Here is a 657,061-nt window from a genome sequence, read left to right on the forward strand (position 1 = left end):
CAATTGGGCCAAGGCAGTGGCACTCTGGGGCATTGTGTTGGATACCGACCACAACCCACATGCGGGCGGCTGTGGGACGTGTCGGGGATTGGTTACGTTGGATACGAATAAGATGAGCGTTTCCTACACTGGGGATTTTTACGCGTTGGCACAGGCTAGCAAGTTCGTCCATCCCGTGGCAACTCGTATCGATTCAACATCCTTCGGGAGTGACAGTCTCGAAAGCGTGGCTTTTCAAAACGTAGACGGATCAATCGCCTTGCTGGTCTTGAACAATCGAAGCGACGCGGCAACATTCGACGTGAGTTGGAGAGCCAGTACCTTCCACACGTCGCTACCACCTGGAGCGCTTGCAACTTACATGTGGTCTCTGAAGCACTAGCCATTCCACCCGATATGTGGCCAACATGATTTTCGAATGGTCAAATTTGGAAAAATGGTCGGGACGACTAGATTCGAACTAGCGACCTCACCCACCCCAAGGGTGCGCTCTACCAGGCTGAGCCACGTCCCGACTATGGTTTGCACGTCAGCCCAGGAGGGTGACGGCGGGGGTATGTTGCAGTCCTAAGTGTACACGACCGGCCCGGTTTTGAGGTCAGGGAGACTATGTCGTCGGCGCCACAAACTCCTTCGGCAACGAGCCCCCCTCACCAAAAAAGAACTCGTTCATCTGTTCAACAAGAAATTCCTGCGCCTCTCGTGTCCACGGCTGCAAGCGATACTCATTCAAAAGCATCTTCTGCCGCTCTACCCATTCGCCCCACGACTTTTTCGAGACGTTCTTGAAGATCTTCTGACCAAAGTCCGAATCGAACGGCGGCTCATCCAGTCCTTCCATCTCAGTCTTGAATCTCGTGTCGAACACCATGTGTGCCATTCTCTAACTCCTTTGGAACTTTTATTCTACGATGCCGTACGAATTATTGCGCAGCATCCAATACCCCATGACTATCGCTTACGACGTAGTGATGGCAGCCGGAGCAGCAATGATGGCAGGCAATGAGTTCGCCATTGCAGCTTTTTGTCCATCTCAATTTGGAAGATTGAGTACCAGAACGCACGCTGAAGCTGCCGCTTCGATGGGAGCAAGCCTCGGAAAGGGGATGCCTTTCTGGTACGCCCTCTTGCTCCTGTTCCTCATCGGTGCAGCGTTCGAGCATCGCCCAATTTCACACGGCTTTGAAGCTCATTGCGTATGCCGAATCTCTCTGGGCCGCACCATCACCTTCACCGTAACCATGCTCGTGCCGATCAATAATCGTATAGCGAAGATGATACCGCGCGTCCCTACGACGGGTTGGCTCAAAGATCGCGTACATTGGGATCTTCTTCACCGCATACGGGTTGCGGTGCTAGTAGTATCTATTCTTCTGCTCCTTACGGCTTATTGAAGTCGGCTTGCTAAAATCTCCTCAACCAGCTTCTGATTTTGACTTGTGTGAAGGCCGGCGCCTAACGCCGTTTACCCCTCGATTTCTTATTTCGTTCCCGAGCCTTTGACTTCGTCTTGCCCTTCTTCCCCGAACGGCTAGGACTGGAGTGAGGCCGTTCTCCGTTTGCACTGGCAGCGGTCTTCGATTTACGAGGCGCACGCAGAACAGACTCCCCTTCTCCAGGCAGCAGCGCGAATTGCAGCCGCCGCTGCTGACGATCTATGCGATCCAGCAGCACGTGCACCCGCTGCCCCATCTTGAACACACGGCCATTGCGGGTTCCGACGATTTGTCTGTCTGTGTCGCGAAACATGTAGCGATCGTCTTGCAGTGAAGTGAGAGGCACTAGCCCTTCAATGAAGAGGCTGTCCAGTTCCACAAAGAAGCCGTACTTCGTGCAGGAAAGTATGATGGCGTTGAAGTCTTCACCCACACGGTCTTGCATGAACTTGATCTTCTTCCACTCGATCAGCTCACGCTCTGCATCATCGGCCCGTCTCTCGGACTGGCTTGACTCCGCAGCAATCGCACCAAGCTCAGCCTCGGGTATCGGCCCTTCTAAAACCGATCGTTCAGATTTCTCGGAAGGCCCTTTAACCCGTGCCTCTCCCCACGGCTGAGGAGAGTTGGACAGAATCGCCGCCCCCTGGGTATCTACACCGCTTCGAATGAGCTCCCGCAGCAACCGATGCACGATCAAATCCGGATAGCGCCGGATCGGGGAAGTGAAATGAGTATAGCTGGGACTTGCCAGCGCAAAGTGTCCTACATTCTTTTCGCTGTAGCGCGCCTGCTTCAACGACCGCAGCATGAGGTACGAGAGTATCCTCTCCTCCGCTTTTCCCGCAATCTTCGCCGTCAACTTCTGATACATCTGCGGCGTTACCGGAATCGACTCCGCCACCTCATGCGTCTTCGTCTGCCTGCTAGTCCCACGCGCATCACGCCGGTCGCCCTTCGTTTGAATCCGTTTTACAGGCAGGCTGCTGAAGCCCAGAGAGTAACCAAATTGGCTCGCCGTCTCTTCAAAATCGACAATCCGCTTCGGGTCCGGAACCTCGTGAATGCGATACACGCTTGCCACACCTTGGGACTCGATCCAGGTCGCGACACATTCGTTCGCCGACAACATGAACTCTTCAATCAATCGGTGCGACCACCCGCGCTGTGACCGTACGATCGCCTCCATGTTTCCATCTGGATCAAATTGAATCACCGGTTCGGGAAGATCGAAGTCAATCGATCCGCGGCGATGCCGTTTCGCATTGAGCTTCAGCGCCAACTCATACATCCGTTCGAACTCCGGGACAAGTTCGGCAAACTCCGACCGCGTCTCGACGTTGCCATCAATTACGCCCTGAATCTGTGTGTAAGTCATTCGTTTGACGCTGCGAATGATTCCCTCACAGATCTCGTATCCCAACACCTCGCCGCGCCCATCGATCTCCATGACGCAACTCAGGACCAGGCGATCCTCATCGGGTCGAAGACTGCACATGCCGCTTGAAAGCTGAGACGGGAGCATTGGAATCGCACGGTCTGGAAAATAAACAGACGTCCCCCGCAGGCGAGCCTCGAGATCAAGTGCCGTACCTGGTCTCACATAATGACTGACATCTGCGATATGAACCTGTAGCTCCCAGTTTCCATTCGACAGCGGCGTTACCAGTACCGCGTCGTCGAAGTCCCGAGCAGTCTCCCCATCAATCGTTACGATGTTCAGTCCACGAAAATCCCTGCGCTGCCTGATTTCATCGGTGTCCAGCGTGGCGACAGTCTGTTCTGCAGACGCCGTCGCCTCGGCGAGCACGTTGGCAGGGAAGACATGCGGTAAATGATGTTTACGGATAATGATTTCCACATCAACCCCGAAAGCATCCGGTGGCCCTAAGACTTCAATGATCCGTCCGCGCGCTGGCCTTCCAACAGTTGGAAAATCGGTGATCTCCACATCGACAGCAAGCCCTTCGAGTGGCCTATGCGGGTCTAGCTCTTCCGACCAATGAGATTGTTGCGCCACTGCTTCTTCACCTAGAACGCGATGTGGCGTCTTCTTCGGCGCTGAGGCAATCTCTGCACCCTCCGGAATCAAAATCGCCTGCGTCATCCGTTCATCCAACGGCGTAATGTAGTTTCCGTTGATCATGGGAGCGCTCTCCCAAAGGCCTCCCCCGCGATGCGTCTTCGCATAATGAAAGATCCCTACTACCGTGGGATTTCTTCGATTCAGTACCCGGGCAATTCGGCCTGACCTCCGGCCATCTCGACCCGGAGGCGCTTCATCCACCAGAACTTCGTCCCCTTGCATCGCACCGTTCAGCTCATTCGGTGGGATGAAGAGGTCATCGCTTCGATCCACGCTCCCATTGGGCCGCACAAATCCGTAGCCATCTCGATGCAGATCCAGCCGCCCCGCCAGCAGCTTATCCCGCGTGGCCCGATGCTCCACCGGCATCTCGACACCACCACGCTTTACACGTTTCGTCTTCTCCGGCGTTGCCGTTGGCAGACTCCACTGCTCACTATCAACCTTCACCAACTCTCCCCGCGCCGTGATCCGCGCGAGTTGCTCTAACAACAACCGACGCTCACGTCCACCGCTCAATCCCAGTTCACGGATCAGCTGCTTGTACCCAGCCCGATGGCCCGGAGAGCGCTCAATCAACCTCATCAACTCGCGGTCAGTTTGTGGATAGGGTGTATGTGCCATCGTCTCCGAGCATACAGTCACTATTCTTTTTCTTCACTAGAGCGACTTCGACATCTCAGCCGCTTGCTCCAGCGTGGTTCCGTGCGGCATCTGCGTGAAGTCAGTCTGGATCTCGTCCTGCTGCTGTCCGATGTTCTTGAAGAACAGGGCCTTCCCTTCGATGTGCACGTGGGTCTCGGTGATCTGCCAAAGACCTGGTGCAACTTCTCTGCGCTCTACGCGGAAAGTCCCTCCCTGACGCAGTCGTCCCAGAAGTCCCCAGCCGATGGTTACGTCTTCCGTCAACTTTCCACTGATCGTTACGATCCTGTTCTGCCCTTTATCGACCACCAGTTCGCCAGCCATCTGCCCCAGCACCCGTCCTTGCATGTCCGGCGGACTAAACTTCGGATTCGGCTCGAAGTGCAGCGTCATAATCTTCGCATCTTCGCTCTGCACCCCCCAGGTGAATGCCTCCGGAAGCATCCTCAACAGCTCTTCAGCATTCTTGCCGTCCTGCACTCCGTCCTTTTTCTGCTTCGCAATCTGACTTGAATCGTGAATAAACGTCTGTACTCGTGCGTCCTCAATTCCTGCCTCTGAACTGTTCAGCGGTCGCCCATTCTTGCTGATCAAACGCTTTACCGATCCGTGGTCAGTCTCCACCACAATCGAAACCGTATCTGTGCCATCCTTCTGTGCATCACGATACTTCCACCGCGAGTGGTCGTTCAAATCCGCCGACAGTTCCGCCTGCATGGCTTTTCTGACGATCTCCTTAGGCTCGGGAAGGCCCTGCGCACCCGAAGGTAGAAGCTCCGTCAACAAAAACCCCGCCGTCACGATCGCCCGCAAAAAGAACTTCGAACTCTTCATAGACCCCACATCCTATAAGATGCAGATTCTTCAATAATGTTAGCGCTACCTGATCTAGCAGTAAGTACCGTCTACAGCGGGTGCACGACCTCTGCCCCTTACGAGCTTAGCTCACCCACTCCACTCGAATGCTTTTCTTACCTAGCCGCAATGTATGCGAGCTACCGGCCTTCACACCCTCAAGCGACTTGCCGCTATACTTCTCGCCGTCCACACTGACTGCATTCTCCGCGATCTTGCGCGTCGCTTCTCCTGTAGAGGCAGCAAGCCCAGCAAGCTGCAAGAGCTTCGGCAGACGAACCGCCGAACCATCTTTCGAATCAAGCAGAATAGCGAGTCCGTCAGCACCAAGGGCAATCTTTATCGCCGGCACGTCTTCGCTAATCCCGCGTTGCTGAAACATCTTCGCCCAGCTCTCAGCCGCCGCGTCCGCCTCTTGCTTTGAATGAAAATCTTGAGTAATCGTCCATGCCAGATTCTTTTTCGCCTGCATCGGATGGAGCGCCCCGGCGACAACATCAGTCTGCATCTGCGCAATCTCTGAACCCCGCAGATCCGTGAGCATCGTCCAATACTTCCACATCAGCTCATCGGAGATCGACATCAGCTTTCCATACATCTCACCCGACGGCTCATGTACACCGATTGCATTGCCTAGCGACTTCGACATCTTCTGGACGCCATCCAACCCCTCGATAATCGAGGTCATCAGCACTATCTGCTGGGATTGCCCGAAGTGTTTCTGTAAATCGCGCCCTCGCATCAGATTAAACTTCTGATCGGTCCCACCCAACTCCACGTCGCACTCCAACGCCACAGAGTCGTAGCCCTGCGCGATCGGATAGATGAACTCGTGAAGCCCAATCGGCTGCTCTTCGCTAAAGCGCTTATGAAACTCCTCACGTTCCAGCATCTGCGATACCGTGAACTGCGCCATCAACTTCACCATGTCGTAGTAGCTGAGCTTGTCCAGCCATTCGGAGTTGTATCGAACCTCGGTCTTCTCGGGGTCGAGAATCTTGAACACTTGCTCTTTATAGGTCTCCGCATTGGCCGCGATCTGCTCCCGCGTCAGCGGCTTGCGAGTTACGTTGCGCCCGGTCGGATCGCCGATCAATGCAGTCGAATCGCCGATCAGGAAGATCACCGTATGTCCCAGAGCCTGAAAGTGCTTCAACTTTCTAAGCAGAACGGTATGTCCCAGGTGCAGGTCTGGAGCAGTCGGGTCAAACCCCGCCTTGATCCGCATCGGTACTCCAGTAGCAATCGACTTGGAAATGCGCTCTTTCAGTGATTCCAGCGGAACAATCTCCGCGGCACCTTTAGTGATCAAATCAAGCTGGTCCTCAAGCGAAGCGAACGTAGGCATATCCCTCAAGTATAAAGACCAGAATGTGACTGGCACCAACCTTAGGTCAACTAATGACCACGTTAGACGTTGAACTTGAAAAAGAGAATGTCACCATCTTTGACAACATATTCTTTACCTTCGGAACGGAGTAAACCTTTTTCCTTGACGGCCTGTTCGCTGCCATATTTGAAAAGGTCATCGGAGGCGTAGCAATCGGCTTTGATAAATCCTTTTTCAAAGTCCGAGTGAATGACGCCTGCTGCGCCAGGTGCCTTCGTGCCGCGACGGATAGTCCAAGCTCTAACCTCCTGGACGCCCGCCGTGAAGTAAGTAATGAGATCGAGGAGACGGTAAGCAGAGTGAATAAGCCGGTTGAGACCGGGCTCTGAGAGGCCCATGTCTTTGAGAAACTCGTCGCGCTCAGTAGGTTCTAACTGCGCAATCTCCGATTCGAGTGCGCCGCAGATACGCACTACCTGGCTGCCCTCTTCTTCGGCGCGCTTTTCAACTGCAGCAGTGTACGAGTTGCCTTCGATGAGACCTGACTCGTCGACGTTTGCAACGTAAAGCTGAGGCTTCGCCGTGATGAGAAAGAGTTCGCGGGACAGGAGCTTTTCTTCTTCGGTAAGATCCGCGGTGCGGGCGGGTTTACCAGCATTGAGAGCCGCCAGAAGTTTCTGCAGCATGGCGTGCTCAGCCTTGATCTTGCTATCACTCGATGCTTTCGCAGCGCGCTCGACTTTTGTGTTGCGCTTTTCAACAGTATCGAGGTCGGCGAGCAGCAGTTCAGTGTTGATGATATCGATGTCATGCAGTGGATTGACTCCGCCGGCCACGTGGATGACCTCAGGATCGTCGAAGCAACGAACTACGTGTGCGACGGCATCGGTGGCGCGGATGTGGCCCAGAAACTGGTTGCCGAGGCCTTCCCCTTTGGAGGCTCCTTCAACGAGTCCTGCGATGTCGATAAACTCCATAGAAGTAGGTACGAGAGACTTGGGCTTGATGAGATCGGAGATTTTGGCCAGTCGCTCATCGGGCACGGTAACAACACCGGTGTTGGGGTCGATCGTGCAGAAGGGATAGTTGGCGGCTTGCGCCTTGGCCGAGGTAAGGGCGTTGAAGATCGTTGATTTTCCGACGTTGGGAAGACCAACGATTCCGCAGTTCAATGGCATTATGCTGTTTCCTTGCTGCTGGCTTGAGTACGAGGCTGTTTCGGCGTCGTGTGTGTTCTTTATAGGATACCTTTTTTGCTAGTTTTCCCGTGCCGATAGGCCGCTGGCTCGTCTAAATGAGACACCATGCAGTTGAGACTTCGAGTATTCGTTACTTTCGTTGGTGTTTGGACCAGCGCGGCATTTGCGCAGACTACGCTGCATACCACTACGACGCTGGTGGTTGTGCCGACGCTGGTGCAGACTCCAGGCAAAGAGCTGGTGTATTCGCTGAAGGCGGATGATTTTGTGCTGACGGATAACGGAGTTCCGCAGAAGGTGACGTTGGAGGAGGAGACGCAGAGGCCGCTATCGCTGGTAGTGCTGATACAGACCAGTGGGGATGCGCGGGGGCAGTTTCCGAGTTATGCGAATCTCGACACGATGCTGGGTTCGCTGATAGGTGGGGCGCCGAACGAGGTGTCGATTGTGAACTTCGACAGCAAGCCAGAGGCGGCGTCCCCGTTTACGTCGAATGTTGCGGAGTGGGGGGAGGCGATCGATCATCCGGATGTGGGAGATAAAGGGGCGGCAATCTTCGATGGAATTTCGTTTGGATTGGATCTCCTGTCGAAACGGCCTATCCGAAATCGGCGGGCGATTCTGCTGATCAGCCAGGAGCATGACGATGGAAGCAAGGCCCCGATGAAAGATATCGTGCGTGAGCTGGGAGAGACGAATACTGCGATCTATAGCGTGACTTTTTCAGCAGAGAAGACGGCGGCGCGGCAGGCTTTCAAAGATCCAGCGCATCTGAATCCGCCATTGCATGTTGGGGAAGGCGATTACCAGGCTTACTTCAATTTGAGTGAGCCGTTGCGGCTGATCTTTGGCGCGATGCGGAAGAATACTTCGGCGGAGTTGGCTACGTTGTCCGGGGGAGAGTGGACTAGCTTCGACAATCTTGGGGAGCTGACGCAGGACCTAGGCGTGCTGACGAACCATCTGCACAACAGCTACGTGCTTAGCTTTACACCTACATCTGCGGCCCCTGGGCTGCATACGATCAGCGTGCGGCTAGCGCGGCATCCGGAGATGCTGGTTTCGGCCAGAAGCAACTACTGGGCGGCGGAGGCTGAGAGTAACAAACAACGAAACTTTGACAAATAATTTCGGCGTGTCTCAAGAGGCGCGGATAAGCTAAAGGTACGAGGTGAGAACAAGATGCGGCAGATACTTTCGATGTGCGTGATAGCAGCGTTATTTGTTTCTGTGGCGATGGGTCAGACGCCGGCGGTTCCAACTGGACCGACCGGGCCTGCAGCTGAGGTACAACGTGGTTATGCGGCTCAGAAAGGTAACATCCTGAAGTCCGCCGATAAGATGCCGGAGAGCGACTACCAGTTCAAGCCGACGCCTGAGGTACGAACCTATGCGCGCGTGGTCAACCATGTGACAGAGGCGCAGCTCCGTACATGCGGCGCGGTAAATCGCACAGCGGCCGCCGATCTTGCGAAGGTTCCAGCGGATACTGCAGATAAAGCAGCCATCGTCGAAGGACTGAAGGCCTCGTTCGCAGAGTGCGATAAGGCGTTCGCCGCAGTAACGGATGCAAATCTGGGCGATATGTTTGAGGTGTTCAACGCGAAACGATCGCGCATCGGGATCATGTGGGGAACAGTGTCGCATGACAACGAACAGTACGCGACGCTTGCGCTCTATCTGCGATTGAAAGGACTGGTGCCACCGACCAGCGAGAAATAATCCTGGGCCGTTGCTGCGCAGTCTTAAAGCTGAGCAGGCAGCAAGTGATATGTGTCCCTGCAACACTCCGTATGCCTCTTACGCTGACCGTGATCTCTCTTGGCCGTCCGCTCCCGGTTGCCAGTTGCAACCGGGAGGGGGTCCCCCCCCCATTACCTGCATGTAAGTCCAATCAATACAGCTAGTTAGCGGGGGTAACCAGCTGCAAAATATTCATTCCATGGAACTTACTTGCAGATTATTCAAAACAAAGGAGAAAGCCCCGGACACTTTCGCGGGGCTTGCTTTTTCTACCTTGTACTTCAAGTATAGCTGAACAGAGATAACTCATACGCCACGTGAATCTCCTTGTCTGACGCGGGTTTTCGGTTGTCTGGGGCTTGACACGGTTTTGCATGCGGCGCGAATAGCCTGGGCGCAGCTTTTTGTACTACCTCCGCCGTAGAATGATCCCTTCAAGTGGGATCAACAGTTGTCGATGCGCTAAATCATGGTCCAGGGAGAGCTTTATGAGGCGAGTTCTGGTTAGTCTGATGGTGTTCGTTGTGGCTTCGTCTATCTTTGCGCTGGGGCAGCAGGAGAAGCCGATGACGCTGAAGGCCGTTCTGCTGGAGCAGCTGCGGACGACGCACAACAAGGCGGAGTGGTTCGTTCCGGCGAATACCGCGGTGGCGGGGCTGACTCCGGCACAGGCAAGCTGGACGGACAAGAGCGGGAATCATTCGGTGGGACAGCTGGCGAATCATCTTGTCTTCTGGGATCGAGATATGCTCGCGAAGTTCAAGGGTGAGACGCCGGCGAAGTTCGATGGCAACAATGACGAGACGTTCAACAACTTCGACGCCAAGAGCTGGGACACGACAGTAAAGCAGCTGGACCAGGTGATGACCGATTGGGAGAGTGCGGTGGAGGCGGCAGATGACGCGAAGGTCTCGCTCTGGGCCTCGAGGATCGCGCATGTTGGCACGCACAACGCGTATCACATCGGGCAGATGGTCTACGTGCGGAAGCTGCAGGGCGTATGGGATCCGAATAAAGGCGTTAAGTAGCTAGTCATGCAGTCGATATAGCGAGCCCTCTCTACAACGGAACACTCACAGACCGCATCTCTCTGTGGTGGGCTCCCGACTGCAAATGAACGTGAAGGTGTAAAGATGAACCGAGGTCTGAGGATTGCGGTAGTTTTGGCTGGTGGCCTGGCTGCGTTGATGCTGGCTGGGTGCGGAAAGCACGAGACAGCGCAGGCTACAGCGGTTCCGGCCCCGGCGATGAAGCCTGCGCCGCCTACACCGATCGAGGTGAAGAAGGAAGAGGTGGGTGGGCCGACGTGGGATCCGGAGTGGGACAAGATTGTTGAGTTAGCGCTGCCGCCGGCGATGCTGTCGGGGCAGGTGCCGCATGATGTGAAGCGCTTCTGTCCGGCGTTCTACGGGATGGCGGAGGACGACAAGCGGGCTTTCTGGGCTTACTTCTTTCAAGCTTTGGCTGGTGCAGAGGCAGGCCTCGAGCCGACGGTTCAGGCCAAACATGCCCAGCCGGAGATGGCGGTGAAGGATGAGGTGACGGGGCGGCCGGGCCGAACCTCGGGTCTGCTGCAGCTTACCTATGAAGACCAGAAGCGGTATGGGTGCGACTTCGACTGGGAGCGGGATAAACAGTTGAAGGTGGGTGATCCGGACAGGACGATTCTGCAGCCGAAGAACAATCTTGAGTGCGGCGTGAAGATTCTGGATAAGCAGATTATCGAGAAGCATAAGGCGCTGCTTTCCGCATCGGGGTACTGGTCGACGCTCCGGCCTGGGACGGTGAGCTATCGGGTGTTTGCGAAGCAGATGACGAATGTTCCGGCGGCCTGCGCAGTGCATAACGCGCGGAAGACCGTGGATGGAACCCGCTGAAGAGGGAGCGCTCCTTATTTGTGACGCTGACTGTACAGGCTTTGCTAAGATAGCCGCGTTCGGTAGTTCATCCGTTTTCTGCGTTTGGAGAGGACGAACCCATGAAGTCAAGCGCGAAGATTCTTTTGCTGGTGGCTGTTACCTTCCTGTTTCCGCTAATTGGTCATTCGCAGTCGGTGGTTGTGGACTGGGACCACAACATCAGTAACTTCTCAGACTTCAAGACTTACGCCTGGGTAAAACCGACGCGTCCGACATCGAATCCCCTGATGGACCAGCGAATCGTTGCAGCGATCGACAGCCAGCTGGCAGAAAAAGGTATGAGGAAGGTCGAACAGTCTCCTGATGTGTTTGTGACCTATGGCGCGGGGGTCTCGCAGCAGCATCAGGCGGTGGCAACGGGGATGGGCGGCGGATGGAGGCGGGGTGGTGGCATGGCTACGGTGAACCAATATGTCACCAATGTGGGGACCTTGGTGGTGGATATCAACGACGGGAAGACGAAGGAGCTGGCCTGGCGTGGGGCAGCGAAGGACACTCTGTCCGATAAGCCGGACAAGAACAGCCAGAAGATCGATAAGGCTGTAGCGAAGATGTTCAAGAAGTATCCACCGAGCGGAAAGTAGACGATTGAAATGTCCATCTTCGCGTTAAGGAACGGGCAAAGATGGACGCTCTCAGTTGGTAAGTTGCGGATTGGTTACTCATCATCTTCGTCGTCACAGATGCGTGCTACAACAGCTTCGTGAAAGCCAGCACCTACCTTGAAGCCGGCTGGCTTCATCGGTCCGGTAGCGAGGTCGATGGCGAGGTCCTCCATCTGCTTCCAACTTGGCTTATTCTTGTCGTAGAATCCGGTGCAGTCGTAGATGAGGAACGGAACGATGATATTGGGTTGGACTTCGTTGCACATTGTGACCATCTCCGACTCTCGGTAGCCGGTCATGATGTGCGCGTAAGAGCACGTTTTGTAGAGCGAATCCGAACCAATCGGAGTTCCGCCCTTGATGTATGGCTTGCCCATGGCGAGCCTTTCTTTCTAACCAGCGCGTGGCTGGATTATTTGCGGGCGCAGCTTCGTGGGTACGCAGTAGCGTCCGTGACAGTGGACTACTCGTTGAAGTGGAGAGACAGATCTCTCCTGAGACTTCATCGAAGTTTATTTGTGAGAGCGAGTTGTTGCGTAGGATCGTCCGCTAGCGGCTATTGGCAGGTGAGAAGCATGGCCCGGCGATCGCCGCAGAGATAGTTTGTCTCTGGGGATCTACGCATCGTGTTGTGCGATTTTGTGTTCATCGGGCTTCTCCTACGCTTTGTTACTTTGCCAGTTACGAATTGAAATTGCAAGAAGTTTTTGAGCAAAATCAAGCAACTGCACGGTCGACCTGGCGACGCAGAACATCCAGAAGAGCGGACTCCTGTTGTCGTAGCTCGTGGGAGGAGTCAATGTCTTTCTCTTCGATGGTGCGTTTAACACTCTTCAGCATCGCTCCGCTCATATAGGAGTCGAGAACTGCGGGGTGCACGTAACACTTTCTACAGACAGATGGTGTGTTGCCGAGTCGCGCGGCGACGGATTTGATTGCCTGAACTACGTTTCGCTTAGCTTGCGTTTCGGATTCGAATGCCTCGAACTCATGCAGCAAGTCGCAAGCCAGTACGCTCCCGGCCCAGGTGCGGAAGTCTTTTGCGGTGAAGTCCTGCCCCGCGATCTCGCGGAGATAGTCATTGACGTCGGATGAATCGATGGAGTGCTGAGTACCATCTTTGTCGACGTACTGAAATAGCTCATATCCGGGTATGTCCTGACACCGTTGGACGATCTTTGCGATGCGGCGATCAGTTATGTCGACGGTATGTTTGACTCCGCTCTTACCCTGGAAGTTGAAGGTTACGGTAGCGCCCTCGACATCAACGTGTTTATTTCGCATTGTGGTTAGGCCGTAGGAGTGGTTTTGGCGAGCGTACTCCTCGTTGCCGACGCGGATGAGGGTTGTCTCCATGAGACGAACGATGGTGGCCAAAACCTTTGGACGAGGCAGACCGGGTGTTGAGAGGTCGTGTTCTACCCGCTCCCGGATAGCTGGCAGGGCGGCTCCGAAGACGACCATGCGCTCGTACTTGGTCTCGTCGCGGACTTCGCGCCAGCGGGGATGGTAGCGGCTCTGCTTTCTCCCCCTTGCGTCGCGACCGGTGACCTGGAGATGTCCTTTTGGATTAGGGCAGATCCATACCTCTTTCCAAGCTGGAGGGATGACGATGGACTTGATGCGAGCTAAAGTCTCGGCCTCATGCACAGGGGTTCCATCGGCGTTGAAGTAATGAAAACTTTTGCGCCAGGGTTTGCGTTGAATTCCGGGTTTCGTGTCGGTGACGTAGCGCAGACCTGCTGCTTTTGCTGACTCCTCAGGATCGGTGACTATTTGTAGCTGTTTCTTTCGCGGCATCGGATGTCTCGGGGTTCCGTCTGGGGGCTTTGGATGCAGTTTGCGAACGGTGAGAGCTTGAGGCTTATGCCGGAGTTTTGATGGTACGGAAGACACGGCCGCTAAGGGTAGATGCGATTGAGGGTCCGGGCGAAGGGGATGGTTTCGCGGACGTGGTCGAGGCCGCAGATCCAGGCTACGGCGCGCTCGATGCCCATGCCGAAGCCGGCGTGGGGGACGCTGCCGTACTTGCGCAGGTCGAGGTACCACTGGAAGGCGGCGAGGGGCAGGTCGTGCTGCTCGATGCGGGATTTGAGGAGGTCGTAGTCGTGGATGCGCTGGGAGCCGCCGATGATCTCGCCGTAGCCCTCGGGGGCGAGGACGTCGACGCAGAGGGCCTTGGTGGGGTCGAGCGGGTCGGGCTGCATGTAGAAGGCCTTGAAGGCGGCGGGGTAGCGGTGGATCATGACTGGCTTGGAGAACTGGCTGGAGATGTAGGTCTCGTCGGGGCTGCCGAAGTCGTCGCCGTACTTGTGGGGGGCTTCGAGCTTGCCTTCGGCGAAGGCCTTTTCGAGCATGGCGTGGGCTTCGTCGTAGCTTAGGCGCGGGAAGCGGTTGGGGGTGCCAGCCGAAGTTTGCGCAGTCGCGCCGGAAAGGTTCTGAACGGCTGTGCCGGGTTCAGCATCCTCGGGGTCCTTCGCTGCGCTCAGGATGAGGGCCTCATTTCGGGGGGCCTCGGGAGAGTCGGGTGCGATGACGGCTTCGAGTTTGGCGATGTCTTTGCCAATGACTTTAAGGTCGGCGCGGTGCGACTCGAGGACGCGGGTGACGATGTGGGTGATGAAGGCTTCGGCGAGGTTGAGGAGGCCGTCGAGCTCGAGGAAGGCGACCTCGGGTTCGATCATCCAGAACTCGGTGAGGTGGCGGCGGGTCTTGGATTTTTCTGCGCGGAAGGTGGGGCCGAAGCTGTAGACCTTGCCGAGGGCGAGGGCGGTGGCTTCGATGTAAAGCTGGCCGGATTGGGTGAGGTAGGCCTTGTCGTCGTCGAAGTAGTCCATCTCGAAGAGCTCAGAGGTGCCTTCGCAGGCGTTGGGGGTGAGGATGGGCGGGTCGGTGCGGATGAAGCTGTTGGTGTCGAAGTACTCGGCTGCCGCGCGCATGATAGTGGCTCGGACGCGCAGGATGGCGGACTGGCGCGGGGTGCGGAGCCAAAGGTGGCGATGCTCCATGAGGAAGTCGACGCCGTGCTCTTTGAGGGAGATGGGGAAGGGGGTGTCTTCGGGGACGCGCTGGAGGACTTCGATGCTTTCCACGTCTAGTTCGTAGCCACTGGGGGCGCGGCTGTCGGCACGGACTTTGCCGGTTACGGTGAGGCTGGATTCCAGGGTTAGTTCTTTGAGCGTGTTGAAGACCTCTTCGGAGACGGCGGCCTTGGGGACGATGCCCTGAATGGTGCCGGTGCCGTCGCGAAAGATGGGAAAGAGGAGCTTGCCCGAGGCGCGGAGGTTGTAGAGCCAGCCGCGGAGGGTGACGGTTCGGCCTTCGTGAGCGGAGAGGGAGGCGATGGTGGCGAGTGGTGCGGAGGTTGTGCGGGCAGTGGTTACAGATTCGCTCATTGGTTCCTTATTTGTACTTGTCACAGGTACTAATTATTCGCCGCTGCTTCGGTGGTTCGCCTGAGGAGGTCGAAGGCTTGCGTGGCTTTGGTGATTGCGGATTCGGGGGTCTCTTCAAGTTCGTGGGCGATCTCGAGGATACCGGGGGTGTTGGCTGGGAGGGAGGCGATGTGTTTTGCGACATTTTTCCAGTCGATACTCAAACTTCCGGGACTCGCGGTGCCGGGCCAGAGGTGATCGTCCCTCTGGCCGAGGTTGTCGTGAAGGTGAAGCTCGGCGATGCGGGGCTTGAGAAGCTCAAAGGCTTCGTCGATACCCTTATTGGGCTGGCTACCGTCGGGGGGTGCTGAAAGATGCGCGTGACCGACGTCGAGGGTGACGCCTACGCGGTCGAAGTGGCCGACCTTGAGGATCTCGAGGAGGTGCTCGGGTGTGGTGATCTCGTTCTGGAGATTTTCGAGCAGGATGCGGACACCGAGGGGGTGGGCGAAGGCTTTGAGGTGCTCGATGGCGGTGAGGGAGTTCTCGAGGGCGCGGAGGTTCCAGGCGTCGTCCTTGTAGCCAAGATGAAGGGTACAGGCGGAGATGGGAATTTGCTCGGCGGACTCGAGGGCGCGCTTGACCTCGTCCATGGCAGCGATGCGGCGGGACTTTTCGGGGTCGATGAGGTTGAGATTGGGGGCGACGTGGCGGGACCACTGGGCATCGGCGCGGTCGCTGATGTAGAGGGGCTGGTGAAGGGTGGCTCCCACGCCGGTCGAGTTGAACCAGGTGGCGATGTCCCGGACGGCGGCACGGTCGGTGTAGTCGAAGTGGTGGCGGGCGGCGAAGATCTCGATGACCTGAGCGCCGGATTTGTGCAGGGAGTCGAGCAGGCCTGGGTGAAGACGCTGGGGCAGGAAGACGTGGGTGGAGATTCCGGGTTGCATCATCTCTTAAGGTACAGCAGTGGAAGCTCAAAGACATCGAAGGAGTTCGGCAGGGGTCGGCTAGAATCGGACCGACGGGGGACGAGATGAAGACTTCGACATGGGCGCTCGTGGGGTCTATGGCGCTGATTACCGCTACTGGGTGCACGCCGATGGTGGCTCGGGTGGAAAGGCCGGAGGATGTGGAGATCATGCGGGCGAAGCTGGCGGATTGGCCACAGCTGGGGCGATACCGTGTGGACAATGCGACCCTTGAACCGGTTCCTGCGGGAGAGCAACGGATTGTATTTTATGGGGACTCGGTTACGGACTTCTGGGGTCGGCGCGAGGACACGGGGGAGTTTTTTCCTGGCAAACCTTATATCAATCGGGGCATCATCGGACAGACTACAGCTCAGATGGTGTTGCGGTTTCGGCAGGATGTGATCGATCTGCACCCGGACGCGGTGGTTATTCTAGCGGGGACAAACGACATCGGGGTAAAGACGGGGCCAATGACACCCGAGATGACCGAAGATAACTTCCGTTCGATGGCGGAGCTGGCAAAGGCGAACGGAATTCAAGTGATTCTGGCGTCTATTACGCCGACTCTGGACTATCCCTGGAGGAGAGGCCTGGCTCCAGTGCCGAAGATCAAGGCGCTGAACGACTGGCTGCGGGAGTATTGCGTGGAGCACTCGTTGACGTACCTGGATTATTACTCGGCTATGGTGGACGCAACGGGAGGAATGAAACCGGGGATAAGCTTCGACGGGTTACATCCGAACGCGAAGGGGTATGCGATTATGACGCCACTGGCGCAGGCAGCGATCGATAAGACGCTGGGTCGTCGATAACGCGGACTAGCGGTCCAGGGTTCCACCAGCGACGATCCTGTTGAAAAAGTCATGCTCCGGTTGGATGCGGCCGATAAAGGAATTCTCTGCGACTTTCGTGGAGTTTTTGTGTGGTGCTGCCCGTGCTGTGATGAGTGAGGTTAGTTTCGGATGGACTTCAACTTTGCTGAGAGAGGGTCGTACGAAAACTATGCGCTGGCTTGGTGTTTCTTCTCTGTTGGTTCTCTCTGGGTTGGGCACTGATGCCTACAGCCAGCAAGCAGTTGCGCCGGCATCTCGGCCCGCACTGGTTGCGCGGATGGAGATAGCACCTACTCTTGTCACTCGTGTGTTAAGAGGCCCGGATGCTTCCGGCAAGTACAAACTGCGTGAAGGCATGGATCTAGTCCTGGCATTCTCGCGTGATGTGAGTTCGAAGACGGCGGTAGAGGGTGACCCCGTCAGGTTCACGCTGGTCGACGATCTGAGGGTCAGTGGCGTCGTGGTGGCGAAGGCCGGATGCAAAGCTGTCGGCGAAGTGGCCAGAGCAGAGCGGCCCCGGATGATGGGAAAGGCTGGCGAGCTAGACATTAGCCTCGACTACCTGAAGGTTGGAGACGAAAAAGTAGCGCTGCGGGGCACGAAAGACAAAAAGGGAGAGAGTGGCACAAGAGCAGCGGTGGTGCTGACGGTGCTGTTTGGCCCTATCGGCCTGATCAAACACGGGAAAGATGTCGATATTAAGCAGGGGCAATCGCTGCACGCTTTCGTAGCGGATGATATCTCGCTGCCGCCTATTTCGTAATGTCCCATTCGAACACGTTGAGGATAGCGATGGTGCGGAACCATGAGGCGACGTTCGCGGGCTGCGGCTCGGGCAATGTAGCTAAGTGACGGCGGGCGGCGAAGCTCTCAATGATCTGGGTGCGGATTTGTAGAGAGCGTCGAGCAGGCGTGGGTGAAGACGCTAGGGCAGAGGGCCTGGATCGAGATGTCAGGTGCATATCTTTCAAGGCACAGCGGGAGAGGGTTCGGTGGTGAATTGAAGGGCATTGGGGTGGTTCGGCTAAAATTGGGCCGCAAGTGGAGCATAGGATGACGGGTTCTACACGGCTGATTGTGACTGGATGTATCGGGATGTGGTGTGGGGCGGGGTATGGGCAGGTTGGGACGGCTCCGGAGACGCCAGCGCAAACGTCAATGCAGACTCCTGCCGTGGGACCAACTTCGACTAAGGTGCCGGTGGTTGGGACGCCAGTGGAGATGGCGAAGCAGATTGCCACGCTACAGGCTAAGCTTGCGGATTGGCCGGGGTTGGATCGGTATAAGGCCGACAATGAAGGACTGGCTCCGGTGGCGGAGGGAGAGCAACGGTTGGTGTTCTATGGAGACTCGATTACGGACGCATGGGGACGATCCCCAACTACGGGAGAGTTCTTCCCTGCGAAGCCATATGTGAATCGGGGGATCAGCGGGCAGACCACGCCGCAGATGGTGGTGCGGTTTCGGCAGGATGTGATCGGCCTGCATCCGGCGGCGGTTTTGATTCTGGCCGGGACAAATGACATTGCTGGAAATACAGGGCCGATGACCGCGCAGATGACGGAGGATAACTTCCGGTCGATGATCGATCTCGCGAAGTCGAATGGGATCAAGGTGATTGTGGCTTCGATTCTTCCGGCGGCAGATTACCCATGGAAGCGGGGACTGGAGCCAGCGCTGAAGATCAAGACATTAAACGACTGGCTAAGGGGATACTGCATCAACCACTCGGTGACGTATTTGGACTATTACTCCGCGATGGTGGGGCCGGATGGCGGGATGAAGCCAGGTCTCAGCAGTGATGGGGTGCATCCGAATGCGCAGGGGTATGCGATTATGACACCGCTGGCGCAGGCAGCGATCGATAAGGCGCTGAATAAGTAGCGCAGCGGCCCCACTGCTTGTGAAGGCCCATTATGCTGTGATCGAAGATCTCATCGACTCGACGGGCCAGTGACCACCTGCTTTCCGGCAGTATCGACTAGTTGTTGCAGGGGCGGCAGTATGACGAAGTCGGTTAGCTCGGAGTGGTCTGCTGATGTCTTCAGGAGAGTGCTCTGGGCTTCGATCCATGCCGCGGTTGGTGGGGTGTGGGATTCGATCGATGCGAGAGATTGGATTCCCAGTTGGCCGAGTTGAGTAAGCTGGCTGCGGCGAAGGGTGAGCTGGTTAAGCTTCGGATGTTCGGGGGCGAGGGCATCTAACGCTGGACCAGAGGCGATCCATGACTGGAAGAGGGTTTGAAGCTGCTGGTGCGCGGCGACGTGGTCGGCAGGCGTGGCGCTATGGAGGTAGCGTTCGACCAGCAGGCGCAGGTCTTCGCGAAGGGGTGGGTCGGGTCGGGTGTAGTCGACGGCGTTGCCCATGGGGGTGAGCTGTGAGGTCTTCTGTTGCTGGTAGCGTTCGTGGAACGGGACCGGGGAGAGCGTGGAGATGAGGACTACAAGCTGAGAGGCTGCGGCTTCGCTGCCTGCGAGCTGGCGCAGGCCGGACTCGGGGCCGGAGATGTGGGTGAGGCCGAGGCCGTCGAGCCGGATGGATTCGACAGCGCTGGAGTCTGACGTTCGGGTTAGCGAGAAAGCATGCACCGCTGCGATACTGGTAGGCGTCTAATGGTTTAAGCCGATGGCAACCACGAACCTTCCCAAACCGAGCTCATTCGACCGTACGTTGGCCAGCGCGCGTTCGACCATGATGTTCAGTGAGGTTGCGAGGCTGGCGGTCGACAGCTTCCGCGCAAGTAAGACGCGGTTTCTGCTTACCATGCTCGGCATGGTCATCGGCTCGATGTCGATTATTTTGGTTGCGACGCTTGGATCCACCGGTAAACAGTATGCGCTGGATCAGTTGACCAGCATCGGACCCAACAAGGTTGAACTGCAGTACGGCGGCGGAAACGTCAGCGGCCCCGAAAACACCAGCACCCCGGACTACATGACGCTCGATGATCTTCATGCTGTTCTTGATCAGGTTCCGGGCATCGTCGCATCGTCTCCCATGCTGGAGTATCACGACAATGTGAGCCTAGGAGGCGGCATCACGAAGCAGACAACGTTGCTTGGCGTGTCTCCGGAGTATCGGGTCGTGCGCAATCTCATCATTGTGTCCGGCCGCTTTTTTGACGATCAGGATGAGCTTGCCCACGAGAAGGTCGCCGTGATCGTCAAGCCATTCGCTGAAGAGTTGTATGGCAGCGCAAACGCGGCCGTCGGAAAGACGATCAGCATCAAAGGCATTCCGTTCGTCGTCATAGGGGTATTCAGAGAGGCGTTTGACACCTATGGACAGTCAGAGATCAGCGACCACACCATGCTTGTGCCCTACCCTGTGGTGCGTTACTTTACCGGCACCAATACGTTGAAAGAGATCTTCTTCACCATGCGAAGCGCGTCCATGGTGGTTCCAGCCAGCGATCATATTCTCGAGATCGTCCGGTCGCGTCACTATGCGGGCTCGGTCTACACCGCCGCTACACTGACCGATCTTCTCACCAGCATGGCGAAGATCGCCGATATGCTAACCATCGTGCTCACGCTGGGCGCAGGCATCACGATGATCGTGAGCGGCGTCGGCATTATGAACAGCATGCTCGCCAACGTGCAGTCGAGGCTGAAAGAGATTGGGATCCGCAAGGCGCTGGGTGCGACGAGCCGCGAGATTCGAATGCAGTTTCTGACCGAAGCGGTTTTTCTCTCGTTGAGCGGCGGGATCATTGGGACTATTCTCGGCCTTGCGATTCCCTTTACCCTTGGCCTGCTCACACCGTTCAAGATCCCGATCAACCCCTGGTCGGTAGTGTTTTCGCTGGGAAGTTCAGTGCTGGTTGGGGTGCTCTTTGGAACGCTGCCAGCAAACCGTGCAGCACGGCTTGATCCTGTTCAGACGCTCAAGTACGAATAGCGCTTCCTTGGCTCTGATCGTTACTGGTTACAAATAAACCTGGTTACAAATAGAAACGCATCGCCCTTCGCAAGAGATCTGCGCAGGGCGATGCGTTTTTGTAATTCGTGATGCGTGAGTTACGCGGTGGTGGTGGTGGCTGCTGCTTCGGCTTCCGGCTGATCGCCCTTGACCGTCACCTTGACGTGGCTGGTGACCTCGCGGTGCAGCTTCACGGGAACGTGGTACTCGCCGATCGTCTTCAGCGGCTCCTCGAGGGAGATCTTGCGACGGTCGATAGTGAAGCCCTTGGCTTCGAGTTGGTGCGCGATATCGCCCGAGGTGACCGAGCCGAACAGATGCTCGTTCTCGCCGACCTTGCGCTCGAACACAAGCTCAACCTCAGAGAGTTGGGTGGCCAGCTGCTCGGCTCCAGCCTTCTCCTTGGCGGACTTGCGAACCGCCGATGACTTCATCTGTTCGATGACTGCCTTGTTGGCGAGGGTCGCCTCGATGGCGAGCTTCTCCGGCAGCAGATAGTTGCGCCCGTAGCCGTCAGCGACCTTGACCACGTCGCCGCGATGTCCGAGCTTGTTTACGTCTTCCTTCAGAATGACTTCCATTGCATTTCTCCGATTTCGTCTCTGGCTCGCGGTGCCGCCAGTCTTGCGTATCCCGTAAGGTCCCGCCGCAGCGGAAGAGTTAGAAGCGTGCAGCGAAGGCGAGCAGGGCGATGTTGCGCGACTGCTTGATGGCCAGGCTGAGCTTGCGCTGGTGGCGAGTGCAGACACCGGTCAGGCGACGGGGAACGATCTTGCCACGCTCGGCAACGAAGCCCTGAAGCAGGCGAACGTCGCGGTAGGAGATGGCGTCAATCTTCTCGGTGCAGAACTTGCAGACTTTCTTGCGACGGAAGAACTTTCGGCCGCCAGGACCGCCGCCGGGTGCGCCTGCGGGGCGTGGGGTGCGAGGACCTGCGCCGGGGCCAGAGTGCGATGGGCGGGGTGTTGGTGCGTGGTGCTCAGTGGATTGCGTGCTGGTTTCGTCAGCCATGATAGTTCCCTCTCAGGTGCGTTGTGCCTCTCCTCGCTCCAGGTTCGCATTGGAGCCTCTGAACAATCGGTAAAATGCAGTCGATTGGAAGCGAAGATCGGTGATCGTAGTGCGTTGTGCGATGCGATTTGTATCTCATCGCGAATGTTCAGCCGAAGACGGAAGTTAGACCGCGGTGGAGACAGTCTCGGGCGGCGCGTCGGAGGTGACGTGCTCAACGGGAGCTGCTGCAACTGGCTTCTTCTCTTCTTCGGTCTCAGACTTTGCTGAATCGGCGTCAGGTGCTGCGGCAGGGGCCTGAACAGGTGCTGCGATCGGCTGGGCGCTACGCTTGACCTTGGTGTCGCGGATGGCCTTTACCTTCGCGAGACGCTTCTCTTCTTCGTCCATGCGAACGGTGATGAACTTGATGACCTGCTCGGAGACGCGGAGGCGACGCTCGATCTCGGTGATCAGCGAACCGGCTGCGGCGACGTTCAGCAGGACGTAGAAGCCGTCGTTGAACTTGCGGACAGTGTAGGCGAGCCGGCGACGGCCCATCTTCTCGACGCTCTTGATTTCACCGCCACCATTGGTGACGTTCGCGGAGAAGCCTTCAATCAGCTTGTCGAGTTCGGCTTCTTCAACATCCGGACGGACGATGAACATGATTTCGTAGGTACGATTCATTCGATTACTTCTTTCTGCGAAGTTCTGCTTCGCACCGTGCTGACGTCTATTCTGCCAACCCGGTTTGGAATTTCGACTGCGGTTAATTTCTAACTACACCTGACCTAATGCTTCTTTACTTCTCCTTCGACACGTCCGATCCATTCTCCGGATCATCTGGCCGACGGTTAAACCTGTTCATCGCGGCACTGACCCCTTCGGTCAACACCATCTCGACAGCATCTTCGACCCTGTCGAGCACCTCATCCAGCTTCGCAAGCTCCTGCTTGCGAAACTGCGACAGCAGATAATCTCTGCCGCCGGCCTTAATCTCTCTACCATCCTCAAGCGCCGGTTTCCCAACGCCGATCCGAATGCGCAGCCACTCTTCCGTTCCAAGCGCACCGGAGATCGACTTCACTCCGTTATGCCCGTTCGCCCTGCCGTTCGCGCTGATGCGAAGCCTGCCCAGCGGAAATGCAAGCTCGTCATAGAGGACGATCAGGTCCTCCGACGGGATTGCAATCTCAAGCTCGTGAACCAGCGCGGCTACCGAAAGCCCGCTCAAATTCATGTACGTCTCAGGTTTGGCCAGCAGAACCTCGTGTCCTCTAAGCCTTGCCTTCGCTGTGAGAGCCCGTCCCCGGCGATTGGAGAGGACCACGCCGCAGTCGTCCGCGATGCGATCCACTGCAAGAAAGCCAGCGTTGTGCGGCGTGAACTGATACTCGATACCGGGGTTGCCGAGACCGACAATCAACTTCACGCTTTGTTTCCCTTTCCAGCAAACTCAGGCGGCCCGCAAATCCCAAAAGATCGGCAGGCCGCGTAAAACTACTTCTTCTTCGCGTCCTTGGCATCGGCAGCAGGAGCAGCAGGAGCGGCTGCATCTGTCTTGCCCTTCTTGGCGACCTCTGGCTCAGTCGGTGCAACAACGACTGCTTCGACTGCCACAACCTCTTCCTTGATGATGGTGACGTGCGCAACGGTCGCGTTCTCGTCTTCGAGGAACTTGAGACTGCCCGAGTGCGGCAGGTCAGAGACGTGGATGATGCCGTGCAGCTCGAGGTTAGAAACGTCGACGTCGAGGTGGCTCGGAATATCGTTTGGCAAGCACTCAACTTCAACTTCCCGCATGACATGCTCGAGGATGCCACCCTGCGATTTGACGCCGACAGGAATGCCAACCAACTGGATCGGCACCGAAACGGTCATCATCTTGTCCATCGCAATGCGCTTCAGGTCGATGTGCAGCAGGTGGCCCTTGATGGGCTCATTCTGCCAGTCGACGATCATGGCCTTGACGATCGCGGAACCTTCGACGTTGAGATCGAAGATGGTGTTGTGGCCCGAGTCGGAGTGGAGAATCTTGGTGATGACCTTAGGGTCTACCGCAACGGCGACTGCGTCCTGGCCTGCGCCGTAGACGACCGCCGGAATTTTGCCTGCGACACGAACGCGACGAGCGGCGTTCTTGTTGAACTTGCCCTCGCGGGGCGTTGCGACGACTGCTTCCATAGTGGATGATGCCATGATGAATCTTCCTTTCGGGCACAGAGTTGAGCTCTGCTCCCTTTGTCTCTTGCTTCCTGTCTCTTGCTACCAGGCTACCTGGGTTGATCCAGGCCGCCTGTAGCTGATTGCGACCTAGTTGAACAGCGTACTGACGCTGGTCTCCATGTGAATACTCTCGATGGCGCGGCCAAGCAGGCCTGCGATCGAAAGCACTTTAATCTTCTCCACCTTCAGCGCATCTTCGCGCAGAGGGATGGTATTGGTCACGATCAACTGCTCCAATCGTGAGGCTGCGATACGCTCGACCGCCGGGCCCGAGAGCACCGGATGCGTCGCGCACGCATAAACTTTTTCCGCGCCCTCGGCCAGCAGCGCATCCACCGTCTTCACCAGAGTTCCGGCGGTGTCGATGATGTCGTCGAGGATCAAGCATGTCCGGCCCTGTACATCGCCGATAACGTTCATTACCTCGGTGACATTGATGTCGGTCCGCCGCTTGTCGACGATGGCCAACGGTACATCCAGCTTCTTGGCAAAGAAGCGCGCACGCTCCACGCCCCCTGCGTCCGGCGAAACTACCGTCAGATTGGGCAGGTCAAGCTCCCGGAAGTAGCTCACCAGCACCGGGCTGGCAAACAGATGATCCACCGGGATATTGAAGAACCCCTGAATCTGGGCTGCGTGCAAATCGACGAGCAGAGCGCGGTTTGCCCCGGCGGTGGTCAGAAGATCGGCAACCAGCTTCGACGTAATGGCAACGCGCGGACGGTCTTTTCTGTCCTGCCGGGCGTAGCCATAGTAGGGAATCACAACCGTGATCCGTCCAGCTGAGGCGCGCTTGAGCGCATCCATCATGATCAGCAGCTCAACAAGGTGCTGATCGACCGGGAAACACGTAGGCTGCACGAGAAAGACATCCGCACCGCGAACGTTCTCGAGCAGTTGAAAATGAACCTCGCCGTCGGAGAATCTCTGCAACCGGGTCTCGCCCAGCGGCACACCGACGAACTTGCAGATCTCCTCGGCCAGAGCCTTATTCGAAGATCCGCAAAAAATCTTGATGCGCTTATCATCTGCCAGCCGGCCCGGGCGCTTTTTTTCCGGAGCTGGTTCTGATACCCGCGGCCCCTGTGGGCCTTGAGGTCCTTTAGTCTGTCCGCCCTGCGTAGAAGGCGCGTTCGCAGGCTGAGAGCTCGTTTCTGTCTCTTCAGCCTGCTCTGAAATAGGGGAAAGAACCGCAGTCGTGTTTCGTTCGTTCACGTGAAACCCTCCAGGCTGGTTGACCTTGAATGTTCCTGCTGCACTGTCTTGCGAGGCCTTGTTGCGGCCCCGTTACTTCTTCTGAAATCCTTGTTGCGGACTGCTCAAAAAAACTAAAAGACTTCGGTTCTTCAAACTTCGTACTTCTTTCTCCGCGCTGTTTTCCGCGGAGTCCAAAATCGTCTTCATCCTGCGGCAAGTTGTTGCTGCCGCGTAACATCTCTACAAGACTCCCTAATCTCACTCGTCGCATCTGGCGTCGACTGTCTGGTTGGGCGACTAGGATTCGAACCTAGACAAAGAGATTCAAAGTCTCTTGACCTACCATTAGTCGATCGCCCAGTACATCGCCGGATGCAGTCTGATTTTACTATCAACCCTGCGAACGACCGGCGAGGTCACTCCGCGAACATTCTGTTCCAGTACTCGGCTCGAGGCAAGGTCTCCGTAAGGAGAGCTTGGACCCCAGAGGACTGGACGCGCAGTTGAGCTGCCTTGGCATCCCGCTCGGACCGGTAAAGTCCAAACAGAGCAGAGCCAGAACCTGACAGAGCCGCGTAAATAGCAGAGCTATCTAGACCGGAACTGCCCAAATCACTACCCATCAATTGACGCTTGGTTATTCGCAAGGAGGGATACTGAGGAAAGACGACCTCTTCAAAGTCATTCTGAAGACCATCGCTTCCAATCCCGGTGCGGACAAGCGCGAGAAGGGTATTCTCGGCCAGATCGTTCCTCGCGTCAGCCTGATTTTCACCAGGCAAACCCTGTTTTTTCTCAGGATTAGGATCGCGAACGATACCGGAGGTGCCGGGCCTACTATCGTCTGTCTTTCTCGTTAGGCTAACGCCAGTTCGGGCAGAGAGGGATGAGTAAGCTAGACTCAACTCATGTAGCCTATCAACTTGAGGATCGGAAGTCAACCCCAGCACCCGAGTGACGCCGTGGCCCTCCCCCAACTCCCCTTCTTCTGATGCGCTAACCGTATTTTTATCAACCACATGCCGCTCTGCCTCCACCTCCCGCCGCGCATCCCACTCTTTAAAAGCCGCTGGCGTTGAGACGCCCACTGCGGGTACCGCGACGACACACCAGGTTCTGGGAAGGTCCGGCATCGGCACAACCTGCTCCCCCCGGCCGAGTCCCAGAACAGCCCCACCGAGCAGAAACAAGGGCACATCCGACCCGATCTCCGTCGCCAGTTTCAGCCTTTCGACTCCCGGGAGAGCTTCGCCAAGCTCCTTTTCCAAGCCCAACAGGGCCGTCGCAGCGTTGGCGGAACCGGCTCCCACTCCCCCTTGAACGGGGAGCCTCTTATCTATATTGATCTCGACCTCTGCGGTGATTCCCAATCGAACCAGTGCCCGCTCCACCATCCGCCAGGCGGTGTTCCGTCCATCGCGAGGAACAAATGGATGGTTGGTCGTCAGCGAGATCCTGGTTGCGGACGCTCGCCTCGCCTTCACCGTGACGAAATCGTGCAGGTCCAGCGTCTGGTAGAGAGTCGTCAGACCATGAAAGCCATCCGAACGCACCGGCCCGATCGCCAACCCCAGATTGATCTTCGAATACGAACGAACACGCGTAGACATGACCCCTCTGATTCTACCGATCCTGATTCTACCGACCCTTCGCCACCGAGGACCAATCAGCCATTATTTCGGACGCCGCGATCACGAACCAGCTATGCTGATCACAGCGCCCATCCACAACTTTCTGGAGCCCTGAATGCCCGCTGGCACCCGTGTCTTCGCAGCTACCGTCGGACTAGCCCTCGTTACAAATTCGCTCGGAGCGCAAACCGTCGCTTCAGCCTCCGAAGAGCCGGTTCGCGCGAAGCATGCGATGGTCGTCACGATTCACCATGACGCGACCGACGCCGGCCTTGCCATCCTGAAGCAGGGAGGCAACGCGATCGACGCGGCCGTAACCGTCGCGTTTACGCTCGCCGTCGTCTACCCCCAGGCAGGAAATCTCGGCGGCGGCGGCTTCATGCTGATCCGCACCAGGCATGGTCAGACTCACTTCCTCGACTACCGCGAAAAAGCCCCTGCTGCTGCCAGCCGCGATATGTACCTGGACGAGCAGAAAAACGTCGTGCCCGGCCTCTCCACGGTTGGGTACAAAGCATCAGGCGTCCCCGGCACCGTCGCAGGGCTCGTCTATGCACAGAGCCACTTCGGCAAGCTGACTTTGCAGCAGGACATGGCGCCGGCGATCCACCTGGCCACCGATGGTTACGTGCTCTCAGCGGAGGAGGCGCAGAATCTTCACAGCAAGATGCTCGCGCGCCTCCCGTCCTCCGCGCATATCTTCCAGCGCGACGGCGACTTCTACAAGGAAGGCGATACGTTCAAGCAGCCTCTGCTGGCCGCAACGCTGACGCGCATCGCCGCAAATCCCGACGACTTCTACAAGGGCGAGATGGCGAAACAGATCGCCTCGTTTGAACAGGCCGGCGGAGGGCTTATCACTGCTGCCGATCTCGCGGCTTACCAGGTGAAGGATCGCGAGCCGGTAAAAGGTGCCTACCACGGTTACAAAATTATTACTGCACCTCCACCCTCGTCCGGCGGCATCGTTTTGATGGAGATCCTCAACATCCTCTCGACCTACGATCTGCCCAGGCTGGGTCCGGACCGGTCTGCGCCCCAGGTTCACATCATCACAGAGGCTTTTCGTCGCGCCTACATGGATCGCGCCGACTATCTCGGCGATCCTGACTTTACGCCGCAGCCTCTCAAACAGATGGCAAACCCTGCCTACGCGGCGGCATGGCGCAGCTCGATTCAACCCTACTCGCCGACGCCGTCCAAAGATCTGGTTCGGCCCGCGGGCTTCATGCCACCTCCTCCGCAGCTTCAGCCCGTCGCGCACGAGTCGACCCAGACGACACATTTTTCTATCGTCGATGCTGATGGCAATGCCGTCTCCAACACCTATACGCTCAACGGCACCTTCGGATCGGGCGTGACAGTGGACGGCCTCGGGTTCCTGATGAATAACGAGATGGACGACTTCGCCTCCAAGATGGGCGAGCCGAATATGTACGGGCTCATTCAAGGCCCCGCCAACTCCATTGCTCCAGGCAAGCGCCCGCTCTCTGCGATGACGCCCACCATCGTCACGACGAAGGGCGGCCTCTTTCGCCGCGCAAGGGTGGCCTATGTTCTGGGCACTCCCGGCGGCTCGACCATTATCACTACCGTGGCAAATGACCTGCTCAGCTGCGTCGACAACGGACTAAATATTCAACAAGCTGCCGACGCGCCGCGCTTTCATCACCAGTATCTTCCGGATCGTCTCGACCTTGAAAAGAAGTTCTCGCCCGACGTCGCAGAGCAACTCAAAGCGATGGGCTACAACGTGAATCGCCTTGCCGTCGCTGACGAACACAACCCCGGCACCTGGGGCGATAGCGAACTCATCGCAGTCGATCCTAAGAGTCATGAGCTATTGGGCGGGCACGATAGCCGCCGCAACTACGGTAAAGCTGTGGGCTATTGAGAAGCGATTGCCGACAACAACAGCCTTCCACTGCACCTAGTTGCTATCAACCGAAAAGCTGTAACTCCCTGAGCCAATCTCGCGGACCATCAACCCATCCTTGTAAGGAGTCGTGATGCGTTCTCCGTCCTGCTTTGCGACGCTCGCCGGTGTCGCCGGAAGAAAGACAGTAGCAGTAGTATTCGCGGGTACTTTGACGGTCAACTGAAGCTGGCCGTTCGGCGTCTTCGTCCAGTCCGTCACGATCGTTCCATATACCGAATCGTACTCGGTGTGCACGTGCGACAGACCCTGCTCCACATGCGGGCTAACAATAACGTGATGGAAACCCGCGTTCGCAGGATCTGCGTCGATACCACCTACGCGCCGAAACACCCATGCCATGACGGAGCCGAAGGCATAGTGATTGTAGGAGTTCATGGCTGGGTCGCCGGTGTCTCCATTCCAGCGCTCCCACCAGGTCGTCGCGCCCTTGTCAACCATGTATCCCCACGAGGGGTAGGTGGTGGTCAGGAGCAGGTTGTACGCCACGTCGGTGCGGCCTTGCGATTCAAGCACGGAGAGCAGGAACGGTGTGCCGAGAAAGCCCGTCGTCAGGTGGGTCTGGTGGGCCTGAATGTCGCGCACCAGGCGGTCGGTCATCGACTTCTCAAGCTCCCTTGGAGCGAGCCCTGTGTAGAGCGTCAACACATACGATGTCTGGGTGTCGCCTGCGACCAAGCCGTCGGAGTGCACGTACTTCTGCTGATACGCAGCCTGAATGCGAGAGATCAGCGTCGCATACTTCTCCGCGTCTGCGGTGCGACCCAGCGCGGTGGCCATCGTCTGCATCTGGCGCGCGATGATGACCCAGTAGGCCGTGGCGACGAGATCAGAGGGAGTATGCGGATCGGGCGCGAGCCAGTCTGCGTAGTTCGCTCCCAGATCTTTTTCGCGAATATAGTTCGGATTCGTGCGCAGGATGAACTCCATCCACCGCTCCATGTTCGGCCAGCTCTGCTCGATCACCGCAGCGTCACCATACTGCAGCCAGGTTGCGTACGGAACGAGCACGCCCGCATCGCCCCAGCCGGGAGCACCGGGATGGCCGTCCCTCCCCTGCAAAAGATTCGGCGAGATGTTGGCGAAGGCGCCGTCCGGGCTTTGCGCATCGGTGACATCGAGCATGAACTTGTGGGAGAAGGCGTCGATGTCGAAGTTGTATGTGCCGGTACGCCAGAATGCGCCGGCATCGCCCATCCATCCCATGCGTTCGTCGCGTTGCGGACAGTCGGTGGGGATGGAGACGAAGTTGCCGCGCTGGCCCCACAGCCCAAGCTCACTCATCTTGTTCAGCAGTGCGCTGGAGCTCTCAAAGCGAATCGCCGGCGAAGCGGGAAGGCTGTTGAGCACCTGACCCTGCAGCGCCGACAGGGTAGGCTTGCCGCCATAGCCAGACACCTGCACATAACGAAAGCCATGAAACGTGAAGGCCGGAGTCCACTCTTCCTCCCCATGACCGCTGAGGGTGTAGTAGTCCGTTGCATCGGCGTCGCGCAGGTTCTCGGTGTAGACCGTGCCGTCGGGATTGAGACGTTCCGCAAAGCGGAGCTTCACGGTGGTTCCACGCGGTCCGTGCACACGCAAGCGCGCTACGCCCACCATATTCTGTCCCATGTCGAAGACGGCGTCCTGCGTGCTGCCGGAGTTGACCATGGTTACGGCGACCGGCGCGACTGTCTGCGCAGGCTGCACCGGTGTGTCCGGCTCAGCGGTGACAAGCATGGCAGTATTTGCATCATCTACAACCACCGGCGACCACTTTATGGAGTTAGGAGACGCGGACGTATTCCATCCCGGAACTTCAAGCCGGGCGTCGTAGGCTTCTCCGCCATAGATCTCCGAAGAGACAATGGGCGACGCGGCTGTCTCCCAGCTGGAGTCGGTCGCAATGGTCTGATGAGTGCCATCGGCGAAGGTCAATTCAAGCTGAGCGCGCAGACGGTCCGGGCCGGGAAACAGCCGCGAGCCCGACCACAGGAGCGGACTGCCGTGCCAGCCTGCACCGAGGATTGCAGCGATCGTGTTGCGTCCTTGGACAAGCAGAGAAGTGACATCGTAGGTCTGGTACAGCACGCGCTTGCGATAGTCCGTAAATCCTGGCGTGAGCCTGAATTTGCTTACTTCCTTACCGTTCAAATAACTCTGGTAGCTGCCAAGCGCAGTTACATAGAGCCGAGCTGAGACCACCTTACGAGTCGGCGTGAACTGCTTTCGGAGTAGCGCCGTGCTCGACTCGATCACCGTGGGATTCTGCCCACGCGATTCGCGATCCGTACCGACACCGAAGTTAAGATCCGCAAACGCGCCGAGCTTTTTTGCAGGAGACCACTCCTTCGCTTCATTTGGCTTGATCGACCGAGCCTGCCACGCGCTATCACTTTCAATCCACCTTGTTTTGCCCGCATCATCGGTGAGCTTGAGAGCAGCAGCCAAAGCAGCGCGAAAGGTTCTATTCGATTCATTCGATCTCGGTGTCTCCACGTAGACGACGATCTGATTGTCGCCAACATGAAGTTGGTCACGAATATCTTCACGATCGAACGCTCCCCACTGATCCTTATGCCCTGTGACTGTATCGTTGACCTGCGTGGTGAAGATGCCACCCACCAGAACGTGAAGACTGGCCGAGCTCGGAACTTTGTCCAGATGGAGGTTGTAACGGAACTCCGCCTCGGCTCCCTGTGAGACGCGCACTGAGTCGCTATCCGGTAACCAGATCCACGATGTCGTCTTCAACACCTCGGCCTCTTCGCGGTTATCGCGCCGAATCCACTGAGCCTTCCAGTCGGAGGGTTGCAGCAGGCCCATCTCCCACCATGCAACCTCGGAAGACCGTTCCTCTTTTCCCTGCGCATCCCAGGTTTGAACTGCCCAGTAGCAGCGCTGGTGAGATTTCAACGCGGGTCCGGCATACGCCACATTCACCGACTCCGAGGACACCTGCTTACCGCTGTCCCACACATCCGCATGCCCGTCACGCAATGCATCTGGAGCGCTGGCAACCAGAATCCGGTACGCCGATTGGCTCCAGTTGCGTGTAGTCGCATCACTCTGCCACGACAGTGTTGGATGTGTTGAATCGATGCCAAGCGGATCGATCCGCTGATCCACACGAAGATGGATCGGTGCAGCAGACGCCGTCGAAGCGCAGAGAGACAAGGACAGTGCCAGGAACGAAGCACGCTGCGCCACGGAGGCGAAAGAGAAGATTGCGACGCGCGGAGTTTTCATGAGTTGGCTATCCAGGACATCAAAGCGCTGCGTGATGTGTTGAGAAGATCGACTTGAACATCGCCTCTAGGAAAACAAGGACAGACTGCCACCCTACAGCAGTCTGTCCAGACTCATCAAGCCATCGCGGTGACCTGCGGATAGCAAGTGAACTCCTCTTCCGAGATCTTCCAGTACGGCACAAACTTCTGGCCGTCGTTGCCTCGAACCGTGAAGTGCAGCGGCGAACCATCAACCGGCTCCAGATGATTGGCGAGATGCTCGGCTTCCTTGCCCTTATCCACGGTGAGGTTCGCAGTGGGAGATCCGACAGCGGCCAGCAGGATCGGGCCGTACTCCACGGAGTACCTCTTCTTGCCCGCAATCTGGTCGTCCCCGTTATAACGGCGTACCCGAATCTCCGCAGGAAGCACAAACTCGATGACGTCCCCATCGCTCCACTGACGGTTGACCGCAAGATAAGTGCCCGGCTTACCGGAACCCGCAACCTTGCCGTTTACCGAAACCGCCATCTCCTTCGCCGCCCAGGAAGGAACGCGAATTCGAAGGTTAGCTTGTGTCGGCGTGGAGACCTTCACCGCACCGCTCACGTGCGTGTCATAGGGGAAGCGAGTCTTCATCTTCAACTCCATCGGCTGACCTGCCTGCTGCCAGCGAATCGTGGAAGGCTCGTAGAGGTTCACATAGATTCCATCCGGAGCGATGGAGTAGATGTGCTCCGGCAGAGTCCCAAGCAGCCTGGTTCCCTGACCTTCGCAGCACGTATTCTCGTGCGTCGACTTTTCTTTCTTACCTTCCATAATCGTGTGATAGCGCAGGCCGACACCGCCATCCTGGTTAGCCATGCCAACGTTGTAGATCGACTTTTCGATCTCGGTGGCATAGCGCTCCTCATCGGGATTCAGCAGTTGAAAGCGCTGGCTTAGAAAGACCCAGAAGCTGCTGCCGCAGAGCTCTCCCAGTTTCTGGCGAAGATAATTGCTATTGGGTGGATCCTTCTCGAACTCGATGATCGAGATGCTTCCTCCGGCCTGCTGCCAGTGTGCGCGATAAAGCTCCCATGCTCCAAGAACGCCGTCGCGATACCGCACGTCGCCGGTGGCGAGATACATATCCAGATACGCTTCGAGGTTAGTCAGCAGATAGCAATGCGGGCGGTCGTAGGGGTATTGCCACACCTGCTCTGTCTCATGCTTCGCCAAACCCTCCATCCAACCGTCTTCCTGGTAGTAGCGTTGAATTACCTGTGCATCCGCTGGCTTTCCCATGGGGCTGGTGCACATACGCGTATTCGCGACCATGCCCTGACCGCCTTGAATCGCGCCGCGCAGCATGTCCGGGAGGAACGGCTGTTGATTGAACCAGTCGTAGTATCCGCGCAGCATCGGCAGAGCCTTGGGGTTGCCGCCGTAGGCAGCTTCGAGCAATCCGTGCGTAAGCCACGCGCGAGTGTAGGCGGCGCGCTCCGAGTAAAAGATCGTGTCTTCGGGGTACGCCATGATGTATCCGTTCGACTGACGACACTCTTCGATGCCATCAACCACGACATTGACTCGGCGGCGCAACTCAGGATCATCGATCCACCGTATTGTGTTACCCGCACCCATCAGGAAGCGTCCAGCATTTGAGCCGGCAAGATCCTCCTCCCAGAAGACCTGTGAGCCGGTTGGCTTAAAGTTCTTGATCTTGCCGGTTCGCTCGTAGAACTGACGCAGCAGATCGTCTGTCGTGTACGAGTTCAACAGATACTGAATGTTGTTTTGCATCGCCTCCTGAAAGACACCACCATCCAGAGTCACTCCCGTCTTCGGCGCTTCAGCTTTGTACTTTGCCGGCCTCCAGGTTGCGGAGTCGGTCACGGCGTGGGGATTGTCGACACGAATTCCCTCCCCATCCTGTCGCGGCGGCCGCGTCAGTTGTGCCACGAGTTCGCTGTTTCCATACTGCTCATCCGCGGTTACTTTGCTGCCCAAGGCAACATCGTGTCCACCAGAGAGAACAGCCATCTTCGCAACCATCAGCGTGTAGTCGGGGCTGTCCTGCGGCTCTTTGCCAAGCGGCGTGCTGTCTGAGGCCACTGCCTTGACTGCGCGAAGCCGCGTTGCCGTCAACCTCACATACCGGCCGTGAACATCGTGCGCCGCATACTGCGTGATGTTGTCTTTCAAATCCGGAAAGTCCGACTTCGTGAAGTCCGCAATGGTCTTGGGCTTTGCGAAGTTGGCCTCGTCAGAAGCTTCCAGCTTAAATCGTAGTGGGAAACCTTCGCCGCCGTAGTACTGGTCGCGCCCCGGATACATCCGCTCCGACGCAGGGAATAACTGGATCGCAGAGATTGGGACACTCTTCTTGAGATCGACCTGAACCCAGGTCGTTACATCGGGCGTGGTAACCACCTTCGAGCGATACGCGCGATAGTTCGTTGCCGGCGTTGCTGCCATTCTGATTCCAGTGAGGTAAGGCGCCATCTCCTTCTCGCTCGTCTGCCCGAAGAGGGCTATGGGCTTCATGGCGCCAATTACGGCAAATCCAGCTCCTGCATAGGTGGAGTTCAATAGAAACTTACGTCGTGTCACAGCCATGACCCATCTCCCGGTGCTTCGTTCTGAGTTACTGCGGTTGCGTCAAAGGAAAGAATCTCGTCGAGCAATCCTAAGGTGAGAGGGGTCAGAAGGGAAGCCCTTGACCCCTTGTGAGTTTGACGTCAGCGGGATTAGAACGCGTAACGCAAAGCAAGCTGCAGCACTCGCTGACCAACAACTTCCTGGGTGAGTAGTCCGGCAGCCGGATTGGTAACGCTGGTGCTGCCGGTAGAAAAGTTAGGGTGGTTGAAGACGCTGAACGCCTCTGCACGGAACTGAAGCTGCTGCCGCTCGGTAATCGCAAACGCCTTCTGCAGGCTCAGGTTCGTCGTGTCGATGCCAGGCTGACGCGGTCCACTTCTGGCCGTTCCATACTGGCCTGTGGCGGGCTGCACATAGCAAGACGGATCAAAGAACTGGAGCCGCGGATGTCCTGTAGGCGGATTTCCAGTGCAGATCCTATTGGCATACACGCTGTGCACCGAGCTGGTATCAGCATTGTTGTTGGCCGTGACCTGGATCGGCTGACCGGTGGCGAACTGCTGAACTCCAGAGAGCTGCCAGCCGCCTACGATCTCACGATTGATCAGGTTATTGGAGTTCAAAAACTTCTTTCCAGGGCCGATGGGCAACTCGTAGACCGCGCTGATAATGAGATTCTGCGTCCGGTCGAAGCCTGCGGGCCCATAGGTCAGGCCAGGGTTATAGAGATTTTGAATATCCGCGTTATCGCCATCGAGAATATCCATTGCCTTGGAGTAGGTGTAAGCGCCCAGGAACTGCAGCCCGTTTGTATAGGTTCTCTCCACTTTGACCGCGAGAGCGTTGTAGTTGGCCGAGACCGCGTTGAGCTGGCCGTCAGTCGTTCCCACGTTTTGATTCGGTCTCAGATCGAGGATGCCGCTCTTGTTTCCGGGCAACAATCCAAAGGGCTGATTGAGATCGGCGCGCGCGGACTGATGACGAGTCACATTCCCGATATAACCGATCGTCAACAGAGTGTTGTTACTGAGCGACCGCTCGATGTTGAGGTTCCAGTCCTGAACCGACGTATCTTTCAAAGTCTTCGTCAGGGTGTAGTTCTGTTGTCCGGCCAACGATGGATTAGGAACAAACAGGTTTTGGATATCCACCGGCGCCGCTACGTTGAAAGAGTAAGACTGATTCACGAAGTTCGGAGAATAGAGCAGTTGGAACTGCAGGTTGTTGTAGAGGATTGGCGCATAGTAGATGCCATAACCACCACGCACGACGGTACGATCGTTTGCCTGATAGGAGAAGCCAAACCGGGGCGCCCAGTCGTTGTAGTTCGTCTTCCACGTGCCGGGAATGACGCGATTCGACGCAACATCGAACTGCCCGCCGTGGCCATTTTTGTCGTTCGGCGGATTGTCGAAGTCATAACGCAGACCGATGTTGAAGGTCAGCCGAGGCAGCGCCTTCCAGTCATCCTGCACATAGCCGGAGACGTCGGTGCCGCGAAACGCGCCCACCGTTACGCCGTTGGCAGCGTTGGCGGTTCGAGGGAATCCGAGTTCAAGATCGGCCAGCGAGTTTCCCTGATCTGTCGCGCTGCGTACTCCTCCGCTATAAGCCGAGGTCGAGCTGCCGTCGAAGTTGTAGATGCCGTTGTTGCCGACGACCCAGTTGCCATTGAACTGCGTCCTCACATAATCACCGCCGAACACGAAGGTATGGTTGCCTACCTTCCAGCTCACTTCGTCGGTGAACTGATAGCGGTTTTGAATGGCACCCTGAGGGGAATAAGGGTCTCCCAGCGAAGTGTAGTTGCCCGTGTTCAAGTTGATCGCAGGGGGCGTCCATTGGGAAGGCTGAGGATTGACGTTCGCCAGTCCATACTGTGCCGCATAGTTGACGGCTCCTTCGCCCTGCTGCGTACGAAACAGATTGCTGCGGTTGTAGCCGACCTTGAAGACGTTCACAACGTTCGCGTTGAACACGTGCGTCTCCGCGGCCGAGATATTCGTTCCTTTGAGCGCATCGAAGATCCCGAAGAGCCCAGGCGTAATGCTGTCGTTACCGAACTGGCTCTCCAGCCTTGCTACCGTGCCGAACAGCAAGTCCCGTTGCGAGATGTTGTAGTCGACACGGCCAAGGTACTCGTCGTAGTTGCTGATCTGCGGCAGGTTCACAACGTAGTTGACGTTGTTCGCGTCCAATGTCGTGTTGGGTTCGGGATAGTTCTTCAACCACTGCTGTGCAAACGGACTGATCGCACCGATCTTGTTACCCGCGAACGGCTGGCTTGTTCCAGTTGCAGGATTGTAGGTGGAAGGATCGTAGAGAGTAACTCCGTCTGCCGAGAAGTCTCCAAGGCGCTCTGCGTCAGTCGGAACGCGGTCGCGATTGATGTTCGCCGTGTGGCTGCGCAGCCCCGAGTAGTCGAAGAAGGCGAACAGCTTGTTCTTCCAGAGCGGGGCGCCGATGTTGGCGCCAAACTGGTTATAGCGTTTCGCAGGTTTGGTAGTGGCGAACCAGTTCTTGGCATCGAAGTCGTCATTCTGAAGAAAGTCGTACGCCGTTCCGTGAATCTGGTTCGAGCCGCTCTTCGTGATGACGTTGATGATCGAAGGCTGGCTGAAGCGCGCAGGAGCACCGTTCAGAATCGTCGTGACCTCCTGACTCGCCTCCACCGACGACAGGATATTCACCGTCTGCGTCAGCAGGTTCGTGTTGTCGACGCCGTCCTGAAGAAATGCCGTGTGTGCATTGCCAAGCCCCGAGATGATAACCGAGTTCGCTGTTTGTCCGTAGAAACCCTCATCTCCGCCATCGACGCCGACATCGGTTCCTTGTTGCGACGCAGGCCCAAGCGTTGCAACGTTCAGGATGCTCCGGCTATTGTTCGGCAGATTGACCAGCTGGGTCGGCGAGACGGTCGTCACCAACTCATGATTGTCGGTCTGCAGACTCACCGAGCCCGACTCTGAGGTGACCGTCACCTCCTGCTGCACATTGCCGACCGAGAGTTCCAGGTTCGCGGTCGCGCCATTCGTGGTCACATCCACATTCGTCACCAGGTGTTTGAAGCCCGGCGCCGTCGCCGAGACCGTATACGGCCCGATCGTGAGGGAAGGTGCATTGAAGTAGCCGTTTTGATCCGTCGTGACCAAACGCGTTGTGGCTGTTCTTGTGTTTTTGATCTCGATCTGACAGTTGGGAACTACCGCGTCCGCGCTGTCGCGGACAGTGCCTGAGATGAAGCCGAGATCGGTCTGGGCGAGCATTGTCCTCTGCGGACCAAAGCCTGCAGCAAACAGCAGTACGAGTACGGTCTGGAGAGCCCAGGAAGGTCTGATCTTGAGAAGGCCGCGTGGCCGGGTCGAGGACTTGCGATTGGTTCTGCCGTTAGCGATCGGCTCTGAAGGAGCATTGGTTTTGGTTAGGTGTGTCATGCGAGATTCCGCCTCCCTGTAACGCCCGCAAGTCGAACAGAGGTGTTAACCGATTGTCAAGGGGAAAATTATTTCAATTGGAAAATACCCACGAAATCGGACGTCAGATCTTGCTCCGCGATATGCCAGTAAAAACGCACTATCCGCCAGAGAAAGCAGCGTAAGCGGCGGCACGGATTCTGTTGCTTCGGTGCTAACGTTGTCAGGAATTTCAACCGGGGAATCCGTCACAATCTGACGAACGGCGGCTCGTCGAAACAGCCCCATCAGGGGCAAATGGTAGTCAGGGCGCGCGCGAGCCTTCGAGCGAGGGACATGAATAAACCTCCATTGGTAAACCGGGGCTCCCCTCCCCCCAGCCTCGCCCTTCCGCTGGACCTCCGCACGATGCGCCGACCTGTCATCGTCTCCAGCAAACATATACGGCTCGGGATGCATCTTCTTATCAGGTGTTCTCATTCCTCCCGATAGCGCATTTGGCGTAGTCTGTCGGGCTACTATAGGTACGAAAGCAGTGTGAAGATCTGAGCGATATGAAACCTATTGAAGGCCGTAAGCGAGTCATCATTGAAGAGGTCAGCCCGCAGGTTGACTGCGGACGCTATCCAGCAAAGCGAATTTTAGGCGACCTCGTCACTGTAACCGCCGCAATCTTTGGCGATGGCCACGACCATGTCTCAGGTCGTCTGCTCTATCGCCCCTCAACTGAGAAGGATTGGAGATCGACGCCGCTCTCCGCACTTACCAACGATCTCTGGTCTGCCACCTTCCACGCAGATGCACTCGGGGACTGGATCTATACCCTCGAGGCGTGGGTTGACCACTTCGATACATGGTCTGCCGATCTACGGAAGCGGCTGGCAGCACAACCCGGTCAGACTGGCGTGAGCGCTTCCGCCGAACCACAGGATATTCCGCTCGCACTGCGCTCGGGCGCTCTTCTGCTGGAGCAGGCCGCAGCACGCGCCAAAGGGTCCGACAGCAAACGTTTAGCGGATGAGGCTGCACGTCTGCTCAAACTGGCGAAGGCGAAGTCTGACACCTATGACTATCCTCTAACGGAGGAGATCGTCGCCCTGGTCGCGCAGCATCCCGATCTCACCCTGGCGACGCGCTACCCTGAGGAGTTGCACCTGTGGGTCGACCGCGAACGAGCCCGCTACTCCACCTGGTACGAGCTCTTTCCCCGATCCACTTCGCCCGATCCGGCGCGGCATGGCACCTTCGCCGATGTGCAGGCCCTTCTGCCGACCATCGCTGCAATGGGCTTCGATGTGCTCTACCTGCCGCCAATTCATCCCATCGGCAAAGCGTTTCGCAAAGGCCCGAACAACAACGTCACCTCGGCGGAAGGCGATCCAGGAAGCCCCTGGGCCATCGGCGCAAAAGAGGGCGGCCACAAGGCCATCCACTCTCCTCTCGGCACTCTTCGAGACTTCGACGCGCTGGTCGCCGCCGCACGCGAACACGGCATGGAACTCGCTCTCGACATCGCCTTCCAGTGTTCTCCCGATCATCCCTGGGTCGCCGAGCATCCCGACTGGTTTAACATTCGCCCCGACGGCTCCATCCAATACGCGGAAAACCCTCCGAAGAAATACCAGGACATCTACCCGCTCAACTTCGAATCGCCCGATTGGCGCGGGCTTTGGGAGGCTCTGCGCGATGTCTTTACCTATTGGATCTGTCGCGATGTCAAAATCTTTCGTGTCGACAATCCCCACACGAAGGCTCTTCCTTTTTGGGAGTGGTGCATCGGAGAGATCCACAAAAAGGATCCCGATGTGATCTTTCTCGCAGAGGCGTTCACACGTCCGCACTTGATGTACTCGCTAGCCAAGGCCGGCTTTAGCCAGTCCTACACCTACTTCACCTGGCGCAACACCAAGGACGAACTCCGGGAGTACTTCGAAGAGATCACCAAGCCGCCCGTGACGGACTTCTTTCATCCCAACCTCTGGCCCAACACGCCTGACATCCTGCACGCCGCACTTCAAAATGGTGGCCGCCCCGCCTTCATGCAGCGCGTCATCCTCGCAGCGACCCTTGGCGCAAACTACGGCATCTACGGCCCCGCATACGAACTTGGCGAAAACGTCCCTGCCAAACCAGGCAGCGAAGAGTATCTCAACAGCGAAAAATATGAGATTCGCCAGTGGGACCGCAGCGCAAGCCACAGCATCGCGCCACTGATCACGCTCCTCAATCAGATTCGTCGTAACAATCCCGCGCTCCAGAGCGACGGATCGCTCCACTTCCACAACGTCGATAACTCAAGCATCCTCTGCTACAGCAAATGGAGCGGGCAAAATCAAATTCTTGTCGCCGTCAATCTCGACCCAACCCAGGAGCAGGCGGGATGGATCGATCTCGACCTCAAGGAACTTGCCATCCCGCACAACGAAACCTTTGACATTGAAGACCTGCTCACCGGAACCCGCTATCAGTGGCATGATCGCAGCAACTACGTTGCCCTGCGCCCGGACGTGATGCCTGCGCACATCTTCCGCCTACTTCGCAAACCTAACATCGAAGCTCCGCAAACCACGCAGTCAACCAATTCTTAAAAACAGCTTCCAGCGCGAGGACGAAGAGTGAAAAAAGCCGGCAGCGCCACCGATCCGCTTTGGTACAAAGACGCGATCATCTACGAGATTCACATTCGAGCCTTCATGGACTCGAATGCGGACGGCATCGGCGACTTTCCCGGCCTCATGTCAAAGCTCGACTACCTTCAGGATCTGGGCGTCACCTGTCTATGGCTGCTTCCGTTCTTCCCCTCTCCCTTGCGAGATGACGGCTATGACATTGCAAACTACGTCGACGTCAATCCTAGCTACGGAACCATCAACGACTTCAAGCAGTTTCTCGACGCCGCTCACCTTCGCAACATGCAGGTGATGATTGAACTGGTAATCAACCACACCAGCGATCAACACCCATGGTTCAAAGCGGCACGGTTAGCGCCCAAAGGTTCGCCCGAACGCGACATGTACGTGTGGAGCGCTACCGACAAGCTCTTCGAGGGTGTCCGCATCATCTTCACCGACACAGAAAAATCCAACTGGACCTGGGACGACGTCGCGCAGCAGTACTACTGGCACCGTTTCTTCTCCCATCAGCCTGACCTGAACTTCGACAACCCCCGCGTGATGGAAGAAGTTCTCACGGCGATGCGGTTCTGGCTGGATATGGGCGTGGATGGCTTGCGCCTGGACGCAATTCCTTATCTGATCGAGCGCGACGGCACAAGCTGCGAGAACGTGCCCGAGACCCACGTCAAGATCAAGCAGATTCGTGCCGTGATCGACGCCGAGTATGAGAACCGACTGGTGCTCGCCGAAGCCAATATGTGGCCCGCGGACGTCCGTCCCTACTTCGGCGACGGCGATGAGTGCAACATGGCCTTCCACTTCCCGCTGATGCCGCGCATCTACATGGCCCTTCGCCAGGAAGACCGCCTGCCCATCACGGACATCATGGCGCAGACCCCCGCCATTCCCGACAACTGCCAGTGGGGACTCTTCCTTCGCAACCACGACGAACTCACCCTCGAGATGGTCACCGACGACGAGCGCGACTACATGTACTTCGCATACTCGGCCGACCCGCGCATGCGCATCAATGTTGGCATCCGCCGACGCCTTGCGCCTCTGGTCGATAACAATCGCCGCCGCATCGAGCTGCTCAACTCGCTTCTGCTCAGCTTCCCCGGCACCCCCATCCTCTACTACGGCGACGAGATCGGCATGGGCGACAACATCTATCTGGGCGATCGCAATGGTGTCCGCACGCCGATGCAGTGGAACTCCGACCGCAACGCGGGCTTCTCCACGTCGGTCCCCGCGCGGCTCTACTTCCCCGTCATCACCGACCCCATCTGGGGCTATCAATCCATCAACGTCGAGGCACAGCAGTCCGATCAGTCGTCTCTCCTGCACTGGACGCGCAACATGATCGCCCTGCGCAAACTCTTCCACGTCTTCGGACGCGGCACGCAGGAGTTTCTCAACCCCGAGAACCGCAAGATCCTCGCCTACGTTCGCCAATACGAAGAGAATGGCAACTGCGAGACCGTTCTTTGCGTCGCGAACCTGTCACGCTTCTCGCAACCCGTCTCCCTTGACCTGTCGAAGTACTCCGGCATGGTCCCCGTCGAGATGCTGGGATACGTCAACTTTCCGACCATCACCGCACAGCCCTATCCGCTCACGCTTTCGCCATACTCCTTTCTCTGGCTTGAACTCCAATCCGCGCCCGCCGCACCAGAGCCGGTCGAGGTGCCCGTTGACGAGCCTATCGTCAACTTGCTCAGCCGCGGCGTCGAAGGCGTTCTGACCGGGGAGGGATTAGCTCTCCTGCAACGTCTGCTCGTCGGCTACCTCCCGCATCAACGCTGGTTTGGGGCCAAGTCACGGACCATCAAAGCGGTCGAAGTTCACGACTCCGCGATGCTGCCCGATCTCAACGCAGTGCTTCTCCTCCTCCGTCTCACCTACGAAGACAACAGCACCGATGTCTATCAGCTCGCCCTAACCACCAGCACAGGCGAGACTGCCGATATGATCCGCGCTGCCGATCCCGCGAGCATCGTCGCAACCGTTACAACCTCTGACGGCCCCGCGGTCCTCCACGATGCACTCGTGCGCGAAGACGTTCGTCAGGCGATCCTTCACCTCATCGAGACAAACGGCGAACTCGCCACGCAAAACGGCAACCTTCAAGGACGAAGCAGCAGCGCATTCGCCGAAGCTCGCGGCTCGGATCCTCTACCGGCCCGCACAGGATCAGCCGAGCAATCCAACACCTCCATCCTGTACGACGCGAAGCTCATCCTGAAGCTCTTCCGCCGGCTTCAACCCGGGGAAAACCCCGACACCGAGATCGGCCGCTTTCTCACCGAGACGGCACACTTCCCCCGCATCGCTCCCTTTCTAGGCGACATCACGCTCCACTCCAAGACCGGCGAACCCACCACCATCGCGATGCTCCAGGGCCTGGTCGAAAACGAAGGCGACGGCTGGCAGTGGACCCTCGACGAGCTCTCTCACTACTACGACAGCGTCGCCATCCTGCCCGCTCTTCACGACCTCGGCACTCCCCCCTCCTTCCTCTCCAACAACGAAATACCCGCTCTGGCCCGCGAGCATGCAGGCCTCTATCTGGACGCCGCCGCTCTCCTTGGCCGACGCACCGCCGAGATGCACCTGGCACTCGCCACACCCACTCACGATCCCGCCTTCATGGCCGAAGACTTCACCACTGCCGATCTCGTCGCCGACGCCGACCGCATCGACGCGCAGCTGTCTCTCACACTCGACGCCCTCAAGCGCGGCATGTCGCAGCTTACCGAGATCACTGCCGATAACGCGGCTCTCGTCCTCAGCCGCCGCATCGAGCTCTTCGCCCGCGCCCGCGCCATCGCCTCCGCAACACCCACCCAGGCGGGCCAGCGCATCCGCATCCACGGCGACTATCATCTCGGCCAGGTCCTACGTTCCCGCAGCGACTACGTCATCCTCGACTTCGAGGGCGAACCCGCACGCAGCCTCGCCGAACGCCGAGCCAAGCAATCCCCTCTGCGCGATGTAGCCGGAATGCTGCGCTCCTTCAGTTACGCCGCACACGCCGCGCACAACGCATTCGCCCAGCGCCGTCCCGACGATGCAAAGTATCTCGAGCCCTGGTCCACCCTCTGGCAGAACTCCGTCTCCACGGAATTTCTCCGCGCCTACCACGCAACCGTCATGACCAAAGATTCTGAGCTCATTCCGAAAGTCAAGCAGGCACAACTTCTGCTCAGCGCCTACCTGCTCGAAAAATCCCTCTACGAGCTCCTCTATGAACTCAACAACCGCCCCGCATGGGTCAGAATTCCCCTCGCAGGCATTCTGTCCCTGCAACTGTAAACATCGGCCGGCCTTGATAGCGATACGCGAAAACCTGTTTTTTGCTCTTGTTGGAAAGAAATTACACGATAGTCTGAATCATGTCTCCAGTGAAGCTGATCGTTGTCTTTGCTGCATGCCTTGCGTTACTAGCCGCCAACTCCCCTTCATCCGGGCCGCCCCTTCTGATGGAGCGCAGCGCTCCGTCAGACCTCGAGATCACAGGCATGGCTGCAGGTGTCACACCCGGAACAGTTCGCTACATCTCCTACGAACGACTTCTAACACTTCCCCAGACGACGGTCACAGTCATTGGAGACGACAACTTCCGCGAACTCCCTCAGCAAAAATTAGCCGTGACCGGCATTTATCTTGACGTACTGGAAAGCTCCCTCCGCGCGCTTCCCGGCTCAGATCTCCTGATCGCCCTGTGCTCTGATGGCTATCGTGCAACCTATCCTCGCGACTATGTAAAGACCCACCGCCCAATCCTCGCGTTGAAGATCAATGGGCTGCCCGTCGAAACCTGGGTAGCCCGGACCCATAACGACGACCCCGGCGCCTACTTCATCACGCACGCAGGATTCACTCCGTCCTTCAGCGTCCTCTCCTTCCAGGAGATCCCCAAGATACCGGCGAAAGTAACCCGGCTGGAGTTCGGCACCTCTCAACAGGTCTATGGCGCCATTTCACCTCATCAAAGAGACGCAGCCAACCCGCAGGTTATCGATGGTTTTCGCATCGCCCGGCAACACTGTTATCGCTGCCACAACATCGGCAGCTACGGTGGCACAAAAGCGGGTAAAGAGTGGCACACGCTAGGTAGCTTCGCCTCGTCGTCGCCAGCCATCTTCGAACGCTATCTCCGCGACCCAAAGTCCGTCGATCCGAAATCAACCATGTCCTGTGATCCACAGCTCGGCGAGCCTGCTGCAAAGGCCCTGCAGGCTTATTTCCAGACCTTTGCCACCACACCTCACTAACTATCTCCTCACCTGGCGGTCAAGACTATGACAACCACGCCCTCTCCGCTCACATCCCTGCGCCACGCAATTACATCAGCTGAAACCGATCCCTACACGATCGCAACCGCTGCCGCCGGCAATGCGAACAGCAACGCCTCGCACAACACCTACCTCACCCTCACTACAACCGAATCGCTCCATCGAGCCGAACAACTCCCGAATCTCTTTGCTGATGTTCAAAATCGCCCTCCGCTCTACGGCATTCCCATCTCGCTCAAAGACTGCTTCGACCTCGCAGGAACCGTGACCAGCTGCGGCTCTCGCTACTACCAACAGCTCCATCCGATTGCCGCAAAGAACTCATGGGTCGCACAGCGGCTGCTCGATGCGGGCGCAATCATCCCCGGAAAGACTCACCTCAATCAACTCGCCTACGGTATTACCGGCGAGAATGCCGACTACGGAGACAGCCTCCAGCCGCGCGATTCAACCCTGCTCACCGGCGGGTCCTCCAGCGGAGCAGCGGCGAGCGTGCAAGAGGGGTCCGCACTCGCAGCCATCGGCACCGACACCGGCGGCTCCGTCCGCGTCCCCTCTGCACTCTGCGGACTCGCCGGCTACCGCGCCTCTCACGGTGTCAGTCGCGGCGAAGAACGCTGGTTCGGCGCAGCCCACCTCGCACCATCCTTCGATACCCTCGGTCTGCTCTTTCGCGATCTCCGCGATGGCCCCGCGCTCGCCAGCGCAATCTACGACATCCCCTCGGCGCCCGTACCAACTCAACTCCGCATCGGCTATGTCAACGACGAGTTCATGCAGGATTGCGAACCCGAAGTTCACTCAGCATTCGCCGCGTGGAAGCAGCACCTCCGGCAACACGGCGCAACCCTCACACCAATCAACACCGCCTTCTGGGCCGACAGCTTAGAGATCTTTACCTCCATCCAGGCCAGCGAAGCAGCCCAGCTCCATCGCGGCCACTATCAACACTTCGAGCCCGCAATCGCGGAACGCCTCACGTGGGGAGCATCCATCACCGCCGATCAACTCCAAAGCCTTCATCATCGCCTCGAAGTCTTCCGCACTCAAATGTCCTCGCTCTTCCAGCAGGCGGATCTCCTCCTCGTTCCCTTCGCTCCCGTCAGCAGACTTTTTGCAGGCAAAGACCAGTCACACATCCGCAAAGCGATTCTGCGTTACACCACGCCAGTCAGCCTTGCGGGCTTGCCCGCTGTCACACTCGCTGGAGAAGCCATCAACGCACCCTTCGGCACCGGCATGCAGCTCATCGCCGCACCCATGCAGGACGCTGCACTCTTAGCCTTCGCCGCCTCCCTCCCAATTCGCCACCACTAGGCCGTAGACCATTCACGACGCGGAACTACCCGCTACGCGCGGGCGGTCACTTCGTGACATGTATACCCCTTTGGTTGGCGCTCCCGTTGGTCGCGATCAAAAATCTTTTTGCCGACCATCGGGAGGCCCAGGGCGAAGCCGGTATACATGTCACGAAGTGACCTTTACAGACGCGCTCCCATTGACGATGATGTTAGGGGCCGGACGAAACCCTCCGGGAGTCACGAGGAATTAACCATGAGCACAGGCACCAGCGTCCTACGCAAAACACTCGACCAGATCATCGGTACCGAGCGCACCGAACACCTCTTCAAGCTGTTGGTCATCCATCCCGAGATCGCCGCCGACCCCGGCCCGCAGGTCTCTCGCGCCGTTCTCGCGCAAGCACTCAACATGCTCCTCTTTGAAGATCTTCTGCGTCGCGTACCCACCGCCAAAACCTACGCCGACTACACCCTCAACAAAGGCCGGCAGATCCTCCACGACCACGGCGCCGTCCGCACCGTTGCGCTCGAAGGCATGGGTGGTCTCCCCGCCGGGCAGGAAGCAATCACGCGCATCCTCCGCCCACTCGGCTATGCACTCAACGGCGTCTACCCCCTCGAACGCCTCAAGATGACCGGCCGCTCCCACGCCCAGGCCGACTACCCCGAAGAGATCGCCCAGTTCTTTCTCAGCGAGCTTCATCCCGAGCGCTTCTCGCCCGAGTTCCAGGCCGCCGTCCAGCGCGTCGCCGCAACTTCAAAGGATCCTGTCACCCCACAGGCGACGTCCCTCCTCGACAAACTCGAATCCGCTGGCTCCCTTAGCGTCGAAGAGTCTGTAACGCTGCTCCCTATCCTGGCCTCCGTCTTCGAGCGCCAGCACACCGAACCCGCTCTCGCCGACTACGAGATCCTCCTCGCAGAATCTCCCGAGATGGCCTGGATCTCCACCGAGGGCAACGCCTTCAACCACGCCACCGACCGCGTCCCCGACGTCGACCAGCTAGCCGAAGAACAGAAAGCTCTAGGCCAGCCAATGAAGGCCGCTGTCGAAACTTCGCAATCGGGCCGCGTCCGTCAGACTGCCTTTCTAGCCGCCAAAGTTCAACGCAAGTTCCGTACGCCCGAAGGCGCTCTTATCCCCAAAGAAGTTAATGGCTCCTTCTACGAGTTCATCACGCGGCTCCCACTACCCGAAGAAGACGGCAAACAAAAACTCGACCTTGGCTTCGACAGCTCCAACGCACAAGCCATCTTCAAGATGACTGCCACCGGCAAGGCCTAGCAGCTGCGAGAACCACCGAACTGCATCGGCGCAAGTCGATGCAAGCCACATTCAAAAATTAAGGCCTTACAGGTTTATTGTGGATGACGAAAGGGAATTAGGCCCAGCCGAGCTCTTTCATCGCAAACCCGGAGTTCCAGATCTTCGTGAAATGCGAGATCTTGTCGCCATCGAACTGCAGGAAGTAAACATAGTCGGAGTTCGTGGTCTTTCCGGTCGGTGATACCGGTCCGCCTGCCAGGTGCGTGCCTGTGAAAACCGCGTAGATGTTGACGTTGTTTCGTCCTGCATCGGTCGCGAATGATTTCACCTCATACGCTCCGTCGGTAAGGACCGTAAGCAACCCCTGCATCCAGTCGGTGTACTGCTGAACCGTTGACACCTCAGCGAGCGGCTCCGCCTGTGCAGAGAACGTAGCTCCGGGGGTGCAATATGCGCTGCATACCGACCAGCCCTTGCCCGTCTCACACGCTTCAAAGAACTCTTCTGCTGTCTTCGTAATCGACATAATCGCTCCTGTCTGCTCAGATGGCGTGGCAACGAATCTCGGATCCCCCGCACATCCGTTGCCACTCCCTCACACCATTTGGACAATGCTAAACTCCACGATCAGGTGCGCGACCACAAATAACCGTACCATCAACCTCATGGCTGCTCCTCCTACCTCCCCCTTCGTCGTCCTGCCGAGCTCCCACGCCCGCGCACACGACACCTTTCCCGCCTCCGACGAGCTAGCCCAGCTCCTCCAGGAGCAGATTCGCGGCGAGGTCCGCTTCGACCCCGCCTCCAAAGCCCTCTACTCCACCGACGCCTCCAACTATCGCCACATCCCTATCGGCGTGGTCCTCCCCCGCGACGAGGCCGACGTCATTGCCACCGTCGCACTCTGCCGCCGCTTCAACGCGCCCATCCTTACCCGCGGAGCCGGAACCTCGCTCGCAGGTCAGGGCTGCAACGCCGCCGTCATCCTTGACTTCTCCAAATACATGAACGGCATGGGCGAAATCGACACGGTCAACCGCACCATCCACGTCCAGCCCGGCATCGTCCTCGACCGCGTTCGCGACGCCGCCGAAAAACTCCACCTCACCTTCGCCCCCGACCCCGCCACCCACAGCCGCTGCACCATCGGCGGCATGATCGGCAACAACTCCTGCGGCGTTCACGGCCTCATGGGCGGCAAAACCGTCGACAACATCGCCACCCTCGACCTCCTCCTCTACGACGGCACCCGCCTCACCGTGGGCCCCACCACCGAAGCCGAGCTCGCCGACCACATCGCAACAGGAGGACGCATAGGCGAGATCTACGCCACCCTGAAATCCCTTCGCGACACTTACGCCAGCCAGGTCCGCGAAAAATTTCCCAACATCCCTCGTCGCGTCTCCGGCTTTAATCTTGACGAGCTTCTCCCTGAAAACTCCTTCAACGTAGCCCGAGCCCTGGTCGGCAGCGAAGGCACCTGCGCCATCATCCTCGGAGCCACCCTCCAGCTCGTCCAGTCTCCACCCTGCCGCACCCTCGTCGGCGTGGGCTTCCCCGACATCTTCCTCGCCGCCGACCACGTCCCCCAGATCCTGGAACACAAACCCATCGGCTTCGAAGGCATGGACGGACTCCTTCTCGATGCCATGCGCCGCAAGCAGAAGTTCTCCGAAGAGCTCGCGCTCCTCCCCGGCGGTAACGGCTTCCTCATCGTCGAGTTCGGCGCAGACACCCAGGCCGAAGCCAACACCAAAGCCCGCGCCCTGGTCGCCTCTCTCAGAACCATCGCGCCGGACGCGACCAGCCGCATCTACACCTCTGCCGAAGCCAAAAACGTCTGGCGCATCCGCGAGTCCGCCCTTGGCGCCACCGCCTTCATCCCCGGTGTCGGCACCGGCTGGGAAGGATGGGAGGACGCCGCCGTCGATCCCCATCAACTCGGAAGCTATCTCCGCGCCATCTTCGCCCTGATGAACGAGTTCGGCTACCGCAGCCCCATGTACGGCCACTTCGGACAGGGTTGCGTCCACATGCGCCACAACTTCGACCTCCAAACCGAAGCAGGCATCCTCAAGTTCCGCCAGTTCATGGACCACGCCACCGACATCGCCCTCGCTCACGGCGGCTCTCTCTCCGGCGAACACGGCGACGGCCAGGCCCGCGGCGCGCTCCTCCCCAAGATGTTCGGCGAAGAGTTGATGAACGCCTTCCGCACCTTCAAGCGCCTCTTTGACCCCACCAACCGGATGAACCCCAACAAGCTCATCGACGCCCACCAGCCGCACGAAGATCTCCGCCTCGGCGCCGACTACAATCCCTGGCAGCCCAAGACCCACTTCGCCTACGCCGAAAACAACGGCAGCTTCGCCGACGCCAACCTCCGCTGCGTAGGCGTTGGAGCCTGCCGCAAGACCGACGCCGGCACCATGTGTCCCAGCTTCATGGCCACCGGCGAAGAGCTTCACTCCACCCGCGGCCGCGCCCATCTCCTCTGGGAGCTCATGCAGGGCGAAGTCCTCCCCGACCAATGGAAAAATAAGCAGGTCAAAGAATCCCTCGACCTCTGCCTCGCCTGCAAAGCCTGCAAGTCCGAGTGTCCCGTCTCGGTCGACATGGCCACCTACAAGTCCGAGTTCCTCGCCCACCACTATGAAGGCGAGTCCCGCCCGCTCTCCCACTACGCCTTTGGCCGCATCGACGTCTTCGCCCGCCTCGCCTCCTACGCCCCACACCTCGTCAACGCGATCAACCACACACCGCTCATCAGCGCTGTCATGAAGAAGATCCTCCACATCCATCCGCAGCGAACCTTCCCCCGCTTCTCCAAACCCTTCACCCCCGACCGCCGCCTCGCCCGCGACCCCAAACGCCGCCGCGACCGCCGCAATCCCCTCCCTGCCGAAGCCCCCGAGGTCTTCCTCTGGGCCGACACCTTCAACAACTACTTCCACCCCGCCGCCATGCGCGCCGCCCACCAGGTCCTTACCACCGCCGGCTTCCGCGTCACGCTGCCCACGCAGCATCTCTGCTGCGGCCGCCCCCTCTACGACTTCGGCATGTTAGACACCGCCAAAGACTACCTCTTCAAAACCCTCAACGCCCTCACCCCACAGCTCCAGGCCGGCACCCCCATCGTCGTGCTCGAACCCTCCTGCGCCTCCGTCTTCCGCGACGAGCTCACCAACCTCCTCCCCCACGATCCCCGCGCGCAAAAACTCCGCGACCAGACCTTCCTCCTCAGCGAGTTCCTCGTCAAACACGCGCCCACCTACCGCCCGCCGCAATTGGCAGAAAAAATCCTCGTCCACGGCCACTGCCACCACCGCGCCACCATGGGCATGCACGATGAGATCGCCCTCCTCCGCCTCACCGGAGCCGACGTAGAACTCCTCGACTCCGGCTGTTGCGGCATGGCCGGCCCCTTCGGATTCGAAAAGGACAAGTACGACGTCTCCCAAACCCTCGCCAACCGCGTCCTCCTCCCAGCCGTTCGCAACAAATCCGCGAGCACCATCCTCGTCACCGATGGCTTCAGCTGCGCCGAGCAGATCACCCAGAACACCAAAGCCAAACCCCTGCATCTTGCCGAAGTCTTAGCCCTGTCAAAATCAGACTAAGAGATCTGCGCCAACCTAAGCCATATCCGGCACCAAAAGCCCCCTATCGCGCAGAACCGCCGTCAGATCCTCGTAGCTCAAATAAAAGACAACCTTCAGACCATCGGCCGAACGATGCACAACAAAGGTCGATCGCAGGCTAAGCTCCTCGTTTAGCCCGCCTGCACGTTCAAACTTCACCAGCCACTCCGTCTCGAGCAGTACATACCGCTCATCCAGCCTCGTCTGCTTCGCCGATGCGAGCGTGGTGACACTGCTCCCCACTCGCTCGAAGAGCTTCCTCCGCTGCGGAATCGCCATCAGCAGCACCGAAGACGGCACAGCCCTGGCGCCACTCGGATCAGCAGCCATAAAGACCTCTGCAAACTGCGTCACAATCTCGTCAGCACTTCCCGCGTTGGCGTTCGCCTCATACTTCTCAAGAAAAACTCGTACCTCTTCGCCTAAATTCTCCATCTCGCCTCCTTGAACTCTGAATGAACTCCAATAGTCCAAGCCAACATCACAAAAAAGTGGACTTTAGTATTGTATCACATTTTTGGTTACAAATCAAGAAAGACAGAACCCCATCCGCCGGCCCCTTCCTTCAGGACCATACCGCGATGCCGCAATATGCATCGCGCCCCAGACGTTTGCTACCCTAGTCCTCAGTGAATCTCGACGAGGTCCCCACCGTGATCGATGTGCACCCTCCCCATGAACCCATTCATGGCTGGCGAGACTTTCTGCTTCATCTCCTGACCATCACCATCGGCCTGCTCATCGCGCTCAGCCTCGAAGGCTGCGTCGAGTGGCAACACCACCGTCATCTCGTCCACGAAGCCGAAGCCAGCCTCCACGCCGAGATCGAAAGCAACGCTAAGGGCCTGCCCGATGCGCTCGCCGGTCTCCACAAGAATCAGGCTGAGCTCAAGCACGACGTCGAAGTTCTCAAATACGTTATCAAGAACCACAAGGAGCCAGAGCACGCGAGCATGTCGATTGGTTCCGGTATCCAGACCATCGACGACGTGAGCTGGAGGACCGCGCAATCCACCACCGCCCTCTCCTACATGCCCTATGCCCGGGCCGAGGAGTATGCCAATATCTACACCACCCAGACCGAGCTCTACAACGCCGAGCAGCAGGCCGCCCGCGACGCCATCCTCAGCCTCGCTCCCTTCATGAATATGGAGGAGAAAGGTCCCGACCTGACCGAGGCCCAGGCCAGCGACATGAAGCAAAAGATCGAGGTTCTTCAGGGACAGCTAACCCTGGTCGAATCCTTCATGAATACCCTCGACCGCGAGTACAAAAAATTCCTCACCGCCCACCCCGACTGAACAAAGCCATTGCAATACCTCGAACCACAAGGTATTGTGGCCTTGATGGCTCCCCGCGAGACCAATCCGAACTTTATGAATGGAGTTCCGGAGCTCCTCATCCTCAGACTTCTTCAGCACCAGGAGATGTATGGCTATGAGATCGTCGAGGCAATCCGCAGCCGCACCGGCGCAGTGATCGCAGTCGGCGAAGGCGTCGTCTATCCGGTCCTCCACGGACTGGAACAGGACGGAGCGCTCAAGTCCCGGCGCAAGACCGTCAACCGCCGCAGCCGTATCTATTACTCCGTAACGCCCGTCGGAGCGAAACGGTTAGCCGATCTCTCGAAGACCTGGACCAACCTGGCCACCGCAATCCAAACCATGCTGACAGGAGGGCACCATGGCCAGGCCATTCCATGAACTTCGCGAACGCCTGCTTCGGGCTGGCGTAGCGCCACGGTATGTAAAACGTTACCTGAGCGAACTTGCCGATCACCTGGCCGACCTGAACGCGGAAGAGGAGCGTGCCGGTCTCACCCCAGGGGACGCGAAGTCCGCGGCGCTCCTCCGGCTCGGCGAAACGGAGGATCTCGCCAGGGCAATGATCGACCAGCGTCAACTCCAGTCCTGGAGCGTCAGGGTGCCGTGGGCCACCTTTTGCCTCGCCCCGCTCTCGCTCCTCGCAGCGGCCTACTTCATTGCCTGTCTCATCTTGTGGTCTGGCTGGCTAATCTTCCTGCCGGGACTTGATTCGCCATTCGTCCCAATAAATGGCCTCGCCATTCTCTACTTCGGCGTTGGCTGGTCTCTCTTTACCGCTGGGCCGACTTTGATCGGTTGGACGATCGCGCTCATCGCCGCCCGTCAAAGACTGAATCTGGTTTGGCCCACCATCGGCTGGACTCTGCTTGCACTGATCGGGGGCGCAGCCAAAGTCCACGCCCATCGTCCAAACCTGCATGACAAAGTCGGACATATCACCATGAGCTTCACGCTTGGACCTCTCCTCCAGGGGATTCCCGATGGCCTGTCTCAAGCCCTGCTGATCTTCTTGCTAACAGTCCTGCCCTATCTCCTTTTTTCGATACTCCGGCGCGGTCGCGGAATATCGACTTAAGGAACTCCCCGGACCGCGCCTACAAAAAATTCCTCACCGCCTACCCAGATTGAGCCTCTTCCGCGCCCTCAACCCACACTTAGCCTGCTCAAACCGACTCCACGTAATGGATAGTTTGATAGAGTGTGGAAGATTAGAAGACCCATGCTGCGATTCTCCCTCTCTTTCGTTTTTTTAGCCGTCCTCCTCTTCCAGCGGGCACTCGCGCAAACCTCCCAATTGCAGCGGGAGGTTGTGACCGATAAATCAGACACGCACGATACTCCAGTCGCCCATCCGCTCTCATGGTGGACTCAAGACCCGCTTCGACTCGATGTGGACCGCACTCTTCCCTTCGGCCTCAAGGCAACGGATGGTCACCTTATCAGCGCCCAGGACTATCGCGTCGAACAGAAGGTGACCGACCTCTGCGTTCTCTCGACCCACGCCATCGTCCAGATCATCACCACCATCTATGCCCAGCCCGGTCTAGCCCTCGATACCTCGACGGTGCCAGGCGCCGGCCCACCTATTTCCTTAGCCGATCTACCGCCCGCGCAATGGAAGAGCCTGCTGGTGAAGGTTCCGGTCGACGATCGCAGTGTTGCTCCGCAGCCTGATCAGTACTTCGAAATCTATCGACTGCAAGCCGACGGAGGACTCTTTCAGTCTCTCAAGTCCGCATCCGTCTATGGCGTAGGACCCAATGCCATCCTTGGGACCTTCGACCCTGACGGTGGAAACGGAGGAGGATGCGCTGACGGATACTGGTGGTTCGATGCGGCAGGAGCTCACCCGGTGGACTTCTCGCAACTCGACCGCGCCATCACGACTGCGCTGCCGCCGGACACCGTATATACCTCTCGGTGCTGGGCGCTCCATCCTGAAGAATCCAGGCTAAAAAGCGGAGTGCAAAAACGCAATGCAACCTGCCACGCCTGCGATTGGGTAGGAGAGGTCGTCGCGACCTATCGGATCCGGCAAGGTGCCGCCCTTCCAGTCTCGGTTCACTTTCAGCCCAACCCGGAGCAGTAAAGCAACACAGCATATTCTCCGTTCCCGGTCGTGTCTGGCCCGCGCGCAACAATCTCCTCGAGGCACCCAAGTGGAAGTGCCCCAAAAACTGTCAAGCCCCCAAACCGCAAATCCCTGCGCCAATCCAGCACATTCGCGTGGCGTATGAGTTATCCTCCAACCGCTATACTGGTAGTAGAGAAGCAAAAGAGGCCGCCGAGCAATCGGGGGCCTTTGTTATTAACCAACAAGTCATTTATTTTCAATATTTTGCAAGCAAGTCGCATGGAATCAATAATTTACATACACAAGCAGCCGACAAACCAATGATTCCAAGTGGTTTACTCCCAAAATACCCCAAGGGGGGAGGGGGGTACCCCCACCCAGAGAGAGGAGAAAGAAATGACCCTATCAAGCTGCCAGCTAGGAGAACCGCTCTACTCAACCACCACCAGCACATCCCCGGAGCCGACCGCATCGCCAACCGCGACCGCAATTCTGGCCACCCGTCCGGTCTTGGGAGACTTCAGCTCGTTCTGCATCTTCATTGCTTCGATCACTACCAGCGCCTGGCCCTCCTCGACCGCATCGCCCACCTCCACCAGCACCCGCACCATCCTACCCGGCATAGGAGCCTTCACCGGACGCGGCCCATCCGTCCCGGCACCCGCCCCCCGGCGCCCCTGCAGCGACCGCGGGTCCGCAACTTCAAACTCGAATCGCCGTCCCCCAATCACCACCCCATTGCCATCCAGAACGCACCGGTATTGCCGTCCGTCAATCAATAACGACAGCACTCCAGCCTGCAGCACCCTCACATCCGCTACGATCGGCCGCCCGTCCACCGAGCACTCCATCCCCGCGCCGAACTCCGCCGGAAGCTCGACCCGCCACTTCTCTCCCACAACCTCAAGCCAGACCGTCACAGTCGCAAACCCTCCCGCCGCCCGGCCACAGCCCAGCGACTCTCCTCGGAGGCAGCCGGCGTCACCACCGTCTCCCGCCGCGCAGACGCAGCAAACAGCGCAGCCGCCAGCGCCACCACATCCTCCGGGACATCCTCATGAGCATCTTCCTGCGCAGGGGCAGCGGGTTCAGCCAGCAGCCTCTCCAGATACCCCGTGTCAATCCGGGCGGCGCGAAAGTCTTCATCCATCAGAATCCGCCGGAACAGCCCGATATTGGTCTTGATGCCGCCGATCACGTACTCGTCCAGCGCACGCAGCATTCGGTCGATGGCCTGCTCCCGCGTCGGCGCAAACGCCACCAGCTTCGACAGCATCGGATCGTAGTCGAGCGGCACATTCCACCCCTCAAACACCGCGCAGTCCTCGCGAATCCCCGGGCCGCTCGGCTGAATCAGCCGCGTAATCAACCCGGGCGACGGGAAGAAATGATTCTCCGGGTCCTCCGCATAGATCCTGCACTCGATCGCGTGTCCGCGCAGCCGAACATCCTCCTGCGTCAGCGGCAGAGGCTCGCCCATCGCCACACGAAGCTGCAGATGCACCAGATCCAATCCAGTCACCATCTCGGTCACAGGATGCTCCACCTGCAGCCGCGTGTTCATCTCCAGGAAGTAGAAGTTCTCCGCATCATCCACCAGGAACTCGACCGTCCCAGCGTTCACATACCCAGCCGAGAGCGCCAGTCGCGCCGCAGCCTCGCCCATCCTGCGGCGCAGATCATCTCCCACAACCGCGGAAGGAGCCTCTTCGATCACCTTCTGGTGCCGCCGCTGCACCGAGCACTCTCGTTCGCCCAGATACACGCAGCTCCCATGCTCATCCGCCATCAACTGGATCTCGATGTGCCGAGGCCGCTCGATCAGCTTCTCAAGATACACCTCGCCCGACCCAAAGCTTCGCTCCGCCTCGCTGCTGGCCGCCGTGAACGCCGCCCCGAGATCCTCCGCCCGCGTCACCGCCCGCATGCCCTTGCCACCGCCTCCAGCCGCAGCCTTCAGCATCACCGGGTAGCCAATCCCGGCAGCCACGCGTAACGCCTCGGCCACATCCGCCAGCCCCGTCACGCTCCCGGGGACACGAGGCATCCCCGCCGCATCCGCCGCCTGTCGCGCCTTGGTCTTCGAGCCAAGCACCCGCATCGCGCTCGCCGGAGGCCCAATGAACGTCACCCCAGCCTTGGCGCATGCCTCGGCGAACTCCGCATTCTCCGAGAGGAACCCGTACCCAGGGTGAATCGCATCTGCCCCCGTCCGTCGCGCCACTTCCAGGATCAGATCTCCCCGAAGATAGCTTTCCCCTGCCGGCGCCGGACCCAGGCGGTAGGCCTCATCCGCATGCAGCACATGCAGGGCTCCCCGGTCGGCATCCGAGTAGACCGCCACCGTGGCAATTCCCATCTCCCGGCACGCACGAATGACCCGCAGCGCAATCTCCCCGCGGTTCGCAATCAACACTTTTTTTATCGAGCGTCGCAAGCGGCCATTCTACCGCAGACGACGATCGACTCAGCGAATCAAAACCGGGACAGACCTGAACGCAAAAGAGGCCTCCCGTTCTTGGGAGGCCTCCGGTACCACAACCCACAGTGACATCTACTGCATCGAAACTCCACCCTGTGTCGCCTTTTCCTTCTTCAGCTCATTTTCCTTGCGAGCGCCCATAGCCTTCTGGATCCAGGAATCAACCTGGGCCATGTCGTCCTTACGAGCCTGCTCATTGCCACACTCCAAATCAGCCTTACGGCGATACGTCAGCTGCAGGTACTGCATGGCGTCATCATAGGTCGGGTTCAGCTCGACAGCCTTGTTCAAATACTGCAGCCCTTCATTCACCAGATCGGTATTAGCAGCCTGCAGTTTCTGGCATGCGCCTTTGCTCTTCTTGGGGTTGCCGTCGCCCTGGTCGGTCAGCCCGTCCGCAGCAAGAATTGTGATCGCGTTCTTATAAGCTAGCGTCCAATCTACGAATCCAACGGTGTAGTAAGCTTCTGGGTCGTTTGGCGCAATCGCGATGACCTTCTTCTCGTACTCTTTCGCAACATCAAATTTTTTGATGTTGCGGTTGATCGACGCAATCTGCTTCAGCGCTGTCAAGTCGCTTGGGTTCTTTTCCAGAACGGCATTGAAGCCATCAAGGGCCTTCTGTGCGATCGCCAGGTTCTCCGGCGTGTCCAGATTCGGCACTACCTGATACGAGTAAGCGGTAGCCAGATACAGCTTCGCGTCTTCGTAATTCGGATCGAGAGCGATCGAATTCTGGAAGTGGTTTACAGCCTCTTCGTATCGTGCATTTTTGAATGCCTGCACTCCCTTGGTCAGCTGGTCCCGAGCCTTCAGGCGATTACACCCGGTTGCAGTGATAAGCATCAGCGCCAGCAAAGCAGCCGTAACCGGAATCCGTGCGGTGAATTTCATTGGGCGAATCATCTCCTTCAAATGGGCGCGAGTTTCTATTCCAAAGACCGGGAAAGACTATAACCAAGTTTCGGCGTTCGCTTGATTGTAATGGTATATGTCCTAACGTGACTAGAGCAGCTTTCTTTCCCTTCTTCGAAAAGGGAATAATGTCGGTCTTTTGTACTACAACTATGGCGCTTCTGCATAGTTCGAACTGTTCTTCGGGATACGATGCAAGCCAGCGGTCGTAGGCTAGCCGGAACGCAAACAAAGTGGCCTAAACTATACGCCCATCTCGCATCTTGACGATTCTGTCCGCATAGGAAGCAGCGTCGGCGTCATGAGTGATCATCAGAATCGTCTGCCCGAGCCGACGGTTCAGGTCCTTGATCAACTTCAGCACTGCCGCCGAGTTCTCACTGTCCAGATTGTCCGTAGGCTCGTCGGCCAGCAAGATAGCCGGTGAATTCACCAGTCCGCGCGCAATCGCCACCCGTTGCTGCTGCCCGCCAGAGAGGGCACGAGGTTTGTGTTTCAGCCTGTCGGTGATCCAGTAGATTGAGATCTCCTGAAATGCCGAGTCGAACACAGTGTTCCGGCAACCGATATATTGCACCATCCGGATATTGTCTTCTGCAGTCAGGGTCGGCAGCAGGTTGTACTTCAGAAACACGAACCCACCGTAGTCTTGCAAAGCTCCGTTCGCTCGGCGTTGCTCATGCCGCCAGATCCCGGCCGTTCAGATGCACTGTCCCTGTTGTCATCGGGGTCAACCCCCCCCAGGATATGAAAGAGAGTCGACGTAAGGGTGAACGTAATTTAGGTAACGCTAGCACTCGATCAACCACAGTACACAAAGCTTCAGGCGACTGGTCACTTGGACCAGTCGCCTGCGCAAAGCTTTCCTTACTGAATTACTGTCCGGCTTCGACTCGGGGTGTAATGAGACCGATGTTATCCACTCCGGCTTGATGACCGAAGTCGATGACCTCAGCAACCTTGCTGAAGTCCAGATCCTTGTCGCCTTTGACGAACATGACCTTCTCTTGCCGGGTTGCAAAGATCTCGGCAAGCTTAGGCTCAAGGTCGCCCTTGTTCATCGAAGTCTCGTTGATTTTATAAGCCGGGGCTGCAGCGCCGTTGGATAGCACCTGAACGACGATCGTACGGTCATTCTCCTGCTGCTCCTTATGATCCTTGGGAGGCTGAGGAACCAGCGTCTCCAACCCTCGAGGCGTGACTGGAACGATGACCATGAAGATGATCAACAGTACCAGAAGAACGTCGATAAGCGGGGTAACGTTGATCTCAGAAACCGCTCCGCCAGTATTTCCACCACCCATTCCCATAGCAATCTCCTCAGATACTCTTGCCGCTCCAGTCGATGCGAGTCCGGCACCCTACATGCTACTTCTTGGTTGTTGTCGCGCCGGTGTCGTCTGTTCTTTCAGTCAACAGGCCAAGCTGGCTTACACCGGCGGACCGGATTCCATCCACCGCATCCATCACTTTGCCATAGTTGGCACGGATGTCCGCGCGCATAAAGACCTCTTTGCTGGTCTTGTTCTCCAGCTTCGCGGAGATCTTAGGTCCAAGATCATCGAGCGTTACCTGGTCGCCGCCGAGAAACGTCCTGCCATCGCGGGTCACAGCGACGACGACGGCATCTTCCTTATTGGCATCTTCCATCACCACCGCGGCATCAGCCTTCGGCAGATCCACGTTGACTTTGTTGTTCAGCATGGGGGTGATGACCATGAAGATGATCAACAGCACCAGCATCACGTCCACCATCGGCGTCACGTTGATGTTGGAGTTGACCTTCTTGCCTTCATCCCGCTTATTGATACCCATAACGTATGCTCCGTCCGGTTGCTGTATTTACTCTTCCTGCGATAGCTGCCCAGCCCTCGGACGCCGTTCGCTGGCGGCGCCCGAAAGCCTGGTCAGAGGGTGATTCCCGCAGAGTGCTGCTGATTGCCTTGCGCTTTCAGGACCGAATCCTTACCGGTGGCTCTGCTTGATGAAATAGTCGACCAGTTCGCTCGAGCTGTTGTCCATCTCAACGTCAAACGCTTCGACCTTACCAGTGAAGTAGTTGAACGTCATAACGGCCGGGATAGCGACGAGCAGACCGAAGGCGGTCGTAACGAGGGCCTCCGAGATACCGCCGGCAACTGCACCGATACCAGAGGTCTTTTGGGTTGCAATCTGCTGAAAGGCGTTCAAAATACCGACAACAGTACCGAACAGGCCGATGAAGGGAGCCGTCGAGCCGATCGTAGCCAGACCGCCCAGGCCGCGCTTCAGCTTGGCGTGAACGATGGCTTCCGAGCGCTCGAGTGCACGCTTGGAGCTCTCAACCTGCTCCTCGGTGATCGTGCCGCCCGAACCGAAGCTGCGAAACTCCTGCAGACCAGCCGTGACAACTTCAGCGAGGTGCGATTTCTTCGAACGGTCCGCAACCTTGATCGCCTCATCCAGACGGCCGTCCTTCAACGCGCCTGCAACCTTCGGGGCAAACTCGCGAGACTGCTTGCGGGCTGCAGAGAAATAGAGGGCCCGGTCGATGATCACAGCGAGCGACCAGATCGACATGATGAAGAGAAGAATGACGACGCAACGGGCCAGCCAGCCCATGTTGCCCCAAAGTCCCATTACACTGAAGCTGACCTGGGCTTCCTCGAAGTATAGGGCGAGGGAAGCGGGAACGTGAGCGAAGGTTGTTGCTAGATGAGCGAGAATCACTGGAATATTTCCTCCTGGTAGAACTCTAACTTTCAGAATCTTGACCCGGGAATCCCCCAAAAGTTCGACACCTTTGGGAGACCCGCGAGAGACGTTGTTGCCTGATTAGACTTGATTTAGATGAGCCTTGGTTTAGCCGCCGCCGAAGTTGAAGTTGACAGTAATCTGCGTATCCACTTCGGTGGGCTCGCCGTTCAGGAAGTACGGCTTGTAACGCCACCCTTGGACGGCAGAAACCGCCGCAGACCGGAGCATCTCAGGACCACTGACGACCTCGAGCTTTTCGATCGTGCCGCTCTTCGAGATCACCGCATGCAGAACAACCGCACCGGAGACGTGAGCAGCTCTCGCGATTGGTGGGTAAACGGGATTCTGCCCAGACAGCTTATTGCCAGCTACGACGCCGCTCGATACGCGAGCCGGACCCTTCGGCGGAGCAACCTTGACGACTGGAGTCGGCGCAGTGCCGATTCCGCCCATCACGCCACCTGGAACACCGCTTCCGCCACCCATACCAGCCATGCCGGCAACACCGGCAACCTGCGGAGGAGGAGCAGCATCTTCCTTCAGCATCTTGATGTCTTTAGGAATCTTCGTCGGAGCGTGAAGACCTGCGTCGATCTCCGACACCATCTTGATCGGCTTGACGATCTGTTGCGGCGGCGGAGGGGGTGGAGGGGGAGGGGGTGGAGGCGGCGCTGTCAGCATCGCAGTCATTGCCGTCTTCGGCAAAGCCTCCGGATACAGCAGCGGAATAAGGATCATGGTTGCCAGGATCGCGCCATTGAAGATAAAGGTCCCAATCATCCAGTACTTGGACTTGGTCTTGATCTGGCCGCCGGATTCCATCAACGAGGATTCGAACATATGCAGCCTCTTTACTGTGAAGAAGAGCTATTTTTCTTTAGACACCACGTTGCTGCTTTTTGTTCCCAGTTGTTTTTTTGTTCCAGCCACTTCTTTTTTGTTCCTGTGCTACTCCATCGGCAGAAGAGCCGATCCCTACACCTTCGCGCGCTTGCCCGCAGGTAACGTCACCGACTTACCCTTGCTCACTCGCCAGTCCTGATAGGCCACCAGCATCGGCGCAGCCACCGCGATCGATGAGTAAGTTCCAATTAGAATGCCAACAACGAGCGCGAAGGAAAACCCATGCAGCACTTCTCCGCCGAATAAATACAGCGAAAGCACCGTCAAGAAGGTTAGCCCCGACGAGATAACAGTTCTGCTCAGCGTCTGGTTAATGCTCCGATTGACGACATCATGCAGCGACTCCCTCCGCGAAAGCGCCAGATTCTCGCGAATGCGGTCGAAGACGACGATGGTGTCGTTCATCGAATATCCAATTAGCGTCAGGATTGCAGCGATAACAGTAAGCGTAATCTCCTGATTCGTCAAACTGAACGCGCCAACCGTGATCAGCGTGTCATGAAACACCGCTACCACCGCAGCCACGCCATAGATCAGCTCAAACCGGAACCACAGATAGATCAGCATTCCGATCAGCGAGTACAGGGTAGCCAGCCACGCCTGCTTCTGCAGCTGCTTTCCAGCCGTCGGTCCAACGATCTCAACCTGCTCCACTGTAAACGCGGAGTCGCGGTAATTGGCAGTCAGGGCGCTCTCCACACTCTGCCGACCCGCATCGTGCGACTGGTCGGTCGCCGTTGACTCGGGCAGCGCGATGATCACCTTGTTCGCCGCATGGCCGCTGGGATCACTGACGCGCTGAATGCGGGCATCGTGTACGCCCGCACGGTCCATCGCCTGCCGGATATGATCCTCATTCGGAGTCTGGTCAAAGGCCACACGAACCTGCGTGCCTCCCTTGAAATCAACCCCCATCGGAATGTGGTGCCAGAACAGGATGCTCAACACACCCAGAACAGAAAAGATCAGGGAAAACCCGAGGAAGTACCACTTCTTCCCGAGCCAATCAATATTTGTTGTACGAAACAGTTCCAAGCTCAAACCCTCAGCGGCAGCCAATGGCTCCGCAATCTCTCGAAAAACTAAATAGACAGCGCCGCGCCGCGTTCCTTCTTCTGCAGAATCGCGTCAAAGATCACGCGCGACACCAGCACCGCGGTAAACAAATTGGCGAACAGACCGAAGGCCAGCGTTACCGCAAAACCGCGCACCGGCCCCGAACCGAAGAGGAACAAGATCATCGCCGAAACGATGGTCGTCACGTGGGTATCGATGATCGTCACCCAGGCATGTGCAAAGCCCTGCTGCACCGCCGCCGCCGCTGTCTTGCCGGCTCTTAATTCTTCGCGAATGCGCTCGAAGATCAGTACATTCGAGTCCACGCCCATACCAATCGTCAGGATCACACCGGCGATTCCTGGCAGTGTCAAAGTCGAGCCGGTGAAGCCCATGAACCCAAGCAGGATCACCAGGTTCAGCATCAGCGCCAGATCCGCATTGATGCCAGCACCCTTGTAGTAAATCAGCATGAAGATCATGACCGCCAACATACCGGCGATCGCCGCGACCACGCCCTGATGGATCGAGGCAGCGCCAAGGCTCGGCCCAACCGTCCGCGTCTCAAGATACGAGATCGAAGCCGGCAGCGCGCCCGTGCGCAACATCAGCGACAGATCGTTCGCCTGCTGCTGCGTAAACGCACCGGTGATCTCGCCGCTGTCGCGAATTGCTGACTGGATTCCCGCAACCTCGCGAACCTTGTTATCCAGCAGAATCGCCATCGAACCCGGCGTGGCGCTCGAGGCCGTGTGCGCCTCGGTGTACTTGTAGAAGCGGTCCCCAGCCTCAGTCGTCAGATTGAACCGAATATTTGGCCGGCCGTTCTGATCCTGCCCCGGCTGCGCATCGCGGAAGTCCGTACCTTCCACCTCACTCACCCGCTTCAGCAGCCAGATCTGATCCGGTGCGCCTGCGGAGCCGCTGCCATGCACCAGCATCGAGTCAGGAGGAATCACCCCGCCGTTCGCCTGCAACGCAGCCTGATCCGTCTCGTAAGGCCCACCAGTCACCGCATGAATGGACAGCTTGGCAGTCGATTGAATAATCTCTTCCACCCGGCCGGGATCGCTGACGCCGGGCAGCTCCACCAGGATCTGGTTCTCGCCCAGCCCGTACTTCTGAATCACCGGCTCAGCTACACCCAGCTTGTCAATGCGCTCGCGGATCGTCTCAATCGAAGTATCGAGCGTCCGCGTCTCAAGATCCCGAGCCGCGCCAACCTTCATCGTCAGTGCCGAGTTGCCATCAGGCGTCGTGGTGACGTCATAGGTCGAATAATCGTTCCCCTGCAGCACGGAGCGAGCGTCACTCAACTTCGCCGCCGGAATACCCGACACGATGATCGTCTGTGGCCGCGAGGGATCCGTCTTGCCCACAGTAGCGCCGACCACTCCGGCCTTCTGCAGATCGCCCTCAAGCCTCGCAACATCGCGGTCCGTAGCCGAAGCGATCGCCTCAGCCACGTGCACTTCAAGCACCAGGTGGGTGCCGCCCTTAAGGTCGAGCCCCAGGTGGATACGATCTTTGATCGACTGCGTGAGCCCGCCATGGGGAATGCCCACGATGCCGAAGCAGAAGATCACCAGTACCGCAACGATGAATGCCGATTTCCCGGCCAGATTCTTGCCCATGATCTTTATTGAAGGGTGCAGCCGCGGTGCCCTGCTTCAGTCCCGCCGCCGCTATCCTTGTTTCTTCCTCGTCCGTTGTTAACGGTTCAATCTCAACGTGCCTACATCTAATATCTGTTACAGCTTTTGTTGTGAAGTCTTTGTTCTAGGCAGCCTGTTCGTCAGTAGTCACCGCGGCAATCGCGCTTTTGACGAACTCTAGCTTCACGCCGTCCGGCTGAACCCGCAGGATTACCAGATCGTCCTTCACGGTCAGTACCGTGCCGCGAATCCCGCCATTGGTGGTGACACGGTCGCCGGTCTTCAACTGCCCCAGCATCTCCTGCCACTTTTTCTGCTTCCTCTGGTTCGGTGCGATCATCAAAAAATAAAGCACCACAAAAAACAGGATCGGCAGGGCAAGACTGCCAAGATTACCCAGTCCACCCATCGCACTCTGCAACCACATCGCAAACATCAATCAAACTCCGTTCAATCACTCAATTCTTCTCTAGCACTGGCCAGCGAAACCACAGCCCAGTGCGCGCAGCCGGACGCAACTTCGCCTATGGTGCAAAAAGTGTGCCTAGCCCCTAAGCATCGCGTAACCGCAACCCCCTGTCAAGGCGCGGGCATCGCTCCTCACTTCGCCAAACGTCGCTTCCAGGCCATCTTTATCGTGCCCTCCAACATATCCGCGCTCACCGCGTCCAGCCGTACCCGGGTGGCCCCACCGCGACCCCACCCGCCAGGCACAGGAGAAAACGCCTCCGGCGCATCCTCCACCAGCCCAGCCTGCTCCTCCGGGCTCAGCTTCAGAACGCCATAACCCTCCTTCTCAAATGCAAGAGTACAAAAGATCTTCCCTCCCACCCGAAAGTCAGGATGCCCTTGATGCGACCCCTCCGACGCGCCCGGCAGACTTAACGCAATCCGACGATAGTCCTTTGCCGTCACCTGCAATCTCCTCCCGAAAGCTCTCAACACTCTACGCCCATCGCCGCGAATCCAGCGCCAACCTTCGCCTTAACGCGGGACGCTAATCGCCTATCTCATAAAGGCATGAATAGACATGCCTAGCCAACCACCGCCGAAAAACGGGTTGCTTTGGCATGGGGCCGCTAGCGTTCTTCAGGAAAATGCGATTCATGGCCTGCGACACATTGCCAGCGCCCATCGCGATAGACAAAAATATCCGTAAAGCGATTCTTCGCATGAAATTTTCCGTCCTGGCTTCTTGTCCCGCCAACACCACGGACATAAGCGGAATTGCCATGCACATGCGCATGCAACTCAGATAATTCGAAGTGAACGGTGCTCGGCTTCGCGACGGTCGCCAGCATTGCTCTGCGGTCGATCAGTGAGCCATCAAAGTTTGCCTCTTCGAATTCATCTGCCAGAATGCACTCTAGCGCAGCCTTATCGTGCTGCTCCACGGCTCGCAGCCAGACCTGCTCAATCTGAACCAGCGTCACCGGATCTTTTTGCTGGCCCGCTGGGCAACCTTGGCCATGCGCCAACGAAAACGAACACAATAGCAACAGGGGTAAAAAAAAAATCATGGCCGTTATCATTCCTATGCCGTTAGAGACGCAGCGGTCGGACATTTTGACTCTGGAATAGTTAGCCAGGATTTCTTTTTTCGTGAAGCAATCGATTTGCAACCGTATGCAAGCAAGAAGGAAGCGCCCATGCCCATCCCCGAAGACCTCGCCGCCATCGCTCACCAGGAGGCCGAACTCCGCTTCTCCACCTTCGACTATGACACGGCCTGGCGTCTCGGCCAGAGTCTGCGCGATCTGGCCGTCTCCCGCAATCAGTCTCTCGTCATCGACATTCGCCGCTTCGGCCAACCTTACCAGCCGCTCTTCTACACTGCCCTCGCCGACACCACGCCGGACAATCCCCGCTGGGTGCAGCGCAAATCGAATGTAGTCGCCCGCTTCCATCGCAGCTCCTATGCCATCGGCCTCGCACTCGAGCAGAGCAGCCGCACCTTCAGCGAACGCTACAGTCTTCCCGATGCCGACTACGCCGCCCACGGCGGTAGCTTTCCCCTCCACGTCATCGGCGCGGGCGTGATCGGCTGCGTCACCGTCTCCGGCCTGCCACAGCGCGAAGACCACAGTCTCGTTGTCGAAGCGCTCTGCCTCGAGCTCAAGCAGAGCCACGACTCCCTGCGCCTCGCATGACAAAACTCCGCACTGCGATAGCTTAAGAAAACTCTGATTGACTGATGCCCCCCAGTTCTTGCTGTCATCCTGAGCGGGAGCGAAGGATCCCGACAGGCTGCACACGCCCATACCATCGATGCCTTTCTACCCTCACCTCCGGATTCTTAGCACCCACGCGCCCCCAAAAGCCTTTCACTTGCCGCTTCGTCAGTGGTTCCCTAAAAAGTGGCAATGCTCTAATAAAAGCTTGCCCGCAAAGCAGCGGCACCACGGGAGCTTCGCAGTCATGTCGGATCGGCCTTACGCCATCACCCGGACACTCTCCTCCATCTTCCTCGTGGTGTGCCTTCTTCTCTTCATCCTCCGCACCTGGCACTGGCCCCTCATGGGCGATGCTGCCCTTATGCACTACGTCGTCTTCCTCATGGACCACGGCATGGCTCCCTATCGCGACATCGTCGATCCCAACATGCCAACGACTCTACTGATCGAAGGCACCGTCATGCACCTCTTCGGCGGCAACTCGCTTCCCTGGCGACTCTTCGACCTCTCGCTTTTGGCAGTCTCTGGAATCGCGATGTTCGTCATTAGCAAACCCTACAGCCGTTTTGCCGCCCTCTTCGCTGCATCCCTCTTCACGTTGATCCACGGCCGCGACGGCCTGGTCGAACTAGGTCAGCGCGATCTCACGATGACGGTCTGCCTCCTGATCGGCTACGCCTTCCTACTTACCGGCCTGAGAACGCATCACAGAGCGCTTCCACCAAAAAAGACCAGGCCCTGGATGACGGCCACGTTCGGATTCTTCTGCGGCGTAGCAGCCACCATCAAGCCGTCCGTCCTCTTCCTCGCTCCGGCTGTTCTGCTCCTCGCCGCCATCGCTCTAAAACGCAGACAGCAGCCCTTCGTCTCGCACCTCATCGCCGGGCTTCTCGGAATGCTGACGCCGATCCTTTTAATCCTCGCCTGGCTCCAACACCAACACATCACCGCCGACTTCTTCCGAACCCTCACCCAACTCCTCCCCTACTTCCTCCTCCTCGGCCCCCGCTCTTACCCTCATCTCGTTCTTCACAGCATCTCGTCCGTCATGCTTCCCATAGTTTTGCTCTGGCTGCCAATCGTCCTTCTCAAAAAAGATTGGATCACCTGGGAACGCGCCGCCCTCCTCGTCGCAGTTCTCTTCGGACTAGCCTCGTTCTATCTCCAACGGAAGGGTTTTCCCTACCATCGCTACCCCTCCGAAGCCTTTCTGCTCCTCCTGATCGCCATCGACTTCACCACCATCCTCAAAACCAGACCAGCCCACTGGCGACTTCGCTTCACCACAAACAACAAGCTCCTGCCCGCCCTCGCCATCACAGGCATCGTAGTCGGCGTAGTCTTCGTCGCAGGCGGTTCTACCGCACACGCCCTCTGGCAGGACTGGCGCAATCAGGAGTTCGACACCATGCTCCGCGCCGATCTCAACCGCCTGGGAGGCGAAAAGTTAGACAACCGCGTGCAGTGTCTGGACATGGCCGACGGCTGCATCCCCACGCTCTACAACATGCGTCTCGTGCAATCCACCGGCTATCTCTACGACTGCTACATGCTCTCCAACCAACCCGGCGCCGAACAAGATCGATCCCGCGAAGCCTTCTGGCACGCCATCATGAAAAATCCCCCTGCCGTCTTTGTCGTCTCAAGCAACGACTGCGACCCAGCCACCCAGCGCCCCGGCTACACCTATCAAAAGATGAGCCGCTGGCCCCAATTCGACGACTACCTTCAAGCCAACTACCACCTCGACGTAGAACGAATCCCCCCGCACATGGTCAACGCAGGCAGCAGCCCCTCCAAGCCCCTCGGCTACAGAATCTACACAAAAAACAATTAGCTAGCGTCAGCCAAGGCCCGCCGCACCCGCTCCATAGTATCCAGATAAAACGCAATATTGTGCACGCTATTCAGCACAGCACTCAACGGCTCCCCCGACGCAAATAAATGCCGCAGATAAGCCCGCGTATACCGTCGGCACACCATGCACCCGCACGTCGCATCAATCGGCCCCTGATCTTCCGCATACTCCTTCTTCTTGATATTCAGCCTGCCCTCCGATGTAAACAGCAGCCCATGCCGCCCCGCCCGCGTCGGCAGCACGCAGTCCATCATGTCCACACCCATCCGCGCGTACTCCTCAATCTCATCCGGATACCCCACCCCCATCACATACCGCGGCTTATCCTTCGGCAGATGCTCCAGCGTCCAGGCGATCATCTCCCGCGTCACCTCCCGCGGCTCCCCCACCGCCAGCCCGCCGATCGCATACCCCGGCAGGTCCATCTCCACCAGCCGCTCCGCCGACTCCTTCCTCAAATCCGCATACATCCCGCCCTGGACAATCCCAAACAAACTTTGCGTCTGCCCCTGTCTCTCCGAAAACCACGGCACCCGGTCCTTATGTAACTCAAAGTGATCCTTCGACCGCTGCGCCCACGCATGCGTCAACCCCATCGACTCCCGCGTCCTCTCCCACGTCGCCGGCGTCTCCACGCACTCATCGAAGACCATCGCAATATCCGCTCCTAGCGCAATCTGCACGTCCATCGAGTGCTCCGGCGAGAAAAAATGCTTGCTCCCATCCAGGTGCGACCGAAACTCCACCCCCTCCGGCGTCACCTTCCGCAGCTTGCTTAAACTGAACACCTGGAACCCGCCCGAATCCGTCAGCATCGGGCGCTCCCAGCTCATAAACCGATGCACCCCGCCCATCCGCCGCACCAGCTCATGCCCTGGCCGCAGATACAGATGGTAGGTGTTCGCCAGAATAATCTGCGCCCCCTTTCCACCCGCGCCAACCTCTTCCAGCAGGCTCTGAGGCACCGCCTTCACGCTCGCCGCCGTCCCCACCGGCATAAACACCGGAGTCTCCACCACACCATGCGGCAGCCTTAGCCGCCCCCTCCGCCCTCCGCCCTCAGCGGTCCTGTCTACCTCAAATGAAAATCGCTCAAACGAAAATCCCATTACTCCGATTGTATGAGGGCTAGCCCATTCCGACCCCAACGACGCTCTGACAGCCTCTTCGGAGCAGTCACACTCCATTAATTCATCTGGCATTCAACTTCAATTCACAAATCCAGCCACCTTCAGACCTAACAATAAGGAGCACCGCATCTCTACCAACTTTTGAGGCCTCAAAAAATGATTCGGAAACTTCTCGCCCTCTCGTTGTCCTCGACCCTTCTTCTCAGTGGCTGCGGCCAGGGCACGGTCAGCACGCCTCCAGGCAACGGCAACGCCAACACCACCCCGCCTGTCGTCATCACGCCCACCACCGCCCAGGCCGCCATCAAGCACATCGTCGTCATCTACGGCGAAAACATCTCCTTCGACCACTACTTCGGTTCCTACCCCAACGCGGCCAACACAGGTGGAACCACCTTTACCCCCGCAACCGCCGCCACGGTAGCTGCTGCGGCCGCCGCCGGCACCACCAGCCTTCCGGCCACCCCTACCATCACCAATAACTACATCTCGAACCCCAGTCTGCTCACGGCCAATCCGAACCTCAACAGCGCCAATACTGTGTCTGCATCGAACTCTGTGTCGGCCAATCCCTTCCGACTCGGCCCAAACCAGGCTGCCACCAATGACCAGGACCACAACTACGGCCCGGAGCAGCTGGCATTCGATAACGGCAAGATGGATCTCTTCCCCCTCTCGGTCGGAGTCGCCAGCCCCGCCTCCCTCGTCAATTCGACCGGAGCAGCTCCCATCACTGGCACCACCGCCCTCACCATGGGCTACTATGACGGCAACACCGTCACCGCACTCTGGAACTACGCGCAGCACTACGGCCTCAACGACCACTCCTTCGGCACTACCTTTGGTCCCTCCACCCCAGGCGCCATCAACCTCATCTCCGGCCAGACCAACGGCGTCATCAATCAGGTCGGTGCCCTGGGCAGCGCCGTAATCGCCGACGGCCAAGGTGGCTTAACGGACATCAACGACGCTGACCCGGCCAATGACGTCTGCTCCTCGACGGGCGAGTACTTCAGCATGTCCGGCAAAAACATCGGCGATCTGTTGAACGCCGCCGGCATCTCCTGGGGCTTCTTCGAGGGCGGCTTCAATCTCTCCATCACCAACACCAGCGCCAACGGCGTCATCGCCTCCGGTACCGGATGCCTGCCCGGGGAAGCAACCGGCAGCCGCGCCACCGGTGCCGTCAATATCCCCGGCAATCCTCTCAAGGCTGACTACATCCCCCACCACCAGCCCTTCCAGTACTACGCCAGCACAGCAAACCCGACTCATATCCGCCCCGCCTCCGTCGCAGCGATCGGAACCGCGGCCGATACCGGCCCCTCCACCGCCAACCACCAGTACGACATTCTTGACTTCAACGCAGCTCTCAAGGCCGGAAACATGCCTGCCGTCACCTTCCTCAAGGCTCCCGGCTACCAGGACGGCCACGCCGGTTACTCCGATCCTCTCGACGAGCAGACCTTCCTCGTCACCGAGATCAACGCCATCGAGTCCTCGTCCTTCTGGGGTTCGACCGCGATCATCCTTGCCTACGACGACTCCGACGGTTGGTACGATCACCTCACCGACTTCGTCAACGGCTCCCAGACAACCTCCGATGCAGCCTTCTGCAACGGCGCCGCTCCCACTCTGGCGGGTCCCAACTCCAACGGACTTCCCGTCCAGGGCCGTTGCGGTCACGGTCCTCGCTTGCCCCTGCTCGTCATCTCACCCTGGGCCAAGAAAAACTACGTCGATCAGACTCCGACCGACCAGGCCTCCATCACTCGCTTTATTGAAGATGTCTTCCTGAGCAGCGCACGCATCGGTGGCGGATCCTTCGACGCCTCTGCCGGATCTCTCATGAACATGTTCAACTTCACGAGCAATGTTCCGCCCAATCCCAACGTCGTCCTCCTCAACCCAACTACCGGTGCAGTTACCTCTGGCAACTAGCCAAGGTTTCACGGTACGTTCACAAATAAGCCATAAACTCAAAGGACGTACCCTGCATTCAAGGGTGCGTCCTTTTCTGCTCTCAGCCCGCACCATCACGCTCGTACGGAGATAAGTTTGTCCCCCACCCGCCGCACCATACTCCAGCAGCTCTCTGCGCTGGGAACCCTCGCCTCCCCACCAATCGCTTTCGCCAGTCGCCTCCTGCAGAATCACGTCGTGTCCGCCGATTCAGGCATGTCCATGGCTGGCATGGCTCCCACCCAGCAATCTGACAAGCCTGCAATCAACGGCTTCTCCCTCACTCCCTTCGTCGACGAACTCCCCCTTCCCGAACGCGCCAGGCCCATCTCCTCACTCCACCCGCACAAGCTCCGCATCACCATGCGCGAGATCCACGCCAAGGCCCACCGTGACATCCCCCCCACCCGCATGTGGAGTTACGGAGACACCGCCCTCGCCCCTCTCATCGATGTCCGCGCCCACCGGCCGCTTCAGGTTGAATGGGTCAACCAGCTTCCCAAGCAGCACTTCCTTCCCATCGATCACTCCCTCCACGGCTGCGGCCATGACGTCCCCGACGTTCGCGCCTGCGTCCATCTCCACGGTGGTCGCACCCCCTCCAAAGACGATGGCTTCCCGGAAGACTGGTTCGTTCCCGGCACCTCCCGCACCTGTACCTATCCTCTCCAGCAGGACGCCGCCGCTCTCTGGTATCACGACCACGCCATGGGACTCAACCGGCTCAACACCTACGCCGGTCTCTTCGGCATGATGCTCTTACGCGACGACGCAGAGGACGCGCTCAACCTGCCCTCCGGCAAATACGAGATTCCGCTTCAAATCTACGACCGCCAGTTCACCACCGACGGCCAGCTCTACTATCCCGACTCCGGCGACCCCGAACATCCCTGGGTTCCCGAGTTTGGCGGAAGCTGCATCCTCCTCAACGGCAAGATGCGGCCCTATCTCGAAGTCGAACCGCGCCTCTACCGCTTCCGCCTCCTCAACACCGCCAACAGCAGCTTCTTCAATCTATCCCTCACCAGTCGGCAGCCGTTTCATCAGATCGGCAGCGACCAGGGCCTGCTCCCAGCACCCGTCAAGATGTCCAACCTTCTCATCGCCCCGGCCGAACGAGCCGACCTCTTGATCGACTTCTCCCAGGCCGCCGGTCAACACATCCACCTCATCAACGGTGCCGTCCAAATCCTCGAATTTCGCGTCGCCCCAAAATCCAGCCAAACCACCTCAGCATCTCAATCTTCACGAATCCCAAACGGAATCGCCACAGCAGCTTCCATTCCATCCACACTTCGCTCCATCGACCCAATCCCCGAGTCCGCCGCCACCACTACACGCACCATCACCCTCAACGAGTATCTCGACAAGATCGGTAACTCCATGCTCATGCTGCTAAACAACAAGCATTGGCATGAGCCCGTCACCGAAACTCCACGCCTCAACTCCACTGAGATATGGGAGTTCGTAAACCTCACCGAAGACACCCACCCCATGCACCTGCACCTGGTGCGCTTCCAGGTCCTCGATCGTCGCGCATTTGATGTCTTCAAATATCGCAACAATCTGGGAACCCGTTACCTCGCAGCAGCCGTCCCGCCCGACCCGAACGAAACAGGCTGGAAGGACACCGTCCATTGTCCGGCCGGCGCGATCACCCGCATCATCGTGCACTTCGACGGCTACCCCGGCAAATACCTCTACCACTGCCACATCCTCGAGCACGAAGCCAACGACATGATGCGCCCCTTCGAAGTCATCGCCTAGTCGCAGTTGCCGTGAACTCGGCCTCTTGCTGTTGCAGTTGCATCTGCTTTTCTTGTTTGTCATTCCCAAAGGGAATCTGCGTTTGCAGTTTGCCTTTTTTGTTGCCATTCCCGAAGGGAATCTGCTTTTCCCTTCCTCGAAGTAACAACCCACCTGCTTTAGCTTCGAGTAGACCCGGAGCAAAAGGGTATGGATATCGAATCATTTCAAGATTCGTGTCCCGCCGAACAAGCCACCCACGTGAAGCAATGCACGGCACCGAGCTTCTAAAAAAATGTCTAAAAACTTTTCTGAATTTTCCTCAGCAAATTCGCATGTCAACCCCCAAAACTGCAAATCCCCCCGCCAGACAAGGGAATTCGCGTGGCGTATCAGTTAGGCTCGATCCGCTATTCTTTAAAAAGACAAACAAAACAGATTTGCATGTCAGTTTCCCCTCGATCAGCCGCCTTACAGGACCTAACTCCTTTGCTTGCACGTATCTGCACGCAAGTGTTTTAGAATGAAGTTTTTACGGGGAATGCTTCGCCGCAACCCTCACATTGTAAAAGACTTGCGCGCGGGCAATAGGGGGGGTATCCCCTACCCACCACCGGCAAAACTCGCCTCCAGCCATTCTCCTTAGTGCCCGTTTTGGAGTACCGTATCCCCAAGGAGATCGCGCCATGCTAAGGAGAGACTTCCTTCGCCGCTCGACCCGCACCGTAGGTGCCGCCCTTCTCGCCTGCTCCTCAATCGCTCGCGCCGCACTGCTCGAACCGGATCCACTCCCGCAAAAATTCCAGGCCCAGGACGAAGTCACCCTCGGCCACACCGGCATCCGCACCAGCCGCCTCGCCATGGGAACCGGCACTATCGGCTTCGGCGGCTCCTCCAACCAGACCCGCCTCGGCACCTCGCCTCTCACCAGACTCCTCCTCGACGGCTACAACAATAACGGTCTCCGCTTCTTCGACTCCGCCGACTCCTACGGCAGCCATCCCTACGTCGCCGAGGCTCTCAAGCAGATCCCCCGCGACAAAGTCACCGTCCTCACCAAGACCGACACGCGTGACGCCGCCGGAGTCCGCGCCGACCTCGACCGCTATCGCAAAGAGCTGGGAGTCGACTACATCGACATCGTCCTCATCCACTGCGTCACCGAGGCCGACTGGACCACACGCTATCGCGGTGTCATGGACGTCCTCTCCGAGGCCAAACAAAAAGGCATCATCCGCGCGCACGGAGTCTCCTGCCACAGCCTCTCCGCCTTGAAAGCAGCGGCAGCCTCGCCCTGGGTCGAAGTCGATCTCGTCCGCCTCAACCCCATCGGCTCCCATATGGACGCTGACCCAGCGACCGTAATCAGCGTCATCAAGCAGATGCGCGCGCAAGGGAAGGGAATCGTCGGCATGAAGATCCTCGGCCAGGGCGATCTTCGCGACAAGCCGGCCGAAGCCATTCGCTACGCCCTCGGCACCGGCGTACTCGACGCCTTCACCATCGGCGCCGAATCCCAACGAGAGCAGAACAACCTCATCCAGCGCGTAGCCGCAGCTTAGCTGTCTGGGACCTGACTAACTTAAATTTCCTTCAACTCACCAAAAAATGTTGCGCGGGGTTTCGTGGTTTTGTAAGGGGTTTTTGCGGAAATCGGGGATTTTGGTGTGGTGAATTGATGGTGAGAGCGTGGTGAGTTGTGGTGATAAACGTGGTGGCGAGCCGCGCTAAATTCTTCGACTCAAAACACGCCACGGACGGCAGATTTATTTTGGGGTTACCCGGCTACCGTTCCAGCATCTCCACCGCCTGCGCCACCGTTATATCCTGCGGGACCTGTCGAAACTCACTGTGCACCACCCGCTCATTCCTGCCAATCTCTTTGAAGAGCATCGCCTTGCCTTCGATCGCCGTGTTCACCGTCGCGTCCTTCCAATCGCCACCTGGCTCCATCTCATGCGTCGTGCTGAAGCTGCTGCCAGCATGCACCGTTCCCAGCAAACCAAACCCGAGGCTGACATCCGCAGGCATCTTGCCATCAATCCCGTGCAACTGCATCGTCCGTCGATCTATCAAGACAGTGCCCAGCATTGCATGCAACACGCGCTCCTCAAGCGACTGCGTCTTGTAAGCAGGATCCGGTCGAAATGCAATATGCAGATCGCTCCCTTCCACGTGAGGATCCTCAAAGAGAAAAGCCTTTCGCAGCAACGCCAGCATCTGCTCCGCGTGCTCTTCGTCACTCTTCATGGCCTGCTCTCGCCGCCGAAAGACCTCGGGATGCGCAACAATCTCGGCAAGCTTGTTCTTCTCGGCAGCCATCCGATCCGCACTCAACGGCTTGCCATCTTCGGTCAGCAGAAGTCTCACCTTACCCAGTGCAGTCTCTATCACGCGCTCCCGCCACAGATGGCCGCCCGTACGATCAGACCGTTCCTCACAGAGATAGATATACCGGTTGCGATGCTCCGCCGGATCGTTCTCATGGTGCAGCATGGTGTCGACGATCTGCTTCGCGGCGCTCGAGCTCTGCGCATGCAAGCTCCCTGCTGCCAGTAGACAAATCGACACTGTGGCTCCTACAACAAACCGCATCGACCTTGGATCCTCATCTCGTCAGCAAAAAATTACCAGCCCACCAAGCCCCAGTAAAGCACGCCAGCAACACTACTCGTATAAATTCCTGCCAACTGCCCGTACAGACGCGATCGCAACGCTGTAGGACTCGCCCTCGAGATTGCCCGCCGAAATATCCAATAACCCGTCACAAAACTCACGTAGACTGCCATCAATCGCATGGCCGAATCTCCCGAAAAACCGCTGCCACCCATCACCACGCCCGATACCCTGATCACCGAGCCTGAACTCGTCGCCCCTGACTTGACCGGCAACGCCGCGCTCCCGTCCGCACCACCCGCGGGACGCCGCGCCGCCGCCACCTTTATCTTCTTCACCGTCACCCTCGACATGCTCGCCCTCGGCATGATCGCCCCTGTCCTGCCTCGTCTCATCGAAGGCTTCCTCCACGGCGACACCTCCAGCGCCGCAAAGATGCTTGGCCTCTTCGGCACCGTCTTTGCCGCCATGCAGTTCTTCTTCTCGCCCATTCTCGGCTCGCTCTCCGACCGCTTCGGCCGCCGTCCCGTCGTCCTGCTCTCTAACTTCGGCCTCGGCTTCGATTACCTCCTCATGGCCTGGGCTCCCGCACTCAGCTGGCTCTTTGTAGGCCGCGTCATCTCCGGGCTCACGGCCTCCAGCATCCCCACTGCCATGGCTTACATGGCCGACGTCACCCCACGCGAGCGTCGCGCCGCAGCCTTCGGCATGTTGAACGCCGCGTTCGGCATCGGCTTCGTCCTTGGTCCGGCCATGGGCGGACTTCTCGGCAACATCAACCCGCGCCTGCCGTTCTGGGTCGCAGGCGGCCTCAGCCTCATCAACGGACTCTACGGCCTCTTCGTGCTCCCCGAGTCGCTCTCGCTCGCCAACCGCAGCCCCTTCTCCTGGGCGCGCGCCAACCCCGTCGGTTCGCTCAAGCTGCTCAACCGCGGTGGCATGCTCGCCATCTCGGGAGTCCTTCTCCTCGGCTACTTCGCCCAGCAGGTCCTCATGAACGTCTATGTTATCTACGACGACTACCGCTACCACTGGACCAATCGCACCGTCGGTCTCTCGCTCGCCACCGTAGGCGTCTTCACCGTCATCTACGGTGCACTCCTCATCAAACCCGTCATCGCCAAAGTAGGCGAGCGCGGCGCCATGACCATCGGCCTCATCGGCGGAGCCATCGGCTACTCCATGATCGGCTCCTCCAAAACCGGCCTCCTCTTATGGTTCGGCATCCCCGTCCTCAACCTGATGTCCTTCACCTGGCCCTCCGCCCAAAGCCTTCTCTCCCGCAAGACCAGCCCCTCCGAACAAGGCCAGCTTCAAGGCGCCATCAACAGCCTGCGCGGCATCGCAGGACTCATCGGTCCGGGCTTCTTCACCTACATCTTCAGCAAATCCATCGGAGCCAACGCGATCATCAGCAGCCCCGGCACCCCCTTCTACGTCGCCGCCGCCATGCTCCTCATCGGTCTGATCCTCGCCCAATACGCCACCCGCAAGACTCAACCCGCGGTTCCCTCCTGAGTCCGGCCACAAGAGGCTGGCGAGCTTCTTCCCAGCGCCCTGCACTCGCGGCTGAAGACTCCGCGCGGATTTTGCTTGATACGCTGCCGGCGCCTGCCGCACCATACAGCTATCCCTTTACCTGGAGAAAAAATAGATGAAGCATTCCAGCCTCTTCTCTCTTCTCGTCTGCCTGTTCGCCCTCCCCGTCTTCGCGCAGAGCGACGCTGCCGAACAACAGGTTCGAACTGCCGAAGCCGCGCAGGTCAAGGCCGTCCTGGCCGAGGACGCTCCAACGCTCGATAAGCTCTGGTCGCCGCAGATGATCGTCAACGCTCCCGACAACGTGGTGCGCAGCAAGCCCGAAGTCTTCCAAGCCATGCACGCCGGCATGCTCAAATACTCCGCTTACGAGCAGTCCATCGAAAGGGTCTCCGTCTCTCAGGACACTGTCGCCATCATGGGGCAAGAGATGGTCAAGCCCTTGACCGGCCCGAACACCGGCAAGATTGTTCAGCGCCGCTTCCTCGATATCTGGCAGCGTTCCGGCACGAGCTGGCGGCAGATCGCCCGGCAGGCAACCATCATCTCAATCAAATAGCCAGACAAGGAGAGCGCTGGCGCAAGACTGTGAGGAAATACGCCACTGATGGTTCCGGACGTATCCCCGCCTCCGGCAGGTCCCAGCCTCCAGGCGGCGGGAGCGAACCCGATCCACGGCGCTCTCCCGTGAGCCGGCACACCCTTCTACGTCGCCGCCGCGGCGATGCTCCTCATCGGCCTGATCCTCGCTCAATACGCCACTCGATCTGCCAAGCCCGCGATTCAACCCTGAGAGCCAATCGCTGACGCGCCCGAAAGATCGTGCACCTCGACAAGCAGAAGATTGCGGTGTGGCGACGCAAGTCGCGACGAAGAGGGAAGCGATCATGCGGAACTCCGACGGGATTAAATGCTGTGAAACGAGAAGCAGCTTAAGCAAAAAAGTGTGGCGGCGGGTGTCTTGCTATGATGAGCCTGCATTAGCGCCGAATGCCCGTTAACTCGTTCTTAACATAAGCGAATTGTTGTTTCGAGGAGTATCTTGTGCATCCTTCACGCCGGCTTGAGATCGCCCTTCTTGTTCTTGTTTCACCTCTGCCGATTGGAGGACAGATCTCCGCTCAGAAGACAACGAGCTCCCCAGCCACAGCCACGGGAGAAGCCCGTTCGGCGGCAAAGCAGGACAGCGCCTCTGCCCGGTTAAGTGCGATCGCTGCCTCCGGTCATCTCGAAGATCTTCGCTGGCCCGACTTCTCGGACTATCGCTCGCATGTCATCAACTTTTACCGCCCCGGATATCAGCCTGCGTGGATCCACGACGGCCAACCCACCACTCAGGCTCTCGAACTGATCCAGATCTTGCAGGATGCCGATCGAGAGGGCCTGCAGGCTGATGACTACGACGCCTCGCGGTGGGCTGATCGCGTGGCCTTGTTGAAGAGTCCGCACGAGGCTGCTGATGAAGCGCGCTTCGACGCCGCCCTCACCGTCTGCGGGATGCGTTACGTCTCCGACCTGCATATCGGAAGGGTTAACCCGCAAAATCTGGGTTTCGAGTTCGACGTCTCCAGCAAGAAACTCGACCTGCCGCACTTCGTCCGCGAGCGGCTGGTCAACGGGTCCGATCTACATGCCGAGCTGGCCCAGATCGAACCACCATTCCCAAGCTACAAGCGACTCCGCGCTGCTTTGCTGCATTACATGGAGCTTGAGAAGAGCGGTGACGGAGAGAAGGTGCTTGACGTCGGAGGAGTGTCTCCGGGCGGCCAGTATGCGGGCATAGCAGGACTGGGAAACCGATTACGGCTGTTGGGCGATCTACCGGATAGCGTTAGCATCCCGCCCGACTCGAAGGTCTATGAAGGCCCCCTGGTCGATGCGGTCAAACACTTTCAGGAGCGCCTGGGCCGACAGGCAACCGGGGAACTCGACTACAAGACAGTGGTCGAGTTGAACGTCCCGCTCAGCGACCGGATTGAGCAGATGCGCCTGGGATTGGAGAGATATCGCTGGTTGCCCTACCAGTTCAAACAGCCTCCTATCGTCATCAACGTTCCGGAGTTCCGTCTCTACGGGTTCGACGGTAAAAATGAAGTGGGCCTCACGATGAGGGTGAATGTGGGCGAGGACTATGACCACCAGACACCCATGTTCGAAAACAACATCCAGTACCTCGTCTTTCGTCCTTACTGGACCCCTACGCCAAACATCCTGCGCAAGGAGATCATTCCCGACCTTGAGAAAAATCCATCCCTGAGCGATCAGAATCTGGAGCTGGTCAGCGCAAGCGGGAAGGTGATTAAGTCGGGAGACGTCACTCCTGCACTGTTGCAGCAGGTGCGAGCAGGGAAGCTGACGGTGAGGCAGCCACCTGGGCCCGAGAACGGGATGGGTCTGGTCAAATTCATATTTCCCAACCAGCACGATGTCTATATCCACGACACCCCTGCGAGCCTCGATATGTTCTCCGAGGCAACCGAAGGGGAAGAGGGAGAGCTAAAGCGGGTGGCCAGCCATGGATGCATCCACGTGCAGGATCCCGCCAAGTTTGCAGCGTGGCTTCTCCGGAACAATCCCAGTTGGAATCTCGAAAAGGTTGAGAAGGCCATGCATGACGGCCGGGATAACTTCCAGGTGAATCTTGTGCCGGCGATTCCCGTGTTGATCTTTTACATGACGGTCGTCGTAGGAGAGAACGGTGATGTTCACTTCTTTCACGACATCTACGATCATGACAGAACGCTGAAGCTGGAGTTGGCCCAGGGCTACCCCTATCCCAAATGAGCGGAAGCGCTGCGGTCGCAGATGATTACAGCTAAGGCTTGATCTCGATCGGCGTGCCATCAGCCACCACTCGCCAGATCTCGTCGATCTCCGCATTGGTCACCGCGATGCAGCCCTCGGTCCAGTCGCCCAGGTGGTGGGCCGGCCCTTTGAAGTCGTTCGGAAGCCCATGGATGTACAGTTCGCCGCCGGTTGGAACACCATACCTCTTCGCGCGCGCCACATCGTCCGCGTTTGGGTAAGAGATGTGAATGGACCGGTGATACTGGCTATGTGCGTTATGCCGGTCGAGCACATAGTTGCCTTCAGGTGTCCTGCGATCGCCTTCCATGATCTTCGGACCGACCGGATTGCCCCCCAACGAAAGCGTATACGTCTTCAGCACTTCGCTGCCCTTCATCAAAAGCAGCTTTCTCTCACTCTTCAAGACAAGCACTTTGTCGGCTATGGCGGAGGCTGGTAACGGAGCATCGTTCGCTGAGATAGCCCGCAATGGAAGGACTGGCAGGGCAAAAAGAGCGAGAACGCCGAGCTTTGTGATCTTCGACAACAACATCGACCGCACTCCGTCACAGGCAAAGGATTACACAGGGTCGCCGCGGCTCTGGTTAAACCCAGCGGCTAACCGTTGCGAAGATAACTCTACTGCCAGTTGGCTTATAAAAGATTATCTGACTCGAGGCCAATCACACGTGGGTGGGATATACCGTGATTGATCCTCTCCCTGGATAGGGAGGTCTCCTATCGCCATCACTTCTTCAACGACTTCACCAGCTGCTTCCAGTCCAGCTCCGTCTGATCCGCATAGGCCTCCGCAAACGCTCCGACCGCCTCATCGAACCGCGGTGAAGTCCCTACATAACCGGCCACCATTGCGCTATCTCCTGCCCGCGCATGTCCCCGCGCCAGAATCTCGCCGCACACCCCCGCATACTCCAGCAATCCAGCAGCCTTCAGATCTCCCAGCTGAATCGAGGCCTTGTGATCGTTCAACTGCCTCACCAGGTAATCTCTGCTGTCCATCGTCGTCCATCCCAGAAACGGATCGGACTGCAGCTGCATCGCTCGCTCCCCATTCACTACTCGCTGGCCCTCGTGCTGCTTTCCTCTTCGCCCCTTCAAGGCACCCGCAACGTAAGGCGCATACCCGGAAGCAACCTCCTCTTTGATCTGCAGAAACAGAGGGTCCTTCGTGCCATTTCCCTCCATCAACACCACGTAGTCCCGCAGACCCACTGACCCAGTCCCCACCACCTTGAACGCGACATCCATCGGCCGGTACTGCGCCAGAAAGTGTCTCCGCTCCGGCTGCAGGCTCTCCGCATACATCGTCAGTGACCCCACCACCTGCTCCGCCAGCGCTCCGGTAACCCGTTTCAGGTTTGGCGGAATCGTCCGAAACACCCTCGGCGCCCGACCCAAACTCTTAGCCGCATTCTTAGCCGAGCTCTTAGCGGCACCCTTCGCCGTCTTGCTCCCCTTCTTCTTCGCCACCGAAGCTCGTCCTTCTACCTCCGTCAGCGTCAACAGGGTATGCATGGGCGTAGCTCGCTCCGCCATCATCAGGATCCCCGCCACCGGCGTCACACTTCCCAGCCGATGCACCTGGTACTTCGCGACCTCCAGCACCGGCATTCGTGCAAACGACTGCATCATCGTCCGGTATCGCTCCAGAAATACCGCTGCCGCCTCCCGGCAACGTACATCCTTGGCCCCGGACCCACGTCCCGCCAGCACCAAGCTCGTCGCCATCCGCTTCACGTCCCACTCGAACGGCGCGACGATCGTCTCGTCAAAATCATTAATATCGAAGACCAGCCGCCCATCCGGCCCTGCAAACGCCCCCAGGTTCCTCACATGCGCATCGCCGCATAGCTGATTGCAGATCCCCGTGCTCCCCACCAACGACAGGTCATACGCCATCACCGGCACCGCTCCGCGAAAGTACCCGAACGGCGACGCCGCCATCAACTCGTTCTTCAGCGTCACCAGCGCCGGCACCCGCCCCCGCGTCGAGATCTCCAGCAGCTTCAGCGGACTCTCCCGCCTCTGCTTCGCTGTCCACGCCTTATGATGCTGGCGCTTCAACTGCTTCCGCCGTTCGTGCCCGAAGGCATAGCGTTCCCGCGCGCTTACCGGCTGCGTCTCCTTCATCCATCCACCTCCATCTGCAACCAAGAGTCTAGTCTACCCACGCGGCAAATAAACTCCGCGAGCCTGCATGTTGATGTATTCTTGCCCGCATAAGCGCAGAGCATTCATCAGGTCTTACGAGGTCTCACAACTCCCATGTCCCGCGCCGGCACCACCGAGATCCCCAGGGTAGAGCCCCTCCTCGTCCTTGCCGTCATCGTGCTCATCCTCTACTTCGCGCGCGAGCTCCTCATCCCGCTCACCTTCGCGCTCACCCTGTCCTTCCTGCTCGCCCCCGCCGTCAGCCGCCTCGAAACACGCCGCGTCCCCCGCGTCCTCGCCGTCGCCCTCATCGGCATCCTCGCCTTCCTCAGCATCTTCAGCGTCGGTTACGTAGTCGCCAAGCAGCTTCTCAACGTAGCCCGCACCCTTCCGGCCTACCGCCTCAACATCCACCAGAAGATGGCCACTGTCCACTCGCCAGCCGAACAGTCCCTTGAAAAAGCCTTCACTGCCGTCGAAGACATCAGCGGCGACATCGCCCCCTCCTCGCCCACGTCCGTCTCGCAGACCCCCGTGCAGGTCCAGCCCGTCCGCGTCATCGATCCCGACCGCACCCAGCTCCAGACCACCGCCGAGCTGCTCATGCGCTTCCTCCGGCCCATCGGAACCGTCGGCGTCGTCATCGTCTTCACCATCTACCTCCTGATGAAGCGCGAGGACCTGCGCCACCGCATCCTCCTGCTCGCCGGCATGGGACGCATCAACCTCATGACCCAGGCCCTGCAGGAGGCCGCCACCCGCATCAGCCAATATCTCCTCTTCCAACTCGCCGTCAACGCAGCCTACGGCATCCTCTTCGGCGGTGGTCTCTATCTCATCGGCGTACCCGACGCTACGCTTTGGGGAGTTCTCGCCGGCATCCTCCGCATCGTCCCCTACGTCGGCACCGCCACCAGCCTCGCGCTGCCTCTCATCGTCTCGGTCGCCATCTCCACCACCTGGTGGCCGCCCATCCTCATCCTCTGTCTCTTCCTCGCGCTCGAGCTCACCGCCACCAACTTCGTCGAACCCTGGCTCTACAGCACCCGCACCGGCATCTCCTCGCTCGCACTCCTTGCCATGGCCATCTTCTGGGCGCTGCTCTGGGGATGGCCCGGCCTCATCCTCTCTACCCCGCTCACCGTCTGCATCGTCGTCATGGGCCGACACGTACCGCAGCTCTCCTTCCTCCATACCCTCCTCGGCACCGACGCCGAGCTCTCCACCGAAGCCCACTTCTACGAGCGCCTCCTCGCCATGGACCAGCGCGAAGCTCAGGCCATCGCCAACCGCTTCCTCGTCGGCAAGCCCCTCATCGAGCTCTACGACTCCGTCCTCATCCCCGCCCTTGCCCTCGTCGAGCAGGACCGCCATCAGGGCAACCTCGACGACAAGCGCTCCGACTTCTTCTTCCTCACCATCGGCGAGATCGTCGCCGAACTAGCCGACTACCACCAGAAGGAACCCGCCGACGCCCCCAACCCCGTCAAACCCCGCCGCTCCTCCCGCCCCAACGACCAGGAGAAAGAGTTCGCCGTCATCTGCATCTCCGTCAACGACCAGGCCGACGAGCTCACCACCCTCATGCTCGGCCAGCTCATGGAGCGAGCCAACCATCAGACCCTCCTCCTCTCCGCCTCCGCCGTCTCCAGCGAGATCCTCGACTCCCTCGCCACCGAATCCAACACCGTCGTCTTTATCTCCGCCCTACCACCCTTCGCCTTCTCCCAGGCCCGAGCCATCTGCCAGCGCGTCCGTACCCACCTGCCCAACAACCGCATCGTCGTCGGTCTCTGGAACTCCGCCAGCGACCAGGACCAGACCGCCGAGCAGTCCATCGAACGCTTCGGCAGCGGCAGACCCACCGTGGTCGTCAACTCCCTCGCCCAGGCCCTCCAGCAAGTCACACATTGGCACCAACAGCACGACAGTCAATACATGCGCTTCTAAGCCGAATTATTCAATCCCCACGAATCCAAACTCGCGTGATAGAAAACTCTTCGACGCCACAAGATCAGGATCAACGAGCGTTCTCCTCCAGGCAACGCCGTTTCGTGCTGCTGTCACCGATCCTGCTCATCTCCGCTGGCCACCTTACGGCTCGCGTATTTTCTTCCGTAGTAGGAGCCTGGGCCTGGATTCCCTTGCAGCTCGTGTATTGGTCCGGAATGATTGCGGTTCTCTACTCCGTCAATGGAATGTCAACCATCTTCGCGGCGTACACGAGAAGCTCCGGATGGAGATCATGGTCGTCAGGCATCCTCATCGGCTTGATTCCCTGGCCGATCCTGCTCCTCCACCTGAATCTCCTCCACTCCCCACTTCTTATCGTCTGCTGGCTTGCTCTGGCCCTCATCAATCCCTTCATCGAAGAGTCTTATTGGCGCGGCCTCTTCGGTGAAGTCACCTCGCAATGGCCTGCTTGGGCAGCACTCCTCTACCCAACGCTGTTCTTTGCGGCCGCCCATCCCCTGCAATGGGGAGTCTTCTCCGCTGGAAGTAGAAACTGGCAGATGGTTGCCGCACTCATGATTATGGGAATCGTATGGAGCGCAACTTATCGTCAGACACGCAGTCTGTGTTCCAATACCTTCTCTCACATGCTGGTCGATCTTGGAAACATGAGCGTCTGGGTCTTCCTCAACCTCTACACTCCACCCACGCACCACTAACCGCAGAGCCGAAGAGCTTCCGAAAGCAAAAAGAGCCAGGCATCTTTCGCCTGGCCCCTCGCTTCAAATTGATCCTCTGGACTTATTTGGACTTAGTTCACCGCCAGCCGCTCCCGCTCCACCCCATCCAGAGCAACCCAGAGCGCCTTTGCCGCCCGCTCCCCAGCCGCCAGCACAGCCTCTTCCTCCTCCGGCGCACCCGCAAGCTGCTTCTCAATCAACTCTCGCCACACACTCGCATGCGCAACATCGGCCGTCTGGTGCAGCGTGAAGTACCGCGCCGCCGCACCCTCAGTCCCATAGTGCTCCGCCAACCCCTCGGCCTTGGTCTTCGCAATCGCAGGCACCTTCGACTCATACGCATACAGCGCCGCCATCGCAGTCGATGCCTTCTCCTCCAGCATCAACTCACGAAACGTCGCCATCAGCGCCGTCATCTCCGGCTGCACCGCGCGCCCCTCAACCTCGCTGCGAGTCGCACCTATTCCAGTCGCAAAGTCCATCCAGAGATCGCTATGCGGACGAGCCGTAGCCGCATCCACGCCCTCTTCCTCCGCCAGATTGCGCAACACCTCACGCCGCATCTCTCCATCCGGCAGCCGCGAGTGCAGCGCACTCAAATAAGTCGGAAACGCCGACACATGATGCCAGTACTCCGCCGCATACTCCCGCAGATCCTCACGCGTCAGCTCACCCTTCGACCACGCCTGATAAAACGGGTGCTGCAACAGGTTGAACGGAGCAACGCGCTCCTCGAAACGGCTCCAGAAACTAGCACTCCCAGACTCAATCCCAGACTCGATCGCAGACATAATCAAAGCTCCATTCAGAGATTCGCAAGCAGGCACAACCGCCCACGTGAACTCTCAGAGTGTACCCCCGCCACGCCCCCGGCACAAAGCCTGTCCCCCAGACGATGGAGAGAAAAACCATCCTTTGAGCTGAAGACAGCACCCGCGTGCGCGCATAAACTCCCTCGTGACCAAGGCATACGAATCTCTTCGCAGCCAGGCTTCGCAGTCACCCGATGACTGCCAGCTCCGTACGAGGCTGTGCGTTGGCCTTCCTCTCACGACACGGAGAACCACCCATGACTTCGAATCACGTGCCAGCATCATCCGGGTTCAAAAAGCCGCTGTTAGATCGTCTGCCGCTCCTCTTCTCCCGTCGCCGATTCCTCCTCGCCGGAAGCACCCCCAAATCCAAAGTGCGGAGAGCCGGACATGCCGCTCTCCTCTCTGGCTGTCTTACTTTCCTGTCCCTGCTCAGCCCATCGCTCCATGCCCAGACCATCGACGATGGCATCATGCTGGCGAAGCGGTCTCTCTGTGCAGGCGCCCTCTACACGCACGACAGTTGGGACAGCTACTGGCAGGGAAGCCTCCAACGCGTCAACGGAAACATCGGCACCATCACGACCCAGACCATCACCATGGCAGCCAACTACGGCGTGACCAACCGGCTCGACTTCATCATCAACGTGCCCTACGTGTGGACCGACGCCAGCAAGGGCGTACTCCATGGCCAGTCGGGATTTCAGGACCTCACCCTCGCCGCAAAGTACAAGCTCGTCAGCGTTCCTGTCGGCAAATTCGGCGCGCTGCGAGCGATCGCCGTGCTATCGGGCACCCTCCCCATGACCAACTACACCCCCGACCTTCAACCGCTCTCGCTCGGCACCAACAGCAAGACCCTCACCGGACGCGCCACCTTGAACTATCTGGGCAGGCGCGGCCTCTATCTTAACGGCACCGCCGCCTACACCTTCCGCAGCAACGTAACGCTCGACCGCACCAGCTACTACACCAATGGACAGCTCTATCTCAGCAATCAGGTCGCGATGCCCAACCTCTTCAACTACGGCACCAGCGTCGGCTATCGCAAAAACAACGTCTCGCTCTTAGGCGACTTCTCCGTACAGCAGGCCCGCGGAGGCGGAGACATCCGCCCCCAGGACATGCCCTTCGTCTCCAACCGCACCAACTTCTCCAAAGCCGGCGCAACCATCAAGGTCCCGGTCCCGAAGGTAAAAGACCTTCAGTACTGGTTCAGCTACTCCAACACCTTTCAAGGCCGCAACGTTGGACAGGCGAACACCTTCACCACCGGCCTTATGTACACCCTTCCCTTCGAAAAGCGAGCCACCCCTTGAAAACGATAATGACCACGATCGTCACAAAAAAAACGCCTCTCCTCCGCACATCGATCTCAGCCGCAATCTTTCTTGCTCTGGCCCTAAGCACCTCCAGCTGCAGCAAGGACATCCCCAGCTCCGAGCCCTTGCCCGCAGTCACTCCGGCGAACACCGACGCCAATGCAGGTGCCTGGAAGATGATCGTTCTCTCTGGCCCCACGCAGATCCCTGTAGCTGCGCCGGCCCCGGTAAGCGACCCCGGCTATCAGTCCGAGTTGGCCTCTATCAAGACCGCACAGGCCAGTCTGACCGATGCGCAAAAGACCGCCATCACTTATTGGAGCAGCGGCGGCGTCCTGCGTTGGAATCAGATCATGCGCGAGATTGCAGCGCGCTCCGATCTGCCGCCCTCGCCTAATCCGGACGGAAGCTATCCCGTTCCCAACCCCGCGAATCCATTCGCGAATCCGCAATATCCGTTCAGCAACCCTCCCTACGCCGCACGCGCCTACAGCTACGTCTCGGTCGCGCAGTTTGAGGCGCTAAAGACCGCCTGGTACTACAAGTACCAGTACAACCGCCCCTCTCCTTTCAAAACCGACACCGGCATCAAGGCCCTGCTGCCGACCAGCGACATCCCCTCCTACCCCTCCGAAGACGCCGTCGAAGCAGGAGTCAACGCCGCACTCCTCACACTCCTCTTCCCCACCTCGGTCGACGAGATCAACGCCAAGGCAGCCGAGCAGCAGCAAGTCGCCCTCATCTCCGGCAGAGCGTCCGCCAGCGACATCGCCGCCGGAGTCGCCCTCGGCAAAGCCGTCGCCGCCGTCTTCGCTGCCCGCGCCGCCACCGACGGAATGAAAGCAGCCGGTGGCTCGCCTGCAATCTGGCAGTCCCTGGCCGCCAACGCAACCGCCCGCGGGGAGATCCCCTGGATCAGCCAGGATGGTCCCCCTCGCCCTCCGATGCTGCCCGTCTTCGGCAAGGTCAAGGCGTGGATGATGACTCCAACCGACATCATCAACGAGCGGCCGGGGCCTCCTCCGTCTACGTCATCCGCTCAAATGCAGACCGAGACCGCCGAAGTAAAAAGCATCGTCAACAGCCTCACCCGCGACCAGCAGGCGACGGTCTACAAGTGGGCCGATGGAGTCAGCACCGTCACTCCTCCCGGACACTGGGACGCCATCGCCGAGCCGTACATCAGCGCTGCCAGCTTCAGCGAGGTTCGCGCCTCACGCGTCTTCGCGCTGCTCAATATGGCCCTCCATGACGCCGCCGTTGCCTGTTGGGATGCGAAGTACTTCTACTTCAACCCCCGGCCTTCGCAGCTCGATCCCTCGATCAAGGTCCAGACCGGACTGCCAAACTTTCCATCCTACGTCTCGGGCCACTCCGACTTCTCCGCCGCAGGCTCCGATGTCCTGTCCTATCTCTTCCCCAGCGGCGCAACCTACTTTCAAGCGCAGATGCAGGAAGCCGCCATGTCCAGGCTCTACGCAGGCATTCACTATCGTTCCGATATCAACGTTGGAATGGATCATGGCAAGAGAATCGGAGACTACACAGTCAGCTTCGCAAAGACCGACGGAGCAAACTAAAGACAAGAGACAGAAGGCATAAAACCCGAAGCTAAGTCCACGCAGCCGGGTGCCCCATTCATCGCTCGGCTTCCGGCGCAATGAGTAGGCTCCTCTCTGCCGAAGGCCGGAGTGAAGCCGAAGCAGCACGGATGATATTGCCTTTGCTGTTGTCTGTTCTCTTCGAACCCTCCGTCAGTCCACCTCGAGATCCCTACCCTTGAAGCGCGTCCAGCATCTCCCGCACCGTCAGCCCTGACACCGGATGAACCATCCCCGGCGCAATCTCCTCCAGCGGCTCCAGCACAAACCTCCGCCCCTGCATCTCTGGATGCGGCAGCACCAGCTCCTCATTCGACATCACCACATCGCGCCCCGTCGCATCGACATAAAGCAGCAGATCAAGATCGATCACCCGCGGCCCCTTCGCAACGGACCTAACCCGATCCCTTCCCATCGTCCGCTCCACCATCAGCAACTCCCGCAGCAAAACAACCGGGTCCAGCTCGGTCTCAAGCAGCAAAGCAGCATTCAGAAATCTAGGCTGATCCAAAAAACCCACCGGCTCCGTATCGTAAAACGACGAGACCGCCGTCACCTCACCCAGCGGCCGGATCAACCGCACCGCCTCCTCCAGATTCGCCTCACGATCCCCGAAGCGCGATTCTAGGTTCGACCCCAATGCGATCGCCGCCAAAGCCTTCACGCCCGCTCCGCGCGAAAAGCGGGTTTAGCAGCCACCCAAATCACCACGCCGTCACCACAATCCACCATCAACAAACCACGCGTTTTGACCACAAAATTACGAAACCGTGGCTGGTTGCAGCTGGCCCATCACCCTGGCTGGCTCCGCTACCTCATCATACCCATGCGCCAGCTCCCACGCCGATCTATCCCTCATAAGTCGTTGCACAAGAGCAGTATGCATCGCATGTCCAGCCCGTTCAGCCACCACATGACCCTGAATTCTGCGCCCCGCCAGCGCCAGATCCCCAATCAGGTCCAGCACCTTATGCCGTACAAACTCGTCGTCAAACCGAAGTGGCCCATTTTCAACACCTTGCCGCGAAAGAATAATAGCGCTCTCGTCCGAAACCCCACGAATCAGCCCCATATCCCGCAACATAGCTTCATCTTCTTTAAACCCGAAGGTACGCGCCGGAGCAATCAACTTAACATAATCGCCAGTCGCCAGATCTCCCCTAAACGTCTCATAACCAATAGGTTGCGGGAAGTCGATCGTATACTGAATCCGGTACCCCGACCCCGGATAGACCCCGATAAACTTGGATCCGTCCCGAACCTCCACCTCTTTTAAAATTTTTAGGTATTCGCGCTTCCGCCTCTGTTGTTTAAGCCCCACAGAATGAAAGGCTTGAACATAAGGCAAAGAGCTCCCATCCAGGATCGGAACCTCAAGATTATCCACCTCGACGATCACGTTATCCACGCCAAAGCCGATAAGAGCAGAGAGCAGATGTTCGGTTGTGGAGATCAAAACGCTCTGCCGCATCAAACTTGTCGCATAGCTAACTTTAGCGACATTCCGCCCAATCGCGGCAATCTCGAAGTTGTCTAAGTCCGTGCGACGAAAGACGATACCAGATCCAGCCGGCGCCGGGACCAAGCGCATCAGCACAGGCGCCCCGCTATGCAAGCCGATACCGCTGAACTCTATCTCCGAACGAATTGTCTGCTCAAAGTGAGCTTCCAATGCCACGAGTAGGCGTCTCCGGATAGAACCATCACCGAGACTATAGCGAAAGGAACTCTTCCTGCTGTGGCAAATAAACCACATTTACCTCTAAGGATGACTACTTTTTTCCTCAAGAAGGCGACCAACTAATCCTTTTGATTGCTATAACATCCGTCCATGGAAGCCAAAGCGATCCTCAACGCCGTAGAGAAGCAAAAGGGATGGATCGAAGACACCCTGCGAGATCTCGTGCTGCAGGAATCTCCAAGTGAAGACCCGCAGTCAGTTAACGCGGCTGTAACTCTTGTTGAGCAATCGGCTCAAATGATCGGCTCTCGCTCCAAACGCCATAAACAGCGCCAATTCGGCGACGTCCTGGAGCTCCGCTTCGGCCCAACGCGCTCCCAGCAGCAACCGGTGCTCCTTTTAGGCCACCTCGACACCGTCTGGTCGCGCGGCACTCTCAAGACGATGCCGTGGCGCAATGCAGAAGGTCGTCTCTGGGGGCCCGGCGTCCTGGACATGAAAGCCGGAGTCGTAATGGCACTGGCTGCCCTAAACGCATTGAAACAACTAGAGTTATCTCGCCCAACGATATTACTTTTGAATACCGATGAAGAGGTAGGGAGCACTGTTTCCCGGCCAATCACGGAAAAGTTGGCTAAAGAATCATCCGCCGTCCTCGTTCTGGAGCCCGCACAGGGGCTGGCCTATAAGACCGCCCGTAAAGGCGTAGGCCAATATAATGTGCAGGTTACAGGAGTCGGCGCGCATAGTGGGGTGGACTTCGAGCGCGGCCACTCCGCCATCCTCGAGCTTGCAAAACTGGTCGAAACCATCTCCGGATTCACGAATCTCGATCGCAAACTCACGGTAAATTGTGGTGTGATCGCTGGTGGAACACGGTCCAATGTGGTCCCTTCGCACGCCTCCGCCGAGATTGATGTCCGCATCGCCAAGGCCAGCGACGCCGCCTATGTCGACAAGCTCTTCCGCAAACTGAAAGTCTCAGACCCCCACTGCAAGCTCACCATCACCGGGGGCATCAACCGTCCTCCGATGGAACGCAAACCGGGAACGATTGCGCTCTTCAAAAAGGCCCGCACCCTTGCCGCCGAACTTGGCTTCAACCTTGAGGAAGCCTCCACCGGCGGAGGCTCCGATGGTAACTTCACCGCCGCTCTCGGCGTACCAACACTCGACGGCATGGGCGCAGTAGGCGACGGAGCCCACGCCCCGCACGAGTCTGTCATCATCGAACATCTGGTACCGCGAACTGCCCTACTCGCAGCGATGATCGCCAGCATCGAGTAAGCAGTAACAGTAGGAGCGTCCTAGACCTTCTCTACAGCTGGTGTATCCGATTCCGCCTGGGCGAGAAGCGTGATCGTGCGAGCGATCGGCAGGCCAACAACATTGAAGTAGCAGCCTTCGATGCGCGGAATCCACCGTGCCGCGTACCCCTGAATCGCATAGGCTCCCGCCTTGTCGAGAGGCTCTCCGCTCGAGATATATCGCCCGATCTCCGAGTCGGTGATGACGTTGAAGGTCACCTGGGTGATATCGAGATCCCGAACCGTCTTCTTCGCCGTGATAGCCGCGATCCCCGTCAACACCGCATGAGTGCGCCCGCTCAAGAGTTCCAGCATGCGGCGTGCGTCGGCGCTGTCTGTGGGCTTGCCCAGAATCTGTCCCTCGACAACAACACAGGTGTCCGCGCCAAGAACAACCAGCGGGTCTTCAGCCGTGTCCGAGGCTCTATGAGCGTTCCACACAGCCTGCGCCTTCTCTTCCGCAAGCCGCTGTACATAAGCGGCAGCGGCTTCGCTCGGCAACAGATCTTCGTCGAGGTCGGCAGCCTTCGCAGTAAACGTAAGACCCGCCTGTGTGAGAAGTTCGTGACGACGTGGCGAAGCGGAGGCAAGGATGAGCATCACGCTATGAGACTATCGGCACTGCGCCGGTTCTGCAAAATCATCCACGCGCGACCCCTCCTCCTAGCGACTCCATTACGCAGAAAGCTCTTCTATCGAAACTCGAGCCTGCATGGTGTGCGTAGCGCCAGGAGCGAGAGTAATCGCATCGACCGCAGCATTCACCGTCTCAATCGCGACGAACTCATGCCACTCCGTCGGGTCCATATCAGCCAACTTTGCCGCTCCCTCTTCCCAAGGATTCCACACAACAGTAGTAGTGGAGCCGGTCTTCGCCACGACGATGCGGCGCTTGCCCGTGTGGTCGTTCAACGTGCAGGTCGCAGCCGTGTCCAGATAGACACGATCCGTCGGGCCCGTGACCGTAATGTCACCATGCTGTAGCTTCTTTACAAAGTTATCGACCTTGTCGAGATAGCTGACCCCATCGAGACCCGCAATCGAAATCTCGTGAATGTCCCCCACGGCGTAGTAGGTGTGGAGCGCCTCCTCGAAGACAAGCGGCGTAGCGGCATCGTTGGCCACGGTCAGCTGCATCGTCAGCGTGCGTCCAATGGTGAGCTGATAGGCAAGACGAAAGTGATCGTATCCCAGGCTTCGGCTGAGATCGTTGGGCCCAAGCGTAAAGGTAAGGTGCAGATCGTCTCCGGCCAGCGCGGCAAATGCGAGCGTCCAGTCCTGAATCCGCGCGAAGCCATGCGAAGGCCCCGTCTTGCCATCATGCCGCGCAGCAAACCACGGAAACGCAATCGGCACTCCGCCGCGAATAGCCTTACCCGGTTTGAGATCGGTCTTGCGGCTGGTAAAGATCGCAGGCTGATGGCCCGCAGGCTGCCACGCTGTCAGGTGAGCGCCTTGCAGGTAGACGGTTGCGGTCGCATGTGGCGTCGTAATGTCGGCGCGCACCAGGCCGCCTTCCGTTGCGTGAAATGCGAGCACGCCCGGCAGGCCGAAGTGTTCGTTCAGTTGATTGATATCCATCGTTTCCTTTTCCTTGCGCTCCCTAGGACGAGAGAACCGTGTTGCCCCAGTTAGATCTGCGAGTAAGCCGTCGGGCTCAGTATCAGATTCGAGATGTTACTCACGACCTCTTCAAAGTTGTAACGCGGCGAACCCTTCAACTTGATCCACTCAGGATCAGTGCGGAACTTGTCCCATTTGACGTTGAGGTCCGTCAGATCCGAGAAGCTAAGCATGTAGGTAAGGTTCGGCATACGCGGACCGATCAACGTATCGCCGTAGAAGACCTGGCTGAATCCTGCACGTTGAAAGATGTCGAACTCTCCGTGGTGAAACATCTCGACCTTGCGGATATGGTCCTGGCTACTGGGACTTTCGTAGGTGCGCAGTTGAAAGATCCTCTTGCCGTGCTCTGCCGTTGCGGCCGGCGGAGTCAACTTTGGCCAGCCTTCAAACGCAATATGAAGTGAGCTCTCGATGCGCTGAAACCCAGGAGCCGTCGCAGGTGCACTCCAGAAAGGCTCCGCCGCCTTCATGAACTGCTCGTCGTGCACGAGCTGCAGCTCCGTAGAGACAAGCGCCTCCAGCTTTGTGCATGGCAGCAGAAGGTACAGCGTCGGCGTCTCTGGTCCAATGTCCAGATGGAACGCCCCGACCGGCGCGATGCCCATTCGATTCAGCGCGGGGATCAACGCGTCCGAGAGGTAGCTGTCGGTGAGCTTAATCTGCGGTCCGGTCTGCAAATGATATCTGCGAATCTCATAGTATTCGCGCGGCTTGCCGGATGAGGTCTGAGCAGACACCTGATTCGCGAGTGCAAACGCCGAGGTTGCCAGTGATGCGGTCAAGAAGTCACGCCTTTCCATCAAGCCCTCCCCTGTCGGCCAGACATGCGCCGCTGCAGGACGAAATATCTCGTACAGAATACAGACAGTCTCGCCAGTTAGTGTGAACGGAAGGCCCAGTTACTTCGCTGAAGATTCAATCTGAGGCGGCCCCTTCATCAGTTCGATAAAGAGTTTGTTGAATCGCGGCAGATCGAGATCTTTCTGGACGTGAACAAGCTGCACATCGAGTCGAGGCTTGTTGGCCGCAGTCCACGAAAGCGTGTCTCCGTAGAACGGGCCTCGAGTCAGGTCCACATCAACGTATAGCTTCTCCTCTTTGGTGATGATCGCTGGATCGAGCCACGCTGCGGCCGTAAGCTCGTCCCACAAGTAGTAGAACTCGCCCGTGTACGCCGCCAGATACTTCGCACCTGGGTTAGGCGAACGAGCGATCTCTTCCAGCATCGCTTTGGTGAATGCTGTCTTGATGGAGATATCGACTGTCGTGAGGTCGATGCGTGGCCAGTGCGCGCGAAGCGTGATGTGGGAGGCCTCCGGATCGAACCAGAAGTTGAACTCGTGCCGGGGATTGTTCGCAAACTCCGGATCGCCCGTCTGCGGACTCAGGCTGCCGCCCATAATCACGATGCCCTGCGTGAGCTCGGCGAAGTGAGGATCGATCGAGATCGCAAGCGCAATATTCGTGAGCGGGCCAGCGGCGTAGATCGTGACCTGATGCGGATGCGCATGAACCTGCCGGATGAGAAAGTGCACTGCATCCTCCGCCAAAGGCTTCAACGTCGGTTCGCCCTCCTCCATCTTTGGAACAACGTAAGGTCCATGGTATGGCTGGCGACTCGTCGTCGCGGTCAGATCGCCCCAAGCCCCGTACCAGGGAAACGTCCCATAAAGCTGTTGCTGAATCTTCGATTCTTCCTCGGTTCTGACCAGCGGAAAAATCGCCCCCGGCACAACAGGAACATCCGTCCGATGAATCAGTTCGAGCATACGCAGCGTATGCTGCACCTCCTCCGGCTCCCACGCATTTCCGCTCACCATCGTGATGCCCAGCACTTCGGCCTGCGGTGACTGCAGCAGCACCATCATCGCCATCTGGTTAGAGCCGCCCGGGCCGGAGCCGTCCTGATCGATCAAGACCATACGCCTGGCCTGAGCATTGGAAAGCTGCGAGATCGCAGCGCAAAAAAGCACGACGCGGAACAGAGGGGATCTTCGGCTCATGGTCAGCACAGATTACCAGCCATCTAGAAGAGAGCTAAAGGTAAAACGTCGAGCTGTCCCGCGCGACAGCCGTTATGCTCTTAACAACATGCGCCGAATCGTGCTCTCGCTTGCTCTTATCTTCTCTGCCTCTCAAGCTGCCTCGGCGATTGAGGTGAAGGTGTCCGCGCAGGCATTGGAGCGCACCTTGCGGGCACAGCTCTTCAACGGTCCGCAGGGGCGCTACTACATCCGCGGCGACGCCAACTCTCCCTGCTATGTCTACGCCGAATCACCTCACGTCACCTTCGTGCAGGACCGCATCGTCGTCCGGGTTCACGCCAGGTCGAAGCTCGGAACCTCCGTCCGCGGCGCCTGCCTCGGCGTCTCCCTCACTACCGACACCGACGTCTCGCTGATCCCCGAAGCCGAAGAAGAGAGCATAGGCTTTCGCGACGCGCGAATTGAAAAGCTCAGCGAATCCAGGGAGCTGAACTTCATCCTCGCACCCTTTCTGAGCCACAAAGTCCCTGCACAGATGAAGGTCAACGCTGCGGTGCTGATGCGTCAGCTCCTCAGCCGCTCGACCGAAACCACCGGCTACGCCCTCTCGCTCGACTCGCTGAAACTTCACTCCCTGCTGGTCGAAGGCGAGTCGCTGGTGATGGACGCCGACGCGAATCTGAAGGTGAACTAGCTTGTCAGCTACTGAGTAATCGTCGGGGCTGGCGTCGCTGCTGGCGCGGGCAGCGGTCGCCGAGCTTCGTCCGCTCCGGGTACAGGTGCGGCTCCGTTCATCGTCGTAGGTTCCCCGGGTATCACTTCTACCGCTGCATCTTTCGGAGCTTTGAAACGCCCGTCGGTCAGGTAGGCCACCACAAACCCAGCCGCAACCTCCGGATTCAAAACCGCAAGCGGCACAACGTACTTCTTCGACTTCACTACCGCCTCCAACACCCCATCGATCGGATGGCTGCGCTTGATGCTGCCCGGCACCTGCGGAATCATGAACGTGGAGAACTTCAGATCAGGATGCTGATCGGCGTACTTCGTAAGCGATCGCGCCACCTGCTTCGGCGTCGTAATCCCAAGATCGGAAAAGATATTTCGATGCACACTGTGCGGATAGTAAACATCGAGCAAAGTCCGCGAGAAGTCTGCACAGTTGTGAAACAGCAGGTTGAAGTGCCCGGTATTCCGGCTGTCGTTGAACCGGTTCATGAACTCCTCGTCTTCTTCCGCAGTCGTCTGAATCTGAAATCCGTAGATCCTGCGATCGTAGGACGCACCGACAAGCTGCGTCCACTCGCCCCCCGGTGCTTCGCCGACCTTCTTGCCCTTCTCAACGTCGGGTGCCAGCTCCAGTAGATGATCGCGTCGATACTGATCGCGCAACCTCGCCCTCCAGTGGCGCATCTGCAGTCTTCGGAACGTCTTCTACATGCTCAACCGCATAAAGGTAAGGAACCAGCGGAATGGCCAGCCAGTCGTAGCCGTCGATCTTGTGATAGCGGCTGATCACCGCGCCAGGCTCGCCAGCGTGACACGGCCTCAGCACCGTCGGCGACTCGGCGCAGATGTGGTTCAGGTAGATCGCGGCATGCCCTGTGGGGTTGAATGCCCCGAACTCGCCATAAGGCTCTTCCATCAGCAGCGCCGCGTCCGCACGAGCCCAGACTCCACCCATCGCCAACACCAGCATTGCAAGCGTCGTTAGTCCGGCGCACCACTGTCTCATCCGAATCCTCTCTGCGGCTGCTCGATTCGATAAAGCCTCATCGACCCAAACCCCTATTTTCTCAGACAAGTTGCGCAGGTTCTCGCAGAGCTATTTGTGAAAAGGGGTTAGAGGTCGAATAGTGCGGCCGAGTTGTAGATTCAACTAGAAAGAGACACGCGCTCCGAATTGAAACTGCCGTGGATCGGACGAGGCGGTTGGCGTGCCGGCCGCGGTGTAGAGCAGGTTCACATCAAGCGTGTTGTTCTTGTTGATCAGGTTGAAGACATCCGCGGTAACCTGCAGCGCAATCTCATGCGAAAACGTGAACGCCTTCGCGATTCGCAGATCCGTGAACACCGTGTACGGTTTTACTCCAACATTGCGGCCGAGATTGCCTGCGAAGTAGCTGCTCGCCGGGCCTGCGTCTGCAGGCGCATCCGCATAGCAGGGCAGATTGAACGCCCCCGTCGGAGAGTATTTGGACAACACCGGCGCCGTGCCGCAACTCGTCGTCCCACTGCCAGGCGCGACCGCGTTCGGCCTGTCTGTCAGCGGATCGAAGTCGAAGTTTGTATCGCTTCCGGTCAGGATGTTGAACGGCCGGCCCGAGGAGATCTCAAAGATCGGCGCCACGGTTACGCCGGAGAACGCCGCAGGAAAGAATCCCGAGCCGCCAAGATGGCCCGAGTTATAAACCCCCGACAGCACCAGGCGATGGCGCTGGTCGAAGGTCGAGGTGCTGCGCTCCGCATTGGGCGCAAAGTTGCTCTGCGGAGCATCCGAGGTCGAGACCACGTCGGTCGAGTCATCAATCGCATGCGACCACGTGTAGCTTACGAGGAACTCATAGTTCGTCGAAAAGCGCTTCCTCAGGTTTGCGCTCAGAGCGTTATAGCTCGAGGTTCCCGTCGTCAGGTTGGGCGACATATCGCCGAACGGAACAGGAATACCCACGCCAAGCCCATCCCCGGCAGCAATCTCGCTAGCTAGCGCAACGCACTGTCCGCCGCCTACACTCGGATTCGCAAGAAAGGTCGCAAGCGAGGTGTTGAGCCCCGACCGGCGAAAGAAGTTGAGCAGCGCAGGAGTAACAAAGGGTCCCGTGGGGCCGACTCCGCAGGGATTAACCCCAGCCGCCGTTCCGACCGTCAGCGGGTTGGAGGTAGGGCTGGCAGTTCCAGGCGCCGCCGTCCCTGCCTTCACCGCGTTCACCGCATTACGCCAGTTGGCGACGAGCAGCTGTGGATTGACCGGATTCACATTGACCGGACGGTTCAGGTGACGCCCACCGGTCGAATTAAACGCAACGTTCAGCGATAGATCGTGCCCGAGATCCTTCTCCACTCCAAACGACATCTGCTGCACATACGGCGTCACATAGTGCAGGTCCGCAGGCAGCCCCGAGGGAAGAATCGCCAGAGGAAAACCCGCAGCCAGAAAGTTCTGATTGACGAAGACGGAGTTCGAGTTGTTGGGATCGAACCGCTGCTGACTCGCAAGATAGTTGACCCCCGCAGCACTCGCGCCCAGGCAGTTCGGATTGGCCAGCGATCCCTGAAACGCATTCGTCGCGTTCAGATTCAGCGGACTCGCCGCAGCATTTGGACTCGCCACACTGCAAGGCGACCCGCCGCCAAGAATCACCAGCGGCACCTTGGTCGAATTGAAGCTCGTCGACTGCGACTCAAGATTTCCCGGAGCGCGATCGTAGAACAGCCCGTAGTTCGCGCGGACCACCGTCTTCGCATCGCCGCGCACGTCCCACGCAACTCCGATGCGGGGAGCGAAGTTGCTATCCTGCAGCCGAATGCCTTCGCGAATCCCATAGATCCTCTCAGCCGCATTCGTGTTGGAGTTCAGCGCAAGCTGCGTCGGGAAGGCCTCAATGTCGTACCGGATTCCGAGGTTCAACGTTAACCTGCTGGTAGCGCGCCAGCTGTCCTGCAGAAAGCCCCCAAGCGTCTTCAGGTCGTACTTGTACGTCGTCTGCCCAATGCCCTGCGCGAACGACTGTGGAATTCCCAAGCCATAAGCTTGCACCGGCGAGAAGCCCGGCAACCCCTCCAACAGTGGCGAAACATCGGTTGCGTTCAGAGCAGCGAAGGTATAGTCACCCCCGCCATAGAGCTGTCCCTGCAGCAGATTGATCGGGATATAGCGAAGATCAACGCCCGCCTTGAACGTATGGCCGCCGCGCGTGTAGGTAAAGTTGTCCTGCAGCTGGTTCTGATTCTCAATCCGGTCCACGACCGAAAACGGAGTCTTGCCAAAGTACGCATAACCCGGAATATTTACCGCCGCACTGTCACCGCCAGGCGCGTTCGTATTGGCGAATCGCACCGGGTGCCGCGCATATTGAAAGCGCAGCTCATTCACCTTGTTGTTGCCGATCAGGATCGTATGCTGCCCCGCAATCGCGACATCATGCAGACTCTGTGTCGCGGTGCGGGAGAAAGAGTTCTCGCCTATATTCTGGTTAGCCGCACTCTCCTCGATTCCAGTGATATAGCTGGGGCTCACACTGGCGTGCAAAACCAGCTGCTGATTGCCCGTCAGCTTGTGGTCGATGCGCAGCGAATAGACCTCGGTCTTCTCCGTCACAGGAAAGTTTCCGATCAGGCTGTTGAGCGGCGTAAACGAAGCAGGCGTCGGCTGGCCCGAGGTCACAAAGTTCCGGGGGCCAATCGTTGACTGCAAAAACGCAGGATTTTGGCCGGTCGTAGCCAGCGACGACCCAGATCCGACCAGGGCAATATACTGCTGAATCCCCGGAGTCGCCGCCGGAACGTTCTGCAAAAACGCCTGCTGCTCCGGCGTCCCCTGAATCGAAAGCGCGCCGCCCGGAACCCCATAAAACCGGCTCACGTCGATGCTCGTCAGTCCAAAGTTGTTCGAGCCGATATCGGAAAAGCCTGTCTCCTGCCGCCGTGTAATCTCAGTTGAAAAGAAGTAAAACGTCTTATCGGGAACGATCGCGCCGCCAACGGTAAAGCCCGCCTGAACCCGCGTATACGCCGGCTGATTCACCGTCGAAAACGGGTTCGTCGCTTGAATGTAGCGATTGCGCAGGAAACCAAAGGCGCTCGCATGAGTCGCATTGGTACCCGATTTAGTTACAATATTTACCACGCCGCCCGAAGCCCTGCCGTACTCCGCCGCAAAGCCATTCGTGATGATCTGAAACTCCTGCACCGCATCCTGCGAGACCGTCGACCGCGTGCCGCCGGAGATGTAGTCCCCCGCATCCGCGCCGTCAACGTTGATCGAGTTTGACCGCGCCCGCACGCCGCCAAAGTTCAGCCCCGAGGTCGGGATTGCTCCCACCGAAGGCGCAGCGTCACGCGCAATCTGCGAGTTCGTCAGCGTGAAGTTGATGTAGTTGCGTCCGTTCGTCGGCAGGTTGTCGATGCGCAGCTGATCGACCGTCGTGGACTGCGAACTCCGTTGCGTTTCGATAATATCCGCGCCTGAACTCACCGTAACGATCTGCGTCGTGCCCACCGAAAGGGACAACGGAAGCTCAGCCTGTTCGCCCGTCGTCAGAATCACGTTCTTGCTGATGTAGGTGTTGAAGCCTGTCGCCGTCGCTTTCACCGTGTAGGTCCCTGGAGGCAGCAACAAAAGCCGATAGTTTCCCTGTGCATCCGTAGTGGTCGAACGCGAGAAGCCCTTCGATTCATCCGTAATCGAAACGGCGGCATTCGGAATCACCGCTCCGGTCTGATCATGAACCGCGCCATTGAGCTGCGCCGTGGAGATGTTCTGAGCCTCGAGATCAGTGGAGAAAAAAAACACCAGAAGAAGAACAGCGGCCAGAGCGGTGAAACAGAAAAGCCGCGACTTGAAGTTGAACATGCGTGTTGCTCCCCGTTGTGTCGGCAGCCCAGCCCCGTTGGCGACGGCCTGAGCGACAACTTTGACGACGCGATGTTCTACATGAATGACCATTCAGTACGCAAGAGGAAAGCGGCACGGGCGTCTTTATCTGAGCAATCACCTTCTACTTCAACCGCTCAATGACCTTGTTTTGTGGACTTTGTCTTCCCGGCTCCCATCACACCGCTCGCCGGCTCGCCGCCCCCAGCGCCGGCAGGGCAGAGATCAAGCAGCGGGCAAGCCCCGCACCTCGGATGGTTCTTCGTGCAAAGCTGCTGGCCGTGAATCTTGATCAACGAGTGGTGCTCGTCCAGCATCTCCGGCGGCCACTCCTCCGGAGCCATCTCCATCAACCGCCTCTCCGTCTCCCGCGCATCCGCACTCTTGCTGACAAATCCCAGCCGCTGTGTCACCCGAAGATGATGGCTATCCACGCACATCGCCCGGCGCCGCAACGTACTGAAGTTCACCACCGCCGCGCTGGTCTTCACCCCTACGCCATCAAAGCGCTCCAGCCACAAGCGAATCTTGTCCGTGCGGTACCCCTTCAGAAAATCCAGCGAGAGCGATCCGCAGCGTCGCGTAATCTGCTCCAACGCGGTCTTCAAATTAATCGCCTTCGGTTCAGGAAACGTCACCGCCCGAATCGCATCTTCGATCTCCGGAAGCGAAGCATCGCGAAGATTCTCCCAACTACCAAAGCGTTCTTCGAGATGACGGATCACCTCCAGCGAGATCTCCGTCTTCGTCCGCGACGACAGCATCGAGTAGATGAACTGCTTCAGCGGATCCCACACCTCCCGCTCCTGTGGCCGGCCGTAGTGCGCCAGCAACCGGCGATGAATCTCCTCCAGACGTGTATCGGTAAACAGCGGCGCAGCCAGCATCACCCTGTAATTTTATTCCCTGGCGCTACGAGCCCTTTGAGAGAAGATTCGAGGAAGAGATGCCACAGCTTGCATGCGATCCAATGCAAACTAGTTGCGAGTAACGCCGAACTCTCTCCCCGCTGCCGTCTGCAGCCCCCAGGCCATCCGCGGCGTATTATGCGCCATCCCCACGCGCCCATCCGGTCCCAGCAAAATAATCCCGCCATGCCCGCCCAGCCGATCGAAGAGATAATCGATCGCCGCATGCGCAGCCTCGTCAGGGCTGGCTCCAGCCGCCACACGATCCACCGCCCACTTGCCCAGCACCAGCTTCATAATCGGCTCGCCCCACCCCGTCAGCGACACCGCCGCCGAAAGATTATCCGCATAGCACCCACACCCTATCAGCGAAGAGTCCCCCACCCGCCCCGGCGCCTTATTCAACGTCCCGCCCGTACTCGTCCCCGCCGCGATATTTCCATGTCCATCGAGCGCCACCGCGCCCACCGTATCGTGCGACTCAAGACTTCCTGAAAAGGTCTCATCCGGCAGGCCCGCCAGCTCATCAGCTTGAGCCTTATACAACCGCTCCCGCTCCCGCGGCACCACCAGCTCCATGTTGTCGCACAGCGCCATGCCATGCTGCCGCGCGAACCTCTCCGCCCCGGTACCGACAAAGTACACATGCGGCGACTTATCCAGCACCAGCCGAGCCGCCCGTATCGGATTCCGCAGCCGCTCCACGCAAGCCACGCCGCCCGTGCGAAGATTCTCCCCGTTCATCAGCAGAGCATCCATCTGCACCCGGCCATCCTGCGTCAGAAACGATCCACGCCCCGCGTCGAAGGTGTCATCGTCCTCCATCACTGCGACAGCGGCCTCCACGGCATCCACCGCAGCAGCGCCTCGTTCCAGCAGAGCATAACCGGCAACCAGAGCATTCGCGATACCGGCTTCGTGAGCAGCGATGGCGTCGTCAGGCATCGCCCACGCACCGCCATGAATTAACAAAACTGGTTTCACACTCATCGCATCCAAGTCTACGGGAGTCTTCCCCCGAATGCCTTCCAGCGTCATCGCCGCCATGTCCTACAACGACGAAGGCCGAATCCTCACCCTCGTCTATCGCGGGAACCGGGGTGTCTATCGGTACTTCAACGTTCCGCCGGAGGAGTTTGCAGCATTTTGCGCAGCGCCATCAAAGGGTGTCTATCTCAACGAAGTCTTCAAGATAAAGCAATACCACTACGAACGCATCGCAAACCGTCAACTGTCCTCCCATCATCAACCAGGTGATTCATAAAACAGACAAATGGAGTGCTCCATGGCAAAGACAATCGCTGACCTGATCGTAGAAAGCCTGAAGAACGCTGGTGTAAAGCGCGTCTACGGCCTCCCGGGCGACTCGCTCAACGGATTTACCGACTCCCTCCGCCGCGACGGCACCATCGAATGGGTCCACGTGCGCAACGAGGAGGTCGCCGCATTTGCCGCAGGCGCCGACGCCCACCTCACCGGCTCCCTCGCAGTCTGCGCCGCAAGCTGTGGCCCTGGCAATCTCCATCTCATCAACGGCCTCTTCGACTGCCATCGCAATCGTGTCCCCGTGCTCGCCATTGCCGCCCACATCCCCAGCACCGAGATCGGCACCAACTACTTTCAGGAGACCCATCCGCAAAATCTCTTCAAAGAGTGCAGCCACTACTGCGAGATGGTCGGCATCCCCGAGCAGATGCCCCGCGTGCTCGAGATCGCTATGCGCACCGCCATCAACCTCTCCGGCGTCTCCGTCCTCGTGCTGCCCGGCGATGTCCTCCTCCACAAAGCCCCCGCCGATCACAACCTCGTTCCTATCAGAAGCGCAAACCCCGTCATCCGCCCCAACGACGACGAGCTGCGCGATGCCGCAGAGATCCTGAACTCCGCAGCAAAGGTCACCATCCTCGGCGGCGCCGGTTGCATTGGCGCGCACAAAGAATTGATCGCTACCGCCGAAGCCTTGAAGTCCCCAATCGTTCACGCACTCCGTGGCAAAGAGTACATCGAGTACGAGAATCCCTTCGACGTCGGCATGACCGGCCTGCTCGGGTTCAGCTCCGGATATCACGCCATGGAAGATTGCGACGTCTTGCTCATGCTCGGCACCGACTTCCCCTATCCGCAGTTCTTCCCCAGCCACGCGAAGATCATCCAGGTGGACCTCCGCGGCGACCAGATCGGGCGGCGCACCAAGGTCGATCTCGGTCTCGTCGGCTCCATCAAGGACACCCTCTCCGCGCTCCTTCCCCTGCTCACCACAAAGACCGATCGCGCCCACCTTGACACCAAGACAAAGGACTACAAAAAAGTCCGCGAAGGTCTGGACGAGCTGGCCGGCCCGGACGACAACAAGACTCCTATCCACCCGCAGTACGTCGCAAAACTCATCGACCAGTTAGCAGCCGACGACGCCATCTTCACCTGCGATGTAGGCACCCCCACCGTCTGGTCCGCCCGATATCTCACGATGAACGGCCGCCGCCGCCTCCTCGGCTCCTTCTCCCACGGATCGATGGCCTCTGCGGTCCCGCAAGCCATCGGCGCACAAACGGCCTTCCCCACCCGTCAGGTCGTCACGCTCTCCGGCGACGGCGGCCTCGCCATGATGCTCGGCGACCTCCTCACCCTCCGCCAGCTCAAGCTCCCCATCAAGATGGTCGTCTTCAACAACGGCGCTCTGGCCTTCGTCGAGCTCGAGATGAAGGCCGGAGGCATCGTCAACTATGCCACCGACCTCGACAACCCCAGCTTCGCCGATCTGGCCAACTCCATCGGCATACACGGAGTTCACGTTGATAAACCGAACAACCTCGAATCTGCACTGAAGACGGCACTCGCAACTCCGGGGCCTGCACTGATCGAAGTGATGGTCAATCGACAGGAGCTCTCCATGCCGCCGCACATCAGTCTCGACCAGATGAAGGGCTTCTCGCTCTACATGGCAAAAAGCGTCTTCAGCGGACGCGGCGACGAGATTATCGACCTCGCAAAGACAAACATCCTCCAGCGAATCCTGTCTTAAGGCTGGCTTTCCGCCGGGACCGCTACGCGCGGTGCGGTCACTTCGTGACTTGTATATCCCTTCGGTTCGTGCTCCCGCTGGTCGCAAGAAAAAAATCCTCCCCCGACCAACGGGAGGATCAGGCGGAGCCGGTATACAAGTCACGAAGTGACCGCCGCCCGCGCAGGGCGCCCGTCCGGCAGGACACCGCTCACCTACTTAGCCTGTGCGATCAGCTTTCTGCGCTCCGTCTCCACATACGTATAGCGAATGCGGTGAATCACCGTCAGAGTCGCAAACAGCGCCAGCACCCAAAGCGCAGGAGCCATCACGCCCCACCGGTTGCACAGCGCACCCAAAATCACGCAGACGATACGCTCCGGCCGCTCCATAAACCCAACCTTGCAGGTCCCAATCAGCGCTTCAGCCCGCGCGCGTGTGTAACTCACCATTACGCAAGCCGTCATCACAAACGCCACCAGCCCCACATAAAACAAGCGGTTTCCGCGAGCATAGTAGATCAGCAAGCCAAAGAAGATAGCGACATCCGAGTACCGGTCCATCACCGAATCGAAGAACGCGCCAAACACAGAAACCTGATTCGTCTTCCGCGCCACCCGCCCATCCACCATGTCGAAGACGCCGGCTCCGATGATGATCAGACCCGCATAAAGAAACATCCGATTGGCATTATTCGGCCGCGCAAATCCAAAGAAACACGCCGCGATGATGTTGATCACCAGGCCGATAAACGTCAGTGCGTTTGGCGAGATGCGGGTCAGCGCTAGGCCGTTCACGATCTTCTGCAGCAGCCAGCCGCTGCCTTTGCCGAATGCGCTTGTCCAGGTCAAAAAGCAAATCCTCCGGGGCCGATCCCCGTCTCTACCGCTTCCTTGTTATCACACTGAGTTCACATCGGCACACGTGCGCCACGTCTGCGATGCCGTGCGTCTAAGCTTCCTCGGGGGCGTCGTGAATCGTCAGCAGCTTGAGGATCTCCAGTTCGCGCTTGCCGTTCGGCGTAATCACCGTCGCGGAGTCGCCAACCTGTTTGCCCAGCAGCGCCCGGCCAATCGGAGAAGTCGTCGAGATCAGACCCTTGGACACGTCCGACTCCTCGCTGGTCACCAGCTGATACTTGATCTCCTCGTCCTTGCTCGAGTCGAAGACTGTCACGCGTGAGCCGAATCCAACCTTGTCATTGGGGATATTCACCAGGTTCACCATCGCCAGCTCGCCCATCCGCTTCTTCAACTGCCCCAGACGGGCGTTGACGAAGACCTGGCGCTGCTTGGCCATGTGGTATTCCGCGTTTTCACTTAGGTCGCCCAGTGCGACGGCCTTCTTGATCTCTGCAGGGAGTTCGGTCGTAAGTTCGTGCTCCAGCAACTTGATCTCTTCTGCAAGCCTCTTTTTTACTTGTTCTGGCATGGGGCCTTCCGGATGGTACTGGCGAGCGCGCAACCCTTCGCGCGTCAACGCTCTCTGATCAAAACTCGATTATACGATGGCGGACCGCAAAACCACCCCTTGCGCTCCTCCTACGCGCCGCTCAACCTCTGCGGAACACCACCCGCTCCCTCGGTCAGACCTCAGAAAGCATTCATAAAATCAACACTGCTCAGCCTGTTTCAGGTCAGAGGCCCCGCGAATCTTCCCCGGACCTTCCCCGGCAGTCATAAACTTGAGTCCACCGGCCCGCGCTCCCCAATCCTCTGCCAGCAGCCGTAAAATGAAACCGGCGTACCAACGACCCCGGCCAGATTCCGTCGGCAACCCGGCGACAGCCACTTCTTCCAAGCCCGAAAGCGGAGACACGCATTTGAAGTTTCTCGGTTTCCTCCTCCTGCTTCTGCTAATCGCCCTGGCCGTCGCAGCCGGCGTCATCTACCTGCCGTACGGCCCCTCCACCGAAACCTTCCTCGACATCCTCCCCGGCACCGGCACCGAGACCATCGCCAACCAGCTCGAAAAGAGCGGCATCATCCGCAGCCGCTACGCCTTCTACCTCCTGCGCCTCAAGATGGGAGGCACCCTCAAAGCCGGAGAGTACCGCTTCGAGGGCAAGCTCCCCATGACCGACGTCTACCAGCACATCCTCCACGGCGAGATCTACACTCGCGCCTTCACCATCCCCGAGGGTTTCAACATCTTCGACATCGCCCAGGCAGCCGAGGCCGCCGGCTTCGGCCCCCGCGACGCCTTTCTCGCCGCCGAACGCCAGCACACCGAACTCATCTCAGCCTGGACCGACGGGCCGCCCCCCGCATCCCTCGAAGGCTATCTCTTCCCCGACACCTACCAGCTCTCCCGCCACGCCACCCCGCTCCAGATCCTCTCCGCCATGGTCCGCCGCTTCCACCAGGTCTCTGCCCAGATCGGTCTCACCAACGACGTCTCCCGCACCGTCATCATGGCCTCCCTCGTCGAAAAAGAGGTCCGCCAGGATGCCGAGCGCCCCCTCGTAGCCGGCGTCTTCGTCAACCGCCTCGCCAAAGGCATCCCGCTCGCCACCGACCCCACCGTCATCTACGCGGCCCTGCTCAACAACCACTGGCGCGGCACCATCTACGCCTCCGATCTACAGTCCCCATCCCCCTATAACACCTACAAACACGCCGGCCTGCCCCCCGGACCCATCGCCAACCCCGGCCTCGCCGCCCTTCGAGCCGCCATGCGCCCTGCCCGCACCGACTACCTCTACTTCGTCAGCGACGCCTCCGGCCACACCCGTTTCTCCACCACCCTGCAGGAGCACGCCCAGCAGGTCCAGTCCTATCGCGCCGCACAGAAGCAACAGCTTACCGGTACCGGAGTTACCCCCTAGAGCATTTCTCCCGCAGGTGTAGCGCGGGGAAGAGATATCAATGGGCGTTTTTCCCAATGAAAACGACGCTGCACGCCCGTTTCGGGATACCCATCAACGGGATAAGTGCTTTAGCCAACCGCGCTTTAGCCAGAAGTTTTGGAAGCGCATCGGAGCCTCAAGACATCCAATTCGTACACGGAATAGTCGAAGATCGCCGCGTCACGGCCCGAACTACGGGAACCGAGCCGGGAAAGATATACTTGAAGTTTGTGCTCATGAGGATAAGACAAGCGGCGGCGATGGCAATCCTTGGGCTGGCTCCGGCGCTAACCGGCTGCCTGACCCATACCCGCATCGTCCCTAAGACCCGTCCAGCCGATGTCGTCCTCAACGCCGAACTCGAAGATCTCCTCAAACAGGTCGACGTTCGTTTCAGCGCCGTCCAGACCATGAACGCCAGCATCGAGATCGTCGCCACCACCGGCGGCGGCCGCCAGGGCAAAGAGACCCAGTACCCCAGCTTCGCCGGATACATCTTCCTTAGAAAGCCGCAGGACCTCCGCGTCCTGTTGCGCGTCCCCTTTCTCGGCTCGGTAGCCCTCGACATGGTCAGCGACGGCAAGACCTGGAAGCTTTGGGTGCCCAAGCGCAACCTCGCCATGACCGGCACCAGCGAGGTCACCAAACCCTCCACCAACGGTCTCGAAAATCTCCGCCCTGCCGTCTTCTTCGACTCGCTTCTCATCCACGGCCTCGGCCCCGACCAGGTCGTCTCCCTCACCCAGGACACCAGGGTCGTCGCCAACGAAAAAAACGCCAAAGATCTCATCGAAGAGCAGGATTACGACCTAGAGTTTCTCGCACAGCCCAAGGGCCAGACTGCCCATGCCGTTCGCGTCATTCACATCGGCCGCGCCAACCTGCTCCCCTACCAGCAGGACATCTACGGCCCTGATGGCACCATCATCACTCGCGCCTTCTACAGCAACTACCAGAAGTTCGGCGACACGCCCTTTCCCATGAAGATCCAGATCGTGCGCCCGCAGGACCAGTACACCCTGACCCTCACCCTCACCAAGCTGACCCTCAATCAAAAGCTCGAAGACGATCAGTTCGAACTAAAGATCCCCGACACCGTCCCCGTAAAAAAAATGGACTGACTCCTGGGAGCAGACCGATCGCTTTATTCCGGCGAGATCTGTCGAAGCGCGAAGCTGACCTCTCACCATGCTGCTACCAGCGGCTTGGACGAGATGCCTGTTATACAGCAGTAGGACACAGGGAAAATCTCCAAAGTGAATATCTCGCATCTTTCGATACAGGTTCACTCCTCTTGATACTTTTCGGACACGAACGCAACCCGCAAGCCATTCCTGGGTTCCTACAGAGAGCACGGGAGACAGTTCGATGATCTCCAATTAGGCAATTATCAAGGGAAAATACACTATGAACTGGAAAGCTACTCTGCTCGCGGCATCACTCGTGGCACTACCCGTCTCCAACCTGTTGGCCCAGAGCACTACGTATGAGCAACGTCACTCGGTGAACGCCCGAGACGCCAATCAACAGGCTCGCATTAATAAAGGCGTCGCCGATGGCCAGATCACACCTAAGGGCGCCGCAGCCGCCGACGCCCACCAAGCTCATCTGAACGCGGAACAGAGCAAGATGCGCGCCGCCGATAACGGCCACCTTACGGCACAGGACCGCCACAAAATTGCTCGCCAGCAGGATCGTACTTCTCAGCATATTTATGACCGCAATCACAATGCCGCTACTGACCCAGGCGTCCCGCCGCGCTAAAAGTCTGTAGTGCCTTCCCGAGAAGCACAGCAACTCGGCTTTTACGTGCCCAAGTCATACGTATCCAACCAAGAAAGGGATTCATGCTCAAAAGACTCGCAGTCTTAGCGTTGTACTCTTCGCTCTTACCCCTTGCCTCTCAAGCGCAGGTCGTCATCCGCGTCGGTCCACCGCCGCCCGTCGTCGAGCATTATGGACCACCACCAAGACCGGGGTACGTATGGCAGGGCGGCTATCATCGGTGGGATGGACAGCGGTATGTTTGGGCCCCAGGTCACTGGGGTCGTCCCCCACGTCCAGGTGTTGTCTGGATTCCAGGCAGCTATGACCGATGGCACGGCGGTTATCGCTATCACCGTGGATATTGGCGTTAAATTCGTTGACAGCCGTTTCAAGTCACGGAGCACGAAAGCTTTTTAATCTTTCGTGCTCCGCAGCTAAATGGCAGTTGTTCGGGCATGTGATCGCACTAACCAACCAACTGAAAATCTCAGAGCATCCGCGCGGCTTCCATCACAAGAGCTCCTGAGTTACAGAAAATCCCCCAGCCCTGCCCGCTCCGCATGCACTGCAATCGCCTCATTGATCTCCAGCGCCAACGCCAGCGCAGCCCTTCCATCCTCGCCCGACACCACCGGCCGAGTCCGCTCCCGCACCGCCCGCAGGAACGCCTCAATCTCCAGTCGCAGCGGCTCCCCCAGCTCTACCGTCACCTTCTTCAGCGACAGCCCCGCCGAAGGATGCCCACCAGAAAGCGCCCCAGCCAACTGCGCCTTCTCCGCCATCGCAGCCAGCATAGCCGGATCCATCCCAGCAGCCGCCGTCACGTCGATCATCAACAGATCCTGCCGCGCAAAATCCAGCGAAAGATACTGATGCGGCTGAAAGAACCGCAGCTTCCTCACCCGCTCCGTACTCACCCGGCTCGCCGTAAAGTTCGCAATACACCCGTACTCAAACTCCACCCGCACATTCGCAATATCCACCTTGCGCGACAGCACCGGCAGCCCCACCGCCCGCACCTCGCGCACCGGCGAAGCCACCAGGCTCAGCACAATATCCAGATCATGAATCATCAGATCCAGCACCACATCCACATCGAGCGAACGCGGCGTAAAGATGCTCAGCCGGTGCGCCTCAAAGAACATCGGCTTATGCAGATGCTCCCGCGCCGCCGTCACCGCCGGATTGAACCGCTCCAGATGCCCCACCTGCACAATGCACCCATGCCTGCGAGCCATCTCCAGAATCGCATCAGCATCAGCCAGACTAGCCGCCAGTGGCTTCTCGATCAGCAGATCGACCCCAGCCTCCAGCAGCGGAGCAGCAGCACTCGCATGATGCACCGTCGGCACACACACCGAAGCAGCATCAAGCCGACCAACCGCACCCAGGCAAGCCTCAATCGTCGCAAAGCCAGGCACACCGAACCTCTCCGAAGCCGCAGCCACAGCCGCCGAATCGCGATCCACCACGGCTACCAGCTCTACCGCCTGCCCCGCCTGTTGCAACTCCCGCAGCACCCGCAGATGATTCCGCCCAAAGGCTCCTGCCCCAATCACGGCGACCCGCAGAGCCCGCGTCGGCCTCACACCTTCCTGCGCCACGCCTTCCTGTGCCACTACTTCTTTTCGACCGGAGCCTCAACCACCTCGCGGCAGCGGGCATACAGCTCGAGCAGATGCGTCACCTGGTCCTCACTCTTTGACGACGTCGGCAAACCAAAACCAGTCGAGCCAGCCGACTTGTTTCCAACATTAGCGTGCGATGCCACGAACTTGAGTAGATCGAGCGCGATATCTTCGGTACGACGCGCTCCGTTGATGGATTCCATGAAATGATTCCTCGTTTCTCTTAGCCTGATGTTAATGGCCCACCCGTCATGCACGCAAATGACTGCCACTCCACCACAACGATAGACTTCTCCTACAGCAGCTCGAGGAGGTCCACGCAGAGATGAAGTTAGAGATCCATAGCAAGATCCATAGCAAGATCCAAAGCAAGATCCAAAGCAAGATTCAAGATGAGATCCATGACGACGACCTGAACAAGTTCGAAGCCCAGGGCGTCGCACTGCCGCCACTCCCGAACCACGGCAACGACCACGGCTACGTCGAACACGAGGGAGCACGCATCTGGTACGCCACCTACGGCACCGGCGCGCCCGTCATCCTGCTCCACGGCGGCCTCGGCCACAGCGGCAACTGGGGCCACCAGGTCCCCGCGCTCCTCGAAACCGGCCACCGCGTCATCCTCATCGACAGCCGCGGCCACGGTCGCAGCACCCGCGACACCCGACCCTACTCCTACGAACTCATGGCCTCAGACGTCCTCGCCGTCATGGACACCCTCCACCTCCAACAAGCGTCCTTCATCGGCTGGAGCGACGGCGCCTGCATCGCTCTCATCACCGCCGCCCAGGCTCCCAACCGTGTCGCCGCTGCCTTCTTCTTCGGCTGCAACATGGATCCCTCCGGCCTCAAACAAATTGACCAGCATAACCCCCTGCTCTCCCGCTGCCTCTCGCGCCACTTGCAGGACTACGCCCAGCTCTCCGCAACACCCGACGACTTCCACTACTTCGCCGAAGCCGTCGGCGTCATGATGAAGTCCCAGCCCAACTACACCGCGCACGATCTATCCCGGATCAGCGTGCCCGTCCTCATCGTTCAAGCCGAGCACGACGAGTTCATCCGCGACGAACACGCTGAATATCTCGCCCACAACATCCCGGACGCAAAGCTTCTCTTCCTGAAAGGTGTAAGCCACTTCGCCCCGCTCCAGCGCCCCCAGCAGTTCAACGAGGCCATGCTCGCCTTCCTTCACGAATACCAACCCCAAAACTAGATCGAAGCGAATGTCCTGCCGGACGGGCCCACTGCACGTGGCGCGGGCGTTCGCACGCCTTTTTAGAGCTTCGCGTGGTCCTCCCGATGGTCGGCACAACAATCTTCCGTCGCGACCAACGGAAGCGCCAACCGAAGGGGTATACAAGTCACGAAGTGACCGCCGCCCGCGCAGGGCGCACTTAACCCGCAATCCCACACCGATGCGCCGGCCGCACCCCGCACACAATCTCATAAGCGATCGTGCCCGCCAGCCAAGCATGATCCTCCGCCGTAACCCCATCCCCCAGCACCACCACCTCATCCCCCAGCGCAGTCCCCGCAATCCCGCTCACATCCACAATAGTCAGGTTCATCGACACCCGCCCCACAATCGCCGCCCGCTGCCCCTTCACCATCGCCCACCCACCCGGTCGTGCATTCGACGCCGAAAGTTCCCGCCGCAGTCCATCCGCATATCCCACCGGCAGCAGCGCCAACCGCATCGCCCGCTCCGCCACAAAGATCCCGTTGTACCCAACCGTCTCTCCAGCCTCTACCTCGCGCACCCCAATCACCCGCGTCTTCCAAGTCATCACCGGCTGCAGCGCCTGACGCACCTCACTCACACCCCCACCCTCAATCGGCAGACAGTACCCATAAAGCGCTATCCCCGCCCGCACCATCGACCGCGCCCCAACTCCAGTCGCCAGCCCACGCAGCCAAGCCAGGTTTCCCTCCGCACCCTGGTTATCCACCGTCGAAGAGTTCCCCGCATGCACCCACTCCGGCCGCAACCCCGCCGCCGCAACCGCACCCATCGCCTCCTCAAATCTCTTCCTCTGCTCCACCGTCTGCGCCGACCCCGCCACCTCCGACGACGCAAAGTGCGTCATCACCCCATCCACCCGCACCGCCGTCTGTCCCGACACCCAAGCGAGTAATTGCTCCAACTCACGTCCTGGCGCAACTCCCTGCCGAGCCATGCCGGTATCTATCTCCACATGAACCGGCACCACCACTCCACCGCTCCGACCCGCAGCCTCCGCCAGCCATTCCATCTGCTCCCTCAGCCAAACCACCGGCGTCAGCCCATGCCGAATCACATCCGCGGTATCCTCTCGCAGCAACCCCGACATCACCAGAACCTCCGGCTGCTCTCTGCGCGAAATCCCGGCCGCAGCCAGCGCCTCCCGCACTGCCGCACCCTCCGCCACATCGGTCACCCCCAGCCACTCCGCCCCCGCTCGCGCCAGCACTGGAGCACACACCGCCGCCCCATGCCCATACGCATTGGCCTTCACCACCGCCAGCACCGCGGTCGTCGGGGTTGGAGGGGTCGCTGCGGATGGCTCCCCACCAGCCGCCGCCCTCAGCAGCCCGTAGTTCCCCACCAGCCGCCGCTCCGAAACCTCCACCCAGCTCTTCACATCCTTATCCTACCGTCGCCGCCCACTCCAGCAGATACCTCTCCAGATACGGACCTCCGGCGAATCTCGGCGAACGCGCGGAGACGCTGAAAGTAGCGAATGATGCCGATTGACAGTAGATATCTTCCGCCCTACCATAAGGCTGTTCCCGTGGGGCACGTCGGCATCCCGCCGAAAGGGCCAGGCCCGCCCGCTGAAAAAATCTCAGCAGGGATGCGCCTATGCCCACCATTGAAACCTACCGCAAGCAAGCCAAACTGTTCCTCCGCTGGCATCGCGAACGAGACTACTCCATAGGCGAACGAGTACGCCGCCTCGAACGCTATCGGTCATTAACCGACCAGGAGGTGCTGGCGCTCAAGTTCACTCTTGCATTAGCGCAGGAGATCGTCGCGGTTGAAGCCGGATATCAAAGATGGGCGGATCTGAAAGCCGCAACCGCCGGAGCCACCAGGACGCCGCGCGCTCCGTCCAGCCAGCCATTCCTGAAAAAGGTCACCCCCATCCTGCTCGTGCACAATGTCGAGTCAAGCGCTGCCTTCTTCCAACAGAAGCTGGGCTTCGAGATCGACTTCCTCCACGGTCTGCCACCGTTTTATGGCGCAGTCTCTCGAGATGGCGTCTGCCTGCACCTCCGCTTCGTCCACCAACCCTTCTTCGCTCAAGTCGCCGCTCAGGAGAAGTCGCTGATCATCGTCTCCATCGAAGTCGCAAACGTTCAAGACCTCTTCAAAGAGTTCAAGTCACGAAATGTGGAGTTTGCCCAAAAGGTCACAAAGCACCCCTGGGGCGGAACTGATTTCCATGTGCGAGATCCCGACGGCAACGTCCTCTCCTTCGTTGCATACGGTTGAACATTTGCCCGTCTTCAACCCGCCCACCGGTCAGAGGGAAAGATGATTCCGACCAACGGGAGGACCACGCGAAGCTTTAGAGAGGCGTGCGAACGCCCGCACGCACCGGGGTCCCCGCAAACAGGTCTTAGTTTGCGGGGTGGCCGAGCGTAGGAGGCCCGTCCGGCAGGACAGCTTCTTATTCCCCATCGCACCCCGAGTGTGATACAAAGCCACGTCTGAAGAAAGCACACCCGACGCGCCTCCACCCGGAGTTCGCGACGGTCTCCAAGGGGTAAGTCTGTCGCCATGAAAATGAATAGTCGTTCAGTCCTGCTGCACACCAGCCTAGCCGCAACTCTCGCCCTTGTCCCCCTCGCCGGTTGCAATAGCGATAGCGCCAGCAGCAACGCCGCCAAACAGCTCGCCGCTCTCCAGGCCCAGCAGGCAAAGAACGCAGGAAACTTCTCCAACACCGTCTTCCTCGGCGACTCCCTCACCGCAGGCTTCCAGAGCGGTTCCCTCCTCGACACCACCCAGGTCCACGGCTGGGCGCCCGTCCTCGCCGCTCAGGCCGGCTTCAACATCGTCCAGCCCCTCATCGCCTACCCCGGCGCGCCCAACGTCCTCCAGCTCGAATCGCTCGGCCCCCCGCCCGTCATCACCTCCGCTCCCGGCACAACCACTGGCCGCGACAACTTCGCCACCCAGGTCACCGACCTAGCCGTCCCCGGAGCCCTGCTCAACGACGTCATGAACACCGTCCCGCTGGTCAACCCCGCACCCGGCCAGCAGCAGCTCAACCAGCTCGTCCTCGGCTTCCCCGGCCTCGGCTACGGACAGGCCAACAGCCAGGCCACCTTCGCCGTCAACGCCCAGCCCACCACCATCTTCCTCTGGATCGGCAACAACGACGCCCTCGTCGCCGACGAGACCGGCATGCCCAGCAGCATGACCTCCGTCGCCACCTTCACCAGCCAGTACCAGGCCCTCATCACCGAACTCACCACCAAGGCCCCGGCCCATCTCGTCATCGGCAACATCCCCGACGTCACCCGCGTCCCCTATCTCACCCCCGCAGCCCTCGTCCTCGGCGAAGTCTCTGCCGAAACCGGCCTCCCCACTGCCGAACTCAGCGCCATCCTCGGCATCGTTCCCGGCGACCTCGTCAACCCCACCGGCACCGCCGAGATCCCGCTTATCCTCGGAGGCCTCCAGAAGGGACCCATCAGCGACGCCGGCGTCCTCTCCGCCGCCGAGGTCGTCACCGTCCAGTCCCAGGTCACAGCCTTCAACCAGGTCATCGCCGCCCAGGCCAAAGCCGCCAACGCCACCCTCGTCGACATCAACGCCCTCTTCAACCAGGCCTTCACCAATGGTGTCACCATCAACGGCTACACCGGTACCTCCAGCTTTCTCGGCGGCATCTTCGCCCTCGACGGCATTCACCCCACCAACGTCGGATACGCCGTCGTCGCCAACGCCCTTATCGACACCATGAACGCCACCATCAGCACCAAGATCCCTGACGTCCCACTAGGCCCCGTCGCCGCCACCGACCCCTACTGGCCCCCCAACCTCGCCACCCAGATAGCCCCCGCCGCCCGCCCCAGAACCATCCCCGCCAACGCCGGCAAGGCCATAGCCCCCATCCTCGAAAAGAAGCAGTGACAGAAACAGTAGGTCTCCAAATTCAGCCCATCGCCGTCCATGCCAAGCTGCGGACAATCCATAGAAAATGACGAAGGCGCATTTAGCGTTGCCAATCCTGACCAGATCGGTGCTGGATAAGCGCATTGGCCTGTTAGCAACAGTCGAGGGTCAAGTTCCCGGGCTCGCTCGAGCAACATTGCCGAGTAAAAGGCCTGAGCCTTCTTCACGAAAGCTAGTGCAAGCCACAACTTTGGCTTGTCGTGTACAGCACTTCGGCTATGGCGTGCCAGAGATGTCGCTACCCTGAAGGATATACAGGGCACCTACTGTGGTGCCTTCACTCGGCCAGTTCGAAGTCACGAAGACCAGCCCCTTCGTTCCCCAGCGAACCAAGCGCACTGGAGCGCCCAGCACGTCCGGAATCGCTATCGTCTTCAGCAGCGCCTGCGTGTTCAGGTCATAGATGTTCAGCGTGTACGAGTTGGCTCCCTGCCCTGAGTTGTTGATCCCGACCGTGCTCGAGGACGTGAGGACGAAGGCTCGCTTCAATGCCGAGTCCGTGGCTACCAGGACGCCCTGACCAGAATCGAACTTACCGACCTGCACCGGCCCGACCGGATTTGTAATCACACCCGAGTCGCTGTAGAGCAGCTTGGTTCCCGGATCGAAATGAACCTGCAATCCGAAGCCGCCCGAATTGAGACCGTTCGCAGGCGATACGCCGGACGGGGAAACGGTAACGCTGTAGATTTCTTGCGGCGAAATCCCATTTTGCACTTGACCGTAAAGCGTATTCGCATCCGCGCCCCATGCAAGACTGCTGAACTCGACGCCGCTTGTATAGTACGAGAGGGTGTTCGGACGAGCAGTAGCGTTGTCATAAATTGCGAGAAGACAGCCGTTGGGCTCAACGTTCGCTATGCCTTCCGATACCGCAATCGTTTGAGGATTGCCGGGAGCTACCTTCATCGCTGCAGGAAACGCGCAACTACCTTGCGTGCCTACCGTGCCCGTGGCTCCCGCACCCATCGGAATCGTGAGACTCAGTGAAAAGGACGGCAACGAATACTGCTGAACGATTGCCTGGCCTGAAAAGCCCGCATACAGATAGCTTCCATCGTCAGAGAGCGCAATGGTGCTCGGTTGGTCGGCAACGGGAATCATTTGCCGGACAGCAGCAGCGACCGGGTCGATGACGGCAATGGTGTTGGGCGATATGGGATCGCCAGCGGGAACCGAAACGTAAAGCAGGTTGCGTGCGGCGTCCCAGGCAAGATCGTTGCCTGAGACATTGAGTACCTGCATCTGCGCGTTGGCACCCAGATTTGGAACCACTGTGAAGCCTATCGAATTGGAACTGCCTGTTCCCGGACCGTTGCTGACCGCGAGTAAGCTTGCCACCGGCTGGCCTAGCGCTGCCGCGGGAATCGTGACGACCATCTGGGTGTCGGAGATGGAGTCAATCAACAGGTTCTGATTGTTCCACGTCACTTGAGAGGACTGCGTAAAGTCGCGGCCCGTCAGCGTCACCTGCGTGTCCGCACTCCCCACCGCAACGCTGACCGGCGTTACCAACGCGAGCGTAGGCGAGGGCGCGACAAAGCCGCCAACCGCGGACGTAACACCCGTAGGCGTAACAAACGAGCCATCGATCAGGTAGACCTGCGAGGCGCCATTTGCCGCAAGCCCGCTCGCTCCCCAGCGAACAATGGTCGAAGCGCCCTCGAGACCTTCGACCAGCATCGAGTTGATGTAATTGAACCGATCGAGGCCGAAAGCCTGAATGTACTCTCCATTCGGAGCGGGATTGCTGCTGTAAGAGCTGTTGACGTTCACATAGAAGCCGACGCGCTGCGCAGTATCCAGCGCAAAAGGATTTTGCCCGTTGGAGAGGGTGTTCTGGACCTGCAGCAGTCCCATCGACTGACCGGTCGCTGCATTCAAAATATGCCCATAGCCGTCGATCAGGTTCCCGGTCGAAGGATCGTAGGCGAGATGCTTCACGAAATCACCAAGTGCGCCGGTGTACGTTTGCGCGAGGGTGATGCCACTGGCCGTTACCGAGAACACATCCTCCGGTCCACCCGAATAAGCCGAGTCTGTCCCGTAAAGAGTTGTGCTGTCTTTGCCCCAGACCAGCGTGTCATAAACATTGGGGTACGCCGGCGGACCAACAATTGCGGCTCGCGAGATACCGTCGTCGTAGACCGCAACGCCTCCGACTGCGCTCTCGGGATTCGTGTCGCCTGTATGGAGCGAAACGGCGACCGTATGCGGCTTTCCCGGAGCAGCAGTCACAGCCGCCGTCGTATTCATCACGCCGTTGGCGCCCTCGCCCAGGGCAAATGTGATGTCCGGTGTAAGCGATGGAAGGATGAGGCGTTCGATCTGGCCCGTCGACGGCAGTGTCGCGTAGATGTAGGTGCCGTCGGAGGTGACAGAGATGCCGGCCGGCTGACTCGGCAGCGTCTGGGATGCAATCACGGTTCCCTGGAGCGGATCGATCGTCACGATGCTGTTTGGATTGTTCGTCGAACTGGAAAGAGTCGACGCGACAAGGACATTGTGGACGCTATCCCAGCCCAGATCCGCCGCCGCGACGTTCACTGTCCGCACACGATTACTCGCACTGATTACATTCAACGTTTGCGCCTGGGACGTGCCGCCACCGGGGGCTGGATTCGAGACCGCAATCGTGACCGGGCCGACGGTCGAAAGCACACTCGCCGGTACCGTGACCGTGGCAACAGCGCTCAACTGGCCCGTGGAGAACGGCTGCACCGCGGTTCCGTTGATGAGAATCGTTGACGATTGAAGAAAGTTGCTTCCATTGAGCACAAGCAGGAAATCCGGCGCTCCTGCCGTCACTGCCATCGCTGAGAGGCTGTTAAGCACAGGCACAGGATTCACGATCGGCAGCGTGACCGTATTATCGCCCTTAACTCCAGATGCTGAATCGACAACCGCGATCGGTATCGTTCCCGTCGTATAAGAGATTAAGCTGGCAGGAACCGTGAATTGGATCGAAGTAGTCGAGATGAAATGCGTGGAGAGCGCGGTGCCGCTGGCATAGACGACCGTCGTAGGCGTAAAGTAACTGCCGCTCAACGTGACCGTCTGTGGTGAATTGCTGAGCGGCACGGTGGAGGGAGCGAGCGAGTCAAGCTCAGCCGGGTGTTGAAGAAGAGAAACTGCGACGCTCTGCGAGCTGCCACCGCCCGGTGCGGGATTCGATACCGTCAAGCTCAAAGTGCCCACAGATGCCAGTAGCGCGGCCGGAGCCACAGCCGTAAGCTGCGTACTGCCGACCAGCGTGGTCGCGAGCGAAGTCGTTCCAGATGCAACCACCGACAAAGAGCTAAAGTTTGCGCCGGTCAGCGTAAATGTTGTATCCGCAGAGCCTGCATACAGAGAGTTCGGTGTTATACCCGTCAGCGTCGGTTTCGGGTTCGTCACTAAGACCTGCTGGGACGAAGAACCGCCGACCGAAACCTGACCATCCGGATTTGCAACCGTTACGTTTGCAACCAACGTCGACGCCGCCAGGTTCGCGGGCACTGTCGCGGTGAGTGTCGTTGCGTTCCCATAAGTGGTCGTGAGTGCGGTTGAGTTCCACTTGATCGCCGACTGCGGTTGAAAATTGCTTCCCGTTACTGTCAGCGTGAACGCTTCCGAGCCCGCAGGAACACTTGCTGGAGACACGCCCGTGACGGCGGGTGCCGGAGTCTGCGTGGTGCTCCCGCCGCCGTTAGTAGTTGCGCTGCGGCTGGAGCCGCCAGAGCATCCCGTTATGCTTAGGGAAAGAGCAACAAACAGTATAGGCAGGGAAAGAAACTTTAGAAGTTTGGTCATTTAGCTCAAAACGGTGGATTTTTGGGTGGATTTCTGCGGCCAATTGTATGGCACGTCCACCTAAAAACGAAGAATTTTATCCAGAATTCTCGAACGACCGAGCAGCTCAATCTGCCGGTAGAACCTCAGATCACCGCAAAAGCGTCGACTCGTGTTGGATGGCGTAGATGGAAGGACTCTAGATCCGAGTCCTCAATGAGTGATAAATCGCCAAGTCACCCATCCAGGAATTACTACCGGCAACGCATCGAATGAAGGTACAGGCTTGATCAGAGAACAGGCCCGAAATTTGAAGGGTGGCAGCTCGTCAACTCCCGTTTTTACAGGAAAATTCGTCTGTCAAGTCCCAGTTTCATCTATCTCTATAACAGTCAACGAGATCCACCTTGCGCACGAGTTATGTCAAATTAGCTACCCTTGAAGTAGAGAATAAATACACAAGAGTACAAAACCTGCGCGATCGCCATCCCGAGGGCTTTTTCTTCTTGTGCGAATAACTACCACTAACCCTTTTATAAAGAGGAATCTGCAGGTAACCCCTTTACACGGAGGTATTTACGAGGTAAGCCTCCCCGCATATTACTCAATCAAAAAGAGTTACGCGCGGTGTATAGGGGGGGTACCCCCGGGGGCAACATCGTCATGGTCCGGGTCTGGAAGTGTCGACACCGCCGGCTACTGAGAGCCAACAGGGTGCACAGGACGAATCCGCCCATCCCGCAGCGCAAACAACTCCCCGCGCCACACCACTGTATCCCCCGCAAAGCTCCACATCCAGAACCCCAACCCAAAAAAATCCCGCAGCGGCAATAGCCAGAGATCACGCAGCACCTGTTCATCCCCCAGCACGCCCACTCCAACCGAAAGAGCCACCGCCACCCGCGCCAGCAGCACCACACTCAGCAACGAAAAACTCCACAGCGCTAGCCCGCTCGCCACGCAGGTCATCACCGCCCACGGCACCGCATACGTAATTCCCAGCCCCAGGTAGCCCAGCTTGCGCGAGTCCCGCGTCGACCGCGCCCACCGCAGCTGATGGTCCTTGAAACCGCCAAAGTGATACTCCGGCACCGTCGTCTCCACCACCTCGTTCGAAAGCTCCACCCGATACCCGGCAGCAGAGATCCGCGCCCCCATCTCATAGTCGTCAGCCAGATACTCCGTCAGCGACTCTAACCCCCCAGCCTTCGCCAGCACGCTCTTGCTCGTAGCCAGCGTCGATCCCAGCCCAAAGTGAATCCCGCCCTCCAGCCTCCGCGCCGTCAGCACTCCCGGCAGAAAGTCCGTCGAGATCCCCAACGCCTCCAGCCGCGACCACACCGTCAAGCCTCTGCCACCCTCCGCCGTCCGCCCAATATAAGGAGCCGTCACCATCCCCACCTTCGCATCCGAAAAACACTGCATCACCCGCGTCAGATAGTGCGGCGAGACACGAATATCGCTGTCATTGATCACCACATACTCATACCGGGCCTCGCGCAGCATCTGCACCAGATTGCTCACCTTGCCCGACGTCCCCAGTCGCTCCCGGCACTCCACCAGCCGGATCGCGCACTCAGGAAACTCCACCTGCAATCGCTCGATCTCGCTGACAGCCGGATCGTTCCGACTGCTCACGCCAAAAACAATCTCGAACCTACCAGCATACTGTTGCCTGCAGTGGCTCACCAGCCCGGCATACATCCTCTGGTCCACACCCTTCACCGGCTTCAAGATCGTAACGTCAGGCGCAAAGCCCGCATCGACGCTCTTTCGCCGCCAATAGTGCGCGAAATCTCGCGTCCCCCACAGCGCCAGCAACAGATAAGCGAGACCCGCAAGGGTCAACAGCGTAGTGATCGCCTCAATGAAGATGGCCATCCCACTAGTCTACCGGCATCTATTGGCCGAAATCATCTCCATCGCGACCAACGGGAGCACCACGCGAAGCGGTATACAAGTCACGAAGTGACCGCCCCACGCGCAGTGGGTTTTTGCGCTACTCATAACGCAAAGCCTCAATAGGATTCAGATTCGCCGCCTTCCAAGCCGGATAAATACCGAAGAGAAGTCCGATCCCGCACGAGCAGCAGAAGGCCAGCGCAACCCACAGCGCCGACAGCATCGACGGAAAGAAGAGATGCAGCACCAGAGCGATCGCACTGCCGATCAGCACGCCAATAATGCCGCCGACAGCGCACAGCGTAATGGCCTCCAGGGTGAACTGCGCGAGGATGGTCTGCTTGCTCGCGCCGATCGCCTTGCGCACCCCGATCTCCCGCGTTCGCTCCGTCACGCTGACCAGCATAATATTCATCACACCCACGCCTCCCACCAGCAACGCCACGCTGGAGAGCGCAAACAGCAGTAAAAACAGGCCACCCGTAATCGTGGTCCACAAACGAGTCAGCGAATCGGTTCCGAAGATCGCAAAGTTGTCCGGCGCCTCGTTCTTCACCTTCCGCCTGCGCCGTAGCAGCTCCTCCAGCTCATCCTGCACCAGCGTCTTGTTCTTTTGATCATCAAACTTCAGGCTGATCCAGTAGTCCAGTATCTCCGGGTGAATCTTATGGAACGTGGACACAGGGAAGAACGCCTTGTTGTCCTCCGGGTTCTTGCCTCCCCCAAACGCCTGTTTTTGTTTGTCCATCACCCCCACGACGGTAAACCTCATGCCCGCAATGGTCACCTCCTGGCCCACCGGATCCGTCGCGCCGAACAGCCCATCCGCCGTATCAATCCCCAGCACGACGACATTCGCCGCCCGCTCCACGTCGCTCTCGTTGAAGAACCGCCCATCCTTCAAGTTGAGCTCATACACGTCCTTCACGCTGTCCGTATCTCCCTCCAGCAGCGTCCCCTCCATGATCTTGCTGCCGTATTTCACCGCGACCGTACCCTCCACCCCGGTCTTATCCCGATACTGCAATCCAGGCGTCACAGCCACCACATGCGGCAACTCCTTCATCGCCATTGCATCCTCGTAGGTCAACTGCTTCCGCGTCAGCATCTCTGTCGTAGGCCGCACCCCAATAACCGGAAACCGGAAGACCCATATCACATTCGTCCCCAGCGACTCCACCAGGCCGGACACGCTCGAGTTCAATCCGTTAATCACCGACGAGATGATAATCACCGTCATCACGCCAATCACAATTCCCAGAATCGTCAGGCCGCTACGCAGCTTGTTCGCCCGCAGCGTATCCAGAGCCATCACTACCGTTTCTTTAGTATCGGCGATCTGCATTAACGACCTCCCTGCCCTCTACCCCTACCCAGCCCCGGCCTCACTCCGATCTCAGCGCCACAATCGGATCCAGTTGCGCGGCCTTTCGAGCCGGATAGACCCCGAAGAAGATTCCCGTACCGGTAGCCATCACCAGCCCGGCAATGACGCTCCACAGCGCAATCGTCGAAGGAAATCCTGCCAGAATCGTAATCGCCTGCGCCACCAGAATTCCCCCGATCACGCCGAAGACTCCGCCCACCAGCGCCATCGTTCCGGACTCAATCAAAAACTGCATCAGGATATCCTTTGGACGCGCGCCGAGAGCCTTTCGGATGCCGATCTCGCGCGTCCGCTCCGTCACGCTCACCAGCATAATGTTCATAATCACGATGCCGCCGACCACCAGCGAGATCAGCGCCACCGCTCCGGCCACCGCTCCAAACGACCGCGTTACGATGCTGAAGAATCCCACCAGCGTATTGTTCGTATCCAACTCAAACGAGTCCTCGACTCCCGGAGCATCATGCCGGCTCGATCGCATCAGAACCCTCACCTCGTCCGCCGCCGTCTCCAGCACCGGTCCAGCCTCGCCCGCCTTCACATAAATCGTCAGCGTCTTCTCCGTCCCATAGCTCTTCTGAAACGCCGTCAGCGGCACAGCCACCCAGTTATCCTGGCTCGCCCCAAACGTGCTCCCCTGCTTCTCGCTGATCCCAATGATCGTGTACGGGGTGCCGTCTACCCGCAACTCCTGTCCCAGCGGATCCATCCCCACAAAAAGATGGTCCTCAATATCGGTCCCGATGATCGCCACATGTGAGGCGTGCTCCTGGTCCGCCTCCGTGAACCCGCGCCCCTGCATGATGTTCAGGTTCTGCAGCGAAGGCATCTGCCACGTATACCCCCGGATGTTCGAATCGGTCGTGGACTCGGTCCCCCGCACAATCTTCCCTGTCACAGCCTGCTGCGCGCCAATCCCCACGCAGTGCCTGCAGTTCGCCGCCACATACTGAAAGTCGGGGTACAGGATGTTCTTGCGCTTCTGATACCGCTGATAGTCCTCCGGGCTGGTAATGATCTGAGGCATCTTCGAGACGGTAAAGACATCCGCGCCATAGCTGGCGAACTTCGTGGTGACATAGGTGTTCGCACCGTTGACCAGCGTCACCACCGCAATCACGCTGGCTACGCCGATGACGACGCCGAGCAAAGTGAGGACGGAGCGGAGTTTGTTCGCCCATAGCGACTGCAGCGCGATCTTTACGGCCTCTTTGAATTCCATCGCCCTGTCTACCTTGAGCTTGTCTACCTTGGGTACGCTTGAGACTATCAGCCAGTGGCCTCCAAAGCGAGATTTCCCTTGCTCTCTCATACGCAATCGAGCAGCGTTTTGTTCGCCTAGCCCCAAAGAGGTGTCATCCAGAGCGAAGGCACTCACAGCACTATCGTGAGTGCCGCAGCCGAAAGACCCGCATTTGCCCTTGCCTATTCTCGTCCGCCACCCCATAGAAGTGCCTGTTCTCCTCACCCAAGCAAAAAAGCCGTCATCTCGACCGAAGCGACGGACAGTCTCACCGTCCGTCGCGCAATAGAGAGACCCGTATTTGCCTTTACTTCGCGACGCTCATCCAGCTGCCCCTTCGGCATGCTGGTCAGGGTCTATTTCGGCTAAAGTCACGGGGCAATAAGGTAAACTCGTCGCCGTCTACTTTTTATTTTTTGAGACCACTCCGATGCGCAAGCTGGGGATTGGTTATCGCTACAAATGCACGATTTTCTGCGCGAGCGTTCTACAGTTGGGAGCCAGTTTTATGCGGAAGTTACTACTAATGCTGATCCTTGTCACAGTGGCAAGTGGAGTTGGTGTGGCGAAGGCCAACGCGCAGCAAGAATCGGCTTCATATACCGAAACCGTTCTGTACTCCTTTACCGGCGGCCAGGACGGCCGACCGAGTACACAGTTGCAAGGCAACGACAGCCTTGTTATCGACTCTTTTGGGAATCTCTACGGGACTACAAATGGCGGCGGCGCGAACAGCGGGGGAGCACTGTTCAAACTAGACACCAGTGGCAAGTACACTGTCCTGCATAGCTTCTGTTTCCAGGACTGTCCCGGAGGTAGCGCTCCAACTAGCCTGATCCGGGACGTCTCGGGAATACTCTATGGAACGACACTTGGCGGCGGGGCCGACCAGTTTACTCCCGCCGGAACACTCGGCGCGGGAACCATCTTCAAACTGGACAGCGCTGGCAACTACTCCCTCCTCTACAGCTTTTGCGCTCAGGCCAATTGCACCGACGGCCTCCATCCGTACGGAAGACTGGTCGAAGACGGTTCTGGAAATCTCTATGGGACCACCCAAGACGGAGGAGCAAATAATGGGGGCACGGTCTTCAAACTGGATCCCGCCGGCAACCATTCCATCTTGTATAGCTTTTGCTCCCAGGCTAACTGTATCGATGGTGCATCTCCCAACGCGGGTTTATTCGAGGATGCTTCCGGTAATTTTTTCGGAACCGCTGTCAATGGCGGCGCTAGCGGATACGGAACCGTTTTCAAATTGGACACTGCTGGTCATTACACTGTGCTGTACAACTTTTGCTCCCAAGCCTATTGCAGCGATGGTGCCTATCCCTTTGCGGGCTTGGTCGGAGATGCTTCCGGAAACCTCTATGGGAACACCTTTAACGGCGGCAATACTAACAGCGGTTTAAGTCCTGGCGGTGGGGTGGCGTTCAAGATAGACGGTTCGAGCAAATTTACAGTGCTTCATACCTTTTGCCAGCAGGGCAACTGCGCGGACGGTGGCAGTCCAGCAAGCAGTTTCATAAAAGATAGTTCTGGAAACTTTTACGGGACAACAATCGATGGTTACGACGGTGAGGTTTTCAAGCTCGATAGCGCTGGCAACTACACCATTCTGCACACCTTTAGCTTTCTTAACGACCCCAATTACGCCTATGGATTCGACCCCGCCGGTAGCTTAGTCGAAGATGCCTTTGGCACCCTGTATGGGATGGCCGTTGGAGGGGGCACCATAGCCACCGGCAGAGGTGAAGGAGTGATATACAGCCTGACTACTCCCAGTTTTGCGATTGGTGCCGATGCGTCGACTATAACGATAGCTTCACCCGGACAACAAGGGACGACGACCGTCACAATAACGCCTCGGAATGGATTTAACCAAACAATCACGTTCAGCGACTCCAGCTGTAGCGGATTGCCGACAGGCGCAAGCTGCTCTTTCAGTCCTTCGAGCGTGACGCCGAGCAGCGGAGTTGCCGAAACAACGCTGATCATTTCAACCACCGCGACATCTTCCTCGATTTCTCAGAAACCACTTGAGCGCGGCAAGGGTGTGTTCCTTGCGTTCATACTCCCAAGCCTACTCGTTTTTATACCGAGGACTCGCCGTGGGCAACGATCTGTCAGACGAATCGGAAAGATCTTGTTGTTGCTACTCGTGTCTTCAGTCATCGGCCTCAACGGCTGCGGAGGCGGGGGCGCCGTAAGCTCCACAGGAGGGGGAGGGGGCAGCTCCGCAGGAGGCGGCAGTGGCGCGACACCCGCAGGGACCTATAAGGTGACGGTAACGGCTACCGGGTCTGGGGTGTCGGAAGCGATGGCGCTTACGTTGGTGGTCCAGTGAATAGACTATAAGTGCGGGCAGGCTGACCCACCCCCAGACAACCGGTGGGATACACTTGTGTTCCCAGACGGCTGGATGATCGCTGCCGCCCGGGGCCGCAAGACGTTGTATCAACGGGCTATCGCGCCAGTTTCCTAACGGCCAACCCGGCGGCCGGTCGTTCAACGGAAGCACGTACCGAAAGGCCCCGGCCCGGCTTAGGCTTGATCAACCTCACCTCCGCACCCAGCTCCATCTTCCCTGCAAACTTGATTAGCTTGCCCACGCTGAACTTCGAGATTCTTCCGTTGCGCAGATGACTTACGTCCGGCTGATGAATCCCGAGGATCGATCCAAGCTGCTCCTGCGTGAGGCTGCACCCTTCAATATGTTTCATCAGCTCGCGATAGATATCGGCCTTTACTTTGATCTCTAACGCCTCTGCTGCGCTGAACCCAAGATCATCCAGCACGCTTCCCTTTGTCATGTGTGGTGAGTTCCTCTTTTGCTCCCTCGACATCCTTAGGCTTCCCTCTTAACCGTTGTTGTATCTGTTTCCATCTGGCCTTGGCGGTGGCCAGATCTCTCTTTTCCGTCTTTGCACTATCCTTCGTGAAACAGTGCAGAACATAGATGACGTCCTTCACTCGCGCCATGTAGATCATCCTGTACCACTTGCTGCCGTCCTGGTCCTTTAACTCAACCAACGCTTGCGGCAATCGATGTCATGGGCCTGACTGTAAACGTGGCCGTATCGGCTTAGGCCCGAATTGCAATACTTTCAGCGAATCACCCTCCCACGAGATATCTGCCAGCTTCACCCGTCACGTGCCCTCGACCTCAGTGTATAGCATAATTGCTATACGGTCTAAGGCTGCGATACACTTGGAACTGCAGACGGCTGGATGATCGCTGCCGCCCGGGCCGCAAGGCGTTGGGCGGGGGAGGAAAGTCCGAACTCCGCAGGGCAGTGTGCCGGATAACGTCCGGGACGGAGGCGTTAAGGCCTCTGGACGGCAAGTGCAACAGAGAATGAACCGCCTCAAGCTGGTGATTCGCCTCGGTGAATCCGTAAGCGGTTTGAGGTAAGGGTGAAAAGGTGCGGTAAGAGCGCACCGCGCGGCCAGTAATGGACGCGGCAGGGTAAACCCCACACGGAGCAAGACCAAATAGGCAGGGATCGTGCCGCTTCTCTTCAGGCGGCGCGAGCGTATCGGCCCGATGCGTCCAGGCGGAGAGACTCGAAAGAGAGCCGAAACTTGCGGGTAGGTTGCTAAAGCGCCGCAGTAATGCGTCGCGTAGAGGAATGATCGTCTAAAACAGAATTCGGCTTACGGGCCGTCTGCGAACCTATGGCCTCGAAGTCGCTAAAACGATCTCGGGGCCATCTCTTTTGAAGCAAAGGTCCTGCCGGACGGGCGCCCTGCGCGGGCGGCGGTCACTTCGTGACGCGTGTACCGGTCTCGGCAGGATGATCGTCACGGGGCCTCCCGTTGGTCGGCATAGTCATCCTTCGCGACCAACGGGAGCGCCAACCGAAGGGGTATACAAGTCACGAAGTGACCGCCGCCCGCGCAGGGCGCCCGTCCGGCAGGACCCCCAAAAAATAAATCTCAAAACCATGTCACTTTTTTCGTCGCTAGGATAAGTGCATTTCCAGCCACGCAAAACACCACAACCTCACCACATTTCACCATCCAAAACACCACGTTTCGCACCCACATTTTGCGAAAACCCTCAGCAAAAACCCACTCCACCACGCCAAAAAAAAACCACAACCAAACCAGAAAAATGACTATCGAATCGCGGCCATGGCGGCACGAAAAAGAGTTTCAAAGTCATGGGCGACATCTGGGTTCTTAGTGACGGCAGTCTCAATAGCCTTTTGAGCCACAGGGCGGGGGTAGCCAAGGTTGACCAGCGCAGAGAGCGCATCATCGCCCGCAGGGCCATGATAAGCGCCCCCACTAGTCGCAGGAATGGCCGTCGCAAGGTCATCCAGCTTGTCCTTAAGCTCAAGCACAACGCGCTCAGCAGTCTTTTTGCCAATGCCCGGAATCCTCGTCAAAGTAGCATGATCGCCGGAACGGATCGCGGTGATAAGGCGGCTCCCATCAATCCCGCTAAGAACCGTAATAGCAAGCTTTGGGCCAATGCCTGAGATGGTGAGTAGCTTCTCAAAGAGACGTTTTTCCTGCATTTCCGAGAAGCCGAAGAGCGCGATCTGGTCTTCACGCACGTGGGTGTGGATGTGAAGCGAGGCTTCTACGCCTTCGTTGGGGAGTGCCGAGAAGGTGGTGACGCTGATGGTGACGTCGTAGCCCACACCGGCGCACTCGAGGATGGCCTGGTTGGGAGTTTTTGAGAGGAGGCGTCCGCGAAGGTGGGCGATCATGCTGTTGGTGATTGTAGCGTGTTGGATTGAGGCTGTTCTCTAAAGCTGCCTTCGGCCTCATCGGCTCCTCATGTTTTAGTTCACGCAGCGGATATTCTCGATCTGTTTAGGAAGGCGAATCCTTCGTTTCCCCAGAACAGCGTTGTTGTGAGTTGTGAGAAGGAGCGTCTGACGGCGGTTGAGGTTTGTCTGGCTAAGGATGGGTTATTGCCAATCTCTTGCCAGGGGCTGCGACAGTGCGATGCGCAGGCCCTGAAGATTTCGCCATCGAGATAAGGATCTCTTGCCGAACTGGTTCCGGCATGGGACACGCAGTAAAATCCACCCAACAGACATGAAGCGCTCCGTCCTCAGCCACGTCCTGCTTCTCGGCCTCGTCGGCGGCGTCCTCATCGCCGTCCTCCGCTGGTCCGAGTACCAGTTCCTGGTCATCGAGCACTCCTTCGAAATCTATGGCGCCATTGTCGCCATCCTCTTCGCCGCCTTCGGCATCTGGCTGGGCATCAAGCTCACCAAACCACGGGAAAAGATCATCCTCCGCGAAGTCCTCATCCCCGCCGCCGCGCCAGCCGAGCAAGCCCCCTTCGCCCTGAACCAACCCCAGCTCGACGCCCTCGGCATCACTCCGCGCGAGCTCGAAATCCTCAACCTTATCGCTCAGGGACTCAGCAACCGCGAGATCGCCGACCGCCTTTTCGTCAGCGAGAACACCGTCAAAACCCACTGCAGCCGGGCCTTCGACAAGCTGGGCGCCCGCCGCCGCACCCAGGCCGTCCAGCTGGGCAAACAACTAGGTCTCCTCCCCTAAAACCGTTCCTCCGAAAGCATGATTTATTCTGCACACCCCAAAATCACCCAAAAGCATGACGACAAACGCCGCCTCTGACCCGCAAAGTGTCTTCAAGTCCACCTCCACAGGAGCCTCACATTGAAGAAGACCATCCTCGTTTTTGGCCTCATCTCCGGCGTTCTTTCCTCCGTCATGATGTGCGGCACCCTCCGATTCCTCAGCGACCTCAACCACGGCCAAAAAGCCCTGGTCATCGGGTACACCACCATCGTGCTTTCCTTCCTCCTTGTCTACTTCGGCATCCGCTCCTACCGGGACAACCTCGCCGGCGGCTCCATCACTTTCGGCCGCGCCTTCGGCATCGGCATTGGCATCACCCTCATCTCCTGCCTCTTCTATGTCGTCACGTGGGAGATCGTCTACTTCAACTTCCTCCACGGCTTCATGGACAGCTATTTCGCTCACCAAATCCAGAAGGTTCAATCCTCGCCCGGCACCACAGAAGCCATCCAGGCCAAGGTCGCTGCCATCCGCCACTCCCAACAGCTCTACGAAAACCCTTTCGTCAACGCCCTCTATACCTTCATCGAACCCTTCCCCGTCGGACTCCTCATTACCCTTGTCTCCGCAGCCATCCTACGCAAGAAGCCCCAATCCCAACCAGCTTCGCTTTCCGCGACAGCTTAAAAGCTTTGCGTAGAAGAGTACGAGTTTTAGCTCGCCGGCGGTTAGCAGGTCGTCGCTGTAGCGGACTCATGTTTTCGCTCATTCCAGCGCAGGTGAATCAAGTTAGAGACCGGTGTGATCGGACTGGTGCGAGAGCAACACTTTAGTTGCACCATTTTATGTGCAACTTATGTATGATTGGCAAAAATAATTCTTCAGATTTTGATATTGGACACCCACTCCCTATGTTTGGAGTGCCAAGGTCCTTCAAACGAAAGAGGAAACCGAATGGCTGAAGAGCTAAAGAGCAGGTTCACCCGGGCAAGGTTGGCTGCAATCGTCGAGCACGAACTACGTGAGGATGGTAACTGCCAGGCTAGTTCGCATGTGGTGATCGTTCCGCAGGTGGGCTATCTGGTGGCAATCGAAAACGGAGAGTCGGTGACGATCAGGCTGGTTGAGGAGCTTACCGAGGCTTAGGGCTGAAGTCGACGCCGGTCGTTGGGGTCTGTGGCGTAGGGGTCACTTCGGCTGCGAGACCATAATCTGCTGGTAGACACGCTCGAGCGGCTCCGGGGTAACGCTGACACGTCCGCGATAAGGATTGTCGAGCGAGGCTACGAGATAGATAAGCAGCCCGATGAGGGCTGAAAACATGATCGTCATCCACAAGTGCATCTTGAAACTTGCCGTGTGAAAGAACCATGTGGTCGCGATGCTGAGGATCGCTCCCGCTATAACGACAAGCCAGAGGGGTCCCGGTAGTTCGGCGGTGACACTGTTCAAACGTGCGCGTCGACTTTCGGTGAGGTCGTTGAAGGCGCGGTAGGCTTCCGCCGCAATAATCTTCTGTCTTTCGGTGGTGGGCTCAAAGGACATAAAGTCTCTCTGAAAATCCGAGAGGGCGCCACTGGCATTGTTGGGTACGATACCTCGCTGCTGCATGGGCCAGCCTACGTCGATGACCTGCCGGGTGTAGGTACGCAGATCGTTCTGCAAGGCCGAGCGCACAGGCTCAGGGTAGGCGCCGATGTCGCGGTAGAGGGCGCCTACGGCGATGGCTTCGTGGTCTACTCTGTTTTCGACTTCGGAGTAGGTCTCCCAAGTTCCAACGGCGACAAGACCGAGGGTGATGCCGTAGAAGACGGTGACTGCGGCGAGGTAGAAGCCAACGATGTCGTTGTGGGAGTGGTCGATCAGGTGAAGGCGACGGACCAGGGGCCGGGTGAGATAGAGTCCGGCTAAACCAACGACGGTGAAGACGCCGACGATTAGCGTTCCGAGAAGCCAGTTGGACAAGTCGTAAATCCAATGAAGATCCACGGATGTCTCTCCTCGGGACGAAGTCTGAGATTCAAATGCAAAGAAGGTAGCTTCCCGGCACAACCGAAGGAAGAGAACCTCTCCTGCGGTTGTGCCCGGACGCAGTCTATCTTTACTGCTATTTCTTGTTGGCTGGAACGCGCTCGACTTCGACCTGTTGGCGACGAACTGTGTCATGTACGGTCTCGACGTGATCAGAGCCGGTCTTGCCGACGACAACTTCTTCGGCGATGCGAGAGGACTTGGAGACGACGGCCTCCTCTGCGGTTTCGAGCACTTCGATCGTTGAATCGGACCAGTCGATATCCTTGACGTAGTTAGGATCTGAAACGGCGCGGCGTACGACTTCGGCATGCTCTTCGTGCAAGGTCACGTTCTCTTCGACCGGCTTCTCGGTGATAAAGCGGCGAATACGCGTGGTGCCCTGCTCGACGAGCCGTTTGCCTACTTCGAGATGTTCTTCGGCGAGACGGAGGACCTGATCTTTTCCGAGATCGGAGGTTACGGGTCTTGCGGGCAGAGCAGCCGCAGCGGCGACGGCAGCAGCGGCCGGAGCAGCGATGGTTGCCGCGGATTCCTTGGAGATAACGCCAGTGTCGACGGCACGATCTTTTACGTCAACCAGGTTGTGCTGGTTGAGGATGGCCATCGCCTTGGGCACGTCTTCTTTTGCGGCGCGGAGGGTGAGGACGACTCCGCCGGATTCGACGGCTTTCGCGTAGACGGTCGCTTCATGCTGTTCGATGTCGCCACCGAAGAGGCGGTGCCAGAGGCCTGGTTCGCGCAAGGCGGTATCGCTCGTGGGGAGATCTTTTCCGCTGACGATGCTGATCTCGTCATCATGAAAACCTGCGTGCTGGAGGTTGGTCTCGGCTGCCTGCGCATGATCTGCAGTATCGAATAGAGTGACGATCTTCTCGTAGGTGCTCATCGGTATTCCTTTCTGGGTTCGGCTGCATTGGATTGAGCCCCCGCTTCAGGGACTGCAGGTTGTTCTATGGGGAGGCGAGTGACCTGGGCTTCCTGCCTCCGCAATGTGACTGATTCCTGATACCGCTCTGTTTTTCTAATCCGTCGAATGTGCACTTCTTCTTTGAGTACCAAGTGCCGTTCCACTTTGAGGACTTCTTCAACGACGGGGATGATGGTGACATCGCCTTCCTGACGTATGGAGGGCATGACCTCGACTTGTCGGTCGATGGGGACGTGTTCGACCTCAACTTTTTCCTGCTGCAGGAGCTCATCAACCAGTTGCTGGTGGGTATGAGTGACGCGGGAGACGCGCACGCGCGCGGTTTCGACGACACGCTTGGCGACGGAGAGCTCTTCTTCAAAGACCGGGATGACAGTTTCGCGGTCGACTCTTGTGACTGCGGTGTCGACCGCGTCCGAGTGATCAAGGGACGGATTCATGATGAAGAACCTCGAAGCAAAGCGTTGGGTTGGGGAGATGGTTGCTACTTAGCCGTGACCAACATGGAGATGCGGCGGTTGAGGGCTCGACCTTCCGCGGTGGAGTTGTCAGCTACTGGGTGCTCGTCGCCGTATCCTTTGGCGACCAGTCTGTTTCGGGCGATGCCCATCGTCTCCAATTGAGTGACGACGCTGTTGGCGCGATCCTGAGAGAGCTTCAGGTTCTGCGCGGCGTTACCGGTGTTGTCGGTGTAGCCGCCAATAGTGAGATGGACAGCAGGGTAGGCTTTGAGGATGGCGGCGATATTGTTGAGTTGATCAGTGGACTGGGGCTGCAGGGAAGCAGAACCAGTGTCGAAGAGGAGACGGTCGAAGTCGAACCAGGAAGTTTTGTCAGGAGTGCGGGCTGGGTCTTTAATGAAGGCGAGGAGTTTACCCTCAACGCCGCGCTCGGGGATGCGAAGGGTGGTGGAGTCGGGCAGGGCGGCGTCAACCAAGGTACCAAGGTCGGTGCCGGTGGAAGAGGTGATTGTGGCCGGGGCTGGAGTGGGTACGGCGGGAACGGTTGTGTCGGGTTGCGTGGCGACTGTGGGCTGGTGCGAACGATACCACCAGAAACCCAGCACAAGTGCGAGCGCCAGCAGGCCGAGGAGCCAGGGCAGGATGGAGCGACGCTCTTCGACTCGCACGGACTGAGCTATGACCGGGTTGACGTCGACTTTATGCGTGGAGACGGGGACAGGCTGGCGGTGGAAACTTTCCGGCAGTAGGCCCTTCAACGCGTCACTTTCGCGTGCGAGGAAGCCTGGGAGAGTACTCAGGCTAACGCTGCCGTCGCGAACCTTACTGCCGATGAAACCAAGCGCCGTCTGTGCGCCGATTGCCAGAAGACTTGAGGCCGCCGCGGAACGCAGGCCCGTCTGGCTGCCAAGCGCCTCTGTGATGGAGCTTAGCCTGCCACCGAAGATCGTCGAGAGGAACTGGGAGCTTCCTGTGAGGAAGGGAGAGGTGGGGTTGGTGAGGGAGCCGTTAGAGAGCGCAGAGCTGACGGCGTTCTCCGGGGTTGCCGAAGCCTGCTTCAAGACCTGGCTGAGAAAGCCCTGATCGCCCGCTTTCTGCGAAAGACCGCTGACGACGGTGGCTATGGAAGACTGAATGCCATCGAGGACAGTTGTTTCCGAGGCCCCGAAGTGGCTGGCAATGCTCTGAATTGACTGAGCGGGGAGGGCAGCGGAGAGGGTTGCGAGCGAGGAGTTCTGCACGGGTGTTGCCTCCTGGGGATGGAAAAGCATGGTCCGTCGTTCCTGTTTCGAGGCTAGCCTATGCCCCTTCTCTCCGATGACGCAAGCATGTGCGAATAATTTTTACAATAGATTTTTAGCTGCATGAATTACTTGTTTGATACTCCCTGCTCGGTTTGCACCAGACTTGGGGCGCTAACTGGTGTAAAAGCGGGGGGAGGCGTTCAAGGGGGGTAGGCGCTTGTGAGACCATTTCGCTAAGTAACAACGTAAAGGATGCGATGAACGCGGGGCGGATAAAAGTTACGGTCGGGGTTTGTGGTGGGATTGCGGCTTATAAGTCGGTGGAGCTGGTACGTCTGCTGCAGGATGCAGGATATGACCCGCATGTGGTGATGACGTCTGCGGCAGAGGAGTTTGTGCGGCCGCTGACCTTTGCGGCGATCTCCGGGCATAAAGTGATTACTTCTCTATGGGGCGAGGAGGCAGGGACGGGGTCGGCTGAGGACGATGAGCCGGTGGAACACAGCAGCGTGGAGCATATTCAGGCGGCACAATCGACGCGTTTGCTGGTGGTAGCTCCGGCGACGGCGAATATGCTGGCGAAGTTTGCGCATGGACTGGCAGATGACTTTCTTTCCACGATGTACCTGGCGACGACGGCTCCGGTGATCGTTGCTCCGGCGATGAACGTTAATATGTGGGAGCACCCGGCGGTGCAGGCGAATGTGGCGACGCTGCGAGCGCGTGGAGTGAAAGTGATTGAGCCGGGGAGCGGGTATCTGGCCTGCGGGATGGTTGGAGGCGGAAGGCTGGCGGAGCCGACGGAGATTGTCGCGGCGATTGTGGAGACATTGGCTGAGGGCACCGAGGGCGCGGTGGGTCAGGGCCGGGACTTCACCGGAGAGACAGTGCTGGTGACCGCAGGGGGGACTCGGGAGGCGATCGATCCGGTGCGGTTTATCGGGAACCGTTCGAGCGGGCGGATGGGGTACGCAGTCGCAACGGCGGCAAGGAGACGTGGCGCGAAGGTGATGTTGATCAGTGCCCCGACCGGACTGCCCTGTCCTGCGGGAGTTGAGGTAGAGCATGTGGTAACCGTGGAGGATATGCGGGCGGCTGTGATGGCTCGGCTGAATGAGATGACGGTAGTGGTGATGGCGGCGGCAGTAAGTGACTACCGGGTGAAAGATGTCGCGGGTCAGAAGATGAAGCGTGAGGGGGCGCAGGCGGTCTCGCTGGAGCTGGCTGGAACTGTGGATATTTTGCGCGAGGTCGTCGGGCGGCGGCGGGACGGAACGCTGGTGGTAGGGTTTGCGGCCGAGACCGAGAATGCCGTGGCGAATGGACGCGCCAAGCTGGAGCGCAAGGGCGTGGATGCGGTGGTGGTCAACGATGTCTCGAAGGATGGAATCGGGTTCGATTCTGAGCAGAATGCGGGCAGCTTTCTGACCAAGGACGGCACGGTTGAGTTTCCGGTGATGAGCAAGACGGAGATGGCGGAGCGAATTCTGGACGAGGTACTAAAGCTGCGGATTGGGGCTGCACACTGAGGGATCTGTCTCCGTGGAGTGTTCCTTCCTTCCGAAGAGGATCCCTCGCGGGGTACAATTCGCGGACTCCCGTGCACCGGGGACGCGCGAACTAGTAAACTAACGGCACATGAGTTTCCGTAAAGCGTTCCTCCTTCTTGCCGCCCTTGCCCTTGTCAGTGTCTCCTCCGCTCACGCGCAATTCGGCGTTTACGGGATGTTCACCGTAGATCGGCTGAGCAATATTAAGTCTTCGCCTCTACCCGCGCCCACGACGACCGGACCGAACGCACGGACCGACACAGCTGATCCTCTAGGCGGCACAGGCGGTATCTACTACGATTTCAAGAAGCTCGGACCTATCACGCTTGGGGCTGATCTGCGCGGCAGCATCCTAACCACCAAGCGAGGCGCCAATGTCAGTTTTAACGATAATGGGACGCGCATTTACTCCGTCTTGGGCGGAGTTCGTGCTGCCATTCATACTCCTAAGAATTGGCTAAAACCTTACGTTCAAGGTTCGGTAGGACTTGGCCGAAGCGATTATGGTCTCTCGTATACAACATCCACTGGCCAAAACATTCTTTACAACAACTTCGAATATGAGGGACTGGCTGGGCTGGATCTCAAGCTGCTGCCGATCATGGATTGGAGAGTTGCCGAGTTCGGGTACGGAGGGTTGGATCCTTTTGGGAATTACAGCCACAACTACCCGATCAAACAGGTCAGCATGGGGTTTGTCTTTCATCTTCCGTTCTAAGAGCGCGGGCTCACGAGAGAATAGTGCATGCGCTTAGCTCTCTTTGGTGGAAGCTTCGACCCTCCGCATCATGGACATCTTGCCATCGCGACCGCAGCTGCAGATGAGTTTGCGCTGGATAGCGTTTTTTTTGCTCCTGCTGGGCGTCAACCTTTGAAGCTTGATGGCACGGTGACTTCATTCGAAGACAGGCTCGCGATGGTGAAGCTTGCGTGTCTTGAGGACGCTCGATTTGCGGCCTCTGCGCTCGATGCGCCTCGATCCGACGGCGCACCGAACTACACCGTGGAGACTCTGAGCGGGTTGGCACGGAGAATGCCAGCAGCCACACTCTTCAATCTAGTGGGAGCGGACAGCTTCCTCGGCCTGCCGCGATGGCACGAACCCGAACGTCTGCTGGAGCTCGCCGAGTGGATCGTGGTGAGCCGGCCGGGGTTTCCGATCCAGGATCTTTCTTCGTTGGGGCTCGATGTGCATCAGCAGAGCCGCGTTCATCTGCTCGATACCGTACAAGACGATACTGCAGCCACTGACCTTCGCGAACGGCTGGAAGCGGGTGATCCTTGTGTCGACCTGATTGCGCCGGGTGTTCTGAATTACATACAGAGCCACCATCTTTATCGATAGGCAGACCCATTCTGAGCCTTGGTTTTCGTCACCGCGAAACTTTGTTTTGCTCGAAACTTTCTGGAATGGAAGTGTGTCTGTACAAGTATTGCGCCTTATCAAGGATCCTTTTCGCTAGTTAACCGGCCGCTTTTGTGCGTGCAGCAGAATCGTAACTTTCTATGGCTGAGCTTTTGTCACCTCCCTCACTCCCCACGTTTCGCGATCCGGCGGGCAGCATCGAAGTTCGTCCCGATGGAGCTTACCGGAGCGTGCGAGCTCCTTTCGACGCGGAGATTCTTACGTTCCTGGCGACTCCGCTCGCTACGGATTTAGTTGCGCAGGGACGGCTTGTGGCTAGCGAGGTCGTGTCATCCCCTGACGCTGAGATGCTGGTGCTACGCCATCCGCGCATCTCGTTCCAGTCCTACCCATGGGAGTGGAGTCCAAGAATGTGGCTTGCTGCGGCAGAACTTACTCTGACTCTGTGCAGTGATCTGGTCGAACAGGGCTGGCAGCTGAAGGACGCAACGCCATTAAATGTGCTGTTCCAGGGAGCGCGACCGGTCTTTGTCGACGTGCTTTCGATCGAACGCAGAGAGCCGCATCAGCCGATCTGGCTGGCGTACGGCCAGTTCGTCCGAACGTTTCTGTTGCCAATGCTGGCCTACTCCCGGCTGGGGTGGCCTCTGCGAACCTCGCTAACCCGTCGCGATGGATATGAACCGGAGGAGGTCTACCCGGCACTTTCGCTTGCTTCGCGGCTGCGGCGGCCTGCCCTCTCGACCGTGACGCTACCGTCGCTGCTCGCGAAGACGAAGAAGGGTAGGACAGGCAAGGGGACGCCGCAATCCTTGAGAGATCCCGACCTTGCGAAACAGATTCTGCTAAAGACTATAAGGACGCTGCTGGAAGACATGCGGCATGTGACGCCGTCCCACCGCTTGTCGACTTGGTCGCACTACGCTGAGACGGCAAGCCACTACAGCGAGGAAGACCATGCCGGCAAGCGCAGATTTGTGAGCGATGCACTGGGGAGTGCGCGCCCTGCGAAGGTGCTCGATGTGGGCGGCAACACCGGGGTGTATTCGAATCTGGCCGCGGATGCCGGTGCCGAGGTGGTCTCGATCGACACGGACCTGCATGCGATCGATCGTCTGTATTCTGGCCTGAAGGGGACCGGAAAAAATATCCTTCCGTTGTGCGTCGATCTTGCTCACCCCAGCCCGGCTACTGGATGGGAGAACCGGGAGAGTGTTTCCTTCCTGAGCCGTTGTGCAGGCCACTTCGACACGGTGATCATGCTCGCCGTACTGCACCATCTGCTGCTGCACAATCAGATTCCGATGGACCGCATCGCCGAACTCTGCAGCGAGCTGACGACGCAACACCTGATTGTGGAATGGGTGCCCGCGACGGATCCGAAGTTTCGTGAGCTTTTGCGCGGGCGCGATGTACTTTACCGACACATTACCGAAACGGCATTTCGCGAGGCCTTCGGGAGGCACTTCACGGTCTCAGAGGAGTTGACGCTGGCAAATAGGCGCATCTTGTTTCACCTTCAGAAACGATAGGGCATGGGAGCGATCAGAGAATCTTGGTGCGTGGAGATGAAGTTGCCAGTTTCCGTGCGCTTTAGACGCTGGCTTCCGAGGCCGCAACCCGCTACCATGGAACTCCAAGGAGTCTCATGCCCTCAATTGAAAGCAATCAGCTGCTGCTTGCTGCCGCTGCCGCCTGCGAAGACAAGAAAGCTGAAGATATCCGCATCCTCGCGCTGGATCCAGCCGAGAGCGGCCTGACCGATTACTTCCTGATCTGCAACGGAACCAACGACCGACAGAACGTGGCCATCACCGATGAGATTGAGTTGCGCCTGAAGCGCGAGTTTGGGGTTTATCCCAACTCTGTCGAAGGACGCCGCCAGGGCGAATGGATTTTGATGGACTATGTCGATTTCATCGTCCATGTTTTCTCTGCGGAGAAGCGCGCATTTTATGGATTGGAACGGCTTCGTAAGTCAGCGACCACAATCAGTGTGGCGGATCTTGATGCCGAAGTAAGCTCCCGAATCAAGGAGAGTCGCTTGAAGAAATCACAGACGAAAACTCCAGCTAAGCAAGCGGTTAAGAAAAATACTGCGAAGACAGCCATAACAACTACCGCGAAAAAGTCGATTGTCAAGAAAGCCGCATCGAAAAAGACCGCAGCCAAGGTTGCGTCAAAGAAGACTCTTCCGAAGAAGACCTCAAAGAAATAGGCCCCTTGCGGCGTGCCTGGAATGTTAGTTGATTTGTTGTGAGCTTTATTCGTGAGATGAGGCGTCTTCGATTGAGTTGCACGACCAAAGACAGAGAAAGGCGGAGAGCCAAAGCTCTCCGCCTTTCTTTTGGTTATGCAGCCAAGGTTAGAAGTTCAGCTTGAGCTGGAACTGAGTACTACGTGAGGCGCCCTGATCGAATGTTCCCGAACCGCGCTGATCGCGATTTGCGCTAAGCGTTGCAAAGTCGTTGATGCCAGACAGATAACCACTGTCATTATTGACGGGGCCACCTGTACTTGTTGTGTTCTCCAGAATCCCCGCGCTGGTGGTACCGGTTGAGTAGTTGGAGAAGTTCGCAATATTGAAGAAAGAGATAGCCGGTTCAAGGCTAAGACCTTCACGCAATTTAGTCAGACGAATCGGGTAAGAGAAGCTGGCATCGAGTGTACGTAAGGCTGGATTGCTGAGTGCCCTGGTCTGCGGGAGAGTGCCGAGGGGCTGAATCGTGCCGCCCAACGCACTGAGTTGACCAGGGGTGAAGAGCCCAGCTGTGACGAGGGCATTACCAGCCGGAGTGAGTTTTCCTGCCTGGGTTGCGTTGAAGTTGTTGATGTATTTGCCAAGGTTTGTTGGCTTGACGCTGTGCATGTAGGCACCGGGAAGGGTTCCAGGAGCCAGATCGCCGATGGTACCATCGCCCGTGATATCGGAAAGGAAGATACCGGCTGTAGGAGACTGCTGATCGAGTGTCAGAGTGGTTGGGTATGCTGAGGCGAAGTGACCGACAAGACTGACCATCGGACCATGCTTGACCGTAAACGCACCGCCCATTGAGAGCTGGTTGGAGCGGTCGAGCCCAGCGCGGCCGATGTAGGCGTTAGGATTGTCGTTATCGTAGGAGAGACCGCTGAAGAACTGGTCGCCTGTCGAGTTGTTGGAGCTGCTGACAATCTGCGAGAGGTTATACGACACCTGCAGGTTCATGTTTTCGATGCCAGGGGCGGGGTGGGCTGTGATTTGTTTGTAGACGATCTGTAAGGCATCGTATCCAGAGCGGCCGATTGGAATAATAAAGTTGCCGTTTCCAAGAGCAGGGTTGGCACCAGGAAAGGCAGCTCCGGTAGACGGGGTCAGAGAGCCGTTGCCGACGTAGGAGGCTGGGAAGCCACCGAGATACTGATTGCCGGAATCCAATCCACTCGAAGCAAAGTCGGTGATGAGAGCTCCTGCGGCGATGGCGCAAGTGATTGCGGAGGAAGAGTAGCCTCCAGCGCAGCCGAAATTGGCAGTAGTGGTAGCGATGGCGTTTTGCGCCGCCGCTGTGTTGAGATATCGGGCAGCACCGACGTGGTTTTGATCGACCTGTTGACCGATCTTCAAGGTCGAGTTGTGGATGTAGTCGACGGATACGATCGCGCCCCTGGAGAGAGCCCGCTGGAAGCCGGCGTTCCATTGTTCAGAGTACGGCGTCCGGTAGGGGGCCCCGTAGATGTTGTTGACGCTTAAGGTATTTCCAACGTAGTTCGAGTTAGAGGAGAGGGGATTGGTCCTGGCGGCTGCCTGATACTCCTGTTCAAGAGTAATGAAAGCCGGGCCCGATACAGAGAGAGGAGCCTTGCAAAGACTTTGGATCGAGACCCCATTCACGGATGTGACTGAGGTGCCATCTGCAAATGGGACGGCGTAGACACCAGTGCTGCAATACGGGTTGTAGACATTGAAAGCACCAGTCTGCAGGAGATTGGTACGAGCGTTCGAGGTGTTATTGAAGACGTCGCCCTCGTAGAAGATACCGAATCCAGCATGAACGACTGTGTTGTGGCTGACGCTGTAGTTGAATCCGATCTGAGGCCCGAAGTTCCCATAGGGCTGGTGAACGTTCTTGCCGTATGCCGGATTGAATTGGGCGAAGATAGCAGACGTACCTGAGCACGCAGGGGTGACTTGCGTGGGATCAATCGTGTTGCAGAGTGGGGTAGCGAGATCCTGGTTGGCGCGGCCAGTATCAACACTCCAGCGAACACCAGCCGTAAGTGTAAAGGTTGGGGTCACCTTCCAGCTGTCGGAGAAGTATGCTCCCTCACGCCAGTCGGCCACGCCGCCGCCGGTGAGTCCAAACCCAGGAGTCTCGGTACCTGATCCTTGCCCGTTGCCGAGATAGAGCGTGTTTACGTGGTAGCCCTTGATGGGATCGTCGGGGCAGGGGGCAGCGCCCGCAATGCCGTTGCAATTCGCAAGAAGGGTAGCGGTTGACTCCGAGCCGCGAGGCCCAACGCCGAAGAAGGAGGCAAACCCACCACCTTGAATCCTGTTGAGGCTGTATCCGTACTTGAAGCTGTGCTTATTCTTTGTCCAAGTACCGTCGTAGCGAAGCTGCTTATCGGAGAGGAAGGTCTGCTGAGGAGCGTTGTCGTTAGGACCGGAATAAAGTTTCTGAGCAAGGTTATAGAAGGCAAACCCAGGTATGCCGTTATAGATGCTTGTATCGCCCGTAGTCTTGTCGACGATCAAATTGTGGAACTTTTCATAGCTTCCACGGAACGAATGGGTGAAATGACCGTTCTGAAAGTCGGCACCAAACGCATAACCAGGAGTGTTGTCCCGATTCGCATAGATCCAGTAGCCATTTCCGAAGTTCGACGAGACGGAATCGACATCGTAGTTCACACGAGCGAAGTAATGACCTCCCAACGGGCCGTTGTAGTCGACGCGCGCGGTGGAGTACGTGAGACGGTACGGCGATGGGATGGTTGGGTAAGCATCGAAGATGGCCGAGAAGAGTCCGGCGGCGTTCACAGGGGAGACCGAGGAAGAATCCTGCTTGATTCGCTCAATGTTGGCGAAGAAGAACAACTTGTCCTTGAGGATGGGCCCGCCTACGCTTCCACCGAACTGATTGCGCTGAAACGGAGGGTCCTGGCCGTCCTGAGCGCGGGCAAATAGAGCGCGGTGATCCTGAAAGTCGTAAAAGAGTTCGCCGTGGAAGGCGTTGGTTCCGGAGTTGGTCGAGACGAGAACCTGACCGGTTGAGGTTACTTCGCCGGATACGTCCTGTGTCGAGCGATTGAGCTGGAACTCGCTGATGGCACCCTGGGAGACGTTGAACATGGTGGTTCCGACGTACTCGTCGGTGATGTCCTGGCCATCGAGGAGGATACGTGTTGTACGACCGGAGACGCCACCCACCGAGATTGCGGAGTAGCCTGCTTTGGTCGGGTCGAACGATTCACCGCTTTGAAGGATGACGCCAGGCTCGATTTGGGCGAGGTCGAGGAAGTTACGCCCATTGACGGGTAAGCTCTTGATCTGCTCTGACGTAATTACGTCGCTGACGCCAACCTGGTCGGTGTTGACCTGGAGGGCGCCTGCATTGACTTCTACTGTCTCCGACGATTTTCCGAGGGTGAGCTTGAAGTTTCCATTGGTCACAGTTCCGGTACGAACCACGGTGTTTACCAAGAGGTTTTCAAAACCCGGAGCGGAGATAGAAACGGAGTAAGAACCTGGGTTGAGTGGACCGACAGCGTAGATACCGGCGGAATCTGCCTTGACGGATTTTACCGAGCCCTGGTCAACACTTGTAACCCTAATGATGGCACCGGAGACGACCGCACCCGATGGGTCGGTTACTGTTCCCTGAATCGAGCCACCATTCACAGAAATGGCTTGACCAAGACTCATAGTTGCCAGGGCCACCAGCACAAAAACAAATCCCAATAACCGTTTCATTCAGATTCCCCTTTTTTTCAAAACTCGCTGCATACCTCTAGCGCGTTAGCCAATCGAAATCAGAGATAGGTTTCCGGTCATCTTTGTGACCCCGCCTGAATCTGAAGAACTAGTTGGTTGCTATGAGAAGTAATGGAGCAATTTTCTGGCCAAATGAAAATTTGGCCCTGAATGTAATCTTTTGGCCGTATTTCCCGTCTAGCAAAGAACGGAAACGCCTTGAGACGATAAATATCTACTGAAAATCAAATATGGTTGCAACTGGGCAAGATTTAGTGCTGATGCCGCTCTCTTATGAGAGTGACTGCCATCGCTGAATTCCTTGCGTAAATCGGGCGATTGTCTAAGTAAATTTCGTTTGAAAATATGGAAAGTCGATAATATGAAAATTAGTACATTTTGGCTCCTATATTCAGATTGTGGTGAACGCGATTTGCGATGCGATTTATGGGCTGCCGCAAAACTCTTCGAAATATGAGATTGATGAACATGAAGACTACCCTCGCAGCGGTGTTATCAAGGCGATCGCTCCCCGAAGCCGGAGGACGTTGGTTCGATGACTACCTCAACCGCATCGTTCGATATACGCCCTGCGACTCGCAGACATTTGAATCGGAAAAAGCATTGATAGGATGGCTGGAACAGCACCAAGGTCGAACTCGTGCCTATAGGATTTTGCTTGATAGTCGAGGGCAGGAGTTTAGCTCGGAGGAGTTTGCTGGCCGGATCGGGCGGCTTCGCGATGAGGGAACGCAGCGGTTGGTGTTTGCAATTGGGCCGGCGGACGGCTGGTCACCAGAGGCGCGGCAGCGAGCAGATCTGCTTCTATCTCTAGGGCGCATGACCTTACCCCATCAGTTGGCGCGAGTTGTGCTGGCAGAGCAGGTCTACCGCGCCTTCACCATCCTGGCTGGCCACCCTTATCACTCAGGGCACTGAACATTTGTTGGTTCTCGCCAGTCGCTGTTTATCGACTTGGCGTGTCGACAGACACAGTTACAGTTGCATCTGGCGGGATGGTCGATGGTCGCCCTGCCCCTCAGCTGAGGTGAGCTTGCAGGGTCAGAAGATCTGCTCTTTAAAGGTAAGAGTTGCGAGCACACTTCTACTCGTCGATTCGCGCGTCTTTGGCCTTGCGGGGCTTGGAGGCTGTGGTTTCGGCTAGGCATCTCTCGGAGACGCGCTGAGGATTTGCACATTTTCCGGCTGCTGCGCGGGTAAACGCACGATAAAGACGGTCTACGTCGACTTGCCCCTTGCGTCCCTGTGCCTCAAGGGCGGAGTGCATGGCCGATAACAGCTCCGGCCTCAGTTCATGGAAGATCCTGTCGATATAGATGTACGGCAATTGACCCTCCGCGGCCCCTGACACACGATACACGGGGCCCTGCATGATGGTGCGCGAGCAGGTAGGTGTCCGGCATGTGTTGCCACTGCCTCACTTGGGACGGCCACTGCTCTCAGAGTACCGTCTGGAGTCGCCACAACAGACTCTCCGACTCTTGTTCGTTCAGGCCGGAGATGGTCGTAATCGAGAACGACTTTATCGTCCATCCCACAATAGATGGTTCTTTTGTGTAGGTTTAGCGCATGTTTTTTCTTAATTAGAAAGCATACATGGCCTAGGCTGATGCAAGCGCACATTTGCGCACAAGGAGCCTTCCCCATGAATAAGTCAATCCGCAATCTCGCGCTCACCGCCGCTATCCTCTTCTCCACCGCTGCTCCCATGTTTGCGAACATCTCGGGCGGAAATCCCCATCCGCAGGTAGCTTCTGTTGCTCTTTCTCTTGGCGATTACGCAAGTATCGTCATCTCCGTCTTCGGGCTGTAAGATCGTTCCGAATACGCCTGCGAGGCAGGAATGAATTTTACGGCTCTGGACAACCTGATTTGGGCGGCGAACTTTATCGGCTTCGCCGCCCTGCTATTCGTGTTGCTGTTTCGCCAGCGATGGAGCCAGTTTCCTATTTTTACCTGCTTCGTTGGTTATTCGACCTTCGTTGCCATTGGGCTTTTCCTGATTTCGCGTTACAGCACAGCGAAGGTCTACGGGATTACGTATTGGATTACCGGTGGAGGCGACGTACTCTTTCAACTCGGTCTGATCTTCGAGATCGCCCGTGTTGTTTTGCGCCCGACCGGGACATGGGTTCGCGACGCGCGCTCTTCGTTTGTCTTTGCCGGGGTGGCTGGCACAGCCCTTGCTGTTGGGCTTTGTCTTGCAATAAAGACGCCTCCGGGCTCGACGGCGGGGATTTGGGAGATTCGAGGAGACCTTTTCACTGCCTTGCTCGACTGTGAGCTTTTTCTGGCTATGCTATTTGCTTCGAATAGGTTAGGGCTGGAGTGGCGCAACCACGTGATGGCCCTTGCGCAGGGATTGACGCTTTGGGCGTTCGGTTCCGCTGTCAGTGATCTGGCCAGTATCTTTCTGGGTTGGACTCAACAGTATAGAGTTGTTCAGCTTTTCCCCTCTTTCCTCTACATTGCCGTCTTACTGTATTGGGCTGTCGCCTTCTGGAGGCCGGAGCGCGTCCGTGCACCCCTCTCGAACGAAATGAAAGATTATCTCGTTGCGCTTCACAGCAGAGTGCAGTACGATCTTCAGCAGGTCACTCGGACGCGCGACCACACGTAACCCATATGGCACCCATAGTCATCACCGCACTGGTTACTGTTTTATTGGGCTGCGCCCTTCTCCATTCTTATTTGACGGCAAGGCGTCTGGCTCGCTGTACGTGGGATGAGCTTGTGGCCAAGCTGCATCCGATTGAGTCAAAAGGTTTGATGACAGTGGCATTGAATCACCTTGTGCCACAGAAGGATGCTCTTGAGCTGGAACCGGCCGAGATGTGGAGTTTGATGGGTGGCTTAGAAGGGGTACAGCGGATGCGCGAAAACGGCCGAATCCTGGTCGCGCTCGCCTCCTACGTCGAACGTTGGAACTTCGATGAAGGCATCATCATCGCGGAGCGGATGCGCCGCGATGGATTGCAGCTGCGTCGCGCAGTCACACAGATTATGCTGGCGACCTTTTTGGGAAGGCAACAGATGCGGATTCCCTTCTATCTGCACGAAGTGGCCTCTTCGTACTACCTGATGCGGCAGAGGCTGCTGATTTTGTATGAGACCAATCATGCCGGTCTCTACTCTCGTCTTGCCGAAGCGCTCTAACCTCCAGCTCAACCACCAACGCACCGAGCAGACTGTTCAGTCGTTACAATGAACAGGGCGACGGTCGAAAGGGCATGCAAGGATGAGTTGGTTCAAGCGCGAAGATAACGAGATCGTCAACGACTCGGAGAAGACAGTTCGGACCGAGGGGCTGTGGATCCGTTGTTCCGACTGCGGCAAAATTCTATTCAAGGCTGAGCTCGAAGCCAACCAGCAGGTGTGCTGGCACTGCGGTCATCACTTTCGCATTGACGCTCGGACGCGCATTGAGAATCTGCTGGAGCCGGGGTATGAACTCGTTGACCTGGAACTTCGCTCGACCGATCCGTTGAACTTTACCGATCTGAAACCCTACAAGAGGCGGCTTGCGGAGGCGCAGGCGAAGACAGGGTTGAATGACGCGATCGTCAATGCAGTTGGACAACTGGGGCCGCATAGCGTTGTCCTGAGCGTAATGGAGTACGCCTTTATCGGCGGGAGCATGGGCGCTGTTGTCGGTGAGACGATTGCACGGGCGGTGGACCGCTCGCTTGCAACGCGACATCCGCTGATAATTGTTGCGGCCTCCGGCGGTGCGCGCATGATGGAGGGCATTGCTTCGCTGATGCAACTGGCGAAGATCTCTGCGGGTCTGGCACGCATGGATGATGCGAAGATTCCTTATATCTCGGTGATGACCGATCCGACTACGGGTGGCGTTACGGCTAGCTTCGCGATGCTAGGCGATCTGAATATTGCAGAGCCTGGGGCGTTGATCGGCTTCGCGGGTCCTCGCGTGATTGAACAGACGATTCGGCAGAAGCTGCCCGAAGGCTTTCAGCGCTCCGAGTTTCTCCTGGAGCATGGGTTCCTTGATGCGATCGTTCCGCGCAAAGAGATGAAAGAGTACCTCTCGCAGACCTTGAGTTGGATGGGCGCTTAGGGGCGGTTAGCGGATTGTATGCAATCGGCGAGTCCATCACGCACGGCACTTCGCGTAGCCTTGCGACGCGCGGCGCACCAACTCTACGATGCGAAGCCACTTGTCTTCGAAGACCCAGTTGCTGTTCCGATCCTCGGCGACTTCTATGCGGAGGAGTTGCGCAGGACTCCGACTCGCAATCCTGATCGAAAGGATCGGCCGTTCTCGGTTAGCCTGCGGGCTTTCCTAGTTGCGCGTAGTCGCTACGCCGAAGACATTCTTGCCCGGGCCGTTTCGCAGGGTGTCAGGCAGTATGTTTTGCTGGGGGCGGGGCTCGATACGTTTGCCCATCGCAATCCCTATCCTCAACTTCGCGTCTTCGAAGTAGACCACCCGGCTACGCAGCAGTGGAAGCGCGAGCTTCTGGAAAATACTGCGCTCTCTGCGCCAGCGAATCTTACTTATGTGCCAGTGAACTTCGAAGAGGAATCTCTCCTCGTTCAGCTACAGGCCGGCGGATTCAACACGCAGGCGCCAACTGTGTTCGCTTGGCTTGGGGTGGTCCCATACCTTACGCTTGAGGCCTTCCGCGCTACCACCAAATTCCTCGCATCGCAGGCTTTGGGCAGTGCGCTGATTCTTGATTACGGTCAACCACGGTCCGCGCTTCCATTCTTCGAACAACTGGCTCATGACTCGCTCGCTTCGCGGGTTCAACAGGCCGGAGAGCCATTCAAACTCTTCTTCACTCCGCCTGAGATCGCTGCTGAACTAAGCACGTTCCGCAATCTTGAAGACCTTGAGTCTGCTGAGATTAATACCCGCTACTTTACTGGACGATCCGACTCGCTGAAGGTGCTTGGGAGCGCGGGGCGTTTGCTCAGTGCATGGCTTTGATGTCCACTGGCGTGCCAGCCATCGTAGGATCGTAGGATTGAATAGTTATCAGGAGATGGCTGCCGAATGACCAAGACGAAGAAGGCTGTTCACCGGTGTGCATGGGCAGACAACGATCCACTGATGCGCGCGTATCACGACGAAGAGTGGGGCGTGCCGGAGCGCGACAGTCGCGTGCTGTGGGAGGCGCTGATGCTCGATGGCTTTCAGGCAGGACTGTCCTGGATCACAGTCCTACGGAAGCGCGAGGCTTTTCGCAAAGCATTTCGGAACTTCGATCCGGAGAAGGTTGCTCGTATGGGTGAAGCCAATGTTGAGCGCCTGCTGCAGAATGCAGACATTATTCGTTCACGCGCCAAGATTGAAGCGACCATCAATGGCGCACGGATTTACATGGGTATGGCCGACGCGGGAGAGGACTTCTCAACTTTCGTTTGGAAGATGGCTGGCAATAAGCCGATCAAAAATACAGGGGCTGTTCCCGCGAAGACTCCACTGTCTGAAGAGATCTCTGCAGCACTGAAGAAGCGTGGCTTCAAGTTTGTAGGCCCTGTGATTGTGTATGCGTGGATGCAGGCTGTCGGCATCGTGAATGACCACAGCCCGGATTGCTTTCGGCGTAAGGTCGTCTGATAGGTGTAGCGCGCGAGCCTATTGCGCGGCTTTGGCGGCAAGCAACCCTGCTGCGGCGAGGTTCGCGGTAAACTCCGCTGGGAAGCCGTGTCGTTGCTCGAGCCACACGGGGTCGTTCCAGGAGAGCAAGACCTTACCGTCGGCTCCTTCGGCGACAAGAATTTTTAGCGGGAGATCAAGGGCTGCACTGGGTGCGGCAAGCATGACAGGAGTGCCAGACTTCGGGCTTCCGAAGATCAACAGCTTGGTTGGATGCATCTCGAAGCCTGCTGCGGACGCCTCGCCGGAGTGATCCACGATCGCAAAGAGCTTGACTCCCTTTTCTTTGAGAAGAGCTTCGAGACGGGAGACTGTTTCGTCAACAGAGTAGCGGCTGGTGCAGGATTTTATCCCTTCGTGTGTCTGCTGATCGGTCATAAATCAACCCTCCCAAGTTGAGTGTTGGCCCACTCAACGAAGATACCCCCTATGAGAGGGTATCTGTGAGTTTGCGACGATAGCTGTTTGTGTTTTACTTCGCTGCGTTGGCGGGCGGGACTGCGTTGGGATAGATTTCGGGAATTGGCGCGGTCCTTTGTTTCTCCAACTCCGGATGCGGGAACGGCTTGCGCGGCATCATAACGTCGCGCTCGCTGGTGTTGTAGAGGAAGATCGCCTCGACTACCGCTGCCTGCTCGAGATCGAGCGCGTGCAAACGATCGTAGGTGTCCATGTCGGAGTGATGGGTTCGCGTCTCGTAGTCCAACGGATCCTGAATGTACTGGAAGCCGGGAAGGCCAACCGCATCGAACGATAAGTGGTCGGTGCCGCCGGTGTTGCGGTAGGAGATTGTCGTTACGCCGAGGTCGGCGAGGGGCGCGATCCACTGCTTGAAGATCGGGGCAATCGCCCAGTTCTCCTGTGTATAGACGCCACGTACCTTGCCGGTGCCGTTGTCCAGATTGTAGTAGGCGTCGAGGGTCTCCCACTCCTTGGTCGTGGACAGCGCGCCGCGCTGACGCATGAAGGAAGGCACGCTTGCAGGCTCGGGAACCTTTGGCTCTGCAAAAGTGCCGAAGTGCTGTTTGACGTATCCCTGCGAACCAAACAGGCCCTGCTCTTCGCCAGACCAGAGCGCGATACGTATCGTGCGTTTTGGTTTGATGCCGAGGGACTTCAGGATTCGAACGGCTTCCATTGCGACGATCGAACCTGCGCCGTTGTCGGTTGCGCCGGTACCGGAGATCCAGCTGTCGAGATGACCGCCAACCATGACGACCTGATCCTTCAACTTTGAATCGGTTCCAGGAATCTCCGCGACTGTGTCGAAGCCATGCTCGTGGTCGCCAGTGAACTTCGTTTCGATGTTGAGCTCGAGCGTTACCGGGACGTGGTTTTCTACCATGCGTCCGAGGCGGTTGTAGTGCTCAATCATCATCACGGCATTGGGAATGGTGACTGCGTTTTCTTTTTTCTGTGCATCGCGGGCGAGGTTCGCACCGTTGTCGTCGAAGATGATGCCGGTTCCGCCTCCGTCTCCTCCGTCGCGGCTCGGTGTCAGCACGGCAAGCGAGCCTTCGTCTGCCATCATCTTGAGAGCGGCTTTGCGAATCTCGGCGATCTTCATTCGGTCGGCGAGGAACTTTGCAAACTCTGGGGAACCCGGGGTGAAGCGTCCGCCACGCGACTCATAGGTTTCCATCTCCTTGAGCTCTGCGTCGGTGTAACGGCGGAATAGCGGCTCGGTGATGTCCGGAGTGGGACGCATTGCGCCCAGGAGAACGATCTTGCCTTTGAGCGTGCCTTTGTACTTTTCGAGGTCGCTCATCTCTTGCACGTTCATGTATACGACTTCGCCGGTGACAGGACCGTTGGTTGCAGGGGACCACGGGGCAGCTTGTGCCCAGAGCGGTTCTGGATCAGGCGATATCATGCGCACCCAGGTGTTGATCTGCTGCCAGCCCATGCCGAACTCACCCCAATCTTCGAGGTGCGCGTTTTCCAGGCCGATCTTCGTCAGCGTGTCGCGCGTCCAGGCGTTGGCCTTCGCCATGTTCGGCGAGCCGGTTAGCCGGGGTCCGATCCCATCAGCCAACGCCCCCCCGAATTCCATGACGTGTGAGTGTTTGAAACCCTCTTCTCGGATGCGCGCATACATGGTGAGATCGATGTTCTCGGTCGCGGGTTGCGGTCCGTAGTAGGAGGGGATTTCAACCGTGGCATCTTTGGCTTTCTTATCGGCGGCAACGGAAGGGACGGCGAAGCTTGCGATTGCAGCCGTACAGCAGCTCCAACGCGCAATGGCACGAACGAATGACATGCTTAATGGTCCTCCAGGAAGTGTTCTGAGAGCGAAGAATAGCAGATATCACCGACAGACCGCATCGAGCAAATGTCTCTCAGACTTAATTTGGAGAACCGAGCGAAAACTATCTGACTGACTATCAGCTTCTGCGCAGCTGCCTGCGTATCCACAGGGTACCCAGGTAAGACAGCGCCACCAGCAGTACCAAGATACCCACCGGCAATCCGATCCGTGTATAAGTCAGCGAAAAATCGACCGCATGGTGGGTTGCCGTGTTGTAGAAGAGAACTCCGAAGATTGCGCAGAAGGTCGCCGCGAAGAAAGCCGCAAACCCCAGTGCAAAACTCATTAGGAGGCTGGTAAACCAGCCCAGATCGCCCAGAGGTACACCAAAGAGATAACCCGCGCCAAAGGTTCGAGGCGAGGCTGAACTTCCGTTCTGCGATGCTTGCGCCATACCAGTAGAATACTGCTTTATGGCAGAAGGTGTTCAGAGCGAGTTGGTACAGGCGGCGCAGGTGATCCGCGACGCAGTGGTGCAGCAGACACCAAACGGCATTCGTTACGCGGCGTTTGGGGATAATAATCTTGAGGCACTTGACCTCGAGCGTATGGTCCAGGCTGTGCCGGTCACCATCTCGGGTGCCATCGCGCGCAAGACTTATTACTTTGTGCCGCTTGCTTTGAGCGAGGCGCGAGGCAGCGAAGCTACGATGGTTGCGCCGGCCTATACGCCTGAACTTGGCGACCAGGCGATCTGCCATCGCAATGTGACGCACGATGGCACGGAAGGCGTCTTCATTTCTACTCGTCTGCTTGGGGATCGCTTTGCGCTGGCGTTCGAGTTCTTCATCAATGTTGGCCACGCCTTCGTCGATGCGGTGGGCGTTCCACAGGCCTTTGATCAGCTCGTCTGGGGACAGGCTCTGGCTGATGTTCGCGGTGAGACCAGCCAGGATGCCTGGGAGAGCCGCGGTCTCGCGCTTGGCGGGAAGACGGAAAAGATTGATGGCAAACCGGTGATCGATGAGAAGGCCAAAACGGCTTTCCTTGAATCTGCCTTCTCGGACGCCGTTGCTATCTATCAGCTTTCGCTCTCGGTAGACTTCGACTACTCCGAACTACGAGAGCGGGAGTATCCGCTGCTCGCTCCGCTGGCTCTTGCAGATCGTCTGCGCCTGGTGGCGCGGCTTTTTCCGCCGAATCCTACTTATGAGTTTTCCATCCGATATCGCCGCCGCGCCTGAGATGTCGGCCATGGTATTCGCGCAGAAAAACATCTAATTTCCGTGGGATGGGAGACGTCAATGCCTGTAATTCGGAGTTGCAAACAGTGTGGCCAGAAGAATCGTATTGCCGCGAATCACCTTTCTGACACTGGCCGTTGCGGAGCTTGTAAAACCCCTCTGCCACCGCTCGACGAGCCTTTGCAGGTAGACGCGGCGCTCTTCGACGAGATTGTCCAGAACTCGCGCGTCCCCGTACTTGTTGACTTCTGGGCGGAGTGGTGCGGCCCCTGTCGTACTGCCGCTCCAGAGGTCGCGCGCACGGCGAAGGATATGGCAGGAGACGCCCTTGTGTTGAAGGTCGATACCGACAAGCACCAGCAACTCGCTGCGCGGTTCCAGGTGCGGGGTATCCCCAACTTTGCTGTCTTTTCGTCCGGCAAGCTGGTGAAACAGCAGGCTGGCGTTGTGGGGCACGACGTGATGGAGGGATGGCTGCGATCTATTGCTGCGGCTCGATCGGCTTGAGGGATGGACTCGTATACTTGGCGCGGTGTTATTGCGTGTGAAGGATACGAATCGATGAAGCTGATCTTCCTCTATGGTCTGCCCGCTACTGGAAAGTTGAGCGTCGCGCAGGAGTTGGCAGCGATGACCGGCTACAAGCTTTTCCACAACCATCTCACGGTCGACCTGCTTCTATCCGTGTTCGACTTTGGTACGCCAGGTTTCGTCGCGCTTCGGGAAGAGATCTGGCTTTCGGTATTTGATCAGGCCAGTCTCAGCCACCTGCCGGCCCTCATCTTTACCTTCGCCCCCGAACCGACGGTGCGGCACAGCTTTCTTCAGAACGCTTTGCATACCATTTCGCAGAGAGGGGGCAACGTAGAGTTTGTCGAACTCGTTTGCCCGCTCAGCGAGTTGAAGAAGCGTCTGAATAGTCCCTCGCGGCTTCAATATCGCAAATTGACCTCAGAGACGCTGTTTGATCAAATTCATGCGGCGGGTGGATTCGAGGGATCTTTTTTGCCAAAACCTCAGCTCTCGATCGACACAAGTTTATGTACCCCTTTACAAGCAGCCGCCAAAATCGCCGAAGTACTGGCGCTTGATCTATCGCTGACTTGATCGTGCGACGTATCGCTTGATTAGGAAGCAATCGAATGAGTTCACGAGCGGTTTAGGAAACAACCTACCAATCGCGGCTGTGATGGGGGATGCGGCCGCAGTCACCTTCGGTGAGGTAGCAGCGGAGTATTCCAAATAGAACCGTTGCCCCGGCACCGATGATCATGAAAAGAATGCCTGTCGTAAGTCGTCCCGTGAAGTATGGAAACAGGAAGACAACAACTCCTGCGTACATCAAAATCGTCAGCACGATGCGTGTGATGCTTCTTGTCATGTCTCTACCTACCAGTCCAAGCCCAGGCGGGGATTCACTTTCGGCATCCACGGGCTTTGGTATTGCACATCCTACTCTGACGTGATTGGATTTTGCCATACTTTTCGGTGTATCCGGGACGCTGCAATGTCTTGCAACTTAGCTGTACTGATACTCGCTATGCGGTCACAATCCCCATCGCCAGGATGGCGCCCAAGATAGCACTGAGATCCTCGACGAGCGCCACGGGCCAGTCTTTGGATCCCAACCGCACTACGATCTCTCGGCGAATCAGGAAGCCAGCGAAGGCGCCGATCAGGGCTCCCAGCACACAGAGGATGACGCCCTCGACTCCGGATCCGTTGAGTCCTGCAGCCACGATCGCTCCGACCAGCCCGGCAAAGACAAGCCTCGCGATCAGTGGGAACGGAGCCGTCCGATTGGGCGTTGTCGGTAGCTTATCTCCGATGAGCTCTCCCAAGGCGAGCACGGTGAAGATGATTGCGGTCACTAGTTTTCCGCTCCATGCGGCCCAACTGTCGTCTACTGATAGATGACCTGCGTAGGCGAACCAGCAAAGCACCGCCATGGCGGTCATTGTACGAAGGCCGGTGACGAGACCTAGCAGGGGGATGGCAATCAGCCAGGTCAGCATTTGCATCATATAGTCCCCTTTCCCTGGAAGATCGAGCGTCAGTAGAGTGACAGATCTTCCCAGCGTACCGGTTGCCCTCATCGGGTCTGTGCCAGCCTTCCAATCGAAAACTATACTCGCAGATTTGTTATCCGCCACGGAGGTGAATCGAAAGTTGCTACGCCTTGCACTGCACTTATGATTTCTCTTTCGCTGAAACCATCTGATTTATAGGGAGTTATGCTTCTCGTAGCCAACTGTACAAAGGGAATTTCTCTGCCATTTCGAGCACTTGATTGCGAATCTGCTGCAGCTTGCTAGAGTCGGTTCGGTGTTCAAGAGCCTGCGCGATCCAGCCGGCAATGACGCGCATCTCAGGCTCCTTCATGCCTCTTGTGGTCAAAGCGGGTGTGCCGATTCTGATGCCGCTGGGCTTCATCGGCGGGTTGGTGTCGTACGGGATTGCATTCTTGTTGACCGTGATTCCAGCCTCTCCCAGAGCGTGTTCTGCCTCTGAACCGAGTATTTCTTTCTGGAAGACGTCGATGAGGATGACGTGGGTGTCGGTGCCGCCGGAGATGATGCGATAGCCCTCGGAGGCGATGGCTTCGGCGAGGACTTTGGCGTTGGTAACTACCTGATTCGCATAGGTCGCGAACTCCGGTGTCAGAGCCTCTTTGAAGGCTACTGCTTTGGCTGCCACGATGTGAATGAGTGGGCCGCCCTGTTGGCCGGGAAAGACGCTGCGATCTACGCCTGCGGCAAACTCCTGATTGCAGAGGATCAGGCCGGCGCGTGGACCGCGCAGGGTTTTGTGGGTGGTGGTGGTGACGATGTGGGCATGGGGAACGGGCGATGGATGCGCGCCTCCAGCTACAAGGCCGGCGAAGTGGGCCATGTCGACCATGAAGTAGGCACCTACCTTGTCGGCGATGGCGCGCATGCGGGGGAAGTCGAACTGGCGCGGATAGGCGCTCCCACCCCCTACGATTACCTTGGGTTTTTCGCGGAGTGCGATGGCTTCAAGTTCATCATAATCAACGGTTTCGGTGTCTTTGCGGACCTGGTAGCCGACGATTCTGTAGAGTTTGCCTGAGAAATTGAGCTTGTGGCCGTGGGTGAGGTGTCCGCCGTGGGCCAGATCGAGGCCTAAAATGCAGTCGCCGGGGTTGAGGATGGTCATGTAGGCGGCGGCGTTGGCCTGGGAGCCGGAGTGGGGTTGGACGTTGACGTGGTCGGCGCCGAAGAGTTGTTTTGCGCGGTCGCGGGCTATGTTTTCGACGACGTCGGCGTACTCGCAGCCGCCGTAGTAGCGCTTTCCAGGGTAGCCTTCTGCGTATTTGTTGGTGAAAACGGTGCCTGCGGCCTCTAAGACTGCGCGGCTTACGAAGTTTTCGGAGGCGATCATCTCGAGGCCTTCGTGCTGGCGCTTTACTTCGTTTTCAATCTGAGCGGCGATTTCGGGGTCGGAGACGGCCAGCGGGGCGTTGCGGTCGATGGGCATGACGTTATTTTATGTCACAGTTTTTTTTGGATTTTTTCTGGTGTTGGGCGGCGTGGTTTTTTGCTGTTTTGCTGTTGTTTTTGAGGGGTGTTTTGGGAAAAGGGGGTGTTTCGTTGTGGTGTTTGGATGGTGAGTTTGTGGTGGGATGCGTGGCTGAGATGGACGCAGGACAGTGCACTTTTCGACGACGAAAAATACGCCACGATTTCGGACTTTATTTTTGGTCTTCGGCCATTACATTGCGGGTGGCAGCGTAGAGGTTGCCTGTGGAAAAAGAATATTCAGGGTTGGCAACCGGATTTGGTTTGGTTTTCGAACAAATAAGGTTTCCAAGTGGACATCCATTCGTTTGCAGTTGGCGTTCTTACTATCAGCAGGCATAAGCAAGCAGCATTTGGAAAGGATCACCTATGCAGACTTTATATATTGGAATTGCGTTTTCGATGATGGTGATTCTCCCGCTTCTTGTCGCCAAGTGGAACGGGACGCCGCGTGAGGAGTTTGAGTCCTCGTTCAATAGCGAGCAATAAGCAGATTTTTCGAGCAGAGGTTAGGGGGGCCACGAGCTTTCGTTCGTGGCCCTTCTTACGTGTGGCACTAAGTGACTGTCCTGCCGGACGGGCCTCCTGCGCGGAGCGCGACCACTTCGTGGTGGGTATACCCCTTCGGCTGGTCCTCCCGTTGGTCGGAATCATCATTCTGCTTGCGACCAACGGGGACGCTAGCGTTTGCTATAATCGGGCCGACGATCCCGGGCCCTCTCGACTTGAATCCACACTGCCGAGTCTGGCAGGAGGTCTTATGGCCCTTGAGCTCATCCTGCAGCAGCGTTATCGTGTCGACGGTATTCCCGTGGATCTAAGCCCGTACCGCAATCACGGTTCCGGCGTCGACACTGCATCTGCACCCGGCCCGGCAGTCAGCCAGTTCGCGGTATCTTTTCCCAACAACGACAGCCAGGTTGCGATTCAGCCGACTGCGGCACAAGGCTGGGCCAGCCTGCTTGCAATCAAAGTCGAGATGGTTGTATTTGTTGACGCCGTGTTCGTGCGGGAACAGGGTCTCATCGATGCGAGTGGCGCTTTCACCTTCGCCATCTCCGAAAAGGCGCTGACGGCACAGATCGCCGGCCCGGGCGGTGCCTTTGTCAGGGCTGCTGACGCCTTTGCCCCGGATGGACAATTCCATCCTGTGCCGCTGGAACGCTGGGTCACCGTTGGGTTTTACCACGACGGTTTTTCGAAGATACAGCTGACCATGGATGGCAAACTGGTTGGACAGGCTGACGTCTCGAGCGGCGTGCCTCCGCTGCAGGGCAGTATCGCCGTCGGCAATCACATCGGTGGCAGCCATCCGTTGAACGGCCGCATCGATGAGGTCAGGGTCTGGCGAAGCGATCCCAAGGCCATGCAGCGTGAGTTCCTCTGCAGACCCTACACCCCTAAGACGGCGGCGTGCTGGCAAGCACTCTTTGAGGACGTTGTGGCGTGGGCAAAGGCGGAGCCGGCCGCGGTTGCCTCTCTGCTCCAACTGGCTGAGCAGGGACGACGGGCGCTGCTTGGCGGCCTGGAGCTGCTATCGCCCGCCGACCAGGCCGAGGCTAGAGGTCTCCTCAACCGGTTTATGAAGCTGTGGTGCGAGGGTAAGATCGACGGCGATGCCATGCGCAAGGTCATCCGGCAGTGGCTGGAGCTGCTGAAGAAGCACGGCCTCGACACCGATCGCGGACAGCGGATGGCGGAGCTGCAGCGGGTGCTGAACGCTGCCAAGACGGAGGCACCTGTGATCGACCCAAAGTGCGATCCGGCGATGCAGGCGTTCTTTGCCCTGATCGGAAAAGAAGAGGCAGCGCTGGGACCTTGAAGTCCATACGAATCTCACTCCAACAGCGATGATTGGCGGGCCGCGCCTTATCCGGTAAACAGGACACCCGACGTACAGGAGAGATGATGCCACCACCCTCTGATGCACGGACGTTCGCAAAACGATTTGAGCCAGTCCTGCTCTTCCATCCGAACGAAAACATGCTGCCGGTCGATCCGAAGTGGTATCTGGAGCGATGCTCGATGTGGCGCGCCTCTCCGGCGCCCTTCGACGACAAGGCAAACTGGGGTGAAGCGCCGCAGACTGTGTTTCCAAGGGTGCCGCAGGTCGAGCGTGGGAATCTGGCCGCGCTGAAGAATGAGGCAACCGGAAAGGTCTGGCTGGGTGCGCTGGGCGCGGGCGGGCTGGTCGGCAATCGTCCGCAGGGCGAGAGGCCGCGTCCGATCGAGGAGCGGTTCTTCGACTTTGCCGGCTGGGATACCCCGGTCGATCCTCCCAACGAGATAACGGCAGCAACCATCAACCGCCACGCCGCGCTCAATGCCATCGACTATTCCTCTCCGCTTAAGGGCAGTCAACCCTGGTACTACGTGGAGTTTATGAGCAATCAGGATTTGCTCAAATTCACCAGCACTCGCACACCGAATGGCCTCGACCTCTTCAGGCTGGTGGCCAACAACGCGCAGCTCAGCGCGCCATCTGCGCTGGTCTATCACTTCCTTTTTCCACTTCACTTTGAAGGTCTGGAAGGATGCGAGGCTGCGGGCGAGGGTGCGAACTTCGCCAGCTTTGGGGGCGAATGGGCGTCGATGGCCGTCCTGATTGATTCGTCCAACACGCCGATCTTCATCGGACTGACGTCGAGGAACATCGGCGACCCGAGCATTCTTGGGGACGAGGACCAGCGAGTCGGTATGCAGGTATTTAAATGGACCGATGCTGTGCTGGGCACGGGCGGCGATGCGCATCCGCTCCTGTTTGTGTCAGTTGGCACCCACGGACTGTACCTTACGCCCGGGCCGCATAATGTAACGCCTTTTACCGCTGGCATCTCGGCCGGTGGTGGTTCGTGCGGCGCGGTTGAGAAGCTTGACGACGTTATCTCGGGTGAGGCGGTGCTCAGCCCGGGGACGCCTCCCGGGACTCAACCCCCGCCTACGTGGGTCGTCGTTCTAAAACTCCTCGGTTTGGTAGTTGGTTGGGTCGTACTAGGTATCGAAGAAGCTGAAGGTTGGTCAACTTTCGGCTCAACCGAAGTAGACGCGACCCCAAACGCGGTCTCAACGGATCAGACAGGAACCACTACTTTTGGGACCATCCTCGCTCCTGCAGCCATCACCGTTCCAGGCTTCACGGCGACCAGACAGATCGACTGGCAGGTCAACCCATTTACTGCCCCGGCTCCTGACGGTCGCAAGTATGATTTTGTGATTGACCGCACTTCGCAGGTATGGTGGGTTCCGCGCACTGAGAGCGCCGGATGGGATGGACGGTGGGGTCCGCGGGTCACCAACGACCCGAACAACCGGCGGGCGGGCATGCGCTGCCCTGACTTTATGGAGATGTTTCTCGAAGGCATCGCCGTTACCCTGAATAAGTAGGTTGCCAGCTATCAAGATTTCGCTTGTCGTTTTACATTTATCCCTTCTTCAAAACTCCTCGATAGCGGATGCCTCCTCCTCGCAGTCTCATCGCGATCGAGCGCATGAGTAAGCGGCTATTCAAAGTGCTCCGGATAGACATTTGCAAAGTCTACAAACATTGAATGGCGAAACACTCCGTTTCCTGTTTTGAAATTCGCTGCGGGTAAGGCTCTCTGGATTTAGTCTCGACAAACGCCTTTCGTCAAGTACTGCGTGTTCTACTTTGGCAAGCGTGTTGGAGTAACGAGAAGTGGATGAATTGCTGCCAATCTGCTCAGCGACCCTGTTGAGCCTTTGCTGTTTGGGGAGATTCGAGAGCTGTTGCGGTCTTTGTCTGTGAGAGGCGCTTGAAGGATTTGTAGATGAAGGAGCCGAGGTACCAGCCGTCGATGTACTTGTAGGGAGTTTCGCCGGTGGTGTAGTGGCCGCAGGGGAGAACCTTGGAGACGTAGTCGATGTTGAGGGCGTTGAAGTTTTTGAGGACGTCTAACGAGTACTTCAACGGGAAGGTGAGGTCGTAGGTGGCGTGGACTACGAGGACTCGCTTGGGGGTTGCAGCGAAGCGATCCATGTAGGACATGGGGCTGACGATGGAGAAGATCTCGCGGACCTGGTCCTGGGTGAGGCCGGTCCGCTCGAAGGCGGCGCGGATGTGGCGGGTGCTTTGGCCGGCCCAGACGACGTCTCCGAACCAGGTGGAGGCGTGGTTGAAGGCGCAGACCTGGAGGCGCTGGTCGAAGGCGGCGGCGATGAAGGCGTAGCAGCTGCCGAGGCTGGTGCCGAGGACGCCGAAGTGCTCGTAGCCCTGGGATTCGAGCCAATCGATGCAGCTGCGGATGTCGACGACGGCCTGACGGCAGGCCTCGGTGGTGCGGCCTACGTTGGAGCTGACGGCGTAGTCGGAGCGCTCGAGTTCGGCGGGACGGCGGACGTCGTGATAGGGCTTGGAGAGGCGCAAGCAGGAGATGCCGAAGCTGTTGAAGAGGGTGCAGAGGGCGTTGTGGGAGAAGGCGTCGGCGTTCCACTGGGGCATGACGATCATCGCCTGTTTGGGCTTGCCCTTTTGCGTGTGCGGATGCGCCGGGTACCAGCGGGCGTTGACCTGATCGTTTTCGGGGTAAAGGCTGCGGATGGGCGAGGTGAAGCGGAGGAAGTCGGCCTCTTCGATCTCGCCGGTTTCGGCCTGGCGGCGGAGTTCGGCGTCCTCTTCGAGGGTTTCGGGGCGGACGTTGGTGGGGTAGAGCTGGGGGTGGCGGCGCTCGAGGCGGAAGTCGGTGGGGGTTTCGTAGCCGAAGAACTCGTCGGCGCGGGCGACGATGTCGCGGTTGACGGCGGTCATGCGGGCGAAGTCGTCTGCGACGGGCGTGTCGGTGAGGGGAGTGGTATCAAGGTGCGGGTTGGCGAGGTGCGGGTTGGCTGCACGGGCTAAGGGGCTGAAGTCCTCGAGCCAGTCGAAGCCCCACTCGAGGGGGCGGACGATGCGGTTGGTGTCGCGGGTGGTGAGGGCTGTCTCCCAGGAGTACATCCACTTTGCATAAAGCCTTGAGAGCATTTGTTAAGTTTATCAAGGTATGGAGCTACTTCCCAGAAGGCGACTTATGGTTGCTGACCATGGGGACTGACCCTGAACTTCGCGAGGCCCAGTACAGAACATCGGAGATCGGTATGGCCAGCTCTTCGATCCAGCCTGCCAGAATGCGTTCGAAGTGCTTCTGCCACAGCGCGAGCCCGTGGTTGTACCGGGTCGGCAGATCGCTCATGTCGAGGGAGATGTGAGCGAACCCCGCGGTCTGCATCGCCTTGCCCTCCGCGAGGAAGCGATCCGCGATCCCGCGCTGATCGAGAACCTCGATGGTGCGAGCGTGCAGGCCACCCGCACGCGAGCCGACTAACTCCGAGTTGGTGCGCCGTTCGACAATAGCGACGTCAACACCCGCCAATGCCAACTCGCCCGCCAACATCATCCCCGTCGGACCCCCTCCGGCAATCACCACCTCATGTTTCATCCCAAGACCCCTTGGCTGCGGTATCTATCTTCAACAAACGTCTGCTGAACCTACCGCATCTTGGAGCGAAATACAGTCTGTTTTATGTTGTTCCGAGTTGCTATCCTAGAAGCAGAGAGGATGAGGATCGCACTCGCGATTCGGCTCGAAATGGAGCGCCCTCTTTCCGCTCTCCGAGGCATCCCCTGGATAACCAGGCAAACCACGCTGCGTCCGCCGTCGCACCCGACGAGATATTGGGCCCGCAGCAACTGACCGTCTGCTATCGCGGGCGCGAGGTGACGGGCTTCGCGCAGGATCCGACCGGCGTCGACGTCGCGTTGGCAGGTTCGTAAAGCAGCCGGCATCGCATTCCCTGGTTGGGATCCGACGATCAGCCACCTGCTCGCCGAGGTCGAGTTGGCCGAGGAGCCGGAATGGGGCGTACGGTACGACGCCGTTGGTCTGCACGCGCTGAGCAAGCTGGATGAGGCGGGTCTGGTGAGAGCTTTCGTGACTGAGAGAGAACTGGGCGGCACCAGCGAGCCGACCCTTCGCGATCTCAGCGAAGGACTCATCAGGGTGTATGGGACGGACTACGGGGTTCACAGTCCGGTCTGGATCACACGGTTCACCGACGCGGCGCGTCAGGCAGAGACGTACCGCAAGGGGCGGGTGCTACTGGCGGGCGACGCCGCGCACGTGCATTACCCGGCTGGCGGACAGGGCCTCAATGTCGGCGTTCAGGATGCTGTGAACCTGGGATGGAAGCTGGCACAGGTGATTCAGGCGATGTCGCCGGAGTGGCTGTTAGATACCTACGAGGCCGAGCGCCACCCGGTGGGTGCCAAGGTTCTGCAGAACTCGCTGGCGCAGGTCGCCCTTATGCGCCGGGATGACCGCTCGCAGGCTGCATGGAAGGCCGTTTCCGAGTTGCTCAAGATGGACGAGCCGCGCAAGCGGTACGCTGCCATGATGACAGGCCTGGATATTCGGTACGACTTTGGGGAGGGACACCCGTTGCTCGGACGCCACATGCCCGATCTCGACCTGGTGACCGCCAAGGGCCCGCAGCGCGTCTTCGCCCTACTGCACGATGCTCGACCCTTGCTGCTCAACCTTGGTGAATCTGGCGGCTTCGACATCGCTCCATGGGCAGATCGCGTTTCATTGATCGACGCCCTGTTCGCTGGTCCGTGGGAGCTTCCTGCGATCGGGGCGGTCACGGCCCCTACCGCTGTCCTGGTTCGGCCCGACGGATATGTGGCCTGGGTGGGAGACGTAACGCAGGTGGGTCTGGCTGACGCGCTGACTACCTGGTTCGGATCGCCTGCTACTGAGTAGCGTACGGCTTCCAAGATTCTTTTGTCGGGAGTTCTTTGTGATTGGGTCGGCGTGATGATGGACTAACCCTTCTGGTGTGCCCGGCGGCGGCGGGGGTTCAATACTTACGATGTGGATATGGCTTCGGTCGCGAAGTGGTCCGGCGTCCTGAGACAGCTGAGGGTAGACCCGGAGCAGGGTGCGTCCAGCGGCTCCTTCAGCATCGAGCTGATTCAGATTCTGCGACGGTAGCGGCGAGGAGACATCGAGAGAAATTACAGACAATTCATCAGCACACTGCACGACATTCGTTTGGCTGCTGTGTTTTTTTGTAGAGAGGGTCGATGGTTGTCTCTTGGGAAAAGAGTCGCTGCAAGAAAGACCTGATGATCCTCACGAAATCCAATCCAAGGATATCTATGCTCCTCCGAATGCGGTTCTTCACTTTTGCCTTGTTAGTAAGCCTGTTTAGTCTGTCCTTGGCAGGTCTCTCGTCCAGGGAGCTAGCTGCCCAAACGCTCTCGGCGGTCTGCCAGCCGAAGGTGACCGGGCAGGTGGTGGTCGCCACGCCGGCGGAACGTCTCGCGGCCGGGCGAAAGGCACAACCGCCGATCACGGACATCTACAACGGTTTTGCATGGCCCGATACGCCGCTGGGCGTGATCAAGACCGATACCGGCTACGAGTTCTTTGCCAGCGATGGGGGATATCATGCGCGTCAGATGTGGCAGGGGAAGTGGGTCGGCAACAATAAGGCAGGGTCGGTGGTTACGACGGTGGGCACGCTCGACAAGCCGCTTGGCTCGGGCGATCCGCTGGATGTCGGCGTCTCGCCCAATCCCAACTCCGCGGTGAACCCGAACTATTCGAGCTATGGCTACATTGGGGGAGGCCCGGTCTATCAGGTGCCTTCGGAGCTGGCTGGGCCGGGACATCTTTTAGCGACGTACCACGCGGAGTTACCCAAAGATGCGTTGTACGCTGCGCTGGGACTCGCGGCGTCCTCTGATAATGGGCAGCACTGGACCGACCTTGGCGAGATCATCCGGTTGAACCAGGCTTACGCGGTTGGGCTTGACGGCTATGAGATCGGCGACGGGCCGCTGGTGCTCTCGCCGGATGGCAAGTACTTTTACTTGTACTTTCCGGACTGGCTGGCCAATGGCTCGCTGCACGTTACCAATGCTGGCGGGGCGTCGACGACGACGAATGTCTCGGTGGCGCGTGCCCCGGTGGCTGCGGTGCTGGCTGCTGCCTTCGGAACGGCGCGTTCGCCGGTGCAGCCGGAGTTGAGCTCGGCGACCGAACTGGCGCATCCGCATACGGTTGCCTTTGAGAAGTTCTATGAGGGGCAGTGGGATCTGCAGCCGGCGATTGGAGGAGCGTCGACGGACCTGATTCCAAGCTCCGCCTATCAGGGATATCTGGATATCCACTACAACAGCGAGCTGAAGCGCTATGTGATGCTGATCTCCAACGACACGCAGTTTGGATACGCGGAATCTGTCGATGCTTTGCATTGGACCGTTCCTACGTTGCTTGGCGTGTATGGCCCGATTGCGGCTTATCCGACTGCGGTTGGATTTGGGCGACGATCCGCACATTCTGGGCAAGCAGTTTTACGTCTACTTCACGCATCTGCTGACCGATGGTTCGGGGTGGTCGGAGGGCTCGCTGCAGCGGCTTACGCTGACCTGCCCGTAGACACATCAGTACATCCACTTTGCGTGTTTATCAAGCTAATCCTGTTTGGTCGCTATAAGCCGACTTGCCGCTACTAATCGACCGTAGCTTCTGTCACATGCAACTTCCGAGTTGCCGACCAACCGGAGCTATCGGTTGGCCGGCTTCGGGTTATCTACTGCGTCGCATTGCGCCCGACCTCAACGATCATGAAGCTCCCGGGCTTCGCCTTCGGACGCCCCGAAGCCGCTCCAGGCTTGAGCTCTTCAAACTCCATCGTTGGGAGATAAATCTTGTGGCTGGTCGGATCGATGGCCAGCGTCTTCGCTCCGTAGGAAGTCTTCACGATTTGCTCGACCTCAAATTTTCCCGATCTCTCTCCAGCGACCACCAGGGAGCCGTCGCGGCAGCTTGCGAACGCCTGCCCCGCTTCGAACGCAGTCGCGTCGACGCCCGCTCCGATGGGCAGATCTGAGAGAACCTTGCCGTCTTCAGTGCTCATGACGATCATCTTCTGCGGCTTGCGGCAGCCAATAAACAAGCGGTGGGTCTTCTTGTCCAACGCCATGCCCACGGGGTGGCCGCCGGGGGTAACGGGCCAGCGCGCGATGACCTTCTTTGTCTGCAGGTCAACCTCTGCGACGACGTCCTTGTCCTCCAGATTGATGTAGATCTTTCCGGTTCCATCGGAGGCGAGAAACTCGGGCGCTCCGCCCAGTTCGATCTGTGGATCAATTTTGCCGCTCTTCGGATCGATATCCGGTTTGAACGACATCAGCACGCCCTTGTCCCCCGAGACAGCCAGGATGCGCCCGAGTGCAGCGTCATAAATAATGCCGTCGGAATCGGGCACCGTGGCCAGCGTGCCGAGCACGGCATAGGTCTTCAGATCGAAGATCACGATAGCACCCTCTCCGCCGCCGTCCGTGATGAACCCGCGCCCCAGCGAAGGGACAATCGCCACGCCATGCGCATTTTTCTGCCCTGGAATATCGCCCAGCACCTTGCCTGAGTCTGCATCAATCACCATCGTGTGGGTACCGCGGGGGACAAACAAGCGGTGTGTCTGGGGATCAACCGTGAGATAGTCCATTGAGCCCTCTCCGCCGATGTGCCATGTTTTTGTCACGTCCCACTTTGTCTGGGCCATGGCGGGCAGGAGACCGGCGGGCAGCAGCATCGCCATTGACATTACAACCATTCGCATCGTTCGCATCTATATATCTCCATCTCCGGGCTGGATTCGATGCACTGAAGGAATAACCAAATGCATTGGATCTACAGCATGAAGAAGGTAGCATTGCATGCTTAATTTTCGCTGAATGTGTCCTTCACTTGTCTCTCTGAAGTGGGCGAACCTTCTGGTCGTATCCGGAGTCGGCGGGGTTCCATACTTACGATGTGGATATGGCTTCGGTCGCGAAGTGGTCCGGCGTCCTGAGGCAGCTGAGGGTAGACCCGGAGCAGGGTGCGCCGAGTGGCTCTTTCAGCATTGAGCTGTTCAGATTCTGCAACGGTAGCGGCTTTGCTCCATGCCTTAGTCTGGTTGTCCCTTATCCGATTCATCGGACTCATCTGATTCATTTAGGATCTCAGCCAATCGATCGAGCTTGAGATCCCATTCGGGACGGCGAGCGCGGAGCCACTGTTCGGCAGCGTGCAGGCCCGCGGCCTCGACACGGCAGCTGCGCACGCGGCCAAGTTTCTCGGTCTTTACGAGGCCTGCTTCTTCCAACACCTGCAGATGCTGCACTATGGCGGCGAGCGACATGTTGAAGGGCTCGGCCAGCAGCGACACCGACATGGGGCCGGGGCTCAAGCGCTCCAGCATCGCACGCCGCGTCGCGTCGCCAAGCGCCTGGAAGACGCGGTCGATATTGTGTTCCTTCCGATTCATCTTCCGCGCCCTGGTTCCTCTCACTGCCGGCTCGTCCTCAGGTTTCAAGCTGACTCGCCAAGCTCTTTCACCAGCTTATCCAGCAATGACTCCCATCCGCCCTTGCGCATCTCTGGGCCGTCAGCTCCTTCGAAGTAGGCACCCTGATGAGTGAATACGAGATCAGTGCCCGAGCCAGCCGGCACTAACTCGATGGTAGCCAGGGACGCGGAGAACGGCTTGCCGTCAAAGCTCATCCGGTAAGCTGTCACGATTCGCCGCGCAGGGACGATGTCCTCATAGACGGTTTCGTTGACCAGGGTCTTGCCGGAGACTGGGGTGCCCGGCTCCATTTTCTTCTGCGTGCGCTCCCTGCCTCCCACTTTAAAGTCGAGCTCGTAGTGCTCGACCGCGTGAGGGCTCCCGCCAAAGAACCAGCGGCGTTTGATCGCCTCGTCGGCAAATGCTGCAAAGACTCGCTCCGGGGAGGCCTTCAGCTTCCGTTCGATTTGAAATGTGTTGTGAATGACTGTTGAGTCTTCCATGAGTTCCACCTCGGGAAAGAGAATAGTTAAGTTACAGCTTTACTATTGAATAGTGATCGCCTAATTGTCAAGTATAAACTTAAGTATTTGAGAACGCTATGATTCGTGGGATTAGGTAGAGCGTTGACACGGTCTGGGAGTGGCACGAAGGTGGTATTTCGTTAATTCTTCGCTTGTGGTTGCTTTTGTGGGCCGCGGGATGGTTTTTCCGCATCAGACGGTATGTTCTGCTCTGTTTCCGAAGAAATTACCCTTCGAATGCGAGAGTGGAAAATGTTTTCCTACATTTTGCGATCCTGGGCACTCGGCGGTATCGCAAAAGTGGTGATGAGATCTGGAAGCGGCGTTGAAAACAAATAAAGACGGGCGTTTCAGCGTCATTGGCAGGCCAAATGCAACTATGCAAGATGTAGCACACAATTCGCGGGAACAGCGGAACGTAGAGGAGAGTTATATGGCTGCAATTACGATTTACACATGCGTTTGCGGGGTCCAGAAGAAGACCAGCAATCATTGGGTTTTGGCCAAGGTTACGTCGCACGGGGTTACATTTATGCCGTGGGATGCGGAGTTGGCGCGGAGCCGGGATATCACGATACTTTGCGGCGAGGGTTGCGCAGCATCGATGCTGAGCCGTTCGCTGGGCGATTGGAAGAAGCCTGTAGTGGGCGTGACCAGTGTTGGTTCGGTGACCGATATCAGCGCGGTGATCAGCGCGGAAGAGTATGAGCTGGCGGTAGCTTAGGCTGGTTGTCCCCGGGAGCCGCAAGGGGCGCTCTGCGGGGATTTCGCGGTTGGTGTGTGTCCCGGTGATGGGAGACGGCTGATTGCGGTTGGGGGTTGGGTTTTTCTGATAACGACAACTGATGAAGATTTGAGTTCGCCCTACGCGGGCAGCGCCCACTTCGTGGGGTGTATACCGGCTTCGCCTCGTCCTCCCGTTGGTCGGCGGGTGACTTCTGCGTCACGAAGGCGGAGTGATGCTTTCGACAATGCTTTCGACGATGACGCCTTCGGTTTCGAAGTGCGTGACGCGGTGACTGGTGGTGTGGCCCATGTGGATCGCCTTCCTGAGAAGAGTGATGAGAGGCTTGGACGTTTCGGGGAACCAGCGGTCGGAGGACTGATCCCAGTCGACGGCGAGAAGGTAGGTGACGTCGCACTTTGGGCAGGTGAGGGGCGCTTCGAGCCAGTGCTGGAAGGAGCCGATGGTGAGCTTTCGGACGGGGTCAGTGCCGGAGCGGATGGCTGCTATGCGGAGGTTCATCGCTTGGGACAGGGTAACACTGGAGTTTGATACGGCCGGGGAGACGGGCAGCTGTTGGCTGGGGAGATGTACCTTTCCACCCATCGCAAAAACGCGATGGATGGGGCACCCGCTATGTTTCGAAGCAAGTAATGAATGTCATCAACTTTGGTGACACTTGTCTCGACGGATGATGGTTGAAAGGGCCGTGAGGGCGGTGGACGGTCGAGAGCCTCGGGATCCTTCGCTGCGCTCAGGATGACGGCAAGAACAGACAACTGCGTGCTGCGCGCGCGGCGCGATCTGCCATCGAGGCTGACGCGCCTGCGGCGCCTGGGTGCTTGCAGCCAAGCATCACAGCTCGGAGAAGATGAGACAGACGCGGCCTACGAGGTAGTCGGCCGGGGTTTCGTGTGAGGCTAGAGGCAGGAGCTGGACGGGGAAGTCGCGGGAGTAGGGGCGAAGGATGAGGCGGCCCTCGTCGAAGTCTACGAAACGCAGCAGGAGAGCAGCTCCGGTGCGGACGGCATACAGCGTGGGCTGGTGGGCGCGGTAGGGGGCGAGTGAGTTGTAGTGGCGATCGAGGACAGCGATGGCTCCGGGGGAGAGGAGTGGATCCATGGCGGCGGATTGTTGGGCGTCGGCGCGGATGGCGAGAAAGCGCTGCCAGTTGGCGTATTTGGTGGAGGGGCGGGCGCGGTTGTCCTGGAGGCGGGAGGCAGAGACCTGGATGGTTTCGATGATGGAGGCGGGAAGGATGCGTGCGTCGTCCATGGCGGCGGAGGGAGAGACGACGGGTATGGTCTCGATGGGATCGCTGTTTTCGGTGGCAGCGGGAGCGGAAGCGGAGGCGTTTAGGTCGAGGGGAAGGATGTGCTCGATGGAGAGCTTCTGCGAGGCGAGGACACGGTCGAGGCCTTCGAGGGAGAGAGCACGTTTACGGTTGAGGAAGTTGGAGATGTGGGCTTGCTGGAAACCGGCCTGTTGGGCGAGGCGGGTTCCGGTGAGGAGTCCTCGGTCGATGCGTCGAAGGAGTTCAAGGCGCAGGAGTTCGTGAAGGTCTTGAAAGTTCATAATGGAGGGTAACCCTCGGCGAACCATATCATTGGACAAGGCGAATATAAAGCGAAATATTCACTTGACGCAATAAGTTTCGACTTCAAACTACTGCTAACGAGGGATATACGCGAAGACATATCCTGAGGAAAAATCGCAATTGACAGTAGTTTTGTCAAAAGCTATAACCTTGACACTTCCCCAATACGGAACCGGAGTGGTAGAGCGGCTGATGACCCTTAGCTGGGGGCGGAGGAGCTGGACCGCGATCGGAGAGGTGTGGGTGGGGGGACAGGGTGATCGATTTTTCCCAAGGTACGACACTGAACTGAAGCAACACATAGATGAATGTTGTCGTTTGTCCGATGGAGCCAGGAGAGCGAAGCGGCGAAGCGAACGGCGTTCCATAGCAGCTTAGGCGAGCCCACTCGACCGTTGTAAAAAATTGAGGCTCGTCCGAGGGAGAAGTACGCCTTGAAAGGGAACAAAGTGAACTACTTGCGCATGGATTTGAAGGTATGTGAAGGGTGCGGGGCGCTTTGGCTTCGTACGGGCTCTGACGGTGTGTACTGCCGGGGATGTGCTGGGCGACTGGCAGAGTTTCCGGCTCCGCGAGGCAAGCATGCTGGAGGAAGAAAGCGTCGGCATGGGCGTAGCGGGGTGGTACGCAGTGTTGGCTGCACTGCGGCGGTTGCTGGAGGTGCGCGATGAGTGCAGCTCTGGTGATTTTGCCGGTGGTGTGGGCTACGGCTGCGCCTTCTCGTAAGAAGACGCTGCCGGAGGTTGTGGAACCGAAAAAGACGGCTCCGGAGCTGGCGTTCTACCGGAAGTATACGGAGGGGATGCTGCGACGGTATGTGAGGCTGTCGATGGAGGCGGGAAGGGCGCCATCGTTGCTGGGCCGCGAGATGTTTCGCGGGAAGGTGACGAGCTACCGAGTGCACAGCTTTGAGGATGTGGTGATCTTCGTGTGCGACGTGGAGACATGTCTCAAAAAGCTCGACGAAGGACAACAACATTTGATCCGACGGATCGCACTGCAGGAGTTTACGCAGGCGGAGACGGCGGGGCTGCTGGGGTTGAGCCTGAGGTCGGTGCACCGGCAGTATGCGGATGCGCTGGATGAGCTGACGGAGATCTTCCTGGAACGGAAACTTCTGGAGCCTGCGAAGGCTTGTCAAGAGGCTGGAACTATCCTGTAAGGCGTAAACAACTGTTTCAATTGCTGTTATTTCTGTCTTGAAGTTGGCGTATGAGTTATGCGCCAGATGCTACTCTGGTAATAGGTAAAAAATTGAGACGGGAGAGCGCCTGGCGGCTGCTCTCCCGTTTACTTTTCTGGCGAGTTGATCTGTACCGATTTGGGAGTGAGGAAAAAGTTGTCAAGAGGCAGAAAGTGACCTGGCGAGGGTAAGTCATTGTTTCGATGGTGATTATTTGTGCTGAAAAGTTGGCGTATTAGTTATGGTCCAACTGCTATTCTGGAAAGGTAGTAAAGAATTGAAACGGGAGAGGGCCTGAGGGCTGCTCTCCCGTTTGCTTTTGGGAGGAGACCCAAGTGGAACGGAAGCGGGTGGCGGGCAGGTTTGTGCGACAGGGGCTGGACGGGGATGGTGGAGTTCAGGGGGCGGGAGAGAAAGCGGCAGGGGCAGATGGAGCGGCGGTGAAGGGTCCGCGGCCGAAGTTCTGCAGAACGTTTACGCGGGCTCGGGTGGCGGAGGCGCTGCCGGAGATTGTGGAGCGATTTGTGGAGGAGGCCAAGAAGGGCAGCATTGCGCACGCAAAGATGCTGGCTAATCTGGGGGGCCTGGACAGGGGCGAGATACAGGAGACGACGAAGCGGCGCGGAAAGAGCGCTGTGCAGAAGCTGCTGGAGAAGATGACTCGCGAGCCGGAGAAGAAGTAGAGGGTTCCTGGGTGGTCGGGGTTGTTCCGTGGTGTATTTGTAACTGATCGCAATTCGGCGGAATTCATTTGTAACCGTTATTAGACCATTATGAATTTTGAGGTGCGGGATAACGTGGGGGCGTGTCTCTGCTGAGGGTGCTGGTTGAGAAAAAAGGCAGCCGTGCACTTTCGCGGGGCAAGGCAGCGGTGTGGTGGTTGCGCGAAGAAAAAATTTCAGGAGGTGCAATGGGACACTCGGAGGGGCTTCATCGGCGAAGTGCTGGGCTTGCTGGATGGTCGGAGCTTGCAGGCAGACGGGATGGTTTGCAGGGTGCGGCGGGCCTGGAGATGCGGGCGATGGCGGTGGAGTTTCCGGTAGTGCACGGACATCCGAACCGTTTGCCGTTTGAAGGGGTGTTGACGCTGGTGGATGTGGCGAGCGATAAGGCACCCAGTGGTGCGAAGGGGCACCGGGTGGTGCTGACGCATGCGGCTGCGGAGGCTGCGCTGCCGAGTCTGCTGGGAATGGCTGTCGACTACAAGGCGGGGTGGGATGGACATGATGCGCGGCAGAAGTGCGGCATCATTACAGCCGCTGAGTTGGATGGACAGAAGCTGATGGTTGCGGGCTACTTGTTTGCGCGGGACTTTCCGGAGATGGAGGCGAAGATCCAGGGGAGCGGGCTCGCGTCGAACCTGATGGGGATGAGCTATGAGCTGGCGGATGCGCATGTGGCGGATATGCGGGCGCAGGTTTGGACTCTGACTCGCGCGACCTTTACCGGGGCAGCGATTCTGCTGCGGGAGAAGGCGGCTTACCGGAGTACGAGCTTTCGGGTGAAGCGGCCGGCTTCGGCTGGACGACGGGTGGCTGTAGCTCGGTAGTTTATCAAGCAAAGACAAGTGCGTGCTGCGCGCACGGCGCGATCTGCCATCGAGGCAGACCGCCTTCGGCGCCTAAACGAATGGGGGAACGATGAGTTTTGTTAGCGTGATGGAGACGATTGGGAAGGGCTTTGCGAAGGGGCTGAAGTGGGCGGTGGAGTATGCGGTTCCAGTAGAGAAGCTGGTTGGGCTTCTGTTTCCGGTTGCGGCTCCGATTGCGAATGAGGTGGCTGATGCTACTTCGCTGATCCAGACGGCGGTGCTGCTGGTGGAGCAGAAGTATGCGGCCTCCGGCGCGCAGAGCGGCACGGGGGCGCAGAAGCTTTCGGAGGTTCTTCTGCTGACCGAACAGTCGGTAACTGCGCTGCTGGCAAAGGCTGGCATCACGGCCGATAGCACCTATATCGCGAATGTGGTCTCTGCAGTAGTGGCGATTCTGAACGTGCAGAATGGCCAGACGACGGTTGCGGCCTAAGACGAGATTCAGTGGGTGGACTGATTAACCGAAGAGAAAGGCGAAAGAGCATGGAGATGGACCTGGAGATGAAGGACGAGCTGGGAAGCACGGTGGAACGTCTGGCTGCGGCGGCTGGTTTGCTGGAACAGGCGGTCGAGAGGCTGGCACAGCGGCAGAACAACTTTGCCGTGGATGCCGAGGCTTCGATTGGCCGGATCGTGGCAACTGTCGAGAGGCAGCGTGAGGCAGAGCTGGAGGAGAAGTTGGCTGCTGCGGAGGCTCAGATTGCTGAGCTGAAGGCCGCCGCTGCTTCTGTGCCTGCTGAGGTTACACATGGACGGAAGACTCTTCCTGTGTCCATGGTAAACCTACTGGCGAAGCAGGGAGTAACTGTGGATGCGATGGAGGCCGGAGCTGTCGATGCTGCGCTGGTGAGTTTGAGCGTGGAGCAGCGGATTGCGGTGAAGGCTCAGTTGATGCGGTCTGGCTTGCTGGCTTAGATCAACAGCAAATGCGTGCTGCGCGCACGGCGCGATCTGCCATCGAGGCTGACGCGCTACGCGCCAGTTATGGGGTCTATAGATGGCGTGGCTTTGGCTGCGCCTTTTTGTTTTGAAAGGGAGAAAGATGAACGCGAAGTTTACCGATATTCACGGCGCTGCGGATTACATTGGACCTGGCGCGATTGAAGTTCCGCTGTATCAGACAGAGATTCTGGACCTGGTCCAGCGGCGTGGGATCTTTGGCCGCCGAATCAAGCAGGTTCCTGCAACCGGCCATCCTTCACGCTACTTTGAAGAGACTGCGATTCCGTCACCTTCGGCTTCGGCTGGATTCGTCGATCCGCGCAATATCGTTGCGCCGCTGGTGAGCCCTACTCGCGTGGAGCGCAGTGTTCCACTGAAGGCCCTGGTGGCACAGATCAACTACAACCTGTTCGATATCGAGCTTGGCCAGCAGCAGAGCCAGTTTGCTTATCTGCAGGCGAAGGACCTTGCCGATACCGTTGACGGCGTTCTGCGCACGCATGATGTTGCATTGTGGAACGGCAGCGATACCAGCCTGAGTTCGCCTACGACTGCGCAGTACTTTGGCGCGGGCGCGCAGATTGCTGCGGGCGGCAACACGGTTTCGATCGGCACCAACCAGAGCATCGTCGATGGTTTCAAGTCGACGATTGCCCAGATGGTTTCGAACAGCTCGTTTGGCGTTCGTCCTACTGCGATCTATGCCAACCCTGTGCTGCTCGATCTGATCGATCGCGAGATGAAGTCGGAGTTCAACGTGGTTCTACAGAGCAAGGAGATCGCTGCTGGTTTTAGCGTAAAGACGCTTTCGACACAGGCCGGCGATATTCCGCTGATTCCTGAGTGGACGCTGAGCTACACCGGTACTCCTGGCTCCGGTTCGGCTGTGCTTCCGGCTTACATCGTGACTGAGGACTTGATCGAATACCACTGGTTGAGCGATCCGAATCCTCGCATCTTCCAACTCGGCGTTCCCGGCTCGCTGGCTTCGCAGTATGTGGTTGTGAAGTTTGGCGGCGTTGTGGTGAAGGGTGCCAATTATGCGCACTATCAGGTTCTGGTTGACCGCTAGAGCTTTAGAGCTTCCTGTTTTAGCTGGTTTTGATTGATAACTGCGGGGGACCGGTGCTATTTGTGCCGGTCCCTGTTGCTTTTTTGAGAGAGGGATGCGATGGGCTATTTGTTGCCGACGGAGTATGTGCAGTATGGACTGACGGCAGAGACTACGGATGACTGGGTGACTATGGCTTCGGCACTGATGGAGTCTTATTGCCGGCGGCCGAGTCTGCTGGTAACGCAGTATGTGGAGCGAATGCGGTTAACTGCGGGCGCGCAGACGGTGCGGCTGAGCTATCGTCCGCTCGCTGCTGCAGCAGGGGCTGCTTCGGCGCTGGTTGGAGTGCGGGTCCGGTTTGCGAGGCCACGCAGGGGTGAGTTGCCCGATCCATTTCACGAGCAGATTGCGTGGGCGTTCAGCGTGCCGGGAAGCTGGAGTGCGCTGGATGTGGCGACGGTCGATGTGGATGCGACGACGGCCGAGCTTACGTTTCCCGGGAACTTTCTGGGGATCGACTACAACGAGGTTGAGGTTACCTACACTTCGGGGCTGGTAACGGTGCCCGATGCGGTGAAGGTGGCTTGCGTGCAGATTGTGAAAAATGCGCAGGCGACACCGGGGACGAATGTGAAGCAGACCAAGATGGACACGATGTGGATGCAGTACTTCAGCAGCTCGCTGATCGACCCGCAGGTGCAGATGCTGCTGAAGCCCTATGTCGCAGAGAGGCTTGGGTGAGGTGATGGGAGAGCTGGGAGATGCATCGATAAGGGCGCAGCGGACGGCGGACGTGTTGTTGCGGAGTTGCGGCGGGCGCGCTGTTTTTCTACGGATGCCAGCACCGGCAAGTTCGGGTGACACAACCGAGCAGCTGGGATTGGCGGTGCCAACGTTTCAGGATGTTGCGCTGGAGCCGGTGGTGTTCCGGAAGGCCAGGGCCACGATGGCCAATGGTAAGGCGGCTAAGAGCGAGCTTGTGGTTTCGGCTACGGCTGTGAATTTGCTGGTGGGATCGATGGGATATTCGGCTGCGAATGTCTTGTTTGCTACAGCGTTCGGAGTGTTGATCGACGACGTGCTGATGGAGATTGAGTCGGCTTCGGAGTCGGAGGTGGGCGGCGTTACCTATGTTTATCGGCTTGTGCTGCGGGCCCCGTTGGCGTTGATGGTTTAGTGGCGGCTTAAATGTTACTTGAAAGGTTACAGACAAATGCAGAATGCTAGAGATACGTTTTATGTCACGCTGCGTGACAGGCTGGCGGCGGTGAATCCAGCACGAACGATTGTGCTGCGCGGGGTGATACGGCCTGGCGTGCTGGTGGAGGAGAACGAGCTGGCTTCTGCGACTGTGCCGGTGAATGCGTTTTGCCTGCACTGGACGGCGCTTGGCGTGGACGCGCAGGGGGCACTACCGCTCGTCACGATGGCTTGCGAGATCAGCTATGCGACGGATGGCGACTCTGGTAACGGGGGGATGGATCGGGGGCGGTTGCTGTCGGCGATGGATGCGGAGCTAGTGGCGGCGGTGAGCGCGGCTCCACAGAGTGTGACGAAGAGGAACTATGTTGGCGCGGCGGCGGGGTCGGGGCTGGCTCCAGTGGCGATGGGGACGAATGTGTTCTGGGGTGATGCTGCGTTTGGGGCAGCAGTGGTGAACGGAGAGCGGCTGGAGCGGGTGGCTGCGGTCGAGGTGTTTTGTTACCAGGAAGCGGGTGAGCTGTGAGCACGACGGTTACTGCGGTTGGTCTGGTGGGAGCGGCGGCTCCGGTGACGCGGATGGTGAGGGCTTACTTTGCTCCGGTGAATCGGGCGGCGGGAGCACCCACGGTGTTCGATGCGGCGCAGAGTGGGGGTTTCGCGTTGAGCGCGCCGCCGGCTCCGTGGGTGGATCTGGGATGGTGTACGAAGTTTGCCAGGAAGAGCGAGACGAAGATTGGCGCACTGACGACGGGTGCTCCAGCGGTGGTGCAGAGCCAGGTGGTGACGCAGGTGGAGGCGACGGTGCAGCTCGAGTTTGAGAGCTGGGGGAAGCTGCAGCTGGCGCTGGCTGCAGGGTCGCAGCAGATGAACCTGTTGCAGACTGCAACTGGAGCCGCTGCGAATGGGAGTGGAGGCACGGCGGCACAGGCTGTTCCGCTGGCGGCTGGGAGTGGATCGACGGCGACTTCTTTGAATGTGGGGGCTGCAGCTGTGGCACAGTTTCAGGTTGGCCAGCTGGTGTCGGTGGATGAAGATTACGTGGCGCAGGTGGGGTTTGTGGGAAGCGGAGTAAGCGCGGCGTATGTGAGCTCGCCGGCTTCGGTGGGAGGCGACATCAACTACATTCGGCGGGTCTCGTTGAATGTGGGACGGGTGGTGTCGATTGCCAACGGAGCGTTGCAGCTGGGGGCACCGCTGCTGGCGGGGGCGCCGCCTTCCGGGATGCAGGTGAGCTCGCTGCTGGGGTTCGTTGATCGCGAGGGCGGCGGATTTTTTCAGGAGTGGTCGGGGCTGTTTGTGATGGACGGAGAGCAGGGAGACCGGGTGATCTATCACTATCCGCGGTTGCAGGCGATGCAGGGCTCGGCCGAGGTGGCGGAGCCTCTGGCGGGGCCGTTGGAGAAGGTGAAGCTGGCGGGAGCGTTTCGCGCACTACCGGTGAAGGACTATAACGACGGCGAGATGGTTTTGTGCTTCCGCAGTTATCTGCCGGGGGCGATGCGGGCGGTTTAGTTATTGGGATGTTTGCTGGGCGGAGAAGACATACCCAGAGGAGACCCGCGGCTAACGCCTTGGGGTTCCTAGAAGCAGCCGCACAGGCGATTGCTACTTCAAGGGCAAGGCGACGACAACGGACGCAGCAGCAGCAATGACAAAGGCGACAGCAACGGCAACCGACGCGGCGACGGCGATGGCGATGGCGATGGCCGTGCGAGTGGATAAGGAACGAGGAGAATGAAGATGCATTGGAAGCCTAAGGGATGGACGCTGATCGGGATGCTGCTGCTGGCAGCTCCGGGCGCGATGACAGTGATGAAGGTAGCCGCTGCCGCTCAGACGACGGCGCCGAGCGCAATTGCTACCACACAGGTTACAGATACGATCTACCGCGGCGATGGGACGCTGGCGAATGGGAGTGTGATTGTGAGCTGGCAGGCCTTTACGGCGGCGAGCGGGCAGGCTGTCCCGAGCGGTACCACTTCGGCTACGATCACGAACGGATCTTTAAGCCTTGCCCTGGTTCCGAATGCGGGATCGACTCCGATCGGGACTTACTATACGGCTGTGTATCACCTGGATGATGGGACGGTTAGCCGACAGTTCTGGGTGGTTCCTGCAAGCCAGTCTCCGGTGCAGGTGAGCACGATCGAGAGCACGGTGCTTCCTACGTCGGTGGCGATGCAGACGGTGAGCAAGAACTATGTGGACACGGCGATTGCGGCCGCAGTGTCGGGACATCCGCTGGACAGCACGAATCCTTTTGTCGAGAAGGCGGGGGATACGATGACTGGGCCGTTGGTGCTTCCGGGCGATCCTGTGACTTCAAACCAGGCCGCGGATAAGCACTATGTCGATGTGAATGTTGCGGGTGTTGCTGCGGGGCTGGGGCAGAAAGTTTCGACGATCCCCGCAGCGACCCAGGTTGTGGTTCAGCCGGTGGGGACGCAGCTGCAGGTGAATAACCTGAATGGCGATGAGTATGCGAGCCAATATGTAACCGGTTTTGGCGGCAACGGGATCGCAAATGCTGTGACGAGTCCTGATTGCGCGAACGGCTGCGAGGTGAAGGTCGAACGCAGCTATCCGGTGGGCGAGAACTATGGAGCGACCACATGGAATAGCGGCGCGGGGGGCACCCATGTGGAGGACGACAGGAGCGGACAGCGGCGCGATACCTACTTCAATCCGACAACTTCGGTGCCGGGCGGCGTAGATGCCGGGCAGGTCATCGATGTGACTTCGACTAGGAGTTCGCAGGCTGAGGTTGCGGCGGGAGGGTCGGAGGATCCGAACTCGTATGCGTTGTCGATCGTTCATCGTGGCCTGACAGGCGGATCGAATCTGTTTCCACAGGAGATCGGAAGTGTTCCCTACTTCAAGACGAATTACAACGCGGTAAACGTATTCGGCCAGTACAACACGATGGGTCAGCATGTTCTGGATTCTCAGGCAATCAACTGCTATGGGGTTGGCGATTGTCTGATGGGATCGCAGATCCTGATCTCTTCGGGGGGATTCCGCGATGAGGCAGATGAAGGCGCGCATCCATTCGATATTCAGATTCGGGAGGACTTCGAGGTCTTCCAGGGAGTCTGCAGCGCGGGGTGTTCTCCGGGATCTACGGTGGTAACGGTGGGTTCGATTCTGGCATCGGGGACGCAGGGTGAGGGGCGATATCTTATCAACAAGAATCCGGCGAAGACGATTACGAGTGGGTTGTTGATAGGCGGTACGGGCCAAGTCAACAGTGGGCCTGGCGCCAGCGCGACCTTTAGTGGGACGAACTTTCCGGTGAGCGTATTTCTGGCGACGGCACAGGTGATACCGTCTCAGGCGAACAACATCGCTCCGGGAGCAGTGACAGTAGCGGTTGCGACGACCGGGGTGACGGCGGGATTCGCGACGAGTACGGCCGCGATTCCGAGTCCGAGTGGAGTGGCCTGCCTTATGGACTCACCGGCCGTCAGTTCGACCACAGACTACGAGATGGCGAACTACTCTGTGGTGGATGGGACACACCTTCAGATGGCTTTGAATAAGCCACACTCTGCCGGGACCACGATTGCGTTTGGGGGGTTGTGCGGATATGGGCTGGAACAGACGGTGGATACGGTGGGGGCAATCCGGCAGGTGTTTCCTGTCCTTGGTTCTTACTCGACCACTGGACTTTACTATGCGGGCGGCCTGACTGCGCTTGTAGGCGTGCAGAAGAATACCAGCGCCTTTCTGAATGTGTCGCTACAGATTGCCGCGATTGCCAGGAGCAATGGTGTGGTTGCGGTTACGACGGCGGGTTTGTTGCCGGTGGATGTGAATGGATTGAGCATGACCATTTCGGGTGTGGCTGACCAGAGCTATAACGGCACCTTTGTTGTGACTACTACTGGGGCGAACACGTTGAAGTTCTCGGAGACGGGCGCAAACAGTACGAGCACCGGCGGTACTGTGTCGGAGCTTACGGGGGGATATGTTTTGTATCCCATGGCCGAGGTGTTGGGAGTCTTTAATACGGCGACGAAGAACGTGGATGGGCAACTGACGCTGGCGCCGAATACTGTTGCCTGGGCCGTGAACGATTCTGTGGAAGAGCCGCACTATTATCAGCAGCGAGTTGCGCAGGACACGGCTTTCATCGGACAGTCGATGCCTCGTCCTACGCTGGCGCAGACGGCAGGGGTGCAGTATGAAGGGAATGCAGGCCCCGGATTGACCGGTTGGACGGTCACGAATTCGGTACCCGCGTCAAACTATCTTGGCAATGGGGGAACCCATACGGCGCCGCGCTTTGCCTACCAGGAGCTGGGGATCTGGCAACGGACGATGGATGTGCAGGCAGGGGAGCAGAGTGTGTTCTCGGTTCACTGCAACTCTCATGGGTGTGGGAACTGGAACTCCGGCTACGATCTTTTTGAGTTGGACAGCAGTGCCGGGACGGATTCAGTCTCCTACCAGCCGACAACGAGTGCACTGCAGATCTTCCTTCGTGGGGCGAGTTATCAGTTCGCTCCGCAGGGATTTACGGCGGGGACGATCAATGCCGGAACAGTGAACGCAACGACTTTGAATGGCGCAGTGAGTGCGGCACAGCTCCCGTTGTTTGGGGCCTCGGGGACGACCCACTCTCCTGGTGCGGTTCCTGATCCTGGCGCGACAGCGGGGACGGTACGCTATCTGCGAGAGGATGGAACCTGGGCTGTGCCTGCGGGCGGATCGTCCAGCGGAGGTAGTACGGGTTCTGCGGCGGGGAGTTTCAGCGTGAATGCTGGGGGTGCGGCGTGTTCGAACGGGATTACATTGTGCGTGAACCCGGTGTCGAGTTTTACGGTGGATGGGAATGGAGCCGAGGTGTCGAACTCGATTGAGACTGCCGGCGGCAATATAAGGATGGCCGCAGCTTCGGGAGGGTCGTCGGGTTATAGCAACATTGCGCTGAATGGCAATAACACCGATGGCAGCCGCATTGGGCTGGTGGGCGGCGGGCCTTCTACGAACGACACAAACATGTATATTGATGTGCCTTCGGGGGGTAATTTCAAGTTTCGCATTGGGAGTATCTCAGCGACGTGCATGTTGGGCGCATCGGGACTGAGCTGCCCGAGCGGGGTGTTCACAGCTGCGAGCTATCACGAGTCATTGAGTACACCGGCGAGCTCGTCCGCGCCGTGTAGTGCGGGTGACTTTGCGGACGATTCGAACTTTCACTACGTTTGCACGGCTACGAATACCTGGAAACGCGTGGCGCTGAGCGCTTTCTAGCTCGGCTGACGGATGCGGGATGTGGTGAGAGAAGAACGGCGATGCGGCGCAATCGGCCGGCGAGGAGGGGGCGCTGCATCGTTTCAAGATGGATGAGGTTGGTGGAATGGGTGAAGCCCGGTGGGATGTGAAAGAGTTGCTGGCGCTGGGCAGTTTAATGGATACGAAACCAGCGGCTTTGTTAACGGTGGCTGAGGAGTGGTTAAGGGTTCGGGATCGTGAGGGTGTAGAGCGGCCGCTGCGGGCCAATGCGGTGCAGAGGGCGTTTGAACGGGAGTGCGGCAAGCAGAACATTGTGTTGAAGGCCAGGCAGATGGGGATGACGACCTGGGTGGCGGGACGATTTTTTCTGAAGACGATTACGGCTCGCGGCGTGATGACGGTGCAGGTGGCGCAGACGAGAGAGGCGGCAGAAGGAATCTTTCGGATTGTGCAGCGATTCTGGGAGTGTCTGCCGGAGGATCTGCGGGAGGGACCGCTGCGGCGGAGTAAGGCGAATGCGGGGCAGATGTGTTTTCCGGCGCTGGATAGCGAGTTTCGCGTGGTGAGCGCAGGAGATGAGAGTGCTGGGCGTGGGTTGACTGTGCAGTATCTGCACTGCAGTGAAGTGAGCCGGTGGCCGGGAGATGCGGGGGCTACGCTGGCGGGGCTTCGGGCGGCGCTTGCTCCTGGGGGCGAGATGATGATGGAGTCTACGCCGAATGGAGCTTATGGATGCTTCTATGAGGAGTGGGGACGGGCGGTGGAGCGGCGGGCCGGCGTCGAGCAGCGAGTCGGCGTAGACCAGCGAGTTGGCGAGTCAGCGGGTCAGCGGGATAGCGGTGTGGTTCGGCATTTCTTTCCGTGGTGGATGGAGGAGGCTTATGTTGCTGCTCCTGTCGATGCTTCTGTCGTTGCACTGCGGGAGGATGAGCTTCGGCTGGTGAGGGCGCATGGTTTGACGGGGCGGCAGATTGGTTTTCGCAGGGGGCTGGAGGCTAGTTATCGGGGGCTGCGGTCGCAGGAGTTCGCGGAGGATGCGGAGAGCTGCTTCAAGGCTACGGGCGAGTGCTGCTTTGAGATGGAGGCTGTGGAGGGACGGCTGGCTTCGGTGGGTGAGCCTTTGGAGATGCGGCGGGGTGGTGCGTTGCAGGTTTGGCTGCCTCCGATTGCCGGGAAGGAGTATGTGGTTGCGGTCGATACAGCCGGGGGTGGGGCGGATGGAGACTTTGCGGCGGTGCAGGTGATCGAGAGGGAGTCCGGGATGCAGTGCGCGGAGCTGCAGCAGAGGCTGGGGACGCTGGAGCTGGCGAGGGTCTCGGCGGAGCTGGCGAGGGAGTATGGCGGGGCGATGATTGCGGTGGAGAGGAATAATCATGGAGCTGGTGTGCTTGCTTATCTGGATAGTGTGGAACGGTATGCGCGTGTGTATGAGCAGGGGGGCGTTGCGGGCTGGTTGACGACGGCGGGGTCGAAGCCCGGGATGGTGAGTAGGATGGGGGCTTTGCTGGTGGAGTCGTCTGGGATGTTTTTTAGCCGGCGGTTGCTGGGGGAGTGCCGGAATTTCGTTGCTATGGCTGGGGGAAGAACGGGGGCGGTGAGTGGGGCGCATGATGATTGCTTGATGGCTATGGCGATTGGGCAGGCGGTGAGGGCTGAGTTGCTGGGGAAGATGTGATGTCCTGCCGGACGGGCCCACTGCGCGTGGGGCGGGCGTTCGCACGCCTTTTTAAAGCTTCGCCTGGTCCTCCCGTTGGTCGGAATCATCTTCGTTCGCGACCAACGGGAGCACCAACCGAAGGGGTATACAAGTCACGAAGTGACCGCCCTCCGCGCAGGAGGGCCGTCCGGCAGGACAGCCTCGGTTATTCTGTTGCTGGGGTGTTCGGCTTGGCGGTATTGGCAGTACAGGCGATTAGAAGGATGCGAGGCGGAGCGCAAAGCCAGTTAATGCTGGGGGCGGATGGCAAGCTTTGGGTGGTGAAGTTTCAAAATAATCCGCAGGATGTGCGGGTGCTGGCGAATGAGCTGATCGCAACACGGTTGGCCGCGGCAGTCGGGCTGACGGTGCCGGTGAGCGATGTGGTCGAGGTCACCGAGTGGCTGGTGTCGAATACGTTGGATATGTTTGTCGAGATGCCGAAGGGACTGCGGCAGAGATACGCGGCGGGGTTGCAGTTCGGATCGCAGTTTGTGGGTGGGTTGATGCCTGGACAAGTGGTGGACTATCTGCCGGAGCAGCAGCTGGATGAGGTGAGAAACCTGGGGGAGTTCGCCGGGATGTTATGCATCGATAAGTGGGCGGGGAACTGTAACGGGCGGCAGGCGGTGTTTGAGAGGAAGCCTCGGGAGAGGAAGTACCGGGCGACGTTTATCGATCAGGGATTTTGCTTCAATGCGGGAGATTGGACGTTTCCGGATTCGCCGCTGCGCGGGGTGTATCAAAGGAACCAGGTGTATGCCCGGGTGACGGGGTGGGAGAGCTTCGAGCCTTGGCTGAGCCAGGTGGAGGCGATGGAGGCGGGGACGCTGTGGGATATTGCAGAAGCGGTGCCGCCAGAGTGGTACGGCGGGGATACCGCGGTGATCGAGCGGCTGATGGAGCAGATGCTGAGGCGGCGGTCGCGGGTGAGAGAGTTGATCGGAGAGTTTCGGGATTCGAACAGAGAGCCGTTCCCAATGTGGGCGTCAGGTAAGAAAATTGTGGTGCCGAGGCAGTTTGCTGAGGTGGGTGGGGTGGGAAAATTTGTAATGTAGTTGGTGGTGTTGGGTAGCAGGTTTGGAGGTTGATGGCTGAGCGTGTCCAATGCGAGTTCTTCCTGATCCGGTATGTGCCGGATGTGGTGAAGGGCGAGTTTGCGAATATCGGCGTGCTGCTGCGGGAGGCGGGACGCGACGATAGTGCGGTGGTGCGCTTTACGCGGGACTGGGCGCGGGTGAAGTGCATGGATGCGGATGCGGATATCGCTTTGCTGGAAGCGCTGGAGGGGGAGATTGGAGATCGGCTGAAGACTGTGGGCAGGGATGCTCCGGGAATAAAGCCGGTGATGGAGATTCTCGAGGATACGCTGGCGAACTCGGTGCAGATGACCGAGGTGCGGGCTTGCCTGGCGGAGAGCCTGCCGGCGGAGATTGAGCAGTTGATGAAGATGTATGTGGAGCCGTTGAAGGTGAAGACGGAGCGGAAGCGGACGGGACGGGCGGCGATCGCGGGGGCGATGCGAACAGAGTTTGAGCGGGCTGGCGTTTGGGGGTTGATGCGGAAGAGAATTGCGGCTTCGCTTTATACGCGGGCGGGCGATCCGATGAAGATCGATTGCGGATACAGGGCTGGATCGAGAGAGGCAACTGCGGGTGGAGTCATTCGGATGTTTCAGGCGGTGTCGCTGGAGGGGGATGTGGAGGCGGCGAAGGGACTGGCTTATTCGGCTCCGCAGTTGGTGGAGGGCGTGCAGAGGGTGGAGAGGGCGAAGCTGGAGTTGACTGCGGTTGTGGAGCCGCTGCGGGCGGTGTCGGACACTGAGGACGAGGCGATGGAGCGGTATCGGTTTGGGGTGGAGGCGATGGAGCGGCAGGAGATTCGTGTGGTTACCCTGAGCGATCTGGCCCGGGTGGCGGCGACGGCTCGGGTGGAGTTGAGTGTTTGAGGGACAGCTTTAGCTAGAGGCTAAAAGCTAGCGACTGATTTAACGGTTAGGCATGGCCCAGGGGCTGTGCCTTTTTCTTTTGCAGCAGAGACGGAAAGAGAGGGTAGCGATGGGCGTTCGGACGATGGTGAAGGATGTTTGGCAGAGACTGGCGGGAGTTGAGGCGGCAGCGGGCGATGCGGGGATGGGCGCGAGGAAGACGGCTATGCTTCCGTCGATTCTGAGTCCCTACCGACCTGCGGGACGGCCGGGGCAGAACGCTTTGCCGAAGCCGACTGCGGCGAATCTGCGGAAGTTCGCCGAGACGCCGGTGGTGCGCCGGGCGATCAATGTAGTGAAGGACAAGATTGCGAGCATGGACTGGCAGGTGAAGGTGCGGCGCGGCTACTCGGGCTTGACGGTGGAAGATGCAGAGGCTCGCATGAAGGTTCTGCGGCAGTGCCTCGAAGAGCCGAATGCGTCGGATAGCTTTCGGGTACTTTGGGAGCAGGTGCTGGAGGATCTGCTGGTGGGCGGATTCGGCGCGGTGGAGATGGAGAGCACGGGAGATCCTGAGAGGCCGTTTCATCTTTGGCCGGTGGATGGCGCGACGATCCAGATCGATACGAAGTGGGATGGCGATCCGAACAAGCCTCGCTATGCGCAGGCTACGGGGCGGATGGGACAGGAGTCTCTGGTGCCTCTGCTCGATGACGAGCTGATGTATTTGAGGCTGAATCCTCGCAGCTACACGCCGTTTGGCCTGGGGAGGCTGGAGGTTGCGTTTGAGACGGTGAACCAGTTTCTGAGCGCGAGCCGGTATGCGGGGAAGCTGGCCAGCAACTCGGTGGCGCAGTATGCGATCTGGTTGAACGACGCCACTCCTGAGGAGCATGACCGGCTGATTCGGTGGTGGCAGGACGAGATTGAAGGCACGGGCCGGGTTCCGTTTTTGAGTTGTGAGCAGAAGCCGGAGGTGATTCAGTTTGCGGGCGGCACGGATGCGGATCTTCGGCTGCAGTGGCAGGAGACGCTGGTTCGCATGATCGCCAATGCGTTTGATCTGCCGCCGATGCTGCTTGGGGTGGCGAGCGATGTTAACAAATCGACTGCCGGGGAGATGGCGGACGAGGCGTTCCAGAGCGCGGTGGTTCCGGTGGCAAAGCTGCTCGCCGAGCATATTACGCGCGACTTATTCGCGAAGAAGCTGGGCTGGCGCGAGTCCGAGTTCTGCTTCAACGACCTGGAGAGCAGGGACGAGATGCAGGAGCTGCAGATTCAGACGACGCTGCTGCAGGCGGGCGTGTTGACGGTGGATGAGGTACGTGCGATGCGGGGGTTAGCTCCGCTAGAGGCGGCGGTGACACAGTGAAGGTGACGATCGATAATCTGGATGGCGCGGGTGCGGTGGACTGTAGCGCTGCTCTTTGTACTACCGGGCCGCTGAAGATTGCTCGCACGTTGAATGCTCCGTCGATATGCAGCGGCATGCTGGATGTGAGTGACGCTGGCCTGGCGGTGCCGGTACGGCGTGGGCGCGCTGTGGTTACGGCGGCAAACGGAACTGTTCTTTTTACGGGCTACATCGCAACGGACCCGGAGGCGGTGTATGCGGGGACGGGGGTTAAGGGTTCAGTATACCGATACGCCTTCAGCGCGGTCAGCGATGAGTGGCTGTTGGATAAGCAGTCCGTTCCGTTGAGTGGAGCGGGGCTGGCGCAGAGCGGTGGACAGCTGCTGACGACTCTTACGAACCGTGTGGATGCTGGGTTGTTTACGACAACGGGCGTGAGGAACGGGTTGCCCGTTGGAGTCTACGAACCTTTGCAGACGGAGAGCTGGTCTGCGAATGCGGGTGGCGTTGCAAGCGCGACCTATGCCGCGTATCGGGTTCTGAATGGCTCGATTGGACTGCAGCCGGCGGGGACGGTGACCCACGCTTTGAGCGATGGGGATGGCTCGCTCCAGGTGGCGACGCTGAAGACGACGGCGGTGAAGGAGCTTGCCAATGATGTTACGGTGAGTGGCGAGATTGAGCCGACGGCCTATGTCACCGAGACGTTTGCGGGGGATGGGACGACAACCGTATTTCAGCTTTCGGAAGATCCGTTTCGCCCAAAAAAGGCAGCGAACTCTGTGCAGTTTCTTACCGACAACTTCAACGAGGCAGTGCTCGACACACAGATCTGGCAGGTTGCGGATCCGGGGTCGCATCTTGGTCTAGGCGCATCCGGGCTGACGATGACCGGAGGAAACGGCTTCGACGGACAGACCACATTGACGGCGATCGATCAGGTGGAGATGGGCGGCTCGCTGGTGATTGAAGCGGGAAATCTGCAACTTGGAGGAGCAAGCGCAGGGGTGGTGTGCGGGTTGTACAAGGGAGCTGCCCAGAGCGCGAACTGCTTTGTGGGTTACAACGTGCGGCAAAGTGGCGGAAATACGGTCGCGGTTCCATTCGTGAATGGGGCCGAGGCAGGAACGGTTTTCACGATGCTGCAGGGGCATACCTATACGTTGCGCATTCGGTTGCACTGCGTGGAGATGCAGCGTGTGCTGCAAAACTACTATGCGATGGTGGATGGCGTGGTGGCGTCGTTCGGCGGGGGACTGGTATCGGCGCCGATGTCTGTGGTGTTTGAGCTGCAGGATCTTGGGGCAGCTTCGAATACTCCGGCGACGGTTCTGTATGACGGATCGGTGGTGACCTCGCCGGCCAACTGCACCTTTGCTGCGGTGAACAGCGTGCAGCTGATTGGGTCGATGGGTTACTGCAGGATCACGCAGACGGGCTCTGGCTGGGTGGTGAGTACGCTGCCGAGCGGCGTGAAGATGACGCGGCTGATCGGTGTTGCGGGCGAGGGAGTTGATTGCAAGATATCTGCAGCAGGAAAGGTTACATTCTTTGCCGGCCGGGTTCCTGTGGCCGGGGAACTTGTAACCGTCACGTACCGCGGGCGGCTGAGAGCTGTGGCGCGGCTTGCAGATGAGGCAAGCGTTGCCCAGGAGGCTGCCGGTGGCATGCCGGGAACGGCGCAGTGGCTGGGGAAGGTGGTAAAGCCGGCGGCACGGAGCTCGATGGATTGCGAGGGGGCAGCGATGGCAGTGCTGAGTTTTTCAGCCAGTCGTGCAGCGGCTGTCTCCGGGAGTTACGTGGCGGTGAATTCTCAGGATGTTTGGCCGGGAGATGTTCTCGCAATTACCAGCGCTGGACAGACGATGAGCGTGATGGTGCGAAAGGTTGAGATCGTGGATGGGATGGGGCGTCCCGAGATGCTCACTTATCGAATGGCGTTTGCGAATGACTGGGCTGAGGGCCTGGGGCTGACCTTGTCCGAGGCAATCGCTGTCGATGCGCTGCTGCCACAGAAGGCGTTGAGTTCGACGTTGCCGGTTGGCGGCAGCGTGCTGGCAAATCTGCAAGAGTTGCAGGTGGTGAGCGCAACAGGGACGGCTCTGCAAGTGGACTCCGGAACGGCTCCTCCAACCGGAGGAGGGTTCGAAGTGAGACGACGGGACGGAGATTTTGGGCCGGGAGTGGATCAGGATCTGGTGCTGAGGAGTCCGGTGCGGAGTTTTTCGATTCCTCGCGAGGGACAGGTGGAGCACTACTACGTGAGGATGTTCGATGGGTCGACGCCTCCGTTGTACTCGCGATTTTCGAGTGCGGTGTTTACGAATTTACCGGTAAGTGAGTGATGGGTGGAAGGAGGAGAAGGTGACAGAGTTCGAAGGGCAGGTACTAGCGGATTTGAGTGTGCTGAAGAACCAGATGGAACATCTGCTGGGGATAGGACAGCCGGGGAGATTGACCCAGCTTGAGGACAGGGTTGAACAGCATGAACGGAGCGTACAGCGCATCAAGGGGCTGCTGGGTGCAGGTGGAGCTGTGTTGGCGATGTTTCATATGGCGATTGACTACTTGAGGCGATAGGAGAAGTTATGGATTTTCTGAAGTTGTTTTTTCGATCGATTGCCTTGCTTCCAGGGGTGGTTCAAGGGACTGAGGCTTTGTTTGGGGCGAAGACCGGCGAGCAAAAGAAGGATGCGGCAGTGGAGATCGTCGGGACTGCTATCAACATTACCGATGCAGTGACGAAGAAGCACATCGTCGACGCGGACAAGTTCACCAAGGGGCTGAGTATGACGATTGACGGCGTGGTGATGTGCCTGAACGCGAGCCTGTGGGCAAATCGCTCGTAGTGCTGCCAGGGCGCGGCGTGCACTGGAAACCGTATAATCGGGCCATGGACGCCGAGCCGCTGGGCACTGTTTTGGTTGGGGTAGTGATGGGGAGCCGCAGTGATTATGCGGTGATGCGAGGCGCCGTGGAGGTGCTGAAGGAGTTTGGCGTTGCACATGAGGTGCGAGTGGTGTCGGCACATCGGACACCGGATCTTCTATTTGATTACGCTGAGTCGGCCATTGCGCGCGGGCTTCGGGTGATCATTGCTGGCGCAGGGGGTGCGGCACATCTGCCGGGGATGATCGCTGCGAAGACTGTGGTGCCCTTGCTTGGCGTGCCGATTCCGGCGACGGCGCTGCAAGGGATGGATTCGCTGTTGAGCATTGTGCAGATGCCAAAGGGGATTCCAGTGGGAACGCTGGCGATTGGAGCGGCCGGGGCTACGAACGCTGGATTGTTGGCTGTGGCAATATTGGCTACTACCGATGCGGCGCTGCAGAAGAAGCTGGTGGCCTGGCGCGCAGCACGGCGGGATGAGGTTCTTGCGCAGGTAGTCGGAGAAGATGAGGTTGGCGCGTGAACTCTGGTTCTTCGAATGCGATGCCGATTCTATCGGGTGCGACGATCGGAATCTTTGGTGGTGGGCAGCTGGGGCGGATGACGGCGATGGCGGCTCGCGAGATGGGGTATCGCATCCTTGTGCTTGATCCAGATCCGGCTTGTCCTGCACGGTTTGTGGTGGATGGATGCATTGAGGCGGGATGGGACGATTCGCGAGAGGCGGCGAATCTTGCGCGCGGATGCGAGGTGGTGACGCTGGAGATTGAGCAGATCTCGCCGGCGAGTATGGAAGCGGCATCAAGCTACGCGCCTGTGCGGCCGGGTGGTGCTATGCTCGCGGTGATTCAGGACAGGATCGAGCAAAAGGATTGGCTGCGGCGAAACGGATTTCCGGTTGGGGAGTATCGCGCGGTTCGGTCGCTGGATGAGTTGCGAGATGCGGTGACTGCACTTGGCGGTAGATGTTTTTGCAAGAGTGCGACTGGCGGATATGACGGGCGTGGTCAGGGTAAGGTTGGATTTGCTGCAGGTGCCTCTGTCGAAGATGAGGTGAGGGGTGCCTGGGAGGCGCTGGGCGAGCGGGCTGGCGTGGCCGAGAAGGCAGTCGATCTGGCGAAAGAGATCTCTGTACTGGTGGCGCGCGCGCCCAATGGCGAGGTGAAGGTTTATCCCGCGGCGCTGAATCACCATGAGGAACAGATTCTTGCCTGGAGTGTGATTCCTGCTCCACTCTCTTCGGAGATGGAGGAGAAAGCTCGAGAGATTGCGGAGGCAATTGCCGATACGTTTCAGCTTGAGGGAGTTCTCGCAGTTGAGATGTTTTGCACAACCGATGGAAATCTGCTGGTGAACGAGCTAGCTCCGCGACCTCATAACAGCTATCACGCGAGTGTCCGAGCGTGTGTGACGGGACAGTTCGAGCAGTTGGTGCGGGCCGTGTGTGATCTGCCGCTCGGTGATGTTGGTGTTGTGCAACCTGCTGCCATTGCGAATCTGCTCGGGGATTTGTGGCTGAAGGATGGGCAGGCTGTCGAACCCAGGTTCGATGCGGCACTGGCTGTGCCCGGGGTTCGGCTGCATTTGTATGAAAAGCATAAGCCGCGTAAAGGGCGGAAGATGGGGCATCTGTCGGCGGTTGGTGCAACGGCAGATGAGGCGGTTGAGCTGGTGTTGAGAGCGAAGGAGCTACTCTAGTGGATGAAGATTTTAGCTTTCTGGAAGATTATCGGCATAGAGTTGTTGTGTGGAGAGGTACGCTGCTGTTTCCGGCAGATGTTGCTGTAGAAGCTGTAGGCGAATTTAAGCACAGGGACATTCGGCTGCTGGGGATAGAAGTTTTCGGCTCTGGGGAAGACGATGAATACGAGCGCCTATATGAAGCTTGCCTGGATTTTTCGCAGAAAAAATATTGGGATTATAGTGCTGACGAGCTGTGCGAGATCGCAGTAGAACATATTCAGTCAAAGAATGAGTTTTTATTTGAATTCATCGAGCCTTGAGCGCATTTCAAATTAAGGCAAAGCAGCGGCAGATCTACAGATCTGCCGCTGCTTTGCCTTTGGCTGCTATTTGAAACTAGCCGATGTCTTCGGACCAGTTCTCCAAGTATGCCTTGAAGTCGGACATGAACTTGCCGGCGTCTGCACCGTCTACGATGCGGTGGTCGAAGCCAAGGGTAAAGCGTTGGATAGAACGGATCGCGATGGAGTCATTGCCGTCTTTGTCGGTGATGACTTCGGCTTCCTTGTTGAGGCCGCCGATACCGAGGATCGCGCTCTGCGGTTGGTTGATGATAGGTGTGCCGAACTGCTCGCCGAAGATGCCGGAGTTGGTGAGCGTGAAGGTGCCACCGGAGATCTCGTCGGGTGCGAGTTTCTTGTTGCGCGCGCGATCGGCTACGTCGACGATGCCGCGTGCGATGCCGAGGAAGTTCTTCTCTTCGGTCTGCTTCAGAACGGGAACGATGAGGCCCCAGTCGAGCGCGACGGCGATTCCGATGTTGATGTTCTTGTTGTAGCGGATCGCTTCGCCTTCAATTGAGCCATTGACGATAGGGTGTTTGCGAAGTGCGACGATCGCGGCGCGGGTGATGAAGGGCATGTACGTGAGCTTGACGCCGTTACGCTGCTCGTACTTTGACTTCTCTTTCTCGCGGAGCTTGACGATGCGCGTCATGTCCACCTTGAAGACGGTGTGGACGTGCGGGCTGGTGCGTTTGGACTCGACCATGCGCTGCGCGATGATGGAGCGCATCTTGGTCATCGGAACGAGCTCGCCGGGTTGCGGCTGAGGGGCAACTGGCTTGGCAGCAGCTGGCGCAGGCGCGGAGGGCGTGGGAGAAACGGACGTGGCGGAGACAGGCTTTGGACCCTGCTCCAAGTGGCTGACGATGTCGGTCTTGGTGATGCGGCCCGAGGCTCCAGTGCCAGGAACCTGCGAGAGATCGACGTTGTTGTCTTTTGCGATCTTGCGGACCAGCGGTGAAGAACGAACGTGTTCCCCTGCAGAGGCGGAAGATACTGTTGAGACCGCAGGGGCCGAAGCGGCCGCGGATGGAGCAGGAGCAGAAGCGGCCGTAGCGGACGATTTTGCAGCGCCGCCGATAACCGCGACGACCGTGTTAATCGTGACGGTAGCGCCCTCCTGAGCCTTGATCTCGGAGAGGGTACCGGCTACGGGCGATGGGATCTCTGCATCAACTTTGTCGGTCGAAATCTCGAAGATAGGCTCGTCGCGCTGGACGGTATCGCCCACCTTCTTAAGCCACTTGGTAATCGTCCCCTCGGTAATGGACTCGCCCATCTGAGGCATCAGGACTTCGGTTCCCGGACCTGCGGTGGCACTGGACGGGGCTGGTGGATTGCCCTGAACTGCGGGAGGCGCATCGACCGCGGCCGGGGTGACGGTGTCCGCTGCTGGAGCGGCTGCGGTTTCAACCTTTGCGGGTGCGGCGGCAGGCGCGGAGGACGAGCCTGCTTCGTCGATGCTGCAGACGACGGTATTGATCTGGACCGTAGTCCCTTCGGAGATTTTGATCTCCTTCAGAGTGCCGGCCGCGGGCGACGGAATCTCCGCGTCAACCTTGTCAGTCGAGATCTCAAAGAGGGGTTCGTCCCGCTGAATGGCGTCACCCGGTTTCTTAAGCCATTTTGTGATGGTGCCTTCGGTGATGGATTCGCCCATCTGGGGCATAACTACGTCAGTCGGCATGTATCTCTCTTCTCCCCTAACTTCAGGTGCGGCTTTGAGGTGCGGTAATACAGGTGCGAGCGGCAAAACCGCCCAGTATCAGCCCGGTCCGCAGTCGGGCGTGCGCAAGTGGGATTATACGGCTGCTGGGTGAAACCTGGCTGCGCGGTGCGGTTAGCGAACAGTGGCCGTCTTACGGGATCTCGCGTTTCATACATGCGTGGCAAGGAGTTGATCGACCGATTCACACCATAGCATCTGCCGCTCGAAGACTCGACCGAAGTTTTTGGCGGCGGAGTTGAGAGCAGACTCCATCGTCGGCTGGCGGTTGGGGTCGGCCTCCAATTCGAGGCTCGTTACCTCTCTGTCGGTGATGCCACAAGGGATGATCCAGTCAAAGTCTCTTAGGTCCGTGGTTACGTTGAGCGCGAAGCCATGTGAGGTGACGCCTTGAGAGACGTGGACGCCAATCGCCGCGATTTTTTTCTCGCGGATACTTCCCCCTGCCATGGTCCAAACCCCAGTGAGCTTGCAGATGCGCTGGGTCATCACGCCGAAGTCGCCGCAGGTACGGATTAAGGCCTCTTCAAGCAAACGAACGTAGTCGACCGGGCCCAGATGTGGTCCTTTTTTGACGGGCAGGTCGCCGCGCAGGTCGATGATGGGGTAGCCAACCAGCTGGCCCGGGCCGTGATACGTCACGTCGCCGCCGCGGTTGATCTCATGTAGCTCCACTCCCCGTTGGGCCAGTTGTTCGTCGCTCGCGAGAACGTTGGAGCGATGCGCGTTCCGGCCAAGCGTCAGGACGGGCGGATGCTCCAGCATAAGAAGCGTGTCGCCTATCAGATTCTGCTTTCGCGCGGCGATGACCTGTTGCTGGATGGCGAGCGCTTCGTTGTATGGGACACGACCGAGATTGAGGAGATTGATATGCATGAGCTTTTGTGGCTCCGGCAATTGAAGAAAACAGCCGAGCCAAAGTGGTCCGGCTGCAGTCTTAACCTTGACACGGACTAGACGTTGACCGCCATGCCCTCAACGCTTGAGAAGCCGTCGAGGAGCGCCTCGGCGACCGTCGGATGCGCGTGGATGGTGAACATCATCTCTTCGAGCGTCGCCTCGAGTTCAATTGCAGTCACGGCTTCCGCGATGATCTCCGTCGCAGTAGTACCGATGATGTGTACGCCTAGAATCTCGCCGTGCTTCGCATCCGAGATGACCTTGACGAAGCCATCGTGTGCGTCGAGGATCGTAGCCTTCGAGTTGCCGACGAACGGGAATTTGCCGACTTTGACTTGGAAGCCCTTCTCCTTCGCCTGCGCCTCGGTAAGACCGACACTGGCAATCTGCGGATCGCAGTAGGTGCAGCCCGGAATGCGCGTGCGGTTCACAGGCTTCGCAAATTTGCCCGCAATTCGAGCCGCAACCACGAGACCCGCCATGCTGCCGACGTGCGCCAACTGCGGCAAGCCCGCGACGATATCACCGATTGCGTAGACGCCCGGCTCTGTCGTCTCCATCCATTCATTCGTAACAATGAAGCCGCGATCTGGAGTGATCTTCACCTTATCGAGACCGACATCGTAGGTGCGTGGTGCGCGACCGACTGCTACCAGTACCTTCTCTGCTTGCTTGGTCTCGCCGGTGCCATCGGCTTTTGTAAAGTGAACGACTACTCCGTCTTTATTCTTTTCGAACTTGTCGACCTTCGCTCCGAGGTGCACGTCGATTCCACGCTTTTTGAAGAGGCGCAGAAGCTCTTTGCTAACGTCCTCATCCTCCGCGGGCACCATGCGCGGCAACGCTTCGAGGATCGTCACCTCCGCTCCGAAGCTCTTGAAGACTGAAGCAAACTCGACGCCAACTGCGCCGGATCCCACGACCACCAGCGACTTGGGGGCGTCGTCGATTTTCAGAATCTCGTAGTTGGTCAGGATAGTCGTATCCGGCGTGTAACCCGGCAGCATGCGCGCGTCGGAACCCGTCGCGAGCACCACCTTCTTGGCCTTAATCGTGTCGGTTTTGCCATCGGCAGTCTTCACTTCGATGGTGTGAACGCCATCCTTCGCCGGACCAGTCAAACGACCGTAGCCCTTAATGGCGTTGATCTTGTTCTTCTTCATCAGGAAGTCGAGACCTTTGACGTGACGCGAGATCACATCGTCCTTGCGCGCCAGAACGCCCTTCCAGTTCAGCTTGGGTGGCGTCACTTCGATGCCATACCGGTCGGCGTGCTTCAGGTGATCCCACAGCTCCGCAGAGAAGAGCATCGACTTGGTGGGAATGCAGCCCCAGAGCAGACACGTTCCGCCCAGCCGGTCATTCGCATCGATCAGCGCCGCCTTTAGACCGTACTGCGACGCGCGAATCGCGCAAGTATATCCAGCGGGTCCACCGCCGAGCACTACAAGATCAAAGATTGTATCTGCCAAAGGAACACTCCATAGGATGTTGGGAACTCAAACACCTCAATTTTACGCTCAAGCGATGACCTACCGACAGAAGGCCGCGATCGCACCTTTCGCGAAGAGGACTGTTGATCGTCATGAACAGACGAAGACACGTCCTGAATAAATGTCACCGACAGGTAACGAAGGAGTGAACCAGGGCGAAATTTCGGCGAAAAAGCTTGACACAGGCTTGATAATCGAAATCAGGGAGAATGTTCGATGGTAAGTAATGTAGCCCGGTTGACGAGCGCACTGCGCAGCAGCGTCTTTGAGGAAGATGAAGCTGATTTGTCTCCTTCCCCGGAGACCGCGCTTACCGAAAAGATTGACGCGGTTCGGCGCGATCTTGCCGAAACCGGGGTAGCCCTCTTCACGGATGACCGTGGCCACCGCTTTCGCCTCGTCCGCAAGCCCGCCTAGACCATGAGTGCGCTGGTCGCGGGATTTCTGCTGATCGGCTACCTGCTTGCGCCGGGCGTGATCTACCGCCTGTTCTTCTCCGCCTACATTCCTGCAAGAAGATACCAACGCACTCGAACCGAAGAGGTTGTCTTTTCCCTGCTCGTGACGATGGTGCCCTTTGTTCTCTCGTGGATCCTGCTGGTCCATACACCCTTAGGCAAGTTGCCTACACTAGCGATCGGGCCTCCCAAGGCCGAGGCGTATCGCATCGTCTTTCGTTCGCTTCTGCCTGGTCCTGAACTTACCCCGTCAAATCCTCTTATCGCAAAAGTCCATCTGGCGGACGCTTACCTGCGTGCGTTTCTGGAGCAGGGACGTTTTCTCTTGTTGCTATGGCTCTTCTGCGCGCTCGAGGGATGGGCGTCCGGGCTGATCGTCTCGCGCTACGGCGACTACAGTACCAACCAGCGGATGCACCAGTTGTTGAAGCGCTTTTGCGACGACTTTCTGCTTACCTATGTCTCGGAATGGGAGCTGTTGTTCACCACGCGTTCCCTGTCGCGAAGCCAGCAGGACTTCGACGTAGAGATCGACGCCCTTGCAGCGGGTATTCTCTATCGCGGGAAACTCGTCGACTGGTTTCTCGATCAAGATGGGAAGCTGGAGGGTATCTTTTTGGAACGTGCCGCGCGCTATCAGCAGGCAGAGCTCGAACGCGATCGAGAGCGCGGCGCAGAAAGGGCCCGCGAGAGTTACTGGCGCACGATTCCGGGAGCGAAGCTCTACCTCGTTGCAAGTACCATCGCGAACTACAACATTCGCTACGTCCCGCCAATGCAGCAGGACTCTACACTCGCTCAGCTGCGCGCCCGCTTCGGTGAGGAGGCGATCATCACCCCGCTGCCTCCTGACAACTTCGACGATCCCATCAACTCGCCTTAGCTTGACAGGATTATCCTGACGAATCGCTTGTTACGCAAGCACCTTTGCCGCATCCTTCGCAAAGTACGTCACAATAAAGTCCGCTCCAGCCCGTCGGATCGACAACAAGGACTCCATCATCGTCCGCTCAGGCTCAAGCCAGCCGCGCTGAAACGCCGCCTGTAGCATCGAGTACTCCCCCGACACCTGGTAGGCGCCCATCGGCAGATCATATCGTTCCCGCGCCGCACGAATCACGTCCAGATACGGCATCGCAGGCTTCATCAACAACATATCCGCGCCCTCTGCGATGTCCTGATCGATCTCGCGCATTGCCTCACGTAGATTTGCGCCATCCATCTGGTAGCTGCGACGATCACCAAACTGCGGAGCCGAATCAGCCGCCTCTCGGAATGGTCCATAGAAAGCCGATGCGAACTTCGACGCATAGCTCATCACCGGAATCTGTTCGTGGCCGCCCGCGTCGAGCGCCTCTCGAATCGCCTCAACCCGACCATCCATCATGTCTGATGGAGCAACAATATCAGCGCCTGCCTTGGCCAGAGAGGCAGCCGTCTTTGCAATCAGAGCTACACTCGAGTCGTTCTGAATCTCGTAGTGATCACCATCCCGCGTCACAACACCGCAGTGGCCATGCAAGGTGTACTCGCACAAACAGACATCGGCGATTGTGACCAGCGAATCAAGCGCTCTGTTCTTCTTCAACGTTCGTAACGCCTTCTGCACGATGCCGTCCTCTGCCCAGGCGCCGGAAGCGTCTTCGTCTTTCTCGGATGGCAGACCGAACAACAGCAACCCTCCCAACCCAAGCGAGGCACAGGCCTCAGCTTCCTTCACGGCTTCATCGATCGACAGATTGAAGACCCCGGGCATCGAGCTGATCTCTTTGCGTATTCCTTCGCCGGGACAGACAAACAGCGGGTAGATCAGAGCACCGGGATGGAGATGAGTCTCGCGAACCAGAGACCGCATAGCCTCGGTTCTGCGTAGACGGCGCAGACGTGTAGCTGGAAAGTTCATGTGTCCAGTTTACGTCCAGCCTTCAGCTTCGGTCTGCGACTGCGTCGTACTCGAGCCCCGAGGCCCCTGGAGCCAGCACCCAAAGCGTATAGATCCCCAGCGCTGTGCCGAAGAGTGGCTTCAGCAGAGTCAAGATTCCGACGACGATGGCGAGCGTTCTTCCCCACGGTCGACGCGTCAACAGGCTATAGCCAACAAACACCGCAAGCGCCGCCATAACCACCGTATAAGCAGCGATCAGGGGGAGGAGCGCACCAACCCAGGCTGGGCCATGCGTTCCAAAAAAGTGGTCGTTGAGCGGCCAGTCGAACCCGCCGAAGTTGCGGAACGCAAATGCCCGCAGGAAGAACATCCCAATCAACCCGCCGATAATCCGATACGCTCCAAAGACACACCAAAGCACTCCAAGTGTCTGCAAGTTCCGCTGTACTCGGGGAGCCGCCATAGGGACCGGCGCCAGTGGATAAGCAGCATACATTGGTTGCGCAGCAGCGACCTGCGCTCCGCACTTCGCACAATAATGAACACCATCAACAAGGGATGAACCACATGCTTGACAGACCATCTCACACCTCCTACCACTCAAGGCACCGGCCCTGCGCTCTCCTTGCTACGCATAGATTCGGTCGGCAGTTCCCTGCGAGGGTACGATAAAAGAAGTGAATTCACCAGAACTATTGCCGATCGTCCCCTCCACGCTGCGTGAAGCGAGCGCGGCTGCCCTGGAGTGGCCGCGCCTCCGCGAGTACATTGCAGGCCGCACCTTCTCCCCTCTGGGCCGCGCCTGGATTCTCGCGCTCGAACCCTGCGCCGACCTCGCCTGGATCGACCAGCAACAACAACGCACCGCCGAACTGCGCGCCATGCTCACCCGAGGCGGCAGCTTCGAGTTCCGCGGACTCTTCGACCCCACCGCTCTTCTCGACAAAGCCCGCATCGAAGGCGCGGCACTCGAGTCAACCGAGATTCGCGACCTCCTCGCCGTCTTGGAACGCGTCGCCGCTTGGCGAAGCCTCATTGATCCTCCCCCAAATGGCACACGGTACGAGTGGCCAGGAATCGCCGCCCTCTCAGCGCCACTGCTCGACTACGACCTCGCGCCACTCCTTCGCCTCCTGCGTGGCAAGATCGAGCCCGACGGCAGCCTCAACGACGACGCCTCACCCGAACTCAATCGAATCCGCCGCGCCATGGAGCGCCAGCACCGCGCCATCGAAGCAAGCCTCCGCAGATCGTTGCAGAGCCTCAGCGAAGGTGGCAGCACGCAGGAAGATCTCATCACCATTCGCGGCGATCGCTTCGTCATCCCGGTAAAGTCCGAGTTCAAGCGTAAGGTCCCCGGCGTCATTCACGGCTCGTCCTCGTCCGGCCAGACCGTCTTCGTCGAACCACTCGATACCATCGAGCAAAACAACGAGCTCGTGCGGCTCCTCGACGAAGAGCAGTCAGAGATACACCGCATCCTCGTCGCGATGACCCGCGCGCTCGGTCAGAACTCTGCCGCCATCCACGTTGGCGCATGCATCCTCGCGGAGGTCGAATCGCACCACGCGCGCGCGCGCTTCGCCGAGACCCTCAACTGCTCTCGCCCAACCTTCACGCAGGAGCTCTCGCTCACCGCCGCTCGCCATCCTCTGCTGGAGCTTCGCATGCGTGCCGATGCCGTGGCCGAAGGCATAGAACCCAGGACGCCTGTTCCACTCACCATCATCCTCCCTCCCGAAGCGAAGCAGCTCATCATCAGCGGCCCCAACACCGGAGGAAAAACCGTCTCTCTCAAAACCCTCGGCCTGCTCTCGCTGATGGCCCAAGCAGGCATTCCTGTTCCTGCGGAGAAGGCAGAACTTCCACTCTTCCAGAGCATCTACGCTGACATAGGCGACGCGCAATCCATCGAACGCAATCTCTCCAGCTTCTCCGCGCATGTCGTCAATCTCGATCGCATCTCCCGCGAAGCCACCGCCGACTCGCTCGTCCTGCTCGACGAACTCGGCTCCGCGACGGATCCAGAAGAAGGTGCCGCTCTCGCGGTTGCCATCGCATCCCACTTTCTCACGCTCAAGGCCTGGTGTTGCATCACGACTCACCTCACCTCACTGAAGGTCTACGCCGCCAATCACTACGGCGTCGTTAACGCAGCTGTCGGCTTCGATCAGCAGACCCTTACCCCCACCTATGAGTTGCGCCTCGGCGTCCCCGGCGCCTCTGCCGGTCTCAACATCGCAGCACGACTCGGCCTCGCACCCAACATCATCGCCGCTGCTCGCGCCCAGATGACTACGCAGACCGCGGATATCGGAGCCTTCCTCGACCAGCTTCACGACCAACTCACCGCAGCAGCCGTAGAGCGCGAAACAATGCAGCAGCGCGAACGTGAGTTATCCCGCGAAAAAGCCCGTGTCGAAGTCGAAGGTCGCGTCGAACAAAAGGCCCGCACCAAAGAGCTCGAAACCAAGCTAAACTCTCTCCTCGAAGACTTCGCATATCAGCTGCGTGAGACCGTAAAAGCCATCGACGACAAGACACTCGCTCAGAAGATAGCCCGCGACTCCGATCGCCGCATGGCAACCCTTCGTCGGGAGTTTTCCGAGCAGTTCAACTCCACTGTCGTCGCTCACACAACGCGAGCCGACAAGAACGACCCCGCCGCTCAACCCCACATACCCAAAGGAATCAAGGTCGGCGATCTCGTCAAACTCAAATCCCTCGGCCGTCAGGCGCGGGTGGACCGAATCATCGACGCAAAAAACTTCGAAGTCTCCATGGGCCCGATGAAGATGCGCGCCCCCATCGACGACATTGCAGAGGTTGAGTCCGTTAAGGTCGTCACGCCGCTCGAAGCCGCGCGCAAACGCGGAGGCATCACCGTCGCCACAGCCAGCAACGACACCGACTACATGACCTCTGAGATCAATGTGATCGGCCGCACCGCCGACGAGGCGCAAACCGAAGTAGAGCGCTTTCTCGACCGCGCCTTTCTAGCCGGCCTGCCGCGCATTCGCATCGTGCACGGAACCGGCATGGGCGTTTTGCGCCGAACTCTCCGAGAATATCTCCGCAATCATCCTCACGTCACTACCGTCACCGAGCCGCCGCAAAATCAGGGCGGACAGGGCGCAACCGAGGTCGAACTACGGCAGTGACCGGTGATTTTTTTACATTCTCTGGTATCCTCTCTGCACAAAGGACACCATCATGGCCGCCCATCGCACCCGCATCACTATTATCGGTTGTGGTCACGTCGGGACTAGCTGCGCTTACGCTCTGCTGCAACACCACCTCGCACGCGAGATCGTTCTCATCGGTGACACTCAAAATCTTGTCCACGGCGAAGCTCTGGATCTCCAACAGTCGGTCCCGTTAGGCACCCCGTTAAAGATCTTCGCCGGAAGTTATAAGGACGCCGCGAAAAGCTCCATCGTCATCCTGACCGTAGGAACCCCCGGAAAGTTCAGCGGTTCACGCCTCGACATGCTGGCGGGCAACGCGGTTATCGTTCGTAGCTGCATTAGCAAGCTCATGGCAGAAGGATTCGACGGCGTGCTCTTGATCGCTACGAACCCGCTGGACGTTCTTACCTACATCGCACAAACTGAGTCGGGCTTGCCTCTCAGCCAGGTCATAGGTACTGGAACTTTATTAGACACTGAGCGTCTGCGCTACATTCTCGGTGAAAAGCTTAACGTAGATCCACGCTCTGTCCACGCTTCCGTTATCGGCGAGCATGGAGACTCTTCAGTTGCAGTCTGGAGCGCCGCTCAGGTTGCTGGCATCCCTCTCGCTCAATATCCAGGTGCAGAGACACTCCCTTCTCAGGAAGAACTGTTGACTATCGTCCGCGGGGCTGGCCCGGAAGTTGCAATGCTCAAGGGAAACACCTGCTTCGCCATCGCCGCCTGCGTTACGCGAATCTGCGAGGCTATCCTCCGCGACGAGCGCTCTGTTCTCATGGTCTCAACTATGATGACAGGTCAGTACGGCCTCAACGAGGTGTCACTCAGTACGCCCTGCATAGTGGGCAACTGCGGCGTTGAAACCGCTCTCGAACTACATCTCAATGAAGTTGAAAAAAAAGCGCTCGACGCCTCTGCAGCGGTGCTAAAACACGCATACTCTCAACTCACATAAGACATAGTTTGGCAAACAGCCAAGCCAAACGAGAGAGATATTTGGGCCACAAATCAGATCCTCATCGGCATCAGGATGTATCTATACTTCACATCCTCATTCGCATCTTCAGGCCGCATCTGGCCAGCGCTCTGTGCATCCTTGAACTCCAGACGCACTTCACCGCTATTGCCGATTGCCTTTAGAAAATCTATAAGATACTGGCTGTTGAATCCCACTACCAGAGGATCGTAGTTATACGGTGTCTCGATCGTATCTTCCGACTCCCCTGCATCCGTGCTCGAAGAAGAGAGCTTCAGCTCATTCTGCTCCAGACGGATCTTAATCGCGCCACTCCGCTCATCCGCGAACTGAGCCACACGCTGAATCGAACCCATTAGATCCTCTGACCGAACGATCACAAATTTGTTGTTATCCCGCGGCAGTACAGCCTCATAGTTAGGGAACTGCCCGGTTAGTTTGCGGCTGGTCAACACACGGCCTCCAACCCTGAAGAACAGCGTCTGATCGTCATCGCCAAACTCAAGCGTCTCGGCCTCCGTCGCCCCAAGCAGCGAAGAGAGCTCACTCAGCGCTTTCCGTGGAATCAGCGTCTTCTTCTCGCCCGACACACCATCCAGCGTTTCGCCTAGCTTTTCGATATGCGCCAGCCGATGGCCATCAGTCGCAACCATCGCCATGCTCTCCGCTTTCAGGACAAGCAGAGCACCATTCAGCGTGTAGCGAGACTCCTCGTTCGAGATCGCAAAGATCGTCTTCGACACCATGTTCTTCAACGAAGGCACTGAGATCTTTACCGCGCCGCTGGCCGGAAACTCCGGTACCTGCGGAAAATTCGCCCGCGCCATCCCCACCATCTTCGTATTCGATCGCCCGGCCCGAATCTGCACCCAGTGGTTGTCCATCAGCTTGATCGAGATCTCGCCCTCAGGCAGCAGCTTGATGTAGTCATAGAGTTTGCGCGCCGGAATCGTGCACGCGCCCGCCTTCTTCACCTTGGCCGCGCAGCTCGTCCGCAGGCTCTGATCGAGATCAGTCGCCGTAATGGTCAACCGGTCGCCGCCTTCGCCCTGCGTCGCCTCGAACAGGAAGTTCGACAGGATTGGAATCGTCGTCTTTCGCTCGACCACGCTCTGGGCAGCAGTCAACTCACGCAGCAACTCCGCGCGGGAGACGGTGATCTCGAGGTTGCCGGTTGGGGCTGGCGCTGCGCTCGTCTCGGTCGGCAAAGTCATCTCGGGCTCCTGGGTCGCACTAGTCACTGTTGTCTCTCCGTCTGCGTTAGTGGCTGCTGGCCAAACTGTACACCGAATTGAACCCACGATGCATCTCTGCCGTCCAACGTCTGCTTGATTCTAGGGGTGAAACCGTCTCCAAAGCGACAGATTTCTTTGTGGAAACCAAGGTAGTTGTGTGCGATGCCGAAATCTGCCAGAACCTCAACCATCGCTGGCTACTGCCTCTAAAAAACAAGAGAAAAAGAGAGAAATACTAGTAGCAATAACCGTTGTCGCTTGAAAAGTGGATATCTTTCCATCAATCTCATAAATAGACGTTTATGCGGTAGTCCTATTTTAGAAAATCGGGCGTACCAAAGAGCACATTCAGGAAAACCGGCCCGCATTTCCGCATCAACCGTCTTCTTATCCCACTTCTTCACAGCCGCTGCCCCCGGCTTTTGAGAAGACCCATCCCCAAACGTGGGAATGTTCACCAAACAAAACAAAATGAGCACTTTACCCAAACCACTTTTTTCACATCTCCATCTCACCTGCGAGGATAATTAGTCCAAAGCTCAAAGGAGTTCACCATGAAGATCGCGCTCTTCGGAGCCAATGGCGCTACCGGAAGACTTCTTACTCAGCGCTGTCTCGCCGCTGGGTACGAGGTCTCCGCACTGCTCCGCACACCTGAAACCTTTCCTATGCGTGACCAGGTGGATGTTATTCAGGGCAGCGCCTTTGATCCCAATCCGATCCGCCAGACCATCGCAGACGCCGATGTGGTCCTGTCGGCCCTTGGGGCAAGCTCCCTCAAGAAGGAAGATGTCCTTGAGCGAGCAGTTCCTCAGATCGTCGCCGCCATGCAGGAGACATCCACTCAGACAAAACCAGTCCGCCGCATCATTGTCCTCGGCTCTGCCGGTGCGCTTCCTACCTCGCTCGACAAGCAACCCGCATGGCGCCGCTGGATTGTCCAGAACATCGTCTACAACACCTTTCTCAAGTGGCCCGTGGCGTCGCAGATCTCGCAGTGGGATACCCTCTCCCACAGCAGCCTCGACTGGACCATGGTGATGCCTCCCATGCTCACCAACACGCCCGGCCATGGAGCCTATCGCGTCGACGGTGAGGCGCTCCCCCCGAATGGCAGCCGCATCTCCCGCGAAGACGTCGCCGACTTCATGATGCAGCAGATTGGCAACCCACAATGGGTCCGTAAAGGTGTGTACATCGCGTGGTGACACGCAAGCCGGAACCAGTCACGCTTAGTCGCCGTATTTCCAGCCCGCAGACCAAAAGAGCAAATGAAGGAGATCTCCAATGATCCCGCAGCTCCAGAAAAAAATCCGAACTCTAATTCTTGTCGCGTCACTCTCTCCCTCTATCTATGCCACGGCGCAAGCACCTCAAAAGGATCTCAACGCCAACTTTATAGGCAAATGGGTCGGACAGCTCGAATACCGCGACTTCCAGAGCAACGCACAGGTCTTCCTCCCAACCTGGCTCATCATCACTGAAATCACCGACCAAAAAGCTCTCCAATTCAACTATGTCTACGACGACGGCCCATCCAAGACGGTCCGCGAACTCATGATCGTCACAATCGACCCCGCCGTCTCAAAGATTACCTTCACCTCCGATCGCGATAAATCGAGCGACACCTATGCCCTTCAGGGCCTCGACGACTTCTCAAAGACCGGACGCGGCACGCTCATCCTCAGCGGACCTGGCAAGGAGAACGACAAACCAGTTGACGTTCGCATTACCCTCACCTTGCGCCGCAACCTCTACACCTACCGCAAAGAGACACGCCGACAGGGCGAAGACTTCAAGTTCCGCGACGCTTACACCTTCACTCGCGCCGAACCGCCAACATCGCAGTAGGGGTTCTTGCCGAAGTAAAACCCATCGGTCAGAAACTCAGGCTGCCAACGATTACAAGGCTAATTCTGCGCCGTCTCCGCCGACCCCATCACCTTTACCGCATGCGCCAGCTCCGGCCGCTCACTTGTCTTCCCAAAGTTCGTCTGCCGAGACGCCTCAGCATAAAACGCGCGAGCTTCCACCGGCTTCTTATCTTCCTCTGCAGCCATCCCCGCGCTCAGCAGCCCATTCAAACGATTCGGGCTCAGCTTCAGTGCCATCTTGTACTCCACCAGCGCCTCCTCCGGCTTCTTCTCCATCATCAGCAGATCGCCCAGCATCTCCCGCGCCGGAATATCCACCTCTCCCTGCCCCAGCTTGTCCTGCTGGTCTGCGGCCTTGCGCATCGCCGCCACAGCCTCCTCCGGCTTGTCTTCTGCGAACGCCTTCCAGCCCACGATCTCGTTGCGAGCCACCTCGGTTGAGCTGACGTGCGACGCATACGGCGACTTCTTCAGCGCCTCAACGCCTTTGGCAAAGTTCACCAGCGCCGATGCCGCCAGCTTCGGATCCTTAAGATGCCCTGCAGCGACACCCTGGCCCCAGTACGTATCGAACTTCAAGTACTCCTTCGAGCCCGGCGCAGGCGTCGCCACAGCAAGCGTCTTCCAGTCATGCATCTCGATCCCGTACACCGCCCGCACCTCGTTATCCAGGCGATTCCCGGCATGCTTCATATCGTCCATCCCAGGCATCGCCTCCATCTTCTGGCCAACTGACCGCATGCTATCGGTTAGCTCCTTCGCCTTCGCGTCCTGCCCCACTTGCAGGTACGCGTAGATCAGGAACTCCTTCGCATGCATCTGGTGAGCTGCTCCCGGCTGTCCTGCGGCCTCAGCCTTCTTCGAAGCCTTCACTGACGCTACATTCGAATCGATATCCTCCTGCCACATCCCCAGCCTTGCAAAGATGTGCCCTGGCATATGCAGTGCATGGGCCGACGCCGGCGCAATCTTCGCGTACTCCCGCGCGGCTTGTAGTCCCTCCGGTGCGAGAGCCGGTGTATCGCAGGTATGGATGATGTAGTGCGCCAGCCCTGGATGGTCGGGATGGGCCTTGAACAGCGGGATCAGAATTGCCAGAGCCTCATGCTCATGACTTAGCGAGGTATCTGTTGGTGACTCCGCGGCGAGGATCGCCAGTGCGTCAAACGCCGCTCCCTCCACGTCATCCGGATACGCAGTGTGCAGTGCATTCATCTTCGCCTCATACGCGTCTGCCCGTTGCTGAAACGTCGCGTCCTTCCCATTGGCAGGATCGAAGAATGCACTCAAAGCCCCGATATACGCCTGTTCCCGCGCTGTCACTACCGCAGGGGGCGCAGCCAGTTTTCGAGCCTCTGCCATCTCCTCTGCACCCGTCTTCAACGCGGCGGCCTCCGGCTCTCCCCACAACTCCTGGTACTTCGTCATCGCCACGCCCCAGTGAGCGATCGCGCACGCCGGGTCGTCCTTCGAGATCGCACGAAACTGCATCTCTGCCTGGGTGTATCCAAACGAGTGCAGCAGCGCTACCCCGTGCTCTATCGTCCCTTGCGATCGTGCCGCGCACGAGGTCGGAAATGAAACTCGTCCCAGCGTCTGCTCCGCATCGTCGTGATGATGGTGCTCCGCCGGCATATCTGGCATTGATTGGCCATACGCGACACCGGAAGGCATCACGATCGCGCACATCGCTCCACACAAAATTCCAAGGAAAAGAAGAGTCTTTAGCATGCTCCACAGGCTATGCCGCTACACGGGTCTTCGCAACGTCAATCCTGCAACTGCACGCCGTCCTTTGTTTGCGATTCCGCAAAGAATCGGAGGAGTTCGCTTATCACTACCATGCTTGATAGTCACGCTTCACCATCCATTGCGCTTTCAGAGCCTCCACGTGGCATTAACCCTAATCTGCTCAGCCGCAGTAAAGTAACACTGTCCCTCAAAAGGAGCTTCCGTGAAGTCAGCGAACCGAATCGCCGCCACCTTCCTACTAGTCTCACTCGTGACCATTGCCGCGCAGGCGCAGACCGCAGCAACCCCGCAGCCATCCGCTCCTCCCATGCTGGTCGGCTCCATCGCAACTCGAAGCGACTGGCCCCAGGCAAAACCTGAGGACGTCAAATCTCCTGAAGCGATCCTCAACGCTGTGTACAGCGTCATCTCTGGGCCTAAAGGGCAGGCGCGTGACTGGGACCGTATGCGCTCTCTCTTCATTCCTGATGCGCGCCTTATTCCTGCGGTGATGTCACCCACTACAGGCCGTGCTGATGCGGTTGTTCTAACCATCGATGGCTATATTGCGCGCAGCCAGGGGCGTATGACGGCCAATGGATTCTTTGAGCACTCCATTCACAATGAGATAGAGCAGTTTGGCAATATTGTTCAGATCTGGAGCACTTATGAGTCTCGCCACAACACTGATGACCCAGCTCCTTTTGCTCGTGGGATCAATAGCTTTCAGTTGCTGAAGGATGGGGACCGCTACTGGGTCGTCAACATCTTCTGGGACTCTGAGTCTGCTGCCAATCCTATCCCTGCTAAATATCTTCCGAAGTAGGTTTTTTTCTGGCGCTGGTGGGTGGGCGTTTTAATTGGGGTTTTTGGGGAAAATGGTGTGTTTGGTGTGGTGTTTTGGTGGTGAGAACGTGGTGGTTTGCGTGGTAGACGTGGTGAGTTAGCAGCGTGTCTTCTGGCTGCTAAAAATGCGCCACGTTTTTGAACTTTATTTTTAGGGGACTCAGTCCTGCCGGACGGGCCCACTACGCGTGGGGCGGTCACTTCGTGACTTGTATACCCCTTCGGTTGGCGCTCCCGTTCGTCGCGAGGGTAGATCGTGCCGACCAGCGGGAGGACCCCTGTTGATGATCCTGCCGAGACCGGTATACACGTCACGAAGTGACCGCGCTCCGCGCAGGAGGCCCGTCCGGCAGGACGCTGGGGTTCAGGGGAGTTAGCTCAGCGTCTCCATCAGCTTGTTGATCGTACGATTCAGGTCCTTGTCGGCGCGGCGCTGCTCGTCGATCTTCGAGATCGAGTGCATCACCGTGGTGTGGTGCTTGCCGCCGAACTGCCGCCCAATCTCAGGCAGGGAAGCCTCCGTCAACTGCTTGGCCAGGAACATGGCAATCTGCCGCGGCACCACAATCTGACGGGAGTTGTTCTTCTGCTTCAACTCCGCAACGCGCATGCCAAACTGCTCCGCCACGGTGCGCTGAATGGTCTCAATCGTGATCTTGCGAACCTGCGTGTCGATGAACTGCTTCAGGCATTGCTGCGTTACGGCAAGCGTGATCTCCACGCCATGCATGCTGCACCAGGCGATGAGCCGCACCAACGCGCCCTCAAGCTCTCGCACATTGGTCCGGACGTTCGAAGCGATAAACATCGCTACGTCGGTGGGAAGCTGCGTCTGCTCGCTCTCGGCTTTTTTCTGCAAGATGGCGACTTTGGTTTCGAGGTCCGGCGGCTGAATGTCGGCGATCAGACCCCACTCGAAGCGCGACCTCAGACGATCTTCAAAGTCGGCCAGCTCTTTGGGCGGACGGTCGCTGGCGATGACGATCTGCTTCATGCTCTCGTGCAGCGTGTTGAAGGTGTGGAAGAACTCCTCCTGGGTGCGCTCCTTGCCGGCGAGAAACTGGATGTCGTCGATTAGTAGAACGTCGACGTTGCGGAACTTGTCGCGGAAGCCGGTCATCTTGTCGTAGCGGACCGAGTTGATCATCTCGTTGGTGAACTTCTCACCGCTGACGTAGCTGATGGAGGCGTGGGGCTGGCGGCGCTTCACGTCATGGCCGATGGCATGCATCAGGTGGGTCTTGCCCATGCCGACGCCGCCGTAGAGGAAGAGGGGATTGTAGGCCTTGGAGGGTCGTTCCGCGACGGCCTGGGCTGCTGCTGTAGCGAACTGGTTGCCGCTGCCGATGACGAAGGCGTCGAACTGATAGCGCGGATTGAGCTGCGAGGCTGCACTCCAGTCGAATCGAGCCTGCTCCGGCGCGGGGCCTGAGACGGAGTTCGACGATGAGCCTGATGCGCCAAGGCGCTGCCTGGGTGCGCTCTGGCTGTGACTTGGAACGGGAGCGAAGCCGCCATCTTCTCGCACCTTGGGCGCGCGGGGGTCTTGCTCGGGCGTGGTGAAGGCGACCGACTCTACGTCGAGTCCCAGATTGTCGATAGCCTCTTGGATGAGGTCGGCGTAACGGTCGCCGATGTGCTGAAAGTCCGTGGAGGGAATTCGCACGAAGAGCTTTTTGCCCTCGAGATGTGAGAACCGTGTCGGCTTGAGCCAGGTCTCGTAAGACTGGCGGTTGATCTTCTTCTCAAGAGCAGCCAGGATACGAACCCAATAATTCAGTACGGCGGTAGCCGTCGGAACGAATGACATTCTTTAGTTTTCCTTGTCTAGTTTCCTGTTCCAAACCAGACCGTGGCACTTTTACAGTCGTGCAGTGTCGCACGATAATCAGCAAACAGAAGTCCGTTCCTGCCTGGGAGGACAGGAGAAGACAGCCCCGAGTTGCCAGAATTCTCTTCGTTGGGAGCCCATTTGAGACCAAGCTGCGAAGACGAGTGGTGCATGGTGAACCAGAGTGCGGAACGGCTGGACTTGCAGAAAATCGTGTTGCGAATCGGGTTCGATAGTAGCACGGAAAAGAAGGCCTTTTTCATGGTGTTCTACCAAAAAAAAAAGTTGCACCATAAGCAGTGAAGAAAGGAAATGGAACGTCTCTAAAGCCACATTTTTTTGCTGAATGCGGGCCTTTCTCCGATATCGCTGCGCCGGTTCTTGTGGTACGGGCGCGCGATGGACAGAGCTCTGCAGTTCTGTTTTTTTTCGCGATGCATGGCCACGAAATAAATGCTATCGCAGCTTTGCGTCCGACGGTATCTCTCCCGGACTCGCTGCCGGAAGATGTGCTGCAACTATCGTAGTACGTCTAATGCCTAATGCGATCTTCTTTGACTCAGGCGTTTCGATGCGATCTGCGAAGAGAGTCATTTATTCTTTTTTTTATGACGGTAGACCTTGCGTCTTATTCGATACGCACTGCGACCATGGCCGACGCAGAGACGATGGCGCGTTATAGAGCTCTGATGTTTCAGGATATGGGTTCGGCGCCGAACGCAGAGGCGGAGACGGAGCACCTCTTTGCCGCAAGTGCGCCCTGGTTCAGAAGTTTGCTTGCGAGGGGAGAGTATGCCGGTTGGTTCGCGGTCTGGCGAGGTGAGACGGGCGAAGAAGGCGACGAGATCGTCGCGGGAGGCGGTATCCATCTGCGGGAGATGGGGCCTGTGCCAGGTTGTTGCCGTGTAGGGCGCTCGGGGCATATCGCGAACATCTACACCGTGCCGGCCCATCGCCGACGGGGACTGGCTCGTCTGCTTATGGAGACGATGTTGGAGTGGTCCGAAAGTATTGGGCTCGATCAGGTGACCTTGAGTGCGTCGAGTGATGGCCGGCCGCTTTATAGCTCTCTTGGTTTTAGGGCTACCCCGGAGATGATGTTGCCGGTAAGGCGTATCTCTGTAGATTGACTATCCTATGCGGTTCTTTCCTGCTGCTTTCCTGCCAAGATGGCTGTGAAAATCCGGTCCGATCGGGTATACTCAGAGATTGTTGCAACAGCCTAAAAGTTTGAGCAGGTGTTCTACCCTGCGCAGGAGTTTTTTGCCATGCCGAAGCGTACCTTTCAACCCAACCGCCGCCACCGCGCCAAGACGCACGGCTTTCTTTCCCGCATGAAGACCAAGGCGGGAGCCGCTGTGCTTAGCCGTCGCCGCGCCAAGGGCCGTCACAAGATCGCCGTCAGCGCCGGTTTCCGCGACTAGTTCAGTTGCTGGTGCAGACTGGTCTGGCGAACAGCTAGTAAGACACGAAAAAATTCATAAGAAATATCTAGGGTTTTTGTAGACCATCGAGGGAGCCATTGCGCTTCATTCGATGGTCTGTGTCTTTTTAACCACTGCATTATCCGCTTCTTTGCGTGATGGGGCAGGGAAGCTTGTACGATGGAAAGAGTGGCAAGCCGGGCTTGCCTCGTACGCCAATGGATGCGAAGCCAAATTCGATCTTTCGCCTGCGCAAACATGCTGACTATCAGCGCGTGTATAAGGCCAGCCGCAAACAGTTTGCGAAGCAGATGAGCTACTTCTTTGCGCTTCGGCCGCTGCTGGGGTCTGATGGAACTCCGCTGCGGGATGCGGACGCGTCGAGTCCGAGGGTGGGTTTGACGGTGGGGAAGGTGATGGGAAAGGCGGTTGACCGCAACCGCATCAAGCGGCGCATGCGTGAGGCGGTCCGGAGAAATCTTGCGACACTCAACACGCCGGTGGATGTGATTCTGCATCCGCGCCGCAGTGTGATCGATCTCGACTTTCCGGCGCTGGAGCGCGAGGTTGCGACGGTGTTTCGGATGATCCAGAAGATGGCCGATCGGAGACCTGCAAGTGAGCCTGCAGGTCAGCCCGGCCGTCAGCGTGAGGATCGCTCCGACAAGAGGACCTCCGCTGCATCGCGATAGTTCTATGAATGACTCTGAACGTGGTCTCGCGAAAGCTGCTCAGAGGGAGTCCAGTGCTATGGAGCCCGGTGTGGGTGTTCGCGTGGCCTATGGGATTTACAAGGGCATTGTTTCACCGGTGCTGCATGCCTTCAGCCCCAGCCAGTGTCTCTACCTTCCGACGTGCTCGGAGTATGCGTATGTGGCGCTGGTCCGCTTCGGTGTGGTGAAGGGGACGTGGCTGGCGCTGCGGCGCGTGGGGAGGTGCCATCCGTTTGCGAAGGGCGGCCTGGACCCGGTGCCTCTGCGAAGCTCGGATACGGTGGCCGCCCCTATTTCCACAGACCATTTATCATAACGGTAGCGTCTCCGCAGTCTGCGGAGGCGGCCTTACGTTCAGCAAAGAATAGGAAGTCTCTTTTGGCAGAGTTTAAAAACCCAAATCAACAGGGCGGCGGCGACAATAAATCGCTCCTGGTCATGATGGCCGTTTTGGTCACCGTCTTCTTTGGCCTGCAGTACTTTCGCGCGAAGAATAACCCGCAGACGAGTTCGCCTAACGCTGGGCAGAGCGCTGCAGCGATTGCCGGCGCTCAGACGCCAGGGCAGGCTCCGGCTGCTGTGGTTGCGACGAGTTCACCTTCGGCTGCGGCTGCTCCTGCGAGCTCGGCGGCTACGGTGCAGGCTCCTGCTGAGGCGACAACGACGGTCGAGAATGAACTCTACAGCATTACGTTCACCAATCGCGGCGGACAGGTTTCGAGCTGGATTCTGAAGAAGTACAAAGACTCGGACGGCAAGCCACTGAACCTGGTTCATACGCAGGCGGCGCAGCAGTTCGGCTATCCGCTGTCGCTGTACACCTATGATGCGGCGTTGACGGCGAATTTGAGCAAGGTGCTGTATGTGCCGTCGGCTACGGGGCCGCTTGCTGCTCCGGCGAGCCTGACGTTTAAATATTCCGATGGCGCAACGACGGTGCGTAAGACGTTCTCCTTCGACGAGACGTATGTTCTGCACGCTGATGTCGAGGTGACGCGGGGTGGCGTTCCGGTTCGCGCACTGCTGAATTGGCCGGGGGGCTTTGGGGATCAGGATAATGCATCGGCGTATGCGGGTGCGCAGCTGGATTACGCACAACATGCCAAGGAGCAACACCTGGCGCCGAAGAAGGTCTCGGGGGGCGACACGCTGAATGGGCCGCTTGACTGGGCGGGCACCAGCGATACTTACTTTGCTGCGATCTTCCTGCCGGATTCGCCGGACACCGCGACGGTGGCGATGCTGCATAACCAGCTGGATGTGGCGAAGACGATCCGGCGCACTGGTCTTGGGGCTGGCGCGCCTGCGAAGGGAGCGATTGAGGTGCCGGTTCTGGGCGCGGCACTGGGCGATACCAGCGGCCACACGCAGACCCGCGTTTATGTTGGCCCCAAGGCGGTGAATATTCTGCGCGGCATTCATGCTACCGGCGATACGATTTCGCTTGAGCCGCTGCTGGACTTTGGGTTCTTCGGGCCGATAGGGAAGTATCTGTTCCTCTCGCTGCAGTTTATCCACGCTCACATTACGTCAAACTGGGGCTGGGCGATTGTTCTTCTGACGGTGCTGATCAATCTGCTGATTCTTCCGCTGCGCGTGAAGACAATGCAGAGCGGGCTGAAGATGCAGCGCATTCAACCGCAGATGGATGCCATCAAGGAGCGCTACAAGAAGTACAAGGCGACCGATCCGAAGCGCAACGAGATGAACGTCGAGATCATGAAGCTGCAGAAGGATAACGGCGTCAACATGTTTGGCGGCTGCATTCCTACGCTGATCCAGATGCCTCTGCTGTTCGCATTCTTCAGCATGCTGCCCAAGGTGGTTGAGCTACGCCAGGCGCACTGGTTCTGGCTGCCGGATCTCTCGAGCGCCGACCCGTATCACATTCTGCCGATCGTGATGATCGTGAGCCAGTTCCTGGTGCAGTTTTATACGCCGTCTCCCGGGGTCGATCCCCAGCAGCAGAAGATGATGGCGTTCATGATGCCGGCGGTCTCCGGTTATATGACCTGGAACTATGCCTCGGGCCTGGCTCTCTACTGGACCATCGGCAACCTGATCAGCATCGTGCAGCAGTCGGTGATGAACCGCACCAGCCTTGGGCGCGAGATGCGGGAGATCGCAGCCAAACGGGCTCGCCGCAAGGCAGGAGCGCCTACGACCATCTCGGGAAAACGATAGAGCAACGTTGCCGAGCTGGGAGCGATTCGAGCCGTATACTAGTTTGAGAAAATCATATAAAAAGGGATGAAACTTCACGCCCTCGAAATTGGTCTTATAGAGATGACGACCCCCCTGATGGATCAGGGCCGTGCAGTGAAGAAGATCGCGGACTTCCTGGAAGTTTTGAAAGAGACTGGAAGTCTCGACTTGCAATCTCACATTCTTGCCTGCAACGGCCACGTGCAACCCAACGCTGACGCTTCTGCCGACGTGAACTCCCCTGGCTTAAACGGCGCCTCTACCCCCGACTCGTCGCCTGTGATCTGCGTCGAGTTTACCGGCACAGATACTCCCCTTCTCCTTGCCCGCAATGGCGAACTCCTTCACGCCATCGAGCATCTTGCCGCCAAAATCCTCCGGTTGGAACCTGAAGAGCACGATCTGATCTTCTTCGATGCCGAAGGCTTCAAAGCAAATCGCGACCGAGAGCTTCAGCACTCTGCCGAGACGGCCATCGAACAGGTTCGCGACACGGGCAGGCCGTACTCTTTTCCTCCTATGACCTCGCGCGAGCGCCGCCTGCTTCACCTTGCCCTGGCAAAGTCCGGCCTGCCGACGGCCTCTTCGGGCGAAGGCCCCAGGCGTTTTGTGGTTCTCTATCCTGAGGGCCCGGCAGCGGCGCAACCGGTGCCGACCGCCGATCGAACGCGCGCTATTCGCAACAGCTTCCGCCGGCGCTGATGTGTTCGTAGTAGAGCATTCTGGATTATTGGAGTGCGAGTGATGGAGCGGCTAATCCTGCATGCGGCTAACTCTGCGTGCGAGCCAGGAGAGTGGTTGCTTCCCATCTCTTCTTCGCCGAGATTCCTTCGGGAGCTATCGAGATGGTCACCGATTGACCATCCAGATAGCGGTGCCAGTCGTTGGACTCTGCCACCTGCTTGATGATCACATTCCGCTTCGCCAGAAACGCGACAAGATGACGCTTTACCACCATCTTCGTCGCGAGCCGTCCCAGCGCGCCCCAGGGAGCAGTGAATCGAATCTCGTCGCGCAGCCGAGTGCCATCATCCATCGCCGCGAAGTGGTGTTCATGCTCGAAGTGCGAGAAGACTCCCGAGACCATGACATCGCGAAAGTACGAGTAGGGGCGCAGCACGTCGATACGGCTCTTGTGCCGCAGCTTCACTCCGAGATGACGGCCGCAAAAGGTCACCGTCTCGCCCTCGCTGATCAGGCCGGTCGTGATCCCCTCTACCGCTTGCTCCTGGGACGAATGCGCCGAAGCAAGATGAAGATCAACACTGAGGCAAAGCAGAAAGCATCGTTCTACAGGTGCGTCAATCCAGGTTTCTAGTTGAATCGTATCCATGGGGCCCCGGTCACCGTTTACTCTTGAGTACTTAGCGTAACAGGAACAGATTACGCCAGTAATAGTATCTTTCCTATTCCACCTTTTGCTGATGCTGCCTGCGCGTCGCCGGCCTCGGAGAGCGGTACCATCCTGTCGATCGGAACGGCAAACCGCCCCGCAACCAACTCTTCGGCCATTGTTATCAGTACTTTAGGGTCTGGCTCGGAACGAATTATCTCCACCTTGACGGTGGGATGCAGCTTTGCGTCCGAGGGAGGCCCGAGTACCGAGGCGAAGACCCCTCCCTGCTTTACTTTTGCCAAGAGCTGGTTGGCTGTCTCCCCTCCAACGATGTCCGCAACCGCGTCGATGAATCCGAGCTTCTTCATCGCTGCCGGGTCGTCAAGCGCGATCACGTGGTCAGCTTTCAGGGTCTCCGCCTCTTTCAGTTGGGACTTCCTTACGCCTGCGAACACAACTGCCCCGGCCTTCTTTGCGGCCCACACCGCAGATCGGCCGACACTACCCACTGCACCCGCGACCAGCACTGTCTGCCCGGAGTGGATCTTGGTCCCTCGTGTGATCAGTTGCTCTCCGGTGAGGGTCACCAGAGGCAAAGCCGCAGCGTGCACAAGATCAAGCTTCTCTGGAACGAGTGCAAGGTCAGTCGCCTTTACTACGACGAGCTCGGCGTATGTTTTTGTCGCAAACGCCATCACCTTATCGCCCGCCGCAAAACCGCTTACTCCTTCGCCTGTCTCACGAACGATCCCCGACAGATCTCTCCCGATGATGGCGGGAAGTTCGAGCGGAAAATGCTCCTTCGCCTCTCCGCTTCTCATCTTGTAATCAATTGGATTGACGCTGGTCGCTGCGAGCCGAACTAAAACCTCACCTTTGCCGGCGACCGGATCGGGAACTACCTCATATTTCAACTTATCCGGTCCACCATACTCATGCAGGACGACAGCCCTCATTGAAACACCTCAAAACAGTGTGATGCACATATCGGCATACCTGTTCCTGAGGAGGTTAACCCGATGCAGCTTAGGTTTGTTGCGCCTAAGGACGCAGGTTAGGACGCGGCACTAGTGCGTTCGATCTCTTCCGGTAGATACTTTCGCCACTCCTGGCTCTCGGCGATCTTTTTCAGCAGCTTCATCCTGCGGCGTAGAACGCGGGAGATGTAAGGCACAAGGATCGCGCGGGCCACCAATCGTCCTACCCAGGAGAGCGGGAGAGTGAAGCGGATCTTGTCGTTCAGCACGGTCCGTCCATCGATGTAGAAGAGGTGATGGTCGTGCTGGAATCGTTTGAAGCGGCCACGTCCCATGGTGTCCTGAAAGAAGACGGGCTGTTCGTACCGGGTGATGAGGGTCTCGTGCATCTGGGGAAAGCCGAACTTCCAACCTGCCCACAGAAGTTTGTCTCCAGGACCAATCATTCCCTGGGTCTTTCCTTCGATCGGCTTCATTCCCAGCGTCTTTGACACCAACTCAATGTTGGTCGAAAGCAGAAAACATCTCTCGATCGGAGCATTGATATGAACACTGTCGCTAATCGTAAACATCGGTCCCCTGTTGATTGTACTTCTGTTCCGCTTGCAGACTCAATCTAAACCTTTGTCAGTCAACAGATCCGCAGCCAACCGTACTCTCGTTCTGTGGATGCCTTGTCGTTTGATCAACTGCGATGGAGTTCTCAGGAACAAGTTCTCATCATCATGCGAATCCGCGTTCTGCTTCGGCTTTCTGATGGCAACTATGGCAAACCAGCTGAGTGTTTCTTGCAGTATACCCATCGATGGCACGAAAGCGGTCAAGTTCTGCGCCGCGGTTGGGGAGCGCTGTGTGGCAGAGGGCGCAGAGGCCAAGCTGACTCTTTCGCTTCGCCTCTTTCAACCTGCGACGCTGCGTCGGTGTTCCACGCTCGTCAAACTCCAACCGCTTGAGGATGTATCGCCGCATCTGGAAGAGCCGTTCGCGATCCTCCCCGGCGACGGCGACGATCCGCTCGCGTAGCTGCTCGAGAATCGCAATCGCCGCTGCGCGGTCCTGATCGGAGAGCGATGCCATCTCCATCTCCTCCTTAGAAACTGTCCTGCCGGACGGCCCCACTGCGCGTGGGGCGGGCGTTCACACGCCTTTTTAAAGCTTCGCGTGGTCCTCCCGTTGGTCGGAATCATTCTCTCTCGCGACCAACGGGAGCGCCAACCGAAGGGGTATGCATGTCACGAAGTGACAGCGCTCCGCGCAGGAGGCCCGTCCAGCAGGACAGTTTCTTACAGCGTAACCGTTTTGGAAGCGACTAACTCTTTGGCTCGTTCGATAAAGTCGGCGAGCGCGACGCTGCCCTCATCGCCCTTTCCGCGTGTCCTTACACTGACGGCTTCGGTGGCTGCTTCCTTGTCGCCCATCACCAGGACAAACGGCACCTTCTGGAGGGTGAACTCGCGGATCTTCGCGTTCATCTTTTCGTTACGCTGGTCGAGTTCGACGCGCAGGCCGGCTGCCTCGAGCTTTGCCTTGACGGCGACGGCGTAGTCCACGTGTTTCTCGGAGATGGGTACGATGCCGACCTGCACCGGCGCGAGCCACATTGGAAAGGCGCCAGCGTAGTGCTCGATCAGCACACCGAAGAAGCGCTCTACAGAACCGAAGAGTGCACGATGCACCATCACGGGCTGATGCAGCTCACCGTCTTCGCCCTTGTACTCGAGCTCGAAACGGGCGGGAAGGTTGAAGTCGAACTGCACTGTCGACAACTGCCAGAGCCGTCCCAGAACGTCCACGAGCTTGATATCGATCTTCGGGCCGTAGAACGCGCCCTCTCCGGGAATGGCCTTAAACGCTATGCCGCGTTTGGTGAGTACATTCTTAAGGGCGGACTCGGCCTTCTCCCAGTCGCTCGGGTTGCCGACGAACTCTCCTGATTTCTTTGGATCGTGCAGCGAGAGCTCGACTCGGTACTCGTTAAACCCAAAAGTCTTCAGCACAGCTTCGGCGAAGTCGAGACAGCCTTCGATCTCGCTGACAACCTGCTCCGGCATACAGAAGATGTGCGCATCATCCTGCGTGAAGCCGCGCACGCGCAGCAGTCCATGCATGGTGCCCGATCGCTCGTAACGGTAGACGTTGCCGAGCTCCGCGTAGCGCACGGGCAGATCGCGATAACTTTTAGGCGAGTTCTTGTAGATCAGAATGTGGCCGGGGCAGTTCATCGGCTTCAACCGGTACTCCGCGTCGTCAAGCTCCATCGGCGGATACATATTCTGCGAGTAAAAACCCTCGTGGCCGGAGATCTTCCAGAGCTCGCGCCGCATGATGTGGGGCGTGTAGACCATATCGTAACCGCGGCGGATACATTCTTCGCGCATCCAGTCTTCCATGGTTTTGCGAATCAGTCCGCCCTTCGCATGCCAGAAGATCAACCCCGATCCTGCGACCTCCTGGATGGAGAACAGGTCGAGCTGTTTGCCCAGCACGCGGTGATCGCGAGCTTTGATCTCCTCCAGCCGCTTGAAGTGCGCGTCGAGATCCTTCGTGTTGAAGAACGCAGTGCCGTAGATGCGCTGCAGCTGCTGATTCTTCTCATCGCCCAGCCAGTAAGCTCCGGCGACCGAGGTCACCTTGAACGCCTTAACGCGCCCGGTGGAGGGAACGTGCGGGCCGCGGCAGAAGTCGACAAATTTGCCGTTGCGATAGAGCGAGATCTCGTCGCCCGGCTGCGTAAATTTTTCGATGAAGTGAACCTTCATGAACTCGCCCTGCTCGGCGTAGTCCTTCAATCCCATCTCGCGCGACTCTTCTTCACGCAGGAACTTCTCATCTCGCGCGACCACCTCGGCCATGCGGGTTTCGATCGCGGCGAGGTCCTCATCGCTGAACGGCGTCTCCCGGTAGACGTCATAGAAGAAGCCGGAGTCGGTCGCGGGTCCATGCCCGAGCTTGGTCTCGGGGAAGAGTTCGAGGATCGCCGTCGCCATGACGTGGGCGGCGGAGTGACGCACCACCTTGAGTGCGGCCTCGTCGTTCTCCTTCAGCAGCTCCAGAGCAACATCTTCTGTGAGCGGGGCGGCGAGGTCAACCAGGCGCTCGCCGCTCTCGGCACCGCCATACATCGCTGCCTCTGAGGTCTCATCCTCCTCCGCGGCTCCCGTAGTTACCGGCGTCAGCGGACGAATCCGCGCCACCACCACCGCTGCAGCCAGCCGCGGCGAGATGCTCATCGCCACGTCATACGCTGTCGTACCACGCGAAACCTCGCGCACTGAACCGTCTGGAAGCTGAATCCTGATCATCTGCTCGTTCACATCTTCAAGAATAGATGGTTGCCGCAAAGCGCGTCGAGGCGGGGACTGCGGAGCCGGTCGGAAGACAGTCGCTGGGAGGTGGATAACTACGACGTTACTACTGGCTCATAACGCTTACACCAGCGTGGTATAGCCGTGCTCCAATGGCCCGGCTACGGTAAGAATGTTCGAAGTGTCCAGAGATTCGGGTGAACTGCCCACAGGACGACAACAAACATGCAGGTTTTACTTAGAAGGTCTGAGTTCCGGCAGGACATTCACTGTTCGGTTTGCGGTCAGGGCTTCCGGCTCTACTGGGAGTCGAGCTCCCCTTCCGAACGCACCACCACACGCTCCATCGTTCTCGGCGAGCTCCGCGACCATCACTCTCCAGAACAGGGTGGGGACAAGACTGCCGCAGCCCATCCTTTCGACCTGTTCCGGCTCCCTGGCTGGAGCGGTTCGCCGCGCTTCACCCGGACTGCGATGTTGGCAGGGCCGGCCCGCATCCCCAGCGATATCTCCAAAGTGGTCATGATCTCCAGGCGGGCGAATCGGGAGAGGTAGTTCCCCGCCTCATTGGAACCATCCTCCAACGAGCTCGTTGTTCCTCGTAAATTGCCACGCTCCTGCGTCCGCCTCATCTTCCCCATATCGCTCTTCGGCAAGGCCAAGGCTCGTCTGCGCCTCATCCACAGGTAGATTCCGCGGCCTCAAGATAAATAGTTGAAGATCAGGCCAGCGCAACTCTTCGCCACTATGTTCAAGTAAGATGGCGAGCGATGATCGCATCTACCCCTAGACAGACATCTCGCGCAGACTCGATTAGCGTGCTCCTCGGCCTGCTCTTCGTATGCTATGCCGTGGCCGCGCTGGGAGCCCTGGTGACCGCCCACGAAGTTCCTGCCTGGTACGCCACTCTCTCCAAACCGAATTTCAGTCCACCCAATTGGATCTTTGCTCCAGTCTGGACGGTGCTCTATGGACTGATGGCCGTTGCGGCCTGGCTGGTCTGGCGAACACCCACCTCTGGAAGCAACTCCACCTCCCGTCGCTCCGGGCTGATACTGTTTGCCCTTCAGCTGCTGCTCAATTTTCTCTGGACACCTGTGTTCTTCCGCTTTCACCAGCTTTTGCCCGCGCTTGTGGTCATCCTTTGTCTCTGGGGCTTGATTCTGCTCACCGCTCTCCGCTTCTGGAAGGTTGACCGCCTCGCCGGAGGCCTTATGCTCCCCTATCTCGTTTGGGTGACCTTCGCGACTGCCCTCAACTACGAGATCTACCGCCTGAATTGAGCTCCAAAAGCCACAGAAATAAGGACCGCACCCCTGTGGGCAACGGTCCTGTTTGTGTTGAGACGGCTGTTAACTGTTTAGTTAAGCAATTTCGGCTATGCTCTCCATCGTGCGTTCCGCCGGAGCATGCTTCTGCAACCAGACATTCGCTCTCCAACGGCCAAAAAACGGTGCTACAGCGATCATTCCAAAAGCGATACCAAGTGCTAAGCGCATAAACTTCTCCTTTTATCCCCTTGGGTCTTGAGAACCCTCCAGGTTTCGAACGGGCAGATTGGTTTGCAAAACATTGCATGTTGCAACTGTTGATACCCCAATATCGACCCGCCGAACCACCCTCGATATCCCACCTTGGTGTTACAGCGGGCACGTGAGTGGAATTGGCATCGTTTCGCCCGGTCAGCCAGCCCAACTGCGTATTCAAACTCGCGCCATCGCCTAAAATAAACCCATGTCCTACACGGCAGCGGTCGACCATCTTTACGCCCTGGGCCAGGAACTTGCCCCCTCAACGCCCAGTACACCTCGCCGGAAGTTCGACCTTGCTCATATGCGGGTTTTGGCCGCTGCCCTGGGCGACCCGCAGACCGCATTCCCCTCGGTTTTGATCGCCGGAACCAACGGCAAAGGGTCCACTGCCGCCACGCTCAGTAGCATCCTCACTGCTGCGGGCTACCGTACCGGCCTCTACACCTCGCCCCACCTGGTCCGCGTCAACGAGCGAATCCAGATCGACGGGCAACAGATTCCTGACGAGGACTTCGCTCGCCTCTACTTTCAAGTCGACGAGACTGCCCGCCATCTCGTCGAGTCTGGCGATCTGCCCTATCCGCCCAGCTTCTTTGAGGTTCTCACCGCGGTAGGCTTTCTCTACTTCGCCGGAGAGAGCGAAACCCAGTCAGAGAAGACCCCGGTAGACATCGTCATCCTTGAGGTTGGTCTCGGTGGCCGTCTCGACGCCACCAACATCGTCGAACCGCTCCTCTCCATCCTCACTGACATCGCGCTCGACCATCAGGATTACCTGGGCAACACCATTGCCGAGATCACTCGCGAAAAAGCCGGCATCCTGCGCCCCAACGGCACGCTCATCACGTTGCCCCAGCACCCCGAAGCCAACCAGGCGATCGGCGAGGCTGCGGCCACACTGAATCTCCGCGCCATCAACGCTGCCGGCTACATCCCCACAAACGTGCCCGGCCATACTGCGGGTGTTCCACAACATCCCGCCGACACCGCTGGCCAGGAAGCACGGTCGCTCCCTGCAAATCGCTACATCGTCACCCTCGACGGTGAAACCCTCGAAGTCAATTCGCCACTGCCCGGGCACCATCAGCAGCGCAATATTGCCCTGGCAATCGCTGCTGCGGCGGAGTTACGTAACTCTAAAGGTTACAAACTAGCAAAAATTACCCCAGAAAGTAACCAAATCGGTTACAATATAACCAACGCGCAGATTGAAGCTGGAATCCGCAATACGCAATGGCCCGGACGCCTCGAACTCTTTACCTTCCCCGAAGGCCCGCAGCTCCTATTGGACGTAGCGCACAACCCGGCCGGGGCCTGGACCCTACGGGCCGCCATCGCTCAGCTCCCCGACACGCGGCCTCGTACTCTCCTCTTCAGCTGCCTTCGCGATAAAGATCTCAAAGAGATGGGCCAGATCCTCTTTCCGCTCTTCGACGCCTCCTCGACGGATCCGGAACGCCGCAGGGACCATATCGTCTTCGCCCCTATCGACAATCCGCGAGCGGCCCACATCGAAGATCTCCTGGCGGCCGCTCACGCTCTCGATATTCCCGCCCACGCCGCCCCTCACCTGGCCGCCGCTTTCGCCCAGGCCCGTGCTGTGACGCCGCCAGAAGGTCTCATTATCGCCACCGGCTCCGTCTATTTAGTGGGCGAGATCCGCCGTCTAGCCGGAGAGCTATGAACGACTCTCCTTTTGCGGACAACGTGGCGCATAAGAGTGTGGAAGGCAAAGGCGGGAGCAGCAACGTCGCAGAATCCGCCGAGCCCAAGCCGTCGGCCCAGCCCATCCTCTCTGTGGAGGAGCCGGACCTTCCCGCCTCTCCTTTTATCTCGAAGCAGCCGCCCTTCGCCCTGCGCTGGCTGTCCTATCTTCTTCTGATCCCCCTCGTAGGCCTGGCTACCGCTTTCTTTGGTTGCTTCTCTCTCCTCGCCGGCCTGTGGGACAAGTCCGGTCGCCAGCAGCACGCCATTGCTCACGTGTGGGCACGCACCATGCTCCTCTTTAGCCTCTCTCCGGTCAAGATCATTGGCCGCGAGAAGCTTCACGAGCAGGAGACCGCCGTCTACGCCTCCAACCACCTCAGCTACATGGACACGCCCGTCCTCTTCGCGAAGCTTCCCTTTCAGTTCCGCATCCTAGCGAAGCAGTCTCTTTGGAAGATCCCGTTTATTGGCTGGTACCTCAACCGCTCGGGTCAGGTCTCTGTCGACTCGAACAGTCCCCGCTCGCTGGTCGCCAGCCTCAACCGTGGTGTCGCCACCCTGAAGCAAGGCTTGCCGCTCGTCCTCTTTCCCGAGGGTGGCCGCGCAGCCACCGGCCAGCTCCAGACGATGATGTCCGGCTGTGCCTACATGGCGATCAAGGCGCAGGTCCCCCTGGTCCCCCTTACGCTGATTGGAACCTACGAGCTTCTCCCGATCCACGTCTACGCGCTGCACCCCCGGCCCATCTTCATCGTGGTAGGGGACCCGATCCCTACGACCGGCCTGAACTCTCGCGATGCCGACGCGCTTACTCGGCGGCTCTACGCATCCATCTCCGAGACCTACGCTCAGTACTCCGCCAGCAACTAAAGTGCGCCCTGCGCGGGCGGCGGTCACTTCGTGACTTGTATACCCCTTCGGTTGGCGCTCCCGTTGGTCGCGAGCCATTTTTCTTTCCGACCAATGGGAGGACCTTTAGCGTTCGTTCTACCACGACCGGTACACGCGTCACGAAGTGACCGCCGCCCGCGCAGGGCGCCCGTCCGCAGGACACAGCAACAGGCCGTATGATTAATCAGCCATGAAGCCCCGCATCGCCATTCCCGTCCCCACCAGCACAGACCTCGCCTATAACCAGCGCTCCTGGCCCCAGTATGCAGCAGCGGTCGAAAGCAGCGGTGGAACTCCCGTCGAGATACCCCTCACCGCCACTCCTGCCGAGATCGCCAACCTCATCAACACCTGCCAGGCGGTCCTGCTCCCCGGCAGTCCCGCCGACGTCAACCCGCAGAAGTACGGCCAGGACCCCATCCCCGAGTGCTCCCCAGCCGACCACGCCCGGGAGAACGTCGACGAGCTCCTCATCCAGGACGCTCACAACCTCTACAAACCAGTCTTCGCTATCTGCTTCGGCCTGCAGTTCCTCAACGTTTGGCGCGGTGGCACCTTGGTGCAGGACCTCGCGATTCTTCCCGTCAACCACACCGCTGGCAGAAGCGTAGCAATAGCCCACACCGCCGCAATCGCACCCGATTCCCACCTGGGATCGTTCCTGGACCCCGCAGAAGCCCCCGTACAGGAGGAGTTCCTCCGCCTCCCCATCAACTCCAGTCACCATCAGGCTATTGGCATCCCGGGAGATGGCCTCCGCGTCGCTGCCCGCTGCCCGCAGGACGGAGTCATTGAAGCCGTAGAGGGCGGTCAGGCCAGCGAAGGGGCCACCTCACACTTCGTTCTGGGGGTGCAGTGGCATCCCGAGCGCAGCTACGACCTAAGCCCCAGCTCCCGCGCGCTCTTCGACCGCTTTGTGGCGCAAGCCGCCAATTGGACGCCGCGCCCAGTCCACACCTCCGTAGCCTGACCGCTCCTGTCAGAATGTTCCACGTGGAACACCTTCATGCTTTCCAACCTTGAGATACTGAAACTCCATGCCAACCCTCTCTGAAGCGGAGATTGCCTCGCTCCTCACCCCTTATCTCCCAGACGCCGCTCCTCTCGTTCTCTCCAGGCTCGCCGTCTACCTCGAACTACTACTCAAATGGAACGCCCGAACCAACCTCACCGCGATCCGCGATCCGAAGGAGATCGTTTGTCGGCACTTCGGGGAAAGTCTCTTCGCAGGGAGACATCTAGCCTCGGAGACTAAAACCCTCCTCGACTTCGGCTCCGGGGCAGGCTTTCCTGGTCTGCCCATCGCTATCCTCCACCCCGAGATTGCCGTAACCTTGGCTGAATCGCAGAATAAAAAGGCCACCTTCCTCCGGGAAGTCGGGCGGATGCTCGCCATTCCGGTCGAAGTCTGGCCTGTCCGCGTCGAAACCATGCCCGAAGGCCGTCAATTCCACACGGTAACCCTTCGCGCTGTGGACAATATGTCCTCTGCCCTTATCGCCGCGGCGCCCCGCTCTACCAACGATCTTCTCATCATGGCGGGAGCCACCCCACCCGCTCCCCCTGGCTTCACCCTCCAGGCTTCCATTCTGATCCCAACTACCGAATCAAGCATTCTGATCCGGGCAATCCGCAATTAACTGTTCCACGTGGAACAAAGATTTCCACATCTTCCCTTCGGAAACCCCACAATCCAGGCCCTAAATCACGTATCCCACAAGTTCTCCACAGCCTTCGCCTGTTCTGCACACCACCCACCCATTGCCACGCCGCCTTCCGCCGGATACCCTTCCTTTACCGCAATGACCACTGAACAACTCACTCCCAAACCTGAAGACACCACCCAAAAGCCCGCAGACCAAAAATCTTCTCCCAAGCCGTCCAAGGTCATCGCGGTCGTCAATCAAAAGGGCGGAGTCGGCAAGACCACCACTGCCATCAACCTCGCGGCAGCCCTGGCCCTCGAAGGCCTCAATACCCTTCTTATTGACTGCGACCCCCAGGCCAACTCCACCGGCGGCCTCGGTTTTGCCCGCGCCAGGGACGGCGAAGAAGCCCGCCTCAGCATCTACGACATCCTCGTCGGCCAAACCACCATCGCTGAAGCCCTCCTCTCCACCGAGATCGACACCCTCAAGCTCATTCCCAGCAGCAAGAACCTCATCGGTGCCACGCTCGAGCTCATCACCCTCGACCGCCGCGAGTACAAGCTCCGAGAAGCCATCGAGCCCATCCGCGGCGACTACCCGTTCATCCTCCTCGATTGCCCACCGGCCCTCGACCTCCTCACCCTCAACTCCCTTGTTGCCGCCGACAGCCTCCTCGTCCCCATGCAGGCCGAGTACTTCGCCCTCGAAGGCATCTCGGAGCTGATGAGCACCCTGGACCGCGTCGGCCAGGCCTTCAACCCCGGCCTCGCGCTCGAGGGCGTCCTGCTCACCATGTACGACGACCGCACCAACCTCTCCCAGCAGGTCTCGGAGAATCTGCAGGCCTTCTTCGCCGACAAGCTCCTCAAGACCACAATCCCCCGCAACATCCGCCTGGCTGAAGCTCCCAGCCACGGCAAGCCCGTCTCGCTCTACGACCCCAGATCCCGCGGCTCCGAGGCCTACCGAGAGCTGGCCCTCGAACTCCTGACCCGCAACAAGATGGACAGCCCCGAAGAAAAGCGCCGCAAAGCAGCAGCCGCAGCAGCCGCAAGCTCGCTCAAGTCATTCAACAAGCCAGAAAAGAAGCCTCGCTTCTGGCAGTCCAGCAAATAGCAAAGAAATTACACCCGACCAACGGGAGGGGAGACACAATCCGTTCAACTCAAACAAGGTAGACACGTCACGAAGTGACCGCACCACGCGTAGTGGGCCCGTCCGGCAGGACAAATACTTCACACACAGAAAGTCACAAACGATGCCAACCGCCACCGCAGATCCCAAACGTCGCGCCCTGGGCAAGGGCCTTGAATCTCTCCTCCCCCAGCGTCCTGCACCTGTATCACTCTCTGCAGCCGCAGCACAAATCTCAGAGCCAACCGGCAAGCCGCTCGAGATCCCACTCGACCAGATTGAACGCAACCCCTTCCAGACGCGCAGCCACTTCGACGAGGCCAAGCTAGCCGAACTGGCGCAGTCCATCGCTGCCTCAGGCGTAGTGCAACCCATTGTCGTGAGGCCACTTAGCGGAGGCCGCTATCAGCTCATCACCGGCGAGCGCCGCTGGCTGGCCAGTAAAAAAGCAAACAAGACCACCATCCCCTCCATCGTGCGTCAGGTCTCGGACGAGCAGACGCTCGAGATGACCATCGTCGAAAATCTTCAGCGCGCCGATCTCAACCCCATCGAACAGGCCCGCGCCTACCAACGCCTAAGCAGCGACTTCAAGATGACCCAGGAGCAGATGGCCGTCCGCACCGGCAAAGAGCGAGCAAGTGTAGCTAACTTCCTTCGTTTGTTGCGTTTACCGGAATCGGTCCAGCAAAAAGTGGAGTCCGGCGATCTCTCCTTCGGCCATGCCCGCACCCTCCTCGCGCTCGATTCGCCCGAAGCCATCACCACAGCCGCCCAAAAGGTGATGGCGCTGTCGCTCTCCGTCCGTCAGACCGAAAGCTACGTCCAGGGCCTTATCAACCCCGAGGCAAAGGAGAAGAAGGAGTCCAAGGCCGACGCGCAGCCCGAAGACCCCAACGTCCGCGAAGCCCAGGACCGCCTGCGTCGCTCCCTCGGCCTCAAAGTGCGCATCGAGGACAAGAAGGGCAAAGGCCGCGTCATCATCGAGTACTCCGGCCTCGAAGACTTCGACTCCATCCTCACCGCGCTAGGCGGACAGTAGTAGGCGGCCAGTAGTCTCGGGCATGCACTAAAGATCAAGGCACTAATAATTCGGGCCGCGCTGGACAAGCACTCAAACAAGCACCCCAACAAACACCGAAGACTCTCGCAGACACGTCAGGAGACTCCACATGCGTCAAGTCCATCCCGTGAAACTATATTTATTCCTTTTTTTGTTACAAATTGCTTTTCTCAGCATCCACGCCCAAACGACACCCCGCATTCTCCTCCGCACCGGTCATCTCCTCGACGTAAAGACCGGAGCCGAGCCTGCCGCGCAGACCATCATCGTCACCGGCGATCGCATCACCGCTATCGCACCCACGGCCACCACGCCGAAGCAAGCTGGTGACACCGAGATCGACCTCACTCGATACACTGTCATGCCCGGCCTCATCGACGTCCACACCCATCTCACCATGGCGACGAACTTCGACCCGTACTACGAACTCTCGATGACTCCTGCCAAAGAGGCGATCATCGGGGTCGAAAATGCAAAGGTCACGCTCGAAGCCGGCTTCACCACGGTGCGCAATGTAGGCGCGAACGACTTCACCGATGTCGCCCTCCGCGATGAGATCAACGCAGGCCACATCCCCGGCCCGCACATGCAGGTCTCCGGCCCAGCCCTCGGCATCACCGGCGGACACATGGACGAGAACCTCCTCCCCTACGAGTACCACGTACACGGCCAGGGCGTAGCCGACGGCATCCCCGCCGTTCAGCATCAGGTCCGCGAGAACATCAAGTACGGCGCCGACCTCATCAAGATCGGAGCCACTGGCGGCGTCCTCTCCAAGGGAGACGACCCGCAGGCATCGCAGTACACCCTCGAAGAGATGCAGGCCATCGTCGCCGACGCACACCGTCTCGGCCGCAAAGTCGCAGCGCACGCACACGGAGCGCAAGGCATCCTCTTCGCCACCGAAGCAGGCGTCGACTCCATCGAGCACGGCAGCTACATCAACGACGAGGACATCGCCCTCATGAAGAAGAAGGGCACCTACCTCGTCCCGACGGCGTATCTCATCGATTGGGCGCAACAATATGCGAACCTTCCTCCCATCTACGCTCAGAAGATGAAGGACGTCAGTGCGGTCGAAAAGGTGAACATCCGCCATGCCATTCAGTCCGGCGTCAAGATCGCCCTCGGCACCGACGCCGCCGTCTACCCCCACGGCCTCAACCCACACGAGGTCGATGTCTACGTCAATCAGTTCGGCATGTCTCCCCTGCAAGGCATCCAGACCGGCACTCTCAACGCCGCGGACCTCATGGACTGGACCGATCGCGTCGGCTCCATCGAACCCGGCAAGTGGGCCGACCTCATCGCCATCGACGGCGACCCGCTCAAAGACGTCAAGCTCCTCCAGCACGTCCCCTTCGTCATGAAGTCCGGCGTGGTCTACAAAGACGAGACCCACAAGTAGCAGGAAAGAAATCGCCGGATCAATATGCAAGCCTCAGCTCTTGAGTTTCGTCTTCGTTTCATCATCGGCATCGTCATTTATTTGCTCGGATTCATCGCCCCGTGGAACATTCTGCTGCACCTGGACTCCATTCGCACCTGGCAGTATCTCGCCGCATGGCCTGCGCGCAGTGGATGGCTCAGCTTCAGCGCTGCCACCATCATGGTCCTGGTCCTCGGCATCCTTTGCGCCGTTGCAGGAGCGTTCCTGCGCACCTGGGGTTCAGCCTACCTCGCCCACTCCATCGCTCAAGCAGGCGCGATGCACGGCGAAGGCGTTGTCGCCGCAGGGCCCTATCGCTATCTCCGCAATCCGCTATACCTTGGCACCTTCTTCCACACCTTCGCCCTCGCGCTTCTCATGCAGCCCAGCGGAGCCATCTTCTGCATCGTCGCCATCGTTCTCTTCCAGCTGCGTCTCATCTTCGCAGAGGAGTCCTTCCTCACCGCAAAACTCGGCGCCCCCTATCTCGACTACTGCGCCAAGGTCCCACGCCTCTTTCCATCGCTCACTGCACGCATCCCCGCATCCCCAATGCGCCCATCATGGCCCACTGCATTCCTCTCCGAGATCTACATGTGGGGTGTCGCCATCTCCTTCGCGGCGCTCGGCTGGCGCTACAACTCTGTGCTCATCATCAAGGGGGTCCTCATCTCACTCGGCCTCTCCCTCATCGTCCGCGCCTTCCTCCCCAAGCGCTAGAAGGCGTCGAAGACGCGTCAGCCTCGATGGCAGATCGCGCCGTGCGCGCAGCACGCCTTTGCAGTTCTCGCCCATAAAGGGGAAACCCGCCGCGCCACACGATCAGATCGTGGACACAGCGGGTTAGTCTTTCTCGCGCTTCAGCAGCCTAAACTCCGAGGCGCGTCAATCGGGGAGGGCCTAATTCTGCGACACCATCGCACCAACTGGCGCACCCGAGCGTCGCTGTCGAACTACTTCTTTACCGGTGCGATCGTGTCCTTGGCAACCTTGGCCACGCGGAACTTCACCACGGTCTTGGCCTTGATCTTGATGGTCTCACCCGTCTGCGGGTTGCGGCCAAGACGCGCCTTGCGCTCTGCCTTTACCAGTTTGCCGATACCAGGAATGGTGAACTCGCCATTCTTCTTGGTCTCTTTGACTGCGGTCTCTGCCAACAGTTCCAGGAAACCTGCGGTCTGCTTGTTGGTCAGTTCGAGCTTCTCCGCCAGGTGGCGAACCAGCGCTGTCTTTGTCATTCCCTTTGCCATGTATTGCTCCTTCTTGCTTTCGAAATAGAATTCTAAGGTCTGCTCGCCTTGCCCGCATAAAGATTTCGTAAACCGCATCCAGTTTTGCAATGCGAAATCACCAGTGTTCATGCGGGTGCGGAGAACCGTACCGCAATTCACCTTCAGCCTTTCCGCGCGCTTTGTCAACTCCCTTTCTTCGGTTTCCACAGGTTTTTTCCGGTTTTTCTCGGTTTTGTTCGAAAACAGGTACATTTTTCTCATAAATAACCAAGAAAATCCCTGATTCTACGCGCAGGTTAACCAGTCGATCTATTCAGTCCCAGTGACGCGAGGTGCGTTTAGGGACGAATCTTTTTTGCCCCAAAATCTCTCATTTGCGTAGCGATTAATAGAAATAAAATAAGGCACCTGAGAGATGCCATACGCAGTTCGGAACCTGACAACGCCGAAATACGTAACCAAAGTCTATGACCAGTACAAGCGACGCGTACCCCGGCGATCCGGCCGTCAAATCCGCTCTACGGCTTGCTGTTATCTTTGCGAGCGTCAAACTACTGCTCACCTTCGGACTCACTCTGTACACGCAGAAGATTGGCTACAGTTACTTCCGGGACGAGTTTTACTACATCGCCTGCGGGCGGCACCTGGCCTGGGGCTATGTGGACCACGGTCCGGTGGTCGCGGTGCAGGCGAGGTTGGGCGAGCTACTATTTGGCGATTCGCTCTTTGCCATCCGCATTTTTTCCGCAATCGCGGGCGCGATCATGGTGTTCCTCGGTGGTCTGGTCGCCTGGGCTCTCGGTGGTCGCCGGTCTGCGCAGGCGCTGGCCATGCTCGGACTGATCTGCTGCCCGCAGTACATCGGCGCCGATGGTTTTCTCTCGATGAACTCGTTCGAGCCGATGTTCTGGACGTTTTGCATACTGGCGCTCGTTCTGATGCAGAACGGGCGCCCTGAACGCTTCTGGTGGCCCATGCTTGGCATTGTCAGCGGCATTGGAATCCTCAACAAACCGTCCATGCCTATGTTTCTTGTTGCGCTTCTCCTGGGGCTATTGTGCACACCGGAACGTCGGGTGCTTTTCTCGCGATGGGCCTTGATTGGCATTCTCCTGATGCTTATCATCCCGCTGCCCTATGTCGCGTGGCAGTACGGAAATCACTGGCCCATGGCTGAATTTCTGCACAACGGCACGGTGCACCATAAGAACGTTACGCTGGGGCCGTTGGCGTTCTTTCTTGCGCAGTTTGCCAACATGCAGCCGGTGAACGCACTGCTGTGGGTCACCGGCGTTATCGCGCTTCTGCGCAGCAAGTCCATCCCCCGTGGTCGCTGGCTTGGGCTCGCGTTTATCTTCTTCTTCGCGATGGCCTTCCTTAGCCATGCGAAGGACTACTATCTGGCCCCGGTGTATCCCGCGTTCTTTGCTGCTGGTGCCATTGCCTGGGAACACCGCTTTGCAGCTTCTCGGCTTGTGCAGCGCTCAAGCATTTTTGCGTTTCCTGTGTTTGAAGCATTGCTCGTTGTCACTACAGCCATTGTTTTACCCATGGCCTCGCCTGTGCTAAAGCCGCAAACCTGGGTGCGCTACACGACGGCCCTGCATCTCCCCCACAACAACACTGAAAGGGCCGCAACCGGCCCTTTGCCTCAGTTCTTTGCCGATCGCTTCGGCTGGCAGCAGGAAGCCAGTATCGTCATTGCCGGCTACCGTTCACTGACGCCTGAGCAACAGCAGCATGTGTGCATCTTCGGCAATAACTATGGAGAGGCAGGCTCCATCGATTTCTTCAATCGTCTGCAGCATGCCGACCTTCCGCCGGCGATCAGTGGCCACAACACCTACTATCTCTGGGGATCACATCATTGCGATCCCAACATAAGCATCGCCGTCATAGGCGATACGCCTGAGGAGATCGGCCAGAAATACTCCAGTGTCATGGTGCTTGGTCATCTGAATAGTCCTTACGCGATGCCCTACGAACACAAGAACGTATACCTCCTTCGCAACCGGCGAGCGGATGCTCAGTTTCTCTGGTCTGACGAAAAGCATTACGACTAGCAAGCAATGCGCTCGAAATCACAGAATGGTCCTGAGAAGGCGGCTTTTGTTTACTAATTGTTCTTTCACCCGACCATAACTGGCCAAGCGCAACTGACCCATACTGGTTTACTGGTTCCCCCGAATATTCACCCGCAATCAGTATGTGATATCTTCCTCCGCAGTAAACCCAAGGAGCGAAGTCCATGCACAAAGCATTCTCCCCCTCGCGCGTCGGCGGGGTCCTCCCCTCCGTCTCAAAACTCCTTCTCCTCGCATCTCTCGCCATCGTCACCGCCTCTGCGCAGGTCGTTCCTGTTCCACCGACTCCGCAGGTAGGCTCTTCGAACCCAGTCACCGCCGAGCCTCTCGTCTCCCGTCCCCACACCAAACCCTGCGTCGTCTCGCTTCTCAGCAATGCCGCCTTTGAGAACTTCAACGGAACGCCCCTCACCTACGCTCCACCCGCAGCCTGCCCCGGCCCGTGGGCCAAGGTGGTCCTCACCGCCGACTTCACCGTCACCGCCGGCCGCCAGTTTGATCGCAGCGCCTGGTTCTATCTCGGCGACACCAACATCTTCTACGGCACCACCGCCGAACCCCGCGCCGCCCTCAGCCCCTCCTGGCACATCGAGCGCGACCTCACCGATCTCACCGCACTCTTCAAGTCTCCGCAGACCGGCCTCGCCTCCATCGGCAACGTAGTTAACTCCACCTACACCGGCATCATCTACGCCAGCGCCGAGCTCGAGTTCTACCCCGCCTCCTGGCAGGCCCCCGCGCCCGTCACGCCTGACGTCATCGTCCCCGTCAGCTCCGGCAACGGCCCCGTCACCCTCAACACCACCACCGATCAGGCGACCGCAACCTTGAACCTTCCGCGCAACGTAGAGAAGGTCTACCTTGACGTCATCTCGCAGAGCCAGATCGGTGACGAGTTCTGGTATCTCTGCGTCCCCACCCCGGTCGCAGGCGAGCTCGAAACCTGCGGCAACACCGCCTTTCGCGAGACCGAGATCTCCATCGACGGTAAAGCCGCTGGCGTCGCTCCCGTCTATCCCTGGATCTACACCGGCGGCCTCGACCCCTACCTGTGGGAGCCCATCACCGGCGTCCAGACCCTCAACTTCAAGCCCTACCGTGTTGACCTCACACCCTTCGCCGGACTCCTCGCCGACGGCACCCAGCACACCGTAGCGGTCAGCGTCTATAACGCCAACGGATACTTCCTCTCCACCGCCAATGTGCTCGTCTATACCGACCACGGCAGCAAAGAAGTCTCAGGCGGAGTCCTCAGCAACACCCTCACCGCCGCACCCAATCCCGAGGTCGTCCAGAACCTCTCCACCGACGCCAGCGGCACCACCACCGGCACCGTCAACGTAGGCTCCAACCGCACCTTCTCCATCACGGGATACGTCAACACCTCACACGGCCGCGTCGAAACTACCGTCGCACAAAAAGTAAACTTCCTCAGCGCGCAGACCTTCGACGTCAATGTGGCCAACGGCCCCGAGATTCAGAACCTCGTCCAGACCAGCACCGTAGACTCTGAGACCACAACCCGAGATGGCTTCCTCGTCGAGAAGACCTCGAAGCACATCTCCTTCCCGCTCACACTCGACTACACCTTCCTCAATAATCCCAACGGCACCTTCACTCAGGTAGTCTCTTCTAACCAGCAGGACCTGCACACCGAAGCGAAGTCCCTCAACGGCTTCCAATACTTCCAGTCCAGCGCCAAAGAGCAAGTCAACTCGCAAGACACGCTGCAGTTCGACGCCGGCTTCAACGTAACGGCGCCCGGAGTAGGCAGTTCCAGCGCCTCCTACCGCAGCAACGACTCCCTCGGCGATTGCTACAGCAGGTCACTCACCGCTGCAGACCAGAAGCTAACCTCAGTGACCGACGGCAAAGGTTGCCACGACCACGACCACTGGTTCTAGCAATCAAGCGCAAACCCGCACCTGTCCTCTCGTCCATCGTGCAACTCGCGCGGTGGACGAGCGACACCTTCTCTAAAGCTTCACCCTCTTGCCAGTTCGCGCCGACTCATAGATCGCTTCCATCACCCGATGGTCTCGCAGCCCCTCTTCGCCCGGTGTCTTCGGCTCTATCCCTTCCAGAATGCACTCCGCAAAGTGATCCATCTCCAACGCGAACTGATCCTTTTCTTCAATCTGCGGAGCAATCTCATTCTCATGCTCCCCGTCCAAATGGGACCACTTCAACTTATTCCCGTGATACGCAAACGCAGGCGACATCTCCGCCCATGCTGAGGTTCCTTCCATCCGTAGAAACTGGCTCTTATGCACGTCATAGCTCGTCGTGCAGGTTGCGGTGTAACCGCTCGGAAATCTCAGGCTAAAACTGCAGCTAGCCTCCACCTCAACGAACCGCAGATCATCCTTAGGCTGCCAGGTCTGCGCCATCACTTCGCTCGGCTCCTCGCCAGACAAAAATCGTGCTGCGTTCAAACAGTAAAGCCCCACATCCGGCAGGCACCCGCCTCCAGAGAGCGAACGCTTCAATCGCCACTGCGCCGGGTCTCCCTCCTGTTGCGAGTTCGAAGATACAAACCCGCGCAGCTCGCCCAGCTTGCCCTCCGTCACCAGCTGCCGCAACGCACGGTTGTGCGGTTCGTACTGCTGACGATACGCAATCATCAGCTTCACCTTCGCCTGCTTGCACGCAGTAATCATGTGCTCCGCCTCTTTGCTGCTGGTCGCCATCGGCTTCTCGCACAGAATGTGTTTCCCGGTCTTGGCACCGCGCACGACGTACTCCTCGTGCATCCCGTTCGGCAGCACAATGTAGATCGCCTTCACCTCGGGATTCTTCGCAAGCTCCTCATAGTTTGCATATCCATAAATCGCGGAGCCGTTGATGCCATACTGCGCCGCAATCTTGGCCGCCTTCGCGCGATCGCCGCTCACCAGCGCCACCGGCTTCGAATACTCTGACGACCCAAACGCAGGCAGAATCTGATTCAACGACAAACGGCCCAGGCCCACAATCGCAAAGCCGACGCGCCTGTCCTCTGGAAGAAACGGCCCCGGTGTACTCTCTTTTTGTTCCGAAGGTCCATGAATCTGCGACAGCTGGACCTCATTTTCTTCGTTGGGCCTTCGTTCGCTTTGTTGTGCGAAACCCGCAGTCGCCACTGCACCCGCTACTGCTGCGGAGCGAAGAAAGCTTCTGCGAGAAGAGGCAACAAGCGTCATAGGCGTGTGATGCTGCGCAAATAGCCAACGTTGTCGTCTCGCATCCGTACACATACAGAGAAAGGAACTCACTTCCGCCGCATCAAAAATCGGCTTCGTCTTTTCCGAAACTCTCCCGACCCGCTTTGCAACCTGTTCGCCGGGCAACCCTGAATCAAATCCCCCACCCTCGCATCAACCATAGGAGACAATCAACTCTGAGGGGAAAACCGATGCAGATCGGCATTGACAGCTTCGCAGCACTCGTTCCAGATCCCATCACCGGTCAGACCGTCACCGCGCAGCAGCGCATCGCCCATCTCCTCGAAGAGATCAAGCTCGCCGACGAAGTTGGCCTTGACCAGTTCGGCCTCGGCGAACATCACCGCAGCGAGTACCTCGACTCCGCCCCCGCCGTCATCCTCGCCGCCGCAGCCTCCATCACAAAAAACATCCGCCTCACCTCTGCCGTCACCGTCCTCAGCGCAGCCGAACCCGTCCGCGTCTTCCAGGAGTTCGCCACCCTCGACCTTATCTCCGGCGGCCGCGCCGAGATCGTCGCAGGCCGCGGCTCCTTCATCGAGTCCTTCCCTCTCTTCGGACTCAAGCTCGAAGACTACGACGACCTCTTCGCCGAAAAGCTCGATCTCCTCCTCACCCTTCGCGAGAGCAACAACATCCACTGGTCCGGCAAACACCGTGCCGCGCTCACCGGACAAGGAGTCTTCCCTCGCCCGCTGCAGAACCCGCTGCCCGTCTGGCTGGGTGTTGGTGGCACCCCAGAGTCCTTCGCCCGCGCCGGCATGCTCGGCCTGCCCCTCATGGTCGCCATCATCGGCGGCGAACCCCACCGCTTCCGCCCACTCATCGACCTCTACCGCGAAGCAGGCAAACAAGCAGGCCACGCGCCCGACTCGCTCAAGGTCGGCATCCACGCCCTCGGCTACGTAACCGACACCGACCAGCAAGCCTCCGACGACTTCTTCCCTGGCTACGCCGAAGCCTTCACCAAGATCGGCAGAGAGCGCGGTTGGCCGCCAGTCACCCGCAGCCAGTTCGAGGCGCTGCGCCGACCCACCGGCGCTCTGATGGTCAGCGATCCCGAAACCGTAGCCGCAAAGCTCCTCAGGATGGACGAAGCCCTCGGCGGCATCTCCCGCATCAGCTTCCAGATGAGCGTCGCTGCCCTGCACCACGACAAACTCCTCCACGCCATCGAACTCCTTGGCACCCGCGTTGCCCCCATCATCCGCAAAGCTCTACCGGCTCTGCCGAAGTGAGGTAGATCGAAGGCTCTCAACTACAATTGTGACCGGCAGTACAGTGTGCTGAAGGGAGTCTCGTATGGCTGACACATTCACCCTCGATCCGGCCCACACGGCCGTCCTGAGCATGGATTGTCAAGCCGGCATCGTCTCCATCTACACCCGAGAGGGCAAGGACGCCTTTCTGGCTCGAGCCGCAAGTGTTCTCAATCATGCTCGTGCTGCAGGCATGACCATCATCCACATTCAGGTAGGCTTTCGATCTGGACTCCCCGAAGTCAGCTCCCGAAATGCGCTTTTCAACGCCATTAAATCCTCAGAGCAACATCAGAAGCTGTTTCTGGAACCGCATGGAACGATCCCAGATGTCATCGCCCCGCAAGACGATGACATCGTTATAACCAAGCACCGAATCAGTGCCTTTGCCGGCACCGATCTCGCTATGATTCTCCGCGCCAATGACATCGATACCTTGGTTCTCTTAGGCATTGCGACCAGCGGAGTCGTCCTCTCCACTCTTATCGAGGCTTCTGACGCCGACTACCGTCTTGCGGTCATCGGCGATTGTTGCGCTGACCTGGACTCAGCGCTTCACGATTGTCTCCTCCAACGATTCTTCCCGGCACGTGGCTCGGTCTTGTCGTCTGAGGGTTTTATCGCCGCCTCATTGAAGACGGATAAACAATCATGAAAAGTTCTCCACGGGCTGGCCGCATGCACTAGCGCATCCCTCCGCGACTCTCTGCATTGCAAAAAGCAAACATGTAAAAGAAAAAGGTGAGATGCTGATGGGGCGCGGCAGTTGGCCACCCCTTCTGCCGCGAGGAAGATCGCACACTTCCACAAACTCTTTCCCGTCCGGACCGCCAGGCGCTGCCTATATTGGAGGACCTTGGAATGCCGCTGCTGCGAAGAAATAACTACACCCTGCTCCTGCCTTTGGCACTCCTGGCCGCCAGCATCGTGCACAGCCAGACGCCCGACCCATCCAACTCTCCCGCCGTTCCATCCCACGAAACCTCACCTGCCTCCAAAGCTCACCCCCGCGTCGCCCTCGTCCTCGAAGGCGGCGGAGCCCTCGGCTTCGCTCACATCGGCGTCCTCCAGTATCTCGAGGAGCATCACATCCCCGTCGACCTCATCGTAGGCACCAGCATGGGCGGACTCGTCGGCGGTCTCTACGCCACTGGCCGGAGCCCAGACGAGATCCGCAACCTCATCCAGAACATCGACTGGGACAGAGCCATCGGCGGCCGCACTCCCTTCCCCGACCTCTCCTACCGTCGCAAACAGGATCGCGTCGAGTACCCTAACCGCCTCGAGTTCGGTCTCCGTCACGGCCTCTCTCTCCCCGAAGGCCTCAACACCGGCCAGCAGGTCGGTCTCATCCTCGACTCCGCCACCCTCCCCGACTACAACCTCAAATCCTTCGACGACCTCCCCACCCCCTTCCGTTGCGTCGCCACCAACATGAACACTGGCCGCCCCCGCGTCTTCGACAACGGCTCCCTCGCCCGCGCCCTGCGCGCCACCATGTCCATCCCCGCTCTCTTCGTCCCGGTCGTGATCGACGGCGTCACCTACACCGACGGCGCTGCGGTAGACAATCTGCCGGTCGACGTGGCCAAGGCCAACGGAGCCGACATCATCATCGCCAGCTACCTCGACAACACCGGCGGCCCCCAGACCACTCCCGGCTCCTTCCTCGCCACCACGGGAAACTTCGTCAGCATCGCCATCGCCGCTAACGAGATGCGCAGCCTTCAGGCCGCGGACATCCTCATCAGCTCCAAGCTCCAGGGCTTCACCAGCACCATGTTCACCAAATCTGCCGAGATTATCCCGAAAGGCGTGCAAGCCTCCGAAGCCAAAGCCAAACTCCTCGATCGCTTCTCCGTCAACGACGCCGAATGGGCCGCCTACCTCGCCCAGCGCAACGCCCGACGAAAGACTGAAACTCCCACTCCGCAATTTGTAACCGTAACAGGTGTAAGTACTCCAGCCGCAGTCGAGATTGAACGCAGCCTCCACCAGACCATCAACAAACCTATCGACACAAAGTTCCTCGACCAGGAGATGACCCGCTACGTCGGCTATGGAACCCTCAACGCAGCCGGCTACAACATGGTCGACCGCAACGGCGTCCCCGGCCTTAATATCAACACCTACCCCCGCTACAACGGGCCGCCCTTCCTCGATCTCGCCATCAACATCGACGGCTCCGACACCCAGGATGTCCTCTTCGGCATGGCCGGCCGCATCATCTTCCAGAACCTCGGCGGCTTCCGCTCCGAGTGGCGCACCGACATCTTCTTCGGCTACTCCTACGGCGTCCGCAGCGAATACTATCGTCCCTTCACCCCGCATAGCCAGTTCTTCTACGCACCCCGCGCCTACGCCACCAGCACCCGCTTCGACTTCTACAACGCAGGCGCCAGGACCTCGCAGTATCAGATCAACCAGAACGGCGTAGGCTTCGACGCCGGCTACACCTGGAAGCGCAACGCCGAACTCCGCTTCGGCCAGGACGAGTATTGGTACTCCGTCACCAAGCGCATCGACTTCGACAACCTCTCCATCCCGCCCCAACAGCAGAGTGTCACCTCCCTGCGCTTCACCTCCTACAACACCGACAACTCCGTCCTGCCCTTCCACGGCGTCAACACCTTCTTCCGCGTCGAACGCCACGAACCCTCCAAAGGCAACGACCCCTTTACCCTCGCCGAAGCCCGCGTCGCCGGATATCTCCCTCTCTCCCCCAAGGCCTCTGTCTTTCTCACCGCCAGCGGAGGCACAGCCTTCGGCGCACCACCCAGCGTCACCGACCTCCAGGGCTTCCCTCTAGGCGGCCCCTTCCGCCTCGGCTCCTACGGACGCAACGAGCTCCTCGGCACCCAGTATTGGCTCTTTCAAGGAGGCTACGAGCGCAAGATCTTCCAACTCCCACCCCTCCTCGGCGAAGGCGTCTACGCCGTTGGGTTCTTCGAAGGCGGCAAGGTCTACAACAACCTCAACGCCGCGGACGAACTGGAGTCCGAAGCCTGGGACGGCAGCTTCGTCCTCGTCACCCGCACCGCACTCGGCCCCATCTACATCGGCGGAGCCTCCGGCAACAACGACCACCGCAAGTGGTGGTTCGGCCTCGGTCACGTCTTCTAATCGCCATCCCTTTTGTTATTCCCTTGACACCTCTTCGCACAACCCAAGTAGACTTATCCCGATTCGAATCGAAAGAAAACAACAAGCCCCAAGTGCCGCCGCACTAAAGCCACATCAACATCAGGAGAAGCATGAATCCCTCGCGCCGTCTGTTTCTGCAGCAGTCCGCAGCCGTTAGCCTCGCCTCCCTGTTGCCCTTCCGTTCGGCCTTCGGCGAAACCAGCATGCCCATCGGTGTCCAGCTCTACACCGTGCAGGACGAGTTGAAGAAAGACGCCGCGGCAACTTTGCAAGCCCTCGCAAAAATCGGTTACCGCGAGGTCGAGTCCTTCCCCCTTCAGAACATCACCGCCGCGCAGATGCGAACCTTGCTCAACGACGCCGCCTCAAATGCCCCAGCGCCCACCTCTTCTTCGGCATGGGCGAAACTGCCCAGCTCCTCGATCAGGCCAACGCCCTCGGCGCCCACTACGCCGTCAGCTCCGTCCTTTTGCCAGTCACCATCACGGGTATGGACCTGCCAAAGATGAGAGACATGATCAAGGCCTACACCCTCGACGACTATAAGAAGATCGCCGCCAAAGCCAACGAGATCGGAGCGCAAGCCCAGAAGGCTGGTCTCCAATACGCCTATCACAATCACAACTTCGAGTTCCGCGACTTTGGCGGCCACACCGGCTATGAGACCCTCCTCAAAGAAACCGACCCCAAGCTGGTCAAGTTCGAACTCGACTGCGGCTGGATGGTCACCTCCGGCAACAATCCCATCGACTACTTCACCAAATATCCCGGCCGCTATCCCCTCATGCATGCCAAAGACTTTCCCGCCGGCACTCCCGTCAACACCACCAGCGGCGTAGACCCCAACCATCGTCCCACCGAGATTGGCCGCGGCCACATCGACTTCAAGCCCATCATCGCCGCCGCCGAAAAGTCCGGCCTCCAGCACATCTTCGTCGAGCAGGATCCACCCATCGAAGGCATGACCTCGCTCGAAGCCGTAGCCGTCAGCTACAACGCTCTCCGTCCCCTCGTCTAATCAAAGAAAAGATCGTCCCCGTAAACACGTCACGCAGACAAATCTGCATCCAATAGTCAGCCATTGCACCAGGGGGAAACATGGAAACAGAGGAACTAGCACTAGCCGAAGATCGCCGCTCCATGAGCAAGCTGATCCTGTTCGCAACTATCGCATCGGGAGTCATCGCAGCCTACCTGATGTACCGCCGAGGCGAATCGTTAGGAACCATCGCCAAGCAAGCCGTCACAAATCCGATTGGTTCCCTAATGACCGAAGTAAAAAATAAACTCTAATAAAAAGAGCACCATCTCCACGGCAATCAACAAAATGCACTATCTCGATCGGAAACCAATAAAGCGCGCGTCATCTCAATCCAGACTAAGAATTTCGTCATCTCGACCGGAGCCGTGCAGTCTCATCGCACGGCGCAGTGGAGAGACCCCGCATTTTGTTTTTGCCGTTACAAAACGCGAATCTACGTTGCCGTATCCAGATGGAAGGACTCCGTGTAAGCCTCCACCGGATAGCCCTTTTCCTTCCACGCCGCAATCCCGCCCCGCAGCAGCTTCACCCGCGTAAAGTTCAGCGCACGAGCCTTGCCCAGCACCATCTGGCTGGTCTCCTCGTCGCCGCCCGTGCAGTAGATCACCGAGTTCTGATCTCGCGAGAAATGAGCTGTCTGATCAGCAATATCCTTCGGTGCGATCCGCGTAGCGCCAGGAATAATCTCCGGATGCGCCAGAAAGTCCAGCGGCTGGCGCACATCGTAGAGCAGAGTCTTCTTCGCCTTTAGCAGCGCATACAAAGCCTCAGGCTCAATGCTCTTCTCGCGAATCTCGCGTCTGGCAAGAATCCGCCGCATAAAAAACCCAAGGACCAAAACGCAAACCACCGCAACAGCAATAGTAGTCACACTCATCCTGTCCTCCACGTATAGCCAGATTAGATGTACGCAACCGAAAGCCAGTTGTTGCGCAGCCAATTTGAACCCGACCAACGGGAGGACCGAAGCGCCCAACCACCCAGAAAGGTACACAAGTCACGAAGTGACCGCCTCCCGCGTAGGGAGCCCGTCCGGCAGGACACTTGTCTTCGAATAAAGTCACCACAGTGGAGCTACAGCTTCCTCCTCAAACACAGGCTGCGGCCCACCGTGGCCGCCAATGTGGAGTGCCGTCAGGAATGGCTTCGTCTGCGGATCGTAGATCACGGTAATCGCTCCAGCGTTCCCCGCCGTCCCATTGCTGCCATCTCTCCCATCCAGACCGTTGCGCCCGTTTTGTCCGCTGGGTATTCCAATCCCCCCTGACCCTCCGCTTCCCCCGCGCCCGCCCTTTCCACCCGACCCGCCCGCGCCTCCGCTACTCGTTACCGAAAGCGACCCGCCCTGCGGATCTACCAGGTAAAAACGCTCCTTATGTCCTGCGGCAGAGACACCCAGTTGCAGCAGAGGATGAGTCCCAGATCGCAACGCAACCCTCATCTGCACAGACGGTCCATCGCCGCCAGATCCTCCATCCTGGCCATCCGAACCATTGGTCCCATCGGTTCCGTCTCCTCCAGCCGAAGGATTATTCCCATCAATAGATCCCATGCTGCCGCTCGAACCGCTCATTCCATCGGTTCCATTGAATCCGATCGAGCCACCACTACCTGAGAAGTTTGATACAAAGCTGATGTCGTATCGGACCGGAACGTCGAGATCGGCGCGGACACTTGGCTGGCTGGGCACTGTAATAGTGACATGCCCCGTCTTTCCATCGCTGACCCTGGGATCGCGAGGCAGAGATAGCACACCTTTCTTATTGACCGACACAACACTGGTTGTGACCGCCAGGTCCTTCCACAGAACCTTGCCCTTTCCCGCGCCCTCCGTCACCAACACCGCCCCATTCGGGCCGATCAGTGTGGCTATCAGAGAAGCCTTCTGCCCCGGCGCAATACCGGGATCTTTAGAGAGACTGGCTTCTATCGACGTGACGGGAGTTTTGGCAAGAGAGATCCTCTGTCCGAGCCGGACCTGTATGCTGCTGCAGCCAGTCAACACAAATGCAGAGGCCAGTCCCAGCCATGCCATCTGCCTGAAGGGGGAAAAACTCAGCGACCCAAAGCTGCTCACGTTCTTGGACTCCACGAAACTTCCGGCTGCTGTATCAACGGCAGCTCTTCTGCAACGAACCCGAAGATAACCGCCAAGTTGTGTCCTGAATAGTCTCACCCGACCAGCGGGAGGACCGAAGCAGCTAACCCACCCAGAAAAGGTACACAAGTCACGAAGTGACCGCCTCCCGCGTAGGGAGCCCGTCCGGCAGGACACACGCCTTTAAAACATAGGCCGCTTAGGCTTACCAATCAGCGGAGTATTCAGCAGCCTGATCAAAGGCGCAGCCACCTTGAACCGCTCCACCACATCCTTCAGCAGCCCAGGCGAAGTAGCCCGCTCTATCGGCAGCGTAGCCGACAATCCCCACTGCCTGCACATAATCAAATCGATCGCAGGATCCTCCGCAGCAAACCCCTTCGGCGGCCGCGTCAGCGAAAGCGTCTCGGTCTCCTGCATCAGCGACCGCAGCTTCTTCCCCGCCGTAATCTTGCGGAACTCCAGATGATGATCCACCAGGTATCGCCGTATGGCCAGCAGCTGCTCCCGCTCCGGCATATATACCCCGGCAGCTATCAACACCTCGGTCGAACTCACCTGCAGATAGAACCCGCCCCCCGAGGTCTTCTGAAGACCATCCCTCGCCCACCACGCCGAAACATGATGCTTGTAAGGCCGCTTGTCCTTGCTGAAGCGAATGTCCCGGTAGATCCGCATCAGGATCTTGTTCGCTGGCCGCAGGTGCTCGGGCGAAAACTCCGCCATCGCCTCATTTACCTCGCTGATCAGCGCCAGCATCGGCTCCTTCAGCTGCTTCTCGTAGATGTGTTTCCGTTCTCCAAACCACTCGCGGTCGTTGTTCTTCTTCAGCCCCCGCAAAAACTTCAAAGCCTCATTCGAAAACTGTGTCCCCATCCCTCAATCCTATCCGCTCGTCGTCACCCTTTGCTGCTGCCCTTTTGTTGTGGTCTTTGCCGTTGTCCTTCTTGTTGTCATTCCCGAAGGGAATCTGCGTTGCCCTCCGCCACCCCAAACTCCTCCAAAAGATCATCACTTACTCGACAAAAAAAGAGCACAAGCCATAGGCCTATGCTCTTCGAAAAGATACCAAGAGAGGAGAGTTAGCTAGTTAAAGAGGCGGCGCCGAACGCTCGCTGCTACACCCACTAACCCGGTTCCCAAAAGAAGCAGCGTGCTTGGTTCCGGAGTGACGCCGGTTCCACCGCCGCCAACCGTACCAGTGATCGGAGTGCTTGCTGAAAACGCATCTTCCAAAGCAAAGTAGGTGAACCCGCCCGGGGCAATAGCAGTGACGAAATTAACCGTGCCTTTTGTCAGGTCCAGCGATATGTTCGAGAAGTTAGAGTCGGGACCACCGTAGCCTGTGGTATCCGACTTATTGCCTGGATCCCCAAATGTGGTGATGCCGTCTCCATCAAATCCGAAGATCGGATTGCCTGCCCCGCCATTGAGGTTGATGCTGCTGATGGTCAAAGACGAGTTATTGTAGAACCCGACAAGCTGGTCGTCGGACCCGTCATAGTTTGGAGAAGGGCTCGGGCCCGCCCCCGCCGTGAGAGTTCCAGCTGAATTTACAGTGATCACCGTAGTGCAGCCGGTAGCAAACCCAAGGTTTGGGCAGACCGGTGTGGCGAATGCGGCAGCTGGGAGCAAAAACCCCAGTGCAAGAGTTGTGAGTTTTAGGCTGTTCATCGTGGAGTCTCCTTGAAATGACGTACAAGGGCCCGGTCGTGATGTTTTCCCAACAAAAAGCAATCGAAGGGCCACCATAAACCCCGTATTCAACACGTCGCCACATGTTGACATTGCAAACTCTTGCAGGAAAAAGGTAGGCCGTTCTTCATCGAGGGAGAAGACTCAAATGCTGACAGGGCTTAATTTAGGTGCCATTTCATAAGTTGAAAATAAACTTGCAGAATGTGGCGTACTCCAAACGGCTGCAGAGTTGCAATTTTAAACACCACGTTTACCACGCAATCCACCACGATCACACCAGCAAAAAACCACGTTCTGCACCATGGTTTTTGCCAAAACCCCCCGAAAAACCCCACAAAGCACCCCGCCATTTTTTTCTCCCGCTACCATGTAAAAATCCACGTGTGTGACTCCAACTCCAACTCCGGCTTTTTCTCTGAAGACACCATCGTAGCCATCTCCACACCACCCGGCCGCGGCGGCATCGGCATCGTCCGCCTCTCCGGCCCCGCCGCCCGCACCATCGCCGAACCCCTCCTCAAACTCCGCCATCCCCTCGCCCCTGGTCAGGCGCGCTTCGCAGAGGTCCTTGATTCCACAGGGGAAATCCTCGACGAAGCTGTCGTCACCTACTTCCAGTCCCCCCACTCCTACACCTCTGAAGACGTAGTAGAGATAGCCGCCCACGGCTCCCCCGTCCTCCTCGATCAGCTCCTCCGCCAATGCGCCGCCAACGGTGCCCGCCTCGCCGAACCCGGCGAATTCACCCAGCGAGCCTTCCTCTCCGGCCGCCTTGACCTCACCCAGGCCGAAGCCGTCCACGACCTCATCGAATCCACCACCCTCCACCAGGCCCGCATCGCCGCTCAGCAGCTTGGCGGCTCCCTCTCCCGCCAGATAACTCCAATAAAACAACAACTTATAAGCCTCATCGCCGCAATGGAAGCTGGCATCGACTTCGCCGAAGACGACATCGACCTCCTGCCCCAAGCCCAAATCATCACCCAAATCGCAGCAATCGAAGCCCCCCTGACCGCGCTCGAACACTCCTTTTCCTACGGCCGCATCGTTCGCGAAGGCTTCTCCATGGCCATCGTTGGTCGCCCCAACGTCGGTAAATCTTCTCTTTTCAACTGTCTGGTCGAACGCGATCGCGCCATCGTCACCGCCTCACCGGGTACAACCCGAGACCTGGTCACAGAACGCGTCTCCCTCGACGGCATTCCAGTAGAACTCATCGACACCGCAGGTCTGCGCGACTCCGCTGATGAGGCCGAGTCAATCGGCATCCAGAAATCTCGTGAAGCCATGTCAGAAGCCGACATAGTGCTTCTCGTCCTCGATGCCACCGCTGCGCCCCACGAAGAAGATAAAGCAACGGCAGCTGCTTTAGTGGGCCGCCCTTCCCTTATTGTTTACAACAAGCAAGACCTCGAACACTCGCAATCGCAGACCTGGGAAGGTGCTCTTCAAGTGGTTGGGACGTCCGCTCTCATGGGATCGGGTATCCCAGAGTTGCGTCGCGCAATCCTGTCACTAATGACAAAAGTGGTCTCCAACATTGAAACCGCAGTTCTAACAAACCGACGGCAACAGCAATCAATTTCGGATGCGTTGCAAGCTCTTAATCAAGCACGACGTGCCGCAGCCGAAATCATCCCTCACGAGATGATCCTCCTCGATCTCTACGAAGCTCTCCGCGCTCTCGATGCCTTTACTGGCTCTACAACGACCGATGACATCCTGAACCTCATCTTCACCAAGTTCTGCATCGGCAAATAACTTTACCTAAACGACAGTTCATGTCAGTGATACTTGGTGGAACTGGCCTACCCGTGAAGGTACTTCAGCCGGAAGAATTGTTGAATCCGCGAGAACAAACGCCGCAGACTAGTCGATCCTCGTCAGTGGCAGCGGGTCACTCATCACCGAAATCCTATGTCGCCTGGAGGAGGAAGACGGCTGGTTTTGCCTGATCGCTAATTCGCCCCAGCATACCCGGTTGCGACCCAGCGCCTTTGCCTGGTAGAGCGCCTTATCGGCCGCCTCAAGCAGGTCTTCCTTGCAGCTCGCGGCACTCGGGTAGCAGGATGCTCCGCCGCAGCTTACCGTTGAAAGCCTGGGATGACTGCCCGGCTCAGGCAGCGCTGGAGAACCAGCTACCTCGACGAGTTTGCGGATGCGCTCAGCAACGATCGCCGCTCCTTCCTCGGTTGTGCCGGGAAGCAGAACGACGAACTCTTCACCCCCGAATCTGGCTGCGAAGTCGTCCTTGCACCGCAGGCCTTGCAGCAGTAGAGAAGCTACTCGCACCAGGACGCGGTCGCCGTACAGATGCCCGCGTGTGTCGTTTGTGAGCTTGAAATGATCGATATCGATCACGATGGCGGATAAGCATGTGCCGGAGCTAACAGCCCCGCTCCACAGTTTGGCAAACTGCAACTCATAAGCATGTCGGTTGGCTAGTCCGGTCAGACTATCGATGCTAGAGATTCTCTGCAGCTCAACGTTCAGGAAGGAGAGCTCTTTGCTTTGAATCTCGCTGCGCAGCCGCATCAAAAAGCCGAGCCGCTCTTCTCTGCCGGTGCTGTAGTTCGCAATCACTGTCATGGAGATGGCGCAGACCGCCAAGGTAATTCCGAGCAGCTTTTCCGAAGAGTTCAGGAAGTGATCGTGTTTAATGAAGATAAGATCGCTTGCCAGCATAACGACCGATGCGCTGAGAGCGTAAAAGAACTGAAGTCGCATCACGACATTGACAAAGATGACCGCAACGATGAGGCCTACCTGAGCGTACGCGGAGGAGGCCGCATTTTTATTGCTCTCGAGGTAAAGGTGCACGACTCCTATGAGACAGCTCGCCCCGGCGATGCTCGTTTCGCGATAGATCTTGTTTGGACTCCAGCGCATGGTGAGATTAATCAGGAGGGCCAGAGGGGTGACGATGCACAGGCGAAGTTGTAATGGAAGCCAGGAGCGACCGCCCTGAAGAAGGTGATCGACGAGGACATAAGCATTGAAGAGACCAATCGCAACCAGGCCTTCCAGCCAGAGACGTTCGGATCGGCGAGCGAGCGTCGACTGCTCGAAGGCGTTTTCAAGAGGAACCGGCAGCGCCAATCTCTGAAAACCTCGTCGTGAAAGCCGCTCGATCTGCTGAATCGCAAGCTCGTGAATGGAAGTGCTCGGCATCGAAAGTCGCCTCTACTCAGCGGTGTGTCTTGCATCCCTGAAGGTTCGTGTTTCTATGGCGGCGGTTCAGAGACAAATCGTAACCATAAAGATGCTGCCTGCATGTTACTAAAGCGGAGACGAAATACACGCGTAATTACAAGGGTTGCATGGTACTTCCGTGTCATTCTCTCTGAGCCTGCTCAATCGCTATCAGCGGTTTGACAGGCTTAAGAGACGAGAAGATTGTCGATCAGACGCGTGCGGCCCACATAAGCCGCTACTGCGATGAGCACACCGCTCTTAGCCGATGACTCAGGGAGAAGCGATCGGGCGTCGACGATTGCGAGGTAGTCCACTTTTATGCACGTTGCGGTCTCCAAAGTGGTTCTTCCAATTTGCAGGAGCAATGCACTGCGGCGTTCGCCCTGGATGATGCTTTGTTCGATTGCAGTCAGCGCACGATGCAGGACTAATGCCTGTTCACGCTCCGAAACGCTAAGGTATCTATTTCTACTGCTCAGAGCCAGGCCGTCGGCGTCTCGCACGATAGGGCAACTGACCAGCTCGAGGTCAAAGTTGAGATCCTGAACCATCTGGCTCAAGACGGCGATCTGCGCGGCATCTTTTTGACCGAAGTAGGCGCGATGCGGCGCGACGATGTGAAACAGCTTGGCAACAACGGTGGTTACCCCGGTGAAGTGTCCTGGGCGGGAGGCTCCGTCCAACCGGTCGCCGATGCCGGATACGGTGATGGTGGTTACGGCGCCGCTAGGGTACATCTCTTGAGCTTCGGGGGCAAAGAGGATGGCCACACCTTCCGCCTCAAGCTGCCTGCAGTCTGCCTCGAAGGTTCGTGGATACTGGGCGAAGTCTTCTCCTGGCGCGAACTGCAGGGGATTGACGAAGATCGACGCCACGACAGTCTGGCATTCAGAGCGGGCTCGCTGGACCAGGGAGAGATGACCCCTATGGAGCGCACCCATCGTCGGCACAAAGCCTATTGAGACGCCCTGCGTCCGGAGATCGCGGCAGATGCCTTGCATCTCCGCAACACTCTTTACGATCTTCATCAAATAACAGCTCCTCTCTACCGCATAGCTGCGGGATTCTCTCTTTGATTCTTCTGATCTTCTTTAGACGGACACGCACCGCCGTCGACGGGCTCGAATTGACGTCGAGATCGTTTGTGTGTGGCTGCGGTCTGGTTGCTACCCAACTGCTTCGATCGGGTCGGCCGGCTCGGTTGATTCGGCCGATTCATTCATCAATTCGCGAACCTCGCGGGAGAAGTGGTAGCTTTCGGCGTCCGCGGGGAAGGTTCGGGCGTCTACGTCGTGCCGGTACTCTTCCAACGCCTTGCGCATGACTCCCGCTACGTCGGCGTATCGCCGGACAAACTTTGCCGGAGGCGAGAAGGTCATGGTCATCATGTCGTGGAGGACGAGGATCTGTCCGTCGCAGTCGGGGCCGGCACCGATTCCGATGGTGGGGATGCGGAGCTCTTCGGTGATGATGTGGGCGAGTTCGCGGGGAACCCCTTCGAGGACGACTGCGAAGCAGCCAGCCTCCTCGAGAGCCAGCGCGTCGGTGCGCAACTCGTCGATCGCCTGCATCGTCTTGCCCTGGACTTTGTAGCCTCCCATGCGGTGGACGCTCTGGGGGGTGAGTCCGATGTGTCCCATGACGGGGATCTCGGCGGCGGTGATTCTGCGGATGAGGTCGGCGCGGTCGCGGCCACCTTCGAGCTTGACGGCTTCGGCTCCTGACTCTTTGACGAAGCGGATTGCGTTGGCGAGGGCTTCGCGGTCGCCGGTGTGATAGCTGCCGAAGGGCATGTCGGCCACGAGCAGGGCGCGTTTTACGGCACGTCGGACGCCGCGGGTGTAGAGGAGCATCTCGTCCATGGTGACGGCGAGGGTGTTCTCGTGGCCCTGCATGACCATGGCGAGCGAGTCGCCTACGAGGAGAACGTCGAGGCCAGCCTCGTCGATGAGCCGGGCGCTGGCGTAGTCGTAGGCGGTGATGGCGCTGATGGGCCGGCGTAGAAGTTTCTTTTCGAGGAGGGAGGGGACGGTGACTTTGGCGAGGGAATCGGCCTGTCGCCCAGCTTGGGCATCGGCTCGTTCCGTTGAGAACGTGGTCAGACTCATTGCAATCTCCAGTGCAGCTCCGCCGCGTGTCGTCTTAGGAAGGCGACTTTGGCTGGATACCACCTGTCCCAGAAGGTACCTGGGCCGTGATTGACTTTACGCGTCTTGTGGCCCGAATGGCAAGGCGTCTATCGAATCCCCGAAAGTTAGGGGGGTACCCCCCCTATTACCCGCGCGCAACTCTTTTATTGTCAGTAGCTTACAGAAGAAAGCCACATTCAAATACGTCATTCTAAACGGCTTACGCGCAGATACGTGCAAACAAAAGGGTTAGATTGCTTTTTGGTCTCTGGCAGGTGACAGAGTGCCCTTGCAACGATCTAACTATACTAATTATAGCGGTTGAACGGAAACTAATGCGCACGGGATAAACCTATGATTGCAATTGGTTTGCATGAGGCTGGGGCTTGACAGCTTTTAGGATTGCTCTCTGAACTGACATTTATCATCCTTGCTGTCCAAGGCGAAGAGGAGAATACTCTTGAGGCGCTGAGTATATGTCTGAAGACAAAAAGACTTATGGGGTGCATCAGCGCTAAGCTCAGCAGAGATCGCTGCGGGCGTGATCTCAAACAAGTTTAGTAGCCAATTAAGCTGGTGGGGCTTATTGCTAATATGTGCCATTCCATTGGTACTGACTTTTGTCTGGATTTATAGGAGAGAACGCGAAAAGGGAAGGTTGCGGAGTCTCTGGCAGGTACACCCCATCTCATATTCGATAATTGCCCTAATCGCACTCGTTTTTTTTTGGACATCGGGGTCTCTCTTAATTGCGAAGCTGCGCACACCTTCGAAATCACAGATCTCAGCACAGTCTTTGGAACCGATGGCCAAACCTGTAAATCCCGCTCCTGTCCCAGCTGTCATTCCACAAACTGTGGCAATCAAACCAGTCGCCCCTGACGTTACCGTATCGCCTAAGGTCAAACTGACCCCGCGATCAAAAGAACAAAAGACTGATCCCCCTGTTACGCGAAACCCGCAACCCGCACCTCCGACCGAAAACCTTTCTCCCGCACCGACTCCCATGCAGCAGCCGTCCAACGTGGGGTGTATTGGCGGCAGCGGTAATGCCTGTGTAGGAACAAATCAACCGGGCGGGGTTGTGATCGGGACACTGGGAAGCGTTCCTCCTCCCGATCGAACCTTGAGTCCAGATAATGTAACAAAGGCAGTAGATCTCCTGAAGCGAGCAGGAAGTGAGACTCGGATATTCTTCATTACGTTCCCCACTCAAGCTAGTGACGATGGAGAGATAGGAAAATTCACGCTAACCTTGGAAAACGTCTTCAATAAGGCCGGGTGGAATCCATATCGCGAGAGAAATGTTCAATTAGGACAGTTTCGTTCCATATCTGAGCGTTCATCGTCGGAAGGAGAGGGGATTGGGTGTAGCCTGCCTGATCCCCCGACACGCGAGTCTCAGTTAGCAATGCAGGCCTTATCGCTGTTGGGTTATCCATGCACTCACCCGTCGGTATATCAACCATTTGCAAATCCAGGTCAGCAATCAAATTTTGGGTTTGCGTTATATGTATCTGTCGGAACAAGAATAAAGCCAGAACAATGAAAACGAACACGAATACCACGAAGGCCCGGAAGCCTAGAGCGGTTTGAAAAGGGAATGGCCTCACTGGTTCGTTCGCTGAAGCCATGGTCGAAGTCGACCGCGAGGAAGACAGTCCGCAAGCGGACTATCAAGTTTCAAAGAAGTTAAACTGCACTCTGCTAGGCGCGGCCGCGGGCGGAGCCTGGGGGTGGGGGGTAGTTGGGTTTTAGCTTTACGGGCTCTACGATCTCGGGTTCGAGGGCGATGGGGCGGTGGGCGGCGACCATCTCGGCGATGGCGTATTTTAGCGGCTCGATGCCCTCGCCGGTAACGGCTGAGATGGTGAAAAAGGGGAGCTTGCGGCGCTTGGCCATTGCGGTGAGCTTTTTGAGCTTTTCGGGATTGGCTACATCGGCTTTGGCGGCTACGAGGATGGTGGGCTTGGCGGCAAGCGCGGGGTCGAAGCTTTTGAGCTCTTCGGTGATGACTTTGTAGTCGGCGACGGGGTCGGGACGGGCTGATCCTACTGCCGCGGCGCTGCCTTCCGCGGCGCCGGAGTCGGAGACGTCGACGAGGTGGACGATGACGCTGGTGCGTTCGATGTGTTTGAGGAACTGGATGCCGAGGCCAGCGCCGAGGTGTGCGCCTTCGATGAGGCCGGGGAGATCGGCGACGGTGAAGGACTCGGTGTGGGGGAAGTCGCCGACCTGGACGACGCCTAGGTTGGGCTCGAGGGTGGTGAAGGCGTAGTTGGCGATCTTGGGTTTGGCGGCGGAGAGGCGGGAGATGAGGGTGGACTTGCCGACGTTGGGATAGCCGACGAGGCCGGCATCGGCGAGGAGACGGAGCTCGAGGCGATAGGCGCGCTCTTCGCCGGCGCGGCCGAGCTCGTGTTCTCGGGGTGCTTGATGGGTGGACGTCGCAAAGTGCTGATTGCCGCGACCGCCGCGACCGCCCTTGGCGATGACGATGGTCTCGTTGGGTCGGGCGAAGTCGTGGATAAGCTCGCCGGTGGCGTCGTCGTAGAGGAGGGTGCCTACGGGAACTTTGAGGGTGGTGCTTTCGCCGGAGTATCCGGAGCAGTTTGAGCCGAGGCCGTGGCCTCCGCGCTGAGCCTTGTGCTCGGGGTTGAAACGGAAGTGGACCAGGGTGTTGTGGCTGAGGGAGGAGGACATGAGGACGTCTCCCCCATGGCCGCCGTCGCCGCCCGAGGGGCCGCCTTTGGGAACGAACTTTTCGCGGCGGAAGGCCATGCAGCCGTTGCCGCCGTCGCCGGCCTTGATGCGAATTTTTGCTTCATCAATAAACATTCTTCAGTGTCTAGTGTACTAGGGTCTGCGCTAGACTGGGATTGTCCGAGCAAGATCGCCGGTTGCGCACGAGATTGCGGAACGGGTTTGACTGTTTGACTCTTGACTGTGGCACTCCTCCTTTATTGATTCAGTTTGTGACAGAAGAGATCTTTCGTCAGAGATCCTGCGTCAGAAAATCGTTGGGTCGCGCTTGTAATCACGTGTTAATCGCGATGTGACAAGGTTAAGACAAATACATGACATTCCGAATGTCAGGCGCGGAACGAACGAATGCGCCTGAGGCGGCAGCAATTTTTGAGGAGACAGATGACACGATATTTAGGGAAGAGCGTTTTTTTGGCGTTGGCGTGCTTGATGGTGCGGCCGATGGGGGCGCAATCGACGACGCAGGGTGCGATTGTGGGGACGGTGTTCGACAATACCGGCGCGGTGGTGCCGGGGGCGGCGATCGAGATTCGCAATAACGGCACGAACGCGACGCTGACGTTGACGTCGGATTCGGCGGGACTGTATCGCGCGCCGCAACTGCCGCCGGGAAGTTATACGGTTACGGTCAAGGCGACGGGATTCGATGTGCAGCGCGAGAGCAATGTGACCGTGGAGGTGAGCCTTGCGACGCAGTTGGATGAACATCTAAAGACGGGTTCAGAGAGCCAGACGGTGGAGGTGACGGCGACTGCACCGGTGCTGAACTTTGAAGATGCGACCTATGGTGGCCATCTTTCGAATACGGAGATCGAGAGTATTCCGATCAACAATCGCCGCTGGTCGACGCTGGCGCTGCTGACGCCGGGCGCGACGGTGGACGCGAATGGATATGGATTGATCCAGTTTCGCGCGATCAGCCCGCTACTGAATAACGTGGAGATTGACGGCGCGGATGACAACCAGGGCTTCTATGCCGAGGAGCGCGGGCGCACGCGGGAGGGCTACTCGACCTCGCAGGCCGCGGTGCGCGAGTTTACGGTGAACAGCGGAGTGTATTCGGCGGAGTATGGACGCGCGGTTGGCGGCGTGATCAATTCTGTAACCAAGAGCGGCACAAACGCTCTTCATGGTGAGTTGTACTTCTACAATCGGGACAGCTCGCGCTCGGCTTACGGGTTCCAGACTAATAACACGACCTTCGACGCAACGACGGGCAAGTATGTGACGGCGCCCTTCAAGCCGACGGATAAGCGCAATCAGTACGGTTTCGGTGCTGGCGGAGCGTTGATCAAGGATAAGCTGTTCTGGTTTTATTCCTTTGATGTCTTCCACCGGAACTTCCCTGGCGTCTCGAAGGCAAACAATCCGAGTGCGTTCTTTACGACTCCGGATGCGGCGCTTCCGGCGGGGCAGACCTGCAGCGCAACGACCGGCACGATTGCGGGAAGTGGATCGAGCACGATCGATCAGCAGACCTGCCTGCTGGCAGCGCGATTAAAGGTGAGCTATGCGCAGGGAGCGGCGGACTACAACCAGCAGCTGCAGAATGCGTTGACGGATCTTGGTTCGGTTCCGCGTTACGGCAACCAGGACATCAATACGCCGAAGCTGGACTACCAGATCAACGGCAAGAACCATGTGAGTGTGCTGTATCACCGGCTGCGCTGGAATTCGCCGGGCGGGGTGCAGACCCAGGCGACGAATGCGTATGCGGTGGACGCGTTTGGTACGGACTTTGTGAAGCTGGATTATGGCCTGGTGGAGTTGGAGAGCCTGTGGGGTCGATTTAGTAACGAATTGCGTTACCAATATGGTCGCGAGCTGAATGACGAAGGGCGACAGACTCCGAGCGCTTATACGAATCAGTTTCTGACGCCGAATAACTCGGGCGGCGTTCCGGTTGCCATTGCTCTCTACACCGCGGTGTCGGGCTTTACTGCGGGGACGCCGTACTACAGTTTCCGGACGGCGTATCCGGACGAGCGGAAGTGGCAGGTGGGTGATACTGCGGCGACGATCTTTGGGCGGCACAGCATCAAGTTTGGGATCGACTTGCTGCACAACTATGACATTCAGAACAATCTTTATGAGGGCAACGGCCAGTACAACTACACGAGCAACATCGTTAATTACTTCAGCGATTTGATTGCACAGCATGGGACGTGCAACGCGGCGCTGAGCGGTGTGGGGACGCTGCCCTGCTACAACAGCTTTTATCAGGGCTTTGGGCCGGCGGTGTTCGATCTGAGCACGCTGGACTATGGCTTTTTCTTTCAGGATGACTGGAAGGTGACTCCGCGGCTGACGGTGAACCTGGGGGTGCGGTATGACTATGAGCATCTGCCTGGGCCGTTTACCGGAGTTCAGAATGCGGCTATGTTTCCGCAGTCGGCGATCACGCCGAGCGACAAGAACAACATCGGGCCGCGGGTGGGATTTGCCTACGATCCTTATGGTCAGGGCAAGACAGTGATTCGCGGCGGCGTGGGGATGTACTACGGACGCCTGTGGAATGCGCTGTTGCTGAATGCCCGCTACCAGACGGGCGCAGCGAATACGCAGTTGTCGGCAACGTTCAACAACAGCACGTCGGTGAATGGGGTGTCGATTGCGCCTACGTTCCCGAATGTTGCGACGACTGCTCCGGCAGCGTCGGCGGGCGCTCTGAGCGTGCAGTATCTGGATAAGAATCTGCAGAACCCGATGACGTATCAGTTCGATATGGCGCTGCAGCAGGATCTGGGCAGAGGGATGGTGTTTTCGGTGAGCTATATCGGCGCGCTTGGCCGGGAGCTGCCGAATTATCTGAACCTGAACCTGGATCCGACGAAGACGTATACCTTCAACTACGTGGTGGCTCCTGCGGCGAATACGACCAACTGCGGGCCGGTGGCTTGCGGTACGGTGATACCGACGAAGGTCTACTCGACGCGGACGCAGTCTACCTCGTGCGCGGCGGGCGCGAGCTGCACGGGAAGCTATAAGGCCAACACGCTAAACCCTGCGTTCAATGGGGTGACGGATGTGATCAGCAACATCAACTCCAGCTATAACGGGGTGACGGCGGAGGTTCAGAAGAGGGCGAATCATTTTCTGACCTTCGATGTGAACTACACGTGGTCGCATGCGCTGGACTTTGCGCAGAACGCGGTGACGCAGGCGAGCACGAATGGATGGTTTGATCCTTATGGCAATGCGCGGGCAAACTACGGGAACTCAAGCTTCAACATTCCGCATCGCGTCGTGGCGTGGGGGTTGTTGAACTTTCCTGGGGTGAACGAGGGTAGTCCGTTGAAGTGGATTGCCAATGGCTGGTCGTTGAAGCCGCTGGTGCAGTCGCAGTCGGGGCTTCCTTACAGCTTGACGGTTGGGGGTACCACGCCGAATCAGTGCTACTACACGGCAGGCTGTTTACAGTCGGCGGGGTCGGGGCTCTCGGGGACGGGTGTCAGTTACGTGCCGCAGATCGGGCGCAACACTTTCAAATACCCGGTCACGGTGCAGTCCGATCTGCGGGCGGAGAAGGACTTTACGTTTGCGGAGAAGTACAACCTGCAGCTGATCGGAGAGGCGTTCAACCTGCCGAATCATCTGAACGTGACGGGGGAGACGACGCAGGGCTACTCGAGTACTGTGACGCAGGGGTCCCCGACAACGGGGCCGAGCGCGAACCTGGTCTTCCAGCCTGGGTTCCAGTCGATCACCTCGGCTAACTCGAACTACGCGTATAGCCCACGGCAGATTCAATTGGCTTTGCGGCTGTTGTTCTAGATTGCAGGCGTTGTTTGGAAGGAGGGCGGCGGCTTCGGCTGTTGCCCTTTTTCGGTTAACACGGAAGTGGTCTTTCATAATTGCTGTGTCTGCGGCTAATCTCATAGTGTGGCTGCGACGCTTTGCCTGGATAGCGAGGGGCATGGCGAGCTTACTTTTCAATCTTCCCGTGGTTGCGGCGTAGAGCGGTACAGAATCCGCGGAGAGTGCATGTCGTTCTGTCTGGGACGCGCGAGGTTGAGCGCGGGTGTGAGGAACGTGGTTCGGGCCTGCTTGCTGTGGTGTAGTGCCGCTGCTGCCGTGGGGGCGTGCGCTTGGGGCCAGACGCCGGTGGATGGCGAGGTCAGCGGATTTGTGGTGGATGCGACGGGCGCTGGCCTCAAGGGTGCGGTGGTGCAGGTGGAGAATCTCGCCAACGGATTGACTGCGGTTGCGAAGACCGAGGGCAGAGGCGAGTTTGTGGTGGCGCACCTGCCGGCGGGAGAGTACCGGGTGCTGGTTGGCTATGAGCGATTCGCGAATCTGACGCTGGAGCCTGTGGAGGTCGAGGTTGGCGGGGTGACCTCGGTGGAGGCCAGGCTCAAGGTTGGCGGAGTCATCACTTCGGTGAATGTGACTGCGGTGCCGGAGACACCGGCTACGGTGAGCGTTGATGAGGCGGCGGCCACGGCAACGGCGAGTGTCGTGACCCCGGAGGAGATGGAGCGAACGCCGGTGAATGGGCGGCGATGGCAGACGTTTGCGCTGTTGACGCCGACGGTCAACGCCGATCCGGAGGGGGACGGTTTGTTGAGCTTTCGCGGGGTGGCTTCGACGCAGAACAGCAGTCGAGTCGATGGCGGAGATGATGACCAAAGTTTTGGCGCGGTGCCGCGAGGGACGGGCGGGGAGAGCGGCGCCGAGATCGAAGATGCGGCAGAGACTGGGTCGTCAAAGCGAGTGAGTGCGGGTAGTGTGGATGGCGGTGGCGGATATGGGCGTCATGCGGGTGCGGCTTCCACGTTTTCTCAGGAGGCGGTGAAGGAGTTTCGTGTGAGCGGGCAGAACTACTCGGCGCTGTATGGGCATGCGGCGGGAGGGATTATTACGACTGTTTCGAAGAGCGGAGCAAACACTCTGCATGGGACGGGTTTTTATCTGGTTCGGTCGAGTGCGTTTGGAGCTACGAATCCCTTTTCGATTGCGACGAGCTATGTGGGCGGTGTGAGCACGAGCACCGAGGTAAAGCCAAGCGATCTTCGGCAGCAGTTCGGCGGCAGCGTTGGCGGGGCTGCGGTGAGGGATAAACTCTTCTACTTTTATGCCTACGATCAGCAGCGGAGGTCGTTTCCGGCTATCTCGACTCCCGACGATCCGAACTTTTATTTACTGACGCCGACTCAGAGTGCACTGCTGGGCAATCGGGGCGTGACGCAGACGAAGATAGATGCTGCACTGACATACCTGGATAGTTTGACGGGGACGGTGCCGCGGCGACATGACCAGACGATCAACTTTGGCAAGGTGGATTGGCAGGCGGTGGCGCGTCATCGCGTGAGTTTGCAGTATGACCGGGCACGATCGAGCTCTCCGTCCGGGGCGCGGTCTGCGCCGGTGGTGGATCTGGGAGCGGCAAGCCTGGGGAGCAGCTATGCGAAGGTGGATTCGGTGTTGGGGCGATGGATGTGGTCGGTGTCGCCGAAGCTGAGCCATGAGCTGCGTATTCAGTATGGGCGGGATCTTCAGTTTGAGACGGCATCGAAGCCGCTGCCGCAGGAGCCGGCGGTGGGTCCCGAAGGATATGCTCCCGAGATTGCGATTGGGCCGGATGGATTTACGTTCGGCACTTCGACCTCGCTTGGGCGCACGGCGTATCCGGACGAGAATAAGGTTCAGGTGGCCGACCTATTGACGCTGGTGCGGGGGCGCCATCAGATCCAGGCGGGAGTGGATGTCAGCTTCGTTCATGACGATATTTCGAGTCTCAACAATCTGCAGGGAGCGTTTCACTACGACAGCGGAATTACTTCGGGACACGCGGGTGGACTGGTGGACTGGATCACCGACTATACGTTCAATGTAAACGCCTATCCGAATGGCGGGTGTCCGTCGATCACCGCGAAGGTGCATGATTTCTGCTTTCGCTCGTTTACACAGAGCTTTGGGCAGAAGACGGTGACGTTCGATATGCAGGAGTGGGCGGGGTTTTTGCAGGATGACTGGAGGGTGAGACGGGGGCTGACAATAAGTGCCGGATTGCGTTACGAATACGAACTGTCTCCCCTACCGCAGCAGCCGAATGCAGTACTCGACGCGGTGTTTGGGCAGAAGGGCGCAACGAGCGTGTTTCCAGAGGATCGTAATAACTTTGGCCCAAGGGTGGGGGTGTCGTGGGAGCCGTTCGGGTCGGGACGGGGGGTGGTGCGAATTGGTTACGGGCTATTTTATGGCAGGCTGCCTGGCGCTACTGTGAGCAGCGCGTTGACAAGGACTGCACTGCCCTCATCTACGACCAGCGTTTTGATCTTGCCTACGACGGTTACAAATTGTCCACAGGTTGCGAACCAGGGTTTTGGCTATGCCTGCTCTTACGTGACGCCGCCGCCGGCAGCTGTGGGGAAGACGACTTCGGCGATGGTATTCGATCGGAGATTTCGGCTGCCAGCGGTGCAGCAGGGCAGTTTTTCGATTGAGCGTGAAATGGGTGCGGGGACGATTGCGAGTGCGACGTACTTACTGAATCTCGACCGGCAGCTGCCGAACTCGGTGGATATTAATATTGCGCCGGCGGTGGCGACGAAGGAGTTTCAACTGCAAGGTGGGACAAGTGCAGTGGGTGTTCGGGATGGCGAGACGTTTGTGGTTCCGTTTTATTCGCAAAGGCTGAATACGAACTTTGGACCTGTAACCGACATTGTTTCAAATGCCGATGCGACCTATAACGCGCTGGTGTTGGAGGCGCGGCGTCGGAGCCGTGGTGGGGTGGAGTTTAGGGCGAGCTGGACGTGGGCCAAGGCGATCGACTATGGACAGAGCGGTGGCGCGACGCCGCGGACGAATGGGCAGTTCGATCCGTTTGACGTGCGTTACGACAAGGGCCTATCTGCGTTGAACTATCCGCATAAGTTTGTAGCCAGTGTGGTGTGGGAGCCGAGGTTTACGATCGAGCAACACTGGCTGAGGAGCACAGTGAATGGCTGGGCTGTGGCTCCTATCTTTACGGAGACGAGTGGGAGACCTTACAGCCTGGATATCTTTGGCGGCACGAGGCTGACCGGTGGACATGAGAGCATCAACGGTGCTGGCGGGGCAGCTTATCTGCCGACGGTGGGGAGAAACACGCTGCGGCTGCCGGATACGGGGCGCGTCGATCTACGGTTGAGCAAGGCGGTGCGGGTGAGCGAGGGTGTGAAGGTGCGTGGGGTCGCCGAGGCGTTCAACCTGACCAACAAGGTGAACTACTCGGCGATTATGCAGCGGGCATATCTAGTGGGAACGGAGGCGAATGGTATTACGCCGTTGGTGTTTCAAAGTGCTGCGACGGTTGCGGCGGAGGGGCTGAATGTGCGGCCGTTTGGGACGTTTACGGCGGCGTCGACGGGGCAGTCGCCGGAACGGCAGGTGCAGTTGGGGGTGAGGGTGGAGTTTTGACCTCGAAGAGGTGTCCTGCCGGACGGGCCGCCTGCGCGGCGCGCGGTCACTTCGTGACTTGTATACCTTGTCGTGATTAGGAAACGATGCGGCCCTCCCGTTGGTCGGACGGGGGAGACGGGCTGCTTAGTGTTGTGAGAGGGAGAGGGTGTTGCCGTCGGGGTCGGCGAACCAGGCTACCTTGGCTGCGCCGCCGGGTGCGGTCCAGACGCCGTCGGGACTTTGCTCGAAGTGGGGATAACGGGTGAACGTGAGGCCTTTGGCGGTGAGGTCGGCTACGGACTGGTGGATGTCCTGGACCTCCCAACCGAGGATGGTGAAGGGCGCGGGAGTAAAGTTGCCGACGCGAACGATGCGGATCATGGTGCCGTTGGCTTCCATGACTAAGGCGAAGTGGTCGTCGCTGAGGAAGCGCAGGCCGAGGAGGCCCTCGTAGAAGGCGCGGGACTGGGCGGCGTCGCGGGTGGGGATGAAGGCGATGATGGGCGTTTGGCCTAGCATGAGGGACCTCGCTGGTTGGCTAGTTTATAGCTTGTTTGCTGGCTTGGGAAAGGATTCTGTCCTGCCGGACGGGCCGCCTGCGCGGCGCGCGGTCACTTCGTGACTTGTATACCGGTCTTGATGGGGTAGAGGCTTGGGTCCTCCCGCTGGTCGGATGGAAGGTTGTTTTCTTCTTGCGGTTTAGAGGCAAAGCGGGTGGTGGGGAAGGCTTCGGGGTAGTTCTGCTGGATCCAGGCGGTCATCTTTTCGCGGACGAGGCAGCGCAGGTCGAAGTTTTCGCTGGAGTTGCGGGAACTCATGAGGCAGCGGAGTTCCATGGAGCGGTCGGTGAGGTTAGTGACCTGGAGACCGCAGACCTGTTTGTTCCAGAGCGGCGAGGGGTGGACGATGGATTCGAGTTGCTGACGGAGGGCTTCGACGGGGATGGAGTAGTCGACGTAGAGGAAGGTGGTGCCCATGATGTCGGAGGACTCGCGGGTCCAGTTCTGGAAGGAGTTTTCGATGAAGTAACTCAAGGGGACGATAAGGCGGCGGAGGTCCCAGATGCGAATGACGACGTAGGCGGAGTTGATCTCTTCGATGCGGCCCCACTCGCCCTGAACGACGACGACGTCATCGATGCGGATGGGTTCGGTGAGGGCGATCTGAAGGCCGGCGAGGAAGTTTGCTGCGGTAGACTTGGCGGCGGTGGCGAGGATGAGCGAGGCGATGCCGGCGGAGGCGAGCAGGCCGGAGCCGTAGTGCCAGATGCGTGGGTCGTTGAAGGTCCAGAGGAGGGCGCCAATGTCGATGATGACGACGAAGGCGATGAGCATGCGGCGGAAGAGTTGGAACTGGGTGTGGACGCGGCGGGCCTGAATGTTGTTTTCGGCGTTGAGGTCGTAGCGCCGCAGCATTACGGATTGGAGGACGTAGATGCAGCCGATGGCAAACCAGCCGAGAGAGGCAACCATCGCCATGATGAGGCCCTGGCGGATGGTGTCTTCGAGCTTGTCGGAAAGGCCAGGTGCGGCTGGGAGGATGAGAAGGAGGCAGGTGATGAAGAAGATGGCGCGGGCGGGTTTGCCGAGGTAGCGCTGGAGGCCCCAGCCGAGGCCTTTGCTCTTCTCTTCTTTGCGGCGCAGAAGACGGAACAGGACGTAGTGCACCACGTTTGCGAGTACGATGGCGGCGCAGAACAGGAAGATGGCGAAGAACCAGGTGTGGCGGAAGTGCGGGAATGCCTGCGCGAGCAGATTCAGATGCGGTGCAGGAAGGTTGGCCGGGCTGAGCGCGAGTTGGTTCAAGGTTGCTCCGTCTACTTCGCTGCTTAGATGCAACGTAGCTGAGAGCAGTTTAATCGCCGGCGGCGTTGCTGGTGTGACAACGCTATTTATGTTGAAGGTAGTCGAGGCCGTCGAGGACAGCTTTTTCGAGGGCGATGCGCTGGTCGGAGTAGGAGTGGTCAGTCGACATGTGGATGGCGGTGATCTCCTGGTTGCCGGCTTTACGGAGGGCTTCGACGAAGGCGTCGTTGGAGGGTGCGAGGCCGTCGTCGGAGGTGATGACGAGCATGGGGCGTGTGGCGAGTTTTGGCGCGAGCGCGGGGATGTTCCATGCTGTGGCGTTCGCGGCAACCTCTTTGGCGAGGCTTTCGGGGGTGCAGCCGGCTAGCGGGGCCATGCCCTCTTCGGCGAGGTGTGAGGCGAGGGCGGCGACGGCTGCGTCTCGCTGATCGGATTTGAGGGATTGGAACTTGTCGACGCCCATATCGGCGGCGGAGATGAGGCCTACGGCTTTGATGGCGGGATCCTGCGCTGCGACGTAGCGAGCCATAAAGCCGCCCATGCTGTGGCCGACGAGGACGATGAAGGACGGGTCGGTGTGAAGCTTCTTTGCGTTTGCGGGATCGCGCAGGTAGGCGATGGCGGATTGGGTGTCTTCGATGGAGTGGGTGAAGGAGAAGTTGCCGGGAGAGCCCCAGGAGCCGCGGTAGTCGAAGTAGACGACGTTCCAGCCGTCGCGGCGGATGGCCTGGGCGAGATCGAGATTCTTCTCGTTGCCGGGGAAGCCGTGGAGGAGGAGGACGACGGGATGTGGTGCTGGCCCGGGAGCGATGTAGGCGAGGGCGTTGAGGAGCGCGCCGTGGCTGGGGATCTGGAAGGTTTCGAAGGCGGCGGGATTGGTCTTGTCGTGGGCGGGGTCGGTGGTGATGGCGGTGGGGAGTTGCTGGGCATTGAGAGAGAGGTGCAGTGAGGCGCAGAGAAGAGCGAGAGCGACAAGATGGCGATGAGGGCGCATGGTTGATTGTTGTTTGGGGAGGGTGATTTGTAAAGCTGCTGCAATTGCAGAGAATCATGCCGTTACGCCTAGAATAGACGGGTGAGCTTTTCGGAACAGTTCGATGTGGTGGTGGTGGGTGCGGGGCACGCTGGCTGCGAGGCGGCGATGGCGGCTGCGCGGATGGGGCTGCGCACTGCTATCTTTACGCTGAATCTGGATTTGATTGCGCAGATGAGTTGTAACCCTGCGATCGGTGGGATTGCCAAGGGGCATCTAGTGCGGGAGGTGGATGCGCTGGGTGGCGTGATGGGCGAGGTTGCGGATGCTACGGGGATACAGTTTCGTCTGCTGAATACATCGCGGGGGCCGGCGGTGTGGTCGCCGAGGGCGCAGTGCGATAAGGCGCTGTATCGCGTGAAGATGCGCGAGGTGCTGGAGGGGCAGAAGAATCTCTTCATCAAGCAGGCTGAGGTGGTGGATCTGATTGTGGAGGACGAGAATTCCGATATCCCACCCTTCGCAAACAACGCGAAGGATGGGGCACCCGGCGAGTTTTCTCCGAAGCGAGTTGTGCGTGGTTTGAAGTTGCGGGATGGGCGTGTGATTCATGCCGCGGCGACGATTGTTACGACTGGGACGTTTCTGAATGGGTTGATTCATTGTGGAGAACAGCAGTACACGGCGGGGAGGGGTGGGGAGCCGGCTAGCGTGTTGCTCGGGGAGGCGTTGAAACGGCTGGGGCTGCGGGAGTGCAGACTGAAGACGGGGACGCCGCCGCGGCTTGATGGCCGCACGATTGACTGGAGTCAGTTTCAGGAGCAGCCTGGGGATGAAGACCCGACGCCGTTCAGCTTCAGATCAGCGAGTCAGCGAGTTAGCGAGTCAGCGGGGCAGCGGTGGGTTCCGAACCTGCGGCAGGTCAACTGCCATATCGCGCATACGACGCCGGGGACGCTGCGGCTGATTCGCGATAATGTGCATCGCTCGCCGATGTACACGGGGCAGATCGAGGCGATTGGACCTCGGTACTGTCCTTCGATTGAAGACAAGATTGTGCGGTTTCCGGAGAAGACGCGGCACCAGTTTTTTCTGGAGCCGGAGGGGTTGAATACGCATGAGGTCTACATCAACGGCATGAGCACAAGCCTGCCGATGGAGATCCAGTCGGCGATGGTGCGGTCGATACCGGGGCTTGAGAGGGCGGAGATGCTGCGGCCGGGGTATGCGATTGAGTATGACGCGATCGATCCGACGGAGCTGGATCGTACGCTGCGGGTGAAGTCGTTTGCGGGGCTTTATCTGGCTGGGCAGATCAATGGGACGAGCGGGTATGAAGAGGCGGCTTGCCAGGGCTTGATGGCGGGGATTAATGCGGCGCTGGCGGTGAAGGCAGCCCTGAGCGGCGAACCAGAGGATGGCTTTACGCTGGATCGGACGGAGGCTTACACGGGGATTCTGATCGACGATCTGATCAGTAAGGGTACGAATGAGCCTTACCGGATGTTTACTTCGCGGGCAGAGTTTCGGCTGCACCTGAGGATCGATAACGCGGACAGCAGGCTGACTCCGCATGGTCGGCGGCTGGGACTGATCGATGATGCGGCGTGGGCGGAGTACGAGGCGAAGCAGGCTCGGGCGGATGCGTTTGAGAGGCTGTTGGGTTCGGCTCGGGTGCGGGCGGAGGAGTTGCCGGTTGCGCTTCGGGAGAGGCTGGATGGGGACGCGGCTGGGATTAGCGGGCAGACGTTTGCGCAGCTTTTGAAGCGTCCGGAGGTGCCGGTGGAGGAGATTGCGCCGGTGCTGCGGGAGAGGCTGCGGGATGGGGATGAGGTGCTGGGCGGTTGGGTGGCGGCGATGGATGCTGCGGGCGATGCGAGGTTGCCGGCGTGGGTTCGGAATGAGATGAAGACGGTGGAGACGGAGATCAAGTACTCGGGGTATCTGGACCAGCAGCGGCGCTCGATGGAGAAGATGCGGAGGGCGGAGAAGCGGGCGATTCCGGGGTGGTTCGATTACTCGACGGTGAGCGGGCTCTCGAGCGAGATGAAGGAGATTCTTTTGCGGGTGCGGCCGCAGACGATTGGGCAGGCAAGCCGGATTGCTGGGGTTACGCCTGCTGCGGTTAGTTTGATTCATGTTTATATCGAGATTCAGGGTAGGGCTCGGGTGGCTTAAGACTTGTCCTGCCGGACGGGCCCACTGCGCGTGGGGCGGTCACTTCGTGACTTGTGTACCTTGTTGCGGCAAGTGTAGTGCGTTGGTCCTCGCGATGCTCGGAAGGAAGATGTAACCGTGGGTGCGGTTTTGGCGTCCAAGCTTGTGTGGATTGGAGAAGGCGATGACGGCTGGGTTGAAGACGGGGTTGATCGTGTTAGGGCTTGTGGTTGTTGCGTTTATTCTTTTGGGAGGAGGAAAAAGAATGGTGATGGGGGCAGAGAGAAAAGAGCCGATTCCGGCTCCTGCGATGGATGAGCCGCATGTTGCGGCAACGCATGAGACTGCGGTGTTTGCGGGTGGCTGTTTCTGGGGCGTGCAGACGGTGTTTCAGCGGGTGAAAGGGGTTACGGCTACTACTGCGGGTTATTCGGGTGGAAGCGCGTCTACAGCTACTTATGATCAGGTGTCGTCGGAGGGCACTCGGCATGCGGAGTCGGTGAAGATTGTGTTTGATCCGGCGAAGGTTAGTTATGGGACGCTGCTGCGGATCTTCTTTTCGGTGGTGCATGATCCTACGCAGTTGAACCGGCAGGGGCCGGATGTAGGGACTTCTTATCGGTCGGTGATCTTTTACACTTCGCCGGAGCAGGAGAAGGTGGCTAAGGCCTATATCTCTCAGCTGGATGCGGCGCATGTGTTTGGAAAGCCGATTGTGACGGAGGTTACGCCTCTGAAGGCCTTCTATGATGGGGAGGACTATCACCAGGACTATGCGGAGAAGAATCCCAACAATCCGTATATTCAGGTCTGCGATGTGCCGAAGATGGCGGCTTTGAAGCAGCAGTTTCCAGATCTTTTTCAGGATTACAAGCACAAATAATTTCGGCTGGTGGGACTGGGTTAGGGACCTGTTTTTGCTGGGGTTTTTGCGAAATAGTGGTGCCTGAACGTGGTTTTTTGTGTGGCTGGATGTGGTGGAATGTGTGGTGAACGTGGTGTCGTTGCACCACACATTCTGGCCGCTAAGAATACGCCAGGGTTTCGGGATTTATTTTGGATGGCGGTTCGGGCGAACTGGTGGCGTTCGGGCGAAGATGCGGGGGGCTTGACGGATACCGTGCATCGGCTCGCTGCAACAGAGAGATGTGGCCGCAATCCACTACGTCACGCGTTGAGGCTGCGTGACTTCGGTCGAGATGACGGGGATTGGGGTGGGGATAGAAGAACGAACAAGGCAAAGGACGAAATGCGGGGATCCTTCACTCCGTTCAGGATGACGACTTCAAAAAAAAGTGGCGGCCTTACGGGGTAATACAGCCAGGGCCAGGATGACGACTTCAAAAGATGGTGGCGGCCTTAGGGGGCAATACCAGCCAGGGTCAGGATGACTTCAAAAAGGGCTGGGGATCTGGGCGGGGATGGGTTTCACGTAGAGAGTGCGGGTTATTGGGTGACTTCGCCCTCGGGTTCGTCGGTGGGGTTTTCGATCTCGGCCTCGAAGCCTTCGAGGAGGCGGTTGAGGAAGGCTTCGGGGTTGGTGTCTTTGTTTTGGAGCTGGTGGGCGAGAGCGATGTGGCGGGCGAGGTCGGCGAGGACGATGCCCCAGGCGAAGGGGTCCTCCCAGGCTCCGCTGCGGATGCTGACGTGCTGTCCCTGTTCGGCGATCCAGACGCGGAGAACCTCGAAGGAGGCTTTGTCGCGCTGGGCTTGTTCGGGGATGGCTAAGGTTTTTTCTGCTCCCATGAAGCTTCTCTTTTCTTTTTGCTATTCGGTTAGCTTTCCGGCTGCTAAAGATGTGCCAGGTTTTCGGGGCTAATTTGGCCTAGGTGGCTGGCAAAGGACGAAATGCGGGGGTCTTGACGGATACCGCAGAGTGTATCGGTTCGCTGCGACTGAGAGATGCGGTCGCAATCCGCTTCGCGACAGACGGTGTGACTGTCTGCCGCTTCGGTCGAGATGACGATGTTTGTTTGGGTTTGGACTGGGGCATAAGAGCGAACAACGGCAAGGACGAAATACGGGGATCCTTCACTCCGTTCAGGATGACAACTTTTAGTTGTGAGATCGGAGAGCTTGCTTCGCGCTTCGTATTCATCAAACTCTGGGATGTACTTGTCTGTAGTTGTCAGGTTACAGCTCATCTGTGAATTAACCCTTTGGTGTGTGGGAAACCCGTTGATAACGTGAGGAAAGCGCTGGTTGCAACGGCCCTTGCGACAGCGGAGAATAGAGCCATTATGGCATCTTTTGCTCAACTAAATGTTTCAGAAGGTCTGCCCGCTTCGGTTCATATCGAAGTTGCTGTTTTAGGGGCAATGCTTCTGGACGGGCTTGCGGTCAACGATGCGACAGGAAGGCTAAGGGCGGAAGATTTTTCGCTCGATTCGCATCAACGCATCTACCGAGCCATCACCGATTTATTGGCGGGGGGTCGTGGCGTGGACTCCCTGACTGTGCGAGAGGAGCTGATTCGGAAGAGAGAAATTGATTCGATTGGCGGGCCTGCGTATCTTGCGTTTTTGACGGAGGGGATTCCGCGGAACTTCAACATCGAGAGCTATGTCCGGATTGTGAAGGACAAGAGTTTGCTGCGGCAGTTGATGGCTATCTTTGGCGATGGATTGACGCTCGCCTCGGACCAGTCCGAGGAGGCGATTCATGTTTTGAGCAATGTGGAGGCCAAGCTGTCGGAGGTGGCCGATAGCGCGATTCAGTATGGGTTTTCGGACATCGCGACGATTGTGAAGGAGTCGTTCGGGTCGATTGATGCGCTGTATGAGCAGGGGCGCGAGGTTACGGGGTTGGCGACGCACTACATAGAATTTGACCGGATGACGAGCGGATTGCAGGAGTCGGAGCTGACGATTATTGCGGCGCGGCCTTCGATGGGCAAGACGGCGTGGGCGATCAACATTGCGGAGAATGCCGCGGTGCGCGGGGGCAAGGTGGTGGCGGTGTTTTCGCTGGAGATGAGCAAGGCGAGTCTGCTGCGCAGAATGCTGGCCTCGCAGGCGTTGGTGAACTCGAAGGCGATTCAGACGGGAATGTTGATGCGGGAGGACCGGGCGAAGCTGATTGCCGGGCTCGAGCGGTTGATGGAGTCGAAGATGTTTATCGACGATACGCCGGGGATTACGTTGGCGGAGATGCGGGCGAAGGCTCGGCGGTTGAAGCAGCAGCATGGGCAGCTGGATCTGATCGTGATCGACTATCTGCAGCTGATGACCGGGTCGTCGGGGTCGCAGAAGGGATTTGAGAATCGGACGCAGGAGGTCTCGGCGATCTCGCGCGGGCTGAAGTCGCTGGCGAAGGAGATGAAGGTGCCGGTGGTTGCGCTGTCGCAGCTGTCGCGTGCGAGTGAGCAGAGGGGCGGGGATAAGAAGCCGCTGTTGAGCGATCTGCGCGAGTCAGGTTCGATCGAGCAGGATGCGGACGTGGTGTGCTTTATTCACCGCGAGGAGTACTACGACCGGGAGAATGAGGATCTGAAGGGCAAGGCAGAGATCATTATTGCCAAGCAGAGGAATGGACCAACGGGGAGTATTCATCTGGCGTATCTGTCGGACTATACTCGGTTCGAGAATCTGTCGCATGGCGGGGATTAGGGCGGGTACTAGGCTCTGGGTCCTGCCGGACGGGCCCGCTGCGCGCGGCGCGATCACTCCGTGATGGGTATACCGCTTCGCGTGGTGCTCCCGTTGGTCGCACGTACAAAGTCGAGGAGTCATCATGATCGAGTCTTCTGATCTTCGGAGTAAGAGGATGCCGCTGAGCGGCGGAGCCGGTCAGATGCCTGCACTCGGATTCGGCACACTGATTCCCGATGCGGCCGTGACTATAAGCGCTACCAAAGACGCGCTGGCTGCGGGGTTTCGGCACTTCGACTGCGCGGAACGCTACCGGAACGAGCGTGAGGTGGGCGAGGCTTTGAAGGCAGGAGTTGCGGCTGGAGGGATTGCGCGCGAGGATCTGTTTGTTACCACGAAGTTGTGGAACAGCAATCACCGGCCGGAGCGCGTGAGACCGGCTTTTGAGGCGAGTTTGGACAGGCTGAGGCTCGACTATCTCGATCTCTATCTGATTCACACTCCGTTCGCATTTCAACCGGGGGAGGAGCAGGATCCTCGGGATGAAAAGGGCAACGTGATCTACGACAAGGGCGTGAGTCTGGTTGACACCTGGAGGGCGATGGAGAGTCTTGTGGACCAGGGCAGATGCAGGGCCATCGGACTGTCTGACATTACCTTGAACGGGCTGTTGCCGGTGTATGAAGCGGCGAGGATCAAGCCAGCCGTGGTCCAGGTGGAGTCGCATCCGTATCTTCCGGAGACGGAGCTTCTGGAGTTCTGCAAGGAGAAGGGCATTGTGCTGTTGGCGTTCGCGCCTCTGGGTCATGGGATGAGGCCGGGGCCGCTTGAGGATCCGGTGATTCTGGCCATCGCTGCACGGGTTGGAAAGACTCCGGCGCCGGTGCTGCTGGCCTGGGCGGTGCAACGCGGCACAGCTTTGCTGACGACGCCGCGGACGGCGGAGCGGGCGAAGGAGAACTTCAACGTCTCAGCCATTCCGGAAGACGCGGTTGAGGAGATCAATCGGATTCAGACGAGACAGAGGCTCAACGACGTGGTGAATACCGGCAGCCCGGGGTTCATTCCACGCGTCCAATCGGCATGAAAGCCAAGTAACACCTGGAGCAGACTATGAAAGAGGAGCAGATACGCGAATCATTGAACGCACACTGGCGTGCGTCGGCGGCCGGCGATGCAGATGCGGAGCACGATATCTATGCTGACGATGCCATCTGTGATTATCCACAGTCGGGCGAGCGAATCCTTGGTAGGAAGAATTTGCAGGCGCTGCGGAGCCATCATCCGGGCAAGCCGTCGGGTTTCGAGGTTAGGCGGATTGTTGGAAGCGGAGATCTTTGGATCACGGAGTACACGATTATCTATCAGGGGCGACCGGCATACACGGTGAGCACGATGGAGTTTCGCAACGGCAAGGTGGTGCATGAGACACAATACTTCGCAGATCCGTTCGAGGCGCCGGGGTGGCGGAGCCAATGGGTTCAGCGGATCGCGTGACGACGCTGAGGGACAGCTGCTTGTTTCGGACTATTAAACTGCGCCCTGCGCGGGCGGCGGTCACTTCGTGACTTGTATACCCCTTCGGTTGGCGCTCCCGTTGGTCGCGAAGAAGATTTTGATTGCTGCGCGGGCGCTCCACGCTCAAGAGATGGGCACCCGCAGTGATTATGGTTTGGGTGCTGCTGCGATTGCGTTGAGGCTGGTGATGGTTTCGGGTGGGAGTTTGAGGGTTGCGGCTTTCAGGTTTTCGCGCAGGTGCGCAAGCGAAGAGGTACCGGGGATGAGGAGCATGTTGGGAGAGCGGTGGAGGAGCCAGGCCTGTGCGACTTGCATTGGCGTGGATTGGAGGGAGGCGGCTGCTTCGTCCAGCTTGGCGGACTGCAACGGCGTGAAGCCTCCGAGGGGGAAGAAGGGTACGTAGGCTATGCCTTGTTTGACGAGGTCGTCGAGGAAGGCGTCATCGGTTCGGTGGGCTACGTTGTAGAGGTTTTGGATGCAGACGATTTCGGTTATTTTTTGTGCTTCGGCGAGTTGACCTGGGGTTACGTTGCTGAGGCCGAGGTGGCGGATGAGGCCCTGGGCTTTGAGTTCGGCGAGGACGGTGAGGGGTGCTTCGATGGAGCCTTTGGTTGGGCCGGCGAGTCCTCCTACGCGGAGGTTGACGACGTCGAGCTTGTCGAGGGCGAGGTTGCGGAGGTTGTCGTGAACGGCGTCGATGAGGTCCTGGCGGGAGAGGGCTGGGTTCCAGGAGGCGTCTGCGCCGCGGCGTGCGCCTACTTTGGTGACGATGACGAGGCCATCGGGGTAGGGGTGGAGGGCTTCTTTGATGATCTGGTTGGTGACGTGTGGTCCGTAGAAGTCGCTGGTGTCGATGTGATTGACGCCGGCGGCGATGGCTTCGCGCAGAACGGCGAGGGCGGCATTTCTATCTTTCGGCGGGCCGAAGACGTGGGGGCCGGCGAGTTGCATGGCTCCGTAGCCCATGCGGTTCACGGTCATCGAGGTGCCGGGGAAGGTGAAGGTTCCGCCTAGATTTGTCTGTTGCGTCATTGCTGGTGCTCCTTTTTGTCTTTGCACGGTTGCGATTTGTCAGGTGCGCGGTTCGGGTTCGTTTTGGCTACCTGTGGTTAGATGAAGAAAGCCTCAGGTTAGGAGTTCGCATTTGACCCCACGTCCTCAGATGCTGTTGGAGCCGCGTAAATCGCCGGTGCAGGCTCGTTCGGCTGCGAGCGTGGATGCGATTCTGGAGGCGACCATTCAGGTTTTGTTGAGCGTGGGGAAGGAACGGCTGACGACGACGAAGGTTGCGATGCGCGCTGGGGTTTCGGTTGGGACGTTGTATCAGTATTTTCCGAATAAGAGTGCGTTGCTGCAGGCGGCTTTGCTACAACATCTGAACGGGGTGTCGACGGCGCTGGAGCAGGTGTGCCGGGAGCAGAAGGGGAAGCCGCTTAAGGAGATGGTTGCGGCGGTGATCAACGCGTTTCTCGAGGCCAAGATGATGGATCCGAAGACGAGCGTGGCGCTGCATGCGGTGAGCTCGGATGTGGATGGGGCGAAGATTGCGAAGCAGAAGGCGTTGCGGTCGCTGAAGGCGATTGCGGGGATGCTGGGGACGTCGAGCGAGTCGCTGACGAAGGAGCCGCAGCTGGTGGCGTCGATGCTGGTGGCGGCGATGGTGGGGGTGAGCCGGAGACTGCTGGAGTCGGATGCGCCGGAGAAGCAGTTTGAAAGCATGCGGGGGGAACTGGTGTTCTTTGCTTGCTCGTATATGGAGGCTTGTTCGGTGCGGGAAGTGCGCCCTGCGCGGGCGGCGGTCACTTCGTGACTTGTATACCCCTTCGGTTGGCGCTCCCGATGGTCGCGAGGGAAGATTGTGCCGACCAACGGGAGGAGTACGCGAAGCTCTAAAAAGGCGTGTGAACGCCCGCACTCCGCGCAGGAGGCCCGTCCGGCAGGACAGCTTCGATTTTGGAAAGGCTCCTGACAGTACGGTGTCAGTAGGGTGTCAGTATTCTGCGGTTGTGTTCGTAAGGTCATTTGCTAAGTCAGGGAGGCAATATGAAGGAACAGCCGAAGTCGGTGGCGGTTTGGTTCGAGATTCCGTGTGCCAATCTGGAGCGGGCAGCTAGGTTCTACGAGACGATTCTGGATCGCAGGATGAATAAGGATGAATTTGGGGAGTTGGGGGATCCGATGCGTCTGTTTCCGGCGGCTGCTGGCGGCGTGGCGGGGGCTCTGGTGAAGCGTACCTTCAGGAAGCCCGGTGGTGGGGGGACGATGGTTTATCTGAACTGCGATGGCGAACTGGATGCTGTAATTTCGCGGGTTCGCGAGGCTGGGGGGTTGATGCTGATGCCTCGTACGGTGATTCCTGGTGGGCATGGTGCGTTTGCTTGCCTGAAGGATACGGAAGGAAATCATATTGGGTTGCATACTTCGGTTTGAGTGTCCTGCCGGACGGGCTCCCTACGCGGGAGGCGGTCACTTCGTGACTTGTATATCCCTTCGGTTGGCGCTCCCGTTGGTCGCGGGGAGCGATATACGGGCTGCTAACTGGAAGCGGGCGCAATTCTTTTTCCAGGCCATCTTTTCCAGGCCATCTAGGATATATGCATGCGGCGGGCTGACCGACTCTTCCGGATCGTACGAGTGCTGCGCGGTGGCAGGCTGCAGACGGCGCGGATGCTGGCGGAGAAGCTGGAGGTTTCGGAGCGGACGATCTATCGGGATGTGCGCGATCTGCAGATCTCGGGGATGCCGATTGAGGGGGAGGCGGGGGTTGGGTATACGCTGCGGCGGGATATGGACCTGCCTCCGCTGATGTTTACCCGGGATGAGCTGACGGCGCTGGTGCTGGGGGCGCGGATGGTGCAGGCGTGGGGTGGGGCGGCGAGCGTGGCCTCGGTGGACCAGGCGCTGCAGCGGATTGAGGCGGTGCTGCCGGCGGATCTGCGGGAGCGGCTGGATTCGATTCTGATGTACGCGCCGGGGCATCGGATGGTGCAGCCTTTGAAGGAGCGACTGGATCTACTGCACGACGCTTGCGTGGGCAGGCGGGTCGTTGCGTTTTGCTATGCGAAGGAGGATGGACAGAGCAGTGAGCGCGAGGTGAGGCCGCTGGCGCTGTACTTCTGGGGTGGGGCCTGGACGCTGGCGGCTTGGTGCGAGCTGCGGAAGGACTTCAGAGTGTTTCGGATCGACCGGATGCAGGAGGTGGAGGTGCTGGGGCGCGAGTTTGTACAGAAGAAGGGGCAGAGGCTGGAGGACTTTGTGAAGCAGGTTGGCAAGCCGCCTTATGTCTCCGAATCGGTTGCTGCGGCGGGTATTGGGCAGGTTAGAGCGGATTGACTATTGGTGTGGAGGAGGGCAACCGCAGATTCCCTTCGGGAATGACAACAAGGGCACTGCGGGCGCTATGCCAACTGCGACTTTGTTCTAGTTTACGAGGTAGGTCGCGGGTCGCGAAGAGTCGTCCGTTGGGTTGTACGGGGGGGCGAAGGTGGTCTTTTGTACTGCCAGGCATTCGGAGACGCGCTTGAGCATGTCGGTGGGGTGAACGGGCTTGGTGAGGGTGGTGAAGTTGTAGCCGGCGCTGCGTGCGTGTACGAGGAGGTCGGCGGTTGCGGCCTGGCCGGAGAACAAGAGTATTTGGCATTCGGGGATGTTCTGACTGACAGCGATGGCGAGTTCGATGCCGGTCATGCCGGGCATCATGACGTCGGCGATGAGAAGTTGGGGGTTGAACGTTCGTGCGAGCTCTAAGGCTGCGGCACCGTCGTAGGCGGTGAGGGTGGAAAAGCCGCTGCGGGAGAGGATTATCGAGAGGGTGTCGGCGATGATGTGCTCGTCGTCGACGATGAGGATGACTGGCTTGGTTCTTTCCGAAATAGAGATGGCATCCTCGTTCGGGACTACTGTCAGGGGAACAACTTCAAATTTGATCTTCGCGGTCATGACTTGTACCTCTGAATCGAAGCGTAGACCTGTTTGAGTTATACGGGTTAACTCTTTTAGATCTCTCAGTTATGGAGAGGTTTAGGCGGTGCTAAAGAAAGCGACCAGTTAGGCAATGTTGAAAAGAGCAACTTGTTAGTAGCTGGCATATCTGCTTAGTGTTACGTTAACGTCAGGTTAGTTTCAGATCACATCAAGGGGGGGGGGCGTGGGAAGCGACGACGAGTTCGATCCGAAAGAGATGAAGTTTGAGTCGGTGCTGCAGGCGAATGTACCCAAGGGTAGAGCAGGCAAGCACAAAGAGATCATCACGCAACTGTTGAGCGATATTGCGCAGTTGAAGGTTGGCAGCGCGTTAAAGATCCCGCTGGATCAGCTTCCGGATACGAAGGAGAATGTGCGGTCTGCGTTGAGCAGGGCTGCCCGGCAGCAGAAGATCAATCTGGCTACGTCCAGTAATGATGAGTTTCTGTTTGTTTGGAAGACGGATAAATAACGTTCTGTAAGACCCCTCTTTAAAATCAGGAACTCTTAGTCCTGCCGGACGGGCGCCCTTCGCGGGCGGCGGTCACTTCGTGACTTGTATACCCCTTCGGTTGGCGCTCCCGTTGGTCGCGAAGGGAGATTATGCCGACCAACGGGAGGACCACGCAAAGCTTTAAAGAGACGTGCGAACGCCCGCGGAATCGGGGTCCCCACAAACAGGTCTTTCGTTTGTGGGGTGACTAAGCGCAGGAGGCCCGTCCGGCAGGACATAGTCTTCAATATGGGTTGGGTTGGTTGCTCAGGATCTCTTTGCCTCCGCTTTGCGCAATGAAGAAGGTTTTGCCCGGAAGCGAAGGCACAGGGTCGGAGAGACTCTGCCAGAGGAAGATGCGGCGAGGTTCAAGCCAACGGACTTTGAGGGAGAGGGCGTCCTCGAAGATGGGTGGGGCGTCGGGAAAGAAGGAGCCGTACCAGAGGTTGGAGCTGCGGCCGTCGAGGATGTGGAGGTCGCTGCGTCCGAGATAAAAGCCGAGGGTGCTGGCGCTCTCGTACTCGCCGTGGATGACGATGAGGTCGCTGGGCTTGAGTTCGGGCTCGATGGCGGTGGCTAACTGGCGGGAGCTTAGGACGGGGAAGAAGATCTGCAGGCCGACGTGTGCGGCGAGCACGAACCCAAAGGTGGCGGCGGCGAGGCAGAGGTTTGCGGCGTGGGGCTGGTAGGCGCGACGGAGGAGCCAGTTGGCGAGGGTGCCGGTGAAGAGCGCGATGGCGGTGAGGAGGAGCGGGTCATGGAAGGCGCCCATGGCCTGGGCGTTGAGGTCGAGGAAGTGGCCGAAGGAGAGGGCGTAGTCGCCGGGATTTTGTTTGAGGAGCGAGGCGAGGTCGATGACGGGGTTTGGCGGGGCGGAGTGGAGGAGGAAGAAGCCCGCGATGAGGGCGGCAAGGGAGCCAAGGACGAGAAGGACGACGGAGATCCGCTGGCCGGAGGCGACGAGAGGGCTGGGGACAGCGAAGGATTCGGCTTCGGTGGCTTCGCGGTCGAGCCAGGCGGCGATGAGGAGGATCATGGCGGGGAGGGCGGGAAGAACGTAGTACTCCTGGCGGGTGGAGAGGGAGAAGAAGAGGACGGGGATGATGGCCCAGAGACCGAGGAGGAGGTAGGTGTTTTCGCGTTGGGTGAGGGTGCGGATGGAGACTCGCGGACGAAGGGCTTTGCGCCAGGGGACGGCGGCCAGGGAGCGGAAGAGAAAGGCGCTCCAGGGCATGATCCAGAGGAGGATGAGTCCCCAGAAGAGAGGGAGGGGGACGGTGTCGTAGTCGCGGGGGACGCGGAGGTTGAGGTAGCGGAGGAGCTGCTCGTTGACGAAGTAGAACCAGAGCCAGCCGTGGACGTTGCCGTCGGTGGGGAGGGGGACGGACCAGTGGCCGTGCGCGAAGGTGAGTGCGCCGGGGTGGCCCTGGGTGGGGTTGGCGAGGGCGATGAGGATGTGCCAGGGGGCAGCGATGGCGAGGAAGACGATGGTGCTGGAGAGGGGGTGGAGCTGGCGGATTCGGGTTAGGGCGGCGCCTAAGCTGCGACGGGTGAGGATGAGGTGGGCGAGGACAATGAGGAGGGGGAAGACGATGCCGATGAGGCCCTTGGTGAGGACGTTGAGGGCGCAGGAGGCGGCGAAGAGCCAGCAGAGGGTGATGCTTGCGTCTACTTCAGTTGATGGGGTAGGAGTGCGGTTCGCTTCGTGAATGCCCACCTTAGCTTCGCGAAGATGGGGCACCCGATTTTGGGGCGCTCCCTGGGTCTGTCGCTGATCGGTCTGTCGCTGATCTGGCTGTCGCTCATGGGTCTGTTCGGTGGCCCAGTAGAAGAAGAGGGCGAGGGTGAGCCAGAGGCAGAGGTCGGCGTCGGGCAGGAGAATGCGGGTGAAGATGAAGATGCCGAAGCTGGAGAGGAGCATGAGGCCGGCGTAGAGGCCGGCTCGGGGGGAGAAGGCGCGGCGGGCGAAGGCTTCGAGGAGGAGGGCGAGCGAGAGGACGGTGAGGGCGATGGGCAGACGGGCGGCAGCGGTGTTGACGCCGAAGAGCTTGAAGCTGAGGGCCATGCTCCAGTAGAGGATGGGGGCCTTTTCGAGGTAGCGGATGCCGTTGGCGTAGAGGGTGACCCAGTCGTGGCGGAGAAGCATCTCGCGGGCGACTTCGGCGTGGACGGAGTCGGCGTCGTCGAGTAGCGGGGGGACGAAGAGGGTGAGGGTGGCGTAGAAGAGGAGCCAGAGGACGAAGAGGATGAGGCGGTTTTTTGCCAGGGGCGACATGGTTGTGAGCGATAGGGAGGATGTTGATGTCGTCTGCATGGTGGCGAGATGTTGGGTTTAGGTGAGTCTATCAATGCGGTGTTGAGGTGGGAGGGGTTTGCTAGAGTCGCAAGGCTATGATGAGAAGCGTGTTGTTTGAGCGAGGGCATCTGGGTTGAGTGAGTTGGTGCGAGTTGCGGAGGTTGCGGGGCCGCCGACGGAGCTGATCTTTGGGGATTGGTATCCTGCGGCGCGTGCCGGGGAGCTGCGCTCAGGCAAGACGGCGAAGGCGCTGCTGCTGGGGATTCCGCTGCTGCTGGGGCGAAAGACTGGGGGAAAGCTGTTTGCGATGCGGGATCTTTGTCCGCACCGGGGGATTCCGCTGTCGGCTGGGTGGTTCGATGGGGAGACGATGACTTGCAAGTATCACGGCTGGAAGTTTGAGCCTTGCAGTGGGCAGTGCAGGGAGATTCCTTCGCTGACGAGTCATGAGACGCTGGACCCGACGAAGATTTATGCGGGGGCGTTTCCATGTGAGGAACGCGATGGGTTTGCGTGGGTGTATCTGCCGGAGGCCGGTGCGGGGCGAGTGCAGGGGTTGGAGACGCTGCCTCCGGTGCCGGAGGTGCCGAAGTTTTCGGCGAGGTTTCGGAGTGCTCACCTGGAGGCGGAGTTGCCTTGCAATGTGGATCACGGGATTATCGGGTTGATGGATCCGGCGCATGGGCCGTTTGTGCACCAGGCGTGGTGGTGGCGTTCGGCGGCTAGTATTCATGAGAAGACGAAGCACTTTGAGCCGCTGGAGGACCGGGAGAACAACGGGCGGAATGCGGGGTTTCGGATGTCGTCGCATGCTCCGAGTGCGAACTCGGCGCCTTATAAGTTGCTGGGAGTTTATGGCGAGCCGATTACGACGACGATTGATTTTGTGCTGCCGAATCGGCGGTACGAGACGATACGCGCGGGGGATAAGTGGTTTTCGAGTTTGACCACGATTACGCCGGTGACGGCTTCGACTTGCCGGATTGATGTGGTTGCGGCGTGGAATGTCTTTTACTGGGTTCCATTTGTAACTTCGATTGCTACTTTCTTTGGCGCTCGGTTTGTGCGGCAGGATCAGGAGACGATGATTGAGCAGGCGGAGGGGTTGAGGTTTCATCCGGGGCTGATGCTGATCGACGATGCGGATAAGCCGGCGAAGTGGTACTTCGCTTTGAAGCAGGCGCGGTTGAAGGGGACGGGAGAGCATCCGCTAAGTGGGCCGGTTACGCTGCACTGGCGGAGTTAACTGCTGCCTAAGAATGCTTGTTGCAAGAATGTGTCCTGCCGGACGGGCTCCCTGCGCGGGAGGCGGTCACTTCGTGACTTGTATACCTTTTCTGGGTGAGGGATCGGCTCAGGGCCTCCCGTTGGTCGGCGGTTACGATTTGGCTGTGCTGGCGATTGCCTTGCGGAGGGTGGGGATGCCTCCGGGTCTGACGGAGCCGTGGCCGCAGGCGAAGCGCTCGATGGGGTAGGTGAGCAGTTTGTTGGCGCTGGCGAGTGCGATGGATTTATCCCAGGTGGCGAGGTTCGGCAGAGGGAAGTACCAGGGGGCGAAGCCGCTAACGGTGAGGTGGCCCATGGCGATGAGGGCGTCGCCGGCGTAGAGGGTGCCGTCGCGCTGGTCGAGGAAGGCGAGGTGGCCAGGGATGTGGCCGGGGGTTTCAATGGCGAGAAGGGAGCCGTAGAGTTCGCCTTCGGTGACGAGACGCGTAGGGCGGGCGTCGATGCCGGGGAGGCCACCGCGAATCTCTTCGTTGGGTTCGCCGGGCTGAGGAGACTTGTTGGGGGGCTTTTGCAGAAGCGGAAGGCTGCGGGCGTTCGAGGTAAACTCTATTTGTGTGGCGCCTAGCTTTGCCAGGAGGGCATCTACGGAGCCGACATGGTCTACGTGGGCATGAGTGATCAGGATGCGACGGATGGGTGCGCCCAGGGCTTTCGCAGCGGCGAGAATATCGTCGGCGGAGTTGGCGAGGTTGGCGTCGATCAGGGTGAAGCCGTCGGTCTCGCGGACGAGATAGCAGTTGATGAGGCCGAAGCGGGTGAGTTGATGGGCGTTGGCGGTAATCGGTGTGGTTTTCATAATGGACGCTAAGGAAGAGAGTACCTGCGAGGATGTTGAGTTGCCCGGAAGAGACCGAACAGACTGAGATTGATGCATGTATGGCGGCTGCGATAGGGTTGGTTCCGTTCTAATGCTCGTACCAAGTGATGGTCTGGTCTGTTGGGTTGAGACTGATTGGATTGATGGATTGGTTGGGCTGACATAGTATGTTTCGCACACTCCCTACGGCCTCTTGAAAGCAGGTTGTTGTCGTGAATGCGATCTGAGCGTCTGATTTCCAGTGCTCTCATCGATGCCTCTTATAGCAGATGTAGTGCAGCTTTATGACGGGACAGTCTGTTGTGAATGGAGAGGTGATGCGAGATATTTCAAGACGGTCTTTCGCTTTGTCGATTACGGTTTCGTTGATCGGTTTTTTCACGATCTATGCAGGGTTGGGATGGAGTGAGGTAGCGCAGCAGATGACGCCGCTGCTGATTGCGGTTCATGATGCGCCGGTGCCTTTCAAAGGTTCGGACGGCCAGGTGCACCTGGTCTATGAGGTGTGGCTGGCGAATATCTCGAGTGGCGAGGCGGATATTCAAGATGTTGAGGTGATCGGTGACGGTGGGGTTCTGCAGAGGCTGGACGCAGCGGCGGTCTCTCGTCGTCTTCAGCCTGCGGGTTTGCGCGAAGCTTCCGGGGTGCTTGCCCGGGGCACGCAGTCGATACTTTTTTTGAACGTCATTCTTCCGAATGGTTCTCCAATTCCGAAGCAGCTTCTGCATCGGATCAAGGCGCACTACAGCGCTGCGCCTCCGGGACAACAGGAGATCACCGAGACTGGCGGCGCAACGACGCCGGACCTTCAGCCGGTTGCGCAGATCGGTGCGCCTCTGCGTGGGGATGGTTACGTCTCTGCTGATTCGTGTTGCGATGCGACGCGCCACACCCGGGCTGCGTTACCTATCAATGGGCGCGTCTATGTGGCTCAACGTTACGCTGTCGATTGGGAGCAGTTGGATGCAAACGGCCGTATCTATTCAGGTCCAAGAGAAAAACTTGAGAGCTATACGATCTTCGGAAAGCCTGTCTATGCGGTTGCAGATGGGGTGGTAGCCGTTGCGATTACGGGCCTGCCTGAACAGACGCCGGGGAAGTATCCCACGAATATTCCGATTGAAGACGCGGATGGGAACGCGATCATTGAGGATATCGGGGGGCATCATTTTGCCTGTTACGCGCACATGCAGTCGGCGAGCATCAATCTTCATCGCGGCGATCGAGTGAAGCGCGGACAGATCATTGGCCTGGTGGGGAACTCGGGTAATTCTGTAGCACCGCATCTGCACTTTCATGTGATGAGTTCGGAGTTGTCGCTTGCTTCGAACGGGCTGCCATATCAAATTGATGCCTTCAAAGTGACGGGTGCGACGCCCGGCACGGAGGCTTTCGACGAAGCAGAGGCCAACGGGACACCACTTGCAATTAATGTGTTCTCTCCTCCGCACCAGATAGAGAATTCGCTGCCGCTCGATCAACTGATTATCTCGTTGTCGCCTCGGTAGCGCGCTTCGATGCTTCGAGGGCTGCGGCTTCGAGGCAGATCATAGCACGCTTCATGCGCTGGTTGGTGGTGTTTAGAATGTAGTGAAACAGCCCATTCGTATCGAGGAACTATCGTTGCTTGGCTATGTCTCAAAAGCTTTTAGACGTCACCTGAACTTTCGCCGTGTCGTAGGCCTTTATCGGCGTCGCTTGTCACGGAAGATCTTTGCAAAGTGCGGCGGCATTGTGCAGTATGGGCCGTTTGCCGGGATGCAATGGTTAGACAACCCTCGCTGGGGCCGATCGGAGCAGGGCGTTATGATTCTCGGCCTGTACGAGCAGGAGGTCCTCGAGAACCTTGCAGGGGCCCCTGCTCACTTTCGAGTGTTTGTCGATGTCGGCGCTGCGGACGGATACTACGCTGTCGGTCTTCTTCATAGTGGCAAAGTCGATCGCTCCGTAGCCTTCGAATCCATTCCCGAGTGCCGCACGGCCATCAGTCGGCTGGCTGATAAAAACGGCGTCTTGGACAAGATAACGATTCTCGGCACGGCATCGGATCGTTTCGTTGATACTCTTCGCACTCACAAGATCAACTCGCACGAGACGATGTTTCTTATCGATATTGAAGGCGCGGAGTTCAAAGTACTTACCGAGGAAGTTTTTGCCTTCCTGAAAGATTCGATGATCATCGTCGAAACTCATGCCCATATCTATGCCGATCCCCAAGGGGAGATGGAGCGTCTCGTGGAGAGAGCTTCTTTGACGCATCGCGTAACAACCTGGTATCCAGGAGCTCGCAATCCCTGGACGATCAAGGAGCTGGAAGAGTTCACGGAGATAGATCGATGGATTCTATGCTCTGAAGGGCGTGTCGAGGTCCAACAATGGCTACGCTTTGATCCTTTGTAAGGTCACTCCCGAGTACTGAGAGCTAGAAGGTGCTGACGCCTTCTTCGATGACGAGCTGATCGACCTTGATGTTCATGGTCTCGCCCAGTTTTTTGAAGCCTTCCTTCCACTCGTCGGTCCAGTAGTTGGTGTCGCTGCGACGGAGGAGGTCGTTCCAGATGTTCTGGGCCTGCCAGATGTTTACCTCGAAGGGCATCTTGTGGGTGGCCTCTGCGACTACGATGGCTGCGGCGAGGGCGTCGGCGGCTTGCGGATCGCCTGAAGCTGCGGCTTCGAGGCGGATCATGGCGCGCTTCATGCGCTGTCCTGTGGTGTAGCTGAGGAGTTGCGTGTCGAGAGGGATTTGATCGGCTTCGGCGCGGCTGATGAGTGCTTCGATTTCGGCGTTGTCGAAGGTTTCGGACTCGATGGCCTGACGGAGGCTGGCGTTGATGGCGAATCGGGCTGCGGTGGCGAGGGCGGGCGGGGCGGTCATGCCGGACTCGGTGAGGAAGTGCATGAGGGAGGCGTGGTCTTCGTAGATCTTGCGGAGGGAGTGCTCCATCTCGGAGACGGTCTGGTTGAGGATGGTGCTGAGGATGCGATGCTGCTCGTCGGCGAAGAGGGAGGTTAGCGAGTAGGCGGTTTCGCCGAAGAAGCGGTCGATGAGGCGGATGACCTCGGGGAGGTTGGCGCGACGGATGGCGGTGCTGATGTCGGTGGAGAAGGTGGCGAAGGCTTCGACCTCGGCTGGGTTGTTGGAGTTGTAGGCTTTGACGGCGGCGGATAGGTTCTGGTCGCCGAGGTGGAGTACGGCGAAGCAGAGCTCTTCACTCTCCTCGGTGATGCGGGAGTAGAGGAGCGCGCGGCCGAGGGCGACGCGGCCGCGGCCGGAGTTGAAGACCTCCTGCGATTCGCGGTGGACGTCGAAGCAGAAGAGCTCGCCGTGCTCTGGATAGGCGCGGAAGATGGAGCTGATGGCGTAGTGAGCACCGACCTGTTCGAGGCCGATCTTCATGCTCTTGACGTAGCGGCGGTAGACTTCGGCGCCGTCGCCCATCTCGGGGACGTTGCTTTTTGCGCGGGCGAGGCGGGTAAGGAACTCGGCTTCGAGGGCGACGCCGGGAGGGCCGAAGAGTTTGGCGGCGAGCTGGAGGACACGTCCGGCGTAGGCGATGATCTGGACAGTTTCGATGCCGGAGATCTCGTCGAAGAACCAGCCGCAGCTGGTGTACATGAGCTGGGTGTGGCGTTCGAGCTCCATGAGTTCGAGTGCGCTGACGCGCTCGTCTTCGGTGAGGTGGCGGATGGCGTGGTCGGCGAAGAAGCGGATGATGGAGGCAGGGGAGCGGTCGAGGACGACGTGGATATAGGCTTCGCGGGCGACCCAGAGATCTTTGAAGAGGGATTGGGAGAGCTTTTCGGCGAGCGGTGCGGTGGCGTCGCGGAGGTAGTCGAGGGATTCGCGCAGGGGGGCGCGCCACTCTTGGTTCCAGCCGGCCTTGCCACCGTTGCAGCCGCAGTTGGAGCGCCAGCGTTCGACGCCGTGGGCGCAGGACCAGGAGGTGTCTTCGGCGACTTCTGCCTCCCACTTGGGCGGGAATTTTTCGAGAAACTCGCCGTAGTTGGTGAGTTTGGCCTGTGCGCCTTCCTCGATCCAGTGCATGGCATAGGAGAGGGCCATCTCGCCGTGTTTGTGGTGGTGGCCGTAGCTTTCGCCGTCGGTGGCGACGTGGGAGAGCTGGGCGATCTCGGGGTCGCCGGGGGAGGCTGGGTGGAAGCCTCCGAGGAGGCGGCTGCCGAAGTTTTCTCCGCTGTTGAGTAGGCCTTCAAAGGCGATGGCGCGGGAGCCGGGGCCATCGTAGAAGAAGACGGCGATGCTGCGGCCTTCGTCGAGTTTTACAAGGTAGGGGTGGGTCGGGTTGACGTTGGCGCTGGGCGTCTGGGTCCAGGGCTCTTCGGCTGGAGCGGCTGCTGCGGCGACGGGGTCGAGGTTCGGTTTGGAGGTAGTGCCAGCGGGCGGCTCGAGGCGGCGGACACGGGCGCATTGAACGGGGGCGAGGATGGTGAATTTAATGCCCTCCTGCGCCATGAGGTCGAGCACATTGCGATTGACGGCGGTCTCGGCGAGCCACATGCCTTCGGGTTTGCGGCCGAAGCGGGATTCGAAGTCGGCGATGCCCCAGCGGATCTGGGTGAGGGCGTCGCGGCGGCTGGCGAGGGGCATGATGATGTGGTTATAGACCTGGGCGACGGCGGATCCATGGCCGCTGTAGTGCTGGGCGCTGACCTTGTCGGCATCGACGATCATGCGGTAGGCGCGGGGGGCTTTCTGCTGGAGCCAGCTGAGGAGGGTGGGGCCGAAGTTGAAGCTCATCCGGGCGTAGTTGTTCATGATGCGGATGATCTCGTTCTGCTTGTTGGTGATGCGGGAGGCGCCGTTGGGGGCGTAGCACTCGGCGGTGATGCGGTCGTTCCAGTCGTGATAGGGGGCGGCGGAGTCCTGGACCTCGACGGTTTCGAGCCAGGGGTTTTCGCGGGGTGGCTGGTAAAAGTGGCCGTGGATGCAGACGAAGCGGGGGGCTTCGACGGCGGCGGGTTTGCTTTTTGTGGATGTCTTCGACTTTGCCATTGATCCTTTTGTCCTGCCGGACGGGCCCACTGCGCGTGGGGCGGTCACTTCGTGACGCGTATACCTTTCATGGACGATACAAAATGCAAGGGCCTCCCGTTGGTCGGCGCGAGAGATTTATTTCCGACCAACGGGAGGAGCTATGTTGCTCAGTTTACCGGGACAAGGTATACGCGTCACCAAGTGACCGCCCTCCGCGAAGGAGGCTCGTCCGGCAGGACATGGGTTTGGATGCAGTTTATGGCTCGGAGTTCAAAGGAAGGGTGAGTTTTCCGGCTGCGAGGTCGCAGGCGCGCCAGAGATACCAGCTTGCGACCGAAGACCAGGGCTGCCATTTTTTTGCGCGGCGGTGCATGACGTCGGGCTTGGGGAGGTCGGCGGGGGTGACCTTGTCGGCTGGTTTGAGTTTGCCGAAGGTGAGGGCAAAGCCTTTGCGGACGCCGTAGTCGTCGACGGGCAGGACGTTGGGTCGGCCAAGGCGGAAGATGAGGAGCATCTCGACGGTCCAGCGACCGATGCCACGGACCTGGGTTAGGTGCTCGATGATGGCTTCGTCGGACATGCGACGGATGCGGATGAGGGTGGGGACGGTGCCGTCGAGGGTTTTGGCGGCGAGGTCGCGGAGGGCGAGGGATTTGTTGTGGGAGAGGCCGGCGGCGCGGAGTTGCTCGTTGGGGCAGTCGAGCAGGTGCTGGGCGGCGAAGTGCTCGTTGGCGGTGACGGGGTAGAAGCTTTCGAGCAGGCGGCGGTGGATGGTGGCGGCTGCTTTGCCGTGGAGTTGCTGATAGATGATGCTCTCGACTAAGGCCTCGAAGGGCGATTGGGTGCTGGAGACGCGGAGGGTAAAGGGGCCGGCGCGTTCGATGAGCTTGCCTAGTTTGGGATCGGCGGCGGATAGATCTAATAAGGCCTGGGCGGCATCGTAACGGGGAGAGCGCGGAGTGTGGTGTGGTCGCGGCATGAGACTGACGGTATCGCAGGAGAGGCGGAAAAGTCTTGTGCGCGATTAGCAGAATTCGGACTAACTTGGTTTGCATTTACAAGTCCGATACGTTTCGGGCAGGGTAGATGTAGCGGTCAGTTTCAGCCGATGAACAGCCATGCACGAGATGTTGTGTATGGATTTGAAGCGGGTTCGATAATCGGATGTTGCGGCAGGAAAATCAGTTGCGAGTTGTTGCGGATGAGTTGAGGTGGGGTTTTCCACTGCTATACTCTGAGTCTCGAAGACAGAAATTTTCGGGGTCGCTCCGATTACGGACGCTCCGATCGCCGCGTATGGATTGCGCGGCAAAAGTAGCGAGACGCAGTATCTAAAATCTTGACAGCAACTTCTCAACCCTTAGCTCAGGTAATGCAGAGGAAGCAGGAACGTACTCATGGCGCAAGTTTTTGACCGCAGTTCGAACGCGCTGGCTCGATTCAGCCTTGTTTTGACGGGCGTAATCGTTATCGCGCTCGGCGTAACGCTGGACCAGCTACAGCGATCACCGTGGGTGACGCGGCAGGGCCAGCGGCCGGATCAGCCGATACCGTTCAGCCACAAGCACCACGTTGAGGGACTTGGCCTGCAGTGCCAGTACTGTCACACGCAGGTGGAGAAGGCTGCGTATGCGGGGATTCCTCCGACGAAGACCTGTATCAACTGTCATGCGCAGATCTGGACAAATGCTCAACTGCTGGAGCCGGTGCGGCAGAGTTGGGCGACGGGGGCTTCGATTCAGTGGATTCGGGTGCACGACCTTCCGGACTACGTTTACTTCAACCACCAGATTCACGTGAACAAGGGCATCGGCTGCGCCAGCTGTCATGGGCGCGTGGACGAGATGCCGCTGATGTATCAGCAAAACACGCTTCAGATGGAGTGGTGTTTGAACTGCCATCGTAATCCGGCGGTGAATCTGCGGCCGACCAGCGAGATCTACAACATGGCGTGGGCTGGTCCTTCGAGTGAGCGACCGGTGTGGTGTTCGAGTACGGGTACGGGCGCGGCTGGTTCTGGACCGACGGCGCAGAATGTAAGCTGCACGACGATGAATCCTTCGGGCAAAGGGCCGGAGCTGGCGATGCTGCAGATGAACACTGAGGCGAATGGGCCGACGTCGAGCGATGTTCCTCCGCTGGGGATCACGATGCCAGCGAGCTATCAAAAGTTTACGAACCAGAGTGACCTGGGCAAGTATCTGACGGCTCAGTACCACATCCGCAATCCGGAGCAGCTGTCGAGCTGTGAGACGTGCCACCGATGAAGACGACTGGAAACAAGACGACCGGGAATGGAACTGAAGACACGATGGCTGAGATGAAAGCACCGGCAGGACAACCCGTAGTGGTGACTCAGATTGCACCGGCGAAGATGACGCTTGCTGAGGTTCATGCCAAGTTGGATGGCAAGACGGGGCGACGCTTCTGGAAGAATCTGGACGAGTTGGCGGATACGCCGGCGTTCCACGAGTTGATGAGGGAAGAGTTTCCACGGCAGGCTGGAGCGGGCGAGTGGGTCGATGCGGTAAGTCGGCGTGGCTTCCTGAAGGTGATGGGCGCGTCGCTGGCGCTGGCGGGGTTGGCGGGTTGTACGAAGCAGCCGGATGAGCCGATCTTTCCGTACATCAAGCAGCCGGAGGATCTGGTTCTTGGCAAGCCGATGTACTTTGCGACGGCGTATCCGTTCCCGACCGGTGCGATTCCGGTGCTGGTGAAGTCGGATTCGTTCCGGCCGATCAAGGTGGATGGCAATCCTGAACATCCGATGTCGAAGGGTAAGTCCGACGCCTTTACGCAGGCTACGCTACTTGATCTATACGACCCTGACCGTTCTCAGCATGTGCTGCATCGCGGCGAAGTTGCGTCGTGGGGCGAGTTTCAGCAGGCGTTTGCTACCGCTGCGAAGAAGACCTCTGGCGGCCAGGGCATTTATTTTCTGAGTGAGACGATTACTTCGCCGACGCTGGCGGCGCAATGGAAGCAGGTGCAGGCGGCTTATCCTCAGGCAAAGCTGGTGCAGTGGGAGCCGGTGAATCAGGACTCCTCGCGCGCGGCTTCAAAGGCGGCGTTCGGTAGCTATACGGACACGCAGTACAAGCTGGAAGAGGCAGACGTCATTCTCTCGCTCGATGCGGATTTCCTGGGTGGCATCGCTCATCCGGGCTTCCTGCCGCTGGCTTCGGGCTATGCGGAACGGCATCGGTATGAAGAGGGTAAGATGATGAACCGGCTGTACGTCGTCGAGACCATGCCGACGGTGACGGGGTTCAAGGCGGAGCATCGGCTGGCGCTGAAGCCGAGTGAGATTGCGACGTTCGCGCAGGCGTTGGCGAGCGGCTCCGCTCCGCAAGGCGCGGGCTTACAGGGTTTTGGACCGGAACAGCAGAAGTTTTTTGCTGCGTTGAGCGCTGATCTGAAGAATAGCGGCGGCAAGTGCGTTGTGATTCCAGGAGAGCAAGCTTCGCCGACGGTTCATGCAGCGGCTTATGCGCTGAACTCTTCTCTGGGGGCAGTGGGCAAGACGGTGATTTACACCGAGACGGTGAACCCGATGCCGACCGAACAGGTTGCGGAGCTGAAGTCGCTGGTTGCCGATATGAAGGCTGGCAAGGTGCAATGGCTGGTGATGCTTGGCGTCAATCCGATCTACTCGGCACCGTGGGATCTTGGCTTCAGAGACGCATTCGCAAATGTTCCAGTGACGGCGCAGCTTGCCTCGCATGTGGATGAGACGGGTGCGATCTCGAACTGGCATATCAATAGAAGCCACTACCTGGAGAGCTGGTCGGATGCACGGGCCTACGACGGTACGATCTCGATTATTCAGCCGATGATCGACCCGATGTATGGCGGCAAGTCATCGCATGATGTGTTGCAAGCGCTGCTGGCGGATCCGCAGCAGTCGGCTTATGACGTTGTTGTTGCGAATGCGAAGACCTACACCAAGGGCGACTTTGCTACCTCGTGGCGTAAGGCTCTCCACGATGGTTGGGTGGAAGGAACTGCGTTCACGGCGAAGGCTGGTGGTGCGAGTAAGAGTGCTGTCGCGTCCTTTCCCGCTGCTGCTGCTCCGAGTGGACTTGAAGTTTCGTTCCGGCCTGATCCTTCGATCTACGATGGGCGGTTCGCGAATGTGGGGTGGTTGCAGGAGTTGCCCAAGCAGGTGACGAATCTGAGCTGGGATAACGCGGCCATCATGAGCATTAATACGCTCGCCGACTTGAAGCTCGATGAATCCGATCCAGTGAAGATTTCGTTGAATGGCCGCGAGGTGATTGCGCCGGCGATGATGATTCCGGGGCATCCTGATGGCGTGATCACGGTTCATCTTGGCTTTGGCCGAGGCGTTGAGGCGGGTCGTGTTGGTCAGGGCGTCGGCTTCGATGCTTACCAGATTCGCACTACCGATGGGCTGCTATCGGTTTCAGGCGCGACCGCAAAGAAGGTACCGGGAACGTACGATCTTTGCATCACGAAGGTCCACAACATCGAGCATCGCGGCAGCTTTGCGCAGCACGATCTGGAGAAGCCACTCTCGGATAAAGACGGTGTGTACTCCCTGGCTGGGCATGAGGCGGAGGAGCGATCGATCATCCGCTACGCCACGCTCGATGAGGTGAAGAAGAATCCGAACTTCGCTCACGAGGGCGGGACAAGCGGAACGCTGATCGATAAGGTAGGGTATTCGCCGCAGGGTGAGAAGGTTCCGCACGACAACTCGTTCTTCCCGGATAACTGGAACTACGAGAAGCAGGATCCGTCGACGCTGAAGATTCAAAATGCGTGGGGCATGGCGATTGACCTGAACAGCTGCATCGGTTGCAACGCCTGCATTGTTAGTTGCTATGCGGAGAACAACATTCCTGTCGTGGGTCGCGAGCAGGTGAAGGTTGGGCGCAACATGCAGTGGCTGCGTATCGATACCTACTTTGAGGGCGATCTACATGCTCCAAAGGCGCACTTCCAGCCGATGGCCTGCCAGCACTGCGAAAACGCAGGTTGTGAACAGGTCTGCCCAGTGGGCGCTACGGTGCATACGCCGGAGGGGATCAACACGATGGTTTACAACCGCTGCGTGGGGACCCGTTACTGCTCCAATAACTGCCCGTATAAGGTTCGCCGGTTCAACTTCCTGTTGTACTCGGACTATGACACGGAGAGCCTCAAGTTCATGCGGAATCCTGACGTGTCGGTTCGTTCGCGCGGCGTAATGGAGAAGTGCAGCTACTGCGTGCAGCGAATTGAGGCAGTGAAGATTGTGGCGGATAAGGAAAACCGCGAGATTCGTGACGGCGAGATTGTGACGGCATGCCAGCAGGCCTGCCCGACCAGCGCTATTACGTTCGGCAATATCAACGACAAGGCAAGCAAGGTGGCAAAGGCCAAGGCTGAGGAGCGCGATTACCAGGTACTCGCCGATCTCAACTTCCGTCCGCGCACCACCTATACGGCCGGAGTCATCAACCCGCACCCGGAGCTGGCATAATGGCGACTAAAGGACCCATGCAGGACCCGAGCGTCGATCCCATGATCGACCCGCGTACCGGCGAATACGCGGTAATCGCGCCGGGCCATAACTTCAAGTCGGTGACGCAGAAGATTGCGGGTATCGTGCTGACGTCGAACACTCCGCTGGGCTGGTTCTTTGGCCTGATGGTGGGTGGCGGCGTTGCGATGGGTGTGGTGGTCGGCTGTACCTGGCTGTTCCTAAAGGGCGTCGGAATCTGGGGCGTCACGATTCCGGGCGCATGGGGATTCGCCATCATCAACTTTGTGTGGTGGATCGGTATCGGCCACGCGGGCACGCTGATCTCTGCGATTCTTCTTTTGTTCAAGCAGACCTGGCGTAACTCGATCAATCGGTTTGCTGAGGCGATGACCATCTTCGCGGTGGTCTGCGCAGGAACGTTTCCGCTTATTCACGTTGGGCGTCCGTGGCTGGCGTACTGGCTCTTCCCTTATCCAAACACGATGAACGTGTGGCCGCAGTTCCGCAGCCCGCTGGCCTGGGACGTCTTTGCGGTTTCGACGTATGCCTCGATCTCAATCATCTTCTGGTATATCGGAATGATTCCCGACTTTGGGACGCTGCGCGACCGGGCTACGATGCCGGCGGCGAAGTACTTCTATGGGATGCTGTCGCTGGGCTGGCGTGGTTCGACCCGGCACTGGATTCGTTATGAGTCGGCTTCCCTGCTGCTGGCGGGTCTTTCGACTCCGCTGGTGCTCTCGGTACACACGGTCATCAGCTTCGACTTCGCGGTGGCGGCGCTGGCGGGGTGGCACACGACGATCTTCCCGCCCTACTTCGTTGCGGGTGCTGTGTACTCAGGTTTTGCCATGGTGCTGACGCTGGCGATTCCGATCCGCAAGTTCTACCACATGGAAGATCTGGTTACGCTGCGGCACCTGGACAATATGGCGAAGGTGATGCTGGCGACGGGCTCGATTGTGGCCTACGGCTATGGCATGGAGGTCTTCATGGCATGGTTTTCGGCCAGCCACTGGGAGTTCTTCATGATGTGGAACCGTATGTTTGGGCCGATGGGCTGGGCGTACTGGATCCTGATTCTGACTAACATTGCGATTCCGCTGACGACGCTCTGGTCGCGCAAGCTGCGGGTGAACGTGACGTTCCTGTTTATCCTGTCGCTGATCGTAAATACAGGGATGTGGTTTGAGCGCTTTGTCATCGTTGTTACCAGCCTCTACCGCGAGTATCTGCCTTCGAGCTGGGGTACCTACCGCGCGACGAAGTGGGACTACATGATTTACGTGGGAACGATGGGCCTGTTTACGTTCCTGTTCTTCCTGTTTGTTCGGTTCCTGCCGATGATTCCGATGTCCGAGATTCGAATGATGCTGCCGCAGACGAAGGTAACGCCTGGCGGAGCCAATGCCGAAACGATCAGTGAGGAGTCCGCCTAATGCCGCCGCGCGAAGGAATTTACGGAATGCTGGCCGAGTTTAATACGCCCAGCGAGTTAGTGTATGCGACTCAAGAGGCGCATCGTGCGGGCTATCGACGCATGGAGTGCTACACGCCGTATCCGGTGGAAGAGGCGGCTGAGGCGCTGCACTTCCATAAGACGCGGGTGCCGATGGTGTGCCTGATCGGCGGATTGATGGGGGTAACGACGGCGTTTCTGATGGAGACCTGGATCAATGTGTGGGCCTATCCGCTGAACATCGCTGGCCGTCCTCTATTTTCGTGGCCTGCGTTTATCATTCCCGCCTACGAGTGGACGATTTTATTCGCTGGTTTTTCGGCGGCTCTCGGAATGATTGCGCTGAACGGCTTGCCGCAGCTCTATCATCCGGTCTTCAACGCGCCGAACTTCAGGAATGGCGCGACGACCGATAAGTTTTTCCTGTGTCTCGAGGCGGTTGATCCGAAGTTCTCGTTGAGCGAGACGCGGACGTTTCTTGAGCAGTTCCCTGCGGTCTCCGTGGTGGAGGTGGATCATTAATACGCAAGTGAGATTGACATCCCGACGCCTTGGCCTCGCCGCAGCAGCATTGTCTCTGCTGGTGGTGACGGGCTGCCGTCAGGATATGCATAATCAGCCGAAGTTTTATCCGCAACGTGGCACGGACTTCTATGCGGATGGCCGTTCGGTGCGTCCGCAGGTCGAGGATACGGTTGCTCGGAATCAGCTCCATGAAGATGCCTATTTCTATACCGGGCTGGTAAATGGAAAAGAGGGTGATGGTATGCCCTTCCCGGCGACCATGCAGGTGCTCGAGCGGGGGCAGGAGCGTTACAACGTCTACTGCACGCCGTGCCACTCGCGGGTTGGCAATGGGATTGGCATGATTGTGCAGCGCGGGTACTCGAAGGCCGGCAGCTTTCATTCGGCTCGGCTCGAGACTGCGCCGCTGGGACACTTCTTTCATGTGATCTCGAATGGGTATGGTTCCATGCCTGACTATTCGGCGCAGATTGTGCCGGCAGATCGCTGGGCGATTGTCGCTTATATCAAGGCATTGCAGCTGAGCCAGAAGGCGACACAGGCTGACGTGGCGTCCGGCGCTCATGTTGAGCCGCTTGCTAGCATCGCCGAACGGGAGGGTTTGCCGGCCTCCTTCGCCGATGAGTGGGTGCTACCGCCAACGGCTGTGACGGGCACGCCAGACAATGGACTTTATGTGCTCCCTGTCACAGGCGCCGGAGCTGCTGGAACTACGGCGGCTGCTCCATCACGAAACAACGCAGCTGCGCCGGCGGCGTCTGCCGGAAAAACCGCACCGAAGCAGTAACCTCGGAAGCTTCCGAACGAAGGCTTGAAACGCATGTCATCTGGACACGAACATAACGGCGGGCAACACGATCACTCCCACCACGGGCCGCGAGTACTGCCTGCGTCGCTTGCTGCGCCGGAGATTCTCTCGGCGTGGCGGATGCGCGCATTGATTGTCTTTGCGGTTGCCTCGATTCTGTCGATCTTCTTCGCCTTCACCCACGAGGGAAAGAATCATATCCTCCGCGCCTACCTGTTGGGCTATATGATCTGCTTCAGCTTTGCGGGTGGTGGGCTGGTGATGTTGATGCTGCAGTATGTCAGCGGAGGCAAGTGGGGCCTGCTGCTTCGGCGCCCGCTAGAGGCGATGTCGCGCACGATCTGGCTGGTGGGCCTTATGTTCGTGCCGATCATCTTCCTGTGGAAGCATCTGTATCAGTGGGCAGCGTTCCCGACAGCTGGAGCCGTGGCTCAGGCGTTGTCGAATCATGCCGTGTCGCTTGAGCAGGCGATGACGCTCAACGACAAGAGGGCCATGTTGAATCCGGCAGCCGCAATCTTCCAGACGGTCGTGATCTTTGCGATCCTCGGCCTGTTCGTGTTTCTACTGAACAAATGGTCGCTTCAGCGCGACGCCGATCCAGCGCGCGGGACTGAGCCAAGCTTTGATCGCTGGCGGGTGAAGTTTGAAAATCTGAGCGGCATTGGCATTTTGATCTACGTCATTCTGCTCACTGATGGCGCGATCGTCTGGATCAAGTCACTGGACATTACCTGGTACTCGTCGATCTGGGGGCTGCAGTTCTTGGTCGGACAAGGGTACGCGGTACTCGCGCTCGGGATCCTGACGGTGATTCTGCTGTCGCGGTTTGAGCCGATGAAGACGATGCTGAGGGCGACGGAGCAGCACGACCTGGGCAAGCTGGCGTTCGCATTTGTGATGCTCAACATCTACCTTTGCTTTGCCGAGTTCCTGATCATCTGGTCGGGCAACGTGCCGGACGAGATTCCCTGGTACCTGAATCGAATTCATGGTGGATGGTGGTATGTCTGCTCTCTGGACTTCATCTGCCATTGGCTGATTCCCTTCTGCCTGCTGTTGTCCCGCGATTTGAAGCGGAACAAGCAGAAGATGATCTGGCTGACGTGCTTCATGATCTTTGCGCGCTGCGTGGATATGTTCTGGCTGATTGAGCCAAACTTCGCTGATGCCGCGGGTAATCTTCACCTCGCCGGGAATGTTGGAATTCTTGCCTATATCACTGTGCCCGTAGCTGTGATCTCGCTGTGGGCGGCTTACTACATGACGCAACTGCAAGCACGTCCTTTGCTCAATGTGAACGATCCTCACGTTGAAGAGATGTTGGAGCCTGAACATGCCCACTAACGATCACGAGATGCATCAAACGCCCGGCCCGCACGACCAGCATGTTCGCGATGCTGACTCGCCGGGATATGAGACGACCGACGTCAACGCCGGCGGTGTGGCTGTGTTTCTGGCTGGCCTGTTCGGGTTCGTGCTGGTCTTCTTTGTCTTCTGCTTTGTGATGGGTAAGGTCATCAACTCGGCGATTGAAAAATCGGATGGGCCAACGACCAAGTGGAACAAGCTGTCGGACTTTGCTGGTGCGGAGACGACCAACGGCAAACGTCAGGACCTGGCCAGCAACCCGGAGATGCAGCAGAAAGAGTTTCAGCAGATGACGTCGACCTTTCCGGAGCCACGCCTGGATATCGATGACGGCAACCAGGCGACGGCAGATATGCATGCCCGCGAGGATCTGCTGCTTGACAACTACAGCGTAACTCCTGCGGAGAATGGCTCGATTCGGATTCCTATCTCTCGTGCGATGGAGTTGATCGCGCAGCGTGGCTTGCCGGTCAACAGCCAGGCAGCAGCAGCTACCGTAGAGATGGCTGGAGATGAGAAGCCGGTGGTTTTGGCTCCGTTGACCTCGGGATTTGCCCGGACTGGATATGAGCTTGAGGTTATCGAAGCGCGGGAACAAAAGATGAGCTATGGCAAAGCGGAAGCAGCTAGCCAGGCAGAGCTTACTCCAACGAAGTAAAGAGTTTGCTCAGGCAGATTTAGCATAGAGAGATATATGAGATACGGGCGAACAATTCGGGGTGGGTGGCAGGCGGCGATTTTCTGCTGCGCGCTGTTGAGCGCCCCCCTGTTTGCCCAGGTCACTAGCTATGGCGATAAGCAGAGTGGCGATAACTCCGGCGATCAGCTGCCGCAGGTGCTGCAGAAGGTTGGGGTTTCGCAGCATCTGAACCAACAACTTCCACTGGACGCTTCGTTTGTGGACGACACAGGGAAGACTGTAAAGCTGGGGGACTACTTTGGAAAACACCCTGCAATCCTTTCGTTGGTTTATTACAACTGCCCCATGCTGTGCTCTGAGGAACTGGACGGATTGACCAGTGCGCTGGAGATGGTGAAGCTAACGCCTGGGAAGGACTTCGATGTGGTCATCATCAGCATCGATCCGAGCGAGACGCCGGAGACTGCAGCTGCGAAGAAGGCTTTTTATGTAAAGCGCTACGGGCGTCCGGAGACTGCCCCCGGCTGGCACTTCCTTACGGGGCAACGGCCGGCGATCGATGCGGTCACGAATGCGGTCGGTTTTGGATATGTCAAGGTTCCGGGACCCGATGGCAAGCTGACGCAGTTCGCGCACGCCAGCTCGATTGAGATTGTTACGACAGACGGAAAGCTGGCGCAGTACTACCTCGGCGTGGAGTACTCCCCGAAGGACATACTGCTGGGCTTGATTGATGCTTCGGGCAACAAGATTGGTTCTCCGGTTGCGAACATTTTGACCTACTGCTATCACTACGATCCGCAGACGAACAAGCAATCCCTAAGAATCGCCCGCGTGGTGCAGCTCGGCGGGATCGTAACGGTGGCAGGGCTTGGCGGATTCATGTTTTTGATGTTCCGGAAAGATGTCAACTCCGCGCGCGAACACGACCTGACTAAGAAAGAAACGGATAAAGGGTAACGATGCATATCAGTCCAGTCCTGTGGCAATTTTTGGTGAAGTGGCTCAACGCTTCGGCGCTGTTTCCGCGCGAGGCGTCGACCATCGCGCCCTACGCTGACGCGCTCTACTTCTTCCTGCTGTTGATCACGGTGGTTGGTCTGGTGCTGGTAGGCGTCCTGGTCTTCGGCTTCTCGATTCGCTATCGCAAGGAGAAGCACCCGGTCGCGGTCCAGGTGGAAGGCTCGACGCTGCTTGAGGCGACCTGGACCATCATTCCTCTCGCTCTGTTCCTGATTGTGTTTGTCTGGGGCGCATTGTTGTACTTCCGCATCTACAATCCCCCGACCAATGCGATGAATATCTATGTGGTCGGCAAGCAGTGGATGTGGAAGGCGGAGCATCCCGGCGGGCAGCACGAGATCAACGCGCTACATGTGCCAACCGGTCGTCCCGTGCAGTTGACGATGATCTCGCAGGATGTGTTTCACAGCTTTTCTATTCCCGACTTCCGCGTAAAGCGCGAGGTGATTCCGGGGCGCTACTCGACGGTCTGGTTCCAGGCCACAACTCCGGGAACTTACCATATCTTCTGCACGCAATATTGCGGGACGAATCACTCGGCGATGATTGGCGAAGTCACTGTATTGAGTCCGGATGACTACGACAAGTGGACACAGGAGTCCACCAGCGGGATGTCGCTAGCTCAAAATGGCGAGAGGCTCTTTGCCAGCATGGGGTGCAATGCATGCCATTCGGGTAGTGCGGCGGCTCGCGGGCCAAATCTTGCGGGTGTTTACGGCTCGAAGCTGCAACTGGCCAGCGGGTCGCAGGTTCTGGTCAACGACGCCTATCTGCGTGACTCGATCCTGAATCCGTCACAACATATTACGGCTGGATATGCGCCGATTATGCCGACCTATCAGGGACAGATCAGTGAAGACGGCCTGATCGATCTGGTCGAGTACATCAAAGCTATGCAGAACAACTACCGTGTGCAGCAGACGCTGACCACGTCACAGTCGAACCAAGCGGCGCCGACAACGCCAGGGACGGTGAAGCCATGAGTGCAACCCACACAATCGTCAACCTGCCTGATCAGAGAACGGCTACGCTTCCGAAGCGTAACTATTTGAACAATGAGGATGGGCTGCTCAGCTGGTTGTTTACTGGCGACCACAAGCGCATTGCGATCCTATATCTGATCTCGATCACGTTCTTCTTCTTCATCGGGGGTGCGTTTGCGGGTCTCATCAGGCTTGAACTGCTGACACCACAACCCGATCTGGTGGCTTCAGATACATACAATAAGTTTTTCTCCATGCACGGCATCATCATGATCTTTCTCTTTCTGGTTCCGTCGGTACCGGCGACCTTGGGGAACTTTCTGATACCGATTATGATCGGCGCGAAGGACCTGGCGTTTCCAAAAGTGAATCTGCTGAGTTGGTACCTGTACTGGATTGGCGGGTTGTTCACGATGGCCGCACTCGTTCTGGGTGGCGTAGATACGGGCTGGACGTTTACTACTCCTCTGTCGACGCATTATCTGAACACCCACGTAGTGACAGCCGCCACGGGGGTCTTCATCATTGGATTTTCGTCGATCTTTACTGGATTGAACTTCATCGTTACGCTGCATCGGATGCGAGCGCCTGGCATGACATGGTTCCGACTGCCGCTGTTCTGCTGGTCGAATTATGCGGCGTCCATTCTGATGGTGCTTGGCACTCCGGTTTTGGCGATTACGTTGGTTCTAGTTGCGCTCGAGAGACTTGTCGGTATCGGCGTCTTCGATCCGACTAAGGGTGGCGATCCGCTCCTGTTTCAGCATCTTTTCTGGTTCTATTCTCACCCTGCGGTATACATCATGATTCTGCCGGGTATGGGTGTGATCTCTGAGGTGATTAGTACCTTTAGTCGCAAGCGGGTGTTCGGTTATACGGCGGTCGCATTCTCGTCGGTGGCGATTGCTCTGTTCGGTTTCTTTGTCTGGGCTCACCACATGTTCATCATGGGTGTGTCGAACTACTCGGCACTCGTGTTCTCTCTGCTGACCATGCTTGTGGCGGTACCTTCTGCAATCAAGATCTTCAACTGGGCGTTTACGCTGCAGAAGGGATCGATCACTTTTGAGACTCCAATGCTTTATGCATTTGGGTTTCTGGGGCTGTTCACGATTGGTGGTATGACGGGAGTGTTTTTGGGCGCCTTGGGCATGGACATCCATCTGACAGAGACGTACTTTATTGTTGCTCACTTTCACTTTGTGATGGTGGGTGGGATGTTGATGGCGTTTCTTGCGGGTATCCACTTCTGGTGGCCGAAGATGACCGGGCGTATGTATCCTGAGTCGCTCTCCAAGCTTGCCGCGGTAACGACCTTTATCGGATTCAACCTGACCTTCCTGCCGCAGTTCATTCTTGGCTACCTGGGAATGCCACGGCGCTACCATGCATATCCGCCCGAGTTCCAGGTGCTCAATGTACTGTCAACTGCGGGAGCTACCGTACTCGGTGTCGGTTATATGTTGCCGCTGCTGTACCTGGGGTGGTCGCTGAAGTATGGTGCGATTGCAGGCAATAATCCATGGCAGGCCACCGGACTGGAGTGGCAGATTCAGTCGCCACCGCTGACAGAAAACTTTATCGAGACGCCCGTCGTTGATCATGAAGCTTATGACTACGAATGGCTCGCCCACAAGACTGCACAAGAGGTGACGACCGTTGGATAATGCGATCGTAGCTACGCATCCACACACGCACGAGACTGCGGTTGCGGCAGAACATGAGCACGTCGTTCTGCCACAGCACCGCCATCACTTTGAGACGAAGGAGCAGCAGCGCGAGGCTGCCACATTCGGCATGTGGCTGTTTCTGCTGACTGAGATCATGTTCTTTGGTGGTTTGTTTTTCGCCTACCTGCTGTACCGCAACTGGTACCATGATGCGTTCGTCGTGTCTTCCAATCAGCTCAGTATTCCTTTGGGCGCGGCTAACACCGCTATCCTTATCAGCTCGGGGTTCTTTATGGCGCTCGGGGTGTGGGCTGCGGAGGTGCAGAAGAAGGGGCTTCTTGTTCTTTTTCTGGTGCTCACGACCTTCTTTGGGGTCGCCTTTCTCGGGATCAAAGCGGTTGAGTATCACGAGAAGTGGGAGAAGCATCACATCCCAGGCGCACACTTTGATGTCTCCGAGTTCATCAATCCCCAGGCGTATGGATTGAAGGAGAAGCCGCTCGCACCGGATATGGCACAGAAGACGCAGGTCTTCTTCTTTCTCTATTTTGCGATGACGGGCATGCACGCGTTCCACATGATCCTGGGAATCGGGCTTTTGTTCTGGCTTACATGGCGTGCCAATCGGGGGGAGTTCTCGTCAGGATATGTCGCGCCTATCGAAAACTTCGGATTGTATTGGCACTTCGTGGATATTGTCTGGCTCTTTCTGTTCCCATTGCTTTATCTGATCAACCGACACCCCGGCTCCTAGCCGCGACTGCAACGCCGTTTTGGCTGGAAGGAGAAGACCATGTCCGAGTATCACGATCCGTCGAATGTAATCAATCCGGAACACGCCGATCATCACATCATCACGCCGGTGACCTATGGAATTGTTTTTGCCACCTTGCTGGTCTTTACCGGGATTACGGTAGGCGCGGCCTATGTCGATCTAGGGATCTTCAATCCAGTCGTCGCGCTAGCTATTGCGAGCTTTAAGGCTGTCGTCGTGATTCTGTTTTTCATGCACGTCAAGTATCAGTCCAACCTAATTAAGCTGACGGTTGCCGCTGGATTTTTTACCTTTTTGGTATTGATCACCATGACGATGAGCGACTACATCAGCCGGGCGTGGGGACTCTGGTAACGCAAGTGGTTGTTACAGGGATGCGGCCTTCGGGTCGCATTTTTTGTTGCTGTCGAAGCTGTGTAGCCACATGCTCATATACTCGAGTTATGTCCATTGCCGGATCGTCTTTGTCGCAAGAGTTGCTTAGCTGGTCAAAAAACTCCCGTGTGACGATGCGGCGAGATGGACTGCCGGACCCCAACGGCAAATGTGTTGTGTACTGGATGCAAAGGGCGCAGCGAGGCATCGATAATCATGCTGTCGATCTCGCCGCTAAAATCGCGAACCTGCTTGGCCTCCCGCTTGTAGTTTATTTTGCAGGAATCTCTAACTTTCCCCACGCGAATCTACGGCACTATGTCTTTCTCAATCAGGGGTTGCCGGATATCGAGGTTGACCTTGCGGCGCGAAATATCTCGTTTGTTATGCGCCGTGCGCCGCGTGAATCGCACGAGCAGCTGTTGTCTGATGTACATGCCGCGTTTTTGATTGGGGATGAAAATCCAATGCGCGTCCCGGAGCAGTGGCGCAAGGATTTGGCCTCGAAGATCAAGATTCCGTTCTGGACTGTCGATACGGATGTTGTCGTTCCTTCGAAGCTGATGGAAAAGGCTCAGTATGGGGCATACACAATTCGGCCGCGCTTATACCGCCTTCTGCCGGAGTATCTACACCCCTACGAAAATGTTCCTGTGGAACGCGCATGGAAACGACCTCGGGCATTTTATGCCGACTCCGTTCATGAGGACATGACGCGCGACTGGAAGGACCTCGATCGTAGCGTTCTGCCTGTTGAAGCGTGGAAGGGGGGGACTCATGCTGCGCTTCGGCGTCTCAAACTTTTTACGGGAGAGCTTCTGGAAGATTACGACACGCAGCGGAATCATCCAGAGACGGATGGAACTTCCTGCATGTCGCCTTATCTGCACTATGGACATGTCGGTCCCATCACGATTGCGCTTGCCGTAGAAGCGGCTTCGAAGGCGAACCCGAAGTTAAAGCCTGCGCGCGACAGCTACTTCAACGAACTGATTGCCTGGCGCGAACTGGCGGTCAACTTCGTGCGCTACACGCCGAGCTACGATTCGCCTGATTGCGCTGAGCACTGGGCAAAGACGACGATTGCCGAGCACGCCCGCGATGAACGAGAGCATTTGTATACGCTTCGCCAACTGGAAGATGCACATACCTATGACGACCTTTGGAATGCGGCCCAGATTCAGATGGTTCGATATGGCTGGATGCATAACTACCTGCGAATGTACTGGGCAAAGAAGATCCTGGAGTGGACGCCTGACGTCGCCACGGCGATGAAGTACTCCATCTATCTCAACGACAAGTATTTTCTCGATGGCCGTGACCCGAACGGATACGCGGGGATTGCCTGGGCGATTTTGGGGAAGTTCGATCGTGCCTGGGGAACGCGGCCTATCTTTGGCAAGATTCGATATATGTCCGGAGCGTCGACGGGAAAGAAGTTCGATTCGAAAGAGTACATGCGGCAGATGAAGGTCCTGCCACAGCAGGGGTCGCTGGCATTTTAGGAGTTCCCTAAAAGTTTTATTGTCAGACTACTCTGTCCTGTTCTCGGTTGAGACTGGTCAGCAGATGTCTTGTGCCCATCCTCGAATAAAAACCTACAACTAAGATGAGATTGTGGCGTTGCTGTAGCTAATGGTAGATTCGAGAAATAGCGGACGGTGCTTGGTCTTTCGTTGCATCGTGCGGTTGGAACTTTTTAAAGAAGCGGCCACAGAGCCCCGGTAACCCTAAGCACGGAACGTTTATGAGAGATTTCTCATCCCGTTCTGGCACTGCCTGTCGTATCTTCTCCTGCTCTAGCGTTGACTCATCCGATGTCAGCTTGCAGCATCAGTGTTAGCTGTCTTTCACGTTGCGGATCACACGCTATGGGCCTGGTTGTATCGTCACAACACGAGCGTCTCGCAGATCGCCTCTCCTCCAGGGCGAGTCGCTTCTTTTCAGCAGTCGTTTTCTTTATCGCATTGACCGTGCCTGCTATCGTCTTCGGTCAGCTGTCCTTCGCAGCGGCGGCTGAGCAGCATGAAGGCGGAGAGCTTTCGGCTAACTCCCCCTCGTCTCACACGATCGGGTCGCGTCGCTTTCTCGGTGGCCGTACTCTCGTCGGGAACACGCCCGCTGCACAAGCCATGGATGCCGCTCGTCAAAAGCATGCGGCGATGTTGGTACAGCAAGCTGCTTCGCCGCAGTTGTCGAGTTTGAGTGCGCCGTGGCAGGCAGTAGGGCCGAATCAGGTTGCCAGCATCGCCTATGGCAATGTGACTGGCCGCGTTACGGCGATTGCGATCGACCCTGCTGATCCAACAGGCAATACGGTGTATCTAGGTACGACTGGCGGCGGAGTTTGGAAGTCGATCAATGCGGCTGGACCATCGGTCAGCGTCGCCTTTGTCCCGCTAACGGATACGCTGCCGGTCTTCAGCCCGAATGCGGGAACCGCTGCGATTCCGTCGCTCAGCATCGGTGCGATCAGTATTCATTCCGGCGTGATCCTTGCCGGGACCGGGGATCCTAACGACGCCTCCGACTCTTTTTACGGAAGCGGGTTGTTGCGCTCGGCAGATAATGGGGTAACGTGGACGCTTATTCAAGAGTCGCAGGATGGCATTGCGGGCAACCACCTCTTCACTGGACTCGGCTTCGCAGGCTTTGCATGGAGTACGGCGACGCCAGGCACTGTTGTTGCAGCGGTCTCGCAGGCGGCTGAGGGTGTTCTCGTCAACGCAGCCGATGCGACGAACAGCGTCATGGGGCTCTACTATTCGACTGACGCGGGTGTGACCTGGCAGATGTCCACGATCATGGACGGCAGTCAGCCGGTACAGACGCCACAATTTCCTAGCCAACTTCTCGGTGGCAGAGCGGCGACGGCAGTTGTCTGGAACTCCGTTCGCCAACGTTTTTATGGTGCGATTCGTTATCACGGGTACTACGAGTCGGCAGATGGTGTGACCTGGACGCGGTTGACGAACCAGCCTGGGCAAGGACTCACTGCGGTGAACTGCCCAACGGATCCCACATCGTTGGGCAGCCCATCGTGCCCGATCTTCCGCGGGGCGCTTGCCGTGCAGGCCAACACAGGCGACACGTTTGCGCTGACGGTTGATCAAAACAATCTCGATCAAGGGCTGTGGCAGGATGTATGTGGTCTCTCCGGAGCAAACTGTGGCAATGGAATCATCACGTTTAGCAGACAGTTGCCGTCGGCTGCACTGGAGATTGGCAATGGGAGCACCGTCGTGCCGGAGGCAGACTACAACCTGGCGCTTGCGGCTGCGCCGTTGGGACCGGCTGGTTCGACCCAGGACACGATTCTCTATGCCGGGACGACTGATCTTTTCCGCTGCTCTCTCGCGGCGGGGTGTGTACTGCGGGACACTACCAATGCGCTGAATGGATGTGCTGCACCTGCACAGGTAGCGCCGGCTCAACATGCGATCGCCACGATGGCTACGGCCTCGCAGCCGCTGGTTTACCTTGGCAACGATGGGGGTCTCTGGCGATCGACCGATGGTGTGAACCAGCAGTCAGCTCCATGCTCCTTCGATGACGCAACGCACTTTCAGAATCTCAACGGCGGTCTTGGTTCGCTGGCGGAGGTCATCAGCTTCGCTCAGCATCCTACTGATGCCGGTACCTTGCTCGTCGGCCTTGGTGCGAATGGCACCGCAGCTACGGCGTCTTCCGGAGCGAGCTCGTGGCCGCAGCTTTCAACGGGTGAAGGCGGTACCGTTGGAATCGATCAGAAGAACCCTTCTTTGTGGTACGTATCCACTGCTTCTGGTGTGAGTATTCGTCAATGTTCCAAGGGAACGGGCTGCTCGTCTGCGGACTTTGTGGGCACACCGACGATTGGACCTGCGCAGGTTGATGGCGATAATTCAGTCATCGACGCTCCGTGGCTACTTGATCCCGCTCTCCCGTCCAATGTTCTTATTGGGACTTGCAGGGTATGGCGCGGCCCAGCGAGCGGTGGGTCTTCGTGGCCTTCCTCGAACGCCATCAGCAGCTTTCTGGCCGGGCCACAAGGCACATCTTGCGTCAGTACAAATCCGGTTCTGCGGTCCCTGGCTGCAGGCGGGGTCATAAACAATGCATCTTCTGTGCAAGACTCTGGTTCTCCGGTCCTCTATGCCGGTATGGCGGGGAAACTCGATGGAGGCGGCAGCGCTGGAGGCCATCTCTACTCCATCACTACGGCAGGCACCGCAAGTAGTGCGACAACCTGGGCTGATCTTGCAACATCACCTGTTACAAATAGCCAAGGAACCGGATTCAACCCGGGAGGCTTTGATCTCTCGGCGGTGGCGGTAGACTCCCATGACGCGAGCGGAAAGACTGTCTATGCGACAGTGATGGGGTTTGTGGGAAACGGGATCAATACAGAGCACCTCTATCGTTCCATAGATGCCGGTGCACATTGGAGCAACATTGGCAGCAACCTGCCTAACGCTCCGGCCAACAGCGTCGTCGTCGATCCGAACGATGCCAATACGCTTTACGTTGCGATGGATACTGGCGTGTACGTTACGACCGCGGTGACGACATGCACCATTGCCAATTGCTGGAGTGTTTATGGCATCGGCTTGCCGAATGCCCCTGTCGTAGAGCTTGCGGCCGCACCAGCCATGGCTACCGGTGATGGACGCACTGGTGAGTTGCGCGCTGCGACCTATGGCCGCGGGTTGTGGCAGATTCCACTCGTGACGGCAGCGATTGCAGCACAACCGACGATCAGCCTAAATCCGACTTCGCTCACGTATAGTGCACAACCTATCGGCAATGCGAGTGCGGCGCAGATTATTACAGTTACAAATATGGGACTCGCGCCGCTCACGATCAGCCAGATCGCTGTTACGGGGGATTTCACCGAGACTGCCAACTGTGTTGCGGGACCCATCGCTATAAACTCGACGTGCACGATTCAAGTAGTCTTTCTACCTACTGCGACTGGGGGGCGCAGTGGGGTTCTTACTGTCTACGGCAACGTTGCCGGCGGCCAAGCGACCGCGACACTGTCAGGTACTGGACTAGCTGCTGCGGCAATTGTTCTCGACCCTGTTGTGCTCACGTTTCCTTCAACAACTCTCAACGCAACCAGCCCGGTTCAAAACATTACTATCTCCAATACAAGTAATAGCGCGGTGGGCCTGCAGAGGGTGATCGTAAACGGGGGCGATTTCAGGATCACGGTCAATACCTGTGGTCCGAGCCTTGGGCCAGGGGTTGGGTGCACAGTTGGAATTGCCTTCACGCCTAGCGCGTCCGGCACTCGAATTGGAACTTTAGCCGTGACAGATGATGCAGGAACTCAAACGGCGTCGCTGAGCGGAGTTGGAACATCTCCTGCAACCGACGCACTCTCGCCGCTGACACTCACGTTTGGGGCACAGCAGGTAGATACTGCGAGCGCCACCCAGCAGATCACTCTATCCAATACGGGAGATCTGCCATTGACTCTCATTGCAGCACAGGTCACGAGCGGAGACTTCACAGTCGTCAACGCCTGCGGCAACTCGCTGAACCCGCACTCCACTTGCTCCATGAACGTCGCCTTCGCTCCGAAGGACGTTGGCCCTCTCAGCGGCGTGCTTTCGATATCGGACCAGTATCGAACCCAGACGGTCACGCTAAACGGGACCGGCATTGCACCGCCCGGTGTGTCACTGGCGCCTTTCTCGATGGTTGTGTTCCCTCCTACAGGTGTTGGGCTTCAGTCTGCTTCACAAACCATTACGTTAACCAACAATGTCGGCGCCCCGCTCTCGATACAAGGCATCTCGCTTACGGGAGACTTTGTGATTTTGCCGAATAGCAGCACCTGTGGAGCGACCGTTGCTCCCGATGCTGCATGCGTGTTGCAGGTCGCTTTCGCGCCGACCGTTGGTGGTCCGCGTACTGGGTCGCTTACGGTGACAGATAGCGCGGGCAATTCACCGCAGGCGCTTTCGCTTACGGGACCGGGTGTGGACTTTACGCTTACCACCAATGGGATTACCAGCGTCACTATCATGAGCGGTCAGAATGCTGTCTTTCCCTTGCTGCTCAGTTCGGCGTCCAATGTCTCCGGGACAGCAAAATTCACCTGCTCGGGAATGCCTGCTAACTCGACTTGTAATATCACGCCTTCCAATATTCCGCTCGGTAGTACGACTACTGTTTCTGTAACTGTGTTGACGGGCGTAGCCTCTGCTTCGTCCAACCGTCCTTTCATCGGTCGCTCGGGCGTTATTTTATTTGTGGCTTTGTTCCCGCTTGGTTTGCTGGTGCTTCGTCCAGCGCGCCGCTCCAGTGTGGCTGGTTTTGCTCTGCTTTGTTTACTGCTTGCAGCAAGCGGTTGTGGTGTGGGAAGGGAGATTCCTTTGACGAGTGGATCGAACCCTGGCGGGCCTTCAGGCCCACCAACGGCGGCGGGGACTTACACCGTGGTTGCGGCGGCAACGAGTGCTGGCTTGACGCGAAGTGTCAACCTCACGCTCATCGTGCAGTAGCCGTTCGAGTGTCGATGCTTGCTTCAGGCTGACTGTCCAGCGCTCACTCCAGAGGCCCATGCCCACTGAAAGTTGTAGCCTCCCAGCCATCCGGTCACATCGACGACCTCGCCGATGAAATAAAGGCCGGGCACCTTGCGGCTCTGCATTGTCTTTGCATCCAGTTCTACGGTATCCACGCCACCCACGGTGACCTCGGCCTTGGCATAGCCTTCGGTGCCGGCGGGAGTCAGAGGCCACTGATGGAGATGCTGTTCCATCTTCGCTAAGGATGCGTTTGTCCAGTCGACTGGATCGTGGAGCACAACCCATCGCTCTGCCATGCGAGACGGCAAGACGGCGCGTATCGCGTTCGCTGCTGCGGAGGCATCTCTTCGTGCATTTCTCGCCAGCAATGGGGCAAGGACGTTCAGATCGGGCGCGAGGTCTATGGTTATGGCCTCGCCCGGCTGCCAGTACGACGATGTCTGCAGGATTGCTGGCCCGCTCAGCCCCCGATGTGTGATCAACATCTTTTCACGGAAGCTTCCTTCTCGTGGCCGTGCTCTCGCTTGAGCCACCACCTCGGCTGATAAACCAGCCAGGTCGCACCACTGCTCGCGATCCTCGGCGCTGAAGACGAGGGGGACTAAGCCCGGTCTGCACGCAACGATGCGCAGGCCAAACTGCTCGGCCAGTGTGTAGCCGAGTGTGGTTGCGCCCATCTTCGGGATGGAGAGGCCTCCGGTGGCGATGACCACCGACTCGGAGTGAAACGCTGACTCCGAGGTACGAACTTCGAGATAATCGTTGCGCTCGACGGAGATGGCTTTGGCTCCGAGGATGATGCGGATACCGGCCTCTGCGCACTCGCGCTCGAGCATGGTGACGATATCATGGGCGGAGCGGTCGCAGAAGAGTTGTCCCAGCGTCTTCTCGTGGTAGCGGATGCCGTGTCGTTCGACCATGGCGATCATGTCGGACGGTGTGAAGCGCGCCAAAGCGGACTTCGCGAAGTGGAGATTTTCTGAAAGAAAATTTTCTGGGCGGCAGTGGATGTTGGTGAAGTTGCAGCGGCCTCCGCCTGAGATCAGGATTTTTTTCCCGACGCGTTCGGCGTGATCGAGCAGGACCACCCGGCGTCCGCGCTTGCCAGCTTCGATGGCGCACATCATTCCCGCCGCGCCGGCGCCGAGTACTACGACATCAACCTTCTGCACGTGCGGTTTTGTGGTCATTCTCTATCGGAGATTCTGTGGCTCGCGTGATTTTAGATTCGTCAACGTGTGGAGGCAGCGTGACCTTCTTCGGACTTGCGATTTGAATTTGGTCGCTTGCGTTTTTTGTTACCCCACCCGGGTGATGAGGCATTTGAGGTAGCTGGTCTCGGGGAGGGTGAGGATGGCGGGGTGGTCGGGGGGGGCGCCCCGGGTCTCGAGGAGCTGCACTCGGCGGCCTGCATCGGAGGCGGCTGAGGAGACGACCTCAGTGAACTCCTGCAGAGGGACGTGGTGGGAGCAGGAGCAGGTGATGAGGGTTCCGCCGGGGCGGAGCATCTTGATGGCGCGGAGGTTGAGCTCCTTGTAGCCGCGCATGGCGCCTTCGGCGGCGCGCTTGGACTTGGCGAAGGCGGGTGGGTCGAGGACGATGGTGTCGTATTGCTGGCCGGTGGACTCGTACTCGCGGAGGAGCTCGAAGGCGTCGGCTTCGAGCCACTCGATCTGGGCTTGAAGGTCGGGGTTGAGCTCTCGGTTGCGGTCGGCTACTTCGAGGGCGCTGAGGCTGGCGTCGACTCCGGTGACCTGACGGCAGTTCTGGGCCATGTGGAGGGCGAATCCGCCTTGATAAGTGCAGATGTCGAGCGCGGAGCCGGTTGCGTAGCGGGCTGCGGCGGCGTAGTTGAGGCGCTGGTCGAGGAAGGCTCCCGTCTTCTGGCCAGAGCCTGCGTCGAAGTGAAAACGAAGGCCGTTGATGGTGAAGATGGTGGTGAGTTGTGGTGTTTCGGTGGTGTCCTGATGGTGTGGGGGGTGGAGGGGACCGGGTGCGGGGTGGGCGAGTTGTTCGAGTTCGCGGATCTTTGGGTCGGGGCGCTCCCAGAGGGTGATACCCCCGGTGTCGGGGTGTATGTTGGGGCGGAGGCGGTCGCGCAGGACTTCGGTGAGGAGGTTGCGGACGTCGTCCTGTGCGGTCCCCTGGGTGAGGAGTTGGAGGATGACGAGGTCGTTGTAGCGGTCGGCGACGATGCCGGGGAGGTTGTCGGCCTCGGAGAAGATGAGGCGGCAGGCGTCGTCTTCCATGGACTCGGGGGCTACTTCGTCGCGGAGGGCGAGGGCGGCGAGGACTCGCTCGCGGAGCTGCTCGAGGTAGGCGGTTCGGGGGAGTGCGGCTTCGTTCGAGACGATTCTTACTGCGATCTGCGACGCGGCGCTGTAGAGGCCGGTGCCGAGGGGGATGCCGCGGCTGTCCATGACGGTGATGAGTGCTCCGGGCTGGATCTCGGTGGCGCCGATTGGGGGGACGAGGGATTCGATGTCTGACCGGTAGACCCAGAGGTGTCCGGCCCGGAGGCGGTCTGCGGCGCGGCGGGTGATGGCTGCGGCTGGTCCGTGCGGCTGGGCCGTGACGACTCGCGGGGCCCGATCTTCTACTTTTCTAAGCATCTTTCCATGGTCGCATAGCGTTTCTTCCGATTGGACCCCTCCCCCCTCCCCCTAAGGGTATCTTGGACGGAAGTTGTTTGATTTCAATTGTTTGGTGGGAGTCAGTGTCTGTAGAATATTGATTCTAAGTGAGTTGCGTGCAAAATACTTTGAATGAATGAGTTACGGGCCTATTATTACGAAAGACCCTTCGCGCAGCCGGGGGACCTTTTTATCTCTCTGATTCAAGTATAGCGGTTGGAGCATAACTAATACGCCATGCGAATGTGCTGGATTGACGCGGGGATCTGCTGTTCGGGGGCTTGACAAGGATTTTGGCAAGCGGTCGGGGGATGGGACAGTCGCAAAACTCTTGATCTGACGAAGACTTCACGAGCCTATAGGCTGTATCGACGAAACCCGGAACCAGTGACCAGAGTTAGTCCCGCATAGGACACGTTGGATTCGACGGTTTGTGTTATTCGCTTGACCATAAGAGTTGTCTTATATACATTCTTCATAAGGATTTGCTTATGACGACAGAGGACCAGGTATTCAGAGCTATTGCGCATCCCGCCCGAAGAGCGATGCTCTCCATTCTTGCGCTCTCCGATCGTTCCGTGAAAGAACTCACCAATGAGTTTGCGATGTCACAACCTGCAGTTTCTCAGCACCTAAAGGAACTCAAAGAGGCTCACCTCGTTTGCTCCAATCGTGTTGGACTTGAGCAGAAGTACCGGCTAACTCCCAAGCCCCTTCGCTACATCATTGAGTGGTCAGCGCAATACCGTACTTTGATCGATCCTGCAGGACATTCGTGGTCTTTTGTCAGCGTTCCAGCTGCGACGCAGGTAACAGCACGTAAACGGAGGCAAAGTCATGGCAGTTAAGGGTTCTGTTCCCGCTGTTGGCGTTATCGTGCCGCATCTGGTCGTGCGGGACGCAGCGGAGGCGGTGGAGTTTTACAGTCGAGCGTTTTCAGCGACGGTTCTTTTCCGTTCCCCCTCTCCAAGCGGCAACGGAGAACACATTCACCTCAAAATCTGGGACTCTTTGGTTCAGGTTTCGACGGAAGAGCCGCGGCAGCGCGGAGAAAGGGCTGAGGGAGCCTTACTGGCTTCGCCAGAGACTCTTTCGGGTTCGACTTGTGTGTTCCAAGTCGGCGTGGCCGATGTCGATGAAGCATTCAAACGAGCCGTCGATCAAGGTGCGGTGCCTGTTCTTCCACCCACGGACATGTTTTGGGGTGACCGGTACAGCTGGATTAGCGACCCTTTCGGGCACGTCTGGGCACTTTCCAAGGTTGAAGAAGTGTTATCGAAAGAAGAAATTGAAGAACGCTTACGCGGATTCGCCGCGCAGATGAAAGGACAGACACTGTGAATGTACTTGGTCGATTTTTGCCACTTGTCTTCGCCATCTCAGTCGGAGCTCAGACCTCCCCTCAACCAGCAGATTCATGGCAACCCCTCAGCTTCCTTCAGGGCACATGGCAGGCGAAGACGGGAGAGGGTTCAACCGCTAAGGTCACTGGCACCTATGCGTTTACGAGGGAACTCAAAGGGCATGTTCTTGCTCGCCACAGTATTGTTGCTGGGTGTGCGGGACCTGAGGCTTTCGACTGCGAGCACGGTGATCTGCTTTACATCTTTGAAGAGAGGCCCGGTCAACCTTTGAAGGCCATTTACTTCGATAACGAAGGTCATGTGATTCACTACGCGCTCTCAACTCCAGATGCGACGACCGCGATCTTTCTATCGGAACCAGGCCCCGGTCCAAGATTCCGTCTCGTCTACCATCTCGAGCATGCCGTGATGTTTGGAAAGTTTCAGATGCAGATGCCCGGTCAGGAGGATTGGAAATCGTATCTGGAGTGGAGCGGGGGCAAGCAGTAGCCAGCGAGGGACTGCAGATTCTTCGACTGTTTGACTAACGTGGGGTGAGGAAAGTAGATCCCTGTGGGATGACAACAAAAAACAGTGACAACGGCAAATACGGGGATTCTTCGCTTTGCTCAGAATGACGACAGAGAGGATAGGCAAGTGCAACTGAACAGTAACAGCAGATCCCCTTTGGGGATGACAACCAGAAACGCAACGGCAACCGCAAAGACGCTGCAACGACACGATAGTGGCAACGCAACTTGGCAACGCAACTTGGAAACGACAACAGCGGCTGGACACTACTCGGTGCGGAGGGCTTGCATGGGTTCGATGGAGGCGGCTCTTCGGGCGGGGAGGACTGCGGCTAGAGTGACCATCACTACGGCTAGAGCTACTGCTCCGATCAGCGTTATGGGGTCGGCGGTGGTGACGCCGTAGAGCTGGCTGCGGAAGAGTCTTGCGAGTAAGACGATGGATGGGAGGGCTACTACGATGGCGATGGCGGCGATGATCGACATCTCGCGGAGTACGAGCATGACGACTCCGCTGCGCTGCGATCCCAGGGCGAGTCGTACGCCGATCTCGCGGGTGCGCTGCTCGGTGGAGTAGGCGAGCACGCCGTAGAGTCCCACTGCTGCGAGCAGGATCGCGAGTGCAGAGAAGCCGACGGCGAGGAGAGCCAGGGCGCGTTCGTCGGCGGTGATGCGATCGACCTGATCGTCCATGGTTCGCATGCCGTCGACGACGAGGGTGGGATCCATTCCGTGGATGGCCTGGCGGATTGCTGATTCGACCGCTGCGGGAGACTGGCTGGTGCGTGCGTAGATCTTAACTCCGGATGGATGCGGCGTTTGCGGATAGGGACGATAGACCGCCATTCCCATGTCGGTGCGCAGATTCTGGTGTTTGATGTCGCCCACAACTCCGACGATGGTTGTGTCGGGTAGCGCTGGAGTCTCGGAGCGGTCGGAGCTCTCGGAGATCAGGTGGCCGAGGGCATTCTGCGCCGAGCCGAAGAATCGCTTGGCGAAGGTCAGGTTGACTACGGCTACCTTTGGAGCATCGTGCGAGTCCGCGACGGTGAACTCTCTGCCGACGAGCAGAGGCTGCTTCAGTGTAGCGAAGTAACCGGCTGTGATCCAGGGAGCTTCGAAGTCAGTCTTTTCGTCCTCCGTGGTTTTATGGCCTTCGATGGCGAAGCCGCTGAAGTGGGAGTCTCCGGCGAGTTCTGCATCGTTGGTGGCTGCGACGGAGAGGACGCCGGGGATGCGCTGCACGGCATCGAGCGCGTTGGTTACGGTGGGGACCATGCGGTCGGGTCCGTAGCCGGAGTCTGAGGGATCGAAGCTGAAGGTGGCGAGATGGCTGGTGTCGAAGCCCACCTGCTGGTGGTGAAGATTGTTGAGGGTTCGGACGAAGAGGCCTGCGCCGCCGAGCAGCATTACGCTGAGCGCGATCTGCACGCCGACTGCGACCTTGCGGAATCTCTGCGAGCTTTTGGATGCGGTTCCGGTGCTTTGGCGGAGCGCGTTGGCGAGGTCGGGACGGAGGAAGTGGAGCACCGGCGCCATGCTGAAGAGCAGGCTTGCGACCAGAGCTACGCCGAGCGTGAACAGGAGCACGCGGGCGTCGATGGCGCTGGAGTACGGCTCTTCGCCGGGATTGGCGCTGGTGAGAAGACGTACCAGAGTGTTGGTCACAAGCGGAGCCATGAGCAGGCCGGCTGCTGCGCCGACCAGTCCGAGGAGTCCGCCTTCGAGCAGGAGCTGCGAGACGATCCGGCTCTGCTTCGCGCCGAGGGCGTAGCGCATGGACATCTCGCGGGCTCGGCTGGAGGCTTTGAGGAGCAGAAGGGTTGCGACGTTGATGGCGCACATTGCGACTAACAGTCCGGCCATGCTCATCAGGATGATCAGCGGCGTCTTCAGCTCCATGCGGTCGGGGGCGAAGCCGGTTGAGTCGTCGAGGACTTTGAGCTTCGAGTCATCGAGGTAGCGTTTTTTGAAGTGGTCTGTTCTGTTCTTGTAGAGCGTGAGCTCGTACGCGCGCAGCGAGTGCCACAGAGGCTCGAGCGATGTCTGGGCCTGAATGGGAGAGACTCCCGGCTTGAGGCGAGCTACGAGTGTGAGCCAGAGGGACTGATGGTTGTTCAGGTTGTCGTGGGAGGCGGTTCCGGGCAGGACTGTTTCGACCATGCTGATCGGCATGAAAGCGCCGGGCTTGTAGCCTCCGATGGCTGACTGGAAGTTGGCTGGAGCGACGCCGAGGATGGTGAAGGGGTGGCCTTCGATGAGAACAGTCTGCCCGACTACGTCGGGTGATGCGGCGAAGCGGGTCTTCCAGTAGTCGTAGCTGAGAACCACGACAGGATTGGCGTTCTTCGCGGTGTCGTCCTGAGCGTTCATGAGGCGCCCGAAGGCAGGCTTGAGGCCGAGCAGGTCAAAGTAGTTCCCGCTGACGAGTTCGACATCTTCGTCCTCGGCCTGATTATGCCAGGAGATGCCGCTGCCAGCTCTGATCGCGGCAATCATCCCGGAGAAGACTTGATTCTGATCGCGGAGATCTTTGTACATGGGGTAGGAGAAGTAGTTGTTGAGATCGCCGCCGAAGCTGCTGGCCGAACCGGAGAAGCCGCCGGACCACTCGAAGCGGACGAGCTCTTTGGGGTGCTGGACGGGCAGCATGCGAAGAAGGGCCTGGTCGAAGAGGGTGAAGACGGCTGCGTTGGCGCCGATGCCCAGGGCCAGGGTGAGCACCACGGTCAGGGCAAAGCCTGGCGACTTGCGGAGCTGGCGGATGGCGAAGCGCAGGTTCTGGAGCAGGGTCTGCATAAAAAGGGGTCCTCCGGGCGGACAGCGGCCTATGAGAGAGGATGGCACGTCTCCCGCCAAACGGATCGTGCTGCAAGTGATTTATTTTGTGCGGATAAGGGCGGGGATGCGGTGGTGGTGGAGTGGAATTTGTCCGAAAACGGACTGCTTCGTTCGCAAGTGAACAGTGCGATGGGGCGGATCAAGGGGGATCGAAGCAGCGGCGGAGGTCGACGGTTGAGGAGCGTTGGTTTGAGGATCGTCGTGCGGGGATGGTGTCTTGTATTGCTTTCCAATAGAGGCGGGTGCATACTCCTATTTGAAGGCAATAGGAGAGCTTGGAATGGGTGAGAAGGCGGATGTGTGGCAGGGGACGCTGGCGTTGATGGTGTTGAAGACGCTGGAGAGTATGGGCTCGCTGCATGGGTATGGGATTGCGCGGCGGATCGAGCAGACCAGCGGGGATGTGCTCTCGCTGAACTATGGAACGCTGTATCCGGCGTTGCTGAAGCTGGAGCAGGAGGGGGCAATCGTGTCGGAGTGGGGGGTGTCGGAGAACAATCGCAAGGCGAAGTTTTACAAGCTGACGCGGGTGGGACGGAAACAGATTGAACGGGAGACCGATAACTGGGAGCAGACGACGGCGATCCTGTCGCGGTTTCTACGAGGGACGGAGGATCCGGCATGAAGAGGCTGCGTGCGGCGTTGCGACGATTGGTTGGGATGTTTTCTGGCGGGCGGCGGGAGCAGGAGTTTAACAACGAGATGGAAGGGCATCTGCAGATGCACATCGACGACAAGGTGCGCGCGGGGATGACGGCGGAGGAGGCTCGACGGGATGCGCTGCGGAAGCTTGGCGGTCTGGAGCAGACGCGGCAGGCTTATCGCGAGCGCGGCACGGCTCCTTTCTTCGAGACGCTGTGGCAGGATCTGCGCTTCGCGGCGCGACAGCTGGTGAAGAATCCGGGGTTCACGATTACGGCGGTGCTGATGCTGTCGCTGGGAACTGCGGCGAGTGTTGCGATCTTTGCGTTTGTGGATGCTGCGCTGCTGAAGCCTCTGCCCTACGAGGATCCGCGTACTTTGGTGGACGTGACGGAGAGTGTTGCGGTATTTCCGCATGCAAATCTCTCTTATCCCGACTATCTCGACTGGAAGAAGATGAATCACAGCTTTCGTTCGCTGGACGTCTACACGGGTGCGGGTTATCTGTTGGATACGCCGTCCGGAGTGGAACCGGTACCGGGGCTGCGAGTGACGGATGGGTTCTTTCACACGCTGGGCGTCGCACCTTTGCTCGGGCGTGACTTTTACTCGGGAGAGGATCTGCTGAGTGCTCCGCGGACGGTGATCTTGAGTTACTCGGCGTGGCAGACGCGGTTTGGCGGACGGAAGGATATTGTGGGGCAGGTGGTTTCGTTGAGCGGCACACCGTACACGATTGTGGGGGTGATGCCGGACAGCTTCGAGTTTGCGCCTCGCAACAATGCGGAGTTCTGGACGACGATGCACGCGGGTGGTTCGAACAGTTGTGATCTAAGGCGCAGTTGCCATTCTCTGGTGGGTGTTGCGCGATTGAAGGACGGCGTGTCGGTTGCGGCGGCGCTTGCGGATACGAAGGCTATCGCGCAGCAACTGGAACGACAGTATCCCGACTCAAACCGTGGGCAGGGGGCGACAGTGCAGACGCTGACGGAGGCGTTTGTTGGCGATATTCGTCCGATTCTGCTTCTTCTCTTGGCGGGGGCGGGTCTGCTTCTCCTGATCGCGTGTGTCAATGTGGCGAGTCTGCTGCTGGTGCGTTCGGAGAGCCGCAGGCGGGAGATCGTCGTGCGAGGTGCGTTGGGGGCGTCGCCGTTGCGGCTTGTCCGACAATTTGTAACCGAAGGAGTTTTGCTTGTCCTGGGGAGTACGCTGCTTGGATTGGTCTGTGCGGTCTTTGCCTCGCAGGCTTTGCTGCGACTTATCCCGAAGGACATGCGGCTGCAAATGCCATATCTTCGCGGGCTGGGGCTGAACTTTCATGCCGTGTGCTTTGCCTTGGCGATTGCGACTCTGGCTACGGCGATCTTTTCGCTGACGCCGATTGTGCGACTCTCCTTCGGCGAGATGCGGGAGGGTTTGACGGAGGGTTCGCGGGGGTCGGCGGGTGTGCTTTGGCGGAAGATCGGCGCGAACCTAACTGTACTGGAGCTTGCGATTGCGACGGTACTTCTGGTGGGCGCCGGGTTACTGGGCAAAAGCTTCTACCGTCTGCTGCATGTCGAGTTGAACTTTCAGCCTGATCACCTGGCGACGCTTTCGGTCGCTTTGCCGGAGAAGATATATACGAAGGATGAGCAGATCGTGGCAGCACGCAGGCAACTTCTGAATCGCATCGCGGCTCTACCGGGCGCGACTTCAGTGGCGACGACGAGCACGCTTCCGGTCACATACAACGGCAACACGGAGTGGATACGATTTGTTGGGCGTGAGTACAACGGGGAACATAATGAAGTGAATGAGCGCGACGTGACCGCGAACTTCTTCTCGACTTTGAAGACGAAGCTGATTCGCGGGCGTTTCTTTAATCCGGACGAGGATGGGACAAAGCCTCGTGTTGTGATCATCAATCAGGCTTTTGTGAAGCAGTATTTTTCGGGTCAGGACCCTCTGGGCGCGAGGATTGGCGATACCACGTTGTCGCCGAAGTCGATCAAGGAGGTTGTTGGGGTGGTGGACGATCTGCGCGAGTCAAAGCTCAATGAGAAGACTCTGCCCGCGGTCTACTATCCCGCGGATCAGAGTCCTGATACGGAGTTCAATCTGGTTGTTCGCACGACTCAGGATGAGAAGACGCTACTGCCTACGCTTGTGTCGACGATTCACCAGTTTGACAGAGGGATCGGCACTTCGGAGGAGTCGACGATGTTTCGTTACATCAATGAGTCGGAGACTGCTTATCTGCACCGGTCGTCGGCGTGGCTGGTGGGAGGATTTGCTGCGTTGGCTCTGCTGTTGGGGATGATTGGGCTGTATGGGGTGATTGCCTATTCGGTGGGGCAGAGGACGCGGGAGATCGGTGTGCGGATGGCGCTTGGGGCGCAGAGGGAGATGGTGCAGCGGATGGTGTTGAAGGAGGGCGGGCGGCTGGCCGCGCTGGGGATTGTCGTAGGACTGGTGTGCTCGCTGGCAGCGACCTCGCTGTTGCGCAGTATGCTGTTTGGCGTGCACTCGTGGGACGTGGGGACGCTGGCTGGGGTGGCTTTGTTGCTCGCTGCGGTTGCTTTGCTTGCGAGTTACGTTCCGGCGCGAAGGGCGGCGTCGATCAATCCGGTGGAGGCTCTGCGGGCGGAGTAAGGTTCTGCCTAGTTTTTGGCGAACGAGAGGGTGACAAGGGCAACAGCAGATCCTCTTCGGGGATGCCAACAAAACTGCAACGACAACCGCATAACAAGAACTGCAACGGCGACGGCTGCTGTAGTGGATATACTGCTGAGACTGGAAGATCTGCCTATTGGAGAGTGCGAGGATGTCGAGGAATCTGGTTCGGATTGGTGTGTCTTGTGGCGTGTTGCTTGCTTCTGCGATGGCGATGGGAGCGGGACCGCAGGAGAAGAAAGACAGCGAGAAGAAGAAGGATCAGAAGCTGGTGGTGACAGGAACGCCGGTGGTCGATCCAGCGGAGCCGCCCTCGGACTCGACTACAGACGGTTCGGTGACGGTGGGTGGGCAGACGATCACTTACCGCGCGGTTGCGGGGACGCTGACGGTGGGATCGACGGATTCGCAGGACGCGATGCTGGGGCTGGATGGGAAGCTGCTGCCGGATACGGGAGAGAAGACTCCCGATCCGGAGAAGCCGGAGGAGGCTCCAGCTACGTCGCGGATGTTTTATGTGGCGTACTTCAAGAAGGATGCGCCTGCGGGACGGCCGGTAACGTTTCTTTATAACGGCGGACCGGGGTCGGCGACGATGTGGCTGCATATGGGCTCGTTTGGGCCGAAGCGCGTGGTGACGACTGATGCGCAGCATGATGAAGGCGCCCCTTACAAGATCGTCAATAACGATTACAGCCTGTTGGACGTGAGCGATGTGGTTTTTATCGATGCGCCGGGGACCGGGTTCAGCCGGATTATGGGCAAGGACAAGGAAAAGGCGTTCTGGGGTGTGGACCAGGATGCGCATGCGTTCGACCGGTTCATTCGCAGGTTTTTGACCAAGTACAACCGGTGGAACTCGCCGAAGTACCTGCTTGGCGAGAGCTATGGGACGCCGCGGAGTGCGGTGCTGTCGGCTGCATTGCAGAATGTGGATTTGAATGGGATTGTTTTGCTGTCGCAGATCTTGAGCTTCGATAACAGCATCGATGGGCCGAAGTGGAATCCTGGCGTGGATCAAGCTTATGCGCTGGGTCTGCCTACGTTTGCGGCGAGCGCCTTTTATCATCACAAGCTGCCGACTCAGCCGGCGGCGCTGGAGCCGTTTTTGACTGAGGTGGAGCAGTATGCAATTGGCGACTATATGAGTGCGCTGCTGCAGGGGTCGGAGCTGCCGGAGGCCAGGAAGCAGGCGGTGGCGGAGAAGCTGCATCAATATACGGGGCTGCCGGTGGCGTACCTGATGAGGGCGAATCTGCGGGTGACGGGCGGGGCGTTCAGCAAGCAGCTTCAATTGGACGATGAGACGACGACGGGGCGGCTGGATACGCGGTACAAGGGGCCGGATCTCGATCCGCTGAGCGCGGATGCGGAGTATGACCCGCAGAGCAATGCGATCTCGTCGGCGTATACGGCGGCGCTGAACCAGTACATGCGGACGGAGTTGAAGTATGGCGAGAACCAGACGTACAAGCCGGGGGCGTATGTGGATCCGGACTTTACGTGGGATCTGCGGCACCAGGCTCCGGGTGGTCCGCCGGCGAACCAGCAGGAGGGAGGGACGAATGTGATGCCGGACCTGGCGTACACGATGAAGTCCAACCCGAAGATGAAGGTGATGCTGGTGGGTGGGTACTTCGATCTGGCGACACCGTACTTTGAGGGCAAGTTCGAGATGCACCATCTGCAGATTCCGCAAAAGCTGCAGGCGAATATCAGCTACCACTACTACCAGAGCGGGCACATGGTCTATGTGAACGAAGAGGTGTTGAAGCAGTTCCATACGGATGTGGCGGGGTTTATCCGGGGGACTGAGGACGGAAGATAAGTTTTCGTTAGGTTGGTGTACCGTCGGATTGAGCGCAGATTCGGAGGCTTTGTTCTACTGCTCGATCAGCTGTGAAAGCCTGTGGTTGGGGAGATTGGAGATCCGGGGCCGCTAAGAAGCCGGAGAGCTAAGGTAAGAAGTAGAGGCTCTGCCATCCAGAGGGAGTGGTTGCCGAAGCGCGGGGCGCCCCAGGCTCCGACGATGGCTCCAGCCAGAAAGCAAAGACAGATTAGGCCGAGGTCAAAGGCCTGAGAACGGCCTTTCTCGCGAACTTCCGGCGTGGAGGAAGGAGCGAGTCCGTCGTAGAGTCCTTCGACTGCATCGCGCAGGTTGCCGGTGATGAAGGTAGAGTTGAAGGCGAATCGGTCAACGCGGCGGAAGCTGGCTACCTGTAGCGCGGCGACATAAGCGATGATGCCGGTGAAAGCCATGTGAGGGAAATCAAGGGGAAGCCAGCCAAGCGCGAAGAGGGAGACGATCTCAAAGGTGAGGCCGATGATGGCGGCGTGGGTGGCGCGGGAGCGGAGGTGCCGGGAGGTGGTGACGCCTGCGAAGAAGCCCAGGATAGGGATGACATGGGGAATCACTTCGCGCCATTGCTGGCCAACAACGGCTATACCGAGAAAGATGACGTTGCCTGTCATGGCGTTGGCGAAGACGTGGCCGTGATTGAGGAAAACGACAGCGTCCAGCATGCCACCGGCGCTGGCGAGGAGTACCGCATCGGTGAGGGAGCTGGGTTGAGGAGTCGTATCGAGAGCCATGTGGATCCGGTGGGGGCCAACCCAATGGTATAGGGTGTCTGGCATGGATCTTGATTGAGAAATCGTACGACCACGCGCCGTTGAAGCGGTAAGTCATGATGGAAGATATGAGTGACTTGTTATCAGATCCCGCATCTTCTGGGTGCGTTGGCGCGTCTAAAGTTATGCAGAAAGCTAAAATTTGTTGAGGTGATAAGAGTTATGGCGATCAAGTGGGATCGGTTGACGGTGAAGTCGCAGGAGGCGGTGCAGGCGGCGAGTGGATATGCCGGGGAGAATGGCAATCCGGAGGTGATGCCGCTGCATCTGATGGCGGCGCTGCTGGAGGACCGCGAGGGAGTGGTGATCCCGGTGCTGGAGAAGATTGGGGTGCCGGTGGAGCAGCTGCTGTCGGGGGTGAATTCGGCAATTACGAAGCTGCCGAAGGTGCAGGGTGGGGGGCAGCCGGGGCTGTCGAATGCGTTGCAGAAGGTGCTGGAGCAGGGATTCAAGGAGGCGGAGAACTTCAAGGACGAGTATGTGTCGACGGAGCATCTGCTGCTGGCTTTGTCGAAGGCGAAGAATGACCCGGTGCAGCTGGCGCTGGCGTCTCTGGGCGGGACGCATGAGGCGATCCTGAAGGCGTTGAGTGCGGTGCGCGGGAGTCAGCGGGTGACGGATCAGAACCCTGAAGGGAAGTTTCAGGCGCTGGAGAAGTATGCGAAGGACCTGACGGATCTGGCGCGGCGCGGGAAGCTTGATCCGGTGATTGGGAGGGACGAGGAGATTCGGCGGGTGGTGCAGGTGCTGAGTCGCAGGACGAAGAATAATCCTGTCCTGATCGGCGAGCCGGGCGTGGGCAAGACAGCGATCGTGGAAGGGTTGGCGAGAAGGATCTTTCTGGGCGATGTGCCGGAGATTTTGAAGAACAAGCGCGTGTGCTCGCTGGATCTTGGCGCGATGATCGCCGGGGCGAAGTTTCGCGGAGAGTTTGAGGATCGGCTGAAGGCGGTGCTGAAGGAGATTGAGGAGTCGAACGGCGAGATTATTTTGTTTATCGATGAGTTACATACTCTCGTGGGCGCCGGTGCGAGCGAGGGTTCGCTGGACGCGAGCAATATGCTGAAGCCTGCGCTGGCTCGCGGCGGACTGCGGGCGATTGGCGCGACGACGCTGAGTGAGTACAAGAAGTACATTGAGAAAGATGCTGCGCTGGAGCGGCGGTTCCAGATCGTGTATGTTGGCGAGCCGAACGTCGAGGACACGGTTGCGATTCTGCGTGGGCTGAAGGAGAAGTATGAGGCTCACCATAAGGTGCGGATCAAGGACTCGGCGATTGTGGCTGCGGCGGTGCTGAGCCATCGTTATATCTCGGATCGGTTTTTGCCGGATAAGGCGATTGACCTGGTGGATGAGGCCGCTGCAGCGCTGGCGATTCAGATTGGCTCGGTGCCGGTGGAGATTGATGATCTGGAGCGGAGGGCTACGTCGCTTGAGATTGAACGTGCAGCGTTGAAGCGGGAGAAGGACGCGGGATCGCAGGAGCGGCTGGAGATTGTGGAGCGTGAGCTGGCCGAGGTGAAGGAGGCGGCGGTTGGGCTGCGTGCGCGTTGGCAGAAGGAGCGCGGCGCGATCGGAAAGATGGCGGAGTTGAAGGAGCAGCTGGAATCTTTGCGCTTCCAGATGGGCGAAGAGACGCGGAAGGGCAATCTGCAGAGGGCGGCGGAGTTGCAGTATGGCGAGATTCCGAAGCTGGAGGCGGAGCTGCGCGAGTTGACGGCGGAGCAGGATGCGGCGGTTCGCGAGGATGAGGCGGAGGCGAAGTCGGGCGCAGTTGCTGGCGTGGCGAAGCGGCCTTCACGGATGTTGAAGGAGGAGGTCGACGAGGAGGATATCGCCGCGGTGGTGTCGAAGTGGACCGGGATTCCGGTCTCGAAGATGCTGGAGGGCGAGATGCAGAAGCTGGTGCAGATGGAGGAGCGTCTACGCGAGCGCGTGGTTGGTCAGGATGAGGCGCTGAGTGTGGTGGCGAATGCGATTCGGCGTTCGCGTGCCGGCTTGAGCGATCCAAAGCGGCCGATTGGCTCGTTCATCTTTCTTGGGCCCACGGGCGTGGGTAAGACGGAGACGGCGAAGGCGCTGGCGGAGTTTCTGTTCGATGACGAGGCCGCGATGGTGCGGATCGACATGAGCGAATACATGGAGAGGCACGCGGTGGCGCGGTTGATTGGAGCGCCTCCGGGATACGTCGGGTATGACGAAGGCGGACAGTTGACCGAGGCGGTGCGGCGCAGGCCATATTCGGTGATCCTGTTTGATGAGATTGAGAAGGCGCATCCGGATGTGTTCAATGTGCTGTTGCAGGTGCTCGATGATGGACGGCTGACGGACTCGAAGGGCAGGACGGTGGACTTCAAGAACACTGTGCTTATCATGACTTCGAATGTTGGTGCGGGGCAGTTGTCGACGGCGTGGGCGCAGGGCGAGGACGGGTTTGAAGAGGCGAAGAGTCGCGTACTGGATGAGCTGCGCAAGCACTTCAAGCCGGAGTTCCTAAATCGCGTGGATGACATTGTGATCTTCCATTCGCTGGCTGATGAGCAACTGACTCACATCGTCGATCTGCGGTTGAAGGATCTGGAGAAGCTGCTGGCGGATCGAAAGATTACGCTTGAGCTGACCGATGGAGCGAGGAAAGCGATCTTCAAAGCGGGGTATGACCGGGCTTACGGAGCGCGGCCTCTGAAGAGAGCGATTCAGCGGCTGGTGCAGGACAAGCTGGCGGTGAAGATTTTGGACGGCAGCGTGTTGCATGGTGACCATGTGATGGTGACGGCTGGGAAGAACGGCCTTGAGTTCAAGGTACAGGGGCGCGAGGTCGCAGTCTCGTAAAAACTTATCCCTGGCGTAACGAGATGGCCCGCCTGCAATGGCGGGCTATTCTTTTGTCGTATTGCGACGGAGGTTTTCACAGAGTATGCGCGAGTTCAGGACGTGGAGTGAAGGATAGCGCTGGTTCGATTCGGCTAGTGTCACTGTTTGATAGAGTGAGAGCGTGACGGCAAAGACAGTGGGCAACTCCAGCGTGGGCACGCACAGCAGACGGCTGCTTCTTTTTGTGGTGTGCAGCCTTCTTCTTGCGAATGTGGTTCAGTGGGGGATCTGCCGCGCGCTGCATCTGGGAAACCCTGGCAGCATCAAGGATGACGTCGCTAAGTTTCTGCACGTGCGGCAGTGGACCGACTCGTGGTTGCCGATGATGAAGTCACTTGATTACTTCGACGCGAATCCTACGAAGCCGATCTATGCGGCTCCGCTGTACGACACGCTGATCTATTCGCTGGCGAGTGAGTTGCCGTTGGTTGCATTGCGCAGGCTTGGCGTGGGTGATGCGGCGATGCTTCGTTTGCTGGCTGTGTTTTCCTGGTTCTCGGTGGTTGGGGTTGCGGCAGTGTCGCTGGCGATGGGGCGCAGACTGTTGCGGAGGCGCGGCGCGGATCTGAGTTGGATGGATGTTCTTGCGGTGGTGCTTGCTTGTCTGGGGTGTTATCCGTTGTTGAAGGGATACGCGTTGGGGAATGCTCAGACGATGCTTTCGTTTGGATTTGCGGTGATGCTTTACCTGTGGACGTCGGGGCGGGAGCGCGAGGCGGGTGTTGTCGCGGCGTTGCTTGCGTTTGTGAAGCCTCAGTATGTGCTGCTGCTGGTGTGGATGGTGGTGCGCAGGCGATGGGGTGCTGTGTGGGCGTTCCTGGTCTGTTCCGGTGTTTTGGTGGCGATGTCGGTGGCGGTCTTTGGCTGGCACAATAATCTCGACTATGTGGGTGTGCTTGCGAGCTTGAGCCATAAGGCGCAATCGCACTATGCGAATCAGTCGATGTTCGGGACTTTAAACCGGATGATCTTCAACGGCGAGAACATGGGATACACGCCGCATGTTTATACCCCTTACGTTGCGTGGGTGTACCGTGCGACGGTGCTGACGTCGCTGGTGCTGGTAGGTGGGGTGCTGCTGTTTCCGTGGAGGAAGATGAGGGGATCGACGGCGGATATCGCTGCGATGGGGCTGGCGTCGGTGGCGGCGTCGCCGATGGCGTGGGAGCATCACTACGGCATTGTGTTCGGGATCTTTGCGTGGTTCTGGTTTGCGTATGGGTGCTGGGAGAGCAAGAGGCCGTGGTTGTGGGGGCTGTCGTTTTTTCTTTGCGCCAACTTTCTGGCGGCGACTAATCTGCTGGCAGACAAGCGCGGATGGAATGTGCTGCAGTCGTACATGTACTTTGGAGCGCTTCTGTTGCTTGTGCTGTTGATGCGGCTGGCACGTCGTGCGGAAGTTGACGAAGCCATTGCTGCGTAACTTCTACCTGCTGACTCGCGCGAGATTATTTCTTAGGTTGAGGTTGGGAGCCGGGTGCGAATTGCACGGACGCTGCGTCGCCTCCCATGGCGGGTCCTAACGACGTGATGTCGGCGTGCGCGGCGGCGAGAGCCTGATCGGTCCAGCTCCAGCCGCTGTGCAGGAGCACGAAGACGTGATCGCCGGGTTGGGCGGAGAGCTGCTCGTAGGGGATGATGGGAAAGCCGGTCAAGTGGCGCATGTGCTCGGCGGTGAGAGACTCGGTGTCGCGCCGGCTCCAGAGCAGCTCCTGAGGGCTGGAGTAGACGAGGGCCATGCGGGAACGTATGTCGGGGTCAGGCTCGTAGTAGCTGGCTACCTCGAAGGTGCCCATCTCCTGAAGGTAGAGCAGGCCGGTGGGACTTGAGAGAATGGCGGCTTTGATCTGCGGGCTCAGTGTGAGCGAGGCCATGAAGTCTTGAGTCTTTGCCTGCTCGGCGTGGATGCGGATGGCTCCCGTGACTATGATCGCCACCGCGAGTGTGGATAGCGTAAGGATGGCTGTGCTTGTACGGCGAAGTAATGGATAGAGGGCGATCGCCAGGAGAATGCTGAGCGCGACGATTGCGCCGAGGACGTAGCGAACCTCGATGGAGTGGGTGACGAACAAGGCTAGCAGGAAGCCGAAGAAGGGCAGTGTGGCGAGAACGAGGACGAAGACGAGTTCTGCGTCTGGGAGATGGAGTTCTTTGTTGCGTAGTTGCCGGACGCTGCCGAAGACGAGCAGAGCGGCGAAGACGATGAGGCCGAGGGCGGCGAGGTGCTGGATACGGCGGCTCGCGTGGGTGTAGTCCAGGAAGAGCGAACGATAGGCCTGGGTGATGGCGTGGTAGCCCACATCTCCGGCGTTGTAGTAGTTCTTGCGAAACTCGGCGGCGGATCTTTCAAACGGCAGCGCGAAGGCGATGCAGGCCATGCCGAGGATGATGGCACCCACGACGGGAAGGTCCAACCGGCGGTGTTGGATAGTGCGAAAGAGCTCTGCGCCGCAGAGAGGAAGAAGCAACAGGACACCGAAGTAGTGGGTGTTGAGTGTGAGTGCGACCGCGAGGGCGAGAAGGATGAGGGAGCCGGTGCGTCGCGAGCTACGACGGGTTGCACTCTGCCAGCTCACCATAGCGAGACCGTAGAAGCCGAGCAGCAGGCCGTAGGGGCGGCCTTCGGCGGAGTAGAAGAGAGTCGCTGTCATCGCGGGAAAGGCCATCGCGAAGATCGCGGCGTGCTCATTGGCGATGCGGCGCACAAAGTAGAAGAGGCAGAGCTGCATGAGGAGATAGCCGAGCAGCGAGGGCAGTCTGAGGGCGAAGGCTCCGGCGCCGAAGAGGCTGATCGCAAGGTGTGCAAGGGTGTGGTAGACGAGGGGATCGAGCGAGATGGGATAGCTGCGCTGAATGTGGAGGAGTTGGGCGTAACTGGGCACGCTGTCGGTCTGGAGGACGAAGAACTCGTCCTGCGACAGGAGCTTGTGATGCGACCAGAGGAGGGAGAGGACGGCGGTGAGGATCAGAAAGGCGACGGCTGTCCAGGGGAGAGCAAGACTGTCGGATCTGCTTTCAACACTGGAACTCTGCGACGAAATCATATCTTGACTGAGACTCTAAGCCGCTGCTGCTCTGAGTTGGGCCGGAGATAAGCAGCTGGCGCCGGCTGGACTACTGGCGGCGTGGCGGAGGGTAGCGTTGGGGTGAAGAACATCTCTAGGCGTGGGATGCGGACGAAGAGGAGGAGGCCCATGACGAGAGCCGTCGACGTGAAGGCGGCCATGAGGAGAGGTTCGCGATAGAGCTTTTCGGGGTTCTGGACGGCGCTGTCGTGCTTGAAGGCGAGCTTGAGATAGACGGCCATGGTAAAGGCTACGAGAGGAAAGCCGAGGATGAGCTCGATGCGGTAGCGGATGATGAAGGCACCGAGAAAGAGCATCGCGGTGGAGGCGTAAAACACCACGGATACGAGCAGCGATTCGGGCGTGTAGCGCTTGAAGGACGCGCGGTAGGCGCCTGCGACGGCGCGATCGCCGATCTCGGAGAGCTCGCTGAAGCGCTTGAGGCCCATGAAGTAACAACCGAGCATCCAGTAGGCGATAAGCAGCGATACGGGTGGGACGAGGACGCTGGTGACGGCGTACCAGCCGAGCAGCATGCGCAGGGGATTGTTGATGGACTCGGTGAGGACGTCGAGGTAGGGTACGTCCTTGGTGCGGATCGGAGGGAAGTTGTAGAGGCAGCCCATGATCCAGAGGATGAGTGCGACTAGTGCGAACATGCGTGAGATAGTGAGGCCGATGGCGATTCCGGCGACCATCATCAGGAGCCATTGCACATAGGCGGCGGGAATGTTGACCAGGCCACGGGCGGCGGGGCGGTTGCGTTTGGTGGGATGAAGGCGGTCGAAGGGTGCGTCGAGGACTTCGTTGATGACGTAGTTGCTGCATGCGACGAGCGTCACCGCGACAAATGCCAGCAGCAGCGTGATGAGAAGATGGGGTGTGAAGAGCGCGGGATAGACGCTGAGCGGCACGATGACGCCGGGCAGAACGAAGAGATTCTTGATGGAGTGATCGAGTCTGGCGATGGCGAGATGGGCGCGGAGGCGCTCGGACAAGGAGACGTTGCGCGGGGGAGGCTCGGGCATGTTTTTTGTAAGGGCTCCTTAGCCAGCTGCCTTGGGGCTACGGGCTCAGTGTAGCAAATGGAGATGAAGCCAGTGGATGACGGTGACCTCTGGCAGTGGGCGATTTGTTTACGATAAGCTTGGGTGCGGCGCGGTGTGCGCGTCTGGAGCAGGCGGGCGCATGTCACGGAGAGCAGTGATTATCGGTGCTGGACCTGCAGGGCTGACTGCAGGGTTGGAGTTGCTGAGACGGTCGGATGTCAGGCCGATCATTCTTGAGGCGAGCGAGGAGATTGGCGGAATCTCGCGCACCATCAAGTACAAGGGCAACCGAATGGATATCGGCGGCCATCGTTTTTTTTCCAAGAGCGATCGCGTGATGCAGTGGTGGGTGGACCTGATGCCGCCCGATGTCGGCGATGCGGGTTCTGAGCCGGAGATTTCGTACCAGGGAAAGAAGCGGATGGTCGCCGTGCCGGCCCGGCTACCGGAGGAGCCTGTGCTGCGTGGGGCCGGGCCGATTGATCCGCATGCGGCGGAAGAGATCGAGGATAAGGCAGAGAACGAAGGGCCGGTAGAGATGATGGTGACGGCAGCGACGCCGGATCCTGATCCGGACCTGGTGATGCTGATCCGTCCGCGTAAGAGCAGGATCTATTATCTGCGGAAGTTCTTTGACTATCCAATTACGTTGACGGCGACGACGTTGAAGAATCTGGGAGTTGTCAGGACGTTCCGTGTCGGTACGAGCTATATGAAGTCGCAGGTGAGCCAAATTGCGCCGGAGAAGAGTCTGGAAGATTTTTTGATCAACCGGTTTGGTCGGCAGCTCTATCTAACGTTCTTCAAGAGTTATACGGAGAAGGTTTGGGGTACGCCCTGCAATGAGATCTCGGCGGAGTGGGGAGCGCAGCGGATCAAAGGGCTGAGTTTGACGACGGCGGTGAAACACTTTTTGAAGAAGGCGTTTGGAGGCAAGGCAAAGACGGGTGACTTGGCGCAGAAGGGCACAGACACAAGCTTGATCGAGCGGTTCATGTATCCAAAGTTCGGGCCGGGGCAGTTGTGGGAGCATGTTGCGGATCTGGTTCGTGAGGGCGGCGGCGAGATTCATATGGGTTTGAAGGTGGATCGGATTCACTGCTCGAGAGAAGGCGGCGTGAAGCGGGTTGTGTCGGTCGATGCGGTGAATGCGGAGGGAGAGCGGCAGACGTTTGCGGGAGACTATTTCTTTTCGACGATGCCGATGCGCGAACTGGTGGAGGCGATGGATGCTCCGGTGCCCGAGAATGTGCGCGAGGTGAGCGCGGGGCTGCAGTATCGCGACTTTATCACGGTGGGTCTGCTGGTGGACAGGCTGAAGGTGAAGGAGCCGGACGGTGGGCTGCTGAAAGATACGTGGATCTACGTGCAGGAACCTGATGTGGTACTGGGACGGTTACAGATCTTCAACAACTGGAGCCCGTACCTGGTCGCGGACCCGACGAAGGTTTGGATTGGGCTGGAGTACTTCTGCTACGACACGGACGATTTGTGGAAGATGCCGGATGAAGAGTTGAAGAAGTTCGCGATTGCCGAGGTAGCGAAGATCGGGATTTTGAACGCAGAGGATGTTTCCGACGGACATGTGGTGCGGGTGCCGAAGACCTATCCGGCGTACTTTGGCACGTATGACCGGTTCGACGAACTGAGAGAGTTTACCGACGGGTTCGAGAATCTGTTTTTGGTGGGACGAAATGGGATGCATAAGTACAACAACCAGGATCACAGTATGTTGACTGCGATGACTGCGGTGGATGGTATTGTTGCTGGGCACATCGATAAGGCTGCGCTGTGGGGGATCAACACGGAGCAGGAGTACCACGAGGAGAAAAAGTGACAAGGATTCTGGTTGTGGGAACGATGCTTCTGGTGATCTTCGTGGCTGTGTTTCGGCAGCGAATCTTTCTGCGTGATCCGCTGGGCAAGATGGAGAGAAATGACGTGGCAGTCGATGGGGCACGGCTGTACATCAACTTTTCAAACGATGTGCTGGTCGAGGAGCCGGGGACAGAGCGGCGGTATTTGGTGCAGGGGTGGAGTGGGATTCCCGGAGTGCCGCAGATTCTGGGCTGCGTCCAAGGGCTGGCGTGCTGGACCGATGCGGACCACGCGTCCGTCTATCCGCTCGATGGACGTGGTGCGGGTGCCAAGGCGGCGATGAGCGCAAAGGTGGTTACGTTTGCGGACGAGACGGGCGCCAGGATTCGGGTGCAGTTGAGGTAGCCAGGCTGCGACGTAAAATAGCGCGTAACCTTTTGCGGCGGGGAAAGCTCTAACGATTCGGACCTTGATGGGTTAGACAACTGCACGCGAGAGTGCATGACGGGAGCTCAAATGCCTGAGAAACCTACGGACAAACAGGAGCCGGTCGAGGAGTTGCAGCCGGCCGCTGAAACTCCACAAGTGAGGGGCGAGGCTGCGCCGGAGATCTCTGCGGCTCCAATGGCGGAGGCGAGTGATTTAGCGGTAGATGAGTCTGCTGTCTCTGCCCGTTCGACGGGTCCGGCTTCGTCAGTTACTGCGAATGCAGTCGTCGCGCCAGTGGACGTGAGAGAGCCTGCGGCGGCGACGATACGACTTCAAAAGAAGCATTCCCTGGCGATTCGATGGATGCACTGGGTGAACTTCCCGGTGCTGTTCACGATGATCTGGAGCGGGTTGTTGATCTACTGGAATGATTCTGATAACGCCTATCAGCATCCGCACGCGGTGTATCGGGTGGGCGTCGGATCGCTGACGGTGGTGCGGCTGTTTCCACCGTGGTTCTGGAAGCTGATCAATGCGCCCTATCGTGTGACCGAGGGGCTGGGGTATCACTTTTTCTTTATGTGGATCTTTGCGATCAATGGGATCTTGTATGTGTCGTATCTGTTGATCTCGGGGGAGTGGCGGGTGCTGGTGCCGGAGCGCAGATCATTTCTGGATGCGATTCAGGTGACGCTGGTGGATCTGCATCTTCGCAAGGGCTTGCCGCCGCAGAAGAAGTACAACGGCGCGCAGAAGATTGCTTATACGTCGGTTGTTCTGATGGGGTTGGGGTCGCTGGTCACGGGGCTTTCGATCTACAAGCCGACGCAGGTGCACTGGATCACGTCGCTGCTGGGCGGCTATGAGATGGCGCGGTGGGAGCACTTCTGGCTGACGATGGGCTTCTGTGCGTTCTTTGTAGTGCATGTAATGCAGGTGATCCTTGCGGGGTGGAATAACTTTCGCTCGATGGTGAGTGGATATGAGATTGTTCCGGCGACGAAGACTTCGCTGGAAGAGGAGAGGAGGGTGGGATGAGCGACGGACAGGAGGAGCGTGAAGAGCAGGAGCAAAGGCGCAAGTGGGAGAGCGAGAAGAAGGATCGCGACGACGACCTGGAGCGTGATTGGGAGCGCGTGGGAGAGCGGGAGCGGAGAGATTCGCGTGCCGCAGAGGTAGAGGCGCTGGATGCCGGGGTGAGGGCGCAGTCGGGGCAGAGGACGCGGCGGAGTTTTGTGATTGCGGCGGCAGCGGCTGCGAGCGGATATGGTTTTTATCGGTGGATCGATCGGAGTCCGGGCGACCAACTGATACCGAGGCCGCTGCGGAAGATGCTGGAGTTCAATGCCAGAGTGTCGCGTGGGGCGTTTGATGAGCGCGGGCTCGCGCCGACATATCCGGTGGCTCGATCCATGGAGCTGCGGACGAACGGCAACTATGGATTGAAGATGAACCTGGTCCCGGAGAGCTATCGTCTGCAAATGGTGGGAGTGGAGGACGCGAAGAGGCTTCCGCAGTATGTGGAGGATGTGACGGCGTGGGAGTATCAATACGTCGCGAAGCAAGACGCTGGGCCGGTGGAGCACGATACGAAGGTCGCACCCAAAGCTGCTGCTGTTGTCGGAAATGGATCGAAAGCCAAGGCAGATCCCAATGGCGACGCGGGCATGGGCGAAGGGCCGATGATGCAGGGTGGCGCTGCAAGCACGATGGTTGGTGGGGGCGGCGACAAGAAGAACGAAGTGAAGATGCCGCCCGCGTTTGAGGCTGCGTTTGCTGCGTTGAAGAAAGCGCAGGGGAATAAGCGGCCGCGGGGGCAGGAAGAGGCAGGCATGTCGGACAACACGCTTGATCCTGGTACGCCGGGGTTGCTGTTGACGATGGACGATGTGACGAGCCTGCCGCACCACGAGTTGGTGACGGAGTTCAAGTGCATCGAAGGATGGAGCCAGGTGGTGCACTGGGGTGGGCGCCGGTTAGCGGATTTAATTGCGAAGTATCCGCCGGAGAGGAAGCCGGATGGATCGCTGCCGAAATACGTCTATATGGAGACGCCAGATGGGGACTACTACTGTGGGTTTAGTCTGCAGGCTTGCATGCATCCGCAGAGCCTGTTGGTGACTGAGATGGCGGGGCGGCCGCTGGCGCAGTGGCACGGAGCACCAATTCGGTTACATATGCCGATCAAGTACGGTTACAAACAGATCAAACGGATTGGGCTGATCGCATACACCGACAGACGGCCTGATGACTACTGGACAAAGCTGGGGTATGACTGGTATGCGGGGCTTTGAATGACTTAAGTCCTGCCGGACGGGCCGCCTTCGCGGCGAGCGGTCACTTCGTGACTTGTATACCGCTTCGCGTGGTGCTCCCGTTGGTCGCAAACGGATGATGATTCCGACCAACGGGAGGGCTGATGCTGCTCACGCTGCGCAGACCGGTACACTCGTCACGAAGTGACCGCCCCACGAGCAGTGGACCTGTCCGGCAGGACACTGTCAGCTGGCGATGGTGCCTTGATGGAAGAGGAGCTGCCAGCGGTTGTCGCGAAAGATCCAGAGTGAGGAGCGATGGGAGACGGCGACTGAGGTGGTGGCACGATAGGTGGCGTGGACGACATTCTCTGCGAGCTGCGCGATGTAGAAGTGGTGGATGGTTGCGGGGCGAGCTGCGCTGGATAAGAGCACATCGATGGTCTGTTGGCGATTGAAGACGCGGCCGGAGGTGCAGAACTCCCTGTACTCGTCGGCGAAGAGTGGAATGAGGGCTCTGCGGTCAGTCTCCCGGTCAGGATGGAGGAGACGCTCTTCGAGTGCATAGAGATGGTCTTGAAGTTCGGACTTAGTCATGGAACGAAGACTCCAATTGTTAATACGAACGACAGAGTCGAGGGTTTCATTGTGACAGATTTTATTGGTTCGGGTTTTTATCCGTGAGGTCGCTGGTGTTCGGCTTGCGCGCAAGGGCAACGCGCGGGATCTGCTGGAGATCGTTGAGGAAGGTGAGATCGTTCCATCCGGCTAGCAGGTGGGTGAGCGGCTGCTGCTGGCCGTGGCCAATCTCGAGCGCGAGGAGACCGGTTGGTTTGAGTGCGCTCAGCGCTTCCGGGATGAGCCGCCGGTAGAGGTCGAGGCCGGTCTCGCCTGCGAAGAGCGCGGCGGCGGGCTCATGCTCGCGAACCTGGGGGTGCAGGGTGAGGCGGTCGGATTCGGGGATATAGGGTGGGTTGCTGACAATGGCGTCGAAGGTTGCGCCGTGAGATTTGACGGCGGCGAGGAGATCGGAGGTAAGGAACTGGATCCGATCGGCTACGTTGTGGTCGTGAGCGTTCCGCTCTGCGATGGCGAGGGCATCGAGAGATAGATCGACGGCGATGATCTCGGCCAGTGGAAGGTGGACGGCGAGTGCGATGGCGATGGCTCCCGACCCGGTGCCGATATCGACGAGCTTTACAGGCTGATTCGCAGGGATGAGTTTGAGTACCGCTTCGACGAGATGTTCGGTCTCCGGGCGCGGGATGAGAACCGCTGGGTTGACGTGGAGACGCAGGCCGTAGAACTCCTGTTCGCCGGTGATGTACTGGATGGGCTCGAGCTGGAGGCGGCGTTTGATAGCGATTTGATAGAGCGTGTCCTGCTCGGGGGAGAGGTCACGGTCGGGATGTGCGATGAGCGTGACGCGGGAGATCTGCAGCGTGTGGAGGAGAAGAAGTTCGGCGTCGCGGTGGGCGAGTTCGCTGAGGTGTGGGTTGGCGGCCAGCTCAGATGCGGCGTTAGTGATGGCCTGGCGGAGGATCATTCTGGCGGCTACCTTGGCTGCGGCTGAGCGGTGTCTGAGGTTGTGGGAAGGATGGTTGAGCTGGCGGCGAAGCGATGGTAGTTGCTGTACTTCGCGGTGAAGCGGAAGGCATTGGTCTTCGGGGTCTCGGTCGTAAAGGCGATGACCGTGGTGGGCAGCCAGAAGGATCTTCCGTTAAGGGTGACGGGTGCGAAGTCAACGGAAGCTGTACCTCGAACTGCCTGATCTTTGCCAACGGGATTGGGGACGGTGCGCTCGATGTGCGTAACCTGCGCCGAGGCGGTGTCGATGACGAACTTGCCGGTGGTGCCAGGCTGGATGGAGACGCAGGCCGGTTGTTTCGCGGCAGATTCGCGGGCGGTGAAGGTGAAAGCTTCCGTACCAGGAGAGGCTGGGGAGGAGCGATCGGACTGGTAGTCGAAGCACTCGTGGCGATCGGCGGAGAGAAATTTTGCAAGTGCGCCGCTGAAGCCTCCGCGGAACGAGATGGGCATGTCGAGTTTCTTGCCGCTCGATGATTTGCCGTTGATCGACTTCACTTCGCGAGACTCTTCGAGGGCGCCGTCTGGCGAAGGCGATCGCGCGACGCGGAAGAGCGCTTCGACGGTGGTTTCGTGTTTGAGCTGACCGTCATGGATCTCCTGAGAGGTGATGTGCTCGTCACAGAGAAAGCTGGGGACGGTGGACTTGTACTGCTCGGTGTTGGCTTCGATGCGGGAGAGGATCTGCTCGAGTGCGGGGTCGGGCTGCTGGGCCAGGACAGCGGCGAAGCAGCCGACAAGGCAGACGGGAGACAGGCGTGCGAGAAGTGAAGAGAGGCGCATGCGTGACTTTACGGTAGCAGAGGGGAGATGGTTCGCTAGCGGGTTTCGAGGATCAGGACGTTGCCATCGGGATCGATCACGGTGAGGGTGGCTCCGTTTTTGACGGCGAAGATGCCTTCTTTGTGGAGGTGGCGCGCGGCCTTGCCCAGGTTGCTCGATTCGAGGGTGATGCGAGCATGCATGCCGGTGGTTGCAGGTATGATCTCCAACTCCTGGCCGCTCTCGCCGGGCATGTGGAGGCTCATCGGATCGTTGGCGATGGGCTTGAAGTTGAGCTGATTGATGTAGAAGTCGCGAGCCGAGGCGGGGTCTGCCATTGGGACTGACACCGCGACCAGCTTTTCGCCGATGCGGTCTGGACCAAGATGTTTGCCCTGGTCTTCGCTGTGGAGCGAACCCGCGAGGTACTGGGTGTACTCGATGGTCTGTGGACTGGAGGTTTGCAGAGGGCCCCCCAGGATGAAGCGAAGGTTCCCAGCGGTTGTTTTAAGGATGGGAGTGGGAGTAAGGCCGTGGCTGCGGTAGTCGTCGTTGATCGCCTGCAGGTCGGCGCCTTCAAAGCATAGGCTCAGGAAGCCGGCATCGGGCTCGGTTGGGTTGGCCGCGTGGAGCTCGATGAACTGGGTGTCGTTGACCTTGAGGAAGGACTCGTAAGGGACGTTGTCTTTGCGCAGATCGAAGGCCTGTTCGAAGCCGAGCTTCTCGTAGAAGGCCACTGAGGCGGCGAGATCGTGGACGCGAAGAGCAACGTGGGCGAAGCCGTTGAAGGGCGGTGTCCTGGTATCAGGCTGTGCGTGAAGAAGGGGTGCGAAGAGGATTAAAGCAAGAGTGAAATATCTTGCTAAAGATAGAGTCGGCCCAGAGCACCCGTTGAGGTGCTGTTTGATCATGCCGCGATTCCTTGGGAGATTAGTTACGGCCATAACACAGGACGCTTGAAATCGATATGGGAGAGTAGTTCGGGTGCGAGGCGAACCTTTGGCGGTTCAATTAAGACAGTTTGCAGGCCCGCTCGGCGGCCGTATTTGAGAGCTGGAACACAATCGGTGTCGTTCGAAACCAATACGATCCGTTCAACTGCGTGATTGGCAGCATATGCCGCAATATCCAAACCAATTCGCATATCGACTCCTTTCTGCTCAAAATCTGGCTGAAAGTCTGCGTCGGTGAGTTGAGCCTGATTTGTTACAGGCGTGCGTTTTGGTTTGAATCCCCTGAATTTCAGCACTCCACGACGAACTGCGAAGAGATCTTTATGTGAAAGCTCATGGAGCCACGCATCGGATGACTGAAATACGTGAGGCAGACCTGAGACGGGTAGTTTTACTGTGCCCGAATACAAAGCGCAATCGTAGTAGAGGATTCGAAACAAGGATTCATCGGCTGTTTTGCAGGCTAATGCAAATCGTTCGATGTAATCGGGGTTGTAGATCCTTTTTGCTTTCTTCGCCTCAACCCTGAGAAACCCACCATCAATTAAAACAGCTACTCTTACATCGGGCATTCAAAATGCTCCCCCAAAAATATAAAGCCCCCATAAGGGGGCGTATAGTGCTCGCCTACGAGCGTAACGGATAACACCACTTTACTCACTCCTTATCAAGATAGCAATAGATGTCGAAAATCTTATTAAGCCACCCGTCATTTGAACGGTACTAACATAAGCACGGGTTCAGGCAGCCTCTGCTTCGGCTTTGAGCTTTTCCGCGGTGTAGTGCGCGATGAGTGCGTCGATGGTGGGCTGAATCTGGCCTTCCATCACCATCGCGAGCTGGTGGTTGGTGAGGCCGATGCGGTGATCGGTGAGGCGGTTCTGAGGGAAGTTGTAGGTGCGGATCTTCTCGCTGCGGTCGCCGGAGCCGATCTGCTGCTTGCGATCCTTCGCCTGGAGTTGGTGGATGCGTTCGGCCTCCACTTCATAGAGGCGGGCGCGGAGGACACGCATTCCCTTCTCGCGATTCTTGATCTGCGACTTTTCGTCCTGGCAGCTGACGACGGTGTTGGTCGGCAGATGCGTGATGCGGACTGCGGAGTAGGTGGTGTTCACCGACTGTCCGCCGGGTCCGGAAGAGCAGAAGGTGTCGATGCGCAGATCCTTAGCTTCGATCTTTATGTCGACCTCTTCGGCCTCGGGCAGCACGGCGACGGTGATGGCGGAGGTGTGGACGCGGCCCTGGGTTTCGGTTGCGGGAACGCGCTGGACGCGATGGACGCCGGACTCGTACTTGAGCTGCGAGTAGACGTTTTCGCCTTCGATGATCGCCGTTACGTCCTTCAATCCATGGCCGATGCCAGACTCGGTTTGCGAGAGGATCTCAACCTTCCACTTGTGCTGCTCGGCGAAGCGCATATACATGCGGAAGACCTCTGCGACGAAGAGTGCTGCCTCGTCGCCGCCGGTGCCGGCACGTAGCTCGAGGATGACGTTCTTCTCGTCGTTAGGGTCTTTGGGGAGGAGTAGAACTTTGAGCTGCTCCTCTACAGGCTCGAGGCGCGGCTCCAGGGTGTCGAGCTCGGCCTGTGCCATCTCTTTTACCTCGGGGTCGGGGTCGGCGAGCATGGCTGTAGCCTCGGCGATGCCGTCCCGTATCTTGCGGTACTCGCGAAACTTCTCGACGGTGGGCTCCATGTCGCGGTGCTGCTTGGCGATGCCCTGAAACTTCTTCTGGTCGTTGACCAGCGTGGGGTCGGACATCTGCCTGCCGAGGTCTTCGTAACGGGCTTCAAGTTGATCGAGGCGGTCGAACATGGCTACTCCATTGAGTAAAAAGGAATTAGGGGATCAGAAGGGTCGGGGTAGAGGAGAGGCGCAGCTAGGCAAAATCGTGGCGGTCGGGAGACTCGGCCACGCGGGAGAGAGACACCGAATTTGCGGCTGTGTTCATGTCTGTTTAGATGTTACTCCTTGTGCCTACGGTGCAGCCAGCCCCTTTTTGGCATCTTTACTGAGTGGAATCAGTTGATCCCAAACGGGGAATCGGGCATTCGGGGTGAGGGTTGAAGCTATGGCGTTGTTTGCGGTGGTGGCGGAGCTGGCAGAGCAGTTGGCGCAGGAGGCTGGAAAGCTGAAGAAGCGCGCAGTTATGGCAGAGGCGATCGCGAAGGTGCACTCAGCAAGTCCGGAGAGTGGGTCGGAGAGCGAAGACTCAGGTTTGCTGGCGCTCTATCTTGCCGGAACGCCGTTTGCAGAGGCGGATTCGCGGAAGCTGAACGCCGGCGGGGCGTTACTCTCGAAGGCGCTGCTGGCGGTCAGTGGAGCCAGCGATCAGGCGCTGACGGCGGCGTACCGGCGGCACGGAGACATGGGTGCGGCGGCCTTTGATCTGCTGATCGCAGCGAGAGAGGAGAATGCTCCTGAGCTGACGCTGGCCGAGGTAGCCGAAGCGTTTGCTGCGATGGCCGTGGCGAAGACGACGGCGATTCGTGCGGCTCTGGTCGAGGGTTTGCTGCGGCGGGCGACTCCGCTCGAGGCAAAGTATCTGCTGAAGCTGATGCTTGGCGATATGCGAATTGGAGTGAAGCAGAGCCTGGTGGAGGAGGCGATTGCCGCTGCGGCTGGAGCTTCTGTGGAAGCTGTACGTCGAGCGGTGATGCTCGAGGCGGATCTTGGTAGCGCCGTGCAGCGAGCCTTCTCCGGGACCCTGCCTGAGGCAAGGATGCGGCTGTTTCATCCGCTGGGATTCATGCTGGCGTCGCCGGTGGAGACGCCGGAGGAGGCGGTGGAGCGGTTCACCGAAAAGCCCGCGAAGGTGCCGGTTGTGAAGACCGGCAAGCCTCGCAAAGACAAGAAGGCAGTGACCGTAGAAGCGGCGAACGAAGTGATGGAAGAAGCTGCGGTGCCGCAAAGTTTTGATGCGAGTGCCGATGTCGACGCCGAGCAGTTTGCCGATGCTTCGCCCGAAGATGTACTTGCAAAAGGGACGCAGGCGGGCGGTAATGCGACGCTCGCAAACGCCACAGATGCCCAGGGCGTGCAGGCGTTTCTCGAAGACAAGTACGACGGGATGCGGGCGCAGATACACTGCGGAGACTCCGGTCAGCCGGGGCGGGTGGCGATCTACTCTCGCAACAAGGAAGACGTTACCGAAAGCTTCCCAGAGCTCGAGGAGGCGTTTGCGCAGGTTCGCGCCGACCCGGATGCAGATGCGAGTGAAGGTTCCCTGATCCCGTACTCTCTGATATTCGACGGGGAGATTCTGGGATGGGACTTCGAACAGGCGCGTGCTCTCCCGTTCGCCGTGCTGGGGCAGAGGATTGGGCGTAAGCGAGTTTCGAACGAGTGGCGCCAGCAGGTGCCGGTCATCTTTATGGCCTTCGACCTGATGTGCGCCGATGGCGAACTGCTGCTGGAGCTGCCGTTACGGGAGCGGCGCAATCGGCTGGAGGCGGTGGTGGAGCGACTGGTAGAGCGCGTGGCCTCTCCGCTGGTGGTGGACGAGCGGGCGCGTGATTCGCAGGCGGTGTTGTTTGCAGGCGAGCAGAGCGCTGGATTGGAGAGGCTGATGATCTCGCCGTCGCGGCTGGTGGAGTCTGCGGAAGATATTGACCGGGCTTACGCCGATGCACGAGCGCGAGCGAATGAGGGTGTGATGCTGAAGGCCGCGGAGTCAATCTATCAGCCGGGTCGGCGGGGGCTGGCGTGGGTAAAGCTGAAGCGCGAGTTGGCGACGCTGGACGTGGTGGTGACGGGCGCGGAGTTTGGGCATGGGCGGCGCGCAGGCATCTTGAGCGACTATACGTTCGCGGTGCGCGGCGATGCGGGCGAGCTACTCAACGTCGGCAAAGCCTACTCGGGCCTGACGGACGTCGAGATCGGCGAGATGAGCGCGTGGATGATGGAGCACACTCTCGAAGACCAGGGGCACTTTCGCACGGTGGAACCGCTGATGGTGCTGGAGGTAGCGTTCAACAACATTATGCGCAGCGGCCGTCACGCGAGCGGGTTTGCGCTTCGTTTTCCGCGCATCCTGAAGATCCGGACGGACAAGCCTGTGGCCGAGATTGATACCGTCTCGCGGGTGGAAGAGGTGTATCAGTCTCAGGTCGACAAACCGGTGGAATGACCCGAACGCTGTCCGGTAGGACTGCAGCGAGGAAGCCTTCGGGCTCGCCGAGTTTAACCGACAGAACCTTGTATTTCTTGATTGCTATGGCTCCCTCTGGCTGCTAAAGTCCGTTCCACAGCCACCTAGTTCGTCGGGGAGACGATGATCGAAGACAGCCACGCGCCAGGCAGGGTAACCCAATTTGTCGTCCTACTGATCAGCTTCGTTCTGCTGGATCTTCTATCCCTGCCTATCTTTTTTTCGTACTACCTCTGGGTCTTTGCCGATAGAAGCAACTTCCTCAACCTCGACTACATGCTCGCCGAACATCTTCACCTGGGGGTGGATGCCTTTTATCAGTACGGGCTTCTTCCGGTCTTGATTCAGCACGGCCTGTTTGCGATCTTCGGCCGCGGCTACTGGCCGATGATTGGTTGCACGATCGTCGTGTTGATCCTGATGGTGGTGTTCTGGACTTATTTTCTGCGTGACCTCTCCTCGCGGTGGTTGTATCTCGCCGCGGTGGTCGCGGTCGCTCCTCTTCTTCTGTGGGTCAATCCCAACTTCCCTTACTCTCTGGTGCAGTTGTCGATGTTGTTTGCTCTGCTCTTTCTTGTGGAGGGGCGTGCGGACGTGGCGCTTGCCGTCTCGGTGATTGGCTGCTTCAGCGTTCCGTCGTTGCCGCTGCTTCTCACTGGACTTCTCGCTCTCTATATCGCAGCGGACTGGTGGTTCAACAGCGACCGTTCGATTCGGCTTCTGGTCCGTCGCTTTGCTCCCGGCGTTCTGACGTACGTTGTCTTGTTCGCCGGTCTAAGCGCCTACTTTGGGGTTCAATCCACTCTGGTAACGGCGCTCCCCATGCTGGGACTAAAGTTTTACTATGGCACGGCGGGCAAGATGGACTACAACGACCTGAAGGGCTTCCTGCATCCCGCCGGCCACAGTTTGAAGTACTACCTCGGGTATTACGTCGTCACGCCGATTACATGGTGGATCCTCAGCACGCTCGCCCTGGCTGCTATGGGAGCCTGGGCGCTGCGCGTAATGATCCGCAGCGGCAGACCCGATCCCAGGCACGCCGCCGTAGCCTTCTGCGCGGCGCTGCAGCTTTTCTTTGCCGTCGCAGCGTACAAGGGCGACGGGCAGCACATTATCTACGACCCAATCGTTGCAGCTGGCGTACTCCTTGGCATCTCGCTGCTCACGATTCCTCGCTGGCAGAATCGCTCGCTGATCCTCTTTATCTGCATAGGACTATGTGCGCAGCTGGGGCAGGCCAGACTCACTCTGGCTGCGTGGCGGGGGACTCATCGCTACCCCGTTACAAAAAACCTCTACGCAGAGCCTGAGTACGCTGAGCAGATGGCGAAGATCCTCGAGATCGCCTCGACGAAGAAACTTTTGATGATGTCGAATGCAACGGGCGTTCACGGCTACTATCCAACGATCGGCTCTCCGGACGCATGGTTTCTTATGCCGCACCAGCAGCTTCCTGCGGATCGCGAGCGCATCATCGCCGGTGTTCGCGCGGCCGAGGTGGTGGTCGAGGACACCACGCACGTCCCGTACTTTACCGACCGCGATCCGGATGTTCAGGCTCAACTCCGCTCGATGTGCCTGACCGACGTAACCCGCGACTTCCAGATATGGTGGCGAAATCCGCCGGAGTCCGCCACCTGCAAACTCAACCTGCGCAATACGCGAAGCAGTGCGGAGTCAACGGCAACGATGTCGGACTCTGCGCCCGTACCTCATTGATCGCAGCCCACCGGGTGACAGATCGATCTCAACAGGCAGAGAATGCTGGAGTGAGCCTTGAGATCTCGAGACGCGAGTTGTTGCGGGGTGGGGCTGCTGTTGCGGCTGGTGGGGCGCTGCAACGTACCGGATTTGCCGCTGTTAGCGCGGGGCCGCTCGAAGAGGTTGGTTATTCGCAGGTGACGCTCAAGAGTGCGCCGCACCTGGCTCAGATGGAGAACGCGCGCGCCATACTCATGGGGATCAGCGACGACAGCCTGTTGATGCCGTTCCGAAAGATGGTGGGACAGGATGCGCCGGGCGAAGATATCGGCGGGTGGTATCAGTACCGGGCGGACTATGACTACAGAAAAGAAGACGCGGGGCTGGCGCCGAGTGCAACGTTCGGGCAGTGGGTGTCGGCCCTGTCGCGGATGTATGCGATCACGGGCGATCCCGCGTTGCGCGAGCGCGTCGTGCGTCTGAATCGTCTCTACGCCAGGACAATCGCAACTGACTACTATGCCAACAACCGCTTTCCCGCCTATTGCTTCGACAAGCTGGTCTGCGGGCTGATGGATGCGCACCGGCTCGCGGGAGACGACGATGCCTTGGCGATCCTGGAGCGCACACGAAAGGCTGCATTGCCTGAGTTGCCGCCCCATGCGGTGGACCGGGAGGTCGTTTGGAGACAGGGCAAGGATGTCTCTTGGACATGGGATGAGAGCTACACCCTTCCGGAGAATTTGTATCTCGTATCGGAGCAAATGAGGGGAGAGGGCCATATCTATCGCGAGATGGCAGAGCGGTATCTTGATGACGCAAGCTACTTCGATCCACTAGCACGCGGAGAGAACGTGCTGGGAAGCAGGCATGCATACAGCTACGTGAATGCACTGTGCTCTGCGATGCAGGCTTATCTTGTCGGCGGAAGCGAAAAGCATCTGCGCGCCGCGAAGAATGGCTTCGACATGCTTCTTGCTCAAAGCTTCGCTACGGGCGGTTGGGGACCGGATGAGATGTTGCAGGCTCCGGGATCGGGCAAGGTCTTCGCAAGCCTGGCAACGAGTCACAACAGCTTCGAGACACCTTGCGGAGCCTATGCGCACATGAAACTGACGCGGTACCTGCTACGCTGCACACGCGACGGCCGTTATGGCGACAGCATGGAGCGGGTAATGTACAACACCGTCCTAGGCGCCATGCCGCTGCAGCCCGATGGCCACGCCTTCTATTACTCGGACTACCACTCGCGACCTTCAGAGAATGCAGTGGACAGCACAAACGTGGCGTTGGGTGCCGGAGCAAAGCGGGTTTATTCAACCCACCGGTGGCCCTGTTGTTCAGGAACGCTGCCGCAGGTCGCCGCAGACTGCTGGATCAACGGATATTTTCACGAGTCGGGAGCGATGTGGGTCAACCTCTATCTGCCGTCTGTTCTTCGGTGGAGCGAAGGCGGCGCACAGCTCGAGATGGAGTTGGAAGGAGACTATCCGGAGACGCCGGAGGTTCGCTTTCGATTGAAGACCACGCGCGTGGTGCCGTTTGCACTGAAGTTGCGAATTCCGGCCTGGGCCGACGGGGCCACGCTGCAGGTGAACGGTAGCCCCTTTCCGATGACAGTAGCGTTGGGGTTCGCCACGGTGCAACGCAAATGGCGGACGGGCGATACGGTGAAGCTGCAACTTCCAATGAAGCCGAGAATCGAGCTGTTGGATGAGGCGCATCCCGAGACGGCAGCGGTCCTGTTTGGGCCGAGGGTGTTGTTCGCGCTGGCTTCCGGGCCAGTGGTGGCGCGCAGAGAGCAGGCTCTCGCCGTGCAACAGGACAAGGAAGGCCAGTGGATACTGGAGAGCACCAACGGGCCAGTAAAGATGGTTCCGTTTACCTCGGTCGGGGATCAGGAGTATCTAACCTATCTGCAACTGATCAGAACTGATGAGTTAAATGGGTAGCGCGACCCACCGGCCACGCAAATCGCAAAGGTAAAAATCTAAAGCGAAAAGATCTCTCATTGCATCTTAAGCTCCATGGAAAACAGACAGCTTGGTAAATCGGGTTTGAAGGTGCCGGAGCTCTGCTTCGGTGCGGGTACGTTTGGCACTGCCAACGAGTTTTTCAAAGCCTGGTCGGAGACGACGCAGGAGGAAGCGAATCGGATCGTCGACATCTGTATGGATGCGGGGATGAACCTGTTCGATACGGCAGATGTCTACTCTGATGGCGAGAGCGAGAAGGCGCTAGGCAAGGCGTTGGCCAAGCACAATCGCGACGACGTGATGATCTCGACCAAGGCGACCTTCCGGCTTGGCAAGGGACCGAACGATGTAGGATCATCGCGCTATCATCTGATTCAGTCAGCGGAGCGCTCGCTAAAGCGGCTCGGCACCGACTATATCGACATCTATCACCTGCACGCGTTCGATGCGACCTCGCCCGTGGAGGAGACGCTGCGTGCGCTCGATGACCTGGTGCGCGAGGGCAAGATCCGCTACATTGCCTGCTCCAACTTTTCGGGGTGGCACCTGATGAAGTCGCTAAGTGTGAGCGAGCGTTATGGCTGGTCGCGTTATGTTGGCCATCAGGTGTACTACTCGCTGGTTGGCCGCGACTACGAGTGGGAGCTGATGCCGCTGGCCGTCGATCAGGGCGTCGGCGCGCTGGTCTGGTCGCCGCTCGGCTGGGGACGTTTGACCGGCAAGATCCGCCGCGGCACCGGCATCCCGAAGGACAGCCGTCTGAACTCAAACATAGTGAACGATGCGGGGCCGCAGGTGCCGGAAGAGTATCTCTACACCGTCGTCGACGCCATCGACGAGATCGCAAAGGAGACCGGTAAGACCGTGCCGCAGATCGCACTGAACTGGCTGTTGCGCAGGCCAACGGTTTCAACTTTGGTTATCGGAGCAAGAAACGAGGAGCAGCTGAAACAGAACCTCGGCGCCATCGGCTGGGAGCTCACTAAAGAGCAGGTGGCTAGGCTCGATAAGGCGAGCGAGCTACCAAAGGCGTATCCGTACTGGCACCAGGCTCAGTTCAAAGAGCGGAACCCGTTTCCGGTTTAGACGCGTAGAATTGGCGATGATCTCGGGGCTCGTGGACTCCCTGCGAGCCTCGCCAATTTTCAGTGCGTGAGGATTGAGTGCGACTAACAATGGCTTTGTTGCTGGCCGGTTTTCTTAGCATCAACACGTTGGCTCAACCAGGGAAGACAAATCGTTTTGCCGTTCAGGGCGATCACTTTGTACTAGATGGCAAGCCCTTCGTGGTGATATCGGGAGAGATGCACTATCCGCGAATTCCGCGAGCGTATTGGCGCCAGCGATTCCGAATGGCCAAAGCAATGGGGTTGAACACAATCACCACTTACGTCTTCTGGAACGTGCATGAACCGAAGCCGGGTGTATACGACTTCTCCGGCAACAACGATGTCGCAGAGTTTGTTCGCGAAGCTCAGCAGGAAGGCCTCTATGTAATCCTTCGGCCCGGGCCTTATGTCTGCGCGGAGTGGGAGTTTGGCGGCTATCCCTCGTGGCTGCTGAAGGATCACGAGACCAGGGTGCGCACCAGCGACCCGAAGTTCATGGCGCCCACTGCTCGATGGATTGCGCGGCTGGGAAAGGAGCTTGCTCCCTTGCAGGTGGGCAATGGCGGCCCGATCATCCTCACGCAGGTGGAGAATGAATACGGATCGTTCGGCAGCGATCATGCTTACATGGAGCAGATTCACAAGCTTCTCGTCGATGCGGGATTCACTCAGTCGCAGCTCTATACCGCGGACGGCCCGGAGCAGGTGCCGAATGGCTCCTTGCCGGAGCTTCCTGTCGGGATCAACTTTGGCGGCGAAGAAGATGGCGCAGCAGAGCGGGCATTCGCGAAGCTGAAAGAGGTCCGTCCGAACGGACCATTCATCAACAGCGAGTACTGGGCCGGTTGGTTCGATCACTGGGGAGCAGACCATGCGAACACCCACGCGGACAAGCAGGCAGACAATCTGCAATGGATGCTGGCGCATGGTTACTCCGTCAGCTTCTATATGTTTCACGGCGGCACCAGCTTTGGCTGGATGAATGGCTCGAACGGCGATCAGAAAGGCAGCTACGAGCCGGACGTCACCAGCTACGACTACGACGCAGCGCTGGATGAAGGGGGGCGTCCCACGCCGAAGTACTTCGTGTTTCGCGACCTCATCGCAAAGTCCACCGGCATCACCGCGTCACCCGTGCCTGAAGTTGCACCTGCGATTCGAACTCCGGAGGCTAGATTTGTCGAGTCCGCATCCTTGTGGGAGAATCTGCCCACGCCCATCCGATCGGATCATCCGCTCAGCATGGAAGATGTCGACCAGGCCTATGGCTACATTCTGTATCGCACGACCTTGCAGTCAGCCGATCAGGGTGAGCTGGTTCTCGATGAACTTCACAGCTACGCCCAGGTCTATCTGGATGGCAAATTGCTTGGAACTCTCGATAGGCGACTAAAGCAGGATCGTCTTACACTTCCTGCGACTGCCGACAAAGCGCGTCTCGACATTCTGGTGGAAAATACCGGCCGGATCAACTTTGGCAAAGCCATTGGTGGCGAACGCGCCGGAATAACAAAGCAGGTCACGTTGGGCGGCAAGGAACTCACAGGTTGGGAGATCTATCCGTTGCCGATGAACAATACCGCGAGCTTGAAGTTTTCAAAGCAGCCCTGCGAAGGCGCTTGTTTTTATCGCGCCAGCTTTGAGCTAAGCACCCTTGGCGATACCTTCCTCGACACCAGCCAATTGACGAAGGGCCAGCTTTGGCTCAATGGCCACGCGCTGGGCCGCATCTGTACCATCGGGCCACAGAAGACACTCTATGCTCCGGCACCGTGGATGGTTACGGGAAACAATGAAGTGATCGTATTCGATCTGCAAGGCAAAATGGGCGCGGCTGTCCGTGGGCTGGACAAACCAGTACTTGGTGCACCACCAACGAAAGAGTCTCCCGTAGCCCGGTAGTGCTCCTCAAAAAGAAGAGCCTCAGGCACGTTCCTGAGGCTCTCTTAGACGTTGCATTGGTTGCTGCGGTTAGAATTTCATCAGAAACGCCACGGTCAGGCGGTTCTCGCTCTCGCGAAGATCGGGACTCCACCCTGCAACGACTGAACCCGGTGCTCCGAATGTATTTCCTCCTGGCGGAGTGACGCCACCGGGTCCGGCGAAGTATGGGACGTTCGCTGCACGGTGGTTGTACTCCAACCGATAGGTGAAGTACTGACTCGGCATGTAGTCGGCTGTCACGGAAGCGTCCCAAGCCTTGAACGGATCACCTGGATTCTCTGTGAAGTAAGGTGTTCCTGAAGCTGCTGTCGCTCCATTGATCGGTGGGAGAAGGACGAGGTAACGGCCGGGGTTGTTGATGCGTCCACCGCCAACGGTCAGGCCGTATTTATCACGGTCAAACCAGAGCCGGTTGTAAAACATGAAGCCGAGAAAGCTCTGCTTTGGCCCGTTCTTGCCGTTCCCCATGCAACTGACCCCGCCGCCACTCTCGCAACCAGCATCGCCGGTAAGCGTCATCGCAGCTTTGCTGATGGTTGCCATGGGGCGGTCATAGTACTTGTACTCGATGCTGTCGTCGGTGTGATACCGTGTGCGGTTGCCGATGCCAAGCGCGTCCTCGCCATAGCCGTACTGGTTGCCGAGAATCTCCAGCTTGCCGGTGGGTCGATAGAGGATCTGTCCGCCCAGGCCGGGCCGATTGTTGAAGCGGCCATATGACTGCCAGCCATTGATGAACCACGGCTCGATCTTCAACTTGGCCGTCGGATACCACTGCACGCGCACGCCATTGAAGAACCACGGAGTGTTTGAGGAGACGTACGACGGCTGATAGGCCCAGTTGTCGAACTGATAAAACGAAAACAGGCCGACGTAAGAGAGGAAGATACCGGCATCCACGTTGAGGCCGTGTTGCACGTTGAAGTGGTAGCCTGCGTTGGCCTCGCCCACATAACGATAGGCGTCGGCAAGGTCCCACTGCCCGCGTGAGGGGCTGGCGTCGTTGCGCGGTGTGGCCGTGGCGTAGAGGCCGATCTGGCTCAAAACCCGGGCGTGCACATTGTTCAAGTGGAAGTCGCCGCCGATCCCGAGATCGGTCAGGGTCACCTCGCTCGATCGAAAGACCTCGCTAGAACCAACGATGGTGTCGTCCTGCGGATGGCGGAAGTCGTAGGTATAACTCACATCCGAGCGAATCTCAGGCGTGAAGAATTTGGTCGCATACGGAGTATCTTTGGTGCGCGCATTTCCATTAAGCCAGGTAAAGTCGGCAAAAGCGAACGGCTCTGAGTGCGGACTCTTCGGGTCGGTAATCTCAGGCTCAGCCTCCGTAAGAACAGAAGAGGAGACAGAGGCCTTTGCTGTTGTGACGTGGTGCGTCTCCGGCGCAATGGCACTGGCCGTCTTCAGAGCCGTCAACTCCTTCTGAATCTCCTCCAGCTTGTCCTGCAACTGCTGAATCTTCTGGTCCTGAGCTGTCTGGTGCTCCGGTGTGGACTGAGTATTCTCTACGGCCGTCTGCAGATTCGGCTCTGTCGTCTGAGCCCGAAGATTGCTTGCGCAAACAGCCATCCCCGCTGCAAAGCTAAGCGCAGCCAGACCGAATCGCTGACCGCATAAGGTTATTCTGTTTTTCACTGACGCTCTCCATTCCTTACAGCCGCCGTGGCTGGTGCAAGGAACCGCCAAGCCGCAAGACGCTGATACTTAGAGCGTAGCGAGCTTGCTATAACGAGTTCGTCAAGAAGGCATAACGAATCCATAAAGAGCGTGAAGTTTTGAGCTTGGGCTAAAAGAGAGAGGGTTGCCTCCACTTGGACGCAACCCTTTGGTTTTCTTGACTAACGTGCGGAACTAGTGGCCGGCGGAAGGGCTCGCATGTTTGGGTGGCCGCGGAATGAAAAACAGCAGCGGCAGCATGCAGGCGCAGAAGACCGCGAGGTACTGGATGATGTCGAGATAGCCGAGCATGCCGGCCTGACGGTGCAGCTCGTTGTAAAGGTAGGCCTGGGCAGTGTGGGAGCCGGCGCCTGTCATGGGGTTGCCGCCACTGTGTCCGCCAAACATCCCTTTCAATTTCGCCACCTGATTCATGAAGGCCTGATTGCCCGAGGTAAGATTGCGAACCATGTTGTTCTCATGCGCTGCGGTGCGGCGGATCAGCATGGTCGCGACGAACGCCGTTCCGCAGGAGCCGCCGATGTTACGCGCCAGGTTGGTAAGGCCCGAGACGTCGTTGTTCTCCGACTGCTTCACGCCGATATAGGCGATGGTGTTGATCGGGATAAACAGGAACGCAATACCCGACGCCTGGAAGCAGCGCACAAAGACCAGGTAGCCATAGCTCACGCCAAGGTTCAGCGTGTGCATCGTGACCAGAGACAGCGTCAACATGACGAAGCCATAGCCGATGAGCTTGCGTGGATCGATCTTGCCCACCAGAATGCCGACGATCGGCATCATGCACATCATCATCAGACCCGCGGGCGAAAGCACCAGCCCGGCAAGTTCGGCAGTGTACCCAAGCAGCGTCTGCACAAACTGCGGAATCAGGATAGTAGTGCCGTAGAGTGAAAAGCCGAGCACGAACATCAGGACGAAGCTGATGGCGAAGTTGCGGCGTTTGAAGAGGGTGAGGTTAAGGATTGGGCGGTGGCCGTCGCGCAGTTGTTTGAGCTCCCACCAGATCATGGTCACGAAAGCGACCACCACGGTGACGGTGAAGAAGGTGATCAGTTTTGAGGCGAACCAGTCATCCTCCTGGCCCTTGTCAAGAATGAACTCGAGCGAGCCGAAGGTAAGACCCAGCAGCCCGAAGCCGAGAAAATCGAGTTTGATACCGCCCTTCTGCGAGAGCTCAACCTGCTTCTTCACGTAAGGAGGATCTTCGACGATACGCGAGGTGAGGAAGAGCGAAATCAGGCAGATGGGAACGTTGAGAAAGAAGATCCAGCGCCAGTCGAAGTTGTCCGTAATGTAGCCGCCCAGCGTAGGCCCGATCGCAGGCGCGCAGACGACGGCAAGGCCATACATCGCGAAGGCCTGTCCACGTTTTTCGGGAGGAAAGGTGTCGGCAAGAATCGCCTGTTCCGACGGCGCAAGTCCGCCGCCTCCAACGCCCTGAAGGATGCGGCAGAAGATCAGGATCGGAAGCGAAGGGGCAAAGCCGCAGAGAGCGGAGCTAATGCCGAACAACGCAACGCAGATCATGTAGAACTTCTTGCGCCCAATGAACGTCGTCATGTAGGCGCCAGCGGGCAGAATGATCGCATTCGCAACCAGATACGCCGTCAGCACCCATGTGGCCTCATCCTGCGTAGCGCCCAGGCCGCCCGCGATATGCGGCAGCGCGACGTTGGCAATTGAGGAGTCAAGCACCTCCATGAAGGTTGCCAGCGTCACCGTCATGGCGATAATCCATGGGTTGATCCGCGGACGCCAGGGGCGTTCCATTGCTGGGTGGTGCTCGGGACTACTCGCTTCAGAGAACTGGGCCTCGGTGAGGTCTACTACAGTAGCTGCCATGTGTGGTGATTAGATTTGCCTCGACGAGGCCCGGATTCAGAGAGTTTCAGACAAAATTTGAGTGAACGCCATTGAAATGGCCGCTTCTTTACCATATCCAGCGTCGGCCACTGCATCTTGCCGCTTGGTTTTAGAGCGATCGAATAATCGACGCCGCGATGCTTTCCACTGGAACGGTCTTGCGCTGAGGAGCATCCCGCGCCGGATCGTAGTAGAGCAGCCGGCCACAGCTCTCGCAGGTCATCATGGTCTCGTCATTGCTGCGATCGCGAAGGTCGTTCCAGCGCTGCGGCCTCACCATCATCTGGCAGGCCATGCACTTCTGATTGAGCGCCTCGGCTACGCCTGTTCCCTTTGCCTTTGCGATTCGGTCATAAGTGGAAAGCGCGGCCTCGCCGATCTCAGCACGCACGGCGATACGTTTCTCCTCGACAGCAGCCAGCAGGGTCTTATCTGCGGCGACGGTTTCGGTCGCCCCGATTCGCTCGCGCTCCAGCGTGGCGGTCGCGTCGGTGACGGCGTCGTCCGCGAGTTTCTTCTGCAACTCGAGTCCCTCGCTGCGCTCCATGCTCTCGATCTCGGCGTCCTCGAGCTTGCTGATCTCCGCTTGCGCAAAGGCGATCTCGTGCTCGAACGCGGTCACCTGCACGGTCGTCGTGGCAAGGTCCATGTGTTTGCGCGTGCGGTCGATCTTGGCCTTCTGATCCTTGACGTCGGACTCCTGCCGCCGCCGCAGCGCCTCCTCTTTAGCGATCAGATCGACGATGACGCCGCGCTGTCCCTGGCTCGCCTTCGCCTTGGTCTCCAGCGTGGCGACGTGCTTCGGCAGAGCCACCATCTCATCACGAAGCCGCTTGGCCTCGACGTCATACGCCTGCAATACGACCAGCTTTTCAAGATCCGGATGCATCTCGCGTCTCTCCTTACCCTCGGTTCGATCGCTGAAAAATTCAACAACAGCGGAAGTCCCGAAGTCTAGCACCGCGTGCGCCAGTTGTTAAGTATGCGCCTTTTAAGTATGCGCCTTTATTGCTTGGCTAGCTTATCCACGTTGATGTAGTACAGATCGGTCGCCACATCGAACTGATCCTTGGTGAGCGGCGTCTTCATGGTCCGCCACTCGGTGGTGGGATGGATTATCTCCCAGTGCTCCTTCAAGCCTACGCGCACCGGCATAGCGAAGTCTTTTTCGTCGACCTGCCAGCGATATTGGACTTTGCCTGAGGCCTCGTCGAACTTCAGCTCCAGCGTGGGAATCGCCGTATGGCGCAGATACTGATCGAAGACCGGAGTCAGGTTCATCCCGGTCTGCTGATTGAAGTACTGCACGACATCCTCGGTCATGATGTTCTGATATTTGAAGTGCTGATAGAAGTCGTGGATCAGCGCAAACCAGCGAGCGTCGTCATCCACAATGCTGCGCAGCGTGTTGATAAACAGTGCGCCTTTAAAGTACTGGTCCTGCGGTGGCTCGGCATTGGTGCCGCGCGCGGTGATAATCGGACGATCGTTCTTCACCTTTTTCTTCAGCGCGTTGACGTACTTCACCTCATCCTCGTGGCCGTAGTTGTACTCCACGTAGAGACACTCCAGATAGGTGGTCCAGCCCTCGTGGATCCACATGTCGGACTTGTCAGCCGCCGTGATCGCGTTGCCGAACCACTCGTGTCCACTCTCGTGAATGATGATGAAGTCGAAGCGCGGGCTGATACCAACGCCGGTCCAGTCGCGGTCAAGATAGCCATTGTGAAAGTGATTGCCATACGCGACAGCGCTCTGATGCTCCATCCCCGCGTACGGAACCTCAATCAGCTTGTACCCGTCTTTCTTGAACGGATACTCGCCGAAGTAGTGATAGTAGGCCTTCATCATGCCGGGCACCTGCGCAAACTGACGCTTCGCCCCATCAAGGTCCTCAGGCAGAACGTAGTAGTCCAGCGGCAGATCGCCAAACTTGTCGTCGAAGTGAACGTAGTTGCCGATGTTCAACGCGACGTCGTAGTTGTTGATGGGGTAATGCACCTTCCAGTCCCAGCGGGTATATCCATCGCCGAGATCCTTCTTGCCCATAAACTTTCCATTCGACACATCCATCAGGCCGTTCGGAACAGCGACGTTGATCTCCATGCCCTCCTGCGGCTCATCGCGCCACTGGTCTTTATTCGGCCACCAGACGCTCGCGCCGGTCTCTTCACAGGCGGTGTTGATCCAGGGATGTCCGGCGGTGTCCTGCTTAAAAGTGAAGCAGCCGAAACGGCCAGTCTCCACGGGGCTTCCCGAGTAGTGAACGTCGATTGAGTAGGTATGGCCAGCGCGCAGGGTCTTTGGGAAGTCTACGAAGAAGGTGCCGCCGTCACGCTCATACTTCAGCGTGCTCTTGCCCATAGATATCTTGTCGATCTGCAACGTAGCAAAGAGTTCAAGCTGAATGCGCGTGCCGTCTGCAAGCATCTTGAAGCGAATCATATTGCTTCCGCTAATGAACTTCTTGGCCGGATCGACGCGCAGGTCGAGACGATAGAAGAGCAGATCGTTATTGGCGCGATAAGGCCCGTAGGCTCCGCGCAGAAGGTCGGCGTGTGTAGGTTCTTTGATCGCTGGTTTGTTGACCGCAGGCGGAGCCGTTGCGTTGGCAGCAGGCGTCGACGTCTGCGCGAAGAGCGGCGAGAGACTGCAGGACAGCAGGAAAAACCTGAAGAGCCGGTTGCGGAAGGCGTTCGTGAGCATTGACTTTAGCCTATCGCGATTTCTACACGGTGAAGCGCCCAAACAACGAGACGCGAAGGCAGTGGTCCGTTTTTTTGGACACCTGCGCGGACACCTGCTAAAACAAAGACCTGATGGCAATCCCCCGAATCTGCATCGACATGGACGAGGTGATGGCGGATGCGCTCGGCGAGCATCTCCTGCGCTACAACCAGCACTTCGGCGAGAACGTAACCCTCAAAGACCTCCAGGGCAAGTGGTTGTGGGACGTCGTCTCAGTGGATCGCCACACCGTGCTCGACGCATACCTTCGCTCCGAAGACTTCTTCGAGGTCCTGGCCGTGATGCCGGAGTCGCAGCGTGTCCTCGAGCGGCTGCACACCAACTATGAGGTCTTTATCGCCACCGCAGCAATGGAGGTTCCCACCTCTTTCCAGGCAAAGTACCGCTGGCTGGCGAAGCACTTCCCCTTCATCCCCGCATCCAACATCGTCTACTGCGGCGACAAGAGCATCCTGCGCGCAGACTACCTAATAGACGACAATCCCCGGCAGCTGCGGCGTTTCATGGGCGAAGGCATTCTCTATACCTCACCCCACAACGCCGGGGTCACCGGCTACAGGCGCGTCAACGACTGGCTCGACGTAGAGAAGCTGTTTTTGGGCTGACCGCGAAGTTGTTTTTGAGCTGACCACGAAGCACTCTCTGCTCTGACCACGCACCCGCTTCGTCAGGCGTACAGGTTCGATTCGAAGCGCTGCAACGCGGCATCGGACCAGGCATGGCTGGACTTGCGCCACGTATCGCCCTGCTCCGAGATGAAGTTCGGAAAGTCCATGCGGCAGTATCCGCAACGCGCCTGAAAGTCATAGAGAGCCTGCGCGGTTCCATCGAGATAGAGCACGGCCTGCAGGCCATCGCGCGACCACTCCACCGAGGCGATGCGTTGCGGCTCAGGGCGCTGCAACTCGGCGTCGCTTTTGGCCAGCGCGGCTACGTTGTAGATCAGCATTGCGTCCATAATGCTGTGTTCATGCACCTCCTGCGAGCGATCGCAGGCATAAAAATATCCAGCGACACCTTCGTCTTCGAAGACCACGGTCCACGGAACGACGGGCGAGTTGACTGAGAGAAAGGCACGGCCAGGGGTAAAAGAAAGCGACTGCATATCTCTCACGATACACTCGATGAGGCGGCTGCCGAACCCCTCCGGCGGTGTAGGTTGCGCGGCAATGTGCATGCCAGTTGCACCGCAATTGCACCCGAATTGCACCCGGATAGCCAAATGCGAGATCAGACTTAAGGAAAGATAAAGGCCGGCATACTTCAGAATGGGAATGAAGCTCCCCCGCATCAAGTTCGGACGACCGCAGCAGTTGGCTGCGTTGCTGTTGCTGATTTTTCTAGGCGAGTGCCTGTGGGTTATTGGGCGGCAGCAGCTCTCGCAGCAGGACTATCGTTATGCCGAGTGCGGCCGCGAGATGTGGGAGCGCCCCTCGCCGCTGGCCGGCTACTTCACCACCTGCGGCAATCTCAATGGCGACGGCACCTTTGCCTATCGCGTCGCCGGTCTTCCGCTCACCGTGCAGCGCCTGGCAATGCTCGGCGCAGATAAGCTTCGCAAGCCGGAGAATCGACTCTACACGCAAGGCTCGTTGAACGGCTCGACCTGGGAGGCGCGGCACGAGCTCTTCAGCGTCAAATATCTCCTTCATCTGCCTTTCCTCTTCTTCGCAATCTGGCTTGGCGGCGGCCTGTGGTGGGTCTCGCGCAGACTCTTTGGCAACGAAGGAGGATTCTTCGCACTCGGGCTCTACTGCTTCTGTCCGGCGATCGTTCGCTCCGCAGTCACACCCAACAACGAAGTCCTGGCGATGTGGGGACTCTACGGCCTCGTCTATACCGCCATGGGAGTCGCTCATGCGATGCAGGGTCCGCGGCGTAAATGGCGGCCGCGCATCGCGCTCCTCACCCTCGCCCTGGGACTCACCGCCGCCGCGCATCTGCTCGCAGCCATCCTCGGCTTTGTGATGGCGGTCGTGTGGATGATGTATCTCGCGCAGCGCCGTCGCAGCTATGTCATGCAGATCCTCGTCTTCTCCGCGGTCGGCGCACTGGCGATCCTCTTCGCGTCTTATGCCTTCCGCCTCGCTCCATTCAGCTACATCTTCACCGGCGGCGGAGCGCGTCTCTGGTTTGCGCTGGATGGAGCAAAACGCTTCTTCCTGAACTTCGCAAATGCTCCCATTGTCGTAGCCACGCTCGTAGCGCTTGTGCTCTATGTCTCCATCCGCCGCTGCCGCTACTTTGGCAACACCGCCCCACTCGTCATGGTTCTGCTGCTCTCTCCGCTGGTCACCACGCAGACAGTGTCGCAACCCTGGCTGTGGGCGCTGCCCTTTCTCTTCACCTTCGTCGGCGGAGTCTTCGCGGACGCTCTGGAGACGCGCCAGCGCAGGATGTTTCTCGCCCTCTCCGGAGCAATCCTTTTCATGCAGGCGATTCTCTGCTTCTCGCTCCTGCCAGAGATCGCGCGTTAGAAGCGGTCCTGCCGGACGGGCCTCCTGCGCGGAGGGCGGTCACTTCGTGACGCGTATACCTTGTTTGGGCGAGGCTGGCTGCTCCGATCCTCCCGTTGGTCGGAATCATCTTCTTTCGCGACCAACGGGAGCGCCAACCGAAGGGGTATACAAGTCACGAAGTGACCGCCGCCGAATCGGGGTCCCCACAAACAGGTCTTCGTTTTTGGGGTGACCAAGCAGGGCGCCCGTCCGGCAGGACCCGGCAGTTGCGCGGAGTTGTCGGCTGATGCGGCATAATGGGTCCGCACCCTCATAAATCTGCTGCGCCCTGAAGGATGGTCTCGTCCCGTGATGATGAAAGTCTCTCTCCGCTCCGCCTGCACCGCATCTGCTCTTACCGTTTTGCTGCTGGTGGGCGGATGCCATCGCCACCGTAAGTCGAAGTCACAACCCAATACGACGGCGTACGCAGACAAGCTGCATGAGATGGTCGAGAAAAAAGTGCTGCCACCCGAAAAGGTCGACACCACCAAGGTTCCTAACCTGCGCTGGCCGAACTTCTCCGACTACCAATCCATCGTGGCCACCTTCTACGACGACCGCAACTATGAGGTCGCATGGACCCGTGACGGAGCACCCACCGCCTCAGCAAAGGGTTTTATCCAGGCATTCCAGGACGCCGCGACGAAGGGTCTGATCCCGGAAGACTACGACGCGCCGCGCTGGGCCGATCGCGTTCAAGCCCTCAACAGCAAATCCGAGGACGCCATCTCGCTCTTCGACGTAGCGATGACGGTCAATGTAATGCGCTACATCTCCGATCTGCGCATGGGCCGTGTCAATCCATCGCACTTCAACTTCGAGATTCCCGTACAGGACAAGAAATACGACCTTGCCGAGTTCGTCTCTGACAACGCCGTAGACGCCACCGACGTGCCCAAGCTCATCACCAGCGTCGAACCCGACTCCGAAGAATACCGCCAGACCGAAGCTGCCCTCGCGCACTACATGGACCTCGCGAAGAAGCAGGGTGAAGCCCATGCAGATCCCCTCCCCACCGTGCCCAAATCAATCTCGGTGGGCGGCATTTATGCCGCGCTCCCAGCCCTGCTCACGAGACTCCAGCTTGAAGGCGATGCCGAACCCGACGCCACCCTTACGTCTCCCACCACCTTCGACTCCAACCTCTCCGACGCCGTCAAGCACTATCAGCATCGCCACGGCCTCACCGAAGACGGCAAACTCACGCCGCAGACCATCAAGTCCCTCAACGTCCCCATGGACCTCCGCGTAGCCCAGCTTCAAGACTCCCTCGAACGTTGGCGCTGGCTCCCCGAGCCCTACCTGCACGCACGCCTGATGGTGAACCTGCCGGAGTTTGTCCTGCGCGGCTTCGACCCCGACCACAAGCTCGACTTCACCATGCGCGTCGTCGTCGGCCAGGTAAAAGGCGAACACGAGACCCCTGTCTTTACCCACATGATGAAGTACCTCGTCTTCCGCCCCTACTGGAGCGTCCCGGTCGACATCGCCCGCAAGGAGCTGGTGCCCCACATCGAGTCCAACCGCGGCTACCTCGCCAGTAAAAACTTCGAAGTCACCAACAACAAGGGCATCGTCCAGACCGACTACACCGCCCACCAGGTGGCCCAGGGCGCCGTGATGGTCCGCGAAAAGCCCGGCCCCAAGAACTCGCTCGGCCTGGTCAAGTTCATCTTCCCCAACCAGTACGACATCTACCTACACTCCACCCCCGCCATATCTCTCTTCGACCAGACCCGCCGCGATTTCAGTCACGGTTGCATCCGCGTTCAGAAACCCGCCGACCTCGCTGCCTGGGTTCTCCAGGGCCAGGGTGAGTGGGATCTCGACAAAGTAAACGAGGCGATGAACAGTGGTCCGGACAACAAGACCGTCAGCCTCAAAACGCCTCTCCCCATCGTCATCTTTTATCTCACCGCCATCGTCGAAGACGGCGGCGAAGTCCACTTCTTCGACGACATCTACAACTACGACACCGAGATGCAGAAGGTCTTCTCCAAGGGGCCGCCCTACCCGGTCAAACCCGAGCCCATCGTGCCCAAAACCAAGGAGGGCGAAACGGTCTAGCAATCGTGTAAGGTCGAGCACCGTGTAAACTGCTGTCCTCGAAACAGGGAGAGAAAGCATGCCAGCTGCAAACTTCAACCCCCGCGTAGACATGTACGTCGCGAAGTCCAGGCCCTTCGCGCAGCCAATTCTCGAGCACCTCCGCGAGCTCATTCACAAAGCCTGTCCCAACGTCGAAGAGAGCATCAAGTGGAGCATGCCGTTCTTCGAGTATGGCGGCGTCAACCTCGGCAACATGGCGGCTTTTAAAGAGCACTGCAGCTTCGGTTTCTGGGGCAAAGAGATCTCCGCGGTCTTACATGAGGCAGGCATCGTCCAGCGTGGTGGCATGGGCAACCTCGGACGCATCACCACCGTCAAGGACCTGCCCTCCGACAAGCAGATGCTCTTCTTCATCCGTCAGGCCACCGGCTTCATCGATCGCGGTGAGTACACCAGCCCCATGGCAGCCAAAAACAAATTGGTAAAACCGCCGAAGCCCGCTATCGAAGACCCTGCCGAACTCACCGCCGCGCTCAAGAAGAACAAAAAAGCCGCTGCAGTCTTCGCTTCCTTCAGCCCCAGCTGCAAGCGCGAGTACGCAGAGTGGATCGCCGACGCCAAGCGCCCCGAGACCCGCGAAAACGCATCGCAACGGCAATCGAGTGGATCGCCGAGGGCAAGCAGCGCAACTGGAAGTATCAAAACTGCTAGCGGTCTGCGCTCTGGCAAATCCACGTAAGCTGTTCTTACGTACCTATCAACAATCACACTTACGTTCTCGCTCTTTACCAAAATTCTCTGTATGCATCCTTCCACGAAACGATAGACTCGAGGGCGATGTCCTCCGTACCCAGGCCAGCAACCGCAAACGACGATCGAATGCATCCCGCTGCTCCGAAAACTACACTCCTCGATGCCGCTCTCTTCCGGCGAAGGCTGATGAGCTGGTACCGCACCCACGCACGCGAGCTCCCCTGGCGTCACGTCAGCGATCCCTACCGCACATGGCTCTCCGAGGTTATGCTCCAGCAGACCCGCGTCGCCGCCGTCGTCGAGCACTATCAGAGCTTTCTCCGGCGCTTCCCCACGATCCTCGCCCTGGCGCTTGCTCCTGAGTCCGAAGTTCTCGCCCTCTGGTCGGGCCTCGGCTACTATCGCCGCGCACGCATGCTGCACAAGGCCGCACAGTTCCTCATCGAAGAGCGTGGCGGCATCCTGCCCGGCACCGCCGCCGAGCTGCGCACCCTTCCCGGCATCGGCGAGTACACCAGCGCCGCCATCGCCAGCATTGCCTTCGGAGAGAGTGTCGCTGTAGTCGACGGCAACGTGGAGCGCGTCCTGTTGCGCCTCACCGGGCGGCCGGAGCAGAGAGACGCCGCCGGCCGCGCCTTCGTTCAGCAACAAGCCTCGGCCCTGGTGCCGAATCGACGAATCGGCGAGCAGACCAACGCCGCCGGCGATCACAACCAGGCCATGATGGAGCTAGGCGCCACCCTCTGTCTGCCCAAGGCCCCGCTCTGCCTGCACTGCCCTGTCTATGCCCTCTGCAAGACCCGCGGCGAGCACCTCACACCGCCTCGCGCCGCGCAGCTCAGCCGTCCCGCCGCCTACTTGCTCAACCTGCGAAAGCGCGGCACCCTCACCGAAGTCCTGCTTGAGCGCCGCCCCGAAGACGCCAGCCTGATGCCGGACATGTACGAGCTGCCGCCGCTTCCGCAGGATGCAGTCCAGGGCCGCGAACCTCTGCTGCGCCTGCGCCACGCCATCACCAATACCAACTACTATGTCCAGGTCTACGCCGCCAGCGGACCACAGGACCGGGGCCTGCGCCGTGCCGTTCCTGCCGCAAAGGGCGATCTACACTGGGTCCCCACCAACAAGCTCAACTCCAAACCACTCACCGGACTCGCGCGCAAAGTACTCCAGCGCCTCGATGTCATGAAGGTCGATCTCCCCAGGCTACCGACAGCCACCAACCCACCGAAAAGGACGATCTCGGCCCGCTGAGAGATCCCGCTCCCAGCGGGCCGCAACGAACTTAGTGCCGCGGCGACTCCCCGTACCGAAAACATCTAGTGCATCTGTGGAGCGGCCTTCTTGCCAGCGGCAGCGGCAGCAGCCTGAGCGAGCATCGAGCCCGGAACACCGCGAACTTTTCCATTGGTGGCGTTCGTCGACCGCGCTCCACTCCCTAACTGCATCAGCACAGGATGCTGCAACGTCACGATCACCGCCGTCGCCGCCGTCTTGCCCGTGCACATATAGCTGTGGATCGTGTTCGCATCGAAGTACACCGCATCCCCCGCCTCCACAGTGTGAACCGTCTCGCCATGCCGCACCGCGAGCGAGCCCGAAAGCAGGTAAAGAAACTCGCAGCCAACATGCTGATGCGCGCGCGGCGAACGGCCCTCTTTCTCCGGCAGAAACTCCGCGAAGTAAGGATCAAGCTGGCGGTCGGGAACCAGGTACCCCAGGCTCTCGAAATAATAGGCAGGGTCGTCGGCTCCGGTCTGCGGCAGGCGCACCCGCTCATCGCGGCGATGCACCCGGAACAGCGTCTGCGGCTCAGGATCAAAGAAGTAGCTCAGATCCTTCGAGAAAACCATCGCGATCCGCGCCAGGTTGCGCAGCGTCGGCACTACGCGTCCGGTCTCCAGCTGCGACAGGAAGCTGGCCGACAGCCCGGTGTGACGGCCCAGCTCGACCAGGCCCATCGACTTTTTCAATCGCAGATGCTTGATGCGCTCCCCAATGCGCTTCTCGGCGATAAACGACTCGGCGGCCTCTCCATCGATCTGAAGGTGGCGAATACCCAGCAACGGGTTTGCCTCGCCGCCTGGAATCAGGCTGCTAGTGGGAGCGGGAGTCTCGGCGAGGGGCAGAAGGGAGGAGGATATAGTTTTGCTCATAAGATTTTTATTCGCTACGCCAACAGACGTTGAAACCCCGTCAAAAGATGTACGAAGGGCCTCACTTTCTGGATTGGATGCAGTTTTTTAACATTCACGCCGCACTCTGGCAAAAAGATCTTCATCTGGCTTATGAGGGAGGTGAGCTTTGAGCGGACCTCTTCCTCCCGTTGGTCGCAGGCTGAGCTCGTGCCGACCAACGGGAGGATCTACCGAAGGGGTATACCCGTCACGAAGTGACCGCGCGAACCGGGCCCCCACAAACAGGTCTTCGTTTGCGGGATTGCCAAGCGCAGTGGGCCCGTCCGGCAGGACAGAGCTTCGATCTGGCCCTATGATGGTCACAGACCAATGAAGTCTTTGCTCCCCAGCCGTACGCAGACTCGGCGATGGCTATTCCTCGGTGTCACCGCGCTGCCGATCGTCTTCGCCGTGGGTTGCGCCAGTCCCGGCCCGCCCCACGCCCCCTCCCTCGATCTGCCCGAGGTCGTAAAAGACCTCACCGCCGAGAGAGTCGGCGACAGGGTCACGCTTCATTGGACGACTTCCGAGAAGACCACCGATCACCTTGCAATCAAAGGCACAATCACCGCAGAGATCTGCCGTGCCTCTCTCCCGGCCACCGCTTCCACTTCCGCCTGCACGGTGGTCAAGCGACTCCCCGTACAAAGTGGACCGAGCCAGACCGAAGAGATCCTTCCCCCCTCGCTGACGGCAGATCCCGCCTCGCTCCTCGCCTACAAGGTCCAGCTCTTCAACCCCCACAACCGCTCCGCTGGCCCTTCCTCCGAGGCCTTCATCGCCGCCGGCGCAGCCCCGCCGCCAGTCGAGCAGCTTCGGGCAACCTCCGTCCGAGAGGGCATTCAGCTGGAGTGGCAGCAGCCAAACACCTCTTTAAGCAACTTGCAGGTACAGCTTGACCGCCACCTCCTCGCCTCCATGACCAGCACCCAGGCTCCCGTCCCGGCAAGTTCAGCATCCACCCCCGCAGCCAGGCCCGCACTCCGCAGCAAATCCAGAAAGCCATTGCCGACCACCACCTTCGCCTCCGCCAAACCGCAGACCACGTCGACCGCACAGCCGAAGACGCCGGACGACGTGAAGTTAGAGACCCCAAAACAGACAGCCGACGCAGGCGGCACCATCGACCAGACCACACAGAAGGGCGACAGCTACCGCTACACGGCCAGGAGGGTTCGTGAGATCTCCCTCGCCGGCCACACTCTCGAACTTCGCAGTGAGATCTCCACTCCGGTCACCGTTACCATGCTCGACACCTTTCCCCCCGCCATCCCCACCGGCCTCGAAGCCGTGCCCGGCGGAGCCACCCCATCCGACCGGTCCATCGATCTTTCATGGACGCCCAACACAGATGTCGATCTCGCCGGGTATAGTGTGTATCGACAGGAAGTTACCTCGACAGGCCAAGTTGCGGGACCAGCAACGCGCCTGAACCCATCCCCGATCGTCGGTCCTGCCTACCGCGATCAAACCGCCATCCCAGGGCATCGCTACGCCTATCGCGTCACTGCGGTCGATGCCATCGGAAACGAGAGCGCCCCGAGCGCCGAAGTGCAGGAAATATTAAGGGAGCAATAAAAAAACACATGCGTTACTGCAAGTACCTGTCGTCGGAAAACGACACCTTTCTCCCACGCTATGCCCTCGTCGAGAAGCGCAACGGCATCCTCTGGGCCACACTGCCCATGCAGGCCCCTCAGGAAGACCTCAACACCCGCATCCTCGGCGGCGTCCCCATCCCCACCCTCGCAATCGACTTCGAGCCCACCCCGCTCGACGACCTGTATCTCCTCCCACCGGTCACCCCCTCGAAGATCCTCTGCGTTGGCCGCAACTACCGCGACCACGCTGCCGAGCTGGGCAACGAAGTCCCCAAAGAGCCGCTCCTCTTCTTCAAGCCACCCTCCTCGCTGCTCGGCCCCAAAGGCACCATCCGCATGCCCGCCATCTCCAACCGCGTTGATTACGAAGGAGAACTAGGCGTCGTCATCGGCCGCCGCTGCTACCGGATCGGTCCCGACGAAGACGTCCGCCCCTACATTCGCGGCTACGTCTGCGTCAACGACGTCACCGCCCGTGACATCCAGAAGTCCGACGGCCAGTGGACCCGCGCCAAGGGCTTCGACACCTTCTGCCCCGTCGGCCCCATCGTCTCCGACGAGATCGACCCCGTCGGATTCGCCGACAAAGCCCCAGCGCCGGTCACCATCACCACCCGCCTCAACGGCGTCGTCAAGCAGCAGGGCAGCACCCGCGACCTCATCTTCCCCATCGCCGACCTGCTCCGCTACATCACCGCCACCATGACCCTCGAGCCCGGCGACCTCATTCCCACAGGAACCCCAGCAGGAGTAGGAGCCGTCCAGCCTAACGACCGCATCCAAGTGGAAATAGACGGTCTCGGCGTCCTCGATAATCAATTTGCCGCCGGCTGACCACCGCCGCGCTCTAACAGACAGCTGCACAAAACAGCGCAATCCCTCAGAGCTTGATAAAATCTCTACTAACAGCCAAGGAGAAAGATTATGGCATCGTTACTCGAACAGCTTCGCGGATACACCACCGTCGTCTCCGACAGCGGAGACTTCAACGCCATCCAGCAGTTCCGCCCACAGGATGCGACCACGAACCCCTCTCTGATCGCCGCCGCCGCCGAGAAAGCCGAGTACCAGTCTGTTGTCGACGACGTGCTCAAAGCAGTACGCAAAGAAGCAGGCCCCAACGCCTCCGACAAAGAAGTCGCTGCAATCGCCTTCCGGCCCCTCGAAGTCGCCTTCGGCCTCAAGATCCTCGACATCGTCCCTGGCCGCGTCTCGACCGAGGTTGACGCCCGCCTCTCCTACGACACCGAAAAGTCAATCGACGAAGCCCACGCCATCATTGCTCTCTATGACAAGGCCGGCATCTCGCGCGACCGCGTCCTCATCAAGCTTGCCTCCACCTGGGAGGGAATCCGTGCCGCTGAGATCCTCGAGAAGGAGGGCATCCACTGCAACATGACGCTGCTCTTCGGCATTCATCAGGCCGTCGCTGCCGCTGAAGCCAAGGCCACCCTCATCTCGCCCTTCGTTGGACGCATCCTCGACTGGTACAAGAAAGACACCGGCAAGGACTACGCTCCTGCCGAAGACCCCGGCGTTGAGTCTGTCACCACCATCTACAACTACTACAAGAAATTCGGCTACAAGACTGTCGTCATGGGCGCGAGCTTCCGCAATATCGGTGAGATTACTGAACTCGCTGGTTGCGACCTGCTCACCATCGCACCAAAGCTGCTTGACGAGCTTGAAAAGACCCAGGGCGAGCTGCCGCGCAAGCTCGATCCCGCGAAAGCACAGAGCCTGGACATCAAGAAGATCCCGATCGACAAAGCCACCTTCGACAAGATGCACGCCGAAGATCGCATGGCCACCGACAAGCTGAAGGAAGGCATTGACGGCTTCTCCAAGGCCATCGTCGATCTCGAAGTGATCCTCGAAAAACGTCTCAGCGAGATCAACGAACCAGCCGCAGCAGCTCGCTAATTCTCAACAGCCAATTCAACGTTTTCCCTCTCGGCGGCCTCTCAAAAAGGTCGCCGAGTTGTCTGTAACAAAACTTTATTAAGGGCCAACCGCCTCGCCTCAGACTTTGTCTAAATTAGGCGAGGTGAAACATGCACCCGATTAAAATCCTTGCCGCAACTACGGTTGTCGCTTTCAGCTTTGCGGTAGCTGCTCCCAAATCCCAGGCTCAAATCGCAGTCAACATCGGCCCCGCCCCGGTGTGCCCCTACGGCTACTATGACGTCGCCCCCTATAACTGCGCTCCCTACGGCTACTACGGTCCCGAGTGGTTCTCCAGTGGCGTCTTCATCGGCTCAGGCCCCTGGTTCCACGGTCCCGACCACTTCAACGGCCACGTCGACAATCACTTCCATCCCGAACACGGATATCACGGCCCCTATCCTGCCCGAGGCGAAGCCGCACGTCCTGAGAACCACGTCGACCACATGGAGAACTTCCACGGCAACGAGACGCGCGACGGCCATGGCCACGCAGGCGGCGAACACCGCTAACTCAATACGTAACCAAAAGAGTTAAAAATGTAACAAATAAAGTTACGTATACCTTGAATCAAGAAACACCGCAGTTACAAGAGAGGGGGCAGAGACCGTTTCCAGTCTCTGCCCTCTCTCTTCACCTCGCGACCTTCACAATACCGAAACTCTACCTCTCCCACTCGCCACCGCAGCCATCTGCGAGTCCACCACAGCTGTCGTCAGTCCACCCACCCCCTTGGCCGACTGCGCTCCCGGCCGGTGCTTGGATGCATACATCCTCTGGTCCGCCACCCGCAGCAGACGGATCGAGTCCTGCGCGTCCTGCGGATACACCGCCATGCCAACGCTCGCCGAAACCACCATCGGCTTGCCCTCCATCATCAGCGGCTGCTCCAGCGCCCCGCGAACCGACTCCAACAGGTGTCCGAGCCCCTGCTCCGGCTCCACATCCGCCGCCACAATCACAAACTCATCCCCACCCAGCCGCGCCAGCGTATCCGACGCCCGCACCCCCCGGCGCAGGTTCATCGAAACCTCGAGCAGCACCTGGTCGCCTATCTGGTGTCCCATCGTGTCGTTGATCTTCTTGAAGCCATTCAGATCCAGAATGATCAGCGCCAGCCGGCTCCCCGTGCGGTCCGCTCGGTCGATCGCCATCGTCAGCCGGTCGGCAAGCAGGCGCCGGTTCGGCAGTCCCGTCAATTCATCATGCAGCGCCAGCCACTCGTTGCTCGAGATCTGCTCCTCCAGCATCACCAGGATCATCCCAATCGAGATCAGCGACTTCTGCATATTCCAGATATGCGACGCAATATCGGCATACGCGCGATACTGCACAATCCACGGATGCAGCAGCAGGCACAGCGACCAGATCGTAAAGCCGGTCACAATCGCCAGCCTCCCGGTGCTTCCCGCCGGCAGCCGCCGCTGGAAGTTCAGCGCAGCCGTCGCATAGACGCAGCACAGGCTCCAGTACACCGCTGCCCGGTAGTCGGAGAGATGGATCAGATATCCCATCGCCATCCACGCGCACACATGCAGCACCGCCACCGTCAGGCTGCGGCGAAGATACAGCGAGGTCGATACCCCAACCACCATACCCGCTGCCATGCAAGGGAAGAACGCAATCCCCGTATACAGGTGCAGCCCATACACCGTGCACAAAGCCAGCAGCGGCAACGCATTCAGGCCCAGGTACAGCAGCCGCGCACTCTTCGAGACGGGGTTCACTCCCGACGCCCATACAAAGATCATGCCCGTCAGCAGGTAGCAGTCCATCACAATCACATGCAGAATCTTCTGCGGTGGTCCGTTCGGTGCGTAGAACGTATGCGCCGCCGCCTCCACCAGCGTAAAGAACAGGCCCAGCAGCCACAGGTCCGCACGCTCCTGCGGATGCCGCTTCCGCAGCAACACCAGGATCACAATCAGGATCAACAACGCCAGCAGATCGGGGAGAAAGGCAAAGTTCATCGGGGACCCGGGCATCCGTCGCACTTGGATTTGGCCCCAGCCACAGGCCAAGCGGGATGCGTTTGCTTCCTCTACCTGCGACGGCCAGCTTCGCCATCGCCATAAAGCCCTGAAACTTTTGAAACCCAAACAATAGTCCAAAAACACCATCAGCGCGATGGCAAAAGCATCTTCTACAAAAATAAATTTGTAACAAACAACACTGCAGAGGAAGCACTGCGCAGAACCCTCCTGAGACGGGCAAACGCTGCCTCGGTCAACTCTTCTGAAGACAGCCGGAAAAAATTACAGAGCAAAATTTCTGCCCCCCCGCGGGATCTTTGAAACTTCGTTGCACTAACTTGCGGGGGCCCTGGTAGCTCGTCGGTCTCACAGAGATAGAAACGCTGTTTGTCGCACAATTATGCGGTATTCCCAAGCCAATCGAACATAAAAATTCCGCTGCAGAGAAGCTGCAAACAACGGAACATTGCTGATTTTTCCACTAAATTTATTACCTCAATCGCATCAATCGGATAGCCGTTCTCCCCACAGTCTGCCCCGCTAAAACTTCAGCATGGCGAAGAGTGGGAACGCAATGGTAGTGAACATAATCTGCAAACCGTTACAGACATAATTCGTTTAGAAACAACATTCACTACAAAAAAACAAACGAGCATGTCAGGGATCTGCTCTTCGATTTCCGTCGATTCGAGTCAACTATCGCTGCCCGCAAAAAAGTAGAGGGTTGAAGGTCATTATGACCAACCAACCCTCTACTTGCGTAAACCTACTTAGGTGATCGCTTACCGGTGCCCGCCACCACCGCCGTGGAACCCGCCGCCGCCACCCCCTTGGAATCCGCCGCCATGGAAACCTCCACCTGCGGCCGTTGCGCCATGGAAGCCTCCGCCCGCGACCGCTGCGCCCCGATACCCTCCGTTGCCGCCACGGAAGCCATAGCCGCCACGGTAGCCGTACCCTCGCCCATAGAAGCCACGGCCATACACAAAGCCGCCGCCATACAGGTAGTACGGCGAGTAGAAGCCGTAGCCGAACGGACTAAAGAACGGCCCGCCACCCGGCAGCCAGTCATAGGAGTAGAGACCTGCATCCCACGCCCAGCCCGGTGCAAACCCACCATAGCCATAGTCCGGCCCATATCCCGCATACTGCGCAGCGAGATTCACGTTCGCCTCGCCCAGGTACTGCGAGCGCAGCTCACTCCAGCGATATAGATCATCTTGCGAGCGGTCTTTGTTGAAGCTCACCGGCTTCACCGCCTCGCCAACAAGAATGATCTGCTTGCCGCCCTTTACCTCCACCGGCTTCACCTTGCTCTCAAGATCATTGCCGGGATAGACCGCCGCCTTCCCGTCGAACGTGCGCACCGTATTCGCATCCGCGTTGAACTCATACAGGCCGTTCTTTAGAATCTGCGTCTGACCGCCCTTCTGATCGATCAGGATCATATTCTGCGGATAGAGCTGATCCGCCTCCACCTCGGCGCGCCCCTGCTCCACGCTTACCTCGGTGTGAGTCAGATCCGGCTTGATCATCTTCACGGTGCTGTTCTTATCCAGCCGCAGAAACACGCCCGGCGTCAGCAGCATCTCAGCTCTTCCATCCGCCGTTGCAAGATATTGGCCCGGCTGTATCTCGGCCTGGCCCACGGATCGTGCCGTAACCTGGCGGCCGTCGATCGAAGCCTGGCCTTCCACGTAGTTGAGAGATCCTGGGCGGGCTGGGTTCGCGCCTTGCTGCTGAGCGCTCTGCTGCTGAGCAATGACAGGCGGAAGCAGAGTCGCCAGGGAAAGAAGAACGATTGATTTGAGCCCTGACATATTCGTAAAACCTCTGTTTATTTAGATGAAACAGAAGGAGAAACGTAACATTATGCTCAACCCATGCCTGACCATTGAACCCCATGTGGTTCAATAAGTTGCTGCCCTGACCAAAGGCGACGGAGGAATGACAAGGCGGGGACAAGACTTCATCAAAGACACCGAAAACGAATCTTTCGACACCGAAAACAGCCTTCAAAGGCAGTTGTAAAAGTTATGTCTCTTTACGAAGCGTCCTGCCGGACGGGCGCCCTGCGCTGGCGGCGGGCGTTTGCGCGCCATTTTAAAGCTTCGCCCGGTCCTTCCGCTGGTCGGAATCAACACCCTTCGCGACCAACGGGAGCGCCAACCGAAGGGGTATACAAGTCACGAAGTGACCGCACGCCGCGTAGGCGGCCCGTCCGGCAGGACAGTTTCTACAAAATATAACGCGAAAGATCTTGATCCTTCACAATCGAAGCCACCTGCTGCCGCACATACTCCGGATCAACCACGATCACCTTCTCCACGCCCGTTGCGGTCTGCCGCTCGATCACCGGCAGCGGCGGCGATGGCATCTGCGGCTCCGACGTAAGCGAAGCAGAGACAGGCACTTCGCCCACAACGCCCTCCTCCGTAATCTCCGCCCGCGGGCTCTTGAACAGATCCGGAGCCTGGAAGCTGATCTCATCGAGCACGCGTTCCAGAATCGTATGCAGTCTCCGAGCCCCAATGTTTTCCGTAGTTTCGTTCACCCTGAAGGCAAACTGCGCCATCTCCGCAATCGCCTCCTTGGTAAACTCCAGCTTCAACCCCTCCGTCTCCAGAAGCGCTGTAGACTGCTTCACCAGCGACGACTTCGGCTCCGTAAGAATGCGAATAAAGTCGTTCACCGTCAACGAGTTCAACTCCACGCGAATCGGAAAACGTCCCTGCAACTCCGGAATCAGATCGCTAGGCTTCGACACATGAAATGCCCCTGCAGCAATAAACAGGATGTGATCGGTCGAAACCATCCCATACTTCGTGCTAACCGTAGTCCCTTCCACGATCGGCAGAATATCGCGCTGTACGCCCTCGCGCGAGACATCCGGCCCGTGCCCACCCTCGCGCCCGGCAATCTTGTCGATCTCATCCAGAAACACAATCCCCGAATCCTCAACCCGCTCCACCGCAAGCCGATTCACCTGATCCATATCGATCAGCCTGCTCTCCTCCTCCTGCACCAGGTAGTCGAAGGCCTCTGCCACCTTCATCTTGCGCTTCTTCGTGCGCTGTCCAAACAGCCCCGGCAGCATGTCCTTCAGATTGATATCCATCTCCTCAGAACCCTGATTTGAGATCACCTCAAAGCTAGGCTGGTTACGGTCGCGCACATCCAGTTCCACTGTGCGCTCATCCAGCTTGCCCTCGCGAAACTGTTGCCGCAGCTTCTCTCTCGTCCGATGCTCACGGTCCCCCGGCTTCTCCTCGGAGTCATCCACTGCCCCCGCCACAGGCAGCTGAATCACATTGCTCCCAGGCTCGTGCGTCGCCGCAGCGGCAGTTGCAGCAGGAGCGGCCGTTGGCGTCGGAGGCAGCAGCAGATCGATCAGACGATCCTCCGCCGCAAGCTCCGCCTTGTCCTCCACCTCTTCCATCTTCTCTTCGCGAACCATGTCGATCGCGATCTCCACCAGGTCGCGCACAATCGACTCCACATCGCGCCCAACATACCCGACCTCGGTAAACTTCGAGGCCTCCACCTTCAGAAACGGCGAGTTCGTCAGCTTGGCCAGCCTTCGCGCAATCTCCGTCTTTCCCACGCCCGTTGGCCCGATCATGATGATGTTCTTCGGCATGATCTCATCAGCCAGCTCTGGCGGAAGCTTCTGCCGGCGCATGCGATTACGCAGCGCAATCGCCACCGCCCGCTTGGCCGCATGCTGTCCCACCACGTACTTATCGAGCTCCGTGACGATCTCACGCGGCGTCATCTCGTCCAGTGCAAGCGCCTGATCTTCAGCAGTTCCAGGTAAAAAAATTGCCATCGTGCTGTACTCCTTGTCGCATGTCGCAGCGACGAATCTTTGAACCTCTACGAACTGTCGAGCCTACTGGTTCTCTGCCGTCTCGGACTTCAGCTCTTCCACCGTCACCTGGTCATTGGTATAGATGCAGATCTGTCCGGCAATCTTTAGACTCTTCACGGCAATCTCTCGGGCGCTTAAATCGGTGTTCTCCATCAAAGCCCGCGCGCTGGCCAGGGCAAAGCTGCCTCCGCTGCCAATCGTCGCGATCCCTTCATCCGGATCGATCACATCGCCGGTGCCCGACAGCAGAAACGTATGTTTCGAATCGGCCACAATCAACAGCGCTTCAAGCTGCCGCAACATCTTGTCCGTGCGCCAGTCCTTGGCCAGCTCCACCGCTGCCCGCCCCAGGTTGCCCGCATACTGCTCCAGCTTCGTCTCAAACCGCGCAAACAGCGAGAACGCATCCGCAGTCGATCCCGCAAATCCCGCCAGAACCTTGTCCTGGTACAGACGCCGGATCTTCTTCGCCGACCCCTTCATAATCGTCGAGCCAAGCGACACCTGCCCATCGGCAGCCATCACCACGGAGTCGCCGCGACGCACACAGATAACGGTAGTGGAGCGAATCCGCCGCCCGTCGCCCAAATCCAGTGGGTGGGCGATGCCAAGCGGGTGGGGAACGCCAAGCGGCTCGGCGATGCGAAGCGGAAGAGTGGAGTTTTTAGCGGGAGCGGACAACTTGGAAATAGAGGACGAAGGCGGCTTCATGGGCAACCTTCAGTATATCGTCAATCCTCCATTCCTCTACGCCCGCGCATCGCCCATCCGTCAATCCAGGTAGAGGGGCGATTCCCAAGCACAAGCGTTCATCTGCGGCAGCTCGCGTTCTCCGCATTCGGAAACGCCAGAAAAGTAATGCTTGCCGGAGCAAGACGAACCACCCCGGCAGCCTGCGCCTCTCCTTCGAGCGAAGGAAGATCCCCTTCGGAGTTAACCTGCAACTCCACGCCATTCAGCTCCACTTTGTTGTCCATCAGGTCCTTCGCCGTCAACGTGTAGCGCTTCGACTTCGCTGGCACCTTGAGTTCCTGAGCCGTCGTACGATCGGCGTTGATCGCCAGCAACGCCACACCTCCCGCTTGATTCCGCAGGCAGTGCGCGTACATATGCAGATTCGGCGAAGGCGAAGCATCAGCATCGAGCACCGTCGTCCCCATCAGCTTCCGCCATAACAAAGCAGACCAGTAGTTCGGGCGGGGAATCAGCGTAGCCTCATCCACCAGCGCGTCATCGCTCGCTGCCAGTGTGTTGTGCATCACCACCTGCACACCCCGCTTCGCCAAAGTTCCAAGTTGATTCAGGTAACGGAAGCTGTCGATAAAGTCCGAAGCCCACGGATTGCCGCCACACGCCGTCTCGCCTGTCTCGGTCAGCCAAAGCGGTTTACCCGGCGCAAATCGATCGCGTAGCTTCGCATAGAAATCCTCATCCCGATTCGTCCGCGACAGCCAATCATCCGTCAGCGCCGCCTCCGATGTCGTCTGCATCGCCGCGCCCATCATCTTGCATCGCTGCGAGACGCCCCCGTAAAAGTGATACGAAAATGCATCCACACCAGGTCCGGACGCAGCCATCATGTCCTCGGTCTTGATCATCGAATTCGGCGGCAGTCCAACCGCAAGCCCTATCTCCCCAACCGACCCGGGGCCGAGAATCACCATCTCGGGCGCAGCTTCCTTCGCAAATCCGCGAAACACCTTGAAGTCTCTTCCATACGCCGCGGCATCATAGCCCTTCGGCGCGCCCCCCATCCCGGCAAAGGTCGGCTCGTTGAACATCTCCGCCGCCGCAATACTGCCCCCGGCCGCCTTCGTGTATGAGAGCACCTTCTTTGCCTCCACCGGAGTCCAGACGCCCTCGGCATCGCGCACCCCTGGGCTTATCGCGAAAGACGTCACAATCTTCGCATCCACAGCCTTCGAAAAATCGATGACGCCCTTCCACTCCGGCCGCGTCAGCACGGCGTTGAAACCTATTGGCGGAGTCGCCGGTACCGGCTCGTCCGAATCATGGAAGTAGGTCGTGTTCTCCCAGGTTCCGCTAACCCTTACATACGAAGGCGCCAGTCCCGCCGCAAGCTTGCGCAACCGCGGGTTCGCCAGGTTGATCGGCTCACGGTACCGAAACGCGGAAGGATCCATCCCCGCAGGAGCCGAGTTCTTCGCGCTGGCCGGCACATCCTGCTCGGCGCTGCCTTGTTTCTTGTAAGGAGCCCAGAAACGTCCGCCAGTCACCTCAACCATCTCGATGTTGAACGATTGAAAGCGCTCTTCTACCGTACCGACCTTCGGCATCTTCGCAGGGGTAATCGCAACAGGAGCTTGAGCGAGGAGAGTCAGCGGCCATGCAGGTGCGATCAACGCAAGCCCCAGCAGAGATCTAAACCATTTCGTTCCATTCATATTCGTCACTCCCGGGAGCATCCACGCCATTTAGTTTGAACTTCGCCGGAATTCTACTCTCAGCGGATAAGAATAAGAAACCCTCTATTTAAATTTCTTTTGAAGCACCTGACCTTCGCCGCAATCCCCCAAAAGAACGTTACTGACACAGCACCTTCCCCCTCCCGATCCCCTCGTCATGGACTATGCTTTTTGGCAGAGACTGTGTTTGCGCTGATTCCAACCCACCTGCCGTACGTCCTCCGTTCGCCGCGAGTCCTCATCGCCATGGGAGCAACGACAGCGGCAGCAATCGGCGTCGTCAGCTACGTCCTCACGCGCAAAAAACCCACTGCCGAAGAGGTCGAGCGCGAGCGTCGCGAGACCTTGGCGCGAGTCGGCCGCATCACCGACGGAACCATCATGGACACCATGGTCGCGGAGGTTCGCAAACCTGCCCTCGATCTCGCAGACGACCCGGAACCAGCCCGCCAGGGCCCTCTAACGCCAGAGATGATCGTCTACGTCTACCGCATCGCCGGCGTGACCTACGAGTGCGCCCAGGACGTCACCATGCTTCCAGAGCTGGTTTATGGCGTTCGCACCGATCTTCCCATTCAGGTTCGCTACGCTCCGCAAAATCCCGCCAATAGCATCATTGTGGCGGAGACCTGGAGCGGCCTACGGCTGGGAACACGCACACCCGTACCCTATCCCACCTCGGACGAAGAGGAACTCGGCGAACCTATCTAGCCGCGAGGCCTGCCGGCTTCAGTTTCAGATCGCCTTTAACTCCTCCCTGGTCTTTCAACCGGCAGTTATCCCGATTGAACCGAATCCCTGCGCAGACTACACTTAACGTCATGCACATGGTCGCCACTCCGAACAGCAAGATGCAGCGAGTCTTGCAGCTGTCCATGGTGCTCACCCTGGCCTATGTTGGTGCGACCTTCTTCTTCGGTCTACGGGCACACTCCCTGGCCCTCATCTCAGAGGCAGGACACAACGTCAGCGACCTGCTCGCCATTGTGCTCTCCTTCGTAGCCGTTTATTTTCAGGCACGTCCCGCAACCGATCAGAAGACCTTCGGATACCAGCGTGCCGGTGTCCTCGCCGCGTTCGTCAACGCCGCAACCCTCGTCGTGCTCTCGTTATGGATCGCCTTTGCCGCAGTCCACCGTTTCAGCGCACCCGTCGACGTGCAGCCCAAGCTGATGATGTACGTCGCGGCCGCCGGTGTGCTAATGAACGGCACCATCGCAACCCTGCTCTGGAAGTTCTCCGGCGACGTCAATATCCGCAGTGTCTTCCTGCACATGCTCGGCGACACGCTCTCAACCGCCGCGGTCATTGCAGGCGGCGCAGCCATCTTCTTCACACACCTGTCGTGGATCGATCCGGTGCTCTCCATCCTCATCGCCGGCATGATCCTCTACAGTTCCATCGGAATCATTCGTGAGACGCTGAACATTCTGCTCGAAGGGACGCCGCGCAACCTCGAACTCGGCGAGATCCGTCAGGCGATGGCCTCAATCGACGGCGTCCTCAACGTCCACGACCTCCATGTCTGGAGCCTCGGTTCCCAGTCTCACGCGCTTGCCAGCCACGTCACCATCGCTGAGATGCCCATGTCTGAGTGCAGCGGCATCCTCGCAGACATCAAGTGCGCTCTACGCGACCGCTTTCACATCACCCACACCACGATTCAGTTTGAGATCACCGGCTGCGAGACCACTCATGGCTGCGCCGCCCCGCCAGAGCTCGAGGCAATCGGCGCCCACGGCCACGATCATCACGGCCACGCTCACTGATCGGTCCTGCCGGACGGGCGCCCTGCGCGGGCCGCGGTCACTTCGTGACTTGTATACCCTTCGGCTGGTCCTCCCGTTGGTCGGAGGGAAGATGATTCCGACCAACGGGAGGAGCCAAGCCGATAACCCGCCAAGAAAAGGTATACGCCCCACGAAGTGGGCGCCCTCCGCGTAGGAGGCCCGTCCGGCAGGACACTTATCCTCTTAAACCAGCGTAGCGTCGACGGTAATCGTCGCAGCCTTCAACACCTTCGACACCGGGCAGCCGACCTCGGCATTGTGTACCAGTTCATCGAACTTTGCCTTATCAATGCCAGGAATCTTCCCCTTCGTGGTCAGGTGAATCTTGGTGATCGTAGGCGAGCCATGAACATCGAGCGTCAGCGTCGCGGTCGTCTCAATGGTGTCGGGAGTAAAGCCCGCCTCAGTAAGCTGGCCGCTCAGAGCCATCGTGAAGCAGCCCGCATGTGCCGCCGCAATCAACTCCTCGGGGTTTGTCCCCACACCATCGGCAAAACGAGTCTTGAAGCTGTACTGCGTATCCTTCAACGTGCCGCTCTGTGTGGAGATGGTGCCGGTGCCGTCCATAATCTTGCCATGCCATACTGCGCTGCCAGTGCGATCCATCGTAGTTCTCCTTTTGTTTTCAACTGTTACCTGTCAACAGTACCTTCTTCGATGCGCCGCTTGCGCCAAAGGACCTTGAAAAAATCCCATCCGCGATAGCATCTTGAAATGCCGCCGATCCCAGCCGTCGAAGCATCCGCAGACCAGCCCCTCGCGTCATGCCCCATCTCCACCGAGCACCACTCCCGTTTCTGCCCCACCTGCTCCTCGCGCCTTGAAGACAGCCGCTGCAAGCTTATCTGCCGAACCTGCGGCTACTTTCTAAGCTGCGCCGACTTCTACTAACTCGCAGACTGAACCCGGCAGGACAGTTTCTGGACAGATTCTCAGGCCGTACCTTCGCGCGATCTACCTCCCCCTGGCTAGCCTTCCGCGCCGCCTCGAACTCATCCTTCGCCTTCCACTGAATCATTGCCGGCGCGCTCAACGCCTCCCACCCCAACTCCATCCCAAACCGGTCGAGCTTCGCGTTCCCGCTGAAGTCCCAGTCCTCGTGGAAGTTGTCGCTGAAGTTGTGATAGTCGTGCTCCGTGAACTCCTCATGTTGCTTATGTCCCCAGGCCGCATCATGCCCTTCATAAAGATTCCCCGTCTCAATCGAGAACGCCGGAATCCCAACTCTGGACAGGCTGAAGTGGTCCGAGCGGTAGTAGCTCCCCGCCGAAGGCTTCGGGTCCGGCACAATTGCAAGATTGAACCTCTTCGCCGTAGCCTCCACCGTCGGATAAAACGTCGTCCTCTGCGCCCCATTCACATTTGTCTCCAGCGGCACCCCAATCGGCAGAATCATGTCGTAATTGATATCCAGCGCAATCTGCCCCGCCGGAATCGGCGGATGCTGCCCCAGATACTCCGACCCCAACAGCCCCTGCTCCTCTGCCGTCACCGAAGCAAAGACGATCGAGTGCGGCAGCTTCACCCCCGACTCCGCCCACGCCCGCGCCATCTCCAGCAGCATCCCGCAGCCCGTGCCATTATCCGCCGCGCCGTTATAGATATTGTCGCCAGCCATCCCCGCCACAAACCCCAGGTGATCGTAGTGAGCCGTATACATCACCGCCTGATCCTTGCCGCCAGCATTCGCACCCGGCAAAATCCCCACCACATTCGGCGACTGGAACGGCCGCACCGTGCTCTCAACATGCGCCTGCAACCGCACCGGAAGCTCCACCGCCTTGAACCCACGCTTGCCCGCCGCAACAATCTCCGCATCCGCATCCAGCCCACTCGCAGCAAAGATCTTCTTCGCCACATCCAGCTGAATCCAACTCGCCGCCTCGAGCTGCGGATTCTTATCATCCCGCAGATATGTCTTTTCGCTGGTATTTGAGTTCTTCACCACATCCCAGCCATAGCTCGCCAAATCGGTGCGATGAATAATCAGCGCGCCCACAGCGCCCTTCCGCGCCGCCTCTTCAAACTTGTACGTCCATCGCCCGTAGTAGGTCAGCGCATCGCCGCCAAAGAAGCTCGGGTCGGTCGAAGGCGGATCGCCCACAATGCAAAGAATCACCTTCCCCTTCACATCCACGCCCGCATAGTCGTCCCACTGAAACTCCGGCGCAATCGCGCCATAGCCAACAAATACAATCGGCGCATCGATATCCACGCTCGGCGTCAGCATGCGATTGCTCACCGTATAGTCCTCCGCATACGTCAGATCGATCGAATGCAGATCAATCGACATCCCCGCAGGCTTCTTCGGAATCAACGACATCGTCGTCTTCTCCGGAATCACCTTCATCCCCACAAAATTAATCTGCTGTAGAAAAGTTCCGTTATCCCCACCCGGCTTCAGCCCATACAGTGCAAACTGCGTGGCAATATACTTCGCCGCAATCTCGCTCCCGCGCAGTCCTGGTCCGCGTCCCTCCAGCAGGTCGTCCGACAGAAAGCGCACCTGCGCGCGAATCTTCTCACCGTCAATCGAGGCCTCCGCCGCCTTCACCGCCGGCGGGATCGACTGTGCGATCAAGGCGGTGGAAAGTGAGAGAAAAGCGGCAACCACAACTGAGGCAGAACGAATCTTCATCAAGGCAGGCTCCTGCACGACGGCATTCTTCGGATACCACGAGTCTAATCGATGGCCGGCAGGGATATCTCTTCGCGACCAACGGGAGCGCCAACCGAAGGGGTATACAAGTCACGAAGTGACCGCCCCGCGCGCAGCGGGTTTCTAGATATTGTTTGCGCGTAGCGGCCTTTTGATATGTTTATTCGCATGGTGATGAAGCGTTTTAGCGCAGCTCTGACGATTCTCCTCGCAATCCCGGCAACTGCCCAGGACAAGACGCTGGCCCCCACACCGCCCATGGGATGGAACAGCTGGGACGCCTACGGCGCTACCATCAACGAGTCTCAGTTCCGCGCCAACATGGTCGTTCTCGCCGCTCAGTTGAAGGAGTTCGGCTGGCAGTACGTCGTCATCGACGAAGGCTGGTACCTCCAGAACCCCGAGAACATCTCCATGCCGCAGGCTCTGCGCTACACCATCAACCTCCGCGGACAGTACGAGCCCGCGCCCAACCGCTTCCCCTCGTCCGCGACCGGCAGCGGCTTCAAACCACTCAGCGACGCCGTCCACGACGACGGCCTCAGATTCGGAATCCACATCCTCCGGGGCATCCCAAAAAAGACCGTCTTCGCCAACACCCACATCGGCTCCACCCGATACCGCGCCGCCATGGCCGCGGACACCACCGACACCTGCTCCTGGAACCCGGACAACTTCGGCGTCAAAGCCAACCTCGCCGGACAAGCTTGGTACGACGCCCTGATAAAGCAGTACGCCTCCTGGGGCGTCGACTTCCTCAAGGTCGACTGCATCGCACACCCCTACAAGAGCGCCGAGATTCGCATGATCCACAAAGCCATCGAGCGCTCCGGCCGCCCCATGGTCCTCAGCCTCTCGCCCGGGCCCACACCAATCGACCGTGCTGGCGAAGTGGCAAAGAACGCGCAGATGTGGCGCATCTCAGATGACGTCTGGGACCACTGGGACAAGGACCCCGACGCAGAGTGGTCGCAAAGCATAAAAGGCCAGTTGCCCATCCTTGCCCAGTGGGCCGATCAGGCAAAGCCGGGAAGCTGGCCCGATGCCGATATGCTCCCCCTCGGCCAACTCCGCCCAAACCCCGGCTACGGCAAACCACGAAACTCAAGGCTCACCCAGGACGAGCAGAGAACCATGATCACCCTCTGGGCCATCACGCGATCGCCTCTCTTCCTCGGCGGAAATCTAACCCAGATGGACGACGCCCTCAAGCCGCTGATCACCAACCAGGAAGTCCTCGATATGGATCGCTACTCCACAAACAGCGAAAGAAACACAGAGGACGGCCCGCTCGTCACCTGGACCTCCCACTCCATCCGCGGAGACAAGCACTACCTCGCCCTCTTCAATCTCAGCGACGCACCCGTGCACATCGACAAGACCTTCGCCCAGTACGGCTACATCGACAAGGCACAATACAAAGTCCGCGACCTCTGGCAGAGAAAAGAGCTAGGCCTGCTGAACTCCCTCCAGGTCGATCTCCCGCCACATGGCTCCGTCGTCTACTCCCTCCACGACTAATTTGTCCTAACCCGAGTTGTAGCAAACACTCTAAGGGTCGTCATCCTGAACGGAGTGAAGGATCCCCGTATTTGCGGTTGCCGTTGCGGTTGCTGTAGTCGTTGCAACTGCCGTCGCCTGTCCTTTTGTTGTCATCCCCGAAGGGGATCTGCGTTCGCATTTGTTTTAGTCTTTGCTCGAGTTTGACCCCACTCTCTGGGTGCCCCATTCATCGCGCATTTTGCGATGAGTGGGAATGCAATCCTTTCCCAGCCAACTGTTGCGGTTGCTCATTTTGCTTGTCATTCTGAGCGAGCGGCGAGAAGCCTGTTCTAGCCAAGCCTTCGCCGCCAGCCGCACCCGATCGTCAAAACGTCAACTTCCTACTTCGCCTGCTTTAGCCCCGCAACAACCGCGGCAACTTTATCGAGTATCTGGTTCCAGCCCTCGAGTTGACCGCTATTTTTCGCGCTCTCCATGGGTTCATTTCCAATGTGGGTAAGCTTCGTCTGGCCGTTGCCGAGATCCTCAAAGAGGGTCACGTCGTACGCACCGTCTATAGCCTCATGTTCTATTCCTAATTGCTCAGGCTCGACCTTGTTTCCCTTCGAGTCGGAAAAGTACATGGAGGAGACGATCTTCTCGTGCAGAATAATCTCGTGGTATTCAACCGCATTCCAGAACTCCTGGCCATCCGGCGTCTTCATGCAGAGGAGAGATTTTCCTCCAACGCGAAAATCCATCTGACAAACCGGCGCAGTAAAGCCCTTCGGTCCCCACCACTGCATCACGTACTTCGGGTCTGTCCACGCCTTCCAAACCAACTCGCGTGGTGCATCAAAAACTCTTGTAATTACCATCCGCTCAACTTCGCTAACCGTGTTTTCTGTCATCTCTTGACCTCCTCTTTCTTCATTTGATTTACAACTACGTCCAGTTTGTCGAAACTCTCTTCCCAGAATCGGCGATAGCTAATCGCCCAGTCGCTGACTGTCTTAATCGCCTCTGGCCTCAGCGTGCACACACTCTCTCGTCCACGCTTCGTCTTGATGACAATCCGCGCCCGCACCAGGTAGGCAATATGTTTTGAAATCATCTGCTGCGAGACTGCAAACGGTTCCGTCAATCCATGCACAGAGGCAGGCCCATGGGAGAGTCGTTCGATCATCGCCCGTCGGGTTGGATCAGACAGAGCCGTAAATGTTGTACCTAACTTATCCACAACCAAATGGTAGTGGATTTCTTGCCAATGTCAAGTGTAAAGATCGCTTCTCGTCGTCACGCATTCAATTGATGAGAACAGCGTTTCTCGTTACCTGTCCTTGCGGGCTACAGAACGAGGCCCATCTTTTATGATGAAGGTGGAGGAGAGATGGAACTCAAAGAGTACGAAATCGCTGCGAATGGTATCTCCCTACACGTAACTGAGCTGGGGGACGGACCAGCCGTTCTTTTCTGTCACGGGTTTCCAGACACCTCCTATACGTGGCGACAACAAATGAAAGCCGTCGCCTCAGCCGGATATCGGGCGATTGCTCCAGACATGCGCGGATACGGGCGCAGCTCAGCGCCATCCGACTCAGCCCTATACACGCCGCTGCAGACTGCGGGTGATCTGGTCGGACTCCTCGATGCGCTGAATGTTCCCAGCACCGTGATCGTGGGTCACGACTGGGGTGCAACACATGCGTGGAATGCCGCCATGATGCGTCCTGATCGATTCAAAGCGGTGTTCTGCTTGAGCGTGCCTTACTTTCCTCGTGGTGATGTCAGCGTATTCGAACGCATGCGCACATCCGGATATGAAAACGATTTTTACATGTTCGAACAGATCAAACCGGAAGCCGATCAAACTTGGGCCGATGCCGCAGTCACTATTCCGGGGGCTTTGTATTGGGCATCGGGTTCTGCTCCGGCTGACACGCGATGGAACCCCCTGGACCCTGCACGAAATCTTCATCGCCCGGCTCCGGGACTGTTGCCGTCATGGGCGGAGCCCGATTACGTGGCTCACAACGTAGCGGAATTCAAGCGCACGGGTTTTCACGGGGCTCTGAATTACTATCGTGCCGCTGAACCGTATTTCTATCTGTCAGCTGCATGGAAAGGCGCGAAAATCACCCAACCCTCGTTTTACATTTCGGGAAAAGACGACGGTTTGGGGGCTCTCTATCCCCCTCTTGAAAAGCTCCGTGCCGGCCTTCCTGGTCTCGTCGGAACTCTCGAACTCGACAACGTAGGCCACTGGATACAACACGAAGCCTCTGCCGAAGTCAGCGAACAGCTTGTGAAGTTCCTGCGCACGGTAAACCCTGCCTAAAAGGGCTCACGATGACAACGTCCTTCACACTGACCGACACCACTTTCAGCTCCCCACGCCACACGACGCACTACTGTGAAGCCGGACCTGCAGGCGGCCCATTGATGATCTTCCTCCACGGCTGGCCTCAGATCGGACTGGTGTGGCGCGCGCAGGTCGAGGCCTTCGCTACCGAAGGCTGGCACTGTATAGCGCCAGACATGCGCGGCTATGGCGGTTCCTCTGCGCCGGCCGCCTCCGAGTCCTATGCCCTGAAAGAGATCGTTGACGATATGGTTGAGCTGCATAATCATCTTGGCTCCAGCCCGGCTATCTGGGTGGGACACGACCTCGGAAGTCCCGTTGTCGGAGCGCTGGCCGCGCATCACGCGGAGCGAACTCGCGGTGTCGTGTTGATCTCCGTCCCCTATGCACCGGATGCCTTCGCGTTGCCCAGTCTCCTGCCGCTTATCGACCGCAAGCTCTATTCGGTCGACCAGTACCCGGATGGACAATGGAACTACTATCGCTTCTACCTGACCAACTTCGAACAGACAGTCACCGATTTTGATGCGGACATCCCGGCGAGCCTCGCGGCGATATTCCGGAGTGGAGATCCTAGTTCAGTCGGCACAGTCTACCGGTCCGCGCTCGTCACGCGCAATGGCGGTTGGTTTGGTTCGGCGCACCACGCTCCCGCGGTCCAGCCTGATTACGCGCTCTGGCCGCATGCTGATTTTGCCTCCGTGGTCGAAGCGTTCCGCGTTACCGGATTCCGGCCGGGCAACTCCTGGTACCTCAACGATTCCGCCAACATCGCCTATGCTCACGCGGCGCCGGATGACGGACGGCTGCGTCAGCCCGTGCTGTTTATTAATGGCGACTTTGACGGCCTCTGCGATATCACACACAACCGCTTCGGTGAGCCCATGCGCAGCGCGTGCCGGGACCTTACCGTGACCAATCTACCTTCGGGCCACTGGTTGCCTCTCGAACGCAAGGCAGATGTCATCCAGGCTGTGCGCTCCTGGCTCAAAACGAAGGCTCTATAACTTTTGGCGATAACGGCAGCAATCCTTAAGGAAAATAATGAACACACGTACCGCACCTCACGCTTCCAGCCCGCTTGCTTCTTTGAAGATCAATCACACAGCCATCCGCGTGCCGGACTTTGACGAAGCGGTTGCCTGGTATGCCGACAAGCTCGATTTTAGGTTGAAGCAATCGGTATCCGTTGCCGGGCTCAGCTTCGGTTTTCTGTACCCCGCTGGAGATGATAGTTTCCATTTTGAGCTGATGGCCGGGCCGGGCGCAGCAGAACGCCCTGCCTATAAGGATCTGCATGACAGTTACAACATGTCTGGCTGGCACCACCCGGGTTTCATCGTCGAGAGTGTTGACGATGTCATTGACGAATTGAAGCGCCGCGACGTGACCATCGCCAGCGAGCCACACGACGTATCCGCAATGGGCCTTCGCGTCGCGTTCTTTGCAGATCCTTGGGGCAATCTTTTCGAAGTTATCCAGCTCATCACCCAATAAGGCCAACGGGAGATTCGGCCGCATTCTTTGATCCCGTCGTTCTGAAGGGCGTAGTAGATGCCCCAATTAATCGGTAGGGCATCCGGATCCATATTTTCAAGGAGTGTGGGTCCTGATAAGTCGGTTTGTGAGAAGTTATCTCCATCCTATTTGAGGTCAGCATCGTATCTAATAGTTGGAATGTTCAAACCATCGTCGGTGCGCAATATTCAAAGTGCGCGGCTCACAAAAAGTTGCTTCCCGCCGTTCTTCGCCTTAGTATCGCCCTCAGGGCATGGCGAAGATAGACCTCAATCAAGCGCGATCCACCGAAGCTGAGCGTCTCGTCTCGGCGGGCAAAGCCGACGACGATGACGCCTTCGAACTCAAGCTCCGCCCCACGCGCCTCGCCGAGTTCATTGGTCAGGAAAAGGCCAAAGAACAGCTAGCCATCGCACTCGAAGCAGCAAAGTCCCGCGGCGAAGCCCTCGACCACGTCCTCCTCTTTGGCCCTCCCGGCCTTGGCAAGACGACACTAGCCACCATCATCGCGAACGAGCTGGGCGTCGGCTACCAGCAGACCTCAGGCCCTGCCCTCCAGATTCAAGGCGACCTCACCGCCATCCTCACCAACCTGCGCGAACGCCAGGTCCTCTTCCTCGACGAGATCCACCGGCTCCAGCCCGTCCTCGAAGAAAAACTCTACACCGCGCTGGAGGACTACAAGCTCGACATCATCATCGGACAGGGCCCCGCCGCCCGCACCCACGTGATGGAGATTCGCCCCTTCACCTTCGTAGCTGCAACCACGCGCCCCGGCCTGCTCTCCTCCCCGCTGCGCAGCCGTTTCGGCATCCTCCTGCGGCTGGAGTTCTACACCGACGACCAGCTCCGCTTCGTAGTCGAGCGCTCCGCCGAAGTCCTCGGCGTTCCCATCGACCAGGATGGCGCGGCCGAAATCGCCATGCGCTCGCGAGGTACCCCGCGTATTGCAAATCGCCTCCTCCGTCGCGTCCGCGACTACGCCCAGGTTCGCGCCAAAGGCGTCATCGACCGCCCCACGGCGCAAGCTGCTTTGTCACTCCTCGAAGTAGACGCCCACGGCTTCGACGAGCTGGACCGCCGTCTCCTCCGCACCATCATTGAGAAGTACGACGGAGGCCCGGTAGGCCTCAACACCCTGGCCGCAGCGCTAGCCGAAGAGCAGGACGCCCTCGAAGAGGTCTACGAACCCTTCCTCATCCAGATAGGCTTCCTCGACCGCACTCCCCGAGGCCGCGTTGCCACGCGCTTGGCCTACGAGCACCTGGGCATAGAGATGCCCCGCAAACTAAGCCTCTTCTAAAAAAAGATAAGCCCGCTGCGCTTGGTCACCCCACAAACGAAGTTTGCGGGGACCCCGATTCGGGCGGTCATTTCGTGACTCGTATACCCCTTCGGTTGGCGCTCCCGTTGGTCGCGAGTAAGAATCTTTTACCGACCAACGGGAGGACCTAATCACCCACCCGACCAAGACCGGTACACACGTCACGAAGTGACCGCCCTCCGCGCAGGAGGCCCGTCCGGCAGGGCTGTTTTTTTGGTTTTGCCGGCGGGATTTTTTCTGGCGTGGTGGTGGTGGTGTTTTTCAGGGGTTTTTCGAAAATTGTGGTGGTGTAACGTGGTGTTTTGGCATGGTAAACGTGGTGTCGATCGTGGTGAATGTGTGGCTGGAAACGCCACTTTTTTCGCGACGAAAAATACGCCATGTTTTTCAACTTTATTTTCGGATAGGTCGAAAATTACTGACGCAGGGGAGCCGGGACGAAGACTGTGCTTAGCATCTTGGGCGGTCCAGTCAGATAATACGTAGGAATCTTCGGGAACTGCTCCTCGACCAGGATCAGCGTCCGGAAGTCGAAGCTCTGCACCTCTGCGCGTGACTCCATGTGGTTGCGCACAATCGCTCCACATAGGGTGTTGACAAAGGTTTGCGGGTCGACCGTGCGATTGGACGTAGGCTCTGCGTGGGAGTTGGCCAATGGCGGGTTAGGCCCGGCGGGATCATTGGGCAGAGGCAGGATCTTTGTCTCGAGGTTGAACCGAACCTTCTCCGCATTGGCCGCGCGCGCAGCCGCTTCAGGATGGGACTTTCCCGCGCCACTGCGATAGTACTCAGCATAAAAGCGGGTGAAATGAAAGAGCTGTTCCGCATGGGTCGGAACGTAAGGGCTGATGAGGTGCTCCTGTTCCGCGAAAGCCACCGCGACAGGCGAGAGCGCGGGGTCGTTCTTCTGGTCAGGAAACTGAGGATGCAGCTTGTCGCAGATGAACGTGCTCTGCGCCTCGGCGAGCGAGATATCGCGAGTGTAGACGCGGTCTTCCAACGTGTACGGTTTGCCGTCCACGCGGCGGCAGGACTCGGGGTTGAGGAACTGGTCGTGCCAGATCAGGGAGACGTGATCGCTGGTAACGCCGGTGTCGGTTTCGAGTTCGGTGGCCAGATGGTCGAGGCCGGACTCGAAGGACGGGAGTGTGTTCTCCGGGCGCAGACCGCGGCCTCCGCGATGGGCCGAGACGACAAAGGTCTTGAAGTAATCAGCTTCTTCAGGGTGAGCGGCCTTCTGCTCGGCAACGATCTGCTGCAGGATATTGGGATAGTCGGAGATGATGCCATCGACGCGTAGGTCGAGGAGGGCGCGCATCTTTGCCGGGTCGTTGGTGGTCCAGGGAACGACCTTGAAACCGGCCTTATGTAGCTCGGCTACGTTCACAGGGGGATTGGTTCCCAGTAGGGTTGCGTCGACGGGAGAGAGCACCGGTGTCTGGGCGTTGTGTGCCTTGGCGTGTTTGCCGGCGGCGGTCATCAGTCCAAGGAAGGGATTTTGCATGGGAACCTGCTGTGCGGTGACGATCGCGGTGATGAGGAGGAGGCTTGCGGATAAAACCGTTCGTGTGGAGGTTAGCATGAGGGACGATGATAGTGCGTTGAAGTTGCTTTGGTGTGAACGCGAAGGGTTTGGAGGATCACATTTCGCGGGTCCACGATGACCAACTTATGAGATGAACTCTCCATGTGCCGATCCGACTTCGCAGTATCCATAGATGGCTTCCGAGGAGTTGTCTCGGAGCGGGGTCTTCCGTGGAGGAGAAGATGGTTTTGTAGCTTGCTGTCAGGTAAGCGATCTCGTTGGACCCTCGGATGCGACGGTCGGTGATCTCGATGGAGTGGATCTTTGTGCCCGCGGGCGTCATCTTCGCTGCGACTGCGGGGCGTCCGAGTACGGGCTGGGCGTCAGGCGGCCACAGTTCGATGTCATCGGCGCATAGTGCCATCAAGCTGTGATCTTCTCCGGCGACTTCGTGCGCGATCCAGTCAGAATGGATTCGCTCAATCTCTCGGATGGCGTAGTTTGTGAGTTTGCCCATATGCCGAACAGGGATAGCAGATGCGGCTCTCGCGGTGCAAGGCGTTATTTGCCTTCTCGAGTGTCTTGATCGCTTACGTCTCCGAAGTCGCTTTGCTCCAGCGCAGCCTTCGCTTCGGCCTGTGCTGTGGCCTCCATCCAACCTTGCAGGATGACGACTGCTGCGACCTGATCGATGACATACTTGCGCTCGCGGCGGCGGTGTCCGGCTTCATTGAGTATCTCGTGTGCTGCGACCGAGCTGAGGCGTTCATCCCAGAGCTGCAGGGGCAGGCCGGAGCGCTTTTGCAACTCCTCGGCGAACTCATGCACTTTTGCGGCCCAGGGGCTCACGTCGCCTGACATATGCAGTGGATTGCCGACCACGATCCTGACGACTTCATGCTTGCGAATGAGGCGCAGCAGGCTGCGTAGATCCTCGCCGCGGGTCTTGCGCCACAGCGTTAACAGGGGCTGCGCGGTGTATCCGAGGGGGTCGGAGAGCGCGACGCCCACGCGAATCTTCCCCACGTCCAATGCCATCACGCGGCCGGTCGTCATACGCTCAGTCTACCGCTGCTTCATGGGAGACCTGGTGCGGAGACCCTGGTGCGGGTTAAGGTTCGAATTCAGGGCTTCCGATTCAGGAGCGCGGCGAGATTGCCGTGGTGGGCTTTCAGCTTTGCTTCTGCGGTGGGGCGGTCGATGGAGAGCTTCTGCATCACGATGGCGGTCTTCACGGTGCCTCCATCGGTAAGCAGTTTTGCGGCGGCGGGCTGGTCGATGCCGGTGGCGGCCATGAGGATGCGCTGGGCGCGGTCGACGAGTTTGATATTGGTGGTCTGCATGTTGACCATAAGGTTGCCGTAGACGGCTCCCGTCCTGATCATGACGCCGGTGGAGATCATGTTGAGGATCAGCTTGGTGGCGGTGCCGGCCTTCATGCGCGTGCTGCCGGTCAGGATCTCGGGTCCGGTGATGGGAGCGATGGAGATCTCCGCAACTTCGGCCATCGCGGAGTTGGGGACGCAGGTGAGGGAGATGGTGAGTGCGCCTAGTTGGCGAGCGTGCGTGAGGGCTCCGAGGACGTAAGGAGTGCGTCCGCTGGCGGCGATGCCGAGGACAGTGTCGTTGGCGGTGAGTGAGTGAGCTGCGAGGTTTGCGGCTCCCTGTTCCGGGGAGTCTTCGGATTGTTCGCTGGAGTTGCGGAGGGCGCTGTCGCCACCGGCGATGATGCCCTGAATGAGGGTTGGTGGAACCGAGAAGGTTGGAGGACACTCACTGGCGTCAAGTACGCCGAGACGGCCGCTGGTGCCTGCGCCGATGTAGAAGAGGCGGCCGCCTTCCGCGAAGCGCTTTGCGATGGCGTCGATGGCTTTAGCGACTTCGGGAAGGACGGCGGCTACGGCGGCGGCGACCTTGGCGTCCTCTGCGTTGATGAGGCGAAGCATGTCCAGAGTGGGGAGTTCGTCGATGTGTTCGGTGAAGGGGTTGCGGGCTTCGGTGGCGAGGTTGGCGAGATTCATGGGTGACTCCATGATGGAGGAAGAGGCGGCATCGCGCTAGGGTTGAATCACGACGTGGCACCTCGCCGTCTTTGTGGCTCCCGGCCGGCGACGATTCCGGTTGCTTTAGACTGCGGCGTAAAATCTGTGCCGAAGACGAAGGAGGAGATATGCCGAAGCGAGAGTTTTTAGCTCTAGTGGCGTGCCTGTTGATGGCGACCGTAGCAGGTGCGAAGAACAAGGCTGAGAAAAATGTGCCGGATTACATTCTCCGAGCGAAGACCGTAAATGTGATGGTGGATCCTGGAGCGGGTATCGATCTGAAGGATCCGCGAGCCAATCAAGTGGCGCAGAAGGATGTTGAGACGGCGCTGTTGAACTGGGGAAGGTTTCAGCCTGTGATCTTCACCCAAAACGTGGATCTGATTATCGTGATTTGCAAAGGGCACAAGCAGGTTGTGGATACGACGATCAGTGATCCTCGCCAGAATAATCGGGCGGGTGTGATTGACCCGACGGCGAATGGTGTGTCGGTTGGGGCGCAGCATGGGAACGGGGCGGGAATGCCGGATGCAAGCTCGCATGAGCCGACACATCCTCAGACGGAGATTGGGACGACGGAGGACACTTTTTTTGTGTACAACGGCGATGCCGAGAGGCCTCTCGAGGGCCCGGTGGGATGGAGCTATGTCGCGAAGGATGGACTTCGTTCGCATAATGTTCCTGCTGTGGAGGAGTTCAGGAAGGCGTTGGCTGCGGCAGACAAGGCTGCGGCTGCGAAGCATCCCTAGTTCGCATGGTTTTCTCTAACTTTCGAAGTGTTTGGGTGGATCGGAGGTTCGAAACCCGTAAAATAGAAGAGATACGCAAAACGCAAAGGACGACCGAGGCAGATGGCAATGGGAACGCAAGAGATTTTGGCTGGACAGGTTGAAGTGGCGGCGAAGGCGGCTGGGCTGGTTGTGGTTTCGAGCGCGACAGGACAGGATTTTTCAGGGAACCCGACGACGCGGTTCATGCTGGCGCTGGCTGCGGACCACTCGAAGACTCAAGTGCTTGAACTGAGCGACAAGTTCGATTTCAGCCGGGCGGATATGCTGGCCGAGGTTGGGGTTTATCTGGGGGAGACGGCGAAGCGGCTGAAGAATCCGCAGCAGGATTATTATCTGACGCTGCATGGGCTGCCGCTGAGCTTTGAGAAGTTTACGTGGCCGTTCCACGCGTCGACCTCGGGTGCGGATACGTTCCTGGTGCATGGCGAAGTCCATCTGCAGGATGGCGAGGGAAGCCCGCTGCATGCGAAGGTGGCGGCGTCGATGACGGTGACGTTTGCGGAGATCGTGAAGGCTCCGGAGCAGCCGTTTGCTGAGGGATTTATCTATAACGCGGTGCGAAAGACGATGGATCAGGGGCAGCTGGAGCTGGTGAAGAGCGGGAATCGGCAGCCTGTGCCGGTGACGACGCGGTTCTATAGCCCGTGGAAGAAGCGATTCAACTTCAACGACACGACCGAGGGGCAGCGGCAGGAGTATCTGGCTGCGAAGGTGTTCTGGCTGTCGGGCGTGCTGGGCGGCGGACAGCCGGTGTGGCTGCTGGATCCTCGGGACGCGCAGTATTTGAACACGACTGTGGAGGAGCTGAAGAAGACCGCGGCGGCACTTGCGGGCGAAGGTCTGATTCACCTGGCGGCGGATACCGAGTATGCCACGCCCACCGAGGCTTTGATGGGACATCGTGCGCAGTATGCTGCTGAACTTGCGCATGCGCTGGCCTTCATCAAACCTACGTTCAATGAGGATATGCGCGGCGGCCATACCAATATGTAGCTGAAGAATGTGGGTTCAACTACCCTGCATTTTGAGAGGTAACGCAACGGTTCTCTGTGAATTTGCCAGTAATTGCCGGGTTATGATAAGTTCCGTCTGGCCTTCCGGTGCATCTACTGACTGGAAGGAAAGAGGAAACATGATGAAGAACCTAACTCGAATGGCAACACCACTGATTGCAGTGGTACTTATGAGCGGTGCAACACTTTTCGCACACGCTCAGGCAAACCAGGCACCCACCACCGAGAGCCGCAGCTGGAATACGCCTCCTGCAGGTACTGAGCAGGCGCAGTCAGCCTACCGCGACGGAGTTGAGGCGGCTCAGTTGGACATGACCGCAAAACGCAAGATCGACGCGAAGGCGTCTCACCTGTACGTTCATCCTCCGGTCAAGGGAGCGGCTCGCGATGAGTACCGCTCAAACTTTACCGCTGGATATGAGGCTACGGTGAAGCACAACTCCGGCGTTTAGTCGCTGCGACAAACTCTGAGGTAACAGAAAAGAGAGGCTCCTTACGGAGCCTTTTCTTCTGCGTTGCGCGAGGGATGCGCCCCGCTGATTTTTCTCCAGCTAAACTCTTATAAGGGCGACAAAAAGATCCTTCATCCATTCAGGACGGTTGGTTAGGACGCCTCGCCATACGCATGTCCGACAATTTCGCACAAACCGTCAAGCAGCAGGCCGACATCGTCCGCATCATTGGGGACTACCTCAAGCTGCGCAAATCCGGCGCCCAGAACTATACCGGCCTGTGCCCGTTTCACAAGGAAAAGACGGGATCTTTCTCGGTCAACGCCGTCCACGGCTACTTCTACTGTTTTGGCTGCCACGAAAAAGGTGATGTCTTCACCTTTGTGATGAAGCTGGAAAACATCAGCTTTCCGGAGGCTATTCGCGTGGTGGCCACCAAGTGTGGCATTCCTCTCCCCAAACGCGAGTTCAGCTCCCCCGAGGAGGCCCGCGAAGCCGGTATTCGCCGCCAGCTTGTGGATATTCACGAGGCCGCGACGCAGTACTTTGAAGCAGCTCTCAAAGCTCCGGAAGCCGCACGTGCTCGCGAGTACTTGACTGGACGCGGCGTTACGGCTGAGACCATCGCAAAGTTCCGCATCGGCTTTGCCCCCGACGACTTCAACCACATGCGCAACGCTCTGAAGCCGCACTTCAGTGAAGAGGTGATGCAAGCCAGTGGCCTGTTCAAGTCGAAGGAGCAGGCCGACGGTAGCCAGGGACAACTCTACGCGGGCTTCCGCAAACGAGTGATGTTCCCCATCGCCAACGAACAAGGCAAGACCATCGCCTTCACCGCGCGCGCCCTTGACGCCCAGGACGAAAAGGGCCGCGACATCGCAAAGTACGTGAACTCTCCAGAGACCGCGCTCTACAGCAAAGGCCAGGTCCTGTTCAACCTTGACAAAGCCAAGGCGGAGATCCGGAGCCTCGGCTTCGCGCTGCTCGTGGAAGGCCAGATGGACTGTATCTCCGTCTACATGGCGGGCATCAAGGGCGTTCTTGCGACCTCCGGTACCGCCTTCACAGAAATGCAAATTCGTTTGCTCAGCCGATTTACCAAACGCGTCATTGTTAACTTCGACCCTGACACGGCCGGTACCGCGGCCACGGAGAAGTCCATCGCGCTGCTCACCGAAGAAGACTTCGAGGTAAAGGTCGTCACCCTGGAAGGAGGCCTCGATCCGGACCGCTACATTCGCGAACATGGCATCCAGCAGTACATGGCGGCCCTGCGCAGTGCGAAGCGCCACTCGGACTACCTGATCGACCGAGCACGCGAACAGTTTCCCGGGCGAACCTCCGATGCCAAGGTGAAGGCTCTCAACTTCCTCCTTCCTCACATCCGCCGGATGCCGAATCGCATTCAGCGGGACGAGTTCGCCGCGGATGCTGCGCAAAAACTCTTTATCGACTCTGCGATTCTGCGCCAGGAGCTCAAACAGGCTGCAGCACAACGCGTCGAAAGCGTTCGCTCCCATGCCCACGACCCCGCAAGCGAGACCGAGCGAGTGCTTCTCCGCGCGCTCGTTCTTCCCGAAGGTGACCCGGCTCGTACTCTAGCCGCCGAACAGCTCACCCAACATCCTGAGTGGTACGAGAGTCTTCCGTCGGCTGCGTTACTGGAGTCTCTTGCCAACGCTCCAGTTCCCTCTAACCCTCTCGACGCTGCTCCTGATGAACCCAGCCGCATTCTTCTGGCTCGCACTCTTCAGGACACAGAAGACTCTGATAGCGCCCCCGCCAACGCGCAATCCATGACGGAGCGCGTAGAAAACACGCTCGAAACGCTCAAATATCGTCAGCTCGAACGCCATCAGCGCGAGCTCCGAAGTTTGATTGCCGAAGCCGACCGCCGAGGCGACCATGAAATGCTGGCCAACCTGACTGCGGAGAAGATTCAGATAGACCGAAGGCTGAAAGAGTAGTAACTCATCTTCATCTCTTCATCATTTCTCAGGAACATCCTTCCGAGCAGCGGGTTAGAAGAAAGTAGACTTGTCCTGTATCTAGAAAACAAATCTCAATTATGAGCATGGACGTCTCCACAAAGCGAAGGCTGATGCTCGGCTTCCTGACCAACTGGGTGGGGAAACTCTCCTCGACCGTAATTCAGTTCGTCCAGATCCCGGTCTTCCTCCACTTCTGGAGCGTCCCCCTCTATGGCGAATGGATGATCGTCAACTCCATTCCTGCGTATCTCAGCTTCAGCAACGTCGGCTTCGGTTCAGTCGCAGGCAATGAGATGACGATGCTGATTGCCCGCGATGACCGAGCTGCTGCGCTGCGCGTCTTCCAGAGTTGTTGGTGGCTGATTGCCCTCATCTGCACTGCTACGATCGTTCTGCTTTCGGGAACCCTGTACTATCTACCGGCTTCTCGCCTGCTCAGGCTCACCACGCTGGGGGAGTCCGATACCAAATGGATCATCTTCTATCTTGGAGTCTCCGTGCTGCTTGGGCAGTTGGAGCAACTGCTGCAATCTGCTTACCGCGCAGTTGGCCGTTATCCCTATGGCACCTTCCTCAAGAACATGTTTTCCCTGTTCGCTTTTGGCTGCATGATCGGAGCGGTCGCTCTAGGCGCGGGGGCACGTACGACGGCGTTTGTATTTGCCTCGGTCAACGTGGCTATCACCATATTTTTCTGCATTCTGGTGCACCGCGACATTCCCTGGATCGAGTATGGGTGGCAACATGCCAGCTTCGCCGAGATTCGCAAGCTTGCCCGCCCGGCCTTTGCTTATATGGCGTTCCCCCTGGGCAATGCCCTGAGCCTTCAAGGCAGCCTGCTTGCCGTCGGCTATGCTCTTGGGCCCACCGAGGTCGTCATCTTCAGCACGGCGCGCACCGTCTCGCGGGTTGCGCTTCAGATGGTCCAAATGGTCAACACCACCTTCGAACCGGAGATGTCGATCGCCTTTGGGGCGGGAAACTACGAGTTAACCCGCACCCTGCTCCGCCGCGCCTGCCAGTTGGCTCTTCTCGTCGCGCTGGTCCTGGTTCTGGTTATGCTGAGCTTCGGCCCATGGTTCCTGGTTCATTGGACGGGTGGCCACGTGCCGCCCAGCCGACCGCTCCTCAGCATTCTTCTCGCCGTCGTTGTCCTCTACGCGCTTTGGTCCACCAGCGGCACCCTGATGACTTCAACGAATCAGCATCAACGGCTGGCAACCTACTACATCCTCGGCACCAGTGTCGCCTGCGTCCTGTGCTACCTGATGTCGCGAACCTACGGCCTCTATGGAGCAGCCGCCTCGCTTCTGATCTCCGAGATCGTAATGAATTTGTACGTCGTGCCTGCCTGCCTAAAGATCGCCCACGATACCCTGCCGGCTTTTTTGGCTAGTATGCTCCACTTTCCGTCGTTCTTGCGGCCCGCTTCGCTTCTGGCCCGGATCCGTCGCTCCAGACCTGGCTTCGAAAGCTAAGATTACCTGCTAACCCCCTGATTCTTCATACATCACCACATACATCTGCAAAAAAAGACCACTTTTCAGAGCACTACCCCCGGATATAAGAACAAACACGGCCAAGTTGTTATCTCCCGGACTGGGTTTCCCTCAGAATCATTCGCAGGCCAGACCATCTACCACCTGCGTTGCAGCCATTGCCACCATGACTACGGTTCTGCCGGCAAAGATATTCACCTGCGTCGCTGTCCAATTCATCAAAACGGCATGAAAGGCGAGTCACTTCGTGAGTCACCGCCGAATCTTTTTTCCTCCGAATGCGTCTAACCATTGTGGTATCCTGTGATTCGCTGGGGAAGTGTGCCTTCGAATGCCCAGACTCTCTTTAGGGTCACCGGGCTTGCCAACGCGGTCTAAACCGCAATCTGCTCCCTGCCCATTACGTTACAACCAAGGGATCAGTCCGCCTGAATACCACAAACGACACAAGCGGCATCCCAATTATCAGAATCTTTCGCAGGAGTGCGCACAGCCGTGGCTGAAGAAATTGACAAGTACGAAGACGATATAGACAAGCTCATCGACACCGGGAAAGAGAAGGGATATCTCACCTATGGCGAGGTTAACGACCTTCTGCCTGGAGATATCACCACCCCCGACGATCTCGATGATCTTCTTACCACCATCAACACGCAGGGCATCGACGTGCTTTCGGGAGAAGAGCGCGCCAGTGGCCGCGACAAGTACGAGCCGGAAGCCGGGGAAGAGTCCGATGACGTAGAGCTCGACCTGTCGCCCGGTACGCTCGAAAAGACCAACGATCCTGTCCGCATGTACCTCCGCGAGATGGGTACCGTTCCTCTGCTTACCCGTGAGGGCGAAGTCGAGATCGCTAAGCGCATCGAACGCGGCCAGCTTCGCGTCATGAAGGCTATCTCGCGCTCGCCGATTGTCATTCGCGAGATCGTCGGGCTTGGCGAAGATCTGCGTCGCGGCGTTCGCAACATCAAGGAAGTCGTTACCTTCGACGAAGAAGAGCTTACCGAAGAGATTCTGCAGGCTCGCGTTCGCGCCACTGCCGGCCGCATCGACGTCATCGTCAAGCACCAGAAGAAGCTCCACGCCCTCGAAGAAAAGCTTGAAGCGCCCGCAGGCAAGGATGCCAAGGCCAAGGCAAAAGACACCCGCAAGACCCGCTGGCTCATCGGCCGCGAACACGTTTATATCAACCGCATCGTTCGTGAGCTGAAGTACACGAACGGTGAGAAGAAGCGCCTGCTCGACAAGGTCAACAAGACGGTTGACGCCATGCGCACCCTCGAGCGCCAGATCAAGACCCTCGAGGTCAAGCACGAGGCCTCCAAGTCTGAAGAGCTGCGCAAGGAGTATCGCCGCCAGCAGAAGAACTGCCGCACCGATCTCGAACGCGTCGAAGCCGATGCGGGCATCTCGCTGGTCGATCTGAAGCGCACCCAGCGCGAGATGATCCAGGGCGACATGGACGCTGAGCGCGCCAAGCGTGAGCTCATTGAAGCTAACCTTCGCCTCGTCGTTTCGATCGCGAAGAAGTACACCAATCGCGGGTTGCAGTTTCTCGACCTCATTCAGGAGGGCAACATCGGCCTCATGAAGGCGGTCGACAAGTTCGAGTACCGTCGTGGCTATAAATTCTCAACCTACGCCACCTGGTGGATCCGTCAGGCCATCACTCGTGCCATTGCGGACCAGGCCCGCACTATTCGTATCCCGGTGCACATGATCGAGACGATCAACAAGCTCATTCGCACCTCGCGTCAGCTGGTGCAGGAGCTTGGTCGCGAAGCCTCCTCGGAGGAGATTGCCCGCCGTATGGACATCCCAGTCGCGAAGGTCCGCAAGGTTCTCAAGATCGCGCAGGAGCCCATCTCGCTCGAGACGCCCATCGGAGAAGAGGAAGACTCGCACCTTGGGGACTTCATCGAAGACCGCATGGCCGTGTCCCCGGCGGACGCCGTTATCAGCGTTAACCTGAAAGAGTACACCTCGCAGGTGCTGCGCACCCTGACCCCGCGCGAAGAGCGTGTGATTAAGATGCGTTTCGGCCTCGAGGACGGCTCCGAACACACGCTCGAAGAGGTTGGCCAGTCCTTTCAGGTCACCCGCGAGCGCATCCGTCAGATAGAGGCCAAGGCACTCCGCAAGCTCCGTCACCCCAGCCGCAGCCGTAAGCTAAAGGCCTTCGTCGACGGCGTCAAGGACATGTAACTCCGACCATCACAATTTAAAAACAATAAGGGGCGACAGCGAAAGCTGCCGCCCTTTCCTTTGCAGCAAAACAAACGCCATCTCCCGACCGACGGGAGGTCCAACCGAAGGGGTACACAAGTCACGAAGTGACCGCCCGCGCGCAGCGGGCTCGTCCGGCAGGACAAAAGATTTATAAGTTCTCTCTCTACTTCTGCGATGATAGGAAAGATCGATCAGCACCCCGGAGGACCTCCCCACCGCATGACACTCCCCACGCCGGAGCCTAACCGTCTCCACTACTGGCTGCGTCGTCTCTGGCCCATTTACTGCTTTCTTGCTGCCCTCGTTACCTTCGGCTACGCGCTCTACGACCCTTACCAGATCGACGGCGACGCGGTCTCCTACATGGATATTGGCGACCTCATCCGCGCACATAACTGGCACGGCGTCGTCAATGGTTACTGGAACCCGCTCTACCCTGCCGCGCTGGCACTGGGCCACACTCTCTTCCACGCTACTCGCTTCACCGAGCTTCACGCCTACTACATGGTCAACTTCGGCATTTTTCTGCTGGAGATGCTGGCTATCGTTGCTTTCACCGACGCTCTCGTCCAACTACGCGATCTCCGCGAAGACTCGGCCGCCACACTAAACGCTACATCCTTTCTTTCCGCATCTTTCGTTTTAGACCGCTACGCCCTCCGCTACCTCGGCGTCGCCCTTCTCATCATCTCCACCCAGCGCGAACTCAGCATGGGCAAGGTTCGTCCCGACGCGCTCCTTCAGGCCTTTCTGCTTCTCGGCGTGGCCGCGCTCTTGAAACATCTCGCTACAAGCCAGCTACGGTACGCCGCACTGATGGGCGTCTTTCTGGGTTTTGCTTATCTCGCCAAGTCCTTCGCATTCCTCTTCACCTTGCTCTCCGTTCTCGCACTGATTCTTTTTCGCGCCCTGTGGCAGCGGCATTCTGCCAGCAAGATCGTAGCGGCAAGTCTTCTCACGTTGGTTTGCTTCTCGGTGATTGCGGGTCCATTTATTGCGGCCCTCTCCAGGCAAAAGGGGCGCTTCGACTTCGGCGACTCCGGCACTCTCAACTACGCGTGGTTCATCAGCGGCACAGAGAAGATGCATCTCCAGCCGAATCAGACGTCGCTCTTCGGCGCATCCGAGGTTCACCTCAAACACCCTGAAAAACAGCTACTGCAATCGCCCGGCATCTTCAGTTATCGTCAGCTTCCTTACGGCACCTATCCCGACTGGTTTGACAACTCGTTCTGGAACGACCAGGTTAAGGCGCACATGAACCCACGCATCGAGATCGTCGTCGTCGGCCAATGCATCGTGCGCATCATTCGGTACATCGCAAATCACCCCGAGGCATGGCTCCTCCTTGCACTTCTTCTGCTTATGGGAGGACGCTTGTCCAGAGACTGGCAACCGTCTTCCAACGCCTTCTGGGTCGCACCATTTCTTCTTGGCCTCGGGGTTCTCGGGATCTACGGTATGGTGAACATCGAGGACCGCTACATCACCATCGGCCTTCTCGCGATTCTATTGCCTCTCTTTGCGGCACTCCGTCTTTCGACTGCCGTTCAAGCCTCTGCCACGCGCACAGCGGCCTCGGCAGCTGTTGTTCTGCTTGCGCTGTTGGCTGTCGGCGAATCGGCTCGTACGGTCGGAGAACTTCGTCGAGAGCTGCCCTCCGCCGGACTACCGGCAGGCTGGTACAGCCCGAGCATCTTTGGGGCTGCCCACGCACTCAACGACATGGGCGTAGGACCAGGCGATACGGTCGCGTGCATCGGAACCACTGCCTGTCTCTACGATCCTTATTGGGCGCGGCTGGCCGGTGTCCGCGTCCTCACAGAGATCTATGTGCCAACTACGCCACTCTACCCCTCTTATGCTGCGATGCCCAACCGCGACGAGGTCATTGACGTCGTGCGCCGCCAGGGCGACAAGGTTTTGATCGGCTACTTCACTCCTGGTCTCATGACCGGTACGAACCCCATCTCTGCGGGTTGGCATGAGCTGGACAGTTCTCCTTTTTACGCGCTTCCTCTTAACCTTCCGGCGGCGGCCCCAGCGGAAAACCCTCACCCCTGACGCGGCTAGTCCCATATCATCACTTTGGTACATGCAAACCATGAGCGATCTGACCGTAACTATTCTTATGCCATGCTTGAACGAAGCAGAGACGCTAGCCTTCTGCGTTCGTCAGGCGGTTGCCGCTCTCCGCGATAACAATGTTGCTGGCGAGGTTGTCGTCGCCGACAACGGCAGCACTGACGGCTCACAACAGATCGCCACCGAGGAAGGTGCTCGTGTCGTCAACGTGCCCACTCGCGGCTACGGGGCAGCGCTCATTGCCGGGATCGAGGCAGCCCGCGGCAAGTACATCCTGATGGCTGATGCCGATGCGAGCTACCACTTCGAACATCTTCCCCGCTTCCTGCCAAAGCTTGACGAAGGCTACGATCTCGTCATGGGAAACCGCTTCTCCGGCAGCATTGAGCCTGGAGCGATGCCGCCGCTTCACCGCTACCTCGGCAATCCGGTTCTCTCCTCCATTGGCCGCATCTTCTTCCGCATCCCGGTTCGCGACTTCCATTGCGGACTGCGTGCCTTCCGGCGCGATCCTATCCTCGCACTAAACCTTCGCACCACAGGAATGGAGTTCGCCTCGGAGATGGTGGTGAAGTCCTCTCTCGCCGGACTGCGCATGACGGAGGTTCCCACCACACTCTCTCCCGATGGGCGCAGCCGCCCCCCCCATCTGCGATCCTGGCGCGATGGCTGGCGTCATCTTCGTTTTCTTCTTCTCTTCAGCCCCAGGTGGCTCTTTTTGATTCCAGGCGTCGTCACCTTCTTTGTTGGCATCCTTCTTTCTCTGTGGCTCATCCCCGGCCCGCAGACTGTGGGGCGATGGACCTTCGACGTTGACACTCTCACCTATGCGTTGGGCCTTGTCCTTATCGGAGCGCACATCTCCGTCTTTGCAGTGAGCGCACGGGTCTTCGGCACGCAGGAGGGATTTTTGCCGCCGAACCCAGAGTTTGAGCGCATTTTTAACTACATCAATCTCGAAGTCGGGTTGTTGTTCGGAGCAGCACTTCTTCTCGTTGGTCTGGGAATCCTTGGCTATGCCATCCATATCTGGCACGGCGCGGGATTTGGGAACCTCTCGCCCCAGCGCATGCTGCGTCTTACTCTGCCGTCAGCAACCTGTTTTATGTTGGGGGTGGAAGCTATATTTGGCAGCTTTTTTCTCAGCCTGCTTGGGATGAACCGCCGGTAGGGACAGAACTTATTTGCCTGCAGCGCGGACCGGAGCTTGGCTCCCCCAATGTGTCTCCGTACAACCATCGAGGGATATCTTGCAGATTTCTCGGGGGCCTACCGTACATTCGTGCGGAACTTCCGCCGAGGTCGTGGGTTTGTACGGAGAGTAAAGAGCGAATGGCCGATTGCGATTTCAGGCCGTTCAACAATTTTGAGCAGCGGCGGCCAAGGCGCCGTGAAGCCAACCAAAGGATGTGTATATGAAATTGACGAATTTAGTCCGTAAGTTTGTGGTCGGCGCGGCTCTTGCGCTTTTGCCCGCAGCTTCTTTTGCAGGAGTGTTTATCTCGGTGGGCTTTGCACCGCCGGTGTTGCCGGTTTATACGCAGCCGATCTGCCCGGGCGATGGCTATCTTTGGAATCCCGGCTATTGGGCGTATGGCGATGAAGGCTACTACTGGGTTCCGGGTGTGTGGGTTCGGCCTCCGCAGGTTGGACTTTTGTGGACGCCGGGCTACTGGGGATGGGGCGGTGGTGCTTACCTCTTCCACGCCGGTTATTGGGGGCCGCATGTGGGCTTCTATGGCGGGGTGAACTATGGCTTCGGTTATGGCGGCGTTGGTTTTGGCGGCGGCCGCTGGGTTGGCAACAGCTTTGCGTATAACACCTCGGTCGTCAATGTGAACCGGACGGTAATTCACAATACGTACGTCGACAATACGGTGATCAACCATACGACGGTCTACAACCGTACGAGCTTCAATGGCGGGACCGGCGGGATACAGGCTCGTCCTTCGGCGCAGGAGGCTTCATTTGCGCGGGAGAACCATGTGGCGCCGACTGCGGAGCAACAAAGCCATGTGCAGATGGCCCATGCGGACCGCAGCAACTTCGCATCGGTCAATGGCGGTCATCCTCAGAATGCAGCTTTCTCCCGGCCCGGAGTGCGAGCGGCGAATCAGCAGCAGCGTATCGGGCAGGGTGTGCAGTCGGGTCAGCTTACGGCTCATGAGACTGGCAACCTGGAGCACAGGGACGCAAGCATCAATCACCAGGCAGCGGCTGACCGCGCGGCGAACGGCGGACATCTGACTGCGCAGGAACATCAGCAGATCAATCAGCGGCAGAACAACGTCAGCAGATCAATCAATAACGACAAGCACAACGCAAACACGCAGGAACATCCACATGCTGAGGCGCGCGAAGGGCATCGGTAGGCGGTATTAGAGCGAAACGGGAGCGGCCGGTGTAGGTTTCGCCGGCCGCTCTTTTTTTGCCTAGAATCTTAGGAATGCTTACGGAACAGATGGACCGGGTGGTAGTGGTACTGGTGCGTGCGCGCAATCCGAACAACATCGGCGCGGTGGCGAGGGCGATGCACGACTTTGGCTTTCGCCATCTGCGAGTTGTGAATGAGTATGCGGTGCCGTTTGAGACGGCGCGGTCGGCGGTGGATGCGTCGGAGGTCTTGGCTGGGGCTGAGGCGTATATCAGCGTTGCGGAGGCGGTAGCGGATTGCACTCTTGTGGTGGGGACGACGGCAGTGGGGGAGCGGGCGCTGCAGCATCCTTTGCATACCCTCGCTGACGCTGGAGAGAAGATCGGTTCAGCGGCGGCCGGTGGGGGACGGGTTGCGGTGCTATTTGGCTCGGAGAAGACCGGCCTTAGCAATGAGGAACTGAGCCACTGTCATTGGCTGCTGACGATTCCGATGGCGGATCAGATTGGGATTCGGCATCCTTCGATGAATCTTGGGCAGGCGGTAGCCGTTTGTCTGTATGAAATGGTGCGGAGGAAGGATTCGGTTGTTGCCGATGCTGTGGATGCGGCGGCTGGTGCTGGAGAGGTAGAGCGGCTGACGGCGCTGTTGGGCGATGTGCTGGAGGCGACGGGTTATACGAGACGGCATCCTGCGAACTCTGATGAGGCTCAGATCCGGCGGCTGGTGTTGCGGATGGATTTGACGGCAAGTGATGTGCCGGTGTGGATGGGGATTCTGCGGCAGGTGTTGTGGCGGGTGCGCGGGGGCTGAGGGCGCGCAGGAGAGGTAATAGCAGTCAAAGGTTTTTTAAAAATTAAGCGCCTGCGACAACACGGCAGATTCCTAGGGATGGCAAATGGAACAACATCTGCAGTAAGCCGACGAGGGCCACGATTCCATATATCACCGTAGGCTTGGCGGACTGTAGACTAAGCGTCATTCGTAACAATTTTCGTGAGGGTATGCGTCCGGAGGCTTGAGGCATGTTTGTGAAGAATCGATTGTCGGTGATTTCGGTTGTGGCGGGGTGCTGCCTGTCTGCGAACGGAGCAGCGCAGGGTAGACAGCTTACAAACGAGGACTATGCCCGCGCTGAGAAGTTTATGGGGTACAACGTGAATGCGCTGGTATATCACGGCGTGGCACGGCCGACGTGGATGGCAGACGGGCGGTTCTGGTATCGCGACAATGGGCCGGAGGGGATTACGTTTACCGTGGTCGATCCTGGGAAGGGGACGAAGGTGCCTGCGTTTGATCAGGCGAAGCTGGCCGCAGCGCTGACGAGTGCGACAGGCGGCAAGATGAAGGCGGATGCGTGGCATCTGGTGATCTCAGAGATTGAGTTTTCGGATGGAGACAAGACGGTTGTTGTGGGGAGTGGCTCCCGGAGGTTTCATTGCGACCTGAGTGGTGCGGGCGTATGCACGGAGGTGATTGCGCCGGGCGGAGAGCAGGCGGCAAACAAGATTCACGGAGTTCTCTCCCCGGATAAGACAAAGGAAGCTTTTATTCGCGATTGGAATCTCTGGATGCGCGATGTGGCTACGGGTAAGGAGGCGCAGCTGACTACCGATGGCGCGAAGGATTATGGGTATGCGACCGATAACGCCGGCTGGACGATGAGCGATAACGCGATCCTGGTGTGGTCGCCGGATGGGAAGAAGATTGCCACGTTTCAGCAGGACCAGCGGAAGACGGGCGAGATGTATATGGTGCCGGTAACGAATGGGCATCCGGAGTTGAAGGCGTGGAAGTATCCGCTGGTGGGCGATAAGGATGTGACGATGATTGAGCGAGTGGTCATCGATGTGGATGCTGCGAAGACGATTCGGTTGAAGATGCCGCCGGATCAGCACCGGTCTACCTTGTGCGATGACGTCAGCTGCCGTGGTGGGAGTGGGTGGGACGACGTACAGTGGGGCGCGGATGGCAGAACGCTGGCGTTTGTCTCTACGTCGCGTGACCACAAGCAGGAGTGGATGCGGATTGCAGATGCTTCGACGGGTGAGGTTCGCGAGGTGATGGGCGAGACCGCACCGAAGTTTTTTGAGAGCGGCAATGACAAGGTGAACTGGAAGTATCTATCGAAGACGAATGAGCTGTTGTGGTTCAGCGAGCGAGATGGCTGGGGGCAGATGTATCTGTATGACGCAGCGACCGGTAAGCTGAAGAACCAGATTACGCATGGCGACGGAAATGTGACGCAGGTGCTGCGGGTGGATGAAACGGCGCGAAAGATCTACTTTCTCGGCGTGGGAAAGGAGCGGGGGAGGGACCCTTATTTTTCGCACTACTACAGCATTGGGTTTGATGGAAACGGGATGAAGCTTCTGACTCCTGAGAATGCAGATCATGCGGTGACGGTGTCGCAGGATGGGAGGTACTTTGTCGATGTTTATTCGACTGCGACCGAGCCGCAGACGGCGGTGGTGCGGGATGAGAGCGGCAAAGTTGCGGTAGACGTTGCGAAGCAGGATATCTCGAAGCTGGTAGCTTACGGCTGGGTTCCTCCTGTGCCGATTGTGGTAAAGGCGCGGGACGGAAAGACGGACTTGTACGGTTACATGTTCAAGCCGACGAACTTCGACGCCTCGAAGAAATATCCAATTGTGAACAGTGTCTATCCGGGACCGCAGACGGGATCATGCGGTGGACGGGGGTTTGCGGCGGCGCATCGGGATTGGCAGTCGCTGGCGGAGCTTGGGTTTGTTGTCGTGTGCATTGATGGAATGGGGACGCCGTTCCGGTCGAAGGTGTTTCATGAGTTTTACTTCGGCGACCTGGGGGACAATACGATTCCGGATCAGGTAGTTGGGATGAAGGAGCTGGCGTCGAAGTATCCGTGGATCGATATTGAGAAGGTGGGGATGTACGGGCACTCGGGCGGCGGAAATGCTACGGCTGCGGCGATGTTTCACTATCCCGATTTCTTCAAGGTGGGGATTGCAGAGAGTGGCAATCACGATCAACGCGACTACGAAGATGATTGGGCAGAGAAGTGGAATGGTCTGCTGGTGAAGAATGCCGATGGGACGACGAACTATGACAGTCAGGCAAATCAGTATGTGGCTAAAAATCTGAAGGGTCATCTGCTGCTGGCGCATGGTTCCATGGACAACAACGTGCCACTGAACAATACGCTGCTTGTGGTGGATGCGCTGATTAAAGCGAACAAGGACTTTGATCTGCTGATTATTCCTAACGTAGCGCATGGCTATGGCGAGGCGAGTCAGTACATGACGCGGCGGCGGTGGGATTATTTCGTGAAGAATCTCGCGGGTGATGTGCCGCCGCATGAGTATGAGATGAAGTCTTATGCTGCGGCGATGGCGGCGGCGCGTTCGGGCCCGGGCGATGCGGAGGATGATCAGTAGAGAGGGTTAAATGTGAATGGCCGGCAGAGTGATTTGCTCTGCCGACCATTTTTGCTCAATTATTCGACGATCTTGCCGTCGTTGCTGGAGGTGTTCGACGATTTCGCTGAAGAGACCTGCCAGCCGTTGCTGGTGTTGGTGAGCGTGGCCTGGGCGTTCTGAGGCGCGGCGAGTTCGGTTTGGAGTTGAGGGTAGGCGTTTTGGGTTTCAGCAGCGGTGGCCCATCCGGCCGCATCGGCTACGGTGTAGTGGTAGTTGATCTGGGTGGTGGCGCCTACGGCGTCGGTGGTGGGGGTGGAGCTGTCGATGCTTGAGACTTTGCGGTGGCCGTAGCAGAAGTTTCCGTAACCAGGTTGGCTGGTGTCAGCGGTCCAGGCGGCGCGGCCTTTGTCGGAGAGGTCGTAGTTATTGACCTGCTTGCTGGCGATGATGAACTTCTTCTTTTCGGCGGTGGTGCGGACTAAGAGACCCTGATCGACCAGGGCATCGTAACTGGAGGTTTTACTGGCGTCAGAGGTATCGGCCTGGACTGGGAATTTGATCGGGTCGGACCAAAGGCAGGCGGGATGGGCCGAGTAGTAGGTATTGATCGCGCTGGTGAAGTTGACGGTGTTGTCGGCTTTTTTGTTACAACCGGTTGCGAGGAGTGCTGCTGCTCCACAGAGGGCAGCTGCGCGGAGGGTGATGCGGATGTTTTGGCGGGTCATTTCAAATGTCTCCTGAGATCTTATCTTTGCCTGGCTTGGCTTCAGGCTTTCAAGTGGGTGGGATGCAGGAGATGTTGGTTAGGTCTTCTACGAAAATGGTTGCCTGAGCGGTGCGAAGTTTATAGCCAGCCTTTGGTGCGGGCGATGCGGGCTGCGTCGACGCGATTGGAGGCGCCCAGCTTGGCGATGGCTTCGGACAGATAGTTACGTACGGTGCCTTCGGAGAGATGGAGTTCAGAGGCTATCTCGGTGCTGCTGCGGCCGTCGCCGGCGCGCTGGAGGATCTGGCGTTCGCGGTCGGTGAGGGGATCGAGTTCTGCGTTCCAGGCCTCGGCGGCGAGCGCGGGGTCGACGACACGCATGCCTCGGTGGACGCGGCGGACGGCGTCGGCAAGCTCTTTCGCGGGCCGATCCTTGAGGAGATAGCCGCGGGCCCCGGCGTCGAGCGCTCTGCGTAGGTACCCCGGGCGGGCGAAGGTTGTAAGGATGATTGTGCGAACGTTAGGATGGCTGGTGCGCAGGTTTGCGGCTAGTTCGAGGCCGGTCATGTGAGGCATCTCGATGTCGGTGACGAGGACGTCGGGCTTCATGCGGCCAACGGCTTCAAAGGCATCGCGGCCGTTCGCTGTGGTGGCGATGACGGAGATGTCGGCTTCGAGCTCGAGCAGTGCGGAGAGGGCGCCCAGCACCATGGCTTGATCTTCGGCGAGAACAACTCGGATGGCGGTGCTCATGTGGTCACGAAGGGAGCTTTGATTTCGCTCGAATGTGTCGACGATGTTAGGTCGCTCTGGGTGTTGGGAGTGTGAGGAAGCTCGATGAGGATTGTGACGCCTGGGCTGGTTGTGATGGAGAGGCGACCGCCGAGCGATTGGACGCGCTCTCGCATTCCGCGGAGGCCGTTACCCTCTCTGATCCTGGGCTGGTTTCCGTCGTCGGTGATCAGGAGAGAGTGATAACCGTCTTCAGAGCGGGCGAAGCGGATGCGACACTGCGTGGCCTTAGCGTGCCGCACGATGTTGGTGACCGCTTCGCGAACGGTGAGGCAGAGAACGGTCTCTTCCGAGGCGTTGAGTTGGGGGACTGGAGATTCGCAGGAGAGCGCGACACCGGCGGATTGGAGAGTTTTGCGGGTTCGCTCCATTTCGGCGGTGAGGCCCTGAGACCGATATCCGCCAATGGCCTCGCGGACTTCGCTGAGGGCTGTTCGCGCGGTCCGTTCCACATCTGCCATCTCCTGAGCCGCGCGTTGTGGATCGCGCTCGAGGAGACGGCCGGCGAGTTCGGCTTTGAGCACGATGACAGAGAGGGTGTGGCCAAGGACGTCGTGGAGGTCGCGGGCGATGCGTTCGCGTTCGGCTACGGCGGCTAGGGCGGCGTTCTCTTCCTGGGCGAGGCGGAGCTTGCAGTCGGCGCGTTTCTGCTCGGCGAAGAGGATGTTGCCGCCGCCGATGAGGAAGACGAGGAAGATGGCGATGAAGACGTTCGGCCATCCGATGTAGAGGGGACGGTGGGGTGTGTTGAAGAGGGCGCCTTCGGCGGCGATGAAGAGAGCTTCCAGGAAAAAGAGAGAGAGAACGCGGCGTTTGGATTCGATGCTGAAGGGGAGGAAGGCGGCGGCGTAGACGAAGAAGGTGGAGCCGCCGCCGTTCCAGGGAAAGGTGATGAGGCCAAGGGCGAAGGTGGCGGCGATCATCCAGTAGCGGGTGGGGCGGCCTTCGTCGGTGGAGCGAACGTAGCCGGTGAAGAGGGCGAGGAAGGCTGCGAAGACGGCGAGGGTGCCAAACCACAGGCGCGGGCTGGGTTCGAGGATGGGGTCGATGAAGAGGAAGCCGACGTAGGCGAGCCAGAGCCATGCCCAGTTTCGTGTGTGCCGCTTCGAGGTGGTGTCGGTGGTGCTCATAGATTGTTCCAGTGCAGTTTACGCCGGTTATCGGGGTTTAGAGTTCAGATCTTAGAGGGGGCACCTCAAGAAAAGGAAACGTATGGCTGCGAGGGACACACAAGAGGTAGAGGATTGCGGTCGGGCTAGAAGTTGAGATGAAATGTGAACTTCAACCAGCCCTCCCATAGGTCGCTCCAGTTGTGGGACAGGATGCCGGGTCGCAAGTTCTTTCGCCATGCCGCCAGAATTCCGTAGAGCACACCAAGGATACTGATTACGGCGACAGCTCTCCAACCCCGGGGGTGGATCAAACCGAATACAAGGCCCTGGAGAAGAATGCCGAGCCAGAGACGCCCCGTCAGTGCGCTGAACTGGCGTTGAAGGTAGCCGCGAAAGATCAACTCTTCGCAGAATCCGGCACTGAGTGAGACCGCGATCCAGACACCGATCTCGAACAAACCGCGAACTGGAAAGGTCTCGTCGTGCGGGCCGGTGGGTGTAGCGAAGAGCCGGGCAAGCACCGCGAACGCTGCAAATGCAGTCGCTTCCCAGAGGATCCAGAAAGGCGCCGCAATCGCGAGATCTCTCAGAACGTCGCCTACACTCGACCAATGTCGGCCGGAGAGCTTCAGCAGGCTGCCGCCCCCGGATCGCACGCCGCTCCAGACATAGTAAAGAATGCCCCAATCGAAGAGGAGCGACTCGATGAATCCGGGAATGATCCTTCTCTGAATCGGCTGTGAACCGGGGGCCGGCTGCGCGGCTCCGGCATGGCTGGCAGCAGGTCCGTATTGGAGCGCAAAACCGATTGCGAAAACAGCACACAAAATTGCGAGAAGGCCAAATGTGTGTCCATAGCTTGCTACCGGTTCAAGACTTCGCCGATCTTGATCTGAGGTGCTGTCCCGATCTTTTGAGTCCTGCATTAAGGCCTCTCTCGGTTCGTGAGACTCGATACCTCACTGAGGGTTGAGGGTTACATGTTCTGTTCCCTGCGGTGAAAGAGGAAGCGGCTGAGGCCGAGCATCAGGAGAGTGAAGCCGAGGAGGGCGCTCCAGTGGCTGGCGAGGGGCATGGTGTCTCCGTAGTGGAAGACGTGAAGCATGAGCTGGGAGAGATGGTAGGTGGGGAGGAAGGGCGCGAAGCCCTGCAGCCAGTGGGGCATGAAGCGGATGGGGACCCAGAGGCCGCTGAGGAAGGACATGGGGAGGTAGATGAGATTGATGATGCCGGGCGCGGCGTTGGCGGGGACGAGGAGTGCGAGGAGCAGACCCATGCTGGCGAAGCAGACGGAGCCGACGACGGTCATGCCGAGCATCTTGACCAGTTCGGCGGGGGAGAGGCGGACGTCGCCGAAGGCGGTGCCGACGAGGGTGAGGATGCTGACGATGATGAGGCCGAAGGCGACGGCGGCGGCGCATTTGGCGAAGAGGTAGGCGGAGACGGGCATAGGGCTGGCGCGCTTGAGCTCGAGCCAGCCGGCGGCGAGATCAGAGGAGAGACCAACGCCGATGCCGAAGAGAGCTGATCCGATGAGGCCGAAGCAGGCGTATCCGGCGAGCATGTACTTGGCCAGGTGAACGCTGCCGTCGAAGGCGTGGCGATTGGCGAGGCCGAAGATGATGTAGAACATGACGGGAAAGCCTATGGTTGCAAGAGAGAAGGATCGGGTGCGGAGAAGTTTTACGAACTCGTATTTGGCTTCTTTGCGGTAGATGTCGGGGACGTTGGTTCCGGCGGGTTGGAGGATGGCGGCGGGGTACATTGAAGTCTCCTTGTCTGGGTGAGGCGCGGATGATGGCACGAATTGTCAGGCCTTGGTAAGGGCCAGGAAGGCATCTTCGAGGGCCGGGCTCGCGATCTCGAGTCCGCTGAGAGTTTCGTCGCGCAGCAGCATCTCGCGGACAACCTCCTCTGCGTTGACTGCGGTCACGATGGTTGCCTCTCCGTGGTGCTCGACGCCGGTTACGGTGGGGAGAGCGCGCAAAAGCTCGCTGGAAAGGCTGGTGCGGCAGCGGATTCTGCGCCCGCCGCTGTTGCGTTTGATCTCGGCAGGCGTGCCTTCGCAGATGACGCGGCCTTTGTTGATGACAATGATGCGGTCGGCGAGGGCGTCGGCCTCCTCGAGGTAGTGCGTGGTGAGGAGCACGGTCTTGCCCATGGCGGCGAGGACGCGGATCTCTGCCCACAGGCCCCGGCGAGCCTCGATGTCCATACCGACGGTGGGCTCGTCGAGGAAGATGAGGTCGGGGTTGCCGCAGAGGGCGAGGGCGAAGAGGACACGCTGCCTCTGGCCGCCGCTGAGCTGGCCGAAGAGACGGTCTTCGATGCCCTGGAGCTGCGCGATGCGGAGGATGTCTGCGGTGGGGAGAGGATTCGGATAGTAGCTGCGAAAGAGGTCGAGGTGTTCGCGGACCTTTAGCATCTCGGTGATGCGCGAGATCTGGAGCATGGCGCCGACGCGGTTGCGGGTGGCAGCTTCGCGGGGATCACTGCCGAAGACGCGGGTAGCGCCGGAGGTGGGCGCGATGAGGCCGAGGAGGAGCTTGATGGCGGTGGATTTGCCTGCGCCGTTGGGGCCGAGGAGAGCGACGATCTCGCCGGGATGCAAGGAGAGGTTGAGACGGTCGAGGGCGAGTGCGTTGCCGTAGCGCTTGGTGACGCCGGTGAGGCTGGCGATGGGCTGCTTCGACGCGATTTGAGTTCCGTTGGTGGGCCGGGCTTCGGTCTCGTAGGCGATGGCGGTCAGCGGCATGATCGGTCTCCTGTATTGAATTACAGGACGATGATGCGACGGATTGTGCGGCGACAGTAGTGTGGGACGTCAGGAGTTGGAGGTGACAGATGTCATGCTCTGCCGTCGACCGGAGAGCGGTCTTCTAGAATCGTCCGATACGCTTAGTCTATGCACGATGAGAAAAAGATTCTTCCCTTCGCCGCGCTGTTCGTCGGTATCATTTCGATCTCCTGGTCAGCGATCTTCGTGAGATGGACTGACATGTCGGGAGTGGCCTCCGCGTTTTACCGGGTTCTGATTGCTTCGATCGCTCTTTGGATCATTCTGTTGGCGCAAAGAGGCAGTCGCCTGCGCATTTCGTCGCGGTCAGTGCCGCTATCGGCTCTGGGGGGCATCTTTTTTGCGGCGGACGTAGGTCTCTACAACGTAGCCGTTCTGCACACATCGGCTGGCAGCGCTACTTTCCTAGGCAACAACGCTCCCATCGTAGTTGGTCTAGTCACATGGTTCCTAACAAGAAAGCTACCATCCTTCAGATTCTGGGTGGCTCTGGCAATTGCCATTCTGGGAACATGCCTTATCGTTTCGATCGACTGGAATCATATGCGGTCCTCCTCCTCTGCGGATTTGTTGGCCTCTATCGCTTCGATCTGCTTTGCGTTTTATCTTTTGACCACAGAGCGACTGAGAACGAATACGGATACAGTGACAATTGTCGTGCTATCCACTACTGCAAGCGCGGCCGCTCTCTTGGTGTTTTCTTTTGCGGCGCATATCTCGCTAGCTATTCCGGGGTTCCAGTCACTCTTAGCTGTTGCGGGGTTAGGTTTTATCTGCCAACTGACGGGATATTTCTGCCTTACCTACGCCCTCGGACACGTACCCGCAACGGTCTCCTCAATAGTCTTACTTGCCGTCGCGCCAATCACAGCGCTTCTTGCATTCTTTCTCTTTGGAGAACAGATGACGAGGCTACAAATTTTGGGTGGCGGATTTATACTCGCGGCGGTCTGGATTATTGCTAATCAACCACAGCCTTCAAGTTTAGAAACATAGGCTCTCATGCTTGGAAGCTGCTACCGAGACTACATATAGTCAACGCCGTACTTAGTCGGGATCTGGGTGAAGGCGATGCGGGTGGGTGCGGATTCGCGGGCAGGAAGCATGCCGGCGAAGTGCAATTTGGTGTGTCCGTATTTGAGGTTGAGCTTGTCCATGGTGGACGAGAGGCTAGCGCGGTTGTTGGGGTCCGGGAAGAGCCGCTGTTGCAATTCATCGTCGGGGATGAGGTTATGCAGGGTGATGGCGAGAAAGAAAGGCTTTTGCTGCTCCGAGCTTTTAGGGCACTGCCGCCAGATGCCCTGCAGGGCTTCGAGGAGAGTAAGGGTGTCATTGCAGGCCTCGAATCGGGCCTCCATACCCCAGGAGGCGTGCTCAATGCCGCTGGAGTGGCGGCGTGACTTTTCTGCGTGGGCGATCTGCTCTCGCGTAAGGGCGAAACGGATGTTGAAGCAGAGCGAGGTGGTGTGAAATTTTTCCATACGCAGGCGCATGGCGGCTTTGTGGAGAAGCTTATGGGCGACGGCCCAGGCTCCGGTGATGGTGCGGAACTGGGGTGCGAGGACGTGGGAGTGACCCAGGGTCTTCTGGACGTCGGAGGCAGGCGGAGCTCCGTCGTCGCCAACATCGATGCCGCGGAGCCAGTGGTAGAGGCGGTCGCCCCATACGGAGTCCCAGAGCTTGTGCATGCCGTTGCGGTCGAGAGCGAGAAGCTGCTCCATTGTGGTAATGCCTTTTTTGTTGAGGCGGGCTTCGGTGCGGGCGCCTACACCGGGCAACTCACGGAGAGGGAGATGGGCGATGGCGCGGGGCAGCTGCGAGGGCAGGAGGCCTATGAGTCCGTCGGGCTTCTGCATGTCACTGGCGACCTTGGCGAGGTAACGGTTGGGCGCCATGCCGATGGAGCAGCGAATGGCTTCACCTACGTTCTTATAGATGGACTGCTTGATCGCGAGGGCGATCTTGCGTGCGTTAGGGGGCTCCTGTTCGCGACCTATAAGCTCGCAGACGGTTTCGTCGATGGAAGGTATTGAAGTGACATGGCATGCTTGTTCAACAGCTTCTTTTACCGCGTGGGAGTACTTGGAGTACTCGGTGTGGCTGCCTTCGATGAGAATGATTCCGGGGCACAGCTTTTTGGCGTCGCCTACGCGGGTGCCGGTCTTGATGCCGAAGGCTTTGGCCTCGTAGCTGGCGGCGATGCAGCAGGTCGTGTCGGCCATGGTGGGGACCACTGCCAGGGGACGGCCGCGGTATTCGGGGTGCAGTTGCTGCTCAACCGACGCGAAGAAGCTGTTCAGGTCGATGTGCAGGAAATGGAAGCGGTCGGGTTGGGCGGGGGTAGACACGGCTCGTACTGGAGATTATATTCGCCTTTTATTTGCTTTTGGCGTTGTCTTGAATGATGTCGTAGGTGATGCCGAAAGGGTCGCGAAAGTATAGGGAGTTCTGGCCTTCGCGGAGGATCTCGCAGCCGTTGTCCAGCAGGGATTGCCTTGCGGCGTTGATGTCTTCGACGGTGAAGCTGGGGATGGGCGGCTGGGTGTTCAGATCGCGGTTGACGTAGAGGAGGAAGTGGCCGGTGTCGTATTCGAGGTAGCCGTCGGAGCGGGACAGGAGTGTGAATTTCATCACGTTGGTATAGAAGTTTTCGGCGGCCGTGATGTCTTCGAGGTGGATGGCGACGCAGTTGTTGGATTTGAACATTTTCGGCACCTCTTGGAGCGTTTGATACTGATTGTAGGCGCCTGCTGGAATGTGGAGACTTGGAATGCGATGAAAGTGGCAGGACTGTTGCGGTGGTGCGCTGCTAGAATTCCGTTCTATGGCAGCAGCCGAGCATCCCGTTCAAGCAGACGTTCCTGTGGAGAAGTCCCTCAATCATCAACGCAAACTGGCAGAGCTTGCCGCTCGCCACGCTATCGCCGAAGAGGGCGGGGGCGAGGAGCGGCGGGAGCGCGAGCGTAAATCGGGCAAGCTTTCGGCGAGGGAGCGGGTTGAGTTTCTGCTCGATGAGGGCACGTTCGAGGAGACGGACAAGTTCGTTACGCACCGGGCGACCGACTTTGGCATGGCCGAGCAGCGTGTTCCCGGCGATGGATTTATCACTGGCTACGGGCGGGTGCATGGGCGAGTAGTGTTCGTGTTTGCGCAGGATTTTACGGTGTTTGGCGGGTCGCTTTCTGAGGCGAATGCGGCGAAGATCGTGAAGATTATGGACATGGCGATGCGTGTAGGCGCGCCATTGGTGGGACTGAATGACTCGGGTGGGGCGCGCATCCAAGAGGGCGTGGTTTCACTGGCCGGGTATACGGATATCTTTCTGCGAAATACGCTGGCGAGCGGAGTTGTGCCGCAGATCTCGGCGATTCTGGGGCCGTGCGCGGGAGGCGCAGTGTACTCTCCGGCAATCACGGACTTTACGGTGATGACGGAGAAGACGAGCTATATGTTCGTGACCGGGCCGGATGTGATCAAGACGGTGACGCACGAGGACGTGACTAAGGAGGCGCTGGGCGGCGCGGTGACGCATAACGAGATCTCCGGCGTGGCGCACTTTATGGCGCATGACGATCAGGAGTGTCTGGCTACGGTGCGGGAGTTGTTGAGCTTTCTGCCGTCGAACAATCTCGACGACGCACCAAGAAGGCCGACACAGGATGATCCAGGGCGTGCGGATGCTGCGCTCGACACGATTATTCCTGAGGAGAGCAACCAGCCGTACGACATGGTGGATGTGATCTCGCGCGTGGTGGACGATGGCTACTTCTTTCAGGTGCAGGAGCACTTTGCGCGAAATATTGTGGTGGGATTTGCGCGTATGGCGGGGCGGCCAGTGGGAATTGTGGCGAATCAGCCGGCGTTTCTTGCGGGTGTGCTGGATATCAACGCGAGCGTGAAGGGCGCGAGGTTTGTGCGGTTCTGCGATGCGTTCAATATTCCGCTGATCACCTTTGAGGATGTGCCGGGATTCATGCCGGGGATTCAGCAGGAGCATGGCGGCATCATTCGTCATGGAGCGAAGTTGCTGTATGCGTTCGCGGAGGCGACGGTTCCGAAGCTTACAGTGATTACGCGCAAGGCCTATGGCGGGGCGTACTGCGTGATGAGCTCCAAACATCTACGAACGGATTTAAACCTGGCGTGGCCGACGGCGGAGATCGCGGTGATGGGGCCTGAGGGAGCGGTGAATATCGTTTACAAGCGTGAACTGGATTCAACCGTGCGCCGGGCTGAGGCGATGTGGCCGCAGGGGAAGGCGTTTACGGAAGAGGAGAAGCTGGCGATTCTGGCTGAGGCTCGCAAGGATAAGGTGGAGGAGTTTCGCGAGCGGTTTGCTAATCCCTATGTGGCGGCAGAGCGGGGTTACATCGATGCTGTGATCAGGCCTAGTGAGACACGGCGACGGTTGAATTCGGCGCTCGATATGCTGGCGACCAAGCGGGATAAGAATCCTGCCAAGAAGCATGGCAACATTCCGCTGTGACAACTTATCTACTTTTAGCGCTGACGAGAACAACGTTGCTGGGAACGGCTCGACACTTTTCGGAGCCGGATGGGCGCCAGATGGTGCCGTCGTTGTAGCGGATCTCATTGAGGTCTACCCAGCGGAGCGCGCCTACCCGATTCATCCAGACATCTGCATTGCTTAGGGTTTTGTCATCGGCCGAACGCTCCAGCAGAAACGACTTTGAGACGGTGTCGCGTGTGTTTGCCTCGGTGGACCGGAAGTCTGTGGGAACGATGCGACCCTTCGGAGAGACACCATAGACGGTGACTTCAATGCTCTCGATGGCAGCTATGGGGGGTTGATCGAGGGTGATATGCAGTCCCAGAACTGGGCCATTCTTGTCAGCGTTATTTGCAGAGAGGACTTGTGCGGTTGACTGTCGGTTTGCTCGGAAGCCGATAGGGCAGTCCGTTCCGCCGGGAATGCTTCGCAGTATGACTGCAGAGGCGTCGGGCTTGCTGCCGGAGGCAGTGGAAGATTGTGCGAGCGAGGCGGTGGCTGCGAGAAGAAAGAGGGTGGCCGAGAGACGGTGCATGGAACCTCCTGCGTTTCAAAAGGTCTACTGTCTAAGACGCTACTACGCGCGGGCAGTGAGTTCAAACCAGACGCGTCTGGGCAGGAGGAGCGCTATTGCGTTGTGCCGGTGAGGAAGATCTGCTCAGAGTGCGCCGCGATGACGCGATAGAGACCGAACTGTCGCGCGTTCTGGCTGCGGAGTTCAAAGAGCAGGCTGGCGCGATTGCTGGCCTCGGCATCGACGACATCGACGAAGCGCATGAGCGGCGTGCGGTCGAGGTGGGCTGCGTCGGTCACGCTCTGAATGGCTGGTTTTAGCTCGCCGAGGCCGTTGTCCTGCGCGACGATAGTGACGTAGTGCAGAGCTGCTCCCGTGCCCGCGGTGTGAGCGGAGTATACGTAGGTGGCGGCACCGCCATAGCTGAGGGTGTAGGCCTTCAACTCTTCGTCAGACAGGAGGACGGACGGCGAAGCGGTGGCTCGGTGGGTCCGCGTGGTAGTGGTTGTTTTCTTTACTGTCGGGACGGGGGTTGTTGCGGCAGGTTTGGCACCCGTTGCGTTGTACGCGGCGAGTTGCGCCTGGGCCATGGTCTGCATCTTGGAGAGAACGGCTGCGTGCTGGGCAGCGTCCTCCCACTCGAGGGTGAAGGCGTGAGGGTCTCGACTGGCCGCATCAGAAACCGCAACCATCTGATGAAGATTTTGGGGGATGCCGACGAGTTTTGGAAGCTCGGTCTCGGTCATCGCGCTGGTGGGCTTGCCGCGATGGAGGTTGGGCCGGTTGGGGTCGTCGTTGAGCGAGCCGGTACCGGTGACTGAGTTGGTGTCGTGCGCTCTCTTGGCGTCTTCGGCGGAGTGGCGCTTCAGGGTTGGGCGATCGGGGTCGTCGGATGGAGTTGAGCTGGCAGTGGTCGATCCGGTGTCCGCGGTGGAGGTGTCGGATGTTCCAGAGGGTTGACGCTTCATGGTCGGTCGGTCGGGATCGTCGGCAGGGGTGTTCGGCGTGGTGGATGTTGTGGTGGTGCCGTCGGTGCTGTCGGACCGGCGTTTTATGGTGGGGCGATCGGGGTCGTCCGTGGAGGTGGAAGCAGTAGAGGTTGTTGAAGTGGGGGTACTTGAACTGGAGGCGTCGGTGGTGGCGCTATCGGATCGGCGCTTCATGGTCGGGCGAGTCGGATCGTCGTTCGCTGCAGTTGTGTCGGTGGCGGTTTTAGCGTCGGCGTGATGGCTGGTGTCGCCTTTGGATCCGGTGAGTACGGGCAAGGTCTTCGAGGGCTTGAGAGCTGCAGCTTTCTTTGGTGCGGCCAGCGGCTTGACGCTGCCATAGCCGAACCAGCCGTCGTCGTAGGCGAGATCGCCGGTGGCCTCGACGGCCTGCAGATGCCTTGCGTAAGCGAGATCGAGATAACCCTTATCGATGCCTGCAGTTTGGAGCTCGTAGACGTTTCCGCTCAGCAAGGCAAAGGGTACGGGGCGGGCGACGTAGATGCCGGCGTCTTCAAGCTTGCCGTCGATGAAGAGAGAGACGGGAATGAGGCGGCTGGCGGCTGGCTTGGCGAAGTCGCCGGTCCACTCGTAGACGCCCACCGCGCGGACGACCTGTTCGGGCTTGGCGACCTTGTGCATCTGGGCCCAGGAAGTGGGACCGCAAAGGAGCAAAGCGGCGAAGACGAGGACGCGATGGGGTCTGTATCTCATAGGGCTGTCATCGAGATTAGACGCTATTTGTAGCTCAAAGTCCTGCCCAGTTGCGCGGCTGACTTTTTAGGGTTAAGGCCTGGTTGATGGGGATGTTCGGTACCATGCAGGGTATGGATTCTGCGATGTTGCTTGAGGTGAAGGATCTTACGGTCGGCTTTGGGCGGCATGCGGCTGTAAAAGGTATCTCGTTCCAGATCAATGCTGGCGAGACACTGGGGCTGGTGGGGGAGTCGGGGTCGGGCAAGTCGGCGACTTCGCTGGCGGTGCTGCGGCTGTTGCCGGAGAGCGCGCGAGTGAGTGGGACGATTCGATTCGACGGCGAGGAGCTGCTCGTGCTGCCTGAAGAGGCGATGCGGCGAAGGAGGGGGCGCGAGATCGCGATGATCTTTCAGGAGCCGATGACGGCGTTGAATCCCGTGATGCCGGTGGGGGCACAGATTGCGGAGGCCGTGGCGGCCCATCATCCGGAGGTGGGACGAAGAGCAGTGAGGGCGCGGGTTTTGGAAGCGATGGAAGAGGTTGGTCTGCCGGAGGTTGAACTGAGAGCCAAGGACTATCCGCATCAGTTTTCCGGAGGTCAGCGGCAGAGGATTTTGATCGCGATGGCGATTGTGAATCGGCCAAGGCTGTTGATCGCTGATGAGCCGACGACGGCGCTGGATGTGACAGTGCAGGCACAGATTCTGGAACTGTTGAAGGCGCTTCGGCGGGAGTATGGACTGGCGATGCTGTTCATCTCGCATGATCTGGCGGTGGTGTCGAAGGTGGCCGACCGGGTGGCGGTGATGCAGCATGGGGTGATTGTGGAACAGGCGGAGGCAGGGAGGCTGTTTCGTGAGCCGCAACATGCTTATACGCGCAGACTGCTGGCTTCTGCTCCGACAATGAAGACGGACCGGACTATGCCTCTGGCTTCAGGGCCGCTGGCCTCGGGTTGAGCGGTGATTGTAGCGCTGGAGCCGGGTAATTTCCCTGAACGAGTGAATGTCTATAGACTTGAGAATTGTGCCTTATGTCGTTTAGGGCCTCTTTGACCGTATGCGCGCGCTGGTTATTTCTGATATTCACGGGAACCTCGAAGCATTGAACGCAGTTCTTGCCGCGGCAGAGCCGTATGACGTGATGTGGAACCTGGGCGATGTGGTGGGGTATGGGGCAAGTCCGAATGAGGTTGTAGCGCTGATGCGGGCTAAGGCACAGGTGAATGTGCGGGGGAACCATGACCGGGTGTGTTGTGGGTTGACCTCGGCGGTGGGGTTTAATCCTGTAGCTAGAGCGGCTGCGGAGTGGACTAAGGCTGAATTGACTAGAGAAAATCTGGCGTGGCTGAAGGCGATGCCGCAGGGGCCGGTGGTTCCGGAGCAGCCGAATGTGACTTGCGTGCATGGGTCGCCACTCAATGAGGATCAGTACATCTTGAGCATGCGGGATGCGTGGGCTCCGCTGCAGCAGGCGGCTACGGCAATTACGTTCTTTGGGCATACGCATCTGCAAGGGGGATTCTCGCAGAAGGAGCATGACTGGCACGAGATCAAGACGCAGTTCAGGACGAGGAACGCAGCGGAGAGCTGGAAGATGCTGATTCCAGAGGGGACGCGGCACCTGATCAATCCGGGGTCGGTGGGGCAGCCGCGGGATTTGGATTGGCGGGCGGCGTTTGTGGTGTATGACCTGGAGGCGCGGGAGATTATTTATCATCGCGTGCCGTATGACCTGACGGCGGCTCAGGGGCGGATCCTGATGGCTGGGTTGCCGGAGAGGCTGGCGGCTCGTCTGCGCGAGGGAAGATAATTTTGGGGATGGTTTTTTGATGGGGTTTTGCAAAAATGTGGGCGCAAAACGTGGTTTTTGGGTGGCGTGAACGTGGTGAATTGCGTGGTAAATGTGGTGAATTGACGAGCACTTTTGTGGTGGCGAAAAATACGTCAGATTTTTCAACTTTATTTTTGGATGCGAATGGAGGAGCGAAGTACGGGGAACTTGACGGATACCGCAGAACGCACCGGTCCGCTGCAGTTGAGAGTTGTGGCAGCAATCCACTGCGCTGCTCAGGATGAAACTGTGAGTAGCTTCGGTCGAGACGTGGTTTGGGTTTGAGGGCGCTTAGGCAGTTTGCTGGGCAGCCTGGTCCCGGTTCTGTTCCTGGGCTTCGGAGACGACTGGGAGTTTGGCGGCTTCCCAGGCGGCGAGGCCGCCGGCTACCTCGATCAGGTTCGTGATGCCGTGCTGGTGCAGGATGCTGGCGGCGATGGAAGAACGATAGCCTCCAGCGCAGTGGACCGCAATGCGGCGGTCGCGGGGGATCTCGGCAATGCGCTCTTGTAAGTGGCCGAGTGGAATGTTTACGCTGCCGGCGATGTGCCGGGTGGTCCACTCTCGAGGATTTCTGATGTCGAGCACCAGAGGCGGAGTTGTTGTTGCTAGTTCTTCTGCGGCTACCTGGGCGGTGACGCGCTCTGTTGGCCACACCAGGTCTGGCCTGTTTGCGAGCGCTTCCATGCCGCCTGAGAGATAGCCTCTGATGTGATCGAAACCGATACGGCCCAGGCGCAAGGCGGCTTCCTGTTCCCGTCCCGGCTCAGCGACGATGACGATGGGTTTGGTCCGATCGAGAATTGTGCCTGCCCAGGTTGCATATTGGCCGCCTAGTCCAATATTGATACTGCCGGGAAGGTGACCCTTGGCATACTCGGCGGCATCACGGACGTCGAGGATATGAGCGCCCGCGTAACCCATTGAGAGGACCTCATTGAGATCGACGGGATGAAGACCCTCCTGGAGGCTCTTATCCAGGGTGGCGTGCTCGCGAGTATTGAGGATCGCGTCGTAGGTGAAGTATGCCGGAGCGTCGGGCTGGTCGGCGGTGACGATACGAATGAACTCCTGCTTTGACATCGGCTGGAGGGCGTAGTTGAAGCGTCGTTGATCTCCGAGAGAGGAGACGGTGTCGGAGGAGAGGTTTTTGCCGCAGAGCGATCCCGCACCGTGCGCTGGGTAGACGAGGGTTTCGTCGGGGAGTGTCATGAGCTTGTTGTGGAGGGAGTCATAGAGGTGTCCGCCGAGCTGGTTTGCGGTCCAGCCGAGGGAAGCTCGCAGGTCGGGCCGGCCAACGTCGCCGATAAAGAGCGTATCGCCGGTGAGGACTGCATGCGGTTTTGCCGGGTCTTTCTCGAGATCGAAGACCAGGATCGAGATGGATTCGATGGTGTGGCCGGGGGTTTCGAGGACCTGCAGGCGCAGTCCGGGAAAGTTCAGCGTGTCGCCGTCCTTGATGCGTACAAAGGGATATTCGGCCTCTGCGCGAGAGCCGAGATAGATGGTTGCGCCGCAGCTGTCGCGCAGCTCGAGATGGCCAGCGATGAAGTCCGCGTGGAAGTGCGTCAGGAACACGGAGCGGATCTGGAGGCCGAGCTTTTCGGCGTCGGTGAGGTATTGCTGGATGTCGCGTTGCGGGTCGACGATGATAGCCGTTGAACTTGCCTCGTCTCCGATGAGATAGGAGGCGTGGGCGAGGCAGCCCAGATAGTACTGTTTCAGAATCATACGATCACCTTCGTGATTACGACGGCAAAACAGATGGTATGACTATTTGCTGAGAATGAGTAGCGCGACTCCGTGCTCGGGGATGTTGCGGGAGTAGAGCCCGGAACGTCTTCCCAGATCCTTGTTCTCCCAGACGTCGCGGAGAGTCGCCCCTTGAGCGAAACCGATCTGGTTGAGGTCGAGAGCTACGTCGCGGGAGTCCAGAGCGGTGTTGAACATTCCGACAGCGACTCTTCCGTCGGCGAGAGGTTTGGTCCAGACAGAGAAATCGCCGCGCTGGTAGAGGCGAGTGGCTTGCTTGCCAAGTGGGTCCTGATCGATTGCGATGGCTTCCTTGTTGAGGAGGATGCTCTTGTCTTCGGGAGACATTTTGCTGAGATCGTTGCCTGCAAGCAGAGGCGCGGCGAGGAGAGACCAGAGGCTCATGTGGGTTCGGTACTCGCCTGTGGTCATGTGGCCGTTGCCGACTTCGAGCATGTCGGGATCGTTCCAGTGTCCGGGGCTGGCGAATGGGGTGAGATCGGCTTGCTCGAGGCCGATGATGGTCATGCGGCCCCAGGTGTCGTTGATGTCGTCGGTGGTTCGCCACATCTGAGCGCCTACTTCGGGACCCCACTTCCAGACTTCAGCGATACCGTACTGGCAGAGGCTGTAAAGGATGGGACGGTTGGTCGCCTTGAGGGCGTCTCCCATCTTGCGAAAGGCGTCGATCATCATCTTGAACGCGGCGTCGGTGTTGCCGTTGTTCTTTGCGGTTAGCTCGCGCATGGGGTCCTGCATAGAGCAGAGGTCGTACTTGAGGAAGTCGACGCCCCAACGGGCGTACATCTGCGCGTCTTGCACTTCGTGACCGAGGCTGCCTTCGAAGCCTCCGCAGGTCTTCGGTCCAGGCGAGGAGTAGATGCCGAACTTGAGACCTTTGGAGTGGATGTAGTCACCGAGCTTCTTCATGTCGGGAAAGCGACTGTTGGGATGGAGCTCTCCGTTGGCGTCGCGGGTGCCTTGCCAGGTGTCGTCTACGTTGACGTAGATGTAGCCGGCGTCGCGCATGCCGGTGGAGACCATGAGATCGGCTGCGGTGCGGACGTCGGCGTCGGTGACGTGTTCTGCGAAGTGATTCCAGCTGTTCCAGCCCATGGGCGGAGTTGCGGCGAGCGTGGACTGGGCGCGCAGAGTCGCAGAATGCCCGATACAAACAAGAACGAACAAAGTCAAGACCGCTTTGCGAACAAACATCCTTTGCCTCCGGGAACTAGAGAAGCATATACCGCCGGATGCACATTGGCAGTCCCATGACGCGATGGCGAGGTATTTAATCCGAGAGCCAGGACCTGTCATGCCTGCTGGTTTGGTTTCCATGCGAGCCACGCCAGCGTTGCGGCCAGGAGAGTCATCACTAGAGGAAAAAGGGGATTAAAAAGCCCCATCATGAAGCACAGAACGGTTCCCAGACCCACCGTTCCCGTAATGATGAGAGCGCCATAGGAAGTCCAGCGCGGCACTAACACGAGCAGGGCGCCTGCTGTATCCAGAGCTCCGGAGGAGTAGCGGAATCATTGTCCCCACCCGATTGCGTTGAAGAAAGGGATTGTTCCCATAGTGCCGGTGAGCTTTTCGATCCCGATGCCGAGGAAGAGTAAGCCCACGAGGACTCTAAGAAACCAGGTGATGATGAGACGCACCTTACCTGTTTCTGACTTCATAAATTTTTCCTTTTAGGAAAAGAACCGGATCGTCGACCAGAGTTCCTCGCAAATCGCGATTAGATTAGCACACGGAATTTCGAAGTGGCGCCAGGCAGTCGGGGGCGGCGTCAAGTCAGGCGAGTTGCTGCTCTTCGAGGGTCAGGGAGAGTTCTTCCCACTCGGCGAGGAGGGTTGTGCGTTTGGTGCGGAGGGCGTCGAGGCCGGCGGCGTCTTTTTGAGATTGCTCTGCGGAGGTGAAGTTGCCGAGGCGGGCTTCGGCTTCGGCGATGAGGGTTTCCAGGCGGGGGATCTCTTCTTCGGCGTGGCGGAGGCGGTCTTCTAGCTGCTTCAGTTTGATGGGGTTTAGACGCTTGATTGGGATGGTGGGTTCAGAGGAGGATGGTGCCCACACATCAGAGTCGATGTGTGGAGCACCCAGATCTGTAGCGGGTTCGAAAGATGACGATCGAGCTTCGCTCGATAACCCACCCTTCACAAAAGACGTGAAGGATGGGGCACCCGGATTTGTGGCGGGCCGGGCTGGAGGGAGGGAGTTTGTAATCTGTTCGGTTACTTTTTCGGGGCCGCCCTGTTTGCGCCAGAGGTAGTCCTCGTAGTTGCCGGGGTAGATGTGAAGGCGGCGGTCTTCGACCTCGAAGACGCGGGTGGCGAGGCCGTCGATGAAGTAGCGGTCGTGCGAGACGAAGAGGACGGTGCCGGTGAAGTTGCGGATGGCGTCGAGCAGGACGTCTTTGGCGCGGAGGTCGAGGTGGTTGGTGGGCTCATCGAGGAGGAGGAAGTTCGAGGGCGAGACGAGCATCTTCGCCATGGCGTAGCGGTTGCGTTCGCCGCCCGAGAGTACGCCGAGTTTTTTGAAGACGTCGTCGCCGGAGAACATGAAGCAGCCGAGGAGAGAGCGGAGGTCGACGACGGGGACTTTGGGGGCGGCTCCGCTGATGTCGTCGAGCATGCCGGCGGCGGGGTCGAGCACCTTGTACTGGTCCTGCGCGAAGAAGTCGGAGAGGACGTTGTGGCCTTCGCGAATGGTGCCCGCGGTGGGCTCTTCCTGTCGGCTGAGGAGGCGGATGAGGGTGGATTTGCCTGCGCCATTTGCGCCTACGAGAGCGATGCGGTCGCCGCGCTCGATGGAGAAGTTGAGGTTGTCCAGAATTAGTTTTTCACCGCCGGTGGGAGTGGGGTAGACCTTGGTGAGGTTGGAGACCTCAATGACGGTGCGGCCGCTGGCCGGGGGCTGCGGGATGGAGAAGTGGATCGTGGACTCGTCCTCGGGGACTTCGATGCGCTCGATCTTTTCGAGCTCCTTGATGCGGGACTGGACCTGCTTTGCTTTGGTGGCCTGGGCGCGGAAGCGGTTGATGAAGGCTTCGAGGGCGTCGATGCGGTCACGCTGATTTTTGTAGGCGGACATCAGTTGCGTGCGGCGCTCTTCTTTTTGCGCGACGTACTTCTCGTAGTTGCCATGGTAGGTGTGCATGCGCTTGTTCCAGAGTTCAACGGTCTTGTTGACGGTGACGTCGAGGAAGTAGCGGTCGTGCGAGATGAGGATGTAGGCGTTGGGATAGTCGTGGAGGTAGTTCTCGAGCCAGTTGCGGGATTCGATGTCGAGGTGATTGGTGGGCTCGTCTAGTAGGAGGAGTGAGGGTTTTTGCAGGAGGAGCTTGGCGAGCGCGATGCGCATCTGCCAGCCGCCGGAGAACTCTTCGGTGTTGCGGTCCCAATCTTCTTTGGAGAAGCCGAGGCCGCCGAGGACCGCGCCTACCTGCGAGTCGAGGTTGTAGATGTCGTGGACGTGGAGCTGGTCGGCGATATCGGAGTAGCGCTCGGCGGCGGTGGCGTACTCCTTCGATTTTGGGTCGGCTTCGGAGAGCGTGGTGGTGAGGGCGATGGATTCGCGCTCGAGCTCGTGCAGGTGGTCGAAGACGGAGAGGCATTCGCTGAAGACGGTGCGGCCGCGGAGGGCGAGGCCGTCCTGCGGGAGGTAGCCGAGGGTGACACCCTTGTTGCGGGTGATGACGCCGTAGTCGAGGGACTCGATGCCGCCGATAATCTTGAGGAGGGTGGATTTGCCGGTGCCGTTGCCGCCGACCAGGCCGGTGCGCTCGTCTGGGTTGATGAGCCAGTTCGCGTCTTCAAAGAGGAGTTTTTGGCCGAAGCGTTTGCCGGCTGCTGAGAGTTGGAGCATTTGTTTCTATTTTCTCATTGGTGGGTGTGTCCTGCCGGACAGGCCCACTACCGTGGGGCGGTCACTTCGTGACTTGTATACCTTGTTTGGGTGAAGGGATTGCGGTGGTCCTCGTGATGCTCGAAGGAAAAGATAGCGCCGACCAGCGGGAGGCCCTATGTCTATCATCCTGCCACGACCGGTATACACGTCACGAAGTGACCGCTGCCCGCGCAGGGCGCTCGTCCGGCAGGACAGAAATATGTTTTCCAGGTTTGTCGCTCTTCTCCGTCTAACACGATGTTCTTGATACGCATTCTTTTGCTCAAAGGACTGTTTATGATTCGATGCTTCGCTTTTCTGCCTCTGCTTGCCTTCTCTTACGTCGTGGCGCAAGAGCCCACGACCGCGCCGACCCGGCTCACCATCTACAACCAGGACTTTGCGGTTGCCCGGACGACAGTTCCGCTGGATCTTCATGCAGGAACGAACGAGGTTCTGACGACGAATGTGACCGGACAGCTTGAGCCGGATTCGGTGGTGCTTCGCGACCCGAGCGGACGCAACCTGGTGCATGTGGCGGAGCAGAACTATGACGCGGCGGTGGTGGACCAGCAGTGGATGATGGAGAAGTATGAGGGCAAGACGATCGATTTTCAGATCCAGGGACCGCAGGTGATGGAGAGTGCAACGGGTGAGCAACGGGTGATTCCGGCGAGAACTGTAGAGGGCCGGATCATTCGCGCGGGCGGTCAGGCGGCGAATGGATATCCGTACAACCAGCCATTGATCGAAGTTGGCGGGAAGATGCAGTTTTCGATGCCGGGAGTACCGGTGTTTCCGGCGACGACGGACGGGCTGTTGTTGAAGCCTACGCTGCGATGGCAGATCGATGACGAGAAGGCTGCGCGGTTTTCTGCGGAGCTCGATTACATCACGCATGGGATGAACTGGCAGGCCACCTACAACGTGGTGGTGCCGAGACAGCCGATACGACGGGGCCGGAGCTGGCGGAGATTATCGGCTGGGTGACTATCGAAAACAAGACGGGGACTGACTTTCCTGAGGCGACGATTCAGTTGATGGCGGGGGATGTGGCGAAGATCCAGGATCTGCGGGCCCGTGACAGGGCTGCGATGGCTATGAACCAGAACGCCATGATTCTGGCTTCGGCAGGTCCGCAGGTCACGCAAAAAGCGTTCGATGATTTTCATCTGTACGATCTGCATCGCACGGTCTCACTTCGTAACGAAGAGACCAAGCAGGTGCAGTTTCTCGAGGCCACGAATGTGACCGTTCGGCGCACGTATCAGTTTGAAGGGAACGGCCCGGTTACACAGGGTTTTTATCCTGGATACCATAACGATCAGATCGGATCTTCAAACTCCGGCAACACCCGCGTTTCGATCTTCGAGGAGATCAAGAACTCTGAGTCGAACCATCTTGGGATGCCCTTGCCTGGAGGTCGCCTGCGTCTTTATCGGCGCGACACCGGCGGACAGATGCAGTTTGTGGGAGAGAACATGATCCTGCACACGCCGGCTGAGCAGACGTTCAAAGTGATTAGCGGGAGTGCCTTCGACCTGACTGCTGCGCGGCGTCAGACCGACTTCAAGGTGGACAATATGAAGCGGGTGATGGATGAGAGCTTTGAGATCAAGCTCTCAAATCAGAAGGCGCAGCTCGTGACAATTAACACCGTGGAACATATGGGCCGCGGAGAGAACTGGGAGATCACCGCGAAGTCTTCTGAGTTCACCAAACGGGACAGCTCCACGATCGACTTCCCCGTGACAGTGCCAGCGAAGGGCGAAGCGATCCTGACCTATACGGTGCACTATAGCTGGTAGAGCGAGATTGCATGGAGAAGCGTGAGTCCTGCCGGACGGGCGCCCTGCGCGGGTGGCGGTCACTTCATGACTTGTATACCCCTTGGGTTGGGGCTCCCGTTGGTTGCGAACTGGGTTTCGTGCCGACCAGCGGGAGGACCTCCGCCTGCGCAGGGCGCACGAAGAATCCGTTTGAGAGCTGCGGTTCGTACTTGGAGTGACTATGCGATTACGTTCGGCAGTCCTTCTCTACTTGATGGCGATTACGGTTTCGGGTTGGGCTTCGGCTCCTGCGGCGCAGACAACGTTGCATTCGCAGCCGTGGTCGGATGCAGCGTTTGCAGAGGCGCGGACGGAACATAAGTTTGTGCTGCTGGACCTGGAGGCGGTGTGGTGCCACTGGTGCCATGTGATGGATGAGGTGACGTATCGCGATCCGGCGGTGGTGCGGCTGCTGAATCAGCGGTATGTACTGGTAAAGGTGGATCAGGACTCGCGGCCGGATATCTCGAACCGGTATCAGGACTACGGGTGGCCCGCTACTGTGGTGTTTGCGGCGGATGGGTCGGAGATTGTGAAGCGGCAGGGGTATCTGCCGCCGCGGCTGATGTCGTCGATGCTGCAGGCGATCATTGACGATCCTTCGCCGGGGCCGAGCATCGAGAGGGAAGCTGCGTTTCGGCCGGCTTCGGATTCGGCGATCAGGCCAGCGCTGATAGCGAGGATTGAGGCGCAGTATGAGAAGCAGTATGACAAGCCCATTGGCGGGTGGGGGTTTGTTCATAAATATCTGGATGAAGAGTCGGTGGAGTATGCGATGCGGGAGGGCGGGCGGGGCAACGCGGAGTATGCGAAGCGCGCGGCTGATACGCTGCATGATGCGACGAACCTGCTGGACCCGGTTTGGGGTGGGATGTACCAGTATTCGGTGGGGCGGCATTGGACGGAGCCGCACTTTGAGAAGCTGATCTCGATCCAGGCGGATGCGCTAAGGGAGTATTCGCTCGCGTTTGCGCAGACGCAAAATCCGGAGGATCTCAAGGCTGCGCAATCTGTGCATGGTTACGTTACAAGTTTTCTTACTGCGTCTTCGGCGGGAGTATTTTTTGTGTCGCAGGATGCGGATCTCCATGATGGGCAGGAGAATGAGGCTTATTTCAAACTCTCGGATGCGGCGCGGCGGGCACAGGGTATTCCGCGGGTGGATACGCATGTTTATGCTCGCGAGAATGGGTGGCTGATCAGTGCGCTATGCGATTACTATGCCGCCAGCGGCGACGCGTCTGCGCTGGCTCAGGCACGGAAGGCTGCGGGATGGATTGTGGTGCACCGGAGTTTGCCGGGGGGAGGCTTTCGGCACGACGATGTGGATGCGGCTGGGCCTTATCTTGGGGATACGCTGGCGATGGGGCAGGCTTTTCTGGCGCTCTATAACGTTACGGGGGATCGCGGGGATTTGAAGGTTGCCGGAGCAGCGGCGCAGTACATCGCGGCACACTTTGCGCCGGCTGCGGCGGGTAGGGGATTTGTTACGGCCCAGACGCCGACCGATGCTGCGTATCGGCCGCATCCTGATCGGGATGAAAATGTTGCTCTGGTGAGGTTCGCTTCGGCGCTTGCTGTGGCTTCCGGAGAGGATCGGTTTCGGGCTACTGCTGCGGAGGCGATGCGGTATATTGCGGCGGAGTCGGTTGCTCTGCAGCCGCTGTCGGCTGGGGTTCTGCTTGCGAATGAGGATATGACGGAGGCTCCGATTCACGTCACTGTGGTTGGCTCGGCTGCGAGTGCTGAGGTAATGGCGCTGCATGCGGCTGCGCTGCGCTCGATTACTTCGCATGAGGTGATTGAGATACGCGATCCGGCGGACCCGGCGCCGCTGCCGACCAGCGTTGCGTATCCTCCGTTGAAGCGGGCGGCGCTGTTTCTTTGTACGGCAGAGGCTTGCTCGTCGCCAATCTTTCGCGGGGAGGATGTTCGGGCCAAGATTCAGCGGGCGCAACTTCAGGTACAGCGGTAGGGATGTGGCCTTCCGGCCGGGACCGCTACGCGCGGTGCGGTCACTTCGTGACGTGTATACCCCTTCGGGTGGCGCTCCCGTTGGTCGCGAGGAGATCTCTTGCCGACCATCGGGAGGTCCGAGGCGAAGCCGGTATACGCGTCACGAAGTGACCGCCGCCCGCGCAGGGCACCCTTCCAAGCAGTTCGAAAACGAACAGTGTTTCGTGTGTTTGGACAGTGGTGAGAGAGGATGTTGCTGGTCGCTTCTCTGTTATGTTCTGGGTTGGCAAGAGTTAGGCTTTTTGAGGTCAAACGAAAGTTTGGCTGCGGAATTGCATCTTTTTCTTAGCGGAGTTCTCGATTGCGGAGGCTGGTATGGCTTATTTCGAACGAGTTAGGGATGTGGTTTCGGGGCCGTTTAGCCCGGAGATGATGAGGCAGCGGACGGCTGCCGGATGGCAACTGGTGTCGATGGAGTGGAGGCGGGAGCTGCCGGATCAGGAGGCTCCGACGGAGGGCGCGTTTCGAGAGGAGATTCCTTATGGGCTGCGGATCTCAGAGGACTGCACGCGGCTGGAGGTGGACCCAAGGGAGAACCAGACGCTGATGTTGATGATGGAGCTGCTGGGGCAGGACTTTTCGTATGCGAGCATCGTCAGCGACCTGAACGAGAAGGGCTTTCGAATGCGCAATGGCGGGTCGTGGAACAGGGTGGCGGTGTTTAAGATGATGCCGCGGCTGATCGAGGTGGGGCCGCGGCTGTTTTCGTCCGAGGAGTGGAGGGGGCGAGAGAAGCGGCTGTCGCAATTCAGGAGCACCGAGGGGATTTAGCGCGTCGTTGGCGTTGCTGACCTAACCGTTGCTAGACTCTTCGCTTCAACTCTCGTTGTGGGGCTTTCGTGGGGGTGTGCTCGTCTAACCGATAACGACACGGTGCGAGACGGGTAGCATGGAAGCTCCAGGAGTATAGATTGAGCGAAGAAGCAGTAGAGACGATTGAGTTAAAGGACTGCCCAAGATGGTGGCAAAGACGATGGCTGCTTTGGGTGGGAACGGGTATTGTCGTGTTGGGGTTTGCCGCCGCGCTGGCGGTGGAGTGGGGGCTAAGGCAGATGCAGCCGATGCTGCGCAAGAAGGTGGTGGAGACACTCTCGGCGCGGTTTCACAGCCCGGTAGAGCTGGATCAGCTTGAGCTTTCGATGACCAGGGACATGATAGTGACCGGTGGAGGGCTGCGGATTCTGTATCTGGCGGGACCGACGAAGCCGGATGCGAGGCCGAATGCGCCGCCGATGCTGGAGGTTGATCGGTTTGAGTTCAGGACGGGATGGCGCGAGTTGCTGCGGCCTACGACACGGCTGGTCACGGTGAAGGTGCAGGGGCTGCGGGTGAATATTCCGCCGAAGGGGGATCGCGGTGCCCGGGAGCCGGATGATCCGAGGCGGAAGGGGCAGTCGGCGCTGGGGATTGTGGTGGATCGGATTGAGTGCACAGACGCGAAGGTGACTCTCGAGACGAGCAAGCCGGGGAAGAAGCCACTGGAGTTTGCCATCAAGAGCGTAGTGCTGACCGACGTGGGTGCGAAGAAGCCGCTGGGCTACACAGCGATGCTGATGAATCCGAAGCCGGTGGGAGAGGTGCGGTCGACGGGGCACTTTGGGCCGTGGCAGGGTGATAATCCGCGGGATACGCCGCTGGACGGAGACTATGAGTTCACTCATGCGGACCTGTCTTCGATTCATGGGCTGGGTGGGACTTTGTCTTCGACGGGGAGGTTTGGCGGGACGCTGGGGAGTTTAACTGCAGATGGAACGACGGAGACTCCGGACTTTCGCCTGGACATCAGCGATCATGCGATGCCCCTGCATACGGAGTTTCATGCGGTCGTGGATGGCACGACGGGAGACACGTGGCTGGATCCGGTGCGGGCGCGGCTGGGCAGGACGGAGATTACGGCGCGTGGAGCGGTGACGCGAGCGGAGGGAGTGCCGGGGCATAATACCGACCTGAGTGTTGTGATTGAGAGGGGTCGGCTTGAGGATATTTTGAGCCTTTCGTTGAAGTCGAACCCGCCGCTGATGCGCGGGGCGCTTGTGGCGAAGGTGCATTTCTTCGATCCTGCTGGACCGGTGAGTGTTTCGCGCAAGATGAAGCTGGAGGGCACGTTTGCGATCAAGGATGGGATGCTGAACAATCCGGAGATGCAGGCGAAGATGGATTCGCTGAGCATGAGGGCGCAGGGAAAGCCGAAGCAGGCGAACGCACAGGAGGCGGCGGTGGTGGGTTCTGCGCTGAGCGGAAAGTTTTCGATCGCGAATGCGGTGCTCGATGTGAAGGACTTGAACTACCAGATGCCTGGGGCGCAGATGTTAGCGGACGGGCAGATGCAGCTGGTTCCGAGCACGTTTGAGTTTCATGGGAAGGTGAGGACCCAGGCGACGGCGTCGCAGATGACGACCGGGTGGAAGAGTCTGCTGCTGAGCCCGTTCGACAAGATGCTGAAGAAGAATGGCGCGGGACTGGAGTTGCCGATCAAGGTGACGGGAACGCGTTCGACGTATGACCTGAGGTTGGATTTTCCGCACGACACGCGGGCTCCGGCTGGGTTGCCAACTCCCGCAAAATGAGCGAAGTGAGGCTGGAGGAGCCTGGGATGATGCTTCTGTTGGAGAGACAAGGACGAAGCGCTCTGCTAGTGTCAGACTGGAGAGTTATTCGCTAGAGAGTTATTCGAGCAGAAGAGTTTTTGCGCAGAATGTTTGATGCGGAGTTTGATGTCCGGACAGCCACAACTATTTCCGAATCCTGAACCGGCGTTGGAAGAGCGGCCGGTGAATCAGGGAGAACCTGCAAAGAGATCAGCGCCGGTATGGCTGCAGCGGCTGTCGCTGTTTGTGCTGGTGCTGTTTTGTGTGTACCTGGGCGTGCTGGTAATGGTGCTGCCGTGGTGGACGCGGATATGGGACCGGAACGAGTTTATTCTGGCACGGCCGTGGCTGGCGGCGGTATTGCATAATGGCGCGGTGCGGGGAATGATCTCCGGGCTGGGGCTGCTGGATGTCTGGATCGGCATCTCCGAGGCGGTGCACTACCGAGACTACCGGGGATGAGCGACTTGAAGGTGAGTGAGAGCGTATGAACCCCAAGGTGCCCGAGACGCTGGAACAGGCTCCGCTGGCGTATGAGAATGCGGAGTTTTTGAACTCGCCGGATGGGCGGATGCTGCGGATCCTAGCGGAGTATCAGGAGCCGATGGCGCGGTTTCGCCGGGAGCGGATTCAGGACACCGTTGTCTTTTTTGGCTCGGCGCGGTTTCGGGCGTTGGATGTGGCGAGCTCGGAGCTGGAGCTGCTGGCGAATACGGGTTCGAGCGAGCCGGCGCCGAAAGATGAGCAGCCGGCGAGCCCAGAGGAGATAGCCAGCGGAGAGGCCAGTGCACAGAAGCTGCGACTGGCAGAGGCTGCGGTGGAGATGGCTCAGTATTACGAGGAGGCGCGGCGGCTGGCGGGAATGGTGGCTACGTGGTCGAAGACGCTGCCGGGGCGGCGGCACCGGTTTGTGGTGACCTCGGGAGGCGGGCCGGGGATTATGGAGGCGGCCAATCGCGGGGCGTATGAGGCTGGATGCAAGACGATCGGGCTGAATATCAAGCTGCCGTTTGAGCAGCATCCGAACCCTTACATTACGCCGGCGCTCAGCTTCGACTTTCATTACTTCTTCATGCGGAAGTACTGGTTCGCTTATCTGGCGAAGGCTCTGGTGGTCTTTCCGGGCGGCTTTGGGACGCTGGATGAGATGTTCGAACTGCTGACGCTGGCGCAGACGAGGAAGCTGGCGAAGAAGATCACGGTGGTGATCTATGGGTCGAGCTATTGGAAGAAGGTGATTAACCTGGAGCTGCTGGCGGCGAAGGGTGCGATTGCGCAGGCGGACCTGGAGCTGTTTGAGTTTGCGGATACGCCGGAGCAGGCGTTTGAGCTGCTGAAGAAGGGGCTGACGGAGAATCATCTCGAGTCGGACTATGAACGGGAGCAGACGAAGCTGGAGAAACAGGAGATTCCAGATCATCCGGCACCCAGCGTGCAGGAGATGATGGGGCCGGATATCGCGAAGACCCGGTAGATGAGGCCGTAGCTTGGTTGTGCCTCAGTTTGAAACTGAATACCAATAAACTAAACCTGTATTTCGCTGTTGCTCCTTTGAGAAAGACAGATGGCGTGAACGGAAAATATCGCAAACTCCTATTTGTGGTCGGTGCATCTACTGTCCTTCTAGGTGTCATCTCGTTTCTAACGTTCATCGACATTCCGCATGGATTACGTTCCCGCGTTTACTGGTTTATTTGGTCGCGGCAGTATAAACGAGACGTGATGTTGTCCTCGAGCACCTCTACAGAGGTCCACCATGCTGAATGGTATGGGGACGGATGGGGCGGTGCTCCCGTAGGTGATTGGATGGGATATGTCGTATACGATCCGGCCGATTCTTTGCCCCAAATAAACACCGTCGGAACGCCTGCGAAAATAGCCGGTATTCCTTGCGAAGTAGTTTCCGTGCGACGCCTTGAAAGAGGCTGGTACTCAGTCGTTACAGATATGAACCAGTTCTGGGATAGCGGTCACCCTAATTGCTGAGAGCTATCAACGTCCCATTTCTTGTAGATGCTCTGATAGGATCTTGTTCTGGCTGAAGCTTGAAGAAGTTCGTTCGATCGTTCGCGGCACCTATCTTTGTACGAGGTCTTGCATGCAACGGAAACCAAGTGTTCCTGCCGCTCTATTTCTCGTCGCAGTGTTGATGTTCCAAAGCTTCGGGGCTACCCTTCTCGCTCAAGCGACTGCTCCAGCGCCTCCTCCTCCAACGCCCGATCAGCTGGATCAGTTGCTGGCGCCGATAGCGCTCTATCCTGACTCGCTGCTGGCCCAGATTACGACGGCTTCGACAAATCCTCAGGAGATTTTGGATGTCGATAACTGGCTGGCGTTGAATAAGAACCTAAGCGGAACGGAGCTGACGGACGCGGCGCAGAAAAGCGGCTTCGACCCTGCCTTTATTGCTCTTACCAGCTTTCCATCCGTGATCGAGATGATGGCCGAGAACATCGACGACTATGCTGCGATCGGGAGTGCCGTGTCGTCGAATCAGGCGGAGGTGTCGGCGTCGATTCAGCGGTTGCGTTCGCAGGCTTATACGGCGGGAGCGTTGCGCAGCACGCCGCAGCAGCAGGTGGAGGTGCAGCAGAGTTCGGGGCAGCCAATTTATGTGATTCAGCCGACGAATCCGCAAGTGGTGTATATCCCGCAGTACGACCCTACGGTCGTTTATGTGGGACCAAGTACTGGCAGTGTGGTGGCGGCGTCGCTCATTGGTTTTGGGGTGGGGATCGGGATTGGTGCGCTGTTGGTGAACAACCAGCCGTGGGGCTGGGGTGGTTGGGGATGGAACTGGGGCGGGCGCAGCATCTACTACAACCACGGCCCCTGGGGTGGGTGGCGTGGCGGATACCGTCCGCCGCGGCCTTATTATCGTCCACGGCCGGTGCCCTACGGTAGCCGTCCAGGATACGGCGGCAACTGGGGATATCGTCCGTCGAACTATCGGCCACCGATGTCGGCGAATCGGCCTGGGTACAGCCGTCCCGGGTATGGTCAGCCGGGTTACCGTCCGGGGCGCCCAACCTCTGGGCCTGGGAGCCGGCCAGGAGGTTCGCGTCCTGGAACTCCGGGATATAGACCGGGCGGGTCGAATGGGAATCGCCCAGGAACTACGCCGGGGAATCGTCCTGGTGGTTCGAATGGAAGTCGTCCGGGGAATGGAAGCCGGCCGGGCGGCGGTCAGAGTGTGGGCCGTCCCTCTCAGCCGGGGCAGGGTGGCAGGCCTCCGCAACAGACCCGTCCGCCACAACAGACCCGACCAACGCCGCAGCCTCGTCCAACACAACCCCGGCCTACGAATCAGAGCAGACCTACGCCGCAGCCCCGGCCGACACAACAAAGTCGCCCGACCAACCAGAGCCGGCCCACCTCACAGTCGAGGTCGGCGGGAAGGCCATCGTCGGGGTCTCGGCCACCGTCGAACAGAGGTTCAGGCAATAGCCCAAACTAACTTGCATCGTCGCGCCTCGCCATTGAAGGTTTAGGCGGTCTGCGTCATTGCGCCATTCAGGGCGATTTTGCGCTGATGCAACTGGAATCCGGATGCGCTGGGACCGCCTACAACCTTTGGGGAATCATTGTAGATACTGGGTTTAGGGATTTTGAAGCTGCATTGTTGGTGCAGTCATACCCTCGTCACATAGTGGCTCGATACTGCCCTCGTAAGCAGCCTGAGGGCTTACGAGCCAAGGGGGGTAACCCGATGAGCCAGTCGAGCGTGTCGTACCTGTGGAGGGAACCGGAGGCGGCGAAGGGCTTCCTGACCGGCGTATCGCTACACAGCCATACGAATCAGTCGAAGGAGACGTTGGATTTCATCTCGGAGCTGTCGAAGGATTGGAGCTTTCTGCAGCCGATTATGCGGTGGGGCGAGCGGCGGAGCAAGCGGCTGACTGGAATCGATCCAGACTATGCACGGGCTTACTGGACGCCGCCATTGACGCCGAGCCTGGCGTTCGATCTCGAGCGGAAGCAAATCGAAGAAAAGCTGCAGATTCAGGGGCTGGTCTCGATTACGGATCACGACGACATCAACGCTCCGATGCTGCTGCGGACGGTGCCCTCGTCGCGGCATATTCCGGTATCGGTAGAGTGGACGGTGCCGTTTGGGGCGACTGCCTTTCACTTGGGGATTCACAATCTTCCGAGCGCGACTGGGGCGGAGTGGATGGAGCGGATGGCAGCGTTTACCGCGATGCCGGTCACAACCCGTGCGCCGAAGCTGCTGACGGAGATGCTGGTGGAGCTCGATGAGCTGCCGGGAGTGTTGATTGTGTTCAACCACCCGCTGTGGGATCTGTATCGTGTGGGCAAGGAGAAGCATGAGGTGCTGGTGAATGAGTTTCTGGCCGTGAATGGGCAGTTCGTTCATGCGCTGGAGTTGAACGGGCTGCGCGACTGGAAGGAGAATCGCGAGACCTCCACGCTTGCCGGGAAGTGGAATCAGCTGGTGATCAGTGGTGGCGATCGCCATGGCGTTGAGCCGAATGCGAATGTGAATCTGACGCGGGCGTCGAGCTTCAACGAGTTTGTGCACGAGGTGAGGCGCGAGCGGCAGAGCCATGTGTTGTTTATGCCGCAGTATGCCGAACCGTGGAAGCACAGGATTCTGCAGTCGACCCTGGACGCGATTCGAAACTATCCGGATTTTCCGGAGGGATCGAGATTGTGGGATGAGCGGGTGTACCATCCCGACGCGGAAGGCGTAATTCAGCCGATGACGCGGCTATGGACGACCGGACATGCTCCAGCATTCTTCCGGGCGGTGCTGGTGATGGTTCGAATGATGGGCGCGGGGCCGGTTTCGAGCGGGCTCCGGATGGCGTGGAATGACAGCGGGGAGATGCGGACGACGCTGGCTAAGCTGGATGCTTAGGGCGTAGAGGCTGGTGTCCTGCCGGACGGGCCCGCTGCGCGCGGGGCGGTCACTTCGTGACTTGTATCCCGGTCTTGGTAGACGATCGGTATAGGGCCTCCTTCGGTCGGCTTTGTCTTTCTCTGGGTAAAAACTTCCGGACTGCGGAGCACGAGAGGTAGTCTAAAGCGATGCGGGTGCCGCGTGTTGCCTACTTTCCGGACTCGTTCCATGAGGTGAATGGGGTCGCGCATACGAGCCGCAACTTTGTGGCGTATGCGGAGCGCCATGAGCTGCCGTTTCTGTGTGTGCGCGCAGGCGGCCGGGTGGGGGCGTTCGAGCAGGTGGGAGAGCTAAGGACGCTGGAGCTGGAACGAAGTCGCACATCGGTTCGCATGGAGAAGGACCTTGAGTTCGACACACTGTTCTGGCGGCACGGCGGAGCGATTCGGCGGCAGTTGGAGCGCTTTCAGCCGGATGTGATTCACATTACGGGGCCAAGTGAGTTGGGGATGTTTGGTGCGTACTTCGCGTGGGAGCTGGGGATTCCGCTGGCGGCGTCGTGGCATACGAATGTGCATGAGTATGCGGCACGAAGAATGGGGTGGTTAACCGGCAAGTTGTCGGCACGGGCGGGCGCGACGACCGAGCGCGGCGTGGAGGCGGGGGCGTTGTGGGCTACTTCGCGGTTTTACCAGTTGGCCAAGGTCTTGTTTGCGCCGAACGAAGAGCTCTGCCGCATGCTGGAGAAGACGACAGGAAGGCCCTGCTACCTGATGCAGCGCGGAGTGGATACGGTGTGGTTTTCGCCTGCGCACCGTACGCGTGAGGCCAGCGACAGGACGGTGGTGCTGGGGTATGTGGGCCGTCTTTCGATTGAGAAGAATGTGAAGCTGTTGACGCGAGTGCGGAGAGAGCTCGCGACGATGGGAGTGGGCGGCGTGAAGTTTCTGATCGTCGGGCATGGCAGCGATGAGGCGGAGTTGCGGCTGGAGCTGGCAGACGCTGAGTTTGCGGGCGTGTTGCGCGGGGCCGCGCTAGCAGAGGCTTACGCAAATATGGATGTGCTGGTGTTTCCTTCGCATACCGATACCTTTGGGAATGTAGTGTTGGAGGCACTGGCGAGCGGTGTGCCTGCGGTGGTGACCCCCGACGGCGGCCCGAAGTTTATCGTGCGGGATGGCGAGACGGGATTTGTAATGGAGGATGATCAATTTTCGACAGCGGTTGCGGATCTGGTGAGAGACAGGGCGCGGCTGGAGGTAATGCGGCTGAAGGCGCGGGAGTATGCGCTGGGGTGCAGCTGGGATGCGGTGTTTGACCGTGTGTATGCGGGCTACGAGACGCTGCTGCCGGTGCGCCGGGCTGGTGTGACAATTGGCGAACTGGCGTAGGCGATAGGCCAGGTGTGACAGTACTCCCCTTCGGCAAAGCTCGGGACCAGCATGACAACGCAAACAAAGCTTAGAGGAAAACAAACAGGCGTGGAACCGCGCCGGCCCCCTCCGCGTACTGCTCTTTGCCATTCTCGCAATCAAGGAGATTACTATGCCGTCTTTCGCTACGCCTTCCATCGGATTCGCCGCTACGGTGGCGGCGATTGTTCTCGCTTCCACATCGACTGTGGTGTTTGCTCAGAGCTCAGACCACGAGTGGCAGAAGGTTTATGCCGTGGGTGGTGGGACTGCTTCGCTTACGGTGGAGACGGGCGACAGCGGCCTTGAGATCCACTCATGCGGCGACTGCAAGGAGATCAGAGTTCATGTCGAGTCAACGCAAAACCTGAGCGAGTACGTGATCGAGGAGCATCAGGAGGGCGATCACGTTTCGTTCACGATCAAAGAAAAACCGCACGCCTTCCGGGTTCAATGGAACGCGAGTCGAAGAACGAAGGTAAGTGTGGAGACTCCGGCAAAGCTGGATCTGGATGCGAAGGTTGCGGACGGTAATCTGTCTGCGCAGGATCTGACGGGCAAGGTTCAAGTCCGCTCCGGCGATGGTTCGGTGGAGCTTAACAACATCAAAGGGGATGTGCACTTGGTTGCCTCAGATGGCAGCGTCAGCCTGCACAATGCGATTGGCACCGTTGATGCTCGCGGTTCGGACGGCAGTATGAAGATCGATGGACAGTTCACGATGGTTCAGCTGCAGACCAGCGACGGCAATCTGGACTTCACCCTTTCTCCTGGATCTCAGCTTACGAGTGCTTCGCAGATAAAGAGTTCGGATGGACGGGTTTCTATCCGGCTGCCGCAGACGCTCTCCGCGGATATGGATGTGGCGACCGGCGATGGACATCTAAACTGCACGCTTCCGCTGACATTGGATCACTACAACAGCAGGGAGTCGAGCGGACATCACCTGCACGGGCACTTGAATAACGGCGGCGTTCCGTTCAGCATTCGCGCCTCGGATGGGAACGTCAGCATAACAACCCTCTAGTAGCGGAGTTCGCCGATGAACGCGGCGTATGGGGCGAGGGTCATCTGTTCGAGATTCATCGTGCCGATGTTGTCGTCTGAGCGTAGTACGGAGCGGATGAAGCTTCCGCGCAGATCGAGCCTTGTTGTATCTGCTTTGAGCGACAGGATGACGGGATGCGCCGTGAGGTTGAAGAGCAGGATCATGACCGGAGAAGTAGCCGAGACGACCTTCGGTTTGCGGATCAGCACTAGAACGTTTTGATCGTCGCGGTTGATGGTGAGGCTGGTCCCCAAAGCGAGGGTGGAGTTGCCATGATGGAGCGCGCTGAGCTGACGATACCAGTTGAGGAGAGAGTCGGGATCGGTGTCCTCGAGAGCGGCGTTCGGCGTGGCATCGGGTGAAGTGCTGGCCGTGGTCGTGGGAGGCTTGTTCGGGATTGGGGTCGGGCTTGTAGGTGGTTTATAGGGGACGTAGGTCTCGCTGGTGGTCGGCTTGTACGGGACATAGGTTTCGCTGGCAGGGGCGGCGGGTGGAGGAGGCGGAGGCGCGTCCCACACGATCAGCGGCGCGGCTGCGCTGGAGGGAGAGGCAGAGCGGACGCCGAGTTCCTGCCCATAGTAGAGCAGCGACTCGGCGCGGGTGGTAAAGAGAAGAGTTGCGACCAATTTGGCGATAGCGAGGTCGTGCTGGCCGTCGGCGTAGCGGCTCATGCTGCGGGTGAAGGTGGGGCCATCGGTGGCGAGGAGCGGAAGGCTGTGGCCGGCTTGCTGGATGTCCTGGAGGCGGTCGATAAGGGGGCGGATGGTGGATGCGTTGAGTGGGGTGATAGCGCCGAGGCGGTCGTCGAGCAGGAGCTGCGGGGATTGCGTGTCGAGCACGGTGCTGCGTGGCTGGGTGGTAGTGTGTGCTTGCCGCCGTGAGCGGGAGTGTGCGTGGTGGCGGCCTCGGGTGGCGGGCTGCGGCTGCGGTTGAGGCTGGGCGGTTGCGACTAAGTTGGGATCCGCATCGGCGATGAGGATGCGTTGGCCGAGATAGCTGACGGTAGTGGTGCGGAGGGTTGCAGCCTGTTGGTGGGCGGCTTCACTGGTGCCGTTGACATGAAAGCCCGCGATGCCGCGGCTGAGCCAGAAGCGGGCGACGTTGGGCAGGTCCTCTGCGGGTATCGCGGGGTCGAGGTCGAGCAGGACGCGGAGGCGACGGCTGCTGGCTTCGCGAAGGAGATCGTCGAACTCGTCGAGGGAGCCGAGGGCGGGATCGATCGTCTCGGCATGGGTGGCGTCGGACTGGAGATGCGTGAGAAGGATGGCGTCGGTGCCGAGGGAGTGGATGTAGTCGAGGCGATGGACGATGCCGTGAAGGGGGCTGTCTCCTGCCGGGCTGAAGTCGGCGGGGTTGATCTCGTAGATGATGGCGCGCTGCCACCAGAGGTCGGTGGTGATGCCGGAGCCAACCCAGCCGGGGCGCGCGAGAGTCTGCGATGAGGCAAGGGGAGCGACTGCCGTGAGAGCGCAGGCGAGACAGAAGGAGAGAAGAGGTCGGGGAGTTCGGTGGAGGGTGATCATGCGCTCGTAATTGAGATGCTACGCGAGACGGCCGGGGAATGGGATGGGGGGTGCATGCGCCGCTTTGGGCAAGCTTTATGGACGGGAGTGCTGCTCCTCTTCTTGTGTTTCGAGGAGCGAGGTTTTATGGTCAATGAATCCGCTGCAAATAAAAGGAGATTCGCATGAGAGGTCTTGCCGCTTTTGGTATGGGGGCTGCGCTGTTTTTTGTTCAGTCGGGGTTGGCGCAGATGGGCGCGCCGGATACGCCGCCGCCAGTGTCGATGCCGGCCATCCATGGGCCGCTCGCGGCGAAGTACAAGGCAGACGCGGATCGAATTTTGAAGGCAGGCGAGACCGATGACGATGGATATGTGGCGCTGACGTATCTGTGCGATCACATCGGCAAGCGGTTGAGCGGATCGCCGCAGCTGAACACGGCGGTCGAATGGGGCGCGGAGCTGATGCGTAAGGCCGGCCTGCAGAACGTGACGGTGCAGCCGGTGATGGTGCCGCACTGGGTGAGGGGGGAGGAGTCGGGTGCGATCGTTGCGCCGGTGACCAAGCCGCTGCACATGCTGGGGCTCGGTATGAGCGTGGGCACGCCGAAGGGAGGCATTACCGCTGAGGCGGTGTTTGTCCCTAGCTTCGCGGCGCTGGATGCGATGACGCCGGAGCAGGTGAAGGGAAAGATCGTCGTGTTCAATCCGGGCTGGCATGGCTATGGGGTGAACGTGATGTATCGCGCGATTGGGCCGTCGAAGGCTGCGGCAAAGGGCGCGGTGGGCGTGCTGGTGCGGTCGGCTACGGGGTTGGCGATGCAGACGCCGCATACTGGCGCGCTCTTTTACGACGAGAAGGTGACGAAGATTCCTGCGGCCGCCATTTCAATAGAAGACGCGTTGATGATCGAGCGACTATGTAAAGAAGGGCCGGTGAAGGTGCATCTGCAGATGGAGGCGCACATCGAGCCAGAGGTGCAAGCCGGCAATGTGATCGGCGAGATTGTTGGCAGCGAGCATCCGGAACAGGTGGTGGTGATCGGCGGACACATTGATTCGTGGGATGTGGGCCAGGGTGCGCAGGATGATGGGTCGGGAATTATGGGAACGTTTCAGGCGGTGACGCTGATTCATAAGCTGGGGCTGAAGCCAAAGCGCACGATCCGCATAGTGTTCTGGGTTAATGAGGAGAACGGCGAGGCGGGCGGGAAGGCGTATCGAAAGATGATTGGCCCGAAGATCGGCGAACAGGTTGCGGCGATCGAGATGGATGAAGGCGCGGAAAAGCCACTTGGGATAGGGTATGGCGGCTTCGAGTCGCTGATGCCGGGTGCGCCGCCATTCGATTTGAGCAAGCTGCCCCCGGATCAGCAGCAGTCGTTTGCGGCGCTGCAGGATATCGCTTCGCTGCTGGGGCCGATTGGCGCGGATAAGGTTCTGCCGGGCGGAGGCGGGTCCGACATCGAGCCGCTCACCGACGACGGCGTTCCTGCGCTGGCTCCGCGGACCGAGGATCTGCACTACTTCGACTGGCATCACACCGAGGCGGACACGCTGGATAAGGTCGATCCGAAGGAGTTTCGGAAGAGCGCGGCTATGTTGTCCGTCGTGGCTTATGTGCTGGCGGATATGGATGGCCGCTTGGCGGGGAAGGTCGCTGCAGCGGCGAAGTAGCTTTGGTTTAGAGAGATGGCTGTGGCGGAGTCATTCCGCTACAGCCATTTTTTTTGCGAGTCAGCGAGTCAGGGAATCAGCGCGGTGGTGGTGCCGTAGACGGTGGAACGGGTTTGCCATTGGCGGTGTCGGACTCCATCAACTCGGCGCGAGTGCCGTCGGGGTCGAAGAGGTTGACTTGGCGCTTGCCGTTGACGCCGGTGTGTGGAGCGATGGGCTTGCCGTAAGTTTGGAACGCGGGGCGAGCCTCGAGGGTTGCGATGGACTTTGCTACGTCGGGCACGAGAAGCGAGATGTGCTCTTGGCCGCCGCGTTTATCGGGTGCAGGAAGGTCGCGGTAGAGCATGAACTCGACGTAGTCGTTGCCGTCGGGCACCTGCATGTCGATCCAGCTTAGTTGTGTTCCGTTGGAGCTGCCGCGCCAGAACTCGTGGAAGCCGAGAAGGTCGCCGTAGAACTTGATGGACGTTTCACTGCTGCCGACGAGAAAGCCGAGGTGATAGATGGAGTCGGAGATGCGCGTTGCAGGCAGGAATTTGCCGGCGTTGCGAGCCTCCATGCCGTCCGGCTGGGGTTCGACGAACTCGATGAGATTGCCGTCGGGATCTTTGATCTCGAAGTTCAGGTCGCCGGTCTTGCCTTTGCTGACTTTGCTGTCGACCGGAACGCCGCGAGAGGCGAAGTAACGTCGCATCTGCTCAGCATTTGAAACCGTAAAGGCGATGTGGTTGAGATGGCCAGAGTCTGTCAGTGGCTGCTGGTTGAAGAGCTCGACATGCTGGTGATCGTTGATCTTTATGAAGGCGATGTGGACGGTGCCATCTGGGTTCTTGAGATCGTAGAACTCGTCATAACCGAGAAGACCTTGCCAGAAGTCGAGCGCTTTTGGAAGATCGGAGACGAAGAAACCGACGTGCGAGATGTCGAGGATGCGGGGGCGGACGGGCGCGGTTTGAGCCGAAACGGCGAGGGTCCAGGCTAAGAAGCTGGTGACGAGAAACACTGGTCTTTTGCTTCGATTCATCAGACTGATGATAGTCCTCTCCTCGGAGTCATCGTATCGTTGCGATAATGGATTAGAACAAGGCCAACCCGGCACGAACTCGTTCTTTGTTTTCTCTAAAATTCACCTTTGCCCGATTGACATGGATCACCCGGCTCGATAGCCTCAAGGTCCGGCGGTGATTGGTGGGCCAGTCTTTTTGCTGTCGGAATCCCAAAAGTCCTTGCGGAGACTCCGCGTGATGCAAGGGGCAGAAGGCTGGACTTTCAATGAGCACAAGAGCAGATTTCAGCGTTGATGAGTGGGATCTTCTGCGATCCTCTCCGTTTATGGCGAGCATTCTGGTTGTAGCAGCGAGCCCCAGCGGTCCCATTGGCCTTGTTCAGGAGTCAACGGCTGCAGGCAAGATGATTATCCAGGCAGCGGGATCAGCGCAGACTCCGCTGCTGAAGGATCTTGCGCAAGACCTGACGCAGAAGATGTCGATTCCGAAACCGCCAGCAGGCGCAACCCCTGTTCAGGTGCAGGCGGCGGCAACCGAGATCCTGAAGCGGACCTCCGATCTGCTGGCACAGAAGGCCACGCCTGAGGAAGCAACCGAGGTGAAGCAGTGGCTGGCGGGAGTCGCCAAAGCGACCGCGGAGGCTACGAAGGAGGGCGGCTTTCTCGGCTTCGGCGGCACTCTGGTCTCGGAGGAGGAGAAGGCGGCACTGGCGACGATCAACTCGACGCTGGGACTTGCGGCCTGACCTCGGTTTGCAGACGGCTAGCTGATGTCGAAGCTGACTCCCTGCGCCAGTGGCAGATCGGTGCCGTAGTTTATGGTGTTGGTGGCGCGACGCATGTACTGCTTCCACGCGTCGGAGCCGGATTCGCGTCCGCCTCCAGTCTCTTTTTCGCCGCCGAACGCTCCGCCGATCTCCGCACCTGAGGTGCCGATGTTGACGTTGGCGATGCCGCAGTCGGAGCCGGTGGCTGAGAGGAAGAGCTCGGCCTCGCGGAGGTTCATAGTGAAGATCGACGACGAGAGTCCCTGGGGCACATCGTTGTGCAGGGCGAGCGCACCGGCGAAGTCGGTGTACTTGAGGACGTAGAGGATGGGAGCGAAGGTCTCGCGCTTGACCACCTCAGCCTGGGACGAGATCTCGACGAGGGCGGGGCGAACGTAGAATGCCGCGGGGTTTTGCTTGTTGTCTATCTGGGTGGAGATGCGTTCGCCTCCGGTAATGGTCGCGCCAGCGCTGCGAGCCTCTTCGAGCGACTTCTGCATCGCGTTGAAGGATCGTTCGTCGATGAGCGGGCCTACCAGGGTGCCTTGTGCTCCTGGGTCGCCGATGACGACCGAGCCGTAGACCTTCTTGAGCTGCGGAACGAGCTTGTCATAGACGCTCTCGTGGACGATCAGGCGGCGCAGTGTAGTGCAACGCTGACCAGCGGTTCCCATTGCAGAGAAGGCGATGGCGCGGAGGGTGAGGTCGAGGTCCGCGGTCGGGGCGACGATGGCTGCGTTGTTGCCGCCGAGCTCGAGGATGGCCTTGGCGAAGCGCGCGGCGAGCTTCGGAGCTACAGCGCGGCCCATCGCAGTCGATCCGGTGGCGGAGACAAGTGGGATGAGTGGGCTGTCGACCAGTTGTTCGCCAACCTTCGCATCGCCGATGAGGAGGGTCGCCAGGCCGGACGGAGTACCGCCAAACTTCTTTGCAGCTCGCTCGAAGATGGCTTGCGTGGCGAGGGCGGTCAGCGGAGTTTTTTCGCTGGGCTTCCAGACGACGGAGTCGCCACAGACGAGCGCGAGGGCTGCGTTCCAGCTCCACACAGCAACAGGGAAGTTGAAGGCGGAGATAACGCCGACGACGCCGAGGGGGTGCCAGGTCTCCATCATGCGATGCTTGCTGCGTTCAGAAGGAACGGTGAGTCCGGCTAGCTGGCGCGAAAGTCCGGCCGCGAAGGTGCAGATGTCGATCATCTCCTGAACCTCGCCCTGGCCTTCGGAGAGCAGCTTGCCGGTTTCGATGGTGACGAGGCGGCCCAGAGGTTCGATATTGGCGCGGAGTTCTTCGCCGAGAATGCGGATGAGTTCTCCTCGTTTGGGAGCAGGAACGTTGCGCCACTCGAGATAGGCGGCGTGCGCCTGGACAATAGCTTTTTGGGCGGCCTCGGCGGTGATGGTGGGAACCTGCGCGATAACCTCGCCGGTGATGGGGGTGCGGACGGTGAGCTCGCCTTTTGTGATCGCGGCAACGGGCACGCCGAGCGCGGCGAGGATGGATTCTACTTCTTGTTGGATCGTCATAGTTTGTCTTGATTCTTCTCGCAGTTAGCGTAGATGCAGCTAGCGTAATGGTGCAGATCGCGGGCCTTCTCCAGTATAGCGGTTGGAGGATGGATGGTACGCCGCGCGAATGCACTGGATTGGCACGGTGATTTGCGGCTTGATGGGATGACGGAGAACGGTTCACGTGTGGCGCGAAGCCACATCTCAGAATTGCGCGAGGGGACACCCAGCCGTCAGGGCAGGTCGACGAGGATGCGGGCGCCGTAGACGAAGACGAGGTAGTTGCCGGAGAGGGCTGAGGGACCAACTTGAGGTTGTATTTTTACTCCGCCAAGAGAAAGGGGTTCTGTCCAGGTGACGGCGCCGGTGGTAAGGGAATAGATGGAGTAGTTGGAGTAGATCGAGTTGGAGTCGACGGTGAGGAAGCCGCCCGCTCCCTCCATTCCCGGGGCCAGTTGCGGGAGCGCGTTGAGGGTGGTGAGCTGCGCGCCGGTGGCGTCATAGATGACTGTTCCGGTGTATGGGGGCAAGGTTTCGGGGCGAATATCCGTGCCGAAGGTGTTTACGAGGACGCGGTTGTTGTCGATCCAGCCCACGACATAGCCATTGACCGTAGCAGCGAGGGTGCCGTTTTTGTAGATGCTGGTGGTGGATGTGGACGACTCCGCGCCGGTGGAGACAGCGACGAGGGTGCCATCGGGAGAGAGAAAGATGGCACTGTTTCCTGAGTCGAGGTCGGAGGGAGGGTTATCGGACCAGATGATCGGCGAACCGGAGAGTGGTGTGACCTGGCGGGTGTAGACGGTGTTAGAGCCGTTGGGGGTTCCCAGGTATTGGCCCAATGCGGTGCCTGAACCGGAGAGAGAGAAGTCGGAGAGGAAGGGCGTTGTTTGATGCGGGGTGGTGAGTTGATAAGGGAAGCTGTAGGTGACGGTGCCCGCGGGGAGAGAGTAGATGTTGAGAGTTCGGTCGGGTTCGTATTGGGAGTCAGCGAAGCTGGCTGCGGCGGCGAGGACCGATCCATCGCTGGAGAGGACAATCTTTCCGGCGGGGAAGTTGATGGAGCCAACGATGGCTGGGGACGAAGTTTCGAACTCTAGAATCTTGCCGATGGCGGTAGAGATGACGACATGGCCGGGGGCTGCCGCAATGTCGTAGGCGGTGCCGTAGCCGAAGAAACGCGGCGTGGTGGTGGCGCTCGGGCCGTCGAGGACGACGCCATGCACATTGCCTACGGCCCACTGGCTGGGAGAGAGGGCAGCAAAGGCGTGCTCATAGGCGACGGGAAGGGCGGTGCTGCTGCTGAGGGTTGGAGTGGTGCCGGACAGGTCGATGGTGGACGCCGCTGGGGTTCCGTAGGGGAGCACGCCGAGGGTGGAACCAGAGGGAATGACGACGGTGTCGGTGTCCAACGTATACGTGGTGGTGGGAGTGGTGGCGCCGATCGGGTAGAGGCTGAGGATGTTGTTGAAAGTGTAAGTCCAGAACCAATTGGCGTAGCCGTTGAGACCGCCCGGGTCGCTGAGCGATAGCATCCCTTGCTGGACTGTGGCCGCGGAGTAGGTGTAGACGTCGTAGACTGGCGAATTTGCGGGCGGGCTGAGGTTTGGCGTGTTGGTGAGAAAGTGGCTGCCGTCGGTAAACCAGGTGTTGAAGTTGGCGGTGAAGGCAGGACCGACGGAGGAGGTTCCGGAGGGAACGGAGTCGGTTTCGATGACGTTGGCGCCGGCGGGCCCCAGGGCAATTTGAAGCTGTCCGGACGCGGCGAAGGCGTTTGCAATCGAGTAGTCGCCGTGGCGAGAGAACAGGAGATGTCCGTTGCTGGTGCTCCAAACCGAGAGACCGGAAGCGTAGCCGGAGGCGATGTAGGTGCCGTCGGTGGAGAGCTTCCACCAGGCGGAGGGGGGGACGGTGGGGACGGGGTCGAGGCTAGGAGAGGTGAGGGTGGCGATGAGGCTTCCATCAACATTGGAACGAACTTCCACCGCGTTTGCGATGCCGATGGCGAGGACGGAGCCGGCCATATCGGATGGATAAAGAGGGGTGCCGGCCCCATCGCCGCTGGCGAGCTCTGTCGTGGTCGTGTAGTCCCAGAGCACCCAATGACCGTTGCCGTCCTGGGTGAAGAGGCGGGTGGGCTGGAGACGCATGACGACAATCGAGCCGGTCTGGCCGAGGTCGAGCAGACTGAAGACGGTGAAGCTGGCTACGGTTATGGTGACCGTTGCCGTTGTGCTGCCGGCGGAGTTAGTTGCAGTGATGGTGTAGGTGGCTTGCGGGGTAGCGGCGGTAGGCGTGCCGGAGATTGCGCCGGTCGATGCGCTGAGGCTGAGGCCAGCGGGAAGCGCCGGGCTGACCGTGTAGGTGGTTACTGTTCCATTGACGGTGGGAGTGTCGGTGGCGATCGCCTGCCCGACCTTCGAGGTGATGGTGGCCTGTGGATAGTCGAGGTTTGTGGGCGGCGTAGCAAAGGTCACCGTGATCTGCACCGTTGCCGTTGTGCTGCCAGCGGAGTTGGTTGCGGCGATGGTGTAGGTGGTTTGCGGGGTGGCGGCGGTCGGCGTGCCGGAGATTGCGCCGGTCGATGCGCTGAGGCCGAGGCCTGCAGGAAGCGCCGGGCTGACCGTGTAGGTGGCTACAGTCCCGGTGACGGTTGGGGTATCAGTAGCGATGGCACTGCCGACTATCGCGGCGATGGTGGTCTGCGGATAGACGAGGTTTGTGGGCGGAGCAAGGGTCACTGTGATCTGCACCGTTGCCGTCGTGCTGCCGGCGGAGTTGGTTGCAGTGATGGTGTAGGTGGCTTGCGGAGTAACGGCGGTTGGCGTACCGGAGATTGCGCCGGTCGATGCGCTGAGGCCGAGGCCTGCAGGAAGCGCCGGGCTGACGGTATAGGTGATTACTGTTCCATTGACGGTTGGAGTATCTGTGGCGATGGCCTGGCCGACAATCGCGGTGATGGCGGTCTGTGGATAGACAAGGTTTGTGGGCGGAGCAAGGTTCACTGCGATCTGCACCGTCGCCGTCGTAGAGCCTGCTGAGTTGGTTGCGGTGATGATGTAGCTGGCTTGCGCCGTAACGGCGGTTGGCGTGCCGGAGATTGCCCCGGTCGATGCACTGAGGCCGAGGCCTGCAGGAAGCGCCGGGCTGACGGTATAGGTGGTTACGGTTCCATTGACGGTTGGAGTATCTGTGGCGATGGCCTGGCCGACAATCGCGGTGATGGCGGTCTGTGGATAGACAAGGTTTGTGGGCGGAGCAAGGTTCACTGCGATCTGCACCGTCGCCGTCGTGGAGCCTGCGGAGTTGGTTGCGGTGATGATGTAGCTGGCTTGCGCCGCAACGGCGGTTGGCGTGCCGGAGATTGCGCCGGTCGATGCACTGAGGCCGAGGCCTGCAGGAAGCGCTGGGCTGACGGCGAAGCTGGATACTGTTCCTGTGACGGTCGGAGTATCCGTAACGATGGCATTGCCAACGGTTACAGTTATGGTGGTCTGTGGATAGACCAGATTGGCAGGCGGGATTCCCTGTGGCGGAGGTGTAGTGCTCGAAGAGTTGCCCCCGCAGCCTGCAATTACGCCGAAGAAGCATGCCAAGGCGAGAAGGAGTACTGCGGAAAGGATCTGTCGAATCTGCGACCGTCTACAGAAAAGGAACAGCGCGATACGCGTCATAGTGCGCACCAATCCAAGGTACAGCGGAACTCTACCACTCTCCGGAAAAAAACCCTACACCTAAGCGTTATTCACCCTGGGGTAGGTGTGTCTCTGGGTGCTCTTTTTTTGCAGAGCTTTCCGATTGATGCCAATAGCTGCGAAAGCAGCCGGTGCAAACTGCACCCTAACGATCAGTGTGGGATGAAGTTTTTCTGATGGACGGTTAGTGAACGTGGGCTAGAATGCGAAGACATTCGTAAGCCGTGATTTGCCGAATTGGCTGGAAGACTATATTCGAGGAGAGTTTATGAACGATGTCGTAGCCGTAGATACGCAGTCGGGACAGCCGGGGTTGAGCCAGGTGGAGCGCTTGGTGGATACGTTTATCGCTCCTTCGAAGACCTTCACCGATATTCTGCGGAGCACAAGCTGGTGGCTGCCGTTTCTGCTGGCGGTGATTGTGTCGATTGGGGTGACCTTCACGATCGACCGGCAGGTAGGCTTCGGCCGCGTGGCGGAGAACATGATTCTCGACAGCCCGAAACAAGAGGAGCAGATTCAGAGCCTCCCTGAGGATCAGCGTGCGGCCAGGATGCACGGCATCGCGTCGTTTACTAAGAATATCTCGTATGGGACGCCGGTGATTATTCTGCTCATCTCAGCGATCGGGGCGCTGGTGAACTGGGCAAGCTTCAACTTCGGACTGGGTGCGCGGACGACCTTTGGCCAGATGTTCTGCGTGTGGATGTACGCGTCACTGCCGCGGCTGTTGAGTGGGTTGCTGACACTCGTGACGGTGATGTTTGGCGGGAATGCGGAGAGCTTTAATCTGAAGAATCCGGTGGGGACCAACCCCGCCTACTTTATGCCTGATGCTGCGCCATGGTTGAAGGCTGCGCTGGGTTTTCTTGACGTGATCGGAATTTGGAATGTGATTCTGCTGGTGATTGGGACCTCGATTGTGGCGAAGGTAAGCCGTGGGAAGGCTGCGGCCGTGGTCGTGGGCTGGTGGGCACTGGTGCTGATCTTGAGCGTAGCTTCGGCGGCGATGAGCAGCTAAGGCCGCGTGGGCTCGAGTGAGGTAAAGGTGGAGGCGGGCAGGTTCGCGCCGTTGTAGAGGTTGGCCTGGGGAAAGTTGGGCCACGCATAGCGGACGTACTGCGGGTTGGGGATCGCAGGGCTGGCCACGATGATGGTGTCGCCGCTCGCTTCGTGATCGATGCGGGCGTTGGCGCGAAGAAAGACGCGGTCAGATCCGGCGACTTCGAAGCCTTCGACTTGGGAACCTCCGGCGGCGCCGTTCTTGCTGTGGAGGCCGGCGGCGTTGTCGAACCAGACGTGCATAGAGCCTTTGTCCGGGTACGCGAGACGGAAGAGAGGGCCTGAGGCAGTGACGTCTTCGTTGTAAGCGAGGCGGCGGCCAAGCAGAGAGAGGCGCTCGCCTACGGCCTGCTTGTTGGCGGGGTGGACGTTGTGCTCGTTGCCGATGTCGATAGTGACGGCCATGCCGGTGTTGATCAGCGAGAGGGTCTTACGCTGGGCGTCGCGGAGTTCGCCCCAGTCTTCCTTCGGCGAACTGGCGAACGCGGAGATCTGCACGTAGAGAAAGGGGAAGTTGCCCTGGGCCCAGTGCTGGCGCCAGTCCTTGATAAGCGTTGGAAAAAGTCTGTCGTAGAGGCCAGCGCGGTTGAGAGCAGAGTTAGCCTCGCCCTGATACCAGATGACGCCCTTGATCGGAAGCGGAGTGAACGGGGCGACCATCGCGTTATAAAGCGCGGAGGGGCGCCAGGATTCGATGTTGGGGTGCCAGTCGCGATTGGGCGTCGTGGGTTTGCCCTCGGCGCGGGCTTGTTTATCGAAAGCGTCGAGACGCGCCTCGGTGGGTTCGCGATCTGCTTGCTCAGCGCGAGCGGCGAAGACGGGCATCAGGGACGCGTTGGAGCCAAGAGCATCGAGGCTGGTCCATGCCTCGGCGGGCGTACCTCCCCAGGTGGAGTCGATCAGGCCGATGGCGACGTGCTGCTTTTTGTCCTCGAGGGCCTTCTGCAGGTCGCGGGCGAAGAAGTAGGCGACAGCGGAGAAGGTCCTTGCGGAAGCGGGGGTGCAGAGGGACCAGCCGGTGGTGGCGCGAACGTCTTCGCGGGGGTAGTCGGCGGCGTCCTTTTCGATCAGAAGGAGGCGGATATCGGGGTAGTTGGCGGCGACGATCTCTTTCTCTGCGTCTTCAATCTGTGTGTCGGGGCCGAAGCCGTCGAGAGGCATCTCCATGTTGGACTGCCCGGAGGCAAACCAGAGATCGCCGAGGAGAATGTCGTCATAGGTGATGGTGTTGGTGCCGCGAACCGTAAGCGTGTAAGGGCCTCCGGCGGGTTGCGGTGGCAGATAGAGACTCCAGCGGCCGGTGAGGTCGGCCGTAGCGGTGTTGGTGAGGTTGTGGAAGGTGGCGGTGACGGATTCGCCGGGAGTGGCGCTGCCCCAGAGGTGAATAGGCATGTCGCGTTGCAGGACCATGTGGCTGGAGAAGAGTTTGGGGAGGGAGACTTCGGCTTGGGCAGCAAGGGTGGAGGCGAGGAGGCAGAGGGTGAGGCGAAGCTTCATGAACGGGGTCTCCGATTACTCTTATACCGGCTGGACTTTGTGTTGACGAGGCTCGCAGCGGGAAGGTTTCGCTTGCTCCTTCGTTGCGGGGGTCTGCTCGAAGTCAAAGGAGAGGCCCGACAGAAGCCGGGCCTTGGTTGATACGGTTGTTGGTTGATTTACGGTTGGGTGCTGATTACTCAGTCCAGCGCTTGAAGACGAGCGAGCCGTTGGTTCCGCCGAATCCGAAGGAGTTCGAGAGAGCGTAGTTGATCTTCGCAGGCAGCGGTTTGTTCGGAACGTAGTTCAGGCGGCACTGCGGATCGAGCTCAACGATATTCATCGTAGGAGGCGCGATCTGGTGCTGCATGGCCAGGATAGTGATGCCGGCTTCCAGGCCGCCTGCCCCACCGAGAAGATGGCCCGTCATGGATTTGGTGGAGCTGACCATGAGCTTGCCGCTGGTTGCGCGTTCGCCGAAGACATTCTCAATGGCCTTCGATTCGAGGGCATCGCCGAGAGGAGTCGAGGTGGCATGCGCGTTGACGTAGTCGATCTGGTCCGGTGAGAGTCCCGCGACTTTGAGAGCGTGCTTCATCGAGCGATAGCAGCCTTCGCCCTCGGGAGCCATGCCGGTCATGTGGAAGGCGTCAGCGGAGAGACCGTAGCCGAGAACCTCAGCCAGGATCTTTGCGCCGCGTGCCTTGGCGAACTCAAGCTCCTCGAGGATGAGAATGCCCGCGCCTTCGCCGACCACGAAGCCGTCGCGATCCTTGTCGAAGGGGCGGCTGGCGTGCTCGGGGTCGTCGTTGCGCGTGGAGAGCGCCCGCATGGCGGCGAATCCAGCCACACCCAGCGGCGTGATGGACGCTTCGGTGCCACCGGCGATCATGGCATCTGCATCGCCGCGCTGGATGATGCGGAAGGCATCGCCGATAGAGTGAGCCGACGTGGTGCAGGCAGTCGCCGTCGCCTCATTCGGCCCACGCGCGCCGTATTTGATTGAGACGTGGCCAGCGGCGAGGTTGATGATGGAGCCGGGGATGAAGAAGGGCGAGACCTTGCGCGGGCCGCCGCTGAGCAGATTCTGGTGCTCCCGCTCGATGACATCGAAGCCGCCGATGCCGGAGCCGATGTGGACCCCCACCTGATCGCGGTTTTCTTCGGTGATCTTCAGTCCGGAGTGAGCCATCGCCTCGGCCGATGCGGCCAGGGCAAAGTGAATAAAGCGTCCCATCTTGCGGGACTCTTTCTTGTCGACGAAGAGAAGAGGATCGAACTCCTTGACCTCCGCGGCGAATCGGACGGGATGGCCCGTGAGATCGAATGCCTTGATCTCCGCCATGCCACTGCGTCCGGCCATGAGACCTTCCCAAACCTCAGGGGCGGTTTTGCCGACCCCGCAGATCAGGCCGAGGCCGGTGACAACTACGCGACGATGCTCCATTGTTTACTTGGCCTTCTGGTTCTTTTCGATATAGTCGACCGCGTCTTTGACGGTCTTGATCTTCTCGGCATCTTCGTCGGGGATCTGGATGTCGAAGGCCTCTTCGAACTGCATGACGAGCTCGACCACGTCGAGGGAGTCTGCACCGAGATCTTCCTGAAAGCTTGCACCCGGGGTGACTTCCGCTTCATCCACCTGAAGCTGCTCGACAATAATCTGCTTTACCTTCTCGTCTACTGCTGCCATTGCGTTCTCCTGTTTACGTCTGGAATCTGAAGCCTGGATGTTTTGTCGCTCAAGGTCGACACGGCCAACCTCAAGCATACTGAGCGCCTCAGTGAGTGTAAAGCAACCGCAGGCAGCCGTGGGAAATGGGCGACAGGATCTTTTCAGTCTTCCTCGCCAGAGGCGGCAAGCAGTGGGGCGATCCTTGGGACGTCGTCGAAGCCGATCAGGTTGGATACGGGGATGCCGGCGTCGATGGCGGAGACGTTTTTGAGCGCCTTGTTGATCGCCCGCGTGCGCACGCCGAGCTTCTGAATCGTGTTCTGAACCGTGCCCACCTGATCTTCGACCTTCTGCATCAGCCCGCCATAGGTCTCGAACTCCTTCTTGGCACTGGAGAGCACGCGCCAGACCTCGTCGCCCTTCTTTTGGATGGCAAGCGTGTGAAAGCCCATCTGGAAGCTGGTCAGGATGGCCATAAAAGTCGACGGCCCGGCGATAGTGACGCGGCAGCTCGACTGTATCTCGGACTGCAATCCAGGGCGCCGGACGACCTCCGCGTAGAGGTTCTCCGTCGGCAGGAACATGATGGCATGGGGCATGGTAGTGGGTGGGTCGATGTACTTATCGCAGATGCGTCTGCCCTCGGCGCGAATGGAGCGCTCGAAGGCCTTTCCCGCAGCCTCGATGCCTTCGCCGGTCTCGTAGGCATGCTCCAGCCGCTCCCAGTCCTCCTTGGGAAACTTGGCGTCGATGGCGAGCAAAGTATGGCTGTCGGCACCTTCGCCCGAGGGGAACTTGAGAGCGTATTCCACCGACTCAAGCGTTCCCTGCTTGATGCGGGCGTTTTTGATGTACTGCTCGGGCGAAAACATCTGCTCAAGCTGCTGGCCAAGCTGAAACTCGCCCACCACGCCGCGCGATTTGACGTTCGAAAGAACTCTCTTCAGATCGCCCACACCGGTGGCAAGCTCCTTCATCTCACCCAGACCCTTCTGGACTTCGCCGAGGTGTGTCGTGACCTGCCCGAACGACTCCGTAAGCCGGGTCTGGAGCGTAGCATGCAGCTTTTCGTCCACAGTAACCCGCATCTCCTCAAGCTTTGCGGTATTGGTGTCGTTGAGCTTCGAAAGGCGATCTTCCACGGTGAAGCGCAGCTTCTCCTGCTGGTCGTTGGCCTCGCCGGAGAGCTCGTTCAGGCGGCTGTGCAACGCCTCGCGAGCCTCGATCTGATTGCGATTAACCTCGCCAATGAAGTAGGAGAGCCGCTGTGCGATCGAATCCAGATTCTGCTGAACCGCAGTGCGCAGAACCTCGTCGGAGGCTTTGTTGTCGCTGCGAAAGGCGTTCAGCCCGTTCTGCAGCAGCCCGCTGAGCTCGGCGATCGTCGCGGTAATCTCAGTGCGAAGGCTGGTGAAGTCTGCTGCAGCTGCCTCGCGGGTTCGCCGGGCATCGTCGGCGGCGTCGCGGCGTATCTCGGCCAGGCCGCTTCGCAGATGGGCGTCGAGCGCCTCGTTCCGCGCGTCCAGCCGCGTCAGCTGCTCGGGCATCTGGATCAGCCGCGGATCCGTCGCGGGCACCGGCTGCCTGCGAAGCAAAAGCAGAACGACGGCCAGGAGAAGGACGAGATTAACGATGAGAAGGGCAGTAAACATTTCGACTTTCCTTCGCCTCAGAATAGCATCAGGTTCAGTGGAACGTTGTGCGTTTTTTATCGGAGGATAGGGGGTAAACTACCAAATAATGAACGTGTTCAAAATACCTTTACATCATGGAAGTGGAGGTGTAACTTTATAATTGAACATGTTCAAAATTGTCACAAAGGAGAGTTGCTATGATCGTCGCCAGCTGCTATTTCAGCTATCTCGTTATAAGTATTGCGCTTACAGTTTGGGTAGCGCGTACCCTTCACCGTAATGGCCGAGTGTTTTTGGTGGATGCGTTTCACGGCAACGAGGCGCTTGCAGATTCGGTGAACCAACTGCTCGTGGTGGGCTTTTACCTGATCAATATCGGCTATATCGCCCTGGCGTTGAAGACGACCGATCCACTTTCGAATGTCCGGCAGGTGATCGAACTGGAGAGTGTCAAGATCGGAGTGGTCCTGTTGATCCTTGGAGCCATGCACTTTTTCAACATTCTCGTCTTTGCGAAGATGAGGAGCCGATCAACCGGCTTTAGTTCAGCGCCACCACCGCCGCGGATCGCATGAGTTCTCAATGACGAAGATCAAGAAGTCTGAAGAGACGCGCACAAGAATCCTCGAAGCTGCGCTTGCGGTGTTTCGCGAGCGCGGTTTCGAGCGTGCCACGATGCGTGAAATCGCTAAGGCGGCCGAGGTGGCAGTGGGTGCGGCTTACTACTACTTCGAGTCGAAGGACGCAATCGTAATGGCGTTCTACGAGCGTTCGCAGAGCGAGATGCGCCCCCGGATCGAGGCCTCTCTGATTCAGTGCAAGACCTTAGAGGAGCGCTTGCGGGCGATCATCTCGACAAAATTTGAATGCTTTGAACCAAACCGGAAGCTGCTTGGAGCGCTGTCGGCTCATTCGGATCCCGAACATCCGCTGTCGCCGTTTAGCAAAGAGACTGCGACGATCCGAGAACAGGACATCGGTTTCTTTCACAGTGCGGTTGCAGATTCCAGGATCACACTGCCAGCCAGTATCAAACCTTACTTGCCACGTTTGCTTTGGATGTACCAGATGGGTTTGATCTTATTCTGGGTGTATGACCGGAGTAGTGGCCAGAAGAGGACGATGCTGCTCTATGAAAAAACACTGAAGATGATTCTGGTAACCCTCAAACTGGCAGGGATTCCGTTGCTCCGGCCACTCCATCGTCTGGCTGCAGAACTACTCGAGGTGATTTACACAGAAGAATAGATTTATCGAGCGTATGGTTGCATGCTCGAGCGGAGTAGAGGGCTCTGAAAAATCGAGAGGGTGGCCGAGTTGAATAAATACGCATCCAACCGGACAGGTTGGAGATATCGCCATACCGGGACGTAAATTTTTAGTGAAAACAGGTGATTTGAATGGCAGACGCTCTGAACAGCCAGGGATTCGACGATCTTTTACGCAACATCGGGTCGGATGCAACGGCAACATTCGATAACTCCCCCAGCAATCCAACCGAACACGCCAGCAGCGAAGCGACCAACGCCGCGACAGCTGTGGACGGTGACGAGGACGACGACGAACTCGAGGAAGAAGACGACGACGCAGCAGCCGAAGAGGAAGACGACGAAGAGAACGAAGAGGAGGACGTCGAAGATGAGGCGGGTGTGTGAGATGGTGTCTGTGATGTATTCGCGTCGCAGAGAAAAGGAATAAGGATGCCGATTACCAACTACAGTGTCCTCGCGGGAAAGCCGACTGCGGGCAAGGTCGTCACCGGGTCGAGCACGCACTATCAGATCACGATGCAGGCCACCGGCGGCCCGTTCACAGTAGCGGTCAATATTCAGTCGGTGGACGGGTCGGAGGTGTTGTATGACATCGTTGAAGACTTCACGCCGCCGGACCTGGCAGGTCTGCAGGCGCTGTCCATGGGGATGACGCCATTGAAGAGCGAGCCGGGCGGGCTGGCGCTGGACTTTGTGCGGAGCACCGTCAACGGCGCCCCCATGATCACGAAGGCGCAGATGACCCTGCTGCCGAAGGCAAGTGAAAAGGCCAAGGGCGGGGGTTCAGAGCAAGAGATGATTCAGCGGGCGCGGGCAAAAGCGCTGGAGAACGCCATAGTCACCCTGCTCAATATGACGATCGCCGATAAAGACGGCGTGATCTACGCCTTCGGCAGCGCGTACGCCGACTCCGGAAAAGTGGACGGAATCCACGACATCCACATGAACCAAGGAAACCCGGTCGGTGGCAAGGGCGGCGGATTCAGCGGAGATAATGGCGTGTGGCAGGATGGTGCGTTATTTATCAACCTGCCGTCGAAGGGCACATGGACCGCGGTATTTATTGCATTTCAGACTGAGAGCTGGAGTACGGACTCGGCTGGCAATCCGGTTTAGAAGATAATGTCCTGCCGGACGGGCCCACTGAGCGTGGGGCGGTCACTTCGTGACTTGTGTACCCCTTCTGTTGGCGCTCCCGTTGGTCGCAAAGGAAGATGATTCCGACCAACGGGAGGACTACGCGAAGCTCTAAAAAGGCGTGCGAACGCCCGCGCGTACCGGGGTCCCCACAAACAGGTCTTCGTTTGTGGGGTGGCCTAGCGCAGGAGGCCCGTCCGGCAGGACACAGCCTCTCAAGAATCCTCACCCGCCTCAACCGGTCCCAGCCCCAACCCACGCCCCGCCTTCTTCTTCTTCGCCGGATAGACCTTCGCCTCAACCGGCCCCGCCATCGTCTCCTTCACCAGCGCCTCAATCCCACGCCAGTACTTCAGATCCGCCGGACGAGCACTCGGCACCGCCTGCCGCATCCGGCAGTACCACAGCGACCACTCCAGCTCCTTCGAGCTCTTGTTCTTGATCGCAGCTTCAATCCGCGTCACTTCAGAGAATGGCGGCATACACCACTATCTTAGTGGACCCGCAAACAAGCCGCCCTAACGCAGCTCCCGCAATCTCCGGCAAGCCTCCACCAGATCCTTATCCTTCTTCGCAAAACAAAACCGCAGCAGATCCTCACCCCTCCCCAGCCGAAAGAAAGCCGACCCTGCCACCGAAGCCACTCCCGTCTTCGCCAGCAGCGCCCGCGCCTTCTCCGCCGCCGTAACCCCCGGCAACCCAGCCGCAGAAGCCAGCACGTAGTACGCCCCATCCGGCGCCTGCGGCATCATGTGAGCCTCCCGCAGCGCATCCACAATCATCGTGCGCTTCACCTCATGCTCCAGCGCTAGCCCGCTGTAAAAATCCTCCCCCAGCTGCTCCACTCCATCCGCCACCCCCTGTTGCATCGGAGCAGGCGCGCACACATACGTCAGATCATGAAAGTATCCAATCGACCCCAGCCATCTCGCGTCTGCGATCAGATACCCCACCCTCCATCCCGTTACGGAAAACGTCTTCGAAAACCCCGACATCAGAATCGTCCGCTCCCGCATCCCCGGAATCGACGCGGGGCTCAGATGCGTCGCCCCTCCATAAATAAAGTGTTCATAGATCTCATCCGTAAACACGAACAGATCGAACTCCTCCGCAATCCTTGCCAGCCCCTCCAACTCAAAACGCGTAAACACCTTCCCCGCAGGATTCGACGGCGTATTGATCACCATGCCGCGAGTCTTCGGCGTAATCGCCGCTCTGACCGCGCCCAGATCCAACCCCCAGTCGGGCGCAGTCAGCGCCACTGCCACCGCAGCCACCCGCAGCGAACTCAGCGTATTCACGTGATACCCATAGAACGGCTCAAACACCAGCACCTCATCGCCCGGATTCAGCAGAGCCATCGCCGCCGCCTGAAACGCTCCTGTCACCCCACTGGTCACCAGCACCTCGCGCTCTGGATCGACCACAATCCCCAGCGTTCGTTCGACCTTCCCCGCAATCGCCTTTCTCAACCGCGGAATCCCATCTAGCCGCGTGTAGATGTTCAACCCATCGCGAATCGCCCGAATCGCCCCTTCGGCCACCACCTCCGGCACCTCGGTGTCGCACACTCCCTGCGCCAGATTCACCCCACCCATCGCATCGCACGCCACACTCATCGCCCGAATCTCCGACTGCACCAGCCGCGGCGCCAGCTCACTCAACCCAAGCCTCGACGAAACCTCAACCTGTCCCATAACCCGATACCCCCCGAAACCAAGCCAACGTGCAATCATCTTAGCCTTAGCCCGACCAAGCAATCCAAATCCCAACCCGACCAACGGGAGGGCCGAAGCAGCTAACCTCACCCAAGCAAGGGACACACGTCACGAAGTGACCGCCCCACGCGGAGTGGGCCCGTCCGGCAGGACAACAAAAAAGCCACCCGATCCCATCGAGTGGCTTCGCAGTATCCTTTGCTCTGTTCTACTTCGGCGAGACGTCCTTCATCTCCTCCTGCGCCTCTTTCATCTGCTTCATCGCCTCCGCCATTCGTTGTTGTATCTCTCCATTGAGCTCCCTCTGCATATCTGCCATCTGCTGCTTGAATTCAGGACTATTCACCTCTGCGGTCGCCCTCGCAATCTCTTCCTGAATCCGCGGCATCTCCATCGTCTTCAGATTTCTCTGCACCTCTGCCATCTGCTCTTTGAACGCCTCGCTATGAACCATCTCGTTCGCCTTCATCGCCTGCAACTGCGCCTCTTCGATCTGCTTCCTGAACTCCGGACTATTCACCTTCGCCGAGGCTGCGGCGGCCTCTTCTATCTCTCTCTTGAACTCCGGGCTATTGATCCTCGCCGTTGCCGCCGCTATTTCCTTACTCGCCCTTTCCATCTGCTGCTTTATCTGTCTGCGCTCCTCAGGAGTGAGCTTGCGAACCCGTCCATTGACGATCGCGACCGGCTCATCCTCCGAGCCTTCCCAGCGATAGACATGTTGTCCTTTTTTTGCCACAACATCGGCCTGCTTCCCACTGGCCGTGACCTTGCGCTCCGCTGAATCCGAAGCAGCGGCATTCGGCGCAGCCTTCGGAGCTGCATCTGGCACGGCCTGCGGAGCCACACTCTGTCCAATCTCCGGCAACGGAGCCTGCATCTGCTCCTGCGCCATCGTCGGAGTCAAGTGAAACATCGCAGCCACCGCCATCGTCGCCACCATCGCCACCGCTCCACTCGCCAAGCGAATCACCTTCGTCCGCACGCCCACTACCGACTCCGTCTTCATCAGTCTCATCACTCTCTCCTCCAGTACATTGCTGTTAAATAACTGGAACAACCCAACCCCTGCCGTCTCGCGCTCCAACTCCCGCCCTGCCATCATGCCCCTCGCCAGCGTCAGCAAACATCGCGCATATCCAATCTCGGACCGCATCTCCTCCGCGGCCATCGCATCGCACACCATCTCACGCGTCCGCCGAATCCTCCCCTGCACCCAGTGCGTCACCGGATGCCAGCTCACCGGCAGCGCCATCAACTGGCAGATCGCACTCTCCAGCGTGTCCCTCCGCTTCACATGAGCCAGCTCATGCAGCAGCGCCGCCCTCATCTCCTCGGCCTCATATCGTGCAAACTCCACCGGCAGAAGAATCACCGGCGCAATCACCCCCACGATCATCGGGCTCGAGATCTCCACACTCTCGCGCACCTGCGGCAGCCTGATGCGAAGCCGCCGCCCATAGTCCTCCAGCACCACCGTCTGTTCTCCCGCAAGGGTCACCTCTCGCGACCGCTCCACCAGCCGCCGTGCCGCACGCCAGGCCCACACCACTCTCCATAACCCAAACATCACCGCACCTGCATAAAAACCCACCACCCAACGAGCCGCCGTCACCGAAACCTCCACACGTCGTGGCTGAAGCGAGGTCTCTCCCTGCTTCTCGCCGAATCCCCGCGCCCCCAGATCCCCACTAGCCGGCACCACATCACTAGCTCCCACAAGCACCCGCGCGTTCGGGCGCACTCGAACCGGCGCCAGCTCCCCACCCATTCCATGCAGCGGAAGCACTACCGCCAGACCCAGCACCATCAACCACACTCCATGCTGCATTCGCGGCCCCGCCTTCACGGCTGCAAGCATCAACCACGCGCCACCGGCCAGCATCGGCACCTGCCACAACGCATTCGCGACATACTCCACCAGCGTCCGTTCGATCATCTCTCCTCCTTCGCCGAATCACGCTCCGCCGCCGCCAGCCTCTTCCCTACCCGCTCCAGCTCGTCTGCGCTGATCTGCCGCGCGTCCACCATCGCCATCAGCAGCGCCTCGCTCGATCCGCCAAACATCCGCTTCACCATGTCGTTCAACGCGCTCCCCGTCGCCCGATCCCGACTCACCACTGCCCGGTAACGAAACGCACGCCCCTCCTGCACCCGCTTCACCTTGCTCTTGCGCAGCAGCACATTCAACATCGTCTGCACCGTCGTGTAGGCCAGCTCCGCCTTCAACCTCGGCTGCACCTCACTCACCGTGCACGGCCCCGCCTCCCACAGAACCTGCATAATCTCCAGCTCCAGCGGCGTCAGCCCTTGATTCGTCTTCGTCTGCGTCGTCACCCATCCACCTCCTAATGCTTTAGTAGATTAAGCAGCAGATCTCCCACTTTTGTCAACTAAAGCCTTAGGACTTCATTAAAGCTCCGGGCAACACAGTAGACTGGAAGCAAATTTAGAACTTTCACCACGGCGAACGAGGGACCAGAATGTTTGGAAGCAATCGGATCGGCAGAGCACTGGGAACAGCAGCAGGGATAGCGGTTCTACTTCTCTTCGCAATCGGCAGCCACGCGCAGGCCACCGGCTCAAACCCGCCAAAGATGCAGCTCCCCGCAGACCAGCGAGCCTTCGACGCCGCCCGCGCCACCGTCGATCCCGCAGAGCGTCTCGCCGCCATGCAGCTCTTCCTCAAGAACTACCCCAAGAGCACCAGAGTCAGTCGCGCCCAGGGCGACATCTTCGACACCCTCGTCAAATACTTCCCGCAACGCACTGCCGAGATCGACAGCCAGGCAAAGATCGAGATCAAAGACGCCGGCAAAGGCTTCGTCAGGCTCTTCTACGAGACTGATGTCGCCGACACGCTCGCCGAAGCAAACGACACTGGCGTCGATCTTCCTCGCGCCGAAAAGCTCGCCAAAGATGCCTCCAGGAAATTCAACGAAGCCGACTGCGACAAAGACGTCCTCGATAACGCAAAGAAATACAAGTACCCTGCCCCCTCCGCTGCAGCAAGGCACTCCAGGTTCACCAAAGGACGAGCCAACGCCCTCGCCGCCCTCGCCAAAGTCGATATGGACGAGCACAAGCCTGAGCCCGCTGCAGCTCTGCTCGATCAGGCCTACGCCCTCGATCCCACCGTAGCCGAGGTCAACCTCCTGCGCGGCGAACAGGCGCTCGACCAACACAAAGACGCTGAAGCCCTCGAAGACCTCGAGCGTGCCCAGCTCACCGGCGAACTCAAATCCCCCTGGCGCGAAAAGATGATAGAGCTCTACCGCAACTCCCATGGAGGCAGCGATCAAAGCTTCCTCGCCGACATGGACGCCCAGTACGCGCGCATCTTTCCCGATCCCTTCACCCCGCAACCGGCGAAGCCAACCGACGGCAGCCGCACCGCACTGCTCGAGCTCTTCACGGGCTCCGCCTGCGACCCCTGCGTCAGCGCCGACCTCGCCGTCGACGCCCTCCTCAAGACCTACTCCCGCAAACAGCTCGTCGTCCTCGCCTTCGATCAGCACATCCCCGACCCCGATCCGCTTGCCAACCCCGACTCCATCGCCCGCGCCAAGTCCTACCGCGTCGCCTTCACGCCCACCTCCAAACTCAACGGCAAACCGCTATGGGAAGGCGGAGGCCCGCGCGCCAACGCTGAAACCTCCTACAACGAAGCCATCAAGAAGATCGACGCCGACACCACCAAACCCAGCGGAGTAAATCTACAACTCACCGCAACCCGCGCTCCGGACGGCATGATCCATGCAAGCGCCACCGTCTCCATCGACAACCCACAGCTCCTGCAGCAAAGCCTTGCCCCTGATCCACCGGCGAAAGAGGCCGACGCCAAGACCCCCGCGGCTATCCCCGCAGCTACAGCCACACCGCCCGCCCCCGCAGCCCAGCCCGCTTCAATCGAACCGCATCTCGTCGCCAACTTCGCTCTCGTAGAAGACGACGTCCGCTACAGCGGCGAAAACGGAATCCGCTTCCACCGCATGGTCGTCCGCTCTCTCGCGCAGCCCGCAGGCACCGGGTCCCCCGTCGAGGCCGGAAAGGCGCTCGAAGCAACCTTCGATCCCGCAGCCATCAGCGCCACCCTCAAAACCTACCTCGACACCTACGAGCAAAAGAACGACCGCTTCGGCAAGGTCGTGTTCCTCGCAAAAGACACCACCCTCGAACCCGCTCACCTCGCCATCGCCGCCTGGGTCGAAGACACCACCACCCACCGCGTCCTCCAGGCAGCCTTCGTCCCGCTAGCCTCTACCGGCAGCCAGATCCATCAGTCGCAATCGGAGCCACCAGCCCAACAGTCCGAGGCCGCCGCAAAAACCGGAGCAGCAAAATGAAACCAAGCTCCGCGATGAAACCAAGCTCCACCATGAAACCAAGCTTCACTATGAAGACAGGCCCCACTCGCCTCATCCTCACCGCAGCTTACGCCGTCCTAAGTCTCACACCCGCCCACGCAGCGAAGCCGCCCGTCCAATGGCAGATCAAAAATCCGCCCACCAAACCCCTCAAGCAGGGAGCGAAGGTCAATCTCGCCCTCACCGGCCAGATCGACTCAGGCTGGCACCTCTACGCCCTTGAAGAGCCCACCGGAGGCCCCGTCGCCACCGTCATCGGACTCACCGAAGGCGACCCCGCCGACCTCCTCCGCGTAGAAGAGACCAAGCCAAAGATCCTCCTCGATCCCCTCTTCAACCTGCAAACCGGCTTCTTTGAAACCACCGCCGACTTCACCCTGCACCTGACGCTGGCAAAAGACGCACCCCTCGGCCCCTCCGCGCTCCACGTCCTCATCCGCTATCAATCCTGCAACGACCGGGTCTGTCTCCCACCCCACACCGACACCGTAGAAGTCCCCATCACCATCACGCAATAGGATCAAATGTCCCGCCACATCCCATCATTCTTCATGCGTTCATGAAAAAACTACAACGCCAAGTAACACGGCGCCGGTGATAAGGAGCGCGACGCCAGCAATGCGAACGGGCATGCTGAAGTTGTCTCCCCTGCCTGTTTTTAGCGCAGCCTGTCGCGAAAACCCAAGATATGCAGCCAGCACACCTATCACTCCCGCCAGAATCGGGAGATAGTCGTGTCTGCTTACGGCGGTCCAACTCATAGCAACTCCTCCTACGCCAGCCCAGTGCTCTCCGCCTGCTCCTGCGCATGGTAGCTACTTCTTACCAGCGGCCCACTCTCCACATGCTTGAAGCCCATCCCCACAGCCTCATGCTTTAGAAAAGCAAACTCCTCCGGCGTATAGTACCGAGCCATCGGCAGATGATCCCGGCTAGGCCGCAGATACTGCCCAATCGTCAGAATATCCACCTTCCGATCCGCTAGGTCACGAAACACCCCCAGCAGCTCGTGCATCTCCTCGCCCATCCCCACAATAATGCCTGTTTTGGTTACAAATGGCCGAGTTACAATCTCGCCCCCATCGCGATCGCCGAACATCTCCGCAGCAAGCTCCTTCGCATGCTCTAAAAACCGCAGCGATTTCTCATACCGCCCACCCGACTTCGCCACCCGGTACAGCCGCGGCACCGTCTCAATATTGTGGTTCAGAATCTCCGGCCACGCCGCCACCACCAACCTTAGCGCCTCTTCGTTCCCTTGAAAGTCCGGCGTCAGCACCTCCACCCTGCACCCCGGAGCCTGCATCCGAATCTCTTCAATCACACTTACAAACGCCCGCGCCGCGCCCACATTATCGTCATCGCGATTCACGCTCGTAATCACCGCATGCGCCAGCCCAAGCTGCGCCACCGCATACGCCACCCGCCGCGGCTCATCGAAATCAATCGGCTCCGGCTTACCCTTAGGCACCGCGCAGAACCCGCATCGCCGCGTGCAAAGATTCCCCAGCATCATGAACGTCGCCGACTTCTGATTCCAGCACTCGCCAATATTCGGACACTGCGCGCTCTCGCACACCGTATGCAAGTTCAGCTCGCGAGCCATCTTCTTCAGATTATGAAAGGTCTCCCCCATCGGAGCCTTCGCCTTCAACCACGCCGGCTTCGGCGCAGGCTTACGCGGCGTCAGATCAATCTGCACCAGCTCTGGAGTCAACGGGGCCACGGGCGGAGTCATTCCTCAATTGTAACCAACCCGCCAAAACCCCCGTCCGAATCCCAAGGCGCGCCAAGCCCCGCGCCTCTATCAGACTCTTCACGCAGTCAGTCCTTCAGACCCAGCGTCACCCTGGCGCTGTCGACCGCCTTCGCCCATTTCGGATCGAGCGAGACGTTGGCCGCATACTCATCGTGCCAGTTCCACCACTTGTACGGCGCGGTCTGCGGATAACCCTCAGGCGAATCCTCCCACTCCTCCTGCCGTCCAAGTGCCGTCATGTCCAGATAACTCCACACGCTACCCATCGCCTCATCCCCGCGGCTATTGATGAAGTATGTGCGAAACACCTTGTTGCCCTCGCGGATAAACGCATTATGGCCATGCCACTGGTCCACGCCAAAGTCCACATCGAAGTCATCGGTGATGGTGTACCACGGCATCGTCCAGCCCATCCGCTTCTTCAGTCGTTCAATCTCCGGCTGCGGCGCGCGCGAGGCGTAGACCAGAGTCGTATCGCGCGCATTCAGATGCGACAGATGCGACACCTGGTCCGCACCCAGCGAGCAGCCACGGCACGCATGGTCAGGCCACCCAAACACGCCCGGCTCAAAGAAAGCCCGATAGACCACCAGCTGGCGCCGCCCCTCGAACAGATCCAGCAGGCTCGCCTTCCCCTTCGGCCCCGCGAACGCGTACTGGTTCTCTACCGACTGCCAAGGCATCCGCCGGCGTGCAGCCGCCAACGCATCGCGCTCCCGCGTCAGTTGTTTCTCCCGCTCCATCAGTCCCTCGCGAGCCGCAAGCCAATCCTCCTGCGACACTACCTTCGCCTTCTCCATCATGCTCGTTGCCATCGTCTCTCTCCTTATTCGGCTGACCGATTCTGACTGATTCGACCTCGGAGCCATCTCCCCCGCTCCACTCTCTTCCCGAGACACCTTTACGCCGAGCTTCCGAATCGCAACAGCAGCCAGCCCACCCGAAGAGGTGACGCTGCCGGCGATCAGCGCTGCAGTTGCCAGACACACTGGACACATAGGCTTCTCCTCCTTGCGCTACGGGCCGTTCTACTGCACCGCGATCTACGCCGGCTGAGGCTCCGGCTGCAGTGCGGAGCGCTCATCCGCGCTAGGTCCCCAGCTCGACGGCACAGCAACGTCGAGCAGTCGCAAATACACGCAGAACTGGCCGCGGTGCTGGTACCAGTGGTTGAGCATGATGTTGCGCAGGAAGGCAACGCGCGGCATGGCTGCAATCTCCTTGTCGCCGTCAACGATGCGCCAGGTTGCATTCATCGCGGCGTCATCGAATCCCGGCAACACCTCGCGCACCGTGGCCACGCTCTGGTCGAACGTCTCGAGGACCTCCAGCACGCTTGCCGGCTGGGGAAACTGGAACGCCGGCGGAGAGATCTGGCTCTGCTGAGCTCCGCGAACCACTCCTCCAGGCACGAAGGCGAGGTGATAGGCCAGTTGCCCAGCGGTCAAAGACCTGGGATGAGGCTTCCAGGTAAGCGAGTCGCCGGGAAGGCGCTCGAGAAACCTCCGCGTAACCGGGACCTGGGATTCAAACTCTTCAAGTAGGTACTGTGAAATCATGCCACTCTCCTTTTGGGTTGCTGTCCTTCAAAGCCGGATCAGGAGTACAACCGCTGCACTCCCGAGTAGTGCAAGTACTGCCTCTGCTTAAAATCCGCTATTTGCGCGAGGCCTCTGCATACGCACGAACCCGCTCGTGCATCGACGCCCAGCCCTCGTTCACCCCCGCCTTATGATCTTCGGAGACAAAGCCCAGCGCACTGTGGCGGAACGTGATCAAGGTTCCTCCCTCGACCTCACTCAGCCGATATTGCACATTCGACACAAGCGGGTAAGAAGCGAACAAAGGTCCGGCAAACTCCAGCAGCGCAGGCCGCTTGATCGCCTGCACATTCGCCCAGAAGTGCCCATTGCCATCGCCCAGGTCGCGGTACCAACGGCCCCCGGGCCACGCTTCAATCTTCATGTTCAGGGACTTGCCGTCAGGCATCTGGTTGCCCGGCCCCAACTGCTCCAGCAGCGCCGCAAAGGTTACATCCATCGGCGCCTTCACGTGGATCTCCTGCTTGATCGTGAAAGTCAACTCTTCGAGCGTCTTGTCAGTAGAAATCATCATCTCTCCTTGGGTTTGAGTCTGGGGGTGGGTCTGCCGAGTTCAAATCTGCCGAGCCCTGGCGAACCGTAGCCTCCGCCAGCTCCTTCACGCGAAGCATCTGATGTTGCCAGTACCGCTCAAACGTTGCAGCCCACTCGTGCAGCGGCCGTATCGCCTCCGCATTCGTCCGGTAAAGCTTCTGGCGCCCGTGACAACGCATCCGAACCAGCCCCACATCGTGCAGCACCCGCAGATGCTTTGAGACCGAAGGCTGCGGGAGGCCAAGAGCCACCACAATCTCTCCAACCGGCCGCTCCGCTCCAGCAAGATAACTCAAAATCTCCCGCCGGCGAGGCTCAGCAACCGCGTTGAAACTGTCCGAAGTAGTGGTCGCTCGTGCCATGGCCAAAACATTACATTCCCATATGAGAATATGTCAAGCCCGACTCTATCATTCCCGGCAAGAGACAGAACCCTGTCCGGGCCAACTTCGGGGAAGCCGTTTGTGAGGACTTACGGTTTAGGAAGCACATGAGCCGTATGCTTAAGGAAATAAAGAAGCACCGGAACGTGAGTTTCTGCTTTTTCGCATCCGCCGAATAGTCAACCACCGGCCGCTAGTAAAACCAACATCAGGAACCCTCGTCTTGAACATCCACGGCATCCATGTGACATTTCGAGGCCTATTGCATACGGCCTGCCTCCTTCTGGCGGCCTATGCTGTGACAGCACTGGCGCAGATGCCTGATAGGACCAAAACGACGCAAGCGAGGCCTGAGGCCGAACTTCGGACCACGCAGGTGGTGGGCATTGTCGTCGATGCATCGGGTGCCGTGATCAGCGGAGCCACCGTGCGTATTGTGCGTGCAGATGGTTCGGTGCAGTGCACGGAGAATGCTGATGATGCCGGAGCCTTCTCCATCGCGCTGTCAACTGAAGGAAAGTATAGGCTCTTCGTATCAAGTCCCGGGTTCTTGACTCGGGAGATTGTCTTGACCCTCCACGCTGGCGAGAATATTGATCCGCTTCGGCTCACGCTTGGTCTTCGCCCGGTAAATACAACAGTCGATGTGCAGGGCCGCGAAGACGATCTCGAAGGCATTGCTGACTCTGGCACGCAGGGTACCGTGGGCGCAAAGGAGATTCAAAATCGGCCGATCCTTCGTTCCGGTGAGCTACTGGAAACGATCCCCGGTGTCATCATCACGCAGCATGCCGGGGGCGGCAAGGCCAATCAATATTTTCTGCGCGGCTTCAACCTCGACCACGGAACAGATTTCGCCATTTTCATCGACGGTATGCCGCTGAACCTGCCCTCGCATGCACACGGCGAGGGGTACGCGGACATGAACATCGTGATTCCAGAGCTGGTGCAGCGCGTGAACTTTGAGAAAGGCCCGTACTATGGGGACGTGGGCAACTACAGCTCCGCTGGCTCCGCCCATCTGGAGTTTTTTAGGACGTTACCGCAGAGCTTCGTGCAGATTGAAGGCGGCATGTACGGTTACGGGCGGATGGTCTTCGGGGCGTCCCATAAGCTTGGCGCCGGTAACCTGCTCTATGGCGGCGAGGCATACCACGATAACGGTCCCTGGACGCATCCCGACAACTACTACAAGTTCAACGGTCTGCTCACCTACAGCCAGGACAGTGATGGCAATGGGTTCAGTCTTACGGCACGCGGCTATCACGGGCAATGGCATTCAAGCGATCAGATTGCCGAAAACGCAGTGCCGCTCGTCGGAATCTTCGGCACGCTGAACTCGACCGACGGGGGTCACTCCCAGCGCTACAGCCTCCAGGGGGAGTCGCACCGGCAGGGCGCGAACTCGCAGACGAAGGTCACCGCTTATGGGTTCTACTACGATCTCGACCTCTTCTCCGACTTCACCTATTTTCTGACGGACTTGAATCGAGGCGACCAGTTCGAGCAGCAGGACAGGCGCTGGGCCGCCGGGTTGGATGCGCGCCACACGATCCAAAACGAGTGGTTCGGTCGCAGGGTAGAGAACACGTTCGGTCTGCAGGTGCGCAACGACTGGATTCACAACGGGCTGTACCAGTCGCAGGACCGCGTACGCGGCGACAAGACTGACTCTGAAACCGGCAACACGCTACCAGCGACGACCCAGGCCGACCTCCTTACCGATACGCAGGTCGGCTTCTATGCGGAGAACCGAGTGCAATGGGCGAACAAGTTTCGCTCTGTTGTCGCTATGCGAGGAGAGGTGCAGCGTTTCAGCGTCACTAGCCTCGTTACCTCGGCCAACTCCGGTACAGCGATCAAGGCGTTGCCTAGCCCCAAGGCGAGCCTGATCTTCAGCCCGTGGGAACGCACCGAGTTCTATGCGCAAGCGGGATTCAGCTTTCACAGCAACGATGGTCGCGGCACAACGCTAAAGGTTGAACCGGTTTCAGCGGAAAATCCCTACCCAAACACGCTAGCCACGCCTATCCCTGCATTAATTCCCACTAAGGGCGGCGAAATAGGTATCCGCACAGCGGCCCTTTCACATCTGCAAAGTACCTTGTCACTCTGGTATCTCCACAGCGCGTCGGAGCTTCAGCAATCCGGTGACACGGGCGGCACAGTCGCTTCGCAGCAGCCAAGCGAACGCTATGGTTTCGAGTGGGCAAACTTCTACACGCCGATGGAGCACTGGACCTTCGACTTCGATCTTGCGAACTCTAAAGCTCTGTTCACTGAGACAGATGCGGGCGATGCCGCGCCGAACAGTTTGGGCGGTAAGCGCGTACCTGAGGCTGTGGGCGTGGTGATCGCCTCCGGTCTCACTCTGCACGATCTGAAGGGCTTCTCCTCGAGCCTGAGACTCCGCTTCTTCGGACCGCGAGACCTCACCTCCGACGGCATCTATCGCTCCAACACCACCGCGCTGCTAAACGGCGAGATTGGCTACACCTTCCTGCGAAGCTGGCGCGGCTCAGTCGAGTTCCTGAATCTGCTAAACCGCCACGATCACGACATCGACTACGCCTACGAGTCGCGCATCACTCCCAAAGTAGAGTCGGCCTTCACAGAGGTCTTCCATCCTGTGGAGCCATTCCAAGCTCGCTTCTCTCTGCGGAGGACGTTCTAAACCAAGTTCTGCTGCACAGGCAATCTTTTCCTCCCCCGTACACACAAGGTAATGACCCGGAAGTCGTAGATGTAATTGGAGAAAGAGCATGAACAGATTACGAACTGGGGATATCCTCGCCACAGGGTCTTTTACGATCACGTGCGCCGTCTTCGACAGCAGAGAAACATGGAGGAGGAACCTCAATGACGCGAATCTCAATCATGCAGACGATAACCCGGACAAATACTCCATCGCTCTCTGGTCTGCTGGGCGTGGTCTTGGCCTTTACCTCGGTTGGTCACGTCCTCGCGCAGGTCCAGCCCGAGCAGCAGACACAAACCGCGCCCCAGGTACAGTCGGCCCCGCAGTCCGCCCCGGAGTCCACAGAAGTATCCCAGCCCGCGCCCGATCAGGGGCAGACCAGTCCGTCTCTCGCCGAGACCAAAGCCGCACCGTCTCCAACCGCCCTTCTACCCGCAACGGCTGTGAAAAATAAAAAAGGCAAGCAGGAGTACACCGGGCCAAACACCGTAGTAGAGCTGCCGCCAACTCCGATGCTCGACGCAGAGGGCAAGCAGCAGCAGGACCCCGACGGAAAGCTCATGTTCAACCCGCCGATCCGGCAGCAGCGCGACAAGAAGGGACACCCCCTCTTCGACGCACAGAATAAGCCCGTCATGCAGACGAAGAACGAGCTCGGATACGACGAGAACGGCAAGAAGCTGCATCCGCCAAAAGAGAAGGCGCCCAAGTTAGTCTCGGTCTCGATCAGCCGCGGCACCCTCACCGTCGACGGAATGACCGGCAAGGCCGCACTCAACTACGAGATCAAGGACCTCAAATACGTCTACATCTACGTGCCCGGCGTTGGGACGACGATCATCTCGAACGATCCCTTCCCCGGCGCCGTCGAGCAAAAGAAGGCCTTCGACGACAAGACCCTCACCGTAACCGTAGGCGACCACGTCCTGCAGCTCGCCTCCGACGCCCGCCTGTTGGGCAAGGTGCCGGAGTCGGCCTACGTGCTGGTTGACCGGAGTTTTTCGGTGCCGACCAAGTTCCCCGTGGTGGGGTACGGACCTATCCGGGTGGCTCCCTACGCCTGGCCCGGTTCGAAGGAGAACGCCGTCCTGACCGGCGCCATTGACGCCCCACCCCTGCCCGCCGATCTACGTCCGACTCAGCTTCTCCAGCCATGCCCCGCAGGCCAGATGCGAACGGCAGGCCCGCAGGTGCTTCCTGGCCAGAACGCCCCCCCTCGCCCCTGTGTGCCCATCGCGTCAGTCCAGACCAATTCGAGCTACGCCAATCCGGCAAATCTGCGCACGGGAAACGCACAAGCCAGCAAATAAGCAAGCAGCCACGCCAACACCCCGACCGAAGGGAGGACCCCAGCCGCTAACCCACCAAGACCGGTACACACGTCACGAAGTGACCGCGCCACGCGTAGTGGGCCCGTCCGGCAGGACAATCGGGTGCAGAGATCTTGAGTAGAGATCCGTGCAGAAAAATAAATCAAAAAAGCTGGCGTACTTTTCAACCCGCAAAAGCACGCGGCGAAACACCACCCTCGCACCAGCAATCCACCACAACCGCACCACCAAAACACCACACCCAAAACCGTCTTTTCCGCAAACCCCCCTCAAAAAACACCAGCAAAACCGCAAAATCAGCCCCCGCCACCACCCCGCATTTTTTTCCTCTCCTTATGCGCCTTTTTCGTCGCGCAATAGATCACCCGCTCCACCTCCGCGACCACTCCTCCCGCATCGTCCTTCACCTCCACCGGAAATCGAACATCGGTCCGCCCCTCCGCCGCGAGCAACATCCGAACCTCCTCCAGCCGCTCCGCCGTCAGGCGAAACTCCGCGCGAACCCGCCCCAATCCAGGCTTTTTGTAACGTATTGACGCCGCCTTATCCCAGACCACAAACTCCGGCCCCAGATTGGTAGCCAGCATAATCATGTAAAACGGATCGGTCAGCGCAAACAGCGACCCGCCAAACTGCACCCCCATATAGTTGCGATTCCAAGGCCGCAGCGGCATCTCCACATCAATCGTGCGCAGATCCTTATCCAGCCGTGTCACCTTAATACCCGTCCCAAACAGCGGAGGCCACCACCCGATATGGCGCAGCCACCAGCTCATCGCAATCTATCCCGAACTTCCGTTCTAACCAGGTAAAGAAAGAACACCAGCGCAAACAATCCCTGCACCAAATATGGCAATTCGCGCGTCTTCTCAAACACAAACAGATTCCCTAAGCAAAGCGTCAAACACCCACCCAGCACCAGCGCCCAGCCCCATCGCCGCAGCCGCAGTAGTCCAAACACTCCCGCCGCCAGCAGCGTGCACAACGCCAGCACGCCATACTTTCCCGCACCCACACCAAACTTGCCATTCAACGCAGCGAACGCATTCACCATCGTCAGCACCAGCATGAACAGCGCAATCCCCGCCACTCCCGGCAACATTCCATGCGCCCGCGCTTCGAGCTTCTTTATCTCTTCCGGATCGCTCATAGACTATGCAGATACGCCAGCAGGTCATCGAGATCCTGCGGATCCAGCGTACTCCCCTGCGCCGGCATCAGGTTGCGTCCATGCACAATCGTCGCGGTCACACGCTCATCATTCGCCGGCGCACCACTCGACAGATAAGGCTTTTTGAACATCCCAATCAAAGCCGGGCCATGCAGCGCGGCATCCTTGCGGTCATAGTGGCACTGCGCACAATGCGCCTGATACACCGCGTGTCCATGCATCTGCTGCGCGTTCAAATCCGCGAGCGGAGTCGGTGGAGCTATCGACTTGCATCCCACCATCACACCCAACAAAAACAACAGAGAAAAAGCCCGAACCATCCTCTTATTCTCTCATCCATCTTTTCGAAATCAATTCGCCGCCGCAATCGCCTCCACGATCTTGTCCATCACCTCGCGATCCGCATGAACCTGCGGCAGGTGATTCCCCACCATGATCGAAAAGATCACCGTACGCCCGCTCGCACACTCCAAATATCCGCTCAAGGCGCGAGCCTCCCCCAGTGTCCCCGTCTTCGCAAACACCTTCCCCTTCAGCGGAGCCTTCGTAAATCGCCCCTCCAGCGACCCATCCACTCCGCCCACCGGCAAGCTGCTCTTCAAATCCGCAAACCACGCCTGCCCGCTCGCATACCGCAGCAACCGCGCCGTCGCTCGCGGCGTCACCAGATCATGCCCGCTCAACCCCGATCCATCAAGGAAGACAAAATCATCCTTATCAATCCCCGCGTTCCCAAGAAACTGCCGCACCACTCGAGCCCCCTGCGCGATCGTCCCATCTCTTCCGCGCGCCAGACCGAGCTGCCGAAGCAACAACTCCGCATGCAGATTCTGGCTCGTCTTATTCGTCACGACGATATCCTCAACAAGCTGCGCGGACACGTGACGCGCCAATGTCCTCTCCTCCCCCGTAACAGCTACGTCGAAAGCCGCATCGTCCGATGGTTCGATCCTCTGCTGTGGCGAAACCTCCTTCCTCGCAGCATCCACAACCGCGCCCGACTCGCGGCTGAAGCTCTCCGTATCCATCAATACCCGGTGCCGCGCCCTGGCCCCGCCAGTCACATGAACCCCGCGAGACTCCAGCATTCCCTTCAGTGCCATCGCCGCATACTCAGCCGGATCCTGAATCGCTATCTCCTCCACATCCGGCTGCCCATGCAACCCAATCGCTCCGTAGACTCGCAACACCCTGGACCCGGGAGCGCGCTCCATCTGCACTGTGCTCCCACTCTTCGCAGCTCCTGTCGTCACGGCAACATCAAGCATGTAGTAAGGCATCGCCGGATCGAGCAACACGCTAGCCGGCGCGCCCACCGAACCTCCGGGCGTCACCGTCACCTGGATCTGGTTATCGTTGATCGACAGAGCCGACACCGGAGCGCCATATCCCCAAACCGCATCGTCGATCGCCCAGTCCTGCGCATAAGGCTCCCACGGAAAGACTGTGTCATCCCCAATTACATCTCCCTGCACACTCTTCAACCCCGTCGCCGCGATCTGGTCCGCCATCTCCTCCAGATACCGCAACGGAGCCGGGCCTGACTCCGCCGCATCAGGCTTCTGCCCCGGCATCGGCGCCACATACGGCAGCACCCGCCCCGACAAATTCGCATCTCCATTCCCGATTAGCACAAGGTGTCCCGTCAGCTTCCCGCCATCTTCAAAGACACCCCGCGCCAGAACCTTTGTCTGGTAGGTGGCCTTCGCTCCCAGCAAAGCCATCGCCGCAGCAGTCGTAAACAACTTCGCATTGCTGGCCGGCTGAAAGAGCTGTCCTTCGTTCAGCGAATAGATCGGTGCGCCGTCCATCCCTTCTACTGCGATGCCCCAATGATCCCGCGCTACCGAAGGGTCCTGCAACAGCCCGGCAATAGTCTGCGCCAGCGGTGTGCACGACGCCTCGCATCCAACGCTCTGCGCCCAGGTCGTTTGAGCACATACCGCAACCCACAACAAACCAGCCGCACGCCATCCCGAAAGCCTTTTCATCCGCGCAGTCTAGCATTCTCTTTCGAAAAGACTGTCCGCCAGGGACACACAGCTAAAATCCAACCATGCCCTTTACCCGTCGCACCGGTCACGACTGGCACCTCCGCACCAGCATCCTTCCGCTAGGCGCACGGACCATCATTATGGGCATCCTCAACGTCACTCCCGACTCCTTCTCCGACGGCGGCCACTTCTACTCCTCCCAACACGCCCCCGAGCGAGCCGTCGAGAGGGCGCTGAAGATGCTCGAAGAAGGAGCCGAGATCCTCGACCTCGGCGGCGAATCCACCCGCCCCAACGCCACGCCTCTATCCCCAGATGAAGAACAATCCCGCATCCTCCCCGTACTCGAATCCATCCTCAAAGAAAAACCCAACGCCATCCTCTCCATCGACACCTTTCACGCCGTCACAGCCCGCCGCGCCCTCGAAACGGGAGCCGAGATTATCAACGACGTCAGTGGCCACCTCTGGGATCCCGACATGTCCAATACCTGCGCCCAATCCGGTTGCGGAGCCATCCTCATGCACACTCGAGGCCGCCCCCAGGACTGGCCGAATCTTCCCCCTCTTGCGCCCGAAGCGGTTATGCCTCTGGTCCTTGCCGAGCTAGCCGGGCGCCTCGAATTCGCGACTGCAGCGGGTGTCCAACGCAACAAGATTGTCCTCGACCCAGGCTTCGGTTTCGGCAAGCGTCTCGATGAAAACTATCCACTTCTGGCGCACTTCGACCAGCTTCATCAGTTCAACCTTCCGATCCTTGCCGGCATCTCGCGCAAAGGCTTCCTTGCCCACACTCTGGCCCAAAGCCCCAGCCTGTCGATTTTTTTCGAAGGCGCAACCCCTTCGATGGGCGACCGCCTCCAGGCCTCCACCGCCGCCAACGTGGCCGCCATCCTTGCTGGAGCGCATATCCTTCGTACCCATGATGTCCGCCCTGCCGTCGAAGCTGCCGCCATCGCCGACCAGATCCTCGCTGCTCTTTAGTGCGACCTCATGTCCTGCCGGACGGCCCACTGCGCGTGGAGCGGGCGTTCGCATGCCTTTTAGAGCTTCGCGTGGTCCTCCCGTTGGTCGGAATTATCATCGTCGCGACCAACGGGAGCGCTGAGCGAAGCGGTATACAAGTCACGAAGTGACCGCCCCACGCACAGTGGGCCCGTCCGGCAGGACATCCGGATAAGTAGCTTTTCACCGCTAGCCTCGCATGGGGGAGCGTGTCTCTGTAAAATATCGGATGGCAGTGGAGGAGAACGTATGGCATCGGCAATGGCAGGGATCGAGGCATTAAAAGGTACGCATCAGCAGCTGAAAGCGAAGATGGAGAGCACGGTAGAAGACTTCCGTGGACACCTGCTATCAGCGCGGACGGGGCGGGCAAATGTCCACATGCTCGACCAGATCAAGGTGGATTACTACGGCACAGATACGCCGGTGGCGCAGATGGGGCAAGTCTCTACGCCCGAGCCGACGCTGATCCTGGTGCAGCCTTACGACGTGGGGATGGTATCGGCGATCGAAAAGGCGATTCGCACGTCGGGGACAGGGCTGAATCCTATGACCGATGGCAAGGTGATTCGCGTGCCCGTGCCGCCGATGACCGAGGAGCGGCGCAAGGATGTGGTGAAGCAGCTGAACAAGACGCTCGAAGACCATAAGACTGCGATCCGCAACATTCGTCGCGATGGAAACGACCAGATCAAGAAGGCGGCAAAGGACAAGCTCATCTCGGCCGATGATGAGAAGCGGGCGAACGAAGAGGTTCAGCAACTGACCGACGTGGAGATCAAGCGTGTGGAAGATCTTTTCAAGACGAAGGAAAAAGAGATCATGACGGTCTGAGCATATTCAGACTCGAGATCGGACGGCCTTCACTGTAGCTGGTGAAGGTCGTTTTTTTGTGGGTGGCCGGACCTTGCTAAATCTGAATCGTCGTCGCGGACGAGTCGCCTTCGTTCCCCACGATCTCTCAGCAGAATTCGCTGCTTACAGACGGAGCAGATCCAGGGGAAGTAGCCAAAGAAGGGGAGGAAGTTGCCCTCAAAGAGTCCGACGCGTTTTGTCCGCGAGAGCTTGCCGAAGTGGCATTTTGTACATTGCATGGATGTCTCCGCTGTGCTCGGCTGGTGCGGCCGCATGCTGGTAAGAGGTACGGCGGACGGCTGGAGTTGGATTTGCCGCTCCTCAACTTTGAGCAGCCGTTTAGATCCCGGGAATTAAATAAATTGAGATTTACGGCAGATATGCAATTGGGCTTGAGTTTCAAAGCTCTAACGCTTTTGGAATCTGCGCCGATGATTGGATCAGCCGTTCTCGCTTCGTGGGGATGGCAAGATCTCCGGGAGGCTGGCGTGAGCAAGTTCGAGGGTCAGGTCGATAGCCAATTCGATGGCCAGAAGGAGAAGGAAGAGCAGGCGGAGCAACAAGAACAGGAGAAGCAGCAGGAACAGAAGGAGCGGCGGAGCTTTGCGGTGGAGGGGATCGTCGAACGGCGGGAGCATACGCGCTACGCCGTGGACGCATGGGCCGAGGTAATGGTGAAGGATGGGACCATGCTGTTTCGCGGGCAGGTGCTCGATGTGAGCCAGGGGGGCTGCTACATCGAGACAGAGGCCCGGCTGCGGCTGGCTCCAGGCACGCCGGTGGAGATTGTGTTTCGGGCGCACGACCGTGTGTTGCGCTGCGAGGGGACCAGCCGAATGGTGAGGACACGCGGGGCGGGCTTTTTGTTTGAGACGATGAGCGCCAAGGTGCGGGTTGAGCTGGAGGGGTTGATCGCGGAGCTTAGTGGGGAGCGAGGATAGCGCTCCCTGGCTAGGTGGTGTGGTCGATGATGATCTTCCAGCCATCGGACGTCTTCTCGAAGACGAGGGAGAAGATGCCTCCAGCATTGCCGCCATCTTTTTTGCCGCGGTCAAGGTGATACTTGCCAATGCAGACGGCGAAGTTTTCATCGAGCGTGTGGACCTCAAGCTCGGAGAAGGTAAGGTTGCCCATGGCGGCGCGGTTGGGGTAGTCGCGCTTGTACTGATCGAGCATGCCTGCGTAGCTGCGGGAGATCTGGTGCGTGATGAAGAGGGTATCGGGGGAGTCCTTGTAGCCGCTCGCGAAGGCGGTAAGATCGCCGCGGTTCCACGCGGCCTCCTGAGCCAGCAGAACCTTGATAACGTCTAGCTCCTGGCGTGAGGCGGTGTGGAGCGGCTCGGGCGCTTGTGCGGATAGCATGACCGGTGCGAGAAGGACGAGAAAGACTGCAGCAAGGCGGAGAAAGGAGCGCAGTGGCATAAGGAACCTCGAAGGAAAAGCTCTCTGGTTTGGCGTCGTTTCGTGTAGTTGCTTCATAAACGAATTGCGTGTCAGGTCGGATTGATAGTAGACCATGCGGAAGATCTCGGCTCTGGTAGATGTCATCACCGTAACTGTTCGAGCACCCCTGGAATCGAGGGGGCATGCAAAGGTGGCCACCGAGCGTATTTTCATCCCTGTGTGGGAAACGCATGGTATCAATCGGTTCATAGAGATGCGTGCGGGTGAAGATGTGGAGGCGTATGAGGAGATCCCCCGGCAGTATCGGTTTGGGCCGCAGGATGATTCGCGTTGCGGCATGGATTTTTGTGGGAGCTGGTGTCACGTTTTGCCAGACGTCCGTTCCCGGAACGCCAGCTGGGCATACCCTTCAGGCATGGCTGGATGCGTTCAACAGCGGAGACGAAGCGAAGCTCGATGCCTACAGAAAGACAGTGGACAGGACAGGCACCTTTGCGACAGCGACGTCGTTCAGAAAGCAGACGGGCGGACTTGATTTGCTGGAGATCGATAGCAGCGAACCGTTGCTGATCAAGTTCAAGGTGAAGGAAAAGGCTGGCCCCACGGTGGCGTTTGGAAGCATCCGGGTTAAGGACGGGCAGCCGGTGACGGTGGAGCATATCGATCTCGTGGCTGCGCCTCCGAACGCTGTCTTTGAACAGATGAAGCTGGATGCAGCGAGTCGAAAGCTGGTAATCGACGGGGTTGGAGCAAAGCTGACGGAGTTTTATGTCTATCCTGAATCCGCGCAAAAGATGGTGGAGGCCCTCCAAGCGCACGAGAAGCGTGGCGACTACGATTCCGTAACGGATGGTGATGCCCTGGCGCAACTGCTGACCGATCATCTGCGAGAGGTGAGCCATGACAGGCATCTGAATCTGAGATTCACGCCCTACAAGCAACCGGCAGAGACCGGAGAGAAGGGGCCAAGCAAGGACGAGGTGGCGCAGAGGCGGCAGGAGATGGAGCGGGACAACTGCGCATTTCGCAAAGTAGAGGTGCTTGAGAACAATGTGGGGTATGTAAAGCTGGACGCATTCTCGGACCCTGCCGTGTGTGGCCCGACAGTGGTGGCGGCGATGAACTTTGTCGGGCATGCGGACGGGATCATCTTTGACTTGCGAGACAACGGCGGGGGTGACCCGAAGATGGTGGCATTCCTCCTGAGTTATGTCTTCGATCAGGCGACGCATGTGAACGATCTTTATAACCGTAAGGAGAACTTAACGGAGCAGTACTGGACTTCGCCTTATGTACCGGGACCCAGGCTTGGGGACAAGCCGGTGTTTGTGCTGACGTCGAAGGATACTTTTTCAGGAGGTGAGGAGTTCTCCTATGACCTGAAGAGTTTGAAGCGGGCGACGATTGTCGGTGAGACAACTGGCGGGGGAGCGCATCCGGTGAGAGGGGTGCGAGTGAACGATCACTTTACGGTGGGGGTGCCGTTTGCGCGAGCGGTGAATCCAGTCTCAAAGACGGACTGGGAGGGGACTGGAGTGGTGCCTGATGTTCCGGTGAAGGCGGACGATGCGCTGGAGACGGCAGAGAAGCTAATGGCAGAGAAGCTTCAGAAAAAATAATGCTGAGGGCAGACTCATCGTCAAAGCGATGGGTGGATTTTTATGCCAGCGCTTTCGCGTCGGCTAATCTCGGTTGAAGCGGGCGTTTTCGTTGATTGACGGATATTGATGAGAAGGAGTTTTGATACACGATGGCACGATCAAATTTATCGCGATTGCCGGGTCTGGACACGTTGCGCGCACTCGCGATTGTGGCAGTGATGTTGTATCACCTGGAGGGATACCTTCCAAGCAGCATTGTTCCTGTCGCGCAATTTGGCTGGATGGGGGTCGACCTGTTCTTTGTGCTGAGCGGATACCTGATCGGGTCGCAACTGCTGAAGCCTTATGCGTCGGGCGATCGGCCTTCGATTTGGAGTTTTTACCGTCGGAGAGCGTATCGGATTCTTCCGGCCTATTTGGTTGTTCTGTGGCTCTATCTGGCGTTTCCTGCGTGGCATGAGTCTCCGGTGCTGCCCCCGGTGTGGCAGTTTTTGACGTTCACGGTCAATCTGTTTTTCGTCGACTTTAGCCAACATGCCTTTTCGCATGTCTGGTCTCTGTGCGTGGAGGAGCACTTCTATCTGGTGCTTCCGCTGCTGGTGATCTGGTTGATGCGAAGGCCGTCGCTGCGGAAGACGGTCTTTATCGTCGGCGGAGTGATTTTGTTTGGAATCTGTTTTCGCGGCTACATGCTCTTACCTTTGATTGCGCCTGCGAGATGGAGTGGACGCGAGGTGCCTGACGGTTTCGGGACGTTTTACTATCGTTATCTGTACTATCCGACGTACTCGCGGCTCGATGGACTGGTGGTTGGGGTAACGCTGGCGTTGGTGCGGATCTTCCGGTCCGGTTGGTGGTCGTGGCTGCTGCGCAGGGGGAACGCGGCCTTGATTTTTGGGATCGCGCTTACCGGCGCGGTGTGCTGGATGTTTCGGAATGATGGGATGGGGGATGCGACGAAGATTGCGGCGTGGGGCACAGTGGTTGGGTATCCATTGTTGGCGGTCGGGCTGGGGTTACTGGTGGTTTCGAGCGTCAGCAACGATGGATGGCTGAGCCGGTTTTCAGTGCCAGGGTCACGATTGCTGGCGACGCTTGCCTTCAGCCTTTATCTAACGCATAAAGAGATCGCGCATCTGGATCGCAGGTACCTACCCTCGCTCACGGCCTCTCCCGATTGGAAGACGGTGGTGATCTATGCGGTGACATGCTTGTTGGCGGCTGGTCTGTTGTATGTGTTGGTAGAGCGACCATTCATGGTGCTTCGGGATCGCTACGAACGGCGAGTTGCAGAAAAGGTAGATGCGGAGATGCTTCATGAGCCGGCTTTGTAGCGGAGGCTAATCGCGGTTGAAGTGGGTGTTGTCGAGGTCTTCGCGTGGTTTGACCCCTACGGTGGGGGTGATCCAGATGATCGTGACGAAGGCGCAGAGGCCCAGGGCCACGTGGGGGTGCGAGAAGGCAATGGTTAAGGCGACAAGATAGACGAAGAGGGAGAGCTGATTTTTGCGCTGGACGGAGGTGTCCTCCGCTTCGAGCTTGTTGGCGATGCGGAGACGGCGGGTGATGGAGAGGCGCAGAAGAAGGAAGCTGAACCCGGTGAAGATCATCGAGGCGATGTAGAGGAAGACGGAGAAGGAGTCAAGTTTTTTTTCGAGAACGTACGAGGTGAAGAAGGGCAGGAGAGAGAGCCAGAAGAGGAAGAAGAGATTGGCATAGAGGACCAACTCGTCGGCTTCTTCGGTGCGGTGGACCAGATGGTGGTGGTTAATCCAATAGATCCCCGTAAAAGCGAAGGAGATGGCGTAGATGGCGAGGGTGGGGAGGACAGCGGAGAGTCCGGCGACGCCCTCCTGGTGGGGGACCTTAAGTTCGAGCACCATGATGGTGATGATGACGGCGATGACTCCGTCGGAGAAGGCTTCAAGGCGGGCTGGGGAGGAGAGGTGATGGCGGGGCATAGGTTTGTAGCTGGGCTCTGGTGTTGGGAGCAGCATACAACGACGATTGGCGCGAAGGGACGGGCTGTTGAGACTAAAATAATGGGATGGCTGCAAATCCTGTCGAAACGGCCGTGCAACCGGGCGCAAGGAAGCTCATTCATGCGGTGTGTTCGCATGACTGCCCGGACTCGTGCGGCGTGCTGGTGACAGTCGATGAGTTGACGGGCAAAGCAGTGAAGGTGCAGGGCGATCCTTCGCATCCTGTAACGCGTGGCTTTCTATGCGGCAAGGTGGCGAAGTATCTCGACCGGGTCTACTCCCCCGATCGCTTGCTGTATCCGATGCGCAGGAAGAAGGGCATACCAAAGGGCCCCGCCGGGTACGGCGCTGTGAAGGGACGCGAAGCAGATGCGTTTGAGCGTATCTCATGGGATCAGGCGCTGGACGAGATTGCGGCGAAGCTGACAAAGATCGCGGCGGATTTCGGCCCGGAGAGTGTGCTGCCCTACAGCTACGCGGGAACAATTGGACAGCTGGGTTATGGGTCGATGGACCGGCGGTTCTTTCATCGGCTCGGCGCCTCTCAGCTGGCGCGGACCATCTGCGCGGAGGCGGGTGGAACAGCACTGAAGGCAGTCTATGGAGTGAAGCTTGGAACAGTGCCGCAGGACTTCGTGCATGCCGGGTTGGTGATTGCCTGGGGCGCGAATATCCATGGCAATAACGTGCACCTGTGGCCGTTCATCGAAGAGGCCCGGCGCAGGGGTGCGCGACTGGTCGTGATCGATCCGTACAGGACGCGGACGGCTGCGCTCGCCGATGAGCATCTGGCCATCAATCCAGGAACCGATACGGCGTTGGCTCTGGGGCTGATGCACGTCATCCTGAGCATTGGGCTGGAGGATCACGACTATGTGGCGGCCTGCACGCATGGATTTGAGGAGCTGCGGGCGCATGCGTTGAAGCCGGAGCACTCGCCCGAGAGTGTGGCGAAGGCGACGGGGATTGACGCGGGCACGATTGTGCGGCTGGCGCGGGCGTATGCTGCGGCTGGTCGTAACGGCTCGTCAGGGCCTGCTGTGATTCGGCTGAACTACGGAATTCAGCGGAGCGAGAACGGCGGTACGGCGGCGCGTGCGGTCTGCATGCTGCCGCTGTTGACCGGTGCGTGGAAACACAAGGGCGGCGGATTACTGCTCTCCACGTCGGGTTCATTTCCGTTCAACGACAAGGTGCTGCAGATGCCGGAGCTGATGCTGGCCAGTCCGCTGGGACGGGCGGCGCGCGTGGTGAATATGAGTCAGCTGGGCCGCGCGCTGACTACGCTGGGGAGTGATGCGACTGACGGCCCGCAGGTGAAAGCGCTGTTTGTGTATAACTCAAACCCGGCGGCGGTCGCTCCGAACCAGAACGATGTTCTACGTGGCATGAAGCGCGACGACCTGTTTACAGTGGTGCACGAGCAGTTCTTTACCGATACGGCGGACTATGCGGATATGCTGCTTCCTGCGCCGACGTTTCTTGAGGTAAAGGATGTGCAGGGAGCGTATGGGCATCTGTTCGCACAGGTGAGCAACCGTGCGATTGCGCCATTGGGTGAGGCGCGGAGCAACGTCGCAATGTTTGGCGAACTGGCGCGGCGGATGGGATTTGACGAGCCATGCTTTGACGATCGCGAAGACGAGTTGATCGATCAGGCGCTGAAGAGTGAGAACCCCTGGTTTGCCGGAATTACCCGTGAGCGGCTGGAGCGGGAGGGGCACGTTCCGCTCCAGATGCCGGTGGATGCAAACGGTGACGTGCTGCCCTTCAGCACCGCGGAGTGGTTCAAGACGGCAAGCGGACGCGGCGAGTTATTGCCGGTGCCGGTCTTTGCTGCGCCAACCGAGTCCCGCGCGAATGCTGCAAAGGGTGCATATCCACTGGAGTTTCTGCCGAGGAAGGCGGACAACTACATGAACTCGACGTTTGCGAACATTCCCCTGCATCAGCGGATGGAGGCGCGCACGGCTGGGGTACTGGAGATGCATGCGACCGATGCCGCGGCGCGAGAGATCACGACGGGCGACGCGGTAGAGGTCTTCAATAGTCGCGGGAGCATCACGCTCAGGGCGCTGGTGAACGCACAGGTGGCGGCGGGCGTCGTGGCGGCGCGTCTGGATTGGAACAAGCTTTCGGCAAACGGCGCGAACGTGAACGCGCTGACGTCGGAGACGCTGACCGATATCGGGGGCGGTGCTACGTTTTATTCGACCTTGGTTGAGGTACGGAAGGGGCAGGCCGATATCAGATAAGGTTCAATCCGATTGAGCCGCTGACTCTTGCTTCCCGGAATGAGCGCATCTCGATGGAGCTCCTTGACTCCCCTTGTCGCGACCAGCAACAATCGGGAGTGACACTGTAGGAGTTGAACCTTCATGATCGACATCACCGCCTTCGCCACTGGGCTAAGCGAAATCCCGGAACAGCAATTTACCGACAACGCCGTGCTCGAGTATATGCGCGAGAATCCGGTCTCCATCACGAGCCTGCAACCCTATCTCTACTTCAGCCCTGAGTGCTACACCCGAAACCTCATTCTTCACACATCGCTCTTCGATCTCATCGCCATCTGCTGGGACATCGGACAGAAGAGCAGGATTCACAATCACACGAACCAGCGTTGCTGGATGGGCATCGCCTTCGGCAAGGTACAGGTGCAGAACTACCGCCTCGTCCACCAGGACCCCGGGACGCATTTCTGTGAGCTCGCCCCCACCGACCGCTACATCATCGACGCTGACAATCCTGCCGAGGTCGACTCTGACGAACCGATCCACCTCGTTGTCAATCCGCCTTCGTTCGGCTCCCGCGCGGTCACTCTTCATATCTACTCACGCCCCTTCGATGAGTGTCAGGTCTACGATCTCAGCGCCAAAAGCTACGAGACGGTCAGCCTCTCCAACACCAGCGAACGCGGTCGTCTCACCTCCAGTCTCGCCGTCGAGAAGGTGGGTCTTGCCTGACCGAGATTGCTGACAAGGGCTTGCGGGACGTTGGTCATTCTCCGCGGCCGGTATGGGTCGGTCTAGAAAAATAGAGGAAGCACTTCGCGTTCGTTGAACGCCCCGCGGCCGAATGTGATTGTTCCGCGAGAAATTGCGGTTTGTGGCGTGCTAGTCTGGCGCGGTCGGTTTCTGGTGTTCACTTCGATTGTTACGGAGTCTGCAATGACACGCTTCCGCTTTTGGCAGGGATTGGTTTTGCTGGCTTCGGCTTCGGGATTTGCTTCGGGGCCGGGTGATCGCGTAGCGACGGACCCTAAGAGCGTCACCTCGGCTGCAAGCGCGAGTGGATCGTCTCCAATGCCTGTGGCTGAACTGCTGCAAACGGTGCGCCTCGGTGGTTCAACATGGTCACCCGACGGAAAGCAGATTGGCTATATCAGCAACGCTTCAGGACGGCTGAATCTTTGGGTCATGCAGGGGGATGGGACGGGAGCGCGGCAGTTGCTGAAGTCGGATGACCGTCAATCCGGCCCGGCGTTTACGAAAGACGGCAAAGAGATCGTCTACGAACAGGACAAGGGTGGCGATGAGCTGTACGACCTGTATGCGGTTCCAGTGAGTGGAGGCGAGCCGCGGAACCTCACGAACACAGACAAGACGAGTGAAAGCAGTCCGCTGTTTTCCAAAGATGGCAAATGGTTAGCCTTCACCAACAAGGTCAAGGTCGAGGCATCGACTAACGTCGGGGTCATGGACTGGGAGACGGGGAAGGTGCGTATCCTAACCCACGAGACGGATCCGAAGGCGTTCTGGAATATTGGAGACTGGAGCCCGGATGGGCGGAGTCTCTACGCGGTACGCCAGGTGGGGCTCGACGACGCGGACGTCTACCGGGTGGATGTGAAGAGTGGTGCGACCGAGAAGCTGACGACTCACACCGGAAAGGCGCTCGTCTTTGCGACCGCGGTATCGCCGGATGGCAAGACCCTTCTGCTGACCTCGAATGAGAAGGGCGGCTATCTGAATGTCGCGCTGCTGGATATTGCGTCGAAAAAGCAGCGGTGGGTCACGGATTCGCAGTGGGAAGTACACGCGGGCGAATTTTCGCCGAAGGGTGACACATTCACATATACCCTCAACGCGGATGGACGAGCGACGATCAACTTTGTCGATGTGAAGACACTGAAGGCGAGTGATCGCGGCATACCGGCCGGGTTGAACACCTCGGGTGCGGAGCCGACCGCGTTTCGTGAAGACGGAAGCTATCTATTTTCACATCAGGATTCGACACATGTGGCGAATCTCTACCTGCTGAGTGCTGGCGGAGCGATTACGCAGGTGACCCACAACGAGAGCCCGGTGCTGGCGGCGGCAGTCCTGCCTTCTTCGCAGTTGGTAACGTACAAAAGCTTCGATGGAAAGTTGATCTCCGCATTTGTTTGGGTGCCTTTCAATCTGAAGCGCGATGGAACGGCGCCCGTGGTGGTGATGCCACACGGCGGACCGACAGGCCAGACGGTAGACAGCTTCAACGCACGCGCGATTCTACTGGTTTCGCGTGGATACGTAGTGATTGCGCCGAATGTGCGCGGGTCGACGGGCTATGGGATGGAGTTTCAGAACTCCAATAAGAAGGACCTCGGCGGCGCGGATCTGAAGGATGAGATCGCGGGCGTCGACTTCCTGAAAGCCACCGGATTTATCGACGCGAAGAAGGTCGGCATCTGGGGTGGATCTTACGGCGGCTTCATGACACTCATGGCCATCGGCAAAAATCCCGATCTATGGGCCGCGGCCGTCGATGAGTACGGAATTCTGGACTGGTACACCATGCTGGCCCATGAGGATGCGCGTTTGCAGGAGTATGAGAAGTCGCTGCTGGGCGATCCCGTGGCCGACAAAGCTGTATACGAGGCGAGCTCGCCGCTCAAGTACATCCGCAACGAGAAAGCTCCACTGCTGGTGCTGCAGGGCGAGCGGGATATTCGTGTGCCGAAAGAGGAGGCCGAACAGGTGGTGGATATCCTCAAGAAGGAGGGCCGAACCGTGGATGCCGTCTACTACCCGGAGGAGGGTCACGGGTTCATCAAGCGGGAGCACCAGGTAGACGAGCTGACGCGATCCGTCGGTTGGTTTGACAAGTATCTTAAAGGAGAGACCAAGGCACAGTGAGGTTCAGTAAGGAGTAACAGATGCATGCAGCCGGTTTTCAGTGCGCGGGTTGTGGGGAGTGGGTAGAGACAACGGTAGACGAGTCTGCCGGCTCAAAGCAGCAGTACGTGGAGGACTGCCAGGTTTGCTGCCAGCCGAATGTGCTGACGGTGCGGTGGGACAGATCGGCGCAGGAGTTCACCATTACCGCCGAGTTGGAGAGTTAAGCCAGCAACGGATGCCCTTTGGGTGGGTGCCTTCGTCAAAGCATCACGCTGAAATTCGTTGGTTGGATTGAGGTTGTCCGGCCAGAATCATGGGGCGAACTCGCTAACCGCTGGCCGCTCCCATATAATCAGAACTTCGCTGACTTTGCTGGCGAGCGTCATTTTTAGAGCAGTGAGGGTGTGCGTATCTTTACCGTGAATCGAGAGAGCGGAAGCTCCCTGAAAAGCAAGACCAAGACTGTGTGCACGCGCTCCAGACGCTCCCGCATCGCTTATGCCGCGTACATGATTGCGTTTACGGCTCTGGCCGCCTCGTCCCTCTCGGCCCCGTCTCTTTCGGCCCAGCCGCTTTCGGGTCAGACGCTCTCAGGTCAGGCCGGATCGCTGTCCGGCAACGTCGAGACGCTGTGCCAGCCGCAGGTGATCGGTAACCGACGCATTCCCAAGGAGTCGGTGTTGGCCAGGCTCTACAGCCGGCAGAACGACCTCTACGACCCGCTGGTGGTGGAGCGGGACTTCAACTCGCTTTGGAACACTGGCTACTTCGACGATGTGCGCATTGAGCGCGTCGACAGCCCTAAGTGCGTGCAGCTGATCATCTATGTCAAAGAGAAGCCGACCATTCGCGAGATCAATTACAAGGGCCTGGGCGCGATAACGCAGTCCGACATTCTGGACCGCTTCAAGAAAGCAAAGGTACCGCTTTCAGTCGAGAGCCAGTACGACCCCACCAAGATCAAACGGGCCGAGGTGGTGCTGAGAGACCTGCTCGCAGAGCACGGACACCAGTTCGCCACCATCCGGACCGAGGTCAAGACAATTCCGCCCGCGGCCGTCGCGATCACGTTCAATATCAAAGAGGGGCCGACCGTAAAGGTGGGCAAGATCGCCTTCCAGGGCAACAACAGCATCAACGATCGCACCCTGCGCGCCGCGATGAAGAACCTCCGGCCGATCGGAATTCCGCACTCGATCATCCTCGAGAATCTCTTTGCGCGAACCTTCGACGCGAGCAAGCTGGATGAAGACACTGAGCGCGTACGCCAGGCCTATCGCGACCGCGGCTACTTCAAGGCGCTGACCAGCGAGCCGACCACGCACATCCGCGACGCGGGTGGAATCAACCCATTTACTCTGCATCCGTCCAAGGGCAAGCGGATCGACATTTTGATGCCGGTAGAAGAGGGTTCGCGCTACAAGCTCGCCGGTATCACCTTCTCCGGCAACACCCACTTCACCAATACCAGGGCGCTGCGTGCGCAGTTTGCACAGAAAGATGGCGAGTACTTCAACGCAACCCTGTTCGGCAAAGGGTTGGATCAGCTGCGTAAGGCCTTCGGCGAAGGCGGATTCATCAACTTCGTAGGCACACCGGTCCCGACGATCGATGAAGCCAACAAGACGATTAAGCTGAACATCGATATCGATGAAGGCAAAGCGTTCTACGTCTCGCGAATCGAGTTTACCGGCAACACCATCACGCGCGACAAGGTCATTCGGCGCGAGCTCCTTCTGGAAGAAGGGCAGGTCTATAACAGTCGGCTCTGGGATCTTTCTATTCTGCGGCTCAATCAGCTCAACTACTTTGAGGCGTTGAAGGCCGAGCAGGACTCGGAGAGCCGCCAGAACACCGACGACGGAACTGTCGACCTGCTGCTGAAGCTCAAAGAGAAGGGCAAGAACTCCATCGGCCTCAACGGCGGCATCAGCGGGCTGTCAGGAACCTTTGTCGGGTTGAACTACGAGACCAATAACTTTCTCGGACTCGGTGAGACGCTCTCGGTGCAGGCAAATATCGGCGACCTGTCGCGCAACCTGAGCCTCGGATTTACCGAGCCATATCTCCGGGACAAGCCGATCTCGCTGGGCGCGCAGGTCTTCACCAGCAAGTACGACTTCAACCCGTCGAAGAGCCAGTCGGCGACCGGCCAGGCGGCGGGAAACCTGACGACGGCACAACAGTCGCTGCTGACGAACTATAACCAGTCGACAACAGGGTTGACGATCTCGGCAAGCGAGCCTCTGCGGCATCTGTTTGCAAAGACTGGCGTGACTCGTGTCGGTATCTCTTACTCGCTGTCGCGGTCGTCCGTGACAACGTTCAACCAGAACACGACCAACGTCTTTCAATCGCTCGCGTTCCGGTCGGGCGTTGCGGGGCAGAATCAGCTGAGCGGCATCATCACTTCAGTCGTGACGCCGAGCTTCACCTTCTCGAGCCTCGATCGCGCAGTCGGACCTCACAGCGGCAAGGACTTCAACATCTCAATGCAGGTTGCAGGTGTGGGCGGTAACGTGAAGTACATCTCGCCGATTGCCAGCTATCGCCAGTTCTTCCCGATGAAGGGTCTGAGGGTGAACCGCGAGGGCCACAATGTGCTGGGTTACCGTATCCAGCTGGCTCATACGCAAGGCTTCGCAGGCGAGGTTGCCCCCCCAACGCATCGTCTCTACAGCGGCGGCGAATCGGATCTTCGCGGCTTCGACATCCGGTCGGTCGGTCCCTACACCTTCATCCCGAATAAAGTTCAATACATCCTGACCAACCCCGATGGGACCTCGGTTCCGCGTGATCCGACCAACCCCGCACTCGGCCCGGTCCAGATTCCGCTGCCGATCTACCGCATGGTGTCTATCGGTGGAGACACGCAACTTGTCTCGAACATCGAGTACCGAATTCCGATTGTGAATCAGGTGACCTTCGCCTTCTTCAACGACTTTGGCATGACCTTCGACGCGTTGCACGGCCAGTTGCGTCAGAGCACAGCGGGTCAGTCGTTGATCGATGGCGCGCAGTACGGTTGCCCCACAATCGTCAACGGCGCCTGCTTCGGAGGCCAGTCGGTGCAGTTCCCGAACCTGCTGAAGATAGTCCCAGGGACAAACTTCGTTCCGCGGGACTCTCTCGGCGCAGAGATTCAGGTGATCCTGCCGATCGTCAATGCGCCGTTCAGGATCTTCTACGCCTACAATCCGCTGCGTCTTTACAAGACCGTTCCGCAGGAGCTGGCGGTTCCGAACTCCGGTCCTGACAACGTCAATACCTTCAAGAGCTACTTCCCAACCAATGGAGCGGGTCAGTTCAGCTACCAGCAGGCGCTTCAGTTCTATGGGGCTGATTACATCCTGCGTGAGCCAAGAAAGACCTTCCGCCTGACGGTAAGCACGACCTTCTAGAAAGACAGGTCCTCCCGGACGGCCTCCCTGCGCGGGAGGCGGTCACTTCGTGACGTGTATACCTTTCTTGCAACCGACGATCTGTAGTGGTCCTTCCGTTGGTCGGAAGAAAAGTTGATTCCGACCAGCGGGAGGACCACGCGAAGCTCTAAAAAGGCGTGTGAACGCCCGCGCTCCGCGTAGGAGGCCCGTCCGGCAGGACAAGATCCTCTAGTAGCTGCGCTGGTACATGCGGGAGATGCGGTCATGCCACCCAAGGCCGTCTTCATCCATCCACGCCCAAAGGAAGCCGATACCCAGCGGACAGGCAGCAAGGACCGTAGCGAAGATGCGTCGCCGCATAGCCGACCGCGTAGGGTTATCATCCGAAAAAGTGCAGAGGCCGACGCGGGCATAACGCATCCCGGGAGTCGCCTCGCTGAAGGTAAAGAAGAGAAGCTGATAGAGCAGAGTGAGAACCGCCAGAGTGCCGGCTGTACCGATAGCAGCGGTCTGCAGGCTCATGGGCACGCTGCTGGCAGCAAGATTTGCTGAGTCAGCAGAGAGCTTCCCGACGGTCAGCGCGAAGGCCGCGACAAAGCACAAAAAAGAAGCCGTAATGATGCACCCATCAACCATAGTAGCCATCAGCCGCAGGTTGAGAGGCGCAGCCTCTGGTCTGTGCTCAAGCTGAAAAGGTGCCTCTGGAGTTTCGACTGGCGCCGCGACAGGATGGGCCGCAAGCAGAATCGATGACCACTCCGGCGCGACAGACTCGACCACTGGAGTGGTAGAGATCTGTGCAGCTTCCACCTCAAAGATGCGAAGCTGCGCCGTCTGGCTGCCGTGCGGTGCCTGGTCGGCCTCCTCGCGCAACGGCCCTTCTGCCAGCCGCGGACGAGCCTTACGCGCCGCCACCAGCTGCCGCGGAAACTCGATCAGGTTAGCTGGAATCTCGATAGGAGGTCCGGACTCTTCAAAGATCGGAGCCTGGCGGAAGGCGATCTCCTCATCGAGAGCAAGAGTCTCTTCCTCATTTAAAGCTCCATACGTCTCGTAGATAAGAGGCCGGCTGGGGGGCAAGACTTGTTCCTGCAGCGGGCCACGGGTTGCGTCTTCATAGAGCCGCACCGTGAGTGCGGGGGCCGGAGCCTGAGCGGTCGCTGGAAGAGTGAGCGCGCGAGTTGCGGTGTCAGAGTGCTCCGCATTGGCGAGTCTCGGTTCGGCTAGCGCAGGCGCCGGAGGAGTCAGCGTCCACTGGTCGAGATCAGCCAGCAGCTGGTACTGGGCGTCGGCCACGGCCTTGGCGCTGAGAGCAGCCACCTCGGCTGCCGCTTCGGCCTCGCGAATCGCAGCTTCGGCCTGCTCGGCGAGAAACGTGCGATAGCTTGGCGAGTTGGCGTACCGCTCCGCAACCGCCGCGGCGATGCGGGACGACCGTGTCTTCTCAGGACCAGGCTGCGCAATGGCAGTGACCCCTGAGCCCGGCTGCTGCGTCCGGCGGGCGCGATGGGCGGCAAGACGTTGGGCTACCTGTTCCCTGAGCGCAAATGGTGCGCCCGCTTCCGTTTCGGCCCCGGTTTCGTCCAGTGGTAGCAGGTCACGCTGTGCAGAGCTCATTGTGCTCAATTCCAAACTCGCTTCCGTAAAATCGTTTAGCCTCAAAGAGTGGTGCGCCTGATTAGTCTCAAATCAAGTTTCAAGCCCGACGAACCTGGGATCAAGCCCCATGGGCAGCGCCGACGGCCTCTGCTCGCTCTGCTGTTCGGCGGCACGAAGCCGTTCCATCCCGTTGCGAAGGCTTGCGGCTTCTACTCCGGAAGCCTCCGAACCGCTGTTTACCTCTTGATAACTATCATGGTGCTCCCCGCAAGTCATCCACATCTGCGGGCCCAGCAGGTGACGACTCAGGCAACCCCCCTTTCTGATGCGCAAGATACGTCCTCGAGCCTGCCGGATGAGCGCCTGCCGGATGAGCCCGGCGCGGCGCGTTATCCAGAAACGGCGCAAAATCCACGAGCGACGCAATATCCGGTGGCCGAGGTGCTCCCCGCCACCGAGGACACCACCGACGTAAAGACAGAGGAAGACACGCTGTCGAGAAGCGGAAGCGTCGTCACCTTGGATGGAGACGTCATGCTGACCTATCGCGATCGCATCGTAAAGGCCGATCACATCGAGTTCGATCAGGCCTCAGGCGAGCTCACCGCGACGGGGCATCTGCACGTAAGCGGTGGCGCAAACCACGAGGACCTCACCGCCAGCCACGGCACCATGAATCTCAAGCAGCAGACGGCGACCTTTTACGACGTCACCGGCTCTGTCGGGCTCAAGAGCGCAGGCCACACGCTCACCTACTCCAGCAGCAATCCGTTTCTGTTCACCGGCCGCATGGTCGTACGGACAGGGCCGCAGTCCTATGAGATCTACGACGGCACCTTGACCACCTGTCAGCTCCCGCACCCCGACTGGATGCTCTACGCAGGAAAGTTTGCGGTCGACAGCGAGAAGGCGAAGGCCCAGAACAGCACCTTCCGGCTGATGAATATCCCTGTGCTCTTTTTGCCCTACGTAACCCACCCAACGGACTCCGAGCAGAGGCAGACCGGCTTCATGATCCCGGTGCCGGGTTACTCATCGACCAAGGGATTCACCCTCGGCGAGGAGTTTTACTGGGCGATCAACCGCAGCACCGACCTCACCGTAGGCGCGCAGTATTACTCCCTCCGCGGGTGGGAGCAGTCAGCAACGTTTCGATACCGCGGACTAGGCAATGACTTTGCGAAGGCCCGATACACCGGCCTGCTCGACCGTGGCATCTTCACCAGCGGCGTGTACCTGAATCAAGGCGGAGAAGATGCGACGGTTTCGGGGCGTCACGACTTCACTTCGCAGACGAGAGTAGTCGGGGATGTGGAGTATCTGAGTTCGTACGCCTATCGCGAGGCATTTGCCGAGAACTTCAGCGTCGCAGTGTCGAGCGACATCCTTTCGATCGTCTATGGCGTGCATCAGTGGGACGGATACTCCGCGTCGGCCCGTGTGGATCGATATCAGGGCCTGAAACAGGCTGGCGTAGCCGCGACCCCGACCACGCCGGCAATCCCGGAAGAACAGGTGAAGATCTTTCATGCGCCGTCGCTCGACTTCACCAGCACCGAGCACGAGATCGGCCGGACCGGACTGCTGTGGAGCATAGACGCCTCCCACGCCGGACTGTCCCGCGTGCAGCCGGACTTCTCTACCGGCGGGCTTACCCAGCGGTTCGACCTGCATCCCGAGCTCTCCTATCGTCTCGGCTTCGATGGATGGCACATGCTCGCGTCGATAGGCGCTCGCGAGACCGCGTACTCCAGAAGCAGGCAGGTTCCCTACGCCCCGATCGGAGTTCCAGTCGAGCTTCCCAACCCTCTCAACCGGTCCGATGTTGAGGTTGAGGCAGATCTGCGGGCGCCTGTGGTGGAGCGGACCTTCGATTCGCCACGCGTCGAAAAGCTCTTCGGCGGAAACGACGTGAAGCACACCATCGAGCCGGAGCTGACCTACCGCTACGTCACCGGCGTGAACAACTTCTTGAGCGTCCTGCGCTTCGACGATGCCGATATCGTAAGCAACACCAACGAACTGGAGTACGGAGTGACCCAGCGGCTGTTCCTGCGGCCCACAAAGGCCCGTCCCTGCAAAGAAAGACCCACGACCACCGCGCAGACCCAGTACTGGGATGACGATAGCGGCAAGGTTCAGACCAGGGGACAGGGTGGCAGCGAGAAAGATGCGCTGCCCAACTGCGGCAGTCATCCGCTGCTCAGCTGGCGGCTGACGCAGAAGCACTTCTTCAACGAGAACTTCGGCGGAGCCGTCATCAACGGCCGGCGAAACATCTTCGACACGACGCTGAACTTCTCAGGAATCGCATTTCTCACCGAGCCCAGGGCCATCTCCCCTCTGGTCTCCCGTCTGCGCCTGCGCACCTCCTCGCACATGGACGTGGAGTGGGACTTCGATCTCGACACCGGCGCAAAGAAGTTTACCTCCAACAACGTATTCGTGGACGTGCATCAGAACAACGTCTTTGCCGGCCTCAGCTACGCGCGGTTGAACGCTCCGGGCCGCTTCTATACTGAAGGAGTAACCTCGGCAGTCTCGGACTTCAATCAGCTGCGGCTGCTCCTGGGCTATGGTTCGCCGACCAAGCCGGGCCTCGGAGTGGCAGGCAACGTAGGGCTGGATCTCAACGCAAATAACACCGGCCTGGTGCAGTACGGTGCCGTGCAGGGGTCCTATAACTGGGACTGCTGCGGATTCAGCGTCGAGGTTCGCAAGTACGAGCTGGGCTCGGTGCGAAATGAGACCACGGAGAGATTCAACTTCACCCTGCTGAACATCGGAACAGCGGGCAATCTGCGGCGTGCAGCCAGCCTCTTCTAAGGCGCCGAAGTCGCGCTCTTCCGGGGACCGCTCCAAGGGGTCCGAAGCCTTGTAAATCGGCTCTGCGTGAGATAATCGAGGTATTGTGTTGATCGCTGTGAAGCCGTTCCGAACCCTGATCTTTGCCTTTACGCTGGCCGCCCTCGGCTGCCATGCACAGACCTCTCCGCAGACTGTGCCCCCTGGTGCCGGCGATGCTTCGGGCAAGCTCTCTCCTGAGCTCACGCGAAGGGTAGAAGTGCTCATCCGTTCCAGGGCGTCGATTCCTCCAGGCTATGTGATTCAGATCGGATCTCGTACCCGCAGCGACGTGCCAGGCTTTGACAAAATCAGCGTATCGTTCTTGGCCGACGGCAAGTCCAGCAAGCCCGCCGAATTTCTGCTCTCGACTGACGGCAATACCTTGGCTCAATTCAGTAAGTTCGACATCAGCAAGGATCCAAAGCTCCTCGTAAGCGGCGATGGCCGGCCTTCACGCGGCGGTCCCGCAAACGCGCCCGTGCTCATCGTCGGCTTTGACGACCTCGAGTGCCCCTACTGCGCAAAGATGCACGAGCAGCTCTTTCCCGCGTTGACCGAGCGCTATAAGGATCAGATTCATATCGTCTATCGCGACTTCCCGCTGGATCAGCATCCCTGGGCCATGCGCGCGGCGATTGATACCAACTGCGTAGGCGCCCACAGCCCTATGGGCTATTGGAATCTGGTGGACTACATCCACGCTCACGCCGCAGAACTCGGCGGCACAGACAAGAGTCTCGCCAAGGCTAACGAGACGCTCGACACCCTCGCGCGCGACGAAGGGAAGAAACAGAACCTCAACGCGGAGTCGCTGAATGCGTGCCTCGCCAAGCAGGATGACACGGCCATCAAAGCGTCGATCAAGCTGGGCGAAAGCCTGGGGGTAGACTCCACGCCGGCGCTCTTCATCAACGGAGAAAAGGTGGAGGGAGCGCAGCCCCTCGAGGACGTGTATCGTATGATCGATAGCGCGCTGATTGCCTCCGGGCAGACGCCTCCACCGCCGCCGACACCAATTCAGGCACAGCCTCAAACCCCGCCGGCGACCAAACCCGGCAACTAGCAGAAGAATGCAGGAGATCTGGATGCGGAATACGGATGTGCCGAGCTTGTCGGCCGAGAACGAACGTACTTCTAACACGCGCTCCTATCGCACCGCCTCGATTCCATTGCTCCCATTGCTGTTGACGATGGCTGCCGGGCTCTTGCCGGTTGCAGGATGCAACCACGGTCACAACGCCGACGTCGTCGCCACGGTCAACGGCCACGCCATCATGCAGGCCGACCTCGAGAAAGCCTACAAACTGCAACTCGGAGATGCCGCCCAACAACAGCAGCAGCCCTCGCCCGAACAGGCCGATTCGCTGCGCCTGAACCTCCTCCGCGAGTTGATCGATGAAGAGATCGTCGAACAGCGCGCCGCGAAGATGAACCTCACCGCGACCAACGAAGAGGTCGATGCAAAGCTAGCCGAGATGAAGGCTCCTTACACGGAGGAGCAGTTTCAGCAACGCCTGAAGGCCAGCAATCAGACCATCGACGATGTAAAGCATTCATTGCGTCGCAGCCTCACCATCAACAAGCTGCTCAACAAAGAGATCAACTCCAAGATCACCGTCACCGACGCCGATGTGGCCAGCTACTACAACCAGCACAAGGCCGAGTTCAATCTGCTTGAGACCAAGTACCGCCTCGCAACCATTCAGGTGACCGGTCAACCGTCGCCTCAGCCGGGAAACCTGCAGGGAAGCAAAGCGACCAACGACGTCGAAGCGAAGAAGAAGATTCAGGCGTTGAAAAATCGCCTGGACAGCGGCGAGGACTTCGGCACCATCGCCAGCAACTGGTCCGAGCAGCCCCAGACCGCGCCCAACGGCGGAGAAATGGGCTTCGTCGACGAGTCGCAGCTGCACCAGGATCCCACCGCCTTCAACGCCATTACCAAGCTGAAGGCCGGCCAGATCACCGACATCCTTCCGCTGCTCGATGCTCAGACGAAGCGCCCCGCCGGTTACGCAATCTACAAGCTGATCTCCCGCGACCCCGCAGGCCAGCGCGATGTCAACGATCCCCGTGTCCAGCAGGCCATCCGCCAGCAGTTGCGCGATGTGCGTTCGCAGCTGCTCAAGAGCGCCTACCTGGAGATGGTGCACGATCAGGCCAAGGTGGAGAACTTCTTCGCCGAACAGATCTTCAAGACCGACGCCCACTAACTCTCCAAATAATATCGCCACTCATCTCTCTCGGGAGGTCTCATGACGCAGCAGCCAGTGCGCTTCGCGATCCTTGGCTTTGGTCACCACGCAATTCGTCGGCTGCTGCCTGCCTTTCCCAGGTGTGAGCAATCCACACTGAGCGGGATGTGGCGCCGCGATCACGCTGCCGCCATCGCCAACTGCGCCGAGTACAAAATCCCTCACTGCTTCGCCACGCGGGAGGAGCTCTGCTCTTCGCCGGATGTCGACGTCGTCTTCATCACCTCACCTGACGCGATGCACCGCGACGACACGCTCCTTGCGCTAAAGCACGGCAAAGCAGTCCTGTGCGAGAAGCCTCTGGCCATGAGCACAGCACAGGCCAAAGAGATGAACGCCGCAGCCAGCGCGTCCGGTCTACTCTTCGGCGTCGCACAAAACTTTCGCTACAACCGAAGCCTCGAGTGGATGCGCGACCAAATCGCCGCTGGCCTCATCGGCACCCCACAGCTTGCACGCGCCGAGTACTGCTATCCCGCCACCAACTCCGCAAGAAAGTGGATCATCGACGCAACGCTGGCTTACGGCGGACCCATCGGAGATGTCGGCGTGCACTGCATCGACGCCCTGCGCTTCGTTCTAGGCAATGACGTCATCAGCGTCGACACTCTGGCCCGCAAAGACGCCTCCTCAGGCAACCTCGAAGCCATCGCCTCGCTCCAGATGGAGATGACTGGCGACATCTTTGCCACGGTGACCACTAGTGCCCGTGCACCCTACCGCTCTCTGGTCGAGGTCAACGGCAACAATGGCGTGATGACCGCCGAAGGGTGTCTCACCGTCGATCGCCCAGTAGAGATAGTCGTTCGCCGCGCAGGCGAGGTGGTCGAGCGAGTCACCCTCGACAACGGCGATGGCTACACGCGAATGCTGGATAGCTTCGCCGCTGCCCTGCGCAGTGATGGCGACTTCGCGGCTACCGGCGAAGATGGTCTCCACAACATGCGGGCGCTCGATGCAGCCATAGCGAGCTGGCGCAGCGGATCCCGCAAGAACCTCCGCACCTCCGCAGACTCTTAGCGCAAAGCCGCAGCCAGGGCAGAAGTCCCGCCGTGATGCAGAATCGCAAGATCGCGCTCAGGCGCCGGCGGCAGATACCTCTTGTAAACGCTCACGTGGAAGCACGACTGTTGAAACTCCTCTTCCACATCCACTTTTCCCGATTGCACCAGCAGCAAAAGATAGCCCCGAAGCCACGCAATCTCCGTCAGCGAGAGGCCATGCTTCGCAATATCGACAGCCTGCCCCGTCAGATGCGGAGAGGCCGTGTCGCCCTCAGCCGGCGCCGCATTGCCGTTGATGTGCACCAGGTGCTGCTGAAATTCAACTGTGCGTACAGCGGAGTTCACCTGCAGTGGCGAGTGAAAGCGAGCGTAGTGGGCGCGCGCCAGCGTTGCGAGAAACTGCGCTGTCCACGGACGGCAGTAACGCCGGTTGACCGGTAGCCGATCATCCACCTGGAGAGCCTCGCTCTCAGGCAGCGCAACCAGCAACTTTTTCCCGCGCATATCCACCAGGTCGCCATCATCCTGAATGCGGGAGAGCCCATCGCGATCGGCGACCTCGTTCTGATGAACGAGAATCTCGTGCGAGCCCTTCAACGGCGGAGGCATGATGAGCCGCCCACGCTTGTTATAAAGATTAGGCAGAATCACCGGAGTCGAGGCCACCTCTTCCACGCTGGCCAGTTGCGGCCTCTCCGCCGCCGGCCGAACCACGCTGATGACAGGAACGGGCTTGGCCACAGAGACCGGCTTCGACGAAGTCGACGACTTGCGCGCAGGTGCAGCCGTAGCCTGACGTGTCTCGTTCAGTTCTTCGGAGCGCTCTTCCTGGCGCGCTTCGGGGCGCAACGTCCCGTGGATCGCCACAGCAGCTTGGGTCTCCACCTGGGTCGACGCGGCCGCCTTCAGAAAATCCTCTGATGTAGCCTTCAACGGCGTCCCGGCGGAGGCAGCCAGCTCAGGTTGCGTCGCCTTCTGGCGCGAGGCGCGAACCGCATGGCGCAGATGGCGTCCGCCTGCTGACCGCCCATGAACGCGCACGCTCATAGGTGGATCGGTCTTTGGAGTGGGCGCGCTGTGATGCTTCGAGCTATGCGTTGCATGCGACGGTTTCGCGGCGGTCTTCCGTCGGTCCGGATGCTTCGCCACCGCAGCGGCAACAGTCTTCTTATGGGCCGAGGGATGATGCATCGGTTTGGCGAGGCTGCCTGCGCAAGAAAAACACAGAGCCGCAAGCGCCAGAAGGGCCGGGATGGGGGCGGTCAAACGCATCATGTTTTTGGAGACGCGGAGACGCCAGAGCAACTCCTAAGTTAAACGTTCGTGAGAGAGCATGGAAGTGACGAGGTGGGTTCCGTATACTTGGTCGTTAACAGGGGGAGTGGATGAGGAGAATGTTGCTGGGCTTCGGTCTGGTCGCTGTCGGGTTGATTGGGTGGGGCTTTCAGGCAGCAACCGTGCAGGCGGCGCAGGATGCGGCAGTCGCGCCCGAGTTCTACACGACCAGGGTCCAGCCCATCTTTCAGGCCAACTGCTACCGCTGCCATGGGGGAATGAACCACCGTGGCGGATTGAATATTCAAACGCGAGCAGGAATGTTGAAGGGCGGCCACGAGGGCACCGTGCTCATTCCAGGCGATCCCGCAAACAGTCTTCTGGTGCGGCTGATCCGCCATGAGGGCCCAGCGAAGGACCCCATGCCCATGCCACCGAAGCAGCCAAAGCTCTCCGACGCGGACATCGCAACCGTCGAGCAGTGGGTAAAGGCAGGCGCGATCATGCCGGCCGATCCTCCGCCGTAACTCTTCCTCAAAGTGATCAGGTCCCGCACCAATCCGCTAAGAGCTGGATGGAGTTCTCGTTCCCGTCTCCGGCCTCTCCTGGCTCCGGACGAACAGATTCTTAATCCGGCGGCGGAAGTAGAAGAGCGCTCCTGAGACCGCCGCGCTGATGCCTTGAAACATAAGCAGGCCTGAACCGGGATCAACGTAAGCATGGGCTTGGCGCTCAAAGGCAAAGCTGAGCGCTAGAAAGAGCATCAGCGTGATCGCGAATCGCTTGAAACCAAAAGTCATTCTGTTGCCTCTGGGGAGGTGTGCCTCAGGGGGCCCAATCTCAATGAAGGTGAAGACGCAATGCGCAGGCAAAAGTTTCGGTTCCATGAATACTTCGTGTATCGAAAGCTAAACACATCTTTTATCTTGCATTTCGTCTTGAACTTCTATTCAGAACTCTAGACCGCCCTCAATACTGACAGTCGGTTTTTATCGAATAAAATAATCCGCAGGTCCGCGCACGTCCCATATTGGGATCTTCGCGAAGCAGAGGCTCGAAGGATTTTTCCACCCATCGTCAGGGCTTCGCGGGCGTCTCTGTGTGCACCTGGGCAAGCCATCTCCCGCTCTTGGGTTGACGAACCCAGACCGTGACGGAGTTATTGTCATTCTTCATTACGGTGGGTTTCTCTGGCGTGCCGCACTGGAACGTATTCACTACGTGATACGCAGTAAGCGCAGAGTCTGGCGTCAGAATACGAACCTGCAGATCGCGAAGCTCATACGACTCAAGCTTGCAGTGCTTCAGCGTGATCAGCAGCGTGTCCAGAGCCTGAATGTGCTCGTCCACCAGGATGAAGTCTTCCGTAAACAGACTGCGAACCGTCCCGAAGTCGCCTTCAGCCATCGTCGTCCAAAGATTCTGTTCCAGCTTGACGATATCGATCGAGGCAGGCAGCGGTGACGAAGCCGCAGGGGTCTGAGCAACTGCTCCGGAACCAAGAAGCGAAGCGATAACCAGAAGGAGGAGACGCATGGGGATTATCTTAGCGTCTCCCTCCCGTTATGGACGCCGGAAGGTTGTACCCAGTTCAGTTCGCCGGCGCCGTTGCCGACTTGGTCCCCACCCGACGGACAGAAGCATCGACGATGGCATAGAGCAGTTGTCCATGATCGGCCTTTGCCTTTGCCTTGATGTATTCGCCCGCGCGTTTGCCGGCCTCAGCGCTCTCCGGAAGCGTCAGGCCCCGTGTCTCCGCCGAGATCTCCGCCAGTTGCTGAACGATGTCGAAGAACGTCCCCTCATTCTTGCCGGCAAGCTGCCAGCAGTCAGAGACCGTGCAGGTCAGAATCTGCTCCTTCGTCCAGTTGTGGGCAGCAGTCGAGTCTGCCGAAGGAGTAATCGTCGCAGCCGACGGTTGCTGAGCCGAAGCGCAAAGGCCAACTGCGGTCAGAGCGAAGCAGAGTGCGAGGCGAGAGAAGAGGCGCATGGGGATCGTTCCTTTACGTTCGTAGGTTAGAAAGGCGTCTAGTACCGGTGATAGCGATCATCGCGATTGTTCTGGGCAGCGTTGCCGACCACGGCGCCAATACCTGCACCTGCGGCCCCGCCAATAATCGTTCCTTTCAAGCCGCCACCAAACACCGCGCCCAGAATTGCACCGCCCCCGGCGCCGATCAGCGCGCCCTTGCCAGGTCCGATGCCTCCCTGATTATCTCTGTAGTGGTCGTCGTGGTAGCGGCGATCCCGGTCGTTATAGTAGTTCCCGCCGCGTCCGCCGTTGCGCATCCCGCTGTAGTAGGCGTTGTTGTTGTTGTTATAACGCTGTGCGAACGCCGGAGTGCAGCTCGCAAGCAGCAGAGGAGTCAATAGGACCGCGTTTCGTAGCTTGGTCATCCCCGGTTGGATGCCGAATCTCCTCGCCGCGCAGAGTTAAATTCGCAGGTCCAGCCAGGGAAGGTAAGTGCCAATCCGCCACAAGTTAGGAAATATAGCCAGTTAGGAATATAGCCAGCCCCTTGATGGAATCCCGGAGATTTGATGGAACCCCGGAGATCGAGCACTAGCCGGAACCCAGCCCGTCGAAAGTAACCGCGAAGGGTGTATCCCCAATCAGTTCATCCCTTTTAAGATCAGGCATCATCTATCCAACAAGAATCAACCATACAAGTCGATTTCGTCTATTTGCCCTGCAGGATCGTCTCATCTTGCAGTAGCTTTCAAACAGCAGTATTTGGAGGGGGATTGTGAAGCATCGAATCGGTACCATCTCGGCAGGCTTAGTGGCAGGCGCAGTCATGGCACTGGGTCTCGCCGGCTCTCTCATGTCCGCGCAAACAACTCCATCGCCCGCCCCGCACAAGCCAAGAACCTCCTCCAAAACAGCAATGGCAACCTGGTCGCCCGACGTCCAGAAGGCACTCGGCCTCTCCTCCGACGACTTCAAGACCGACGGCCTCAACAAACTCACCCAGGTCCAGCTCAACAATCTCATGAACTCCGCCAAACCCGATCCACGCAAGCACTGGCTCGTCTGCCCAGCCACCGGAACCGCACCCTCCGGCCAGATCCACGTCCTGCTCACCGTCGCCGGCGACGACTCCACCGGTGCCATCGCCGGCCAGATCCGTCAGGCCATCAGCGCCCTCACCGGCGTCACCGTAGTCGACACCGTCGCCAACGCCGACCGCACACTCCACGTCGTCATCCAGGAGCAGACCACCGCCAAACGCACCATCGGCTTCACCGCCTCCTATCTCACCGGAACCCCCTGCACCGAAGAGGTCGCCGGCAAGAAGAAGGATGTCGAGCTCAAAGGCACCTTAGGCACCTACACCGACGCGAAGGGCGCAGGCCTCGCCATGGACCTCGCCGGAATGCTCGATCAGGATCTGCAGCCGCTTCGCGCAGGCGCCGCAACCCACTAAAATCGCCCATCAAATCCAGCAGTCAAGCATCCAGCAGGCCGGCAAGCCAACCCGCCTCACCGCCAGCACCCGAGCAACTCGCCTCGGCCCGGATAATTTTTTGTTCGCCGCACCCATACTTTGCATCTCATTCACTGGAGGTTTGTTATGAAAGGACTCCCTTGGATTCTGGTCGGCATGGGAATTGGCATCGCTGCAACGTATGTGCTGTTCTTCGATCAACTCTCGGATAAACCCGAGCCAGCCTACGACATCGGTTATGACGGATTCACCGACGCCGCCCGTAAGACCTTCGCCTGGGGCACAAAGAAGCAGGCCGAGGGCAAGGTCGGCTCCTTCGCCGGAGCAATCAAGCAAGGCGTTGGCAATCTCACCGGCAACCAGAATCTCGCTGACGAAGGCGCAGCAGACCGCGTCATAGGCAACGTTAAAGACGTTGCAGGACGCGTCGGCGAAGCCGTCGGACAAACCATCCACGAATTGAACTAATAGAAACAAAGCTGCAACAATAGATGTGGGCCCACGGTTCTCATGCAACAAAAACCGCCCATCCGCGCAATGTTCCGTTGCGAAGGTGGGCGGTTTGTTTAAGATGAGCGGTTTGTTTTAAAGCGGCCATCCTCCTGACCCTGAACAAAGTCGAACCGAGCGAACGATCCCGCATCTGCAATAACTCAGCGCAGCCCAACCCAGGGCAACCCCACCCAACCATACCGAGTCGTACCTCACAGGTGGAGTAGTGCAGTACCGCTGACCATCCGGAGGTTTTATGATCTTTCGCAAAAACGCTTGGGCCCATCTTATGCTTGCTGGTGTGCTTTCTCTCAGTGTTGTGCCCGCTGGCTTGGCGCAGTCTTCGCAAGACAGCGATGCAAATAGCTGGTCCGCACCACGCGGCTACGACATGGCTTATCCCGAACACGGCACCCCCAACATGGTGGCTCGTCAGGGCTACGCCGCAGGCTTCAACCAGGGCCAGGCCGACCTATCCCGTGGCACATCATTCAAACCCACCGAGAACAAAGCCTACGCTCACGCGAAGATCCCTAAGGGGATGGACAAAGACACCTTTAAAACGGAGTTTCGTGAGTCCTTTGTGAAGGGCTACACCAACGCCTACAAGGGTCAGTAGCAGTCGGCAAGTGCGACAACTCAAAGTAACAAAGCAATGCCCGCTCTTCGTGAGCAACGCAGCAATCACGAAAGCAGGCATCTTTGTGTCGGTCAGCTGTGTCGGTCAGCTTGTGATGACCGGTTAGCTCTTGTTGCGATAACCGGTTAGCTCTTGTTGTGACGACCGGTTAGCTCTTGTGATGTTGCAGCGCAGCACGAACCTTATCCACATGCGTCCCATGCACGCGAATCGCCTCATGCAGCGCGTCCCCCGTCACCCCAAACTCCTTCGCCCAGTAGTGAATATCGGACGACATCTTCGGATTGATCTCCTTCGGGTCATGCGGACCCTTCTCTGGCTCAACATGCTCCGCGTGAGGCGTGCGAGCTTTGGACTTCTCAACTTCTTCGTGTTCATGCGGCCGTGCCGGATCTGGATGAGACATCAATTCACTCCTCTTTTCGCGTTTAGCAACTAAAAATTCAAACCCTGAAACTCATCGGCCCCAGGAACTAATTCTTGAAGGTCGTCATCCTGACCCTGAGCGAAGTCGAACGGGGAACGATCCCCGTATCTGTCTTTATTCACGGTCATCCGGCTGTTGTATTTTTGGGATGCGACATAAATCCATTCCCCGTTAGCTCGTTCTTTTAGCTCGTTCCTCTCGTTAGATGCGGAACCAGCGAGGCACGCCCACCTGAGGCGGATCCTCTGCGACTTTCGTTGCAAATCAGCAACTTGCCTCTTGTCTTGCACACGGAGACAGCGTACCGTTCGACCTGACTTCAAAACTTTGTTGAGACTAGGTCGTACGAAAAAAAATGCGTTCTCTCCTTGCTTCCCTCCTGTTGGTTCTCTCTGGATTCGGCAATCCCGCCTTCGCACAATCCGCGCAACAAGCTGTCACCAATCCACCCGCTCCCGCACCACTCCCAGCCGCTGCCGTAGCCGCCAACCCAAACGCCCCGGACGCCTCAGGCAGGTACATGCTGCGTGATGGCACAGACGTAAATCTCCAGTTCGCGCAGGATCTCAGCTCGAAGACCGCATCCGAAGGCGACCCAGTAACGTTGACCCTCGTCGATGACCTGAAGGTAGGAAACATCGTCGTCGCAAAGGCAGGAGACAAGGCCATCGGCGAAGTCACCAAAGCCGAGAAGTCAGGAATGATGGGCAAGGCCGGCGACCTGAGCATCCGCCTCAACTACCTCAAGGCAGGCGACACCAAGATTAAGCTGCGCGGCACAAAAGGTAAAGAAGGCGAAAGCGGAACCACTGGCGCCGTAGTCCTAACCGTACTCTTCGGACCCATCGGCCTCATCAAACACGGCAAAAACGTCGAAATCAAACAAGGCCAATCCCTCCACGCCTTCGTCGGCGACGACATAGCGCTGGTGCCCGCAACCTAACCGCGAGTTCTTGGCTCCTTTTACCGCAACGTAGCGGGCTTCGAGAACAAGTGCCGCGTGCCATTGACGATGCGCTGCGCAGCGCAGCGCACTTGTATCTCCCATAGGATTATCCCAAGTTAGCACCTAGAGCAGAACTACGTCGTTAGAACTAAACCAATACTTTGCACTTGATGACAAGGACGTCAGTACTTGTATTCGGTGATGCAAGTATTGATCTCGCTCGGCTGCTCTCCTTCCGAATGGGCACCCAGATCGACTTACCAGCAATATTCAGTTCATTTGCGAGCCCTTCAAACGCTAGCAGTTGTAGGACCTGCGGGACGTAATGTCTCGCGCGCTGATCAATTCCTCGAAATAGAGAAGATGATTGTCGCCCGCTTCCAGCTTGCAGAAAAAGCTTCTTCAGAATGCTCAGCAGTACTCGCAATCCAGGCGGTACATCTAGATGCATAAATCCACTAGTTGTACTTGCCCAAGCCGAATACTCCTCAATAGCACAACCGTCGAAGCGATCAGATGGGAGATCTTTAGCGGACGCTCTACCCTGCAGAAAACCTATTAAGCAATTTTTGAAAGTAGGAATATTTTTATCACTTGTTTCCGATTCGATTGTTAGAGATTGAATCACGCAATCGCGAAAGAGAACGCTACTCATATCAGGATCGTCATTTGAAAGCTGTATTTCATCGCAATAAGCCGAGCTAATGTGCACCGGTTGGCCGTCAAGCGCCGTACCCATCAACTGCGCAACCTTGAAGATGTCGGGGCCCAAGCATCCGTTTTCGGCCAGCGCTGAGGTTCTAACTTTTTCAAGCGCAGTGCGGAGCGAACCGCTCCGAATGTCCATGTCCTTCAGGACTAGTGCAGCGACAGCAGCGCCAATATCTCCGAGACCACCTTGTACGGTAAGCACCTGCGAATTGGAGCCATCAAAGGGATCTATGATGAAACGCGCGACATCCCCTGCTCGAGCTGTGTCAGCCAGATCTTGATCTATAAAGCTTCGTGTGCCATCGTCCGCAGACGGATTGCCAATGCCCGGGAGTCTAAGAAGTGCGATATCAGAGCCTAATTGAGGTGCATATTCACAAACCTGCGTAAACGCTTGCGCAAGATCATCGCGCGTAAAGGGACCCAAGCCATCTCCGGTCGTTCGAGCGATAGTCGCTAGGCGCTCGATTAGTTCACGGATAGTCGAACCGTCGAGGCCGATGTCCAATTGAGCTTCACGTTCGCAAATGCGATGAAGCAGATAATCCCATCCAGGAGCTTCGGCAAGTTGAACCAAGTCATCTTGCAAAACATTCCAAGACATCAGATAGCTTAATAGAAGTGGGCGCGAAGGTAGCCAATCCGGAATTTTCCCAGAAAGCCTTCGTCTACTCAAAAATTCCGCAGCTTGCTCGGCGGTAAACTCCGCGATTGCGGTCTCTTTAAACTGGAGGCCGGTTCCGAGGCTAGCGCGTAATTCCGACATAGAATCGAAATAATGGCGGCGGCCGGCTATAAGAATAGAACTATTGAACGGCGTCTCGCGAACAAAATTTCTAATGAGAGCGACATTTGAATAGCGAATATCTTTCAATTTTTTATTGAAACCGGCCCATCCAGAAGAAGCAATTTCATCGAAGCCATCGAGCAATATATCCGCAAATCCCCCTCTCCACGCCCTCACAAGTTGGCTCGGATTTGGAAATCCGATAGATCGCGCATGACGCTCAAGTGACTCTTGAACGGATGTTTGACCCTGATGTTCACGGAGGTTTAGGTGGATCGGAAAACGTGCAAACTCGCGTTTTTCGTACCCTTTGCTCGCGCTAGTGAAAATCTCTCTGAGAGTCATACTCTTGCCAGCGCCAAAGTCCCCCAAAAGCAACGTTCTCGTTGCGGAGTTCCTCATAGATTGAGCAAGGTCAAAGAAAGAGTTTCGCTGGGAGTTATTGATATCGAATAAATCAACTGCGACGTAGGGTTCGTGACTCAGATCAATACTGCCTGTCTGCGGATCGCTTGCGCTTCCAAAACGATATTTAGATCGCAGAGAAAAATATTCGCGATAATCCACCAAGGGCGCACAGAACTGTTGAAAAGAGCATGCCTGCACGTCGGGATTGAACGGTCGAGCCGCCTCGCGTTGATCCGCAGTTGGTTCGTCAGCTGTGACGAACCATCCTTTGACACCCCTAGTTGCATATTGACTTCGCAGGCTCTTAACTAGCTTTGCCAGTTTTTTACAGTCTTCTTCTGCCTTAGCTTTCGTACGGAGGACGGTGCATTCAATCGCATGCACCATCTCATCCGTAACAAATATCCCGTCTCGTTCGCGCCCGTCAACTATTGCTGCCCCATCAAATGCAGCAGAAGACCATCTAGCACGCGCTATTCGACGAACCTCATCTTCAAATTGTGGACCGGTCATTGAGCTCATCGACATGAACTACTATAGCTTCCAAAAGCACCGAAGATGATGATCGCCAGCGCAACCATATCTCTCCCACAATTCCCAAAACGGGAAACCTGCAAATAAAGTCGTAAAACGTGGCGCATTTTTCGAGCCCCAAAAAGTGACTGCTAAAACACCACGGCCACCACGCAATCCACCACGATCACACCACCAAAACACCACGTAGAAACGCCCGTTTTTGCCAAAAACCCCAGCAAAAACGGGCGTCACCACGTCAGAAAAAAACTACTGCAACAAAGTGCCTTCTTCAGGCAGCGTCTTCGCCTCTTCGGGAGGTATCACAACAGCGGCGGCCACCTTGTCCTGATCCTCCAGGTCCAGCAGCTTCACCCCCTGCGTACTACGCCCAGCGGCCCTAACACTCTTCGTATCAATGCGAATGATCTTCCCAAACTGGCTGATCACCATCATCTCCGTCGTGTCATCCACCAACTGAATGCTGGTAACCTTGCCAATCTTGGGAGTTGTCTTCATGTTGATAACCCCTTTACCACCACGAGATTGCAGGCGATATTGGTCAACATCGGTCCGCTTGCCGAACCCGTTCTCACTCACCGTAAGCACCAGGCAAGGCGTCAAACCCAGCTGTTTATCCAGCTTTTCAAGCTTTGCCGCAACCTCAGCCGAAGCCACCGGTGCCGCAAGTTCCCCAGGCTCAGCAAGTTCCAGCGGCTGCGCCTCAGACGACTCCGTAGCCTCGTCAATCGCCGCCTCCACTTGGTCCGTAAGCCCTTTCTGTGCAGCGCGTTCCAGCCGTTGCCGGTTGCGCGCCTCGTTCGAAGGCGTCACCGCCGCCCCAATTACATAGTCGCCCTTCTTCAGCGTAATCCCGCGATTTCCCGTAGCCGGCCGCCCCATCGGGCGTAAGTCCTGCTCATTGAAGCGGATAGCCATCCCATCATGCGTAGCGATAAAGATCACCTGCTGCCCATCCGTGATCCGCGCAATGATCAGCTCATCATCCTTCTCAATATTGATAGCGATAATCCCACGCGCCATCACATTCGAGAAGTCCTTCAGCGCCGTCTTCTTCACCGTTCCGTTGCGCGTCGCAAACAGGATGTACTTGTTCTCTTCCTCAAGATCCTTCACCGGAAGAATCGTAACCACCTTCTCCCCAGGCTGCAGCGCTACCAGCGAAGCCATCGCTTTGCCCTTGCCGGCCGCACCAACATCGGGAACCTCATACACTTTAAGCCAATAAACACGGCCTGTATTGGTGAAGCAAAGCAGATACGCATGAGTCGAATCGATGATGAGCTGCGCGACAAAATCTTCTTCGCGAGTCTTCATGCCAAGCCGCCCGGTACCGCCACGCCGCTGCTGCCGATAGATAGAGATAGGCGTCCGCTTCAGGTATCCCGTGTTCGAAACCGTAACCGCGACCTGCTCATCCGTAATCAGATCTTCAAGCTGCAGCTCCGCCGTCTCGTCGATGATCTGCGTACGCCGCGCATCACCATACTTATCGCGAATCTCGGTAAGTTCCTTGACGATCACCTTACGCAACTTCGCCGGCGAAGCCAGAATCGATTCGAACTCCGTGATGTTATCGCGAACCTCTGCAAGCTCCTTCAGCAGCTCATCGATAGAGAGCTGCGTAAGGCGATACAGTTGCAGTTCAAGGATCGCGTCGATCTGCTTGTAAGAGAGAATCAGAGTCCCTGTCGTGCTGAACGTCATATCGACGCCGTACTTCGCCGGGTCAAGTGTGACGCCGCGCAGCTCTGTACCACGCAAGTTGATGCGCTTATTGGAGAAGTAAGAGAACAGATTCTCGCGAGCATCAGCGCGGCTCGAAGACTGACGAATAATCTTGATGACGTTGTCCAGATGATCGAGCGCAATCTGGTAACCAAGCAGAGTATGTTCACGGTCGCGCGCCTTCGTAAGCAGGAACGCAGTCCGTCGACGAACCACCTCCGTTCGGTGATCAAGGAACGCCCGAATGGCTTGGTCAAGCGGAAGCTCCTTCGGCTGTCCGTTGTGGACGGCCAGGAAGATCATCGAGAACGACTCCTGCATCTGCGTGTGTTTGTGCAACTGATTCAGCACAATCTGGCTCTCAGCTCCACGTTTCAGCCCGATGACGATCCGCATTCCATCACGATCCGACTCATCGCGAAACTCATCGCGTGCAATGTCAGTGATGACGCCCTCATTAACCAGCTCTGCGATGCGCTCGATAAGCTTCGACTTGTTGACCTGATAAGGAATCTCCGTAACGATGATCGCCTGACGCCCACCGGAGATGTTTTCAATGCTGCACTTGGCGCGCATCATGAATCGCCCGCGTCCAGTCCGATAAGCCTGGGGAATATTGGTCTTGCCGAAGAGATAGCCGCCAGTCGGAAAGTCCGGTCCGAGGACATGCTCGAGCACCAGATCCAGATCAGGTCGATGATCCTGCGGAGACTTCTGCAGCAGCGAGATACAGGCGTTCACGATCTCGGTCAGGTTGTGCGGCGGAATGTTCGTTGCCATGCCGACGGCGATGCCGGAGCTGCCGTTGACGATAAGGTTCGGAACCCTAGCCGGGAGCACGGTAGGCTCAAGCGACGACTCATCGTAGTTAGGAGAGAAGTCGACCGTGTCGTAGTCAATGTCCGCGAGCATCTCCCCAGCGAGGCGGGTGAGGCGCGACTCTGTGTAACGCATCGCAGCAGCGGAGTCGCCATCGACCGAGCCGAAGTTTCCCTGACCATCTACTAACAGATAGCGCAGAGAGAATGGCTGAGCGAGCCGGACCATGGTGTCGTAGATCGCCGAGTCGCCGTGGGGATGGTAGTTACCCATCACGTGCCCCACAACCTTGGCGGACTTGGTGTACTTCTTGTTGAACTGAAGGCCCATCTCCTGCATGCCGTAGAGGATGCGCCGGTGAACAGGCTTCAAGCCGTCGCGGACGTCCGGCAAAGCGCGCCCGACGATGACCGACATGGAGTAGTCGAGGTACGACCTCCGCATCTCCTCTTCAATATTGATGGAGAGCATAAACGCAGCGCCGCGGCCCTGAACGGTCGAGCCGTCCGGAGGAGATCCTGCGGGGGGAGGGTTGTTGGAGTTCGCGTCCTGCGGGGAGGGTGCGTTGGGATTTTTAGGGTCTTGCGGAAACAAATCGTCAGCCATGTGTATTCCTATGATAAATGCTTGATTTGGTGGGGTAAAGCCGCCAGAGCATGCGGTTTTTCCTAAGCCAGAATGTGGTGAAGAAAAGGCGGGACTTAGGAGGAATCAAGGGCGGAAACAGAATTAGGAGGGACAAAATAGGGCAGCTCCTTGGAGGAACTTCGCACAATATAGATAGCGATCTTTTCGCGGGCTAGCGACTCAGCATTAAGCGGCCAAGTAGAGCTCAGCGACAAATTTAAACGATCTAAGACTAAATTTGTCGCCTATTAACTTGATATCGGACTTATCACGTCGTATATTCAAGTCATCGCAGTTCAGCACTGGATTCACAGCTTGATTGGGAGTTGGAGTGTTTGGCCAGATCCCCGCGGAGTATCTCTTGGCCGAGACCGCGAGGACCTGGAAGCTACAGCCGAGTGACTGCAGGTTCTCTACATTATAAGGTTCGATCTGCGGATCGTTCTACTTCGGCTCGAAACTCCATGACATATCAGTAGGCCCCTCAAGACTTCTCCGGAGATCACGTCATCGCCGGGATTTTTGAGGATTAGCGGTCGACGGTGAGGTGCGCCTGTTTTTGCCCTCAGCCTTCGATCTGACAGGGAGAAGTGAAGATCGACGCTGTTCTCAAGGACAGAGAACGCGATCGCCCTCACGAGCACGGAGCTGTAATCGGAGATACGAAATGAAGCAGTCGACGCGTAAGACAATATCAGGGAAGAGAAAGAGCCGGGCAGGAATTGGTGGGAGTCGCGGATGGATCGCGGCAGGAACGCTCGCGGCTTATGCGGCGATGGGTGGCACGAAGACGGCGATGGCCTCAATCGAAACGATAGCCTCGGTCGAGAAGACAGATCCGGCAACCAGTGGAACGGCCGAAGCGACGTTGCCGCTGAAGAAGTTCGACATTCCCGCAGGCCCGCTCGATGCTGCGGTCAAGGCGTTTGAGAGAGTGACCGGCTTGACCGTGAAGATCGTGCTGCCGGCCGGAACGGTGGCCGGGTTCAACTCGCAGGGCGTCATGGGGCTCTATCGCGAAGATGAGGCGCTGCGCCTGCTGCTGGAAGGAACGGGCCTGAACTACCGTGTGGATGATGCCACGACGATGCTTGTCGGCGTTCAGGCGAAGGATACTATCTCTGTAACTGATTCGGTTACGAATGCGGTCTCACTCTCGAAGTTCACCGAGCCCTTGATCGACACGCCGCAGAGCGTCAGCGTGGTGCCGCAGTTCGTGCTCAAGGAGGAGGGCGTCTCCACTCTGCGCGACGCTCTGCGCAACGTACCAGGTATCAGCCTGGCGGCGGGCGAGGCAGGTGCACAGGGAGACAATCTGACCATCCGTGGCTTCACCGCACGCAACGATATCTTTCTCGACGGCATTCGCGACTTCGGAAGCTACTACCGCGACTCGTTCAACTACGAGCAGGTAGAGGCACTGGAGGGTCCCGCAGGCATCCAGTTCGGACGAGGTTCAACCGGCGGCGTCATCAACCAGGAGAGCAAAGTTCCGGGAGTGCAGCAGTTCGTGAACGTGCAGACGCAGTTCGGCACCGACAAGACGCGCAGGATCACGGCGGACATCAACAAGCCGGAGCTCGATGTGCTGGGTGGCACGGCCTATCGTGTCAACGTTATGGGGCAGGAGGGCGGAGTCGCTGGCCGGGACTACGCCGAGATTAGAAGATTCGGCATCGCGCCCTCAGTCTCAATCGGACTGAACACGAAGACCCGCGCGACCCTGAGCTACCTGCACATGACCGAGAATGACACGCCGGACTACGGGTTGCCGTGGTTCAACAACGCAGTCGCACCCGGGTCCATTCGGCATAGCTACTACGGCTTCCCCGATGAAAACTACCTCAAGACGAACGACGATATTTTGACGTTCAAGGCCGAGCACGAATTTTCGCCCAACCTGAATCTGCATACCATCGCACGTGCCGCCAACTATCCCCGTCAGGCGCAGATCACCGAGCCGCAGATCTGCTCCAACGCTCCGGCCAGCGTGCCCGTTGGTGGATTCGTATCGTCGTTGCCTACCTCCGCCGTGAACACAGCTCTGCCCTGCGCCTATACCGCCGCAAGCGATCCGAGCAAGATCATCGTCAACCGAAATCAGATCCAGGTCAAAAGCGTCGAAGGCGATCTATGGGACCAGACCGAGGTCACGGCACACTTCAAAACCCTCGGCATAAAGCATGCCCTGGTAGCTGGAGTAGAGGGCGGTCAGGAGGTCTCGAACCCCATTAGAACCAGCTACACCATCAACAAGATAAACACCGTGCCCACAGCGACTCTGATCGATCCAAATGCCCAGCAGCCCTTCGGAGGCACCGGTTACATCACCTCAATCGTGCATACCAAAGCAGAAAGTGTCGGACTCTACTTTGTCGACACCATAAAGCTCGGACGTCTGTTCGAAGCGAGCGGCGGCGTCCGATGGGATAGGTTCGATACTGGTTACAATTTGTACCAACCCACTCCTCCCGCAGGCGGAACCGTAACTGCGCCAGTTCCTCCCATCAGCCGCATCGACGAGCAGCCAAGCTACCGCGCAGCCTTCGTCTACAAGCCGTCGAGCCGCGGAAGCGTCTACTTCGACTACGGCACCAGCTTCAACCCCGCAGCCGAATCGTTGAGCTTGAGCATCGGCCTCGCGAACAGTTCAGCAGCCCCCGAGGAAAACGAAACCTACGAGGTCGGCGCAAAGTGGAGCTTCCTCAACGAGCGGCTCCTGGCCGAAGGCTCTTGGTTCAGAACCGAGAAGGACAACGCCCGCGAGACCGACCCCACAAACTCCAACAACATCGTTGCAGCGGGAAATCAGCTTGTGAAGGGCGTGCAGTTCTCTCTGGTCGGAAGGCTGCCCGAGGGAATGGATATCGTCGCCGGGTACGCCTATCTCGATAGCGAAGTCATCTTCTCAAAGTTCTTCCCAACCTCCGTCGGATTCCCGCTGGCCAACGTACCCAAGCAGACCTTCAATCTCTTTGTGACCCATCGCCTGCCGCTGCGGCTGAACGTTGGATTAGGCGGAAACTACGTAGCCAGCCGCACCGCCAGCTCCACCGTCCCCTATGTCCCGACCGCCTACTCCGGCCCCATCAGCTACCTCACCGCAAGCGGCGCCCCCGCCGTTCACTACCAGGTACTCGCAACCGAGATGAAGCAGGTCCCCGGCTACTGGATCTTCAACGCAATGGTGCGACGCCCCTTGACCGATCGCCTTGAGCTGCAGGCCAACGTCAACAACGTCCTCAATCGCTACTACATCGATCTCCCCCATCCCAGCCACCTGATTCCAGGCGCAGGAGCCAACGCGCAGATCGGCATCAACTTCAAGTTCTAAGAAACTATCCTGTCGGTCGGGAAGAGAAGTCGAATCCGACCAACGGGAGGACCACGCGAAGCGGTATACCCATCACGAAGTGATCGCCCGAATCGGGGCCCCCACGAACAGGTCTTCGTTCGTGGGGTGGCAAGCGCAGTGGGCCTGTCCGGCAGGACAGTGTTTGAAGATTTATTAATCCGAAGGAGCAACACCATGCTGATTACGATTCCCGATGTGTTGAGCGCAACTGAAGTAATGCAGGCAAGAGCGGCGCTCGACGCAGCCGACTGGGTCGACGGCAAGGTCACAGCCGGCTACCAGGCTCAGGGCGTAAAAGAAAACCTCCAACTCCCCGAGGGCCATCCCACATCCATCAAGTTAGGCGAGAGGGTTCTCACAGCCCTGGCCCGGTCGCCGCTCTTCATGTCGGCAGCCCTTCCCCTGCGTGTCTTTCCCCCGATGTTCAATCGCTACACCGGCGGTGGCCACTTCGGCACCCACGTCGACACCGCCATTCGCGCCAACGCCTCCACCGGACAGCGCATCAGAACAGACATCTCCGCAACGCTCTTTCTCTCCAGCCCCGAGGAGTACGACGGCGGCGACCTCTCCGTCGAGGACACCTACGGCGTTCACTCCGTCAAACTTCCCGCCGGCCACATGGTCCTCTATCCCGCGACCAGCCTGCACCGTGTCACCCCCGTCACCCGGGGGGCGCGCGTCGCCTCCTTCTTCTGGATACAGAGCATGATTCGCAGCGACGCCGACAGAACTCTCCTCTACGACCTCGACACCGCCATCCAGCGCCTGGCAGTCGAGACTCCCGGTAACTCAGCGGCCGTGCCCTTGACCGGGGTCTATCACAACCTATTGCGCCGCTGGGCCGAGATGTAGATATCCCACCCGATGAGATCCAACAGTCTTATTCAATACGTCTTATAGAGACGCGAGCGATTCTGGCAGGAGACGCAGGCCAAGCGTCGGCACAGGCGATGCGTCGGCACAGGCCCAAAGCCGATCTCAAGAATCTGATAGGCCGCGCAGGTAATTTAAAATTCTTCGGAACTATGTTCGAACTCTTGCGTACCTGTATATCAGGCGAAGGTCGAACAGATGATTGCGTCATAAAACGACTCTCGCAGGCGTCAGGGAATACTGTTTTTGGGATTGTGGACTAGCATTTCTATATTTTTTAGCGTTTTCCGCCGGGTTGTCTTCAAAAGGCAAAAAACAGCTCTCAAATTGGACAGATTCGGGGGAACGTTAGTCGATCTGTCAAAATAAATTTCCTTGCCGAAACTTTCATGAAACTCATTACGTCTATGGCCGAGCAATTATTTGAGACCTTGGTGAATTAGCTGATGCGGCTCATTGATTTTGTTTTTTGTAGCCGACTTGGCCTGAGTCTTGACGGGTGTTCCTCGTAAATGAGAGCCGGTCAATACTTGGTGAAAATCGATTCCAGCTTCGATGCGTTGGCCCCCAACGTGCTAATCCGTTTTCATGCGATCAACCAGGCTGTTTGGCACGCTTCTGGCGGCACTCTTTTTCTGTGCCATTGGTTCTCTCACCTCCATTTCTCCAATTGCTTACGCTCAGGAAACAACCGGCGGCCTGCAGGGAACGGTCAAAGACGCCTCTGGCGCAGTCATCGCAGGTGCAGTCGTCTCGGTTTCAACGCCCTCTCTTGCAGGCGGCAAAACTACCCAGACCGATAGCCACGGTAACTACCGGTTTACCAACCTGCCTCCGGGCACCTACGTCGTAACGGTGATGTTTAAAGGCTTCAGCGAGCTGAAGCGCGACGGGCTGGTGATTGAAGTGGGTCACCTTCCGAACCTCGACCTGACTCTGTCGGCGGGTGGTGAAAACACCATCGTTGAAGTAAGTTCGACGGCACCCGTGATCGATGTCACATCGACGACGACACAGACGAACATCACGTCTGACGCGATTGCGGATGTTCCGCATGGACGTTCGTTTCAGTCGGTGATTCAGTTTGCGCCATCGGCCCGCAACGAGCCTTTGCAGGGCAATACCGTATCTGGCAATGGAACTGGCGGCACGTCGCCGGGCAACGGCAGCAACGGCGGCTCGGTTGGTTATTCGGTCGCGGGTGGCGCTGACTCGGAGAACTCCTACCTGGTGGAAGGGCAGGAGACAGGCGACGTCATCGGAGGTTACTCGCACACGAATGTGCCTTTTGACTTCATCCAAGAGATGCAGGTGAAGACCTCAGGTGTAGAGTCCGAGTATCGCGGCTCGCTTGGCGGCACGGTGAACGTGATCATGAAGAAGGGCAGCAATAACTGGCATGGGTCGGTGTTGCTGCTGTTTGAGAACAGCGCGATGGACGGCTCGCCGGTGGCTTCCTCCCGGTACGATCCAACCTCTTCCACTACTACGCTTGCCAATGGAGCGATCCTGGATGCCGGGTATCAGCAATACCAACCGAAAAAGGACAGGATTTACGATTTCTCTCCCGGCTTCACGGTTGGCGGACCGATCTGGCGAGATCGCGTCTTCTTCTTCGCGTCGTTCAATCCTGAGTTTCGCAATGTAGGGCGCAAGGTGAACTTCTCTGGAGAGACTCTGCCGTTCAGCCAGAATACGCAGACGTATTACACGACTGCTCGAGTGGACGCGACGGTGACACAAAGACTACGGGTATTTGCTTCGTGGCTTTATCAGGGACAGCGGCAGGCGGGAGAGTCTTTACCGTTTGCTGATTCGGTCAACGGGCTCTTCAATGTAAGTTCGGCGAATGATCCAAGCGCCTACGCGCACTCGCTGGGGTACGCGGCGCCAAATATCACTACAAACTTTGGCGGTGATTACACGATCAATAAGAGCCTGGTGTCCACGACTCGCTTTGGATATTTCTTCCAGAACTATCACGATTTTGGGTATCCAACAGGTGGAAATGTCTACTACTTTGAAGCCGCGGGTACGCCGGCGAGCGGTGCGGTGGATGTGAACGGAAACCCTTTGCCGACAGGTCTACAGCAGACGTTGGGCTTTCAGTCGCAAGCTTATTCGACTAACTTCACCCACCACAATGCGGAGAAGCATACGCAGTTCGACCAGGCGTTTGCATGGTTCAAGAGCGGTTGGGGTGGGTCACACAGTTTCAAGTTCGGCTATCAGTTGAATCGTGAGTCCAACGATATCTTCCAGGGTTTCAACGCTCCGTTCGTCCAGGTTTGGCCGGGTCAGCCGTACTCCTTCGGGGGCACCCAGGGGAGCACTGCATGCGCTGCTCTGGTCGCTGCTAACGGTCCGCAGTATGGGGCTTATGGTTCCGACGGCAGTTTGACCGGCTGCCAAGGTCAGTACGGTTACGAGACGATTCAGGATGCGGGTACTGGTGGTAAAGCGACCAGCGTGAACCATGCTTTCTTTGCGCAGGATGCGTGGCAGATTGGGCACGGTCTCACGGTCAGCGGAGGCATTCGGCTTGAGAAGGAGTTCCTGCCGGCTGAGAACCAGCCAGTGGGCGGAATCAGTCATCCGATCAACTTTGGTTGGGGCGACAAGCTCGCTCCGCGCATTGGTGCGGCGTGGGATGTGTTCAAAGATGGGAAGATGAAGGTGTTCGGCGAGTATGGCGTCTTTAACGACGTTATGAAGTTGAACCTGGCGATCAGCTCCTTCGGCGGCGCTTACTGGAACAATTGCGCCTACGCGATGAGCAATCCTGACTACACGGCGCTGAGTGTAACTCCGGATGCCTCGGGTCGATATTGCCCGACGGCTGGGGGACCCGCGCTGGTTACCGGTGGAGCTCCGCCTTCCGGGTTCACGTTCCTGGAGAACCAAAACTTCCGCGCGAACCCGACGACCTGCTCCACGTGTACTGTGACGGAAGAGGGAACCGCTCCTGGGCTGAAGCCTTACAAGCAGCATGAGTCGGCATTCGGGGTTGACTACCAGCTTCGCAATAGTCTTGCTTTGGAGGTGCGTTGGGATCGCCGGCGCCTGGATCACGTGATCGAGGACTCGGCCCTGTTCAACGCAGCTACCGGGGGTGAGACGTTCGTGGTCGTCAATCCTGGGCAGGGTGTTGATGCGACGTTCAACAGCTTCTATAACTTCCTTTATGGCGTTCCGCCACCACCTTGCTCCGGGGATGGTTGCGCGCCTAACGGTACGATTCCAGCCGCCAGAAGCTATGACGGTGTGGAGTTCCGTTTGACCAAAAGCATCAGCCAGCACTGGTTCGGGATGTTCTCGTACACCTACAGCAACCTGCGTGGAAACTACTCGGGCCTTACGAGCAGCGATGTGGGTGATGGTGGTGGCGGCCGTAATGCCCCGAACAACAGCCGATCGTTTGACGAGCCATTCTTTCAGTGGAGTTCGCACGGAGTTTCTTCCAGCGGCCCGCTGCAGACCGATCGCCCGAATGTTGCCAAAGGATATGCCTACTATGACCTGCCTTGGGGCGGAAGCGGATGGCTTCACCGCAACACAACCGACATTGGAATCTTCCAGGTCCTCTATCAGGGATCTCCCGTGACCAGCTACTTGGATGTGGGATACGCCTTCCCCGGCGGGTTCCCAACGTTCATCGAAGGCCGCGGGAAGTGGGTTGATGTTGCGCAGGATCCAACGTCGGGAGCCATTACTACGGGGAATGCCTACTCCCGCCGGACGCCTGCCTACACGCAGTCCGACCTGAACTTCAAACACACCTACCACATCAAAGAGGCTCAGGCGTTGAGCTTTGATGCGACGTTCTCGAACGTTCTGAACCAACGTGCGGTAACGGCGTACAACTCGCAGATCGACACGAACTATACGCCAAGCTTCATCACGCCGAATGGTCAGAACTTCTATCACGCCGTGGGGCAGTCAGCATATGCAGCCTATATGCGTCCCTATGACTACAAGTCTCTCCTGACGACTGACAATGTCACCATCAACAGCCAGTACGGGAAGCCGTACCTGTTCCAATCAGCAAGGACTATTCGTCTGCAACTGCACTATACCTTCTAAAGGCAAGCGCATCGATCAGGGTGGCCCGCTAATTGCGGCTCGCCCCGATCAATGCAGCAAGTCATGGTTTAACATCAAAAGCCCGGTTCCGGCGAAATGCTGAGACCGGGCTATTTTCTTGGTGGAGATGCTGAACCACTCCGAAACGGGGGTCGGAAACATCGGCTACCTATTCAATGAACTAAAACAAAGACGATTTGGCTCGCCAATGCTCCGCCGGCGAATCACCCAACTCTCCGCCATCCATCGATCTGTTCCCGGCCCGACACTCCGCAGCAGTGGGACCGAACTGCATCTATCACAATCTGCTGCCCCGCCGGGACGAGATGTAGATTCCGCGCGAGCTCTCTCTATATATAGACAGCATAAAAAGACAGCAACGTGCCGCACGAGCTTCAGCCGTGCTAACGATCGGAAGCCTGGCGGACCAGCGTCCCAGAGCGCATCGCCGATAGGCGCTCCAATTGCTATAAAAGTTGACCAGATCCCAAAATCTCAGATCTTCAATCTCATAAACATCTTTTCGGTGTAATTTACAGAATTTAGACCTTCTTTCCAAAACTTATCTCCTAAATACGTGTTTAACGGTTTCACTCCAATAACCACATAATGTGCATTTTGTCAATACCATTTTTAGTAGAGAAAATCTCTTATTCCATAAACCACTCAACTCCAAGAGCTTTTCTCCTCATCCCCACCAGGCAATAACCCTCTCTTTCCTAGAAAAATCTGAGAAACAAACCCTTCCTTGGCAATGGCCCTAAAGTTGCATCCCTCTTGAGGATCGGCCGAGCGAATCTCCTGCTACCAGGAAGTATTCCGGATCCGAACCCAGGGGAGATTTGAAGAGATGAAAAGGCTTTTTACGCTGATAACATTGCTGTTCGCCACCACGGTACTGAGCTACGGCCAAGCCACTTCGGTCAACGGCGGATCAATTCAAGGAACGATCACCGATCCCTCAGGGGCTGTGGTATCGGGCGTGACCGTGACGATCGTCGGAACCGATACCGGCTCCACGAAGACGATTACCAGCGACAGCGCGGGGTTCTACAGCGTCGGCCCTCTCAATCCTGGTCCCTACACCGTAACGGTCTCTGGACCCGGCTTCCAAAAACTCTCCGTCAAGACTGTGGTTCGTACCGGGACATCGACACCTGGAAGCTTCAAGCTCACCCTTGGTTCTTCGGCTGAGACCGTTGAAGTAAATGCAGGCGCTCTTCAAATCAATACGGATCAGCCCGGAGTCTCTGACGTCATGACTCGTGAGCAGATCGAAAGTCTACCGATCAATGGCCGCAACTTTCTCGACCTCGCGCAGATTCAGCCTGGCGTCATCCTGCAGAGCGGCGAATCTTTCGACCCAACCAAAGCTGGCTACTCCGCCATCTCGGTGGGTGGACAGTCCGGACGTACCACTCGCATCTTGCTGGATGGTCAGGACATCACCGACGAGACTGTCGGAACCACGATCGTCAATGTTCCGTCCGGAGCAGTCGACGAATTTCAGCTAAACCGTTCCACCCAGGACGTCTCGGGTGAAGTGACCTCGACCGGCCAGGTTCTCGTGGCGACCCGGTCCGGTACCAATGCCTTTCACGGAGACCTGTTCTACAACTTCCAGGATCATAGTGTCGGGTTTGCACGCACCGACAACGGGTTCGATGCGCCCTTTCAGCGCAACCAGTTTGGCGGCGGCGTGGGCGGCCCCATCTTGAAGGATAGGCTCTTCTTCTTCGGCGAATCGGAACGAATCAAGCAGGACTCGCAGACCTCCGCCAGTGCACCCCCCACTTTTCTTAGCGTTCAGCAACAGTTTCCTACAATCCCGGCAGCCTTCCGCGACACCTTCTCGACGGCGCGCCTAGACTACAACGGACCGTTTGGCGGACACTACTTTGTGCGCGGGTTTTATGAATCGAATGCAGACTCCTCCAACTTCGGGCTGCTCTATCAACTCTACGAAAATCGTGATAACGTCCCAGGAATCAATGGCGGTGCAGACTTCGCAACAGGCCATTTCACCCATTCCATCCGTGGCGGCTATGAGAAGTTTCACAACTTGATTGCCGACGGAACAGGCGGGGTCACCTCGATCTATAACCCTGCGAACTTGGGCTTGCCCGGCGTCACCTTATATGACTCCACGGACGGGTTCTACGCGGGACCGAACTACCTCGCTCCTCAGGGAACCTTCCAGTCCGATAAACAGTTACGATATGACGGTACTTGGACCCGCGGCGCGCATAGCATTAAATACGGTGCCAACTTGAATCGACTCCTTGGCGGCGGCTTTGCTGAATTCTACGGCGCTTCGTTATTTACGGAGTTTTCGGCCGGCTCTGCGCTGGCAAGCTGCGGTGGAGTAATGGGCGCAGCTCCATGCTTGAATGATCCGCTCAACGGATATGCTGCCAGCAGTTACACCTTGGGCAACGGTAACTCTATCTTCACGGAGAAACCTGGCTTCGGTTTGCCCGGTGGCGGAGTCGAAGACTGGCGCACCGGTGTTTACTTCGCAGACAGCTGGAAGGCAACCACCTCCCTCACAATTGTTGCAGGCCTTCGGTACAGCATCGACACAGACCGGGCAAACCAGGACCTGCCTGCGATACCCTGCTCCAGCGTTGACCAATCGATCGCACCCTGCTCCGGCAGTGCGAACCTGCTCGATCAGTTCGCGCCCGGGCACCCTGGATACGGTAACAAAGTCCACCAGCCGTATGGCAATATAGCGCCGCAGTTCGGCTTTGCCTTCAGCCCGGGTGACCACAAAACCTCGGTTCGCGGCGGTATCGGAATCTTCTACGAAAGCGACATCTTCAACAACACCTCGAACGCACGCAGCCTGGTTATCAACGCCTCAGGTCCCTTCTTCAACGCAACCGGGGTCTGCGGAGGCACTAACTCGGTGCCACTGCCAGGGGGTGGACTTGTTACGAGTGTCAACGGGGTTCCACTGTCAACCATCTGCGCGGAGCCGATCTCTCAGTCAGCTCCTGCAATCCAGCAGGTCTCTGCTCAATACCAGGCGGCAACAAAGGCAAATAACACCTCGTCCAATCCTGGATTCATTGGCGGAGGCGGAGGTCTCTCGACTGGCGCCACCGGCACCATCTACGCGGCTCCTTATCGCACGCCTTATTCCATCCAATTCAATGGTGGAGTTCAGCATGAGTTTGGTAAGGGCACGATCGTGACGGTAGATTATGTTCACAACGCGACGCTCAAGGTTCCGATCATCATTGACCAGAATCACCTCGGTGCTGCGAGAACACTGAACGTAGCTGCAGCCCAAAATGCGATTGCCGCGACAACGTCATCCTTCGGATGCGTTGGCGGATTCTCGTCGGCAGCTATTAACTGCGCCCTTGCCGCCGGTGCAACCATCACAGACTTCGCTGGCAATGGCCTCGACTCTGCCGCTAAGTTCGGCGGCGGTTTTCCGGCGATCATAAACGGTAATACGCCAGCAACGGGAGCTGCCTTCCCGGGACTTAATCCCGCGGTCGGTTTCGGATACTTCGTCGTCCCACAGGGGCGGTCCGGCTACGATGCTCTGCAGGTAGTAGTCAAAGAGCAGAAAAGCCACCCGGCGCCCGGCATCTTGAGCGCCAACTTCCAGGCCTCTTACTCGCTCTCCATGGTTACAACGGCGTCAAAGCCTGGCACCGGTGGTTCCGACCAGTTCTTCAACTCATATGTTTGGAATCAGGATGATCCGAACTCAAGCCTGGGTCGGGCAAGCCTCGATCACACGAATGAGCTGAGCTTTGGAGGAGCTTTCCTCGTGAAGTATGGACCGACCATCTCTATGATCGGCCACTTCTTCTCTGCACCTCCCACTTCGCTCACTCTCGACAACACCTCCGGCAATCCTGGTGAGATCTTCCGCACGGACGTCGATGGCGACGGTCAGACAGGCGATCTCCTCCCAGGAACTCTTCCCGGCGATTACATGCACCGTGTAAAGCCGACGAACCTTGGCGCTACGATCAACAACTTCAATGCGACTAAGGCCAACAATCTGACTCCTGCAGGTCAGGCACTCGTTACGGCGGGGCTGTTCTCGCCGGGACAACTCGTCGCCGCTAACGCTGTCGTACAGCCTATCGCGACTCTACCAACCACCAGAGCTATCTCAAACGCTGCCTTCCGTTCGTTCGACCTCAGCGCCTCGTACCCGATTCGTCTCAGCCGTGTTCGTGAAGGCCTCTCAATCGAACCAGTGGTCTCCATGTATAACGTCTTCAACATGGCGAACTTTGGCACGTTGACAGGGACGCTTGCGGACGTCAATACGGCGAATGGACCGACTGGAGCCAACCTCGGGAGCAATCTCAACGCTCCCGACACGTTTGCGAATCTAAGTCAGACCCGCACACAGCGCGGATCTGGTACGTTCGCTCAAGGTGCGCCCAGAACTACGGAGTTTCAACTCAAGCTGCACTTCTAATTGCACTCAATCTCGATCCAAGAGTGGAGACTTCGGTCTCCACTCTTTTTTGCCCTGAGTAATGAGTGCTTCAATATTCTCTTCCCGAAGGCAGGAATACACCTGGGCATCGGCCGAAGGAAAAGCTAATCAGAGGGATCGGACTCCAATCATCATCGCTATCTCGATTGACGATCGCCCAGCGAAAATAAAGTTGAAATCCGTGGCGTATTTTTCCACTCCGCGCGAACGACTGCTTTCTCACCACGTCTACCACGCACCTCACCACAGTTACACCAGCAAAAAGCCACGTCCAGAACACGCGTTTTCCTAAAACACCCCTCAAAAACACAGCAAAAGCGCGAAAAATCTCGCTCCCACCAAGGCTCCATTTTTTTTGCAAAGTTGAATCCGCTACTCTGCCTTTCCCAGCGACTTGTCCAGGTAAGCCTTCTGCAAAACGAAGAAGGCCTGCTTCCTGACCCCCTGATCCGAGATCAGCCCTTTGCGGTTGAAGTTGTCCTGAAGCCCCGGATTAACCCTGCGAGCCGACCGGAAGTCCATCAAAAGCCAGGGACTTGTGCCGCGTAGCTGAGGAATCTTGTTGAGCATCGCAATCTGGTGCCGATAGATCTCAGCCTGATACTCCTCCGTCCACAGCGCAGGGTGCAAATCGCCGGAAGCCGCATGGTTGCCGGCTTTTGCATCGCCTCCCCACTCGGACATAATCAGCGGCTTGTCATAGCGAATGTCCCACCTCGTCGTATCCGCCCCCTCCGCATGTTGCTCATACCAGCCGATATACTCATTCGTACCAATAACATCCAGCACTTTGCCAAGCGGGTCGTCGACGATCTTGTTCGATCCGCTTGCAGTCTTCTCCGTTCGAACCAGAAGAGCCGCAGTCACCAGCCGCGTAGGATCAAGCTGATGCGCCAGTTCGACCATAGCCGTTAGGTATTTTGTGCGGGCTTCGGTATTCGGCGTCTCATTGGCGACCGACCAGAGCACGATAGACGCCTTGTCGCGATCGCGTCGAATCATCTCGGAGAGCTGTTGTTTCGATTTCGCGAGCACAGCCGGGTTGTCGAACTGAAGTGCCCAATAGTCCGGAATCTCGGACCACACCATGAGGCCAAGGCGGTCGGCCGTGCGGGTCATCCGTTCGTCATGCGGATAGTGGGCGAGCCGGACGTAGTTGCAGCCAAGCTCTTTCGCCCAGCCGAGAAGCGTGTCAACATCTTTCTGGGTGTACGCGCGGCCTGTGCGGTAGGGCGCTTCAGCGTGGATGGAGATGCCACGAAGGAAGACGGGTTTGCCATTGAGAAGGATCTGCGTACCATGCGTTTCGATGGTGCGGAAGCCGATCGTGTCTTCGATCCTGTCAGAGCCTGAGGAGATTTCGACCTTGTAGAGTTTGGGATCTTCGGGCGACCACAAGCTAAGCGACTTTGTCGGAATGCTAATCGCGGCTCGCGAGTTTGCGTCGACCGTCGACTCAACCTTCGCATGCAGGTCGGGAATCTTGACCATAACTGGGGTGCCGGCCGGAGCCCCCTCCACGTGGACGTAGCCTTCAATAACAGAGCGGTCCGTGCGGCTGAGGTGCAGGTCGTAGTCGTCGATAAACTGCTTGGGAACCTCTACAAGGGAGACGTCCCGCGTAAGGCCGCCATAGTTCCACCAATCCGTCTGGAGCGTAGGAACTCCATCAGCAATGCGGGTGCTGTCGACCGACAGAACGATGAAGTTGCTGCCATCGTGGAGTGCGGTAGAGATGTCACAGTCGAACGGCGTAAATCCACCCTCGTGCTCGCAGATCTTCTTGGTGTTTACCCAGACGAACGTGCGATAGTTGGCCGCGCCGATGTGGAGGAAGGTGCGGGTATTCGGAACAGCGGTGTGCTGAAAGTCCTTCTCGTACCAGATCGGCCCCTCATAGTAGAGAAGCTCAGGTCGTTGTGTGTTCCAGTCGCCCGGGACGCGAAGCGTGGCTGCGTTGGCAAAGTTGTAGTCCTGTGGATGGCCATTTGGATCGAAGGGGGCATTCATGAAGAAGCCGTCCTTGCGAAGCTCCTGATGCAAGGTATAGATGCCGGTCGAATACTGGTCGACGATGGTGTGCCAGTCGCCATTCAAAGAGATGGCGGGGCGATGGTCGATATCAACGAGCAGGGTGGTGTTGGTTTGGGGACTCGTCTGGCAAAAGGCAGGGAATCCTGCGGTGAGAAGTATAGCGGTCAGGGTGCTGCGAGTTGCGGACTTCTGCATAAGGGCGTTCTCCGGTCGCGATGCGGGTTTCGACGCTGGTGCGCAAAAAAAGCTATCGAGTCATAATACTTCGGTCTTTGAACAATTGCCCAATGGAGTTTTTTCGTATTGGAGGAGACGGAGCGGTAAGAGAGATGCGGTTGTCAGTAGAAATCAGCGGGAATGAGTGCGATAGCCTAGGCTGAGCCGGGCGAGTCAACCTCGGTCCAGGGAAGAAACAGAGAAAAGATGGTGCCGTGGTGGACTGGGTGTTCGCTGCTGCGATAAGTAAGTTTGCCCTGATGGCGAGTGACGATGCCAGCAGAGATCCAGAGCCCGAGGCCTGTCCCGTTGAGGTCCTTGGTAGTGTAAAAGGGCTCGAACAGACGAGCCTTTACCGCGGGGGACATGCCATGACCAGTGTCAGCGATGGTGATGCGAATGCCGTGACGCGGCTCTGCAGAGTCTGTCAAGAAGTTGGTAGCGTCATGGGCGCGAACGATAAGACGGCCACCGCTGCCGCGCATGGCGTCGATGGCATTCGCGATCAAATTGTTAAGGACCTGTCGAATGTCATTTTCGAAGCAGAGTATCGTCGTACTCGTCTCGTAGTTTGCTTCTACATTGATGTGCGAGTTGGCGAGGCGGCCCTGATAGAGATTGAGGACGGCATCGACAAGATCAGCCGCGTTGACCTGGGTGGCGCGCACAGCCTGACGATGGAAGCGGAGAGTCTGAGTGGCGATCTGACAGACACGGGAGAGTTCGCCCTGCGCTGTGTGGAGATACTCGCGTGTGTTTTCCGGCAGATCGGCGGAGAGGTCGATGAGATAAAGCAGGTTGGTAATGGCTTCGAGCGGGTTGTTGATCTCGTGGGAGATGGAGCTGGCCAGGCGACCCACCGCGGCCAGCTTTTCACTCTGAATGAGAGCAGCCTCAGCCTTCTTCTGAAGAGTGACCTCGAGGATGACAGCGGCGATAGCCTCTACCGAGCCGTCCGCTGCGAAGACGGGAGAGTAGCTGACATTGAAGGAACGTTGTTCGTCGGGACGTCCAGGGAGTTCGCCGTGTAGTAGCTGGCTGCGTACTGGTCGACCTGATGCCGCAGTCAGTAGTAGTTCTCTAAGCCCCGGAAGGGAGATGACATCGGTGATGACCTGCCCGAGAATCTTCTCCCGAGGCAAACCGATGATCTCGACCTGACGATCGTTGATCCGGAGATAGCGGAGAGTGGCAGCGTCGAAGAGAGCGAGCCCGACGGGAGCGGTTTGATAGATGGACTCCAGCTCGGAGCGCTGACGCTCGGTCTCTTCCTGGCGTCGCTGCAACGTCTCAGCGAACGTCTTGCGGTCGTCGATGTCGATGGCGACACCAAGCCAGTGAAGAATCTCGCCCGCGTCGTCGCGAACTGCCTGAGCGCGAAGCCACCACCAGCGAGAGGAACCATCTTTGGCGCGGATCAACCGAGCCTCGAGATCATACTCGGCTCCGGTTTCGACGGAGTGAGTCCAGGCTTGCAAGACTCGCTGCCGGTCTTCGAGGTGAAAGGCATTGAGCCAATTGTGGCCGCCAAGTGTCTCGATCGTGAGTCCGATGTAGTCGAGGAATCCTTGGTTGGCATAGTTAATGCTGCCATCAGGCGCACCCATCCATATGGCTTGCGGGTTCAGATCGGCGAGGACGCGATAACGGGCCTCGCTGGTAACAAGGGCTTCTTCGCTCTTTTTACGGTCCGTGATGTCGATGGTGAGGCCGCGAAGGCTGACTGGCTTGCCATCGATAAAGATAATCTGGCCTCGGTTCTCAATCCAGAGAACACGACCGTCTGCCGCTCGTATCTGACACTCAACAACAATCATCTGGCCGGTCTCAACCGCAGCCTGCACTGCCGAAGCAATCGTAGACAGATATTTGGGGAGAAGAAATTTCTTGAAGGTACGAGCGTCGGGGATCTCGGCAAGAGGATGGCCAAAGACCGGATAAGAGCCAGCCCCGTAGGTCGCGATGCCCGTGGCGTAGTCTATGTCCCAGGTCGCAGCGCGAGCGGTCTGCTGGACCGAAGCGAGTAAATCCTGCTGCCGCTTGAGGGCCTGATCGGCCTGATGACGAGCGGTAACGTCGCGGAAGAAGAGAACAATGCCGTCGTCATAAGGCCGGCATTGGATGGAGAGCCAGAAGTTGAACGGCTCTGGATAAAAGGCTTCAAACTCGCCAGGAATGCCTTCCTCCATGGCGCGATGGTAGTGATAGCGGTATTCGCTGTTTGGTTGGGCTGCAGCGGAAAACTCCTCCCACAGATTTTTACCCAGAAGCTCCCCTATGGGATTGAGCAGCTCTCTCGCCCGGCGATTGAGAAAGGTGAAGTTCCAATCACGGTTCAGGCTTACGACAGCGTCGGTGGTGGTTTCAAGAACCTGACGGAGTTGGCGGGCGGCAGCATTGCGAAGCAGCTCTGCGCCCTTGCGGTCGGTGATATCGCTCGAGAAGATGATGATGCCGTCTTCGAAGGGGCGCGCAGAGACTCGGAACCATATGTCGAGCGGCTCGGGATAGTAGGCCTCGAACTCGGTAGCGATGCGCCGCTCCATCGTGGTGCGATAGTGAGAGCGGAAGGGCTCCTTCTGGTTCGACGGAAAGCGCTCCCAGAGATCTTCGCCGATGAGTGTGTCGGTCTTGAATATGTTGAGCGCGGCACGGTTGGCAAAGGTGCAGCTCCAGTTCCGATTAACGCAGACAATCGAGTCGGGCGACGCGTCGAAGATCTGCTGCAGCTGACGAACCGCTGAGTCGCGAAGGCTCTCGGCGCGTTTGCGGCCGGTCACATCGCGGTAATAAAGAGCGACGCCCTCGTCGGTGGGGAGAATGTGCACGTCGACCCAGACATCGAAGGGAGCGTAGAAATGCTCAATGTGCTGAGGGACGCGGGTCTGCATCGTGGTGCGGTAGGTGCGCTCCAGAGCCGTGCCTACCGTCTCAGGGAAGAGCTGCCAGTGGGTCTTGGAGTTGATATCGGAGGGCTGAATGCGGCTGATTCGAACGGCTTCGGCGTTAGCATAGGTCACTACCCAGTTGCGGTCGAAGAAGAGGATCGCCTCCGGCAGCTGTGCCACCAGTCGCGCGAGACCGTCGTTCTCGGCATCGCTCTCCCGCCGGAACTGAGCACGGCGATTGATAGTGACAGGCGCTTTGGTAATGGAGTCAGGCATGGCGGTACAGAGTACGGGCAGAACTTCATCTTACAGAGGAATCGCCGCCAGACCCAGATGCTTCTGCTTGAGAATCAAGGCTGGCTTCGAGGTGGCTAATACGGGACGTCAAAGTTTGAATCGCTGCATAAAGGTTCGCAACCTCGGCCTCGAGATGAATAACCCGTTGAGCGGTCGAGGAGCCGGTCTGTGCTCGCTCAACCCGTTCAGCCGGGTACGCAGTGAGGTCCGGGGGCGCGCCGAGAAGATGAGCATAGCGGGCCTCTCGAGAGCCCGGTTGGCGAGGAAGGACCGTCACTAAGGGACTGGCCTTCTCCGGCGTCGATTCGTCCGTCGTCGGGCGAGCGGCAAGGCGTTCGAGGGTGGACTGGACAGCCGCAAGGTCATCGAAGGTGTAGAGGCGTTCGGCGCGGCTGCGAAGCTCGCCGGGCGTCTGAGGGCCGCGTAGCAACAGCAGACAAACGACGGCTGTCTCGTCGCGACGGAGGTTGAGGACCGTACGGATACGATGCTCATACTTGGGGACGCGGGACTCGCGCACCGGATTGGTGAGGGCAAGATCTTCGAGGCCATGGAGCGCCTGCCGAACCTCCTCCTCCGTCAGTTCCATCACAGGCTCGCGGCTGGAGCGCTGGTTACACGCATTGACCAGGGCATTCAGCGAGAGCGGGTAGTTCTCAGGCGTGGTGATCTCTTTTTCAATGAGTGCGCCGAGAACGCGGAGCTGAATAGGGTCGAGATGCATATCTACTAGAGTGCCACAAGCACTCTGGTCTGGTTCATTCGATAATGGGAGGACGACCTGAGGAGTGCCGGGTGTTATCTATCGACGAAGAACAAGTGAAGGCGTCGCTCTCCTATGACGAGCTGATTCCGGCGATGCGGCAGGCGCTGAAGGATCTCTCTGCCGGACGCGTGTTGCAGCCACTGCGAACCGTTATCTCGGTGACCCCACACTCCGGATGGTTTGCCGTGATGCCGGCCGTCTACGGGGACGTGATGGGGGCGAAGATGGTCACGTTTTACCCAGGCAACGCCGATAGAGGAGAGCATACGCATCAGGCGGTGATTCAACTATTTCGCGCAGACACAGGTGAGCCGCTCGCAATAATGGACGGCCGGTTGATCACGGAGATGAGGACGGCGGCAGTATCGGCCGTGGCTGTCGATCTGCTCGCGTCGCCTGAGGCGAAGGTGCTTGGCATTCTAGGGAGCGGAGTTCAGGCCCGATCCCATCTGCGAGCGTTGTCGCGGGTTCGGAACTTTGAAGAGATTCGCGTTTGGAGCCGAACCGAGAGCAACGCGAAGAGGTTCGCCGAGGAGGTGGGTGCGCAGGTAACGACGGCGGCGGAGACAGTCTCCGGCGCGGACGTCGTGCTGACGCTGACCAGCTCGCCCGAGCCGGTACTGTTTGGCCGATGGCTCAAGAAGGACGCGATGATCTGTGCAGTCGGCGCCGTCACGCCAAATCGCAGGGAGTTAGACGACGAGGCGATGCAGGGAGCCGTTGTGGTCGAGTCCCGCGAAGCCGCCCTGCGAGAGCCGGGCGATATTCTGCTGGCAAAGGCGCAGGTAAGCGCTGAGATCGGAGAACTGCTACAGGGAAAGGAGCTGGAGAGAAGAGACAGACCCGTGGTGTTTAAATCGGTCGGCATTGCTATCGAAGACATTGCTTCGGCGAAACTCGTGTACGACCGCATGGTTGGAGCTGGCAGAAGCTAATTAGTGATAACAAAACGCTTACGGCTTCTGCGGACAAGAGTCTCCGAAGTTGGAAGGCCAATCCAAATATGACACTAAAGTTACAGAAGCAACGCCGGGTATTGGTCGATGAGTCCGATAAACTAGAAAGAGGAAATGGCGAATTGCGGACCGCATTTGGGGGCTCGCATTCGACAATGGGATCAGGGGAGTTTGGATGCGGAGATTGCGCGCAAACAGTTTTGCCGCGGTTGCGGCTATTACGATTTTCGTATTTGGGCTGAGCGGTTCCTCCTGGGCTAGAACCGTGCGTACCCGGGTCCATGCCGGCTTACGCAGCACTCTTCGTACCTCCGCTCGAACCAAAACGCATCCAGTCGCCATCACCGGCGAAGAGGTGGTGCCTGGTGTGATGCCAGACGTCGTCTCTTCGGGTGCGGTCTCGGGTGAGCTGCCCGATGAGGGAAAGCCCTATCAGCTGCGGATGACGAATCTACACACTGGTGAGAGTCTGGATATTATCTACCGTGTCGGCGATACCTACATTCCGGAGGCGCTGGAGAAGCTGAACTATTTCTTGCGCGATCACTACACGCAGGACGTGGTCCAGTACGAGCCGAAGGAGTTCGACGTGCTTCACGCAATGATGTCGCGGCTCGGACGGGTTAGTGGCATCATCCAGGTGGTCTGCGGGTACAGAACACCGGAGACGAATGAGGCGCTCCGGCACTCGTCGATAAAAACCGGAGTTGCTGAGCACAGCCAGCACATGGAAGGTCATGCGATTGACCTTCGTGTACCGGGAGTTTCGACCGCGCAGCTGAGGAATACAGCGCTCTCGCTCCACGCCGGCGGAGTCGGCTATTATCCGATATCGCAGTTTGTCCACGTCGATGTGGGTCCGGTACGAGAGTGGGTCTTTGGTGCCGCACCTCGCAAGCCAGGACGCCGCTATCATGCCGCCAGAGCGACGGGGATGTAGTTCGCTCGGCCTGCATTTGTATCTTCCTTCCCACTTCCGTACAAAGCATGCAAACCGCTTCAAAGTAAAACTTTGACTCTGGATTACCAGCGATTCCTGTTAAGCAAAAAGGCCCGGCATTGTGCCGGGCCTTCTGTCTCCTAAATTAGTTGTAGCAGCGGCGCGAAGAATGTTGCCTCGGATGTGCTCGCGGGTAGCCGAGAGAGAATATCTGTCGACTATACTTCGCGGCATGGAGTATCTAGGGCGACGGCTCAGGATAAAGCGCTGGGGTCTGCCGGTGGCACGCGAGGTCGCCGCGAAGATCCTTGCCGACAGATCCGCAGTTCGTTCTTTGGTGCGGGAGCTCTTCGGCGACGACATCGAGGTACGCAAGCGTGCAGCCGATGTTGCGCGGCGGATCACCGAGAAGGACTGCAGACTGCTGGAGCGCTATGCCGACGAACTCGCGGGTCTGCTGGAGACGCTGCCTGCGGAGGAGTCGCGGACGCGTTGGCATCTGGGGCTGGTGGTTCCAAGGGTTGCGCATACTCGCATGCAGCGGCTGCGTGCCGCACGAACGATGTCGCTGCTGGCTGAGGATGAGAGCAATGTGGTGAGGTGTTCAGCGGTGGAAGGTCTCGGACTGCTAGCAATGCAGGAAGCCTCGCTGCGGGATGAGGCAGAAGAGGTGATCGAGCGGTCTTTGCGCGAAGGAACAAAAGCGATGAAATCGAGAGCGCAAGGAGTAAAGCGGCTTTGGGCGAGGAGTGAGCGAAAAAAGAAATGACTACAGTGGTCAAAATGACTAGAATGGTCATAATGGAGGCGGGAGAGATGGCGAACTGGGCAGTGGCAGAGGCGAAGGCAAAGTTCAGCGAATTAATTGAGATGGCGCAAGCGCGGGGTGCGCAAGAGATTACGCGCCACGGCAAACTCGTCGGTGTGCTTGTGTCCCCTGAGGATTGGAAGAAGGCGAAGCACACCCCGACGGGGAACGCCCGAACCATGTCCGACTTCTTCAAGAACTCCCCGCTGGCAGGCTCCGGCCTTGATCTGAAGCGGTCCCGCACCAAGGCCAGGAAGGTTGAGCTTTGAAGTACCTTCTCGATACCGATTTGGTGTCACAGTATACCAAGCGGCCTCCGGACCCTCGCGTTGATGCCTGGGTGCAGCGCACGGACGACAGCGACCTCTACATCTGCGGCATCACCTACGCCGAACTGTGGTACGGCATCAACCTTCTTCCTCCTGGCAAGCGACGGTCGGAGTTGGAAAGCTGGATCGAGGACGACCTCTACATGCAGTTCTTCAACCGTGTCGTCGGTTTTAGTCTCGATGTCGCGAGGCGCTACGGAAGCCTGATGGCGCGTGCGAAGAAAAATGGCCACAATCCAAGCTCGATGGATGTCCTGATCGCAGCAACCGCCGCAGCAAATGGAATGGCCGTTGCAACACTGAACCGCAAGGATTTCGAGAAGCTTGGGGTGGAGTTAGTGGAGTTTTAGACCGAAAGTAAGGTGAACACTGTTGGAATATAAAATCCCTGTCCCGCTCGTCGCTGTGATTGCGGATGTATTCAGTAACCACTACACCCACACTGAAATAGACTCCCGCTTTTTCGCTGCTGGGTTCCCCGCTGATGTGCCAGTGGGAAATAAGCAGCAAAAGTGCCACGCATGGCTATTGCGCGCGAATCAGCAGGATGAAGCACCATTATTGATGGTTGGTCGTTTGATTGAAGAACTAATGGAGACGGTACCTCCTCCGACTTTGGGCGGCGGAGAAAGTCCGTTAGAAGCTCATCGCGCAAGAATTTCCGCTCAATTGAGTGCTCTCGGGCTGTGCTATCAGACAGGTGGACACATTCTTCAATTGGGGACAAGTGCTGCGAGCCGGACTTTGCAGCAGATTGTGCATGATCGCGATCTCAAGGGCGTTCATTTAGAATTTGATCGCATCTTCGCGAACTTAGAAAGTGATCCAGCAGCAGCTGTAACTGCGTCTTGTGCGCTCTTAGAAGCACTATTCAAAACATACATCGCAGACGAGAAACTCACTCTTCCGTCTGACCAAAGCATCTTGCCACTATGGAAGGTTGTCAGGAGTCATTTGCAGCTTGATCCAGCGGATATGCAGGATGATGGCTTGAAGAAAATCCTGAGTGGTTTGGCATCAATCGTTGACGGGATTGCATCGCTTCGGACAAAGCGGGGTTCGGCCCATGGACACGACGGACGAACGAGCTTCCGCTTGGAACCGCGTCATGCACGTCTTGCATCACACGGTGCGTTTACCCTGGCAACGTTTTTCATTGAAGTCGCCGAGACGAAGAAAAGGCGGAAATAAAGGCGTTATAGATCATCTGATCAGTTTAGATGAAACGAAAACTTAGGCAGGAAGGCCGCCATTGCTGGCGGCCTTCGTTGTTGTTCTGTAGTTGGTGGTTTTGCGCGAAGCGCTTTTCGCCGAACGCGGAGTTCAGTCGCCGGAGACGGTCTCTTCGACCTTGGGCGCCGGAGCGGCTTTGATCTCGCCGATAGAGATGAAGCCAGCAGGAGCGTCGGGCTCTTGCAGAATCTCCTTGCGGTAGAGCTTGGCCATCTTGGCATTTTCGGCGTCCTGCTTGATCTTCGCATCACGTGCGCGGATCTTCTCTTCGCGAGAGTTCTTCGCGATCCCGGACTTGTCGAAGGTGTCGTTGGCGGCGGCGTTGACATGCTCGTCGTTGAGGACAAGGTCGTACTTCATCTCGGCTTCGAGACCGACCTTCTTACCGCCGGCGAAGATCTCGTGACGGCCATGCTCCTCGTACCACTTGGTGAGGGTGGAGGTCATGTGCATCTTCTCGATGATGTTGCGCCAACCCACGCCGGTGTTGTACGCGCAGAAGCTGATCTCACCCTCTTGTGTGGCGTAGGGGATGATGCACTGCTCGGTGCGGCGGAAGTCGTAGTTGAAGAGATCCTGGAACCACATGCCGGCGATGAAGAGGAAGTTCCAACGGTCGCCGCGGCGCTTCTCGATGTCAGCCATGGTGCGGTCTGCAGTGACCTTGCCGTAGCTACGGCCGGTCGCGCCGAAGCTCTTGTCGAACTTTTGCAGCAGGTCCTTGATCTTGAAATGGGTCGGTGCGGCCTCGGGCTTATAGTTGCGAAGCAGCGCGAGCGTAACGCCGATGATCGAGAGCCACTTTCCGCGGGCGGCGTCGTTGATGCGTGCGACGTCCTTCGCAAGGCGGTCTGCGTTGATGAACGCGGTGACGGGAACTGCTTCCTTGGTCTCCTTGTCGATCATCAGGGCCATCGAGATACCGCAGTTCGGGTGGCAGCCGCACGAGAGCTGGCCCCAGTCGCGGTCGGGTCCGTGGACGAGGTCGGCCCAGTCCGAGAAGGTGGACATGAAGGAGATGGGGAACCAATCGCGCGTCGGTTCGCCGAGGCCGGTCTGATTTTTGACGTCGTGGGCGAGGTGCGACAGCGTGTAGCGCTGTGCCATGCGGCGCTCGTCCGAGATGTCTTCGTCGCGGCCGGTGAAGCTGACAGGCTGGAAGGAGAGGAAATTGATTTTCTTCGGGTTGTCGAGCGCGAACTCGATGATGCGGCCGACCTGCTCGTTGTTAATGCCGTTGATGATGCAGGTGACAGGGACGATGTCCACACCGGCCTCATGCAGGTTATGGATGGCCTGGAGTTTGACGTCGAACGCGTTGCCGACCTTGCGGTGCGAGTTCGGCGCGTTGCCGATGCCATCGAACTGGAGGTAAGCGTAACGGAGACCGGCTTCAGCAGCGGCCTTGGCGAACTCCTTCGACTTGGCGAACTCAATGCCATTGGTTGCGGCCTGCACGGAGGTGTAACCAACCTTACGGGCGTAGGAGACGGCGTCAAGGAAGTACGGGCTGAGCGTCGGCTCGCCACCGGAGAACTGAACCGACATCTGACGCTTGGGCTTGATAGTGACCGCGTTGTCGAGCATGGTCTTGATCTCGTCCCACGTCAGTTCGTGGACGAAGCCGACCTGATTGGCGTCCATGAAGCAGGGATCGCACATCATGTTGCAACGGTTGGTGAGATCGATGGTGAGAACCGAACCGCGGCCGTGCGTCACAGTGGAGGTGCCGTGGTTGTGCAGCTTCTCGTCGTTGTGGGCGCGAATATCGCGGCCGGGGAAGACCTCTTCGAGGTGCCTGAAGAAAGCCGTGTCGATCGACATCAGGTCTTCAAAGTGGCCGTGGATCGGGCAATCCTTCACCATCAGAATCTCGCCGTTGCGCTCGATGATCTGCGCCTTGATCTCGCCAACCTTCTCATTGAGCAGAATCTCGTGTGGCAGCTTGCCATCAACGATCTGCTGACGAATCTCCGGAATGCACTTCGGACATAGGGAGTCTGTGGTGCGGGGCCAGCCGAGGGGCGGCTTCTCTTTCTGATAGCTCTTGAGAAGCGGCTTGTCGCTCCACTTTGGGGTGAAGCTGGCGTTGGGGCTGAACGAGTTCAGCTTGTTGAATACTGCCCAACCTGCTTTGGCTCCATATGTGAGAGCTTTTTCCGCAATTTTGGCCTTCGGCATTTACTTTGTCTCCTGAGTGTCCATCTGATGTCTTGAAATCTTCTGGATTTATTACTTGATTCTATCTACTTCGATCCGTTTTCAGACTGCTTAGTCTGATGCTCCGTGTCGCAAGAGGTGTGCATCTTGATTCGAGCTATCTATTGCTTTTCCTGTCAGATGCAGCGACGATACCGTTCGACTCACCTCTTAACAGTACCCAGCATAGGAGCCAAATCGAAGCATGTGGTATCGAACGGCGATAATCTGCATTGAATGGCGACTAGGGTGGGTGGATGGGGCGAAGTTTTTACCTGAAATTCGGTAAAAAAGTCACTGAAGAGTAACGCCATTGGTGCCGTTGGCAATGTTGTTCAGAATCCGCTGAACGAAGATGATGCGGACGTGAACGTGGCTGGCCACATCGGGGAGGAACTCGTTGAGCAGATTGTTGGCGGGGTCCAGGGCGTATCCGGTGGCGATGCGAGTCACCGTAGAGGAGGCGTCATTGTGGACGCCGGGAACATACTGGTTGGCCAGGACCGCGCCGATTGGATAGTTGAGCAACACAGAATAATTAGGCATAGGCCTGCCATCGTCGTGGCGTGAGATGACAGTGCGGGAGACCGAGTACAGGATTCGCTTGGACAGAGGGGCATTCGGCATGCGGAAGTAGCGCGGATCCTGATGGAACAGGACAGGGATCGCAAAGGCTCCAAAGAACTGACCCGTCACGTCCTGCAAGTAGCTGACGCCGACGGATTTGCCGAATCCCTTAAAGCCAGGGCCGTAGGCAGAGTGGGAGTCGGCGGCCACCGAGATTGCGGATATCCCAACGATGGTGACGAAGTTAGCGGGGTCGGCGAGATCGTGAAGCGCGAGGTAGCCCTTCTCCTGCCAGGTCATGGGGATGATGATGTTCGTACCGAGAAACTTTTGATAGGGATAGATGAGGTTGCTGCAGGACTTGGGGACCTCATCCAGACGATGCGGATTGTAGTAGACGACCTTCATGGCGCGAAAGGCGTTGCAGGGCTTTATCCCATCGCCGGTCTGCTGGAAGGAACTCTGGGCTACGGCGACGACGTCGCTTTGAGCTGCATCGACTACGCTTGGAGCGTCGGGAAGATCGTCTGAGGTTGATCCGGAGATGCTGGCGACTGTCGTCGGGGATGCCGGGACCGCCGCCTGCGGATGTGCCATCGCAGCAACCAGCAGCAACGTAATCGCTAGCAACCAACGCATGCTTAAGCGATCCCAATCGATGTCATGGTCCGGCCATCCCATTCCAGTAAGATCACTCAGGCTTCTTAAGGTGAGCCGCCACCAGCGCCTGGTTCAGAAACTCAGTGACAACATAGCCGAAGGCCGAGCCCCCGACCGACGTCCCGAAGGTCTCCATCGTCTGACCAAAGCCTCGGTTCCGCTCGGGATAATAGGCGTTGGTTAGAGCCGAACCTAAAAGGTTGCCAGCAAGAAGCGAGAAGTTGACGCTTGAGTGTCCGCCGTCAGTCCTGGTGATGAGCGAACGGCTTGCCGCGTACACGACACGTTTTGCGACATTATGTTCCGGACCCAGTTCGAAGTACCGGGGATCTTCATGCAGAAGAGGAGCGAACAGAGAGACGCTGAAGATGCTCTCGGAGACGTTGCGGAGTGCGGTTGCGCCAAGCCGTTCGCCGAACGCTGCTTTGTCCGTGCCGTAGTTCGGGCTGCCGTCGACCAGATGGCTGTACCCCGCGGAGGTTGACCATCCGAGAATGGAAAATATCGACATCGACTCCTTAAAACCAAGTACGACTTTACCGTGAGAACTAAGAGGATGTGACGTCTCTCCAGGCAAGATGGTCATGTCGCGACGCGTCGGCAGGCTGATGTCGTAGTTCGTCGACATTGGGTTGACGAATCCCGCGAGTTCATTGCTCGAACTGGATTCGTCCACAGAGGTGCCATTGCTAGAGAATTCTGGTGCGTTTGGCAGAGTGAGCATGGCCTCTGCAGTGGAAGATTTTGGAAGATCTAATTGCGCCATCGACGAGGTAGCCAGAGAAGCGAACAAAACAAGGCCGGTCAGGGCTGCGATTTTGGTGGAGAATATCCGGAAGCTGTAACGTGCTCGTGCAATAGTCAAAAAAACTCCCTTATAAACTGCAGCTCCGCCACTTAGAGAAGGCCGCGGGGCTTCATGAGGTCAACAAATTATCGTGAACGTTTTGCCTAGGTATAACGGACGCAGGAACGTTAGAGCAAGTTATATCTGCCCGGCCCGCGGAGCAGATCCCGTCGTTACCATCCCGGCACGTTGATGGGATGAGCGTTGACGCTTGCGTTTTCCGCGTCATCTAATCAAATGGTAGAGGTGCGCACATGGCAGCCGAAGAGCCGAAACGACCGTGGGAGCAGCAGTTGAGGGATGCGGCGACACATCTTGAGACGGACCTGAAGAACGTTGTGAAGTACATCAACGATGAGGTAGTACCGGGCGTGCGCCGCAATAGCTCCGACGCTCTGCGAACGGCGGCGGCAGAGCTCCACAAGCTTGCATCGCGAACGGACGACCACGCGCAACGGTCGTCTGCTCCCCCGCCGCCACAACCAAAAGACTCGCCGAAGCCGTGATGAAAGTCCGGCTTGGCACGGCCGTAGTGTTGTCGGCGTGCGCGCTGGCGATCTGCGGCTGTCATAAAGAGACAACACGAGCGTACCGGCCACCGCCTCCACCTTCCACGACGACGGCCTCAAACCACGGCAAAAACTCTCGCTCCTCGCGAACCAACCCAACCGCAGACGGGGCTGCTGCTGAGATCTCACCCCCGCCTGCTCCGGTCCCAGGCAATTTGGGCAAGCCTGTCTCAAGCGAGGTCGGACTGGCCAGTTGGTACGGGCCTCCCTATGCTGGCCGAAAAGGCGCTGACGGCACCGTCTATGACCAGAACGCGATGACCGCCGCGCACCTCACCCTGCCCATGGGAACGATGGTGCGTGTCACCAATCTGACCAATAACGAATCCGTCGTCGTGAAGATCACCGACCGCGGGCCCTTCGTGCATGGCCGCATCATCGATCTGTCCCTCGCGGCAGCCAAGGCGACCGGAGTCTATCGTGCCGGCGTCGCCAGAGTTAAGGTGGAGGCGTTCGCCGCTCCGTTTCGCGCCAACGCTGATCCCGGCGGCCATTGGTGCGTGCAGGTCGGAGCGTTCGCGCGAGAGTCTGACGCCGTGAAGCTGAAAGAAGAGATGATGCGGCGCTACGCCACCGCCAAGGTGATCGAGTTCCCCGGGCCGACAGGACACTGGGTCAGGATCAGCCCGAAGTTCCCCAACAAGACCAACGCCACTGAGGTCGCCGACAGCATTCACCCCAAGGATCCCGCCGCCGCACCCTATCTGATTCGAACCGACTAGCGAGATAACGCTCAGGCGAGGAAGCATTGCCCGGCAAACTCTACCTGCCAGGCAGCGCAGGCGGCTCATAGTACGGAAGCTTCTGCTGCTCCAGTGTCGCCCGTTTCACGCCGATATCGTCAAAGAGCAGGCTCGGCGCGATGGTGGTCTGCGGCACAGTGCCGAGCGAGTTCGAAACGTAAGGATCGTTCCCCGCCGCAACAATATCGGACCGCAGACTGCGATTGTCGAGTTCATCGAAGATCGCACCGCGAACAAGCTGGCGCGTCCCGTCAGGATGCACGAGATAGAGCAGGCGCGGCAGAAGTTCGCCGCCAAGCGTTTCGACCGAGTAGACGTCGCGACCCTGCTCCTTCGCCATCGAGAGGAGGCGCTTATTCAACTCGCCTCGCGACAATGGCTGGCTTGACTTCACCAGGATGACTCCGGCGCGGGAGTGAGCTGCCTGCGCAGGAGCAGCGCGTCCGTGCCCGTTCGAGGTGTCAAAGTCCTTGATTGGTTCCCGGCCAATAAGAAAATTTTCGAGCTTGCCGTTGACGATGATATCGACCGACTGCGCTGGAACCCCCTCGTCATCGATATCGTAAGCGCCAAGCAGCGCCTTACCGTCGAACTTCGCCTGCAGCGGATCGTCGTTAACGCTGAGCATCTGCGGAAGAACACGCGCTTTGAAGCTCGAGGAGTAAGCGCCGTTGGTGCGTGCCGTAGTTCCCATCTCGGGCCGATCGGCTTCGATGTTAGGCACCAGCAGCCTGTCAATGACGTCAACCGAAGCGTCACCGCTGAAGAGCACAGGCCCATGGTAATCATCCGCTGAGACCACCGGCGCGTTACGAAGCTCCTCAAAGCTCTTCAGATCCTCAATCGTGCGTTTGTGGAAAGCCGCAGCGCTCTCGAGCTCCTTCGGGTTTACGGCAACGGTGCCGTTATCGCGGCTCAGGCGCATCCCGTCTGCTGCCTGTCCGCCTACGCTGATCGCTCCCTCGTAACCCGTATAACCGTGCCGTACCACCGTCCCTTCCGTGTTGACGAGGTAGCGGTTGAGCGCGATGCCGCGAATGTTTGCGACCGAATACTGCACGTGCTCCGCGAACGTACGAACCTGGGGGTCGGAGACGAAGAGACCGCTGGCTTCGACGATGCGGCGCTTCCACTCGTCGCGATCAAGCTCAAGCGTCACGACGGGCGAAACCTGGACAACCGGTTTAGCCTGCGCAAAGTCGGGCTGGGCCTGCAGAGACTGAAACTGCTTCAGCGCAGCTTGCTTGGCCGAATAAGCCCGAAGCGCATTCTTGTAAGCAGTGTCGGTCGCCGTCCAGAGCGCGTACCGTAGCGCTTCGGGATCGTTGTCCGTAGGCGCAAGCTCCAGGGTGCCATCGCCGCGGCTCGTGCTGCTGTCCACGGCATAGTCTCCAATGCGCACGGTCACCCGGACGATGCGCTGACGGTTTTCTTCCTCGCGGGTAAGTGCGCCATAGTTGGCGACTGCCTCGTAGGAGGCCAGATCGTCCAGCCGGTACTCCACGAAGTAGGGATGCTGCATCCCGGGAAGCAGCAGAGCCTTCTCGCGCTCAAGCTCTACCTGCATCGCGTGGAGCAGGGGATCGTTCACGGTAGGAGAAGTCTCTGCGCAAGCAGGATTTGTAACTGCAATCGCACAAAATAGAGGAGTCAAAAAAAGAGCTGCCGAAAAGCTGCCAATTTGTAACTTATTAAGTAAATTCACTACTGGCCACCCTTTCCGTCGGTAGAAGCAGCTGCTCCAGGCGGCGGAAGAATAGGCGGTCGCGCCGTTCCCTGAGCCTGACGTTGAGTCTCAATCTCGCTGACCAGCATGGCCGGGGCCACGGCGCTGACAGGGATGCTCCCCGATTCGGCTCCGCAGATCCCGTTGAAGATGTCCTGCTTGTCATTGGTGGCGAGAATGCGATTCAATGCCGCCTGCGGCGTGCCCACAATGCTGACGCCACGCACAAGTTCATCCGGGCGGCCATCGACATACACGCGGTAGACAACCAGAGGAATTACCTGAAAGGCTTGCGGCGACCGGCGCGTGGTAACGGCAAAACCCGAAGAGATGTCCTCAAAGTAGAGACCGTAAGCTTTGCCCTGCTTCTTCGCCTCAGCCTTCAACATCTCGCGCAGTTCGGCATCGCTGACGGTTTTCGAAGAGGTGACGATCAGGTTTCCCTGGCGGCCTGTCGGCATATGTCCCGTCTCGGCTCGCCCATGTCCGTTGGAGGTGGAGAAGCTGGCGATCGGAAGCCGCGACATCAGGAAGGTGTCGAGGACGCCGTCTTTAATCAGGTCCACACGACGCGCCTGCTGGCCCTCGTCGTCGTAGCTGTAGTGCCCGCTGAGAGACACACCGTGAAAGTCAGAAAGCGTCGGGTCGTCGGAGACGCTGAGAAACGGCGGAAGAATCTGTTTGCCAAGCAGCTTGGTAAAGGTCTGCCCTTCGTCATCCCCACGTTGGCGTTGGCCTTCCAGGCGATGCCCAAGCACCTCGTGAAAGAAGACGGCAGACGCGCGCCCACTGAGGATCGCAGGACCGTTGAACGGCTCGGTAACCGGCGCGGCGCGCAACGCTTCGAGATTCTTCGCCATGGCCAGCGTCTTGTCGATCAGCGTCTTCTGATCAGGCAGATGCGAGACCTCGTCGGCCTCGAAGGTCTCGGCGCGGAAGAGATCCATGCCGTCCGCAGCGCGGGTACGGGCAACGATAACAAGACGCGCAACATGGTTCGGTGTCGCCACCTTCGCGCCTTCGGAGGAGACAAAGTAATCAGTCTCGGTGGTAGCCTCAAGCGCAACGTTGTTAAAGAAGACGTCTGGATATTGTTTGAACAGCCCAGAGAGTTCACGTAGGCGGTTCTGCCACGCGGCAGTATCGACGACCAGCGCGGGCGAGTGAGAAAGGATCGCCGAAGCCGGCTTCTCAGTCGAAAAATCGGCGGAGCCATCCTCTTCTTTTGCGCGGACCTGCTGCTCCGTCTTCACCTTCAGGTAGCCGTCCAGCGCCTTCGCGTACCCGCGATTCGTGGCGAACCAGAGAGTGCGGGCGATGGCGTCGCTATCATTTGCGAGCGGCAAGGGGATGGTGGTCAGTGCGCTATTCCGGTGGTCGCCATGGGTGTTGTCTTCAGCAGCGGTGCCGAGACGAACCTGTACATCGGCGGTGCGGCGGTGGTTTTCACGAGAGCTGGTGATCGCGCCGAACTGTGCCGTCAGGCTCATGCCGTCGCTGTCCGAGACGGCGTAGCTAAGAAAGTAGGGCTTCGGTTGTTGGGTTGCGTCGGTTGCGTTGTTACCTAGCGAGCTCATCGCGCGATGCAGCTCAGTCTCCATGGTATCGATCAAAACCGCCGCCGGCGCTGGTTCGGAGCTGCGGGTTGCCGCCACTGCACTGGTACCAACAGACGAAATCGTCACCGCTACCAGACCGGCAAACCCAACGCCGGCCACTACCGCTCTTTGTCTCTTCATGGAAAAGGAAACTCGTTTCGCCTGCAAAATACGCCTGCTGCCGAGTGTATCGGAAGTGCCGCTTCAGCGTGTAACGCCGCGCAGCTCGTGCAACTTCCGTGCAGCATCTCCGCAGACGACTGAGGATTGGACGCAGCCGGGCGGCTTTTGTTGACAGCTTACTCAACGCCGTGGCGGCGGACGCTAAGCCACACTGTCAGGGCGAGAAACTCCGTGAGAAGAACAGATTCGGCCAATCCGAAGGTAGCGTGTCTGCCGTTGTACAGTGTCACCGCAATCAGGATGATCAGCGTAAGAATCATGCCGAGAAACACCGCGGTTCGGCCGTAGTGAGTGGCGGTGAGCGAAACCGGGCGTCGCGCAGGTAGTCTGCCGGCGACGCGGGCGGCAAAGTCGGCCGGAACTTCTACCAGAGGCGCAGACTCCAGGGCACGGAGAACACGCTGGTCCAGTTCGTCGTCGATCCTGCTTGCGAACTCCGAGTTCATCAATTCGTCTGACATGCCGTTCTCCTCTCACTGGTTTGATTCTGCTTAATCGCTTCGCGAAGCTTCTTGCGCCCTCGATGAAGATGGGTCCGCACCGTTCCGATCGGCATTCCCAGCGTGTACGAGATCTGCTCGTAGCTTCGTTCCTCCTGATGATAGAGGATCAGGATCGTTCTCTCAATCTGGCTGAGCCGCTGCAACTGCTCGTCGACCGCCTGTTGGAATTCGCGCTCCTCGATCTTCTGTTCCGCGTTCCTGTCGGGATGCGCCAAACGCTCTTCCCAAGCCGAAGTGTCGTCCGAGAGCGAGACGTGGGAGCGGTCATCGCGACGGCGCCGCTTCCACTCGTCCTGCGCAACATTCACCGCGATCCGGTAAAGATAGGTAGTAATCAGCGCTTCGCCGCGAAAACTGGGCAACGCCCGATAAAGGCGTAGAAACACGTCCTGGGCAAGATCATCGAGGTGTTCGCGACTCCCCGTCAGACGCAGCAGGGTGCGAAAGACCATCGCCTGATGGTCGCGTACCAGCTGCTCGAAGGTGAGATCGACATCCAAGCGAGATTAGACAATAGAGTGCTCCGAAAGTTTCATTCCGGCGAGTGAAACTTTCACAGGGCCTCCCGGTCTAACGCGGGCAGAAAGTGGAGGTAGCTTATGGATTTTCTATCAAGTCCGTTTATTGTCCCGGTAGCCGGGTGCGCCGTCGGTGCCGTCGCAATCGTCTCAGGCATCTGGTTTGAAGCTCAACAACGCCGAAACAAGGCCGAACAGCGTATGGCGATGATTGCCCGTGGTGTTCCCATCGCCGAGATCGAGAGACTGTTGGGCTCCGGTGACGAGGAGAAGCGCGTCAGAGATCCTCTGCGCAGCCTCGGCAACGCACGCCGCACCGGAATTGTCCTGGTTTCGGTTGGGCTGGGATTGATCCTGTTCTTCGTAGCGCTCAGCGTCATCGTGCAGGAGCGGGATGTCTTGGCAGGATCAGCCGTCGGCATCATTCCGCTGGCTATCGGAGTAGGCTTTTTCATCGACTACAACCTGCAGAAGCGCGAGCTATCGCGCTTCGGGTTGGAGATCGGTGCCGAATCCTCAGGAGCTGGATCGGACCGGTAAGTTACAACTCCGCGGTTCGATCTTTGCGCCTCGCAAACGAATCATGCACACTGGCTTCATCAGGTTGGAGCCTTTTGATTGATGAATGTCCGTGCAGCTTTGCTTCTGCTGATCAGCTTTTTCGCAATCGCGATTCCGTCATCGAGTGCCCTCGGAACCACCTCCACTGAGGCCCAGGCTCTGCGAGAGGCCGCCCAGAATCACACGGCCTATACGCTGCCGCCTGAAAAACTCAAGCTCGCCAAGGAGTTGTTCCGCGACCGTACCGCGCTGCATCTTCTAGGCGAAGGCTGGGGCTTCCTGCAGCTTATTCTGCTGCTGGCGCTGGGTGTTCCATCGCGCCTCCGCGACGTCGCCGAGAGGGCAACGAAGAGCCGATGGGGGCAATGTTTCGTCTTCGTCTTTCTCTTCCTGCTTCTTACCGCGCTGCTCAACGCGCCTCTGCGGCTCTACGGCCACCACGTATCGCTCGCATACGGGCTCTCGGTGCAGCGTTGGGGAAGCTGGTTCGCCGATCTAGGCAAAAGCTTTCTGCTCGAATGGCTCGTCGCCGGCATCCTTGTAATGGTGCTGTTCTGGGTCATCCAGCGGTCGCCGAAGCGCTGGTGGTTCTGGTTCTGGATCCCGACAATGGTCGCGGTACTGTTCGGCGTCTTTCTCTCCCCGATCCTCGTCGATCCGCTCTTCAACAAGTTTGAACCGTTGCAGCAAAGCAATCCGGCACTTGTAGCGCAGTTGGAGAGAGTCGTCGCACGCAGCGGCGTCACTCTGCCACCCGACAGAATGTTCTTCATGCGAGCCAGCAGCAAGGTCACAAGCATGAACGCCTACGTCACCGGCTTCGGCCCGTCGAAGCGCCTGGTGCTCTGGGATACGACCATCGCCGCAGCCACGCCCGATGAGCTCGCCGGCGTCTTCGGCCACGAGCTGGGCCACTACGCGCTCCACCACATCGTGCAGGGCGTCCTGTTCAGCGCCGTTCTGCTGCTCCTCGGATTCTTCGCAGGCCAGCGAATGACCTGGTGGTTGCTGGCGAGATACGGTCCCCGATGGAAGATTCGCTCGCAGAACGACTGGGCCTGTTTAGCGGTGTTAGTGCTGGTCCTAAACGTGTTGAACTTCTTCGCCGAGCCGATTGAAAACAGCTTCAGCCGCTCTATCGAGCACGCCGCCGATGTGTACGGGCAGGAGGCCATCCACGGCATCGTCTCTGACCCACAAACCACCACCCAGCAAGGGTTTCAGAAGCTTGGTGAGAATTCATTGGACGACCCCACCCCGCATCCCCTCCTCGACTTTTGGTATGACGGGCACCCATCGACGGCAAGCCGAGCCGCCTTCGCCTTGGCCTACGACCCCTGGACAGCAGGGCAGCATCCAAAGTACTTTCAACCCTAATGAAGATCCCGCCGGGCAATCTCGCATCTTCCGACTGTCTCTTCTGCAAGATCGTCGCAGGAGACATTCCGGCAAACCGCGTCTACGAGGACGAGTTTTGCATCGGCTTCCCCGATATCAATCCGCAGGCTCCCACACATCTGCTCATCATCCCTAAGCAGCACATTGCTTCCACCGCGAAGGCGGAGGCGGAACACTCCACGCTGTTAGGTTCCCTGATGTCTGCGGCAGCCAAGATCGCACGCGCAGAGAAGCTAAGCAAAGGCTATCGAATCGTCGTCAACACCGGCGATGACGGAGGCCAGACCGTGAACCACCTGCATTTGCATTTGCTAGGTGGCAGGCACATGAACTGGCCTCCAGGCTAGCGCGCGTTTCCTTCCGGCCAAAGGGAGGACCAACGAGGCTCATCCCTACCCAGAAAAGGTACACGCGTCACGAAGTGACCGCCGAATCGGGGTCCCCGCGAACAGGTCTTCGTTCGTGGGGTGGCAAGCGTAGTGGGCTCGTCCGGCAGGACGCACGCGGTTACATATTGAAGTTCGGCTCTTCTTCCTCTTCCATGCCATACCGGCGGAGGAGGTTCGGAAGATTCTGCGAGAAGGCTGCACGCGGCATCACCGTATCGCATCCCGCTTCGACGGCCTTCGCCTTCAGATCTCCCTGCAGATGCGACAGGAAGCCGATGATCGAGGTGCTGCGCTTCAGCTTTGTCTTCAGCTTGGGAATCAGCGTCAACGGCTTGGCGTTTGCATTGTTCAGGTCGAAGACGATCAAGCCTGGCCGATCTTCCTCTTCGCCGCCAACCAGCGAGGCGATTGCCTCCTTGTCGTTCTTGACGAAGGCAACCTTGACCCCGAGCTTACGCGCTGTCTCAGAGATCTTGGCGATGAAGAAGAGGTCTTCGATGAAGAAGAAGATCTTTGTCGGCGCGTCATCCGCAATTGGAATAGCGCGGCCCTGCGAGTAGTCGATAGGCTGAGAGTCACTCTGGTAGCTGCGTCCGCCACCATGGCCGTTGCTGCGGCCCTGGTAGTTGCCATTGTGCGAATCCATCGTAGAAGGCGGAGTGTCGGCGAAGTTGCCGTTCACGGCGCGATAGCTGTGGTCCATGGGGCCGACAAAGCTGCGTGGACCCCGAGACTGCTGCTTACCGCCGCCGCCCTTGCGTTTGTAGCCGCCGCTGTTATTGCCCGGCTGGTGAGTATCGCGATCGCGATAGCCGCCGCCATTGCTGCTGAATCCGCCGCCGTTGCTGCCGCTGGCCACATTGCCAGGATTCTCAGGCGAGCGTTGACGGTCACGATCCCGAAACTTCTTCTTCCAGCGTTTGCCGCTCGAGGAGGAGCCGTTCTGTTGCTGGCCGGCGTTGGCTTGAAAGCCTTGGCCACCCTGCGGTTGAAAGGTCTGCGGAGCGGCAGCACCCTGAATCGAGCCAACTGGCTGACCCGCACCCTGATCGCCGGACTGGCTTCCGGGTTGAGCGCCCTGAGGGGAGTCTCCACCCTTGCTCTTCCGCTTCCGGCGGCGACGGCGGCTGCTCTTGGACTGACCCATGCCGTGCGCGACGTTCTGCCCGGCAAATTGCGCCTCCCCGTCCTGCTGGACGGGAGACATTGTCGAACCCTGGTGAGAATCTACCTCGGGTACATTCTGCTCTGAAGTCATGCTTCCACTTCCTATTGCTTTAGATCGCAATTAACGTTCTCTCCCACGCAGAAGGCCTCTCCTGCCCCGTGAAGCTCACGGAGGAGGAACCAAACCGGTTTTGCAGCGTCGGATGAAACGGTCTCAAGTTTTACTCGAACGGACGTCTTCTATTGGTATTTGGCTGCAATCACACCGGCGAATCTGCCGGTCACGCACAGCCTGGAGCGCCAGACAGCAGCGAACCTGATTTTCACCCTCTACCTGTTTGCGACAGAGTCCGACAAATCCGGTCTACTGTAATCCTGTGTCTTCGGTCGCCAAATCTACCCAACTTCGTAGCTTTTTGATGACCACACAGTGATCGGCACCCACAGCCGGTTCACAAGGCAACTCCTAGGGTACGCCGAAAGAAGCTACTTGGCAAGAACTCTCTTCTACCACTTCCTGGGCACGATTCCCACAAAACTAGAAGGGCCGCTTAACAAAGCGGCCCTTCTACAGTAAATGGCCAGTCACTGGCCTCCTGAAAGAACTTCCGATGAAGGAAGCAGACCTCCGGACTTATGGTCCACACCATCGGTTGGGTGTAGCTTCTGCTCAGCCGGGGCGGTACTTGCACACACCGGATTCAATCCAACGTGCTCCCTTTCATGAAGAAGCAATTAGGTCGCCAAAACGCTAACCCGCAGTACACTGGCAATCTCCCGCAGAAGCTGCCAAACAGCGCCCAAAAATCTGAAAAACAGTAGATTCCCGCAAACCCATTCCATCTTTCCGTAGCATGACGGGCCTTGGCCTGCGGCGTCACCACTGGACCGCCAGCGAACCCGCTCGATTGACCCTGCTCTGGCTGGACCCTATAATCTATGTGTTCCGGCAGCCCTCTCGTTCTGTCGCCGATCTGCCCCACAGCAGGCGGTCCGAGCGAGGTAAAAGATGGGCGTGCTCTGTCTCAAGGGTGCGTTGATCGAGTGGAGGTAGGGAACGGCCCAGACGGCACGCGATGGTGCGCCAGAAGCCGTATAAGGTTTGATCAATCCCTGAAGGAGTACCACACACTACATGAATCGCACCCTCGCTCTTGTTACCGCCCTCGCTGCGGGAATGACATCCGCTGCCGCCCTGGCCCAGACCTCCGCCACGACCGCCGGCACACCAACTGCAGCTCCCACCCAGACCGCCCCAGCTCCAGCCCCCGTCGCGCCACACGCAGTCCCTGCGAAGATTGCGACCATCGAGTTCGAGCAGGTCGCCGCAGCAACCAACGAAGGACAGCGCGCCCTCCAGACCCTGCAGAAGAAGTACGAGCCCAAAGGGGCAGAGCTCCAGGCCAAGGCACAGGAGATCGATACCCTCAAAAAGCAGCTGCAGGCCGCACCGGCAACCCTGACCGAATCCGAACGCGCCTCGAAGCTCCGTGCCATCGACACCAAGGAGAAACAGCTCCAGCGCGATGGCGAAGATGCACAGCAGTCCGTCGCCGGCGAGCAGCAGCAGGTCATCGGCGTGGTTGCCAAGAAGCTCGCGCCGGTCGTGAAAAAGTATGTGGAGGACAATGGCTACACCATGCTCCTCGATATCACAGGCCAGCAGGGTGGCTCGATGAGCGTGCTCTGGACCAGCGATGGCACCGATATCTCGCGTGCCGTTCTCGAGGCTTACAACGCGTCTTCAGGCGTCGCACCTCCGGTCCCGTCCGCGCCTTCCCCAACCGCTCACCCGCACGCCTCGGCCACCCCGAAGCCTGCGCTGCCCAAGCAGTAACGCGGCTGACAGAGTTGGTCTACGGAATCTACGGAGAGTTGGCTGGTTTTAGAAACTAACCTCCGTAGGCACCCAACCTGGCCGCCGAAGACGATGTAGCCCGAAGATCCGAATCGGTCTTATCCAGAGATTTGTAACAAGCATCGTTTTGTAACAGACATCGACCATCGTTTTGTAACAGACATCGACCGACCGAAGAGATCGAAAATTTCGAAGGAGTACCACAGACCGCATGAATCGCACCCTCGTTCTTATCTCCGCGCTAGGCGCCGGATTAATGACCACCGCCGGAGTCTCCCAGACCGCTGCCGCTCCAGCTCCTGCCCCCGCTGCCGCTGCTGCCGTTGAGCCCCAGGCCATCCCCGCAAAGATTGCTCTCGTCGCGTTCGAGCAGGCCGTCTTTGCCACCAACGAAGGCCAGCGCGCCGTCCAGCAGATTCAGGACAAGTACAAGCCCAAGAAAGATCAGATCGACACCCTCTCCAAGGAGGTCGACTCGCTCAAGGCTCAACTGCAGAGTGCTCCCGCAACTCTCTCCGATGAAGAGCGCGCAACTCGCCTGCGCAACATCGACACCAAGGAGAAGGAGCTGAACCGCAACGCCGAGGATGCCCAGACCGCCTACAACGCGGATCTGCAGGAAGCCTATGGCAAGGTGGCCGCCAAAGTCTCAGTTACGCTGAAGGATTACGTCAGCAAGAATGGTTACACTCTTCTGCTCGATGTCAGCGGACAGCAGAGCAACGTGATGTGGGCCAATCAGAACACCGACGTGACCCAGGCCGTTGTGACCGCGTACAACACCACGTCCGGTGTCGCTGCGCCAGCCCCGTCCGGACCATCTTCCCCGGCCCCCACAACAGCTCGTCCACGTCCAACAACGACGCCCAAGCCCGCTGCACCGAAGCAATAACTCCAGAAGTCCACGTCAAAACGCAGCGGGGAGCGATCTCCTCGCTGCGTTTTGCTTGTTTTAGAGGGCTAAGCACAGGACTCCTGTGGAAAAACCTGTGGATTGTGGAAACCAAAACATAAGCGAAAGTCGCTCAACCGACCATCCTGCCAACCACGCCGCTTCTTCGATGTACGTCTAAGTGCATCAAAATCAGCGCATTGAAAGACCCTGTCAAAAGTAATGAGAGCTTGCGCGGGTTGACCCTCAGCAACTATCGCTGTTTCAAGGGTTTCCACAGATCGTCGTTACGACCAGGTTACAAATTTCCGCATCTAATCCCGATGTGTGCCAGAATTGCACGCAAATTGTCTGATCTAACCGCATTTCACAAAACAAAGCTTGAGTTAAAACTCGAAGTGCCTGAAACCCCTGCGCAGTCAGGCTACTCCTCGCCCACCTTGAGGACCGCAAGAAAAGCCTCCTGCGGAATATCGACCTTGCCAATCCGCTTCATCCGCTTCTTGCCCTCTTTTTGCTTCTCGAGCAGCTTACGCTTCCGGCTGATGTCGCCGCCATAGCACTTCGCGATTACATTCTTCCGAATCGCCGTCACCGTCTCACGCGCAATCACCTTCGAGCCGATCGCCGCCTGAATCGCAACCTCAAACATCTGTCGCGGAATCAGCTCCCGCATCTTCGAAACCAGCGCCCGGCCGCGTTGCTGCGCAAAATCTTTGTGAATGATGATCGAGAGCGCATCCACAGGATCGCCGCCAATCAGAATATCCATCTTCACCATCGGCGAGACCCACATCCCCGCAAGCTGATAGTCCAGCGATGCGTAACCGCGCGAGACCGTCTTCAGCCGATCGTAAAAATCCAGCACAATCTCATTCAACGGAAGCTCATAGGTAATCAGAACGCGCGTATCTGAAACGTACTCCATGTTCTGCTGCCGTCCACGCTTCTCTTCCACCAGCTTCAAGATGCCGCCAACGTACTCTTCGTTCGTCAGAATCTTCGCTACAATCACCGGCTCTTCGATCTGTTCGATCTCGGTCGTCTCCGGCCACCGCGAGGGATTATCCACCTCGCGCACGCTGCCGTCGGTCATGGTGATCTTGTAGCGCACGCCCGGCGCAGTCGTAATCAGGTCGAGATCGTACTCACGCTCCAGCCGCTCCTGAATAATCTCAAGATGCAGCAGTCCAAGAAAGCCGCAGCGAAACCCAAACCCAAGCGCCACCGAAGACTCAGGCTCAAACGAAAATGAAGCATCGTTGAGGCGAAGCTTTTCCAGCGCATCGCGCAGCATCGCGTGCTCATGCGAATCGACGGTGTAAAGCCCCGCGAACACCATGCTCTTGATATCTTCAAAACCCGGCAACGCTTCAGCACATGGATTTTCAACCGAAGTAATGGTGTCGCCGACCTTGGTATCCGCAACGTTTTTGATCGTGGCAACGAAGAAACCTACCTCGCCCGCACTCAGCTCCGCAAGCTCAACCGGCTTCGGCGTCATCACGCCCATACTCTCCACATCGAACATCTTTCCATTCGACATCACCTTAATCTTCATCCCCTTGCGCAGCCTGCCGTTGATGATGCGCGCCAGCACAATCACGCCTCTGTAGGGGTCGAACCAGCTATCGAAGATCAATGCCTGCAGTGGCGCCTCGGGATCGCCCTGAGGCGGCGGCAGCAGCGTCACAACGGCTTCAAGTATGCTCGCAACATTCAGCCCCGTCTTCGCGCTCACCGCAATCGCATCGTCCGCAGGCAGCCCCACGGACTTCTCAATCATCTCCTTCGTGCGCTCGATGTCCGCGCTGGGAAGATCGATCTTATTGATGATCGGAATAATCTCAAGCCCATTCGAGATCGCAAGATAAGCATTCGCCAGCGTCTGCGCTTCGACACCCTGCGACGCATCCACCACCAGCAGCGCTCCTTCGCACGAAGCCAGCGAGCGCGAAACCTCATAAGAAAAATCGACGTGGCCCGGCGTATCGATCAGGTTCAGCTGATAGGTATCGCCATCGTGCGCCTTGTACATCATGCGAACGGTATGGGCTTTGATCGTAATGCCGCGCTCGCGCTCCAGATCCATGGCATCCAGCACCTGGGCCTGCATCTCGCGCGAGGTCAGCGAACCGGTGAGTTCAAGCAACCGGTCGGAAAGAGTGGACTTGCCATGGTCGATATGCGCGATGATCGCGAAGTTGCGGATGTGACTTGGATCCATTTTGTAGCTGGGTAGCCTCAATATCCATCTTAACACCCATGCGTCTCTACCAGCGGCAACGGCCACGTTGCGCGAGTGGTCAGGCCGTATTGATCTCGAACGAGTTGCAGGCACCGGGCAATCCCGTCCGACGGCACTTCCGAAATCAGGCCTGTTCACAAACTCAAACTTTGCATCGCGGCGTAAGCCGCAACATCAAACCTGCATAGATTCCTGTCCAGTCCTTGCCAAGGAGGACACCATGGCGACCCAACTCTCCCCGCTCAATGCGCTCACTGCATTTGATGCCCTCGAAGTACTTCCCCACAACATTCACTCCTCCTGCGAGTTCATCCAGGCCCTGATGAAGTTGCAGCGAGCGGCGCAACTCATCACCTCTACCCTCGACCTCGATGTCCTGTTCGATCGCGTCGTAAACGATATCGCCGACGCCATCGGCTGCGTGGAGGTCTCCGTCTGGCTGCGCGAAGCGGGCGGCGACGAGCTGGTACTTCACGGCGTTCGTGGATGCTCAACCTATCGCAAAGGTGACCGCTTCAGGATTGGCGAACGAGGCATGGTCGGCCACGTCGCCGCAACCGGCGTGACGCGCTACGCCGGCGATGTAACCATCGATCCTTACTACGTTGCATGCGAACTCGACGTGCGATCTGAGGCTACAGTTCCGCTCCTGCTTCACGGCGAAGTCATCGGAGTCCTGTGCGTCGACCACAAGCGGCTCAACGCCTTCTCGGACGATCATATCGCCGTCATGGAAGCGTTGGCCGGCCACATCGCAGTGGCCATCGAAAACGCCAGGCTCTTCCGCAACGAGCGCCACGAGCGCGAACAGATGCAGCGCGAAGCAGACGATGCCCGCGCCGTCCAGCAATCGCTCTTCGTCAAGGCTGTTCCGCTCGTCTGTGGCTTCGCATTTGAAACCGCGTGGAACCCAGCCGGAGCCGTCGCTGGCGATTGGTTTGATCTGATCGACCTCGGCGACGATCGCTGCGGTATCGTACTCGCCGATGTCTCCGGAAAAGGAATGCCCGCGGCCCTGTTGATGTCGGCCACACGCGCCATCCTGCGCTCGCTGGTCAAGCTCGATCCCTCTCCGGGAAAAACGCTCATGCAGCTCAATCAGATCCTGATGGAAGACTTTCCTATGGGCAAGTTCGTCACCATGATCTATGGCGTGCTCGACGCGCGGTCCCGCGAGATCACCATCGCCAGCGCCGGACACCTCCGTCCTCTCCTCATAAACGGTTCGAGTTCCTTCCTCGACATCGACACCGGCATGCCGCTCGGACTCGGCGCAACAACGTACCCCGAATACAAGGTCACCCTCAAGCCGGGCACGCAGCTCCTCTTCTATACGGACGGCATAACCGAGGCAACGAACCACAACGAAGAAGAGTACGGCGCAGCCCGGCTGGCCGATCACTTCCTGCAGCCCTCGGCCTGTGTGGAGGGGCTCATCGAGGAGGTGTCTAGATTCAGCCACGGGTCGACCCACACCGACGACGCAACCGCCGTCCTGATACGGAGCCGGTAACCAAAATAGAGTGCTGACTCGATTGCGACAACATGCTGCCGCGTTCTGATGGGAGAGCACCGCGTCGCCTCCGCGAAGTTCTATTCGACGGTTCATTCCGTAAGCCACCGCGAATTTGCTTCTTGCACCTCGTACAATGAAAAGCGAAGATGGTGCGGATGACTTTTAGCGATTCGGTGCGAACCGTGGCACTCGTGGTGGCGTGTGCGCCGCTTGTACTGTTGGCGGGCTGCCCGCAGGATCAGACAGCGTCGCCCGGCAGCGCACCGCCTGCGACAACCGCTCCAACGATCACGCAATCTTCAACTGCAACTCCATCGAAATCCCCGCAGACCGCTCCATCCACTGAGCAGTCTATCGACAACTCCGCCCACGCCTTCAAGGTACAGCAGTTGATCAACTCCGCCGAGGCCGCCTATCGCAGCGGGGTAGACAACTATCGCGCCGGCCGTCTCGATGCTGCACGGATCGACTTCGACTCTGCTGTCGACCTTATGCTCACCAGCGGCATGGATCTCAAAACTGATCCGCAGCTCGCCGATGAGTTCGATCATCTTTTGAACGCGGTCAACTCGCTCGAGATGGCAGCCCTGAAGCAGGGCAATGGATTCTCCCCGAAGATCGAAGAGGCGCCGCTCGACACCGCCGAAGATCTTACCTTCCCCGCGAATCCTGAGCTCACCGCAAAACTGAAGGCCGAGCTGCAGACCGCGTCCGACCTGCCCCTCGTCATCAACGATCAGGTCGCAGGCTACATCGGCTACTTTGCGAACTCGCCCTCCTTCCACGCCCACATGCTTGCGAGCATGGAGCGCGCCGGAAAATACAAGACCATGATTCAGAAGGCGCTCACTGACCAGGGTGTCCCGCAGGACCTCATCTATCTCGCGGTGGCCGAATCGGGCTTTCAGCCCCAGGCGCTCAATTCGAGGTCAGGCGCAGGCGGCATGTGGCAGTTCATGCCGACCGGGGCCTACGGTCTGGCGCGCAACGGCTACTTCGACGAGCGCTTCGATCCCGAAAAATCTTCGATCGCCTACGCGAAGTACATGAAGTCCCTCTATAACCAGTTCGGCGACTGGTATCTCGCAATGGCTGCCTACGACTGGGGTCCAGGCAACGTGCAGCGTGCCGTGCAGCGGACCGGCTATGCCGACTTCTGGGAGCTCTATCGCCGCAACGCGCTGCCCAGGGAGACCCGCGACTACGTTCCAAAGATCCTCGCCGCCGTCATCATGGCCAAGAACCCAGAGAAGTACGGCCTCGACAAGATGGTGCCCAACGAACCCGTCGTCTCCGATACCGTCTCGGTCGACTACGCAATTGATCTTCGCCTGGTGGCCGATCTCACAAACTCCTCTCTCCCCGAGATCGTGGCCCTCAATCCCAGCCTCTTGCGCATGACCACGCCGGGCGACATGCCCTTCGATCTGCACATCCCCGTTGGCACGCGCGATGTCTTCACCGAGCGCCTTAAGGAGATTCCCGAGGACAAACGCAACACGTGGCGCTTTCACGTGGTCCGCTCCGGCGAGTCGCTTGACGGCATCGTCTCCTCGTTGCATGCCCGTCTCAGCGACGTCGTCACCGCGAACGGCCTCTCTCCGACGGACGACGTCGACGCAGGAGACGAGCTCGTCATCCCGGTCACCGTCGCCCAAAGCACGCGACCGCAGCGATACACCGTGCGTCGTGGCGATACTCTAATCACCGTCTCCGATCGATTCGGGGTCTCAGTCGAAGAGTTGCGGCGATGGAATCATCTCCCCTCAAGCAGCGTGAGGCCCGGTGCCTCCCTCGCAGTCGCCGAGCCGGTCAAGCTCGCGCCCGGGACGCATGTGCGCGGCAGAGGAGCTCGCAGGAGAAAGGGCGTTCGCACCGTTTCGGCCAGTGTTCATCAGGGTTCCGCGCATCCCTCCCGCGGTCGCACCAGCGCGAAGACAAGCGGAGCCTCAACCGCAACCAAGTCGACAGGCAAGAAAACTTCAGGTGCGGCGAAGCCTGGTTCCGTCACCAAAACGAAAAAGAAAGCTACACGATAAGCTACCTCGTGAAAAAGATTGCTTGCCTTCGGTAGCGCTTGGATGCATCCTGTTGCTAGAATCTCGTCCCGGGGAGTAAAGACGTTTTTTGTTGCATCGAAGCTGGTAAGACAACGCAGAGAGCGATAGAAGTAGAGAGCAGTGAGGGGATAACAACAATGATGTTCGATGACACCATCAAGCTTCACGCGACTGCAGCCGAGGACGATCATAACTTCGGCGAGGAACACGATGACGACCAGGACGATCTGAACCGCCGCTTCAGCGACGACGAAGAAGAGGAAGAGGTCACGATGACCTCGGACGATGATGAGGCTCAGCTCGACCCGGAAGACACCGACGACGATCCTCACGCCGAAGAGGCGAAGCTGTTCGCGCTGCCTCCCTCCCCGGTGCGCAGCTACGAGCCGCCAACCAGAGAGTCGGTGCCGCCGACAAAAGGCGCGTCCTCCGCAGGCACCGCAAAGCCCGCGGTGAAGAAGGCCGCACCAGCCAAAAAAGCCGCACCAGCCAAAAAGGCTGTAGCCGTGAAGAAGGCCATAGCAGTCAAGGCGCCGGCAAAGAAGGCTCCTGCGAAGAAAGCCGCCGCCAAAAAGGCCGCGAAGAAAGTCGTCGCCAAAAAAGCTGCGGCAAAGAAGTCCGCACCGAAAAAAGTTCTGGCGAAGAAGGCCGCTCCCAAGAAGGCCGCCGCCAAATCAAAATCTGCCGCGAAGAAGGTTAGTGCTCTGCGCGGCGGTAAGGTCGCCCCCAAAAAGGCGGCCGGCAACAAGAGCACTGCAAGCAGTAAAAAACTAAAGAAGAGAGGTACTACCTTGGCAACTAAGAAAGCAGCAAAGAAGGCACCAGCGAAGAAGGCAGCAGCAAAGAAGGCTCCTGCTAAGAAGGCAGCCAAGAAGGCTCCTGCTAAGAAGGCCGTAAAGAAGGCTGTAAAGAAGGCTGCTCCAAAAAAGAAGTAACTAACACCAAGGCAAGCAAATAGGCCCGGACTCCTCAATTGAGAGCCCGGGCCTTTTTGCGTCTGCTGATAAGTTCCTACTTCTTGGCGGCCGAAATCTCAGCCAGAACTTCCGTGCTGTGGACGTTTGGGTCGACCTTCTCCCAAACCTTCACCACCTTGCCGTCGGGCGAGATCAGAAACGTCTCGCGGTTGGCAAACTTCATCACGCCAAAGTTCTTCACCGGAACGCCATAGAGATCGACAACCTTGTGATTCGGATCAGCCAGCAGTTTGAAACCGAACGTATCCTTCGAGCACCACGTCTTGTGCCCCTCCACCGTATCCAGACTCACACCCAGAACCACCGCGTTCAGAGCGTCATACTTCGCAAGGTCGCGCTGAAAGTTATGTGCCTCAATCGTGCACCCGCTCGTCTGGTCCTTCGGGTAGAAGTAGAGCACCACCCACTTGCCCTTATAGTCCGCCAGACTCACCGGCTTGTCCTCCTGCGAGGGCAGGGTAAAGTTGGGCGCCACCGCTCCAGCCTGTATTGTGTCTGCGGCAGGCGCTGCATTCGCCCTGATGCCTACGCCGCACGCCGCTGCTACGCCGATGATTGCTGCGATCCAAACCGCTTTGCGCATGGTGATCCCCTTATGTCCTTCTCTTAGCTGTAGACGAATGGCCGTCGCATAACCCGCGCGCGCCGAATGTCCTGACGGCAATTCTACCCTTCCCCCACAGGCCTTTACAGGGCAATGACAAGATCTTTACTTCGCGACGATCGTAATCCCAGCCTCGTCCGCTGCGCTGAAGATCGCCGCCGGGTCGAACATCAGCGTTCTCTCCGCCTCAATCGCCAGGCAGGTGGCGCCCGCAGCCTTCATGGTCTCAATCGTCGCAACGCCAATCACAGGCACATCAAAACGCATATCCTGATTGGGTTTGGCGACCTTCACCACCGTAAGCCTGCGCCGAAGCGTCGTCTCGCCTCCCGGTTCAAACGTCCGAAAGATCTCCCCGGCACGTGCAATCGTAGCATCGGTCCCTTCCATCGCCTCCACGGCCACGCAGGCCTGCGCCGCAATCACCACCGTCTGGCCAAGATCGTAACCCGCAATCGCCTGCGCCACCCCACGCCCATAGTCGATGTCCTTCTCTTCGTTCTCATCAGGAGCCCGCCGCGTAAGCACCCCAGCCTTTGCCAGCAGCGGCTCCAGATACTGTGTCGAGGAGATCAACTCAATCCCCTCATCGCCCAGAACCTTCGCCACTGCACCCAGCAGCATATCGGTATTCCGCGTGCGCAGGTTCAGCAGTAACTTCGCCAGTCGCCAGTCCGGACGAATGCTCGAGAAGATCTGCTTATGCTTCACCTGTCCGGCCATCACGGCCCGTGTCACGCCCTCTGCGCGAAAGGTCTCGATCAGCCGGGAGAGTTCGCCGAGCGAAAGCCAGTGGACGCGAACTCCGTCATCGGCAGCCGCACGGTCGTTCATCTCAGGGTCGGTCTCCTCAGTAATCGCCGCAACCACAACCTGCAATCCATGCGCTCGCGCAGCATCCAGCAGAAGAAACGGAAAGCGCCCGTTCCCCGCAATCAACCCCAACTTCTCTGATGCACTCGATAGACTCATTTTTCCACGTCGAGACAAACTACTTGGCCGCCGCCGCAACTTCACGAGCGAGATAGATCGTCTTCCCACTCTGCGCGGACCGGCGTGCAGCATCCAGAATACGAACCACTGTAATGTTGGTGTCCAGCGAGTTCAGATCATGCTCCGGCTTCACCGTCCCGGCCAGAACCGCGGCAAGATAGTTCAACGAATCATTCTGCGGAGCCTGCAGCGGTGGCGCAGTCTCCACGTGTTCCGCCTTCTCCCCGGTCAATCGCGCGCGAAGCTTCGCACCAGGCGCAGCCTCCTCATACACCGTATCCACATAGCCCGTCGCTCCGTAGATCTCCATATCCTTCCGTGCAAAAGGCCAGTTCCACGAGCCCTGAAGGATCGCCTGCGCATGCGGATAGGTCAGAACCACCGTGCTGTCATCATCGACGTTGGGATAGATCTTCGGCTTGATCTGCAGCGTAACCGCAGTCACCGAAATCGGAAGCTCCCCATGCAGAATCCACGTCGCAAGATCCACTCCATAGCAGCCAAAGTCGAACAGAGCACCCGCACCATTCTGCTTCGGATCCGTCAGCCAGGTCAAAAACTCCGGATCAACCCCAATCTCCTTCGGACCCTCGTGGCCGTCATGCACCACCAGCTTGCGCAGATCGCCAATCTTGCCCTCTTCCAGCATCTTCACCGCAGCAGTGTTCGAGTTGTACCAGGTCGTCTCATAGTTGGTCAGTACAGGAACGTTGTACCTCTCGGACAGAGCCTGAATCGCAAGCGCGTCCTCCACCGTAGTGGCCAGCGGCTTCTCCACCATCGCCGCAATATGAAGCGGCGCAGCCTCCTCAATCGCTGCTCGGTGCCCCGCAATCGACGTATAAACCAGAATCGCCTGCGGTTGCGTATGCTTCAACATCTCCGCTTCGGTCGCGAAGAACAGATCTCCCGACAGGTGAGTCTTCGCAATATACTTCTGGCGCAGCGCTGGATCAGGATCGGAGATGCCCACAAGCGTGATCTCAGGATGAGCCGCAAGCTTACCCAGGAAACCCTGCACGTGGCCATGAACCAGTCCAACAATAGCCACGCGCACAGGCGGTGCCGCTTGAGCCTCACCGGCTGTTGAAAGAGAGAGAGTCGCGGCGAGAAGGGAAGCAGCAACGACGAAACGATTCGCAAACGGCAAGATCATAGCGGACCAACTCCAATCGGATTCTGTGTGCTGAAGACTGCGAAACTCTTACTTGATAATCCCACGCTCGCTGTTAGCAATAAAGTCGGCGAGATACGCCACATGCTCCCCCGCGCCGCCGGAGGCGATCGTCTCGCGGATAGCCGCCAGGGCATCAGTGGTGTTGAGCTTCGAAGCAAGCAGCGTGCGATAAGCCACGCGTAGCTCCTTCAGCTGTTGCGGAGTAAATCCCCGCCGCTCCAAACCGACCTTGTTCAAACCGTAGGCGTGGTTGTTTCGTTCAATCGAAGTCAGCGAGTACGGAAGTACATTCTGCGTAATCGTCGTCCCACCCCCGATATAAGCGTACCTCCCGATCCGGCAGAACTGATGCACCGGACACAGCGCACCAACCACCGCATAGTCTTCCACCGTCACATGCCCCGCCAGCGTAGCCGAGTTCGCAAGAATACATCCATTGCCGATCTGCGAGTCATGCCCAATGTGCGTATACGCCATAATCAGGCACTCACTCCCGACCCTGGTAGTTCCACCGCCGCCCTGGGTCCCGCGCGAGATCGTTACATACTCCCGAATCGTGTTGCCATCGCCGATCTCCAACCGCGTCGGCTCGCCCGCATACTTTAAATCCTGCGGCGAGATTCCGAGGCACGCAAACGAAAAGACACGATTCCCGCGCCCCATCGTAAGATGCCCGTCGAGCACGACATGCGAAATCAGCTCACACTCCTCGCCCACCACAACATCAGGGCCAACCGTGCAGTAAGGACCAACCGTGCAGCTTGCAGGAATCTTCGCTCCCGCCGCAACGATCGCTGTCGGATGTATGCTCACTCCGCAGGAGCCTCCGGCGCCGCCTTCTTTACCACCCGCGGCACCACCTGACACATCACCGTAGCGTCGCACACCAGCTTGCCATCCACCGTGATGTTCCCCAGCATCTTCACCGCGCGGCTCCTCCACTGCTGCACCGTCACCTCGATGCGAAGCTGATCCCCCGGCAGCACCGGCCGCCGAAACCGCGCACTCTCAATCCCGGTAAACACCATCAGCTTCTGGTCGCGATCTGGAATCTCCGTCAGCAGCAGCGCCCCACCCGTCTGCGCGATAGCCTCCACCATCAGAACCCCGGGCATAATCGGGTAGTCCGGAAAGTGCCCCTGAAAGTGCGGCTCGTTGATCGTCACATTCTTGATCGCCACAATCCGCTGTTTCCGCTCCATCTCAATCACGCGGTCGATCAGCAAAAAAGGGTAGCGGTGCGGCAGCAGGGACATGATCTCGAGGATGTCCATCGTAGTGCGTGCCGCAATCTGTTCGTCGGCAATCTGATCCGTCGTAGTCTCACTCATGGCAAAGATGAGTATAAACGCCAGACCTATCATCGCGACCAACGGGAGCGCCAACCGAAGGGGTATATCCGTCACGAAGTGACCGCCGCCCGCGCAGGGCGCCCGTCCGGCAGGACTACCCCGCCGGCTGCAGCTGCGCCCCCGGAGTCGACCGCGAGATCTCCAGCTCCTCCGGCGTCATATCCACCGCAATATCCGCAAACAGCGGCGTACTCAGGTACCGCTCTCCCGTATCCGGCAGCATGCACAGCACAGTCGACCCCTTCGCCGCCTCCGCGCACACCTTCAGCGCCCCGGCAAAGGTCGCACCCGACGTAATCCCCACGAAGATCCCCTCCTTCAGCGCCAGCTCCCGGCTGCACTTGATCGCATCGGCGTTCGCAATCCGGATCACCTGGTCGATCCGGTGTTCATCAATCGCATCCTGCGTCAGGCTCGAGATAAAATCCGGGCTCCAACCCTGCTGTGGATGCGGAGTCCACGCCGGGTGGCTCCCCGAAGGTGTCCGATCCGCATTCCGCGGCTGTGCCTCCCCGCTCGAGATCATCGGTGCCACATCCGGCTCACACACCACAATCTTCGTCTCCGGCCGCTTCTCCGCCAGCACCCGAGCCACACCCTTCAGCGTCCCCCCCGTACCAAAACCCGTCACCCAGTAATCCAGCCGGTCGCCCTCAAAGTCCCTCAGAATCTCCTGCGCCGTCGTCCGCGAGTGCATCTCCGCATTCGCCTCATTCTCAAATTGCAGCGTCCTGAACCACCCATGCTTCTCCGCCAGCTCATTAGTCTTCTTGATCATCCCCACGGCCCGCTCTGCCGCCGGCGTCAGCACAATCTTCGCCCCCAGAAACCGCATCAGCTTCCGCCGCTCAATGCTGAACGTCTCCGCCATCACCACCACCAGCGGATACCCCTTCTGCGCGCACACCATCGCCAACCCAATGCCCGTGTTCCCGCTCGTAGCTTCAATCACCGTCTGCCCCGGCTTCAGCGTCCCACGGCGCTCCGCATCCTCAATCACACCCAGCGCCAGCCTGTCCTTCACTGACCCCAGCGGATTGAACGCCTCCACCTTCACATAAAGATCCACATCCGGCGGCGCAAGCTTGTTGATGCGAACCACCGGCGTATCTCCTACCGTCTCCAGAATATTTGCGAACTTCCGTTTCATATCGTCTCGCTCCTTCAGTCTGCACAGAGTCTACTCATGCCCGGTCGTCTTACTGCTTTTTCTTCAGCAACACATCCGGATTGAACATATCCGGAGCCGCATCCACGTCATACTCCACCTTCAGCAGAAACGTCTCGCTCGCCAGATCCCCATTGTGATATCTGCTGATCGTCACCGCCGTCGGAAGCCCCTGGATCGTGTGGTAGTCCGCATACTCCTCCGCGTCTTCGTCGTAGTCCTTGAAGGTCTCATTCCTCCACTCAAAGGTACGCCGCAACGGCAGATGCGTCGTTGCATCCAGGTACAGCGTCACCCCGTCGTTGTTCGCCGAAAGAATCGACACCTTGTCCGCCAACTGCCGCTCCACCATGCTCGTCCCCTCATACACCACCACCACCCCCGGAGCCTTCAGCCACGTATTCACCACCGCCTCCACCGAGTGCTCCTGCCGCCGGTAGAAATCCTCGACCTGATCCTTAGGCAGCTCAACCCGGCCCTTATACGTCACCTCGTACCCCTTGCCCGCCGTCCATATCTGCACAATATCGATCTTCTTACCTGGCAGAAGGATGCTCTTATCCGTAATAAATCCCACCCGCAGCGCCGCGAACCGGTCAGCCGTCGCAAACTGCCGCGTTGAAGTAAAGTCAATCACAATCCCCGTAGGCGTACCGTGAAAGAACCGCCCGATATGCCCAAGCTCCCGCATATTCCGTCGATGGAGCCACGCATCCCCCCCCAGCGCCTCCACCATCTCATCCAGCAGCTTGCGCCCACGCTGCTCTGGCGTCTGTCCCGCAGGCATCACGGGCGCAGCACTGGGAATCTCGCTGGCCTGCGACCACAGCGACTGAGTCGACGCCAGACCAAGGACGAGCACTATGCCGAAGTTCAGAATGCGTCTAATAATCTTCACGATCTCCTTGTCGTCATCCTGACCCTGAGCGAAGTCGAACGGGGAAGGATCCCCGTATTTCGTTGTTGTTTGTTCCTGCCTGTAACGCTCATCCGACCAGCACCGCGCCGCCATTCACATTGAAGATCTCGCCCGAGATAAACCCAGCGAACGGCGTACAAAGAAAAAGTACAGGAGCAGCAATCTCATCCACATGCGCCGGCCGCCCCAGCGGGATCAGAGACAGCAGCTTCTTCGAGACCACAGGGTCGCTCAGCACCCCAGCCGAAGCATCGGTCGCCACCCATCCCGGCGCAACGCAGTTGCAATAAATCCCCTCGCCGATCAGCTCCGTCGACAAGCTCTTCGTCAAGCTGATCAGCGCCCCCTTCGTAGCCGCATAGTCCACATGGAACGCCTCGCCCCGCTGCCCCGCGGTAGAGCTGATCAAAACAATATGCCCCCGCGCCGACCCAACCTGCGCCTGAGCCTTCGGCTGAATCTTCATCTGCGCCACCGCCGTCCGCACCACACCAAACACGCTATCCAGATTCGTCCCCATCGTCGAACGCCACTGCTCACTAGTCATCTCCGCGATCGGCGCATCATGAGCAGGCCACACCCCATGATTCAGAATCGCGCAGTCCACCCGCCCGAACGCTGCCACCGCAGCACGCACCAGCGCCGCGCCATCCTCCGGGGTAGACAAAGTCTGCTCCACCGCACGGCACACCGCCGCACCGCCGCACTCAGCAACAATTGCCTCGGCCTCCTTCGTCGCAGACCGGTAGTTGAAGACCACCTTCGCCCCCGCCTGCCGAAACATCCGCACCGTCGCCGCGCCGATCCCGCGTGAGCCGCCCGTAATCAGCGCAACCCTCCCGGCCAGCGACATCGTCACACCAGAGCCACCGCTACTCAACATAGATTCCACTTATCCAATCATTCTTCTTGACGCCATTGAAGCACACACAGAGAATTCTCTACCAGATCCCCTCGAAGGAGTTCGCCGACCATGAAAATCGCCGTCCTGATCGCACGCATTCTGCTTGGACTAGTCTTTCTCGTATTTGGTCTCAACGCCTTCTTCCACTTCATCCCCATGCAGCCCATCCCTGGCGACGCCGGCGTCATGGCCACTCTCATGTACACTCACGGCTGGCTCACCTTCCACGGTGTCCTCTACACCGTCGCCGGCATCCTTTTGATCGTAGGCCGCTACGTCCCCGTAGCCCTGGTGATCCTCGGCCCAATCCTTGTCAATATCCTCGTCTTCCACCTGACCCTGACCGGAGGCGCAGGAATCGGACCCGGCCTCGTCTGCACTGTCCTGGAGATCTTCCTCATCTGGGCCTACTGGCCAGCCTTCGAAGGAATCTTCACCCCCAACGGCCTCCGAGCCTAGCTGCTGTCCGCTTTCGTCTTCCGAACCGATGTAGCGAAGGCTCTCAGCTCTTCCTCGCGGCGGCTTCGAGTGCGGTCAGATCCATCTTGATCATCCCCATCATGGCTTGCATCGCTTTGGGGTGATTGACCAACTCGCCGATATGGCGTGGCACAATCTGCCAACAGAGGCCGTAGCGGTCTGTCAGCCAGCCGCAGGCCATCGGTTTGCCGCCTTCGATCAACTTGCCCCAATAGCTGTCGATCTCCTCCTGGGAGTCGCAGCGGACAAAGAACGAGAAGGCGGGGCTGAGCTGATGCGCGGGGCCGCCATTGAGAAAGACCATCTCCTGCCCTTCAAGCTCGATCGTGATCGTGGCAATCTTGCCCACGGGCCACGGACCAACGCCCTTGGAACGCAGCTCGTCGAGCCGGCGCGCATGCGGAAAGACGCTCAGGTAAAACTCTGCAGCTTCTTCCGCGTTGTCATCGAACCACAGGAATGGCGCAACTTTGTTCATGGTTGGCATGGTAGCAATGGGAACTCCGTGACGACAAGCCGACCTATCTTTACTGTCCGCTTACGAACATCTTTTCTCGATTCTGGACGAAACAGTGTGCCGCCGAGAGAGATACCCGTCGCAACAAACTGAAATCGAGGCACTTGCTGCGAAGCCGTTTGGTTGAAGGAATGCTGTACCGCTTTGACAGTTTTTTGTCGCGCCGGGAGGCCTCTGATGCAGACACTGCTCCAGGATCTACGATTCAGCGTTCGCACCCTGCGTAAGTCGCCCGGCTTCGCGCTTACCGCCATTCTTACTTTGGCGCTGGGAATCGGCTCAGTCACCTCGGTCTTCAGCGTCGTAGACTCCGTCCTGCTGAAGCCGTTCGCCTTCCCGCAGCCGAACCGCCTGGTCGTGCTGCGTGAGACAACACGCGAGATGAACGGCGCTCCCAGTCCCGACAACTACAAACACTATCTCAACTGGAAGGCCAACTCGAAGACTCTCGCTGATGCGGCGATCTTTCGCAACGATACCTTCAGTGTCTCTTCGGGTACGGATCATCCGGAGATCTTGGGAGGGTTGGATATCTCTCCGGAGTTCTTCTCAGTGCTTGGCGTGGAGCCTATGCTGGGACGAAGCTTCCTGCCGTCCGAAACGGTCAAAGGTCACGATAGTGTTGTCATACTGGCCTGGAGCGCCTGGCAGAGATACTTTGCCGGTGACCCTGGCGTGATCGGTCGCACCTTGACTATAGGTGGAATCCCCCAAACGGTGGTTGGCGTTCTACCGCAAGCCTTCAGCTTTCCCCACATGAACGAGATGGCTACCGCCGTCTCCCAGCGCGAGGTCCACGCCTACGAGATCTTTCAACCGCTCGTCCCATATCCCAGCTTTATGAACGATACTGGCGGCTACGATTTCCTCGTAGTTGGCCGTATGAAAGCAGGCATCTCCCCGGCGCAGGTGGAGAGCGAACTGGGCGGCCTGCAACAGGCCTTCGTGAAGAATGCTCATATTGCTCTGCATCCGTGGATCGTTGTGGAATCGCTGAAGCAGGAGGTGGCCGGCGGCGTGAGCACGGCGTTGTGGCTGCTGCTGGCCGCTGTCGGTGCGGTATTGCTGATCGCCTGCGTGAATCTGGCAAACCTGCAAATGGCCCGCGCCGTCGCGCGCGAACGCGAGGTGGCCGTGCGGGCAGCGCTTGGTGCAAGCCGGAGACGGCTGATGCGCTCCACGTTGATGGACAGCGTCGTTCTGGCCGTGGCCGGAGGAGCGCTGGGGCTCCTGCTGTCGTTTACCGGGGTGCGACTCTTTATCGCGGCAGCTCCCTCCAGCTTGCCCCGGCTGAACGAGACACACGTGAGTTGGCCGATTCTACTTGCCGCAGCAGGACTGTCGATTTTGACGGCTTTACTGTTTGGTGTGCTTCCCGCAATGCGGTCGATGCGGGTCGATCCGCAGTCGGCGATGCAGGCCAGCTCCAATCGCGTCGCTAACTCTCGTCAGGGACAGCGAACGCGCAATCTCCTTGTTGCCGGGGAAGTGGCCTCCACGGTAGTGTTGCTGATCGTTACTGGGCTCATAATGCGTAGTTTTTCACGGCTGCTGATGAAGCAGCGCGAGTTCGACTCCAGTCATGTCACGTTAGCGCAGGTGGATCTCGATGCGCCACAGTACGGCGACACGATGAATGGCTCGGATAAGGTACGGGCGCAATTTATGGATCGCGCACTCGAGAGCCTGGGCCAGATGCCTGGTGTGCAATCGGTAGCTATGACGAGCGAGATGCCGCTCGCAGGCGAGACGTGGATAGACGGCATCTACCGGCCGGATCATCCAGTGCCGCAAAATCAGGAGCCCACCGCAAATATGCGTTGGGTCAGCCCGAGTTACCTCGATACGCTCAGGATTCCCCTGATCGAGGGGCGGAATCTTCAGGCGTCGGATCGGGACCATCCGACGAACGCACTGATCTCTCAGCAGACGGCCCGCGCCATATGGCCCGGCGAAGACCCTCTCGGAAAGACCTTCACGACCGGAGACACCGATACATTCACCGTCGTCGGCGTGGTCGCCGATGCGCGTATCAACGACCTTAAGAAGACAGCCAGCATGATCTACCTGCCGTACTGGCAGAACCCCTGGTGGCGGGCGTATTTTCTCGTCCGCAGTTCGCAGCCTGCGTCCGCGCTCACCGATTCCATTCGCCGTGAGGTATGGAAGATCGATCCGCAGGTAGCGATTCCGGTGCTCAAATCACTCGACGATCAGGTGAATGATTCGGTGGCAACCGAACGTTTCCAGACGATGCTTCTAGGGAGCTTCGGCTTGGCGGCGCTTCTGCTTGCTCTGCTCGGGGTCTATGGCGTACTGGCTTATTCGGTCTCGTTGCGCGAGCAGGAGTTCGGGATTCGTATGGCGCTCGGCTCCGGCAAAGCGGCGTTGATGCGGCACGTCGTACAACAGGCGGCTGTCTCAGTGGTCGGGGGTGTGGTTACGGGACTGGTGCTTGCCTCGGTGGCAACACGTTGGGTCGCAAGTCTACTCTACGAAACCAGGGCTGCCGATCCGGTAGCCGTCTCGGCTAGTGTCGCAATATTACTCGTTGCGTCGCTTCTGGCAACACTGCTGCCCGCCCACCGCGCAGCCTCGGTGGACCCCATAAAAGCCCTCAAAATGGAATAGACGGGTCCGTAATTTTTACGCTTGGAATAAAGGCCGCCAGAAGCAATCAAACCGCTCACCGGCCTTTAGTAGCCTTCGCAGCCAGCACCTTCCTGCGCTCCGCAATCAACCGCTTCTGCTGAGTCGCAGGCATCTCAAGCACCGCGCGAACCTTTGGCGGCAGCTTCGCCAGCGTCAGCCCATGCGCCGCACTCAGCTCCCGCTCCCACTCCGCCTTGCGAAATACACTCCATCCCGCCACCGCGACCCAGAAGATGCGAGCCACGTACGGCGCGGGAAAGATCCCATCCACCTCTAGCAGCTCTGGGTAACGCTCCGGCCCGGCGAGGTACGAGATCACGCGAGCCCTCTCACTCCGCTCCTGTCCCTCGCTCTGGTCCAGCGGCAGCATCACAAACATCTTGCCGCCAATCGCCTTATCCCCCGCCCAGAACAAAAGCCCGCCCCACTGCGCCGTCTCCACCACATGCGGCAGACTCAGCAGATACGCGCGAACCCGTTCCACGTCCATCCCGGCAGTATAGTCCGTGCGTTAGGCAGCCTTACGATGCGGATTCGGCTTGCCTTGCTTCTCCAGCTTGCTCGCGGCGGCAGCCTTCTGCGTCGCGCGTTTTGTAGCCTTACTGTGTTTACCAGGCTCCGGCTCACAGCTTCCCTTCGTGCCAGGCGTCTTCCCCGGGGTAGGTTCAAAGCCTGGCCAGCACGGATTGCTCTTCTTGGAACTTGAGGTCTTCTTGCTTGATGTCTTTGACCTAGAGGTTTTCACTGATTTCTTTGCAGTCGCTTTCTTCGCGGTTGTCATCGTAGCTAAGATGATCTGTTCGCAGCGGTCCGATGTCCAGAGAACATAAGGCATTTCAACGCGATAACAATTAGCTCGAGGATTTTTCGAGCGTTAAATCACACAGTCGATGCGCAAACAAGGCAGGAACTCAGGATATATCTCCTTGATTGACGCACCCGATGCGATTATTCTGTGTCAAAGTCGAGAAGGAACACGCACCGCGATCCTTCTCCATCGACAGGACTGGAGGGTTGAATGGCTGCAAGCGAAGGATTTCACCGCATCACCACTCTCGGACGGAGAATAGCTGTAAGCGGTGCGCTCGTGCTTCTGCTCGGCTTCTTCATTCGGCTATGGGAATCAAGGGCAATCACGCCGATGTATTCTGCTGCTCGATTCTTCCTCGGCCCCGGTTATCTTCTGATGCTAGTTGGCGGGCTGCTTCTCATCGTTGCATGGATTGGAGAAGGCTTTATTGCGAACCGCGACTCCGGGATTCCCTCCGCGTAGCTCGTCGCTCCTCAACGCAGTCGTAAACGAATAGCTCCCTTTGCCGTGGAAGGATCAACCACCTGCCCATGCTGCGTCACCACGATCTTCCCTGCCGCAACCAGCCGTCGGGCCGCAGCCCGTGCAGGCTCCATCAAACCCTCCCAATCCCGCCGGCTCTCCAGCCCACCCACCGCCTTCGCCGCCTCCGAAGGACAGATCGTCTTATCCCGCCCCCGCTCCGCCAACAGCTCAAGGATCGTTGCTTCGAGCGCAGCGTCCAACTCCCCGGGCTTGTGCCCTCTGCACGCATCGCTGCAATACTTGATCACATCCCAGTCACGCTCCCACTTCTTGCGCCACTCAAACGAGCGCCCACACGTCTTGCAGATCTTGTCCTTGTGCGGGGTCATGCGTTCGGGTTTGCGCTTGCGGTCCGGCATAAAAAGAAGGAGCAGAAGCCCACATAAAAGAAGGGTTAGAAGCCCATAAAAAGAAGGATGCAGGGAGACGCGGAGCCATCCCTTCACCTAATGTAAATTCCTGAAAAATTTTGCAAAAAGTTGGCGTATTTTTTAGCCCCGGAAAAATGACGGCTAAAACACCACGTCAACCACGCAAATCACCACATCTTCACCACAAAAAACCACCACAAAACACACCAAATTTCACAAAACCCCCAGCAAAAGACCACTTCGATACCCAGCATTTTTTTTCCCGCAGAACCATCCGGATTTAGGAGAGACTTGTACCTACTCATGACGAAAACGACGAAACAAAAGAAACAGACCCCCCAGCCCTCCCCCAAAAAACTCCGCGTCGGCATCCTCTTCGGTGGCCGCTCCGGCGAGCACGAGGTCTCCCTCCTCTCCGCCGCCTCCATCCTCAACTCCATCGATCAGGGAAAATACGAAGTAATCCCCGTAGGAATCACCAAACAAGGCCAGTGGCTCACCTCCACCGCCGCCCAGCACCTCCTCGCCGGCAACACAAAACCCGCGTCAATCCAGAAAAAACGCGCCGCCACTAACTCCATCGAACTCCGTGCCAGCGCCAATCTCGCTCAACAGAACGGCTCCTTCGCCCAATCCCTCGACGTCATCTTCCCCGTCCTCCACGGCACATTCGGCGAAGACGGCACCATCCAGGGCCTCTTCGAACTAGCCGACATCGCCTACGTAGGCTCCGGCGTCCTCGGCTCCGCCACCGGCATGGACAAGTCCGTCATGAAGCAGCTCTTCGCCGCCGCCGGCCTGCCCCAAACCCCGCACGTCAACCTCCTGCGTAGCGAGTGGAAGGCCGACGCCAAACGCTGCATCAAGCGCATCGAAAAAAAGCTCGACTACCCTGTCTTCGTAAAACCCGCGAATCTAGGCTCTTCCGTAGGCATCAGCAAAGTCCACGACCGCACCGAGCTGGCCCCCGCGATGGACCTCGCCGCCAGCTACGACCGCAAGCTCATCATCGAGCAGGGAGTCGGCGGCCCCGGAGCAAAGCCCCGCGAACTCGAAGTAGCCGTCCTCGGCAACGACTCCCCCGAAGCCTCCGTCGTCGGCGAAATCGTACCCGGCGCAGAGTTCTACGACTATAACGCCAAGTACCACTCCGACGCCTCCATCCCCATCATCCCTGCCAAGCTCTCCAAGTCCGAGTCAAAACAGATCCGCGAGATGGCCATCGCCGCCTTCCGCGCCTGTGACTGCGCCGGCCTCGCCCGCGTCGACTTCCTCATGGAACCGGCCGTCGTAAACAAGAAGGGCAGGGAATCAAAGCCCGCCCGCATCTACCTCAACGAAATCAACACCATGCCCGGCTTCACCAGCATCAGCATGTACCCCAAGCTATGGGAGGCCACCGGTCTTCCCTACAGACAACTCATCGACCGCCTCATCGCCCTCGCCGCCGATCACCATCAGGAAAAGCAACAGACCACCTTCACTCGCGTCTAACTAGAGTCAAAACAAACAGCACCCGCGATGCAAAGAGACGCAGAGAAAGGAGGAGACATGGAAACCATCGGCAAGCCCGTCACATCTCCACGCCGCCCACCGACGTACGCCATCGCCTCCTCCCTTCTCCACTTGCTCCTCGTCGCCGCGTTCTTTCATCAGAGCGCCTCCTGGGTTGCCCCCATCCGTCTCCCCGGCAGCCCCCACGGAACCAACCTCCTGCTGACCTACTCCCCCGGCAAAGCCCCGCTGCAAACCTCCGCCACGAACCCCAAAACCCAGCCCAGACAGGCCCAATCCGCCACTCCGCTGCCAACTCCACCCACGCAAAAGCCGAAAGAAACCACCGCCTCTCCCAACACCAGCTCCCCAGCCTCCGCCCAGCCAGACTCAGCCGCAGGCGCCGACTCGCTAGGCTCCGGCAACATCAACATCGCCCTGGTCAGCTACTTTCCGACACCCAAGCCCGACCTCTCCGTCCTTCCCCGCGGCACCAAAGGCGACGTCATCCTCGATATCGTCATCGACACCACAGGCAAGATCGCCGACATCAAGATGACCAGCGGCCTCGGTCACGGCATAGACGAAAACGTCATCGCAACCGTCCAGCAGTGGACCTTCCATCCCGCCACCAAAGACGGCCAGCCCGTAGCCAGCGAACAAGAACTTCACTTCCACTACGAAAAAGCCTAGCTGCTCTCGCTGCCAAGCAACGCGCTGCCCGGTACATTCACCTTACCAAGACCGGTACACAAGTCACGAAGTGACCGCCCACCGCGCAGGCGCCCCGTCCGGCAGGACATCGCATCTCAAACCACCTGGCTGTACCTATAACCTCCAGCCGTCATCGCGGCCAGCAACTCCTCTACCTGCTCTCGCCCACGAGTCTCCATCGTAATATCGATCGTCGTATCGCCCAGGTTCACGCCGTAATACGCTCGGTTATACAGCGTATCCACGATGTTCGCGCGATACTTCGCGATCAACAGCGTCAGCTCCGCCAGCGCCCCCGGCTTATCCAGCAGATGAATCCGCAGTCGGATCATCCTTCCATCCTGCACCAGGCCGCGTTCGATGATTCTGCTCAGCAACGTCACATCGATATTTCCGCCGCACACCATCACCGCGGTATGAGCCCCATTCAACGTCGTCTTCTTCTGCAACAATGCCGCCAGCGCCGCAGCTCCAGCGCCCTCGGCCAGAGTCTTTTCCCGCTCGAGCAGAACAAGAATCGCCGAAGCAATCTCATCTTCGTCAACAGTCACGATCTCATCGACATACCGCTCGACAACGGGAAACGTGGCGTCTCCTACACGCCGTACCGCGATACCATCAGCAATTGTGGTCGAGGCCTCCAGAGTCACCGGATGACCCGCCGCGCGCGCCGCCACCATCGAAGGCAATCTGGACGTCTGCACCCCGATCACGCGAATCTCAGCCCGCGAAGCCTGATGGCAAGCCTCCTTGATCGCGCAGGCGATCCCGCCGATCAGGCCGCCGCCGCCGATCGGCACCACCACCGCCTCCAGTTGAGGCACCTGCTCCAGCAACTCCAGCCCAATCGTGCCCTGCCCCGCCATCACCACCGCATCGTCGAACGGATGAATAAACGTCATCCCCTCCGCCTCGCAAAGCCGCGTAGCCTCCTCGCAAGCCTCGTCGTAGTTGGCCCCATGCAGCACCACCTCCGCCCCAAATCCACGCGTCGCCGTCACCTTCACCAGCGGCGTCGCCAGCGGCATCACAATCAGCGCACGAATCCCCCGCTTCGTCGCATGGTAGGCAACGCCCTGCGCATGGTTTCCCGCGCTCGCAGCGACCACCCCCCGCGCAGCCTGCTCCGGCGTCAGCAGCGCAATCCGGTTCAGCGCCCCGCGCTCTTTGAACGAGCCCGTCATCTGCAGGTTTTCCAGCTTCAGATACACCTGCTGCCCAGTCAGCGCAGACAGCATCTGCGAGTGCGGGCACGGCGAGTAGTAGATCGCCTCACGCACCCGCTCCCGCGCCGCGGCTACATCGGCAAGGCTGATACTGAGTTGGCTTATCGAATCCTTCACAGGCATTATGATCTCTCTTCAAACTCGCAAAACATCAATCCTCTAGCGTAAAAATCGAATCATCGCCGCTGACGAAACCTATTCGCCAGCGCAAACTCATCCCGCAACTCCGGCGTCCGCAGATTCTCCCGAACATGCTGCAATCGCTGTTCAAACGCCAGCAGCGTATCGGCGACCGGCCCCGAGTTGGTCATCGCGACATCCCGCCACATACTGTACGGGCTGGCTCCCAACCGCGTCGTCTCCCTCAGCGCACGTCCTCCGATCGCCGCAATCTCCGGAGCATCGCCAAACCTTTCTTCCAGCAGTGCTGACAACGCAGTCGAGAGCATCTGCGGCAGATGACTCACCCACGCGCACATCTCGTCGTGCCGCATCGCATCCATGTCCAGCATCCGCGACCCGAAGCAGCCAATCCATCCACGCCACTCCCTCTCCATCGCCGTCGTCTCGGGCGTGATCGGCGTGAACAACCACATCGCGCCATCAAAAAGTCCAGCCTCCGCCAGCAGAGCCCCTCCGGACTCTTTGCCCGCCATCGGATGTCCAGGAAGAAAAACGGCGGTTGTATCTCCCGCAAATAACTCCCGCGCCAGCTCCACAATCTCGAGCTTCGTGCTCCCAACATCGGTCACCAGCTGCCCCGAACGCAGCACCGGCGCCAACTGTTGCATCCAGTCTTTGATCGCAAGCACCGGCACCGCCAGCACAATCACATCCGCCAGCCTGGCCAGCTCCAGAGCGTTCTCGCGGCTCGCCGCCCTGCCATCGATCGCGCCCATCTGCACCGCGGAAGCCATTTCGAGTTGACTGTTATCCCATCCGTCGATGCGCCCCCCAAAGCCAGCCGCACGCAGCGCCAAGCCCGTCGAAGCGCCAATCAATCCCGTCCCAATGATGAAAACCCGCTCCATTATGCCCGAAACCTCGCCTTACGCCATTGTCCTGTTCACCACTGGAGCCAGCAACTTCAGCTGTGCCATCAGCTTCTGTAACTGTTCCGGATACAAGCTCTGCGCCCCATCGCTCATCGCCTTATCGGGGTTCGGATGCATCTCCATCAGCAGTCCATCTGCCCCAGCCGCCACACTCGCCAGAGCCATCGGCGGCACCAGGTCGCGAATCCCAACGCCATGCGATGGATCGCCCAGCACAGGCAGGTGCGTAAGCTTCTTCAGCACCGGAATTGCCGAGATATCCATCGTATTCCGCGTATAAGTCTCATACGTCCTGATCCCCCGCTCACACAGCATCAGGTTATAGTTGCCGCCGGACAGAATGTACTCCGCGCTCAGCAGCACCTCTTCAATCGTCGCCGAGATCCCGCGCTTCATCAGCACCGGCTTCCGCACATGCCCCAGCTCGCGCAGCAGATTGAAGTTCTGCATATTCCGCGCCCCCACCTGAAAGCAGTCGATATACGGCAGCATCAGCTCAATCTGCGAGATCTCCATCACCTCTGTGATCACCAGCAACCCGGTCTCATCTGAGACGTCACGCAGCAGCTTCAACCCATCCAGCCCCATGCCCTGAAAGCTATACGGTGAGCTCCTCGGCTTAAACGCGCCCCCCCGCAAAAACTTCGCACCTGCAGCGGCAACCTGTTTCGCGCTGGTCAGAATCTGCTCCCGAGACTCCACCGAGCACGGCCCCGCCATCACGACCACTTCTTTTCCGCCCACCACCACACCGTTTGGAAACGTAACCGTCGTTCCCTCCGGCCGGAAGCTCCTGCCCGCCAGCTTGTACGGCGACGAGATGCGATAAGCGTCATAAACGCCGGCCAGCACCTTGAACTCGGCGACCTCGAAGTGTTCCGGAGTCCCCACACCCGCCAGAATCGTCTGTACCGCGCCTGTCGTCCGGTGAACGTTGAAGCCAAGCTCCACCATCCGTTCAATCACCTGCTGGATATTCTCTTCCGTCGCCTGGTCATGCATCGCAACTATCATCGTCTTCGCTTCACTCTCTTTTACGTAACAAAATTAGCTACAAATAGATCCGCCCAATTGCAACTTCCGGCTCCCGCGCGTGCCAGTTAAAGATCTCTTCGCTGCAGCGTCCGCATCACGTCGATGATCCGCTCATACACGTGGAGCAACTCAGCGTCCGCCAGCGGTCCCGGATTTGCCTTGCGGACACGGTCGAAGACCTCCTGCTCCCGCCGCGGCTCATAGACCGGCAGGTTCGCAGTCTTTTTGAGTTCTCCAATCGCGCGTGCAGCCTCTGCCCGCTGGTTGATGAGTCGAACAATCTCGACATCCAACTCGTCGATCTTCTGTCTCCAGTCGGAGATATCCATCCACTCGCCTCGCGGTGCAGCGGAGCAGGCCTGAACGCAGCTCGCTGCAAAGTATTTTGTACCAACAATGATAAACGTCCCATCGCGCCATTTTGCTTGGCCAGCTCAGCGGCCCTCATGCTCTCAACCCCGCAATGAACTGTCCAACCGCAGTCGCGGCATCGGTAGGCTGAGTCTTCTCGATCAAAGCCACAATAGCGCTCCCGATAATGGCCGCATCGGCAAACTCCCCCACCGCCTTCACGTGCTCAGCGTTCGAGATCCCGAACCCTACGGCGATCGGCAGCTTCGTAAACTGCCGCAGCCGCGTCACCAGCTCCGAAGCATCACCGGCCACCTTCTGCTGCGTCCCGGTTATTCCCACCCGCGAGATCGCGTACACAAACCCCTGCGACACTCCCGCAATCGCCTTCAACCGGGCATCAGGACTAGTTGGCGCCGCCAGAAAGATCGGTGCCAGCCCGTGGGCCTTCATCGCCTCCAGATACTCCCCCGCCTCTTCGACGATCATGTCCGTCAGCAACACTCCATCCGCACCAGCCTCCGCCGCACGCGCGCAAAACGTCTCCATCCCCATCCGCATCACAGGATTCAAATAAGAAAACAAGACCAACCCAGCCGAAGGCCGAACGGCGCGCAACTCCTTTGCCAGCTCCAGCACGTCGGTCAACCTTACCCCTCGCGCCACGGCCCGCTCACTGGCTCGCTGAATCACCGGCCCGTCCGCTAGCGGATCACTGAAAGGCACACCCAACTCAATCACATCCGCGCCATTATCGATCGCAGCCAGCGCAATATCCCGAGTAGTCGTCAAATCAGGATCGCCCGCCGTCAAATAAGCAACAATCCCCGGCTTCTTCCTAAACTCAATCGCCACAAACCCTCCAAATCAAATCACTTGCCCTTGTCTCTATCCGCGTTCCTCTGCGAAGATCCGCGGTCGCGCCTCAAGCTCCCTTCAAATCAAGCTCCCGCGCCAGAATCCCCATATCCTTATCGCCACGCCCCGACAAATTCACCATCAACACATCCGTCTTCGTCATCGACGGAGCCAGTCGAATCGCCTCCGCAACCGCATGTGCACTCTCAAGTGCAGGCAGAATCCCCTCCGTCCGCGACAGCGTCACCGTAGCCTTCAACGCCGCCTCATCCGAGCACGAGACATAGCTCGCCCGCCCGGAATCATGCAGCATCGCATGCTCTGGCCCCACGCTCGCATAGTCCAGCCCGGCAGATACCGAGTGCGTACTGCTCACCTGGCCGGCATCATTTTGTAACACATACGAGTACGTACCCTGCAGCACCCCGGGCAAGCCACCGCCAACCTTTTGAAACCGCGCCGCATGCTCTCCCAGTGCCGTCCCACGGCCGCCAGCCTCAACGCCGATCAGCTGCACATCCGCATCCGACAGAAACTCATAGAACGCGCCAATAGCATTCGAGCCGCCACCCACGCAGGCAACGATCGCCGTTGGCAGCTTTCCCTCCTGCTCCAGCATCTGCGCCCGCGCCTCCCGGCTGATCACGCGATGAAAGTCCCGAACCATCGTCGGATAAGGATGCGCCCCCAGCGCGCTGCCGAGAATGTAATAAGTCGTCCGCACATTCGTCACCCAATCCCGCATCGCCTCGTTGATCGCATCCTTCAACGTAGCCGACCCCGCCGAAACACCGCGCACCTCCGCCCCCAGTAGCCGCATCCGGTAGACATTCAACTCCTGCCGCCGCATGTCCTCCTCGCCCATATAGACGACGCACTCCAGACCCAGCAGCGCACAAACCGTCGCCGTCGCCACCCCATGCTGCCCAGCGCCCGTCTCCGCAATAATTCGTTGCTTCCCCATCCTCCGCGCCAGCAGCCCCTGGCCCAGTGCGTTATTGATCTTGTGCGCGCCGGTATGCAGCAGATCTTCGCGCTTCAAATAGATCTTCGCCCCGCCCAGCTGCCCGGTCAGCCTCTTCGCAAAGTAGAGCGGAGTAGGCCGCCCGCAGTAGTGGTGCAGCAGATCATCCAACTCAGCTTGAAACGCCGCATCCCTTTGAGCCAATGCATACGCCTCTTCCAACTCCTCAAGCGCAGCCATCAGCGTCTCCGGCACATACCTTCCGCCATACGCGCCAAACCGCCCTGCCACCGCCGCACCTATCGTAGTCCCTGAACTCGCTGTCCCTGCACTCATCGGCCTCTCCTCGAATCTCGCCCTGCACAAAACAAAAGCCGCGACTTGGAAGGTCGCGGCTCGTAGGAATCTCGAATCAACTGAAGTTACAGATATCTCTCAGATGAACCTACTCCGCCGAGGCCGCTATTGTGCGCCAATAGCGGAGAATAAACGAAATTCGGCTGGACTGAAAAATCATCTTGGTATCAACCATACATCCTGCACCGCCGCTCTGCAACCCGAGGGGCCGAGTGTTCCCGCTGCATTCAGTAAAACTGCTAATCGACCGGGGACTGCTTCTTCCCCCAGTTAAATCGCCGGCCCACAATCGCCTTCACGATCAGGTGATCGGTAGCAGCTGTAGGTCCGATCCCCACGCCGAAGTTGATCTCCCACTTCGGAGAGACGTTCAAATCCGTCACCGCAAAGATCTGCTGTTGTTGCCCGTGGAGCGACTCGAACGACCCGATGCGTCCATAGTCTGCGTAGTATTCGAGTCCTCCGCTGATTACCCTCGTAAAGTCATAACTAACTTTGGCTGCCGGGGAAAATCCCAGCCCCAGCGCAACATCCGGTCCGTGGAAGGTCCTCTCCAACGCAGGATTCACTGCGAAGTACCATCGCCCCACCGACTTGTCGATGATCGGCCGTATCTCCCACGTCCACGTATCCGGCGAATACACGGCCCTCTGATAACCGATCTCTGTTGACAAGCTGACTCCCACCGGCCAGTGCCACGAGTCGGGAACCCTCACCCGAGGTCGAATATGATCGCCGACCCATTGCACCCCATGGCCATCCTGAGTACTCGTAAAGACGTAGAATCCTACCTCGGACCACGTGGTCAGTCCTTCCGTAAGCTCCAGCGTCTCGTGCTCCTGATGATTCGTTGGATACACCCCGTCAACCGTCCGTATCTGACCGTCCGGCGTAAAGTTCGTATGCAGCTCCACCATCAAATTCTTCGGCGGAACCGTATCGGCCCCATACACCTGAATCTCATAGTTGCCTTGGGCACGTGCGACCTCCGTCGAGCATGCAGCCATAGCAAGACCCAGCGACAGAACCGCGATCTTGCCTCGACATGTTAAGAAGAAATTCAGGATCATCTCCGAGTCACACATAGCGAAAGAGCATCATGAATCCATCGTCCATGTGGTTCTGTTGATGGCAATGGAACAGCGTAAGCCCCGGGTGGTTCGCTGTAAACTCAACATCGACCTCGGAGCCCGCTCCAACCAGAACAACGTCTTTTAAAATGCCGCGCGTCTCAGCCTGATCTCCAACCCGGATCAGTTCGAACGTATGCCGATGCAGATGAACCGGGTGATCCTCCGTACTCTTGTTCTTGAACAGCAGCCGATAGCGCTGACCCCGCGTTAGCGCCACCGTCTCGGTATCGGGGAAGGACTTGCCGTTGATCGTAAAGCGATCCATCGCACCATGCCCCTCAAACTTGGACTCGAACACCAGCGGAATCTCAACAGCATCTTTCTCCGATGCCGCTCCCGCCACGCCAAATTGCGAATAGTCCCACACCAGGTTGTTCGGCTGCTCCCACCGCGGCTTCCCTCCCGCTCCGGCATACTCTACGACAACTCCCATTCCCGCGCCCATCACGTGTTTGCGTACCTCTCCCATCACCCACACACCGGGATTATTCATCTCAACCACTGCGCACACACGTTCGGCAGGCGCTAGCCGCAACATCGCCACTGTTCGTGGCTGCGGAACCGTGTTTCCATCAAGCGCAATCACGCGAAACGAGTGCCCCGCAAACGCGATCCAATGGGGCTCCGTAGCGCTGCTGTTGAGCACATGCAGAAGCACTCGCTCCCCTTGTTTCACTCGCAGCGGTTCGCCGAAGCCAAGTTTTCTTCCGTTGATCGTCGAAATATCGTAGGCAGGATTCATCGACCCATCATCGCTGGCCAGCAGACTCCCGCTCCAGTCATGCAGCGCCAGAAAGATCTCCTGGTCATAACGAGCAGGGTTGTCCCTTGGCTCTATCATCAGGAAACCGTGCTGCCCGGTGTACTGTCCCTTCTTCAGGTCTCGTCCGGCAAACGTATGCGTGTGATACCAGCGAAATCCCGAGGGGCTGGGTGTAAAGGTGTATCGCGTGCTTCCACCCGGCGCGATGTGGGGCGTGCCTTCTTCCATCGCGCCATCCACCTCTGGCGGCAGAAATAATCCATGCCAATGCACAATCTCATCGCTGTTCGTATGATTCGTAACATCGATCGTTACCGGCTGGCCTTCCTTCAAATGCAACAAGGCACCAGGCACCTGTTGGTTGTAGGCAACCGTTTTGACAAAGTGGCCAGACGCAACCTCCAGCGAATAAGCCGCAATATTGATCCTGGCATCGGCTTCGCCAAGCGCCTCAACGCTATCTGGCATCGCAGCCGCGACAGCTGCCATTCCTGACATTCGTAAAACGTCTCGCCGGCTGACCACGTCTCATTTTAACAGGAAGCAAGTTAACAGGAAGCAAGCTTCAGCAAATCCGCCCAAACTCTTGCAGCACGATCAAATCTTCTGCACCCTCTGCACATCCCGAACTCCAGGCACCTTGCGCAGATTTTGCACCAGCTTATTCAAATGCCGCACATCCACCGTCTCTACCACAAAGTCCACCATCACCTGGCCATCCGACATCGGCTTCGTATCCACGCTGCGAATATTGGTCCCATCATCAGAGATGATCGCCGTAAACTCCTTCAGCATCCCAGCCCGATCATCACACAGCACCGTCAGTTTCACCGGGTAAGTCTGCGCCTTATTCGTTCCCGGCTCCGTCGGCGACGGCGACCACTCCACCTGAATCCTTCTATCCGACTCATACAACAAATTCTGCACATTCGGACAGCTTCTCGCATGTACCGCCACGCCCTTGCCCCGCGTCACATACCCCACAATCTCCTCACCGCGAATTGGGTTGCAACAACGAGCTCGATATACCAGCAGATCGTCCTGCCCCTCCACCTGCAGCGAGTCTGAACCCTTCCCGAAGAAGACTCGCTTCACCGCCTCCGACATCTGACCAATCGCGTTGCCGACCCCACCCTCCGGCGCCTGGGGCTCCGCCGACATCGTCGAACCCGGCTCCAGCTTATTCAGAACCTGCCGCGCCGAGAACTTCCCAAACCCAACACCCGCCAGCAACTCTGCCTGCGTCCCCAGCCCATACTCGCTGGCGACCTTGTCATAGTCAGCTTCATGAAACTTGCCCAGCGCCAGTTTGTACTTCCTCGCCTCTCGGTCCAGCAGCTTCTTGCCGATCTCGATCGCGCGCTCCCGCTGATGTTCATTCAGCCAGTGCTTAATCTTGTTCCGCGCCCGCGAGCTCTTCGTAAAGCTAAGCCAGTCGCGGCTCGGCGCATGTCCAGCCTGCGTCGAGATCTCGACGATATCGCCATTGCGCAACTTCGTCCTCAGCGGCACTATCCGTCCATTCACCTTCGCGCCCACCGTCGTATTCCCCACCTCGGTGTGAATCGCATAAGCAAAATCAATCGGGCTCGCATCCTTCGGCAGCACTACCACCTTGCCCTTCGGCGTAAAGGTGTAAACCTCCTCCGGATACAAATCGATCTTCAGCGTCGACATGAACTCATTGGGATCAGTCATCTCCCGCTGCCATTCCATCAACTGCCGCACCCACGCCAGCCTCTGTTCGTCCTTCGCGCTTACGTTGTCCGAGGCCTTGTACTTCCAGTGCGCCGCGATCCCCTCCTCCGCAACGCGATGCATATCCTCCGTCCGAATCTGCACCTCGAACTGATGCTCCCCCTCCGCGATCAGCGTCGTATGCAGCGACTGATAAAGATTCGGCCGAGGCATCGCAATAAAATCCTTGATCCGCCCCGGCACCGGACGCCAGATCGAGTGCAACAACCCAAGCAGCGCATAACAATCTTGCACCGAGTTACAGATCACGCGAATCGCCAGCAGATCGTAGACCTGATCCACCGGAATCTTCTGATCCACCAGCTTCTGCTGAATCGAATAAAGCCGCTTGATCCGCGACTCCACCCGCCCCTGAATCTTAAACTCCTTCAGCTTCGCCTCAAGCTGCTTCACAATCTTCTGCAGAAACTCTTCGCCCGCCCCACGCAGCGCATCCACCTCAGTCGACACCTGCTCATACGCATAAGGATCGGTATACCGAAACGCCAGATCCTCCAGCTCCCCGCGCAGCTTGCCCATGCCCAGCCGGTGCGCCAGCGGAGCGTAGATATCCAGCGTCTCCCGCGCAATCTTCTGCTGCTTCTCCGGCTTCAAGTGCTCCAGCGTCCGCATATTATGTAACCGATCCGCGAGCTTAATAATCACCACCCGAACATCGGTCACCATCGCCAGCAGCATCTTGCGAATATTCTCCGCCTGGTGATCCTCGCGATTTGCGAACTTGATCTTCTCCAGCTTCGTCACACCCTCGACGATGTGCGCTACCTGATCCCCAAACCGCTTCGCAATCTCCACCGACGTGACATCGGTATCCTCGACCGCATCATGCAGCAGCCCCGCCGCAATCGCAGTCGAATCCATCTTCAACTCGGCCAGCACCTGCGCCACCTCCAGAGGATGGATGATGTAAGGCTCGCCGCTGGCCCGCTTCTGTCCCTCATGCTGCTGCAGGCAGAACGCCCACGCCCCGCGAATAATCTCCAGATCGTCCGCCGGCCGGTTCTCATGCACCGTCTCCAGCAGCCGCTGAAACTTCGCATCCACCGCATGGATATCCTTCGCCGAACTCCCCGCCAAATGGCTCGCCGACGACTCCTCCACACCGGCAATCAACAGCGCCGAGCCATCAGACGCCGCAGTCTTCTTCTTCTTTCCACGAGGGGTCGTCTCCAAGGCCACCGATGGTTCCGCGACAGGAAGAGCTGCCTCCAGCTCGATCCCCGTGTCGGTATCTTTCACATCCGGTTGACTCTTCGGTTCGTCGTGCGGCTTCGGCTGCGGGCCAGCCTGCGTAGAGGCTGGAGGAGCGATTGCCATAGTTCATTATAGGCCGAGCGGTCAACCCTTCGCAGCCATAACGAAACAAGGCTATTGCGGGAACAAACAAGGCTATTGCGGGAACAATAGACCAGCGAAAAATTGCGGATCAGCTCATCCCATCGATAGGTTACTTCAGGATCTGAAATCAATTCCAGTAATGCGCATCTTCAAAAGCGTGTGTTGACAGCACACAACGGACCGAATGCAAAATTGAAGCCGTGTCACATCTATGATCGTGCGAGTCCAGCTAAACTAGACCATCTTTTGTGAAATGATGAACTTCGGGGACAAACGGATGCGCACGCGCGAACTTTCAATTGAAAGACGATGAGGCAAGCTGGTATTAAATCCGAGACAAGAGAACTCGCCGAACAGCTTGTAGCCTTTGAAGCTCGTTCCCAAAGTGTCTCCGCAGCAGACCAGCTTGCGACGTGCCGCGTCTGTGAGAAGCTGCGTCGCCCTCTTGTTATGTTAACGGGAACCGCAGGGTTCAGCTCTCTTCTCTCACGCGCTTTGACTTTGGCCAAGCGAGAGGCCCCTGCACTCAGCCCGGTACAGGTCAAACCGGATGGATCTATGGAGGGCTTGGAGGGCGCGGCCGCTGAGGCGCACGCCATCCTTGTCGGCTACCTGCTTAGCCTTTTGATCACTTTCATTGGAGAAACACTTACAGTGCGGCTCCTGCATGACATATGGCCGGATTTACCCGGACTCGGCTTAAATTCTCTGGGGAAGGAATTGCAATGAACCAGAACAGCAAGGTAAAAATCAAGCAGCTTAGTTCGGGAGTTCTTGGGCTTGACGAGATTCTGGGGGGCGGATTCCCGGAATTTTCGTTCAACATCATCGCAGGCGCACCGGGATGTGGAAAGACGACGCTGGCGCATCAATTCGTCTTCAAGAACGCCACTCCGGAGAGGCCGGCCCTTTACTTTACGGTTCTCGGGGAACCAGCCCTCAAGATGCTGCGCTATCAGCAGCAATATACCTTTTTCGATGCGACGAAACTGAACACTGCTGTTCGTTTCATAAACCTGAGCCAGGACTTGGTAGAACGTGGATTGAAAGGCGTGCTGGAAGAGATCACGAAGCAGGTGCAGGCTACCAATGCAGGCATTGTCGTGGTGGACTCTTTCCGAACTGTTCTGCGACGCGAACATCATGGCGACCGCGAAGTTGAGGTTCAGACTTTTGTGCAAGAACTTGCATTGCTTCTTACCAGTTGGGAGGCGACGACATTCCTTATTGGGGAGTACAGCGAATCTGAGTTGGTCGACAACCCCGTCTTTACCGTGGCAGACGGGCTCTTCTGGCTCTTTCAGCAGGTCGAGCGAAACTCCGTGGTGCGCAAGCTGCAGGTCATGAAGTTGCGCGGACAGATGTCTGTGCCCGGAATGCATACCTTTCGCATTACCGATGCAGGACTACAAGCTTTCTCTAGAACGTTGGGATTGGTAGGAACTCGAAGGAAAGATCCGGACCGGAGACGCCTTTCCACAGGTATCCCGGCACTTGACGAGATGATGGGTGGAGGCATCCCGGAAGGGGATAGCTTGTTGGTCGCAGGATCATCCGGTACCGGCAAATCGCTCATGGCCACTCAGTTCATCGCTGCCGGTCTTCGCGCAGGCGAGTCCGGCATTGTGGCGATCTTTGAAGAGCGACCTGACGAGTACGCCGATCGTGCTGCCGCCTTCGGCCTTGACCTGGGTGCAGCTTTGAAAGACGGTAGCCTTGAAGTCATCTATCTGCGGCCCCTCGACCTGTCCGTGGACGAGACGATGCAAGAGCTCATCGATGCGGTTCAGAGAACAGGCGCAAAGCGGCTGGTCATCGACTCGTTGGCGGGCTTCGAGATGGCGCTTGCTCCCGGATTCCGAACCGACTTCAGGGAATCGCTCTATCGCATGATCTTCGCTCTGACCGGAATCGGAATTACAATCCTGAGCACCCTGGAGATGGAAGAGTCATTCAATAAATTCCCCTTCAGTAGCTACTTAATCTCATTTCTCACCGACGACATTATTCGCATGCGCTATGTAGAAATCGAGGGCCAGCTGCGTAAGATTATGTTGATCATCAAGATGCGAGGCGGTGCTCATAGCAAGGACATCCGCGAATACGACATAACCTCGGACGGCATCGTGCTCGGCGAACGACCAAGAGAGTACGCTCACCTCATCACGGGTATCCCGGAACGGATAGAAAGCCCCCAAACGGAAGCTTTGGGTAAGCCGGGCATTGCGTTAGAGGCCAAAGATGGCAAGAAAGCTGAAAAATAACGCTAAGCCTGTCCAGGCAAATGTTACTGCGATAAACGAAGGTTTGATGCTGGGCCTGGTGCGCCAACACGAACTGACGGAAGTTGCAGAACTGTTGAACGCTCAGCTGCAGGAAGAAATCTCCGCGCGAAAAAGGGCGGAAGAGGCCCTCATCAACAGCGAGAAGCTCGCTTCTGTTGGGCACATGGCTGCTGTCCTTGCCCATGAAATTAATAATCCTCTCGCAGCAGTAACAAACGTCCTGTTTCTGGCCCAGACAACCAAGGGTCTTCCGGACGCAGCCCGTCAATATCTACAAATGGCCGATGCGGAACTCAGCCGCATCGCTCACATCACCCGTCAGACCCTCGGGTTTTATCGTGAGTCCTCTGCCCCGATAACCTTCCACCTCGCGATATTGTTTGACTCCGTTGTAAATTTGCTGCAAGCGAAACAAATCTCCAAGCGAGCCATCATCGAGAAACAGTGTGAAAAAGAACTCCAAATGACAGCTTTCCAGGGAGAACTGAGACAGGTAGTTTCAAACCTTTTGATGAATAGCCTGGACGCTATCGATGAGACAGGCAAAGTCACTCTGAGGGCCACTAGCTCGCGAGGCTGTAACGGGAGACGACCCCGTATCAGAATTACGATCTCCGACAATGGGAAAGGTATCAGCGACATCACTCTATCCAGGATCTTCCAACCCTTTTTCACCACAAAAGGAGATGTCGGAAATGGCCTGGGACTGTGGGTGAGCAAACAAATCGTCGAAAAGCACGGTGGATCGATTCAAGTTCGCTCCCACACGAAGGGACCCCGCCAGGGAACAACGTTTTCGATAGTCCTGCCCATCAGCTGTTTTTGATTTGATTTACCCGTGACACCGCTAGGTCGGCATATGGGAAACGCTAGAGCAAGGTAGTAGTTGGCGTAAAGTCGGCCGTTCCCCTTTGTTTGTCACTCCCAAAGGGAATCTGCGGTTGCCTCCCTACACACCAACAGTAAATCCGCCTTAGGTAACTGGTCGCGCTCGATCATCAGTTCCTGCCAGAAAAATTCTGTCAAGCCCCCAAACTCTCAAAAACCCACTAACCAACACATAAGAAACGAAATAGAGTCTCCCAAACTTGGCACTTTAGTTTCACTCCATTCGCTACACTGGATACAGAGATCAAAATCAAGCAAGCCCCGCAGGGATAGTCTCCCTCTGGGGCTAACTTGTTGATAGGAGCGTTTTTGTACGCAACCCATTTGTTATCTATATTTTGCAGGTGCTAGCTCGCTGTAAACTACTGAATACAAGCGACTTGCGCGCGGGTAATAGGGGGGGTACCCCCCTTGCGGGAAATGCCCGGAGACCGGGAGAAGTAGGAGAGATAGTGCCTAAACCGAGACCGGAACCTTCCCCGCCAGTTGCCGCAACACGTACTGCAGGATTCCTCCGTTCTGGTAGTACAGAATCTCCTGCGGGGTATCGATGCGGACGGTAGCCGAGAACTCGATTGTCTTCCCCAGATCGGACTCCGCGAACACCGTCACCACCTTGCCCTCAGCGAACTTGCTGTCGAGCATCGCCTTCAACTGACCCGGCGCATCCCCGATCGCAAACACCTCCTCGCCCGTCAGGTGCAGCGACTCGACACTCTGACCCGGCAGAAACTGCAGCGGTAGAATCCCCATCCCGACCAGGTTCGACCGGTGAATCCGCTCGTAGCTCTCCGCGATCACAAACTTGATCCCCAGCAGCCGCGGCCCCTTCGCCGCCCAGTCCCGCGAAGACCCCGAGCCGTACTCCTTCCCCGCAAGAATCGCCAGCGGCGTTCCACGCTTCGCATACTCCACGCTCGCATCGTAGATCGACATCGGCACATCCTCCGGCAGCAGCCGGGTCACACCGCCCTCGGTCCCCGGAGCCAGCTTGTTCCGCAGCCGAACATTGGCAAACGTCCCGCGCACCATCACCTCATGGTTGCCGCGCCGCGATCCATAGCTGTTGAAGTCCGAAGGCTTCACCCCATGCTCGATCAGGTACTTGCCCGCAGGCCCATTCAGCTTGATCGAACCCGCCGGCGAGATGTGGTCCGTCGTCACAGAGTCTCCCAGCACCGCCAGCACGCGAGCACCATGGATGTCTCCAACCGGAGCAGGCGCAGCCGGCATCCCATCGAAGTAAGGAGCCTTACGAATATAGGTCGAATCCGGCTCCCACCCATACGTCTCGCCATCCGGAAACTTCAGGCTCTTCCAGTTGTTGTCGCCATCGGACACCGTCGAGTACTGCCGGCGAAACATCTCCGAGTCGATCGACGAGTTCACCGTCGCCGAGACCTCCGCCTGGGTAGGCCATATATCCCGAAGAAAAACAGGCTTGCCATCCAGATCGCGCCCCAGTGCCTCCGTCTCGAAGTTGTGCGCGATGTGCCCCGCCAAAGCATAGGCCACCACCAGCGGAGGACTCATCAGGTAGTTCGCCCTTACCTCCGGCGAGATTCTTCCCTCGAAGTTCCGATTCCCCGAGAGCACCGACACCGCCACCAGTCCGTGATCCTCAATCGACTTTGAAACATCTGTCGGCAGCGGGCCGGAGTTTCCAATGCACGTCGTGCATCCATACCCCACCACCTGGAAGCGCAGCTGATCGAGATAAGGCATCAGCCCCGCCTTCATGTAGTAGTCCGTCACCACGCGCGAACCTGGAGCCAGCGAGGTCTTCACCCACGGCGGCGTGCTCAGCCCCTTCTCCACGGCCTTCTTCGCAAGCAGACCCGCAGCCATCATCACGTAAGGATTCGAAGTATTCGTGCAGGAGGTGATCGCCGCAATCACAATCGATCCGTGATCAAGATACTGATCCGGATCCACGCCGAACCTGGTCCGAATCGAAACATGCGGAGCCTCCAGCTGCGGTATAGTCTCATCGCTGATCGTTATCACCGGCACGATTGGAGCCTCCACCACCGGAGCCGAAGCCCCGACGCTGCTGCTCAGATCGCCAGACTCCGAAGCCGTTCCACCCTCACCCTCCCAGCGCACCATCTGCCGAATCACATGCTTGTTTCCATTCGGCCCCAGCAGTCCGGGCAGTTGTTCCTTGAAGCTTGCACCCGCCTGTGATAACGCAACCCGATCCTGCGGCCGCTTCGGCCCCGCAACACTGGGCTCGACCGTCGCAAGGTCCAGCGCAATCGTCGCCGAGTACACAGCCTCCTTCGCATCCGCCGTGTGAAACAGTCCCTGCTCGCGGTAGTAAGCCTCGACCAGCTCAATCTGCTCCTCGCTGCGCCCAGTAAGCCGGAGATACCGGAGCGTCTCCGCATCCACCGGAAAGATCCCGCAGGTAGCCCCATACTCCGGCGCCATGTTCGCAATCGTCGCACGATCAGCCAGCGGCAGTTCCGCGATCCCCGATCCATAGAACTCCACGAACTTACCAACCACGCCAAGCTTCCGCAGCATCTCGGTCACGGTCAGCACCAGGTCAGTAGCCGTTGTGCCTTCCTTCAACTTGCCTGTCAGCTTAAACCCAACGACCTGCGGCACCAGCATGCTCACCGGCTGTCCCAGCATCGCAGCCTCGGCCTCGATACCGCCAACGCCCCAGCCCATCACGCCCAGCCCATTCACCATCGTGGTGTGGGAGTCTGTGCCGACGAGAGTATCCGGATAAGCAAATGCGCGAAGCTCTTCGACACTGGCTTTGTGCCCCGCTACAGCCACAGCGTCAAGATTCTGTTTTGGCTTGGTCGTAAATACGACGCGAGCTAGGTATTCCAGATTCACCTGGTGGCAGATGCCCATCCCTGGAGGCACTGCTGAAAAATTATTGAATGCCGTCTGTCCCCACTTCAGAAACGCATACCGCTCGCGATTCCTTTGAAACTCCAGGGCGGCATTTAGGTCATACGCTCGCTGCGTGCCAAACTCATCCACCTGCACCGAGTGATCGATCACCAGTTCCGCGGGCTGCAGCGGATTGATCTTCTCCGGATCGCCCCCCAAAGCCTTCATCGCATCCCGCATCGCCGCGAGATCAACCACAGCGGGCACACCAGTAAAGTCCTGCATCAGAACCCGCGCCGGCATGTACGCAATCTCTCGCGAAGGTTCCGCATTCGGATCCCAGCAAGCCAGAAACTGGATGTCTTCCGCAGTCACGGTGCGGCCATCCTCATGCCGCAGCAGGTTCTCCAGTAGAATCCGCAGCGAGAAGGGAAGCCGGCTAAGGTCGACACCGGTTCCTTCCAGCGCCTTCAGGCGAAACAGGTCGTACGTGGTCTTCCCCACTGCCAGTGTGGACAAGCTCTTGAACGAATCAGGATGCGATTGGGTCGGCATGGTATCTTCTCCGAGGCGCGCTCTTGAAAGCGCGATGGTTGGGGCCGTGGTCACATCTTCGAACCGCAGACGGCAACGGCTGAAGCCTATCAAGTTTTCAGGGGAGGGGTCGAGCTAGCAGCGTCCACGGTCAGGGCGACCGTGGCGAAAGCGCTTCGTGTTGGGAAGACAGCCTGCCATCAAGCTGATTTTACTGCGTCCCGACTGGTTGCGGTAAAGCGCCTGACCCTCCCACCAAAGGGTGATTGCAAAACGCGGCAGGCTAGCGTACAAGGCGTCTCAACTACTAGACTCCACAGCATAACGCGCCGCACCAGCTATTGCGTCATCACTCGCAAAGTCAGCAATTATAAGAAAAAATGCATCTCATTCAAGAAGTTCGTGTTTATACCCGCAGCAGATACGAGGAGACTGGCAGTATGTACAAATCATTTCCCAGGTTTTTTTTAGGTTTATTGCTTGGCATCACATCACTTGCAGCAGCAGTGACACTCTCAGGCTGCCACAAGGGCGTAGAGCCTGCAGTCATCCCCGACAACTCGGGGCCCGACCCTGCTGATGCCAACATGGCGCCCGTAGACGGCAGCCAGCCTCAGGCCGCACCTGCCCCGGAACCCGCGCCGGCAAGAGTGCTCGGCATCCGTTCTCAATCTACGCCGCAGCAAAGCTCAGAGCAGTACACTCCGCAAGCAGCGCCGCCGCCGCAAAATGAGGCCTACACCGCTGCCCAGAGTGCTCAGCCCTCTGATCAGAACTACGACCAGAACTACAACTACAACGCCCCTCAGCAGTACGACGAGGCACAGGTAGATGCTGGCCAGCAGGCTCTGGAAGAGGCCAACGAGCCACCTCCACCACTTCCTCAATACGAACAGCCCGAAGCTCCCGCGCCCAACTACCTTTGGACTCCCGGATACTGGGGATACGCTCCCGTCGGCTACTACTGGGTCCCCGGCGCCTGGTGCGCTCCGCCCTTCTACGGAGCCCTCTGGACCCCCGGCTATTGGGGCTTCTTCGGTGGACGTTATCTCCTTCATCGCGGCTTCTGGGGGCCGCACATCGGCTTCTATGGCGGCGTCAACTATGGCTTCGGCTATACCGGCAGCGGTTATCACGGCGGCTACTGGCAGGGCCGCAACTTCTACTACAACCGCTCCGTCAACAACATCAACACCACGCGGATCACCAACGTCTATAACCGCACGGTCATCAACAACACAACCATAAACAACACCACCATCAACCGCGTCTCCTACAACGGCGGTCGTGGCGGCATCAACGTGCGTCCGCAGGCAGCAGAGATCGCAGCCAACCGCGGCCCCCGCGTTCCACCCATGTCGACGCAACTGCAAAACCAGCGCGAGGCCGCACAGAATCGTCAGCAGTTTTACAACGTGAACAAAGGTCGTCCCGCTCTGGTCGCCTCACCGCGTCCCATCGCGGCAGTCGCGCGTCCTGCGGTTCAGCCGGCGCGTCCCAATCAGCCAAACCCAGGCCAGCCAGGCACTCGTCCCGGCGAAGTCAACCGTCCCGGCCAACCAGCAGTACAGCCCACTCGCCCTGGCCAGCCAGCAGTACAACCCGGCCGTCCCGGCCAACCTGAAACGCGTCCCGGTCAGCCAAACACAGGCCAGCCGAATACGCGTCCCGGCGAAGTCAACCGTCCTAGCCAGCCATCGACACAACCTGCACGTCCTGGCCAGCCAGCCATACAGCCAGGCCGCCCCACACAGCCTGAAACTCGTCCCGGTCAACCGAAGCCTGGTCAATCGAATACGGGTCAGCCCAACATGCGTCCCGGCGAAGTCAACCGCCCCGGTCAGCCTCAAACTCGTCCCATGCTACCCGAGACTCGTCCGGCGCAGCCACAGGTCAGACCCACTCAGCCAGAAACCAGACCAGTGCAACCGCAGGTCCGTCCTGCCCAGCCACAGCCCCAAGCCCGTCCTGCCCAGCCACAGCCCCAATCTCAGGTTCGCCCTGCACCGCAGAGCAGACCTGCACCAACCCCACAAAATGTAGCCCGTCCTCAAAATCAACCGCAGCCGCGCCCTCAGCCTCAATCACGCCCGGCTCCTCAATCGCAATCACGCCCGGCTCCTCAACCGCAACCACGCCCGGCGCCGCAACCGCAGTCGCGTCCAGCGCCGCAACCTCAGTCGCGCCCCGAGCCTCAATCCCGCCCCGCACCTCAACCCAGGCAGCAGGCTGAATCAAGACCCGCTCCGCAGTCAGCTCCCCATGGAGAAGGAAAGCCACACTAAGGTACTTCGCCGCAGCACGTAAAAAGACCCGCTTCGCGCGGGTCTTTTCATTGTTCTCAATCGAAGCTCAATCAACCCTCTGGTGAAACGTCATCCTCGTGCCAGTCATGATCGCACTCATCGCACCTCCACAAGTTCGCTGGCTCAACTGCCTCGAGCACAGTCTCGTGGCTCCCGCACTTCGGGCAGGCCGGCACCGCAAACTCTTCCGGCATCGCCTCTTCGAGAGCCTTTCTAAACCGCTTTGCCAAGGGTTGCGACAACAGCGCTGCCGCGTCCTGCGCATCCTCAGGAGCCACCACAACGCGGGGTCCCCGAGTGTCCATCGGTGTTCCATCATCTGTCAGCACAGTGGATTCGATTCCCGCCTCCTTCAGAGCCAGCGAAGCCGCAGCCGCTCCGTATCCATCTTGATATTCAAAGACGCACTCTGCTGGTGCCAGCGCAGCATACGCCCGCAGATCCGCCAAATCATCCTCGCTTAGCACCTTCGCCTCCGCGCGCTCTGGAGCCGCCGAATCCTTCAGCCCGCGACGCGACATCTCGCCACGCAGAGCCTCCTGCGCTATCTCCGTCAGGTCGCTCATTCCCCGAGCCAGTCCCACCAGCTCCTCATCACCGTAGCTCGCATAGAGCGTTATCAACTCCTGGTACTGCGTCGCATCGCCAGTCATTCTCTTCTCCCGCTCAACAGCTTACAGCTCTCCTCGTTTGACTTCATCTCTCACCATGCCTAGCCTCAAAGTTGCGAACTAAATTCGCATCCCACAGGAGCGCGTCACGAATGCAGGTAAGCGAATGAAGGTTCTGGTAATCGGTGGTGGCGGCCGCGAGCATGCCATCGTATGGGCTCTCCTTAAATCATCTCAGGTCACTGAGGTTGTATGCGCTCCCGGCAACGGCGGCATCGCCTCGCTCGCCCGCTGCATCCCCTGCAATCCCGGCAACCTCCACGAGCTCGTCAACATTGTCGCCATCGAGCAGCCTGCCCTCACGGTCATCGGCCCTGAGCTGCCGCTCTCCCTTGGCCTCGTCGACGAGCTCACCAAACGTGGCCACCGTGTCTTTGGCCCTACTCAGGCCGCTGCCCGGCTCGAAACCAGCAAAGCCTTTGCCAAAGAGTTTATGCAGCGCCACGACCTCCCCACCGCCGAGTACGGCATCTGCACCACCCTCGCGCAGGTCCGCGAAGAACTTCCCCGCTTCACCGTCCCCATCGTCGTCAAAGCCTCTGGTCTAGCCGCCGGCAAAGGCGTCGTCATCTGTGAGACCCACCTACAGGCGGAAGCCGCGGCTGCCGAGATGTTCAGTGGTTCTCTTCTCGGCACAGCAGAGGAGGCAGTTGTCCTTGAAGAGTTCCTTACCGGCGAAGAACTCTCCTTCTTTGCTCTTTGCGATGGCACTCGCGCCATCGAAATCGCCTCTGCGCAAGACCACAAGCGCATCGGCGAAGGCGACACCGGTCCCAACACGGGTGGCATGGGCGCCTACTCCACCGATGGCATTGCCACTCCCGCCATGCGCAACTGGCTCCTCCACAATGTCGCGCAGAAGGTCGTCGACGGCATGCGCTCCGAGGGGGAACCCTTCAAGGGCATTCTCTTCTGCGGCATCATGATGTCTCCACGCGGCCCAATGGTCCTCGAGTTCAATACACGCTTCGGCGATCCCGAGACAGAAGCCATCCTCCTTCGACTCGAGACCGACATACTCGACCTGTTCAACGCCTCCATTGATGGCACCGCCAACCAGCTCACCATTGCGATGCGTCCCGGCGCCAGCGTCTGCATCGTCGCAGCCAGCGGAGGCTACCCCGGCAAGTATGTCTCAGGTAAACCCATCTCCGGCCTACCCGACAAAGCAATTCAGGGCGAATCCAAACAGGAAGACGTATTTATCTTCCACTCCGGCACGGCGATCATAGACGGAAAGATTGTCACCTCTGGAGGACGCGTCCTCGCGATCTCCGCCACTGCGCCTGATCTCCAGACTGCCCTCGACAAGGCTTACTCCGAAGTCGCAAAGATCTCATTTGAAGGCATGCAATTCCGCCGCGATATCGGCCATCGCGCCCTGCGCTAGCTGCTGCTTAAACCTCTTCCTTCGTGTCACTGCAATCTTTGTTCTCGTTCCCAGCGTGGCAGAGGAATCTGCGTCTCGCTGCTCGAAGGCTTCCACAAAGCCGCCGCTGGGGCCCAAAGCATCTACGGCACTGGCATGCAGTTCGCCTTTCTCAACCACCGTTAGGAGTTCGCTCCGCAAGCCCTCTCGTCAAGGTTCGCCAAACTCATGAAGCACGCCGATCATGCGTTAGTGAAACTCGAGCTCGACATGTACTGGCTCGCCCAGGCCGGCCAGGATCCGCTCACCGTGCCCGCTACGCCAACCGCGTCCGTCTTCTCCACCTCAAAGGCCGCATCGCCAACGCCCCACCGGCTTCGTCATGGACCCACCGCCAAGCACATCACCAAGCTAGGCAAGGGGACGCTGAACTGGCCAGCCATCTTCGCCCAGGCCCACAAGCAGGGCATCCGCTATGCCTGCCTCGATCAGGACGAAACCGCACTCCCGATCGACAGCCTCAAAGAAAACTTCGCCTACCTCCAGACGGTCAAGGCACAAAGGACAGTTCGAGAGCGTCAACAGACTCCCTCGGCCGAGTGCGAACACCGCATGCACGCTCTGCAAAACGTGTGATTCATTCGATGAGCGCAAATCATCAACGTGCTCCCGGTCATCGTTACTGCCACCTCACACCCATGCGAAGGTAGGTTCCCGCCAAAGAATGCCCCGGCGAAGATAAAACCCAACCCCAGCGCCATCGTTCCGAGGATGCGTCTGCGTCCATGCGTCCGAAACCCCTTCACCAGCGCCATCACGCCCAGCGCGGCCACCCCGACCGCCAGCGTACGATGCGTCCTTTCTTCTCCCGGAATGAAGCGAGCCATCACCACGGACATCGAGATCAAAACCGGAGTTATAGCACAGTGCACTACACAGAGAGCAGAAGCCCATGTACCAAGGCTATCCGCAGAAAAGGCTGAAGCACGCAACGAGGAGGTCATCAGAGAAACTCTTTCGAAAAGCAAAGTCGAGTCAGTGCACTCAAATACTATTGATATCCTATTATCATTTAGTGATTACAGTCATCCTTCCATGGAACAGACCTACCCGCTGTCTATCCAATCATCCTAAGCCGCCAACTTTACGCGGTCGTCACTGCGGGCAGAATCTCCGACACGTCCACCCATTGTGTTGGGTAGTCCCCGGTATAACAGGCAGTACAGAAGCTCCCAGGAGACAGCCCATCCACCTGCTCCCCCTTCGTACAAGCGTGCGTCAGCCCCACCAGGCTCAAATACGCCAGCGAATCCGCCTCCACAAACGCGCAGATCTCAGCGATCGACTTATTCGCCGCGATCAAGTCCTTCTTCGAAGGTGTATCTACCCCATAAAAACAAGGCGAGATCGTCGGCGGACAAGAGATTCGCAGATGCACCTCCGTCGCCCCGGCCGCCCGCACCATCCTCACAATCTTCCTCGACGTCGTGCCGCGAATGATTGAGTCGTCGATCAAAACAACGCGTTTGCCTTCCAGCAGATTTCGCATCGGGTTCAGTTTCATCCTCACGCCAAAGTCCCGCACCCTCTGCTCGGGCTGAATAAACGTTCGTCCCACATAGTGATTTCGAATCAGACCAAAGTTAAACGGTATCCCCGACTCTGCCGCGTACCCAATCGCCGCCGTCACGCCCGAGTCCGGCACCGGCACAATCAAATCCGCCGGCACACCCGATTCTCGAGCCAGCTGGCGTCCCATCTCTTCGCGCGACTGCTGCACCCACCGCCCGTAGATCTTCGAGTCGGGGCGCGCAAAGTAAACATGCTCGAATACGCAACTCGCCTGCGGGGTCGTCGTGTTGAAGTAGCGGCTGGTCACGCCATCTTCAGACACCATTACCAACTCACCGGGCTTCACGTCGCGCTCGTACTTCGCATGCAGCAGGTCGAACGCGCACGTCTCACTTGCGAAGACAAACGTATCCGGGGCTCCGTCCTTGCCTTCAATCCGGCCCATGGCCAGCGGACGAAACCCATGCGGATCTCTCGCGGCAAAGATGCGGTTTCGCGTCATCATCACAATGGAAAATGCGCCCTGCACCTGTGTCAGGGCCTCAGCCATGCAGTCAATCAGCGTGTTTTTCGTGGAGTGCGCAATCAACTGAATGATGATCTCGGAGTCCGACGTGGTCTGGAAGATCGCGCCATCGCGTTCCAGCCTCTCCTTCGCCGTTCCCAGGTTGATCAGGTTGCCATTGTGAGCAATCGCAATCAAACCCTTCGTGCTCTCCACCGAGATCGGCTGCGCGTTCAGCAGCGCCGAGTCACCCGTCGTCGAATAACGCGTATGTCCAATCGCGATGTGGCCCGGCAGCCTCGCCAGCACATCATCGGTAAAGATCTCCGACACCAGCCCCATGCCTTTGATGTCGTTAACCTGCTGCCCATCCGCGGTGGCAATGCCCGCCGACTCCTGCCCACGATGCTGCAAAGAATACAGTCCCCAGTAGGTCATCCGCGCCGCATCGTGATGGTTATAGATGGCCATCACGCCACACTCTTCGCGTAGTTTGTCGAACGGGGTCTCGTCTTCTTCGTCTAGATCTACTTCTTCCGTTGCCAGCTTCTTTTGATCGTCACTCCGCAGCAATGTTGCGACTTCTCGTTCTACCACAAACTCATCCTGAACCAGAAGATCGCTCATGCCGTCACCACCTCTGCGGCCAACTGTTCTTCCAGAGCGCCTGTCCACGATCCCTTCAGTGCGGCGATTGGTTCATCAATCACTTTCTTCCCATTGATTACACACTCGTAGTTGCCTGCGGTGACCTCTCCCAGCGGAGCCATCCACATCTTTGGATGCGCAGCCAACTCGGCCCGAATCGCTTTTACCCGTTCTGGATCTGCGGAAACGATCACCGAAGAGCTAATCTCGCTGAAGAACCGCTCCTTCAACGCAAACGGCTCGGTCTCAGAGACGTTCATCGATACGCGTAGACCCAACTCGCGAGGGAAGCACGCCTTCGCCAACGCAACTGCCGAGCCGCCATCCGAGATATCAGTTGCCGAAGCCAGCAGGCCCTTCGCCGAGAGGGCTGCAAGAGCCTTATGCAAGGCAGCCTCTTCCGTCAGGTTCAACAAAGGTGGAGCGCCCCAAAGCTCGTGCATCACGGTCTTCGCATACTCGGTCGATCCAAACTCCCTCTCGATTTTCCGTCCTTCACCTTGAAACGCCGAGAGGAACAGGATCGCGTCTCCCGCTTTGCGAAAAGCGGAGGGTACAGCTTTTGTCACATCGTCGATGATGCCAACGATTCCCAAGACCGGCGTCGGATAGATCCCCTCGCCTTTGGTCTCGTTGTAGAGCGAGACATTGCCACCTGTAACCGGAGTTCCCAGAGCGATGCAAGCCTCGGCAATCCCATCGATCGACTGTGAGAGCTGCGCCATAATCTCGGGCTTCTCCGGGTTGCCAAAGTTCAGGCAGTTGGTAGCCGACACCGGCATCGCGCCGGTGCAGGCGACCTTTCGGGCAGCCTCGGCGACTGCATGCATCGCGCCCAGCTTCGGGTCGAGATAGGTCCAGCGTCCGTTGCCCGCCAGCGCCATCGCCAATCCGCGATCGCCTTTTACGGTGTCGGTGAACTCGTGGGAAGCGTCCGGCGCGACGACGGGGTTCGCTGCATCCTGGTTGTCGGTGGCAAGTGTTGCCTCGCCCTTGGGGGTCGAAGAGGCCACCAATTCGGCTAACTTACCGAGCAATCCCTCATGACGCACTGCTCCTGCACTTTTGCTGGTGCCTTTGATCCGGATCACGCCAGCTTCACCGCCGGGACCCTGTACTGTGTTGGTCTGGACCATTGAGTCGTACTGCTCGAAAACCCAACGCTTGTCGCAGATATTCGCGCTCGCCAGCAGCTTCTTCAAGTCCGCTGTGTAATCACTTGGCTTCTTCAACTCTTCCAGCACGTGGGCTGGAGGATCGAGCGGCACCGGGGCCTTCCAGACGCCGACCGGGCGGTGGTAGAGCGGGGCATCATCGGTGAGCGAGCGATTCGGGATATCCGCGACGAGCTCGCCATGCTGCGTGATCACCATATTCGGCTTCTCGGTTACGACTCCGACGATCGAAGCATCGAGACCCCACTTGGCGAAGACATCCAGAACTTCCTGCGCTCGGGGCTTGTCGGCCACCAACAGCATTCGCTCCTGCGACTCGGACAACATAATCTCGTAGCTCGACATTCCTGTCTCACGCTGCGGGACCAGATCCAGCTCCACCGTCAACCCAAGATCGCCACGAGCACCCATCTCGCAGGTCGAGCAGGTTAGACCAGCAGCGCCCATATCCTGAATCCCGAGGACTGCGCCGGTCGCCATCGCCTCAAGGCAGGCCTCGAGCAGCAGCTTCTCCAGGAACGGATCGCCCATCTGCACGTTGGGCCGCTTCTGCTCCGAGCCTTCGGTGAACTCTTCGCTCGCCATTGTGGCTCCGTGGATTCCATCGCGGCCTGTCTTGGCGCCGACGTAGATCACTGGATTGCCAACGCCGGTGGCCTTTGCGTAGAAGATCTCATCGCTGCGCACCAACCCGAGGGCGAACGCGTTCAGCAGTGGATTGCCGGAGTAGCAGGCTTCAAAGCGCGTCTCGCCGCCAACGTTCGGGACGCCGAAGCAGTTTCCATAGCCTGCGACGCCATGCACGACGCCGGTGGCGATCTGGTGATTCCTGCGGCGCAGGGCTTCATCCGGCTCAGCCTCATCGAGTGGTCCAAAGCGCAGCGAATCCATTACGGCCAAGGGACGCGCGTTCATGGTGAAGATGTCGCGGAGGATCCCGCCTACACCCGTGGCTGCACCCTGATAAGGCTCGATGTAGCTGGGATGGTTGTGCGATTCGATCTTGAACGCGCAGGCCCACCCGTCGCCTACATCGATGATTCCGGCGTTCTCTCCGGGGCCCTGCACCACGCTTCCCGGCCCGGTCTTGCGCTCGCCCTTGGTGGGCAACCGCTTGAGATGCACTCGCGATGACTTGTAGGAGCAGTGCTCGGACCACATCACCGAGAAGATCCCTAACTCAGTCAGGGACGGGGTACGTCCGAGGGCTGCTTCGATGCGCGTGTACTCGTCCGGGGTGATACTGTGCTGCTTGAGCAGCGCCGGAGTAATGGTAGCTGGGGAGGGGGCTTTGTCTTGCTGGGCTTGCAGATTTGGCATGGCTCGCTACTTAAGATTGTCGCACGTTGGAAAAACGCTGTCCTGCCGGACGGCCCTCCTGCGCGGAGGGCGGGCGTTCGCACGCCTTTTTAGAGCTTCGCGTGGTCCTTCCGTTGGTCGGAATGATGATTCCTCGCGACCAACGGGAGCGCCAAGCGAAGCGGTATACCCATCACGAAGTGATCGCCTCGCGCGTAGCGAGCCTGTCCGGCAGACACTTCCACTCAACGCCGCTCGAGCGCGGCGCGATCCCACCTTGCGACATCGGCAGCTGCGCTGTAGGAGCTCTCCAGAAAGTCCATCACCGCCTTCTCCGGAGAGGCCAGCGCACGTACTACGTTGTATTTGAAGACAAACTCTCCCAACGCTTTATCCCAACCTGCGCCATCGGGCCGAATCTTCGCATCGGCGAGGCCGTCGGGCACTGGAGCTGCGTAGCAGTAGAACGCCGCTGTACCGTAGCCACCGTTGCCTGGCCAGAATCCGGCTGAGATGACCTCGTGGGAGTACGCCTCGCGCTGAATGCTGTCCGCTCCTGGCCGGGGCGGCGCGGGCCTGCCGGAGAACCGGGTGACTGCGAGATCGAAGCTCCCCCAGAAGAAGTGCACGGGGCTTACCTTGCCGAGGAAAGCTGTGCCCCAGGCGCGAAAGACCTTCTCTGCGTGGGCTAACACCTGCCAGAAGCGATGCGCATAGTCCGGATCATAGGAGGCGTGCTCGGTGTCGAGATCGAACCTGATCGGCTTCGCCAGCTCGCAGGGCATGGGATCGATCTTCACTGCGACGCCCAGCTCCTTCAGGCATCCGAGATACTCTGCATAGAAGTCGGCGACGCTGCGGGGCCTCAGCTTCATTGTCTGGTTTGCGCCGGAGCTCATGCGGAGATGGAGCTCATGGGCGACGAAGTCGAACTCGATGTCGAGCACGTCGTCTTCGTAGTCCATCGCCGAGGTGCCCAGTCCGCGGGCGGTGACGTAGAGGGGCACATTCCACCAGTGGTTCTGGAGTGGAGTCAGAGCCAGGCGGGTCTTGCCGACGATCTGGGTCCACATGTGCAGGGTATCGGCGGTGTCTGCCCAATCACTCCACGCAAGCTCAGGCCACTGCGCGACTCCACTCATAACGTCCTCCTGAATTCCCAAGACCCAGTAGCGGAAAGCATACGCCGCGGCGGGGAATCTAGCTTCCGGTGCTGCCGAAGCCGTTTGCTCCGCGTGGAGCTGCGACGAGCTCGCTTACTTCTTCGAAGGCTGCTTCGATCCGGCGCACGATGCGCAGCTGAGCGATCCTGTCTCCAGGGTTGATCTCTACTGCTTTCGTGCTCAGGTTGGTCATTACGACCTTGATCTCGCCGCGATACCCCGGGTCGATGACGCCGGCCAGGGTGGTGACTCCTTTTACGGCGAGTCCGGAGCGGTCTTCGACCAGCGCTCCATGGGTGGAGGGGAACTCCATTGCCACGCCCGTTGCTACCGGCATCGTGGTTCCGGCGTCGAGGGTTGCGGCTGCGACTGCGTAAAGATCCGCAGCGAGATCTCCGAACTCTCCGGTGTGAGCGTACCTGGGCAGCTGAGCCTCGGGCTGCAACTTCACCACGCGAATCCGCACGACATCTCCTGGCTCCAGCGCCATCAAAAGCCTCCAAAAAACTTCGACCGAACTCTATTTTTACCCGAATCGGAGTTGGGGACCGTTTATCCACATCCCGCGCCGCATCTTACGTTTTGGTATCCCACCTTTGGGGGAGAACCACGGGTTCATTTTTCGTCTTTTCCTCGCTCATCGGGCGTCCAATAAGGAGCGAGGGACGTCTTGATATGCAGTGCCCGAAACAACAGGAGAGCCGTATCGTGGCCATCAACGCCGAACAGCTGACTGCAACTCCTTTGCGCGTCATCACTGACCCTACGCCGACCGTCTGGTTGAAGCGCCTGATCGACAGCGGCACCCTTTATATCCCGCAGAACCTGAATCCCAGCCAGTTTGCTACGCTGCAGGCCATTACGCTGCTGCTGTCGCATCCGGGGTCGCGTTATGCGGCTTGCCGGCTGGACGCCAGCCTGACCACGAGCGCGGGCGAGGCCGAGGTCGATGCTCCGGCTCCTCCGATCTCCTTCGACTATCGCCTGGGCCTGGACGAGCTTGAGACGATTACCCGCACTCGCACCGGCTACTCCTTCACGGAGCTCCACACCGACCTGCAGGACGCCATCCTGAGCCTGATCGCCACGCGCGACCTGATCAGCCGAAGGCTCGACCTTGCCCGCTGGCTCGCAGACCTCCATAGCCATACCCTGGCGCTGGCTGCCTAAGGGTTTTGCTGCGCTGGAGCCGGGCAACGAGGGGTTTAAAAGCCGGTTCCCAAGATCGGCCTTTCTTCCTAGTCTTCCTCGTCTTCGATATCGTCTTCGTCTTCTTCATCGTCGAGGGCCAGGTCGGCTCGGGGATCGTAGTCTTCGTCGATTTCAATGGTGGCTCCGGGCTGGGCCAGGTCGAGGCCTTCGGGACTAGACTCTACGTCGCGAACGACTCTGGCTGCGTAGGGTTTGGTGATGAGGCTGGAGGCGTTGTTGGAGGCGAGCTGCAGACCGTAGAGCAGGGCGGTGGCGCGGCGGATGTCGAGATTGCCGGTGGCGAGGGCGTTGATGACGGTGGAGAGAGCGACCTGGACGGACTCGCGGTCTTCTAGGGTGGTGAGCTCGATGTGCTGGCCGGCCATAAGGTAGCCTCGGGCGGCACCGGTGTAGCGGAACTTCTGGTGGCTTTGGTGGAGGCGGGAGTGGAAGTAGCACCAGGTCTGGCCGGTGAGCGATGGGGCCTGGCAGCGGGTGCCGTTGGCCTTGACATGGCGACAGAGCGTGTATTGCATGGGTTTCCTCCGGGGGTACCCCCCCTTATTGCCTGCGTGTAAGTCTTTTGGCTGCATGGAGATAGCGGGAGATTAGACCTCTAAATACGTGCAGGCAAAGGAGTTACGTGCAGATATGTGGCAGCAAAGGACTTAGCTCCTTTTGCTGGGTGATGGTGGTAAATACGGAAGCCCCGGCCTGTTGGCTCGGGGCTTTTGTGTTCTCTGCTTCTATTTTACGGCATGGAGGGAAACTAATACGCCACGGGTAAGTTGCTGTGTGGTTTGGGTTTGGCGGTTTTCGGGGCTTGACAAGATTTCTTGACAGGGTTTTATGGGCCGACCGCTGCGGGCAATGGCGAGGAGGCAAACCTTAGTGAGCAGGATGCAGGACCCGGCGAAAATCTAACAGCAACAGCAATGGCAAAAACAACAGCAACGGCAATGGCAAGAACAACAGCAACGGCAATGGCAAGAACAACAGCAAGATCTGGCAGGGTTGGATTCTACTTTCCCACTCATCGCAAAGAGCGCGATGAATGGGGCACCCGATTTTTTGGGGGAGGGAAAGGAGCGCGCGCTGCGAAACTACAAGTAATTTAGTAGGCGCTGGCTTGGGTGAGCTGGTTTAGGGCAGCTTGGTCGAGTTTGAGGTCTACGGCGGCGAAGAGGCTTTCGAGCTGGTCGGTGCTGGTGGCGCTAGCTATGGGTGCGGTGATGGTGGGTTGGGCGAGGAGCCAGGCGAGGGCGATGGAGGCTTGCTTCGCTCCGGTTTGTTCTGCGACTTCGTTGAGGGCTGCTAGGATTTTTTTGCCGCGGTCGTCGAAGTATTTTTCTACGCGAGAGCCTCGGTTCTTCCCTTTGGTATCTTCGATGGTCTTGTACTTGCCGGTGAGGAAGCCGCTGGCGAGGGAGAAGTACGGGACGACGCCGAGGTGGAATTTTTCCGCGATGGGGGCCAGGTTTTGTTCGTAGTCCTGGCGGTCGTAGAGGTTGTACTCGGGCTGGAGGGTTTGGTAGACGGGGAGGTTGCTGAGCTGGGCGAGTTCGACGGCCAGGGTGAGGCGTTGGGGTTTGTAGTTGGAGGCGCCGATGTGGCGGACTTTGCCTTGCTGGATGAGCTGCTGGTAGGCCTCGAGGGTTTCGTCGAGGGGCGTGGACTCGTCGTCCTTGTGGGACTGGTAGAGGTCGATGTGGTCGGTCTGGAGGCGGTGGAGGGAGGCTTCGACGGCTTCGAGGATGTATTTTTTGCTGAGGCCGGATTTGCCGTCGCCCATGTCCATCCCTACTTTGGTGGCGAGGACGATCTGGTCGCGTTTGCCTGATTGCTTGAACCAGTTGCCGAGGATGATTTCGGATTCGCCGCCGCGATGGCCGGCGACCCAGCGGGAGTAGACATCGGCGGTGTCGATGAAGTTGAAGCCGCGATCGGTGAAGGCGTCGAGGATGCTGAAGGAGGTGGGCTGGTCGATGGTCCAGCCGAAGACGTTGCCGCCTAGCATGAGGGGGACGATCTGGAGGTTGGTCTGGCCTAGGGGTCTGGTTTGCACGTGGTCCTCTGCGCTGTTCGATGCGGGGCAGGACGAAAGGATTCCGTTGCGCTTAGTCACCCCACAAACGAAGACCTGTTTGCGGAGTCGGCGGTCACTTTGTGACTTGTATACCGCTTCGGTTGGCGCTCCCGCTGGTCGCGATGAAATATGGTTCCGCTAGACAACCCTGCGGGGCCGTGCGATCCATTTCATCCAGCGCCGGCTAGTTCATCCAGCGTTTGTCGTTGGGGTTCTTGCGGAGTTCGTCGGGGTCGACGTAGCGGCCGTCCTTGTCGAAGTGGACCTCGCGGTTCTGCTTCTTCATGTAGACCTCGAACTTGCGGGCGGCGCGGCGACGCTTCCAGCGGTAGTAGCGGTTGCGGACTCCGAAGTACTGTTCGGAGAGGCCGAAGGCGAGGCCGCGGCGGGGGGCGAATTTGACGAAGAGGCCGCCGCAGAGAGCTCCCGAGAGCTGGATGAGGGCGTTGAAGCTGTCGGCCTGCTTGAGGAGGATGGCGACGGCGATGAGGATGTAGATCGCGACCATGTACTTGGCCTTGATGCGAAGGACAAACCAGAGGAGAAACTCCTGATCGCCGAAGATCATGGCGATGGCGACCATGAGGCCGAAGATGCCGGACCAGGCTCCGGCGGCGACGATGTCGGGACGCAGGCCGAGGACGTGAGTGAAGGAGATGGCGGAGGCGAGGAGGGCGCCGCCGATGACGGAGGTGAGGTAGAGCTCGGCCAGCCAGCGGCCGCCGAAGGAGGGCTCGAGGAGGGAGCCGGTGAACCAGAGGGTGAGCATGCCGAAGAGGATGCCGAGGATGCCCTGTTCGACGAAGGAGTAGGTGAGGAGTTGCCAGATTTCGCCGTGGAGGACGGCGAAGGGCTCGAGGATGAGGTGGGAGAGGAGGACGGCTTGAAGCTGTGGGGCGAGCCAGCGAAGGAGGAGCAGGCCGAAGAAGGAGCCGACGTTCAGAAGGATGAGCTTGCGGGTGGTGCCTTCGAAGGCGGGGAGAGCGAGCGAGATGGGGCCGGAACGGGGCATGCTTTTGTTATTTCATCATAGGTTCTCCGGTTCGACGGTGGGGAGTGTTTGCACCGATTTGCGCAGACGGCGTCGATTTTTTCATCAAAATGGGACGGCTTGCGGTTATTCTCCGGATTTACTCCAACGTTGTTTTCCGGGTTTAGTCGATGCGATCTTCGAGCTGCACCTTGACCTTGTCGCCGGTCTGCTTGCCGATTGCCTTGCGGATGTCGACTTTTACGGGGAGTTTGTGGGTGCCGTCGCCGAGGGCCATGAAGGAGCTGCGAAAGGGCTGGCCGTCGATCTTTCCAGTGACTTTAACGAGACCGCGCGTGCCGAAGAATTTTACTGAGTCGGGCCAAACCACGTAAGTCCAACCACCTTTTGCAGGGCTTTTTTGCAGGGTGGCGGTGAAAGTTTTGTTCAGCATTGGGTGTGTGACCTCCTGTCATCCGGAGATGAGCTCAGTTTGCCTGGAGCAATACTAGTCCTGAAATGACGGAAGGAGCTACGGCGGGATGATGAGACATACTGTGATTGGAGCTGTTTTCCAGCGCTGTGTCCTGCCGGACGGGCGCCCTGCGCGGGCGGCGGTCACTTCGTGACTTGTATACCGCTTCGCTTGGCGCTCCCGTTGATCGCGACGGAAGATGATTCCGACCAACGGGAGGACCAAGCGAAGCTTTAAAGAGGTGTGCGAACGCCCGCGCTCCGCGCAGGAGGCCCGTTCGGCGGGACACTTATTTTCGCTGTGGGGTGGGGAGGACGGCTGCGCTGCGGTGGCCGGCGGGGTCGACCGAGCGGACGGCGAAGACCACGTTATCTTTGGAGATGGCCAGCTTGAGGCTTAGGGCGGAGCCAGCGGATTCGGAGTCGGTCCAGACGGGTTGGTCGGTCTCCCGAAAGACGACCTCGTAGGTGGTGTTGGCGGGGGCGCCGACGGGGGGCTGCCAGGTGAGCTCGGTGTTGTTGTCGAGGGCGGTAGTGAGGATGCGGACGTTCTGCGGCTGGCCGGGGGCGGAGGCGAGGGTAGCGAGGGTGGCGGCGTTGAGACGGGCTACGTTGGCGACGTAGGAGAAGTCGACGTACCGGAGGAGGTCGCCGAACTGGGTGTTGTTTTCTGTGCGGACGTCCTGGTGCTGGTGATCGAAGTTTTCTGTCCACTCGGTGAAGCGGACGGCGGCGAAGCCCTCCTGGTTGAAGCTGGTGTGGTCGCCGCCGCGGAGGAAGCGGTCGCGACGGAAGATGAGGACGGGGTGGAAGGCGGGGACCATACGCATGAGGTTGTTGTGGACGCGGCTGCCTGGGGGGTTAGGTGCGTGCTGGGAGGTGGGATGGAAGTAGGTGGCGCCGACGTCGACGATGGTGCGGGCTAGCTCACGGGATGGGGAGTCGCCTTCGGCGCCGAGGGTTTCGATGGCGCGGAGCTGCTCGGGGGTGGCGTTGGCGGGGATGCCTTCGGAGAAGACGCGGACGGTGGTCTTGTCCTGGATGTTGGGGGGGGTGGAGTTGCCGGGGGTGGTGTCGCCGCCGACGATGTCGTTGTTGAGGACGGCTTCGAGCTGCCAGTTTTCTGCACGGGCGAGTTTGGCGAGGTGGGCGCTGCCGTTGAGGCCTTGCTCTTCTCCGGCTACGGCAACGAAGACGATGGTGCTGGGGAGTTTGAGTTTGCTGAGGACTCGGGCGGACTCGAGGGAGACGGCGACTCCGCTGGCGTCGTCGTTGGCTCCTGGGGCTGGGTCGTGGGTGTTTTCGTTTTTGGAGTTGCGGGAGTCGTAGTGGCCGGTGACGAGGACCATGCGGGCGGCCTGGGCGGGGTCGGTGCCGTGGAGGATGGCGTAGACGTTGCTGATTTTGGTGGGTTTGGTGATGCGGGCGTTGGGTGCGGTGCCGGCGGGCTCGGTGAAGGTGTCGCGCTTTACTTGGAGGCAGTTGCTGCAGGCTGCTGAGATGGATTTGAATTCGGACTCGATCCAGTCGGCTGCGGCGTTGACGCCGGTGTTGGGGGCGAGGTCGGTGTCCAGGCTGGAGAGGGTGCTGCGGTTGTTGAAGGAGACGAGTTTGGTGATGGTGGCTTTGATGTGGTCGGGGGAGACCTGGGCGAGGGCGGCGGCGATGACGGGGTCGGCTGGCGCGGGGGTGATGGGCTTGCCGGTGGGGAGGGGTTGTTGCGCGTGAAGGAGGGTGCAGGCGAACGCAGAGGTTGCGAGGAGGTGAGAGAGGGCTGGGCGTGCGGATCGAGCGATCACGAATTTCTCCTTGTGCAAAAAACCGAAGTACGGGGTAGATCGTATGCTTGACGTAGGCGCGGGAGGGCCGCTAAATAATAGCAAGGATAAATAGCAAGGACGTCCCCGGGGATGTTCCTGTAATCCTATAGACGGGCGAGTGGGCCCAAAGATCCTGGAGGCACGATCATGGCTGTTGTTTGTCCTGAATGCGATAACCCGATTGTGGTTGACGTCGATGAGGTGGAAGAGGGAGAGACGGTGCAGTGCGATGAGTGCGGCGTCGATCTCGAGGTGGTTTCTGTGGATCCGCTGGAGCTGGCGGCTGTCGACGAGGCGGGTTATGACGATGAAGATGTGACGCATACCGACGAAGAGGAAGAGGAGTAACGGCTGATCTGGATGGGGATAGCCGTATACTGAAAACTATGAAGCGTACCGGGTTCTTGCTCCGTTCGTCTGCTGGTAAAGTGATCCTCGCCTTTTGTTCGATGGTGGTTGTCGCGGGTGCTGTGCTGTCGGTCTATGCGGTGGCGGAGCAGCGGGGCCCTGTGCAGCGGGTTGTGCAGGGCAAGGTGATGGATAGCGGCGGGGCGATTGTGAAGGGTGCGGTGGTTTATCTGAAGGATGACCATAGCCTGACGGTGAAGAGCTACTTTTCCGATGACGAGGGCGGCTACCGGTTTGGGCAGCTGGCGCAGAATACCGACTATGAGATCTGGGCGGAGAGTAATGGGAAGAAGAGCGCCGTGAAGACGATCAGCTCGTTCGATAACAAGAATCAGTTTTTTATTGATTTGAAGATTGGGAAGTAGCTCGCCCTGGTCTCGTACAGATAAAAGATATGTCCTGCCGGACGGGCCTCCTGCGCGGAGTGCGGTCACTTCGTGACTTGTATACCTTGTCCTGGTTTGGTCGACATGCTTGGTCCTCCCTTTGGTCGGAAGGAGGACCTTGGGCTGGTTGCGGGAACGCGCTAGTCGGCGATGCCTGGGTTGGGTGGGTCTACGCCCAGGGCTGTGGCTAAGGCGATGAGGTGGTCCTGCTCCTGCATGAGGATCTCGCGGATGGACTCGCCGATGGCGAACTCGTTGAGCTCATCACACTGCCGGATGCGGCGGCGATAGTTTCGGATGGTCTCGGTCTCGTTTTCGAGGTCAAAGCGGAGCATGTCCTCGTTCTTTTCTGAGGTCTTTACAGGCTTCGGGGTGACGGAGGGCATGCCGCCGAGATAGTCGATGTGGTTGGCCAAGGCGATGGCGTGGGCAAGCTCTTCGGTGGCGTGGACCGCGAGCTCGTCGGCGATGTTCATGTACTGGGCGCCTTTGAGGACCTGCGAATAGTTCACGTAGGCGATGATGGCCTGATATTCGCGGGAGAGATCTTCGTTGAGGAGGTCGATTAGTTTTTCGCGGGTGATGGCGGTGGGTGTTGCGCTTGCTTTTTGGTCGGACATGAATTCTCCAGTTGATTCTGCGGTAGTGGTCTCGCTTGTGAGATGCAGGAATGGAAGTGCACGTTGGGGCGGCGAGGGAACGAATCAGCTTTTGCTGCGTTAGCAGCTGCGACAGCAGATTCCTCCGCGTTGTTGCGGAATGACCAAGGAGCCGGATAAACAGCAATGCCAGCAAACGGGTAGCTAAACGGGAAAGGACTTTAGCCAAGTGCGGAAGGCGGGGCCGAGGTCTTTGTGTTTCAGGGCGTACTCTACGGTGGCGCGGAGGTAGCCTTGTTTGTCGCCGGCGTCGTGACGCTTGCCTTCGTAGACGAAGCCGTAGACTTTTTCGTGCTGGAGGAGCGCCTTGATGCCGTCGGTGAGTTGGAGTTCGCCGCCTGCGCCGGGGGTGATGTGCTCGAGCATGTCGAAGATGCGCGGGGTGAGAATGTAACGGCCGATGATCGCATTCTGCGAGGGCGCGTCTTCGGGTTTGGGTTTTTCGACGAGATTTTTGACGGCGAGCAAGCGCGGGTTTTTGGGGTCGGGCGTGCAGTCGAGGCAGCCGTAGTTCTGGATGGCCGCGCCTTCGACGATCTCTGAGCCGAGGATGCTGGACATCTCTCCGTTCGCGGCTTGGGTTTCGTTGAACGCTTCGACCATCTGCTTCATGCAGGGGGTGGTGGCGTCGACGAGGTCGTCGGGGAGGATGACGGCAAAGGGCTCGTTGCCGACGAGCTCTTTGGCCATGAGGACGGCGTGTCCGAGGCCGAGGGGTTCGGGCTGACGGGTGTAGGTGATCTTGGCGAGCTTTGAGACCGAGCGGGCGACTTCGAGGAGGGCGGTTTTGTTCTTGGCGGCGAGGGAGGCTTCGAGCTCGGGGCTGGAGTCGAAGTGATCTTCCATGGTGGACTTGCCGCGGCCGGTGACGATGATGATCTCGGTGCAGCCGGCGGCTACGGCCTCTTCGACGCCGTACTGGATGAGCGGCTTGTCGACGAGACATAGCATCTCTTTGGGCATGGCTTTGGTGGCGGGAAGGAAGCGGGTGCCCATCCCTGCGGCAGGGAAGACGGCTTTGCGGATTTTTTGGGGAGTCATGTTTGATGTCATCAATTTTGTTGGATGCAGGTTGACTTTGAAAATGCTAACAGGGCTGGAGGAATGGTGGAATAGCCCGATCGGGTCGGGAAGAAAGTTGGATCTTTGAAATCAGTAGGGCAGCTTTTATGGGCGGTTGGGCTAAGGAGACTATGCCGTAAGTGCGGGGTTGAGTTTGTACGATTTTTTTATCGGCTTGGCCCGCTGAATGCGCGATAGACGTTTGGGGGTGTGCATGGCTTCCCACAGATCTGTCCGGCGCTGTGTGTTCAGCCAGAAGTCGGCGGAGTTGCCGAAGACACGCCCCAGGATCAAGGCAGTATCTGCGGTGATGGCGCGGCGGTTACGGCACAGCTCATTGATATGTTTCCGTGGCAGTCCCGCTTTTTCTGCTAACTCGATCTGAGTTATGTTGAGCGGTTCCATGAACTCTTCCGTCAACATCTCACCTACTGTGACTGGCTTTCTTTTTGTGTTCAACATAGAGGTTCTCCGATACCGGCTTCCAGATTCAAACTGACAGCATGATGTTCAGCGATAAGAATGATTGTCTAAGTAGACTTGAGCAGCTTTGCCGCCGCTCCATTGGAATACCAGCCGCCATTGATTGTTGACCCTGATTGAGTGCCAATCCTCCAATTTACCTTTCAACTTCTCGAAGTGGTTGCTGGGTGGGACGCGAAGGTCTGCGTCGCTGGTTGCATCGTCGAGCAACTGCAATTTGCGGAATAGCCTGTCTTCGAGGTCGGCAGGGATTCTCTTCGAACGAGTATCGTTTTCGAAGAAGTTCCTGAGCCAGGTTTCGCGCCAACTCGTAATCATTGTACGGCACTGTACCACACAGCGGTACAGTGTCCTATTACAGGACGGGGGAGTCGTCGTGGAGCATGGCTTTGCGGACGATTTTGATGGGAGCGAATCCCTGACGCATGAAGTTGTCGTGGAAGTCCTGGAGGTTGAAGGCTGTGCCTTGTTTTTTCATCATGTCGGCGCGGAGCTTCATGATTTGGAGCTTGCCGAGGGTGTAGTAGAGGTAGGTGGCGTCGGCGGTGCCGCGCTTGGTTTCGACGAGACCGACGGAGTGGGACTGATAGCCGTCGGTGACGAAGAAGTTGACGGCCTGGTCGATCGTCCACTGACCTCCGGGGGTGCCCAGGCCGGTGTGGAGCTTGATGGAGTTGACGAAGCGGGCGTCGCGGAGAAGGGCGTCCTGAATCTGGCCGAGGCGGATGAGTTTGGCTTCGCGCTCGTTCTGGGCGCCAGTGCCGGGTTGGCCGTACCCTTGGTCGAGCATCATCTGCTCGGTGTAGTGGGCCCAGCCTTCGATATTGGTGCTGGCGCCGAGGACCTTGCGAATGGTGGAGGGGAACTGCGGGGTCCAGAGGAACTGGATGTAGTGGCCGGGGTAGGCCTCGTGGACACTGGTGGAGATGATGGTGCCGACGTTGAACTCGGACATGTGTTCGGCGATGTGTTCGGGAGTCCAGGTTTTTTCAGGCAGCGTTACGTTGAAGTAGGCCTTGGTGGAGTGGGTCTCGAAGGGGCCGGGCGGGTCCATGGAGGCCGAGGTGGTGGCGCGCTCGAAGGGCGGGGTCTCCTCTAAGGTGGGCTCGACCTTGGAGGGGATGGTGATGATGTGGTGGGTGTTGATGAAGTCGATGAGGCTGGAGAAAGTGTCGTTGAAGGTGCTGAGGAGCTTGTCGGGTGCGGGGTGGATGGTGGCTAGTTCGGCGAGGACTTGTTGCGGAGTTTTGGTGGGGTCGACTTCTTTGGCTACGCGGGCGAACTCGGCCTGGTTTTTGTGCAGGTCGGCGTAGGCGATCTCGAGGAGGTGATCGAGGGGGATGTCGACCATCTCGTCGTAGCTGAGTTTTTTGGCGAAGGTGTCGGCGCCGAACTTGAAGTCGCCGTTGGAGCGGGGGAGGAGATCGGATTTGAGCCAGGCCTCGTAGGATTTGAGAGCTTCGATGACAGCGGCGTTCGATTTGGCGAAGGCGGCCTTGGTGTCGGGGTCGGTGGCATCAGTGAATGCGGAGGGGACGTCGTTCTGGAAGAAGCTTATGTCGCCGTCGAGTTGTTCCAGGGCTATTTCGGTGTAGATGTGCGGAGGGTTTTTGAGATTTTTGCGAGCTTCGAGGAGGACCTGCGGCATCTGGTTTTCGCGGGCTATGAGGGATTTGAGGCGTGTGTCGGCTGAGGCGTAGGGCCGCTCCATGATGACGAAAGCGGAGGCGGTGATGCCGGTGGAGTAGTTGTCGGGATTCTTCTCCCAGGGGCGGATGACCTCGAGGGTGAGGAGGGTGCTGCGGATGTTGTTGAGGAGGATGGCGCGGTCGCCGGCTACGGAAGCGTCGAGTGCGGAGGGGTCGATGGCTTCGACTTTCTTCTCGTAGGTGTGCAGAGCGGCGATTTGTTTCTGGATGTTGGCGGCGGAGTAGTCTTCGAGCTTGTCGTCGTACTGATGGAGGCCCGCGGAGGTGCCGGCGGTGGGGCCGAAGTGGAAGTAGACGTCGGAGAAGTACTGATCGGCGAGGTAGTTGAAGGTCTGGCCGCCGCCGTCGGCCGAGAGGTGCTGGGCGTGGGCGGGCCGCATGGGGAGGAGGGCGAGAGCGGCGACGAAGAGGGCTTTGGAGGCGAAGATGCGGCTGGTCATGAGGTGCGACCAGTTTACGGCAGAGTGAGGATGAATGGGCCGTGATCCTGGACGGGCGGGGACGGGAGGCCCGCCGGGATGACGTCGTAGTGGGCCATGACGCTGCCGATGTCGGCGAGATTGGGTGGGTCTTCGGCTTTGAGGATGCGGGAGAGCTCGTGGAAGTACTCGGGACCGAGGAGGCCGGGGGTGAGCAGGCAGATGATGCGGGCGGTTTGTTGCTGATCGTTGAGGTAGGAGTGTACGGTGCCGCGCGGAATGTAGAGATGCTGTCCGGGATGGAGGGTGATTTTGCGCTGGTCGACGATCCAGGTCGTGATGCCGTTCATCGCAAAGACCGTCTCTTCGGATTCGCGGTGAAGGTGGGGGATGTTGAGGTGAGCGTGAGGTGGGATGAGGAGCTCGAAGACGTCCGCGGCGCCCTGGGTCTCATGGCGGCTCTGAAGGAAGGTGATGGTGAGTTTACCGATCTGGATGGGCTGATGCATAAGACCCTTTCCCGTCTCGATACGAGGAGGACGGCTTCGGTGACTGCTTATTAGGACACCGAGTGGAGGAAAAGGTTACGGAGAGTAGTGAGGAGCTGCGTTCAGGGCGCTACGGTAGAGTGTATTCGAAGTCGTAGGAGTGTTTGCCGTCGACGATGTTGATGGACATTGCGCCGGCGAGGCCGATGAGCTGGCCGGTACCGGAGTCGGGGACCACGGTGACGCTGAGTGTGGGGGTGCCGCGCATCATGGTGCCGGTGTGCTGAAGGAAGAAGGTGCCGGTGTGGCCTTTGAGGGTGCCGGTGACGATCTCGAGGGCGACGTAGCCTCCTGAAGAGCCTTTGGCTCCGGAGCCTACGGCGAGCATGGTGCCTTTGCTGGTGGCTTCAAGGTCGCCGTGGAAGTGCTTGTCGATGAGCATGCGGGCGATAGAGGGCGAGCCTGCTGTTGCGTCGGCGGGCTGCGGGGCTATCTTTACGTCGAAGGAGCCGGTGGCGTGTTGGGTGGCCTCGGCTGCTTTACTCGCCTGGGGATTGGCTCCAGGAGTTACGGTGAGGGCGAGGGTCAGGCACAAGAGGAGGGTCTTCATGTTGCGGCCATCATCGGCTATTGGTGTGAGTGAGTCAATGAGGTGTGGGGTGGCTTTGCGGCTGAAAGGTTCGCACGGTTGTGGCGCGCTGAGTGCTTCGGGATCCTTCGCTGCGCTCAGGATGACAGCAGAGACAGCAACAGCAACGGCAACGGCAACAGCAACGGCAAAGGCAAAGGCAAAGGCAAAGGCAAAGGCAAAGGCACAAACGGATCTTCGCGTGCTTAGAGGACGAGTGCGGAGACTAGTTGGGGAGGGTAGTGTCGAGGGCGTCGAGGAGGGCGCGGGTTTCGGAGAGGACTTCTTCGGATTTTGCGGAGGGGAGGGGCCAGCGGAGGGTTCCCTGGGGGGTGAACTGGGCGCCGCGTTTGGTGTTGCGGCTGACCAGCTTCATCAACGTGGCGGGGTCTACGGTTTTGTTGTTGCCGTTGGTGAAGTGGGAGGGGTCGGCGTTGACGGCGGCGAATTTTACGTGGAGCATCTCGACGAAGGTCTTGATGGGTTGGGCTTTTCCTCCGCCGCGGGCGCTATTGCCGTTGGGGTTGGGAAGTTCGACTTGCGTGCGCTTGCGGTCGAGCTGGGAGATGCCGAGTTGCTCGCACTGGAGGCGGATTTCGCCTGCGGCGAGGAGATTCAAGACTGTTTCTGGTGGTGTGCCGTAGCGGTCTTGTAGTTCGGCGCGGACGTCGGCGAGGTCGGCTTGCGTTTGTGCGCCGGCGATGCGCTTGTACATGCGGAGGCGCTGGTTCTCTTCGGGGATGTAGTCGGAGTCGATGCGGACAGAGATGCCGAGGTTGATGACGGTGTTGGCGTGGGCGGGTTTTTCTTCTTCGCCCTTCATCTTGCGGACGGCTTCCTCGAGCATGGTGGTGTACATCTCGAAGCCGATGGCTTCGATGTGGCCTGACTGTTCGCCGCCGAGCATGTTGCCTGCGCCGCGGAGTTCGAGGTCGAGGGCGGCTATTTTGAAGCCTGCGCCCAGGTCGGAGAATTCTTTTAACGCGGCGAGGCGGCGGCGGGCTACTTCGGTGAGTTCGGTTTCGGGTGGGATGAGGAGATAGCTGTAGGCGCGGCGGTTGCTTCGGCCAACGCGGCCGCGGAGTTGATAGAGCTCGCTGAGTCCGTGGCGGTCGGCGCGGTTGATGATGATGGTGTTGGCGAGGGGGATGTCGAGGCCGTTTTCGATGATGCTGGTGGCGACGAGGACGTCGTACTCGTGGTTCATGAAGGCGAGCATGACGCGCTCGAGCTCGGCTTCGGGAAGCTGGCCGTGGCCGATGACGATGCGGGCTTGCGGGACCAGTTCGCGGATCTTGGATGCTAGTTCGTAGATGGTTTCTACGCGGTTGTGGACGAAGTAGACCTGGCCGCCGCGCTCGAGCTCCATCTCGACTGCGGTACGGATGAGTTTTTCGTCGAACTTGGCGACGATGGTCTGGATGGCCATGCGGTCTTTGGGTGGGGTCTCGATGACGGACATATCACGTAACCCAATCAGTGACATATGCAGGGTGCGCGGGATGGGCGTGGCGGACATGGAGAGCACGTCGATCGCGGCGCGCATCTGCTTGAGGCGCTCTTTGTGGCGGACTCCGAAGCGTTGCTCTTCATCGACGACGAGGAGGCCGAGGTCCTGGAACTTCAGGTCTTTGGAGAGGATGGCGTGGGTGCCGATGAGGATGTCGATCTTGCCGGCTTCGGCTTTTTCGAGGATGATCTTTTTTTCTTTGGCGGTACGGAAGCGGGAGATCATCTCGATGTTGACGGGGAAGTTGGCGAAGCGTTTTTTGAAGGACTCGAAGTGCTGGAAGCTGAGCACGGTTGTGGGCGTGAGGACTGCTACTTGTTTGGAGTCCTGCACGGCTTTGAAGGCGGCTCGCATGGCGACTTCAGTTTTGCCGTAGCCGACGTCGCCGCAGAGGAGTCGGTCCATGGGGCGAGTTGACTCCATGTCGGCCTTGATGTCGGCGATGGCGGTGAGCTGATCGTCGGTTTCGTTGAAGTCGAAGGCATCTTCGAACTCGTGCTGCATGTTGGTGTCGGGGGAGAAGGGTGTGCCGACGGCGGCCTGACGCTGCGCATAGAGCTTGAGTAGCTCGGCGGTCATGTCGGCCATCGCTTTTTTTACGCGGGCTTTGGTCTTCTGCCAGGCTTGCGTGCCGAGTTTGTTTAATTCTGGCGGTGGGCCGGTTTCGCTGGAGCGGTACTTCTGGATGAGGTCGAGGCGCGTGAGAGGGACGTAGAGTTTTGCTTCGTCGGCGAACTCGAGGATCATGAGTTCGAGCGGCGGGGCGTCGTTCTCTTCGATGACGCGGAGGCCGCAGTAGCGGGAGATGCCGTGTTCGACGTGGACTACGTAGTCGCCTACGGCGAGGTCGCGGAAGTCGGAGATGAAGGCGGCGGCTTTGGATTTGCCGCGGCGGACCGGGCGGGCGGTTACGTCGGCGTCGTCGGTGAGGTCTTGCGCGCCGAAGATGACGATCTGGCCATGGGCGGTGCCTTTGTCGAGGGCTCGTTCACGAAGTTCAAGGATCTGGACGCCTGCGGCGATGGGGGTTTTGACGATGACGGGCGTGCGGAGGTCGATGGTGTTGCCGCCGAGGTAGCTGGACTCGGTGTAGACGGTGGAGGAGCCCGGGCTCTCGTTGCGGGAGCCGAGGCGGTAGGGGAGTTGGTACTCCTGCAGGAGGCCGGCGAGGCGCTCGACTTCGCCTTGATTCGGGGCGGTGAGGAGGATGCGGGCTTCCTGTTTGATGAGGGAGTTGATGGCGTCGATCATGGCTGGGATGGAGCCGTGAAAGCGCATGGTGGGACGGGTGGCGAAGTCGACTTCGGAGAGGTCGCTGCGGTCGGCGTCGAGGATGTCGACTGCGCCGAGTTGGTCAAGCTCGATGCCGGAGAACTTGTGGAGGCGGTCGTCGAGATCCCAGGGGGAGAGGTAGATGTCTTCGGGACGGACGAGGTTGCCGATGCCGGAGCGCTCGTGGCGCTGCTCGATCTTGTTCCACCAGCGCTCGCCTTGATTTTTGATCATGGCCGGCTCTTCAAGGAAGACGCGCGGGGCGGTGGGGCTGCTGGCGCTGAGGAGGTCTAGGAGGGTGAGGTTGGCTCCGGCTACGGGGGCGAAGAACTCCCAGCCGGGGAAGATGGTGGCTTCTACACCCCGGCGATAAGAAGCATCGCCGGGGACCCCGTATTCACCGGTGCGGGTGCTGACGTGGGTGAGGAGTTCGGCTGGCTCTTCGCCGCCTTCGATTGCGGCTCCGGCTTTGCCTGCGCGGGTGAGGCGAGCGTTGATGGCGGTGAGGAGCTTGTCGGTGACTGGGGTTTCGGTGAGTGGGAGGAGGAGTGCGCTGTCGAGGGTGGAGGCGGAGCGTTGGGTGTCGGGGTCGAAGCGGCGGATGGATTCGATCTCGTCGCCGAAGAAGTCGACGCGGACGGGGCGGTCCATCTCGGGGGAGTAGATGTCGAGGATGCCGCCGCGGAGGGTGACCTGGCCGGGCATCTCGACTACGTCGACTTTGGTGTAACCGACGGAGAGGAGGTGCTCGACGAGCATGTCGGGCATGTACTCTTCGCCGACTTTGAGGTGGAGGGTGAGGGCGCGGTAGTAGTCGCGGGGGAAGAGACGCATGCAGGCGGCTTCGACTGGGGCGATGACGAGGCGGGCCTGATTGGTTGCGATCTTCCAGAGGGTGGCGGCGCGGGTCTCTTGAATTTCGGGGTGGGGCGAGAGGTTTTCGAAGGGGAGGACGTCATGTGCGGGAAGACGGAGGACGGATTCGGGCGCGAGGGCACCGGTGAGTTCGCAGGCGCTGATGACGGCGGCCTGGAGGGCTTCGGCGGCTTTGTTGTCGGCGACGATGATGACGCAGGGGGCCTGGGCGGCGCGGACGAAGAAGGGAAGATAGAGGGCGCGGGCGGTGAAGGTGAGTCCGGAGACACGTCTGCGCCCCGTGCCTCCGCTGAGGTGGCGGCGTACACGCTCAAAAGCTTCAGAGTGCTCCAGGTCTGCGAGGAGCTCGCGGACGAAGGGTAGGACCATGCTGAATTGAGTTTATCAAGTGGAGTTATCAGGCGGAGTCTGCACGGGTTTACTCCGCCGAGTGATTTGGAGTAGTATCTGGCACCCGCAGGGAAATAGAGCCTGCGCTGCTGCCCGATTTCGACAAGTTTTTCGGCTTCGGACAGAGATACTGCCGGAGGATGGACATGAATACTTTGAGGAAGCGGTATCTTTTTGCGCTTTTAGCGGTGGTGCTTCCACTGATTGCGGGATGCACTCGTCACAGCAAGAGTGAGCAGTACTATCTGATCGCTACGAATACAGCGGTTCCTTATTGGAAGGCGGCCGCAACGGGATTTGCAGCCGCGGGCGCGCAGTATGGCGTTTCAGTCGATACGCGCGGGCCGGCGGGGCTAAACGCGCAGGCCGAGGTGGATGAGTTCAAGGCGATGGTAGCGAGGAAGCCTGCGGGCATTCTTGTGTCGGTAGCGAACTCGCAGTTGATGGCGCCGGAGATCGATGCGGCGATTGCGGCGGGTATTCCGGTGATTACGATTGACTCGGATTCGCCGGAGAGCAAGCGGTTGTACTTTATCGGGACGAATAATCTGGAGGCTGGACGGCTGGGCGGACGACGCGTTGCCGCGGTGCTGAACGGTAAGGGGAATGTCGTGTTCTTTACGAATCCGGGGCAGCCGAATCTGGATGAGCGGTTGAAGGGCTATATGGATATCTTCGCGGGATATCCGGGAATCAAAGTTGTGGAGACGTTCGATATCAAGGCGGATCCGGGTACGGCGCTGGATAAGGCGGGAGAGTACCTTGAGCGGAAGGCGCCAGCGAGGGTCGATGCTTTCATTTGTCTGGATTCGCGGTCGGGTGCGAATGTGGCGGAGGCTTTCAAGCGGCGGAATGCTACGGACCGCCTGCTGATTGCGATGGATGTGGACTCGGACACGCTGAAGCTGGTGGGCGATGGGACGATTGATTCGACGATCTCGCAGAAGCCGTACACGATGGCGTTTCTGGGATTGAAGGCGCTGGACGATATCCATCACTATCCAGTGAAGCCGCTGGACGGCGACTTTGGGCTGGATCCTTACTCTCCGTTTCCGGCTTTCGTGAATACGGGGGTTGCCCTGGTGGATAAGACGAATCTGAGCGCGGTCATGAAGAAGCAGAGGGAGGCGAATCAGTAGGTCTGGCCGCTCTGCGGATGGAACAGTTGTTCAAGATTTTGAGTAGTGTCGGGCTCCTCTCCCCAAGAACTTGTCAGGAAGTGACCTGTACCGGTACCGATTTCGATGATCTTCGGTTCGGACAGAAGTTTTGCCAGAGGATGACGATGAACTCTTTTATGAGGCGATCTCTTTTCCTGCTTTTGGCTATGTTTCTTCCAGTGCTGGCGGGATGCACCCGACACAGCAAAGACGAGCACTATTACCTGATTGCTACCAACATCAACCTGCCCTACTGGAAGGCGGCTAATGCAGGGTTCCAGAAGGCGGCGGCTGAGTATGGGGTGTCGTCGGAGATGCGCGGGACCACTACGTTCGATCCGCAGGGCGAGGTGACGGAGTTTCGCACGGTGGTGGCGCGCAAGCCTGCGGGGATCCTGGTGTCGGTGGCGAATGCGCAGTTGATGACGCCGGAGATTAATGCTGCGCTGGCAGCGGGGATTCCGGTGATTACGATGGACTCCGATGCTCCGGCGAGCGGGCGGCCGTATTTTATTGGGACGAATAATCTGCAGGCGGGGCGACTGGGTGGACAGCGGGTTGCGGCTAAGCTGAATGGCAAGGGGAATGTGGCGTTCTTTTCGATTCCGGGACAGCCGAACATCGATGAGCGGTTGAAGGGGTATAAAGACGCGCTGTCGCACTATCCGGGGATCAAGGTGGTTGATGTGTTCGATATGAAGGGCGACTCGGGTCTGGCGATGGATCAGACGCGGGATTATCTGTCGCGAACGGGTGCGAACAGGATTGATGCGATTGTTTGCGTGGAGGCGGCTTCAGGCAGGGATGTGGCGGAGGCGTTTCGACGGGCGAATGTGAAGGATCGTGTGCTGGTCGCGATGGATACGGATCAGACAGTGCTGCAAGGGGTAAAGGATGGGACGATCGATTCGACCATCTCGCAGAAGCCTTTTACGATGGCGATGGTGGGGCTGAAGGCGCTGGACGATATTCATCACTATCCGCTGAAGCCGTTGGCGCAGGACTACTCGCTGGATTCGTTTTCGCCGGTTGCTATGTTTATCGATACCGGGGTTGCGCTGATCGACAAGAATAATGTGGATGCGATGCTGAACATCGGTGAGGATAAGGCGCCGTAGCCAGTTGAAACGAGAGGGTTGGCGGTTTGAGCAGCAGCAGATCCTTCGACTTGTCCTTCCGCGATGAAACTGCGAGAGGCGTAGTCGAAGGATGACAGTTAATCTTTATAAGAATCACTTGCAGACGATGGATGCTACGAAAGCAGACCCCAGGGGCTAAAGCCCTCGTCTTTGGCGGGTTTGATTGCCAAGGCTAAAGCCTTGGCCTACCCAGAAGCAAAAGCTATTCTTACCGATCTTCCCAAATAACAACTTAATCAGAGGTTCCTTAGAGCGTTACTACGATCTTTCCTATCTGCGCGTTTGATTCCATGTAGCGATGGGCTTCGACGATCTGGGCGAAGGGGAAGGTTCTGTCGATGCGGGGCTTGAATTTGCCGGCGACTATGTTGTCGAAGACGTACTTCTTCGCATCCTGAGATTTGATGGGGTCGGCGAGGATGTCGCGCAGGGTATAGCCCTGGATGATGAGACGCTTGGAGAGTGCGGTAAAGAGCGGGTAGGGGGTTGGCTCCATCGCCAGCGCGCCGTACTCGAAGATGGTGCCAAGAACAGCGGTGGCGTGGGCGAGGGCTTCGATGCCTTTGCCCCCGATGGGGTCGAAGACGAGGCGCGCGCCCTGGTTGGCAGTGATCTGGTTGACGCGGGCGACGAGGTCTTCTTCTTCGGTAACGATGACGTGATCGGCGCCGAGTGCTAAGAGCTCGGCTTTTTTGGCGGTGGTGCGCGTGGTGGCGATGCTGATGGCGCCTTCGGCTTTTGTGATCTCGATGGCGGCGATGCCTACACTGCTGCTGGCGGCGGTGATGATGACGTAGTCGCCCTTAGTGAGATGGCCGTAGTAGATGAGTGCGCCGTAGGCGGTGATGTACTGCATCCAGATGCTGGTGCCTTCTTCGAAGGAGAGCTTGGCGGGGTACTCGGCGACGGCGTGGATGGGGACGATGGCGACTTCGCCGTAGACGCCGTATTGATTGAGCGAGAAGGCTGGGGTGGTGCTTGCGGTCTTGCCGATCCAACTGGTGTCCACGCCATGGCCTACGGCTTCGACGATGCCGGAGGCCTCGTAGCCGTTGGTGGAGGGGAGAACGGGCGATTCGAGGTAGCGGTTGTGGAGGAACATGCTCTCGGCGCGGTTGAGGCCGATGGCTTTGACGCGGAGACGGACCTCGCCTTTGCCTGGTTCGGGGAGGGGGAGTTCATCGAACTGGAGGACTTCGGGGCCGCCGATCTTGTGGAAGCGGACGATCTTTACGGTTTTCGCGGTGTCGGGCATGTTCGGACTCCTTCTTGATTATGGATTTGGATGAGTGGAGGAGGAGAACGACTCGCGCGGGGGCTGGAATCGGTTGAGGAATGTTTTGAGGATTTTTTTAGGGAATGACAGTCAGGCTTTGGTGGAGTCTTCCTGTTTCGGATCTTCCTTCGGGTGGGGAGCGATGGCTTCGGCTTCGGCGTCGCCGCCGTAGATGACCTGGCCGTATTCGAGGAGGGTGACCATGCCGACGCCGCCACAGATGTTGCCGGCAACGGCGGGGAGGAGCCAGGTGAGATAGCTGGTCCAGGCGGCTTTGCCGATGAGGACGGCGGCGAGGATCTCGCCACTGGTGGCGATGCAGTGGGCGAAGTTGCCGAGGCCGACGACGAAGGTCAACATCCAGATGATCATGACGGAGCCGGTGATGGAGTGCGACCCGGAGACGAGCCATGCGACGGTGGCGATGATCCAGCCGCCCATGACGCCGCTCCAGAAGATGGTGGCGGCGGGGTTGTGGATGGCTTCGAGGCCGAGGGCGGCGAGGGCTTGCACGACGCTTGGATTGACGGCGTTGGTGAGGGCGGCGAGGGCGGCGAAGGTGAGAGCGCCGAGAACGTTCGCGGGAAGGACGGTGGCCCAGAGGCGGAGGGTCTTCCAGAAGTGCTTCTTTTCGGCGAGGACGAGAGCTACGGGGTAGAGGGTGTTTTCGGTGAAGAGCTGGGAGCGGCCGAGGATGACGACGATGAAGCCGAGGGGGTAGAACATCTTTCCGACGAAGAAGATGGTGTGGGTGGGGACGGTGCCGGGGGTGGTGAGCAGGGCGATGGCGATGGCGTTGCCGAGGGCGGAGAGGCCCATGAAGATCCCGCCGGCGAGTCCGGAGATGGCGAGAGAGATGCTGGAGCGGCCGAGTTCTTGCCGGGCGTTGTTGGCGACCTGGTCGTAGATGTCCTGGGCGCTGGGGCGCTCGAGGTTTTTTTGCGCGTCCTGATTGGTGGGAGGAGCGGGCGGGTAGCGGCGGAGGCGGTAGGGCATAAGTGTGAGATGCAGATTGTGTCCTGCCGGACGGGCCTCCTACGCGGAGGGCGCCCACTTCGTGGGGTGTATACCGCTTCGGTTGGCGCTCCCGTTGGTCGCGAACGATATTTCTTCCGAGCATCGCGAGGACCTAGGCTGCCAATCCTGCCGAGACCGGTACACGCGTCACGAAGTGACCGCCTCCCGCGCAGGGAGCCCGTCCGGCAGGACATCAGCTTTTATAATTTCGCTTATGGCGACTGCGTTGACACCGGATCAAGAGATAGAGGAGCTGCGGGATCAGCTTCGTCATCATGAGTATCTGTACTACGTCGAAGATGCGCCGGAGCTGACAGATGCGCAGTATGACGCGCTGATGAACCGGCTGAAGAAGCTCGAGACCCAGCATCCGGAGCTGGTGACGGCGGACTCGCCTTCGCAGCGCGTGGGCGGAAAGCCGAAGGAAGGTTTTGCGAAGATGCCGCACTCGCGGCCGATGCTGTCGCTGGATAACGCGTACAACGAGGAGGAGCTGCGGGCGTGGGATCAGCGGGTGCGGGATGCGCTGCCGAGTACGGAGGCGGTGCGGTATGTGTGCGAGTTGAAGCTGGATGGTCTGTCGCTGGCGCTGCAGTATGGGGCTGGATCTGGGCCTGAATCTGGGCCGGGATCTGACAGGGGCGGGGCTGCGCATCTGTTGCGGGGGCTGACGCGTGGGGATGGGTCGATCGGCGAGGATGTTACGAGCAATGTGCGGACGATCCGGTCGGTGCCGTTGAGCATTTCGGCGGCGAAGTTGAAGGCGGCGGGTTTGCCGCAGAGCTTCGAGGTGCGGGGCGAGGTGGTGTTGCCGCAGGCGGCGTTCGTGAAGCTGAACGAAGAGCGTGTGGCGGCGGGGCAGGCTCCCGCGGCGAATCCGCGGAATGCTGCGGCGGGGACGATACGGACGCTGGAGCCAAATATCGTGGCGCAGAGGCGGCTTGATTTTTATGCTTATTTTTTGTTAAAGGATGGGGAGTTTCTGTTGCCGCAGCAGTCGACTGCGCTGGAGGCTTTGAAGACGTCGGGTTTTCGCGTGAACAAGTATGCGAAGGCGCTGAAGAGTATCGATGAGGTGGCGAGGTTTATTGAGGATGCGGAGCCGCTGCGCGATTCGCTGGGGTATGAGATTGATGGCGTTGTGATCAAGGTGGATGCGACGGCGCAGCAGAGGCGGCTGGGGTTTACGGGGAAGGCTCCGCGGTGGGCGATTGCGTATAAGTTTGCGGCGCGGGCGGGGATTACGAAGCTGGAAGGTGTGTTGTTTCAGGTGGGGCGGACGGGGAAGGTGACTCCGGTGGCGGCGCTTGCTCCTGTGTTGATTGGGGGGACGACGGTGTCGCGGGCTACGCTGCACAATGCGGATGAGATTGCACGGCTGGGGGTTCGCATTGGGGATTTTGTGCAGGTGGAGCGGGGCGGGGATGTGATTCCGAAGATCGTAGAGGTGGTGGAGGATAAAGCGCATCCGCGAGGGGCGGAGGAGATTGTGTTTCCGAGGAGCTGCCCGGTTTGCGCGAGCGAACTGCAGCGAATCGAGGGCGAGGTTGATTGGCGATGCGTCAATAACTCTTGTCCGGCGCGGGTTCGGGAGGAGTTGCTGCATTGGTCGGCGCGTGGGGTGATGAACATTGAGGGGCTGGGTGATGCGATGGTGGCGCAGCTGCTTGGCCAGAGTGCGGAGCTGGGTGGCGATGGAGAGGTGGTGACGGAGGCGGGTGCGCCGGTCGTGGTGCGTAAGCCGCTGATCCATACGATTGGTGACTTGTATCGGCTGAAGCGCGAGGATCTGCTGGGGCTGGAGCGAGTGGGCGAGAAGACGGCGGATGCGCTGCTGGAAGAGATTAAACGGTCGAAGAAGGCGGGGCTGGCGCGCGTGCTGCTGGGGCTGGGGATTCGGTTTGTGGGTGAGCGGACGGCGCAACTGCTGGCGGAGCACTTCGGCTCGATGGATGAGTTGATGATGGCGGCGAGTCAGGAGGCGGAGAAGGCGAGCGCGGCGTTAGAAGCGGTGAATGAGGTGGGACCGAAGGTGGCGCAGGCGATCGCGGAGTTCTTCGCGGTGGAGAAGAACAAGGATCTGGTGAAGGATCTTGCGGGGCTGGGGCTGGAGATGACGGCGGAGAAGCGGGTGACGACCTCTACGCTGGAGGGGCTGACGTTTGTGTTGACGGGGACGCTGCCGAATCTGACGCGGGAGTCGGCGAAGGAGAGGATCGAATCGGCGGGGGGGCGGGTGTCGGGGAGCGTGAGTAAGAAGACGAGCTATGTGGTGGCGGGGGAGGAGGCGGGTTCGAAGCTGGATAAGGCGAACTCGCTGGGGGTGAAGGTGCTGGATGAGGCGGGGTTGCTGGAGTTGCTGGGGTAAGTGCTCGTCCTGCCGGACGGGCCCACTTCGCGTGGGGCGGTCACTTCGTGACTTGTATACCTTTTCTGGGTGGGATGAGCCTCGTTGGTCCTCCCTTTGGTCGGATGAGGATGCTCTCGGGCTGGCTGGTCTACTCGCTTCGCGAGACTATGCGTGGGGGCGATTGGTGCTTGGAGCCACGGGCTGGTCGGAGCTGGGGATGGCGGTGGGTTTTGGCTCGGAGGGGTTGGTGGTCTGGCGGGCGGCGTGGAAGCCGCAGGCCTTCATGGCGGCGACGGGTTCGGGGTTCTGCATGAAGATGTCCCAGACGAAGGCGCTGCGAAGATTTTCTGCCATGAGGACGCTGATGCCGAGGTCGATGCCGAGGACATCGGGATCGTACCAGTGGAGATCGGGGTGGAAGGCGTCGCAGAAGCCGTAGCGGCCCCAGGCGTCTTTGCCGAAGTTGTCTTTGAGGGCGCGGAGGACGCGGATGCAGTCGTGGGGGAGGAAGGGCAGCGAACCGGCGGCGGCGCAGGGGACGACGGATCCATCGACGGGACCCATGAGGGGAGGTCCACCCCAGGCGGCGTAGCCGTGCTCCCAGTCGGAGGCGGAGACGCCCCAGTAGTCGTCGGTGTAGCCGCGTTTGAGGCCGAGGCAGAAGGCTTTGTGGGCGCGGGTGGCGGTGATGGAGTTGGAGAAGTAGTTGGCGAAGGCGTCGCGTTTGCCGGCGAAGTCGAACCAGGCGTGGGAGAACTGGTGGATGAAGAGAGGATCGCGTCCGCTGATGTAGGAGTAGGGGCCGAAGGTCATAGGAGGGCGGGTGAAGGCGCTCCAGGAGTCGGCGGAGATGGGGTGGGTGGGCGAACCGATGGCGAGGAGGTAGATCATCATGAGCTCGGAGTAGTGGTCCCAGCGGGTGGAGATGAAGCCGGTCTCGGGATGCCAGCCCATGGAGAAGGTCTTGCCGCCGTTGAGCATCCAGGGCCAGTCGACGCGGTTGTAGAGCTGGGTGGCGAGGGCAGTGATTTCGTGATCGTTGAAGTAGGCGCGGGCGGTGAGGACGCCGCAGAGGAAGATGGCGGTGTCCATGGAGGACACTTCGACGTTGATGAGGGGGCGGCCGGTTTTGACGTCGCTGAAGTGAGAGAAGAAGCCGTGCTCGTGCGGCATCTTGTTGAGGTGAAAGTCAAGCGTGGTGAGGACCTGTTTTTTGATGCGAGCGGTGTCTTGATAGCCGCGCCTGTCGGAGATGCAGAGAGCGGTGAGACCGAAGCCGGTGGCTGCGATGCTTGAGGCAAAGTGAGTGTCGAACTCTCCGGTTGCGGTCTTGTTGGTGGCGCGGTCGAGGATCTGTCCTGTGGCTGGGTCGGCTTGTTCGGTGAAGTAGAGGCAGCCGGCGCGCTCCATCTCTTCGAGGAAGGCGAGGTCTTCGTCGGTGAGCAGGCGACTGTATGCGGGTGTTGCCGGGGCGGCGGCCTGCTGGGCTTCGAGCGGGGCTGCCGCAAAGCTGGACAGGATGGCTCCGCCGAGGAGTTTGGTCGCGCTGCGTCGCGTGATCTTAGGCGGAGTCGGGATGTTGAAGCTCATTCTGTCTATGGTACGTTCCTGCCGGGAGTGCAGACGTGTGTGACTATGTGAATCGTGCAAAAGTAACGCGGAGGTTGTAGAAGACGACCGGTTCCGAGGTCGTTCCTGGAGCGTACGGTCTCTGGGGTTTGATGCCGCGGCGGCGTGGGGCGATGCCGGCGCGATGGTCGAGATTCCGTTGGGGAGTATGTCGGAGCTCATAAGAGAGTCACAAAGGGTCGTAGTTGTGACAGACTGCATGAATGCGTGGACGCACAAAAAAATCTGCTGCGCCAGAGTTGAAGACGAAAGAGCATAAACCGGCGAGCCTGAAGGTGTTGTCCGGTCACCTTGGATTGTCGATGGCGGCTATCTCGCGGGTGCTGAGCGGGGCTCCTGCTGCGCGATCGATTCCGAAGGCGACGCAGGACCGGATCGTCAAGGCGGCCGAGGAGCTGAACTACCGGCCGAATCTGTTTGCACGGTCGCTGCGCAACCGGCGAAGTCAAACGGTTGGAGTGCTTGTACCGGAGGTGAGTGAGGGGTACGCGACCCTGGTGCTGAGCGGGATCGAACAGGAGCTGATGCAGGCGGATTATTTTTATTTTTTGATAAGCCATCATCATCGCGAGGAGATGATTCAGAGGAGCGAGCGGCTGTTTCGGGACCGGGCGGTGGAGGGGGTGATCGCGGTGGACACGCTGCTGCGGGACCGGTGGGCGATTCCGACGGTGACGGTGTCGGGGCATCACGAGCCAAAGGGTGTGACCAACATTGTGCTGAACCATCGGTTGGCGGCGGAGCTTGCGATCGATCACCTGAGCGGGCTGGGGCATCGACGGCTGGCGTTTATTAAGGGGCAGAGGTTCAGCTCGGATACGGAGTCGCGGTGGAGGGGAATTCGGCATGTGATGGAGAAGAGAGGGTTGAGGATTCTTCCGACTTTGGTGGCGCAGCTGGAGGGTGAGCAGCCGACGCATGAGCCAGGTTATCTGGCAACGCAGAAGCTGCTGGCGTGTGGGGAGAGCTTTACGGCGTTGTTTGCGTTCAATGATGTGTCGGCGATTGGGGCGATCAAGGCGCTGCGGGAGGCCGGGCTGCGGGTGCCGCAGGATGTTTCGGTGGTGGGGTTTGACGATGTGCAGTCGGCGGCGTTTCAGAATCCTGCGCTGACGACGGTGCGGCAGCCGTTGCGGACGATGGGAATGCTGGCGGCCCAGACGGTGCTGCTGCAGATTGGGGCGGCGGCTGGCGGGAATCACGCGCAGGAGATTGTGGTCGATCCGGAGCTGGTGGTGCGGGAGTCGACCTGCCCTCCTTCGGCGGGGAAGAGATAGCGGTGCGAGGCTAACTTTTTATTTCAGAAACTGTCCTGCCGGACGGGCCCACTACGCGTGGCGCGGGCGTTCGCACGCCTTTTTGGAGCTTCGCATGGTCTTCCCGTTGGTCGGAATCATCTTCTCTCGCGACCAACGGGAGCGCCAACCGAAGGGGTATACAAGTCACGAAGTGACCGCTGCCCGCGCAAGGCGTCCGTCCGTAAAGACAGTTTCTGGATAGATTCTCAGAGATGCGCTGGCTGGCCGCTTTCGGCTCAAATGGGGGGGAAGCAGAAAGCCTGTTTGTGATAGCATCCCTGCTCCTCGAGATAGCGGTCGCTGAAGGGGCTGAACTCGAGGTCCACTTTCCGTGGTCGATGTTTGTCGGAGACTGTTCGGATCGATAACCCATTCCGTGATGTTTATTTGTAACCGATGGAGATTTATCAGCTCTGATTTGAAGGAGAGTCTGACATGAAGGTCTATCTGGGAAACGACATTCGTAATGTGGCCGTGGTGGGCCACGCGCATAGTGGCAAGACGACCTTGATCAGCGCGATGCTGCATGCGGCGAAGATGACGGCGACCCGTGGCCGGATAGAGGATGGGTCGGCGGTGACGGCGTATGACGAAGAAGAGGTGGCGCGGCGGACGACGATGTCGAACGCGGTGGCGTTTGCAGAGTGGAGCGGTATCAAAATCAATCTGATTGATACGCCTGGATTTCATATGTTTGTGCATGAGACGCGCGCGGCGATGCTGCCGGTGGAGGTGGCTCTGGTGGTGGTGAACGCGCAGTGCGGGGCGGAGGCGGTCTCTGACCGCGTGTGGAAGTATGCTGCGGAGGTGACGCTGCCGCGTGTGATCGCGATTAACCAGGTGGATCATCCGAAGGCCGATAGCAGGATGGGTCGGCAGCGGATGATCGAGCAGTTGCAGGAGAAGTGGGGGCGGCAGGTGGTGCCGGTTCAGCTGCCGATTGTGGATCAGCATGGGTTTCATGGGGTGGTGGATCTGGTGACGATGAAGGCTTATCTGTATAAGCCGGATGGAGATGGGCGGGGCGAAGTTGGCGTGATTCCGGAGGTGTTGAAGGCGGATGCGAAGGCTGCGCATGAGGCTCTGGTGGAGCTTGTCGCCGAGGGGAAGGACGAGTTGATGGAGGAGTTCTTTCGCGAAGGAACGATTCCGGAGCAGCATCTGATCGTTGCGCTGCATGAGGCGATTCGCGAGGACAGAATCTTTCCTGTGCTGTATGTGAGCGGGTTGCGGAATGTTGGGACGGACCATCTTCTGGATTTTCTGAAGGTGTATGCGCCGGCGCCGACGGAGAGGGAGCCGGTGGCAACGCGCGGGATTCTGCACTCGGTTTCGAACGGCGTGAATGGGAGCGGCACGGGGGATCAGGACGAGATTGTGATGCGCAGGGTGGACGATAAAGAGCCGCTTGCGCTCTATGTGTACAAGACGATGACCGATCCGTTTGCGGGAAGGATCTCGTTCTTCAAGGTTGTCAGCGGAATGATGACGACGGACAAGACAGTGCAGAACTTTACGCGGCATGAGCCGGAGAGGCTGGCGCATCTTTCGATCATGCAGGGGCGGAAGGCGGTTGAGGTCTCGGAGCTGCATGCGGGAGATATTGGGGCGGTGGCGAAGCTTCGCGTGACTTTGACGGGAGATACGCTGGGCGACAAGGCTCATGAGGTTTATCTAGAGCCGGTGCCGATGCCGGAGCCGGCGATGACCTATGCGATTGAGCCGAAGTCTCGCGCGGATGAGGACAAGCTTGGGCCTGCGCTGCATAAGGTGATGGAAGAAGATCCGATGGTGAAGTTCTTCCGCGATCCGCAGACGAATGAGTTTCTGGTGGCCGGGGCGGGACAGCAGCATATTGAGGCGGTGGTTTCGAAGCTAAAGCGGCGGTACCACACGGATGTGATGCTGAAGGCTCCGAAGATACCGTACCGGGAGACGGTGCTGGGGCGGGCGGAGGCGCAGGGTCGGTATAAGAAACAGACCGGCGGACATGGGCAGTATGGAGACTGCAAGGTTCGCATGGAGGCGATGCCGCGGGGGAGTGGCGTGGTGTTTGGGAATGAGATCTTTGGCGGGGCGATTCCGCGGCAGTATGTTCCGGCGGTGGAGAAGGGGGTTCGGGAGTCGGCTGCGCGTGGATTTCTGGCGGGGTATCCGGTGGTGGATCTGAAGGTGACGGTGTTTGATGGCAGCTACCACGATGTGGACTCGAGCGAGATGTCGTTCAAGATGGCGGCTCGGCTGGCGTTTCGCAAGTGCATGGAGCAGGCGAAGCCGGTACTGCTGGAGCCGGTGATGCGAGTGGAGATTGAGGCACCGGAGGATTTTGCCGGGGCGTTGCTTGGCGATCTGAATGGGCGTCGCGGACGCGTGCAGGGGATGGAGAGCGGCGGCGCAGGGACGACGGTGCGGGCTGAGGTTCCGCTGGCGGAGATGTTGAGCTATGGGACGACGCTAACCTCAATTACGCAGGGGCGGGGGAGTTTTCGGATGGAGATGGACCACTATGAGGTGGTTCCGGCGTTGCTGGCGCAGAAGATTCTGGCGGCTTCGAAGCAGCCGGTTCATGATGATGGGGAGGAGTAAAGGCTGAAAGGTGCAGAGACGTCCTGCCGAACGGGCCGCTGCGCTCCGTCACCCCGCAAACGAAGACCTGTTTGCGGGGACCCCGATACGCGGTCACTTCGTGACTTGTATACCTTGTCTGGGTTGGTAAGCGGCTTGGTCCTCCCGTTGGTCGGGGAAGTTTGTGCTTCTGTATCTACAAAGAAAGGTTTGCGCGCGCTAATATAAAGATTCGATGAATTTTTCGGATCGGGTGTTATGAGTGCGAGTGCAGCCAGTGCGTTGGACTTCTCCGGGCCAGAGCGGCCGGGGGCTGTGGGGTGGAGACGGCGGACGCTGCTTGATTTAGTCGTGGGGTATGGGCTGATCCTGATTGTGATCTGGACTCCGGCGCCGCTGCGGACCGTACTTTATTTCGTGACACTGGGGTGGATCGGGTACGCAACGTGGAGCTCCTTTAGCGGTTGGGATGCGATGGGAGTGCGGGTCGCTGGATTCTCCCGTTCGATGTGGGTGGTGGGGATTGCTCTTTGTCTTGCGGCAGGAGCGGTGGTCTTTGCGTTGCAGGAGCAGACGCTGCATGGGCCGCATAGCGTGCTGCGGTTGGTGCAGGGTTTTTGGGGCTATACGGTCTGGTCATTCTTTCAGCAGTTTCTGTTGAACGATTTTGTGATGCGGCGGTTGTTGAAGCTGACCAATGATCGTCGGGTTGCGGTGATTGGGGCGGCGGGGCTCTTTGCGCTGGCGCATCTGCCGAATCCGGTGTTGACGGTGATGACGCTGGTGTGGGGTGTCGTGGCTTGCCTGATCTTTTTGCGGTATCGCAACCTGTTTACGCTGGGGATGGCGCATGCGATTCTCGGGATCTGCGTTGCGGTGACTTTGCCGGCGTCGGTGCAGCACAATATGCGGGTGGGGCTGGGTTATCTGCGGTATCGGCCGCATGTGCGGCATCATCTGAACCAGATGGACCATAGGGTGTCGACGGTGGTGTGGGTGAGGGCTGAAGCTCCGACGCGGCGGTCCTGACGCCAGGCGCGGCCGTAGAAGATGCCGGCGATGGCGGCGAGCAGAACGTAGCGCCAGTTGAAGTGCAGAGCGCGCTTGTTGAAGTGGGAGAGGCCGAAGAGTGCGCTGGTGAGGAGCAGAGCTTGCGTGCGGCCCAGGCGGCGTTCGAGTAGATTTTGCAGCCAACCGCGAAAGAAGAGCTCTTCCGGGACTGCGATGAAGAGAAAGGTGAAGAGGTAGGCTCCGGCGAGTTGGGAGAGGCGCGGCCAATGTGGGTGGAAGTGGAGAAAGCTGAGGCTTAGACCTAGTGCGATGGCGATGGGGGTGAACAAGGCCCATTCGCGCAGGCCGATCGCGAAGTCGCGTAAGCGGATGCGCAGGTCGAAGCCGATGCCGCTTAATTCCCGAATAAATAGGAAGCCGTAGATGCCGGCGTTGAGCAGGATCATCTTGTTGAAGACGGCGAGATGGGGTGGCCATGCGGGCTCGAACCAGCGCAGGTCGACGGCAAGGCCGAGAGTGATGAGGACGAAGTAGTCTCGCCATGTGCCAGTTTGGTCTGGGTCGACCTGTTGGGCTTGATGCAGGAGGAGCGTGACGGCGATTGGGAGGAGGGCGTAGAGGGCGAACCAGTACCAATGAAAGCTCGATGCAGCGAGGCTTACGACGAGATAGGGGAGGCTCAGCGCTGAGGGTAGAGCGAGTCTGATGGAGGTGGGAAGACGGTGGATGCGTCGATGGAGGGCTTCGCCGAAGAAGGCTGCAGCGAGAAAGGGGATGAGGGTGAAGATGCCAGCGAAGATGTTGGCGGGGGTGAACATCTGCTGGGTTTCAGTATAGGGAGGAGATGGTGGCTTGGCTCATTTCTTCTGAGAAAGACCGGTCCTGCCGGACGGGCCCACTGCGCTTGCCACCCCACGAACGAAGACCTGTTCGTGGGGCCCCCGATTCGGGCGGTCACTTCGTGACTTGTATACCTTTTCTTGGCTGATTGGAATGCCTGGTCCTCCCTTTGGTCGGAGAGGACGATAAGAGCACTAATCAGCGCTCTTTGGTTTTAAGGCTTGTATTTGCGGGGTTTATGGTGATAAAAGCATCTTCCGGGCCTTTGTTTGCTTCCAATCCACTTGGAGAACCCTTTATGCCGCGTCCGTACTGGTCAGGTCAGATACAGATCTCACTCGTTTCGTTTGGAGTCAAGCTGTTTACGGCGACCGAGTCGAAGAGCGAGATTCGTTTTCATCAGCTTAGCCGGAAGACCGGGGAGCGGATCAAACACCAGAAGGTCTCTTCTGGCGATGAGGGCAAGGTGGAGAGCTCGGACATTGTGAAGGGTTATGAGTACCGCAAGGGCGAGTACGTCGTGGTCGAGCCGGAGGAGATCGAGCAGATTCGAATTCCTTCCAAGCATACGATTGAGGTGACGCAGTTTGTCGATGAAGGCGAGCTTGATCCTGAGTTCTTCGAGAAGCCCTATTTTGTGGTGCCGGAGAATGATGTTCAGGCGGAGGCGTTCGCGGTGGTTCGCAAGGCTCTGCAGACGACGAAGAAGATTGCGCTGGGGAAGATTGCGTTTAGTGGGCGCGAGCACCTGGTGGCGGTTTCGGCTGGGACCGACGACAAGCTGCCGGGCATGATGGCTTACACGATGCGGTATGCGGAGGAGTTGCGGGATCCCAAGGAGTTCTTTGAAGACATCAAGAAGGTGGCGGTGGATGAGGATCAACTGTCGCTGGCGAAGGAGTTGATCAAGCGCAAGGCGTCGAAGTTCGAGCCGGAGAAGTTCAAGGATGAGTACGAGGCGGCGTTGCGCGAGATGGTTGAGGCGAAGGTGAAGCATGCGCCGATTCCGAAGGATGATCCTGCGCCAAAGTCTGGCAAGGTGATCAATTTGATGGATGCTCTGCGGAAGAGCGTGCAGAGTGATGAAGCGCCTGCGGCGAAGAAGAAGGCTCCGGCGAGAGCGACTGCTGCGGAGGCGCAGAAGGGCATCGAGCTGGTGAAGCCTGCGAAGGCATCCAAACCGCGTAAGTCGGCGTAGGGTGCGCCATGGCTACGAGGAAGAGAGCCAAGACGAAGTCGGCGGTGTCTGCTGCTGATGCCGTGGATGAGCAGCTTGGACTCTATCGCTCGATGCGGGACTTCGAGGTTACGGGGGAGCCTAGCGGATCGGCGAAGAAGAAGTTCTTTAACGATCAGCCTCTGCCCTTCGTGATTCAGAAGCATGCGGCGACGCGGCTGCACTACGATTTTCGGCTTGGGTGGAATGGGGTGCTGAAGAGCTGGGCGGTGGCGAAGGGGCCGAGTTACGTCACGGCAGATAAGCGGCTGGCGGTTCAGGTGGAAGATCATCCGATCGACTATGGGGGCTTTGAGGGGATTATTCCGAAGGGCCAGTATGGTGGCGGCACGGTGATGGTGTGGGATCAGGGGACGTGGGAGCCTCAGGCTGGGCATACCGATGTGGATGAGGGGCTGCGGACGGGGTCGCTGAAGTTCATTTTGCATGGGACGAAGATGAAGGGGAAGTGGGCGCTGATTCGCATGGGGGGGAAGGCCGCGAATGAGAGTAAGCCGAACTGGTTGCTGATCAAAGAGCATGATGATTTCGAGCGCACGAAGGACGACGCGGCTGTGACGGACAAAGAGCCGGATAGTGTGGTGACGGGGCGGAGTCTCGAGGAGATTGCACGGAACGAAGATCATGTCTGGAACTCGAAGGAGACGGCGAAGGGGAATGCGTGGTATCGGAAAGACGCTGGGGCTGCGAGTGCGAGGGAGATCGTCGCGGAGAAAGCTTCGCCTGAGCCGGCGTCTGCCGATAAGCCTGCTAAGGCTCGCAGGTCGAAGAGTGTTGCCTGGGAGTTGAAGGTGCCGGAGGGTGCGCCGAAGGAAAGACTTCCGGAGTTTATTACGCCGGAGCTGGCGTTGCAGGCTACGACTCCGCCGAGCGGTACTGGATGGCTGCATGAGTTAAAGCTGGATGGCTATCGCATTCAGGCTCGCAAGGATGGCGACAAGGTTCAGCTACTGACTCGGACGGGGCTCGACTGGACGCATCGGATGAAGACGATTGCAGCTCTGGTGGGGAAGTTGCCGGTGGATCGGGTGATTCTTGATGGCGAGGTTGTGGTGCTGGCAGAGAACGGGACGACGAGCTTCGCGGATCTGCAGGCGGCGTTTCAGGAGGGGGTGAAGAAGCCGCTCAGTTACTTCGTGTTTGATCTGCTACATCTGAACGGGCATAACCTGCGGGGAGTGCCGCTGGCTGAGCGAAAGGGGCTGCTTGCTACGCTTCTAGAGGGCGACGGGGAGTTTCTGCGCTTCAATGAACATCTGGAGTCGGACGGGCTGGTGATCTTTGAAAAGGCTTGCGAGATGCATGTCGAGGGGATCGTCTCCAAACGCGCTGCCAGCAAATACTCGAGTGGTCGAGGGGGAAGTTGGCTGAAGGTGAAGTGCGTTCATGAGCAGGAGTTTGTGATCGGCGGGTTTACCTTGCCTTCGAATGGGACGCACGGAGTTGGGGCTCTGCTGCTGGGGTACTACGACGGCGGGAAGCTGATCTATGCGGGGAGGACTGGAACGGGTTTCACGCAGAAGACCCATCGTGTGCTGCGCAATCAGTTGGAAGAGCTGCGTGAGAAGGAGAATCCGTTTGAGAATTCTCCGGCTGAGGCACGTCGGGGAGCGAACTGGGTGAGGCCGGAGCTGGTGGCCCAGGTGAACTTTGCGACGTGGACTGCGGACAACCTGGTACGGCAGGCTTCGTTCAAAGGGCTGCGAGAGGATAAGCCTGCGAACGAGGTACGACGGGAGGAGTTGACAGTCGCGGCCAGAGTGCGCGGGACGAAGAGCGCTTCCCATACTGCGTCGGTAGCGATTGCGGCGAAGACTGCTTCTGCAGAGACGGCTCCTGCTCCAGCGAAGATGTCTGCCGCTAAGGCGACTGCTGCGAAGACAACTCCAACGAAGGCTGCGGCCGCGAAGAGTTCGGCTGTGAAGGATTCGAAGAAAGCGGCCTTGGAGTCTGCGCCGGTGCGGTTGACGCATCCTGAGAAGGTTTTGGATGTGGAGACGCAGCTTACGAAGCAGCAACTAGCTGACTATTACTGGGCGATTGCGCCGCATATGCTGCCGTATATCGAGGGCCGTCCGGTGTCGCTGGTGCGTTGTCCGGATGGAAGTGAGAAGCCGTGTTTTTATCAGAAGCATGTGAACGCGATGCTGCCGCCGGGGATTACGGCGGTGGACGTGCCGGATAAGAAGACGGGGAAGATGGACCCGTACATTACGCTTTCGACGTCGGAGGCGCTGGCGGGGCTTGCGCAGATGGGCGTGCTGGAGGTGCATCCGTGGGGGTCGCGCAATGACGATCTTGAGCACCCGGATCGGATCATCATCGATCTTGATCCGGATGCTGCGATTGCGTGGCCGAGGCTGGCTGATAGTGCTGGCGAGGTTCGTAGAGAGCTCAAGGAGCTTGGGCTGGAGAGCTTTTTGAAGAGCACGGGAGGCAAGGGGCTGCATGTGGTAATTCCCTTTGAGCCTGAATACGACTGGGCGGTGATCAAGCAGTTTGCTCATGCGTTTGTGCTGAAGATGGAGAAGGATCAGCCGGGCCAGTATCTGACGAAGATGAGCAAGGCGGCGCGGAGGGACAGGATCTTTCTGGATTACCTGCGAAATGAACGCGGGGCGACGGCGGTGGCGGCTTTCTCTCCTCGGGCGCGTGCGGGAGCGGCGGTTTCGCTTCCGCTGGACTGGAGTGAGTTGAAGTCGGCGGAGCGGACGGCGGTTCGGGTTGCGGATTTCGAACAGTGGCGCGGGCGGTTGAGTCGCGATCCGTGGAAGCAGTTTTCCGAGCTGCGGCAGCGGATCACGCCGAAGATGTTGGAGGCTTTGAAGATATCTCAGGGGGCGTGAGTGTCGGCTCACCCGGAATCCCTGTTCGATAATGGACAGTTTGTTTCGATTGCGGACGAGGGGCGTTGCGCGGTTCGTTCTAAGTGATTGAAAGCATTTGATGAAGAATGGCCTTGCGGTTGCACTTAGACTCGGCGCAATGGATATCTCCAGACCAGATATAAAGCAGAAGAAGATGCGTCGGCAGTGGATCGCGGGTGGCTGCGCCGTGGTGGTGCTTGCGGCGATTGGTTTTTTTGTGACGCGGTTGAAGCCTGCGGCGCCTGAGGTCGATCGGGCTACCGTGTGGACCGACACGGTGAAGCGTGGGCCGCTGCTGCGGCAGGTGCGTGGGCCGGGTTCGCTGGTTCCGCGGGAAGACAAGATTCGACTGATTCCCTCGGAGACCGAGGCGACGGTGGTGCGGATTCGGGTGCTGCCAGGCGCAAAGGTTGAGCCGGACACGATTCTGATGGACCTGGTCGATCCGCAGCTGCAGCAGGAGTTGCTGGACGCGCAGCTGCAGATGAAGGGCGCAGAGGCGGACTACATCAATACGCGGGCGAAGGTGCAGAGCGATCTGATGGACCAGAAGGCCGCGGCGGCGACGGTGGGAGCGGATCATAATCAGGCTCAGCTGCAGGCGCAGACGGATAAGTCGTTGTTTGACCTGGGCGTGATCAGCGGGTTGACCTACAGCGCGTCGAAGGGCAAGGCCGATGAGCTGACGACGCGGAACGATCTTGAGAAGCAGCGGCTTACGTTGAATGAGAAGGCGATTGAGACGCAGCTTGCAGTGCAGCAGACCAAGGTGGATCAGGCGAAGGCACTGCTTGGGTTGAAGCAGAAGCAGCTGGATGCGTTGAGCGTGCGGGCGGGGATCAGCGGTGTGCTGGTGGAGTTGCCGCACCAGGTGGGCGAGCATGTCGCTCCGGGAACGACGCTGGCAAAGGTGGTGCAGCCGGACCAGTTGAAGGCGAGTTTGAAGATTGCGGAGACGCAGGCGCGCGATATTCAGATTGGGCAGCCGGCTGAGGTGGATACGCATAACGGCGTGATCAACGGCAAGGTGATGCGAATTGATCCGGGGGTATTGAACGGAACGGTGACGGTTGACGTAGAGCTTGCTGGCGCTCTGCCGCAGGGCGCTCGACCGGACTTGAGTGTTGACGGAACGATCGACCTGGATCGGATGACGGACGTGCTGTATGTGGGACGTCCGGCGTTTGGGAATGAGAACAGCACGATCAGTTTGTTCAAGCTGGGACCGGACGGGAAGACGGCGGTAAGGGTTCCTGTGAAAGTTGGACGGGCCTCGGTAAACAGCATTCAGGTGCTGGAAGGGTTGCAGGATGGCGATACGGTGATTCTGTCGGACATGAGCCGGTGGGATAACACGGATCGGATTCGCTTGAATTAGACAGAGCCCAGGCGACGGCCGGGATAAAGGAGAGCAGGAATGGCGATGGACACGATGATTCAGATTGAGGACTTGAAGAAGATCTTTTATACGGACGAGATTGAGACGCATGCGCTGTCGGGCGTGCATTTGAATATCAATCGCGGGGAGTATGTGGCGATGTCCGGGCCGTCGGGGTGCGGGAAATCTACGCTGCTGTCGATCATCGGGTTGCTGGATACGCCGACTGGCGGACGGTATACGTTGAATGGCAAGGAAGTTGCCAACCTGAACTTTGCGGATCGCTCGCGGATTCGGAACCAGGAGATCGGGTTTATCTTTCAGAGCTTTAATCTGATTGGGGACCTGACGGTTGCGGAGAATGTGGAGCTGCCGTTGACCTACCGTGCGGGAATGCCGGCGACGGAGCGGAAGAAGAGAGTGCAGGAGTCGCTTGAGCGCGTGAACATGGCGCACCGGATGCGGCACTATCCGGCGCAGCTCTCGGGTGGTCAGCAGCAGAGGGTGGCGGTGGCTAGAGCTTTGGCGGGTTCACCATCGATTCTGCTGGCTGACGAGCCTACAGGAAATCTTGATTCGAAGAATGGCGAGGCTGTGATGAAGCTGTTGCAGGAGCTTCATGCAGAGGGCGCGACGATTTGTATGGTGACGCACGATCCGCGGTTCGCAGCACATGCGGAGCGGCAGGTGCACCTGTTTGACGGCAAGGTAGTGGCGGAGGGTGAGCTGAATCGGCTGTTAGCGGAGGTAGAGGGATGATGGCGCTGATCGAGGACATGAGGCTGTTTCTCAAGCAGATGTGCGGGGCGGTTGGAATGTCGGGAACGGCGGCTAACGTGGTGCCGGTGGTTCTGCTTGGCATTGCGTTGAACGTTGCTGCTCTAGGCCTGGTGGCGAGTGTGCGGACAGCGAGGCAGCCGGTATGCCAGAGGACGACGCTGCGAGCCGCGGCGCAGACGGAGTGGAAGGTAGTGCGGACAGTGGTTTCGACCGTGAAGGCGATTGGACAGGCGCAGCGTAGAGTGTGTGCGGCGAGCGACTGGGTTGAGAGCCTTTAGCAAGAGGGCTGGAGTGGCGAGGTCGGAGCGCGTGTTTGGCGTACCGCTGCTGTGAGTTGCAGAGCTTTACTCGATGAGCTATTTCGCGGCTTCGGGCAGGTTGGTTTCTGGTCATCAAGGCGGTGCGACAACGAAGGCGCTGACTGCGAGTCGCCGATTTAATGTGCGCAATGGAATGGAGCAAGGATGAGCGGGATCATGCAGGATGTGAAGTATGCGCTGCGACAGTTGCGAAAGGCGCCGGGATTTACTTTGACAGCAGTTCTGACGCTTGCCCTTGGGATCGGCGCGAACTCCGCGATCTTTACGCTGGTGCATGCGGTGCTGCTGCAGAATCTTCCCGTTAGCGATCCGAAGGCGCTGGTGCGTCTGGGCGATAAAGATGATTGCTGCGTGATGGGAGGACGGCCCGAGAACGAAGACTACTCTGTATTTTCCTACGATTCGTATAAACACCTGCGTGATAGTACGCCTGAGTTTGAGCAACTGGCGGCGATGCAGGCGGGTGTAGGTCAGGGTACCCTCACAGCACAGCGGGGATCGGGCAGCAACTTGTCGAAGGCCTCCTCCGGTGAGTTGGTCTCGGGGAACTACTTTCAAACTTTTGGCCTGCGGCCTTTTGTAGGGCGGCTTTTGCTGCCGTCCGACGATGTGCCGGGAGCGCCGATGGCTGCGGTGTTGAGCTACAGGGCATGGCAGCGTGATTATGCTATGGATCCGTCCGTGGTGGGCAGCACCTTCCAATTGAATACGCATCCTGTGACGGTGGTGGGAGTTACGCCACCATCTTTTTACGGCGATCGGATGACTGATACGCCGCCTGATTTTTATCTTCCATTGGCGATGGATCCGATTCTCGATCCGGGTGCGTTGCTGAATCGTCCCGAGATTAGCTGGCTCTATGTCCTTGGCCGCGTTAAGCCTGGTACGCAGATGGGACCACTGCAAGAGAAGATGAGCGGGATGTTGCGTGACTGGCTGGTTCCGCTAAAGTCCTATCAGAACGCGGACGGAAAGAAGGCTCTGCCGAAGACGCACCTGGTTTTGACGCCAGGTGGAGTGGGGATTGCGAATATGCAGACGGAGTACAGAAGCGGATTGGAGCTTCTGATGGGGATCTCCGGATTGGTGCTGCTGATTGCCTGTGCGAATATTGCGAATTTGGTTCTGGTGCGTGGAATGGCGCGCCGGGCTGAGACCTCGATTCGGATGGCGCTTGGTGCGGCGCGAAAGAGAATCATTCGCCAGATGCTGACCGAGAGTGTGGTGCTGGCGTGCCTGGGAGGTGTGGCTGGACTTGTTGTGTCGTATGCAGGGACGCGGATGCTGTTGGCGCTGGCGTTTCCTGATTCACCGGGTCTGCCGATTCATGCGAGTCCCTCGCTGCCGATGCTGGGATTTGCATTTGGCTTGTCGCTGTTGACTGGGTTGATCTTTGGGATTGCGCCGGCATGGATTACCTCTCACTCGGAGCCTGCGGAATCTCTTCGCGGCGCGAACCGGTCGACGAGGGACAGCGCTTCTCTGCTGCAGCGGTCGCTGGTGGTGACGCAGGCTGCGTTGTCGCTGGTGTTGCTTGTGGGCGCTGGTCTGTTGACGAGAAGTCTGAATAAGCTCGAGCATCAAAATTTTGGATTGCAGACAGAGAATCGCGTGGTAATCCATATCAGTCCGGATAATGCGGGTTATAAACCGGATCAGTTGCAGGCTCTCTATGGAGAGATACAGGAACGCTTCCGGGCGTTGCCGGGAGTCGAACGGGTGGGGTTGTCGCTTTACACTCCGCTTGAAGGAGATAACTGGGGCGAGGGTGTAACGATACAGGGACGTCCTGAGCCTGGACGGAACGATCACGTTGGCGCATCGTGGGACCGTGTGACGCCGGATTTCTTCCAGGTGATCGGGCAACAGGTTTTGCGTGGGCGCGGAATTACTGATCAAGATACCGGGACTTCGCCGATGGTGGCCGTTGTGAATGAGACGTTCGTGAAGAAGTTCTTTCCGAATGGGGAAGACCCGATTGGCATTCACTTCGGCTTGGACGGTGTGAAGAGTGCGGGGGAGATAGAGATTGTCGGCGTGGTGTCAGATGTGAAGTATGTGGATCCGCGTGAGGCTGTTCGGCCTATGTATTTTCGGCCGTTTTTGCAACATGCTCCACTGTCTGACAATCAGGATGTGAGGTCGCTCTTCGCAGGGGCGATCATGCTGCAGATGCGTGGCCCTTCGGAGGGATTGGAGGCGCAGGTGCGACGGACACTTGCGAATATCAATCCGAATCTGACCGTGGTTAACTTCAATACCTTCGGCGGTCAGATTGAGGGCCAGTTTAATCAGGATAAGTTGATTGCGCGGCTGACGCTGCTGTTTGGCGTGTTAGCGCTGGTGCTGGCTTCGGTCGGTCTGTATGGTGTGACGGCTTATACGGTTGCGCGGCGAACGCCTGAGATTGGGATACGGATGGCACTAGGCGCTGGACGCGGCAGCGTGGTGAGCATGGTGTTGCGTGAGGCCATGTTGCAGGCCGGGATTGGGCTTGCCATCGGATTGCCTGTTGCGTTGTTGTGCGTGCGCTTTTTGAAGACGCAACTGTATGGAACGGGCGGGCAGGATCCTCTGGTCCTTGCGGGAGCGGTTTTAGTGCTGATCGTTTCTGCATGCGTTGCGGGGCTTATCCCGGCGCGGCGTGCGGCTTCGACTGATCCGGTCAAAGCGTTGAGGACGGAGTAACAGAGAGACGCGACTATCGCGATTTGAGCCAACAGAAGTTTGTCGATGGAGCAAAGAATGATTGAGTTGAAACAGCTGGAGCGTAGTTATAAGACGGGTCACACCGAGACGTGGGTTCTGCGACGAATCAATCTCACCATCCGAGAAGGTGAATTTGTAACCGTGATGGGTCCGTCTGGAGCGGGCAAGTCTTCGCTGTTGAATGTGTTGGCGATGCTGGACGATCAATGGAGGGGAGAGTTTTACTTTGCAGGCGATGCTGTTCATGCGATGAATCGCAAACAGAGGGCCGAACTGGCACGGCGACGAATTGGGATGGTGTTTCAGAGCTATCACCTGCTGGATGATCTGACGGTGGCGGAGAATATCGATCTGCCGCTGTCTTACAAAGACATTCCGAAGTTGGAGCGGCAGGCACTCGTTGCGGATACTTTGGACCGCTTCAACATTGTGGGGAAGAAGGATCTGTTTCCGAACCAGCTCTCTGGCGGGCAACAGCAGTTGGTGGGCATTGCGCGAGCAGTGATTCACAAGCCGGATCTTTTACTGGCCGATGAGCCGACGGGGAATCTGCACTCGGAGCAGGCCAAGGAGATTATGCAGTTGTTTCGCAGATTGAATGAAGAGGGAACGACAGTGGTGCAGGTGACGCATTCGGAGACAAACGCAGAGTATGGCTCGCGGACGATTGAGTTGCGAGATGGATGGCTCTCTAGAGATACGGCGGGACTTGTAGCGGCTGAAGGAACGGGGGTACGGGCGTGAGAGGAAGTTCTTCACTGCTGCGGTGCTTCGGCCTGGTTGTGTTGCTGGAGATGCCTTTGCTGGCGCAGGTGCAACAGGCTACTGTGGCCCAGACCCCAGCGCCGGCGCAACCTGCGTTGCGGCTGGATATTCCGCACTCTGATAACCCGCTGAATACGTACCGGGCTTCCCTGGTGCCGAAGCCGAATCTGGCGAACTCGCCACGGATCGACGCGCTGGTGAAGGACGGAGTTCTTGAGCTGAGTTTGAAGGATGCGATCTCACTGGCTCTGGAGAACAATCTTGACCTTGCGATTGCTCGATACAACATTCCAATTGCTGCTGCGGACGTTTTGCGCACGCAGGCGGGCGGATCGTTTCGCGGAGTCAACACGGGGGTGGTGCAGAATACTCCGGGAGGCGGTGTAGGTGGCTTTGGCTCAGGCTCGAGTGGGGCTGGCGCTGGTGGCACCTCGGGAGGCGCTGGTGGTGCTGGCTCGGGTGCATCGGGCCTTGTCTCGTCGACGCTTGGTGCGGGTACGAACGTCTCCTCGTATGATCCTGCGATCACGGGAACGTTTAGTATCGAGCATTATGCGCAGCCGTTGTCGAATACGATCGTGTATGGAGTTCCGCAGCTCCAGCAGAATACGACGACGGGAAATGTTGGGTATGCTCAGGCTTTTCCTACGGGGACTTCAATCTCGGCGGTCTTCGATAATAGTCGCGGAACGACGAACAGTCCGGAGAGCTTTCTCAATCCTAACCTGAACTCTTACTACCACTTTGCGATTCAGCAGCAGCTGCTTGCGGGCTTTGGACTTGGGCCGAACCTGCGGTTTTTGCGGATCGCCAAAAACAATCAGCGGATTTCGGATGAGGCGTTCAAGTTGCAAGTCGTGACGACGGTGACCCAGATTGCGAATATGTACTGGGATCTGGTGGCCGCGTACGAAGATGAAGGCGTCAAGAGCCGCTCGCTTGAGTTTGCCCGCCAGGCGCTGGAGAGTGGGCGCAAGCAGCTGGCGCTGCAAGCGATTCCTGCGATGGATGTGATGAAGGATGAAGCGGAAGAGGCTAGTCGAGAGCAGGATTTGACGATTGCGAAGACGACATTGCAGTTTCAGGAGTTGCTGATCAAGAATGCGCTGACGAAGAATCTGGACGATCCGATTCTGGAGGCGATGCCGGTGCGGCCGACCGATCAGAGCGCGATGGCGGACACGACTCCGCAGGGACCGACGGAAGATATGGCGGCGCGGGCGCTGAAGGATCGGCTGGAGTTGGGGGAGTCTGATATTGATCTTGAGAACAGACGACTGAGCCGGGATGCGGCGCGTAACGCTTTGCTGCCTACGGTTGCATTGACTGCCTACTACGGCGGCTCGGGTCTGGCTGGGTTGCAAAATCCTGCGTCGGGCACGATCTCAACTAAGCCCCTTGACTTTGGCGGAGCGGTGCAGACGGCTTTTAATAACAGCGCTCCTGACTATTATGTCGGGCTGACGGTTAATATTCCTCTGCGAAATCGAGTGGCGAAGTCGGACCAGTATCGCGCGGAGCTGGAGACGAGGCAGTCGGAGCTGAGGTTGCAGCAGTTGAAGAAGCAGATTCGGATTGAAGTTCGAAACGCGCAATATGCGCTGGAGCAGAGTGAGGCGCGGGTAGTTTCGGCGCGCAAAGGACGCGATCTGGCACAGAAGACCTTCGACATCACCGCCAAAGAGCAAGAGCTGGGTGCGGGGTCAAACTATCAGACTCTCACGGCGCGGCGCGATCTGGCAGCGGCGGAGTCTACACTGGTCGCGGCGATGACAGCGTATCAAAAGGCTAAGATTGAAGTGGATCGCGCCGTCGGCTCGACATTAGAAGCAAATGATATTTCGATAGAATCGGCGAAGACGGGTATAGCCCCGAGTGGGCAGTAGCGCAGGAGCAGGACATCATGTTGGCGGAGCGGATGGATAAGAAGGAGTCGGGTGCGGAAGATGCGGAGGCGTCGTGCAGGCTCCTGATTGCAGATGACCAGCCACATATTCTGGAGGCGCTGCGGCTGCTGCTGAAGCCGGAGGGGTACCAGTTGGAGATGGTGCGAACGCCTGCGCTGGTGCTGGACGCGCTTGCGCATGAGAGCTTCGACGGCGTGTTGATCGATCTGAACTACACGCGGGATACGACCTCGGGCCAGGAGGGTTTGGATCTCGTGACGCGGGTGAAGGAGATCGATGCGCAGCTGCCGGTAGTTGTGATGACGGCGTGGGGCAATATCGATCTTGCGGTGGAGGCGATGCGGCGCGGCGCGGGAGACTTCATTCAGAAGCCGTGGGAGAATGCGCGGTTGCTGAGTATTTTGCGGACGCAGATGGAGTTGCACCGGAGTCAGAAAAAAATGCGGTGGCTCGAGGCGGAGAATCGCATTCTGCGTGCTCCCGGGGCGCCGGACTTCATCGCTGCGGCGGCTTCGATGAGGCCAGTGCTGGAGACGATGGCGCGGGTCGGTCCGTCGGACGCAAACGTGTTGATAACTGGGGAGCATGGCACGGGGAAGGAGGTTGTGGCACAGACGCTGCATCGCTTGTCCTCGCGTGCAGAGCGAACGCTGGTGGCGGTGAATACAGGGGCGCTGCCTGAGGGAACCTTCGAGAGCGAGTTGTTCGGCCATGTGAGAGGGGCTTTCACCGATGCTCGAACGGACCGCATCGGGCGATTCGAATTGGCGAGCGGCGGGACGCTTTTTCTTGATGAGATTGCGAATATTCCGGTGCGGCAGCAGGCGAAGTTGTTGCGCGTGCTTGAGACCGGTGAACTGGAACGGGTGGGCTCTTCGAAGACGCAGAAGGTGGATGTGCGGATGCTTTCTGCGACTAATGCGGATCTACGAGCGGAGTGTGCGGCTGGACGCTTTCGGGAGGATCTGTTGTTTCGGTTGAACACGGTCGAGATTAGTCTGCCGCCGTTGCGGGAGCGGCGTGAGGATATTCCGGCGTTGGCGGGGCACTTTATGGCGCGATACGCTGAACGATATCGAAGGCAGATTCAGGGTCTGGAGCCAGCCACGCTTCAGATGATGTTGCAGTATGGGTGGCCCGGCAACGTGCGCGAGTTGGATCACACGATTGAACGGGCGGTCTTGATGGCTCGGGGGACGCTGATTGAGCCCGCGGATCTAGGACTGAATACGCAACAGCGGGGCTCGGCGCAGAGCATGGATGATATGAGCCTTGAGGCGGTTGAGGCAATTCTGATTCGCAAGGCGCTTGCCCGCGCAGGTGGTAATGTGAGCCATGCGGCCGATGCGCTTGGATTGAGCAGGGGAGCGCTTTATCGCCGTATCGAAAAGTATGGTCTCTGAAGATCCAGACGGGAAGAGATCCAGCGGCAACTCGAGGCTGACCCGCATGCCGCTGGGGCGATCGGGGCGGCGAGTGAGCTTCGAGAAGCGATTGCGCCTTTGGCTTTGCCTTCCCGGGCTGCCGATGCTGGTGTTGTGCTGGCTTCCGTTGCGGCATCATTCGGTGGATGTTCTTCTGCAAAGTATCGTTCTGCTGAGTCTTGCGCTGGGATGGATCTTTGCGGTCTCCGTTTTAATGGAGCAGATTGTTCGTCCGCTGCAGACGCTGGCGAACGTCGTGGCTGCGTTGCGCGAGGACGACTTTTCTTTCCGGGCTCGCGGAGGGCAGAGAAACGACGCTATGGGGGATTTGGCGCTTGAGATCAATCGTCTCGCGGGAATGCTGCAGGGGCAACGTGCAAGCGCGTTAGAAGCAATGGCGTTGGTGGAACGCGTTATGGAGTCAATGCAGTCGCCGGTGCTCGCGTTTGATCCCGAGGGTCGATTGAAGTTGCTGAACGCCGCAGGGGAGCATGCGTTTGGGTTGCAGGTTCAGACGGCGCTCGGTCACTCGGCTGTGGGGTTGAAGTTGGACCAGCTGCTTGATGTAGCGGACGAAGAGGTCATGTCGCTGGGTAGCGGGCAACAGTCGGTGCGATGGGTGGTGAAGAGGACTGGCTTCCGGCTGCGCGGCGTGCCGCATACGTTGTTTGTGCTGTCGGATGTGAGCGCTGCTTTGCGGGAGGAGGAGCGGATTGCGTGGGAGAGGTTGATTCGGGTGCTGGGACACGAGATCAATAATTCGCTGACGCCTATCAAGTCGATTGCGGGGAGTCTGCGTGGCCGTCTTGCGGCTTTGGGGAGTGCATCTGGCGAGAGTGCTGATTTTGAGAGGGGCCTCGAGGTTATCGAGAATCGCTCCGAGTCGCTGAACCGGTTTCTGCAGGCGTACCGTCAGTTGATGGGCCTGCCGGCACCGCGGCTGGCCCCGGTCTCTGTGGCGACTTTGGCGCAGAGGGCGGCATTACTGGAGAGGCGAGTTGCAGTGACGGTGGAAAGTGCGGCAGAGGTTGTCGTGCAGGTGGATGCCGATCATATCGAACAGGCGCTGATTAATCTGGTTCGCAACGCAGCCGATGCTGCGCTTAGTCCAGATCATGCTGGTGGAGGCGATCCCCATGTCAAGATCGTCTGGGCGACGGTTGGTTCGGAGGTTGTGATTGGGGTGGTGGACAATGGTCCTGGGCTGACGAACGCGGGCAATCTGTTTGTTCCGTTTTATACAACGAAGCCAGGGGGGACAGGGATCGGTCTGGTTCTCGCGCAACAGATTGCACAGGCGCATCGGGGATCGGTGCAGTTGGCTAACCGTACCGACGGTCACACGGGGTGCAGGGCCGACCTTCGGTTGCCGCTTGCCGGATGACGCTGGTCGAGGTTCCCTGCTCCTGGAGGTGCTGTATTGCTCTTTTAACGATGGTGGAAGGAAAGAAGGTATGCCAAAAGCTCGTTCGCCGTGCAAAATAGCACAGGATTAGAACGAGGTGAAGGATGGCTTGTAAGGTGGAAGAGCTGAGACAGATTCCTCTATTTGCGCTGCTCGACGAGGAGGAGATAGGGGTGCTGGCTGCACAGGTGGAGATCAAAAAGTTTGCAGCACGCCAACGCATCTACAAGCTGGGCGAACCTGGAAAACATGCTTATGTGATGATGTCTGGCGTGGTGCGGGTGACGACGGTGGATCGCGATCACCAGGAGGTGCTGGTGGATGAGCCGCATGATGGCGAGTTCTTCGGCTTTGCTTCGATGCTGGAGGATACGCCCCACCAGACGACGGCATTGGCGATCGAAGAGACGACCTGCGTTGAGGTGAGTCGTGACGATATCGCCGCGCTGCTGCAGCAGAAGCCTATGGCGGGGATGGACATGCTGACAGTAGTGAGCCGCCAATTTCATGCGTCCCAGGAGTTGGTGCGGCTTCGAGCCAATCGCAACTCGAATGATGTGATCGAAGAGGAGATGAGTTTTGGGGACCGCATAGCCGACACGGTCGCACGATTCGGTGGATCATGGACGTTTATCATCTTATTTGGAGCTGTGCTCCTGGTTTATGCTGCGGCGAACATCGTTCTAAGAGGCAGAGCATGGGATCCCTATCCGTTTATTTTGCTCAATCTGTTTCTGTCAATGCTGGCCGCCATCCAGGCTCCAGTGATTATGATGAGTCAGAATCGTCAGGACACGAAAGACCGGGTTCGCGGTGAGTTGGACTACGATGTGAATCTTCGTGCTGAGTCCGAGATTCAAAACCTGTCGGGCAAACTGAATATGCTGACGGAGAAGATCGGCGACGTTGACGATCTTTTGCGGGAGCACTTGAAGCTGAAGGAACACCTGCCTGGAAGATAGCAGCAGGGATAGATGGCGAATTTCGATTGCATGGGCTCTCGACGTATTAAGGCTCTGTTCCGAATCGGTCTGGTGGAGATCTGCTGGAGGAGAGCATAAGGTGCAGTCTTCGTGCAGGGGCCTTCGCTCGCGCAAATCCACGCACTTTAGCCCATTCCATTGCAGCAATCAACATGTCGAGCTAACTGTGCTTCAGTTCGCAGCGGATCTCTTTATCTGCTGGTACGACTCGTGCTGAATGGGTGATGGCAGATCAAATTTAAACCGCGAAGAGATGCAGTCTGAGGCCCTCCTTGTCGCCCTTACGGCGCATATGACTTCTTTATGGCCTTTCTACGTCTTCTTTATGTGCCGACTGCTTGAATGGTGATTGACGCGGGAGCTCGGAAACCTTCATGGCGTGCTGAGACGTGATCGATCTCCTGCGACGAATTTGCATGCAATAGCTTCAGTTGGAGGCAGGACTATGTGGGATTTGGGATGTGTCGCTGCCAGTGTCTTGTTTTTTCTGATTGCGATTGGCTATACGACGGGATGTGAACGGTTGGGGATGAAGGAGAAGCAGGGATGATCGAGACAACGCTGCTTGGCCTGGTAACCGTGCTGTTATTGATCTATCTGGTTTACGCGCTGCTGCGCCCCGAAAAGTTTTAGAGGAAGTAGTCATTATGACAGCGAACGGCTGGTTTCAGGTTTTCTTCTTTTTCTCATTGGTATTGGTATGTGCAAAGCCATTGGGTGTGTACATGGCTCGTGTCTTCGAGCACGAACACACTTGGGCGGATGTTATCTTTCGTCCGCTGGAGCGACTCGTCTATCGCCTGACGGGTATCGACGAAACGCGTGAGATGGCCTGGACCGAGTATGCGGTTGTCATGCTGCTCTTCAGTCTGGTCTCTATGCTGGCAACGTATGCGATAGAGCGGCTGCAGCAGTGGCTTCCCCTCAATCCTCAACACCTCGCAGCTGTGGCGCCTGATCTTGCGTTGAATACGGCGGCGTCTTTTACGACGAATACCAATTGGCAGTCCTATGTGCCTGAGACGACGATGAGCTATCTCACCCAGATGCTCACCCTTGCTTACCACAACTTTTTCTCCGCGGCTGTCGGAATGGCGTTGGCGGTTGCGCTGATCCGGGGCATTTCACGGCGCGAATCGAAGACTTTGGGAAATTTTTGGGTTGATGCAACGCGCGCGTCGTTGTGGGTTTTGCTTCCGGGCTGTCTGATCTATTCGCTTCTGCTGGTCTCGCAAGGCGTAGTGCAGAACTTTCGTCCCTATGATCAGGCAAAGCTCGTGCAGGCGCAGACGACAACTGTGACAGGCTCTGACGGCAAGACGACGACACAGACTGTGACGACGCAGAGCATTGCGCAGGGTCCGGTTGCTTCACAGGAAGCGATCAAGATGCTTGGGACAAATGGTGGCGGGTTCTTCAATACGAACAGCGCACATCCGTTCGAGAATCCAACGCCCTTCTCTAATTTGATGCAGATGTTTTCGATCTTCCTGATACCCGCTGGGTTGACAGTCACGCTGGGTCGAATGACGCGAGCACCGAAGCATGGCTGGGCAGTCTTTGCTGCGATGGCTGCGCTCTTTTTTGTTGGTGTCTTTGTGGCGTACTACGCGGAGGCGCAGACGAATCCACTCCTCCACTTAGTCGACCAGCATGTTTCGACGGCTCAGGCCGGCGGCAATATGGAAGGCAAGGAAGTACGGTTCGGCATCGCCAATTCTGCCTTGTTTGCGACAGTGACAACGGATGCAAGCTGCGGCGCTGTGAACGCGATGCACGATTCCTTCATGCCGCTCGGCGGTCTGGTTCCGATGGTCAACATCATGCTGGGTGAGGTGATCTTCGGGGGCGTCGGAGCTGGGCTCTATGGGATGTTGATCTTTGTTGTGCTGGCGGTATTTATAGCCGGACTGATGGTTGGGCGGACGCCTGAGTATCTCGGGAAAAAGATCGAATCGTATGACGTGAAGATGGCGATGCTGTATGTGCTGATCTTTCCGTTGTCGATCCTAGGATTTTCCGCGGTGTCATTGATGATGCCGCAACTGGGGCTCTCTTCGATCACCAACCCTGGACCTCATGGCCTTTCGCAAATTCTTTACGCTTACACCTCAGCGACGGGGAACAACGGTTCTGGGTTCGCAGGCATCAACGCGAATACGCATTGGTACAACTTGTCGCTGGCCGCAGCGATGTTGATCGGCCGGTTTCTGATGATCGTTCCGATGCTGGCGATTGCGGGCAGTTTGGCGAAGAAGAAGCTGGTTCCTCCATCACCCGGAACTTTTCCTGTGCATACGCCGCTATTCACTGTGCTTTTGGTGGGCGTCGTTCTTATCGTTGGCGCGCTTACTTTCTTTCCCGCTATCTCGCTCGGTCCTATTCTTGAGCACTTAATGATGCACGCTGGCAAAAGCTTCTAGTCCAGAGAAAACAGATAACCATGGCAAATACTCGCAAACGCTCCTTATGGGACAGCAAGATCGTACGACGCGCGCTGGTCGACGCGTTAGTCAAGCTGAGCCCGCGCACGATGATGAAGAATCCGGTGATGTTCGTTGTTGAGATTGGCAGCGTGATTACTACGATCTATCTGCTTCGCGATAGTCTGTCGCATCGCGGCTCGTTTCAATTCGACCTGCAGATTACCTTGTGGCTCTGGTTCACAGTGCTGTTCGCAAACTTTGCTGAAGCGATGGCGGAGGGCCGTGGTAAGGCGCAGGCGGACGCGCTACGGCGTGCGAAGTCGGAGACGACTGCTGTGCGGCTTCGCATGGACGGAAGCACTGAGGAGGTCCCCAGCTCGGATCTCAGGGCGGGGGATCATGTTGTCATTATCGCCGGCAATATGATTCCCGGTGATGGCGAAGTGGTCGAGGGCGTTGCTTCGGTGGATGAGTCGGCGATCACGGGTGAGTCTGCTCCGGTGATTCGTGAGGCTGGCGGCGATCGGTCTGCCGTGACTGGTGGAACGCGGTGCTTGTCGGATCAGATCAAGGTGAAGATTACGTCCAATCCAGGGGAGACGTTTCTGGACCGCATGATTGCGCTGGTGGAAGGCGCGGAGCGGCAGAAGACTCCGAATGAGATCGCTCTGAATATCCTGCTTGCGGGCTTGACGATCATCTTCCTGCTGGCTGTGGTGACGTTGCAGCCGATCGCGATCTACTCGACTGCCCCGCAGACGGTGTTTGTGCTGATCTCGTTGTTGGTGTGTCTGATTCCAACGACGATTGGCGGGCTGCTTTCGGCGATTGGGATTGCTGGGATGGATCGGCTGGTGCAGCATAATGTGCTGGCGATGTCTGGACGCGCGGTGGAGGCGGCTGGTGATGTGAATACGCTTCTGCTGGACAAGACGGGGACGATTACGCTGGGCAATCGTCAGGCTGCGGAGTTTATTCCGGCGCCTGGAGTGAGCAAGGATCAGCTTGCGGATGCGGCGCAGTTGTCGTCGCTGCCGGATGAGACGCCGGAAGGGCGCAGCATTGTGGTGCTGGCGAAGGAGTTGTACGGTCTTCGCGGACGTGAGTTGAGCGAGTTGCAGGCGGAGTTTGTGCCGTTCAGCGCGGTAACGAGAATGTCGGGCGTGAACATGGATGGGCGGATTATTCGTAAGGGTTCGACCGATGCGATCGCTGCATTTTTGAAGGAGAATGGCGGAAGTTTACCGAACGAGGTCCGAGCGGCAGTGGAGACGGTTGCTCGCAGTGGGGGGACGCCGCTGGTGGTGGCTGAGAATCGTCAGGCGCTGGGCGTGATCCATCTGAAGGACATTGTGAAGGGCGGGATGAAGGAGCGGTTTGCGCAGCTTCGGTCGATGGGGATTCGGACGATCATGATTACCGGGGATAATCCGTTGACCGCGGCGGCGATCGCGCGTGAGGCCGGCGTCGACGACTTTCTAGCGGAGGCTAAGCCGAAGGACAAGATGGACCTGATTCGCCGGGAGCAGGCTGAGGGCAAGCTGGTTGCGATGACGGGCGATGGAACCAACGATGCTCCTGCGCTGGCACAAGCCGATGTGGGTGTTGCGATGAACACGGGCACGCAGGCGGCGAAGGAGGCGGGGAATATGGTCGATCTCGACTCGAACCCGACGAAGCTGATTGAGATTGTGGAGATCGGAAAGCAACTACTGATGACGCGTGGTGCGCTGACGACGTTCTCGATCGCGAATGACGTTGCGAAGTACTTTGCGATTATTCCGGCAATGTTTGCCGCTACATTTCCGGTGTTGAGTGCCCTGAATATTATGCACCTGAAGACTCCGCAGTCGGCTATTCTCTCGGCGGTTATCTTCAACGCGTTGATCATCGTTGGGCTGATTCCGCTGGCGCTGAGGGGCGTTGGTTATAAGGCGATGTCGGCGGAGGCGTTGTTGCAGCGCAATCTGTTTATCTACGGATTCGGCGGACTTGTTGCTCCTTTTCTTGGTATCAAGCTCATCGACATCATCATCACTGCCATTCACCTGGCCTGAGGAATCTTTATGCGTCGCAATATGATCACCGCTGTGCTTTACACCGTTGTTACTACTGTTCTGTTTGGTCTGATCTATCCGTTTGTTGTGACCGGACTGGCGCAGGTGTTGTTTCGTGACAAGGCTAACGGGCAGCTCGTTTACAAGAACGGAGACCTGGTCGGCTCACGTCTTATCGGTCAGTCGTTTACGGCTCCGCAGTACTTTCACTCACGGCCTTCCATGGCGGGCAATGGATACGATGCTGCGAACTCGAGTGGATCGAACCTTGCACCGACGAATAAGAAGCTGGTCGACCGGGTAGCGGGGGGTGTCGCGGCGGCGCAGGTCGATCATCCCGGAGCGAACGTGCCGATTGATCTCGTCACTGCTTCAGGATCGGGGCTTGATCCTCATATTACGCCGGCGGGTGCGGAGTTTCAGGTAGCTCGCATTGCGAGGGAGCGGCACATGAGCGAGGATGCTGTTCGACGTCTGGTGGCACAACATACCGAGGGGCGTCAGCTTGGGTTCCTCGGAGAGCCTCGGGTGAATGTGCTGCTGCTGAACCTGGATCTCGATCGAGCGACGGCCTCCAACTAGTCGTTGGCGGGTGCCGAACGGGGGGGCCCCCCCTCCTATTGCCCGCGTGTAAATTCCTTCTTATCATAGAGTTACGAGCGCCATCTCCTCGCAAATACTTCCAAACAAAAGGGTTACGTCCAGATACGAGCAAACAAAAGGGTTATGCGATTAAAGCGAGAGGCCCCAGCTTTTGCCGGGGCCACTGTTTGTTTCCTGATTCCATTATAGCGGATGGAGCATAACTGATACGCCACGCGAAAGTGCAGGAATGGCGCGGGTTTTCGTCATTTGGGGGTTGACAAGATTTTCCGAAGCTAAAGCTCCTGCGCTGGGGGAGGCTTCTTCTATCTCTACGGCCCCCGCAAAATTGAAACACGGAGCTTCTAGTTAACCTTCTCAGCCTGGATTGGCTTCATATTTGGTGGGGCACCGATCGGATGTATCTCCGCATGGGTAGCGTCCTTCAGGGTCACAATAAACTCGAAGGGCTGCTTCTCATCCCTAACCGTGACACGTAGCGCATTGCCCTCCAGCTTTGTCTTGCTGATCTGTGACGGCGTGCTGTCTTCGGAGGGGTCCGCCTTGCTCAACTCTCCATCATCGCCCAGTGCAATCCTCGATGGAGTAACAGTTCCGGTGATTCCTGAGCCGTTCTGAGTCAGGATCATCGTGGAGAAACTTCGTCCATGGAACATCCAATGCCAGGTTCCGGCGAACGTCTGCGCGGGATCGTTGGATGCAGAAACTTCTTGCAGGCTCACTGCGCGCGCGAGCACTGTGCTCGAGGCAAACAGAAAGCTTGTTGTCAAAGCTAGCCCAATCAGGCCGGCGCGGGATAGCAAAGTTCTCTTCTCAGTCAGCTTCATGATGCGATCCTCCAGGTTGTCACCATCGAAAATACCCAGCCCCATTGCGTTGCTACGAGGTACTCGCAGGCACAAGGACGCCAGACGTAAGAGTGTGCGGGCGTACAAAATTCGTTTTCCAAGGCAAACAGCGGCGCAATCATCGCAGGCAAGCTCGCGCGTCTGCGAAATCTTCGACATCAGGTACTGAATACCGGGGTGCCAGGCCACAGGCAGAGCGGTCAACTGGCAGAAAAGGTGCACTAGAAAATCGTTCCTGCGAATGTGACCGTATTCGTGCGCAAGAATCGCCGTGAGATCTGACTCTTCAAGAACCGGGACCACTTTGCTGGGCAAGATGATCGCTGGATGAAACACACCCACCGTGACCGGGTCGTCGATGGCTGTCGATTCAAGAAGAACAACACGGTGCGGAGGCTCGATCATTGAGCCAGTCATTCCGCTTTCGCTGAGAGAGATCAACAAAGCGCTTCTGCGCAGGCAATGAACTCGATAGATGCCGCGGCTAAAGTGGATCAACCGATAAAGAAAAAGCATCTGCCAGATAATGAGGAGCGCAATCTTCGCGCCAGGTGCCAGAATGATAGACTCATGCTCCTTGGAGTGCATGTTCCAAGCCCAGAGGTGATGGTCAGTGTGTTCGGCCCCCTGTATCGACTGCTGCTCTGGAACCACACTCGGACGGGCTTGCCAGAGGGTGTTGAAGACAGGAGCAGCCAGGCAGAGGGCGAATATCGCGAGATAAAAGCAATGTTGATATTTCGCTTTGGCTTTCGTGATCAATGGCGAGAGTATGGCCGCCAAAATCGCAAACAATCCAATTTGTACCGATGCATTGATCAACCAGTCGAATACGAGCTCTCGAATCGCGCTCATTTCTCCTCCTCCTCGGCACCCCTCACTGTTTCCAGTTTGGCCTGCAATTCGGCAAGTTTTTTGGCGTTAAGGTGCTTGCTCCGTACTAAAGAGAGGAGGAGGTCATCCACTGAGCCCTGAAACACTTTGTGTAAGACGTCCTTGATAGCGTGGGAGTCGGCTGCCTCTTGAGTGACGGTGGCACTGTACTCAAAAGCGCGCCCAACGAGCTTCCTCTTCACTCTTCCTTTCCGTTGCAGGACATTCAACGTGGTCTGTACGGTCGTGTAGGCGAGTTGAGGCTCCCCTTTCAGCCCCTGCAGAACCTTCTGGACATTCCCCGCGCCGTCATCCCAAAGCACATGCATGATTCGTCGTTCTAGAGGAGTCAGGACCTTAGCTGGCTTGGGCATCGACGTAGCTCCTATAACCATAGGAGATTATTACGAGAATGCAATTTTGTCAACTATATGTATAGGAGATAATTTTGACCGATGCGCCCCGTGGAAGCGCAGGGAGATTGGGGGCGGAGGAGCATAATGTTGGTTTGTGACTCGGAGACTTCTTCAGGGTCAGACTCCTGCTTCTCACCGTGCGAATGAGGTTGAAGGAAATATGAATGGATTGCGTTTTGGAAGAGTTGCTGTCCTGTTTGTTTTGGGCTGCGTGATGAGTGTTCCTGGGCTGTCGGCACAGAGCGCAACGGGTGAAAAGGGTGATCTGATTTCGATGCATCGTGCGACGAGTGCTGCGGCGCTGCCGAATGGTTTAGAGCTGAGGGATGGCGAGGCGAGGGTTCAGATCACTGCGCTGCGAGAGGATGTTCTGCGGATTCGAGTTTCGAAGACGGGGAAGATGCCGGAGGATGCTTCGTGGGCTGTGCTTCCGGGGTCGCGAACCAGCTCGGTTGCGACTGTCTATCGCGCGGAGGGAGGCAAGACAGGTTTTAGCACGAAGGCGTTGCAGGTGTCGGTTGACCGCGCCACGCTTGCCGTAACGATCAGCGACACCCGTGGCGGTGTTCTGCTGCAGGATGCGCGACCGGTTGAGTTTCACGGCGAGCATTTCAGAATTTATAAGAGGATGTCGGCCGAGGAGCACTACTTTGGCCTGGGAGATAAGACGGGGCCGCTCGATCGCAGAGGCGGTGCGTACCAGATGTGGAACACCGATCAGTATCGTTTTCAGGAGAGCAGCGATCCTCTGTATAAAGCAATTCCGTTTTTTATTGCGGACAATGCGGGGAGGTCGTATGGGTTGTTTCTCGACAATACGTGGCGGACGAGTTTTGATTTTGGGAAGGAAGATTCGGAGGCTTACTCGTTTGGGGCCGATGGTGGACCGATTGACTACTACTTTATTTATGGTCCGAAGCCGAAGCAGGTGGTGGAGGGGTATGCGTGGTTGACTGGTCTTACGCCGCTGCCTCCGCAGTGGTCGCTGGGCTTTCAGCAGTCGCGCTACTCGTACATGACGGAGGCGCGGGCGCGCGAGGTGGCGGACCGTATGCGCGCCGATCGGATTCCGTGCGATGCGCTGTATCTGGACATTGACTTTCAGGATCGGAATGCTCCGTTTACGGTGAATCAGCAGGCGTTTCCGAAGTTTCCTGAGTTTATTCAGGAGTTGAAGGAGAAGCACTTCAACCTGGTGTTGATTACGGATCTGCATATTGCGGATCGCGCGAATCAGGGGTATGCGCCTTACGATTCGGGTGTGGCGGGGGATCACTTTGTGAAGAATCCGGATGGGTCGGTGTTTGTGGGCAAGGTGTGGCCGGGGCCTTCGGTGTTTCCTGATTTCACGAGGAAGGAGTCGCGGGCGTGGTGGGGGACTCTTTATAAAGATTTTTATGAGGATGGGGCCGCGGGTTTTTGGAACGATATGAACGAGCCTTCGGTGTTTGAAGTGGCTTCGAAGACGATGCCGCTGGATGTGGTGCATCGGATCGATGAGCCGGGGTTTGTATCGAGGACTGCGAGCCATGCGGAGATTCACAATGTGTATGGCATGGAGAACTCGCGGGGGACGTATGAGGGACTGCTTGCGTTGAAGCCGCACCAGCGGCCTTTTGTTTTGACGCGCGCGACCTATGCTGGCGGCCAGCGGTATGCGTCGACTTGGACGGGAGATAATTCGAGCAGCTGGAACCACCTTCGCATGAGTACGCCGATGCTTCTGAACCTGGGGCTGAGCGGGTTTTCGATGGCTGGAGATGACATTGGAGGGTATGCGGGTTCTTCTACGCAGGATCTGTTGACGAAGTGGATTGAGGTGGGTGAGTTCAATCCGATCTATCGCGACCACACAGAGAAGTTCACGGCCGACCAGGAGCCTTGGGTGGGTGGAGCGGAGGTGGAAGCGGTTCGGCGGAGGTACATTGAGGATCGGTATCGGCTGATGCCGTATCTCTATACATTGGCCGAGGAGAACTCTCGCACGGGCGTTCCGATGATGCGGCCGATGTTTCTGGAGTTCCCGGATGCGACTGCGGACAAGCATCCGCTCGATCTGGATGCGGCCAATCAGTTCATGCTGGGGCCGGATTTGTTGATTGCGCCTGCGCCTTATCCAGAGGCGCCGGATAGCTATGCGGTGACGTTTCCGCCGGTGGGTTGGTACGACTATTGGACGGGGGCAAAGGTTGCGGGGAGCGCTCGCGAGGCGGTTGCGGTGAGTACGGGCGCGGCGCTGGGAGTGGGTGAGCTTCAGTCGGTGAAGATTACGCCGCAGGTGGATGTGCTGCCGGTGTTTGTGCGAGCGGGGTCGATTCTGCCGTTTGCGCCGGTGGTCGAAAGCACGCAGGTGAAGCCAGATGGGCCGCTGACGCTGAAGGTGTTTCCGGGTGAGGGATGTGCGGGCTCGCTGTATCAGGATGATGGGATCAGCTTCGGGTATAAGGAGAAGGATTTTCTGCGTGTGACGTATAGCTGCGAATCGACTCAGGACGGATTGCGTCTGCAGATCGGCAAGCGCGAGGGGAGCTTTCAGCCTTGGTGGAATGGGGTGCAGGTGACGATCTTCGGTTGGAGTGGCGCGCCGGGGAAGATTATGTATGGCGGCCAGGTGATTGCGGGCGCGAGGTTCGATGGCGCGGCGCATTCGCTTACGGTTGTGTTGCCGGAGAGGGCTGAAGGTGGGGTGCTGGAGATTGCTGGGAGGTAGCGTCCTGCCGGACGGGCCTCCTGTGCGGAGGGCGGTCACTTCGTGACGTGTGTACCTTTTCCGGGCGGGGTGGGTTCGGTTGTCTTCCCGCTGGTCGGCGATAGAGTCAGTGAAGAGCGCTCTAGTGGAAGCGGTAGGCGGCGCCGATCCCCAAGACCTGCGGGCTTAGATCGTTGGGCGGGAAGCTGAGCCACTTTTGAAATTGATACTCTGCGCGTAAGTTGACCGAGCGCGTGAGGCGATAATCGACGCCTATACCCGCGGCTACGATGTTGTAGGCGAGATTGGCGGCGTTGCCTTGTGGAGGACCACCGGGGGTGAGGCTAGGAACCTCTGGGTAGTTGAAGACGCCGCGGCCGTACAGGACTTTGGCGAAGGGCTCTATCCGGCCGAAGTGGAGGACGTAGCGAGGGCCGATCTCGTAGGTGCGTTCGTAGATTTTTGTGGTTGGGTCGGAATCGTTGATTTGGTGGAACTCTGCTTCGATGCCCCAGTGATATTTGAAGTCGAAGTTAACGTAGGCTCCTCCGCCTTTGATCTTTTGCGGGACGTAGTCTGAGTTGGCGTAGTTGAACTCGCCGCCAGCCTGGAGGACTCCGGCGGCGGTTGCGGTTGGGAGTGCCTGGGCGTGGAGTCGTGCGCCGGCGAAGCTGATGAGGCAGAGTAGGGCAGAGATCTTGATTCCGAGGAGGAGATCGTTTGCCCGCTTTGCGATTTTTTCAGATGCTGATCTGTTGCTCATACTGAGAATCTCTCTTGAAGCTTGCGCTTTTTACTGTGGGGACTGGTCGATGTGGTAATCCACGTTTACAGTGTGCTGTATTCCGTTGCTGTTGGCGGTTACAACTATCGGGTAGGTGCGGTCGAAGTAACCTGATCCGCAACCGGTGAGTGTTCCGATAGCTCCGAGAGAGGACAGGATGAGCAGCGAGTGGATGATGAGGCGGGTGAGCTTGCGGCTGGAACGACGCGAGTAGCGCAGGCCGAGGAGCGGAAGGAGGAAGAGGCCGAGCGCGATGTGGGAGAGCCGGCGCGAGCGATCCTGTGGCGACTCGAGTGAGGCGAGCTTGCGGGTTGCGACGGTGAGGGTGATGTCGGTTGGGCCGGCGTACTGGGCGATGGTCGAGGGCGAGAAGGTGTAGGTGGCGAGGATGGGGCCGGTCGGGCTGGCAGAGAGGTTGATGACGCCGGGGTAGTATCCGCCGGTGGGAGAGACATGGAAGGTGTACAGGCGGGTGGTGCCGTAGATGCCTTCGACGGTCTGGGCGCTGGTGAGGACGATGGTGAAGTCGAGAGGCGCGACGTTGATGGTGTTCGCACCGGATGCGGCGGAGGCTGTGCTTGAGTTGAAGTTAGCGTCTCCGCTATAGATGGCGGTGATGGTATGGACGCCTACAGAGAGGGCCGTAGTGGAGAAGGTGGCAACGTCGCTGCTGTTGAGGGTAGCTGTGTTGACCTGGTTGCCGTTGTCAAAGAAGGTGACGGTTCCAGTCGGTGTTCCGGAGGTTGTGGAGGCGACGTTGGCAGTAAAGGTGACTGGCAGAGCGAAGACGGTGCTGGTTGTGCTGAGGCTCAGCGTGGTGATGGCGGGTGCCTTGGTGATGGTCAGCATTCCGTTCTGTACGGTCTGGAGGTAGTCGGTGACGTTGGTTCCGGTTGCAGCAGGAATGATGGGGTACTGTCCTGGTTGAGAGAGCGTGCTTGCGGAGTTGGAGAAGATTTCGGTGAAGGTATCGCCATCCAGCGCGCCGGTGATGGTGCCGGTAAAGACGGGGTTGGGCGAGCCGTAGAGCTTGGTGAAGCTGTTGGCGGTGACGATGAGTGTGGCCTGGCTGATGGTGAGGGTCCCGTTGACGTAGACGACGTTGTAGTCGCTGAGGTTGGTGCCGGAGGCTGCGGGGACGATGGGATAGGTTCCGATCGGTGAGGAGATCGTAGCCAGGGTGCTTTCGGTGAGTGTGAAGGTATCGCCGTTGACTGCGCCCACAGCGGTGGCCGTAAAGCCGGGATTCGCTATTCCATATTCGCGGCTCGCGTTGGTGGCGGTGACGGTCAGGGTTGCCTGGGTGACGGTGAGAGTTCCGTTGATGTAGGTCACGCTGTAGTCGCTGAGATTTGTGCCGGTGGCGACAGGCGCGATGGGATAGTTGCCGATCGGGGATGACGGAGTTGCGTTGGTGCTCTCGGTGAGGGTGAAGGTGTCACCATTGACTGCGCCAAGGGCGGTTGCCGAGAAGACGGGGTTTGCAGAGCCGTAGATGCGGCTGGTGCTTCCGGCTGTGACGGTCAGCATTGCCTGGCCGATGGTGAGGGTTCCGTTGGCGTACGTCACGGTGTAGTTGCTGAGGTTTGCCCCGATGGCCGAGGGAACGATCGGATAAGTACCAACGGGCGATGAGGCGGTGGCGATAGTGGTTTCCGTGAAGGTGAAGCTGTCGTTGTTCTCGACTCCCGTAGCCGACGCGGAGAAGGCGGGATTAGGAGATCCGTAGGTGCGGTTTGCGTCAGCGGCTGTGATGGTGAGGTTCGCCTTGCCTACGGTCAGAGTCCCGTTGGTGTAGACGACGTTGTAATCGGCGAGGTTGGTGCCTGTCGCGGTGGGAACGATGGCGTAGGTTCCAACCGGGGACGCGGCGGTTGCAGAGGTGGTTTCGCTGAAGGTGAAGGTGTCACCGTTCTGTGCGCCGGTTGCGGATGCGAAGAATGGCGGGTTCGGAGAACCATAGGTGCGGTTCGCGTCTGCAGCGAGGACGTTGAGGGTGGCTTGGGTTACTGTGAGGGTTCCGTTGTCATAGATGACGTTGTAGTCGCTGAGGTTGGTGCCAGAGGCCAGGGGAACGATGGCGTAAGTTCCGACAGGGGAGGTCGCGGTGGCGGTGGTGCTCTCCGTGAAGGTGAAGGTGTCACCGTTGACTGCGCCAGCCGCAGTGGCGGAGAAGGTTGGGTTCGCGGCGCCGTATGTTCTGCTAGCGCTTGTGGCTGTGACGGTGAGAGTAACTTGAGTGACGGTGAGTGTCCCGTTGGTGTAGACGACGTTGTAGTCGTTGATGTTGGCGCCTGTTGCGGTGGGAACGATGGCGTAGGTTCCAACAGGGGACGCGGCGGTTGCAGAGGTTGTTTCGCTGAAGGTGAAGGTGTCGCCGTTCTGCGCGCCGGTGGCGGAAGCGTTGAAGGTTGGGTTCGCTGCACCGTAAGCGCGGCTGGCGTCGGCTGCGGTGACGGTCAAGGTTGCCTTGCCGATGGTGAGAGTTCCGTTGACGTAGGTTACGTTGTAGTCGCTGATGTTGGCGCCTGCGGCTACAGGGATGATGGCGTAGGTGCCGGGGGCGGACGCTATGGTCGCCGGAGTGCTTTCGGTGAAGGTGAAGGTATCCCCGTTCTGCGCGCCGGTGGCGGATGCAGAGAAGGCTGGGTTTGGCGTTCCGTAGGTACGGTTGGCGTCGGCTGCGGTAACGGTCAGGCTTGCCTTGCCGATGGTGAGCGTGCCGTTGTTGTATACGACGGTGTAGTTGGCGATATTGGCGCCACTGGCTACCGGGATGATGGCGTAGGTGCCAGGGGCGGACGCTATGGTTGCCGGGGTGCTTTCGGTGAAGGTGAAGGTATCGCCGTTCTGTGCCCCGGTTGCGGAGGCAGAGAAGGCTGGGTTTGGCGTTCCGTAGGTGCGGTTGGCATCAGCTGCAGTGACGGTCAGCGTTGCTTTCGTGACGGTGAGGGTTCCGTTGACGTATACGACGGTGTAGTTGGCGATATTGGCGCCAGTGGCTACCGGGATGATGGCGTAGGTGCCAGGAGCGGACGCTACGGTTGCTGGGGTGCTTTCGGTGAAGGTGAAGGTGTCACCATTCTGAGCACCGGCCGCTGTTGCGGAGAAGGTTGGGTTCGGAGCGCCGTAGGCTCGACTGGCGCTGGCTGCTGTAACAGTCAGTGTGGCCTGGCCGATCGAGAGAGTTCCATTGACGTAGACGACGGTATAGTTCGAAAGATTTGCCCCGGCGGCAGAGGGAACGATGGGATAGTTGCCGACTGGTGAACTCGCCGTGGCAGAGGTGCTTTCGGTGAAGGTGAAGGTGTCGCCGTTCTGCGCGCCGGCTGCTGTTGCGGAGAAGGCTGGGTTCGCTGCCCCGTAAGCGCGGCTGGCGTCAGCTGCGGTGACGGTCAGCGTGGCTTTGCCGATGGTGAGCGTTCCGTTGACGTATACGACTGTGTAGTCGTTGATATTGGCGCCCGAGGCGACGGGAACGATCGGATAGGTGCCGGGAGCTGAACTTGTGGTGGCTGAGGTGCTCTCGGTGAAGGTGAAAGTGTCGCCGTTCTGTGCACCGGTTGCGGTGGCGGAGAAGGCGGGATTGGTTACACCGTAGGCTCGGCTGGCGTCAGCTGCGGTGACGGTCAGAGTCGCCTTGCCGATGGTGAGGGTCCCGTTGTTGTAGGTGACCGTGTAGTTGCTGAGGTTGGCGCCTGTGGCGACGGGAACGATCGCGTAAGTGCCCGGAGGCGAACTGACGATTGCGGAGGTGCTTTCGGTGAAGGTGAAGGTGTCGCCGTTCTGCGCGCCGGTGGCGGATGCGGAGAAGGCGGGATTGGCTACACCGTAGGTGCGGTTAGCATCGGCTGCCGTGACGGTCAAAGTCGCCTTATTGATCGTAAGGGTTCCGTTGACGTAGACGACGTTGTAGTTGCCGATGTTGGTGCCGGTGGCAGCGGGGACGATTGGATACGTGCCTGCAGAGGAGGAGGTGGTGGCCGTGGTGGTTTCGGTGAAGGTGAAGGTGTCGCTGTTCTGTGCGCCGCTGGCGGAGGCGGAGAAGGTGGGGTTGGCTGCGCCGTAGGCTCGAGTGGCGCTGGCGGCGGTGACGGTGAGCGTGGCCTGGCCGACGGTCAGCGTTCCGTTGACGTAGACGACGTTGTAGTTCGCGATATTCGTGCCGGATGCTGAGGGAACGATGGGGTAGTTTCCGACAGATGATGTGGTGGTGGCCGTGGTGGTTTCGGCAAAGGTGAAGGTATCGCCATTGGCTGCGCCGGTTGCGGATGCGGAGAACGTCGGGTTGGCGGCGCCGTAAGCCCTGGTGGCGTTAGCGGCGGTGACGGTGAGCGTAGCCTGGCCGACGGTAAGGGTTCCGTTGACGTAGACGACGTTGTAGTTCGCGATATTCGTGCCGGATGCGACGGGGATGATGGGATAGGTGCCGACGGGGGATGAGGTGGTGGCGGGAGTGCTTTCGGTAAAGGTGAAGGTGTCGCCGCTAACTGCGCCGGTTGCGGATGCGGAGAACGTCGGGTTGGCGGCTCCGAAGGCGCGATTAGCGTCGGCGGCGGTGACGGTGAGTGTGGCCTGGGTGATGGTGAGTGTTCCATTGACGTAGACGACGTTGTAGTCGGAGAGATTGGCTCCGCTAGCGACTGGGACGATGGAGTAGATTCCAGTGGGCGAAGCGGAAGTGGCGGTGGTGGTCTCGGTGAAGGTGAAGGTGTCACCGTTCTGCGCGCCGGCTGCGGATGCAGAGAAGGTTGGGTTGTTGGCGCCGTAGGCTCGGGTGGCGTTCGCGGCGGTGACGGTCAGAGTCACTTTGCCGACAGTGAGAGTTCCGTTGGTGACATTGACGGTGTAGTTCGACAGAGCGGTGCCGACTGGGGCAGGAACGATGGGGTAGGTTCCTGCGGGAGAGCTGGTGATGGCGGTTGTTGAGAAGCTCTCGGTGAAAGTGTCGCTATTGACTGCGCCGGTAATGGCTCCGGTAAATGTTGGGTTGGCACTGCCATAGGCGCGGGTGGCGTTGTTGGCGGTGACGGTGAGGACGGCGGGGGTGACGGTGATCTGGGCGGAGGCGGTCTGGCCGGCGTAGTCGGTGGTGTC

552 protein-coding genes, 2 tRNA genes and 1 other RNA gene (1 of these 555 only partly in view) are annotated in these 657,061 nt (G+C 58.6%); 298 read left to right on the forward strand and 257 right to left on the reverse strand.

Translation table 11 applies throughout. The annotated features are described in order from the left end of the window. On the forward strand, positions 1-382 hold the final stretch of the coding sequence (locus HDF08_RS18255; protein WP_179640123.1) for a glycoside hydrolase family 30 protein. Its footprint begins 1,028 nt before the window's first position; 382 of the gene's 1,410 nt are visible here — the last part of the coding sequence; its start codon lies off the left edge, out of view; its stop codon occupies positions 380-382. Positions 383-437: 55 nt separating this feature from the next. Here the strand turns inward: HDF08_RS18255 and HDF08_RS18260 are convergent. After that, positions 438-514, reverse strand: a tRNA-Pro gene (locus tag HDF08_RS18260). Between the two features lie 93 nt (positions 515-607). Then, entirely contained in the window at positions 608-880 is a 273-nt protein-coding gene (locus tag HDF08_RS18265) for an oxidative damage protection protein (RefSeq protein WP_179640124.1), read from the reverse strand. A gap of 31 nt (positions 881-911) precedes the next feature. Here HDF08_RS18265 and HDF08_RS18270 point away from each other — a divergent pair, with 31 nt between their 5' ends. Continuing rightward, entirely contained in the window at positions 912-1,394 is a 483-nt protein-coding gene (locus HDF08_RS18270) for a hypothetical protein (protein WP_179640125.1), read from the forward strand. A gap of 61 nt (positions 1,395-1,455) precedes the next feature. Here the strand turns inward: HDF08_RS18270 and HDF08_RS18275 are convergent, their stop codons facing one another. The 4 genes from HDF08_RS18275 to ychF all read right to left on the reverse strand — a co-directional run bounded on the left by HDF08_RS18275 (position 1,456) and on the right by ychF (position 7,530). Continuing rightward, positions 1,456-4,146: a ribonuclease R family protein gene (locus tag HDF08_RS18275; RefSeq protein WP_179640126.1), complete on the reverse strand. Its 2,691-nt coding sequence runs from the start codon at positions 4,144-4,146 to the stop codon at positions 1,456-1,458. A gap of 36 nt (positions 4,147-4,182) precedes the next feature. Continuing rightward, a complete protein-coding gene (locus HDF08_RS18280) occupies positions 4,183-5,001 on the reverse strand; it encodes a hypothetical protein (RefSeq protein WP_179640127.1) in 819 nt (272 codons plus the stop codon). Positions 5,002-5,107: 106 nt separating this feature from the next. Beyond that, on the reverse strand, positions 5,108-6,370 hold the full coding sequence (gene tyrS / locus HDF08_RS18285) for a tyrosine--tRNA ligase (RefSeq protein WP_179640128.1): 1,263 nt from the start codon (positions 6,368-6,370) through the stop codon (positions 5,108-5,110). A gap of 62 nt (positions 6,371-6,432) precedes the next feature. Further along, positions 6,433-7,530 (reverse strand): redox-regulated ATPase YchF, encoded by a 1,098-nt coding sequence (gene ychF / locus HDF08_RS18290; protein WP_179640129.1) that lies wholly within the window; start codon positions 7,528-7,530, stop codon positions 6,433-6,435. A 126-nt stretch (positions 7,531-7,656) separates the two neighbouring features. Between ychF and HDF08_RS18295 the strand changes: the two genes are divergently transcribed. The 5 genes from HDF08_RS18295 (at position 7,657) to HDF08_RS18315 (ending at position 11,797) form a co-directional block, all read left to right on the forward strand. After that, positions 7,657-8,679 carry a VWA domain-containing protein gene (locus HDF08_RS18295; protein WP_179640130.1) on the forward strand — a complete coding sequence of 341 codons (1,023 nt, stop codon included), beginning with the start codon at positions 7,657-7,659 and terminating at the stop codon, positions 8,677-8,679. A 54-nt stretch (positions 8,680-8,733) separates the two neighbouring features. Beyond that, positions 8,734-9,273 (forward strand): DinB family protein, encoded by a 540-nt coding sequence (locus HDF08_RS18300; RefSeq protein WP_179640131.1) that lies wholly within the window; start codon positions 8,734-8,736, stop codon positions 9,271-9,273. Positions 9,274-9,782: 509 nt separating this feature from the next. Then, complete coding sequence (locus tag HDF08_RS18305; protein WP_179640132.1) at positions 9,783-10,322, forward strand: DinB family protein; 540 nt, start codon at positions 9,783-9,785, stop codon at positions 10,320-10,322. 105 nt (positions 10,323-10,427) lie between these two features. Further along, entirely contained in the window at positions 10,428-11,171 is a 744-nt protein-coding gene (locus tag HDF08_RS18310) for a hypothetical protein (protein ID WP_179640133.1), read from the forward strand. A gap of 101 nt (positions 11,172-11,272) precedes the next feature. Further along, a complete protein-coding gene (locus HDF08_RS18315) occupies positions 11,273-11,797 on the forward strand; it encodes a DUF4136 domain-containing protein (RefSeq protein ID WP_179640134.1) in 525 nt (174 codons plus the stop codon). Between the two features lie 74 nt (positions 11,798-11,871). On the opposite strand, the gene HDF08_RS18320 is transcribed toward HDF08_RS18315, so the two are convergent. The 4 genes from HDF08_RS18320 to HDF08_RS18335 form a co-directional block, all read right to left on the reverse strand. Beyond that, complete coding sequence (locus HDF08_RS18320; RefSeq protein ID WP_179640135.1) at positions 11,872-12,195, reverse strand: hypothetical protein; 324 nt, start codon at positions 12,193-12,195, stop codon at positions 11,872-11,874. 340 nt (positions 12,196-12,535) lie between these two features. After that, on the reverse strand, positions 12,536-13,618 hold the full coding sequence (locus tag HDF08_RS18325) for a DNA topoisomerase IB (RefSeq protein WP_179640136.1): 1,083 nt from the start codon (positions 13,616-13,618) through the stop codon (positions 12,536-12,538). A 101-nt stretch (positions 13,619-13,719) separates the two neighbouring features. Beyond that, positions 13,720-15,213, reverse strand: coding sequence for an asparagine--tRNA ligase (gene asnS, locus HDF08_RS18330; RefSeq protein WP_179640137.1), 1,494 nt, complete (start codon positions 15,211-15,213; stop codon positions 13,720-13,722). A 29-nt stretch (positions 15,214-15,242) separates the two neighbouring features. Next, positions 15,243-16,145: a sugar phosphate isomerase/epimerase family protein gene (locus tag HDF08_RS18335; RefSeq protein WP_306459729.1), complete on the reverse strand. Its 903-nt coding sequence runs from the start codon at positions 16,143-16,145 to the stop codon at positions 15,243-15,245. Between the two features lie 83 nt (positions 16,146-16,228). On the opposite strand from HDF08_RS18335, the gene HDF08_RS18340 reads away from it, so the two are divergent. The 3 genes from HDF08_RS18340 to HDF08_RS18350 all read left to right on the forward strand — a co-directional run bounded on the left by HDF08_RS18340 (position 16,229) and on the right by HDF08_RS18350 (position 18,883). Then, entirely contained in the window at positions 16,229-16,978 is a 750-nt protein-coding gene (locus tag HDF08_RS18340; RefSeq protein ID WP_257031267.1) for an SGNH/GDSL hydrolase family protein, read from the forward strand. Positions 16,979-17,168: 190 nt separating this feature from the next. Next, positions 17,169-17,762: a hypothetical protein gene (locus HDF08_RS18345; protein WP_257031268.1), complete on the forward strand. Its 594-nt coding sequence runs from the start codon at positions 17,169-17,171 to the stop codon at positions 17,760-17,762. 290 nt (positions 17,763-18,052) lie between these two features. Then, positions 18,053-18,883 carry an SGNH/GDSL hydrolase family protein gene (locus tag HDF08_RS18350; RefSeq protein ID WP_257031269.1) on the forward strand — a complete coding sequence of 277 codons (831 nt, stop codon included), beginning with the start codon at positions 18,053-18,055 and terminating at the stop codon, positions 18,881-18,883. 50 nt (positions 18,884-18,933) lie between these two features. Here HDF08_RS18350 and HDF08_RS18355 read toward each other — a convergent pair whose 3' ends face one another. Then, positions 18,934-19,587: a hypothetical protein gene (locus tag HDF08_RS18355; RefSeq protein ID WP_179640138.1), complete on the reverse strand. Its 654-nt coding sequence runs from the start codon at positions 19,585-19,587 to the stop codon at positions 18,934-18,936. Between the two features lie 37 nt (positions 19,588-19,624). On the opposite strand from HDF08_RS18355, the gene HDF08_RS18360 reads away from it, so the two are divergent. After that, positions 19,625-20,899 carry an ABC transporter permease gene (locus HDF08_RS18360; RefSeq protein WP_179640139.1) on the forward strand — a complete coding sequence of 425 codons (1,275 nt, stop codon included), beginning with the start codon at positions 19,625-19,627 and terminating at the stop codon, positions 20,897-20,899. A gap of 119 nt (positions 20,900-21,018) precedes the next feature. Here HDF08_RS18360 and rplI read toward each other — a convergent pair whose 3' ends face one another. The 8 genes from rplI to HDF08_RS18400 all read right to left on the reverse strand — a co-directional run bounded on the left by rplI (position 21,019) and on the right by HDF08_RS18400 (position 26,946). Next, entirely contained in the window at positions 21,019-21,501 is a 483-nt protein-coding gene (rplI, locus tag HDF08_RS18365) for a 50S ribosomal protein L9 (RefSeq protein ID WP_179640140.1), read from the reverse strand. A 79-nt stretch (positions 21,502-21,580) separates the two neighbouring features. Then, a complete protein-coding gene (gene rpsR, locus HDF08_RS18370) occupies positions 21,581-21,931 on the reverse strand; it encodes a 30S ribosomal protein S18 (RefSeq protein ID WP_179640141.1) in 351 nt (116 codons plus the stop codon). A gap of 165 nt (positions 21,932-22,096) precedes the next feature. After that, complete coding sequence (rpsF, locus tag HDF08_RS18375) at positions 22,097-22,600, reverse strand: 30S ribosomal protein S6 (protein ID WP_179640142.1); 504 nt, start codon at positions 22,598-22,600, stop codon at positions 22,097-22,099. A 115-nt stretch (positions 22,601-22,715) separates the two neighbouring features. Then, positions 22,716-23,345 carry an aminoacyl-tRNA hydrolase gene (pth, locus tag HDF08_RS18380; protein WP_179640143.1) on the reverse strand — a complete coding sequence of 210 codons (630 nt, stop codon included), beginning with the start codon at positions 23,343-23,345 and terminating at the stop codon, positions 22,716-22,718. Between the two features lie 68 nt (positions 23,346-23,413). Beyond that, the gene (locus HDF08_RS18385) at positions 23,414-24,112 is read right to left on the reverse strand and encodes a 50S ribosomal protein L25 (RefSeq protein WP_179640144.1); all 699 of its coding nucleotides are present in this window, start codon (positions 24,110-24,112) and stop codon (positions 23,414-23,416) included. Positions 24,113-24,226: 114 nt separating this feature from the next. Then, positions 24,227-25,354 carry a ribose-phosphate diphosphokinase gene (locus HDF08_RS18390; protein ID WP_433985308.1) on the reverse strand — a complete coding sequence of 376 codons (1,128 nt, stop codon included), beginning with the start codon at positions 25,352-25,354 and terminating at the stop codon, positions 24,227-24,229. 268 nt (positions 25,355-25,622) lie between these two features. Next, positions 25,623-25,696 (reverse strand) — tRNA-Gln (locus tag HDF08_RS18395). Positions 25,697-25,752: 56 nt separating this feature from the next. Beyond that, a complete protein-coding gene (locus HDF08_RS18400) occupies positions 25,753-26,946 on the reverse strand; it encodes a 4-(cytidine 5'-diphospho)-2-C-methyl-D-erythritol kinase (protein WP_179640145.1) in 1,194 nt (397 codons plus the stop codon). 136 nt (positions 26,947-27,082) lie between these two features. Here HDF08_RS18400 and ggt point away from each other — a divergent pair, with 136 nt between their 5' ends. Then, a complete protein-coding gene (gene ggt / locus HDF08_RS18405) occupies positions 27,083-28,861 on the forward strand; it encodes a gamma-glutamyltransferase (RefSeq protein WP_179640146.1) in 1,779 nt (592 codons plus the stop codon). A 36-nt stretch (positions 28,862-28,897) separates the two neighbouring features. Here ggt and HDF08_RS18410 read toward each other — a convergent pair whose 3' ends face one another. From HDF08_RS18410 to HDF08_RS18420, 3 genes are all read right to left on the reverse strand, one after another. Further along, the gene (locus tag HDF08_RS18410; protein ID WP_179640147.1) at positions 28,898-32,134 is read right to left on the reverse strand and encodes an alpha-L-rhamnosidase; all 3,237 of its coding nucleotides are present in this window, start codon (positions 32,132-32,134) and stop codon (positions 28,898-28,900) included. Between the two features lie 116 nt (positions 32,135-32,250). Continuing rightward, positions 32,251-34,716 carry a beta-L-arabinofuranosidase domain-containing protein gene (locus tag HDF08_RS18415; protein ID WP_179640148.1) on the reverse strand — a complete coding sequence of 822 codons (2,466 nt, stop codon included), beginning with the start codon at positions 34,714-34,716 and terminating at the stop codon, positions 32,251-32,253. Positions 34,717-34,847: 131 nt separating this feature from the next. Continuing rightward, complete coding sequence (locus HDF08_RS18420; RefSeq protein ID WP_179640149.1) at positions 34,848-38,132, reverse strand: TonB-dependent receptor; 3,285 nt, start codon at positions 38,130-38,132, stop codon at positions 34,848-34,850. 533 nt (positions 38,133-38,665) lie between these two features. On the opposite strand from HDF08_RS18420, the gene HDF08_RS18425 reads away from it, so the two are divergent. From HDF08_RS18425 to HDF08_RS18445, 5 genes are all read left to right on the forward strand, one after another. Then, positions 38,666-40,699, forward strand: coding sequence for an alpha-1,4-glucan--maltose-1-phosphate maltosyltransferase (locus tag HDF08_RS18425; RefSeq protein ID WP_179640150.1), 2,034 nt, complete (start codon positions 38,666-38,668; stop codon positions 40,697-40,699). Between the two features lie 27 nt (positions 40,700-40,726). After that, the gene (treS, locus tag HDF08_RS18430; RefSeq protein WP_179640151.1) at positions 40,727-44,041 is read left to right on the forward strand and encodes a maltose alpha-D-glucosyltransferase; all 3,315 of its coding nucleotides are present in this window, start codon (positions 40,727-40,729) and stop codon (positions 44,039-44,041) included. An 80-nt stretch (positions 44,042-44,121) separates the two neighbouring features. Beyond that, positions 44,122-45,003 (forward strand): hypothetical protein, encoded by an 882-nt coding sequence (locus HDF08_RS18435; protein ID WP_179640152.1) that lies wholly within the window; start codon positions 44,122-44,124, stop codon positions 45,001-45,003. A gap of 27 nt (positions 45,004-45,030) precedes the next feature. Further along, positions 45,031-46,341: an amidase gene (locus HDF08_RS18440; protein ID WP_179640153.1), complete on the forward strand. Its 1,311-nt coding sequence runs from the start codon at positions 45,031-45,033 to the stop codon at positions 46,339-46,341. A 237-nt stretch (positions 46,342-46,578) separates the two neighbouring features. Then, positions 46,579-47,610 carry a DUF1338 domain-containing protein gene (locus HDF08_RS18445; protein WP_179640154.1) on the forward strand — a complete coding sequence of 344 codons (1,032 nt, stop codon included), beginning with the start codon at positions 46,579-46,581 and terminating at the stop codon, positions 47,608-47,610. A gap of 97 nt (positions 47,611-47,707) precedes the next feature. Here the strand turns inward: HDF08_RS18445 and HDF08_RS18450 are convergent, their stop codons facing one another. Then, a complete protein-coding gene (locus tag HDF08_RS18450) occupies positions 47,708-48,118 on the reverse strand; it encodes a nuclear transport factor 2 family protein (protein WP_179640155.1) in 411 nt (136 codons plus the stop codon). A gap of 139 nt (positions 48,119-48,257) precedes the next feature. On the opposite strand from HDF08_RS18450, the gene HDF08_RS18455 reads away from it, so the two are divergent. Then, the gene (locus HDF08_RS18455; protein WP_179640156.1) at positions 48,258-51,212 is read left to right on the forward strand and encodes an FAD-binding and (Fe-S)-binding domain-containing protein; all 2,955 of its coding nucleotides are present in this window, start codon (positions 48,258-48,260) and stop codon (positions 51,210-51,212) included. Between the two features lie 15 nt (positions 51,213-51,227). On the opposite strand, the gene HDF08_RS18460 is transcribed toward HDF08_RS18455, so the two are convergent. Both HDF08_RS18460 and HDF08_RS21850 read right to left on the reverse strand, forming a co-directional pair. After that, the gene (locus HDF08_RS18460; protein ID WP_179640157.1) at positions 51,228-51,668 is read right to left on the reverse strand and encodes a hypothetical protein; all 441 of its coding nucleotides are present in this window, start codon (positions 51,666-51,668) and stop codon (positions 51,228-51,230) included. A 191-nt stretch (positions 51,669-51,859) separates the two neighbouring features. Next, complete coding sequence (locus tag HDF08_RS21850) at positions 51,860-52,180, reverse strand: hypothetical protein (RefSeq protein WP_257031270.1); 321 nt, start codon at positions 52,178-52,180, stop codon at positions 51,860-51,862. A gap of 6 nt (positions 52,181-52,186) precedes the next feature. Between HDF08_RS21850 and HDF08_RS21855 the strand changes: the two genes are divergently transcribed. The 4 genes from HDF08_RS21855 (at position 52,187) to HDF08_RS18480 (ending at position 54,647) form a co-directional block, all read left to right on the forward strand. Next, the gene (locus HDF08_RS21855) at positions 52,187-52,534 is read left to right on the forward strand and encodes a hypothetical protein (protein WP_257031271.1); all 348 of its coding nucleotides are present in this window, start codon (positions 52,187-52,189) and stop codon (positions 52,532-52,534) included. Positions 52,535-52,579: 45 nt separating this feature from the next. Next, positions 52,580-52,936 (forward strand): PadR family transcriptional regulator, encoded by a 357-nt coding sequence (locus HDF08_RS18470; protein ID WP_179640604.1) that lies wholly within the window; start codon positions 52,580-52,582, stop codon positions 52,934-52,936. Continuing rightward, on the forward strand, positions 52,917-53,633 hold the full coding sequence (locus HDF08_RS18475; RefSeq protein ID WP_179640159.1) for a hypothetical protein: 717 nt from the start codon (positions 52,917-52,919) through the stop codon (positions 53,631-53,633). The genes HDF08_RS18470 and HDF08_RS18475 overlap by 20 nt, the downstream gene beginning before the upstream one ends. Before the next feature lie 144 nt (positions 53,634-53,777). After that, entirely contained in the window at positions 53,778-54,647 is an 870-nt protein-coding gene (locus tag HDF08_RS18480) for a hypothetical protein (protein WP_179640160.1), read from the forward strand. A gap of 416 nt (positions 54,648-55,063) precedes the next feature. On the opposite strand, the gene HDF08_RS18485 is transcribed toward HDF08_RS18480, so the two are convergent. The 13 genes from HDF08_RS18485 to HDF08_RS18545 form a co-directional block, all read right to left on the reverse strand. Continuing rightward, positions 55,064-55,552, reverse strand: a complete 489-nt coding sequence (locus HDF08_RS18485; RefSeq protein WP_179640161.1) for an acyl-CoA carboxylase biotin carboxyl carrier protein subunit — start codon at positions 55,550-55,552, stop codon at positions 55,064-55,066. Next, entirely contained in the window at positions 55,549-57,069 is a 1,521-nt protein-coding gene (gene accC, locus HDF08_RS18490) for an acetyl-CoA carboxylase biotin carboxylase subunit (protein WP_179640162.1), read from the reverse strand. The genes HDF08_RS18485 and accC overlap by 4 nt, the downstream gene beginning before the upstream one ends. Positions 57,070-57,186: 117 nt before the next feature. Then, positions 57,187-58,008, reverse strand: coding sequence for a tetratricopeptide repeat protein (locus HDF08_RS18495; RefSeq protein ID WP_179640163.1), 822 nt, complete (start codon positions 58,006-58,008; stop codon positions 57,187-57,189). Between the two features lie 259 nt (positions 58,009-58,267). Further along, positions 58,268-58,684: an ABC transporter ATP-binding protein gene (locus tag HDF08_RS18500; RefSeq protein WP_218884856.1), complete on the reverse strand. Its 417-nt coding sequence runs from the start codon at positions 58,682-58,684 to the stop codon at positions 58,268-58,270. A gap of 220 nt (positions 58,685-58,904) precedes the next feature. Beyond that, entirely contained in the window at positions 58,905-59,339 is a 435-nt protein-coding gene (locus tag HDF08_RS18505; RefSeq protein WP_179640164.1) for an ExbD/TolR family protein, read from the reverse strand. A 58-nt stretch (positions 59,340-59,397) separates the two neighbouring features. Further along, a complete protein-coding gene (locus HDF08_RS18510) occupies positions 59,398-59,844 on the reverse strand; it encodes an ExbD/TolR family protein (protein ID WP_179640165.1) in 447 nt (148 codons plus the stop codon). A 150-nt stretch (positions 59,845-59,994) separates the two neighbouring features. Next, entirely contained in the window at positions 59,995-60,738 is a 744-nt protein-coding gene (locus tag HDF08_RS18515; RefSeq protein WP_179640166.1) for a MotA/TolQ/ExbB proton channel family protein, read from the reverse strand. 132 nt (positions 60,739-60,870) lie between these two features. After that, positions 60,871-61,605 (reverse strand): energy transducer TonB, encoded by a 735-nt coding sequence (locus HDF08_RS18520; protein WP_179640167.1) that lies wholly within the window; start codon positions 61,603-61,605, stop codon positions 60,871-60,873. A gap of 135 nt (positions 61,606-61,740) precedes the next feature. Then, positions 61,741-62,703 carry a protein translocase subunit SecF gene (secF, locus tag HDF08_RS18525; protein ID WP_179640168.1) on the reverse strand — a complete coding sequence of 321 codons (963 nt, stop codon included), beginning with the start codon at positions 62,701-62,703 and terminating at the stop codon, positions 61,741-61,743. A 47-nt stretch (positions 62,704-62,750) separates the two neighbouring features. Beyond that, positions 62,751-64,358, reverse strand: a complete 1,608-nt coding sequence (secD, locus tag HDF08_RS18530; protein WP_179640169.1) for a protein translocase subunit SecD — start codon at positions 64,356-64,358, stop codon at positions 62,751-62,753. A gap of 145 nt (positions 64,359-64,503) precedes the next feature. Further along, a complete protein-coding gene (gene yajC / locus HDF08_RS18535) occupies positions 64,504-64,815 on the reverse strand; it encodes a preprotein translocase subunit YajC (RefSeq protein WP_179580550.1) in 312 nt (103 codons plus the stop codon). A gap of 164 nt (positions 64,816-64,979) precedes the next feature. Beyond that, entirely contained in the window at positions 64,980-65,294 is a 315-nt protein-coding gene (locus HDF08_RS18540; protein WP_179640170.1) for an MmcQ/YjbR family DNA-binding protein, read from the reverse strand. 164 nt (positions 65,295-65,458) lie between these two features. Beyond that, positions 65,459-65,899 carry a nuclear transport factor 2 family protein gene (locus tag HDF08_RS18545; RefSeq protein ID WP_218884859.1) on the reverse strand — a complete coding sequence of 147 codons (441 nt, stop codon included), beginning with the start codon at positions 65,897-65,899 and terminating at the stop codon, positions 65,459-65,461. A 129-nt stretch (positions 65,900-66,028) separates the two neighbouring features. On the opposite strand from HDF08_RS18545, the gene HDF08_RS18550 reads away from it, so the two are divergent. Both HDF08_RS18550 and HDF08_RS18555 read left to right on the forward strand, forming a co-directional pair. Beyond that, positions 66,029-66,529 carry a heme-degrading domain-containing protein gene (locus tag HDF08_RS18550; protein WP_179640172.1) on the forward strand — a complete coding sequence of 167 codons (501 nt, stop codon included), beginning with the start codon at positions 66,029-66,031 and terminating at the stop codon, positions 66,527-66,529. A gap of 268 nt (positions 66,530-66,797) precedes the next feature. Beyond that, positions 66,798-68,390 (forward strand): hypothetical protein, encoded by a 1,593-nt coding sequence (locus tag HDF08_RS18555; RefSeq protein ID WP_179640173.1) that lies wholly within the window; start codon positions 66,798-66,800, stop codon positions 68,388-68,390. Here HDF08_RS18555 and tgt read toward each other — a convergent pair. After that, positions 68,387-69,520 carry a tRNA guanosine(34) transglycosylase Tgt gene (tgt, locus tag HDF08_RS18560; protein ID WP_179640174.1) on the reverse strand — a complete coding sequence of 378 codons (1,134 nt, stop codon included), beginning with the start codon at positions 69,518-69,520 and terminating at the stop codon, positions 68,387-68,389. The two genes, HDF08_RS18555 and tgt, sit on opposite strands and share 4 nt — an antisense overlap. A 177-nt stretch (positions 69,521-69,697) precedes the next feature. On the opposite strand from tgt, the gene HDF08_RS18565 reads away from it, so the two are divergent. From HDF08_RS18565 to HDF08_RS18575, 3 genes are all read left to right on the forward strand, one after another. Then, positions 69,698-71,482, forward strand: coding sequence for a phospholipase C (locus HDF08_RS18565; RefSeq protein ID WP_179640175.1), 1,785 nt, complete (start codon positions 69,698-69,700; stop codon positions 71,480-71,482). 117 nt (positions 71,483-71,599) lie between these two features. Beyond that, positions 71,600-73,270 (forward strand): multicopper oxidase family protein, encoded by a 1,671-nt coding sequence (locus HDF08_RS18570; protein WP_257031272.1) that lies wholly within the window; start codon positions 71,600-71,602, stop codon positions 73,268-73,270. A 665-nt stretch (positions 73,271-73,935) separates the two neighbouring features. After that, positions 73,936-74,811: an aldo/keto reductase gene (locus tag HDF08_RS18575; RefSeq protein ID WP_179640176.1), complete on the forward strand. Its 876-nt coding sequence runs from the start codon at positions 73,936-73,938 to the stop codon at positions 74,809-74,811. 223 nt (positions 74,812-75,034) lie between these two features. Here HDF08_RS18575 and HDF08_RS18580 read toward each other — a convergent pair whose 3' ends face one another. After that, the gene (locus HDF08_RS18580; RefSeq protein WP_179640177.1) at positions 75,035-75,844 is read right to left on the reverse strand and encodes a hypothetical protein; all 810 of its coding nucleotides are present in this window, start codon (positions 75,842-75,844) and stop codon (positions 75,035-75,037) included. Between the two features lie 201 nt (positions 75,845-76,045). Here HDF08_RS18580 and HDF08_RS18585 point away from each other — a divergent pair, with 201 nt between their 5' ends. The 3 genes from HDF08_RS18585 (at position 76,046) to HDF08_RS18595 (ending at position 80,188) form a co-directional block, all read left to right on the forward strand. After that, a complete protein-coding gene (locus HDF08_RS18585; protein ID WP_179640178.1) occupies positions 76,046-77,383 on the forward strand; it encodes a TCR/Tet family MFS transporter in 1,338 nt (445 codons plus the stop codon). 136 nt (positions 77,384-77,519) lie between these two features. Beyond that, the gene (locus HDF08_RS18590; RefSeq protein ID WP_179640179.1) at positions 77,520-77,963 is read left to right on the forward strand and encodes a nuclear transport factor 2 family protein; all 444 of its coding nucleotides are present in this window, start codon (positions 77,520-77,522) and stop codon (positions 77,961-77,963) included. A gap of 485 nt (positions 77,964-78,448) precedes the next feature. Next, entirely contained in the window at positions 78,449-80,188 is a 1,740-nt protein-coding gene (locus tag HDF08_RS18595) for a L,D-transpeptidase family protein (protein ID WP_179640180.1), read from the forward strand. Between the two features lie 31 nt (positions 80,189-80,219). On the opposite strand, the gene HDF08_RS18600 is transcribed toward HDF08_RS18595, so the two are convergent. Both HDF08_RS18600 and HDF08_RS18605 read right to left on the reverse strand, forming a co-directional pair. After that, complete coding sequence (locus HDF08_RS18600) at positions 80,220-80,738, reverse strand: L,D-transpeptidase family protein (protein WP_218884861.1); 519 nt, start codon at positions 80,736-80,738, stop codon at positions 80,220-80,222. A 200-nt stretch (positions 80,739-80,938) separates the two neighbouring features. After that, the gene (locus HDF08_RS18605) at positions 80,939-82,342 is read right to left on the reverse strand and encodes a DUF2252 domain-containing protein (RefSeq protein ID WP_179640181.1); all 1,404 of its coding nucleotides are present in this window, start codon (positions 82,340-82,342) and stop codon (positions 80,939-80,941) included. Between the two features lie 135 nt (positions 82,343-82,477). Here HDF08_RS18605 and HDF08_RS18610 point away from each other — a divergent pair, with 135 nt between their 5' ends. Then, the gene (locus HDF08_RS18610) at positions 82,478-84,313 is read left to right on the forward strand and encodes an AI-2E family transporter (protein ID WP_179640182.1); all 1,836 of its coding nucleotides are present in this window, start codon (positions 82,478-82,480) and stop codon (positions 84,311-84,313) included. A 104-nt stretch (positions 84,314-84,417) separates the two neighbouring features. Then, positions 84,418-85,035, forward strand: a complete 618-nt coding sequence (locus HDF08_RS18615; protein ID WP_179640183.1) for a CPBP family intramembrane glutamic endopeptidase — start codon at positions 84,418-84,420, stop codon at positions 85,033-85,035. A 92-nt stretch (positions 85,036-85,127) separates the two neighbouring features. On the opposite strand, the gene HDF08_RS18620 is transcribed toward HDF08_RS18615, so the two are convergent. Continuing rightward, positions 85,128-85,847 (reverse strand): CADD family putative folate metabolism protein, encoded by a 720-nt coding sequence (locus HDF08_RS18620; protein WP_179640184.1) that lies wholly within the window; start codon positions 85,845-85,847, stop codon positions 85,128-85,130. 278 nt (positions 85,848-86,125) lie between these two features. Here HDF08_RS18620 and HDF08_RS18625 point away from each other — a divergent pair, with 278 nt between their 5' ends. Both HDF08_RS18625 and HDF08_RS18630 read left to right on the forward strand, forming a co-directional pair. Beyond that, a complete protein-coding gene (locus HDF08_RS18625; RefSeq protein WP_179640185.1) occupies positions 86,126-87,187 on the forward strand; it encodes a transporter family protein in 1,062 nt (353 codons plus the stop codon). 8 nt (positions 87,188-87,195) lie between these two features. Continuing rightward, the gene (locus tag HDF08_RS18630) at positions 87,196-88,770 is read left to right on the forward strand and encodes a vanadium-dependent haloperoxidase (protein WP_179640186.1); all 1,575 of its coding nucleotides are present in this window, start codon (positions 87,196-87,198) and stop codon (positions 88,768-88,770) included. 193 nt (positions 88,771-88,963) lie between these two features. On the opposite strand, the gene folK is transcribed toward HDF08_RS18630, so the two are convergent. Both folK and lpxC read right to left on the reverse strand, forming a co-directional pair. Beyond that, positions 88,964-89,455, reverse strand: a complete 492-nt coding sequence (gene folK, locus HDF08_RS18635) for a 2-amino-4-hydroxy-6-hydroxymethyldihydropteridine diphosphokinase (RefSeq protein ID WP_353070008.1) — start codon at positions 89,453-89,455, stop codon at positions 88,964-88,966. Between the two features lie 96 nt (positions 89,456-89,551). Next, positions 89,552-90,469, reverse strand: a complete 918-nt coding sequence (gene lpxC / locus HDF08_RS18640; protein ID WP_179640187.1) for a UDP-3-O-acyl-N-acetylglucosamine deacetylase — start codon at positions 90,467-90,469, stop codon at positions 89,552-89,554. A 153-nt stretch (positions 90,470-90,622) separates the two neighbouring features. Here lpxC and HDF08_RS18645 point away from each other — a divergent pair, with 153 nt between their 5' ends. Then, entirely contained in the window at positions 90,623-91,759 is a 1,137-nt protein-coding gene (locus HDF08_RS18645; protein ID WP_179640188.1) for a M20 family metallopeptidase, read from the forward strand. 20 nt (positions 91,760-91,779) lie between these two features. Here HDF08_RS18645 and HDF08_RS18650 read toward each other — a convergent pair whose 3' ends face one another. The 4 genes from HDF08_RS18650 to HDF08_RS18665 form a co-directional block, all read right to left on the reverse strand. Further along, positions 91,780-92,379: a Maf family protein gene (locus tag HDF08_RS18650; RefSeq protein ID WP_179640608.1), complete on the reverse strand. Its 600-nt coding sequence runs from the start codon at positions 92,377-92,379 to the stop codon at positions 91,780-91,782. Positions 92,380-92,454: 75 nt separating this feature from the next. Further along, a complete protein-coding gene (locus HDF08_RS18655) occupies positions 92,455-93,360 on the reverse strand; it encodes a D-hexose-6-phosphate mutarotase (protein ID WP_179640189.1) in 906 nt (301 codons plus the stop codon). A gap of 50 nt (positions 93,361-93,410) precedes the next feature. Then, complete coding sequence (locus tag HDF08_RS18660; RefSeq protein ID WP_179640190.1) at positions 93,411-94,205, reverse strand: NIPSNAP family protein; 795 nt, start codon at positions 94,203-94,205, stop codon at positions 93,411-93,413. Positions 94,206-94,304: 99 nt separating this feature from the next. Beyond that, positions 94,305-95,408: a nucleoside hydrolase gene (locus tag HDF08_RS18665; protein ID WP_257031273.1), complete on the reverse strand. Its 1,104-nt coding sequence runs from the start codon at positions 95,406-95,408 to the stop codon at positions 94,305-94,307. A gap of 88 nt (positions 95,409-95,496) precedes the next feature. Here HDF08_RS18665 and HDF08_RS18670 point away from each other — a divergent pair, with 88 nt between their 5' ends. Further along, positions 95,497-96,084: a hypothetical protein gene (locus HDF08_RS18670; protein WP_179640191.1), complete on the forward strand. Its 588-nt coding sequence runs from the start codon at positions 95,497-95,499 to the stop codon at positions 96,082-96,084. A gap of 8 nt (positions 96,085-96,092) precedes the next feature. Here the strand turns inward: HDF08_RS18670 and HDF08_RS18675 are convergent, their stop codons facing one another. The 5 genes from HDF08_RS18675 to HDF08_RS18695 form a co-directional block, all read right to left on the reverse strand. After that, the gene (locus HDF08_RS18675) at positions 96,093-96,782 is read right to left on the reverse strand and encodes a hypothetical protein (RefSeq protein WP_179640192.1); all 690 of its coding nucleotides are present in this window, start codon (positions 96,780-96,782) and stop codon (positions 96,093-96,095) included. Continuing rightward, positions 96,730-97,125 carry a hypothetical protein gene (locus tag HDF08_RS18680; RefSeq protein WP_179640193.1) on the reverse strand — a complete coding sequence of 132 codons (396 nt, stop codon included), beginning with the start codon at positions 97,123-97,125 and terminating at the stop codon, positions 96,730-96,732. Before HDF08_RS18680 ends, HDF08_RS18675 begins: the two co-directional genes overlap by 53 nt. A 144-nt stretch (positions 97,126-97,269) precedes the next feature. Continuing rightward, positions 97,270-101,055 carry a TonB-dependent receptor gene (locus HDF08_RS18685; RefSeq protein WP_179640194.1) on the reverse strand — a complete coding sequence of 1,262 codons (3,786 nt, stop codon included), beginning with the start codon at positions 101,053-101,055 and terminating at the stop codon, positions 97,270-97,272. 65 nt (positions 101,056-101,120) lie between these two features. Further along, on the reverse strand, positions 101,121-101,870 hold the full coding sequence (locus HDF08_RS18690) for an endonuclease III domain-containing protein (protein WP_179640195.1): 750 nt from the start codon (positions 101,868-101,870) through the stop codon (positions 101,121-101,123). A gap of 90 nt (positions 101,871-101,960) precedes the next feature. Then, the gene (locus tag HDF08_RS18695) at positions 101,961-102,881 is read right to left on the reverse strand and encodes an isoaspartyl peptidase/L-asparaginase (protein WP_179640610.1); all 921 of its coding nucleotides are present in this window, start codon (positions 102,879-102,881) and stop codon (positions 101,961-101,963) included. Positions 102,882-102,912: 31 nt separating this feature from the next. On the opposite strand from HDF08_RS18695, the gene HDF08_RS18700 reads away from it, so the two are divergent. Together HDF08_RS18700 and poxB are read left to right on the forward strand one after the other, a co-directional pair. Then, complete coding sequence (locus tag HDF08_RS18700) at positions 102,913-103,155, forward strand: KTSC domain-containing protein (protein ID WP_218884863.1); 243 nt, start codon at positions 102,913-102,915, stop codon at positions 103,153-103,155. Between the two features lie 21 nt (positions 103,156-103,176). After that, the gene (gene poxB, locus HDF08_RS18705; protein WP_179640196.1) at positions 103,177-104,913 is read left to right on the forward strand and encodes a ubiquinone-dependent pyruvate dehydrogenase; all 1,737 of its coding nucleotides are present in this window, start codon (positions 103,177-103,179) and stop codon (positions 104,911-104,913) included. Positions 104,914-105,107: 194 nt separating this feature from the next. Here poxB and HDF08_RS18710 read toward each other — a convergent pair whose 3' ends face one another. Both HDF08_RS18710 and HDF08_RS18715 read right to left on the reverse strand, forming a co-directional pair. After that, entirely contained in the window at positions 105,108-105,743 is a 636-nt protein-coding gene (locus HDF08_RS18710; protein ID WP_179640197.1) for a CDP-alcohol phosphatidyltransferase family protein, read from the reverse strand. A 100-nt stretch (positions 105,744-105,843) separates the two neighbouring features. After that, positions 105,844-106,323, reverse strand: coding sequence for a GreA/GreB family elongation factor (locus HDF08_RS18715; RefSeq protein ID WP_179640198.1), 480 nt, complete (start codon positions 106,321-106,323; stop codon positions 105,844-105,846). Positions 106,324-106,714: 391 nt separating this feature from the next. Between HDF08_RS18715 and mltG the strand changes: the two genes are divergently transcribed. The 4 genes from mltG to HDF08_RS18735 all read left to right on the forward strand — a co-directional run bounded on the left by mltG (position 106,715) and on the right by HDF08_RS18735 (position 109,878). Next, complete coding sequence (gene mltG / locus HDF08_RS18720) at positions 106,715-107,719, forward strand: endolytic transglycosylase MltG (protein ID WP_179640199.1); 1,005 nt, start codon at positions 106,715-106,717, stop codon at positions 107,717-107,719. A gap of 257 nt (positions 107,720-107,976) precedes the next feature. Then, entirely contained in the window at positions 107,977-108,861 is an 885-nt protein-coding gene (locus tag HDF08_RS18725; RefSeq protein WP_218884865.1) for a LolA family protein, read from the forward strand. Positions 108,862-109,147: 286 nt separating this feature from the next. Beyond that, positions 109,148-109,504, forward strand: coding sequence for a hypothetical protein (locus HDF08_RS18730; RefSeq protein WP_179640200.1), 357 nt, complete (start codon positions 109,148-109,150; stop codon positions 109,502-109,504). A gap of 83 nt (positions 109,505-109,587) precedes the next feature. Next, entirely contained in the window at positions 109,588-109,878 is a 291-nt protein-coding gene (locus tag HDF08_RS18735) for a YXWGXW repeat-containing protein (protein WP_179640201.1), read from the forward strand. A 156-nt stretch (positions 109,879-110,034) separates the two neighbouring features. Here the strand turns inward: HDF08_RS18735 and HDF08_RS18740 are convergent, their stop codons facing one another. Together HDF08_RS18740 and HDF08_RS18745 are read right to left on the reverse strand one after the other, a co-directional pair. Then, the gene (locus tag HDF08_RS18740) at positions 110,035-111,126 is read right to left on the reverse strand and encodes a Gfo/Idh/MocA family oxidoreductase (RefSeq protein ID WP_373563232.1); all 1,092 of its coding nucleotides are present in this window, start codon (positions 111,124-111,126) and stop codon (positions 110,035-110,037) included. Further along, on the reverse strand, positions 111,126-111,338 hold the full coding sequence (locus HDF08_RS18745) for a hypothetical protein (protein WP_179640202.1): 213 nt from the start codon (positions 111,336-111,338) through the stop codon (positions 111,126-111,128). Before HDF08_RS18745 ends, HDF08_RS18740 begins: the two co-directional genes overlap by 1 nt. Before the next feature lie 122 nt (positions 111,339-111,460). Between HDF08_RS18745 and HDF08_RS18750 the strand changes: the two genes are divergently transcribed. After that, entirely contained in the window at positions 111,461-112,351 is an 891-nt protein-coding gene (locus HDF08_RS18750; RefSeq protein ID WP_179640203.1) for an alpha/beta fold hydrolase, read from the forward strand. A 181-nt stretch (positions 112,352-112,532) separates the two neighbouring features. Here HDF08_RS18750 and alr read toward each other — a convergent pair whose 3' ends face one another. Next, complete coding sequence (gene alr, locus HDF08_RS18755; RefSeq protein WP_373563233.1) at positions 112,533-113,759, reverse strand: alanine racemase; 1,227 nt, start codon at positions 113,757-113,759, stop codon at positions 112,533-112,535. 221 nt (positions 113,760-113,980) lie between these two features. Between alr and HDF08_RS18760 the strand changes: the two genes are divergently transcribed. Next, positions 113,981-114,613 carry a glyoxalase superfamily protein gene (locus HDF08_RS18760; RefSeq protein WP_179640204.1) on the forward strand — a complete coding sequence of 211 codons (633 nt, stop codon included), beginning with the start codon at positions 113,981-113,983 and terminating at the stop codon, positions 114,611-114,613. Positions 114,614-114,901: 288 nt separating this feature from the next. Beyond that, positions 114,902-116,263, forward strand: a complete 1,362-nt coding sequence (locus tag HDF08_RS18765) for an SGNH/GDSL hydrolase family protein (RefSeq protein WP_179640205.1) — start codon at positions 114,902-114,904, stop codon at positions 116,261-116,263. 258 nt (positions 116,264-116,521) lie between these two features. Here HDF08_RS18765 and HDF08_RS18770 read toward each other — a convergent pair whose 3' ends face one another. The 5 genes from HDF08_RS18770 to HDF08_RS21860 all read right to left on the reverse strand — a co-directional run bounded on the left by HDF08_RS18770 (position 116,522) and on the right by HDF08_RS21860 (position 124,952). Beyond that, positions 116,522-120,097, reverse strand: a complete 3,576-nt coding sequence (locus tag HDF08_RS18770) for an IPT/TIG domain-containing protein (protein ID WP_179640206.1) — start codon at positions 120,095-120,097, stop codon at positions 116,522-116,524. Between the two features lie 675 nt (positions 120,098-120,772). Then, the gene (hpnI, locus tag HDF08_RS18775; RefSeq protein WP_179640207.1) at positions 120,773-121,957 is read right to left on the reverse strand and encodes a bacteriohopanetetrol glucosamine biosynthesis glycosyltransferase HpnI; all 1,185 of its coding nucleotides are present in this window, start codon (positions 121,955-121,957) and stop codon (positions 120,773-120,775) included. Positions 121,958-122,075: 118 nt separating this feature from the next. Further along, positions 122,076-123,323, reverse strand: a complete 1,248-nt coding sequence (locus HDF08_RS18780; protein ID WP_179640208.1) for an ABC transporter permease — start codon at positions 123,321-123,323, stop codon at positions 122,076-122,078. 40 nt (positions 123,324-123,363) lie between these two features. Further along, a complete protein-coding gene (locus HDF08_RS18785) occupies positions 123,364-124,587 on the reverse strand; it encodes an ABC transporter permease (protein WP_179640209.1) in 1,224 nt (407 codons plus the stop codon). Between the two features lie 242 nt (positions 124,588-124,829). After that, a complete protein-coding gene (locus HDF08_RS21860) occupies positions 124,830-124,952 on the reverse strand; it encodes a hypothetical protein (RefSeq protein ID WP_257031274.1) in 123 nt (40 codons plus the stop codon). 86 nt (positions 124,953-125,038) lie between these two features. On the opposite strand from HDF08_RS21860, the gene HDF08_RS18790 reads away from it, so the two are divergent. Further along, positions 125,039-126,955, forward strand: coding sequence for a choice-of-anchor tandem repeat GloVer-containing protein (locus HDF08_RS18790; RefSeq protein WP_179640210.1), 1,917 nt, complete (start codon positions 125,039-125,041; stop codon positions 126,953-126,955). Positions 126,956-127,073: 118 nt separating this feature from the next. Here the strand turns inward: HDF08_RS18790 and HDF08_RS18795 are convergent, their stop codons facing one another. Both HDF08_RS18795 and HDF08_RS22290 read right to left on the reverse strand, forming a co-directional pair. Then, positions 127,074-127,421, reverse strand: a complete 348-nt coding sequence (locus tag HDF08_RS18795) for a helix-turn-helix domain-containing protein (protein ID WP_179640211.1) — start codon at positions 127,419-127,421, stop codon at positions 127,074-127,076. Beyond that, positions 127,396-127,653 (reverse strand): type II toxin-antitoxin system RelE/ParE family toxin, encoded by a 258-nt coding sequence (locus HDF08_RS22290; RefSeq protein ID WP_353070022.1) that lies wholly within the window; start codon positions 127,651-127,653, stop codon positions 127,396-127,398. Before HDF08_RS22290 ends, HDF08_RS18795 begins: the two co-directional genes overlap by 26 nt. Positions 127,654-127,827: 174 nt before the next feature. Between HDF08_RS22290 and rnpB the strand changes: the two genes are divergently transcribed. Next, positions 127,828-128,284, forward strand: an RNA gene (gene rnpB, locus HDF08_RS18805) — RNase P RNA component class A. A gap of 445 nt (positions 128,285-128,729) precedes the next feature. Here the strand turns inward: rnpB and ruvA are convergent. Beyond that, positions 128,730-129,329, reverse strand: coding sequence for a Holliday junction branch migration protein RuvA (gene ruvA, locus HDF08_RS18810; protein ID WP_179640213.1), 600 nt, complete (start codon positions 129,327-129,329; stop codon positions 128,730-128,732). Positions 129,330-129,663: 334 nt separating this feature from the next. Between ruvA and HDF08_RS18815 the strand changes: the two genes are divergently transcribed. The 3 genes from HDF08_RS18815 (at position 129,664) to HDF08_RS18825 (ending at position 131,265) form a co-directional block, all read left to right on the forward strand. After that, positions 129,664-130,137 carry a helix-turn-helix transcriptional regulator gene (locus HDF08_RS18815; protein ID WP_179640214.1) on the forward strand — a complete coding sequence of 158 codons (474 nt, stop codon included), beginning with the start codon at positions 129,664-129,666 and terminating at the stop codon, positions 130,135-130,137. A 120-nt stretch (positions 130,138-130,257) separates the two neighbouring features. Then, entirely contained in the window at positions 130,258-130,806 is a 549-nt protein-coding gene (locus tag HDF08_RS18820; protein ID WP_179640215.1) for a DUF4199 domain-containing protein, read from the forward strand. A 267-nt stretch (positions 130,807-131,073) separates the two neighbouring features. After that, entirely contained in the window at positions 131,074-131,265 is a 192-nt protein-coding gene (locus tag HDF08_RS18825; protein ID WP_179640216.1) for a hypothetical protein, read from the forward strand. Positions 131,266-131,307: 42 nt separating this feature from the next. Here the strand turns inward: HDF08_RS18825 and HDF08_RS18830 are convergent, their stop codons facing one another. The 4 genes from HDF08_RS18830 to HDF08_RS18845 all read right to left on the reverse strand — a co-directional run bounded on the left by HDF08_RS18830 (position 131,308) and on the right by HDF08_RS18845 (position 134,783). Then, a complete protein-coding gene (locus HDF08_RS18830; protein WP_179640217.1) occupies positions 131,308-132,084 on the reverse strand; it encodes a bestrophin-like domain in 777 nt (258 codons plus the stop codon). A 142-nt stretch (positions 132,085-132,226) separates the two neighbouring features. Further along, entirely contained in the window at positions 132,227-133,039 is an 813-nt protein-coding gene (locus HDF08_RS18835) for a YsnF/AvaK domain-containing protein (protein WP_179640218.1), read from the reverse strand. After that, a complete protein-coding gene (locus HDF08_RS18840; RefSeq protein WP_179640219.1) occupies positions 133,036-133,521 on the reverse strand; it encodes a YsnF/AvaK domain-containing protein in 486 nt (161 codons plus the stop codon). Before HDF08_RS18840 ends, HDF08_RS18835 begins: the two co-directional genes overlap by 4 nt. A 44-nt stretch (positions 133,522-133,565) precedes the next feature. Further along, complete coding sequence (locus HDF08_RS18845) at positions 133,566-134,783, reverse strand: OmpA family protein (protein ID WP_218884867.1); 1,218 nt, start codon at positions 134,781-134,783, stop codon at positions 133,566-133,568. Between the two features lie 260 nt (positions 134,784-135,043). Here HDF08_RS18845 and coaBC point away from each other — a divergent pair, with 260 nt between their 5' ends. The 5 genes from coaBC (at position 135,044) to rsfS (ending at position 139,920) form a co-directional block, all read left to right on the forward strand. Continuing rightward, a complete protein-coding gene (gene coaBC / locus HDF08_RS18855; protein WP_179640220.1) occupies positions 135,044-136,315 on the forward strand; it encodes a bifunctional phosphopantothenoylcysteine decarboxylase/phosphopantothenate--cysteine ligase CoaBC in 1,272 nt (423 codons plus the stop codon). Positions 136,316-136,424: 109 nt separating this feature from the next. Beyond that, positions 136,425-137,054, forward strand: a complete 630-nt coding sequence (locus HDF08_RS18860; RefSeq protein ID WP_179640221.1) for a hypothetical protein — start codon at positions 136,425-136,427, stop codon at positions 137,052-137,054. Between the two features lie 27 nt (positions 137,055-137,081). Further along, on the forward strand, positions 137,082-137,681 hold the full coding sequence (gene nadD, locus HDF08_RS18865; RefSeq protein WP_179640222.1) for a nicotinate-nucleotide adenylyltransferase: 600 nt from the start codon (positions 137,082-137,084) through the stop codon (positions 137,679-137,681). Between the two features lie 161 nt (positions 137,682-137,842). Next, positions 137,843-139,234: a methyltransferase domain-containing protein gene (locus tag HDF08_RS18870; RefSeq protein ID WP_179640223.1), complete on the forward strand. Its 1,392-nt coding sequence runs from the start codon at positions 137,843-137,845 to the stop codon at positions 139,232-139,234. A gap of 116 nt (positions 139,235-139,350) precedes the next feature. Further along, on the forward strand, positions 139,351-139,920 hold the full coding sequence (gene rsfS, locus HDF08_RS18875) for a ribosome silencing factor (RefSeq protein ID WP_179640224.1): 570 nt from the start codon (positions 139,351-139,353) through the stop codon (positions 139,918-139,920). A 147-nt stretch (positions 139,921-140,067) separates the two neighbouring features. Here rsfS and HDF08_RS18880 read toward each other — a convergent pair whose 3' ends face one another. Next, positions 140,068-143,652, reverse strand: coding sequence for a TonB-dependent receptor (locus tag HDF08_RS18880; RefSeq protein WP_179640225.1), 3,585 nt, complete (start codon positions 143,650-143,652; stop codon positions 140,068-140,070). A gap of 489 nt (positions 143,653-144,141) precedes the next feature. Between HDF08_RS18880 and HDF08_RS18885 the strand changes: the two genes are divergently transcribed. Further along, positions 144,142-144,591, forward strand: a complete 450-nt coding sequence (locus HDF08_RS18885; protein ID WP_179640616.1) for a 23S rRNA (pseudouridine(1915)-N(3))-methyltransferase RlmH — start codon at positions 144,142-144,144, stop codon at positions 144,589-144,591. A 166-nt stretch (positions 144,592-144,757) separates the two neighbouring features. Here HDF08_RS18885 and HDF08_RS18890 read toward each other — a convergent pair whose 3' ends face one another. Next, on the reverse strand, positions 144,758-145,000 hold the full coding sequence (locus HDF08_RS18890) for a hypothetical protein (protein ID WP_179640226.1): 243 nt from the start codon (positions 144,998-145,000) through the stop codon (positions 144,758-144,760). A 318-nt stretch (positions 145,001-145,318) separates the two neighbouring features. Between HDF08_RS18890 and HDF08_RS18895 the strand changes: the two genes are divergently transcribed. The 6 genes from HDF08_RS18895 (at position 145,319) to HDF08_RS18920 (ending at position 149,260) form a co-directional block, all read left to right on the forward strand. Further along, a complete protein-coding gene (locus tag HDF08_RS18895; protein WP_179640227.1) occupies positions 145,319-145,486 on the forward strand; it encodes a hypothetical protein in 168 nt (55 codons plus the stop codon). 30 nt (positions 145,487-145,516) lie between these two features. Beyond that, positions 145,517-146,293: a hypothetical protein gene (locus HDF08_RS18900; protein ID WP_179640228.1), complete on the forward strand. Its 777-nt coding sequence runs from the start codon at positions 145,517-145,519 to the stop codon at positions 146,291-146,293. Positions 146,294-146,442: 149 nt separating this feature from the next. Then, the gene (locus HDF08_RS18905; protein WP_257031276.1) at positions 146,443-146,829 is read left to right on the forward strand and encodes a hypothetical protein; all 387 of its coding nucleotides are present in this window, start codon (positions 146,443-146,445) and stop codon (positions 146,827-146,829) included. 82 nt (positions 146,830-146,911) lie between these two features. Beyond that, positions 146,912-147,751 (forward strand): acetyl-CoA carboxylase, carboxyltransferase subunit beta, encoded by an 840-nt coding sequence (accD, locus tag HDF08_RS18910; protein WP_179640229.1) that lies wholly within the window; start codon positions 146,912-146,914, stop codon positions 147,749-147,751. An 18-nt stretch (positions 147,752-147,769) separates the two neighbouring features. Further along, the gene (locus HDF08_RS18915; protein ID WP_179640230.1) at positions 147,770-148,627 is read left to right on the forward strand and encodes a class I SAM-dependent methyltransferase; all 858 of its coding nucleotides are present in this window, start codon (positions 147,770-147,772) and stop codon (positions 148,625-148,627) included. A gap of 66 nt (positions 148,628-148,693) precedes the next feature. Then, positions 148,694-149,260 (forward strand): DNA-3-methyladenine glycosylase I, encoded by a 567-nt coding sequence (locus tag HDF08_RS18920; protein WP_179640231.1) that lies wholly within the window; start codon positions 148,694-148,696, stop codon positions 149,258-149,260. Positions 149,261-149,278: 18 nt separating this feature from the next. On the opposite strand, the gene HDF08_RS18925 is transcribed toward HDF08_RS18920, so the two are convergent. From HDF08_RS18925 to HDF08_RS18935, 3 genes are all read right to left on the reverse strand, one after another. Beyond that, positions 149,279-149,677, reverse strand: coding sequence for a DUF302 domain-containing protein (locus HDF08_RS18925; RefSeq protein ID WP_179640232.1), 399 nt, complete (start codon positions 149,675-149,677; stop codon positions 149,279-149,281). Between the two features lie 94 nt (positions 149,678-149,771). Further along, complete coding sequence (locus HDF08_RS18930; protein ID WP_179640233.1) at positions 149,772-151,559, reverse strand: M20/M25/M40 family metallo-hydrolase; 1,788 nt, start codon at positions 151,557-151,559, stop codon at positions 149,772-149,774. Between the two features lie 124 nt (positions 151,560-151,683). After that, complete coding sequence (locus HDF08_RS18935) at positions 151,684-152,001, reverse strand: hypothetical protein (protein ID WP_179640234.1); 318 nt, start codon at positions 151,999-152,001, stop codon at positions 151,684-151,686. Between the two features lie 19 nt (positions 152,002-152,020). On the opposite strand from HDF08_RS18935, the gene HDF08_RS18940 reads away from it, so the two are divergent. Genes HDF08_RS18940 through HDF08_RS18950 form a run of 3 tightly spaced genes read left to right on the forward strand, consistent with a single transcriptional unit; the run spans position 152,021 to position 153,898 of the window. Beyond that, positions 152,021-152,791, forward strand: coding sequence for a hypothetical protein (locus HDF08_RS18940; RefSeq protein WP_179640235.1), 771 nt, complete (start codon positions 152,021-152,023; stop codon positions 152,789-152,791). A gap of 60 nt (positions 152,792-152,851) precedes the next feature. Continuing rightward, positions 152,852-153,298: a thioredoxin family protein gene (locus HDF08_RS18945; protein WP_179640236.1), complete on the forward strand. Its 447-nt coding sequence runs from the start codon at positions 152,852-152,854 to the stop codon at positions 153,296-153,298. A gap of 54 nt (positions 153,299-153,352) precedes the next feature. Then, a complete protein-coding gene (locus HDF08_RS18950; RefSeq protein WP_179640237.1) occupies positions 153,353-153,898 on the forward strand; it encodes an AAA family ATPase in 546 nt (181 codons plus the stop codon). Positions 153,899-153,962: 64 nt separating this feature from the next. On the opposite strand, the gene HDF08_RS18955 is transcribed toward HDF08_RS18950, so the two are convergent. From HDF08_RS18955 to HDF08_RS18965, 3 genes are all read right to left on the reverse strand, one after another. Continuing rightward, positions 153,963-154,172, reverse strand: a complete 210-nt coding sequence (locus HDF08_RS18955; RefSeq protein WP_179640238.1) for a hypothetical protein — start codon at positions 154,170-154,172, stop codon at positions 153,963-153,965. A gap of 157 nt (positions 154,173-154,329) precedes the next feature. After that, positions 154,330-154,815: a DUF4126 family protein gene (locus tag HDF08_RS18960; RefSeq protein ID WP_179640239.1), complete on the reverse strand. Its 486-nt coding sequence runs from the start codon at positions 154,813-154,815 to the stop codon at positions 154,330-154,332. 208 nt (positions 154,816-155,023) lie between these two features. Then, positions 155,024-156,289: a serine hydroxymethyltransferase gene (locus HDF08_RS18965; protein ID WP_179640240.1), complete on the reverse strand. Its 1,266-nt coding sequence runs from the start codon at positions 156,287-156,289 to the stop codon at positions 155,024-155,026. An 801-nt stretch (positions 156,290-157,090) separates the two neighbouring features. Between HDF08_RS18965 and HDF08_RS18970 the strand changes: the two genes are divergently transcribed. Beyond that, entirely contained in the window at positions 157,091-158,152 is a 1,062-nt protein-coding gene (locus HDF08_RS18970; RefSeq protein ID WP_179640241.1) for a LamG-like jellyroll fold domain-containing protein, read from the forward strand. An 83-nt stretch (positions 158,153-158,235) separates the two neighbouring features. After that, positions 158,236-159,714 carry a hypothetical protein gene (locus HDF08_RS18975; protein ID WP_179640242.1) on the forward strand — a complete coding sequence of 493 codons (1,479 nt, stop codon included), beginning with the start codon at positions 158,236-158,238 and terminating at the stop codon, positions 159,712-159,714. Positions 159,715-160,030: 316 nt separating this feature from the next. Here HDF08_RS18975 and HDF08_RS18980 read toward each other — a convergent pair whose 3' ends face one another. Continuing rightward, on the reverse strand, positions 160,031-161,308 hold the full coding sequence (locus HDF08_RS18980; protein WP_179640243.1) for an alpha/beta hydrolase family protein: 1,278 nt from the start codon (positions 161,306-161,308) through the stop codon (positions 160,031-160,033). 25 nt (positions 161,309-161,333) lie between these two features. Then, on the reverse strand, positions 161,334-161,762 hold the full coding sequence (locus HDF08_RS18985; protein ID WP_179640244.1) for an FAD-dependent monooxygenase: 429 nt from the start codon (positions 161,760-161,762) through the stop codon (positions 161,334-161,336). Positions 161,763-161,773: 11 nt separating this feature from the next. On the opposite strand from HDF08_RS18985, the gene HDF08_RS21500 reads away from it, so the two are divergent. The 3 genes from HDF08_RS21500 (at position 161,774) to HDF08_RS18995 (ending at position 164,845) form a co-directional block, all read left to right on the forward strand. Next, a complete protein-coding gene (locus HDF08_RS21500; RefSeq protein WP_218884869.1) occupies positions 161,774-162,097 on the forward strand; it encodes a hypothetical protein in 324 nt (107 codons plus the stop codon). A 46-nt stretch (positions 162,098-162,143) separates the two neighbouring features. After that, on the forward strand, positions 162,144-163,085 hold the full coding sequence (locus HDF08_RS18990; RefSeq protein WP_257031321.1) for an FAD-dependent monooxygenase: 942 nt from the start codon (positions 162,144-162,146) through the stop codon (positions 163,083-163,085). A gap of 398 nt (positions 163,086-163,483) precedes the next feature. Further along, entirely contained in the window at positions 163,484-164,845 is a 1,362-nt protein-coding gene (locus HDF08_RS18995; RefSeq protein WP_179640245.1) for a hypothetical protein, read from the forward strand. A 77-nt stretch (positions 164,846-164,922) separates the two neighbouring features. Here the strand turns inward: HDF08_RS18995 and HDF08_RS19000 are convergent, their stop codons facing one another. From HDF08_RS19000 to HDF08_RS19010, 3 genes are all read right to left on the reverse strand, one after another. Next, positions 164,923-165,963, reverse strand: a complete 1,041-nt coding sequence (locus tag HDF08_RS19000; RefSeq protein ID WP_179640246.1) for a beta-propeller fold lactonase family protein — start codon at positions 165,961-165,963, stop codon at positions 164,923-164,925. A gap of 321 nt (positions 165,964-166,284) precedes the next feature. Continuing rightward, on the reverse strand, positions 166,285-166,644 hold the full coding sequence (locus HDF08_RS19005; protein WP_179640247.1) for an ArsR/SmtB family transcription factor: 360 nt from the start codon (positions 166,642-166,644) through the stop codon (positions 166,285-166,287). A gap of 44 nt (positions 166,645-166,688) precedes the next feature. Continuing rightward, positions 166,689-167,168 (reverse strand): SRPBCC family protein, encoded by a 480-nt coding sequence (locus HDF08_RS19010; protein ID WP_179640248.1) that lies wholly within the window; start codon positions 167,166-167,168, stop codon positions 166,689-166,691. Positions 167,169-167,622: 454 nt separating this feature from the next. Here HDF08_RS19010 and HDF08_RS19015 point away from each other — a divergent pair, with 454 nt between their 5' ends. Beyond that, positions 167,623-167,913 carry a hypothetical protein gene (locus HDF08_RS19015; RefSeq protein WP_179640249.1) on the forward strand — a complete coding sequence of 97 codons (291 nt, stop codon included), beginning with the start codon at positions 167,623-167,625 and terminating at the stop codon, positions 167,911-167,913. A gap of 219 nt (positions 167,914-168,132) precedes the next feature. Here HDF08_RS19015 and HDF08_RS19020 read toward each other — a convergent pair whose 3' ends face one another. Then, entirely contained in the window at positions 168,133-168,435 is a 303-nt protein-coding gene (locus tag HDF08_RS19020) for a hypothetical protein (RefSeq protein WP_179640250.1), read from the reverse strand. 333 nt (positions 168,436-168,768) lie between these two features. After that, positions 168,769-169,488, reverse strand: a complete 720-nt coding sequence (locus tag HDF08_RS19025; protein WP_179640251.1) for a hypothetical protein — start codon at positions 169,486-169,488, stop codon at positions 168,769-168,771. Positions 169,489-169,990: 502 nt separating this feature from the next. Here HDF08_RS19025 and HDF08_RS19030 point away from each other — a divergent pair. The 22 genes from HDF08_RS19030 (at position 169,991) to HDF08_RS19135 (ending at position 190,590) form a co-directional block, all read left to right on the forward strand. Continuing rightward, positions 169,991-170,236 (forward strand): hypothetical protein, encoded by a 246-nt coding sequence (locus tag HDF08_RS19030; protein WP_179640252.1) that lies wholly within the window; start codon positions 169,991-169,993, stop codon positions 170,234-170,236. Then, entirely contained in the window at positions 170,178-170,672 is a 495-nt protein-coding gene (locus HDF08_RS19035; RefSeq protein ID WP_179640253.1) for a sigma-70 family RNA polymerase sigma factor, read from the forward strand. The genes HDF08_RS19030 and HDF08_RS19035 overlap by 59 nt, the downstream gene beginning before the upstream one ends. 356 nt (positions 170,673-171,028) lie before the next feature. Beyond that, a complete protein-coding gene (locus HDF08_RS19040) occupies positions 171,029-171,376 on the forward strand; it encodes a hypothetical protein (RefSeq protein ID WP_179640254.1) in 348 nt (115 codons plus the stop codon). Positions 171,377-171,603: 227 nt separating this feature from the next. Further along, on the forward strand, positions 171,604-172,242 hold the full coding sequence (locus HDF08_RS19045) for a hypothetical protein (protein ID WP_257031277.1): 639 nt from the start codon (positions 171,604-171,606) through the stop codon (positions 172,240-172,242). 91 nt (positions 172,243-172,333) lie between these two features. Beyond that, positions 172,334-172,717 (forward strand): hypothetical protein, encoded by a 384-nt coding sequence (locus HDF08_RS19050; RefSeq protein WP_179640255.1) that lies wholly within the window; start codon positions 172,334-172,336, stop codon positions 172,715-172,717. 50 nt (positions 172,718-172,767) lie between these two features. Next, complete coding sequence (locus HDF08_RS19055; protein WP_179640256.1) at positions 172,768-173,199, forward strand: hypothetical protein; 432 nt, start codon at positions 172,768-172,770, stop codon at positions 173,197-173,199. Between the two features lie 127 nt (positions 173,200-173,326). Then, entirely contained in the window at positions 173,327-174,298 is a 972-nt protein-coding gene (locus tag HDF08_RS19060; protein ID WP_179640257.1) for a hypothetical protein, read from the forward strand. Between the two features lie 99 nt (positions 174,299-174,397). Beyond that, on the forward strand, positions 174,398-175,021 hold the full coding sequence (locus HDF08_RS19065) for a hypothetical protein (protein ID WP_179640258.1): 624 nt from the start codon (positions 174,398-174,400) through the stop codon (positions 175,019-175,021). After that, entirely contained in the window at positions 174,999-175,457 is a 459-nt protein-coding gene (locus HDF08_RS19070; protein WP_179640259.1) for a hypothetical protein, read from the forward strand. The genes HDF08_RS19065 and HDF08_RS19070 overlap by 23 nt, the downstream gene beginning before the upstream one ends. Positions 175,458-175,493: 36 nt before the next feature. Continuing rightward, positions 175,494-176,006, forward strand: a complete 513-nt coding sequence (locus tag HDF08_RS19075) for a hypothetical protein (RefSeq protein ID WP_179640260.1) — start codon at positions 175,494-175,496, stop codon at positions 176,004-176,006. Then, the gene (locus tag HDF08_RS19080) at positions 176,003-176,995 is read left to right on the forward strand and encodes a hypothetical protein (RefSeq protein WP_373563235.1); all 993 of its coding nucleotides are present in this window, start codon (positions 176,003-176,005) and stop codon (positions 176,993-176,995) included. The genes HDF08_RS19075 and HDF08_RS19080 overlap by 4 nt, the downstream gene beginning before the upstream one ends. A 228-nt stretch (positions 176,996-177,223) precedes the next feature. Next, entirely contained in the window at positions 177,224-180,739 is a 3,516-nt protein-coding gene (locus HDF08_RS19085; RefSeq protein ID WP_179640261.1) for a zinc-binding metallopeptidase family protein, read from the forward strand. A 106-nt stretch (positions 180,740-180,845) separates the two neighbouring features. Next, positions 180,846-182,396, forward strand: a complete 1,551-nt coding sequence (locus HDF08_RS19090) for a terminase large subunit (protein WP_179640262.1) — start codon at positions 180,846-180,848, stop codon at positions 182,394-182,396. Positions 182,397-182,641: 245 nt separating this feature from the next. Then, the gene (locus HDF08_RS19095) at positions 182,642-183,475 is read left to right on the forward strand and encodes a HipA family kinase (RefSeq protein WP_257031278.1); all 834 of its coding nucleotides are present in this window, start codon (positions 182,642-182,644) and stop codon (positions 183,473-183,475) included. A 32-nt stretch (positions 183,476-183,507) separates the two neighbouring features. Further along, positions 183,508-184,365, forward strand: coding sequence for a DUF3037 domain-containing protein (locus HDF08_RS19100; RefSeq protein WP_179640264.1), 858 nt, complete (start codon positions 183,508-183,510; stop codon positions 184,363-184,365). A gap of 109 nt (positions 184,366-184,474) precedes the next feature. After that, on the forward strand, positions 184,475-185,716 hold the full coding sequence (locus HDF08_RS19105) for a phage portal protein (RefSeq protein ID WP_179640265.1): 1,242 nt from the start codon (positions 184,475-184,477) through the stop codon (positions 185,714-185,716). Beyond that, positions 185,713-188,043, forward strand: a complete 2,331-nt coding sequence (locus HDF08_RS19110; RefSeq protein WP_179640266.1) for a hypothetical protein — start codon at positions 185,713-185,715, stop codon at positions 188,041-188,043. Before HDF08_RS19105 ends, HDF08_RS19110 begins: the two co-directional genes overlap by 4 nt. Positions 188,044-188,062: 19 nt before the next feature. Further along, positions 188,063-188,278, forward strand: a complete 216-nt coding sequence (locus HDF08_RS19115; protein WP_179640267.1) for a hypothetical protein — start codon at positions 188,063-188,065, stop codon at positions 188,276-188,278. A gap of 8 nt (positions 188,279-188,286) precedes the next feature. After that, complete coding sequence (locus HDF08_RS19120) at positions 188,287-188,547, forward strand: hypothetical protein (RefSeq protein ID WP_179640268.1); 261 nt, start codon at positions 188,287-188,289, stop codon at positions 188,545-188,547. An 86-nt stretch (positions 188,548-188,633) separates the two neighbouring features. Further along, positions 188,634-189,110, forward strand: coding sequence for a 5-(carboxyamino)imidazole ribonucleotide mutase (gene purE / locus HDF08_RS19125; protein ID WP_433985310.1), 477 nt, complete (start codon positions 188,634-188,636; stop codon positions 189,108-189,110). Continuing rightward, complete coding sequence (purK, locus tag HDF08_RS19130; RefSeq protein WP_373563236.1) at positions 189,107-190,285, forward strand: 5-(carboxyamino)imidazole ribonucleotide synthase; 1,179 nt, start codon at positions 189,107-189,109, stop codon at positions 190,283-190,285. The genes purE and purK overlap by 4 nt, the downstream gene beginning before the upstream one ends. Then, positions 190,285-190,590 carry a hypothetical protein gene (locus HDF08_RS19135; protein ID WP_179640270.1) on the forward strand — a complete coding sequence of 102 codons (306 nt, stop codon included), beginning with the start codon at positions 190,285-190,287 and terminating at the stop codon, positions 190,588-190,590. The genes purK and HDF08_RS19135 overlap by 1 nt, the downstream gene beginning before the upstream one ends. 76 nt (positions 190,591-190,666) lie before the next feature. Here the strand turns inward: HDF08_RS19135 and HDF08_RS19140 are convergent, their stop codons facing one another. The 3 genes from HDF08_RS19140 to lpdA all read right to left on the reverse strand — a co-directional run bounded on the left by HDF08_RS19140 (position 190,667) and on the right by lpdA (position 194,712). Next, a complete protein-coding gene (locus HDF08_RS19140) occupies positions 190,667-192,301 on the reverse strand; it encodes a 2-oxo acid dehydrogenase subunit E2 (protein ID WP_179640271.1) in 1,635 nt (544 codons plus the stop codon). 189 nt (positions 192,302-192,490) lie between these two features. Next, positions 192,491-193,216 (reverse strand): lipoyl(octanoyl) transferase LipB, encoded by a 726-nt coding sequence (gene lipB, locus HDF08_RS19145; protein ID WP_179640272.1) that lies wholly within the window; start codon positions 193,214-193,216, stop codon positions 192,491-192,493. A gap of 77 nt (positions 193,217-193,293) precedes the next feature. Then, positions 193,294-194,712: a dihydrolipoyl dehydrogenase gene (lpdA, locus tag HDF08_RS19150; RefSeq protein WP_179640273.1), complete on the reverse strand. Its 1,419-nt coding sequence runs from the start codon at positions 194,710-194,712 to the stop codon at positions 193,294-193,296. Positions 194,713-194,949: 237 nt separating this feature from the next. On the opposite strand from lpdA, the gene HDF08_RS19155 reads away from it, so the two are divergent. Beyond that, complete coding sequence (locus HDF08_RS19155) at positions 194,950-195,150, forward strand: hypothetical protein (protein WP_179640274.1); 201 nt, start codon at positions 194,950-194,952, stop codon at positions 195,148-195,150. 3 nt (positions 195,151-195,153) lie between these two features. After that, positions 195,154-196,074 (forward strand): hypothetical protein, encoded by a 921-nt coding sequence (locus tag HDF08_RS19160; RefSeq protein ID WP_179640275.1) that lies wholly within the window; start codon positions 195,154-195,156, stop codon positions 196,072-196,074. Between the two features lie 30 nt (positions 196,075-196,104). On the opposite strand, the gene hemB is transcribed toward HDF08_RS19160, so the two are convergent. Both hemB and HDF08_RS19170 read right to left on the reverse strand, forming a co-directional pair. After that, positions 196,105-197,094, reverse strand: coding sequence for a porphobilinogen synthase (gene hemB, locus HDF08_RS19165; RefSeq protein WP_179640276.1), 990 nt, complete (start codon positions 197,092-197,094; stop codon positions 196,105-196,107). Between the two features lie 22 nt (positions 197,095-197,116). Next, on the reverse strand, positions 197,117-197,539 hold the full coding sequence (locus HDF08_RS19170; RefSeq protein WP_179640277.1) for a hypothetical protein: 423 nt from the start codon (positions 197,537-197,539) through the stop codon (positions 197,117-197,119). Positions 197,540-197,753: 214 nt separating this feature from the next. On the opposite strand from HDF08_RS19170, the gene HDF08_RS19175 reads away from it, so the two are divergent. Further along, positions 197,754-200,237: an endonuclease MutS2 gene (locus HDF08_RS19175; protein WP_373563237.1), complete on the forward strand. Its 2,484-nt coding sequence runs from the start codon at positions 197,754-197,756 to the stop codon at positions 200,235-200,237. A gap of 52 nt (positions 200,238-200,289) precedes the next feature. Then, positions 200,290-201,222, forward strand: coding sequence for an L-lactate dehydrogenase (locus tag HDF08_RS19180; protein ID WP_179640278.1), 933 nt, complete (start codon positions 200,290-200,292; stop codon positions 201,220-201,222). Between the two features lie 53 nt (positions 201,223-201,275). Here the strand turns inward: HDF08_RS19180 and dnaN are convergent, their stop codons facing one another. Next, positions 201,276-202,457, reverse strand: coding sequence for a DNA polymerase III subunit beta (dnaN, locus tag HDF08_RS19185; protein WP_179640279.1), 1,182 nt, complete (start codon positions 202,455-202,457; stop codon positions 201,276-201,278). Between the two features lie 575 nt (positions 202,458-203,032). On the opposite strand from dnaN, the gene HDF08_RS19190 reads away from it, so the two are divergent. Then, a complete protein-coding gene (locus HDF08_RS19190; RefSeq protein WP_179640280.1) occupies positions 203,033-203,686 on the forward strand; it encodes an NAD(P)-dependent oxidoreductase in 654 nt (217 codons plus the stop codon). A gap of 79 nt (positions 203,687-203,765) precedes the next feature. Next, positions 203,766-204,329: a hypothetical protein gene (locus HDF08_RS19195; RefSeq protein ID WP_179640281.1), complete on the forward strand. Its 564-nt coding sequence runs from the start codon at positions 203,766-203,768 to the stop codon at positions 204,327-204,329. Positions 204,330-204,388: 59 nt separating this feature from the next. Here HDF08_RS19195 and HDF08_RS19200 read toward each other — a convergent pair whose 3' ends face one another. Next, positions 204,389-206,041, reverse strand: coding sequence for a tetratricopeptide repeat protein (locus HDF08_RS19200; RefSeq protein ID WP_257031279.1), 1,653 nt, complete (start codon positions 206,039-206,041; stop codon positions 204,389-204,391). A 265-nt stretch (positions 206,042-206,306) separates the two neighbouring features. On the opposite strand from HDF08_RS19200, the gene HDF08_RS19205 reads away from it, so the two are divergent. Further along, positions 206,307-206,909 carry a hypothetical protein gene (locus HDF08_RS19205; protein ID WP_179640283.1) on the forward strand — a complete coding sequence of 201 codons (603 nt, stop codon included), beginning with the start codon at positions 206,307-206,309 and terminating at the stop codon, positions 206,907-206,909. 393 nt (positions 206,910-207,302) lie between these two features. Here the strand turns inward: HDF08_RS19205 and dnaA are convergent, their stop codons facing one another. Beyond that, positions 207,303-208,739: a chromosomal replication initiator protein DnaA gene (dnaA, locus tag HDF08_RS19210; RefSeq protein WP_179640284.1), complete on the reverse strand. Its 1,437-nt coding sequence runs from the start codon at positions 208,737-208,739 to the stop codon at positions 207,303-207,305. A 629-nt stretch (positions 208,740-209,368) separates the two neighbouring features. Here dnaA and HDF08_RS19215 point away from each other — a divergent pair. From HDF08_RS19215 to HDF08_RS19240, 6 genes are all read left to right on the forward strand, one after another. Then, positions 209,369-209,890, forward strand: a complete 522-nt coding sequence (locus tag HDF08_RS19215; protein WP_257031280.1) for a GNAT family N-acetyltransferase — start codon at positions 209,369-209,371, stop codon at positions 209,888-209,890. 138 nt (positions 209,891-210,028) lie between these two features. Further along, positions 210,029-210,184, forward strand: a complete 156-nt coding sequence (gene rpmH / locus HDF08_RS19220; protein ID WP_123490004.1) for a 50S ribosomal protein L34 — start codon at positions 210,029-210,031, stop codon at positions 210,182-210,184. A gap of 203 nt (positions 210,185-210,387) precedes the next feature. Next, positions 210,388-210,876, forward strand: coding sequence for a ribonuclease P protein component (gene rnpA / locus HDF08_RS19225; protein WP_257031281.1), 489 nt, complete (start codon positions 210,388-210,390; stop codon positions 210,874-210,876). A 4-nt stretch (positions 210,877-210,880) separates the two neighbouring features. After that, positions 210,881-211,213: a membrane protein insertion efficiency factor YidD gene (gene yidD / locus HDF08_RS19230; RefSeq protein ID WP_218884871.1), complete on the forward strand. Its 333-nt coding sequence runs from the start codon at positions 210,881-210,883 to the stop codon at positions 211,211-211,213. A gap of 62 nt (positions 211,214-211,275) precedes the next feature. Then, positions 211,276-213,081, forward strand: coding sequence for a membrane protein insertase YidC (yidC, locus tag HDF08_RS19235; protein ID WP_179640286.1), 1,806 nt, complete (start codon positions 211,276-211,278; stop codon positions 213,079-213,081). 66 nt (positions 213,082-213,147) lie between these two features. Then, a complete protein-coding gene (locus tag HDF08_RS19240; protein ID WP_257031282.1) occupies positions 213,148-213,804 on the forward strand; it encodes a Jag family protein in 657 nt (218 codons plus the stop codon). 67 nt (positions 213,805-213,871) lie between these two features. On the opposite strand, the gene HDF08_RS19245 is transcribed toward HDF08_RS19240, so the two are convergent. From HDF08_RS19245 to thrS, 5 genes are all read right to left on the reverse strand, one after another. Further along, entirely contained in the window at positions 213,872-214,435 is a 564-nt protein-coding gene (locus HDF08_RS19245) for an SRPBCC family protein (protein ID WP_179640287.1), read from the reverse strand. Between the two features lie 50 nt (positions 214,436-214,485). Continuing rightward, entirely contained in the window at positions 214,486-215,394 is a 909-nt protein-coding gene (locus tag HDF08_RS19250; protein ID WP_179640288.1) for an NADP-dependent oxidoreductase, read from the reverse strand. 98 nt (positions 215,395-215,492) lie between these two features. Next, on the reverse strand, positions 215,493-215,987 hold the full coding sequence (locus HDF08_RS19255) for an SRPBCC family protein (RefSeq protein WP_179640289.1): 495 nt from the start codon (positions 215,985-215,987) through the stop codon (positions 215,493-215,495). A 151-nt stretch (positions 215,988-216,138) separates the two neighbouring features. Beyond that, positions 216,139-216,492: a hypothetical protein gene (locus HDF08_RS19260; RefSeq protein WP_179640290.1), complete on the reverse strand. Its 354-nt coding sequence runs from the start codon at positions 216,490-216,492 to the stop codon at positions 216,139-216,141. A 206-nt stretch (positions 216,493-216,698) separates the two neighbouring features. Then, entirely contained in the window at positions 216,699-218,717 is a 2,019-nt protein-coding gene (gene thrS / locus HDF08_RS19265) for a threonine--tRNA ligase (protein ID WP_179640625.1), read from the reverse strand. Between the two features lie 228 nt (positions 218,718-218,945). Between thrS and HDF08_RS19270 the strand changes: the two genes are divergently transcribed. The 10 genes from HDF08_RS19270 to HDF08_RS19315 all read left to right on the forward strand — a co-directional run bounded on the left by HDF08_RS19270 (position 218,946) and on the right by HDF08_RS19315 (position 228,845). Next, positions 218,946-219,275: a hypothetical protein gene (locus HDF08_RS19270; RefSeq protein WP_179640291.1), complete on the forward strand. Its 330-nt coding sequence runs from the start codon at positions 218,946-218,948 to the stop codon at positions 219,273-219,275. Between the two features lie 215 nt (positions 219,276-219,490). After that, positions 219,491-220,003: a TspO/MBR family protein gene (locus HDF08_RS19275; RefSeq protein ID WP_179640292.1), complete on the forward strand. Its 513-nt coding sequence runs from the start codon at positions 219,491-219,493 to the stop codon at positions 220,001-220,003. A 451-nt stretch (positions 220,004-220,454) separates the two neighbouring features. Then, on the forward strand, positions 220,455-221,936 hold the full coding sequence (locus HDF08_RS19280) for a bifunctional folylpolyglutamate synthase/dihydrofolate synthase (protein ID WP_179640293.1): 1,482 nt from the start codon (positions 220,455-220,457) through the stop codon (positions 221,934-221,936). After that, positions 221,933-222,829 carry a lysophospholipid acyltransferase family protein gene (locus HDF08_RS19285; RefSeq protein WP_179640294.1) on the forward strand — a complete coding sequence of 299 codons (897 nt, stop codon included), beginning with the start codon at positions 221,933-221,935 and terminating at the stop codon, positions 222,827-222,829. The genes HDF08_RS19280 and HDF08_RS19285 overlap by 4 nt, the downstream gene beginning before the upstream one ends. Before the next feature lie 211 nt (positions 222,830-223,040). After that, a complete protein-coding gene (locus HDF08_RS19290) occupies positions 223,041-223,820 on the forward strand; it encodes a gamma-glutamyl-gamma-aminobutyrate hydrolase family protein (protein WP_179640295.1) in 780 nt (259 codons plus the stop codon). Positions 223,821-223,887: 67 nt separating this feature from the next. Beyond that, a complete protein-coding gene (rsmG, locus tag HDF08_RS19295; protein WP_179640296.1) occupies positions 223,888-224,490 on the forward strand; it encodes a 16S rRNA (guanine(527)-N(7))-methyltransferase RsmG in 603 nt (200 codons plus the stop codon). A 162-nt stretch (positions 224,491-224,652) separates the two neighbouring features. Further along, complete coding sequence (locus tag HDF08_RS19300) at positions 224,653-225,615, forward strand: ParA family protein (RefSeq protein ID WP_179640297.1); 963 nt, start codon at positions 224,653-224,655, stop codon at positions 225,613-225,615. A 142-nt stretch (positions 225,616-225,757) separates the two neighbouring features. Next, the gene (locus tag HDF08_RS19305; RefSeq protein ID WP_179640298.1) at positions 225,758-226,675 is read left to right on the forward strand and encodes a ParB/RepB/Spo0J family partition protein; all 918 of its coding nucleotides are present in this window, start codon (positions 225,758-225,760) and stop codon (positions 226,673-226,675) included. A gap of 130 nt (positions 226,676-226,805) precedes the next feature. After that, on the forward strand, positions 226,806-228,104 hold the full coding sequence (locus HDF08_RS19310) for a metal-dependent hydrolase family protein (protein WP_179640299.1): 1,299 nt from the start codon (positions 226,806-226,808) through the stop codon (positions 228,102-228,104). A gap of 24 nt (positions 228,105-228,128) precedes the next feature. Next, positions 228,129-228,845: a methyltransferase family protein gene (locus tag HDF08_RS19315; protein ID WP_179640300.1), complete on the forward strand. Its 717-nt coding sequence runs from the start codon at positions 228,129-228,131 to the stop codon at positions 228,843-228,845. 233 nt (positions 228,846-229,078) lie between these two features. Here the strand turns inward: HDF08_RS19315 and HDF08_RS19320 are convergent, their stop codons facing one another. After that, a complete protein-coding gene (locus tag HDF08_RS19320) occupies positions 229,079-229,375 on the reverse strand; it encodes an HU family DNA-binding protein (protein WP_158792936.1) in 297 nt (98 codons plus the stop codon). A 449-nt stretch (positions 229,376-229,824) separates the two neighbouring features. Here HDF08_RS19320 and HDF08_RS19325 point away from each other — a divergent pair, with 449 nt between their 5' ends. Together HDF08_RS19325 and HDF08_RS19330 are read left to right on the forward strand one after the other, a co-directional pair. Beyond that, positions 229,825-231,420, forward strand: a complete 1,596-nt coding sequence (locus HDF08_RS19325) for an ArnT family glycosyltransferase (RefSeq protein WP_179640301.1) — start codon at positions 229,825-229,827, stop codon at positions 231,418-231,420. A 185-nt stretch (positions 231,421-231,605) separates the two neighbouring features. Beyond that, positions 231,606-233,345 carry a peptide-N4-asparagine amidase gene (locus HDF08_RS19330; RefSeq protein WP_179640302.1) on the forward strand — a complete coding sequence of 580 codons (1,740 nt, stop codon included), beginning with the start codon at positions 231,606-231,608 and terminating at the stop codon, positions 233,343-233,345. A 72-nt stretch (positions 233,346-233,417) separates the two neighbouring features. Here HDF08_RS19330 and HDF08_RS19335 read toward each other — a convergent pair whose 3' ends face one another. Beyond that, positions 233,418-234,623, reverse strand: a complete 1,206-nt coding sequence (locus HDF08_RS19335) for a Gfo/Idh/MocA family protein (RefSeq protein ID WP_257031285.1) — start codon at positions 234,621-234,623, stop codon at positions 233,418-233,420. Positions 234,624-234,835: 212 nt separating this feature from the next. On the opposite strand from HDF08_RS19335, the gene HDF08_RS19340 reads away from it, so the two are divergent. The 6 genes from HDF08_RS19340 (at position 234,836) to HDF08_RS19365 (ending at position 240,340) form a co-directional block, all read left to right on the forward strand. Then, positions 234,836-235,882 (forward strand): LLM class flavin-dependent oxidoreductase, encoded by a 1,047-nt coding sequence (locus tag HDF08_RS19340; RefSeq protein WP_179640303.1) that lies wholly within the window; start codon positions 234,836-234,838, stop codon positions 235,880-235,882. A 64-nt stretch (positions 235,883-235,946) separates the two neighbouring features. After that, positions 235,947-236,558 carry a cysteine hydrolase family protein gene (locus HDF08_RS19345; RefSeq protein ID WP_179640304.1) on the forward strand — a complete coding sequence of 204 codons (612 nt, stop codon included), beginning with the start codon at positions 235,947-235,949 and terminating at the stop codon, positions 236,556-236,558. 206 nt (positions 236,559-236,764) lie between these two features. After that, the gene (locus HDF08_RS19350; RefSeq protein ID WP_179640305.1) at positions 236,765-239,026 is read left to right on the forward strand and encodes a patatin-like phospholipase family protein; all 2,262 of its coding nucleotides are present in this window, start codon (positions 236,765-236,767) and stop codon (positions 239,024-239,026) included. 131 nt (positions 239,027-239,157) lie between these two features. Beyond that, the gene (locus HDF08_RS19355; protein ID WP_179640306.1) at positions 239,158-239,556 is read left to right on the forward strand and encodes a hypothetical protein; all 399 of its coding nucleotides are present in this window, start codon (positions 239,158-239,160) and stop codon (positions 239,554-239,556) included. After that, positions 239,445-240,065 (forward strand): sugar phosphate isomerase/epimerase family protein, encoded by a 621-nt coding sequence (locus HDF08_RS19360; RefSeq protein WP_179640307.1) that lies wholly within the window; start codon positions 239,445-239,447, stop codon positions 240,063-240,065. Before HDF08_RS19355 ends, HDF08_RS19360 begins: the two co-directional genes overlap by 112 nt. An 80-nt stretch (positions 240,066-240,145) precedes the next feature. Further along, on the forward strand, positions 240,146-240,340 hold the full coding sequence (locus tag HDF08_RS19365; RefSeq protein ID WP_179640041.1) for a hypothetical protein: 195 nt from the start codon (positions 240,146-240,148) through the stop codon (positions 240,338-240,340). Between the two features lie 182 nt (positions 240,341-240,522). Here the strand turns inward: HDF08_RS19365 and HDF08_RS19370 are convergent, their stop codons facing one another. The 4 genes from HDF08_RS19370 to HDF08_RS21865 all read right to left on the reverse strand — a co-directional run bounded on the left by HDF08_RS19370 (position 240,523) and on the right by HDF08_RS21865 (position 243,861). After that, positions 240,523-240,966 (reverse strand): rhodanese-like domain-containing protein, encoded by a 444-nt coding sequence (locus HDF08_RS19370; RefSeq protein ID WP_179640308.1) that lies wholly within the window; start codon positions 240,964-240,966, stop codon positions 240,523-240,525. Positions 240,967-241,149: 183 nt separating this feature from the next. Next, a complete protein-coding gene (locus tag HDF08_RS19375; RefSeq protein ID WP_179640309.1) occupies positions 241,150-242,166 on the reverse strand; it encodes a hypothetical protein in 1,017 nt (338 codons plus the stop codon). 204 nt (positions 242,167-242,370) lie between these two features. After that, entirely contained in the window at positions 242,371-243,063 is a 693-nt protein-coding gene (locus tag HDF08_RS19380; RefSeq protein WP_179640310.1) for a DUF2461 domain-containing protein, read from the reverse strand. Between the two features lie 210 nt (positions 243,064-243,273). After that, positions 243,274-243,861 carry a PEP-CTERM sorting domain-containing protein gene (locus HDF08_RS21865; RefSeq protein ID WP_257031286.1) on the reverse strand — a complete coding sequence of 196 codons (588 nt, stop codon included), beginning with the start codon at positions 243,859-243,861 and terminating at the stop codon, positions 243,274-243,276. Positions 243,862-244,266: 405 nt separating this feature from the next. Here HDF08_RS21865 and mnmE point away from each other — a divergent pair, with 405 nt between their 5' ends. After that, positions 244,267-245,646 (forward strand): tRNA uridine-5-carboxymethylaminomethyl(34) synthesis GTPase MnmE, encoded by a 1,380-nt coding sequence (mnmE, locus tag HDF08_RS19390; protein ID WP_373563238.1) that lies wholly within the window; start codon positions 244,267-244,269, stop codon positions 245,644-245,646. Positions 245,647-245,754: 108 nt separating this feature from the next. Here mnmE and HDF08_RS19395 read toward each other — a convergent pair whose 3' ends face one another. From HDF08_RS19395 to obgE, 4 genes are all read right to left on the reverse strand, one after another. Continuing rightward, complete coding sequence (locus tag HDF08_RS19395) at positions 245,755-247,056, reverse strand: GGDEF domain-containing protein (RefSeq protein ID WP_179640312.1); 1,302 nt, start codon at positions 247,054-247,056, stop codon at positions 245,755-245,757. A gap of 209 nt (positions 247,057-247,265) precedes the next feature. After that, on the reverse strand, positions 247,266-248,108 hold the full coding sequence (panC, locus tag HDF08_RS19400) for a pantoate--beta-alanine ligase (RefSeq protein ID WP_179640313.1): 843 nt from the start codon (positions 248,106-248,108) through the stop codon (positions 247,266-247,268). Between the two features lie 138 nt (positions 248,109-248,246). Next, entirely contained in the window at positions 248,247-249,188 is a 942-nt protein-coding gene (panB, locus tag HDF08_RS19405; protein ID WP_179640314.1) for a 3-methyl-2-oxobutanoate hydroxymethyltransferase, read from the reverse strand. Between the two features lie 1,728 nt (positions 249,189-250,916). After that, complete coding sequence (obgE, locus tag HDF08_RS19410) at positions 250,917-252,047, reverse strand: GTPase ObgE (RefSeq protein ID WP_179640315.1); 1,131 nt, start codon at positions 252,045-252,047, stop codon at positions 250,917-250,919. 309 nt (positions 252,048-252,356) lie between these two features. On the opposite strand from obgE, the gene HDF08_RS19415 reads away from it, so the two are divergent. Both HDF08_RS19415 and HDF08_RS19420 read left to right on the forward strand, forming a co-directional pair. Then, the gene (locus tag HDF08_RS19415) at positions 252,357-255,749 is read left to right on the forward strand and encodes a TonB-dependent receptor (protein ID WP_179640316.1); all 3,393 of its coding nucleotides are present in this window, start codon (positions 252,357-252,359) and stop codon (positions 255,747-255,749) included. A 210-nt stretch (positions 255,750-255,959) separates the two neighbouring features. Beyond that, on the forward strand, positions 255,960-259,379 hold the full coding sequence (locus HDF08_RS19420; RefSeq protein WP_179640317.1) for a TonB-dependent receptor: 3,420 nt from the start codon (positions 255,960-255,962) through the stop codon (positions 259,377-259,379). A 126-nt stretch (positions 259,380-259,505) separates the two neighbouring features. Here HDF08_RS19420 and HDF08_RS19425 read toward each other — a convergent pair whose 3' ends face one another. The 3 genes from HDF08_RS19425 to HDF08_RS19435 all read right to left on the reverse strand — a co-directional run bounded on the left by HDF08_RS19425 (position 259,506) and on the right by HDF08_RS19435 (position 262,160). Then, complete coding sequence (locus HDF08_RS19425) at positions 259,506-259,880, reverse strand: VOC family protein (RefSeq protein ID WP_179640318.1); 375 nt, start codon at positions 259,878-259,880, stop codon at positions 259,506-259,508. A gap of 92 nt (positions 259,881-259,972) precedes the next feature. Then, positions 259,973-261,166 carry a mechanosensitive ion channel family protein gene (locus HDF08_RS19430; RefSeq protein WP_257031287.1) on the reverse strand — a complete coding sequence of 398 codons (1,194 nt, stop codon included), beginning with the start codon at positions 261,164-261,166 and terminating at the stop codon, positions 259,973-259,975. An 82-nt stretch (positions 261,167-261,248) separates the two neighbouring features. Then, positions 261,249-262,160 carry an alpha/beta hydrolase family protein gene (locus tag HDF08_RS19435; RefSeq protein ID WP_179640319.1) on the reverse strand — a complete coding sequence of 304 codons (912 nt, stop codon included), beginning with the start codon at positions 262,158-262,160 and terminating at the stop codon, positions 261,249-261,251. An 81-nt stretch (positions 262,161-262,241) separates the two neighbouring features. On the opposite strand from HDF08_RS19435, the gene mnmG reads away from it, so the two are divergent. Both mnmG and msrA read left to right on the forward strand, forming a co-directional pair. Next, positions 262,242-264,317: a tRNA uridine-5-carboxymethylaminomethyl(34) synthesis enzyme MnmG gene (mnmG, locus tag HDF08_RS19440; RefSeq protein WP_179640320.1), complete on the forward strand. Its 2,076-nt coding sequence runs from the start codon at positions 262,242-262,244 to the stop codon at positions 264,315-264,317. 244 nt (positions 264,318-264,561) lie between these two features. Beyond that, positions 264,562-265,179 carry a peptide-methionine (S)-S-oxide reductase MsrA gene (gene msrA / locus HDF08_RS19445; protein ID WP_373563247.1) on the forward strand — a complete coding sequence of 206 codons (618 nt, stop codon included), beginning with the start codon at positions 264,562-264,564 and terminating at the stop codon, positions 265,177-265,179. 563 nt (positions 265,180-265,742) lie between these two features. Here msrA and HDF08_RS19450 read toward each other — a convergent pair. After that, a complete protein-coding gene (locus HDF08_RS19450; RefSeq protein WP_179640321.1) occupies positions 265,743-266,042 on the reverse strand; it encodes a DUF5076 domain-containing protein in 300 nt (99 codons plus the stop codon). Positions 266,043-266,536: 494 nt separating this feature from the next. Here HDF08_RS19450 and dnaB point away from each other — a divergent pair, with 494 nt between their 5' ends. The 3 genes from dnaB (at position 266,537) to HDF08_RS19465 (ending at position 269,383) form a co-directional block, all read left to right on the forward strand. Continuing rightward, a complete protein-coding gene (dnaB, locus tag HDF08_RS19455) occupies positions 266,537-267,904 on the forward strand; it encodes a replicative DNA helicase (RefSeq protein WP_179640322.1) in 1,368 nt (455 codons plus the stop codon). Positions 267,905-268,028: 124 nt separating this feature from the next. Continuing rightward, positions 268,029-268,973: an aldo/keto reductase gene (locus HDF08_RS19460; RefSeq protein ID WP_179640323.1), complete on the forward strand. Its 945-nt coding sequence runs from the start codon at positions 268,029-268,031 to the stop codon at positions 268,971-268,973. Positions 268,974-268,999: 26 nt separating this feature from the next. Continuing rightward, positions 269,000-269,383, forward strand: a complete 384-nt coding sequence (locus tag HDF08_RS19465) for a nuclear transport factor 2 family protein (protein WP_179640324.1) — start codon at positions 269,000-269,002, stop codon at positions 269,381-269,383. Between the two features lie 168 nt (positions 269,384-269,551). Here HDF08_RS19465 and HDF08_RS19470 read toward each other — a convergent pair whose 3' ends face one another. Continuing rightward, a complete protein-coding gene (locus HDF08_RS19470; protein WP_179640325.1) occupies positions 269,552-270,436 on the reverse strand; it encodes an aldo/keto reductase family oxidoreductase in 885 nt (294 codons plus the stop codon). 112 nt (positions 270,437-270,548) lie between these two features. Here HDF08_RS19470 and HDF08_RS19475 point away from each other — a divergent pair, with 112 nt between their 5' ends. The 3 genes from HDF08_RS19475 to HDF08_RS19485 all read left to right on the forward strand — a co-directional run bounded on the left by HDF08_RS19475 (position 270,549) and on the right by HDF08_RS19485 (position 272,737). Next, positions 270,549-271,214, forward strand: a complete 666-nt coding sequence (locus HDF08_RS19475; RefSeq protein ID WP_257031288.1) for a TetR/AcrR family transcriptional regulator — start codon at positions 270,549-270,551, stop codon at positions 271,212-271,214. Between the two features lie 233 nt (positions 271,215-271,447). Further along, positions 271,448-271,834 (forward strand): VOC family protein, encoded by a 387-nt coding sequence (locus HDF08_RS19480; RefSeq protein WP_179640326.1) that lies wholly within the window; start codon positions 271,448-271,450, stop codon positions 271,832-271,834. Between the two features lie 168 nt (positions 271,835-272,002). Continuing rightward, complete coding sequence (locus tag HDF08_RS19485; protein WP_179640327.1) at positions 272,003-272,737, forward strand: helix-turn-helix transcriptional regulator; 735 nt, start codon at positions 272,003-272,005, stop codon at positions 272,735-272,737. Between the two features lie 87 nt (positions 272,738-272,824). On the opposite strand, the gene HDF08_RS19490 is transcribed toward HDF08_RS19485, so the two are convergent. Further along, the gene (locus HDF08_RS19490) at positions 272,825-273,343 is read right to left on the reverse strand and encodes a response regulator (protein WP_179640328.1); all 519 of its coding nucleotides are present in this window, start codon (positions 273,341-273,343) and stop codon (positions 272,825-272,827) included. Between the two features lie 208 nt (positions 273,344-273,551). Here HDF08_RS19490 and HDF08_RS19495 point away from each other — a divergent pair, with 208 nt between their 5' ends. Beyond that, entirely contained in the window at positions 273,552-273,839 is a 288-nt protein-coding gene (locus tag HDF08_RS19495) for a hypothetical protein (RefSeq protein ID WP_353070130.1), read from the forward strand. A 265-nt stretch (positions 273,840-274,104) separates the two neighbouring features. Here the strand turns inward: HDF08_RS19495 and HDF08_RS19500 are convergent, their stop codons facing one another. Next, complete coding sequence (locus HDF08_RS19500) at positions 274,105-276,174, reverse strand: glycosyltransferase family 39 protein (protein WP_257031289.1); 2,070 nt, start codon at positions 276,172-276,174, stop codon at positions 274,105-274,107. Between the two features lie 115 nt (positions 276,175-276,289). On the opposite strand from HDF08_RS19500, the gene HDF08_RS19505 reads away from it, so the two are divergent. Continuing rightward, positions 276,290-277,402, forward strand: a complete 1,113-nt coding sequence (locus HDF08_RS19505) for a Rieske 2Fe-2S domain-containing protein (RefSeq protein ID WP_218884873.1) — start codon at positions 276,290-276,292, stop codon at positions 277,400-277,402. 132 nt (positions 277,403-277,534) lie between these two features. Here HDF08_RS19505 and HDF08_RS19510 read toward each other — a convergent pair whose 3' ends face one another. Continuing rightward, positions 277,535-278,239, reverse strand: coding sequence for an MBL fold metallo-hydrolase (locus HDF08_RS19510; protein ID WP_179640329.1), 705 nt, complete (start codon positions 278,237-278,239; stop codon positions 277,535-277,537). Positions 278,240-278,577: 338 nt separating this feature from the next. Here HDF08_RS19510 and HDF08_RS19515 point away from each other — a divergent pair, with 338 nt between their 5' ends. Together HDF08_RS19515 and HDF08_RS19520 are read left to right on the forward strand one after the other, a co-directional pair. Beyond that, positions 278,578-279,768 (forward strand): M23 family metallopeptidase, encoded by a 1,191-nt coding sequence (locus HDF08_RS19515; protein ID WP_179640330.1) that lies wholly within the window; start codon positions 278,578-278,580, stop codon positions 279,766-279,768. 82 nt (positions 279,769-279,850) lie between these two features. Next, a complete protein-coding gene (locus HDF08_RS19520; protein WP_179640331.1) occupies positions 279,851-280,660 on the forward strand; it encodes a class I SAM-dependent methyltransferase in 810 nt (269 codons plus the stop codon). Positions 280,661-280,682: 22 nt separating this feature from the next. On the opposite strand, the gene HDF08_RS19525 is transcribed toward HDF08_RS19520, so the two are convergent. Together HDF08_RS19525 and HDF08_RS19530 are read right to left on the reverse strand one after the other, a co-directional pair. Continuing rightward, entirely contained in the window at positions 280,683-283,271 is a 2,589-nt protein-coding gene (locus HDF08_RS19525; RefSeq protein WP_179640332.1) for a DUF3536 domain-containing protein, read from the reverse strand. A 238-nt stretch (positions 283,272-283,509) separates the two neighbouring features. After that, positions 283,510-284,232: a DNA-3-methyladenine glycosylase family protein gene (locus HDF08_RS19530; protein WP_179640333.1), complete on the reverse strand. Its 723-nt coding sequence runs from the start codon at positions 284,230-284,232 to the stop codon at positions 283,510-283,512. A gap of 418 nt (positions 284,233-284,650) precedes the next feature. Here HDF08_RS19530 and HDF08_RS19535 point away from each other — a divergent pair, with 418 nt between their 5' ends. The 14 genes from HDF08_RS19535 (at position 284,651) to HDF08_RS19600 (ending at position 304,867) form a co-directional block, all read left to right on the forward strand. After that, positions 284,651-285,520, forward strand: a complete 870-nt coding sequence (locus tag HDF08_RS19535) for a cytochrome c3 family protein (RefSeq protein WP_179640334.1) — start codon at positions 284,651-284,653, stop codon at positions 285,518-285,520. Next, a complete protein-coding gene (locus HDF08_RS19540) occupies positions 285,517-288,741 on the forward strand; it encodes a TAT-variant-translocated molybdopterin oxidoreductase (RefSeq protein ID WP_179640335.1) in 3,225 nt (1,074 codons plus the stop codon). Before HDF08_RS19535 ends, HDF08_RS19540 begins: the two co-directional genes overlap by 4 nt. After that, positions 288,741-290,183 (forward strand): NrfD/PsrC family molybdoenzyme membrane anchor subunit, encoded by a 1,443-nt coding sequence (gene nrfD / locus HDF08_RS19545; RefSeq protein ID WP_179640336.1) that lies wholly within the window; start codon positions 288,741-288,743, stop codon positions 290,181-290,183. The genes HDF08_RS19540 and nrfD overlap by 1 nt, the downstream gene beginning before the upstream one ends. Continuing rightward, positions 290,183-290,725: a DUF3341 domain-containing protein gene (locus HDF08_RS19550; RefSeq protein ID WP_179640337.1), complete on the forward strand. Its 543-nt coding sequence runs from the start codon at positions 290,183-290,185 to the stop codon at positions 290,723-290,725. The genes nrfD and HDF08_RS19550 overlap by 1 nt, the downstream gene beginning before the upstream one ends. A gap of 7 nt (positions 290,726-290,732) precedes the next feature. After that, the gene (locus tag HDF08_RS19555; protein WP_373563239.1) at positions 290,733-291,515 is read left to right on the forward strand and encodes a c-type cytochrome; all 783 of its coding nucleotides are present in this window, start codon (positions 290,733-290,735) and stop codon (positions 291,513-291,515) included. A 33-nt stretch (positions 291,516-291,548) separates the two neighbouring features. Beyond that, the gene (locus tag HDF08_RS19560; RefSeq protein ID WP_179640338.1) at positions 291,549-292,883 is read left to right on the forward strand and encodes a hypothetical protein; all 1,335 of its coding nucleotides are present in this window, start codon (positions 291,549-291,551) and stop codon (positions 292,881-292,883) included. Then, positions 292,873-293,565, forward strand: coding sequence for a hypothetical protein (locus HDF08_RS19565; protein WP_179640339.1), 693 nt, complete (start codon positions 292,873-292,875; stop codon positions 293,563-293,565). Before HDF08_RS19560 ends, HDF08_RS19565 begins: the two co-directional genes overlap by 11 nt. A 36-nt stretch (positions 293,566-293,601) precedes the next feature. Next, entirely contained in the window at positions 293,602-294,507 is a 906-nt protein-coding gene (locus tag HDF08_RS19570) for an SCO family protein (RefSeq protein ID WP_179640340.1), read from the forward strand. A 2-nt stretch (positions 294,508-294,509) separates the two neighbouring features. Next, positions 294,510-295,553 (forward strand): cytochrome c oxidase subunit II, encoded by a 1,044-nt coding sequence (gene coxB / locus HDF08_RS19575; protein ID WP_179640341.1) that lies wholly within the window; start codon positions 294,510-294,512, stop codon positions 295,551-295,553. After that, the gene (locus HDF08_RS19580) at positions 295,550-297,220 is read left to right on the forward strand and encodes a cytochrome c oxidase subunit I (protein ID WP_179640342.1); all 1,671 of its coding nucleotides are present in this window, start codon (positions 295,550-295,552) and stop codon (positions 297,218-297,220) included. The genes coxB and HDF08_RS19580 overlap by 4 nt, the downstream gene beginning before the upstream one ends. After that, positions 297,213-297,977 carry a cytochrome c oxidase subunit 3 gene (locus HDF08_RS19585; RefSeq protein ID WP_179640343.1) on the forward strand — a complete coding sequence of 255 codons (765 nt, stop codon included), beginning with the start codon at positions 297,213-297,215 and terminating at the stop codon, positions 297,975-297,977. Before HDF08_RS19580 ends, HDF08_RS19585 begins: the two co-directional genes overlap by 8 nt. Before the next feature lie 39 nt (positions 297,978-298,016). Beyond that, positions 298,017-298,352 carry a cytochrome C oxidase subunit IV family protein gene (locus HDF08_RS19590; protein WP_179640344.1) on the forward strand — a complete coding sequence of 112 codons (336 nt, stop codon included), beginning with the start codon at positions 298,017-298,019 and terminating at the stop codon, positions 298,350-298,352. 89 nt (positions 298,353-298,441) lie between these two features. Next, a complete protein-coding gene (locus tag HDF08_RS19595) occupies positions 298,442-299,878 on the forward strand; it encodes a deoxyribodipyrimidine photo-lyase (RefSeq protein ID WP_179640345.1) in 1,437 nt (478 codons plus the stop codon). 366 nt (positions 299,879-300,244) lie between these two features. After that, positions 300,245-304,867 carry a choice-of-anchor D domain-containing protein gene (locus tag HDF08_RS19600; protein ID WP_179640346.1) on the forward strand — a complete coding sequence of 1,541 codons (4,623 nt, stop codon included), beginning with the start codon at positions 300,245-300,247 and terminating at the stop codon, positions 304,865-304,867. A gap of 23 nt (positions 304,868-304,890) precedes the next feature. Here HDF08_RS19600 and HDF08_RS19605 read toward each other — a convergent pair whose 3' ends face one another. Continuing rightward, complete coding sequence (locus tag HDF08_RS19605; protein WP_179640347.1) at positions 304,891-306,084, reverse strand: BaiN/RdsA family NAD(P)/FAD-dependent oxidoreductase; 1,194 nt, start codon at positions 306,082-306,084, stop codon at positions 304,891-304,893. A 108-nt stretch (positions 306,085-306,192) separates the two neighbouring features. Next, positions 306,193-307,506, reverse strand: coding sequence for a class I SAM-dependent rRNA methyltransferase (locus HDF08_RS19610; protein WP_179640348.1), 1,314 nt, complete (start codon positions 307,504-307,506; stop codon positions 306,193-306,195). Between the two features lie 512 nt (positions 307,507-308,018). Between HDF08_RS19610 and HDF08_RS19615 the strand changes: the two genes are divergently transcribed. From HDF08_RS19615 to HDF08_RS19625, 3 genes are read left to right on the forward strand one after another with little or no spacing between them, the layout of a single operon-like run. Next, positions 308,019-308,375, forward strand: coding sequence for an ArsR/SmtB family transcription factor (locus HDF08_RS19615; RefSeq protein WP_179640349.1), 357 nt, complete (start codon positions 308,019-308,021; stop codon positions 308,373-308,375). Beyond that, positions 308,365-308,868, forward strand: coding sequence for a VOC family protein (locus tag HDF08_RS19620; RefSeq protein ID WP_179640350.1), 504 nt, complete (start codon positions 308,365-308,367; stop codon positions 308,866-308,868). The genes HDF08_RS19615 and HDF08_RS19620 overlap by 11 nt, the downstream gene beginning before the upstream one ends. Then, entirely contained in the window at positions 308,865-309,380 is a 516-nt protein-coding gene (locus HDF08_RS19625) for a hypothetical protein (RefSeq protein WP_179640351.1), read from the forward strand. Before HDF08_RS19620 ends, HDF08_RS19625 begins: the two co-directional genes overlap by 4 nt. Positions 309,381-309,667: 287 nt before the next feature. Here the strand turns inward: HDF08_RS19625 and HDF08_RS19630 are convergent, their stop codons facing one another. Next, positions 309,668-312,199 carry an ABC transporter permease gene (locus HDF08_RS19630; RefSeq protein WP_179640352.1) on the reverse strand — a complete coding sequence of 844 codons (2,532 nt, stop codon included), beginning with the start codon at positions 312,197-312,199 and terminating at the stop codon, positions 309,668-309,670. Positions 312,200-312,521: 322 nt separating this feature from the next. Here HDF08_RS19630 and HDF08_RS19635 point away from each other — a divergent pair, with 322 nt between their 5' ends. The 3 genes from HDF08_RS19635 to HDF08_RS19645 all read left to right on the forward strand — a co-directional run bounded on the left by HDF08_RS19635 (position 312,522) and on the right by HDF08_RS19645 (position 317,366). Further along, the gene (locus HDF08_RS19635) at positions 312,522-312,866 is read left to right on the forward strand and encodes a PadR family transcriptional regulator (RefSeq protein WP_179640353.1); all 345 of its coding nucleotides are present in this window, start codon (positions 312,522-312,524) and stop codon (positions 312,864-312,866) included. Continuing rightward, on the forward strand, positions 312,863-315,517 hold the full coding sequence (locus HDF08_RS19640) for an ABC transporter permease (protein ID WP_179640354.1): 2,655 nt from the start codon (positions 312,863-312,865) through the stop codon (positions 315,515-315,517). The genes HDF08_RS19635 and HDF08_RS19640 overlap by 4 nt, the downstream gene beginning before the upstream one ends. Positions 315,518-315,689: 172 nt before the next feature. Continuing rightward, positions 315,690-317,366, forward strand: a complete 1,677-nt coding sequence (locus HDF08_RS19645) for a S10 family peptidase (protein WP_257031290.1) — start codon at positions 315,690-315,692, stop codon at positions 317,364-317,366. 65 nt (positions 317,367-317,431) lie between these two features. On the opposite strand, the gene HDF08_RS19650 is transcribed toward HDF08_RS19645, so the two are convergent. Further along, positions 317,432-318,175, reverse strand: coding sequence for a YoaK family protein (locus HDF08_RS19650; RefSeq protein WP_179640355.1), 744 nt, complete (start codon positions 318,173-318,175; stop codon positions 317,432-317,434). 156 nt (positions 318,176-318,331) lie between these two features. Here HDF08_RS19650 and clpB point away from each other — a divergent pair, with 156 nt between their 5' ends. Together clpB and HDF08_RS19660 are read left to right on the forward strand one after the other, a co-directional pair. Beyond that, positions 318,332-321,001, forward strand: a complete 2,670-nt coding sequence (gene clpB, locus HDF08_RS19655; protein WP_179640356.1) for an ATP-dependent chaperone ClpB — start codon at positions 318,332-318,334, stop codon at positions 320,999-321,001. Between the two features lie 163 nt (positions 321,002-321,164). Further along, positions 321,165-322,466, forward strand: coding sequence for a glycosyltransferase family 87 protein (locus HDF08_RS19660; RefSeq protein ID WP_179640357.1), 1,302 nt, complete (start codon positions 321,165-321,167; stop codon positions 322,464-322,466). Positions 322,467-322,491: 25 nt separating this feature from the next. Here the strand turns inward: HDF08_RS19660 and HDF08_RS19665 are convergent, their stop codons facing one another. Together HDF08_RS19665 and HDF08_RS19670 are read right to left on the reverse strand one after the other, a co-directional pair. After that, positions 322,492-324,087 carry a glycosyltransferase family 39 protein gene (locus tag HDF08_RS19665; protein WP_179640358.1) on the reverse strand — a complete coding sequence of 532 codons (1,596 nt, stop codon included), beginning with the start codon at positions 324,085-324,087 and terminating at the stop codon, positions 322,492-322,494. Then, a complete protein-coding gene (locus HDF08_RS19670; protein ID WP_179640359.1) occupies positions 324,084-325,136 on the reverse strand; it encodes a UbiA prenyltransferase family protein in 1,053 nt (350 codons plus the stop codon). The genes HDF08_RS19665 and HDF08_RS19670 overlap by 4 nt, the downstream gene beginning before the upstream one ends. A 160-nt stretch (positions 325,137-325,296) precedes the next feature. Between HDF08_RS19670 and HDF08_RS19675 the strand changes: the two genes are divergently transcribed. The 4 genes from HDF08_RS19675 to HDF08_RS19690 all read left to right on the forward strand — a co-directional run bounded on the left by HDF08_RS19675 (position 325,297) and on the right by HDF08_RS19690 (position 329,698). Next, a complete protein-coding gene (locus HDF08_RS19675) occupies positions 325,297-326,994 on the forward strand; it encodes an NAD(P)/FAD-dependent oxidoreductase (protein ID WP_179640360.1) in 1,698 nt (565 codons plus the stop codon). Then, complete coding sequence (locus tag HDF08_RS19680) at positions 326,991-327,380, forward strand: hypothetical protein (protein WP_179640361.1); 390 nt, start codon at positions 326,991-326,993, stop codon at positions 327,378-327,380. Before HDF08_RS19675 ends, HDF08_RS19680 begins: the two co-directional genes overlap by 4 nt. Positions 327,381-327,491: 111 nt before the next feature. Next, on the forward strand, positions 327,492-328,442 hold the full coding sequence (locus HDF08_RS19685) for a cytochrome b/b6 domain-containing protein (protein ID WP_306459731.1): 951 nt from the start codon (positions 327,492-327,494) through the stop codon (positions 328,440-328,442). Further along, on the forward strand, positions 328,439-329,698 hold the full coding sequence (locus HDF08_RS19690) for a molybdopterin-dependent oxidoreductase (protein ID WP_179640362.1): 1,260 nt from the start codon (positions 328,439-328,441) through the stop codon (positions 329,696-329,698). The genes HDF08_RS19685 and HDF08_RS19690 overlap by 4 nt, the downstream gene beginning before the upstream one ends. A 207-nt stretch (positions 329,699-329,905) precedes the next feature. On the opposite strand, the gene HDF08_RS19695 is transcribed toward HDF08_RS19690, so the two are convergent. The 6 genes from HDF08_RS19695 to prfA form a co-directional block, all read right to left on the reverse strand. Then, positions 329,906-330,256 (reverse strand): nuclear transport factor 2 family protein, encoded by a 351-nt coding sequence (locus HDF08_RS19695; protein WP_179640363.1) that lies wholly within the window; start codon positions 330,254-330,256, stop codon positions 329,906-329,908. Positions 330,257-330,317: 61 nt separating this feature from the next. Continuing rightward, a complete protein-coding gene (gene prmC, locus HDF08_RS19700) occupies positions 330,318-331,205 on the reverse strand; it encodes a peptide chain release factor N(5)-glutamine methyltransferase (RefSeq protein ID WP_179640364.1) in 888 nt (295 codons plus the stop codon). A gap of 8 nt (positions 331,206-331,213) precedes the next feature. After that, positions 331,214-332,029, reverse strand: coding sequence for a hypothetical protein (locus tag HDF08_RS19705; protein ID WP_179640365.1), 816 nt, complete (start codon positions 332,027-332,029; stop codon positions 331,214-331,216). A 35-nt stretch (positions 332,030-332,064) separates the two neighbouring features. Next, positions 332,065-332,919, reverse strand: coding sequence for a VOC family protein (locus HDF08_RS19710; RefSeq protein ID WP_179640366.1), 855 nt, complete (start codon positions 332,917-332,919; stop codon positions 332,065-332,067). A 23-nt stretch (positions 332,920-332,942) separates the two neighbouring features. Next, positions 332,943-333,533: an NYN domain-containing protein gene (locus HDF08_RS19715; protein WP_179640367.1), complete on the reverse strand. Its 591-nt coding sequence runs from the start codon at positions 333,531-333,533 to the stop codon at positions 332,943-332,945. A gap of 168 nt (positions 333,534-333,701) precedes the next feature. Next, complete coding sequence (prfA, locus tag HDF08_RS19720) at positions 333,702-334,778, reverse strand: peptide chain release factor 1 (protein WP_179640368.1); 1,077 nt, start codon at positions 334,776-334,778, stop codon at positions 333,702-333,704. Positions 334,779-335,034: 256 nt separating this feature from the next. Here prfA and HDF08_RS19725 point away from each other — a divergent pair, with 256 nt between their 5' ends. From HDF08_RS19725 to HDF08_RS19745, 5 genes are all read left to right on the forward strand, one after another. Then, on the forward strand, positions 335,035-337,092 hold the full coding sequence (locus HDF08_RS19725) for an ATP-dependent DNA ligase (RefSeq protein ID WP_179640636.1): 2,058 nt from the start codon (positions 335,035-335,037) through the stop codon (positions 337,090-337,092). Between the two features lie 144 nt (positions 337,093-337,236). Continuing rightward, positions 337,237-338,835: a hypothetical protein gene (locus HDF08_RS19730; protein ID WP_179640369.1), complete on the forward strand. Its 1,599-nt coding sequence runs from the start codon at positions 337,237-337,239 to the stop codon at positions 338,833-338,835. After that, on the forward strand, positions 338,724-340,769 hold the full coding sequence (locus tag HDF08_RS19735) for a beta-L-arabinofuranosidase domain-containing protein (RefSeq protein ID WP_179640370.1): 2,046 nt from the start codon (positions 338,724-338,726) through the stop codon (positions 340,767-340,769). Before HDF08_RS19730 ends, HDF08_RS19735 begins: the two co-directional genes overlap by 112 nt. Positions 340,770-340,844: 75 nt before the next feature. Further along, positions 340,845-341,879: an aldo/keto reductase gene (locus HDF08_RS19740; protein WP_179640371.1), complete on the forward strand. Its 1,035-nt coding sequence runs from the start codon at positions 340,845-340,847 to the stop codon at positions 341,877-341,879. An 89-nt stretch (positions 341,880-341,968) separates the two neighbouring features. Then, positions 341,969-343,804, forward strand: a complete 1,836-nt coding sequence (locus HDF08_RS19745) for a glycoside hydrolase family 35 protein (protein ID WP_179640637.1) — start codon at positions 341,969-341,971, stop codon at positions 343,802-343,804. 69 nt (positions 343,805-343,873) lie between these two features. Here HDF08_RS19745 and HDF08_RS19750 read toward each other — a convergent pair whose 3' ends face one another. The 4 genes from HDF08_RS19750 to HDF08_RS19765 form a co-directional block, all read right to left on the reverse strand. Further along, entirely contained in the window at positions 343,874-345,484 is a 1,611-nt protein-coding gene (locus tag HDF08_RS19750) for an outer membrane beta-barrel protein (protein ID WP_373563240.1), read from the reverse strand. A 216-nt stretch (positions 345,485-345,700) separates the two neighbouring features. After that, positions 345,701-347,371 carry a DHA2 family efflux MFS transporter permease subunit gene (locus HDF08_RS19755; protein ID WP_179640372.1) on the reverse strand — a complete coding sequence of 557 codons (1,671 nt, stop codon included), beginning with the start codon at positions 347,369-347,371 and terminating at the stop codon, positions 345,701-345,703. Between the two features lie 130 nt (positions 347,372-347,501). Further along, on the reverse strand, positions 347,502-348,281 hold the full coding sequence (locus tag HDF08_RS19760) for a zinc ribbon domain-containing protein (protein ID WP_179640373.1): 780 nt from the start codon (positions 348,279-348,281) through the stop codon (positions 347,502-347,504). A gap of 116 nt (positions 348,282-348,397) precedes the next feature. After that, a complete protein-coding gene (locus HDF08_RS19765) occupies positions 348,398-350,098 on the reverse strand; it encodes a M1 family metallopeptidase (protein ID WP_179640374.1) in 1,701 nt (566 codons plus the stop codon). 113 nt (positions 350,099-350,211) lie between these two features. Between HDF08_RS19765 and HDF08_RS19770 the strand changes: the two genes are divergently transcribed. Further along, the gene (locus HDF08_RS19770; RefSeq protein WP_257031291.1) at positions 350,212-350,745 is read left to right on the forward strand and encodes a 5' nucleotidase, NT5C type; all 534 of its coding nucleotides are present in this window, start codon (positions 350,212-350,214) and stop codon (positions 350,743-350,745) included. A gap of 62 nt (positions 350,746-350,807) precedes the next feature. Here HDF08_RS19770 and HDF08_RS19775 read toward each other — a convergent pair whose 3' ends face one another. Then, complete coding sequence (locus tag HDF08_RS19775; RefSeq protein WP_179640375.1) at positions 350,808-351,245, reverse strand: DUF2251 domain-containing protein; 438 nt, start codon at positions 351,243-351,245, stop codon at positions 350,808-350,810. Positions 351,246-351,414: 169 nt separating this feature from the next. Between HDF08_RS19775 and HDF08_RS19780 the strand changes: the two genes are divergently transcribed. From HDF08_RS19780 to HDF08_RS19795, 4 genes are all read left to right on the forward strand, one after another. Then, positions 351,415-352,617 (forward strand): hypothetical protein, encoded by a 1,203-nt coding sequence (locus HDF08_RS19780; RefSeq protein ID WP_179640376.1) that lies wholly within the window; start codon positions 351,415-351,417, stop codon positions 352,615-352,617. Between the two features lie 333 nt (positions 352,618-352,950). Beyond that, positions 352,951-354,708: a L,D-transpeptidase family protein gene (locus HDF08_RS19785; protein WP_179640377.1), complete on the forward strand. Its 1,758-nt coding sequence runs from the start codon at positions 352,951-352,953 to the stop codon at positions 354,706-354,708. Positions 354,709-354,766: 58 nt separating this feature from the next. Next, positions 354,767-355,429: a DUF1801 domain-containing protein gene (locus HDF08_RS19790; RefSeq protein WP_257031292.1), complete on the forward strand. Its 663-nt coding sequence runs from the start codon at positions 354,767-354,769 to the stop codon at positions 355,427-355,429. Positions 355,430-355,527: 98 nt separating this feature from the next. Further along, positions 355,528-356,697 carry an A/G-specific adenine glycosylase gene (locus HDF08_RS19795; RefSeq protein WP_179640378.1) on the forward strand — a complete coding sequence of 390 codons (1,170 nt, stop codon included), beginning with the start codon at positions 355,528-355,530 and terminating at the stop codon, positions 356,695-356,697. 65 nt (positions 356,698-356,762) lie between these two features. On the opposite strand, the gene HDF08_RS19800 is transcribed toward HDF08_RS19795, so the two are convergent. Continuing rightward, positions 356,763-357,599, reverse strand: a complete 837-nt coding sequence (locus HDF08_RS19800; protein WP_179640379.1) for a helix-turn-helix domain-containing protein — start codon at positions 357,597-357,599, stop codon at positions 356,763-356,765. 351 nt (positions 357,600-357,950) lie between these two features. Between HDF08_RS19800 and HDF08_RS19805 the strand changes: the two genes are divergently transcribed. The 4 genes from HDF08_RS19805 (at position 357,951) to HDF08_RS19820 (ending at position 361,677) form a co-directional block, all read left to right on the forward strand. Then, positions 357,951-359,198: a fibronectin type III domain-containing protein gene (locus HDF08_RS19805; protein WP_179640380.1), complete on the forward strand. Its 1,248-nt coding sequence runs from the start codon at positions 357,951-357,953 to the stop codon at positions 359,196-359,198. Positions 359,199-359,206: 8 nt separating this feature from the next. After that, positions 359,207-360,055 carry a fumarylacetoacetate hydrolase family protein gene (locus tag HDF08_RS19810; RefSeq protein WP_257031293.1) on the forward strand — a complete coding sequence of 283 codons (849 nt, stop codon included), beginning with the start codon at positions 359,207-359,209 and terminating at the stop codon, positions 360,053-360,055. 90 nt (positions 360,056-360,145) lie between these two features. Further along, on the forward strand, positions 360,146-361,144 hold the full coding sequence (locus tag HDF08_RS19815) for a transaldolase (RefSeq protein ID WP_179640381.1): 999 nt from the start codon (positions 360,146-360,148) through the stop codon (positions 361,142-361,144). A gap of 131 nt (positions 361,145-361,275) precedes the next feature. Continuing rightward, the gene (locus tag HDF08_RS19820; RefSeq protein ID WP_179640382.1) at positions 361,276-361,677 is read left to right on the forward strand and encodes a hypothetical protein; all 402 of its coding nucleotides are present in this window, start codon (positions 361,276-361,278) and stop codon (positions 361,675-361,677) included. 135 nt (positions 361,678-361,812) lie between these two features. Here the strand turns inward: HDF08_RS19820 and HDF08_RS19825 are convergent, their stop codons facing one another. The 5 genes from HDF08_RS19825 to HDF08_RS19845 form a co-directional block, all read right to left on the reverse strand. After that, positions 361,813-363,135: a GGDEF domain-containing protein gene (locus tag HDF08_RS19825; RefSeq protein ID WP_179640383.1), complete on the reverse strand. Its 1,323-nt coding sequence runs from the start codon at positions 363,133-363,135 to the stop codon at positions 361,813-361,815. Between the two features lie 785 nt (positions 363,136-363,920). Further along, complete coding sequence (locus HDF08_RS19830) at positions 363,921-364,958, reverse strand: FecR family protein (protein ID WP_179640384.1); 1,038 nt, start codon at positions 364,956-364,958, stop codon at positions 363,921-363,923. 416 nt (positions 364,959-365,374) lie between these two features. After that, positions 365,375-366,967 (reverse strand): ATP-dependent protease ATPase subunit HslU, encoded by a 1,593-nt coding sequence (gene hslU, locus HDF08_RS19835; protein WP_179640385.1) that lies wholly within the window; start codon positions 366,965-366,967, stop codon positions 365,375-365,377. A 63-nt stretch (positions 366,968-367,030) separates the two neighbouring features. Beyond that, the gene (gene hslV / locus HDF08_RS19840) at positions 367,031-367,720 is read right to left on the reverse strand and encodes an ATP-dependent protease subunit HslV (protein ID WP_306459732.1); all 690 of its coding nucleotides are present in this window, start codon (positions 367,718-367,720) and stop codon (positions 367,031-367,033) included. 98 nt (positions 367,721-367,818) lie between these two features. Beyond that, positions 367,819-369,414: a hypothetical protein gene (locus HDF08_RS19845; protein WP_257031294.1), complete on the reverse strand. Its 1,596-nt coding sequence runs from the start codon at positions 369,412-369,414 to the stop codon at positions 367,819-367,821. A 192-nt stretch (positions 369,415-369,606) separates the two neighbouring features. Between HDF08_RS19845 and HDF08_RS19850 the strand changes: the two genes are divergently transcribed. Further along, on the forward strand, positions 369,607-370,146 hold the full coding sequence (locus HDF08_RS19850) for a hypothetical protein (protein ID WP_179640386.1): 540 nt from the start codon (positions 369,607-369,609) through the stop codon (positions 370,144-370,146). A gap of 110 nt (positions 370,147-370,256) precedes the next feature. Further along, on the forward strand, positions 370,257-371,204 hold the full coding sequence (locus HDF08_RS19855; RefSeq protein ID WP_179640643.1) for a cation diffusion facilitator family transporter: 948 nt from the start codon (positions 370,257-370,259) through the stop codon (positions 371,202-371,204). 204 nt (positions 371,205-371,408) lie between these two features. Here the strand turns inward: HDF08_RS19855 and HDF08_RS19860 are convergent, their stop codons facing one another. Together HDF08_RS19860 and HDF08_RS19865 are read right to left on the reverse strand one after the other, a co-directional pair. Further along, complete coding sequence (locus HDF08_RS19860; protein WP_179640387.1) at positions 371,409-371,831, reverse strand: OsmC family protein; 423 nt, start codon at positions 371,829-371,831, stop codon at positions 371,409-371,411. A gap of 235 nt (positions 371,832-372,066) precedes the next feature. Continuing rightward, positions 372,067-373,863: a M28 family peptidase gene (locus HDF08_RS19865; protein ID WP_179640388.1), complete on the reverse strand. Its 1,797-nt coding sequence runs from the start codon at positions 373,861-373,863 to the stop codon at positions 372,067-372,069. Between the two features lie 177 nt (positions 373,864-374,040). On the opposite strand from HDF08_RS19865, the gene HDF08_RS19870 reads away from it, so the two are divergent. Beyond that, positions 374,041-375,405 (forward strand): glycoside hydrolase family 27 protein, encoded by a 1,365-nt coding sequence (locus HDF08_RS19870; protein ID WP_179640389.1) that lies wholly within the window; start codon positions 374,041-374,043, stop codon positions 375,403-375,405. A 362-nt stretch (positions 375,406-375,767) separates the two neighbouring features. Here HDF08_RS19870 and HDF08_RS19875 read toward each other — a convergent pair whose 3' ends face one another. Continuing rightward, on the reverse strand, positions 375,768-376,277 hold the full coding sequence (locus HDF08_RS19875) for an SRPBCC family protein (RefSeq protein WP_179640390.1): 510 nt from the start codon (positions 376,275-376,277) through the stop codon (positions 375,768-375,770). Then, positions 376,274-376,606 carry an ArsR/SmtB family transcription factor gene (locus HDF08_RS19880; protein WP_373563248.1) on the reverse strand — a complete coding sequence of 111 codons (333 nt, stop codon included), beginning with the start codon at positions 376,604-376,606 and terminating at the stop codon, positions 376,274-376,276. The genes HDF08_RS19875 and HDF08_RS19880 overlap by 4 nt, the downstream gene beginning before the upstream one ends. A 150-nt stretch (positions 376,607-376,756) precedes the next feature. Between HDF08_RS19880 and HDF08_RS19885 the strand changes: the two genes are divergently transcribed. The 4 genes from HDF08_RS19885 to ruvB all read left to right on the forward strand — a co-directional run bounded on the left by HDF08_RS19885 (position 376,757) and on the right by ruvB (position 380,549). After that, entirely contained in the window at positions 376,757-377,704 is a 948-nt protein-coding gene (locus tag HDF08_RS19885) for an alpha/beta fold hydrolase (protein WP_179640392.1), read from the forward strand. A gap of 11 nt (positions 377,705-377,715) precedes the next feature. After that, entirely contained in the window at positions 377,716-378,735 is a 1,020-nt protein-coding gene (locus tag HDF08_RS19890; RefSeq protein WP_179640393.1) for an alpha/beta hydrolase, read from the forward strand. 37 nt (positions 378,736-378,772) lie between these two features. Then, positions 378,773-379,225, forward strand: a complete 453-nt coding sequence (locus HDF08_RS19895; RefSeq protein WP_179640394.1) for a VOC family protein — start codon at positions 378,773-378,775, stop codon at positions 379,223-379,225. A gap of 274 nt (positions 379,226-379,499) precedes the next feature. Next, on the forward strand, positions 379,500-380,549 hold the full coding sequence (gene ruvB / locus HDF08_RS19900) for a Holliday junction branch migration DNA helicase RuvB (protein WP_179640395.1): 1,050 nt from the start codon (positions 379,500-379,502) through the stop codon (positions 380,547-380,549). A 436-nt stretch (positions 380,550-380,985) separates the two neighbouring features. Here the strand turns inward: ruvB and HDF08_RS19905 are convergent, their stop codons facing one another. From HDF08_RS19905 to murQ, 4 genes are all read right to left on the reverse strand, one after another. Next, entirely contained in the window at positions 380,986-382,152 is a 1,167-nt protein-coding gene (locus HDF08_RS19905; protein ID WP_179640396.1) for a glycerophosphodiester phosphodiesterase family protein, read from the reverse strand. Between the two features lie 58 nt (positions 382,153-382,210). Then, positions 382,211-382,612: a nuclear transport factor 2 family protein gene (locus HDF08_RS19910; RefSeq protein ID WP_179640397.1), complete on the reverse strand. Its 402-nt coding sequence runs from the start codon at positions 382,610-382,612 to the stop codon at positions 382,211-382,213. A gap of 44 nt (positions 382,613-382,656) precedes the next feature. Next, positions 382,657-383,151, reverse strand: a complete 495-nt coding sequence (gene ruvX, locus HDF08_RS19915) for a Holliday junction resolvase RuvX (RefSeq protein WP_179640398.1) — start codon at positions 383,149-383,151, stop codon at positions 382,657-382,659. A 68-nt stretch (positions 383,152-383,219) separates the two neighbouring features. Beyond that, the gene (murQ, locus tag HDF08_RS19920) at positions 383,220-384,116 is read right to left on the reverse strand and encodes an N-acetylmuramic acid 6-phosphate etherase (RefSeq protein ID WP_179640399.1); all 897 of its coding nucleotides are present in this window, start codon (positions 384,114-384,116) and stop codon (positions 383,220-383,222) included. Between the two features lie 149 nt (positions 384,117-384,265). On the opposite strand from murQ, the gene HDF08_RS19925 reads away from it, so the two are divergent. From HDF08_RS19925 to HDF08_RS19975, 11 genes are all read left to right on the forward strand, one after another. Then, on the forward strand, positions 384,266-384,886 hold the full coding sequence (locus HDF08_RS19925; protein WP_257031295.1) for a hypothetical protein: 621 nt from the start codon (positions 384,266-384,268) through the stop codon (positions 384,884-384,886). 102 nt (positions 384,887-384,988) lie between these two features. Then, the gene (locus HDF08_RS19930; protein WP_179640400.1) at positions 384,989-385,921 is read left to right on the forward strand and encodes a hypothetical protein; all 933 of its coding nucleotides are present in this window, start codon (positions 384,989-384,991) and stop codon (positions 385,919-385,921) included. A 139-nt stretch (positions 385,922-386,060) separates the two neighbouring features. Continuing rightward, a complete protein-coding gene (locus tag HDF08_RS19935) occupies positions 386,061-386,393 on the forward strand; it encodes a hypothetical protein (protein WP_257031296.1) in 333 nt (110 codons plus the stop codon). A gap of 173 nt (positions 386,394-386,566) precedes the next feature. After that, positions 386,567-388,360, forward strand: coding sequence for a DNA primase (gene dnaG / locus HDF08_RS19940; protein ID WP_179640401.1), 1,794 nt, complete (start codon positions 386,567-386,569; stop codon positions 388,358-388,360). 101 nt (positions 388,361-388,461) lie between these two features. Continuing rightward, positions 388,462-389,862, forward strand: a complete 1,401-nt coding sequence (locus HDF08_RS19945) for a lipopolysaccharide biosynthesis protein (RefSeq protein WP_179640402.1) — start codon at positions 388,462-388,464, stop codon at positions 389,860-389,862. A 516-nt stretch (positions 389,863-390,378) separates the two neighbouring features. Further along, entirely contained in the window at positions 390,379-392,088 is a 1,710-nt protein-coding gene (gene rpoD / locus HDF08_RS22000) for an RNA polymerase sigma factor RpoD (protein WP_179640403.1), read from the forward strand. Between the two features lie 243 nt (positions 392,089-392,331). Next, positions 392,332-394,176, forward strand: a complete 1,845-nt coding sequence (locus HDF08_RS19955) for an ArnT family glycosyltransferase (protein WP_179640404.1) — start codon at positions 392,332-392,334, stop codon at positions 394,174-394,176. A gap of 40 nt (positions 394,177-394,216) precedes the next feature. Then, entirely contained in the window at positions 394,217-395,368 is a 1,152-nt protein-coding gene (locus HDF08_RS19960) for a glycosyltransferase family 2 protein (protein WP_218884875.1), read from the forward strand. Positions 395,369-395,612: 244 nt separating this feature from the next. After that, on the forward strand, positions 395,613-396,569 hold the full coding sequence (locus HDF08_RS19965; protein WP_179640406.1) for a YXWGXW repeat-containing protein: 957 nt from the start codon (positions 395,613-395,615) through the stop codon (positions 396,567-396,569). A 74-nt stretch (positions 396,570-396,643) separates the two neighbouring features. Then, the gene (locus tag HDF08_RS19970) at positions 396,644-397,384 is read left to right on the forward strand and encodes an RNA methyltransferase (RefSeq protein WP_179640407.1); all 741 of its coding nucleotides are present in this window, start codon (positions 396,644-396,646) and stop codon (positions 397,382-397,384) included. 212 nt (positions 397,385-397,596) lie between these two features. Beyond that, positions 397,597-399,987, forward strand: a complete 2,391-nt coding sequence (locus HDF08_RS19975; protein WP_179640408.1) for a S9 family peptidase — start codon at positions 397,597-397,599, stop codon at positions 399,985-399,987. Between the two features lie 59 nt (positions 399,988-400,046). Here HDF08_RS19975 and HDF08_RS19980 read toward each other — a convergent pair whose 3' ends face one another. From HDF08_RS19980 to HDF08_RS20005, 6 genes are all read right to left on the reverse strand, one after another. Continuing rightward, positions 400,047-400,694, reverse strand: a complete 648-nt coding sequence (locus tag HDF08_RS19980) for a hypothetical protein (protein ID WP_179640409.1) — start codon at positions 400,692-400,694, stop codon at positions 400,047-400,049. Between the two features lie 119 nt (positions 400,695-400,813). Continuing rightward, complete coding sequence (locus tag HDF08_RS19985) at positions 400,814-401,428, reverse strand: response regulator transcription factor (RefSeq protein ID WP_179640410.1); 615 nt, start codon at positions 401,426-401,428, stop codon at positions 400,814-400,816. Beyond that, positions 401,425-402,597: a sensor histidine kinase gene (locus tag HDF08_RS19990; protein WP_179640411.1), complete on the reverse strand. Its 1,173-nt coding sequence runs from the start codon at positions 402,595-402,597 to the stop codon at positions 401,425-401,427. The genes HDF08_RS19985 and HDF08_RS19990 overlap by 4 nt, the downstream gene beginning before the upstream one ends. A gap of 125 nt (positions 402,598-402,722) precedes the next feature. Continuing rightward, positions 402,723-403,505, reverse strand: a complete 783-nt coding sequence (locus HDF08_RS19995) for a CPBP family intramembrane glutamic endopeptidase (protein WP_179640412.1) — start codon at positions 403,503-403,505, stop codon at positions 402,723-402,725. Between the two features lie 50 nt (positions 403,506-403,555). After that, positions 403,556-404,344, reverse strand: coding sequence for an ABC transporter permease (locus HDF08_RS20000; RefSeq protein ID WP_179640413.1), 789 nt, complete (start codon positions 404,342-404,344; stop codon positions 403,556-403,558). Between the two features lie 45 nt (positions 404,345-404,389). After that, entirely contained in the window at positions 404,390-405,334 is a 945-nt protein-coding gene (locus HDF08_RS20005) for an ABC transporter ATP-binding protein (protein ID WP_179640414.1), read from the reverse strand. A gap of 150 nt (positions 405,335-405,484) precedes the next feature. Between HDF08_RS20005 and HDF08_RS20010 the strand changes: the two genes are divergently transcribed. Continuing rightward, complete coding sequence (locus HDF08_RS20010; protein ID WP_179640415.1) at positions 405,485-406,372, forward strand: DMT family transporter; 888 nt, start codon at positions 405,485-405,487, stop codon at positions 406,370-406,372. A gap of 29 nt (positions 406,373-406,401) precedes the next feature. On the opposite strand, the gene HDF08_RS20015 is transcribed toward HDF08_RS20010, so the two are convergent. Both HDF08_RS20015 and HDF08_RS20020 read right to left on the reverse strand, forming a co-directional pair. Continuing rightward, positions 406,402-407,724 carry a DNA polymerase Y family protein gene (locus HDF08_RS20015; RefSeq protein WP_179640416.1) on the reverse strand — a complete coding sequence of 441 codons (1,323 nt, stop codon included), beginning with the start codon at positions 407,722-407,724 and terminating at the stop codon, positions 406,402-406,404. Between the two features lie 28 nt (positions 407,725-407,752). Further along, the gene (locus tag HDF08_RS20020; RefSeq protein WP_179640417.1) at positions 407,753-408,082 is read right to left on the reverse strand and encodes a VOC family protein; all 330 of its coding nucleotides are present in this window, start codon (positions 408,080-408,082) and stop codon (positions 407,753-407,755) included. A 118-nt stretch (positions 408,083-408,200) separates the two neighbouring features. On the opposite strand from HDF08_RS20020, the gene HDF08_RS20025 reads away from it, so the two are divergent. After that, the gene (locus tag HDF08_RS20025; protein WP_179640418.1) at positions 408,201-409,862 is read left to right on the forward strand and encodes an acyl-CoA carboxylase subunit beta; all 1,662 of its coding nucleotides are present in this window, start codon (positions 408,201-408,203) and stop codon (positions 409,860-409,862) included. Between the two features lie 4 nt (positions 409,863-409,866). Here the strand turns inward: HDF08_RS20025 and HDF08_RS20030 are convergent, their stop codons facing one another. Further along, positions 409,867-410,421 (reverse strand): hypothetical protein, encoded by a 555-nt coding sequence (locus tag HDF08_RS20030; protein WP_179640419.1) that lies wholly within the window; start codon positions 410,419-410,421, stop codon positions 409,867-409,869. A 92-nt stretch (positions 410,422-410,513) separates the two neighbouring features. Next, on the reverse strand, positions 410,514-412,100 hold the full coding sequence (locus HDF08_RS20035; protein ID WP_179640420.1) for a hypothetical protein: 1,587 nt from the start codon (positions 412,098-412,100) through the stop codon (positions 410,514-410,516). 86 nt (positions 412,101-412,186) lie between these two features. Here HDF08_RS20035 and HDF08_RS20040 point away from each other — a divergent pair, with 86 nt between their 5' ends. Both HDF08_RS20040 and HDF08_RS20045 read left to right on the forward strand, forming a co-directional pair. Beyond that, on the forward strand, positions 412,187-413,041 hold the full coding sequence (locus tag HDF08_RS20040) for an ATP-binding cassette domain-containing protein (protein WP_257031297.1): 855 nt from the start codon (positions 412,187-412,189) through the stop codon (positions 413,039-413,041). A gap of 100 nt (positions 413,042-413,141) precedes the next feature. Further along, positions 413,142-413,894 carry a metallophosphoesterase family protein gene (locus HDF08_RS20045; protein ID WP_179640421.1) on the forward strand — a complete coding sequence of 251 codons (753 nt, stop codon included), beginning with the start codon at positions 413,142-413,144 and terminating at the stop codon, positions 413,892-413,894. A gap of 312 nt (positions 413,895-414,206) precedes the next feature. On the opposite strand, the gene HDF08_RS20050 is transcribed toward HDF08_RS20045, so the two are convergent. The 4 genes from HDF08_RS20050 to HDF08_RS20065 form a co-directional block, all read right to left on the reverse strand. Beyond that, a complete protein-coding gene (locus tag HDF08_RS20050; RefSeq protein ID WP_179640422.1) occupies positions 414,207-415,646 on the reverse strand; it encodes an MBL fold metallo-hydrolase in 1,440 nt (479 codons plus the stop codon). Between the two features lie 42 nt (positions 415,647-415,688). After that, positions 415,689-416,882: a glycoside hydrolase family 27 protein gene (locus HDF08_RS20055; RefSeq protein ID WP_179640423.1), complete on the reverse strand. Its 1,194-nt coding sequence runs from the start codon at positions 416,880-416,882 to the stop codon at positions 415,689-415,691. 317 nt (positions 416,883-417,199) lie between these two features. Further along, entirely contained in the window at positions 417,200-417,349 is a 150-nt protein-coding gene (locus HDF08_RS20060) for a hypothetical protein (protein WP_179640424.1), read from the reverse strand. Positions 417,350-417,464: 115 nt separating this feature from the next. Next, on the reverse strand, positions 417,465-419,534 hold the full coding sequence (locus HDF08_RS20065; RefSeq protein WP_179640425.1) for an ABC-F family ATP-binding cassette domain-containing protein: 2,070 nt from the start codon (positions 419,532-419,534) through the stop codon (positions 417,465-417,467). A 318-nt stretch (positions 419,535-419,852) separates the two neighbouring features. Here HDF08_RS20065 and HDF08_RS20070 point away from each other — a divergent pair, with 318 nt between their 5' ends. The 11 genes from HDF08_RS20070 to HDF08_RS20120 all read left to right on the forward strand — a co-directional run bounded on the left by HDF08_RS20070 (position 419,853) and on the right by HDF08_RS20120 (position 433,291). Continuing rightward, the gene (locus tag HDF08_RS20070; RefSeq protein ID WP_179640426.1) at positions 419,853-420,545 is read left to right on the forward strand and encodes a hypothetical protein; all 693 of its coding nucleotides are present in this window, start codon (positions 419,853-419,855) and stop codon (positions 420,543-420,545) included. Then, a complete protein-coding gene (locus HDF08_RS20075; protein ID WP_179640427.1) occupies positions 420,542-421,363 on the forward strand; it encodes a DUF4139 domain-containing protein in 822 nt (273 codons plus the stop codon). The genes HDF08_RS20070 and HDF08_RS20075 overlap by 4 nt, the downstream gene beginning before the upstream one ends. Positions 421,364-421,565: 202 nt before the next feature. Then, positions 421,566-423,359, forward strand: coding sequence for a DUF255 domain-containing protein (locus HDF08_RS20080; protein WP_179640428.1), 1,794 nt, complete (start codon positions 421,566-421,568; stop codon positions 423,357-423,359). Between the two features lie 356 nt (positions 423,360-423,715). After that, a complete protein-coding gene (locus tag HDF08_RS20085; protein ID WP_179640429.1) occupies positions 423,716-424,171 on the forward strand; it encodes a recombinase family protein in 456 nt (151 codons plus the stop codon). Between the two features lie 140 nt (positions 424,172-424,311). Further along, positions 424,312-425,967, forward strand: a complete 1,656-nt coding sequence (locus tag HDF08_RS20090; RefSeq protein WP_179640430.1) for an AsmA family protein — start codon at positions 424,312-424,314, stop codon at positions 425,965-425,967. 147 nt (positions 425,968-426,114) lie between these two features. Beyond that, complete coding sequence (locus HDF08_RS20095) at positions 426,115-426,450, forward strand: hypothetical protein (RefSeq protein WP_179640431.1); 336 nt, start codon at positions 426,115-426,117, stop codon at positions 426,448-426,450. Between the two features lie 25 nt (positions 426,451-426,475). Continuing rightward, positions 426,476-427,462: an LOG family protein gene (locus tag HDF08_RS20100; RefSeq protein WP_179640432.1), complete on the forward strand. Its 987-nt coding sequence runs from the start codon at positions 426,476-426,478 to the stop codon at positions 427,460-427,462. Positions 427,463-428,086: 624 nt separating this feature from the next. After that, the gene (locus HDF08_RS20105) at positions 428,087-429,445 is read left to right on the forward strand and encodes a DUF3300 domain-containing protein (protein ID WP_179640433.1); all 1,359 of its coding nucleotides are present in this window, start codon (positions 428,087-428,089) and stop codon (positions 429,443-429,445) included. A gap of 252 nt (positions 429,446-429,697) precedes the next feature. Further along, a complete protein-coding gene (locus HDF08_RS20110) occupies positions 429,698-430,870 on the forward strand; it encodes a hypothetical protein (protein WP_257031298.1) in 1,173 nt (390 codons plus the stop codon). Positions 430,871-431,040: 170 nt separating this feature from the next. Further along, on the forward strand, positions 431,041-432,243 hold the full coding sequence (locus HDF08_RS20115) for a glycosyltransferase (RefSeq protein WP_179640434.1): 1,203 nt from the start codon (positions 431,041-431,043) through the stop codon (positions 432,241-432,243). A gap of 154 nt (positions 432,244-432,397) precedes the next feature. Then, complete coding sequence (locus HDF08_RS20120; protein WP_179640435.1) at positions 432,398-433,291, forward strand: DUF4097 family beta strand repeat-containing protein; 894 nt, start codon at positions 432,398-432,400, stop codon at positions 433,289-433,291. Here the strand turns inward: HDF08_RS20120 and HDF08_RS20125 are convergent. Continuing rightward, complete coding sequence (locus tag HDF08_RS20125) at positions 433,288-434,835, reverse strand: alpha-amylase family glycosyl hydrolase (RefSeq protein WP_179640436.1); 1,548 nt, start codon at positions 434,833-434,835, stop codon at positions 433,288-433,290. The two genes, HDF08_RS20120 and HDF08_RS20125, sit on opposite strands and share 4 nt — an antisense overlap. Positions 434,836-434,999: 164 nt before the next feature. Here HDF08_RS20125 and HDF08_RS20130 point away from each other — a divergent pair, with 164 nt between their 5' ends. Next, positions 435,000-436,490 carry a M20/M25/M40 family metallo-hydrolase gene (locus tag HDF08_RS20130; protein WP_257031299.1) on the forward strand — a complete coding sequence of 497 codons (1,491 nt, stop codon included), beginning with the start codon at positions 435,000-435,002 and terminating at the stop codon, positions 436,488-436,490. Positions 436,491-436,566: 76 nt separating this feature from the next. On the opposite strand, the gene HDF08_RS20135 is transcribed toward HDF08_RS20130, so the two are convergent. Beyond that, a complete protein-coding gene (locus HDF08_RS20135) occupies positions 436,567-437,514 on the reverse strand; it encodes a VOC family protein (protein ID WP_179640437.1) in 948 nt (315 codons plus the stop codon). 248 nt (positions 437,515-437,762) lie between these two features. Between HDF08_RS20135 and HDF08_RS20140 the strand changes: the two genes are divergently transcribed. Continuing rightward, on the forward strand, positions 437,763-438,242 hold the full coding sequence (locus HDF08_RS20140) for a hypothetical protein (RefSeq protein ID WP_179640438.1): 480 nt from the start codon (positions 437,763-437,765) through the stop codon (positions 438,240-438,242). A 17-nt stretch (positions 438,243-438,259) separates the two neighbouring features. On the opposite strand, the gene amaB is transcribed toward HDF08_RS20140, so the two are convergent. Then, entirely contained in the window at positions 438,260-439,786 is a 1,527-nt protein-coding gene (gene amaB / locus HDF08_RS20145) for an L-piperidine-6-carboxylate dehydrogenase (RefSeq protein WP_179640439.1), read from the reverse strand. Positions 439,787-440,001: 215 nt separating this feature from the next. Continuing rightward, positions 440,002-443,442, reverse strand: coding sequence for a beta strand repeat-containing protein (locus HDF08_RS20150; RefSeq protein WP_179640440.1), 3,441 nt, complete (start codon positions 443,440-443,442; stop codon positions 440,002-440,004). A gap of 289 nt (positions 443,443-443,731) precedes the next feature. Here HDF08_RS20150 and HDF08_RS20155 point away from each other — a divergent pair, with 289 nt between their 5' ends. After that, positions 443,732-444,484, forward strand: a complete 753-nt coding sequence (locus tag HDF08_RS20155) for a Yip1 family protein (RefSeq protein WP_179640441.1) — start codon at positions 443,732-443,734, stop codon at positions 444,482-444,484. On the opposite strand, the gene HDF08_RS20160 is transcribed toward HDF08_RS20155, so the two are convergent. The 4 genes from HDF08_RS20160 to HDF08_RS20175 form a co-directional block, all read right to left on the reverse strand. Then, complete coding sequence (locus HDF08_RS20160; protein ID WP_179640442.1) at positions 444,481-446,022, reverse strand: sialate O-acetylesterase; 1,542 nt, start codon at positions 446,020-446,022, stop codon at positions 444,481-444,483. The two genes, HDF08_RS20155 and HDF08_RS20160, sit on opposite strands and share 4 nt — an antisense overlap. Positions 446,023-446,197: 175 nt before the next feature. Further along, positions 446,198-447,448 (reverse strand): beta-ketoacyl-ACP synthase II, encoded by a 1,251-nt coding sequence (fabF, locus tag HDF08_RS20165; RefSeq protein WP_179640443.1) that lies wholly within the window; start codon positions 447,446-447,448, stop codon positions 446,198-446,200. Positions 447,449-447,451: 3 nt separating this feature from the next. Continuing rightward, entirely contained in the window at positions 447,452-447,694 is a 243-nt protein-coding gene (locus HDF08_RS20170; RefSeq protein ID WP_179580522.1) for an acyl carrier protein, read from the reverse strand. A gap of 143 nt (positions 447,695-447,837) precedes the next feature. Beyond that, complete coding sequence (locus tag HDF08_RS20175; protein ID WP_179640444.1) at positions 447,838-449,328, reverse strand: DNA recombination protein RmuC; 1,491 nt, start codon at positions 449,326-449,328, stop codon at positions 447,838-447,840. 179 nt (positions 449,329-449,507) lie between these two features. Here HDF08_RS20175 and HDF08_RS20180 point away from each other — a divergent pair, with 179 nt between their 5' ends. From HDF08_RS20180 to HDF08_RS20195, 4 genes are all read left to right on the forward strand, one after another. Beyond that, on the forward strand, positions 449,508-449,885 hold the full coding sequence (locus HDF08_RS20180) for a hypothetical protein (protein WP_179640445.1): 378 nt from the start codon (positions 449,508-449,510) through the stop codon (positions 449,883-449,885). A gap of 7 nt (positions 449,886-449,892) precedes the next feature. Next, positions 449,893-450,558 (forward strand): TetR/AcrR family transcriptional regulator, encoded by a 666-nt coding sequence (locus tag HDF08_RS20185; protein WP_179640446.1) that lies wholly within the window; start codon positions 449,893-449,895, stop codon positions 450,556-450,558. Between the two features lie 152 nt (positions 450,559-450,710). Beyond that, positions 450,711-450,965: a hypothetical protein gene (locus tag HDF08_RS20190; RefSeq protein ID WP_179640447.1), complete on the forward strand. Its 255-nt coding sequence runs from the start codon at positions 450,711-450,713 to the stop codon at positions 450,963-450,965. A gap of 45 nt (positions 450,966-451,010) precedes the next feature. Continuing rightward, complete coding sequence (locus tag HDF08_RS20195) at positions 451,011-451,697, forward strand: YukJ family protein (RefSeq protein ID WP_179640448.1); 687 nt, start codon at positions 451,011-451,013, stop codon at positions 451,695-451,697. A gap of 236 nt (positions 451,698-451,933) precedes the next feature. On the opposite strand, the gene HDF08_RS20200 is transcribed toward HDF08_RS20195, so the two are convergent. The 4 genes from HDF08_RS20200 to HDF08_RS20215 form a co-directional block, all read right to left on the reverse strand. Next, positions 451,934-452,200: a hypothetical protein gene (locus HDF08_RS20200; RefSeq protein ID WP_179640449.1), complete on the reverse strand. Its 267-nt coding sequence runs from the start codon at positions 452,198-452,200 to the stop codon at positions 451,934-451,936. Between the two features lie 36 nt (positions 452,201-452,236). Beyond that, the gene (locus tag HDF08_RS20205; protein WP_179640450.1) at positions 452,237-453,415 is read right to left on the reverse strand and encodes a pyridoxal phosphate-dependent aminotransferase; all 1,179 of its coding nucleotides are present in this window, start codon (positions 453,413-453,415) and stop codon (positions 452,237-452,239) included. A 229-nt stretch (positions 453,416-453,644) separates the two neighbouring features. After that, positions 453,645-455,375: a M56 family metallopeptidase gene (locus HDF08_RS20210; protein WP_179640451.1), complete on the reverse strand. Its 1,731-nt coding sequence runs from the start codon at positions 455,373-455,375 to the stop codon at positions 453,645-453,647. Beyond that, positions 455,372-455,773 (reverse strand): BlaI/MecI/CopY family transcriptional regulator, encoded by a 402-nt coding sequence (locus HDF08_RS20215; protein WP_373563242.1) that lies wholly within the window; start codon positions 455,771-455,773, stop codon positions 455,372-455,374. Before HDF08_RS20215 ends, HDF08_RS20210 begins: the two co-directional genes overlap by 4 nt. A 146-nt stretch (positions 455,774-455,919) precedes the next feature. On the opposite strand from HDF08_RS20215, the gene HDF08_RS20220 reads away from it, so the two are divergent. Both HDF08_RS20220 and HDF08_RS20225 read left to right on the forward strand, forming a co-directional pair. Continuing rightward, the gene (locus tag HDF08_RS20220) at positions 455,920-457,782 is read left to right on the forward strand and encodes a tetratricopeptide repeat protein (protein WP_179640452.1); all 1,863 of its coding nucleotides are present in this window, start codon (positions 455,920-455,922) and stop codon (positions 457,780-457,782) included. After that, positions 457,779-458,321 carry a protein-disulfide reductase DsbD domain-containing protein gene (locus tag HDF08_RS20225; RefSeq protein WP_179640453.1) on the forward strand — a complete coding sequence of 181 codons (543 nt, stop codon included), beginning with the start codon at positions 457,779-457,781 and terminating at the stop codon, positions 458,319-458,321. The genes HDF08_RS20220 and HDF08_RS20225 overlap by 4 nt, the downstream gene beginning before the upstream one ends. Positions 458,322-458,360: 39 nt before the next feature. Here HDF08_RS20225 and HDF08_RS20230 read toward each other — a convergent pair whose 3' ends face one another. The 6 genes from HDF08_RS20230 to HDF08_RS20255 form a co-directional block, all read right to left on the reverse strand. Beyond that, on the reverse strand, positions 458,361-458,564 hold the full coding sequence (locus HDF08_RS20230) for a hypothetical protein (protein ID WP_179640454.1): 204 nt from the start codon (positions 458,562-458,564) through the stop codon (positions 458,361-458,363). Between the two features lie 11 nt (positions 458,565-458,575). Continuing rightward, complete coding sequence (lipA, locus tag HDF08_RS20235; RefSeq protein ID WP_179640455.1) at positions 458,576-459,541, reverse strand: lipoyl synthase; 966 nt, start codon at positions 459,539-459,541, stop codon at positions 458,576-458,578. A gap of 86 nt (positions 459,542-459,627) precedes the next feature. Beyond that, on the reverse strand, positions 459,628-460,560 hold the full coding sequence (locus HDF08_RS20240) for a DUF899 domain-containing protein (RefSeq protein ID WP_257031300.1): 933 nt from the start codon (positions 460,558-460,560) through the stop codon (positions 459,628-459,630). A gap of 45 nt (positions 460,561-460,605) precedes the next feature. After that, entirely contained in the window at positions 460,606-461,121 is a 516-nt protein-coding gene (locus HDF08_RS20245; RefSeq protein WP_179640456.1) for a DinB family protein, read from the reverse strand. Between the two features lie 97 nt (positions 461,122-461,218). Continuing rightward, positions 461,219-461,677, reverse strand: a complete 459-nt coding sequence (locus HDF08_RS20250) for an SRPBCC family protein (RefSeq protein ID WP_257031301.1) — start codon at positions 461,675-461,677, stop codon at positions 461,219-461,221. Next, on the reverse strand, positions 461,661-462,059 hold the full coding sequence (locus tag HDF08_RS20255) for an ArsR/SmtB family transcription factor (protein ID WP_179640457.1): 399 nt from the start codon (positions 462,057-462,059) through the stop codon (positions 461,661-461,663). The genes HDF08_RS20250 and HDF08_RS20255 overlap by 17 nt, the downstream gene beginning before the upstream one ends. 244 nt (positions 462,060-462,303) lie before the next feature. Between HDF08_RS20255 and HDF08_RS20260 the strand changes: the two genes are divergently transcribed. Together HDF08_RS20260 and HDF08_RS20265 are read left to right on the forward strand one after the other, a co-directional pair. Beyond that, on the forward strand, positions 462,304-464,754 hold the full coding sequence (locus HDF08_RS20260; protein ID WP_179640458.1) for a TonB-dependent receptor: 2,451 nt from the start codon (positions 462,304-462,306) through the stop codon (positions 464,752-464,754). A 185-nt stretch (positions 464,755-464,939) separates the two neighbouring features. Further along, the gene (locus tag HDF08_RS20265; RefSeq protein WP_179640459.1) at positions 464,940-466,088 is read left to right on the forward strand and encodes a hypothetical protein; all 1,149 of its coding nucleotides are present in this window, start codon (positions 464,940-464,942) and stop codon (positions 466,086-466,088) included. A gap of 317 nt (positions 466,089-466,405) precedes the next feature. Here HDF08_RS20265 and HDF08_RS20270 read toward each other — a convergent pair whose 3' ends face one another. The 4 genes from HDF08_RS20270 to dacB are packed head-to-tail and all read right to left on the reverse strand — an operon-like array spanning position 466,406 to position 469,271. After that, positions 466,406-466,885, reverse strand: coding sequence for a DUF4442 domain-containing protein (locus HDF08_RS20270; protein ID WP_179640460.1), 480 nt, complete (start codon positions 466,883-466,885; stop codon positions 466,406-466,408). Beyond that, positions 466,882-467,259 (reverse strand): hypothetical protein, encoded by a 378-nt coding sequence (locus HDF08_RS20275; protein WP_179640461.1) that lies wholly within the window; start codon positions 467,257-467,259, stop codon positions 466,882-466,884. The genes HDF08_RS20270 and HDF08_RS20275 overlap by 4 nt, the downstream gene beginning before the upstream one ends. After that, positions 467,256-467,600, reverse strand: coding sequence for a c-type cytochrome (locus HDF08_RS20280; RefSeq protein WP_179640462.1), 345 nt, complete (start codon positions 467,598-467,600; stop codon positions 467,256-467,258). The genes HDF08_RS20275 and HDF08_RS20280 overlap by 4 nt, the downstream gene beginning before the upstream one ends. 30 nt (positions 467,601-467,630) lie before the next feature. Continuing rightward, entirely contained in the window at positions 467,631-469,271 is a 1,641-nt protein-coding gene (gene dacB / locus HDF08_RS20285) for a D-alanyl-D-alanine carboxypeptidase/D-alanyl-D-alanine endopeptidase (RefSeq protein WP_179640463.1), read from the reverse strand. Positions 469,272-469,336: 65 nt separating this feature from the next. Here dacB and folP point away from each other — a divergent pair, with 65 nt between their 5' ends. From folP to HDF08_RS20300, 3 genes are all read left to right on the forward strand, one after another. Then, positions 469,337-470,257, forward strand: a complete 921-nt coding sequence (gene folP / locus HDF08_RS20290; protein ID WP_257031302.1) for a dihydropteroate synthase — start codon at positions 469,337-469,339, stop codon at positions 470,255-470,257. Between the two features lie 270 nt (positions 470,258-470,527). Then, entirely contained in the window at positions 470,528-471,112 is a 585-nt protein-coding gene (gene frr, locus HDF08_RS20295) for a ribosome recycling factor (RefSeq protein WP_179640464.1), read from the forward strand. A gap of 509 nt (positions 471,113-471,621) precedes the next feature. Beyond that, the gene (locus HDF08_RS20300) at positions 471,622-472,074 is read left to right on the forward strand and encodes a PilZ domain-containing protein (protein WP_179640465.1); all 453 of its coding nucleotides are present in this window, start codon (positions 471,622-471,624) and stop codon (positions 472,072-472,074) included. A 10-nt stretch (positions 472,075-472,084) separates the two neighbouring features. On the opposite strand, the gene HDF08_RS20305 is transcribed toward HDF08_RS20300, so the two are convergent. Beyond that, a complete protein-coding gene (locus HDF08_RS20305) occupies positions 472,085-472,681 on the reverse strand; it encodes a YybH family protein (RefSeq protein WP_257031304.1) in 597 nt (198 codons plus the stop codon). A gap of 137 nt (positions 472,682-472,818) precedes the next feature. Between HDF08_RS20305 and HDF08_RS20310 the strand changes: the two genes are divergently transcribed. Together HDF08_RS20310 and HDF08_RS20315 are read left to right on the forward strand one after the other, a co-directional pair. Further along, a complete protein-coding gene (locus HDF08_RS20310; protein ID WP_179640466.1) occupies positions 472,819-474,156 on the forward strand; it encodes a S41 family peptidase in 1,338 nt (445 codons plus the stop codon). Between the two features lie 131 nt (positions 474,157-474,287). Continuing rightward, positions 474,288-475,472 carry an acyltransferase family protein gene (locus HDF08_RS20315; protein WP_179640467.1) on the forward strand — a complete coding sequence of 395 codons (1,185 nt, stop codon included), beginning with the start codon at positions 474,288-474,290 and terminating at the stop codon, positions 475,470-475,472. A gap of 6 nt (positions 475,473-475,478) precedes the next feature. Here the strand turns inward: HDF08_RS20315 and HDF08_RS20320 are convergent, their stop codons facing one another. Continuing rightward, positions 475,479-476,099 (reverse strand): TMEM175 family protein, encoded by a 621-nt coding sequence (locus HDF08_RS20320; RefSeq protein WP_179640468.1) that lies wholly within the window; start codon positions 476,097-476,099, stop codon positions 475,479-475,481. A gap of 86 nt (positions 476,100-476,185) precedes the next feature. On the opposite strand from HDF08_RS20320, the gene HDF08_RS20325 reads away from it, so the two are divergent. The 5 genes from HDF08_RS20325 (at position 476,186) to bamA (ending at position 484,623) form a co-directional block, all read left to right on the forward strand. After that, the gene (locus HDF08_RS20325) at positions 476,186-478,375 is read left to right on the forward strand and encodes a molybdopterin-containing oxidoreductase family protein (RefSeq protein WP_179640469.1); all 2,190 of its coding nucleotides are present in this window, start codon (positions 476,186-476,188) and stop codon (positions 478,373-478,375) included. A 123-nt stretch (positions 478,376-478,498) separates the two neighbouring features. Beyond that, positions 478,499-479,086: a cysteine dioxygenase gene (locus HDF08_RS20330; RefSeq protein ID WP_179640470.1), complete on the forward strand. Its 588-nt coding sequence runs from the start codon at positions 478,499-478,501 to the stop codon at positions 479,084-479,086. A gap of 204 nt (positions 479,087-479,290) precedes the next feature. Then, a complete protein-coding gene (locus HDF08_RS20335) occupies positions 479,291-481,240 on the forward strand; it encodes a S9 family peptidase (RefSeq protein WP_179640471.1) in 1,950 nt (649 codons plus the stop codon). A gap of 20 nt (positions 481,241-481,260) precedes the next feature. Continuing rightward, the gene (locus tag HDF08_RS20340) at positions 481,261-481,446 is read left to right on the forward strand and encodes a CPXCG motif-containing cysteine-rich protein (RefSeq protein ID WP_179640472.1); all 186 of its coding nucleotides are present in this window, start codon (positions 481,261-481,263) and stop codon (positions 481,444-481,446) included. Between the two features lie 180 nt (positions 481,447-481,626). Then, positions 481,627-484,623, forward strand: coding sequence for an outer membrane protein assembly factor BamA (gene bamA, locus HDF08_RS20345; protein ID WP_179640473.1), 2,997 nt, complete (start codon positions 481,627-481,629; stop codon positions 484,621-484,623). Between the two features lie 210 nt (positions 484,624-484,833). Here the strand turns inward: bamA and HDF08_RS20350 are convergent, their stop codons facing one another. Next, positions 484,834-486,222, reverse strand: a complete 1,389-nt coding sequence (locus tag HDF08_RS20350) for an RDD family protein (protein WP_179640474.1) — start codon at positions 486,220-486,222, stop codon at positions 484,834-484,836. A gap of 51 nt (positions 486,223-486,273) precedes the next feature. Here HDF08_RS20350 and HDF08_RS20355 point away from each other — a divergent pair, with 51 nt between their 5' ends. From HDF08_RS20355 to HDF08_RS20370, 4 genes are all read left to right on the forward strand, one after another. Then, a complete protein-coding gene (locus HDF08_RS20355) occupies positions 486,274-489,030 on the forward strand; it encodes an LPS-assembly protein LptD (RefSeq protein WP_353070233.1) in 2,757 nt (918 codons plus the stop codon). A gap of 85 nt (positions 489,031-489,115) precedes the next feature. Next, positions 489,116-490,114, forward strand: a complete 999-nt coding sequence (locus HDF08_RS20360; protein WP_179640475.1) for a DsbA family protein — start codon at positions 489,116-489,118, stop codon at positions 490,112-490,114. 22 nt (positions 490,115-490,136) lie between these two features. After that, a complete protein-coding gene (locus HDF08_RS20365) occupies positions 490,137-491,264 on the forward strand; it encodes a SurA N-terminal domain-containing protein (RefSeq protein ID WP_257031305.1) in 1,128 nt (375 codons plus the stop codon). 42 nt (positions 491,265-491,306) lie between these two features. Then, entirely contained in the window at positions 491,307-492,326 is a 1,020-nt protein-coding gene (locus HDF08_RS20370; protein ID WP_179640476.1) for a Gfo/Idh/MocA family protein, read from the forward strand. Here HDF08_RS20370 and HDF08_RS20375 read toward each other — a convergent pair. After that, on the reverse strand, positions 492,323-493,585 hold the full coding sequence (locus HDF08_RS20375; protein WP_179640477.1) for a DUF5715 family protein: 1,263 nt from the start codon (positions 493,583-493,585) through the stop codon (positions 492,323-492,325). The two genes, HDF08_RS20370 and HDF08_RS20375, sit on opposite strands and share 4 nt — an antisense overlap. Positions 493,586-493,695: 110 nt before the next feature. Here HDF08_RS20375 and HDF08_RS20380 point away from each other — a divergent pair, with 110 nt between their 5' ends. Further along, positions 493,696-494,112 carry a c-type cytochrome domain-containing protein gene (locus HDF08_RS20380; RefSeq protein WP_179640478.1) on the forward strand — a complete coding sequence of 139 codons (417 nt, stop codon included), beginning with the start codon at positions 493,696-493,698 and terminating at the stop codon, positions 494,110-494,112. Between the two features lie 36 nt (positions 494,113-494,148). On the opposite strand, the gene HDF08_RS20385 is transcribed toward HDF08_RS20380, so the two are convergent. The 4 genes from HDF08_RS20385 to HDF08_RS20400 form a co-directional block, all read right to left on the reverse strand. After that, positions 494,149-494,385 (reverse strand): hypothetical protein, encoded by a 237-nt coding sequence (locus HDF08_RS20385; RefSeq protein ID WP_179640479.1) that lies wholly within the window; start codon positions 494,383-494,385, stop codon positions 494,149-494,151. Positions 494,386-494,662: 277 nt separating this feature from the next. Beyond that, the gene (locus HDF08_RS20390) at positions 494,663-495,121 is read right to left on the reverse strand and encodes a nuclear transport factor 2 family protein (RefSeq protein ID WP_179640480.1); all 459 of its coding nucleotides are present in this window, start codon (positions 495,119-495,121) and stop codon (positions 494,663-494,665) included. 55 nt (positions 495,122-495,176) lie between these two features. Continuing rightward, positions 495,177-495,575: a hypothetical protein gene (locus HDF08_RS20395; RefSeq protein ID WP_179640481.1), complete on the reverse strand. Its 399-nt coding sequence runs from the start codon at positions 495,573-495,575 to the stop codon at positions 495,177-495,179. Between the two features lie 38 nt (positions 495,576-495,613). Continuing rightward, complete coding sequence (locus tag HDF08_RS20400; protein WP_257031306.1) at positions 495,614-495,982, reverse strand: hypothetical protein; 369 nt, start codon at positions 495,980-495,982, stop codon at positions 495,614-495,616. Between the two features lie 350 nt (positions 495,983-496,332). Here HDF08_RS20400 and HDF08_RS20405 point away from each other — a divergent pair, with 350 nt between their 5' ends. The 3 genes from HDF08_RS20405 to HDF08_RS20415 all read left to right on the forward strand — a co-directional run bounded on the left by HDF08_RS20405 (position 496,333) and on the right by HDF08_RS20415 (position 498,145). Then, entirely contained in the window at positions 496,333-497,013 is a 681-nt protein-coding gene (locus HDF08_RS20405) for an LPS-assembly lipoprotein LptE (RefSeq protein WP_179640482.1), read from the forward strand. Between the two features lie 147 nt (positions 497,014-497,160). After that, a complete protein-coding gene (locus HDF08_RS20410) occupies positions 497,161-497,502 on the forward strand; it encodes a CsbD family protein (protein WP_179640483.1) in 342 nt (113 codons plus the stop codon). Between the two features lie 280 nt (positions 497,503-497,782). Next, the gene (locus HDF08_RS20415; RefSeq protein ID WP_179640484.1) at positions 497,783-498,145 is read left to right on the forward strand and encodes a hypothetical protein; all 363 of its coding nucleotides are present in this window, start codon (positions 497,783-497,785) and stop codon (positions 498,143-498,145) included. A 169-nt stretch (positions 498,146-498,314) separates the two neighbouring features. Here HDF08_RS20415 and HDF08_RS20420 read toward each other — a convergent pair whose 3' ends face one another. After that, complete coding sequence (locus HDF08_RS20420) at positions 498,315-498,572, reverse strand: DUF3606 domain-containing protein (RefSeq protein WP_179640485.1); 258 nt, start codon at positions 498,570-498,572, stop codon at positions 498,315-498,317. 376 nt (positions 498,573-498,948) lie between these two features. Here HDF08_RS20420 and HDF08_RS20425 point away from each other — a divergent pair, with 376 nt between their 5' ends. Continuing rightward, positions 498,949-499,536: a hypothetical protein gene (locus tag HDF08_RS20425; RefSeq protein WP_257031307.1), complete on the forward strand. Its 588-nt coding sequence runs from the start codon at positions 498,949-498,951 to the stop codon at positions 499,534-499,536. A gap of 151 nt (positions 499,537-499,687) precedes the next feature. On the opposite strand, the gene HDF08_RS20430 is transcribed toward HDF08_RS20425, so the two are convergent. Together HDF08_RS20430 and gyrA are read right to left on the reverse strand one after the other, a co-directional pair. After that, positions 499,688-501,967, reverse strand: a complete 2,280-nt coding sequence (locus HDF08_RS20430; protein WP_179640486.1) for an NACHT domain-containing protein — start codon at positions 501,965-501,967, stop codon at positions 499,688-499,690. Between the two features lie 261 nt (positions 501,968-502,228). Further along, positions 502,229-505,132 (reverse strand): DNA gyrase subunit A, encoded by a 2,904-nt coding sequence (gene gyrA, locus HDF08_RS20435; RefSeq protein WP_179640487.1) that lies wholly within the window; start codon positions 505,130-505,132, stop codon positions 502,229-502,231. Positions 505,133-505,820: 688 nt separating this feature from the next. Here gyrA and HDF08_RS20440 point away from each other — a divergent pair. The 4 genes from HDF08_RS20440 (at position 505,821) to HDF08_RS20455 (ending at position 517,923) form a co-directional block, all read left to right on the forward strand. Continuing rightward, entirely contained in the window at positions 505,821-508,487 is a 2,667-nt protein-coding gene (locus HDF08_RS20440; RefSeq protein WP_179640488.1) for a TonB-dependent siderophore receptor, read from the forward strand. Between the two features lie 195 nt (positions 508,488-508,682). After that, complete coding sequence (locus HDF08_RS20445; RefSeq protein WP_179640489.1) at positions 508,683-509,363, forward strand: Fe2+-dependent dioxygenase; 681 nt, start codon at positions 508,683-508,685, stop codon at positions 509,361-509,363. Positions 509,364-509,972: 609 nt separating this feature from the next. Then, positions 509,973-513,467 (forward strand): TonB-dependent receptor, encoded by a 3,495-nt coding sequence (locus HDF08_RS20450; RefSeq protein ID WP_179640490.1) that lies wholly within the window; start codon positions 509,973-509,975, stop codon positions 513,465-513,467. An 850-nt stretch (positions 513,468-514,317) separates the two neighbouring features. Next, on the forward strand, positions 514,318-517,923 hold the full coding sequence (locus HDF08_RS20455) for a TonB-dependent receptor (RefSeq protein WP_179640491.1): 3,606 nt from the start codon (positions 514,318-514,320) through the stop codon (positions 517,921-517,923). 393 nt (positions 517,924-518,316) lie between these two features. On the opposite strand, the gene HDF08_RS20460 is transcribed toward HDF08_RS20455, so the two are convergent. The 3 genes from HDF08_RS20460 to HDF08_RS20470 form a co-directional block, all read right to left on the reverse strand. After that, a complete protein-coding gene (locus tag HDF08_RS20460) occupies positions 518,317-520,173 on the reverse strand; it encodes a glycoside hydrolase family 2 protein (RefSeq protein WP_179640492.1) in 1,857 nt (618 codons plus the stop codon). 176 nt (positions 520,174-520,349) lie between these two features. Beyond that, complete coding sequence (locus tag HDF08_RS20465) at positions 520,350-523,358, reverse strand: PAS domain-containing protein (RefSeq protein WP_179640493.1); 3,009 nt, start codon at positions 523,356-523,358, stop codon at positions 520,350-520,352. A 25-nt stretch (positions 523,359-523,383) separates the two neighbouring features. Then, entirely contained in the window at positions 523,384-524,103 is a 720-nt protein-coding gene (locus HDF08_RS20470; protein ID WP_179640494.1) for a YceH family protein, read from the reverse strand. A gap of 71 nt (positions 524,104-524,174) precedes the next feature. Between HDF08_RS20470 and HDF08_RS20475 the strand changes: the two genes are divergently transcribed. The 6 genes from HDF08_RS20475 (at position 524,175) to HDF08_RS20500 (ending at position 528,369) form a co-directional block, all read left to right on the forward strand. Beyond that, positions 524,175-525,080, forward strand: coding sequence for an ornithine cyclodeaminase family protein (locus HDF08_RS20475; protein ID WP_218884878.1), 906 nt, complete (start codon positions 524,175-524,177; stop codon positions 525,078-525,080). 286 nt (positions 525,081-525,366) lie between these two features. Then, entirely contained in the window at positions 525,367-526,041 is a 675-nt protein-coding gene (locus HDF08_RS20480) for a YcbK family protein (RefSeq protein WP_373563243.1), read from the forward strand. Between the two features lie 280 nt (positions 526,042-526,321). Further along, on the forward strand, positions 526,322-526,810 hold the full coding sequence (locus tag HDF08_RS20485; RefSeq protein ID WP_179640497.1) for a hypothetical protein: 489 nt from the start codon (positions 526,322-526,324) through the stop codon (positions 526,808-526,810). Positions 526,811-526,857: 47 nt separating this feature from the next. Continuing rightward, positions 526,858-527,118, forward strand: a complete 261-nt coding sequence (locus tag HDF08_RS20490) for a type II toxin-antitoxin system Phd/YefM family antitoxin (protein ID WP_179640498.1) — start codon at positions 526,858-526,860, stop codon at positions 527,116-527,118. After that, positions 527,115-527,528 carry a PIN domain-containing protein gene (locus HDF08_RS20495; RefSeq protein WP_257031308.1) on the forward strand — a complete coding sequence of 138 codons (414 nt, stop codon included), beginning with the start codon at positions 527,115-527,117 and terminating at the stop codon, positions 527,526-527,528. Before HDF08_RS20490 ends, HDF08_RS20495 begins: the two co-directional genes overlap by 4 nt. A gap of 22 nt (positions 527,529-527,550) precedes the next feature. Beyond that, the gene (locus HDF08_RS20500; protein WP_179640500.1) at positions 527,551-528,369 is read left to right on the forward strand and encodes an abortive infection family protein; all 819 of its coding nucleotides are present in this window, start codon (positions 527,551-527,553) and stop codon (positions 528,367-528,369) included. A 132-nt stretch (positions 528,370-528,501) separates the two neighbouring features. On the opposite strand, the gene HDF08_RS20505 is transcribed toward HDF08_RS20500, so the two are convergent. The 3 genes from HDF08_RS20505 to HDF08_RS20515 all read right to left on the reverse strand — a co-directional run bounded on the left by HDF08_RS20505 (position 528,502) and on the right by HDF08_RS20515 (position 532,561). After that, positions 528,502-530,592 carry a radical SAM protein gene (locus HDF08_RS20505; RefSeq protein WP_179640501.1) on the reverse strand — a complete coding sequence of 697 codons (2,091 nt, stop codon included), beginning with the start codon at positions 530,590-530,592 and terminating at the stop codon, positions 528,502-528,504. Positions 530,593-530,904: 312 nt separating this feature from the next. Continuing rightward, positions 530,905-531,816, reverse strand: a complete 912-nt coding sequence (locus HDF08_RS20510) for a hypothetical protein (protein ID WP_179640502.1) — start codon at positions 531,814-531,816, stop codon at positions 530,905-530,907. Positions 531,817-531,868: 52 nt separating this feature from the next. Continuing rightward, positions 531,869-532,561, reverse strand: coding sequence for a hypothetical protein (locus HDF08_RS20515; protein WP_179640503.1), 693 nt, complete (start codon positions 532,559-532,561; stop codon positions 531,869-531,871). A 377-nt stretch (positions 532,562-532,938) separates the two neighbouring features. Here HDF08_RS20515 and HDF08_RS20520 point away from each other — a divergent pair, with 377 nt between their 5' ends. Together HDF08_RS20520 and HDF08_RS20525 are read left to right on the forward strand one after the other, a co-directional pair. Then, a complete protein-coding gene (locus tag HDF08_RS20520) occupies positions 532,939-533,190 on the forward strand; it encodes a hypothetical protein (RefSeq protein WP_179640504.1) in 252 nt (83 codons plus the stop codon). Next, positions 533,190-533,975 (forward strand): septal ring lytic transglycosylase RlpA family protein, encoded by a 786-nt coding sequence (locus HDF08_RS20525; protein WP_179640505.1) that lies wholly within the window; start codon positions 533,190-533,192, stop codon positions 533,973-533,975. Before HDF08_RS20520 ends, HDF08_RS20525 begins: the two co-directional genes overlap by 1 nt. Positions 533,976-534,015: 40 nt before the next feature. Here HDF08_RS20525 and HDF08_RS20530 read toward each other — a convergent pair whose 3' ends face one another. From HDF08_RS20530 to HDF08_RS20545, 4 genes are all read right to left on the reverse strand, one after another. Further along, positions 534,016-535,587 carry a metallopeptidase TldD-related protein gene (locus HDF08_RS20530; RefSeq protein ID WP_373563244.1) on the reverse strand — a complete coding sequence of 524 codons (1,572 nt, stop codon included), beginning with the start codon at positions 535,585-535,587 and terminating at the stop codon, positions 534,016-534,018. Positions 535,588-535,700: 113 nt separating this feature from the next. Further along, entirely contained in the window at positions 535,701-537,461 is a 1,761-nt protein-coding gene (locus tag HDF08_RS20535) for a metallopeptidase TldD-related protein (RefSeq protein WP_179640507.1), read from the reverse strand. Between the two features lie 158 nt (positions 537,462-537,619). Then, the gene (locus HDF08_RS20540) at positions 537,620-537,964 is read right to left on the reverse strand and encodes a hypothetical protein (protein WP_179640508.1); all 345 of its coding nucleotides are present in this window, start codon (positions 537,962-537,964) and stop codon (positions 537,620-537,622) included. Continuing rightward, complete coding sequence (locus tag HDF08_RS20545; RefSeq protein WP_179640509.1) at positions 537,949-538,506, reverse strand: RNA polymerase sigma factor; 558 nt, start codon at positions 538,504-538,506, stop codon at positions 537,949-537,951. The genes HDF08_RS20540 and HDF08_RS20545 overlap by 16 nt, the downstream gene beginning before the upstream one ends. A gap of 99 nt (positions 538,507-538,605) precedes the next feature. Between HDF08_RS20545 and HDF08_RS20550 the strand changes: the two genes are divergently transcribed. The 3 genes from HDF08_RS20550 to HDF08_RS20560 all read left to right on the forward strand — a co-directional run bounded on the left by HDF08_RS20550 (position 538,606) and on the right by HDF08_RS20560 (position 540,830). Next, positions 538,606-539,064: a DUF6249 domain-containing protein gene (locus tag HDF08_RS20550; protein WP_179640510.1), complete on the forward strand. Its 459-nt coding sequence runs from the start codon at positions 538,606-538,608 to the stop codon at positions 539,062-539,064. Positions 539,065-539,145: 81 nt separating this feature from the next. Continuing rightward, the gene (locus HDF08_RS20555; protein ID WP_179640511.1) at positions 539,146-540,462 is read left to right on the forward strand and encodes a M48 family metallopeptidase; all 1,317 of its coding nucleotides are present in this window, start codon (positions 539,146-539,148) and stop codon (positions 540,460-540,462) included. Then, positions 540,462-540,830, forward strand: coding sequence for a histidine triad nucleotide-binding protein (locus tag HDF08_RS20560; protein WP_179640512.1), 369 nt, complete (start codon positions 540,462-540,464; stop codon positions 540,828-540,830). The genes HDF08_RS20555 and HDF08_RS20560 overlap by 1 nt, the downstream gene beginning before the upstream one ends. 160 nt (positions 540,831-540,990) lie before the next feature. Here the strand turns inward: HDF08_RS20560 and HDF08_RS20565 are convergent, their stop codons facing one another. Beyond that, positions 540,991-542,130, reverse strand: a complete 1,140-nt coding sequence (locus HDF08_RS20565; protein ID WP_179640513.1) for a response regulator — start codon at positions 542,128-542,130, stop codon at positions 540,991-540,993. 1,044 nt (positions 542,131-543,174) lie between these two features. Between HDF08_RS20565 and HDF08_RS20570 the strand changes: the two genes are divergently transcribed. Together HDF08_RS20570 and HDF08_RS20575 are read left to right on the forward strand one after the other, a co-directional pair. Next, the gene (locus HDF08_RS20570) at positions 543,175-543,876 is read left to right on the forward strand and encodes an OmpH/Skp family outer membrane protein (protein ID WP_179640514.1); all 702 of its coding nucleotides are present in this window, start codon (positions 543,175-543,177) and stop codon (positions 543,874-543,876) included. 232 nt (positions 543,877-544,108) lie between these two features. Continuing rightward, positions 544,109-544,789, forward strand: a complete 681-nt coding sequence (locus tag HDF08_RS20575) for an OmpH/Skp family outer membrane protein (RefSeq protein ID WP_179640515.1) — start codon at positions 544,109-544,111, stop codon at positions 544,787-544,789. Between the two features lie 424 nt (positions 544,790-545,213). On the opposite strand, the gene lepA is transcribed toward HDF08_RS20575, so the two are convergent. Next, positions 545,214-547,016 (reverse strand): translation elongation factor 4, encoded by a 1,803-nt coding sequence (gene lepA, locus HDF08_RS20580; RefSeq protein WP_179640516.1) that lies wholly within the window; start codon positions 547,014-547,016, stop codon positions 545,214-545,216. A gap of 241 nt (positions 547,017-547,257) precedes the next feature. Between lepA and HDF08_RS20585 the strand changes: the two genes are divergently transcribed. From HDF08_RS20585 to HDF08_RS20595, 3 genes are all read left to right on the forward strand, one after another. Next, positions 547,258-548,550, forward strand: coding sequence for a PP2C family protein-serine/threonine phosphatase (locus HDF08_RS20585; protein ID WP_179640517.1), 1,293 nt, complete (start codon positions 547,258-547,260; stop codon positions 548,548-548,550). A gap of 158 nt (positions 548,551-548,708) precedes the next feature. Next, positions 548,709-550,592 carry a lytic transglycosylase domain-containing protein gene (locus HDF08_RS20590; protein ID WP_179640518.1) on the forward strand — a complete coding sequence of 628 codons (1,884 nt, stop codon included), beginning with the start codon at positions 548,709-548,711 and terminating at the stop codon, positions 550,590-550,592. Positions 550,593-550,750: 158 nt separating this feature from the next. Continuing rightward, a complete protein-coding gene (locus tag HDF08_RS20595) occupies positions 550,751-551,548 on the forward strand; it encodes a hypothetical protein (RefSeq protein WP_179640519.1) in 798 nt (265 codons plus the stop codon). Between the two features lie 76 nt (positions 551,549-551,624). On the opposite strand, the gene HDF08_RS20600 is transcribed toward HDF08_RS20595, so the two are convergent. The 8 genes from HDF08_RS20600 to HDF08_RS20635 form a co-directional block, all read right to left on the reverse strand. Next, positions 551,625-552,173 carry a peroxiredoxin gene (locus HDF08_RS20600; protein WP_179640520.1) on the reverse strand — a complete coding sequence of 183 codons (549 nt, stop codon included), beginning with the start codon at positions 552,171-552,173 and terminating at the stop codon, positions 551,625-551,627. Between the two features lie 126 nt (positions 552,174-552,299). Beyond that, on the reverse strand, positions 552,300-553,166 hold the full coding sequence (locus tag HDF08_RS20605) for an LpxI family protein (RefSeq protein WP_179640521.1): 867 nt from the start codon (positions 553,164-553,166) through the stop codon (positions 552,300-552,302). Between the two features lie 19 nt (positions 553,167-553,185). Further along, complete coding sequence (locus HDF08_RS20610; RefSeq protein ID WP_179640522.1) at positions 553,186-554,343, reverse strand: Gfo/Idh/MocA family protein; 1,158 nt, start codon at positions 554,341-554,343, stop codon at positions 553,186-553,188. Between the two features lie 48 nt (positions 554,344-554,391). Further along, entirely contained in the window at positions 554,392-555,177 is a 786-nt protein-coding gene (gene lpxA / locus HDF08_RS20615; protein WP_179640523.1) for an acyl-ACP--UDP-N-acetylglucosamine O-acyltransferase, read from the reverse strand. Continuing rightward, positions 555,174-555,638: a 3-hydroxyacyl-ACP dehydratase FabZ gene (gene fabZ, locus HDF08_RS20620; RefSeq protein WP_373563249.1), complete on the reverse strand. Its 465-nt coding sequence runs from the start codon at positions 555,636-555,638 to the stop codon at positions 555,174-555,176. The genes lpxA and fabZ overlap by 4 nt, the downstream gene beginning before the upstream one ends. A gap of 172 nt (positions 555,639-555,810) precedes the next feature. Next, positions 555,811-556,866 (reverse strand): cysteine synthase A, encoded by a 1,056-nt coding sequence (cysK, locus tag HDF08_RS20625; RefSeq protein ID WP_179640524.1) that lies wholly within the window; start codon positions 556,864-556,866, stop codon positions 555,811-555,813. 49 nt (positions 556,867-556,915) lie between these two features. Then, the gene (locus HDF08_RS20630; RefSeq protein WP_179640525.1) at positions 556,916-557,782 is read right to left on the reverse strand and encodes a hypothetical protein; all 867 of its coding nucleotides are present in this window, start codon (positions 557,780-557,782) and stop codon (positions 556,916-556,918) included. 88 nt (positions 557,783-557,870) lie between these two features. Continuing rightward, positions 557,871-558,686, reverse strand: coding sequence for an SDR family NAD(P)-dependent oxidoreductase (locus HDF08_RS20635; protein WP_179640526.1), 816 nt, complete (start codon positions 558,684-558,686; stop codon positions 557,871-557,873). 90 nt (positions 558,687-558,776) lie between these two features. On the opposite strand from HDF08_RS20635, the gene HDF08_RS20640 reads away from it, so the two are divergent. Further along, entirely contained in the window at positions 558,777-559,166 is a 390-nt protein-coding gene (locus HDF08_RS20640) for a DoxX family membrane protein (protein WP_179640527.1), read from the forward strand. 43 nt (positions 559,167-559,209) lie between these two features. Here HDF08_RS20640 and HDF08_RS20645 read toward each other — a convergent pair whose 3' ends face one another. After that, the gene (locus HDF08_RS20645; RefSeq protein WP_306459734.1) at positions 559,210-559,674 is read right to left on the reverse strand and encodes a VOC family protein; all 465 of its coding nucleotides are present in this window, start codon (positions 559,672-559,674) and stop codon (positions 559,210-559,212) included. A gap of 207 nt (positions 559,675-559,881) precedes the next feature. Here HDF08_RS20645 and HDF08_RS20650 point away from each other — a divergent pair, with 207 nt between their 5' ends. Then, positions 559,882-562,335: an ABC transporter permease gene (locus HDF08_RS20650; protein WP_179640528.1), complete on the forward strand. Its 2,454-nt coding sequence runs from the start codon at positions 559,882-559,884 to the stop codon at positions 562,333-562,335. A 55-nt stretch (positions 562,336-562,390) separates the two neighbouring features. Here HDF08_RS20650 and HDF08_RS20655 read toward each other — a convergent pair whose 3' ends face one another. Then, a complete protein-coding gene (locus HDF08_RS20655) occupies positions 562,391-562,846 on the reverse strand; it encodes an MmcQ/YjbR family DNA-binding protein (protein ID WP_179640529.1) in 456 nt (151 codons plus the stop codon). Positions 562,847-563,374: 528 nt separating this feature from the next. Between HDF08_RS20655 and HDF08_RS20660 the strand changes: the two genes are divergently transcribed. Then, entirely contained in the window at positions 563,375-563,629 is a 255-nt protein-coding gene (locus HDF08_RS20660; protein ID WP_179640530.1) for a hypothetical protein, read from the forward strand. An 11-nt stretch (positions 563,630-563,640) separates the two neighbouring features. Here HDF08_RS20660 and HDF08_RS20665 read toward each other — a convergent pair whose 3' ends face one another. Further along, positions 563,641-564,138 carry a DUF3253 domain-containing protein gene (locus tag HDF08_RS20665; protein ID WP_353070265.1) on the reverse strand — a complete coding sequence of 166 codons (498 nt, stop codon included), beginning with the start codon at positions 564,136-564,138 and terminating at the stop codon, positions 563,641-563,643. 228 nt (positions 564,139-564,366) lie between these two features. On the opposite strand from HDF08_RS20665, the gene HDF08_RS20670 reads away from it, so the two are divergent. Both HDF08_RS20670 and HDF08_RS20675 read left to right on the forward strand, forming a co-directional pair. Next, positions 564,367-565,557: a D-alanine--D-alanine ligase gene (locus HDF08_RS20670; RefSeq protein ID WP_179640531.1), complete on the forward strand. Its 1,191-nt coding sequence runs from the start codon at positions 564,367-564,369 to the stop codon at positions 565,555-565,557. 57 nt (positions 565,558-565,614) lie between these two features. Further along, on the forward strand, positions 565,615-566,250 hold the full coding sequence (locus HDF08_RS20675; RefSeq protein WP_179640532.1) for an energy transducer TonB: 636 nt from the start codon (positions 565,615-565,617) through the stop codon (positions 566,248-566,250). Between the two features lie 116 nt (positions 566,251-566,366). Here the strand turns inward: HDF08_RS20675 and HDF08_RS20680 are convergent, their stop codons facing one another. From HDF08_RS20680 to HDF08_RS20720, 9 genes are all read right to left on the reverse strand, one after another. Beyond that, complete coding sequence (locus HDF08_RS20680) at positions 566,367-567,620, reverse strand: threonine ammonia-lyase (protein WP_179640533.1); 1,254 nt, start codon at positions 567,618-567,620, stop codon at positions 566,367-566,369. Positions 567,621-567,673: 53 nt separating this feature from the next. Next, entirely contained in the window at positions 567,674-568,528 is an 855-nt protein-coding gene (locus tag HDF08_RS20685; protein ID WP_218884880.1) for a prephenate dehydrogenase, read from the reverse strand. Positions 568,529-568,546: 18 nt separating this feature from the next. Then, complete coding sequence (gene aroF / locus HDF08_RS20690) at positions 568,547-569,566, reverse strand: 3-deoxy-7-phosphoheptulonate synthase (protein ID WP_179640534.1); 1,020 nt, start codon at positions 569,564-569,566, stop codon at positions 568,547-568,549. Between the two features lie 86 nt (positions 569,567-569,652). Next, a complete protein-coding gene (locus tag HDF08_RS20695; protein ID WP_179640535.1) occupies positions 569,653-569,916 on the reverse strand; it encodes a chorismate mutase in 264 nt (87 codons plus the stop codon). Positions 569,917-570,031: 115 nt separating this feature from the next. After that, on the reverse strand, positions 570,032-570,793 hold the full coding sequence (trpA, locus tag HDF08_RS20700; protein WP_179640536.1) for a tryptophan synthase subunit alpha: 762 nt from the start codon (positions 570,791-570,793) through the stop codon (positions 570,032-570,034). 70 nt (positions 570,794-570,863) lie between these two features. After that, positions 570,864-572,096: a tryptophan synthase subunit beta gene (gene trpB / locus HDF08_RS20705; RefSeq protein ID WP_179640537.1), complete on the reverse strand. Its 1,233-nt coding sequence runs from the start codon at positions 572,094-572,096 to the stop codon at positions 570,864-570,866. Between the two features lie 260 nt (positions 572,097-572,356). After that, a complete protein-coding gene (locus tag HDF08_RS20710) occupies positions 572,357-573,124 on the reverse strand; it encodes a hypothetical protein (protein ID WP_179640538.1) in 768 nt (255 codons plus the stop codon). Between the two features lie 70 nt (positions 573,125-573,194). Beyond that, entirely contained in the window at positions 573,195-574,502 is a 1,308-nt protein-coding gene (locus HDF08_RS20715) for a multicopper oxidase family protein (RefSeq protein ID WP_257031309.1), read from the reverse strand. A 108-nt stretch (positions 574,503-574,610) separates the two neighbouring features. Then, positions 574,611-577,088 (reverse strand): RelA/SpoT family protein, encoded by a 2,478-nt coding sequence (locus HDF08_RS20720; protein ID WP_179640540.1) that lies wholly within the window; start codon positions 577,086-577,088, stop codon positions 574,611-574,613. Positions 577,089-577,834: 746 nt separating this feature from the next. Between HDF08_RS20720 and HDF08_RS20725 the strand changes: the two genes are divergently transcribed. Both HDF08_RS20725 and HDF08_RS20730 read left to right on the forward strand, forming a co-directional pair. Next, positions 577,835-579,373: an ATPase domain-containing protein gene (locus HDF08_RS20725; RefSeq protein WP_179640541.1), complete on the forward strand. Its 1,539-nt coding sequence runs from the start codon at positions 577,835-577,837 to the stop codon at positions 579,371-579,373. Continuing rightward, the gene (locus tag HDF08_RS20730) at positions 579,351-580,220 is read left to right on the forward strand and encodes a sensor histidine kinase (protein ID WP_179640542.1); all 870 of its coding nucleotides are present in this window, start codon (positions 579,351-579,353) and stop codon (positions 580,218-580,220) included. Before HDF08_RS20725 ends, HDF08_RS20730 begins: the two co-directional genes overlap by 23 nt. A 518-nt stretch (positions 580,221-580,738) precedes the next feature. Here HDF08_RS20730 and acnA read toward each other — a convergent pair. Next, positions 580,739-583,690, reverse strand: a complete 2,952-nt coding sequence (gene acnA / locus HDF08_RS20735) for an aconitate hydratase (protein ID WP_179640543.1) — start codon at positions 583,688-583,690, stop codon at positions 580,739-580,741. Positions 583,691-584,109: 419 nt separating this feature from the next. Here acnA and HDF08_RS20740 point away from each other — a divergent pair, with 419 nt between their 5' ends. Further along, positions 584,110-585,954, forward strand: a complete 1,845-nt coding sequence (locus tag HDF08_RS20740) for a hypothetical protein (protein WP_257031311.1) — start codon at positions 584,110-584,112, stop codon at positions 585,952-585,954. A gap of 71 nt (positions 585,955-586,025) precedes the next feature. Here HDF08_RS20740 and HDF08_RS20745 read toward each other — a convergent pair whose 3' ends face one another. Continuing rightward, complete coding sequence (locus tag HDF08_RS20745; RefSeq protein ID WP_179640544.1) at positions 586,026-586,628, reverse strand: hypothetical protein; 603 nt, start codon at positions 586,626-586,628, stop codon at positions 586,026-586,028. Between the two features lie 124 nt (positions 586,629-586,752). Between HDF08_RS20745 and purD the strand changes: the two genes are divergently transcribed. Both purD and HDF08_RS20755 read left to right on the forward strand, forming a co-directional pair. Beyond that, positions 586,753-588,036, forward strand: a complete 1,284-nt coding sequence (purD, locus tag HDF08_RS20750) for a phosphoribosylamine--glycine ligase (RefSeq protein ID WP_179640545.1) — start codon at positions 586,753-586,755, stop codon at positions 588,034-588,036. A 207-nt stretch (positions 588,037-588,243) separates the two neighbouring features. Continuing rightward, complete coding sequence (locus HDF08_RS20755) at positions 588,244-588,651, forward strand: hypothetical protein (protein ID WP_179640546.1); 408 nt, start codon at positions 588,244-588,246, stop codon at positions 588,649-588,651. Here HDF08_RS20755 and HDF08_RS20760 read toward each other — a convergent pair. From HDF08_RS20760 to dut, 5 genes are all read right to left on the reverse strand, one after another. Beyond that, a complete protein-coding gene (locus tag HDF08_RS20760; protein ID WP_179640547.1) occupies positions 588,594-589,019 on the reverse strand; it encodes a MerC domain-containing protein in 426 nt (141 codons plus the stop codon). The two genes, HDF08_RS20755 and HDF08_RS20760, sit on opposite strands and share 58 nt — an antisense overlap. Positions 589,020-589,159: 140 nt before the next feature. Then, positions 589,160-590,563, reverse strand: a complete 1,404-nt coding sequence (gene purF, locus HDF08_RS20765; RefSeq protein ID WP_257031328.1) for an amidophosphoribosyltransferase — start codon at positions 590,561-590,563, stop codon at positions 589,160-589,162. Positions 590,564-590,715: 152 nt separating this feature from the next. Beyond that, positions 590,716-593,235 (reverse strand): phosphoribosylformylglycinamidine synthase subunit PurL, encoded by a 2,520-nt coding sequence (gene purL / locus HDF08_RS20770; RefSeq protein WP_179640548.1) that lies wholly within the window; start codon positions 593,233-593,235, stop codon positions 590,716-590,718. 224 nt (positions 593,236-593,459) lie between these two features. Beyond that, positions 593,460-594,356, reverse strand: coding sequence for a DUF5996 family protein (locus HDF08_RS20775; RefSeq protein WP_179640549.1), 897 nt, complete (start codon positions 594,354-594,356; stop codon positions 593,460-593,462). Between the two features lie 58 nt (positions 594,357-594,414). Further along, positions 594,415-594,867: a dUTP diphosphatase gene (gene dut / locus HDF08_RS20780; RefSeq protein WP_179640550.1), complete on the reverse strand. Its 453-nt coding sequence runs from the start codon at positions 594,865-594,867 to the stop codon at positions 594,415-594,417. Positions 594,868-595,085: 218 nt separating this feature from the next. On the opposite strand from dut, the gene HDF08_RS20785 reads away from it, so the two are divergent. Then, complete coding sequence (locus HDF08_RS20785) at positions 595,086-595,547, forward strand: gluconate 2-dehydrogenase subunit 3 family protein (protein WP_179640551.1); 462 nt, start codon at positions 595,086-595,088, stop codon at positions 595,545-595,547. A gap of 68 nt (positions 595,548-595,615) precedes the next feature. On the opposite strand, the gene HDF08_RS20790 is transcribed toward HDF08_RS20785, so the two are convergent. Further along, positions 595,616-596,104: a hypothetical protein gene (locus HDF08_RS20790; RefSeq protein WP_179640552.1), complete on the reverse strand. Its 489-nt coding sequence runs from the start codon at positions 596,102-596,104 to the stop codon at positions 595,616-595,618. 300 nt (positions 596,105-596,404) lie between these two features. On the opposite strand from HDF08_RS20790, the gene HDF08_RS20795 reads away from it, so the two are divergent. Beyond that, complete coding sequence (locus tag HDF08_RS20795; RefSeq protein WP_179640553.1) at positions 596,405-596,686, forward strand: hypothetical protein; 282 nt, start codon at positions 596,405-596,407, stop codon at positions 596,684-596,686. Here the strand turns inward: HDF08_RS20795 and HDF08_RS20800 are convergent. From HDF08_RS20800 to HDF08_RS20815, 4 genes are all read right to left on the reverse strand, one after another. Then, complete coding sequence (locus tag HDF08_RS20800) at positions 596,683-597,633, reverse strand: aldo/keto reductase (RefSeq protein WP_179640554.1); 951 nt, start codon at positions 597,631-597,633, stop codon at positions 596,683-596,685. The two genes, HDF08_RS20795 and HDF08_RS20800, sit on opposite strands and share 4 nt — an antisense overlap. A 205-nt stretch (positions 597,634-597,838) precedes the next feature. Further along, positions 597,839-598,666, reverse strand: a complete 828-nt coding sequence (locus HDF08_RS20805) for a rhomboid family intramembrane serine protease (protein ID WP_179640555.1) — start codon at positions 598,664-598,666, stop codon at positions 597,839-597,841. Positions 598,667-598,808: 142 nt separating this feature from the next. Continuing rightward, complete coding sequence (locus HDF08_RS20810; RefSeq protein WP_179640556.1) at positions 598,809-599,078, reverse strand: DUF1905 domain-containing protein; 270 nt, start codon at positions 599,076-599,078, stop codon at positions 598,809-598,811. Positions 599,079-599,388: 310 nt separating this feature from the next. Next, positions 599,389-600,897, reverse strand: a complete 1,509-nt coding sequence (locus HDF08_RS20815; RefSeq protein WP_373563246.1) for a M20/M25/M40 family metallo-hydrolase — start codon at positions 600,895-600,897, stop codon at positions 599,389-599,391. A gap of 168 nt (positions 600,898-601,065) precedes the next feature. Between HDF08_RS20815 and HDF08_RS20820 the strand changes: the two genes are divergently transcribed. Continuing rightward, on the forward strand, positions 601,066-601,266 hold the full coding sequence (locus tag HDF08_RS20820) for a hypothetical protein (protein ID WP_179640557.1): 201 nt from the start codon (positions 601,066-601,068) through the stop codon (positions 601,264-601,266). A 38-nt stretch (positions 601,267-601,304) separates the two neighbouring features. Beyond that, positions 601,305-601,691, forward strand: coding sequence for a carboxypeptidase-like regulatory domain-containing protein (locus HDF08_RS20825; protein ID WP_179640558.1), 387 nt, complete (start codon positions 601,305-601,307; stop codon positions 601,689-601,691). A gap of 161 nt (positions 601,692-601,852) precedes the next feature. On the opposite strand, the gene HDF08_RS20830 is transcribed toward HDF08_RS20825, so the two are convergent. From HDF08_RS20830 to mfd, 8 genes are all read right to left on the reverse strand, one after another. After that, a complete protein-coding gene (locus HDF08_RS20830; RefSeq protein WP_179640559.1) occupies positions 601,853-602,332 on the reverse strand; it encodes a ferritin-like domain-containing protein in 480 nt (159 codons plus the stop codon). A 183-nt stretch (positions 602,333-602,515) separates the two neighbouring features. Beyond that, positions 602,516-603,412, reverse strand: coding sequence for a UTP--glucose-1-phosphate uridylyltransferase GalU (gene galU, locus HDF08_RS20835; protein WP_179640560.1), 897 nt, complete (start codon positions 603,410-603,412; stop codon positions 602,516-602,518). 150 nt (positions 603,413-603,562) lie between these two features. Then, positions 603,563-603,895, reverse strand: a complete 333-nt coding sequence (locus HDF08_RS20840) for a HigA family addiction module antitoxin (RefSeq protein ID WP_179640561.1) — start codon at positions 603,893-603,895, stop codon at positions 603,563-603,565. A 48-nt stretch (positions 603,896-603,943) separates the two neighbouring features. Continuing rightward, positions 603,944-604,234: a type II toxin-antitoxin system RelE/ParE family toxin gene (locus HDF08_RS20845; protein WP_179640562.1), complete on the reverse strand. Its 291-nt coding sequence runs from the start codon at positions 604,232-604,234 to the stop codon at positions 603,944-603,946. A gap of 37 nt (positions 604,235-604,271) precedes the next feature. Continuing rightward, the gene (locus HDF08_RS20850) at positions 604,272-606,065 is read right to left on the reverse strand and encodes a DUF885 domain-containing protein (RefSeq protein WP_306459735.1); all 1,794 of its coding nucleotides are present in this window, start codon (positions 606,063-606,065) and stop codon (positions 604,272-604,274) included. Between the two features lie 14 nt (positions 606,066-606,079). Beyond that, the gene (locus HDF08_RS20855) at positions 606,080-606,553 is read right to left on the reverse strand and encodes a cupin domain-containing protein (RefSeq protein WP_179640563.1); all 474 of its coding nucleotides are present in this window, start codon (positions 606,551-606,553) and stop codon (positions 606,080-606,082) included. Between the two features lie 109 nt (positions 606,554-606,662). Beyond that, complete coding sequence (locus HDF08_RS20860) at positions 606,663-607,142, reverse strand: DUF3224 domain-containing protein (protein WP_179640564.1); 480 nt, start codon at positions 607,140-607,142, stop codon at positions 606,663-606,665. A 244-nt stretch (positions 607,143-607,386) separates the two neighbouring features. Beyond that, positions 607,387-611,187 (reverse strand): transcription-repair coupling factor, encoded by a 3,801-nt coding sequence (gene mfd, locus HDF08_RS20865; RefSeq protein WP_179640565.1) that lies wholly within the window; start codon positions 611,185-611,187, stop codon positions 607,387-607,389. Positions 611,188-611,354: 167 nt separating this feature from the next. On the opposite strand from mfd, the gene HDF08_RS20870 reads away from it, so the two are divergent. Together HDF08_RS20870 and HDF08_RS20875 are read left to right on the forward strand one after the other, a co-directional pair. Next, positions 611,355-612,347 carry a substrate-binding domain-containing protein gene (locus HDF08_RS20870; RefSeq protein ID WP_179640566.1) on the forward strand — a complete coding sequence of 331 codons (993 nt, stop codon included), beginning with the start codon at positions 611,355-611,357 and terminating at the stop codon, positions 612,345-612,347. Positions 612,348-612,505: 158 nt separating this feature from the next. Then, complete coding sequence (locus HDF08_RS20875) at positions 612,506-613,486, forward strand: substrate-binding domain-containing protein (RefSeq protein ID WP_179640567.1); 981 nt, start codon at positions 612,506-612,508, stop codon at positions 613,484-613,486. A gap of 268 nt (positions 613,487-613,754) precedes the next feature. On the opposite strand, the gene HDF08_RS20880 is transcribed toward HDF08_RS20875, so the two are convergent. Both HDF08_RS20880 and HDF08_RS20885 read right to left on the reverse strand, forming a co-directional pair. After that, positions 613,755-614,762 carry a zinc-dependent alcohol dehydrogenase family protein gene (locus tag HDF08_RS20880; RefSeq protein ID WP_179640568.1) on the reverse strand — a complete coding sequence of 336 codons (1,008 nt, stop codon included), beginning with the start codon at positions 614,760-614,762 and terminating at the stop codon, positions 613,755-613,757. A gap of 111 nt (positions 614,763-614,873) precedes the next feature. Next, complete coding sequence (locus HDF08_RS20885) at positions 614,874-615,779, reverse strand: formate/nitrite transporter family protein (RefSeq protein ID WP_179640569.1); 906 nt, start codon at positions 615,777-615,779, stop codon at positions 614,874-614,876. Positions 615,780-616,014: 235 nt separating this feature from the next. Here HDF08_RS20885 and ligA point away from each other — a divergent pair, with 235 nt between their 5' ends. Beyond that, a complete protein-coding gene (gene ligA / locus HDF08_RS20890; protein WP_179640570.1) occupies positions 616,015-618,168 on the forward strand; it encodes an NAD-dependent DNA ligase LigA in 2,154 nt (717 codons plus the stop codon). 147 nt (positions 618,169-618,315) lie between these two features. Here the strand turns inward: ligA and HDF08_RS20895 are convergent, their stop codons facing one another. Continuing rightward, positions 618,316-619,740 carry a glucoamylase family protein gene (locus tag HDF08_RS20895; protein WP_179640571.1) on the reverse strand — a complete coding sequence of 475 codons (1,425 nt, stop codon included), beginning with the start codon at positions 619,738-619,740 and terminating at the stop codon, positions 618,316-618,318. 242 nt (positions 619,741-619,982) lie between these two features. On the opposite strand from HDF08_RS20895, the gene HDF08_RS20900 reads away from it, so the two are divergent. From HDF08_RS20900 to HDF08_RS20910, 3 genes are all read left to right on the forward strand, one after another. After that, positions 619,983-621,056 (forward strand): LacI family DNA-binding transcriptional regulator, encoded by a 1,074-nt coding sequence (locus HDF08_RS20900; protein WP_179640572.1) that lies wholly within the window; start codon positions 619,983-619,985, stop codon positions 621,054-621,056. Between the two features lie 456 nt (positions 621,057-621,512). Beyond that, complete coding sequence (fusA, locus tag HDF08_RS20905) at positions 621,513-623,663, forward strand: elongation factor G (RefSeq protein WP_179640573.1); 2,151 nt, start codon at positions 621,513-621,515, stop codon at positions 623,661-623,663. A gap of 237 nt (positions 623,664-623,900) precedes the next feature. Next, positions 623,901-624,671 (forward strand): CPBP family intramembrane glutamic endopeptidase, encoded by a 771-nt coding sequence (locus tag HDF08_RS20910; RefSeq protein WP_179640574.1) that lies wholly within the window; start codon positions 623,901-623,903, stop codon positions 624,669-624,671. Here the strand turns inward: HDF08_RS20910 and HDF08_RS20915 are convergent. Beyond that, positions 624,596-625,471, reverse strand: a complete 876-nt coding sequence (locus HDF08_RS20915) for a CPBP family intramembrane glutamic endopeptidase (RefSeq protein WP_179640575.1) — start codon at positions 625,469-625,471, stop codon at positions 624,596-624,598. The genes HDF08_RS20910 and HDF08_RS20915 overlap by 76 nt on opposite strands. Before the next feature lie 320 nt (positions 625,472-625,791). Here HDF08_RS20915 and ku point away from each other — a divergent pair, with 320 nt between their 5' ends. The 15 genes from ku to kdpC all read left to right on the forward strand — a co-directional run bounded on the left by ku (position 625,792) and on the right by kdpC (position 646,333). Then, positions 625,792-626,691: a non-homologous end joining protein Ku gene (gene ku / locus HDF08_RS20920; RefSeq protein WP_179640576.1), complete on the forward strand. Its 900-nt coding sequence runs from the start codon at positions 625,792-625,794 to the stop codon at positions 626,689-626,691. An 8-nt stretch (positions 626,692-626,699) separates the two neighbouring features. Further along, positions 626,700-629,576 carry a DNA ligase D gene (gene ligD / locus HDF08_RS20925; RefSeq protein ID WP_179640577.1) on the forward strand — a complete coding sequence of 959 codons (2,877 nt, stop codon included), beginning with the start codon at positions 626,700-626,702 and terminating at the stop codon, positions 629,574-629,576. A gap of 139 nt (positions 629,577-629,715) precedes the next feature. Beyond that, positions 629,716-630,975, forward strand: coding sequence for an efflux RND transporter periplasmic adaptor subunit (locus tag HDF08_RS20930; RefSeq protein ID WP_179640666.1), 1,260 nt, complete (start codon positions 629,716-629,718; stop codon positions 630,973-630,975). 39 nt (positions 630,976-631,014) lie between these two features. After that, complete coding sequence (locus HDF08_RS20935; RefSeq protein ID WP_179640578.1) at positions 631,015-631,734, forward strand: ABC transporter ATP-binding protein; 720 nt, start codon at positions 631,015-631,017, stop codon at positions 631,732-631,734. After that, the gene (locus tag HDF08_RS20940) at positions 631,731-632,033 is read left to right on the forward strand and encodes a hypothetical protein (protein ID WP_179640579.1); all 303 of its coding nucleotides are present in this window, start codon (positions 631,731-631,733) and stop codon (positions 632,031-632,033) included. The genes HDF08_RS20935 and HDF08_RS20940 overlap by 4 nt, the downstream gene beginning before the upstream one ends. 186 nt (positions 632,034-632,219) lie before the next feature. Then, positions 632,220-634,763, forward strand: a complete 2,544-nt coding sequence (locus HDF08_RS20945) for an ABC transporter permease (protein WP_257031313.1) — start codon at positions 632,220-632,222, stop codon at positions 634,761-634,763. A 57-nt stretch (positions 634,764-634,820) separates the two neighbouring features. Further along, positions 634,821-635,528, forward strand: coding sequence for an ABC transporter ATP-binding protein (locus HDF08_RS20950; RefSeq protein WP_179640580.1), 708 nt, complete (start codon positions 634,821-634,823; stop codon positions 635,526-635,528). Between the two features lie 50 nt (positions 635,529-635,578). Then, positions 635,579-637,435 carry a TolC family protein gene (locus tag HDF08_RS20955; RefSeq protein ID WP_179640668.1) on the forward strand — a complete coding sequence of 619 codons (1,857 nt, stop codon included), beginning with the start codon at positions 635,579-635,581 and terminating at the stop codon, positions 637,433-637,435. A gap of 17 nt (positions 637,436-637,452) precedes the next feature. Further along, on the forward strand, positions 637,453-638,859 hold the full coding sequence (locus HDF08_RS20960) for a sigma-54-dependent transcriptional regulator (protein ID WP_179640581.1): 1,407 nt from the start codon (positions 637,453-637,455) through the stop codon (positions 638,857-638,859). A 46-nt stretch (positions 638,860-638,905) separates the two neighbouring features. Continuing rightward, complete coding sequence (locus tag HDF08_RS20965) at positions 638,906-640,264, forward strand: sensor histidine kinase (RefSeq protein WP_179640582.1); 1,359 nt, start codon at positions 638,906-638,908, stop codon at positions 640,262-640,264. A gap of 125 nt (positions 640,265-640,389) precedes the next feature. Then, positions 640,390-641,247, forward strand: a complete 858-nt coding sequence (locus tag HDF08_RS20970) for a DUF1003 domain-containing protein (protein ID WP_179640583.1) — start codon at positions 640,390-640,392, stop codon at positions 641,245-641,247. A gap of 567 nt (positions 641,248-641,814) precedes the next feature. Next, positions 641,815-641,901 (forward strand): K(+)-transporting ATPase subunit F, encoded by an 87-nt coding sequence (gene kdpF, locus HDF08_RS22295; protein ID WP_179640669.1) that lies wholly within the window; start codon positions 641,815-641,817, stop codon positions 641,899-641,901. Between the two features lie 14 nt (positions 641,902-641,915). Beyond that, a complete protein-coding gene (gene kdpA, locus HDF08_RS20980; RefSeq protein WP_179640584.1) occupies positions 641,916-643,691 on the forward strand; it encodes a potassium-transporting ATPase subunit KdpA in 1,776 nt (591 codons plus the stop codon). A 20-nt stretch (positions 643,692-643,711) separates the two neighbouring features. Beyond that, the gene (kdpB, locus tag HDF08_RS20985) at positions 643,712-645,751 is read left to right on the forward strand and encodes a potassium-transporting ATPase subunit KdpB (RefSeq protein ID WP_179640585.1); all 2,040 of its coding nucleotides are present in this window, start codon (positions 643,712-643,714) and stop codon (positions 645,749-645,751) included. 9 nt (positions 645,752-645,760) lie between these two features. Beyond that, positions 645,761-646,333 (forward strand): potassium-transporting ATPase subunit KdpC, encoded by a 573-nt coding sequence (kdpC, locus tag HDF08_RS20990; protein WP_179640586.1) that lies wholly within the window; start codon positions 645,761-645,763, stop codon positions 646,331-646,333. Positions 646,334-646,698: 365 nt separating this feature from the next. Here the strand turns inward: kdpC and HDF08_RS20995 are convergent, their stop codons facing one another. Then, positions 646,699-648,057: a M56 family metallopeptidase gene (locus tag HDF08_RS20995; protein WP_179640587.1), complete on the reverse strand. Its 1,359-nt coding sequence runs from the start codon at positions 648,055-648,057 to the stop codon at positions 646,699-646,701. After that, entirely contained in the window at positions 648,054-648,449 is a 396-nt protein-coding gene (locus HDF08_RS21000) for a BlaI/MecI/CopY family transcriptional regulator (RefSeq protein ID WP_179640588.1), read from the reverse strand. The genes HDF08_RS20995 and HDF08_RS21000 overlap by 4 nt, the downstream gene beginning before the upstream one ends. Positions 648,450-648,651: 202 nt before the next feature. Here HDF08_RS21000 and HDF08_RS21005 point away from each other — a divergent pair, with 202 nt between their 5' ends. Next, the gene (locus HDF08_RS21005) at positions 648,652-651,201 is read left to right on the forward strand and encodes a glycoside hydrolase family 31 protein (protein WP_179640589.1); all 2,550 of its coding nucleotides are present in this window, start codon (positions 648,652-648,654) and stop codon (positions 651,199-651,201) included. Between the two features lie 121 nt (positions 651,202-651,322). Here HDF08_RS21005 and HDF08_RS21010 read toward each other — a convergent pair whose 3' ends face one another. Continuing rightward, entirely contained in the window at positions 651,323-651,943 is a 621-nt protein-coding gene (locus HDF08_RS21010; protein WP_179640590.1) for an outer membrane beta-barrel protein, read from the reverse strand. Between the two features lie 30 nt (positions 651,944-651,973). Then, on the reverse strand, positions 651,974-657,061 hold a 5,088-nt coding region (locus HDF08_RS21015; RefSeq protein ID WP_179640591.1), incomplete at its 5' end, for a beta strand repeat-containing protein.

The organism is Tunturiibacter empetritectus, assembly GCF_013410875.1.
GTDB lineage: Bacteria > Acidobacteriota > Terriglobia > Terriglobales > Acidobacteriaceae > Edaphobacter > Edaphobacter empetritectus.

What these genes read in the sequence shown, in the direction of transcription:
- HDF08_RS19050 (WP_179640255.1), top strand. Translation starts at nt 172,334, where the DNA reads ATGAGTTTTGTTAGCGTGATGGAGACGATTGGGAAGGGCTTTGCGAAG.
- galU (WP_179640560.1), bottom strand. Translation starts at nt 603,412, where the DNA reads ATGACTCCCCAAAAAATCCGCAAAGCCGTCTTCCCTGCCGCAGGGATG.
- dnaA (WP_179640284.1), bottom strand. Translation starts at nt 208,739, where the DNA reads ATGTCATTCGTTCCGACGGCTACCGCCGTACTGAATTATTGGGTTCGT.
- HDF08_RS20680 (WP_179640533.1), bottom strand. Translation starts at nt 567,620, where the DNA reads ATGCCTGTGAAGGATTCGATAAGCCAACTCAGTATCAGCCTTGCCGAT.
- HDF08_RS20150 (WP_179640440.1), bottom strand. Translation starts at nt 443,442, where the DNA reads ATGACGCGTATCGCGCTGTTCCTTTTCTGTAGACGGTCGCAGATTCGA.
- HDF08_RS20900 (WP_179640572.1), top strand. Translation starts at nt 619,983, where the DNA reads ATGCGTGGACGCACAAAAAAATCTGCTGCGCCAGAGTTGAAGACGAAA.
- HDF08_RS20930 (WP_179640666.1), top strand. Translation starts at nt 629,716, where the DNA reads ATGGATATCTCCAGACCAGATATAAAGCAGAAGAAGATGCGTCGGCAG.
- HDF08_RS19420 (WP_179640317.1), top strand. Translation starts at nt 255,960, where the DNA reads ATGTCGTTCTGTCTGGGACGCGCGAGGTTGAGCGCGGGTGTGAGGAAC.
- HDF08_RS19805 (WP_179640380.1), top strand. Translation starts at nt 357,951, where the DNA reads ATGAAGTCTTTGCTCCCCAGCCGTACGCAGACTCGGCGATGGCTATTC.
- HDF08_RS19730 (WP_179640369.1), top strand. Translation starts at nt 337,237, where the DNA reads ATGATCGAAGACAGCCACGCGCCAGGCAGGGTAACCCAATTTGTCGTC.
- HDF08_RS19285 (WP_179640294.1), top strand. Translation starts at nt 221,933, where the DNA reads ATGAACGACTCTCCTTTTGCGGACAACGTGGCGCATAAGAGTGTGGAA.
- obgE (WP_179640315.1), bottom strand. Translation starts at nt 252,047, where the DNA reads ATGTTTATTGATGAAGCAAAAATTCGCATCAAGGCCGGCGACGGCGGC.
- HDF08_RS19490 (WP_179640328.1), bottom strand. Translation starts at nt 273,343, where the DNA reads ATGACCGCGAAGATCAAATTTGAAGTTGTTCCCCTGACAGTAGTCCCG.
- nadD (WP_179640222.1), top strand. Translation starts at nt 137,082, where the DNA reads ATGCGCTTAGCTCTCTTTGGTGGAAGCTTCGACCCTCCGCATCATGGA.
- HDF08_RS19140 (WP_179640271.1), bottom strand. Translation starts at nt 192,301, where the DNA reads ATGCCGACTGACGTAGTTATGCCCCAGATGGGCGAATCCATCACCGAA.
- HDF08_RS20415 (WP_179640484.1), top strand. Translation starts at nt 497,783, where the DNA reads ATGATCTTTCGCAAAAACGCTTGGGCCCATCTTATGCTTGCTGGTGTG.
- HDF08_RS18385 (WP_179640144.1), bottom strand. Translation starts at nt 24,112, where the DNA reads ATGGCATCATCCACTATGGAAGCAGTCGTCGCAACGCCCCGCGAGGGC.
- HDF08_RS20430 (WP_179640486.1), bottom strand. Translation starts at nt 501,967, where the DNA reads ATGAGCTCAATGACCGGTCCACAATTTGAAGATGAGGTTCGTCGAATA.
- HDF08_RS20400 (WP_257031306.1), bottom strand. Translation starts at nt 495,982, where the DNA reads ATGACCAAGCTACGAAACGCGGTCCTATTGACTCCTCTGCTGCTTGCG.
- lipA (WP_179640455.1), bottom strand. Translation starts at nt 459,541, where the DNA reads ATGACTCCGCCCGTGGCCCCGTTGACTCCAGAGCTGGTGCAGATTGAT.
- HDF08_RS21860 (WP_257031274.1), bottom strand. Translation starts at nt 124,952, where the DNA reads ATGCCGAAGGGGCAGCTGGATGAGCGTCGCGAAGTAAAGGCAAATACG.
- purD (WP_179640545.1), top strand. Translation starts at nt 586,753, where the DNA reads ATGAAGGTTCTGGTAATCGGTGGTGGCGGCCGCGAGCATGCCATCGTA.
- HDF08_RS20390 (WP_179640480.1), bottom strand. Translation starts at nt 495,121, where the DNA reads ATGCGTCTCCTCCTTCTGGTTATCGCTTCGCTTCTTGGTTCCGGAGCA.
- HDF08_RS18750 (WP_179640203.1), top strand. Translation starts at nt 111,461, where the DNA reads ATGAAGTTAGAGATCCATAGCAAGATCCATAGCAAGATCCAAAGCAAG.
- aroF (WP_179640534.1), bottom strand. Translation starts at nt 569,566, where the DNA reads ATGATAGTTGCGATGCATGACCAGGCGACGGAAGAGAATATCCAGCAG.
- HDF08_RS20940 (WP_179640579.1), top strand. Translation starts at nt 631,731, where the DNA reads ATGATGGCGCTGATCGAGGACATGAGGCTGTTTCTCAAGCAGATGTGC.
- HDF08_RS20565 (WP_179640513.1), bottom strand. Translation starts at nt 542,130, where the DNA reads ATGACTTCAGAGCAGAATGTACCCGAGGTAGATTCTCACCAGGGTTCG.
- rpmH (WP_123490004.1), top strand. Translation starts at nt 210,029, where the DNA reads ATGCCGAAGCGTACCTTTCAACCCAACCGCCGCCACCGCGCCAAGACG.
- dnaB (WP_179640322.1), top strand. Translation starts at nt 266,537, where the DNA reads ATGGCATCTTTTGCTCAACTAAATGTTTCAGAAGGTCTGCCCGCTTCG.
- HDF08_RS20640 (WP_179640527.1), top strand. Translation starts at nt 558,777, where the DNA reads ATGAAAATCGCCGTCCTGATCGCACGCATTCTGCTTGGACTAGTCTTT.
- HDF08_RS19540 (WP_179640335.1), top strand. Translation starts at nt 285,517, where the DNA reads ATGAAGACGACTGGAAACAAGACGACCGGGAATGGAACTGAAGACACG.
- HDF08_RS20020 (WP_179640417.1), bottom strand. Translation starts at nt 408,082, where the DNA reads ATGTTCAAATCCAACAACTGCGTCGCCATCCACCTCGAAGACATCACG.
- HDF08_RS18545 (WP_218884859.1), bottom strand. Translation starts at nt 65,899, where the DNA reads ATGATTTTTTTTTTACCCCTGTTGCTATTGTGTTCGTTTTCGTTGGCG.
- HDF08_RS19790 (WP_257031292.1), top strand. Translation starts at nt 354,767, where the DNA reads ATGCCAGCTGCAAACTTCAACCCCCGCGTAGACATGTACGTCGCGAAG.
- kdpC (WP_179640586.1), top strand. Translation starts at nt 645,761, where the DNA reads ATGCGTCGCAATATGATCACCGCTGTGCTTTACACCGTTGTTACTACT.
- HDF08_RS19480 (WP_179640326.1), top strand. Translation starts at nt 271,448, where the DNA reads ATGAAGGAACAGCCGAAGTCGGTGGCGGTTTGGTTCGAGATTCCGTGT.
- HDF08_RS20695 (WP_179640535.1), bottom strand. Translation starts at nt 569,916, where the DNA reads ATGGATATCTCCGACTGGAGACAGAAGATCGACGAGTTGGATGTCGAG.
- mfd (WP_179640565.1), bottom strand. Translation starts at nt 611,187, where the DNA reads ATGGTCCTACCCTTCGTCCGCGAGCTCCTCGCAGACCTGGAGCACTCT.
- HDF08_RS20050 (WP_179640422.1), bottom strand. Translation starts at nt 415,646, where the DNA reads ATGATTCTGAAACAGTACTATCTGGGCTGCCTCGCCCACGCCTCCTAT.
- HDF08_RS20675 (WP_179640532.1), top strand. Translation starts at nt 565,615, where the DNA reads ATGGAAACCATCGGCAAGCCCGTCACATCTCCACGCCGCCCACCGACG.
- HDF08_RS19020 (WP_179640250.1), bottom strand. Translation starts at nt 168,435, where the DNA reads ATGAACCTCCGCATAGCAGCCATCCGCTCCGGCACTGACCCCGTCCGA.
- HDF08_RS19095 (WP_257031278.1), top strand. Translation starts at nt 182,642, where the DNA reads ATGCGAGGCGGAGCGCAAAGCCAGTTAATGCTGGGGGCGGATGGCAAG.
- HDF08_RS19395 (WP_179640312.1), bottom strand. Translation starts at nt 247,056, where the DNA reads ATGCCGAGCACTTCCATTCACGAGCTTGCGATTCAGCAGATCGAGCGG.
- HDF08_RS18965 (WP_179640240.1), bottom strand. Translation starts at nt 156,289, where the DNA reads ATGCCCATCGACCGCAACGCCCCGCTGGCCGTCTCCGACCCCGAAATC.
- HDF08_RS18590 (WP_179640179.1), top strand. Translation starts at nt 77,520, where the DNA reads ATGAAGCATTCCAGCCTCTTCTCTCTTCTCGTCTGCCTGTTCGCCCTC.
- HDF08_RS19685 (WP_306459731.1), top strand. Translation starts at nt 327,492, where the DNA reads ATGCCTGAGAAACCTACGGACAAACAGGAGCCGGTCGAGGAGTTGCAG.
- HDF08_RS19070 (WP_179640259.1), top strand. Translation starts at nt 174,999, where the DNA reads ATGTCGCAGAGAGGCTTGGGTGAGGTGATGGGAGAGCTGGGAGATGCA.
- HDF08_RS20305 (WP_257031304.1), bottom strand. Translation starts at nt 472,681, where the DNA reads ATGACATCTACCAGAGCCGAGATCTTCCGCATGGTCTACTATCAATCC.
- HDF08_RS20660 (WP_179640530.1), top strand. Translation starts at nt 563,375, where the DNA reads ATGGCTGCAAGCGAAGGATTTCACCGCATCACCACTCTCGGACGGAGA.
- HDF08_RS18445 (WP_179640154.1), top strand. Translation starts at nt 46,579, where the DNA reads ATGAGCACAGGCACCAGCGTCCTACGCAAAACACTCGACCAGATCATC.
- HDF08_RS19705 (WP_179640365.1), bottom strand. Translation starts at nt 332,029, where the DNA reads ATGCGCCTCTCTTCACTTCTCGCACGCCTGTCTCCCGTCTGCCTTGTC.
- HDF08_RS20185 (WP_179640446.1), top strand. Translation starts at nt 449,893, where the DNA reads ATGACGAAGATCAAGAAGTCTGAAGAGACGCGCACAAGAATCCTCGAA.
- HDF08_RS20955 (WP_179640668.1), top strand. Translation starts at nt 635,579, where the DNA reads ATGCCTTTGCTGGCGCAGGTGCAACAGGCTACTGTGGCCCAGACCCCA.
- HDF08_RS19560 (WP_179640338.1), top strand. Translation starts at nt 291,549, where the DNA reads ATGTCATCTGGACACGAACATAACGGCGGGCAACACGATCACTCCCAC.
- HDF08_RS18715 (WP_179640198.1), bottom strand. Translation starts at nt 106,323, where the DNA reads ATGCCAGAACAAGTAAAAAAGAGGCTTGCAGAAGAGATCAAGTTGCTG.
- HDF08_RS18780 (WP_179640208.1), bottom strand. Translation starts at nt 123,323, where the DNA reads ATGCAGATCGCCGATACTAAAGAAACGGTAGTGATGGCTCTGGATACG.
- HDF08_RS19650 (WP_179640355.1), bottom strand. Translation starts at nt 318,175, where the DNA reads ATGCCAGACACCCTATACCATTGGGTTGGCCCCCACCGGATCCACATG.
- HDF08_RS18825 (WP_179640216.1), top strand. Translation starts at nt 131,074, where the DNA reads ATGGCTGAAGAGCTAAAGAGCAGGTTCACCCGGGCAAGGTTGGCTGCA.
- rsmG (WP_179640296.1), top strand. Translation starts at nt 223,888, where the DNA reads ATGCCAACCCTCTCTGAAGCGGAGATTGCCTCGCTCCTCACCCCTTAT.
- HDF08_RS20160 (WP_179640442.1), bottom strand. Translation starts at nt 446,022, where the DNA reads ATGAAGCTTCGCCTCACCCTCTGCCTCCTCGCCTCCACCCTTGCTGCC.
- HDF08_RS18565 (WP_179640175.1), top strand. Translation starts at nt 69,698, where the DNA reads ATGATTCGGAAACTTCTCGCCCTCTCGTTGTCCTCGACCCTTCTTCTC.
- HDF08_RS18475 (WP_179640159.1), top strand. Translation starts at nt 52,917, where the DNA reads ATGGCCAGGCCATTCCATGAACTTCGCGAACGCCTGCTTCGGGCTGGC.
- HDF08_RS19355 (WP_179640306.1), top strand. Translation starts at nt 239,158, where the DNA reads ATGAATCCCTCGCGCCGTCTGTTTCTGCAGCAGTCCGCAGCCGTTAGC.
- HDF08_RS20340 (WP_179640472.1), top strand. Translation starts at nt 481,261, where the DNA reads ATGCATGCAGCCGGTTTTCAGTGCGCGGGTTGTGGGGAGTGGGTAGAG.
- ychF (WP_179640129.1), bottom strand. Translation starts at nt 7,530, where the DNA reads ATGCCATTGAACTGCGGAATCGTTGGTCTTCCCAACGTCGGAAAATCA.
- HDF08_RS20265 (WP_179640459.1), top strand. Translation starts at nt 464,940, where the DNA reads ATGACGCGAATCTCAATCATGCAGACGATAACCCGGACAAATACTCCA.
- HDF08_RS19675 (WP_179640360.1), top strand. Translation starts at nt 325,297, where the DNA reads ATGTCACGGAGAGCAGTGATTATCGGTGCTGGACCTGCAGGGCTGACT.
- HDF08_RS19310 (WP_179640299.1), top strand. Translation starts at nt 226,806, where the DNA reads ATGCGTCAAGTCCATCCCGTGAAACTATATTTATTCCTTTTTTTGTTA.
- ggt (WP_179640146.1), top strand. Translation starts at nt 27,083, where the DNA reads ATGCCCGCTGGCACCCGTGTCTTCGCAGCTACCGTCGGACTAGCCCTC.
- HDF08_RS19690 (WP_179640362.1), top strand. Translation starts at nt 328,439, where the DNA reads ATGAGCGACGGACAGGAGGAGCGTGAAGAGCAGGAGCAAAGGCGCAAG.
- accD (WP_179640229.1), top strand. Translation starts at nt 146,912, where the DNA reads ATGAGTTGGTTCAAGCGCGAAGATAACGAGATCGTCAACGACTCGGAG.
- HDF08_RS20635 (WP_179640526.1), bottom strand. Translation starts at nt 558,686, where the DNA reads ATGTTGAGTAGCGGTGGCTCTGGTGTGACGATGTCGCTGGCCGGGAGG.
- HDF08_RS20070 (WP_179640426.1), top strand. Translation starts at nt 419,853, where the DNA reads ATGATTCGATGCTTCGCTTTTCTGCCTCTGCTTGCCTTCTCTTACGTC.
- HDF08_RS20570 (WP_179640514.1), top strand. Translation starts at nt 543,175, where the DNA reads ATGAATCGCACCCTCGCTCTTGTTACCGCCCTCGCTGCGGGAATGACA.
- HDF08_RS20645 (WP_306459734.1), bottom strand. Translation starts at nt 559,674, where the DNA reads ATGCCAACCATGAACAAAGTTGCGCCATTCCTGTGGTTCGATGACAAC.
- tgt (WP_179640174.1), bottom strand. Translation starts at nt 69,520, where the DNA reads ATGGGATTTTCGTTTGAGCGATTTTCATTTGAGGTAGACAGGACCGCT.
- HDF08_RS20535 (WP_179640507.1), bottom strand. Translation starts at nt 537,461, where the DNA reads ATGAAGAGACAAAGAGCGGTAGTGGCCGGCGTTGGGTTTGCCGGTCTG.
- HDF08_RS19570 (WP_179640340.1), top strand. Translation starts at nt 293,602, where the DNA reads ATGAGATACGGGCGAACAATTCGGGGTGGGTGGCAGGCGGCGATTTTC.
- HDF08_RS20670 (WP_179640531.1), top strand. Translation starts at nt 564,367, where the DNA reads ATGACGAAAACGACGAAACAAAAGAAACAGACCCCCCAGCCCTCCCCC.
- fabF (WP_179640443.1), bottom strand. Translation starts at nt 447,448, where the DNA reads ATGGAGCATCGTCGCGTAGTTGTCACCGGCCTCGGCCTGATCTGCGGG.
- HDF08_RS19325 (WP_179640301.1), top strand. Translation starts at nt 229,825, where the DNA reads ATGACCAGTACAAGCGACGCGTACCCCGGCGATCCGGCCGTCAAATCC.
- HDF08_RS20935 (WP_179640578.1), top strand. Translation starts at nt 631,015, where the DNA reads ATGGCGATGGACACGATGATTCAGATTGAGGACTTGAAGAAGATCTTT.
- HDF08_RS18980 (WP_179640243.1), bottom strand. Translation starts at nt 161,308, where the DNA reads ATGCTCTCAAGGCTTTATGCAAAGTGGATGTACTCCTGGGAGACAGCC.
- HDF08_RS20130 (WP_257031299.1), top strand. Translation starts at nt 435,000, where the DNA reads ATGAGAGGTCTTGCCGCTTTTGGTATGGGGGCTGCGCTGTTTTTTGTT.
- HDF08_RS18270 (WP_179640125.1), top strand. Translation starts at nt 912, where the DNA reads ATGCCGTACGAATTATTGCGCAGCATCCAATACCCCATGACTATCGCT.
- HDF08_RS20915 (WP_179640575.1), bottom strand. Translation starts at nt 625,471, where the DNA reads ATGTTCACCCCCGCCAACATCTTCGCTGGCATCTTCACCCTCATCCCC.
- HDF08_RS19895 (WP_179640394.1), top strand. Translation starts at nt 378,773, where the DNA reads ATGAACACACGTACCGCACCTCACGCTTCCAGCCCGCTTGCTTCTTTG.
- HDF08_RS19345 (WP_179640304.1), top strand. Translation starts at nt 235,947, where the DNA reads ATGGCTGACACATTCACCCTCGATCCGGCCCACACGGCCGTCCTGAGC.
- HDF08_RS18305 (WP_179640132.1), top strand. Translation starts at nt 9,783, where the DNA reads ATGAGGCGAGTTCTGGTTAGTCTGATGGTGTTCGTTGTGGCTTCGTCT.
- hslV (WP_306459732.1), bottom strand. Translation starts at nt 367,720, where the DNA reads ATGAAGCCGCCTTCGTCCTCTATTTCCAAGTTGTCCGCTCCCGCTAAA.
- HDF08_RS19755 (WP_179640372.1), bottom strand. Translation starts at nt 347,371, where the DNA reads ATGGCAGCTACTGTAGTAGACCTCACCGAGGCCCAGTTCTCTGAAGCG.
- HDF08_RS19765 (WP_179640374.1), bottom strand. Translation starts at nt 350,098, where the DNA reads ATGCTCACGAACGCCTTCCGCAACCGGCTCTTCAGGTTTTTCCTGCTG.
- HDF08_RS18760 (WP_179640204.1), top strand. Translation starts at nt 113,981, where the DNA reads ATGCCCACCATTGAAACCTACCGCAAGCAAGCCAAACTGTTCCTCCGC.
- HDF08_RS20120 (WP_179640435.1), top strand. Translation starts at nt 432,398, where the DNA reads ATGCCGTCTTTCGCTACGCCTTCCATCGGATTCGCCGCTACGGTGGCG.
- HDF08_RS18790 (WP_179640210.1), top strand. Translation starts at nt 125,039, where the DNA reads ATGCGCAAGCTGGGGATTGGTTATCGCTACAAATGCACGATTTTCTGC.
- HDF08_RS20325 (WP_179640469.1), top strand. Translation starts at nt 476,186, where the DNA reads ATGGCTGCAAATCCTGTCGAAACGGCCGTGCAACCGGGCGCAAGGAAG.
- HDF08_RS19905 (WP_179640396.1), bottom strand. Translation starts at nt 382,152, where the DNA reads ATGCTAACCTCCACACGAACGGTTTTATCCGCAAGCCTCCTCCTCATC.
- HDF08_RS19260 (WP_179640290.1), bottom strand. Translation starts at nt 216,492, where the DNA reads ATGGCATCGCTCTCCGATCAGGACCGCGCAGCGGCGATTGCGATTCTC.
- HDF08_RS20385 (WP_179640479.1), bottom strand. Translation starts at nt 494,385, where the DNA reads ATGACTTTTGGTTTCAAGCGATTCGCGATCACGCTGATGCTCTTTCTA.
- HDF08_RS19045 (WP_257031277.1), top strand. Translation starts at nt 171,604, where the DNA reads ATGGGACACTCGGAGGGGCTTCATCGGCGAAGTGCTGGGCTTGCTGGA.
- rplI (WP_179640140.1), bottom strand. Translation starts at nt 21,501, where the DNA reads ATGGAAGTCATTCTGAAGGAAGACGTAAACAAGCTCGGACATCGCGGC.
- HDF08_RS20605 (WP_179640521.1), bottom strand. Translation starts at nt 553,166, where the DNA reads ATGAGTCTATCGAGTGCATCAGAGAAGTTGGGGTTGATTGCGGGGAAC.
- HDF08_RS20510 (WP_179640502.1), bottom strand. Translation starts at nt 531,816, where the DNA reads ATGCGTTGGTTGCTAGCGATTACGTTGCTGCTGGTTGCTGCGATGGCA.
- HDF08_RS18340 (WP_257031267.1), top strand. Translation starts at nt 16,229, where the DNA reads ATGAAGACTTCGACATGGGCGCTCGTGGGGTCTATGGCGCTGATTACC.
- HDF08_RS20560 (WP_179640512.1), top strand. Translation starts at nt 540,462, where the DNA reads ATGAAGATCCCGCCGGGCAATCTCGCATCTTCCGACTGTCTCTTCTGC.
- HDF08_RS19085 (WP_179640261.1), top strand. Translation starts at nt 177,224, where the DNA reads ATGCATTGGAAGCCTAAGGGATGGACGCTGATCGGGATGCTGCTGCTG.
- HDF08_RS19350 (WP_179640305.1), top strand. Translation starts at nt 236,765, where the DNA reads ATGCCGCTGCTGCGAAGAAATAACTACACCCTGCTCCTGCCTTTGGCA.
- HDF08_RS20720 (WP_179640540.1), bottom strand. Translation starts at nt 577,088, where the DNA reads ATGGCAATCGCTCCTCCAGCCTCTACGCAGGCTGGCCCGCAGCCGAAG.
- HDF08_RS19275 (WP_179640292.1), top strand. Translation starts at nt 219,491, where the DNA reads ATGATCGCATCTACCCCTAGACAGACATCTCGCGCAGACTCGATTAGC.
- HDF08_RS18690 (WP_179640195.1), bottom strand. Translation starts at nt 101,870, where the DNA reads ATGCTGGCTGCGCCGCTGTTTACCGATACACGTCTGGAGGAGATTCAT.
- lipB (WP_179640272.1), bottom strand. Translation starts at nt 193,216, where the DNA reads ATGCATATCAATCTCCTCAATCTCGGTCGTGTCCCATACAACGAAGCG.
- dnaN (WP_179640279.1), bottom strand. Translation starts at nt 202,457, where the DNA reads ATGACTTTGCCGACCGAGACGAGCGCAGCGCCAGCCCCAACCGGCAAC.
- prmC (WP_179640364.1), bottom strand. Translation starts at nt 331,205, where the DNA reads ATGATCCTCCGCCAGGCCATCACTAACGCCGCATCTGAGCTGGCCGCC.
- HDF08_RS19760 (WP_179640373.1), bottom strand. Translation starts at nt 348,281, where the DNA reads ATGCATCCGGATCTTGAAAAGCTGGTCGTATTGCAGGCGTATGACGTC.
- HDF08_RS19770 (WP_257031291.1), top strand. Translation starts at nt 350,212, where the DNA reads ATGGCAATCCCCCGAATCTGCATCGACATGGACGAGGTGATGGCGGAT.
- HDF08_RS19580 (WP_179640342.1), top strand. Translation starts at nt 295,550, where the DNA reads ATGAGTGCAACCCACACAATCGTCAACCTGCCTGATCAGAGAACGGCT.
- HDF08_RS18700 (WP_218884863.1), top strand. Translation starts at nt 102,913, where the DNA reads ATGCCTTCCAGCGTCATCGCCGCCATGTCCTACAACGACGAAGGCCGA.
- HDF08_RS20080 (WP_179640428.1), top strand. Translation starts at nt 421,566, where the DNA reads ATGCGATTACGTTCGGCAGTCCTTCTCTACTTGATGGCGATTACGGTT.
- HDF08_RS19670 (WP_179640359.1), bottom strand. Translation starts at nt 325,136, where the DNA reads ATGCCCGAGCCTCCCCCGCGCAACGTCTCCTTGTCCGAGCGCCTCCGC.
- HDF08_RS19155 (WP_179640274.1), top strand. Translation starts at nt 194,950, where the DNA reads ATGGTAAGTAATGTAGCCCGGTTGACGAGCGCACTGCGCAGCAGCGTC.
- purF (WP_257031328.1), bottom strand. Translation starts at nt 590,563, where the DNA reads ATGGCCATCTATAACCATCACGATGCGGCGCGGATGACCTACTGGGGA.
- HDF08_RS19945 (WP_179640402.1), top strand. Translation starts at nt 388,462, where the DNA reads ATGAGCATGGACGTCTCCACAAAGCGAAGGCTGATGCTCGGCTTCCTG.
- HDF08_RS21010 (WP_179640590.1), bottom strand. Translation starts at nt 651,943, where the DNA reads ATGAGCAACAGATCAGCATCTGAAAAAATCGCAAAGCGGGCAAACGAT.
- HDF08_RS20220 (WP_179640452.1), top strand. Translation starts at nt 455,920, where the DNA reads ATGTTTGGAAGCAATCGGATCGGCAGAGCACTGGGAACAGCAGCAGGG.
- HDF08_RS19290 (WP_179640295.1), top strand. Translation starts at nt 223,041, where the DNA reads ATGAAGCCCCGCATCGCCATTCCCGTCCCCACCAGCACAGACCTCGCC.
- ruvA (WP_179640213.1), bottom strand. Translation starts at nt 129,329, where the DNA reads ATGATCGCCCACCTTCGCGGACGCCTCCTCTCAAAAACTCCCAACCAG.
- ku (WP_179640576.1), top strand. Translation starts at nt 625,792, where the DNA reads ATGCCGCGTCCGTACTGGTCAGGTCAGATACAGATCTCACTCGTTTCG.
- HDF08_RS18685 (WP_179640194.1), bottom strand. Translation starts at nt 101,055, where the DNA reads ATGGTCATTCATGTAGAACATCGCGTCGTCAAAGTTGTCGCTCAGGCC.
- HDF08_RS19595 (WP_179640345.1), top strand. Translation starts at nt 298,442, where the DNA reads ATGTCCATTGCCGGATCGTCTTTGTCGCAAGAGTTGCTTAGCTGGTCA.
- HDF08_RS19550 (WP_179640337.1), top strand. Translation starts at nt 290,183, where the DNA reads ATGCCGCCGCGCGAAGGAATTTACGGAATGCTGGCCGAGTTTAATACG.
- HDF08_RS20710 (WP_179640538.1), bottom strand. Translation starts at nt 573,124, where the DNA reads ATGGCTGCATGCTCGACGGAGGTCGCACGTGCCCAAGGCAACTATGAG.
- HDF08_RS20125 (WP_179640436.1), bottom strand. Translation starts at nt 434,835, where the DNA reads ATGATCACCCTCCACCGAACTCCCCGACCTCTTCTCTCCTTCTGTCTC.
- HDF08_RS19780 (WP_179640376.1), top strand. Translation starts at nt 351,415, where the DNA reads ATGAAGCTCCCCCGCATCAAGTTCGGACGACCGCAGCAGTTGGCTGCG.
- cysK (WP_179640524.1), bottom strand. Translation starts at nt 556,866, where the DNA reads ATGAAACGGAAGTTCGCAAATATTCTGGAGACGGTAGGAGATACGCCG.
- HDF08_RS18660 (WP_179640190.1), bottom strand. Translation starts at nt 94,205, where the DNA reads ATGGAAAGGCGTGACTTCTTGACCGCATCACTGGCAACCTCGGCGTTT.
- HDF08_RS20055 (WP_179640423.1), bottom strand. Translation starts at nt 416,882, where the DNA reads ATGTTTGTTCGCAAAGCGGTCTTGACTTTGTTCGTTCTTGTTTGTATC.
- HDF08_RS18435 (WP_179640152.1), top strand. Translation starts at nt 44,122, where the DNA reads ATGTCTCCAGTGAAGCTGATCGTTGTCTTTGCTGCATGCCTTGCGTTA.
- HDF08_RS19340 (WP_179640303.1), top strand. Translation starts at nt 234,836, where the DNA reads ATGCAGATCGGCATTGACAGCTTCGCAGCACTCGTTCCAGATCCCATC.
- HDF08_RS18460 (WP_179640157.1), bottom strand. Translation starts at nt 51,668, where the DNA reads ATGGAGAATTTAGGCGAAGAGGTACGAGTTTTTCTTGAGAAGTATGAG.
- HDF08_RS19365 (WP_179640041.1), top strand. Translation starts at nt 240,146, where the DNA reads ATGGAAACAGAGGAACTAGCACTAGCCGAAGATCGCCGCTCCATGAGC.
- HDF08_RS20585 (WP_179640517.1), top strand. Translation starts at nt 547,258, where the DNA reads ATGGCGACCCAACTCTCCCCGCTCAATGCGCTCACTGCATTTGATGCC.
- HDF08_RS20315 (WP_179640467.1), top strand. Translation starts at nt 474,288, where the DNA reads ATGGCACGATCAAATTTATCGCGATTGCCGGGTCTGGACACGTTGCGC.
- HDF08_RS19725 (WP_179640636.1), top strand. Translation starts at nt 335,035, where the DNA reads ATGGCGTTGTTTGCGGTGGTGGCGGAGCTGGCAGAGCAGTTGGCGCAG.
- HDF08_RS20755 (WP_179640546.1), top strand. Translation starts at nt 588,244, where the DNA reads ATGAAGCACGCCGATCATGCGTTAGTGAAACTCGAGCTCGACATGTAC.
- HDF08_RS19305 (WP_179640298.1), top strand. Translation starts at nt 225,758, where the DNA reads ATGCCAACCGCCACCGCAGATCCCAAACGTCGCGCCCTGGGCAAGGGC.
- fabZ (WP_373563249.1), bottom strand. Translation starts at nt 555,638, where the DNA reads ATGGACATCCTCGAGATCATGTCCCTGCTGCCGCACCGCTACCCTTTT.
- HDF08_RS19820 (WP_179640382.1), top strand. Translation starts at nt 361,276, where the DNA reads ATGCACCCGATTAAAATCCTTGCCGCAACTACGGTTGTCGCTTTCAGC.
- HDF08_RS18555 (WP_179640173.1), top strand. Translation starts at nt 66,798, where the DNA reads ATGTCGGATCGGCCTTACGCCATCACCCGGACACTCTCCTCCATCTTC.
- HDF08_RS18725 (WP_218884865.1), top strand. Translation starts at nt 107,977, where the DNA reads ATGAGGATAAGACAAGCGGCGGCGATGGCAATCCTTGGGCTGGCTCCG.
- murQ (WP_179640399.1), bottom strand. Translation starts at nt 384,116, where the DNA reads ATGAATCTCGCCAACCTCGCCACCGAAGCCCGCAACCCCTTCACCGAA.
- HDF08_RS19615 (WP_179640349.1), top strand. Translation starts at nt 308,019, where the DNA reads ATGACGACAGAGGACCAGGTATTCAGAGCTATTGCGCATCCCGCCCGA.
- HDF08_RS20715 (WP_257031309.1), bottom strand. Translation starts at nt 574,502, where the DNA reads ATGGCAGCTGTCGCGGCTGCGATGCCAGATAGCGTTGAGGCGCTTGGC.
- HDF08_RS20155 (WP_179640441.1), top strand. Translation starts at nt 443,732, where the DNA reads ATGAACGATGTCGTAGCCGTAGATACGCAGTCGGGACAGCCGGGGTTG.
- HDF08_RS19075 (WP_179640260.1), top strand. Translation starts at nt 175,494, where the DNA reads ATGCAGAATGCTAGAGATACGTTTTATGTCACGCTGCGTGACAGGCTG.
- HDF08_RS19710 (WP_179640366.1), bottom strand. Translation starts at nt 332,919, where the DNA reads ATGATCAAACAGCACCTCAACGGGTGCTCTGGGCCGACTCTATCTTTA.
- HDF08_RS18420 (WP_179640149.1), bottom strand. Translation starts at nt 38,132, where the DNA reads ATGACACACCTAACCAAAACCAATGCTCCTTCAGAGCCGATCGCTAAC.
- HDF08_RS20065 (WP_179640425.1), bottom strand. Translation starts at nt 419,534, where the DNA reads ATGCTCCAACTCTCAGCAGCCGGCAAACGCTTCGGCCAAAAACTCCTC.
- HDF08_RS18860 (WP_179640221.1), top strand. Translation starts at nt 136,425, where the DNA reads ATGAGTTTCCGTAAAGCGTTCCTCCTTCTTGCCGCCCTTGCCCTTGTC.
- HDF08_RS18770 (WP_179640206.1), bottom strand. Translation starts at nt 120,097, where the DNA reads ATGACCAAACTTCTAAAGTTTCTTTCCCTGCCTATACTGTTTGTTGCT.
- HDF08_RS18620 (WP_179640184.1), bottom strand. Translation starts at nt 85,847, where the DNA reads ATGTCTGCGATCGAGTCTGGGATTGAGTCTGGGAGTGCTAGTTTCTGG.
- HDF08_RS19875 (WP_179640390.1), bottom strand. Translation starts at nt 376,277, where the DNA reads ATGACAGAAAACACGGTTAGCGAAGTTGAGCGGATGGTAATTACAAGA.
- HDF08_RS18300 (WP_179640131.1), top strand. Translation starts at nt 8,734, where the DNA reads ATGCGGCAGATACTTTCGATGTGCGTGATAGCAGCGTTATTTGTTTCT.
- HDF08_RS18325 (WP_179640136.1), bottom strand. Translation starts at nt 13,618, where the DNA reads ATGCCGCGAAAGAAACAGCTACAAATAGTCACCGATCCTGAGGAGTCA.
- HDF08_RS19270 (WP_179640291.1), top strand. Translation starts at nt 218,946, where the DNA reads ATGCAGGTTTTACTTAGAAGGTCTGAGTTCCGGCAGGACATTCACTGT.
- HDF08_RS20610 (WP_179640522.1), bottom strand. Translation starts at nt 554,343, where the DNA reads ATGATCTTGCCGTTTGCGAATCGTTTCGTCGTTGCTGCTTCCCTTCTC.
- HDF08_RS19100 (WP_179640264.1), top strand. Translation starts at nt 183,508, where the DNA reads ATGGCTGAGCGTGTCCAATGCGAGTTCTTCCTGATCCGGTATGTGCCG.
- HDF08_RS18470 (WP_179640604.1), top strand. Translation starts at nt 52,580, where the DNA reads ATGGCTCCCCGCGAGACCAATCCGAACTTTATGAATGGAGTTCCGGAG.
- HDF08_RS18350 (WP_257031269.1), top strand. Translation starts at nt 18,053, where the DNA reads ATGACGGGTTCTACACGGCTGATTGTGACTGGATGTATCGGGATGTGG.
- HDF08_RS18605 (WP_179640181.1), bottom strand. Translation starts at nt 82,342, where the DNA reads ATGAAGGAGACGCAGCCGGTAAGCGCGCGGGAACGCTATGCCTTCGGG.
- HDF08_RS18815 (WP_179640214.1), top strand. Translation starts at nt 129,664, where the DNA reads ATGAAGCGCTCCGTCCTCAGCCACGTCCTGCTTCTCGGCCTCGTCGGC.
- HDF08_RS20550 (WP_179640510.1), top strand. Translation starts at nt 538,606, where the DNA reads ATGGATTTTCTATCAAGTCCGTTTATTGTCCCGGTAGCCGGGTGCGCC.
- HDF08_RS18275 (WP_179640126.1), bottom strand. Translation starts at nt 4,146, where the DNA reads ATGGCACATACACCCTATCCACAAACTGACCGCGAGTTGATGAGGTTG.
- HDF08_RS20040 (WP_257031297.1), top strand. Translation starts at nt 412,187, where the DNA reads ATGGGGATGTTCGGTACCATGCAGGGTATGGATTCTGCGATGTTGCTT.
- purL (WP_179640548.1), bottom strand. Translation starts at nt 593,235, where the DNA reads ATGCCAAATCTGCAAGCCCAGCAAGACAAAGCCCCCTCCCCAGCTACC.
- HDF08_RS19925 (WP_257031295.1), top strand. Translation starts at nt 384,266, where the DNA reads ATGCCGAAGCGAGAGTTTTTAGCTCTAGTGGCGTGCCTGTTGATGGCG.
- HDF08_RS18495 (WP_179640163.1), bottom strand. Translation starts at nt 58,008, where the DNA reads ATGAAATTCACCGCACGGATTCCGGTTACGGCTGCTTTGCTGGCGCTG.
- HDF08_RS19500 (WP_257031289.1), bottom strand. Translation starts at nt 276,174, where the DNA reads ATGCAGACGACATCAACATCCTCCCTATCGCTCACAACCATGTCGCCC.
- HDF08_RS20115 (WP_179640434.1), top strand. Translation starts at nt 431,041, where the DNA reads ATGCGGGTGCCGCGTGTTGCCTACTTTCCGGACTCGTTCCATGAGGTG.
- HDF08_RS19590 (WP_179640344.1), top strand. Translation starts at nt 298,017, where the DNA reads ATGTCCGAGTATCACGATCCGTCGAATGTAATCAATCCGGAACACGCC.
- HDF08_RS19200 (WP_257031279.1), bottom strand. Translation starts at nt 206,041, where the DNA reads ATGTGCGCGATCGTGATGCCTTCCGGTGTCGCGTATGGCCAATCAATG.
- HDF08_RS19565 (WP_179640339.1), top strand. Translation starts at nt 292,873, where the DNA reads ATGCCCACTAACGATCACGAGATGCATCAAACGCCCGGCCCGCACGAC.
- HDF08_RS20575 (WP_179640515.1), top strand. Translation starts at nt 544,109, where the DNA reads ATGAATCGCACCCTCGTTCTTATCTCCGCGCTAGGCGCCGGATTAATG.
- HDF08_RS20875 (WP_179640567.1), top strand. Translation starts at nt 612,506, where the DNA reads ATGAGGCGATCTCTTTTCCTGCTTTTGGCTATGTTTCTTCCAGTGCTG.
- HDF08_RS18985 (WP_179640244.1), bottom strand. Translation starts at nt 161,762, where the DNA reads ATGAAACATGAGGTGGTGATTGCCGGAGGGGGTCCGACGGGGATGATG.
- HDF08_RS19985 (WP_179640410.1), bottom strand. Translation starts at nt 401,428, where the DNA reads ATGAGCACCGCCATCCGAGTTGTTCTCGCCGAAGATCAAGCCATGGTG.
- HDF08_RS20035 (WP_179640420.1), bottom strand. Translation starts at nt 412,100, where the DNA reads ATGAGATACAGACCCCATCGCGTCCTCGTCTTCGCCGCTTTGCTCCTT.
- HDF08_RS20375 (WP_179640477.1), bottom strand. Translation starts at nt 493,585, where the DNA reads ATGATGCGTTTGACCGCCCCCATCCCGGCCCTTCTGGCGCTTGCGGCT.
- HDF08_RS20805 (WP_179640555.1), bottom strand. Translation starts at nt 598,666, where the DNA reads ATGCCCCGTTCCGGCCCCATCTCGCTCGCTCTCCCCGCCTTCGAAGGC.
- kdpF (WP_179640669.1), top strand. Translation starts at nt 641,815, where the DNA reads ATGATCGAGACAACGCTGCTTGGCCTGGTAACCGTGCTGTTATTGATC.
- purE (WP_433985310.1), top strand. Translation starts at nt 188,634, where the DNA reads ATGGGGAGCCGCAGTGATTATGCGGTGATGCGAGGCGCCGTGGAGGTG.
- HDF08_RS20195 (WP_179640448.1), top strand. Translation starts at nt 451,011, where the DNA reads ATGCCGATTACCAACTACAGTGTCCTCGCGGGAAAGCCGACTGCGGGC.
- HDF08_RS19160 (WP_179640275.1), top strand. Translation starts at nt 195,154, where the DNA reads ATGAGTGCGCTGGTCGCGGGATTTCTGCTGATCGGCTACCTGCTTGCG.
- HDF08_RS20200 (WP_179640449.1), bottom strand. Translation starts at nt 452,200, where the DNA reads ATGCCGCCATTCTCTGAAGTGACGCGGATTGAAGCTGCGATCAAGAAC.
- dnaG (WP_179640401.1), top strand. Translation starts at nt 386,567, where the DNA reads ATGTCCGACAATTTCGCACAAACCGTCAAGCAGCAGGCCGACATCGTC.
- HDF08_RS20135 (WP_179640437.1), bottom strand. Translation starts at nt 437,514, where the DNA reads ATGAATCGAAGCAAAAGACCAGTGTTTCTCGTCACCAGCTTCTTAGCC.
- HDF08_RS18945 (WP_179640236.1), top strand. Translation starts at nt 152,852, where the DNA reads ATGCCTGTAATTCGGAGTTGCAAACAGTGTGGCCAGAAGAATCGTATT.
- HDF08_RS18895 (WP_179640227.1), top strand. Translation starts at nt 145,319, where the DNA reads ATGAATAAGTCAATCCGCAATCTCGCGCTCACCGCCGCTATCCTCTTC.
- HDF08_RS18730 (WP_179640200.1), top strand. Translation starts at nt 109,148, where the DNA reads ATGAACTGGAAAGCTACTCTGCTCGCGGCATCACTCGTGGCACTACCC.
- HDF08_RS19180 (WP_179640278.1), top strand. Translation starts at nt 200,290, where the DNA reads ATGGCCGCCCATCGCACCCGCATCACTATTATCGGTTGTGGTCACGTC.
- kdpB (WP_179640585.1), top strand. Translation starts at nt 643,712, where the DNA reads ATGGCAAATACTCGCAAACGCTCCTTATGGGACAGCAAGATCGTACGA.
- HDF08_RS20000 (WP_179640413.1), bottom strand. Translation starts at nt 404,344, where the DNA reads ATGTACCCCGCCGCCATCCTCCAACCCGCCGGAACCAACGTCCCCGAC.
- HDF08_RS20775 (WP_179640549.1), bottom strand. Translation starts at nt 594,356, where the DNA reads ATGAGTGGAGTCGCGCAGTGGCCTGAGCTTGCGTGGAGTGATTGGGCA.
- HDF08_RS18315 (WP_179640134.1), top strand. Translation starts at nt 11,273, where the DNA reads ATGAAGTCAAGCGCGAAGATTCTTTTGCTGGTGGCTGTTACCTTCCTG.
- HDF08_RS20740 (WP_257031311.1), top strand. Translation starts at nt 584,110, where the DNA reads ATGTACAAATCATTTCCCAGGTTTTTTTTAGGTTTATTGCTTGGCATC.
- HDF08_RS19620 (WP_179640350.1), top strand. Translation starts at nt 308,365, where the DNA reads ATGGCAGTTAAGGGTTCTGTTCCCGCTGTTGGCGTTATCGTGCCGCAT.
- HDF08_RS20410 (WP_179640483.1), top strand. Translation starts at nt 497,161, where the DNA reads ATGAAAGGACTCCCTTGGATTCTGGTCGGCATGGGAATTGGCATCGCT.
- HDF08_RS20470 (WP_179640494.1), bottom strand. Translation starts at nt 524,103, where the DNA reads ATGCATCTCGACCCTATTCAGCTCCGCGTTCTCGGCGCACTCATTGAA.
- acnA (WP_179640543.1), bottom strand. Translation starts at nt 583,690, where the DNA reads ATGCCGACCCAATCGCATCCTGATTCGTTCAAGAGCTTGTCCACACTG.
- HDF08_RS18935 (WP_179640234.1), bottom strand. Translation starts at nt 152,001, where the DNA reads ATGGCGCAAGCATCGCAGAACGGAAGTTCAGCCTCGCCTCGAACCTTT.
- HDF08_RS20280 (WP_179640462.1), bottom strand. Translation starts at nt 467,600, where the DNA reads ATGGTTCGGGCTTTTTCTCTGTTGTTTTTGTTGGGTGTGATGGTGGGA.
- HDF08_RS20350 (WP_179640474.1), bottom strand. Translation starts at nt 486,222, where the DNA reads ATGAGCTCTGCACAGCGTGACCTGCTACCACTGGACGAAACCGGGGCC.
- HDF08_RS19315 (WP_179640300.1), top strand. Translation starts at nt 228,129, where the DNA reads ATGCAAGCCTCAGCTCTTGAGTTTCGTCTTCGTTTCATCATCGGCATC.
- HDF08_RS19990 (WP_179640411.1), bottom strand. Translation starts at nt 402,597, where the DNA reads ATGAGCACCACCGACACCACCTCGAAGCGGCACACACGAAACTGGGCA.
- HDF08_RS20590 (WP_179640518.1), top strand. Translation starts at nt 548,709, where the DNA reads ATGACTTTTAGCGATTCGGTGCGAACCGTGGCACTCGTGGTGGCGTGT.
- HDF08_RS20455 (WP_179640491.1), top strand. Translation starts at nt 514,318, where the DNA reads ATGAAAAGGCTTTTTACGCTGATAACATTGCTGTTCGCCACCACGGTA.
- HDF08_RS18360 (WP_179640139.1), top strand. Translation starts at nt 19,625, where the DNA reads ATGGCAACCACGAACCTTCCCAAACCGAGCTCATTCGACCGTACGTTG.
- HDF08_RS18550 (WP_179640172.1), top strand. Translation starts at nt 66,029, where the DNA reads ATGCCCATCCCCGAAGACCTCGCCGCCATCGCTCACCAGGAGGCCGAA.
- HDF08_RS19485 (WP_179640327.1), top strand. Translation starts at nt 272,003, where the DNA reads ATGCGGCGGGCTGACCGACTCTTCCGGATCGTACGAGTGCTGCGCGGT.
- HDF08_RS18665 (WP_257031273.1), bottom strand. Translation starts at nt 95,408, where the DNA reads ATGAGCCGAAGATCCCCTCTGTTCCGCGTCGTGCTTTTTTGCGCTGCG.
- HDF08_RS18970 (WP_179640241.1), top strand. Translation starts at nt 157,091, where the DNA reads ATGGCCCTTGAGCTCATCCTGCAGCAGCGTTATCGTGTCGACGGTATT.
- HDF08_RS19530 (WP_179640333.1), bottom strand. Translation starts at nt 284,232, where the DNA reads ATGCCGCGACCACACCACACTCCGCGCTCTCCCCGTTACGATGCCGCC.
- HDF08_RS20950 (WP_179640580.1), top strand. Translation starts at nt 634,821, where the DNA reads ATGATTGAGTTGAAACAGCTGGAGCGTAGTTATAAGACGGGTCACACC.
- HDF08_RS18415 (WP_179640148.1), bottom strand. Translation starts at nt 34,716, where the DNA reads ATGGCTGTGACACGACGTAAGTTTCTATTGAACTCCACCTATGCAGGA.
- HDF08_RS20870 (WP_179640566.1), top strand. Translation starts at nt 611,355, where the DNA reads ATGAATACTTTGAGGAAGCGGTATCTTTTTGCGCTTTTAGCGGTGGTG.
- HDF08_RS18795 (WP_179640211.1), bottom strand. Translation starts at nt 127,421, where the DNA reads ATGACAAAGGGAAGCGTGCTGGATGATCTTGGGTTCAGCGCAGCAGAG.
- HDF08_RS20790 (WP_179640552.1), bottom strand. Translation starts at nt 596,104, where the DNA reads ATGCAATACACGCTCTGTCGCCATGTCAAGGCCAACGGCACCCGCTGC.
- HDF08_RS19735 (WP_179640370.1), top strand. Translation starts at nt 338,724, where the DNA reads ATGGTGGCGAAATCCGCCGGAGTCCGCCACCTGCAAACTCAACCTGCG.
- HDF08_RS20170 (WP_179580522.1), bottom strand. Translation starts at nt 447,694, where the DNA reads ATGGCAGCAGTAGACGAGAAGGTAAAGCAGATTATTGTCGAGCAGCTT.
- HDF08_RS20830 (WP_179640559.1), bottom strand. Translation starts at nt 602,332, where the DNA reads ATGTCCGACCAAAAAGCAAGCGCAACACCCACCGCCATCACCCGCGAA.
- rpsR (WP_179640141.1), bottom strand. Translation starts at nt 21,931, where the DNA reads ATGGCTGACGAAACCAGCACGCAATCCACTGAGCACCACGCACCAACA.
- HDF08_RS20275 (WP_179640461.1), bottom strand. Translation starts at nt 467,259, where the DNA reads ATGAGCGATCCGGAAGAGATAAAGAAGCTCGAAGCGCGGGCGCATGGA.
- HDF08_RS20965 (WP_179640582.1), top strand. Translation starts at nt 638,906, where the DNA reads ATGCCGCTGGGGCGATCGGGGCGGCGAGTGAGCTTCGAGAAGCGATTG.
- HDF08_RS18960 (WP_179640239.1), bottom strand. Translation starts at nt 154,815, where the DNA reads ATGATGCAAATGCTGACCTGGCTGATTGCCATCCCCCTGCTAGGTCTC.
- HDF08_RS18870 (WP_179640223.1), top strand. Translation starts at nt 137,843, where the DNA reads ATGGCTGAGCTTTTGTCACCTCCCTCACTCCCCACGTTTCGCGATCCG.
- HDF08_RS20855 (WP_179640563.1), bottom strand. Translation starts at nt 606,553, where the DNA reads ATGCATCAGCCCATCCAGATCGGTAAACTCACCATCACCTTCCTTCAG.
- HDF08_RS19795 (WP_179640378.1), top strand. Translation starts at nt 355,528, where the DNA reads ATGTCCTCCGTACCCAGGCCAGCAACCGCAAACGACGATCGAATGCAT.
- HDF08_RS19610 (WP_179640348.1), bottom strand. Translation starts at nt 307,506, where the DNA reads ATGCTTAGAAAAGTAGAAGATCGGGCCCCGCGAGTCGTCACGGCCCAG.
- HDF08_RS19980 (WP_179640409.1), bottom strand. Translation starts at nt 400,694, where the DNA reads ATGACCCGCCAAAACATCCGCATCACCCTCCGCGCAGCTGCCCTCTGT.
- HDF08_RS19035 (WP_179640253.1), top strand. Translation starts at nt 170,178, where the DNA reads ATGAGTGCAGCTCTGGTGATTTTGCCGGTGGTGTGGGCTACGGCTGCG.
- ruvB (WP_179640395.1), top strand. Translation starts at nt 379,500, where the DNA reads ATGGCGAAGATAGACCTCAATCAAGCGCGATCCACCGAAGCTGAGCGT.
- HDF08_RS20465 (WP_179640493.1), bottom strand. Translation starts at nt 523,358, where the DNA reads ATGCCTGACTCCATTACCAAAGCGCCTGTCACTATCAATCGCCGTGCT.
- HDF08_RS19635 (WP_179640353.1), top strand. Translation starts at nt 312,522, where the DNA reads ATGGGTGAGAAGGCGGATGTGTGGCAGGGGACGCTGGCGTTGATGGTG.
- HDF08_RS20370 (WP_179640476.1), top strand. Translation starts at nt 491,307, where the DNA reads ATGACGCAGCAGCCAGTGCGCTTCGCGATCCTTGGCTTTGGTCACCAC.
- HDF08_RS19460 (WP_179640323.1), top strand. Translation starts at nt 268,029, where the DNA reads ATGATCGAGTCTTCTGATCTTCGGAGTAAGAGGATGCCGCTGAGCGGC.
- HDF08_RS20245 (WP_179640456.1), bottom strand. Translation starts at nt 461,121, where the DNA reads ATGATTTCACAGTACCTACTTGAAGAGTTTGAATCCCAGGTCCCGGTT.
- HDF08_RS18585 (WP_179640178.1), top strand. Translation starts at nt 76,046, where the DNA reads ATGGCCGAATCTCCCGAAAAACCGCTGCCACCCATCACCACGCCCGAT.
- HDF08_RS20330 (WP_179640470.1), top strand. Translation starts at nt 478,499, where the DNA reads ATGATCGACATCACCGCCTTCGCCACTGGGCTAAGCGAAATCCCGGAA.
- HDF08_RS20110 (WP_257031298.1), top strand. Translation starts at nt 429,698, where the DNA reads ATGAGCCAGTCGAGCGTGTCGTACCTGTGGAGGGAACCGGAGGCGGCG.
- yidD (WP_218884871.1), top strand. Translation starts at nt 210,881, where the DNA reads ATGAATGACTCTGAACGTGGTCTCGCGAAAGCTGCTCAGAGGGAGTCC.
- HDF08_RS20745 (WP_179640544.1), bottom strand. Translation starts at nt 586,628, where the DNA reads ATGACTGGCGATGCGACGCAGTACCAGGAGTTGATAACGCTCTATGCG.
- HDF08_RS18345 (WP_257031268.1), top strand. Translation starts at nt 17,169, where the DNA reads ATGCGCTGGCTTGGTGTTTCTTCTCTGTTGGTTCTCTCTGGGTTGGGC.
- HDF08_RS20505 (WP_179640501.1), bottom strand. Translation starts at nt 530,592, where the DNA reads ATGCCGAAGGCCAAAATTGCGGAAAAAGCTCTCACATATGGAGCCAAA.
- HDF08_RS19090 (WP_179640262.1), top strand. Translation starts at nt 180,846, where the DNA reads ATGGGTGAAGCCCGGTGGGATGTGAAAGAGTTGCTGGCGCTGGGCAGT.
- HDF08_RS20095 (WP_179640431.1), top strand. Translation starts at nt 426,115, where the DNA reads ATGTCCGGACAGCCACAACTATTTCCGAATCCTGAACCGGCGTTGGAA.
- HDF08_RS20760 (WP_179640547.1), bottom strand. Translation starts at nt 589,019, where the DNA reads ATGACCTCCTCGTTGCGTGCTTCAGCCTTTTCTGCGGATAGCCTTGGT.
- HDF08_RS19825 (WP_179640383.1), bottom strand. Translation starts at nt 363,135, where the DNA reads ATGAACTTTGCCTTTCTCCCCGATCTGCTGGCGTTGTTGATCCTGATT.
- HDF08_RS20420 (WP_179640485.1), bottom strand. Translation starts at nt 498,572, where the DNA reads ATGTCTCATCCAGATCCGGCACGGCCGCATGAACACGAAGAAGTTGAG.
- HDF08_RS19695 (WP_179640363.1), bottom strand. Translation starts at nt 330,256, where the DNA reads ATGACTAAGTCCGAACTTCAAGACCATCTCTATGCACTCGAAGAGCGT.
- HDF08_RS19640 (WP_179640354.1), top strand. Translation starts at nt 312,863, where the DNA reads ATGAAGAGGCTGCGTGCGGCGTTGCGACGATTGGTTGGGATGTTTTCT.
- HDF08_RS19605 (WP_179640347.1), bottom strand. Translation starts at nt 306,084, where the DNA reads ATGACCACAAAACCGCACGTGCAGAAGGTTGATGTCGTAGTACTCGGC.
- HDF08_RS19415 (WP_179640316.1), top strand. Translation starts at nt 252,357, where the DNA reads ATGACACGATATTTAGGGAAGAGCGTTTTTTTGGCGTTGGCGTGCTTG.
- HDF08_RS20820 (WP_179640557.1), top strand. Translation starts at nt 601,066, where the DNA reads ATGGCTGTTGTTTGTCCTGAATGCGATAACCCGATTGTGGTTGACGTC.
- HDF08_RS19000 (WP_179640246.1), bottom strand. Translation starts at nt 165,963, where the DNA reads ATGCGAACGATGCGAATGGTTGTAATGTCAATGGCGATGCTGCTGCCC.
- HDF08_RS20845 (WP_179640562.1), bottom strand. Translation starts at nt 604,234, where the DNA reads ATGATTACGAGTTGGCGCGAAACCTGGCTCAGGAACTTCTTCGAAAAC.
- HDF08_RS20060 (WP_179640424.1), bottom strand. Translation starts at nt 417,349, where the DNA reads ATGAAGTCAGAAACAGGTAAGGTGCGTCTCATCATCACCTGGTTTCTT.
- HDF08_RS20045 (WP_179640421.1), top strand. Translation starts at nt 413,142, where the DNA reads ATGCGCGCGCTGGTTATTTCTGATATTCACGGGAACCTCGAAGCATTG.
- HDF08_RS18630 (WP_179640186.1), top strand. Translation starts at nt 87,196, where the DNA reads ATGACCACGATCGTCACAAAAAAAACGCCTCTCCTCCGCACATCGATC.
- HDF08_RS19930 (WP_179640400.1), top strand. Translation starts at nt 384,989, where the DNA reads ATGGCAATGGGAACGCAAGAGATTTTGGCTGGACAGGTTGAAGTGGCG.
- HDF08_RS20440 (WP_179640488.1), top strand. Translation starts at nt 505,821, where the DNA reads ATGAAGCAGTCGACGCGTAAGACAATATCAGGGAAGAGAAAGAGCCGG.
- HDF08_RS18930 (WP_179640233.1), bottom strand. Translation starts at nt 151,559, where the DNA reads ATGTCATTCGTTCGTGCCATTGCGCGTTGGAGCTGCTGTACGGCTGCA.
- HDF08_RS20600 (WP_179640520.1), bottom strand. Translation starts at nt 552,173, where the DNA reads ATGCGCAAAGCGGTTTGGATCGCAGCAATCATCGGCGTAGCAGCGGCG.
- msrA (WP_373563247.1), top strand. Translation starts at nt 264,562, where the DNA reads ATGGTGATGGGGGCAGAGAGAAAAGAGCCGATTCCGGCTCCTGCGATG.
- HDF08_RS20175 (WP_179640444.1), bottom strand. Translation starts at nt 449,328, where the DNA reads ATGTTTACTGCCCTTCTCATCGTTAATCTCGTCCTTCTCCTGGCCGTC.
- HDF08_RS20210 (WP_179640451.1), bottom strand. Translation starts at nt 455,375, where the DNA reads ATGATCGAACGGACGCTGGTGGAGTATGTCGCGAATGCGTTGTGGCAG.
- poxB (WP_179640196.1), top strand. Translation starts at nt 103,177, where the DNA reads ATGGCAAAGACAATCGCTGACCTGATCGTAGAAAGCCTGAAGAACGCT.
- HDF08_RS20255 (WP_179640457.1), bottom strand. Translation starts at nt 462,059, where the DNA reads ATGGCACGAGCGACCACTACTTCGGACAGTTTCAACGCGGTTGCTGAG.
- HDF08_RS19715 (WP_179640367.1), bottom strand. Translation starts at nt 333,533, where the DNA reads ATGCCCGATGTAAGAGTAGCTGTTTTAATTGATGGTGGGTTTCTCAGG.
- HDF08_RS19435 (WP_179640319.1), bottom strand. Translation starts at nt 262,160, where the DNA reads ATGCGCCCTCATCGCCATCTTGTCGCTCTCGCTCTTCTCTGCGCCTCA.
- HDF08_RS20595 (WP_179640519.1), top strand. Translation starts at nt 550,751, where the DNA reads ATGATGTTCGATGACACCATCAAGCTTCACGCGACTGCAGCCGAGGAC.
- HDF08_RS19645 (WP_257031290.1), top strand. Translation starts at nt 315,690, where the DNA reads ATGTCGAGGAATCTGGTTCGGATTGGTGTGTCTTGTGGCGTGTTGCTT.
- dut (WP_179640550.1), bottom strand. Translation starts at nt 594,867, where the DNA reads ATGGCGCTGGAGCCAGGAGATGTCGTGCGGATTCGCGTGGTGAAGTTG.
- HDF08_RS18455 (WP_179640156.1), top strand. Translation starts at nt 48,258, where the DNA reads ATGGCTGCTCCTCCTACCTCCCCCTTCGTCGTCCTGCCGAGCTCCCAC.
- HDF08_RS20655 (WP_179640529.1), bottom strand. Translation starts at nt 562,846, where the DNA reads ATGGACGTGGAACGGGTTCGCGCGTATCTGCTGAGTCTGCCGCATGTG.
- HDF08_RS19810 (WP_257031293.1), top strand. Translation starts at nt 359,207, where the DNA reads ATGCGTTACTGCAAGTACCTGTCGTCGGAAAACGACACCTTTCTCCCA.
- HDF08_RS20445 (WP_179640489.1), top strand. Translation starts at nt 508,683, where the DNA reads ATGCTGATTACGATTCCCGATGTGTTGAGCGCAACTGAAGTAATGCAG.
- HDF08_RS19320 (WP_158792936.1), bottom strand. Translation starts at nt 229,375, where the DNA reads ATGGCAAAGGGAATGACAAAGACAGCGCTGGTTCGCCACCTGGCGGAG.
- hpnI (WP_179640207.1), bottom strand. Translation starts at nt 121,957, where the DNA reads ATGGCCATCTTCATTGAGGCGATCACTACGCTGTTGACCCTTGCGGGT.
- HDF08_RS20525 (WP_179640505.1), top strand. Translation starts at nt 533,190, where the DNA reads ATGAAAGTCCGGCTTGGCACGGCCGTAGTGTTGTCGGCGTGCGCGCTG.
- coxB (WP_179640341.1), top strand. Translation starts at nt 294,510, where the DNA reads ATGCATATCAGTCCAGTCCTGTGGCAATTTTTGGTGAAGTGGCTCAAC.
- HDF08_RS20100 (WP_179640432.1), top strand. Translation starts at nt 426,476, where the DNA reads ATGAACCCCAAGGTGCCCGAGACGCTGGAACAGGCTCCGCTGGCGTAT.
- HDF08_RS19245 (WP_179640287.1), bottom strand. Translation starts at nt 214,435, where the DNA reads ATGGATACGATTCAACTAGAAACCTGGATTGACGCACCTGTAGAACGA.
- HDF08_RS19865 (WP_179640388.1), bottom strand. Translation starts at nt 373,863, where the DNA reads ATGAAGATTCGTTCTGCCTCAGTTGTGGTTGCCGCTTTTCTCTCACTT.
- HDF08_RS20025 (WP_179640418.1), top strand. Translation starts at nt 408,201, where the DNA reads ATGGCAGCAGCCGAGCATCCCGTTCAAGCAGACGTTCCTGTGGAGAAG.
- HDF08_RS18835 (WP_179640218.1), bottom strand. Translation starts at nt 133,039, where the DNA reads ATGAGCACCTACGAGAAGATCGTCACTCTATTCGATACTGCAGATCAT.
- HDF08_RS18280 (WP_179640127.1), bottom strand. Translation starts at nt 5,001, where the DNA reads ATGAAGAGTTCGAAGTTCTTTTTGCGGGCGATCGTGACGGCGGGGTTT.
- HDF08_RS19195 (WP_179640281.1), top strand. Translation starts at nt 203,766, where the DNA reads ATGATCCCGCAGCTCCAGAAAAAAATCCGAACTCTAATTCTTGTCGCG.
- HDF08_RS19510 (WP_179640329.1), bottom strand. Translation starts at nt 278,239, where the DNA reads ATGAAAACCACACCGATTACCGCCAACGCCCATCAACTCACCCGCTTC.
- HDF08_RS18335 (WP_306459729.1), bottom strand. Translation starts at nt 16,145, where the DNA reads ATGATGCAACCCGGAATCTCCACCCACGTCTTCCTGCCCCAGCGTCTT.
- HDF08_RS19830 (WP_179640384.1), bottom strand. Translation starts at nt 364,958, where the DNA reads ATGTCAGGGCTCAAATCAATCGTTCTTCTTTCCCTGGCGACTCTGCTT.
- thrS (WP_179640625.1), bottom strand. Translation starts at nt 218,717, where the DNA reads ATGATCAGGATTCAGCTTCCAGACGGTTCAGTGCGCGAGGTTTCGCGT.
- coaBC (WP_179640220.1), top strand. Translation starts at nt 135,044, where the DNA reads ATGAACGCGGGGCGGATAAAAGTTACGGTCGGGGTTTGTGGTGGGATT.
- HDF08_RS20240 (WP_257031300.1), bottom strand. Translation starts at nt 460,560, where the DNA reads ATGTGTCCAGTGTGTCTGGCAACTGCAGCGCTGATCGCCGGCAGCGTC.
- HDF08_RS20230 (WP_179640454.1), bottom strand. Translation starts at nt 458,564, where the DNA reads ATGAGTTGGACCGCCGTAAGCAGACACGACTATCTCCCGATTCTGGCG.
- HDF08_RS20225 (WP_179640453.1), top strand. Translation starts at nt 457,779, where the DNA reads ATGAAACCAAGCTCCGCGATGAAACCAAGCTCCACCATGAAACCAAGC.
- fusA (WP_179640573.1), top strand. Translation starts at nt 621,513, where the DNA reads ATGAAGGTCTATCTGGGAAACGACATTCGTAATGTGGCCGTGGTGGGC.
- HDF08_RS18695 (WP_179640610.1), bottom strand. Translation starts at nt 102,881, where the DNA reads ATGAGTGTGAAACCAGTTTTGTTAATTCATGGCGGTGCGTGGGCGATG.
- HDF08_RS18510 (WP_179640165.1), bottom strand. Translation starts at nt 59,844, where the DNA reads ATGGGTATCAATAAGCGGGATGAAGGCAAGAAGGTCAACTCCAACATC.
- HDF08_RS19170 (WP_179640277.1), bottom strand. Translation starts at nt 197,539, where the DNA reads ATGGCGGCTCCCCGAGTACAGCGGAACTTGCAGACACTTGGAGTGCTT.
- HDF08_RS20730 (WP_179640542.1), top strand. Translation starts at nt 579,351, where the DNA reads ATGGCAAGAAAGCTGAAAAATAACGCTAAGCCTGTCCAGGCAAATGTT.
- HDF08_RS20960 (WP_179640581.1), top strand. Translation starts at nt 637,453, where the DNA reads ATGTTGGCGGAGCGGATGGATAAGAAGGAGTCGGGTGCGGAAGATGCG.
- HDF08_RS19535 (WP_179640334.1), top strand. Translation starts at nt 284,651, where the DNA reads ATGGCGCAAGTTTTTGACCGCAGTTCGAACGCGCTGGCTCGATTCAGC.
- HDF08_RS19870 (WP_179640389.1), top strand. Translation starts at nt 374,041, where the DNA reads ATGTTTATTCGCATGGTGATGAAGCGTTTTAGCGCAGCTCTGACGATT.
- HDF08_RS18745 (WP_179640202.1), bottom strand. Translation starts at nt 111,338, where the DNA reads ATGGAATCCATCAACGGAGCGCGTCGTACCGAAGATATCGCGCTCGAT.
- HDF08_RS18840 (WP_179640219.1), bottom strand. Translation starts at nt 133,521, where the DNA reads ATGAATCCGTCCCTTGATCACTCGGACGCGGTCGACACCGCAGTCACA.
- HDF08_RS18765 (WP_179640205.1), top strand. Translation starts at nt 114,902, where the DNA reads ATGAAAATGAATAGTCGTTCAGTCCTGCTGCACACCAGCCTAGCCGCA.
- HDF08_RS20650 (WP_179640528.1), top strand. Translation starts at nt 559,882, where the DNA reads ATGCAGACACTGCTCCAGGATCTACGATTCAGCGTTCGCACCCTGCGT.
- HDF08_RS18680 (WP_179640193.1), bottom strand. Translation starts at nt 97,125, where the DNA reads ATGAGACAGTGGTGCGCCGGACTAACGACGCTTGCAATGCTGGTGTTG.
- HDF08_RS19255 (WP_179640289.1), bottom strand. Translation starts at nt 215,987, where the DNA reads ATGTTTACGATTAGCGACAGTGTTCATATCAATGCTCCGATCGAGAGA.
- HDF08_RS20380 (WP_179640478.1), top strand. Translation starts at nt 493,696, where the DNA reads ATGAGGAGAATGTTGCTGGGCTTCGGTCTGGTCGCTGTCGGGTTGATT.
- HDF08_RS20395 (WP_179640481.1), bottom strand. Translation starts at nt 495,575, where the DNA reads ATGCGCCTCTTCTCTCGCCTCGCACTCTGCTTCGCTCTGACCGCAGTT.
- HDF08_RS19515 (WP_179640330.1), top strand. Translation starts at nt 278,578, where the DNA reads ATGCGAGATATTTCAAGACGGTCTTTCGCTTTGTCGATTACGGTTTCG.
- HDF08_RS18785 (WP_179640209.1), bottom strand. Translation starts at nt 124,587, where the DNA reads ATGGAATTCAAAGAGGCCGTAAAGATCGCGCTGCAGTCGCTATGGGCG.
- folP (WP_257031302.1), top strand. Translation starts at nt 469,337, where the DNA reads ATGCCCTTTACCCGTCGCACCGGTCACGACTGGCACCTCCGCACCAGC.
- HDF08_RS18735 (WP_179640201.1), top strand. Translation starts at nt 109,588, where the DNA reads ATGCTCAAAAGACTCGCAGTCTTAGCGTTGTACTCTTCGCTCTTACCC.
- clpB (WP_179640356.1), top strand. Translation starts at nt 318,332, where the DNA reads ATGGCGATCAAGTGGGATCGGTTGACGGTGAAGTCGCAGGAGGCGGTG.
- HDF08_RS19060 (WP_179640257.1), top strand. Translation starts at nt 173,327, where the DNA reads ATGAACGCGAAGTTTACCGATATTCACGGCGCTGCGGATTACATTGGA.
- HDF08_RS19015 (WP_179640249.1), top strand. Translation starts at nt 167,623, where the DNA reads ATGGCTGCAATTACGATTTACACATGCGTTTGCGGGGTCCAGAAGAAG.
- HDF08_RS20810 (WP_179640556.1), bottom strand. Translation starts at nt 599,078, where the DNA reads ATGCTGAACAAAACTTTCACCGCCACCCTGCAAAAAAGCCCTGCAAAA.
- HDF08_RS20515 (WP_179640503.1), bottom strand. Translation starts at nt 532,561, where the DNA reads ATGCTCACTCTGCCAAACGCACCAGAATTCTCTAGCAATGGCACCTCT.
- HDF08_RS20425 (WP_257031307.1), top strand. Translation starts at nt 498,949, where the DNA reads ATGCGTTCTCTCCTTGCTTCCCTCCTGTTGGTTCTCTCTGGATTCGGC.
- HDF08_RS20685 (WP_218884880.1), bottom strand. Translation starts at nt 568,528, where the DNA reads ATGGAGCGGGTTTTCATCATTGGGACGGGATTGATTGGCGCTTCGACG.
- nrfD (WP_179640336.1), top strand. Translation starts at nt 288,741, where the DNA reads ATGGCGACTAAAGGACCCATGCAGGACCCGAGCGTCGATCCCATGATC.
- ligA (WP_179640570.1), top strand. Translation starts at nt 616,015, where the DNA reads ATGGCGACTGCGTTGACACCGGATCAAGAGATAGAGGAGCTGCGGGAT.
- HDF08_RS18645 (WP_179640188.1), top strand. Translation starts at nt 90,623, where the DNA reads ATGGAAGCCAAAGCGATCCTCAACGCCGTAGAGAAGCAAAAGGGATGG.
- HDF08_RS19845 (WP_257031294.1), bottom strand. Translation starts at nt 369,414, where the DNA reads ATGAATGGAACGAAATGGTTTAGATCTCTGCTGGGGCTTGCGTTGATC.
- tyrS (WP_179640128.1), bottom strand. Translation starts at nt 6,370, where the DNA reads ATGCCTACGTTCGCTTCGCTTGAGGACCAGCTTGATTTGATCACTAAA.
- HDF08_RS18575 (WP_179640176.1), top strand. Translation starts at nt 73,936, where the DNA reads ATGCTAAGGAGAGACTTCCTTCGCCGCTCGACCCGCACCGTAGGTGCC.
- HDF08_RS19250 (WP_179640288.1), bottom strand. Translation starts at nt 215,394, where the DNA reads ATGAGGGCTGTCGTCCTGCATGAGTATGGTGGACCGGATAAGTTGAAA.
- HDF08_RS20450 (WP_179640490.1), top strand. Translation starts at nt 509,973, where the DNA reads ATGCGATCAACCAGGCTGTTTGGCACGCTTCTGGCGGCACTCTTTTTC.
- HDF08_RS20945 (WP_257031313.1), top strand. Translation starts at nt 632,220, where the DNA reads ATGAGCGGGATCATGCAGGATGTGAAGTATGCGCTGCGACAGTTGCGA.
- HDF08_RS19910 (WP_179640397.1), bottom strand. Translation starts at nt 382,612, where the DNA reads ATGGGCAAACTCACAAACTACGCCATCCGAGAGATTGAGCGAATCCAT.
- HDF08_RS20970 (WP_179640583.1), top strand. Translation starts at nt 640,390, where the DNA reads ATGGCTTGTAAGGTGGAAGAGCTGAGACAGATTCCTCTATTTGCGCTG.
- HDF08_RS19240 (WP_257031282.1), top strand. Translation starts at nt 213,148, where the DNA reads ATGAAACTTCACGCCCTCGAAATTGGTCTTATAGAGATGACGACCCCC.
- HDF08_RS19785 (WP_179640377.1), top strand. Translation starts at nt 352,951, where the DNA reads ATGATGAAAGTCTCTCTCCGCTCCGCCTGCACCGCATCTGCTCTTACC.
- HDF08_RS20825 (WP_179640558.1), top strand. Translation starts at nt 601,305, where the DNA reads ATGAAGCGTACCGGGTTCTTGCTCCGTTCGTCTGCTGGTAAAGTGATC.
- HDF08_RS19960 (WP_218884875.1), top strand. Translation starts at nt 394,217, where the DNA reads ATGAGCGATCTGACCGTAACTATTCTTATGCCATGCTTGAACGAAGCA.
- HDF08_RS19815 (WP_179640381.1), top strand. Translation starts at nt 360,146, where the DNA reads ATGGCATCGTTACTCGAACAGCTTCGCGGATACACCACCGTCGTCTCC.
- HDF08_RS18925 (WP_179640232.1), bottom strand. Translation starts at nt 149,677, where the DNA reads ATGACCGATCAGCAGACACACGAAGGGATAAAATCCTGCACCAGCCGC.
- HDF08_RS19525 (WP_179640332.1), bottom strand. Translation starts at nt 283,271, where the DNA reads ATGGCAAAGTCGAAGACATCCACAAAAAGCAAACCCGCCGCCGTCGAA.
- HDF08_RS19860 (WP_179640387.1), bottom strand. Translation starts at nt 371,831, where the DNA reads ATGGATCGCACTGGCAGCGCAGTATGGCATGGCAAGATTATGGACGGC.
- HDF08_RS18955 (WP_179640238.1), bottom strand. Translation starts at nt 154,172, where the DNA reads ATGACAAGAAGCATCACACGCATCGTGCTGACGATTTTGATGTACGCA.
- HDF08_RS19975 (WP_179640408.1), top strand. Translation starts at nt 397,597, where the DNA reads ATGTTTGTGAAGAATCGATTGTCGGTGATTTCGGTTGTGGCGGGGTGC.
- HDF08_RS20850 (WP_306459735.1), bottom strand. Translation starts at nt 606,065, where the DNA reads ATGACCAGCCGCATCTTCGCCTCCAAAGCCCTCTTCGTCGCCGCTCTC.
- HDF08_RS19955 (WP_179640404.1), top strand. Translation starts at nt 392,332, where the DNA reads ATGACACTCCCCACGCCGGAGCCTAACCGTCTCCACTACTGGCTGCGT.
- HDF08_RS19010 (WP_179640248.1), bottom strand. Translation starts at nt 167,168, where the DNA reads ATGGAAGACTCAACAGTCATTCACAACACATTTCAAATCGAACGGAAG.
- HDF08_RS21865 (WP_257031286.1), bottom strand. Translation starts at nt 243,861, where the DNA reads ATGAACAGCCTAAAACTCACAACTCTTGCACTGGGGTTTTTGCTCCCA.
- panB (WP_179640314.1), bottom strand. Translation starts at nt 249,188, where the DNA reads ATGAGTCTGACCACGTTCTCAACGGAACGAGCCGATGCCCAAGCTGGG.
- HDF08_RS20310 (WP_179640466.1), top strand. Translation starts at nt 472,819, where the DNA reads ATGAGGAGATCCCCCGGCAGTATCGGTTTGGGCCGCAGGATGATTCGC.
- rsfS (WP_179640224.1), top strand. Translation starts at nt 139,351, where the DNA reads ATGCCCTCAATTGAAAGCAATCAGCTGCTGCTTGCTGCCGCTGCCGCC.
- dacB (WP_179640463.1), bottom strand. Translation starts at nt 469,271, where the DNA reads ATGAAAAGGCTTTCGGGATGGCGTGCGGCTGGTTTGTTGTGGGTTGCG.
- HDF08_RS19465 (WP_179640324.1), top strand. Translation starts at nt 269,000, where the DNA reads ATGAAAGAGGAGCAGATACGCGAATCATTGAACGCACACTGGCGTGCG.
- HDF08_RS18425 (WP_179640150.1), top strand. Translation starts at nt 38,666, where the DNA reads ATGAAACCTATTGAAGGCCGTAAGCGAGTCATCATTGAAGAGGTCAGC.
- HDF08_RS19330 (WP_179640302.1), top strand. Translation starts at nt 231,606, where the DNA reads ATGCACAAAGCATTCTCCCCCTCGCGCGTCGGCGGGGTCCTCCCCTCC.
- HDF08_RS20540 (WP_179640508.1), bottom strand. Translation starts at nt 537,964, where the DNA reads ATGTCAGACGAATTGATGAACTCGGAGTTCGCAAGCAGGATCGACGAC.
- HDF08_RS18450 (WP_179640155.1), bottom strand. Translation starts at nt 48,118, where the DNA reads ATGTCGATTACGAAGACAGCAGAAGAGTTCTTTGAAGCGTGTGAGACG.
- HDF08_RS18880 (WP_179640225.1), bottom strand. Translation starts at nt 143,652, where the DNA reads ATGAAACGGTTATTGGGATTTGTTTTTGTGCTGGTGGCCCTGGCAACT.
- HDF08_RS19800 (WP_179640379.1), bottom strand. Translation starts at nt 357,599, where the DNA reads ATGAGCAAAACTATATCCTCCTCCCTTCTGCCCCTCGCCGAGACTCCC.
- HDF08_RS18920 (WP_179640231.1), top strand. Translation starts at nt 148,694, where the DNA reads ATGACCAAGACGAAGAAGGCTGTTCACCGGTGTGCATGGGCAGACAAC.
- HDF08_RS19425 (WP_179640318.1), bottom strand. Translation starts at nt 259,880, where the DNA reads ATGCTAGGCCAAACGCCCATCATCGCCTTCATCCCCACCCGCGACGCC.
- trpB (WP_179640537.1), bottom strand. Translation starts at nt 572,096, where the DNA reads ATGAGTGCAGGGACAGCGAGTTCAGGGACTACGATAGGTGCGGCGGTG.
- HDF08_RS18625 (WP_179640185.1), top strand. Translation starts at nt 86,126, where the DNA reads ATGACTTCGAATCACGTGCCAGCATCATCCGGGTTCAAAAAGCCGCTG.
- secD (WP_179640169.1), bottom strand. Translation starts at nt 64,358, where the DNA reads ATGGGCAAGAATCTGGCCGGGAAATCGGCATTCATCGTTGCGGTACTG.
- HDF08_RS20910 (WP_179640574.1), top strand. Translation starts at nt 623,901, where the DNA reads ATGAGTGCGAGTGCAGCCAGTGCGTTGGACTTCTCCGGGCCAGAGCGG.
- HDF08_RS20885 (WP_179640569.1), bottom strand. Translation starts at nt 615,779, where the DNA reads ATGCCCTACCGCCTCCGCCGCTACCCGCCCGCTCCTCCCACCAATCAG.
- HDF08_RS18610 (WP_179640182.1), top strand. Translation starts at nt 82,478, where the DNA reads ATGTCCCGCGCCGGCACCACCGAGATCCCCAGGGTAGAGCCCCTCCTC.
- HDF08_RS20725 (WP_179640541.1), top strand. Translation starts at nt 577,835, where the DNA reads ATGAACCAGAACAGCAAGGTAAAAATCAAGCAGCTTAGTTCGGGAGTT.
- HDF08_RS19740 (WP_179640371.1), top strand. Translation starts at nt 340,845, where the DNA reads ATGGAAAACAGACAGCTTGGTAAATCGGGTTTGAAGGTGCCGGAGCTC.
- asnS (WP_179640137.1), bottom strand. Translation starts at nt 15,213, where the DNA reads ATGAGCGAATCTGTAACCACTGCCCGCACAACCTCCGCACCACTCGCC.
- HDF08_RS20010 (WP_179640415.1), top strand. Translation starts at nt 405,485, where the DNA reads ATGCACGATGAGAAAAAGATTCTTCCCTTCGCCGCGCTGTTCGTCGGT.
- HDF08_RS18410 (WP_179640147.1), bottom strand. Translation starts at nt 32,134, where the DNA reads ATGAAAACTCCGCGCGTCGCAATCTTCTCTTTCGCCTCCGTGGCGCAG.
- HDF08_RS20250 (WP_257031301.1), bottom strand. Translation starts at nt 461,677, where the DNA reads ATGATGATTTCTACTGACAAGACGCTCGAAGAGTTGACTTTCACGATC.
- HDF08_RS19995 (WP_179640412.1), bottom strand. Translation starts at nt 403,505, where the DNA reads ATGCAGGACTCAAAAGATCGGGACAGCACCTCAGATCAAGATCGGCGA.
- HDF08_RS19105 (WP_179640265.1), top strand. Translation starts at nt 184,475, where the DNA reads ATGGGCGTTCGGACGATGGTGAAGGATGTTTGGCAGAGACTGGCGGGA.
- HDF08_RS19055 (WP_179640256.1), top strand. Translation starts at nt 172,768, where the DNA reads ATGGAGATGGACCTGGAGATGAAGGACGAGCTGGGAAGCACGGTGGAA.
- ligD (WP_179640577.1), top strand. Translation starts at nt 626,700, where the DNA reads ATGGCTACGAGGAAGAGAGCCAAGACGAAGTCGGCGGTGTCTGCTGCT.
- gyrA (WP_179640487.1), bottom strand. Translation starts at nt 505,132, where the DNA reads ATGGCTGACGATTTGTTTCCGCAAGACCCTAAAAATCCCAACGCACCC.
- HDF08_RS20840 (WP_179640561.1), bottom strand. Translation starts at nt 603,895, where the DNA reads ATGTTGAACACAAAAAGAAAGCCAGTCACAGTAGGTGAGATGTTGACG.
- HDF08_RS19600 (WP_179640346.1), top strand. Translation starts at nt 300,245, where the DNA reads ATGGGCCTGGTTGTATCGTCACAACACGAGCGTCTCGCAGATCGCCTC.
- HDF08_RS19370 (WP_179640308.1), bottom strand. Translation starts at nt 240,966, where the DNA reads ATGAGTGTGACTACTATTGCTGTTGCGGTGGTTTGCGTTTTGGTCCTT.
- yajC (WP_179580550.1), bottom strand. Translation starts at nt 64,815, where the DNA reads ATGTTTGCGATGTGGTTGCAGAGTGCGATGGGTGGACTGGGTAATCTT.
- prfA (WP_179640368.1), bottom strand. Translation starts at nt 334,778, where the DNA reads ATGTTCGACCGCCTCGATCAACTTGAAGCCCGTTACGAAGACCTCGGC.
- HDF08_RS19885 (WP_179640392.1), top strand. Translation starts at nt 376,757, where the DNA reads ATGGAACTCAAAGAGTACGAAATCGCTGCGAATGGTATCTCCCTACAC.
- HDF08_RS20880 (WP_179640568.1), bottom strand. Translation starts at nt 614,762, where the DNA reads ATGCCCGACACCGCGAAAACCGTAAAGATCGTCCGCTTCCACAAGATC.
- HDF08_RS18940 (WP_179640235.1), top strand. Translation starts at nt 152,021, where the DNA reads ATGGCAGAAGGTGTTCAGAGCGAGTTGGTACAGGCGGCGCAGGTGATC.
- HDF08_RS18670 (WP_179640191.1), top strand. Translation starts at nt 95,497, where the DNA reads ATGCGCCGAATCGTGCTCTCGCTTGCTCTTATCTTCTCTGCCTCTCAA.
- HDF08_RS19450 (WP_179640321.1), bottom strand. Translation starts at nt 266,042, where the DNA reads ATGGGAGCAGAAAAAACCTTAGCCATCCCCGAACAAGCCCAGCGCGAC.
- HDF08_RS18905 (WP_257031276.1), top strand. Translation starts at nt 146,443, where the DNA reads ATGACAGTGGCATTGAATCACCTTGTGCCACAGAAGGATGCTCTTGAG.
- HDF08_RS18505 (WP_179640164.1), bottom strand. Translation starts at nt 59,339, where the DNA reads ATGGGAATGGGTGGTGGAAATACTGGCGGAGCGGTTTCTGAGATCAAC.
- HDF08_RS20030 (WP_179640419.1), bottom strand. Translation starts at nt 410,421, where the DNA reads ATGCACCGTCTCTCGGCCACCCTCTTTCTTCTCGCAGCCACCGCCTCG.
- HDF08_RS19630 (WP_179640352.1), bottom strand. Translation starts at nt 312,199, where the DNA reads ATGCAGACCCTGCTCCAGAACCTGCGCTTCGCCATCCGCCAGCTCCGC.
- HDF08_RS19120 (WP_179640268.1), top strand. Translation starts at nt 188,287, where the DNA reads ATGGATTTTCTGAAGTTGTTTTTTCGATCGATTGCCTTGCTTCCAGGG.
- HDF08_RS20005 (WP_179640414.1), bottom strand. Translation starts at nt 405,334, where the DNA reads ATGCCGCTGACCGCCATCGCCTACGAGACCGAAGCCCGGCCCACCAAC.
- HDF08_RS19855 (WP_179640643.1), top strand. Translation starts at nt 370,257, where the DNA reads ATGCACATGGTCGCCACTCCGAACAGCAAGATGCAGCGAGTCTTGCAG.
- ruvX (WP_179640398.1), bottom strand. Translation starts at nt 383,151, where the DNA reads ATGACGACCGGCCGCGTGATGGCATTGGACGTGGGGAAGATTCGCGTG.
- lepA (WP_179640516.1), bottom strand. Translation starts at nt 547,016, where the DNA reads ATGGATCCAAGTCACATCCGCAACTTCGCGATCATCGCGCATATCGAC.
- HDF08_RS20460 (WP_179640492.1), bottom strand. Translation starts at nt 520,173, where the DNA reads ATGCAGAAGTCCGCAACTCGCAGCACCCTGACCGCTATACTTCTCACC.
- HDF08_RS18975 (WP_179640242.1), top strand. Translation starts at nt 158,236, where the DNA reads ATGATGCCACCACCCTCTGATGCACGGACGTTCGCAAAACGATTTGAG.
- HDF08_RS20555 (WP_179640511.1), top strand. Translation starts at nt 539,146, where the DNA reads ATGAATGTCCGTGCAGCTTTGCTTCTGCTGATCAGCTTTTTCGCAATC.
- HDF08_RS20085 (WP_179640429.1), top strand. Translation starts at nt 423,716, where the DNA reads ATGGCTTATTTCGAACGAGTTAGGGATGTGGTTTCGGGGCCGTTTAGC.
- HDF08_RS18480 (WP_179640160.1), top strand. Translation starts at nt 53,778, where the DNA reads ATGCTGCGATTCTCCCTCTCTTTCGTTTTTTTAGCCGTCCTCCTCTTC.
- HDF08_RS19065 (WP_179640258.1), top strand. Translation starts at nt 174,398, where the DNA reads ATGGGCTATTTGTTGCCGACGGAGTATGTGCAGTATGGACTGACGGCA.
- HDF08_RS20365 (WP_257031305.1), top strand. Translation starts at nt 490,137, where the DNA reads ATGCGGAATACGGATGTGCCGAGCTTGTCGGCCGAGAACGAACGTACT.
- HDF08_RS18650 (WP_179640608.1), bottom strand. Translation starts at nt 92,379, where the DNA reads ATGCTCATCCTTGCCTCCGCTTCGCCACGTCGTCACGAACTTCTCACA.
- HDF08_RS19005 (WP_179640247.1), bottom strand. Translation starts at nt 166,644, where the DNA reads ATGAATCGGAAGGAACACAATATCGACCGCGTCTTCCAGGCGCTTGGC.
- HDF08_RS18320 (WP_179640135.1), bottom strand. Translation starts at nt 12,195, where the DNA reads ATGGGCAAGCCATACATCAAGGGCGGAACTCCGATTGGTTCGGATTCG.
- HDF08_RS19190 (WP_179640280.1), top strand. Translation starts at nt 203,033, where the DNA reads ATGAAGATCGCGCTCTTCGGAGCCAATGGCGCTACCGGAAGACTTCTT.
- HDF08_RS19970 (WP_179640407.1), top strand. Translation starts at nt 396,644, where the DNA reads ATGCTTACGGAACAGATGGACCGGGTGGTAGTGGTACTGGTGCGTGCG.
- HDF08_RS18950 (WP_179640237.1), top strand. Translation starts at nt 153,353, where the DNA reads ATGAAGCTGATCTTCCTCTATGGTCTGCCCGCTACTGGAAAGTTGAGC.
- HDF08_RS20190 (WP_179640447.1), top strand. Translation starts at nt 450,711, where the DNA reads ATGGCAGACGCTCTGAACAGCCAGGGATTCGACGATCTTTTACGCAAC.
- HDF08_RS19025 (WP_179640251.1), bottom strand. Translation starts at nt 169,488, where the DNA reads ATGAACTTTCAAGACCTTCACGAACTCCTGCGCCTTGAACTCCTTCGA.
- HDF08_RS18295 (WP_179640130.1), top strand. Translation starts at nt 7,657, where the DNA reads ATGCAGTTGAGACTTCGAGTATTCGTTACTTTCGTTGGTGTTTGGACC.
- HDF08_RS19775 (WP_179640375.1), bottom strand. Translation starts at nt 351,245, where the DNA reads ATGCAGTCGCTTTCTTTTACCCCTGGCCGTGCCTTTCTCTCAGTCAAC.
- HDF08_RS21005 (WP_179640589.1), top strand. Translation starts at nt 648,652, where the DNA reads ATGAATGGATTGCGTTTTGGAAGAGTTGCTGTCCTGTTTGTTTTGGGC.
- HDF08_RS19335 (WP_257031285.1), bottom strand. Translation starts at nt 234,623, where the DNA reads ATGACGCTTGTTGCCTCTTCTCGCAGAAGCTTTCTTCGCTCCGCAGCA.
- panC (WP_179640313.1), bottom strand. Translation starts at nt 248,108, where the DNA reads ATGAAGATCGTAAAGAGTGTTGCGGAGATGCAAGGCATCTGCCGCGAT.
- HDF08_RS18915 (WP_179640230.1), top strand. Translation starts at nt 147,770, where the DNA reads ATGCAATCGGCGAGTCCATCACGCACGGCACTTCGCGTAGCCTTGCGA.
- HDF08_RS19280 (WP_179640293.1), top strand. Translation starts at nt 220,455, where the DNA reads ATGTCCTACACGGCAGCGGTCGACCATCTTTACGCCCTGGGCCAGGAA.
- HDF08_RS18580 (WP_179640177.1), bottom strand. Translation starts at nt 75,844, where the DNA reads ATGCGGTTTGTTGTAGGAGCCACAGTGTCGATTTGTCTACTGGCAGCA.
- HDF08_RS20860 (WP_179640564.1), bottom strand. Translation starts at nt 607,142, where the DNA reads ATGAAGACCCTCCTCTTGTGCCTGACCCTCGCCCTCACCGTAACTCCT.
- HDF08_RS18885 (WP_179640616.1), top strand. Translation starts at nt 144,142, where the DNA reads ATGAAGACTACCCTCGCAGCGGTGTTATCAAGGCGATCGCTCCCCGAA.
- HDF08_RS18900 (WP_179640228.1), top strand. Translation starts at nt 145,517, where the DNA reads ATGAATTTTACGGCTCTGGACAACCTGATTTGGGCGGCGAACTTTATC.
- HDF08_RS21855 (WP_257031271.1), top strand. Translation starts at nt 52,187, where the DNA reads ATGTCGATTGGTTCCGGTATCCAGACCATCGACGACGTGAGCTGGAGG.
- HDF08_RS20995 (WP_179640587.1), bottom strand. Translation starts at nt 648,057, where the DNA reads ATGAGCGCGATTCGAGAGCTCGTATTCGACTGGTTGATCAATGCATCG.
- HDF08_RS19890 (WP_179640393.1), top strand. Translation starts at nt 377,716, where the DNA reads ATGACAACGTCCTTCACACTGACCGACACCACTTTCAGCTCCCCACGC.
- HDF08_RS20105 (WP_179640433.1), top strand. Translation starts at nt 428,087, where the DNA reads ATGCAACGGAAACCAAGTGTTCCTGCCGCTCTATTTCTCGTCGCAGTG.
- HDF08_RS20490 (WP_179640498.1), top strand. Translation starts at nt 526,858, where the DNA reads ATGGCGAACTGGGCAGTGGCAGAGGCGAAGGCAAAGTTCAGCGAATTA.
- HDF08_RS20270 (WP_179640460.1), bottom strand. Translation starts at nt 466,885, where the DNA reads ATGAGCTGGTGGCTGCGCCATATCGGGTGGTGGCCTCCGCTGTTTGGG.
- HDF08_RS21000 (WP_179640588.1), bottom strand. Translation starts at nt 648,449, where the DNA reads ATGCCCAAGCCAGCTAAGGTCCTGACTCCTCTAGAACGACGAATCATG.
- HDF08_RS20895 (WP_179640571.1), bottom strand. Translation starts at nt 619,740, where the DNA reads ATGAGCTTCAACATCCCGACTCCGCCTAAGATCACGCGACGCAGCGCG.
- HDF08_RS19300 (WP_179640297.1), top strand. Translation starts at nt 224,653, where the DNA reads ATGACCACTGAACAACTCACTCCCAAACCTGAAGACACCACCCAAAAG.
- HDF08_RS20320 (WP_179640468.1), bottom strand. Translation starts at nt 476,099, where the DNA reads ATGCCCCGCCATCACCTCTCCTCCCCAGCCCGCCTTGAAGCCTTCTCC.
- HDF08_RS19665 (WP_179640358.1), bottom strand. Translation starts at nt 324,087, where the DNA reads ATGATTTCGTCGCAGAGTTCCAGTGTTGAAAGCAGATCCGACAGTCTT.
- hemB (WP_179640276.1), bottom strand. Translation starts at nt 197,094, where the DNA reads ATGAACTTTCCAGCTACACGTCTGCGCCGTCTACGCAGAACCGAGGCT.
- kdpA (WP_179640584.1), top strand. Translation starts at nt 641,916, where the DNA reads ATGACAGCGAACGGCTGGTTTCAGGTTTTCTTCTTTTTCTCATTGGTA.
- HDF08_RS19380 (WP_179640310.1), bottom strand. Translation starts at nt 243,063, where the DNA reads ATGGGGACACAGTTTTCGAATGAGGCTTTGAAGTTTTTGCGGGGGCTG.
- HDF08_RS19935 (WP_257031296.1), top strand. Translation starts at nt 386,061, where the DNA reads ATGATGAAGAACCTAACTCGAATGGCAACACCACTGATTGCAGTGGTA.
- HDF08_RS19360 (WP_179640307.1), top strand. Translation starts at nt 239,445, where the DNA reads ATGGGCGAAACTGCCCAGCTCCTCGATCAGGCCAACGCCCTCGGCGCC.
- HDF08_RS18400 (WP_179640145.1), bottom strand. Translation starts at nt 26,946, where the DNA reads ATGTCTACGCGTGTTCGTTCGTATTCGAAGATCAATCTGGGGTTGGCG.
- HDF08_RS18520 (WP_179640167.1), bottom strand. Translation starts at nt 61,605, where the DNA reads ATGTTCGAATCCTCGTTGATGGAATCCGGCGGCCAGATCAAGACCAAG.
- HDF08_RS18995 (WP_179640245.1), top strand. Translation starts at nt 163,484, where the DNA reads ATGCTCCTCCGAATGCGGTTCTTCACTTTTGCCTTGTTAGTAAGCCTG.
- HDF08_RS19745 (WP_179640637.1), top strand. Translation starts at nt 341,969, where the DNA reads ATGGCTTTGTTGCTGGCCGGTTTTCTTAGCATCAACACGTTGGCTCAA.
- HDF08_RS19215 (WP_257031280.1), top strand. Translation starts at nt 209,369, where the DNA reads ATGACGGTAGACCTTGCGTCTTATTCGATACGCACTGCGACCATGGCC.
- HDF08_RS18310 (WP_179640133.1), top strand. Translation starts at nt 10,428, where the DNA reads ATGAACCGAGGTCTGAGGATTGCGGTAGTTTTGGCTGGTGGCCTGGCT.
- HDF08_RS18265 (WP_179640124.1), bottom strand. Translation starts at nt 880, where the DNA reads ATGGCACACATGGTGTTCGACACGAGATTCAAGACTGAGATGGAAGGA.
- amaB (WP_179640439.1), bottom strand. Translation starts at nt 439,786, where the DNA reads ATGACGATCCAACAAGAAGTAGAATCCATCCTCGCCGCGCTCGGCGTG.
- HDF08_RS19470 (WP_179640325.1), bottom strand. Translation starts at nt 270,436, where the DNA reads ATGACGCAACAGACAAATCTAGGCGGAACCTTCACCTTCCCCGGCACC.
- HDF08_RS20140 (WP_179640438.1), top strand. Translation starts at nt 437,763, where the DNA reads ATGAGCACAAGAGCAGATTTCAGCGTTGATGAGTGGGATCTTCTGCGA.
- HDF08_RS20335 (WP_179640471.1), top strand. Translation starts at nt 479,291, where the DNA reads ATGACACGCTTCCGCTTTTGGCAGGGATTGGTTTTGCTGGCTTCGGCT.
- HDF08_RS20205 (WP_179640450.1), bottom strand. Translation starts at nt 453,415, where the DNA reads ATGGGACAGGTTGAGGTTTCGTCGAGGCTTGGGTTGAGTGAGCTGGCG.
- HDF08_RS20180 (WP_179640445.1), top strand. Translation starts at nt 449,508, where the DNA reads ATGATCGTCGCCAGCTGCTATTTCAGCTATCTCGTTATAAGTATTGCG.
- HDF08_RS18655 (WP_179640189.1), bottom strand. Translation starts at nt 93,360, where the DNA reads ATGGATATCAATCAACTGAACGAACACTTCGGCCTGCCGGGCGTGCTC.
- HDF08_RS20520 (WP_179640504.1), top strand. Translation starts at nt 532,939, where the DNA reads ATGGCAGCCGAAGAGCCGAAACGACCGTGGGAGCAGCAGTTGAGGGAT.
- HDF08_RS19965 (WP_179640406.1), top strand. Translation starts at nt 395,613, where the DNA reads ATGAAATTGACGAATTTAGTCCGTAAGTTTGTGGTCGGCGCGGCTCTT.
- hslU (WP_179640385.1), bottom strand. Translation starts at nt 366,967, where the DNA reads ATGGCAATTTTTTTACCTGGAACTGCTGAAGATCAGGCGCTTGCACTG.
- HDF08_RS18440 (WP_179640153.1), top strand. Translation starts at nt 45,031, where the DNA reads ATGACAACCACGCCCTCTCCGCTCACATCCCTGCGCCACGCAATTACA.
- frr (WP_179640464.1), top strand. Translation starts at nt 470,528, where the DNA reads ATGGCATCGGCAATGGCAGGGATCGAGGCATTAAAAGGTACGCATCAG.
- rpsF (WP_179640142.1), bottom strand. Translation starts at nt 22,600, where the DNA reads ATGAATCGTACCTACGAAATCATGTTCATCGTCCGTCCGGATGTTGAA.